863 protein-coding genes, 13 tRNA genes, 6 pseudogenes and 1 riboswitch (2 of these 883 running past the window's edge) are annotated in these 922,746 nt (G+C 49.5%); of the genes and pseudogenes, 495 read left to right on the top strand and 387 right to left on the bottom strand.

Annotation, left to right across the window (positions count from 1 at the left end; genetic code table 11):
• Positions 1-275, bottom strand: partial view of a GNAT family N-acetyltransferase gene (locus AC2D8L_RS08635; RefSeq protein WP_484685038.1) — the 5' portion only. 178 nt of this gene lie to the left of the window's left edge; 275 of the gene's 453 nt are visible here — the first part of the coding sequence; it begins with the start codon at positions 273-275; its stop codon lies beyond the left edge, outside the window.
• Between the two features lie 5 nt (positions 276-280).
• Entirely contained in the window at positions 281-1,741 is a 1,461-nt protein-coding gene (locus AC2D8L_RS08630; protein WP_484685037.1) for a sigma-54-dependent transcriptional regulator, read from the bottom strand.
• A 216-nt stretch (positions 1,742-1,957) separates the two neighbouring features.
• On the opposite strand from AC2D8L_RS08630, the gene AC2D8L_RS08625 reads away from it, so the two are divergent.
• Entirely contained in the window at positions 1,958-3,205 is a 1,248-nt protein-coding gene (locus AC2D8L_RS08625) for an EAL domain-containing protein (RefSeq protein WP_484685036.1), read from the top strand.
• Between the two features lie 22 nt (positions 3,206-3,227).
• On the top strand, positions 3,228-4,085 hold the full coding sequence (locus AC2D8L_RS08620) for a TIGR01459 family HAD-type hydrolase (RefSeq protein ID WP_484685035.1): 858 nt from the start codon (positions 3,228-3,230) through the stop codon (positions 4,083-4,085).
• 13 nt (positions 4,086-4,098) lie between these two features.
• On the opposite strand, the gene AC2D8L_RS08615 is transcribed toward AC2D8L_RS08620, so the two are convergent.
• Positions 4,099-4,737: a protein phosphatase CheZ gene (locus AC2D8L_RS08615; RefSeq protein ID WP_484685034.1), complete on the bottom strand. Its 639-nt coding sequence runs from the start codon at positions 4,735-4,737 to the stop codon at positions 4,099-4,101.
• Complete coding sequence (locus AC2D8L_RS08610) at positions 4,738-5,130, bottom strand: response regulator (RefSeq protein WP_484685033.1); 393 nt, start codon at positions 5,128-5,130, stop codon at positions 4,738-4,740.
• 212 nt (positions 5,131-5,342) lie between these two features.
• On the opposite strand from AC2D8L_RS08610, the gene AC2D8L_RS08605 reads away from it, so the two are divergent.
• The 8 genes from AC2D8L_RS08605 (at position 5,343) to smc (ending at position 17,368) form a co-directional block, all read left to right on the top strand.
• The gene (locus tag AC2D8L_RS08605; protein WP_484685032.1) at positions 5,343-6,314 is read left to right on the top strand and encodes a bifunctional riboflavin kinase/FAD synthetase; all 972 of its coding nucleotides are present in this window, start codon (positions 5,343-5,345) and stop codon (positions 6,312-6,314) included.
• Positions 6,315-6,652: 338 nt separating this feature from the next.
• The gene (gene ileS, locus AC2D8L_RS08600; protein WP_484685031.1) at positions 6,653-9,607 is read left to right on the top strand and encodes an isoleucine--tRNA ligase; all 2,955 of its coding nucleotides are present in this window, start codon (positions 6,653-6,655) and stop codon (positions 9,605-9,607) included.
• Between the two features lie 4 nt (positions 9,608-9,611).
• Positions 9,612-10,085 carry a signal peptidase II gene (lspA, locus tag AC2D8L_RS08595; protein ID WP_484685030.1) on the top strand — a complete coding sequence of 158 codons (474 nt, stop codon included), beginning with the start codon at positions 9,612-9,614 and terminating at the stop codon, positions 10,083-10,085.
• A gap of 89 nt (positions 10,086-10,174) precedes the next feature.
• Positions 10,175-10,816, top strand: coding sequence for a hypothetical protein (locus AC2D8L_RS08590; RefSeq protein WP_484685029.1), 642 nt, complete (start codon positions 10,175-10,177; stop codon positions 10,814-10,816).
• A 48-nt stretch (positions 10,817-10,864) separates the two neighbouring features.
• Entirely contained in the window at positions 10,865-12,502 is a 1,638-nt protein-coding gene (locus AC2D8L_RS08585; RefSeq protein ID WP_484685028.1) for a pseudouridine synthase, read from the top strand.
• 23 nt (positions 12,503-12,525) lie between these two features.
• On the top strand, positions 12,526-13,077 hold the full coding sequence (gene rsmD, locus AC2D8L_RS08580; RefSeq protein ID WP_484685027.1) for a 16S rRNA (guanine(966)-N(2))-methyltransferase RsmD: 552 nt from the start codon (positions 12,526-12,528) through the stop codon (positions 13,075-13,077).
• Positions 13,078-13,186: 109 nt separating this feature from the next.
• Positions 13,187-13,879 carry a thioredoxin domain-containing protein gene (locus tag AC2D8L_RS08575; protein WP_484685026.1) on the top strand — a complete coding sequence of 231 codons (693 nt, stop codon included), beginning with the start codon at positions 13,187-13,189 and terminating at the stop codon, positions 13,877-13,879.
• Positions 13,880-13,909: 30 nt separating this feature from the next.
• The gene (gene smc, locus AC2D8L_RS08570) at positions 13,910-17,368 is read left to right on the top strand and encodes a chromosome segregation protein SMC (RefSeq protein ID WP_484685025.1); all 3,459 of its coding nucleotides are present in this window, start codon (positions 13,910-13,912) and stop codon (positions 17,366-17,368) included.
• 1 nt (position 17,369) lies between these two features.
• Here smc and AC2D8L_RS08565 read toward each other — a convergent pair whose 3' ends face one another.
• Positions 17,370-18,242, bottom strand: coding sequence for a DMT family transporter (locus AC2D8L_RS08565; protein ID WP_484685024.1), 873 nt, complete (start codon positions 18,240-18,242; stop codon positions 17,370-17,372).
• A gap of 49 nt (positions 18,243-18,291) precedes the next feature.
• Between AC2D8L_RS08565 and AC2D8L_RS08560 the strand changes: the two genes are divergently transcribed.
• Positions 18,292-18,855 carry an Lrp/AsnC family transcriptional regulator gene (locus tag AC2D8L_RS08560; protein WP_484685023.1) on the top strand — a complete coding sequence of 188 codons (564 nt, stop codon included), beginning with the start codon at positions 18,292-18,294 and terminating at the stop codon, positions 18,853-18,855.
• A 467-nt stretch (positions 18,856-19,322) separates the two neighbouring features.
• Here the strand turns inward: AC2D8L_RS08560 and mutL are convergent, their stop codons facing one another.
• Entirely contained in the window at positions 19,323-21,182 is a 1,860-nt protein-coding gene (gene mutL, locus AC2D8L_RS08555; RefSeq protein ID WP_484685022.1) for a DNA mismatch repair endonuclease MutL, read from the bottom strand.
• Between the two features lie 100 nt (positions 21,183-21,282).
• Between mutL and AC2D8L_RS08550 the strand changes: the two genes are divergently transcribed.
• Complete coding sequence (locus tag AC2D8L_RS08550) at positions 21,283-21,762, top strand: nucleoside deaminase (protein ID WP_484685021.1); 480 nt, start codon at positions 21,283-21,285, stop codon at positions 21,760-21,762.
• Here AC2D8L_RS08550 and AC2D8L_RS08545 read toward each other — a convergent pair.
• Positions 21,725-22,597: a patatin-like phospholipase family protein gene (locus tag AC2D8L_RS08545; RefSeq protein ID WP_484685020.1), complete on the bottom strand. Its 873-nt coding sequence runs from the start codon at positions 22,595-22,597 to the stop codon at positions 21,725-21,727. The two genes, AC2D8L_RS08550 and AC2D8L_RS08545, sit on opposite strands and share 38 nt — an antisense overlap.
• A 152-nt stretch (positions 22,598-22,749) precedes the next feature.
• Here AC2D8L_RS08545 and AC2D8L_RS08540 point away from each other — a divergent pair, with 152 nt between their 5' ends.
• Positions 22,750-23,652 (top strand): aminoglycoside phosphotransferase family protein, encoded by a 903-nt coding sequence (locus AC2D8L_RS08540; protein WP_484685019.1) that lies wholly within the window; start codon positions 22,750-22,752, stop codon positions 23,650-23,652.
• On the opposite strand, the gene purD is transcribed toward AC2D8L_RS08540, so the two are convergent.
• Entirely contained in the window at positions 23,649-24,917 is a 1,269-nt protein-coding gene (purD, locus tag AC2D8L_RS08535; protein WP_484685018.1) for a phosphoribosylamine--glycine ligase, read from the bottom strand. The two genes, AC2D8L_RS08540 and purD, sit on opposite strands and share 4 nt — an antisense overlap.
• Positions 24,918-25,022: 105 nt before the next feature.
• Between purD and xseA the strand changes: the two genes are divergently transcribed.
• The 3 genes from xseA (at position 25,023) to AC2D8L_RS08520 (ending at position 27,938) form a co-directional block, all read left to right on the top strand.
• Entirely contained in the window at positions 25,023-26,516 is a 1,494-nt protein-coding gene (gene xseA, locus AC2D8L_RS08530) for an exodeoxyribonuclease VII large subunit (RefSeq protein ID WP_484685017.1), read from the top strand.
• Between the two features lie 67 nt (positions 26,517-26,583).
• Positions 26,584-26,796 (top strand): DUF2093 domain-containing protein, encoded by a 213-nt coding sequence (locus AC2D8L_RS08525; RefSeq protein WP_484685016.1) that lies wholly within the window; start codon positions 26,584-26,586, stop codon positions 26,794-26,796.
• Between the two features lie 14 nt (positions 26,797-26,810).
• The gene (locus tag AC2D8L_RS08520) at positions 26,811-27,938 is read left to right on the top strand and encodes a hypothetical protein (RefSeq protein WP_484685015.1); all 1,128 of its coding nucleotides are present in this window, start codon (positions 26,811-26,813) and stop codon (positions 27,936-27,938) included.
• 9 nt (positions 27,939-27,947) lie between these two features.
• Here AC2D8L_RS08520 and AC2D8L_RS08515 read toward each other — a convergent pair whose 3' ends face one another.
• From AC2D8L_RS08515 to AC2D8L_RS08505, 3 genes are read right to left on the bottom strand one after another with little or no spacing between them, the layout of a single operon-like run.
• Positions 27,948-28,664 carry a lysophospholipid acyltransferase family protein gene (locus AC2D8L_RS08515; RefSeq protein ID WP_484685014.1) on the bottom strand — a complete coding sequence of 239 codons (717 nt, stop codon included), beginning with the start codon at positions 28,662-28,664 and terminating at the stop codon, positions 27,948-27,950.
• A gap of 7 nt (positions 28,665-28,671) precedes the next feature.
• Complete coding sequence (locus tag AC2D8L_RS08510; protein WP_484685013.1) at positions 28,672-28,902, bottom strand: DUF4170 domain-containing protein; 231 nt, start codon at positions 28,900-28,902, stop codon at positions 28,672-28,674.
• 23 nt (positions 28,903-28,925) lie between these two features.
• Complete coding sequence (locus AC2D8L_RS08505) at positions 28,926-29,744, bottom strand: 3'(2'),5'-bisphosphate nucleotidase CysQ (protein ID WP_484685012.1); 819 nt, start codon at positions 29,742-29,744, stop codon at positions 28,926-28,928.
• A 251-nt stretch (positions 29,745-29,995) separates the two neighbouring features.
• Between AC2D8L_RS08505 and AC2D8L_RS08500 the strand changes: the two genes are divergently transcribed.
• Positions 29,996-30,505 carry a DUF6101 family protein gene (locus tag AC2D8L_RS08500; protein WP_484685011.1) on the top strand — a complete coding sequence of 170 codons (510 nt, stop codon included), beginning with the start codon at positions 29,996-29,998 and terminating at the stop codon, positions 30,503-30,505.
• Positions 30,506-30,562: 57 nt separating this feature from the next.
• On the opposite strand, the gene ubiA is transcribed toward AC2D8L_RS08500, so the two are convergent.
• Entirely contained in the window at positions 30,563-31,492 is a 930-nt protein-coding gene (gene ubiA, locus AC2D8L_RS08495; RefSeq protein ID WP_484685010.1) for a 4-hydroxybenzoate octaprenyltransferase, read from the bottom strand.
• Positions 31,493-31,588: 96 nt separating this feature from the next.
• Here ubiA and AC2D8L_RS08490 point away from each other — a divergent pair, with 96 nt between their 5' ends.
• Positions 31,589-32,341 carry a 16S rRNA (uracil(1498)-N(3))-methyltransferase gene (locus AC2D8L_RS08490; RefSeq protein ID WP_484685009.1) on the top strand — a complete coding sequence of 251 codons (753 nt, stop codon included), beginning with the start codon at positions 31,589-31,591 and terminating at the stop codon, positions 32,339-32,341.
• 92 nt (positions 32,342-32,433) lie between these two features.
• A complete protein-coding gene (locus AC2D8L_RS08485; RefSeq protein WP_484685008.1) occupies positions 32,434-33,801 on the top strand; it encodes a glutamate--cysteine ligase in 1,368 nt (455 codons plus the stop codon).
• On the opposite strand, the gene AC2D8L_RS08480 is transcribed toward AC2D8L_RS08485, so the two are convergent.
• A complete protein-coding gene (locus AC2D8L_RS08480) occupies positions 33,798-34,688 on the bottom strand; it encodes a LysR family transcriptional regulator (RefSeq protein WP_484685007.1) in 891 nt (296 codons plus the stop codon). The two genes, AC2D8L_RS08485 and AC2D8L_RS08480, sit on opposite strands and share 4 nt — an antisense overlap.
• Positions 34,689-34,747: 59 nt before the next feature.
• On the opposite strand from AC2D8L_RS08480, the gene AC2D8L_RS08475 reads away from it, so the two are divergent.
• The gene (locus AC2D8L_RS08475; protein ID WP_484685006.1) at positions 34,748-35,467 is read left to right on the top strand and encodes a DUF4386 domain-containing protein; all 720 of its coding nucleotides are present in this window, start codon (positions 34,748-34,750) and stop codon (positions 35,465-35,467) included.
• Positions 35,468-35,526: 59 nt separating this feature from the next.
• On the opposite strand, the gene AC2D8L_RS08470 is transcribed toward AC2D8L_RS08475, so the two are convergent.
• Positions 35,527-36,402 carry a LysR family transcriptional regulator gene (locus AC2D8L_RS08470; RefSeq protein WP_484685005.1) on the bottom strand — a complete coding sequence of 292 codons (876 nt, stop codon included), beginning with the start codon at positions 36,400-36,402 and terminating at the stop codon, positions 35,527-35,529.
• 145 nt (positions 36,403-36,547) lie between these two features.
• On the opposite strand from AC2D8L_RS08470, the gene AC2D8L_RS08465 reads away from it, so the two are divergent.
• Positions 36,548-36,817 (top strand): YjiS-like domain-containing protein, encoded by a 270-nt coding sequence (locus AC2D8L_RS08465; RefSeq protein ID WP_484685004.1) that lies wholly within the window; start codon positions 36,548-36,550, stop codon positions 36,815-36,817.
• Positions 36,818-36,917: 100 nt separating this feature from the next.
• Here AC2D8L_RS08465 and AC2D8L_RS08460 read toward each other — a convergent pair whose 3' ends face one another.
• Together AC2D8L_RS08460 and AC2D8L_RS08455 are read right to left on the bottom strand one after the other, a co-directional pair.
• Complete coding sequence (locus AC2D8L_RS08460) at positions 36,918-38,297, bottom strand: MATE family efflux transporter (protein ID WP_484685003.1); 1,380 nt, start codon at positions 38,295-38,297, stop codon at positions 36,918-36,920.
• 118 nt (positions 38,298-38,415) lie between these two features.
• A complete protein-coding gene (locus AC2D8L_RS08455; protein ID WP_484685002.1) occupies positions 38,416-38,916 on the bottom strand; it encodes an invasion associated locus B family protein in 501 nt (166 codons plus the stop codon).
• A 362-nt stretch (positions 38,917-39,278) separates the two neighbouring features.
• Here AC2D8L_RS08455 and coxB point away from each other — a divergent pair, with 362 nt between their 5' ends.
• The 11 genes from coxB to AC2D8L_RS08400 all read left to right on the top strand — a co-directional run bounded on the left by coxB (position 39,279) and on the right by AC2D8L_RS08400 (position 51,716).
• Positions 39,279-40,205 carry a cytochrome c oxidase subunit II gene (gene coxB / locus AC2D8L_RS08450; protein WP_484685001.1) on the top strand — a complete coding sequence of 309 codons (927 nt, stop codon included), beginning with the start codon at positions 39,279-39,281 and terminating at the stop codon, positions 40,203-40,205.
• A gap of 74 nt (positions 40,206-40,279) precedes the next feature.
• Positions 40,280-41,935: a cytochrome c oxidase subunit I gene (gene ctaD / locus AC2D8L_RS08445; RefSeq protein ID WP_484685000.1), complete on the top strand. Its 1,656-nt coding sequence runs from the start codon at positions 40,280-40,282 to the stop codon at positions 41,933-41,935.
• A 78-nt stretch (positions 41,936-42,013) separates the two neighbouring features.
• Positions 42,014-42,946, top strand: a complete 933-nt coding sequence (locus AC2D8L_RS08440; protein WP_484684999.1) for a heme o synthase — start codon at positions 42,014-42,016, stop codon at positions 42,944-42,946.
• Positions 42,946-43,101: a hypothetical protein gene (locus AC2D8L_RS08435; RefSeq protein WP_484684998.1), complete on the top strand. Its 156-nt coding sequence runs from the start codon at positions 42,946-42,948 to the stop codon at positions 43,099-43,101. Before AC2D8L_RS08440 ends, AC2D8L_RS08435 begins: the two co-directional genes overlap by 1 nt.
• A gap of 12 nt (positions 43,102-43,113) precedes the next feature.
• Positions 43,114-43,662, top strand: coding sequence for a cytochrome c oxidase assembly protein (locus AC2D8L_RS08430; RefSeq protein WP_484684997.1), 549 nt, complete (start codon positions 43,114-43,116; stop codon positions 43,660-43,662).
• 17 nt (positions 43,663-43,679) lie between these two features.
• The gene (locus AC2D8L_RS08425; protein WP_484684996.1) at positions 43,680-44,516 is read left to right on the top strand and encodes a cytochrome c oxidase subunit 3; all 837 of its coding nucleotides are present in this window, start codon (positions 43,680-43,682) and stop codon (positions 44,514-44,516) included.
• Between the two features lie 109 nt (positions 44,517-44,625).
• Entirely contained in the window at positions 44,626-45,408 is a 783-nt protein-coding gene (locus tag AC2D8L_RS08420; RefSeq protein ID WP_484684995.1) for an SURF1 family protein, read from the top strand.
• A 31-nt stretch (positions 45,409-45,439) separates the two neighbouring features.
• Positions 45,440-46,843 carry a threonine synthase gene (gene thrC / locus AC2D8L_RS08415; RefSeq protein WP_484684994.1) on the top strand — a complete coding sequence of 468 codons (1,404 nt, stop codon included), beginning with the start codon at positions 45,440-45,442 and terminating at the stop codon, positions 46,841-46,843.
• A 1-nt stretch (position 46,844) separates the two neighbouring features.
• Positions 46,845-48,107: a M16 family metallopeptidase gene (locus AC2D8L_RS08410; RefSeq protein WP_484684993.1), complete on the top strand. Its 1,263-nt coding sequence runs from the start codon at positions 46,845-46,847 to the stop codon at positions 48,105-48,107.
• Between the two features lie 22 nt (positions 48,108-48,129).
• Positions 48,130-48,732: a GNAT family N-acetyltransferase gene (locus AC2D8L_RS08405; RefSeq protein ID WP_484684992.1), complete on the top strand. Its 603-nt coding sequence runs from the start codon at positions 48,130-48,132 to the stop codon at positions 48,730-48,732.
• A gap of 74 nt (positions 48,733-48,806) precedes the next feature.
• The gene (locus AC2D8L_RS08400; protein WP_484684991.1) at positions 48,807-51,716 is read left to right on the top strand and encodes an EAL domain-containing protein; all 2,910 of its coding nucleotides are present in this window, start codon (positions 48,807-48,809) and stop codon (positions 51,714-51,716) included.
• Here the strand turns inward: AC2D8L_RS08400 and AC2D8L_RS08395 are convergent.
• Positions 51,713-52,294, bottom strand: a complete 582-nt coding sequence (locus AC2D8L_RS08395) for a YqgE/AlgH family protein (protein ID WP_484684990.1) — start codon at positions 52,292-52,294, stop codon at positions 51,713-51,715. The genes AC2D8L_RS08400 and AC2D8L_RS08395 overlap by 4 nt on opposite strands.
• A gap of 124 nt (positions 52,295-52,418) precedes the next feature.
• Between AC2D8L_RS08395 and AC2D8L_RS08390 the strand changes: the two genes are divergently transcribed.
• From AC2D8L_RS08390 to AC2D8L_RS08350, 9 genes are all read left to right on the top strand, one after another.
• The gene (locus AC2D8L_RS08390) at positions 52,419-53,279 is read left to right on the top strand and encodes a protein-disulfide reductase DsbD domain-containing protein (protein ID WP_484684989.1); all 861 of its coding nucleotides are present in this window, start codon (positions 52,419-52,421) and stop codon (positions 53,277-53,279) included.
• A gap of 52 nt (positions 53,280-53,331) precedes the next feature.
• On the top strand, positions 53,332-53,835 hold the full coding sequence (locus AC2D8L_RS08385; protein ID WP_484684988.1) for a redoxin family protein: 504 nt from the start codon (positions 53,332-53,334) through the stop codon (positions 53,833-53,835).
• 54 nt (positions 53,836-53,889) lie between these two features.
• Positions 53,890-54,474 carry a hypothetical protein gene (locus AC2D8L_RS08380; RefSeq protein ID WP_484684987.1) on the top strand — a complete coding sequence of 195 codons (585 nt, stop codon included), beginning with the start codon at positions 53,890-53,892 and terminating at the stop codon, positions 54,472-54,474.
• A gap of 54 nt (positions 54,475-54,528) precedes the next feature.
• A riboswitch (glycine riboswitch) is annotated at positions 54,529-54,614 on the top strand.
• Between the two features lie 161 nt (positions 54,615-54,775).
• A complete protein-coding gene (gcvT, locus tag AC2D8L_RS08375; protein ID WP_484684986.1) occupies positions 54,776-55,912 on the top strand; it encodes a glycine cleavage system aminomethyltransferase GcvT in 1,137 nt (378 codons plus the stop codon).
• Between the two features lie 30 nt (positions 55,913-55,942).
• Positions 55,943-56,314 (top strand): glycine cleavage system protein GcvH, encoded by a 372-nt coding sequence (gene gcvH / locus AC2D8L_RS08370; RefSeq protein ID WP_484684985.1) that lies wholly within the window; start codon positions 55,943-55,945, stop codon positions 56,312-56,314.
• A gap of 19 nt (positions 56,315-56,333) precedes the next feature.
• Entirely contained in the window at positions 56,334-57,674 is a 1,341-nt protein-coding gene (gene gcvPA / locus AC2D8L_RS08365) for an aminomethyl-transferring glycine dehydrogenase subunit GcvPA (RefSeq protein WP_484684984.1), read from the top strand.
• On the top strand, positions 57,674-59,227 hold the full coding sequence (gene gcvPB / locus AC2D8L_RS08360; RefSeq protein ID WP_484684983.1) for an aminomethyl-transferring glycine dehydrogenase subunit GcvPB: 1,554 nt from the start codon (positions 57,674-57,676) through the stop codon (positions 59,225-59,227). The genes gcvPA and gcvPB overlap by 1 nt, the downstream gene beginning before the upstream one ends.
• 165 nt (positions 59,228-59,392) lie before the next feature.
• Positions 59,393-60,493: an agmatine deiminase family protein gene (locus AC2D8L_RS08355; protein ID WP_484684982.1), complete on the top strand. Its 1,101-nt coding sequence runs from the start codon at positions 59,393-59,395 to the stop codon at positions 60,491-60,493.
• 7 nt (positions 60,494-60,500) lie between these two features.
• Complete coding sequence (locus AC2D8L_RS08350) at positions 60,501-60,956, top strand: GNAT family N-acetyltransferase (protein WP_484684981.1); 456 nt, start codon at positions 60,501-60,503, stop codon at positions 60,954-60,956.
• A gap of 44 nt (positions 60,957-61,000) precedes the next feature.
• On the opposite strand, the gene AC2D8L_RS08345 is transcribed toward AC2D8L_RS08350, so the two are convergent.
• The 7 genes from AC2D8L_RS08345 to AC2D8L_RS08315 all read right to left on the bottom strand — a co-directional run bounded on the left by AC2D8L_RS08345 (position 61,001) and on the right by AC2D8L_RS08315 (position 65,980).
• Positions 61,001-62,224 (bottom strand): hypothetical protein, encoded by a 1,224-nt coding sequence (locus AC2D8L_RS08345; protein ID WP_484684980.1) that lies wholly within the window; start codon positions 62,222-62,224, stop codon positions 61,001-61,003.
• A 487-nt stretch (positions 62,225-62,711) separates the two neighbouring features.
• Complete coding sequence (locus AC2D8L_RS08340; RefSeq protein ID WP_484684979.1) at positions 62,712-63,116, bottom strand: VOC family protein; 405 nt, start codon at positions 63,114-63,116, stop codon at positions 62,712-62,714.
• 107 nt (positions 63,117-63,223) lie between these two features.
• Complete coding sequence (locus AC2D8L_RS08335; protein WP_484684978.1) at positions 63,224-63,706, bottom strand: F0F1 ATP synthase subunit B family protein; 483 nt, start codon at positions 63,704-63,706, stop codon at positions 63,224-63,226.
• Positions 63,707-63,711: 5 nt separating this feature from the next.
• Positions 63,712-64,308, bottom strand: coding sequence for a F0F1 ATP synthase subunit B (locus tag AC2D8L_RS08330; RefSeq protein WP_484684977.1), 597 nt, complete (start codon positions 64,306-64,308; stop codon positions 63,712-63,714).
• A gap of 173 nt (positions 64,309-64,481) precedes the next feature.
• A complete protein-coding gene (locus tag AC2D8L_RS08325; RefSeq protein WP_484684976.1) occupies positions 64,482-64,709 on the bottom strand; it encodes a F0F1 ATP synthase subunit C in 228 nt (75 codons plus the stop codon).
• A gap of 83 nt (positions 64,710-64,792) precedes the next feature.
• On the bottom strand, positions 64,793-65,560 hold the full coding sequence (locus AC2D8L_RS08320) for a F0F1 ATP synthase subunit A (RefSeq protein ID WP_484684975.1): 768 nt from the start codon (positions 65,558-65,560) through the stop codon (positions 64,793-64,795).
• A 21-nt stretch (positions 65,561-65,581) separates the two neighbouring features.
• Entirely contained in the window at positions 65,582-65,980 is a 399-nt protein-coding gene (locus tag AC2D8L_RS08315) for an AtpZ/AtpI family protein (protein ID WP_484684974.1), read from the bottom strand.
• Between the two features lie 308 nt (positions 65,981-66,288).
• On the opposite strand from AC2D8L_RS08315, the gene AC2D8L_RS08310 reads away from it, so the two are divergent.
• The gene (locus AC2D8L_RS08310) at positions 66,289-66,882 is read left to right on the top strand and encodes a TetR/AcrR family transcriptional regulator (protein ID WP_484684973.1); all 594 of its coding nucleotides are present in this window, start codon (positions 66,289-66,291) and stop codon (positions 66,880-66,882) included.
• Positions 66,883-67,272: 390 nt separating this feature from the next.
• A complete protein-coding gene (locus AC2D8L_RS08305; protein WP_484684972.1) occupies positions 67,273-67,503 on the top strand; it encodes a hypothetical protein in 231 nt (76 codons plus the stop codon).
• 487 nt (positions 67,504-67,990) lie between these two features.
• Here AC2D8L_RS08305 and AC2D8L_RS08300 read toward each other — a convergent pair whose 3' ends face one another.
• Complete coding sequence (locus tag AC2D8L_RS08300; RefSeq protein ID WP_484684971.1) at positions 67,991-69,304, bottom strand: glutamine synthetase family protein; 1,314 nt, start codon at positions 69,302-69,304, stop codon at positions 67,991-67,993.
• Positions 69,297-70,148 (bottom strand): MurR/RpiR family transcriptional regulator, encoded by an 852-nt coding sequence (locus AC2D8L_RS08295; RefSeq protein ID WP_484684970.1) that lies wholly within the window; start codon positions 70,146-70,148, stop codon positions 69,297-69,299. The genes AC2D8L_RS08300 and AC2D8L_RS08295 overlap by 8 nt, the downstream gene beginning before the upstream one ends.
• Positions 70,149-70,269: 121 nt before the next feature.
• Here AC2D8L_RS08295 and AC2D8L_RS08290 point away from each other — a divergent pair, with 121 nt between their 5' ends.
• From AC2D8L_RS08290 to AC2D8L_RS08260, 7 genes and pseudogenes are all read left to right on the top strand, one after another.
• Positions 70,270-72,048: a branched-chain amino acid ABC transporter ATP-binding protein/permease gene (locus tag AC2D8L_RS08290; RefSeq protein ID WP_484684969.1), complete on the top strand. Its 1,779-nt coding sequence runs from the start codon at positions 70,270-70,272 to the stop codon at positions 72,046-72,048.
• Between the two features lie 29 nt (positions 72,049-72,077).
• Positions 72,078-73,235 carry an ABC transporter substrate-binding protein gene (locus AC2D8L_RS08285; RefSeq protein WP_484684968.1) on the top strand — a complete coding sequence of 386 codons (1,158 nt, stop codon included), beginning with the start codon at positions 72,078-72,080 and terminating at the stop codon, positions 73,233-73,235.
• 17 nt (positions 73,236-73,252) lie between these two features.
• Entirely contained in the window at positions 73,253-73,972 is a 720-nt protein-coding gene (locus AC2D8L_RS08280) for an ABC transporter ATP-binding protein (protein WP_484684967.1), read from the top strand.
• 1 nt (position 73,973) lies between these two features.
• Positions 73,974-74,867 carry a branched-chain amino acid ABC transporter permease gene (locus AC2D8L_RS08275; protein WP_484684966.1) on the top strand — a complete coding sequence of 298 codons (894 nt, stop codon included), beginning with the start codon at positions 73,974-73,976 and terminating at the stop codon, positions 74,865-74,867.
• Between the two features lie 9 nt (positions 74,868-74,876).
• A complete protein-coding gene (locus AC2D8L_RS08270; RefSeq protein WP_484684965.1) occupies positions 74,877-75,650 on the top strand; it encodes an N-formylglutamate amidohydrolase in 774 nt (257 codons plus the stop codon).
• Complete coding sequence (locus tag AC2D8L_RS08265; RefSeq protein ID WP_484684964.1) at positions 75,647-76,285, top strand: cysteine hydrolase family protein; 639 nt, start codon at positions 75,647-75,649, stop codon at positions 76,283-76,285. The genes AC2D8L_RS08270 and AC2D8L_RS08265 overlap by 4 nt, the downstream gene beginning before the upstream one ends.
• Positions 76,286-76,888: 603 nt before the next feature.
• Positions 76,889-77,500, top strand: a pseudogene (locus AC2D8L_RS08260) (tyrosine-type recombinase/integrase).
• Between the two features lie 396 nt (positions 77,501-77,896).
• Here the strand turns inward: AC2D8L_RS08260 and AC2D8L_RS08255 are convergent.
• The 7 genes from AC2D8L_RS08255 to AC2D8L_RS08225 form a co-directional block, all read right to left on the bottom strand.
• On the bottom strand, positions 77,897-79,555 hold the full coding sequence (locus tag AC2D8L_RS08255) for a Na/Pi cotransporter family protein (RefSeq protein WP_484684963.1): 1,659 nt from the start codon (positions 79,553-79,555) through the stop codon (positions 77,897-77,899).
• On the bottom strand, positions 79,552-80,319 hold the full coding sequence (locus tag AC2D8L_RS08250; protein WP_484684962.1) for an inositol monophosphatase family protein: 768 nt from the start codon (positions 80,317-80,319) through the stop codon (positions 79,552-79,554). The genes AC2D8L_RS08255 and AC2D8L_RS08250 overlap by 4 nt, the downstream gene beginning before the upstream one ends.
• Positions 80,316-81,074 (bottom strand): glycerophosphodiester phosphodiesterase, encoded by a 759-nt coding sequence (locus AC2D8L_RS08245; RefSeq protein WP_484684961.1) that lies wholly within the window; start codon positions 81,072-81,074, stop codon positions 80,316-80,318. The genes AC2D8L_RS08250 and AC2D8L_RS08245 overlap by 4 nt, the downstream gene beginning before the upstream one ends.
• A gap of 77 nt (positions 81,075-81,151) precedes the next feature.
• Positions 81,152-82,252 (bottom strand): ABC transporter substrate-binding protein, encoded by a 1,101-nt coding sequence (locus AC2D8L_RS08240; protein ID WP_484684960.1) that lies wholly within the window; start codon positions 82,250-82,252, stop codon positions 81,152-81,154.
• A gap of 28 nt (positions 82,253-82,280) precedes the next feature.
• Complete coding sequence (locus AC2D8L_RS08235; RefSeq protein WP_484684959.1) at positions 82,281-83,102, bottom strand: ABC transporter permease; 822 nt, start codon at positions 83,100-83,102, stop codon at positions 82,281-82,283.
• A 2-nt stretch (positions 83,103-83,104) separates the two neighbouring features.
• Positions 83,105-83,962 (bottom strand): ABC transporter permease, encoded by an 858-nt coding sequence (locus AC2D8L_RS08230; RefSeq protein ID WP_484684958.1) that lies wholly within the window; start codon positions 83,960-83,962, stop codon positions 83,105-83,107.
• Positions 83,955-84,977: an ABC transporter ATP-binding protein gene (locus tag AC2D8L_RS08225; RefSeq protein WP_484684957.1), complete on the bottom strand. Its 1,023-nt coding sequence runs from the start codon at positions 84,975-84,977 to the stop codon at positions 83,955-83,957. The genes AC2D8L_RS08230 and AC2D8L_RS08225 overlap by 8 nt, the downstream gene beginning before the upstream one ends.
• Positions 84,978-85,093: 116 nt before the next feature.
• Here AC2D8L_RS08225 and AC2D8L_RS08220 point away from each other — a divergent pair, with 116 nt between their 5' ends.
• Positions 85,094-86,218, top strand: a complete 1,125-nt coding sequence (locus AC2D8L_RS08220) for a MarR family transcriptional regulator (RefSeq protein ID WP_484684956.1) — start codon at positions 85,094-85,096, stop codon at positions 86,216-86,218.
• A gap of 253 nt (positions 86,219-86,471) precedes the next feature.
• Here the strand turns inward: AC2D8L_RS08220 and AC2D8L_RS08215 are convergent, their stop codons facing one another.
• A complete protein-coding gene (locus AC2D8L_RS08215; RefSeq protein WP_484684955.1) occupies positions 86,472-86,981 on the bottom strand; it encodes a DUF721 domain-containing protein in 510 nt (169 codons plus the stop codon).
• Positions 86,982-87,013: 32 nt separating this feature from the next.
• Between AC2D8L_RS08215 and AC2D8L_RS08210 the strand changes: the two genes are divergently transcribed.
• The gene (locus tag AC2D8L_RS08210; protein ID WP_484684954.1) at positions 87,014-88,141 is read left to right on the top strand and encodes an A/G-specific adenine glycosylase; all 1,128 of its coding nucleotides are present in this window, start codon (positions 87,014-87,016) and stop codon (positions 88,139-88,141) included.
• Positions 88,142-88,272: 131 nt separating this feature from the next.
• Here the strand turns inward: AC2D8L_RS08210 and AC2D8L_RS08205 are convergent, their stop codons facing one another.
• Positions 88,273-89,427, bottom strand: a complete 1,155-nt coding sequence (locus tag AC2D8L_RS08205; RefSeq protein WP_484684953.1) for a DNA methyltransferase — start codon at positions 89,425-89,427, stop codon at positions 88,273-88,275.
• Between the two features lie 122 nt (positions 89,428-89,549).
• On the bottom strand, positions 89,550-90,200 hold the full coding sequence (locus AC2D8L_RS08200) for a ribonuclease HII (protein ID WP_484684952.1): 651 nt from the start codon (positions 90,198-90,200) through the stop codon (positions 89,550-89,552).
• Positions 90,201-90,341: 141 nt separating this feature from the next.
• Between AC2D8L_RS08200 and AC2D8L_RS08195 the strand changes: the two genes are divergently transcribed.
• Positions 90,342-90,971 carry a TetR/AcrR family transcriptional regulator gene (locus tag AC2D8L_RS08195; protein ID WP_484684951.1) on the top strand — a complete coding sequence of 210 codons (630 nt, stop codon included), beginning with the start codon at positions 90,342-90,344 and terminating at the stop codon, positions 90,969-90,971.
• Entirely contained in the window at positions 90,968-92,065 is a 1,098-nt protein-coding gene (locus AC2D8L_RS08190) for an NAD(P)-dependent alcohol dehydrogenase (protein WP_484684950.1), read from the top strand. Before AC2D8L_RS08195 ends, AC2D8L_RS08190 begins: the two co-directional genes overlap by 4 nt.
• Positions 92,066-92,086: 21 nt before the next feature.
• On the opposite strand, the gene AC2D8L_RS08185 is transcribed toward AC2D8L_RS08190, so the two are convergent.
• On the bottom strand, positions 92,087-93,472 hold the full coding sequence (locus AC2D8L_RS08185) for a multicopper oxidase family protein (protein ID WP_484684949.1): 1,386 nt from the start codon (positions 93,470-93,472) through the stop codon (positions 92,087-92,089).
• 106 nt (positions 93,473-93,578) lie between these two features.
• Entirely contained in the window at positions 93,579-94,733 is a 1,155-nt protein-coding gene (locus AC2D8L_RS08180) for a PA0069 family radical SAM protein (protein WP_484684948.1), read from the bottom strand.
• 196 nt (positions 94,734-94,929) lie between these two features.
• Between AC2D8L_RS08180 and AC2D8L_RS08175 the strand changes: the two genes are divergently transcribed.
• The 3 genes from AC2D8L_RS08175 to AC2D8L_RS08165 all read left to right on the top strand — a co-directional run bounded on the left by AC2D8L_RS08175 (position 94,930) and on the right by AC2D8L_RS08165 (position 97,285).
• Entirely contained in the window at positions 94,930-95,244 is a 315-nt protein-coding gene (locus AC2D8L_RS08175; protein ID WP_484684947.1) for a protease inhibitor I42 family protein, read from the top strand.
• Between the two features lie 21 nt (positions 95,245-95,265).
• The gene (locus AC2D8L_RS08170; RefSeq protein WP_484684946.1) at positions 95,266-96,681 is read left to right on the top strand and encodes a C1 family peptidase; all 1,416 of its coding nucleotides are present in this window, start codon (positions 95,266-95,268) and stop codon (positions 96,679-96,681) included.
• Between the two features lie 67 nt (positions 96,682-96,748).
• The gene (locus tag AC2D8L_RS08165) at positions 96,749-97,285 is read left to right on the top strand and encodes a hypothetical protein (protein ID WP_484684945.1); all 537 of its coding nucleotides are present in this window, start codon (positions 96,749-96,751) and stop codon (positions 97,283-97,285) included.
• Positions 97,286-97,363: 78 nt separating this feature from the next.
• Here AC2D8L_RS08165 and moaB read toward each other — a convergent pair whose 3' ends face one another.
• Together moaB and AC2D8L_RS08155 are read right to left on the bottom strand one after the other, a co-directional pair.
• Positions 97,364-97,900 carry a molybdenum cofactor biosynthesis protein B gene (gene moaB / locus AC2D8L_RS08160; RefSeq protein ID WP_484684944.1) on the bottom strand — a complete coding sequence of 179 codons (537 nt, stop codon included), beginning with the start codon at positions 97,898-97,900 and terminating at the stop codon, positions 97,364-97,366.
• Positions 97,901-97,920: 20 nt separating this feature from the next.
• Positions 97,921-98,463, bottom strand: coding sequence for a hypothetical protein (locus AC2D8L_RS08155; RefSeq protein ID WP_484684943.1), 543 nt, complete (start codon positions 98,461-98,463; stop codon positions 97,921-97,923).
• A 114-nt stretch (positions 98,464-98,577) separates the two neighbouring features.
• Here AC2D8L_RS08155 and AC2D8L_RS08150 point away from each other — a divergent pair, with 114 nt between their 5' ends.
• Entirely contained in the window at positions 98,578-98,949 is a 372-nt protein-coding gene (locus AC2D8L_RS08150; RefSeq protein WP_484684942.1) for a VOC family protein, read from the top strand.
• 12 nt (positions 98,950-98,961) lie between these two features.
• Entirely contained in the window at positions 98,962-99,366 is a 405-nt protein-coding gene (locus AC2D8L_RS08145) for a hypothetical protein (RefSeq protein ID WP_484684941.1), read from the top strand.
• A gap of 6 nt (positions 99,367-99,372) precedes the next feature.
• Here AC2D8L_RS08145 and AC2D8L_RS08140 read toward each other — a convergent pair whose 3' ends face one another.
• A complete protein-coding gene (locus tag AC2D8L_RS08140) occupies positions 99,373-100,194 on the bottom strand; it encodes a uracil-DNA glycosylase (protein ID WP_484684940.1) in 822 nt (273 codons plus the stop codon).
• Between the two features lie 168 nt (positions 100,195-100,362).
• Between AC2D8L_RS08140 and AC2D8L_RS08135 the strand changes: the two genes are divergently transcribed.
• The 3 genes from AC2D8L_RS08135 to AC2D8L_RS08125 all read left to right on the top strand — a co-directional run bounded on the left by AC2D8L_RS08135 (position 100,363) and on the right by AC2D8L_RS08125 (position 103,544).
• Positions 100,363-102,084: a tetratricopeptide repeat protein gene (locus AC2D8L_RS08135; protein ID WP_484684939.1), complete on the top strand. Its 1,722-nt coding sequence runs from the start codon at positions 100,363-100,365 to the stop codon at positions 102,082-102,084.
• Positions 102,085-102,090: 6 nt separating this feature from the next.
• A complete protein-coding gene (locus AC2D8L_RS08130; RefSeq protein WP_484684938.1) occupies positions 102,091-102,957 on the top strand; it encodes a 4-(cytidine 5'-diphospho)-2-C-methyl-D-erythritol kinase in 867 nt (288 codons plus the stop codon).
• A 113-nt stretch (positions 102,958-103,070) separates the two neighbouring features.
• A complete protein-coding gene (locus AC2D8L_RS08125) occupies positions 103,071-103,544 on the top strand; it encodes a BLUF domain-containing protein (protein ID WP_484684937.1) in 474 nt (157 codons plus the stop codon).
• Positions 103,545-103,546: 2 nt separating this feature from the next.
• Here the strand turns inward: AC2D8L_RS08125 and AC2D8L_RS08120 are convergent, their stop codons facing one another.
• Positions 103,547-104,563, bottom strand: a complete 1,017-nt coding sequence (locus AC2D8L_RS08120) for a polyprenyl synthetase family protein (RefSeq protein ID WP_484684936.1) — start codon at positions 104,561-104,563, stop codon at positions 103,547-103,549.
• A 212-nt stretch (positions 104,564-104,775) separates the two neighbouring features.
• On the opposite strand from AC2D8L_RS08120, the gene AC2D8L_RS08115 reads away from it, so the two are divergent.
• From AC2D8L_RS08115 to AC2D8L_RS08075, 9 genes are all read left to right on the top strand, one after another.
• Positions 104,776-105,561 carry a tRNA1(Val) (adenine(37)-N6)-methyltransferase gene (locus tag AC2D8L_RS08115; RefSeq protein ID WP_484684935.1) on the top strand — a complete coding sequence of 262 codons (786 nt, stop codon included), beginning with the start codon at positions 104,776-104,778 and terminating at the stop codon, positions 105,559-105,561.
• Positions 105,562-105,679: 118 nt separating this feature from the next.
• The gene (locus AC2D8L_RS08110; protein WP_484684934.1) at positions 105,680-106,549 is read left to right on the top strand and encodes a S49 family peptidase; all 870 of its coding nucleotides are present in this window, start codon (positions 105,680-105,682) and stop codon (positions 106,547-106,549) included.
• A 21-nt stretch (positions 106,550-106,570) separates the two neighbouring features.
• Positions 106,571-106,828 (top strand): hypothetical protein, encoded by a 258-nt coding sequence (locus tag AC2D8L_RS08105; RefSeq protein WP_484684933.1) that lies wholly within the window; start codon positions 106,571-106,573, stop codon positions 106,826-106,828.
• A 117-nt stretch (positions 106,829-106,945) separates the two neighbouring features.
• A complete protein-coding gene (locus AC2D8L_RS08100) occupies positions 106,946-107,845 on the top strand; it encodes a glycine--tRNA ligase subunit alpha (RefSeq protein ID WP_484685165.1) in 900 nt (299 codons plus the stop codon).
• A 309-nt stretch (positions 107,846-108,154) separates the two neighbouring features.
• Positions 108,155-108,706, top strand: coding sequence for a LemA family protein (locus tag AC2D8L_RS08095; RefSeq protein ID WP_484685164.1), 552 nt, complete (start codon positions 108,155-108,157; stop codon positions 108,704-108,706).
• Positions 108,669-110,654, top strand: coding sequence for a DUF2207 domain-containing protein (locus AC2D8L_RS08090; protein WP_484684932.1), 1,986 nt, complete (start codon positions 108,669-108,671; stop codon positions 110,652-110,654). The genes AC2D8L_RS08095 and AC2D8L_RS08090 overlap by 38 nt, the downstream gene beginning before the upstream one ends.
• A gap of 90 nt (positions 110,655-110,744) precedes the next feature.
• Positions 110,745-112,835: a glycine--tRNA ligase subunit beta gene (glyS, locus tag AC2D8L_RS08085; protein WP_484684931.1), complete on the top strand. Its 2,091-nt coding sequence runs from the start codon at positions 110,745-110,747 to the stop codon at positions 112,833-112,835.
• A gap of 27 nt (positions 112,836-112,862) precedes the next feature.
• Positions 112,863-113,675, top strand: coding sequence for an agmatinase (speB, locus tag AC2D8L_RS08080; RefSeq protein WP_484684930.1), 813 nt, complete (start codon positions 112,863-112,865; stop codon positions 113,673-113,675).
• A 92-nt stretch (positions 113,676-113,767) separates the two neighbouring features.
• Positions 113,768-114,052 carry a hypothetical protein gene (locus AC2D8L_RS08075; protein ID WP_484684929.1) on the top strand — a complete coding sequence of 95 codons (285 nt, stop codon included), beginning with the start codon at positions 113,768-113,770 and terminating at the stop codon, positions 114,050-114,052.
• A 13-nt stretch (positions 114,053-114,065) separates the two neighbouring features.
• Here AC2D8L_RS08075 and AC2D8L_RS08070 read toward each other — a convergent pair whose 3' ends face one another.
• The 4 genes from AC2D8L_RS08070 to ispH form a co-directional block, all read right to left on the bottom strand.
• A complete protein-coding gene (locus AC2D8L_RS08070) occupies positions 114,066-115,493 on the bottom strand; it encodes a hypothetical protein (RefSeq protein ID WP_484684928.1) in 1,428 nt (475 codons plus the stop codon).
• A 108-nt stretch (positions 115,494-115,601) separates the two neighbouring features.
• Positions 115,602-116,045 (bottom strand): ribonuclease HI, encoded by a 444-nt coding sequence (gene rnhA, locus AC2D8L_RS08065; RefSeq protein ID WP_484684927.1) that lies wholly within the window; start codon positions 116,043-116,045, stop codon positions 115,602-115,604.
• Positions 116,029-116,556, bottom strand: a complete 528-nt coding sequence (locus AC2D8L_RS08060; RefSeq protein WP_484684926.1) for a GNAT family N-acetyltransferase — start codon at positions 116,554-116,556, stop codon at positions 116,029-116,031. The genes rnhA and AC2D8L_RS08060 overlap by 17 nt, the downstream gene beginning before the upstream one ends.
• Positions 116,556-117,509, bottom strand: a complete 954-nt coding sequence (gene ispH, locus AC2D8L_RS08055; protein ID WP_484684925.1) for a 4-hydroxy-3-methylbut-2-enyl diphosphate reductase — start codon at positions 117,507-117,509, stop codon at positions 116,556-116,558. Before ispH ends, AC2D8L_RS08060 begins: the two co-directional genes overlap by 1 nt.
• A gap of 107 nt (positions 117,510-117,616) precedes the next feature.
• Here ispH and AC2D8L_RS08050 point away from each other — a divergent pair, with 107 nt between their 5' ends.
• Together AC2D8L_RS08050 and AC2D8L_RS08045 are read left to right on the top strand one after the other, a co-directional pair.
• Positions 117,617-119,914 carry a putative PEP-binding protein gene (locus tag AC2D8L_RS08050; RefSeq protein WP_484684924.1) on the top strand — a complete coding sequence of 766 codons (2,298 nt, stop codon included), beginning with the start codon at positions 117,617-117,619 and terminating at the stop codon, positions 119,912-119,914.
• 813 nt (positions 119,915-120,727) lie between these two features.
• A pseudogene (locus AC2D8L_RS08045) lies at positions 120,728-121,114 on the top strand (cell wall hydrolase); the annotation flags it as partial.
• A gap of 10 nt (positions 121,115-121,124) precedes the next feature.
• On the opposite strand, the gene AC2D8L_RS08040 reads toward AC2D8L_RS08045, so the two are convergent.
• The 3 genes from AC2D8L_RS08040 to ygfZ form a co-directional block, all read right to left on the bottom strand.
• On the bottom strand, positions 121,125-121,664 hold the full coding sequence (locus tag AC2D8L_RS08040) for a hypothetical protein (protein WP_484684923.1): 540 nt from the start codon (positions 121,662-121,664) through the stop codon (positions 121,125-121,127).
• A gap of 115 nt (positions 121,665-121,779) precedes the next feature.
• On the bottom strand, positions 121,780-122,394 hold the full coding sequence (locus AC2D8L_RS08035) for an HD domain-containing protein (RefSeq protein ID WP_484684922.1): 615 nt from the start codon (positions 122,392-122,394) through the stop codon (positions 121,780-121,782).
• A gap of 26 nt (positions 122,395-122,420) precedes the next feature.
• A complete protein-coding gene (gene ygfZ, locus AC2D8L_RS08030) occupies positions 122,421-123,218 on the bottom strand; it encodes a CAF17-like 4Fe-4S cluster assembly/insertion protein YgfZ (protein WP_484684921.1) in 798 nt (265 codons plus the stop codon).
• Between the two features lie 89 nt (positions 123,219-123,307).
• On the opposite strand from ygfZ, the gene AC2D8L_RS08025 reads away from it, so the two are divergent.
• The gene (locus tag AC2D8L_RS08025; protein WP_484684920.1) at positions 123,308-124,639 is read left to right on the top strand and encodes a dihydroorotase; all 1,332 of its coding nucleotides are present in this window, start codon (positions 123,308-123,310) and stop codon (positions 124,637-124,639) included.
• 13 nt (positions 124,640-124,652) lie between these two features.
• Here the strand turns inward: AC2D8L_RS08025 and AC2D8L_RS08020 are convergent, their stop codons facing one another.
• The 6 genes from AC2D8L_RS08020 to AC2D8L_RS07995 all read right to left on the bottom strand — a co-directional run bounded on the left by AC2D8L_RS08020 (position 124,653) and on the right by AC2D8L_RS07995 (position 128,117).
• A complete protein-coding gene (locus AC2D8L_RS08020; protein WP_484684919.1) occupies positions 124,653-125,339 on the bottom strand; it encodes a hypothetical protein in 687 nt (228 codons plus the stop codon).
• A 59-nt stretch (positions 125,340-125,398) separates the two neighbouring features.
• On the bottom strand, positions 125,399-125,659 hold the full coding sequence (locus AC2D8L_RS08015) for a hypothetical protein (protein ID WP_484684918.1): 261 nt from the start codon (positions 125,657-125,659) through the stop codon (positions 125,399-125,401).
• Between the two features lie 92 nt (positions 125,660-125,751).
• Positions 125,752-126,084 carry a TIGR02301 family protein gene (locus tag AC2D8L_RS08010; protein ID WP_484684917.1) on the bottom strand — a complete coding sequence of 111 codons (333 nt, stop codon included), beginning with the start codon at positions 126,082-126,084 and terminating at the stop codon, positions 125,752-125,754.
• Between the two features lie 108 nt (positions 126,085-126,192).
• Positions 126,193-127,203, bottom strand: a complete 1,011-nt coding sequence (locus AC2D8L_RS08005; protein ID WP_484684916.1) for a DUF3179 domain-containing protein — start codon at positions 127,201-127,203, stop codon at positions 126,193-126,195.
• Positions 127,204-127,281: 78 nt separating this feature from the next.
• Positions 127,282-127,689: an NUDIX hydrolase gene (locus AC2D8L_RS08000; protein ID WP_484684915.1), complete on the bottom strand. Its 408-nt coding sequence runs from the start codon at positions 127,687-127,689 to the stop codon at positions 127,282-127,284.
• On the bottom strand, positions 127,686-128,117 hold the full coding sequence (locus AC2D8L_RS07995) for an Lrp/AsnC family transcriptional regulator (protein WP_484684914.1): 432 nt from the start codon (positions 128,115-128,117) through the stop codon (positions 127,686-127,688). Before AC2D8L_RS07995 ends, AC2D8L_RS08000 begins: the two co-directional genes overlap by 4 nt.
• Before the next feature lie 119 nt (positions 128,118-128,236).
• Between AC2D8L_RS07995 and AC2D8L_RS07990 the strand changes: the two genes are divergently transcribed.
• The 3 genes from AC2D8L_RS07990 (at position 128,237) to AC2D8L_RS07980 (ending at position 130,374) form a co-directional block, all read left to right on the top strand.
• Positions 128,237-129,145, top strand: a complete 909-nt coding sequence (locus tag AC2D8L_RS07990; protein ID WP_484684913.1) for a DMT family transporter — start codon at positions 128,237-128,239, stop codon at positions 129,143-129,145.
• 12 nt (positions 129,146-129,157) lie between these two features.
• Positions 129,158-129,550, top strand: a complete 393-nt coding sequence (locus AC2D8L_RS07985; protein WP_484684912.1) for a VOC family protein — start codon at positions 129,158-129,160, stop codon at positions 129,548-129,550.
• Between the two features lie 80 nt (positions 129,551-129,630).
• Complete coding sequence (locus AC2D8L_RS07980) at positions 129,631-130,374, top strand: SOS response-associated peptidase (RefSeq protein ID WP_484684911.1); 744 nt, start codon at positions 129,631-129,633, stop codon at positions 130,372-130,374.
• Positions 130,375-130,398: 24 nt separating this feature from the next.
• On the opposite strand, the gene AC2D8L_RS07975 is transcribed toward AC2D8L_RS07980, so the two are convergent.
• Complete coding sequence (locus AC2D8L_RS07975; RefSeq protein WP_484684910.1) at positions 130,399-131,817, bottom strand: FAD-binding oxidoreductase; 1,419 nt, start codon at positions 131,815-131,817, stop codon at positions 130,399-130,401.
• Between the two features lie 105 nt (positions 131,818-131,922).
• Between AC2D8L_RS07975 and AC2D8L_RS07970 the strand changes: the two genes are divergently transcribed.
• From AC2D8L_RS07970 to aroC, 3 genes are all read left to right on the top strand, one after another.
• On the top strand, positions 131,923-132,723 hold the full coding sequence (locus tag AC2D8L_RS07970) for an enoyl-ACP reductase FabI (protein ID WP_484684909.1): 801 nt from the start codon (positions 131,923-131,925) through the stop codon (positions 132,721-132,723).
• Between the two features lie 50 nt (positions 132,724-132,773).
• The gene (locus tag AC2D8L_RS07965) at positions 132,774-133,382 is read left to right on the top strand and encodes a histidine phosphatase family protein (protein WP_484684908.1); all 609 of its coding nucleotides are present in this window, start codon (positions 132,774-132,776) and stop codon (positions 133,380-133,382) included.
• Between the two features lie 108 nt (positions 133,383-133,490).
• Entirely contained in the window at positions 133,491-134,612 is a 1,122-nt protein-coding gene (aroC, locus tag AC2D8L_RS07960; RefSeq protein ID WP_484684907.1) for a chorismate synthase, read from the top strand.
• A 108-nt stretch (positions 134,613-134,720) separates the two neighbouring features.
• Here aroC and AC2D8L_RS07955 read toward each other — a convergent pair whose 3' ends face one another.
• From AC2D8L_RS07955 to AC2D8L_RS07935, 5 genes are all read right to left on the bottom strand, one after another.
• Complete coding sequence (locus AC2D8L_RS07955; RefSeq protein WP_484684906.1) at positions 134,721-135,461, bottom strand: TlyA family RNA methyltransferase; 741 nt, start codon at positions 135,459-135,461, stop codon at positions 134,721-134,723.
• On the bottom strand, positions 135,454-136,056 hold the full coding sequence (locus AC2D8L_RS07950) for an SCO family protein (RefSeq protein WP_484684905.1): 603 nt from the start codon (positions 136,054-136,056) through the stop codon (positions 135,454-135,456). Before AC2D8L_RS07950 ends, AC2D8L_RS07955 begins: the two co-directional genes overlap by 8 nt.
• Before the next feature lie 122 nt (positions 136,057-136,178).
• Positions 136,179-136,397 (bottom strand): DUF6500 family protein, encoded by a 219-nt coding sequence (locus AC2D8L_RS07945; protein ID WP_484684904.1) that lies wholly within the window; start codon positions 136,395-136,397, stop codon positions 136,179-136,181.
• A gap of 2 nt (positions 136,398-136,399) precedes the next feature.
• A complete protein-coding gene (locus tag AC2D8L_RS07940; RefSeq protein ID WP_484684903.1) occupies positions 136,400-136,648 on the bottom strand; it encodes an exodeoxyribonuclease VII small subunit in 249 nt (82 codons plus the stop codon).
• Between the two features lie 5 nt (positions 136,649-136,653).
• Positions 136,654-137,622, bottom strand: a complete 969-nt coding sequence (locus AC2D8L_RS07935) for a histone deacetylase family protein (protein WP_484684902.1) — start codon at positions 137,620-137,622, stop codon at positions 136,654-136,656.
• 339 nt (positions 137,623-137,961) lie between these two features.
• Here AC2D8L_RS07935 and AC2D8L_RS07930 point away from each other — a divergent pair, with 339 nt between their 5' ends.
• Entirely contained in the window at positions 137,962-138,915 is a 954-nt protein-coding gene (locus AC2D8L_RS07930; RefSeq protein WP_484684901.1) for an L-threonylcarbamoyladenylate synthase, read from the top strand.
• 10 nt (positions 138,916-138,925) lie between these two features.
• On the opposite strand, the gene AC2D8L_RS07925 is transcribed toward AC2D8L_RS07930, so the two are convergent.
• Both AC2D8L_RS07925 and AC2D8L_RS07920 read right to left on the bottom strand, forming a co-directional pair.
• Positions 138,926-139,870, bottom strand: a complete 945-nt coding sequence (locus AC2D8L_RS07925) for a DnaJ C-terminal domain-containing protein (protein WP_484684900.1) — start codon at positions 139,868-139,870, stop codon at positions 138,926-138,928.
• Positions 139,871-139,996: 126 nt separating this feature from the next.
• Positions 139,997-140,461 (bottom strand): Lrp/AsnC family transcriptional regulator, encoded by a 465-nt coding sequence (locus AC2D8L_RS07920; RefSeq protein WP_484684899.1) that lies wholly within the window; start codon positions 140,459-140,461, stop codon positions 139,997-139,999.
• Positions 140,462-140,559: 98 nt separating this feature from the next.
• Between AC2D8L_RS07920 and AC2D8L_RS07915 the strand changes: the two genes are divergently transcribed.
• From AC2D8L_RS07915 to AC2D8L_RS07900, 4 genes are read left to right on the top strand one after another with little or no spacing between them, the layout of a single operon-like run.
• Entirely contained in the window at positions 140,560-141,369 is an 810-nt protein-coding gene (locus tag AC2D8L_RS07915) for a class II glutamine amidotransferase (protein WP_484684898.1), read from the top strand.
• A complete protein-coding gene (locus AC2D8L_RS07910; RefSeq protein WP_484684897.1) occupies positions 141,353-142,819 on the top strand; it encodes an aminotransferase class V-fold PLP-dependent enzyme in 1,467 nt (488 codons plus the stop codon). Before AC2D8L_RS07915 ends, AC2D8L_RS07910 begins: the two co-directional genes overlap by 17 nt.
• A 52-nt stretch (positions 142,820-142,871) precedes the next feature.
• Positions 142,872-143,501, top strand: coding sequence for a pyridoxamine 5'-phosphate oxidase (gene pdxH / locus AC2D8L_RS07905; RefSeq protein ID WP_484684896.1), 630 nt, complete (start codon positions 142,872-142,874; stop codon positions 143,499-143,501).
• Between the two features lie 31 nt (positions 143,502-143,532).
• Positions 143,533-144,285, top strand: a complete 753-nt coding sequence (locus AC2D8L_RS07900) for a DUF1499 domain-containing protein (RefSeq protein WP_484684895.1) — start codon at positions 143,533-143,535, stop codon at positions 144,283-144,285.
• On the opposite strand, the gene AC2D8L_RS07895 is transcribed toward AC2D8L_RS07900, so the two are convergent.
• Together AC2D8L_RS07895 and AC2D8L_RS07890 are read right to left on the bottom strand one after the other, a co-directional pair.
• A complete protein-coding gene (locus tag AC2D8L_RS07895) occupies positions 144,269-144,808 on the bottom strand; it encodes a DUF2867 domain-containing protein (RefSeq protein WP_484684894.1) in 540 nt (179 codons plus the stop codon). The two genes, AC2D8L_RS07900 and AC2D8L_RS07895, sit on opposite strands and share 17 nt — an antisense overlap.
• A gap of 84 nt (positions 144,809-144,892) precedes the next feature.
• Positions 144,893-145,804, bottom strand: coding sequence for an MBL fold metallo-hydrolase (locus tag AC2D8L_RS07890; RefSeq protein ID WP_484684893.1), 912 nt, complete (start codon positions 145,802-145,804; stop codon positions 144,893-144,895).
• Between the two features lie 73 nt (positions 145,805-145,877).
• Here AC2D8L_RS07890 and AC2D8L_RS07885 point away from each other — a divergent pair, with 73 nt between their 5' ends.
• From AC2D8L_RS07885 to AC2D8L_RS07870, 4 genes are all read left to right on the top strand, one after another.
• A complete protein-coding gene (locus AC2D8L_RS07885) occupies positions 145,878-146,462 on the top strand; it encodes a biotin transporter BioY (protein WP_484684892.1) in 585 nt (194 codons plus the stop codon).
• 190 nt (positions 146,463-146,652) lie between these two features.
• A tRNA-Gln gene (locus tag AC2D8L_RS07880) sits at positions 146,653-146,727 on the top strand.
• Between the two features lie 493 nt (positions 146,728-147,220).
• Positions 147,221-147,430, top strand: a complete 210-nt coding sequence (locus AC2D8L_RS07875; protein WP_484684891.1) for a hypothetical protein — start codon at positions 147,221-147,223, stop codon at positions 147,428-147,430.
• A complete protein-coding gene (locus AC2D8L_RS07870) occupies positions 147,420-149,531 on the top strand; it encodes a putative bifunctional diguanylate cyclase/phosphodiesterase (RefSeq protein WP_484684890.1) in 2,112 nt (703 codons plus the stop codon). The genes AC2D8L_RS07875 and AC2D8L_RS07870 overlap by 11 nt, the downstream gene beginning before the upstream one ends.
• 20 nt (positions 149,532-149,551) lie before the next feature.
• On the opposite strand, the gene AC2D8L_RS07865 is transcribed toward AC2D8L_RS07870, so the two are convergent.
• The 8 genes from AC2D8L_RS07865 to AC2D8L_RS07830 form a co-directional block, all read right to left on the bottom strand.
• Positions 149,552-152,485 (bottom strand): hypothetical protein, encoded by a 2,934-nt coding sequence (locus tag AC2D8L_RS07865; protein WP_484684889.1) that lies wholly within the window; start codon positions 152,483-152,485, stop codon positions 149,552-149,554.
• Positions 152,476-154,722 (bottom strand): hypothetical protein, encoded by a 2,247-nt coding sequence (locus AC2D8L_RS07860; RefSeq protein WP_484684888.1) that lies wholly within the window; start codon positions 154,720-154,722, stop codon positions 152,476-152,478. Before AC2D8L_RS07860 ends, AC2D8L_RS07865 begins: the two co-directional genes overlap by 10 nt.
• A gap of 221 nt (positions 154,723-154,943) precedes the next feature.
• Complete coding sequence (mhpA, locus tag AC2D8L_RS07855) at positions 154,944-156,413, bottom strand: bifunctional 3-(3-hydroxy-phenyl)propionate/3-hydroxycinnamic acid hydroxylase MhpA (protein WP_484684887.1); 1,470 nt, start codon at positions 156,411-156,413, stop codon at positions 154,944-154,946.
• Between the two features lie 2 nt (positions 156,414-156,415).
• Positions 156,416-157,396: a VOC family protein gene (locus tag AC2D8L_RS07850; RefSeq protein WP_484684886.1), complete on the bottom strand. Its 981-nt coding sequence runs from the start codon at positions 157,394-157,396 to the stop codon at positions 156,416-156,418.
• A 110-nt stretch (positions 157,397-157,506) separates the two neighbouring features.
• Positions 157,507-158,328, bottom strand: a complete 822-nt coding sequence (locus AC2D8L_RS07845; protein ID WP_484684885.1) for a GntR family transcriptional regulator — start codon at positions 158,326-158,328, stop codon at positions 157,507-157,509.
• Between the two features lie 9 nt (positions 158,329-158,337).
• Positions 158,338-159,033, bottom strand: a complete 696-nt coding sequence (locus AC2D8L_RS07840; protein ID WP_484684884.1) for an ABC transporter permease — start codon at positions 159,031-159,033, stop codon at positions 158,338-158,340.
• Positions 159,034-159,161: 128 nt separating this feature from the next.
• Positions 159,162-160,118, bottom strand: coding sequence for an ABC transporter permease (locus AC2D8L_RS07835; RefSeq protein ID WP_484684883.1), 957 nt, complete (start codon positions 160,116-160,118; stop codon positions 159,162-159,164).
• 69 nt (positions 160,119-160,187) lie between these two features.
• On the bottom strand, positions 160,188-161,687 hold the full coding sequence (locus AC2D8L_RS07830) for an ABC transporter substrate-binding protein (RefSeq protein WP_484684882.1): 1,500 nt from the start codon (positions 161,685-161,687) through the stop codon (positions 160,188-160,190).
• Positions 161,688-161,942: 255 nt separating this feature from the next.
• Here AC2D8L_RS07830 and AC2D8L_RS07825 point away from each other — a divergent pair, with 255 nt between their 5' ends.
• The 5 genes from AC2D8L_RS07825 (at position 161,943) to AC2D8L_RS07805 (ending at position 168,348) form a co-directional block, all read left to right on the top strand.
• Complete coding sequence (locus AC2D8L_RS07825) at positions 161,943-162,902, top strand: ABC transporter ATP-binding protein (RefSeq protein WP_484684881.1); 960 nt, start codon at positions 161,943-161,945, stop codon at positions 162,900-162,902.
• Complete coding sequence (locus tag AC2D8L_RS07820) at positions 162,902-163,846, top strand: ABC transporter ATP-binding protein (RefSeq protein WP_484684880.1); 945 nt, start codon at positions 162,902-162,904, stop codon at positions 163,844-163,846. The genes AC2D8L_RS07825 and AC2D8L_RS07820 overlap by 1 nt, the downstream gene beginning before the upstream one ends.
• Positions 163,828-164,844 carry a serine hydrolase domain-containing protein gene (locus AC2D8L_RS07815; protein WP_484684879.1) on the top strand — a complete coding sequence of 339 codons (1,017 nt, stop codon included), beginning with the start codon at positions 163,828-163,830 and terminating at the stop codon, positions 164,842-164,844. Before AC2D8L_RS07820 ends, AC2D8L_RS07815 begins: the two co-directional genes overlap by 19 nt.
• Positions 164,845-164,854: 10 nt before the next feature.
• A complete protein-coding gene (locus AC2D8L_RS07810; RefSeq protein ID WP_484684878.1) occupies positions 164,855-165,970 on the top strand; it encodes an anhydro-N-acetylmuramic acid kinase in 1,116 nt (371 codons plus the stop codon).
• A gap of 332 nt (positions 165,971-166,302) precedes the next feature.
• Positions 166,303-168,348, top strand: a complete 2,046-nt coding sequence (locus AC2D8L_RS07805) for a HAMP domain-containing methyl-accepting chemotaxis protein (protein ID WP_484684877.1) — start codon at positions 166,303-166,305, stop codon at positions 168,346-168,348.
• Positions 168,349-168,415: 67 nt separating this feature from the next.
• Here AC2D8L_RS07805 and dld read toward each other — a convergent pair whose 3' ends face one another.
• The 7 genes from dld to AC2D8L_RS07770 all read right to left on the bottom strand — a co-directional run bounded on the left by dld (position 168,416) and on the right by AC2D8L_RS07770 (position 176,506).
• Positions 168,416-170,104: a D-lactate dehydrogenase gene (gene dld, locus AC2D8L_RS07800; RefSeq protein ID WP_484684876.1), complete on the bottom strand. Its 1,689-nt coding sequence runs from the start codon at positions 170,102-170,104 to the stop codon at positions 168,416-168,418.
• Positions 170,101-171,180: a serine hydrolase domain-containing protein gene (locus tag AC2D8L_RS07795; RefSeq protein WP_484684875.1), complete on the bottom strand. Its 1,080-nt coding sequence runs from the start codon at positions 171,178-171,180 to the stop codon at positions 170,101-170,103. The genes dld and AC2D8L_RS07795 overlap by 4 nt, the downstream gene beginning before the upstream one ends.
• 7 nt (positions 171,181-171,187) lie before the next feature.
• Positions 171,188-172,021 (bottom strand): carbohydrate ABC transporter permease, encoded by an 834-nt coding sequence (locus AC2D8L_RS07790; RefSeq protein WP_484684874.1) that lies wholly within the window; start codon positions 172,019-172,021, stop codon positions 171,188-171,190.
• A gap of 9 nt (positions 172,022-172,030) precedes the next feature.
• Positions 172,031-172,993: a carbohydrate ABC transporter permease gene (locus AC2D8L_RS07785; RefSeq protein WP_484684873.1), complete on the bottom strand. Its 963-nt coding sequence runs from the start codon at positions 172,991-172,993 to the stop codon at positions 172,031-172,033.
• The gene (locus AC2D8L_RS07780) at positions 172,994-174,085 is read right to left on the bottom strand and encodes an ABC transporter ATP-binding protein (RefSeq protein WP_484684872.1); all 1,092 of its coding nucleotides are present in this window, start codon (positions 174,083-174,085) and stop codon (positions 172,994-172,996) included.
• A 117-nt stretch (positions 174,086-174,202) separates the two neighbouring features.
• Positions 174,203-175,426 (bottom strand): extracellular solute-binding protein, encoded by a 1,224-nt coding sequence (locus AC2D8L_RS07775; protein WP_484684871.1) that lies wholly within the window; start codon positions 175,424-175,426, stop codon positions 174,203-174,205.
• Between the two features lie 228 nt (positions 175,427-175,654).
• Positions 175,655-176,506: a MurR/RpiR family transcriptional regulator gene (locus tag AC2D8L_RS07770; protein ID WP_484684870.1), complete on the bottom strand. Its 852-nt coding sequence runs from the start codon at positions 176,504-176,506 to the stop codon at positions 175,655-175,657.
• A gap of 108 nt (positions 176,507-176,614) precedes the next feature.
• Between AC2D8L_RS07770 and murQ the strand changes: the two genes are divergently transcribed.
• From murQ to AC2D8L_RS07685, 17 genes are all read left to right on the top strand, one after another.
• Positions 176,615-177,583 carry an N-acetylmuramic acid 6-phosphate etherase gene (gene murQ, locus AC2D8L_RS07765; RefSeq protein ID WP_484684869.1) on the top strand — a complete coding sequence of 323 codons (969 nt, stop codon included), beginning with the start codon at positions 176,615-176,617 and terminating at the stop codon, positions 177,581-177,583.
• Complete coding sequence (locus tag AC2D8L_RS07760) at positions 177,573-178,454, top strand: glucosamine kinase nucleotide-binding domain-containing protein (protein WP_484684868.1); 882 nt, start codon at positions 177,573-177,575, stop codon at positions 178,452-178,454. Before murQ ends, AC2D8L_RS07760 begins: the two co-directional genes overlap by 11 nt.
• A 139-nt stretch (positions 178,455-178,593) precedes the next feature.
• Positions 178,594-179,484 carry a siderophore ABC transporter substrate-binding protein gene (locus tag AC2D8L_RS07755; protein WP_484684867.1) on the top strand — a complete coding sequence of 297 codons (891 nt, stop codon included), beginning with the start codon at positions 178,594-178,596 and terminating at the stop codon, positions 179,482-179,484.
• A 1-nt stretch (position 179,485) separates the two neighbouring features.
• Complete coding sequence (locus AC2D8L_RS07750) at positions 179,486-180,445, top strand: ABC transporter permease (protein ID WP_484684866.1); 960 nt, start codon at positions 179,486-179,488, stop codon at positions 180,443-180,445.
• Entirely contained in the window at positions 180,420-181,379 is a 960-nt protein-coding gene (locus AC2D8L_RS07745) for an iron chelate uptake ABC transporter family permease subunit (RefSeq protein WP_484684865.1), read from the top strand. The genes AC2D8L_RS07750 and AC2D8L_RS07745 overlap by 26 nt, the downstream gene beginning before the upstream one ends.
• On the top strand, positions 181,376-182,128 hold the full coding sequence (locus tag AC2D8L_RS07740; RefSeq protein ID WP_484684864.1) for an iron ABC transporter ATP-binding protein: 753 nt from the start codon (positions 181,376-181,378) through the stop codon (positions 182,126-182,128). The genes AC2D8L_RS07745 and AC2D8L_RS07740 overlap by 4 nt, the downstream gene beginning before the upstream one ends.
• A 118-nt stretch (positions 182,129-182,246) precedes the next feature.
• Complete coding sequence (locus AC2D8L_RS07735) at positions 182,247-184,136, top strand: autotransporter assembly complex protein TamA (protein WP_484684863.1); 1,890 nt, start codon at positions 182,247-182,249, stop codon at positions 184,134-184,136.
• A gap of 29 nt (positions 184,137-184,165) precedes the next feature.
• Entirely contained in the window at positions 184,166-188,350 is a 4,185-nt protein-coding gene (locus tag AC2D8L_RS07730) for a translocation/assembly module TamB domain-containing protein (protein WP_484684862.1), read from the top strand.
• Positions 188,351-188,380: 30 nt separating this feature from the next.
• Positions 188,381-188,728, top strand: a complete 348-nt coding sequence (locus tag AC2D8L_RS07725) for a YigZ family protein (protein WP_484684861.1) — start codon at positions 188,381-188,383, stop codon at positions 188,726-188,728.
• 187 nt (positions 188,729-188,915) lie between these two features.
• Complete coding sequence (gmd, locus tag AC2D8L_RS07720; RefSeq protein WP_484684860.1) at positions 188,916-189,983, top strand: GDP-mannose 4,6-dehydratase; 1,068 nt, start codon at positions 188,916-188,918, stop codon at positions 189,981-189,983.
• 29 nt (positions 189,984-190,012) lie between these two features.
• Positions 190,013-190,918: a GDP-L-fucose synthase family protein gene (locus AC2D8L_RS07715; RefSeq protein ID WP_484684859.1), complete on the top strand. Its 906-nt coding sequence runs from the start codon at positions 190,013-190,015 to the stop codon at positions 190,916-190,918.
• A gap of 1 nt (position 190,919) precedes the next feature.
• Positions 190,920-191,957, top strand: coding sequence for an NAD-dependent epimerase/dehydratase family protein (locus AC2D8L_RS07710; protein ID WP_484684858.1), 1,038 nt, complete (start codon positions 190,920-190,922; stop codon positions 191,955-191,957).
• Complete coding sequence (locus AC2D8L_RS07705; RefSeq protein ID WP_484684857.1) at positions 191,954-193,180, top strand: WcaI family glycosyltransferase; 1,227 nt, start codon at positions 191,954-191,956, stop codon at positions 193,178-193,180. Before AC2D8L_RS07710 ends, AC2D8L_RS07705 begins: the two co-directional genes overlap by 4 nt.
• Positions 193,168-194,448 (top strand): hypothetical protein, encoded by a 1,281-nt coding sequence (locus AC2D8L_RS07700; RefSeq protein ID WP_484684856.1) that lies wholly within the window; start codon positions 193,168-193,170, stop codon positions 194,446-194,448. The genes AC2D8L_RS07705 and AC2D8L_RS07700 overlap by 13 nt, the downstream gene beginning before the upstream one ends.
• Positions 194,445-195,692: a hypothetical protein gene (locus tag AC2D8L_RS07695; RefSeq protein ID WP_484684855.1), complete on the top strand. Its 1,248-nt coding sequence runs from the start codon at positions 194,445-194,447 to the stop codon at positions 195,690-195,692. Before AC2D8L_RS07700 ends, AC2D8L_RS07695 begins: the two co-directional genes overlap by 4 nt.
• Before the next feature lies 1 nt (position 195,693).
• Positions 195,694-196,818, top strand: coding sequence for a glycosyltransferase (locus AC2D8L_RS07690; RefSeq protein ID WP_484684854.1), 1,125 nt, complete (start codon positions 195,694-195,696; stop codon positions 196,816-196,818).
• Entirely contained in the window at positions 196,757-197,356 is a 600-nt protein-coding gene (locus AC2D8L_RS07685; protein WP_484684853.1) for an LbetaH domain-containing protein, read from the top strand. The genes AC2D8L_RS07690 and AC2D8L_RS07685 overlap by 62 nt, the downstream gene beginning before the upstream one ends.
• An 8-nt stretch (positions 197,357-197,364) precedes the next feature.
• On the opposite strand, the gene AC2D8L_RS07680 is transcribed toward AC2D8L_RS07685, so the two are convergent.
• Positions 197,365-198,522, bottom strand: a complete 1,158-nt coding sequence (locus AC2D8L_RS07680; RefSeq protein WP_484684852.1) for an SGNH/GDSL hydrolase family protein — start codon at positions 198,520-198,522, stop codon at positions 197,365-197,367.
• Positions 198,522-198,782: a spike base protein, RCAP_Rcc01079 family gene (locus tag AC2D8L_RS07675; protein WP_484684851.1), complete on the bottom strand. Its 261-nt coding sequence runs from the start codon at positions 198,780-198,782 to the stop codon at positions 198,522-198,524. The genes AC2D8L_RS07680 and AC2D8L_RS07675 overlap by 1 nt, the downstream gene beginning before the upstream one ends.
• Before the next feature lie 209 nt (positions 198,783-198,991).
• Here AC2D8L_RS07675 and AC2D8L_RS07670 point away from each other — a divergent pair, with 209 nt between their 5' ends.
• From AC2D8L_RS07670 to AC2D8L_RS07660, 3 genes are all read left to right on the top strand, one after another.
• Positions 198,992-200,167, top strand: a complete 1,176-nt coding sequence (locus AC2D8L_RS07670) for a nucleotide sugar dehydrogenase (RefSeq protein WP_484684850.1) — start codon at positions 198,992-198,994, stop codon at positions 200,165-200,167.
• A gap of 127 nt (positions 200,168-200,294) precedes the next feature.
• Entirely contained in the window at positions 200,295-202,400 is a 2,106-nt protein-coding gene (locus tag AC2D8L_RS07665) for a polysaccharide biosynthesis tyrosine autokinase (RefSeq protein ID WP_484684849.1), read from the top strand.
• Between the two features lie 119 nt (positions 202,401-202,519).
• Complete coding sequence (locus tag AC2D8L_RS07660; protein WP_484684848.1) at positions 202,520-203,200, top strand: sugar transferase; 681 nt, start codon at positions 202,520-202,522, stop codon at positions 203,198-203,200.
• A gap of 20 nt (positions 203,201-203,220) precedes the next feature.
• On the opposite strand, the gene AC2D8L_RS07655 is transcribed toward AC2D8L_RS07660, so the two are convergent.
• On the bottom strand, positions 203,221-204,726 hold the full coding sequence (locus tag AC2D8L_RS07655; protein WP_484684847.1) for an ATP-binding protein: 1,506 nt from the start codon (positions 204,724-204,726) through the stop codon (positions 203,221-203,223).
• A complete protein-coding gene (locus tag AC2D8L_RS07650; protein ID WP_484684846.1) occupies positions 204,723-205,457 on the bottom strand; it encodes a response regulator transcription factor in 735 nt (244 codons plus the stop codon). Before AC2D8L_RS07650 ends, AC2D8L_RS07655 begins: the two co-directional genes overlap by 4 nt.
• Before the next feature lie 223 nt (positions 205,458-205,680).
• Between AC2D8L_RS07650 and AC2D8L_RS07645 the strand changes: the two genes are divergently transcribed.
• The 5 genes from AC2D8L_RS07645 to AC2D8L_RS07625 all read left to right on the top strand — a co-directional run bounded on the left by AC2D8L_RS07645 (position 205,681) and on the right by AC2D8L_RS07625 (position 210,450).
• A complete protein-coding gene (locus AC2D8L_RS07645) occupies positions 205,681-206,925 on the top strand; it encodes an ABC transporter substrate-binding protein (protein WP_484684845.1) in 1,245 nt (414 codons plus the stop codon).
• A gap of 68 nt (positions 206,926-206,993) precedes the next feature.
• Complete coding sequence (locus tag AC2D8L_RS07640) at positions 206,994-207,866, top strand: carbohydrate ABC transporter permease (RefSeq protein ID WP_484684844.1); 873 nt, start codon at positions 206,994-206,996, stop codon at positions 207,864-207,866.
• 7 nt (positions 207,867-207,873) lie between these two features.
• Positions 207,874-208,770, top strand: coding sequence for a carbohydrate ABC transporter permease (locus AC2D8L_RS07635; protein WP_484685163.1), 897 nt, complete (start codon positions 207,874-207,876; stop codon positions 208,768-208,770).
• A 4-nt stretch (positions 208,771-208,774) separates the two neighbouring features.
• A complete protein-coding gene (locus AC2D8L_RS07630; RefSeq protein WP_484684843.1) occupies positions 208,775-209,899 on the top strand; it encodes an ABC transporter ATP-binding protein in 1,125 nt (374 codons plus the stop codon).
• A 110-nt stretch (positions 209,900-210,009) separates the two neighbouring features.
• Positions 210,010-210,450, top strand: coding sequence for a YaiI/YqxD family protein (locus AC2D8L_RS07625; RefSeq protein WP_484684842.1), 441 nt, complete (start codon positions 210,010-210,012; stop codon positions 210,448-210,450).
• Here AC2D8L_RS07625 and AC2D8L_RS07620 read toward each other — a convergent pair.
• Together AC2D8L_RS07620 and AC2D8L_RS07615 are read right to left on the bottom strand one after the other, a co-directional pair.
• Positions 210,447-211,511, bottom strand: a complete 1,065-nt coding sequence (locus AC2D8L_RS07620; protein ID WP_484684841.1) for an ABC transporter ATP-binding protein — start codon at positions 211,509-211,511, stop codon at positions 210,447-210,449. The genes AC2D8L_RS07625 and AC2D8L_RS07620 overlap by 4 nt on opposite strands.
• 26 nt (positions 211,512-211,537) lie before the next feature.
• The gene (locus AC2D8L_RS07615) at positions 211,538-212,320 is read right to left on the bottom strand and encodes an IclR family transcriptional regulator (RefSeq protein WP_484684840.1); all 783 of its coding nucleotides are present in this window, start codon (positions 212,318-212,320) and stop codon (positions 211,538-211,540) included.
• Positions 212,321-212,459: 139 nt separating this feature from the next.
• Between AC2D8L_RS07615 and AC2D8L_RS07610 the strand changes: the two genes are divergently transcribed.
• From AC2D8L_RS07610 to AC2D8L_RS07560, 11 genes are all read left to right on the top strand, one after another.
• Positions 212,460-213,695: an ABC transporter substrate-binding protein gene (locus tag AC2D8L_RS07610; protein ID WP_484684839.1), complete on the top strand. Its 1,236-nt coding sequence runs from the start codon at positions 212,460-212,462 to the stop codon at positions 213,693-213,695.
• 69 nt (positions 213,696-213,764) lie between these two features.
• Positions 213,765-214,754, top strand: coding sequence for a carbohydrate ABC transporter permease (locus AC2D8L_RS07605; protein ID WP_484684838.1), 990 nt, complete (start codon positions 213,765-213,767; stop codon positions 214,752-214,754).
• Position 214,755: 1 nt separating this feature from the next.
• Positions 214,756-215,604 (top strand): carbohydrate ABC transporter permease, encoded by an 849-nt coding sequence (locus tag AC2D8L_RS07600; RefSeq protein ID WP_484684837.1) that lies wholly within the window; start codon positions 214,756-214,758, stop codon positions 215,602-215,604.
• Positions 215,605-215,612: 8 nt separating this feature from the next.
• Positions 215,613-216,986: an alpha-galactosidase gene (melA, locus tag AC2D8L_RS07595; RefSeq protein WP_484684836.1), complete on the top strand. Its 1,374-nt coding sequence runs from the start codon at positions 215,613-215,615 to the stop codon at positions 216,984-216,986.
• Positions 216,983-218,698, top strand: coding sequence for an IlvD/Edd family dehydratase (locus AC2D8L_RS07590; protein ID WP_484684835.1), 1,716 nt, complete (start codon positions 216,983-216,985; stop codon positions 218,696-218,698). Before melA ends, AC2D8L_RS07590 begins: the two co-directional genes overlap by 4 nt.
• On the top strand, positions 218,698-219,468 hold the full coding sequence (locus AC2D8L_RS07585) for an SDR family NAD(P)-dependent oxidoreductase (RefSeq protein ID WP_484684834.1): 771 nt from the start codon (positions 218,698-218,700) through the stop codon (positions 219,466-219,468). Before AC2D8L_RS07590 ends, AC2D8L_RS07585 begins: the two co-directional genes overlap by 1 nt.
• Positions 219,469-219,473: 5 nt before the next feature.
• Positions 219,474-220,391, top strand: coding sequence for a 2-dehydro-3-deoxygalactonokinase (locus AC2D8L_RS07580; RefSeq protein ID WP_484684833.1), 918 nt, complete (start codon positions 219,474-219,476; stop codon positions 220,389-220,391).
• Positions 220,388-221,005 (top strand): 2-dehydro-3-deoxy-6-phosphogalactonate aldolase, encoded by a 618-nt coding sequence (locus tag AC2D8L_RS07575; RefSeq protein ID WP_484684832.1) that lies wholly within the window; start codon positions 220,388-220,390, stop codon positions 221,003-221,005. The genes AC2D8L_RS07580 and AC2D8L_RS07575 overlap by 4 nt, the downstream gene beginning before the upstream one ends.
• The gene (locus AC2D8L_RS07570) at positions 220,995-221,846 is read left to right on the top strand and encodes an SMP-30/gluconolactonase/LRE family protein (RefSeq protein ID WP_484684831.1); all 852 of its coding nucleotides are present in this window, start codon (positions 220,995-220,997) and stop codon (positions 221,844-221,846) included. Before AC2D8L_RS07575 ends, AC2D8L_RS07570 begins: the two co-directional genes overlap by 11 nt.
• 2 nt (positions 221,847-221,848) lie before the next feature.
• Positions 221,849-223,762, top strand: coding sequence for a beta-galactosidase (locus tag AC2D8L_RS07565; RefSeq protein WP_484684830.1), 1,914 nt, complete (start codon positions 221,849-221,851; stop codon positions 223,760-223,762).
• Positions 223,763-223,830: 68 nt separating this feature from the next.
• Positions 223,831-224,859 (top strand): asparaginase, encoded by a 1,029-nt coding sequence (locus tag AC2D8L_RS07560; protein WP_484684829.1) that lies wholly within the window; start codon positions 223,831-223,833, stop codon positions 224,857-224,859.
• Between the two features lie 6 nt (positions 224,860-224,865).
• Here AC2D8L_RS07560 and AC2D8L_RS07555 read toward each other — a convergent pair whose 3' ends face one another.
• Entirely contained in the window at positions 224,866-226,206 is a 1,341-nt protein-coding gene (locus AC2D8L_RS07555) for a TIGR03808 family TAT-translocated repetitive protein (protein WP_484684828.1), read from the bottom strand.
• A 104-nt stretch (positions 226,207-226,310) separates the two neighbouring features.
• Positions 226,311-226,637 (bottom strand): YbjQ family protein, encoded by a 327-nt coding sequence (locus tag AC2D8L_RS07550; protein WP_484684827.1) that lies wholly within the window; start codon positions 226,635-226,637, stop codon positions 226,311-226,313.
• Positions 226,638-226,810: 173 nt separating this feature from the next.
• Between AC2D8L_RS07550 and AC2D8L_RS07545 the strand changes: the two genes are divergently transcribed.
• Positions 226,811-228,361: a helicase HerA-like domain-containing protein gene (locus tag AC2D8L_RS07545; RefSeq protein ID WP_484684826.1), complete on the top strand. Its 1,551-nt coding sequence runs from the start codon at positions 226,811-226,813 to the stop codon at positions 228,359-228,361.
• A gap of 6 nt (positions 228,362-228,367) precedes the next feature.
• The gene (locus tag AC2D8L_RS07540; RefSeq protein ID WP_484684825.1) at positions 228,368-228,934 is read left to right on the top strand and encodes a hypothetical protein; all 567 of its coding nucleotides are present in this window, start codon (positions 228,368-228,370) and stop codon (positions 228,932-228,934) included.
• 16 nt (positions 228,935-228,950) lie between these two features.
• Here AC2D8L_RS07540 and AC2D8L_RS07535 read toward each other — a convergent pair whose 3' ends face one another.
• Complete coding sequence (locus AC2D8L_RS07535) at positions 228,951-229,487, bottom strand: response regulator (RefSeq protein ID WP_484684824.1); 537 nt, start codon at positions 229,485-229,487, stop codon at positions 228,951-228,953.
• Between the two features lie 270 nt (positions 229,488-229,757).
• Between AC2D8L_RS07535 and rsgA the strand changes: the two genes are divergently transcribed.
• Positions 229,758-230,840 carry a ribosome small subunit-dependent GTPase A gene (rsgA, locus tag AC2D8L_RS07530; protein ID WP_484684823.1) on the top strand — a complete coding sequence of 361 codons (1,083 nt, stop codon included), beginning with the start codon at positions 229,758-229,760 and terminating at the stop codon, positions 230,838-230,840.
• 41 nt (positions 230,841-230,881) lie between these two features.
• Here rsgA and AC2D8L_RS07525 read toward each other — a convergent pair whose 3' ends face one another.
• From AC2D8L_RS07525 to AC2D8L_RS07500, 6 genes are all read right to left on the bottom strand, one after another.
• The gene (locus tag AC2D8L_RS07525; protein WP_484684822.1) at positions 230,882-231,676 is read right to left on the bottom strand and encodes an ABC transporter ATP-binding protein; all 795 of its coding nucleotides are present in this window, start codon (positions 231,674-231,676) and stop codon (positions 230,882-230,884) included.
• Positions 231,673-232,662, bottom strand: a complete 990-nt coding sequence (locus tag AC2D8L_RS07520; RefSeq protein ID WP_484684821.1) for a FecCD family ABC transporter permease — start codon at positions 232,660-232,662, stop codon at positions 231,673-231,675. The genes AC2D8L_RS07525 and AC2D8L_RS07520 overlap by 4 nt, the downstream gene beginning before the upstream one ends.
• Positions 232,662-233,669 (bottom strand): FecCD family ABC transporter permease, encoded by a 1,008-nt coding sequence (locus tag AC2D8L_RS07515; RefSeq protein ID WP_484684820.1) that lies wholly within the window; start codon positions 233,667-233,669, stop codon positions 232,662-232,664. The genes AC2D8L_RS07520 and AC2D8L_RS07515 overlap by 1 nt, the downstream gene beginning before the upstream one ends.
• Positions 233,666-234,586, bottom strand: coding sequence for an ABC transporter substrate-binding protein (locus AC2D8L_RS07510; protein ID WP_484684819.1), 921 nt, complete (start codon positions 234,584-234,586; stop codon positions 233,666-233,668). The genes AC2D8L_RS07515 and AC2D8L_RS07510 overlap by 4 nt, the downstream gene beginning before the upstream one ends.
• Before the next feature lie 192 nt (positions 234,587-234,778).
• On the bottom strand, positions 234,779-235,375 hold the full coding sequence (locus tag AC2D8L_RS07505; protein WP_484684818.1) for a superoxide dismutase: 597 nt from the start codon (positions 235,373-235,375) through the stop codon (positions 234,779-234,781).
• 133 nt (positions 235,376-235,508) lie between these two features.
• Positions 235,509-237,581: a S9 family peptidase gene (locus AC2D8L_RS07500; RefSeq protein WP_484684817.1), complete on the bottom strand. Its 2,073-nt coding sequence runs from the start codon at positions 237,579-237,581 to the stop codon at positions 235,509-235,511.
• A gap of 263 nt (positions 237,582-237,844) precedes the next feature.
• On the opposite strand from AC2D8L_RS07500, the gene AC2D8L_RS07495 reads away from it, so the two are divergent.
• The 11 genes from AC2D8L_RS07495 to AC2D8L_RS07445 all read left to right on the top strand — a co-directional run bounded on the left by AC2D8L_RS07495 (position 237,845) and on the right by AC2D8L_RS07445 (position 246,427).
• Complete coding sequence (locus tag AC2D8L_RS07495; RefSeq protein ID WP_484684816.1) at positions 237,845-238,393, top strand: GNAT family N-acetyltransferase; 549 nt, start codon at positions 237,845-237,847, stop codon at positions 238,391-238,393.
• A gap of 184 nt (positions 238,394-238,577) precedes the next feature.
• On the top strand, positions 238,578-240,980 hold the full coding sequence (locus tag AC2D8L_RS07490; protein ID WP_484684815.1) for a putative monovalent cation/H+ antiporter subunit A: 2,403 nt from the start codon (positions 238,578-238,580) through the stop codon (positions 240,978-240,980).
• Entirely contained in the window at positions 240,977-241,402 is a 426-nt protein-coding gene (locus AC2D8L_RS07485) for a Na+/H+ antiporter subunit B (RefSeq protein ID WP_484684814.1), read from the top strand. The genes AC2D8L_RS07490 and AC2D8L_RS07485 overlap by 4 nt, the downstream gene beginning before the upstream one ends.
• Complete coding sequence (locus tag AC2D8L_RS07480; protein ID WP_484684813.1) at positions 241,402-241,779, top strand: Na+/H+ antiporter subunit C; 378 nt, start codon at positions 241,402-241,404, stop codon at positions 241,777-241,779. The genes AC2D8L_RS07485 and AC2D8L_RS07480 overlap by 1 nt, the downstream gene beginning before the upstream one ends.
• A gap of 17 nt (positions 241,780-241,796) precedes the next feature.
• Positions 241,797-243,410: a proton-conducting transporter transmembrane domain-containing protein gene (locus AC2D8L_RS07475; RefSeq protein ID WP_484684812.1), complete on the top strand. Its 1,614-nt coding sequence runs from the start codon at positions 241,797-241,799 to the stop codon at positions 243,408-243,410.
• Positions 243,407-243,889: a Na+/H+ antiporter subunit E gene (locus tag AC2D8L_RS07470; RefSeq protein ID WP_484684811.1), complete on the top strand. Its 483-nt coding sequence runs from the start codon at positions 243,407-243,409 to the stop codon at positions 243,887-243,889. Before AC2D8L_RS07475 ends, AC2D8L_RS07470 begins: the two co-directional genes overlap by 4 nt.
• Positions 243,886-244,200, top strand: a complete 315-nt coding sequence (locus tag AC2D8L_RS07465) for a cation:proton antiporter (RefSeq protein WP_484684810.1) — start codon at positions 243,886-243,888, stop codon at positions 244,198-244,200. The genes AC2D8L_RS07470 and AC2D8L_RS07465 overlap by 4 nt, the downstream gene beginning before the upstream one ends.
• Positions 244,197-244,532, top strand: a complete 336-nt coding sequence (gene mnhG, locus AC2D8L_RS07460; RefSeq protein WP_484684809.1) for a monovalent cation/H(+) antiporter subunit G — start codon at positions 244,197-244,199, stop codon at positions 244,530-244,532. The genes AC2D8L_RS07465 and mnhG overlap by 4 nt, the downstream gene beginning before the upstream one ends.
• 194 nt (positions 244,533-244,726) lie before the next feature.
• Positions 244,727-245,101 (top strand): Ros/MucR family transcriptional regulator, encoded by a 375-nt coding sequence (locus AC2D8L_RS07455; RefSeq protein ID WP_484685162.1) that lies wholly within the window; start codon positions 244,727-244,729, stop codon positions 245,099-245,101.
• Positions 245,102-245,402: 301 nt separating this feature from the next.
• On the top strand, positions 245,403-245,714 hold the full coding sequence (locus AC2D8L_RS07450; RefSeq protein WP_484684808.1) for a helix-turn-helix domain-containing protein: 312 nt from the start codon (positions 245,403-245,405) through the stop codon (positions 245,712-245,714).
• 17 nt (positions 245,715-245,731) lie between these two features.
• The gene (locus tag AC2D8L_RS07445) at positions 245,732-246,427 is read left to right on the top strand and encodes a DUF6456 domain-containing protein (RefSeq protein WP_484684807.1); all 696 of its coding nucleotides are present in this window, start codon (positions 245,732-245,734) and stop codon (positions 246,425-246,427) included.
• Positions 246,428-246,459: 32 nt separating this feature from the next.
• Here AC2D8L_RS07445 and AC2D8L_RS07440 read toward each other — a convergent pair whose 3' ends face one another.
• Both AC2D8L_RS07440 and AC2D8L_RS07435 read right to left on the bottom strand, forming a co-directional pair.
• On the bottom strand, positions 246,460-246,864 hold the full coding sequence (locus tag AC2D8L_RS07440) for a SufE family protein (protein ID WP_484684806.1): 405 nt from the start codon (positions 246,862-246,864) through the stop codon (positions 246,460-246,462).
• A gap of 167 nt (positions 246,865-247,031) precedes the next feature.
• On the bottom strand, positions 247,032-247,325 hold the full coding sequence (locus AC2D8L_RS07435) for a hypothetical protein (RefSeq protein WP_484684805.1): 294 nt from the start codon (positions 247,323-247,325) through the stop codon (positions 247,032-247,034).
• A 233-nt stretch (positions 247,326-247,558) separates the two neighbouring features.
• Here AC2D8L_RS07435 and AC2D8L_RS07430 point away from each other — a divergent pair, with 233 nt between their 5' ends.
• The 3 genes from AC2D8L_RS07430 (at position 247,559) to AC2D8L_RS07420 (ending at position 250,531) form a co-directional block, all read left to right on the top strand.
• The gene (locus tag AC2D8L_RS07430; RefSeq protein WP_484684804.1) at positions 247,559-249,361 is read left to right on the top strand and encodes a sensor histidine kinase; all 1,803 of its coding nucleotides are present in this window, start codon (positions 247,559-247,561) and stop codon (positions 249,359-249,361) included.
• Between the two features lie 61 nt (positions 249,362-249,422).
• Entirely contained in the window at positions 249,423-250,193 is a 771-nt protein-coding gene (locus AC2D8L_RS07425; protein WP_484684803.1) for a peptidoglycan-binding domain-containing protein, read from the top strand.
• Between the two features lie 2 nt (positions 250,194-250,195).
• On the top strand, positions 250,196-250,531 hold the full coding sequence (locus AC2D8L_RS07420) for a DUF1491 family protein (protein WP_484684802.1): 336 nt from the start codon (positions 250,196-250,198) through the stop codon (positions 250,529-250,531).
• On the opposite strand, the gene AC2D8L_RS07415 is transcribed toward AC2D8L_RS07420, so the two are convergent.
• On the bottom strand, positions 250,528-251,697 hold the full coding sequence (locus AC2D8L_RS07415) for a DUF2336 domain-containing protein (protein ID WP_484684801.1): 1,170 nt from the start codon (positions 251,695-251,697) through the stop codon (positions 250,528-250,530). The genes AC2D8L_RS07420 and AC2D8L_RS07415 overlap by 4 nt on opposite strands.
• A 288-nt stretch (positions 251,698-251,985) precedes the next feature.
• On the opposite strand from AC2D8L_RS07415, the gene AC2D8L_RS07410 reads away from it, so the two are divergent.
• Positions 251,986-252,867, top strand: a complete 882-nt coding sequence (locus AC2D8L_RS07410; RefSeq protein WP_484684800.1) for a hypothetical protein — start codon at positions 251,986-251,988, stop codon at positions 252,865-252,867.
• 27 nt (positions 252,868-252,894) lie between these two features.
• Here AC2D8L_RS07410 and AC2D8L_RS07405 read toward each other — a convergent pair whose 3' ends face one another.
• From AC2D8L_RS07405 to AC2D8L_RS07395, 3 genes are read right to left on the bottom strand one after another with little or no spacing between them, the layout of a single operon-like run.
• Positions 252,895-253,437, bottom strand: coding sequence for a DUF1254 domain-containing protein (locus tag AC2D8L_RS07405; RefSeq protein WP_484684799.1), 543 nt, complete (start codon positions 253,435-253,437; stop codon positions 252,895-252,897).
• A complete protein-coding gene (locus tag AC2D8L_RS07400) occupies positions 253,434-254,006 on the bottom strand; it encodes a DUF1214 domain-containing protein (protein WP_484684798.1) in 573 nt (190 codons plus the stop codon). Before AC2D8L_RS07400 ends, AC2D8L_RS07405 begins: the two co-directional genes overlap by 4 nt.
• 4 nt (positions 254,007-254,010) lie before the next feature.
• A complete protein-coding gene (locus AC2D8L_RS07395) occupies positions 254,011-256,173 on the bottom strand; it encodes a transglycosylase domain-containing protein (protein ID WP_484684797.1) in 2,163 nt (720 codons plus the stop codon).
• A 116-nt stretch (positions 256,174-256,289) separates the two neighbouring features.
• On the opposite strand from AC2D8L_RS07395, the gene AC2D8L_RS07390 reads away from it, so the two are divergent.
• From AC2D8L_RS07390 to AC2D8L_RS07265, 26 genes are all read left to right on the top strand, one after another.
• Positions 256,290-256,769, top strand: a complete 480-nt coding sequence (locus AC2D8L_RS07390) for a YcgN family cysteine cluster protein (RefSeq protein ID WP_484684796.1) — start codon at positions 256,290-256,292, stop codon at positions 256,767-256,769.
• Between the two features lie 143 nt (positions 256,770-256,912).
• On the top strand, positions 256,913-257,344 hold the full coding sequence (locus AC2D8L_RS07385; RefSeq protein WP_484684795.1) for a hypothetical protein: 432 nt from the start codon (positions 256,913-256,915) through the stop codon (positions 257,342-257,344).
• Positions 257,331-258,596, top strand: coding sequence for a DNA-packaging protein (locus AC2D8L_RS07380; RefSeq protein WP_484684794.1), 1,266 nt, complete (start codon positions 257,331-257,333; stop codon positions 258,594-258,596). Before AC2D8L_RS07385 ends, AC2D8L_RS07380 begins: the two co-directional genes overlap by 14 nt.
• 16 nt (positions 258,597-258,612) lie before the next feature.
• Positions 258,613-259,818: a phage portal protein gene (locus AC2D8L_RS07375; RefSeq protein WP_484684793.1), complete on the top strand. Its 1,206-nt coding sequence runs from the start codon at positions 258,613-258,615 to the stop codon at positions 259,816-259,818.
• A complete protein-coding gene (locus AC2D8L_RS07370; protein ID WP_484684792.1) occupies positions 259,819-260,007 on the top strand; it encodes a hypothetical protein in 189 nt (62 codons plus the stop codon).
• 26 nt (positions 260,008-260,033) lie between these two features.
• Positions 260,034-260,180, top strand: a complete 147-nt coding sequence (locus tag AC2D8L_RS07365; protein ID WP_484684791.1) for a hypothetical protein — start codon at positions 260,034-260,036, stop codon at positions 260,178-260,180.
• Positions 260,177-260,656 carry an HK97 family phage prohead protease gene (locus AC2D8L_RS07360; RefSeq protein WP_484684790.1) on the top strand — a complete coding sequence of 160 codons (480 nt, stop codon included), beginning with the start codon at positions 260,177-260,179 and terminating at the stop codon, positions 260,654-260,656. Before AC2D8L_RS07365 ends, AC2D8L_RS07360 begins: the two co-directional genes overlap by 4 nt.
• A 9-nt stretch (positions 260,657-260,665) precedes the next feature.
• Positions 260,666-261,904, top strand: a complete 1,239-nt coding sequence (locus tag AC2D8L_RS07355; protein WP_484684789.1) for a phage major capsid protein — start codon at positions 260,666-260,668, stop codon at positions 261,902-261,904.
• Between the two features lie 81 nt (positions 261,905-261,985).
• Entirely contained in the window at positions 261,986-262,564 is a 579-nt protein-coding gene (locus tag AC2D8L_RS07350) for a head-tail connector protein (RefSeq protein WP_484684788.1), read from the top strand.
• On the top strand, positions 262,561-262,914 hold the full coding sequence (locus AC2D8L_RS07345; protein WP_484684787.1) for a phage head closure protein: 354 nt from the start codon (positions 262,561-262,563) through the stop codon (positions 262,912-262,914). Before AC2D8L_RS07350 ends, AC2D8L_RS07345 begins: the two co-directional genes overlap by 4 nt.
• The gene (locus AC2D8L_RS07340) at positions 262,907-263,320 is read left to right on the top strand and encodes a DUF3168 domain-containing protein (RefSeq protein ID WP_484684786.1); all 414 of its coding nucleotides are present in this window, start codon (positions 262,907-262,909) and stop codon (positions 263,318-263,320) included. Before AC2D8L_RS07345 ends, AC2D8L_RS07340 begins: the two co-directional genes overlap by 8 nt.
• 11 nt (positions 263,321-263,331) lie before the next feature.
• On the top strand, positions 263,332-263,748 hold the full coding sequence (locus tag AC2D8L_RS07335) for a phage major tail protein, TP901-1 family (RefSeq protein WP_484684785.1): 417 nt from the start codon (positions 263,332-263,334) through the stop codon (positions 263,746-263,748).
• Positions 263,748-264,071 carry a gene transfer agent family protein gene (locus tag AC2D8L_RS07330; RefSeq protein ID WP_484684784.1) on the top strand — a complete coding sequence of 108 codons (324 nt, stop codon included), beginning with the start codon at positions 263,748-263,750 and terminating at the stop codon, positions 264,069-264,071. Before AC2D8L_RS07335 ends, AC2D8L_RS07330 begins: the two co-directional genes overlap by 1 nt.
• Entirely contained in the window at positions 264,068-264,289 is a 222-nt protein-coding gene (locus AC2D8L_RS07325) for a rcc01693 family protein (RefSeq protein ID WP_484684783.1), read from the top strand. Before AC2D8L_RS07330 ends, AC2D8L_RS07325 begins: the two co-directional genes overlap by 4 nt.
• A 4-nt stretch (positions 264,290-264,293) precedes the next feature.
• On the top strand, positions 264,294-264,845 hold the full coding sequence (locus tag AC2D8L_RS07320) for a phage tail tape measure protein (RefSeq protein ID WP_484684782.1): 552 nt from the start codon (positions 264,294-264,296) through the stop codon (positions 264,843-264,845).
• The gene (locus tag AC2D8L_RS07315) at positions 264,845-265,468 is read left to right on the top strand and encodes a phage distal tail protein, Rcc01695 family (RefSeq protein ID WP_484684781.1); all 624 of its coding nucleotides are present in this window, start codon (positions 264,845-264,847) and stop codon (positions 265,466-265,468) included. Before AC2D8L_RS07320 ends, AC2D8L_RS07315 begins: the two co-directional genes overlap by 1 nt.
• Positions 265,465-266,355 (top strand): DUF2163 domain-containing protein, encoded by an 891-nt coding sequence (locus AC2D8L_RS07310; RefSeq protein WP_484684780.1) that lies wholly within the window; start codon positions 265,465-265,467, stop codon positions 266,353-266,355. The genes AC2D8L_RS07315 and AC2D8L_RS07310 overlap by 4 nt, the downstream gene beginning before the upstream one ends.
• Before the next feature lie 23 nt (positions 266,356-266,378).
• Positions 266,379-266,786, top strand: coding sequence for an NlpC/P60 family protein (locus AC2D8L_RS07305; RefSeq protein ID WP_484684779.1), 408 nt, complete (start codon positions 266,379-266,381; stop codon positions 266,784-266,786).
• 3 nt (positions 266,787-266,789) lie between these two features.
• Positions 266,790-270,638, top strand: coding sequence for a baseplate multidomain protein megatron (locus tag AC2D8L_RS07300; RefSeq protein WP_484684778.1), 3,849 nt, complete (start codon positions 266,790-266,792; stop codon positions 270,636-270,638).
• Positions 270,625-271,962, top strand: coding sequence for a DUF2793 domain-containing protein (locus tag AC2D8L_RS07295; protein WP_484684777.1), 1,338 nt, complete (start codon positions 270,625-270,627; stop codon positions 271,960-271,962). The genes AC2D8L_RS07300 and AC2D8L_RS07295 overlap by 14 nt, the downstream gene beginning before the upstream one ends.
• 3 nt (positions 271,963-271,965) lie before the next feature.
• Positions 271,966-272,733, top strand: coding sequence for a glycoside hydrolase family 108 protein (locus AC2D8L_RS07290; protein ID WP_484684776.1), 768 nt, complete (start codon positions 271,966-271,968; stop codon positions 272,731-272,733).
• A gap of 80 nt (positions 272,734-272,813) precedes the next feature.
• A complete protein-coding gene (locus tag AC2D8L_RS07285) occupies positions 272,814-273,107 on the top strand; it encodes a hypothetical protein (RefSeq protein WP_484684775.1) in 294 nt (97 codons plus the stop codon).
• A gap of 23 nt (positions 273,108-273,130) precedes the next feature.
• Positions 273,131-273,790 (top strand): response regulator transcription factor, encoded by a 660-nt coding sequence (locus AC2D8L_RS07280; RefSeq protein WP_484684774.1) that lies wholly within the window; start codon positions 273,131-273,133, stop codon positions 273,788-273,790.
• Positions 273,787-275,136 (top strand): sensor histidine kinase, encoded by a 1,350-nt coding sequence (locus AC2D8L_RS07275; protein ID WP_484684773.1) that lies wholly within the window; start codon positions 273,787-273,789, stop codon positions 275,134-275,136. The genes AC2D8L_RS07280 and AC2D8L_RS07275 overlap by 4 nt, the downstream gene beginning before the upstream one ends.
• A gap of 46 nt (positions 275,137-275,182) precedes the next feature.
• Entirely contained in the window at positions 275,183-275,644 is a 462-nt protein-coding gene (locus tag AC2D8L_RS07270; RefSeq protein ID WP_484684772.1) for a hypothetical protein, read from the top strand.
• 83 nt (positions 275,645-275,727) lie between these two features.
• A complete protein-coding gene (locus AC2D8L_RS07265; RefSeq protein ID WP_484684771.1) occupies positions 275,728-277,029 on the top strand; it encodes a hypothetical protein in 1,302 nt (433 codons plus the stop codon).
• A gap of 9 nt (positions 277,030-277,038) precedes the next feature.
• Here AC2D8L_RS07265 and AC2D8L_RS07260 read toward each other — a convergent pair whose 3' ends face one another.
• A complete protein-coding gene (locus tag AC2D8L_RS07260; RefSeq protein WP_484684770.1) occupies positions 277,039-278,907 on the bottom strand; it encodes an FAD-dependent oxidoreductase in 1,869 nt (622 codons plus the stop codon).
• Between the two features lie 4 nt (positions 278,908-278,911).
• Entirely contained in the window at positions 278,912-279,967 is a 1,056-nt protein-coding gene (locus AC2D8L_RS07255; RefSeq protein WP_484684769.1) for a hypothetical protein, read from the bottom strand.
• Between the two features lie 167 nt (positions 279,968-280,134).
• Here AC2D8L_RS07255 and ccmI point away from each other — a divergent pair, with 167 nt between their 5' ends.
• From ccmI to AC2D8L_RS07205, 10 genes are all read left to right on the top strand, one after another.
• Entirely contained in the window at positions 280,135-281,271 is a 1,137-nt protein-coding gene (ccmI, locus tag AC2D8L_RS07250; RefSeq protein WP_484684768.1) for a c-type cytochrome biogenesis protein CcmI, read from the top strand.
• Positions 281,272-281,715: a cytochrome c maturation protein CcmE gene (gene ccmE / locus AC2D8L_RS07245; RefSeq protein WP_484684767.1), complete on the top strand. Its 444-nt coding sequence runs from the start codon at positions 281,272-281,274 to the stop codon at positions 281,713-281,715.
• 14 nt (positions 281,716-281,729) lie between these two features.
• A complete protein-coding gene (locus AC2D8L_RS07240) occupies positions 281,730-283,712 on the top strand; it encodes a heme lyase CcmF/NrfE family subunit (protein WP_484684766.1) in 1,983 nt (660 codons plus the stop codon).
• Entirely contained in the window at positions 283,709-284,203 is a 495-nt protein-coding gene (locus AC2D8L_RS07235) for a cytochrome c-type biogenesis protein (protein WP_484684765.1), read from the top strand. Before AC2D8L_RS07240 ends, AC2D8L_RS07235 begins: the two co-directional genes overlap by 4 nt.
• Positions 284,169-285,392, top strand: a complete 1,224-nt coding sequence (locus AC2D8L_RS07230; protein WP_484684764.1) for a bifunctional alpha/beta hydrolase/OsmC family protein — start codon at positions 284,169-284,171, stop codon at positions 285,390-285,392. Before AC2D8L_RS07235 ends, AC2D8L_RS07230 begins: the two co-directional genes overlap by 35 nt.
• Positions 285,393-285,437: 45 nt before the next feature.
• Positions 285,438-286,190: a sulfite exporter TauE/SafE family protein gene (locus AC2D8L_RS07225; RefSeq protein ID WP_484684763.1), complete on the top strand. Its 753-nt coding sequence runs from the start codon at positions 285,438-285,440 to the stop codon at positions 286,188-286,190.
• 184 nt (positions 286,191-286,374) lie between these two features.
• A complete protein-coding gene (locus AC2D8L_RS07220) occupies positions 286,375-287,871 on the top strand; it encodes a Do family serine endopeptidase (protein ID WP_484684762.1) in 1,497 nt (498 codons plus the stop codon).
• A gap of 73 nt (positions 287,872-287,944) precedes the next feature.
• Positions 287,945-288,616 carry a winged helix-turn-helix domain-containing protein gene (locus AC2D8L_RS07215; RefSeq protein WP_484684761.1) on the top strand — a complete coding sequence of 224 codons (672 nt, stop codon included), beginning with the start codon at positions 287,945-287,947 and terminating at the stop codon, positions 288,614-288,616.
• Positions 288,609-290,003: a HAMP domain-containing sensor histidine kinase gene (locus tag AC2D8L_RS07210; RefSeq protein ID WP_484684760.1), complete on the top strand. Its 1,395-nt coding sequence runs from the start codon at positions 288,609-288,611 to the stop codon at positions 290,001-290,003. The genes AC2D8L_RS07215 and AC2D8L_RS07210 overlap by 8 nt, the downstream gene beginning before the upstream one ends.
• Positions 290,004-292,889: a bifunctional [glutamine synthetase] adenylyltransferase/[glutamine synthetase]-adenylyl-L-tyrosine phosphorylase gene (locus AC2D8L_RS07205; protein ID WP_484684759.1), complete on the top strand. Its 2,886-nt coding sequence runs from the start codon at positions 290,004-290,006 to the stop codon at positions 292,887-292,889. It begins immediately after the preceding gene.
• A 5-nt stretch (positions 292,890-292,894) separates the two neighbouring features.
• Here AC2D8L_RS07205 and AC2D8L_RS07200 read toward each other — a convergent pair whose 3' ends face one another.
• The gene (locus AC2D8L_RS07200) at positions 292,895-294,361 is read right to left on the bottom strand and encodes a sensor histidine kinase (protein WP_484684758.1); all 1,467 of its coding nucleotides are present in this window, start codon (positions 294,359-294,361) and stop codon (positions 292,895-292,897) included.
• A 163-nt stretch (positions 294,362-294,524) separates the two neighbouring features.
• The gene (gene pepN, locus AC2D8L_RS07195; protein WP_484684757.1) at positions 294,525-297,161 is read right to left on the bottom strand and encodes an aminopeptidase N; all 2,637 of its coding nucleotides are present in this window, start codon (positions 297,159-297,161) and stop codon (positions 294,525-294,527) included.
• A 291-nt stretch (positions 297,162-297,452) separates the two neighbouring features.
• Between pepN and AC2D8L_RS07190 the strand changes: the two genes are divergently transcribed.
• Both AC2D8L_RS07190 and AC2D8L_RS07185 read left to right on the top strand, forming a co-directional pair.
• On the top strand, positions 297,453-299,168 hold the full coding sequence (locus AC2D8L_RS07190; protein WP_484684756.1) for an ABC transporter ATP-binding protein: 1,716 nt from the start codon (positions 297,453-297,455) through the stop codon (positions 299,166-299,168).
• A gap of 76 nt (positions 299,169-299,244) precedes the next feature.
• Complete coding sequence (locus AC2D8L_RS07185; RefSeq protein ID WP_484684755.1) at positions 299,245-301,107, top strand: ABC transporter ATP-binding protein; 1,863 nt, start codon at positions 299,245-299,247, stop codon at positions 301,105-301,107.
• 23 nt (positions 301,108-301,130) lie between these two features.
• On the opposite strand, the gene panC is transcribed toward AC2D8L_RS07185, so the two are convergent.
• The 3 genes from panC to AC2D8L_RS07170 all read right to left on the bottom strand — a co-directional run bounded on the left by panC (position 301,131) and on the right by AC2D8L_RS07170 (position 303,207).
• A complete protein-coding gene (gene panC, locus AC2D8L_RS07180; RefSeq protein ID WP_484684754.1) occupies positions 301,131-301,982 on the bottom strand; it encodes a pantoate--beta-alanine ligase in 852 nt (283 codons plus the stop codon).
• Positions 301,979-302,797: a 3-methyl-2-oxobutanoate hydroxymethyltransferase gene (gene panB / locus AC2D8L_RS07175; RefSeq protein ID WP_484684753.1), complete on the bottom strand. Its 819-nt coding sequence runs from the start codon at positions 302,795-302,797 to the stop codon at positions 301,979-301,981. The genes panC and panB overlap by 4 nt, the downstream gene beginning before the upstream one ends.
• Positions 302,798-302,877: 80 nt before the next feature.
• Positions 302,878-303,207 carry an ArsR/SmtB family transcription factor gene (locus tag AC2D8L_RS07170; RefSeq protein WP_484684752.1) on the bottom strand — a complete coding sequence of 110 codons (330 nt, stop codon included), beginning with the start codon at positions 303,205-303,207 and terminating at the stop codon, positions 302,878-302,880.
• 89 nt (positions 303,208-303,296) lie between these two features.
• Between AC2D8L_RS07170 and AC2D8L_RS07165 the strand changes: the two genes are divergently transcribed.
• From AC2D8L_RS07165 to AC2D8L_RS07105, 13 genes are all read left to right on the top strand, one after another.
• Positions 303,297-303,725 (top strand): YeeE/YedE family protein, encoded by a 429-nt coding sequence (locus AC2D8L_RS07165; RefSeq protein ID WP_484684751.1) that lies wholly within the window; start codon positions 303,297-303,299, stop codon positions 303,723-303,725.
• 2 nt (positions 303,726-303,727) lie between these two features.
• A complete protein-coding gene (locus AC2D8L_RS07160) occupies positions 303,728-304,168 on the top strand; it encodes a DUF6691 family protein (protein WP_484684750.1) in 441 nt (146 codons plus the stop codon).
• Positions 304,169-304,184: 16 nt separating this feature from the next.
• Positions 304,185-305,081, top strand: coding sequence for an MBL fold metallo-hydrolase (locus AC2D8L_RS07155; protein ID WP_484684749.1), 897 nt, complete (start codon positions 304,185-304,187; stop codon positions 305,079-305,081).
• 104 nt (positions 305,082-305,185) lie between these two features.
• Positions 305,186-305,545 (top strand): protein tyrosine phosphatase family protein, encoded by a 360-nt coding sequence (locus AC2D8L_RS07150; protein WP_484684748.1) that lies wholly within the window; start codon positions 305,186-305,188, stop codon positions 305,543-305,545.
• The gene (locus AC2D8L_RS07145) at positions 305,546-307,336 is read left to right on the top strand and encodes a SulP family inorganic anion transporter (RefSeq protein WP_484684747.1); all 1,791 of its coding nucleotides are present in this window, start codon (positions 305,546-305,548) and stop codon (positions 307,334-307,336) included.
• A gap of 110 nt (positions 307,337-307,446) precedes the next feature.
• Entirely contained in the window at positions 307,447-308,418 is a 972-nt protein-coding gene (locus AC2D8L_RS07140) for a carbon-nitrogen hydrolase family protein (RefSeq protein WP_484684746.1), read from the top strand.
• Positions 308,419-308,426: 8 nt separating this feature from the next.
• The gene (locus AC2D8L_RS07135; RefSeq protein ID WP_484684745.1) at positions 308,427-309,113 is read left to right on the top strand and encodes a D-lyxose/D-mannose family sugar isomerase; all 687 of its coding nucleotides are present in this window, start codon (positions 308,427-308,429) and stop codon (positions 309,111-309,113) included.
• Between the two features lie 131 nt (positions 309,114-309,244).
• Positions 309,245-310,279 carry a TRAP transporter substrate-binding protein gene (locus tag AC2D8L_RS07130; protein WP_484684744.1) on the top strand — a complete coding sequence of 345 codons (1,035 nt, stop codon included), beginning with the start codon at positions 309,245-309,247 and terminating at the stop codon, positions 310,277-310,279.
• Positions 310,280-310,359: 80 nt separating this feature from the next.
• A complete protein-coding gene (locus AC2D8L_RS07125) occupies positions 310,360-310,944 on the top strand; it encodes a phosphoglycerate mutase family protein (RefSeq protein WP_484684743.1) in 585 nt (194 codons plus the stop codon).
• 175 nt (positions 310,945-311,119) lie between these two features.
• Positions 311,120-312,688, top strand: coding sequence for an ATP-binding cassette domain-containing protein (locus AC2D8L_RS07120; RefSeq protein WP_484684742.1), 1,569 nt, complete (start codon positions 311,120-311,122; stop codon positions 312,686-312,688).
• Between the two features lie 135 nt (positions 312,689-312,823).
• Positions 312,824-313,585, top strand: coding sequence for a DeoR/GlpR family DNA-binding transcription regulator (locus AC2D8L_RS07115; RefSeq protein ID WP_484684741.1), 762 nt, complete (start codon positions 312,824-312,826; stop codon positions 313,583-313,585).
• Positions 313,578-314,750, top strand: a complete 1,173-nt coding sequence (locus AC2D8L_RS07110) for an MFS transporter (RefSeq protein WP_484684740.1) — start codon at positions 313,578-313,580, stop codon at positions 314,748-314,750. Before AC2D8L_RS07115 ends, AC2D8L_RS07110 begins: the two co-directional genes overlap by 8 nt.
• A gap of 57 nt (positions 314,751-314,807) precedes the next feature.
• Positions 314,808-315,587 (top strand): formate/nitrite transporter family protein, encoded by a 780-nt coding sequence (locus AC2D8L_RS07105; RefSeq protein ID WP_484684739.1) that lies wholly within the window; start codon positions 314,808-314,810, stop codon positions 315,585-315,587.
• A gap of 64 nt (positions 315,588-315,651) precedes the next feature.
• Here the strand turns inward: AC2D8L_RS07105 and AC2D8L_RS07100 are convergent, their stop codons facing one another.
• On the bottom strand, positions 315,652-316,803 hold the full coding sequence (locus AC2D8L_RS07100; RefSeq protein WP_484684738.1) for a hypothetical protein: 1,152 nt from the start codon (positions 316,801-316,803) through the stop codon (positions 315,652-315,654).
• 78 nt (positions 316,804-316,881) lie between these two features.
• Here AC2D8L_RS07100 and AC2D8L_RS07095 point away from each other — a divergent pair, with 78 nt between their 5' ends.
• The gene (locus AC2D8L_RS07095) at positions 316,882-317,340 is read left to right on the top strand and encodes a MarR family winged helix-turn-helix transcriptional regulator (protein ID WP_484684737.1); all 459 of its coding nucleotides are present in this window, start codon (positions 316,882-316,884) and stop codon (positions 317,338-317,340) included.
• A 53-nt stretch (positions 317,341-317,393) separates the two neighbouring features.
• Here AC2D8L_RS07095 and AC2D8L_RS07090 read toward each other — a convergent pair whose 3' ends face one another.
• The 9 genes from AC2D8L_RS07090 to aptA are packed head-to-tail and all read right to left on the bottom strand — an operon-like array spanning position 317,394 to position 327,419.
• Complete coding sequence (locus AC2D8L_RS07090; RefSeq protein WP_484684736.1) at positions 317,394-318,374, bottom strand: ABC transporter substrate-binding protein; 981 nt, start codon at positions 318,372-318,374, stop codon at positions 317,394-317,396.
• A 20-nt stretch (positions 318,375-318,394) separates the two neighbouring features.
• The gene (locus AC2D8L_RS07085; protein WP_484685161.1) at positions 318,395-319,492 is read right to left on the bottom strand and encodes an ABC transporter permease; all 1,098 of its coding nucleotides are present in this window, start codon (positions 319,490-319,492) and stop codon (positions 318,395-318,397) included.
• On the bottom strand, positions 319,489-320,370 hold the full coding sequence (locus AC2D8L_RS07080) for an ABC transporter permease (protein WP_484684735.1): 882 nt from the start codon (positions 320,368-320,370) through the stop codon (positions 319,489-319,491). Before AC2D8L_RS07080 ends, AC2D8L_RS07085 begins: the two co-directional genes overlap by 4 nt.
• Positions 320,370-321,161, bottom strand: a complete 792-nt coding sequence (locus tag AC2D8L_RS07075; RefSeq protein WP_484684734.1) for an ABC transporter ATP-binding protein — start codon at positions 321,159-321,161, stop codon at positions 320,370-320,372. The genes AC2D8L_RS07080 and AC2D8L_RS07075 overlap by 1 nt, the downstream gene beginning before the upstream one ends.
• Positions 321,162-321,167: 6 nt before the next feature.
• Entirely contained in the window at positions 321,168-322,622 is a 1,455-nt protein-coding gene (gene hydA, locus AC2D8L_RS07070) for a dihydropyrimidinase (protein ID WP_484684733.1), read from the bottom strand.
• A 27-nt stretch (positions 322,623-322,649) separates the two neighbouring features.
• Positions 322,650-323,282, bottom strand: a complete 633-nt coding sequence (locus AC2D8L_RS07065; RefSeq protein WP_484684732.1) for a LysE family translocator — start codon at positions 323,280-323,282, stop codon at positions 322,650-322,652.
• Between the two features lie 36 nt (positions 323,283-323,318).
• The gene (locus AC2D8L_RS07060; RefSeq protein WP_484684731.1) at positions 323,319-324,569 is read right to left on the bottom strand and encodes a Zn-dependent hydrolase; all 1,251 of its coding nucleotides are present in this window, start codon (positions 324,567-324,569) and stop codon (positions 323,319-323,321) included.
• Between the two features lie 33 nt (positions 324,570-324,602).
• Positions 324,603-326,093, bottom strand: a complete 1,491-nt coding sequence (locus tag AC2D8L_RS07055) for a CoA-acylating methylmalonate-semialdehyde dehydrogenase (RefSeq protein ID WP_484684730.1) — start codon at positions 326,091-326,093, stop codon at positions 324,603-324,605.
• Positions 326,094-327,419 carry an omega-aminotransferase AptA gene (aptA, locus tag AC2D8L_RS07050; RefSeq protein ID WP_484684729.1) on the bottom strand — a complete coding sequence of 442 codons (1,326 nt, stop codon included), beginning with the start codon at positions 327,417-327,419 and terminating at the stop codon, positions 326,094-326,096.
• Positions 327,420-327,605: 186 nt separating this feature from the next.
• Between aptA and AC2D8L_RS07045 the strand changes: the two genes are divergently transcribed.
• Complete coding sequence (locus AC2D8L_RS07045) at positions 327,606-328,265, top strand: TetR family transcriptional regulator C-terminal domain-containing protein (protein WP_484684728.1); 660 nt, start codon at positions 327,606-327,608, stop codon at positions 328,263-328,265.
• On the top strand, positions 328,262-328,900 hold the full coding sequence (locus AC2D8L_RS07040) for a TetR family transcriptional regulator C-terminal domain-containing protein (RefSeq protein ID WP_484684727.1): 639 nt from the start codon (positions 328,262-328,264) through the stop codon (positions 328,898-328,900). Before AC2D8L_RS07045 ends, AC2D8L_RS07040 begins: the two co-directional genes overlap by 4 nt.
• Here AC2D8L_RS07040 and AC2D8L_RS07035 read toward each other — a convergent pair.
• Genes AC2D8L_RS07035 through AC2D8L_RS07025 form a run of 3 tightly spaced genes read right to left on the bottom strand, consistent with a single transcriptional unit; the run spans position 328,887 to position 332,523 of the window.
• Positions 328,887-329,807, bottom strand: a complete 921-nt coding sequence (locus tag AC2D8L_RS07035) for a DMT family transporter (protein WP_484684726.1) — start codon at positions 329,805-329,807, stop codon at positions 328,887-328,889. The two genes, AC2D8L_RS07040 and AC2D8L_RS07035, sit on opposite strands and share 14 nt — an antisense overlap.
• A gap of 31 nt (positions 329,808-329,838) precedes the next feature.
• Positions 329,839-331,149 carry an NAD-dependent dihydropyrimidine dehydrogenase subunit PreA gene (gene preA / locus AC2D8L_RS07030; RefSeq protein WP_484684725.1) on the bottom strand — a complete coding sequence of 437 codons (1,311 nt, stop codon included), beginning with the start codon at positions 331,147-331,149 and terminating at the stop codon, positions 329,839-329,841.
• Positions 331,150-331,167: 18 nt separating this feature from the next.
• Complete coding sequence (locus tag AC2D8L_RS07025) at positions 331,168-332,523, bottom strand: NAD(P)-dependent oxidoreductase (RefSeq protein ID WP_484684724.1); 1,356 nt, start codon at positions 332,521-332,523, stop codon at positions 331,168-331,170.
• Positions 332,524-332,943: 420 nt separating this feature from the next.
• On the opposite strand from AC2D8L_RS07025, the gene AC2D8L_RS07020 reads away from it, so the two are divergent.
• Positions 332,944-333,504 (top strand): redoxin family protein, encoded by a 561-nt coding sequence (locus tag AC2D8L_RS07020; RefSeq protein ID WP_484684723.1) that lies wholly within the window; start codon positions 332,944-332,946, stop codon positions 333,502-333,504.
• A 47-nt stretch (positions 333,505-333,551) separates the two neighbouring features.
• On the opposite strand, the gene AC2D8L_RS07015 is transcribed toward AC2D8L_RS07020, so the two are convergent.
• From AC2D8L_RS07015 to AC2D8L_RS07005, 3 genes are all read right to left on the bottom strand, one after another.
• The gene (locus tag AC2D8L_RS07015; RefSeq protein ID WP_484684722.1) at positions 333,552-334,220 is read right to left on the bottom strand and encodes a GntR family transcriptional regulator; all 669 of its coding nucleotides are present in this window, start codon (positions 334,218-334,220) and stop codon (positions 333,552-333,554) included.
• 274 nt (positions 334,221-334,494) lie between these two features.
• Positions 334,495-335,115, bottom strand: a complete 621-nt coding sequence (locus AC2D8L_RS07010; protein ID WP_484684721.1) for a class I SAM-dependent methyltransferase — start codon at positions 335,113-335,115, stop codon at positions 334,495-334,497.
• A 71-nt stretch (positions 335,116-335,186) separates the two neighbouring features.
• Positions 335,187-335,600, bottom strand: coding sequence for a DUF6326 family protein (locus AC2D8L_RS07005; RefSeq protein WP_484684720.1), 414 nt, complete (start codon positions 335,598-335,600; stop codon positions 335,187-335,189).
• A 131-nt stretch (positions 335,601-335,731) separates the two neighbouring features.
• Here AC2D8L_RS07005 and AC2D8L_RS07000 point away from each other — a divergent pair, with 131 nt between their 5' ends.
• The 8 genes from AC2D8L_RS07000 (at position 335,732) to AC2D8L_RS06965 (ending at position 345,264) form a co-directional block, all read left to right on the top strand.
• Positions 335,732-336,586: a LysR family transcriptional regulator gene (locus AC2D8L_RS07000; protein ID WP_484684719.1), complete on the top strand. Its 855-nt coding sequence runs from the start codon at positions 335,732-335,734 to the stop codon at positions 336,584-336,586.
• A 501-nt stretch (positions 336,587-337,087) separates the two neighbouring features.
• Positions 337,088-338,158 carry a TRAP transporter substrate-binding protein DctP gene (gene dctP, locus AC2D8L_RS06995; RefSeq protein ID WP_484684718.1) on the top strand — a complete coding sequence of 357 codons (1,071 nt, stop codon included), beginning with the start codon at positions 337,088-337,090 and terminating at the stop codon, positions 338,156-338,158.
• A 188-nt stretch (positions 338,159-338,346) separates the two neighbouring features.
• Entirely contained in the window at positions 338,347-339,306 is a 960-nt protein-coding gene (locus tag AC2D8L_RS06990) for a dihydrodipicolinate synthase family protein (RefSeq protein ID WP_484684717.1), read from the top strand.
• A gap of 44 nt (positions 339,307-339,350) precedes the next feature.
• Positions 339,351-340,781, top strand: coding sequence for an aldehyde dehydrogenase family protein (locus tag AC2D8L_RS06985; RefSeq protein ID WP_484684716.1), 1,431 nt, complete (start codon positions 339,351-339,353; stop codon positions 340,779-340,781).
• 62 nt (positions 340,782-340,843) lie between these two features.
• Entirely contained in the window at positions 340,844-342,088 is a 1,245-nt protein-coding gene (locus AC2D8L_RS06980; protein WP_484684715.1) for an NAD(P)/FAD-dependent oxidoreductase, read from the top strand.
• A 9-nt stretch (positions 342,089-342,097) separates the two neighbouring features.
• A complete protein-coding gene (locus tag AC2D8L_RS06975) occupies positions 342,098-343,099 on the top strand; it encodes a 4-hydroxyproline epimerase (protein ID WP_484684714.1) in 1,002 nt (333 codons plus the stop codon).
• A gap of 24 nt (positions 343,100-343,123) precedes the next feature.
• Entirely contained in the window at positions 343,124-344,233 is a 1,110-nt protein-coding gene (locus AC2D8L_RS06970; RefSeq protein WP_484684713.1) for a cis-3-hydroxy-L-proline dehydratase, read from the top strand.
• The gene (locus tag AC2D8L_RS06965) at positions 344,233-345,264 is read left to right on the top strand and encodes a trans-3-hydroxy-L-proline dehydratase (protein ID WP_484684712.1); all 1,032 of its coding nucleotides are present in this window, start codon (positions 344,233-344,235) and stop codon (positions 345,262-345,264) included. The genes AC2D8L_RS06970 and AC2D8L_RS06965 overlap by 1 nt, the downstream gene beginning before the upstream one ends.
• Positions 345,265-345,392: 128 nt before the next feature.
• On the opposite strand, the gene rirA is transcribed toward AC2D8L_RS06965, so the two are convergent.
• Entirely contained in the window at positions 345,393-345,863 is a 471-nt protein-coding gene (gene rirA / locus AC2D8L_RS06960) for an iron-responsive transcriptional regulator RirA (protein ID WP_484684711.1), read from the bottom strand.
• 117 nt (positions 345,864-345,980) lie between these two features.
• Between rirA and AC2D8L_RS06955 the strand changes: the two genes are divergently transcribed.
• Positions 345,981-346,652, top strand: a complete 672-nt coding sequence (locus AC2D8L_RS06955) for an NnrU family protein (RefSeq protein ID WP_484684710.1) — start codon at positions 345,981-345,983, stop codon at positions 346,650-346,652.
• A 143-nt stretch (positions 346,653-346,795) separates the two neighbouring features.
• On the opposite strand, the gene AC2D8L_RS06950 is transcribed toward AC2D8L_RS06955, so the two are convergent.
• On the bottom strand, positions 346,796-348,109 hold the full coding sequence (locus AC2D8L_RS06950) for a lipopolysaccharide biosynthesis protein (protein ID WP_484684709.1): 1,314 nt from the start codon (positions 348,107-348,109) through the stop codon (positions 346,796-346,798).
• A 437-nt stretch (positions 348,110-348,546) separates the two neighbouring features.
• Here AC2D8L_RS06950 and AC2D8L_RS06945 point away from each other — a divergent pair, with 437 nt between their 5' ends.
• Both AC2D8L_RS06945 and AC2D8L_RS06940 read left to right on the top strand, forming a co-directional pair.
• Entirely contained in the window at positions 348,547-348,846 is a 300-nt protein-coding gene (locus AC2D8L_RS06945; RefSeq protein ID WP_484684708.1) for a DUF2218 domain-containing protein, read from the top strand.
• Positions 348,847-348,920: 74 nt separating this feature from the next.
• Positions 348,921-349,730: an isocitrate lyase/PEP mutase family protein gene (locus tag AC2D8L_RS06940; protein WP_484684707.1), complete on the top strand. Its 810-nt coding sequence runs from the start codon at positions 348,921-348,923 to the stop codon at positions 349,728-349,730.
• A gap of 18 nt (positions 349,731-349,748) precedes the next feature.
• On the opposite strand, the gene AC2D8L_RS06935 is transcribed toward AC2D8L_RS06940, so the two are convergent.
• On the bottom strand, positions 349,749-350,033 hold the full coding sequence (locus tag AC2D8L_RS06935) for a YciI family protein (RefSeq protein WP_484684706.1): 285 nt from the start codon (positions 350,031-350,033) through the stop codon (positions 349,749-349,751).
• Between the two features lie 66 nt (positions 350,034-350,099).
• Positions 350,100-350,684 carry an ATP-dependent Clp protease proteolytic subunit gene (locus AC2D8L_RS06930; protein WP_484685160.1) on the bottom strand — a complete coding sequence of 195 codons (585 nt, stop codon included), beginning with the start codon at positions 350,682-350,684 and terminating at the stop codon, positions 350,100-350,102.
• A 319-nt stretch (positions 350,685-351,003) separates the two neighbouring features.
• Here AC2D8L_RS06930 and AC2D8L_RS06925 point away from each other — a divergent pair, with 319 nt between their 5' ends.
• Together AC2D8L_RS06925 and AC2D8L_RS06920 are read left to right on the top strand one after the other, a co-directional pair.
• Positions 351,004-352,170 (top strand): M20 aminoacylase family protein, encoded by a 1,167-nt coding sequence (locus tag AC2D8L_RS06925; protein WP_484684705.1) that lies wholly within the window; start codon positions 351,004-351,006, stop codon positions 352,168-352,170.
• 125 nt (positions 352,171-352,295) lie between these two features.
• Positions 352,296-353,462, top strand: coding sequence for a M20 aminoacylase family protein (locus tag AC2D8L_RS06920; RefSeq protein ID WP_484684704.1), 1,167 nt, complete (start codon positions 352,296-352,298; stop codon positions 353,460-353,462).
• A gap of 58 nt (positions 353,463-353,520) precedes the next feature.
• On the opposite strand, the gene cls is transcribed toward AC2D8L_RS06920, so the two are convergent.
• The 3 genes from cls to AC2D8L_RS06905 all read right to left on the bottom strand — a co-directional run bounded on the left by cls (position 353,521) and on the right by AC2D8L_RS06905 (position 356,798).
• Positions 353,521-354,957, bottom strand: coding sequence for a cardiolipin synthase (gene cls, locus AC2D8L_RS06915; RefSeq protein ID WP_484684703.1), 1,437 nt, complete (start codon positions 354,955-354,957; stop codon positions 353,521-353,523).
• A 123-nt stretch (positions 354,958-355,080) separates the two neighbouring features.
• Positions 355,081-356,088: an aldose epimerase family protein gene (locus AC2D8L_RS06910; protein ID WP_484684702.1), complete on the bottom strand. Its 1,008-nt coding sequence runs from the start codon at positions 356,086-356,088 to the stop codon at positions 355,081-355,083.
• On the bottom strand, positions 356,085-356,798 hold the full coding sequence (locus AC2D8L_RS06905; RefSeq protein WP_484684701.1) for a hypothetical protein: 714 nt from the start codon (positions 356,796-356,798) through the stop codon (positions 356,085-356,087). Before AC2D8L_RS06905 ends, AC2D8L_RS06910 begins: the two co-directional genes overlap by 4 nt.
• 184 nt (positions 356,799-356,982) lie before the next feature.
• Between AC2D8L_RS06905 and AC2D8L_RS06900 the strand changes: the two genes are divergently transcribed.
• From AC2D8L_RS06900 to AC2D8L_RS06875, 6 genes are all read left to right on the top strand, one after another.
• Positions 356,983-358,092, top strand: coding sequence for an S-(hydroxymethyl)glutathione dehydrogenase/class III alcohol dehydrogenase (locus AC2D8L_RS06900; RefSeq protein WP_484684700.1), 1,110 nt, complete (start codon positions 356,983-356,985; stop codon positions 358,090-358,092).
• Between the two features lie 10 nt (positions 358,093-358,102).
• Positions 358,103-358,936, top strand: coding sequence for an S-formylglutathione hydrolase (fghA, locus tag AC2D8L_RS06895; protein ID WP_484684699.1), 834 nt, complete (start codon positions 358,103-358,105; stop codon positions 358,934-358,936).
• A 1-nt stretch (position 358,937) separates the two neighbouring features.
• Positions 358,938-359,627 (top strand): gamma-glutamyl-gamma-aminobutyrate hydrolase family protein, encoded by a 690-nt coding sequence (locus AC2D8L_RS06890; RefSeq protein WP_484684698.1) that lies wholly within the window; start codon positions 358,938-358,940, stop codon positions 359,625-359,627.
• Between the two features lie 325 nt (positions 359,628-359,952).
• The gene (locus AC2D8L_RS06885; RefSeq protein WP_484684697.1) at positions 359,953-360,888 is read left to right on the top strand and encodes a hypothetical protein; all 936 of its coding nucleotides are present in this window, start codon (positions 359,953-359,955) and stop codon (positions 360,886-360,888) included.
• Between the two features lie 124 nt (positions 360,889-361,012).
• Positions 361,013-361,597, top strand: coding sequence for a hypothetical protein (locus tag AC2D8L_RS06880; protein ID WP_484684696.1), 585 nt, complete (start codon positions 361,013-361,015; stop codon positions 361,595-361,597).
• Positions 361,598-361,776: 179 nt separating this feature from the next.
• Positions 361,777-362,742, top strand: coding sequence for an MrcB family domain-containing protein (locus tag AC2D8L_RS06875; RefSeq protein WP_484684695.1), 966 nt, complete (start codon positions 361,777-361,779; stop codon positions 362,740-362,742).
• Between the two features lie 119 nt (positions 362,743-362,861).
• Here AC2D8L_RS06875 and AC2D8L_RS06870 read toward each other — a convergent pair whose 3' ends face one another.
• On the bottom strand, positions 362,862-363,572 hold the full coding sequence (locus tag AC2D8L_RS06870; protein WP_484684694.1) for a DUF1353 domain-containing protein: 711 nt from the start codon (positions 363,570-363,572) through the stop codon (positions 362,862-362,864).
• Between the two features lie 128 nt (positions 363,573-363,700).
• Here AC2D8L_RS06870 and AC2D8L_RS06865 point away from each other — a divergent pair, with 128 nt between their 5' ends.
• On the top strand, positions 363,701-365,353 hold the full coding sequence (locus tag AC2D8L_RS06865; protein ID WP_484684693.1) for a hypothetical protein: 1,653 nt from the start codon (positions 363,701-363,703) through the stop codon (positions 365,351-365,353).
• A gap of 295 nt (positions 365,354-365,648) precedes the next feature.
• On the opposite strand, the gene AC2D8L_RS06860 is transcribed toward AC2D8L_RS06865, so the two are convergent.
• The 3 genes from AC2D8L_RS06860 to AC2D8L_RS06850 form a co-directional block, all read right to left on the bottom strand.
• Positions 365,649-365,909: a pyocin activator PrtN family protein gene (locus tag AC2D8L_RS06860; RefSeq protein WP_484684692.1), complete on the bottom strand. Its 261-nt coding sequence runs from the start codon at positions 365,907-365,909 to the stop codon at positions 365,649-365,651.
• A gap of 24 nt (positions 365,910-365,933) precedes the next feature.
• Positions 365,934-366,512 (bottom strand): hypothetical protein, encoded by a 579-nt coding sequence (locus AC2D8L_RS06855; protein WP_484684691.1) that lies wholly within the window; start codon positions 366,510-366,512, stop codon positions 365,934-365,936.
• Positions 366,513-366,624: 112 nt separating this feature from the next.
• Positions 366,625-366,936, bottom strand: a complete 312-nt coding sequence (locus tag AC2D8L_RS06850) for a hypothetical protein (RefSeq protein ID WP_484684690.1) — start codon at positions 366,934-366,936, stop codon at positions 366,625-366,627.
• Positions 366,937-367,332: 396 nt separating this feature from the next.
• On the opposite strand from AC2D8L_RS06850, the pseudogene AC2D8L_RS06845 reads away from it, so the two are divergent.
• From AC2D8L_RS06845 to AC2D8L_RS06835, 3 genes and pseudogenes are all read left to right on the top strand, one after another.
• Positions 367,333-367,572 (top strand): annotated as a pseudogene (locus AC2D8L_RS06845) (IS3 family transposase); the annotation flags it as partial.
• A 312-nt stretch (positions 367,573-367,884) separates the two neighbouring features.
• Positions 367,885-369,234 (top strand): AAA family ATPase, encoded by a 1,350-nt coding sequence (locus AC2D8L_RS06840; protein WP_484684689.1) that lies wholly within the window; start codon positions 367,885-367,887, stop codon positions 369,232-369,234.
• A gap of 4 nt (positions 369,235-369,238) precedes the next feature.
• The gene (locus AC2D8L_RS06835; protein WP_484684688.1) at positions 369,239-370,105 is read left to right on the top strand and encodes a hypothetical protein; all 867 of its coding nucleotides are present in this window, start codon (positions 369,239-369,241) and stop codon (positions 370,103-370,105) included.
• An 845-nt stretch (positions 370,106-370,950) separates the two neighbouring features.
• On the opposite strand, the gene AC2D8L_RS06830 is transcribed toward AC2D8L_RS06835, so the two are convergent.
• Positions 370,951-371,592 carry an XRE family transcriptional regulator gene (locus AC2D8L_RS06830; RefSeq protein ID WP_484684687.1) on the bottom strand — a complete coding sequence of 214 codons (642 nt, stop codon included), beginning with the start codon at positions 371,590-371,592 and terminating at the stop codon, positions 370,951-370,953.
• A gap of 86 nt (positions 371,593-371,678) precedes the next feature.
• Here AC2D8L_RS06830 and AC2D8L_RS06825 point away from each other — a divergent pair, with 86 nt between their 5' ends.
• From AC2D8L_RS06825 to AC2D8L_RS06810, 4 genes are all read left to right on the top strand, one after another.
• On the top strand, positions 371,679-371,957 hold the full coding sequence (locus tag AC2D8L_RS06825) for a helix-turn-helix domain-containing protein (RefSeq protein ID WP_484684686.1): 279 nt from the start codon (positions 371,679-371,681) through the stop codon (positions 371,955-371,957).
• A gap of 316 nt (positions 371,958-372,273) precedes the next feature.
• Positions 372,274-372,723, top strand: coding sequence for a phage regulatory CII family protein (locus AC2D8L_RS06820; protein WP_484685159.1), 450 nt, complete (start codon positions 372,274-372,276; stop codon positions 372,721-372,723).
• A 5-nt stretch (positions 372,724-372,728) separates the two neighbouring features.
• Positions 372,729-373,247, top strand: a complete 519-nt coding sequence (locus AC2D8L_RS06815) for a GcrA family cell cycle regulator (RefSeq protein WP_484684685.1) — start codon at positions 372,729-372,731, stop codon at positions 373,245-373,247.
• A complete protein-coding gene (locus AC2D8L_RS06810; RefSeq protein WP_484684684.1) occupies positions 373,244-373,492 on the top strand; it encodes a hypothetical protein in 249 nt (82 codons plus the stop codon). Before AC2D8L_RS06815 ends, AC2D8L_RS06810 begins: the two co-directional genes overlap by 4 nt.
• A gap of 134 nt (positions 373,493-373,626) precedes the next feature.
• Here the strand turns inward: AC2D8L_RS06810 and AC2D8L_RS06805 are convergent, their stop codons facing one another.
• Positions 373,627-373,947, bottom strand: a complete 321-nt coding sequence (locus AC2D8L_RS06805; protein ID WP_484684683.1) for a signal recognition particle — start codon at positions 373,945-373,947, stop codon at positions 373,627-373,629.
• A 335-nt stretch (positions 373,948-374,282) separates the two neighbouring features.
• Here AC2D8L_RS06805 and AC2D8L_RS06800 point away from each other — a divergent pair, with 335 nt between their 5' ends.
• The 4 genes from AC2D8L_RS06800 to AC2D8L_RS06785 all read left to right on the top strand — a co-directional run bounded on the left by AC2D8L_RS06800 (position 374,283) and on the right by AC2D8L_RS06785 (position 378,559).
• Positions 374,283-375,428: a DUF7146 domain-containing protein gene (locus AC2D8L_RS06800; protein WP_484684682.1), complete on the top strand. Its 1,146-nt coding sequence runs from the start codon at positions 374,283-374,285 to the stop codon at positions 375,426-375,428.
• Positions 375,425-376,867 carry a primase-helicase family protein gene (locus AC2D8L_RS06795; protein ID WP_484684681.1) on the top strand — a complete coding sequence of 481 codons (1,443 nt, stop codon included), beginning with the start codon at positions 375,425-375,427 and terminating at the stop codon, positions 376,865-376,867. Before AC2D8L_RS06800 ends, AC2D8L_RS06795 begins: the two co-directional genes overlap by 4 nt.
• 393 nt (positions 376,868-377,260) lie before the next feature.
• A complete protein-coding gene (locus AC2D8L_RS06790; protein ID WP_484684680.1) occupies positions 377,261-377,830 on the top strand; it encodes a hypothetical protein in 570 nt (189 codons plus the stop codon).
• Between the two features lie 147 nt (positions 377,831-377,977).
• Positions 377,978-378,559 carry a hypothetical protein gene (locus AC2D8L_RS06785; protein ID WP_484684679.1) on the top strand — a complete coding sequence of 194 codons (582 nt, stop codon included), beginning with the start codon at positions 377,978-377,980 and terminating at the stop codon, positions 378,557-378,559.
• A gap of 434 nt (positions 378,560-378,993) precedes the next feature.
• On the opposite strand, the gene AC2D8L_RS06780 is transcribed toward AC2D8L_RS06785, so the two are convergent.
• The 6 genes from AC2D8L_RS06780 to AC2D8L_RS06755 form a co-directional block, all read right to left on the bottom strand.
• Positions 378,994-379,161 (bottom strand): hypothetical protein, encoded by a 168-nt coding sequence (locus tag AC2D8L_RS06780; RefSeq protein WP_484684678.1) that lies wholly within the window; start codon positions 379,159-379,161, stop codon positions 378,994-378,996.
• Positions 379,162-379,259: 98 nt separating this feature from the next.
• Positions 379,260-379,892 (bottom strand): LuxR C-terminal-related transcriptional regulator, encoded by a 633-nt coding sequence (locus tag AC2D8L_RS06775; protein WP_484684677.1) that lies wholly within the window; start codon positions 379,890-379,892, stop codon positions 379,260-379,262.
• 113 nt (positions 379,893-380,005) lie between these two features.
• A complete protein-coding gene (locus AC2D8L_RS06770) occupies positions 380,006-380,674 on the bottom strand; it encodes an acyl-homoserine-lactone synthase (RefSeq protein WP_484684676.1) in 669 nt (222 codons plus the stop codon).
• 66 nt (positions 380,675-380,740) lie between these two features.
• Positions 380,741-381,460 carry a LuxR family transcriptional regulator gene (locus AC2D8L_RS06765; protein ID WP_484684675.1) on the bottom strand — a complete coding sequence of 240 codons (720 nt, stop codon included), beginning with the start codon at positions 381,458-381,460 and terminating at the stop codon, positions 380,741-380,743.
• Positions 381,461-381,609: 149 nt separating this feature from the next.
• Positions 381,610-382,023 (bottom strand): hypothetical protein, encoded by a 414-nt coding sequence (locus tag AC2D8L_RS06760; RefSeq protein ID WP_484684674.1) that lies wholly within the window; start codon positions 382,021-382,023, stop codon positions 381,610-381,612.
• A gap of 224 nt (positions 382,024-382,247) precedes the next feature.
• Positions 382,248-383,333, bottom strand: a complete 1,086-nt coding sequence (locus tag AC2D8L_RS06755; protein WP_484684673.1) for a site-specific integrase — start codon at positions 383,331-383,333, stop codon at positions 382,248-382,250.
• A 101-nt stretch (positions 383,334-383,434) separates the two neighbouring features.
• Between AC2D8L_RS06755 and dusA the strand changes: the two genes are divergently transcribed.
• On the top strand, positions 383,435-384,466 hold the full coding sequence (gene dusA / locus AC2D8L_RS06750; protein ID WP_484684672.1) for a tRNA dihydrouridine(20/20a) synthase DusA: 1,032 nt from the start codon (positions 383,435-383,437) through the stop codon (positions 384,464-384,466).
• Here dusA and AC2D8L_RS06745 read toward each other — a convergent pair.
• Together AC2D8L_RS06745 and AC2D8L_RS06740 are read right to left on the bottom strand one after the other, a co-directional pair.
• Positions 384,463-385,149 carry a retropepsin-like aspartic protease family protein gene (locus AC2D8L_RS06745; protein ID WP_484684671.1) on the bottom strand — a complete coding sequence of 229 codons (687 nt, stop codon included), beginning with the start codon at positions 385,147-385,149 and terminating at the stop codon, positions 384,463-384,465. The genes dusA and AC2D8L_RS06745 overlap by 4 nt on opposite strands.
• Positions 385,150-385,177: 28 nt before the next feature.
• Positions 385,178-386,062, bottom strand: a complete 885-nt coding sequence (locus tag AC2D8L_RS06740) for an adenosylcobinamide-GDP ribazoletransferase (protein WP_484684670.1) — start codon at positions 386,060-386,062, stop codon at positions 385,178-385,180.
• Positions 386,063-386,125: 63 nt separating this feature from the next.
• Here AC2D8L_RS06740 and cobT point away from each other — a divergent pair, with 63 nt between their 5' ends.
• On the top strand, positions 386,126-387,157 hold the full coding sequence (cobT, locus tag AC2D8L_RS06735) for a nicotinate-nucleotide--dimethylbenzimidazole phosphoribosyltransferase (RefSeq protein ID WP_484684669.1): 1,032 nt from the start codon (positions 386,126-386,128) through the stop codon (positions 387,155-387,157).
• Between the two features lie 3 nt (positions 387,158-387,160).
• Here the strand turns inward: cobT and AC2D8L_RS06730 are convergent, their stop codons facing one another.
• Positions 387,161-388,681, bottom strand: a complete 1,521-nt coding sequence (locus tag AC2D8L_RS06730) for a sensor histidine kinase (protein WP_484684668.1) — start codon at positions 388,679-388,681, stop codon at positions 387,161-387,163.
• A gap of 100 nt (positions 388,682-388,781) precedes the next feature.
• On the opposite strand from AC2D8L_RS06730, the gene AC2D8L_RS06725 reads away from it, so the two are divergent.
• The gene (locus AC2D8L_RS06725; protein WP_484684667.1) at positions 388,782-389,288 is read left to right on the top strand and encodes a thermonuclease family protein; all 507 of its coding nucleotides are present in this window, start codon (positions 388,782-388,784) and stop codon (positions 389,286-389,288) included.
• Between the two features lie 117 nt (positions 389,289-389,405).
• Positions 389,406-389,876: an Lrp/AsnC family transcriptional regulator gene (locus AC2D8L_RS06720; RefSeq protein ID WP_484684666.1), complete on the top strand. Its 471-nt coding sequence runs from the start codon at positions 389,406-389,408 to the stop codon at positions 389,874-389,876.
• Positions 389,877-389,906: 30 nt separating this feature from the next.
• Here AC2D8L_RS06720 and moaA read toward each other — a convergent pair whose 3' ends face one another.
• Both moaA and AC2D8L_RS06710 read right to left on the bottom strand, forming a co-directional pair.
• On the bottom strand, positions 389,907-390,920 hold the full coding sequence (moaA, locus tag AC2D8L_RS06715; protein ID WP_484684665.1) for a GTP 3',8-cyclase MoaA: 1,014 nt from the start codon (positions 390,918-390,920) through the stop codon (positions 389,907-389,909).
• A gap of 133 nt (positions 390,921-391,053) precedes the next feature.
• Positions 391,054-391,650, bottom strand: a complete 597-nt coding sequence (locus AC2D8L_RS06710; RefSeq protein ID WP_484684664.1) for a L,D-transpeptidase — start codon at positions 391,648-391,650, stop codon at positions 391,054-391,056.
• Positions 391,651-392,216: 566 nt separating this feature from the next.
• Between AC2D8L_RS06710 and AC2D8L_RS06705 the strand changes: the two genes are divergently transcribed.
• Together AC2D8L_RS06705 and gor are read left to right on the top strand one after the other, a co-directional pair.
• Complete coding sequence (locus AC2D8L_RS06705) at positions 392,217-392,720, top strand: DUF2059 domain-containing protein (protein WP_484684663.1); 504 nt, start codon at positions 392,217-392,219, stop codon at positions 392,718-392,720.
• Between the two features lie 101 nt (positions 392,721-392,821).
• Complete coding sequence (gor, locus tag AC2D8L_RS06700) at positions 392,822-394,207, top strand: glutathione-disulfide reductase (protein ID WP_484684662.1); 1,386 nt, start codon at positions 392,822-392,824, stop codon at positions 394,205-394,207.
• Here the strand turns inward: gor and AC2D8L_RS06695 are convergent.
• Complete coding sequence (locus AC2D8L_RS06695; RefSeq protein WP_484684661.1) at positions 394,204-394,809, bottom strand: NAD(P)H-dependent oxidoreductase; 606 nt, start codon at positions 394,807-394,809, stop codon at positions 394,204-394,206. The genes gor and AC2D8L_RS06695 overlap by 4 nt on opposite strands.
• 290 nt (positions 394,810-395,099) lie before the next feature.
• On the opposite strand from AC2D8L_RS06695, the gene AC2D8L_RS06690 reads away from it, so the two are divergent.
• From AC2D8L_RS06690 to gltX (AC2D8L_RS06675), 4 genes are all read left to right on the top strand, one after another.
• The gene (locus AC2D8L_RS06690; protein WP_484685158.1) at positions 395,100-396,479 is read left to right on the top strand and encodes a class II 3-deoxy-7-phosphoheptulonate synthase; all 1,380 of its coding nucleotides are present in this window, start codon (positions 395,100-395,102) and stop codon (positions 396,477-396,479) included.
• Between the two features lie 161 nt (positions 396,480-396,640).
• Positions 396,641-397,714: a hypothetical protein gene (locus tag AC2D8L_RS06685; protein WP_484684660.1), complete on the top strand. Its 1,074-nt coding sequence runs from the start codon at positions 396,641-396,643 to the stop codon at positions 397,712-397,714.
• Between the two features lie 136 nt (positions 397,715-397,850).
• Positions 397,851-399,518, top strand: a complete 1,668-nt coding sequence (locus AC2D8L_RS06680; protein WP_484684659.1) for an NAD+ synthase — start codon at positions 397,851-397,853, stop codon at positions 399,516-399,518.
• 44 nt (positions 399,519-399,562) lie between these two features.
• Positions 399,563-400,894: a glutamate--tRNA ligase gene (gene gltX / locus AC2D8L_RS06675; RefSeq protein WP_484684658.1), complete on the top strand. Its 1,332-nt coding sequence runs from the start codon at positions 399,563-399,565 to the stop codon at positions 400,892-400,894.
• Here gltX (AC2D8L_RS06675) and AC2D8L_RS06670 read toward each other — a convergent pair.
• Complete coding sequence (locus tag AC2D8L_RS06670; RefSeq protein ID WP_484684657.1) at positions 400,839-401,924, bottom strand: DUF2865 domain-containing protein; 1,086 nt, start codon at positions 401,922-401,924, stop codon at positions 400,839-400,841. The genes gltX (AC2D8L_RS06675) and AC2D8L_RS06670 overlap by 56 nt on opposite strands.
• A gap of 139 nt (positions 401,925-402,063) precedes the next feature.
• On the opposite strand from AC2D8L_RS06670, the gene AC2D8L_RS06665 reads away from it, so the two are divergent.
• Both AC2D8L_RS06665 and AC2D8L_RS06660 read left to right on the top strand, forming a co-directional pair.
• Entirely contained in the window at positions 402,064-403,071 is a 1,008-nt protein-coding gene (locus AC2D8L_RS06665) for a fumarylacetoacetate hydrolase family protein (protein WP_484684656.1), read from the top strand.
• Between the two features lie 33 nt (positions 403,072-403,104).
• On the top strand, positions 403,105-404,325 hold the full coding sequence (locus tag AC2D8L_RS06660) for a flavin monoamine oxidase family protein (protein WP_484684655.1): 1,221 nt from the start codon (positions 403,105-403,107) through the stop codon (positions 404,323-404,325).
• 3 nt (positions 404,326-404,328) lie between these two features.
• Here AC2D8L_RS06660 and AC2D8L_RS06655 read toward each other — a convergent pair whose 3' ends face one another.
• Positions 404,329-405,108: a HalD/BesD family halogenase gene (locus AC2D8L_RS06655; RefSeq protein WP_484684654.1), complete on the bottom strand. Its 780-nt coding sequence runs from the start codon at positions 405,106-405,108 to the stop codon at positions 404,329-404,331.
• A gap of 122 nt (positions 405,109-405,230) precedes the next feature.
• Here AC2D8L_RS06655 and AC2D8L_RS06650 point away from each other — a divergent pair, with 122 nt between their 5' ends.
• From AC2D8L_RS06650 to AC2D8L_RS06610, 9 genes are all read left to right on the top strand, one after another.
• The gene (locus AC2D8L_RS06650; protein WP_484684653.1) at positions 405,231-406,151 is read left to right on the top strand and encodes a LysR family transcriptional regulator; all 921 of its coding nucleotides are present in this window, start codon (positions 405,231-405,233) and stop codon (positions 406,149-406,151) included.
• Positions 406,152-406,274: 123 nt separating this feature from the next.
• Positions 406,275-406,817 (top strand): VOC family protein, encoded by a 543-nt coding sequence (locus AC2D8L_RS06645; protein ID WP_484684652.1) that lies wholly within the window; start codon positions 406,275-406,277, stop codon positions 406,815-406,817.
• Between the two features lie 159 nt (positions 406,818-406,976).
• On the top strand, positions 406,977-407,339 hold the full coding sequence (locus tag AC2D8L_RS06640; protein ID WP_484684651.1) for a c-type cytochrome: 363 nt from the start codon (positions 406,977-406,979) through the stop codon (positions 407,337-407,339).
• Between the two features lie 247 nt (positions 407,340-407,586).
• A complete protein-coding gene (gene cysS, locus AC2D8L_RS06635) occupies positions 407,587-409,032 on the top strand; it encodes a cysteine--tRNA ligase (RefSeq protein WP_484684650.1) in 1,446 nt (481 codons plus the stop codon).
• A complete protein-coding gene (locus AC2D8L_RS06630; protein ID WP_484684649.1) occupies positions 409,029-409,499 on the top strand; it encodes a GFA family protein in 471 nt (156 codons plus the stop codon). The genes cysS and AC2D8L_RS06630 overlap by 4 nt, the downstream gene beginning before the upstream one ends.
• 2 nt (positions 409,500-409,501) lie before the next feature.
• Positions 409,502-411,094: a citramalate synthase gene (cimA, locus tag AC2D8L_RS06625; protein ID WP_484684648.1), complete on the top strand. Its 1,593-nt coding sequence runs from the start codon at positions 409,502-409,504 to the stop codon at positions 411,092-411,094.
• Between the two features lie 133 nt (positions 411,095-411,227).
• Entirely contained in the window at positions 411,228-413,420 is a 2,193-nt protein-coding gene (locus AC2D8L_RS06620) for a LysM peptidoglycan-binding domain-containing protein (RefSeq protein WP_484684647.1), read from the top strand.
• A 40-nt stretch (positions 413,421-413,460) separates the two neighbouring features.
• A complete protein-coding gene (locus AC2D8L_RS06615) occupies positions 413,461-413,784 on the top strand; it encodes an ArsR/SmtB family transcription factor (RefSeq protein WP_484684646.1) in 324 nt (107 codons plus the stop codon).
• A gap of 3 nt (positions 413,785-413,787) precedes the next feature.
• A complete protein-coding gene (locus tag AC2D8L_RS06610; RefSeq protein WP_484684645.1) occupies positions 413,788-415,707 on the top strand; it encodes an ABCB family ABC transporter ATP-binding protein/permease in 1,920 nt (639 codons plus the stop codon).
• 122 nt (positions 415,708-415,829) lie between these two features.
• Here the strand turns inward: AC2D8L_RS06610 and AC2D8L_RS06605 are convergent, their stop codons facing one another.
• The 8 genes from AC2D8L_RS06605 to AC2D8L_RS06570 form a co-directional block, all read right to left on the bottom strand.
• Positions 415,830-416,138, bottom strand: a complete 309-nt coding sequence (locus AC2D8L_RS06605; protein WP_484685157.1) for a GNAT family N-acetyltransferase — start codon at positions 416,136-416,138, stop codon at positions 415,830-415,832.
• Complete coding sequence (locus tag AC2D8L_RS06600; RefSeq protein ID WP_484684644.1) at positions 416,102-416,284, bottom strand: hypothetical protein; 183 nt, start codon at positions 416,282-416,284, stop codon at positions 416,102-416,104. Before AC2D8L_RS06600 ends, AC2D8L_RS06605 begins: the two co-directional genes overlap by 37 nt.
• A 182-nt stretch (positions 416,285-416,466) precedes the next feature.
• A complete protein-coding gene (locus tag AC2D8L_RS06595; protein ID WP_484684643.1) occupies positions 416,467-419,871 on the bottom strand; it encodes an efflux RND transporter permease subunit in 3,405 nt (1,134 codons plus the stop codon).
• Positions 419,868-421,061 (bottom strand): efflux RND transporter periplasmic adaptor subunit, encoded by a 1,194-nt coding sequence (locus tag AC2D8L_RS06590; protein WP_484684642.1) that lies wholly within the window; start codon positions 421,059-421,061, stop codon positions 419,868-419,870. Before AC2D8L_RS06590 ends, AC2D8L_RS06595 begins: the two co-directional genes overlap by 4 nt.
• Before the next feature lie 11 nt (positions 421,062-421,072).
• Positions 421,073-421,621, bottom strand: a complete 549-nt coding sequence (locus tag AC2D8L_RS06585) for a PadR family transcriptional regulator (protein WP_484684641.1) — start codon at positions 421,619-421,621, stop codon at positions 421,073-421,075.
• 146 nt (positions 421,622-421,767) lie between these two features.
• Complete coding sequence (gene cysQ, locus AC2D8L_RS06580) at positions 421,768-422,571, bottom strand: 3'(2'),5'-bisphosphate nucleotidase CysQ (protein ID WP_484684640.1); 804 nt, start codon at positions 422,569-422,571, stop codon at positions 421,768-421,770.
• 16 nt (positions 422,572-422,587) lie between these two features.
• The gene (nadC, locus tag AC2D8L_RS06575) at positions 422,588-423,463 is read right to left on the bottom strand and encodes a carboxylating nicotinate-nucleotide diphosphorylase (protein ID WP_484684639.1); all 876 of its coding nucleotides are present in this window, start codon (positions 423,461-423,463) and stop codon (positions 422,588-422,590) included.
• 62 nt (positions 423,464-423,525) lie between these two features.
• Positions 423,526-424,182 carry a glutathione S-transferase gene (locus tag AC2D8L_RS06570; protein ID WP_484684638.1) on the bottom strand — a complete coding sequence of 219 codons (657 nt, stop codon included), beginning with the start codon at positions 424,180-424,182 and terminating at the stop codon, positions 423,526-423,528.
• 177 nt (positions 424,183-424,359) lie between these two features.
• On the opposite strand from AC2D8L_RS06570, the gene AC2D8L_RS06565 reads away from it, so the two are divergent.
• Positions 424,360-425,310, top strand: a complete 951-nt coding sequence (locus AC2D8L_RS06565; RefSeq protein ID WP_484684637.1) for a crotonase/enoyl-CoA hydratase family protein — start codon at positions 424,360-424,362, stop codon at positions 425,308-425,310.
• Here the strand turns inward: AC2D8L_RS06565 and AC2D8L_RS06560 are convergent.
• Positions 425,307-427,622, bottom strand: a complete 2,316-nt coding sequence (locus AC2D8L_RS06560) for a putative bifunctional diguanylate cyclase/phosphodiesterase (protein WP_484684636.1) — start codon at positions 427,620-427,622, stop codon at positions 425,307-425,309. The genes AC2D8L_RS06565 and AC2D8L_RS06560 overlap by 4 nt on opposite strands.
• A 306-nt stretch (positions 427,623-427,928) precedes the next feature.
• Between AC2D8L_RS06560 and AC2D8L_RS06555 the strand changes: the two genes are divergently transcribed.
• A complete protein-coding gene (locus AC2D8L_RS06555) occupies positions 427,929-429,209 on the top strand; it encodes a Ppx/GppA phosphatase family protein (protein ID WP_484684635.1) in 1,281 nt (426 codons plus the stop codon).
• Positions 429,209-430,051 (top strand): RlmE family RNA methyltransferase, encoded by an 843-nt coding sequence (locus AC2D8L_RS06550; RefSeq protein WP_484684634.1) that lies wholly within the window; start codon positions 429,209-429,211, stop codon positions 430,049-430,051. The genes AC2D8L_RS06555 and AC2D8L_RS06550 overlap by 1 nt, the downstream gene beginning before the upstream one ends.
• A 14-nt stretch (positions 430,052-430,065) precedes the next feature.
• Here AC2D8L_RS06550 and AC2D8L_RS06545 read toward each other — a convergent pair whose 3' ends face one another.
• The gene (locus AC2D8L_RS06545; RefSeq protein ID WP_484684633.1) at positions 430,066-431,445 is read right to left on the bottom strand and encodes a DHA2 family efflux MFS transporter permease subunit; all 1,380 of its coding nucleotides are present in this window, start codon (positions 431,443-431,445) and stop codon (positions 430,066-430,068) included.
• 204 nt (positions 431,446-431,649) lie between these two features.
• Here AC2D8L_RS06545 and guaB point away from each other — a divergent pair, with 204 nt between their 5' ends.
• From guaB to AC2D8L_RS06525, 4 genes are all read left to right on the top strand, one after another.
• Positions 431,650-433,152, top strand: a complete 1,503-nt coding sequence (guaB, locus tag AC2D8L_RS06540; protein ID WP_484684632.1) for an IMP dehydrogenase — start codon at positions 431,650-431,652, stop codon at positions 433,150-433,152.
• Between the two features lie 5 nt (positions 433,153-433,157).
• Positions 433,158-433,583, top strand: a complete 426-nt coding sequence (locus AC2D8L_RS06535) for an MAPEG family protein (protein ID WP_484684631.1) — start codon at positions 433,158-433,160, stop codon at positions 433,581-433,583.
• Positions 433,584-433,590: 7 nt separating this feature from the next.
• A complete protein-coding gene (locus tag AC2D8L_RS06530) occupies positions 433,591-434,889 on the top strand; it encodes an RsmB/NOP family class I SAM-dependent RNA methyltransferase (protein ID WP_484684630.1) in 1,299 nt (432 codons plus the stop codon).
• A gap of 81 nt (positions 434,890-434,970) precedes the next feature.
• The gene (locus AC2D8L_RS06525) at positions 434,971-436,365 is read left to right on the top strand and encodes an HD-GYP domain-containing protein (RefSeq protein ID WP_484684629.1); all 1,395 of its coding nucleotides are present in this window, start codon (positions 434,971-434,973) and stop codon (positions 436,363-436,365) included.
• 53 nt (positions 436,366-436,418) lie between these two features.
• Here the strand turns inward: AC2D8L_RS06525 and AC2D8L_RS06520 are convergent, their stop codons facing one another.
• Positions 436,419-437,885 (bottom strand): DEAD/DEAH box helicase, encoded by a 1,467-nt coding sequence (locus AC2D8L_RS06520; protein ID WP_484684628.1) that lies wholly within the window; start codon positions 437,883-437,885, stop codon positions 436,419-436,421.
• 257 nt (positions 437,886-438,142) lie between these two features.
• Between AC2D8L_RS06520 and AC2D8L_RS06515 the strand changes: the two genes are divergently transcribed.
• From AC2D8L_RS06515 to guaA, 4 genes are all read left to right on the top strand, one after another.
• A complete protein-coding gene (locus AC2D8L_RS06515; RefSeq protein WP_484684627.1) occupies positions 438,143-438,694 on the top strand; it encodes a helix-turn-helix domain-containing protein in 552 nt (183 codons plus the stop codon).
• A gap of 19 nt (positions 438,695-438,713) precedes the next feature.
• The gene (locus tag AC2D8L_RS06510; RefSeq protein ID WP_484684626.1) at positions 438,714-439,232 is read left to right on the top strand and encodes a GNAT family N-acetyltransferase; all 519 of its coding nucleotides are present in this window, start codon (positions 438,714-438,716) and stop codon (positions 439,230-439,232) included.
• Positions 439,229-439,681: a DMT family transporter gene (locus tag AC2D8L_RS06505; protein WP_484684625.1), complete on the top strand. Its 453-nt coding sequence runs from the start codon at positions 439,229-439,231 to the stop codon at positions 439,679-439,681. The genes AC2D8L_RS06510 and AC2D8L_RS06505 overlap by 4 nt, the downstream gene beginning before the upstream one ends.
• Before the next feature lie 88 nt (positions 439,682-439,769).
• A complete protein-coding gene (guaA, locus tag AC2D8L_RS06500) occupies positions 439,770-441,329 on the top strand; it encodes a glutamine-hydrolyzing GMP synthase (RefSeq protein WP_484684624.1) in 1,560 nt (519 codons plus the stop codon).
• Positions 441,330-441,674: 345 nt separating this feature from the next.
• Here the strand turns inward: guaA and AC2D8L_RS06495 are convergent, their stop codons facing one another.
• Positions 441,675-442,433 (bottom strand): hypothetical protein, encoded by a 759-nt coding sequence (locus AC2D8L_RS06495; protein WP_484684623.1) that lies wholly within the window; start codon positions 442,431-442,433, stop codon positions 441,675-441,677.
• Between the two features lie 235 nt (positions 442,434-442,668).
• On the opposite strand from AC2D8L_RS06495, the gene AC2D8L_RS06490 reads away from it, so the two are divergent.
• Complete coding sequence (locus AC2D8L_RS06490) at positions 442,669-443,103, top strand: SRPBCC family protein (protein WP_484684622.1); 435 nt, start codon at positions 442,669-442,671, stop codon at positions 443,101-443,103.
• 36 nt (positions 443,104-443,139) lie between these two features.
• Entirely contained in the window at positions 443,140-443,709 is a 570-nt protein-coding gene (locus AC2D8L_RS06485) for an NnrU family protein (protein ID WP_484684621.1), read from the top strand.
• A 9-nt stretch (positions 443,710-443,718) separates the two neighbouring features.
• Here AC2D8L_RS06485 and AC2D8L_RS06480 read toward each other — a convergent pair whose 3' ends face one another.
• Entirely contained in the window at positions 443,719-444,066 is a 348-nt protein-coding gene (locus tag AC2D8L_RS06480; RefSeq protein WP_484684620.1) for a TraR/DksA family transcriptional regulator, read from the bottom strand.
• Between the two features lie 149 nt (positions 444,067-444,215).
• Between AC2D8L_RS06480 and AC2D8L_RS06475 the strand changes: the two genes are divergently transcribed.
• Together AC2D8L_RS06475 and der are read left to right on the top strand one after the other, a co-directional pair.
• Positions 444,216-444,902 carry a tetratricopeptide repeat protein gene (locus tag AC2D8L_RS06475; protein WP_484684619.1) on the top strand — a complete coding sequence of 229 codons (687 nt, stop codon included), beginning with the start codon at positions 444,216-444,218 and terminating at the stop codon, positions 444,900-444,902.
• Between the two features lie 27 nt (positions 444,903-444,929).
• On the top strand, positions 444,930-446,396 hold the full coding sequence (gene der / locus AC2D8L_RS06470) for a ribosome biogenesis GTPase Der (protein ID WP_484684618.1): 1,467 nt from the start codon (positions 444,930-444,932) through the stop codon (positions 446,394-446,396).
• 67 nt (positions 446,397-446,463) lie between these two features.
• On the opposite strand, the gene AC2D8L_RS06465 is transcribed toward der, so the two are convergent.
• Positions 446,464-448,122: an alpha/beta hydrolase gene (locus AC2D8L_RS06465; RefSeq protein ID WP_484684617.1), complete on the bottom strand. Its 1,659-nt coding sequence runs from the start codon at positions 448,120-448,122 to the stop codon at positions 446,464-446,466.
• 351 nt (positions 448,123-448,473) lie between these two features.
• Between AC2D8L_RS06465 and AC2D8L_RS06460 the strand changes: the two genes are divergently transcribed.
• On the top strand, positions 448,474-448,677 hold the full coding sequence (locus AC2D8L_RS06460; protein ID WP_484684616.1) for a hypothetical protein: 204 nt from the start codon (positions 448,474-448,476) through the stop codon (positions 448,675-448,677).
• A 176-nt stretch (positions 448,678-448,853) separates the two neighbouring features.
• Here the strand turns inward: AC2D8L_RS06460 and AC2D8L_RS06455 are convergent, their stop codons facing one another.
• Complete coding sequence (locus AC2D8L_RS06455; protein WP_484684615.1) at positions 448,854-449,453, bottom strand: LysE family translocator; 600 nt, start codon at positions 449,451-449,453, stop codon at positions 448,854-448,856.
• Between the two features lie 176 nt (positions 449,454-449,629).
• Here AC2D8L_RS06455 and AC2D8L_RS06450 point away from each other — a divergent pair, with 176 nt between their 5' ends.
• Both AC2D8L_RS06450 and AC2D8L_RS06445 read left to right on the top strand, forming a co-directional pair.
• Positions 449,630-450,247, top strand: coding sequence for a LysE family translocator (locus AC2D8L_RS06450; RefSeq protein WP_484684614.1), 618 nt, complete (start codon positions 449,630-449,632; stop codon positions 450,245-450,247).
• 2 nt (positions 450,248-450,249) lie between these two features.
• Positions 450,250-451,014 carry a 2-phosphosulfolactate phosphatase gene (locus AC2D8L_RS06445; protein WP_484684613.1) on the top strand — a complete coding sequence of 255 codons (765 nt, stop codon included), beginning with the start codon at positions 450,250-450,252 and terminating at the stop codon, positions 451,012-451,014.
• Between the two features lie 30 nt (positions 451,015-451,044).
• Here AC2D8L_RS06445 and AC2D8L_RS06440 read toward each other — a convergent pair whose 3' ends face one another.
• The 9 genes and pseudogenes from AC2D8L_RS06440 to rpsF all read right to left on the bottom strand — a co-directional run.
• Positions 451,045-451,779, bottom strand: coding sequence for an SDR family NAD(P)-dependent oxidoreductase (locus AC2D8L_RS06440; RefSeq protein WP_484684612.1), 735 nt, complete (start codon positions 451,777-451,779; stop codon positions 451,045-451,047).
• A gap of 5 nt (positions 451,780-451,784) precedes the next feature.
• The gene (gene purF / locus AC2D8L_RS06435; RefSeq protein WP_484684611.1) at positions 451,785-453,299 is read right to left on the bottom strand and encodes an amidophosphoribosyltransferase; all 1,515 of its coding nucleotides are present in this window, start codon (positions 453,297-453,299) and stop codon (positions 451,785-451,787) included.
• A 107-nt stretch (positions 453,300-453,406) separates the two neighbouring features.
• Positions 453,407-453,991: a CvpA family protein gene (locus AC2D8L_RS06430; RefSeq protein WP_484684610.1), complete on the bottom strand. Its 585-nt coding sequence runs from the start codon at positions 453,989-453,991 to the stop codon at positions 453,407-453,409.
• A 79-nt stretch (positions 453,992-454,070) separates the two neighbouring features.
• Positions 454,071-455,462, bottom strand: coding sequence for a DNA repair protein RadA (radA, locus tag AC2D8L_RS06425; protein ID WP_484684609.1), 1,392 nt, complete (start codon positions 455,460-455,462; stop codon positions 454,071-454,073).
• Between the two features lie 3 nt (positions 455,463-455,465).
• Positions 455,466-456,590 (bottom strand): alanine racemase, encoded by a 1,125-nt coding sequence (gene alr / locus AC2D8L_RS06420; protein ID WP_484684608.1) that lies wholly within the window; start codon positions 456,588-456,590, stop codon positions 455,466-455,468.
• On the bottom strand, positions 456,590-458,068 hold the full coding sequence (locus tag AC2D8L_RS06415; protein WP_484684607.1) for a replicative DNA helicase: 1,479 nt from the start codon (positions 458,066-458,068) through the stop codon (positions 456,590-456,592). The genes alr and AC2D8L_RS06415 overlap by 1 nt, the downstream gene beginning before the upstream one ends.
• 203 nt (positions 458,069-458,271) lie before the next feature.
• A complete protein-coding gene (gene rplI / locus AC2D8L_RS06410; protein WP_484684606.1) occupies positions 458,272-458,880 on the bottom strand; it encodes a 50S ribosomal protein L9 in 609 nt (202 codons plus the stop codon).
• 77 nt (positions 458,881-458,957) lie between these two features.
• Entirely contained in the window at positions 458,958-459,212 is a 255-nt protein-coding gene (gene rpsR / locus AC2D8L_RS06405) for a 30S ribosomal protein S18 (protein ID WP_484684605.1), read from the bottom strand.
• Between the two features lie 21 nt (positions 459,213-459,233).
• Positions 459,234-459,584 (bottom strand): annotated as a pseudogene (rpsF, locus tag AC2D8L_RS06400) (30S ribosomal protein S6); the annotation flags it as partial.
• 379 nt (positions 459,585-459,963) lie between these two features.
• On the opposite strand from rpsF, the gene AC2D8L_RS06395 reads away from it, so the two are divergent.
• The 8 genes from AC2D8L_RS06395 (at position 459,964) to gmk (ending at position 466,862) form a co-directional block, all read left to right on the top strand.
• Positions 459,964-460,413: a GNAT family N-acetyltransferase gene (locus tag AC2D8L_RS06395; protein WP_484684604.1), complete on the top strand. Its 450-nt coding sequence runs from the start codon at positions 459,964-459,966 to the stop codon at positions 460,411-460,413.
• Between the two features lie 47 nt (positions 460,414-460,460).
• Positions 460,461-461,405 (top strand): ACP S-malonyltransferase, encoded by a 945-nt coding sequence (fabD, locus tag AC2D8L_RS06390; protein ID WP_484684603.1) that lies wholly within the window; start codon positions 460,461-460,463, stop codon positions 461,403-461,405.
• Between the two features lie 36 nt (positions 461,406-461,441).
• Positions 461,442-462,179 carry a 3-oxoacyl-[acyl-carrier-protein] reductase gene (gene fabG, locus AC2D8L_RS06385; protein ID WP_484684602.1) on the top strand — a complete coding sequence of 246 codons (738 nt, stop codon included), beginning with the start codon at positions 461,442-461,444 and terminating at the stop codon, positions 462,177-462,179.
• 210 nt (positions 462,180-462,389) lie between these two features.
• Positions 462,390-462,626, top strand: coding sequence for an acyl carrier protein (locus AC2D8L_RS06380; protein ID WP_435669114.1), 237 nt, complete (start codon positions 462,390-462,392; stop codon positions 462,624-462,626).
• A gap of 24 nt (positions 462,627-462,650) precedes the next feature.
• On the top strand, positions 462,651-463,919 hold the full coding sequence (gene fabF, locus AC2D8L_RS06375; protein WP_484684601.1) for a beta-ketoacyl-ACP synthase II: 1,269 nt from the start codon (positions 462,651-462,653) through the stop codon (positions 463,917-463,919).
• Positions 463,920-464,015: 96 nt separating this feature from the next.
• On the top strand, positions 464,016-465,119 hold the full coding sequence (gene mltG / locus AC2D8L_RS06370; RefSeq protein ID WP_484684600.1) for an endolytic transglycosylase MltG: 1,104 nt from the start codon (positions 464,016-464,018) through the stop codon (positions 465,117-465,119).
• A 71-nt stretch (positions 465,120-465,190) separates the two neighbouring features.
• Positions 465,191-466,084: a YicC/YloC family endoribonuclease gene (locus AC2D8L_RS06365; protein WP_484684599.1), complete on the top strand. Its 894-nt coding sequence runs from the start codon at positions 465,191-465,193 to the stop codon at positions 466,082-466,084.
• 130 nt (positions 466,085-466,214) lie between these two features.
• Complete coding sequence (gene gmk / locus AC2D8L_RS06360; protein ID WP_484684598.1) at positions 466,215-466,862, top strand: guanylate kinase; 648 nt, start codon at positions 466,215-466,217, stop codon at positions 466,860-466,862.
• A 280-nt stretch (positions 466,863-467,142) separates the two neighbouring features.
• Here gmk and rsmA read toward each other — a convergent pair whose 3' ends face one another.
• The 6 genes from rsmA to AC2D8L_RS06330 all read right to left on the bottom strand — a co-directional run bounded on the left by rsmA (position 467,143) and on the right by AC2D8L_RS06330 (position 474,504).
• Positions 467,143-467,985, bottom strand: a complete 843-nt coding sequence (rsmA, locus tag AC2D8L_RS06355) for a 16S rRNA (adenine(1518)-N(6)/adenine(1519)-N(6))-dimethyltransferase RsmA (protein ID WP_484684597.1) — start codon at positions 467,983-467,985, stop codon at positions 467,143-467,145.
• Positions 467,982-469,001 (bottom strand): 4-hydroxythreonine-4-phosphate dehydrogenase PdxA, encoded by a 1,020-nt coding sequence (gene pdxA, locus AC2D8L_RS06350; protein WP_484684596.1) that lies wholly within the window; start codon positions 468,999-469,001, stop codon positions 467,982-467,984. Before pdxA ends, rsmA begins: the two co-directional genes overlap by 4 nt.
• Before the next feature lie 6 nt (positions 469,002-469,007).
• Entirely contained in the window at positions 469,008-469,910 is a 903-nt protein-coding gene (locus AC2D8L_RS06345) for a peptidylprolyl isomerase (protein WP_484684595.1), read from the bottom strand.
• Positions 469,911-470,030: 120 nt separating this feature from the next.
• Positions 470,031-472,331 (bottom strand): LPS-assembly protein LptD, encoded by a 2,301-nt coding sequence (locus AC2D8L_RS06340; RefSeq protein ID WP_484684594.1) that lies wholly within the window; start codon positions 472,329-472,331, stop codon positions 470,031-470,033.
• Positions 472,328-473,404: an LptF/LptG family permease gene (locus AC2D8L_RS06335; protein WP_484684593.1), complete on the bottom strand. Its 1,077-nt coding sequence runs from the start codon at positions 473,402-473,404 to the stop codon at positions 472,328-472,330. Before AC2D8L_RS06335 ends, AC2D8L_RS06340 begins: the two co-directional genes overlap by 4 nt.
• A complete protein-coding gene (locus tag AC2D8L_RS06330; protein WP_484684592.1) occupies positions 473,401-474,504 on the bottom strand; it encodes an LptF/LptG family permease in 1,104 nt (367 codons plus the stop codon). Before AC2D8L_RS06330 ends, AC2D8L_RS06335 begins: the two co-directional genes overlap by 4 nt.
• A gap of 192 nt (positions 474,505-474,696) precedes the next feature.
• Here AC2D8L_RS06330 and AC2D8L_RS06325 point away from each other — a divergent pair, with 192 nt between their 5' ends.
• The 4 genes from AC2D8L_RS06325 to AC2D8L_RS06310 all read left to right on the top strand — a co-directional run bounded on the left by AC2D8L_RS06325 (position 474,697) and on the right by AC2D8L_RS06310 (position 478,072).
• Complete coding sequence (locus AC2D8L_RS06325; RefSeq protein ID WP_484684591.1) at positions 474,697-476,190, top strand: leucyl aminopeptidase; 1,494 nt, start codon at positions 474,697-474,699, stop codon at positions 476,188-476,190.
• 18 nt (positions 476,191-476,208) lie between these two features.
• A complete protein-coding gene (locus AC2D8L_RS06320; RefSeq protein ID WP_484684590.1) occupies positions 476,209-476,655 on the top strand; it encodes a DNA polymerase III subunit chi in 447 nt (148 codons plus the stop codon).
• Positions 476,656-476,780: 125 nt separating this feature from the next.
• Positions 476,781-477,581: an endonuclease/exonuclease/phosphatase family protein gene (locus AC2D8L_RS06315; RefSeq protein ID WP_484684589.1), complete on the top strand. Its 801-nt coding sequence runs from the start codon at positions 476,781-476,783 to the stop codon at positions 477,579-477,581.
• Between the two features lie 104 nt (positions 477,582-477,685).
• Positions 477,686-478,072, top strand: coding sequence for a hypothetical protein (locus tag AC2D8L_RS06310; RefSeq protein ID WP_484684588.1), 387 nt, complete (start codon positions 477,686-477,688; stop codon positions 478,070-478,072).
• Between the two features lie 5 nt (positions 478,073-478,077).
• Here the strand turns inward: AC2D8L_RS06310 and AC2D8L_RS06305 are convergent, their stop codons facing one another.
• The 7 genes from AC2D8L_RS06305 to AC2D8L_RS06275 all read right to left on the bottom strand — a co-directional run bounded on the left by AC2D8L_RS06305 (position 478,078) and on the right by AC2D8L_RS06275 (position 484,923).
• Positions 478,078-478,920 carry a carbohydrate ABC transporter permease gene (locus AC2D8L_RS06305; protein WP_484684587.1) on the bottom strand — a complete coding sequence of 281 codons (843 nt, stop codon included), beginning with the start codon at positions 478,918-478,920 and terminating at the stop codon, positions 478,078-478,080.
• 447 nt (positions 478,921-479,367) lie between these two features.
• Complete coding sequence (locus tag AC2D8L_RS06300; protein WP_484684586.1) at positions 479,368-479,568, bottom strand: hypothetical protein; 201 nt, start codon at positions 479,566-479,568, stop codon at positions 479,368-479,370.
• 175 nt (positions 479,569-479,743) lie between these two features.
• Positions 479,744-480,544 carry an ABC transporter ATP-binding protein gene (locus AC2D8L_RS06295; RefSeq protein ID WP_484684585.1) on the bottom strand — a complete coding sequence of 267 codons (801 nt, stop codon included), beginning with the start codon at positions 480,542-480,544 and terminating at the stop codon, positions 479,744-479,746.
• On the bottom strand, positions 480,541-481,515 hold the full coding sequence (locus tag AC2D8L_RS06290; protein ID WP_484684584.1) for an ABC transporter ATP-binding protein: 975 nt from the start codon (positions 481,513-481,515) through the stop codon (positions 480,541-480,543). Before AC2D8L_RS06290 ends, AC2D8L_RS06295 begins: the two co-directional genes overlap by 4 nt.
• A 2-nt stretch (positions 481,516-481,517) precedes the next feature.
• On the bottom strand, positions 481,518-482,357 hold the full coding sequence (locus AC2D8L_RS06285; RefSeq protein ID WP_484684583.1) for an ABC transporter permease: 840 nt from the start codon (positions 482,355-482,357) through the stop codon (positions 481,518-481,520).
• Positions 482,358-482,365: 8 nt separating this feature from the next.
• A complete protein-coding gene (locus AC2D8L_RS06280; RefSeq protein WP_484684582.1) occupies positions 482,366-483,313 on the bottom strand; it encodes an ABC transporter permease in 948 nt (315 codons plus the stop codon).
• Between the two features lie 68 nt (positions 483,314-483,381).
• Positions 483,382-484,923, bottom strand: coding sequence for an ABC transporter substrate-binding protein (locus AC2D8L_RS06275; protein WP_484684581.1), 1,542 nt, complete (start codon positions 484,921-484,923; stop codon positions 483,382-483,384).
• Between the two features lie 355 nt (positions 484,924-485,278).
• On the opposite strand from AC2D8L_RS06275, the gene AC2D8L_RS06270 reads away from it, so the two are divergent.
• Positions 485,279-486,157: a MurR/RpiR family transcriptional regulator gene (locus tag AC2D8L_RS06270; protein ID WP_484684580.1), complete on the top strand. Its 879-nt coding sequence runs from the start codon at positions 485,279-485,281 to the stop codon at positions 486,155-486,157.
• 70 nt (positions 486,158-486,227) lie between these two features.
• Here the strand turns inward: AC2D8L_RS06270 and AC2D8L_RS06265 are convergent, their stop codons facing one another.
• The 8 genes from AC2D8L_RS06265 to AC2D8L_RS06230 all read right to left on the bottom strand — a co-directional run bounded on the left by AC2D8L_RS06265 (position 486,228) and on the right by AC2D8L_RS06230 (position 495,060).
• Entirely contained in the window at positions 486,228-487,076 is an 849-nt protein-coding gene (locus tag AC2D8L_RS06265; RefSeq protein WP_484684579.1) for an ABC transporter permease, read from the bottom strand.
• A 10-nt stretch (positions 487,077-487,086) separates the two neighbouring features.
• Entirely contained in the window at positions 487,087-488,373 is a 1,287-nt protein-coding gene (locus tag AC2D8L_RS06260) for an ABC transporter permease (protein WP_484684578.1), read from the bottom strand.
• 61 nt (positions 488,374-488,434) lie between these two features.
• Positions 488,435-489,529, bottom strand: a complete 1,095-nt coding sequence (locus tag AC2D8L_RS06255) for an extracellular solute-binding protein (protein ID WP_484684577.1) — start codon at positions 489,527-489,529, stop codon at positions 488,435-488,437.
• Positions 489,530-489,601: 72 nt separating this feature from the next.
• Positions 489,602-490,717 (bottom strand): ABC transporter ATP-binding protein, encoded by a 1,116-nt coding sequence (locus tag AC2D8L_RS06250; protein WP_484684576.1) that lies wholly within the window; start codon positions 490,715-490,717, stop codon positions 489,602-489,604.
• 37 nt (positions 490,718-490,754) lie between these two features.
• Positions 490,755-491,537, bottom strand: a complete 783-nt coding sequence (locus tag AC2D8L_RS06245; RefSeq protein WP_484684575.1) for a maleate cis-trans isomerase family protein — start codon at positions 491,535-491,537, stop codon at positions 490,755-490,757.
• Positions 491,527-492,714 carry a M24 family metallopeptidase gene (locus AC2D8L_RS06240; RefSeq protein WP_484684574.1) on the bottom strand — a complete coding sequence of 396 codons (1,188 nt, stop codon included), beginning with the start codon at positions 492,712-492,714 and terminating at the stop codon, positions 491,527-491,529. Before AC2D8L_RS06240 ends, AC2D8L_RS06245 begins: the two co-directional genes overlap by 11 nt.
• Positions 492,707-493,900: a diaminopropionate ammonia-lyase gene (locus AC2D8L_RS06235; protein ID WP_484684573.1), complete on the bottom strand. Its 1,194-nt coding sequence runs from the start codon at positions 493,898-493,900 to the stop codon at positions 492,707-492,709. Before AC2D8L_RS06235 ends, AC2D8L_RS06240 begins: the two co-directional genes overlap by 8 nt.
• Positions 493,894-495,060: an amidohydrolase gene (locus AC2D8L_RS06230; RefSeq protein WP_484684572.1), complete on the bottom strand. Its 1,167-nt coding sequence runs from the start codon at positions 495,058-495,060 to the stop codon at positions 493,894-493,896. Before AC2D8L_RS06230 ends, AC2D8L_RS06235 begins: the two co-directional genes overlap by 7 nt.
• 15 nt (positions 495,061-495,075) lie before the next feature.
• Between AC2D8L_RS06230 and AC2D8L_RS06225 the strand changes: the two genes are divergently transcribed.
• The gene (locus tag AC2D8L_RS06225; RefSeq protein ID WP_484684571.1) at positions 495,076-495,630 is read left to right on the top strand and encodes an Lrp/AsnC family transcriptional regulator; all 555 of its coding nucleotides are present in this window, start codon (positions 495,076-495,078) and stop codon (positions 495,628-495,630) included.
• A 195-nt stretch (positions 495,631-495,825) separates the two neighbouring features.
• Here AC2D8L_RS06225 and AC2D8L_RS06220 read toward each other — a convergent pair whose 3' ends face one another.
• Together AC2D8L_RS06220 and AC2D8L_RS06215 are read right to left on the bottom strand one after the other, a co-directional pair.
• Complete coding sequence (locus AC2D8L_RS06220) at positions 495,826-496,638, bottom strand: DUF4344 domain-containing metallopeptidase (RefSeq protein WP_484684570.1); 813 nt, start codon at positions 496,636-496,638, stop codon at positions 495,826-495,828.
• An 8-nt stretch (positions 496,639-496,646) separates the two neighbouring features.
• The gene (locus AC2D8L_RS06215) at positions 496,647-498,539 is read right to left on the bottom strand and encodes an ABC-F family ATP-binding cassette domain-containing protein (RefSeq protein ID WP_484684569.1); all 1,893 of its coding nucleotides are present in this window, start codon (positions 498,537-498,539) and stop codon (positions 496,647-496,649) included.
• A gap of 215 nt (positions 498,540-498,754) precedes the next feature.
• Here AC2D8L_RS06215 and AC2D8L_RS06210 point away from each other — a divergent pair, with 215 nt between their 5' ends.
• The 3 genes from AC2D8L_RS06210 (at position 498,755) to AC2D8L_RS06200 (ending at position 500,430) form a co-directional block, all read left to right on the top strand.
• Complete coding sequence (locus AC2D8L_RS06210; protein ID WP_484684568.1) at positions 498,755-499,216, top strand: hypothetical protein; 462 nt, start codon at positions 498,755-498,757, stop codon at positions 499,214-499,216.
• 105 nt (positions 499,217-499,321) lie between these two features.
• A complete protein-coding gene (gene ndk / locus AC2D8L_RS06205) occupies positions 499,322-499,744 on the top strand; it encodes a nucleoside-diphosphate kinase (RefSeq protein WP_484684567.1) in 423 nt (140 codons plus the stop codon).
• 149 nt (positions 499,745-499,893) lie between these two features.
• Positions 499,894-500,430 carry a COG3904 family protein gene (locus tag AC2D8L_RS06200; RefSeq protein ID WP_484684566.1) on the top strand — a complete coding sequence of 179 codons (537 nt, stop codon included), beginning with the start codon at positions 499,894-499,896 and terminating at the stop codon, positions 500,428-500,430.
• 176 nt (positions 500,431-500,606) lie between these two features.
• Here the strand turns inward: AC2D8L_RS06200 and AC2D8L_RS06195 are convergent, their stop codons facing one another.
• A complete protein-coding gene (locus AC2D8L_RS06195) occupies positions 500,607-501,500 on the bottom strand; it encodes a LysR family transcriptional regulator (RefSeq protein WP_484684565.1) in 894 nt (297 codons plus the stop codon).
• Between the two features lie 137 nt (positions 501,501-501,637).
• Here AC2D8L_RS06195 and AC2D8L_RS06190 point away from each other — a divergent pair, with 137 nt between their 5' ends.
• From AC2D8L_RS06190 to AC2D8L_RS06180, 3 genes are all read left to right on the top strand, one after another.
• Positions 501,638-501,820 (top strand): hypothetical protein, encoded by a 183-nt coding sequence (locus AC2D8L_RS06190; protein ID WP_484684564.1) that lies wholly within the window; start codon positions 501,638-501,640, stop codon positions 501,818-501,820.
• A gap of 11 nt (positions 501,821-501,831) precedes the next feature.
• Positions 501,832-502,257 (top strand): DUF4260 family protein, encoded by a 426-nt coding sequence (locus tag AC2D8L_RS06185; RefSeq protein WP_484684563.1) that lies wholly within the window; start codon positions 501,832-501,834, stop codon positions 502,255-502,257.
• Between the two features lie 235 nt (positions 502,258-502,492).
• A complete protein-coding gene (locus AC2D8L_RS06180) occupies positions 502,493-503,005 on the top strand; it encodes an SRPBCC family protein (RefSeq protein WP_484684562.1) in 513 nt (170 codons plus the stop codon).
• Positions 503,006-503,233: 228 nt separating this feature from the next.
• On the opposite strand, the gene AC2D8L_RS06175 is transcribed toward AC2D8L_RS06180, so the two are convergent.
• Complete coding sequence (locus AC2D8L_RS06175) at positions 503,234-503,614, bottom strand: VOC family protein (RefSeq protein WP_484684561.1); 381 nt, start codon at positions 503,612-503,614, stop codon at positions 503,234-503,236.
• Positions 503,615-503,685: 71 nt separating this feature from the next.
• Here AC2D8L_RS06175 and AC2D8L_RS06170 point away from each other — a divergent pair, with 71 nt between their 5' ends.
• Positions 503,686-505,779 (top strand): molybdopterin-containing oxidoreductase family protein, encoded by a 2,094-nt coding sequence (locus tag AC2D8L_RS06170; RefSeq protein WP_484684560.1) that lies wholly within the window; start codon positions 503,686-503,688, stop codon positions 505,777-505,779.
• 18 nt (positions 505,780-505,797) lie between these two features.
• Here the strand turns inward: AC2D8L_RS06170 and AC2D8L_RS06165 are convergent, their stop codons facing one another.
• Complete coding sequence (locus AC2D8L_RS06165) at positions 505,798-506,562, bottom strand: sulfite exporter TauE/SafE family protein (protein WP_484684559.1); 765 nt, start codon at positions 506,560-506,562, stop codon at positions 505,798-505,800.
• A 169-nt stretch (positions 506,563-506,731) separates the two neighbouring features.
• On the opposite strand from AC2D8L_RS06165, the gene AC2D8L_RS06160 reads away from it, so the two are divergent.
• Entirely contained in the window at positions 506,732-507,433 is a 702-nt protein-coding gene (locus AC2D8L_RS06160) for a glutathione S-transferase N-terminal domain-containing protein (protein WP_484684558.1), read from the top strand.
• Between the two features lie 19 nt (positions 507,434-507,452).
• On the opposite strand, the gene AC2D8L_RS06155 is transcribed toward AC2D8L_RS06160, so the two are convergent.
• Positions 507,453-507,878: a DUF2147 domain-containing protein gene (locus AC2D8L_RS06155; protein WP_484684557.1), complete on the bottom strand. Its 426-nt coding sequence runs from the start codon at positions 507,876-507,878 to the stop codon at positions 507,453-507,455.
• 357 nt (positions 507,879-508,235) lie between these two features.
• Here AC2D8L_RS06155 and AC2D8L_RS06150 point away from each other — a divergent pair.
• Positions 508,236-508,325, top strand: a tRNA-Ser gene (locus tag AC2D8L_RS06150).
• 304 nt (positions 508,326-508,629) lie between these two features.
• On the opposite strand, the gene AC2D8L_RS06145 is transcribed toward AC2D8L_RS06150, so the two are convergent.
• A complete protein-coding gene (locus AC2D8L_RS06145; protein WP_484684556.1) occupies positions 508,630-509,289 on the bottom strand; it encodes a GntR family transcriptional regulator in 660 nt (219 codons plus the stop codon).
• A 307-nt stretch (positions 509,290-509,596) separates the two neighbouring features.
• Here AC2D8L_RS06145 and AC2D8L_RS06140 point away from each other — a divergent pair, with 307 nt between their 5' ends.
• The 10 genes from AC2D8L_RS06140 (at position 509,597) to AC2D8L_RS06095 (ending at position 522,250) form a co-directional block, all read left to right on the top strand.
• On the top strand, positions 509,597-510,664 hold the full coding sequence (locus AC2D8L_RS06140) for a Gfo/Idh/MocA family protein (protein WP_484684555.1): 1,068 nt from the start codon (positions 509,597-509,599) through the stop codon (positions 510,662-510,664).
• A 111-nt stretch (positions 510,665-510,775) separates the two neighbouring features.
• Entirely contained in the window at positions 510,776-511,786 is a 1,011-nt protein-coding gene (dctP, locus tag AC2D8L_RS06135; RefSeq protein WP_484684554.1) for a TRAP transporter substrate-binding protein DctP, read from the top strand.
• Positions 511,787-511,816: 30 nt separating this feature from the next.
• Positions 511,817-512,323, top strand: a complete 507-nt coding sequence (locus AC2D8L_RS06130) for a TRAP transporter small permease (protein ID WP_484684553.1) — start codon at positions 511,817-511,819, stop codon at positions 512,321-512,323.
• Entirely contained in the window at positions 512,320-513,615 is a 1,296-nt protein-coding gene (locus AC2D8L_RS06125) for a TRAP transporter large permease (protein WP_484684552.1), read from the top strand. Before AC2D8L_RS06130 ends, AC2D8L_RS06125 begins: the two co-directional genes overlap by 4 nt.
• A gap of 4 nt (positions 513,616-513,619) precedes the next feature.
• On the top strand, positions 513,620-515,509 hold the full coding sequence (locus tag AC2D8L_RS06120) for a bifunctional sugar phosphate isomerase/epimerase/4-hydroxyphenylpyruvate dioxygenase family protein (protein WP_484684551.1): 1,890 nt from the start codon (positions 513,620-513,622) through the stop codon (positions 515,507-515,509).
• Positions 515,510-515,587: 78 nt separating this feature from the next.
• Entirely contained in the window at positions 515,588-516,397 is an 810-nt protein-coding gene (locus tag AC2D8L_RS06115) for a citryl-CoA lyase (RefSeq protein WP_484684550.1), read from the top strand.
• 121 nt (positions 516,398-516,518) lie between these two features.
• Positions 516,519-517,442 (top strand): sugar phosphate isomerase/epimerase family protein, encoded by a 924-nt coding sequence (locus AC2D8L_RS06110; protein WP_484684549.1) that lies wholly within the window; start codon positions 516,519-516,521, stop codon positions 517,440-517,442.
• A complete protein-coding gene (locus AC2D8L_RS06105) occupies positions 517,423-518,832 on the top strand; it encodes an aldehyde dehydrogenase family protein (protein ID WP_484684548.1) in 1,410 nt (469 codons plus the stop codon). Before AC2D8L_RS06110 ends, AC2D8L_RS06105 begins: the two co-directional genes overlap by 20 nt.
• A gap of 12 nt (positions 518,833-518,844) precedes the next feature.
• Positions 518,845-520,614 carry a thiamine pyrophosphate-binding protein gene (locus AC2D8L_RS06100; protein WP_484684547.1) on the top strand — a complete coding sequence of 590 codons (1,770 nt, stop codon included), beginning with the start codon at positions 518,845-518,847 and terminating at the stop codon, positions 520,612-520,614.
• Between the two features lie 652 nt (positions 520,615-521,266).
• Positions 521,267-522,250 (top strand): hypothetical protein, encoded by a 984-nt coding sequence (locus AC2D8L_RS06095; protein WP_484684546.1) that lies wholly within the window; start codon positions 521,267-521,269, stop codon positions 522,248-522,250.
• A 162-nt stretch (positions 522,251-522,412) separates the two neighbouring features.
• Here AC2D8L_RS06095 and AC2D8L_RS06090 read toward each other — a convergent pair whose 3' ends face one another.
• Positions 522,413-523,666, bottom strand: a complete 1,254-nt coding sequence (locus AC2D8L_RS06090; protein WP_484684545.1) for a spinster family MFS transporter — start codon at positions 523,664-523,666, stop codon at positions 522,413-522,415.
• 119 nt (positions 523,667-523,785) lie between these two features.
• The gene (locus AC2D8L_RS06085; protein ID WP_484684544.1) at positions 523,786-524,445 is read right to left on the bottom strand and encodes a DUF4386 family protein; all 660 of its coding nucleotides are present in this window, start codon (positions 524,443-524,445) and stop codon (positions 523,786-523,788) included.
• A gap of 156 nt (positions 524,446-524,601) precedes the next feature.
• Here AC2D8L_RS06085 and AC2D8L_RS06080 point away from each other — a divergent pair, with 156 nt between their 5' ends.
• Positions 524,602-525,633, top strand: coding sequence for an AraC family transcriptional regulator (locus tag AC2D8L_RS06080; RefSeq protein WP_484684543.1), 1,032 nt, complete (start codon positions 524,602-524,604; stop codon positions 525,631-525,633).
• Positions 525,634-525,689: 56 nt separating this feature from the next.
• On the opposite strand, the gene AC2D8L_RS06075 is transcribed toward AC2D8L_RS06080, so the two are convergent.
• The 10 genes from AC2D8L_RS06075 to AC2D8L_RS06030 form a co-directional block, all read right to left on the bottom strand.
• Entirely contained in the window at positions 525,690-526,382 is a 693-nt protein-coding gene (locus AC2D8L_RS06075; protein WP_484684542.1) for an RraA family protein, read from the bottom strand.
• Positions 526,382-527,074, bottom strand: coding sequence for an alpha/beta fold hydrolase (locus AC2D8L_RS06070; RefSeq protein WP_484684541.1), 693 nt, complete (start codon positions 527,072-527,074; stop codon positions 526,382-526,384). The genes AC2D8L_RS06075 and AC2D8L_RS06070 overlap by 1 nt, the downstream gene beginning before the upstream one ends.
• On the bottom strand, positions 527,071-528,195 hold the full coding sequence (locus tag AC2D8L_RS06065) for a cobalamin-independent methionine synthase II family protein (RefSeq protein WP_484684540.1): 1,125 nt from the start codon (positions 528,193-528,195) through the stop codon (positions 527,071-527,073). The genes AC2D8L_RS06070 and AC2D8L_RS06065 overlap by 4 nt, the downstream gene beginning before the upstream one ends.
• Before the next feature lie 42 nt (positions 528,196-528,237).
• Entirely contained in the window at positions 528,238-529,203 is a 966-nt protein-coding gene (locus AC2D8L_RS06060) for a cupin domain-containing protein (RefSeq protein WP_484684539.1), read from the bottom strand.
• Complete coding sequence (locus tag AC2D8L_RS06055) at positions 529,200-530,192, bottom strand: nuclear transport factor 2 family protein (RefSeq protein WP_484684538.1); 993 nt, start codon at positions 530,190-530,192, stop codon at positions 529,200-529,202. The genes AC2D8L_RS06060 and AC2D8L_RS06055 overlap by 4 nt, the downstream gene beginning before the upstream one ends.
• Positions 530,189-531,205: a LacI family DNA-binding transcriptional regulator gene (locus AC2D8L_RS06050; RefSeq protein WP_484684537.1), complete on the bottom strand. Its 1,017-nt coding sequence runs from the start codon at positions 531,203-531,205 to the stop codon at positions 530,189-530,191. Before AC2D8L_RS06050 ends, AC2D8L_RS06055 begins: the two co-directional genes overlap by 4 nt.
• On the bottom strand, positions 531,205-531,969 hold the full coding sequence (locus tag AC2D8L_RS06045; RefSeq protein ID WP_484684536.1) for an SDR family NAD(P)-dependent oxidoreductase: 765 nt from the start codon (positions 531,967-531,969) through the stop codon (positions 531,205-531,207). The genes AC2D8L_RS06050 and AC2D8L_RS06045 overlap by 1 nt, the downstream gene beginning before the upstream one ends.
• Positions 531,966-533,006: an ester cyclase gene (locus tag AC2D8L_RS06040; protein ID WP_484684535.1), complete on the bottom strand. Its 1,041-nt coding sequence runs from the start codon at positions 533,004-533,006 to the stop codon at positions 531,966-531,968. Before AC2D8L_RS06040 ends, AC2D8L_RS06045 begins: the two co-directional genes overlap by 4 nt.
• Positions 533,003-534,313, bottom strand: a complete 1,311-nt coding sequence (hisD, locus tag AC2D8L_RS06035) for a histidinol dehydrogenase (protein WP_484684534.1) — start codon at positions 534,311-534,313, stop codon at positions 533,003-533,005. Before hisD ends, AC2D8L_RS06040 begins: the two co-directional genes overlap by 4 nt.
• A gap of 205 nt (positions 534,314-534,518) precedes the next feature.
• On the bottom strand, positions 534,519-535,559 hold the full coding sequence (locus tag AC2D8L_RS06030; RefSeq protein WP_484684533.1) for an ABC transporter ATP-binding protein: 1,041 nt from the start codon (positions 535,557-535,559) through the stop codon (positions 534,519-534,521).
• A gap of 242 nt (positions 535,560-535,801) precedes the next feature.
• On the opposite strand from AC2D8L_RS06030, the gene AC2D8L_RS06025 reads away from it, so the two are divergent.
• The 4 genes from AC2D8L_RS06025 to AC2D8L_RS06010 all read left to right on the top strand — a co-directional run bounded on the left by AC2D8L_RS06025 (position 535,802) and on the right by AC2D8L_RS06010 (position 540,016).
• On the top strand, positions 535,802-537,043 hold the full coding sequence (locus AC2D8L_RS06025) for an ABC transporter substrate-binding protein (RefSeq protein ID WP_484684532.1): 1,242 nt from the start codon (positions 535,802-535,804) through the stop codon (positions 537,041-537,043).
• A gap of 64 nt (positions 537,044-537,107) precedes the next feature.
• On the top strand, positions 537,108-538,130 hold the full coding sequence (locus tag AC2D8L_RS06020; RefSeq protein WP_484684531.1) for a carbohydrate ABC transporter permease: 1,023 nt from the start codon (positions 537,108-537,110) through the stop codon (positions 538,128-538,130).
• 3 nt (positions 538,131-538,133) lie between these two features.
• The gene (locus AC2D8L_RS06015; RefSeq protein ID WP_484684530.1) at positions 538,134-539,015 is read left to right on the top strand and encodes a carbohydrate ABC transporter permease; all 882 of its coding nucleotides are present in this window, start codon (positions 538,134-538,136) and stop codon (positions 539,013-539,015) included.
• Between the two features lie 2 nt (positions 539,016-539,017).
• Entirely contained in the window at positions 539,018-540,016 is a 999-nt protein-coding gene (locus tag AC2D8L_RS06010; protein ID WP_484684529.1) for an ester cyclase, read from the top strand.
• Positions 540,017-540,222: 206 nt separating this feature from the next.
• On the opposite strand, the gene AC2D8L_RS06005 is transcribed toward AC2D8L_RS06010, so the two are convergent.
• A complete protein-coding gene (locus tag AC2D8L_RS06005; protein ID WP_484684528.1) occupies positions 540,223-541,248 on the bottom strand; it encodes a LacI family DNA-binding transcriptional regulator in 1,026 nt (341 codons plus the stop codon).
• Positions 541,249-541,442: 194 nt separating this feature from the next.
• Here AC2D8L_RS06005 and AC2D8L_RS06000 point away from each other — a divergent pair, with 194 nt between their 5' ends.
• The 7 genes from AC2D8L_RS06000 (at position 541,443) to iolB (ending at position 547,344) form a co-directional block, all read left to right on the top strand.
• Positions 541,443-542,108, top strand: coding sequence for an amino acid ABC transporter permease (locus AC2D8L_RS06000; protein ID WP_484684527.1), 666 nt, complete (start codon positions 541,443-541,445; stop codon positions 542,106-542,108).
• A gap of 9 nt (positions 542,109-542,117) precedes the next feature.
• Positions 542,118-542,768, top strand: coding sequence for an amino acid ABC transporter permease (locus tag AC2D8L_RS05995; protein ID WP_484684526.1), 651 nt, complete (start codon positions 542,118-542,120; stop codon positions 542,766-542,768).
• Positions 542,769-542,879: 111 nt separating this feature from the next.
• Positions 542,880-543,710 carry a transporter substrate-binding domain-containing protein gene (locus AC2D8L_RS05990; protein ID WP_484684525.1) on the top strand — a complete coding sequence of 277 codons (831 nt, stop codon included), beginning with the start codon at positions 542,880-542,882 and terminating at the stop codon, positions 543,708-543,710.
• Between the two features lie 33 nt (positions 543,711-543,743).
• Entirely contained in the window at positions 543,744-544,517 is a 774-nt protein-coding gene (locus AC2D8L_RS05985; RefSeq protein WP_484684524.1) for an amino acid ABC transporter ATP-binding protein, read from the top strand.
• A 167-nt stretch (positions 544,518-544,684) separates the two neighbouring features.
• Positions 544,685-545,575, top strand: a complete 891-nt coding sequence (locus tag AC2D8L_RS05980; RefSeq protein WP_484684523.1) for an NAD(P)-dependent oxidoreductase — start codon at positions 544,685-544,687, stop codon at positions 545,573-545,575.
• A gap of 15 nt (positions 545,576-545,590) precedes the next feature.
• Positions 545,591-546,454 carry a sugar phosphate isomerase/epimerase family protein gene (locus tag AC2D8L_RS05975; RefSeq protein ID WP_484684522.1) on the top strand — a complete coding sequence of 288 codons (864 nt, stop codon included), beginning with the start codon at positions 545,591-545,593 and terminating at the stop codon, positions 546,452-546,454.
• An 83-nt stretch (positions 546,455-546,537) separates the two neighbouring features.
• Positions 546,538-547,344 carry a 5-deoxy-glucuronate isomerase gene (gene iolB, locus AC2D8L_RS05970; RefSeq protein ID WP_484684521.1) on the top strand — a complete coding sequence of 269 codons (807 nt, stop codon included), beginning with the start codon at positions 546,538-546,540 and terminating at the stop codon, positions 547,342-547,344.
• Positions 547,345-547,497: 153 nt separating this feature from the next.
• Here the strand turns inward: iolB and AC2D8L_RS05965 are convergent, their stop codons facing one another.
• The 5 genes from AC2D8L_RS05965 to AC2D8L_RS05945 are packed head-to-tail and all read right to left on the bottom strand — an operon-like array spanning position 547,498 to position 552,603.
• A complete protein-coding gene (locus AC2D8L_RS05965; protein WP_484684520.1) occupies positions 547,498-548,457 on the bottom strand; it encodes a glucokinase in 960 nt (319 codons plus the stop codon).
• Complete coding sequence (locus AC2D8L_RS05960) at positions 548,454-549,566, bottom strand: ABC transporter ATP-binding protein (RefSeq protein WP_484684519.1); 1,113 nt, start codon at positions 549,564-549,566, stop codon at positions 548,454-548,456. The genes AC2D8L_RS05965 and AC2D8L_RS05960 overlap by 4 nt, the downstream gene beginning before the upstream one ends.
• Positions 549,567-549,601: 35 nt before the next feature.
• Positions 549,602-550,441: a carbohydrate ABC transporter permease gene (locus AC2D8L_RS05955; RefSeq protein ID WP_484684518.1), complete on the bottom strand. Its 840-nt coding sequence runs from the start codon at positions 550,439-550,441 to the stop codon at positions 549,602-549,604.
• Position 550,442: 1 nt separating this feature from the next.
• The gene (locus tag AC2D8L_RS05950; protein WP_484684517.1) at positions 550,443-551,330 is read right to left on the bottom strand and encodes a carbohydrate ABC transporter permease; all 888 of its coding nucleotides are present in this window, start codon (positions 551,328-551,330) and stop codon (positions 550,443-550,445) included.
• Between the two features lie 25 nt (positions 551,331-551,355).
• Positions 551,356-552,603: an extracellular solute-binding protein gene (locus AC2D8L_RS05945; RefSeq protein WP_484684516.1), complete on the bottom strand. Its 1,248-nt coding sequence runs from the start codon at positions 552,601-552,603 to the stop codon at positions 551,356-551,358.
• 133 nt (positions 552,604-552,736) lie between these two features.
• On the opposite strand from AC2D8L_RS05945, the gene AC2D8L_RS05940 reads away from it, so the two are divergent.
• The 6 genes from AC2D8L_RS05940 to AC2D8L_RS05915 all read left to right on the top strand — a co-directional run bounded on the left by AC2D8L_RS05940 (position 552,737) and on the right by AC2D8L_RS05915 (position 559,369).
• The gene (locus AC2D8L_RS05940; RefSeq protein WP_484684515.1) at positions 552,737-553,930 is read left to right on the top strand and encodes an ROK family transcriptional regulator; all 1,194 of its coding nucleotides are present in this window, start codon (positions 552,737-552,739) and stop codon (positions 553,928-553,930) included.
• Positions 553,931-554,128: 198 nt separating this feature from the next.
• Positions 554,129-554,896 (top strand): hypothetical protein, encoded by a 768-nt coding sequence (locus AC2D8L_RS05935; protein WP_484684514.1) that lies wholly within the window; start codon positions 554,129-554,131, stop codon positions 554,894-554,896.
• Between the two features lie 294 nt (positions 554,897-555,190).
• Positions 555,191-556,099, top strand: a complete 909-nt coding sequence (locus AC2D8L_RS05930) for a hypothetical protein (RefSeq protein WP_484684513.1) — start codon at positions 555,191-555,193, stop codon at positions 556,097-556,099.
• Between the two features lie 133 nt (positions 556,100-556,232).
• Positions 556,233-557,117 carry a YcaO-like family protein gene (locus AC2D8L_RS05925; protein WP_484684512.1) on the top strand — a complete coding sequence of 295 codons (885 nt, stop codon included), beginning with the start codon at positions 556,233-556,235 and terminating at the stop codon, positions 557,115-557,117.
• Between the two features lie 60 nt (positions 557,118-557,177).
• On the top strand, positions 557,178-558,596 hold the full coding sequence (locus tag AC2D8L_RS05920; protein WP_484684511.1) for a peroxidase family protein: 1,419 nt from the start codon (positions 557,178-557,180) through the stop codon (positions 558,594-558,596).
• A complete protein-coding gene (locus tag AC2D8L_RS05915) occupies positions 558,593-559,369 on the top strand; it encodes a hypothetical protein (RefSeq protein ID WP_484684510.1) in 777 nt (258 codons plus the stop codon). Before AC2D8L_RS05920 ends, AC2D8L_RS05915 begins: the two co-directional genes overlap by 4 nt.
• Here AC2D8L_RS05915 and AC2D8L_RS05910 read toward each other — a convergent pair.
• From AC2D8L_RS05910 to AC2D8L_RS05890, 5 genes are all read right to left on the bottom strand, one after another.
• A complete protein-coding gene (locus AC2D8L_RS05910; RefSeq protein ID WP_484684509.1) occupies positions 559,366-561,243 on the bottom strand; it encodes a BTAD domain-containing putative transcriptional regulator in 1,878 nt (625 codons plus the stop codon). The two genes, AC2D8L_RS05915 and AC2D8L_RS05910, sit on opposite strands and share 4 nt — an antisense overlap.
• 549 nt (positions 561,244-561,792) lie before the next feature.
• Complete coding sequence (locus AC2D8L_RS05905; protein WP_484684508.1) at positions 561,793-562,554, bottom strand: hypothetical protein; 762 nt, start codon at positions 562,552-562,554, stop codon at positions 561,793-561,795.
• A gap of 9 nt (positions 562,555-562,563) precedes the next feature.
• A complete protein-coding gene (locus AC2D8L_RS05900) occupies positions 562,564-563,439 on the bottom strand; it encodes a hypothetical protein (RefSeq protein ID WP_484684507.1) in 876 nt (291 codons plus the stop codon).
• An 86-nt stretch (positions 563,440-563,525) separates the two neighbouring features.
• Positions 563,526-567,449, bottom strand: coding sequence for a trypsin-like peptidase domain-containing protein (locus tag AC2D8L_RS05895; protein ID WP_484684506.1), 3,924 nt, complete (start codon positions 567,447-567,449; stop codon positions 563,526-563,528).
• Between the two features lie 423 nt (positions 567,450-567,872).
• Positions 567,873-568,883 carry a YeiH family protein gene (locus AC2D8L_RS05890; protein ID WP_484684505.1) on the bottom strand — a complete coding sequence of 337 codons (1,011 nt, stop codon included), beginning with the start codon at positions 568,881-568,883 and terminating at the stop codon, positions 567,873-567,875.
• Positions 568,884-569,172: 289 nt separating this feature from the next.
• On the opposite strand from AC2D8L_RS05890, the gene AC2D8L_RS05885 reads away from it, so the two are divergent.
• On the top strand, positions 569,173-569,934 hold the full coding sequence (locus tag AC2D8L_RS05885) for a hypothetical protein (protein WP_484684504.1): 762 nt from the start codon (positions 569,173-569,175) through the stop codon (positions 569,932-569,934).
• Between the two features lie 96 nt (positions 569,935-570,030).
• Here the strand turns inward: AC2D8L_RS05885 and AC2D8L_RS05880 are convergent, their stop codons facing one another.
• The 3 genes from AC2D8L_RS05880 to AC2D8L_RS05870 form a co-directional block, all read right to left on the bottom strand.
• Positions 570,031-571,440 (bottom strand): hypothetical protein, encoded by a 1,410-nt coding sequence (locus tag AC2D8L_RS05880; RefSeq protein ID WP_484684503.1) that lies wholly within the window; start codon positions 571,438-571,440, stop codon positions 570,031-570,033.
• 124 nt (positions 571,441-571,564) lie between these two features.
• A complete protein-coding gene (locus tag AC2D8L_RS05875; RefSeq protein WP_484684502.1) occupies positions 571,565-572,185 on the bottom strand; it encodes a TIGR02466 family protein in 621 nt (206 codons plus the stop codon).
• Positions 572,186-572,287: 102 nt separating this feature from the next.
• Complete coding sequence (locus tag AC2D8L_RS05870) at positions 572,288-573,619, bottom strand: Hsp70 family protein (RefSeq protein ID WP_484684501.1); 1,332 nt, start codon at positions 573,617-573,619, stop codon at positions 572,288-572,290.
• A 450-nt stretch (positions 573,620-574,069) separates the two neighbouring features.
• Here AC2D8L_RS05870 and AC2D8L_RS05865 point away from each other — a divergent pair, with 450 nt between their 5' ends.
• Positions 574,070-575,272: a hypothetical protein gene (locus AC2D8L_RS05865; RefSeq protein WP_484684500.1), complete on the top strand. Its 1,203-nt coding sequence runs from the start codon at positions 574,070-574,072 to the stop codon at positions 575,270-575,272.
• 258 nt (positions 575,273-575,530) lie between these two features.
• Positions 575,531-579,421: an OmpA family protein gene (locus AC2D8L_RS05860; RefSeq protein WP_484684499.1), complete on the top strand. Its 3,891-nt coding sequence runs from the start codon at positions 575,531-575,533 to the stop codon at positions 579,419-579,421.
• Positions 579,422-579,716: 295 nt separating this feature from the next.
• Here AC2D8L_RS05860 and AC2D8L_RS05855 read toward each other — a convergent pair whose 3' ends face one another.
• Positions 579,717-580,106, bottom strand: coding sequence for a hypothetical protein (locus AC2D8L_RS05855; protein WP_484684498.1), 390 nt, complete (start codon positions 580,104-580,106; stop codon positions 579,717-579,719).
• A gap of 28 nt (positions 580,107-580,134) precedes the next feature.
• Here AC2D8L_RS05855 and AC2D8L_RS05850 point away from each other — a divergent pair, with 28 nt between their 5' ends.
• The gene (locus AC2D8L_RS05850) at positions 580,135-580,362 is read left to right on the top strand and encodes a hypothetical protein (protein ID WP_484684497.1); all 228 of its coding nucleotides are present in this window, start codon (positions 580,135-580,137) and stop codon (positions 580,360-580,362) included.
• A 55-nt stretch (positions 580,363-580,417) separates the two neighbouring features.
• Here the strand turns inward: AC2D8L_RS05850 and AC2D8L_RS05845 are convergent, their stop codons facing one another.
• Positions 580,418-581,344 carry an alpha/beta fold hydrolase gene (locus AC2D8L_RS05845; RefSeq protein WP_484684496.1) on the bottom strand — a complete coding sequence of 309 codons (927 nt, stop codon included), beginning with the start codon at positions 581,342-581,344 and terminating at the stop codon, positions 580,418-580,420.
• A 56-nt stretch (positions 581,345-581,400) separates the two neighbouring features.
• Positions 581,401-583,449 carry a lytic transglycosylase domain-containing protein gene (locus AC2D8L_RS05840; protein WP_484684495.1) on the bottom strand — a complete coding sequence of 683 codons (2,049 nt, stop codon included), beginning with the start codon at positions 583,447-583,449 and terminating at the stop codon, positions 581,401-581,403.
• Positions 583,450-583,725: 276 nt separating this feature from the next.
• On the opposite strand from AC2D8L_RS05840, the gene dapA reads away from it, so the two are divergent.
• Entirely contained in the window at positions 583,726-584,601 is an 876-nt protein-coding gene (gene dapA / locus AC2D8L_RS05835; RefSeq protein WP_484685156.1) for a 4-hydroxy-tetrahydrodipicolinate synthase, read from the top strand.
• Positions 584,602-584,605: 4 nt separating this feature from the next.
• Positions 584,606-585,088, top strand: coding sequence for an SsrA-binding protein SmpB (gene smpB, locus AC2D8L_RS05830; protein WP_484684494.1), 483 nt, complete (start codon positions 584,606-584,608; stop codon positions 585,086-585,088).
• A 3-nt stretch (positions 585,089-585,091) separates the two neighbouring features.
• Here smpB and AC2D8L_RS05825 read toward each other — a convergent pair whose 3' ends face one another.
• Entirely contained in the window at positions 585,092-585,730 is a 639-nt protein-coding gene (locus tag AC2D8L_RS05825; protein WP_484684493.1) for a uracil-DNA glycosylase, read from the bottom strand.
• Positions 585,731-585,741: 11 nt separating this feature from the next.
• Positions 585,742-586,296, bottom strand: a complete 555-nt coding sequence (locus AC2D8L_RS05820; protein ID WP_484684492.1) for a LabA-like NYN domain-containing protein — start codon at positions 586,294-586,296, stop codon at positions 585,742-585,744.
• Positions 586,297-586,575: 279 nt separating this feature from the next.
• Here AC2D8L_RS05820 and rpoZ point away from each other — a divergent pair, with 279 nt between their 5' ends.
• The 9 genes from rpoZ (at position 586,576) to parC (ending at position 595,796) form a co-directional block, all read left to right on the top strand.
• A complete protein-coding gene (gene rpoZ, locus AC2D8L_RS05815; protein ID WP_484684491.1) occupies positions 586,576-586,947 on the top strand; it encodes a DNA-directed RNA polymerase subunit omega in 372 nt (123 codons plus the stop codon).
• A gap of 106 nt (positions 586,948-587,053) precedes the next feature.
• Positions 587,054-589,333, top strand: coding sequence for a RelA/SpoT family protein (locus AC2D8L_RS05810; RefSeq protein WP_484684490.1), 2,280 nt, complete (start codon positions 587,054-587,056; stop codon positions 589,331-589,333).
• A gap of 3 nt (positions 589,334-589,336) precedes the next feature.
• Positions 589,337-589,921, top strand: coding sequence for an orotate phosphoribosyltransferase (gene pyrE / locus AC2D8L_RS05805; RefSeq protein ID WP_484684489.1), 585 nt, complete (start codon positions 589,337-589,339; stop codon positions 589,919-589,921).
• 10 nt (positions 589,922-589,931) lie between these two features.
• On the top strand, positions 589,932-590,330 hold the full coding sequence (gene acpS / locus AC2D8L_RS05800) for a holo-ACP synthase (protein ID WP_484684488.1): 399 nt from the start codon (positions 589,932-589,934) through the stop codon (positions 590,328-590,330).
• A gap of 49 nt (positions 590,331-590,379) precedes the next feature.
• Positions 590,380-591,156 carry a signal peptidase I gene (gene lepB / locus AC2D8L_RS05795; protein WP_484684487.1) on the top strand — a complete coding sequence of 259 codons (777 nt, stop codon included), beginning with the start codon at positions 590,380-590,382 and terminating at the stop codon, positions 591,154-591,156.
• Positions 591,153-591,863 (top strand): ribonuclease III, encoded by a 711-nt coding sequence (gene rnc, locus AC2D8L_RS05790; RefSeq protein WP_484684486.1) that lies wholly within the window; start codon positions 591,153-591,155, stop codon positions 591,861-591,863. The genes lepB and rnc overlap by 4 nt, the downstream gene beginning before the upstream one ends.
• Positions 591,853-592,764: a GTPase Era gene (era, locus tag AC2D8L_RS05785; protein ID WP_484684485.1), complete on the top strand. Its 912-nt coding sequence runs from the start codon at positions 591,853-591,855 to the stop codon at positions 592,762-592,764. The genes rnc and era overlap by 11 nt, the downstream gene beginning before the upstream one ends.
• A gap of 7 nt (positions 592,765-592,771) precedes the next feature.
• Positions 592,772-593,494, top strand: a complete 723-nt coding sequence (recO, locus tag AC2D8L_RS05780; RefSeq protein ID WP_484684484.1) for a DNA repair protein RecO — start codon at positions 592,772-592,774, stop codon at positions 593,492-593,494.
• 55 nt (positions 593,495-593,549) lie between these two features.
• Positions 593,550-595,796 (top strand): DNA topoisomerase IV subunit A, encoded by a 2,247-nt coding sequence (parC, locus tag AC2D8L_RS05775; RefSeq protein ID WP_484684483.1) that lies wholly within the window; start codon positions 593,550-593,552, stop codon positions 595,794-595,796.
• Positions 595,797-595,806: 10 nt separating this feature from the next.
• Here the strand turns inward: parC and AC2D8L_RS05770 are convergent, their stop codons facing one another.
• The 4 genes from AC2D8L_RS05770 to AC2D8L_RS05755 form a co-directional block, all read right to left on the bottom strand.
• Positions 595,807-596,778 (bottom strand): endonuclease/exonuclease/phosphatase family protein, encoded by a 972-nt coding sequence (locus tag AC2D8L_RS05770; protein ID WP_484684482.1) that lies wholly within the window; start codon positions 596,776-596,778, stop codon positions 595,807-595,809.
• A gap of 43 nt (positions 596,779-596,821) precedes the next feature.
• Positions 596,822-597,580 (bottom strand): arginyltransferase, encoded by a 759-nt coding sequence (locus tag AC2D8L_RS05765; RefSeq protein WP_484684481.1) that lies wholly within the window; start codon positions 597,578-597,580, stop codon positions 596,822-596,824.
• A 54-nt stretch (positions 597,581-597,634) separates the two neighbouring features.
• Positions 597,635-599,455, bottom strand: a complete 1,821-nt coding sequence (locus AC2D8L_RS05760) for an SLC13 family permease (protein WP_484684480.1) — start codon at positions 599,453-599,455, stop codon at positions 597,635-597,637.
• A gap of 88 nt (positions 599,456-599,543) precedes the next feature.
• Positions 599,544-600,098, bottom strand: coding sequence for an RDD family protein (locus AC2D8L_RS05755; RefSeq protein ID WP_484684479.1), 555 nt, complete (start codon positions 600,096-600,098; stop codon positions 599,544-599,546).
• A gap of 160 nt (positions 600,099-600,258) precedes the next feature.
• Here AC2D8L_RS05755 and AC2D8L_RS05750 point away from each other — a divergent pair, with 160 nt between their 5' ends.
• Positions 600,259-600,750, top strand: coding sequence for a 2TM domain-containing protein (locus tag AC2D8L_RS05750; protein ID WP_484684478.1), 492 nt, complete (start codon positions 600,259-600,261; stop codon positions 600,748-600,750).
• 12 nt (positions 600,751-600,762) lie between these two features.
• Here the strand turns inward: AC2D8L_RS05750 and hemB are convergent, their stop codons facing one another.
• The gene (gene hemB / locus AC2D8L_RS05745) at positions 600,763-601,776 is read right to left on the bottom strand and encodes a porphobilinogen synthase (protein WP_484684477.1); all 1,014 of its coding nucleotides are present in this window, start codon (positions 601,774-601,776) and stop codon (positions 600,763-600,765) included.
• 167 nt (positions 601,777-601,943) lie between these two features.
• Here hemB and AC2D8L_RS05740 point away from each other — a divergent pair, with 167 nt between their 5' ends.
• The 9 genes from AC2D8L_RS05740 (at position 601,944) to AC2D8L_RS05700 (ending at position 608,946) form a co-directional block, all read left to right on the top strand.
• Positions 601,944-602,336, top strand: coding sequence for a DUF6163 family protein (locus tag AC2D8L_RS05740; protein ID WP_484684476.1), 393 nt, complete (start codon positions 601,944-601,946; stop codon positions 602,334-602,336).
• 163 nt (positions 602,337-602,499) lie between these two features.
• On the top strand, positions 602,500-603,009 hold the full coding sequence (ldtR, locus tag AC2D8L_RS05735) for a transcriptional regulator LdtR (RefSeq protein ID WP_484684475.1): 510 nt from the start codon (positions 602,500-602,502) through the stop codon (positions 603,007-603,009).
• A gap of 275 nt (positions 603,010-603,284) precedes the next feature.
• Entirely contained in the window at positions 603,285-604,487 is a 1,203-nt protein-coding gene (locus tag AC2D8L_RS05730) for a L,D-transpeptidase family protein (RefSeq protein ID WP_484684474.1), read from the top strand.
• Between the two features lie 17 nt (positions 604,488-604,504).
• Complete coding sequence (locus AC2D8L_RS05725) at positions 604,505-604,705, top strand: DUF6898 family protein (RefSeq protein ID WP_484684473.1); 201 nt, start codon at positions 604,505-604,507, stop codon at positions 604,703-604,705.
• Between the two features lie 96 nt (positions 604,706-604,801).
• Positions 604,802-606,088 (top strand): serine hydroxymethyltransferase, encoded by a 1,287-nt coding sequence (gene glyA, locus AC2D8L_RS05720; protein ID WP_484684472.1) that lies wholly within the window; start codon positions 604,802-604,804, stop codon positions 606,086-606,088.
• A 14-nt stretch (positions 606,089-606,102) separates the two neighbouring features.
• Complete coding sequence (gene nrdR, locus AC2D8L_RS05715; RefSeq protein WP_484684471.1) at positions 606,103-606,570, top strand: transcriptional regulator NrdR; 468 nt, start codon at positions 606,103-606,105, stop codon at positions 606,568-606,570.
• A 210-nt stretch (positions 606,571-606,780) separates the two neighbouring features.
• Entirely contained in the window at positions 606,781-607,233 is a 453-nt protein-coding gene (locus AC2D8L_RS05710) for a 6,7-dimethyl-8-ribityllumazine synthase (RefSeq protein WP_484684470.1), read from the top strand.
• Positions 607,234-607,236: 3 nt separating this feature from the next.
• A complete protein-coding gene (nusB, locus tag AC2D8L_RS05705) occupies positions 607,237-607,719 on the top strand; it encodes a transcription antitermination factor NusB (RefSeq protein ID WP_484684469.1) in 483 nt (160 codons plus the stop codon).
• 15 nt (positions 607,720-607,734) lie between these two features.
• A complete protein-coding gene (locus AC2D8L_RS05700; protein WP_484684468.1) occupies positions 607,735-608,946 on the top strand; it encodes an MFS transporter in 1,212 nt (403 codons plus the stop codon).
• A gap of 65 nt (positions 608,947-609,011) precedes the next feature.
• Here the strand turns inward: AC2D8L_RS05700 and AC2D8L_RS05695 are convergent, their stop codons facing one another.
• Positions 609,012-609,449, bottom strand: a complete 438-nt coding sequence (locus AC2D8L_RS05695) for an outer membrane protein assembly factor BamE (RefSeq protein WP_484684467.1) — start codon at positions 609,447-609,449, stop codon at positions 609,012-609,014.
• Positions 609,450-609,605: 156 nt separating this feature from the next.
• Between AC2D8L_RS05695 and AC2D8L_RS05690 the strand changes: the two genes are divergently transcribed.
• The 6 genes from AC2D8L_RS05690 (at position 609,606) to AC2D8L_RS05665 (ending at position 613,790) form a co-directional block, all read left to right on the top strand.
• Positions 609,606-610,157: a ubiquinol-cytochrome C chaperone family protein gene (locus tag AC2D8L_RS05690; protein WP_484684466.1), complete on the top strand. Its 552-nt coding sequence runs from the start codon at positions 609,606-609,608 to the stop codon at positions 610,155-610,157.
• 14 nt (positions 610,158-610,171) lie between these two features.
• Entirely contained in the window at positions 610,172-610,735 is a 564-nt protein-coding gene (locus AC2D8L_RS05685; RefSeq protein ID WP_484684465.1) for a YceD family protein, read from the top strand.
• 85 nt (positions 610,736-610,820) lie between these two features.
• Entirely contained in the window at positions 610,821-611,918 is a 1,098-nt protein-coding gene (plsX, locus tag AC2D8L_RS05680; RefSeq protein ID WP_484684464.1) for a phosphate acyltransferase PlsX, read from the top strand.
• Positions 611,915-612,889: a beta-ketoacyl-ACP synthase III gene (locus AC2D8L_RS05675; protein ID WP_484684463.1), complete on the top strand. Its 975-nt coding sequence runs from the start codon at positions 611,915-611,917 to the stop codon at positions 612,887-612,889. The genes plsX and AC2D8L_RS05675 overlap by 4 nt, the downstream gene beginning before the upstream one ends.
• 88 nt (positions 612,890-612,977) lie before the next feature.
• Positions 612,978-613,289 (top strand): integration host factor subunit alpha, encoded by a 312-nt coding sequence (locus tag AC2D8L_RS05670; RefSeq protein WP_484684462.1) that lies wholly within the window; start codon positions 612,978-612,980, stop codon positions 613,287-613,289.
• Positions 613,290-613,325: 36 nt separating this feature from the next.
• Complete coding sequence (locus AC2D8L_RS05665) at positions 613,326-613,790, top strand: MerR family transcriptional regulator (protein WP_484684461.1); 465 nt, start codon at positions 613,326-613,328, stop codon at positions 613,788-613,790.
• 596 nt (positions 613,791-614,386) lie between these two features.
• Here AC2D8L_RS05665 and AC2D8L_RS05660 read toward each other — a convergent pair.
• Positions 614,387-614,463, bottom strand: a tRNA-Pro gene (locus AC2D8L_RS05660).
• Positions 614,464-614,610: 147 nt separating this feature from the next.
• Here AC2D8L_RS05660 and AC2D8L_RS05655 point away from each other — a divergent pair.
• Positions 614,611-615,600: a phosphotransferase enzyme family protein gene (locus tag AC2D8L_RS05655; RefSeq protein WP_484684460.1), complete on the top strand. Its 990-nt coding sequence runs from the start codon at positions 614,611-614,613 to the stop codon at positions 615,598-615,600.
• Positions 615,601-615,627: 27 nt separating this feature from the next.
• Here AC2D8L_RS05655 and AC2D8L_RS05650 read toward each other — a convergent pair whose 3' ends face one another.
• The 4 genes from AC2D8L_RS05650 to AC2D8L_RS05635 all read right to left on the bottom strand — a co-directional run bounded on the left by AC2D8L_RS05650 (position 615,628) and on the right by AC2D8L_RS05635 (position 620,217).
• Complete coding sequence (locus AC2D8L_RS05650; RefSeq protein WP_484684459.1) at positions 615,628-616,887, bottom strand: O-antigen ligase family protein; 1,260 nt, start codon at positions 616,885-616,887, stop codon at positions 615,628-615,630.
• Positions 616,888-616,898: 11 nt separating this feature from the next.
• The gene (locus AC2D8L_RS05645) at positions 616,899-618,419 is read right to left on the bottom strand and encodes an undecaprenyl-phosphate glucose phosphotransferase (RefSeq protein WP_484684458.1); all 1,521 of its coding nucleotides are present in this window, start codon (positions 618,417-618,419) and stop codon (positions 616,899-616,901) included.
• 89 nt (positions 618,420-618,508) lie between these two features.
• The gene (locus AC2D8L_RS05640; protein WP_484684457.1) at positions 618,509-619,621 is read right to left on the bottom strand and encodes a glycosyltransferase; all 1,113 of its coding nucleotides are present in this window, start codon (positions 619,619-619,621) and stop codon (positions 618,509-618,511) included.
• A gap of 26 nt (positions 619,622-619,647) precedes the next feature.
• A complete protein-coding gene (locus AC2D8L_RS05635; protein WP_484684456.1) occupies positions 619,648-620,217 on the bottom strand; it encodes a polysaccharide biosynthesis/export family protein in 570 nt (189 codons plus the stop codon).
• Positions 620,218-620,409: 192 nt separating this feature from the next.
• Here AC2D8L_RS05635 and AC2D8L_RS05630 point away from each other — a divergent pair, with 192 nt between their 5' ends.
• Both AC2D8L_RS05630 and AC2D8L_RS05625 read left to right on the top strand, forming a co-directional pair.
• Positions 620,410-622,677: a Wzz/FepE/Etk N-terminal domain-containing protein gene (locus AC2D8L_RS05630; RefSeq protein WP_484684455.1), complete on the top strand. Its 2,268-nt coding sequence runs from the start codon at positions 620,410-620,412 to the stop codon at positions 622,675-622,677.
• 18 nt (positions 622,678-622,695) lie between these two features.
• A complete protein-coding gene (locus AC2D8L_RS05625; protein ID WP_484684454.1) occupies positions 622,696-623,754 on the top strand; it encodes a polysaccharide deacetylase family protein in 1,059 nt (352 codons plus the stop codon).
• On the opposite strand, the gene AC2D8L_RS05620 is transcribed toward AC2D8L_RS05625, so the two are convergent.
• On the bottom strand, positions 623,741-624,034 hold the full coding sequence (locus tag AC2D8L_RS05620) for a DUF2842 domain-containing protein (protein WP_484684453.1): 294 nt from the start codon (positions 624,032-624,034) through the stop codon (positions 623,741-623,743). The genes AC2D8L_RS05625 and AC2D8L_RS05620 overlap by 14 nt on opposite strands.
• Before the next feature lie 68 nt (positions 624,035-624,102).
• On the opposite strand from AC2D8L_RS05620, the gene AC2D8L_RS05615 reads away from it, so the two are divergent.
• From AC2D8L_RS05615 to AC2D8L_RS05585, 7 genes are all read left to right on the top strand, one after another.
• Complete coding sequence (locus AC2D8L_RS05615; RefSeq protein ID WP_484684452.1) at positions 624,103-625,155, top strand: COX15/CtaA family protein; 1,053 nt, start codon at positions 624,103-624,105, stop codon at positions 625,153-625,155.
• Positions 625,156-625,309: 154 nt separating this feature from the next.
• On the top strand, positions 625,310-625,774 hold the full coding sequence (rplM, locus tag AC2D8L_RS05610) for a 50S ribosomal protein L13 (RefSeq protein WP_484684451.1): 465 nt from the start codon (positions 625,310-625,312) through the stop codon (positions 625,772-625,774).
• Position 625,775: 1 nt separating this feature from the next.
• On the top strand, positions 625,776-626,264 hold the full coding sequence (gene rpsI, locus AC2D8L_RS05605) for a 30S ribosomal protein S9 (protein ID WP_484684450.1): 489 nt from the start codon (positions 625,776-625,778) through the stop codon (positions 626,262-626,264).
• Between the two features lie 143 nt (positions 626,265-626,407).
• Positions 626,408-627,289 carry a DMT family transporter gene (locus tag AC2D8L_RS05600; protein ID WP_484684449.1) on the top strand — a complete coding sequence of 294 codons (882 nt, stop codon included), beginning with the start codon at positions 626,408-626,410 and terminating at the stop codon, positions 627,287-627,289.
• A gap of 46 nt (positions 627,290-627,335) precedes the next feature.
• Complete coding sequence (locus AC2D8L_RS05595; protein WP_484684448.1) at positions 627,336-628,010, top strand: HAD-IA family hydrolase; 675 nt, start codon at positions 627,336-627,338, stop codon at positions 628,008-628,010.
• 96 nt (positions 628,011-628,106) lie between these two features.
• Positions 628,107-628,364 carry a metalloregulator ArsR/SmtB family transcription factor gene (locus AC2D8L_RS05590; RefSeq protein WP_484684447.1) on the top strand — a complete coding sequence of 86 codons (258 nt, stop codon included), beginning with the start codon at positions 628,107-628,109 and terminating at the stop codon, positions 628,362-628,364.
• Between the two features lie 5 nt (positions 628,365-628,369).
• A complete protein-coding gene (locus AC2D8L_RS05585; protein ID WP_484684446.1) occupies positions 628,370-629,017 on the top strand; it encodes an SdpI family protein in 648 nt (215 codons plus the stop codon).
• Between the two features lie 26 nt (positions 629,018-629,043).
• On the opposite strand, the gene AC2D8L_RS05580 is transcribed toward AC2D8L_RS05585, so the two are convergent.
• Positions 629,044-630,336 (bottom strand): glycosyltransferase, encoded by a 1,293-nt coding sequence (locus AC2D8L_RS05580; RefSeq protein WP_484684445.1) that lies wholly within the window; start codon positions 630,334-630,336, stop codon positions 629,044-629,046.
• Between the two features lie 144 nt (positions 630,337-630,480).
• On the opposite strand from AC2D8L_RS05580, the gene argC reads away from it, so the two are divergent.
• The gene (argC, locus tag AC2D8L_RS05575) at positions 630,481-631,533 is read left to right on the top strand and encodes an N-acetyl-gamma-glutamyl-phosphate reductase (protein ID WP_484684444.1); all 1,053 of its coding nucleotides are present in this window, start codon (positions 630,481-630,483) and stop codon (positions 631,531-631,533) included.
• A 217-nt stretch (positions 631,534-631,750) separates the two neighbouring features.
• Complete coding sequence (locus tag AC2D8L_RS05570; protein WP_484684443.1) at positions 631,751-632,440, top strand: glyoxalase superfamily protein; 690 nt, start codon at positions 631,751-631,753, stop codon at positions 632,438-632,440.
• A 14-nt stretch (positions 632,441-632,454) separates the two neighbouring features.
• Here AC2D8L_RS05570 and AC2D8L_RS05565 read toward each other — a convergent pair whose 3' ends face one another.
• Positions 632,455-632,976 (bottom strand): MarR family winged helix-turn-helix transcriptional regulator, encoded by a 522-nt coding sequence (locus tag AC2D8L_RS05565; protein WP_484684442.1) that lies wholly within the window; start codon positions 632,974-632,976, stop codon positions 632,455-632,457.
• Between the two features lie 356 nt (positions 632,977-633,332).
• On the opposite strand from AC2D8L_RS05565, the gene AC2D8L_RS05560 reads away from it, so the two are divergent.
• The 3 genes from AC2D8L_RS05560 to glpX all read left to right on the top strand — a co-directional run bounded on the left by AC2D8L_RS05560 (position 633,333) and on the right by glpX (position 637,259).
• Positions 633,333-634,547 (top strand): LL-diaminopimelate aminotransferase, encoded by a 1,215-nt coding sequence (locus tag AC2D8L_RS05560; protein WP_484684441.1) that lies wholly within the window; start codon positions 633,333-633,335, stop codon positions 634,545-634,547.
• Positions 634,548-634,858: 311 nt separating this feature from the next.
• The gene (locus tag AC2D8L_RS05555; RefSeq protein WP_484685155.1) at positions 634,859-636,208 is read left to right on the top strand and encodes a homoserine dehydrogenase; all 1,350 of its coding nucleotides are present in this window, start codon (positions 634,859-634,861) and stop codon (positions 636,206-636,208) included.
• Positions 636,209-636,269: 61 nt separating this feature from the next.
• A complete protein-coding gene (gene glpX / locus AC2D8L_RS05550; protein WP_484684440.1) occupies positions 636,270-637,259 on the top strand; it encodes a class II fructose-bisphosphatase in 990 nt (329 codons plus the stop codon).
• 65 nt (positions 637,260-637,324) lie between these two features.
• On the opposite strand, the gene AC2D8L_RS05545 is transcribed toward glpX, so the two are convergent.
• On the bottom strand, positions 637,325-637,885 hold the full coding sequence (locus AC2D8L_RS05545; RefSeq protein WP_484684439.1) for a hypothetical protein: 561 nt from the start codon (positions 637,883-637,885) through the stop codon (positions 637,325-637,327).
• A 133-nt stretch (positions 637,886-638,018) separates the two neighbouring features.
• On the opposite strand from AC2D8L_RS05545, the gene AC2D8L_RS05540 reads away from it, so the two are divergent.
• From AC2D8L_RS05540 to AC2D8L_RS05530, 3 genes are all read left to right on the top strand, one after another.
• Positions 638,019-638,912, top strand: a complete 894-nt coding sequence (locus tag AC2D8L_RS05540) for a LysR family transcriptional regulator (RefSeq protein ID WP_484684438.1) — start codon at positions 638,019-638,021, stop codon at positions 638,910-638,912.
• A gap of 78 nt (positions 638,913-638,990) precedes the next feature.
• Positions 638,991-640,781: a single-stranded-DNA-specific exonuclease RecJ gene (recJ, locus tag AC2D8L_RS05535; protein ID WP_484684437.1), complete on the top strand. Its 1,791-nt coding sequence runs from the start codon at positions 638,991-638,993 to the stop codon at positions 640,779-640,781.
• Between the two features lie 191 nt (positions 640,782-640,972).
• Positions 640,973-642,211: a class I SAM-dependent methyltransferase gene (locus AC2D8L_RS05530; RefSeq protein WP_484684436.1), complete on the top strand. Its 1,239-nt coding sequence runs from the start codon at positions 640,973-640,975 to the stop codon at positions 642,209-642,211.
• A 113-nt stretch (positions 642,212-642,324) separates the two neighbouring features.
• Here AC2D8L_RS05530 and AC2D8L_RS05525 read toward each other — a convergent pair whose 3' ends face one another.
• The 4 genes and pseudogenes from AC2D8L_RS05525 to AC2D8L_RS05510 form a co-directional block, all read right to left on the bottom strand.
• Positions 642,325-642,852, bottom strand: coding sequence for a 2TM domain-containing protein (locus tag AC2D8L_RS05525; RefSeq protein ID WP_484684435.1), 528 nt, complete (start codon positions 642,850-642,852; stop codon positions 642,325-642,327).
• A 107-nt stretch (positions 642,853-642,959) separates the two neighbouring features.
• Positions 642,960-643,718 carry an SDR family NAD(P)-dependent oxidoreductase gene (locus tag AC2D8L_RS05520; protein ID WP_484684434.1) on the bottom strand — a complete coding sequence of 253 codons (759 nt, stop codon included), beginning with the start codon at positions 643,716-643,718 and terminating at the stop codon, positions 642,960-642,962.
• Entirely contained in the window at positions 643,718-645,241 is a 1,524-nt protein-coding gene (locus AC2D8L_RS05515) for an ArnT family glycosyltransferase (RefSeq protein ID WP_484684433.1), read from the bottom strand. Before AC2D8L_RS05515 ends, AC2D8L_RS05520 begins: the two co-directional genes overlap by 1 nt.
• An 88-nt stretch (positions 645,242-645,329) precedes the next feature.
• Positions 645,330-645,800 (bottom strand): annotated as a pseudogene (locus tag AC2D8L_RS05510) (NuoB/complex I 20 kDa subunit family protein); the annotation flags it as partial.
• Positions 645,801-645,974: 174 nt separating this feature from the next.
• On the opposite strand from AC2D8L_RS05510, the gene AC2D8L_RS05505 reads away from it, so the two are divergent.
• The gene (locus tag AC2D8L_RS05505) at positions 645,975-646,853 is read left to right on the top strand and encodes an AraC family transcriptional regulator (protein ID WP_484684432.1); all 879 of its coding nucleotides are present in this window, start codon (positions 645,975-645,977) and stop codon (positions 646,851-646,853) included.
• A gap of 23 nt (positions 646,854-646,876) precedes the next feature.
• Here AC2D8L_RS05505 and AC2D8L_RS05500 read toward each other — a convergent pair whose 3' ends face one another.
• From AC2D8L_RS05500 to AC2D8L_RS05485, 4 genes are all read right to left on the bottom strand, one after another.
• Positions 646,877-648,355, bottom strand: coding sequence for an ArnT family glycosyltransferase (locus AC2D8L_RS05500; RefSeq protein WP_484684431.1), 1,479 nt, complete (start codon positions 648,353-648,355; stop codon positions 646,877-646,879).
• A gap of 149 nt (positions 648,356-648,504) precedes the next feature.
• Positions 648,505-648,580: transfer RNA gene (locus AC2D8L_RS05495), tRNA-Glu, on the bottom strand.
• Between the two features lie 118 nt (positions 648,581-648,698).
• Complete coding sequence (locus tag AC2D8L_RS05490; RefSeq protein WP_484684430.1) at positions 648,699-649,151, bottom strand: YcbK family protein; 453 nt, start codon at positions 649,149-649,151, stop codon at positions 648,699-648,701.
• Positions 649,152-649,259: 108 nt separating this feature from the next.
• Positions 649,260-649,676: a VOC family protein gene (locus tag AC2D8L_RS05485; protein WP_484684429.1), complete on the bottom strand. Its 417-nt coding sequence runs from the start codon at positions 649,674-649,676 to the stop codon at positions 649,260-649,262.
• A gap of 273 nt (positions 649,677-649,949) precedes the next feature.
• On the opposite strand from AC2D8L_RS05485, the gene AC2D8L_RS05480 reads away from it, so the two are divergent.
• Positions 649,950-650,567, top strand: a complete 618-nt coding sequence (locus AC2D8L_RS05480; protein ID WP_484684428.1) for a cold-shock protein — start codon at positions 649,950-649,952, stop codon at positions 650,565-650,567.
• Positions 650,568-650,665: 98 nt separating this feature from the next.
• Entirely contained in the window at positions 650,666-651,037 is a 372-nt protein-coding gene (locus tag AC2D8L_RS05475) for a DUF192 domain-containing protein (RefSeq protein ID WP_484684427.1), read from the top strand.
• An 83-nt stretch (positions 651,038-651,120) separates the two neighbouring features.
• On the opposite strand, the gene AC2D8L_RS05470 is transcribed toward AC2D8L_RS05475, so the two are convergent.
• From AC2D8L_RS05470 to AC2D8L_RS05450, 5 genes are all read right to left on the bottom strand, one after another.
• The gene (locus AC2D8L_RS05470; RefSeq protein WP_484684426.1) at positions 651,121-651,432 is read right to left on the bottom strand and encodes a LuxR C-terminal-related transcriptional regulator; all 312 of its coding nucleotides are present in this window, start codon (positions 651,430-651,432) and stop codon (positions 651,121-651,123) included.
• A 189-nt stretch (positions 651,433-651,621) separates the two neighbouring features.
• Positions 651,622-652,341 carry a helix-turn-helix transcriptional regulator gene (locus AC2D8L_RS05465; RefSeq protein ID WP_484684425.1) on the bottom strand — a complete coding sequence of 240 codons (720 nt, stop codon included), beginning with the start codon at positions 652,339-652,341 and terminating at the stop codon, positions 651,622-651,624.
• Between the two features lie 278 nt (positions 652,342-652,619).
• Entirely contained in the window at positions 652,620-652,817 is a 198-nt protein-coding gene (locus AC2D8L_RS05460) for a hypothetical protein (RefSeq protein WP_484684424.1), read from the bottom strand.
• 42 nt (positions 652,818-652,859) lie between these two features.
• Complete coding sequence (locus tag AC2D8L_RS05455) at positions 652,860-653,105, bottom strand: GlsB/YeaQ/YmgE family stress response membrane protein (RefSeq protein ID WP_484684423.1); 246 nt, start codon at positions 653,103-653,105, stop codon at positions 652,860-652,862.
• Positions 653,106-653,282: 177 nt separating this feature from the next.
• A complete protein-coding gene (locus tag AC2D8L_RS05450; protein WP_484684422.1) occupies positions 653,283-653,909 on the bottom strand; it encodes a MarC family protein in 627 nt (208 codons plus the stop codon).
• 685 nt (positions 653,910-654,594) lie between these two features.
• Here AC2D8L_RS05450 and AC2D8L_RS05445 point away from each other — a divergent pair.
• Positions 654,595-657,105 carry a methyl-accepting chemotaxis protein gene (locus AC2D8L_RS05445; RefSeq protein WP_484684421.1) on the top strand — a complete coding sequence of 837 codons (2,511 nt, stop codon included), beginning with the start codon at positions 654,595-654,597 and terminating at the stop codon, positions 657,103-657,105.
• A 116-nt stretch (positions 657,106-657,221) separates the two neighbouring features.
• Here the strand turns inward: AC2D8L_RS05445 and AC2D8L_RS05440 are convergent.
• The 3 genes from AC2D8L_RS05440 to AC2D8L_RS05430 form a co-directional block, all read right to left on the bottom strand.
• Positions 657,222-657,298 (bottom strand) — tRNA-Arg (locus AC2D8L_RS05440).
• 67 nt (positions 657,299-657,365) lie between these two features.
• Entirely contained in the window at positions 657,366-657,671 is a 306-nt protein-coding gene (locus AC2D8L_RS05435; RefSeq protein WP_484684420.1) for an ETC complex I subunit, read from the bottom strand.
• 32 nt (positions 657,672-657,703) lie between these two features.
• Positions 657,704-657,780 (bottom strand) — tRNA-Pro (locus tag AC2D8L_RS05430).
• Between the two features lie 193 nt (positions 657,781-657,973).
• Here AC2D8L_RS05430 and AC2D8L_RS05425 point away from each other — a divergent pair.
• Positions 657,974-658,675, top strand: a complete 702-nt coding sequence (locus tag AC2D8L_RS05425; protein WP_484684419.1) for a phosphatase PAP2 family protein — start codon at positions 657,974-657,976, stop codon at positions 658,673-658,675.
• Here the strand turns inward: AC2D8L_RS05425 and metC are convergent.
• Positions 658,672-659,862 carry a cystathionine beta-lyase gene (gene metC, locus AC2D8L_RS05420; RefSeq protein ID WP_484684418.1) on the bottom strand — a complete coding sequence of 397 codons (1,191 nt, stop codon included), beginning with the start codon at positions 659,860-659,862 and terminating at the stop codon, positions 658,672-658,674. The two genes, AC2D8L_RS05425 and metC, sit on opposite strands and share 4 nt — an antisense overlap.
• A 221-nt stretch (positions 659,863-660,083) precedes the next feature.
• Between metC and AC2D8L_RS05415 the strand changes: the two genes are divergently transcribed.
• From AC2D8L_RS05415 to AC2D8L_RS05395, 5 genes are all read left to right on the top strand, one after another.
• A complete protein-coding gene (locus AC2D8L_RS05415; protein ID WP_484684417.1) occupies positions 660,084-661,106 on the top strand; it encodes an amino acid ABC transporter substrate-binding protein in 1,023 nt (340 codons plus the stop codon).
• A 132-nt stretch (positions 661,107-661,238) separates the two neighbouring features.
• A complete protein-coding gene (locus tag AC2D8L_RS05410) occupies positions 661,239-662,435 on the top strand; it encodes an amino acid ABC transporter permease (protein WP_484684416.1) in 1,197 nt (398 codons plus the stop codon).
• A gap of 11 nt (positions 662,436-662,446) precedes the next feature.
• On the top strand, positions 662,447-663,586 hold the full coding sequence (locus tag AC2D8L_RS05405) for an amino acid ABC transporter permease (RefSeq protein ID WP_484684415.1): 1,140 nt from the start codon (positions 662,447-662,449) through the stop codon (positions 663,584-663,586).
• Between the two features lie 4 nt (positions 663,587-663,590).
• The gene (locus AC2D8L_RS05400) at positions 663,591-664,385 is read left to right on the top strand and encodes an amino acid ABC transporter ATP-binding protein (protein ID WP_484684414.1); all 795 of its coding nucleotides are present in this window, start codon (positions 663,591-663,593) and stop codon (positions 664,383-664,385) included.
• Positions 664,386-664,503: 118 nt separating this feature from the next.
• Entirely contained in the window at positions 664,504-665,520 is a 1,017-nt protein-coding gene (locus AC2D8L_RS05395) for a transporter substrate-binding domain-containing protein (protein WP_484684413.1), read from the top strand.
• Between the two features lie 8 nt (positions 665,521-665,528).
• Here AC2D8L_RS05395 and AC2D8L_RS05390 read toward each other — a convergent pair whose 3' ends face one another.
• From AC2D8L_RS05390 to AC2D8L_RS05375, 4 genes are read right to left on the bottom strand one after another with little or no spacing between them, the layout of a single operon-like run.
• Entirely contained in the window at positions 665,529-665,960 is a 432-nt protein-coding gene (locus tag AC2D8L_RS05390) for a pyridoxamine 5'-phosphate oxidase family protein (protein ID WP_484684412.1), read from the bottom strand.
• Positions 665,961-666,013: 53 nt separating this feature from the next.
• Complete coding sequence (locus AC2D8L_RS05385) at positions 666,014-666,397, bottom strand: GFA family protein (protein ID WP_484684411.1); 384 nt, start codon at positions 666,395-666,397, stop codon at positions 666,014-666,016.
• Complete coding sequence (locus AC2D8L_RS05380; RefSeq protein WP_484684410.1) at positions 666,398-667,144, bottom strand: alanyl-tRNA editing protein; 747 nt, start codon at positions 667,142-667,144, stop codon at positions 666,398-666,400.
• Complete coding sequence (locus AC2D8L_RS05375; protein WP_484684409.1) at positions 667,137-668,186, bottom strand: cysteine synthase A; 1,050 nt, start codon at positions 668,184-668,186, stop codon at positions 667,137-667,139. The genes AC2D8L_RS05380 and AC2D8L_RS05375 overlap by 8 nt, the downstream gene beginning before the upstream one ends.
• A 423-nt stretch (positions 668,187-668,609) precedes the next feature.
• Here AC2D8L_RS05375 and cysD point away from each other — a divergent pair, with 423 nt between their 5' ends.
• Both cysD and cysN read left to right on the top strand, forming a co-directional pair.
• A complete protein-coding gene (gene cysD, locus AC2D8L_RS05370) occupies positions 668,610-669,524 on the top strand; it encodes a sulfate adenylyltransferase subunit CysD (RefSeq protein ID WP_484684408.1) in 915 nt (304 codons plus the stop codon).
• Between the two features lie 2 nt (positions 669,525-669,526).
• Positions 669,527-671,443, top strand: coding sequence for a sulfate adenylyltransferase subunit CysN (cysN, locus tag AC2D8L_RS05365; RefSeq protein WP_484684407.1), 1,917 nt, complete (start codon positions 669,527-669,529; stop codon positions 671,441-671,443).
• 84 nt (positions 671,444-671,527) lie between these two features.
• Here cysN and AC2D8L_RS05360 read toward each other — a convergent pair whose 3' ends face one another.
• The 4 genes from AC2D8L_RS05360 to AC2D8L_RS05345 form a co-directional block, all read right to left on the bottom strand.
• A complete protein-coding gene (locus AC2D8L_RS05360) occupies positions 671,528-671,884 on the bottom strand; it encodes a thiamine-binding protein (RefSeq protein WP_484684406.1) in 357 nt (118 codons plus the stop codon).
• A gap of 268 nt (positions 671,885-672,152) precedes the next feature.
• Positions 672,153-672,228 (bottom strand) — tRNA-Asn (locus AC2D8L_RS05355).
• Between the two features lie 117 nt (positions 672,229-672,345).
• Positions 672,346-672,939 (bottom strand): molybdenum cofactor guanylyltransferase, encoded by a 594-nt coding sequence (gene mobA / locus AC2D8L_RS05350; RefSeq protein ID WP_484684405.1) that lies wholly within the window; start codon positions 672,937-672,939, stop codon positions 672,346-672,348.
• Between the two features lie 132 nt (positions 672,940-673,071).
• The gene (locus AC2D8L_RS05345) at positions 673,072-673,455 is read right to left on the bottom strand and encodes a DUF1330 domain-containing protein (protein WP_484684404.1); all 384 of its coding nucleotides are present in this window, start codon (positions 673,453-673,455) and stop codon (positions 673,072-673,074) included.
• A gap of 91 nt (positions 673,456-673,546) precedes the next feature.
• Here AC2D8L_RS05345 and AC2D8L_RS05340 point away from each other — a divergent pair, with 91 nt between their 5' ends.
• Entirely contained in the window at positions 673,547-674,395 is an 849-nt protein-coding gene (locus tag AC2D8L_RS05340) for a LysR family transcriptional regulator (protein ID WP_484684403.1), read from the top strand.
• A 262-nt stretch (positions 674,396-674,657) separates the two neighbouring features.
• Here the strand turns inward: AC2D8L_RS05340 and AC2D8L_RS05335 are convergent.
• Positions 674,658-674,731, bottom strand: a tRNA-Cys gene (locus AC2D8L_RS05335).
• Between the two features lie 179 nt (positions 674,732-674,910).
• Here AC2D8L_RS05335 and AC2D8L_RS05330 point away from each other — a divergent pair.
• The 6 genes from AC2D8L_RS05330 (at position 674,911) to AC2D8L_RS05305 (ending at position 683,783) form a co-directional block, all read left to right on the top strand.
• Positions 674,911-675,561, top strand: a complete 651-nt coding sequence (locus AC2D8L_RS05330; protein ID WP_484684402.1) for a protein-L-isoaspartate O-methyltransferase family protein — start codon at positions 674,911-674,913, stop codon at positions 675,559-675,561.
• Positions 675,562-675,735: 174 nt separating this feature from the next.
• The gene (locus tag AC2D8L_RS05325; RefSeq protein WP_484684401.1) at positions 675,736-677,088 is read left to right on the top strand and encodes a TolC family outer membrane protein; all 1,353 of its coding nucleotides are present in this window, start codon (positions 675,736-675,738) and stop codon (positions 677,086-677,088) included.
• Positions 677,089-677,215: 127 nt separating this feature from the next.
• Positions 677,216-678,151: a DUF2497 domain-containing protein gene (locus tag AC2D8L_RS05320; RefSeq protein WP_484684400.1), complete on the top strand. Its 936-nt coding sequence runs from the start codon at positions 677,216-677,218 to the stop codon at positions 678,149-678,151.
• A gap of 123 nt (positions 678,152-678,274) precedes the next feature.
• Entirely contained in the window at positions 678,275-680,932 is a 2,658-nt protein-coding gene (locus AC2D8L_RS05315) for a valine--tRNA ligase (RefSeq protein WP_484684399.1), read from the top strand.
• Positions 680,933-681,274: 342 nt separating this feature from the next.
• Complete coding sequence (ilvD, locus tag AC2D8L_RS05310; RefSeq protein WP_484684398.1) at positions 681,275-682,999, top strand: dihydroxy-acid dehydratase; 1,725 nt, start codon at positions 681,275-681,277, stop codon at positions 682,997-682,999.
• Positions 682,986-683,783, top strand: a complete 798-nt coding sequence (locus AC2D8L_RS05305) for a tetratricopeptide repeat protein (RefSeq protein WP_484684397.1) — start codon at positions 682,986-682,988, stop codon at positions 683,781-683,783. The genes ilvD and AC2D8L_RS05305 overlap by 14 nt, the downstream gene beginning before the upstream one ends.
• A 7-nt stretch (positions 683,784-683,790) precedes the next feature.
• Here the strand turns inward: AC2D8L_RS05305 and xth are convergent, their stop codons facing one another.
• On the bottom strand, positions 683,791-684,570 hold the full coding sequence (xth, locus tag AC2D8L_RS05300) for an exodeoxyribonuclease III (protein ID WP_484684396.1): 780 nt from the start codon (positions 684,568-684,570) through the stop codon (positions 683,791-683,793).
• A gap of 126 nt (positions 684,571-684,696) precedes the next feature.
• On the opposite strand from xth, the gene AC2D8L_RS05295 reads away from it, so the two are divergent.
• Positions 684,697-686,031: a uracil-xanthine permease family protein gene (locus AC2D8L_RS05295; protein WP_484684395.1), complete on the top strand. Its 1,335-nt coding sequence runs from the start codon at positions 684,697-684,699 to the stop codon at positions 686,029-686,031.
• A 54-nt stretch (positions 686,032-686,085) separates the two neighbouring features.
• Here AC2D8L_RS05295 and AC2D8L_RS05290 read toward each other — a convergent pair whose 3' ends face one another.
• Positions 686,086-686,436, bottom strand: coding sequence for a HesB/IscA family protein (locus AC2D8L_RS05290; RefSeq protein WP_484684394.1), 351 nt, complete (start codon positions 686,434-686,436; stop codon positions 686,086-686,088).
• Between the two features lie 101 nt (positions 686,437-686,537).
• On the opposite strand from AC2D8L_RS05290, the gene AC2D8L_RS05285 reads away from it, so the two are divergent.
• The 13 genes from AC2D8L_RS05285 (at position 686,538) to AC2D8L_RS05225 (ending at position 700,685) form a co-directional block, all read left to right on the top strand.
• Positions 686,538-687,719, top strand: a complete 1,182-nt coding sequence (locus AC2D8L_RS05285) for a deoxyguanosinetriphosphate triphosphohydrolase (protein WP_484684393.1) — start codon at positions 686,538-686,540, stop codon at positions 687,717-687,719.
• A 41-nt stretch (positions 687,720-687,760) separates the two neighbouring features.
• The gene (argS, locus tag AC2D8L_RS05280; protein WP_484684392.1) at positions 687,761-689,515 is read left to right on the top strand and encodes an arginine--tRNA ligase; all 1,755 of its coding nucleotides are present in this window, start codon (positions 687,761-687,763) and stop codon (positions 689,513-689,515) included.
• 87 nt (positions 689,516-689,602) lie between these two features.
• Positions 689,603-691,804, top strand: coding sequence for an SPOR domain-containing protein (locus AC2D8L_RS05275; protein WP_484684391.1), 2,202 nt, complete (start codon positions 689,603-689,605; stop codon positions 691,802-691,804).
• A gap of 109 nt (positions 691,805-691,913) precedes the next feature.
• Positions 691,914-692,705: a segregation and condensation protein A gene (locus tag AC2D8L_RS05270; RefSeq protein WP_484684390.1), complete on the top strand. Its 792-nt coding sequence runs from the start codon at positions 691,914-691,916 to the stop codon at positions 692,703-692,705.
• A 12-nt stretch (positions 692,706-692,717) separates the two neighbouring features.
• Positions 692,718-693,416 carry an SMC-Scp complex subunit ScpB gene (scpB, locus tag AC2D8L_RS05265; RefSeq protein WP_484684389.1) on the top strand — a complete coding sequence of 233 codons (699 nt, stop codon included), beginning with the start codon at positions 692,718-692,720 and terminating at the stop codon, positions 693,414-693,416.
• Positions 693,403-694,527, top strand: a complete 1,125-nt coding sequence (locus AC2D8L_RS05260) for an ABC transporter ATP-binding protein (RefSeq protein ID WP_484684388.1) — start codon at positions 693,403-693,405, stop codon at positions 694,525-694,527. The genes scpB and AC2D8L_RS05260 overlap by 14 nt, the downstream gene beginning before the upstream one ends.
• Before the next feature lie 61 nt (positions 694,528-694,588).
• The gene (locus AC2D8L_RS05255; protein WP_269394292.1) at positions 694,589-694,783 is read left to right on the top strand and encodes a twin-arginine translocase TatA/TatE family subunit; all 195 of its coding nucleotides are present in this window, start codon (positions 694,589-694,591) and stop codon (positions 694,781-694,783) included.
• 61 nt (positions 694,784-694,844) lie between these two features.
• Complete coding sequence (tatB, locus tag AC2D8L_RS05250) at positions 694,845-695,546, top strand: Sec-independent protein translocase protein TatB (protein ID WP_484684387.1); 702 nt, start codon at positions 694,845-694,847, stop codon at positions 695,544-695,546.
• Entirely contained in the window at positions 695,547-696,386 is an 840-nt protein-coding gene (gene tatC / locus AC2D8L_RS05245) for a twin-arginine translocase subunit TatC (RefSeq protein WP_484684386.1), read from the top strand.
• A gap of 65 nt (positions 696,387-696,451) precedes the next feature.
• Positions 696,452-697,732, top strand: coding sequence for a serine--tRNA ligase (gene serS / locus AC2D8L_RS05240; RefSeq protein WP_484684385.1), 1,281 nt, complete (start codon positions 696,452-696,454; stop codon positions 697,730-697,732).
• Positions 697,732-698,505 (top strand): 5'/3'-nucleotidase SurE, encoded by a 774-nt coding sequence (gene surE, locus AC2D8L_RS05235; RefSeq protein WP_484684384.1) that lies wholly within the window; start codon positions 697,732-697,734, stop codon positions 698,503-698,505. Before serS ends, surE begins: the two co-directional genes overlap by 1 nt.
• A 15-nt stretch (positions 698,506-698,520) precedes the next feature.
• A complete protein-coding gene (locus AC2D8L_RS05230; protein ID WP_484684383.1) occupies positions 698,521-699,171 on the top strand; it encodes a protein-L-isoaspartate(D-aspartate) O-methyltransferase in 651 nt (216 codons plus the stop codon).
• A 74-nt stretch (positions 699,172-699,245) separates the two neighbouring features.
• The gene (locus tag AC2D8L_RS05225) at positions 699,246-700,685 is read left to right on the top strand and encodes a peptidoglycan DD-metalloendopeptidase family protein (protein ID WP_484684382.1); all 1,440 of its coding nucleotides are present in this window, start codon (positions 699,246-699,248) and stop codon (positions 700,683-700,685) included.
• 36 nt (positions 700,686-700,721) lie between these two features.
• Here AC2D8L_RS05225 and AC2D8L_RS05220 read toward each other — a convergent pair whose 3' ends face one another.
• Complete coding sequence (locus tag AC2D8L_RS05220; protein WP_484684381.1) at positions 700,722-701,588, bottom strand: ATP-binding protein; 867 nt, start codon at positions 701,586-701,588, stop codon at positions 700,722-700,724.
• Between the two features lie 161 nt (positions 701,589-701,749).
• On the opposite strand from AC2D8L_RS05220, the gene yajC reads away from it, so the two are divergent.
• The 4 genes from yajC to AC2D8L_RS05200 are packed head-to-tail and all read left to right on the top strand — an operon-like array spanning position 701,750 to position 705,933.
• On the top strand, positions 701,750-702,097 hold the full coding sequence (gene yajC, locus AC2D8L_RS05215) for a preprotein translocase subunit YajC (protein ID WP_484684380.1): 348 nt from the start codon (positions 701,750-701,752) through the stop codon (positions 702,095-702,097).
• Positions 702,098-702,147: 50 nt separating this feature from the next.
• Complete coding sequence (gene secD, locus AC2D8L_RS05210; RefSeq protein ID WP_484684379.1) at positions 702,148-704,685, top strand: protein translocase subunit SecD; 2,538 nt, start codon at positions 702,148-702,150, stop codon at positions 704,683-704,685.
• Positions 704,686-704,688: 3 nt separating this feature from the next.
• Positions 704,689-705,078, top strand: a complete 390-nt coding sequence (locus AC2D8L_RS05205) for an Mth938-like domain-containing protein (protein WP_484684378.1) — start codon at positions 704,689-704,691, stop codon at positions 705,076-705,078.
• 3 nt (positions 705,079-705,081) lie between these two features.
• Positions 705,082-705,933: a phytoene/squalene synthase family protein gene (locus AC2D8L_RS05200; RefSeq protein ID WP_484684377.1), complete on the top strand. Its 852-nt coding sequence runs from the start codon at positions 705,082-705,084 to the stop codon at positions 705,931-705,933.
• A gap of 30 nt (positions 705,934-705,963) precedes the next feature.
• Here the strand turns inward: AC2D8L_RS05200 and trmFO are convergent, their stop codons facing one another.
• The 5 genes from trmFO to uvrA form a co-directional block, all read right to left on the bottom strand.
• Complete coding sequence (gene trmFO, locus AC2D8L_RS05195; protein ID WP_484684376.1) at positions 705,964-707,355, bottom strand: methylenetetrahydrofolate--tRNA-(uracil(54)-C(5))-methyltransferase (FADH(2)-oxidizing) TrmFO; 1,392 nt, start codon at positions 707,353-707,355, stop codon at positions 705,964-705,966.
• Positions 707,356-707,484: 129 nt separating this feature from the next.
• Entirely contained in the window at positions 707,485-707,634 is a 150-nt protein-coding gene (locus AC2D8L_RS05190; RefSeq protein ID WP_484684375.1) for a DUF1127 domain-containing protein, read from the bottom strand.
• A gap of 212 nt (positions 707,635-707,846) precedes the next feature.
• Positions 707,847-707,996: a DUF1127 domain-containing protein gene (locus tag AC2D8L_RS05185; protein ID WP_484684374.1), complete on the bottom strand. Its 150-nt coding sequence runs from the start codon at positions 707,994-707,996 to the stop codon at positions 707,847-707,849.
• A 210-nt stretch (positions 707,997-708,206) separates the two neighbouring features.
• Positions 708,207-708,356 (bottom strand): DUF1127 domain-containing protein, encoded by a 150-nt coding sequence (locus AC2D8L_RS05180; RefSeq protein ID WP_484684373.1) that lies wholly within the window; start codon positions 708,354-708,356, stop codon positions 708,207-708,209.
• Between the two features lie 364 nt (positions 708,357-708,720).
• A complete protein-coding gene (uvrA, locus tag AC2D8L_RS05175; protein WP_484684372.1) occupies positions 708,721-711,603 on the bottom strand; it encodes an excinuclease ABC subunit UvrA in 2,883 nt (960 codons plus the stop codon).
• 253 nt (positions 711,604-711,856) lie between these two features.
• Between uvrA and AC2D8L_RS05170 the strand changes: the two genes are divergently transcribed.
• The gene (locus tag AC2D8L_RS05170) at positions 711,857-712,348 is read left to right on the top strand and encodes a single-stranded DNA-binding protein (protein WP_484684371.1); all 492 of its coding nucleotides are present in this window, start codon (positions 711,857-711,859) and stop codon (positions 712,346-712,348) included.
• A 305-nt stretch (positions 712,349-712,653) separates the two neighbouring features.
• A pseudogene (locus AC2D8L_RS05165) lies at positions 712,654-713,091 on the top strand (DMT family transporter).
• Between the two features lie 121 nt (positions 713,092-713,212).
• Here the strand turns inward: AC2D8L_RS05165 and AC2D8L_RS05160 are convergent.
• Both AC2D8L_RS05160 and AC2D8L_RS05155 read right to left on the bottom strand, forming a co-directional pair.
• Positions 713,213-713,749 (bottom strand): hypothetical protein, encoded by a 537-nt coding sequence (locus AC2D8L_RS05160; RefSeq protein ID WP_484684370.1) that lies wholly within the window; start codon positions 713,747-713,749, stop codon positions 713,213-713,215.
• A gap of 5 nt (positions 713,750-713,754) precedes the next feature.
• Entirely contained in the window at positions 713,755-715,953 is a 2,199-nt protein-coding gene (locus AC2D8L_RS05155) for an efflux RND transporter permease subunit (RefSeq protein WP_484684369.1), read from the bottom strand.
• Positions 715,954-716,325: 372 nt separating this feature from the next.
• Here AC2D8L_RS05155 and gyrA point away from each other — a divergent pair, with 372 nt between their 5' ends.
• From gyrA to pgi, 8 genes are all read left to right on the top strand, one after another.
• Positions 716,326-719,016 carry a DNA gyrase subunit A gene (gyrA, locus tag AC2D8L_RS05150; protein WP_484685154.1) on the top strand — a complete coding sequence of 897 codons (2,691 nt, stop codon included), beginning with the start codon at positions 716,326-716,328 and terminating at the stop codon, positions 719,014-719,016.
• A 44-nt stretch (positions 719,017-719,060) separates the two neighbouring features.
• Positions 719,061-719,681 (top strand): LysE family translocator, encoded by a 621-nt coding sequence (locus tag AC2D8L_RS05145; protein WP_484684368.1) that lies wholly within the window; start codon positions 719,061-719,063, stop codon positions 719,679-719,681.
• A gap of 16 nt (positions 719,682-719,697) precedes the next feature.
• Positions 719,698-720,189, top strand: coding sequence for a pantetheine-phosphate adenylyltransferase (coaD, locus tag AC2D8L_RS05140; RefSeq protein WP_484684367.1), 492 nt, complete (start codon positions 719,698-719,700; stop codon positions 720,187-720,189).
• Positions 720,186-720,845 (top strand): peptidylprolyl isomerase, encoded by a 660-nt coding sequence (locus tag AC2D8L_RS05135; protein ID WP_484684366.1) that lies wholly within the window; start codon positions 720,186-720,188, stop codon positions 720,843-720,845. The genes coaD and AC2D8L_RS05135 overlap by 4 nt, the downstream gene beginning before the upstream one ends.
• Positions 720,846-720,938: 93 nt before the next feature.
• On the top strand, positions 720,939-721,409 hold the full coding sequence (locus AC2D8L_RS05130) for a peptidylprolyl isomerase (protein WP_484684365.1): 471 nt from the start codon (positions 720,939-720,941) through the stop codon (positions 721,407-721,409).
• A gap of 25 nt (positions 721,410-721,434) precedes the next feature.
• Positions 721,435-722,511 (top strand): tRNA preQ1(34) S-adenosylmethionine ribosyltransferase-isomerase QueA, encoded by a 1,077-nt coding sequence (gene queA / locus AC2D8L_RS05125; protein ID WP_484684364.1) that lies wholly within the window; start codon positions 721,435-721,437, stop codon positions 722,509-722,511.
• Positions 722,508-723,644 (top strand): tRNA guanosine(34) transglycosylase Tgt, encoded by a 1,137-nt coding sequence (tgt, locus tag AC2D8L_RS05120; RefSeq protein ID WP_484684363.1) that lies wholly within the window; start codon positions 722,508-722,510, stop codon positions 723,642-723,644. Before queA ends, tgt begins: the two co-directional genes overlap by 4 nt.
• Before the next feature lie 8 nt (positions 723,645-723,652).
• Entirely contained in the window at positions 723,653-725,290 is a 1,638-nt protein-coding gene (gene pgi / locus AC2D8L_RS05115) for a glucose-6-phosphate isomerase (RefSeq protein WP_484684362.1), read from the top strand.
• Here pgi and AC2D8L_RS05110 read toward each other — a convergent pair.
• A complete protein-coding gene (locus AC2D8L_RS05110) occupies positions 725,287-726,597 on the bottom strand; it encodes a di-heme oxidoredictase family protein (RefSeq protein WP_484684361.1) in 1,311 nt (436 codons plus the stop codon). The two genes, pgi and AC2D8L_RS05110, sit on opposite strands and share 4 nt — an antisense overlap.
• Before the next feature lie 111 nt (positions 726,598-726,708).
• Between AC2D8L_RS05110 and AC2D8L_RS05105 the strand changes: the two genes are divergently transcribed.
• The gene (locus AC2D8L_RS05105; protein ID WP_484684360.1) at positions 726,709-727,593 is read left to right on the top strand and encodes a DMT family transporter; all 885 of its coding nucleotides are present in this window, start codon (positions 726,709-726,711) and stop codon (positions 727,591-727,593) included.
• A 105-nt stretch (positions 727,594-727,698) separates the two neighbouring features.
• Entirely contained in the window at positions 727,699-728,655 is a 957-nt protein-coding gene (locus AC2D8L_RS05100; protein WP_484684359.1) for an ornithine cyclodeaminase family protein, read from the top strand.
• A 7-nt stretch (positions 728,656-728,662) separates the two neighbouring features.
• On the opposite strand, the gene AC2D8L_RS05095 is transcribed toward AC2D8L_RS05100, so the two are convergent.
• Both AC2D8L_RS05095 and AC2D8L_RS05090 read right to left on the bottom strand, forming a co-directional pair.
• Positions 728,663-729,271: a helix-turn-helix transcriptional regulator gene (locus tag AC2D8L_RS05095; protein WP_484684358.1), complete on the bottom strand. Its 609-nt coding sequence runs from the start codon at positions 729,269-729,271 to the stop codon at positions 728,663-728,665.
• The gene (locus AC2D8L_RS05090) at positions 729,268-730,383 is read right to left on the bottom strand and encodes an aminotransferase class I/II-fold pyridoxal phosphate-dependent enzyme (protein ID WP_484684357.1); all 1,116 of its coding nucleotides are present in this window, start codon (positions 730,381-730,383) and stop codon (positions 729,268-729,270) included. Before AC2D8L_RS05090 ends, AC2D8L_RS05095 begins: the two co-directional genes overlap by 4 nt.
• A 131-nt stretch (positions 730,384-730,514) precedes the next feature.
• Between AC2D8L_RS05090 and AC2D8L_RS05085 the strand changes: the two genes are divergently transcribed.
• The gene (locus AC2D8L_RS05085; RefSeq protein WP_484684356.1) at positions 730,515-731,474 is read left to right on the top strand and encodes a pyridoxal-phosphate dependent enzyme; all 960 of its coding nucleotides are present in this window, start codon (positions 730,515-730,517) and stop codon (positions 731,472-731,474) included.
• A gap of 10 nt (positions 731,475-731,484) precedes the next feature.
• Positions 731,485-732,126, top strand: coding sequence for a 5'-methylthioadenosine/S-adenosylhomocysteine nucleosidase (locus AC2D8L_RS05080; RefSeq protein WP_484684355.1), 642 nt, complete (start codon positions 731,485-731,487; stop codon positions 732,124-732,126).
• A gap of 74 nt (positions 732,127-732,200) precedes the next feature.
• On the opposite strand, the gene AC2D8L_RS05075 is transcribed toward AC2D8L_RS05080, so the two are convergent.
• Both AC2D8L_RS05075 and AC2D8L_RS05070 read right to left on the bottom strand, forming a co-directional pair.
• Positions 732,201-732,276: transfer RNA gene (locus AC2D8L_RS05075), tRNA-Lys, on the bottom strand.
• Between the two features lie 98 nt (positions 732,277-732,374).
• Positions 732,375-733,202 (bottom strand): hypothetical protein, encoded by an 828-nt coding sequence (locus AC2D8L_RS05070; protein WP_484684354.1) that lies wholly within the window; start codon positions 733,200-733,202, stop codon positions 732,375-732,377.
• A 168-nt stretch (positions 733,203-733,370) separates the two neighbouring features.
• Between AC2D8L_RS05070 and glmU the strand changes: the two genes are divergently transcribed.
• The 3 genes from glmU to AC2D8L_RS05055 all read left to right on the top strand — a co-directional run bounded on the left by glmU (position 733,371) and on the right by AC2D8L_RS05055 (position 737,390).
• On the top strand, positions 733,371-734,705 hold the full coding sequence (gene glmU, locus AC2D8L_RS05065; protein WP_484684353.1) for a bifunctional UDP-N-acetylglucosamine diphosphorylase/glucosamine-1-phosphate N-acetyltransferase GlmU: 1,335 nt from the start codon (positions 733,371-733,373) through the stop codon (positions 734,703-734,705).
• A gap of 15 nt (positions 734,706-734,720) precedes the next feature.
• Positions 734,721-736,547, top strand: a complete 1,827-nt coding sequence (gene glmS, locus AC2D8L_RS05060; protein ID WP_484684352.1) for a glutamine--fructose-6-phosphate transaminase (isomerizing) — start codon at positions 734,721-734,723, stop codon at positions 736,545-736,547.
• 99 nt (positions 736,548-736,646) lie between these two features.
• Positions 736,647-737,390 (top strand): DUF502 domain-containing protein, encoded by a 744-nt coding sequence (locus AC2D8L_RS05055; RefSeq protein ID WP_484684351.1) that lies wholly within the window; start codon positions 736,647-736,649, stop codon positions 737,388-737,390.
• On the opposite strand, the gene recG is transcribed toward AC2D8L_RS05055, so the two are convergent.
• Positions 737,391-739,499: an ATP-dependent DNA helicase RecG gene (recG, locus tag AC2D8L_RS05050; protein ID WP_484684350.1), complete on the bottom strand. Its 2,109-nt coding sequence runs from the start codon at positions 739,497-739,499 to the stop codon at positions 737,391-737,393. It abuts the gene before it with no gap.
• A 125-nt stretch (positions 739,500-739,624) separates the two neighbouring features.
• Between recG and AC2D8L_RS05045 the strand changes: the two genes are divergently transcribed.
• The 3 genes from AC2D8L_RS05045 (at position 739,625) to AC2D8L_RS05035 (ending at position 744,249) form a co-directional block, all read left to right on the top strand.
• A complete protein-coding gene (locus AC2D8L_RS05045) occupies positions 739,625-739,912 on the top strand; it encodes an FAD assembly factor SdhE (protein ID WP_484684349.1) in 288 nt (95 codons plus the stop codon).
• A gap of 95 nt (positions 739,913-740,007) precedes the next feature.
• Positions 740,008-743,439, top strand: coding sequence for a transcription-repair coupling factor (mfd, locus tag AC2D8L_RS05040; protein ID WP_484685153.1), 3,432 nt, complete (start codon positions 740,008-740,010; stop codon positions 743,437-743,439).
• Between the two features lie 162 nt (positions 743,440-743,601).
• The gene (locus AC2D8L_RS05035) at positions 743,602-744,249 is read left to right on the top strand and encodes an invasion associated locus B family protein (protein ID WP_484684348.1); all 648 of its coding nucleotides are present in this window, start codon (positions 743,602-743,604) and stop codon (positions 744,247-744,249) included.
• A gap of 51 nt (positions 744,250-744,300) precedes the next feature.
• Here the strand turns inward: AC2D8L_RS05035 and AC2D8L_RS05030 are convergent, their stop codons facing one another.
• Positions 744,301-745,446: an FAD-dependent monooxygenase gene (locus AC2D8L_RS05030; RefSeq protein ID WP_484684347.1), complete on the bottom strand. Its 1,146-nt coding sequence runs from the start codon at positions 745,444-745,446 to the stop codon at positions 744,301-744,303.
• 188 nt (positions 745,447-745,634) lie between these two features.
• Here AC2D8L_RS05030 and AC2D8L_RS05025 point away from each other — a divergent pair, with 188 nt between their 5' ends.
• The 10 genes from AC2D8L_RS05025 (at position 745,635) to folD (ending at position 754,662) form a co-directional block, all read left to right on the top strand.
• Positions 745,635-746,366, top strand: coding sequence for a TerC family protein (locus AC2D8L_RS05025; RefSeq protein WP_484684346.1), 732 nt, complete (start codon positions 745,635-745,637; stop codon positions 746,364-746,366).
• Positions 746,367-746,528: 162 nt separating this feature from the next.
• Positions 746,529-746,619: transfer RNA gene (locus tag AC2D8L_RS05020), tRNA-Ser, on the top strand.
• Positions 746,620-746,735: 116 nt separating this feature from the next.
• Complete coding sequence (locus AC2D8L_RS05015; protein ID WP_484684345.1) at positions 746,736-747,446, top strand: hypothetical protein; 711 nt, start codon at positions 746,736-746,738, stop codon at positions 747,444-747,446.
• A 26-nt stretch (positions 747,447-747,472) separates the two neighbouring features.
• Positions 747,473-749,149, top strand: a complete 1,677-nt coding sequence (locus AC2D8L_RS05010) for a vWA domain-containing protein (protein ID WP_484684344.1) — start codon at positions 747,473-747,475, stop codon at positions 749,147-749,149.
• A gap of 1 nt (position 749,150) precedes the next feature.
• Positions 749,151-749,540, top strand: a complete 390-nt coding sequence (locus AC2D8L_RS05005) for a hypothetical protein (protein WP_484684343.1) — start codon at positions 749,151-749,153, stop codon at positions 749,538-749,540.
• 157 nt (positions 749,541-749,697) lie between these two features.
• Positions 749,698-751,374: a formate--tetrahydrofolate ligase gene (locus AC2D8L_RS05000; RefSeq protein WP_484684342.1), complete on the top strand. Its 1,677-nt coding sequence runs from the start codon at positions 749,698-749,700 to the stop codon at positions 751,372-751,374.
• A 23-nt stretch (positions 751,375-751,397) separates the two neighbouring features.
• On the top strand, positions 751,398-752,084 hold the full coding sequence (locus AC2D8L_RS04995) for a 5-oxoprolinase subunit B family protein (protein WP_484684341.1): 687 nt from the start codon (positions 751,398-751,400) through the stop codon (positions 752,082-752,084).
• Positions 752,081-752,998, top strand: coding sequence for a 5-oxoprolinase subunit C family protein (locus AC2D8L_RS04990; protein ID WP_484684340.1), 918 nt, complete (start codon positions 752,081-752,083; stop codon positions 752,996-752,998). The genes AC2D8L_RS04995 and AC2D8L_RS04990 overlap by 4 nt, the downstream gene beginning before the upstream one ends.
• Positions 752,995-753,744 carry a 5-oxoprolinase subunit PxpA gene (locus AC2D8L_RS04985; protein ID WP_484684339.1) on the top strand — a complete coding sequence of 250 codons (750 nt, stop codon included), beginning with the start codon at positions 752,995-752,997 and terminating at the stop codon, positions 753,742-753,744. Before AC2D8L_RS04990 ends, AC2D8L_RS04985 begins: the two co-directional genes overlap by 4 nt.
• A 15-nt stretch (positions 753,745-753,759) precedes the next feature.
• Positions 753,760-754,662, top strand: coding sequence for a bifunctional methylenetetrahydrofolate dehydrogenase/methenyltetrahydrofolate cyclohydrolase FolD (folD, locus tag AC2D8L_RS04980; RefSeq protein WP_484684338.1), 903 nt, complete (start codon positions 753,760-753,762; stop codon positions 754,660-754,662).
• Between the two features lie 7 nt (positions 754,663-754,669).
• On the opposite strand, the gene AC2D8L_RS04975 is transcribed toward folD, so the two are convergent.
• The 6 genes from AC2D8L_RS04975 to bmt are packed head-to-tail and all read right to left on the bottom strand — an operon-like array spanning position 754,670 to position 760,261.
• Positions 754,670-756,706 (bottom strand): ASKHA domain-containing protein, encoded by a 2,037-nt coding sequence (locus AC2D8L_RS04975; RefSeq protein ID WP_484684337.1) that lies wholly within the window; start codon positions 756,704-756,706, stop codon positions 754,670-754,672.
• Positions 756,707-756,711: 5 nt separating this feature from the next.
• Complete coding sequence (locus tag AC2D8L_RS04970; RefSeq protein WP_484684336.1) at positions 756,712-757,617, bottom strand: dihydropteroate synthase; 906 nt, start codon at positions 757,615-757,617, stop codon at positions 756,712-756,714.
• A gap of 14 nt (positions 757,618-757,631) precedes the next feature.
• Entirely contained in the window at positions 757,632-757,928 is a 297-nt protein-coding gene (locus tag AC2D8L_RS04965; protein WP_484684335.1) for a virulence factor, read from the bottom strand.
• Entirely contained in the window at positions 757,929-758,540 is a 612-nt protein-coding gene (locus tag AC2D8L_RS04960; protein WP_484684334.1) for a DUF1638 domain-containing protein, read from the bottom strand.
• Between the two features lie 5 nt (positions 758,541-758,545).
• Entirely contained in the window at positions 758,546-759,232 is a 687-nt protein-coding gene (locus tag AC2D8L_RS04955; protein WP_484684333.1) for a corrinoid protein, read from the bottom strand.
• Positions 759,233-759,256: 24 nt separating this feature from the next.
• Positions 759,257-760,261, bottom strand: coding sequence for a betaine--homocysteine S-methyltransferase (gene bmt / locus AC2D8L_RS04950; RefSeq protein ID WP_484684332.1), 1,005 nt, complete (start codon positions 760,259-760,261; stop codon positions 759,257-759,259).
• 230 nt (positions 760,262-760,491) lie between these two features.
• Between bmt and AC2D8L_RS04945 the strand changes: the two genes are divergently transcribed.
• The 7 genes from AC2D8L_RS04945 to AC2D8L_RS04915 all read left to right on the top strand — a co-directional run bounded on the left by AC2D8L_RS04945 (position 760,492) and on the right by AC2D8L_RS04915 (position 767,729).
• A complete protein-coding gene (locus AC2D8L_RS04945; RefSeq protein WP_484684331.1) occupies positions 760,492-761,607 on the top strand; it encodes a septal ring lytic transglycosylase RlpA family protein in 1,116 nt (371 codons plus the stop codon).
• Between the two features lie 75 nt (positions 761,608-761,682).
• Positions 761,683-762,852, top strand: a complete 1,170-nt coding sequence (locus AC2D8L_RS04940) for a D-alanyl-D-alanine carboxypeptidase family protein (protein WP_484684330.1) — start codon at positions 761,683-761,685, stop codon at positions 762,850-762,852.
• A 40-nt stretch (positions 762,853-762,892) separates the two neighbouring features.
• The gene (gene tmk / locus AC2D8L_RS04935) at positions 762,893-763,546 is read left to right on the top strand and encodes a dTMP kinase (protein WP_484684329.1); all 654 of its coding nucleotides are present in this window, start codon (positions 762,893-762,895) and stop codon (positions 763,544-763,546) included.
• A complete protein-coding gene (locus tag AC2D8L_RS04930) occupies positions 763,546-764,592 on the top strand; it encodes an AAA family ATPase (protein ID WP_484684328.1) in 1,047 nt (348 codons plus the stop codon). The genes tmk and AC2D8L_RS04930 overlap by 1 nt, the downstream gene beginning before the upstream one ends.
• Positions 764,589-766,136, top strand: a complete 1,548-nt coding sequence (metG, locus tag AC2D8L_RS04925; protein WP_484684327.1) for a methionine--tRNA ligase — start codon at positions 764,589-764,591, stop codon at positions 766,134-766,136. The genes AC2D8L_RS04930 and metG overlap by 4 nt, the downstream gene beginning before the upstream one ends.
• Positions 766,137-766,140: 4 nt before the next feature.
• Positions 766,141-766,914, top strand: a complete 774-nt coding sequence (locus tag AC2D8L_RS04920) for a TatD family hydrolase (protein ID WP_484684326.1) — start codon at positions 766,141-766,143, stop codon at positions 766,912-766,914.
• A complete protein-coding gene (locus AC2D8L_RS04915) occupies positions 766,914-767,729 on the top strand; it encodes an MBL fold metallo-hydrolase (RefSeq protein WP_484684325.1) in 816 nt (271 codons plus the stop codon). Before AC2D8L_RS04920 ends, AC2D8L_RS04915 begins: the two co-directional genes overlap by 1 nt.
• On the opposite strand, the gene AC2D8L_RS04910 is transcribed toward AC2D8L_RS04915, so the two are convergent.
• On the bottom strand, positions 767,716-768,171 hold the full coding sequence (locus AC2D8L_RS04910; RefSeq protein WP_484684324.1) for a hypothetical protein: 456 nt from the start codon (positions 768,169-768,171) through the stop codon (positions 767,716-767,718). The two genes, AC2D8L_RS04915 and AC2D8L_RS04910, sit on opposite strands and share 14 nt — an antisense overlap.
• A gap of 163 nt (positions 768,172-768,334) precedes the next feature.
• On the opposite strand from AC2D8L_RS04910, the gene AC2D8L_RS04905 reads away from it, so the two are divergent.
• Positions 768,335-768,745 (top strand): helix-turn-helix domain-containing protein, encoded by a 411-nt coding sequence (locus AC2D8L_RS04905; RefSeq protein ID WP_484684323.1) that lies wholly within the window; start codon positions 768,335-768,337, stop codon positions 768,743-768,745.
• Positions 768,746-768,769: 24 nt separating this feature from the next.
• On the opposite strand, the gene AC2D8L_RS04900 is transcribed toward AC2D8L_RS04905, so the two are convergent.
• From AC2D8L_RS04900 to AC2D8L_RS04890, 3 genes are read right to left on the bottom strand one after another with little or no spacing between them, the layout of a single operon-like run.
• Positions 768,770-769,141 carry a phosphomannose isomerase type II C-terminal cupin domain gene (locus tag AC2D8L_RS04900; RefSeq protein WP_484684322.1) on the bottom strand — a complete coding sequence of 124 codons (372 nt, stop codon included), beginning with the start codon at positions 769,139-769,141 and terminating at the stop codon, positions 768,770-768,772.
• Positions 769,141-771,711, bottom strand: coding sequence for a sensor histidine kinase (locus tag AC2D8L_RS04895; protein WP_484684321.1), 2,571 nt, complete (start codon positions 771,709-771,711; stop codon positions 769,141-769,143). The genes AC2D8L_RS04900 and AC2D8L_RS04895 overlap by 1 nt, the downstream gene beginning before the upstream one ends.
• Position 771,712: 1 nt before the next feature.
• Complete coding sequence (locus AC2D8L_RS04890) at positions 771,713-772,465, bottom strand: winged helix-turn-helix domain-containing protein (RefSeq protein ID WP_484684320.1); 753 nt, start codon at positions 772,463-772,465, stop codon at positions 771,713-771,715.
• 256 nt (positions 772,466-772,721) lie between these two features.
• Here AC2D8L_RS04890 and AC2D8L_RS04885 point away from each other — a divergent pair, with 256 nt between their 5' ends.
• From AC2D8L_RS04885 to AC2D8L_RS04875, 3 genes are all read left to right on the top strand, one after another.
• Positions 772,722-773,741, top strand: a complete 1,020-nt coding sequence (locus tag AC2D8L_RS04885; RefSeq protein ID WP_484684319.1) for an ABC transporter substrate-binding protein — start codon at positions 772,722-772,724, stop codon at positions 773,739-773,741.
• A gap of 88 nt (positions 773,742-773,829) precedes the next feature.
• A complete protein-coding gene (locus tag AC2D8L_RS04880; RefSeq protein WP_484684318.1) occupies positions 773,830-775,998 on the top strand; it encodes an ABC transporter permease in 2,169 nt (722 codons plus the stop codon).
• 23 nt (positions 775,999-776,021) lie between these two features.
• Positions 776,022-777,086, top strand: a complete 1,065-nt coding sequence (locus AC2D8L_RS04875; protein ID WP_484684317.1) for an ABC transporter ATP-binding protein — start codon at positions 776,022-776,024, stop codon at positions 777,084-777,086.
• Between the two features lie 251 nt (positions 777,087-777,337).
• Here the strand turns inward: AC2D8L_RS04875 and AC2D8L_RS04870 are convergent, their stop codons facing one another.
• The 4 genes from AC2D8L_RS04870 to AC2D8L_RS04855 all read right to left on the bottom strand — a co-directional run bounded on the left by AC2D8L_RS04870 (position 777,338) and on the right by AC2D8L_RS04855 (position 782,192).
• Entirely contained in the window at positions 777,338-778,306 is a 969-nt protein-coding gene (locus tag AC2D8L_RS04870) for a hypothetical protein (protein ID WP_484684316.1), read from the bottom strand.
• 63 nt (positions 778,307-778,369) lie between these two features.
• On the bottom strand, positions 778,370-780,046 hold the full coding sequence (locus AC2D8L_RS04865; RefSeq protein ID WP_484684315.1) for an ABC transporter permease: 1,677 nt from the start codon (positions 780,044-780,046) through the stop codon (positions 778,370-778,372).
• Positions 780,043-781,131, bottom strand: a complete 1,089-nt coding sequence (locus AC2D8L_RS04860) for an ABC transporter ATP-binding protein (RefSeq protein WP_484684314.1) — start codon at positions 781,129-781,131, stop codon at positions 780,043-780,045. The genes AC2D8L_RS04865 and AC2D8L_RS04860 overlap by 4 nt, the downstream gene beginning before the upstream one ends.
• Before the next feature lie 71 nt (positions 781,132-781,202).
• The gene (locus AC2D8L_RS04855; protein ID WP_484684313.1) at positions 781,203-782,192 is read right to left on the bottom strand and encodes an extracellular solute-binding protein; all 990 of its coding nucleotides are present in this window, start codon (positions 782,190-782,192) and stop codon (positions 781,203-781,205) included.
• Positions 782,193-782,331: 139 nt separating this feature from the next.
• Here AC2D8L_RS04855 and AC2D8L_RS04850 point away from each other — a divergent pair, with 139 nt between their 5' ends.
• Positions 782,332-783,471, top strand: a complete 1,140-nt coding sequence (locus AC2D8L_RS04850) for an ROK family transcriptional regulator (RefSeq protein ID WP_484684312.1) — start codon at positions 782,332-782,334, stop codon at positions 783,469-783,471.
• Positions 783,472-783,556: 85 nt separating this feature from the next.
• Here AC2D8L_RS04850 and AC2D8L_RS04845 read toward each other — a convergent pair whose 3' ends face one another.
• Complete coding sequence (locus AC2D8L_RS04845) at positions 783,557-784,441, bottom strand: LysR family transcriptional regulator (RefSeq protein ID WP_484684311.1); 885 nt, start codon at positions 784,439-784,441, stop codon at positions 783,557-783,559.
• 105 nt (positions 784,442-784,546) lie between these two features.
• Between AC2D8L_RS04845 and AC2D8L_RS04840 the strand changes: the two genes are divergently transcribed.
• The 7 genes from AC2D8L_RS04840 (at position 784,547) to mazG (ending at position 792,320) form a co-directional block, all read left to right on the top strand.
• On the top strand, positions 784,547-785,998 hold the full coding sequence (locus tag AC2D8L_RS04840) for an aldehyde dehydrogenase family protein (protein ID WP_484684310.1): 1,452 nt from the start codon (positions 784,547-784,549) through the stop codon (positions 785,996-785,998).
• The gene (locus AC2D8L_RS04835; RefSeq protein WP_484684309.1) at positions 785,998-786,978 is read left to right on the top strand and encodes a membrane dipeptidase; all 981 of its coding nucleotides are present in this window, start codon (positions 785,998-786,000) and stop codon (positions 786,976-786,978) included. The genes AC2D8L_RS04840 and AC2D8L_RS04835 overlap by 1 nt, the downstream gene beginning before the upstream one ends.
• Before the next feature lie 86 nt (positions 786,979-787,064).
• The gene (locus AC2D8L_RS04830; protein WP_484684308.1) at positions 787,065-788,603 is read left to right on the top strand and encodes a BCCT family transporter; all 1,539 of its coding nucleotides are present in this window, start codon (positions 787,065-787,067) and stop codon (positions 788,601-788,603) included.
• An 87-nt stretch (positions 788,604-788,690) separates the two neighbouring features.
• Complete coding sequence (locus AC2D8L_RS04825; RefSeq protein WP_484684307.1) at positions 788,691-790,391, top strand: hypothetical protein; 1,701 nt, start codon at positions 788,691-788,693, stop codon at positions 790,389-790,391.
• On the top strand, positions 790,388-791,038 hold the full coding sequence (locus AC2D8L_RS04820; protein WP_484684306.1) for a DUF3726 domain-containing protein: 651 nt from the start codon (positions 790,388-790,390) through the stop codon (positions 791,036-791,038). Before AC2D8L_RS04825 ends, AC2D8L_RS04820 begins: the two co-directional genes overlap by 4 nt.
• Before the next feature lie 86 nt (positions 791,039-791,124).
• Complete coding sequence (locus tag AC2D8L_RS04815) at positions 791,125-791,523, top strand: DUF1801 domain-containing protein (RefSeq protein WP_484684305.1); 399 nt, start codon at positions 791,125-791,127, stop codon at positions 791,521-791,523.
• Positions 791,520-792,320 carry a nucleoside triphosphate pyrophosphohydrolase gene (mazG, locus tag AC2D8L_RS04810; protein WP_484684304.1) on the top strand — a complete coding sequence of 267 codons (801 nt, stop codon included), beginning with the start codon at positions 791,520-791,522 and terminating at the stop codon, positions 792,318-792,320. The genes AC2D8L_RS04815 and mazG overlap by 4 nt, the downstream gene beginning before the upstream one ends.
• Positions 792,321-792,327: 7 nt before the next feature.
• Here mazG and hflX read toward each other — a convergent pair whose 3' ends face one another.
• From hflX to dusB, 9 genes are all read right to left on the bottom strand, one after another.
• A complete protein-coding gene (hflX, locus tag AC2D8L_RS04805; protein ID WP_484684303.1) occupies positions 792,328-793,602 on the bottom strand; it encodes a GTPase HflX in 1,275 nt (424 codons plus the stop codon).
• Positions 793,603-793,706: 104 nt separating this feature from the next.
• On the bottom strand, positions 793,707-793,955 hold the full coding sequence (gene hfq / locus AC2D8L_RS04800; protein WP_435667512.1) for an RNA chaperone Hfq: 249 nt from the start codon (positions 793,953-793,955) through the stop codon (positions 793,707-793,709).
• 163 nt (positions 793,956-794,118) lie between these two features.
• Positions 794,119-795,537: a hypothetical protein gene (locus AC2D8L_RS04795; protein WP_484684302.1), complete on the bottom strand. Its 1,419-nt coding sequence runs from the start codon at positions 795,535-795,537 to the stop codon at positions 794,119-794,121.
• Positions 795,538-795,544: 7 nt separating this feature from the next.
• Positions 795,545-796,921, bottom strand: coding sequence for a Trk system potassium transporter TrkA (gene trkA, locus AC2D8L_RS04790; RefSeq protein ID WP_484684301.1), 1,377 nt, complete (start codon positions 796,919-796,921; stop codon positions 795,545-795,547).
• 21 nt (positions 796,922-796,942) lie between these two features.
• Positions 796,943-798,322, bottom strand: a complete 1,380-nt coding sequence (gene ntrX / locus AC2D8L_RS04785; protein ID WP_484684300.1) for a nitrogen assimilation response regulator NtrX — start codon at positions 798,320-798,322, stop codon at positions 796,943-796,945.
• Positions 798,323-800,599, bottom strand: coding sequence for a sensor histidine kinase NtrY-like (locus AC2D8L_RS04780; RefSeq protein ID WP_484684299.1), 2,277 nt, complete (start codon positions 800,597-800,599; stop codon positions 798,323-798,325).
• 134 nt (positions 800,600-800,733) lie between these two features.
• On the bottom strand, positions 800,734-802,182 hold the full coding sequence (ntrC, locus tag AC2D8L_RS04775; RefSeq protein WP_484684298.1) for a nitrogen regulation protein NR(I): 1,449 nt from the start codon (positions 802,180-802,182) through the stop codon (positions 800,734-800,736).
• Positions 802,175-803,293: a two-component system sensor histidine kinase NtrB gene (locus AC2D8L_RS04770; protein ID WP_484684297.1), complete on the bottom strand. Its 1,119-nt coding sequence runs from the start codon at positions 803,291-803,293 to the stop codon at positions 802,175-802,177. Before AC2D8L_RS04770 ends, ntrC begins: the two co-directional genes overlap by 8 nt.
• Positions 803,290-804,297, bottom strand: a complete 1,008-nt coding sequence (gene dusB, locus AC2D8L_RS04765) for a tRNA dihydrouridine synthase DusB (protein WP_484684296.1) — start codon at positions 804,295-804,297, stop codon at positions 803,290-803,292. Before dusB ends, AC2D8L_RS04770 begins: the two co-directional genes overlap by 4 nt.
• Positions 804,298-804,457: 160 nt before the next feature.
• Here dusB and AC2D8L_RS04760 point away from each other — a divergent pair, with 160 nt between their 5' ends.
• Positions 804,458-805,654 (top strand): bifunctional 2-C-methyl-D-erythritol 4-phosphate cytidylyltransferase/2-C-methyl-D-erythritol 2,4-cyclodiphosphate synthase, encoded by a 1,197-nt coding sequence (locus AC2D8L_RS04760; RefSeq protein WP_484684295.1) that lies wholly within the window; start codon positions 804,458-804,460, stop codon positions 805,652-805,654.
• Positions 805,655-805,672: 18 nt separating this feature from the next.
• On the top strand, positions 805,673-806,176 hold the full coding sequence (locus AC2D8L_RS04755; RefSeq protein WP_484684294.1) for a CinA family protein: 504 nt from the start codon (positions 805,673-805,675) through the stop codon (positions 806,174-806,176).
• Here AC2D8L_RS04755 and AC2D8L_RS04750 read toward each other — a convergent pair.
• The 10 genes from AC2D8L_RS04750 to eno form a co-directional block, all read right to left on the bottom strand.
• A complete protein-coding gene (locus AC2D8L_RS04750; protein WP_484684293.1) occupies positions 806,158-806,601 on the bottom strand; it encodes a type II toxin-antitoxin system RatA family toxin in 444 nt (147 codons plus the stop codon). The genes AC2D8L_RS04755 and AC2D8L_RS04750 overlap by 19 nt on opposite strands.
• 13 nt (positions 806,602-806,614) lie before the next feature.
• A complete protein-coding gene (gene lipA / locus AC2D8L_RS04745; protein ID WP_484684292.1) occupies positions 806,615-807,568 on the bottom strand; it encodes a lipoyl synthase in 954 nt (317 codons plus the stop codon).
• A gap of 59 nt (positions 807,569-807,627) precedes the next feature.
• Positions 807,628-809,067 (bottom strand): dihydrolipoyl dehydrogenase, encoded by a 1,440-nt coding sequence (lpdA, locus tag AC2D8L_RS04740; protein WP_484684291.1) that lies wholly within the window; start codon positions 809,065-809,067, stop codon positions 807,628-807,630.
• A 32-nt stretch (positions 809,068-809,099) separates the two neighbouring features.
• Positions 809,100-809,738 (bottom strand): SGNH/GDSL hydrolase family protein, encoded by a 639-nt coding sequence (locus AC2D8L_RS04735; protein ID WP_484684290.1) that lies wholly within the window; start codon positions 809,736-809,738, stop codon positions 809,100-809,102.
• Positions 809,735-810,247, bottom strand: a complete 513-nt coding sequence (locus AC2D8L_RS04730; RefSeq protein ID WP_484684289.1) for a hypothetical protein — start codon at positions 810,245-810,247, stop codon at positions 809,735-809,737. Before AC2D8L_RS04730 ends, AC2D8L_RS04735 begins: the two co-directional genes overlap by 4 nt.
• 30 nt (positions 810,248-810,277) lie before the next feature.
• Complete coding sequence (locus tag AC2D8L_RS04725) at positions 810,278-811,612, bottom strand: pyruvate dehydrogenase complex dihydrolipoamide acetyltransferase (protein WP_484684288.1); 1,335 nt, start codon at positions 811,610-811,612, stop codon at positions 810,278-810,280.
• A 27-nt stretch (positions 811,613-811,639) separates the two neighbouring features.
• Positions 811,640-813,040 (bottom strand): pyruvate dehydrogenase complex E1 component subunit beta, encoded by a 1,401-nt coding sequence (locus tag AC2D8L_RS04720; protein WP_484684287.1) that lies wholly within the window; start codon positions 813,038-813,040, stop codon positions 811,640-811,642.
• A gap of 23 nt (positions 813,041-813,063) precedes the next feature.
• A complete protein-coding gene (gene pdhA, locus AC2D8L_RS04715) occupies positions 813,064-814,074 on the bottom strand; it encodes a pyruvate dehydrogenase (acetyl-transferring) E1 component subunit alpha (protein ID WP_484684286.1) in 1,011 nt (336 codons plus the stop codon).
• Positions 814,075-814,283: 209 nt separating this feature from the next.
• Entirely contained in the window at positions 814,284-814,601 is a 318-nt protein-coding gene (locus tag AC2D8L_RS04710) for an FtsB family cell division protein (RefSeq protein ID WP_484684285.1), read from the bottom strand.
• Between the two features lie 133 nt (positions 814,602-814,734).
• The gene (gene eno / locus AC2D8L_RS04705; RefSeq protein WP_484684284.1) at positions 814,735-816,009 is read right to left on the bottom strand and encodes a phosphopyruvate hydratase; all 1,275 of its coding nucleotides are present in this window, start codon (positions 816,007-816,009) and stop codon (positions 814,735-814,737) included.
• 261 nt (positions 816,010-816,270) lie between these two features.
• Here eno and AC2D8L_RS04700 point away from each other — a divergent pair, with 261 nt between their 5' ends.
• Positions 816,271-816,930: a hypothetical protein gene (locus AC2D8L_RS04700; protein ID WP_484684283.1), complete on the top strand. Its 660-nt coding sequence runs from the start codon at positions 816,271-816,273 to the stop codon at positions 816,928-816,930.
• A 202-nt stretch (positions 816,931-817,132) separates the two neighbouring features.
• Here the strand turns inward: AC2D8L_RS04700 and AC2D8L_RS04695 are convergent, their stop codons facing one another.
• On the bottom strand, positions 817,133-817,507 hold the full coding sequence (locus AC2D8L_RS04695; RefSeq protein WP_484684282.1) for a rhodanese-like domain-containing protein: 375 nt from the start codon (positions 817,505-817,507) through the stop codon (positions 817,133-817,135).
• A gap of 198 nt (positions 817,508-817,705) precedes the next feature.
• On the opposite strand from AC2D8L_RS04695, the gene AC2D8L_RS04690 reads away from it, so the two are divergent.
• The gene (locus tag AC2D8L_RS04690; protein ID WP_484684281.1) at positions 817,706-818,935 is read left to right on the top strand and encodes an ATP-grasp domain-containing protein; all 1,230 of its coding nucleotides are present in this window, start codon (positions 817,706-817,708) and stop codon (positions 818,933-818,935) included.
• A 125-nt stretch (positions 818,936-819,060) separates the two neighbouring features.
• Here AC2D8L_RS04690 and AC2D8L_RS04685 read toward each other — a convergent pair whose 3' ends face one another.
• The 5 genes from AC2D8L_RS04685 to tpiA all read right to left on the bottom strand — a co-directional run bounded on the left by AC2D8L_RS04685 (position 819,061) and on the right by tpiA (position 823,768).
• Positions 819,061-820,395: an 8-oxoguanine deaminase gene (locus AC2D8L_RS04685; protein WP_484684280.1), complete on the bottom strand. Its 1,335-nt coding sequence runs from the start codon at positions 820,393-820,395 to the stop codon at positions 819,061-819,063.
• Between the two features lie 185 nt (positions 820,396-820,580).
• Positions 820,581-820,763 carry a DUF4169 family protein gene (locus tag AC2D8L_RS04680; protein ID WP_484684279.1) on the bottom strand — a complete coding sequence of 61 codons (183 nt, stop codon included), beginning with the start codon at positions 820,761-820,763 and terminating at the stop codon, positions 820,581-820,583.
• A gap of 17 nt (positions 820,764-820,780) precedes the next feature.
• Positions 820,781-822,409 carry a CTP synthase gene (gene pyrG, locus AC2D8L_RS04675; RefSeq protein ID WP_484684278.1) on the bottom strand — a complete coding sequence of 543 codons (1,629 nt, stop codon included), beginning with the start codon at positions 822,407-822,409 and terminating at the stop codon, positions 820,781-820,783.
• A 114-nt stretch (positions 822,410-822,523) separates the two neighbouring features.
• Positions 822,524-822,916 carry a preprotein translocase subunit SecG gene (gene secG / locus AC2D8L_RS04670; RefSeq protein ID WP_484684277.1) on the bottom strand — a complete coding sequence of 131 codons (393 nt, stop codon included), beginning with the start codon at positions 822,914-822,916 and terminating at the stop codon, positions 822,524-822,526.
• A gap of 99 nt (positions 822,917-823,015) precedes the next feature.
• The gene (tpiA, locus tag AC2D8L_RS04665; protein WP_484684276.1) at positions 823,016-823,768 is read right to left on the bottom strand and encodes a triose-phosphate isomerase; all 753 of its coding nucleotides are present in this window, start codon (positions 823,766-823,768) and stop codon (positions 823,016-823,018) included.
• A gap of 172 nt (positions 823,769-823,940) precedes the next feature.
• Between tpiA and AC2D8L_RS04660 the strand changes: the two genes are divergently transcribed.
• The 9 genes from AC2D8L_RS04660 (at position 823,941) to AC2D8L_RS04620 (ending at position 834,507) form a co-directional block, all read left to right on the top strand.
• Positions 823,941-825,827: a SurA N-terminal domain-containing protein gene (locus AC2D8L_RS04660; protein WP_484684275.1), complete on the top strand. Its 1,887-nt coding sequence runs from the start codon at positions 823,941-823,943 to the stop codon at positions 825,825-825,827.
• Between the two features lie 16 nt (positions 825,828-825,843).
• Entirely contained in the window at positions 825,844-827,352 is a 1,509-nt protein-coding gene (gene trpE / locus AC2D8L_RS04655) for an anthranilate synthase component I (RefSeq protein WP_484684274.1), read from the top strand.
• Complete coding sequence (locus AC2D8L_RS04650) at positions 827,349-827,963, top strand: anthranilate synthase component II (RefSeq protein WP_484684273.1); 615 nt, start codon at positions 827,349-827,351, stop codon at positions 827,961-827,963. The genes trpE and AC2D8L_RS04650 overlap by 4 nt, the downstream gene beginning before the upstream one ends.
• The gene (gene trpD, locus AC2D8L_RS04645) at positions 827,957-828,979 is read left to right on the top strand and encodes an anthranilate phosphoribosyltransferase (RefSeq protein WP_484685152.1); all 1,023 of its coding nucleotides are present in this window, start codon (positions 827,957-827,959) and stop codon (positions 828,977-828,979) included. The genes AC2D8L_RS04650 and trpD overlap by 7 nt, the downstream gene beginning before the upstream one ends.
• A complete protein-coding gene (gene trpC / locus AC2D8L_RS04640; RefSeq protein WP_484684272.1) occupies positions 828,976-829,785 on the top strand; it encodes an indole-3-glycerol phosphate synthase TrpC in 810 nt (269 codons plus the stop codon). The genes trpD and trpC overlap by 4 nt, the downstream gene beginning before the upstream one ends.
• Positions 829,786-830,268, top strand: coding sequence for a cyclic pyranopterin monophosphate synthase MoaC (moaC, locus tag AC2D8L_RS04635; protein ID WP_484684271.1), 483 nt, complete (start codon positions 829,786-829,788; stop codon positions 830,266-830,268).
• Positions 830,268-831,482: a molybdopterin molybdotransferase MoeA gene (locus tag AC2D8L_RS04630; RefSeq protein WP_484684270.1), complete on the top strand. Its 1,215-nt coding sequence runs from the start codon at positions 830,268-830,270 to the stop codon at positions 831,480-831,482. Before moaC ends, AC2D8L_RS04630 begins: the two co-directional genes overlap by 1 nt.
• A gap of 80 nt (positions 831,483-831,562) precedes the next feature.
• Positions 831,563-832,243 carry a membrane protein YczE gene (yczE, locus tag AC2D8L_RS04625; RefSeq protein WP_484684269.1) on the top strand — a complete coding sequence of 227 codons (681 nt, stop codon included), beginning with the start codon at positions 831,563-831,565 and terminating at the stop codon, positions 832,241-832,243.
• A gap of 194 nt (positions 832,244-832,437) precedes the next feature.
• Positions 832,438-834,507, top strand: a complete 2,070-nt coding sequence (locus AC2D8L_RS04620) for a hypothetical protein (protein ID WP_484684268.1) — start codon at positions 832,438-832,440, stop codon at positions 834,505-834,507.
• A gap of 24 nt (positions 834,508-834,531) precedes the next feature.
• Here AC2D8L_RS04620 and AC2D8L_RS04615 read toward each other — a convergent pair whose 3' ends face one another.
• A complete protein-coding gene (locus AC2D8L_RS04615; RefSeq protein WP_484684267.1) occupies positions 834,532-834,924 on the bottom strand; it encodes a RidA family protein in 393 nt (130 codons plus the stop codon).
• A gap of 352 nt (positions 834,925-835,276) precedes the next feature.
• Between AC2D8L_RS04615 and AC2D8L_RS04610 the strand changes: the two genes are divergently transcribed.
• The 6 genes from AC2D8L_RS04610 to lexA all read left to right on the top strand — a co-directional run bounded on the left by AC2D8L_RS04610 (position 835,277) and on the right by lexA (position 841,395).
• A complete protein-coding gene (locus tag AC2D8L_RS04610; protein ID WP_484684266.1) occupies positions 835,277-836,296 on the top strand; it encodes a D-alanine--D-alanine ligase family protein in 1,020 nt (339 codons plus the stop codon).
• Between the two features lie 128 nt (positions 836,297-836,424).
• On the top strand, positions 836,425-837,321 hold the full coding sequence (locus AC2D8L_RS04605) for a metal ABC transporter substrate-binding protein (protein ID WP_484684265.1): 897 nt from the start codon (positions 836,425-836,427) through the stop codon (positions 837,319-837,321).
• A 5-nt stretch (positions 837,322-837,326) separates the two neighbouring features.
• Positions 837,327-838,223 (top strand): manganese/iron ABC transporter ATP-binding protein, encoded by an 897-nt coding sequence (locus AC2D8L_RS04600; protein ID WP_484684264.1) that lies wholly within the window; start codon positions 837,327-837,329, stop codon positions 838,221-838,223.
• Positions 838,216-839,076, top strand: a complete 861-nt coding sequence (locus AC2D8L_RS04595) for a metal ABC transporter permease (protein WP_484685151.1) — start codon at positions 838,216-838,218, stop codon at positions 839,074-839,076. The genes AC2D8L_RS04600 and AC2D8L_RS04595 overlap by 8 nt, the downstream gene beginning before the upstream one ends.
• Positions 839,073-839,933, top strand: a complete 861-nt coding sequence (locus AC2D8L_RS04590) for a metal ABC transporter permease (RefSeq protein WP_484684263.1) — start codon at positions 839,073-839,075, stop codon at positions 839,931-839,933. The genes AC2D8L_RS04595 and AC2D8L_RS04590 overlap by 4 nt, the downstream gene beginning before the upstream one ends.
• 742 nt (positions 839,934-840,675) lie before the next feature.
• Entirely contained in the window at positions 840,676-841,395 is a 720-nt protein-coding gene (gene lexA, locus AC2D8L_RS04585; protein WP_484684262.1) for a transcriptional repressor LexA, read from the top strand.
• 104 nt (positions 841,396-841,499) lie between these two features.
• Here the strand turns inward: lexA and AC2D8L_RS04580 are convergent, their stop codons facing one another.
• Positions 841,500-843,620 (bottom strand): ComEC/Rec2 family competence protein, encoded by a 2,121-nt coding sequence (locus AC2D8L_RS04580; protein ID WP_484684261.1) that lies wholly within the window; start codon positions 843,618-843,620, stop codon positions 841,500-841,502.
• Positions 843,621-843,749: 129 nt separating this feature from the next.
• Here AC2D8L_RS04580 and gltX (AC2D8L_RS04575) point away from each other — a divergent pair, with 129 nt between their 5' ends.
• Both gltX (AC2D8L_RS04575) and gltA read left to right on the top strand, forming a co-directional pair.
• Positions 843,750-845,168 (top strand): glutamate--tRNA ligase, encoded by a 1,419-nt coding sequence (gltX, locus tag AC2D8L_RS04575; RefSeq protein WP_484684260.1) that lies wholly within the window; start codon positions 843,750-843,752, stop codon positions 845,166-845,168.
• A gap of 157 nt (positions 845,169-845,325) precedes the next feature.
• Positions 845,326-846,615 carry a citrate synthase gene (gene gltA / locus AC2D8L_RS04570; RefSeq protein ID WP_484684259.1) on the top strand — a complete coding sequence of 430 codons (1,290 nt, stop codon included), beginning with the start codon at positions 845,326-845,328 and terminating at the stop codon, positions 846,613-846,615.
• Here the strand turns inward: gltA and AC2D8L_RS04565 are convergent.
• From AC2D8L_RS04565 to dnaE, 14 genes are all read right to left on the bottom strand, one after another.
• Positions 846,612-847,715, bottom strand: a complete 1,104-nt coding sequence (locus AC2D8L_RS04565; RefSeq protein ID WP_484684258.1) for a lipid-A-disaccharide synthase — start codon at positions 847,713-847,715, stop codon at positions 846,612-846,614. The genes gltA and AC2D8L_RS04565 overlap by 4 nt on opposite strands.
• Positions 847,716-847,717: 2 nt before the next feature.
• Complete coding sequence (lpxI, locus tag AC2D8L_RS04560) at positions 847,718-848,515, bottom strand: UDP-2,3-diacylglucosamine diphosphatase LpxI domain-containing protein (RefSeq protein WP_484684257.1); 798 nt, start codon at positions 848,513-848,515, stop codon at positions 847,718-847,720.
• Positions 848,508-849,314 carry an acyl-ACP--UDP-N-acetylglucosamine O-acyltransferase gene (gene lpxA / locus AC2D8L_RS04555; protein WP_484684256.1) on the bottom strand — a complete coding sequence of 269 codons (807 nt, stop codon included), beginning with the start codon at positions 849,312-849,314 and terminating at the stop codon, positions 848,508-848,510. The genes lpxI and lpxA overlap by 8 nt, the downstream gene beginning before the upstream one ends.
• A gap of 3 nt (positions 849,315-849,317) precedes the next feature.
• Positions 849,318-849,776 (bottom strand): 3-hydroxyacyl-ACP dehydratase FabZ, encoded by a 459-nt coding sequence (gene fabZ, locus AC2D8L_RS04550; protein ID WP_484684255.1) that lies wholly within the window; start codon positions 849,774-849,776, stop codon positions 849,318-849,320.
• A gap of 12 nt (positions 849,777-849,788) precedes the next feature.
• On the bottom strand, positions 849,789-850,829 hold the full coding sequence (gene lpxD / locus AC2D8L_RS04545; protein ID WP_484684254.1) for a UDP-3-O-(3-hydroxymyristoyl)glucosamine N-acyltransferase: 1,041 nt from the start codon (positions 850,827-850,829) through the stop codon (positions 849,789-849,791).
• 90 nt (positions 850,830-850,919) lie between these two features.
• A complete protein-coding gene (gene bamA / locus AC2D8L_RS04540; RefSeq protein WP_484684253.1) occupies positions 850,920-853,241 on the bottom strand; it encodes an outer membrane protein assembly factor BamA in 2,322 nt (773 codons plus the stop codon).
• 192 nt (positions 853,242-853,433) lie between these two features.
• A complete protein-coding gene (rseP, locus tag AC2D8L_RS04535) occupies positions 853,434-854,543 on the bottom strand; it encodes an RIP metalloprotease RseP (RefSeq protein WP_484684252.1) in 1,110 nt (369 codons plus the stop codon).
• Between the two features lie 30 nt (positions 854,544-854,573).
• Positions 854,574-855,434: a phosphatidate cytidylyltransferase gene (locus tag AC2D8L_RS04530; RefSeq protein ID WP_484684251.1), complete on the bottom strand. Its 861-nt coding sequence runs from the start codon at positions 855,432-855,434 to the stop codon at positions 854,574-854,576.
• Positions 855,435-855,442: 8 nt separating this feature from the next.
• Positions 855,443-856,186 carry an undecaprenyl pyrophosphate synthase gene (gene uppS, locus AC2D8L_RS04525; protein WP_484684250.1) on the bottom strand — a complete coding sequence of 248 codons (744 nt, stop codon included), beginning with the start codon at positions 856,184-856,186 and terminating at the stop codon, positions 855,443-855,445.
• 21 nt (positions 856,187-856,207) lie between these two features.
• On the bottom strand, positions 856,208-856,765 hold the full coding sequence (gene frr / locus AC2D8L_RS04520; RefSeq protein ID WP_484684249.1) for a ribosome recycling factor: 558 nt from the start codon (positions 856,763-856,765) through the stop codon (positions 856,208-856,210).
• 12 nt (positions 856,766-856,777) lie between these two features.
• On the bottom strand, positions 856,778-857,503 hold the full coding sequence (gene pyrH / locus AC2D8L_RS04515; protein ID WP_484684248.1) for a UMP kinase: 726 nt from the start codon (positions 857,501-857,503) through the stop codon (positions 856,778-856,780).
• 53 nt (positions 857,504-857,556) lie between these two features.
• Positions 857,557-858,489 (bottom strand): translation elongation factor Ts, encoded by a 933-nt coding sequence (gene tsf, locus AC2D8L_RS04510; RefSeq protein WP_484684247.1) that lies wholly within the window; start codon positions 858,487-858,489, stop codon positions 857,557-857,559.
• A 68-nt stretch (positions 858,490-858,557) separates the two neighbouring features.
• A complete protein-coding gene (gene rpsB, locus AC2D8L_RS04505) occupies positions 858,558-859,616 on the bottom strand; it encodes a 30S ribosomal protein S2 (protein ID WP_484684246.1) in 1,059 nt (352 codons plus the stop codon).
• Between the two features lie 199 nt (positions 859,617-859,815).
• Positions 859,816-863,283 (bottom strand): DNA polymerase III subunit alpha, encoded by a 3,468-nt coding sequence (gene dnaE / locus AC2D8L_RS04500; protein WP_484684245.1) that lies wholly within the window; start codon positions 863,281-863,283, stop codon positions 859,816-859,818.
• A gap of 408 nt (positions 863,284-863,691) precedes the next feature.
• On the opposite strand from dnaE, the gene AC2D8L_RS04495 reads away from it, so the two are divergent.
• Positions 863,692-864,309 (top strand): DUF6434 domain-containing protein, encoded by a 618-nt coding sequence (locus AC2D8L_RS04495; RefSeq protein ID WP_484684244.1) that lies wholly within the window; start codon positions 863,692-863,694, stop codon positions 864,307-864,309.
• A 1-nt stretch (position 864,310) separates the two neighbouring features.
• Here the strand turns inward: AC2D8L_RS04495 and AC2D8L_RS04490 are convergent, their stop codons facing one another.
• Genes AC2D8L_RS04490 through proS form a run of 3 tightly spaced genes read right to left on the bottom strand, consistent with a single transcriptional unit; the run spans position 864,311 to position 867,713 of the window.
• A complete protein-coding gene (locus AC2D8L_RS04490; RefSeq protein ID WP_484684243.1) occupies positions 864,311-865,003 on the bottom strand; it encodes an ABC transporter ATP-binding protein in 693 nt (230 codons plus the stop codon).
• The gene (locus AC2D8L_RS04485; RefSeq protein WP_484684242.1) at positions 864,996-866,360 is read right to left on the bottom strand and encodes an ABC transporter permease; all 1,365 of its coding nucleotides are present in this window, start codon (positions 866,358-866,360) and stop codon (positions 864,996-864,998) included. Before AC2D8L_RS04485 ends, AC2D8L_RS04490 begins: the two co-directional genes overlap by 8 nt.
• 3 nt (positions 866,361-866,363) lie before the next feature.
• Complete coding sequence (gene proS / locus AC2D8L_RS04480) at positions 866,364-867,713, bottom strand: proline--tRNA ligase (RefSeq protein WP_484684241.1); 1,350 nt, start codon at positions 867,711-867,713, stop codon at positions 866,364-866,366.
• Between the two features lie 438 nt (positions 867,714-868,151).
• On the opposite strand from proS, the gene AC2D8L_RS04475 reads away from it, so the two are divergent.
• A complete protein-coding gene (locus AC2D8L_RS04475) occupies positions 868,152-868,613 on the top strand; it encodes a VOC family protein (RefSeq protein ID WP_484684240.1) in 462 nt (153 codons plus the stop codon).
• Positions 868,614-868,942: 329 nt separating this feature from the next.
• Here the strand turns inward: AC2D8L_RS04475 and AC2D8L_RS04470 are convergent, their stop codons facing one another.
• The 24 genes from AC2D8L_RS04470 to AC2D8L_RS04355 form a co-directional block, all read right to left on the bottom strand.
• Positions 868,943-869,998, bottom strand: a complete 1,056-nt coding sequence (locus AC2D8L_RS04470; protein WP_484684239.1) for an ABC transporter ATP-binding protein — start codon at positions 869,996-869,998, stop codon at positions 868,943-868,945.
• Positions 869,986-871,419: a mannitol dehydrogenase family protein gene (locus tag AC2D8L_RS04465; protein WP_484684238.1), complete on the bottom strand. Its 1,434-nt coding sequence runs from the start codon at positions 871,417-871,419 to the stop codon at positions 869,986-869,988. The genes AC2D8L_RS04470 and AC2D8L_RS04465 overlap by 13 nt, the downstream gene beginning before the upstream one ends.
• A complete protein-coding gene (locus AC2D8L_RS04460) occupies positions 871,416-872,312 on the bottom strand; it encodes a helix-turn-helix domain-containing protein (RefSeq protein WP_484684237.1) in 897 nt (298 codons plus the stop codon). Before AC2D8L_RS04460 ends, AC2D8L_RS04465 begins: the two co-directional genes overlap by 4 nt.
• Before the next feature lie 79 nt (positions 872,313-872,391).
• The gene (locus AC2D8L_RS04455; RefSeq protein WP_484684236.1) at positions 872,392-873,228 is read right to left on the bottom strand and encodes a carbohydrate ABC transporter permease; all 837 of its coding nucleotides are present in this window, start codon (positions 873,226-873,228) and stop codon (positions 872,392-872,394) included.
• A 10-nt stretch (positions 873,229-873,238) separates the two neighbouring features.
• Positions 873,239-874,180 (bottom strand): carbohydrate ABC transporter permease, encoded by a 942-nt coding sequence (locus AC2D8L_RS04450; RefSeq protein ID WP_484684235.1) that lies wholly within the window; start codon positions 874,178-874,180, stop codon positions 873,239-873,241.
• 144 nt (positions 874,181-874,324) lie between these two features.
• Positions 874,325-875,608 carry an ABC transporter substrate-binding protein gene (locus AC2D8L_RS04445; protein WP_484684234.1) on the bottom strand — a complete coding sequence of 428 codons (1,284 nt, stop codon included), beginning with the start codon at positions 875,606-875,608 and terminating at the stop codon, positions 874,325-874,327.
• 827 nt (positions 875,609-876,435) lie between these two features.
• On the bottom strand, positions 876,436-876,684 hold the full coding sequence (locus AC2D8L_RS04440; protein ID WP_484684233.1) for a DUF1467 family protein: 249 nt from the start codon (positions 876,682-876,684) through the stop codon (positions 876,436-876,438).
• 22 nt (positions 876,685-876,706) lie between these two features.
• Complete coding sequence (locus AC2D8L_RS04435; protein WP_484684232.1) at positions 876,707-878,374, bottom strand: ribonuclease J; 1,668 nt, start codon at positions 878,372-878,374, stop codon at positions 876,707-876,709.
• Entirely contained in the window at positions 878,374-879,162 is a 789-nt protein-coding gene (locus AC2D8L_RS04430) for a biotin--[acetyl-CoA-carboxylase] ligase (RefSeq protein ID WP_484684231.1), read from the bottom strand. The genes AC2D8L_RS04435 and AC2D8L_RS04430 overlap by 1 nt, the downstream gene beginning before the upstream one ends.
• Positions 879,163-880,611: an NADH-quinone oxidoreductase subunit NuoN gene (gene nuoN, locus AC2D8L_RS04425; protein ID WP_484684230.1), complete on the bottom strand. Its 1,449-nt coding sequence runs from the start codon at positions 880,609-880,611 to the stop codon at positions 879,163-879,165.
• Between the two features lie 9 nt (positions 880,612-880,620).
• Positions 880,621-882,138: an NADH-quinone oxidoreductase subunit M gene (locus AC2D8L_RS04420; protein WP_484684229.1), complete on the bottom strand. Its 1,518-nt coding sequence runs from the start codon at positions 882,136-882,138 to the stop codon at positions 880,621-880,623.
• Positions 882,135-884,183 (bottom strand): NADH-quinone oxidoreductase subunit L, encoded by a 2,049-nt coding sequence (nuoL, locus tag AC2D8L_RS04415; RefSeq protein ID WP_484684228.1) that lies wholly within the window; start codon positions 884,181-884,183, stop codon positions 882,135-882,137. Before nuoL ends, AC2D8L_RS04420 begins: the two co-directional genes overlap by 4 nt.
• Positions 884,184-884,187: 4 nt before the next feature.
• The gene (nuoK, locus tag AC2D8L_RS04410; protein ID WP_484684227.1) at positions 884,188-884,502 is read right to left on the bottom strand and encodes an NADH-quinone oxidoreductase subunit NuoK; all 315 of its coding nucleotides are present in this window, start codon (positions 884,500-884,502) and stop codon (positions 884,188-884,190) included.
• Between the two features lie 12 nt (positions 884,503-884,514).
• On the bottom strand, positions 884,515-885,123 hold the full coding sequence (locus tag AC2D8L_RS04405; RefSeq protein ID WP_484684226.1) for an NADH-quinone oxidoreductase subunit J: 609 nt from the start codon (positions 885,121-885,123) through the stop codon (positions 884,515-884,517).
• 9 nt (positions 885,124-885,132) lie between these two features.
• Positions 885,133-885,621, bottom strand: coding sequence for an NADH-quinone oxidoreductase subunit NuoI (nuoI, locus tag AC2D8L_RS04400; protein ID WP_435667444.1), 489 nt, complete (start codon positions 885,619-885,621; stop codon positions 885,133-885,135).
• Positions 885,622-885,633: 12 nt separating this feature from the next.
• Positions 885,634-886,668, bottom strand: a complete 1,035-nt coding sequence (gene nuoH / locus AC2D8L_RS04395) for an NADH-quinone oxidoreductase subunit NuoH (protein ID WP_484685150.1) — start codon at positions 886,666-886,668, stop codon at positions 885,634-885,636.
• Between the two features lie 70 nt (positions 886,669-886,738).
• Entirely contained in the window at positions 886,739-888,835 is a 2,097-nt protein-coding gene (gene nuoG / locus AC2D8L_RS04390) for an NADH-quinone oxidoreductase subunit NuoG (RefSeq protein WP_484684225.1), read from the bottom strand.
• 9 nt (positions 888,836-888,844) lie between these two features.
• Entirely contained in the window at positions 888,845-890,152 is a 1,308-nt protein-coding gene (gene nuoF / locus AC2D8L_RS04385) for an NADH-quinone oxidoreductase subunit NuoF (RefSeq protein WP_484684224.1), read from the bottom strand.
• A 3-nt stretch (positions 890,153-890,155) separates the two neighbouring features.
• Positions 890,156-890,350, bottom strand: a complete 195-nt coding sequence (locus AC2D8L_RS04380) for a hypothetical protein (RefSeq protein WP_484684223.1) — start codon at positions 890,348-890,350, stop codon at positions 890,156-890,158.
• Positions 890,350-891,348, bottom strand: a complete 999-nt coding sequence (nuoE, locus tag AC2D8L_RS04375; protein ID WP_484684222.1) for an NADH-quinone oxidoreductase subunit NuoE — start codon at positions 891,346-891,348, stop codon at positions 890,350-890,352. The genes AC2D8L_RS04380 and nuoE overlap by 1 nt, the downstream gene beginning before the upstream one ends.
• Positions 891,348-892,538, bottom strand: a complete 1,191-nt coding sequence (locus tag AC2D8L_RS04370; RefSeq protein ID WP_484684221.1) for an NADH-quinone oxidoreductase subunit D — start codon at positions 892,536-892,538, stop codon at positions 891,348-891,350. The genes nuoE and AC2D8L_RS04370 overlap by 1 nt, the downstream gene beginning before the upstream one ends.
• A gap of 8 nt (positions 892,539-892,546) precedes the next feature.
• Positions 892,547-893,149, bottom strand: coding sequence for an NADH-quinone oxidoreductase subunit C (locus AC2D8L_RS04365; protein ID WP_484684220.1), 603 nt, complete (start codon positions 893,147-893,149; stop codon positions 892,547-892,549).
• Positions 893,150-893,161: 12 nt separating this feature from the next.
• A complete protein-coding gene (locus tag AC2D8L_RS04360; RefSeq protein WP_484684219.1) occupies positions 893,162-893,740 on the bottom strand; it encodes a NuoB/complex I 20 kDa subunit family protein in 579 nt (192 codons plus the stop codon).
• Positions 893,731-894,096 carry an NADH-quinone oxidoreductase subunit A gene (locus AC2D8L_RS04355; RefSeq protein ID WP_435667436.1) on the bottom strand — a complete coding sequence of 122 codons (366 nt, stop codon included), beginning with the start codon at positions 894,094-894,096 and terminating at the stop codon, positions 893,731-893,733. The genes AC2D8L_RS04360 and AC2D8L_RS04355 overlap by 10 nt, the downstream gene beginning before the upstream one ends.
• 707 nt (positions 894,097-894,803) lie before the next feature.
• On the opposite strand from AC2D8L_RS04355, the gene AC2D8L_RS04350 reads away from it, so the two are divergent.
• Entirely contained in the window at positions 894,804-895,856 is a 1,053-nt protein-coding gene (locus AC2D8L_RS04350; protein WP_484684218.1) for a FecR domain-containing protein, read from the top strand.
• Positions 895,857-896,036: 180 nt separating this feature from the next.
• Here the strand turns inward: AC2D8L_RS04350 and AC2D8L_RS04345 are convergent, their stop codons facing one another.
• The 8 genes from AC2D8L_RS04345 to AC2D8L_RS04310 all read right to left on the bottom strand — a co-directional run bounded on the left by AC2D8L_RS04345 (position 896,037) and on the right by AC2D8L_RS04310 (position 904,174).
• Positions 896,037-896,564, bottom strand: a complete 528-nt coding sequence (locus tag AC2D8L_RS04345; RefSeq protein WP_484684217.1) for an outer membrane protein — start codon at positions 896,562-896,564, stop codon at positions 896,037-896,039.
• Positions 896,565-896,919: 355 nt separating this feature from the next.
• A tRNA-Asp gene (locus AC2D8L_RS04340) sits at positions 896,920-896,996 on the bottom strand.
• 232 nt (positions 896,997-897,228) lie between these two features.
• Positions 897,229-897,304: transfer RNA gene (locus AC2D8L_RS04335), tRNA-Val, on the bottom strand.
• A 104-nt stretch (positions 897,305-897,408) separates the two neighbouring features.
• Positions 897,409-897,684: an HU family DNA-binding protein gene (locus AC2D8L_RS04330; protein WP_484684216.1), complete on the bottom strand. Its 276-nt coding sequence runs from the start codon at positions 897,682-897,684 to the stop codon at positions 897,409-897,411.
• Positions 897,685-897,856: 172 nt separating this feature from the next.
• Entirely contained in the window at positions 897,857-900,289 is a 2,433-nt protein-coding gene (lon, locus tag AC2D8L_RS04325) for an endopeptidase La (protein WP_484684215.1), read from the bottom strand.
• Positions 900,290-900,480: 191 nt separating this feature from the next.
• On the bottom strand, positions 900,481-901,755 hold the full coding sequence (gene clpX / locus AC2D8L_RS04320) for an ATP-dependent Clp protease ATP-binding subunit ClpX (RefSeq protein WP_484684214.1): 1,275 nt from the start codon (positions 901,753-901,755) through the stop codon (positions 900,481-900,483).
• A 178-nt stretch (positions 901,756-901,933) separates the two neighbouring features.
• Entirely contained in the window at positions 901,934-902,566 is a 633-nt protein-coding gene (locus tag AC2D8L_RS04315; RefSeq protein ID WP_484684213.1) for an ATP-dependent Clp protease proteolytic subunit, read from the bottom strand.
• Positions 902,567-902,677: 111 nt separating this feature from the next.
• Positions 902,678-904,174, bottom strand: coding sequence for an NAD(P)H-hydrate dehydratase (locus AC2D8L_RS04310; protein ID WP_484684212.1), 1,497 nt, complete (start codon positions 904,172-904,174; stop codon positions 902,678-902,680).
• Positions 904,175-904,277: 103 nt separating this feature from the next.
• Between AC2D8L_RS04310 and AC2D8L_RS04305 the strand changes: the two genes are divergently transcribed.
• Positions 904,278-904,610: an MmcQ/YjbR family DNA-binding protein gene (locus tag AC2D8L_RS04305; RefSeq protein ID WP_484684211.1), complete on the top strand. Its 333-nt coding sequence runs from the start codon at positions 904,278-904,280 to the stop codon at positions 904,608-904,610.
• Between the two features lie 25 nt (positions 904,611-904,635).
• Here the strand turns inward: AC2D8L_RS04305 and AC2D8L_RS04300 are convergent, their stop codons facing one another.
• Positions 904,636-907,122, bottom strand: a complete 2,487-nt coding sequence (locus tag AC2D8L_RS04300; RefSeq protein WP_484684210.1) for a hypothetical protein — start codon at positions 907,120-907,122, stop codon at positions 904,636-904,638.
• A gap of 70 nt (positions 907,123-907,192) precedes the next feature.
• Complete coding sequence (locus AC2D8L_RS04295) at positions 907,193-908,275, bottom strand: helix-turn-helix domain-containing protein (protein WP_484684209.1); 1,083 nt, start codon at positions 908,273-908,275, stop codon at positions 907,193-907,195.
• 166 nt (positions 908,276-908,441) lie between these two features.
• On the opposite strand from AC2D8L_RS04295, the gene AC2D8L_RS04290 reads away from it, so the two are divergent.
• From AC2D8L_RS04290 to AC2D8L_RS04255, 8 genes are all read left to right on the top strand, one after another.
• Complete coding sequence (locus AC2D8L_RS04290) at positions 908,442-909,593, top strand: serine hydrolase domain-containing protein (protein WP_484684208.1); 1,152 nt, start codon at positions 908,442-908,444, stop codon at positions 909,591-909,593.
• 488 nt (positions 909,594-910,081) lie between these two features.
• Positions 910,082-910,810 (top strand): FadR/GntR family transcriptional regulator, encoded by a 729-nt coding sequence (locus tag AC2D8L_RS04285; RefSeq protein WP_484684207.1) that lies wholly within the window; start codon positions 910,082-910,084, stop codon positions 910,808-910,810.
• Positions 910,811-911,078: 268 nt separating this feature from the next.
• Positions 911,079-912,140, top strand: a complete 1,062-nt coding sequence (locus AC2D8L_RS04280; protein ID WP_484684206.1) for an ABC transporter substrate-binding protein — start codon at positions 911,079-911,081, stop codon at positions 912,138-912,140.
• A gap of 13 nt (positions 912,141-912,153) precedes the next feature.
• Positions 912,154-912,969, top strand: coding sequence for an ATP-binding cassette domain-containing protein (locus AC2D8L_RS04275; RefSeq protein ID WP_484684205.1), 816 nt, complete (start codon positions 912,154-912,156; stop codon positions 912,967-912,969).
• Positions 912,959-914,176, top strand: a complete 1,218-nt coding sequence (locus AC2D8L_RS04270) for a sugar ABC transporter permease (protein WP_484684204.1) — start codon at positions 912,959-912,961, stop codon at positions 914,174-914,176. Before AC2D8L_RS04275 ends, AC2D8L_RS04270 begins: the two co-directional genes overlap by 11 nt.
• A 17-nt stretch (positions 914,177-914,193) precedes the next feature.
• Positions 914,194-915,168: an aldo/keto reductase gene (locus AC2D8L_RS04265; protein ID WP_484684203.1), complete on the top strand. Its 975-nt coding sequence runs from the start codon at positions 914,194-914,196 to the stop codon at positions 915,166-915,168.
• A gap of 10 nt (positions 915,169-915,178) precedes the next feature.
• Positions 915,179-916,615, top strand: a complete 1,437-nt coding sequence (locus tag AC2D8L_RS04260; protein ID WP_484684202.1) for an aldehyde dehydrogenase family protein — start codon at positions 915,179-915,181, stop codon at positions 916,613-916,615.
• An 8-nt stretch (positions 916,616-916,623) separates the two neighbouring features.
• On the top strand, positions 916,624-917,790 hold the full coding sequence (locus AC2D8L_RS04255) for a mandelate racemase/muconate lactonizing enzyme family protein (protein ID WP_484684201.1): 1,167 nt from the start codon (positions 916,624-916,626) through the stop codon (positions 917,788-917,790).
• Between the two features lie 336 nt (positions 917,791-918,126).
• Here AC2D8L_RS04255 and tig read toward each other — a convergent pair whose 3' ends face one another.
• Both tig and AC2D8L_RS04245 read right to left on the bottom strand, forming a co-directional pair.
• Complete coding sequence (gene tig / locus AC2D8L_RS04250; protein ID WP_484684200.1) at positions 918,127-919,509, bottom strand: trigger factor; 1,383 nt, start codon at positions 919,507-919,509, stop codon at positions 918,127-918,129.
• Between the two features lie 61 nt (positions 919,510-919,570).
• A tRNA-Leu gene (locus AC2D8L_RS04245) sits at positions 919,571-919,655 on the bottom strand.
• A 341-nt stretch (positions 919,656-919,996) separates the two neighbouring features.
• On the opposite strand from AC2D8L_RS04245, the gene AC2D8L_RS04240 reads away from it, so the two are divergent.
• The 3 genes from AC2D8L_RS04240 to AC2D8L_RS04230 all read left to right on the top strand — a co-directional run.
• The gene (locus AC2D8L_RS04240) at positions 919,997-920,335 is read left to right on the top strand and encodes a P-II family nitrogen regulator (RefSeq protein WP_435668503.1); all 339 of its coding nucleotides are present in this window, start codon (positions 919,997-919,999) and stop codon (positions 920,333-920,335) included.
• A gap of 44 nt (positions 920,336-920,379) precedes the next feature.
• A complete protein-coding gene (gene glnA, locus AC2D8L_RS04235; RefSeq protein WP_484684199.1) occupies positions 920,380-921,789 on the top strand; it encodes a type I glutamate--ammonia ligase in 1,410 nt (469 codons plus the stop codon).
• 898 nt (positions 921,790-922,687) lie between these two features.
• Positions 922,688-922,746: the 5' portion of a pentapeptide repeat-containing protein gene (locus AC2D8L_RS04230; RefSeq protein ID WP_484684198.1), read on the top strand. 1,600 nt of this gene lie beyond the right edge of the window; only the first 59 of its 1,659 coding nucleotides appear in the window; it begins with the start codon at positions 922,688-922,690; its stop codon lies beyond the right edge, outside the window.

Genomic DNA, 922,746 nt, shown 5'->3' with positions numbered 1-922,746 from the left:
TGGCCCTGAAATCGCGGCTGAACATACAAATGGCCTAGATAAAGCCCGTCATCTTTGGGCATAACAGCATAGCAGCCAACCAGCTCATCGCCGTCGAGCACCAGCGTTGTGCATTCAGGCTGATATTCGTTGATGAAGCGTTGTCGTACACGCTCGGGGTCAAACCGACCCAAATGTTCCAAACTCGGACGCATCGCGTCAAGCCGAAGCGCAATCAGGCGCTCCAAGTCGGCCGAAGTGGCTGGGGCAAATGAATATACTATTTCAAAGGACATAAAAACTAAGCGGCGTTGCGTTCTTGTGCTTCAAGCTTTTCCCAAGACTGTTTTTTCCGGTAAATCGTCGATGGACTTATTTCGAGCGCAGCTGCGGCTTGCGAAATATTGCCGCCAAATGCGGCCAAAGCATCCTCGATGATTTTTTGCTCTTGCCGCCACAATGGCTGCATTTGCGCGACCGCACTCTGGGCGTGACGGTTTGGAATATGGGTGTTTGGCACGGGTGCTGGGGCTGTGACCGGACCAGCATTGGCTTCAACGTCCGCAAGGCGAGACATGCGCGATGTCACCAATTCGCCATCATGCATAACAACGATCCGGCGGATAAGGTTCTGTATTTGGCGCACATTGCCCGGCCATTCGCGGGCCATAAACTGGTCAGCGGTATCCCGATCAAATCCAAGAAAGTTTTTGCCCTCTTCTTTGGCGTAAATGCGCAAGAAGTTTTCTGCAATCGGCATAATGTCGGCCGGGCGCTGACGTAGCGGCGGCAAATGGATTGGCAAGACGTGCAGGCGATAAAACAGATCTTCGCGGAATTGCTTATCCGCGATCAATTGCATGGGGTTGCGGTTGGTGGCGCAAATGATGCGCACATCCAACTCACGCGGCATGGCTTCGCCAACCCGGTTGATCGATCCGGTTTGCAAAAAGCGCAATAGTTTTGCCTGCAAACTTAAATCCAGTTCGCCAATTTCGTCGAGGAAGAGTGTGCCATTGCTTGCAAGTTCAGCGGCACCTTCACGGTCTTCCATCGCACCGGTGAACGCGCCTTTTACAACGCCAAACAACTCCGTTTCCATCAGGTCGCGAGGGATCGCGCCGCAATTGATGGCGACAAATCTGCCTGCTGCACGAGGTGAACGCGCGTGAAGGGCTTCCGCGCAAACTTCCTTACCCGTGCCGCTTTCACCTGTAATGAATACAGGTGCGCTGGATGGGGCAATTCGGCCAATCTGTTCGTAAATGACTTGCATCTGAGCAGACGCACCAACAAAGCCTTCAAAGTCCAAAACTTCATCATTTGATTTTGGCTGGGCGAATTGACGTCGCTTGCCGTGGCGCACGGAAAGTTCTTCCAAACGCTCAAACAGCATGGTGGCAGAAACGGGCTTTGCAAAATAATCGTGCGCGCCGGAGCGCATGGCTGCAACAGCCATCGAAACCGAGCCGCCATCAGAAAGCGCGAGCACAAGCGAACTTGGTGCTTGGCTGGTCAGGCGCAAAAGAGCGGCCTCTGTATTTTGATCTAAATCGGAAATAGATGAGAAATCGCAGATAACAATGTCGAAACTGGCGGATTTCAAAGCGCTAAGAGCGGAGCGTCCATCGACCACATGCGCACAAGTCGCATCTTCTCCCCATTCCTTGGAAAGGTGTGCACCGCAGCTTTGAGCAACGCTATTGTCTCGGTCGACAACAAGCACTTGGGTAGGACATGACAAGCCATTTGCAACAGGCATTATGGCACTTCTCCCGATTCTGGGTCTTCAATTAGCATTCTTGCTTGTCCCAATATCCGCCAAATAGGGTAAACAAAGTGTGTGCAAGTGACCCATAATCGAAAATATTTCGCAATTCGGCTTATTCACATCTCATCATTGGGGCTCTTTGAACCTCACGTCGGAGATGCTAAGAGTGTAATCAACGGATTCTCGTTGATAAGGGAATGAACAGTCTTGCGTGCGATCGTTTTGTTTTTTGTGGCAGTTGCATGCCTAAGCATTGGCATTACAGCCTATTTTGCTTTGGGCTTTACGCTTATCGAGGCTTTTTTGGTCACGATCGTCGCGTTTCTGGCCAGTTTTGTGCTGGTTGAGGCGCTGTTTCGTCGCCGCACAGAGACCTATTTGGCCCAACAAACCGAAGAAATCGCGCGACAACTCTCAACAATTGCCAAAACGAATGAACTCGTGAGCGACCAAGTTGCTTTTCTTTCTAGCCTGAACATGAAAGACCGGTCTGACAATTTGGAAGCGGATGTTTCTGTTCTAGGCACCGTGGTGCGTCAACTGGCTGAAGCGGTTGCCGAAATGGAAGAATTACAAAATAGCACCGCGCAGGCTCAACCCCAAAATGTAGCCCCGATGGCGGCGGCTGGTCCCGACGAAGCGGAAAGCGGTGGGTTTGAAATTGTTCAAGGCACCCAACCTGTTGTTTCGATTGAAACAGTTCAGAAAGCGCTAGCGAACAATCAGATTGAGCAATATTTGCAGCCGATTGTGACCTTGCCCCAACGTCGCACCCTCGGCTACGAGTTGATGCCAAAGCTCTATACGGATGACGGTGTTCTGCACGATGCAGAAGATTTCCTACATCATGAAGATCAAACCGGCACAATTTCAGAGCTGGAGCAATTCCTCCTGCGCCAAGCCACCAATATCGTTCATCGGGCAAACATTACCGGCGAGCCGACAACATTATTTGTGCCAACGTCTAGCGCGCTGCTGGGCGACAAAGTGGCGTGCGAGAGCATAAGCTCAATTCTGCTATCAAATCGAGCGGTTGCGGCGAGCCTAATTTTGCAGATGCCAGAGGCATTGTATGAATCATTGAGCAGTTCACAACGGCAATCCCTTGCGGGACTGGTGAAGAACGGCGCCGGCATCTGCCTTGAAAATGTGCGTTCTCTGCGTTTGAGTTTCCAACAATTGTCTGATCGTGGCGTGCGGTACGTTAAAGCAGATGCGGCCAGATTTGTTGAAGATCCGCTCAATTACACTGATTTCCACCGGGCCGACTTGGCAGACTATATTGAACGGTTTGATATTGGGCTGATCATGGGCAATGTCACCAATGAGGACGAAGTTCTGGAATTGTTGGACGACAGAATTCCTTTGGCGCAAGGCAGTCATATTGCGGCTGCATCGCCGGTTCGTCCCGATCTAACAGGCGAAAAGAAATCCAATCGACGCGCCGCACGGTAATTCTGATAAAGGCTCTATTTACATGACAACGTCTATCGAACGGTGCGGCTTACGTGCTCTTGGCGATATGTTCAACGTCGCATTTTGCGATGTGTGGGGCGTTTTGCACAATGGTGAACGAGTGCACCAAAAGGCTGTTACCGCTTTGCAAAATTTCCGCCGCGCTGGTGCTGCAGTGATCATGGTGACGAATGCCCCAAGGCCGTCTGGTGAAATCAAAAGTGAGCTGCTGGCGATGGGCGTGCCCCAGGATGCTTTTGACGCATTGGTGAGTTCTGGCGAAGTAACCCGCGACCTCATCGCCGCTTATCAGGGCAAAACCATCTATCGACTTGGGCCGCAAAGTGATGATGGCCTTTTTGATGGCATAAACGTCAAATTTGGGCCGCTGGAGCAGGCCGACGCCATTGTGTGTTCGGATTTGGAATATGGCCGCACACCAGAAGATTATTCGGATGAAATTCTAGATTGGAAAAACCGCGGCTTGCCATTCATCTGCGCCAACCCGGATAAGTTCGTCGAAATTGGCGACCAGCTCATCTATTGCGGCGGCGCGTTAGCAGATATCTATGAGGAGGTGGGCGGCAATGTCATCATGGCCGGAAAACCGTTCCCACCAATTTATGAAAAAGCCAGCCAGCTGGCGCTTAAGACGCGCGGCATTGCACTGAAGGACCAAAAAATCGTTGCGATTGGCGATAGTGCGCGAACGGATGCAACAGGCGCTGCAAGAATTGGCGCGGGATTTTTCTTCATCTCGGGTTCAATTCATGCCCATGAATTGGGCGAGCTGAACGCACCAAATGAAGAAAAAATCAAAAAACTATTGGCCCCGACAGGCGCCAATAGTGTGGGCTATAGCCCATTTTTGGAGTGGTGAGGAAACTGAGCCGCTAAAACATGGCGTCGACGGCTTCTTGGTTGATGCCTTCGCCTTCGTTTGCTGGGCCCCGAACAAGCCGCGATTTATTGCGTTTTTCACTTTCACTGACTTTTGAAGCTACGGTCGTAATTTGATTGCTCTCAATCATATGACACAATAACTCAATGCGCTGTTCGATCACTTCCACGGTCTGAATGACCCTGGTGACGCGTTGGCCGGTTAAGTCTTGAAACGTACAGGCTTCAAAAATCGCCATCATGTGCTGTTCGACGGAAGTTGTGTATTCAGCCGGGTCAGTCTTGTCCGCCGCAACTACCTTTTCTGCGATATTCATGATGGTGTTTGTCGCCACTTCAGTCGCCGAAACAATCGCCGAAAGTTCTCGACCCATCTCTGGAATGCGGCGGGAGAAAATGTCGTCGGCACCAACTTTGGATAAGTCACCGCGCAGTTCCTCAATCGATTCAAGCATTTCCTTGAGCTCTCGATACATCGATTTATCAAGGCTGCGCACAAGAGGTTTCAGGGCAGAGGTGACTTTTTCTGCCATTGCGATGACTTCGCGCAGCGGAATTGGGTTTTCTTCGACCGTTTCCAACGACGCATTGTGATCCGGGATTGTGCCTGTTTCAGGTGCGACATGGTTCATTTACGCCACCTGCTGTTGAAAAACAGCCTCTATTTTGCCAAGCAATATCTCAGAGGTGAAAGGTTTGATGATGTAGTTGTTAACGCCAGCACGCTTCGCCGCGATCACATTTTCTGTTGCGCTTTCGGCGGTGATCATGATGAATTTGGTTTCGGCCGTTTCCGGATTGGAGCGCACGGAGCGCAACAATTCAAATCCCGTCATTGGCTCCATGTTCCAATCTGAAATAACAAGGTCATATATGTTGTTTTCAAATTGCTTCAACGCAGCCTGACCATCAGAGGCCTCATGCACGTCTTCAAAGCCAAGTTGTTTGAGTAGATTGCGCAAAATCCTGAGCATCGTTGCATAATCATCAACGATTAGAATGCGCATGTTTTTGTTTAACTCCATGGTTGGTCCCCATTACCTTTTTCCAACACGTACTCCCCAGATCATATCCGGTTGCCCTGAAATGGATGTAAACCAACCCCTGCGTGAAACTACATAGGTGGGGCGATGCGACTTCTGTAAATCTCGTGCTTGCAAAAATTCACACAAAAGGGCAGGTTGCAGCGCAACATTTGAAGTGTCTGCCTGTGAAGGCAAAAAGGATCAGCGCAACTATGGCGTTTTCAATTATTGAGGACCTTTCTCAGTTCCCTGCAGAATTGCGCGGTGCGGTAATTGCAATTGGTAATTTCGACGGCTGTCACTTGGGTCACCAAACGGTTTTTGCGGCCGCCCGGAATAAAGCTAAATCATTGGGCAAACCAGTACTGGTGCTGACTTTTGAACCCCACCCGCGTGATGTGTTCGCCCCAGAGCCATTTATGTTCCGCTTGACCGAGCGTGACCAGAAGGCACGACTTGTTGAAGCTCTTGGATTTGACGGCGTGATTGTGCTACCATTCAACAAAGACTTAGCGGGCAAAACTGCCGAAGAATTTGTGGCCGACTTCTTGGTTGATTCTATTGGCGTAAGTGCTGTTGCGGTGGGTGCCGATTTCCATTTCGGCAAGAAACGGGCCGGCACGCCAGACTTTTTGGCCAAGTCGGGTGCCGGACACGGCTTTGAAGTGAAAATTTGCCAAATGCTGGACGATCACGCTAAACCCATTTCTTCTTCGCGTGTGCGCGATGCTTTGCGGATTGGCGATGTTCCATTGGCCAACAGCTTGCTGGGCTATCATTTCTTCATCACCGGCGAAGTAAGCCATGGCGACAAACGGGGTCGCGAATTGGGATATCCAACCGCAAACATTTCCCTGTCGCCATTTGAAGGGCTGAAACTCGGGGTCTATTCGGTTCGGGTGTTGCATAATGGCAAACGGTATGACGGGGTTGCGGCCTATGGTCGTCGTCCTATGTTTGACAATGGCAAGGCGCTGTTTGAAACCCACATCTTTGACTTTAGCGGTGAGATTTACGGCGACAAACTTGAAGTTGCGATGACAAAATATTTGCGCGGCGAAAAGAACTTTGACGGCGTTGACCAACTGATCGCGGCGATGGATCAAGATAGTATTGATGCCAAGCAAAATCTAGCGACCGAAAAAGCATTGAGCCCCTTGGATAGTGAATTGGGTTTCTTTTGATTTTGCAGAGAGATAAGTAAGCGTTTATTGACTTATGGGCCCATTTTGCATTATTCGAAGTGACCGAAATAGAGTTTTTAGGCAAATGAACCCCACGTTCAATAAAAGCTTTGGCTATCAAGATGCGCAAATTAAACTGCGCTCTATAGCTAGTGGGGCATTCTATCCCATACCGCGAATTACCAGCCGGCCTTCGTAAGCTGGCGCAAATACGCGCAGCACGAAGTGTCGGATGACTTCAAATTTCGCCAACAGATTTGCTGGAGACAACTTTACTTAGGCGTTTCCCCCTCAAGATGGCGAGCAATTCGATTTCCAAAATACGGATCTGATCCAAAATGACCGATCAACAAGATGCTACCGATGCAGGACAGCCTGCAGAAAAAAAAGACTATTCTGACACGCTCAATTTGCCCAAAACTGACTTTCCAATGCGCGCTGGTTTGCCTAAACGCGAGCCAGGTTGGCTAAAGCGTTGGGAAGACATGAACCTTTATCATGACCTGCGCGAAGCCTCAAAAGATAAAGAGAAATTCACGCTGCATGACGGCCCACCATACGCAAATGGCAACATCCATATCGGCCACGCGCTAAACAAAATCCTCAAAGACATCATTGTGCGCTCGATGCAAATGCAAGGTTTCAACGCGGCCTATACGCCGGGTTGGGATTGCCATGGCTTGCCGATCGAGTGGAAGATCGAGGAAAAATATCGCGCCAAGGGCAAGAATAAAGACGAAGTGCCGGTCAACGAGTTCCGCAAAGAATGCAGAGAGTTCGCTGGCAATTGGGTGGACGTGCAACGCGAAGAATTTAAGCGCCTTGGCGTAAATGGTGATTGGGATGATCCATACATCACCATGAGCTACGACGCGGAAGCGCAAATCGCGCGCGAATTGATGAAGTTCTCGATGTCCGGTCAGCTTTATCGCGGCTCAAAGCCTGTCATGTGGTCTGTGGTAGAGCGCACCGCTTTGGCGGAAGCTGAGATCGAATATCATGATTACGAAAGTGACGCGATTTGGGTGAAGTTCCCCGTTAAGGCCGCTGGCGGCACCAATGATCAAGAAGGCTTGCTCGAACATTTGCTCGATGCGGCGGTCGTGATTTGGACAACGACCCCTTGGACCATCCCAACCAACCGCGCCATCTCTTATTCGAATTCTATTTCTTATGGCCTCTACGAAGTTACTGAAGCGCCTGAAGACAATTGGGTCAATGTGGGTGAAAAACTGGTGCTTGCGGACGCGCTGGCCGCAGACGTGTTTGCAAAAGGTCGGGTTGAAGCATTCAATCGCATTGCCAACGTGCCAGCAGATGTTTTGGCTTCTGTCGAATGCGAACATCCGCTTGCGGGCCATGCGGACGCTTATAATCATACAACGCCATTGCTTGATGGCGATCATGTGACCGATGAAGCCGGAACTGGTTTCGTGCATACAGCGCCGGGCCATGGTCGAGATGACTTTGAAATCTGGATGAACAATGCACGTCAGTTGGAAGCACGTGGCATTGATACGCGCATTCCATTTTGCGTTGATGATGGTGGTTATTACACCAAAGATGCACCCGGATTTGAGGGCGCGCGGATCATCGATGATAAGGGCAAAAAAGGCAAAGCCAACCAAGAGGTAATCACCGAGCTTGCCGCACGCGGTAACATGGTTGCCCGTGGCCGTGTGAAGCACCAATATCCCCATTCTTGGCGCTCTAAGAAACCGATCATTTTCCGCAATACGCCGCAATGGTTCGTCTATATGGATCGCGATATTGGCGGTGAAGGCGACACATTGCGTACGCGTGCACTCAATGGCGTCGACAAAACACGCTTTGTGCCTGAATTGGGCCAAAACCGTCTCCGCAAAATGGTCGAAGGCCGTCCTGATTGGGTGCTTTCGCGCCAACGCACTTGGGGCGTGCCGATCTGTGTTTTCGTCAAAGAAGACGGCACAGTTCTTAAGGACGAGAACGTCAACGAGCGCATTGCTGCAGCTTTTGAAGCAGAAGGTGCAGACGCATGGTTTGAAGACGGCTCAGCCGCTCGTTTCTTGGGCAGTGACCATGACGCCAATGAATGGCAAATGGTCACGGACATTTTGGACGTATGGTTTGACAGTGGTTCAACCCACGCCTTCGTTTTAGAAAAACGCGCTGACCATGCTTGGCCCGCTGACGTTTATCTTGAAGGTTCCGACCAACATCGAGGTTGGTTCCAATCTTCATTGTTAGAAGCATGTGGTACCCGGGGCGTACCGCCATTTAAAACCGTGATTACCAATGGCTTCACGATGGACAAAGATGGTCGCAAAATGTCCAAGTCTTTGGGCAATATCGTTGCGCCACAAGACATCATCAAACAATATGGCGCCGACATTTTGCGCCTTTGGTCAGCTTCGATTGACTTCACTGAAGACAGCCGCGTTGGTGACGAAGCAATCAAAACAACTGTGGATGCATACCGTAAAATGCGCAACACGCTCCGCTTCTTGCTGGGCAGCCTTGCTCACTTTGAAGAAGCAGACAAAGTTGATGCTGCGGACATGCCAGAGCTCGAGCAATATATGTTGCACCGGGTGGCGCAGTTGGACAAAGAAGTGCGTGACGCCTACACCAATTATGACTTTAAACGGGTGTTCTCAACTCTGTTTAATTTCATGACGGTGGACCTCTCGGCATTCTATTTCGATATCCGCAAGGACGCGCTTTATTGTGATCCAAAATCTAGCGTAACACGCAAATCTTCGCTCACGGTCTTGAACACGCTTTATGATTGCCTGACCGCATGGTTGGCCCCAATTATGGCCTTTACGATGGAAGAGGTTTGGTTGGAGCGTCATCCTGAGGATGGCTCGTCTGTGCATAAACGCCAGTTCCCTGATGTACCCGCAAGCTGGTTGAATGGCGATCTAGAAACCAAGTGGCAAAAGATCAGAAAAGTTCGCCGGGTTGTCACCGGCGCGTTGGAAATTGAGCGTCGCGAAAAACGCATTGGTTCATCGTTAGAATCTGCACCAGACATCTACATTTCTGATGCTGATTTGTACGTGGCGTTGCACGGCCAAGATGCGGCTGAAATCGCCATCACTAGCCAAGTGAATGTGCTGCAAAACGAAGGCCCAGCTGACGCGTTCCGCTTGGATGAAGTGCCCGGCGTTTCTGTGGTGCCCAAAAAGGCGACGGGCAACAAATGCGAACGGTCTTGGAAAGTGTTGCCAGAAGTTGGTACAGACAAAGACTATCCAGATGTAACTTTGCGTGATGCACAAGCATTGCGTGAATTGGCTGGAGCATAACAACATGAAGGCAAATTTCGCCCACAAGTCGATTTTTGCCTTCGTTCTGGCTGCGCTGATCGATCAGGTTCACAAATTTTACATGATCAAAGTGCTGGGCTGGCAGGGGGGTGAATATGTCACCGTCACGCCCTTCTTCGACTATGTTTTGGTCTGGAACCCCGGCATCTCATATGGCCTATTTGCAGCCATTCCTGCATGGGGATTAATCGCCATGATGCTGCTGGCATGTGCTGGGCTTACCTATTGGTGGGCGACATCACCCTCCAATTTGGTGCGTTGGGGGTTGGCGATTACCCTTGGCGGTGCCATTGGCAACATCATGGACCGGATTTTTTATGGCGCAGTGGCGGATTTCTTTTCGTTCCATGCGTTTGGCTATAACTGGTATATTTTTAACCTTGCTGATGTAGCAATTGCGCTTGGCCTTGCGGCTTTAGTGTGGGATATGTTTACGTCACGTGGCAGTGAAACCTAAAAAATGCCCCATTCTACCTTTAGCGGCAGTGGGGCAGTTACGAGCATCAAACAATGTTTGTCGATGAGTTAGAGTTAAGGACGCAACGCATGAGTGTTTCAAAAATCAATTGGTCGATGAAATCGGCAGGGCGTCCATTGCGGATCGTTGGCTTGTGCATCTCTGTTCTGGCTTTGGCTGCATGTACTACGGTTGAAGGTACAAACGCGTTTAAGGATGGCGAAACATTTGAGCGTGAAGTGCTGACCAGCACCGCGCAAGGCCTTGGCCTTATTCCTAAAGAAGCGAAAAAGGACGTGAAGTCCAAGCGTGCGCCATTAGTGTTGCCGAAGGACGCAAAGTTCCTGCCAATTCCAACCAGCAAAGTCGCTTCGGCTGAATTGCCAGAAGATAGTGATAAGGTTTTGCTGGACACAGAAAAACTCACCGCAAACGAAATTCGCCTATTGCGCGGCGCGCGCGTTGTGGATTTGAATTCTGCGACGCAATCTGGTCGCGCATTCACGCCAACAGAAATGGCTGAGATTGCACGCCGGTTCCGCGAACAGCGTGAAGCCTATGCTAAGGCACGAACAAGCGGCAAAAATCGTCCGCTCTATTTGCCGCCAGAACGCTACTTCACCAAAGTTGGCGGCGACGATTTGATTTGTTTGGCTGAAAATGGCGATTTGGTGCCTCTAGACAGCGCTTTGTGCCCCGCGGAGATACGTGCGGCATTGCAAGGCAACTAACAAACCGCTACACCGCGCCAACAGAGTTTCTCATTTCGGAGCCAAATGATGGCGACTGACAAAAAAAGCGCGCCTGAAAAATCGCGTGATGGCGAGCGGATCGCCAAGGTAATTGCCCGTTCTGGCTATTGTTCTCGTCGTATGGCGGAAACATGGGTCGAAGAGGGCCGCATTTCGGTCAATGGCAAGGTGATTAAAACGCCAGCTTACAATGTAACCGAAAAAGATCGCATTTCCATCGACAGCAATCCGTTGGCTAAAAAGGAACCCACTCGCATGTGGGCCTATTATAAGCCAGCCGGACTTGTGGTCAGTGAAAGCGACCCGGATGGTCGCCCAACAGTGTTTGAAGAGTTCGACAAAGCTGATTTGCCGCGTGTGTTGACCATCGGCCGATTGGATATCAACACAGAAGGCTTGTTGTTGCTGACCAATGAAGGTGGCCTCAAGCGCGTTCTGGAATTGCCAGCAACCGGATGGACCCGCCGCTACCGCGTGCGCGCCCATGGTCGTATCAGCCAAGAGAAACTGGATGAACTTAAAGACGGTATCACCGTTGATAAAGTTCACTATGGTCCAATCGAAGCCAAGCTGGAGCGCCAGCAGGGCGCTAACGCTTGGATTATCGTTTCGCTCAAAGAGGGCAAAAACCGCGAAGTCAAAAATGTGCTGGCGGCACTGGGGCTCGACGTTAATCGCCTTATCCGCATGTCATATGGTCCCTTCCAGCTCAATGAGATGAAGGAAGGCGAAATCCAGTCGATCAAGGCACGCGTGATCAAAGATCAGCTCAGCGCAAAAATCATTAAGGATGCTGGCGTCGATTTTGAAGGCGACACCGTTCAAGTGCAAAGCAAAGCGCCGACTAAGCGTGGTCAAAAACCAGTTCGCGGCAAACCCCATGGCCGTGTTGATCGCCCGGTGCGCCCAGTGCGCAAAAAGTTCGAACAAAAAGCACCCGTGGACGAGGGACCAAAGTCTCGCGTGTTGTTCGACGATGGGCGCGCTGAATTTATCGACACGCCTTTGACCAAAGAAGAACGCGAAGAGCTTAAGGCAAAACGCTTTGGCGGTAGTCGAGACGACGATCGTCGAGGTGGAAAATCTTTCGGTAAGCGAGACGACAAGTTCTCGCGGAATAAAGACGATGACCGCAGCAGCCGGAAACCGCGCCGTGAGCCTGAAGGCCGTGTCCATTCGGATACGAAACCAGCAAGCAAGAACAAATCATTTGAAGAACGCGGCGGACGACCACAATCGGCCAAAACGCGAGGCCCGCGTCGTGATGACCGAACTGCAAACGATCGCCGTGGCGCATTTGTAGCCCGAGAAGATGGATCTGCCCGAGAAGGCGCGTCAAACGCTCGCGGTGGCAGTTCTTCTGATCGTTCAGACACTCGCGGACGCAGCGGTAAGAGCAAAACATTCGTCTCTGCATCTCGTGATGATGGCCGAGGATATGGCAAATCCCGCACAGGTGGCAAACCAGGCGGAAGCAAATCAGGCGGCAATAGACCCACTAGTGGGCGCCCCACAGGCGGCAAACCGGCAGGTGGCAAACCTACAGGCAGCAGACCTGCGAGCGGCCGACCTACTGGCGGTAAACCAGCTGGTCGCCGCCCGGGAAATGCTAGCGCAAATTCGAACCCGAACCGTCGCGGTGCGCCGCCCAAAACACGCAAATAGCACACGAATATAAGGTTGAATGTATGCGCATTGTTGCAGGAAAATTTCGCGGCAAATCACTGCATAGTCCAGAAACGGACGAGATCCGCCCAACGTCGGATCGGGTGCGCGAAAACTTGTTCAATATTCTCGCAAACCATTTCGGCCCAACATTTCATAAAGTGCGTGTGCTTGATCTTTTTGCCGGCACTGGCGCGTTGGGTTTGGAAGCCCTTTCGCGCGGAGCCGAACACGCGACGTTTGTTGATACTGGCGTTGAGGCACGGGCATTGATGCGTGAAAATATTCAAGATTTTGGTGTTGCAGGCCAAGCCCGTATGCTGCGCCGTGACGCAACCGACCTTGGGCAAGTTCAACGCATTCCACCCTGCAATCTGGTCTTTTTGGATCCTCCTTACAATCAGGGCTTGGGCGAAAAAGCCCTCGCAGCTGCGCTCGCCGGTGGTTGGGTTGCAGACGACGCGATCATAGTTTGGGAAGAAGCAAAATCGGCGGAAATCACCATTCCTGATGGTTTAACTGAGCTTGATCAACGCAAATATGGCGACACTAAAATCTCTATTTTGCAGCGCTAAAATAAAATCAATCACATCAAAGTGAGGTGAGGGCGCGATTTTGCCCTCTTGCGGCCACGTTTCACATATGTAACATCACAAAACAAAGAAAAATATGGAGTTTGGTGACGTGAAATTCAACCGTAGAACAGCCCTAGTGACTGGTGCTAGCTTTGGTGCCCTTATGCTTGCGGGTTGCGACAACCCTGCGAACACAGAGGCCAACGCCCAAACTCAAGTCAATTCAGACAACACCGCATCAGGCGGCGAAGAAATTACCCGCACCGGCGATTTGATGAAGCCGCTCGGTTTTGAAGACAAATGGTTGGGCGACGAAAACGCCAAAGTCACAATCATTGAATATGCATCGCCTACTTGCCCACACTGCGCGACATTCCATACGCAAGTCTTCCCTGATTTCAAAAAAGCCTTCATCGATACGGGCAAGGTTCGCTTCTCAATGCGTCCGTTTTCACGCTCGATTTTGGACGCCGTTGTGTTCATGACAGCAGCTTGCGATGACCCTGCCGCCGACTATTACAAGCTAACCGGCGCATATTTTGAAACCATGCGTTCTTGGGCCACAAGTGAGAATTCCAAGGCTGCGATGGCTCAAGTGGCAATAAATAACGGATTTACACAGGAATCATTCGAAGCTTGCTTGACAAACCAAGAGCTTTTCAAAGGATTAGAGAAGACACGTAATCAAGCTTTGGAAGAATTTGGCTTGGACGCAACGCCGACATTTTATGTGAACGGCAAAAAGCTGGCTGGAGTAATATCGGTTGAAGATTTCGCCAAAGAGATCGACCCACTATTGTAGTTTAGCGCTCCTTCCGAATTTGGGGGCGCGATGAAGTTTTCGCGCCTTCGCCTCACAGGCTTCAAATCATTCCCAGATGCAACCGACCTTCATCTCGAACCGGGCCTAACCGGCGTGGTGGGGCCAAATGGATGTGGCAAATCCAATCTTGTAGAAGCTATGCGCTGGGTTATGGGTGAAAACTCATTCAAAAACATGCGCGCCTCGGGCATGGACGATGTGATTTTTGCGGGATCTGCAAATCGCCCGGCTAGAAACACTGCCGAAGTTACCCTTTTCCTCGACAATAAAGACCGCACCGCCCCGGCGGTTCTCAACAATTCCGACGAACTAGAAGTCACCCGCCGCATTGAGCGCGAGCACGGCTCAGTTTATCGGGTTAACGGCAAAGAAGTGCGTGCCCGTGATGTGCAATTGCTGTTCGCGGATGCGTCGACCGGCGCCCGGTCGCCGGCGATGGTGCGTCAGGGTCAAATTGGCGAACTGATTTCCGCCAAACCAAAACAACGCCGTGCGATTTTGGAAGAAGCTGCTGGCATATCTGGCCTACATTCTCGTCGTCATGAGGCGGAACTGCGATTAAGAGCTGCTGAAACCAATCTGGAGCGGGTCGACGACATCATCGCGGCCGTTGAAATCCAGCTGGAAAATCTAAAACGCCAAGCCCGACAAGCGACGCGTTATCGTGGCCTTTCCGGTGAAATTCGCAAAGCTGAAGCCACGCTTTTGCATCTGCGTTGGGTTTCGGTGAAGGTTAAAGAAAAAGAGACTGAGGCGAACCACGCGCGGCTTGGTTCGCTATTGGCTGACGCTACCCATCTGGACCTTGCGGCCAAGAAAAAGCTGGAGGCGTCTGACGCGCAATTACAGCCCCTGCGTCAAGCAGAGGCAGAGGCCGCCGCGACATTGCAACGGTTCAAAATTGCCCTCACGCAACTTGAAGAAGACGCCAAGCGTGCAAATCAACGCAAAAGTGAACTTGAAGGCCGTTTGGTACAAGTCAAAGTTGACGCACAACGCGACACAGATTTGATCGCTGAAAGCCAAGAACTGGTCACCAACCTTGACGAAGAAGAGGCCCAGCTCAACCGCGATGCGGCGAGTGCATCTGATGACAATGTCAAAGCGCAGCAGGATGCAGAGACTACAAAGAGCAAAGTGATTGCCGCTGAATTGGAGCTGCGTGAAAAATCAGACCGATTAAGCGAAATCCGCGCGCATAAATCCTCTACCCAACGCTCGCTTGAAGATGCAAAGACGCGGTTGGAAAAGCTGAACAAGCAACTCGTGGATGTTGCGGATGAGGCGGAACGGATCGTCAAAGCACTGTCGGAAGATAAGACGCTGCAAGCACGGCAAGATGCATTGGCCAACGCGCGCGCGGAGGCGGAACGCGCAGAAGCGGAAGCCGATAAAGCAGAGGTCGCAACCCGGCAAGCTGATATCGAGCTGACCGAAGCGCGACCTACCCTAAATGCCATTGAAGCAGAAATCACCAAGCTTGACGCCGAGGCCCAAGCCATCAGCAAAATGCTTGATCTACACGACCAATCTTTATGGCCTGCTATTGTCGACGCTTTAGAAGTAAAACAGGGCTATGAAACCGCATTAGGTGCGGCGATTGGCGATGATTTGGATGCGTCCTCTGATGAAGCGGCGCCGCTCTTCTGGTCAAAACCTGCCGACCACAGTGCAGATGCATCCCTTCCAAGCGGTGCTGAACCGCTAAGTCAATTTGTGACGGGGCCTGCTTTGTTGACCCGACGTTTGAACCAGATTGGCGTGATTGAAAAAGCGGATGGTGAGCGCCTGATGTTGGCGCTGAGCCCCGGGCAAACTCTGGTAACCCTTGAAGGCGATTTGTGGCGTTGGGACGGTTTTATTGCACGGGGCGATGCCCCAACGGCTGCAGCGCAACGATTGGCGCAACGCAACCGCTTGGCGGACATTGATGCGGAACGGCAGGTCCATGGGGTGAAGCTAGAAGCTGTGCGCGTAAATGTGCAGCAAAAATCAGAACGTTTGGCCGCCTGTCGCGAGCAAGAGCGCCAATATAGAGACATCTATAAAGAGGCCCAGCGGGCCATCAACGCGGCTCAGGCTGCAGTAGAAGCAGCCCAAAAGGGCTTAGTTGATCTCACCTCGCGCCGTTCTGCGTTAGAGGAAGCGACAATCCGGCTTAAGTCCAGCCGTGATGAAGTTGTGTTGGTGGTGCAAGACGCTGAAGCGTCATTGTCCAATATTGAAGACGATCAAGATTTGGCACGCGCCATCGAGGCGCAAAACGCAAACCTCACGAGATTGCGTGAGCAGGCAGACCAAGCTCGGTTGCGCTTAGCAGGGTTTGAAAATGCGGCCCGTATGCGCGAGCAGCGTTTGGGCCGCATCGCCAACGAGCGCGGGTCTTGGCATAAGCGCCTGAGCGACGCCCAAGCACATCTTGCTTCCTTGTCGTCGCGCCAGCAAGAAATTGAAACTCAGCTTGCAGAGTTACAAAGCGCGCCGGACCAGTTCGCCGACCAGCGTCGTGCGCTTGAAGACAAAATTGAAGACGCTGAATTGGCGCGTCAACGTGCAGCGGACCACGTGGCGAAGGCTGAAACCGAACATCGGGACCAAGACCGCGAGGCACGCGACGCGATTGCGGCCCTTTCAAAGGTGCGCGAAGAAATCGCCCGTATTGAAGAGCGCCTGAAATCGCTTGGTCAGCAGCGTTTGCAGGTCGAGCAGAATGTGGTTGAAACGCTCAATGTTAGTGCCAACCGCACGGCGGAAATTGCAGGTTTAAAACCCGAGCAGCAATTGCCAAATGAAAATGCGATTGAAGCCAAATTGGACCGACTGAAGCGCGAGCGCGAACGGCTGGGCGGCGTCAACTTGCGGGCCGAACAAGAAGCCACCGAAGTTCACGAAAAACTCGAAACCATGGTGACCGACCGAGAAGACCTGATTGCGGCCATTGCCAAATTGCGCACCGGTATTTCAAACCTCAATCGTGAGGGACGTGCGCGGCTTACTGAAGCATTTGAAAAGGTCAATGCGCACTTCAAGGAACTGTTCACCCAACTGTTCGGCGGCGGCACTGCGGAGCTGACCTTCATTGAAAGCGATGATCCGCTGGAAGCCGGTCTTGAAATCATAGCCAAGCCACCAGGCAAAAAACCGACGACTATGACGCTTCTCTCGGGTGGCGAGCAAGCGCTGACGGCCATGTCGCTGATCTTCGCGGTATTCCTCACCAACCCCGCACCGATTTGCGTGCTAGACGAAGTTGATGCGCCCCTGGACGATGCAAATGTCGAGCGTTTCTGCAACTTGTTGGATTCAATGAGGGCTAAAACCGAAACCCGCTTTGTGGTCATTACCCACAACCCAATCACCATGGCCCGCATGGACCGCCTATTCGGTGTCACCATGGCCCAACGCGGTATTTCGAATTTGGTTTCGGTTGATCTGACAACGGCTGAGACGTTCCTGGAAGCTGGCTAGCTTAGCTCTTTGGCCGGTTGGCTACGAACACCCCTGCAGCTGTTAGAACCACCCCGAACATCACCAAGTTGGTCGGCACTTCACCAATGATCAACCAGCCACCCAATGTGGCCAACGCAGGCACCAATGCGCCTACGGAAGCGGCTTGCGCCGCGCCGATCTGGTTGATGGCATAGCCATAAATCCACATGCCGACGAGACCTGCCAATAGGCCTTGGAAAACCACTTGGATCAGCAAAAATTCAAAAGGTGTTTGCCAAAAACCGTCGCCATGGAACACTAGCCAAATGCCAACAATCGCCAGTGCAGACCAGAAGCTGATGATGGCGGCTGCATGCAGGGGCGATAGGCCGCTTTTCCGGAAAGCAACGGAATAAATCCCCCAAAGAAATGCCGCGAACAGTAAGATGAGATCTCCGCCAATCGTGCTTTGCCCCATGGTCGCAACCGCGTCCCAGCCGATGAATATAATGCCACCAAAAATCAGGATAAATCCAAACATCATGGCAGCCGTTATGCGCGACCCTAAGAACAGCAATGCCAATAGGGCAACAAAGATCGGCATGGAGCCGGGGATCAAAACAGCGATATGAGAGACGGGCACGAAACTCGCGCCGAGCATGACAAAAAGCCCGAACGGCAATCCGCCACCTACAACCATCGCGCCAATCAGGATTGGATTAGTGTTGCGCGGGAAAATTCCTTCACGAAAAAGAACAGGGAGCAACACCATGGCTGGGAGTAAATAGCGGATGAGGGCCAAATCAAGTGCATCCACACTGGTGGTGACGCCAAACCGCGTGGCAACTTGCCAACCCGCGCCAATAAAAGCGGCACTCAGCGCCGCCAAAAAACCAAATAGTCTATTATTCATCTCAATGCTCCACTTAACATGGAAGCATTATTCCACTAATTGTGACGGCATGTCCTTGCGTTTTGAATTGCGGTACGGCAAGTTATTGGCAGAATATTGCGAGGAAGCTATGCCTTATATCGATCTTGATGCCATCGATCTGAACATCCTAAATGCGTTGCAGGATGATGGTCGGTTGAGCAATGCGGAACTGGCAGACCGGGTCGGACTGTCTCAATCTCCCTGCTTGCGCCGTGTCCGGCGGCTTGAGGCGGACGGGTTTATCAAATCCTATCGGGCGGTGATCGAACGCCAATCGGTTGGTCTTTCGTTGACGGTGTTCGCTGAGTTTACACTGAGCACCGCAACGCAAGAAGCGGCGGAAGAATTTGAAACCCAATTGTTACAGTTAGGCGAAGTGATCACTTGCCACATTTTATCCGGCGCCAGCGATTGCCTCGCAGAAATTGTGGTGCCAAATGTTGACGCCTATGAGCAATTGCTGCGCCAAAAGCTACGCCGTTTGCCCCATGTGCGCGACATCAGGTCAAACATTGCGCTTAAGCGGCTAAAGTCCGAAACGCCGATGCCGCTGACTCACCTTAAGCGTCCGCTGGATAAGCCTGATTGTTAGGTCGATTGCAGCACTGCACCCTTCAAATTCACTTTGAAGTTTATTGTCCGGCCCTCATGGTGAGCCCGTCGCACCATGGACATTTTGCCCTATGGTTTCATCCTTCGACAGGCTCAGGATGAAAGTTGGGGTTAGGGTAGGGTTGAATATCGTGTCCTCTGCTCTCCCCCCACCCTTAATCCCTCCCCACGAGGGGGGGGAGACTATTCTCGGGTTATCCGTTGGGCTGTGAGGGAGCAAAATGTTCGGCGTCCATCTAGTTATTGTGGGGCACCAACCGGCGGGGGTCCGGGGAAAGCCCGCAAGGGCTGACGGCGGCGAAGAAAAGCAGCGGGGGTGTCGGGCCAGCCTGCGCGGCGTGAGCGCCAAAAAAAAATGCTGAGCGCAGCGGCCAACGGCGGCGGGAAAAAAAGCGGCGGGGGTGCCAGGGTCGGGAGCGCAGCGACCAACGGCGGCGGGAAAAAGGGTTACCGCCGCCCAAACAGTTTCTCGATATCCACCTTGCTCAACTCCACATAAGTTGGTCGGCCATGAATACACTGGCCCGAATGAGGTGTCGCCTCCATTTCGCGCAGGAGCTTGTTCATTTCCTCGGCCCGCAGGCGACGGCCTGACCGAATGGACCCGTGGCAGGCCATGCGCGCGGCGATTTCTTCCAGCCGTTCCATGACGACGGAGATATTATCCCACTCGGCCAATTGGTCGGCCACATCATGAACCAATTTATGTACATCTGAATTGCCCAGCAGGGCGGGTGTCTCATAAATAGCGATGGCGGCAGGGCCGAACCGTTCTAGCCCAAGGCCCACATTTGAAAGCGCTTCCGCTGCATCTTCGAGGCGGGTGCAGTCCTCTTCGGGCAGGTCAATGACAACCGGGATCAGGTGTTTTTGCGCGGGGACGGGGCCGTCATTCAATTCAGCTTTGAACCGCTCATAAACCAGCCGCTCATGGGCGGCATGCTGGTCAACAACAATCAAGCTGTCTTCTGATTGAGCGACGATGTAATTCTCAAACAATTGAGCGCGGGCGACCCCAAGTGGGTGTTCACCTGTTTCCATATCTTGGCTGGCGGCGATGTCAGCTTGCTGTAAGTCTTCCATTCGAGCGCTGGGCACATTTAGCCCATCCATGCGCGGCATTTGCGGCGGCATAGCGGAGGGGCGATAGCCGTAATCTCCTTGATATTGCATGGTACGTTCAACTTGCGGGTCAATAGAAGGTTGGCCATTTTCGGACATGCCAAAAGGAGCGGGGCCTTGAGTAGGAGCTTGACCAGCAACGCCGGGTTGGAACGCCGCCAATGTCGCATCCGACACGGTTTTGGACGCTCGAAAACCTGCTTCATCCAACGCATTCATCAATCCGCGAATAACCGCTGCCCGCACATGCCCGGGATCGCGAAACCGCACTTCAGACTTTGCCGGGTGCACATTCACGTCTAAATCGGCAGAAGGCATGTCGATGAAAATTGCGACAACTGGAAATCGATCCCGATGCAAAAAGTCCGAATAAGCACCGCGGACGCCGCCGAGCAAAACTTTATCCCGCACCGGGCGGCCATTGACGAAGTAGAATTGAGAAAGCGAATTGGCTTTGGTGTAGGTCGGCAATGCCGCCATACCGCTGACATGAACCGGACCGCGTTGATAATCAATTGGCACTGCATTTTGCGCAAAATCATTGCCCATGATCTGGCCAAGGCGGTTTTTCGCGGCGCTGTCGCCAGATTGCGCTGGCCAATTGGTGGTTTGTCTGTCCGAACCCTGCAACACAAATTGCACGTGGGGCTCGGACATGGCCAATCGGCGCATCACGTCGGTGATGGCATTCGCTTCAGCCCGGTCAGACTTTAAGAATTTTAGACGGGCTGGCACATTCTTAAACAGCGATTTCACTTCAACCATCGTGCCGTGGGGCATTGGGTTGGGCGAAATGACGATTTTTGGTCCATCAAAACTTAGCCTCAAACCAAGTTCTGCTTCTTTGGAACGTGTGGAAATGTTCAATTCAGATACGGCGCTGATCGAGGCTAAGGCTTCGCCGCGAAACCCGAGTGTGCGGATGTCGTCTAGTTCATCATCCTGCAGTTTTGAGGTGGCGTGGCGCTCCACACTCAGGCGTAAGTCAGCTTCTTCCATGCCGTGGCCATTATCCTCAATACGGATGAGGGATTTGCCGCCCGCGCTGGTGGTCACGCTAATGCGGGTAGCGCCCGCATCAAGGGCGTTTTCCACCAATTCTTTGACGATGCTGGCCGGGCGCTCGATAACTTCGCCAGCTGCAATTTTGTTCACCAAATCGTCGGGCAATTGCCGAATGCGCATGTGCTGATTCTCCTATTGGGAACAGCCTAACGCTGATTTTGATGCTTTGCATCTGTCCCCATCTTATGGCAATGCTTTTGTGCACAAGCAAAATGGCCCCATGACCAAAAACGAAATCAAAACCAGCAACCAAACGCCCAAAAAAACGCCCATGCAAATCGCGCTGGAGCTCGCACAGGACGCGGCCAGCAACGGCGAAGTGCCCGTGGGCGCAGTGGTGGTGCATAATGGTGAGGTGATCGCCAAAGTCGCGAACCAAATGAAGGCGCTAGCTGACCCCACGGCACATGCGGAAATGTTGGCGATTAAGCAAGCGCTGAAAATTGTTGGCACTGGGCGGCTAGCCGAATGCGACCTCTATGTAACCCTTGAGCCATGCACCATGTGTGCTGGGGCAATCGCCCATGCGAAATTGCGCCGGGTCTATTATGGTGCGGATGACCCCAAAGGCGGGGCCGTGGATAATGGGGTACGGTTTTTCGCCCAAGATACATGTCACCATGCGCCCGAGGTCATATCGGGCCTAGGGGAGGTTCAAAGCGCTAAACTGCTGCGAGCGTTCTTTGCTGCCCGGCGATGAAGGCTTCGACTTTTGCTTCTAGTTGGTACTTGAAACGATCTTTTATCGCGTCACCTGCCGCTAAAATTTCACGAACCCGCCAAAACTCATAAGCACCAATCGCGCCGACATTTGGCTTAATGTAAATGTCTGGCGGGTAAGCACCGATCATCTGTGCGGTGATTGCATGCATCATGATTTGCGCCGCGCCCATGCCGATATCAATAGTGGATGGCGTTGCCTCAGGGTCATTTAACATTGGATCGCCGTTCACGTCGACGCCAATCAAAATGTCCATGCCTTGGCTTGCACAATCTAGCGGCAGCGGGTTGACCACGCCGCCATCAACCAGCAAGCGCCCCACATGCGTCACCGGTTTGAAGAGGCTCGGAATGGCAATGGAGCCAGCCAAAGCTTTGTCCAGCCGTCCTTTGTGGAACACTGCTGGATGCCAAGAACGGTAATCTGTTGCGACAACTTTTAGCGGAATTTTCAGCTCGCGAAACCGATGCGGAAATGGCTGTGGGGAAAATGAGGCAAGAACCCGCAATGCGTCAAACTGCATCGAGATGCCGTTTTGGAACATCTCTCGAATGTCATAGACTTGGGTTTTCCAAAGCCTAGAGCTTAAGGCCCGCATGGTGCCCAATACTTCAAATGCATGTTCGCGAATTTCGCTTCCCGTCATGCCGGAAGCCCAACCTGCGCCAATATACGCGCCAATAGATGTGCCTGCGATCAGACTTGGTTGTAAACCCAGTTCATCCATCGCCTCAATTACCGAGATGTGGGATAAACCGCGTGCTGCGCCACCACCTAGTGCGACGCCAATGCGAGGACCATACTCGGTCATCATAATCGTCACCCAATACTACTACTCAACTCAGTTCAGCATATCATCGCATGGTTAATAATTCTGCGCCACTGTTGCTCAGTTGAAACACTCAATGTGCTAAGTGTGCGACCATACTCTGCAAAAAACAATCCTACTTGAGTACACATTTCCATATGAATGAACACATCCCTGTGAAATTTGACGTGAACGTTGCGCGCGCAAAAGCGCTTGTGGCAGACCAATTCCCAAGCTGGTCTGACCTGCCAATTACCCACCTTGAAACAGGAGGCACAGATAACGCTTTGTTTCGGCTGGGAACGGACAAAGTTTTGCGGTTTCCTCTTTCTTCCCTGTGCGGGCAAGCGTTGGAAAAAGAGATCGACATTGTCCCAAAATTTGCACAGCTAAATTGTGCAGTGCCAAGCGTCGCGGGCGTCGGCAAACCAAGTGCAAGCTTTGATGCGACATGGGCTATTTACGATTGGATTGAAGGCAAAGATTGTAGTGCCAGCACCGCCAAGGAATTGACTGCCATCGCAGTTGATTTGGCCACCACCATCAAACAAATGCGACAGATTGCGCCGGAACAAAGATATTTGAGCGGCAAGCAAAATCATGATCGCGGCATACCGTTGGTAGAACTGGATCATGTTGTTCAGCATGCAGTAAATGTTGTTTCGGACGAATTTGAACGCGAACGTGTGTTGCAGCTGTGGCAGCACTCATTGGATGCGCCGAAATTCGAAGGCAATCCGGTTTGGCTGCACGGAGATTTACATGCAGGCAATCTGCTAGTTGAGGAAACGGGCAAGTTTTCTGGCGTGATCGATTTTGGCCTTGCCGGATGTGGCGACCCTTCAGTTGATCTGCTGCCTGCATGGTGGTTGTTCAATGCTGACGGGCGCGATCGCTTCCAATCTGCAATGCTAGTTGATGAGTCCGAGTGGGCACGAGGGCGTGGCTGGGCGTTATCAGTCGCCCTTAATGCTTATCAATATTATCGCGGGTCAGACAAAGTGCAGCTCACACAAATGTCTCGGCGGGCGATTGTCCGACTGATTGAAGAAGCGGCTTAACCCCGCTCAATCGCCCGCCATGCGATGTCTTTGCGGCAAAAACCTTCGGGCCAATCAATCTTATCAATTGCAGCATAGGCACGGTCGCGGGCTTCTTGAACGGTGGTGCCTTTAGCGGTGACGTTGAGAACACGGCCTCCAACGGCCAATAGTTTGTCGTCTTCGAGTTTGGTGCCAGCGTGGAACACTTTGACGTTTTCATCGTCGATTGTGTTCAGGCCTTTGATCTGTGTGCCTTTGTCGTATGCGCCGGGATAGCCATCGGCGGCCATCACGACCGTTAGGGCAACGCCATCGTCGAATTTTGGTTGTTCTTCGTTCAATGTGCCATCGGCACAAGCTGTGAGAAGTTCAACAATGTCGGACTGCAGCCGCAACATGAGCACCTGACATTCAGGGTCACCAAAGCGCACGTTATATTCTATCAGCTTTGGCCCTTGTGCAGTGATCATCAATCCAGCAAACAAAACGCCCGTGAAAGGCGTACCGCGGGCGGCGAGGCCCTTGATGCTCGGTTCGATAATTTCATTGCGGGTGCGCTCCAGCATCTCGTTCGTCATCACCGGCGCGGGGGAATAGGCACCCATGCCGCCTGTGTTCGGACCCTCATCGCCGTCAAAAGCACGCTTATGGTCTTGGGCCGACGGCAATAAAACAACGCTTTCGCCATCGCTTAATGCGAATACACTTGCCTCTTCACCAATCATGCATTCTTCGATGACAACAGATGCACCAGCATCACCGAAGGTGCCGTCAAAACAATCCCGAACGGCAGCTTCGGCCTGTTCCATTGTTTCTGCAACGGTGACACCTTTGCCTGCAGCCAAGCCATCAGCTTTGATGACAATCGGTGCGCCTTGGGCGTTGAGATATTCAAGGGCCGGCTCAAGCGCATCGAACTTTGCGTATTTCGCCGCCGGAACATTCATTTCATCGCACAATTGATGGGTGAAATATTTGGACCCTTCAAGCTGCGCCGCCGCCTGAGAAGGCCCAAACACTTTCAATCCACATTCACGCAAAATATCAGAAAGACCGTCAACCAATGGCTGTTCTGGGCCTACCACCACGAATTGGACATTCTCTTCTGCACAAAATTCTGCAATTGCGGCATGGTCTTCAATATCGAGTTGAACAATTTGTCCACATTCATTCATGCCCGCATTGCCGGGCGCAATGAATAGGGTGTCAGCGTGCTCAGATTTGGAAATCGCCCATGCCAATGCATGTTCGCGACCGCCAGAACCAATCAATAAAATGTTCATGAAAACTGTCCAGATTTCTCGTGAGTTGCCTGTTGCGCTGCCATATCATGTTGATGGGATCACGTCACCCTTGACGCGCCTAAATTTCCGTTGCACCTGTTGATCATGGATGAACTAAAGAGCAATGCCCACGAATTTACGGTCGCTGAAATTTCCCAATCGTTGAAGAAAACGGTTGAGGATAAATTTGGTCATGTTCGTGTGCGTGGTGAAATTGGCGGCTATCGTGGTCCGCATGCGTCGGGGCATGCCTATTTTGGGCTTAAGGACGATAAAGCCAAACTCGATGCTGTGATTTGGCGTGGCGTTTTTTCCAAATTGGCGATCAAACCCGAAGAGGGTATGGAAGTCATCGCCACCGGCAAGCTGACTACCTTCCCTGGTTCATCAAAATATCAAATCGTGATCTCGCATATTGAACCAGCGGGCGCGGGCGCCTTGATGGCATTGCTGGAACAGCGCCGCAAGCAATTGGCGGCTGAAGGCTTGTTTGATGCTGGGCGTAAAAAAGAGCTGCCCTATTTACCCCAAACCATTGGGGTGATCACCTCGCCAACGGGGGCGGTTATTCGTGATATTTTACACCGGCTGGATGATCGGTTCCCCACACATGTTGTAGTTTGGCCGGTTCGCGTGCAAGGCGATACCTGTGGACCTGAGGTGGCCAACGCAATTGATGGCTTTAACGCGATGACGGCTGATGGGCCGGTAAAGCGGCCTGATCTGTTGATCGTTGCACGCGGAGGCGGTTCGATTGAAGACCTTTGGGGTTTTAACGACGAAATCGTGGTGCGTGCCGCCGCCAATTCAAAAATACCTCTGATTTCTGCCGTTGGCCACGAAACTGACATAACCCTAATCGATTATACGTCGGACAAACGCGCACCGACACCAACTGGTGCAGCGGAAATGGCGGTGCCGGTTAAAGCTGAACTAGTCAATTACGTCGAAGATTTGGGATCGCGTACCCGAAACGCGCAATTGCGCACGCTCTCAAACTTTAAAGACAGGATGCGAGCGGTTGCCGCTGCCATGCCGAAAGCGCAAGAATTGACGGCGACAGCGCGACAACGCCAAGATATGGCGACATTGCGCTTGGGCAACGCGCTCACCCAATTTGTGCAGCAAAAACGCTCGAAACTGGGCGCGCTTGCGCCGCGTGTTTCTGCCAACGCACTTGAACAAAAACATAAAAATCTACATGAGCGATTGAATACGTTGAATGCGCGATTGGATCAGGGGCTGAAGCAACCCACAAGTCGAGCCCGATTGCGCTTAGAGCCGTTGGCGAAAGCGATGACACCAGCTTTCCAACGCCTACTAGATAAACGCGAGGCGGTTTTGCAATCCCAAGCGAAATTGCTGAATAGCTTAAGCTATAAAGGCGTTTTAAGCCGGGGCTACGCTTTGGTGTTGGATGGTGACGGCCAAGTCTCTCGGTCTGCCAAGGCCTTGGAACAAGGCGAGGGCGTGACCCTGCGCTTTAACGACGGTGACGTCGGTGCAACTATTTCTGATGCGCCACCCACGCCTAAACCCAAGAAACCGGCTAAGCCTAAATCATCAAAAAATGATGACGGGCAGGAAAGCTTGTTTTGAATAATGAAAGCTTATTTTGATTTTTGCGTTTGCCTCTCCTATATGAATAGGCAGATAAGAGGACACAATGAACATACTTGAACCCGGATTTGGTCAGCGCGAAGCAAAATTGCGCTATTTGGATGCAGATTTCTCCGTTATTCAGCCCGGTCATTTTGTGACTTGCGCGGTGACAGGCCGAAAAATACCGCTTGAAGATCTCACATATTGGAGTGTTGACAAGCAGGAACCCTATGCCGATGCAACGGCATCAATGAAAGCAATCTCAGGCGGCAAATAACGCCGAATTGGTAAGTGATGCGTATCCTTCTAATTTCCAACGGCTATGGCGAAGACGCCATGGCGGCAGTGCTGGCCAAAGAGCTTGTCAAAACCGCTGAGGTGGAGGCACTGCCAACCGTTGGGCTCGGGAAAGCCTATGATGGCATATGTGAAGTCGTTGGCCCGCGCGGAAAACTGGCAAGTGAAGGGCACCGAAAAATTGGCTCTTTGCTGAAAGATTTTCAGAATGGTCTCGCCGTCACCGCGCTAAAACATGTTAAATTTATGCGCGCTCAACGCGGACGTTGGGACAAAATTATCACCGTGGGCGATATGATCGGCCCATTGATGTCGTTTGCTGGCGGTCAAAAAGTTGATCTGCATATCGATGTCTATAATTCTGGCTTTGCCCGACATTATTCTGCCATTGAAAAACAGACTCTGAAACGTTCGGTGAAAAAGGTGCTGTGCCGAGATGATATTTTGGCGGGTGCATTGCGGGCAATCGATATGGATGCTGGCTTTGCTGGCAATCTGATGATGGATACAGTGCCAGGCCTGAAAATTGACGTGTCGGCCTTAGTTCAAGATAAAACGGCGATCACATTGCTGCCGGGCAGCCGCGAGGGCGCGGGCAAACTGTTTCAACTGCAAATGGATGCCATAAGTCGACTTTCGTCCAAATACCCGCTGACATTGTTTGTGCCAATGGCACCAGGTGTTGAAATCGCCCCGTTGCTCAAGCGCGCAAATTTGAAGCTGGTGGATGATGAGCCGCTTGGAGATGAACATCTTGCCATCGCCATAACTCCAGACGGCACCAAAGTTCACTTTTTCGATAAGGGCATCGGTACTTTGGCGGAAAACTCATTGTTTGTCGTCGGTCAACAGGGGACCGCGATTTTCCAAAGTGCCGGATTGGGCACCCCAGCGATTGCTATCGTATCTGACGATTCGCGGAAAGCTCGAGTACAACGCAATGAGAGATTGCTGGGCGAAAGTCGGATTAGTGTGGAACAAGATGTTGGCATGCTAACGCGCAAGCTGGAAATATTTCTGAGCGATCCGGCAGCAACAAAAGAACGTGGAAAAATCGGTATTGAACGCGTCGGCCCGCCCGGTGCTTTGGACGCCGCGGTGCGGATAATTCTCAACGCCTAAGAACTTGGATCAGTCTTTTTTATCCGCCAACTCAAATGCACGCGCAGTCGTGCGATCGAGCTTCATCGCGAGCTCTTTGGAAAAGGGCTCCAAATCCTTGGCGGTTCGGGGGACATAAATCGGCTCATCAATACAAGCTGTCATGCGCGAGAACGGGTGATTGATCTGCATCTTATCCCAAACTTTATCCAAAACCGTGCGGCGTGAGCTGGACACCGCATAGGGGATAATGGGACGCCCAGAAAATCTTGCCAGTAGCGCGATGCCGTCGCTGACCTGTCTACCGGGCACCGGCGGAATATCGGCGGTGATGCCAATAGACTGCCCACGTTTCATTTCACGCAGCATTTCGCGCATTGCGGCCATGCCGCCTGTGCCTTCATCCTGTTTAAAGCTTGCGCCAGACCCATCAATGCTGGAGCAGCCAAAGCTTTGTGCAGCAGCGGCGACGATTTGCCCGTCTGGGTGACGAGATGTCAGGATGGAGAGTTTTTCAGCAACTGGCACCAATTTCATGCCCAGCATGCCCTGGCCGTGCCAGCAGCAAAAAATGGCGGGCATTAGATCAACTGAAATATCATGTGCATTTGGCGGGTCGTAAACAAATTTCGACGTTGCGGATGTAAACCGCAAATAGCCACCAAGCACGTGCCAACCCAAAAAGCGCCGGAAAGCAGGGCTATTGAAGAAGCCCGTTTTTTCGGGGTGGTCGATTTGATTTGCCATAAACTGTTTACTTTGAACCTGGATCAAGCAGGCGGTGCAAATGCACAACGAAATAGCGCATGTGTGCGTTATCGACGGTCATTTGTGCTTTTTGTTTCCAAACGGCACATGCCGCTTCGTAATTTGGATATACACCGACAATATCGACCTCATCCAAATCGCGGAAGGTCATTTCGTTGATGTCTTCTAGTTCGCCACCAATCACAAGATGAAGCAGCTGTTTGTTTTCTTCGCTCATAAAGTCCCCACATTACTCAAAAGCTATTCGGTTACTGGGCATCCATATATATTGCGCAGCACCTCATGGATGTCGTCTTTTAAACTGTCCTTCGCCATCGCCGCAATAGCGCCGTGACGAATTTCTCGTTTGTTAAATGTCGGCGCGCCGCAACACACATCTTCAAGAACAATACCGCACTCCCCAAGGATGAGATTGGCAGATGCAATATCCCAATCTTGAGCGCCGCGCCTTGATATTGCAATGTCCAACGCGCCAGTTGCGACTTGAACAAGTTTTAGGGCAAGCGAGCGAATGGCTGGGCCGCGTGTATAGGAAATGCCGCGTGCATCCAACTCACGGTGAACGGCGTCGGGTGCGGGCATTATCGGCCCATCGGTGCCAATGCGAGGACATCTAAGCAAGGGTCTGCCATTGAGGTAGGCACCACCATCAAGGATCGCTTCATAAAGCTCATCGCGGATGGGTGCATAAACGACACCGGCAATGGTACGGCCGTCTTCTACAATAGCAATGCAAATGGTCCAGCTATCGTCGCCGTGCAAATAGCCGCGCGTTCCATCAATCGGATCGACGACAAATACGCGCTCGCGTTCCAGCCGATCAAGATCGTCTGCGGTCTCTTCACTTAGCCAGCCATATTCTGGGCGCTCAGCGAGAAGGGTGGCCTTCAAATAACGATCCACCGCATAGTCGGCCTCAGTGACAGGAGATGAATTTTCTTTGGTCCACGTTTTTACATCTTGACGAAAAAAGCCTGTCGCGATGATCCCGGCGCTCACGGCTGCACTGCGGATCAATTCCAAATCTTCTTCAATTTCCAAGACACTTGGTCGCGGCATTCAATGCTCCTAGATAGCAGAACTGGCTCAAACTGCCCGGCAGACTGATATGTGACCTTTATATAAGGTGCAACCATGCCTTTTCGGTTAACCGGCTCTTACACCCGGTCATAACCTGCTAACCCTCTTTGAAACAACGAAAATTTAACCGCTTTTTTTAAGTAGATGGGAAAACCTCGTCTGTAAGTTGGGCCTCAACAAAGAGAAGCGAAATAAAAAACAAGCTCTCGTGTTAACAGGAAGGCACCAACATGCTGCAAGGCACAACAATTAAAGGATCCAACGTGATCCTATTCGCGAAGAACGGTCAGCCAATGCCCGAGCTTCGCCCCGCAAACGACAACGCACCAAAAGAGGATGTGAAAACTGTAACAGTTCGCAAAACTCTTTCTAAAAGCGGCGTCCCAATCAAAATTAAAGTCCCTGTGACTGAGTATATTGGTGTTGCTGTGGCAACGACCATTTCAGAAGAGGGTGTTTTGACCAGTTCAATCGAGTTGGTCCACACTGACAGCGGCTTGAACTACAAAGTTTTCGAAGAAGAGGGTAACCGCGCAGTGGTTGCTGAATGGCAAAATTGGGGCAAAAAGCTTTCATTGCCATTGTTCATTCGCGCTGGAAACGGTGAGATGGTGCCATATACACAGCAAGTTGGCGGTGTATTGCTTGGCAACGAAACTAGCCGTCGCAAATTTGCGCCAGAGGCTAATCGTCGTCCACGTTTCCTCAATAAACGCAAGCTCGGCTTGGTCTCAGGCTAGGGTCTAGACCCTAATCACCTAAATGCACTTTGGGTTGCGATTTTGAAGTCTCCAAACTCAAAATCGGTATTCGATGAATAAACTAAGTGCTAGTGCCAGCCCGACCCAATGATTTGCTTTAAACCGGACGAGGCAGTTTATGCCCTCGTTCGGTTTTAGCGTTACGATCTGCCAAAGCAAAAGTGCAGGCACAACCCATATGGCGTAAAGGAATACCTTTCCGACCCCCGCGCCATCAACCGCAAACCACCACAAAATCAATGCGCCGACATAAAACGCGGCGGTGATTTCGCGTGCATAATTGCCGAATAAGCGTGCGGTAGATTTAACGCCGATCATGGCATCATCTTCGCGATCTTGCAGCGCATAGATTGTGTCGTAACCAATGGTCCACAAAATAGAACCCGCATAGAGCCAAAAAGCAGGGTAGTGCAGTGTGCCGAACATGGCCGCCCATCCCATCAACGCCCCCCAGTTGAACGCAAGACCCAAAAAGAGCTGCGGCCAATAGGTGATCCGCTTCATAAAGGGATAAATCACCACCAGAATGAGCGAGGAAACGCCCAGCAACTTCGTAAAATCGTTGAATTGGAGCAAAACAACCAAGCCAACTAGGCATTGAATGACCAAAAACATGAGGGCTTGTTTGACGCTGACTTGCCCTGCGGGGATCGGTCGCGACCTCGTACGTTCAACCTTGTCGTCAATATCGCGATCAACAATATCATTCAACGTGCAGCCCGCGCCACGCATGGCGGCTGCACCAACAAAAAACAGAAACAGATAGTAGAAAGAAAACCCGGTTTGTGGGCGGGCGACAGCGGCCAAACCGAGAGCAAAAGCACAAGGCCAAAACAATAACCAAATGCCAATTGGACGATCAACACGCGCAAGGCGCAAGTAAGGACGAGCTATGGCGGGGGCGTAAAGATCGACCCAATTTTTGGCGCTGGCGTCAGCTACACGTTCAGTTTTTGGTTCACTCATGGTCACAATTTCTGTATCAGCGTCTAACAACGCTAATAGGTGTTCATCAATTTTTAAGCAAGTAAAGACCCCAAATCGGAACCTAAGCCAGTCCCAATGCCACGCCATCACAAAAATCTAAGCCGACTATTTATCGAAACTGATCTCTCCCCCGATGGACAGATCAAGTTGGATAGGTCGCAAACCAACTATTTGCTCAATGTGATGCGCAAAAAGGAAGGGGATCACCTGATTCTCTTTAACGGGCGGGACGGCGCTTTCTTAGTGCAGATTGCAGATCCGCATCGCAAGGGCGCATTGCTGTCCATATTGGTACGGGTCGCGGAACAGACCCCAGTTTCAGACTTATGGTACATGTTTGCGCCCTTAAAAGCCGGGCGCCTTGACTATATGATGCAAAAGGCCACCGAAATGGGCGTTGGGCATTTGCAACCCGTTTTAACCCAACATACCCAGATGGTTGGTCGGTTAAAGCTCGATAAAATGCGTGCAAATATTGTCGAAGCCGCAGAACAGTGCGAAATTTTGAATGTGCCAGAGGTCCACGAAGCCATTGCGCTAGATCAATTGCTTGATCAATGGGATCGGCTACACTCAGATCGTAAATTGGTTTTTGCGGACGAAGCAGCGCCAGCGGGCAGCGCTTCTGATCGGCTTTTGCAACATAGGGATGCACCTATTGCTGTGCTTATTGGGCCCGAGGGTGGATTTTCGGACGCAGAGCGCCAACTTTTGTTGGCCAAACCATTTTGTGTCCCCATCAGTTTGGGCCCAAGAATCCTTCGCGCGGACACCGCTGCCGTGGTCGCGTTGACCTTAGTTCAGTCAAATATCGGTGATTTACGATAAAAGGATTGAAACAATTTTTTTCAGCGTTATTGTCGAGCGCAAATTTGATGCAAAATTCGGGTTAAAACCCGATACGAACAAACGGACCTTCTATGTCAGCCCCAGCCGCCAGCCCACAGATCGAAACAAAAAACGATTTGATTGAAGCCTTATCGAAGGGTGTTAGACCAAAAGACCAGTGGCGCATCGGCACCGAGCACGAGAAGTTTGTCTTTTGCAAAAAGGAAAAATCGCCAACCCCATATGAGGGCAAAGCTGGCATCAAGGCTATTCTGGAAGCGGTGCAGGAAAAAACCAAATGGACGCCCTTAATGGATAAGGGCAACATTATTGGCCTTAAAGATCCCAAAATGGGCGCTTCAATTTCATTGGAGCCGGGCGGGCAGTTGGAATTGTCTGGCGCACCGCTGGAAACGATCCACGAAACATGCGCTGAAACGGGCAACCACCTCAAATTGTTGCGCTCCATCACGGACGAGATGGGATTAGAGTTTTTGGGCCTTGGCGTCGCGCCAACATGGGGTTTGGATGAAATGCCCACCATGCCAAAGTCCCGCTATGGCATAATGAAACCCTATATGGAAAAGGTTGGCACGCTGGGCACATCAATGATGTTCCGCTCCTGTACGGTACAAGTGAACTTGGATTTCGCGTCTGAAGCCGACATGGTGCAAAAATTGCGCACAAGCGTCGCGCTCCAGCCAATTACAACGGCGATTTTCGCAAACTCACCATTTATAGATGGCAAGCCGTCGGGCTATTTGTCGTACCGCAGCCATATCTGGCAGAACACCGACAATGACCGCACCGGCATGCTGCCCTTCACATTTGAAGATGGCATGGGATTTGAGCGCTATGCGGATTACGCGCTGGACGTGCCGATGTATTTCATCATCCGAAACGGCGAATATATCAATTGCGCTGGCGAAAGCTTCCGGGCGTTTCTTGAGGGAAAACTGCCCCAATTGCCGGGTGAATTGCCGACAATGGCAGATTGGGAAGATCACCTTTCAACAATTTTCCCTGAAGTTCGCTTGAAAAGTTTCCTCGAAATGCGCGGTGCGGATAGCGGCCCATGGGAAGGTATTTGCGCCATGCCAGCGCTTTGGGTTGGCGTGCTTTATGATCAAACCGCACTCGACGCAGCTTGGGATTTGGTGAAAGGTTGGACCGCGGAACAGCGCGATCAGTTGCGTGTGGACGTCGCCAAATCTGCTTTCCAAGCCGAAATCGCGGGCCGGAAAGTCGGAGACATCGCGCGCGATATGTTGGAAATTTCTCGCGCTGGTTTGGCAGCTCGTGCACGCAAAAACTGGGAAGATTTCGACGAAAGTGTTTTCTTGCATCCTGTTGAGCGTGCGCTGAAAACTGAAAAAAGCCCGGCAGAAAATATGCTCGACGCCTATCACGGCATGTGGGGCGGCGACATCGAGAAGATCTTTACCGAGCGCTTGTTCTAAGTTTTCGCGAGTTCTTCAGCCAAAAAATCAAACACCCGCCTTATGCGGCGACTTGTTTTGAGTTCTCGGTGGGCCACCAGCCACATGGGAAATGTGATGGATTTGAAATCGGGCAGGGCGCGTTGAACCAGCGGTTCTTTGTCGCCAATCGCGGCGTCAAGAACGCCAATGCCGACCCCCTGTTTCACCAATTCCCACATCACCAAATAACTTTGTGTCATCACCGGAAAATTGTCTTGCGTGAGAGACATGCCATTGGCGTTTAAACCTTGCATGACGACATTTACTTTGTCTAAGCTGATGAAACTTGCCTTGTTAAGTTCATCAAGCGTTTGCGGATTTCCTACCTTTTCCAAATAGGCGGGTGTCGCATAGAGCTGGGTATGCATGTCCTTGATTTTCTTGGCATAAAGGTCCGGCTCTGCCGGGCGGAAGTGTCGAATTGCAATGTCCGCCTCGCGGCGTGCCAGATCACTTGCATTGTTTGAAACGACGATTTCAACTTCGATACCTGGCTCTTGAGCGCGCAATTTTGCAACGATTGGTGGCAGCATGACCGCTGCAATTGTTTCACTTGCCGCGATTGAAACATCACCTTCAATCGCTTGAGATTGGCCGTGCGCCGACAGGGAAAACTGCATCGCCGCAGCGCCCATTGCGCGCGCATGTTCCAACAGTTCCACGCCGCTCGGGGTCAAAACAATGCCACGTCCATCGCGCTCAAAAAGCGTCAATCCAAGCTCAGCTTCCAATGCCTCAACTTGGCGGCCAAGGGTTGGTTGCGCCAACCCAAGGGCCCGTGCGGCTGCGGAAAGAGAGCCTTCTTCCGCGGCGACCAAAAATGCCCGCGTGCGGTTCCAATCAAATGTCGTTGCGCACCAATCCATGCATATATGCATATCAGATCAAGAGCATTGGTCAATTTATAATATGTGAAATTAGGCGTATGAAGCCGTTTAAACATGCTTTGAAAGGCATCAACATGACACAAGCGATTGCACAAACGCGAAATCTCACCGCCGCCCGGTTTTACGGCGGGTTCTTCATTCTTACCTTTTTGGCCTATGGCATAGGCACCGCAATTATTGATGGTACGCTAACTGGTGCGAACCCGTTGGCTGAAGTTGCGGCCAGTGCGACCCTATATATGTCCAGTGTTGGGTTGCTGACGATCGTCCACACGATTGCGAACATGCTGCTCGCCACAATTATGTTTTGCATCATCGCGCCATATGCTCGCTTTCTTTCCGTGGGTTATTTGAGCGGCGCAGCAATCGCCACAACATCACTGTTGTTTGGCGGCGTGTTTTTAGGTCTGGTTGTGCCCCTGAGCGGCGTTGCAGATGTTGACCCAGAACAAGCGGCCTTGTGGGTTTTACTTTTGTCTAAAGCGAACTTTTACGCCTATCAGGTCGGCATGACCCTTTGGGGAATAGCGGGCATTGTGATGTGTATCGTGCTTTTCCGCACCCGCTTGGTGCCGCGCCTTTTCTCAATCTGGGGCATCATCGGATATGTGATCTTCATCATAGGAACCGTGTCAGAATTATATGGCAGCGGCATTGGCGTGATGTTGTCGGCACCCGGCGGACTGTTTGAAATCGGCATGAGCATTTGGTTGATCATCAAAGGGTTTGATTATCAACATGTCGGCGAACCCAAATAAGACGCACCCCAACGGAAGGCGGTCTTTCGCAAGGGCCCCTTCCGTTCCGGGCCACAGGTCTAGGCGGCAGAATTTTCCAACACGGTTTCTAGGCTGGACTTAATATGTTCAGCCAACGCGTTGTAAATGCCGCCGTAAGCGTTGCTGGCCCGCAACATGGCAATATCGGCCTTTGGCAGGTCAGGCATGCCGTCGCTTCTGCCCAATATCCGCATTTCCGGGGTGATGGAGCTCTCAGTAAGCAAGCCAACGGCGAGCCCCGCATGTACCGCGCTGGTAATCGCGGTCGCGTTTGATGATGTATAGGCAATGCGAAAGTCAATATTCGCGTCGTTCAACGCGTCGTCAGCGGCCATGCGCCAGCAGCAATCTTTATTGCCACAGGCGATGGGCACTGGCGTCATCTCCGCTGCTTTCGATCCTTTGCCCACGACCCAATGCATGGGTTCGGACCGCAATAGTTCGCCAAACTTCTGGTTGGTGCCTTGGGTGAAAATGATCATGTCATATTTACCAGACTTCACCCCATCCAAAAGGTCTTCGGAAGGTTGGCATTTCACATCCACTTGAATTTTGGGGTGGGAATGCTGGAACGACGATAAAAGAATGGGCAAAACCCGCACCGCATAATCGTCTGGAATACCGATATGAATCGTGCCCGATAGGTCTTCTTTCGAAAACAGGTCCACAATATCGGCGTTGATCTGCAGCATACGTCGCGCCCGGTGATAAAGCGTTTCACCCGCGTGGGTAACCGTTACGCGTCGCCCTTCGCGCACGAGCAGGGCAGTGCCAAGCCGTTCTTCAAGTCGTTTAATTTGCATTGAAACGGCAGACTGGGTTTTGAACACCCGCTTGGCGGCTTCGGTGAAGCTGCCACAGTCAGCAATCACCGCAAATGTTTGCAATTGGTCCAAATCTAGAGGGCTTGTCATTGTCGTCACCAAAACCTTCATCACAAATATTGATCGTAACTATAAGTTCTATTTGTTGGACGAATGATACATTTGTCAATATCTTCTTAGATGTATTCTTCCTTTGCCACTAATTTTGGCAATCACGCACAAATGGAGATTTGATATGGCGTATGTGTCTGCACATCGTCGTCAGGGCTTCAGCTTCGGCAATCCCCAGCTGATGTCACTCGCGACACACATTTCACTATTTTGGGTTCGTGTTATGCGGACCTACAATCAGCATAAGACGTATAAAGCTCTGATGAGCTTAGATGCTGATCAACTCAGTGACATTGGGCTAAGCCGAGAAAATGTACGTGAACTCGTGCAGGTTGGTCGAGACCAAGCCGTGTGGCGTCTAAACGGCGCTCGGAAAAAGGCAAGTGGTCTTTAGCCGCTACAATTCATCTAAAACTTCTAACCCCCAAAACTTAGCCGAGCCCACAGAATATCTGTCGGTTCGGCTTTTTTTGGCTAAACCTACGGCGCAAGCCCTAGGTGGCAGGAGCAGCTTCAGCTTTTAGAGCTTGTTCGGCGGTTAGGCGACGGATGAGCGCGAACGCTGCGATTACGGGCGCGATACCAAATAGCACAGCACCTGCCGCAATACCCCAATAAATGCCAGACAGACCTGCCCATTGCGCACCGAAATACACAAATGGCACAACACCAAGTGTCTGACGCGCCCAGTTGAACATTGTGGCATAGAGCGGTTTGCCAAGGTTGTTGAACGCAGCATTTGAAACAAACAACATGCCATTGAACAAGAACGAGCCTGCCATGATAGTGCAGAACAGCCGAATGACCACTTCCATATCACCACTTGCATTGTAAGTGCGCACAACAAAGTCTTGCGCGAAAAACAGCAGGGCCCAAGCAATCAACACATAAACGATATTAAAGATCACCCCGTCGGTCAGCGCCTGGTGAACTCGATCCATCTTAAAGGCACCAAAGTTTTGGCCAATGATTGGACCAACAGCCCCTGAAAGCGAAAAGATCACGCCGAAGGCCAACGGCACAAGACGATCAACCACTGACTGGCCAGCAATCGCAGCGTCACCATAATCAGCAATACCCTGCGCAATCAAAAATGCGCCGACTGGCGCGGCGAGGTTTGTCGCGACGGTTGGCAGTGCTATTTTTAGGATGTTGCGCAGATCTTTGCCAAAACGTTCCAAAGTGGGCAGCGCGACCATATTGTGGACGCCAATTACAAAATAAAGACCCAATGCTGCAAATGTTATCCGCATGATGGAGGAAACCATCGCGGCGCCAACAACATCCCAGCCAAGAACAAAAATGAAAATTGGGTCAAGCACAGCGGTAAGTACACCGCCGATTAGCGGCAAATACATCGAACGTTTTGCGTCGCCTTTAGAACGTAACAGGCCCATGGTCACCATACCAACGGCCAAAAACGGCATGGTTGGCAAAACGATATAGAGATATGTGCGGGCATAATCGAGCGCTTGGCCCTCGGCTTTCAAAAGCCCCATAAACCAATCGGTGAGCAGGAACCCAACAATTGTGACAATACCGCCGAAAATGAATGCTGAAATGAGTGACGTACCCGAATAGGATCGTGCGGCTTCTTCGTCTCCAGCGCCAATCGAGCGGGCAACCATGGCCGACGCCCCAATCATAAAGCCGACAGAAAGACCAATGACGAAGCCGAGCACATAGCTTGCCCGGCCAACGGCAGCGGTTTGTGCAGCATCGTTAAGTTGGCTGATGTAAAACAACGTGATCGCGTCCACAAAGAAAATGGCCATCAACCCAATCGCCGAAGTTGTGGTCATCACGACCACGTGGCGCATGGTTGAACCTTCAGTGAAAACGGCTTTCATGCCATTCGTTGCTGGCTTGGACATATATCAGCTTTCTTTTGAAGGCTGCACACTTGCGCCGCCAGAACAGAATTGGCGCCATAGATGGTCTTTTGTTTCCAAAAGATCAAGTCAACTGTTTGGGTAAAACGCCAAATGAGGGTTAGGGGAGCTTGTCGAACCCATCGCCAAGGCCGAGAAGTGATACGGGAATACCGATACCTTCTTCCGGTGTCTTGAACACAACAAACAATGCAGAGCTACCGGTGCGCAATTGTTCCAGAAGCGCGTCATCCAAAACAACTTCGGCCATGCACCCATTTGGCAAACAGCGAATGAACGGCGCGCGGCCCTTATCTTGACCATCAAGAACCAAACCAAGTTGGTTGGGCAACAAAATGCCCAGTGGTGCGAGAACCCGCAACAGGCGAGCCTGTCCATCTGCCGTTTTCAACACGATTACGCTGAGCGCTACGCCGGGCTGGTCATCAGCGGTCACATTTTGAATGAGGGCACATTGCTCAAAGCTTGCGCCTGGAGGCGTATCACAGGTTAGCTGCCAGTCTCCATGTTGGGCGCGAACAATGCCTTGAGCATTTGCACCAAATGTTGAGACGGCAAGAAGGCCTAAAAAGCTAGCAATTACAGCAATACGAGCGAACAAAGCGATTCCCCAAAAATGTTTCCAACTGGAAAGTGATATGTTTTTGTGCGTTGAGAACAAAATAGTCAATTTCAACATCACACTTCTTAACGCATATTTTTGGACTTTAGATTACGGCATGAGGATGGCCTTAATCGTGATTCTTACAAAAACAACAAAAAACTGTGCATTTTTGTGCAGTTGGGAGAATATGCCGCACTGTTTGTGGTGCAATTGGAATTGCGCAAACTGTTCTGATATGATTTAGGTCAGCAATGAGATTCTGCCTAATTTGGGGATGCGCGAATTGACAAGAGGAGACTACTCCACTTATGCGTATGTTCAGCTATTAGGCTTTAAACATGTCGCAAAGGGAGACTGACGTGAGCAGCATTTTCGCACGTCTGGCTAAAGTCACATCTGCAATCATCGCATGGGCATTGCCCGCAACCGCATTCGCTCAAGAAGCTGGTGATCCAATTACAGGTCAGCCAACTGATGGTGCAATCGGATTTCAACCATCTGTAACAACCATCATGGACAGCACAGCAGCTTTCCATAATGGCCTATTGATGCCAATCATCGTTGTCATAACACTTTTCGTTACTGCATTATTGATCTGGGTCATGTTTCGTTACAATGCGAAAGCAAATCCTAATCCATCTCGCACAACCCACAACACTTTCATTGAAATTGTTTGGACCGTTGTTCCGATTTTGGTGTTGATCGTGATTGCTATTCCCTCATTTGGTGTTTTGGCCGATCAAATGATCACGCCAGATGGTGAACGCAAATATTTGGGCAGCTCAATTTTCTCACGCGAAAATGGCGAGCAAGTTCCAGCCGCTGAAGTGACTATTACTGCAACCGGTTACCAATGGTACTGGGGTTACGAATATAACGACCTTGACGGCGCTTCATATGACTCGATCATGCTGAGCGAAGAAGAGATCGCAGCATCTAAGCCAGGCCAGCCAAGACTTTTGGCAGTGGACAACGAATTGGTGGTGCCAGTGGGCACAACAGTTCGTGTGCTTGTAACTGCTGCGGACGTTATTCACGCATTTGCGGTACCTGCTTTCGGCGTCAAAACCGACGCGGTACCAGGCCGGATCAACGAAACTTGGTTCAACGCACGTAAAGAAGGCATGTATTACGGTCAGTGTTCTGAGCTTTGCGGTAAAGATCACGCCTTTATGCCAATAGCGGTTCGCGTGGTGTCTAAAGACGAGTTTAAAGCTTGGTCTGAAAAGCTAAAAGCAGAAGATGACGTTGATGCAGCCAACCTGACTTTGGCAAGCTTGAACTAACGCATCAAATTTATGAATTGGGGCTCTTTGTCTTTTAGGCAAAGAGTTGAATGGGAAAGAGGCAAGGAAAGCAAATGGCGACTGCAACTGCTGACCATGACGCGCACGCAAATCCTACGGGATGGAAGCGCTATGTATATTCGACAAACCACAAAGACATCGGAACGATGTATCTTATCTTTGCGATTATTGCAGGGATTATCGGTGGTGCACTCTCAGGCTTTATGCGCTGGGAACTAGCTGAACCGGGCATTCAAGTTTTCCCGGGCCTTGCTTCAATGGTTTATGGCCATGAATGGCAAAGCGCGGCTGCACTAGACGCCGGCAAGCACATGTTCAACGTGTTCACCACAGCACACGGCCTGATCATGGTCTTCTTTGTTGTGATGCCTGCGCTTATCGGTGGTTACTCAAACTGGTTTGTGCCGCTTATGATTGGTGCGCCCGATATGGCGTTCCCGCGTATGAACAACATCTCATTCTGGTTGCTGCCTCCAGCATTTATCTTGCTGTTGATGTCAATGTTCTTTGAGGGCCCTCCGGGCGGCATGGGCACTGGCGGTGGTTGGACGGTTTATCCGCCATTGTCGACAACAGGTCAGCCGGGTCCGGCGATGGACTTCGCGATCCTATCGCTTCACATTGCGGGCGCGTCATCAATTCTTGGTGCCATCAACTTCATCACGACCATTTTCAACATGCGTGCACCGGGCATGACGTTGCATAAGATGCCTTTGTTCCCATGGGCAATTCTTGTAACGGCGTTCTTGTTGTTGCTTTCACTGCCTGTTTTGGCTGGTGCGATCACCATGCTGCTGACAGACCGAAACTTTGGTACGACATTCTTCTCACCTGAAGGTGGCGGCGATCCAATCCTGTTCCAGCACTTATTCTGGTTCTTTGGTCACCCCGAAGTGTATATTATGATTTTGCCGGGCTTTGGTATTGTCTCGCACATCATTTCAACATTCTCCAGAAAGCCAGTATTTGGCTATTTGGCGATGGTTTATGCGATGGTGGCAATTGGTTTTGTTGGCTTTATCGTGTGGGCACACCACATGTACACAACAGGCATTTCGCTTGATACACAGCGCTACTTTGTGTTCGCCACAATGGTTATTGCGGTGCCAACAGGCGTTAAAATCTTCTCTTGGATTGCAACAATGTGGGGCGGTTCACTTTCATTCCGTCCACCAATGCAATGGGCCATTGGCTTCATCTTCTTGTTCACCGTTGGTGGCGTGACTGGTGTTGTTTTGGCGAATGCGGGCGCTGACCGTTCATTGCACGACACATATTATGTGGTTGCTCACTTCCACTATGTGCTGTCACTTGGTGCGATCTTCTCGATCTTTGCTGGCTGGTACTATTGGTATCCAAAAATGTTCGGCCACATGTATTCAGAAACATTGGCGACAATCCACTTCTGGGTGATGTTCGTCGGCGTGAACTTGATCTTCTTCCCACAACACTTCCTTGGGTTGAACGGCATGCCACGTCGATACATTGACTATCCTGAAGCGTTCGCGCAGTGGAACATGGTGTCTTCAATTGGATATCTAATCACGTTGGTTGCTGTGATCATCTTCATCTACACCGTATTTGAAGCGATCGCGAAGAAGCGTCCTGCGGCGGATAATCCTTGGGGCGAAAGCGCTACCACTCTTGAGTGGACATTGCCTTCACCACCACCGTTCCACCAGTTCGAAACACTACCAAAAATCAAGTAGTGAAAAATTGTCCCACCGCGCATTTAGTGCGGTGGGACCAAGCCCTTCGGGGCAACACAAATTAGGTATGATGCGATAATGGCATTTGTCAGCAACCAAAATGAGGGCCCTCTATATTCTTCCGCAGATGTGGAAGATTATTTTGCGTTGCTCAAACCACGCGTTATGTCGTTGGTTATCTTCACAGCTATCGTTGGCTTGTTGGTTGCACCCGGTGCCGTTCATCCAATTATTGGCTTCACCGCAATTCTGTGTATTGCAATTGGTGCAGGCGCCTCTGGCGCGCTGAACATGTGGTATGATGCAGATATTGATGCGGTGATGAGCCGCACCCTCAATCGTCCCATTCCTTCGGGCCGAGTGGCACCAAAAGAAGCCTTAGTGTTTGGCTTGGTGCTTTCTGCATTTTCTGTTGTCACCCTTGGCTTGTTGGTCAATTGGGTTGCTGGCGGTTTGCTCGCCTTCACCATTTTCTTCTACGCGGTGATTTACACCATGTGGCTAAAGCGCTGGACCCCGCAGAACATCGTTATTGGTGGCGCGGCTGGTTCATTCCCACCAATGATTGGCTGGGCCGCAGTCACAGGTACAGTCACGCTTGAAAGCACAATCCTATTTCTGATCATCTTCTTGTGGACACCGCCGCACTTCTGGGCGCTGGCACTCTACAAAAAGGGTGATTATCACGAGGCTGGCATTCCGATGTTGCCCAACGTTGCTGGCGAACGCGCGACGCAAAACCAGATTTTGATCTATTCAATCTTGTTGGCAGCAATTGCAATTGCGCCGACATTGATCGGTTTTGCCAGCCTTGCATATGGCGCAGCCGCCGCATTGCTTAGCGCAGGTTTTGTTTTCTACGCGGTTAAGCTTTGGCGCGAGAACGAGTTGGTTGAATTGAAGAAGTCAGCCCGCAAATTATTTGCCTTCTCGCTTGTCTACTTGTTCGCAATCTTCCTTGTGTTGCTTGCAGATATCAGCGCCACCAAGATCCTTGGAGGATTGGTTTAATGTCTGAACTAACAGCAGAACAAATCGAAGAACTTAAGAAGCGTCGCCGTAAGCGTTCAATTGCGCTTGGCATCGTTTTGGGCGCACTTGCAATTCTGTTCTATGCAGTGACCATCGTGAAGATCGGTCCCGCGATCTTCCAGCGGCCGCTTTAGGAATAATTGTCCATGGCAAACGTGAACCTTACAGCTCCACTACCAAATCCAAATAATCGCAAACTCGCGATTATCTTGGCATTGGTTGTTGCTGGCATGGTGGGTTTGGCCTATGCGGCGGTGCCGATCTATCAAATTTTCTGTCAGGTGACAGGCTATGGCGGCACGACCCAGCGGGTTGAGGGTGATGCGGCAGTTGGCATTATCGACCGCGAAATGGGTGTGCGTTTTACCGCAAGTATTGATGCTGGTCTGCCGTTAAAGGTAGAACCCGCGAAAATGTCGATTGATAAAATTGGCGCCAAAGTAACCGTCATCTACACGGCGACAAATTTGAGCGATCAGCCCTTGGCGACAACCGCCGGGTTTAATGTGGCACCTGCTGTAGCGGGCACATATTTTAATAAGATCGAATGTTTTTGCTTCACCGAGCAAACGCTCGCACCAGGTGAAGTTAAGGAAATGCCGGTAATCTATTATTTAGACCCGGAGTTGGATTTAGACAAAGAGCTTGATACGATTAAAGAAGTCACGCTCTTTTACGCATTCTATGCTTCGTAAAGATTGGGAGAAGCTTAATGGCGGCACACGCTAAAAATCACGATTATCACTTGGTCGATCCAAGCCCATGGCCATTTATCGGTTCTGTTTCTGCTTTTGTGATGGCAACCGGCGGCATCATGTGGATGCGCATGGATATTCCATGGCTGTTCTTGATGGGCCTCGCAGGCGTGCTCTACACCATGTATGGCTGGTGGGCAGACGTGATCAAGGAAGCGCATGCTGGCGATCACACACCGGTTGTGCAATTGCACCACCGTTATGGCATGATTTTGTTCATTGCTTCAGAAGTAATGTTCTTCGTGGCTTGGTTCTGGGCCTATTTTGATGCGTTCTTCTATTATGACGAAATTCAGCAATTTGGGCGCGTGGCGGCAACCGGCGGTCACTGGCCACCAAATGGTGTTGAATTGTTCGACCCTTGGCACTTGCCGATCTTCAACACATTGTTGTTGCTGACATCAGGCATGACGGTGACTTGGGCACACCATGCTGTGTTGGAAGATGACCGTGAAAGCCTTAAATGGGGCTTGGTGTTGACCTGTATCTTGGGCGCGATCTTTACAGTTGTGCAGGGTATCGAATATGCACAAGCTGGTTTCAGCTTCTCTGGAAACATCTATGGCGCGGCATTCTTCATGGCGACAGGTTTCCATGGCTTCCATGTGTTGATTGGTACAATCTTCTTGGTTGTTTGCTTGTTCCGCGCACTGAGTGGACACTTTACGCCAAAACAACATCTCGGCTTCGAGTTTGCCGCATGGTATTGGCACTTTGTTGATGTGGTTTGGTTGTTCCTATTTGCAGCCGTTTATGTGTGGGGCTCATGGGGCGTCGCAGTCGGCCACGGCTAAACTGATAAAATCCATTTCAAGGCGCGGGAAATGTTCCCGCGCCTTTTTTGTTTGTTGGTCAAGCCATAACGCTTGATCCACTTTCCATTCAGATTCTTAGGCGCAAACAATGTCCGAACGCGAAGGCCGAAATTCCACACTTGGTTCCATTCTGTTCATGGCTGGAATGCTGGCAGCAGCGCTTTTGTTTGCGGTGCTTGGCTTTTGGCAAATGGAACGGCTCGGTTGGAAAGAGCAATTGATCGCAACGGCAAAAGCCCGCGCCACCGCTCCAGCCATTGATGTTCCCGCTAAAGGAACATGGGCGACGCTTGATCCGCAAAGCGTTGATTTTCAGCCCGTCACCCTAACCGGGCGATTTCTTGATCATAGCGAAGCCCGAGTATTCATCTCCCTGCCCAAAAAGAATAGGCGCGTGGGTGGTCCCGGCTATTGGATTGTCACGCCATTTGAACTGACCGCAGGCGGCATCGTCTATGTCAATCGCGGCTTCGTACCGCAAGAACTGGCCTTCAATGCGGGATATGAAGCTGCTCCATTGGGGGAAATGAATATATCCGGCGTCTTGAGACGGGCCGAACGTGTAGGGTCCGCAACGCTGGAACCTGATTTGGCGAAGAACGTGGATTGGGTGATCAACCCGGAACGCCTATCAACAATTCTGTTTAGTGATCTAGGCACGGTTGCGCCGTTCTATGTGCATTGGCAACCAACAGATGCGCCAACTCTGCCCCAACCTGCACAAACAGGTGAAGTCGAGTTCCCGAACAAGCATCTAGAATATGCGCTGACATGGTTCGCTTTGGCTTTGATGACCCCCATATTGTTGATCTTTTGGCTGCTCCGTCGCCGAAACCTTCAAAAACTTGCAACTGACGAGAGCGCGGACTAGTGTGCGCCCGAATAAAATCACGGATTGAATAATGCAGTATATCAGCACACGTGGCCTCGCGCCGCGCTTGGGATTTTGTGACGCAGTTCTAGCTGGCCTTGCACGTGACGGCGGTTTGTATTTGCCACAATCGTGGCCGCAAATGGGTAAAGAGCAAATTGCAGCAATGGCGGGCAAACCATTTGCGCAAGTTGCTTTTGAAGTGATCTCACCATTTGTCGATGGGGAAATTCCAGACGACAAATTGCGCACGATGCTGGACGAAGCCTATGGCACTTTCAATCATGATGCTGTTGCTCCATTGATCCAGACAGATGAAGGCCACTTCGTGCTCGAACTCTTCCATGGCCCAACATTGGCATTTAAAGATGTGGCCATGCAGTTTTTGGCCCGCGTTATGGACCATATCCTTGGCGAACGAGGTCAGCATGCGACAATCGTCGGTGCAACGTCTGGCGATACAGGTTCTGCAGCAATCGAAGCCTTTCGTGGGCGTGAGAATACAGACATCTTCATTCTACATCCAAAAGGCATGGTATCGCCGGTGCAACAGCGCCAGATGACAACGGTGCTCGATTCCAATGTCCACAATATCGCCCTTGAGGGCAATTTTGACGATTGCCAAACCATCGTTAAAGACATGTTCAACAACCATCATTTCCGTGATGGCGTCAGCCTTTCAGGTGTGAACTCAATTAACTGGGGCCGGATCGTCGCGCAAGTGGTGTATTATTTCACCGCGGCTGCTGCGCTCGGCTCGCCGCATCGCGAAGTCAGCTTCACAGTTCCCACAGGTAATTTTGGCGACGTGTTTGCGGGTTTCGTCGCCCAGAAGATGGGGTTGCCCATCAAGCAATTGGTGATCGCCACAAACGAAAACGACATTTTGCGCCGCACAATGGAAACCGGCCGATATGAAATGGATGGCGTATCTGCCACCACAAGCCCCTCGATGGATATTCAAATCTCGTCCAATTTTGAACGTTTGCTGTTTGAAGCCAACGACCGAAATGCAGAAGAAACCAAAACCCAAATGGACGGCCTAAAGCAATCCGGCAGTTTTGCTCTTTCTGAAAAAGCACTTGGCACAATCAAAGCCAAGTTTGGGGCAGGGACGTCAAATCAGGCTGAAACCGCCGCTGTTCAACAAACTGTGCTCGCCAACGCGGGCTATTTGATGGACCCCCATACTGCGGTGGCCTATAAAGTGGCTCAAGAATTTTCCACAGCAGACGCGCCGATGGTTACTCTATCAACCGCGCATCCTGCAAAGTTTCCGGCAGCAGTGAAATCTGCCACAAATATTGAAGCGGCACTGCCCGCATCACTTTCTGATCTTTATGAACGTGAAGAACGTTTTGAAGTTTTGGAAAATGCACAAGATACGGTTGAGGCTTTCATCAAAAGTCGCGCCCGTGCTAATAAGGAGCAATAATTTGCCAGTTCGTTCTACGACACTTGATAACGGCATGACTGTCATCACCCATTCAATGCCAAGCCTTGAAAGCGCGTCTGTTGGCGTGTGGGTGAAAGCCGGTTCCCGTTGCGAAAATGAAGATGAACATGGCATTTCTCACCTGCTCGAGCATATGGCTTTTAAGGGCACGGCAACTCGTTCTGCCCGCGATATTGCTGAAGAGATCGAAACCGTTGGCGGTGACGTAAACGCTGCAACAAGTGTTGAAAATACTGGATATTTTTCTCGCGTGTTGAAAGAAGATGTCGGCATGGCCGCAGACATTCTTTCGGACATTTTGCAAAACTCTTTGTTCAGCGAAGAAGAATTGCAGCGCGAAAAGCATGTGATCGTGCAAGAAATTGGCGCCAGCCATGATGCACCAGACGATTATGTATACGACCTGTTTCAAGGCGCGGCCTATCAAAACCAGCCCATCGGCCAAAATATTCTAGGCACAGTTGAATCTGTTGAGGGTTTCACGCCTGATGCGATCCGTACTTATATGGACCGCACCTATGTCGGTGACCAGATGGTTATGGCAGCTGCAGGCAACGTCAACCATGATGAGTTGGTTGATATCGCCACGAAGAAATTTGACGGATTGAAATCTACAGGCGCACCGGACCCAGTTGCTGCAAAATTTGATGGCGGGGATATCCGCTTGCAGCGCGATCACGAACAAGCCCACGTGCTTATCGGCGTCGAAGGCCGTGCCTACCATTCTGATGGTTTCTATGCGAGCCAGATTTTGGCCAGCATTCTTGGCGGCGGCATGAGCTCGCGTCTCTTCCAAGAAGTGCGCGAAAAACGCGGTCTTTGCTACTCGATCTATTCGTTCCACTGGGCATTTGCAGATAGTGGTATTTTTGGCGTTTCAGCTGCAACAGGTGACGAAGATTTGGGCGAACTTGTCCCTGTCATTTTGGACGAGTTGAAGCAGGCAACGCTAGATATTAGTGAAAAAGAAGTCGTGCGGGTGCGCAATCAAATCCGGGCCGGCCTTCTGATGTCGCTGGAGCGCCCATCTTCACGCGCAGGGCAGTTGGCCCGTCAGCAGCTTTTATGGGGCCGTCCAATTCCATTGGAAGAAACAATTGAACGCATCAACAATATCGACGCCACGCGCGTCATGGAAGTTGCCGGACAATTGTTTAATGGTACAAAACCGGTTGTTGCTGGCATTGGCCCTATGTCAAACCTGCCGGAATATGACAAGATTGAAGAACAACTAAAGTTCTAATCAGTCAGGTTGGGATCGGAAATTGCTACGCGCCCTTTTTAAAAAAGGTCAACCAATTGAACTTGCCGAAAAAGGCTTGCTCCTGCGTATTCCGTCATTGCGCGACTTTGAGCAGTGGCGCGCGCTAAGAGAAAATAGCCGCGCCTATCTGACCCCATTTGAGCCCACTTGGAGTGAAATCGAACTTGCTCCCTCGTCATTTCGGGAGCGGGTACGCCGTGCAGAGCGTGAAGCAATGGAAGGGAAAGCATACGCCTTTTTCATCCATGATGTTTCGGGTGAAGAACCAACATTGGTCGGCGGCATAAACCTTTCTGATATTCGTCGCCGCGTCGCACAAACAGTGAATATCGGCTATTGGATGGGTGAGACAAAGGCGAACAAGGGCACCATGACAAATGCCTTGGGGATCACCTTGCCCTTTATCTTTGATCAACTCGAATTGCATCGTGCGAGTGCAGCGTGCTTGGTGGACAATGTTCGATCAATTCGAGTGTTGGAGAAAAATGGGTTTGTTCAAGAGGGCAAGGCTGAAGGATTCCTCAAAATAAATGGGAAATGGCAAGACCATTTGTTGTTTGGCCTTACAAAAGAACGATTTGTTGCCAATACAGACGACAAATAAATGTAATAATCCATCATAACTGGTTGAAGCTGTGGCTAAATCTCGCTACGAAAAAGACCATTGGGAGTAACTTTATGCGTCTTGAGTGGCTGCAACGCGCTTTTCTTGTCTTGGTCGTGCAAATTTTCTTTGCCGTCGCAAGCCTAAATGCGTTCGCTTTAGAAACAATTGCAATCCCAGAAAATGTAGGTGCACTGGACCTTTCCGCTGCACTAGAACACCGTGAGGGCAGCAACGGTCGGGTGCAATTGTCGACGGCTCCAGACGCAGATGGCATCGTCCGCCGCATCGAAGTGTTGGCGACCGAAGACGGCACCAATCCCAATTGGGCGCTAATAGCTATTACCAATCAGAATGACGTACAGCTGGAGCGGTTGCTCGTTGCACCCCATTTTAGCTTACCCGGTTCTGGCGTGTTTTCGCCCGATCTTGGTGGCGACCGAATTAACGTCATCACCCCCAGTGAAGGGTTTCGGCCAACGCCAGTTGAAGACCGAGAAGCCGATGTCTTTTCTATCACTGTGGACCCTGGCGCAACGGTAACACTCATCCTTGAATTGAAGGGCGAGGTGATCCCCGAATTTTACATGTGGGAACCGGCTGCCTATCGCGACTATGTAAGCTCGTTCACCTTGTTCCGCGGCACCCTATTGGGTGTATCCAGCCTCTTAGCTGTGTTTTTGACCATCATGTTTGTTGTAAAAGGCCGGGGCATGTTCCCAGCTGTTGCCGCATTTGCTTGGTCCGTGCTGTTTTATTTGCTTGTCGATTTCGGATTGCTCACAAGCCTGTTTGAATTGGCGCCGAACCAACTGCGCACGTCAAGGGCCACCGCCGAAGCGGCGCTTGCAACGACGTTGTTTGGCTATTTGTTCATTTATCTAAATCTACACCGTTGGCATTTTCGCTTTTTGCATTTGGCATTGGCAATTGCTTTGGCGCTGACCGCATTGATGGCCCTTGCTTTCTTCCAACCGGTTCTGGCGATCGGCATTGCACGAGCCATTCTGGCGATCGTTGGGCTGTTTGGAATCGTGGTCGTCGGGTTCCTCGCCATTCGCGGCTATGACCGCGCGATTATGATTGTGCCAACTTGGATCATTACCGTCGCTTGGCTGATTTTTGCCTTCATGGTGGTTTCAGGCAGTATCGACAATGATGTCGCCCAGTCAGCGGTCGCTGGCGGCTTGGTATTGATCGTTATGCTGTTGGGCTTTACGGCGATCCAGCATGCCTTCACTGATGGACAAGTTGCCGTGGGGCAGGTGTCCGAGGTTGAGCGCCGCGCATTAGCCCTGATTGGCAGTGGTGATTTCGTTTTTGATTGGAATGTCGACAGAGATCGCGTTTCAGTTTCCGACGGGTTGATGACACGATTGGGCGAAGCAAATGGAAGTTTGCAAGGCGCGATCAAGAAGTGGCTCGATCGACTGCACCCCGAAGACAGGGATCGGTTTAGAACGGCCCTTGATACGCTTGTTGAGTTGAAACGCGGCAAGGTTTCAAGCGACTTCCGGATTATGACCCATGATGGCAGCTACCGGAACTTCCGGCTGCGGGTAAAACCGGTCATTGGCAATAATGGCGACGTCACAAGATGCGTCGGTACTTTGCAGGATGTCACCGGTGAACGCAGTGCCCGGGATCGGCTGATGCACGACGCAGTGCATGACAGTCTTTCAGGCCTGCCCAATAAAGAATTGCTTTTAGATCGCTTAGAACGCGCACTTGTTCGTTCACGCGAAGAAAAAGAGAACAAACCAGCGGTCTTCCTTGTTGATCTGGATGGGTTTGGCAATTTGGATGAACGTATTGGCCATGTGGCCGCGGACTCGGTGCTACTAGCCGTATCCCGTCGTCTTGCGCGGTTGATGCGCCCGTTGGATACGCTAGCGCGGATCAATGGCGACCAATTCGCTGTGGTACTGGTATCTGAACAAAGCGCGACAAAAATAGCAGGATTTGCCGAGCAGATGCGCAAGTCGATCCGCGAGCCAATCAAATTCGGCAATGACGAACTTTCAATTTCGGCGTCTATCGGCGTAACAATTTATGACAACAAGCCCAACAGTTCGGCGAACATATTGCGCAATGCAGAATTGGCAATGATGTATGCCAAGCGCATGGGCGGCGACCGTATCGAAGCCTATCGGGCCAACACCAGTGAATTAGGCGTTGCGGAAAACACACTAGACATCGATCTTGAACGCGCGATTGATCAGCGCGAATTGCAGATGTATTTCCAACCCATTTATGAATTGGCGACAGGCAAACTTGCTGGCGCCGAAGCCTTGATGCGCTGGCATCATCCAAATCGGGGCGCCATAAGCCCTGAAGAATTTATTCCCCTCGCTGAACGTAGCGGTCTGATCGAACGCTTGGGGCAGGTGGTGATTGAGCAAACAGCAATCCAGCTTCGCAATTGGATGAGCGCCACCAATTTGCCAGAAAAGTTCTTTGTGTCGATTAATCTCTCCGCCCAACAGCTCTCGAACGACAATTTGCTCAACGAGATGCGCACGATGATCTCAACCCATGGCGAGATGGTCGATAAAATGTTGCTCGAGGTGACGGAAAGCCAAGTGATGATGAGCCCTGAACATTCAGCCTATGTGCTGGATGCACTTAAGGGCATGGGGTTCAGATTGGCGCTTGATGATTTTGGCGTTGGTCATTCCTCGCTTTCCTATTTGCACCGGTTCCCATTTGATTTTGTCAAAATTCCATCCACCTTTGTGCAGATGGAAGAAAGCCATGGCATATCGCAAACCCAAATGCCCATCATGCGGGCAGTGGTCAATCTGGCAAAAGAGCTAGACCTAAAGGTAATTGCGGAAGGGGCAGAAAACGACGCGGAAGTGGAGCGACTTAGGTCACTTGAATGTCGTTATGTGCAAGGATTTGCGTTCTCCAAACCAGTTTCGGGCTCCGAGATGTCACATCTATTGAAGAAAAATTCGAGTTTGCCCAAGGCTAAAGTTTAGGCATGGCCAGCTGTGCTGGACAGAAAAGCGATGTCGATGCCTATATTCTTTAACGCCTGATGATATCGTTTATCCATGGGCGTGGAGAAGATTAGATCTGAAGACCCAGGTGTCGTTAGCCAGCCATTGTGGCCAATTTCATTTTCAAGTTGGCCTGGTTCCCATCCGCAATAGCCAAGCGCAAGCAAAGCGTGGGACGGACCATCTCCATCTGCCATGGATTTTAGAACATCCATAGTCGTTGATAGGCATAAATCGTCCGACACGTTCACGGAGTTTTCATCGCTCTCAAAGTCTGCTGTGTGCAAAACGAAGCCGCGACTGGTATCGACCGGCCCACCTACCACGATCGGTTGGTTATAGGCTGAGTTTTCGGTGACGCTGTCCTCATTGATCTTAATGTCGAACTGAGACATCAGATCTGCGAACTGGAGGTCTGGCATGAGTTTATTGACCACAAGCCCCATGGCCCCATCCTCCACACTATGTGAACAAATATAGACGACCGTCCGCGCAAAGCGGTCGTCATCTGTATCTGGCATAGCCACCAAAAACTGGCCACGAAGGGAAAAACTCACCGAACTACTCCTACAATGTTTAGTTTCGTCATATTCAGGCTACGCGCAAGAGGTAAAATTTCGATCACCAAAATCTGATCGCAACTTTCTTTGATTTTCGCCTTTTTCGGTCTATCAAAACCTGATGTACACAAAAAACCTATGCCAGTTCGCGCTTTTCGCCCTTATATTGTTCTTAGCCGTAGCTCAATCTGGCTATGCTTCTGAGACTGAGTGGACAGAAATCGCGCCGGGCGCAAAGATGCGTTTGATCTCCACCAACAAATTGGTCAACGACAATGAAGTGGCCGCTGCGATTGAGCTGCAGCTCGCGCCGGGTTGGAAAACCTATTGGCGCATTCCGGGCGAAACCGGCATTCCGATGGTGGCCAATTGGTCAAGCTCACAAAATGTCGGTGCAACAACTTTGCATTGGCCGATGCCGAAACGCTCGCTGGATTATGATGTCATGGATTATGTCTATGAAGGCAGTGTAACCATTCCGATGACTGTGCAGCTTTCAGACACAAACGATTTGGCTCAGTTGGCCGGGCAGATCAATTTGGGCGTCTGTTCAGATATTTGCGTGCCGGTTCTATGGAAAGGTTCGCTCGAGATCGATACTAATAAGCCAGCCGCTGGTCATGCGTTTCGCCTAATGTCAGCAAACGCAAATGTGCCGAAAACAGATGCGCGTCTTGACGCACCATTCGGCAAAGTTGGCTATGATCCAGCGAATGACAGGCTCGTTTTTCACCCCGCCAATGACTCGCTGTCCAATTCAAGCTTAATATTCGATTTACCAAAAAGCTCGCTTTTGTTCGATTTGCCTCATTCTCGTCCAGAATCGGGAACCATGTCTATTGCAGCATTAACGCGTTTTGATCTATCTAGCCTAGTAGGCCAACATGTTCGGCTGACTTACGACAGTCAGGATGGTCCATTTACCAAGCTTGTTGCAGTTCAAACTGCAAATTGGGTCGATGGTGAGCTGGTTTTTAATTGAGTCTGAAGTATAGTGACCGCACGAATACGCAGGTGACGGCAATGGGGAATGTATGACACTAGAAGTTGGCGCCAAGCTGCCATCCATCATGGTCAAATTGATGACGCCGGTCGGGCCTCAGGATATCAATTTCGCTGATTATGTGAGCGAGGGCACGAGCGTACTTTTTTGCTTGCCTGCCGCATTTTCGACCACTTGTCACAATAATCATTTGCCAGGCTTTATCGCAAATATCGATAAATTTGCATCATTGGGTGTTAACCGTGTAGCGTGTCTTTCGGTTAATGACCATTTTGTCATGTCGGCTTGGGCTGAGCAGACAGGGGCAATGGGCAAAATTGACATGATTGCCGATGGAAATGCCGAACTAGCAATTGCCATGAAATCCGAATTGGATGCTCGTGGCGGGGGAATGGGAACGCGATTTACGCGCTGCGCCTACATCGTAAAAGATGGTGTGGTATTGCGCACGTTCCTAGAGGAAAATGCAGGCGAGGCTGCGCAAACTGGCGCAGACAGCTTGTTGGCCGCAATGGAAGAATTGAACGCCAGTTAGTTGGTGGCGCAATTGGCCTTGATGGTTGAGCGAATTTAAAGAGTGAGTAGCAAAATGTTGGCCAATAAATCGGCAATAAAACTGGGCAAATCAATCGCAGTAATCGCAACCGCTGCATTGTCATTAAGTGCCTGTGTCGGTTCCTTTGCAGGTGGAAACAACGACAAACAATATTTGGACAGCTCTGCGTCTAAGACAGAAATAGCAAATTCCGCACCATCTGCGTTTCCAATTGTTGCCAGTGAATGTCCTGAAATTCGTGTCCGTCCGGGTGCCGAAGCCTTTGCGGTTTACACAAAAGGCCAATCCGGCAACGCCAAGGCGCTGCGCTATCAAGCGGTCATTGACAAGCAATCTCGAAATTGCCTTGTGTCAAATGGCTTGATTACTGTGAAAATGGGCGTCGTTGGACGTCTGTTGAGCGGTCCAAAAGGTGGAAATGATACGGTGAGTGTGCCGCTCCGGTTCGCTGTTGAGCGCGATAGCCTAGCTGTATTTTCACAAAAATACGATATCCCCATTACAATTACCCCGCCAAGCCAAGGCGAAGAGTTCGTCAAAGTCGTCGAAAACGTAGCGATTCCTTATGTTGGTGGCGAAGAAATCATCATTTGGGTTGGATTTGATCCCAAAGGATAAGACAGGGAAAAATTCAAAGTGATTGACCTACGCCAGATTCATAGCTAATTTGGCGCTGCATTTGCGGGAGAGACTGGTCTTCCAGCGCCGAAGGAGCAACCGCCCCGGAAACTCTCAGGCAAAAGGACCGCATGCACAAAAAACTCTGGAAAGCGGAGATGACAATAGTCATTTCCCACCGAAGGACGTAGCCGAGATCTAATCTTCTCGGGAAATCTCTCAGGTTTACCGACAGAGGGGGCGCCGATGCGACGATGGTTTGTCGCGCTGGTTCCTGATGTCGAGTTAAATGAGGGATAAAATGGCTGGGGCTTCAACAGAAAACCTATTCACAACTCCATTGAATGACACCCATATTGCATGGGGCGGTCGCATGGTGGGTTTTGCCGGTTACTCAATGCCGGTTCAATATAAAGGCCTAATCGCCGAGCATGAGCACACCCGCTCTGCCGCGAGCCTTTTTGACGTTTCGCATATGGGGCAGGTGGTTGTCACCGGACCAGACCACGAAACAACTGCACAGGCACTTGAAACGCTGATGCCGGGCGACCTTGTTGGTCTTAAGCCGGGCGAAATGCGCTACACGCTTTTGCTCAACGATAATGGTTGCATCGAAGACGATTTGATCGTCACCCGTCCGGGCGAAGAGAACACAGACGGTGTGTTGATGATCGTGTTCAATGCGGGCCGCAAAGATCATGACGTCGCGATTTTGCGCGACAAACTAGACCCAAGCCTAAAAATCGAAACATTCTGGGATAAAGCATTGGTTGCGCTTCAGGGGCCAAAGGCTGCCGACGTTCTTGCACGCTATTGCGACCTCCCATCAAAGCTTAGCTTTATGAACGCCGCTGCAACAACTATTGAGGGCATGGACGTCTATGTGTCACGCTCTGGCTACACCGGCGAAGATGGATTTGAACTGTCCGTTGATGCTGTAAACGCAGTCAAACTCGCTGAGTTGCTCGTGAGCAATGATGAAGTCGAACCTGCAGGACTTGGTGCGCGCGACAGCCTTCGTCTAGAAGCTGGGCTTTGCTTGTATGGCCACGATATGGATGACCAACGCGATCCGATCAGCGCTGGCTTGATCTTTGCCATTGGCAAGGGCCGCCGCGTTGAGGGCGGGTTCCCAGGCGCAGCTCCAATTCAAAAAATCATCAAAGATGGCGCAACTGAAAAACGTGCAGGCGTTCGCTTTGAAGGCCGCATGCCAGTGCGTGAGGGCGCTGACATTGTGGATGCAGACGGCAACAAAATTGGCGTTGTGACATCTGGCACATTCGGGCCAACAATCGGTGCGCCGGTTGCATTTGCCTATGTGCCTGCAGAACTTGCCAAACTGGGCACAGAACTAACAGCAATGGTTCGCGGTAAAGCGGTGAAGGGTACAGTTGAAAAACTGCCATTCACTCCAGCGAACTATGTGCGCCTGTAAAAAAAATCTAGCGGACCTAAGGGGGACCAAATGAGCAATACACGTTACACCGAAGATCACGAATATATCTCAGTTGAAGGCAATGTCGGCACAGTTGGTATTTCCAATTTTGCCCAAGACCAACTTGGTGATGTTGTGTTCGTTGATGTGCCAGAAGTTGGCGCAAAGTTCGCAAAAGGCGACGAAGTTGCGGTTGTTGAATCAGTAAAAGCTGCGTCAGAAATTTACGCACCTGCTTCAGGCACTGTTGTTGCGGTCAACGACAAGCTTGAGGATGAGCCAGGCCTTGTTAATTCAAGCCCAGCAGGCGACGGCTGGTTCTTCAAAATCGAACTTGATGACACGAGCGAACTTGACGGTTTGTTGGACGAAGAAGCCTACAAAGCGCACGCACAAGCGTAAAAGTTAAAAGGGTAATTTTATGCGTTATCTCCCGCATTCAAATAGGGACAGAAAAAAGATGATGGATGCCATTGGCATTCAATCCTCTGATGAACTGTTCGCAAAAGTGCCAAGCAAAGTGTTTAACAACGCTAAGCTTGATTTGCCGGATCACCAGCCAGAGTTTGCCGTTGAGGCAACCATTCGCGGCTTTGCCAATAAAAACCGGGCAGCAGGTGATGGGCCATTTTTCGTGGGAGCTGGCGCGTACCGCCACCACGTGCCATCAAGCGTTGATCACTTGATCCAACGTTCTGAGTTTTTGACCGCCTACACGCCGTACCAACCCGAAATCTCTCAGGGTACGTTGCAGATGTTGTTTGAGTTTCAAACACAGGTCGCAAACCTAACCGGCATGGAAGTCGCCAACGCCTCAATGTACGATGGGTCCACCGCTACAGTGGAAGCCGTATTGATGGCGCGTCGTTTAAAGCGCCGTCCGGGCATTGTTATTTCTGGCGGTCTTCACCCTCAATATCGCGACACCGTTGCGACTTATATGGGTGATGATGAAGGCTTTAACTGTCTTCCGGCGGATCCAACAGCTACCGAAGACATTATTGCGCAAATTGATGACACAACTGCAGCCGTTGTTGTGCAGTCGCCAGACTTTTACGGCAATTTGCGCGATCTGCGTCCGATCGCAGAAGCGGCTCACGAAAAGGGCGCTCTGTTGATTGCTGTTTTCACCGAGGTGATCTCACTTGGTGCAATCGAATCTCCGGGTGCACAGGGTGCGGACATTGTGGTTGGTGAAGGCCAATCAATCGGCAACCCACTTACCTTTGGTGGACCTTATGTTGGTTTGATGGCAACACGTCCCAAACTTGTTCGGCAAATGCCGGGTCGGGTTTGCGGTGAAACCGTAGACGCTGAAGGCAATCGCGGATTTGTGCTCACGCTTTCAACCCGCGAGCAGCATATTCGCCGCGACAAAGCGACCTCGAACATTTGTACAAACTCCGGTCTTTGTGCGCTGGCATTTTCAATTCACATGACATTGCTTGGCCAACGCGGCCTTGGCGAAATGGCGGCCCTTAGCCACCAACAAGCCTATAAAACCGCCGATGCGCTTACCGCAGTCGACGGTGTTGAACTGATCAACGCGCACTATTTCAACGAATTCACATTGCGCTTGCCAACTGCTGCAGCACCAATTGTTGAAGCGCTTGCTGAAAAAGGTGTGCTGGGTGGTGTGCCAGTTTCTCGGCTTGAGCCAGGTAAACCTGAGCTGGAAAACTTGCTGGTGGTTGCCGCAACCGAACTTACGAGTGATGCAGACATTGCGGCCTTTGCCGCAGCATTGAAGGAGGTCATCTGATGTTGAATAATCAAGGCCGTCCAACAGGTGTTGACAACGTAAACTCAAATGTAAGCCAAACAAACGGCGCTGCATTGCTACCGTCTGAGCCATTGATCTTTGAAGTCGGTGATCACAACAAAACTGGTGTTGATCTGCCAGCGACTGACAAAGACTATACACCACGTCTGGGTAATTTTGCCCGTCAAACACCGGTGAACCTGCCAGGTTTGGCCGAACCACAATCCATGCGCCACTATGTGCGTTTGAGCCGCTTGAACTATTCAATCGACGCTGGGTTCTACCCACTTGGGTCATGCACAATGAAGCACAATCCGCGATTGAACGAAAAAATGGCGCGCTTGCCGGGCATCGCTGACATTCATCCACTTCAACCTCAATCAACCGTGCAAGGCGCGATTGAGTTGATGGAAGAATTGGGTCGTTGGTTGATGGAGTTGACTGGCACCGGCGCAGTTGCCATGGCACCAAAGGCTGGCGCACACGGCGAAATGTGCGGCATGATGGCGATTAAAGCTGCCCATAAGGCAAATGGCCAAAGTCATCGTAACCTTGTGCTTGTGCCTGAAAGCGCACACGGCACAAATCCAGCGACGGCGGCGTTCCTTGGCTATAAAGTGAAGGAAATCCCAGCTCGTGAAGACGGGACGGTTGATGTTCAAGCGGTTAAAGACGCATTGGACGAGAACGTCGCCGGCATTATGCTGACCAATCCAAACACATGTGGATTGTTCGAGCCTGACGTAATTGAAATCGCTGATGCCGTTCATGAAGCAGGCGCGTATTTCTATTGCGATGGCGCGAACTTTAACGCCATCATGGGCGTTGTGCGCCCGGGGGACTTGGGCATCGATGCGATGCACATCAACCTGCACAAAACCTTCTCCACGCCGCACGGCGGCGGTGGACCAGGTGCTGGCCCAGTTGTTTTGTCTGATGCGTTGGCGCCATATGCGCCACTGCCATATGTCAAGCGCGATGGCGATAGTGCATCATTGGTTGAAAACCAAGATGGTAGCGACGATCACCTTGGCCGCATGTCAGCGTTCCATGGGCAAATGGGCATGTATGTACGTGCGCTTACGTTCAAGCTTTCACATGGTGCCGATGGCATCGAGCAAGCTGCACGTGATGCGGTATTGAATGCAAACTATCTCAAAGCCCAGCTTTCAGATGTGTTTAACGCACCGTATGATGGTCAACCTTGCATGCACGAAGTGCTGTTTGACGATGCGAGCTTAAAAGGTACCGGCGTTTCGACCCTTGATTTGGCTAAGGCCATGATCGACGAGGGTTATCACCCGATGACTATGTATTTCCCATTGGTGGTACATGGCGCGATGTTGATCGAGCCAACTGAAAGCGAAAGCCTGCACACATTGGATCAGTTCATTGGCACCATGCGCGAGCTGATGGCAGACGCGAAGGCGGGCAATATTGATCGTTTTGTCAATGCCCCGATGAAAGCGCCAATGCGTCGTTTGGATGAAACACAGGCTGCCCGGTCGCCACATTTGCGGTGGGACGAGCCAGAGGCTGAAGCTGCTGAATAGCACTTCACCAACAGAACAAAGAGCGGCAAAACAATAATAAATAGCCGCTTTCTTAGGCGGTGGGTTCTGCAGAGCCCGCCGCCATTATTTTGTTTGTCCCAATTTTCAGTTGCGTTGATTTTCTTCTATGTCAGAATATCAACAATGAGAAAAATGAAACCCTCTATGCTATCACGCCGACATTTTTTGAAAACCGCTTCGTCCTTAGGTGCAGGTTTTTTATTGCCGCCATCGGTTTACGCGAGCGCTAAAGGTGACGCGATGCCCTATACCCAGCCTGAAGAAGCCGAAGCCCACCAAGCGACATTCATGCAATGGCCAGTGAGCAGAGTCGTACATTCGGACCGGTACTTTTTGTCCGACCTTCAACAATCAATCGCAGATATCGCCAACACCATCAGCGAGTTTGAGCCCGTCATCATGTTGATGGATGCGCAGTTCGAGGCAAATGCCAGAACGATGCTCAGTGACAAAATCGAAATCTGGGATATCCCAACAGACGATTTGTGGGCGCGCGACAGTGGCCCAGCTTTTGTTAAAAACGGGAAGGGCGAATTGGCAATCCGTCAATTCAACTTCAATGGTTGGGGCAACAAACAGGTGCATGAACATGACGGGCAGGTGGCCCGTCGCGTTGCCGAACGTTTGGGGCTGCCCCTGCTCGACAATGGTCTTGTAGGCGAGCCAGGCGGGGCAGAATTCGATGGCCACGGCACGCTGATTGCCCATGAAAGCAGCTGGATAAACCCCAACCGCAATAACGGCGACAAAGAAGCTGTGTCCCAGCTTCTTATGGAGGCGTATGGCGCCAAAAAGATCATCTGGGCACCCGGTGTTGCAGGGGCAGATATCACAGATTACCACATCGACTCCTTAGCGCGATTTGTCGGCGAGGGGCGTGTTCTCGTTCAATTGCCAGATGATATCTACCCAGACGATCCATGGTCAAAAAGCGCATACGAGACATATGACATCTTGTCAGCAGCTACTGATGCAAATGGCAACAAATTTGAGTTGGTCGAGTTGGCAGAAGCCATTGCACCGCGAGTAAGCTCTGATGATTTCGTCGCTGCCTATGCGAACTACTACATTTGCAACGGGGCGGTTATTGGCGCTCAATTTGGTGACAAAGAACGAGATGCTATGGCGTTGGCGACCCTGCAAAACTTGTATCCAGATCGCGAAGTGATCACGCTCAACGTTGATCCAGTTGGCGAAGTTGGCGGTGGCATTCACTGCGCCACCCAGCAATGGCCCAAGGTATAGAACTGCTATGAAAATCCGTCCCGCACTGCTTGCTGAACTCCCTGCTTTGAGCGAACTCTGCCTTCGCTCGAAAGCCTATTGGAAATATGATGCGGCATTTATAGAAGCGTGCCGCGAAGAACTAACCCTGACCAAAAAGCAACTTGAAGAAGATATAATCATGGTTGCTGATGATGATGGCGAACAAGCGGGTGTATTACGCTTGGTACTGGATGGCACCACGTCTGAGATCGAGATGCTATTTGTCGATCCTAAATGGATAGGCAAAGGCATTGGCCGTGAACTTTTTGTGTGGGCGTTGGACACCGCAAAGGCAAAAGGCGCGACCATTATGAATGTTGTGGCTGATCCAGGTGCCGCGCCATTTTACGAGAAAATGGGTTTTGAGCAGTTTAGTACTTATCCCTCCGGCTCGATTGCCGGGCGCGAACTACCGCACATGCGATTGCAGTTGCAGAGATAGCAGCATTGATGGTTGCATCTATGTACACAAAACCCGCTTAAGGCCTACCCTTTGCACGTAGGCCCGAGCCTTGTGGCCCGACATGTCAAAATGTGTATCTCTTCAGCGTTTGTGCGGCCGTAGCCACCCAAAGCCGTAATTTGGCCCGCCTGTGACCGCTGCTGGCTGTTCAACCGGTTCTGGTTTGCGTTCACAAGGCTGAGCATATCATTGATGCACGCGGCCGAAGTTTCTCGCGGTTCCTCTCGCATCCGATCGAAGCTTTTGTTGCCGCATAAATATGTAAGCCTGATATCTTTAATGCGCGTGTTGTCGGCTCTATTCAAACTGTTGTGCTTGGACATGCCGACGGTGATTTTGATCGTTTCCTTGCCATCACCCTGATTGAGCTGACGCGCTTCAACCCAATAGGGCCTTGCTGACTGAATGGTGTCGCGTGATTTACACAGCGCGACTTTCTCGCTTGTTGCATCGCGATCGTAAGAGGCCCAGTTTCTTAAGTTCGCGCAGCTGTGCAGGATATGAACGGCGTCTGGTGAGCCAAACTTGTTGGCGGCTCTCACGCCTGTATATGTCGCCAGTAGATTTCGGTTTCTCTCGTCCGCGAGCATGAGTTGGAAGCAATAGATGTGGTCCATAATCTTTGCAAAGCCTTTTGGCTTGAATACAGCACATGACTGCACGAGTGCACCGTCCAGATAGATTTCTTGTTCGCCTAGATAGCTGGGCCCTTTGTTTTGCATGCCATCAACTACTTTTCTGCACGCGGAAGACCCAAGATTAAGCGCGACCACGGCTGGGTTGGGAACGGACGTCGCGACGGCTTTTTGAATTTTTACACCGCAGCCAGCAGTAAAAATCTTCAAATAGGTCGAGGGGTTTGCCCAGTCAAATGCATCCTTCTGAGGCGGGTTGAACGCCCTGAAGCCTGAAGAAACAGTGAATTTTCTTCCGCCCGTGTTGTCAGTCGATATGCAGGAACGTGCACCCTTGCCATCACCAGATGTGCGAAATTGCCAGTTGTTTTTATCAAGGCAGCTCCAAAGCGGTGTATCCGAGATTTGCGGTTTCCGACCCAGTAATCCTGTGCCCACCGCGGGGTGATGTCCTGAAACTTGCAAAACGGGTCGTTCTGCCACGGGATCATTTGCGGGCATGGATTGCATGACCGCTTTGGCAATTTCTTTCGCAGTCTCTTCTTTAGCGGCGTTGAGCATAGTCCGGTCTGCAAACCCAAAACATGCGCTGCGACATGCCGACGCGGTCATTTGGCACTCCCATTTTTTGGCGTCAATTACCTCTGCAGAATCCCTACCATGGCGCAGCGCATTCCAACTGGCCGCGCACGCTCTTACCTCAGGGTCAGCGTGACAACTGTCAGAACACGCTCTTTGCACCTTGAGCCTTGCTGCCGCTTTTTTTTGTCGTTTTTTTTCTATTTCGGCCTTGGCGACACTCCACTGCGCATCGTTACAAGTTGGGCAAGTATTCGCCCGGAACTCCGCCTCGCTTATTCCAAAGCACGCGGATAGCAGGACGGTGAGTAAGGCAAATGCCGCCAAATTCTTGATGATTGAAAAAACAGACATTTGTGCACCCCAACGCAAACTAAATCACAGAGTTATTATCTATGGTTGTGGGCGGCCTGGCCACTAATTCGTTGTAACGCACTGTTCATTTTGATGGAAAAATTCGGTCGTCTCGTTGGTATGTGCTGGTGATTGCGTAGCAACAATCGTAAGCGACATCGCTTATTTATGTGCGCACTTCAAATCCGAGTTGCCAAGACACACCAAACTTGTCCTGCACCCAGCAATATCTGGTGGCGAAATCATATTTATTGAGCGGCATAAATTCCATGCCATCAACCGAGAGTGCGCCGTGTAGCCGATCTACTTCCTCGGCACTTTCAGCCTCAACAAACATCGATATGGAGGGGGTGAAATCAAAATCATGCACCGCTGGGCTGTCGATGCAAAACACCTTCAATCCGTTCAAGTTGATGGTTGCGTGCTGCACGGTACCTGTCTCACCCGCATCGCCTTCTTCATAATGGGTCAACCGTTCGATTGAACTATTGGGAAACAGATCGACGTAAAAATTGATCGCTTCTTCGGCTTTGCCGATAAACATCAAAAATGGTGAGACGGACTGGGCCATATTCGATCCTGAGGTTGTTGATCAGATTTGTAGGTTAGCTCAATTATCACAGAAACGAAAACGGGCCCATTAGGGCCCGTAAATTTTTTCAAGAATTTTGACATCTTTTAGTTCAAGCTGGCAGAAACATCCTTGATGGCTTGAGCAACGAGGTCGTTGCCTTTTTCAGCCATTTTGTCTGTTAGGACCATGCGAGCTGCTTCAACCGCAATATCGGCTGAGCGAGCGCGAACGTCTGCGATTGCTTGAGATTCCGCTTGAGCAATCTTTTCTTCAACTGCTTTTGTGCGGCGAACGATCAATTCCTCCAAAGAGCCTTTAGCTTCTTCGGTCAATCGAGTTGCTTCAGCTTTTGCAGCTTCGATAATCTCTTGCGCTTCTTCTTCAGCAGCTTGGCGCTTACGCTCATATTCTGCCAAAAGAGATTGTGCTTCTTCGCGTAGACGTTTTGCTTCGTCTAGATCATCAGCGATTTTTTTCGACTTGTCGTCGAGCATGCCCATAACCTGTTTAGGTACGCCCAAATAGATGACGATACCCAAAAATACAAGAAGACCAAAAAACGCCCACCAGGTTGCATCGAGTTCCATTTGCCTTAACCTTTCACAACCTTAGCGACCGCGTCTTTGGTGGCCTTTTGTGCCGTGCGGCCCAAAATGTTTGTCACCAATGCATGTGCAGTGTCGCTAGCGATTTCATCAACATGGCCAAGCGCCTCAGTCTTTGTGGACTGGATGCGGCCTTCTGCTGTAGCCATCTTTTTCGCCAAGTCAGTTTCGACTTTATTGCGTTTCGCGTCGAGGTCCTTGCGGATGCTCTCGCGTGTTTCTTCCGCAATATTGTGCGCTTTTTTCTTAGCTTCAGCCAAATCAGCTTCGTAAGCTTCAATAGCTTGGTCAGTCTTTTGGCGCAGACGTTCGGCTTCCGCCAAGTCGCCTTCAATTCGGTCACGCCGAACTTCCAAAATCTCACCGATCCGTGGCAACGCAATTTTGCTCATCAACAGGTAAAGCGCAGCAAAGCTTAGCGCCAACCAGAGGAGCTGAGATCCAAACGTCGCCGGATCAAACGGAGGAAATACGCCAGTGCCGTGGTCGCCACCATGTGCTTCTGTTGAAGCATGGGTGTCAGTTGCGTGGCCATCAGCTTTGCTAGCGTCTGTATCGTGCGATGTTGTTGTGGAGCCTGCCATCTGGATACCTAAAATTCATATGCCTTATTCTCATTTCGAACTGAAACGATTTAGGGCCTTGGTGCTTTAGTTCCAATCGCAGCATTTGCGAGAAACAAAGCGTGTGTAATAGGCAGGCAGCCCAAAGATGCATTTACTGCAAATGTGGGCTGCCTGAAATTGTACCGTTAGAATTAAACGGCGAACAATAACAATAGGGCAACCAAGAATGAGAAAATTCCCAAAGCTTCTGTTACCGCAAAACCAAAGATCAAGTTACCGAACTGGCTTTGTGCTGCTGATGGGTTGCGCAATGCACCTGACAAGAAGTTGCCAAAGATGTTGCCCACGCCCATTGCTGCTCCAGCCATGCCCACACAGGCGATACCGGCACCGATAAACTTCGCTGCTTCTGCTTCCATTGTAAAATCCTTTCAAAGCTCAAAATGCGATGTTCTAATTTGTCATCGAACCGGCATGGTCGATAACGCGTTCTTTAACTCAACTAGTGCGATGGATGTATCGCATCGTTGAGATACATGGAGGTCAAAACCGCAAACACATAGGCTTGCAAAGCCGAGACCAAAAACTCAAGCGCTGTCAGCGCAACTGTCATTGAGAAGGGTAGGATGGCGCCAAGCCAACCCACAAATCCAAATGATGACAATGTAACGATAAAGCCGGCAAACACTTTCAATGTGATGTGGCCAGCAAGCATGTTCGCAAACAAACGAACAGAAAGACTGATCGGACGAGACAGGAATGAAACGATTTCAATCGGAATAACGATTGGCAATACGTAACCCGGTACTCCTGCAGGAACGAAAAGTTTTAGAAATCCAAGACCGTTTTTCATAAACCCATAAACAAGCACAACGGTGATCACCAACATTGCCAGCGCAAATGTAACGATGATGTGGCTTGTTACGGTGAAGAAGAACGGCACCATGCCGAATAGGTTCGCAACAAGAATAAACATGAACAAAGAGAACACGAATGGGAAGAACTTCATCCCTTCGGTACCCGCTGCTGTGCGCACCATATTGGCAACAAATTCGTAGAGCATTTCAGAAAGCAGTTGCAATCGGCCTGGAACCAAACCACGACCCCGGGTTGAAAGGATCAAAAATGCAGAAATCGTCAACACAGTAACGACCATAAACAAGGCCGAGTTTGTGAAGGCAATTTGTAGACCGCCAGAAGCTTCCTCACCGGTACCACCAATGGAGAAAATATCGTTGATCTGAAACTGATGAATTGGATCGTTTGCCACGCTCCAGCCCCTTATTGCTCGCTAACCTTCGTCGTCTTCGACTTCCGGCCCTAAATCCATATCCGGTGTAATTGTAACCGCCGAGTTCATGTCTGCTGCGCTACGCACGACAGTTAAAACACCGGCGGCAAATCCCACCAACACCATTACCAACATGATCCAAGGCGCTGTGCCAAAAATCCCATCAGCAAAATACCCAATGCCCGTTCCCACGAAGATTGCTGCGATAAACTCGGTGCCCAATCGCACCGCTCGCGCATGCCCAGTAAGGTGAGCCTCCGACGCTTTCTTTTGTTGAATTAGTCCCGCATCTTTTCTCGCCGACTTGATTTTCTCGGCCAAAACACGTGTTTCATCAACTTGAGACGCAATCGGATCAGATGATTTGCCCGTTTTTGTTGTATTTTTAGAACTTGGCATTGACCAAAACTCCCAAAAATTTCGCCAAAAACGAAAGGCAAATGCACCCCTCAAAGTTGGGCGCAACATAGTGTGGCACTCTTATAGTGTCAAGCGCGTCGTGGGATTCGATGATAGCGAAATAAAGCTTTTATTTTCAACAGCTTATGAAGGTCAATGTTGAATTATTACCTCATCGCTCAATCCGTGATTTTGCCAAATTCACGCCAATTGTAGATTCGCATGATTGTCGAACGGGTGGGGGTTCACAAATCGTGCAGTTTTGTACATATATGTAGGAAACTGAAACTGTACCCCTTTGGTGAGATATGGCCCGACCAGCAGCTTTTGATCGCGAGCAAGCAATTGACGACATCATGCATTTGATGTGGCGCGACGGATATGAGCGTTCGTCGGTTAAGGCCCTGTGCGAAAAATTGGAAATCACCCGCTCCAGTTTTTACAATGCATTTGGCACCCGCGAAAAACTGTTTGAAGAAGTGCTGGCTCACTATTCAAAACAATCCCCCGACTATGCCTTTAAGCTCGCGACCCCGCCAATCGATGTCCGCTTACTTTTTACGCTGGTGTTTAAGGAATTGTGCGCCGAACGCGCCGCCGATCCAGAAGGGCGGGGTTGCCTAATGACAAATTCAGTTGCAGAACTTTCCAATGCCAACGAAAAAATGTCGCCGATACTGTCCATGATCATGGCCGAGCAGGTCGAGCGAATTGAAACCATATTAGAGTGGGGCATTGCCTCAAAAGAACTGTCTCGTAATCTTCACAAACATGGCACAGCGCTGGCGCTTAAAACCCTGCTCGTCGGTATCAATGTCACCTCCAAAACCACACGCGACGAAGCGGAGCTTTGGCTGATGGCCAAAACTACACTGGCTGCGCTCGATATGTATGAAGAGTAACCGAGTTACAGGTTGGTCCTATGCGATGGAACAAGCTGGTTGCCATTCTGCCCGCACCACGCCATACCCGCCTCATGGTGAGCCTGTCGAACCAAGGGCGGCAGGAATAGCATTTGCCAACCCACTACCCAATAAATGCAAATCACTTTATGATTGAAGCCAAGGTCAGCAATACCTGACCCCGAGGCGTAGTAACCCCTCTGAAGGCGGCTGATATCAGCCGAAATGATGTCTCTCCAATCTTAGGGTCGGGGAGGCAATGGCGCATGTTCAGGGCCTTAGGGCCTAAAGGTCATTGCGGTCGTCCTTCGGCGGCTTACTAACTCCCCGGCTACCAGAGCTTTTTACGCTTTGGTGGCCGTTTCTTTATAATTTTAGAGGAGTTGCCAAATGGAACCGACATTTTTCAATCAAATACTAAACATAACCTCAGCCGAAGACTTTGCATTGGTGCTTGCCATCATTGTTACTTTCGCCATCGCACTGATCCCAGCCATCATCACCCTGACCGCTGCACGTAACCGCTCGACCAAATTTATGAAGCCAACAGGCACGGAAACAGATCTGCTGTATACAGTCTATCGAGATAGAGACGGGGAAGTGAAAGTGTGGCGGCATTGAAACGCGGACACTTCAGGGGCGATTTTCAAAGTATTCAAGTGCTGATCTAACGGACAAACGCTCTTTCATTTGCGTTTGTGCGCGTCCTCGCAACTCACTGCCTCGTCACCCTCGGGCTCGACCCGAGGGTCTATTGAAGGTCGGCTATGCGGACAAAGTAACCAAACTATCTATTCATCTAAACGATCGCTTTGGCCGGGAAGCCGACATTCGCAGGGTTAAAGTTGGGCTCCCAAAAGCAGACCTTCCGTTTATCCCGTTTTCAATGAATTGCCAATATCCGTCGTGCGGACACATATCCTGCGACAAAACCCGTGATGGTTGCAAACATGAGGAGTGCAATGTCCGAGACAATTGAAAGAGGACATCTTGCATCAAGAACAAGTATCGAATTCAAGATTGCTGTTGTTATCCAGATAAATCCGACTTAAGCCAATCTTACTATGCTGCCATCATCAAGGCTCAAATGAGCCATTTTGAATTTCAATCAGTAGACTTGACGATATTGGTTGCATTTATCGATGTCTGTCATCTCGGCCACATGTTCTATTTCGGCCCGTTTGTGTGCCGTATAAACATCACAAAACTGCGGCCCAAACCAAGACCGTACGGTTTGATTTTCTTCAAGGCGTTTGATTGCCTCACTTAGCGATTGGGGCAACCGAATGATTCCCCGGTCGCTCAGGCTACGCTCGTCGAGCAGCGACAAGTCTTCTTGCGTCACTTCCGGTATCGGTAATTTATCTTCAATACCCTGCGCACCAGCGTGCACCAATGCTGCCAAAACCAAATAGGGAGATGCGGCGGCGTCAGTGGCACGAAACTCGAAATTATATTGTTTGGCGCGTTTGGTGTCGTCGGTCGCTGTTACTGGGCAGATGCGGATAGCAGCTTCGCGGTCGTGATAACCAAGATTGTTGTAGGCTGCACTCCAACGATGAGGAGTTAGCCGTAAATAAGAAATATCGCTAGGGGCCGTAATTGCTAAAATACTGTCCAGATATTTTAGGATACCAGCGATAAATGAACCCGTGTTGCCACCCATGCCGAAAGGGTGCTTGGCATCAAAAGTCGCTGGTTCGTCATTTTTATCTAAGAAGCTAATGTGAACATGAACACCATTTCCAACGCCGGATGGATCAGAAATTGGGACAAAGCTTGCATTATGTCCTTGTGATGCGGCAACGCGCTTCGTCAGCTCACGAAGCAACACCGCCCAATCTGCTGACTTGGTGCCAATAGCTGGTGCATTTGTTATCTCGAATTGTCGCGCACCATATTCCTTCAGAAAGGTATCTGGCGTGATGCCAGCGGTTTCCAGTGCTGCGACAAGCATTTCGCCAAATGTGCGATATTTGGCGAATGCCGCATAACCAAATGCTTCACCAGGTTGCACATCGATGTCGGTCAACTGAAATTCATGTTCAAATGCCGCATTCACTTTCAGCCCGCTCAAACGTTCCAGCCGGTCCAATGCATTTTTAAGGATGCTGCGTGGGCAAAGTGGCCAATTTGCACCGTCTAACTCGCAAATGTTGCCTAAAACCAAACGGTCGGCAGGCGATTTCTCGTCTAGTCGTACATTGATCTCGGTTGTTTCGTCTGGGATGATGACCAGATCACCAAGTGAACCAAAGGGAGATGGAGCAATTGTGTCAAAACACGTGATTAGACTGTTAGTCGGCACCCACCCTATCCCGCTTTTCATGCGTTTTTTATGCTCAGACAATGGAAAGGCCTTGCCCCGTACTTGACCTGCCAGGTCACATGTCGCGGCAAACACCAAGGGGCTATTAATCATCATGACGTCCTTCAAAATTAATTCGAGCTGAGTCCCAAGCCTCAATGCGTTTGCGAGTTTGCTCCCAATTCGTGTCGGTAACTCGCGCAACAATTGCTTCAACTAACGTGAGGGCGGCAGCGTAACTATCCCAAATTGTGCCGCTATCAATTGGCACGGGCAGCACTTCCGCCGCGTATTTTGAAATAGGTGACATCCATTTGTCTGTAATTAGGACGATCTTCGCACCATGTTTATCTTCTGCAAGCTGAGTAAGGTCCTGCAGCGATTTTTGGTATCGGCGGAAATCGATCGTCACCAAGATGTCCCTTGGGCGCATACGCAACAGATATTCTGGCCAAACTTCAGGGTCTGAGGGTAGATGGAATACGTTTGCTCTATGTTGTCTTAAATGGCGCGATAAGTACTGCACAATTGGGTCACTCATCCGCCCACCAATCAGATAAAGGCCTCGTTTATCATCTGACAGCATGGCACAAACCCGCTCAAATTGGCTGGATGAAACCATATCGCCGGTTTGGCGCAAAAGTTTCTCGGCGCGCTGAAAAAAGCCAACGAGATAATCACCTTCAACTTCACGGCGTGTTTGGTGCAGGTCGACGGGAGACTTTTGTCCTTCTTTCAGCTCTGCGATGAGTTGCTGTTGGAAGTCTTGAAATCCGGCATATCCAAGTTTGGAAACAAATCTTGAAATCGTCGGTGCTGAAACATTAGTTTTTTCGGCGAGGACTTGAATCGGAGCCAAGCCGGCAAAGGGATAATCCGCCAAAATGGCGGCGTGTAGTTTGCGCTCATTGGCAGTGAATTCGCCAGACTTTTCCGCAATTTGAACGCGTACCGTCATAATTTCCTCCGTCATCTTGTATTACTTCAAATGAAAATAAGTCGTCAACAAGTATTTTTTTGTTGACTTTGAAAAATATTTATCAAATCCTAATTGCAATAAATCTTGTGGGGGAGAGTAGATGATCACAGCACCAACGCGCCATATCCTTTTTGCAATTGGAGCGATCATTTTATTGATTTGCGCAATAGCGATCTTGGCGCTTGCTGGTGGCAGTGCGATTGAACGTACGATCATCGTGTTTTTGGTGTCATTGATCGCCGTCGCAGGAATGGGCGTGTATAGCGGCAATAGTGGCATACTGAGCTTCGGTCATGTCGGCTTTATGGGCATCGGCGCTTATTGCGCGGCTCTTTTGACTTTACCAGTTCCGCTAAAATTGGCGACCTTGCCGAATTTGCCTGGCTGGTTGGCCAGTACACAACTGGATTTTGTGTCTGCAACGATTGTGGCGCTCATTTTTGTTGGCGTTGTTGCAGCCGTAATAGGACTAGCAATTGGCAGGTTGGAGGGTTCTGCGGCGACCATCGCGACCCTTGGATTGTTGATCATAATTCATGGTGTAACGATTGGGTGGCGTGATGTAACGCGCGGTGCTCAAACTTTTTTCGGTGTGCCAAGGGAAACGAGCATTTTGGTTGCTGCTGTGGCGTGTGTTTTGGCGCTAATCGCGGCCAGGCTCTATCGGGATTCAATTTCTGGTTTGCGCCTGAGGGCGGGCCGCGATAATGCGATTGCCGCCAATGCAATTGGCATCAATATTCAAAAAGAACGTTTCGTGTCGTTTATATTAAGCGCCATGCTGATGGCACTCGCGGGATCATTATTGGCCCACTTCTTGGGTGCATTTAGTCCAAAGAAATTCTATTTCACAGATACATTTTTTCTGCTGTCGATGTTGATCGTTGGTGGAATGACAACGGTTACCGGCGCGGTGACGGGCGCAGTTTTGATTACGTTCATAACAGAGCTTTTACGTAGATTTGAAGGTGGGTTCTCGCTTGTCGGAATTGAAGTCCCAGCAGTGTTTGGTACGACGCAGATCGGCATCGGCTTAATCATTCTCTTCGCCATGTTCAAAAAAGCGGATGGTTTGGCCGGCTTGAAGGAATGGGAAGAACGCATATTCAAGCGAAAGATCGATGTGCCTGAAGCCGCTAACTCCATGATAGAAACGGATGTTCAACCTGAGCTCGTTGCTGAAAATCTTGTCATGCAATTTGGCGGTTTAGTTGCCGTGAACGATGTTTCCTTGGCCCTGAAATCAGGTGAGATATTTGGGTTAATTGGTCCAAATGGCTCGGGCAAAACCACTGCCATGAACGTCCTGTCTTGCGTGCTGAAGCCTACGTTGGGTCGGGTCGTCCTAAACGGCCAAGATCTTGTCGGACGCAAATCTAGCGAAATGGCAAATCTAGGTATTGCACGAACTTTTCAAAATATCCGTTTGTTCCAAGACTTGACCGTTTATCAAAATGTATATGTCGCCGCTTTGTCGACAAATGGCGGGCACGATGCAGATGGTCGAGCCTATCGTGCTCTTGAGCGGTTGGGCATCTTGAACCTGACCAATGATGATTCCGGTACATTATCATATGGCGATCAGCGTCGTGTTGAAATCGCGCGCGCTTTGGCATGTAAGCCATCCCTTTTGTTTTTGGATGAACCGGCGGCGGGCATGAACCGAGAAGAAACAGACGATCTAATGGAGACATTGCGCAATCTCTGCGCAGATTTAGGCATCGGTATTTTGCTGGTCGACCATGACTTGAAATTAATCAACCAACTTTGCGATCGCGTCGCGGTCTTAAACGAAGGCAGAAAGATTGCTGAGGGGACACCTGAAGAAGTCCGAAAAAACCCGGCTGTCATTGATGCCTATTTGGGGCGCTCTGCATAGGTGCACCCCTTTTTAAAAGGAGAGAAGAGATGAACAAAATAATTGCGGTGAGTGCTGCGTTGGCAGTAGCTCTAACCGGCAGTGGTTTTGCACAAACGCTAAAGATTGGTGTTGCAACTGCACAAACCGGCGGCTTGGCGCCATATGATGGCCCGGTGATTGAAGGGTTAATGTTGGGTGTCGACGAGATAAACGCTGCCGGCGGTATTGGCGGCACACTAAAAATTGAGCTCATCCAAAAAGATGTACGTTCTGATGCGGCGCAAACTGCCATTGCCGCACAGGAATTGGTCGACGAGGGCGTAAAAGTTCTAATTTTGCCTTGTGATGCTGATCCGGCGCTTGCTGCCATTTCTGTCGTGACTGACGCACAGGTTCCAGCAATTTCAACCTGCGCGTCTTCACCCACCTTGCCATTAATTGGCGGCGATTACATGTTTGCAAACTTTCCGGGCGACAACGTTCAAGCAACCGTTTCAGCGCAATGGGCATATGATCAGGGCTTAAAAACGGCCTATGTCGTTTATTCACCTGACTCGCAATATACTTCGATGCCACTTTACTTTGCTGACGTAATGGAAGCACTGGGCGGTGAAGTTGTTGGCCAAGATACATACACGATTGGTCAACAAGATTTCTCTGCGATATCAACGCGCATTGCCAACATGGACCCACAGCCAGATGTAGTGATGACTTCTGCTTATGAACCAGATTTCCCATCATTCATCAAAGCTTTACGCGCTGCTGGTGTGACAAGCCAAGTTATCGGATCAGACGGTATCGATAGTCCAACAACATTTGCTATTGGTAGTGCCGCTGATCAGTTGGTGTTCACGACGGCCGGTCACCCAATTGCAAATAGCCCAATGGCAGAATTCAATACCAAATACGAAGCAGCATTTGGGCAGGAATCACAAACAGTGTTCAATGCAATTGGCTACGACCTTGTTAAAGTGATTGAAGCAGCAAGTTTGGCAGCAGGTCCAGATGCGGATGCACAAGCCTTACGCGACGCAATTGCAAACCTCAAAGATGTGCAAGGGGCCACCAGCTTGATCACCTACATGGGCACAAATGGGATGCCCGTGCGTGAGGTGACTTTGATCGGCGTAATCGGCGGTGAACGCAAGCTTATTGGTCAACCTTCACCAAATCCAGCCATTATCCCAGCACCTCGGATGCAGTAAGGCGAGGAGAAACCGAAATGAGTCAACCGCTTTTACAGGTCCGTTCGCTTGATGTGCGCTATGGTGCAGTGCAAGCGGTTGACGGGATAAACTTTGATGTTGAGCAGGGCGAAGTTGTGGCCCTGCTTGGCGCCAATGGCGCAGGCAAATCATCGACACTAAATTCGTTGGTGGGCTTGGTGCCAACCCATGGTGGGTCGGTTCAATTTGACGGAAAGAATATCACAAATATTCGTCCTGAAATGTTGTCGGGACTAGGTATGACACTTTCTCCGGAGGGCCGGCGCGTTTTTGGCACTTTAAGTGTTACAGAAAACTTGCAAATGGGGGCCTTTGGACTTTCAGATCCTGATGAGATTTCGACAGCTTGGGATCGTGTTTATTCGCTTTTCCCAATTTTAGCCGAGCGCAAAACCCAGTATGCAGGCACTTTATCAGGTGGCCAGCAGCAAATGTTGGCAGTTGGCCGTGCGCTGATGAGCAACCCAAAGATGCTACTACTGGACGAACCCTCGCTCGGCTTAGCGCCAAAAATAATTGAACAGATTTTTGAACTTATCAAAACGCTCAATGATCAAGGTGTAACGATTTTGGTCGTGGAACAAAATGTATCCATGGCACTGGAAGTTGCGAACCGCGCATATGTTTTGGTCAATGGAAAAGTTGCCGCGTCGGGACCTGCTAAGGAACTGGCCAGCAGCTCAGATTTACAAAATGCCTATTTAGGGGGCGCGTAAGATGGATTTATTTTTGCAACAAACCGTCAATGCATTTGCACTGGGTGGTACTTACGCATTGCTGGCATTGGGATTAGCAGTTGTGTTTTCGATCATGGGGCTGATTAATTTTGCCCATGGCGAACTCATGACCATCGCTGGATATACATTGATGTATTGTGGATTGGCGGGCATTTCTTTCGTGTTTGCAGTGCCGCTGGCATTGTTGGCATCCATGCTGGCGGCTGTGCTGATGGAACGTGTTGCATTTCGCCCAGTACGCAACAGTTCCGGGGCCACGATGTTGGTGACCAGCTTTGCTGTTGCGATGATTTTGCAAGTCTTGTTTCAAAACCTCATTTCTGTGCGATCGCAGCCAGTTAATATTCCCGAGACAATTTCGGGCAGTATTCAGTTTGGCGGTATGGTTATTGGCACTAACAAGCTTTTAGCGATAGCATCAACTATTGTGATGTTGGTACTTTTGGACCGCTTTTTATCCAAACAAAAGTATGGCATCGCGATGCGTGCCGCTGCGGAGGATTTTGCTGTCGCCCGCTTAATGGGCATTCGTGCGAATACGGTAATTGCTGGCGCATTTGCGATTTCCGGCTTGCTGGCCGGTGTCGCCGCCATTTTATGGGTTAGCCAACGTGCCTCTGTGGATCCATTAATGGGGTTTACGCCGGTACTTAAGGCGTTTATCGCTGCTATTTTGGGTGGCTTGGGTAGCCTGCGTGGCGCTGTTGCCGGCGGATTTTTGCTTGGATTTATTGAGATCTATCTGGCTGCATTTTTGCCCGCAGAATTGCAAGAGTTTCGGGACCCAATCGGATTGGGTATTGTGGTGTTTGTCTTGCTGATACGCCCAAACGGCCTACTGCCTGCCGCGACCCTAAATGCGGAAAAAGTTTAGGAGTGCGCTATGCAGCAATACCAAAGCTCGCGACGTCTTCTTGCTGATGCCGATCCAAGCCCTATTGAGAAATTCAATGTTAATGGCAATGCTAAGGTATTGTTGGTCTGTGAACACGCCGGCCAACAAATTCCACAAAGCCTTGATGGTCTTGGCTTAGCCAAAGTTGATTTGGACAAGCATATCGGTTGGGATATTGGCGCTGCTGGCGTAACAAAAATACTTGCAAGCAAGCTGGATGCAACCGCAATTTTGCAGCGATACTCTCGCTTGGTGATTGATTGCAATCGCCCCACGGAAGCACCCGACTCTATGCCAGCAGTCGCAGACAATATTGTGGTTCCTGGAAATCAAAACTTGTCGCGGCATGAAGAAGAGCTGCGCGCCCAAGAAATCTTTTGGCCGTTCCACGAAGCTGTTGAACAGGCCATTGCCTCTGGACGATATGATCTCGTTCTATCAATTCACAGTTTTAACCCAATATTGGGAGACGTGCCGAGGCCCTGGCAGTTGGCCTTTTTGTTCCGAGGCGATACTGAAACACCTCGGAAACTGGCAGAAATTTTCAGTTTGAGACAACCAAATATCTTGCTTGGTATGAATGAGCCATATCAAATCGATGACGAGAGTGACTGGTTTGTGCCCAAACATGGAGAGCTCAATAATATTTCACATTCTTTGATCGAAATTCGCAATGATCAAATCATCGATGAAGAAGGACAATTGTTCTGGGCTGATCAATTAGCCCTTTCTGTTGCAACGTATTTGGAAGACCTGAAATGAACACATTATCTCGAGATATCCCACTCCAACCTGAGCAGTCGGGACTATTGTTTGTGGATGTACAAAACTTTGCGGCCAAACGTGAGGGCGGTGAATTTAAGGACCTGAACGACGTCGAGTTCCAACAGAAGTATGGTTGGTTTTTCCAACAAATGGATGCACATGTGGTGTCAAACATGCAAAAGCTCCAGGCTGCTTTTCGTCGAAAGAAAATGGAGGTCCTATACACAACGATTGAAAGTTTGACGCTTGATGGTCGAGACCGTTCGCTGGATTACAAGATCACTGGGTTTAATGTGCCCAAAGGCTCATGGGACGGGAAGGTGATCGATGAACTAGCGCCAATTGACAACGAAATTTTACTTCCAAAGTCATCTTCATCTGTTTTCATTTCCACTCATATTGATTATGTGCTGCGCAACCTTGGCGTAAAACAACTGGTCATATCTGGCATTATTACCGATCAGTGCGTTGAAAGTGCTATTCGTGATGCTTGTGATCTTGGATACCTAGTTACGCAGGTCACCGATGCATGTGCGACCTACACGCCTGAACGACATGAGAACTCCGTGAATACGATCAGCGGGTACTGCCGACAAGTAACAACCAAAGAATTGTTGAATGAGCTGGCATAGTTTGTGGTCTTTGGAGGGTGAATTTCAAGTTTGAACGAGATTGCTGAAGTACGCTCGAACTGGGAGCTCTTCAACTCAAATTAGCCATACCAAGATCGACTGCACAGCTCGAAACCTGGATTTTGGTTTCGAAAGTGCAAAATCGAATTCCGAAAGCACATAATTCTAACTACCGTAGCGTCGACCAATACCGCAGTCGACCCGACGCACTCATATTTGATCATACTTTCCAACGCACCTTAGGTGTAACATATGAATGCAAGAGACGTTCTCGAACGCCACTTCTAGCCCATAATGCTCATCAAAGAGGTTCGATGTTTTGAACACTTTGTCCGAATTACTGACCTTCCAACATAATTGTTCCGCGCTGAGCCCTGACGTCAGATTGGGGAAAACCCCAGAGAGAATTTTATGATGTATCGAACGGCAGCTATGGGCCGGAATTGAGGCTTTGCGAATGATAATTAAGGTCTTTAATGGGCTCGAAGCCGAATTTGCCATTCTGTGTCGTTGAGTGCTTCAATCACGTGCTGAATGTCTGAGTACTGAGGTTGGAGGGTATGGTCGAAAGGACGAGTTATGTCTGCTTCAATAAACCTTCCAATGATTGTTCCATCAAAGCGAGCCTGGAACTATGGTCGAATAATTGGCCAGAAACGACCATTGCAGCCAAAGCACGTTTGGGCCATTCGCGTTCGGCTAGAGATTGCGAATGCTATACGTGACTTGGCGCTGTTCAATACTGCGATCGATAGCAAGCTGCGAGGGTGCGATCTGGTATGTTTGAAGGTCTCGGACGTTTTCGGTGCAGGCGTAATCAAAGAACGCGTTTCTGTTTTGCAAAGCAAAACGAAGTCGCCGGTTCGGTTTGAGTTGACCGAAGGAACACGAAAATCTCTCTTTGATTGGATAAGTGACCCATTGATGGCGGGGCACCAGTATCTTTGGCCAGGCCGCTTTCATGATCGACCACATATCTCAACCCGCCAATACGCCCGGATGTTAAAGATTTGGGTGAAGTCAATCGGTTTGGAGCCAAGTGCTTACGGCACGCATACTATGCGGCGAACCAAAGTGGCTCAAATCTACAAATAGACGGGCAGCCTCCGAGCCGTTCAACTGCTACTTGGTCACACTAAGATGGATAGTACTGTACGCTATCTAGGCGTTGATCTTGAAGACGCATTGGCGATTTCTGAAAGCGTCGAAATCTAAACAATGATTTGGGGTCGGCCGCTGCTGTGGTCGGCCCCAAGCGGACATTATCCGAAAAATTTGAGCAGCACATTAGTCTCCCTAAAGCGGACATCAGGCGCTGACATAACCTTTCAATCAACGAAAGGCGGCAATGCGGACAAGGCGACCAAACTCAGATTTCGGCCATCTGCGGCAAAGGGCGGAAAGTGGACATCGGTGGCTGTGCATCATCGTAAATATTCGACTGCCGCTAGGAGCGCAACCTAGACATTACAGATGTGGCCTTTGTCAACAGCTGCAGCCAAATTCAGATTCTACTCATCTTTCATATTTCTAGAAATTTTACTCCAACTATGCGCTCACAAAATATATATGAGGTAGAAGCAATGTATATTTGCGCGAACGTCGTTTAGTTCAACGCTCTCCCATGGCGCGCAATCGGGTTTCATTTAGTTCGCCTCTTGCTTCCAACATAGCAAATGCGTAGGAGGCGATTTTATTGTTGGTTGCTTTGAGTTCTTCGGCCAGCTCGACATGCAAATCGCTTGTTAAAAATGACCCTAAATTTCCCTGGGCGAGACGCTTGAAATGACGTCTCCTGCTTCGTTGCTCAAACAGTGAAATTTCCTTTTTGCGCTCAACAATCTGACGTGCGAGGCTTCTTGAGCTGGAGGCAACCATATCAAATGAGATCAAACTGTTGTTCAGCACATTTTGTTGAATTTCCAACAGTTCCGCAATGCCCTCTTTGGAAAGTTCTAGGCCGTTCGCATTAAGTTGAGATGTGATCGAGCGCATGGATGCCGAAAGGGATTGGCCGGCCCTATTAAGCCGCAGGGCATACTCAAATAAATGCCTGTTTTGTCGAAGCTGATTTTTGGCGCTGACCTGTTGTGCGTTGCTCGCATAATAGCTGCGCAGTTGGTTCATGCGGTTTGATAACGCGCCTGCATTTTGTTCGAGGCGCTCCATTACCTTGGCGTCAAAACTTTCAATCAAATGCCCGCTGTCTGCGATAATCCGGCTTACAACCTCAAGCATGGACGCAACATCTCTTCGCAAAACCAGCCGCAAATCAGCCGATGTTGCTCGCTCAGAGAGCGCAGCTCCTGTAAATTCCATATCGCTGGAAGTCGCGTCTTGATTGTGTTGTGGTTTAAGCCGCAAATAGGCGGCGCATATAGAGGCGCTGAATGGCACAAGCACCAGGTTTGCCGCATTGAATAATAGGTGAACCCCAACTAAATGGTTCGCCCTGCCCCAGAAATCAAACAAAATGTCAGAAATCGGAACAGCCAAAAACAGGATAAAGAATATCCCTGCGCTTGTTCCCCGCAACGCCAAATTGATGATCGGCAAATCTCTATCTTGCTGCTTGGCTCCACGTGTTAGCCAAACCGGAATGAGCGCACTGCCAATGTTGCAACCAAATACAAATGATGCAGCGCTTGCCGCGGAGAAATCCCCTTGGATAAACAGAATTCCAGCAAGGAGAATTGATGCCACACTAGAGTGTAAGAGCAATGTTATGGCTGCTCCGGCAAACAAAACCAGCACCTGATCGTTGTCAAGAAACGCCGATATCTCGGAAAGATACGTAAATCCTTTTATCGGTGTGACAGCCTCAGAGATCAGGTTCAACGAGAGCAAAAGCAACGCTACGCCAAGGATTGCGCGTCCAAGGTTTTGACTGGCTGGATTTGATGTTTTCAGATGCAGTGCGCCACCCAATAAAAGCAGAACCGGCAACAATAAAGTAAGGTCGAACGACAAGATCTTGATGACAATGGCTGACCCAAAATCAGCTCCGAGTGCGAGAGCTAAACCTAAAAAAAGCGGCATTGCCCCGGCTGATACAAGGCCAGCGGTCATAAGCACCACGCCCGTTGCACCTTGAAAAAGGATTGCCAACAAAACACCAGACATACAGCTTTGAATTGGTCCACGCTGCTCCAGCGCTGAGTGCATCTTTTGGCCGAAGGATCGCTCAATGCCTATACGCACCTGTTTGACCGCAAACAAAAGCAGCATACTCGCGGCTAGGATGTTCAGTACAAAACCAAACAAGATCATGAATGCAACGCAGCGAAGGGTTTTACCTTTTCGGCAGGCGACGAAATCTCTATCCGCTGATTGCCCGGCGTTCCCTCAATCGTTCCCCGGACATCAAGGCCAGCAGCCTCAGCAAGAGCCCAACCAGCCGCAATATCCCAATAGTTGGTGTAGTCTTCTACATAGCCGTTTACTTTGCCCATAATGGCAAAGAGCTGACCAACTGTTCCGCATCGATATGACACGGTTTGAAAGCCTTGAAATCGCACACGGTTGAGCAAAGATTGCTCTTCTGCCATCGACAACTTGGTGTTCCAGCCGACGGCGACTGTGTTAACACGCGGCTCTATTCGATCGAACACTTGGCCAGAGAGATCATGAACGCCGTAATTTTTGCCGCCAATCAAACCGAGTTTCATGGCAGGTAGGATAATCGCACCTAATATTGGCGTACCGTTACTAACAATACCGATTGAAACGCCCCAAAGGGGGTTGCCATTGATAAAGTTGGATGTGCCATCTATTGGGTCAATGATCCAGCAAGGACGGGCAAGCTTAGAAAACTCATAGTCTTCTATGCCTTCTTCGCCCAACACCATGTCGTCTGGCAGCGCATCATGGATCCGCATTTCTATGTATTTTTGCACGGCTTTATCGGCATCGGAGACCCACTCCCCAGGTGTCTTTGCTTCAACCAGCAGCTCTTGCCGATTTTCAAACCGTGATTCAGCCAACTCCGCGGCGTCTAAGGCGACGTCGCGCAACAATTGCAATCGCGTCGTCATTCGCCAACTCCGGAAGGCGCAATCAAGTCAGAGCGATCAGTCATCACGCCATGCGCGCCAAGCGCAAACATTTGTTCAATCACTTGGGTGTCATTGACTGTCGCAACAGATACATGTGCACCCAAAGCAAGGAGTTCTTCAATTCCCTGTTTTCTTGCAAAGTCGAAGTTCAGGTGAAATCCTCCAACTCCTAGCATATCGACGTATTTTTGGGGTGTGGATGGCACCACCACGCTTGCCAGTACACGGGACACCCAAGGCGCTTCCTTGGCCAGTGCGAGCAAACATGACGCCGAGAAAGAGGACACCATAAGGTCCTTCCTATCTTGCGGCCAAAGTCGATTGATGCAGTCAGCGACAATAATGCCGTGTTCAATGTCCTGCCCTGCAATTGGCTTGATTTCGAGGATAAGGCCGATGTTGCGTCGAACGCAGAGGGCAATTGTTTCTTCAAGGCTTGGAATTCGTTCTGTTTTTTGCTGCTGGTGATGAGTTGCGGCGTTTAGCGCTGTAATTTCTTCGAACTCAAAATCGCAAACGAAACCGCTGCCATTTGTTGTTCTATCAACAGTATCGTCATGCATCATTACCGGTACCAAATCGCGGGTAAGTTGCACGTCAACTTCAATCCATTGGAAACCTACATCAGCAGCTCGGTCGTAGGCGACACATGTGTTTTCTGGCGCATCAATTGAAGCACCTCGATGGGCAATTAGAGTATTGCTGGAAAAATGGAATGAATTTGGGAGAGTCATAAATTGTCTTTCGCTGTAAATGGTTGGGAGAGGCCTTCCCCTCCCAACCAATTTCGACAACCAAGGGAGTGTGTTGTTTAGTTTTGAACGACGTTTTCGATAAATGGCCCAATCACATCACCAATTGGCAATGGACCAACCCAATCACGCGTATTTGCCCGCTGGTCATTAGGAACCAGAGCAAAGCTGTCGTCCGCAGCTTTGTTTGTTGGTGCAGTACCAAACGTTTTGTTGAAAGCTGTTTGGTTTTCAGCTGACGTCAGCCAAGACACAAACAAAATGGCGGCAGCTTTATTTGGCGCATTGTTCGGGATAGCGACAACGTTGCCACCGCCATTCATTCCCCAATTGGGGATGTAGAAATGAACATGGCCACCAACTTCATTTTTTCGGATTAGCGACGCAAGATGATCTTCCCATGCAGGCACGATCAAAAACTCACCTGAATTTAGACGCGTAAGGCTGTCCGCGTTTGATCCGGTAATAACGAACTTATCTTTACGGGAATTGAACCAATCCCAAGTTGGGGACAGGTCAGGGGTTTCTGCGAGTTCTGAATCTGGCTCGACGCCCAGAATGTTTCTCGAAATGTTGTTTATGAACGACGGGCCTGAACCGCCTTTTTCATAGTTAAACCCCAGTTGGTAGGGGTTTTCATCAATCCAAGTTTCCAGCTCGGCCAACGTTTGAGGAAGATCAACTCCTTTGACCCGATTGCTATCAAACGCGATGCCAGTTTGGTTACCCCAATATGCAACACCATAGCCATTCCAATCACCGCCATTGATTTGATCAGTGAGGGCATTCTTTTCCGGCATTAAGGGCAAGATTGGCCCTAGGAACGCAGATGAAATCTCAAACTTCTTGTCGGCATCACCGCCCATTGCGATAACATCAATATCACCAGTTTCCCGCTGGGCTTCAGCAAGGACTTTATTGACGGCATCTTCACCTGAGGCAACGTCGGGAACATTTACCTTGATCCCGTACTTTTCTTCAAAAATTTTCACATGCTCACGAAACTCTGGTTGGAAATACCAAACATACCAGTTCAGTTCACCTTCCTGTTGAGCCTGGGACACAATTTCGTCCCAGCTCATTGTCGTGACGTCACTCGCCATTGCGGTCCCGACCAAGGTCGCGCCAGCAATTGCGGTTGCAAGTAATTTACGCAGCATAATATTCCTCCACTGTGCGTTTTTGAAATCAGCCTTTGCCAGAGATATTGGCAGGGTTGGCTGACTGTAGAAGCCGTTCCAAAATGAGCATTAAGATGACATTTGGGACGACCAAGATGAGGGCAACAACTGCCGCGTTTGGGCGGATGAAATTGTAACCCAGATAGGAATAGAGAATTGTTGGAATTGTCGTGAAGTCCGGTGACCCCACCACAAATGCTAGGGCAAATTCTTCGATCGACAGAATAAAAACGATCAAGAATGCGGCAAGCACGCCTGGTTTCAAAACAGGCCAGTAGGCAACCTTAAAGATCGCGAACGGAGACGCTCCTAAGTCACGTGCGGCATTTATGACATCTTGTTTCACTAGACTGAATGACACCGTTAAGATCCGAACGGCATAGGGCATCAACAGAACAATATGGCCAAGCAAGATTGCAGGGTAGCGCGCGAAAATGCCAAGTGAGAGCAACAACGATGCAAAGAATATGGCGAGCACAAACCCAGGCATTACGAGTGGAACCAAAATCAGGACTTGCGCAATCGATTTTCCTGGAAAGTCCAGTCGACCGAACGCGAATGCCGTTGGCATGGCCAAGATGACGGTTACCAAACCGGCAATAGGCGCGAGGCTATATGAGTTGAGCATCGCCGTGAAAAGCGAACTGGTTTCCCACATGTCGCGCCAACGTTCAAAAGACAGTTTGGGTGGCAAAATGTCGGGATAACTCCACGCTTGGCCTGGATCGACAAGCGACCACAGCAAAGCCATTCCAAATGGAATGATGAGCCACAGCGCCATGATTGTAACCAGCAGGATGACGAGAATTGAGCTGAGAGAAATTCGCATGATCAAACCTTCTGTGCTGCGCGGCTTAGCAGTTGAACAATTGCTGCAAGGAGAATTGAACCGAATAAGGCGAGCGCCATAAGCATCACCGCCACAACAGCAGCCGCATTCCAGTTTCCTTCGACATTTTGAAGGAAAGCCATATACGTCGCCAAGGAGTTCACCGAAGTTGGGCCTGCAACTGCTTGAAAGCTGAAATCGCCGGCGGCGCCAATGAAGATTAATATTAGCGATGCCTGCATGGCTTTTGCCGTTAGTGGCAACACCACTTTTCTAAACCTAGCAACTGTTCCTGCACCCAAATCTTGGGCAGCCTGTAGCACCGGATCAGATATCGCTTGCACGGCTCCAGAGAGAAGTAAAAACGCGAAAGGCATTTGCTTCCAGACTTGCAGTGCAATGATGGCAAGGCCGTTCTTGTCGTTTTGCATCCGCATTGGCCGTTCCCAAATACCGATCCAAACGAAAAACTCATTCACAAACCCATGAAAGGAAATGATATTGACCAACAAAAATGCTGCAACTAGGCCAGGCACTAGCAATGGTGCTTTCAAAAGTGCCGATAATATTGCTGATCCTGCGAAAGGTTTGCGAAGCCAAAGCGCAATTGGATAAGCAACAATAACTGCAAGCACGGACGAAGTTGTCGCAATGTAGGAGGACCACCAGAACGAGCGCCAAAACCTTCGGCTTTCCATCATACCGGTCCAGTGCTCAAGTGAAAAACCGCCACTGGCGCCTGAAAAATCATATGCGCCAAACGATTGCGCGACGGCCCGATACAGCACGGTCCCAACAAAGATTAGAACCAACCCAAGGCCGGGCAACAGGAGCAAAACAATCTTGATTGCTTTAGCCATTGTCTCCCTCCGGCACGAGGATTACATTTTCAACTGCGACGCCGAATTCGATTTCATCGCCCAATGCTAGCTTTGTTGCGCCGGGCAGCTGCATGCGAACAGTTTGGTCGCCAGCAGATACAAATGCATCGACGAAAGCGCCCTGAAATGCAATTTCCGTTACAATTCCCTTGAGAGGGCCACCCAATAGGCTCATCTCAGGCCGCCACACAATCGTTGCTGCATCACTGTCAGCGCCGACCACTGGAACCTCACCAAACGGCGTTGCTAGTTTTTGGCTCACCAATTTTCCAGTGTGGATATTTGCGGCGCCAATAAAGTCAGCCACAAATCTCGTTCTCGGTCGAAAATAGATATCCTCTGGCTTACCAAACTGCTCAACTTTGCCTTCATTCAAAAGGTAAATTCGATCAGACAGTGCAAGTGCTTCGGTTTGGTCGTGTGTCACATAAATGGCTGTAAAACCAAATTCGCGCTGTAGACTTTTGATTTCTTTTCGAACCTGATCGCGCAACTTTGCATCCAAGTTCGACAATGGCTCGTCAAACAAAACAAGGTCAGGTGCAACGGCCAGTGCCCTCGCAAGCGCGACGCGTTGTTGTTGCCCGCCAGATAATGCATTGGGCAATTTGTTGGCGTGATGCTCCAATCCGAGTTTATGAAGTAAATTTTCTACTCGGTCATTAGTAACGCTAGTAGCGACTCGTTTTTGCCTTGGGCCAAATGCAACATTGTCTGCAACACTTAGGTGCGGAAACAAGGCGTACGACTGAAAGCACATCGCAGAGTTTCGTTTTTCTGGCGGCACGTCGGTAACATCTTGGCCGTCAACGCTGATTTGGCCGCTAGATGGCGTGAGGAAGCCGGCGATAGCATTTAGAAGCGTGGTCTTCCCGCATCCTGATGGTCCGAGCAATGTTATGAACTCACCATTAGCGGCTGAAATACTAACGTCCTTGAGCGCCTCAAAGCTCCCGAATTTCATCCCCACCCTATCAACTTTTAACTCAGCCATTTTCATCCCTACTAAGTTTCACTTGCTAACTTAATTAAATACACATTAGAAACTTAATGCAACATATTTGTTACAACGACCCCAAAAATTTAAATTTAGGCAACAACAATACGATTATGACTGACCAAAAAATTAGCCTTGGCGAATTGGAACTCAGTTCTGCTGAACGACGAATATTCATGTTCATTCGGAACAATGTAGGTTCATCTAGAGCGGAGATATCTCGCGAGTTGGGGCTGGCAAAAGCGACCGTTACGCGTGCGATGACCAAGCTCCAAAAATATGGATTGGTTGAAGAAAAACGCGAAAAATCGAAGAGCGCGCAAATGGGGCAACCCAACATCAGGATCAGTTTGCGCGAAGCTGAAGTCCTGACAGTTGGCGTAACGCTTTCTTCACGAGGCTGTTGTGCCGCATTGGCCAATTTGCAATGCGAGCCTATTTGGATCGGGGATTTAGAACCAATAGCTCAAAGCAAAGATGAGGTTGCGGACCAGGTGGTGCGTGTCGTCAACTCAGCGATGCAACAATCCGGCGGGAATGCACGTGACATCGGCGTGTTCGTACCTGCACTTTTTGACAATACGAGAAGAATTTTCGAAATCACGCCAAGTCAGGAGCATGTTCCTTATGACGAAGTTCTAGCACATTTGCGGAACGAGTTTTCTGATTGCACTATCACGCCGTCCGGGCGAGCCGATATTCTTTATCATGCTCTGGAACCGGGCAACTATGGAGAAGTTATATTCCACCTATCTTGTGCCGACGGAGTTGGCGGACAGATTTTTGATCGCGACCGACCGTTTCTTGGTGGATTTAACATGGCAGGTAACATCGGTGGACTAGTGCCAGAGCCCGGCCCTCGTCCGAGCATTCCTGATTTAGCAAGAGCTCTGGGGCGCGCAGTCGATGACATGGCGATTGATGACATCGAGCAAATATATCAAAATGACACTAAAGAAATAATTTCTTGGCTTGAAGATAGAGCGCTGACCATTTCTGAACCGCTCAGCGCGTTGGTGCAGCTGGTAAATCCAAACAAGCTCATATTTGGCGGAAACTTCCCCGCCTCAGTTTTAACGCATCTTGGTGATTTAGTGGACCTTGCACGCTTTGACGTTCCAGGGCGCTTAAGGCTGCCAAAGCCAAAAATCGAAATCTCGGACATCCTTGGTGACAAACGTCGCGCACTCGCTGCGGCAAGTGTACCACTTGCCAAATTCGCCTTTGCGGAAATTTAATTTGCACCTTGAATGAGAGGTATCTGGGTTGATGGCTTCGTCCACACAACTGATATCGAGTAAAATGGGATGCATCGCAAACCTAAATGCTTAGTTTGTGGGATGATACGTTTCATAACCATTCGGAGTGAACGGCAGGTTTGGACCTTTTCTTCAAATATTGGTCTGCGATGTGAATGTCGTGATAGGGCTCGGAGCTGACATCTACGCAAAAAGAATTTCCGCCTCAACTCGACGCTAAACTGAACCGCTATCAATCTCGTCCCTTCAACCCACGACCTAACTTCGTCAACGCATCGCGCAACCCTTCATCCTCAATGCCTTCAACCTGGCTGGCAATGTCTTGTTCTTCACCTTCGCTGAGCTTGCGCAAACGGGGTTTTGCATCTTCTTCTAAGTTGGGCACAAAGGGGCGGCGGGACGGTTTGATCTTATCGACCAGATAAAAACCAAAATACCGATTGATCGAGGCTTTAATCGTTTCAGTTTCGTGGGTGAAGGCGAGGGCGTAGACGGGGTCTACGCGCACCGTCAGCACTGCGCCCGTATGGGGAGTGTTCGCCATTTCGCGCGGCCAGTTCAATTTGTCTGGCACCACGCCCTTATCAAAAGGCGAGCCTACAATGGTTGCCCACCGCATCAGCAATTCGGAATTGGCAAAGCCGCGCTTTTGCACCATCGGCTCCATAGAGCGTTCAACCAACTCGCCGATAGTGGCGGTACGGCGAAGGCGCTTGGGTGTTTTAGGCTTTTTTTCGCTCATTCTCGTTCTCAAATTTGCTGGCGGGGCAACTTGTGCAACCCGGCCAAATCACCCATAAACCCATCATGCCAGAAATCAAACCGTCAAGCAGCACCAAAGTGAACCAATCGCCCATTGATGGCGCTGCGCTTTTGGCTTGGTATGACAAAAATGCCCGTAAACTGCCTTGGCGGGTAAGCCCGGCAGACAGGGCAAAGGGGGTTGCGCCCAATCCGTATTTTGTTTGGCTTTCTGAAATTATGTTGCAGCAAACAACCGTGCCAACGGTGGGTAAATACTTTGCCGACTTCACCACCCGCTGGCCGACGGTTTTTGATTTGGCTGCTGCCGAGCGTGATGATGTTCTAAAAGCTTGGGCTGGCTTGGGGTACTATGCACGGGCGCGAAACCTACATGCTTGCGCAAATCAGGTCGTTGCCGAATATGGCGGAGCGTTCCCCAGTAGTTCAGAAGAATTGCAAAAATTACCCGGCATCGGCCCTTACACGAGCGCGGCCATCGCCGCGATTTGTTTTGACGAGCAAGTCGCTGTAATCGACGGCAATGTGGATCGGGTCGCGGCGCGGTTCACCGCATTGGCTGAACCGGTGCGGGACGCAAAACCGTTCATCCGTTCCTTCATTCAACAATCTGTGCCTAAACGGGCAGGGGACTTTGCCCAGAGCCTAATGGATTTAGGCGCAACCATCTGCGCGCCAAAGCGGGCAAATTGTTTGATCTGCCCAATCGCTAAAGGATGCACCGGCACCCTAACGGCAGAGCCGACGAACTTCCCGATCATGCCACCAAAAAAGCAAAAGCCAATTCGTGTCGGCCATGCCTTTGTGGTGGAAAATGACGCAGGGGAGGTTTGGCTTCGTCAGCGCCCCGAAAAAGGATTGTTGGCCGCGATGACCGAAGTACCCGGCAGTGACTGGTTTAAAGTAACCCAAATCGCCGACAAACCGACGGTTGAGTTTCCCCACAAAGGTGATTGGAAAAACTGCGGCACCATCGACCACGTCTTCACCCATTTCGCCCTCAATGTTTCGGTTTGGAAATTGAAGGCGGAAACGCCACCAACCGCGGATGGCTGGTGGGCAAAAAAACAGGATTTGGATGGTGAAGCATTGCCAACCATTTTCAAAAAAGTTCTGGCGGCGGCACTAGAGCGGACATAACGCACTTGTCGCATAAAACGTTCCGGCACGAACGCGAAACCTACCTGGCACAAATTGAGACTGTTTCGCACAAAAAAAACCGCTGATCAAAAGACCAGCGGTAAGTTACCTGAAAAGTTCTGGAGGTCGTATCAGGCCGAAAGTTTATTCATCGTCGCACGAATTTCAGTGCGTAATTCATCAATTAAAACAAGGTCATCGCCCTGTTCTAGGTGCCAATATGTCCAGCCATTGCAGGACGCTGCGCCTTGCAAAAGGGCACCAACTTTGTGGATGGAACCTTCATGTCCGTCACAAACAAGCGATCCATCAGCCCGCACCGTGGCTTTGTATTTTCTTTTTGAATCCAACAATTTAGCGCCAGGCAAAATCATGCCTTGCTCGATCAAAGAGCCAAAGGCCACTCGCTTTTCAGCGCGTTTTCCTTTAACCGTTTCCAGCACAATCTGTTCGAGTGGCTTAATGGACGCGATGCGCTTAAGTGCTGCATTTATATAGTCATTTTCACGTTCACAGCCAATAAAATGGCGGCCAAGCTTCTTGGCAACCGCGCCAGTGGTCCCCGTGCCAAAAAACGGGTCTAGCACTACGTCGCCGGGCTTGGTCGTCGCCATAAGCACCCGATATAAAAGACTTTCTGGCTTTTGTGTCGGATGCACTTTGTCGTCGTTTTCGTCTTTGAGACGTTCGCCACCAGTGCAGATCGGGAACAGCCAATCGGAACGCATTTGCGTATCGTCATTTGCCTGTTTCAGCGCGTCATAATTAAATGTCGGCTTGCTGCTTTGGTCGCGTGTTGCCCAAATAAGTGTTTCATGCGCATTGGTAAATCGCGTTCCCCGAAAGTTCGGCATCGGGTTCGATTTGCGCCAAATAATGTCGTTCATCATCCAGAACCCAAGGTCCTGCAAGATTGATCCAACGCGGAAAATATTATGGTAGGAACCAATCACCCACATTGCGCCATTTGGCTTAAGAATCCGCTTAGCAGCGCTCATCCAATCGCGGGTGAACTGATCATAATGCGCAAAGTCAGAAAACTTGTCCCAATCATTATGGACGCCGTCCACGTTAGACTGGTCAGGCCGGGTGAGGCCTTTTTCCAACTGAAGGAAATAGGGGGGATCTGCAAAGACAAGGTCAACCGAATTGGCCGGAAGTGAGTTCATATGCTCGATGCAATCGCCCACCAAAATGGTGTCCAATGGCAGATACTCTGAACCCTTTTCGCCTGTCTGGCGAAGCGACGTCTTACTTGACGTCGACGAATGCTTGTTACGCAACATTCTATTTACCCTAACGCATTACTACCCCGCCATTTGTAATTTCTTAGGGTTAAGGGGGCGCTAAAACTTATGGTAAACTAAAGGTAAAGGGTGACATTCGGCGGTTAAGCCGCTGTTTTGAATCAGCTTTCAGCCGCCAATATTTCTGCAATTGGTTTGAAGTCAGCACGATGATGGGGTGTAGCTCCATGTGTCTTTAATGCCTGCATGTGCTGTGCGGTGCCATATCCCTTGTGTTTTGCAAACCCATATTGAGGATGTGACTGATCTAACAACTCGCACATCCGGTCACGGGTGACCTTTGCAATGATTGACGCCGCGGCGATCGAAACTGATCGGCTATCGCCCTTTATCAACGCCTGGCCACGACATGGCATTTGAGGTGGAATATCTCGACCATCAATGAGCGCTATGTCTGGTGAAAGGGAAAGTGCCCTAACAGCCTGCGCCATGGCATAAAGCGTTGCACCACGAATGTTGCGCTCAAATATTGTGGCCGGAGCTGCGGATGCGATACCCACATGGGAGCATGCCATGATTTGGGCATACAAGGCGTCGCGCTTCTTTGCGGTCAGCTTCTTACTGTCATTCAGCCCATCTGGAATATTGGCCGGATCAAGAATGACTGCGGCAGTCACCACTGGCCCCGCCAGCGGGCCACGTCCAGCTTCATCAACCCCACAGACAACTAGACCTTTCTTGCGAAACTGTTCTTCAATTAAGAAATCAGGTGCGTTTGGAAAAAGCGCTGCTTGGGAATCGGATTTGCTCATTTTTACAAAATGCCACCACGCGGACAGGCAGCCAAGCAAAATGATTATGTGTTTGACAAGCGGTGCGTACAAAATGAACTAACTACAAAAATGAATTGACTTTAAAAAAATATTGCCTACATAAGCCATATGATAAAGATTATGGAAAAAAAGCGCGCGCGAACACGCGCAGCGATATTGGGTTCAGCTAAGGAACTGTTCATATCGAATGGGTTCGAAGAAACCTCAATGGAAGAAATCGCGGCCTTGGCTGAAATCGCTACGGGCACGCTTTATAATTACTTTGGCTCCAAGTCCGTATTACTGTTTGCCATGTATGATGACTTAGCCCAAGAGCTGCAGCAGCACGCGCCGGTGCGCAAACCCGGTGAGATAAATGCTGAAACGGCACTGTTAGATATCTGCACAGTACTTCGGCATTATTCGAAGTCTGCCTCGCTGTTCCCAAAACCGATTATGCGCAAAGTAATGGCGCATTTGTTTGATCTTGATGCGGCACAGATGGCTGAACTGGTAACGATTGAGCTTCAGTTTATGGAGCTAATCCTCCCCATATTGCAGGATATGGAAGAGGCGGGTTTGCTTGCTGTTGGCGTCGATGTGGAAGGCGCGGCTATGCTGTTATATGGCGCCGCGGCCGCCAACCAACAGGCCTATATCACCATTGAACAAATGAACGAAAAACAGATGCTTGATGTCATTGAGATGCAAGTGCGAACCATGTTTTTCGGCCTGTTGCCACGAGAACAAATCAAGAGGGCTGCCAAATGAATGCCGCAAAACGAGGCGAACAATATTGGTCCGAACAGGTCATGCCTGCAGTCGGCATTACCGAAAAGCCTGAAATTGGGCGCGTTGCGGATTATCTGCAAATGTTGGAAGTCGCCACGCCGCGGCCGACACGTGGTCAGGTCGCAGTTCAAATCATGGCATCTGCCATGCATATTGATGAAATCTATATGGCACAAGGGACTGCATTGGGACGCTTTTATGGGCCAAAGGTTGTGTCGCAAGAACAGCCATTTTTGATGGGTTCCTCGGTTTCCGGCATTGTTGTGGCGCTTGGGGGCGATGTGTCTGAGTTTGAGGTGGGTGATGAAATCATCGTCATCCCATCAGAACACCCGCAAGGAGGTAGCTGGTCGCATTATAAATGCTTTGAAGCAAAATGGATTATGAAGAAACCCGAGGCGCTGAGTTTTAATGAAGCAGCAGCGGTCACTATGGCTGCATGTGTGGCTTGGGGTGCTATTGGATTTGCTGGGGTTAAGCCGGGGCAACGTTGCGCCGTCGTTGGCGCTTCGGGCGCAATTGGTGCGATGGTTCTGCAATTTCTCAAGTCAATTGGATGTCATGTGACCGCGGTTTGCAGCGGTGCGAGCGAGGAGTTTGTTCGGTCCTATGGGGCAGACGATGTTGTTGACTACAAAAAATCTGATTTTGGTGAAGTCGCGCAAGCAAGCGGTGAGTATTACCATGCGGTTTTTGATTGTGTTGGCGGACGTGAGATCGAAACCAGTGCGTTCAAGTCGTTATTGCCAACTGGTACATTTGAGACGGTTGTTGGCCCCGTTCAGTATATCGGAGAAACAAAACTATCTTGGTGGGACTTCTCCAAAGTGATGGGCCATATTGTGTGGCGCATGATATGGACGCGGCTAAGGCCGGGTGCCAAATATACATTTGGTGAGAAATATCCGCGTCTTGTTATCCATGATGCGATGAAGCAGCTTTTGGAACACAATATTCGGATGCCGGTATTGAACACTATTCCCTTTGAAGTGGATGCAATTGTCGACGCGGTTCGCGAGCTTACGACACACCGTGGCAAAGGCAGAACAGTGATCGATTTCACAATTGCTTAGCTCAATCGACAAGGAAATCGATCAGGTCTCAACCCTCAGATAACCTGCCAGCCCGGTTTTTTGATGCTCAATTACATGACAATGGAACGCCCAGTCGCCGGGATTGTCCGCGACGAGGGCAACGTCCATTGTTTCGCCAGAAAGCAGCAGAGCTGTGTCGGTGAAATGGGGTGGCAGCGCGCGTTTATCTGAACGGATCAACTTAAAGGCGAGGCCATGAAGGTGGATGGGATGATCGTTTGGTGTGTTGTTCCGAAGCCGCAAAATATAGCTTTTTCCCTGTTTCATCACTGCAAGCGGTGCCAATGGATCTGGCGTATCGCCGAGCCACGGGGTGCGGTTGATCGACCAAAATGTATAACCAAGCGATCCACAAATGCTTTCAACAGGCTCGTCACCATCTGGCGACCAGCCGAACAGAAAGTCCAGAACTTCAGCATTGGCGAGGTTCGGTTCCAACACTGGATTACGCGGTAATGGTTTGAGCTCTGTTAGCTGACGATTGGATGATGTGCCAACAGACCTAAATGTGGCCATCAAACGTGGGCGTGCAAGGGTGTTCAAAATCAACTCAGCGCTTTCGCCCTCTTGGTCTGGCATACGAAGGGCAATATCGGCCCGTTGGCCAGGGCTAAGCAGAATGTCGGTGGCAGGCAGGGGATTTGGCACGGGGTGAGAATCTAAAGCAATTACTTGGGCTTGGGTGCCTGTCAGTTGATAGGTGCCAACGCGGGTGACATCCGTAACCGCAAGGCGCAGGCGAACAAGGCTCCCGGCCGGAAGGTCATAAGTTGGCTGCATTTGCCAATTGACGGTGGAAACCGTACCAAGTGTGCCGCCCCGCGCAGCGCTTCGCGGTTTAAAAAGGGCTGCAAATTGCCCATCACTGCCCAGTCGGAAGTCGCGAATATTGAGTGGAAGGTCTTGATCAAAGCCCGGGTCTTCATGTTCATCGACGATCAACATGCCGGTCATGCCGCGTGCCATTTGGTCTAACGTATTGCAGTGCGGGTGATACCAAAATGTGCCTGCGTCTGGAGACTGGATTTGGTAGCGAAATGTTTCGCCCAGCTCTATTGGTTTTTGCGTGAGGTAAGGCACGCCGTCCATTGCGTTCTCATGCCGAAGCCCATGCCAATGCACGATACTTGCCTCATGCAAATTGTTGGTGACATCAACACTCTTGGTTTCACCCTGTTTCAAACGAATGATCGGGGCAGTGCCACCAGAACCGAACCCCATCATCCGTTCGGTAATGTGCCCGGGCATTATTTCGTGGCTAAGATAGTTCAGCGGCAATTGCATATCCGCCGCCAGTGCGCTTTTAGCCCAACCATAACTTGCCGCAGAAGCGGCAAGCGTAGTGGCAGAACCCAGCAAAAATTCGCGACGAGACATGCCCAACATAAGAAAACCCAAACCAAATTGAAAACACTAAAGAAGGTTGAGTTAAACTAGATCAAATCCCCCGATTAGGTGAAAGGCCAAATTGTCACAAGTTCAATCCAGTCTATCAAAAAAGGCTGAGTTGATCGTCTTGTTGTTCTGGCTGCGTGAACAGGTCCGTCCGCAAATGCGGTAGGCGCTTTTTAAGCCCGTTGCGATTGAGGGCAAGTTCAAACCGCCGTTGCATTTGATAGGCGTAAGGGCCGGTGCCCTTCATCCGAGATCCATAATTGGGATCATTATCTTTCCCACCCCGCACGCTGCGCACCAGATTAAGCACATGGCGCAATTTGTCCGGATAATAACGCAGCAACCATTCGCGGAAGATATTGCGCACTTCACCGGGTAACCGAAGCATGATCATGCCGGCTGAAACCGCCCCTTGCGCCGCCGCCGCATCAATTATTTTCTCCAATTCGCTGTCATTAATGGCAGGGATCATCGGTGCTGCCATAACCTGAGTCGGAATGCCCGACTGGCTCAACAACTCCACTGCCTCAAGCCGCTTAGACGGGGTTGAAGCGCGCGGCTCCAACTGGCGGGATAGTTTCCGGTCTAGCGTGGTCACCGATATGGCGACATGCACCAAATTCAGCTTGGCCAATTCCGTGAGCAGGTCCAAATCGCGCACGATAAGTGCTGACTTGGTGACGATGGTCACCGGATGTTTGAACTCCAATAGCACCGCCAAAATATCGCGCATCAATTTACGCTCTCGCTCAATCGGCTGATAGGGGTCGGTATTGGTGCCAATCGCTATTGCTTTAGGCACATATTTCTTTCGGCTTAATTCTTCGCGCAATCGATCCGCCGCGTTGGTCTTGGCATAAAGCTCTCGCTCAAAATCAATCCCTGCAGAATGTCCCAAATAGGCATGGGTTTGACGTGCAAAACAATAAGAACAGCCATGTTCACAACCCCGATATGGATTGATCGAGCGATCGAAATTAAGGTCCGGGGACTCGTTCTTCGTGATGATGGTTTTTGCCCGTTCATCACGCACATTGGTGCTAAAAGCAGGTAAGCTTTCAAGCGACTGCCAACCATCGTCAAAACTCTCGCGCTCAAACGGCTCAAAGCGACCAGAAATGTTGCTTTGTGCGCCCCGGCCACGGTTGCGATCTGGCGAAACCATACGACTGGCCAAAATATCGCGATCAGCACTTTTGGCAATGCGTGCAAAGCTATCCGGCGGGGGCGGTAAACTAGCATGAATGGGCATAAATCACCTCGCGACAAAAGTTAACAAATCGTTCTAGTCAAATAGAACAAAATGAGAACAAATTGTCAATCAGCAATTGCACGAACCTGAGCTATCGCTTGCTGAAAACTCAAGGTCCAGTATAGTTAAATAATATTGGGGGGATTTGAATTTGGATACTTATCAAAGTTTGTACTAGGATAATTAGAGCAACTAAATGTTGATTATTTCAGAAGACGACAGTGGTTTTGTTTTTGAAGTTTCAAGGTTGCGCCCATTTTTTATTGAGTTGAAGGAGAACCCGACAACGGGATTTCTCTGGTCTATTATTATTGACGACAATATTGAACTGCTTAGCTCTGAAATTGGGCATCTTTCTGAAGATAAGGTTGGTGGCGGGGGCGTTCGGCGGTTCAAGCTTCAATCCCGCAAGCTTGGTTCTTCAGTGATTAAGGCGCGATTAGGTCGAAAGTGGGAAAGCGACGCCGAGCCAATCGGCGAGTTTTTTACAACGATCAATACTACAGAATAATTTTTAAGGGAGATATTACATATGGAATTAGACATTGATCTATTGCGAGAAATCCAACAGCAAAATGCAGAAAGCGGCGTTATTTGGTCGGCCGGTGACACGTCCATGTTGCGCATGTCGCACGAAGAGCGAAAAATGCGGCTGGGGGTATTGGAGGATCCCGAGGATATTCCATTGGGCGAGCGTGAGAATGTCGCGGCCGCCAATGTCAGCGCGCACTTAGACCTTGTGGCAGCAACGCCGCCAAAAAACTTTGATTGGCGCAGCACGAAAACGGGCAACTTCATCACAAAGGTAAAAGATCAAAAAACATGTGGCGCATGCGTGGCTTTTGCGACCAATGCCGCAGTTGATTCTGCGATGCGCATTGCTGCCAAACTGCCCATTGGCAGCCCGCACGAAGGGACGTTGATTTCCCTTTCAGAAGGGCAATTGCAATTTAGTGGCGGCGGGAGCTGCGCGGGTTGGAATGTTTCAAGCGCGTTGGCATATTCTACTTCAACCGGCGTAATTCCGGATACGCTTTACCCCTACACTGCCAAAGATCAGGTGCCCAAATTGCCCAAAAAGTGGAAGGGCAAGGTGACAAAGCTTGCGACCTATAGAAATGTTGGGTCGGCTGCTGATATGAAAGAGTGGCTGCGCAAATCATGTCCCATGATTACAACCTTCGTCGTGTACAACGACTTTTTTGCATATTCCAACGGGGTCTATCACTGGAATGGTAAAGCGAAATATGCTGGCCATCACGCTGTTTGTGTTGTCGGATTTGATGACAATGAGAAAGCTTGGATTTGCAAAAACAGTTGGGGAACCAAATGGGGTGACGGTGGTTATTTCAAAATAGGTTATGGGCAATGCGGTATTGATGCATCCATGTGGGGCGTCAACGCTTTTAGCAAAGTTTACCCGTTCAATAAGGGCGGCACAACGTACAGTTTGATGATTGATGAGCATGCCAACGAGACTTGGTCACCACATGATCCAAATTCAAATGCGGGCTGGTTAAAAGGGGACAAACTGATTGTGACATGCGCAATCAATCTGAACCCAGCAGGGGTTAACCCGGCGCCAAAATCCAACGAATATGTCGGGCTATGTCTCAATGCAGTGAGCAATGATGATAAACCTTCGATCACCGCCGCACTCCATGGCATCAAGGCTGTGAAAAGTGGCAATGGCAAGCTTGTCGGCACAGGAATAACAGCCGGAGCTGCGTCAAGCGATGCAATTTTTCACAATGCGAAACCAATGGCGCTGCCGGCTTCAATTCCATTGGTGCCCGCAACACGGGGCAAGCTCAAGAAGCTCAATTATAGCTGGACGATGGATTACAACGCCAACAACACGGTGGTTGGAACCGAGCGACAAATCGCGATTGCCTTTGGCTTTGGGTACAAAGTCGACGGCGTCGTCAATAAAACAGCAGGTAAATAGTCGAAAACTCATCGACACACTTGAAAAATTTTAGCGCAAATCAGAATTGCCGATTTAAGGAATTATTATGCCACATAATTATAATCTAACCCTTCCAAAGGGACTTATTGCATTCAAAGATGGCATCTATCAGGGCAGCCACACCGAAGCCGTTTGGTCCCCGGTAAATCCAAAAGATATTGGAGGATGGAAAGATGGGGACACATTGACCATCACGTGCTCTCTCAATCTAAATCCAGATATTCCCAACCCGCCACCACACACAAATTATGTTGGATTGTGCGCGGCTGCATGCAATGCAACCAATACAAATGAAGTCAATTCTCTGATTAGAACCGCGCGCAGCCTTGGATTTCCCAACCCGGGCAAGCTAATTGGAAACGGAATTTCGACGTCCAATAGTGCATCTAGTTCGGCAATATTTTACAAATGCACATCAACCATCGGTACATTCCAACTTCAGCCCCCAAACCGGGGCAGTTTGAAGGATTATGTCTATCAATATCAAATGACCTATAACGGCAACAACACAGTGGCCGGGGGCACTGAAGTCGAAATCATATTTGGCTATGGTGACCCGATGGACAGCGAAGTAATTTCGTAAACGCTTTGCCTGCCAAAATTATGATTTGCGCCGGGATCGATCTTGATCCCGGCGTTAATATTCATGCCAGCACTATTCTCACCGCCCAGAATATTTGGGCAACACTTCCAAGAAATTGCATGGCTTGTGGCGGGAATCGAGTTGGAAGTTGATCACCCCTTGCCAGCCATCGCGACAGGCGCCGCGGGAGCCGGGGAGGCAGAAAATTAGGGTTGATCCGGCCATGCCGCCAGTTGCGCGGCTTTGAATGGTCGAGGTGCCGATTTGGGCGGCGGAATATTGATGAAACAGAACCGAAAACCCGTCCATAACTTTATCAAATAGCGGGGTAATTGCTTCAGGTGTAACGTCGCGTTGCGAAAAGCCAGTGCCGCCTGTTGTGATCACCACATCAATTTCTTCCATGTTGACCCAATTTTGAACGCGCTCGCGGATCAAGTCTGCATCGTCCGTCACGATGTCGCGTTCCAGAACATTGTGGCCGCTATCTTGGATCATTTCTTTCAACAACGCACCAGAATCGTCTGTTTCCAGCGTTCTTGTGTCTGAAACAGCCAAAATAGCGAAATTGAGTTTCACCATGTCTTGGGTTTCATCGATATTTGATTTGAACATTATGGTCTCTATTGTTGCGGTCAGCTTGTAGTTTTGGTGCCGGGCGAGGCGAGTAGAACATTGATTTTGTTGCCAGCAGTTTGGACATCAATGGCCAGCGGTTGCAACCTATATAATGGATGGGCGCGTCCTGCGGTTTGATTTGGAACAACAAAGTCAATTTTTTGCAGGTCATCAAGTGATTTGCTGAGTGCGCGGGCAGTAATTGGCGAAAGCGCACGCTTTAATTCGCTGAAACTTGTTCCTTCTTGGCCCAGAAGAGACAAGCAAGGGACGGTCCATTTGTTCAACAGCACCTTCTGCCAATTTGGCTGCATTTGCGTTAGGAACGCATTGCAATGTTCTGCAATCTTCTCGCCATAGACCGAAAGAAAATATTCAGGACGCAATGGGTGGCCATACCCTTTATTGCGCACCATGATCCCAAGGTCTTCCAAATGGGCGAGCGTTCTGCGCATCGCATCTTTGCTAGCACCTGTTTCGTGGCAAAGGCTGGAAAAACGGCCATGGGTTTGCAGCGCAGCAGATATTTGCGCGCTCCACCGCAATTTCCAAAATTCCAAAACACGCTCTTTTTGATGCATGGGCCACAACTATCAGATTCGGTCTAGACAACTTAGTATACTTTTAGTACCAATATTGCGAGTGAAAAGTTGAAAGTATGAAATGAGGAAGAAATGTTGGACTTTGACGATGAAATTAATTGCTCCACAGGGGTGAGCGACATTGCCGCTTCGGTGGAGTGGTATGAAAAGCAACTTGGATGCGTCGCGTTTTTCAAAGACGAGCAGCATGGTTGGGCGAGCCTATCCACGCCGATTGCCGGATTTACCCTTGGATTGTCAGAAGTAGAAAAACCAAACCCGCAAGGCGGTTGGGTGCCAACTTTTGGGGTCAAGAATATTGAAAGTGAGCGGAACCGATTGGAAAAAGCAGGTGTGCGTTTTGACGGGCCGACAATTGTAATCCCCTTTACGGCAAAGTTCGCGACATTTTTTGATCCCGATGGCAATCCGCTTATGCTTTCGCAAAAAACACGCAACACTTAGGAGGGAATAGCGATGCTTAGAATTTTGGCAGCAGCGGCCGCTGCATTCGTTATCTCTGTGGTTGCAAACACCGCCTATTATGCGATCACCGCAGAAGGACATCGGCTTGCCTTCACCAGTGAACAGCCAATATTCCTCTTGTTGTTGCTGGCCCATGCCTTACTGGTGGCCTTAATCTTCACCGCGTTGATGTGGGTGGGATCATCAAGACAGATTGAGGTCATGCATGGGGCGCAAATTGGCGCATTCATTGGCGTTGCAATGTTTTTGCCGATGGGCCTGATCGTGCGGGCAAGTTGGGATGTGCCAATCACAATCTATTTCGCGATCGACACCATTGTTGCTCTGCTCGTGAACGCCATTATGGGCGCGATAATTGTGCAAATTGCAAAAGCAGATTTTGCAAAATCGCAATAGTTGGGCCTAGCCCAATTCAGCCAGCTTGGATTTAAGGCTCAAAACGTCGCGCCAAACCAAGGCTTTTTGAGCCGGCTGCTTCAACAAATATGTTGGGTGCAACGTGGCCATTGCGATGCATGAATGTGCGCCAATGGTCACATCGCGCCATTTGCCCCTGAGCCGCAAAATGCCCATATCGGTTTCAAACAGCGTTTTGGAGGCTGCGCCACCTAACGTAATGATGATTTTCGGTGCGACCAGCTCAATTTGGCGTACCAAAAACGGCTGGCAAACGGCCGTTTCCGCAGGCGTTGGGTTGCGGCTGCCGGGTGGCCGCCACGGCAATGTGTTGGCAATGAAAACCTGATCTCTGTCGAGCCCGATAGAGGCCAGAATTCGGTCAAGCAATTCACCAGAACTGCCCACAAAGGGCGTGCCTTGCATATCCTCTTCGCGCCCTGGCGCTTCACCCACCAACATGATTTGCGCGTCCGGGTTGCCATCGGCAAACACCAAATTAGTGGCGCGATGTTTGAGCGGGCATCCGTCAAATTTCTCCATGACGGCGCGCAATGCGTCTAGACTGTCAGCCGAACTTGCAAGTTTTTGGGCTTCTTCAACATTGTGTGTTTCAGGCTGCAAATGACTTTGCGCTGCTGGCGGAGCGGGTGCGTTTGTACTTGCTGGTGTTTGAGATTTTTGGACTTGTGACGGTGCTTTTATCGGTTTCGCGGCGGCAGCAAACTGATCAATTGGCTCGTCCCCAAGAGCAATATCAACGCCCATGGCGCTATACCACTCTAGCGCAGCACGCATTTGTAAAATTTCATCACCATTTGACTGCATACTAGGGTCTTACCATGGCTGTTGCGCCCGTGTCAGCGGCAATCAATAAAAAGTTGCACGGTTGTGAACAAACATTTGGCGCTAAATGGTTGCACATGTGCCATAAAATGGCCAATCTCAAGCCCGATAGGTAACTTGCCGATTCAATCGCGACAGAAAGCATTATACGTGAGCATCAAAACCACATTGATTTCCGCAATCCTAGGCGCAGCGCTAGCCATGGGCACGGTGGCCCAAAGCGCTATTGCGCAAGACACCGCAAACGCGGATCAATTCCATTTATATTATCCGTCTCCGTCAGGCAGTTTTTTGGCCGGACGTGGTGCTTTTCTTGATCGTCAAACAGACAAAGCCGCGAGCTATTTTGTCGATGCGCTCAGTGCAGATTGGGACAATGCTGTCCTGCTCGATCGCGCATTCATGGCGCTTTTGGCATCAGGCCAGATTGAAGAATCAGAATCGATTGCCCGTCGCCTGATTGAACTTGAACCAAATAACGAAATTGCCCGGCTTGTATTGGGCGTTGTTGCACTCAAGGAAAGACGTTATCGCTCGGTGGACAATTACCTTGGCGACATGTCGGTCAACACACTCTTTGGCATCACGTCAAATGTGGTGCTTGGATGGTCGCAAATTGGCGACGGCAACTCCGCACAGGGAATTGATACGGTTGAAGGGATCACACAGCAGGGATTTCAGGGCTTCCTTGTGTTCCAACGGGCGCTGATGGCCGATGTTGGTGGCGAACGAGATATGGCTGAAAAGCTTTACGCCCAGGCCCATGAAGTTGATCCGTTCGTCTATTCAATCGTTGACGCATATGCGCGCTTTTTGGCGAACAATGGAAATTTTGACGAGGCGCTCGCTGTCATTGGACGTTTCAATGCACGTGGTCTTTCGCACGAAAATATCATGCAGCTGACGGACTTGATTAAGGCGGGCAAGCGCCCGGGCAAAATGGCAGAAAACGTACAACAGGGAGCAGCAGAATTATTGCGCGGCCTGTCTTCTGCATTGTCGCGCGAGTCAGCATCTGATGTGTCGCTCATTCTGATGCGCATGGCGACATATATGCATCCCAAATCAGATTTTGTCGCTTTCTCAATGGCAGATATTTTGGAGCAGTCTGAGCGTTATTTGGAAGCCAATGAAATTTATTCAAGCATTCCAAGAACATCCAATTTGTTTTCCACGGCGCTGGTACGAAAAGCGGAAAATCTACGCGAATTGGACGATGTAAACGGGGCCGTTAAAACCCTTGCGAACATCGTCAATCAAGATAAATCAAACATCACCGCTATCCTAGCGCTGGGAGATACATTGCGGTCAGATGAGCGTTATGAGGAGGCGAAGGATGCCTATTCTCAAGCGCTTGACATCACTAAAGGCGAACGCCCGACAGATTGGCATCTTTATTACGTGCGCGGCATTTCTTACGAGCGTCTAGGCGAATGGGACAGTGCTGAACGTGACTTCAAAAGTGCGCTCAAAATTTACCCGGACCAACCTCAGGTTCTGAATTATCTGGGATATAGCTGGGTTGATCAGGGTATCAATCTAAACGAAGCATTGGGGATGATTGAGGAAGCGGTTAGCTTGCGCCCGAATGACGGTTACATAGTTGATAGCTTGGGCTGGGCCTATTACCGGCTGGGTCGTTTTGAAGATGCGGTTGAAACGCTTGAGCGGGCAACGCGCTTGACCCCAAGCGACCCGACCATAAATGACCACCTTGGCGACGCCTATTGGCGCGCTGGCCGCAAACGCGAAGCCGGATTCCAATGGTCGAAATCACTCGATATGGACCCAGATGAAGATTTGATCGAAACACTCAATCAAAAAATTGTATCTGGATTGCAAGAAGACACTACGGTTGCAGATGCGGGCTAGATCCATATGAGCGTTTGGAGCGAACCCGCGCCAGCAAAAATCAACCTGTCACTGCATGTGGTTGGTCAACGCGAAAATGGTTATCACGAGTTGGAAGGCCTCACGGTTTTTACCCAGCTTTGTGATGAACTAAGTATTCGTGAGGCGAAGGTCGATCGTTTGCACACCATTGGCCCGTTCGCTAAGGCACTGGCCGATGAACGCGCGAACATTGTGCTAAAGGCGTTGGATCGGTTTCGCGCAGCTTGGCCCAACCGGATACCCGACGGGGTGGACATTACGCTCAATAAGATGCTGCCTGTTGCAGCCGGAATTGGCGGCGGTTCCGCAGATGCGGCAGCAGCATTGCGCGTTGCCGCCAAGATGGCAGGCTCTGGCATCGCAACAGACCAATTGGCAGAATTGGCGCTAGAACTTGGTGCTGATGTGCCAATGTGTTTGTTTTCCCGTTCTTGTTTGGTGCGCGGCGTCGGCGAAGAAATTCAAACCTTGAAGCCATTTCCAAAATTGCAGCTCGTTTTGGCAAACCCCAGAATTGGGGTGCCAACGGCCAAAATATTCCGGGCCCTAATGTCAAAAAACAATGCGCCGATGCCAGAACTGCCGACCGAATTGTCAAACAGTGCCGCTTTAGGGCTGTGGCTACAGGACACACGAAACGATCTTGAAATCCCAGCCATTGGTGTTGAACCCAAAATTGGTCAACTCACTCGTGAGCTGGCCAAATTGCCCGGCTGCATCATTTCCCGCATGTCAGGATCGGGCGCGACCGTGTTTGGTGTGTTTGGAGCTGAAGCGCAAGCACTGATGGCGGCGCAACAATTGCGCGAGCAATTCCCGCAATATTGGGTTGCCCAAACACCAATCATTTAGCACTAATTTTTATTCACTTAACAAACCAGCTAAATTTCGATTCAATTCATTGAATAAATCTCAAATTTGCATCTTTAACCTTGCCTGGTGAAATTTAGCACAGGAGAGACGCGATGCTGACAACAGAAAACATGTTGGAACCATTTCAGATCATTTATGCCAGCCTAGCGGTTGAGGTGATGGATCAGGAAAGCATGCGCGACCTTTTGCAAATTGCCCGCAAAAATAACTCCAGTGTAAATGTTGGCGGCATGTTGGTTTATCACGATGAATGTTTTTTGCAGGTGCTTGAGGGGCCTCGTATTGCGGTTGAAGCAATCTTTAAACGAATTTCAACCGACCTTCGCCACACTAATGTGAAATTGTTACTGCGTTGCGCCATTGAGGAAATTGAGTTTTCAGAATGGTCAATGGCATACATTGATGCGGATGGCGCAAATAGCCGAATTGAAGGCTATGTCGACTATCTAGAGCGGCTCGACGAAGAAGCACAGGGTGATAGCCAAGCGCGAAAAGTACTTCGTCGCTTCAAAAAAGGTGATTGGCGTCATTTGGTACAAGACGAACAGCCAAGCAAAAGCGCCTAGGCCTAGCTGGCGCGCTCTACACAATAATCGGCAATTTGCATGAGTAGGGTTGCGCCGTTGAGGTTGGCAAAGGGCTGAAGCGCTGATTTGGCCAAGGCTGCATGTTCATGTGCACGTTCAATGGTTGCTTTTAACGCGCCACAAGCAACAAGAATTTGTGCTACCCGTGATACGATCGCTTCGTCTGCTTCGACTTTACCCAAATGATCGCGAATAAATTGAGCGTCTTGCTCAGGGGCATGCTTTAAAGCATGCAAAATTGGCAAGGTCATCTTGCCTTCACGCAAATCGTCGCCGATATTCTTGCCGATTGTGCCCGAAAGGCCGCCATAATCTAGTGCATCATCAACAAGTTGAAACGCAATGCCCAGTTCCGCGCCATAGGATTTTAGCGCTTCGCGTTGCGTGTCATTTGCTCCGCCGGCCATGGCACCAACTTCTGTTGCAGCTTCAAAAAGCGCCGCGGTTTTGGCCTTGATGACCTCAAAATACTCGTCGACATTTGTGTTTAGGTCGTTGGCTTTTGAAAGCTGGAATACTTCGCCTTCAGCAATAATCGCAGCAGAGCGAGAAAGCACGTGCAATGCACCCAAATCACCAGCTTCAACCATCATCATAAAAGCTTGGCCAAGCAGGAAATCACCCACAAGAACGCTCGCGGCATTGCCCCAAATTTTGCGTGGCGCGAAGCGGCCGCGGCGTTTGTCGCTCTCATCAACCACATCATCATGCAACAGCGTGGCCGTATGCATAAATTCAACCGCGGCAGCATAACTAATATGCTGGCTGTTCTTCGGCTCGAACATCATCGCAGCCGCAACAGTAAGCATAGGGCGCAAACGTTTGCCGCCAGCAGAAATCAAGTAATTGGCAATTTCAGGAACCATTTCGACATGGGAGGTAATGCGCGAAAGAAGCAGTTCGTTTACGGCTTCCATTTCGTCCGAAGTATGCGCAATCAATTGCTCAACAACAGGCTGGGTAGATGATTGTTCTGCGGTTGCTTCAATAGTTGTCATTAATTCTTGTCCCGGCGCTCGATCCCCTAGCGCGAAATGGTCATAAACTGTTTCGACAGCCAATTGGGTGGCCCACAATTGCAATTGACAATCGTCATGGACCTTGTTGGTCTTGGTCACCCGCGTTAAGGCTATGCTATATACACGTGAACAACGTCAACTTGAACAGGCCATTTGCCAACCTAAACCAGGTCAATCAAAAAGTCATCGACATGTCCGTAGACCAGCCAGATGTGAAAGTAAAACAACAATGTGTCACAAGGGACGCATTTTTGGGTGGCGAATTGCAGATTTTGCAACCCAAAAAGGGTTTTCGTGCCGGTGTTGATAGTGTTTTACTTGGCGCTTCGCTCGATGAGGACTGCCGCAATCTGCTGGAACTGGGCGCCGGTGTCGGCGTTGCTTCCTTCACGGCGCTTGTTCATAACAAAAATTTGAATGCCCATTTGGCCGAAATTTCTAGTGAGGCAATCGACCTGTGTAAATTGAATGCTCAAAATAATGGGCTTGCGGCACGGGTTAACGTATCGCGGGTCGATATTATGGGGTCTGGCCCCGATCGGGAAGCCGCGGGGCTAAAGCCAGATCATTTTGATTGCGTTATCGCTAACCCGCCATATTTTGACGACAAATCCGTTTCATTGCCCCACGATCAATATGGCGCGCAGGCCCATGCGCACGATAAAGATTGCTTGGAGCGCTGGGTTAAAACAGCGGTGAGCGCATCTTCAGCGTCAGCACAAATCATTTTCATTCACCGTGCGGAAGCCATCAACGAATTGTTGCGCGCCTATGATCGACGGCTAGGCGATATTGCGATATTGCCGATCATTTCTCGCCCAGGGCAGCCAGCCAGCCGTGTGCTGTTGCGTGGCCGCAAAGGTTCTCGTGCACCGACAACGCTGATGAGTCCGTTACACCTACACGGCGAAACCGGACGAGAATTTTCGCCCATTGTGGAAAGAATCTTGCAAGGAAAAGACTGTTTGCACTGGTAGACTGGCAAATTGTGACTACATATCCGCCAAGACAGCTACGAATGAGATGTTTACAAAACAGACGCTGGCAATTTCTCACGCATTGCAAGCATGACGCGATCTAAAGGAACAAAAACCTATGACCGACAATATTCACAATTCAGCAGCGCCGGCACCTTGGCATGCAAGACTGCTCGGTCGCGATAGCACAGTCATTCCGGTGGTTCACCTTTCCGGCGTGATTGAGGCATCCAACCGACAGGGACGGATTAACATTCAGATGGCTGGCCCACTGCTCAAAAAAGCATTTGGCATTAAGCGCGCACCGGCTGTTGCTATCATCATCAACTCACCTGGCGGCTCGCCAGTTCAATCTCGCCTTGTGGCAAAATATATTCGCGATTTGGCCAACGAAAAGAAAAAAGAAGTACTGGTTTTTGTCGAAGACGTGGCCGCTTCTGGCGGCTATTTTATCGCCACCGCCGGTGACGAGATCATCGCTGACCCATCTTCAATCGTCGGCTCAATCGGCGTAATTTCTGGTGGTTTCGGATTTGAAGGTGCAATTGAAAAGCTAGGCATTAAGCGTCGCATGTACACGGCTGGCAAAAACAAATCGACGCTTGATCCGTTCTTGCCGGAAAAGAAAACCGATGTGGACCGCATTAAAAAATTGCAGCTGGATATCCATGAGATATTTATTGATTATGTGAAATCGCGCCGAGGTGACAAACTCAAAACAGAAGACAAGGATCTGTTCACCGGTGAGTTTTGGACGGCCAAATCTGGTATTGAGCTGGGCTTGGTTGATCGGCTAGGCGACATGCATGAAGTGCTGCGCGAAAAGTTCGGCAAAAAAGTAAAGTTGGAAAAAATAGTACCTAAAAAGGGTCTGTTTGGTGTACCCCGCCTACCATTTGCTCAAATTGGTGTTTCAGAAAGTGGACTGACCGATGACTTGATCGCCAGTGTTGAAGCGAAATCACTTTGGAGCCGTTTCGGGCTATAACAACGCGAGGAGGGCGCACCTATGTGGCTAAGAATTATTGTTTTTGCCGTGATCATTGCATTGATCTTTTATGGCGTGCGCTCCATTCGTCGCAACATCAACGACTATTTTTCGGACGCGGACAAAGAAAAGCTAAAACGTGATCGGCAAGATCGTGATCGTTCGGATATCGTGAATTTGAAACGGGATCCGAAGGACGGCATTTTTCGGCCTGGTGACGGCAAGCGCGATGATAAGTCGAGCGAGAATAAAAAAGACAATGATCCGCACCGTAGATAGATAAGGGTGCTTGATAATTCTTTTGCATCGCATTAGGTTCGCGCCTTGATTAATCACGCCAATAAGATGCCCGACAAAAGGCTGCAAAGCATGAGCGACACCAAAATCCCCGCGCATATGGACCCGAAAAACTCGTTTCAGGGCCTTATTTTAACCCTGCAAAATTTTTGGGCGGATCAAGGCTGCGTGATTTTGCAGCCATATGACATGGAAATGGGCGCGGGCACGTTTCACCCAGCAACCACATTGCGCGCGCTTGGGCCGAAGCCTTGGCGCGCTGCCTATGTGCAGCCATCGCGTCGACCAACCGATGGTCGATATGGTGAAAACCCAAACCGGCTGCAGCATTTCTATCAATATCAAGTGATCCTAAAACCTTCGCCTGAGAATTTGCAGGAGCTTTATCTGCAGTCGCTTTACGCAATTGGCATCGACCCAAAAGTGCATGATCTGCGCTTTGTGGAAGATGACTGGGAAAGCCCAACGCTGGGCGCTTGGGGCCTTGGTTGGGAATGCTGGTGCGACGGCATGGAAGTGAGCCAATTCACTTACTTTCAGCAAGTTGCCGGGTTTGAATGCGCGCCAGTATCTGGCGAGCTGACCTACGGACTTGAGCGGATCGCATGCTATCTACAAGACGTTGATAGCATCATGGAATTGAACTTTAATGGCCGCGAAGGAGATGAAAAAATCTCCTATTCGGATGTGTTCTTGCAAGCTGAGCAGGAGTTCTCGCGTTATAATTTTGATCATGCGAACACTGAAATGCTGTTCCGCCACTTCAAAGACGCCGAAGACGAATGCAAAGCATTGTTAGAAGCGGGAAAAGACGGCAATCAGCATAAATTGGCAATGCCAGCTTACGAGCAGTGCATTAAGGCATCACACGCGTTCAATTTGCTTGATGCGCGTGGTGTGATTTCGGTGACGGAGCGCCAAAGCTACATTCTGCGGGTACGCGAATTGGCAAAGGCATGCGGTGGCGCTTGGTTGCAAACTGAATCTGGCGGCGCATAACGCTTTGAAATTTGCAGATACATCACCTATATCAATCATACACTGAAAAGGAGATGTGTCATGAAGCGATCAGGTGATCGACGGGTGGTGACGCCACCCAATCAGGCGGCAAAAGCTTTGAGTGAACGGCAGTTCAAACTCAAAATCGTCAAAAACAAGCGAGATTATTCTCGCAAAATAAAACACAAAAAGGGGCATTTGGATCAAAACCAAAGTGCCCCTTTTTTATTGGTGGCTTGATTGTTCACATTCCTCAAACCTTTGTATAAACTCGCCATAACAAAATAGGGGCGAGGATCCATGGAAATCATCTGGGTAATTTTACTGATCATTGTAGGTGCGGCTGGCTATGCCATCATGGTGTACAATAATCTCGTCAAGAACCGGCAATTGGTTGAAGAGGGATGGTCGGGCATTGATGTGCAATTGAAGCGCCGTGCGAACCTCATTCCAAATATGCTTGAGACCGTTAAGGGCTATATGAGCCACGAGAGTGAAACCTTGCAAGCGGTGACCGAAGCGCGCGCCGCGGTGCACGGTGCGGGTAATGCATCTCCACAGGAGCGGGGCAAGCTTGAGGGTATTTTATCTGGTGCGCTTGGCAAACTTATCGCGGTGGCGGAAGATTATCCTGATTTGAAAGCCGACAGTTCGTTTTTGGAATTTCAAGGCGCATTGCAAGCGACTGAAGATGAGGTTCAACTTGCCCGCCGTTACTATAACGGCACCGTACGCAACATGAATGTGATGGTGGAAAGTTTTCCTTCAAACATCATCGCCAACATGTTCCAGTTTTTCAAAGCAGAATATTTCGAACTTGAAAATGAAGCAGACCGCGCTGTTCCTGATGTCTCATTCTAAGCTATTTCTCGTTCAGCATGTGCGTGCGCTAGCCCTTGTTCTAGCGTTCCTGTTTGCCATCGCGCCCGCCTTTGGTGCCGAGGTCATTCAGTCATTTTCTTCACTTGTCGAAGTGCAGGAGGACCGTTCCGTCATCGTGACGGAAACCATTCGCGTGCGGGCAGAAGGCGATGAAATCCGACGCGGCATTTGGCGATATGTGCCTACCGGCAGTAGGGCAGACAATGGATATGCCGTTGATCACGGACTTGAAGTTCTTGAGGTTTTGCGCAACGGCGAGCCGGACGATTGGCACACCGAAAACGAATCCTACGGACAGCGCATATATATCGGCAATGCCGACGTGTATTTGGATAGCGGGATCTACACCTACACGCTGAAATATCGCTCATGGCGGCAGGTCCGAGAATTTGAAACTCATGACGAGCTTTACTGGAATGCGACGGGTAATTTCTGGCAATTTCCAATCCAAGAAGCCGTTGCACAAATTCGGCTACCTGAACAAACCCGCATTTTGGACGCTATTGCTTATACCGGAAAATTTGGCAGTGAGTTGCAAGACGCGACCATTACCTTTGATGGCGAACGTAAAGCGATTTACCGCGCCAATAATGCATTTCGGCCCGGCGAAGGGCTGAGTATTGTCTTGCAGTTTGAAAAAGGGGCAATGCTGCCGCCGACTGATTGGGACAAGTCGTTAGAATATGTTTCAGACCGACGCGCCTTGATCTTGCCTGCACTAAGCTTTCTACTTGTGCTCGGATATTTTTATTCGTCGTGGCGCGCAGTTGGCCGTGACCCGAAAAAGGGAACGATTGTACCGCTATTCTATCCACCCGATGGATTTTCACCCGCATTGGTGCACTTTGTGCATAATTTTGGCTGGAAACGCTCCGGTTGGATAGCGTTTACGGCGGCCTTGTTGTCGCTGGCGACAAAGGGCTTGGTGGTTTTGGGGCAATCTGGCAAAGACACCAAGATCACGGTGACCAACAAGGAGCCAGATGATCTGCCTAGTGGCGAACTCAAGCTTTACACTTGGCTACAAGCGAAACGATCCGTTGTCATCGACAAAGCGGTCGGCAGTAGCTTGCACGAGCTTCATGCCGACTTCATTGACACAATCGAAGACGAAAATCGGCGCTCCTATTTCAACCACAACGTGTCGTTTGTAATGATCGGATTGGCACTATCTTTGGGATGCGTGAGCGCGATGCTCTATTTCGAAGTCTTGCATTTCGTCTGGTTCGTCATCGCCATAATTGTGGGCGTAGTTGTTGCGGTGATAAGCGGAGCTGTTTCCCATAACAGTACGTCGTCTGCCGTTTCGAGGTCCATCGGACTGTTCATCTTTTTCGCATTCGCTGGCAATGCAGCAACAACGTTTCTTGCCTTTGGCGATTGGTTCCAATTTGGCGAAATGTTTAAAGGCAACATACTCGAAAACGCGGCAGAATTTGTGAGAAATGAACCCGGTGCGATCGCGGCAATTTCAATCGTAATCATCAATGTTGGGTTTGGTCTTACCATGCGCTCGGCAACGGTGCAGGGCCGCAAATTGATGGATCAGATCGAGGGCTTTAAGATGTATATGGAAACTGCTGAGAAAGAGCGGTTGAATATTCACGATGCGCCAGATTTGACGATTAAGCGGTTCGAAGAGATCCTGCCGTACGCCGTTGCGCTCGGGGTCGAAAAGCCTTGGTCCGAACATTTCCAAAATGAATTATCGCGCAGTGCGACAAGCCCAGATGAGCAAAATTACAACCCCTCTTGGCATTCAGGACGTGGGTGGCGGGCGGATCGCATTTCATCCAATGTTGCTTCAACTGCAACGGGCATGAGTGCGGCAATGATTGCGGCGCAACCGGCTTCTTCATCCTCGTCTGGGTCGTCAGGTGGATTTTCTGGCGGCGGCGGTGGCGGAGGCGGCGGTGGCGGCTGGTAAGAAACGCTCAGGGCGCGAAAACCATAGACATTTTGCCATTTGCCCGCTATCAAACCTGCACATAAAATTCACCAAATAAAGTAAGCAAAAATGCCTGAACTCCTGCTCGAATTGTTTTCGGAAGAAATCCCTGCGCGTCAACAACGTCGCGCCGCGGAGAACTTGAAAAAACTGGTAACTGATGCGCTGGTGGAGCGTGGCTTGCTTTACGAAGGTGCGGTGTCCTATGCGACGCCCCGTCGTCTAACGCTTAATGTTGCGGGGTTGCCCGCAGCCTCTGCGCCAACGAAGACGGAGCGCAAAGGACCGCGCACCGACGCGCCAGAAAAAGCCATTGAAGGGTTTTTGCGGGCAGCGGGATTGAGTTCTGTTGATGAAGCGCAAGTACAGAATGACACCAAAAAGGGTGATTTCTATGTTGCTGTGACCGAAAAGCCGGGCGAGCAAGCAACCGACGTGATTGCTGAAATTGTACCCAAAATGATCGAAAAGTTCCCGTGGCCAAAATCCATGCGCTGGGGCAGCACAAAGCTGAACTGGATCCGCCCTCTGCGCGCGATCACCGCAACATTTGCGGTCGACGGTGAAGATACCCAAACGGTGAATTTTGAAGTGGATGGCGTGAAGTCGGGCAATGTCACTTACGGACATCGCTTCCTTGCACCAGAACCAATTTCGGTTCGTCGATTTGAGGATTATGCCGCCGCGCTAGAAAAGGCGAATGTGGTGCTTGATTTGGATCGCCGCATGGACATCATACGTGCAGACGCCGACAATTTGGCATTTGCCCAAGGGTTGGAGGTCATATCAGACAAAGGCCTTCTGGAAGAAGCCGCAGGGCTTGTTGAATGGCCGGTGGTGATGTTGGGTAAATTTAATCAAGAGTTTTTGGACTTGCCCGAAGAAGTGGTGACAACCGCCATTCGTTCGCACCAGAAATGTTTCTGCCTGCGCAATAGTGAAACCGGCAAACTGGCGGATGCCTTCCTGCTGATTTCAAATCTTGCGGCAACAGATGGGGGCAAAACAATTGTCGCCGGTAATGAGCGGGTCATTCATGCGCGTCTATCTGATGCGAAGTTCTTTTATGATACGGATTTGAATACGCCGTTGGAAGAACGACTGCCAAAGCTTGATGCGATGATTTTTCATGAAAAGCTGGGCACTCAGTCTAAGCGCGTTGAGCGGATAGTTGATCTGGCAGCGAAAATCGCGCCGATGGTTGGAGCGCATGCCGACGAAGCCGCGAGAGCCGCAAAATTGGCCAAATCCGATCTTGTGACCGACATGGTGTTTGAGTTTCCTGAATTGCAGGGGCTTATGGGGAAATATTATGCGTTGGCGCAGGGCGAAAAACCTGAAGTCGCTGCTGCAATATTGAACCATTACAAGCCAGCTGGCCCAAGCGATGAAGTGCCGACGGAACCGGTCTCGATTGCTGTGGCGCTGGCGGACAAACTTGATATTTTGTCCGGTTTTTGGGCGATTGACGAAAAGCCAACCGGCTCGAAAGACCCATTTGCATTGCGCCGTGCGGCGCTCGGTGTAATCCGGATTTCTCTGGATAATCAACTCGATCTGGATTTGGCCAGCCTCGTTGGTGACCACATGGCCCAGATTTTGGGCGCAGCGGATCAAGAAAAAGTTGCTGACCTGATGGCGTTTTTCGAGGATCGTCTTATTGTTCAAATGCGCGACAATGGTGTGGCACACGATGTGGTCGACGCTGTGCTGGGCAATGGTGGGCTAGCAAAAGGCTTTACACTGCCAAGCGTCGTTTCGCGCGCGACCGAGCTTGCCACATTACTGAAAAGTGAGGCAGGCGAAAGCCTTTTGGCCGGTTACCGTCGGGCGGTCAACATTTTGCGTGCAGAAGAAAAGAAGGACAGCAAAAGCTTTGCTGATCCTGTCGACAATTCTGCATTTGCGCTTGATCAAGAAGCTCAGCTATTCTCCGCGATAAAAGTGGTCAATGAAAGTGTTGCGGCCAACATCTCGAATGAGCAATTTGCCGCTGCAATGAATGATCTCGCCTCGTTGCGAGAACCAGTAGACGCCTTCTTTGAAGATGTTTTGGTCAATGATGAAGACAACGCGGTTCGGGTAAATCGCTTAAATCTATTGGCACGCTTGCGCGATACGATGCATTTGATTGCCGATTTTTCAAAACTGGCCGGATAGAGAACACCGGCCGCAAAGGGGGAATAGATGACGCAGCAAAATGTTGCTCTGCTCGGTGTGCCGGTTGATCACAATTCTTCTTACCTGCAAGGAGCCGCAACCGCTCCTCAACGGATACGCGAAGCCATTCACTGCGATAGCTCCAACATGTGGACGGAGCAGGGCGTTGATTTAGGTGATGAAGCTCTTTGGACAGATATTGGGGATCTCGTTTTTCCCAATAATGACCGCCAACAAACGTCTGACATCATTCGTTCGTCGACAGACGAGCTCATAAAGCGTGGCCAGCGCGTCTTGTCGCTGGGCGGTGACCATTCGGTGTCTTTCCCGCTGATTGATGCCCACGCTAGAAATTATGATGGCCTGAACGTCCTGCATGTCGACGCGCATGCTGATCTCTATGATAATATGGGCGATAACCCACTTTCCCATGCATCGCCGTTTGCACGGTTGATGGAAGCCGGGCGCGTTGCGCGTTTGATGCAAATTGGCATTCGCACTTTGAACGCGCACCAAAGAGAACAAGCCGAGAGGTTTGGTGTTGAAATCATCGAAATGAAGGATTGGCATGATAGGCAAGAAATTGCCTTTAATGGACCGGTCTATATGTCGATTGATCTTGATGGCTTGGACCCAGCATTTGCGCCCGGTGTTTCTCATCATGAGCCAGGTGGATTTTCTTCCCGGCAGGTGATCAATATCATTCATCAATTTAAGGGTGACCTTATTGGTGCCGATATTGTGGAGTTAAACTCACATCGTGACCTTAACAATATGACAGCGATGGTTGCAGCGCGTTTGGCGAAGGAAACGCTGGCGCGTTTGATATCAAATGGCTGATTGAAAACAATTCATTCATCATATTTAGGTAGACGAATGTGAATTGAATGCTTAGGTTTCTTTCCGCGGCGCAAAAATGAGTAGAGTTGAATATGCATTGGCAGTCTAAACTACTGGTCGCCCTGACATTTTCCATCATGTCGACGGGCGCGTTCGCTGCAAACTTCGAAGTTAAGTCCGCCTCTGCGACGGAAAAAGGCTGGTCTGGGCAAACAGATTGCGAAGGACAAGCAGGGGATAGTTGTGCTTCAGCTTACTTTTGTTCAAACGAAATCTGGATTGGACAAACTGCATTTAGCCGCATTCAAGACCGTCGTTATGCTGGCGAACAGTTGGTTATCGTTAGAGATGGCGAACCGATTTGCGCGGTGAACTAGCCGGCTAACGCGACTAGTTTAGCCGCGCTGCCGTCCATTTGCCGTGAAATGGAACGAGGTTACAGACCTCAAAATCATCATCGCACTGAATAACCTCGCCGCTAAAGTCGCCGGAAAGCTCCTCGCCGCTTAAATCACTTGTGGCCGTGATGTCGAAAATGGTTTCCCAGACATTCGTTTCGCTATCGATACCTTTTCCGTCAAACCTAACTTTTAGGCCGTTTTCAGTAATGGCACCATCATAGGTATAGATGCCTGCGCCATCATCATATTGCGCATATATCGATCCATCTTCTGCAACAGAAAACTTCATTTCCGGAGGCATTAGGAATGGTTCTTTCGCCATCCATGCCGGTGCATTAGCAAATGCGGTCGGCACCCAATCGCCGACATACTTTTGCATGTCCGGCATTTCGTTGAGTTTTTCGCACAACCATTCCTCAGCAAGTTTTGCGCTTTGCATCGCATCGATTGTGGCTTCAAAGGTTTGGAATTCAGGTGAGCGGCGTAGCTTTGCGACTTCCTTGGCCTGTTCTTCCAAATCAAGCCGGGCATTAAAGTCACGCAACATCACAGTGACAGGCAGTCTTAAACGACGGTCACCCGAGGCGCGATCTGCCGCGCTGCCCAATGTATCGCCCACAATGGAGAATACACGTTCGAACCAGCCTAAGACGGCTGTGTCGTCGGCCGTTGCATCAAGTTCTGAAACAACAATCCGTTCGCTCTCGGTCATTGAATTGTCGATAAAGCACTGCAGGTACTGTCGATTAACGGCGCGGTTGCCATTGTTCGGATCGGTACCACCGCCAAACAGGAAGTTCTCGATGTAATATTTTACGGCCCCATCCGGCAGGGCTTTGGATTTATCCCAACGCAACTGCGGCGTTTCCAAAAAACTGTAATAGGCGACATCAACGCCCAAAAGACATTCTTCATGCTGCAGCGTGGCATAGCTTTCCTGCACTATCTTTATGGACGTTATCAACGCACCAACAAGTGTGCCATTTGATGTTGCCCCAATTGCTTCAAGAAACTTTTCGCTGCCCTTGCCGATGGCTTCGTCGAGTGCTTGGTTGCCCAACTCACTAAACTCGCCTTGCAAAATCGCCTTGCTGGCACTGGCAACTTTTAAAAGGTCTAGATAACTATTCGAACTCTCTACCAAGCCCGCATCAATGCGGAAGAATATGTCTTCCGCCAAATCACCTGACGCTGCGGCCTTGCGCAAATATTTGTCCACCAACATGCCAGCGAATAGCTCCTGAGTTTTCGAACTCATGGTGCCGGATATATAATTTGTAAATTGGTCGCCAAGTTCGATGCCGCGTTCACCTGGGATTTTGGTTTCAGGTAAAACGCAGGCAGGGGCGGCCATCGCGACGCTCGTGGAGGAAATCAGCAGGGCCGCAACCACGGACTTGAAAGCTCTGGACCGCATAAACATCCTTCCCTCCTAGCAAAATAGCTGCCAACTTGAATTGGCAATTCACCAAGATGTTAGATGAGGTGGGTAGTATGGTCAATTTTGGCAAAATGGATTTTGAGATTAGGCGTTCTTGAAAGGGTCCATACCCTTGTTTGCCAACTGGTCGGCCCTTTCATTGCCTTCATGGCCTGCATGGCCTTTAACCCAATGAAACTTGACGTCATGGCGCTCAAGCGCTGTATCGAGCAGACGCCAAAGGTCTTCATTTTTTACCGGTTTTTTCGCCGCTGTCTTCCAGCCATTGCGTTTCCAATTGTGCATCCAGCCGGTCACGCCGCCTTTGACATATTGGCTGTCTGTATAAAGGTCTATCGTGCAGGAACGCTTGAGCGCATTCAGAGATTCAATAGCAGCCATCAACTCCATGCGGTTGTTGGTGGTCAGCGCTTCACCGCCGCAAAGTTCTTTTTCTTTGCCGTTGAAAATCAAATAAGCGCCCCAACCGCCTGGTCCCGGATTTCCTGAACATGCACCGTCTGTATAGATTTTAACGCTCTCTGGCATGCCATTGCTCTTTTGTCAGTTTATGCAAAGAGACTTCTTTACCTGAGTCGTCCACATCTGTGTGGGTGAATTGCATACCAATCTTGCGCAAAATATGGATAGACGTTGTATTGGTGGAATTGGCAAAGCCGATAAAATGGCTCTGGTCGGTTTTCTCAAACATCCAATCGCGCAAAGCCGCCGCGGCTTCTGACGCATAGCCATTGCCCCATTCGGACGCCAAGATGGCATATCCAATTTCCGGTTCACCTTCATGCATGCCGAAACCAGCACGGCCTAAAAACTTGCCGTCAGATTTTCGTGTTACGCGGAATTTACACCATCCATGTTCTTCAAAATCTCTCGCCCAGCCGGCCATGCGACGTTCAGCGTCGGCCTTGTCTTCGATCCGGCCAGAAAGATGTTCAATTACTTTTGGGTCGCCATGAAGTGCCACCACATCATCTATTTGAGTGGGCAGCCAAGTGCTGAACGACAATCGCTCAGACGTCAAAATAACATTAGAACTCATTAGGTGGTTCGAAGCTCACGGGGAACGTTGAAAGCAATGTTTTCTGTTGCGGTGACTTTGGCTGAAACCGAAATGTCAAAGCGCTCGCCGAACGCTTCAATAATTTCGTCGACCAAGGATTCTGGTGCAGATGCACCGGCGGTGATGCCGAGGGACGAAATATCCATGAAATCATCCCAATTGATCTCACGCGCGCGCTGAACGAGGAATGACTTTGGGCAACCCGCGCGTTCAGCCACTTCAACAAGGCGCATGGAGTTGGATGAATTGGGTGCACCAACAACGATCACTGCGTCCACAAGCGGTGCAACCACCTTAACCGCTTCTTGGCGATTGGTCGTCGCGTAGCAAATATCTTCCTTATGTGGCGCACTAATTTCGGGGAAACGAGCCCGAAGCGCTTCAACAATGGCCGCGGTATCGTCTACCGAGAGGGTCGTTTGGGTGACGAAGGCCAACTTCTGATCACTTTTGGGCTCAAAATGGGCGACGTCGGCCACGGTTTCAATCAAGCTGATCGCACCATCGGGAAGTTGCCCCATTGTGCCGACAACCTCTGGGTGCCCAGCATGGCCAATAAGTATGATTTCATATTCAGATTCAAAATGGCGCTGCGCTTCCACATGGACCTTAGAAACAAGCGGGCAGGTCGCGTCCAAAAAGAACATGTTGCGATGTTTGGCTTCCTTGGGGACGCTTTTCGAGACGCCATGGGCAGAAAAGATAACTGGCGCGTCGGTGTCTGGAATTTCATCCAATTCCTCGACGAAAATTGCGCCCTTTCTTTTCAATCCATCGACAACATATTTGTTGTGAACAATTTCATGCCGCACATAAACCGGTGCGCCATATTTTTGCAGCGCCAACTCGACGATTTGAATTGCACGGTCAACGCCAGCGCAAAAACCGCGCGGCGCACAAAGTAAGATTTCCAAAGGACTTTTTTTTGCCATAGATGTGAGATGCTTTGTTTTAGGACCGGTGTCATGTTTGTTGCACTTTACGGCGACACTAAGCCATACTAAACCGAATCTTGAATGCAATCTAGGTCAAGTTAGCTGTGCAGATAAATGTATCACAACAAATGTTCGCGATCGCCCCGGCGAACGAACGTCCGCATTTGTCGCGTGAGCAAGAACGGCTGATTGCGGGCAAAGCGGCGTGGATTTTTGCGATGGCAAAGTCTGGCCATCCTGTTTGCCCCACAATTTGCATCACCCGAAAAGCATGGGAGGCGGTGAAAGACGCCAAGCCCGGTTCCAGCTTGCACACGAGTTGGGTCGCAGCACTGTTTAAGCTTGTTCCCAAAGGAATGGAGCCACCATCGCTCGTGGTGCGTACAGCTGCTCGAGCGCATATGGCTGGGCTTGCCCGCGTGCGCGGCAAGATTGATCCGCCCAAGAAGGAAAGCGACGCGGCGAATACCGCAAAGCCACTCGGGCGGGCGATTGAGAGGGCCTTTGATTCTTATTTGCATGGCACACCAGTTTGGACGATGGATACGGGACGCGATTTGTCGCTCGAGCAGATTGTGTTGGTGCAGGCCGCCGTAGACGAGAAACCAATTTCAATTTTGACGCGGGACCTTTCAACTGGCGAACTTGGCCCATTTTCGACAACAGACAAATCTCAGCCGGATCAATTCAAAAACCCGGTTGCTGCCAAGCAATTGTGCCGGCGGTTGGACGGTTTAGCTGGTGCACACATGGTTTGTTTGGTTGCTGAGCAAAATGATGATCTTGTGTTTTTGTCCGCTCGCCCAGCACAGGCAAGCATCTCGGCGAATTTGGAAGCAGCGATCGATAGGGTATCGAACGGGGATTGGACACCGCGCAAAGCGGTTTCGGCCATCGACCCTGCGCAATTGCCCCAAATTTTGCACCCGCGGCTTTCCGGTGAAAAACGCGTGGTGCCGTTGGCCAGTGGGTTGGGCGTTTCGCCCGGGGCTGCGAGTGGTTCAATTGTATTTTCTTCTGAAGACGCCTCCAGATATCGTGCGCGCGGCAAGGACTGTATTTTGGTGAGCATTGAAACCGGACCTTCAGATATTGAAGGCATGCAAGCCGCCGCTGGCATTCTGACCGCCCGGGGCGGGATCACCAGCCACGCTGCGGTGATTGCCCGGGTAACCGGCAAGCCGTGTGTCGCGAGCGTTCGGTCCTTGTCTATCGATATTGACCAACAAAAAGTGCGCATTGGCGAACGCGAGATTTTGGCCGGTGCCGAAATCACCATCGATGGTAGCACAGGCGAAGTCTATGCTGGTGCGTTACCGTTGACACAGCCTCATATTGGCGGAAACCTGCGCACACTGCTTGATTGGGCCGATGGTAGCCGCACCATTGAAGTGCGCACCAACGTGGAAACCGAAGAATCCGCAAAAATTGCGATGTCGTTCGGCGCAGAAGGCATCGGGCTCGCCCGTTCAGAGCATATGTTTTTCTCGACGGAGCGCATGGTTGCGCTGCGCAGGATGATCTTTTCGCAGAATGATCAAGACCGAATGCAGGCCTTGGATGGGTTGGTCGAATATCAAGCTGACGATTATGCCCGCCTATTTTCCACCATGGATGGGTTGCCCATCACCGTTAGATTGTTTGACCCGCCTCTACACGAGTTTCTGCCGCGTACGGACGAAGAGTTGGAAGATACGGCTTCCTCGCTTGGGATCGATGCGGAACGCTTACGCAACCGGTTGGAGCGAATGGCAGAAGTTAATCCAATGCTCGGTCATCGTGGTTGCCGTTTGGCAATTTCCCATCCGGAAATTTTGGACATGCAAATTCGGGCGCTGGTCGCTGGTGCGCGCGCCGCGATTGAGTTGAATGATACCAACGTAAATTTGGAAATTATGGTGCCATTTGTCTCTTCCGCGCGGGAAGTACATTGGGTGCGCAATAAAATTTTGCAACTGATGGAGCGGATTTCAGCCAATCAGACGGACAGCTTCAAGTTCTCTATCGGTACGATGATTGAGCTACCACGTGCAGCGCTCAGGGCCCATGAAATTGCCAAGCATGTGGACTTCTTCTCCTTTGGCACCAACGATTTGACCCAAACAACGTTCGGCATATCGCGCGATGACGCACCTGCCTTTCTGGCTGCCTATCAACGGCGTGGCCTCTATGATGCCGATCCCTTTGTAACTATTGATAAAAAGGGTGTGGGCGAACTCATCGAAACCGCAATTCGACGTGGTAAAGAAGCCAACCCTGACTTGAAAATCGGCATATGCGGCGAACATGCGGGTGATCCAGAAAGCCTGAAATATTTTGCCAGCCTAGACGTTGACTATGTCAGTTGCTCGCCATTTAGATTGCCCATCGCTCGATTGGCATTGGCTCAGTCTGAACGCTAAAATAGCCCCATCACAATTTGGCCCTGAAACGACCGAGCTTATGCCTGGATGTCGGCTAAATGTGCTCATACGCTTTGTTTACACACCATAAACCAAGATTTGAGATACTAGCGGGGTCGGCATGTGTTTAGTCGATTGAGTAGCATTGAGTTGAGTATGAGTATCTATGTAGCCGCAAGGCTTCAGCGCGCCCGGCGAAAACGGACCATTGCGCGCAATAGCATGTCTGCATTGGTGAGTTTTTCCGTGACCTTTATGGTTGCGCTGGCAGTTTGGCCTGCCGAAAAACGCAGCGAGCCAAAGATTGACCCAGTCCTCATTTCTGCTGAACTAGACACGGAACTTGTTGCGCCTTCTGGCGTGCAAGCCATGTTCGCACATAGTGTATTTGATGCGGCCAACCAGCCCCAAACATTCACTGATTTTGAATATCCCAGTGCGATCGAAATTGCTCAAAGCTTCAATCTGCAACGGTTTTCGATGCAGGAAACGCGTTCCAAAGCGCAAGTTATGAAAATGGCGAACGATTTCGCGGTGGCGGCCATTTCGCCAAACACAAAATCGAACACCGATGGTCCTGCACCAAACAAGGCGATGAGTTTTGCCAATCAGCCGATGCCCAAATTGGCCGCGTTGGACGCGATCGAAAACATTGGTGATGTCGAAAAATCGATTATTGCGCGTGACCCATCATTGCCATTCCCAGCGGATGTGCCGATCAAGCTTGCCTACGCGCGGGACAACGCGCCCAAAACAACAGATTTATCGCGTCCATTGACCCAAGCTTCAATGATTGCCAGCCAAAAACAACATTGGTGTTTGGCAACTGCTATCTATTTTGAAGCGCGTGGCGAAAGCTATCGCGGGCAGGTGGCTGTGGCCCAAGTGGTGCGCAATCGCGTTAAACACAGCGCCTATCCAAATTCAATTTGTTCGGTGGTGTTTCAAAATCAAAGCTGGCGAAATCGCTGCCAGTTCTCATTTGCTTGCGACGGTATTCCGGAACGGGTCAATGAAAAGACGGCTTGGAAGCAAGCCGAAGAAATCGCCACTAAAGTTATTGATGGCGATATCTATTTAGCCGAAGTGGCGAACGCAACGCATTATCACGCGAACTATGTTCGTCCGAAATGGGCACCAAAGCTGAAGAAACTTACTAAAATTGGCGTCCATATCTTTTATCGCTTTAAAAACGGGTAGAGCGGATTAGCTATTTGCAACCCAAATAGCTGCCCAGTGCCCGACAACCTTTGGCCGCACTATCCATCGCGAACCCATCCAAGTCTTTGAAGAACAGTTTCAGATCTCTGGTCTGCTTTTTTGTCAAATGGACGATACCGCCATCTGCAAATAATATCGGGTGCGTGCGCTCAACAGTCATGCCCGGATAGAGCACATGCTTGGATTGCATTGAGTCTGTCGAGTACGTGCCGGTCGTCGTTGTCGCGATATCAACATTGATAACGCGGCCGCCGCTTATCTTTTTTACTCTCGTCGACGAAATAGGATTGAGATCAACGGTCTCGTCTACTGTTACGCGGAACATGCGACCATCAATCTTTACTAGATTATCCAAGTCTAGCGAACCATCAGGGGTTGCATCGCTTCCCTTAGCAACATCCAAGATGTTCGACGCTAGAGCAGGTGTGGAAAATTTCACGCCGCTTTCCGCGAAAAAAACGCCAGAAATTGCAGCCAGCGCAATTGCGAGCGGAAGAAGGTTAGCCTTGTTGCGAACAGTTCCAAACATATCAAAATCCTTAAGCCTCAGTATGCTTTAAGGATTTATCAACCAATCGCCCCTCAGGTCAAAGCAATGCTTAACATAAGGTTAATTCCAGTTTCATATTGAAACAATTGAATGTTTACTCGTTAATCGGCCCTAAAATTTGGGTGAACACAGATACGAAGTTTTCATGGGCGACGTGGATGGGCCATGGGCGAATTAACTGTTCAAAATCAGGTAGATCGAAGCTCGCCATGGTCGGTTCGCCAAATATCTTGCGCGCTTCATCAGGCCCAAATCCGGCCAAACTGACCGCCTCGAAATAGGCCGCTTCCTTATCTGCTTTTTTTACGAGTTTGGTGATAGCAGTTGGGGCCTTTGCGTTGAGTGAAAAGCGCACATGGATTGCGGACAATAGGCGGTCTTCGAGTTCCTTATATTGCCCACCCATCGCTGCTTTTAAGGGAGATATAATGTCCCCCATTACATATTCCGGTGCGTCATGTAGCAATGCGTATAGCCGTCCGCTGCCGTCGAGATCCGGCTTTGCAGCAATGGCCAAATGCATGACGAGCACGGAATGCTGAGCAACGGAAAAGGCATAGTCGCCATTGGTCTGTCCGTTCCAACGGGCCACCCGAGCGAGCCCGTGGGCAATGTCGCTAAGTTCCACATCAAGTGGCGAGGGGTCTAAAAGATCAAGTCGACGGCCCGACAACATGCGTTGCCAAGCTCGTTGTGGAGAACGTGCCATAGAAATTTCCAGCAAATGTTTGCGTATTAAGAATCGCTAAAACCGTAACTTGCCCACTTAGGGATCGCAAGTTGAACCGCTTCGCCATTGTTCGTGCAGTTCTCAGCGTCAGCAACCTTGTCCAATCGGACAAGAGCTATGCCTTTATCGTGTGACAGTGATGTAACATTGCCGACAGATTTCTCGTCGCTCAATATGGGTTCTGCTGAGTTCAACGATGAACCAACGACCTGAACAGGTCGTTTTCGTGCAGTACCGCGATGCTGCATACGGGAAACAACCTCTTGGCCGATATAGCAACCCTTTTTGAAGTCGACGCCTGCCAATTGGTCCATACCAATATCATGAGGAAACACACTGTTTGGCGCGAAATCAGGGCCCATTTCCATGATGGATTGGTCAATCCTGGCCTTGTGATAATTGGCTGGTTCCGCGTCCCAATCTATTTCTACTTCCGAATAAGTGCGGTAACCCATTTTTGGTCTAGCGTCTTGAACACCGCCCTCAATTGGTTCTGCACACCAACCCACCTTGAGGTCTTCTCGCGGCGCAATCGTCAAGTCCGCCCGCATTTTGTAGAGCCGCATTCGCTTGGAAAAACTTTCCAATTCGCTGGTCGGAATATCAAGCCGAAATCCCTCATCAAAACTTGAAATCAGACCCTCAACCAAGATCTTCCCCTGTGGCGCTAGCAGCGCAAACCAACGGGCTTGATCTTCAAGCGGCGTCGAAAGGTTACAGGTGAGTGTATCATGCAGCAATTTTTGTGCATCTGGGCCAGATATCTCGACCACACATCGGTCTAGTTTGACAATTTTCCCCATCAATCGCTCCTTCTGTCTTGCTCTTAAGTCGAGCATCGCGCTACACCCGATGAAACCAATCCATATCAGCTTCTTTAGGACGCAGCAGCATGAATGCCAAATTTGACACTATTTTTCTTAATGGAACTATTGCCAATCACAATGGTGTCACCAAAGGCGATGTTGGCATCATAGATGGCAAAATTGCGGAAATCGGTGATCTTGCGGGTCGGGACGCGACCGAGACAGTTGATTGTGCGGGTTTGCACATCTTACCCGGTGTCATTGATACGCAGGTGCATTTTCGCGAGCCCGGCAACGAGCATAAAGAAGACCTTCTGTCCGGCTCCCTTGCAGCCGTTATGGGCGGTGTGACCGGCGTATTTGAAATGCCCAACACCAACCCGCTAACTGTCGATAAGGCAACGTTTGAAGACAAAATTTCACGCGCAACGCACCGTATGCATTGTGATTTTGCATTCTATATTGGCGGCACCCACGACAATGTGGATCAATTGCCAATGCTCGAGAAATTGCCCGGTTGCGCAGGTGTAAAAGTGTTTATGGGATCGTCCACCGGCTCATTGCTCGTTGAAGACGATGATGGGGTGGAAAAAATCCTCCGCGCGATTTCTCGGCGTGCGGCGTTCCACTCGGAAGATGAACCAAGATTAGAATCACGTAAACATTTGCGCGCGGATGGTGATCCGAAAAGCCATCCGGTTTGGCGCGATGTCGAAGCAGCGGTGAAGTGCACCAAACGTCTTTTGGCTTTGTCCAAAAAGACCGGCAAACGTATCCACGTACTTCATATCTCCACAGCAGACGAAATGGCGCTATTGGCTGAACATAAGGACCTTGCGAGTGTCGAAGTAACACCGCACCACCTGACGCTGGACGAAACGGCATACGATAAACTTGGCACCTATGTGCAAATGAACCCACCTGTGCGCGACGCGACCCACCGGGCCGGCATTTGGCAAGGTGTAGATGCGGGCATTGCGGACATTTTGGGCTCTGACCATGCGCCACACACCAAAGAAGAAAAAGACCAACCTTACCCAAATTCGCCTTCTGGCATGACAGGAGTGCAAACATTGGTGCCGGTCATGTTGGACCATGTGAACAAGGGCAAAATGACCCTTGAGCGGTTTGTCGATATGACCAGCCACGGCCCAAATCGTCTGTTTCAAATCGCTGGGAAAGGGCGCATTGCTGTTGGGTATGATGCGGATTTGACCATTGTGGATATGAAGCGAAAGGTGACCATTTCAAATGATTGGATCGCTTCAAAGCCTGGTTGGACGCCCTATGATGGCGAGGAAGTTCAGGGCTGGCCGGTAGGCACAATCATTCGCGGCAACAAAGTGATGTGGGAAGCAGAGCTGGTTACGCCAAATCAGGGTGAACCAATGTTGTTCGCAGAATCACTAGCAAACTGATCCGGGTTAGGCGCTAGTCACCAGCGACGAAATAGCGCCATTCACCATTTGCATCGATGCCAACGCGATAAAAATACCAGCCGCCAAACAATTGCATTTCCTCAAGATCAAGGTGGCTGACGATTTTGTAGACATCCACCAGTTCGGACGGGCTTAGATTTTGCAAATCATGTGTCGCGTAGGCAGGCCAGACAAATATCTCTGGCTCCCCATCTTGTGCGGGTACGATCGAATAAGGCGCTTCAAGCAGCTCAATCATGATGGCCAACAACTCGCGGCCCTCGCCATCATTTGACGAGGATCGCAAATATTCGATTGGCTCTGCTGTATCGCCAAAGGTGAGAACAGGCGGGTTCGTTTGCCGCATGATCAGGGCGCGAAACTTTTCGACATCACCCGATTTTGCAATATCCATCAGTGTGTTACGCGTTTGCGCAACAGTTTCGGGCAGTTGCGAGAGGTCGCGCAGAATTTCCCGATTTTGAAACGGTTGCCGCGTATCTTTTCCTGGCCCGTCCGGCAAAATGATGCGCTCATTCGGATCGAACGCATCGCCGTCTAGCTGTTGAGCATTTTGGACATTGTCCGGGGATGTGGAATAAGAATAGACGCTTTGGGGCGCTAGAACGGCAAGCGCCAAAAAAGACGAAACGAAAAGGGGCGAAAAAATGCCGTGCTTTGTTTTAGATCTTAAACTCAACGCAGATACTCCCCGACGGTTCTGGTTGATAGTGACACAAATTGGGTCAGAAGTAAGAACTATTGCAAGGTTTTATCGACTGTATATTCGCCTTGAATAACTTTGTCTGGAATGCGCTTCATCAATTCTGAGATTGCCGTTTCCCCGTAATGCTCAACCAATGTGGCAAGTCCGGCAAAAAGCGCAGCATGAGCCAGTGCCTCAGTTTCGACCTCTTCGTCTTCGGCATTGCGCCATGCTTCGGCCAAATATTCTAGTGCACGTTTACGTGCTGCGTCCTCGCGCTCAAAAAGCGCCTGACTTTTCTCAAACTGAAACATAGATGCAATACTCCTGACAAGGGAGATGTAGCATGCGAATTTGGCAAGGTAACCAAACAAATGATCAAAAGGTTAACGCGCAGGGGAAAACTTTATTCAGCGAATCTAGAGTGGATGTTTTTGGCGATTTGCGCACCTTCATCCACAAACCGTTCCATGGCTAAACGAGCATTCTGGGTGCATTTTATGTGAAGGCGGCTAAAATCAAAGTAACCGTCGTTGAATGCACCTGTGAGCCGAGCGCGTCGGTCTTCGTCAACTTCCTCAAGCTCCATCAATTCGCTCATCTCCGCCCGCCAATCATTGCCTGATTGAATGCAAAGATCGTCCAAATGATAAAGAGCGCCCATGATTGATGCAAAGCGCTCTAGGTCTTCTTGGTAAGGCGGGTCAATAGCCAGCACGTTTGGTGTTGAAAACAACATAATCGAACTGGCTAAAACCAATATTTTGAGACGTGAGAAAAACAAATCCAAATCCAAACTGTTCTATTCTCACTTTTGCCAGAGGAATGTGGCAATCTCAAGCAATCATTATTGCACAATCTCCAAGTTCGGCAAAAAGGCGCGCGCGGCAAATGCGAATGTTATTTCATGCACAACGGGATCACCGTTTGCATCTACCACTTCTATATTGCCGACGTCGCGCCCCTCGGAAATGCGAGATGAATCCAGTGCTGAGGCTTGGCCTGCGCTCCAGCGGAACTCGATGCCATTCATGGAAAAGTTCTCTTCCTTACTCAGCTTAGGCAGTGCAACGGCGAAGGGCTCGTCGCCCTGGATAAGCACAACCCGCACCATGCCATTTATGTCTTCTGGCAATTCGCCACGGAACAAAAATGGTTGAAACGAGCTATCATAGCCAGCATAGGGATTGCGGCCCAATTGCGAACTGCGACGGTTATCGGGAATGAGAATTTCGCCTTCAGGATAAGTCTCTTTAAACAGATCAAGGCTCATCAAGCGTGATGGGTAGGACTTGAGTTTGTCGCCAGCATGAACACCGGCTAACCCAGCACCATCAAATTGCTGCCACCATGTTTGCGAGGTGCGGTCATACATAATCAGGTCAGAATTTCGTAGCTTGCCTGAAGTGCCAAACTCGACGGTTTCCCCGTCAATACGGCGGTCAAACACAATGGATGTATTGCATAAGGGGCAGAATGTTACCGCAACCGGCGTGTCGCCGAAATTGTCATTTACGATTTCGTGCCACATCATAATGCGCAGCGGGTAGGCCCGTGCAATGCCATTCAGTTCAAAGCCAATCACGGGTTCATTGCCCGGAATGACGGTGTCATCAGATGCAAGACCAAACTTTGGATCGTCGATTGAAGGAATATTGTCTCGGCCAATAACGTCTGTAACATCCCAATAGGGGATGGTGGCGAGCGTAAAGTCCGTCTTCCACCCTTCTAGTTCCCAGCGTCTCGGTGTCTCCTGAGCTTCCCAAAGTGGAATTGTGTCCGCCAATACTGGAGCAGTGGAAAAACCGCCCGCGCTAATTGCGATCACGGCGAGTATTTTTGCAAATTTTAAAACCATGCCATCCTCCTATTGTTGCTCAACGATAACGGCTGGTGTGAATAAGACAATTCAAACCTCGTAACGCTTATGTGAGGATCAACAGGCGCTGCTTTGCTTAAGCACTGTTCTTGCCGTTTGAATTGAAGCATCCAAATTTGGGGTTGTCGGCCAATTGGCGACATCGCCAATGGCGACTACGCGGGCATCTGCAGCATCGTCTAAAGCTTTTGCGCTTCCAATATCTGCATAGGCGGCGAAAACATGAAGGTCGTGTCGTGGCGTTTCAAAACTGATGGAGTGGACGAACTTGGGCACCGGGACCACTAGCCCGGTTTCCTCAAGCAGTTCGCGTTTTACGGCGGCGATAAATGTTTCGCCCAACTCAACCCGACCGCCCGGAAGGCTCCAAAGCCCTTTAAAGGGTTGTTTGCCACGCTGGATCAGCAAAATGCGTTCGCCGTCAAACAATGCTGCACTCACCGTATGAACAGGTTTGCCGCTCATAGGGGCGGTAATCTGCGTTTGACGGGCGAAGCTTTTACAATCGAAGTGTTCGTGCGTGCATGTTCTGAGATCCGGTCAAGGATCAAATCGAGCTGTTCAATCGACTTCAAATAGAGTTTGCAAACAAAACAATCATCGCCCGTTACTTTGTCGCACTCGACAATTTCTGCGGTGTCCATAATCAGTTGCTGCACCATTTTGAGCTTGCCTGGCATTGGGTTGATGCGCACAACCGCCCGCAACGGATAGCCAATTTGAGTGTGGTCGACCCGCAACGTATATCCACCAATGACGCCACGTTCTTCTAGGCGCTTTAGCCGTTCCGACGTGCTTGGTGAAGAAAGGCCCACAGTTTGTGCAAGCAGTTTCAGAGGTGTCTTTGCGTCTTTATGCAAGATTTTGACGATTTGACGGTCAACATTATCCATTTAGGTCAAACTCTATTACTGTCTAATTTTAGAACGTTGAATTCGACTTTATACCTTTTATTTCCCATTTTCAAGTTGCCCGTATGCGCCTAAATTGAACGCAACAAAGGAACTGGAAAATGAAAAACTCATCAATCGGCATAATTGAAATGGTCGCCGCCATGCTCATATCCGGCACCATCGGCTATTTCGTCGTTGTTTCTGAACTGCCAATTTTTAATGTGGTGTTTTATCGTTGCTTGCTCGGTGCAGTGACGCTTTTTGCCTTGTGCTGGACACTAGGGTTCGTCAAACGTGAATACTTCACCAAGCGCGTCGTGGTGTTGGGCCTAATTAGCGGTGTCACTGTGGTGATAAACTGGGTGTTGTTGTTTTCGGCATTCTCAAAGGCGTCGATCACCATCGCCACGGTGACCTATCACACCCAACCCTTTATGCTGGTGGCATTGGGCGCAATTTTCCTTTCTGAAAAATTGACCGCTCAAAAGGTCGTCTGGCTTTGCGTCGCATTTGTTGGAATGATCTTTGTGGTGCAAGCGCGCGCCGCTGGCGGTGAAGGTGGAACTGATTATTTGCTTGGGATTTTGATGTCTCTTGGGGCTGCATTTCTTTACGCAATCACGGTCATCATTGTGAAGCGGTTGAAGGGTACACCACCCCAATTGGTGGCCATGATCCACGTTAGTGTTGGCACGCTGATGCTAGCGCCGCTAACAAATTGGGCGGTGCAACCAGAAACGCAGGTGCAATGGATCAGTGTGTTGGCGCTTGGTATTCTATGCACCACCATCATGTATGCGATCATGTATGACGCGTTTCAAAAGCTGACAACATCGCTCACGGGTGCACTGTCATTTGTCTACCCAGTGGCGGCAATTATTGTGGATTATGTGGCATTTGACCGGCAACTCACCATGGGTCAGTGGTTTGGTTCAGCTGCAATTCTGTTCGCGGCATGCGCCATGACCTTGGGTTGGCAATTGCCATTTATCGGGAACCAAGCTGGTGCAAATAAAAGTCGAATCTAGTAGTCTCACAAGATGAAACAATTTGTCGGCGCCATTTCGCTTGTCGTCCCTGATTATGATCAGGCGATTGAATTTTACGTCAGCAAACTTGGGTTTGATCTGAGTGAGGATACAACCCTTACCGCCACCAAACGGTGGGTTGTTGTCACGCCTAAAGGCGGAAACGGCTCAAGCTTGTTGTTGGCGAAGGCCGACGGTGAAGATCAGAAGTCGGCAATTGGAAATCAAGCAGGTGGTCGCGTCTTTTTGTTCCTAAATACCGACAATTTTGACCGGGACTACGCCAACTATCAGGCTGCTGGTGTGCAATTTTTGGAAAAGCCGCGAAAAGAGCCTTATGGCACGGTTGTTGTGTTCCAAGACCCGTTTGGCAACAAATGGGATTTGATTGAATCATCTAAATGAAACATCGGGATGACCCAATCAATGCTTGATCTGAACGTTTGTTTCGCTCAGCCTATGCAAAACTGATTTGGCGAAATGCGATGTGTGGACGATTAGACCTCAACAATACAAGAGAAGAAGTTGCCAAGGTTTTTAAGACCAAGGCCGGGTTACCGTTTCCGCCGCGCTACAATATTGCGCCAACTCAGCCTGTTCTAACGGTAGTTGACCAGCCAGCAGGTAGAGACGCGGCTTTGATGCGTTGGGGGTTGGTACCGCATTGGGTCAAGGATCCGCGCGAGTTCTCAATTCTCATTAATGCGCGAATTGAAACGATATTGGAAAAGCCGTCATTTAAATCATCAATAAAGAACCAACGCTGTGTGGTGCCCGCCAGTGGCTATTACGAATGGTTGCGCCGGGGCGACGACAAACAACCTTTCCACATTTCCCGCCAAGATGGCGAGATGCTTTCGCTCGCCGGCATTTACTCGGTTTGGGAAGGCCCAAATGGCGAAGAAGTCGACACGATGGCAATCCTGACCCAAGAGGCAACGGGAAAGCTTGCCGAAATTCACCATCGCACGCCTGTACATTTGGACGAAGAACAAACCGAACTCTGGCTAGATACGAAAAGTGTGACCGCCAAAGAAGCATTGACGCTCGTACAACCTTTAGAGCGCACAGATATGAAAACCTATCCAGTGTCTAAGCAAGTCAACAATGCACGCAACGAAGGCAAAGAACTGTTGAAAGAAGTCCCATTGGAGGACGTGTCAAATGAGACCTCTGCTAAGAAGGCGGTGAAATCTGCGCCGCCAAAAGGCCAGCTCGACCTTTTCTAACAACCACAAACTGGGGTCTAGACCCTAGTTTCGTTTTGCCAGCACTTTACCGGGGTTCAATATCCCCTTAGGATCAAGCGCCTGCTTAATCGCATACATCATGTTGAGCGCGACGGGGTCTTTTTTTTCTTGCAGCAAGTGGGCCTTCATTTGGCCGATACCATGTTCTGCTGAGATCGAGCCATTTAGTTCATCAACGATCGCATAAATCGCGTCATGAACCGCGTTGGCATGGGTTCTAATTTCGCCCTTTGGCATGTCAATCGGGGCCAAAAAGTCATAATGAATATTGCCATCGCCCATGTGACCAAATGCAAATGTGCGAATGCCGGGAACAGCCTTTTCCGCAGCTTTGTCGCAACGTTCAATCAGCTCAGGAATATCGCGGACGGCAACGGATATATCGTGCTTGATGCCGTCAGCTTCTCTTGTTTGGCATTCAGCAAAATTTTCGCGCATCAGCCACATCATTTTGCGATCCGCCAGAGAATTGCAAAGCGATGCGTCTGAGATCAGACCTTCCTCAAATAAGGCTTCCAATGTGTCGGTGAGGGCACCTGCTTCTTCCCCATCAAATAGTGAAAATTCAATCAGAATATGCCAAGGGCTGCTGTCAGATCTCGGGTCACGTTCCGCCAAACCGTGTTTGAGCTGCAAATCAATGCCCAACGTCGGCAAGATTTCAAAAGACGTGACTTTGTTGCCACTCTTATGGCGCACCATTTCAAGCACTTTCACCCCGGCTTCTGGGCCTTCAATGTTTAACAGCGCGGTTTCAAACGTCGTTGGGCGCGGGAACATTTTAAGTGAGGCCGCCGTGATGACGCCAAGGGTGCCTTCGGCACCAACCAAAAGGTCTTTCAGGTCATATCCAGTATTGTCTTTGCGCAGTTTTGATAGCCCGTTGTAAAGACTACCATCTGCTAAGACCGCTTCCACACCCATGCAAAGGTCGCGCGAATTGCCATAGGCTAAAACCGCTGTGCCGCCCGCATTTGTGGAAAGAATGCCGCCAATTTGGCACGATCCTTCTGACCCCAACGATAGGGGAAAGAGGCGGTTTACATTTTCAGCAATTTGCTGTGCTTCTAAAACGGTGGTGCCCGCCTCAACAATCATGACATTCGTTGCTGGGTCGACGTCACGTACTGTTTTCAGTTTTCGTAAGGAAATGATGATCTCTGCGCCGTCCATAGCAACCTGGCCGCCGACCAGCCCCGTATTGCCGCCTTGCGGCACGACGGATACCTTGTTGGTATTTGCCCACCGAATGACCTTTTGTACATCCCCAACGCTCGTTGGTGTTACGATGAGCGCAGGAGATATGTTGTACAGACGCCTCGGCTCTTCGACAAAATTCACCATCTTGTTTGGTTCAGAAATGACGTTGGCTGAACCGATAAGTTCAGATAGTGCGTCAAGCATTGTGGCAGGTGTCGTCATTTGATAAGGGCCGCATCTTTTGTGGGAACAATCGCACGAGAACTTGCCCGTTTGATCAGCCTGTGTCAAAACCCAAATTGAGGTTTTTACATTCGGAGTGCATATATGACTGATGGCAATTTGATGCAGGGCAAGCGCGGCGTGATTATGGGCGTGGCAAACAAACGTTCGATCGCCTGGGGAATTGCAAAAGCATTAGCCAGCCAAGGCGCTGAAATCGCCTTCACCTACCAGGGCGAAGCGTTAAAGCGTCGGGTCGAACCGTTGGCCGAAGAAGTTGGCTCAGACATGGTCGTCGAGTGCGACGTGACTGATGCGGACGCCATGGACAAAGCATTTGGTGAAATTGAGGCCAAGTGGGGTAAAATCGATTTTCTTGTTCATGCCATTGCATTTGCTGACAAAACGGCGCTTGAAGGTCGTTACATCGACACAACTGTTGATCAGTTCACCCACTCAATGAATATCTCAGCCTATTCACTGGTCGCTGTTGCCAAACGTGCACGGCCGTTGATGAGCGAAGGCGGTTCAATTCTTACACTGACCTATTACGGTGCGGAAAAAGTTATTCCAAACTACAACTTGATGGGCGTGGCGAAAGCCGCATTGGAAGCATCAGTTCGTTACCTTGCTGCTGATCTTGGCCCTGAAGGCATTCGGGTGAACGGCATTTCAGCCGGCGCGATCAAAACACTTGCCGCTTCAGGCATCGGTGATTTCAGAAAAATGTTGTCTTATGGGGAAGTCAATTCACCTCTTCGTCGTAATGTTTCGATAGACGAAGTGGGTGGCGCTGGCATGTACCTGCTTTCTGATCTGTCTTCAGGCGTAACAGGTGAAATCCATTACGTTGATTCAGGTTACAACGTTATGGGTATGTCGGTTCTTCAAAAAGAAGAAGAGTAGTTTCGGGGCAGCCAATTCGGCTTTAACCCCTTTAAATGAATTGGTATCCTATGTCCGGTGACAGCTGGCCGCTTATCTATTTTATCCGCCATGGCCAAACTGATTGGAATGCCGCGCAGCGCTTTCAAGGGCAGCGCGACATCCCTTTAAATGACTTTGGTCGCGAACAGGCCAAGGGCAATGGTCGTACGCTCAGCGCCTTGCTGGCTCAGCACGACACCGACCCATCTTCTCTAGATTGGTATTGTTCACCACTTGGCCGCACGCGCGAGACCATGCACTTGGTGCGTGCCCAATTTGATACCCAACTTCCCACCGTTACTTACGATGATCGATTGAAAGAAATTTCTTTCGGCATTTTGGAAGGCGTATTGCTTTCTGAAATGGCAGAGCAATACCCTGATGAATTTGCTGCCAGAAACAAATCAAAATGGGATCATTTGCCACCGAAGGGCGAAAACTATCAAATGCTCGTGGAGCGTCTCTTTGATTTTGGATCACAATTGCGTCGCCCATCCGTCATCGTGGCCCATGGCGGCGTCGTCCGTGCGCTCAGAGGGTGCCTAACTGGCGAAAAGGGCCCTGAGCTCGACGGTTGGCCTGCCCCCCAAGACAAAGTGATGTGCTTTGAAGGCGGCAAGTTCTCTCAATTTGGCTGAAACTGACGATGTCGATGCTGAACCGAATGATCTTGCACGCGCTTGACCAAAATCGCAGCGAACCCTAGAACCGTTGCACCACAAGAATTTTCAACGTCTGGGCGCTAAATGTCACATAATTCCTTTGGACACCTTTTTCGATTTACAACTTGGGGCGAAAGCCACGGGCCAGCATTGGGCGTGGTCATTGATGGTTGCCCGTCTGGCCTAAAAATCGATGCGGAGACAATCCAGTTGGATCTTGATCGTCGTAAGCCCGGCCAATCCAAATACACCACCCAGCGACGCGAAGCGGATCAGGTGAAAATTCTGTCCGGTGTGTTTGAGGATGATCGTTCCGACGGCCAAAGAACCACAGGTACACCGATTTCGTTGATGATTGAAAACACCGATCAACGCTCAAAAGACTATGGCGAAATTCGTGACAAATATCGCCCAGGTCATGCTGATTTCACCTACCATCAAAAATATGGCATTCGCGATTATCGCGGCGGCGGTCGCTCTTCGGCCCGCGAAACTGCGGCACGTGTTGCTGCGGGGGCAGTGGCAAAACTGGTGGTTCCAGAAGTCAAAATTCGCGCTTCGCTCGTACAAGTTGGTCCTCACAAAATTGACTATTCACGCTTTGATTGGAATGAAGTCGACAATAACCCATTCTTCTGTGCGGACCCTGTTGCAGCAAAAGAATGGGCAACATATTTGGATGGCATTCGCAAAGAGGGTTCATCAGTTGGTGCGGTTATTGAAGTCGTCGCAGAAAATGTTCCTGTTGGTTTAGGCGCACCAGTTTACGGCAAACTGGATCAAGACTTAGCCTCTGCCATGATGTCCATTAACGCGGTGAAGGCCGTTGAGATTGGCGCTGGGTTTGAAGCTGCAGAATTGACCGGTGTGGCCAATGCAGATGAAATGCGGGCAGGGGAAGACAAACCCTATTTCCTTTCAAATCATGCTGGCGGCATCTTGGGCGGTATTTCAAATGGCGATCCGGTGGTTGTTCGATTTGCGGTGAAACCGACATCTTCAATTCTTGTTCCGCGTCAAACGGTGAACGAGAAAAATGAAGATGCAGACATCATCACCAAGGGCCGTCATGACCCTTGTGTGGGTATCAGAGCGGTTCCGGTTGGGGAGGCTATGATGGCGTTGGTTCTGGCTGATCACTTCTTGCGCCATCGCGGTCAAACGGGCAGAGAAGGTGGCATTGGTCACCGGAATTCCAACAGCTAAATCGTGATTTTTCGTCAAATATTCTGCATGCGCAAAGTCGGATAAGTGATTTATTTGAATCACTAAATCGATTTAGCTCATGTTGAATCTGAAGTTGAGGTGTGGCGGCTAGGCCTTTGAAAAGACTCGTAGATATTCTTCATTGCCATCGGAACCCGTAATCGGTGATTTTTGTATCAGGAGATCGTTCCAGCCCGCTTGGGACATAAAGGTTTTGAAGCGGTCTAGTGCCGCTTCGGTTGCGGTTTGGTCCCGAACGACGCCACCTTTGCCAACATGTTCTCGTCCGACTTCAAATTGCGGCTTGAACAGCAAAATAGCATCAGCATTTGGCGCGCATAAATCAAGCGCTGGGGACAGAACTTTCTCGAGGGACACAAAACTGATGTCACAAACTAGCAGATCGATTTGCTCGCCGATGAGGGCGCGATCTAAATCAACAGCGTTGGTTTTGTCGAGTTGAACAACTCGACTGTCAACACTAATTTCAGGCGCCAATTGAGAGTGTCCAACATCCACCGCGTAGATTTTCGCGGCACCATGTTCCAACAAGACTTGGCTAAACCCGCCGGTGGAGGCACCTAAGTCTAAACAGGTCTTACCTGCCGGATCGATATTGGAGGCTTCAAACGCTGATTTGAGTTTCAGTGCCGCGCGAGAGACATAATTCTGTGCGGGGTCGTCAACCGCGATTTGCATTTGTGCAGTGACGCGGAAACCGGGTTTGGTCACGACCTTACCGTCGACTTTTACGGTACCGCGCACAATTGCGTCCCGTGCGCGGGCGCGAGAGCGGGAAAGCCCCCGCGCTTCAAGTGCAACATCTAAGCGATGCGGTTCACTAGCCATTATTTTCCATCAGGCGTTTTAATTTGGCCATCGCAATGTCTTTGGCTTCGCCATATCCTATGGTGCCAAATAGATCACCAGATTTGTCGAGCAAGAAAAGCGTGGCGGTGTGATTGACCAGATAGTCCGATGCGCCTTCGCTTTCGACCCGTTCGCCGACAATGCCAAATGTCTTTTTGACGTGATCAACTTGCTCAACAGTGCCCGTTAAGCCGACCAAGTCGTCGCCAAATGAGGAAAGGTAGCTTGCGAGCTGTTCGGGTGTGTCACGTTCAGGATCAACAGAAATGAACACAATGCGAACGTCTTCACCGGTAAGGCCTAGTTCATTGCGCCATCCTGTGCTTTCAAAAAGCGTTGTGGGGCAAACGTCTGGGCAGAAGGTATAGCCAAAGAACAACATTGTCGGTTTGCCAGCAAAGTCAGCCTGGGTAAATTCGCCGCCGCTTGTTTGCTGCAAGGTGAAGTCGCCACCAAACTGCACGATCTGTGACTGTTTGGGTTGGGTTTGCTGATAAACGGTGAACAATGTTGCTGCTATTCCAACAGCAACAACAAGACCCCAAAGGATCATACGAACGCGGGATAGTGACATCTTATTCCTACTAAACTTGAATTTCGCCAACTTGGTTGGAAATCAACTTAGTTGAGAAAATGCGCATTGGCGATGCGGCGAAAAGGCCAAATTTCTTCAATTATTCGTCAGCCAAAACCCAACTATGCCCCAGACAAAATCATAGATTTGATTTTGTGCGCCTTTTCAAAATGATCAAGCTTGTGGGTTGATATCCACCAGGTTGCAGCTTCCATCAGCATTTCTGGGTTATCGTTTCTGTTTTTGAAAAACGCATAAAATGAAAGGCCAACATTGTCGCCCTTTTGTGCCATTTTTGCGTCGCAAACCTCAATGACTTTTTGACGTAAATTCTCGCGCATCTCTAACTGTCCAGTGGCGCGGTGCCGGTCGGATTGCCATCGCGGTCCAACGTGATCTTTTCGATCCGTGCCTCAGCCTTGCGCAATAGATTTTCGCAATGGGCTTTCAACAGTCCGCCACGCTCATAAATGTCGATGGATTCTTGCAATGGCGCTTGGCCACCTTCGAGTTTGCCCACGATCTGTTCAAGTTCGGTCAATGCGTCTTCAAAGCTCAGCGCTTCAATAACGGCTTTTTGATCTTCGCTCACTCAAACTACTCCTCATGTTTGAAACTGATATGATCGATTGCGGGGCCATTTACGCCGTGTGCCAGCATAGATAAATGCGCAGCGACACCTTGACCCAAGCCATCAAGATTATATCCGCCTTCTAAAAGTGATATGATTCGATTGTCGCAACGCTTGCCGGCAATGTCCATCAATTTGCCAGTGATCCACGCAAAATCGTCAGGCTCCCAATTTAGGCCTGCCAATGGGTCGCGCCTATCGGCATCAAACCCAGCCGAGATCAAAATTATATCGGGATTAAAATTGTCGACCGCAGGCAGAATGACATCATTATAGGCAAGCCGCATCTCGTCGCCAGCAGTGTTTGCTGACAACGGAGCGTTGAAGATATTACCGGCACCTGTTTCATTGAGCGCTCCGGTGCCCGGAAATAGTGGCATTTGATGGCTAGACGCATAAAGAACGTTCGGGTCGGTATAAAAAATGTCCTGCGTGCCATTACCGTGATGAACATCAAAATCCACAATGGCGACGCGCTCAAAGCCTTTTTGCTGTGCAATACGCGCGACAATTGCGATTGTGTTGAACAGGCAAAAGCCCATTGGCGTCAGGCGCTCAGCATGGTGACCCGGCGGGCGAATGGCGCAGAATGCATTGTCAAAGTTCCCCGTAGCGACATCATCCAAGGCGCTTAAACCTGCACCGATGCCGGTCATCACGGCGCCGAGGGAGTCTTTTGATATATAAGTATCGCCATCAATGGGCGACATGCCTTCCACCGGACGAAGAGACTTGATCTTGTCGACATATTCTTTCGGGTGCACTTCAAGTGCAAAATCTAGACCTGCGCACGCGGCTTCTTTGGTCTCAATATCGGTGAATTGAGGCAGCGCAAAAACCTTGTTCAGCCGTCGCAAACGATCCGCGCGTTCAGGATGACCTGCTGGTGTGGCATGGTCCAATCCCTGAGGCTGAGTTATTAAAATTGTCGACATTTAGGCCCTGTGGATGGATTGGAGATAGATTTCGCCGGAGCAATCCTTGTTCAAGATCAGGCAAAATCGGCGAAAGCGATGCCATAGCATCGGTGAGAAGGTTTTGACCAGAGATTGGGCAAGAAGTGCCCGGCCCAACGGGTGAGGCAATTTGCTGCAAACGAGCATCAAAATCCCTTTGACCGTATACAAGATACGCTCTGCAGGGCTTTTAAGTCTATTTTTTGCCAATTGTCTCACGAAATCTGTCTTCAATTCACCCACAGGGCCATCCCTAAAATTTCCGCCATAAGCACTATGTTCCTTGACGCGGCGAACTTCAATTGCCAAACAGCGCAAATGAAGCAACGTCATCTATACCCATTTCCGGTTTCAGTAAATGAAGCTGTTAAACAATTGAATAACGGGCAAGTCGCCGCCATGCCAACCGAAACGGTTTATGGATTGGCTGCGCTCGCGGCGAGTGATGACGCTGTGCTTAAAATTTTTGAGACCAAAGGTCGGCCTCGGTTTAATCCATTGATCGTGCATTGCGCTGATTTGGCGATGGCGCAACAAATCGCCCAGTTTAATATTTTGGCCAAAAAGGTGGCCGATGCCTTTTGGCCGGGGCCGCTGACTTTGGTTCTGCCAAAGCACCCAGATGCAAAAATATCGGATCTCGTGACTGCAGGCCTTGAAACCGTCGCGGTGCGCCTGCCACGCCATCCCGTCGCCAAAAAACTTCTGGGTGAACTCGGGCAACCTGTGGCGGCACCTTCGGCCAACCCGTCTGGCAAACTATCGCCCACAGAGGCAAAACATGTCATCAGTGCATTTGAGAGTGAGGTGCCGGTGGTTGATGGTGGGCCTTGCGAAACGGGACTTGAATCAACCATTCTCGCCATATCGGATGAAACAATCACATTGCTGCGCCCCGGCAGCATCACCGCTGAGACGGTCAGCGAGAAGATTGGTGTTGAGGTTGCAACTGCTGATGAAAGCAAAATCGTCGCCCCGGGCATGCTGAAATCCCATTATGCACCAAACGCAGCGGTTCGCTTGAATGCAGCAGAGCCGCAATCGGGGGAAGCTTTTCTGGCGTTCGGCAAAACTGACAAGTCGGGGCCAGCAGTTCTCAATCTTTCAGAAGATGAAGATCTGAACGAGGCTGCTAAGAACCTATTTTCGCATCTCCGCGCGCTGGACGAAACAGGCATGCCAACCATCGCGGTTGCGCCAATTCCTATGGTTGGGATTGGGGTGGCGATAAACGATCGACTGCAACGGGCAGCTGCTGACCGAAGCAGCTAGGGTTTAGACCTTAGCTACGTGGGTTGTAAGGTTTTTGATCTCGCCAAAAACGCATCAAGCTTTCCAAATCCGGATCGCTTTCTTCAGGTAGTTGAATGCGCAAGTTCACATAAAGGTCGCCTTCGCCAAACAAGCCTTTGCCTTTCAGGCGCATCGCTTTGGTTGTGTCGACGCCTGCGGGAATGTTGAGTTCAACAGCCCCGGAAAGGGTTGGCACGCGCACCTTGCCTCCAAGAATTGCTTCGTAAAGTGCAAGAGGTACATCGACGCGCAAATTGTCGCCATCTTTGCGGAAATGCTTGTGGGGCTGAATGCGCACATTCACCAATACATCGCCTTTATTGCCGCCAAGAGCAGGGGCTTCGCCTTGTCCCTTCAAGCGAACCTGTTGACCATTTTCCAATGGCCAGGGCAGGTTAACTGAAAGGGTTTTGCCGTTCGGCAGGCGCACCGGCACAGGTTGGCGGGCGCTAATTTGCTCAAGTGTAACTTTCAGGCCGACTTTGAAGTCTTGGCCTTTGGCTGCGCGTGCGCCGCCGCCAAAACCGCCAGCGCCACCCATGCCCCCCATTCCCATGGGTCCAGCACCACCGCGGCCGCCCATGCCACCCATAAACTCTTTTAGGATGTCTTCTGGGTTTATGCCTGCACCGCCACCAAAACCACCGCCACCACGTTGGCCGCGCTGCGCGCCGCCACCAAAGCCAGAAAAGTCAAAGCCTGCCATCTTGGGGTTGCCATCCGCGTCAATCTCACCCCGGTCATATTGGGCACGCTTTTGCCCATCAGACAAAAAATCGTATGCGTTAGACGCTTCAGCAAACTTCGCCTGTGCTTTTGGGTCATCTTTATTTTGGTCAGGATGGTAAGTTTTGGCGAGTTTTCGATAAGCCGATTTTATATCTTTTTCGCTCGCAGATTTTGGCACACCCAATACGCTGTAAGGATCACGCATTTTCAATCATCTCCGATCAACGCGCAATCAGAACATTTGTGGGCACTGGCGCGGATATATTCAATTGTTGCGCCATATATGGCGATCCAAGGTCAAATTGTCTAGTGCACAGGGGTGATAACAAGTTTAGAGCGGCAACGGACGTTGTTCCTCGATAGCCTCCATCGCAAAATAAGAGGTCACCGAGTCCAGCTCGACCTTTGCGATCAGGCGCCGATAGACTTCATCATAACTGTCCATATCGTTGGTCACGACTTTCAAGAAATAGTCGTAATCCCCGCCAATCCGGTAAAAATCAACCACTTCTGGCAATGTTGAAACATGGCTGCGGAATTTCTCCAACCATTCGGCAGAATGGTGACGTGTTTTGACCATAACAAAGACCACCAAGCCAAGACCCAGTAGTCGCCGGTTAAGCATCATCGACTGGTTTAGAATGAGACCAGCCTCGCGCAATGCGTTTATCCGCCGCCAGCATGCATTTTGCGACAGGTTGATTCTATCGGCCAACTCGCGCTGGGATATTGAAGCATCCCGTTGCAAAATCCGTAAGATGTTGATGTCGTATTGATCTAGTTTTACGCTACTCATTCGATCATATGACAACAAAATCACACATAATTGCAAGTAAAATGGTAATTTTGTTGCATAATTAGGTGATAAGTTGGTTCTCAACGGAAAGAGGGCATATGTGTCGCTGGATCGCCTATTTGGGTCAACCAACTTACATTCATGATTTTTTGTATGACGGCGAGCGTTCGCTCTGCGCCCAAGCACAGCATTCCCATAAGGCAAAGCTGGGCGTGCATGGTGATGGTGGCGGCTTGGGCTGGTACGGCGATCATGAATGTCCTGGGCTTTATAGGAATGCGGGTCCGGCATGGGCTGATCCAAATCTGCGCGAACTAACGGCGCAGGTGCAAGCGAAGCTGTTTTTTGCGCACGTTCGCGCATCTACTGGCGCTCCAAATACGTTTGTGAACTGTCACCCGTTCCGGATGGACCACTGGATGTTCATGCACAATGGGCAAATTGGCGAATTTTCCAAACTTAAGCGAGAGATAGAAAAACTTCTGGACGACAAAACATATGCGACGTTGGAAGGCACCACGGATAGCGAGTTGATGTTCGCATTGTTGGTGACCAACGGCTTGTTCGAGCGTCCTGCCGCCGCCATTCGCAAAACCATCGCGACCATCGATGAATTGTCAAAGAAGCTGAACGTGGCTGAGGCATTTCGCGCAACTTTTGCCATTTCAAATGGTGATGAGATTTGGGCAGTAAGGTGGTCAAACGACAAATATGCACCCTCGCTTTATCAGCGTAATTTGGACGGCGACATTCTTTTGGCTTCCGAGCCGCTGGATGGGGAAGTTCAAAATTGGCAAGAAATCAGCCCAAATTCATTGATCAACCTAAAGCGTGGCGAGGGGATTGCCACGCAGATTGACATTCAAATGTTGTTTGACGAGGGAGTGCAACATGTTCGAGCAGTTTAAAGCAGACTTGGCGGACGAGAATATTCTCGATGAATTGCGAGGCGGTTTAATCGGCGACGGCATTTCCATTCCCGGTCCGTATGGGGCAAAAAAACTCATCTATGCGGACTATGTTGCTTCTGCCAGGGCATTGCGCCAAATCGAAGATTTTATTGCAGATAATGTTTTGCCCTATTACGCGAACTCCCACACACGCTCGTCCTATTGTGGTGCCTACATGACGCAAATGCGCGAGTTGGCCCGGGCAGAAATCGCCAAGTCGATCAATGCGAACGACGACTATTCTGTTGTTTTCACCGGCGCGGGTGCAACTGCAGCGGTCAACCGTCTGGTGAAGCTGTTGGGTGTTGAAGATGCCGTGCGCGCGGGCATCGAACCGGTAGTCTTTATCGGGCCTTATGAACACCACTCCAACATATTGCCATGGCGCGAAACTGGCGCTCAGGTTGTGATCATTCCTGAAGCTGAAGATGGCGGCCCTGATCTAGAAGTGTTGAAAGCTGAATTGGAAAAACACAGCGATTGCTCGCTAAAAATCGGATCATTTTCTGCTGCTTCGAATGTTACTGGTATCGTAACTGACGTTGCAGCCGTTACACGGATATTGAAGCAAAATCAGGCACTTGCTGTTTGGGATTATGCTGGCGGGGCACCATATTTGCCGGTCAGCGTGAAGCCAGATGACGTAGAGCTCGACGCTATATTTTTGTCAGCCCACAAATTTCCAGGTGGTCCTGCGGCGTCAGGCATTCTTGTGGTGAAGGACCAATTGAGTGCAACCAATCGGCCAAGCTGGCCCGGTGGCGGCACGGTGACTTATGTGTCGCCCTGGAACCACGATTATGTTTCTTCTCTATCGTCGCGCGAAGAGGCTGGTACCCCCAATGTGATCGGGGATATCCGTGCAGCGCTTTGCTTTATTGTCAAAGACGCAATTGGCGCGGACCTTTTGGCCAAACGCCAAAAAGAGTTGAAGGACCGCGCTTTCGACGGGTGGCAAAATCACGACCGGATCAACATTCTTGGTCATCAATCGGCTGAACGTTTACCAATCTTCTCTTTTCAAATCAGGGACAATAATGGCGGACTAATTCATCATCAGCTGTTTACGCGGATGCTTTCGGATATGTACGGCATTCAAGCGCGCGGCGGCTGTGCATGCGCGGGCCCATATGGACATGATTTGTTGGCGATTGATGCGGATCAATCAGCTCAAATGCGTGATGAGATAAAGCAAGGTAATGCGCTAGCGCGCCCAGGATGGGTGCGGCTGAATTTTAGCTATTTGCTCAATGATGAAAAAGCAAATTTGATCATTGAATCTGTTGCTGAATTGGCCAATAGTGCAGGCAAATATGTCGATGATTATGTCTTTGTGAAAGCAACCGGAAGTTATCTGCACCAAAGTGAAGTGGCCCTTTCCGACGAACTGAAAGCCGCTGTTTGCTAGCTAGAGATAACGGTTGACCGCATCACAGGGGCTAACTTAGGTGAGCACTTTCATGTCTGATGTTTCCAGTCTAAATAGGCAGCTTTTTGACCATGAGTTTGATGGAGAGATCGATCCCTATCTCTTGTTCGATAATTGGCTTGATTTGGCTTCTGAGGAAGAGCCGATGGCAAACGCCATGTCGCTGGCAACGGTTGATGAAAGCGGTTTGCCGGACACGCGTGTTGTGTTGCTAAAAGAACGTGCGGCAAATGGTTTTACGTTTTACACCAACAAACAGAGCAAGAAGGGCGACGAGCTCGCCGCGACGCCAAAGGCAGCACTTGGATTTTTCTGGAAGTCTTTGAACTGGCAAGTCCGCATCCGGGGCGATGTAGTGCCCGTGACGGACGAAGTTGCAGATGCCTACTACAACTCACGTCCTTATGGTTCGCGCATTGGCGCTCACGCCTCAGATCAATCTCGACCCTTGCAAACAAAGCAAGAGTTGATGGATCGCGTCGCCAAATATGAGGCTGAATTTGGCGAAGATGTTCCACGGCCTAGTCATTGGAGCGGGTTTACGGTTGAACCCGTCGAAATAGAGTTTTGGTGTGACGGCGAATTCAGGTTGCATGATCGTGTGCGATTTTCCCGTGAAAATCTAAACCAGGCTTGGACAAGACAACGCCTTTTCCCTTAGTCTCTCATTTGCAAGAGCACGTCAGGGAAATATGCGTTTTTTCATTCAAACTTCGAGCTGGGCCATTTGGGCCGCTCGTATAAAGCGACCAGTATTGCCGCTCGTGATACTATCGACGGGTTTGCACTATATTGGCGTTATATCTAGTGCCGTATTTGTTACGGTGATTGCGCTGGCAATCGCGCTCAGCCTTAGTGCGCTAATACTTGGGATCGTGGCCTATATCCGCATTTGGTACAATGGGGACGCCGGATGGCGTACAGCAAGTGGTGGTGTGCTGATTGGCATCCCAGCGCTGATTTTCGTTGGCGTTCTAGTGTTTTATGGCGCGAAGTATCCGCAAACAGCAGATGTCGCGACGCAAGCGAATGTGCCGCGCTGGGATCAAAGTACGGCTTCAGCCAGTGTGCCGGACGATATTGATGTCGGTCTTTTCCCGAATGCGGCTACGCGCCAACTCCAATTGGTGGGAGCCGCCGCTAACGAAGTGATCCAGCAAGCCATCGCAGAGCTAGGATGGGTAAAGCTTGGTGCGGGGCAGGGCAGCAGCGCAGAAACCTATCGATATTTTGAAGCAAAAACCCTTCTGGGCTTCATTGATGAAGTGACGTTGCGGGTGCGCAAAACCGAGCGCTCTGTCATTATAGACGTGCGCTCCGCCTCAAGGTTCGGCCAGTATGATTTTGGTCGAAACGCGATGCGTATTCAAAGGTTTTTGCTTCGCTTGGACGAACTCACAGCAGAACGTGTGCTTAGTGAAGCCGAACCTATTGAGGCGCAGTAACAAGCGGCTTGCTGGCGCCGTCATCCAAAGTCGATTTAACAATCAGTTTGTGGAAGGGCAAAATCGTAGCGAGATAGGCGTGGCCAAAAAGATTATGCCGTTGGCAAACAGTTGTCATGATCACCTTTGGCCGGTCACCATTTTCTCGATAAAGCGAAACGCGGAAGTCTTGGTGCCAGTCATCTTCGCCCAAGATAATTTCATTTTCATGGATGGCGAAAATTCTAAAGAACGCGACGCGGTCGCCAACTTGCTTTTCCAATACAGGTTTATCGACGGCTTCAGCGGCCAAATCATCCGTGGTCTTCATCATCAGCGGGCGCATTAATATGTTGCGTAGCTTTAGTAACGCTTGCGCCCATCCCAATTCAATGGTGCCAAATTGCGTCGCCAGCTCTCGCATGTCGCAATCAAGCAAGTCTGTTTTTCCGCTGATATCTACCGCAAAACTATCGACATAATCCTGTTTGCGTATGTAGCTGTGCAGGACACTGTCAATTGGTAATGAAGATTTGTTGGCCATGAGCTTTCCCTATCTCAATTTACAAGGAAAGCTTACCTCAGTTGGCGCCATGTGTGGTGAGCCGATTGTCGCATGGGCGTTTGGTCACAAGGAATATCTTTTGCCCAATAGGTAATTCTTGGCGTGAATGTCGCCCTTTACTTTGAGGAAATGCAGATGCGCGTTAAGCGTGAGCAGGGCAGCTGGCTTTAAACTGACGCTAATATCAGGATAAACCGCGGACAATAGTTGCATGGTCCATTTAGGGCCCGTGCCCAGTGCCTCCAGAATTTGTTCATTTCGGTGCTGCCGGTGCTTGAGCAGTTGCATGGCATACGCTCGGCCTTCATCGATTCGCCCGCCATGGGCGGGCAGGTAGCAGTTTTGGGGCAAGGCGATTACTTTTTTCATCGATGTGAAATAATCTTCTAGGCTGCCGTCTGGGTCTGATATCAAAGTTGATGACCACCCCATAATGTGATCCCCCGTAAACAGGTGATCTGTGCCTTCAACAGAAACAGCGATATGGTTTGCGCAATGCCCAGGCGTTGTGTGAATAACCAACCCCATTTCCCCAAGGTCAATTTTGCTACGGTCGAGCACGACATGTTGCGGTTTCAACCCGTAATGCCCTGATTTCTTAAGCGGGTCTTGTTCAAAAGGCCGTAATTTACGAGATGGGCGGTGGGGCCCTTCAAATATCAGTGGGGCCCGCAGTTTTTCGGCCAGTTTAGGCGCAATCGTTGAATGGTCTTTGTGCGTATGAGTGAGCAAAACGCCTTTGCATTTTTTCCCGTTCACCGCGTGCAGCAATGCTTGCAAATGTTGCTCATCATCAGGGCCCGGATCAATAATGACAACATCGTCAAAACCCACAATGTAGCTGTTGGTGCCCCTAAAGGTGTACGGTCCCGCGTTTGGCGCAACAATGCGCTTAATGCCGGGTGCCAATATTTGCGGTTGGCCAACTTTTGGATCAAAAGTCGTATTGTAATTCGGCGTGGATTGGGTTTGCATGTTTTGCCAAGCTTGCTCTTGAACGTTTGAGCGATTAAAAGGGCGATAACCAATTCAATAAAAGGAAATGAGAATGGCTGCAACTACCGCTTCACGCAAACAATCATTAGCCGAACAGCTTTTACCCGCACAAGGCGCTGCTCGCCTTGTAGGTTACGCCTTAATGGCATTGGCAGGTACTATCCTGCTTGCTGCTGCTGCTAAAGTGGCTGTACCCTTCTTCCCAGTTCCTATGACGTTGACCACTGTGGCGGTACTCGTAATTGCAGGCACATATGGTTTTCGCTTAGGTATGGCAACAATCGCTCTTTATATGCTTGAAGGCGCGATGGGCATTCCCGTATTCGCATCTGGTGCTGGTCTTGCTTATATGGCTGGTCCAACCGGTGGCTTCTTGGCAGGCTTCGTTGTGCAAACAGCAATCGTTGGCTATGCAGTGGACCGTGGCGTTGGCAAAAACATCATCGCTTTGTTTGCTGTGATGCTTGTGAGTGAAGTGATCATGTTCGCAATGGGCTATAGCTGGTTGGCAAATCTTATTGGCGCTGAAAAATCTTGGATGTTCGGCGTTCAGCCATTCATTTTGGGTGATTTGCTTAAAACAGCTATTGCTGCATCGCTTGTTTTTGCTGGCCTAACTACTTTGACAAAAAAGTAGTTGGCTGCAACGAGATAGCGTAAGAATTTGAGGGGCTCGCATGTAGATGCGGGCCCTGTTTTTTTCAAAGTTTCCAAAATTCTTGATCTTTTAAAAAAAGTACAAAAAACCACAGCTAGAACGCTTGCACGTTGAGACTAAAACGCGTATAGACCGCACCGTTCGGTCGTAAAATTTTACTGAACATTGATGGGGCGTCGCCAAGTGGTAAGGCAGCGGTTTTTGGTATCGCCATTCGCAGGTTCGAATCCTGCCGCCCCAGCCATCTTTTCAGATTTTACGTCGTTCAAATCTTTCGTAAACGCGTCATCATTTCTTGGCTTTTAAAATGCGATACCCAAGAACTCAAAATCCTTATCAATGTGATATCTGACTTGAACGTTGCTCTGCGCGAGAGAAACTCGTCGAGCGCCAGCCATAGTATTTTCTCGATCAAGTATTTGAATCTGGTTCATTGATCAAAAGCGACGAGATACTTCAAAAAGAAATAGTTCGCGGCCAAGGGGCGATCTGCATCCATCTTCAGCCAATGACAGAGATGGGAACACTCGTTTTTGGTCACATTTACCAAATCAGAATACGGGTGGGATTGACTTACATATTTAACTTCAATCTCATTTTAGTAGCTCGGCCATACGCGCGGTGCTCAGCTAGGGCGAGGGATTGTCGTACGAGATTGTGAACGTAAAATTAGAGGTTAGTAAACCATGATGACTTAGAATTTATATTTTTGGGATACTAGAGGGGGAGGTCTGGTGTTGACGATGAGAACAATTGCAGGTCTCAAGATCGCATTGATTGGCGCTTGGGCATCAACTGCACGGTCCAACGGTGCGGTTGGTTTAGCCCAGTTCAAACGTCCTGACTATTTTCCATGTCTAACGAGCGCTCGTAATGTTCCGCAAATATCCACCCCCAAAAAAGTGAATTTCTTTGAACCGCTTAAGGCCGAAGCGAATGTCAATTAAAGCCAAATTTTTGGGGCCAATTCTTTTCCTAGCTGCCGTTAGTACGATTGCGTCCGGTTGGTTGGCTTACTCAGCATTCAGAAATTATGAAATTGGAAGCCAATCTTCCGCAAATGCTGTGGAATCTCTTCAACTTGCGCGTCATGCAAACACATCTTTTCAAAAGCTTCGTGGTCTCGTTTTTCAGGTCGTTGATATGGTCGAGATCGACGACAAGCAAGAGATTGCTGCAGAATTCGAACAGATCAAGTTCGAGCTGGATATCATAATTGAACAGATTGAAGTTCGGGCAGACGACCGGGCTCTGCGCGCGGGCCTTGATACACTTCGGAAAGAAATTCTTGTCGTATTCGGACAAGCTGGCATTGTCCTAAGATCAGAACCCAACAAACACATTCCGACCAAATTTTCAATCGAGCGGCAGCTAAAACTAGTTTCGACCACGCTGGATCAAGTGCTGGCGATGGCTGAAGTCCAGCCGTCACGTATTGCAGCGAAAGTCCGACAATCTTTTCTTGAAAGTTTGATCCAGTATTTCGCAATTTTACTTTCCGTAATTGCGATGGCGGCCTTTGTCGCGCTTAGACAGGCAAACGCGATAGTTAAGTCCATCGAGGGCCTAAAGGGGGCAATGCACAATCTTATCGAAGGCGAATATGATACGCGCATTCCAAGCAAAGACCGCCGAGATGAAATTGGCATGATGGCAAGAATTCTTCAAAAGTTTGCCGGAAGCCTAAGGCGCCTGAGTATCGCCCAAACGCACATTAAACATTTGGCGTGGCATGACCCGCTGACCAACCTGCCAAACCGGCGGTACTTATCCGAACGTTTAGAGGAAATGTTGAAAGAATTCCGCACAAGCCGGGTGCCTTTCACAATTATTCAAATTGATTTGGACAGGTTTAAGTCAGTGAACGATTCACTTGGACACGCGACCGGGGATGAAGTTCTGGTCGTCGTCTCGGACATTTTGAACAACGTGTTTGGAAAGGACGATTTCGTCGCTCGGACGGGAGGCGACGAATTTGTTGCAGTTCTTGCGTTCGATCAGAGCCCGGCAGAAGTCGAGCAAACTGCACATGCCATTGTGAATGCACTAGAGACGCCGATTGAATTGCCTAACGCGACCATTCGAATTGGCGGCAGCGTGGGCATTGTGCGTGTGCCCGATGACGGCGTTAGCGCCAATGAATTGCTCGTTAACGTTGATCTGGCGCTTTACAACGCGAAAAACTCTGGGCGTAGCCGGGTGGTTCACTTTGAGCGAGAGTTCTTAGAGCGACATCGATCACAGGAAGAATTGTCGCGCGACATGAAAATCGCAATTGAGCAAACTCAATTTGCGCCATACTTCCAGCCTCAAGTTTCCCTAAAAACAGGCCAGGTGGTTGGGTTTGAAGTGCTAGCGCGTTGGCACCACCCCAAACGTGGCTTGCTAGCGCCTACCGCGTTCCTTGATCACGCAAATCTTAGCGGGCAGGTCGCCGGCATTGGCCAACAAATGGTGGAACAATCTCTTCGAGCGTTCCGTCGTTGGCAGAATGACAGCTTTTACAAATTTAAGATTTCATTCAACGCATCAGTTAGCGAGCTGCGGGACGAACATTATGCAAGGCGGTTTGAGAAAAACCTAAGGTCATTCGATATTTCGCCATCTACTGTGTCAATTGAGGTTTTAGAGTCGCTAATGATTGAAGTGGAAGGTGCAGCCGTATTTGAGAATTTGAGGGCACTGCGAGAACTCGGCGTGAGTATCGAAATCGACGATTTCGGAACTGGAAGTGCCTCTATTTCGTCGCTCAAACACCTATCTATTGATCGTATCAAAATTGACCGTGCATTTGTGTGTGACCACTCCTCTTCAGAAGAAGAGAAAACACTATTGCGCACAATGATCAATCTTGCGCACGATCTTCAAATTGATTGCTTGGTTGAAGGCATCGAGACGCCCGAGGAGCTCGAATTCTTAGAAGGGACAACCTGTGACCATGCCCAAGGGTATTTCTTCGCCAAGCCAATGGAGGCAAGCCAGGTGCTCAACTGGCTAAACGCAGGAAACCATTTGCAAGCGCCGTTGAAGCAGATGAAATCGGGATAGGTCCGACGAGCGCTGGGCAGTTAACGAACTGAAATGCTGAGCCGATAGGGTTGAACGGAGCGGACACTGCCATTTACGCCATTGATGCGCAATATATGCGGGCCACCCGCACCGATCTCAACAAGCAACCTGCTCGGGTCTTCAGAAATTAGATTTCGCAACCAGCTGCCGTTAGGCGCCCTATAGATGCCCATTGAAATGGGCGTATCCGAAGGGTTGGAGAGAATTCTAACTTCGACTTGCTGACCGTTGGCGGCATTGAACGTATATTCATCCCGTTCGCCACGCGGCAGGATCGTGCCAAGGATTTGACCACTTCCGGATATTTCAGTTGCTTGTGCAACCTTTCCGTTTGGTTCATGTATGTCTGGGCTTTGGGTAAATTGCAGGTTCAAATTGTACGGGTCAACTGAGCGCATGCCGCCGTTTGCAGCGTTAAGCCGCAGCACATATTTGCCCGGCTTTGGCAGATCGACGGTTAACATGCCGGGTTCTTCAGAACTCAAATTTGGCAGCCAACTGCCGTTCGGCGCTGGATATGCGCCCATATTCAACTGAACGCCCTCGGGCGCATTGCCAATTCGTATTTTCCACTCGCCGTGATGAGGTGCGTCGAAGATAAATTCATCGCGCTCACCTCGCGGCAAAATCGTGCCAAGGATTTGACCACTTCCTGGTATTTCAGTTGCTTGTGCAACCTTTCCGTTTGGTTCATGCATGTCGGGGCTTTGGGTAAATTGCAGGTTCAAATTGTAGGGCCCAACAGAGCGCATGCCGCCGTTTGCAGCGTTAAGCCGCAGCACATATTTGCCCGGCTTTGGCAGATCGACGGTTAACATGCCGGGTTCTTCAGAACTCAAATTTGGCAGCCAACTGCCGTTCGGCGCTGGATATGCGCCCATATTCAACTGAACGCCCTCGGGCGCATTGCCAATTCGTATTTTCCACTCGCCGTGATGAGGTGCGTCGAAGATAAATTCATCGCGCTCACCTCGCGGCAAAATCGTGCCAAGGATTTGACCACTTCCTGGTATTTCAGTTGCTTGTGCAACCTTTCCGTTTGGTTCATGCATGTCGGGGCTTTGGGTAAATTGCAGGTTCAAATTGTAGGGCCCAACAGAGCGCATGCCGCCGTTTGCAGCGTTAAGCCGCAGCACATATTTGCCCGGCTTTGGCAGATCGACGGTTAACATGCCGGGTTCTTCAGAACTCAAATTGGGCAGCCAGCTCCCATTCGGCGCTGGATATGCGCCCATATGGAGGTCAACATCGCTTGGCGATTTGCTTATTCGTATTTTCCATTCGCCGTGATGAGGTGCGTGAAAGATAAATTCATCGCGCTCACCTCGCGGCAAGATCGTGCCAAGGATTTGACCACTTCCTGGTATTTCAGTTGCTTGTGCAACCTTTCCGTTTGGTTCATGCATGTCGGGGCTTTGGGTAAATTGCAGGTCCAATTCGTAGGGCTCAACCGAGCGCATGCCGCCGTTTGCTGCATTTATCCGCAGCACATATTTGCCCGGTTTTGGCAGATCAACCGTTAGCGTGCCGGGTTCTTCAGAACTCAAATTGGGCAGCCAGCTCCCATTCGGCGCTGGGTAAGCGCCCATATGGAGGTCAACATCGTTTGGCGATTTGCTTATTCGTATTTTCCATTCACCGTGATGAGGTGCGTCAAAGATAAATTCATCGCGTTCGCCCTGTGGTAGGAGTGTGCCAAGTAGAGTGCCAGTCCCGGAGATTGGCGTTGCATCTGCAACTGATCCGTTCGGCTCGTGGGCGTCTGGGCTTGGGTTGAAGCGGATGCTAATGCGGTAATTTTCATCCGATTTCATACCGCCGTTTGCCGCATTTATCCGCAAAATGTAATCCGCTGGTTTTGGCAGATCGACAGTTACTGTGCCCGGTACTTCTGATGAAAGGTTGGGCAACCAGCCGCTGTTTGGTGCTGGATATACACCCATATGCAAGTCGACACCGCTGGGGGCATTTACGACCGAAATGACCCATTCCCCATGACTGTGTGCCGAAAATATGAATTCATCCCTGTCGCCAGCGGACCCAATCTGCCCGGTAAGGTCTGTGTTGCCTTCAATGCGGATCGGGCCATTAGCTTCTTGATCTTCGCTATGCGTTACACCCACCGGAGTTGATGATTGTGCACTGGTGCCTGCATTTGGGTCGGTGGTTCGTGCCGGGTCCTCGCCGCCTGAGTTGCCCGAACCGCTCGCGTTGCGGCAATCCTCAATACCTTCGTCAGCAAGTCTACGTTCAACATATTGGCGCAAGGAGCAGTGATTTAGCGATGGCAGATCTGTGCGGCGGGTCCAAAGGAATTCATCATATTGTAACCCAACGGCGTCATCTGGTTTTGCATTCCGTGTGACTGTGCCGGTCGGTGTGGTGCCATAAAATTGGCCCCATTGGGAATATTGCAGCTGGTAGCCAGGCTGACCATTTTCCGGCGGTTCTGCCACGCCGATCCACTCCCGCACTAATCCAAGTGTGGTTGCCATTACTTCTTCTGGGCTACCCCCGGGAGGCGTGCCTGAACCGTCCGCATTGTCGTCATCCAATTCAAACAATGGTGTGTTGAGGTCACCCATTGTCGCTTCGTCGTCGCCCTTACTTGAGGCATCTGGGTTGGACGTAATGGAGAAGCTTACGGGGCCGATTTCAAACTCTGCGCCCGACAACAATTCAACCTTAAAGCCAAGGCCACTCGGGCCGGTAACTTTGGCCTGCGCCAACGTGCTGGTGATTTCTTGATTGAGCTGGATAATAGCGCCGCGATTTAGTTGTGTCTCATCAAGCACAAGTATTGAAATTTTTTGGCCATTTTCTTCAAATATGATGGCGTCTTCTGCAAAGGCATTTACGCCGGACATCGCAGCAATAATGGCCAATATGCCAGCAATCATCGAAAACGGTTTTTGAAGAAGAGCTAACGGCATACTTTCTCCCGAATGGCAGTTAGCCCCTTATTTTCCCCATCATCCTTTTCAAACGTGCTGCCTTTTTGGGCCGTTTCGGCTTGTTCGGGCGTGACCCGCTTCACGTTGACTTGTAGCGTTTGCCAAATGTCTGGCGTCGCGTAGTTTAAGATGCCGCGCGGCAGTTCCGACTTGCATGCGCTTTCCAATAGCTGGTCATAAACCGCGGCGACGCGATCGCCGGTAGTTTCCCCATCGGCGAGCTTTCCTAAACTGGTTTTCTTGCCGTCAGATTTGTAGCTGCCACCTGCCCAATGAGGAATGAAACCACCGCCGGCAATGGTTATCAAAACGAGATTTTCTTCGCTGTCTTTAACGCGACAATCACTTGTCGAACCAGCATCCATTGCTTGCACAACCAGTTTCTCTTCGAGTTGCTGCAGTGCTTTTTGCACGGCGCCATATTTGGCGTGGGCCTTGCAAGGGACCTTCAGAAGCGCGGTCTTAGTTAAACTGATAAGGCTGTCAGCACTTGCAGCGTCGCATCGGTCAACGGCAGCTGCCGCTTTGCCTAAGCTAGCCATAACGGCCGCGAGCGAAGTTGTGGCCTTTTCCGCGTCTAAAATGTCGGGCAGCCAAGTCGCCATATCAATCGAAAATGAGCATTGTTTGAGCACGTCGACGTCTGTTGTACCAAATGAGGCCATGGCGATTTCGTCTAACTCTTGGCGAATGGATGCCACCTGTTTTGGCTCGCATAAGGCACCTTCGTTGATCTGCGCAGCAACTTTGCGGCTAAAGCCCGACCAAACGCTTTGCGGTGATTGAATGGCACTATTTGCAATGGCAAGGTGGATTTTGCTCGCGTCTGTTGAACAGGATGCCTGGGTTGCAAATTGAACCAACTCATCCCTGCGTTGTGCGAGTTGGGCATTCGAAAATGCTGGCGTTGTACCATCTGTCTGGTTGCAAAACCGAGCACTAGCGCGGCTTTCGCTTTCCAGCTTGGCGATGTCATCAAAATAGGACCCCAAACTCTCCTTGCGTGTCTTCTTCCGTTCTTCAAACGCCTTAAAGTCTTCTCGAAAAATCTTATATTGAGCCGCGAGAGCTTCATATTCAGCGATTTCGTTGCGCCAGTTCTCAAAGGGTGTTGTCGTGTTGGGATTTAGCAACATCTGTGCGCGCCAAACCGGATTGCTTAAGCCGTCAAAATTGTTTTCGATCATGAGACAGGACGTGCGATGTGCATAAAAGTCCATCTTGTCGCGAGCGTCTTTGAGGTCTTTTTCAAGTTGAGCACGTTGCAAAGTCCACAACGCTTCAGATTGGTTGAACGCGCATTGATCTTTGAGTTCTTCTGCGTTTCTTCGCCATGCTTCGGGGTGGGCGAGGGCGCGTAATCGCTCCGCTGTTTTATCCGAGTTTAGTGCAGCTTCCGCCAAAAGTTCGGTGGTGGTGTTCTTGAATTGACCCGCAGCCCGTTCGCGTGCATATTTCAGCGGGTCCTCAGCGATTGTGTTCGCCTCGACGGCCCAATCCAGCAGGCTAACTTCGCCTTTATCTCCGTCGTGACCAGAAATGTCGTGTTTAAAGAAATCTGGAATGGCGGCGCGGCCATTTTCTACGATCTTTTCGGCAATTTCTGTGAGCGCGTAGAGGTCGCCGAAAGTGTCGATGGCACTCGTTGCAGCCAATGCCGCGTTTCGATCAGCATCGGGAATATCAGCGGCGTAAATCAATGTATTTGTCATACATGAAAGCGAATTCATGATGACCTTTTGCGGACCGCTGCCAATAATCTTGTTGCCGACAGCTGAGGCAAGGTTGGCGCTGAAATTGCCCTCTGAATATCCTGAAAGCTGGCGCCCACAAGCTGATATTGCCGCCAACGTCTCAGCGGGTTTGGATGTATCCATCTTGAAGGAGGTCGAGCAATCGCCCAATACTTTTGTTAATGCGGGATTGATGCAGGCCTTGAATGGAGCTTCTACCGCACGCCACAAATTGTCCCCGAAGGTAGAACATAATCCGCCCGAAAAGCTTTGTTGCGGCAAGTCTCCTGCATAATCTCCTGCGAACTCTGCCACGCCATCCATTGCGAGTTCCATATCGCCAAGCACATTGTTGATACGGACATTTTCCCATCCGGGTGCCGCGATGATATTTCCATCTGAGATCAGCACGCCGGGCAAGTTTTGTGCATAGATCTGATTGGTCAGCACGGTTGGCAGAAACAGAAAAGCCCACAAAATCATTTGTAGGAGACTGTTGCCCACGAGCTTTAATACACTAGCTTGTTGCCTCTTCATTGAGCGTTTTCCTCAATTCGCCCTAACGTTAATTGCAAGACTAGCGCAGTTTTTTGCCCAATGCACGTTTTGGCAAAACAGAGAAGAATGGCGGCTTGCTTTGTTGCTGAAGAAATGGGTTTTTCACCGAACCCAATTTGTATCTATGTCGTGTGCTGTCGCTGCTTCTAGATGGGGTTTGGGAGAACTTGGCTCAACAGACTTTCAAGCTCAGGTTTTGTGTCGGCGCTGCCAAGCGTATAGCGGTCAGGCCGCAATAATGTGGTGCGAGATCCGTGTTGTTGCAGGTGTTCAGCCGCATTAGAATTTTCCGTCGTCACAAGGCCAACACCACCGGGCAATTTCAGCCCTTTGGCCAGGTCCGCTTCGGCGACCACCACGAATGCATGTGGAAATTTATCGTCCATCCGTTGGCCGTTCGACATGCGCGGTTGGCCGAAGAGTTGGCCGGCGTTTTTGCCATGACCAAGCCCGGGGCCAATTGGCGGTGCGATGCTTTTCATTTTCGCAGAGCCATCCGCAGACGGCAGGGCAGCACGTAGGGCCTCCTCGGTCCCGGCCGTGTTGATCAACCCGCCTAGCCGCACCGCTGTTTTGATATATTCGGTAGCGTTTGGCTTGCGCTCGCTTTCGTATGTATCGAGCAGTTTTTCGCCTGTATCGCCATCCACATTGTTTTTGCAGGCAAGCGCGAGTTTCCAGTAAAGATTCATCACATCTCGAATGCCTGCGCACATGCCTTGCCCCATAAAGGGCGGCGTCTGGTGACAAGCGTCGCCCGCCAAAAAAAGTCGACCCTTTCGCCAGTCATCTGCTACGAGCGAATGGAATGTGTAGACAGCTGTGCGCTCAATCTCTGCTTCGTCAGGTTTGATCCAATCAGACAGCAATGCCCACACATGTTCTGGCATACAAATCTCATGACTTGCTTCGTCCGGCAGCACTGTAATTTCCCAACGCCTGCGCAGTCCCGGGGTGCGAACGTATGTTGCAGGGCGCTCTGGCACGCAATATTGGATCGAATGCTCCCCAAGTTCAGGCATGTCTTTATTCAAGATCACGTCCACGACGAGCCAACGCTCATGAAAACCAAAGTCCTCCATGCCGCTTTTCATAAAGCTACGCACAATAGAGCGAGCTCCATCGCATCCAACAACGTATTTTGCTGTTATTTGTTCAACCGTATCACGAGACGTGCCTTTATATTTCAACTCGACATTGTCGCCCTTGTCTTCAACCTCGTGAACATCGCAACCCAAACGCACGGTGACTTCTTCGCGTTTTGACATGTGACGACGCAAAATCTCTTCAAGGTCTGGTTGATGGAAACGGTAGTTTGCGTTCCAAGCCTGAGGACCTTCGCCCTGCGGACGCGGCCAGTCCAACAGTAAGTTGTTGTCTTGATCCAAAAACTGCATGCCAGGATGTCTATGGGTTTTCAGAGCAAATTCATCAGCTATGCCAATCGACTGGAAAGCTCGCATTATTTCCGCGTCAAAATGCACGGCACGTGGCAGAGGATAGGGCGCTTTCTCGCGATCAAGCACGAGCGTTTTAACGCCACACGCGGCCAAAAGATGGGCGAGTGTTGCGCCTGTTGGCCCATAGCCGACGATAGCAACGTCGTAATGTGTCATTGCTATCTCTCTTGTTTCTTGAGCTCGCCAAACAACCATGGGCATTCGGCCACAGGTGGCGCGCGCCTGCCGCGCGACGCAGCATCCAAACGCATGTCGCGCAGCTCTTTGCGTCCGCCTTCTTCGGTCAGGTAAAGACGCTCGTGACCCCAAAAACTGGGACCGTCATGGGTTTGGTGCGGCTCCCAAGTTTCGGGCTCGATCAAACGACCGCCCCAGCCATTTTCGACGAAAAATCCAGAAGGTGAGTTGGCGTAATATGACGTCATATAGTCGTTCGTGTGGCGACCGAGCGTGTAGGCGACGCGGCCCTCATCTTGCTGCGCTAGATCGAACCCTTGACCCACATCATCAAGATTTTGGAACTCCACCATAAAATGATGGAAGCCATGCCGTCCGGAACCGACCATGGCGAAGGAATGATGACGTTCGTTGAGGTGGAAAAAGTAAAGCCCATAGGGCTTAAGCCCGTAATCAGAAACCTTGAAATCTAACAAATCGCGATAAAACGGCAGCATCACATCGATATCTTTGACGTGTAGGACTGCGTGCCCCATACCCAATGGCCCCGTTTTGAACCCATCAATTGGGCGGCCCGGCACAAATGGATCAGACGCAATCATCGGCGCATGAAACAGTTCCACGCGGTTGCCGCCTGGATCTGTAAACCAGATCATGTCCCCAACAAACCGGCGATCCGCGAGTCCGCCACTGTTTAAATTTACCGCCACACCTGCAGCGTCAAGGCGTGCGGCATACATTTGTAGATCGTCTTTGCTAGCAACTTCAAAGCCAAGGAATGCTAATGTGTCGCCTGGCTCATCTGAGACCAAAAGGCGCTGCACCTTATCATCCATCCGGAATGCAACAGATTTGCCGCCGCGATCAATTTTCTGCATGCCGAGCAGCTTCTCAGCAAACATTCCCCAGTCTTCGAGTTTGTCTGAGCGTACACCGAGATAGCCCAATGCAATAATTGCCACGATTGTCTCCGCCGGTACATTTCTGGTTACCAAAGACTATTGGGTCAAATAACTTTCATCTCAAGGAGTTTTTGCCGATTTTGCGTTGGACCAATGCTAACCGCGACTGATTATGGATCAATCGAGAGTTCTGCAATGAAGTCATATCGATCACCCCGATAGGCAGAAGTAGTTACTTCAATTGGGCGGCCATTTGCCAAAAATGAGCGGCGTTCGATGTGAAGTACGGGGTCTCCCGGAGAAATGTTGAGCAGGGCCGCTTCCTCTTCATTTGCAACAGCTGCGTTAAGGCGTTGCAGTGCCCGCACAGGCTTGTTCCCGCTTGCTTCCAACGCGTCATAAAGGGATTCGCCAAGTGTATCTGGGCCCGCAGCAAATAGCGGCACGGTCGCATTTTCAATTGCCAGTGGTTCATCCGCGGACAGACGGACCCGCGAAAGGCGTAACACTTGCTCGTTTGGCGATATACCTAGCTTTAGAACTTCGGCAGAGTCCGGCAATCCTACAGACTTGCTCAGCAACTTGGAGCTGGATTTCGCGCCTCGGCGTTGCATGTCTTCGGTAAAACCAAGCAAAATCGACAGCGGTTGATCAATTTGCGGCGAAACGAAAGTCCCAACCCCTCGCTGTTTGGAGATCAAGCCGTCCCCGAGCAGCTCTTCAATTGCTTTGCGCACCGTGATGCGTGAAAGGCCTGTGGCTTTGACCATGTCGCGTTCTGAAGGAAGGGCCTCACCGCCCCTCAAAGATCCGCTTTCAATCAACTCTCTAATGGCGAATGCAAGTTGGCGATAAAGTGGATCAGCGGTTCGGTTGGTGCGATTTAGGCGGGCAATGATTTCGTCGATCAAATCTTCGCCAACAGCAGCATTTGGCTGGGTTGAACTTGAATTCTTTTTTTCCGCAGGAGCGGAGCTCAATTTGTCTTTCATAAAGTGCTCCTAGGTTTCCGTGCGCAGGCGCGGGTCCAGCGTATCGCGCAAGGCGTCGCCTAGCAGGTTGAACCCGAAAGACAAAAACAAAATTGCAAATCCGGCGAATATTGCGGGCCAAGGCGATAAAAGTAAGAAGTTTCGACCCTCTGACAACATTAGCCCTAGCGAGGGTGTTGGTGGTTGTGCGCCTAGTCCCAAGAATGAAAGAGATGCTTCAACAAGAATTGCCGCTGAAAGCAAAAGGCTAGCTTGCACCAATATGACGGAAGCGAGGTTGGGCAGCAGATGCGAAAAGATAATGCGCATGTCTGTTGCACCGATGGCGCGCGCACCCATCACATATTCGCTTTCTACAATCACTAAAGATGGACCACGCAGCAGACGGGCAAAAATGGGGGTGTAAACAATGGCAATCGCAATTGCAGCGCCCCAAGTGCTTGGGCCTATAACCGCAATCACGCCGATGGCTAAAAGCAGGATGGGGAAGGCAAACAATATGTCCATGAGCCGCATGATGATGCGATCAAACCAACCACGATAAAACGCCGCCAGCATACCAAGCAGCCCGCCGATACCTAACGAAATGCCAACTGCTGAAAGGCAAGTGACTAGCGAGGTCCTATACCCATATATGATGCGTGACAACACATCCCGACCCAATTGGTCAGTGCCCAAGAAGTTCAATGCGCTAGGCGCCTTCATGCGCTGGACCATGACTTGGTGGTACGGGTCCTGAAAACCCAAAAACGGTGCGCAGATTGCTAAGAATAGCTGTATTGCCACAAATATGATCGCGAAGCTGAGGAGTTTGTTTTGAGATAGGAAATTTCTCATTGTGAAACCCTCGGATCAATGAAGGCGTAAAGAATGTCGACGAGAAAATTCACCAGTACAAATGACGTGGTCATAACCAATATCGAGGCCTGAACCAGTGGGTAGTTTCGCTCAGCAATCGCGCCCAAAACCAGACGTCCCAAGCCCGGAATTGCAAATACCTGTTCAACCACAATCGCGCCGCCCAACAGATAGCCGGTCGCGACCCCAACGCTGGTTATAAAGGGAATAAGCGCATTGCGCAGCGCGTGCTTATAGACCAAGCCGCGGCGCGGCACACCTTTTGCGCGGGCGGTGCGAATATAGTCTTGCCCAAGCGCATCAAGCATGGCTGAACGCACAAGCCGTGACAGGTTCGCAAGCATTGGCAAACTAAGCGCGAGCACGGGCAAGGCCATCCGCTGCAGATTGCCCAATGGGTCTTCACTAAATGGCACATAGCCAAGGGTTGAAACGCCGGGCAAAAGTTTGGAGACCAAAAAGATGGAAACAATACCTAGCCAAAATGACGGTATGGTGAGGCCGGCAATGGCGGCAACTCGAACAGCAACTTCGGAGTTCTTGCCACGCGCTTCTGCCATGAAACAGCCAATGGGGATGGAAAGCCCTGCGCCAACGAGAACGGAAAGGAATGTAAGTTCCAGTGTTGGCCAGATGTTGGCGCTGATCTCTGAAATCACCGGACGACCAGTCCAGATTGAGGTGCCAAAATCGCCTTGAACAGCTCCTGCAATCCAGTTGAAATACTGAACATGAATGGGTTGGTCTAAGCCTAGGCGCGCCCCAAGCTCGGCAATACGTCCTGGTGTAATTTCTGTATTGGCACCAAGCATAATGGCGATGGCGTCACCCGGAATGAGTCTAATCATCAAAAATACGATGATCGAAACACCAATTAGGACGACAGCTAGGTCGATCATCCGGTTTGTGATCGGGCCGAGGGTAGGGCGCATAAGGAGGACCGTTTCAATTTAAATTAGTGATGCGGCGCCCGACAATATGGGCGCCGCATGGGTTTTGGTTTACTCGTCCATGCTGACATTGACCAAGCTGGTCAGTCTGCCGGTTGGGTAAATTTCAAAGCCTTTAACTTTGGCATTCACTGCAGTGAACAGGTTGCCATATGCAAGATGTGCAATCGGTCCTTGGCACGCCAATGTGCGCTGTGCCGCGTCATAGGCAGCTTTACGCTTTGCAATATCGGTCTCAGTTCGGCCAGTGTCGAGCAATGCATCTAATTCTGAATTCGCATATTTGAACACATTTGTCGGTCCACCAGTGCGGAATGTGCGATAGAAATATTGGTCCGGATCCGGATTGCCACCATTGGCTGAAACAAACATATCAAAGTTGGAATTGCGCCAATCTTGAACAAATTCACCGATTTCTTTGTTCACAAGCTCAACTTCAATACCACCAGCTGCCAATTGCTGTTGGATGACTTGAGAAATGTCACGCGCGTCTTGACGCGGCAACACGAGGATGGAGAGTTTCAAAGGTGTTTCAATACCAGCCTCTGCCAACAGCGCTTTTGCGCCATCTACATTGGTTGTGTAGCAAGCAAACTCATTGGTATCCAATGCCCAGCCTGTTAATGCAGGAGACAATGGTCCGCCAGGTACGCCTGCACCGAACAACGCGCCCGCAATGATTTCATCGCGGTTTAAGAGCATATTGACCGCCTCACGAACTTTGGCGTTGCCCAATGGCTCACGCGTAACGTTCATGCCGAGCAATGTGTAAGACACATTAAGCGTGTCATGTAGATCAACACCCGGCTGCGCCTGCAGTTGCAATGCCGTTGCTGGGTCAATACCCGGCAAAATGCCGTAATCGCCACTTGTAAGACCAACTTGGCGGGTCGTCGCTTCTGGCACAAATTTGAACGTAACGCCGTCCAATTTTGGCAAACCAGCTTCGCGATAGCCATCAAATTTGGTCAAGCTGATCTCGTTGTTCGGTAGCCATTCAACAAACTTAAACGGCCCGGTGCCCACAGGTGTTTGCTGCAATGATTCGACATCGCTTTCATGTTCGGCCGGGACAATCGCAATGGTTGCGAGCGAAGATAGGATCGGCGCAAACGGCTCGTCCAGCGAGAGCTTCACGGTTAGTGGATCGATGATTTCGATACCAGTAATCGGCATAACGCTTGCCGCTTTTGGCGACGCGGTCGCTTCAGCTTGTACACGCCGGATTGACGCTGCAACATCTTGTGCGTCCATCGCAGAACCATCATGGAAAGTTACGCCGGGATGGAGCTTGAAAGTATAGCTCAAATTGTCCGCCGAAATGTCCCAAGATGCAGCAAGGTCGGGCACAACATTCAAACCAGCGTCAATGTCAGTAAGGCCTTCATAGATGTTGCCTTGCACGATAACGACGGAGTTAAAGGCGGTGATAAGGTGCGGATCAAGCCCCGCGGGCGAAGAATCAATCGCAACATTAAGTGTCGCGGCCGTAGCGCTTCCGACCAAAAGGGCCGAAGCGGATAATGCAAGTCCAAATTTTTTGACAGACATGATGCCTCCTGTGGTTTTTTGCTTCCGATGCAGGACATCGGTTTAGTCCCAGGCGTCCGCTTTTTGGGCAAATGAGGTCAAAACACTCTTAAGCGATATATCCAATATAGGACCACTCTGGACATTTTCGACGGTATGGTATTATTTTGATTGTGACAAGAGGGTTGCGATTCATGAAGTTTGGTTTGCCGCTTTCGTGCAGTAACTTGGAATAATATGTAGCATGTCTGCGTCCGCAGGCGTGCGAATTGGGAGATGAGTTTGGCTCAAGCACCGCTTCTAACCATTGACGATCTTTGCATCGACATTGGCTCCCGACCCGTAATTGAAGGCGTGTCCCTTTCCGTTAATCCGGGCGAAATGCTTGGTTTGGTTGGCGAATCTGGTTGCGGCAAATCCGTTACGGCTTTGGCGATCGCGCGGCTGCTGGATGAACCACCAATGTATATTCGAAAAGGTGCCATTCGATTTGCGGGTGAGGACATTTTGTCCAAGTCCGAAACGGAACTAGAAGCATTACGCGGCAACCGAATTGCCATGATTTTTCAAGAACCTATGACCTCGCTCAACCCGGTTTTTACCATTGGCGACCAAATCGCCGAGGTAATTTTGCTGCATCGCGGGACCGATAAAGAGGCGGCAGCAAAACGCACAATCGAGCTATTGGAGCGCGTCGGCATTCCTGCGCCAGAGCAGGCGGCGATGAAATTTCCGCACCAAATGTCAGGCGGACAAAGGCAACGTGCGATGATCGCCATTGCATTGGCATGTGATCCGGAATTGTTGATTGCGGATGAACCCACGACTGCCCTTGATGTCACGGTACAAGCGCAAATCTTAGAACTGATCGAAGATCTGCGTCGTGAATTGGGCATGGCGGTTCTGCTGATCACCCATGATCTGGGCGTCGTTTCGCAATATTGTGCGCGGGTTGCTGTTATGTATGGCGGTCGGGTGGTTGAAGAAGCGCCTGCCGATCAACTTTTTGCTCAACCGCGGCATCGATACACAGAAGCATTGTTGAAAACCATTCCCGCGGCGAACCCGCCCGGCACCGACTTGCCTGCAATACCCGGCACCGTGCCACCGCCCGGTGCGCGGCCAACGGGTTGTGCGTTTCACCCGAGATGCACGGCAGCAATCGACGTTTGCAAAACAGCGATGCCCGAACTCACCCACGAAACCCATAAATTGCGCTGCTGGAACCCCGTTTAATGGCCTTGCTTGAAGTCAAAAACCTATCAAAAACATTTTCAGGCCCAAAGGGCGCGACCGTGCAAGCTGTGTCCGACGTGTCGTTCAACGTGGCAGACGGTGAAGTGCTGGGTGTTGTCGGCGAATCTGGGTGCGGGAAATCCACCTTAGGGCGTTCTATTCTGCGACTGATCGAGCCAAGTGCAGGTGAAGTTGTTGTTGAAGGGCGAGATATTGTTGGGATTAGCCGTAAAGAACTCAAAGACATCCGCCGTGACTTGCAAATCATATTTCAAGACCCGTTCGGCTCCCTCAACCCGCGCCATAAAGTAGGTAAACTGATCGGCGAGCCGCTCGATGTTCATAAAATCGGTACGCGTGCAGAACGATTAGAGAAGGTCAAAGAACTATTGGATATTGTCGGCTTGCCGCAAAACTCCATTGATCGATTTCCGCATGAATTCTCCGGTGGACAACGGCAGCGGATCGCTATTGCTCGCGCTCTGGCGCTCGACCCAAAACTGATTGTTGCGGACGAAGCCGTTTCAGCGCTGGATGTGTCCATTCAAAGCCAAATCATCAACTTGATCGCAAGCTTGCAAAAACGCCTCGGCCTATCGATCATTTTCATCAGCCATGATCTCTCGGTGATTCGGCATGTGAGTGATCGGATTGCGATCATGTATTTAGGGCGCATTGTTGAATTGGGTGAAACTGAAGAAGTGATGGCGAACCCTCAACATCCCTACACAAAGTCGCTTTTGTCCGCCATTCCGCGAGTAGGCGAGAAGCGCAGCCGAACCAACTTGGGTGGCGAAGTGCCTGACCCTTCCAATCCGCCTACGGGATGTGCTTTTCACACCCGTTGTCCCAATGTGATGGATATATGCTCGTCAATTCGACCTGAACTGGGCGTCGGAGATGTTGGTCAAAAAGGGCAGGTGGCATGTCACCTCTTTGCGTAATGACGAGCGTTGCAGGGATCGTTGAAAACGCGTTTAGGCCGGTTTCGGATGCGATCCAATCGGGGCGAATTCCTGGGGCCGTTTTGGGTGTGGTGGGTGCAGATGGCAATCGAGCTATCCACTTTGAAGGTCGGGCGCAAACTGTGCCAATTGAACGTTCAATGAAGGCCGACACCTGGTTTGACTTGGCTTCCCTAACCAAGGTGATTTTTACAACGCCAAAAATTATCTCGCTGGCGATTGATGGTCATGTGGATTTGGACGCACCATTGACCAGCCTATTGCCCGACCTCCGGCAGTATGACGCAAATGCGTGGGAACGAAAGGTGACATTTCGCCAATGTTTGGGTCATCAAACGCCATTTCCGGCGGTCGAGCCTATTTACACCTATGGTCGCGACCCTGATTTGCTGCGCAGCTTCATATTGCAACGGGAGTGGCGGCATGGATCGCCGGTTTACTCAGACATCAATTTCATCTTGCTTGGATTTGCCTTGGAGCGCCTTTATGGATGCGCTATTCGTGAAATAGAACCACCATCCGGGTTTGCTTTCAAAGCTGATCCAGCGAAAAGCGCGGCAACTGAGGACTGTACTTGGCGACACAAAGTAATGTGCGGCGAGGTCCATGACGATAATTGTTACGCATTAGAAGGCGCAGGTCATGCTGGCCTGTTCGGCACAGCCGATGCGGTGCTCGATTTCGCGGCAGGGCTTCTGAACAACGTTGATAGTCCGGCTGTGAAATTGATGCGGTCTCCATTGTCTGAAACATGCGCACATGGTTTTGAACGCGCGCATATCGGTTGGTCTGGTGGGGACAAATGTTCACCAAATGTAATTGGTCATACAGGTTTTACCGGCACCGGCTTATGGGTTGATTTTGATGCTGGGCTGAGTTGGACATTACTGACCAATCGCATTCACCCAACTCGGCATTTTAACTCTGACATTGCGCAATTGCGCCGCTCGGTCGGCGATCTCATAACTGGCTCATAAGGAATACAATATGTCTTCAATTTGGTCCGTAGGCCTGATGACTGGCACAGTGCTGGACGGCAATATCGATGTGGCCTTAATCCGCACGGATGGCGAAGATGTTGCCGAGTTTGGCCCTTATACGTTGGCGCCTTATGCAGATGAGATCAACATGTTGCTTGCCCAAGCACTCGCCGAGGCGCGCGACTGGAACTTTGAAGGTGCGGAGCCGGAAATTTTCGCCAAAGTAGAGGCGATGCTGACCGACGCTCAATCTGAAGCCGTTCGAGAGCAAGTCGAAAATGCAGGCATGCAAATGTCAGAGATTGGGGCTGTTGGATTTCATGGCCAAACCGTGCTCCACAGGGCACCGCAACCAGACCGTTTAGGGCAAACCAGGCAGCTCGGCGATGGCGCGCGAATGCATGGAGCGCTTGGGCTACCAATCGTCTATGATTTCCGCACAGCTGACATGAAAGCGGGTGGGCAGGGCGCTCCACTTTCTGCGATTTATCACTCAGCATTGCTGCGCGGCATCAATGCAAGTGGAGATGTCGCCGTTTTAAATTTGGGCGGGGTTGCCAATATCTCTTGGACGGACGGCGCTGACCAGCTGATTGCTTTTGATACTGGCCCAGCAAATGCACCCACAAACGATTTTATGAAAGCTCGGGGTCTTGGGGAGATGGATTTGGACGGGGCATTGGCTCTTTCCGGACATGTTGATGAGCAAAGGCTCAACCAGTTGCTTCAGCATCCCTATTTAAACGCAGCCTATCCGAAGTCGCTTGACCGTTTTGATTTTGGTACTGAAATGGCAGATGGACTAAGTGATGCGGATGGTGCCGCAACCCTAGCTGCATTTACAGCCGGTGCTGTGGATAAAGCGCTTAACCTTTTACCGTCGCGCCCAACGCGATTGGTGGTTTGCGGTGGCGGGCGCAAAAACCCGGCTATGATGAAAGCGCTTAGGGACCGAACCGGCTGCATGGTTGAGTTCGCAGAAGACCACGGATGGCGTGGTGATGCAGTGGAAGCTGAATGTTTCGCGCTGCTGGCCGTTCGAACTTTGCGCGGGCTGCCGATCAGTTTTCCTACGACAACCGGCGCGCCAAGACCATTGCTTGGCGGCCGTTTGGTGAAATAGCCGCGTTATGTGCTAAGTTGCGACGCAATTGCCGCTTGTACTGATGATATTTCACTTCAACCGTCAGTACGCCCTTGGAAACAAACACCTTTCACTCACTAGGTATTTCCACCCACATTATCCGTTACTGGGGCTTAACCTAAAACCCTCAAACATATTGCAGGGTAATCGGCCAGGCTTATGACCGAAATCCATATGTTTATGTTGGTGGCCGATCACATCAATCTGATGGGTTTAGTCCACAAAAGTATATTGAAGCGTTGATGGCCGTTTTGCGCACCAAAACGCACATCCAAAATTTTTGATTTTTCCATTTTAGAAAGCTGTCGATCATGAAAAATACGGAACAAAAGACAGGTGGCGGTTTCAACAACCCACTCAAAAACATGCGTGTGGGGGTTAAAATTGGATTGGGGTCGGCAACGATTTTAGTCTTTTTGGTGATCGTCGCAGCGTTCGGATATTTTGGACTTTCAGGTGCGAACGAGAATTTTAAGCAATATCGCAGCTATGCCCTGCAAACGAACCAGTTAGGCCGCATTCAGGCAAATCTTTTGACCGCACGACTGAATGCAAAAGACTTCATTTTGAAAAACTCCGAAGAAGCGGCGAAAAAAGTGCAGGATCGGCTGATCGCTACAGAAAACTTAATTACTGAGGGGACAAGCCTGTTCACCCGCGAAGAAGCACTTGCTGCAATGGCGGAGGAATACAATCAAGTTGTGACCTATCAGAACGCCTTTGTTGAGGTAACCGAACTGGTGCGACAGCGCAATGCACTGGTCGATCAAATGAACCTTGTTGGCCCACAAGCCGAAAAAGACTTGTCTGCAATTATGAAAAGCGCGTTTTCTGACTCAGATGCCACCGCCAGTTATTTGGCGGGCGTGGACCTGCGCAGCTTGCTGTTAGCGCGCCTTTATGCAAATCGGTTCTTGGTCGACAACACTGCAGCGAGTGCGGAGCGTGCGAAGTTGGAGCTGGCTGAGTTCAAACGTTTGGCGCAATCCATGTTGGCTGAGCTGCAAAACCCGACAAGGCGCAAACTTGCAAATGCTGTACTCGAGGCTGCACAAATATATGAAACAACTTTTGATAAGACGGTTGCGATCATAAACGAGCGGAACGACATCATCCAAAATACGTTGGACAAAATTGGACCCGCTGTCGCCGCCGAAATGGAGCACCTTAAGCTTGAAAACAAGTCATTGCAGGACGAACTTGGTCCACGGGCAACGCAGGAAATTAATACGACGGTTGTGACAACAGCAATTGTTTCCGTCCTTGCTTTGATATTGGGCGCGTTGTTGGCCTTTGTAACAGGCCGCGCGATTTCAGGGCCAATCGTAAAAATGACAGAGACCATGAAGGTTGTTGCAGATGGGGACATGTCGGTAGAAATTCCTGCACGCGACCGGAGCGACGAAATCGGCAACATGGCACGCGCTGTTGAAGTGTTTAAGCAAAATGGCATTGAACGCGCGCGATTGGAAAAAGAAAGTGCGGCCGAAGCGATGTCCAGAAATGCACGCCAGACAACCATCGAAGAGCTGATCGCTCAGTTTAGAGGTTCGGTTACAGCGACATTGGATGTTGTTGCCAACAATACTTCTGAAATGAGTGCAACGGCTAACTCCTTGACAACAATCGCTAATAGCACTTCAACTCAAACGAACGACGCCGCCGGTGCATCGCAGATGGCATCGGAAAATGTTCAGGCTGTTGCAGCTGCGGCGGAAGAACTTGCGGCCTCTATCGAAGAAATCTCTCGTCAAGTATCCAAAACAAACGTGCTGGTAAGCGAAGCAAACACCGCGGCCAATGCGTCCAATGAGAAGGTCGAAAATCTCGCATCCGCGGCGCAAAAGATCGGCGATGTGATCTCGCTCATTCAGGATATTGCTGAGCAAACCAACCTCCTGGCGCTGAACACTTCCATTGAAGCAGCGCGTGCGGGAGAGGCGGGCAAAGGATTTGCGGTTGTTGCCACAGAGGTTAAGTCTTTGGCCAATCAAACCGCGACCGCTACGGTCGAGATATCAAACCAAATTGCCGATATACAAGAATCCACCGGGGATGCGGTATCTGCAATTCAAGAAATTGTGCGCACCATGGCTGAAGTAAATTCATTCACAGCCTCCATTGCCACTGCTGCAGAAGAGCAGGGCGCGGCCACCGCCGAAATTGCCCAGGCTGTTTCTCAAGCGGCTGATGGCACAAAACAAGTTGTTGGCTCCCTAGATGTCGTATCGGCCTCTGTGAGTGAAACCAACGCGGGCGCAGAACAAGTTCTCACGGCGTCAGAAGATGTTTCAAAACAGTCTCATGTGCTAAAAGGAACCGTTGATAAATTCCTTGACGAAGTCGCCGCAGCCTAAGTTCCACATCCATTGGAAAAGGGTGCCTCAACCGGGCGCCCTTTTTTTTGCTCATATGCCGACAATTTCAGTCTGAAGAAGCATAGTTCTTGCGTTTCGACATTTTGCCTATGCCGGGATTAAGTGTGTTGGTTGGGTCAATTTTTTTGTAAAACTCGGCAAGATCAGGCTTCGCAACATATTGGTGGCCGACATTGTGTTCGGCGGGGTATTCAGCGCCCCGTTCATCTAAGAGTGCAAGCATTGCTTCTTTGATCGCAGCCGGGTCTTCGCCTTTTTTGACAATATAGTCTTGGTGCAGCACATGGCACATGAAATGACCGTAATAGAGACGGTGATGAAGTTTGTCAGCGATTTCTGCCGGAAGCTTTTCAAACCAATCTGACATGTTTCGGGGTAGCGCGATGTCCAATGCCAACACGTCTTCGACCTCTTCCCGATGAACTGCAGCATATCGAATGGCTGCGCCCGCAGCTGCGAACCGATTTAAGCTGGCTAGCTGAGCTTCTCGTTCCCCGCATTCGAAAAAGGCCGCGTCTTTGCCAGAGAGAATTTCGGGTAAACGTTGTGCAGCTTCGTCTATTCCAGCGTCAGCCATTTTGAGGATAAGGTGATGTTCAAATTGATCACGGAACTTTGCCAATCTCCTTGGCATCACATTACCCCATAACCCACTGAGCGTTTGCATAAACTTGTCCGTGAAGCCGCGTGCAATAGGCAACTTGTTGAGCCGAGAGTCGATCGCGCCTTTTAAGGCAAAAAATGTGGGCAATTTGTCGGTGCCCAGCTTGTCGATCATCACCACCGTGTCCTTGCCGTACTTTTGAGCGACGTCAAAACAATCCCGATGCATATATTCGGCGCTGACTGGGAGGTATTTGAATTCGGAAAGGATTGACTGGCGAAGATTTGAAAGGTCTGCCGGGTCGTTCGTGCCGACATAGAACGTTTTTTGACGCTTGTAGTTCTGAAATGTGTCCAACCTCACGGCAAACACGGCGAGTTTGCCGCCGCAACCCGAACTTTCGTGCAGGCATCGTTTGTCGGCGTTGAAACGCGAGGGAGTTGGCGCGGAAATGTCGCGAACGATTTCAGGATATTTGGTGTCAGAAGCGTTTTTATTGCTTGGCAGGACGGTGTTGGAAAAGTTGCCCGTTTCGGCATTTGATAGTACTTCTTCGGGGCTGCAACCCAAGTCGATGCCAAGTTGATTGACCAATTCCAAAGTGCCGTTCTCATTCACTTGTGCGTATAGGCTCATCTCGGTATAAGCCGGTCCACGTTCGACCAATGCGCCGCCGGAATTGTTGCACACCCCGCCAATAATTGATGCGCCGATGCAAGATGAACCGATAACTGAATGCGGTTGCCGGTCCAATGGTTTTAGCAATTTCTCTAGCTCAAACAACGAAGCGCCGGGCAGGGCTAGAATTTGCTCGCCATTGTTCAATGTGTGAATTGTCCGGATTCTTTGCGTGTTGATTAGCACCACATCGCGCTCATACTGCCCATCGGGCGTTGACCCGCCAGTTAGTCCAGTGTTGGCAGCTTGAAAAATGACCGCCTTTCCATTTTCGACACACAGTTTCAACGCATTCCACATTTCCACAAGGGAACCGGGGCGCACGACAGCAATTGCTTGGCCTTTTCCAGATCTAAAGCCGGTCACAAAGCGACGGGTCGAAGCTTTGCTGGTTAAAACATGACGTTTTCCAACGACATTTCTAAGCTGTTTGATCAATTCTTGATTATTCACTTTTTAGCCCACGCAAGAAAAGGTTGGTCATGTTCATTGTTGTGAGTGCCAAGTGTACAAAGTTCGTGTCTGGCGACAAGGCCATGTAGCTGTGATCTGAACTGCTTCATCTTGGGAATATTTTCACGATGAGAAAAGAATGTTCGGTTGCTCAATGCGATCACAATGAGTTTTGACTTGGGTTCAATCCAAAGCGATGTGCCCGTGAACCCAGTGTGTCCAATTGAGCCAATGGGAAATTCGGGGCCGCAACTACAATCATCATCCTTTGAGGTTTTGAGTTCCCAGCCTAACGTTCGTGCCGCGAGCGGGTGCGCATTGCCATTTTCGAATGAACGTGGGTCTTGTTCGTTGAGCAACGAAACTGCAAACTTGTGCAAGTCGTGTGCTGTAGAAAAAAGTCCTGCATTTCCTACCCTACCACCAAGCACGCGAGCAGTGCTGTCATGCACAACACCGGCCGACGAATGCTGATTTGTTGTCGGTACAAAAAGGGGAGCGTCCATACCTTTTTTTGACGGCGCAAATTGCGTATCTGTTAGGTTCATTGGGGCAGCAACACACTGTTTGAAAGCGCGATCAAGGGGCATCTTCAAAACGTGCTCGATGACATAGCCCAGCAATATGTAGCCAATACAGGAATATACCATTTGGATGCCTGGCCTTTGGATTGGCGTCGCATTCATCAGGAGTTGTCGGGCGGCAACTGGGTCATTTGTCATTTTGGCCAAAGGCATATCTGCGGGAAGGCCTGATGTATGAAATGCGAGCTGACGAAGCGTGATGGATTCTTTGTCGTCTCCAACAAATTCAGGAAAATAGCGGGACAATCTATCATCCAAGGATACAGCGCCATTTTTTGTCATGTGGCGAAGAAGAGTTGCGGTTGCCATGGGTTTAGTGATGGATGCGATGTCGAAAATAGAGTCAAATTTTAGCGCGTTGCCATCATTCGCCGGGTTGCCCCACACCCCGTGCGCTATCGGGTATCTGCCTTTGGCCACCAAGATCTCAATCGCCGGGAAAGTCTTCTCGGCGATAGCCTTTTGCACGAGCTTATCGAGGTCATCCAGCATCCGACCGCTATTTGATCGCGCCGGCAGTCATGCCAGCAATGAAGCGTTTTGACTGGACGATGAAAATCACCATGATTGGCAACGCCGCAAGCGTTAGACCCGCATATAGAACCCCGTAATTGACGGAATATTCGCCAAAGAATGAAGTAAGCCCTTGCGCAATTGTGCGCCATTCTGGTGATTGAATGAAAATCAACGGGAAGAAGAAATCATTCCAAATAGGGACCGCATTATAGATGCCAGCAATAACCATTGCGGGGGTGATAAGGGGCACCATAATTTCAACCATAATGCGGAATTCGCTAGCGCCATCCATGCGCGCACTGTCTTCAAGTTCAGAAGGGAGAGAACGCAGGAAACCTGTCATAATGAACACGGTCGCAGGCAATGACATGGCGGTGTAAATGCAGATAAGGCCAATGAGATTATCCACCAATCCTAACGCTTTGAGTTGGATGAAAAGGGGGATGATCGCAAGGCGTAAGGGCAGCATTAAGCCGCTTAAAAAGAAAAGCGAAACCATAATGTTGCCACGAAACTTATAGCGAGATATCGCGTATGCCGCCATCGTTCCAATCACCAACAAAAACAACACGGAAACACCAGTTACAATTGTCGAGTTCAAGAAATAGCGCGGTACATCAGTTTCGTTCCAAATGACCGCGAAATTGTCGAGGTTAAAACTGCTTGGCAATGAGAACGGTGCGGAGAATATCTCGTTGTTGGTCTTAAATGCTGATAGCGCCATCATGATGATGGGGTAAAGCATGATGAGCGCGTTGAAGCCCAAAAATATGTGCATCAACCATGTGCCGAAATCGCCTGACTTTTTCTGTATCATGATCCGCCCCTAACTCAATTCAACTTCGCGACTGGTCAAGTACCGGGTCGCAATGGTTGAGAAGGTGAAAATGAAAATGAAGATCAGAACCGCGAGTGCAGAACCGGTACCAAAATCTGAGTTACCTGCGCTAACCGAGCCAAAGGCCGTCCGATAAAACAATAGGCCCAACATGTCGGTGGAATAGGCAGGAGAGCCTTCTAGCCCACCCATAATATAGGGGATTTCAAACCAGTTGAACGAACCGATAAACGTCAAAACGACAATGATGGTGACCGCAGGCGCCATAAGGGGCCAAATGATGTCGCGCGCAATGTTCCATTCGTTTGCGCCGTCCAAACGAGCAGCCTCGATTAGGTCTTTCGGAATGCGATGAATGGCAGCCAAGAACACTAGGGTTGGGAAGCCCACCCAATGCCACGCATTTACGATGAGCATGGAGCCCAATGCAGTTTCTGGCAGTCCAAGCCAAGGCAATGCCCAGCTATCGAGCTGCACCATGCGCAAGAACGTGTTCACAAGGCCAAATATCGGGTTCAGGAACAATTTCCATTGAAAGCCGATAATCACAGTGGAGAGTATTACGGGGAGGAAAAAGGCGACTTGATAAAACCGGTATCCCTTAGGTTCACGTGCGAGCAGCAGCGCCAAAACTAAGGCCAATCCGTTTTGCACAATCATCAATGTGACAAACACTTTGATGTTGTTGAAAAATGCGTTGAACAAGAACTTGTTGTTTTGCGGGTTGAAAAGAACCTCTGAAAAATTGGCAAGACCGACGAATTCGCCACGGACAAGTCCGTCCCAGTCATAGACAGAATACCAGATCGCTGACGCCATGGGCAAAAAGACAAATGTCGCTAATATGGCTACGGCGGGGAACAGCAAGAACGCGATCCATAATTGCCGCAGTCTTTTGCGCCGTTTGATGGCGTTCTGGAAATCGATGTCAGTAACATTGGCCATATTCATTTACCCGCCAATCTTAATGCGCTGCTCGTCAGGGCCAAATAGATGGCTTTCGGAAACTTTAAAACTGACTTGGATGTTTTCGCCGGACTTAACTTCTAAATCGCCAAGGTGATGCACGACGATGTCTTCGCCAGCTTCAGTCTTGAGGTAAATGTAAGTCTGCGCCCCAAGGCGTTCGACAGTACTAGCGGCACCAGAAAACGTGCCATCCCCAGATGCCGTCGGTGATAGATCTTCAGGGCGCACGCCTAAGTTTACGTTGTCGTTTGCTTTTAGCGAGCCTGAAGCAGCTTTGAATTTAAACTCCACGCCGTTCGCTAGCCGGACATGGTGTTGATCGCCATCAATCTTTTTCACGTTTCCCGGGAAAAAATTCATTGCAGGCGAGCCAATGAACCCTGCCACAAATTTGTTCGCTGGTTTCTTGAAAAGTTCAAGGGGTGGGCCAACTTGTTCGATGTTGCCAGCGCGCAAGACGACAATTTTGTCTGCCATTGTCATGGCTTCCACTTGATCGTGGGTGACGTAAATCATCGTTGTTTTAAGTTGTTGGTGCAAATTTGTTAGCTCAATCCGCATCTGAACGCGAAGCTTCGCATCTAGATTGGAGAGCGGTTCGTCGAAAAGGAAAACCCGAGGATCGCGAACAATGGCCCGTCCAATGGCGACCCGTTGACGTTGCCCGCCGGACAGCGCTTTGGGTTTGCGGTCCAGCAATTCAGTTAGCTGCAAGATTTCCGCTGCGGCTCTTACCTTTTCTTCGATGAATGCTTTGCTTTTTTTGGCGACGCGCAAGGCGTAAGACATGTTTTCATAAACAGTCATATGTGGGTAGAGCGCGTAAGATTGAAACACCATTGCCAAACCACGCTTGGCTGGCGGTAAATGGTCGATCCGTTCGCCGTCAATATAGATTTCGCCTGAAGTCTGTTCTTCCAATCCAGACAAAAGGCGCAGAAGGGTGGATTTTCCGCAGCCTGATGGGCCCACAAAAACAACGAATTCGTTGCCCTCGATTACGAGATCAGCACCATGAATTACTTTTACATCACCAAATTGTTTGGCTACGCCGCGCAGTTCAATTTGAGCCATTTTGTTGTCCTGAATACGGGGAATTGCATTTGTATGATGAAGGTATTTTATTCGGTTGTAGGCCCTTTGGGGCAGGGAGTTGAGCCCCAAAGGGTGCCAGATTAAGCCGGGATTTGCTTATTCGGCGCTCTTGATGCCATCACTAATGTCTTTAGCAACTTCGGCTGCAGACTTTTTGCCAGTGAATAGTTCCTGCAATCCGTTCTGCAACAATGTAGAGCCAGTAGGTTTGTTGAAGCGGAAAGCCACAAGCATGATGTATGGCGTAGCTTCAGCATGGAAGGCTGACACTTTTGCAAGCAATGGATCAGAAATGTTTGCGCCGTCGACAGCTGGTACGTTTGCCAATTTATCGGACAACATTTGCGCGAACGGCTGAGTGGCTGTGAACTGGATGAACTTAAGTGCAGCATCTTTACTTTCAGATGAAGCATTCACGCCATAGCCACCGTCAAGCCAAGTCGCAACCATACGCGAACCGCCTGCAGTTGCAGAAGGACCCGCCATGATGTCGAAGTTTACGCCGCTATCTTTAAATCCAGGAATTTCCCAAGAACCACCAACAAACATTGCAGCTTGGCCAGCAGTGAAGAGTTGTTTCATGGTCGCATAATCAACACCCTCAAAACCAACTGGCATGTAAGCTTTAAGCTCTGCTAGCTTTTCCAAAGCCCCAACATAACGGGCATCTTCAAAATTTGCCGCGCCAGATGTTGCTTCACCAAAGAATTCCTTGCCATAAAAGTTTGGCATGAATGCACCTGACATAACTTCAGCAGTCCATGCATCTGCAATACCGTTTGCGAGCGGCGTTACGCCGTTTTGCTTGAACGTTTCTGCAGCTGCTTTGAACTCGTCCCAAGTGGAGGGAAGTTCAACACCATGTTTTTCAAAGAGATCTTTGTTGTAATAAACAAGTACTGTTTGGGACGCGAATGGGACAGCATATACATGTCCGTCTGCACGCAATGTTGTACCAAGCAACTCATTAGCGCTTAGTGCAGACAGATCGATTTGACCGTCCAGCGGCTCCAGGTAACCCGGTGCAGCGATTGCCTCCAATGATCCATATGAACGCGTGTGCATAATGTCTGGGCCAGCGCCGCCCGCCAATGCAGTCGTTAGGATTGTGTTGTAGGCTGTTGCCTCGTGGGCCGTGAAAGTGACTTTGATATCTGGGTTTTGTTCCTCAAAAGCTGCGATGATCTGGTTGTAGGCCTTCACATCTTCTTGGCGCCATGACCAGAAATCTAATTGTGTTTGAGCCAGTGCGGTGCCTGCATAGGCCAACGTGGCTGCGCCGAGCACGGCTGATGTAGCAAGTCTTTTAAGATTGTTCATTTTGTTCCCTCCCTAGAAAAACATTTTTGGCGTTTGGCCAATGAATAGGTTCGAAGAGCAACATTTTTAGCGCCAACATCAGCGGCGAATGCACATGATCAAAGTCATGTTCAAATAGCTAATCGCTGGATGAGGGCCTATTCCTCTGCTAAGGAATATAAAATTCTCAAAATCTCATGTCAATAATAAAAAATCACTAAATCAGCACTTGTGAATAATTTAGTCATTCTATCGAAGCTGGTTTACAACATCTTGGCTATCTTGAATTTTCCCTGCCATGTCTGCTTCTTTTTGAGCGAACAGAATAAACAGCAAGTCGGTAATTGCCAGTTGGGCGGTTCTGGTTGCAATTGAAGATGACCGTACAAGGTTTTCACTGGCCACGCATTTGAGCGCCAATTCATTTTTGGCAATGCTCTTGGAGGTGTTCGGGCCGGTTAGGTTCAAAATAGGGATGCCGTGTTGTCGGGCATAGTCTGCCGCCACCAGCAATTCTTTGGTGTTTCCGGAATATGAAATTAGGATCAACAAATCATCGCCATCAAAGCGCGCAAGATTTGCCAAATGGACATGGGCGTCGCCGCCCGAAATTACAGCTTTACCTAACTTCGTGAGTTTGGAAGCGAAATCGCTGCTGACAAGCGCCGAACCACCAACGCCCAATATTATGATGCGATTTGCAGAAATCAGTTTCTCGACCGCGATGCCAAAATCGCCCGGTGAGTTTAGTTTTAGGGTTTCAGAAAGTGCCGCTACTTTGCTGTTATACATCTTCTGGGCAACTGCGTTCAGCGGATCGTCGCTGAAAATATCACCATGAATTTGCTCCGCACCCTGTGTTCGAGCAATCTCTGCGCTCAACGCAATTTTGAGGGCTGGGAAGCCGGGCAGGCCGATTTTTTTGCAGAACTTAATGATACTCGATTGGCTAACGCCACACCTTTTGGCCAACGTTTGAGACGTCATGGTCGTCACCAGCGTAGGGTCCTCTAAAATCCCCTGGGCAATTCTGCGTTCATTCTGTGACAAATCCTCAAGATTTGCGCTCAGCTTTGCGATAAGGTTTTGAGCACTTTGCATTTAGTCGGCATTTCCTTTAGTTGGCGTCTCGCACCAATATCATAAAAAAAGTCGGATAAAGAATTTTAAATTCTTGACGACGCCTAATTGGGAATACATAATTCCAACATGACGGCTGACCATAACAAAATCGCTGAAGATAATCTATTACGTTTGTCTTCCACCCTAATGGGCTTAACTTCTGAAGGCACAAATGCGCGCTCAGAAAGGCTGGACGAGATGTCCGCGCTCGAAATTGCGCAATTGATGAATGCCGAGGATAAGGCAGTTGCTTTGGCAGTTGAGCAGGTGCTTGAACCCATTGGCATGGCCATAGAAGCGGCGAAATCTTCGCTGAATGCCGGCGGCCGAATTATTTATGTAGGTGCTGGAACCAGCGGCCGGTTAGGCGTATTAGACGCATCAGAAATTCCACCGACATTCTCCGCACCTCCGGAACTTTTTCACGCCATCATTGCGGGCGGTACTGACGCCATTTTTCAGGCCCAAGAGGGAATTGAAGATGATGTGGAACGCGGTGCCTCTGATATCGAAGGCGCAAACGTAAGCGAGAATGATCTGGTTATTGGTCTTGCTGCTTCTGGGCGCACACCCTACGTCATCGCAGCTTTAAACTATGCAACCAAAATGGGCGCCACGACTGTTGGCATATCCTGCAACGCAGACAGCCCGCTTGAAGACGCCTCTCAAATTTCGATTACACCGCTGGTCGGCCCTGAAATTTTGGCGGGATCAACAAGGTTAAAGTCCGGCACGGCGCAAAAGATGGTGCTCAATATGATTTCCACCGGGGCGATGGTTCGCTCTGGGAAATGCTTTGGTAATCGCATGGTGGACCTTAATGTCACCAACGAGAAGCTGCGGGCGCGTGCTGTAAATCTTGTTCGTGAATTGACTTCCGCGTCAAAAACGAAATCTCTGGACGCGCTTAGAGCTGCCGATTGGGATGTAAAAGTCGCAATATTGATTTGCGAAACCGGAGCTGATGCCCAACAATCCAAAGCGATGTTGGATAGTGTTGGCGGTCATTTGCGTGCCGCGCTGAACAAGACGAGTGAAATTGGCAATGGCGAATGAAGAAATATGCTTGTTGCTCATTGATGGCGGCGGCAGTGGGTCACGCGCACGGCTTTGCACCTTAGACGGCGAGATACTCGGCGTTGCAAAAGGCAGCTCAGCGAACATTTGCACCAACCTCAATCAGACTATTGAAAATCTGGTCGAACTTAAACGCGCAACCTATGCCGCAGCAGGGCGCGACTTTAATTTGAGCACGCAGGATTTTGCGTTGATCGGATTAGCCGGCGCTGGGGCAAGCAAACCATCTGACCTCGAAAAGCTGCGAGCTTCAATGGGGCAAAAGCAAACACATGTCGCAACGGATATTGAACTAACGGTCGCATCAGCCTTGGGTGAACATGACGGCGTTGTCGCCATGTTGGGGACCGGTTCGTTTCTTGTGCGGCAACAGGCTGGTAAATTACAACGCGTTGGTGGTTGGGGTTTTGAATTAGGTGATGAATGTGGCGGCGCATGGTTGGGGCGCGAGCTGCTTAAAGACACGATAAAGGCATATGATGGCCTGTTCGATCACTCTCCTTTAACGCGAAACACGCTTGCCAACTTTGGCGGCTCGCCCCATCAAATGATTGAATTTGCACGCAAATCAGTTGCATCAGATTTTGCAAAGCTGGCACCACAGATTGTGGCGGCATATGACGAGCAGGATGTTGTGGCGCGGCAAATCATTGCCCGAGCGACAACCATATTGAGCGACATGATTGGCCCTGCGCGAGAGATTGTAGAGAAACGGTTTTGTTTGGTTGGCGGGCTTGGACCAATCTACCAAAAATGGATGCCGAGGGAATATCAGGACATTTGTTGTTCCCCACAAGGCAGTGCGCTCGATGGTGCATACGTGCTGGCGAAAAAACGCTTCGTAGGTTGAGCTCTAAGGCAAATTTGAGCGTGTATCTTTTTATATGATTATAATAATCATATTAATACTAGACACCCATCACCTATTGCGATAAGTCCTCGGCGTGTCGCAACAATTCACATTGTAAAAATTCCTCGCGGAGATCGAAATGCTACGCTCACTTCTCTGTGCTGCGGCACTTTTTGCCACGCCTGCTTTGGCGCAAACAGTCACAATCAAAACATATGCCGGCGACGTCCAAGTTTCCAAAAGCCCTTCAATTGTTGCTGCTTATGACGTGGCTGCAATTGATACATTAGACGCGCTTGGTGTAACCGTCACCGGTGTCGTTCGCCCACATTTTGTGCCCTATCTAGACGATGTCATCGCTAACGGAACGTCTGTCGGTTCATTCTTTGAGCCCGATTTTGAAGCGCTTGCCGCTCTTAATGCTGACCTTGTCGTCAGCGGTGGCCGCGCATCAAAACACATAGAAGCATTCTCGAAAATAGTGCCGGCAATCGACATGACCATTTGGGAAGATACGGTTGGACAAGGTCTGGAACGGCTTGAAGCATATGGTGAGATTTTTGGCAAAGAAGCGGAAGCTGCCGCGCTCGCCAACGAATTTAACGCCAAAATTGCGGACGTAAAAGCTGTTCTCACAGGCAAGGGTAAAGCCCTGATTTTGATGACCAACGGTCCCAAGATTTCAGCCTATGGTGCACAAGGCCGATTTGGATGGCTTCACAAAAATCTCGATCTTGAAGAAGCGGTAGCGAGTGTTGAGCAATCAACGCATGGCGAAGCGGCAAGCTTTGAATTTGTGAAAGACACAAACCCTGACATTTTGATTGTGATCGATCGACTTGCAGCGATTGGCAAAGATGGTGATAGCGCGAAAAAGACCCTTGATAATCCACTTGTTCAAGAAACCAACGCTTGGAAAAGCGGCCAGGTCATCTATTTGAGTTCTGCGCCTCTATACATTGCTGGCGGCGGTATCCAGTCTATGAATATCACACTGGACGAAATCAAAGCGACAATGTCAGGCAACTAAGATGACACGCTGGGCGGCAAACATATTGGCGCTTTTTGCGCTCATCGTGATTGCAGCAATATCTATGTTGGTTGGCGTTATCGAATTGGATTTCGCCAACCTATTCCATGCTGAAGAACTGCAACTTCTCATGGTTAGCCGACTGCCACGTACGCTCGCCGCGCTTATCACGGGAAGCGCATTGGCGGTTTGTGGCACAATTATCCAATCGCTCGTGCGTAACAAATTCGTCGAACCGATGACCGCAGGCACCGGGCAGGGTGCTATGTTGGGCATTCTAGTTGCGGTCCTTGTGTTCCCTTCTTCATCTCTATTTGTTCAAATCCTAATTGCATCAACTTGCGCTCTGCTCTCCAGCATCGGCCTGATGGTCATCGCGGCCAAATTGCCTCCTACCAAGCCCTTATATGTGGCGCTGGTTGGTTTGATCTACGGTGGCATCATCGGCGCTGGTGTTGCATTTTTCGCCTACCAGGCAGACCTGCTCCAATATTTGGAAATTTGGACGACCGGCGAATTCTCAGGCATCTTGCAGGGTCGCTACGAAACCCTTTGGCTTGCAGCAATTGCGGCTGCCTTGGCATATTTCGTCGCCGATCAATTTGCGATTGTCAGCATGGGGCGTTCAACCGCCATCAGTCTTGGCCTAAACTATAATCAAGTCGTTATTTTGGGGTTGGTGATCATATCAATAGTCACCGCCCTCACTGTTGTTACCGTCGGTGCAATCCCCTTTGTTGGGCTTGTCATTCCAAATATCGTTTCACGCCTTTTTGGCGACAATGTTCGAGCCACATTGCCCATCACTGCTTTTGCAGGCGGCGCGATGGTACTGGTATGCGACATTATCGGACGACTTGTTCGTTACCCGTTTGAAATACCCGTGGGTACGATCATGGGCGTTGTGGGCGCTCTCATTTTCCTTTGGGTTTTGTATGCGCGAGATCGCCATGCCGGTTAAGCGTCTTATCTTTCTTTTCGCGCTCTTGCTCATCTGTTGTGTTCTTTATATGAGCATTGGTGCACGTGGAAATTGGAGTTTTGTACTACCGTTTCGCGGTGCAAAGCTTGTAGTACTCGTCATGGTCGCAATCGCGGTTTCCACCTCAACATTATTGTTTCAGACCATTGCTCAAAACCGCATTCTCACCCCGTCGATTATGGGGTTTGATAGTCTTTACATATTGATCATCACCATGATGGTGTTTTTTCTTGGCGGGCAAAACTTCATCGCAATCGGCCCGCACCTGCTTTTCCTGATCAACACGACTGTTCTACTTGTTGCCTCAACTCTTCTGTTTGGCACACTGCTGTTCGAGTGCGGAAAAGATCTGACTCGGATGATCCTGACCGGTGTGATCTTAGGCGTCCTGTTCCGCGCGTTGAGTAGCTTTGCTGTCCGTCTTATCGATCCTAATGAGTACGCTCATATTCAGGTGAATTCCTACGCCCGGTTCAATCAGTTTGATTTAGATCTGCTCTATATGGGCGCAGCCGCCATTCTGGTCTGCTTGATATTTGTGTGGACCATCCGAAAACGATTGGATGTCGTTGCGTTGGGGCATGACGTAGCCGTCAGCTTGGGTGAAAATGTCCGCCAGATTCAACTTATCGCGCTGGCCGTTATTGCAATTCTTGTTTCGGTGTCGACTGCGCTTGTTGGCCCTGTCGCATTTCTGGGGTTGCTCGTTGTTTCAATTGCGCACCTTGTCACGCCAAGTCCATTCCACAGCACCTTGCTCATATCGTCAGGTTTGATCTCGGCAATTGTTCTTGTTGGTGGGCAAACAATAATCGAGCGCATCTTCGGGCTGAGCGCCCCACTTTCCATCATTATTGATTTTGTCGGCGGCATCATATTTTTGGCGCTGCTTCTAAACAGGTTGAAAAAATGATCAGCATCAAAGATGTAACACACAGGCTGGGCAATCAAAACATTCTCAACGATTTGAGCTTGCAGATCCCAAAGGGCAAAATCACAGCACTGGTTGGCGCAAATGGTGCGGGTAAGTCGACATTGCTGTCGCTGATCGCACGGCTGATGCCCATGCAACAGGGCGAAATTTGGGTCGATGATTTAAATGTTGGTCACTGCCCGAATGACGAATTGGCCAAAAAACTGTCGATCTTGCCCCAATCCATTCAACTTGAACCTAGATTGACGGTGCGCGAGTTGATCAGTTTCGGGCGCTATCCACATTCAAAAGGCAGGATGGGCAAAGAGGACTGGCAAAAGGTCGATGAGGCAATAATGGTTCTAAACCTCACAGACCTTGCAGATAGACACTTGGAAACCCTGTCCGGTGGCCAACGCCAGCGTGCATATATCGGCATGTCGTTCGCTCAAGACACATCATATATGCTTTTGGATGAACCATTGAACAATATGGATATTGCCGCGTCGCGCTCGCTCATGGGTGTTTTGCGCGACCTATGTGAGCGCCACGACCGTACAATTGTGATTGTGTTGCATGACATCAATTACGCCAGCAGCTACGCGGACAATGTGGTTGCAATGGCGAACGGAAAAATTGATCAAGCCGGCACGCCAATGGATGTGGTTACACCTGACTTTTTGTCTCGCATTTATGGCACTACAGCAAACGTGCATATTCTTGATGGGCGCCCATTTGTGCAGGTCTAAATTGGAGAATTGCCATTTAACATAATTGTCGGTTCCGTTTTTGAACAAGTAATATCTTTGTGCTACAAAGAGCCCGTCCTGGACTGGATATGGTCTAAATGTATGGAGTTGCACCAAGTTGTCCAAAATCGCGCGCCTTTCAACTGCTTGGATGTTCGGGCTGGTCTTAGGCCTGTCCAGCACATCGTTTGCTTCAGGCTTTGAGCTTTTTGGGTTTAAATTTGGCGGTTCAGATGCAGCCCAAACCGCGCCAATTGATGTAAATGGCAACTACGTAGCCTATTCGGCGACACTGAAAACAGATAACGCGGGCCTGAGCGAAACCATTGCCAACGCCTCGCTGCTGATCGCAGATCAAGCAACGCCACCCGAAGACACAATTGCATTGATTACGCGCGCGCGCGTTGACCAAAAACGCATTTTGGCTGCTCTATATGCACAAGCTCATTACGGTGCGTTGCTGGATATTCGCATTGCTGGCCAATCAATTGATGATGTGCCGCTGGATAAAGATTTTTCTGGCCAACTGGTTGAAGTGACAATCAATGTTGATGCTGGTGCTACGTTTGTATTTTCCCAACCCAACGCGACATTAAACGGCTCGCCGCTGAGTGTTTCCAAATATAGTATTGTGCAGGGGCAGCCTGCAAAATCTGATCTAATTCTGTCCGCACAACAGACAATTTTGGATGAATGGCGCAATCAGGGTTATCCATTTGCGGCGCTGGAAAATAGAACAATTCAGGCGGACCATTCTACAAATCAGCTCGATGTCACCTTGCAGTTCGCTACCGGATCAATCGCTTATATTGGCGAAATCACAGTCGACGGCGCTGCTGATGTCAAAGAACAAACGATTTTGCAGGTCGCCGACCTCAAGTCCGGCACAATCTATGACCCAGATGCTTTGAAGCGCTCGACCCGTCAGTTGCAGGCACTGGGTGTGTTCAACAGTGTTGTCATAAAGCCAAGTGAGAACGCGCGAGATGGTGACCAGCTTGATTTGGTGATAGAGGTCAGCGAACGTAAACCGCGCACCATTGGCGTTGGCGTCACCGCAGGCAACCTTGAAGGGCTTGGCATTGAGGCATTTTGGGTGCACCGCAACCTTTTTGGCGGAGCGGAAAAGCTTCATGCTGAAGCATCGGTTGGCCGGATCGGCCAAGGCGGTATCAACGATTTAGATGCGGATACCGCACTCGTATTTTTCAAACCAAATGCATTTGGCCCAAAAACCAGTTTTGAGGGTAAGATTTCGTTGGGCGTTGAAAATTCCAATGCTTTCAAAAAATATGGCGGCAAAGTTGAAGCTAGCCTTTCAAATCAGCTGCGCGAAGAGCTAACGCTAAAGGGCGGATTAGCTGCAGAATACGCGGTTGTCACCGACGAGAACGCGACGATCAATTCGTCAATCGTCTCCGCGCCGTTTGAACTGATCTGGGACAATCGCGATAACGCCTTGGACCCAACAGAAGGCATACATGCGACCTTGTTGGCTGAACCGACATACGCGTTTAACTCACAAGCAAGTTTTGTCAAAGCGTCGGCGAGCGCCAGCACATATTATAGTTTTGACGAGGAAAAGAAGTTCGTTTTGGCTGGCCGTGTCGCTGCAGGCAGCATCTTTGGAACGTCAATAAATAACGTGCCGGTTGATCGCCGCTTTTACGCTGGCGGGGCAGGTTCCATTCGCGGATACGCATATCGCGCGGCAGGTCCGACAACGATAAATGGTAACCCAGCAGGCGGCATGTCGTTTGTCGAGGCTTCAGTTGAAGCGCGGTATAAAGTGAACGATCAAATCGGCATAGTCGGGTTTGTTGATACTGGCGCTGCCTTTACTTCTAACGTGCCGGGGCAAGGCGGAACGCTATACACAGGCGTTGGCGCTGGCGTTCGATATCTGACGCCGTTGGGGCCAATTCGTGCCGATATTGCATTCCCGTTGAATAATGTTTCCGGCCAACCCAATTATGCCCTATATTTCGGGATAGGTCAGGCATTCTAGGTCCTGATTCTTGAACGAAGGTAAGCTCTATGCCGCGTAAGGCAAATTGGCTGCTGCGGGCAGCACTCCTTGCTTCTTCTTTGCTAGCGCTGCTTTTGTTGTGCGTGACCCTTTTGGCAATGACAGGCCCCGGCCGATCTGTAACCGCAAATTTGGTTAGCCAAATCGCAAGTTCACCAAGCCAATCAATTCAAGTTTCCGGCCTTAACCAAGTTCTAGGCAACCGATTGGTCCTGCAAAAACTAACGCTTTCAGATAAAAACGGTGTTTGGGCAGAAATCAACGATATTGACATTGGTTATAGTTTTGGGGCGCTTATCGGCCGCAATGTTGACCTCTCGAAAGCGCGAATTGCTTCAATTGAAATATTCCGCCTGCCCAGTGCCGGTTCAAATTCTCCACCGTCTGCGCAAGAAACTGGTCCGTTTCAACTTTTGCCTGCGCCGCTGCAAAGTCTTTCACTTGCGGAACTCAATATCGGCGAAATTAAGTTTGCCAAACAAGTTTTTGGCGCACCGAAACGCCTTCAAGTTGCGGGGAGCCTGACGGCGAATAATGCACCATTGCAAACGGGGGGCAGCCTCAACGTTATCGACCTGGATGCCAACTCCCAGATGGCTTCTGCGATTTGGAATGTAGATCCGAGCAGTGACAATTTGGCGGCGCAGATTTCGTTTTCCGAAGATGCAGATGGATTGCTGGCACGTCTGTTGGATGTGCCTGGATTTCCGGCATTGCAAGTGGAATTGGCGACCAGCGGGCCGCTTTCAGCGCTTGCGGGTGAGTTGAGCGTTGCGCTGAACAATCAACAAACGGTTCGAGGAAAATTGCTGCTGGCATCGGGCGAGGCACAGCAAAAACTGACGGTTGACTTGAACGGACAATTAGCACCGCTCCTGCCAGACCAGTTGGTCCCGTTTGTTGCCGGAGGTTCAAAACTTGCGTTCAGCGCGACGCGGGACGCCGACGGATCTGTTCAGCTGCAACAAGCGACATTCAACTCTGCGTTGACGACAGCTCAACTGCAAGGCGCTTACAATGCAGTCAGTGATGAACTGAAATTCAAACTTGAGGGTGCGTTCAGCGAAGAGGGCACTGAAGTCGCCTTTGGGCGAGAAGGCAGCGACGAGCAATTTCGCCTCGGTAACATTGGCGTACGCGCCAATATGGATGGTTCACTACAGAGCGCCAATCTAGACGTTGAAGCCGTGCTGGGCAGTTTCGCCCAAGGTGCAATCGAGTTAGGCAATTCATCGTTCGCCCTAGAAGGAAACGATCTTGATCTCCTCGGGCGTGTTGGCGGCCTGTCTGTCAAATCAAATGTTGAAAATCTAAAGACCGGCATTGCGCAGATTGATGAACTGCTGTTGGGCCAATTGTCCATGCGGTCCGACTTGAATATCGCAGACCAACAGCTCGCTCTCAACACGGCGTCCATTAGTGGAAGCAATTTTTCCATTCAAAGCGCAGGCGACTATAATTTAAGCAATGCCAATGCAAATCTTACATTAGATGCCGCGATCAACCCGGGCGCTGGCGGCATTTACAGACAACTCTTCGCGGCAAACGGTGGAAAGCTTTCCGCTCAATTGCTTAGCGATGGCGTGAAGCACGAAGTGCGTTCACTAACGAGTGAAAGTGACAACCTAAATGCCTCGTTTAGCGGCAGCTTGGATCAGAACGGTATCAACCTAACCGGAGATGCTTCCCTTGCTGATCTAAGCACGTTTGATGCGACACTTGTTGGCGCAATCAATTTGCAAATTGTCGCCTCCGGCCACATGGACAATCCCAAAACGCAAGTCGATTTGCGAGGCCAGAACATCAGCGTTGCTGGGGAGCCAATTGAGGACGTAACCGGCGAGATATCGGGTCTGTTGCAAGAGGGCATAAATGTCGCTTTGTCCGGCATTTTTCGAAACGAGAAAGTCAGCGCTTCTGCCACTTATGCCGCCAATGACAATGGGTCGCACAATTTGAGTGATTTGTCAGTTGTCGCACCAGCGACGAAAGTCGAGGGACAATTGGCAATCCAGGTTTCGGGTATGGCCAATGGCCAATTACAGTTCTCGCAAACTGATCTGAGCCAGATTTCCCCGCTGCTGCTCCAAGATGGGCTTGCAGGCTCTGTGAAAGGGGCAATGCAGCTTTCAGGTGAAGGAGGGCAACAGTCCGCCCAACTGCAACTCACTGCCCCTTCGCTCGACGTGCAAGGCACAGAAATAGCAGCGTTGAATGTCAATCTGTCGGCAACTGACCTGCTGGGCGATGGACTGCTCGACGGCAGGGTGAGCGTTGGTAAGATTAATGCGGCCGGTGAAAATGTTAGCGACATCCAAGCACAAATATTTGGCCCGCTGTCCAACCTCGCGATTGGATTAGGTGCCAATTATGGCGGAGCGCCCGTTGTCGTAAATGCAACATTGCAGAATGCGGGCGGAGACACTTCTCTGAACATTGATGACCTCAAGCTGAGTTACAAGTCTTTGCCCATAAACTTGCGTCGCCCCGGCAAAATCGAAATCGCAAATGGCAACATGCAGGTCAGCTTTCCTGCAATTGGCTTCGGCTCCGGCACGGCCTCGGTTTCAGGAAGTATCGCTGAATCGCTTGATTTAGACATTTCAGCCGAGGGCATATCGGTGGCTGAGCTCGACAATATCGCTAAGTCAGGACAGGCCGCACAGGGCACCTTGGCTGCGAACGTGACTTTATCGGGTGCGGCGTCAGCCCCGACTGCCAACTATCAATATTCGCTCCGAGGTGCATCCGCTTCCGCTGCGCGCGCAAACAAGCTTGCACCTTTGAATATTGAAGGGTCGGGGACATTTCAAAATGGTCGCCTTTCTGTTGCAACTACGCTTTCAGGTGGGGCAACTGCGCAGGTCCGTGGAGACGTAAACTTAAACGCTCAATCCATCAATCTTGGCGTGTCGGGTAACTTGCCATTTGCCTATATCGCCCAACCTTTGTCACGCGCTGGACTTCTGTTATCGGGGGCCGCATCCATCCAAGCGCAAGTCTCAGGTTCGTTTGGCGCACCGCGTTTCAACGGGGTTGTCCAAACCCAAGGCGCACGGTTGCAAGAAGTGGCTTCAAAATTATCGTTGAGTAGCATTTCCGGCACGATTGAATTGAACAATGATCGCGCAATTGTGAAAGAACTGTCGGGCGACGTTGTGTCCGGTGGGCGGGTCACCATTCGCGGCAACACTTCATTGGTTGCTGCTGATGGATTGAACAGCGACTTTGATATCAATCTGAACAGTGTAAAATATGATGATGGCCTTGTTGCAACAACAATGAATGCGGCGTTGAAATTGTCAGGCCCCATCGCGCGCGGAGGCGTCGTCAGTGGTTCTGTTACTATTGACCAAGCCAATATCAGCATACCTGAAAATTTGCCAAATGCGGTTTCGCCGGTTGATGTGACCCACAAGGCTGCCTCCAGCCTGGTGAACAGGCAAGCTCAGGAATTGGCGCCAGCCAGCAGTGATGGCGGCTCAGGATCTTCAATTCGATTGAACATCGATGTAAATGCACCTCGACGGATCTATGTTCGTGGACGTGGGTTGGATGCAGAACTCGGCGGTCGCATCAAGATTGGTGGTACAACGTCAAACCCTAATGTGACCGGGCAAATCGGCCTGCAACGGGGTAAATTGGAGCTGCTCACCAAACGATTCGATTTTGACACCGGGCAGGTTGCGTTCGCTGGCCCTCTTGATCCCACGTTGAACTTTAGAGCAAACACGCGAGATGGCAGTTCCATCTATTCCATACTGGTGCAGGGTTACGCGTCGGAGCCGGAGTTTTTATTCAGCTCGTCACCGTCACTTCCACAGGACGAAATCATCGCCAACATATTCTTTGGTAAAAGCTTGAGCAGCCTTTCGGCCCTGCAAATTGCACAATTGGCGAATGCGATTGCCACCTTGAACGGTTCGAACTCAGGTCCCGGCCTGCTGGATCGATTGCGCGACCTGGCTGGCGTTGACAATATCGATGTTAAATCGAACGAAACTGGTGGTACGGTGGTTGGCATTGGCGGATATCTCAATGATCGAACCTATGTGAACGTGGAAAAAGGTTCAGGGGCCGAAGACGACAAAATCACCATTGATCTAGAGATTACGGATAGTCTGAAGGCCCGAGGCGAGACTTCTGGCGACGGCAATACAAAAGCTGGCATTTTCTTTGAACAAGATTATTGATCTGCATGTTTTGGAACGAGAAAGCTCGCCATGAGGATCATTGAAAACATCATTTCAGATCGCGGTTCGAAATACGCAGTCTCCGGTGCTGAATGTCATTCCGCAGCGGACGCAAAAATCCTTCTCAAGGCTTTGAAGAAAAATAAGAAATTTGCCAAAGCGACCCACAATAGTTGGGGTGTTTTATGCACCGATGGCGGCATAAAGAATGATGATGGCGAAAGCGGTGCGGGCATGATTATTTTGCGCATGTTGGAACGTGAAAAGGTCAACAATCATCTGGTGGTTGTAACACGCTGGTATGGCGGGAAACATTTGGGCGGCGACCGGTTCCGTCATGTACAAGAAGCTGTGCGTATCTATTTGGCTGAAATGTAGTTATTGCTTGCGCGCCACAATGAGCATTGACTCCTAAAGTATAAATAAAATTTAGACTTCAAATTTTAGGCACTTGCAAAACAATCCTAAATGTCATTAGTATTTATGTATACGTACTAATATATACGTATCAGAATATGTATTATATTGAATAAATATTTTAGTTGTACTTAAATCAGGTGATGTTTTGTGTAAAACAGCTTTGGTCACCGGTGTAACCGGGCAAGACGGGTCCATTTTGGCCCAATTTCTTCTTGAAAAGGGATATCATGTTCATGGCGTGGTTCGACGGAGCTCATCGCCCAACACGACAAGGATCGACCATCTATTAAGGTGCCCGAGACAAAGTCGCTCATTCACTCTGCATCACGGGGATATGTCGGATGCGTTGAGCATAATCCAGATCGTTCAAGGCATCCAGCCAGACGAAATTTACAACTTTGCAGCGCAAAGCGATGTTGGGGTGAGTTTTGAAGTTCCCGAAAATACGGCCAACATCGTTGGACTTGGCACGATGCGGGTGTTGGAGGCCATTCGCATTTTGGGTCTCAAACACAAAACGCGGTTCTTTCAGGCGTCGTCATCTGAAATGTACGGTGACGTAAACGAAGCGCCCCAAAACGAACTGACGCCATTTCGCCCTCGTTCGCCCTATGCGATTGCAAAACTTCAAGCCTATTGGACGGTCGTGAATTATCGCGAAGCACATGGCTTACATGCATCCAATGGCATTGCCTTCAACCATGAAAGTCCGGTGCGCGGCGAAGAGTTCGTCACCCGCAAAATCACACGTGCGGTCGCTGGAATTTTGATGGGAAAACGGGACAAGTTGGACCTTGGAAACCTTGATGCGCGCCGTGACTGGGGGCATGCCGACGAATATGTTCAAGCAATGTGGTTGATGCTCCAACAAGATGAGCCTTCGGACTATGTGTTGGCGACTGGCATTACGACGTCCGTTCGTCAATTCACCGAACAAGCCTTCAGGGAGGTCGGCATTCAGCTGGCTTGGCGCGGCGAAGGCATGGAAGAGTGCGGGTACAATCGGCAAACCGGAGAATGTTTGGTGGAAATTGATCCTGCCCTATTTCGTCCAACGGAAGTAGATTTGCTGATCGGCGACGCAACAAAAGCCAATCAGAAACTGGGCTGGAAGCCGAAAAAGTCAGTCGGCCAGTTGATCCGCGAAATGGTGCGGAGCGATCTTGATGCTTTGGCCGGCACCGCTCCAAATTACCACATTGCTGCCGAATGATTTTCGACCTGCGTGGAAAGAGAGTTTGGGTGGCTGGCCACAATGGCATGGTCGGTAGTGCACTCGCGCGACGGCTGATCGATGAGCATTGTGAAATATTGACTATCGATAGAACATGCCTCGATTTGCGCGACCAAAACGCCGTGAACGCTTATGCCGCCGATACGCAGCCAAACGCCATAATAATCGTGGCAGCAAAGGTGGGAGGTATAGCAGCCAACGAGCGTTTTCCGGCCGAATTTCTCTATGATAATCTTGTGATTGGAACCAACATTGTGCAGGCAGCACATCTGGCTGACGTAAACCGATTGCTGTTTTTGGGCTCCAGTTGCGTCTATCCCAAACAAGCTGCCCAACCAATGTGCGAAACGGCGCTTCTCAGCGGCCATTTGGAGCCCACCAATCAAGCTTATGCGATTGCCAAAATTGCCGTGCTCAAACTGGTCGAAGCCTATCACAAGCAATATGGGCGCGACTACTTCACCGCAATGCCCTGCAACCTATATGGGCCGCACGATAATTATGATCTGCAAACAGCACATGTGCTGCCAGCTTTGATCAAAAAGGCGCATCTTGCAAAGCTGAACAACGAAAATTCTCTTCAGATCTGGGGCACTGGAAGGCCAAAACGCGAGTTTCTTTACGTCGATGATTGTGCTGATGCACTGGTGTTTTTGCTGAAGAATTTTCAACAAGGCGGTCACATAAATATCGGGACTGGCAAAGATATCAGCATTATGGATCTGGCTAGATTAGTTAGCGGTATCGTCGGATTTGGTGGCGAAATCACCACTGATCCGAGCATGCCCGACGGCACACCACGAAAGCGATTGAGTATTGATCGACTCACCCAACTAGGCTGGGTTGCGAAAACAAAACTCAGAGATGGTATTTTAAAAACCTATGCCTCATTCCTTGAAGAGGGAGTGTGTTGAAATGACGGACACCAAGCCGGTTGCATTGGTCACAGGTTCCTCGGGTTTTATTGGGTTTCACTGTTGTAAACGTCTGTTGGATGATGGTTTTCGTGTGGTAGGCATTGACGCCCATACCGCGCACTACGATGTGGGATTGAAACAAAGTCGATGTGCATTATTGCGCAAAAACAATCATTTCTTGTTCATCCAGCAATCAATCGAGGCGCCCGAGGCGCTAGCCGAACTGTTTGCAAAATATCGACCAGACATCGTTGTGCATCTGGCGGCTCAAGCTGGTGTTCGTCATTCGATTGAAAATCCGAGACTGCATTTGCAAAGCAATATTTGTGGCACTTTTGAGCTGCTTGAAGCCGCGAGGGAACATCCGCCTAAACATTTATTGTTGGCATCTTCATCATCGGTTTATGGGGATAATCAAGACGCCCCATGTGCTGAGGGTAGCGATACTGATCGTCAGATATCCTTTTATGCGGCGACCAAAAAGTCGGTTGAAGTAATGGCCCAGTCCTATGCGCGTCTATATGAAATACCGACCACAATTTGCCGTTTTTTTACGGTCTACGGACCATGGGGACGGCCAGATATGGCGGTTGCAAAATTCACTGACGCGATGCTGAACAACCGCCCAATTGATCTCTACAACTTTGGGGACGCAATACGGGATTTTACGTTCATAGATGATCTGGCCACCGCAATTCGGGAACTGATTGACTTGCCGCCATCCGCAGCGTTTTCCCGCGTGGTGAATATAGGTAGCTCAAATCCTGTCTCGCTGGACCAGCTTATTTGCGCAATTGAACGAGCGACGGAAACAACGGCGTTGCGTAACTTGTTGCCAAACCAAAAAGGTGACGTTTCTTCGACTTGGGCGGACACAGCCCAACTCAAGTCGCTCATCGATTATGTGCCTGATACGTCCCTTGATGCAGGCATTCGGCAATATGTTGATTGGTACAAAAGCTACTATTGTGATCGATTTGTCGCTGGACAAGAGCAATCCAAATTCTTGGATCAGCAGATTGGGTATTTACGATGAGGGTGCTCATTGTCGGTATCAATTATGCACCAGAGGAGGTGGGGATAGCTGTCTATACCAGTCAAATGGCTGAATATTTGGCTGCAATCGGGCACGAGGTGCGCGTGGTCTGTGCACAGCCCTACTACCCGAATTGGCAAACTGCTGACGGGCATCCGAAATGGCGCTGGACATCACAAGCGGAAAATGGCGTCATGGTACATCGCGTACCGATATATGTTCCTAAAAACCCAACTGCTCTAAGACGAATTCTACATCATCTGAGCTTTCTTCTGGCCAGCTTGGTCCCTGTTTTGGTCCAGTCTATGTCCTTTCGCCCAACATGCATCTTTTGTGTCGCCCCGTCGTTGCTGTCAGCAATAACCACGCGGTTTACAGCATGGTTCGTGAAGGCAAAGTCGTGGCTGCATATTCAGGATTTTGAGATAGAGGCAGCTACAGCAACTAGCATGATTTCAAGCCAATCGGCCTTGGCAAGATTTGCTGGCTGGTTTGAGAAATCAATATTGCAGCGATTTCATCGGGTCAGCGCAATTTCACCCCAAATGGTCAAAAAGCTGCATGCCAAAGGTGTTTTGCCTTCCAAATCGACGGAATTCAGAAACTGGACCGACACGTCGGAAGTATACCCATTGGATACGCCGTCAAAATTCCGAGATTTTTGGAATATCGACACTCCCAACGTTGCCCTCTATTCAGGTAGCCTCGGCCGCAAGCACGGCATCGAAATCCTAATTGAAGCCGCCCGAACGCTAAAGCATCGCGAAGACCTGACGTTTGTAATCTGTGGTGAGGGACCGTCGCGCCATGACTTAGAGTTGCGCGCTGATGGCTTGAACAACATTCAATTTTGCGACTTGCAGCCAGCCGCGGATCTGAACCAACTGCTAAATTTGGCGTCCATTCATTTGCTGCCGCAGGCCGCCGGTACAGCGGACTTAGTGCTTCCTTCGAAGTTGACCAACATGTTAGCTTCTGGTCGGCCCATAATTGCAACTGTGGATCCGGGAACCGGCATTGCAAATGAACTCAAGGACTGTGGGTTGATCTCAAAGCCGGGGGACGCGTTGGCGCTTGCTCATGCAATTGAAAAGCTCCTTGATCAACCAGAAATTTGCGATGAGATTGGCAGAAACGCAAGAATACGTGCGTCTGAGAGTTGGTGCAAGCCAAACATACTGAAGCGGTTTGAAACTGAGTTGGAACACCTATGTTCCAATTGAACCAAATCCAACTCACGACTAAATGGTTCAATTTAGCTCTATTAGCTTTCGGACTTTTGCTCGGGCAGGGCGCTATTTTTGTGGCGAACTCTTGGTTAGTTGCGCAAGACCGACTGGTGGAATTAGCAACGTTTGGAACCCACTTTTCATTCGCAATTTTGGCACTCCTGCTCGTTGATGGCGGCTGTACGGTTGTTGTGGCCCGCAAGATTGCGTTGGCACAGAGCGACAAATCAAAACGGCAAGAATTTGCCGAAATGTTTTACTCGTCTACAATCATTCGAATTACGTATTGCATTTTGTTGTTCAGCGCGATGCTGGTGTATTTTGTCGCAAGCGACTGGGTCTTTTCCAAGGCATTTGTGGTTTGCGTTGCGCCAGCGTTTTTGATTTGGACCTTCAACCTCACGGGCCTGTTGGACGGCTTGCGGCTGAGCGGCGCTAGTGGATTTGCCGCAGCGTCGCCCTACGTTACAACCGCACTCGCATTCCCTTTCGCGCTTGAATTGCCTGAAACGTCTCAAGGCATTTTGTTGGGCGCGGCATTCTCGATAGGGTGCTTCATCGCGGTGGTTGCGCAGCACATTGTTGCCCGACGCGTCGGCATGAAGTACAAGCGACGAACAATCTCACGGCCAGCTTTAAAGAAGATGTTTTCTGACTCTTTTGCAGCGCTGATGACACTGTTGCCGGGACAAGTTTATTTCCGCCTACAGCTTATCATTTGCTTTGCGGTTTTAGGGAGCGGGCCTGCTGGAGTGCTCATCTACGTAAAGCAAATCGTCACAGGTTTTCTATTGTTATCTGGCTTGATAAAGCGCGTGGAGTTTCCCGGTTTGGTTCGAACAACGATTTCGAATGATCGAACAAGCCCGCTAGATATGATTGCAGCACAAAGGCTGAGCCTAATGGCCGCTTTCGGTTTTGCTGCCATCGCGGCATTGGCAGGATTTTACGTAGCGCAAGCAGAGCTGTCACGTATCGGAGAACTCGTATCAAAATTCGCAATTTTGATATTGTCAGGTGCGCTTTCGCTTCTGTTGGTTCAAATTTTGTCAGCCTTCGGCATGTTCAAACTTGCAGCCATTCTAACCCTTTGCGCAACTCTAATGGGTTTGGCCGTCACAATCATATTTGTTGGGCATTGGGGGCTGCACGCCATTATAGTTGCCGATCTCACTGCCAATATGCTGGTGATCGTCGCTGCTTGCATCCTTATCTCAAGAGCCGCCTCCCTGTCTGGCGCCGAGCGAGGGCAGGCAGCATGACGTTGTTTCATCTGTTCATCCTGACCGCGTTGCTTAGTGTCATTTTCATCCCTAAGGCGACTTTATATGGGCGTGTATTGTTGCTTTTCGCTGCTGGCAACAACTGGATATTTGCTCAATCATTAGCCACGGACCAAATCGAGTTGCTTGGTTCGATTGTGCTTTACATCAACGACCAACCAATTTGGAACGGTCCCGAGGTGATAACCGGCGCAATGCTGTTGGCGTTGGGCCTATACGCTTCGTTCTCAAATAGAAGCACGGTTTCGCCGAATTCCAATTTGGATATCGAATTGCCGCCTTGGATTGCGCGGTCAGTTCTGGCGCTTTGCCTCATCGCGACGGCGCTTTTCACCTCTAAACTCGGGTGGGAGTCGCTGTTCGGATACGCCAATTATGGTTCCATCAAAGATTACAACGCCCTGTTTGATGACGACAAAGTCAGCAAGTTGATCGCGACTTCCTATCGTGTTGCGACAATTCTCCTCATCGTGCTGGCGACAAACAGCCTGTTGTCAGCAAACAAAGCGTTCTTTTGGTTCGCTCTGCCAGCTATTCTGTTTGCCGGCGCAATTGGCCTTGTTGAGGCCAGTCGAATTGTCGGCGTCTATTTCGGCGTGGCGTCAATTGCGTTGCTGGTGGCACGGAAACCAATTGCCGCTTCAATGCTCGCCGTTTGCGCAATCGTCCCAATTTCCTATGTGTTAGAAGCACGCGCCCATCCGGAACTGGGCTTGGGATTTATCGTCCGACAACTGATCAGCTCATTCGAAGGTGGTCTTCAGCTACAAAAAATCGCGGCGAATGTGTCGGCGGGTTTGGTGGTCACCTCAGCTTCCGTTCAGTCTGCCGTGCCAGATAATTACGACACGATCTTCAAACTGCTTTCATTTATGCCCACCATTGATGCGGTCGATGGTTTCCAATCTGTCAAACATGTAAACGAACAACGGGTTCTCCAGCACGTGCCGTTCAACGCCTTTGGGGAAGCTTGGGGTTTTGGGCCGTATTATTTTGCGCTGTTCTGGGGTGTCGTGTTCGTGGCGTCGCAATCTGTTTTCAAGTCCATGCAATATGGCCCAACAGCCTATCTTGTAGTGATGGCAATATTTTTGTTGGCTCTGTTCTTTGCTTCACAATATCCTATCCGCAATTGCCTGCGGTATTTCTATCTCGCAATTGCATTTGGTTATTTCTTCGAATGGCACGCCCGTCGCTCATCACCAGCTTTGTCGGTGGCCTAATATGCGGGTTGCACACATCACACCATCATTATCGCGCAGTGCTGGTGGGCTGTATTTCTCGGTATCTGGGCTGGCCAACGCACTGCAAAGAAGCGGGGTTGAAACGCTGGTTGTCGGTGGAAAAGATCGGCACTTTGATACTGACAAACATGTTTGGGGAAATGTCACGCTCCACACCCATGAGCGTTGGGCTGGGGCATGGAGCTTCGATGTTTCGACTATTGTAAATTTGATGAAATACAAACCAGATTTGGTCCACATTCATGGAATCTGGGGCGCAACGAGCGCCATCGGACGGCTTACACAGATGCTGGGGATCCCGATCGTTGTTTCTCCCCGCGGCATGTTGGACAAATTTATCGTGGCGCGGCGCCCGAATTTAAAGCGGCTTCATGCTTTTCTTTTCGAAAGGCCCCTGATGAAACACGCATATTTGCACGCACTTTGCGAAGCAGAGCAACAGGCAATTTCGACGTTTCTGAGTGGTGCAGAAGACCGATGTTTTGTGGTCCCTAACGGCGTAGACGCGGTTGAGGAAACAGCCGGTGTCCTAAAGGCTGAAAGTGCGATTTATCTGGGGCGACTACATGAGAAAAAGCAGGTTCTTGAACTGATCAATAACTGGCCACAAGCGGCTGACATCAACATCCCGCTGACTATTGGTGGTTGGGGAGACGCCCAATATGAAGGTGCGGTAAAACACTTGGCCGCAGCCCACGACAACGTTGAATTTATCGGCCCCCTCTATGGAGCGGAGAAGGCTAACGCATTGGCGTCCTCTCGATATTTTGTTTTGCCCTCGCAAAGTGAAGGCCTCCCGATGGCCGTGCTGCAATCACTGCAATATGGCTGCGTCCCACTGATCACCGACCATTGCAACTTGCCTGAGCTTCTTAAGCACAAGGTTGCGACACGTTTGGAGTTTGATTTTTCAAACCTATCATTCATTTTGAAGGCGCAATCGAGCAGCGCATGTGATGAAAAGGCCGCGCAAATTCAATCGAGTAAAGAGTTTTCCAAAAACTATGCTTGGCCAGGCATCGTTGAAAAAATGATCGATCAATATGAGCGAATATTGGCCAAGCCGACGGCAAGTGCTGCAAGAGGGCAGGCGATTGAAAGCTGAACAGAACATCTTCACCGGCAAGCCCAGTTTTCCGATTTCGCATCGAATGGAGCGACTGATTTTCTGTGTCGTGTGGGCTCTAATTGCGCGATGGACACCGCCCAACCTGCACAGATGGCGTGCTTTTTTGTTGAACCGGTTTGGTGCCAAAGTTCATCCAACCGCACGCATCTACTCTTCAGCCAGTATCTGGTTGCCTCGAAATCTTGAAGTGGGCGCTAATTCAATTATCGGCCCAAACGTAAACTGTTACACCATGGCAAAAATTGAAATTGGCAAATATGTAGTCGTGTCTCAAGGCGCGCAACTATGCACTGGAAGTCATGACATCACGGACCCGAATTTTAGTTTGCAAATGTCACCGATCAAAATTGACGACCGCGCTTGGGTTGCAGCACAGAGTTTCGTCGGCCCCGGCGTTTCAATCGGAGCCGAAGTCATTTTGGGCGCGCGCAGTGTAGCATTTTCAACTTTGACCGCGGGCGGGGTCTATGTTGGCAACCCCGCCAAATGGATCAAAAAACGAGAATTGCGTTAGGTTCAACCCTATTGAACCCATTGTCGTATTTCGCCGTTCAACCACTCGGCGAGTGTACGATGACCCGCAGTGTTTGGGTGCACGCTGTCATCCTTGGCATAGTTCAGACCTTGTGGGTCGAAAAACCTAAATCCCGGTCGTGCATCAATTGCCGCGATGATGGCAGATTTTGTTGTCGCATAATCAACTGAAACCGATGCCGGCGCTGCACCATCCCATGGGCCAGTCACCGCAATAAGCGTGTTCGGGTTGGCGGTTCGCATCAACTCGAAACATGTTTGTGCCTCGGTTTGGGCATCTCCTAGGCCAATATCGTTCAACCCCATCGCGACTATAATCACATCCCATGGTCCATGATTGTTTATGTCGCCCAAACGTTCGCTTAGCTTGTATCGTGATCCACCTTGAGTGTTCAAATATCCGGAACCACCAACGCCCGATGCCCAGCAATCTGCAATGCCCAGCAGATCCCCGAGAACGGGCACAAATCCATCCCCAAAATGGGATGCCCCTTGGGCACCCACGATGCTGTCTCCGACAACAATCATTCGCTTTGCGGCAGCTTCGGGTTTTGTGCCAAACGATCCGGCGCTGTTTGTTAGAATGCGCCGAACACCTTGGCCATTTTGTAATTCAATTGAGACATGGCGTGTCGCAACGCTGCCGAAATCCAGCATGATATAGTTGGAGCCAGTGCCCGAAGAGTTGGCGGGTAATGTGCCAACCAAATCGACATAGTGCCCGTCTATGATGAAACGGTAGGGCTCGTTAGACCCAAGAACATAAAATGCAATGGCATTTGAAGTCACATTTACCGACAACTTTGAGCTGGATTTTCCGCGTTGCGAGCTGTTCAAACTCGCCTGCTCGGGCCGCTGAAATGACCCCGCTGCAATGGTAGGAGAACCACCCTCAATACGTACATGTTGATGGACGAGCGTCGTGTTGTCGAACTGGATAAATACCGGAAAGCTACCCAACATGTCACCATTACTGGTCGTGATTGTTGGCGCGTTGCTCGCAATGGCCCGTACATGTGGCCCGTCACCTGTTGGGTATGTTGCAAAATGAGTATGCAGCGCAGTGCGATGTTGTTCCCATTTCTGGCTTATCGCTAGATAGGGGGGCGGGCTAGCCGATTGTGGGTTCAGTCCCAAACCGATCATTAGGATAGGCCCAAAATTGAGCTGGCGGTGGTCGCTGTTTTCACTTTACGGACACGAACCGGCAAGAGTGCGCCACTTGGCACATTCTCAAAACTCACCTCGTCGCCATTTGCCATTTGAACGCTAAGGTCGCCGCCAATCCCGACATAAAGGGCACGGCTTACCTCTGCGATATCGTCAGCATCGTTGGGCGTGACGGCGAATGCACGCGAAGCCGGGTCATTTGTGCTGGTACTAAGGCTTTCAAAACGGTCAAGCATATCTGGTCCAATGTTGTTGTGTAATGCACAAATTATGGGTCATGGCGGATGAAGGGGGATAAGTTTTCTGTTCTAGAACATGCTTTGCTATCACTTTTGCCCATGCCAAAATTGCGGATTTGTCATGGGCGTGTATTGTTCTCCCAGTAGGAAAACACTTAGACAAATGCAAGTTCATAACAACGCAAAGCTGAAACGGTAATTTCACAATGAGTAAAAAAATAACAGTTGTTGGAATGGGTTACGTTGGGCTGGCAAATGCAATTCTATTGGCACAGCATAACGAAGTTGTTGCGCTTGATATTTCTGAACAACGTATTGAACAAATCAACGCAAAAATTAGCCCGATCAATGACCGTGAAGTCGAGGATTACTTGCAGAACAAGCGGCTAAATCTGCACGCAACGCAAGATCGGGAAACGGCATTTGATTGTACGGAATTTGTGATTATTTCCACGCCTACGAATTACGACCCGGTTTCGAATACATTTGATACACGATCTGTTGAGCAAGTTATCGGCGACGTGATCAAAGCCAATCCAAGTGCTATTATGGTGATAAAATCAACGGTGCCTGTGGGCTTTACTGAAAAAGTATCTCTAAAACTCAACTCAAAGAATATCATTTTCTCGCCCGAATTTTTGCGCGAGGGTAAAGCTCTTTTTGATAATTTACATCCCTCTAGGATTGTTGTGGGCGAAACGTCTGAACGCGCTAGAACATTTGCACAGCTGCTTGCCGATGGGGCCATCAAATCTCCCATTCCGATGGTGTTTTCGACGTCCCGTGAGGCGGAAGCGATCAAACTATTCGCCAACACGTATCTCGCCATGCGCATCGCTTACATGAACGAGCTAGATAGCTACGCCATGGCCCGCGGCCTTGATAGCAAAGTCATTATCGAAGGCATTGGCCATGACCCAAGGATTGGTATGCACTATAACAATCCGTCGTTTGGTTATGGCGGATATTGCCTGCCAAAAGACACGCGCCAGCTCATGGCTAACTATGCGGATGTCCCGCAAAACATGATCAAAGCCATCGTCGAAGCAAATGTAACGCGCAAAGATTTTATTGCCGAACAGATTTTGGCGAAAAACCCGTCTGTCGTTGGTATTTATCGACTGACCATGAAGGCGGGGGCGGATAATTTCAGGGATAGTTCAGTGCAAGGCATCATGAAGCGGCTCAAGGCAAAAGGCATTGAGATCATTGTTTATGAACCGAACCTTGATGATACGCATTTTTACAATTCACGCGTGGAAAATGACTTCGCAAAGTTCAAAACAGATGTAGATTTGATTGTCGGCAACCGCATCGACGAGACCCTTGATGATGTGCGACATAAGGTTTTCACCAGAGACATATTTGGGTCAGATCAGTAAGGCCTGAACGCCACATTGCCCTCGCCGGCAATGCTGAAATATAATTGGGCCTATCCAAAGTTTGGATAGGTGATTATACTCATTTGCATACTTTATTGTGTTTTTTTATTCAATTGCCGGTGACTTAGTGAACCAACCAACAGCCGAACTCCGCGCGGTAATAGCTTTGCTGAAACGCAAGGCAAAACCAATTCTTGTTATCTACATTTCGGCCATGTCACTCGTGTTCTTGGTCGTCAATTTCATTCCGCCGATTTATTCGGCAAAAGCGAAGCTGCTGGTTGATATTGATGGACAACGATTGATTGATCCAGAGGCCGAACCTTTGGCATTTGGCTTGGTTAGCGGCATAATTGATAGCGAAGTGGAGTTGTTGAAATCCACGCCGATTTATGAGGAAGTTGCTCGTACTTTGCCAGATGAGCAACGCGCGGAGTTTGAAGAAAATCGAGCCACATTCTCTGGGTCGGCGTCGGATGAGGGCAATTCTGACAATTCAGTTGTTCGGCGACTAATGGATGCCGTGTTGGTCAAGCGTCGCGGCCGAACATTCATCATCGAATTAACGGCCAAGTCAACTGACCCAAAAACGGCAACCGAAATCGTCAACCGTATGGCGCAATTGCATATTGAACGGCGCATGCAGCAACGCGTTCAAGCCGTATTGCAGGCCCAGACACTACTTGAAGAGCAAGTTGATCAGGCCAAAGATATTTTGGTGTATTCAGAGCATAAGTTGAGTGACTTTGTCATTGAAAATCTCGCCGAGATCTCAGCGCAAACGGGTGATTCAAAACTAGCAGAATTCAATTCATTTTTGTCTGATTTGAAGGGTCGAGAACAATGGGCTGGTTCTCGGGTTAAACGGATTGACGGGTTCGATATTTCATCTGACTGGGGTGAGTTTGCTAGCGAGATGGGCATTGTTGATTTGGAGGCGTTAGCGCGTCAGCGAGAAGAACTGTCGGCCCGCGCGGCCTTAGGTGCAGATCAAGAAGGACTCGTAAAAATACAGTCTGACCTCGACATGCTCAAAGCAGGTTTTTCACGCTTGCTTGAAGTAGAACGCGCCACAACCAATCGTTATCTGAGGGAGCTGGCCGACCAAAAGGATGCGGCGGTCGCTCAGGTCCGCAACCAGCTTAGCCAAGTCAGTTTGCCGTCTTCGATCATCTCAAGATTTTATCAGGCGAAAACAGAAACCGATGCCGCAAGAAAGCACTATGAGGCTTTGGTTAAACGCGCGTCGAGCATGGATCGGCATATAGCGGCGCAAGTGCCCAACTTGCGTATTGCCGCACTCGCGACACGTCCCACAATTGCCGATTTTCCGAGTTCTACTTCAATCATGTCGGCCGCAGCCATCATTCTGCTCGGCCTGATCATCTTGATTGCCTATTATCATGATCGATTTTTCGGCGGCGTGAACACTGAAGATCAGCTGAGCGGATTAATGGGCACACAAATAAGCGCAGCGATCCCAAAAATATCTTTGCCTCAAATTAGTACGGGACAAAACCACAACGCTGCCTCGCTCATTCATGCGATGAAGGAGGCAGAGTTTGCAGAAGCTATCCGCCGTCTTAGGTTGGGTTTGGAAACCAATTTGTCGTGGCAAAAACAACATCAGCAACCCGACGATTATGTCGGCAAGATTGTGTTGGTAACGTCCAGTGTTGAGGGCGAAGGGAAGTCGCTAATATCCGCCGCGCTTGCGAAAACTATTGCGAGTCTGGGGGCAAACACATTGCTCATAGATGGAGATCTCCGCAAACCATCGCTGCATAATTTGATGGGTTTAAAAAGCAATCAAGGACTGACGAATTTTCTAATATCCCCAACTGATGTCAGTTCCTTGACAACGGCTTTTCACAATCGTGTTGATCCCAACTTAGATGTGTTGGTTGGCCAAGGTGCGGCGTGCCCGAACACGGATAATCTTTTGTCGGGACCAGGGTTGGAAAAGCTACTTGTTAGCGTTTCAATGCGCTATGACTTTGTGATTATCGACACACCGCCATTATTGCCGGTTGTAGATACGAATTATTTTCTCAAATATGCGGATGCAGCGATTTATGCGGTGAAATCCGGAAAAGCAGATCAATCCGAGGTTCAAAAAGCGCATCAGATTTTGGATCAGTACAAACATTTGTCGGTTTTGCCTGTACTCAATGGCGCAGATCGGCCGTCAAAATCATACTCGGCAAACTACAAAACACAATATGCAGGCTGATGTCGTGAAATTGACAATTTGCCGATGGTGAAATCCGCGAAGATGAATTTGCCAATAAGTAGAATTGCGGGTAGTGTTAATGAATAATTAACTTTTATTTTTTGCAATTTGGCTTTTTTATGAGCGTTGATTTTCTCAGTGAACATCTTGTCCGCTACAAGCAGGTTTCGGCCGTCTCAAAGGGTGGTTTTGGCGGAAACGTCCGGCAATTTTCAAAGCGTTGTATGGATGTCATTGGTGCGTCGAGCGGGCTGTTATTGCTGCCAATCTTCGCTCTCACAGCGATCGCAATTAAGCTAGATTCTGCAGGACCTGTTTTGTTTCAACAACGCAGAATTGGCCGAAATGGCAAGCTAATTACGATTTTCAAGTTTCGCACAATGTATCACGAACAGCAGGATCGATTGGGCCAAAAGCAAGCTAGGCGTAATGATCCCCGCGTCACGACGGTCGGCCGTTTCCTTCGTCGCACAAACATCGATGAGCTGCCTCAACTTTGGAATGTGTTCATCGGCGAAATGTCATTGGTTGGGCCTCGATGCCATGTTCCAAACATGCGCGTTGTCGACAAGCCATTTGAAGAAATTGCGCCCGAATATCACAAAAGGCACGATGTTTTGCCCGGGATAACCGGGCTGGCGCAGGTCAGGGGCTTGCGCGGGCCAACGCTCAATTATGCAATTGCGCGCCGGCGAATTGAGTCCGATTTAGAATATATTCAAAATCAAAACTTGGTCTTAGACATAAAAATTTTATGCCAGACGATTTGGCAGGAATGTTGCCGCTGTAGTGGGACTTAACTGGCATGAACGCTCAAAATTTACATCCACCGGGGCAGCGACAAAGTCACTTGAAGCCCATTTGGAGTTTGGACGAAACCTATTTCGCCACCATGGTTTTTCACGACAGAATTTGTGATTGTTAGCCCTAGACCAGTGCCTTTTACCAGTTTTGCATTGTCGCCGCGCATAAATGGCTCCACCAGTTTTTCTGGACTGCTGAAGGACGCGTGAGAGCCGCGGTCGGTCACCGTAATCTCGAACCGCTCGGCCGTTGCCGACAACGAAACCTTGGCTTCCTCGCCATATTTCAACGCATTTTCGATCAGGTTTGTAATGGCACGACGAATTGCATTTGGCCGACATTTGCACAAAATCCGCTGATGGTCTCGCACAAGAATGCGGGTGCTTTCGCTGGTTTGACTAAAGAGGTTGCCTAACCTTTCCAAATTAACAGCCTCCGGCACTTCCAGACTTACCGGTTGCCCAAGGTCCTGATAATCATCAACAATCGCCTCAACCAATGAACGCATTGAGATTTTGCGCGGTTCTTCTTGGTCCATTTCGTGGCGGGTATAACTTAGCACACCGTCGATCATGTCAGTCATCTGGTCAATATCGCGGTCGAGCTTTGTTTTGAGTTCCTCGTCCTCAATAAGAGCTGTTCGCAATTTCAGCCGTGTTGCCGGTGTGCCCAAGTCATGTGAAATGCCGGACAGAAGAAGCGCTCGCTGCTCAAGTCGTTGACGCTCTCGCGCAAAAAACGCATTCACTGCCGCCGTTAGGTGCTTAATCTCGCTTGTGCCATGTTCTGGAATTTCATCGATGATACCGCTATTGGCCGCGGTGCGTATATCATTCGCCAAGCGCTCAAGCATCTGTGAAAATCCATTGGCGACACTGAAGAATATACCAAGAGCAACAGCAGCCAGCAACAATGCCAGCAACCGTAAATCTGCTGGGTGCGACTCACACTCCCAAATCGAGGGCGCTTGAACTTTCAACCAATCAGTTGGACCCACCTCTACAAACACCGTCGCGTCCGAACATAGACGGGCAATACTTCTTGAAAGTTCGCCAAACTGAAACGCCAGGCCGTTGTTTGTGGCTTGAATGCTTGAAACCGAATATTTGAATTGCGGAGAAAAAACTCGAACAGCCATGCTATCTCCACTAGACGTTATGGAGGCAGATTGCCGACGAAAAGTCAGGCTGGTTTCATAAATTGAAGAATTGGGCACATCAAATATTAGTTTTGTCACGCCTTGGTCGACGCGATTTTGCGGACGAACCAGTGCAACCCTAAAAATATCAGAGCGGATATCAAGACTTGGCTGGCTGTTGATCTCAGAGATTAAGCCGAAAAGTGAAACACCAGCGTTGAAGGCTTTATCTAAATGCGACTGCCACGAGCTGTTTGATCGCTCCCACATTACAGCGGCAAATAGGCCATTGCAGAATGCGAAGAGCAACATGACGACCGAAATTGTTGTGGCGGAAGTTGCCCAACGAAACTTGGATGGATTTGAGCGATTTGTGTTGCTCATTCGACGGTCACGTTCGCACAAAGTTGGTAACCCATGCCACGCATTGTTCGGATCAATTTGGGCGATTTGGCATTTACTTCAATTTTTTGCCTTAAGCGTCCCACCAGCACGTCAATTGCTCGACTTTGTTGGGCATTTAATGGCTTTTCTTCAGTGTCCTTGTCTTCCAAAACACTTGCAATCTCCTCCCTCGCGAGCGGAATTTGCGAGTTCGCCAACAGTACTTTGAGCAGTGCAGTTTCTCGTTTTGAAAGCATAACTTCTACATTATCGATCCCAATCAGCACTTCTCGGTCGCCGCGAAATACCCAGCGATCAAAACTGTATGTTTGCGTGTCTCGCCGATGGGATAGAGATGAGGCGCGGCGTGTTCGGCGAACGACGGCACGCACGCGCGCCAGCAACAAGCTCGGGTTAAATGGCTTGGCGATATAGTCGTCACCCCCCATTTGATAACCAGTTAATCGGTGATGGTCTGCAGACAAAGCCGAAAGAAAGATTATGGGAACGTCATTGTCTTTTCTAAGTTGTTTACAAACGTCAAACCCAGATTCTTCGCCAAGCATTACGTCTAGAAAAATCAAATCAACGCGGCGCTGGGCAACAATATTCATAGCCGCTTGTGTGGTGTGCGCAGATTCGACTGCATAACCTTCGCGGGTCAAATATTGTTTGAGCATGGCGCAAACGTCGGGATCGTCGTCGATGACCAAAATGCGTCTAATGGCCATGTGCACTCCTACTTGAATTCATTTTGTGGATATTGAGTAACAAACTGTAACAAGCCAAGGCCCAATGTAACAGAGCGTAACATTTCTCCCGAAAAACAAGGCCGAAGTACGTATTCGCACGCGATTTCATATTGAACTACCGTCCGCCAAGATTTCTTTTACTTCTAACTTCGCAGACAAGAGTCGGCGGGGTACAATCAAATTTTCTCGGGAGGGGAATGTAATGAAAAAATCAGTTCTTTTAACCAGTGTTTTGGCGCTTAGCCTTACAGCATCGGCTGCAAAAGCTGACCCACAAGCAGAAGTGCTGCATTGGTGGACATCTGGCGGCGAAGCTGCAGCAGTTAAAGTGTTGAAGGACGAGTTCGCTTCAAACGGCGGTACTTGGACCGATATGCCAGTTGCTGGCGGCGGCGGTGATGCTGCGATGACTGCATTGCGCGCTCGTGTATTGTCAGGCAACGCACCATCAGCTGTTCAGCTAAAAGGCCCTTCAATTCAAGAATGGTATGAAGAAGGCGCAATCGGCAATATCGACGAAGTTGCCAAAGCGGAAAACTGGGATGCATTGTTGCCTGCAGCAATTGCGGATCACATGAAATGTGACGGTGCTTATTGTGCGGCTCCAGTTAATGTACACCGGATCGACTGGATTTGGGGCAACTCAAAGGTTCTAGCTGACGCAGGAATCGATGCGCCAACGACTTGGGCTGAATTCAATGCGGCTGCCGAAAAACTACAAGGCATGGGCATCATTCCATTGGCACACGGTGGTCAAGCTTGGCAGGATGCAACCGTATTTGAAGCAGTAGCTGTTGGTCTTGGTGGTCCAGAATTCTACCGTAAGGCATTCATCGAACTCGACATGGAAACATTGAAGTCCGATCAAATGAAAGCTGTTTTCGATCAAATGCGCACAATGCGCGGTTACGTTGATGACAACTTCTCTGGACGCGATTGGAACCTTGCAACCGCAATGGTGATCAATGGTGAGGCGGCCTTCCAAATCATGGGTGACTGGGCCAAAGGCGAATTTATCAATGCCGGCAAAGTGCCAGGTAAAGACTTCACATGTACATCACCATCCGCTGGTGCGTACCTTTACAACGTCGACAGCTTTGCATTCTTCAACGTTGAGGGCGAAGATAACCTTGCCGGCCAGCAATTGCTTGCCAAATTGGTTATGGGCGGCAATTTCCAAAAAGTGTTTAACTTGAACAAAGGTTCAGTTCCTGCACGTCTTGATGTTCCTATGGATGAATTTGAATTCTGTGGTCGTCAGTCAAATGCAGACTTGAACACAGCAATTGACCAAGGTTTCTTGTTGCCAAGTTATGCCCATGGCATGGCATTGCGCGGTGCGCAAGCAGGTGCGATCACAGACGTGATTACAGCTCACTTCAACTCAGACATGAGTTCAGAAGACGCTGTTGCTGCATTGGCTCAAGCAGTGGCAAACTCACTATAATCGTTCACTGAAACTTTTCACCCACACGGAAAATTCTATTCGTGTGGGTGAGTTATTGGAGCAATCAAATGACCGATTGGCTTGAAAAACACGCGCCCAAGATGGTGTTGGCGCCAAGCTTCATTGCTATACTTGTTTTTGTGTATGGGTTTATCGGATGGACAGCTTATGTGTCCTTCACCCGATCAAAACTTTTGCCAAAATATGACCTTAAGGGCACCATTCAATATGAACGACTTGCTGACTCACCACGTTTTGAAGTCGCTCTCACTAATCTAGCAATATTCGGCATTCTATTTATTCTATTTGCGACTTTGATCGGGTTGGCATTGGCCATCCTTTTGGATCAAAAAATTCGCACCGAAGGCCCGCTAAGAACGATCTATCTCTATCCGATGGCGCTTAGCTTTATTGTTACTGGTACGGCTTGGAAATGGATACTCAATCCCGGCTTGGGCATTGAATCTGTGATGCATGATTTGGGCTGGACCGACTTTGCTTTTAATTGGTTAGTCGATCCAAATTTAGCGATTTACACCGTCGTAATTGCTGGCGTTTGGCAATCATCTGGATTTGTGATGGCTCTGTTTTTAGCAGGTCTGCGCTCAGTCGATAATGAGGTGATCCGGGCGGCCATGGTCGACGGGGTTTCAACACCGCGCATCTATATGAGCATCATCATTCCATCGATGGCACCGATCTTCTTATCCGCGTTCATCGTGTTGTCGCACCTTGCGATCAAGAGCTTCGATCTTGTTATCGCTTTGACGGGCGGCGGCCCTGGCTACGCTACGGACATGCCCGCGACATTTATGTACGCAATGGCGTTCTCTCGCGGCGATATCGGCCAAGCTGCTTCTTCTGCAACCGTCATGATGGTTATCGTAACTGCGATCATCGTCCCTTATCTTTACTCCGAACTGAGGCCGCGTCATGACTGATATTTCCATGAATAATGCTCAGCTAGAGAAAAACGCCGCGCGCTCGCGCTTGGCAAAACGAATTGCTCTGCGGTTTGGCCTTTACGCCCTTCTGTTGGTGTTCGCACTATACTATTTGATGCCGCTTTTCGTCATGTTGACCACATCGCTTAAAAGCCTTGATGAAATTCGCTCAGGCTCGTTGCTTTCTTTGCCGCGAGAAGTTGATTTTTCCTCATGGGCAACAGCTTGGTCTAGCGCGTGTACTGGTATTCAATGTGAAGGACTACGTCCGTTCTTCTGGAACTCCGTTCTGCTGTCAGTTCCGGCCGTGTTTCTTTCGACATTGCTTGGCGCAGTGAATGGATATGTGCTCGCACAATGGCGCTTTAAAGGCTCAAACATCCTGTTTGCAGTCATGCTATTTGGGTGCTTCATTCCATTCCAAGTGGTCATATTGCCGATGGCAATCATGCTTGGAAAATTTAAACTTGCGGGTTCTATTGGCGGATTGGTTTTGGTGCACGTCGTGTACGGAATTGGATTTACCACACTGTTCTTCCGCAACTTCTACGTAACTGTTCCTCAAGAACTGGTGAAAGCTGCCAAAGTCGACGGTGCTGGTTTTTTCCGGATTTTCTTTTCGATCTTTTTGCCCATCTCGCCACCAATTATTGTGGTGACGGTGATCTGGCAATTCACTCAAATCTGGAATGACTTCTTGTTTGGCGTTTCGTTTAGCCAGGCGGGTACTCAGCCAATTACTGTTGCATTGAACAACATCGTAAACTCCACAACTGGCGTCAAAGAATACAATGTCGATATGGCTGCCGCGATTATCGCCGCACTGCCAACGCTCATCGTATATGTCGTTGCTGGTAAGTATTTTATCCGCGGTTTAACCGCCGGTTCTGTGAAGGGATAATCAAATGACAGATACCACACAACCGATTTTGTCTATCGAAAATCTCGATAAGAACTACGGCAATGTAAAAATTCTAAAAGACATTGGTGTTTCGATTGAACCCGGCGAATTTCTGGTTTTGGTTGGCCCATCTGGTTGCGGCAAATCCACTTTGCTCAACTGTATTGCAGGATTGGAAGCATCAACAGGCGGTACCATCAATATCGGTGGACGTTCTATGAACGGCGTTGCGCCAAAGGACCGCGATATCGCGATGGTTTTCCAGTCCTATGCGCTTTATCCGACTATGACTGTAGGCAAAAACATCACTTTCGGCATGAAGGTGAGGGGCACGCCAGAGGCAGAGCAACAAGCTAAGCTCGATGAAGTTGCAAAACTGCTTCAAATCGATCATTTGCTCGACAGAAAGCCCTCTCAACTTTCCGGCGGACAACGCCAACGGGTAGCGATGGGTCGCGCATTGGTTCGGGATCCGCTCTTGTTCTTGTTTGATGAGCCATTGTCGAACCTTGATGCAAAACTTCGAGTTGAAATGCGTACCGAGATCAAACGCTTGCACCAAACACTAGGCGCGTCGATTGTATATGTTACGCACGATCAAATCGAAGCGATGACATTGGCAACTAAGATTGTTGTGATGAAGGACGGTGTAATTCAGCAAGCTGGCACGCCGAACGAAATCTACAATAGCCCTGCCAACATGTTTGTTGCCGATTTCATGGGTTCTCCTTCCATGAACCTAATTCCGGCAAAAGCTGTGTCGTCAGAAAAGGGTGCGCAAATTGCCATTGAGCGGACTAGCGGTGAGGACTTGGTGCTCAACTTTGACCGCGATATATCCGGACTTAATGGTAGCGGGTCTAAAGACATTATCTTGGGACTTCGACCAGAAAACATCACTGATCCAGCAAGCATTCTTGCCCAAGCGGGCCAACTTGCAGATTGCCAGATTGATGTTGTGGAGCCCGCTGGGTCCGACACGTTTGTGGTGACAAATCTTGGTGGCAAACAGGTGACGGCGAGGCTTCGAGCAGATGCTGAAGTAACCGCTGGTGAAAAATCATCGCTAGCGTTTGACCTTTCAAAAGCTTCAGTTTTTGAACCAGGCAGCGGCGCACGCATTGCTTAAATAACTCCCAAACTCTCCCAAGAGTTTTAAACCAGGCGGAAGCAAGATTTCGCCTGGTTTTGTTCATTTGTGGCCTAGTCAAAAAGAGCTGTCCTAGCTAAAAGACCTCCATGGTAGAGATCTATGTTGATGGGGATGCATGCCCTGTAAAATCTGAAATATTGCGAGTGGCTGAACGCCACAATGTTAAAACCGTCATTGTCTCAAATGGCGGTCTCAGGCCATCTCGTGACCCCATGGTACAGCACATTATCGTGTCCCATGGTGCAGATGTCGCAGATGATTGGATTGCCGAAAATATCAAAGAAAACGACATCGCTGTGACATCGGATATTCCATTGGCCCAAAGGTGTTTGGATAAGAAGGCCCGCGTGCTTGGCCCCACCGGCAAGCCATTTACGGACGCAAATATTGGAATGGCGATTGCCATGCGGGGCCTTAAGCAAGACCTGCGCGAAAGTGGTGAAATCAAAGGGTATAATCCCGGTTTCACCAAAGCAGATCGATCCAACTTTTTACAAGCGCTGGATCGATTGCTCAGTCAATCCTAGCGAATTCGTTTTTCAGTTTCAGCGTCAAACAACATCATATGCTCTGTTTCAAATGTCACCGAAACCTTATCGCCAATTGCTGGTACAGCTTCATCCGCGTTTGATTCTACTATGATGCGCTCGCCGGTGGTTGCATCCAAATAAATGTAAGTGACGCCGCCCAAATGTTCGATCAAATTCACAGTTAGTTCGTCACCATTGGTGTCGACGATCAAATGTTGAGGGCGAACGCCCACTGAAACAGCGGAACCAGCGGTTGGTAACTTCGCTTCGGTGCTAACTTCTCGGTTGGCGAACGCAGCAATTTTCGCCGTGTTGTTCACGGCCGTAGCGTTTAAAAAATTCATGCCGGGCGAACCAATGAAACCGGCGACGAACTTATTGTCCGGATCCTTATAGAGTTGCATGGGGGAACCGACTTGCTCGACGATACCGGCGCGCAACACAACGATTTTGTCGGCGAGCGTCATCGCCTCGACCTGATCGTGGGTCACATAAATCATGGTCGCGCCAATTTCTTTGTGTAACCGCGCAAGTTCAACCCGCATTTCAACGCGCAACTCGGCATCAAGGTTTGAGAGGGGTTCGTCAAACAGAAACACTTCAGGCCCACGCACAATGGCACGGCCAATAGCGACCCGTTGGCGTTGACCGCCAGAAAGGGCTTTCGGCTTACGGTCTAGATAGTCGTCAAGTTTGAGAATTTGAGACGCATCCCCTACCTTTTGCTTGATGACGTCTTTCTCAACGCCATTCATTTTGAGACCAAAGCCCATATTTTGCTCGACGGTCATGTGGGGATAAAGCGCGTAGGTTTGAAACACCATTGCTATGCCACGTTCGGCAGGATCGGCATTTGTTACATCACGGTCACCAATTTGAATGGTGCCGCCCGTTGTTTCTTCCAATCCAGCAATCATCCGCAACAACGTGGATTTTCCGCAGCCCGATGGACCAACGAACACGCAGAATTCGCCATCTTCAACATCTAGATCGACGCCATGAATAACCTGTACGCTCTCATACTTCTTTATTGCATTCGATATCTTTACACCGGACATTTCATTCCCCCCTCGGGCGTGACTAATTAGTGGTTTGGGAACTGCCAATTTTCAGATGCAGTTGCGATTTCTTTCGCCGTTTTTTTCATCTGCGGCGCATATTCTTGAAGTTTCTCAAGTGTTGTTCGATTTGTTGTGCTGGTGACGGACATACCGCCAAGAACTCTGCCTGACGGGGCAAGAATTGGAACAGCAATGCAAATAATGCTTGGTTCATGCTCTTCGCGGTCAAACGAAATACCGGACTTCTTTATTTCGGCCAGTTCGGTCTTTAATTGATCTGTGTTGGTAAGGGTTTTGTCTGTGAAGGCGTAGAAGGCCTGCTGTGCGAGCGCTTTTTCTTGTTCGTTTTTATCTAGGAAGGCAAGCATCGCTTTCCCTACACCCGTGCAATAGCCGGGACCGACTTTGCCTGCTTGGCTAAACATTTCGATTGGGCGGGTCGAGTCGCGTTTGTCCACATAAAGGGCTTGTCCATTGTCAAGCTGAGCTAAATGGATCGTTTGACCTAGTTCTGTTGACAGCCTGTCGATCGACGGTTTTGCAATGGGTGCCAAAGATGATTGTTGCCAAGCAGAATGCGCCAGCCGAACAAGCCGGACACCGGGCGCATACGTTTGATGGTCCGGGTTATAGTCGAGCATGCCTTGGCTCGTGAGCGTCTGCATAAGCCTATAGAGCGTGGCTTTAGGGTGCCGGCTGTTGGCGAGTAAATCATTAAATCGCACAGGTCGACCAAATGACGCCACGTCGTCCAATATTTCCAATGCTTTGCCGACGGTGCCGTCTTTATTTGTCTGACTAGTCATCTCGGTCTTCGTCCACTCCATTGTCGCTTTTTGGCAGTTTTATCTAACGACCCTGTTGACAACCATAGGATTAACGAACAATAATTTCAATAGTTAAAACCAAGTTTCATATGTTGGAACCAATCGGGAGGAAAAACTCATGAAACGACTACTAGGACGCGGTGCAACCGCATTGCTTGCGGCGACAATGATGTCGGCAACAGCTTTTGCTGGGGATCTTGTCATCAACTTCGATGATTTGAACCCAGGTCCAAAAAAGGGCTTTGATGATGCGGTAGCGCAGTTTCAGGCTGAAAACCCTGACATCAATGTCATTGTAAACAATAACGACCGCGAAGCGCACAAAACGGCAATTCGTAACTTCCTTACAGCTGACGCGCCAGACGTGACGTCATGGTACCCAGGCAACCGCATGGCTCCATTCGTGGATGCTGGCTTGTTCACACCTGTAACCGACCTTTGGGAAGAGCAGGGCTTCAACGAAGATTTGGCTGCTATTAAGCCAACTATGTCTCGCGATGGCGAAACATGGGGCGTTCCTTATTCATATTATCAGTGGGGCATTTACTACCGTAAAGACCTATTTGATCTTCTGAAAATTGAAGAGCCAACAACATGGAGCGAATTGCTTGCAGCTTGTTCTGTGATGAAGGAGAACAACGTTACGCCATTTACCATCGGTACTAAGTTCCTTTGGACTGCCGCTGGCGTGTTTGACTACATCAACCTTCGGACCAACGGTTATGACGTTCACAACGCTCTTACAGCTGGTAAGATCAAATATACAGATCCAAAAATTGTAAAAACCTTCGAGAACTGGAAACAATTGATCGAAGAATGTGGATTTGTTGACAACCACGCTTCAATGAGCTGGCAGGACGCGATTGCGCCATTTGCGAACGGCGATGCGGGTATGTACGTCATGGGTAACTTCTCAGTGGACGGTTACAAGAATGCTGGTTTGACAAATGATCAAATCGACTTCTTCCAGTTCCCTGAAATTACACCAGGTCTGCCACGTGCTGAAGAAGCGCCAGCAGATGCGTTCTTCATTCCAACTAACGCCAAGAACAAAGAAGATGCGCGCAAGTTCCTAGCGTTCGTTGCACGTCCTGACGTTCAGTCTAAGTGGAATGCGACCATCGGTCAGTTGCCAATCAACTCAAAAGCAACAGTTGGTGACGACAAGTTCTTGCAAGAAGGTTTCGCAACCGTGTCTACCGCTGCGGGTCTTGCTCAGTTCTATGACCGTGATGCACCTGCTGCCATGGCAAAAGCCGGTATGGAAGGCTTCCAAGAGTTCATGCTTGACCCATCAAAAATGATGGCGATCCTTGAGCGTTTGGATGAAGTTCAAGCCGACGTCTACAAATAAAACATGCGATGGCGGGTGCTGATGCGCCCGCCATTATCTTACAGGATGGCTTTTTTGGGGAGATGACACATGGCTGTCACTGATAATGCAAAAATTGTTTCACAAGCATCCTGGCTCGCTCGCAACAAACTCAACATCGCGCCTTGGCTGTTTCTTGTACCAGCACTCATTTATTTCGCGATTTACGTCGTAATCCCAATCTTTGAATCGATCTGGCTTTCTCTTTACGAATGGAATGGCCTTTACCTTGCTGACGGCACATCGACGGCTGTTTGGGTCGGGTTCGACAACTACATAAAACTCTGGTCTGATCCAAAATTCTGGACCTCCCTGAAGAACAACGTGTTGTGGCTCTTATTGTTCATGTTGGCAGTGCCAGCTGGCCTGTTCATTGCGCTGTTTCTCAATCAAGAAACGCCGGGCATGCGGCTCTATAAGTCGCTCTTCTTTTTCCCATTCGTTATTTCACAAGTGGTAGTTGGTCTCATTTTTGGCTGGTTTTACAACCCAGATTTTGGCGTTGTTGGTTCCATCTGGAAGGCGCTTTATTGCGAAGAGACGGTCAACTTGCTCGGCAATGTGACTTTTAGGTGTTCGCAAACGCCACCTGACATTCTTTCAAGCGCCGAATTTGCCACCTATGGCATCATCGCTGCAGGCCTTTGGCCGCAAATCGCTTATTGCATGATCCTTTATCTTACCGGCTTAAACAACGTTGCCTCCGACCAAATTGAAGCTGGTCGTCTAGATGGCGCGAAGGGCTGGAAGATGCTTTGGTATATCGTGCTGCCTCAACTTCGCCCAGCGACATTTATCGCCGTGGTCGTGACTGTTATTGGCGCACTTCGCTCATTCGATATGATTGCCATCATGACACAAGGCGGACCGTTCGGCTCCACCAATGTTTTGGCCTATTACATGTACGAAACAGCGATTTCTGAATATGGCGAACGCTATGGGTATGGCTCCGCCATCGCAACAGTGCTGTTTGTTATCATGCTTTTCTACATCAGCTATTTCTTGTGGCGCATGTATCAAGACGAAAAGGGAGGGCGCTAATATGTTTCCTCGTGCAATTAAGAGCTCCGGTCGAGCTACTCAAATTAGCTATCAAGTCATTGTGCCCATCGCGCTGTTCATTTGGCTGTTGCCACTTATCGCAATCTTTTTAACTTCAATTCGCCCAGCCGCTGATATTAACTCGGGCAATGTGTTTGGCGTTCCATCGCGTATCGCGCTGGTTGAAAACTATATCGCCGTGTTCACGCAATCCGCCGCAGCGCAATATCTGTTGAACTCGTTTATGATCACCATTCCGACGGTGATCATCTCGGTGGCGCTTTCCTGCCTTGCAGGATACGCCCTCGCCATTTATCGCTTCCGCGTTGCGCTGCCGCTATTCTTCTTGTTCGTGGCGGGCAACTTTGTACCCTATCAAATCTTGATGGTGCCAGTTCGCGATATGTCTGTGCAGTCCGGTCTGTATGATACGATCCAAGGGCAAGTCCTGTTCCATGGCGCGTTTCAAACCGGCTTTTGCACACTCTTTATGCGCAATTTCATTCGGGCATTGCCTTACGATCTAATCGAAAGTGCCCGCATTGAAGGGGTGAAAGAATGGCAGATCTTCTGGCATGTTGTATTGCCACTCGTAAGGCCCGCAATCGCGGCCCTGTCTGTCCTTATTTTTACATTTGTTTGGAACGATTTCTTCTGGGCAAACGTATTGACCCAAGGCGAAAGCGTAAAACCAATTACCGCTGGTGTGCGGGCGCTAAACGGTCAATTTGTCAATAATTGGCATTTGGTTTCGGCCGCATCGCTGATGGCCGCATTGCCGCCGGTGGCAATGTTCTTCTTGATGCAAAAACACTTCATCGCAGGACTGACTTTAGGTGCAGTTAAATAGGTAAGACTATGACCAAAAAAATCGCCTTTATTGGCGCTGGCTCAACGATTTTCATGAAGAACATCATTGGTGACGCGTTGCATTACGCGTCGCTGCAAGATGCGCATATCGCGTTGATGGATATCGATAAAACGCGATTGGAAGAATCTGAGCTAGTTGCGCGCAAGATGATCTCTTCAATGGACGTTGAAGCAACGGTTTCAACCCATTTGAACCAACGCGAAGCATTGCAGGGCGCTGACTTTGTTGTCGTTGCTTTCCAAATTGGTGGCTACGATCCGTGTACGATCACAGATTTTGAAATTCCAAAGAAACATGGTTTGCGCCAAACAATCGCCGACACACTTGGCATTGGTGGCATCATGCGTGGCCTGCGCACCGTGCCTCATCTTTGGGCGATATGCGATGACATGCGCGTAGTCTGCCCGGACGCGTTGATGCTCAACTATGTGAACCCGATGGCGATCAATATGTGGGCACTTGGGGCGAAATACCCAGACATCAAGCAAGTTGGCCTATGCCATTCAGTTCAAGGTACGGCCCAGGAACTAGCTGCTGATCTTAATGTAGATGTTGCCAATCTTCGCTATAAATGTGCTGGCATCAACCACATGGCGTATTACTTGAATTTTGAAGAACGCCAGCCTGATGGAACGTACAAGGACCTCTATCCTGCATTACGCAGCGGATATGCAAACGGTACGCTGAAACCAAAAACCAACCCGCATATGCCACGTTGCCCAAACCTTGTGCGCTATGAAATGCTCAATCGGGTGGGTTATTTTGTGACGGAAAGTTCAGAGCACTTTGCCGAATATACGCCATATTTCATTAAGAACGGGCGTGAAGATCTGATTGAACGCTTTGGTATTCCACTAGACGAATATCCAAAACGATGCATTGAGCAAGTTGAAGGCTGGAAAGAGCAAGCGGCGGCCTTCAAAGAGGCCGACAAAATCGAAGTTTGTAAATCGAGCGAATATGCGGCCACCATCATGAATGCTATCGCGACCGGCGAACCTGCGGTGATCTATGGCAATGTCATCAACAATGGTTACATCCCACAACTGCCAGACGGGTGTGCGGTTGAGGTGCCTTGCCTTGTTGATGCAAATGGTATCCAACCTACAGTCGTGAACGACATTCCACCCCAATTGATCGCGTTGATGCGCACCAACATCAATGTGCAAGAGCTAACCGTTGCGGCGTTGCTCAACGAGAATGTTGAACATGTCTATCATGCGGCAATGCTCGATCCGCACACGGCAGCAGAATTGGATCTGGATACAATTTGGGCCATGACCGGCGAATTGCTAGAAGCCCATAAAGATTGGTTGCCAGAATGGTTGTCCAATAATGTTTCAAAGAAAGACTTTGCGTGACCGATAAGAAAAACCGTCGCTCTCAAGGATGGTACGGCAAAAAAGATAAAGACGGATTTATCCATCGCTCTTGGATGAAAAACCAAGGTTTTCCGGATCACGTTTTTGATGGACGACCGATTATTGGCATCTGCAATACATGGTCAGAACTTACACCTTGCAATTCGGGATTGCGGGTGTTGGCTGAGGCGGTGAAACGCGGCGTATGGGAGGCCGGTGGCTTCCCTGTCGAGTTTCCCGTCATGAGCCTTGGCGAAACTCAAATGAAGCCGACGGCCATGCTGTTTCGTAATTTACTAGCGATGGATGTTGAAGAAAGCATCCGGGCTTACGGCATCGACGGTGTAGTGCTTTTAGGCGGTTGCGACAAGACAACACCCGGCCAATTGATGGGTGCGGCGTCCGTCGATTTGCCAACTATTGTTGTTTCATCAGGCCCTATGCTGAACGGCAAATTCAAAGGGGATGATATCGGCTCCGGCACCGACGTTTGGAAATTTTCCGAAGCGGTGCGGGCAGGGGATATGACCCTGAAGGACTTCATGAACGCGGAAAGCGGCATGAGCCGATCTGCCGGCGTTTGCATGACAATGGGCACAGCCTCAACCATGTCTTCCATTGTCGAAGCTATGGGTATGAGCTTGCCGACAAATGCGGCTTTGCCTGCTGTCGACGCACGCCGCACGGCATTGGCCCATCTAACGGGCAAACGCATCGTTGAGATGGTGGATGAAGACCTGTTGATGTCCAAAGTGGTCACCAAAGCAAGCTTTGAAAATGCTATTTTGGCCAACGCTGCTGTTGGCGGTTCGACGAATGCTGTTGTGCACTTGCTTGCCCTTGCAGGTCGGCTTGAAATTGACCTGAACCTACAAGATTTTGAACTTGGTAGCGAAGTACCCTTGCTGGTGAATTGTATGCCGTCGGGCAAATATCTGATGGAAGATTTTTGCTACGCAGGCGGTATGCCGGTTGTCCTTAATGAGTTGGGCGAAAACCTTCGATCTGCCAACACTGTTCTGAACAAAGATATCTCCACCTTCGCCGAAGGCGCGGAGTGCTTCAATAGGGATGTCATTTACGCTTGGGATCAACCGCTCAAGCCGGCTGCAGGCCTACGTGTTCTGCGCGGGAATTTGGCACCCAATGGCGCCATTGTTAAGCCGTCAGCGGCAAGCGATGAGTTGCTTGAGCATGAAGCTGAGGCCTTTGTGTTTGAAAGCATCGAAGACCTAAAGGCGAACATTGATCGACCAGACTTGCCCGTAACCGAAGACACCATTTTGGTGCTTAAGGGCTGTGGGCCCAAAGGTTATCCCGGTATGCCGGAGGTCGGCAATATGCCGATACCGCGTGTATTGGTTGAAAAGGGCATTAAGGACATGGTGCGGATTTCAGATGCGCGGATGTCCGGCACAGCTTTTGGCACTGTTATTTTGCACGTTAGCCCTGAAGCGCAAGCAGGCGGCAATTTGGCGTTGGTGAAAACCGGCGATCGGATAAAGGTCAGCGCGTCAAAAGGTGAGCTGGAACTGCTTGTTGATGAGGCCGAATTGACAGAGCGTCGAAGCAATTGGCAACCTGATCCAGCTCATTACGAACGCGGATATGCCAAGCTATATATTGATCATGTCCTGCAAGCCGACAAAGGCGCAGACCTTGACTTTTTGGTTGGTAAGGATACACGGCCAGTTACACGGGAGAGCCACTAATGAGTGAAAATGTAACGTTTCATGACCTTAAGGGTCAAAGTGTGTTCATCACAGGAGGCGGTTCAGGTATCGGCGCTTCGCTTACCGAAGGCTTTTTGCAGCAAGGCGCAAACGTGGCTTTCGTTCAACGTTCCGACGCGTCAGATTTCGCTGAAGAAATGGGCGAGAAATACGGCAATAAGCCTCTATTTCTTGAATGCGACATTACCGATATCCCAAAACTCAGATTTGCCATCAAACAGGCAGTGAAAGCCAACGGGCCCATTACGGTCATGGTCAACAATGCAGCAAACGACAAGCGTCATGAAATGGACGGCTACACTGTTGAAGAATGGGACATGGCGATGGATGTAAATCTGCGCCCCCATTATTTTACAACCCAAGCCGTTGCTGCGGGCATGAAAGAAGCTGGTGGCGGTTCGATCATCAATTTTTCTTCGATTTCTTACATGATGGGTGGCGCAGGATACGCCTCTTACATTGCAGCGAAGGCCGGTATTACTGGCTTAACACGCGCATTAGCACGTGAGTTAGGACCCGATAAGATCCGGGTAAATGCATTGATGCCAGGTTGGGTGCTGACCCAAAAACAACTTGATATGTGGGCAACGCCGGAAGGGCTAGCCGCACATTTAGACCGCCAATGTTTGAAAGAACATCTGGCACCAGATGACATTGTTGACGCTACATTGTTTTTGGCGTCAAAAACCAGCCGCATGATGACGGGCCAAGCGATGGTCGTCGATGGCGGTACTGTCGTAACAGGGTAATCAAAATGAACAATAAAATCGAATGGATTGCTCTTGATTGGGGCACAACTCATTTTCGGGCATGGGCAATGGGCCCTGCGGGCCAAATCTTGGATCACGTTAAAAGTGGCCAAGGCATGGGCAACCTCGAGCGAGATCAGTTTGAAGCAGTGTTCCTTGCCCAAGTCGAACCATGGCTTGTTGGCAGAACAAATCCTGTAACGGCATTTGCTTGCGGCATGGTCGGTGCGAAACAGGGGTGGATTGAAGCCGAATATCTCAGCACGCCCTGCACGCCGCCGCGTAACGAACAATTGGTTGAAGCGCCAATAAACGACCCACGTGTTCGAGTGTTGATTGTGCCAGGTCTTTCTCAAGACAAGCCCGCAGATGTTATGCGTGGTGAAGAAACCCAAATCGCCGGTTTCTTGGCAAGCATGCCGACTTTTAAAGGCGTTGTTTGTTTGCCCGGTACCCATTCGAAATGGGCCGTTGTTGAAGATGGCGAAGTGAAACAATTCACAACATTTATGACGGGAGAATTATTCGGCTTGTTGTCTAAGCAGTCGGTTCTACGCCACTCGGTTGGTGGCAAAGGTTGGGACGACGCAGCGTTCATCGCCGGGGCAAAGCTTTCAATAAGTTCGCCAGAATTGTCCGGTCAAGAATTGTTTGCTATCCGCCCACAATCCATGTTGCACGGCCTGCCGGCAAACGAGGCGCGGGCTCGGCTCTCTGGTTTGTTGATCGGTATGGAATTGCAAGCAACTCAATATCTCTGGGCGAATATGGACGTCTGCATTATCGGGGATCCAAAATTGGCAACGCACTACAATATGGCGCTAGAACTTTATGATTGTCAGGCCACCATTGCCGATGGTGATATGATGACAATGGGCGGTTTGCACGCTGTTGCCGTAGCAGCATTGGCGCAAGCATCATGAACCACCGCAAAATTATCGCCATTCTGCGCGGCATTCAGCCAAGCGAAGCAGTTGAAATTACCCAACAGATTATTGAAGCTGGCATCACCCTGATTGAGGTGCCGCTGAATTCTCCGGAACCATTCAAAAGCATCGCAGCAATGCGCAGCGCATTTGATGGGCAAGCGGAAATCGGCGCTGGTACCGTACTAACAGTAGATAATGTTGCACATCTTAAAGCCAACGATGGTCAATTCGTTGTTTCTCCAGACTGCAATACTGATGTCATCAAGGCAAGCAAAGCGGCAGGTATGAATTCATACCCTGGGGTGTTTTCGGCCAGTGAGTGCTTCGCCGCTATCCATGCAGGCGCCGATGGATTGAAGTTCTTCCCAGCCAGCGTGCTTGGTACATCAGGGCTTAAAGCGCTGCGGGCGGTATTGCCGGCGGATATGGATTGTTATGCAGTTGGTGGCGCTGGCCCTGACAACTTTGCCGCGTGGAAAACCGCCGGGGCAAATGGATTTGGCATTGGCACCGCCATTTACAAACCAGGTGATGACGCCACGACCGTTCGCGAAAAAGCCGACAAAATTGTAAATGCCTATGATGCGGTGTTTGAGAATGAACATTGAAACTTTTGATGACACCAACTGCAGTTTGGGCGAGGGGCCAATTTGGCATCCTCTAAGGGGCGAGTTTTTCTGGTTCGATATCGATAAGAAACTGATGCTGCGACGTGTCGGGTCAAAAACGACACAAACCGAGTTCAATCGATATGTTTCCGCCGCTGGGTGGCTAGATCGCGATCATTTTCTGGTCGCTGATGAATTTGGCTTGTTTAAACTCAATGTTGAAACGGGTGAAGAAACCCGGATCGCCGACATCGAAAAAGACAATCCGGTTACACGGTCAAATGATGGCCGGGCGGATCCGTTTGGTGGGTTTTGGATCGGCACGATGGGCAAGAACGCTGAGCCAGAGGCTGGTGCCATTTATCGTTATTATTGCGGCAAAGTGAGGCAACTATTTGGAAATATTACAATTTCCAACTCGATTTGCTTCTCGCCCGACAAGAAACTTGCCTATTTCACCGACACAGTGACCAAAAAGATCATGCAGGTTAAACTGGATGAGAATGATGGCTGGCCGGTGGGAGCGCCGGAAATATTTGTCGATTTGAGCGACGAGCAACTCAATCCTGACGGGTCAGTTGTGGACGCTGAAGGCAATCTTTGGAACGCCCAATGGGGCGCGGGACGAGTTGCACAATATGCCAAGAATGGTTCATTTGTCAGCGAAATCAAATTGCCCGCAAGCCAAATCACGTGCCCCGCTTTTGGCGGTGAAAACCTGACGCAGATGTATATTACATCTGCCAAAGTCGGCCTCAGCGAGACCGAATATCACGCAGGCGAGACATTCATCGTTGATCTTGGTATCAAGGGCCAAAAAGAACACCAGGTAATTTTGTAACCATGATCAAACGCGCGCTGGGCACTTGCTACTATCCTGAACATTGGCCCCGCACACAGTGGGCAGACGACGCTCATCGCATGGCCGAACTTGGCCTTGAATGGGTGCGAATTGGTGAATTTGCGTGGAGCCGCATTGAGCCAGAATATGGCAAGTTTGATTGGGCATGGCTTGATGAAGCCATTGAAATATTGGGACAAGCTGGTTTGAAGGTTGTTTTGGGCACGCCCACAGCAACGCCCCCACGTTGGATGATCGACCGGCATCCAGACATGTTGGCCGTCGACGAGCAGGGTAACCCTCGAAAGTTCGGTTCTCGCCGTCACTACTGTTTTTCCCATATTGGGTTTCAAGAAGAAAGCGCCCGGATTGTTGAACTTCTGGCACAACGATATGGCCACAACCAACACGTTGTCGCTTGGCAGACTGACAATGAATATGGATGCCATGATACGGTCATTTCTTATTCCCCATCCGCCAAACACGCCTTCCAGAAATGGTGTGCAGCAAGCTATCAAACCGTTGAAGAATTGAACGAGGCTTGGGGCAATGTGTTTTGGTCGATGGAATATTCCTCGTTCGCGCAAATTGATTTGCCGAACTTGACGGTGACAGAGGCGAACCCGGCTCACTGCATGGCGTTTCGCCGCTTTTCTTCCGATCAAGTTGTGGCATTCAATCGGCAGCAAGTTGACGCCATTCGCAAATATACAGACGCTCCTATCGCCCACAATTACATGGGCCGTGTAACCGAATTTGATCATTTCAAAGTCGGAGATGACTTGGAAATTGCCAGTTGGGATAGCTATCCACTTGGCTTTCTTGAAGACCGGATTTCAGCTTCGGACCAGTTCAAACACGAGCATGCAAAACAAGGCCATCCGGACTTTCAAGCCTTCCATCACGATCTATATCGAGCTGTCGGCAAGGGGCGCTGGTGGGTGATGGAACAACAACCCGGTCCGGTAAACTGGGCACCGTACAATCCGGCGCCGTTGCCCGGAATGGTTCGGCTATGGACGTGGGAGGCGTTTGCCCACGGCGCAGAGTCGGTGATGTATTTTCGTTGGCGGCAGGCACCTTTCGCGCAAGAGCAAATGCACTCCGGTCTTCTGCGACCTGACAGTGAGGTCGCACCCGCCTATGGCGAGGCAGCCCAAGTAGTGGCTGAACTTAAAGACATGTCCGAAGATGACCATGTTCAAGCGCGGGTCGCGCTGGTATTTGATTATCAAAGCAATTGGGCGACGGATGTTCAGCCCCAAGGTGAGGGCTGTCACTATTTCGATTTGGTCTTTGACCATTATTGCGCGCTGAGAAAACTCGGGCTTTCCGTGGATATTGTGCCGCCAACGTGCGCTGATTTGTCGGACTATCAATTGGTGTTGTTGCCCGGTTTGACGACCCTTGAAACAGAATTCAAAAACGCGCTGGAACGGTTTGAGGGGATCGCAATTGCCGGACCAAGAACAGGTTCGAAAACGCAAGAATTTTCAATTCCAACGCCATTGCCGCCAAACTTACCGCGGATTGATTGCACAGTTGAATTTGTCGAAAGCCTGCGAGGCTCCATAAGTGTTCCCTTAGAAAATGGTGGCGCGTTGAGCAAGTGGCGCGAAGAATTGTCGGGGGATTCGGAAATCGTTGAGCGCACGGCACAAGGTGCTGCGGTTGCGATGAGACAGCAAAACCTGATCTATTTTGGGGCATGGTTGGATCAAGATGCTCTGGTGCGCGTGCTTGGAAATGCCTGTACAGAAGCGCAAATTGAAACTGAAATGATGCCAGGAAGTGTACGTCGACGCGATACGCAGGCGCATTCATTCTACTTCAATTACGGACCCAAGGCCGAAAAAGTTGGTGGTCAAATTATCGAACCTGCAGGTGTCTATTGGAATTCAAAAAGCTCGACCTAATGTCTATTTCAACAAGCGGGAATCTCTGCTAGTGCCTTGGATGTGAAATTTTAGATCGAGGGTTCGAGATGACCGAGCAAAGCGCAAATCCAGTTTTGGCCGAATATGTTCGCGGCAACATGGTCGAAAACCTCCACCGTGGGGCGTTTTGTGTGGTTGACCAAAGTGACACTGTGGTGAGCAGTGCTGGCGATGTGAATGCGTTGATCTATCCACGTTCTGCAATTAAGTCCTTGCAGGCTATTGCACTTTTTCAAAGTGGCGCGGTCGAAAAGTTCAAACTGAATGATCAAGACTTGGCGCTTGCTTGTTCTTCGCACCTTGGTGAGGAATTTCATGTTGAAGGCGTGTTGCTGTTCTTGCAAAAAATCGGCGCGACAGCCGCGGATTTAGAATGCGGTGTGCATCCCCCGATGAATAAAGCTGCGCGAAACGCGTTACGTGCCGCTGGCGTAAAGCCTTCGGCGCTACATAATAATTGTTCTGGCAAACATGCAGGCATGTTGGCGGTGGCAAAAGCGCTAGGAGTGAACCCAGCAGGTTACATTGAGCGCGATCATCCCGTTCAAGTACTGGTGCGTGAATGTGTTGAACGCGTGCTGAATGTTGACCTATCACCCGACCATTGCGGACGCGATGGCTGCTCAATCCCAACTTGGGGCGCGCCGCTGATCAATTTTGCCCAAGCGTTTGCCAAAATGTCGTCTGGCTCAAACGAGTTACCGTCCATTTATGCCACAGCGAGTGATCGGTTGTTCAAGGCAGCTGCTGCAAATGCGGAATTGGTAGCTGGTACTGATGGTTTCGATACAGATGCGATGAACGCCTTCGCCGGAGATTTGATGTTGAAAATTGGCGCAGCTGGTGTTTTTTGCGGCGCATTGCGCGGCAGAAATTGGGGTTTCGCGGTTAAATGCGATGACGGCAACATGGATGCCGCCCATGCTATTGTCGCTGGGCTATTGAGCGCTATTGGTGGGCACACGGAAGCCGTTCAGAATGTGTTGGCGAAGAAAACCGCGCAGCCTGAAAAGAACTGGCGTGGTTTTGAAGTCGGCCAATTACAGTCTGCCAATTCAATCGCAAGCTTTTTCTAAACTCAGTTAGTTGATCTGGTTGTCTTGGACGCTGAGCAGTGGGTATCGCTTGGCGTTGCTTTGTAAGTCCATTTCTACATAATCGTCCCAACGTGCGCCGACAATGCCGCCGCGACGAGCGTTGTTAATCAAATTGTCTTTGACCTGTGCAGCACCAACACCTTCAGCAACGGATACATAAATTCCCAAATCGACTTCCTGGATTAGATTATCGGTTATGCTGATATTGCGCATATAGGGCCCCCAACCAGCTGCAATGCCAACGCCGGGAACATTTTCAATTACGTTGCCGTCAACTGCTATGTCGGCTTCCACGCCAATGCCAACGGGCACTGAATCTGGATTTGTCGGACTAGATGGCCAAATGTTTCGAATGATGTTGCCAGAGCAAACTGCCAAATGGCCACCATCGTTCCAATTGGTGATCGATATGCCTTGTGCTGCGCCATCAATGATGTTTTGCGCCACAATGGAGCCGGCAAAATCAAACTCTGAGAAAATGGCAACCTCTGAAAGATTGCGACAATTATTGCCGATAATCTGACAATTGACAGTGCCATTGGCCCGAACGGCTGAAAATGCGCATTCGGTAATGACATTGTTGCTGATGATGACGTCTGCGGCGCGGAAGATATTTATCCCATTGCCGTTTTGTCCGTTGCCGCCATTGCGCCAATCAATGTTGGTGATGTGGTTATTTGTAACAATCGTGCCATCATGGCTTTTGTCGCTACGCCAAACCAAAATACCGTTATTGCCACACCCGTCGATCTGATTGTTGGTGATGGTTAGATCACTTGCATCCATCGACATAATCGCCGCGTTCGCGATGGCTTTGAGTTGGTTTTTTTCAATCGTACCGCCAGAGCCATATAGGTTTATTCCATGCATTGCAGCGCCTTCGAACGTGCAATTCTCAATTTGCAAGCCGCTGCAATTGGTAAAGTCCAACAGTCCGAAATTGTCGCCGTTGCTAGCTGTGCGCGGACCCGAAAAAACGATGTGCTTTATACCAATGTTAGTCGCATTATTCCCACTCAATAGCGCCGTATCGCCAAACGAACGCAAGATTGTGCGACCGTTCGCGCCCAAAAGGCCAGTATTTGAAGGCACTTGAACGTCGCTGACGACATATTCACCCGCTGGCAAATAGACCGTTTGCCCATCTAAACTTGCTCGAGCTAAAATGTCGGCCAGCAAGGTGGATTGATCAGTGTTTGAGTTCGGCACAAGTCCGAGTGAACCAGCGTCAACCACGCCAACCTGCGCGAGCGCTGGGCTATTTGTGACAAGCGTCGCCGCTGAGGCAGCACCAACAAGGTGAAAAAACTTGCGCCGGGTAAACATGATCGATCTTTCCCATTTCATTGGAATGGAAATTGATCATTAATCAGTTCACGTTGCAATCAAAGCTTATGATTGGCGTTAACGGGTTAGCGGCTGAAATGGCACTAGGTTTTATGCAATCGCACCGCAGTTCCAGAGCATGTGACCATCAACATAGCACCACGTGCGCCAACAGTTTCATAGTCCAAATCAATGCCTATTACGGCGTCAGCACCCATCATGCGCGCGCGATCTGTCATTTCTTCAAGGGCGGCTTTGCGAGATTTCGCCAGCGTTTCTTCATATGCACCTGAACGACCACCAATATAGTCGGTCACAGTCGCCATGATGTCGCGAACGAAATTGGCACCTAAAATGGTTTCACCCATCACAAGTCCCAAATATTCCGTAATTTCGAATCCCTCAAGTGAGTCGGTCGTTGTCGTTAGCATGGTGCCCCCAAAATCAATGTAGCTTTCAAATAGGGCGGATTAGCCAACATTCCAAGGGCGCACGGCCTAAGAATTATCAAAAACAGTTTTGACAGCCAAAATTTGAGCAAAATCTATTGAGATTGATCATGGGAGCGTCTTATATAGCCGCACAAGAAATACAAAGGGCCACAATGGAACGATTTGTTGACGGTACAGTTTATCTGGGCACCAGCACCGATGGTGAATATCTCAATCTCAAACTGGCAAACCGACATGGGCTGATTACCGGTGCGACGGGTACGGGTAAAACGGTGAGTCTTCAAATCATGGCCGAGGGATTTTCCCGGGCAGGGGTGCCGGTTTTTTGCGCCGATGTTAAAGGTGACCTGTCGGGCATCGCGGTTGCTGGTGAAAGCAAAGACTTTTTGGAAAAACGTGCGACAGATATCGGCTTCAGCGATTATGTCTATGAAAGCTTTCCAACAATATTTTGGGATTTATTCGGCAAGCAAGGACATCCGATCCGCGCCACCATTTCTGATATGGGCCCGCTTTTGCTTTCGCGTTTGCTCGACCTGTCGGATGTACAAGAAGGCGTGCTCAACATTGCATTTGCGTTGGCCGATGATGAAGGCCTGCTGCTGCTTGATCTTCAAGACCTGCGGGCGCTGCTGGTGGAAATCGACGAACGTTCGGACGAGATTTCGAAAACCTATGGGCGTGTCTCGCGCTCTTCAATTGGCGCAATTCAACGCTCGCTATTGGTGTTGGAACAGCAGGGCGTTGAAAATTTCTTCGGCGAGCGTGCCCTAAACATCCAAGACATCATGCGGGTAGATCAAGATGGACGCGGCTTTGTTTCCGTGTTGGCGGCAGACGAGTTGATGCAGTCTCCACGGCTATATGCAACATTTCTGCTTTGGCTATTGTCCGAATTGTTCGAAGAATTGCCCGAAGTTGGTAATCCTGAAAAACCGCATCTCGTGTTTTTCTTCGATGAAGCCCACTTGCTGTTTGACGATGCACCAAAAGCGTTGCTGAACAAGGTTGAACAGGTCGTAAAACTTGTCCGCTCAAAAGGTGTTGGCGTCTATTTTGTGACCCAAAACCCGCTTGATATTCCGGACCCAGTTTTGGCTCAATTGGGCAACCGTGTGCAACATGCGCTTAGGGCATATACGCCGCGCGAGCAAAAGGCTGTTCGCACCGCAGCGGAGACATTTCGCCCAAATCCAGACTTTGATACAGAAGAAGTGATTACCCAGCTTGGTGTTGGCGAAGCATTAGTGTCGACTTTGGAAAAGAAGGGCGTGCCCTCAATGGTTGGCCGCACCATGATGCGGCCGCCGTCTTCTCGGTTGGGTCCCATCACGGTGAAGGAACGCAAAGCAATTTTGCACGATAGCCCGATGGCCGACCTCTATGATGAAACGATAGATCGAGTGTCAGCCGCTGAAGTTTTAGAAGAACGGGCGGCAGAGCGTCTGCGCGAGGAAGAATTGCAGCGGCAACGCGAAGAGCAAGAGCGCGAGGACTATGGCCGGATGCGCCGACCACGCTCAGGCTACGAAGATAGCTATCGCGATGATCGGCCGACAAAACGTTCCCGTTCAAAAAAACGCCGCTCTCGTCGGCAAACATCAACAGAAGCAGCAATCAACAGTTTTGCCCGCACAGTTGCCCGTCAGTTGGGCAATCAATTGGTACGTGGTATTCTTGGTAGCCTCAAACGCGGTCGGTAACTCCAATTGTTCAAATTTAGATCAAAAACCAAACTGGCCAAATTGCAAGACCTTGATGATCCTGCAGGTTTTCTAGCGCCTGCAGGCCGCGCGACACAGCAAATTCATGTTGAAGAAGCGCATTCTTGCGGTGAGTTTTTGTCGGGTAAGGGCACAACAATTTTGTGCACGCCGCCAGCAGGCGAGGTTGGTGCCGCATTGGTAACCGGCGCGCTTTCGACCGGCGGGACCGTGAAAATTTATGGTGATGCACCTGAAGGCCGTGAAAATATGCCCGAAGGGGCAGAACTGATCGATGCTGGCAGCAAAGCCGAACAAAATGTTCTGACCCAAATTGGCCATTTCTGGGTTATGCCGCCCGTAATGTCTGACCTTGATCACTACCTCACGACGTGGACTGCATCGGGATTTAGGCCACTGGTTTGCATTTCCCCCAGAGATGAGTTTTTGCTTTTGCGCGGTTTTGTTCAAGATGTAGTTTCAGTTGGAAGCCCATTGGCTGCAGAGCGGTTGATTTTTGCGCGCACGGAAGCTGAAGGTTGGGAAAAATTGTCCGAATTGTTGGCGCGTTAATTGCCCAACGGCGAAATTAGTTCAGTTCGGGCGAAGGCACAAATTCGCGGCTGCCGAATAATGGAATGACATTGTCTGCCCATTGAACATCATTGTCGACTGACTGAATTTGGTAAGTTGGCGCCTGCGTTTGCGGCGTAGATTGCTTGGGCACACGCTTATATTTTGACGGCAGCATAAGTCGTGCTTCTGCTCTTTCGCGAACATAGGCCGGCGACATCGGTTTTACGATGATTTCGTCAATGCCTGCAGCGCCGATTTCTTTTTGGATCTTGCGGTCTATGCCTTGGGTTAGCGCCATAACCTGCATGTTTTCAGTATGCATTTGCGGGTTGCACTTAAGCGCGGCAATTAGCGTCGGACAACTCAAACCGGAAAGCTGATAGTCACAAATTAGAAGGTGAATCGGGGCGATGCGCAAATATGATTTCAGTGCCGCTTGGCTCTCGAATACACGTACACGGACATCCTCACAGTCGCGCAGCATCATCGACAGAATTGAACTCAGTGCACGATTTTGTGCAATGATACCAATAACTTTTAAGCTTCGCACACGACACCTCATTCGTTAATAAAGAGTTAACATTGAAGATGTGCGATGAAAAGGGTGGAATTGGCTTTCCCCAACTTCCATCAGTTTTGAGGTATTTTTTATTTCCTTTGATACATCTGTTTCAGCGAATCTTTTGGATGGCGTTTGAAGCAAATGACCAAGTCGCCAAAGTTGCGCTACGCAGTCAGTGCAAAAGTGTGATACCTATGCGCCGCATAACGGGCCGCGCCCCAGCACGAACTAAAGTTGATCGATGAAAGCCAAAACACAATGACGGGGAATTTCGAGAAATTCCTTTTGCCCACAACTGAGGATGCACTAACGGGTCGACAATTGTCCCAACTTGAAATGTTGGGTTGGCAACCATTCTTTGCGCAACAGGTCAGTGTCGATGATTTAGAAATTACGCCACCCGCACGCGTCGTTGAGGTGCATCGCAGCGGCATGCATGTCATTGGAGCAGATTTCGCTGGCATGGTGCCGCCGCTGAATGATGCAACTGTCGGCGACTGGCTTTTGGTCGACCAAAACCAACCGCAGTCCAGCAAAGTCATCGAACGCAAAAGCCTTATTAAACGGCGTGCAGCAGGCGTCGAATTTTATGTGCAACTGATCGCGGCCAACATCGACACCGCTTTCATCGTCTCATCTTGCAATCAGGATTTTAACATCGCACGCCTCGAGCGGTACATCGCATTGGCGTTCGAAGCACAGATTACGCCGGTCATTGTGTTGACTAAAGCGGACTTGGTGACCAACGCGAGCGAGTATGTTGAAAAGGCTCAAGCCATTTCAAGATCTGTGCCGGTTGTCACCTTGAATGCACGTACCGATGAGCCGCTTAAGATGCTGGCCGAATGGTGCAAGGCAGGTAAAACGGTTGCTTTCTTAGGGTCGTCCGGTGTTGGCAAGTCGACTTTGACCAACGCTTTAGCCGGGTCTCAATCTATCCAAACACAAGCAACCCGCGAAGGTGATGCCAAAGGCCGTCACACAACAACGACGCGACAATTGCATTTTGTGCCCGGCGGATGCGTTGTGCTGGATACACCCGGCATGCGCGAGCTGCAGCTAACCGACGTTGCCGACGGCATAAATGAGCTGTTCGCCGATATTCTTGAGTTGACGACACAATGCCGTTTCAACGACTGCAAACATGAGACCGAGCCCGGATGTGCGGTGCGAGAAGCTTTGGACACGAATGAAATTGATGCGGACCGGCTAGCAAGATGGCGCAAGCTAACGGCCGAAGAAGCGTTCAATTCCGCAAGCCTGTCTGAGCGCCGAACTAAAGACAAAAATTTCGGTAAAATGGTCCGCAAGATGGCAAAACAAAAGCCGAAACGTCGCTAGAATTTGCCAAGTTTTAGCTTTTGACCCGACAAGCTGGTGCGCTAAGCGACCGCGGCAGTCCGAATTGAATTCTGTGCCGCCGTGATAGCGGGCAGGCCGGTTTCAGGATCTGGATAGACCATTGCTTCAAAATCATAGACCTTGCGGATGAGATCTGTGGTGATTACCCGGGTGGGCGATCCCTTCGCTTCAATATGGCCGTCTCGCATGACAATTATGTCCTCTGCATATCGTGCCGCCTGCGCAATATCATGCAGGACAACGATGATCGTTTTGCCTGATTGTTCGAGTTCTTTCAGTAAATCCAAAACCTCATATTGATATCTGATATCAAGGGCACTGGTCGGTTCATCAAGCAGAATGTAGGGCGTGTTTTGAGCGATACACATGGCCAGAAATGCACGTTGGCGTTGGCCGCCGGATAATTCATTAACAGGCTTGTTCTTCAGCTCGCCTAGTTCATTTTGTTCAATCGCTGAATTGATGAATTTTACATCATCAGCGGATTTCCACCCCATCAAGTTTTGATGTGGCGCACGACCATATTCAACCAACTGTTCGACTGTAACACCTTCGGGTACCAGTGGGTTTTGCGGCAGGATTGAGATAAGTTTGGCGAATTCTCTTCGCGATAGTTGGGCCACATCTTGGCCAGCGATGAGAATGTTGCCAGATTTGATCGTGAGCTGCCGACCTATTGATCTCAACAGTGTAGATTTACCGCAGCCGTTCGGGCCAATTAATGCAGTTAAGGAACCAGCATTAATGCGCGTGTTTATACCTTTGAGTTTAAAGGAACTATAGCCAGCTTCCACATTGTTGATTTCAATGCTCATGGTCTTACCCCTCGACTTTGATTGGCTAATAAGAGAATGAAAAACGGCGCACCAAACAAAGCGGTTAGGATGCCTGCCGAGATTTCGATTGGTGGTGATATATTGCGGCCAGCGCCATCTGCGATGACAACCAAAAGGGCACCCACAAGCATGGAAACGGGCAGTGCCGCACCGTGCCGATTGCCGACCAAATTGCGGGCAATATGGGGCGCCATCAACCCGACAAATCCAAGCACTCCAACAACACTTACGCTGATCGCTGCAAGCAGGCAGGCCACCAGCAGCGATGCCAATCGTTCTACCCGCAAGTTCACACCAAGACCCGAAGCTAGGGTCGGGCCTAACATCATCAAGTTGAGCCGATGAAACAAAAGACATCCTAAGATACATAAGGGCAAAAGCAGTGGCCAGACAGAATTGAAATGGTTCCAGCTGCGGCCCCAAAGTGAGCCAGTGAGCCAAACCAGCGGTGCTGATATTGAGTAGGTGTCAGCTGAAACAAGAATGAAATCGACGCCCGTATCAAAAATAAAACCAATTGCAATGCCAATAAGCACAAGGCGATTGACTGAAATGGCACGATATTCGGCAAGGAAATAGATGATAGCGGCAGCGACCAAGCCGCCGACAATCGCAATCATTGGGTGCCACGACAAGGCGACTGCAGGCAAGAGCATGGAAGATATCAAAACAGCGAGTGCGGCGCCGGAATTGATGCCAACGATTTTTGGACTGGCAAGCGCATTGTGTAGCAATGTTTGAATTATCGCCCCTGCCAATGCCAAAGATGCGCCGGTTATGAGCGCCAACAATGTTCGGGGCAGACGGGACTTATTGACGATATAGTCCTGTTGCGGTCCATCCAAATCCAAAATCGTATTGAAAATCACGCCGATGGGAACTTGTACCGCGCCGACAGAAACACTCCACAATGCCGCGAAGCAGGTCAATAATATTAGGGCGCTGAGGATCAAATAGTTTCGCATTACGAAAGGTCTTTTGTTGAAAGCGTTTGCCAGAGAAACCAAGGCGCGCCAATAAGCGCAACAACAACTCCGATTGGAATTTCGATTGGTGCAACCAAAATTTTTGACAGGCCGTCTGCTGTCACCAACAAAGCAGCCCCGAGTAATGCTGTCATTGGCACCAGTAATTTGTGGTCGTTGCCGAAAACCAATTTGGACATATGCGGCACAACCAAACCGGCAAAGGCAATTGGCCCAGCAACAGAAACGCTGACGCCGGTCAGGAGGGCGGAAAGCGTTGCGCCCAAAAGAAGGGTAATGCGCGGGTCTGCCCCAAGTCCGCTGGCGGAGCCTTCACCCAAAGCCAGCAGATTAAACCGATGCGCTAGCAGGAATGCGGCCAATAAGCCGGGTAAGGTAAAGCTGACGAGTAAGAAGACAGAAGGCCATCGCGTATCTGCAATATCGCCAACGGTCCAGCGCACAACGGAGCGGGCCAGCTCGTCTTCCAACGTGAAGGAAAACCGGACAAGTGCATAGGCTAGCGCACCCACTGCGATGCCGCCAAGTACCAATTTTGTTGGTTCTACGCGTCCTGACAACCCACCGGAAATTGCAAATGTTGTTACACCGGCTAAAGCTGCACCCAATATGGCCATCATTTCAATGGGAAAAGGAAAAATCATCGGCCAGATGAGAGCTAATGTTATGCCCAGCGCTGCACCTTGATTGATACCCAAAATAGCAGGAGAAGCGAGGCTGTTGCGTGTGATTGCCTGAAGGCAAAGTCCTGCGAGACCCAAATTAACGCCTAACAGCAGCGATACCAAAGTTCGCGGCCAACGAATGTCATAAAGAATGCCGACAGCGTCCCCGGTTGGTGTCCAAAGTTCAAAAAATCCGAAGTCTGTTCGCCCGCCAGTTGATAAAGAGAAAAATATGCCGGCGGCAAGAAGGACTGCACAAAAGATAAGGGCCGCAATACGGGGTGGCTTTACACACCCCGTTTGCATGGCGTCAGAAATCACTCGATACCTCGAAAGATTTCGATCAGATCTTGCGCTGTCAGCTCAGCAGCCAACATGCCGCGTAGGCGTGACCAATTGTGAGCGGTCACAAAAAATACTTTGTCAGATTTGACCGCACTAAGATTTTTGTAAAGCGTTTCACCTATTTGATTGTCGATGAAAGAGGGGTCTGAATACTCACCAATCAGCAGGATATCCGGGTTCACTTCTGAAAGTTGTTCGAGCGTTGTTGGTACATATGTCGCTTCATAAACCCCGCCTTCTTTCGGCTTCATACTGCTATCAAAACCCAATGAAGCAAGAAGAGATCCGTTGTATGAAATCGGTGAATGAAGCCATAGGCCCTTTGCGTTCGCAACCCCGAATTGTGCTGTTACGCCCATTGCCTTTGGCGCAATTTCTGCCGCAAATTCCTTCATGCGGGCCTTATGCTGATCAACGCGAGTTGTCATTTCAGCGCTTTTGCCAATCGCATCGCCAATCACAACCATTTGTGCGACTGAATCGTGATAGTTGCCCGCCAAACTGTCCAAAACGATGGTTGGTGCAATTTCAGATAGTTGCTCATAGACTGTCGCATGGCGCTTCTTGTCTGCGATAATCAAGTCTGGGTTGAGGGATGCGATGACTTCAAAACTTGGGGTCTTGCGGGTGCCAACCGAAACCCAGTCGTCACCGATGACTTTGGTGTAAGCATCAATGACACGATCCCGTTTTTTGTCGTCAGCAATGCCAACCGGTGCAACACCAACAGAAGCCAGAGCATCGATGAAGCTGAATTCGAGCACGATGATACGTTTTGGTGCATCCAGTACGTCCGTTATCCCCAACTCGTGTCGAATGTTCCGAGCTGAAATTGACGTAACTGTCAGCGCGACAAGCGCAAGTGCTGCGAGTGACTTAATAATTAGCTTCACAAGAATTCTCCGTTCAGATTTGACCAGTTTGGTCGGTCCTGAGCGCAGCAAATGCTATATATGAGTATTATTGTCAAGTTTAAAATATATCTGTTTTTTCGATCAGTAGGCCTAGTTTTTCGAAAATTTTACAAAAAAAGCCCGCTCAACCAAAGGCAGAGCGGGCCGAATTTCTTATGGTGTTAGAGAGAATTAGCTGGCAGCGTCGAAAAGCTCAGCTACATATTCCCAGTTCACCATCGAATCAAAGAATGCTTCCAAATATTTCGGACGGGCATTGCGGTAATCGATGTAGTAGGAGTGCTCCCACACGTCACAACCAAGCAATGGTGTTTGACCGTGGATCAATGGGTTTTCGCCATTCGGTGTTTTGGTGACTTCGAGTTTGCCATTGTTTAGGACAAGCCAAGCCCAGCCAGAACCAAACTGTGTTGCGCCAGCATTTAGAAATGCTTCGCGGAATTCAGCAACTGAACCCAAATCGGCATTGATTTTAGCCTCCAATTCACCAGGAATCGCGCCGCCGCCATTAGCTTTCATCCAGTTCCAGAAGTGAACGTGGTTGTAATGCTGCGCTGCATTGTTGAAAAGGCCAGCATTTTTGCCGTGGCTTTCGCGCACTACGTCTTCAAGCGACTTGCCTTCAAGGCCTGAACCTTCAAGAAGCTTATTGCCATTTGTTACATAGGCTTGGTGATGCTTGTCGTGGTGAAACTCAAGCGTTTCAGCTGACATGTAAGGGGTCAACGCATCATATGCGTATGGTAGATCAGGAAGTTCAAAAGACATAGTTGCCTCCAAATTATTTGCTTAAAGCGAACGCGCCGCAGTTCAATCACCTTTATAAAGCCGATTGACCGCGACAACAATACTTGAGAAAGGAATTCCTTTTTAAATTCGAACTATTTTGTAGTTTTCCGGGCTATTTTGTCGTTTCCAACGCGAAAACATAGGCCATTGCCACCTCTTTGATGCGCTCAAACCGGCCGGACATGCCGCCATGACCCGCGCCCATATGGGTTTTTAGGATCAACGGATTATTGTCTGTCTTTGTGGCGCGAAGCTTGGCGACCCATTTTGCTGGTTCCCAATATGTAACGCGCGGATCAGTCAAACCAGCCATCACAAACATAGACGGATAGGCTTTTGCTTCCACATTGTCATAGGGAGAATAAGACGCGATGCGATCGTAATCTTCTTTTGATTCAATGGGGTTACCCCATTCAGGCCATTCTGGTGGGGTGAGGGGAAGCGTGTCGTCGAGCATTGTGTTGAGGACATCCACAAACGGAACTTGCGCGATGGCACCACCAAATAATTCAGGCGCTTTGTTTACCACTGCACCCATCAGCAAACCGCCAGCTGAGCCGCCCATAGCAGCAATTTTGCCTTTTGAAGTGTAGCCCTTTTCAATCAACATGTTGGCCGACGCAATAAAATCATCAAACGTGTTGGTCTTATGCTCACGTTTGCCGTTGGTGTACCAAGCGTAGCCTTTTTCCATGCCACCACGAACGTGTGCGATGGCGTAAACCATGCCACGGTCTACAAGCGAGAGATTGCTTTCTGAGAACCCGGCAGGCATCGACATGCCGTATGAACCATATCCGTAAAGCAACAAAGGTGCGGAACCATCCAGTTCCAAACCTGCTCGATGAAGGATGGTTACCGGCACCTGCTCGCCATCATGCGAAGTCGCGAACAAGCGTCGAGTGACATATTTGGCAGGGTCGTGACCAGACGGGATTTCTTGCGTTTTAAGCAAGGTGCGCTCTTTTGACTTTAGATCATAATCAAACACTTGCGCAGGCGTTGTGGGTGACGAGTAATAGTAGCGGATTTGTGTGCTATCGAACTCATAGCCGCCTGCAACGGAAAGCGTGTAGGCCTCTTCGTCAAAGCTAATGGCTTCTTCATTGCCGCTGGATAGCTCGCGAACGATAATGCGTGGTAGCCCCTCAAACTGTTCCTTCCGCACCAAATAGCCGTCTTTTAGAAAATAGCCTTGCAGCAAAATACCGGGGCGATGGGGGATAAGGTCTTGCCAGTTTTCAACACCTGGCGACTTGATGGATGTCGTGACCATCTTAAAGTCAATCGCATCATCCGCATTGGTCGTGATGTAGAGTGTGTCGCCATGATCTTCCACGCCGTATTCGCGACCTTCTTGCCGCTCAGCGATCAGAATAGGATCGCTTTCGGCATTGTGCGCGTCGATATAATGCACTTCGCTTGTTTCGTGATCATTGGCGTCGATTAGAATGAGATTGCCAGAACTGGTTTTGTGCAAACCTATGAAAAAGCCCGGGTTTTTCTCTTCATACACTAAACGGTCATTGGCCGCGTCATCGCCGAGCTTGTGTTGGAACACTTTGTGCGGGCGGTGGTTCTCGTCTTGCACGACATAGAAGAAGCTCTGACTGTCCGCAGCCCAAACAGCTCCACCTGATGTATTGATAATCTGATCGGCACGTTCTTTGGCCGTGTCTAGATCACGCACAAATATGGTGAAATATTCTGAACCTTTTCGGTCGCATGACCAAGCCAGATATTTGTGATTAGGTGAATGCGCAGCACCACCCGAACGGAAATAGCCGTCGCCGGCCTCAACATTATTGTCGATTAGGATTTGCTCATTCTTGCCGTCGCGGTCGGTGCGGCAAATTTGATTATATTGCTGCCCCTCGAGCGTACGGCTGAAATAGGCAAAGTCACCATGCTTAAACGGCACCGTAGAATCGTCTTCTTTAATTCGACCACGGATTTCGTTGTAAATCTTGTCCTTCAGGGCGTCATGCTCACCCATAAAGACGTTGAAATGATCATTCTCCGCCTCAAGATAGGCTCGAATATCCTGCCGCAATACGGACGGGTCATGCATAACTTGTTGCCAATTGTCATCACGAAGCCAATGATAAGGATCGTTGCGCACAATGCCGTGGTTTTCGACGGAATGAGGTCGTTTTTCTGCGATAGGTGGGGTGGATTTACCCATTGAACATTCTCCGCGCTATTGCGCCTTAAATTCTGAATTTGCGCTGATGTCGCCAATTCTTACGATTTTTCAGTTCGATCAATCTCGACCAATACCATTACATATGGTCTGGTTTAGCAAATTGAAGGAATCGAATTGCTTTTGTTCACACTAATCAACTTGTAAGCAAACGCAATAAACCAGAACTGACCAATTTGGCATCCATGTATCACCCGCCGGACCACAAGAAAATTAGAACAGCAAGGTCGTCTGACGAGGAGGCAATGGCCCATGTTTGCCTGAAAACAGCAGACTCTGGCCAAGATGCCTCTGGGCTTTATTCTAGGCCAGATCTGCCCGCATTGATTTGGTCGACGCCATATCTATCTCACTCGCCAGAAAGTTGTTTTGTCGTCGAAATAGATGACAAGGTCGTCGGCTATATCGTAACGACACACAACACGCGCGCGTTTGAAACGTGGCAACGTTCTGTTTGGTGGCCAGAAGTATCCGATCGATTGGCAGAGTTTGAAGCATCAACCGTAAAAGATCACGAATTTTTAGAAGCCCTCAAGAATGCTCAAAACCCGGCGCCAGCTTACGCCGACGATTTTCCTGCACATCTTCATATCAATCTTTTGCCAGAAGCGCAGGGCGGCGGGTTTGGGCGCAAACTCATTGAAACTGCGTCAAGGCGGATGGCCGAGCTTGGGACGCGCAAGCTTCATTTGGGCGTCTCGCTAAACAATCCCAATGCCGTAGGGTTTTACAAAACCCTTGGGTTTGCAGAAATCATTCGTTCTGGTGCTTTGGTGTTGGGCAAAACACTTTAATTGGATTTGAACGACGAATTGTCAACTTCGTGCGGTTATTCACGAGAAATCAAGCGGACACCCTTGTCGTATCAAGGACTGAGGGGTCAAATGGCAAAGATTGTGGGATGATTCGCGGACTTATGCATTTGCGCTACGCGCCCCCGCACCAGATATTGTGGCCAGAGGCATTCAAGGGGCAATAATGACACCAACTCCATCGCCGGACTTCTCTATGCTGCTTGTGGCAATTGCGCCATTTTTAGCCGCATTTGTTGCACCAGCTGTGAAGCGTTTCGCGCCAAACCATGTGGGTTGGATTCTTGGCATCGTCCCAGCGAGCATCTTTTTGTTTCTTGCAAGCTTCATCGACTTGGTCGCCCATGGCGAGCGCATCCAATTTGCCCTGCCTTGGATTCCCATTCTTGGCATTGAGTTGAGCTTCTTCTTGGACGGACTGAGCCTGGTGTTCGGTCTTTTGATTTCGGGCATCGGCACGTTCATCGTTATTTACTCTGGCGGCTACCTAAATGGACACAAGCATCATGGGCGTTTCTTTGCGTTCATCTTGATGTTTATGGGCTCGATGTTAGGGCTGGTTTTATCCGACAACATTATCACCCTGTTCGTGTTCTGGGAGCTAACCTCGATCACGTCATTCTTGCTGATTGGATTTGATCATTCTCGCCAAGCATCACGCCGTGCTGCCATTCAAGCGCTGGTGGTTACCGGGGGCGGTGGGCTGGCTTTATTGGCCGGGTTGGTCCTGCTTGTTTTCACAACCGGGCAAATCAATATCAGCGAAATGTTGGGCAGCGCTCAATTTTTGAGCGAACAGCCGACCTATTTGCTCATATTTATCCTCGTTCTGCTCGGCGCCGCGACAAAATCTGCGCAAGTACCATTCCACTTCTGGTTGCCGAACGCGATGGAGGCCCCAACGCCAGTATCTGCCTATTTGCATTCAGCAACGATGGTTAAGGCCGGTATTTATTTGTTGGCACGCATGAGCCCTGTCTTGGGTTGGAACCCAACTTGGGGCATCACATTGACTGTGCTTGGCGGCGTGACTTTGCTGGTTGGCGCAATCATGGCCTTGCGGCAAACAGACATGAAGCAAATGTTAGCCTACACGACCCTTGGTTCATTGGGCATGTTGGTGATGCTCATCGGCGCTGGTGGCGAAGAAGGTATCCTTGCTGCGATGCTGTTCTTGGTTGCGCACTCATTTTACAAGGGTGGATTGTTCATGGTGGTCGGATCGATCGACCATGAAACGGGCACTCGAGACATTACGGAAGTTTCCGGCATTTGGCGGGCACTGCCGGTAACATTCATTGGCGCAGCCTTAGCTGCAATCTCCATGGCCGGTTTGCCCATATCGCTCGGCTTTTTCGCCAAAGAGGAAATGTACTTATTTGCCAAAGTACCCGAATGGCAGAATTATGTGATCATCGGGGTTGCTCTATTGGGTAATGCGCTGATGATGGCGGCTGGCGCCGCGATTGCGATCAAGCCGTTTCTTGGTCCGCGTTTATCAACACCAAAGAAACCGCATGAGGCGCCGTTATCTATGCTTGTCGGCCCGGCAATCCTAGCGGTTCTGGGTATTGGTGCCGGTATTTACATAACTCAGTTCGGCGATTTCTTTATCGCACCTGCCGCTGGCGCGGTGCTCAATGAAGATTTGCATAGTCATCTCAAGCTTCATTACGACCCAATCCCGCTAGCTCTATCAATTGCTACATGGCTGCTAGGTGCACTAGTGTTCTGGAAACTCAATGAAGTGCGCAGTTTCTTGCGTCGCGTTGCTCAAGTTTGGACATGGGGACCGGACCAAGGGTTCGACCAGTTCATGTTCGGCCTTATTCGCTTTTCAGATGCGATTACGCGCTTCATCCATCATGGTCGACTAGAGCAATATTTGATCCTTATCTTTGTTGCCCTTGCGGCGGCTTTGTTTGCGCCGATGTTGTTGACAGGCAGCCTGCCTGATATGCCGCAACATTTGCCAAACCTACGCTTCTACGAATGGGGCATATTTGCTATTGCCGCTCTTGGCTTGCTTGCGGTGGTGTTTGGTCGAACACGTTTGGTAGCCATTGTTTCTTTGGGCATTCAGGGTTTTGCAGTTGCCCTGATCTTCCTGCTGCTTGGCGCTCCAGATTTGGGCTTCACCCAATTCATGGTGGAAACCCTGTCCGTGGTCATTTTGGCATTGGTCATGACCAAACTTCACCTGGATCAACGCGACACGCGGATATTTGAAGAGGCCGTTCGTGATGGCGGATTGGCCTTGATTTGCGGCATCGGCCTAACCACATTGTTGCTCGCGGTGATGAATACCGAATTGGACCTGACGCTAACGAACTTCTTTATTGAAACCAGCGTACCCATTGCCCATGGCCGTAACATCGTAAATGTGATTTTGGTCGACTATCGTGCGATTGATACGCTGGGTGAAATTGGCGTCGTGATGACCGCGGCAATCGCAATATTGGCACTCATCCGCATTCGCGTAGGCGGCCCACGTCGTGGCATTGGTGTTCCCAAAGCGAAAACCAAAGCGGCGACCCGCAGGCGTTCAAGCGCGAGGAGTGCATCATGAACACAGTCATTTTCCGCACTGTTGCTCCATATCTTGCAGCACTGATGATCATGTTTTCAATCTTCGTTCTCCTTAGAGGGCATAATGAGCCGGGCGGCGGATTTATTGGCGGCCTAATTGCAGCGTCTGCAATTGCGATTTATGGCATATCTGCAGGGGTTGAAGAGGTGCGCAAAGCATTGGTTTTCCACCCCGTTACATTCGCTGGGTTTGGCGTGTTTATGGCCACTTTAAGCGGATTTATGTCGCTTTTCGTCGATGCGCCGTTCCTTAAGGGACTTTGGTTGTTCATCCAGTTGGGCGATGGCTCGGAGCTCGCGCTCTCGACACCGATGATGTTTGATATCGGCGTATATTTTGTTGTGGTTGGCGCAATTTCAACCATCGCGTTGGCGCTGGAAGAAGATGAGGAGGGTAACTAATGGAAGTCGCACTCGCTGTCCTTATTGGACTATTCTTTACCGTCGCGATTTATTTGCTGCTTTCTCGATCTTTGATCCGCATGCTTTTGGGTGTTGCGATTTTGGGCAACGCGGTAAACTTGCTGATTTTTACAGTGGGTCGAGTGACACGTGAAGTGCCACCGATTGTGCCAGAAGGGCTGTATAAACCACTGGAAAGCATCGCAAACCCATTGCCCCAAGCGCTTATTCTTACAGCGATTGTGATTGGCTTTTCATTGTTTGCATTTCTGCTGGTGCTGACATATCGCGCCTACCAAGAACTTAATGCTGACAACACTGACACCATGCGTGTCGCGGAACCTGAAGACAGCCCGCGACCACCTTTGAGCTATTAGAAAGAGGTCTCACCAATATGGCGAGTTCCACAAATACACCTTCTGATCTGCCCGCCGCAATGCTGGAAACGGCCACCCTTGTTTCTGACTGGGTGATTGTTTGGCCAATTGCACTGCCATTAATTGGCGCGGCGATCCTTCTGATGTTCCGACAGCGCACTGAATGGCAGGCGCCGTTCTCCTTTGTCATTCTCATCGCTGTCTTGTTGAGCAATTTCGCGCTGCTTCAAAAGGTTTACACAGGCGGCACATTGTCCATGACAATGGGCAATTGGTTGCCCCCATATGGCATTAGTTTTGCCGCGGACAGCCTGGGCGCATTGTTTGCATTGGTGTCAACAATTGTGATGATCGTTGTGTTGTTCTTCGTTCAAAGCGAAATCGAACACCGCGAAAATAGCTACGGCTATCACCCGCTCATGCTGCTTTTGCTAGCCGGGGTATCCGGCGGGTTCCTGACTGGTGATCTGTTCAACTTATATGTCTGGTTCGAGGTAATGCTAATCGCGTCCTTCGGCCTTATGGTGATTGGCGGGCGCAAAATTCAGTTGGATGGGGCGATTAAATATGGCTTCATAAACTTTCTCGCGACTACATTTTTCTTGATCGCAATTGCATACTTGTATGGCTTGGTCGGCACGCTGAACATGGCTGACATTATGCAAAAAGTACCCACTGTCGATAATGGTGCTATTGCATCTGTTGCGGCGTTGTTCTTCCTTGCATTCGCCATGAAAGCAGCCGCATTTCCGGTCAATAGCTGGCTGCCCGCATCCTATCACGCGCCCGACCCAGCAGTTTCTGCACTGTTTGCGGGGCTTTTGACTAAAGTCGGCGTGTACGCGCTTTTGCGGGTGCACATGATGCTCATTCCAGAGTCTCAAGCTCAGTTGCAAATTGTGATCATGGTCGTGGCCGCTACGACGCTTGTTTTGGCTCCATTGGGGGCGCTGGCGCAAACAAATATCCGCCGTGCACTCGGGTTTTTCGTTATCGGGGGTATCGGGGCTATGTTTGCGGGCCTTGCCTTCGGTACTCGATCTGGGGTGTTTGGCACCAGCCTTTATGCGGTGCATTCAATGCTCACAATGACCGCTCTTTACCTTGCGGTCGGGCTGATTGAGCGTATTGGGGGCACTTCCGATATTCGCCATCTTGGTGGGCTATACAAAGCGAGTTCACCTCTATCGATCATCTTCTTGATCTTAGTTTTCGCAGCTGCTGGTTTACCGCCATTTCTTGGCTTTTGGCCAAAGCTCATCCTGGTGCAATCGGGCCTAGCGCTAACACTTGGCGAGGGCGCACTCGCAGTTCATCACTGGTGGGTTGTGGGCGCAATTCTTGTCAATTCGATCCTTACCTCAATTGCAGGCACGCGGATTTGGGCACATGTATTTTGGCGCAATGGGCGCGAAGGCAAACAGTCTGAAGTGCCAAACGACAAGTTGAAACCTCTTGATCAACGTGGCGTTGTATGGGGTTTGTTGCCAACGGGCGCTCTGGTCGCAGGTATTGTGCTGCTGGGGCTTTGGCCATCATTATATATCGAAGCAGGTGCGCGGTCCGCATATGACATAACAAATGCCGCAAGCTCATATATCCAACCCGTTTTGGGAGGAGTTGCGAAATGACGTTTCTCGCATTAGCGGTCTTATTGGGCATCACCTGGGCGGCCATTACCGGCGCGTTTAGTTTGGGCAATTTGTTGCTTGGCGGGGCCATCGGCATTCTATCGCTTTGGGTCATTCGAATGCAGATCGACCGACCTGCTTTCTTGGGCAAGATCCCCAAAATTATCAGCCTCGCGCTTTTGTTTCTGTATGAATTGGTTTTGAGCTCGGTCAAAGTGCTGTTGTTGGTGCTGTCGCCCAACATGAAGAAGTCACTAGAACCCGCCATTATCGCTTTTCCGTTGACTGTTAAATCAGATTTGGAAATCACACTGTTGGCCAATTTAATAACACTTACACCGGGAACACTGAGCATTGATGTTTCTGAGGATCGATCGGTGTTGTATGTTCATGCCATTTCAGCGCCAGATAAGAAGGCGATGATCAAGGATATTGCAACAGGCTTCGAAGCTAAAATTTTGGAGGTGTTTCAAGCATGAACGGCCAAGAGTTCTTAAACTACTCCGTCACCATAGCGCTTGGGCTTCTCACCATAGCTCTGTTGCTCGTCATAGTGCGGATTGTCAGGGGCCCAACCTTGCCTGATCGCATCCTTGCGTTGGATATGCTGGTTTCGGTGGGGATCGGGTACATTGCGGTTATTGCGATCAAGACCGGCTATATGCTCTATCTTGATATTGCTATTTCATTGGGTCTTGTCGGGTTTTTAGCCACGGTGGCGTTCGCCCGCTTCGTACTACAACGTTGGCAAATCAAGGAAAATCAAACCGATGCGGAGGCAACCAAATGATGTCGGATATTCTTGCATATATCGCAGGTGGACTTTTGGTCATTGGTGCTGTGTTTAGCCTTGTCGCCGCCATAGGTATTTTGCGCCTTCCGGATCTTTATACACGTATGCATGCGGCGTCAAAAGCCGGAACACTGGGTTCCGGTCTGGCGTTTCTTGCGATTGCGGTTTTTGCGGTGGATGGTTCTGTCGCGCTGCGTGCACTGGCTGGATTCTTGTTCTTCCTGCTCACCGCGCCAGTTTCTGCGCACCTATTGGCGAAGGCCGCTTATGCGGCTGGCTACAGACCGTCTGAAATAACACGTACAAACGACATGGAAAACGGCAAGTAGTTGTTAATTTAATGTGTAGCATTGAATAATTTATCTATTCGGTAGTTTGAGCTTGATTGATTTATGCTTTGCGCATACTAGAACGGATAATAAATTCAAATAGAGTTTGTTGTTTATCTTTTTCGAACGAATGGTAATGGACCGTGGAACAAATTCCCGAAAGTAAAGTTGACGTCAGTAACGATGTTATTGACATGTGTACTGAAATTGTTTGTGCGTATGTCAGTAATAATGCCGTCGGTCAAAGCGATTTGCCCAAGCTTATTATGGATGTTCATGAGACTCTTCGTAGTTTGACATCCAAGGATGCGGCGCCGGCTCAGGAAGTTCGCAAACCTGCTGTATCTGTCAAAAAGTCTATTACGCCTGACTACATTATTTGCTTGGAAGACGGTAAGAAATTCAAATCGCTAAAACGGCACCTGCGCACGCACTATGATTTGTCACCAGCCGAATATCGCGAAAAGTGGGGTCTGCCTGTAGATTACCCAATGGTTGCGCCAAATTATGCAGCGGCACGTTCGCGCCTTGCTAGAGAGATGGGCTTGGGCCGCAAAGCTGGCAAGTAAGAAATACAGTTCTCTAGGAACATTTTCAGGATGGGTCGCTTTGCGACCCATTTTCTATTCTACTCTGAGTTGTGTCGCGTCGAAATTTCCTTAAGGAAATTAGAGTTTTATTCAAATTTGAATAAAATCCCACATACCTATTTATCCCCGCCTCATTGCAAACACGTTATAGGAATATATACCTATTACGAAAGTGTTTATTATGATGCATGTTTTAAGTTCAAATTCTAAATCAAATTCTGAATACACCGTTTCATCATTGTCGGATGGGCCTCATCAAATAAACTGCAAAGACATCGATATGATTATCGACATGGTTGCGGCTGTGAACGGCGTTTCCGCGCAGGACATTCGGCGTTCATCTCGCTGCCAGGCTCACATTGCGTTTTGCAGGCAAATTGCAATGTATTTGGCCCATGTCGCGCTCGGCTATTCGCTGACCAGAACCGGCACATTGTTTCGTCGGGACAGAACCACGGTTTCCCACGCATGTGCGCGGATTGAAGATCTGCGCGACAACAAAGAGTTCGATGCGGTATTGACGTCATTTGAGCAAATTTTGAGGTTTACGTCTTCGCGTAGGCCATCCAAAAAGCGGAGCGCCGCACAATGAAGGATGTTCGAAGGCAAATGAAATTTGTGCGTATGCTCTTCGGACATTCGATGCAAATTTGTGATGAGGAACTGGTTACACTCATAAGCGGCAAGTCCCGCTGTTCGTTGTCGCTAGATGACTGTCATTCACTCGTGACCCAGGGCGTCTTGTCGAAAAAAGCAGATGAGTTTGAACCAACTAAGGATGCCCGGGCGTGGCTAAAACGGCACCAGCTGATGGTCAATGGCGAGCGGGCGGCAGACGTTATGGTGAGTCTTACACAACCTGTTCAAAGTGAAAACGACACGATCTTACGACTGGCCAAGGGAAGTAGAGGAGAAACAGCATTCTTGTCTCAGCGGCACATTTTGGCTGCAAACCGCATCTCTGTTTTGATTGAGAAAAGTCAGTTGAGACCCAGCATCACTCAAAACCTGTCAGCGCTTTCGCAATATCGGCAAAAATCGTCGGGCGCGGGCGCCGATGTTTCAGACATGGCAATCGACAGCCGCACGCACCTTGCAATCTTGACCAGACAATTGCCAAAAGATTGCGCCGGCGTGGTTATTGATATTTGTGGTTTCGATAAAGGTTTGCAACAAATCGAGTTCGAACGTTCGTGGCCGAGAAGGAGCGCCAAACTGATCCTGCGCATCGGGTTAGAGCAAGTAGCCGAAATACTAAAGCTGCAAACCTCCGCAACGGGTAACCACGTTAACAATTGGTGTTGAAAACTAAGCAAAGTTGCTCGTGCGTATTCGAACTAGGCCCGTGAGCGTGCTTCAGCATAGACGCGATCAATCATCGCGCGCAGGCCGTTGGCGCGCTGCGACGTTAGATGCTCGTTAAGTCCAATTTCTTGAAATATATCTTGAGCTGGTGTGTCAATTATTTCCTGCGGCGTTTTGTTTGAAAATAAAGCAACGACAATTGCAACGAGACCTTTAACGATCATGGCGTCGCTTTCGCCGCGAAAATTGAGTTTTTGATTTTCTGCTTCATCGACAACCAGCCAAACTTGGGAAACGCAGCCCTCAACTTTGTGGGCAGCAGACTTTTCTGGTTCGGGAAGGGGGGTAAGTTCATTGCCCAGATCGATGACAAATTTGTACCGGTCTTCCCAGTCGTCCAGAAATTCCAAGCTTTCTTTGATTTCGTCGAAATCCATTATGCGCCCCACAAAGACTCAATCCAAAACGATTGCCTCTTATTAGTATAAGTTTTGCGGTTCCGCTATGAAGAAAAAAAGAGCCGCAACACCGGGGAAGTGTTGTCGGCTCGAGTAGAAACCGCATTTGGAGTAGCATCGGGGAAGTGATGCGGTCTCTTGTTGGTTCAGGTCGCCCAATTCGGGCGCAGAGGTGGCTTTGGAGCGCCGCCCTCAAAATTGTTGTTCAATACTGGTTCGATTTTAGGGGCTGACGTTATCGCGCTCACCGCGGCAACTGTTTTAATGGTGTTGCAAGTTGTGTCTTGGCAGTCGAGTTGGAGTGCATGTTCAATTGCAATGTTCTTGCCGGCCTGCAAACTAGAATTCGCAGCAGCTACGGCGGCATTTGGATCCAACGTAAAAGGTTTGATCACCAAGAAGCCCAAAGCCAGCCAAAATGTACAACGTAATAAAAACATCAAACTCGACCAATAATTTCATTGGCCTCAAATTACACGTGAGATGTAAATCCTGCGTGCGACAAAAAGCTAAAATTTTATCTAACTGCCACTTTTTCGTGAAAAGTATTTGTTTACCACACGGGGAAAAACCAACGTCAATTTGACTGCATATAGAGTCTATTTAATGTCGTCTTAGTTTCTTGCGTGAGAGTTTAGGCCATCAGTTAATTTGCATCGAGTGGCAATTTGTAATGCGTAACCTCTTGGCTGCACTGTTTGATTGGCTTAGCCCTTCCAAATGCAGTAAACTTGGCGACAATATCAACCGGGTAACAACCCGGGCAGTTGAATTTAACATGCGCACAAGCGTGTTGATTGCAATTGCTGGCTTGCCGTTGACCCTTTATCTTTTTGCCTCGGGCCAACCAGCTCTCGCGACAGTTGTAGCCGCAACGACGGTTTTGTATTCCATTTCAATGGTCGTCGCCCGTAGGGTTGGATTGGAAGCTTCTGTATTTGTGCAAGCAGCGGTGCTTTGCCTAATCGGTCCATTCACTGCATATTTGGACCCATACGCGGTCTATGCCAGCGTAACAATTGTAATGGCTGCCACCATCTACGCCTACCTTTTGGGGCATCCGCGCACGGCAGGTGCTTGCGTGCTTTTCGCTGTTGCAGCACTTACGGCTGTATTTGCCATTATCTATGGCGGTCATCGCTTGCAGATTGCGGAGGGACCAATATCTTCTCAAGCGTTGGCCTTGATCGTTGTTGCGTCTGCATATGTTTTGCTAACGGTGTCATTCATCGAGCTAAAACGCGCATTCTCCGCACATGATCAGGGTAGGGTACGTGCGTTCCGGCACTTGGTTGAAAGTGTGCGCGATGCCGTCGCTAGATACTCGCCGGACGGGCAATTGATTTATCTTTCACACACGTCGGAAAAGCTTTTCGGCTGTCGCAGGTATGAACTTGCTGGCAATGGGCTGTTAGAGCGTGTTCATGTGCTGGACCGGCCCAAATATATGAGTGCGGTGGCCAATGTTGGCTATAGACACGACGCACAATCAGTTGATGTTCGCATTCGCTGTGACCGCGAAGATGATTCTGAATTCGTATGGGTTGAAGTTGCGCTATCTGCAGTTCATGAACGGACAAATGATGAAGGTCGGGCTGAGGTCATCGCGATTATGCGGGACATCACCTCTCGAAAGGCGCAAGAATCGGACCTAGAGGATGCCAAGAAACAGGCAGAAACCGCAAATGATGCCAAATCACGATTCTTGGCTACAATCGGGCACGAACTTAGAACACCGCTGAACGCCGTCGTCGGCTTTTCGGACATGATGATCAACAATATCGGTGGCGAATTGTCTAAGGACCACTTGGAATATGCTGAATTGATCAAGCAGTCAGGTGACCACTTGCTCGACACCGTTTCAATGTTGCTCGATATGTCAAAGCTTGAGGCCGGAAAGTTCGAAATTCAGGCCGAACAGTTTGCGCCAGAATCGTTGGTTAATCCGTGTTTTTCAATTGTAAAAAATGCAGCTGACAAAAAGAACATCAAACTTGAAGCCACGTTGGGTAAATATTTGCCTGATATTGTGGCTGACGAACGTGCTTGTCGCCAAGTGTTGATCAACCTGTTGTCAAACGCAATCAAGTTTAGCCCGCAAGACGCAACTATTCGTTTGGACATGCGTGTAATTGGAAAAACCGTCTCGATGCGGGTAATCGATGAGGGCATTGGTATTGCGCAGGCAGATATTGACCGATTGGGTGAACCGTTCTTCCAAGCGCAGAATGGCCTTACCCGGCAATATGAAGGCACAGGGCTTGGACTGTCGATTGTACGCGGTTTAACCGAACTGCATGATGGCGACGTAAATATTCGGTCGAAACTGGGTAAGGGGACTGAAATTACAATCGCCTTGCCGATTGATGGGCCAGCGACCGATCCGCAAACGGTCGTCTTGGAAGAAATTAGTGACCGCCAGTTTGTGGCAGAAGATCGTAAGCAAAATCAAATTTTGCACACAAAAGCGGGCTAAATTGGGGACCAGTAAAGACATGGCAAACTACGCCAACATTGATCAAGGGCCGGAGCTAAGAATGCAGGGTCTAAAAATTTCAACATTCGCACCCGTTTGGAAATTGATTTCCAAGTCACCAGCAAACACGGTTTTTGCGTGTGCAATGTGCATTTCGCTTGGTTGGGCAGCGTCAAACGCGCTGTTTCTTCAGAGCGACGGGCACCCTGCGCCGCTATTTGTGAGCGAGCCGACGGTGCAGGCTATTCGACCTGTGGAAGTGAGCACCACGCCGCCGAGCCGCCCAACCCTCGTTTCAACGCCGACGCCAGTGCAACGTACAGCAGCGCCAACAGGATTTGGACCAGTTACCGGCAATCCCGACGCATTTCTGGTGCAATCTAAGCTGTTTGAGCTTGGCTATTTCAAAGAAAAAGTCGACGGCTATTATGGGCCGAAAACCGCGACGGCCATTCGCGAGTTTGAAGTTAATAATGGACTAGAAGCATCGGGAGCGATCACGGACGAGCTGATTGCTATTCTTTCGACCGGCGCGATTACGAGCGCGCAATCCATGCCCGCGCCTGTTTCAGGCGGTGACCCGCTACTGCAAATCGCACAGCAGGCAAATCCCAATGCAACCGACAGCCAACGCCCAAGTGCTGATCTTATCATCAGAGTTCAAAAGGGACTGCAAGCCTTGGGATACGAGGTTGGAACTGTCGACGGTATTTTGGGCGAATCGACCTCAACGGCAATTCGCAAGTTTGAATCGTTCAACAATTATGACCAAACAGGCGAAGTGACGCCTGAATTAATTGCGTTGCTTAAAGCGGCCAACCCGGACTTTTAGACATGTCCAAATTGCGTGCAGACATATGGGTGTCTGCGTTTGTGAGACGTCACAACAATATTGGCAATTTTTGCGTCATTTCACGGCGTGGGGATGTGGACGCGGGGCAGATTTGGGTGGAAGTTGATCACCTAAACGGCACCTCTTCACTCTATGCCCCAGCACCAACAAACCCAGATGTTTCAGATCGGGAGTTTATGCTGCGCGTAGAGGCGGGCACATCAATGGATGTGCGCGAACGAATCGAAAAAGAAATAGACTTTGACCCCGATTTTTGGGTGATCTCTGTAGAAACGCGAAGCGCGGACCTAGGCCTTACCATTGCAAATATCGGCTAGGACGCTTTATTGATCCGCAATTTTTGCACAGCTTCCATCGCCCGTTCGACAGAATTTGATGCTTTGTCTGCTGCCTGATCAAGATCTGGGGTGCGTTTGCTATATGGAGCAACTGGCTTATGGGAAATAGGCGCAGAGTTCGCTTCTCTTGCCAACGCGCTAATCTCAACATCACCACGCCACACGGACATAGCAAACACCATCGCCTCAGGCTCTATCTGTTTAAAGAGGCGGGTATATTGCGCCAAGGCCGCTGAATTGTTCTGGTCGTGTGCTGTGGCGTGGATGAGCACTTTCAATCCGTCATACTCATTGCAGCCAAAGGCCCGCAAAACAACAAACAGTGCCGCGCCGCTCGCATCATGGGCAATTTCTCCACAACGAACTTCGTCCAAGCCTGTAATCTGCGCCAACAGTCGAGTGACCTCTGGACGACGATTCTTGGACAGCAATTTCATCATTGCTTGGGTGAATTCTGCTGTCGCAACTGAAATATGCTCGTAGGTACGGTGCATATTGGTGCGTGGGATTTTGCGCCCCTGGAAGGATTTTAGAACATCAAGTCGTTGCGCTTCAGAAAGGTCGAAGAATGCCGTGAGCAAATAAGCTTTGTCGAAATCTTCCCGCGTTGCCAACGAATGAGCGACTTGCTGGTCCATGCCTGCTGCTTTGCTGATTGCCCTCAAATAAGGGCCAGAGAAATGGATAGAGCGATTTTCAGCTAAGGAGCGGTAGACCTTGCGGCTGTTCACCGGAAAAATCTGACTAACCAATTTCTTGGACAAACCAGGTCGTTTTGCAATCAGGGCTACTTTTTCCACATTGCCTTCTTCAACAACGCTGGAGAGTAACTCATCAGAAATAGATTCGTTGGTTTCCAAGAATGTACCAAGCTCATCGCCGATATTCTCGACAACGAGTTGCTCCAAAATGGGAGAAAGGTGAGATGACTGTGCAAGCTTGGATGCAGCTCGTTCGCGTGCAGACGGTGCCGCGGTCGGGAACAGGCGCTGTGCAAGTGCTTCAAATTGCATACGTTCTGTAGGTAATGGCTTTGGTCGTCGCGAGTAAGCGTCACAAGCTGCAATAAGCAATGTGTTAGCTCTATCTACGCCGCCGGTCTCAATTAGCAACTGAAACGTCTCATATGGTTGAAAGCCGATCATAAGTGCCCAAATTCGCCAAACTGGTTCAAAACAAATCAATTAACTTACTAATTCCACCAATTCGTTAGCAGACTGTTAACCTTGACGATTTCTTAATGGGTTTGTCCCCGCTTTTTCAATCGGGGATTAGAGTGTGTGAATATTTGTAAACAAGAAAGTCAACTAAACCCAGTTTCGTGAGGTCTCCCATGGGGAAGATCCTAACATTTTTGAAGAAGAGCAAACCGTGCAAGGACAGGGATTCTGTCGATAAGAACGGCGACGTCATAATATTTCCCGGAGTACGGTATGAAAGACAAATTCACGATGAGCGTTTGCGACCAAAACGACGCAAAGGCCGGAAAAAGCATCGTTAATTTGCTAAAAATTGTTGGTTTGATTGGATTGGTTGCGGCCGTCGCTGCATGCGCGCGCCCTGTGGGTGATTTCGGTCGCGCCCAGTCGGATGTGCTGCACGACGAAGTTTTGCCGCGCGCAGGCGCGCTGATTGCGCACCAAAATAAAGAACCGGTATCTCTCTTCAATTTGACGAATGAAGAAAATGAGATGCGCGATAGAGTTTGGCGCTTTTTAATAGCCAACCACGCGCGTGACTGGATGTTTGATTCGGCGATTGAAATGCAACGCACTCGGTTGGGCAAACCAGTTGACCTTAATTTTCGCACCGACAGATATTATCGTCACCTAAGGCTGGACGAGTATGCATCGTCTCGGGGTCGCTATATGCGCTTGGCAGAAGATGCGAACGATGACATAGGAACAATTCCAGGAGCCTTCGCCAGCATTTGTAAAGTTATGGAAATTGAACGTCGTCGTCAGGTCGCACTCACGGGGCTCTATGCGAAGAACAGTGAAGTCAAGAAACAAGTACTGGCACGTGAATATGAAAACAAGAACATCATCAACTGGTTCGCGCGCGCAGTAGACTATCGATACAAATCATATGATGTCGCCTTAAATAGGCTGCTTGTAGAAACACCTCACGAAGAAGCACATACAGCAAATGAATATCTAAATCGTCTTGCGGTGTTGGTCGGTCGTGCCAAAAATGGTGAGTTCTGTGATCCGTTTTCTGACGAAAGTTATAATCACGATAAGAAATTCCCATTGTTGGAATCCCGGTATGCCACTCAAATGGAAAAGCCGACTGACGACGAATATCTAAAATAAGCTGCGTGAACGTAGGGTCGCGGCTTACTAAAGGCTTTTGCAGCTGAGGTTCTTTAAGCTTTCTCGATAGGTATTTGCCAATGCGCGATGTCCGGGTAGCACCCTGATAATAGCGATGTACTCGTCAGCTGGCAGCTTGACGATGAGTAGTGTTTGGTCCAGTTCAAATTCAGCGTCGGCCAATTGTCGCGACTGGGATGGATTGAATATGGCAATATTGAAGTCGCGATCGTTGCTGGTCCGACTGGTGGTCGAATAGGGCACGCTGCCATCTTTAGCGATCAGCGCTGCAGTCCAAAAAGCCGAAGGCAGCTTACCCGAAATGGACACGGGCCCATTTGCTAAATCGATTTGGCATGTCGCATAAACAAAGGCAGGGTCAAGGCTAAGGTGCGCCCACGAACTGTATTTTGTCGGATTGATGGCAACCATTTGGTTTTTTGTGCCCAATTGGTCAATTGTCGTCCAAGCATTGTGCGTGGATTGGCTGGGTAAGATCAAAATGACCGCTAAGTGGATGATACCGCCTAAAACCAAGCCAGCGAATATGTAGGCGAGGAACTTGCTCATAGGCAGCTCACTTTGCGAATTTTGGGCAGGCTAGCAATTTCATGGCCGACGATTAGAAATGCATTGGTGTCATAAAAGGTCATCATGAATGTGAATTCTTGATCGGCGCGAATGGTCAACCAATTGCCCGACTGAACCATTTTTGACGCGGTGATGTCGAATGTGCCATCTGAATTGTAAGCGATTTCCGAGCTCACCAAATAGGACGGATCAGCGGTGGCGCTGATTGTCTGGGCTTGCTGGATACGTAGCGTCCAAACAGAAGCATTTGGCGTTGAGCCTGAAATATTGTAGTTGCAATCGGCCCTGAGTGGATTGTCTTCTTCATCCGTCTTTGCAGAGAAAACAACACCTTCCGCCCGGCCCATCTGTAGATTGCCAGACCTTGCGAGGCTGGCCTTTAGGTAAGGATCAACGTCAGCTGTGCCCGAGTTTGGCCATCCATACCAAACACCATATTTGTGCGCCGAAAGCTGCCGCCCATCTTCTAGCATAAAATGTGCAGAGCTAAAGCCCACGCCCAGCGCCACGGCCAAAGTCAAACTGGAATAGATGAACTTTGCGAACAAGAGGCTAGCCTAACGGAATTGATTTGTCGGTTGCGGGCGCTGCTTTGGCAGAATTTGTGGTGCCGAGCCGAATAGCGAGATCTTCAAGTACCCGCTCCAAACGACGTAACTTTTCCCCTGCCGCTTCAGTCAGGGAAGGTGGGCGCACGAGTTGCAAAGTATCCTCATCCTCGACCAATGTTGCCGTTTCACTCGCAGAAAGGCGCTGGAAATCCGCGCCGGGCAATTCTGCAATGTTGGTGTTGGAATGGGCATATGACATGAACTTCTGCCAAGTCTGGGCAGGCAGGCGGCCACCGGTTAGATTGTTGGTTTTTGTGTAGTCATCATTGCCGTACCAAACCGCAGCAACATAATTGCCAGTATATCCAACAAACCAAGCGTCCCGGTAGGATTGCGTTGTGCCTGTCTTACCTGCAGCAGGCGTGCCTGCAACCTGAGCGCGACGGCCGGTGCCCGAAGTAACGACCGCGCGCAGCATTTCGTTGATGCCTTCAACCGTGGATTGTTTGAGAATCTGCTCCGGCAGGTAAGCTGTCTTGGCGTCAAAAATGACGTCGCCCTTTAAATTGGAAATCCGGCTGATGCCAAACGCTTTGGCTTTCTTCCCGTTATTTGCAAAAACGGCGTAGGATGAAGCCATATCCAAAACGCTGACGGACACAACACCAAGTGCAAGCGAACGGGTGACGGGGAAAGAGTTTTGAAGTCCCATTTTATGGGCGAGGTCGGCAATCGGTTGCCGTCCGGTGGATTGAGACAGCCGCACCGGCACCGTATTGATGGATCGCGCCAAAGCGCTCTTAAGCGTTACGCGTCCGGCATATGATCGACCGTAGTTTTTGGGGCACCAATCGCCAATGCAAATTGGACCGTCGGTGATCACGGTATTTGGTTTGAATTTGCCGGTTTCTAAAGCTGTAGCATAAACGAATGGTTTGAATGATGACCCGGGCTGTCTGGTTGGGCTTGTGGCCCGATTGAACTGGCTCTTGCCATAGTCTGAACCGCCAACCAATGCGCGTACTGCGCCATCAGGTTCCAGTACGACCATGGCGCCTTGTTTGACGCGATATGCATCACCTTCTTCACGAAGGATAGATGTCACTGAATTCTCCGCATGCTTTTGCAGAACAGGGTCTACTGTCGTGCGCACCACAAATGCCGAGCCAACTGGGTATTCCTTTATGATTTCTTTGACGTCAATGAATGCCCAGTCGAGAAAATAGTTCGGCGATTCAACATCATCGAAACGCTCAATTGGGGTCGCCGGTGCAAATCGAGCGGCAGTGACTTGTCCTTCGGTCATGAAGCCAGCTTGCACCATGTTGGTCAGTACATCATTTGCGCGGCCTCTTGCGGCAGCTAAATCGACATGGGGGGCGTATTTGGTTGGGGCTTTGAACAATCCCGCCAACATCGATGCTTCCGCGAGCGTTACGTTTTGCACTTTCTTGCCAAAATAATAGTCCGCCGCCGCTGCAACACCAAAGTTGCCACCGCCCATATAGGCACGATCAAAATACAGTTTTAAAATTTCGTCTTTGCTGTAATTGGCTTCAAGCCAAAGCGACAAATATGCCTCGTGCAATTTACGGCTGATGGTCTTTTCCGAAGAAAGGAACAAGTTTTTAGCGAGTTGTTGGGTGATCGAGCTACCGCCCTCAACAAATGAGTTGGCGCGCACATTGGTCACCATCGCGCGTGCTATGCCCAATATGTCGATCCCGAAATGCTCATAAAAGCGCCGGTCTTCCGTCGCGAGCGTCGCGTTGATCAAATATTCTGGAAGGGTGGCCAACTCCGTGCTGTCGTCCGACCGAATGCCACGACGTCCAATTTCGTTGCCATATCGATCAAGAAACGTGATCGCATAATCGTCCACCTCATTGAACTCGCCAGTGGCAGTCAATTGAAACGAGGGTATGGCGAGGGCGGTCATTAAGACCAACCCCAGTGCAAAGAATGTCAGCCCGTCGGATACCACTTCGACAAAGAAGCGGCGAAATCCTGATACGTGGAAGCGCGACATGAAATCGCCAAAACGCTGATAACCAACCCCCAGCGTTTGGAACATTTCATACAAAGAGGAATCCAGCCAAGAATCTAGCCGGATAAACTTAGACGTCTTGCGGCCTTTCTTCTTTTGATAAAACGGATCCGACACTGGTTTTTCGTCCAAACTTCAAATTGTAAGTACTGGCATAAATGCTTGAGCCTTAACGCCAAGTGCATTAAGTGAGCAATATGTCAGCATTTAGCAATTGATGGCGCAATTTTTTAATGGAAACAAGGCGATTGACGATGAATTTTTGGGAAACGAAATCGCTTGAAGAGATGAATGACACTGAGTGGGAGTCATTGTGCGACGGTTGCGCAAGGTGTTGCTTGGTGAAATTGGAAGATGAAGACACCGGCCAAATTGTGACTTCGGACGTGCATTGCTTTTTGATGAATGAAGAAACATGCGGTTGTTCTGACTATAAAAATCGTCAGGTTCGTGTGCCGGATTGCGTTAAACTCACCCCCAAAAATGTGGGTGAAATCAAATGGATGCCAGTAACATGTGCTTACCGGCGCTTGCAGGAAGGCAAGGGACTTGCATGGTGGCATCCTCTTATTTCTGGCGACAAGCAAACTGTTGTCGATGCTGGAATTTCGGTCAAAGGCAGATCGATTTCTGAGAAGGAAGTGCCCGAAGATGAATGGGAAGATCATGTGGTGGGATGGCCTGAGTTTGACCCAAGCGAAGGCCCGGAATAAGAAAAAGTTCCAGAAATAGGAAAATAATCCTTGACTGCGTGACGGTTGTTTGCTAAGTTCTGGATATGGTCGAAGAAGTGCGGCCAAATAGGCAACCAGCGGAAAGCGCGGTTGCCTTTTGTGTTTCTAATTTAGGCAAGATGTTGAACAAACCCAAACCAAATTGGTCTGAGGTCGCACGCGCATATGCTGCCGGCGAGGGCACGATCACTGAGTTATGCGACGAGTTTTCAATCACGCGTTCCTCTCTTTACCGACATGCCAACAAACATAATTGGCCAAAACGTCGGGTAGACCGCGAAACCAAACGCGCCGATTTCGTCGAGCGAATGTACAACGTGTTGAACAGGCAATTGGACCAAATCGATAAAAGAATTTCGCCGGATGGGCCAGTCGACGTGGTCGCATTGGGCAATATAGCAAAAATATTTGAGAAATTGATGGAATTGGGCGACGACGACAAAGCGTCGAGCGCTCAAAAATCTGATAGTAAAACATTGAAGTCACTCCGCGAATTGTTGGCGCAAAATTTGAACAGCGTACAAAAATTTAAAGGCATGAATGAACAGAGTTGATCAGCTGCTTTCTCAACTCAGCGAACCTGAATTGCTGCAGTTGAAATTTGATTGGTCAATTTGGGCACGTCAGTCGCAGATCGCCCCAGACGGCGACTGGACGACCTGGCTTTTATTGGGTGGCCGCGGCGCAGGGAAAACCAGAGCAGGGGCCGAATGGGTTCGGCAAAATGCTACAGGCAGCCAGCCCAAAAGCCCTATTGCATTGATCGGTGAAACAATCAGCGATGCGCGCTCTATTATGGTTGAGGGCCATTCCGGGCTTTTAGCAATTCATCCAACGGATGAACGACCAACCTTTCACCGGTCGCGAAATTTGCTGGAATGGCCGAACGGGGCGACCGCACGGCTATATTCAGCGAGTGATCCGGAAAGCTTGCGTGGTCCACAATTCTCGCTCGCCTGGAGCGATGAATTATGCAAATGGCCTGCGCCAGAAGAGGCGTGGAACATGCTACAATTTTGCCTTCGTATTGGTCAAAAACCACAGCAAATGGTCACCACAACACCGAAGCCAATAAAGCTATTGAGGCAACTGATTAAAGCCAAAACGTCAAAAGTCACAAAGGTGAAAACGGATGAAAACAAACAAAACCTCTCGCCAACTTTTTTGACCAGCATTGTGAGCCAGTACAATGGCACTTCGCTTGGTCGGCAGGAGCTGGACGGCGAAATTCTGGAGAGCGCTGACGATGCGCTTTGGACGCGGGCGCAGATAGACCGTTTTCGCACAAAGCGCGCACCTGAGATTGAGCGAATTGTCGTTGCTGTTGATCCGCCTATTTCTAGTCATGAGAAATCGGACAATTGCGGCATTGTGATTGCCGGCCTTGCGCAGGAAGAAGTCTATGTGCTTGCGGACGGCACTATCGGGCGGGCTTCGCCGCTTAAATGGGCAACGCGGGTTGTTGAACTTTTTGAACAGTTTCAGGCGGATTGCGTCGTCGCTGAAGTCAACCAAGGCGGCGACCTCGTTGTAAACGCTCTACACCAGGTCAATGCGGCGCTGCCGGTGAAAACGGTGCATGCAAAACGAGGGAAGTGGCTGCGGGCAGAGCCTGTGGCGCTGCTTTACGAGCGTGGCCTTGTCCATCATGTTGGCATGTTCGCCGAGTTGGAAGACGAAATGTGCAATTTTTCGGCTGATGGGCGGTCAAATGGGCATTCGCCAGACCGGCTGGATGCGCTGGTTTGGGCAGTTTCGGAATTGGTTTTGGTCAATTCAAACCGCCCTCGCATCCGCAACATCTAATTTTTGAAGGTTTCTTATGGGAAATATTTTTGACCGATTGCTATCGCGTCGGGCGCCTCAGCCTGCCGAAACGAAATCGGCGCATGCCTATATATCCATGGTCGACACCCAATCTGCGAGCTGGTCAGGACGTTCTTACGCTTCTTTTGCCCAACACGGATTGATGAAAAACCCGGTTGCGCATCGTGCGGTGACCCTGATCGCCCAGAGCGCTGCACGGGTTCCATTGTTAGTGGATGATGAGGGCGAGCGATTGTCTGCACATCCCGTGCTCGACTTGTTAAGCGCCCCAAATCCGGATTGTTCTGGTCCAGAATTGCTGGAAACTGTGTTTGCGCATCTACAGTTGAGCGGCAATGCATATTTGGAAATATTGCAGTTCGATAATGCCCAATTTCAGCTTTATCCGCTTCGTCCGGACCGCGTTTTTCCGGTAGTTGGTAGTGATGGTTGGATCAAAGCCTATGACTATAAGGTTGGGGGGAAAAAGCGCCGGATTTCACCGAGCAAAAATAACCCAGTGCCGGTCATTCATCTGCGCAATTTCCACCCGACAAATGACCATTCCGGGCTAGCGCCGATTAGCGCTGCGATGGACGCGATTGATACCCACAACAAAGCGTGCGAGTGGCATAAATCTCTGTTGGACAATGCAGCACGGCCTTCGGGCGCATTGATCTATAGCGCTGAGGCAGGGAACCTTACCGCTGATCAGTTTGTACGACTAAAGTCCGAACTAAATGACAGTTTTCAAGGCGCCTCCAACGCCGGACGCCCCATGGTTTTGGAAGGCGGGTTAGACTGGAAAGCATTGTCCATGTCCCCTCGGGATATGGATTTTATCGAAACAAAGAACAGCGCCGCCCGCGATATTGCGATGGCGTTTGGCGTTCCGCCAATGTTGCTTTGTCTCGCTGGCGATAACACATACTCGAATTATCGCGAGGCAAACCGCGCATTTTGGCGGCAAACCATCATCCCACAGATGGTGAAAACCTGCGCTTCGCTGACCCGGTGTCTGCGAAATGCAATTCCTGGCGGTTGGCGGTTGGTCCCCAATTTTGAGGTGATCGAAGCCATTGCTGACGAGCGCCTTGCAAACTGGGCTCAAATCGACGCCATCAACTCAATTACTCCGGACGAAAAGCGTGAGCTAATCGGCCTACCAAAACTTACTTCAAGCAATATTAGCTCCGTTCAAGTGGAGCAAAGGGAGGACTAAATGAATGAAATTGCTCAAACATTTGCACAGCGAGGCGACTTAGCTCACCTCGCGCTTTTTTTATGGGCCGCAAGTTCAAGCGCTTTGTTGGTTTGGACGCTGAAAGAGTTGGCCGTTGCCAATCGTCGGTTCGACCATTTCGTCAACGAAATCACCGCGATCAACAAATTGTTCAAACGCAAGGGCTGAAGCCAGCTTGAGAAAGGAAGTCCAACATGTCAGAAGAAACCAAGGGTGAGTTTCAACAATTTGCTTGGAACATTGTGTCCAGCATTGCCAAATCTCCAGCGGTCAAATCCCCAAATGCGAAACCAACATCGCGTCGTCCGGTGCGAAAATCCGCTGCTGCAAAATCGAAATGAACATAAAAATCAGCCAAGACGGCGTCTTCTCTGGTTATGCGAGCATATTCGGCAAAATTGATCAGGGCGGGGATGTTGTCGTGCGCGGGGCGTTCGAAAAATCGATCAATAAGCGCGGCGTCGACAATATTCGGATGCTGTTTCAACATGACCCTAAGGAGCCGGTTGGCGTTTGGCATTCAATCCGCGAAACAGATGTGGGTCTAAAGGTCACTGGACAACTCAGCGCAAATGTTGCCCGTGGCAAGGAGCTTACGTCCCTCATCCGTGACGGGGGAATTGACGGTCTTTCCATCGGGTTTCGTACCATTCGCGCATCAGATAAATCCAGGGCTGTTTCTAGACGGCTATTCGAAATCGATCTTTGGGAAATCTCTATTGTTACTTTCCCTATGCTGGACGTGGCGCGCATCAGTGCGCCCAAATTGGCGCAAAATATCAAACAGGCGACAAAGCTACTAACCTCAACTCAATAAGGAATATCAATGACTACCACTCCGTCTCAAGACCTTGAGGTGAAGGCACACGCACGTGCTGACGCCAACGAAGACGTCACCCATTTGTTTGGTGAATTCATGCACGCGTTTGACGAGTTTAAATCAACCAACAATGCTCGTTTGACGGCAATTGAAGCCAAAAATGAGGACGTGTTGTTCGATCAAAAACTTGATCGTTTGAATGCTGCAATGGACAGTCAAAAAGCGACGATGGACAATTTGTTGGGTCAAAAAATGCGCCCAGGCTTGGCAGCAGATACTGGTCCATTGGTTGTCGATACCGAATATAAGGATGCGTTTTCAGCCTATGTACGAAAGGGCGAAGAAAAGTCTTTGTCGGTTGGCGTGAATGCTGAAGGTGGCTATTTAGTGCCAGCGGAAACGGACCAAGATATTGGCCGACGTTTAGCCTCTATTTCCCCGATCCGTTCAATTGCTAGCGTGCGCCAAGTTTCGTCTTCAGTTTACAAAAAACCTATCGCAATTGCCGGACCGTCCGTTGGCTGGGTTGGCGAAACCGACGCGCGACCAGAAACATCAGCGTCGACTTTAGCGGAAATTGAGTATCCAACAACTGAGCTTTACGCGATGCCAGCGGCCACTTCGAGCTTCCTTGATGATGCCGCCGTTGACGTAGAACAGTGGATTGCCGAAGAAGTTGAAGTCGCATTTGCCGAACAAGAAACAGCGGCCTTTATTTCTGGTGACGGTGTTAAAAAGCCAACAGGCTTTCTAAATGCGCCTCAGGTGGATGATACCAGCTGGTCGTGGGGCAATATTGGTTATGTGCCGACAGGAGAGGCTGGCGACCTGCCATCTGCCAACGCAAGCGATGTGTTGATTGACCTCGTTTACAACCTGAAGGCTGGATACAGGCAAAATGCAAGCTGGGTGATGAACCGACGAACCCAAGCCCAATTGCGCAAACTTAAAGATTCTGACGGCAATTACCTGTGGCAGCCAAGCCATCAACCGGGCATGCGCCCCAGCTTTATGGGTTTCCAACTGGTTGAGGCTGAAGACATGCCTGATGCTGGGGCCGATGCCACACCGATTGCCTTTGGTGATTTCCGCCGTGGCTACCTGATCGTTGATCGATTGGGCGTAAACGTCATTCGGGATCCATATTCTGCAAAACCTTACGTCCTTTTCTACACGACTAAACGTGTTGGCGGCGGCGTGTTGGACTTCGACGCGATCAAATTGCTCAAATACTCAGCCAGCTAGGCCTCCTGTAGCGAACTGAGTTTGCCGATCCGCCAAGTTCCCTCCCGCTTGGTGGATCGGTCCCCCTTTTATGGAGTTTCCATGACATCATTTTTGCTAACAGGGCCAGCAACTGAGCCGGTTTCGCTTGATGACGCCAAGATTTTCTTGCGCGTGTCGGACGATGTTGACGATCAATTGATCTCAACCCTGATCAGTGCCGCGCGCGTGCATGTTGAAACACTCACCCGACGTGCACTGATCTCTCAGGTTTGGCGCAAGACGTTAGACTGCTGGCCAGACGACGATCATGTTGAGCTGCCGCTTGGACCGTTTCAAAACCTTGTTGCCGTGCGCGTGTTCGACCCAAGCGGTGATCCTGTTGCGTTGCCGCTCGCGCAGTTTATCGGCGCCGAAAACTCAGCTCCAGCAAAGCTTTTACTGCCGAAAACCATTTCGGGCCAGCCCGTATTGCGGCAAGATTCAGCGATTGAAATTGACTATCAAGTCGGTTTCGGATCGACCAGCGATGATGTGCCCGCCGACCTAAAGCAGTCGCTGCTAACGCTTATCGGCCATTGGTATCAAAATCGCGAAGCGGTCCTTATGGCCGGAAGTGGCGCGATCGTGCCGCTTGGATTTGACCAGCTGATCTCAGCCTACAAGGTCATGAATATATGAGCGGTAGAATTCCAGCATTGGGATCGCTCAATCAACGGGTTGAGCTTATCTCGCGCCAAACGGAAATTGATGCAAGTGGTGGGCAAGTTACCAGTTTCACCAGCCTTGGGACTGTTTGGGCCAACATTGAAACCCAAGCGTCAGGCGTTGGTGAGCAGGGTGATGCGGCAACTTCATTTGTTAGCAAAACAGTCACCATTCGGTTTCGCTCAGACATCGGCAGTGGTGACCGCATGATGATCGGCGGTGCGCAATATGACATCAACCACGCTGTCGATATCAACGGGCGACGTGCATATTTGCGTTGTTATTGCACTCAGCCAACCAGCATAGGTTCGCGCCATGAATAAAGCGATGAAAGACCTGCAAACGGCCCTGGTTTCAGCGTTGCTTGCCGATGGAGCGCTGTCCGGATTGCTTGGCAGCAATAGGATCTTCGATGCGCCGGGCAAACAGATAAACCCGCCCTATGTCACGATTGCACGGCACAATGCGCGGTGGCGTCCAGCGCAGGACACATCGCTTTCAACCCACGTGATTGATTGGCATATCTGGCTTGCAGAACCTCATCGCGCGCGCGGACTGGAAATTGCGGACCGCCTATGTGACGTGCTGCTTTCAGCGGACAAAGACGGCAGCAGCTATACACTTGTTCAAGCGAGCCATATCGCCACGCAAACGACAATTGAAAAACGCAATGGCTGGACCAAGATCGTGGTGCAAACACAGTTTAATTTAGATATTTCAAACATATAGGGACACCAATTATGAGCGCACAGAGCGGACGCGATATGCTGCTAAAGCTTGATGAGAGCGGTGCAGGAGGCTTTGCCACAGTTGCAGGCATCCGAACCCGTCAAATGTCATTTAACGCCCAATCAATCGACACCACAGATTCATATTCAGCCGGCCAATGGCGTGAGCTGTTGACTGGCGGCGGTATTCGAACTGCCTCAATATCGGGTGGCGGTGTCTTTAAAGACGCAACGTCGGATGCGCGTATTCGAGAACTGTTTTTCTCCGGTGAACTGCGAAATTGGCAGCTGATATTGCCTGACTTCGGCACGATTGAAGGGCTATTTCAAATCACGTCATTAGAGTTTTCAGCTGACCATACGAGCGAAATGTCGTTCGAAATCGCATTGGAAAGCGCCGGGCAAATTAGCTTTACGGCGGCGGCATAATGGCCAATCAAATGCGCGGCGAAGTTGATGCTGTAATTGACGGCAAAACCTACACATTATGTCTAACGCTTGGAGCGTTGGCGGAGCTTGAAGCCGCGCTGCAATCCAGTGATTTAAACGGGCTCGCTGAACGGTTTGAAGGCGGTCGCGTTTCCGCCAGAGACCTGATCGCCATAGTCGGTGCGGGACTGCGTGGTGGAGGCAACGCCGTTACAGATATTGAACTTGCCAATATGAATTTTGAGGGCGGCGCGCGGGGCGCTGCCTTAATTGCGGTGAAACTACTTGCGGCTGCATTTGGCGAGCAAAACTCGACAAAATGACGGGGTTTCCCTGGGGCGACGCAGCCCGAATTGGTTTTGGGTATTTACATTTATCGCCAACTGAATTTTGGAAACTGACGCCCCGTGAGTTGCTGATGATTGCAAAGGCGAGCGGCAATGCCATTCCGCCAAACCTAGATCGAAATGCCTTTGAAGAGCTTGCGCGCAAGTGTCCCGACATCAAAGGCCCTGACAACAAGTGTCCGGATGAGGAGTGAATTGATGGATGAAGAAGAAGCTGATGAACATTTGAGCGCCGAGTTTAAAGAAACAAAGGCCGAACTTAAGCGCTTAAAAGAACTTGCCGATGGTGTCGGCGTGGCAATGGCGAACGGGCTTGGCAATGCCATTAAAGAGGGGAATTCACTGAGATCAATTCTTAGCGGCATCGCCAAAAGCTTTGCAGACATCGCGCTGAAAGCTGCATTGAAACCGGTCGGTGGCATGTTCTCTGATCTCGTTCAGGGAATTCTGACCAGCTCAAACCCAACCTTGCCAAAAGTTCAAGCGTTCGCCAAAGGCGGGGTAATTAACAGCCCGACATTTTTCCCTAATTCGGGCGGCATTGGACTTGCCGGTGAAGCAGGTGCAGAGGCAATTTTACCCCTAAGCCGAAACAGTTCAGGTCAACTTGGTGTCGCCGCTAACTCCGCAGCGCCGGTCCACATCTCGATGACTGTAAATGCAACAGATGCACAGAGTTTTCATCACGCTGAAGCCGAGATCGGCGCATCGTTGCTTGGTGCGGTGCGTAGAGGGCAGAGGGCAAGCTAATGGGCTTCCACCATATTCGATTTCCGGTTGATATTTCGCTGAGTGCACGTGGTGGCCCACAATGGGCAACCGATATTGTCGAACTTTCGTCTGGGGCCGAACATCGCAACACACGCTGGGCACATTCGCGCCGGCATTATGATGCTGGTTTTGGGGTGAAATCAAAAGCGGACTTGCGCAAAATATTGACATTCTTCGAAGAGAGGCGTGGCAGTTTCCATGGGTTTTTGTTTAAAGATCCAATTGATCACAGCTCTTCTGAAGACGGTCCGACGGTGACAGACCAAGAGATTGGTATTGGAGACGGGATCAAGACCCAATTTCAACTGAAAAAGAAATACGGCGCGGCATTTGATCCGTATTTTCGCACCATCAACAAGCCGGTTGCCGCTACGGTTGTGATTGGCGTTGATGGCGTAGAACTGACGGGTGGACAGTTTAGCGTGGATGAAACAACTGGTGTTGTGACCCTAAATACTGCACCTTCGAACGATGCAATTGTTTCCGCTGGATTTGAATTTGATGTGCCAGTTCGCTTCGCGTCTGATCGATTGGACGTGGAAATCACAAGTTTCAATGCAGCAATTGCGCCGACGATCAAACTGATCGAGGTGCGGGCATGAGGACATTTGATCCCGCATTTGAGGCACATATCAGTTCCGGGCAAGCGAGCATCTGCAATTGCTGGATTATTGCAAAGACCAACGACCAAAAACTTGGTTTTACCGATCATGACCAAACGTTGGAGTTTGACGGTATTGCGTTTCATCCAACAGCTGGATTTTCGCCCACTGCAACGGTGCAAAAAAGCGAAAGTTCGATTGATACATCAGATGTGATGGGCTGGTTGGACGACAATAGAATTATCGCCTCGCACATCCGCGATGGCCAATTTGCCGGGGCGGTTGTTGATACGTGGAAAGTGAACTGGCGAGAACCCTCAGTCAGACATCATTTTCGGCGGGACGTGATTGGTGAAATCACGGAAAAAGATGGCGTTTTCAAAGCAGAGTTAAGATCACAGCACATTGCGTTCAATCAGGTGCGCGGCAGATTATATCAACGTGAATGCAACGCAGATTTCGGCGACCGTGCATGTGGTATTGATGTGGATGGGGCGAGTTATTCGGCCCAATGCGTAATCTCAGCAGTGGCGGTCAACAATACGCTAACTGTTACCGGACTTGAAGCACGTGACGCTGGTTGGGCCGACGGTGGTACGCTGACGTGGACCAGTGGAGAGCGCAAGAACCGATCATTTCGGATCATAAAACACACAAATACATTGGGCGAAGTGAAATTGCATATTGAGCATTTTGACAATGAGCTGGTTGCCATAGGTGATCAGGTTAAAGTGATAATTGGATGCGACAAATCATTTAGCACCTGCAAGGCAAAGTTCTCCAACCAGTTAAACTTTCAAGGGTTTCCGCATATCCCAGGGGAGGCCTTTGTTTTGAAATATCCAACGCGTGAAAATCCGCTTGATGGGAAAGTGTTGGTGCGTTGAAGGCGCTGCAAAAACAGATCGTCTTGAGCGCGCGAAGTTGGATCGGCACTCCCTATCGACATCAAGCCGCAACCAAACATGCGGGATGTGATTGCCTTGGTTTGATCTTGGGTGTCTGGCGTGATCTTTTCGGTGAAATTCAAATTGAATTGCCGCCATATTCTTCAAATTGGCGAGATCAAAGCCACGCCAATGAGTTGGCCGACATGGCGACAAGATACTTAATCGCTAGAAGCGGTTCTCTATTGGTTCCCGGCAATGTTGTTTTGTTCAATGTGCGAGCAGATGCAGCCGCAAAGCATTGCGGGATAATCGTCGATGAAAATCACTTTATCCACGCGCAAGAGCGTGTTGGCGTCGTTGAAGTGCCGCTAAGCAGTTGGTGGCGTCGGCGCATTGCAGCCCAATTTAGTTTTCCAGAAAGAGCCTAATTTATGGCAACATTACTACTTGCAGCGGGCGGCCAGTTTATTGGCGGCGCGCTGGGTGGCCCATTGGGCGCAACTATTGGCCGAGCGGTCGGCGCGCTCGCGGGCAATGTGGTCGACAACCAATTATTTGGCCAGCATTCTCAACCGGTTTCAAGCGACATCCGTCTTCTCAATTCGCGCGAAGGCTATCCGATTTCTCGGCTTTACGGTTGGTCTCGCGTCTCCGGCAATATCATTTGGGCGACGGAACTTGAACGGATGACCAAGTCTGGCGGTGGGATTAAGTCTGTTGGCGGTTCAGATGATGAAGTCATCGCCGCGAATTTCGCTATTGGCCTGTGCGAAGGGGTTGTTCCCCATATCGGACGGATTTGGGCCGACGGCGAATTGATGGATCTCCGGCAAGTGAACCATCGATTTTATACCGGCGCGAATGATCAGCTGCCAGACAGCCTGATCGAGGGGAAACAAGGGGCGGGAAATGCACCGGCTTATCGAAATCTTGCCTATTTGGTTTTTGAACAACTTGATCTCACGCCCTACGGTAACCGTATTCCGCAAATCTCGGTTGAACTTTGCAGACCTGTTGGTGATTTGGAGGAGCGTACGAAAGCCATTTGTGTGATCCCCGGGGCAACAGAATTTGGCTACGATCCGGTACCTCGCGTTCGCCTGTTGGGCAACGGCGAAGTTTTGTCTGAAAATAGTCACCAGACATTGGGTAAGTCTGACTGGGAAATATCAATCAATGAACTGACTTCCCTTTGCCCCAATCTAAAACATGTTGCGCTGGTGTTGAGTTGGTTTGGTGATGATTTGCGATGTGGCGAATGCACGGTGACGCCGCGCGTTATGGGGCATGATCGGAATATCAAAGATGTTGAATGGGGTGTCGCGGGATTAAGCAGGCAACAAGCTGAAATCTGCAGTCAGGTCGATGGCGGGCCTGCTTATGGCGGCACCCCGAGCGATCTAAGCGTTATCGCGGCGATCAATGACCTCAAGGCACGCGGTGTAAAGGTGACGATTTATCCGCTCATGATGATGGATATCGAGGCCGGAAATCAACTTGAAGACCCCTATGGCGGCAATCTTGGCCAGGCAAATTATCCTTGGCGTGGACGCATTACGTGCAACCCGGCCATTGGCCAGAGTGAAAGCGTTGACCGGTCATCTATTGCGGGAGCACAAGTGGCGAGTTTCGTTGGCACGGCGGCTGCGAGTGATTTCTCCGTTAGCGGGAATATGCCTGCCTATTCTGGGCCTGTCGAATGGACATATCGGCGGTTTATTCTTCATTGCGCAAATGTTGCACGGGCAGCAGGCGGCGTGGATGCATTCATCGTTGGGTCCGAGATGGCTGCCCTTTCCATTGTTCGTGAAAGTGCGACGAGTTTTCCTTTTGTATCTGCACTTAAAGGTATAGCCCATGATGCACGGGCGATTTTGGGTGCACAGACGAAAATAACATATGCAGCAGATTGGTCAGAATATCACGGCTATCAACCCACAGACGCGCCCGGCGATAAATTGTTTCATTTGGACGAGTTGTGGGCTGACAGCAACATCGATGCCGTTGGTATCGACAATTATATGCCGCTTTCCGACTGGCGCGATATTGGTAAAAATATCGACTTCGCTCAGCAGAATATTGTGCATGATCTTGATTATCTAAAGTCAAACATCGCCGGTGGTGAGGGTTTTGATTGGTATTATGCAAGCGAGGCCGACAGGAATGCCCAGGTGCGTTCGCCAATATTTGACGGCGAACACAATGAAGATTGGGTCTGGAAATATAAAGATTTAGAAGGCTGGTGGTCTAACCCTCATCATCACCGAATAAGTGGTGTTCGACAGGGCACGGCCACAGATTGGGTGCCATTTTCAAAACCAATTTGGTTCACAGAATTGGGGTGCGGCGCGGTCAATAATGGTGCGAACCAGCCCAACGCGTTTACAGACCCAAAAAGTGCCGAAGACAAATCCCCATATCATTCGATCGGGCATACTGAACCGACGATGCAGCGCCAGTTTTTGCGGGCGCACTATGATTATTGGCAGTCAGATCAGCAAAAATTCTTACCTGTCAATAATCCAAGTTCGCCGCTATATGGCGGCAAAATGTTGGACGCGGAACGGACTTATTTATGGGCTTGGGACGCGCGTCCATTTCCAGCATTTCCGCTGCGTGAAGATGTTTGGTCTGACGGCCCGTCATTTTATACTGGGCATTGGACGACCGGTAGGTTTGGCTGCGCAACAGCGAGCGAACTGGCCGCATCAATTGCGCAGGATATTGGCGTTGATCTCACAGTCGAAGATAGCGCACCGAGTTTTGTTGAAGGATGTTTGGTTAGTTCGCCATCCGCGGCCCGGCAGGATGTCGAGCTTCTAATAAAGTCCGATCGGCTTTTGTTGCGCGATCGACCCGAGGGTCTTTCACTCACGCGGCAGCGTGACAATGTGGTTCATCAACTTAGCGACGATGATTATGTGCTTGAGCGGGATGGCAGATTAGAAAGATCACACTTAGACCGTGCCGAACGCATCCGCCGCGTAAATGTTAGCTATGCTGACCGGCTGGCTGACTACAACTCGACATCGACCTTTCGAAATAGTCCAGAACAGGATGGTACGGTTGCAAACGTCAATTTACCATTCACGCTTGACCAAGGCGCAGCTGGGCGCATCGCGGACTACCAGTTGGAAACCGCAGGCGAAGACATGAAAACCATAAATCTCTCGGTATCCATGTCTCGGCTGTCATTGGAAGTCGGCGATGTCATTTCAATTCCCAATGACCCAGCGAAATATGTAATTGAGAAGATTGTTGATGGCACTGCCCGTCAGGTGACCGCACGCTCAATCGGCCAGCAAATGCGGTCCGGCACCACGAGTTCACCAGGTCGACCAGCGCCAGCTATTGTTGACGCTGTCGCGTTGGTACCCATTACATATGTGGCACAGATTCCTAATTCTACTTCTTCCAATGAGTTCAAGTCTCGCTTGTTGATTGGCTCATATTCAAAGCCGTGGCCGGGCAGCATAAGTCTGGTCGATGGGCTCCAGCAAGAAGTCGCACGGCTCAATAAGCCCGCCACCCTAGGTATATTGAAATCTGAGTTGCCGGTCGCTCAGAAATTGCCGGTTTGGGATACGCAAACGGTGTTGGAGATTGAGCTATTTGGAGGCCATGTTTCATCCCTTGATCGCAACCAAGTACTCGCAGGTCAAAACCGCATTCTGGTCCGAAATGGATTGGATGAATGGGAGGTGGTTGGCTTTGCCAAAGCATCCCTGATTGCGCCAAATCGATTTAGAATTTCTGATTTATTGCGTGGGTTGGGAAACACGGAAATTGTATCCCAAACAGCGGCGCCGACTGGTTCGCAAGTCATGCTGATGGATGGCGCGTTTGAGATGTCCACCCAGTTCGAAACGACGGATTTGGTCGCAATTGCGGGCCCGGCGGACGCCGGTACGGCGATCAGCTATATCCCTTCTGTTCGTCCCAATCTTCCATTGGCACCTGTTCAGCTGAAGGCAGGCCGAAATGAAGATGACAGTGTTTCGATTTTATGGAAACGACGCGGCCGGACGAATGGGAATAGTTGGGTGGGGAGCGACATTCCAATTGATCCACAAACATCCGGTTTTCAAGTCGAAATAATCGGCGAGGCGGGGGTGCTGTGCACAGTCGAAACCGCCACGCCCGCGTTTTTGTATGCCGCTGTTGACCAAACCGCTGACTTTGGCAGCCTGCCTTCAACATTCCAGTTCAGAATAAGCGAAATCAGCCTCGCCCTTGGGCCAGGCCACAGCACGTTAGGTGTCTTCAATGACAAATACTGATCGTCATAAATTACCACTGATTGAAACCAATCAGGCGCAAAAACACATCACCCATAATGAAGCAATTCGCGCGCTTGATGCGCTCATGCATCTATGTTTTGAGGATATTCAAGTCAATGACCCGCCCGCCACGCCAACGCCCGGTCAGTCCTGGGTGATTGGTCCAGTGCCAACTGGGATCTGGTCAGGCAAAGAAGGAAAAATTGCCACCTACGATGTAAATGGCTGGCAATATCTTGATGCCGTGGAAGGTTCATTGGCTTGGGTTAAGTCAAGTGGCGAAATTTTTCTTAACTCAGCCGGCAATTGGCAGCGTCTCGACCAGCAGCCAACGCAATTGCAAAATGTGCAATTTGTTGGGGTCGGGACTTCCGCCGACGCGAGCAACAGATTTGCTGTCAAATCCAACAACATCTTACTGTCGCACGATGAAGCGGGGTCCGGTGACGTCCGTGTAAACATAAATAAGGCAGGGGCTTCCAACACCTCCAGCATGACATTTCAAAACAATTGGTCTGGCCGGGCGGAAATGGGCATTGCTGGCGACGATGATTTCGCGATCAAGGTCAGTGCTGACGGTTCGTTTTGGACTAAGCCGCTGCGAATTTCATCGCAAACCAGCGAGGTTGAATTTTTACATGGGCTGACGCCGCTGAGCAAAGGAACGACACATAAAATCAATGCGCTGGGTGACAGCGGACGTTTTGCGTCAGAGAAAACAAAAACGATATCAACGTTCAATACCCCAACATATTTGCAGATGGAAAATGGGGCAGCGATTTCAAGCCATGCAAAGTTCCATTTTGACAGCGTTGATTATGGCGGTGCAGGAACAACGAATGACGCGGTGGCCAAGCAATTGGTGGACCAAATCCGGGAAGCGTCTGCGGCACGTTACTTTGCGGAATTCTGGATCGCGAAAATCGCAGCGGGAGCGGGTACGCAATATGAGAATACCCAAGGCGCTGCTTCGAAATATCAACTTTGTTCATATAATCTCATCGGCGGCTCGCGACAGACATTAAGCGTTTATGTGTATGCACTTACCGGCACTATTCGATTGTCGGCTTCAAACCATCAATTGTGGGTAGATGGTGTTCGGATCTCCGAATTTGTTGAAATAACAACCGCAGATGGTTGGCAACATGTTTGTGCGTGTTCGGACGTCTCGGTGCGTTATGCATCACATCAAATTTTTGAACTTCTCCCCGCATATGGCTCAAATGGCGATGAACTGCTTATTGGCCTGCCAGCAATCATTCCTGACGTTGTGCGGGTGGGGGTCGATGAAGGACTGATCCCTGCCATGATGTTGGTGGACTAGGCGATGTCCGATCAATTCAACAATGAGCATTTTCAATCCGCTCTTACCCATATTTTGCGCTTTGAGGGTGGTTATGTGGATCACCCAAAAGACCCAGGCGGCGCGACCAAGTTTGGGATTACGCGCAAAACACTTGCCCGATTTCGAGATATTTCGCCATGGTGGAAACTCCCCAAGTCGGCGGTTAAGCAAATGGGTCGGGTTGAGGCGGCGCGAATTTACCACCGACACTATTGGCAACGAATACAAGCGGACGCATTGCCCGAAGCACTAGCTTTTACCATGTTCGACTATGCCGTGAATAGTGGGCCACATAGGGCCGTTACAGAGTTGCAAAAACTCCTGAACGTAACGGCTGACGGCATCGTTGGCCCAAAGACAAAACAAGCGGTTGCGCAATATTGCGAACGTTTAGGCCAAAAAACCTTGCTCGCCAAATACATTGAAAACAGACACAGCTTTTTGAGAAAGCTCGGAACCTATTCTGTTTTTGGAGCGGGTTGGCGTAATCGGATCAATCAAGTCAAACAACAATCTTCAAAACTTCTGAAAAACTCGTTCTCCAAACCAAAAGGATCACCTAAATTGAACATTTTGACAGGCTACAAAACATATTTGGTTGCCATTTTCATGCTGATTTCAGGTGTGCTGGAATTGTTGGGCATCAATGTGCCAGCAATTGAAGCACAAAATGCGTTGCAGTTGGTAATGGAAGCATTGGCGGTGTTATTTCTGCGCAAAGGAATGAAGTCTGAAATTGCAAATGCGTAGACCATTCATCTATCATTCAGGAAGAGTTTGGTAATTCTTCTGGCATGATGATTAAAACTAGACGCAAATGGTTAGTCGCAATGGCCTTCGTGATTGGCGCAGTATTTTCTGTGCCAAGCGCGGCATTCGCTCAGCAGAGAAACTGCTTACCTCACGGCGAGATCAATAAATTGGTTAAGTCCAAACAAATCTTGTCGTTCAACAAAATTACGCGGATAATGGGATTGAAAAAGGGTGCCAAGACATTTGGGCAGCGCCTTTGTGAGGTAAACGGCCAGTTCGTATATTTCTTTAAGGTTGTAGATGCGAAGGGCAATGCCTTGGGCGTCGCCGTGAGCGCTAATGATGGCCAGCAATTGGGTGGAAACACTTAACCACAATCCTTGCAGGAGGGGCTATGCGGATTTTAGTCGTTGAAGATGACGTGGATCTAAACCGTCAAATTTCATCAGCACTGGTGGACTCTGGTTATGTAGTCGACCACGCATTTGATGGAGAAGAGGGCCATTTTTTGGGTGACACTGAGCCATATGATGCTGTGATTTTGGACATTGGATTGCCAGTGAAAGATGGCATATCTGTCGTGGAAGAGTGGCGACGGAATGGGAAAACCATGCCGGTGTTGATGCTTACGGCGCGGGACCGTTGGTCAGATAAAGTGCAAGGAATTGACGCCGGCGCCGACGACTATGTTGCCAAACCTTTCCATATGGAAGAAGTTTTGGCCCGCATCCGTGCTCTCGTGCGACGATCAGCTGGCATTGCATCAAACGAAATTGAAATTGGCGCAGTGCGGCTAGACACGGCTGGCAGCAAAGTGACCGTAGATGGTATGGCTCTAAAGCTAACATCACACGAGCTTCGGCTATTGTCCTATTTGATGCACCACAAGGAAAAGGTAATTTCCCGCACAGAATTGACGGAACATCTTTACGATCAGGACTTTGACCGCGACTCCAACACAATTGAAGTGTTTGTGGGGCGTCTGAGAAAGAAACTACCACAGGACTTCATCCAGACAGTCCGTGGTCTGGGCTATAAAGTGGCAGGTTCTTGATTTTCAGCAAACTTTCAATTGTTTGGCGCGTATTTCTGTTGACGGCTTTGGGGCTCTCTGTCGGCCTCGTCGTTACAGGTCTGCTGCTCTCTCAGCTTTATTCGCAATCCCTTACGCGAAATATCGACGCCATAACTGATCGACAGGCCGACGCACTGATCGCGCGCCTGCTGGCTGAAAATGAAGCCAGCCTGCAAACACTGCCGTCAATTGATTCTCGATATACCCAGGCCAATTCTGGTTGGTATTGGCAAATACTTGATGGGCAGGGCCAAGTCGTGAACGTCTCAACGTCCGCGTTTGGCGTTCTAATTCCGGCCCTTAGCCTTCCATTTGATGACAACAATATGCGACGCGCTAATGCATTTGACGACGATGGCAATTGGTTGAGGATTTTCGAGCGGCAGATTTCAATTTCAGAAGATGTAAGTTTCATAGTTTCCGTCACCGCAGATTGGGACGAGATCGCCGCAGAAGTCAGTGCTTTTCAGCAACAAGCTCTTCTTGTTTTAGTGGCCGTGGGGCTTTTATTGGCAACAATGTGCGCCGTTGTTGCCCGATTGAGCCTAGGGCCATTATTTAAATTGAGCTCAGCGGTTGAGGACATCAGAAACGGGCGCAGTGATCGACTTCTAGAAGCGTTTCCAAAAGAAGTTGAACCAGTCAAAACCGAGATCAACGCATTGCTGGACGTGAACGACAAAATTCTGGAGCGGGCGAAAAACCAAGTTGGCGACTTGGCCCATGGTCTAAAGACCCCGATCGCTGTCATGCGCAATGAACTAGGCAAGTCTGGCTCGGAGTTCGTTCAACAACAGTTGGACAAAATGCAAGATACTGTGAGCCGATATTTAGATAGAGCGCAACTGGCTGCGCGCACGGCGGTTCGTGGCCAAAATACGGATGTTGTCGCCGCATCAGAAAAAATAATTTCGGTCATGAAAAAACTCAAACCGGCAAACCAAATTGAGTTGGTCTTGGACGAGAAGGACATTGATCATTTTCGTGGTGATCCAGACGATTTTGATGAATTGCTGGGCAATCTGGTGGATAACGCCACCAAATGGGCGCATTCGAACGTGCGCGTTGGGTTAAAAAACCCGTCCTCAGGCTGGGTCGAGGTCTGTGTGGAAGACGACGGAAATGGACTTCCGGACGACAAGTTAGACACGATTTTAGAGCGTGGAAAACGGCTTGATCAACAAGTTCCTGGGACTGGATTAGGACTAGGAATTGTAAGTGAGCTCGTTTCAGTCTATGGAGGCGATATTGCGCTTTGTCGATCGCCAATGGGTGGGCTTCAAGTCACATTGAAATTGCCAGCGGTTGAGAAGAAAAAATCATAATTTTGCCGTAATAGCGGTGATTGTTGCGTTCGGGAGAACAGTAAATATGTCTAGTATCTTTAAAGCAGTTTCGTTGATGGCCTTGATTGCCCTTGTTTCTGCGTGTGCTAGATTGGAGCAGTCTTCTATCCGCACGACCTCGCAGGATTTCTCGACAGCGGCCAATGCGCAGCAACAAATAGTAACCCAACCAACACAAGACTTTGCACAGAATGAAATTCTTTCATTTTTGCCCAAAGCTGCAGTCAGTAAATTGACAGCAAAAGAGAAAAACGAGGCGGCAAGCGCACAGTTTTTCGCTCTGCAGTATGGTCGTGTCGGCGCATTCCGAGAATGGTCGGCAGATAGTTCTGCCCGGGGCGAAGTAAGTGTAGGGCCCTATGTAAAAGTTAACTCGCGCGATTGTCGCGAGTTTACACACACGGTTATTCTAGGTGGGGAACGCTTATCCAACACGGGAACTTCATGTCGGGAAGCCGATGGTCAATGGAGTGTTGTTACTGGATAAGTATGCTGAATTTTAAAAATCGTTTGTTTACTTATACTTGATAGTCTTGCCGGGTTAAGAAATTGAATGAGCCGAACAACGATATGCATCGCTCTCCTATTGAACAATTGGCAGAACTAAGCAGCAACCGCAAAGCGGCGGCTAGGCAGTCTGCAGGTGAGGTCGAACCAGAGATCGATAATGAAGAGATTGCTGTGGTCCAAAAAGACCAGGCGATTGAGCGCATTCTGGGTGCATTGGATGTAGTTGTAACGACTCAGGCGCCCATAATTCACGGCGGCGCGCTCGGCAAAATCGCGCTTGAAAAGATTTGGGATTGGGCACAGCGAGACCTAGACCCAACATCAATGGAAAACTTGAATGAAGCGCTGGGCAGCGGCGCAAGTCCTTCAGATCAAGTGATTGAAGAGCATCTGAGCAAGTTTATTTCGCTTGTAGAACCGCTCTATGCCAAAAGCTCTCAAGATGAAGAACAAAAAAGGCGGCTGACCATTCAAATGGGTGGCGTCGAGTTCTACGATTCATTGCCGACAATATTGTTGGCGTTCAATTATGTCGGTTACATAAAGAGTGGTGCATCGTTCGGCCAAGAGCTAAGTTCAATCGATGAACCTGACGCTCTAAAATACGCGCTTGAGCAAATTGACTTTCCGTCGGCCGATATTAAAAAACTGTGGTGCTTGTCGTTTGTTGCCGGTGTTGCACGGCCAGACACATTGGCAGCAACAATTGCCAAACTGTGTTTTTCGAACACTGAAGAAGCTTTCAAAAAAACGGGCTACGGCGAGTTCCTAGATGCTTTGGTCCTTGAGGCGCAAAAGCAAATCGAGATTATTGAACAGCAAGCAGGGTTGTTTAAAGATGTCGACCTGATGTGCAAGGCAATTGACCGCTTCCATCACATATCTCGCGGGCTGCATTTCCATCTTGATCTGCCAAAATCGGCAAAGTGGAACGTTATGCTTGAAGGGTTCATTAAACGCGGGGCTGTTGCACTGAATGGTCGGTTCAGCGATGTTGTCGTGGATATCAGCAATGTTCTTCGACCAATAAAAGGCGAAACTTCCGCTGCAATGAACCCGGCTGATGTTTTGCAGGCATACAATGGATTATATATTCTGTCCGCGACACGTTCCGCGCGTGAATCTTTGGCCGTAAATGCGATGGTTGATAAGAATTGGAAAGAAGTTGGCCATACGTTGGAAAACTTGGCTGACCGGGTGTTTGAGCACTATAAGCGGGTCGCTGCAAACGACCGGATAACCAGCGCGCGGCTTGACGTTCTGATAAAGTTTTGCGCAATCCGGTTCGGCAGTGAATATGCATTGACCTTGGCCAAAAACAAATCAAACATCGAAAAACGTGCCGAAGTTAAAAGTCACTAGACAAGAACTTTAGAATTCACCCAGACTCGCACTGTGAAGTCCGCTCCTGGTCTGCACGAATACATTTTGCCCAACATCAACTGCTGAGCCTTCCAGCACCGCACAAAGCTTCCCAGATTGGCGGGCTACAATGCCGATGAGCGCTGGCCTTTTGTCCACGCCGTCGCCATCATAGATCATCTGTCCAACCTGTAGCACAATGTTGTCTCTGGCAACTATCATTGCACGGTTAGGAGACGCAAAACGTGCGCCCAACCTTGCCGCAAGGTCGTCAGTGTTGCCAGTGCCACCCGTTTTCTTTTGCTTGTCTGCCTCGTTTTGTTCTTCCTCGATATTCATCGTCTGGCGAATGGATCTGTTCGGCGAGATGTTTTGAAACTGAAACTCGCTCAATGAGTCAGTATTTACGTTTTCAACGAATTCGGGAACATTAGCTTCCGTTCTAATTGTATCTAATGGATTGCGTCGTAGATCGCCGGCAAAAGTCTCGGGTAGCGACTCATATTGATTGGTTCCAGAATACTGCTCTGAGGCAAGTTGACCCAAACCGAGTTGGCGAGCGACGGCGTTTTGCGCTTCAGCAAGGCATTCATGTTGAGTTATGTTGCCTTTAGCTGATCCTACGATTTCCACATCCTGCACCTGGCCGCATGGTTGAATTTGCTTCCGCTTATGGTCATAGGTCGACATGCCGCCAGCACGGACCCACAAAAAATAGTTAGGGCGCGGCGCATCTGACAGGATTAGTGAAGTAAATCTTCTGGTTTTTTGTTTCCCGTTTGCAACTTCCTGCACGTCGACTTCCAACCCTTGTCGGTTGCTCGAAATAGACTTCGGAACTTGCCCATGCTGCATAAGAACGCCGACCGCTTTGGCAAAATCAATGTGGCGCGAAGAGGGGTTTATTCGTTTGTCCAACAATTGATCAATTTCAACGCCATTCTCTTTCAGTAACATCGCGAGGCGGTATGCAGAATTCCCGCCAGTGATGAGCGCAACGCCATTGGTGGGCTTAATTGCAAAGTCCGCGGCCAAACGGAAAGTTTCGGCGGCACTGGATATGCCAATTAAATCGTTTGTGGCGTTGTCGTCATCTCCATAGTTAGCACCTACTGCTATGATCAGTTTTTCGAAGTTGAACTTGACGTATTCCCGACGATTTATGCCGGATGAGTCTTTCTCACTACTCGAAACCAGAATTGTGTTGCGACGAACGTCGATAACTTCCGCACTTACTTCTATCCTGACATTATCCAATTCAGATATTGCAACGCGGAACCGTGCGATAAGGTCCTTCGGCGCTTCTTCATCCTCAGCTCGACCGTAATAGTCGCACATGCCGCCAAGGCGATTGGATTTCTCCAAGAGCAGCACGTTGCGGCCTGTTTTTCCCGCGATGGCAGCTGCTTGAAGGCCTGAGATGCCGCCACCTATGATGACGATATCTTGATCCTGACCCCAAACGATCGAATATGCGTGATTTTCGATATCTGATTGTGGCGGTATGGCATATTGGAACGTATTCTTTGCGCGAGTTCCCCTGAAAATTCTATTGAAAACTCCGGAGGAGCTGTCGGATGGAGTTTGAAGCTCTAATCCGTCAGTGATTTGAAGTTCGTCAGCTCGTTGACTGAATTCTTCTCCAGACTTTGAGAATAGTCGAATTCGTGATGCCGTTCGCTGATTGAGTGCAGTCCTATTTCCGTCGCGCCCATCTAAAACGCTTACCCCATTGGCGAGCAATGCGCTGAAAACTGTATCACCGGCAAAACCGTGAAAAAGCCGCTTGTTCAGACGAAATTGAAGAATTTGGTTGCGGTCGATCATCTCGCCTTTGAACGGGCTTCGGTCGTCATCAGGAAATCGAAATTCTTGCATCTTCTTAATTCCCACCCAATTCAGCCACTTGCAAAATATCCGCACATTGTCGGTTTTTGCTGGAGCGCGTGCCCCAATAGGGGTTCGCTGCGATGTCCCGGTCGTTTGTCAAAAGCGCTGCGATACTGGGCATCAAAAAAGCACCTGGATTCTTGCCCCCCACAAAAACCGACTGATGTACGTTCAAGTTTGCGAATAAGGGGCCGCCATCGATGGTCGCGAGATCTGCATAAGTCCCTTGTGACAACAACGGACAAGCCTGGAAACCGTCGACAATCCCAATAGCACGGCCTGCCAAATTGGTGAATGTCCCGCTGCTTTTAACCAATACCTTGCCTATACCATGTGGCCTAGCCTCAAATTCTCCATCGACATTTATCCAGTGAGCCGCGCGCGCGCTGGTTGATCCAACAACAATTTTTGTGCCCAAATATGGCTGCAGTGCGTTGTTGTTTTTGGAGTTGGTTTGTGACTGGACCAAGTCAGCATCTAAAAATACAGCATGTTGAACATTGTATCGCACCTTGGCCGACCGGAGCGCGAGAGGCCCCCCGCGCTGTCTTTTTGCTTCTTCGAAGTGAGTTCGATCAAAAACACTGAGGCCACTACCAACATATTTGCCATGGACAAACTCGAGCGTTTTTTTCCGGTTCGGTGAAATCACGTCACGAAAATGCAAATATTCGTGGTTGTTTGGGTCGACCCTGCGTTCGCATTGTCTATCGATCGCGATCATTGCTCCTTCTACGTAGTGCAATAGATCTTGTTTGCCTTGGTCTCCGACATTGAGCGACAGGTCAACACGCTCGAAACAATCACGTCCAATTCTACCCGAAAATTGGCTGTGCCAGCATTCTGCGCCTTCCTCAATCATGTTCAGCGTTTCGGGTTCACAAAATGCACCCACGGAATATGTTTGAAGATGATGCAACGAATAGTCGTTGACTTGATCGCGTATCAAAAGCACCTTGGCGTCGTGTTTTCGGACGAGTTCAGCTGCCAAGAATGCGGCGTCTACATCGCTCCCATAGATGGCGAAGTCGATTTCTTCAACAATCATAGTAATTCACGCAATTCCCACCCATTTTCGCAATTTAGTTGCACCATTTCTGAACCCATGCGTCAATCAGTCCTGATAGATTTGTCGAAGATTTTCATTATCTGCTGCAAAATTGCGAACAACTCAATATAAGTATCTAAACGTTCAGATAGGGAACTGTTGGAAATATGTTGTTTTGGATCGGTATTGGTGCGGTTCTCGCCGTTACTATTTTGCTGCTGGCAAGCGCTTTGCGTAAGCGTGATCAGGGAAAAGCGGATGATGAGCAATCGACCATTCGCTCATTTTATGCGCAGCAATTGGCCGAGCTGGAACATGATCTGGCATCATCAAAAATTGAACAGCGAGAATTCGAGGCTGCAAAGCTTGAACTTGACCGCGAGTTTTTGCGCCAAACTGAAGCAAGTAAGTCAGTGGCCAGCCAATTTGGTCCAACGAACATACTTGTCGGGGTGGCCATAGCAGCGATTCTAGCAATCTCCGTCGGCACTTACACCAGTATTGGAAATCCGGGATTCTCAAATGCGCCGCTTGGACCTCGAATTGCCGAAGGGGCAGACATAGATCTAAGAGACGCTATCCAGAAAATCGAACAACGGCTTTTCGAAGTTCCGGATGACTTGCAGGGCTGGAAGGTCATCGCGCCCATTTACATGCGCCAGCAAGCATATGACAATGCCGCTTTAGCATTTCGAAATATCGCGCGTCTTGAAGGGGAAAGCGCCGATAACCTTACTGATTTGGCTGAGGCGGTTATGCTTTCTCAGCAAGGCGATGCCGCCGGCGAGCCAATCGAATTGTTGCAAAAAGCAATGTCTCTTGACCCCGATCATCTGCGTTCACAATTCTATTTGGCAGGAGAGGCGACCAGAGCTGGCGACAATGAAATCGCAATAGAACTATGGGAAAAGATCTTAAGTGGAGCTGCTGGTAATGAACCTTGGTTGCCAACAGCACGTGCTGGCCTTCAAGTTGCGCAGGAAGGACTAGGTATTTCACCCGAAACTCAACCTGGCCCGTCTGACGAAGATGTGAAAGCCGCCGCTGAAATGTCAGATGCAGACCGCGCCGAAATGATCAACAATATGGTGTCCGGTTTGGAAGAGCGACTGTTTGAACAAGGCGGATCTGCAGAAGAGTGGCAGCGATTGTTGCGCGCCAGAATTGTGCAGGGCGATTTAGCGGCAGCGAAAACCGCCCTTGAGACTGCGCGGAGCAGTTTGGCTGCGGATACAACAATGCTAAATCAGTTCGAAAGCCTCGCTGAAGCCGAGATATCACAAATTGAAGATGTGGATGGATAAATGACACGCAAACAAAAACGACTAGCAATAATTGCAGGGCTTGGATCCGTTGTGCTGGCGGCCGTTGTTTTCATTGCCATCGCAATGTCCAGTACGGCCGCATTTTTTGTTGTGCCGAGCGAGGTTGAAGAGCGTCAAATTGCAATGGGGCAGGCGTTTCGCCTCGGTGGTATTGTGAAATCGGACACCTGGAAGCAAACCGACACGATACATGATTTTGAAGTAACCGACTGTAAAGCGGATGTTTCAGCTCATTTTGAAGGGATTATGCCGGATTTGTTCCGAGAGGGTCAGGAAGTTATCCTAGAAGGCGCGTTGGATGCTGACGGCAAGTTTGTTGCTACTAACGTATTGGCAAAACATGATGAAAACTATGTGCCAAAGGACATGGCGGATAAGTTTGAAGAAAAGGGTCTGTGTTCAGGCCACACAGACGAAGCCTAGAATAGGACAGATGGATGTACACAATTGAGCTTGGGCATTTTGCGCTTATTTTGGCATTTGCAATTGCAATCGGCCAAGTTGGTGTCGGAGCGTTCATCTGGAAGAACAGCACCGCCAACGGCTCTGCGTTCATCCGCAACGCGTCGATTGTTCAATTTGTGTTAGTCGCAGCTTCATTTGCAGCGCTAATGGCGGCATTTGCATCTTCGGATTTTTCATTAAAACTCGCCTACGAACATTCTCATTCAGAGCAGCCAATGCTCTATAAACTCACGAGCACTTGGGGCAATCATGAGGGCTCCATGCTTCTTTGGATCCTCATTCTGACGCTATTTGGAGCAGCGGTTGCGGCTTTTGGCACTGGTCTGCCGCGAAAGCTTTATGTTTTGGTGCTCGCCAACCAAGGGTTGCTGAGTGCGGCTTTTGTAGGGTTCACAATCTTCACATCCAATCCCTTTGCCCGTTTGGCCGAGGCGCCAATTGAGGGAAGGGACCTTAACCCCATCTTGCAAGATATCGGGTTGGCCATCCATCCACCTCTTCTTTACATCGGCTATGTCGGCTTTTCAGTTTGCTTTTCATTTGCCATGGCCGCGCTTATCTCCGGCAAAATTGATTCTGCGTGGGCGCGTTGGGTTCGACCATGGACAATGGCAAGTTGGATATTCTTAACACTGGGAATCGCGATGGGGTCATACTGGGCTTACTACGAACTTGGCTGGGGCGGCTGGTGGTTCTGGGATCCAGTTGAAAACGCATCCTTCATGCCATGGCTCGCTGGCACAGCTCTTTTGCACTCTGCCCTCGTGATGGAGAAGCGCAACGCATTGAAAATTTGGACCGTCCTGCTGGCCATATTAACGTTCTCACTTTCTCTTCTGGGCACATTTATGGTCCGTTCCGGCATTTTGACTTCGGTGCATTCGTTTGCTTCTGACCCATCACGTGGTCTTGTCATTTTGGGCATACTTGCTTTCTTCATTTGCGGCGCGTTTATCCTATTTGCTATTCGAGGCCCGAGCCTTAGGTCCGGTGGCCTTTTTGCCCCAGTCAGCCGCGAGGCAGCATTGGTGGTCAATAACCTTTTCTTGGCAACGGCAACTGCCGCGGTGCTTGTTGGTACGCTGTACCCGCTCGTCCTTGACGCATTCACCGGGATTAAAATCTCAGTGGGCGCGCCATTCTTTAATCTGACATTTGGGGCGTTGATGGTTCCTTTGCTGGTGGTAATGCCCTTTGGTCCATTCCTATCGTGGAAACGCGCCGATTTGTTCACCATCACCAAACGTCTATTCGGGGCCGTTATTGTGGCATTGATCGCGACAGTCATTTTTTCAGCCTATGTTTGGCAAGGCGCAAACCTGTTGCCGCTCGGATTCCTGTTGGCATTTTGGGTGATGGTTGGCGCTTTGGCCGATTTGGCGGAGCGCTCAAAATTGTTCAGGACCACGTTTTCAACAAGCCTGAAGCGACTTGCGGGCCTGCCGAAATCTGTTTGGTCAACAGCTGGAGCCCATTTCGGCCTTGGCGTAAGTGTTTTGGGTGTCGTTATGGTCAGCGGTTTTGAAACCGAACTGATAACAACAATGCGTGCAGGGGACCAAACCCAACTTTCTGGTTATGTCATTCAATTTGACGGAGAGCAGCGCCTGAAGGGACCAAACTTTAGTTCAGAGCGGGCTTCGTTCAGTGTATCCAAACCAGGCAGTACCGCGCGAACCGTTTCATCGGAAAAACGATATTACACCGCCCGCAGAATGCCGACTACAGAAGCGGGTATTGAAACATTCGGTTTCTCGCAAGTTTACATTTCTCTGGGCGATAAAACTGAAGATGGACAAAGGGTAGTGCGCGTCTGGTACAAGCCGATGATCACGCTTATTTGGATTGGCGCTCTTATTATGGCTCTTGCCGGTGCATATTCATTGTCTGATAGACGTATGCGCGTCGCTGCGCCAAAAGGCGCTAAAAATCAAATGGTTGGTGAAGCTTCATGAATCGACTTCTGATCATCTTCACCTTGTTTCTAGGCCTGTTAACGCCAGCATTTGCCGTTGACCCTAGCGAAATCTTGTCCGACCCTGTTCTTGAACAACGGGCGCGTTCAATTTCTGCAGGGTTGCGATGTTTGGTCTGCCAAAATCAATCAATTGATGACAGCGATGCGGAACTAGCCAAGGATTTGCGCATTGTAGTGCGCGAACGTTTGGTTGCTGGCGACAGCGACACTCAGGTGGTCGAATTCGTTGTCTCTCGGTATGGCGAGTTCGTCTTGCTTAAGCCCACATTCGCTGGTCATAACCTCGTCCTCTGGCTCACGGCTCCTATCCTATTTGTGATTGGCGCGTTAGCGTCTTTATCTGTTCTAAGAAAAAGGAAAGCTAAGCCCGCGCCCTTGTCTCCTCAAGAGGAGAAGAAGTTGGCGCGGTTGTTGGACGATGGAGACAGTGAAAATGAAGAAGAGCAGGGAACCAAAGGCAAAATTTAGCGGCTCGTTAGGTGAACAGCTAGCCGCTTCGATTGATTGGCCAACTGGTGAAACGCGTGGATTTGCCATTTTCGCGCACTGCTTCTCATGTTCAAAAGACTTTGTCGCCAGCCGACGTGTAGCAAATGCCCTTACAGAACACGGTTTCGCCGTTCTTCGATTTGACTTTACAGGATTGGGTCGCTCGGGCGGCGACTTCTCCGACACCAACTTTTCAACCAACGCGCAAGACCTCATCGCCGCAGCCAAATGGCTTGATGAGCATTATGATGCACCAACGCTGCTTGTTGGACATTCGCTTGGTGGCGCCGCAGTTCTCGCAGCCGCCGCACAAATTCCTTCCGCAAAAGCTGTCGCGACCATCGGCGCACCGGCCGATGTCGAACACATCCTTGAGATGTTCCAGTGCTCGGTCGAGGATATTGAAAAAAATGGCGAGGGCGAAGTCGATCTCGGCGGCAGACCCTTCACGATCAAAAAGCAATTTGTTGATGATGTGCGCAATCAATCCCTTGGCGCTCAAATTGCCAAATTTAAGGGCGCAAAACTGATTTTGCACAGCCCGGTCGATCAAACCGTGGGCATCGAAAACGCCGAAGGTATCTTCAAGGCGGCGAAACATCCCAAAAGTTTTGTTTCGCTGGACAATGCAGATCATTTGCTCACAAAAATTGAGGATGCATCCTACGCTGCCGAAGTAATTGGTGCATGGGCAGAGCGGTTTATCCCGTCGAAAACACCTACGCTTGATGATGAGGGTCATACAATCGCAGCGGAAAGCGGTGAGGGTAAGTACCATCTGAATATCAACGCATCGGGTCATCACATTAGTGTTGATGAACCACTATCTGTTGGTGGTACAGACCGGGGTGCGACGCCGTATGACTTGCTTTGTGCTGCACTTGGCAGTTGCACAACCATCACCCTGCGCATGTACGCGGACAGGAAAAAATGGCCCGTTGACCATATTGAGACGTGGGTCGACCACGCAAAGAAACATGCTAAAGACTGCGAAGAATGTGGCGAGGGACGCGAAGGGCGTGTCGATATATTCCATCGTCGTATTTTGATTGAGGGTGATCTCGATGATGAACAAAGAGCACGCTTGCTTGAAATCGCAGACAAATGCCCCGTTCACAAGACATTGGAAAAAAGCTCAGTAGTTACTACAAAAGCTGTCGAGCAATAAGCCTCGAGATTTGCGCGAATCTGGGCGGCCATGTAGAAGGCGCCCATGTCAGAGTTCTTCAATTATCTCATACCATCCGGCCTTGATGGTTGGGTCGCTCTCATTTTGGTTATATCAAGCTTTTTTACCTCCGCAGTAACGGCGGCGCTTAGTTTGGGCGGCGGAACGATTCTAATCGCCATTCTGACCTTCTTTTTACCTGCTGCCATCGCTGTCCCCGTTCACGGGGTCGCACAGTTGGGCTCTAATGCTGGCCGTGCAATTTTGCGGCGCAAAGACATTCAATGGCAATATGCCGTTTGGTTTGCCCTTGGTGGTATCCCCGGAGCAATTCTGGGTGGCCAAGTAGCCGTTTGGATGCCAGACCGACTTTTCACCCTCCTCATTGCTGGTTTCTTGCTCTATTCAGTTTGGGGTCCAAAACCTGCCTCCAAAAACCGGCAACCTTGGGCGCTGTTTGGTTTTGGCGGGTTTGCTGCGTTCATCTCCATGATAATTGGTGTTAGTGGCCCTATCGTTTCTGGGCTCTTAAAGTTCATCGATGAACGCAAGCCACTTGTCGCCACACACGCACTTTTGATGACCTTCCAAAACATCGCGAAAATCCTTGTGTTCATTTTCCTCGGATTTGCATTTTACGACTATGCATTTTTGCTGATTGCCATGGTCGCATTTGGATTTGCAGGCACTGCAGTCGGCGGTCTTTTGTTGGACCGATTGCCGGAAAAACTGTTCAGGCAGGCGTTCAAATTTGCAATGACTGCAATTGCTCTCATCCTGATTTATCGATCCATCTAAATTCTCGTTGTGACAATTTAAGGCGATCGCACCGCTGAAAATGTGCATACAAACGTCCAAATGGGACCACAGTTTAGCCTCGAACATTACGAAAATGTAATGTAGCTGACATGATGCAGAAAGGGTCGATAATCCATATTGATTTCAATTCGATTGGGAATTGCATCTGTCAGGAGATAACTTTATGCAACTCAAGAAATTGCCTGGAAACAAACGCCTAGCTGCCATCGCTGCAGCGGCGCTGCTTTCTACATCGGCGCTTGTCGGTGTTGCGACAACCTCAATGCCCGCAAATGCTCAAATCGCTGTGCAAAATGCCGCGCCGTTCAGCTTTGCCGACCTGGTCGAGGCTGTGCGCCCAGCAGTTGTTTCAATTCGTGTGAAAACAGAGGTTATTGAAACCCGTGGCCCACGTTTCGATCGAAATTTTGAAATGCCAGACCTGCCCGATGGTCATCCGTTTGAGGAATTCTTCAAGCGATTTGAGGATCAGTTCGGCGAGCGCAATGGTCGCAACAACAATCGCAAACAGCGTCCGCGCTTTGGACAGTCTGTTGGTTCAGGCTTCATCATTTCTGCGGATGGCTTTGTTGTAACAAACAATCACGTTGTTGAAGATGCTGCAGAAGTTGTTGTTGTGCTGGACGACGGTTCAGAGATGGACGCCAAGATCATCGGTACTGATCCGCGCACAGATTTGGCGGTGCTTAAAATCGAAGCAGCCACTGACATGGAATATGTGGAGTTTTCAGAAACTGAAGCCCGCGTCGGCGATTGGGTTGTCGCAATCGGCAATCCGTTTGGCTTAGGTGGCACGGTTACGGCAGGTATCGTCTCTGCACGGGGCCGCGATATCAACGCCAACGCCTATGACGATTTCATTCAAATTGATGCGGCCGTTAACCGTGGTAACTCGGGTGGTCCTGCCTTTGACACAACAGGTAAAGTTGTTGGTGTTAACACGGCCATCTTTTCCCCAAGCGGTGGCAATGTCGGGATCGCGTTTGCAATTCCCGCCAATGTGGTGAAGCAAGTTGTGTTCGACTTGATGGATGACGGCAACGTCACTCGAGGCTATTTGGGTGTTTCAATTCAAAACGTATCTCAAGACATCGCCGATAGTGTTGGTTTGGGCAAAGCAACTGGTGCTTTGGTAACTGAGCCACGCCCAGATTCTCCAGCTCAAAAAGCAGGCATTCAGTCTGGCGACATCATTTTGCGTGTTCAAGGTGAGAAAATTGATGATGCGCGTGACTTGGCGCGGATTATCGCTCAATTTAGCCCAGAAACAGAAGTTGAGTTGACCATTTGGCGTGATGCGAAACGCATCAAGGTCGATGTAAAACTTGCAACGCTGACTGAAGAACAAGCACTGACCCCTCCACCTGAAGAAGTACCAGTCGATCCAATGGAGCCAAAAGAAACCGCTACTGGCTTGGTGCTGGTGCCAAATGAGGAAGGCGATGGATTGGTGATCGTTGATATTGCTGAGGAAAGTGCAGCGGCTGAAAAAGGCTTTGCGCCGGGCGATATCATTCTTCAAGCCAATTCAAATCCGGTGAATTCAATCGCTGATTTTGAGGCTGCCATTGATGAAGTGGTCAGCGCAGAACGCAGTACAATGTTGGTAAAAGTCGTTCGCGACGGCAACACACGCTTCGTCGGTCTGCCGATAGAATAGCAAAATGCTGTTGGTCGCCTAAAATGGGCGGCCAACATTTGTGTCTGAACCAAGGAAGAGGTAATTTGCCAACATGAAGATTCTTTTGATTGAAGATGATCGCGAAGCGGCAAATTACCTTATTCAGGCTTTGGATGAGGCCGGGCACATCACCCACCATGCAGCAGACGGCGAAACCGGATATGCCATGGCTAGCTCCATGGACTACGATATATTGATTGTTGATCGTATGTTGCCAAGGCGCGACGGGCTTTCAATTATTGAATCGCTGCGAGCCGAAAACGACGAGACTCCGGCATTGATCCTTTCGGCGCTGGGCGAAGTTGATGACCGCGTGACCGGTTTACGCGCAGGTGGCGATGATTATCTCACAAAGCCATATGCATTTTCCGAACTATTGGCCCGCATAGAAGTTCTTGCACGCCGCACCGCGCCTGCAGAGGCTTCAACAGCCTATCAAGTGGGCGATTTAACGCTGGATCGCTTGTCGCGCAACGTTGAGCGGGAAGGCGAAAAAATCACCCTACAACCGCGCGAGTTTCGCCTGCTCGAATATCTAATGAAACATGCCGGGCAGGTGGTTACACGCACCATGCTACTCGAGAATGTTTGGGACTATCATTTTGATCCTCAAACCAACGTAATCGACGTCCATATGTCCCGACTGCGCACAAAGATCGACAAAGGTCGTCAGACCCAGGTGCTTCACACCATACGTGGTGCAGGATATATGGTTCGTGCATAGTTTTTGGCAGGTTTGGCGAACAACAACATTTCGGCTGACAGCGTTGCTGGTCGCCATGTTTGTTGTGTTTGCAATTGCAATTTTGGGCTATATCGCATTCCAAACCTCAATCATGATTCAGCGGCAGCAGCTGCAGACCATTGATCGAGAGATTGATCAACTTAACAAGCAATATCAACGGCTTGGTACGCGCGGGTTAATCGTTGCGCTACAACGTGCTGCTGGTCGACCGGGCCCCGGCATCTATTATGTTTCCGACGCATCCGGGCTGGGCGTCGCTGGCAACGTGCCGAGCGTGCCAATTGAAGTTCTGGAAAACCCGGGCACACATACCTTCAACTATGACCGGGGTGACAACTTTAACGCCGATGATCCACGGGCGAATGGTGTTGCCCTGGTCAAGAGCTTTCAATTGCCAAGTGGGTTTCGCCTTGTTGTTGGCCGAGACATTGTGGAACGTCGCGGGTTTAGTGCCGCAATTTTCCAGGCGTTCATGTGGGGCGTTATATGGATCATTGTCCTGTCAATCATTGTCGGGGTTATTTCAACCAGATCAGTGCTTAAACGCGTCGACACAGTATCCGACACGGCCCGCAAAATCATGTCCGGTTCAATGTCCGAGCGCATACCGGTCACAAAACGCAATGACGAATTTGACGGGCTCGCCACCAACCTCAACGCGATGCTGGAACGCATAGAACAGCTGATGCAGGGGCTGAAAGAAGTTACAGACAATGTCGCACATGATTTGAAAACGCCGCTAACACGGCTGCGCAATCGAGTTGAAGCAGCGCTCAAAGACGGTACTTCTGAAGAACAACAACGCGCGGCGCTGGAAAATACTATTGAAGAATGCGATCAGCTCATCCGCACGTTTAACGCACTGTTGCTCATCGCCCGGGTCGAAGCAGGCACGCCATCAAGTGCATATTCAGAACTAGATTTAGCTGAGGTAATCGCAGATATTACTGAACTCTATGAGCCAGTCGCTGAGGATGCCGGCATTACGCTTTCAACTGACGTAGATAAGTTGCCCGCCTTCTCAGGTAGCCGCGAACTGATTGGGCAAGCTCTGGTCAATCTGGTGGAAAATGCCATCAAATATGCCAAAGGGGCAAAAAACGATCCTGCGATAATGGTGAGTGCTCGCATATCGGGGGCGAATATTGTGATCGAAGTGGCCGACAATGGGTCCGGTATTCCTGAATTGGATCGGGAAAAAGTGCTGGAACGTTTCGTTCGTTTGGAGAAAAGTCGATCTGAACCGGGCTCTGGACTGGGTCTCAGCCTTGTCGCCGCCGTCGCGCGGTTGCATAAAGGAACGATAGAGATTCTTGATAACGAGCCGGGCGCCCTGATCCGGCTCACATTGCCAACGGAGCGCTAAATGACATCAATCGCCGCCCACCTCCAAACTTTCGAAAAGAACTTTGGAGACGGGTTGGCCTTTGATGAGCTTCTCAGCCAGTCAGATGAAGCGCTCGCAAACCTTTCGTCCTGCAAACGAGCCCTAACGACCATTTTCAATGCCGCACCCTATCTGTTGGATTGTGCACGCTTCAATTTGCAGTGGTTTGATAATGCGATAGCGCTATCGGCGGAAGAAGCCATTTCTCAAATTCTGAATGAAACCGACAAAGTCGGAGCGCCGGGGGTCGATGAGGTCGATCTTCGCAAGTCACTCCGCCAACTTAAGCGCCGCATCGCGCTCATCACGGCAGTTGCAGAAGTGGGCGGCGCCATCAATGCCGAAGTCACAACCAGAACCTTGGCTCTATTTGCCGATAAATGCCTTGATGCTGCGTTAGATCACCTCTCAACAGTTAAGTTCGCTGAGCTAGGCGTTGATCTTGATGTTGCAACGAGGCCTGCGCGCCAATCAGGACTTTGTATTCTAGCATTGGGCAAACATGGCGGCTTGGAGTTAAACTACTCTTCCGACATAGATATTGTAGCTTTCTACGATCTTTCTCGCTGTCCTTTTGCTGACAATCCTCGCGTCGGCCGTATCTATGAAAAGCTCGTGCGCGATCTAACCAGCATCTTGCAAGACCGTGACGAGCACGGTTATGTCTTTCGAACAGACTTGCGCTTGCGCCCGGATCCCGGTTCAACGCCAGTTGCGATTTCAGTAGACGCGGCCATGGGCTACTATGAATCACGAGGTCAAAACTGGGAGCGGGCCGCGTGGATAAAGGCTCGACCATGTGCTGGAGACGTTCAAGCGGGCGAGGCGTTCTTAAAAGAGCTATCGCCATTTATCTGGCGTAAGCACCTCGATTTCGCAACGATTGGCGATATCAAAACCATCAAGCGCCAGATTAACACAGCCAAAAATATCGCAGGACGGACCGTGCTTGGCCACAATGTGAAACTGGGCAGCGGTGGCATTAGGGAAATTGAGTTTTTCGCTCAAGTGCAACAACTTATTGCGGGCGGCCGTGACCCCTTGTTGCGCACTCGCTCTACAAGCGACACGCTAAATGCGCTGGCGGCTTCCAATTGGATCGATGCTGAAATAGCAACTGACTTGATTGACCGCTATTGGTTCTTACGCGCAGTGGAAAATCGCGTCCAAATGCTCAACGATGAGCAAACCCACAATTTACCGGACAATGACGAACGACTGGCGCCAATCGTCGCGCTCTTGCCGTTTGACGCTGTTGAAAGCTTTAAGCTCGCCTACCGCGCTTGCCTTGATGCGGTTGTTGCGCATTATGGTGAGCTCTTTAGTGATGATGAAGATGACGGGGACCTGGGAAATCTCGTTTTCACTGGCAGTGACGATGACCCTCAAACATGGACTGCGCTGTCCGATATCGGGTTTAAAGATCCGTCCAAAACAATCGAAACGATCAGGCGTTGGCACAATGGTAGCTATCCGGCCACACGTGCCGATCGTGCGCGACAAAACCTGACCACATTGGTGCCGAGCTTGTTGCGCTCCATTTCAAATGCACGCAATGCAGATGAGTCTCTGCGCCAGTTCGATTTCTTCCTGTCAAAACTTCCAACCGGCATTCAACTTTTCGCGCTTCTGCAAAACAATCCACGGCTCCAGCACCTGCTGATCGACTTTATGGCAGCGGCGCCGCGCATGACCGATGCGATTTTGCAGCGGGTTCATATCGTGGATGGGTTAATCGACCCGGCCTTTTATGATGATGTGCCAAGTCCAGAAACAATCAATCAGAAGGCGCAGGAGTTTCTAGGTGAAGCACGATCGTATGAAGACTTAATTGATCGAGCTCGTATCTTTGGACAGGAACAAATATTCCTAATTAGCGCCGGATTGGTGGCCGGCACATTGGCCGTAGATTTGGCAGCTCGACAGTTTAGCGCTCTTGCAGAAGTGCTTTTGAAGTGGGTCTTTGACGCGGTGCGGCGAGAGTTTGAGGTTAAGCACGGCAAAGTTGAGGGTGCTGAAGTCGCCCTACTTTCGTTTGGCAAACTTGCCAGCAAGGAAATGAATGCCCAGTCAGACCTCGATTTTATCTTGATCTATGACGCGCCAGAGGGCGTTGAGCAGTCGAATGGACAAAAGCAGCTGGCAACGTCACAATATTACATTCGCCTAACCCAACGCCTCGTTGCGGCCATCTCAGCGCCGACTGCCCAAGGCGTGCTGTATGAAACCGATATGCGCTTGCGCCCTTCGGGCAACGCAGGCCCATTGGCGACCAGCCTGAAGGGCTTCAAAAACTATCAGTTAAATGATGCGTGGACATGGGAACATATGGCTTTGTCGCGCGCGCGCACTGTTCTTGCAGGCGGGAAACTGGACACGAAAATCTCAGAAGTAATTCAGGAGGTTTTGACGGCACCAAGGGATGCCCAGAAGACGACTGCAGATGTACTGGAAATGCGGCAACGGCTGTTGAAAGACAGACCAGCAAAATCGGCATGGGATATCAAGCTGGCCGATGGTGGATTGATTGACCTTGAGTTTATTGCCCAATTTGCCCAGTTGAATTTGGGGCAAAAATTGAACGTGCCCCAAGCCCCGCCGCTTGAGGTTTTTGCCGAGCTGGCAAAACAGAACAAGTTGGAAGATTTTGAACAGATCGCGATGACTTACCACCTTTATATGGTTGTCATTCAGTTAAGCGCAGCGTGTCTTGTGGAACCGCTCCCCGCTGATAATTGGAGCGACGGGTTTGTTGAGTTGTTAACCCGCACTTGCAACTTCCCCAACCTTGACCTTTTAGGGCAGGAACTTGAGCAACGGCAGCAGGCAATGCGGTCCTTATTTGCCGATTTTGTCAAACTTTAGAATCGCTAAGCTGCTTTTTCTAATGTTTCACTTTTGGTGTTTTGCTGTGTACTGTCTTTAACAAATGTCGGCAACGTAATGGCAACAGTGGTGCCAATGCCCGGATTGCTATCGATGACGAGGGAACCGCCGCTCAGTTCAGCAATGGCACGGGAAGTTGCGATACCGAGCCCAAGACCTTTGTGCTCTTTGGAAAATGCGGACTCGCCCAAAACGAACGGCTGGGAAAGCAACTCTAGCCGCTCCTGCGGAATGCCAATCCCGCTATCTGTAATTTCTAGCACGACACCATCACTGCCGCACCAGCAGTTGAATATGACATTGCCGCCATCTTGCGTGAAACGGATCGCATTATCCATTAGATTGTCGACCATGCGGCGCAAAAGCGCTGGGTCCGCATCAACATGTCCATCGCACAAATTCAAGGCCTCAAGTTTAAGGCCCGCACGATGTGCACGGGCCGTGTGGCGTCGAACTGAATCTTGGACAAACTTGTACATATCGACATCAGATTTAGTTTGAACGGTTTCTCCACCCTCTAACTGTGCCAAGTCCAGAATTGATGCAAAACTGTCCAGCAACGTTTCGCCAGAGCGTTTAATATCGGACATATAGTTCGTGTATCGCTGGTCACCCAGCGGGCCAAACGGCTCATGCTGCACAAGGTCAGCGAAGCCGATAATGTGATTGAGCGGTGTGCGCATGTCGTGGCTAAGATGCGCGAGGAAACTTGTTTTCGAGCGGCTTGCCGCTTCTGCTGCAATCTTTTCCGCGTGATATTGTTTTGCCAATTCACGATATTGGCTTTCAAGATTTTTCTTGGCCTTTGAAATTTGGTGGTGTTCTGTTTGATCGGTGACAATTGTGACAAAGTTCTGGGTGGGGTCTGCAATGTCCTCGATCTGGATTACTTTTTCATTGTCGCAGGTGGCGACCACTAGGCGGTGGTGCTCGTCATCAAGTTTGGCGTCAAAAATGACTGGACGACGCGCAGCACTCATAATGTCGCCGTATGACGCGCCGCCGGTGCACATGCTTTCTTCAAGTCCCATAAATTCTCGATAAGCCGCGTTGCACCAAATCAGCTTTCCATCTTTGCTCCAATGGGCCAAGCCATAGGGCATATGTTCAAGGGTTTGAAGAAGTTCCGGCGTCGGTCGCGCGGCTTGAGGGCGCGCACTTTGTGTCAAGTTCACTAAACGGAACAGGGCGAATGCGAGGGCTATTGCGCAAATTAGCATAGGTGCCCGAACTGCTAACGGCCAATCTTGGGTCGAGAAAATAGCAATAGTTAGGGCGGCAAGTACGACGAGCAGTTTGGTGTTCTCAAAGAGCGCGTTTGTGTCTGTCTTAAAGAGTGTTTGCCAAGGGCTAACTGACAGGGTTTGCGGCGAGCTGGCTGGGATTTCTTCCAAAACATCTAGTTTTGATCGGAATCCTTTAGCGGTGCCGTCGGATTGCTCCGTCGTCAACATATGCCCTCCAGTATAATATAATGTGCCCTTGCGAAACAATTCTACCTTCGCTTTTTAAGAGCTTGAATCAAAAAGGGGCTCGCTGTCGAGCCCCCAAATTGCAACTTTTTTTGGCTGCAAATTTCATTGAGTCTTTTGAATCACTTATGCGGAATTTTTTTTATCCGTTTAACGTCCGTTCAAGGATGTCCCGGCAATCTGACGACAATTTGTCATTTTTCGCCAGCGTTTCCAACGCAGATTGCGCTGCTTTTCTTCTCGTTGATTCGTATTTTTTGAACGAACGGAACATCGTCAAAAGACGAGCCGCCAATTGCGGGGTGCGGGTGTCGATGTCCGCAATCAAATCCGTGATGAATTGAAAACTCGCCCCATCCTTGCGCCCGAATTGTACTTGGTTGGCCGCGAAGCCGCCAATCAATGATCGGACCCGATTTGGGTTCTCAATGTTGAATTGCGGATCGTCCATCAGGGACTTGACCCGGTCCAATGCACCATCATCTGGAATAATCGCATTTAGGCTCAGCCATTTGTCGAACACCAAAACATTGTGGCAATGGTTTTCCCTAAAGTGGCTCAAAGTTTCTGCCGCTGCCGGGTGGCCAGCGCTTGCCAATGCTCCCAACGCGGCGCTTCGATCGCTCATATTCGTCGCTGCATGATATTGCGCGACGGCGACATGACCGCCTTTTTCAGAATTAGCAGCCAGCAGCAGCCCAAGACATTGGTTTTTCAAAGCGCGTTTGCCAGCTGATCTAGCGTCAGGCGAGTAATCCGCTTCGTCGATCAGTGACTTATATGTAGATGCCAGTTCGGTCTCTATCATCGTAGCGATGGTGGCTAGTGACGTCTTGCGAACATCATAAATGCGTGCTGGGTCAATGTCGGACCCAACATGCTCTGCCAACACACTCTGCGACGGTAGCGCCAGTGCTAAGGCTTTGAAAGCATTGTCTACATTCTCGTCGATCAATATTGCGCGGAATGCGTCAGCGAGCTTGCCCAATTCCAATTGTGATGGGTCTTCGCCCCCAAGTTTTGCCGCTGGCACCAATATGTCGAGTGCAACATTTTGCAAGCTGTCCCAACGGTTGAATGGGTCTTTGTCCAAACGTGCCAAGTTCAGCTTGTCATCCATCGTAAGATCGGATTTTACACTGACTGGAGATGAAAACTCGCGGAACAGTGACAGGGTTGGTTTGCTCGATACGCCTTCAAATACAACACTGTGATTTTCCTGATCCATGATGATCAAGTCATCTTCAACTGTTGCACCGGTTACACTATCCCAAGTGAGGTCCGCGCCGTTGTCTGAAACAAGTCCAAAGCGGATGGGAATGAATTTGGGTTCTTTTTTCTCATCTCCCGGCGTCGGCTTGTTGATCTGCTCCAAATCTAGGCTTAGACGCTTGCTTTGTGCATCATATGAATGGCAGACATTGATTTCTGGCCGTCCCGCCACGGTGTACCAGTTCTGCAAATGGGATAAGTCTTTCCCGCTCGCATCTTCAAAGCACTTTACGAAATCTTCGATGACAGCGGCATCGCCGTCATGGCGTTCCAAATAAATATCCATACCCTTACGGAATGTATCTTTGCCCAGATACGTCAAAATCATCCGCACAACTTCAGCGCCTTTCGAGTAGACGGTTGCTGTATAGAAGTTGTTGATTTCTTTAAATTGGTTTGGTCGGGGAGGGTGTGACAGGGGTCCAGAATCTTCAGCAAACTGATAGGCGCGAAGATCTCGTGCATCCTCAATTCGTTTGACGGCGCGTGATCGCTCATCGCTTGTAAATTCCTGATCGCGGAATACTGTCAGGCCTTCCTTGAGACAAAGTTGGAACCAGTCCCGGCACGTTATGCGATTACCTGTCCAGTTGTGGAAATATTCGTGCGCAATGATGGCCTCGATATTCTCGTAATCTTGGTCGGTTGCAGTTTGTGGGTCGGACAAGATGTATTTGTCATTAAAAATATTGAGGCCCTTATTCTCCATTGCGCCGAGATTGAAATCTGAAACGGCAACAATGTTGAACACATCAAGATCATATTCACAGCCGAAGCGATCTTCGTCCCATTTCATCGACCGAATTAGGCTGTCCATCGCCCAAGCACACTGGTCTTCTTTGCCGTGCTCGACATAAATCGCCAAATCCACATGTTTGCCAGATTGGGTTGTGAACGTGTCAGAGATATGGGCCAAATCGCCTGCAACCATGGCAAACAAATATGATGGTTTGGGGTGTGGGTCGTGCCAAATGGCATAGTGCCGATCACCCGCCAGGTCGCCTTTTTCAATGGGGTTGCCATTGGAAAGCAAAACCGGCGCGTCTGATTTGTCGGCTTCCATACGAACTGTGAAAACAGACATAACATCGGGTCGATCGTAGAAGTAGGTGATGCGGCGGAAGCCTTCAGCCTCACACTGGGTGCACCAAACACCACTGGACCGATACAGCCCCTCAAGCGACTTATTCGCTTCGGGTTGCAGTCGAACCACGGTCTCCAAAATGAACTCTTCAGGTGGGTTTGAAACCTCAAGCGATTTGTCAGAAACAATATATTCGCTCTCATGCAATTCACGTCCATTCACTGAGATGGATCGCAATTCCATGCGCTCGCCATCCAGTTTCAGGGTTGTTACCAGCGGAACGCCTTCACGAAGTGAAAACTTTAATGTCGCCTTCACGTCCATTTCATCCGGTGCAAAGACAACGTCTAATTCTGTTGTCTTTAGGACATAATCGCTTTGTTTATAATCACTTAGGTAGGTGGTGGCGTGGTCGTCACTCATTTTTGGTCTCATCCCAGATTAGAAATAGGTTGCGCGAATCACTTCACTTTTTTTTAGTGAGGCTACTGTGGCTGGTCTGCTACAGCAATATCCGTCCACACCATGTATTCTAAAAAGCTGGCCGATTCAGGTTAGCTTGCCAACTATTCTAGTGTATCAAACATGTTAAATTCTATTTTTGCTTGGTTCGAGAAGCACTATTCGCCGACTCATATTGAACCTAATCCGCATCCGCCGATGGACTTGGTGAAGTTCTATTTGTACTTTTTGGGGCAATTCAGAACCCCAATCATGTTTAAAATTGTCATCGTGGCGATTGGCGCAGCCATAGACAGTATGATCCCGGTTTTCTTGGGCACTATTGTCGATCTCGTTTCCGGCACAGAGCCGGGAACGCTGTTTAAGGATCAAGGTACGCTGCTTTTGGCGATGGGCATCACGCTGGCGCTGCGACCGTCCATCTTTATTCTTGATGTGCTTGTGCAATATCATACCATCGTGCCGTCCCTTGTGGGGCGGGTGCGTTGGCAGTCGCACTGGCATGTGGTTCGCCAAAGTTGGACATTCTTCCAAAAAGACTTTGCCGGGAGGATTGCCTCCAAAGTCTTTGAAACGGGCCCTGCGCTTGAAAGCAGCGCCATGGAGGTTATCGACGCGGTTTGGTACATGGTAGTGTTCTTCATCGTTGCGACTAGCGTTTTGGCCAATCAGGATATTGTGTTCCTGTTTCCGCTGCTGGGGTGGGCCATCGCCTATTTGCTGCTAATGTATTTCGCGCTACCTGCGATCGCAAAACAGTCGAAAATCAATTCGAATTCTCGTTCGATCGTGACTGGCAGAATGGTCGATTGTTATACCAACATCCAAACACTGAAGACATTTGCAACTGGCAATATTGAAGACAAATATGTCGCCGCATCTGTCGATGAAAACATCACGCAGTTTCGTATGCTGATGCGCATTTTTACGCGCATGTGGGCTTCATTGTTCATCATCAATACCATCCTGATGCTGACAACTGGCTTTCTTGCCTTGCAATGGTGGAATAGGGGTTTGATCACAACTGGTCAGTTCGCCATGATTGTCCCGTTTGTATGGCAGTTGCTCAACATTAGTGGGTGGATTTTGGAAGTCGCCTCCGGCATCTTTCGGAATATGGGTACTGTGCGTGACGGCATGGAAACCATTTCCAAACCGCTGACAATGACTGACGATGAGAACGCGCCTGACCTAAAGGTGCAAGATGCTGCCATTGCGTTTGACAACGTCAAATTCAACTATGATGGGGGCGAAGCTAAGCGGGTTATCGATCAACTTAGCTTGAACATCAAGCCGGGCGAAAAAGTTGGGCTAATCGGGCGGTCCGGTGCAGGTAAGTCCACGATTGTTAATTTGCTGCTTCGTCTGTTTGATGCGGAAAAGGGCGTTATCACCATCGATGGGCAAAACATTTCGCGTGTTGGACAAGACAGCTTGCGCCAGGCGATTGGATTTGTGTCCCAAGATACGTCGCTTTTGCACCGTTCTGTTGGCGAAAACATCAAATATGGTCGGCCGGATGCAACTGACGAACTGATGGTCGAAGCCGCAAAACGCGCCAAAATTCACGATGTAATTGTCGGGCTGCAAGACGAAGAAGGCAACAAGGGCTACGACGCCAAAGTTGGGGAGCGCGGGGTGAAGCTTTCGGGTGGTCAACGTCAGCGAATTGCCATTGCCCGCGTTTTGCTCAAAGACGCGCCCATTCTTGTGTTGGATGAGGCAACCTCAGCGCTGGATAGTGAAGTCGAAGCGGCGATCCAAGAGCAACTGGAAGAATTAATGGCTGACAAAACGGTTATCGCTATTGCCCATAGATTATCCACCATCGCCGCAATGGACCGCCTTCTGGTCATGGATGACGGTAAAGTGGTTGAGGACGGGACGCATGAAGAACTGTTGGAGCTAAATGGGCATTATGCGCAACTTTGGAAACGACAGTCTGGCGGATTTGAGGCTGCAGAATAGAATGCTGAACAAGGTTGCGCTAAGCAGTTACTTGTCATAAAAAAAGATAAAACTTATTAAATAAGAGATCGTCACAATGTCAAAGATTTTCGATTGGTTTGAAGCAAGGATAGATCCATATCCGTCAACAGAGCCGACACGCCCGCCAAAAACGCTCTATGCTTTTTGTCGGCATTACACGAAGGGTATGGAGGTGTGGCTGATCGCCTTGGCCCTTGTTTCCGCCCTGATCGCCATTACCGAAGTTCTTTTGTTTGGCTTTCTAGGCTACGTCGTCGATTGGCTTTCCAACTCGGACCCCAAAACCTTCATTCAAGAAGAATGGCGTTCGCTCTTGGTGATGGGCTTCATCATCATCATAGCGAAACCGCTGATTTCGACATTTGGCTCGTTGGTGATGCATCAGGCCTTGCTTGGTAACTTCCCAATGCGTATTCGCTGGGATGTGCACGGCTATTTGATCCGTCAATCTATGTCCTATTTTCAGGACGAATTTGCCGGTCGTATCGCCACTAAGCTGATGCAAACGGCGCTCGCCGTGCGTGAAACGGTTATGAAAATTCTCGACATTTTGGTTTATGTTGTGACCTATTTCGTCGGTATTTTGGTTGTTACCTTGGCCGCAGATTGGCGGTTGATGCTGCCATTCGTTGTCTGGCTCGTGGGCTATATCAGTCTTATGCGCTTCTTTGTGCCGCGCATGCGCAAAATTTCTGCGGAGCAGGCTGATGCTCGCTCGTTGATGACCGGGCGCATTGTGGACAGCTACACCAACATCGCCACGGTGAAACTTTTCTCGCATTCAAACCGAGAAGAAGCTTATGCCAAAGAAAGCATGGATGGCTTCCTTAAAACCGTTCATCGCCAAATGCGATTGGGTGCGACGTTAGACATCATCATTGTTTGTATGAACTCGGCTTTGCTGTTTGGTGTTGCTTGGATTGGTATTTCGCTGTGGCTTGAAGGGTTGGTTCAACCTGGTCCAGTGGCTGTCGCATTGGGCATTATCTTGCGCATTTGGGGCATGTCCTATTGGGTCATGTGGGAAATGTCAGCTTTGTTCGAAAATATCGGCACCGTACAAGATGGCATCAACTCCATTTCACTGCCGCGTCTGGTTGGAGATAAAGCCGATGCGAAGCCAATTCCGACGGTGAAAGGCGATATTGATTTTAAGGATGTCACTTTCAACTATGGCAGTGAAAAAGGCATTATAGAAAACCTCAATCTGAACATTCCAGCAGGTCAAAAAGTTGGTCTTGTCGGGCGCTCGGGTGCGGGTAAGTCGACCTTGGTCAACATCCTGCTGCGCTTTTACGATGTTGAAAAGGGCGCGATTGTTATCGATGACAGTGACATTGCTGCGGTCACACAAGATAGCTTGCGTGAAAACCTAGCTATGGTGACGCAAGACACGTCACTGCTTCACCGTTCTGTGCGCGAGAACCTGCTTTATGGACGACCAGATGCAACAGAGGAAATGATGATCGCAGCCGCTAAGCAGGCTGAAGCGCATGATTTTATTCTTGAGCTAACTGACCCCAAAGGGCGCACAGGATATGACGCCCATGTGGGTGAGCGTGGTGTGAAACTTTCCGGTGGCCAACGTCAACGGATCGCGATTGCCCGGGTTTTGCTAAAAGACGCGCCAATTTTGATTTTGGACGAAGCAACCTCGGCTTTGGACAGTGAGGTCGAAGCAGCAATTCAGGAACAGCTACAGCATTTGATGCAGAACAAAACAGTGATTGCGATTGCCCACCGTCTTTCAACCATCGCTGAGATGGACCGGCTGATCGTCATGGATGGCGGCAAAATCATCGAAGATGGTTCTCACGATGAACTGCTGAAAAAAGATGGCGTCTACGCGCAGCTCTGGAAGCGTCAGTCGGGTGGTTTCATCAACCCGGTTGTCGAAGAGAACGAGTTGATTGCCTAGTATTTTAGTTTGGTGGCGCGTATTTACGCGCCGCCAATTTCGAGATTGTCGATCAGCCGTACATCGTCAAGGAACGCTGCAACAAATAGTCGAGCAGGGCGATCAAAATCGTTCATCAGTGACAAATTTTCGTTCGAGCGCATTTCCAAATAATCGATTTTTGAAAATCCAGCATCCAAAATGGTTTGTCTGGCATTGCTGAGCGCTTCACTCGCGTCTTTGCCACTTTCAATGTGGGTGGCAGCTTTTGTAAGTGTATCAAACAGTATGGGCGCAGTCTCTCGACCAACATTTGAAAGCCGCGCATTGCGTGACGACATGGCCAATCCATCACGCTCACGAAGGATCGGACAGCCAGTTATCTCTACGGGAATGTTCAGGTCATCGACAACCCGCCGAATAATGGCCAATTGCTGATAATCCTTAAGGCCGAAATAGGCTGTGTCGGGCATGGCTTGCAGCAATAATTTGCTGACGATCGTCGCGACGCCATCAAAATGCCCTGGGCGGGTCGCGCCGCAAAGCACCTCACTAATTCCAGTCACTGAAACCTTGGTTGAAAACCCGTCCGCATACATTTGATCAATTGTCGGCGCGAACACAATTGCAACATCAAGAGGCGCCAATATCGCGATATCGGCGTCTTCTGTGCGTGGGTATTTTTCCAGATCTTTTGGATCATTGAACTGAGTTGGGTTGACGAAAATTGAAACGATGACTGCATGCCCATCAGACTTTGCAGCTTTGACGAGGCTCAGATGCCCTTCGTGCAATGCCCCCATAGTTGGCACAAAACCGATGGTTGATCCTTGGTCTCGCAGCTCACGAACTTTTTGCCGTAACTCATCAACGGTACGAACAACCACCGGGTTCATTTTTTATCCGCGTAAATATGGTTGTCATCGGGAAAGCGTCGCGCGCGAACGTCTTCCGCATATGTTTCAATCGCTGCATCTGCAGCTTCGCCTAGTTTCGCGAAACGTTTCACGAACTTCGGTTTGAAATCTTGGAACATGCCCAACATATCATCGACCACCAGCACCTGTCCGTCACATTGGTTGGATGCGCCAATACCAATGGTTGGAACGTGCAAGAGGTTCGTCGCTTCGATTGCCAATTCTTCTGTTACCATTTCTAACACTACTGCAAACGCACCCGCATCTTGCACCGCTTTCGCGTCGTCTAATACGCGCTGGCGATCATCGCCGCGGCCCTGAACTGCATATCCACCGATGCCTTTAATTGATTGAGGGGTGAGGCCAACATGCGCCATCACCGGAATGCCGCGTTCTACCAAAAACTGGACGGTAGGTGCCATATGCGCACCGCCCTCGAGTTTGATTGCTGAACAATCCGTTTCGGCCATGATGTAGGATGCAGTTTCAAAAGCCTGTTCAGGGCTGGCTTCGTAACTACCAAATGGCATATCGACGACAACCAGGGCGTGGTCTGCACCCCGGCGAACGGCTTGACCGTGCATTACCATCATTTCAACGGATACGCCCTGCGTGGACGGCAAGCCATGTAAAACCATGCCCACACTATCGCCAACCAAAATGAGATCGCAATGCGCATTGGCCATTCGTGCGATGGGTGTCGTATATGCAGCGAGGCAAACGATGGGTTCTTGGCCCTTCATTTCCATGATTTTTTTCGCGCTGATGGGTTTCTTGTTGGTTGAAGCACTCATATTGGTGACCTTGTTTAACCTGACACAAAGGCTCAACCCCACGAGAGCCATGGGATTGATAATGCGCTTTGGCGACTAAATCAATCGCTTGTGTCTTTGTCTGTGGGCGCGCAATAGATGCTGTGTAAGGTGCCCAGCACCTCTTCAACTTCGCCAGATGCTAGCGAATAGAAAATTGTGTTGCCCTGCCGTCGCGTAGATACCAGTTTGAGCGCGCGCAATTTCGCAAGGTGTTGAGAAAGGGCTGGTTGGCTCAGACCTGCTGCGTCAGCAAGTTCTGCAACTGGTTTTTCGCACCCAACAAGATTGCACAATATTGTTAGGCGTTTGGCATTGGCCATTGCGCCCAGCAATTCAGCCGCGGCGTCAGCATTTTTTTCTAACTCGTCGATATCCATCTCAAATTCCATATTGACTATATTAGAATATAAGCATATACGAATGCAACATGTAAATTTCGCCTTTTATGGCACAGTTTGTATTGAGGTAGATAGGGTTTATGACAGAGTTCACGCCTTTTGAGGCGATTGTCGGCGGCAGCCTAATCGGGTTGGCGTCTGTTTTGCTGATGGCTTTCCATGGCCGAATTGCAGGAATGACGGGCATCTTGGCTGGCATGTTACCGCCTGTGCAAGCAGATTGGCCTTGGCGGGCGTCGTTTCTGGTTGGTGCCATTCTTGGTCCAATTGTGGTTTCGGCATTCACTGGAACACCCGTTCCGTTCGAAAACCCCGTCTCGATTGGTGCAGTAATTGTTGGCGGCATAATCGTTGGAATGGGTGTCAATTACGGATCTGGCTGTACATCTGGCCATGGCGTGTGCGGCATGGCCCGTCTTTCGTTGCGTTCGATTACAGCGACGGCCATTTTCATGGCAGCAACATTCGCCACAGTGTTTGTCATTCGCCACGTCATTGGGGGCATTTGATCATGCGCATAATTTCAACATTCATCATTGGATTGATTTTTGGCATCGGCATCACCGTTGGTGGCATGGCAAACCCTGCAAAAGTGCTGAACTTCTTCGACATAGCAGGCGCTTGGGACCCAAGTTTGTTGTTGGTGATGGTGTCGGCCCTTGTGGTGACAGCCATTGGCTATTTCTTCGTCTTAAAACGCCCAAAACCAGTTCTTGAAGACGTGTTTTCTCTACCTGCTGCTAAGCAAATTGACGCGCCGCTTGTTTTGGGCTCTGCTACCTTCGGAGTTGGCTGGGGCATTACGGGCTTTTGTCCCGGCGGATCAATTCCCGCGCTTGGATTGGCAAATGCGGATACGTTCATTTTTGTCGGCGCCATGATTGCGGGGATAACGGTCGCAAAATATTTACGCGGGCGAACAACCTTCGCCAGTATGAAATCAGCAAGTTAAAGTCGGAAGGTGAATTATGATTGAGCAACTGCCATTCGCTCCACAGATGGATGTGAAGCCACAAGTAGAAGCATTTTTCGACGAGCCGACGAACACGATATCATATGTGGTTCGTGATCCGTCGAGCAACAAATGTGCAGTTGTGGATTCAGTGATGGATATTGATTACGCCGCGGGCCGCATTTCATATGGCGGCGCTGATCAAATCATCAAGTTCATTGAGGACAATGAACTTGAACTAGAATGGCTGATCGAAACCCACGTTCATGCCGATCATTTGTCTGGAGCCCCTTATATCCAGAGCAAACTGGGCGGCAAGCTGGGCATTGGTGAAAACATCACCATTGTGCAGGACGTCTTTGGCAAGGTCTTTAATGAAGGCACAGAGTTCCAACGCGACGGTTCGCAATTCGATCAGCTATTCACCGACGGCGACACGTATCAAATCGGCAATCTTTCGGCTCATGTCATGCACACTCCTGGCCATACGCCGGCATGTATGACCCACACAATTGGCAATGCATCATTTGTAGGCGACACATTGTTTATGCCGGACGGGGGATCAGCCAGAGCGGATTTTCCTGGCGGTGATGCGCGCACGCTTTACAGATCTGTAAAACGGGTGCTGCAACTCCCAGACGAAACGCGCCTTTTCATGTGTCATGATTATGGGCCAAACGGTCGCGACATCCAGTGGGAGACAAGCGTTAAAGCCGAGCGGGATCATAATATCCATGTCAGAGACGGCGTAAGCGAAGACGAGTTTGTTAAAATGCGTGAAGAGCGCGATGCAAGCCTTGCTATGCCAAAACTGATCATTCCATCTTTGCAGGTGAATATGCGTGGTGGCAATATGCCCCCAGCAGACGAGCAAGGGGATGTGTTCTTCAAGGTGCCGGTGAACAAGCTCTAGCTATGCAAGCCGAACCTTTATCCATGCAAACCGTCATAAGTGTTTTCAAATCTGTGTTGTTGCCCTTTGTTCAGCAACGTGGGTCATTGGAGTCCAAATCAAAAATGAACATCAATAAAGTTTCAGAACACTTCTATACGTCCGGCCAAGTCGGGTTTTCTGATCTTCCCAAACTGGCAGAGCAGGGGATTAAATCCATCATCTGCGCGCGCCCTGACGACGAAGAAGGCAATCAGCCTTTGTTTGCGGATATTGCGAAAGAGGCCGAGAAATTTGGGATCTATGCATTGCACGTCCCAATTCTACCCGGCCAAGCTTGCAAGACTGATGTCGACAAATTCGCAGAAGGCTATTTCAACATGCCAAAACCAATTCTGGGCTATTGCCGATCCGGCGCGCGTGCCCACTCATTGTGGGAGCTCAATCAAGAAGCAACCGCCATGCACGTGCCGATGGGCAAATAAATGTCTCAACGAGATCAATTCGTCGCTCAGATCACCAAGCGATTGAAGAAGCTACCGATTTTCGATTGGGGCAAAACCTATAACGGGGAGACGCTGACCAGCGATCTCGTCGCGGCGGTCATTGTGACGATTATGTTGATCCCACAGTCGCTAGCCTATGCATTGCTGGCCGGATTGCCGCCACAGATGGGCCTATATGCTTCAATTTTGCCGTTGGTTGCCTACGCCTTGTTTGGCTCAAGCCGAGCATTGGCAGTGGGGCCAGTGGCAGTGATCTCGCTAATGACGGCAGCGGCAGTCGGCAAGTTGGCGCTTCAGGGTACGGAAGAATACATTTTTGCCGCGATGGCGCTCGCCCTAATTTCTGGCCTCATGCTTTTGGTGATGGGGCTATTGCGGCTGGGTTTCATGGCCAACTTTCTGTCGCACCCGGTCATTTCAGGCTTCATCACCGCGTCGGGCATCATCATTGCCACCAGCCAGCTCAAACACATTTTGGGGATTGACGCGCACGGCCACAATTTGGCGGAGCTACTTACTTCGATTGTGTCGCTCCTCAATCAGATTAATCCATTTACGCTAGTGATTGGTGTCGCCGCCACCGCATTTTTGTTTTGGGTGCGCAAGGGACTGAAGCCATTGCTGCTTTCCTTCGGGCTAAAAGAACGGATGGCCGACATTTTGGCCAAAACTGGACCTGTATTCGCTGTGGCGATCACGACATTGGTCGCATTTATGTTCGGTCTCGAAGGGCAGGGGGTCGCACTTGTCGGCGAAGTGCCGCAAGGACTGCCCAGTATTCAAGTGCCCAAGTTGGATCTTGAACTGGTCATTTCATTGGCCGGCTCAGCTGCGCTAATTTCGATAATTGGCTTTGTTGAATCAGTTTCTGTTGCTCAAACGCTCGCGGCTAAACGTCGCCAACGTATTGAACCAAATCAAGAATTAATCGGCCTAGGCGCTTCAAACGTCGCATCGGCATTTGGTGGTGGCTATCCAGTAACGGGTGGTTTCGCCCGATCTGTGGTCAACTTTGATGCTGGGGCCCGAACCCCTGCAGCCGGTGCCTACACGGCAGTTGGCATTGCGCTTGCGACAATTCTGCTAACGCCTCTATTGTTTTTCTTACCCAAAGCAACGCTGGCAGCAACCATCATCGTTGCGGTTATGACGCTCGTCGACTTTTCGATACTCAAGCGGACTTGGAATTATTCAAAAGCAGATTTTGCCGCTGTTGCGTCAACAATGGCTGTAACTTTGATATGGGGCGTCGAACTGGGAGTGAGTACTGGAGTTGTGGTTTCCATTGCGGTTCATCTTTACAAAACGTCACGCCCGCATGCCGCGATTGTTGGACTGGTTGAAGGCACGGAACATTTCCGCAATATCGATCGCCATGACGTGCAAACCACGCCAAGCGTTTTGTCCCTTCGCGTTGATGAAAGTCTATATTTTGCCAATGCGCGTTTTCTCGAAGATAGCGTCTATGATTTGGTGGCAGAACAGCCTGAGCTTGAGCACGTTATTTTGATGTGCCCAGCGGTCAATGACATTGATACGTCGGCACTTGAAAGCCTAGAGGCCATCAATGAGCGCCTCGATGCTCTTGGGGTGAAACTGCATTTCTCTGAAATCAAAGGCCCGGTTATGGATAAGCTTGCGAAGACCGATTTTTTGACCCACCTGACCGGACAAATTTTTCTTTCGCAATATCAGGCGATTTGCAGTCTAGCACCCCAAACCTGCAATCAGACAAAATTGGCCCATGCGACAAACGGCAACAAAATGTAACTGAATTAGACAAAAAAACCTGTCTGACGTTTGACAAGTTGCGCGAATTGACAAATTAATCCAAATGCATCGCTCAATGGCGGTGCATTTTCAGTTTGTAGGACGCAAAAATGGTTCAGGACAGAGATGAGTTGTCGGTCGCGTTAGCTCAAATTGCGCCGGTTTGGCTGGATCGCACGAAAACGATCGCAAAGGTCGCCGATTTTGTCGCCGACGCCGCATCAAAAGGCGTTGATCTTGTCACATTTGGTGAGGCGCTTGTGCCTGGTTATCCATTTTGGGTCGAACTCACCGATGGTGCGCGGTTCAATTCATCAGCTCAAAAGCGCATGTATGCCCACTATTTAGAGCAAGGCGTGGTCATCGAGCGCGGCGACTTGGATGACGTCTGTAAGGTCTGCGCTCAGAATTCGATGGCAGCCTATATCGGCGTGATGGAACGTGCGCCTGACCGGGGTGGCCATAGTCTTTATTGTTCATTGGTGTATATCGATAAAAATGGAAAAATCGGCTCCGTTCACCGTAAACTTCAGCCGACTTACGAAGAACGTTTGGTTTGGGCACAGGGCGACGGGAACGGCCTGCGCACCCATGATTTGCGTGCGTTCAAGGTTGGCGGCCTAAACTGCTATGAAAACTGGCTCCCCTTGGCCCGTGCTGCGCTTTATGCACAAGGCGAAGATTTGCGGGTTGCGGTGTGGCCAGGTGGACTTCACAACACTAAAGACATCACGCGCTTCATCGCACTTGAAAGCAGATCCTATGTTGTTTCAGTTTCCGGGCTAATGCGGCCATCAGATATTCCCAATGACTTGCCATTTTTCGAGGAGCTGACCAACGGCGCACCTGAACATTTTGCCAATGGCGGATCTGGGGTTGCCGGACCGGACGGCAATTGGATTTTGGAGCCGCAAGTGGGCAATGAGGGCCTGTTCGTGGTTGAAATTGATCATGCCCGTGTCCGTGAGGAGCGGCAGAACTTAGACATTGTTGGCCATTATTCGCGGCCGGACGTCACACAATTACATGTAAATCGGCAGCGTCAATCGACTGCCATTTTCGATGATAGCGATAAGAACTAGGAACAAATATGAAACGCTCTACTGTTAATGAAATCATCCGCCAGGGTGACGAATTCATCCGCTCATTCGGCTATATCATGCCGCCATTCGCCTATTGGACTCCCGGCCAAATGAAGGATCGCGCTGACGACATGAAGCGTCTTGCCAACGCTGGAATGGGTTGGGATATTACCGATTATGGCCAAGGAAAGTTTGACGAACTTGGCTTGTTCCTGTTCACCACCCGTAATGGAGATGCGGCTGATCTCACCAAGGGCACTGGCATGCTTTATGCAGAAAAAATTATGATCTCGCGCAAAGATCAGCTTTCCCCCATGCACCGGCATAATGTTAAGGCCGAAGACATCATCAACAGGGGCGGCGGCACACTGACCTTGGAATTGTTCGCGCCTGCGCCTGATGGCTCCATTGATGAAAAATCTGACGTGACAGTTCCAGTAGATGGTGTTTTACGCACGCTGCCAGCTGGCGGAATTTTGCGTCTTGATCCGGGTGAAAGCGTCACGCTGATGCCCGGCGTTTGGCATGCGTTTTGGGGAGAGGGCGCCGATGTTTTAATCGGTGAAGTCTCCACCGTGAACGATGATAAAACAGATAATGTTTTCCGCGAAAAAATCGGTCGTTTCTCAACGATTGAGGAAGATGTAGACCCTCTTTACTTGCTTGTGAGCGACTACGAAAAGTTTTTCGCATAGTCCTGCCGACTTCAACTTTAGAACAAGATTTGATTTTATAGTTGCGCGTGCCATCCATTTTGATCATGGTGCGCGCAATTCTATATCCCTCAAATTGTCTTAACTGAAGTTGAGACCGGACAGGATCAAACATGAAAATCTCCACTAAAACTCTAATTCTTGCATCTGGCATTTCTATTCTGTCGGCGGCATCCTCAATTGCAGCCGAGTATAATTTCAAGCTGCATCACTTCCTTGGGCCTAAAACCCCATCTCAAACCGAAACGATTGAGCCTTGGGCGAGAGCCGTTGAAGCAGCTTCAAATGGCCGGGTCAGCATTGAAATTTTTCCATCGATGTCACTTGGTGGCAGGCCACCAGAATTGGTTGGGCAGGCACGCGACGGTGTTGTTGATATCGTTTGGACGGTAAACGGTTATACGCCGGGTGTGTTCCCGAGCACCGAGGTTTTTGAACTTCCATTTGTGCATACCAACAATCCTGGCGCGACGAATTTGGCGATGGCAGAGCTTTTTGAAAGTGAACTTGCGGCTGAATATAAAGGCCTTGAGGTGATGTTCTTGCATGTGCATGGCGGCAATGGCTTACACACGGTTGAAACGCCTGTTCGTACGCCCGAAGACGTGAAAGGCTTGAAGATCCGCACGCCATCCCGCACCGGCGCTTGGACAATTGAAGCCCTTGGCGCTTCCGCAGCGGCGATGCCGGTTCCGGCTTTGCCACAGGCATTGGCGACCAAAACCGTGGACGCCGCATTTGTGCCATGGGAGATAATTCCGGCGCTTAAACTTGAACAGCAAACTCAGTATCAGATTGAAGGCGCAGATAAGGTCCGCTTCGGCACGCTTGTGTTCCAAATGTCGATGAATAAGTCGCGATGGAACGAATTGCCTGAAGACGTCAAGTTGGCATTTCGCGATGCATCTGGTGAAGCTTGGTTGAAAGAGTTGGGTGAAGTTTGGGCCAATACGGACGAGCAGGGAATTGCCCAAGCGGTTGCTGCTGGCAACACACATATAATGTTGAACCCAGAAGAAACTGCCAAATTCGAGCAGGCGTTGAAACCCGTGATCGAACGATGGGTCGACGAAGCATCTGGCGCCGGAATTGATGCGGCAGGTCTGCTAGAAAAAGCCCAAACAGCGATTGCTAAACACGCAGAGTAATGAGTTGATTGCTTTTCAATTATGATGGAGTGTCGGTTTTTCGACACTCCTTTTTTTGGCGTCTCACTTTGGTAGCAGATATGAGAATCGTTTTGATGCGCCATGGGCGTCCCGATTTTGACCTTGATGAAATGCGGTGGAACTGGCTAACCGCCATTCAGTTTGGCCAAGTTGTGAGGGCTTATGAAGTTGGAGATTTGGCAAGCGATTCAATGCCACCAAATGCAGCATTGAACATTGCGGACGCCACTCGCACCCAGTTTTGTTCTGACCTTGATCGCGCGAAATCAAGCCAACAGCGATTGGCGCACAATCAGGGCGCAATCATAGACCCAATTTTCAACGAAGCCGGTATGCCATTTACAGATGGCCAATTTCTAAGATTGCCACTTGTTGTTTGGGGCATTTTGTTCCGCCTAATTTGGTTGTTTGGATTTAACCAAAACGCTGTGCCTTTCAAAGATACCAAAGTCCGCGCGGCTACGGCCACTGACATGCTGGTCGATGCGGCCCAGCATCACCAAAAGGTGCTGCTCGTAGGCCATGGCATATTCAATCGCCTAATTGGTAGCGAGCTAACGAAACGAAAATGGACCCATGTCGCAACCAGTGGCGATGGGTATTGGTCCCACTCAATCTATGAGACAGGACATCTTCTTGACTGACGTCGTAGTTCGGTTTCCTTGAGCTAGACAGCAAGAATAATTGGCAATTGGAAAGGCATGCGAATGCCTTTATGCTCGTTTGCCCAACCATCTCCAATTGTGAGGCTGCATGTTCGCCTATTGCCACCGAAATGGCCTGTTTCAAGAGATTCTCCGGTCACCAAGAAACTTCTTCATGTTGTTTTTAGCGATTGGATTGCAGCTGACCCAGCAGGGGTTGGCGATTTTTCAGCCATTCTTGTTTGGTGATTTCGTGCAAAAAATTGTCGATGAACCAGATGCAATTTCGGCACTTATGCAAATGGTGGCGCTCTATGCAGGGCTGCAGTTCTTAATCCAACTCTTCAGCGCCGTGGCCGACCATTTGGCTGATCGGGTCATGACGAAGTTCACGTTACTTTTGAAGAAGACAAGCTTCGGGCACCTTTTGGGACATTCGGTTGCACGAAAAGACAATGGCACTGGAACCTTAATCGAGCTTTGGTCTCGCGGCATGACGGCTGTTGAAAGTTCTATTGAACATCTCGTCTACTCGGTTGCACTGCCCGTCTACTCGCTGTTGCTGGCCTTTGGTGCTGTGTTTGCAGCGCTAGACCCAGCGCTTTGTTACGTCATGCTGGGCGGTGCTGCGGGGTATTTTGTCTGGTTGTACTTCGTTCAGAACTTCATTCGTCCGGCGATCCGGCGGGCAAATAAGATCGATGAAGAAGTTTCCGAGCAAGCCTTTGATCAGTTGCGTAACAGAGAACTGTTTCAGATTTTTCGCAAAAACTATTCCTTGGATGAACGCTTTTATGCCGCTGCGGACGGCCAGCGTGAATTGCAACTGAAGGTGCAATTACTCAACCAAGTATGGGGACTTGGAAACTCAGCGATATACTCTGTTACGTTGGGCGCATTGTTGGTTGTTTCGGTCTACTTGCTACAACAGGGCAAACTCAATGCCGGTGATATGGCCACGGTATTGGCTTTGGCCGGGACCATGTTTATGCCCATCAGACGGATTAATCGGGGCTTGCTTCGATTGCGCACAAATGCGGTAGCCGCTGAGAATTTGGCCGAAAAACTGGTTGAGGGCCAAGGCGACCACGCAATTGCGACCCAAAAAACAACGTTGGGTGATCTAAGCCAAATTGAGGTCAAAGATCTTACAATTAAGCATGGAGATGTGGCGGTTCTCGAACGTTTTAACCTGTCTTTGAAGGCCGGCGAAAAACTGTTGCTGCGCGGCGCTAGCGGATCAGGTAAAACCAGTTTTGCAAATGTCCTTTCGGGTCTAAGGGAGCCGGATGATGGCGACGTCGTTTTTCAATCCATTGCGGGCGAAAGTATTAGTCTACACAACGTTCATCCTGCGATCACCTATGCAAGCCAAGACGAAAACATTCTCAACCTGTCGATTGCCGACAATATCATGCTCGGCAAAAATGATGATGCCAAATTGGATTGGTCTGTCGGCATCGCAGGCCTATCTGAGCAGATGCTGAAACGGATCAAATCTGGTGAAAATATCGGCGAGCGAGGCGGGAATATCTCGGGTGGCGAGCGAAAGCGGATCATGATGGCAAGGGCGCTCTACCACATGAACAACGTGACGATATTCGACGAGTCGCTAAGCAATTTGGATAGCGCGACCAGAGATTTGGTTCTCGACCACTTGTTGAATGAAACCGACCTCACTCTGATCTGTATCTCTCATGACGACGCACTTTTGGAGCGATTTGACCGTGTGGTTGAGATGTGAGTTAGCAACGCGCCAACACGGGGAGTTTCTCCACTGCGTTTCGCAATGAGGCCAATTGTTGCAATTTAATGCGAATTCATGCATAAAATTGCATAAAATTGCATAAAGTTGCATTGAGTCGCAGGAAACCCCAATATGACAGTTGAGCTAAACAATCCCGATACCCGCCAGGCCATATTGGCTGGGCGCGTCAAAAACGGTTCCCAACTGGTCGCCCACGAATTGGCACAAGAGTTTGACATTTCTCTTGATACGATCAGAAGAGACATATTGGCGCTCGAAGACACCGGGCTCGTTCGACGTGTGCGGGGAGGTGCCGTGCCCATAGCAAAGCCGATGGCGCCACTCAAGGCCCGCAGTGCACACAAAAATCCAGGCATCGTGCCAATTGCTCAGCAGGCCCTTTCTCACATTCAAGATGGTATGGCGGTGATGCTAGATGGCGGAACTACGGTTTTGGCACTTGCTCAGCTTATGGGTGAAAAACCAAACTGCTTAATCGTGACACCTGCACCGTTGGTGGCTGATGCTACGAGTTCACTTGGTTTAGAAACCATTTTAGTTGGTGGAAAAATCAGTCCCTATGGCGGGATTAGCGTCGGGGCAATGGCCGAAGATGCGCTGGGCAATATTGCGGCAGATATTTGCCTTTTAGGGGCGTGTGCTTTGCACGCCGATTTTGGACTGAGTTCGGACCAGCTTGAAGAAAGCAGCCTGAAAGCCGCGATGGCAAACGCTTCCGATTTCACGGCGGTGCTGACCACGAAAGACAAATTGGACAAGCGTAGCCGCCACAAAACATTGGCCGCCACCTACATTGATTTGTTGGTTACAGACGCAGAGCAGGACAGTGCTTCTGACTTTGCAAAAATTGGAGTTGAAGTTGCGTATGTCTAATGGCCAAAAATCTTGGAATGCAGTGTCCGCCATGTTTGCGTTAAACGGCGCATTGTTCGGCATTTGGGCATCGCGAATTCCGGCGATTGTGCAGCGATTTGAGTTATCGCACGCTTCTATCGGTCTATTGTTGTTGCTCATGGCGGCAGGGGCAATTGTTGCATTTCCAATTTCTGGCCATTTGGCTGACAAACGAGGTGCATTTCGCATCACAAAGGTCGCTGCATTTTTCTATATCGGTGCGCTCATCTTGCTGGGCGTCAGCCCCAGCATCTATCTATTGGCGGCGGCGCTATTCTTTTTCGGTGTGACCCATGGGGCAATGGATGTCGCAATGAACGCTTGGGCAACTGAGGTCGAAAAGGCAAACGGCAAACCGCAAATGAGCAGCTTTCATGCAATGTTCAGCATGGGTGCCGGCTTAGGTGCAGCCACGGGATTTGTCGCAGTAAATGCAGGGCTTTCACCAGCAATCCACTTTGCTATTGCGGCAGTAACGATCGGCATCATCGCTTTTTTGTTCGCCAATATCTCCTGGACATCCACCCAACACCAAACGACAAACAAGCCGCCCTTGTTTGCAATTCCGCGCGGGCCTTTATTAGCAATCGGTGTAATCGCTTTTTGTTCTGCAATTGGCGAGGGCGGTATGGCGGATTGGGGTGCAATTTACCTCAAGTCAGTAACAAGCGCTTCTGAAGCGAACGCCGCTCTCGGCTACACGGTATTTTCAATCGGTATGGTGATCGTGCGGTTCTTGGGTGGGCAAATAATTGCACGGTTCGGGAGCGAACTGTCGGCAAGATTGGGCGGTATATTTTCGTTGGTTGGCAGTGGTGCTGCGGTTGCAAGTGGCACATACATCGTGGGGCTGGTTGGCTTCGGCCTGATGGGCATGGGCTATGCGCTCATTATTCCAATCGCATTCTCCAAGGCCGCTGAATTTTCACCCAAATCACCCGGCGTCGCGATCGCTGCTGTTTCCACATTCGGCTATGGCGGCTTGCTGCTTGGCCCACCGCTCATAGGCTTTGTTGCTGGGGCAACGTCAATTCGCACAGCCTTCGTGTTGGTGGCAGCACTCGCGTTTGCGATTGTTGTCTTATCAAGGGTACTTCGCGTGTCGCCAAATCCGTCAAAGTCAATACAGACAAAAACATCGTAGATAGTTGCAACAGTTACTGTTATCGTTCTGCTGCGAGGCGCTCTCGGAGCGAATAGTTTGAACAAAGACATTACTGAGAAGTTTGCTGAAGACGCAGTAGAAAAACTCAAATATGTGAAACGAAACCCCCTTGGGTTCTTCATTCTCACCGTCATGGCAGGCGCTTATGTTGGCGTCGGTATTGCACTCATACTCACTGTAGGTAACGATGTTGATCTCGGCGCGCGCAAACTGGTTATGGGCGCGTTGTTTGGCATAACTCTTACCTTAATCGTATTTGCCGGGGCAGAGTTATTCTCTGGCCGCATCATGTTTATGACATTTGGTTTCTTCTATAAAAAAATGTCGGCTTTCACAGTGGTGAAGGATTGGTTCATCTGCTGGTGGGGCAACCTGTTTGGCGCGATGGCGCTGTCCGTACTTGTTGTTGCAGGAAACAGCGGCGGCTGGATGGGTGAAGAGGCGTTGTTGGTGCACGAGATCGCCGACGCCAAAATGAATAGCTCAATCATCGAATTGCTCGCGCGCGCAACATTGTGCAATTGGCTGATCTGTCTTGCCATTTGGATGACGGCCCGCGCCAAAGATGATACGGCGAAATGCATTCTAATCTTCTGGTGTTTATTTGCTTTCGTTGCTGCTGGGTTCGAACACTCAATCGCCAACATGACCGTATTCACGATCTCACTTCTTACGACGCATCCAGACAGTGTCTCGATTGGGGGCGGTGTTTATAATTTGGTTTGGGTTTCAGTAGGCAATGTGATTGGCGGTGCTGGATTTATCGGCATGGCGTATTTTCTCACAGCCGTACCGCTGTTTGGCGATCAGGAATAAAAAACGCGGCCCAAGGACCGCGCTTCCCTTTTTGGATATGGAGGGATTGAGTACGGGCTAACCCTTAATCTTCATCCTCAAATGAAACTGAATATTCTGGGGCGCTGCATTCGGTACAGGTGACGTTTTTGACATCTTGGTGTCGAATTGCCGCATTTAGCCAATCAACAGCGCGAACATTTTGGGATTGGTAAGTGTAAAGCCGGTCCAAGATGTAAGGTTTGCCATTGTTCTGCAATGAGTGGTTTAAGATGCCATCATAATACCCGCCAACGATGTTCTCTGCCGCACCGCCAATGGTGTAACTGCGGAAATTGGCGACCTTTGAATTGATGTATGCCTGTGCATTTTTGATATTTTCAAATACGTTCGGCTGATCAACACCAATGGCGCGCAAGAAGAATTCCTGCGTATAGTCGTTGGCAATGTTGAGTTGGTGGAATGTAACATCTGGATTTAGTTCCGCCGCCCGCACGTAAAGATCTTCGAATGTAAGGCCCTCGGCATTGAGGTCTTCAAATCCCTTTACTTGGTTCAACACGCTTTGCGTTCCCCAATTCTCGAAAGCCTGATTGAGCCGACCATCTACACGATATCCGCCTGCGCCATCGCCAATATGGGCAACCTTCGCGTCTGGAAATTTATCCGCAACAATATGTGTATATAGCGGAGAGCTGATGGCCCCGGCACTCCAAGCCAAGACGGTGATATCTTTCGCATCAGGGAATTGGGCTTCCGTCCACTCAATTGCTGACATTGAATTGGAAAAGCCGAGGTGATTGATCGTGAACTGCTTCTCATCAGTTGAATAATCAATAACGTTGTCCCCCAAATAAACATCGCCGTTACACGTCGACAACAACACCATGCTGTGATCTTTCAACGGATTCTCGGGGTTGCTAAAGTCAAATATCCCGCCATCTTCGCTTGGGTCCTGATTCAGACCGTTCGTTGCGTCAAAGTTGGAATATTCATTTTCAGCATCGCAGCTGTCACCGCTCCAGCAGGCGCCACCACCAGAAAAAATGACTGCGAGTTTCTCTGGGTCCGCAGATCGTGTCCAAAAAGAATAAGGATCGCCATTTGCACAGCGTGGCGCGTCCGCTTGCACAATATTTTGCCAATTTGCGCCAAGAGCGGATGTAGCCCCCATCCCAACTGCCAGCGCTACGCCAACGGTACCGCACTTTATTGCTTGATTAATCCCGATTGTCATATCAGTCTCCTATCTAATCTTAGTGACAATAATAGCCTAGGCCATAATAGCCTAGGCATTGAAATAGTGTGGAAATTGATGAGTTCAAGACCTGTAAAGTCGCCACCCGGATTTAAACTGCGTCAATTCAGTCAAATGCTGCGTGGGCGACTAAGCTCGAAATTGGCAGAAATTGGATTGACCCCTGTTTGGTTTGCCGCCTTAGGGGCGTTAGAAACTGGCAAGGTGGCAACAGGAGCTGAGCTGGCGCGTTTTTTTACGACTGATCCGACGGCAGTTACCCGCACCATTGATCGTATGGTCAAGGCTGGGTTGGTGACCAGAGAACGAAATGTCAAAGATCGTCGCGTCTTCAATGTTCTAGTGACGAAGAAGGGGCAGGAATTGTTGCCGAAGGGCCGGCAGATCGCGGCTGAAAATGAGCAACTGTTTTTCGCCGCTTTGACGAACGAGCAAAAAGCGGAATTTGTTGAAACGCTGGATATCTTGCTCGAACACGCAGCCAAAATATCGCCGAGTATCGATTGGGAAAACTAAAAAAAAGCGCGATCGTTTGATCGCGCTTTCAACTTATTTGATATGGGGCTACTCTACATCATTTTGTCGGTGATAGCCGATGTCCAAGCTCCTTCAGGTGTCTTTGTAATGATCTTTTGATCAAGCAAAGCCTTCACCGTGCGCTCGTATGTTGCTAAATCAAGCGATGCATCACTTGCATCAACAAGTTTAGAAACTTCGCCAACCATATAAAGCTGGTGGTCGTATTCTGCGCCGCCAGTTTCGTCTGCATCAACTACGATTTGCGCTGCTTCTTCTGGATTGTCCAAAGCATATTGCCAACCCTTCATTGAAGCTTGAACGAAACGCACATATGCATCAACACGGGCTGGATCAGACAATGTGTCTTCCATCACATACAGACCATCTTCGAGCAAATCGTTGCCCAACTCGGTGTAGTTAAAAATATTCAGGTTGTCCGGACCATACCCAGCGTCAAGAGCTTGCCCGTATTCGTTGTATGTCATCACAGAGATACAATCAGCTTGTCCTTGAATCATTGGTTGAATGTCAAAGCTTTGCTGAAGGACAGAAACACCGCCTTCAGAGCCGTCTGTAGCTAGGCCTAGCTTGTTCATCCAAGCAAAGAATGGATACTCGTTGCCGAAGAACCATACGCCAAGCGTATGTCCTGGAAAATCATCCGTGGACGCGATGTTCGTTTCTTTTGGACAAATCATCATCAGGCCAGAACGTTTGAACGGTTGTGCAATGTTAACCAATGCTACGCCTTTTTCACGCGCGGACACAGCGCCTGCCATCCAATCAACGATCACGTCGGCACCACCACCAGCAATTACTTGTTCTGGTGCAACGTTGGGCCCCCCGGGGTTAATGGTGACATCAAGATCTGCATCGGCGTACATACCCTTGGCATTAGCCACGAGATATCCGGCAAACTGTGCCTGTGTCGTCCACTTTAGCTGCAGCGTCAGCTGATCTGCGGCAAATGTCGCAGATGAGGCTGCCATTGCGAGTGCCCCCGCCATTAGTCCAATAATTTTCTTATTCATTTTCCTACTCCCTTTTCATTTTAAATTGTTCGACCGCGGACAGACGGGTGCCAAAAGGTTACTGCTCTCTCTATGAGTGCAATTAGCCCGTAGAACACCGAGCCTGCCACGGCCGCCACGGCAATTTCTGCCCAAACAAGATCGATCGCGAGCTTGCCGACCTCGGTTGAAATTCTAAATCCCATGCCAACAATTGGGGTGCCAAAGAACTCTGCAACGATTGCGCCGATCAGAGCCAATGTTGAGTTTATCTTCAGGGCATTGAAGATAAATGGTGCAGCAAACGGCAGACGTAATTTGAATAATGTCGTCAAATAGGGCGACGCATATGTGCGCATCAAATCGCGTTCAATTGCGCTTGTTGCATTCAAACCCGCGACCGTGTTGACCAGCATTGGAAAGAACGTCATCGCCACAACAACTGCAGCCTTAGATTGCCAATCGAAGCCAAACCACATCACCATAATCGGCGCAATGCCGATAATCGGAAGGGCCGAAACGAAGTTGCCAATCGGTAAGAGGCCGCGGTTCAAAAACGGCGATCGATCAACCAAAACAGCAACTAGAAAACCAGAGCCGCAGCCGATAATATATCCAGCCAAAACAGATTTGAGGAATGTCTGCTGAAAGTCCGCCCAGAGGATTGAACCTGAAACAAGAATGCGTGCCCAAATAGCTGATGGTGGTGGCAAGATGACTTGCGGTATGTTCGCACCGCGGGCTAGCACTTCCCAGGCGAAAAGCAATATGAGACCAAAAAGCGCTGGAATGACGAGCCCGAATTTGCGCGCTGAAAGTTTACCCTCCTTGATTGCAAGGGCAAGGCGCTCCACGAATAACCACGTGAATAGCCAAGTGCAGGAGAGTGCGAACCAGACAAATGTTGGTGCACTTTCAAAATCGTTAAGGGTGGATAATAAGATAATTGCTGTGGCCAGCCCGATTGCGCCGTCGATCCAAAGGTTGATGCCGGTGAATTTTCGCGCAAATGAGATGGTTGAAACACCGAACACCATCAAGTACGGGATGGACATTTGATCTGACGTTAGAACAGAAATTAGTCCCAAAAGTCCGGAGAAAGCGGCGAGGGTCGCTAATATGCGCTGCAGACTTGTCATACCCGCGCCCCCATCATCGAGTTGGTGACCTTCTCCGCTAACCCAACCAAATGGACCAGCGTTGCGGCGAGTGCGGCCGCCAAGAACAATGCCGCCCATATCTGCACCGTTTGACCGTTATAGGAACCGGTTAGAAGTCTAACCCCTAGTCCGCCACCCGCAGCATTTGAGAGTTCTGCAACAACGGCACCAATGAGCGAGATTGCTATGCCAACTCGCATTGATGCAAATAGAAATGGCACGGACGCTGGCCATCGTAAATAAATGAAGGTTTGCGTTGCAGTTGCATTGTAAGTGCGCACTAGATCAAGCTGGATCGCATCGGGCGAGCGGAGTCCTTTCACCATTCCAACCACAACTGGGAAGAAGCTGAGATATGTCGATATCAATGCCTTGGGAAAAAGGCCGGATATGCCTACCGCGCCCAAACCAACCACCACCATTGGTGCTATGGCAAGAATTGGCACTGTTTGACTGGCAATGATCCAAGGCATGAGAGATCGGTCAGCTGCATCATTGTGAACGATTGCAATCGCCAATCCGATCCCGAGTAAAGTGCCGAAAGCGAAACCTAAGAGCGTGGCCGAAAGCGTGACACCTGAGTGGTAGGCGAGTGACCGTTTGCTGCTTGGGGCCGTAGCAAAAACCTTTTGCCAAATCTCAGCAAATATCTGATGGGGGGCAGGCAGGAGCGGTTTCTTTTGCGACCAAGTTTGGCTGACGAATTCTGTAAACGATACTTCGACCTTCGCCCGATCATTCAGTCGTGTTTGCCACGGAGCATTCATGTTTATCGCAGCGGCATACCAAATGGCCACAATCGCAGCAACCACGATAACGACCGGTAAGACATTGCCTTGAAGCGCTTTGGAAAACATTAGGTTTGTTCTCCATAACTGTCGCCTGCACGAAGCCCTTCACGGACCCTGTGCGCCACTTCCAAAAACTCGGCGCTTTCTCGAATATCTAGCGGCCGTTCAGCAGGCAACGGGCTGTCAATGACATCGAAAATTCGACCGGGACGAGGGCTCATCACCACAATTTTGGTGGAAAGGAACACTGCTTCAGGAATCGAATGGGTTACGAAGACAACGGTTTTTTTCGTCTTTGCCCAAAGTTCCAACAATTGCTCGTTCAAATAGTCACGAACGATCTCGTCAAGCGCGCCAAATGGTTCGTCCATCAATAACATGTCAGGGTCAAAACTAAGCGCACGGGCAATCGAGGCGCGTTGCTGCATACCGCCAGACAATTGCCACGGGAACTTCTTTTCAAACCCATCAAGATTAACAAGTTCGAGATTCTTCTTGACCTGCGCTTCTCGCTCAGCCTTCGGCATGCCCATCACTTCAAGCGGAAGTGAAATATTGGCGCCAATTGTGCGCCATGGATATAGCGCTGCAGCCTGAAACACATATCCGTATGCGCGGCTCATCCGAGCTTGTTCTGGCGTCATGCCATTCACTTCAATGGAACCACCAGTTGGTTTCTCCAAATCGGCAATCACGCGCATTAGCGTGGTCTTGCCGCAGCCCGAAGGGCCGATGAATGAAACAAATTCACCGCGATCAATCGTCAAATCGATGCCTTTTAGCGCATGGACTGGCCCATCGTTGGTCTCAAATGTGAGGTCAAGACCGCTGGTTTGAATGACTGTGTTGTCGCCCATTTGGTGCTAAACCCCACTTGCCGGAATGCCGGTCCGTTCCACTTTGCGTGGCGCGGTGACTTGTTTCCATTGGCTTAGCGCTTTGTTGGTCGCGCTGTAAGGCTCCCGCCCAACGAACTTGCCGTGTCCTTCTTCAGTGTTCACTGCACCGTCGTCGACAACAACTTTACCTCGGCTCAACGTGTAGCGCGGCAGGCCTTTCACGTGCTTGCCTTCAAACACATTATAGTCGATGGCGGATTGCTGGGATTCAGCACCGATGGTTTTTTCTTTGTTGGGGTCCCACACCACCAAATCCGCGTCAGCACCTTCAAGCACCGCACCTTTTTTCGGATACATGTTGAGGATCTTCGCGATATTGGTCGAGGTGACAGCCACAAACTCGTTCATGGTCAATCGGCCGGTATTAACGCCATGTGTCCACAACATCGGCATGCGATCTTCCAATCCACCGGTGCCGTTTGGTATCAGCGTGAAATTGTCGATGCCGTTGCGCTTTTGCTCTGTTGTGAACGCGCAATGGTCTGTTGCGACCACTTGCAAGCTGCCCGATTGAAGTCCAGCCCAAAGACTGTCTTGGTGTTTTTTGTTGCGGAATGGCGGGGACATAACGCGACGTGCAGCATGATCCCAATCTGCGTTCGCATATTCACCATCGTCAAGTGTGAGATGCTGGATCAAAGGCTCGCCAAAAGCACGGATGCCATTTTGCCGAGCGCGGCGAATAGCCTCGTGAGCCTGCTCGCTAGACGTGTGGACGATGTAGACCGGAACGCCGGCCATATCAGCAATCATGATCGCGCGGTTGGTGGCTTCACCTTCAACTTCAGGCGGACGCGAATAGGCATGTGCTTCTGGCCCATTATTTCCCTCGGCTAACAGTTGCGCTTGGAGTTGAGCTACAACGTCACCATTTTCCGCATGGACGAGGGGCAGGGCACCAATTTCGGCGCAGCGTTTGAACGATGAATACATCTCATCATCATCCACCATCAATGCGCCCTTATAGGCCATGAAATGTTTGAATGTGTTGATTCCGCGTTTGGTGACTTCGGGCATCTCGTCAAAGACTTTTTCGCCCCACCAGGTGATCGCCATATGGAAGGAATAATCACAATTGGCGCGAGAAGATTTATTGTCCCAACGGGTTATAGCTTCCAGCAATGACTGGTTTGGATCTGGTAGGCAGAAATCCACCACCATGGTGGTGCCACCAGCAACCGCGGCGCGGGTGCCGCTTTCAAAATCATCGCTCGAATAAGTGCCCATGAATGGCATTTCGAGGTGGGTGTGTGGGTCAATGCCGCCGGGCATGACATAGCAACCAGAAGCGTCCAACACCTCATCGCCGGAAAGGTTCGGGCCAATGTCGGTGATCACGCCGCCTTCAATTTTGACGTCCGCTTCATAAGTCAAATCTGCGGTTACAATCGTGCCGCCTTTAATTACTTTAGATGCCATTTGTTCCCCCTCCCAAAAGAAATGTGACTAGTTTTGCAAAGTTGCTAATTTTGCCCCAAATCCAATAAAAATAGTGCCGGTGATCGCTTTGATCCAGCGTTGCGTTGTGCCGCTTTTCGCAAATTGCGTTAGTCGAGCGACCAACATAACCATTGCGCAAAACCATAGAAAATTCATGGTAGAATGAATGAACACCAACAATAGTACGTTTACCGCTGTAACCTCGCCAATCGGTAAAAACTGGGGCACCGCCGCCAAATAAAACATTGATGTTTTTGGGTTCAAAATGTTGGTTAGAAAGCCTTCGCCATATGCGGAAATTATCGTTCTCGTCTTGCCCGACTTCGAACTGACCGCCGCGACCGCGGTGCCCTTCCAAGCTTGATAAAGCGCTTTCACCCCGATCCATGTCAAATAGCCAGCGCCCAGCATCTTCACGATGAAGAACAGTTCGGCGCTTTTGACCAGCAACACCGCCACGCCGAAAATCACGAACGCGCCCTGAACGTAGAATGAGGTCGTAAATCCAAGCACCGCAGCAAACCCAGCAGCACGACCAGACGTAGGCACGATTTTCGCGATCAACAACCCGTTAGGGCCGGGCGAAATGACCAATAGTGAAGCCATAAGTGCGAAACTGAGTAGGGTAAAAAGCGTCATACTGATTCCATTTTCTCTTGTGCTGTTTGGTGCACGCTACTCCACAATCTCCGCCGTCTCCACCACTGCATGGAACAGCACATCAGTTCCAGCCGCTGCCCATTCTTGGCTTATGTCTTCGTCTTCATTGTGGCTTAGGCCATCAACGCAGGGGCACATTACCATCGCGGTTGGGGCCATGCGGTTGATCCAACATGCATCATGACCAGCTCCTGAAATGAGGTTTCGGTGTGAATAGCCCAGGCGTTCTGCCGCGTTGCGCACTGCGGTCACGCATTTCTCGTCAAACTCAACCGGGTCAAAGCCACCGACTTTTTCGATTTCGATTCCAAGGCCCATCTCTTCGCAAATCTTCATCGCGCCAATGGCAACTTGTTGTTCCATGTCTTCAATGGTCGCAAGGATTGGTGAGCGTAGATCAACCGTAAAGACCACTTTTCCGGGGATCACATTGCGCGAGTTTGGATAGACATCAATGTGTCCAGCTGCGCCAACAGCGTCAGGCTTGTGGCTCCAAGCGACATTGTCGACTAAATCTAGAATGCGCGCCATGCCAAGGCCTGCGTTCTTACGCATGGGCATCGGCGTAGAGCCTGTGTGGCTTTCTTTGCCAGTGATTGTAAATTGGGTCCAAGAAAGGCCTTGGCCGTGGGTCACAACACCAATTTCTTTGCCTTCGGCTTCCAAAATTGGACCCTGCTCAATGTGCAGTTCAAAGAAAGCGTGCATTTTACGTGTGCCAACTTCTTCTTCGCCCTTCCAGCCCACGCGTTCCAATTCAGCGCCGAATTTCTTTCCTTCAGCATCTTCACGGTCATACGCCCAGTCTTGGGTGTGCATGCCGGCGAACACACCAGAAGCGAGCATTGCAGGGGCGAAGCGGGTGCCTTCCTCGTTGGTCCAGTTGGTCACAACGATTGGGTGTTTGGTCTTGATGTTGAGGTCATTGAGGGTGCGAATGATTTCAAGGCCAGAAAGAACGCCCAAAACGCCATCATATTTGCCGCCAGTTGGCTGCGTATCCAAATGCGAACCAACATAAACGGGCAGGGCGTCTGGGTCGGTGCCTTCATGGCGCATGAACATGTTGCCCATCTGGTCAACACCCATGCTCATGCCAGCTTCCTCACACCAACGGCGGAACAGGTGGCGGCCTTCGCTATCCTCGTCGGTTACAGTTTGACGGTTATTACCGCCGCGCAAACCGGGTCCGATTTTTGCCATTTCCATCAAGCTATCCCAAAGCCGATCGCTATTGATACGTTGATTGGTTCCTGGTGCTGCCATTTGCTCGTCCCTCAAATATTCAATCTGTATTTCTTACGATGGGAAGGTGAATACTGCGCCTTCTTTAATGCCGCCGGGCCATCTTGTTGTGACCGTTTTCAGCCTTGTGTAAAAATGCACACCCTCAGGGCCATACATGCCATGCGCGCCAAACGATGAGCGCTTCCAGCCGCCAAAGCTATGGTAGGCGACCGGCACCGGAATTGGCACATTCACGCCGACCATGCCAACTTCAATCTTATCAGCAAATTCGCGCGCTGCATCGCCATCTCGCGTGAAGATTGCAGTGCCGTTGCCATATTGATGTGCGTTGATCATATCAACGGCTTCTTGGTAGTCGCCTGCGCGAACAACCGACAAAACGGGGCCGAAAATCTCTTCTTCATAGATCGACATGTCGGTGGTCACCCGATCAAACAATGTGCCACCGACATAATAGCCACCTTCATAACCCTGCGGCGAATATCCACGGCCATCAACAACAAGGTCAGCGCCTGAGGCGACGCCTTGATCGATATAGTCAGAAACTTTGTCTTGGTGCATTTTCGTGATCAGTGGGCCCATTTCCGCATCTTTATCTGATGCGGGGCCAACTTTAAGCGCTTCAACGCGTGGCTTCAGCTTAGAAACCAAGGCATCAGCAGTCTTTTCGCCAATCGGAACAGCTACAGAAATCGCCATGCACCGTTCGCCAGCCGAACCATAACCAGCACCCATCAAGGCATCTGCGGCTTTGTCCATGTCCGCATCAGGCATGATGATCATGTGGTTTTTCGCGCCGCCAAGTGCTTGCACGCGTTTGCCTGCTGCAGTGCCGCGCTGATAGACGTATTCTGCGATTGGGGTAGACCCAACAAAGCTTATCGCTTTGACGTCTTGATGATCCAAAAGCGTATCCACGGCAAGTTTATCGCCGTGTACAACGTTCAACACGCCATCGGGGAACCCAGCTTCTTGGAACAAGTCCCAAATAAGCATGGGGGCCGATGGGTCACGCTCGGAGGGTTTGAGCACGAATGTATTGCCGCAAGCGATGGCCACAGGGAACATCCACATAGGCACCATTGCAGGAAAGTTAAACGGGGTGATACCAGCCACAACGCCCAATGGCTTGCGGTCAGCATATGTATCGACCGATGGGCCAACATTGCGACTGTAATCGCCTTTTAGAAGGGTAGGGATGCCACAAGCAAACTCCACGACTTCAATGCCTCGGGTTACTTCGCCCAAAGCATCATCATGAGTTTTGCCATGTTCTTTGGAAATCTCACGGGCAATCTCGTCAGCGTGTTTGTTCAATAACTCGTTGTATTTGAACATAAAACGCGCACGTTTTAATGGCGGTGTATCTCCCCAAGCCGGTGCCGCCGCTTTTGCAGCCGCAACTGCCGCATTGACTTCTTCCACTGTGGAAAGAGGCAATTCAGCACTTTGCTCGCCAGTCGCTGGGTTAAACACCGGCACACGGTTGGGAGAAACAGAAGTGACCTTTTGGCCATTGATTGCGTTTTGGATGGTCGACATTTAGTCAGCCTCGTTCAATACGGTTCGAATAATATCTACCAGCTCATCAATTTGCGATTTCTCGATAATCAATGGCGGGGAGAGGGCGATTGTGTCGCCAGTAGTACGTACAAGTAATCCGCGCTCATAGGCATCAATGAAACATGAGAAGGCGCGCTTGGTCGGCTGCCCCGCCATTGGCTCCAGCTCAATTGCGCCAATAAGCCCAATATTGCGTATATCAATGACGTGTCTGGCGTCCTTCAAAGAGTGCAGCGCATCTTCCCAGTAACTTGCTATTTCAGCGCCACGGGTCAGCAAACCCTCTTCTTCGTACGTTTCAAGCGTCGCCAAACCAGCTGCGCTGGCCATAGGGTTGCCTGAATATGTGTAGCCGTGGAAAAACTCGATCATGTGCTCTGGTCCTTCCATGAATGCGTCATGGATTTCATCGGTCACATAAACTGCACCCATAGGGATCACACCATTGGTCAGCCCTTTGGCGGTTGTGATCATATCAGGCATTACGTCGAAATGTTGAGCGGCAAAAGGCGAACCCAATCGGCCAAAGCCCGTGATCACTTCGTCAAAAATCAGCAAGATGCCGTGTTTCGTGCAAATATTGCGCAAGCGCTGCAGATAGCTTTTCGGTGGAATGAGAACACCGGTTGAACCAGCAACGGGCTCCACGATCACCGCGGCAATGGTGGATGCGTCGTGCAATGCAACAATGCGCTCTAATTCGTCCGCCAAATCTCCACCATGCTCAGGAATGCCGCGCGAAAACCTATTCTGGTCCGGCAGGTGGGTGTGCGGCATATGGTCGACGCCTGTAAGTAAAGTGCCAAACATTTTGCGGTTTGGCATAATGCCGCCAACCGAAATGCCGCCAAAATTCACACCATGATAGCCGCGTTCACGGCCAATCAGACGGGTCCGCGCGCCTTCGCCTTTTACCCGTTGGTAGGCGAGGGCGATTTTGAGAGCAGTTTCAACCGACTCTGAACCTGAATTGGTGAAAAACACATGGTCCATGCCTTTAGGGGCAATATCGGTAAGGCGCGACGCGAGCTGGAAAGCCTTGGGATGACCCATTTGAAACGCTGGCGCGTAGTCCAATTCCGCGGCCTGCTTTTGAATGGCCTCCGTAATTTTTGGACGGCAATGACCCGCGTTGCAACACCATAGCCCAGCCGTGCCATCAAGCACTTGGCGGCCATCGCTGGTGGTGTAGTGCATATCTTTTGCACCTACGAACATGCGTGGTTGTTTTTTGAATTGACGGTTGGACGTAAACGGCATCCAAAACGCGTTCAGATCGTTAGGTACAGTGGTAGCGTCGTTCATCTCCGCACCTCCCCTCCTCGTTCGCTGCGGTATAGTCTTTTCGTGATTAGCGAATTTAATGCTTCCCAAAAATTGACTATTTGATAAAATCATTAACTAATCTGACCAGTTGGTCAAGTTTATTTTGTGTGCGTTCAAAAGATTCTGAAAATCCAATTGAAGCTCCATATGTGGCGGTGAAAGAAATTGAACAAATTACTTCGGGAAAAGGCGGGTGACTTTAGGAAGCCGACCACAAGAAACCAGAAGAAATCTGGCATTTTACAGGCCGCGGAGAAAACATTTGCGGAATATGGGTTTAAGGGCGCAACAACGCAGATGATTGCGGATTTAGCCGGAATACCGAAGGCCAATCTGCACTACTACTTTCCTACAAAGGAAGCGCTTTACAGCCAAGTGGTGCAGAATATTTTCGATATCTGGCTGGATGCAGCCGATTCATTTGAACAAAATATGGAACCAGCCGAAGCATTAGGCAGCTATATTGATAAAAAGATGGAGATTTCCAGGCTTCACCCCAATGGGTCTAAGGTCTGGGCGAATGAGGTCATGCATGGCGCGCCGATCATTCAGGACTACTTGGAAACAACGTTAAAAGAGTGGACGCTTTCCAGAGAAGTCGTTATTCAGAGCTGGATAAATGAGGGGTTAATCGATAAAGTTGATCCTAAACATCTACTATATATGATATGGGCAACAACCCAGCACTATGCTGACTTTGTCCATCAAGTTGAAACGCTCAATGGGGGCATGCCATTGGATGATGATGCTTGGAATAGCGCAACAAGAGATGTCAAGAAGATCATTCTTGGCGGTGTTGGGCTTACAATCGGGGGCGATAAATGACTGCCAGCAGTTCTGAGAAACCGCAGCGTAAAACACGCATTCAGCGGGCGAATGAGCAAAAGATACTCGAGGCGGCGCTCGAAGTGTTTTCCCAGCACGGGTTTCGAGGGTCTACAATCGATCAGATCTCTGAAGAAGCAGGCATGTCAAAACCGAACTTGCTTTATTATTTCAAATCCAAACAGGATATCCACGAAACGCTTTTGTCGCGTTTGCTGGATGCTTGGCTCGACCCGATGCGAGAGTTGGATGAAAACGGCGACCCGCTTGAAGAAATTCTCAATTATGTCCGATTGAAAATTGAGATGACGCGCGATTATCCACGCGAGAGCCGCCTATTCGCCAATGAAATTATTCAAGGTGCGCTTCGCATAAGGCCTATTCTTGAGGGGCAAATCAACGATCTGATTGAAGAGAAGTCCAAGATCATTAGCAAGTGGATGGATGACGGTCGGATCAACAAGGTTGATCCAAAGCATTTGATATTCTCGATTTGGGCGACAACTCAACACTATGCTGACTTTGAAGTGCAAGTGCGCGTTGTCTTAGGTGGCGGCATCGATGATCCTGACCACTTTGAACAAACAAAGGCCTATCTAGAGCAATTGTTCACGTCTTTGCTTAAGGTCCGCTAGTTTTTTCCTCTTTTGCGAAGGCAAGAACAAGCAGCGCTAATACCGTCACCAACGCACCAATGGCAACACTGGGGTCAACCCATCCGCGCCCACTAAGCCCTTCGATCAAAATGACAAAACTAGGCGTCAAATACCCATAAGACATCACTTTTGATGCAGGCAGCCTCAGGGTCGCATATTGCAGCAAGAAGAAGGTGAGGGCGGTGGTGAAAATCGTCAAGTAAAGCCCCGCCCAATAAACGATTGGCGGAAGGCTTAGCCAGTCTGTCGAGGCAATTCCCCACGCCGAATAAATCGTCAACACACACCCGCAAGCCAGCAATGTCCAAAACGAAAACTGCAGCACTGGCTCGCCACGATTGAGTTTGCGCACCAGTGGGGCATAAGCACCATGGCAGACAACCCCAACGAAGAAAATCGCTTCGCCTTTGCCAATCTTGAAGGCCAAAAGCGCGTCCAAATCACCTTGGAAGATCACCCAGACTGCCCCTGCTGCCGCGATTAGCAAGCTAATCATCATGCGTGGTGAAACAATTTGTGCCAATAGCACCACTCCAAATCCAGCCGACATTAACGGCATTAATGTGAACACAGCGCCGGTTGAAATAGGAGATGCAATCTTGAGCGCCTCAAACATGGTGACAAAGTAGACCCCCATCAACGAGCCCAAAATTAAGAACCGATGCGGGGAAGCTGGCAGCAGTTTGCGTTTTTTGGTGAGTGGCACACGCACGATAAATGCGATTGACCCCATGATTATTGAGGCAAGCATGAAGCGGGATGCACTAAGTGCCCCAGCATCGATATGCGGGGCGGCAAGTCCACCCAGCGAAAATGATACCGAGATTAACATCGCAAATAAAATCATAGCAAAATGGCCGCGAAGTTTTTCGCGACCATTAATCACCAACTCATGTGGGGAGCTAGTGGTCTGGTTTTTATTCTGCAGGTTCTGTGACCGCGCTGGGGTTGTTGGCGTGGGTTGTCCAGTTGGCATAATTTGGATCAATCTGTTCGTTGGTGCGCGGGTCGACACCTGAAATTTGCTCCATCGTGATGCAACTATCAACCGGACAGACATTTACGCACAGGTTACACCCAACGCATTCCTCATCAATCACTTCAAATTTGCGTGCACCATCGACCAAGTTTGTAATCGCTTGGTGGGAGGTATCTTCACAAGCAATATGGCAACGCCCGCAAGATATGCACAAATCCTGATCGATCTTGGCTTTGGTGACATAATTGAGATTGAGGTGTTTCCAGTCGGTCACGTTTGGCGTGGCCATCCCCATAAAGTCGTCAATGCTTTCATACCCTTTCTCGTCCATCCATTCGGACAGGCCAGAAATCATTTCTTGAACGATCTTAAAGCCGTAAGTCATGGCCGCAGTGCAAACTTGCACATTGCCGCAACCAAGCGAGATAAATTCTGCAGCGTCTTTCCATGTCGAAATGCCGCCGATACCCGAAATAGGCAAGCCAGCAGTTTCCGCGTCCCGTGCGATTTCCGCGACCATATTCATCGCGATGGGCTTCACCGCTGGTCCGCAATAACCGCCGTGTGATCCTTTGCCGTCAATTGTCGGAACGGGCGCGAAATTATCAAGATCTACCTCAACAATCGAGTTGATCGTGTTGATCAAACTCACCGCGTCCGCACCGCCGGCCTTTGCTGCGCGGGCAGGGTAGCGCACGTCTGTGATGTTAGGCGTAAGTTTCACGATAACGGGCTTGGAATAGTATTTTTTGCACCACTCCGTGACCATCTGGATATATTCAGGTACCTGGCCAACCGCGGCACCCATGCCGCGCTCGCTCATGCCGTGTGGGCAGCCAAAGTTAAGTTCGATGCCGTCAACGCCGGTTGCTTCCACACGGGGTAGGATTGCTTTCCACGCTTCTTCCTCACATGGCACCATGATGGAAGCAATGATCACCCGGTCCGGCCAACGCTTCTTCACGTCGGTCATTTCTTGAAGGTTTATTTCCAACGAACGGTCGGTGATCAACTCAATATTATTGAGCCCCATTAAACGACGGTCAGGGCCGAAAATGGCGCCATAACGAGGGCCGTTTACGTTGACAACAGGTGGACCTTCTTCGCCCAACGTCTTCCAAACAACACCACCCCATCCTGCTTCGAATGCGCGTTCGACATTATATGCCTTGTCCGTTGGTGGTGCAGATGCCAACCAAAAAGGGTTTGGCGATTTGATGCCTAGAAAGGTAGTCGTTAGATCAGCCATATCAGTTCTCCTAATCGGTTAGCGTGATAAAAATGCGTGAATGTCTTGTGCAGCAACTTTGCCGTCTTCAACAGAAGCAACGGTGAGGTCTTCGCCACCCGCGATACAGTCGCCACCTGCCCAAACCTTGGAGAGGGTGGTCTTGCCATTCTTGCTGACCTTGATGCGTCTAGCCTCAAGGTCGATGCCAGCATCACTTAAAGTGCTTGAATCAAACTTTTGACCGATGGCCTTAAACACTTGATCTGCCTCGATCTTAATTGTTTCACCGGTACCTTCTAGCTTGCCGTTAGGTTGGCTTGTATATTCCAATTCGATGCCGGTGATCTGATTTTGATCGTTAGAGATGAGAGCGCTGGGCTGCAGCCAATGGCGAATTACAACCCCGTGTGTTTGAGCAAGTTCTTGTTCGTAAAGGCTGGCATTCATTGCGTCTTGGCCACGTCGATAGGCAATGGTGACATTCTCTGCGCCAAGCAACTTGGTTTGGATCGCTATATCAATGGCGGTCATGCCGCCGCCAATCACCACGACGTCGCGACCAACTTCTAATGTTGAGAGGTCGTCGGTCTGACGCAGTTTTTCGATATAGTCGACAGCATCAAGGCATCCGTCATTGTCTTCGCCAGCAAGACCTAGACCGTTCGTGTTGCCCAACCCAAGCCCTAGGAACACCGCGTCAAATTCATCTCGAAGTGCAGAGACATTGATGTCTGCGCCGAGTGCCTTGCCATGCTCGATTGTGATGCCGCCAATTCCCAACACAAATTCAACTTCGAGCTGCGCAAAATTGTGGGTGGTTTTATAAGCAGCAATACCATGTTCGTTCAGCCCGCCTGATTTTTCACGGGCTTCAAAAATGACAACGTCATGCCCATGCATTGCAAGACGGTGCGCGCAGGACAGGCCTGCGGGCCCGCCACCAACAACAGCAACACGTTTGCCGGTTGATGCCGCTCGCTTGAACGGATGCTCATCGGTTTCTGCCATCAAATGGTCTGTCGCGTAACGCTGGAGCTGGCCGATTTTGACAGGCTTACCTTCGGCTTCTTCGCGCACACAAACTTCTTCGCACAGTGTCTCTGTTGGGCAGACACGAGCGCACATGCCACCAAGAATGTTTTGGTTCAGAATGGTTTTTGCTGAGCCAATCGGGTTGTCTACAGAGATTTGTCGAATGAATAGGGGAATGTCGATGCTAGTCGGGCACGCTGTCATACAGGGCGCGTCATAACAGAAATAGCAGCGCTCTGCTTCCACAACCGCCTCATGGTGGTTCAGCGGCGCATGCAAATCTTCAAAATTTGAATCATAGTCGATTTGGTCCAATCGACCAGAACGAATATCTCGCGTAACGAAATCTGTTTCGCTCATCTATAGTCCTCCCCAAAATCATGGTCGCAACTGAATGGGTGCACAAGTGCACTTGGTCTCCTCAAACCAAACGCGGCCCAAACATAACGCCAACACTTTCCTTCACTATAAAATATTCTGTATTTTTACCAAAAGGTCAAATCTTTTCTGACCATTTAGTCAAGTTTTTGAATTGTTGGGTTTTGCCAATTGGTGACATGCAGTGAGACATATGCGCTCATTGTTGCAATTTTTGGCGGCTTTTGACTTGCCCAATTTGAGTGAATGTCCTATTCAGTCAGCCAAAGAATTCGCTCCAATTTTCGGATGCTTCTGCGTCACAACAAGACAAGACTTGCAAGGGGAAATTCCTCTTACAGTACTGAGTCAAGTTTGTGCAAGAAGTGTTGGAAAAATAACAATTTCTCAAAGGACAAGATCATGGCTACTGTTGGAATGAAAGTGCCAAACGTTGTTTTCAAAACACGTGTGCGCGACGAATCTATTGAAGGCCCAAACCCGTTTCGCTGGGAAGATAAGACAACAGCTGACTATTTTGCTGGCAAGCGCGTTGTGCTATTTTCCCTGCCAGGTGCATTCACACCAACTTGCTCAACATACCAATTGCCGAATTTTGAAAAAATGTTTGGCGATTTTCAAGAAGCTGGCATCGATGCGATTTATTGTTTGTCAGTAAACGATGCGTTTGTGATGAACAAATGGGGTGAGTCGCAGGGCGTTAAAAACGTTGGATTGATTCCTGATGGCTCAGGCGAGTTCACACGCAAAATGGGCATGCTTGTCAAAAAAGACAATGTTGGTTTTGGCTATCGCTCTTGGCGTTACGCAACTGTTGTTGAAGATGGCGAAATTGTTGGTTGGTTCGAAGAAGCTGGTTTTCAGGATGATATTGAAAGCGATCCATATGAGTTCTCAGCGCCAGAATATGTGCTGACTTGGATACAAGACAACAAGCCATTTGCCAAAGACGAGGTTGCTTAAACCTGTCGACGTCAAAGGTTACAAGAAGGCGGGTTTCTACCCGCCTTTTATTTTGCTTCCTGTTCTTTTAGATAATTTATCAAGCTTTCGCTGGCGCCCAAAATATGTTCTTGGGTCAGCTTCGCGGCTAAATCGCCGTCACGATCTACGCATGCTTGCAAAATGCCCATATGCTCACGACGCGCTCGGCTCATGCCGTCGGTTAACACCAACTGGGCCCGCAAATAGCTTTCAATGCGATCTAACGTGGTCTTCACAATATGTAAGTGATAGGGCCGGTCAGCCCGCTCGTATAAGCCATAATGAAAGTTACGGTTGAGTTCACCGTACTTCGCAGAGTCGACTTCGTTCGAAAACGCATCGCAATGTTTCCTAGCCGAAGCAAGTGTTTCGTCGTCCATATTAGCGACAGATTGTTTGATAACTTCACCTTCAAGCAAAGCGCGAAATTCGAAAATCTCTTTCACTTCATCGGCAGAAAGTGAGGTTACGGTTGTACCTCTAAATCGCTCCGTTTTGACCAAGCCTTGCTGTTCCAGCTTTGTTAGGGCCTCGCGAACGGGAATGCGTGACGTATTGAACATTTCTGCCAAAGCGTCTTGGCGCAAATGTTCGCCTGATTTTAGTTCGCCAGTGAATATGGCTTCGCGCAACGCTTCAAAAATAAGGTCTGCAGCTGATGCGGCGGTACGCACGTTCACGGTGCTCAATTTCATTGGCTCACTCGATTCTCAGCAATTGTTTGCCGGGCAACATATCTGAGGCACCCGAGTTTCGCCAACCCTGGAATTTTCATATGTCCAAACATTGAACTTCCCTACACAATATACAAAATCAATGCAAAATAAAGAATATTGCAGATTGTATCCAACATTGCGCACTAAAGCAAATGCCAGGAGCGATGGCTCTATTGGGTCAAATCACATTGGGTGGAATTGTTGCACACTAAACTTCAATCCCACACAATATGCTTGGAATTGCCCCGTCGCGCTACTTTGGTCGCCTTGCCAAAATGTATGGAACGGCTTTGTTCTTGCCGAAAGTCCTTTGTTCAAGAACTTCAAACCCCGCTGACAGAACCATTCTCTCAAGCAGTTTCTTCGTTAGGAAATGCAAAACAGGTGGTGCAACGCCGAAAACGTTCAGAACAGGGATGACCAAACGCGGTAGGAACCCCATTTCCCCTGGGCAAACGGTTTTTGAAATGAAAAGGCCGCCCGGTTTGATCTGATTGAAAATGTTCGTGACCGTTTCTTGCGGGTCCGGCACCAAATGCAAAACGTGGAAGGCGCAAACCATGTCGAACGGCGCGTTTTCAAACTCACTGTCCGAATCTGCTACCACAAATTGGGTGTTTTCGGGCGCGTCCTTGGCTTTCGCAATGTCGATCATTTCGGCTGAAATGTCACTTGCCGTCCAACTGGCGACATGTTTGCCTATGCGCACCGCTGTACTGCCCGTGCCGCAACCAATTTCCAAGACCTTGTCGGTTGGCTTTAGTTGACTTGTCATAGCTTGCAGCGTCTGATCGTACGATTGCTGGTCTTTAACGGGTTGGGCGGCATATCCTTTTGCCTGTTTATCCCAAAATTGTGCCACTTTGCTACTCATGCGCTGTTCTTTCATATTGTCTGCTGCGTACTGATCTGGTGCGAATTATGTGATTTGCAAACGCAAAGTATTCAATTGTGTTGAAATTGAGCACTAACGTTGGACTTTGCTGGCAATTGCCACGCAGTCCAGACGATGGAGATTAGAGTGATGTACTCTACGACTGCAAAGGCGCGATCGTCCAGATCGCCGGGTAATCCAAGCGCAAGGATTGCGCCGGTCAGTGTTGCAGCAAGAATAGTAATCCATTTGCAAATGCGATCCGGGAGAAAAAGCGAGCCCAAAATCATTGCCAGTGGGATTTCGACTATAAAAAATCCGATCAACATCAATTCTTCTGTAATCTCAGTCCCGTTGATTTTTCCAGTCAAAGCTTCGTTCAAGAACTTGACGGTTCCAATCTCGTGAATGTCGCGGAATATGATGTTGAGCATAAGGAATATCCACAAAGCGGATAAGGCTTGGCGTGCTTTTTCATTCGTCATTGTAGATCCTTCAATCCAATTGGTATCCGCTACCATAAATATGCGCCAACAAATTAGGAATTGCCTAGTTTCGTGGCTTTGGTATACGTAAATGCATGAACTGGCAGGAAGTCGATTTCGATTGGAATCAAGTGCGCGCTTTTTTGGCTACGGCCGAAGAAGGTAGCTTCAGTGGCGCGGCGCGCATCCTTTCTACAACCCAACCGACCATCACCCGGCAAATAGCTGGGCTGGAAAGTTCCTTAAACTTATTGCTGTTTGAGCGCAGTACCCGCGGTCTGACCATGACCGTGGCTGGAGAACAATTGTTCGAACATGTGCGCGATATGGGGAGTGCGGCAAGTCGCGTTTCCATGGTGGCGCAGACGTTCAACAATGAAGTGTCAGGCGAGGTTTCCATTACCGCGGTAGATACTTTATGTGTGAAGTTTGTAACCAAAGCCGTCAAACGATTGAGAAAGTCCGCTCCTGGTTTGACGTTGCGGATATTTTCGTCCGACCAGATTCAAGATCTCAAACATCGCGAAGCGGATATCGCAATTCGCCATGTGCGACCAACTCAGGCAAGTTTGGTCGCCAAACTAGTGGGAAACTGGACGGCTAGTTTTTATGCCCATCAGTCATATTTGGACGAAATTGGCCTTCGCTCCGGTTCGAAAGATCATGAGAATGTTGAAATTATCGGGCCAAGTGATCCTGTTCAGTTTATCGAATTGTGCAAAAGTCGCGGACTGAGCTTAAGGTTGGATCAATTCACATTGCCTTGCACAAGTGCCCTTGTTGCGCATGAGATGCTGCTGGCTGGGCTGGGCGTAGGCGTTACCGCTGATGCAATTGCCAAATCAGAGCCCGAACTTGTTCGGATTTGGTCGCATGTTCCACCTATTGATTTTCCAGTTTGGTTGGTGACGCATCAAGAATTGCACACATCGAAAAAAATTCGAGTTGTGTTTGATACGCTAGCGCAAGTTCTCAAAGAAGCTTAGGCTTCATCTGCAGAAAGAACTTAAAATCAAATAGATAGTGCTTAATCACCTCAGGCTCTTCCCTATTGCGAGAGATGGCGGCATGCCGTCCGTTCTCAATTATTGGCTCGGTGCGGATGTGTGGGAATTATCACTCTGGCGTTAGCAACAGATCGCGCGGCTGAAACAGGTCTTTCAGATCCAGCGCAGAAATTTCCAACTTACGCCCATCCATGTTCACGCCAGAAAACGCCGTCACTGGCTTTGATGGCGAAAATGCCTCAGATTGGGGTGGTGAGGTGGTGAATCATGCCAATAATTCGGCATGCAAAAAGAATATTGTAGATTGTATCCAAAATTATGATATAGATATTTTCAAAAGCTGAGCTGTGTTCCGTCATCAATTTGAGTCGGCTTTGCACGTTAGGTTGAACGTCGAATTGCGACGATACTAATCTTTGAGTGTCAGCACACATCGGATGAGGCACAGTTTGATAACCGAGGGTTATTAGGAGGAATGAAATGAAGTACAACAATTTGTATCGGGCAGTAATGGCTGCTTCTGCGTTGGCATTATCATCATTCAGTGCTTTTTCTGCTGAAATCACCTGGCGCATGCCTGCGGCAATTTCCGAAGGTTCGTTTTTCTACCAAAATTTCATGGAACGTTTTGCAGCCAATGTTGAGGTGACAACAAGTGGTGTCTTGGAGATTCAACCCTATGGTGCCGGCGTTATTGTTCCTGCGTTCAAAGTGTTTGAAGCTGTTCAAGACGGGACCGTAGAGGCGGGTCATTCCACACCATCTTATTTGGTGGAGCAGGACCCGACAAACGCTGTGTTTGCTAGTTTCCCAGGCGGAATGTCTGGCGAGGCAACATTGCATTGGGTTTATAATGGCGGCGGCGAAGAAATGTTGCAAGAATTCCGGCGCGACAAAATGGGTCTTCACTCACTTGTTGTTGGTGTCGGAACATCAGAGATTATGGCGCATTCGAATAAGCCAATCCGCACGTCTGCTGATCTTAAAGGTCTGAAATATCGTACGTCTGGTGCGTGGGCCGCTGTTGTTAAAGAAATCTATGGCGGTGTGCCAACAGTTGTCCCCGGCGGTGAGATTTATACGCTGTTACAGCTCAACGGTGTCGACGCGATTGAATGGTCAACGCCGGGTGCAAACATAAACGAAGGTTTCCACGAGGTTGCGCCCTACATCATTATGCCGGGCGTGCATCAGCCATCTTTCCTATGGGAAGTGGTTGTAAAAGCTGAGACTTGGGACGCTCTGCCTGATCATCTTCAATCTCAGATCGAAGCCGCAGCGAAACTAACAACATATGAGAGTTTTGCCCATTTCGGCCACACTGATATTGCGGCAATGGCGGAATATAAGAAGACTGACGTCGAATTCATTCAACTCGATAAGGATGTTGTCGAAGAGCTTCGTAAAGCGGGCCGTGACTGGGCCGCTGCACGTGCTGCAGAGCAAGCAGACGCTGGCGATACAACCATGCAGATAGTTTTGGATTCTTATATGTCATATCAGAAAAGCTGGGCCGAAAATTCGGGTTATCTTGTGCGTGACGCCAATTGATTAGGCAATAATGGCCACAGCAAAACTTCATGGTCGTGAAGTGAAATTGTGGATGTTTGCATTGCACTGAACGTGCAGACATTTAACGCGAACTGGCGAAGACCCAATTGGTTGGTCTTTCGCCGAAACTAATAGATGTGCTGCCGATTAGTTGGCAGACAATATAGGAAAAGTTGAAGGACTTAGCGATGAACGCGAACATTTTTTCTGGCTGCATTCCGGCCCTAATGACACCATGCAACCCAGACCGCAGCGTCGATTTTGATGGGTTGGTTCGTAAAGGCAAGGAACTCATTGATGCAGGCATGTCTGCCGTCGTTTATTGTGGCTCAATGGGTGACTGGCCACTTCTTAGCGATGCTGATCGCCAAGAAGGCGTTGCGCGTTTGGTGGCAGCTGGTGTGCCAACAATCGTTGGAACTGGTGCTGTAAATTCGAAAATCGCAGCCGAGCATGCGGCCCACGCTCAAAAAGTCGGCGCACAAGGCCTGATGGTTATTCCACGCGTTTTGTCTCGCGGCACATCACACAGCGCACAACGCGCGCACTTCGCTGGCATTTTGGAGGCCGCCCCTGACCTTGCTGCGGTTATCTACAACAGCCCATATTATGGATTTGCGACACGTGCAGACCTATTCTTTGACTTGCGCAAAGACTTTCCAAACCTGATCGGCTTTAAAGAATTCGGTGGCGCCGACGACCTTCGTTATGCCTCAGAATTCATCACCAGCACCGATGAAGACGTGAACCTTATGATTGGTGTGGACACCAATGTGTTCCACGGTTTCGTCAATTGTGGTGCAGGTGGCGCGATCACGGGCATCGGCAACGCAATTCCAAAAGAAGTTTTGCATCTTGTTGATCTTTGCCAAAAAGCCGCTAATGGCAACGCGAAGGCCCGCGCAAAGGCGCTAGAACTTGAGGCAGCGCTAGCTGTTTTGTCGTCCTTCGATGAAGGCGCAGATCTTGTGCTTTACTACAAACATCTGATGGTTTTGAACGGCGATGCAGAATATACATTGCATTTCAACGAAACGGATAAGCTATCCGCCAGCCAACAAAATTATGTCGAAAATCAATATAAATTGTTCAAGAGCTGGTATCAGGACTGGAGCCAACAACCCGAGGTTTTGGCGCTTGCCGCTTAACTTGAACAATCTGAATCAAATTGCCCGGAATTTGGAGCAACTAAATGGAATATAAGAGCTTTATTGGTGGTGCGTGGGAAGAAACGTCTGCCAGCACACCAAACGTCAACCCTTCAGACACGTCGGACATATTGGGTCACGCAGCGATTTCTGAAGCGGCTGATATGGATCGTGCGATTGATGCGGCATATACCGCGTCCATGCAGTGGGCAAAATCCACACCTCAACAGCGCTTCGACGTGCTTGACTTTATCGGCACAGAAATTCTTGCCCGCAAGGCAGAACTCGGTGAACTACTTTCTCGCGAAGAAGGCAAAACTTTGCCCGAAGGCATTGGCGAAGCAGGACGTGCTGGCCAAATCTTTAAATTCTTCGCTGGTGAAACATTGCGTCAAACGGGCGACCTTTTGGCCTCTATTCGCCCGGGTGTTGATATCGATGTAACGCGTTCACCTGTTGGTGTTGTGGGTCTGATTACCCCGTGGAACTTCCCAATTGCCATTCCAGCTTGGAAAATTGCACCGGCCTTGGCGTACGGCAATGCGGTTGTTCTAAAGCCCGCGGAATTGGTGCCAGGTTGTGCTCATGCATTGGCTGAGATTATTTCGCGTTCTGGTTTGCCTGAAGGCGTGTTCAACCTCGTGTTTGGACGCGGCTCCAAAGTGGGGCCAAAACTTATCGGCTCTTCTAAAGTCAACGCAATCAGCTTCACCGGGTCTGTGCAAACAGGTCGTGGCATTGCGGCAGAATGCGGCCAACTGTTGAAAAAAGTACAATTGGAAATGGGCGGCAAAAACCCAATGGTTGTGCTGGACGATGCAAACCTTGATATCGCCGTTGATGCGAGCGTCAATGGCGCTTATTTCTCAACTGGTCAACGCTGTACCGCATCTTCACGATTGATCGTAACGGAAGGCATACATGACCAGTTCGTGAGTGCAGTGGAAGAACGTTTGTCTAATCTTAATGTTGGCCACGCGCTTCGTGCTGACACGCATATTGGCCCTGTTGTTGATGCGACCCAACTTCAGCAAGATCTAGACTATGTCGACATTGCAGCTAAAGAAGGTGGCAAGGTTATTGGCGGTCAACGCCTAAACCGTGACACTGAAGGCTTCTATATGGCACCAGCATTGGTCACCGAAACAACAAACGGTATGCGCATCAACCAAGAAGAAGTGTTTGGCCCTGTGGCAAGCGTTATCAAAGTCAAAGACTATGATGAAGCATTGGCTGTCGCGAACGACACTGAGTTCGGTCTTTCTTCTGGCATTTGCACCACCTCGCTTAAGCATTCAAGCCACTTCAAGGCAAATGCACAAGCAGGCATGGTTATGGTCAATCTGCCAACTGCTGGCGTTGATTATCATGTGCCATTCGGTGGAACAAAAGGCTCAAGCTTTGGATCGCGCGAGCAAGGCAGCTACGCGGCAGAGTTCTACACAAGTGTGAAAACGTCCTACACACAGCCATAATTCAAAACAGCGCCCGGCGGCCTTGCCGCCGGGCATTTCTTCTTTGATAAGCCGGGGGCATTATGTCCAACGCAGAATTGCAACATGATGTGGTTATTATCGGCGCAGGCATTATCGGCCTGTCGATTGCGCATTATTTGCAACAGGAAGGCCGCCGCGTAACGCTTGTTGACCGCAAAGGAATTGCGCAGGAAGCAAGTATGGGCAATGCAGGTGCATTCGCGCTTGCTGATATATTCCCATTGGCATCGCCCGGTATTTTGATGAAAGCGCCGAAATGGCTGCTTGATCCGCTTGGGCCGCTTTCCATTCGACCTAACTATGCCCTGAACATTGTTCCATATCTGTTGAAGTTCTTCCGTGCGAGTTGGCCGGACCAATATCGACGCTCAATTGTCGCGCAAAGTGCACTACTTGATTTGGCCGCGCAAGAAGTCGACCGGATGTGCGAAATCCCACAAATTGGCAGTCAAATCCATACAGACGGAGCGCTCCATCTTTATGAAAGCGAGGCCGAATTCAACCATACTTTGCCGAGCTGGAAGGGCCGTGAAGAATTTGGCATTGAGTTTGAACATGTCGACGGCACGCGTCTGGCGGACTTACAGCCCGGCCTGTCGAGCCAAATAGAACGCGCAACATTTATTCCCAAATGGCAAACCGTCAATGATCCGTTTGAGTTCGCGCAAACCATCTGGAACATCGTGACCCAAAATGGCGGCGTATTGATCAAAAGCGAAGTCCGCACGATTTCAAAGTCCGGCGAAGTTGTTCTGCAAGATGGCCAAACATTGCAGGCAAACAATGTGGTTGTTGCGTGTGGGGCATGGTCTCACCAGCTCGCAAAACACGTAGGCGACAATATTCCGCTGGAAAGCGAACGTGGGTACAACACGACATTGCCAGTCGATGCATTTGATCTAAAGCGGCAATTGATTTTTGGCGGTCATGGCTTTGTTATGACGCCACTTTCAACAGGCATCCGCGTTGGCGGTGCGGTTGAGTTTGCTGGGTTGGAGGCGGAGCCAAATTATAAAAGATCGCGTGACATGCTTGATAAAGCAAAGCGTTTGTTGCCTGACCTTAAAACAGATAATGGCAGCCAATGGATGGGCTTCCGCCCTTCATTGCCCGATACGTTGCCAGCTATTGGCAAATCACCGAATTCAGACAAGATCTCCTATGCATTCGGGCATGGCCACCTCGGCTTGACCCAGTGTTTTGCAACTGGAAAACTGATCGCAGATATCTTGGCCAACCGGACGCCGACAATCGACATTGAACCTTTTAACCCGTCTCGTTTTTAGGAAGAACTTATGGCGAAGCACAGCTTTTTTTGTATCGATGGACATACTTGTGGTAACCCGGTTCGACTTGTTGCAGGTGGAGGTCCGGACCTTAAGGGCGCAAACATGCTGGAAAAGCGTGCGCACTTTTTGGCTGAATTTGACTGGGTGCGTACAGCACTGATGTTTGAGCCTCGCGGCCATGACGTAATGTCAGGATCGATCCTTTATCCGCCAACTCGCGATGATTGCGATATCGCTATTCTTTTCATCGAAACATCTGGTTGTCTGCCCATGTGCGGCCACGGCACCATTGGAACGGTTACGATGGCGCTAGAAGAGGGTTTGGTGACGCCAAAGGAACCGGGCGTGCTCTATCTCGATGCTCCCGCTGGCCGGATAAAAGCTGAGTACACCATGATTGACGGGTATGTTGAAGAAGTGCGCATTACAAATGTGCCAAGTTATCTACATGCGACAAGGCTCGCTGCAGAGGTTCCAGGACTGGGAGAGATAAGTGTAGATGTCGCTTATGGCGGCAACTTCTACGCAATTGTTGAACCACAAGATAATTTCCAAGACATCGAAGAAATGTCTTCGCTTGATCTAATTCGCTGGTCACCATTGTTGCGCACTGCGCTGAACGACAAATATGAGTTCATCCACCCCGAACATCCTGAGATTAATGGTCTCAGCCATATTCTTTGGACCGGCGCACCGCGCGATCCTAAAGCAACGGCACGCAATGCTGTGTTTTATGGTGACAAAGCCATCGACCGCTCGCCATGTGGCACAGGTACCTCATCTCGCATGGCCCATTGGGCCGCCATGGGTGACCTGAATGTTGGAGACGACTTTATTCACGAGAGCATTATTGGTTCATTGTTCAAAGGCCGCGTTGAAGCAGCAACCAAAGTTGGTGACCACGATGCGATTATTCCATCGGTTGGCGGGTGGGCGCGCAAAACGGGCTACAACACGATCTTTGTTGATGACCGTGACCCGTTCAAACATGGCTTCATTTTGCCCTAGGCAGGTCTTTCGGGAGGAAAGAACATGAAAATCACAGCATTGCGGGTTTACCAAATTGACCTGCCTTTACGCGAAGGCAGATATAATTGGTCAAATGGCAACTTCGTAGAAATCTTTGATTCAACCGTTCTTGCTCTGGAAACCGATGCAGGCATCACAGGATATGCAGAATGCTGCCCACTTGGATCTGCCTATCTTCCGAGCTATGCGCTTGGCGTTCGCACGGGTCTTCAAGAGTTGGCCCAACATGTCATTGGCCTTGATCCACGCGACCTTAATGTGGTCAACAAAGCCATGGACGAGGGCCTGCGCGGCCACCCTTATGCAAAAGCGCCAATCGACATCGCCTGTTGGGACATTTTGGGCAAAGCAACCGCCTTGCCTGTCTACACGCTCCTTGGAGGCAAACAGCAGGATAAAGTGGCCCTTTACCGCGCCATCTCCCAAGAAGACCCAGACGTGATGGCGAAAAAAATAGACGGCTATCGCCAAGAGGGATACGCAAAATTCCAACTTAAGGTTGGTGGCGATGCCAATGATGATATTGCCCGCATTCATGCCACTCGGGAAGTGTTGGACCGGGGCGAAGTGCTTGTCGCCGACGCCAATACAGGCTGGAACCGGCATGAGGCATCGCGCGTAACCGCTGCTGTTTCTCATCTCGACGTTTACATTGAACAGCCCTGCATGACGTATGAAGAATGTTTGTCGATCCGCCGCCGCACGGCGCGACCGTTCATTCTAGATGAGAACATCACCGATGAGGCCATGTTGCGCAAAGGGTTGGCCGACGACGCGATGGACGCCATCAATCTTAAAATTTCCAAGGTTGGCGGCCTTACCAAAGCACGGTTGATGCGCGATATGTGCGTAAATGCAGGTTTGGCCATGACCATTGAGGATACTTGGGGCGGCGATATCGTCACCGCAACAATCGCTCATCTTGCAGCGTCAACACCTGAGGCATTTTCGTTTTCTGCAACAGATTTCAACTCATACGGAACCGTTGATTTCGCTGCCGGGGCGCCAAAACGTGTTAATGGTTTCATGTCAGCGCCCGATGCACCGGGTTTAGGCATTGAACCGGACTTTGATGTGTTGGGTGAACCAGAATTCGAATTGAGGGCAATGTAATGCGATCTTCAAAGACAATCCATGTTGTGTCCTGCCACGCCGAAGGCGAAGTGGGTGATGTCATTGTCGGCGGCGTTGCACCACCACCGGGCAAAACGCTTTGGGAACAACGCAAATTTATCGAGCAAGATGAAACTTTGCGAAATTTTGTGCTGAACGAGCCTCGCGGTGGGGTGTTCCGGCACGTCAATTTGCTTGTGCCGCCAAAGAATCCGAAGGCTCAAATGGGTTTCATCATCATGGAGCCGGCTGACACACCTCCCATGTCGGGCTCAAATTCCATTTGCGTTTCTACTGTGCTGCTCGACAGCGGCATTATTCCGATGACGGAGCCTGAGACCCATTTGACGCTGGAAGCCCCCGGTGGGCTAATCAACGTCGTGGCGCAGTGCAAAGATGGCAAGGCCCAAAGCATAACGGTCACCAACGTCAAAAGCTTTGTTGATCAATTGCAAGTGCCGCTGCAAGTCGATGGATTGGGTGAACTAATTGTCGACACCGCCTATGGCGGCGATAGTTTCGTGATGGTTGATGCACGAGCACTTGGCGTTGAGATAAAGCCCGAGAATGCGCGCAAGATCGCTGAATTAGGCATGCGCATCACAGCGGCAGCAAATGAGCAATTGGGTTTTACCCATCCAGAAAATGCCGATTGGGATCACATTTCCTTCTGCCAATTTATGGGCAATATCACGCGGGATGGAACCAATTTAACCGGAGCAAACGCCGTTGCAATCCGCCCGGGTAAAATTGATCGTTCTCCAACCGGAACAGGCTGTTCTGCACGTATGGCGCTGATGTTTGCTAAGGGCGAAATGGAGCGAAATGATAAATATGTCGCAACGTCAATCACCGGGTCACAGTTCAACTGTGATATTGCAGAAGTCACAACTTGTGGTGAAAGAGACGCGATCCTGCCACGCATAAATGGCCGTGCTTGGATCACCGGCACCCATCAACATATGCTTGATCCGGAGGACCCTTGGCCAGAAGGTTATCGCCTCAGCGACACATGGCCGATGCAGGACTAAGCTCGACCAACCTCTCTCGTCATACTCGGGCTTCGCCCGAGTAACCATAAAGCTTTTGACGTGATGGGGTGGTATTATTGGCTCATGTGGAGAGTCGCTAACACGTTATGACAAGTCGCAAAGTGGCCCTACGCCTCTACCTTCTTAGGCGCTTCGCGAATGGCGTTTTCAAACTGCAATAGAACATTGATATTGCGACGATTGTCCGTAAGATCTTCAATAGTATATTCGTCCAGCACCGACAAGAATGCATCCAACGCCCGGTGCAATGCGTGGTTTAGGCCGCAAGTGCCGGTCAACGGACATGAAATGTCACCGCCGCCTTCAAAACATTCCGCAAGCGCAAAATTGTCTTCAGTTGCACGAACAACGTCGCCCAATTTCATTTCAGCGGCCGACCGTTGAAGTTTAATACCGCCGTGGCGGCCGCGTACAGTTTGAACAAAGCCAGAGTGATTCAGAATTTGCAGGATTTTGAACAAAAACGTCTCGGAAATATCATAGAAAGAAGCAATTTCCCCAATGCGACTTAAGCCGTCATTGCTCGCGCAATACATCAAAATGCGGATGGCGTAATTGGACTGTTTGGTGAGGCGCATAGATGAATCCCTACTGTAATGCTCATCTTTATAGCACCTAATATCAAAAGGTGAAATGCCGCATTGACGACGGCCCATCAGCCGCTGCAAATGGGTGAATTATGAGATAGGTGGACTATGATCAATTTTATTGCCGCGCTGATTGCTTTTCTTGGCACACATACTTTGCCGCGGGCAACTGGGTTTCGAGATTGGGGCATGGAGAAGTTTGGCCGCAGAATCTATATGGCCGGCTATTCGCTTGCATCCATTGGGCTGTTGGTTTGGTTGATAGTCGCTGCGCAAAGTGCGCCTTACATTGGGCTTTGGCCTACGACACAACTAACGGTTTTAGTGGCGATGGCGCTTATGTTGGCGTCATGCGTGTTGATTGCAACTGCTGTAGCCCGAGCCAACTCACTTTCAATCTCGTTTGTTGGTGGTGAAACCGATTTGGAACGTCCCGGAATTCTGGCATTGGTGCGTCATCCAATCATATTGGCGTTTTTGCTTTGGTCGATGGCACATGTGCTGGTGAATGGAGATGTAATCGGCTTAATCCTGTTTGGTGGCATGCTGGTATTTAGCTTTATCGGCATGAAGGCAGTTGGGAAGCGTGCACGCAATAAACTGGGTGCTGAGGATTTTGCTAAGTTTTCCTCTCTCTCAGCGGGACCGCTGTCTGGACGAATAAAATGTGCAGCAAGCTTGAAGTTTTTCCTGGAAATTCTTGCTGGTACTTTGGCGTTCATAATATTGCTATTTGCCCATGAACACGTGATCGGCGTTAGTCCGCTTGCCTATTTCTAACCAAGCAGATAACGCCGTACTTCGCCACGCAATGGCATTGCAAATTTTGGTAATTCTTCCGACTTAAGAATGAACTGCGCTGCGAACCAATGTGCTGCCACGTGCCTAAAAATTAGGCCAATCAATTGATGCTCGAAGTAGATCTACGTTCGTCCCAGAAACCGTCCGATCAATGGGAATATTGAGACATCAATATTGGTTAGTTTTTTGGTGGTTCGCCAGACCATAAATGAGCCAGCAAAATATGAAAGAACTGCACCAATTGCAGCGCCAGTTATGCCAAGAGATGGCACCAACACAATATTTGCGATCAGCAGCATACTTAAGCCGATGGCGACAGACGGCAATACAGCATAGGGCTTGTTTTTTGACGACAGGATAAGCGGGCCGGGGCCGAATATGGTGCGCACCACCAAGCTAATGCACAAGATCACAAGCGCCCAATAGCCGCCGGAAAAGTCTTTGCCAAACAACGTCAACACGAGTGGGCTTGCGACTGCGACCCCGATGGTTAGAACTATAGCCAAGCCGCTCGCAACCAAATTTGCGTCCGCGATAGTTTTGCCTAGTTTGTCTTTGTTGCCAGCGGTAACGCCCTCCAAAATATTGGGCATTGTAACCGCATAGACGGCACTTATCCCGAATGAAGCGAGCACGAATATTCGTGTACAAACGCCAAACACGGCGATCTGATCTTTCGGCAAAAAAGCCGTGAGCATCAAAAGATCTGCATCAAAGAAAAAATCAGTAGATAGGGTGACGATGACCCAAGGTAGGGCGAAGTAGAACCACCGTCGCAATTGTGGTGAAACTTGTGTCGCGGATTGCGGTAGGCTTTTCAATGTTTTGATGGTCATCAAAAGTTGAATGGCAATTACCAAGCAATAAAAGCCGGCCAATATCCACAAAAGCATCAACACGCGATCATCCGGGGCTGCAATGAAGTAGGTTGTGGTTAGGGCGCCAATAATAATCAATGGGCGAAAAATAGTGTCAGCTAAGAGCCCAACGAATGGGCGTTTTAGCCCCACCAATATTCCAGAATTGACAAAATAGATCGCGGTCCCAATAGACATCAGGCTTATGGGTAACCAAAACACAGACATTGTCTGTCCGATATCACCCAAGTTTGGCACCAACATGCCACCAATTATGGTGATCAGAATGCCGGGAAAAACAGTGACACCGTATGTCAGTTTGGCAAATTGAACGAGGCTAGCACCGTCATTCTTGGCCGCATATTCAGCTGCGAAATAGGACCCAACAGTCTGCAGTCCCAGTGGTAACACGATTGCCATCAGGTTGATCGTTGCGATAGCAATCAGATACTCACCAAGCGCACCAGTGCCCCAAAATCGAGCGATGGCTGCCTGGGCTAAAAAAATCGTTGCCGCGCCAGCAATGCGTACGGCGAAAAGGATAGCCGATTTTGAAGCGAGTTGTTGGCGTAAGCCCATTGAATAATTGCCTCTATACTTGCGGCGCACTCGTGTACCTGCGCGTGTCACGCAGGCAAAACACCATAACGCCATTCGGATTAATTCTTGGTAATTCCAATGGAATGCATCGAGCCCAAAAGTTCCCGCCGCGACCAATCATCGTTTTGATCATGTACTTCAAGCGATGCAATCGGATGCCTGTAATTTAGAATCGTTCTAAACTATTGATTTTCATGTTGATTTTGATTTTTGAGTCAGTTAGATGTTTTAAGGTGATTTTAATAGTCCACTTATTAGGTTGCCTTTTGGGAAGTGTAAACCGAATGGGTGGGCAGACAATTTTGAGATTATGTTGTCGACGTTGCGACCATCGGTCGGCAACATATAGTCTGGAGCGCAAGGGATAATATTCCTTGCGCTCTTGGCACTGTTTGGGGGCATGAAAAGGAAATAAAATGAGAAAATCAACTTCAACTTTCAAAACAGAAAAAGGCAAGCGGTTTCTTGGTCAACTATGCAACCATTTTGCGCACAAAACAGATGCAAAACACGAAGGTGACAGTGGATACGCGCAATTTGTGTTTGGCATTGCCAATATGAGTTCAGACGTGGACGGACTTCATATTACCGTCGAAGCCGCCGATGATGAATCCTTGGCACGCACAAAGGGTGTGATTGAAAGCCATCTTGTGCGTTTTGCCTTTCGTGAAGAGCTAGAAAGCCTAGATTGGCAAGATTTTACGATCAACGCCTGATCTTAGATTGCACGAAGTTCTCTATGTGGTAGTATTGGGTCAATGATACTGACCTAAATTCCATGGAGAATGAAATGACGCAGCAATCAATTTTTAGAAAACTGCACCAGCCGGGAAATCCATTCATACTGGCAAACGCATGGGATATTGGTTCCGCACGGATGTTGGAGGCGATGGGTGCAAAAGCGGTCGCAACTTCATCCGCCGCGCTGGCATTTGTAAATGGTGTTGGTGATCTTGGTGAGATTTCACGCAGCGATGCCCTGAGCCATGCCGATACCCTCAACAAAGCGGTTGAGTTGCCCCTTAATGGTGATTTTGAAAATGGTTTTGGCCCAACGCTTGATGACGTTGTGCAAACCATTCAGGAAGCTGGCAGAATTGGCATAGCTGGGTGCGGCATCGAAGATATGGCCTTGCCCACTACTGAACCATATGGATTTGAGCAGGCCGTTGAGCGAATTGAGGCGGCGGTAGCGGCGGCGAGGGCACTGCCTTATGATTTCGTATTAACAGCACGTGCGGATGGCGTGATGCACGCCAAATATGACTTGGATGAAGCAATTCGGCGTCTGCAAGCCTTCCAAAAAGCGGGTGCAGACGTACTGTTTGCCCCAATGCCTGGCACAATGGATGATGTTGCACGTATTTGCCGAGAAGTGGACGGGCCAGTCAACGCCATCTGCGCCGGACCGTTTACCCTAAACACAGTCGAAGATTACGCCAATGCAGGCGCTGCGCGGATCAGCCTAGGTTCTAGCCTCGCGCGAATTACCCATCGCGCAATTCATGATGCGGCAAGTGCGATGTTCAACGGCGGTGACTTCTCACCACTGGGTAATTCGATTTCCGGCGCAGAAATTGAAATGCTGACCAAACGCTAATATTGGTGAGCGCGGCAGTTATGCCGTTGCCGCGCTCAATTCACGTCGTGCAAAAAATTCAGTAATGGTCATCTTCGCAACGCCTGACGTAACAAACGGGTCAGTGGCGCAGAACGCTTCAAGTTTCGCTCTGTCGTCACCTTGAGCAACGATGAGACCGCCAGTCCGCGGAACCTTTCGACCCCAGGTCAAAAAATATCCTTTGCTTGCGCCATCATTGAGATATGCCATGTGCCCATCCATGTGTGGCTCAACTTGTTCCAACGGCACGACATATTCTAAATCGACAATGAAATTGTTCATTTGTAAGTCTCCAAACAAAAAACGCGCCACTAGGGCGCGTTCTAATTCTAAATGTGCAATTGAATATTACTTCAACTCTGATGCACTTGAAATGACTTTGCCCAGAAGGCCATAGGCCAGAGCTTCGTCAGTGTTCAGCCAGAAATCGCGCTTGGTATCTTTTTCGATTTCTTCAGGCGTTTTACCAGTTGCCAATGCAAACAGCTCTTCAAAGCGACGACGCATTTGCTTGATCTGATCGGCTTGAATTTGGATGTCGGAAACTTGTCCGCCAACGCCACCAGCAGGTTGGTGCATCAAGAAACGCGTGTTGGGCAAGCAAAGACGGTTTTCCTTCTTGGCACCAATAAAGATCAACGCACCAGCACTTGCGACCCAGCCTGAGCCAATGGTGCGCACGGTTGGTTTGATGAATTTGATAATGTCATGCACCATGTCGCCACTTTCAACGTGGCCGCCTGGTGAAGAAATAAAGACATTAATCGGGTCATCGCCATCTTCGGCCAAGGCCAACAAGCGAGCTGTCGCTTCACGTGCAAGCTTGTCGTTAATTTCGCCAGTGATCAAAACATTCCGGCTTTTGAAAAGCAGTTTTTCGACCGAGGCAGTGTCTTGCTCGTCTTTCGGTTTATCTTTTTCGTCAGCCATAATTCTTCATCCTGTAATCAGCTTCGGGTCGTTCGCTAACAACTCTGTCCTGCGAACCCATGTTCTGCTTCGTGTCATGCCCAGTTTATGGTGCTCAAACTAAGGCAAAATGTATTTTTAATCGAACAGTTTATGATTCGCCTAAACTTATCGTAAATCGCATGCCTACCATCTAAGTGCTGCTACCACGCGCTTCAAGGCAACAATGCGTGATCACGCCAACTTGACGCCATTTAAGTAATTGCATTGCCCAAAAAGTCGTGATCGAATGCAATAAGAATTGGTTGCACCAATCAAAGTGCCAGACATCTAGGGGATACAAATGCCGATTATCAATCGTATTGCTGAATTTCACGATGAACTCACGGCCATCCGCCAAGATATTCATGCTCATCCAGAATTGGGATTTAACGAGCATCGCACTGCAGCCCTAGTTGCCGAGAAACTCAAAGAGTTTGGCGTCGATGAAGTTGTAACCGGCATTGGCCGCACCGGCGTTGTCGCGGTGATAAAAGGCAAGACGAACAATTCGGGCAAAACGATAGGCCTTCGCGCCGACATGGATGCATTACCGATTGAGGAAGCACAACCGCACGAGTATAAATCGAAAAACCCCGGGGTCATGCACGCTTGCGGTCATGATGGACACACGACAATCCTGTTGGGTGCTGCCAGATATTTGGCCGAGACGCGAAATTTTGACGGTACGGCCATCATGATTTTTCAGCCCGCTGAAGAGGGTGGCGGAGGCGGCAACGAAATGGTCAAGGACGGGATGATGGACCGTTTCAAGATTGACGAAGTTTATGGTCTGCACAATTCTCCTGGCGAACCCGTCGGTAATTTTTCCATTCGCAGTGGTTCAATCATGGCCGCAGCCGACACTTTTTACATCGAAATTGAAGGCAAGGGCGCCCACGCAGCTCAACCCCATGATGGTGTCGACACGGTTTTGGTTGGTTCGGCCCTCGTGCAAGCGGTTCAATCCATCGCTTCGCGCAATGTAGATCCGATTAAGTCGGTCGTTGTTTCAATAACAACTTTCCACGCTGGTGAAACGGACAATGTTATCCCCCAAACGGCAAAACTATCTGGCACCGTGCGCAGCTTAGATGAAGACATTCGCACTTTTGCTGAAAAAAGGATGAGCCAAATTTGCCAAAGTGTTGGCGATCTTTATGGCGCAAAAATTGACCTAAAATATAGCCGCGAATATCCGGTGACTGTGAATGAGCCTGAACGCACCAAGTTTGCAGCAAATGTCGCCCGCCAAATTGTTGGCGACGATCGTGTGGATGATAATTGCTTACCTATTATGGCGACTGAAGATTTTTCATTTATGCTCAATGTGCGCCCGGGCTCTTACATATTTTTGGGCCAAGGAGATACAGCGCAAGTGCATCACCCCGATTATGATTTCAATGATGAAATCATTCCAATCGCCTGCTCCTATATGGTCAAGCTTGTCGAGGAAGGCTTGCCGGCCTAACCACCAAAATTTTGTGCAGTTAAAGCAATTGCATTCCTAAAAAAGTCGTGATCGAATGGCCTCAAAATTGGTTGCACCAATAGTTGGTTGCTTCAATTAGGGTGCGCAACATTTAGGGGACGAAGATGCCGATTATCAATCGTATTGCAGAATTTCATGATGAACTGACAGAAATTCGCCAAGACATTCATGCTCATCCAGAGCTTGGCTTCAACGAACACCGCACAGCGGCGTTGGTGGCCGAGAAACTCAAGGAATTCGGCGTCGACGAGGTGGTAACTGGCATTGGCCGAACCGGCGTTGTTGCGGTGATAAAAGGCAAGACGAACAATTCGGGTAAGACAATTGGCTTGCGTGCCGACATGGATGCATTGCCGATCCAAGAGGCGCAGCCACACGCACACAAATCAAAATATCCTGGCGTTATGCATGCCTGCGGCCATGATGGGCACACGACAATCCTACTGGGTGCTGCAAAATACTTGGCTGAAACGCGCAACTTTGACGGCACGGCCATAATGATATTTCAACCAGCTGAAGAAGGCGGTGGCGGCGGTAATGAGATGGTTCAGGATGGCATGATGGACCGTTTCAACATTGATGAAGTTTATGGTCTTCACAATTCGCCAGGCCGGCCAACTGGACATTTCGGCATTCGCGAGGGCTCGTTAATGGCCGCCGCGGATACATTCTACATCGATATCGTGGGCAAAGGTTCTCACGCTGCGCGCCCACATTCAGGTATTGATCCAATCATAATTGGTACCGATTTAATTCAGGCGTTTCAAAAGATCGCTTCGCGTAATACGGATCCACTCGAATCTGTTGTTGTCTCTGTCACCACTTTCCATGGTGGAGATACGGACAACGTCATTCCCCACACGGCCAAACTATCCGGCACGGTGCGAACTTTGGACGAAGAAATCCGCGATATTGCCGAGGAGCGGATCAAACAAATCTGCAAGTCAATCGGCGAAATGCACGGCGCAGATGTGTCCGTTCAATATAACCGCGAATATCCAGTCACAGTGAACAACCCAGAGAAGACAAAATTTGCCACCCAAGTGGCCAAGGAAATCGTCGGCGAAGACCGCGTCGAGGAAAGCACCGCTCCAGTGATGGGTGCAGAGGATTTCTCTTTCATGCTCAATGCACGTCCGGGCGCTTACATTTTTTTGGGGCAGGGCGACACGGCCGGTGTGCACCATCCCGACTATGATTTTAATGATGAAATCATACCGACCGGTTGCTCCTATATGGTCAAGCTTGTCGAAAAAGGCATGCCTGCTTAACACAATATTTTCAAGTATTTACGTCCTGCCAATTCGGCAGGGCGTAAAACAGCTAGAACTAGAGGACGGGCCCAAGCGTGCCAACAATATTGTTCCATATCCGCAAATATAAGGGCCAACCCACAACATCTTCCAGCGAAACGGAGACTGACTGGCTGATATATTGTTTTTGTCGCTCAATGACTTGGTCAGTTAAATCCGCATCATAGAACAGGATGTCGTTTTCATAGTTCAAATCGAAACTGCGCAGATCAATGTTCGAGGAACCCAGCATCGTCACCACACCGTCAACGGTAATGGTCTTCGCGTGCAGCAGCCCACCTTGATGCTCAACAATTTTGACCATTGACGACAAAAGCTGTCGATAAAAACTGCGCGAGGCGGCGGCTACAATCTTGGAGTCGTTTTTACGCGGCAACACAAGAGTTATATCGACGCCACGCAAGGCTGCAGAGCAAAGCGCATGCAGCACTGCATTATCGGGCACAAAATATGGCGTGGTGATGATCAACTCTGTTTGCGCCTGTTGGATCAAAACGCCAAACTGGTCAGAGCCGTTGTAGCGCCTTTCTGTTGGACCGTCACCGCGCACTTGGGCCAAAATCCCCTGCTTGCGTGACCTGCCTTTAAGGGGGAAGTCGTCCAGCGTGCTATCTGAATTATGAGTCATCCAATCGCTGGCAAACAGCAAGTGCATTTGATTGACAACTGGCCCTTCAAAACGAGTCATGATGTCGATCCAAGGCCCATATTTTCTTTTAACACTGAATTCAGGGTCCGCACAGTTTCGGCTGCCGCAATATGCGATTTTGCCGTCAATTATTGAGATCTTACGGTGATTGCGCAGGTCATATCTGTTGAGAACGCGAGTGGCGATGAGACTCTTGAATGGCATTGCGATTGTCGTTTGCACCTTCGATGCCTTCAATCGCTTCCAAAGTTCAGATTTCAAAAACAGCTTCGATCCTATTGCGTCCACCATAACCCGACAGGTGACGCCTCGTTCGGCCGCATCAATAACGGCCTCAGCCATCTGCGTGCCGGAAACATCTGGCAGCCAAATGTAATAGAGCAGGTGGACATGGCTCTTTGCATTTCTGATATCTTGCAGTAGCCGTTGTGTCGTTTCGTCCGCGTCTTTCATCAACTCCGCTTTGTTGCCTAAAGTCGGCTTAAATCCGTTTATTGAAGCAGCATAACGAAATGCAGGTTGATTGCGTTGCGCAATGAGGCCATCAAGATGCGAAAGCTTGCCGATTATGCTGTCTGGGAGAGCACGGAACTGCTCGAAGTGCGCTTTGTGCTTCTTGGCGAGATCGCGCGAGATATAAATTTCACCAAGGATCAAATAAACCGCTAAACCGACAAGCGGCAAAGACACGATCACAATGAACCAAGCAAGCCGTGCGGCCCCAGATATATCTTCTCGTGCCAATATCCGAACGGAAACCACCAGTACAACAAACAGATGAATTATCGACAGGATTTGAATCATTTTGACCAGTAGAGTTTATTACAGGCATTCATCAGCCTAGCGTGTTTACGGCATGAAGAGAATAGGTCCATGTCCTGAGCGCAATATGGTTTCGCTAACAAATGGCGCATCGGGGTTGGCGACCTAGCCCAACGTTGTTTCTACGCTCGTATGGTAGCTGTAGGGCGTGTCGGGCGTGCAAATAATGCTTGGGAAACTAGGCGTGTTCACGGCGTTGGAGTGCTTTTGCGGCTCTAAACAGATGCCAGAAAATGGACCAAACTTTCTGCCATGCTCGCCGTTTGAAACTACGCTTTGGTTATTGCCACTATAGGTCTGTAAACACGGCTGGTCGGACCAAATCTTCAACTTTACGCCATTAGGAGCAACTATTTGCGCAATTGGATCATCTAGATTGCGATCTGCCGGCAGCACATACGCCATGTCGACGCCTAAGCGATCAGGGTCAGCTTCAGCCAATGTTTTCGCATCGCGAAAATCAAACCGAGTGCCTGCGATGGTATTAATCGCCCCTGTTGGCAATAGATCATCGCCCAGCGGGGTATATCGGTCTGCAAAAACTTGAAGTTCGTGTTCCCAATTGGAACTTCCGCCCACTAAATTATAGTAATTATGTTGAGCAAAATTGATCGGCGTTGGGCGATCAGGCCTAGCTGTGATGTCATAACTCAACTTGGCGCCATCTAGGCAAATGCGCATTTCAAATTCAACGTTGCCCGGAAACCCTTCTTCCAAATGGGGTGAGAAATAGGTGAGGCGAATGCCGTTCTCGTCAATCTTTTCCAAATCCCAATTGCACTTCGAAAGACCCTTTGTTCCGCCATGCAGCGTCATGCCGGGGCCATTTTCGCTGAGCCGATAGACTTCGCCATCAAGTTCAAACTGCGCACCGCTAATTCGGTTGGCGACGCGGCCGACCGTGGTGCCCAAATAATCTGGATTGTCTAGATACTCGTTTGGATCATCATACCCTAAAACCACATCTATCGGACCATCTGGTCCAGAAATGATCCAGCTTTGGGTGATACCGCCAAGCGACAAAATAGCGACTTCAGCATGCTCGTTTGTTAGTATCGCGCGTTTGAACGGTTCGCTGTCAATTTCGCCAATTGTTTCAATCGCTACGCTCATTTCTCACCTATCAATTCAACAAAGCCGGAGCGGCTCCAAAGCCACAAAGGGGTATGTACATCTATCGGATCCAAGGCAGACCCTATCAACAAATCATTCCAAGCTGTAGCCGTGATTTGCGCAATGTCAGCATGTTCAGCTTGCGCTTGCGATATCAAACCTAGTCTCAAACTTGCATTGATCACGTGCCTGTCTGGCGCAACAGACAGCGCTGCACGATTTCGCAAAGGAAATGATGTGTATTGCAAAAGCACATAGAGCCAATAGTTGCAGATTTTTGGGCCCGCGAGATAAGGAAAGTCACCCCTATGCGTTTGGACAAACTTTCGAATTTCTTCTATATCGTACGCTTCGCCTCTTAACAGAAAGCGCATATCGCCATTGCAGTGTTTTACAATTCCGGCAGCAACCCGCTGCCAATTTTGAACGTGCCGGTTCGGCTGCAACGCAATCTTGTACCTTGAAAGTGCATGGCGCAATTCTTCCGCGGAAGCCTCGGCCGTCCGGCGCGGATCAAATACCCACTTCAATTCCTGGTCATTGAACGTTTTGGTGCAGGCATCCCAGAGTTGATATGCGTTTCGTTGGTAATTGAGGCACATGCCCAGCGTAAAATAATGCAACAGCTCTGCGCTGTCGGGTGACAGATCTGGATGCACATCCTCGGGCATGTGTTCGCCACCCAATGCACCGGCCTTGTGCATTTGCATCAAGCACGACACCTGTTTGAATATGAAACGTGATTTTTCGTGCTTCAACTTCAAATCTTTCTATCCAAACAGCGCAATCTTTACTGTTTATCTGACGTGCACATTGCTAGCATGATCTTAGATATCAGATTCTTACGTGAGCATGATCACGAAGCAAACATGAATTCTTGTTGGGAGGAAGAGGATGAAAACCAAAGCAGCAGTTGCATTTGAAGCGGGAAAGCCGCTCGAAATTTGTGATGTGGACCTTGAAGGCCCAAAAGAGGGCGAAGTGCTGGTTGAAATCCGTGCAACCGGCATTTGCCATACGGACGAGTTCACACTGTCCGGCGCTGATCCTGAGGGCATCTTCCCCGCCATTTTGGGCCACGAAGGGGCGGGTGTTGTCGTTGATGTAGGGCCGGGCGTAACGACCCTAAAAAAAGGCGATCACGTTATCCCGCTTTACACCCCAGAATGCCGTGAATGCGATTATTGCACATCGGGCAAAACAAATCTGTGCCAGAAAATTCGCACCACACAAGGCCAAGGCCTTATGCCGGATGGCACATCGCGTTTCTCTATCAAGGGCGAAAAAGCCTTCCACTATATGGGCACGTCGACTTTCGCCAACCATACCGTTGTGCCCGAAATTGCCCTTGCGAAAGTCCGCGAAGACGCGCCGTTCGAAAGCATCTGCTATATCGGCTGTGGCGTAACGACTGGCATTGGGGCGGTAATCAACACCGCGAAAGTGCAACCCGGCGACAATGTCGTGGTGTTTGGTCTCGGCGGTATCGGCCTCAACGTTATTCAAGGAGCGCGCCTTGCAGGTGCCAACATGATTGTTGGTGTGGACCTAAATCCAGATCGTAAATCATGGGGCGAACGTTTCGGTATGACTCACTTCGTCAATCCAAACGAAGTTGAAGGCGACTTGGTGCCATACATTGTAGACCTCACCAAAGGCGGTGCGGATTATTCCTTTGAGTGCATCGGCAATGTGAATGTCATGCGCCAAGCGCTGGAGTGCTGCCATAAGGGCTGGGGCACTTCTATCATCATAGGCGTTGCTGGGGCTGGACGAGAAATTTCAACCCGTCCATTCCAATTAGTGACAGGCCGCAATTGGCGCGGTACCGCGTTTGGTGGCGCAAAAGGACGTACTGATGTGCCAAAAATCGTTGATTGGTATATGGATGGCAAAATCGAAATTGACCCAATGATCACCCACACTATGGGGCTTGATAAAATCAATGACGGGTTCGATTTGATGCGCCAAGGCAAAAGCATCCGCGGCGTCGTGAAATACTAAGAGGCATATGATGCAAACTATTTCTGAAACCCGCGCCCACGATGGCGTGCAAGGGGTCTATTCCCATGCCTCTTCGGCCTGCAACTGCGAAATGACCTTTGCGGTTTTCCTGCCACCACAGGCAAAAACAAAAACATGTCCAGTGCTTTGGTACTTGTCAGGCCTAACCTGTACCCATGAAAATGTGATGGATAAGGGCGAATATCGACAAACGGCGGCTGAGAAGGGGATCATTATTGTGTGCCCTGATACGTCGCCCCGTGGCGACGATGTGCCTGATGAACCTGACAATTGGCAGTTCGGCAAAAGTGCAGGCTTTTACCTAAATGCGACTGAAGAACCGTTCAAAAAACATTTCAATATGTACACCTATTTGGTCGATGAACTCCCCAAATTGATCGGTGAAAAGTTTAACGCTGATATGTCGCGCCAATCAATTATGGGGCATTCCATGGGCGGCCATGGCGCTCTAACAATCGCGCTGAAAAATCCAAATCAATTCAAAAGTTGCTCGGCGTTTGCACCGATTTGCCGCCCGTCTGAAGCAAGCTGGTCAAAACCTGCATTTGAGAAATATCTCGGGAACGACAAAACATCTTGGCGGCAATATGATGCTTGCGACTTAGTCGCTGACGGAGCGCATTTCTCACCGATTTTGGTTGATCAAGGCGACGTTGATGAGTGGAAAGATGAGGGCTGTCGGCCAAACGCTCTGGTCGAGGCAGTGGACGGAACCGACATTGACCTCACCATGCGGATACAACAGGGGTACGACCATTATTATCCGTTTGTTTCATCCTTCATGTACAAGCACATCGCTTGGCATGCTGAGCATTTGAAGTAACATGAGAAAACCACGCATCGCCGTCCTGTTGGACGAAAATACCAGTGCTGGCGGCGATCAGTATTCCATGGGCAAAGGCTATTTTCGCTCAGTTGTTGCGGCTGGTGGATTGCCATTCGGGTTGCCATACGAATTTGAAATCTTAGATGAGATCATTGCCATGTCGGATGGATTGCTTTGCCCTGGCGGTCGGTTCGCCTATCCCGATGACTTCTATATAGGTGACCTAAAGTCCAATTCGCCGACCGCCGATCGTTTGGCGATTGAGACTGCATTGATCAAAGGTTTTCTTTCCGACGACAAACCGGTATTGGGCATCTGCGCTGGTATGCAGCTTTTGGCCTGCTTGCACGGCGCGAAAATGACCCCGGACCTGCGGGCAACAATTGATGGCGCTGACCCACACGATGAGGTTGGACGCAGCCACAATGTGATGATTTTGGCAAACACATTGTTGCATAAAATCGTTGGCGTAGATGAGATGGAAGTGAACACGTTTCATCGAGAAGCACTTGTCGAACTGTCAGATCAAATAGTCATGGGCGCAACATCTCCCGATGGGATTGTTGAGGCGATTGAATTACCCGCCTATAAGTTTGCGCTCGGCCTTCAGTGGCATCCGGAAAAATTCGCGGATACGGACCAACCAGGCAACAAGATATTTTCGGCGTTCGTCAATGCGTGTCGGTAATCACAAATTTGCGCTGGGCTGGCAATTCACCAAATTTGCTATATAACGCCGCCAAATGGTCTCTTAGATATTGATGAGCTGAACGTGAACACAGAAACACGCGCATTTTCCGTTGCACCGATGATGGATTGGGTAAGTGGGCAGAATAAGTAATAAAAAACAATTATTTAGCACTAACGAAGACTCTTGTTGTTCTAATTGTTGTTCTGTGTCGGGGCTTTAAACAAAAATCTATTAGAGCTTGTTTGACGTAAAATGTAATTACGACTTAAGAGTAGAAGCAGCAGCCGTGCAATTTATAGAACTATTTTAATAGGTTTTTTTGATGTTTTATCGTGCTTCCAGAGCGTTCGCAGTTTTTCTTTACTGTTCTTTTTGTTGTTGTAGCGTTGTCTTTTCCCAAACCGAAGAGGCTTATGATACAGAAATAGACAGCGCGATCAGGGGGCTAACCGCAGTTTGGCAAACTGAAGTTGCTGAGGCGGTTGAACTTGCATGGTCACATGAGGTACGTGAATGCGTGGTGGCTGCGCAGATTGTCTTTACGGAAGATCGTGCTCTAACCGCACGATATGACGATGGCAAAATAGTGTTCTCTCGTCGATTTATTGAGTTTGTAGGTCAAGCAACGACTTTTACGTTCTTCACGATGTTTGGGGCTATTCCAGAAGGCCGATTGCCAAGAGTACTGGAACAACATGACAATGTGCTCCAAAAACGCGGTGCGGAGTACAGCGCATATCTACGGGGCGATGCGCAAAAACCTCCATTGTTTTTGGACGATAGCCATCTCAGGCCGTTTCAGATGGCCTTAGGCCAATCATTTAAGAAATTTCCACCTGATCAAATAAGGCATGCTGCCGACATGCTAAATGGTGCTGTGATAATATTTGTCTTGTTTCACGAGGCAGGTCATCATGTTTACAGAAATTGCGCAGATAAGATCGCAATAAATGACGATCTTTCAGAGGAAGAGTGGGCAGATGACTTTTCATGGAAAACCTTCCAAAAGTCCAATTATCCGCCGATGTTAACAATTGATGCTCTGCGCGTCATTCATGCCTATAATGCGTCGGACAGTGTTTCTGTTCGCGGAAGTTTGAAATGCAGGCTCAGCACCGCGGTTAACAGGCTCGAATATCCGGATCCAGACATTTTTATGTTGCGAAAATCTCATCGAAAAAATGCCCAATTGCTATCGGATAATCTCGCGGGGCTTATTCAGCTCTTTCAAGACAGGTATACTGCCGTCGATTGCTGATATTGTATTGATATTGGGTTACACGGATCGCTCGTTTTAACTTTGATGGTCTGGAGAAAATTCAGATATGAGAAATGTACTATCTGGAAACTTATGGTTGCTAGTTCTTGGCTTGGTTGTTGGTGTGTTTTCACTCACAATGTTTCAACAGGAAACTCTATTTGTTGCCAAGCCGCGCATCGAAAATAAGGTAGTAGACATTGTATTCTGCCGCGGCTGTTTCAGTGGTCCCCAAAAATTGAAAGTGACAACGGTGGTTGTTGTGCCAGAGAAAGTTGAGGTTGGAGTGGCTTTCCTTTTGGAAGCGAGATTTGAAATAACGGGAACTTCAAATGAGGAAACGAAATCACAAATCTTCAGAAATCTAGGCGCAGATCTACATCTTGCAGGCGCAAATATTACGCCGATAGGTTCGCACCCCATTGATGTCGACGCCGAAATACAATGGTCAGTGGAGCTAGAAAATTCTGGGGAACATAAAGGTTTTGTTGCGCTCGGTGAAATTCAATCTGGAAAGAAATCTGAGTTCGAATTTTTATCGGAAGAGCGAAAAATTGCAATCATCGCGACTGTCGGCGAGACCAGTTTCGCAGGGTTTCTTTGGGCCGGGGGGATGTTTGTTGGGTTTCTGGCTTGGCTCTTTGGTTTGATTAGGTTTTACTGGGATTTTCAAGATCGAAGTAAAAAGGCCAGAAGTATCTCAAAGTAAGGAGTTTTCGAAGATGAATGCACCAGATTGGATCGTTTGTTGTATGCATTGATACCTGTGTCCAATTAAATTAATCGGCCGAAAAAAAATGATACTGAGCGCAGTATATTGATAGCTGCCGCCAGTATGGTTGCTAGGGATATTAGCTGCCAAAACTATTGCAAAAGGTAGATTTTTCAATGCTAGCGGACCAACTTGCACGGCTTGCTCGGGAGTACAAGCACCAGCGAACTAGATCTTTCAGTGGTTCCGAATTTGGCGAATGGGTGCGACGGGATCTTGCTGAAACTGCAAAAAGCTTTCTGGAAGAATACTCAATTGCTCTAAAGGTCAAATCCAGTGTTGGGCAAGGTGTCTGGGCAAAAGTTCCATGGTTGGCATTTTTCGATCCGCTCGTGACGGAAAGTGCTACTCAAGGTTATTATGTTGTTTTTCTAATTAACCCCAAACGGCAGACACTTACCCTTTCAATGAACCAAGGAACGACGGCGATATACGCTGAATATGGTTCCTTGCGGGGTCGTGATGTCTTGAAGCGAAGAGCTCGAGATATGGCTGATCGTGTTTCTGAATTTGCAAAGGAGTTTAGTGCGGAGCCCATTAATTTGGGGTCTGCAAGTGGCCTTCCTGGTGGTTATGAGGCGGGGCACTCGTTCGGCAGGACCTACGCAGTTGGCCAAATTTCCGAGGAAATCATCAACAACGACCTGCACAAAATGCTTAGGGCTTACGATGCGTTAGTCCACCGTGGTGGCACCACACCAAGCGAGGTAATGCAAGAGGTTGCGGGTGGCCGTGATATTGATGAAACTCGACGCTATTTACTGGCGCGAAGAATTGAACGTTCTCCGAGGGTGCGAAAAGAAGTGTTGAATGTAAAACCAGCGATTTGTGAGAGCTGTGGTCTGGATCCAGCGCGAGATTATGGTTTTGAGGGACAAATAAATGAAACCCCACTCGACGTTCATCATTCGGCTCCGTTGCAAAGTCTTGCTGAAGGTGAAACTCGTCGTTATCGAGTCCCGGATGATTTTATGGTACTTTGCCCGACATGCCATCGCATGATCCACAAAATTGACTCGCCGTCTGATTTATCACAACTGCGAGCCAAGCTGCGGTTCAAGATTTCACCGTTAGATTCCTGATAGCCTGTTGACACTGCGAGCGTGGCAATGGTTGACGTTTGTAGTTTGAATTTTCTTACCTTTCCTTCGTCATACGTAATTGAAGATTTCATATGTCGCCACGAAACCTCGGTCGCGCTTTACCTGCATTTGGGCTCACTTTGGTCGTCCCAAATTGCTCGCGCAATTCTCGACTTGACAGCCTTGTTGATCACGTAAAGCTCATCTTCTTTCTTTGGGTAGTGAACTACATTGCCATCATAGTCCGTGAACCCAACCTCGGTGAGTGTTTTAATAGCCTCGCTCATGATTTCTGCTGCTTCCTCAAAACTGATATCATTGTCAGGTGAGAGGTCGCAAAGATGTGATACAAAAATCCAGTCATGTATTATGAATGCCGCGCCATAATACCATGCTGACAATTCCAGCTTGCCCTGCAGAAACTGTGGAACGCTACCGCCGTCGGTGTTCATGATGCCGGGCTTTATAAGCCTGCCCGCAGAAGTTCGGTATGAAAAATCTTCAGGTTGGTACACGAACAAAGGTGCTTTGGAGACAGGGTCGTAACCGTTCCAAGTAATTTTCGGTAGGCCGATAAACTCTCCTAGGTTCAATTCATCATACAGTCGGTTGCCAGCGCCAAATGTTAGAATTGACTCGTTACCATCATCCGACTCGGCAATTTCACGTGCAATTTCTTGCTCAATCTCGGATGCCAGTTCATCATCAAACATATCGTAAGCAAGTCTAATATAGTCGATGCCAGTTACGCTCTGCGCAAACACTGCACTCGGATTGTAGAGTGTATTTACAAGTATCAACGAAGAAAGGAGGAGTCTCAGTAGTTTCATTTCGGTACCTCAATAAACCAAAAGCACAATGTAAAGTAATTTTTTCATTTACATAATAGGGTGAACCGATAAGTTGGTAAACACTTTTTAAAACTACTTATGGTGCCAATATGAATAGGATTACCTCAGTGCTGATTTATGCATCGTTTGTAGTCTTTGCCGCTTTCCATACTTCAATCGTTTATGGACAATCTAATCTTTATGCTCCTAATGACGTGGAAGACATTCTGTCATCAACTTTTTGGGCAACACCATCTGACTGCATTGACTATTCGTTGCCGGGTAATTCTAGTCTTGAAGTATTTGAAAATATTGTTCCTTCATACGTCCTAAACCCGTCACCCAGCTCGATATTCTTCGACACACCTGAGTATCTCAGCAAAAATAACTTTGTCGAGAGTTTGGGTAGCCCAATGTTTGGAGGTGGCGGTATTAGCGGCAGTTTGATGGGATCAGGCGCCAATATAAATGCAGAGGTTTCAGGGTTTCCAAATGGCATGTCGGTGGACACGTTTGGATCTAATGGAAACTCTGTAGTTTCAGACTTCACGACACTCAAAAACTATAATGATTTAATTGGAGTTGGCATGGAAACCAGCTCAAGTATCGAACCTAAGGTAGACTATGATGCCATCCTGAATGCTCTTGGTGGCATTGAACATCTGAATGGTGGCAATATTGAAACGACAAAATGCGCTCATGTATCGAACCTTCAACCAGAAACTTGGACGCCGAATTTGTTGCCTCTCGACAACTGTGAAACTTGTATAACAACTGATCCGGGGACAGTCGTTGTTGGCATCAAGCAAGGCGCATATTCTGGAATTCCAGACGATGCTTCGTCGAGTATTGTTGCATATGCGGACGCTGCTGAAGGCCTTGCATGCAAGACCGCATTTTTTGATAGTGCTGAAGCTTGGACAGGGTACGCAGGCGCAAATAACGCACGAAAAAAAATGCTAGCCTATCTTAGACATTGCTTGGATGTCATTGACACGAGTACGCTGAACAAAAATGGGTATGAGCAGTTCTTTACGTCGACAGGTCTAAGGCCTGAATTCGACCGAGTGGTCGATAGTGCAGTGCGACCAATCTTCGAACAAGTAGTGCATTTCAATGTGGATGCGACCAGTCCTTGTCATGGGTTGTTAAATATAGTTGAACGAAAATTCATTCTCCACACAGCAAGGCACTGCATGATGGAGAATGAAGAACGAACAACTGCAAAATTCCCGACGGAACTTAATGTCACTACAATGACGGGCAAAGACCTAACTCTTGTCGAATGTCCATCAACAACTGAAAAAGTTCTACCAGTGCTAACTTCGCTAAATGACTATATTGAATTCGATATTTGTGAGGCAACCGATAAAGCGTCAAAAACTCCAGTAATCTCTCGTATGGTTGCAATTCCCATTGATCCGGTACCGCCGAAATGGCAGCAATTGCTTGTGGTTTTCAAAACAGTGTATCTTTCGGAGTTCTCACCGATCCTTGACCTGAACGAAAAAGCGATGCTTGGCAATGCTGGAGTGTTTGTACTCGACGACACGCCGACTTGCCGTGTTTTCGAAAAATCGGACGGCATTCTGTTTCACAATTGTCAAACTGACAAGGGTACAAGCGGGGCGCCCATTTTTACGATTCAAACCGGTGAGCACGGCCAGGTTTTTCTCAAGTTTGCGGCGGTGCATACAGGGTATACAGGGAAAATGAAAGACTACGACTATGCCAACGTTGAGTTCGTGCGAAACCGCGGCGTGCTTGTTGTATCGAGATGATTCTATACCAATACTCCGTTATGAAATGGTCTTGAAACCAAACTGTCAGTCATTGAGGAGTGCAAGGTGAACAAGCCTCCTACCGCAACGATCGGATCGGTGGTTGGACGGCGGCATATCTACTTGCAGGGCTATACTTTTTAACACTAGAAACGGTGCCATCAACGCGAATGGATAATTCTACCATTTAACGTTCTGAGTTTGCTAATTGGAAGGCCAATCCGCGTGACTGATTATCCCGACCATAAAGTCCTTGTATCTGCGGCGTTGTCCACACTTCTACCATGGTTCGACTTCACCCATACATTTGTTTGTATTCGCGTTGAGCAGCGGTGCGGCGGTTGTCGATATATTGAGCAAGGTCTTGTAAGTGAATGCCTTTGGCGCTTTTTTGGCTGTCTTCGATGCGGACGAGCTGCAAGGGGATTTGCCCGTCGCTGATTTTGCGGATGAATTTTGCAGGCGTTAGGTGCGGGAAGAAATCTTCGCAGACCTGTCGAACAGGGATGATTGGTGTGCCGTTATATCTGGCCATCAGAAGAAATGCGGTGTTCACGTTACTTTCCTTCTTTGCTGTTGCTTAGGCATGATCTGCCACCGGATGGGCCTGATGATATAGGTCCAGATATGTGTGGTACGCGTCTAGAGCTTGGATGATCAGTTCCTCACGCGGCACAATGGGGATGGTGTGGGGTAATGGGTCATGATCGATCAGGATGCCGGTTGGGTTGGCGACAACGTCGCGCAATTCTGTGGCTCGGGCGGTCATATCCGCTCGATGGAGTTTGCGGCCTGTGGTTAGGTCGATTGGCGCGAGCCCGACGGACAAGCAGAGTTGGTTGAGCATGGTGGTTTCGTGAGCCTCCACGCGACCGCCTGTCATTTGATCGACAAAGGCTTTGTATGGCCCTGTTACGTCACCTGTCCCGCATTCTGGTACGTCGTGCAGTAGTCCATAGATTTTCAGGTATGGTTCGACGATGGCTTCTGCCACGATCAACGAATGGTGCAATACGCTATATTCTCGTGTGAGGTTGCCCGCCCAACGGTTGATGAAGCTTAGTTGACGAAACGTTGGTTCCGGTAGAAACTGGCCGAAGATTGGCTGCGCCAAGCATAATTGGCCCACAACCATGTTGGCGATGAATTGGTTTGTCATGCCAAACTCCATAGAAAAATAGAATATTGCGTGCAGGTGAAGGTGTAGACGAGGGCGATGGCGGCCATTGCTGCTGCGCCTGCTGCCAGTTCGTCCAGCGGGAGGCCAAACATTAGTTTAAACCCGTTTGGCGTGCGCCACCAAAAATGTGGGCGAAGCGGTTGCCTGCAGCAAACAGGATGGCGGCGAAGTGTTTTTCAATCTGCTTTTTGGACAAAAGCGACTGACTGAGAATAAGTACCACGCCCTTTTCTGTTGGGCTTGTGTACCCTTCCAGAATGCGCCGACCATATTCAATCACATCACAATCAGCGATTGCCGCACCATCACATTGTTCAACGGCGGCTGGCGCTTCATCGTCCATATCCATGCCAGCATATGGCTTTTCAAAAGGGTCGAAGCTCAAAATCAGGTTGTTGTTCATTTTGCATCTCCGTGTTGGATGATGCGTATATAATGATTTTCATAATATAGATGTCAAGTAAAAATATATCGATTACCGTTATAAAGCTCGAAGAAGGCGCCCTTCTTAATGATTGAGCGTTATGGGCCTGCCGAGGCTGTTTCTTAGCTGGCGGTTTCGGCCCATTGCAGCGCTACCCAATTCTCCATTCCGCATTTACTTGTTGATGTGTTGTCACGAAGTAGGGCTCTGGCATTAATTTTCCAAATGACAGCATTGCGGAATTTTTTGTCCATGGGGCGATTTGTAGCCAACTTCTCAAGTAGGCGGAAACCGGACCTTCGCTGCGGGTGCGAATTTGAATGGCAGCACCAGCGAAAGCAGACATTGGCGAATAAACTGACCTGCTGTGAGAACCGTTTGGCGCGCTTGGCAGGTGTATCGGACACAGATTGGCTACAAGCGTCGCCCAGCAAGGTACGGCGGCAAACCCGCAGTGGTTCCGGCAACACTCTGGCTCGGAAGTTTGAAGTTGAAAGGCCAGAAATCATTTAGGTGACCAACATAACCTACACCAAAACTCACGAGGGCTGGTCATATTTGGCTGTTGTAATCGAACACTTCTCAAGGCGTGTTTTGGGCTGGTCGATGCAATCGATGCAACTAAGGGGAGGGAACCGCCAAAATGTATTATTCGCGGGTCATGATGCTGGTGAGCAAACTGGGTAATGCTTGCTTCCATCATTGAAACTTGTAAGTTGAACAAAAATTGAAACGCATGCTTATCTGACGTGTGCGCCCACAGCCAATGCAAATGGCCACAACCAGAAAGATATGGAACAGCTATCGCTGTGGAATTTTAGTAATTGAAACAATGCTTACAACTATGCAGCCACTTCTAAACATGTTCTGTTCCTGGAAAAGCAACGAACAATACCAACGAAAAATCGTAAGGAATTAGAGATCTAAATGCCCCAGACACCTTTTAAGAATCGCATACAGAGTGTTGAAGTTAATGGGCTTTTCAAGAGATTCGATCACAAAGTTTCTTTTAGTGATGGCGAAGGCTTGTCAATAGTCACTGCACCAAACGGATATGGGAAAACTGCAGTTTTAAGGGCAGTTGACGCCTTCTTTAGTAGGAAATTCAGTTTCTTTTGGAAAACACAGTTTAATGAAATCATTATTCGGTTTTCGGGTGGTCAATCTGTTTCGATCTACAAAGAATTTGGGACACTTTTTGAAGACGAAGACATGCAAAGTAGCGTCGTCTTTGTGAAGGGCCAAGGATTTGAGAACTCGAAAGATCCTTATTCACTAAGGCCCAAAATACCCAGATCTAGTTACAGATATTTAGAAAACAGTCTACCGGTAGATAGAATAGGTTCAGACAAATGGGTGGACTATGCGACCGACGAAGTTCTCAATACGACAGAGCTTGTCACTAGATATGTCGAACAGCTTCCTGACGAATTTGCCAACGGCATAGAAATGCCAACGTGGTTACAAGAAATCACCAGTCAATTTCATGTCAGTCTGGTTGAGACGCAACGCCTCTTATCTATCGAAGATAGCGATGATAGACATCCGTCACACCGCCGCCGCAAACTGCAACCGACTTCTGTCGTTGACAAAGACGCGTCAGACTTGGCCGACCGAATAAACCGGGTTCTCCAACAGTATGCAAATGAATCTCAAAAGCTCGACCAAACTTTTCCAAAGCGAATAATCGAAGGTCATGATGTTGACGCTATAAGCGAGAGTGAGATTCGCGACCGACTTCAATCGTTGTCAGCAACCAGACGGTCCTTAGTTGACGTCGGCATAATCGATGAAGCGGTATCTGAGCCTATACAACCCAGCGAAATTTTTGAGGAAGATAGCGTCCGAAGAATTTTAACGATCTACGCTGACGATACAGAGCGTAAGTTGTCAGTTTTTGCCGATATTTATGATCGAATTCGACTTTTCAAAGAAATCTTAGATGAGTATTTTTCTTTCAAGGAAGTCAGGATAAGTGGCGAAAACGGAATTACTATTGTCGACAAAGACACAGGTGAGCCAATACCCCTGTCGGACCTTTCCTCAGGAGAACAACACGAACTCGTTCTTGTGTACGAACTGCTATTTAAAATACCTGAAGGTTCCTTGATCCTTATTGATGAGCCTGAACTATCGCTCCATGTAGCATGGCAGAAGAGGTTTATCTCCGACCTCAACAAAATTCAAAAACTTCGGAATTTGACAGCGGTCATTGCAACGCACTCGCCCCAAATCATCAATGATAACTGGGACCTAGTACAAGAATTGACGAAATAGGTCCATGAGTAGTATCAAGAGTGAAATTTCAGGGTACACTGTTAGAAATGAAGTGCGACTACTTCGTGCCACCTCTGGGTGCAGTTTCTTACTTGTCGAAGGTTCGACCGACTCTCAGCTCCTATCTCGTTTTATTAGAAGTGATGATTGTTCAGTCATAGTTTGCCAAGGCAGAGAAAACCTTTTGAGCGCAATCACAATACTGGAGCGTGAGGGTTTTGAGGGGGTTGTCGGATTTGCAGACCGCGACTTTGCCGATATCGTTGGGTACCCTGAGTACGAAGGCAGCGTCGTATTTACGGATGAGAATGATCTAGAAACGCAAATGTTGTCTTCGGAAGCACTAACAAATTTACTCGATGAATTTGGAAGTGCCTCGAAAATTTCTGCTTGTTTAGACGAAGAAAAAACTAATGCCGCCTTGCTACTTGCCTCTTGGGCAGCTGCAGTCGGTGCACTTCGGGTGTCTTCAAAGCTCAATGAATGGGCCCTTGCTTTCTCCGATATGACATACAAATACACTTCGAATACATCACCTGAAATTTGCCCGACCAAGACAGCAACTCATGTCATTGGCCGATCCCAAAATGACGCTAATGTAACGCTTGACGCCGCAACAACTAAAGTCACCGAAATCTTAGCGACTTACACGGCCTGGGAAGTGGCTCACGGGCACGATTGTATAGCTGTTTTGGGCCGTGCGCTCAGAAGCACAATTGGGAACACCAACGAATTCAACAGTCAAAACGGTCATCGAACCTTGGAAAGAACTCTTCGCCTCGCGTACGGAATCGACATGTTCCGCGAAACCAACGCATACAAGCAATTGAAGTCTTGGGAAAATGCTACTGGACACGTCATTCTCGATTGAACACCTAAAACATGGAAGCGAAGGCAAACTAACGGGGATACACGCCCATTGCGTGACTATGAGTTAAGAAATTGATGTAGTGATTGCGTTGCCGCCATCTGACCAACCCAAATACTGCCCACTGGCCTCGAGGTCCGCTTTCGGAAAGCTGCACTGCAGCGTTGAAGTGGGCGACAGATGGCAGCTTTGGGCCGGGAGTGTCGATCGCCATCAAAAATCGAGTGTCGTAACTGGACTCAAAGCGGTTGCTTGCATCGGCCTGAAACAATAGTATTCAAATCGGCCGCGAGCGAGAAATGCCACGAAATTGCATAGTCGCAGTTACGGACATTTATGCTCTTTCCAGTATCGATCCCATCGCAATGCCCAACCGCGACGCACGATTTCGCAGTTTATATCCCCACTCTTGGGAGATACGCACCACGCTGCCGTTCTGTTGCCCTTGGCTCGGCCAACTGAGCGACATTGCATAGTCGGACCAACAATTAGAATGTGCCCGTGCTGGCTCATTCCTTTTGGTGCCCCCACTAGTTCGACTAATGCATCCCTTGAAGCTTTTGCGGTGGCTTGTGGGCAAGGGTGGTTCTTGGCGCAGGTCCCATCCATCTCTCGCGCTGCAACACCTGCAAGGCGTACACGCGGGCCTTCCTTGCACCAGATGGGGCCGTCTCCATCCCAAACATGAGTAGGGGTGCACTCGAAGAAATGACCAGCTTGTATGATTGGAACAAAGGCGAAAGCTAGTGAGTTAAGTGTGACAAAAAATGCCGAAATGGCAAAGATAAAGTATGGCTTGTAAAGTTTCAAAAGTGTCTCAGTTCATTTGTTATGGATATAATTGGTAGTTAGTCCTCTCGCATCAATGCATAAGCGACGCGGCCGATAATCCGGATTGTGTCTCCCATGTCGCCGTTGACCTCAATCGGCTGCTGGTGGCGGGGGTCGTCTGATTCAGGCAAAAGCCAAACTTGCCCGCTTTCGTCGCGATGTAGCGTCTTTACTGTGCATTCGTGAAGACCATCAGCGCGCAAGCGTTCCACGACGTAGCGTTTACCCGGCTCGATTTCTTCCTGCGTTTCGATAGCATTCGTTAAGACCAGAACAGTGCCCTCAGGATAGCGACGATTCATTGATGGGCCGCGCACCTCAGCGGCGGTCAGTGAGTATTTTGCATATCGCTCATCAGCCGGAACTGCCACCGTGTACTGGTCGTCTTCTGGCAATTCGTTGGTTTCCGCCCAGGCACCCGCTTGGACGAATGCTTTGACCGTCACTGTTCTGGTTGGTAGTCGCTCGATAAGGAAGTCAACAGGGTCGCAATTGAAGATCTTCGCAAGTTCTTCCATGCGATCAACGTCGAGTTTGGTTTTGCCGTTTTCGAGATGGTTGTAGTTTGGCAAAGCGATGCCAAGTTGCTCGGCAGCTTGTTGTTGGGTTAATCCCGCGTTTTTGCGCATCTGTTTCAGAAATGTCTGCATTCCACTCATATAACGAATTCCGAAATATTGTAATATAATGGGGATCGTAATTTTTTCTTGACAAAAATATATCGATTTGCGTTATATATCGTATTATGAAACTCCGTGAGTGGCGACTAACGCAAAAACTCAGTCTGCATCGAATGGCCAGCCGACTTGGTCTCGCTAATCAAGTGACTTACCGTCGCTATGAAATTGGGGAGCATCGAGCGGATGCCCCGATAATTGAGAGAATTGTCGTAGTCACGGACGGTGTTGTTACCGCGCAAGATATGCACGAAACACGGTTGGTCTGGCTTCGGGCAAATAAGTTCAACGAAGGTGCTGAGATCGCTGGCGACGAGGTGCGCGCATGCACGCCTCACGTTTTATGACCTCCGAGAACTCGTTCCTTGTGTGTTGCCACTTGGACATCGCGGCGAGTTTTTTGCAAAGCCGGTTTTTTGATTTGGACCGTTGTGAGCGCAACGTAGCCAATGGCGGTGGAGCCGGGTTGGGTGGGTTGCCCCTTATCTCCCGTTCCTCCAAACCTGTTCGGTTCTGCCGCCAATCTCATTTCTTGTTCAGCTGCTGCAAGCGCTGCAAGGGCCAAATTCAATTGAGGTGTGGTGATTTGTTTCATGTGTCGAGCGTTACACGCTCGGGCAATACTGTCACACGGCAAGGGCAGGAGAATTGCGCGTGAGCCGGATGGTGAACAAGCCCATTCTTGAGCAATTATGCGCCGCCACGCGCCATCTGGTGCGCAGCAGTGGCGGGCAAGAGGCTGCGGCCAGCATTACCCGTGTGCGGCACCAAGCGCTGAGCGATTATGGCAACAAGGGCAAAGACCAGTTTATCCCCGTGGATGTGGCTAGTGATCTCATGTTGGACAGTGGTGACATTGCCCTGTTGCAGGCTATGGCGCGGATTGTTGGCTGCGAGGTGGTGCAATTGCCGCATATGCCGCAAGGGTTTGCTGAATTGCAGATGGCCATGGGCAGAACCAGCAAAGAGGTGGGTGAAGTATTCACTCGAATTGGTGAAAGCCTTGCGGATGGTACGTTTGACAAAGGCGAGCGCCGCGCCACCACTTTCGAGATCAATGAGGCGATTGGTGCACTTGTGGTGCTGCGTCAGGTTGTGGGTGAAGGTGAATGAGCCTGATGCAAAAGCCACCGTTGGTTTGGAAACACATGCAATTAGAAACGAAACTGGCAGCAATAAGGCTGGGATTGCGTGAGGGGTTGAGCGGGCAGCAGATTGGCCAGCGGTACTTTGCATCTCGTGCTGCCATTACCGCGTGTGCCAACCGCAATGGCATTAGCCTGAAGAAAAGTCAGTTGGCAGCCCATGTTGATTTGGCGCAGGCAAAGGCGACGACAATCAAAAGACTGTCTGGCGCACAGGATGTGGGTTGGCAGCATAAGTTACGGTTCCGATTGGACACAGACAAGCAAAAAGCTGCGGCTGAACGCATGGAAATGCAGGGGCTCGTTTCAGCATTTCAGGCGCCTAAATGCGATCCCAAATCGAGGATCCGGTTGGTCGACTTGAATGAAACACAATGCCGTTGGCCATATGAGGATGAGCAGGGCACATTTTTTTGTGCAGTGGACTGTATAGATGGGTCTAGCTACTGCGCCGAACATCACAATAGAGCATATTCGGGGGTGGCAGGATGAGGACTGAGCCCTATTTGCGCATGGTCAGATCTAATTGTCGGCAGGTGCTTGGCAAAGTGGTGTTGGAGCCAAGTGGCGACCACCGGATCAAGTTACATTTAGATGGGGCGCCATTCGAAATGGACATGACGCCAAACGAGGCTCGCCGCGCCATCAAATTGCTGGAACGTGGCATTGCAGAGATCACTTTTGAAGATGGGCGACCAACTGAACGCCTTTATCGGGCGGTACGGGGGATCGAGTGATGCGAACACATTCAGTCAGGTCGCTTCCAGAAAATGGCGATTACGATGCCAATGCTGACCAAAAAGCCAAGCAAAACAGCTATTTCGTCTGGGGCCATAGTGAGGTCAACCACCCGCTACGGTTGAGGTGCAATTCACTGTGTAAATCCATAGCTTTTCGCCACGCGGGCAATTTGGGTGCAATGGGCGATTTTGGAAGAGGCGGTGAGATCTTTGAGTTGGTACTCCGATCCTGTTGTCATCAGTTGCAACTGCGAAGCGAAAGACATGTCACTTGCGGGCACTTTTTCTTCGATGAAAGATGCTATTGCCTCGTGGTTGTAACTCAGCTCGCAAATGGTTTCAGAAGCAAGAATATTGCCCAGATTTTGACTGAGTTGCATCATTTCAAAGTCATCTGCAAAAGCTTGCGAGATTGGAAGTGCAAGTGCGAAAGCAACAATAATGGGCTTCATATTCAATATCCTCAAAAAACATTAGTAAAAAAACAAAGTGTCGATTGGGAGAGGGCGGAAGTCAATACGAGGCAGCAGGCAACGTCTGTTTTTTGGGGCGATTTTGTAAGCCGAACTGGGTTTTTGACGGCAAGTGTTGGGTCGTGCGTACTCACAACATATCGCACGACCCAATTACCGGCTCACCAATTGGGAGCGCAGCTACTCGGTCCGCCGCATTTTGGGCTTAAGGGTAATTCCAAAGGCAATAACCAAAGTATGGCGCGATTGTGCCACGCGTTTGTTGATGGGTGGTTAAAGCAGAGGGTCAATTTTGATGCTGTTGAGGTGCCTATATGAACCTGACGCACCTCAAACACGAAGCGCAAAATACAAGCTGCATTGATTGGGCAGCGCGTCAAGGTTGGCCAATCAGCCAGCGGGGCAACGATCGATCTGGCCCATGCCCTAAGTGCGGGGGCAAAGACCGGTTTAGTATAAGTCTAACCAAGAATGTGTGGCTGTGTCGTGGTTGCCGCCCTGAAGGTGGGGATGTGATTGCCCTTGTGATGCATATGGAAGGTTTGGATTTTAAATATGCACTTGAGCGCATCACGGGCCGCAAGGCGGCTGAGCCGGTTGATCCCACCCGTGCGGCCGAGCTGCAAAAACAGGCCGAAGAACGCCGCCGCAAGCAGGAACAATTTGCCGAACGCGAGCGACAAAAAGCAGTGAGGGCAGCAAAGTCGATTATTAGAACTGCATGCCCACCAAGGCCTGATGGTGCCGTGGAAACCTATCTACGCAAACGCGGATTGGGCAAGCTGGCCGATGGCATTGGTGCGGGGCGGTTTAAAATTCGCCTAGGTGAAATTGAGAAGTTTGAACGGCGATGCCAGGTTAGGAACGGTCAGAAGGCCAAGTGGGAAGTGATCGACACTTGTCCGGCTATGGTGGGTGCGGTGATGTTGCCTGATGGTTCGTTGGGCGCGGTGCATATGACCTATCTTGATATCAATGCGCCAAAGGGCAAACGGCAAATTGATGACCCAAATACTGGTGAGCCCATGCCCATGAAGGTCGTGCGTGGATCTGCAAGGGCGGGTGCCATTTTGCTTTACACTCCCAAAAAACCAACGCGGTTGGTGATGGGGGAAGGCATTGAAACAACGCTGACTGCGTTGCAAGAAGCCTATGCGCGCAACACGGCCTATTGGTCGGGTGTTAGCCTTTCCAACATGGCTGGGCCAACTGGCACAGATGCTGAAGGAACACGCCGCCATGACATTCCTGATTTAGAAGCTGAAGCATTTGTGCCGCCCGTGTGGTGCAAAGAATTCGTGATTTTGCGTGATGCGGACAGCGACAGCGCGAAAACCGAGAGACAGTTGGTGCGGTGTGGACGCCGGGCCATGGCGCTTAGGCCGGGGCTGGTGGCAAGCATTGCCGATGCGGCTGCAGGCAAAGACTTTAACGACATGTTGGTGGAGGGCAATGAATGAGCAATCAAATTCAGGACGCGATTGATGGCGCGCGACCGATTAGCCCGCTTGAGCCGCCTAATATTGCCGAAAACCACTTCGACGAAGAACAGGTCGAGGTGGGGGATTTTTCCATTGAGGACATGAATGAAGAATGGGCTTTGGTGTTGCTTGGCTCCAAAGCGGTGATGGTGCATGAGCAGCCTAGCGCCCACGAGATTGAAGATCGGTTGCAAATCCGCACAGTCGAAGCGTTCAACCGCTGGTATGACAATCGGTTTGTTTTTTATGCGGGGGCGGACGGGAAGCGAAAGCCAATGACATGGGCGAAGGCGTGGATCCACGCCGAGCATCGTCGGCAATATCGCGGCATGGAGTTTTTGCCAAACCCCGATGGGCTTGGTGGTTCGCCCGGATACCTCAATTTGTGGCAAGGATTTTCCTGCGAGGCTGTGCCAAAAAAGAATGGCTATGCGATTTTTGAGGATCATCTGTTGAACAATGTTTGTGCAGCCGACAAAGCCTTGCGGGATTGGGTGTTTGGCTGGTTTGCTCACATGGTGCAGCGGCCAAGGGAACGCACGGGCACGGCGTTAGTGTTTCGTGGGCGAATGGGCGCAGGTAAGTCCACCGTGGGTGAAGTGATGGGTGAACTGATCGCTAGCCATTTCTACCAGGTTGATGATCCGCGTTATATCACCGGAAATTTCAACGCTCACATGGCAAAGTGTTTGCTGTTGATGGCTGAAGAGGCTGTTTGGGCGGGGGATAAGAATGCCGAGGGACGCTTGAAAGGCATGATCACCTCAAAGCATCAGATGATCGAAGCCAAGGGCGTTGATCCGATCAGGATGAAAAACTTAGTCCGGTTGGTGATGACTTCAAACGAAGATTGGGTGGTGCCAGCCGGTAAAGATGAACGGCGTTTTTGTGTGTTGGACGTTGGTGATGCAGCGATGCAAAATCACGCCTATTTTGCTGAAATGCATGCTGAACTGGACAATGGGGGGCGTGAGGCGTTGCTTTATGATCTGCAGCACTTTGATCTCAGCACTATTGATTTCTGGACGATTCCAAAAACAACAGCTTTACTCGAACAAAAGATACAATCGCTGGATAGTGCGGAGGCGTGGTGGTTCACCCATCTATCAAACAGCGAGACTTTGTCTGGCTCGGGAGAATGGGAACAGGTCGTGAAATGCAGCGCTATTTATGACGACTACATCAAACTATCAGACCTTGTGGGCATTAAACGTCGATCATATGAAAGCACGGTGGGCAAGGCGCTTCAAAGACTTGTGCCCAATCTCAAACGACGGCGCGTTGTGCCGCCAAATGGCGACCAATATACCCAACGGGCATGGTGTTATCAGTTTCCCTCTTTAGAGGAATGCCGGGCTTCGTTTGCTGAAGCGGTGAATCAAGAGGTGATTTGGCCACAGAGTGGGGCAAGTAATTGATCAACGAGCCGCATAAACCATGGCGAAGGCAAACAGGTCGCGATGGGGTGAAGCTGGATTGTAGGACGTTTTGTGTGGCAGCAATTGCCCATTCAAAAGCGTTCGAAGGTTAAAAAATTCGTCCAGACCTGTTTTTAGGCACGGAAATGTCCAACCAGTCCTATTAAAAGTCGTTCAATAGGACACGAAAAACACAATGAATTCAAAGTGGAGTCCTATGTGTCCTATGTGTCCTATGTTTTTTGGTGCCCCGTGCGCGTGAGAGCTGATGTTTTCTCTTACAATTTCAAATTTAGGTAGGACCAATAGGACACATAGGACAAACCCATGGTGAGCGGGCGTTTCCAGCGTCCAACGTATTGAGTGGCAATAGGACACATAGGACAGCGGCAAATGAGCAAGAAAATTATCGATATTGAAAAACTGGTGCATTGGGCATTGGCTGATCAACAGGTAGGTCGAGCTGCTGCCGGGAATGATCTTGGCATTTTGGACTTTGCATCTGGACAGGGCGCAATTGGGCAAGTGCAAGAGTATGGTCAAATGATCCAAGATGGGGTTGTTGAACGTTTAATCGCCAGCAACTGCCATATGGATGCATTTAGCACATATGATGCGATGTTAGCGCTGCCAAGACAGGCGTCGGCTTTGGTGTTGGGCTGTGGTGCTTTGGGCAACCGGCCTGATTGGTGTCCGGAGGGAGCGGGCAAGCGGGTGGCGCGGATTGGTCGAGCTGGGCGTCCGGCGACAATCAAACTGTTAGATGGGTCCAAGCAGGTTATCTATGACTGGGATGGCCTACCGCCATACCATGTGCAGCGGGCAAGGGCGCAATATGTGGTTTGGTGGGAAGGGTTGGATGCATTGGCGGCATATCTGCAAAATAATTTGGAGGATCATATCCCGCACTCACCAAGGGTTTCGCGCGAGCCGTGGTTGTTTGACGTCAAAAAAGTTGGTTGAGGGCTATTGACGATTCATAAAGTTTGATTGATTCATTGCATAACTTAAAAGGTCTTAAAAGAGGCGCTCACGACTTAAGAGTCGGGGAGCGCCTTTTTCGTGGGTCGTTACGAAATCTGTAAATTTGCTGCTTCTGGAGATCCTCCAATGTTCTTGGAATTGACTGCTAAGGACATCTCAGACCTAAAGCGTTTCGAGAACATGCTGGCGGTGCTTGGCTCGCATAAAGTAGATTTGGTTGAAGTCCGCGCCCTTCGGCATACGGGTGACAAGGCGCTGACAGCCGTTGTTCAATTGCTCGCTGGTCGTTTGGGTATGGCCCAAAAAAACATAAGACGCATTCTTGGTAAGCCATACTATCCCTCATTTGCGGACAAACGATACATCATCAGGGCTAGTGGCAGTGATGTGCCGCTGCGCATGTTTGATGCAAGGGAGACGCGCAAAGGCGTATCAGCCGCACCTTTCGGGGAGCGCAAGGTATTTGCTGGCAGCTTCATCAAGGGCGGACGGTTCCCCGCTCGTAAAGACTTGAGCATGGGTGGTAACGTGTTCGAGCGTACAGGCTCGGCGCGGTTGGGTATCGCCAAGGTGAAGTCCGGCGTTGTCTTGCCAGTCGAGATGATGAAGCACGAGACGACCGAAGTGTTCGACGGTGTGGTCGACAAAGTGTTGCCCGCACGAACTATTCACGAGATCAACCGCATATCAGGCGGCATGTTCTCTTGAACCGATTAGGGACCGTATAAATGCCCCTTTGCCACACGGGGGTCTTGCCGCCCGTAGTTTAGCCAGTCTGACGCATTTTTAGGAGCCTTAAAAGCCAGCTTAAAAGGAGGCTTAAAAGCTGGTGATTTAGTGCGCGATCATGGATCAAACGACGATGAGTAAATCCGCGTTTGCGTGGCACATCGGCGTTAGTGCTGCGCGTGTAATCCAATACATCAATGAGCGTACAATTGATGCGAGTGCCTTGGTCGGTGAAGGCCGAACTGCAAAAATAAACGTGCCGGTCGCTGAGCGGTTGGCTGCTGAAAGGCGTGACCCAACCCAAACGATTGCGAACGGGACATCAGATGTTGAGGACAGGCATGACTATTTGGTCAAATCTATTGACCGGATAAGCGGTGCAAAAAAAGTGGAAAAATGTAGGCTTTTTTCGATCAATTATCATTATCCACAAAGGAGCTGCAATCTGCGATCGCCCGTTCTTCCTGAATCCGGCAGGCGATCAACGTTGCATCCAACATAAGTTGCCTGACCACAAGATCGTCATTTCCTAGTTCGTTGCCGATTTGATCAATATAGTTCGCAATTGCATCTTCCAGCATCTTTTCGCTCCTGCTTTATCTTACGATTGCTAGAATAGTGTGCAATTCGGGAGCGGGGATAACTTTGGAACATCAAATCAGCAGAGAGCTGGGCATATTTAGCTCGATGATTGGACGTCACTGGATCGGTGCCTAAGGTACTTTATTGCTAGGTCCACCGAATTTCGTGCCCCAAGCTTGTGCATAATGCGAGCACGGTGCACCTCTACGGTGCGTGGACTGATGCCTAGTTCTCGGGCAATGTGTTTGTTAGAAAGGCCCTCACAGATTTTCAATCCAACTTCATGCTCGCGATTAGTTATGTTTCTTGGACGATCAATGATTTGGGAATAGACCTCACCCCTGCTGTCGACAGTTATGGGGCTTACGACGCTTGGAGCAATCTCGCGACGCAGAATCTGCTTTCTGATGTTGTTTGGATTGTCGGAAAAAACAACGCATTCTCGCCGATTTGACTTGCGGAGAATGCGAATGCCAGGCTGTGCGAACACAAAAAATGCTTCCAAGAAACTAACGGCGCTCAATCCAATTCCCAATAACTCGACAACCTGATAATCTGAGTCATAGTTAGGCACCATTACGGCGTAGGCGTGCTCATATCGATTATACTCGGCAACGAACTGTGCGAATGAGTAGTGTTGGGTGATACTAAACGCGCTATCGGCCAATGCGTCGCTCAACTCCTGAAGAGCAACAATGTCGGATGAAATTACGTTAACACTAATTTTCATTATGTCCCCCCCCAAGGACCAGTTTGGAGGAGACGTGTAATCTCCTCCACTCTCAAGTCTATCCGTGCACTGCCATGCGATAGGTGTGGTTCGATTGACCTGAGAGAATTGAGCTAGTTCAACAATACGGTGTGTTCTGGGTCTGTGATGTCTGACGGGATGACAGGTTGACAGGGGCGCTGGACAAGTAAGCTGCCATTTATGCCAAACTTACTTCTTGCTGTGTTAAGCGCACCCTTGCTAACTTCAATCCAACCCGCCACTGTGGGCTTGCCTTCGATCATCCTTGGCATCCCGAGCGGAGAGGCATTCCAGCCAAGTGACGTGAGTATTTCAAGCATGTAAATTGTGGAAACAAAACTTAGATATGTGTATCCCTGCAGGATCGCAAACTCCATCATACCGCAATAAATTTGTGCTGATATTTCGCCCCGCTTCGTGCTGCCACTTGACTGTGGCCAGACATAGAACCGCGTCCAATCAGCGCCATTCTGTGGCGTGTCCGGAAACGGTCGCTCCAAGAGATTTGGGAAGACGTCAACCGTAAGGTTTGCGCCAGTAAGGCTGTTTAGGCGAGATCCTCCGACGACATTTCCATTTTCGAGTACAAGCAGATGGGTAGCATTTTGATCATCAAATTGATCGATGTCGCGTTTGTCTGGTCTTTGTATTTCTCGCCAGTTTTGCCGCTCGGCAAAAACTTTATGTCGAAGGCTAAAATTTTGTTCGAGTTCAAGCTTGTAGCGCTGCTTAACTGAATCTGTGATTATGTGAACAACCATGTTTTCCTCCTTTCCGTGATATCGAAAAGGAGATCAAAAAAATCGTGACGCAGATACTCGTAAAACTTACAGGGTCACTTGCTTGGATTTTATTGCTTCGACGACGGTTTGAATTCGGTTGCCAGAGCCCAGCTTTTCACTTGCGCTTGCAAAGTGAAACTCAACTGTTCTTGGTGAAATCGACAGGATTTCTCCGATTTGATCTGAAGTCTTTCCAAGAATTGTCCACTGTATGACCTCTTTTTGGCGACATGTAAGCAATGCGGATGAAGTGTTTTGCGGATTTTCTTTTAGGAACCTCAGCCGACCGTGAGCAAAGAATGAAAGCATATGGAGCAGTGTTCGTTCGCTCTCCGCAATATTGCTTCGGTCACCAGACAGCGAAATGCAACCTTGGGTTCCGTTCTCCATATGAATTGGAATACAGAATCCGTTTAGCAAGCTGAATTCTTTCGCCTCATTCATTACGCGCATTTCATGTTTATTTATTGAGCTTTCCAGAGCTACTTCACTCCACAAAAACGGATTGTTCGTCGTGAAGCAATGCTTTGCAACTGGATCTTTGTGGACGTAGTCCTTAGAAACATAGCGGTCAAACCACTCAACTGGCCAACTCTCAAGCAGCACAAAAGGTGCTAAATTCAATCCGCTGTGTGGTAGTCCTGAAATGATGAAGTTTTCAAAACCAAAAGCGTTGTAGGTAGTCTTTAGCTCATCAAGGATTTCTTCGGTTACCGATGCGTGTTTGATGCGCTCGATTACTTCTAATATTTGATCAAAATTCATTTTCGAAAGTCCCATTAGTAAAGAACGGGTGCACAAAAAAAATAAAAAACCTATCGCAACGTTATTAGAACGTTGATCTTCAACCTTGTCAAAGAAAACACGTAGTCGGCGTGTTCGTTCTGTCGCTATAATCAGCCATTTGAGTGTGCTTAATGCACCGTTTTTTCAACTGTAAGAACGCTGAGATCATCGTCGAGTCGAATGCCGCGTGCTATTGCACCGTCGATGATTTCGCAAATCTTGACTGCTGTTTCGAGATCTTCATTTGAAAACCCCTTGATCTTCCGTCGCCAAATGGACCCACCTGTTAAGCCTCTGACTTTGCTGCAAGATTCTTGAAGTTTTTGATCAATCTTATGTGAAATCTCATTGTGAACACCAAGCAATTCAATTTGGCGTTCGCAAGAATACGTGAGCAGGAGTGTTTCAACCTTCTTTGCTATAATTTGCGGGTCAATCCCGAGAATTGCACCAGCCTGCGCCGTACTATATCCATACGCTAGAAGGCGCAATAGTTCACATTCGCTCAAACTCAACTTGGCGATTTCGTTTGAGTTGGCCACCGGTGCAAGTCCCTTGTTTTGTTGTCCGAGTTGATCGCCACAGATTCGCTGCGTAATGGAAGAAGTGTGGTTACCGCGTTTTGCAATGCACATTCGTCAACTGCAATCCGGAAAAGTACTTATGCCGAATTGGGCCTTGGCCGGAGCGTGTAAAATGAATGAGAGCTCTAGCTCTGTTCTCCTGCCTTTTGACCCCCGTTGCAACGCGAAAAGCCCATACGGCACTAGCTGGTTGGTTTGGACAGGCGTTCCAACCAGATCCAATTTGCGTATTTGTCGCCAGCTTGTTTGATGTGCGTGTATCTTTGCAAAGACGACCAAGACCGGTGTCCCGACACGGTGGCGACATGCGGAATTGTCATGCCGAGTTCAAAAAGCCGGGAGATGCCTTCGTGGCGCAAATCGTGAAAGCGAAGATCCTCGATGCCCAAGAGATGGCAAGCGCGCGTGAATGCTGCGCTAATTGATTTGCGATCATAAGGAAACACCTGACTTTCCAAGCGTGGCATTGCCTTTGCAATATTTAGTGCTGGTTCGGGCAAGTCGCACCAAACGTCATTGCCGATTTTGTCACCAGGATGCTTCATGTCTGAAATAAGTACCCGGCTTTGCTCTGAATCTAGGGCTTCCCAGGTTATTTGGGTAATTTCTTCTTGGCGGCGAGTGGAAAACAACGCAAAAGCGACGATGCGGTGCATTGGCATGCTTTTGGGCCTGAATGTGTGTTTTTTCTCGAATAGTTCCAGCAACTTGTTGAGTTCGTCTAGTGTCGGTCGGCGGTCACGGCCTCGGCTTTTGCCGGTTATGCCTAGTCGATTGCACACGACAAACGCATCTGTCATAGCCCGTTGATTGAGCTCCATGCCCCACGCAGGGCGGGCAAGTGCGAATATTGCACTAAGGTGGGAGAGGTAGTTTCCGACAGTGGAAGGCATTCGAGAGATTGCAAGTTCCTTAGCAAATGCTACTACGTCGTGGCTTTGGATGTCGCTGCACTTCATGTCCGCAATATCGTGTTCCAAAATTGTGTTCAGAACCTGGGCTTTTGTTCTGCCAATCTGTTTAACGCTTTCGCGTTGGTACCTTTGAATTGCATCCGACAGTTTTCGCCCACGGTTACGAAGTGCTGCAAAATTGTCTCCTGCAGCATCAATTTCATCCATACGATTCTTGAGCCAAGCATTTGCCGCACTCTTCTTATCGAAAGTTCGTGCTTCGCGGTGCTGCCATTTCCCGTTTCTTTTTATTGCGATCTGTGCGAGATAGGCGATTGAACCGTCTTTGCGTTTGCGCTCTTTTATGTGTGGCATATCGGAACAACATTCCAAGTTTGAGAACAACAAATGTTGTTCTAACAGCACAAAACGAGCAAAAACAAGCAAAAAAGAGAACAACAGAGACAAGATTTTAGATGCAAGATAAAGTGAAAAGTGTCAGAAAAACAATGACTTGCGACGTGAGGCGGTTTAGCGTTGCTCCCATGATGGATTGGACTGACCGACACTGCCGGTTTTTCCACCGCCATTTGTCGCGTCATGCGTTGCTGTTCACTGAAATGGTGACGAGCGCCGCGCTCATTCGCGGTGGGGCGGATTGGTTGCTCAACTACAATGATGATGTCGAACATCCAATCGCTGCGCAACTTGGTGGATCAGACCCGCAAGAATTGGCCTCTGCCACGGCATTATGCGCAAAGTTTGATTATGACGAGATCAACCTAAATGTGGGTTGCCCGTCTGATCGTGTTCAGTCAGGTCGTTTTGGCGCATGTTTGATGGCAGAACCGGAATTGGTGGCTGATTGCGTACGTGCCATGCGCGACGCAACCGACAGGCCAATCACAGTCAAATGCCGCATAGGTATTGATGATCAAGATAGCGAAACGGACCTCAAACATTTTGTTGACCACATGCTCGATGCAAAGGTCGACGCGCTTTATGTGCACGCACGTAAAGCCTGGCTGAAAGGCCTGTCGCCAAAAGAGAACCGCGAGGTTCCGCCTCTGGATTACGACCGTGTATATCGCTTGAAGAAACATGTCGGTGATTTGCCGCTTGTTATCAATGGTGGCATTGAATCGATTGAGCAGTGCAATTCACATATAGAACACGTTGACGGGGTGATGCTAGGGCGCGCGGCATATCACAATCCAGGTCTTCTACGCGCAGTAGACGCTCAGTTTTATGGTGATGATCAGGCGCCAATTTCACTTGAATCATTATGTGAAGTCATGATGAATTATGCTGAAATTCAAATGACTAAGGGCTCAAAGCTCAATCAGATCGTGCGCCATATGCTCGGCCTTGGATACGGCAAGCCCGGTGCCCGTCGATATAGGCAACTGCTGACGGTCGAGGCGGTTACGCCTGGTGCTTCGCCAGAACTCATTGCAGAAGCATTTGAAATTTTGCATCAGGGTGAAGTTTTGGCTCAAGCGAGTTAATCACGCAGTTCCAAGGCATCTTGGGAAACCGTATATGATGCCAGCGTTTCCAAAAAACTCATGCCAAGCAGGCTGGTTTCCAACACGCCTTGTTCTGCAACCAGTGCATTAATATTGCTGCGTTCAATGCTGCCAATTTTGATATTGTCGAGCCGTGCGAATGCTGCCTTGGCTTCGCCATTGGCGGTGCTGACAGGAACTGTATAGCGCAGTTTTTCAATATCTATTCCGGCACGGCGTGCATCATCGACGGTCAACACCACCGCCGTGGCACCGGTATCAAAGATGAATTTGACTTCGCCGCCGTTCACATCCCCAGCAACGAGAAATGATCCACCCATTGAACGTCGAAACCGAACGGCATCCCCATTTTCACTGACATAGGCGGTGCCCGGATTTAACTCGGAAAGGAACCTCGAGCCATATTGTTCGAGTTCTGTGCGAAAGCTGTAGCCAAAGATCACGAGCGCAAATATGCCGACCCACAAAATTGCACCAGAAAGCATCTCGTTCAGCCGAATACGACGGCCAAAGCTGCCCCCTGCCACCAAGACGAGCACCGCAATCAGCACAACCAATTGGCCGAACTGGTTTTGCTCCAAGCCAATCAATGTGCCGACATCCGCAGATATGAGGAAGGCAAGGGCAACTGAAACGATCAGGGCCATACCGATAAAAAGCATATCGTCTCCTTGGGCGCACAATGCGCGGTTAAAGCCCCATACCAAATATAAAGGAAGACAATATGGCAATTTCAAGTAGCAACTGCGCAGCACCGATTGTGTCGCCTGTCTGCCCACCGATCAAACGCAACAATAATTGTCGCCACAATACCAGTGCAAGAGCCGAAACAGCTAGCGCAATAATCCATCGTCCCAAGCCGACAAATGGCACCATAAGCAAAAATGAAACAGCAACGGAAAGTGCGATGCCAAGATAACAAGCGCTTGCGGGCAAAATGCCAGCGTTCGCAGATATGCCGTCGGCGCGCGCCGGGGGCAGCTGTTGGGCAATCCAGGTTGCTCCGGATCGGGCCAACACGGTGCTCGCGAGCCAAATGACAGCTCCCGCGACCGGTGCAACAGCAACCAATGTCCCAAGGCAAACCATGCGCAAGGCAAATGGTATGACAATGCCTAAAGTTCCATAGGTGCCGTGGCGGCTATCATGCATGATCTCGAGTTTGCGCTCGATGGTTTGCCCACCGAACAACCCATCCATACTGTCGGCAAATGCGTCCTCGGCCATAGCCCCGGTTACAATCGCTGAGAGTGCGACCGCGACTGCCGCGGCAAAAAGTGGTGAGGCACCAAAGACGGTCAGCATCAACAATATGAAGGCAGGGCCCACGCCAATAATCAGACTTGGAACCGCCAACGGCCGAACCATTGCAGCAAAATCAAATTCGCCATGATTTTGATTGCCGGTTGGCAAACGCGAATAAAACCGCAGACCCATAATTATCGCATTGATTATGCTGGTACGCTCGGGTGGCACATTGCCGCCACCGCCATTGTTATTTGTAGCGGGTCGGGAAGGCGTTTTTGCCGGCTGCGTTGAATTTGCAGGCTTCTTGGAATTTTCAAGCTTGGTCAATTGCAATTCCTTGTCAGTGGGGTATGAAGAACGCCCCGATTACATCATCCACGAGTCGATAGCATGACCACCAACGCACAAAAAAGTCCTTTTGCTGATTTTGAGGAACTATTGTCCTTATTGCCACACGGCAGCGAGCAAGCCGTTGAAGGGGTTCGCGCACGAGACGCGCAATTGACAAAGCCTGCAGGTTCGCTTGGCGAGTTGGAAAAAATGGTCGAGCATTTGGCACGTTGGCAGGAAAAAAGCGAACCGACATTGAACAATCCAATGGTCGCAATTTTTGCTGGAAATCATGGGGTTACAAAGCAGGGCGTTTCCGCTTTTCCACCAGAAGTTACAACGCAAATGGTTGCCAATTTCACCAATGGCGGCGCTGCAATCTCGCAGATTTGCGCGTTGAACGAACTTAACTTGCGGGTGTTTGAATTGGCGCTTGAATTGCCCACAGAGGACTTCACCCAAGCTGCCGCGATGGACGACAAAACATGCGCCGCGACCCTTGCGTATGGGATGGAGGCGATCGCTGGAAAACCTGATCTTCTTTGCATCGGCGAAATGGGCATTGGCAACACTACTTCCGCCGCCGCTATTTATGCCGCTCTGTTCGGTGGAACTGGCGCGGATTGGGTAGGGCGCGGCACTGGCGTAGATGACGACGGTCTGGAGCGCAAAGCATCTGCTGTTGATCAAGGCCTAGCGTTGCACGGCGAACACATAAAAACACCATTTGATGCATTGGCCCGTTTGGGCGGACGCGAGATTGCCGCTATGGCTGGGGCGATCATTGCTGCCCGCCACAATAAAATCCCGGTGATCGTTGACGGCTTTGTTGCCTCAGCAGCGGCTGCGACTGTTTACGCAGCGAACCCGATGGCGCTGGATCATTGTTTATTTGCGCACCAATCGGCAGAAGCTGCACACAGCGACGTGCTGCAAAAAATGGGTAAGAAACCCTTGTTCGATCTAGGCATGCGATTGGGTGAGGGATCTGGCGCTGCGCTGGCAGCTTCTATCGTGAAAACGGCGCTTCATGTTCACCAAAACATGGCGACATTTGAAGAAGCAGCAGTTGCTGGCCAAATGAACCAGTAAGACTTAGCCCTTGGCTGTTTTATAAATCTTGAGTTTTGGTTTTTCAACAACGGGAGCCATTGCATTCAACACACGTGATTTAGGGAAACTGGCAATAGCTTCGGTCCCAAAGCGGAGTTTTGAGAACAAGTCGAAACGACCCTGATGTAGTTCCATAATCTTTTGAACGATTGGAAGACCCAGACCTGCGCCTTGTTCGGCAGTCTTTGCAGCAAGTGAGCCTTGACCGAATGAGGACAACACCGTTGCAATTTCATTTTCGGGAATACCCGGTCCATTGTCGCGAACGGACATGATTTGTGTGCCGCCTTCACCTTCGCCAATTGTGAATATGATCCGGCCACTTTGCGGTGTAAATTTGATCGCGTTGGAAAGTAGGTTCAGGCAAACCTGACGAACAGCTCGTTCATCACCCCAGAGTTTGGGCATGTTTTCGTCAAATTCAGCGACAAGTTCAATGCTTTTCGCGCGAGACCGGATTTCCAACATGCGGCGGCAGTCTTCGCCGATATCGACTAGCGAAATGGCCTCTTCACTCAGATCATATTTGCCCGCTTCGATCCGTGAAAGATCGAGCAATTCATTAATTAGGTTCAATAAGTGTTCGCCAGACGCATGTATGTCACCGGAATAATCTTTGTATTGTGGGTTTTCCATGGGGCCGAGCAGTTCGGACTTCATCACTTCCGAAAATCCAATAATTGCATTCAATGGCGTACGCAATTCGTGGCTCATGGTCGCCAAGAACCGAGATTTTGCGATATTCGCTTGCTCAGCTTCACGACGTGCTTCGTCAGACATCAATTTGGCTTCTTCAAGCTCATAAATAAGTGAGTCTTTTTCTGCCCGATGTTCAATCGTTTTTAGTGCGGAGCGGTGCAGTGTTCTCGATAGGAAATTAAAGAACACGCCGCCGCCGATGGCCAACAACGCAAGCGCATAGCTCAACATACCACCCGCGAGAACAAGGGTCATGCCTACGGTCAAAACGGCGGGTGCTGAATTGGCTAAGGTCGCTGATGGGATTGCGCGGCTCGAAATTGCATTGGCGGCAATTCCCACCATCAACATAGCCCACTGTATCACCAGGATATCTTGGCTTGGCTCGGCCAATGCAAACAATGCAAGGCTTGCCCAAGCCAGTCCATAAATGGTCTCAACGACGATGAATGTCGTGGTGTGACGTCGAGCTTCAAACTCAACCTTCGGCGCGTTCAGGAACTGGCGGCAAGTCAAAACAACGCCGAAATGTGCGATGATTACCGAACTCGCCCAAATGCCCACCGCTAATGGCGGCACCCAAATAAGTGCAAGCATCGACAAAGCAAGCACAACAACTGGCATTGCGATTTTGCCGGAGTTTCGCGTGTTGGCATATTCGCTTAGCAGTTCGAAATCGTAAGAAGCTTTGGTGCCAGAGCTGGAAGTCAGTCGTTGACGCGCGTCACTGATCGTACGCTGGCGCGAACGCGGCATACTTGTATGTGTGGAAACTTCCAGATCTTGCTGTGAAGTTGTGGACATGAAACGCAATACTCACAAAAGTCCAGCGCTGAGCGCAATTTACTGTTATCAAATCACACTAACCAATGTTGGTTAACCACCAGTTACGGATCCGGTTTTCTTGGGCAAATTTCTCAAAATCTTCAACGCTGGTTTCAAACTGATAATCGCGGTCACCATGGGCGCAGCGCTTGTTTGGATGGTGGTTGCATTGGATCAGCAGGGAACAGTCGAAATCCAAGGCGTTGCGCGGGTTTCGGACGGTGACAGCTTGGTCATCAAAGGGCGTCGAATTCGGATTGAGGGCATTGATGCACCCGAGCTGGATCAAATCTGCCACCAAGATGAAACACCATGGCGATGTGGGGCGGACGCGAAGTCCGCATTGGTTCGACTGGTGAAAAACCAGAACTTGGTATGCACATCAAAGGGCGAAGATAAATATCGCAGAATGCTTGCAGTATGCCTGGTGGCTGACAAGGATATCGGCAAATGGATGGTGACGAACGGCTGGGCCGTCAGTTTTGGCGACTATGAATTCGATGAAGCGCTTGCTCGGCGCAATAGGGCTGGACTATGGCGTGGAGAATTCGAAAAGCCACAAGTTTGGAGAAACCGGGCAAGCTAAGTCAAATACAATCGCAAGAAATGAATTTGCGCGAAACATCGAAAATGTTGCGAATGTTTCTGTTCCGCGTTAGAGATATGCTGGTATTTGGTATAATTTCCCAATTTGGTGTGAAACATGTTAGACAAGATCGACCGCAAAATTCTTACCCTTTTACAAAAAGATTCAACGACCCCTGTCGCTGAAATCGGCAAAAAGGTGGGTTTGTCTACAACGCCGTGCTGGCGGCGCATTCAAAAAATGGAAGAAGATGGTGTTATCAAACGCCGTGTGGCCATATTGGACCCAGAAAAAGTCAATGCAGGGGTGACCGTTTTCGTTTCGGTGCGCACCAATCAACATCATGATGATTGGCTGAAGAAGTTTGCTTCGGTTGTGGAAGCGCATGATGAAGTGGTCGAGTTCTATCGGATGAGTGGCGATGTGGACTATGTTTTACGCGTTGTGGTGCCTGACATTGCGCATTACGATAGGTTCTACCAAAAACTGATCGCTGAAATGTCTATGAGCGATGTTAGTTCGTCGTTCGCCATGGAGCGTATAAAATACACTACAGCGTTGCCGTTGGAATTCGTTTCCGAAAAGTAAGGTTCGCGGGCCTTAAGCCCGCAAAAATGATTACCCGCCGGTCACCGACATATGCCGAGAAACATTGACCTGCGGTTTTTGCCGGTCAATTTCAAAGTCGTGTCCCTTCGGCTTTATGTCCATGGCATGGTCGAGCAGCTTGTCGATGGCGTCGATCCCTTCTTCGCGCAAGGGGTCGCGCAGGCTGACTTTGTGATCTTGGCCAAGACATAAATACAGATCGCCCGTCGCCGTCATGCGTACGCGATTGCAACTTTCACAAAAATTGTGGGTGAGGGGCGTTATCAATCCCAAGAGACCACCCGTTTCAGCGACACGCATATATCGCGCGGGACCACCCGTCTTTAATGGATCATCTGTCAGTGTAAACTTCTTGGATAGGTTTTGGCGCACTTGTGAAAGGGGCAAGTACTGGTCTGCCCGCTCAATGTCCACGGCACCCATGGGCATGGTTTCAATCAACGTTAGATCCATGCCTTTTTGGTGCGCCCACTCCATCATCGGTTCGATCTCATGATCATTCTCGCCTTTAAGTGCCACCATGTTGATCTTAACACGCAAGCCAGCTTCCAGAGCAGCGTCAATGCCATCCAAGACTTGGCTCAATCGTCCCCAGCGCGTGATCGCTGCAAATTTGGCAGCGTCACGGGTATCAAGAGACACATTGATCCGCTTGACGCCATAGCGAACCAACTCGGGCGCATAGCGACGTAATTGACTGCCATTTGTTGTGAGGGTTAACTCTTCCAGCCCATCGCCTAGAAATGCACCCAGCCGCTCAATCAAAGTCATGATATCGCGTCGCACGAGCGGTTCACCGCCCGTTAGTCGAAGCTTTTTTACGCCACGATCCACAAAGGCACGCGCCAGCTTTTCAATTTCTTCTAGGCTAAGAACCTGACTTTTGGGCAGAAAACTCATATTTTCCGCCATGCAATATGTGCACCGGAAATCGCATCTGTCGGTTACCGAGATACGTAAATATTCGACATGCCGACCAAAATTATCGATCAATGGCTTTGCTGGGGCGTGTGTATTTGTCATGAATTTAGCTTATGCAGCACGGACATTATTTGCAATCGCCCCATACAAAAAGACCGCCCAACTTTTGTCGGGCGGCCATCAAATTCAAGTGAGGATCAAGTGAACGCTCGGCGTTCACTCCTGACCTACAATTCTAGTGGCGGACGATCACGCGCGAACCAACTTTGGCGCGATTGTAAAGATCTACAATGTCACTGTTGGTCAAGCGGATACAACCTGAAGATACGGCTTGGCCAATTGTCCAGGGCTCAGCCGTGCCGTGTAGGCGGTAAATCGTGCTGCCGATGTAAAGTGCACGTGCGCCAAGTGGATTTTTTGGTCCGCCTGGCATGTAAGCCGGAAGCCCAGGAACACGTTTGCGCATTGCCGGTGGAGGTGTCCAACCTGGCCATTCCGCTTTGCGTGTAAGACGGTGTGTGCCAGACCAACGGAAACCGTCACGCCCAACGCCAACGCCATACTTCATCGCGCGACCATTGCCCAATACGAAATAGAGACGTCGTTCGGATGTCTCTACAATAATAGTGCCAGGCTTGAGTTTTGTTTCGTAAGCGACTTCTGTGCGTTTGATTTTTGAGCCACGGCGACCAGAAGACGCCTTAGGTGCGTCACTATCAACCCACTCATTTGTTGTGCCATCAAAATAGAAGTCAGCATATGCAGTATTGGGTGCAACAGCGGCGACTATCGCCACAAGCATTGCCGCAAATACGATCTTTAGTTTTTTCATTTCCCCGAAATCCTCAATTATCCCAAATACGGACAGAATAGCCGCCATCCCATATTCCATGATCAACCAGATATTCCAGATTTGCAATATTATGGTTAACACAACGTGTTCAACAACAGTTGATATCAGCTTTTATGTCAGATTCGATGACTTTATTTGCCTAAAACTACTGAATTGATCGCAAATTTTGCACAAAAGGCAGGTTTTGCACAATTTTCACAGAAGCAAGCATGGGCTGCGAGCTAAGTAGATTGGCCGCCAAAGCAGCCATGCGCGTCAGTTCTGGGGCAGGTTCTGCGACATACCATTGTGTTGATCAGCTCGGTAAAAGGGGAGCAGGTGGTCTTCATTGCGTCAGCGTTTCGAATTCAAATGTTACGGCGAGGAACATTATAGTCCAGACGCATCTTTTGGCCGCATTTCAGATGCAAAAACACTTTGAAAAGCCTTGCTGGACATTCCGAGGGGTTGCGCCACATGCACTATTCATTGATATGTGTGAAAAAACCTACTTGGCGAACCCAGATGGCGTGATAACACTGGATGGCAAGGCATAAGGGAAACAAATGACAATGATTAAAAGAATAACTTGTGTAATCTCTGCAGCAATGACTGCAATGGTTCTAACTTTTGCAGCGCAAGCGCAGGAGATTTCACCGGAACATTTGGCACTCGCAAAGAAATACGTGGAGTTGACGGATACCGGTGCGATTTTCCAGCGAACAGTTGTGCTCACGGCCCAAGAATCTGTTGATCACCTAGTTCAACAAAATCCTGAAATTGGGGAAGATATTTTGGCTGGTGCACGCGACGTGGCGAAAGAATATCTTGAGGGCAATAACTTGGTGCATGACAACTTTGCCCGAATTTATGCCGTTCATTACACGATGGAAGAATTGACCGAAATAATTGCTTTTTACGAAACAGAAGTCGGCAAAAAGGTCTTGGCAAGCAATATTGAGATCAACAAAAATCTTCAAACTGCTGCCCGTGTTGCAGAGCAGAACCTATCAACAGATTTCGCCGTTCGGCTGCGCGCTCACCTAAAAGAAAAAGGTTTTGACCTCTAGTTTTTCTAATGTCATCCCGAATTCGTGAAGCCCCGTATCTTGTATGCGGGGCTTTTTTGTGATCAACGAAATTCAATAATCAGTTTAACCGGAGAGTTTTTATGTCTCGACACTATGATTTGGTTGTGATTGGCGCAGGTTCGGGTGGCGTTCGCGCGGCAAGAATGGCTTCAACCTATGGCGCAAAAGTTGCGATCATCGAGGAGTACAGACTTGGCGGAACATGTGTCATTCGAGGTTGTGTGCCCAAGAAACTTTTCGTTTTGGCAAGCCGATACCCTGAACAGTTCGAAGTTGCGCAAAGTTTTGGTTGGACATTTGGTGAGCCTGAATTCAATTGGTCCACGCTTTTGGCCAACAAAGACAAAGAAATTGATCGGCTTGAAGGTATTTATGGCAATATCCTTGGCGGTGCCAATGTTGAGATCATCAGAGATCGCGGCGTTGTAACTGGCGCCAATAGCGTCAAACTCGCAAAAGCACATGAAGAACTGACGGCTGACCGCATTCTGGTGGCGACGGGTGGTCGGCCCTTTGTGCCAAACATTCCCGGCTCCGAATTGGGTATAACGTCCAATGAAGCGTTTCATATCAAAGAGCTTCCGAAAAAGATCTTGGTGAATGGCGGCGGATATATCGCTGTTGAGTTCGCCGGGATTTTTGCAGGACTGGGTGTTGAAACAACATTACTTTATCGCGGGGACCAAATCCTTCGTGGATTTGATGAAGATGTGCGCGAAATTGTTGCCGAGCAAATGAAGGTACGTGGCGTCGACATCATGTTGAATGCCTCCATCGAGCGAATGGATCGCTGTGCTGACGGCAACATTGATGTGAGTTTTGATAACGGCGATGTGGTTGAATATGGGGAGGTCATGTTTGCAACCGGACGTGTTCCTAACATCGAGGGTCTTGGCTTAAACACCGCGGACGTGAAGTTAAACAAGTCCGGCGCAATCGATGTAGACGCTTTTTCTCAAACCAGCTGCCCATCAATCTACGCCGTTGGTGACGTCACAAATCGTGCTGCACTGACACCGGTGGCGATCCGTGAGGGTGCCGCATTTGTGGAAACGGTTTACAATGATACCCCGACAGCGGTTGATCACTCGATCATTCCAACTGCGGTATTTTCCGAACCTGAAATTGGCACAGTGGGTATGGCAGAGCACCAGGCGGCCAAGGCACACGCCAAGGTCAATGTTTATCTTTCAACATTCCGTCCAATGCAGAATACATTGACGACCCGGCCGGAGAAAATGCTATTTAAGCTCATCACGGATGGCGAAACTGATAAAGTTCTTGGCGTGCACATTGTGGGCCCATCTGCGGGCGAAATGATCCAAATGGTGGGCATTGCTGTTTCAATGGGTGCAACAAAAGCGGACTTTGACCGCACAATTGCCGTTCACCCAACAGCAGCGGAAGAGTTGGTGACACTCAAGGCACCCACTTATCAACTTGTTGACGGTAAGCGCACCAGTTAGCCTAAAACACGACCTATTGCTGACTTTATGCGAGCCTCAAATTTTTGAATTTGGGGCTCGTTTAATTTCTCAGCACTATATTGGGAAAGGAAAGTTAGCTTTGCTTTTGGTGCACAAACGCCAATCAACGCGACCTTTAGTACCCGCTTGACCGGACGGCGCAACAAAATCCAGTCGACCCACCAAGGTGAGCCCAGCGTCGTTATCGCAATTACATGCTTTAATTTTGTAAGCCTTGGCTGGATTGCCGACAGATCAGTTGCGTGATCAAAGGCTATACCCGGCGCCCAAGTGCGATCGAACCAACCCTTCAAAATCGCTGGAAATCCAAACCACCAAGTTGGGAATACGAGCACGAGAACTTCGGCATCTGCTAGTTCGCGCGTTTCGTCCGTTAGTTCAGAACGATCAAACAGCTTTTCATAATAACTTTCGCGTTCGGCATGGGTGAGGCGGGCATCAAATTCCTCATGATATAGTGACCGCTCAATTGGGCTGCCGCTACGACTTTCAATTTGCTCGAGGACATATTGATACAGTCGATTGTTCAGTGAGTGCTTCAATGGATGGGCATTAACAACCAGAATGTTGTTTATTGTCATGGTGCTTATCGAAATAATGGGTCAAAAATTTGGTTGTTTGCCGGGTTACTCAGCAAGTTGTTACTTACGCGATCTAACACACAACAGCGATTGGATGAATGCGTTTCTCAACTCAATGACCTGATTTTATCTTTGTCAGACAATAACATGTCCAAAGTCGCGCAAAATGCACTTGGTCCCCGACATTAGTATAATTCGTGCCGATTTTTCCATTCATTGCTGGTTTGCATCTCAAAAGTTTGCTAAATCCTTTTGGTTCATCAATCTAATAAAAATCTGAAAGCGAGTAGATTATGAGTAACTGGACACCTGATAGTTGGAGATCGAAAGACATCCGCCAGGTTCCGGCTTATCCAGATAAGGCGGAACTGGCAGCTGTTGAAGAGCGCCTTTCATCATTTCCGCCTCTCGTATTTGCAGGCGAAACGCGCGGGCTCAAAGAGCAACTAGCCGATGTAGCGCACGGCAAAGCATTTTTGTTGCAAGGCGGCGATTGTGCTGAAAGCTTTGCAGAACACCATGCAGACCACATTCGTGATTTCTTCCGTGTGTTCTTGCAAATGGCTGTCGTTATGACTTCTGGCGGCTCAAAGCCGGTGGTTAAAGTTGGCCGCGTCGCTGGCCAATTTGCAAAACCACGTTCGGCTGACAACGAAACCATTGATGGTGTAACATTGCCAAGCTATCGCGGCGATATCATCAACGGCATTGACTTTGACGAAGCGTCGCGTGTGCCAGATCCTGAGCGCATGACCAAAGCCTATCGTCAATCTGCGGCCTCATTGAACCTTATTCGAGCGTTTGCCTCGGGTGGTTATGCGAATTTGGAACGTACCCATGAATGGACAATGGAGTTCATTAAAGACACGGAATCTTCCAATCAGTATGAAAATGTAGCCCGCAAGATCGACGATGCAATCGACTTTATGCGTGCGCTTGGCATCAATGGCGATAACACACCGCAACTCCGCGAAACAAAATTCTACACTAGCCATGAAGCATTGCTTTTAGGTTATGAAGAAGCATTCACCCGTCGCGATTCAATCACAAATGATTGGTATGCGACTTCCGGGCATATGCTTTGGATCGGCGACCGTACGCGTGAAGTGGACGAAGCGCATGTGGAGTTTTTCTCCGGCATTAAAAACCCAATTGGTTTGAAGTGTGGCCCGTCACTCACAAATGACGATTTCAAACGTTTGCTAGATAAACTAAATCCGGAAAACGAAGCTGGTCGTTTGACATTGATTACCCGCTTTGGGGCGGAAAAAATCAATGACGAACTCCCACGTTTGGTTGAGTTGGTGAAAAGCGAAGGCCGTACGGTGGTATGGTCCTGTGATCCAATGCATGGCAATACGGTGAAAGCATCAACTGGCTATAAAACACGGCCGTTTGATTTCATTTTGTCAGAAGTGAAAAGCTTCTTCGAAGTGCACCGTCAGCTTGGCACTTATGCTGGTGGTGTTCATGTCGAAATGACAGGTAAGGACGTCACAGAATGTGTTGGTGGTGCATCTGCAGTTACAGAAGCAGATCTAGAAAGCCGTTATCACACCCATTGTGATCCACGCCTAAATGCATCTCAAGCGCTAGAATTGGCGTTTTTGGTCGCTGAAGAGATGAGGGACCAGCGTCCGGTACGTCCGCGCAACTTGGCTGCAATCTAAGGTCCATATATCCAACATCAAATGCCAAGCACCGCCTTTTGAAAAAGAGGCGGTGTTTTTTGTTGTATTATCAGTTTGTTAACGGACTTTTAGCGGCGTCTTAACCTTAATCAACCATAAATAATCCCAAGATTTTGTTAGTTGCGCATTCGGAGGGTTCCATGCGGCGTTTTGGTTTTGGGGTTGTTGTTTCAGTTGTTGCTTTGGCAAGTGCAAGTTCGGCTCTTGCTGCCGACTTGGATTATCCAACAGAAATGCGCGGCAGCTACAATGATTGGGATGCGCCAGCTGATCCGTTGATCGAGTTTCGCACTGGTTTGCGCTATATGTATTCGATGGGTGGGACTAATGTGAATACGGCGGGCTACACATCAGCAAAATACACGGTTGCCCCAGCAAACTCTACGACTTCAGATACAAGCCACTACGTTGAGGGATTCTTGCGTTTGGACGATTTAGCAACTGATACATTCCTCAATGCTTATGGCGGATATTCAGTGCATATCGACACGGCATACTCAAACCAATTGAATGCGAACGGTCAAACAACGCTAGGTAAGGCTGCCTATGCTGTCGTAGATTTCGGATATCTGCCGGTTCAACTTGGTAATGACGACGCAGGTGTGAAGCTCGGTGGAATTGTCGGCTATCAATATATCAATGATGCACCAACGATTGGTGGTTCAGACTACAATCCAATAACCGGTCCAAGCTCCATTGGTTGGTCAACCGGCGCTCCTACCTACACGGTGCCGGTAGCTCATGCAGACCACAATTTGAACATCAATGCCCTACGGTTAGGCGTGGCAGGCAAAGCGACGGTCGGAGCATTCGATATAATTGCCGATGTAGCCGCTATCCCATACGCCTCTGTATCCGGTGTTCTTGGAGCGCACTCTTTTGCACCCGTAGATCACGGAACGTTTACAACATTTAAAGCAACAGAATCAAAGTTCGAGGGTTCTGCATGGGGAGCGTCAACTGATGTCATGCTGGGGTATAATGTTACTGAAAACGTGGCAATCCGATTTGGTGGGCGTGCAACGTATTTACAGGGTAAAGGCAATTTGACTTACGGCTTAGCCGACGTCTCTGATCCATTCGACTCAGACGCAGACACAACACTGGACGGCGCTCCGACATCAGGCGGCACATATTACCTTACGCCCGAACGAATTGACGCGCTGTCTCTCTGGCGCTACGGCCTGTTGGCGGAAATTTCCGTCAAGTTCTAAGCACCGAACTGATTAGCAATTTCCGAGGCGCACAGCATCTGTTGTGCGCTTTTTTGTGTCCCACGTCAGCACCTTGCGTATCAGGCACTAAATCGCTACATCTAGCGCTGATTTTGACCGGTTCTGGATAGTTTTCGTGACTGACAATTTGCGCATCGCACTTGCCCAACTCAACCCTACGGTTGGCGACCTTTCTTCCAATTTGTCTAAGGGAGAGAAGGCCATTGATGATGCCATTGCTGCAAAAGCAGATATCATCCTTTTTCCTGAGCTTTATATCACCGGCTATTTCCCAGAAGATTTGCTGTTTAAGCCCAAATTTGTTGCAGATGCAATGGAAGCTGCCTGCACGTTGGCGGATAAAACCAAAGGCGAGCACATTGCGGCGTTAATCCCGTGTGTTTGGCGGGAAAGCGACAAGCTTTTTAATGCGGTTTTGCTGGCACAAGGCGGGAAGATCGTCGATTGGCGCGCCAAGCACGATCTGCCCAATGATGACGTATTTTACGAAAAGCGTTATTTTGAAGCCGGTGGCCTGCCGGGTCCGTTCAACATTCATGATGTTCGAATTGGTGTGCCGATTTGCGAAGACATTTGGTGGCCAGAAGTGTGCGAGTGCCTCACTGAAACCGGCGCAGAAATGCTGCTTTGCCCCAACGGTTCACCCTATTGGCGCAACAAGCAAGATGTGCGCATCAACGAAGTAGTACAGCGGGTTGTTGAAACCCAATTGCCACTTCTCTATCTCAATCAGGTTGGCGGACAAGACGAGTTGGTTTTCGACGGCGCATCATTTGGCCTTAATGCCGATAGAAGTCTTGCATTTCAATGCAAAAGCTTTGAAGAGCAATTGCTGATTTCGGATTGGGCACGTCAAGACGATCAGTGGGTCTGCGAAGACGCTGCAATTTCTGATCTCGTTTCTGAGGACGAAGCGCCATGGCGTGCTTGTGTTCTGGGATTGAGGGATTACATCCACAAAAACCACTTTAAGTCGGTTGTGTTGGGTCTCTCTGGTGGTATCGACAGCGCAATCGTCGCTGCAATGGCCGTTGATGCGCTTGGGCCGGAAAACGTCCACTGCATTATGTTGCCCTATCGATATACATCTCAAGATAGTTTGAAGGACGCCAAAGACTGCGCTGAGCGACTAGGCGTGCGTTATGACGTTGTTGCCATCGGAGACGCGGTAGAAGCCGCGACCGAAGCGCTAGCGCCTCTATTTGAGGGTATGCAACCCGGTTTAGCAGAAGAAAATCTTCAATCGCGCATGCGCGGCACCTACTTGATGGGCGTTTCCAACAAGCTGGGCTCGATGCTAATTACCACAGGCAACAAGTCTGAAATGGCCGTTGGCTACGCGACCATCTATGGCGATATGAATGGGGGCTACAACCCAATCAAGGACCTTTACAAAATGCAGGTCTATCATTTGGCGGATTGGCGAAACAAAAATATGCCGACTGATTGCCTAGGACCTAAAGGCGAGGTGATTCCAAATTCGATCATCACTAAAGCACCAAGTGCCGAGCTGCGCGAAGATCAAAAAGATCAAGACAGTCTGCCGCCATATCCTATGTTAGATGCTATTCTATCTCGATTTGTCGAAGGCGAAGAATCTGTTGAAGAGATCATCGCCGAAGGATTAGACGCAGAAATTGTCGCCAAAATACAAAAATTGCTCTATATCGCCGAATACAAACGGCGCCAATCGGCTCCCGGGCCGAAACTGACAGCCAAAGCGTTTGGCTTTGGCCGCAAATATCCAATCACCAATGGATATCGTGACCGAGGGGTCCGATAACCAGAGGAACTAGTTCCGGAACGAATTCCAAGGAAGTAAATTCAATGACCACAGTCGTGCGCTTTGCGCCTTCGCCAACTGGCAATATTCACCTCGGGAACGCCCGACCTGCCTTGATGAACTGGATGTTTGCGCTCAAAACCGGGGGGCAATTCATCCTGCGTTTCGATGACACAGATTTGGAACGTTCCAAAAAGGAATATGCTGACGCCATTGAAGTTGATCTGGCTTGGTTGGGCATTAAACCTCACCGCTTGGAAAGACAGTCCGAACGCAAAGACGCCCACGATGCAGCTCGCGACAAGCTAATTGCAGATGGACGGCTTTACCCCTGTTACGAAACCGCTGACGAACTTGATCGCCGCCGCAAACGCGCACGCGCGATGGGCAAACCACCGATCTATGATCGTGCGGCGCTTAATCTGTCGGATGAAGACAAAGCAAAGTTTGAAGCCGAAGGACGCAAACCCCATTGGCGGTTTAAGCTTGAAGGCAAAGAAGTTGTGTTTTCCGACGTCGTGCGCGGCGAGCAAAAGGTCAATACTGACACAATGTCTGACCCAGTGTTGATCCGCGGAGATGGCAGCTATCTTTATACACTTCCTTCTGTGGTAGATGACATTGATATGGGCGTCACCCACGTTATTCGTGGCGAAGATCACGTCACCAATACCGGTGCGCAAATTGAATTGTTCGAAGCGCTTGGCGCGACGGCACCAGGTTTTGGCCACCACAATCTTTTGACCGACGCAACAGGTGAGGGCTTTTCAAAACGCAAAGGTTCGCTATCGATCACGACTTTGCGCGGAGAGGGATATGAGGCAATGGCGGTTGCGCTTATCGCAATTCTAACCGGCACAAGTCAGCCCGTTGCGCCACATGCCTCGCTTGAAGAATTGGCGCAAGGCTTTGATGTTTCAATGGTATCACGCAGTTCCGCACGTTTTGATCCGTCCGAATTGGATGCGTTCAACGCCCGCATGGTTCATGCTTTGCCATTTGAAGCGGTGAAGGATCGTCTCGCCGACTTAGGCATAGAAGATGGTGAAGCGCTTTGGAATACCGTGCATGAAAACCTCGCCAAGTTTGACGAAATCAAACAGTGGCAGGACCTTGTTCAAGGACCAGTCGAATCCATCGTTGCAGACGAAGACCGCGAATTCATCAATGCCGCTAAAGAGTCTTTGCCCGCAGAACCGTGGGATGAAAATACTTGGGGGCTTTGGACCAATCAGCTCAAAGCTGAAACCGGTCGCAAGGGAAAGGGGCTATTCATGCCGCTTCGCTTGGCGTTGAGTGGCCAATCTCACGGTCCCGAACTTAAGACCCTGCTGCCACTGTTGGGGCGTAAGGCGTGTCTGGACCGACTAGCCTAACTGACTTTTCACCAATAGTGACCAAACGCAATTTTGAATCGCTATTGGACTGTACAATCGCAACAACGTTCTCGCCCCCACGATTTGGGCGGGGACGCGGCAGCGGGATAAAACTGACTTCTGCCACTTCCACTTCAAGCACTTGTCTCGGGTCCCGACGCGGCAATGGGAAACTTATGTCGCCGAATGTGATCACAGCGTTCGACGAATTTTCACCCGTACCAGCTTTGATCAAACCATAAGCTGATGCTTTTTTGACGCTACAAGTGGCGTCGAATTCGCGCCGATAGCGGAATGCATTTGGTAATTCTGAGTAGGGGGTGCCGTTTAAGTTGACCATATCCTCAGGAGAGCCACCAACATTGCTATAGTAATATAGGTCGACTTGGCCTTCGCCTGTTGCCAGGGCTTCGCAGGCACCTGCATCGCTGTAAATGTGATCCTGAACTGTCGAAAAGCTCACTGGCCAATAATATCCGTCACATGTTCGCACACAGACGGTGCGATAAGTTTCGCGTGTGAAATCGTAGAAATCGTCGTCGGAAATTGTATCGTCACCACCACCAAACAAACGTTCGAAAAGAGTTTTCCGTTCTGGCTTTGCATCGCGCCGGGTAATTGAAGCGCCGGAGCGGGATGAGCAGCTAAAGCGAGCATATTGTTGTAACGCGGATTCGCGAGCAGCAGCGACCTGACCGCCTTTTTTAACTCGAGCAACCGCGGTAGAATAAGCGGTGCGTTCACGCTTGATTTTTCGGGCTATGGAACGACATGTGCTGTTTAGTCGGCCGCCAGATTTTAACACTTTTTGGCAGCCGGAACGCACAAATTGGCTTTCCCACTGCTTGACCTCTTTCAATGCTGTTTTTGCTATTGAGTCGTTCTTTTTGCCGTTCTTGAAATCCGAATTGCGTTCATAAGAACGAATTTTACGTTTGAGCGAACTACAACTGTCAGCCTGCGCAAAACTAGGCGCAGCGGTGGCGAGGCCGATAAAAAGGGCAAATATCACCGTTAGAATGCGTTGCACGTTATAACTCACTTAGCCCACAATAGCTCTGGATTAGCGCATCAATTTGCCGAATTAAAGGCAAAGATTTAATATGCTTGGCACAAGCTTGCCAAATCCGTATTAAATTTCATTCAACAAACCTGCCACGGGAAAAATTATGAAGCTTGCAACTTTGCGAAACGGCGCGATTGATGGCCAACTGGCCGTTGTTTCCACGGACCTCTCTCGATTTACTCAAGCCAGTGCCATCGCATCGACGTTGCAAGATGCGTTGGACCGCTGGGACAATGTGGTGGATCAGCTAAATGCTTTAAGCGACAAGCTGAACAATGGCGATATTGCCGGCAAGCCGTTTGATGCTTCAATGACCATGGCCCCGCTACCACGCGCTTATCAGTGGATTGACGCGAGCGCCTATATGAGCCATCTGGAACGCGTGCGAACAGCCGCAGGTTCAAAAGACAAAGAGCTGCAATCGGCACGCCCGATTATGTATCAGGGCGGATCAGACACGTTGTTGGGCGCGCATGACGACATCGTTGTGCCAGATGATGGATTGGCGGTTGATTTTGAAGCCGAGCTTTCTGTTATTCTCGGCCCTGTGCCCATGGGCGCAACACCCGAGCAAGCTGAACAATCCATAAGACTTGTCACAATTTGCAACGACGTTTCGCTTCGTCGTTTGGTGGCCGACGATCTTCAGGGCGGATTTGGGTTTTTTCACGCCAAGCCATCCTCCAGCTTCGGCCCAATTGTTGCGACACCAGACGAATTTGGTGACGCATGGGACGGAAAAAAATTGCAGGGCAAGCTTCAGTCGCGTGTAAACGGTGTCCTGTTTGGCCAGCCAAGCACCCATGTCGATATGTTGTTCGATTTCACTCAGCTGATAGCGGAGGCCGCGCGAACACGTGCACTGAGCGCGGGGACAATTCTGGGTTCCGGTACTGTAGCGAACACCCATGATGAAATCCTGCCGATTGGAAGCGACGGCATCGGCTTTTCGTGCATCGTTGAAGCAAGAACGGCTGAAAAAGAGAAGAATGAAAAAGCAACAACGCCGTTTTTGAAGAACGGTGATAGGGTCGCCATCCGTTTCGTCGCTGATGACGGATCTGCGCCACTGGGCGAAATCAACCAGACGTTGCAACTTTCGGGCGGCTAGAAATAGGGTACTGCTGAATAGGGAGAATTGGACATGAAGCGACGTGATTTGTTTGCCCCAATGGGCGCAGCGTTTCTTGCAAGCTTTTTGCCAATTCCTGCCAGTGCGCAAAACCAGCGCAATGCCAAGGGCTATATCCGCACCAATTGGAGCAAAGACCCATATTCGTATGGCTCATATTCTTATATTGCTCGAAATGCCAAACAACGGGATCGCCGAACGCTAGAAACGCCAATTGATGGGCGCATATTCTTTGCCGGTGAAGCCGTGCACCCAGGCTATAACAGCACTGTACACTCAGCGTATGAATCTGGCGTTCGAACCGCAGAGTTCGTAAGCGACGGTTCGGTGCAAAAAGTCGCAATCATCGGCGCAGGCATGAGTGGCTTAGCAGCCGCTCAAACGCTTTCGACCGCCGGGCACGAAGTTGACGTGTTCGAGGCCCGAAACCGCATCGGTGGTCGCGTTTGGACGGATCAAAGCCTAGGTTCTCCGCTTGATCTAGGCGCAAGCTGGATCCACGGCACAACGGATAATCCTTTGACAGATTTGGCAGACGCCTTGTCACTCAAACGTGTCGAAACCGATGGCAGCACCATCGTCCGGATCAAGGGTGGTCGCGAAATCCCAGAAGATGAGGGCCCAGATTGGCTTGATGAAGTGACCGAAACACAGCATGAAGCCGGGGCCAGCTCTGATCAAATAAACACATGGGAATATTGGGGACAGGATGATTACAGTGGTGACGAGGTCATTTTTCCATCAGGATACGCGCCAATTTTGGACGGCGTCGCAGGCGACTACAAAGTCAATCTTGGCTCAGCGATAGCAGAGGTCAGTTTGTTGTCCGATGGCGTGTCCCTCAAGACCAAGGATAACCAAACGCATCAGTTTTATGCAGTAATTGTCACCGTGCCGCTGGGTGTTCTCAAAAGCGGTGATCTTCGATTTTCTCCAGCCTTGCCAGATGATAAACTCAAAGCCATTTCAAATCTTGGAATGGGCACTTTAGACAAGTTTTACCTCAAATTCGAAGACGTCTTTTGGGACAAAGACGTCACTTGGATTTCAACGCCGGACAACGATTTGCCGCGCGGTCAGTTCAATCAATGGTTCAATCTGGCAAAATTTGTGGATGCGCCAATCATCATGGCCTTCAACGGCGCAGAACCAGCTCTTGAATTGTCTGAAGTTAGTGACGACGAGATGCTGAGGCGCGCGCTTTCGACACTGAACGGTGCTTACCCAATCTGATGGTCAGCCAACGCGACCGTAAAACGTCTTTTGTGCTTCTTTGGATAGGGAGATGCCGGGTTCAGTGTTGTAAGCAAGAACCGCCAACATCCGCACTTGATCACCTTCATTCGGTGCAACGCGGTGAATTGAGTTGCGCCCACGGAAAAACACCAATGTGCCAGCATCTGCCTTGACTTGCTCTACTTCGGTGCGACCATCCAAAATGTCAGCGACAGCGTCAAAATTCATGTCACCTGCATCTGCATCGCGTACCGCACTGACATACTCAAATTGGCCACCTTTTTCTGGCGGCTGCACCATCAGTGTTATTGCAAATGACGAATTGTCGAAATGCCAGCCAAGTTCTTGGCCTTTCTCAGCAAAGTGCAAATTGATAGAAGAAAGCGGATCGGCATATTCGTAAAGCGCTTCTTCCCCGAGCACCTCACACAAAAAATCACGAAAAACGGGCGCGTTGTAAAGCGCACGCAAGGCGGAGTTTTGGGGGATGAGATCGTCAGTGATGCAGCCTTTTGACGAAACAACATGCCTATTGCGGGGGTGATCATCCCCAAAGTTTGAGTCTGTGGCGCTCAAATAGACATTATGTTCTTTTGTGCTGGCAAACACCTTATCTCGATTTTCCTGCCCTTCTGCATGCATTGCATCGACTGCCGGTTTGGTAACAAATTGCGGCATCACCAAAATGCCTTGCTCATCAAACTTCTTCCGGCACTCTTCCCGAAATGCAGAATTTTCAATCGGGTAGGTGGTCAAATCTACGATCTCATTTAGTGCCATGATGTTTCCTTGCCTGTCACACATTCGTTCTTTGATTGAGGGGAGCATATCTCGAAGTTGAAACAATAAAAAATTGTATTATGATTGCTTTTAAGTAAGTAAATCTTTCTTATGGGAAATTGATGGCAGAAATAACCTTGAGGCAATGTAGATATTTTCGTGCTGTTGCGAAAACTGGTGGAATGGCAGCTGCGGCCCAAGATATTGGTATTTCCCAACCTGCGATCGCACAGGCTATCTCCAAGCTTGAAGATGTTACGGGGCTCGTTCTCTTTCAACGGCTACACGCCAGAGGAATGGAACTTACGTTGCAGGGAGCTCAGTTCCTTCAATATGCGGAGAACTTGTTGGCCTATGCTGACCAAATAGATGAAGCAATTGTGGAAATTGCTGAGCATAGAGCAGGCACAATCAAATTGGGGTGTTTTCACTCTCTTGCCCCGTTTTGTTTGGCGCAGATTGTGCGCGGATATCGCGAGTTGGCACCCGGCGTTGTTTTAGACGTAAGGGAAATGCTTCAGGCCGAGCTAGCAGACGCAGTGCAAAAGAAAGAAATTGATCTCGCCATTATGTATGACTTGGGATTAGAACCAGCTTTGTTTGGTTGGCGCAGCCTTTCCTTGGCGCAACCCTATTTGATTGTACCCGTCGGGCATGCCCTAGATGGGCGCAAAAGCGTATCGCTTAAGGAGTTAGAAACAGAAGATTTTGTCCTTTTTGATGCACCTCAGAGCCGGGAATACTACTTTTCGCTCTTCGCAAAATACGGTATTCGACCGCGGATTACTTCTCGTTCAGCATCCATCGAGTCCGTGCGTTGCAGTGTGGCGAACGGCCTTGGTGTTTCGATCTTATCAATGCGGCCTGCGTCAAATCAAACCTATGATGGCCAATCTGTTGTTCCGATCCAGCTACAAGAGGATATGCCGCCAACACCTATTGTGGTCGCTTTCAGGCGTGACCAGTCACCAAATGGCCTAACAGGTCCGCTGATCGACTATTGTGCAGCCACGTTCGAACGAATTTCAAAACCCACTCAATAGGTGCACTCGCTGCGAAAACCGTGACGAATACAAATCCTAGAAGTCGAAAAGCGTTGCAATTAGTTGCATGTGTAACTAACTTGTGATTATAGTTGCAGATGAAACTAATTTTGAGAGGCGACCATGAAAATTGAAAAAATCCATCACGTGGCCTATCGCTGCAAAGACGCAAAAGAAACTGTTGAGTGGTACACGAAGATGCTCAACATGGATTTTGTTTTGGCGATCGCCGAAGACCATGTGCCATCAACCCATGAGCCAGATCCATACATGCACCTCTTTCTAGATGCCGGAAACGGCAATGTATTGGCCTTCTTTGAGCTGCCGACCAAACCGGAAATGGGGCGAGACGAAAACACCCCGATCTGGGTGCAGCATATTGCCTTCAAGGTGAAAGATCGCGATGAACTCATTGAGTTTAAGGAGCACTTGGAGGCGAACGGCGTCGAGGTTTTAGGGGTGACTGATCACTCTATCTTCCATTCCATCTATTTCTTCGACCCCAACGGCCACCGAGTCGAATTGGCATGTCCTGATCCCAAGGAGGATGAACTGCTTAAGCGCTTGGATAGCGTGAAGTGGGACATGTTGGAAGAATGGTCCAGAACCAAAAAGGCACCCAAACACGCTGACTGGTTGCACGCCAAAGAACTGGAGGACGTGTGAGCAAACTTCGTTGAAACTAAATTGTTCCTCCGCCACTTCACGTTTATGTGAGCACTTGTGAAGCGGTGTCGGACACGAATTTGATGGCTTGTTGCCTTGTTTCTTGCATAATCGTCCAATAGATTTAGTTGGATCAGCAATAGGGATAGGGACAGCAACATGAAATTTAAGATTGTTTTAGCAGCAGTAGCAGGACTTTCACTGGCATTCGGTGGTAGCGCTATTGTGGCAGATGAAGACCCAATTGCACAGCGTCAGGCCGCGATGAAGGCAATGGGTGCCGCCCTTAAAGCTGGCGATGCAGCAGCAGTTGCACCATTGGCAGCGAAATTGAAAATGTTGTTTCCTGAAGGCTCAATGAGTGACACTTCTGAAGCAAGCCCAAAAATTTGGGAAGAATGGGACATGTTCGTCGGCATTCTTGACAAATTGGAAGCTGACGCAACAGCAGGTGCTGCTATTCCAGTGCTTGGCGGAAGCTGTAAATCTTGCCATGATCAATATCGTGTCAAAAAAGGCTAAGCAGCCTCGTAAATTATTCAAAGATAAGAAGCGTCGCATTTGCGGCGCTTTTTGTTTGTAATGGCTTGATTTATTTCAAACGCCAATGCACAGTGCAGCCATCATGAAGAACCAAAACGCAATCTGTATTATCGGCTGCATTATTATTCGCTAATTCACATTGGCGGCGTGGTTCTCTGTTTGACAAATTCTCGTAAAAACCTGACCTCGCTGCCTTACGGGCAAACACCATTTATGGTTGAGGCAAATGACACAAATTCAACTCTACAACACCCTGACGCGTTCTAAAGAAACCTTCGTTCCAATCGACGAAAAAAACGTGCGCATGTATGTGTGTGGCCCAACCGTTTATGACTATGCGCATATCGGCAACGCACGCCCCGTAATCGTATTTGACGTGCTTTATCGGCTGCTGCGCCATATCTATGGCACTGAGCATGTGGTTTATGTGCGCAATATCACTGACGTTGATGACAAGATTAACGCTCGCGCGGCCATCGACCATCCAGAAATGGAAATTAACGCAGCAATTCGGGAAGTCACCGAGCGCACAGGTCGTCAATATCGCAACGATATGCTGGCGTTGGGCAACATGGACCCAACCATCGAACCCCGGGCAACCGACAATATTGTAGAAATGATCACGATGATTTCAACACTCATCGAAAAAGGCCACGCCTACGATGCTGACGGCGAAGTTTTATTCGACGTCACATCCATGCCAGACTACGGCAAGCTTTCAAACCGAAATTTAGACGATATGCAAGCCGGCGCGCGCGTCGAAGTTGAGGCGCACAAAAAGCATCCCGGAGACTTTGTACTTTGGAAACATTCAGATGCGACACAGCCAGGCTGGGATAGCCCGTGGGGTCGGGGACGACCGGGTTGGCACATCGAGTGTTCAGCCATGTCTGAGCGATATATTGGCAAACATTTTGACATTCATGGCGGTGGTATCGACTTGGTGTTCCCACACCATGAAAATGAACTTGCCCAATCTCGTTGTACGCATGGCAATGAGCATATGGCTAATGTGTGGATACACAACGGGTTTCTGCAGATTGAAGGCGAGAAAATGTCCAAAAGCTTGGGCAATTTCTACACCATTGCTGATTTGCTGGAGACAGAAACGTTTGGTGGACGCAATTGGCCCGGCGACGTGTTGCGTCTTGCAATGTTGATGACCAACCATCGCGAGCCAATCGATTTTACGCAAAAACGCCTTGAGGATGCAGAGAAAAGCCTCAATCGCTGGAAGTCGGTAATGCTGAAGTTAGGCCTGTCCTTCACAGCAGAAAACCGGGAAGAATATGAAGCTCTGGGTCCCTGTTCTAAATTGCTGGCGCATCTAGCCAACGATATGAACATGTCCGGTGTTTTGGCGGAGCTTCATCGTCACTCTGGTGGCGACAAAGAACACAATGCCCGCAGATTGTTTGGGTCGCTTATGCTGCTGGGCATGGTGACATTTGACAGTATGCAGGCTTTTGAGAAAGGGCAGTCAGATGGTCCAGAACACGAAAATGCCGCGCAAATAGAAGCAAAAATTGCGGAACGCCTTGGGCACCTGAACGACAAAAACTGGGCCGACGCCGACGCCATCCGCAATGAACTTGTTGAAATGGGCATTAAACTCAATGATGGCAAAGATGATGCAGGTAACCGCATTACAACTTGGGAGCTCGCAACATGAGTGAAACAATTCATACCGGCGGCTGCCAATGTGGCGCCGTGCGCTTTGAGGCAAAAGGTGACGAGTTTTGGCCTTCAATTTGCCATTGCCGCATGTGTCAAAAGGCGTCGGGCAGCTATTTTGGCGCGTTTGCCACATTCCCGGACGACAAAGTGACATGGACCCGGGGCGAACTCAGCCATTTCGTCAGCTCAAACATCGCGAAGCGTGGATTTTGCAAAGAATGCGGCACGCCGCTTACTTATGAATGGCACGGCGATGGCATGTCGCTGTCGGTCGGAGCATTTGATGATCCGAACAAGGTTGCCCCGAACAAACAGCTGGCTCGTGAATCGCGGATCGAAAGTTTTGACACGTTGCATGAGCTCGGTACGCGCGAAGAGACTTTCGGAGTCGAGCAATCAGATGTTGAAGTGATCAATTTCCAACACCCGGACCACGACACAACCACTTGGCCAAAAGAGTAATCATGACCAAAGAACGCTTATATCTGTTTGACACGACGTTGCGAGACGGTGCGCAAACCGCTGGGATCGAGTTTTCGGTTGAAGACAAGATTACTATCGCCAATCTGTTGGACGATATGGGCGTGGACTATATTGAGGGCGGTTACCCCGGCGCCAATGTGGTCGATACCGAGTTCTTTTCTAAAAAACGTACCAAACATGCAAAGTTCACCGCGTTTGGCATGACAAAACGGACGGGCAGGTCTGTCGACAATGATCCCGGCTTGCAAGGATTGCTGCAATCCGAAGCCGAGGCAATTTGCTTTGTTGCAAAGGCATGGGATCGCCAGATTGAATTGGCGATGGGCATCAGCCTTGATGAAAACCTGCAATCTGTGGAAGCTTCTGTTCGAGCTGCCGTGTCGAGTGAGCGCGAAACAATCGTTGATTGCGAGCACTTCTTTGATGGCTACAAAGCAAACCCAGAATACGCGTTGGATTGCGCCAAGACCGCTTTCGACGCCGGTGCGCGCTGGGTGGTTCTGTGTGACACCAATGGCGGCACGATGCCCAGCGAAGTCCAAGAGATCGTCGCCAAAGTGACCAGTATGGTGCCGGGCTCGCACTTGGGCATCCATGCCCACAATGACACCGAACAGGCCGTCGCCAACACCTTGGCGGCAGTTCGTGCGGGTGTGAGACATGTTCAGGGCACGCTGAACGGCATTGGCGAACGTTGCGGCAATGCGAATTTGATCTCGCTTATGCCGACCTTGGCGCTCAAGGAACCATTTTTGTCGACAATTGAAACTGGCGTTTCACCAGACCAATTGCGAAATCTGACGGTACTATCTCGCAATTTCGACGAACTGCTCAACCGTGCTCCCGCACGCCAGTCACCCTATGTTGGTGCGTCTGCATTCGCGACCAAAGCAGGCATCCACGCGTCAGCCTTGCAAAAAGATCCTTCCTGTTACGAGCATATCGAACCCGAAATTGTAGGCAATCAGCGCAATGTGATGGTGTCTCAGCAGGCTGGCAAATCCAATCTGATTACTGTGCTTGCGCGCATCGGTATCAAAATCGAAAAAAACGACCCACGGCTCGATGGCCTGCTGCGGGCTGTTAAAGAGCGCGAAGCGCGGGGCTATTCTTACGATGGCGCAGATGCGTCATTCGCGCTGTTGGCGCACAAAACACTTGGCGATTTGCCGCAATATTTCAAAGTTGAGAGCTTTCGAACAACAGTTGAGCGTCGCTACAATGCACGCGGCGAGTTGACCACAATGTCTGAGGCTGTGGTGAAGATCGAAGTGGACGGCGAGACCTTGATGTCGGTTGCTGAAGGTAACGGCCCGGTAAACGCACTCGATATCGCGATGCGCAAAGACTTGGGCAAATATTCGGACCGAATTGACGACCTTGAACTGGTGGATTTTAAGGTGCGTATCCTAAACGGTGGCACGGGCGCGGTAACCCGTGTGCTTGTAGAATCGCGAGACGCGAGCGGCGAACGATGGTTTACCGTCGGTGTTTCTGCAAACATCATTGATGCTTCGTTCGAGGCGCTGTATGAGTCTGTTACGTACAAATTACTGAAGACCGAGCAGGGATGAGGGCAGTCCTGCACTTTAACGGTCTAACCAGCTAAATAATTGGGAGGCAACCCTGGCTGAGAGTGCATCAAATTCGAACCTGTTTGTCGCGTTAGGCTTTGCAGCAGCGACCGCAGCAGTTGTGACCGGCGTCGTGGCAGCGCCGGCAATTTCCACATGTGCCGGCAATAGCGAACAACCATTTTTACAATGTGTCGCTGGCCAAGTGTTCAATCGTGGGGGCGATGAAGCACAGGTTGCCGACGCGACTGAAACTGCGACCAGTGACGAAGCCGCTCAGACTTCCGAAGTCGAGACCGCTGCACCAGAATCAGCGCCGGCTGCCGAAACGTCAGGTGCCGAACAGCCGACAGAAGATGCTGTTGTAGCTGCGATAATCCCTGATTTTACAATCGCCCGAGCTGCTGCTGACGGGCTCGTGGTTATTGTTGGAACCGCCGATGTCGACGACACCGTTGTGGTGAAATCCAATGGTCAGATCTTGGGTAAAACCAAACCTGAGAGCACTGGCGAGTGGGTGTTCGTGCCCGAGAATGCATTGCCAACGGGCGGCGTTGAAATCACTGTCGAGGCGCTTGATGCAAAAGGCGATGTAAAAGTTGCAAAGAAATCTGAAATTGTTTTGATCCATGAGGGGCGCGACAAAGAGCCAATTGTCATCGCTTCTGTACCGGGCCAAGCCAGCGCCATTATTCAAGGTTTGAACGAGCAACCCACACAGGTGGCCGAAGTTGAATCAGCACCTGAAGTTGCTCCATCAAATGAAGAGCAAACTGAATCAAGTACCGAAAATGATTCACAAATTGGCAACGATGCTGCTCCAACTTCGACAACAGAATCTGAGGAAATAGTTACTGAAGTTGCTGAGGTTGAAGAGGTAACTGATGTTGCAGAAGAGGCTAGCGAAGTTGTTGAAGCTGCGCCTGAAGCGTTGACCGATACAGTTGATGCATCGGTAAACGACGCGGTCGAGGAAGTAACCGAGACCGCAGAGGCAGTGATTGAAGATACTGCCACCGTCGTCGAAACTGAAGCCGTAACTGAAGAAGCGACTGCACCTGTTGCCGAACCTATTGTTGAAGCAGAAAAGGTGATTGAAGTCGCAGAGGCGACACAGGAGAGTGTTGTTGAAGCGGTAGAAGAGGTGGCTGAAACCGTTACTGAAGCGCCAGCCGAGCAGGTGAGCGACGAAGTTTCTGAAGTCGCGCAGGATGAAGTCGAAGAGGCCGTTGAAGTCGTTGAAGCCGTAGAAGAAGCGATCCCGGCGGTTGACGAACAACCGGCTGTTGAAACAGCAGAAACTCCAGCGGTTGTTGAGCAACCAGCTGAAACAACAGAAGTGGCGGTGGCCGCACCTGAACAGACCGCTATTGAACCCATTGAGAACTTTGTTCAACCAACGATCGATGCAATTGAGATCGATGGTGCGTTGAACTTTATCGCGGGCGCTGGCCCCAACGGCGCGACCATGCGCGTTTATGTCGATAACCAATATGTTGCCGATGCAGTTGTTGCCGACGGACGTTGGTTGGTTGAGACAGAAAGTGTTCTGACGAAAGAAAGCCAACGCATTCGCGCTGATATGCTTGAGGCAGATGCGTCGACTGTTACCGCACGCACAGAAGTTAATTTCGTTATTGAAAACTTCGCACTGGATGTTGCTCAGGCGGAAGCTGCTGAAGCGACAGAAACGACAGAAACGCCTGCGGCAGAAGCTCCGGTCGCGGAAGTTCTCGAAACTCCAATCGTCGAAGAAGCTGCTGAGCCTGTAGTCGCAGAAACGGAACAAGAACCGAACACAGCAACGGAAGAAGTTGCTGCTGCGGAAGTGGTTGAAGAAGTGGCAGAAACTGTTGCTGAGGCTGTTGTTGAACCTGTGACCGACGAGACAATGGTCGAGACGACAACTGAAGCAACTGAAGCTGTCATCGCTGAAGTAGAGACTTCAACCGCAGAGCAACCGGCACCTGTTACAGAAAATGAAGTACCAGCAGAGCCTGTTGTTGCAGAAGAAGTAGTTGAAGTTGCTGAAGCACCAGCAAATGCAGAAACATCAGCAAATACTGAAGCGGTAGTGACTGCTGAACCCGCGGCAAATGATGAAGTTGATACCATTACTGCGGTGTCAGTAGGTGAGGGCGACGAACAGCGTTTTGTTTCCGGTCAGGCTATCATTCGCAAGGGCGACAATCTTTGGACCATCGCGCGCCGCGTTTATGGCAGTGGCTTGAAATACACAACGATTTACGAGGCGAACAGCAATGAAATTTCGCGTCCTGAGTTGATTTTCCCAGGTCAAGTGTTCGATCTGCCCAAAGAAGAATAGACTTGTAATTGGGTGAAATCTTCTTTATCGTAATTTTACGATGAACAAAATTTCACCCGAAGACCAACAGCTTGCCAAAGCCATGCGCGCTCTTTCACATCCGGCGCGATTGGCAATTTTGCGTTATCTTTCTGACATTCGTACCCCGTGTTGCGGAGACGTGATGTCGTGTGTCGAGTTGGCCCAGTCAACCGTGTCCCAACATCTAAAAGTCTTGCTGGAAGCAGGCCTAATAGAACGTCGCGGGCAAGGCACAAAAAACTGTTACAGCATCAGCGCCGAACGAGTGGGCGCGGTGCAAACCCAATTTGACAAAATGGTGACCCCGCTCACCCAATCGTCAATCCCTCAAAAATCGGAGTAATGCATGGCTATAGCACCAAAAGGTGGCCCTGCTGAAAAAAGCAAAACGGTGAGCGCTGACGAAGGCTCTACCCTAACAACGCTGAAGAACCTTTGGCCATATATGTGGCCGTCCGATCGGCCCGATCTCAAATTTAGAGTCATTCTGGCGGCCGTTGCGCTGCTGGCCGCAATGGGTGCCTCTACGCTCGCGCCGATATTCTATAGCCAAGTGATTGACGCACTTGGTTTACCGCTCGGCGCAGATCAAGCAAAAATGTTGGGCATCTCACTGCCGATCATTTTTGCGATTGCATATGGCCTCGGTCACATTGTCGAAAGCGGATTCATGCAATTGCGTGATGTTTTGTTCGCCTCTGTTGGCCAGCATGCCGTTCGCCAACTAGCACATAGAACGTTCATTCACTTGCATCATTTGTCGTTGCGTTACCATTTGCAACGCCGCACTGGTGGCCTTTCACGGGTCATCGAGCGGGGCACGAAAGGTATTGAAACCATCGTGCGGTTTACAATGCTCAATACCGCGCCAACAGTGGTGCAATTTGTTATTATTTCGACCATTTTCGTATGGCGTTTTGGCTTGCCTTATCTTGGGGTTTTGGTGCTGACGGTGGTGGGCTACATCTATTTCACCGTGAAAGCGTCAAACTGGCGGATTGGCATCCGCCGCGAGATGAACGAAAGCGACACCGACGCAAATTCAAAAGCCATCGACAGTTTGTTGAACTTTGAAACGGTCAAATATTTCGGCAACGAAGAAATGGAAGCCCGTCGTTTTGATAAATCAATGGCGACATATGAAGGCGCGGCAATCCGCATGTGGACCTCGCTCGGGTTCCTAAACTTCGGTCAAGCCGTCATTTTCTGGGTCGGTATGATTGTCATCTCAATCATGTCCGTAAATAGCGTCCTCTCGGGTGCGATCACCGTCGGTGATTTCGTACTGATCAACATGTACATGATGCAGATTTATCGCCCGCTCAATTTCATCGGTTTCGTCTATCGCGAAATCCGCCAAGGGCTGACCGACATCGAAAACATGTTCGAATTGCTCGATAAAGACGCCGAAATTCTGGATAAGCCAGACGCCAAGCCGTTGGACATCAAGGGCCCGAACGTCAAATTCAACGATGTTCAGTTCCACTACGATCCTGACCGGGAAATTCTAAAAGGTGTCAGCTTTGAAGTGCCTGCAGGTAAAACCATCGCCGTTGTTGGCCCGTCTGGTGCAGGTAAGTCGACCATTTCGCGGCTTATCTATCGGTTTTATGATGCGATTGAGGGCAGTGTTGAAATTGACGGACAAGACGTACGTGACGTGACCCAAAAGTCATTGCGTGCATCTGTCGGTATGGTCCCACAGGACACCGTGCTATTTAACGACACAATTGCCTACAACATTCGTTACGGCCGTCCGGACGCAACCGACGAAGAAGTGATGGAAGCCGCGCGACTTGCGCAAATTGCAGACTTCATTGAACGGTTGCCACAGGGCTTTGATACGCCCGTGGGCGAGCGTGGCTTGAAGTTGTCTGGTGGTGAAAAGCAAAGGGTCGCCATCGCGCGGACAATTCTAAAAAGCCCGGCAATCCTGATCTTGGATGAAGCAACGTCGGCACTCGATACGCAGACCGAACGCGAAATTCAATCTGCTTTGGATCATGTTTCGCAAAACCGCACGACAGTGGTTATTGCCCACCGTCTCTCAACGGTTATCAATGCGGACGAAATCATCGTGCTTAAGGCAGGTGAAATTGCGGAGCGCGGCAACCACGAACAATTGCTCGAGCAGGACGGCCTGTATGCTCAAATGTGGAACCGCCAACGTGAAGTACATGAAGCAGGCGAAAAACTTCGTCTAGCACATGAAACAGACACAGAAGGGTTCCTAGCGAAAAACCCTGAACAGGTACCCACGAAATAGTGTGGCATTGAACAATTTCCGGCGCGGTTTCTACTGCGTCGGATTCTCCGGCTTCAGTGGTTGAAGACATTTATTTTATCAATTTGAACAAGCGTCAGCCTGCCTTTTTTAAGACCGGTCGACTAACTTAATCGCTTTTCCATCTCAATCGTGCGCTCCTTGCCGTGAAAAACATCATTTAGTTCGATATACCCCTGTCCTGTATAGAAGGGGACCGCGGTCAGGGATGCTGGAACACGCAGTTTGGTGGCGTTCCGCTCTTTGGCTAAATTCTCGACAGCATCCATCGGGTCTCGGCCAATACCTTGTCCTTGCCTGCTTGGTGACACAAAAACCGTTCGAACCAGATCATTCTTTAAACTTGCTGTGCCAACGACAAAATTGCCATCAACTGCTACAAAAACCTCGCGACTTTCGAGTAGGGATTGAATTGTATCAGCCGAAAGTTCTTCGTAACGCGCTCAACAACGGCAGGCGGGTAATCGTCCGCATTGCTGCTACGAATTGTGTGTTGCATCAATTCACTAATTTGTTCAGAATCTGCGCGCATGGCTGCTCGGATGGCGTGTGTACTCATTAGAATTCTCTATGTGTAAGTTAACGCCGCTATAGGCAGGATTCATCATTCGATCATTTAGCGTGGTCGACCGACGTGCCCCAATAAGGCAGGCGCCAACGACATGGCCCGAATGACAAAAAAAGGGGCGCGGCATATGAATATGCCGCGCCCAAAATTGAATGTCCAGTTAGCGAGAATGTTTACTCAGCTGCTGCGGGAGTTGCCCGAGAGACGATGGTTACACCATCGCGTTCTTCTGTGGTCAACTCGCCGGTGATATATTCTTTCGAACTATCCGCATCACTTGGAATTTCAGCTGACACCGGCTGGTCTTCAACCTGTTGCGCTGCAATTCCAGGAACGGTTTCCTCTTCACCTTGCTCAACCGCTGGCGCATCTGCTTTTGCCTCAGCCTTCGCCATCCGGCGCGCTTTGATGGCGCGGAACGGATATGTGAGAAGCTGCCACAACCAGATCAGCTGTGCTTTCCAGACAGTTGGAGCCGCCAACATTACCGGCACCATGATCAGCGTCAGAAGTGTCGAGAATGAAAGGCCTGCAATAACTGCGGTGGCCAACTGGATCCACCAAGCGCCGGAAGGATCACCAACCACGATCTCGCGAGCGAAGAAGTCCAGATTGATGCCCAACGCCATTGGGATAAGACCAAAGATCGTCGTGATCGTTGTCAACAATACAGGCCGTAAGCGTTGCGATGCAGTCATCAAAGACGCCGTGATTGCATCGATCCCTTCGCTTCTGAACCGGTTGTACGTGTCGATCAACACAATCGAGTTGTTCACCACAATCCCGGCAAGCGATACAACACCCACACCAGTCATAATTGCAGAGAACGGTTGCCCGGTCACCAACATGCCCAACAATACGCCCGCAACCGACATAACAACGGTCGATAGCGTAATCGCCACTTGATAAAAGCTGTTGAATTGCGTCAGCAAGATAAGGAACATCAAGACCATTGCAAGAATACCTGCTTGCGCCATGAATGCATTGGTCTCGTTGGCTTGTTCATCCGCTCCTGCAAATTCAAACTCAATGCCCTGTGGCCAAGTTTGAGCGTCAATCCAAGTTTTTAACTCTTCAACTTTTTCCGCGGCCATAACAGTTTCGCCATCAACAAGTTCCGGAGAAACGTTTGCCCGAACACTCATTGAATACTGACCATTTCGACGTGAAATCTGGGCAACCTTTGGCACAGCTTCACGGGTGATAAAGTTAGAGACCGGAACGAGACCTGCATTGGTAATAATCCGCAGTGAATCAAGGGCTTCAAAACTACGCTGATCCTTCGACAAACGAACTTTGATATCAAGTTCATCAATCGCGTCATCTGGACGATATGTGCCGATCGCGACGCCAGTTGTAACCAACTGTACATATGGGCTCAGATCCCGAACGCCGATCCCGTAAAGGGCCGCCTTTTCACGGTTTACATTAATTTTCCAATCAATACCGGGAAGAGGGCGTCCATCTTCAACCTCGATCATATGACCCAAGTCATTCTCAACATAGTTGCGAACTGTGGCAACGGCTGGCGCTAGATCATCATACGACTGTGCGATCACGCGCATGCTGACATCTTTACCAGTCGGCGGGCCTTCTTCTTGCTCTAGAAGTTCAACACCAACACCAGAGATATCTTTGATGTTTTCACGAATGTCCGCAAAAATCTGCGTTGCATATCGGCGGTCTGAAAACGGCTCAAACTCAAGTTGAAGGTTGCCCAAAGTATCGGGTGGAGGTGATGAAACCGCACCGTCACTGCCAAAGTTCAACACAACATCTTTAATGCCGCTAACCTTCAGAACTTCATTTTCAACTTCAATCAGCAAGTCACGAATTTCGACCGGCGAATAGTTACCGCGACCCGTGACCGCAACCGTTGCATATTCCGGCTCAATCGACGGGAACGCTTCCATGCCCGTGCTGTTTGCGCCGTAATACATAAAGATACCGACGATCGACCCGATGCCAACAATCAAAACCATGATTGGGCGCCGGATGATTGAATTTAGGAACTTCATATATAGGCCAGTAAGGCCTGGAATGGCTTTCGGATCGAAATTGTCACTACCAGTAAGCGCTTGTGCTGCAGCTTGTTCTTTTGCGCTCACGCGTTTACGAGCTAGCAATCCACCAATCACCGGCAGGAACACCATCGCTGTGATCAATGACGCGATAAGCGTGATGATCACCATGATAGGCAAATAGCTCATGAACTTGCCGACAATACCCGGCCACATAAGCATGGGCAAGAATGCCGCAAGAGTTGTGCCAGTTGACGATACGACTGGCCAGAACATCAGCTTCGCTGCCCGAATGAAGGCTTCGCGTCTTTCCATGCCTTCCGATATTTTTCGGTCAGCATATTCAACAATAACAATGGCCCCGTCCACCAGCATCCCAACGGTCAACACCAAACCAAACATGATCATCATGTTCACGGTCATGCCGATCATCTGCAGGAACAAGAACGCCATCATAAATGAGGTTGGGATCGCCAAACCAATCATTAGGGCAGGGCGTATGCCGAGCATAGCAATGGAAACAATCATTACCAACGCAACTGCGGTTAAAACAGCAGATTGAAGCGAGCCCAGCATATCCTGAGCGGGCTTTGCTTGGTCAATCATAACGCTGGTTTTGATGGCTGCATTTCGGTCAGGCGCTGTCTCTTCCACAAGAGCACGAACGCTGTCGGACAATTCGATAACGTTTGAACCCAATTGCTTGAATACACCAAGAATAACAGCAGGTTCGCCATTAACTCGTGTAAAGGCATTTGCATCCTTAAAGGTACGCTGGATTGTTGCAACGTCACCAAACGTCACGATGGTGTTGCCGTCCGTTTTCAGCGGAAGATTGAAAACGTCTGCGCCAGTTTCGATAAGGCCAGGCACTTCAATAGCAAATTTACCTTGTCCAGTGTCCAAGGTTCCAGCAGGTACAACCAGGTTGTTTTTCGCTAGGGCATCGAACAATTGGGTAGTGGTCAAATTGTAAGATTCTAGTTTGATGATATCCACAACTACGTCGAGTACTTCTTCACGGTTACCAGACATGTTCACTGAACTAACAGACTGGATGCCTTCAAGCTGTTCTTTTAGCTTACGCGCAGTCTGAGAGAGGGCACGTTCTGGAACACCACCGTAAACAGCCACTGTGACGGTCGCGAAATCTGAGATCGCAACTTCATTCACGGTCGGCTCGTCGGCATCCGCTGGTAATTGCGACTTTACGCGATCTACCTTTTCACGCACATCAGACAGGGCCTGATCTTTGTCAAAATTGATGTCAAATTCCAAAAACACGGATGCGTGCCCGGTAACAGACGTCGCACTGATCGTTTTTAGCCCATCAAGGGTGCGCAATTCATTCTCAATCGGTCGCGCCAAAAGGCGTTCAGCATCGGCGGGAGACACACCTGTTTGCGAAATCGAAACATAAAGATATGGAATGTCGATCGCGGGTTGCCCTTCTTTGGGCAAGTTTATGTAGGCGGATATACCTGCAGCAAGCAACCCGATCATTATTACGACGACCGTTTTGGGACGTCTCAGTAAGCTCTCTAGTGCACCAATCATGATGTTTTCTCGTCGCTAATATTGTCAGCAACGACCTTTTGTCCAGCAATTACATATTCCTGCCCAAGCGTGATAATATCCACATTGTCGGGCAGACCGGTCACCCAAATACCTTCTGTTGTGTCACGTACAATTTGAACAGAGTGGAATGACACTTTTTCGTCACTCACAGCCCGCACACCGATTGTACCTTCATTGTCCAACGTAAGTACTGATTGAGGCACAAAATGCGCCTTCACAGTGCCAAGAGATGCAACTGCTTCAGCAGTAAGCCCGGCACGAATAGAATAGTCTTCATTTGCAATTTCAACTTCAACTGGGAAAGCACGTGTCGCAGCGTTTGCGCTTGGTGAAACGTAGCTCAATTTACCCACAACTTCCTGACCCGTAATGGTTTTTACGGTTACAGGAAGGCCAAGAACAGCTGCATTGACGCGAGATTCTGGGATATCGCCTGCAAACAGAACTGGGTTGAGTTGAATGAGGGTCACACATGCGGCACCGGCGCTCAGCATATCACCGGGCTCGGCAACTGGGTCTTGAACGATCCCAGATACTTGCGAGCGAATAACGGTGCGCTCAAGTTCTGCTTTAGCGCTATCAATCGCTGCACGCGCTGCTTGCAAGCTCGCTTCAAATTGGCTTGCGGTGTTTGTCGCCGCCAAGCCCTTTTCGCGGAGCGACTTGTTGGTCGCAAAATCAAGTTCCGCTTTCGTCAACGATGCCTGAGCTTGCGCAAGTTGTGCTGCCCGAGTGCCTTGATCGATCTCGCAGAGTAGATCGCCAGCTTTGACGTGATCACCCTTATTAACGTGACGTGTTTTCAAAATACCAGTTGTCTCGGCACGAATGGAGACTTGGGCACTTGCCTTGGTGTTGCCGCGCAATGTGACGGTAAGTGGCAAGTCTTGTGCAACAAAAGTCTTCGTCCGAACGGATTGAAGAACCTCAGCAGGCTCAACAACAGCGGCCTCAACAACCTCTGCTTCTGGGTCCTCGGGTTGGATAAGCCCAAATTCTTCCATGAGTGATTTGATCCGGTTCTCTTCAGGTAGATCAATGGCGTCCAATACGGCCTGTTCGCCGTTGCCCGCACCTTGGCCGCCTTGAATAAGACTACCCGAGGCCATCCAGGCCCCAATTCCTACGATCAAAAGAAACGCCACGCCATACGACATCAAAAAGCGCATTATATTATTCCCTATTCGGCAGCCTTGGCGGCAACATCAATTGGTTGTGCCATGGCGATAATTTCATCTTTATGTTCAACTAAGTAGGCTTTGGCTTGTCGTACGCAGGTTAAGCCATACTCCAACACCCATCGATCTGCCTTTGCATCCAGATCGGCCCCCATCTCTTCGATTGACGCGATTTCTTCGTCGATCTTTGAGATACGTTCAAAAATTCGTTTTTCAACCAGGTCACGCGGTAATTCTTCTGCAAATCGCAAAAATAGGAAGAATTCGGACCTAAATACATCAGCGTTTAGGTCCTCAAACAGCGAATTGAGAAAGCTTTCGCGACCTATTGGCGTAATTGCATAAACACGCTTAGCAGGCTTGCCTTCCTGCTGTTGGACATGGCTAGTGACCAGCCCTTCTTCTTCAAGTTTTGAGAGCGCGGGATAAATAGACCCGAAGCTGGCTTCAAGAAAAAAGGAGAAATCGCCTTCAGTGGAACGCTTCCGGATGTCATATCCGGTCGTTTCACCTTGCGTTAATATGGCTAAACAGACAGTTCTTACATTCATGCATCATGCTCGTTTGATATATATCGGATATATATAGGGGGCAGAATGTTAAGAACAAGAGTCTTTGGTACAAAATGTTGCACTCGTCGACATAAAATCACCCATTGAGTTAATGGGTAGTGAGCAGACTAACTTTGGAAGATTAATTATCCGACAAGTTTGGTCATGATTTGAACTGCTTTTTTTGCAACGTCGCCATTTGCAGCGGCGACAAAAAACGGGTTGTAGAACTTGTCTTCTGTTTTCCCGTAATCGAGTGTGATGCCGTCCAACTTTACGACGGTCCCACCCGCGCGTTCCAGAATTGCTTGCCCTGCAGCGATATCCCACTCGCATGTTGGGGTAAATCGAGGGTAGAGCAACGCGTCACCGCGCGCCACAAGGCACAATTTCAGCGAAGATCCAACGCTGATATCTTCTTCAATTTCAAACTGTTCGCAAAGCGAGCCCAATGCCTTGTGGCCGTGTGAGCGGCTGGCAACGATTTTTCGTGGCCCATCTGCCTTGGTGGATAGCTTTTCAAACTTTTGATTGTCTTCAGCATCAAGTGAAACCGAGAAAGCGCCGTTTTCGTCGGCAATGAACTCCAACCCGAGCGCCGGAGCAGTGACCACACCTGCAATTGGTTTGCCATTCTCAACAAGCGCGATGTTTACAGTGAACTCGCCATTTCGCTTGATGAATTCCTTTGTGCCGTCAAGGGGATCAACAACAAAAAATCGATCACCAAGTTCTGGAATTCTGCCTGCCGCCACACTCTCTTCACCCAAAATAGGCAAGTCGGTGGAAGCCAAATGCTTGAGAATGATGTCCTCAGCGTTCTGATCGGCCACCGTAACCGGTGATCCATCATTCTTGTTCTCGATTTCAACGCCATCAACATAGTGACGCATAATCTCTGCGCCCGCCAACCGAGCGGCTGACAACATTTGATGCGTTAGTTCATTCATCACGATGGTCGTCCGATCAGCTGTTTTCGACTTCTATGTCGAGGCCAATATCCAATGGAATTGCAGCCATCGTAATCTTACTTGTTGAAATGAATTCGACGCCAGATTCGGCAATTTTGCGCACTGATTTTAAATCAACGCCGCCCGACGCTTCCAACCGTGCCCGGCCTTTGTTTAGGCGTACAGCTTCCCTGAGCACTTTTGGTGGCATATTGTCCAAAAGCACAGCGGTTGCGCCAGCGTCTAGGGCCTCTGCGAACTGTTCAAGGTCATCAACTTCGACCTCTATCGACATCAGATGACCGGCAAATGCGCGCGCGGCGTGAACCGCAGCAGTAACGCTACCCGCCACAGCAATGTGATTATCCTTGATCAAAATCGCATCATCCAACCCAAATCGATGATTGGAACCGCCGCCGCATTTTACAGCGTATTTCTCAAATGCCCGCAATCCAGGCGTTGTTTTGCGGGTGCAACAAACTTTGGCGCCTGTGCCTTTGACTTCATCCATAAACACGCGGGTGTAGCTGGCAATGCCGCTCATGTGGCACATATAATTTAGCGCAACTCGCTCGCCGGACATGATATGGCGGGCGCTGCCAGAAATACGGGCAATATTGTCGCCAGGTGACACTACATCTCCGTCTTGTACCATTGCCTCAAACTCTAAATCTGGATCAATTTGCCTAAAGGCGTCGCGTGCTAAATCAATGCCAGCAATAACGCCCGATTCGCGGGCATTCATTACAGCTACAGCAACGGCCTCTTTGGACAAAGTGGCTTGCGTGGTGACATCGCCTGCCATGCCAAGATCTTCAAGCAGTGCTGCGCGAACTGCTTGCTCAACGAGCGGCGCAGAAAGTTCTGCCGGGTGAGCTGGAGAGTTGATCAATTGAGAACCTCAAAATTATGTTGGTTCTGATTTAGAAGGAATTCCAATTTCCTGCAACCCATTCAACCGGCGTGAGTTGGGAAAAGCGTGATTTCGTTGCCCGGAGCCCATAAGGGGAATTTGGGCATAATTGCGGAAAACCGCTCAGAATCCAAAAAATCGTTCAACCAACGGATGGTGTTCTTAAAGTCCTGTGCTGCGAACCATTCTTTATCAACAAAGGCGAACTGACGAACAAATGGCAGAATGCAAATGTCGGCAATCGAAATGCGGCTTCCAAACAGGAACGTGTCCGCCAATTTTTGATCAATAATGATCAAGAATTGTACAGCGTCATCTCGCGCAGCCCGCGCCAATTCCGGCTCAGAATGGAACCTATATTTATAGCGATCCAGTAGCGGCTTGAACTCGCGGTCGATTACTGCAATCAGATCGAGCATGTCCTGTTTTGTTTGATGCTCGAGTGAAAGTAATTGCTCTGGGTCATGACCGGATAGTGCCCATAAAGCGATATCAAGACTTTCATCAACAACAGTGCCATCTGGCAATTGTAACACTGGAACTGTAGCTTTAGGCGAAATTTCGACCATGTGCATTGGCTTGTCGCGCAGGATGATCTCGCGCAGTTCACACGTCACTTGCGATGACATTATTGCGAGCCGGGCGCGCATCGCATATGGACAGCGCCTAAAACTATATAGGATTGGAAGGTCTGTCATTCTTGTTGTTTATCAATCTTTTAGCGGAATTTCCAGATTCAATTTAAAAGAGTTGTAGGCGCTGAATCAGAAGCTTCAGCGCGGTCAAATTTTGTTTCTTTTTCAGCAATCTAATTTGCATTTAGATGCTGGATGTCGTTTAGTTTAACGATATTTTAGTAATTTTGAAGTGCGCAAATGACCAAAAACCTAGCAATACGAAATCAATCATCAGCCCAAGAAGAATTTGCTTACAAAGTTCTTCCCAATTCCGACCTGCCATTTAACCGGCGAGAGAGCAAGGATCGGTTCTGGCCGAACCTTGGTCAAATCGTGAGTAATTTCGACATCTCAAACGCCACGGTCTGGTCGTATATGCGATTTGATGGACGGCCAGCATTCAATCCTGGATTGTTGGACGACTTCCATCGAATGCACAGAAACATCTCCTCTTTTAAGCAGGAGATGCAGGAACATTTTAAGTTTCTTGTTCTTGGGTCCAGAGACCCGGATTTCTTCTGCCTTGGAGGTGATTTAGATCACTTCTCTGGTTGCATCGCACGAAAGGACCGACAGGGCCTTTTTGAATACGGGCTTTCAAGTGTTCAAATCCTTTATCAAACTTGGAAAACGACCCGCCAAGGTATCATCACCATCGGCCTTGTTCAGGGCGATGCACTTGGTGGCGGCTTTGAGTCGATATTGTCGTTTGATCTAATCTGCGCTGAAAAGGGGGCCAAATTTGGTTTCCCGGAGCATTTGTTTGGCCTCTTCCCGGGAATGGGCGGCATAACGCTATTGGGACGAAAACTTGGGTTCGCAAAAGCGGAGCAATTGGTGAGAACTGGCAAAACAATGGATGCGGAGGAACTTTATGACCTTGGTGTCGTTCACATACTTTCAGAACCGGGGGAGGGACATAAAGACATCAAGAAGTTCATCGCCAGAACAGTTAATCGACAGGCCGCAGCTTGTGCTTACCACCTCGCAGCAAAACGAGCCAATCCACTCTCTTTCAATGAGCTAGAGGATATTGTGACACTCTGGGTAGACGCGGCAATGCAGATCACGCAAAAGGAATTGAAAATCATGCAGCGGTTGGTGAACGCGCAGTCCAACAAATCGATTCCAGCCAAGTCAGCCAGTTAGCCGGCTTCGCTTACATCCTGCGCTTCTGCGGTAAGGAGTTTTGCCGCGGCTTCTGAGTCCATCGGACGGCCGGTGAAGTAGCCCTGGATATGAGTTACGCCAACTGACCTAAGGAAATCCAGTTGTTCTTGGGTTTCAACACATTCGGCGACAACAGTTATGCCGAGCGCCTTGCCGATTTCAGCAACGGCAGTGGCGACAGCCGCTGAGCTTGGATTCGTTTCTAAATCGCGAATAAAGCTGCCATCAATCTTGATCTTGTTGAAGGAAAATCTCTGCAATTGGCTCAGTGAAGAATAGCCCGTACCAAAATCATCCAAGGAGATTTTGATGCCTAGGTCTTTTAACTGGTTTAGTTGCTTGAGGCTTTTCTCCATATCCTCAATGAACGCTGTTTCCGTAATCTCAAGTTCTACCAATTCTGGTGGGAACTTATAGCGCTTCAACTGAGAATTCAGATATTGTGCAAAGCGTGAATCTTGGAATTGAACTGCAGAGAAGTTTATTGAGATCTGCGTACGCACGGGCCATTGCGAGGCTGTTTTAATGGCTTCTTTGGTGACCCATCTTCCGATTTCAATTATTTGGCCCGTTTCTTCAGCAGCCGGAATAAATTTGGCTGGAATAATTTTGCCGTTGGTTGGGTGTGTCCATCTGATCAAGCTTTCAAAGCTGGCAATCGATTTATCGTGTGCATTGACGATAGGCTGGAAGGCCAACTTGAAATGTCTCTTTTCAAGCGCTTGTTTGATGTCCAATTCCAGTGCACGCATCTGCTGCATGCGATGATCCATTTGCGGCTCGAAATAGGCAAGTTTGTTGCGGCCAGCCTTCTTTGCGGCATAAAGGGCCATGTCTGCACGCTTAAGCAAAAGATCGGCATCTTTGCCATCCTTAGGCGCAATTACTATGCCCACAGACGCACCAATTTGAATGAAATGCGAATTGACGTTGAAAGGTTGATGCAGCGCATCAACGATTTGTTGTGCGAGATCGCGCGGCGTGCGAGCATGTGGGGCCAACGATTGGATGACCAAAAACTCATCCCCCGCCATGCGGGCAACTTCGCCTTCGTCAAGACAGACGTCGCAAATTCGATCAGCAACTTGTTTCAGAAGCATATCACCAATTGGGTGACCCAGTGTATCATTCACACTTTTAAAGTGGTCCAAATCGATATAGTGGACAGCCAGCTCAGACGCTTCGTCCATATCCTTGAGCTTGTCGACAAACAATTCATGCATTGAAACGCGGTTTTTCAGTCCGGTGAGTTGATCGACCCAAGCCAAGTTGCGAATTCGTGCTTCCGCTTTTTCGCGTTCTGTTACATCCGCGAAAACGATCACGATATTGTCGTTTTCCATCCGTCTGGTCGATGCCGCAACATAACGACCATTGCTCAATTTTGCGGTTTCCCGATATCCATCTGTGCCACTTTCAGATGAAGTGGATTGATCTACAATTTTCGAGTGATCATCTAGATGGAATGCTGACAATATTTCTTCCATTGAGGTGCCGATTTTAAACAGGCTCGGCTCGATATCGATGATGTCGGCGACCTTCGTGTTCCAAACGATCAATTGGTGATTTTGGTCGAACATGCACAAACCATGCGACATGTTGGTCAGCGCTGCATCAAATCGATTGGCTTGCTCTTCGAATGACTTGGCGAGAACCTCAACACGTTGCTTGTTCTCCAATGCGTCAATCACGGTCTTACGCATTGCAATGGTGATGTCGCTGATGCCTAATGTGAACAAAATCAAACCAGCCCAACCAAAGTTGTTCACCATCTGCGAATGTTGGGTTTGTACGATCAGCCCGATCCACAATGGGATGGTCGTTAGGTATAGCTGCGATAGCGCAAGGAAGGGACGTCCCGCATTTCGGGCCGCAATACTGGTGCCATATCCTGCGCATGTAATGGCTAAGATGATGTGGATTTCAGTACTCGCCACGCGAAGAAGGGCGAAAAACGTCAGCAATCCCAGGCACAATGAGAATAGGTTCGCGCCGGTCATAAACGCAAATTCCCATTTTTTGGCTTCATCTTCACCTATTTTGCGCCCACGACGCAAATAGATGAGGCCGATCATCAATCGGTAGACAGCAATGATCGCTAATGACGTACCAAATACGCCAACAAGCCAATCTTCGGTATAAACATAAATGAAAATCGCAATTGAAACACCGATAATTACACCGGTCACAAATGACGTGAACGGGTGAAAAAGCCCATCCACAAGGTGCGCGCGGATGTCGGCAGAAAGCTGACGCTCCGATCGAATAGTGTCTAAAAGTCTACCAAACATCTTAAAACCTACTTTATATTCTGATCTGAATATACCGGACAATTATATACTTGTAGTTAAAACCTTTAATTATGATTTAGATATGCAACTTTGTGGCATTTGATGTTTCATGTTTATAATCAATTAGTTCTTCGGCTTTGCGGAATCTAGTCGGTATGGCTGTTCTCTATCGCATTTATGACGTTGATGTCTCATCACCAATTGCGCATTGCTCAACTTTGAATTAACATCTGTCCCAACATGTAAACAAAAGCCCACTCGGCGCGCCGTATTTATCGGCAAGCGACGGAGGGCATGGAGCATATAGTGGTCGACGATGTTCGGCCCGTTGTTGACGAGCAACGTCAGGGACCTAAGTCGCCACAAAACCGTCAGCACACTGATGCTGATGGGGCAAAGGCGCCAAAACATCCCTCGAACGCGAAGTCAGCCGAGAAAAAACGGGCACGTAAAAGCAACAATAGGCCCCATGGTGGCCGCAAGCCAAACAGTGGGAATCGCTTCACTGGCAACAGAAATGGCCTATATGGCGCTCTGGACCTAGGCACAAACAATTGTCGACTTCTTCTGGCACGGCCGACAGCGTCCGGCTTTAAAGTTGTAGATGGATTTTCAAGAATTGTTCGTTTGGGTGAAGGGCTTTCCCAGTCTGGACGACTGTCTGAAGATGCTATGGACCGCACGATCGATGCGCTCCGCGCTTGCAAGACAAAAATTGAGAATCAACACGTAACCAATGTTCGCCTAATCGCCACTGAAGCTTGTCGCTCAGCTGAAAATGCTGAAGGCTTTCTTTCTCGCATTGAAACTGAAGTTGGCATTTCGCTTGAAGTCGTTGACCGGCAAACTGAAGCGCAACTTGCGGTTACTGGCTGTGCAGATCTTGTCGAACCCGGCGTTGCGGGTGCGATTATTTTTGATATCGGTGGTGGTTCGTCTGAACTGGCTTGGCTCGATTTTCGTGGCGGGCGCCCCAAAAGTCCGGGCAAAATGGCAGCATCCATCCGGTCTTGGCAATCTTTGCCCGTTGGTGTCGTTTCAATTGCTGAAAAGTTTGACGGTATAAATGTCACGCCTGAGAGTTTTGAGGAAATGGTTGCCTATGTTGCGACCCATCTTAAAAAATTCAAAGGGCGAGACAAACTTAAGCGGACGCTGGAAGAACATCCAATGCACTTGGTCGGCACGTCCGGCACCGTCACAACACTGGCAGGGCTGCATTTGGGCCTTGAGCGCTATGATCGCTCAAAAGTAGATGGATTGTGGATGCGCTCCGAACAGATTGCCGATACGATGCGTGTTTTGATCAATATGGATTATGAAAAGCGCAGATCGAATGCCTGTATAGGTCGCGAACGCGCTGATCTGGTTTTACCCGGCTGCGCAATTTTTGAAGCCATCCGCCGCGAATGGCCATGCGATCGTGTGCGCGTTGCTGATAGAGGTTTGCGTGAAGGTATTTTGATTTCGCTCATGTCGCAAGACAGGGTATGGTCGCGTCCACCGAGCAGTGGGCAGCGCCGCCGTAAAAAAGCAAAAGTGAATGTCGATCCGAAGCGCGAAAGTACAAACAAAGGGACTCTCTAATGAAAGAGAAAGTCAAAGTTAAAGGCACCAAGCGATTAGGCACAAAAGCTGGTGGTGTCAAAAAAGCAAAATTAAACGCTAGGGCGCTGAAGCGGAACACGCAGCAACGCAAAGAGGCGCGTGAGGCGGAAGAGGCCAAGCCAAGCAAAACCAAAAAGCGCAATACCGATGCGCGTGGATTGAACGCCCGCGTGAAAACGGCTAAGGGCCGGACAACATCGTCCACCAATTGGCTCAAGCGACAGCTCAACGATCCTTATGTGCGCAAAGCAAGGCATGAAGGGCGCCGTTCGCGTGCCGCCTACAAGCTCATTGAACTAGATGAAAAACATAACCTGCTGCGCCCCGGCATGCGTGTCGTTGATCTTGGGTGCGCGCCAGGCGGCTGGTGTGAAGTTTGCACAGAAGTGCTGGGCATAGATCAAGAAGACCCCAAAGTTGTCGGTATCGACTATCTAGAGATGGGTGAATTGCCCGGCGTTATCTTTTTGCAAAAAGACTTCAACGATGACGACGCGCCTGATGCATTAATCAGCGCGTTAAGGGGCAACAAAGTCGATCTGGTCCTGTCTGACATGGCGGCACCGACGACAGGGCACCGTCCTACAGATCACATTCGCATCATGGCATTGGTGGAAATTGCTGCAGACTTCGCAATTAAAATTCTCAATCCTGATGGCGTGTTCGTCGCTAAGGTTTTCCAAGGTGGCACCGAGCATGAATTGCTCCGCGAACTCAAAAAGCACTTCAAGACGACCTTGCACGCCAAACCCCCAGCGTCCCGACAAGATTCGGCTGAAACTTACCTGATTGCCAAAGGGTTTAAGGGCAAAGACGAATAAGCTATCCGAGCGTCTTACTTATTATGCCCTGAAACCTCGTCACCAACTTGTTTTGACAAACCTACCAGCGGGACTAAAGACAGGAAGGTGAGGGACGCCAATATCAGGAATGCTGTTTGGATTTCGGCAACGCCCACTTCCACGCCACGGAAGAACGCAAGGCCCTCGAGCAACAGCGCGGCGAATGCAACACCGAACGCAAACGCTAACTGTATCGACACAGAGCTGATCACGGTCGCAGAGCCAGCCAGTTCATTTGGCGTTTGAGTGAATGTCAGCGTGTTCAAAGATGTAAAATACATCGAGCGGAAAAATCCCATAAACAGCAAGATTGACATGATGATCCAAATAGGGGTCTGTGCGGTGAAAAAGCCGTGGGTGACTGATAGGACGCCAGAAACGCCAACACCAGCCATCAACAATGTACGAAAGCCAAATGTCCCGAGTGCGGGCTTGAGGAAGAACTTCATCAAAATTGCGCCACCCGCGCCGATGAAAGTAATCATGCCTGATTCAAACGGCGAGTAGCCAAATCCGATTTGAAGCATGAGCGGGAAGAGAAACGGTGTGCCGCCAATCGAAATGCGAAAAACAAAACCTGCAATTGTTGCCGTTCGAAAGATAGGCTCGTCAAACACTTTGAGATCCAAAACAGGATTGTCGACGCGCCGTGCGTGAACAATATAGAGCAAACCGCATATTAGTCCGGCAACAGCTACCGACGCGCCAAAAATTGGCGGCAACGCGGGCAGGCTGACGACTGATAGGCCAAAAATTAGCCCCGAGAAACAACTCCCGGTCAATAAGAACCCAATCCAATCCAATTTGCGTGACTCGCGATGTCCGGTTCCGCCCAGGTATTTGCTGGCTAAAATAATGCCGATAACTCCAATAGGGATATTGATGTAAAAAATCCAATGCCATGAGAAATAGGTGGTCAAGAATCCTCCAACCGGCGGCCCTGCGAGTGGGCCGAACAGGGCAGGCATTGTCAGCCATGCCCAGGCGTTAATTAGATCTTTTTTGGGTGTATTCCGAATGAGGATAAGCCGCGCCAGTGGCGTCATCATTGAGCCGCCGATACCCTGTAGGAACCGAGCCAGCACAAATGTAAACAGCGAGTCGGCAAACGCACAGGCGATCGAACCGAGCATGAAGACAACAATAGCTCCACGAAACACATTTCGAGCGCCGTATCGGTCTGCCATCCAGCCGCTTATGGGGATGAATACGGCCAATGCAACAAGATATGCCGCCAATGCCAATTTGAGTGAAATTGGCTCAGATCCAATGTCCGCCGCAATAGCAGGCAGTGACGTGGCGATCACGGTAGAATCCATCATTTCCATAAACAATGCCACCGCCAAAATTAGCGGTGTGATGCGATTTGACATAAATACCTAAAGACTCAGTGGTTGGACCAACATAGTCGCACGACAATCCTTTGGACGCAAATGTCATAAAAATTTGTTTTATCCACCACTATGCAAATGATTAATGTCATGGTAATCACCCTCGCCAACCAGTGAATGGTGGCGCAACACCCACCAGTCTCGACGCATTCCTATCATTCGTGTTTTAGACGGAGGGTCACGCCCATGGCAAAAATCATTTCTACAGCAACCGGTGATACCGCACTTACGTTCGACGACGTATTGTTGCAGCCAGCTGAATCAAGCGTCATGCCAGCTGATGTTGACCTGAAAGCAAGGGTCACAAAAGACATCGAGCTGAACTTGCCCATTCTTTCATCGGCAATGGACACAGTCACCGAATCCAAAATGGCGATTGCACTGGCGCAGGCCGGCGGCCTTGGTGTTATTCACCGCAATTTGACCCCAGAAGAGCAAGCCGAGCAGGTAAAGCAAGTAAAGCACTTTGAAAGCGGCATGGTCGTTAACCCGATCACAATCGGACCAGAAGCGACATTGTCCGATGCATTTGGCGTGATGGAAAGCCGAAATATTTCGGGCATCCCAGTTGTTGAAGGTGGCGGCACTGGCGGCCGGAATTCGGGCAAATTGGTCGGCATTTTGACCAACCGCGATGTTCGATTTGCTAAAAACCCTAATCAGCCCGTATCCGAATTGATGACGAAAGAGAATTTGATCACCGTTCGCGACGCGGCGACCCAAGATGAAGCCAAGCATTTGCTCCACGCAAATCGCATTGAGAAACTCTTGGTGGTGGATGACGCCTACAATTGTGTTGGCCTGATCACCGTTAAAGACATCGAAAAAGCCCAACTGCACCCTAATGCGATTAAAGACAGCAAAGGACGTTTGCGCTGTGCGGCTGCTTCGACCGTTGGCGACAAGGGCTATGACCGCTGCTTGCAGCTTATCGACGCTGAAGTCGATCTGTTGGTCATCGACACGGCCCACGGCCACAATGTCGAAGTGGCGAAAATTGTGACGCGCCTCAAAAAAGAAAATTCAAGTGTCCGTATCGTCGCCGGAAACGTGGCAACGGCCGCGGCAACACGTGCGTTGATCGACGCAGGCGCTGATGCAGTTAAAGTGGGCATTGGACCAGGCTCGATTTGCACGACGCGAATTATCGCAGGTGTAGGCGTTCCCCAACTAGCAGCCGTTATGGGATGTGCGGAAGAAGCCGCGAAATCTGACATTCCAATCATCGCTGATGGCGGAATCAAATTCTCAGGCGATTTGGCTAAAGCATTGGCCGGTGGCGCAAATTGCGCGATGGTCGGCTCACTTCTGGCCGGAACAGACGAAAGTCCTGGCGAAGTATACCTATATCAAGGGCGATCATATAAGTCCTATCGTGGCATGGGCTCAGTGGGCGCAATGGCGCGAGGTTCTGCTGATCGGTACTTCCAACAGGATGTTAGCGATTCGATGAAATTGGTGCCAGAGGGCATCGAAGGCCAAGTGCCGTATAAAGGCGCCGCGGGCGCGATATTGCACCAATTGGCAGGCGGCTTACGTGCATCAATGGGCTATACGGGCGCGGCCAACCTGAAAGATTTTGCGGCCAATGCTGAGTTCGTGAAAATCTCCGGCGCAGCGCTAAGCGAAAGCCACGTGCATGATGTTTCCATCACCCGCGAAAGCCCTAACTATCGCGGTGGACGTTAATTCAAATGGTTTTCGCGGAAAAACTGTTGCTGTTGGCGGTGTTCGCCCAAGTGTTTTTGACCTTCTTGGTTCTCATCATACTGGGGCATCGCCGACTGCCATTGGTTTTCTCGCGGGAGATCGAAATTGGCGACATTGCAGTTGAAAGCAAAGCATGGCCATTGTCGGCGAAATTAGCGTCGAACAATCTTGCCAACCAATTCCAATTGCCCGTCATGTTTTACGCCTTGTCGGCCATTAGCTTGGCCACCAACCAAACAAACCTATGGTCGGCGATTCTTGGAGTGCTTTTTGTTATTTCTCGATATATACATACCGCAATCCACATCACGACGAACCGGGTATATCGCCGTTTCATCGTGTATGTGATTGGCATGGCTATCCTCGCGACAATGTGGGCTGGCTTTGCCATTCAAACTCTAATTTTGTGAGGCGCAAATGCGTTTACCTGGTCGGCTGAATGCCGCTATTGAAGTTTTAGCGGATATCGAAAAACGCAAACGCCCGGTCGGCGATGCGCTAAAAGACTGGGGCCTTGCTCACCGTTTTGCCGGTTCTGGTGACAGAGCCGCCATTGGCAACATTGTTTATGATGCATTGCGCAAAAAGCTCTCGCACGCCCATGTCGCACGTTCTGAAAGCGCTCGCAGCCTAGCCTTTGCTACTTTGGTCCGCGATTGGGGCGAAGTGCCTCAAGAATTGAACGCAAGTTTTGAGGGCGATAAGTTCGCACCTGAAGCTTTATCGGCAAAAGAAATTGATACCCTTTTGCGCGATGATCCATTGGTGGATGCGCCTGAGCATGTGCAAGCCAACATTCCGGAATGGACGCAAAACTCCTTTGAAAGCAACTTTGCAGAAGATTGGATTGCAGAAGGGCAGGCGCTGGCACAACGCCCTCCGCTCGACATTAGGGTCAATCACTTGAAGTCGACGCAAGAGAAGGTCCTTAAAGCGCTCAAGCACACCAATGCCGCCGCGACCGACATCGCAACCAATGGCATTCGAATTGCGGCCGGCACGCGAGATTCGCGCACGCCAAATGTACAAGTTGAAGAAGCCTTCAAAAAAGGCCGGTACGAAATTCAAGACGAGGGCAGTCAGATTGTCTCTGAGCTGATTTTTGCACGTCCGGGTGAAAAGGTGCTTGATCTATGCGCTGGCGCTGGGGGTAAAACCCTTGCTATGGGCGCGATGATGGAAAGCAAAGGCCAATTGTTTGCCTATGACAGTGACAAGTCTCGGTTGGCGCCGATTTGGGATCGTATTAAACGTTCAGGTTTGCACAATATTCAGGTGCGTCAGCCCCACCATGACAATCCACTCACTGATTTGATTGGCAATATGGACCGGGTTGTTCTGGATGCACCTTGCACCGGATCTGGCACATGGCGTCGTCGCCCAGATGCAAAGTGGCGACTAACGAAGCAGCTTTTGGAGCAACGCCTGCAAGAGCAAGAAGAAGTGCTCTCTCAGTCAGTGCCTTTTGTGAAAGTTGGCGGGTTCCTCGTTTACATCACCTGTTCGATCTTCCCAGAGGAGAACGAGGGGCAAATCTATGCGTTTATGGAAGAGAACCCGAACTTTGAATTGCTGTCAGCTGGCGAAGTCTGGCAAGACCTTTATGGTTTTGATAAACCAATGCCATGGTCCAGCGACCTGAAGTCGGTCACATTGACCCCAGCATCAACAAATACAGACGGTTTTTTCTTTTCCGTGCTTCAACGTACGGCTTAGAGATAAGACCCGAGAATGTTTAGGCATTTTTAATCGGCAGCGGCGAATATGTGGGCATACTGACAACATATTGGTGCCCATATGTCCGCTGCGTCCCAGCCGATCCAAAATAATCAAGTTCGACTAGCAGAATTAATTGCGGCGCTCAGCGAAGCGCTCGATTTGACAGATGGCCAGCCCAAGGGCCATTCAGCGCGCGCGTGCTGGGTGGGGATGTCCATCGGCAAATTCCTAAATTTGCGCCACGAGGAACTATCTGATCTCTACTATGCGATTTTGCTCAAAGACCTTGGTTGCTCAAGCAACGCATCACGTCTTTGCGCGCACTATGTGGCAGAAGATATTTCTTTCAAACGCGAGCTGCGCAAAATTGACGGTAGTTTGCCCCAAGTTTTAGGGTTTGCCGTCAAACATGTGGGCATTCAATCTAACTTCGCCGACAAATTCAAAACAATCGTCAATGTGCTGCGCACAGGGCGAAAAATCCCACAAGAATTGGTCGAAACAAGATGCCAGCGTGGCGCTGATATCGCGCGTCAAATGCGGTTTTCCGAACCCGTTGCACTGGCTATTCGAAGCCTTGATGAACATTGGGATGGGAGTGGGTTGCCTGCAGGTTTGTCAGGGAAAGAAATTCCCTTATTTTCTCAAATTGCCCTTTTGAGTCAGGTGGTTGATGTTTTCTTCGCTGCAGAAGGAAAGGTGGGTGCAATCAAAACAATAAAGTCCAGACGCGGCAAATGGTTCGACCCTAATCTGGTGAAGGCGTTTTTGACCATCTCAAAAGACGATGATTTTTGGCAAACACTGGCTGATCCAAACACACCCGGCCATGTATATCAGCAAGAACCAACCCAAAATCAGCGCATTGCGGACGAAGACTATCTTGATGATGTCGCGCAAGGCTTCGCAAAGGTAGTTGATAGTAAAAGCCCATACACCGCCGGCCACTCAGATCGCGTGATGGTTTTCACCGACCTTATTGCTGAGGAAATGGGATTATCAGCTGACCACAGGCGTACCTTACGACGAGCTGCGCTATTGCATGATATTGGCAAACTTGGTGTCAGCAACGCGATTTTAGACAAACCAGATCGGCTAAATGATGCGGAATTTGCAGCGGTGAAAAGACATCCAGTCTACTCGCGTCAAATTCTATCAAAGGTCAAAGCATTCAGTGGCTTTGTTCACGTCGCTGGCGGTCACCATGAGCGGTTGGACGGCAAAGGCTATCCTGATGGCCTTAAGGGTGATGAAATCGACCTAGAGACCCGCATTGTCACAGTTGCGGATATTTTTGATGCCTTGACGGCAGATCGTCCCTATCGCTTGGCGATGCCAGTTGAAAAGGCATTGGCTATTTTGGACGACATGGTGGGCAGCGCGATTGATGGAAAATGCTTTGAGGCGCTCAAACGCGCCGTCGCCAAATTTGACGAACTGCCAAAATCCTCAGACGAGTTGATGGCCGGATAAAAAAAGGGCCGAACTAATGTTCGACCCTTTTAAAAATCTAGTCTGCGCTGCGCTTAAGCAACTTTTGGTCCGCGTGACCGGTTTCCACCGCCTGCGCCACCATTGCCACCGCTGCCACCGCGACGTTTGCCATTAGGTGGACCGCTGCGCTTTTGACCATCACGTTTTGGCTTGCTGCCAAATGGCTTATCGCCGCGCTTGCCGTCAGCCCGTGCACCGCCTTCACGACGCCCCTCAGAAGTAGCGCCACCGCGTGAACGGTTGCCACCACCACCTTTACGATGATTGCCTTCGCCACCACGTGGACGGCGGTTGCCACCACCGCCGCCACCGCGACGGAATGAACGTTTTTGGCCAGATGAACGAGGCAAGTCCAATTCAACCGGCTCTCCATTCGTATCGAACGCTGAGATTGGGGTGCCAATAGTGCGTTGAATGTCGCCCAACAGACCCAATTCTTCGGTAGATACAAGCGAAATCGCAATGCCTGATGCGCCAGCACGTGCAGTCCGGCCAATGCGGTGTACATATGCTTCTGGCACTTCTGGAAGGTCATAATTTACAACCAAGCCAACACCGGGAACGTCGATGCCGCGCGCCGCAATATCAGTCGCAACCAAAACGCGTGTTTTGCCTTTGCGGAAATCTTGCAAGGCACGTTCGCGCTGATTGTGAGACTTATTACCGTGAATGGCAGCAGCTCGAATGTTGGATACACCCAAGCGTTTTGTTACTTTATCAGCACCATGCTTTGTGCGGGTAAAGACGATGATTTGCTCGCCTTCATATTCCAACAAAAGATCGCTGATGGACTCCATCTTGGCTTTTTGGCCGATCGCGATAACTTTTTGCTCAATCCGGTCCGCTGTTTTAGTTTCAGGAATTACTGAAATTTCAAGCGGGTTGGTCAAGTGGTTGTTTGTCAGCTTGCGAATCTCTTTTGGCATCGTCGCTGAGAACAACATTGTCTGACGTTCGTCAGGCAACAATTCCAAAATAGACCGGATCGCTGGCAAAAAGCCAATATCAAGCATTTGGTCAGCTTCGTCGAGCACAACTGTTTCGACTTCACTCAGGTCGATGAATTTTTGATCGATCATATCGATCAAGCGACCCGGTGTACCCACCAAAATATCAACGCCATGCTGAAGCGCATGTTTTTGCTTGTGGTAAGAAACGCCACCAACAATAATTGTTGAACGCAAAGGCACACGTGTTGTGAAGCGCTTTACTGTGTCGTGAATTTGAGCAGCCAATTCGCGGGTTGGCGAAATGATCAAAGCGCGTATTTTACGCTTTTTAGTTGCTGGAATATCTTCCGCAAGCCGAGCAATTGTCGGCAATGTAAAGGCCGCAGTTTTACCCGTACCCGTTTGCGCTAAGCCAACAATATCGCGGCCTTCAAGGGCGGCGGGAATGGCTTTAGACTGAATAGGAGTTGGCTCAGAATAATCTAAATTAGCCAAGCATGTTAGGATCGGCTGGCTAAGACCGAACGATTCAAATGTCAAAGGAGGCATCTTTCCAATTTTGACGCCTACTACATTGCATTTGATCGTCATTGACCAGTTTTGCAAAACAACTAATTCGTTGCTAGTCGGCGCTGTAGCCAACAAATGGCTACTTTTAAGTTGGCGCTTTATTGTCGAATGTCGCCGGTCAAGTCAAGAAGTAAAAACGCATGGCTGCATTGCGTAGCATTATCCTTGATGTCTTGACGCGCGCACAAAGTTCGGTATTCTCATATATGGGAATAATTCTCTAAGTGAGGTATAGGGTGGCAGATCTACCAGGACGCTTGGCAGCTCGCCTTAAAATGTTGCGAAATGAGCAGGGGTTGTCGCTGGATCAGTTGGCAACGCAAAGCGGCGTCAGCCGTGCAACATTGTCTCGGCTCGAAAAGTCTGAAGTCAGCCCAACCGCCCAGGTGCTGGGCAAATTGTGCGCTGTCTACAAACTGCCCATGTCCAGACTGTTGGCGATGGTGGAGGAGGAGTTTGAACCGTTTCTTGCGCCCGCAGATCAACAAGTTTGGCGAGATGAGGTGAATGGATTTACCCGTACAAGTGTTTCACCACCAGCGACGGGCTTAAGCGCGGAACTCTTGCGATGTGAACTGGAGCCCGGCAAGCGAATTTCATACGACAAACCGGCACTCAGTGGTCTTGAACATCACCTTTATCTGCTGGATGGGGAGCTTGAACTCGAAGTGAATGGCACAACCTATCAACTGAAATCAGGGGACTGCTTGCGATATCAGCTTTTCGAAGCCTCTCGGTTTTCAACTCCAGCGCATTCGGGTGCGTCCTACATGCTTGTTTTGGTTTGATGATGCGGGAGTTCAAAAAATGATAAAGCAAATCAGCGCCACGCAGCTCGACGAACATCTCGATCAATTGGCTGACATGTTGTGCCAAACCGTCGCCCGAGACGGGGCAGTTGGGTTCGTCGCGCCCCTTAGTGAAGACGAGGCGGCTGCATTTTGGCAAAACACGATAAGACCACAATTGGAAAATGGCGATCGGCTGATGTTCATCGCGGTTGAAGGCGCGCAATTGGCCGGCACCGGTCAACTGATTGTTGGTATGCCAAACAATCAGCCACATCGCGCAGAAATCTCCAAACTGATGGTTCACCCCAATTTCCGCCGCAAAGGATATGCAAAACAAATCATGCAGGCGCTTGAGCGGGCAGCAATTGAGCGAGAACGCAGTCTGATTACCCTGGATACACGAACAGGCGATGGCGCAGAGCCGCTTTACGCATCGCTTGGTTACAAAACAGCTGGCATCATCCCCCAATTTGCCAAGAACGCCGTGGGGGATGATTTTCACGCCACCACCTATATGTACAAGTTACTCAAATGAGCGTTGCGAACTTTTGGTTGATATTTGCTTCATTCATCGGCGGAGCCCTCATCGCAGCGCAAGGGCCAATTTATGCGCGCATGTCTGTTGCGTTCGACAGCTCAATTGCCGCCGCTCTTGTTGCATTTATTATTGCAACCGTAGCGATAGGCATCATAGCGATTGCTTCAAAATCCAGTCTGCCAAATTGGTCTCAACTTAATTCGACACCCAAATGGGTGTGGTTTGGTGCGCTGGTTGGGGTCTACCAAGTGTTGGTTTCCATTTCCGCTGTCCCCAAGCTGGGTGTCGGCCCATTCATTTTGATCGTTGTGTTCGGCCAGATCATCGCCAGCCAGTTCTATGATCAATTTGCGTGGTTTGACTTGGAACAGCGCAACATGAGCATCAAGACTGTGGCAGGCGTCGCGCTTATGTCAGCCGGTTTGATGCTGGTTATGTGGCGATAGGACAAAAAATCTGGGCAACCATTAGATTCTGCGTTCGATCAGACCAATTGCGGTTGCACAATTGACTGTTTGGCGGTAAAGCGTCGCCATGACAGCAAAAGATCACCAAACCATCCTAATTGTAGACTTCGGTTCGCAAGTCACCCAGCTTATTGCCCGGCGCTTGCGCGAACTAAATGTCTATTGCGAAATTCATCCATTTTCGAGCGCGGCCACTGCGCTTAAAGACATGAACCCACGCGGAATCATCCTTTCCGGTGGACCAGCAAGTGTTTTGGATGAACACGCCCCGCATATCGATCAATCATTGCTCGATGCCGGACTGCCAATCTTGGGCATTTGCTACGGTCAACAAGCGCTTTGTGTGGCGCTAGATGGCAAGGTGGAAGCGGGGCTGGATGCTGAATATGGCCGTGCGACCCTAAACATCGAAAAACCATGCTCTTTGTTTGGTGACGAATGGGCCGTTGGCGGTGAACAGCAGGTTTGGATGAGCCACGGTGACCGTGTCACAAAAATTCCGACCGGGTTTGAAGTTGTCGCAACCTCAACTGGCGCGCCACTAGCCGTCATTGCCAATGAAGAACGCCAAATCTGGGCGGTTCAATTCCACCCAGAAGTGCACCACACGCCAAAAGGCGCCGAGCTTTATCGCAACTTTGTCATGAATGTTTGCGGTTGCACCGGCGACTGGACCATGGGCGCGTATCGAGAACAAGCTATCCAGCAAATCCGCGATCAAGTCGGCGATGAAAAAGTCATTTGCGGCCTATCTGGCGGCGTTGATTCTTCTGTTGCAGCGGTGCTTATTCACGAAGCCATTGGCGACCAACTGACCTGCATCTTTGTGGATCATGGATTGCTGCGCATGAATGAGGCGGAGGAGGTGGTGAACCTATTCCGTGATCACTACAATATTCCGCTTGTGCATGTTGATGCTGCGGACGAGTTTTTGGGAGAGCTAGACGGCAAGTCTGATCCCGAAGAGAAGCGCAAGATCATTGGCCGGCTGTTTATTGAAACCTTTGATAAAGAAGCGAAAAAAGTCGGAGGTGCTAAGTTCTTGGCCCAAGGTACATTGTACCCTGACGTGATCGAAAGCGTGTCCTTCACCGGCGGGCCGAGCGTAACCATCAAGTCGCACCACAATGTTGGTGGCCTGCCTGAAAAGATGGACCTAAAACTTGTCGAACCGCTTCGAGAATTGTTTAAAGACGAAGTGCGTGCCCTGGGTCGTGAACTTGGTTTGCCCGATAGTTTCGTCGGTCGCCATCCATTCCCTGGACCCGGCCTAGCAATCCGCTGCCCAGGTGGCGTGAATAAAGAAAAAGCAGACATTTTGCGCAAAGCAGACGCCATTTATCTCGACGAAATCCGTAAGTCCGGCCAGTACGACAAAATCTGGCAAGCGTTTGCTGTTTTGTTACCAGTTCAAACTGTTGGCGTGATGGGCGATGGCCGCACATATGAATCTGTGTGCGCTTTGCGTGCAGTGACGTCCGTTGATGGCATGACCGCTGATTTCTATCACTACGACATGGAATTCCTTGGCCGTACTGCCACGCGTATCATCAATGAGGTCAAAGGCATCAATCGGGTTGTTTATGACGTGACGTCAAAACCACCTGGGACCATTGAATGGGAGTGAGCAACGACCTTTAGGGCAAATTGGTCCAGTGGACCAATTTGAGTTGCGAACGCCCTGAGCCAGCGCAGCGCGGCGAAGGGCACGAAGGTTGAAGCGTGCTAAACTGCCCACCGCCAGCGCCGCGAGACGATCACGCAAGCAATACAACGAACAATTCAACCCATGGATTGGCAGTATTGGACGTTACGCGAAACCGTCCCAGCCGCTGAAGCTGGAACAGAATCACCATTTGTGTCGACCATTTGAGTGTCCGCTTTGCGGACAAAGTAAACGCTCGGACCCACATTCTCAATGTCTGCTTTTAGAAATAGGAGGAAGCCACTAGCAGTTGACCGATGACCTCGGTTATAGCGGTGGGGACCTTTGCCAAAGAGCTTCATATATCTCGACTTTCGCGGGCGCGATGCTCGGCTGAAGTGGAACTAGGTAAGTGGGTTTCTTTCCAGCATCTTTTATAGATCCACCAACTATCCAACAATCTGATCTATCCAAAATTACCAGCCGGTCATGGATCTCTTTGATTTTTCTTAGCTCTGGCGTCACACCAAATTGAGCACTGAAAGCTTTTGCGTGGCCCGCCACCTCACTTGAAAACCTCGAACACAGCAGACGAATCTTGCAACTACTTCCAAGTTCTCCCAGATATGTATCGAATGCGCCTCCGTCGAAGTAAGGGTCAACGATAAACACTTCGTTTTTTGCACCTAGAATAATTGCTTTGAGGTCACGCAAAAAGTCATATTGGTGCTGAGCCTCGTAGACCTGACCGATCTCCTCATGTCCATCCAACTCAAGCTCTAACTTGATTTCCTCGGCCGCCGCCAGCAATTGTTGGCGCATTTGCTCTCGTGTGAATTTCCAGTACTGTACACTAGTGTTTCTAGTAACTTGGAACGAAGTTTTATACCCCAACCCCATTCTCGCGAGGAGTGCGCCAACACGGGCGATCCATTGTTGGGGAGGTGACGCGGCATCTGCAATGTATTTGTCGCCAAAAATTGGAGCATTCTCAAATTCGTAGAGAAGTTTCATCAAGAGAATTTGACGTTCGGCAGGACCATCACCCACCAGTTTCTTTCTCAATCGTGCCAACTCATCATTCATTGTCTGTCGGGTTTGTTGCGCTTTGGGTTCAAAGCGGTCATTCCCGGCGAACAGGTGATTGTTGCACAAGTCAGAAACACCAACTCAGCCTAATCGTATTTTGCCGTTTTGCGCGCCGACGGAGGCAAAATTGTGTGACGTTTCTTTGGTAAATTGAAATTTAGACATCCAATATATATCAAAATTTGCAATCAATTTGCCCATAGCACTATCTTTGGGCGACAGGGGGAACAAGATGACTCAAATCTTCACCGTGCAAGAAACCATCAACGCACCCATCAGCGCGATTTGGGCGCATCTGACTGAGCCTGAAAAACTGGCTAAATGGATGCCTGCAATTGAAAATGTGCGTACAGCGAACGGCGAGCCGACAGCGCCAGAAAACCCGTTGCTTTATCGAGCTGGGGGCAAAGAAATGTTTTCCCCTGTGGTTGACTACGCTCCGCTCATGCTGATTGCCTATCGATCTACCCGCGGCAATTTCAGCGCCACCTATGTCTATGAGATCAATGCAGTGGACGAGGGGACTAGCATTTCGCTTGTTGCAAGTTGTGAGGCCAAAGGCATGATGATTTTGTTGAAGCCATTGTTGAAGATGGTGATCAAAAAAGCGGACAGCGTGCAACTTAAAATGCTTAAGGCGGTTGTGGAGGGTGCCAAGCCTGCCTAAATAGAAGACATGATTTAGGATTGGGAGGCAGACATCATGATCTGGCTAATATTAGGCATCATCATTTTTCTTGGCATTCACTCTGTGCGTATGGTTGCACCGGGTTGGCGCGACCAGCAATTGGAAACGCGCGGCGAAAATGGCTGGAAGGGCATTTATTCTCTTGTTTCCGCCGTTGGCCTTGGATTGATCATTTGGGGCTTCATGCAAGCCCGTCCGGACGCAGCGTTTTTCTACGAACCACCAGCCTTTATGCGTCACATTGCATATGCGTTGATCTGGATCGCCTTCATTGCATTGGCAGCTTCCAGCTTTCCAGCTGGCAAGATCAAGGCGATGCTCAAACATCCGATGATTACCGGCGTGAAAATTTGGGCTTTTGCTCATCTGTTGGTGAACGGCGACCTAGCTTCAATCATTTTGTTCGGCTCTTTCCTTGCTTGGACCGTTTGGAACCGCATTGCCGTCAAAAGACGTGGAGACCCAACACCAAGCGCAGGCCCAGTCATCAATGATGTAAAGTCTGTTGTCGCAGGTACGGTGTTTTATTTGATTTTCGCATTTTGGGCCCATGAATGGCTCATCGGCATTTCACCATTTATCTAAGCTTTTACACTAACGCTCGTTGGCGTTGGCACATTTCAGGCAAAACAAAGCGGCTGGATCGACGTTCAGCCGTTTTTCACTAATCTCATCACCACAATCTTCGCAAAATCCAAACTCGTCATTGGCAATTCGGGTTAGGGCTTGCTCTATGCGCATCAATTCAGCCCCTCGCTGACGTTCCTGTGCTTGTGCCATGGCCTGCGCCTGCATCGCGTCCATGCGCGATAAACGGCCAACCGATTGTTGATCCAACGCCACCGTATTGCGCGCATCCGCACTCAGCGCGTTTAAGCCGTCAAGCTCCACTTTGCGGTTTCGCAAAAGCAATTTGAATTTGTCGATTTGCTCGCTATTCATATCAGGATTGTGCGCCCCAATTACCTCTATTGCAAATTGATGTTCGTTCGCGCAGGAATGTGCGTAATTCTTCTAAACATAAATTGCATTTCTAGTTCGTCCGCACTAAGGTGCACGACCTGAAATCACTCTAAATATGAGCGCAGTAAATGTCAGATACCGATAATGTATTCCGCGAAGTTGATGAAGAGCTACGCAACGAACGTATGAACAAGCTTTGGCGCCAGTTCGGCCCATATGTGATCGGCGTTGCAGCTGTTATTATTTTGCTTGTTGCAGGTAACGAGGCATGGCGCTGGTGGCAAACATCAACGGCGAACCGCGGTGCGGATCAATTCACCGCCGCAATTCAAAGCGTTGAGGGCGGTGACATTGCTGCAGGCCAAACGGCTTTGACACAAGTTATCGAAACGGGTTCAGGGCAATATCCGGTCCTTGCAAAATTCCGCATGGCGGCACTTTTGGCTGAAGACGGCAAAACCGATGAAGCAATTGCTGCCTATGATGCTTTGACCACAACTTCATCTGATACGCGTCTGCGCGAATTGGCTTCGGTTTTTGCAGCCTATTTTCTTGTTGATACTGGTGACGCAGCTGCGGTGACCCAGCGCGTTGGCGAAATGCAAGTCGATAGCCACCCATTGCGCAACGCGGCGCGCGAGGCGATCGGCCTTGCTCATTATAAGGCTGGCAATTTTGTTGAAGCACGTTTGCTGTTTGACACGATTGCAGCTGATCCATTGACCCCACGTGATCTTGGGTTGCGTGTTTCCCTTTATCTTGGCCAACTAACGGCACAAGGTATCGGTTCAACAACCGAGGCAGCGTCGGAATAATCTGACGCGCTGATTGGAGCCCAATAAATGTCTGTTTCTGTTGCGATTGTTGGGCGTCCCAATGTCGGTAAATCCACGTTGTTTAATCGTCTGGTGGGCAAAAAACTCGCGCTGGTCGACGATACACCCGGCGTGACCCGCGATCGACGTGAAGGCGAGGGCCGCATTGGCGACCTAACATTTACGCTAATTGATACAGCTGGTTATGAAGACGCTGACGACGAGACGCTTGAAGGGCGTATGCGCCAGCAAACCGAGGCCGCTATTCAGACCGCTGACGTGATCTTGCTGATGATAGATGCGCGCGCTGGCGTGACACCGATGGACGAGCATTTCGCCAAATTGCTGCGCAAAGCCAATAAAAAGGTGACGCTGCTTGCCAATAAGGTTGAAGGCCGTGCTGCCGAAGCTGGTCTTTATGAGGCGTTTAAGCTTGGCTTTGGCGAGCCCGTCGCTTTGTCTGCAGAACATGGCCTAGGCCTTGCAGATCTATACAATATTGTGGCGACTGCCATTGAAGATGCCGCAGAAACGCTTGAAGCCGGCAAAGATGAGTTTGAGCAGGCCGTCGCCCAGCTCGACGAATCCATGATGCCAGAAGTCAATGTTGATTTGGAAGATGACGGCAAAGGCGTGGAAGACGGGCAGGGGACGTATGACCCCAACCGGTTCCTCAACGTGGCGATCATCGGTCGTCCAAATGCCGGTAAATCGACGCTCATCAACAAAATGGTTGGCGCTGAGCGTGTTCTAACAGGCCCCGAAGCCGGCATTACGCGCGATGCGATTATGGTGCCGTGGGAATGGCAAGGCCGCACAATCAATCTTGTGGATACAGCAGGCATTCGCAAGCGTGCAAAGGTGCAGGAAAAGTTGGAAAAACTTTCCGTTGCCGATGCACTGCGGTCAATCCAATTTGCTGAAATTGTTGTGCTGATGCTAGATGCAACGATCCCGTTTGAAAAACAAGATTTGCAACTTGCGGATTTGGTCGAACGTGAGGGACGTGCGCTTGTGATCGCGCTCAACAAATGGGACCTTGTTAAAAACAAACAGGAACACCTCAACCACCTCAAAGAATCCTGCGAACGGCTTTTGCCCCAACTTAAGGGCGTGCCGCTTATCACGCTATCGGGTTTGCGCGGCAAGAATATCGATCGGTTGATGGAGTCAGTTCTGAAGGTGGAAAAGACTTGGAATTCAAGGATTTCTACTGCCCGCTTAAACAAGTGGTTGACCACAATGACCGAGAGCCATCCACCCCCAGCGGTCTCTGGGCGTCGGTTGCGCTTCCGCTATATGACACAGGCCAAAACCCGGCCGCCGAGTTTCATCATCTTTTCATCAAGACCAGACGCTGTACCAAAATCCTATGAGCGTTATTTGAGCAATGGCTTGCGCGAGGCATTTAACCTTGCAGGCGTGCCAATCCGCATGTGGCTTCGTGGTGGCGATAATCCATACCACGACAAGGAAAAAGCCAAACGCTGGTAGGTTGATGAGGACGCCGATTCCGCCAACGGCTTGACCGCATATTTTCTTGCTTAGTAAAGTTTCGTATTCAGCGCTCAAACAACTGCTTTAATCGTTCAATTTTTTCTGTATCCCAGCCAGTCGGGTCGGTAACTTCAAGCCAACTGTCGATATAGCTTGAGGCTGCATAAACGTGGCTATATCCTGGAAGAACCCGACCTGACATCGGAATGTCGAATGCTGTTTGCAAGAATGTGACTATCGGAAACCACTGAAACTCGCCTGAAATATCCGGCGCGCGTTCACCTACAAGCCATTTCGGCTTTTCAAATAATAGATCAGTTGAGAAAAATACCATGGGATCGCTAGCATGTTGGAGATATACAAATCTGACACTGCCCCATTCCGCCCCTTCTATGTGCAAAGAATTTTGGCGACCGGTAAAGCGAACCAGTGAGCCATCTCGAAATCGTGGCAGCCAATAAGGGGATTCTTCATTCCTATTTTGAGTTAAGATTGGCCAAATCGTGCTGGCAAAAGGCGGCCCAGCAAAAAGTCCGCCTTGAATAGGGTCATCGAGCAACGCGAACGGATCTGCCGATGTTTCAGCACCAAGAGCGCCAAGACTCATGCCGTACAGATAGATTTTGGGCCGGCTGCCTTTGGGCAAAGTCACCCAATGACCATAAATTGCGTCAAATAGACTTTTTGCCGCGCGACGTGAACGTGTTGGATCAACGATGATTGTAAGCCAGCTTGGCAAATATGAGTATTGCATGGTTACAATTGCTGTATCGCCATTGTGTAGATATTCGAGAGGGTCAACGGCCTTGGGGTCGTGCCAACCGCTACCTGTGGGCGTTGCAATGACCAAAATGGAGCGCTCAAACCCACCTGTGCGCTTTAACTCGGCGAGGGCTAACTCCGCACGATCCATGTCAGTCTTGGCCGAACGCAAGCCCACATATATTCGCAATGGGTCAAGTGCTGGTCGGTTCGAAAAATCTTCCAACTCTGCCCTGCTGGGCCCATTCGCAATGAAATCTTTCCCCTTCTTTCCAACCGTCTCCCATTTGATCAACGACGCAGCGCTGCCAGAAGAAAGTGGATTGTTTGGTTGGTTTATGCCCTGTGCCGTCAGGCGATCAGCTTGAAGATACAAGTTGTCCATAAACGTCAAAACGTTTTTCACTAAAAGTCCGTCAACAAGAGATGTAAGGAACAATAGGACCACTACAATCCCAAGAACATTTGATATTCGCCTTGGAATAAATCGGCCAAGTTTATTTGAAACCCAACCAAATAGTTCGGTGATCCAATGCAAAATCGCCAACAGGGTAATCGCCAACGCAAGAGCAATAAATGCCACAAGCACTGGTCGCGCGCTATTGACCGGCGTCATTTCCATCAAAACCCTAATGGAGTTCTGCCAACCAGTTGAGAGCCACAAAAAGTAAATCGAGATGCACAAACAGGAAATGGCAACGATCCACTTTGCGACCTGCATGAATATGCCGGTTAACTCACCCAGCTCAAGATAACGCCAAACCCAGAACATGAATTTTCCAAGTCCGTAGCCGCAAACAAAGGCAACGCCTCCCAACAGACCCTGCATGAGATGGTCCCTGGGCAAGAGTGAAGGGGTCAATGAAGCGGCAAAGAACAGCGTTCCGAACACCAATCCAACATATGAAAATGATGAAATGTATCTTGATATCTTTTCTTGAAGTGCAATCCAGCCAGACATTTGCTCCACCATTCAACAAGTTTGTCATAGAAGCTTCGCAGCAATTCCAATGCTGATCAATCCCAACCTAATTCCAACTTCGGTATTTGAAATTCCCCATCACAAAAATTCATGACCGCAAGATTGACGGTCAAAACACGTGAGCATAAATTTGTCCTCCATCATTTTCGAATTTATCAAGCAACCAACAAGAGGGCATCACGACACTCGCAGCTCTGGCGACATTTTGTATCGCGTTGGCCATTATGGTGGCTATTCCCGACCCCGGTGCCATGGCACTGATGGGCCCCGCATTTGGGGCGGGCTAAAGCGGCCATTCCATCTCACAAATGAGTTGCACAGAACTGGTGTATGAAATCGGCGAGATACTCGCAGATCAAGGAAGATGCTGACGCAGATAGTATTATCGGCACGGTTGGCGCTTTGATCTCAGATGACAAGAACGACCAAATTACCCATAGCGTTGAAGGAATTGTCGGAGACATCGCCAGCGCTTCGGCCGGTAGTGAATTGGAAAAGTTGAAAACCTCATTCAACCAGAGGGGATGTCACTAGTCGGAAGCGGCAACAATTTAGGCCAACAAACTAATCCTAGTCTTTCACAGGTTTTCGCATTTGCCGGCAAGCCGTGAGGGGCTTTTGATTTTCGTGTGCGCCGGTGAGTGAAACAATCTTTGCATTTGGTATTTGCCGACACCATTACGCATTTGATTATTTTACGATCTTAATGGTTAAACGCGCTGCGCAAACATAGCAGCCAAACCGCTACCAAGCAGACCAAAAGCTGATCCAAACTTAAGCGTTTTTTGCCCCTTTTCACTTTCAAAAAGCAATTTCGTGCGCGCGGCCAAAGCCGCAATAATCGCGAACATCACAAATACCATCGTTAGGAACAGTGGACCGAGGAACGCCAATTGCGGCCAAAACGCCTGTGTTGGTTCAATAAATTGCGGGAAGAACGCCACGAAGAAGCCAATGGCTTTTGGGTTGAGCATGGTTGTCGCCCAGCCTTGCACATAAGGACCGGCCGTTGACTTTGCGTCAGAGAAGTCAACTTTGTGGTCAGCCCGCAATTGCTTTATGCCGAGATAAATCAAATAGGCGATCCCCGCCCATTTCACGACGTTAAATAACAGCACAGAACTTTGCATCAGTGCCCCTAGGCCAAGTAGGCTCGCGCTGATCAATATCGCATCTGCGGTGATCACCCCTAAACTATATTTCATGCCAGCGGTGGCGCCTTGGCGTAAACTCACAACCAACAAAACGATGATTGAAGGCCCCGGCGAGAGGGTAATGACGATCGTAGCAACAATGAATCCCAGTAGCATATTCTGCACTCCAACATTGACCTGCATGCTCGCACAATCAAAACGGGAACAAAAATCAGTATTTGAAATACCCCATCACAAAAATTCATGACGACGAGATTGACGATCAAAACATGTGAGCATAGATTTGCATTTCATCATTCTCGAATTTCTCAAGCAACCATCAAGAGGGCTTCATGACAATCGCAGCTTTGGCGACATATTGCATTGCGTTGGCAATCGCTGTCGGCATTCCGGGTCCCGGCGTAATGGCTCTAATCGGTACGGCACTTGGCGGTGGTCTTAAACGGGCTGTCCCGATGATTGCGGGCATTGCATTTGGTGATGTAACCTGGTTGGCGCTTGCGGTGCTGGGTTTAGCCGCAATCAGTGAAATTTATGCGGAAGCGTTTACAGTCATTCGTTATATGGGTGTTGCCTATCTTTTTTATTTAGCGTGGAAATTTTGGACAAACACCAGCGAACTTAAAGCTGAACAGGTCGACGACAAGCGCTCAGCCTTTTCGTCCATGCTGAACGGTTACCTCATCACCATGGGCAACCCAAAAGCCATGCTGTTCTATCTCGCGTTGCTGCCAGTACTTATTGATCTCAATACAATTGGCATTGTCGAGTTCGTAACAATCATTCCAGCGACTTATGTCGTTCTGTTCGTGGTTTTGATGCCTTATGCGTTGCTAGCGTCTGGCGCACGGGAATGGCTTAAGTCGTCTAGTGTCTATAAAGTCATGAACCGCACGGCTGCAGCCTTGATCGGCACCGCTGCGATTGTAATCGGCCTGCGGGCACATTAATCGTGCCCCAAATTCATGTTGAGTGGGGTGAGCGCGCCCTTGATCACAAAGCCGAAATTGCCATCATCGTTGATTGCTTGAGCTTTTCATCAGCACTCAGCGTTGCCTGTGCACGTGGCGCAAAGGTGTTTCCGTTTGGATTACGGGATGGCGCAAAACGCTTTGCTGAATTGATGGATTTAAGGATCGTCGGGAAACGTAAGGCGCAAGGCCTCTCCCTTTCGCCGCCTTCGCTTGATCAGCTTACTCCCCATGACAATATCGTACTGCCATCACCCAACGGATCCAACTTGACCTTGTTCGCCAAACAGCGCCACGTGTTTGGCGGCACTCTACGCAATGCTGAGGCCGTTGCACGTGCTGCGCAGTCCCAAGGCAAGGACGTGATCATTGTTGCGGCCGGTGAGCGTTGGCAATCGGATGGGTCGCTCCGTCCCGCATTTGAGGATTGGGTGGCCGCAGGCGCGATAGCATCCTATTTTCAAGCCGCTGAACTCTCTGCCGAAGCAAAGCTTGCTGCCGCCTCATTCAGCGCAATTGCAGAGGATATTGAGGGCGCGTTGTCCGCATGTATGTCTGGCCAAGAATTGATTGGCCATGATTATGCTGCCGATGTGGAATGGGCCGCGAAACTAAACGCGACTAACGCGGTGCCAGCATTGAAACGCTTGGACAAAACTTACGGCGAATTTGGCTTGAGCCCAACGGACGTACCAGCACCGTCAGTGCTTAAGCAAAAAATGTGCTATTATCAGGCAATTGCTTGAGCGCAAAATCCAAGCCAAGTCGCGACAAGTCTACAGCGGACGATACGCACCTGTTTGCACATCAAATACCTGACCGTTTTGCATGTTGCTCGGTGCAATCATATCAACGAGCGTCGGGGCAATCTCGCGCGGATGTGGCAGCGTATCTGGATTTTCACCTGGCACTGCTTTTGCGCGCATGCCGGTGCGTACAGCGCCGGGGTAAAACACATTGGCCTTCACTGAAGACTGTTCCATTTCGCCCGCATAGGACTTTGTCATGGCGTTCAGCGCAGCTTTAGTCGCAGCATAAAGTCCCCAAAACGGATTTGCACTTTCAGCAGCAGACGAAGACACAAATACAGCGCGACCAGCATCAGACTGGCGCAGCAACGGATCAAGCGAACGCAATAGCCGAAAATTGGCGGTGACATTCACATTGAAAACATTGTCGACTTCTTTTGGCGAGAGATGCGGAACAGGGCTGATGATGCCCAGCAGACCAGCATTGGCGATCAATCCGTCAAGTTTGCCCCAACGTTCAAAGATCGAACCACCCATTCTGTCGATGGCGTCGCCTTCAGCAATGTCCAATGGCACTAGCGTGCAAGAACCGCCAGCCGATTGAATATCGTCGTCCAGATCTTCTAATCCACCGCCAGTGCGGGCAACTGCAATAACATGGGCGCCGCGCTTGGCAGCCTCAATGGCGGTGAAATAGCCGATGCCGCGAGACGCGCCGGTGATCAGAACAACGCGGTCCTGAAGGTCTTGTGTGTCAGACATAGTAACTAGCCTGCCTCTCGGAGCATGGAATGTGGTTTGGGTTGCACTTCGCCTTCCGCTTCGCGGTCAACGAGCCGGGTAGGGTACTCGCCGGTGAAATAGTGATCCGTAAATTGCGGGTTCTGTGGGTCCCGCGGTGCGCCACCAACAGCATCATAGAGCCCATCAACAGAAAGGAAATGCAACGAGTCCGCGCCAATGAATGCACACATTTCAGCATGGTCTGTATATTGGTTGGCCAACAGCTTTTCAGGGTTTGGCGTATCAATGCCGTAATAATCTGGATGGGTAATTTTGGGGCTAGCCACAACCAAATGGACTTCACTTGCGCCAGCATCTCGCACCAACTGCACAATTTTCGTGGACGTTGTGCCGCGTACAACAGAATCATCAACCAAGATCACGCGCTTGCCATCAAGCTGCCCACGATTTGCTGAGTGCTTTAGCTTTACGCCGAAGGCGCGAATTTGCTGGCTTGGCTCAATAAAGGTACGTCCCACATAGTGATTGCGGATAATGCCCAATTCAAACGGAATGCCACTTTCTTGCGCATAGCCAATCGCCGCTGGTGTGCCGCCATCGGGCACAGGCACGACCACATCGCCAGACAATTGTGCTTCACGGGCCAAGTTGCGGCCCATATTTTTGCGCACATTGTAAACAGAGCGACCTGCAACAATTGAGTCGGGGCGGGCGAAATATACATATTCAAATAGGCAGACACGTTCAGGTTTTGGCGCGAACGGCTTGGATGAAGTGATTTTGACAGAACCGTCCGCTTGTTTCTCACAAACGATCACTTCGCCATTTTCAATGTCGCGAACAAATTTCGCGCCAATAATGTCCAAAGCACATGATTCTGACGCTAAAATCGGCGCGCCATCAAGTTCACCAAGCACCAGCGGGCGGATGCCAAATGGATCGCGAGCGCCCATCAGCTTGGTCCGTGTCATGGCGATCAGTGCGTAGCCGCCTTCCATCTGGGAAATAGCTTCGACGAAACGAGCCGCTGAACCTTTTTCTTTAGACTGTGCAATGAGGTGAAGCACCACTTCGCTGTCGGAAGTTGATTGGCAAATCGCGCCGTTGGCGATGATTTCTTTGCGCAACTTCAATGCATTGGTAAAATTGCCGTTGTGGGCCACCGCAATGCCGCCAACGCTTAGCTCAGCAAATAGGGGTTGAACATTGCGTAAGGCCACCTCGCCAGTTGTGGAATAACGGTTGTGGCCAATTGCGACGTCGCCGGGCAGTTTCTCAAGCATTTGCGGGTCGGTGTAATGGTCACCAACCAAGCCCATACGGCGTTCAGAATGGAAGCGGGTGCCATCATATGTCACGATGCCCGCTGCTTCTTGTCCACGATGTTGTAGGGCGTGAAGACCAAGCGCGGTTAGCGCCGCCGCGTCCTCGTGTTGGAGGATGCCGAATACACCGCACTCCTCATGTAACGTGTCGCTTTCAAGGTCAAAAACGTCGTCTGAACTGGCATTGCCAGCCGGGTGAGAGGAGTGCGCCACCGGTGTCCACCTATGTCATTTCATTGTCGTACAATGGTTGTTGGCTCAATTACGCCTCTGAGCGATGGGAGTCAACAACATGACAGGCTTTTGCAAACCTTTGACCATTAGGTCGAAGTTTCAGTCGGAAGCTCTTCTTCCAATGCGTCGGTGCCTTCGCCAATTGGCTCTGCAGGTGCTGTTGATGGGCCCCGCAGGGTCTCGCTGACCATGCCTTCAAGGTCTTCAGGAAGAACCGCAATCAAATCATCGCCCAATTGGGAAAGCATAGGAAGAGTCTTGCTGTCTTTGCCCCACTCCTCGACAACTGAGAAGAACAGCCATTGACCAAAAATTACGAATACGATTGCGATCAATACGCCGCGCAATCCGCCAAAAATGAACCCAAGTGAACGATCCAATGGACCAATTTTGCTGTCGACAACCAGATCGGCGATCCACATGGTCATCAGGTGAAGCACGATTAGCGCGACAATGAAGCTGACGACAACAGTCGCGATGTCCGCCACAAGCGGTTCTGCAACATATTGACGGGCTAAATCAGGATAATTGGCATACATCCACCAAGCGAAAATGGCGGAACCGCCCCAAGTCGCCAGCGACAGAACTTCGCGGGTTAGACCCCGCATGGTCGCCAACAAGGCTGAAATAAGGACGATCAAGCCAACGGCGATATCAAACGCGGTAATCATTTTAAGATTGTTCCCTCACGGATGCTCTGCATAGAATAATGCAAATCATTTAAACGCTATTGGCGCTGTTGCCAAGCGCTCACTCATTATCTTGGTTTATAGGCCGCTTGGCGCGGGCCGCAATTTGGGCCACCATATCGGCCAATTGCTTGTATCTTCGGGTCTCAATGGCTTCTTGCTTGTCTTTGCCTTCGGCCGTTACCGCAAGGCCAAACCCAAGCTTATTAGCCTCTTTCAGCCTTGTTTGGCTGTGGGAAACCGGGCGAACACCACCCGAAAGACTTACCTCACCAAAATACACGGCATCCGCCGGAAGGGGCGCATTTGTTAGAGATGATACAAGCGCCGCCGCAACGGCCAAATCGGCAGCCGGTTCAGAAATTTTCAGCCCACCAGCCACATTGAGATAAATATCGTTGGCCCCAATGCGCACGCCGCAATGGGTTTCAAGCACCGCTAACACCATGGATAGGCGGCTCGAATCCCACCCGACAACTGCTCGCCTTGGGGTGCCCAACGGTGAAGGGGACACAAGGGCTTGAATTTCAACAAGCACTGGGCGCGTGCCCTCCATCCCAGCAAACACGGCTGAGCCAGATGCTTCCTTGTCCCGTTGATCCAAAAACAGGGCGGACGGGTTGGCAACTTCGCGCAATCCTTCCGACGCCATTTCAAAAACGCCGATTTCGTCTGTGGCGCCGTATCGGTTTTTCACACCGCGCAAAATGCGGAAATTGTGGCTCGCGTCTCCTTCAAAATAAAGAACCGCATCCACCATATGTTCAACAACCCGAGGGCCGGCAATTTGCCCGTCTTTGGTGACATGGCCAACCAAAACAACTGCCGCACCTGATTTTTTGGCAAAACGGGTCATCGCTTGGGCGCTGGTGCGCACCTGGGTCACGGTGCCAGGTGAGCTGTCCACTCGCTCAGTCCATAGGGTTTGCACGGAATCAATGATCACAAGATCAGGCTTTCCCGCAGCCTCCAATGTGGCCAAAATTGTTTCCACATGGGTTTCGCTGGCCAGTTTTACTGGGGAATTGGCAACACCCAATCGTGCAGCGCGAAGGCGCACTTGGGCGATGGCTTCCTCACCAGAAATATAAACAACATTTAAGCCCTGATTGGCCAATGCCGCGGCTGCTTGCAACAGAATGGTTGATTTGCCGATGCCCGGCTCACCGCCGACCAAAATGGCAGAACCAACAACAAACCCACCACCGGTTACCCGGTCAAGCTCGGCGATATTGGTGCAAACGCGCTTGGCATCTTCGCTGGAGCCCGATAGGGGTACCAATTCAGTCGGCCGGCCCGAAGCGACCGCAGACTTTGGCCCGCTGCCGACACCCGAGTTGGTCTGTTCTTCAACAATTGTGTTCCACTCGCTGCAGCTTTCGCATCGACCAGACCATTTGCTGGTGACATTGCCACACGACTGGCAAACATATTGCGCACGTTGTTTTGCCATTAATTATTCCGTTTCGCCGCCCAAATAACCGCGGTGGTAGCGCCCCTGCAGCGACGTAAGAATTTCGTAGCCGATGGTGCCTGCAGCGTCTGCGAGATCATCTATGGACACATTGGCCCCCAAAACTTCAACCATTTCGCCGGGCACAGGGCCGTTTAAGCCAAAGCCGGTGACGTCAAGCGCAACCAAATCCATGGAAACTTTGCCCAAAACCGGAACCAACTGTCCTTTGATGGCCAATCGAGCACCCTGATGTCCGTTTGAACTGCTCAAAGAACGCAAAAATCCATCGGCATAGCCAACTGAGATGATGGCGATCCTGCTGTCCCGCTGCAAGGTATATTCTGCGCCATAGCCCACAGTTTCGCCGGTTTTCCCGTCACGAACCTGCAAAATAGGCACATCTAAATGGACGACCGGCGTAAGCGGGTTTTGACGACCTGTTATCGCCCGACCACCGTAAAGGGCAATGCCGGGCCGAGCCAATTGGAAATGGTTGGCTTTATTTGCCATCAATCCCGCCGAGTTGGCGAGTGAAGCTGGGGTATCCGGAAAATGCGCCATGATCGACTGAAACAAGGCGAGTTGTGTGCGGTTCTTCTCGTGATTTGGCTGATCCGCACAGCTCAGGTGGCTCATGATCACTTGCGGCTGATAACCAGATCGCTGCATTTGCTGGCGCACCCAATTGACATCGCTCATGCGAAAACCAAGACGGTTCATGCCTGTGTCAAAGTTCAATGCTGCCGGATAGGCTTCACCGCGCTCAACGCAAAAATTCAACCATTCATCCAACATTGCCATCGAATGCAAAATCGGCATCATCCGCTGGCTTGCATAAAGATCTGATGTACCGGGCCACAACCCACCGAGAACGAAAATATGCACGTTTGGCAATGCCTTACGCAATCGCAACCCTTCCTCCGGGTTGGCGACAAAGAAAAACTGTGCACCGGCTTTTGAAAGAGCATTGGCGACAGGCTCTAGGCCCAAGCCATAAGCATTTGCTTTCACTACAGCCCCGGTAAGGGTTCCTGGTGAAATCTTATCTAGCGCCGACCAGTTTCGACCGATCGCATCAAGATCGATCCGTAACTGTCCTGAGCTGATCATTGCGTGGTCTGTCATTAATCAAGTTGTTCCGGTAAGTAATCGTCACGTGCAAGATTACCGAAACGTGTAATATTTGCGTTAAAGTGTAGCTGAACAGTCCCGGTAGGTCCGTGACGCTGCTTAGAAATAATCACTTCCGCACGCCCTGCAACTTGTTCCATCTCTGCCTGCCAAGTGAAAAACTCAGGTGTGTTTTCCTTCGGCATCTTATTTTTCAAATAGTATTCTTCACGATAGATAAACAGCACCACGTCGGCATCTTGCTCGATTGAGCCCGATTCACGCAAGTCAGATAGTTGAGGACGTTTATCGTCTCGGCTTTCAACTTGTCGAGAAAGCTGGGAGAGGGCGATCACAGGCACTTCCAGCTCTTTAGCGATAGCTTTGAGCGTTGTGGTAATTTCAGTCAGTTCCTGCACCCGGTTGCCTGCATTCTTGTTCGAACCGGAAAGGAGCTGCAAATAATCGACGATCAAAAGGTCCAGCCCCTTCTGCCGTTTCAGGCGGCGTGCCCGTGCCGCCAATTGCGAGATCGCCAAACCACCGGTGTCATCGATATAGAGCGGCGCTTTAGCCATTTCCTGCGATGCTTCAACCAGTTTGGAAAATTGACTTTCGTGGATGCTACCGCGCCGAATATCAGACGAGGAAATCGCTGATTGCTCGGCCAAAATACGCGTCGCGAGCTGTTCGGCGGACATCTCGAGCGAGAAAAAACCAACCCGGCCGCCATTTTTGGCTTTGATCGTGCCATCGGGCAGCGTTTCGGGTTCAAATGCTTTGGCCACGTTAAAGGCAATGTTGGTCACAAGCGATGTTTTACCCATCGCAGGACGCGCCGCGAGAATGACAAGGTCAGAACGCTGCAATCCGCCCATCACCCGGTCCATATCGGTTAGGCCAGTTGAAAGTCCGGATAGCGAACCATCACGACGATAGGCTTCACCAGCCATATCAACCGCTTCACGAAGAGCTGAGTTAAAGTCGACAAATCCGCCTTCATACCGACCTTTTTCCGCCAATTCGAATAGGGCTTTTTCAGCTTCTTCGATCTGCTTGCTTGGCGGTGTTTCAACGTCGGACGTATAGGCTTCACTTGAAAGGTTGTCGCCCACTTCAATCAGTTTTCGTCGAATGGCCAGGTCATAAATTGTTTGACCATAATCCGACGCATTCAAAACGGTTGTGGCTTCCGATGCAAGTCGCGCCAAATATTGCGACATGGTGAAATCGGGCGTTAGTTCGTCCGGCAAAAATGTTTTCACCGTGATCGGCGTGGCTCGTTTTCCTGAACGGATGATTTTTGAACAAACTGTGTAGATGTCAGCGTGAACTTGTTCGTAAAAATGTTCGACCAACAAAAAGTCCGACACACGATCAAAGGCTTCATTATTGACCAAAATAGCGCCCAGCAGAGCCTGTTCGGCCTCCACATTATGTGGCGCAAGCCGATATTCTTCCTCAGTCGGATGTAACTGCTGAACCGCGTCCATTCTGGCCTCCAATCGGCTTCTACTCTTTACCATCAGCCGTGCACACTCAAGCAAAAGTGGCATTTACTTAAAACTCTACTCGATTCGAGCAAGCGGTGCTGTGATTAGTGGGGAAAAATTTTTAGGCTTGTCGCGATTGCGCGAATTTAGAACACAAAAAAGGCCGGGCGAACCCGACCTTTTCATCAAATTTGAAAATGAGCTTATTCAGCAGATTTTTCTTCTTCGTCTGACTGCTCTGCAGTTTCAGCTGATGCTTCTTCGTTACCAGCTTCGTCTTCAGTTGCTTCTTCAACAACTTCTTCTTCGACTTCGTCGTAAGAAACCACTGACAAATCTTCACCAGATGCTTGGCGCTCAGCTTCGTCAGCTGAACGAGCAACGTTCACAGTGATCGAAGAGTCAACTTCAGCATGCAATGTCAAAACAACATTGTGAAGGCCAACATTTTTGATCGGCAGACGTAGGTCAACCTGTGCTTTGGTCACTTGAATGTTTTCAGCAATCAACGCGTCAGAAATATCACGTGATGATACTGATCCGTATAGTACACCAGTTTCGCCAGCCTGACGAATGATGGTCACTTTACGGCCATTCACTGCTTCAGCAACAGCCATCGCACTATCGCGACGCTCAGCATTGCGCTGCTCAATTTGCTCACGCTCAGCTTCAAAACGCTTGCGGTTCGCATTGTTTGCGCGAAGGGCTTTACCTTGTGGCAACAAGAAGTTGCGGGCAAAGCCGTCTTTAACGTTTACTTCATCGCCGATTGTGCCAAGACGGCCAACGCGCTCAAGAAGGATTAGTTTCATTTTATTTCTCCAGTGCTGTCCCGCTTCAATGAAGCGGTTAGGGGCACATTTCGCCCCAACGCCCTATCGGGGGCGGATTAAGCTACGACGTATGGAATTAGACCAAGGAAGCGCGCGCGTTTGATAGCACGGGCCAATTCACGTTGTTTCTTTGCAGAAACAGCCGTGATACGGCTTGGAACAATTTTACCACGCTCTGAAACATAACGTCCCAACAAGCGAACATCTTTATAATCAATCTTTGGAGCGTTTGCGCCAGAGAAAGGACAAGTTTTGCGACGACGTTGGAACGGACGACGCGCTTGAGAAGTAGTTAGATCACGAATTGCCATCTTTAAATCTCCTTAGAAGCGACGTGGACCGCGACGATCGCTACGATCATCACGTTTTTGCATCATTGCAGAAGGATTTTCGTCATGCTCGTCAACACGAACAGTCATGAAACGCAAAATATCTTCATTGATGCGCATTTGGCGCTCCATCTCAGCAACTGCAGCAGCAGGCGCGTCGATATTCATCAATGTATAGTGTGCTTTGCGGTTCTTGCGGATACGGAATGTAAGGGACTTAAGACCCCAATATTCTGTTTTGCCGATTGTACCACCGTTTGAGGTGATCATTTCACTCAATGTCTTTGTCAGCTCTTCAACTTGTGAAGTCGAAACATCCTGACGAGCCATGTAAATATGCTCATAAAGGGGCATATTGAACGCCTTTTGTTAAGTTACAATTCTGTCCATTCGCCGGCGCAAAGCCAATTTGAAAACCTGAAAAAAGGCGTCCAAAATAAATTCACAAAGAGCGGGAACACGGGAGGCCGATACCGTTCCTGATATCATTCGGTTAAGCCATAGCAAACCGATCCTCCGTTCAGCCCCCGGCCAAACGAACTGGCGCTACCTACATGGCGTCCAACAATATTGCAAGTCCAAACTGGGTTTTTGGCGCGGATTTCCTCTATTCACAGCGAAAAGTGAATAAACCACACAAAACCTTGCAACCGGGGTTTGTGGTGGAATAAAATGACGTTCCAGATCGTGCAACTCAATATGTTGCGCGATTGCTTTTTTAAGAGGGCAGTGAATGTCAGATATTAGTGTGCGGGTTTTACTCGATTTAGATCGCGAAAAATGGGGCGAGCTATATGCCGCCTATGCGCGTTTTTATAATTCGACACAAACTGAAGAGATGCGCGAGCGTGTTTGGAATTGGCTGCACACTGACGACCAGAACCTTTTTGGTCTGGTGGCAATAGATGCAAAAGAAAACATTGTCGGCATCGCCCATTGCCGCACATTTTTGCGCCCACTCGCGGCCAGTACCGGCCTGTTTCTAGATGACCTGTTCGTTGATCCAGATAGCCGCGGCAGTGGCGCCGCTGAGGCACTAATCGCCCACATTCGCCAGCTAGCAGCAGATAAAGAATATGAGATTGTGCGCTGGATTACCGCGGACAATAATTACCGCGCACGGGGGCTATATGACCATGTCGCGCGCAAAACTGACTGGCTAACATACGATATTCAGTTATAACAAAACCAATAATTGTATTTAGTTTCCCTGATTGTAAGGCCACAAGAATGACAAAAAGAGCACTCACTTTTCCCGGACAAGGCAGCCAAGCTGTTGGCATGGGCCAAGAGCTTGCAGAGAATTTTGCAGAGGCAAGGGCTGTTTTTGACGAAGTTGATGAAGCGCTTCAAACAAAACTGTCCCAAACCATGTTTGAGGGCCCCGAAGACACGCTTCGCTTAACCGAAAATGCTCAGCCTGCGCTGATGGCTGTCTCAATGGCCGTCGTTCGGGTGTTGGAAACAAAGGGCGTAAAAGTCGCTGATATTGCAGACTACGTCGCGGGCCATTCGCTCGGCGAATATTCTGCCCTTTGTGCTGCTGGTTCGCTTTCAATTTCCGATACTGCCCGTCTATTGCAGACCCGCGGTCGCGCCATGCAGCAAGCCGTGCCTGTTGGTGAAGGTGCCATGGCAGCAATCTTGGGTCTTGAGTTGGCGGACGTTGAAGAAGTTGCCGAAGCGGCCAAACAAGGCGGTGTCGTCGACGTCGCAAACGACAATGCACCCGGCCAAGTCGTGGTGTCTGGTGAAGCATCAGCTGTTGAACGCGCGATTGAGCTAGCAAAGGCAAAGGGCGCGAAACGCGCGATGTTGTTGCCCGTTAGTGCGCCATTCCATTGTTCGATGATGGGCCCGGCGGCCGAAGTAATGGAAAGCGCATTGGCCAACGCTGAGATCTTGGAACCAGTGGTGCCGCTTGTATCTAACGTGTTGGCCGCACCAATTTCCGACCCCCAAGAAATAAAACGGCGCTTGGTCGAGCAAGTCTGCGGCAAAGTGCGTTGGACTGAATCTGTCACTTGGCTTTCTGGCGAAGGCGGCGTGACGGAGCTGGCCGAGTTGGGCACAGGCAAAGTACTGTCTGGCCTTGCGCGTCGCATCAATCGTGATGTAAAGGCAGTGCCTTTGAATTCAGCGAGCGACATTGAAGCTTTCGCAGCATCTTTATAAGTTAGAATTATCCATCTAGTGGGAAATGGGACGACTATGTTTGATCTATCCGGAAAACGTGCATTGGTTACCGGCGCAAGTGGCGGCATTGGCCGGGCAATTGCGCAGAACTTGGCACAATGCGGTGCAGAAGTTGCACTTTCAGGCACGCGGGTTGAAAAACTTGAAGAGGTAGCGGCTTCGATTTCAGGTAAAACGCATATTGTTCCCTGTAACCTTTCAGATCTTGAGGCAGTGGATCAGCTTATCCCATCTGCAATCGAGGCGATGGGCGGCTTAGACATTCTCGTGAACAATGCTGGCATCACCCGCGACAACATCTTCATGCGCATGAAAGATAGCGAATGGGACGATGTGATTGCTGTGAACTTAACGGCTGCATTCCGCTTGTCACGTGCTGCGGTTAAAACCATGATGAGACAGCGTGCGGGACGCATCATTGGCATAACTTCAATTGTTGGCGTTACGGGCAACCCAGGGCAGGGTAACTACGCAGCGTCAAAAGCTGGTTTGATTGGCATGTCTAAATCGATCGCTCAGGAAGTTGCTAGCCGTGGCATCACAGTGAACACAATTGCGCCCGGATTTATAGCCTCGGCAATGACTGATGAGTTGAACGAAAAGCAGCGCGAAAGCATTTTGTCGACCATTCCTGGTGGCAGATTAGGAACAGCCGACGAAGTTGCAGCAAGCGCCGTATTTCTTGCCAGTGACGAGGCAGCATATGTTACAGGACAGACCATTCATGTGAATGGCGGCATGGCGATGATCTAGATTGGCGGGCCATAGTTGGTTTTCTCATGTGCACAACATGCGTAACCGATGTGGTCAAACGCGATAAAGTATGATAGTGCCCCCTCCAACGCAGGCCCAAAACGCATTTGTTGGCTATTAAGTGGGTTGATCCACCTTGGGGAACTTGTAATCATGACGATGAATTAATACATCGTCGGGTGAAATTAAATTGGCGAAGAGGAACTAAATATGAGCGACATTTCAGATCGCGTTCGCAAGATTGTTGTTGAGCATCTAAATGTAGAAGGCGAAAAAGTTGTAGAAAAAGCTAGCTTCATTGATGATCTTGGCGCGGACTCGCTCGATCAGGTTGAGTTGGTTATGGCGTTTGAAGAAGAATTCAGCGTTGAAATCCCTGATGATGCAGCCGAAAACATTCAGACATTCGGCGACGCAGTTTCTTTCCTTGAGAAAGCTGTTAAATAAGTAACCTTTGGTTATAGTGCTGTTATGACTTTACGACGGGTTGTTGTTACAGGTTTGGGCGTTGTTAGCCCATTGGGCACGGGTGCCGATGCCGTTTGGAGCAATGTTCTTGCTTCAAAGAGCGGCGCAGCTCGTGCCACTGGATTTGAAGTTGACGATTTGGCTTGCCAAATTGCGTGTCAAATCCCATTTGGTGACGGCTCGAACGGAACCTTCAATCCTGATGATTGGATGGAACCAAAAGAGCAACGTAAGGTCGACCCGTTCATTGTTTACGGGATGGCAGCTGCAGGTCAGGCACTTCAAGACAGTGGTTTTGAGCCTAAGACCGAAGAGCAAAAAGAACGGGCCGGTGTATTAATCGGCTCGGGCATTGGCGGTATTGGTGGCATCTACGATGCCGCGATTACCCTTAAAGAACGTGGCCCTAGACGACTGAGCCCATTTTTTATTCCCGGACGTTTGATCAATCTCGCGTCAGGATATGTTTCTATCAAACATGGACTTAAGGGTCCTAACCACTCAGTGGTTACAGCCTGCTCAACTGGCGCACACGCCATTGGCGACGCTGCCCGTTTGATCGCATTTGACGATGCTGACGTCATGGTTGCAGGTGGTACAGAATCACCTGTGAACAGACTTTCCTTGGCAGGCTTTGCGGCATGCCGCGCCCTTTCCACCGGCTTTAACGACAGTCCAGAAAAAGCGTCTCGTCCCTACGACAAAGATCGCGACGGTTTCGTGATGGGTGAAGGCGCTGGTATTGTTGTTTTGGAAGAATATGAGCACGCCAAAGCACGCGGCGCAAAAATTTACGGCGAAGTAATCGGCTATGGCCTATCAGGCGACGCGCATCATATTACAGCCCCAGCGGCCGACGGGAACGGTGGTTATCGCTCCATGGCCGCCGCGCTGAAACGTGCGGGCATCGCAGCTTCTGATATTGATTATATCAACGCTCATGGCACATCGACTCCACTTGGCGACGAAATTGAACTCGGCGCGGTAACCCGCTTGTTGGGTGATGCGGCGTCGAATGCAGTCATGTCCTCGACTAAGTCGGCAATCGGCCATTTGTTGGGCGCAGCGGGTGCGGTTGAAGCGATTTTCTCGCTGTTGGCCATGCGCGACAATATTGCGCCACCTACCATCAATTTGGACAATCCTTCAGTTGAAACTGAGATCAATTTGGCGCCAAATGTGCCCGTTGAGAAGGAAATCAACGTCGCGCTTTCAAACTCTTTCGGGTTTGGCGGCACAAACGCATCGCTGATTTTCCGTACAGCGGATTAATTCGCCAAGTTTTTTGTAAAATCAACATTTTCCCCTTGTTTTGCCGCATTCGTGGCACCAAAATGCGCGCAAATTTAACAGTGAGTTTTAGGGTGCATGGCTGATTCAAATCGCGTAAAAAAAAGAAAAAAACAAAACGGTTTTATTCAAACGCTTAATGCGTTCCTGACACTGATTGTTATTGGCTTAGTAGCCGCCATTGGGTTGGTCTATTACGGCGTGACACAGTTTCACAAAACTGGCCAAATCTCTGCTGCAACAGTGTTTGTGGTTCCCGAAGGCGCTGGCCTGAACATCGTCGCCAAGAAGTTGGAAGACGAAAAAATCATCGACAACATGTATGTGTTTCGATTTGGTGCGGTGGCCACAGAAGGTGCTGCTGGCCTAAAGCGCGGCGAATATTTGCTGCCTGCAAATGCCAGCATGAAACAGATTTTGGATACGCTCGTTGAAGGGCGGCCAGTGCAATATAATGTTACAGTGCCCGAAGGCTTTACATCGTGGCAGATTGTTGAACGGATGCGTGGCGTCGAAAATCTCACCGGTGAAATTGCTGAGCTACCCGCAGAAGGCTCTTTGCTTCCAAATACTTACTCATTTGAACGGGGCAGTAGTCGTGCAGACGTCATTGCTCAGATGAAAGAAGCACACGACAAAGCTGTCGCAGAGATTTGGGCAACGCGCGTAGAAGGCCTTCCGATCACCACGGTTGAAGAATTCGTCATACTGGCATCCATCGTCGAAAAAGAGACCGGCCTTGCAAGCGAACGTCCAGAAGTTGCTGCTGTTTTCGTCAATCGTCTGAACAAGGGTATGCGTCTGCAGTCTGATCCAACCATCATCTACGGCATCACAAAGGGTGAGGGGGTGCTTGGACGAGGCCTTAGACGCTCTGAGATTGACGCCAAAACAGACTATAACACCTATCAAATTGATGGGCTGCCAGCAGGACCAATTTCAAATCCAGGAATAGAGTCGCTAAAAGCCGTCGCAAATCCTGCCGAAAGCGACGCACTATTTTTTGTAGCTGATGGCACGGGTGGTCATGCTTTCGCCCCAACTTACAAGCAACATCAGAAAAATGTTGCTGCGTGGCGCAAAATTGAAAAAGAACGTCAACAAGCTGCGGATGCCGAGGCGCAAGCCGCCAAAGATGCTTTGGAAGCAGAGCAAAGCGATAAGAATGAAACCAACAATTAGGGCTAGACCCTAGACCGCAAGCGAATTGGGGCGTGGCGGGTTCCAATTTGACGAGGCAAGGAATGCGACAAATGATGAAACCTTTGGCCAGCATGACCGGCTTTGCGCGCGGTTCTGGAAATGCCCAGGCTTGCAGCTATACGATTGAGCTGAAGACTGTAAACGCGCGCGGGCTTGATATCAGGTTGAGGGTGCCAACAGGATTGGATGATCTAGAACATTTGGCGCGCAAGCGATTGAGCCAACGCCTAAATCGTGGCGCGGTAAATTTGGCCCTCAATGTCACCAACAATAGCGCGCAGACCGAAGTCAGCGTGAATGAGCAGGCACTTGGTACGGCACTGGATGCTATCGACACGCTTTCCGGCCGTATTGAAGCTGACCGCCCGCGTTTAGACGGCATTCTGGCGCTTAAGGGTGTGCTTGAGGTCAAAGAAGCAGAATTATCGGACGATGCGCGGGCCGAACTCAAGAACAACATTCTTGAAGATTTGGATATTGTCATCGACGATTTGCTAGAAGGACGCCGCCTTGAAGGTGCGCAATTGCTTGAAGTGATCGCAGATCGTTTAACCGAGATCGAAGCCCTTACTGCTGCCGCAGAATCAAATCCGTCCCGCACCCGCGAAGCGATTTTGGGGCGGTTGAAGGATCAGGTCGCGGCACTCTCAGATTCTGAAATCGGCCTGTCCGAAGATCGTCTTCACCAAGAGGCGCTGGTTTTGGCAACGAAAGCTGATATTCGCGAAGAGTTGGATCGCCTCACGGCACATGTTGCAGCCGCCAGAAACCTGATCAAACAGGGTGGGCCGGTTGGTCGAAAGCTTGATTTTCTTGCCCAAGAGTTCAATCGAGAAGCAAACACACTCTGCTCGAAAAGCAACAATGTCGAGCTCACCGCGATTGGGCTGGACCTCAAAGCGTCGATCGATCAGCTGCGTGAGCAGATTCAAAATATTGAATAACTCGTCCAATATGGGTGCAGTTCTTCGCCGCCAAATTGCAAAAAGACTTGAAATTTTGACCGCTATCAGCATGTTCGTCTTCAACGTCTAATTTGACGACAAGCAGTTTTGATAAAGGTTGATGTCCACTATGTTTCAACGTCGAGGTATTATGCTCATTCTTTCTTCGCCGTCTGGCGCCGGAAAGACGTCAATTTCACGTACGATATTGCGCCAGGACGACAATATTCAACTTTCAGTTTCTGTGACCACGCGGCCAAAGCGCGCAAACGAAGTTGATGGGGTGGATTATCATTTTCGGACTGTTGATGAATTCAAACAGTTGCGCGATGCGGGCAAGTTACTTGAATGGGCCGAAGTGCATGGCAATTTCTACGCCACGCCATCGGCTGAAATTGAACAGCAATTGGCGTCAGGCAAAGACGTCCTCTTTGATATCGACTATCAGGGCGCGTTGGAGCTCTATAAAAAATGTGCCGAGGATATTGTTGGCATCTTTGTACTTCCCCCTTCGATTGCTGAACTTAAACACCGTCTTGAACGCCGCGCTGACGACAGCGAAGAAGTCATTGAAAAAAGGCTGAAAACGGCACGAAAAGAACTCAAGGAATGGGAAAAGTACGACTTTGTCATCGTAAACAAAGATTTGGACAAAAGTTGCACATTGGTCAGCGAAATTATCAGTGCGGCACGCATGCAGCGAGAACGCCAAAAGGACTTACCCTTGTTTGTCAAAGATTTGCAGGAGCAACTTGAATCTGTTCTTGCGGCCAAATAGGGGCTTAAAAGCTCAAGGTCAATCTTTGAAAAAATGATGACTTTTGCGTATATACAGTTCGTCATACGTCTGCTAAGTTGTTGTTGCTACACATTAAGCGAGTAGTGACGGGAGGAGACAATTTTCTGCTTCGCCTTGATCTTCTCATAAGGGGCTTGATGTTAACGCTCACAATACTTGGTTCAGGCATAAATTTTGCTATGCCCACCCGCTCGTGGTTCGAGCGGGTGTTTTGCGTTTTAGGGGTAGGTTTTTTGCCCAATTCGATGCGCAGAAGTTGTCACTTCATCCGTTGATAAAGCTCTGCCATCGCCACAAATTGTTCCACGCTTAACTCTTCTGCGCGTTCGGTTCCCTTAATGCCCGCTGCTTCATAAAAAAGTTCAAGATCAACATTTAGTCCCTTCAGGCTCTGGCGCAACATCTTGCGACGCTGCCCAAATGCGGACCGAGTCACGGCTTCCAAATTTTGAATTTTCAGATCTGTATCGAGCGATTTAGGCACTAGATGTGCAACAGATGACGTCACCTTCGGCGGCGGCGTAAATGCCGCGGCTCCAACATTTAGTGCGACATGTGCGTCCGTCATCCAACTACATAGAATCGACAGACGTCCATAAGCCTTTGTGCGCGGTTTTGCGCAAATGCGATCTGCAACTTCCTTCTGGAACATCAGTGTAAGACTTTCAAACACCGGATCTTTGCTTTGAAGGCTCAACCAGCCGGTCAGCAGCGGCGTCGCGATGTTATAGGGCAGATTGGCCACAAGTTTTGTTGGCCCTTGCGCTAAAGCGGCATAGTCGATCTCCATCGCATCGCCAGAGATCACCTCAAGGCGACCCGGATATGCTTCAGAAATTTCTGCTAGAGCAGGCAAGGCCCGTTCATCTCGCTCAATCGCTATAACTTTCCTCGCCCCTTCGGAAAGCAGCGCTCGCGTTAGCCCGCCGGGCCCGGGGCCAACTTCTATCACGGTTGATTCTTCCAACGGCGAAGCAATGCGCGCAATACGTGCGGTCAAATTTAGGTCGAGCAAGAAGTTTTGACCAAGCTCTTTCTTTGCGCTCAATCCATGCTTGTTGATTACGTCGCGCAGAGGAGGAAGGCTATCAATCTGGCTCATACATTACCTTGTTTGGTCATATTGTCGGCAAGCATGATCGCTTCATACATGCTGGTGGGCGACGCTTGGCCGCTGCCTGCTAGGCTTAGCGCAGTGCCGTGGTCTGGGGATGTCCGCACAATCGGCAGGCCAAGTGTAATATTGACCCCCGCATCAAATCCAATTGCCTTTACCGGAATTAGGGCTTGGTCATGATACATTGCGATCATAACATCGTAGCTTCCCCAAATATGGGGTGCAAAGGCCGTGTCCGCGGGTAGGGGCCCATCTACCTTTATGTTGTATCGTTCTGCAAGTTCAGCAATCGCCGGCTCAATGATTTGGATTTCTTCATCACCCATTGCGCCATCTTCGCCGGCATGTGGGTTAAGGCCGGTGATACCAATGCGTGGCACCTCAATGTTAAATTTTTCGCGCAAGTCGTGGAAAGCAACGCGTGTTGTTTCAACGATTCGTCCGGTGGTGAGCCGCGAAAACACTTCCTTAAGGGCAATATGGATTGTCACCGGAATGGCACGCTTGTCTCTATGGGCGAGCATCATCACAGGACGCGGGGAAACCCCATTTTCGCTGCACAATGACGCCAAAAACTCTGTATGCCCGGGATATTCAAAACCTGCATCATACAGATTTGCTTTGTGGATCGGCGCAGTAACGACAGCACGCGCATCGCCTAGCTTGGCCGCGTCAACCGCATGTTCAATAGATTTCGTCACCATCGGCGCGGATGACTTGTCTAAAAAACCTGGATTATCTGGTGCAGTATGGCCGACATCGAGCACGCCAAGTTCATCTGCCGCAATGTTGTGTACTTCTTCAATCGATGAAATTGGGGTGATGTTGACGTCGAGCCCCAATCGTTCTGATCGGGCGCGCAGAAATGCCGCGTCCCCGAACAATACGCAATTCGGCAATGCTCTATTTTCTCGATCAGCAAATAGCTGCAAGATCAGGTCTGGGCCTATGCCGGCCGGCTCACCAATGGTTAGGGCTATTGGGGCCTGATGGTTAGCCATTTGAAATTAACGCCGCTCTACAGTGGCCTGCTCCAACAGCTTCTTCAAATATTCATCAGACTCAGTTTTCAATTTCTCAGAGCCAACTTCGTTGCGCAATTTTCCCTTCACGAATGTAAGGTCATTGGCTTGGTTTTTCTCGCAAACCGCAAGCATCTGAACGCCATTCGCCACTGTTCTTGGCTTCGACAATCCACCAACTTTTAGCTTTGAAAGTTCAAGCGCAATCGGTTTTGCCAATTGTGTTGAATGGCGGCGTCCTAATTTGCGAACCGCCGCGTCTCGGTAGGAGAGGGCGAGTTCTACTGCGCTCTCGCAGCCATTAAAGTTGCGACGATATTGGTTGGCCTGGGCTGTCCGAGACTTCACTGACTTGCCGCCAGAACTCAAAAACAGAACTTCGGTCAACATATAGTCATATGTGACAGTTTCGCCCAATTCCTCGCGTGCAGCAAGATCCAAGTCTACATCTGAAATTTTGACCTTTTGGCGCAACACTTGAGAAACCACAGCTTGCCAGGCAAGGTTCGCCCGCAAACGATCTTTTACTGTTTTTGTTTGCACACCAGCGGCGTTCAAAATGGTGTTAAGGCGTCCAACACTCAGTTTTGCGTTCACAGCAATGCGGCGATAGGAAGCTTCAACGGCCTTCTCATCAGCTTTGAAACCTAACCGGCGTGCTTCGGCAACCTGCAATGCCTCATTGATCAACTCAGTTTGTGCGATGGCGCGACGGTCAGAATTCGATTTTCCCCGTCGCTCCAATCGCATAAACAAGGCGCGTTGGTTGATGTCGTGGTCGGTTATGGTTTGACCGTTTACGATCACTTTTACTTTGGCGGCATATGCAGTTCCAGCGATGCTGGTAAAGCTAAGAAGTGCAATTAGGATCAAGCCAACAATACGCATTATTCAATTCCTGATTAGATTTTGGGGCCGCTTGTCAATTGATAACATGTGCCAATTGGTGTCATGTATCACGCAAGGGCATGTGTGGGCAAAGAATGCGGCCATTTTTGGGATCAAGCCTTACAAATTGTGATCGTACCCGACATCCGCCAACATTTTGAGTTTCAGCTTAAATCCGACAAGGTCGCCTTTAAACCCATCAACTCCTTTGGATTTGTAATAGACACTGCCAGCGGTATATTGATCATCATATCCAAGGCTGACACCGTAATTGTCCAATTTGTTCGTGGACAAATTGTAGCGAGCGTCCGCGCCAACAGTCCAATAGTCGCTTACATACACAGATATGTTGCCACCAACTTCTTGACGACTGGTTGTAACCCCCGGTGCCATGTCCGCTGACTGGTAAGCGTAATCCGTTCCAACGCTAAACAGTTCGTGCACATATTTTGCCGCGACCGCGGCGCGATCAATCGAAGCGTCTGTTGGGTCGATTAGCATTTTCGTGCCAACTTCAAGCCCGGCCCAAGGTGTGCCTTTTGCAGCAATCACAATGTGCGAGGCGCCATCATTTACCCCAGAATTAATCCCGGTCTGGTTCGGGTTAGCCACAGCTGCGCCGTTTGTTCCACCAATTTGATAGGATTGACCGATAGTCACGTCGAACCAACGACCGTCGTCCAAATCAGCGTGATAGGATAGGCCAAGGCTTGCGCGTGTGCCGCTTTCCTGCCGGTCGATTCCTGAGAAACGGTTGAAGCTGAACAAGTTGCTGTCGTCAAATACAAAACTTTGAGCATCTTCGTTTGTTATACCGGTAGAGGTTGGGCCGCCACGGGAAACTACCTGCAACCGAGGTGTGAAATAATGCGTTACGCCGTCTCCATCTGCCACGAGCGGCCAGCTCACATCAAGCGCCGCTATTGGTGTTGCTGAATGGCTTAAGCTCGCGCTTGGTGCGCTGGCATGCGTGCTTGCATCACTATATTGAGCAACATCGCCGCGTAAACCGAGATAGGGCGCGACCAATATGCCGCCGGGCAGGGCCCACTCGTTGCGCCATGCTGCTTGCATCATCAAGTGTATTTTGGATCCGCTGAAACCATCAACATATTCGACGCCGTTGACGGAAGAACTGCTATCATCAGTTCTCACAATATTGATGAGCTTGCCGTCCAATAAAACTTGTCCATTGCCGTCAGGTAAATCACTGACATGGTGGCCGATAATTTGCGGCAGAATTTGGCCTTGCTTGGCTTCGATTGCCGCGCCACTATTTCCCAATCCTTGGCGGTACTCGACACGGGCGTCAACAAAACTATCGGGTGTGAGTTTCGTGGTGTAAATGCTCTGAACGGCAAAATCACCCTCGCGGTTGCCTTTGTCGTAATCAGGGAGGAACGCGCGGTCCGTGAAGGCAGTATATTGACCACCTGTCACCCAGCCATCAGCTATCGTTGTGTTGGCTTTGAGCTGAAAGCCGCCTCGGAAATTCGTTTCGCCAAGCTCACCTGCATATGCAGATGGATCGAGTTGGTAAATGCCCCAGGCATCGGCTGCATAGGTTACTTTGCCAAAGGTTTTGCGCCAGTTTGCTTCCCCCAACACACCTTGACGGGTATAGAATTCAGGTGAAATTGTCAGCCCAAGGTTTGCGTCATGCCAGACGAACCCAGGGTATTTAATGGCGACGCCTTTTTCGGTGCTATAGGATAAACCTGTCCGCAGAACTTCTTCGATATTTGTCAGTGTGGGGTCCGGAAACGCCAGCCACGGCAAATATGCAATAGGGATACCAACGATTTCTAGTGTGCCTTTAGTGAAATAGATGGTCTTTTGGTCGGTGTCGCGCACAATTCTTGCTGCTTTTATGCGCCAACCAACTTGACGGCCCTTTTTGTCAACGCAATTTCCACAAGGGGTTAGGTTTGCGTCGTCCAAAATGATCTTGGTCTTGGTTTGAAATTCTGCGTCTACCGCACTCAATCGCAATCCCTCTGGTGTTTCAAAAACGAGGGACTTCAAAAACCCTTGTTTGAAACCACCGAACAGCTCAGCACGGTCGGCGATATATTCTTGGCCATCTGGATCACGAACGGCGACAGACCCAATCAGAATGACCTTGCCTGTGCGTTGGTTGTATTCGGCACGCTCCGCCGCCACCAAGTATCCTTCAGTGGACATGCGAACATTGCCGGTAGCAGTTACAATCGATGTGTTGTTGTCCACATTCAAAAAGTCCGCTGAAACCAATATGGAACCAGTAGACGAAAGTTGCTGCGTTGCGAAAAAATCAGGTGGGAGAATCTCATCGGCAACCACTATTTGAGTAGGCACGATTGCAAAGCCCAACACAAAAATCGTGTTGCGCAACGCCCTTCGCAAACTACTCCAACCCGCGTGGTTACGCGCTATACTCATCCGTCTTCCTTCCACAATAGCACGCTTGTTCCAATAACAATTGCGACTATTGCAGGTCCCCATGCGGCCAATGTTGCATCCATCGCACCAGATCCGCCGGAGCGGTCTAGTAGCTTCGTGACAACATAAAGCACAAACCCCAGCACAATACCATATAGAACCTGCGATCCGGAAGTGCCGTGTCGACGATAACCGGAGGTAAATGCAAACGCGATTAACAAAGAACCAACAAGCAAAAATGGTAGTACTTCCATACGTTTAAGCCGCATTTGTGCCGACGAAACATTTTCACCTACGCTCGAAACACCGTTAAGGAACGCCCGCAACGTGTAAATATCCATTTGATGCACGGAACCAAGTTGCAAATTTATCTCTTCTTTTGATGCATTGGATGCGATGAACAAGGTCGAAAACGGCTCGCTTTTACTATCACTTGAACGGATATGGCCGTCTTCCAGCTGCCATCCACTAGAATCATATTGTGCAGACTCCGCGAAAATCTGAGCTGCGGGTGTTTCAGGGCTTCCTTTTTGAAAAACAAACACGTCGCGCATTTGCAATCCATCATCGGAAAGGGCGTTGGCCCGAATGAAATATTTACCGCTTTCATTATCTTGGATTATCCAACGGTCTTTTCCGGCCTGATCAAACTTGGCGGCGTCAACGACACCAGTGTGACGTTCCAACATTTCATTGCCAGCTAAAACCAAAGGCTCAATCAAGTAGCTAACCAAAAGACCCAACGCAGCACAGGTTGCAATGGGCACCATGGTAATGTCCCAAATTGAGATGCCGCTGGCTTTTGTCACGATGATCTCGCGATTATTTTGCAAATCCATCAGCGCCAGAACAGCGCCAACCAAAAATGCAATGGGCAGCAAGTCTAGCGCCCACTTTGCGGCCGACAGCGCTGAAGCCGCAAGGGTTGTCCAAGGTTTGTCGAACAGCCCGGCATTGGAACGGTTGCCCGTTTCCACAATCTCAATCAAACCAACCAAGCAAAAAAACAAAAATGTCACCAGCAAAATGGAGCGCAGAATATTGATGGTGAAGTGTTGGCCCAACTTACTCATTGAATTGCCTCCTTCAATTGCGAAGGAATTGGCGTAAATGCTTTGCGTCGCCACGCGATTACCAGCGCGACTAATAATGGAATTATCGGGATCAAATAAAGCACAGCCACATAGCTGAGGTCAGTGCTGACAAATTGTTTTGCGCTTGTGCCAAGTACCTTCACAAAAACGCCCATGCCCAAAATCAACACATCAGCATTAAGTCGCGACTTAGAACGCATCATCGTGGGCTGCATCGTAAGATAGAACGCAAATATGGCGAGGCTGATTAAGTAAATGGATGAGGATAATCGGCTATGCAGAAGCGTTATATTTCGCGTCGGGCTAACCCCTGCCATGATCAAGCCGACCAATTCAACGCTTGTTGGTTCCACTGCAGCAAACAGGTTTGATTGCGCCAAATTGCGGACCGAAACTTGATATGTCGCAAACTCCAGCGTCGATAGCTGCTTTGTTTCATAGGTGTAATACTGGATTGCGCCGTCGGTCAGGCGGATGAAGAGCGTGTCATCAATTTTTGAAAGTTGAGAACGGGCAGCAAAGGTCGTTTGGCTGCGCACTGGGTCGCGCTCATCATGCAAGAAAAATCCCAAGCCCGTTCCATCGTCATCGCGACCTTCGATCATTAAGGTTAGGCCCGCGCCGACCTCCGTAAAGCGTCCGGGTCGCGAGGAATTTGCGATCAAATCGGCATTGATTTCGTCTGAACGTTTTGCCGCCAATTGATTGGACATCGGAACCAACTGGTGGGTCAGGCTCATTTCCATCGCTACTCCAGCAACAAGAATCATCATGATCGATCTGTATAGCGGTTTAAGACCAATACCTGAGTGGATTGGGAACAGTTCCTTACTCACTTGCATCGCCCGCAGACTACGCGAAATACCCAGTGCCACGCAGATGAAGAGAATAATGCTGACGACTTCGGGCACCACCAGAATGGACTGGCTGAACATGGTCAAAACGCCTTGGCCTTTAGCCGTGACCAAGTCAATTGTACGCAACAATTGTACCATCCAACCTAAAAAGGCCATCAGCAGCACAAGTCCAAATGCTGATGTCAAATATCGATTAAATAAATAGCGCGAAATCAAATCCATATGTCATGTTTGCCATAGCCAATTGTGGCCGTACAGAGTGAAATTTTGTGTCTGTTAAGTTGAAAAGCAAATTTGAGCATTGAACTTTCTATTTCATCAGCGCAGGATGCGAAAAAACGGCGCACCAAAAATGCGCCCCGCCTCGGCTGTTGCCAATTCACAATGCAAAAATCACATAGATGGAACGATTTGATGGATCAGATACTGAATTTAAAAATTGACGGCTTTTCAAAAGTAAAATCCAAACGGATTTGCCTGCTGGTTGGCGACAAGCTTTCACTAGGCACTGAGGCATCTAGCATTTGGGGCAAAACAGGACTTGATCTTTCAGCACTCTCAAAAGCCTCAACATTTGAAGCGAAAAGTGCGAGCTTTTTCAATGTGTTTGCGCCAAATGGTGTGGATGCCGATCAGGTTTTGCTGGCCGGTGTTGGTGAATTAGGCGCAGATAGTGAGGCAAAAGATTTTGCCAGCGCAGGCGGCACGATTGTTAATCAGTTGCGTGGCCTCAAAGCCAGTGATGCAACCGTTGTCTTTGATATTGAAGCAAGTGCCGAACAAATTGCCCACTTCGCAGCTGGGTTACGTCTTGGCCATTACCGCTTTGATAAATACAAAACAAACCCAGGCAAAAAAGATGATTTGCCGCCTAAAGAACTCAAGCTGACCCTTGCTGTTGCCGACAAAAAAGCCGTAATGGCCGCTGACAAAATCCAAAATGCTGTGTCACAAGGCACCATCACGGCGCGCAACTTGGTCAACGAACCTGCAAACATACTTGGCACCGTTGAATTTGCGCAAGCTGCCAAAGATCTTGAAGCCGATGGGCTTGAAGTTGAAGTGCTAGACGAAAAGCAAATGACCAAACTCGGCATGGGCGCATTGCTGGCGGTTGGTTATGGCTCACGGCGTCCGTCGCACATGGCGATTATGAAATGGAACGGCGGCAAAAAGGGCGACGCGCCGATCGCTTTTGTCGGGAAGGGCGTTGTGTTTGATAGTGGCGGTCTTTCCATTAAGCCAGCTGGCGGTATGGAAGATATGAAGGGCGACATGGGCGGCGCGGCCGCGGTTACCGGCATCATGAAAACGCTTGGCATGCGCAAAGCCAAAGTCAACGCTGTTGGCGTTATTGGCTTGGTGGAGAACATGGCCGACGGCAATGCCATGCGCCCAAGTGATATTATCACATCCATGTCCGGTCAGACCATTGAAGTGTTAAATACTGATGCTGAAGGTCGTCTGGTTTTGGCCGATGCGCTATGGTACACCAAAGAGACATTCAAGCCGAAGTTTATGGTCAATTTGGCGACACTAACCGGCGCGAACATGGTCGCGCTTGGCGATCAGTATGCAGGTCTGTTCTCGAACGACGATGATCTATCAAAAGGCTTAACGGAAGCTGGACTAACCGCTGGCGAGCGCGTTTGGCGCATGCCGATGGGCCCTGAATATGACAAGCTTATCAATTCAAAATTCGCAGATATGAAAAATATCGGCGGACGTTGGGCCGGCGCAATCACCGCCGCGCAATTCTTGAAACGCTTTGTGGGTGACGTGCCATGGGCACACATCGATCTATCAACAGCGATGGGCGTTCCGGCCACGCCAATTTGCAAAAGCTGGAGTACTGGCTTTGGTGTGGCGCTGCTGGATCAGCTCGTTCGTGATAATTACGAGAAATAAAGGGGTCGGGGAACCAATTTGACCGAGATCCTATTCTATCATTTGGAGCAGCGCCCGCTTGAAGCGGTGCTGCCCCTTTTGCTCGAAAAAACGCTGGAACGCGGCTGGCGAGCTGTGATCGAAATCGGCGAGGAGGACGCTTTGGCAGGCGTCGATCAAGCCCTCTGGACTTATCGCGAAGACAGCTTCTTGCCCCACAGTTTGGGTGACGATGAACAAGCCTCAGACCTTCCGATTGCGCTGGTTCTAGACCAATCAAATCCCAACAACGCCCAATTGCGCTTCTTCGCCAAAGGGGCGGTGCCAGTTGACGTCGGAAACTATGAACGCCTCGTCTTCATGTTTGACGGCCACGACCCAGACGTTGTCAACCGCGCCCGACAGGCGTGGAAAGCCCTAAAAGACGAGCACCAACTGACCTATTGGCAACAAGAAGCAAACGGCAAGTGGGTGAAGAAGGCGTAGCAATTTTTCCTATGTTTCGGCTGATTTGACGTTGAGAGAACCCGAACATCACAAATTGATCGGCCCTTGCAGAAACGCATCAGTATCGCAAATATGCTGCACGTACATTGGCTGGGGATTGATCAATGAATATCATGTGCCTGAATGGTTGGGGCGGAAAGCTGGGCGAGGCGTTGGTGGCTTATGTCTGTAATGCCAATCCTGACGTTCTTTGCCTGCAAGAAGTTGTCCACACGCCCGCAACTGATAAGGAATGGTTGACCTATCGCGACGGTGATCACATCCTGCCGCAACGTGCTAATTTCTTTCGTGATGTCGCCCATGCTTTGCCAGATCATATCGCGATTTTTTGCCCTGCGGCTGAGGGGGAGCTTTGGCACGGGAACAAATCCATCCCCTCACAATTTGGCCTTGCGACATTTGTCCATAAGTCGCTGCCCATAATCGGGCAGGTGCAAGGTTTCGTGCATAAATCATATTCGACCAACGGATATGGAGAGCATCCACGGCCGCGCAATGCACATGGGGTGCGGGTTTATGACGCCAAGAACAATCGCACCATCAGTCTTACCCACATGCATGGCTTGCGGGATTTGAATGGGAAGATGGACACCCCCGAACGTGCCGCGCAAGCAAGGCGCTTGCTCGAGCTTTCACAACAATTGCGTGAGCCAGAAGACCTGGTTGTGGTCTGCGGTGATTTTAACGTGGAACCAAACAGCGAAACGCTTCAAATATTGGCGCGGGCAGGGCTGACGGAACTGGTGACAGGACGCGGCTTCACCAGCACGCGAAACACGCATTACAAAAAGCCCGGCAGGTTTGCGGATTATATGTTGGTCTCTGATGAGCGTGCGGTGCGGGCGTTTGACGCCGTGCGTCAGCCAGAAGTGTCAGACCATTGCCCATTGGTCCTCACGCTCTGATCCAACCAGAGCAGACTTGGCGTCAGACACTTTGCCACATGGTAGAGTTTTGTCGAGAGTGTTTTGATTTCAAATAAATCGAGCGCTGTACAGATGGGCAAACAATGACATTTCGCACCTTAAACATAGCTGCATCCTTATTATGCACGACACTTGCCATTTTGTTAGTCGCTCTGCCAGAGGTGATCTATTTCATATTTAGTTTAGCAGGTGACCCGGTGGGTGATTTTCTCGCCAAGCGCGCTGGAATGCTGTTCTTAGGACTGGCTACTTTGCTTTTTCTCAGCCGAAATGCACAAGCGTCGAGCGCGCGTTCAGCTATATCGTTAGGGCTGGCTGTCACCATGGGTGGATTGGCAGTTGTCGGCGCATATGAATTCTTCCGGGGCTATGCAGGTCCCGGCATTTGGTTAGCTATGCTCACAGAAATAGGGTTTGCGATCGGATATTTTGTGGTGTTTAGATCCGACCATCAGGCTAGCAATGCATAGCGATTTCAGCCCTTTACCGCTCCAGCGGTTAGGCCTGCAACGATGTGCCGTTCAAGTAAGGCATAGATAACCATCACCGGCAAAATGCCGACCAGACAGGCTGCCATCACCCAGTTTGGAGCCACTGTTGATCCGCTGGAATAAATATACAACCCCACGGGAAGCGTATGAAGGTGTTGCGCTGTGTTAAAAGTTATTGCGAATAAGAATTGTTGCGCGTAAGCGCCAATGAAGGTGGCGATGGTGACGACAACAATTCCGGGTTTGGCAATCGGGATAATCACCCGCCACAGAATGTACATTCTGGATGCGCCATCGACCCATGCGGCTTCTTCAAGTTCGCGCGGAATTTTCATCAGATATGCGCGCAGCAGCCAAATCCCAGTCGGAATGAGGAACGCGGCCCCGGGGCCAATTACCGCCCAATAAGTGTTCAGCAGGTCCAAATGCATCATTATCTTGAACAACGGCACGATCAATACCGCGCCACCCAACATATTGATCATCAGGAAGCCTGCGAGCAAAGCATTATCGCCCTTAAATCTGAAACGTGCGAAGGCCCATGCCGCCGGTATTACTGCAGTTAAAGTGATGATGGTGACGCATGTCCCGATAAAGAGGCTGTTCCAAATGTAGAGCCCAAGCCTTGGCATGCGTTCCCACATTGTGAAATAGGCGTCAAAGCTCATACCGTCGGTAAGTGCTTGGTAGGGAATGGAAAATATCTCACGCCGCGGCCGCATTGAAACCAAAAATGCCTCAATGAATGGCGCAAGAATGAAGGTCAAAAAAACCGCTATACCGAGATATATGCCAACTTTTTCATACCATCGATACTTGTCGATCATCTGCGCGTTTCCGCCCTTGCACCAATTTTTGCGTTAAACCAATCCCGGCATTGGGGGCAAACGCCTATTCAAGTTCACCAACGGTCCCGCTACGTCTGCAGGAACCAAAAAATCAATCGATTTACAGCCTTCGGGAGCGGCGATTGGTTTATCGCCAAAGAGTTAGTTCGATTGGCCTTAACAGCCTAATACTTGGAAATTAACGAGGAGTGCACCAAGAACAACATGAAAATATCTGCGAGGAAAGTGACAGGATTCACTTCCCGCGTAAACTGAAAAGTCAAAGCGGACTGGTATAAATAGCCGAACAATGCGAAGCAGCATTTTGTTCATCTTCGTCGGGTTTATGTCGAACTCAACACCACTCATTCCTTAAAATGAAGCGCTGTGTTTGGTTGCCGCCCGCTGTGCGTGCGGGTTCGCATCCTCTTGACCCCTAAAACTGGCCTAAGCTGCGTCAAACCTTGCTTGGTTGTCACTCATCCACTTCGCTTGAGCTTGTTTCATTTCTTCTTCGGATTTGCCTGCCTTGTTGTTCATTACATCAGCATGCGCATCAGAGTAGTGGGGCATCAGCGCCTTCATCCAGTCTTGGAATGTCTCGCCTTGAGCCTCATGGTCGCATAAATCGCATTTAAGAGTTTTCACGAATTTCTCCCCGGGTTTTGCATCGCCTGAACCTGAAAGTATCAACTGATCAAGCCAGTTACAACTTTGAAGCGAAATTGGCGGCAACTACAGCACGCTTACCTTCGTTACGGAGTTGCACAAGCAATGCTGGGTATTTGCAAATCTCCAAAAATTTTGATCACCATGCAACGCGTTATTTGGAGGAAATGCGAGGGATTGATGCAAGCAGTTTGCGCGTATATTCGTGCTGGGGCGCTTCAAAAATTTGGCGTTTGTCGCCCATTTCGACGATTTTGCCTGCGAGCATCACCGCCACGCGATCACTGATATGGCGCACAACGCCAAGGTCATGGCTGATGAACAACATCGAAATTCCACTGTCTCGCTGCAGTTTTTTGATCAAGTTCAATACTTGGGCTTGGATCGACACATCAAGCGCAGATACTGCCTCATCAGCGATCACCAGCTTTGGTTTTAAGATCATGACGCGGCCAATGCCGATGCGCTGACGCTGACCACCGGAAAACTCATGGGGGTGCCGTTTCATCACTTTTGGGTCCATCCCAACGGTTTCAAGCGTATCGGCAATGAGTTTGCGGGCGTCGGCCCAGGTTTCGCATATTTTGTGAATAAAGAGCGGCTCTCCCAATGTTTGCTCAATGGTCAAACGCGGGTTGAGTGATGCAAAAGGGTCCTGAAAGATCATTTGAATTTCACGCCGCAACGGTCGGAATTTTGCCCGAGATAGGGGGAGAAAGTCTTGCCCCTCAAACAAAGCTTGCCCGGATGTCGACTTTTCCAAATGCGTAAGGGTCCGCCCAACGGTGGACTTGCCACAGCCAGATTCTCCGACAAGGCTTAAAACTTCACCGGGCGCAATATCAAACGACACCCCATCAACCGCTTTAATTACTTTCTTCTCACCCAGAAGACCCGCGCCTTTCGTATGAAAATGGGTTTTCAGGTCAACGAGGCGCAACAATGGGTCGGTCATGATGACTTTCCTCCTGCAAAATGGCACTGCACGCTGTGACCCTGCTTGTACTGGGTTGTTTCAGGCGCGGTGGAAGCACAAAGGTCGGTTGCGATCGCGCAACGTGGATGAAAAGCACATCCCGTCAAGGTTTCGTCCAAAGTTGGCACCCGCCCCGGAATGGCTTCAAGCCACTCAACGTCATGATCGACGACGGGAATCGAATTTAGAAGCCCGCGTGTATAGGGATGAGCCAATTCTGCAAACAGGTTAGCTGTCGGCGCAGCTTCAGCGATTTTACCGCGATACATTACGGCAACCTTGTCGCAGGTTTCAGCAATAACCCCAAGGTCATGGCTGATTAGGACAATGGCGGTTCCCATGCGTTTTTGCAGATCGGCCATTAACTCGAGAACTTCTTTTTGGACCGTTACGTCAAGCGCTGTCGTCGGCTCATCAGCGATCAAAAGCTTTGGGTCACACGATAGTGCCATCGCAATCATCACGCGTTGACGTTGGCCGCCGGACATTTGGTGGGGGAAACTATCAATTCTTTCAGACGGATTTGGAATGCGAACAAGTGTCAGCAATTCAACAGCACGGTCACGGGCTGCTGCGTTTGAAAGCGATTGATGTTGTTGTAGATTTTCAACAATCTGATCACCAATGCGGTAAACTGGGTTTAGGCTTGTCATAGGCTCTTGGAAGATCATCGCCATCCGGTTCCCCATGATGGCACGACGTTCGTTTGCGGACAGGGTAAGCAGGTTCATACCGTCAAAATGAATTTCACCGCCCGTAATCCGAACAGTGGTGCCGCCCAGCAATCCCATGATCGCGAGGGACGTTAGGCTTTTGCCGCATCCGCTTTCTCCAACAATGCCTAGGGTTTCATTCTCCTCAACATTAAAGGATACATCCTGCACGACAGGTAGCAGCTTGCCACCGGTACTGACAGCAATCTCAAGGTTTTTAACTTCCAGCAATGCCATGACTAAACCCCCGCAATATCGTCTTTGAAGCGGGGATCGATGCTATCGCGCAACGCGTCGCCTACTAAGTTCATTGAAAACACTGACAAAACAATCAGCATGCCGGGATAAATCAGAAGCCACGGCGCGCGGGTCACATAAATTCGCTCTTCAGACAACATGTTGCCCCAGCTGGGGACTTCCGGTGGCAAACCAAGGCCCAGAAAGTCGAGCGCTGCGGCCTGCAATTGAGCGAATGCAAAAATGAAACTCGCCTGTACCAACAACGGTGAAATCAGGTTGGGCAGAATATGGCGGAAAAGAAGGGACCGATGGCTAGCCCCTGAGCAAATGGCTGCATCAACAAACACCTCGCCTTTTAGTTTCAGCGTCATGCCATATAGAATGCGGGCGGTCGTTGTCGCATATACTATGCCAATCACCAGAATGGTGTTGAATACGCTGCGTTCCAGCAAGGTGATGAGCACAAGTGCCATCAACAAAGCGGGAAAAGCCATCAACACATCGATGCCGCGCATCAAAAAATGGCCGAGCCGGGTGAAATAGGCTGACATCATACCAATCAGTCCACCACAAACCAAGGCAACCACGACGCTTCCCACCCCGATTAACACGGTCATCCGAGCGCCGTAAATTGCGCGTGAAAAGGTGTCTCTCCCAAAATGGTCGGTACCAAAAAAGTTCAGAAAACTTGGTTCAGCCAGACGACCGACTGGATCAATTTCTAACGGGTCAAAGGGCGCAATTAGCGGCGCCGCAATTGCCGCGACAATGATGAGGCAAAGCCAGATGAACCCCAAGGTGGCGAGCTTACGGCCGGTGAATGCATTGCGAAAAAACATGATTGCGTTCATTTTAAAGAAACCCTTGGGTCTAAGCGCGCATAGGCGAGGTCAACCAACAAGTTGATGACCATGTAAAGGACGACAATCACAAGAATAACACCTTGGATGACCGGATAGTCACGACGCAAAATCGATTGCACAACTAGGCGTCCAATACCCGGAAGCGAGAAAACCGTTTCGGTGACAACCGCTTCTGAAATTAATGCGGCGAACGTAAAGCCGAAGGCCGCGGCCACAGCAATTAATGCATTGCGGAACACATGTTTGATCGCAACCTTTGTGGGGTGAAGTCCCTTGGCTCGAGCAGTGCGAACATGGTCCTCGCGAGAAACATCAAGCATCGACGCGCGCACAAGGCGTACAATAAGAGCAGCATTTGGCGCAGCAAGCGTCAGGCTGGGGAGGAGCAAATAGCGTAGATTCGTAATGCCACCATGGTCGCTAAGGGACGGAAATCCAGAACTTGGAAACCAACCGAGCGTGACCGAGAAAATCATAATCAGATATAGGCCAAGCCAAAACGTTGGCATGGATGCGGCCAACATGGCGCCGCTGGATGCGATTTGGTCAATCCATGTGCCGTGTTTCGTGGCCGACAGTACGCCGATCGGTATGCCGATCAAGATGATCCAAACCATTGTCATCGATGCAAGCAAGATCGACGTTTCAGCGCCACTGGCGATAACCGACAAAACAGGTTCGCCAAAGAAAATTGAAGTGCCTAAATCGCCTTGCAGGACGTTGCCAAGCCAATAAAAATATTGAACCCACAATGGCTGATCAAAGCCCATTTCGGCTGAAAGCTGTGCCACTTCTTGAGGCGTCGCAGTATCACCAAGCAAGATCGCTGCGGGATCGCCGGGGATCAAGTGAACAAAAAGGAACACCAGTACTGAGGCCGCCAGAAGCGTCGGGATAAGCGCCAAGAGGCGCTTAGCGGTATAAGCAAGCATATTGCCCTCGATATTGAGAAACTGCGAAGTAACCCCCGCTGCGTGAAAGCAGCGGGGGAGAGGAAACGTTATTTTGAAACGTTCCAGAAGCTTGGCCAGATCAAAGTCTGTTCGCCAAGACCTTCAAGTTTTGGCGAGGCGATGTTGTATGTGTACACATCACCCGTCTTCATGGTTGGAACTTGCTCGTAAATTAGAGCTTGGATTTCAGCCCAGATAGCCTGACGTTCAGCAGGGTCTGAAGATGCTGTGAAGCGATCTTTAAGCGCTTGCTTTTCAGGAGTTGCCCACCAACCAGGATAGTTGTCGTTCATTACCGAGATCAAAATTGGATCGGGAACAAAACCGTGGTGCGTGAAGAAAAGGTCCCACTGATCAGGCTGCGCACGTTTTTCAATCAATGTCGCCCAGTCATAGACTTGCAAGTCTACATTGAAGCCAGCTTGCGCCAACTGCTTGGTGTAGATGATCGCACTGTCATAGTGGAAAGCATAGTTCGTAGAGACCATGAACTTGATGGGCTCGCCATCATATCCAGCTTCTGCAGCCATTGAACGGGCAGCTTCAGCGTCGCCTTTAGAGAAATTCTCCGCACCAGAATCTGAGAACCATACATTGCCTTCAGGGGCGAATGATCCGTTTGCGCGCCAAAGACCTTCAGGACCAATTGCGACTTGCAGTGCTGGTGTTTTGTTGATGGCAGTTTGAATTGCACGACGCAGCGCAAAGTTTTCTTTCAATGGACCATCGCTAGAGTTCATGAAAACCAGACCAAAGATCGGTCCACCATTCAGCATAGTCTTTACGCCAGCATCTGCATCAAGATCGGCAAAGAGATCGCCTGGGATGCTTTCTGCATAATCATAGTCACCAGCACGAACGCCAGCAACGCGTGTACCTACGTCTGGTACAGGAATGAAGCGCAATGTGTCGAAATCAGCAACACGAGCACCGCCATAGCCGTCAGCTTCGCCGGCGGGCGACGCATAGTCGTCAAAGCGCGTAAGTTCGATATACCGGTTTGCTTCCCATGCGTTGAAAGCATAAGGGCCAGTGCCAATATAGTTTTCAGATGAGATTGGCTCTTTTGTAGCACCACTCACAACGCTAGCCGGGTAAATCGCCGGACCACCATTGATGAAGGCCATTAGATTTTTCCAAGGGCCAAACGGCTCCTTTAGCTTCAGCGTAATTTCAAAATCGCCAGTTGCCGCAACACTGTCCACGTGATCAAAAATCAACGAACCGCGAGAACCGTACTCGCCCCAACGCTGCAATGATGCAAGAACATCAGCTGAGGTCATGTCTTGGCCATTGTGGAACTTCACGCCTTCGCGCAATGAAATGACGATGGTTTTGCCATCAGCAGATACGGTTTCGCCGGACGCCAACAAAGGTACCGGAGAATTTGATCCATCAAAGGTATAAAGACCTTCGAAAATGTGGTGTGCGATTGTGGTTGCCAAGTCCGATGTGATCACTTGTTGATCTAAGCTGGGTGGCTCACCCACAGTGGCGTACCGCAACATGCCGTCGGCATTTGCGCTGTTTGTCAGGGCAAATAATGCCCCTACGGCAAGCGCCGATTTCATCCATTTCTTCAAGGTCATTTTTTCTCCTCCGGTATTATTTTGTTGTTGCCAACATATTTAGGCATTGTAAGTAACTTACAAAAATTGGACAAATATTCGCATTTGCCCCATACTCCCGCTAAATAATGTAAGTTACTTACAAATCCAAGTCAACAAGAACAACGGCATAATGGCGTGCAGACACCGAAAACTGGGCATCTGGCTGCGTATATCGCAGCATCAATTACTTCTTGCGTAGTCGGAGGTTGTCATGCAGAACATTTTCGCAATCTAAGCACGAACGATTATTGGTTTTGTCAGAGCGCACTAACGATTGACACCAACATCAAATGGAAATAGTCGCCAAATTGCCGGCAGCAAAAATAGGTTCACGATGACCAAGATTATCGACATCATTTCAAGAATGCGCGAATTGCAGGGGACGCTTCCAAAACGCGAACAGTTGGTTGCCGACTTCGTTCTTGCCAATCTCGAGCAGATTTCATTTCTATCGCAACATGAAATTGCCGAAGCGACCGGGGTCTCAGTGGCAACAGTCAACAGGCTTTGTACCTCAACGGGCTGCGATGGTTTCCGTGACTTTAAAATTCGGTTGGCGCAAAGCGTAGCAGTTGGCCTGCAATATCTAGGCGCGCCAAACGGCGACCAGTCAAAGTCAGGCCAATTGATCACGCAGGTTTTCAGCACTTTGGTTGATACGCTCACGCTGGCCAGCAGCCAACTCGACGGTCAAATTGTCGAACAGGCAACCGATGAACTGGCAGCGGCCCGGCGTATTGCTTTTTTGGGCGTTGGTGGTGGCTCTGCTAATGTCGCGCGGGAAGGGGCCAACCGTTTTTTCAGGCTTGGCATCCCAGCCGAAGCACATTCAGATGGATACCTTCAACGCATGGTGTCGTCGACTTTTAGCGAGGGCGACGTGCTGGTTGCCATCTCGTCGAGCGGACAACCAGCAGAATTGTTAGATAGTGTCGCGATTGCACGTCAATATGGCGCGCGAACCATTAGCCTAACCAAAAGCGGGTCAGATCTCGCGGCGATTACCGACATTTCAGTGCAAATCGACATCCCCGAAGACCAAGATATTTACACGCCAACCGCATCACGACTTGTTTATATCGCTATCGTTGACGTGTTGGCCGCCGGCGCTGCGCGCAAGCGGCCCGAGTTGGTCAAAGAGAACTTGCGACGCATTCGGACCTCACTTACTCCATTGTATAAGGATACGAGCCCAAAACCTGTTGGCGACTAAATGTCCAAACGATGATGAGTTCTCCCAACTAAGCATCAGCGTTGGCACGACTAGGAATGCGTTCGCAGTCCTATGTCGAAATTCCCCTAAGGCGTTCTGAGCGTCGACGTAAAAGCTCAACAGCTGTCAGCAGTCCAATCGACAGAATGACCAGAATTGTCGCAACAGCCAGAATGGTGGGGCTTATTTGCTCACGTAAACCAACAAACATTTGCCATGGTAGCGTTTTTTGAGCCGCTGAACCGACAAACAAGACCACAACCACTTCATCAAACGATGTCACAAACGCAAACAATGCACCCGAAATTACGCCGGGCAAAATAAGGGGCATTTGCACCTTAAAGAATGTGCGGATTGGGCCCGCGCCCAAGCTTGCTGATGCACGGGTCAGGGACTGATCAAATCCAACCAATGTCGCCGTCACCGTGATGATGACAAACGGAACCCCCAAGGTTGCGTGGGCCAGCACCACACCAAGATACGTACCTTGCAACCCCAAACGGGAGTAAAAGAAGTACATACCTGCCGAAGAGATAATAAGCGGCACGATCATCGGGGAAATCAAAATCGCCGTGATTGTGCCCCTGAATGGCATGTGGCTTTGACTAAGCCCGATGGCCGCTAGCGTGCCAAGAACGACAGAAACCAACGTGGCTGCGGGGGCAATCTTTATCGAATTGCTTAAAGCATGTTGCCAGTCAGGGTTAGTGAAGAAATCCATATAATGCTTTAGCGAATATCCCTTGGGATCTAGCGCCAGCATTTCTGGGGTGAACGTAAAAAAGTCTTGCGCATTAAAGCTGAGTGGAATGACCACCAGGATCGGTGCGATCAAAAAGAAGAAGACCAAACCGCAAATCACGCGAAACGAATAGAACCATAACCGTTGAATGGGAGAAGCATAAATGGGGAGTTGCATAGAAATTCTCCTATCCTAAACTTACATTTCGAATGCCAACCAATTTGTCATAGGCAGCATAGAGGATGAGCACGGCAAGCAGCAGAATGGCACCAAGTGCGGCCGCCAAGCCCCAGTTCAAAGAACTAGAGATGTGGAACGCAATCCGGTTAGAAATGAACGTTCCGGTTGTGCCGCCGACCAGTTCTGGGGTGATGTAATAGCCGATTGACATAATGAATACCAAAATTCCGCCAGCGCCAATTCCAGGCGCAGACTGCGGGAAATAGACCCGCCAAAAAGCAGTCCAATCATTTGCGCCAAGCGACTTTGCTGCACGCACATATGTAGGTGAAATGGTTTTCATCACGGAATAGAGCGGCAAAATCATAAAGGGCAACAATATGTGGGTCATAGCGATGATTGTGCCGGTCTGATTGTTCATCAAGATCAATCGTTCGCCGTCACCTATCAGGCCTACCCAAACCAAAATGTCGTTGATGACACCTTGTTGTTGTAGCAAAATCTTCCACGCCGACGTGCGCACCAACAAAGACGTCCAAAACGGAAGAAGCACAAAAATCATCAATATATTGGCATGTTTTGGGGCCAAGTTGGCCAGCAAGAAAGCCACGGGATAGCCCAGCAAAAGGCACATCAGCATGATCGCGCCACTCATTACAAATGTACGTGTAAATAGTATGCCGTAAATGCGCTCATCTTCATCAAGTTGCTGGATGCCTTCTGCACCGCGTTTTAGGTCAACCGCGTTGAGAAAATAGCCGTCGGTAAATCGAGATGAGAATGCAGCAATTGTCTGCCAAGTTTCGAACTGGCCCCATTTTTTGTCGGCATCAATCAGCTTGGCCTTGAACGGCCCATCAGTCTCGATATCCCATTTCTTGACTTGCCTTCCAGTTTTGCGGAAAAGCGAAGACATGCCAGTACGCTCGTAGTTCAGCCGAGAACCAAGTTGTGTGTGTGTTTTGCTCGTAACAGCGATTTTTAGATCTGCAGCCAATGCATCAAATACTTCGGGTCTGGGAATCTCGTTTGATTTGGGATCCCACTTCCCGAGTGCCTGCACAGTCCTTGGGAGTGTTTCGGCAACAATATCATTTTCTACCGAGCGAAATAGCATGTCGCCAATTGGCAGCGCAAATGACATCAGCACGAAAATCAACAACGGTAAAACCAAGCCAAATGCTCTAAATTTTTGCCGCCGAAGAGCCTTCGAAAGACGCTGCTTTAACTGCAGGCGGTCTTCATGCTCCTTACTAGCGATGTAATCTATGTCTGTTTGAGCGATGTTAGCCATGATGCCTCGCGGGTTTATACATTAGAAATGGAGGGTACACAGTGGCACCCTCCACAAGGTTTTATTGAGATAGCCAAGTTTGGAATTTCTTGTCCAAATCATCGCGGTAATCAGCCCACCAAACATAGTTGTAAACGAAGGTGTTTTTCGCATTTTCGGGGTTCGTTGGCATATGAGGTGCCATATCGATGCCCAATGTTGCGTGCTTGCCGACTTTGCTTGCTGACGACGCGCGGGTGGGGCCGTAAGAAATATAGGCCGCTTGGTCCGCTAAACGTTGCGTGTCAGATGAATAAGCCGCCAATTTCAAGGCTTGCTCTTTTTGAGAATCTGAAAGGAATTGAGGGATAATCCATCCATCCAGATCGAACACCTGAGCGTCCCAAAGCATTGAAATCGGCTGTTCTTGCTCTACGATTGCTGAGAACAAACGACCGTTGAAAGTTGAGCCCATGATCACTTCACCATCGGCAAGCAATTGCGGGGTATCTCCAAACGATGTGTACCAAATAACTTGGTCTTTGATGGTGTCGAGTTTGGCAAACGCACGCGCTTGGCCTTCATCTGTTTCCAAAACATCATAAACGTCTGCTTTGTCTACACCGTCGCACAAAAGAGCCCATTCAAGGTTGTTGATCGGGCGTTTTTCAAGCGAACGACGTCCTGGATAGGCCGCAAGGTCAAACAACGCACAGATATCCGTGGGCGGTGTGTCACCGACAAGGTCATTGCGATAGCCAACTGTAGTTGAGTAAACAATAAGCGGAATGAAGCAATCGGAAACGATAAAGTCACCGAAATCTTCACTTGCTGGCGTGCCGTCAGGTGCTGCTGGCAGAAGAGCATCATGGTCGATTTCCATCGCCAACCCTTCATCACACAAACGAATGGCATCTGAAGCTGTTACGTCAACCAGGTCCCATGATGTATGACCAGCTTCCTTCATGGCCCGCAATTTGGCAACAGATTCCGCTGCACTATCACTATAGATAATGTTCGTGCCAGGGTTAGCTTCCATATATGGCATGTGATAGGCATTTGCCTGCGACTTTGCGTATGCACCGCCCCACGACACAACGGTCAAATCTTGGGCCAGCGCACTGCCGCTAAGTGCTGCCATTGAAGCAACAAAAGTTGCAAGAATTTTATTTTTCATATTCTCCTCCGTTTTCCCGATAATCAAATTCCTGCCTCGTGTCGGGCCACGAGTAGGATAGTTTTTTGTTGGTTAGGCTGGCGCGTCCAAGGCGTGGCAATCTTGCGCCAACCAACCAATTTCAATTTGCTGTCCAGGGTTCAGGCGCACTTGATCCGGCGCATTTCTCGTCTTGACGATGAACTGCTCGTTGTCAGCGACCTTCAGTCGGGTGCGGAAAACGTCGCCCATATAAATAAATTCTAGGACTTCAGCCTTGATCGTGTGGGCGTCTTCGGGCAAACGAGCGCGGTTGAATTCCACTCGCTCAGGCCGGATTGAAACCTTGGCTTTGTCGCCCTTCGAAAGATCCGCGACGGGCTTTGTATCAATCACTTCGCCATTGCCCAATCGAACAGTTGCGCACTTGGCGTCTATCTCTTCAACCACTCCATCCAGCGTGTTATTTTCGCCGATGAATTGCGCGACAAAGCTGTTTTGAGGTGACTCATATAGTTGGTCTGGTGGCGCAAGTTGCTGGATACGACCATCTTGGAAAACCGCGACACGATCTGACATCGTTAGCGCCTCGGTTTGATCGTGAGTCACGTAAACGGTCGTAATTCCGAGCTCATGCGCCAACCGCGTAATTTCAAATTGCATTTGCTCGCGCAGTTGTTTGTCCAATGCGCCAAGGGGCTCATCCATCAACACCAACTCTGGCTCAAACACTAAGGCACGCGCCAAAGCGATACGCTGTTGCTGGCCACCGGAAAGTTGTGCCGGCCGGCGCGAGCCAAAAGCGCCCATTTGCACCATATCCAGTGCGCGTTTCACTTTCGCCTCGCGCTCGGCGGGGACCAGTTTTCGCACTTCCAAAGGAAATGCCAGATTTTCAGCCACCGTCATATGTGGAAACAGCGCATAATTTTGGAAAACCATGCCAATGCCACGCTTATGCGGGGGGATGTTATTGATCGGTTTGCCATCCAGCATAATCGACCCATGCGTAGCCGTTTCAAATCCGGCCAACATCATCAAACATGTTGTTTTTCCGGACCCTGAAGGGCCAAGCATCGTTAAGAATTCGCCCTTGGGCACATCCAAATTCAGGTCTTTGACGACAAGGTTCTCACCGTCATAGCTCTTTTGGACGCCTTCAAATCGAACGAAGCATTTCTCAATATTTTGCTCAGTTACTTGGCTCACGATACTCCTCCCAGTCCTGCAATTGCAGGGCTTGTTATTATGTTTGCGTGCGGCTTTCGCCCTCAGTCGCATTAATCTGCGGCATTGATTTTTGCAGAATGTGGTTCGCCATTTGATCCAGGCCGGCCAACCGCGCCATGTTCCACGCCAGTGCAGCATTGCTGGACAAAACAGGTTTGCCGACAAGGGTTGCGGCTTCACTCAATATGTCTGCGCTGCGCAATGCTGTGCATGAGACGACAACTAAGTCGCACTCAACGCCTGCTGCTATCTTCTCAACAGCCTGCACAATTGAATTTGGTGATATGCGCGAAACAATTTGATCGTTTGATTGTTCAAATGATCCGTAATTTGCGATTTCAATTTTGGACTTTTCGAACGCTTGGCGCATCCGTAGTGACACCTGATCAATATAGGGGCTCAAAAAGCAAATCTTCTTCGCCCCCAGAGCGGCACATGCGGCCAGCAAGCTGTCAATCGGGTCGGTGACTTTGGTGCCTGGTACGACGTTTTCAATTGTGCTCGCCACTAAATCAGAGCCTAAAACGGTCGATGCAGAGGTGCAGGCATATCCAACAACATCAAATGAAACCGCTGAGGGCAGTAGTGAAACGACATCAGGTAATTCACTAATCATGCCAAGCAATGACTGTGTATTGATATGCGGCACCATCGGTATTCTGGTATGATAGAGGCCGATCTGGTCGCCGCTTAAATATCGATTGATTTCATATTCAACCGTCTCATCTGATTGCAGCACAACCAGACCAAAATTCGCTTTGGTGCCGATACCCTCATCTATTGTGTAATCAATTGACATATTGCCCCCCAATCACAACCAGCTCGTCGGGTGCCGGAATATTCAAAAACTGGGGCTCACCGTCGCGGATCACAATATTCTCTTCGTGAACCATCACTTTGCCCGCGCCATACCCAATTGAAGGCTCAAGCGTAATCACCATATTTTCTTGTAAAACGGTGTGATCAAATGGCGCGAGTGATGGCCACTCGGTGAGTTGACTACCCAACCCGTGGCCAAAGCGACCAACACTGCCGCCGCCAAATCCTGCATCTTCAATGACATTTTGCATTGCCGCAAATACTGCACTACAGGCAACGCCCGGCCGCGCGGCTTCAAGTCCAGCCTTCGTTGCGGCCAACAAAGTTTGGTAGACATTCTTGGCGTTTTCAGACGGAGCGCCAACGGCGAAATTGCGGTCAAAGTCACAAAAATACCCGTCAAAAACAGCACCTGTATCGAGCATGAAGATATCTTTGTCTTGCAAGGCGCGATTGGAAGGGGGCGAAATGACGTCCGCATAACCATCTTCATCTGCGCCGCCCACCAGATAGGGCACGTCGTCAGCACCCTGTCGCAAAAGTTCCATTTTGAAGGCCCGGAAAGCCTCAATCACGGGCTGACCAACGGAAAAGAGTGTGGGCGCATTTGCAAAACTGCGAGAAGCGATTTGGCCAATATGGGCAATCTTTTCAATCTCAGCTTCGCTTTTGATCATCCGCAGCTCTCGGACCATCGGTGTCGCATCAACAAAGTTCAGTCCTGGCAGTTCATCTACCAGACGCTCATAATCCGCTAGCGGCATGAAGAGCCGTGTTTCATGGCCTTTCAAAATGCCAATTGTTTTTCCCGCCGTGGCCAATGGTGCGAGCAAAGATTGCAGCAAGCTGACACCGTCATCATCAGGGTTTGGCGCGTCCCACGTTCGAATATCGTCAAGCCATGTTTCACCCATCAACGCCGCACCAATTTCTGGTATGATCGCAATGGGTTTGCCCGTCGCAGGCACAAAGACAAACCACGGCCTTGTTGGGCTTTGCCAAAACAAGGTCCTAAAGCCTGAAAAATAGCGCACCTCTGGTTCGCTCATCACCAGCAAGCCGTCGAGCCCATCGCTCGCCATAAACCGCTGCGCGCGCTCAAGGCGAGAAGCGTATTCGCGCTGGTCAAATCCGCGTTTTGGGCCGAGATTAGGCATGCTCAAGTTCTCCAATCAGTCGATTGTAAGAGACAGGGTCTGTAATGCCCTCTGAGCCAATAAACAGAATGCGTGAGTTGGTATCGATGCCCAGTTTTGCGCGCAATTCGGCATCTTGGCTGATTGCAATAAAGGCACTGACCCCGGCAACGGCGCTCTCGCCAGCTAGGATTTTTGGATCTCCCTTTTGCGGGGACTTGAGCAGTTCCAAAGTAGGCGCAACGAGGGCTTCGGGAATGGTGACAAAGTCTCGCGCGGTCTGTTCAAGAATTTGCCAGGCAAGGGGTGAAGGTTCACCGCAGGACAATCCCGCCATCACTGTTTCATCTTCGATTTTGAACTTGGTGCGCTTACCGTTCTTTGCGCTGGCAAACAAACAGGCAGCCAAATTTGGTTCTACGATGACGGCGCGCGGGCAGTTTTGTCCCCAATATTGATCAAGATATGCAATTACGGATGCAGCCAGTCCACCGACGCCGCCTTGCAGAAATACATGCGTGGGCGCTGCGTCCAACCGGGCGCAAATCTCGCTGGTCATAACACCGTATCCTGCCATGACGTCCTTGGGCGCTTGGGTGTAACCATCCCAAGACGTGTCTGACACAATAAACCAGCCGTTCTCTTCTGCTTCTGCACGCGCCAAGCACACAGAATCGTCATAGTCGCCAGTAATCCGGATGATTTGGGCGCCAAATTCTGCGATGGCATCCTCGCGGCTTTTGCTCACTTCTGCATGAATGTAAATCTTGCATTTGGCGCCAAACTGTTGGCAGCCCCAGGCTAGCGATCGACCGTGATTGCCGTCTGTTGCACTGACAATCGTTATCGCGCTCACTTCCTGAACTAACTTGCCTTGCCGGATTTCAGCAGCGCTAACCTCACGGCCGAGTTTCGTTGTAAGTTCTCTTTTGAGCACTTGCAGCGCTGCGTACGCACCACCCAACGCCTTGAAACTATCCAGTCCGAAACGCTCGGCTTCGTCTTTGTAATAGATCTGCGCCACATCACATGACTTTGCTAAGCCATTTAGGGCGTGCATCGGTGTCGGCGCATAACCCGACCATGCCGTAATTTCGTTAATTGCGGTTTGGAACGCTTTGGAAGTCAAAACATCCTGCGTCGCTGTGCCCAATTGGGGCTGAAATGACACGTGGGAAATTTCTTTTGGGGCAAATTGATTTAGCATTGCGTCGTATTTTCCTGAGCAAGACGGTCCATTACCAAGCCAATCCAAAAATTGGCACCTGTTAGCAACGCGTCATCATTGAAATCGTATTTAGCGGAGTGCAGCGGCATCGCTGATGCCCCTTCTTCACCATTGCCAAGAAGCAAAAAGCAGCTTGGAATTTTCTGCCCAAATTGAGCAAAGTCCTCTGAAAAACTCATGGGTGAACGGTCCGCGTTCACTTGATCTGAAACTCGCTTGGCGACACGAACAGCATGATCTGTTGGCGTGATCGCATTTATTGTTTCAACGAATTCAGTTTCAAAGGACAAATTGGCTTTGACATTGTGCGCCACGGCGACACCTTCACAGATTTGGTGCATTAGCAGTTTTACCTGATCGCGTTGGGCGCTGTTGCGCGTTCGCACATCGCCCTTGAGTTGTGTGCGGCCGGGCAGGACGTTTCTTGCGCCATCTGTCAAAAACTCGGTCACGGACAAGACCACGCCAGCATCCGGGGCCAATTTGCGCGCCACGATCGTTTGCAACGCATCAACCACATGCGCGCCAACAACAATCGTATCCGTACCTTTGTGCGGCATTGCAGAATGTCCGCCTTGCCCAACAATATCGATTGTAAAAATGCTCTCGCTTGCACAAATCTCACCCGTTCGCGTTGAGATTTCGCCCAAGGGCGCGCCCGGTAAATTGTGCAGCGCATAAATTTCTGTAATGCCATACGGGTCCAGAGTGCCCTCATTGAGCATCGCTTTTGCGCCCAAGCCATTTTCTTCGTTTGGTTGAAAAACAAAGACGACCGTGCCGTCAAATTGCTCGTTTTGTGAAAGCTGTTTGGCCGCGCCCAGCAACATCGCCATATGTCCATCATGCCCACAGGCGTGCATCACACCAGCGTTCTTGGATGCATAGGGCAGGTTGGTCTCTTCGGATATGGGCAGGGCGTCCATATCTGCACGCAGTCCAATGGCTGTTTTTGACGCGCCTTTGCGCAAAACGCCGACAACGCCGACACCTTCATGGACTTCAATTTCCAGCAACTTAAGTTGCTCAACAACTTTGGCCTTGGTCCATTTTTCTTTGAACCCAAGCTCTGGGTAGCTGTGAAGGTCACGACGCAACTGGGTCATGAATTCAACTAGATTTTTTTCATCGTTCGTCATTTGCGCCTCCCTTCCTTGAACAATCATGGAACAGAATTCGCTCTGGATTTCGTAGTTGTTTCATGGGACAGTTCCGAACTTCGTATAGATTTTGACGAGAAGGTACGGATTTCGGACGTGGATGAATTTGATCGTAGAATACTGGTAGCTGTGCAAAACGACGCACGTTCTACCGCAGAAGTCATCAGCGAAAGCGTTGGGTTATCGGCTCCAGCTGTGCAAAAACGGCTAAAGAAGTTGCGTGAAACTGGCATAATTGAAAAAGAAATTGCCGTCCTAGATGGCGATAAGTTGGATCGCAAACTAACGGTGATTGTCGACGTCACCCTTGAACGTGAGAACTTCGTCGCCCTTGAAGCATTCAAGCAAAAGATGCGCCAATGCACCAAAGTGCAGCAATGTTATTATACAACAGGGGATACCGACTTCACGTTGATCCTGCAGCTTCACGATATGCAAGAATATGAAGAGTTCACGAAGGAAAACTTTTTCGAGCAGGGCAACGTGCTGAAATTCAAAACATCTGTGGTGATGGATCGTGTGAAAGTTTCGCTTGATGTTCTTGACTGAACTTGACCGAAATATTGAACGATCTTGCTCGCAATTCAGAACCAAAAATTGATAATCTGAGAAAGTTCGTCTCGACTCTAGTCTAGAATCGCGCGTCGTCGGCTCCCCGATCAACTGACAAGATTGTTGGGGTCTACTTGCGGTCGCGTTGCCCGCACATCCGCCTTTGACCCCCGCAAGTCTGCAATGCTGCCATTACCCCTCAGGATTTTTCAATATATCCTCAACCACCAGGTCTAAGAACATTGCTGTGAGCTCGTAGCACATCACAACTTCTTCGTTTTCTGGATCATAGTATGCATTGGGCGTATCGCAGTTTTTGCCAATAAAGCGAGCAGCTTTTGGCAATACATATGTTTCGTTGATTTCAGCGGCAACGAACTCAAGCAACTCGGCCTGTTTGAATATCTCGGCAGCATATTCAAATTCTTCGTTTGAAGGCTCATATTCAACGGTGATCGGCTGTCCGCCTTCGCCTTGGCCGACAAACGCCTCACTCAACCGGAGCCAGTTTTGGGTCAATTGTTGATAGTCAAACGAACAGCTTTCTTGCCGCTCATCCTCAATGCCGACCTGCGTTGCGACTTCGGCAAAAAGGTCAGGGTCAGCGCCAACCATCAGGCATATAATTTGAAAGGCGCGTTGGATATCCAAACTATGGGAATCATAAAACTCAGCGTCTGAGATCACATCGTCAGTGGCGGAGTTGTTCGACAAGAACCAGCTATGGGCACTGTCCAGCAGCACTGTGTCTTTATATTCGTTTTCAGCGTGGAGCAGCATCAAGGTTGCAATATTGTCGGCAGCGTCTTCTTCACGGCCCAAAATGGGCAGTTCGAATTGAGAAACAAATAGGTGGCCTACCTCATGATAAAGCACATAGGCAGCGGCATTTTGGGCAAACTGTATGGCTTCTGTCGTTTGTTCGTCAGTTAGATCCTGCGCGACAGCTGGTGCAGCAAAAATGATGCTCCAAACCAGTCCAATTGCCAATCCTAGCTGTTTCATAACTCCCCCTATCGCGAAGCTTGTTCCTTCTCCGCTTTTTCCAGTGCGTCAACCTTATCGAGCCAATCGGCTTCTGCCAAATCGATTTTTTCCCGCGCTTCAGCCCGTTCTTTACCCAATTGCACGGCTTTTGCCGGATCATTGCTAAATAGTTCAGGATCGCTAAGCTCTTCGTCCAGCCTTTTGACTTCTTTATTCAGCTTGCTCACTAATGCGTCTAGCTCTTTGATTTCTTTGCGCAAAGGAGCAAGTTCTGCTCTTAAGGCCGCCGCTTGTTTGCGGTCTTTTTTCCGGTCGGCTGGCGTTTGGTTTTTCGTTTTGTCGTTTTTCTTGTCGCCTTTGCCGCCAATAATAGAGCGCTGATAGGTATCAAGATCATAATCGCAGACAGAAATGGTGCCATTTTCAGCAATCCAAAGCTGATCAACCGTCGCTTCAATCAAGTGCCTATCGTGGCTGATGATCAACACTGCGCCTTCATACTCGTTTAGCGCCTGCACAAGGGCGTCACGGCTATCGATGTCCAAATGGTTGGTTGGCTCATCCAAAATCAGCATGTTAGGGCCGGTAAAGGTAATCAAACCCATCAACAGCCTTGCCCGTTCGCCACCAGATAGGTTTTCGGCTAGCGTATCCATGCGCGACGTATTCAAGCCCATTTGAGCAATGCGAGAACGGCGTTTTGCTTCGCTGTCATACGGCATCAGCGATTCGACATGTTCGATTGGGGTTTGCTTGGGTTTGAGCATATCCATTTGGTGTTGGCCAAAATGGGCAATTTCAAGCTTACGCGCCTTGTTCAGGTACCCATTTTGTAGCTGCAATTCACCGGCGAGCAGTTTGGCAAAAGTAGATTTACCATTACCGTTGACCCCAACCAGCGCAATCCGGTCTTCAGGGTCAATCCGTCCGTTGATGTTGCTCAAAATACGTGTTTCGCCATAACCAGTTGCCGCATCCCGCAAATCAATGATCGGCGCAGACACAGCCCGTTTTGGCTGTGGGAATGTAAACGGAGAAACATGTTCATCGAACATGGCTGAAACAGGCTTGATCTTTTCCATCCGTTTCAAGCGAGATTGGGCCTGCTTGGCCTTTGAGGCTTTCGCGCGGAAACGGTCCACAAACGACTGCATATGTGCCAATTGCTCAAGCTGCTTTTCGCGTTGCTTATTGTTCAATTCCATTTGCAAACGCCGATTGGCTTCAAATTGATCATATTTGCCGCGATAGAAGGAGAGGTCGCCGCCTTCCAAATGCACGATCGAGTCGACGGCCTTGTTCAGAAGGTCACGGTCGTGGCTGATCATGAAAACAGTATAGGGATAGTTGGCCAAATAACGCTCCAACCACAAAGTGCCCTCAAGATCCAAATAGTTGGTCGGCTCGTCCAAGAGCAGTAGGTCAGGCTTAGAAAACAAAACCCCCGCCAAAGACACGCGCATCCGCCAACCGCCAGAAAGGTTGGCGCAGGGCTCCGCCTGACGTTCAGCGGAAAAGCCGAGGCCTTTCAAAACAGCGCTGGCCCGCGCCTCTGCTGAATGGGATTCGATTTCAGCCAGCCGCGTGTAAACTTCGCCAATGCGATTTGGGTCGGTTACGGTTTCTGCTTCTTCGAGCAGCGCCAAGCGTTCTTTGTCGGCGCTCAACACAATGTCCATCACGCTGTCGCTGGTCGCGGGCGCTTCCTGCGCTACCGCGCCAATCCTGGCGCGCTGGTGAATTTCAAAACCGCCGCCGTCTGGCGCAAGCTCGTTTTGCAAAATTTTGAACAGGGTGGTTTTACCCGACCCGTTAGGCCCAACGAAACCCGCCTTGACGCCACCCGGTAGCGAGAGGCTTGCATTTTCGAACAGTGTGCGACCTTCGATGAGATAAGTCAGATTGGATATTTGCAGCATAGGTCGGTCACATATTTCTGTTTTTTGAAACAAGTCGGAACGAGCCGGCACTTGTTTCAGTTTGCGGCGTTTTGATAAATCTCAAATGGATTTGAGGCTTGTGTACTTGAATTAGGGGCGTAATGGCCATTGTTTTTCTACAACGTTTGAAGAAAACCATGTAATTTATGGATTAATGGGCTGTTTGGCACGATAAAGAAGAGGCGAATTCCAATATGAACATCAAAACGATCGTTGCCAGCCTGGCAGTTGTGTTGCTGGCTTTGGCAATTACGATTTGGGTCAATCCCGGCACTAAACCGGAACGAAGTGACACCAACCCGGAACTAAGCGAAACGAATAGCGAGTTGTTCGATCCGAACGCTGCGCCAAAAGAAGCCATTCAACGTGCATGGCGAACCGGGGATAGTTCTGTACAATTGCAATATACCTACACCGGGCCAAACCCATGCTGGCAAAAGGGCAACACCCAATCGCTTTCAATTGAGGGTGATACAGCGCAGCTGAAATTGATACCAGAAATCCGCGACGGGTTTTGTGCTGAAGTCATGACACCGGTATCATTTGATCAAGTGATTGAAATACCGACAGAAGTTGAAATTTTGGTCGTGGAAGTTCATCACCAAGAAGGTGGTTTGATTGAGCACAATGAGCTTTGGATCGAGCCAAGCGAATAGGGCCGAACTTGGGCTAATCGAATAAGCATCACACTAAGGCTTGTTTCTTTAGCAAAGTCGGCGTAAAACCGCGCCCAAATTCTCCCTGACCTTTAAGGAACTAAAATGGCTCTGGAACGTACTTTTTCGATCATCAAACCTGATGCAACTAAACGCAATCTAACTGGCAAAATCATTGCTAAGTTTGAAGAAGCTGGCCTTCGCGTTGTAGCATCAAAGCGCATCCACATGACCCAAGCACAAGCTGAAGGTTTCTACGCAGTTCATAAAGAGCGTCCATTCTTTGGCGAGCTTGTTGAATTCATGATTTCTGAGCCAGTAGTTGTTCAAGTTCTTGAAGGCGAAAACGCAGTTTTGAAAAACCGCGAAGTTATGGGCGCAACAAACCCAGCAGACGCTGACGCGGGCACAATCCGTAAAGAGTTCGCGCTTTCAATTGGCGAAAACTCAGTTCACGGTTCTGATGCACCTGAAACAGCTGCTGAAGAAATTAAATACTTCTTCTCAGACGACGAGATTGTTGGCTAATTTAAGCTAACCATATCTAAAGTAGAAGAGGCCGTATTCCTTAATTGGAGTGCGGCCTTTTTTCATGCGACGCCCAGAGACCGCAACGCTTGTTTGATCTTATTTTCGCGTGATAGGCTGACCTCTCCATCATAGTGCGGGGAACGGAAATGAAAACTTATCTGTTGGCGATTTTCGCATTTTTGACTGCAGCCAGCGCCATGTTGGTGAGCTTGGCCCAGGCTCAGGACTACACCCCAATGAGCTTCACCCATGATGGAAACAAAATTATCGCGCGTGGCGTGATTGATGGCGACACGTTGGATGCGTTCGACGATATTGTGGATGAGTATCCAGACGCAAAAACGCTAGTTCTTCAACAAGTTGACGGATCAGCCGACGACGAGGCGAATGTCGAATTTGCCCGAATTGTCCGGGAACTGGGGTTCACAACCATTGTGCCGTCCAACGGTTTGGTGGCGTCTGGCGGCACCGATCTGTTTTTGGCTGGCGCCAAACGTATTCTAGAAAGTGGGGCCTGCGTCGGTGTTCATTCGTGGGCCGCCGAAGAATTTACGGCCACCGATTTGCCGCGTTCTGATAATGAACATGATCGCTATCTTGATTACTACGATGATATTGGCATTGACGAGCGCTTTTATTGGTTCACGCTTGAAGCTGCGTCTGCAGACAAATGCACTGGATGACCAATAGCGAGGTGGCAAAGTTTGGAGTTGCCACGAAACTGCCGGATCACTCGGTTCAGCGGTGGCTTGTAACAGTCGATAGGTCTTTGTTTACATTGATTATTTGTCCATCCGGTTGCTTCGAACCCAAGGGGACTGCTAAATGGCTCTAGTGATCAACAGCGGTCAATTCTGAGTTACGAAATGACATCCGCATAGGGGTGTTTCAGCTGTTCCGCCAGATAGTCCATGAGTAATCGAACTCGCTTGTTGTAGCGGACATCTGAGTGACAGGCGACCCACAAGTCGAGGCTGGGTAGCGGCACCTCTGGCAACACTTGCTCTACGCCATTCCACAGCGCAGCCAAACCCTGATGTGTCACCCCGACACCTAAACCCGCCCGGATAGCTGAAATGTGTGCGAGAATGCTATCCGTCCGGAGGCAGAAATCGTTAGCGCTAAGTTCAACACCCAACATTTTGGCCACCTCGATCAACGAGGTTTCTCTGTCGAATCCAATGAACGCATGATTGCGCAAATCGTCTATGGAAGTTGGTGAGCCATTTCGGTTCAAATAATCGGTGTGCGCATAAAGGCCCAAGGGCAGTTGCGTAACTTTGCGTGCCACCAAGTCCACTTGGGTCGGCCGGAACAAACGGATAGCCATGTCCGCATCACGCTGTAGCAGATTGGACGGTTGGTTGGTAATAACAAGTTCTACGGTGATGCTGGGATTGTCTTGCATAAATCTTGTCAGCAAAATTGGTAGTATCATCACTCCAAAAATCTCGTTGGCGGAAATTCGAACGGTGCCAGAGACGTCTTCGTCCAAACCTGAAGCCAGCCGTTCGAATGTCGTCGCAGATTCACCCATTTGTCGAGCGATGGCGACAAGATCTTCACCCCTTTGAGTAAGCGTCATCCCTTCGCGTCCTCGTCGAAAAAGGGGCACTTTTAGTTCAGCCTCTAGCAAATCAATGTGTCGCCCAACTGCGGGTTGTGTCAGACCCAACTTGCGTGCTGCAGCCGACAGGCTTCCGGTCTCCGCAACGGTCTGAAAACTTCGAACGAGATCCCAAGAATAGCGCATCAGATTACCTATATAATTTATTTAATACCAACTATCAAAATTTGGGCAGTTTAAAAAGAATATTATATGGACGATTTTTTCCTCATCGCAATCAGGGGTGCCAAACATGTGCCGACCTGCAACATAGGGCCAAAAAAATGATCTTCGCAATTACAGCCACAACATTCGCCGTAGCCGTCATAGTTTGCCTATTGGCACCGCGGGTTGCCGCTAATTTCTGGGACACACTGACTGGCACAATCGCAGCAGCCGGCGCGATCTGGTCGGCAAAGCACCCAAGCACATATCAGCGGGCTGAAAATGCGCGTCGTCAAAAATGAGGAGAGTAGAAATGCAAAACCAAGAAACATTGAAAGACTCAAAGCTAGCCCATGGATACGCCATTGGCGGTGTGCGCTGGGCACTGAGAGTTGAGGGCCTCGCCGTGTTCGCCACCGCCCTGATCGCCTACGGACAGTTGGGCGGGAACTGGTGGTGGTTTCTGGGCTTGCTTTTGTGGCCTGATCTGGCGTTTTTTGCCTATCTCAAAAGTCATAAAATTGGTGCCGTCGTTTACGATGCGGTTCATTCATATATTGGTCCCCTGATTTTGGGAGTAGGCGCTCAGCTCACCGGGATGCCTCAATTATTGTTGTTCGCAATCATTTGGGCAGCACATATCGGTATGGACCGATTTGTCGGCTATGGTCTCAAATATCCAATCAATCCCGACGTAACACACCTTGGCGTGAAGGGAAAAAGTCAAAATCGAGATTGAGTCTTCAGCCACCAAAATGTCAGCAAACTTCGTCGAGCGCCCTCATTTGAGGGCGCTTTTTTTGCCCAACCTATCAGCGAGTTCTGAATGCAACAGACCTTTGATATAAGTTATTTTATATCAACTATGAAAAGATGGGCAATTTATATTAAAAATTGCGTGCGTTATTCCTTAGTCATCGTAACCAGAAACTCTCCAACAAACCAAGGAGAGCCATTAACAAAGGAACAACATTATGAACATCGCAATTACAGCTACTGCAGCCTTTATCGCACTCATTGGAGCCGGATATGTTGCCGGTCAATTCACCAGCCAGTCAATCTACACAGAGATCCAAATTGACGCGCCCGCAAGCGCGGTGTGGGACGAGTTGGCCGATACTGACCGCTATGCCGAGTGGAACCCATTTGTGCGCAAACTCGACGGAGAATGGGTAGTAGGAAACCACCTCAGCGCAACCATCCAGCCAGAAGGTGGTACCGGAATGGATTTTACCCCTGAAGTTCTTGTGTCAGACGAAAACAGTGAACTGCGCTGGGTTGGGCGGCTCGGGTTTTCTGGAATTATGGATGGTGAGCACCATTTTATTCTGGAAGAAACAGCTGACGGCAAAACCCTGTTGCGTCACGGTGAGACCTTCACAGGAATGTTAACCAACGTATTGTTCGGTATTCTTGTTGAAGATACAACGCGCGGTTTCAACGAGATGAACGCCGCCCTCAAGGCTCGGGTCGAAGCCAACTCCTGAGCATCAAAACAAAATCGAGTAGATCCCCTCAGGGAAACCTGAGGGGATCTAACGTTGCTGAGTTTCCCGAGGTGGCGAACCGTGACATTTTCATGCAACAGCTGTCGCGTCGATCTGCCAACCGCAGTCTTTTTTCAATGAAGAGCCAAAATTGTATCGGAAGAGCCGCATATGAAACAAACAAGCGGGTATCTTTGTGGCGTTTCGCGGTGGGGGCAGTCGCTTGCATCAGTTGGCTGAGGTATATATTTCGATTTTCTGGCCAAACATAATCCTGTGTCCATCAATCGTGCGGATGCCGAACTCGCGCATGCCGTGTCTCTCGTCGGTGATGGGTTTGATTATCTCCACACCCTTTTCCTCGAATTCGCTATAGAGGCCATCGACCGCTTCAACCCCAATATAGGCGATATAGGAATGGTCGCCGGTCTCACGCGCTGCCGGAGTATCAGGACAATCACCAGCCAAGAAACTGACATTGTCGCGCTCGTAAAACCGCCAGCCGGGATCACCAACCTCATGAATGCTAAACCCCAAAACAGTTTCAAAATAATGGCTCGTGGCCTCAAGGTTTTGAACAGCTATGACATACCGCGGCGTCTTAAGCATATTGATGTTCCCTCCCATGGTGGTGTTTGCTACAGATAGTGCACCCGAACTAAGAATATAAGATCGATGAGATGAACAAACCAATCCCGCGCGAGATCGCTCGCTCTGTATGCCCCCATGATTGTCCGTCCACATGTGCGCTGGACGTCGAGATAATTGACGACAATACAATTGGTCGGGTGCGCGGCGCAAAAGATGATCCCTATACAGCTGGGGTGATTTGCGAGAAGGTCGCTCGATATGCTGAACGCGTGCACCATCCCGATCGGCTGCTTTATCCGCTAAAACGCATTGGCGGCAAGGGCGAGGGCAATTGGCAACAAGTCAATTGGGACGATGCGCTGGACGACATCGCTGCGCGTTTTTTGGACATTGAAGCCCAACATGGCGCAGAAGCTATTTGGCCCTATAACTATGCGGGCACAATGGGCCACGTAATGCGTGATGGCATCGAGCGCTTGCGCAATTCCAAAGGATATTCACGCCAATATGGCACCATATGTTCGATGATTTCCTGGGCAGGCTTTGTCACCGGTACTGGCAAATTGATGGGCGTGAACCCAGAGGAAATGGCCAAGTCTGACGTTGTGGTGATTTGGGGCACCAACCCCGTGCACACCCAGGTGAATGTGATGACCCACGCCATGCGCGCGCGAAAAGAACGCGGTGCTAAAATTGTCGTGGTCGACATCTACAATACAGCCACCATGAAACAAGCCGATATTGGCCTGATTTTGCGCCCCGGCACCGACGGCGCATTGGCGTGCGCGGTGATGCATATATTGCTACGCGACGGGTTAGCTGACCGCGAATATATCAGCAAATTCACGGACTTCTCGGCAGAATTTGAATCTCATCTAAAGGATAAGACACCTGAATGGGCGGCTGAAGTAACCGGGCTAGATGTTGCGCAGATTGAAGAATTTGCAACATTGGTTGGGCAGAACAAAAAGAGCTATTTCCGGCTTGGTTATGGTTTTACGCGCCAGCGAAATGGCGCGGTTGCCATGCATGCAGCGCTTTCCATTCCGGCGATGACAGGCGCTTGGATGGAAGAGGGCGGTGGTGCCTTTCATTCCAACTCGGGCACTTGGGATTTGGACAAGACCGACCTTGAAGGACAAGACCTGCAAGAGACGCCGACCCGCCTGTTGGACATGTGTGAAATCGGCCCCATTCTGACCGGCGACACCAAGGCGCTCAAGTCTGACCTGCCCATAAAAGCGCTGCTGGTGCAAAACACCAACCCGGTGGTTGTTGCGCCTGATCAGGACAAGGTGCGCAAAGGATTTATGCGCGATGACCTGTTTACGGTAGTGCATGAGCAGTTCATGACCGACACCGCCAAGCTTGCAGACTATGTGTTGCCCGCCACCATGTTCCTTGAGCATAATGATTATTATACACGAGGTGGTCATACCCGGATTTTGAACGGCCCCAAAGTGATTGATGCGCCCGGCGAAGCAAAGTCGAACCATTGGCTATTCGCTCAGTTGGCCAAGCGATTGAATAGCTCGTCTGCAATATTTGAAATGTCAGATCGTGAACTGATTGAGCACACGTTTAAAGCTTCAAAAATTGAAGGTGCAACCGCGTTTGAAACAACGGGTTTTGTTGACAAGGAACGAGCTGCCGATGCAGCGCACTATCGCGACGGTTTTGCTTGGCCAGATGGCAAATATCGCTTCGCGCCAATTTGGGAAGAAACGCGCAAAACCAAGGGCGTTGAGTTTGTATGTGACCCATCCATCATGCCCAAATTTGCTGACCATTGGGATGTGAACGAAGCATGTGACAAGCGCCATCCGTTCAGATTGGCGACCAGCCCGGCGCGGGCGTTTCTCAATTCGTCCTTTAACGAAACACCGGGTTCGCAAAAACGCGAAGGGGCACCAAAGGCCCATGTTCATCCAACGGATGCAGCAGCGCATGGCATCGCAGATGGCGATATGATTCAGATTGGCAACAGGCGTGGCCAAGTGACTCTTTTTGCAAAGCTTTTTGATGGCATTCAAACTGGCGTGTTGATTGTTGAGGGCCTTCATCCTAATGCAGCGCATGAAGACCAAATAGGCATCAACACGCTGATCGGGTCTGATCCGGTACCGCCATTTGGCGGTGCAGCGTTCCATGATTGTGCGGTGTGGATGCGAAAAGCCGAGTGAGCTTCAGCCCGGTTTGTCCTAAAAATATTGCACGTAAAAGAAATAGACTGTCAGCCCAACACCATAGATGATCACAAAATTCCTAATCAGCGACGCTGGCAGCAAATAGGCATATTTGGCGGCAATAAAACCGCCGATTGTCGCGCCGACGAGCGCAACAGTGCCGGACTGCCATTCAATTGAACCGTTCATCGCAAATCGAATAACTGCGGTGATAGAAACCAAAAATGAAATGAGCAGTTTCAGCCCGTTCATCGCGTTTAGGTCTTTAAAACCGGCCAATACCAAATAGGCCAGCAAGATTATGCCTAGGCCTGCATTGAAGAACCCGCCATAAAAGCAAATGAGGGCGAGAAGGGCGGCGGTGACGATTGAACCGGTTCTAGCCGCGCTCTGGGAGTTGGAAGACCGACTGGCCAGCCAAGCGTTTATTTGTCCGCCGAACGCAAAGGCGAGCACCGCAAAGCCCATCAACCACGGGATAAGGCCAGAAAATTGCTCGTCTGACACGCGCAATACCGCTTCAGCACCTAAATACCCAGCGATCAGGGAAATGATCGAATATTGAAGCAATTTGTTTTTGTGGCGCAGAATATCTTCTTTGAAGCCGACCGCGCCGCTGCCATACCCGGGCAGGCAGGCGAACGTGTTGGTCGCATTGGCCATAATCGGCGGTACGCCCACAAAAAGTAGTGCTGGGAATATGACAAAAGAGCCGCCACCTGCAAGCGAGTTAAGGGCGCCAGCAAATAGTCCTGCGCCAAACAATATGATGATATCCAATTTCAGCGCCCCTTCGAATTGCACCCATTGTTTAGCGAAAACCGAACATGCGCAATAGGATAATGGTGTGCATCAACGCCATACACAAAACCGTGGTTGCGCTTTACTTGATGCCACTTCGCAACTACACGATTTATGTCACCCCGATTGTTTCTTCAGGAATGTCATAATGCACCAGCAAAACGCCCCGATTGAACTACACTTTTGGCCAACACCGAACGGGTTCAAAGTAGCGATTATGTTGGAGGAACTTGGCGTTCCTTACAATGTTAATCTGGTCAATATTCGAAAAGGGGATCAGTTTAAGCCTGACTTCTTGGAAATAGCGCCAAACAATCGAATTCCGGCCATTGTCGACCCCGAAGGCCCAGACGGCAAGCCAATTTCAATCTTTGAATCGGGCGCCATTTTGCAATATTTGGGCGAGAAATTTGCCCAGTTTTTTCCCGATGATCGACGGGCGCGTGTTGCCGTAAATGAATGGTTGATGTGGCAAATGGGCGGTTTTGGCACGATGTTGGGGCAAAATCATCACTTTGCCAATTATGCGCCGGAGAAAATTCCCTATGCGATTGAGCGTTTCGTGAATGAAACAAGCCGGCTATATGGCGTGTTGAACCGCCGTTTGGAAGGGCGAGACTATGTTGCTGGCGATTATTCAATTGCGGATATGGCGATGATTGGCTGGTCGCTTTTCCACAGGGGGCAAGGCATCAATATCGCTGACTTCCCCAACGTTGTGACTTGGCAGAAACGTTTGCTAGAACGCCCCGCCGTGCAACGAGGCCTTGCGTTGGGCAGAGTAGAACGCGAAAAAATGGAACGCGCTAGCGACAAAGAAGCGCTGAAGATATTGTTTGGCCCAAAATAACGTTCAGGCCTTTATCGGTTTAGGAACCGATTTTGACCCAATCTTCATGCAAGCAGAAGATCCTCAACACACAACCGCGGACACGAAGCTTATTGTTAGCGCGCAATTGAAGCGTGCCTTCATACATTTTGCCGTCTAGTGGGTTGTAAAGTTCTCCTGGGTGAACGCCTCTTTTTGCTGCTTTGCCAACGCGTAGGATTGGCATGCCCATGATCGGGCGTCCGTTTAGTTTTGGGTCTGGGTTGTTAATGTCGCGCAGACCCGGTTTTGCTGGCTTTGAAACAATTCCACAAAATTCAGACCCACAGCGTTTGATGGTAATTTCGGCTTTGTCTTTGGTCAGCCAAATACCAGTCGGGTCCGCAGAATATGCAGCGGACGCAGAAAAAGTAAGCAAAATCAGCGATATCGCCAATAACAAGTTTTGTGGCATTTTACCAAACACGGTTCGTTCCTCATCCGTATTAGTGCCTAATATCGCCAAACGTTACATCGCACGATGTCGTCTGACAATCACCTTGGTCACCCATTTCAACATCTATCGATATGAATACGCACAGTTTAAATTGCAATGATTAAAAAAATTAGATTCAAATTAATTTAAGCTTTTGCCTTTGGCGGATCAAACACTTTTTCAGATTGATTGACGACTTTCCGCTTTGCCAGAATGCCGCTGATTTCGCGAATATGCGAGATGGTTTCATGTCGCAGTTTCTCATTAAATCGCGCAATTCTGCAAAAAATCAATATTGCACAAAATAGTGCTTGCATACTGTGGCTTATGTTGGGTATTCACGTCCTCGGAGAGGTGGCCGAGTGGTCGAAGGCGCTCCCCTGCTAAGGGAGTAGGCGGGTAACTGTCTCGAGGGTTCGAATCCCTTCCTCTCCGCCATTCCCTTCGAAATTCCATTTATTACAGTGACTTATCAGCTGGCTTTTGTACGCTGGCGCTTTGTGGCTGGGGCCAATTTATACCTGAATCTAGCAGTTTTGAACAAAACCAAACAAATTAGGCATAATTATCCGCGCAGTCTGCACTATCATGTCCTGTAGCTTTGAGAATCAAGCGGCGGCGCCCACAAGTGCTGGGATTGCCTACGTTCAGGAACAGTTAGTTTGTTCACTTCAATTCCTAAGGGCTTAAAGATAGTTTTCCCTAATCCGTGTCGGTGTTCCAATTGGTTGTTTTGAACTCGTTACAAGGCAGCCAAAGAATGCTCAAGACCTTTGAGAATGTGGACCTTTAGCGTTTCTTGGGCTTTTGCGGATTCGCGGCTGAGTGCTGCTTCGAACATTGTCTTGTGTTCGGCTGCGGCGTCAGCCCCTCGGTTGGTTAAAACCAACATTTGGTAACGCAAATATTTATCGTAAAGAACAGCATGAAGATCTAGAAGGTTTTGAGAGTCGCAGGCTCGTATCATCGCGAGATGAAATTCCCAGTCATATTGTTTCCAGAGTTCTTTTTCTGTGTCGTCGCCAGTAAGAAGTTTTGTCTCCATCAAGTTTAACTTGTGGTGGGCTGCAACAAGATTTCCTTCCCAGTCAGCATCGCCATTTTCAATCGATAACTTCAGTGCATGGCATTCTAAAAGTACCCGTAGGTTGGCGATTTCGACTAGGTCTTCTTTGGAAACGGGCGTGACGAAAAATCCACGTTGTTCCAGTGCTTCGATGAACCCTTCGCTGGCCAAACGGTTGAGCGTTTCGCGCAAGGTCGACAGGCTTGCGCTGTATCTTTCCTTAAGCGCGTCCAATTTGAGCTTAGACCCTGGGGCAAGCTCACCGAAAATAATGTCATGCTTTATCCGGTTGTAGGTACTTGAGCCGACGGTATCGGAGTTGCGCTGTTTTGCCATGTTTCACCAGATATTTTTTCGATAATCATTCGATTAGCACACACCGTGATAATCATCAAACTGGATAATAATCTGATGAAATAGAAAATATCTGATGATATTGCAATGGGCAAAGATTCGGCTTAGTGTGTTCGGATGCGGTCAGAAGTCTTCATGGATGATGGCCAGATAACGAGTGCTTTTAGAGTCTGAGGATAGATATGCTCCGCCCACCACAGATTGCCAATAACCATGATCTGCACTTCAAGCTGTGCAATATGACGAGTTGCGGACCTAACGCTGTTCCCATGCTTGTGGGGGGGGATGCATGTCTGGGTCTGTAAAACTGGTGATTGCTGGCCTCGGCCTTGTCGGTAAGAGACATGCAGCGGCAATCAAACAAGTGGCGGGTGTGAATTTGGTGGCCGTTGTCGACCCCAGCGACGAGGGGAAGGCTGACGCCGCCGAGATTGGCGTGCCTTGCTATCATGACCTTCAGACTATGTTTGCAGAAATGACGCCCGACGGCGTTGTTCTTGCGACCCCCACGCCGTTACATGTCGAGCAGGGCATAGAATGTGTAGCACATGGCTGTGCGACGCTGGTGGAAAAGCCGATAGCTGTCACCGCGGCGGAAGCAAGCCGTTTGGTTTCCGCCGCAAAGCGCGCCAATGTGCCTCTTTTGGTTGGGCATCACAGACGACATAACCCCATTGTGCAAGAGGCGCAAAAGCTCATCAATGATGGTAAAATTGGGCAGGTTAGGGCTCTTCATTCAACATGTTGGTTCTACAAGCCAGACCACTATTTCGATGTTGCACCTTGGCGGAAAAAGAAGGGTGCGGGCCCAATTTCAGTTAATTTGGTGCACGACGTTGATTTGATCCGTTCATTCTGCGGTGAAGTTGTGAGCGTGCAGGCACAGGCGACCCCATCAATGCGTGGTTTTGAAAATGAAGACCTAGCCGCAGCATTGCTTACATTTGAAAGTGGAGCAATTGGTACGATTGCAGTCTCGGATACGATTGCATCGCCCTGGAGCTGGGAGCTGACATCAAACGAATATCCAATTTATCCGCCAACTGCTGAAAGCTGTTACCAAATTGGCGGTACATTGGGATCGTTGTCGGTGCCTGACTTGCGACTGTGGACGCATACAGGGGAGCCAGATTGGTGGAACCCTATTTCTGCAACCACAATGCTGCGTAAAAACTCGGACCCACTCCTAAATCAAATAGAGCACTTCAAGGCCGTAATCTGTGACGGCGAGCCACCTTTGGTTTCCGGTGAGGAGGGGTTGAAAACCCTTGAGGTCATTGAGGCAATTCAGCGTGCGGCAGAAACAAAACAGACAGTTTTTGTGAATGCATCTGGCACTAATGAAAGAATTGCATAAAATGATAGCTCTAAAATATCAGATATTTTGCAAAACATATTGCATTTTTGGATAAATATGTTTAACTCTACAATCACAAATGTGATGATTATGCTTACGGGAGGAACTCGCATGATTAAGAAAGTAACACGTCGTACTGTGTTATCCACACTAACGGCGGCTTGTGTCGCGGTTGGTTTTGCTGGTGGCGCAATTGCAGCGGACAAAATCAAACTTCGCTTGGCTACATCTGGTTCAGAAACTGACCAGCGTTCTGTCGCGATGGCGGAAGTTTTTGGCCCAGCTGTTTCAGAATTTGCTGAATATTTGCCAGGCTACAATGGCACGCTATTCGCTCAAGGAACTGAACTAGAGGCCATCAGTCGTGGCAACCTAGAAATGTCGATTGCGTCGGCGCAAGAAATGGCCCAGTTTTTCCCTGAGTTTTCGATCTTTGCAACCGGTTATGTGCATCAGAATGCCGAGCATCAAATCAAGGTGTTCAACGATCCATTGATGGATCCATTTAAGCAAAAGGTGGAAGACGAACTTGGCGTTAAGCTCTTGGCTGTCATGTATTTGGGCCGTCGCCATGTGAACTTGCGGCAGACAAAAGACGAGCTAACGGTCATGACGCCAGCTGATCTAGCGGGTGTAAACCTTCGTATGCCGGGCACAGATGCATGGCAGTTCCTGGGTTCGGCTCTAGGCGCATCACCAACTCCGATGGCGTTCTCAGAAGTGTATACTGGCCTGTCTACTGGTGCGATCGATGGGCAAGACAATCCATTGCCAACGGTTGTGGATAAAAAATTCTACGAAGTTACAAAGCAAATCGTGCTGACATCTCATTTGGTTGATCTAAACTATATTGCGATTTCAAAAGCCGTTTTTGATGGGCTGACACTAGAGCAACAGCAACGTGTTGAAGGCGCAGCTAAAGCAGCAGCGCAAGCTGGTCGCGAAAAGCAGCTTGAGCTTGAAGGAAACCTAACAGCGTTTTTGGAAGAGCAAGGATTGCAGGTATACTCTCCAGATCTAAAGGCTTTCAGGGATCATGTGCAGGCTCAGTATGCGAGCAGCGAACTTGCAAAAAGCTGGCCTGAAGGTGTGTTGGACAAGATCAACGCTCTAGGTAACTAAGCAACTGACGAAAATCGCGGGGGAATCATCGTGAAGACACTAGTGAAATGGTTTTCCCGCGGCGCAGAATTCATCGCCGCCACAATGTTGGCGGCGATGTTCTTCACCTTCATATTACAGATATTCTCACGTTACGTCTTACAGACCCCATTTGGCTGGACGCTTGAGCTAAATTTGACGCTCTGGCTTTGGATCGTGTTCTTTGGGGCGGCGTTTATCGTCAAAGAGCAAGACCACGTCACATTTGACATTTTCTATTTAGCGGCACCTGCGCCTGCACGAAAGATCATGGCGCTGATATCAGCGGCCGCAATCGTTGGCATTTTTGCTTGGGCGTTTCTGCCCACATTGGATTACATCGATTGGATGAATATCCGCAAAAGCGCGACGCTCAAAATCCCCATGAGAACCGTCTTGTCTATCTACGGGATATTCATGGCCGTAATAATCGTTCGATATGGATGGCGGTTTGTTCAAACTTGGCGAAATGGGCCGCCCGACGACCACTATTTGGTTGATATGGAGGAGGACAAATGAGTTTTGAATTAGCCTCCTGTCTTATTACATTATTCTTCCTTGCAGGTATCGGAACGCCAATTGGTTATTCGATTATCTTGGCTTCTACTGTCTATCTCGGCTTGGCGGGGTTAGACGTTGCTTTGGCCGGAGAAAAAATATCACAAGGCCTTTATAAGAGCTTCGTTTTGCTCGCGGTGCCTCTGTTCATTGTTGCCGCCAATATCATGAATGCGGGTACAATTTCGGAACGGCTGCTGACCTTCTGCGTCGCCGCTGTTGGTCGATTTAGAGGTGGGTTGGGCCATGTGAATGTTGTCGCCTCCCTTATCTTCTCCGGCATGTCAGGTTCAGCTGTCGCTGATGCGGCAGGGATTGGCAAAATCATCATTGAAATGATGACCAAAGAGGGACGATATTCGCGCGGCTATGCTGCTGCGATCACCGCGGCTTCTGCTACCATTGGTCCAATCATTCCGCCTTCAATTCCCATGGTGCTTTATGCGCTGGTTTCAAATCAGTCCATAGGGGCACTCTTCTTAGCAGGCATTGTGCCAGGCCTGATCATGGGCGGCGTATTGATGGTGATGAATGCCTTTTTGGCTGGCCGTCGAGGATTTGCGCTCGAAGAGCCGGTGCCGCTTAAGGAGCTACCAAAAGTTACAGCAAATGCATTTCCTGCACTGTTGATGCCAGTGATCCTTTTGTATGGCATTTACGGTGGCATTACGACGCCAACCGAAGCTGCAGCAATTGCTGCTTTATATGCTTTGGTTTTGGCAGGGGTCTTTTACCGCGCATTGTCAGTCAAATCGCTCTACCGCATTTTTGTCGAGAGTGCGCGTTCATCTGCTGCCGTTGGCTTGGTGATCGGTGGGGCACTGATCCTGAATTTCATTGTGATCTCTGAAAATATTCCGGGCATGATGTCTGATGCACTCACCGGTTTGGACGTGCATCCGTTGGTGTTTCTTATTGGTGTCAACATTCTGGTGCTGCTGCTTGGTTGCGTGTTGGACGCCACGACCATCATTCTTGTGATTGTGCCGTTGTTCATTCCAACCTGCAGGGCGCTTGGGATCGACTTGGTGCATTTCGGCGTTCTGGTGGTGGTGAACTCTATGATCGGGCTGATTACGCCGCCCTACGGGATATTGTTATTTGTCATAAACGCAGTGACCGGCATACCACTCAAGGAGATGATCCGAGAAATATGGACCTTCTTGGCGGTGCTTATTGCGGCTCTATTGGTCATGATCTTGGTGCCTGATATCGTTCTTTGGTTGCCTCGCGTGTTTGGCTATCAGGGATAGTATCATGTCACTTTGCATGGCAACTACCTCTGTTCCTGGCACCTTACCGAAGAAGCTGGAGGTACTTGCGGACGCCGGATTTGATAGTGTTGAGTTGCATGAGCCCGATTTTATTGGCTTTGCGGGGAGCGCCCAAGATGTCAAATCTCTGGCGGACTCGTTCGGGTTGCAATTGGCAGTGCTGCAACCATTTCACGGATTGGAAGGGTTACGTGGCGCTCAGCGTGTCCAGGCATTCGATCGTTTGAAACATAAACTTGATCTGGCGAATTCACTGGAAGTTGGCCAACTCTTGGTTGCTAGTTCTACACATGCAGAGTGCACCGACGAATTGAAATCGATTCAAACGGATTTCGCGGATGCTGCGGATTTGGCAAGCGAGCGTGGCATTCGGATCGCATTGCTGGCGCGGCCTTGGGCAAAAACGCTGAACTCGGATCAAGACGCTTGGGATGTCGTTAACGCAGTTGGTCGTTCGAACTTTGGACTGGCGCTAAATAGCTTCTTTTCCCTAGCAGACGGCACCAAACCTGCAAAGTTGCGGGACATGTCGGGTGAAAAGCTCTTTCATGTTCAACTTTCCGATGCGCCAGCCTCAAAAATTGATATTCGGTTTCTAAAAAATCAGCTTGGGTTATTGCCAGGTCAGGGCAGTTTAAACCTTAAAGGGTTTGTGCGCGTGTTGGCGCGCAATGGATATAAAGGGAACTGGTCACTTGCGCGTTTGGGCGCAAAAAATATGGGCGGCAGCGCGTCGCAGATAGCGGCTGATGGATATCGTTCACTTGTGAACCTTTTGGATGACGTCGCCCGCATCGAGCCAGCATTTCAACCAAACTTGCCTGATTTGCCGCCGCGTGTGTATGCCAGCGGTTTCGAGTTTATCGAATTTGCAGCGCAAGAAACTGACGGCGGATTGCTGGTGAATACTCTTGAAAGCATGAGCTTTAGACGAGAACGTCAGCATATCTCAAAGTCCGTTGAACTCTGGCGCCAAGGTGCAATCAACATTGTCGTCAATAAAGACAAAAACGGCTTCGCGCATCAAACCTATTTGCAGCATGGCCCTTCAGTTTGCGATATGGGCCTTCGCGTTGAAGATGCAAACCAAACGGTTGAGCGGGCATCGGGTTTGGGCACGAAGCAGTTTTCACAACCTGTTGGTAGTGGTGAATTGGATATCCCTGCGATCAAAGGCGTGGGCGGAAATGTAGTTCACTTCATCGACGAGAAATCTGATCTGCATAGGGTTTGGGACATTGAGTTTGATCTTGTTCCTCAAAATAGTCCGGTGCAGCCAGCCGGTTTGCGTCGTATCGACCATGTTGCTCAAACGATGAAATATCAGGAGATGCAGAGCTGGCTTCTTTATTACACTTCTACATTTGAGATGGAGAAATCGACTATCGTCGATGTCGCTGATCCATCCGGATCAGTTCTTAGTCAAGTGCTATCCAGCCCCGAAGGTGAAGTTCGCTTGAATTTAAATGGAGCGCAATCCAATCGCACATTTGCGGGGTCATTTCTTGCGGAGAGATATGGTGCAGGTGTCCAGCATATCGCATTTTCAACCGACGACATTTTTGAAACATCGCAAGTTTTGCAGCATTCAAATTTTGACCGGCTAATTATTTCACCAAACTATTATGCTGACTTGCAAGCGCATTTTGGGCTGCAGGACGAAATGGTTGAAAGGCTTCGTGATGGAAACATTCTATACGAGCGCGAAGGTCAGGCAGAGTATTTCCAGATTTACAGTAAGCCGCTTTTTAATGGGTTCTTCTTCGAAATTGTCGAGCGGCGAAACGGGTTCGTTGGGTACGGGGCGCGAAATGCCGCTGTGCGGCTTGCGTCCCAATCCAACTGTCAAATGGAAACCGAAGAGCTGGGGTGAGGCAATTCTCACGCGAAGTCCAATCTATCCATCTGAAGGGCTTTGCAACCAGCAACATTAATTTGAAGGCGAGTGCCAATGAGCGACAAATCAGACGCTGATGCGATCCAAAACTGGTGGCGAACGTCCATAATTGACATGGAACCGGGCAAAATCGAGTTTCGAGGAAACCCAATTCAAGACCTCATTGGCAATGTGACCTTTCCACAAATGATTTGGCTGATGGTCAATGGTGATATGCCCTCCAAAGCGCAGGCTGCATTGCTCGAATGTGCACTGGTTGCCGGTGTTGATCATGGTCCTCAAGCGCCCTCAATTGCTGCTGCGCGTATGGCAGCTACATGCGGGGTTGGGCTGAATAATGCGATGGCAACGGCGGTAAACATGTTGGGTGATGTCCATGGTGGAGCAGGGGAGCAATGCGCGGAACTCTACTATGATATTGCAACGCGTATGAGCGATGGGGCAACGCTGGAGAATGCAGTAAAAACTGGCCTTGATCATTGGCGTGCGACCTACGGCAAAATCGTGAGTGGTTTTGGACATCGATTTCACAAGCCAACCGACCCACGTGCACCAAGGCTAATGGCATTGGTGCGTGAAGCGGCAGAACGTGGTGTTGTTGATGGGAAATTCGCAGATATTGGCGAGGCAGTTCAAGCGGAATTGGGTGTGCAGCGTGGCGGGCGCCAGATCGCCATGAATATCGACGGCGCAACTGCGGTCATCTTTTGCGAGTTGGGTTTTGCGGCTCCCTTGTCGCGTGGATTATTTTGCTTGTCTCGGTCAGTGGGCATTCTCGCCCATGCGTGGGAGCAGATGAACCAAGGTGGGCGGAACAAAGGACCAATGCCGCCATCCTATTTGCCGCGTTACGAGGCGGAGTAAGCGTCCGATGGGGCGTTTTCTCGCTGAAAACAAAATAGGCCATCAGAGTTGATGTTTTAAATAATATCTGATATTTTATTGAAAATAAGATATTATGTAGAAACACGGTTCTGGGTAATTCATGGCTACGGCAAAGCACCAACACGAAGATGCCCCATTATATTCGCTTGCGCACCTCACCCTTATTGGGTGTTCTGTGCCTGAGCTTATCTATGTCGCTGCCCGTGCGGGTTATGATGCTGTCAGCCCGCGTTTCATCAAAATGAACGTACCCGGAGAGTTTGATCCCGATCCATTGGATGCAGGGCAAAAACAAGCCGCCAAAGCCGCACTGGCTTCAACCAACATTAAAGTATTGGACATTGAACTGGCGCGGATCACGGAAGACGTCGATCCTCGAGCATTTGAGCCTGCGCTGGAGTTTGGTGCCGAGCTTGGCGCCAAACACATGATTATGAGCGCCTGGACTGAAGGGCGGGACGATCGCAACTTCCTAGTCGATTGCTATGCTGAGACGTGCCAGATCGCTGAACAGTTCGATATCACCATTGATCTCGAATTTCCCAGTTTCTCACGGCTGCGAACGCTGGATGAAACATTAGATATTGTGCGCACCGCAGATCAGCCAAACGGGGGCATTCTGGTTGACACGCTTTATCTGCACCTTAGTCGGGTCGATATTGGCGAGTTGTTGCATGTGCCGAGCGAATTGCTCCACTTTTTACATGTTTCCGACTGTCTTCCCGGCATCGCAGACACGCGCGCTGGGATGATCCAGCTGGCGCGGGATGCACGCTTATATCCGGGTGAAGGATGGATTGATTATCAAGGCATTATTGAGAGAATGCCGCCCGTTTATCACTCATTAGAATTACCAAATCAAAGCCGCGTGTCTGAACTTGGATACGAAGAGCATGCTCGACGCTGCCTTGCACACGCGAAAACAACATTTGGGAACGCCCGCTCGAAACGGCGCGAGCTTGCCCCTGTAACAAATCAAACAAAGAAAATATCTGAGGAACATCATGGCGCGAGAGCTCACTGAAGATGACAAAATACTAGTTGCCGAAATGTTGAATCGTGCGCGCGTGGCGATGGCGGAAATCGAGAACTATTCGCAGGAAAAACTTGACCGGCTAGCACAAGCGATCGGCTGGTACGCGGGAAATGAAAAAACCTTCACCCGCCTTGCGCAAAAGGGCGTGGATGAAAGTGGAATTGGAGACCGTGAAGGTCGCCCTGCCAAACGGTTTAAAATTCATATGGTTCTGCGCGATGTTTTACGTACCCCTTCAACCGGTATTGTTGAAGTGGACGAAGCTAAAGGGTTGGTGAAATACGCCAAACCCGCCGGTGTTATTGCTTCGCTTATTCCCATGACAAACCCTGCGATGACCCCGCCAGTAACTGGGGTGTCCGCAGCAAATGCCCGCAACGCGGTGATCTTTTCACCCCATCCGCGCACAGCAGAAACAACTTACGAGATGGTAGAGGTTATGCGCGCCGCGTGTCGTGCAGTCGATGCGCCTGAAGACCTATTCCAAGCGGTTCGTCATCCTTCAATTCCGATCACACAGCATCTTATGGAAGTCTGTGATCTCACTTTGGCAACGGGCGGAAAACCAATGGTCAAAGCCGCCTATAGTTCTGGCCGACCAGCCTATGGGGTTGGGGCCGGGAACTCCTCAATCGTGATTGATGAAACCGCAGATATCGAAATCGCGGCGAGAAACACTCGAATTTCAAAAACTTCGGACTTTGGCTCAGGTTGTTCAGCAGACGGCAACATCATTATTCAGCGATCTGTCTATGACAAGATGGTGGCAGCACTTGTCGCCGAAGGTGGTTATCTTTGCGATGAGAAGGAGAAGGCGCTGCTTGAAAAAGCAATGTGGGACGAGAAGGGTAACCGCACATTCCCAACCATCGCCTGTCGCCCGCAACAAACGGCTGAAGTTGCTGGGTTTTCGATCCCAGAGGATCGCAAGTTCTTAATGGTGGAGAACCAAGGCCAAATTGGTGCTGATTTCAAATTCTCTAAAGAAAAACTCACCACTTTGATGGCGCTTTATCACTTTGAAACATTCAAGGATGCGCTTCATACTGTGAGCAGAATTTATGCTGTTGGAGGCAAAGGTCATTCATGCGGCATTTACAGCCATAATGACGCAAATATTGATGCACTGGCCCGATTAGCGCCGGTGAGCCGCATGATGGTGCGCCAACCCCAATCAAAAGCCAATGCTGGCGCGTGGACCAACGGAATGCCCATGACCTCGAGTTTGGGCTGCGGCATTTGGGGCGGCAACATCACCAATGAAAATGTCACCATGAAACACATGATGAATTACACCTGGGTAAGCCGGCCAATTGCTGAAGATCGTCCAAGTGAACAAGAATTGTTTGGTGATTTTTTCCAAACCGAAACCGTTTAAGGGGTGAGCACAATGAGCACCGAGAAAACAGTAGCTGAGCACGTTGTCGATTTTTTGGAACGGCGTGAAGTAAAACACGTATTCGGCCTTTGTGGACACACAAATATCGCTGTGCTGGCCGCATTGAATGAAAGTCCGATAGACTTCGTGACTGTGCGCCATGAGCAAATCGCGTCGCATGCGGCTGATGCTTATGCACGGGTGACCGGTACAACTTCGGTTGTTCTTTCTCATCTTAGCCCGGGCCTCACGAATTGTGCCACAGGTGTCGCCAATGCGGCGATGGATTGCATTCCTATGGTGGTTATCGCTGGCGATATCCCAACCCATTATTACGGCAAACATCCGCACCAAGAAGTGAACCTGCACGCCGACGCGCAGCAATATGAAATTTACAGGCCATTCGTAAAACGCGCCTGGCGGGTTGATCGTGCAGACTTGATGGCCGAGATTTTGGAGAAGGCTTTTCACCTAGCTGAAAGCGGTCAGCCGGGTCCGGTGCTCGTAAATGTGCCGATGGATATTTTTTCTGAGAAGATTTCGAGTGCTTCGTTCGATCGTATTATTGGCAATACCCGGAAACTGGTGAAACCATCGATTGATGACGAGACAGCACGAACAATCGTGAATTCTCTTGCAGAGGCCGAAAACCCAGTTATTTATGCTGGTGGCGGTATCTTACTCGCGAACGCTTCGGATGAACTTACCTCGTTCGTCAATCACATGGGGATACCTGTTGCTCACTCATTAATGGGCAAAGGGGCGGTGAGGGATGATCACCCATTGGTTCTTGGGATGACAGGCTTTTGGGGAACAGAGCTCGTCAATCAGTCATGTTTGAATGCGGATTGGTTATTTGCGATTGGTACGCGCTTTAAAGAAGCTGATTGCTCGTCTTGGTATCCCGGATACACGTTCAACATTCCGGGCACAAAAGTCATCCACATTGATATCGAGCCGTCAGAAATTGGCCGGAACTATCCAACCGAAATTGGTGTTGTTTCAGACGCGAACTCTGCGCTCAATGTGCTCAATCGTGTGGCGAGAGAAATGTATCCTGACGGGTTCAAGCGTCCGAAACTTGAAACCAAGATCAATGCCTTCCGCAAAGGGTTTAAACAGGGCAATCAGGAAATGGCGACGAGCGCCGCAATCCCTATGATGCCAGAGCGCATTTTGGCCGATACGCGCACAGCATTGCCAGAAGATGCGATTATCACAACAGACGTTGGTTGGAACAAAAATGGAGTAGGCCAGCAATTTGATATTCTAACACCAGGTTCGATCCTAACTCCTGGCGGATTTGCAACAATGGGATTTGGCCCGCCGGGCGCAATTGGCGCAAAACTCGCCGCGCCGGACCGGACGGTTCTATCCCTCGTTGGTGATGGAGGTTTTGGTCAAAACCCGTCGATGCTCGCTACCGCCGTGGAACTAGATTTAGGCATTATTTGGCTAGTGATGAACAACAATGCTTTTGGGACCATCGCAGGGCTTCAAAAAGCCCATTACGGCATCACCTATGGCACAACATTTCCTGGCACTGCGGCTCAACCAGAATATGGCCCCGACTATGCCCAGATTGCTAAAGCCTATGGTGCTGTTGGCGTGCATATTGAAACGGCTGAAGAGTTGCTTCCTGCATTGCTCAAGGCCATCGAAAGCAACAAACCAACTGTAATCGATGTACCGATGGTCAATAATCCGACGCCAACAACGGGGCATTGGAATATTTTGGATATCTATTCGCCAGACAAAGATGTTTCGCACGTTTCCACTTGATACCGGGCGTTCACAATGCTCCCTTGTTTGAAGACGGCTTGGCTTTCTCACGCGTTCAATTGTATTTGCTGCAAACTTGATCAATGCCAATACCTCACTGGAACAAAGTCGCAGCAAACGCAAAAAAACAACATGAATTAGACGATAATTTCATGCTTATGTATCGAGTTTTGGCGCGAATTACACAGTTCGTTCAGTCTCGCATTGACTAATACGTTGTGTGCTGGCCGACTGGGCTCCGCATTAAGTGGGAAGTGATGACAACCGAAGTTGCTCGTTCTGATTTTTCCAACTGGCTGCACTGAGCCGGCTCCGCAAGCTACTGCAAGACGCGCGAAGGTCAACTTACGTCATTCTTCAAGATTAGGGCGTGTGAGCCGGTTTCGTTCTAATCAGTGACGTCTCACCGAGAAGCGGCCAGTCATGTGCCGTTTTCCCTCTCTTGTTTAATTTTTGATAAGCGTTACAGTCACCGTATGGGACCAAAGAGCCTTCAATCTATACGATCATCTGCAAAGAACGCGACCATGCGTCTGCTTGCGGTGCGCTCAAAGCGTCCGGGTAGAATTCCTTTCTCCAGAATGCGTGCGGGTCCGGGTCACAAGTAACTCGACCCACCCCATAAAATTAATGCATTCAAAAAGGAAATATCATGTCATCACATGACCGTTCACTCTATCTGCAATATGCAGAGGCCCTGCAACACCCAGGCGATTTTTCTGAAGCAGTTGCGTCGTTTTTTACTGCAGACGCCAACATAAACGTTGTCCATCCGTTCAATCAAACACAGGGTGCAGCCGCATATTTCTCGAGATTTCTGCACCCGTTGCAACAGGCTTTTGATGGTCTTTATAGACGCGACGATATCTTCATGGCTGGCCAATTTGAAGGTCAAGATTGGATCAGTTCGACCGGTTATTATGTAGGACGCTTTGCCAGAGATTGGATTGGCCTAAAGGCCACAAATACGTTGAGCTATCTACGTTACGGCGAATTTCACCGTATTGAAGACGGCAAAGCCGTCGAAAGCTACATTTATCTGGACATTCCCGAACTAATGATCGCTTGCAATCAATGGCCTCTGACCATAGGACCTGGTCTGTCACGCGGATACACCGGGTTGATCCAAGGACCTGCGAGCCGGGACGGTGTCATCACAAGCACCCCTGATCCTGCCGAGGGTCAGCGCAGTTATCAAATTGTGACAGATATGCTTGCTAGACTGGCAACCAAGGATGAAGCTTGGCGACCTTACTGGCACAAAAACATGATGTGGTATGGGCCCGGCGCATTTGGAAGCTTTGTTGGCGTCGAGGAATTTGCATCGTTCCAAGTACCTTTCGAGTCCCAGTTTGACGAATGGTCTGGTGGCTCCAAGGACAATGGGCTGACAAAGCATTTCACAAGATATGGTGATGGAAATTACACCTGCTCTGGTGGATGGCCATCTCTAACCGGTATAAACGTGAAACCATTTCTGGGGCAAGGCCCCACACAAAAGCGAGTCTTTATGCGCGTTTGTGACTGGTGGCGGCGAGAAAACGAGCTTCTCGTGGAAAACTGGGTTTTTGTTGATGTCCCGCATGTTTTGCTGCAGTTGGGGTATGACCCGTTACCACATTGGTCGGGTGTGTAAGGTGAGTTCCGCTAGTTTGCTTAGCTGACTTTTGAGACCATGCATTTCGTGTTAAGCATTAGAGTGTCCGCAGCATCTGCGGACACTCGACCGACAATGGGTTAAGGCCAATTTGTCCACGAAACCAAATTTAGACCCTATCGTCTTTATGCGGTGCGTCGCTTAGGCGCGCGCGGCAATGTCGACGTCGGGTATTGTCTTCATTGCCACCCAATAGTGATACGCACTCCACACGCCAATAAGCTGGACGGTCATTATTGCCCATCCCAGAGACCGAACACCTTCGCTGGCAAATACTGTATCACTTAATATGCCAATGAGCGTTGGGCCGATGCCGACACCCACTATCGAAAATGAGAACATAAATATTGCCGTCGCCATGGGGCGCATCTCCGGTGCCATTCGTCCATGCAAAAAGGCGAATGTGGGTCCCCAAAAAACGCTCGCTAAACCGATAGGGACAAGCAGGCACAATAGGGCCGGTATTGTTGGCGTTAGCAGTGCAAATGCGGCCGAAAACGGTTTGCCAATCAAAATGGCAGCGACAACCATTCCCAATCTAAATTTTGGATGAGATGCCCCGAAATGATCGGCCAACCAACCGCTTCCCCATGTGATTAGACTACCAAGGATGCCGGCACTTAATGCAAAGAAAATGCCGGTTTGAATCAGTGAGAGATTGTGCGCCCGTATGATGAATGTTGCGTTCCACGCCAGGCCTGCATGGGTCAATATTGATGCGAGTGATACGCCAATCAGCGCATGTCTTAGACCGCGATCTTGCCAAATAACGCCGAGTGTTTTGAGAAACAACCTGTCTGTTTCGTCAGGTGCATTTGGCGCGCGTGGTGGCTCTTCTACCGTGAAAAAGAACAAAAAGGCCAGCAGCAGACCGGGCACCGCGGCCAGCACAAAGGCCCATCTCCAGCCAAGTAACTGACCAGCAAATCCGCCGATGAGAAACGCAAGCAAAACGCCAAGGTTGGCACCAACCACATAACTTGCCATCGCAGAAGTGCGTCGATCAGGCGGGAACAAATCCGAGATAATGGAATGCGCTGGCACGACAGCGCCGGATTCGCCGATGCCAACACCTATCCGCGCTAGCATCAGTTGCCAGAAATTTTGCGCACCTGCGACGAAGAACGTCAATGTGCTCCAAATTGCTGTGGTGATGCTGATGATATTTTTACGATTTGATCGCGCGGAAAGCTTTGCAATCGGGAAGCCAAATAGAGTGTACACAACGATCAATACACCGCCGGACAAGAGACCCAGCTGTGTATTGGTTAGAGAAAACTCTTCAGAAATGTCATCAAGGAGGATCGAAATGATTGTTCGATCCATTTGGTTTACCGCCAGTATCGCAATAAGCAGTAAAAGTATGTAGCGCGGATTTTTTGTGCCCGGAATCATTTTCAACCTCAAACGCGCTTGTTAGCGACATTTTATGGCAATGTTGTTGTTCCATTTCAACAAAAAAGCGCCCCTCACATATGCGAGAGGCGCTGGGCACATTGGTGAAATCGCGCGAGCTATGCCTTTTTCGTCAAAACAACGACACCGACCCAAATAAACCACGCGATATAGCCTAGGCCAAACAAAGATCCTGCAATATCGTTGAGGGCAGGCACGATCGTGAGCAATCCAGATGTGCCAATCACAAGGGAAAACCAGCCTAGTGTTTTGGGTAAAATGCCGGTGCGCAAAATTGCACATGCGATAATTAGGGCCCAAATGGATCCTGCAATCTCATTGCCGCCACCAAGACCATTTTCAACACCGCTGAAAACTTGCCACATCTGGACAGCACTTTCAGGATTTACTGCATATTGAGCGATGACGACTTCATTACCAACATTGGCCACCATGCCAGCACCAACAACCAACGTTGCCCAAAGTGCCCCAAAGGTCTGAACGCTTGATGCGAGCGCGGGTGCATGTGGTTTAAAGATATCGGCAAGAACAATTGCAAGCAGCGCCACCATGAAGCCGTTGGCCACATAAATGATCATGTTCCACCACGTTATCAGTGCGGTTTCGTTGACAATAAACTCAACTGTTTTGGCGGGGTCTGCATCGGAACTGCCAAAGCTAGTACCGGCCAAAACTGTCACAAGAACAATAAACCCGTAAATATAAGAACCTGCCGCACCAAAGGCCGCAAATGCACCCCATTTTTGTAGTGAAAACATTTTGATCATCCCGTTTTTTTGCAGCGAAGCTGAGTTCGCTTGTTTTGATGATCAGTGTTTACTGAACATATTGGCATTTGGGCATGACCGCCTGTTTCAACCTGTTGGCATCTGGCGTCATTTTGTGTATTTTTCGAAGCAGCTTTTGGAGGGCATATGTCACAAGCAACTGTCTCAGCAGGAATATTTCGCTCGCTTGCAGATTTTGCCGAAGAGCAAGGGATCGACCGGGCTCAATTGCTTGCCGCCGCCAATGTGCAAGATTCTGTCCTGAGTGATCAGGATGCCCGTATCCCCTATACCTCTTATGTTGCGCTAACGCGTACGGCCATCGACCGAAGTGGCGATCCTTTGTTAGTGTTGCGACACGCTCTAGACACACGCATCAAAAAGATCAGTGTCGTTGGTTTGATTGTTGGGTCTGCCGCTTCATTTCCCGACGCCATGACTCAGCTCAACCGTTATGCGAAGCTCATGGTTGAGATAGACATTATGGAGGGACAGCAACGTTTCAGCGTTACGACGGATGATGGAGAGTTCTGGATTACGGACAATCGTCCCGACCCAAACAGTTTTCCAGAATTGACGGAGGCGTCGTTTGGGCGCCTAATCGGCGAGTTCCGCCATAGTTTCCCCGACAGTCCGTTCGCATTGAAAATTGACGTAACGCACGCCAAACCCATCCATGCGGAACCGATGGAAGCGCTTCTAAAGTGTCCGGTCACATACAACTGCACGCGAAATGCTTTGCAAATCGACCCTATTTGGCTGCAACGCCCATTTGAAAACACATCCAGATATGCCTTTGGGATCTTTACAGAAAAAGCCGATGCTCTTCTCATCGAACTTGAAAAACAGGACAGTATTCGTGCCCGAATTGAGACAATCTTGCTTCCACGACTTCACAAGGGCGATTTTTCCATCGACGTCATGGCTTCAGATTTGGGAATGAGCCGCGCAACATTGTATCGCCGATTGAAGGAAGAGGGCACAACGTTTGCAGAAGTTGTAGACGAATTGCGTTGCCGAATGGCGTCTGACTACTTGTCTGCCCGCAAAGTGTCCGTCAATGAAGCGGCTTATTTGGTCGGTTTCTCCGAAGCGTCATCCTTTGTCCGGGCATTTAAACGTTGGACTGGTCAATCACCGACAATGTATCGAAACGATTTGCTCGCCGCCTCCAGTTGATCAAAACTGAAAGAGAAACACTCATGTCCTCTGGTCATCTCGGACACCCGCTGAGGCTAAGTGCGCGCTTTTTCGAACGCTGACCAAGCGGCTTCGAACGCTTCAAAGTCAAACCCATCAGCACGGGCTGGGCCCAAAACCAGCTGTTCTGTTTCTTGCATTTTTCCAAGCGCGGTGCCAAGTTGCGGTATAATTTCAGGTGGCACGACAACCGCACCGTGCCGATCGGCATGAACAAAGTCACCCTGGCAGATATGCAACCCAAAGATGTTTGCCGGCGTTCCCAATTCGGTAACATGAACAAAGCCGTGACTTGGCCCAACCGATCCGGCCAAAACAGGAAATTCTGGTGCCATGTCACCCAGATCACGCATCACGCCATTGGTGAGCGCGCCAGACATACCAAACCCTTTGTGGACGGTGGTGTTCACTTCACCCCAATATGCGCCGATACAGTCTGGAAAATCTTGGTCTTCGATCACCGCAATTGAGGGCTTTGGACCCTCAGCCATCGCCTTGTAATAGGCCATTCGTCGCGCGCGGATTTTGGCAGCATCTTCCGTAGGTGGCGCGAGCGCTTTAATCTTTGCGGTTACAGCGTAGCCAGCCATAACTTCACCCGGCGCAGAACACAGCATCGTGCCGCGCGTAAAACCATTGAAACCGCGCTTGCCCTGCGCGACCTCAATCGCATTGCAAACACTTGGTGTGTCGACTGAGCGCAACAATTGCAAAAGTTTCTCGTCCATCATTCCTCCAGCCAGCGGGCCATGGCTGCATTTGTTGCAGCGGGTTGTTCAAGCGTCGGCAAGTGTGCTGCGTTCTCGATGATTTCCAGAACTGAACCAGCGACAAGCTCATGCATCAATTCATGACGCTCAACCGGGCAAAGTCGGTCTTCGCGGCCGCACAATATTAGTGTTGGTACGTCAACCTGACGAAGCGTCTCCTGACGGTCTGGGCGATCACGAAGCGCCAAGGATTGGCGCAAAAATACCTCAGAACCAAGATCCATCGCCATGTCCATACAAAGATCCAGGACCGCCTTCTTGCGTGGCCCATCGATCAAGTAGTTTGGCTTCATCTCGTCGCGCATTACCTCACGAAGTTTACCTTGTCGGACCATTTCCATTTGCGGCGTGCGCTTTGCGGCGACTTCAGGCAGTTCGGCACGTGGATTTGTATCCATTAATGCCAATTTTTTCACCCGCTCAGGCGCTTGCGCCATTATTTCCATGGCAACAATTCCGCCCATGGATAATCCAGCCAAAGCGAATTGTTCGGGCGCATTTTTCAAAACTTCTGCGGCCAAAGCAGCAGTTGTTTCGTGGTTACTCAGGGGTGCAATGTGGATGGCGCGATCAAGACCGAGCGCCGCGATTTGTGGCGCAAACAATCGCGCATCGCACATCATACCTGGCAATAAGACAAGCGGTGTCACTTAACCAACGCAGCCCCTTCAGCTAAGGCTTTCAGCTTCGCGTATGCGATGTCGGGATCAACAGCGCCGAAACCTGCAAAGGTGCCAAAGCCGCAATCGGACCCGGCAATAACGCGATCATGGCCCACAATATCAACAAACCGCTCAACCCGTTGCGCGACCAATTCGGGGTGTTCCACAAAATTGGTGGTCGTGTCGACAACACCGGGAACAAGGATTTTGTTTTCTGGAATATCTGCTTTGCGATCGCGAAACACTGACCATTCATGGCCATGCCGCGGATTAGATGTTTCGAACAACACATAATCGGCTTTTGCCGACATTAGTGTATCGAACATTTTGGCCATCGGAATATCGCAAACGTGCGGACCTTCATAATTGCCCCAACATATGTGAATACGCACCTTTTCGGCCGGAATATCGCTGAGAGCATAGTTCAATGCATCCACATGGCTTTGCGCAACTTTTACGAACTCGTCGTCAGACAAATCAGTGAACAACATATGGCGGCTAAGCGCCAAATCTGGGCAATCAAGTTGTAGATCAAGGCCCGCACCGACAATGGTTTCATATTCTGTCTTCATGGCCTCGGCCAATGCCGACAAATAGTCTTCGCGAGATTTATAGAACGAGTTTTGCAAGAACAACGAAATAACACCGGGTGAGGCGGCGTTCATGAAGCCGCTGTGCGCGCCATGCTCATCGATCGCCGCCTTAAGGTTGGCTATGTCCTTTTCCAACTCGCCTTGGCCTTTGGACTTAACTTCGCCAACGCACATTGGGCGCGCATATTGTGGTGTGCCGCCATCATCTGCCAAACGTTCCAGAAATTTTGGAAACAGTTTTAGGTCCGCTGGCGCATTGCGCGGGCTATCGCCGCCAAATCCTGTGTAACGATCCTTCACGTACGTTGCGTAGCTGATTTTTGATGTTTCACCGTCCGAAACGATATCAATACCTGCATCAACCTGCTTACGCACCGTTTCAGAAACAGCGGCCGTCATAGCCGTATCAAAAGCTGCCAGATCATAATCCTCTTCCCGCTCGCGTGCGAAGATGAAATCCACCACTTCTTGCGTGCGGGGTAGGGAACCGACATGGGTTGTTTTCACTTTTGACATCACAACAATCTTTCTGTTTGCATTCCGTTTCTGTGCAGCGGATTAAGCGTTCCAAGTCGGCCCTTCAGGGTCATCGGTGCCAACAACATGATAAAGCGCTGCTTCACCTGTCATTGAAGGCACAACAGAGTGGGCGGTATTTTCTGGCATGCTCATCGTATCGCCAGGTGCTAACGTTGCCGAACCATCGGCCCAATCCACCCGCCAATGCCCTTTGACTGGCATCAGAACTGAGGGATGTTTGTGCTCGTGTTTTTCAGCACTCGCCGACGCATTTGTGATGAAGTCAACTTCAAATCCGGGCCGATCCCGCAACTTGCCGTTCTCGCCAATCACTTTGGCTGGATTGTTGTCCGCAAGCGCCACCAAGTCCCAGTAGCGGGCGATATATGCTGGGATCACATCTGCGGTTGCAGGTTCTGGAAACTGCTTTAGTTCTTCATCTGTCAGCAACGGCATTGGCTTCTCGCCGTCGGGCAAGTTCTCACCTTTTTTGGTGTCATAGAGCTTTCCCTTGCTCGAGAGAACAAGTCCATGATCTTTTGCGTCCTCGATAACTTGCGGCGCCCAAACGACACCACCGCCAGCATCATCACCTCCAAGGATTGCCATGATCATGCCGTAGTCGGTCCCGATATTCTCAAACCCGCGGAAAATGCCAGTGGGAATGTTAAAAATGTCGCCTTCTTCCAGCGTCACTTCACCAGCGTCGCCCCAGCGTCCCCAAAAGAACCGCCAGCGACCCTTAAGGACAAAAAACACCTCGGCTGTTCGGTGAACATGCAGGGAATTTCTGCATTTGGGGGGCTGACCGGCTGCGCCAATGTTGAACCCATGTGGCAAAGAGATATGCACATGTTGATCCGGGCTTTCTGACACACCACCACCGATAATCGTGAAATTCTCTTTCTGGTCCGACCCTGGGGTATGCGCATCAATAAAAGCGGTTTTGCATGGCTTCAAATCGCCATAGCGAACAATGCGGGATTCCATTTCTTGCGGGGTCATTCAAAATCTCCAGTATGCATGAGGATCTGTTTCCAGATCGCAACTTCGTCAATTAGTGTAAATTCGCGACGGATCGTGCCGTCATCGTGGCCGAATGGCCCAAAATCAGCATGGCTCATGCCCATAATGTGCACGGGCGCACCGGTTGGCACACCGAATGTGCCAAATCCGTCATGCTTGCCGGTCAATGACCATCGGATGGCGGCGCGGGGTGGCATAAGAGGGTCTTCACGTCCAATTTGGTGGTGGATCTCAAACTTTGCCGAAGGAAATGAAGAACGCAGGCCCAACCAAAAATGTTCAGCCGCGTCCCAGCCATAATCGAATAGGATGCGCGGGTAACCAAGACTGCATGCCCGATCGTACCGGGCGCGGATTGTTTCTAGCCGCTTGTCCATAATATCAGTCAAGATTGTGGCAAATCGCTCGCCCCAAACATTATCGTTGCCGCGTGAATGATAACCGCCGTCGACGTCTTGATCTGGCGTGAATGGGCGCATGCAATTGTCTGGTCCGCCTTCGCGGCGGATCAGTTCCGCGGCGTAATCTTTCGGCTCCCATCCCAATTGTTCAGCAAGCCCAGCGACATCGCGGATGAGCCATTCGTCAAAAATTGTGTCTTCTTTTGCTGCGCAGTCTGCAATGGCACGAATTTCAAATCGATTTCCGGTGGCTTCACCGAATGCACCGTCACCCAAATGCGTGCCCGTGGTCAGGATGCGATGTGAGGAGAGGTAGCCCGTGTCTTCATCACCAGACCAGATCACATCTTCGCCCAGAAGTTGACGGTCAGGAAATTCAGCAAGCGTCGCCAATGTCCCGTCAATTACAGCGCGGTTGCCGATGACGAGACCAGAGGGGAAACGCATCGGGATTTTTTCTGCATAATAATGGTCCAGGGTGCGAAGTTTTCGCTCTTCCCAGATCTCGTGGGTAATGCCCAAAATATAGTCTGGAAAATCTTTCCAACGATTTGAAAAGCCCTTCATGATGTCCATCCTTCTGGTACGCGAGCCGAACCACGCGCAATGAGCGGGCCGTCGATTTCAATCTTTTGTGTGGGGCGTTCAGGGTCTTCGATTTTGGCAAGAATTGTTTCTACTGTTGCCTCGACCATTCGATTGACCGGTTGGCGCACGGTTGTCAGGCTATAGGCTGGCCAAGATGCTAGTGGAACATCATCGTAACCCACAACTGAAATGTCTTCTGGCACGCGAAGACCAAGCTCGTGGCGCAAGGTGTCGACAACAGCAAAAGCCATGTGATCATTGCCGACGAAAATCGCATCTGGCGGTTCGGCGCTTGCCATCAAACTTCGTGTCGCTTCAGCCGCTGTTTCCTGATCAAACATACCGTCAATCAAGGCGATTGGCTCTTGGCCGTGGGCCGTCAATTTTTCGACAAAACCACGTTGGCGGTCGCGCCCAGTTGAAGAACCTTCCCATCCGGCAATGTGTGCAATGCGTTTGTGTCCACCAGCCAACAGGAACTCTGCGACTTTGCCGCCGCCTTCAATATTGGCCGATGTCACCGATGAATGTCCGGATCCGTCCTGACCACGGTTGAACATAACAACAGGAATACCCGCGACGGCGCAGCGCTGGGTCAAATCCGAAGACATAGCAACTGAAGCGGTGATGATCCCGTCGACTTGATAATCGATGAGTTCCTGCACTACTTTGCCAATTGTGCCTTGTCCGTTCGTCGCCATGAAAACGAGGATATGATAACCCTTTGCCTGCAACGCGTTGGAAAGGCGTTCAAGGGCAATTGGGTAGAATTGGTTTTCCAAATATGCCACGACCAGGCCAATGATCCGGCTTTTTCCCGTAATCATAGCGCGTGCAAGTGAATTTGGGCGATAGCCTAGTTCTTCAGCCGCCTTGTGCACGCGGGCGATGGTTGCTTTTGATGCTGACGCACCTGAAAACACTCGACTTACCGCCGATTGGCTTACACCTGCTTTTTGAGCAACATCTAGTGAGGTGACTTTTTCGTTCATCAATCTGCCGTCCATCCGCCATCAATCATAAGTGCAGATCCAGTTACCAGTGCAGAGGCATCTGAGGCAAGAAACTGGACACCGCCCATTATGTCTTCGACTTCGCCAATCCGACCAAGTTTGATTTTGTCTTCGATCCATTTTCGACGTTCCGGATTGTCAAATGTGCTTTGGGTCAGCGCTGTGCGAACAAAAGTTGGGCAAATGGTGTTAACGCGAATTTTGTGCGGCCCCCATTCGATGGCCATCGCCTTAGTAAACCCTTCGACCGCGTGCTTTGTGGCTGAATAAACCGCGCGGTCAATTCCGCCCACATGGGCCATTTGGCTTGAGATGTTTATTAGGCTGCCCGGTTTACCCGCCGCAATGAGCCCTTTGGCCACGGCCTGGGTCAAAAAATAAGCACCCTTTACATTGACCCCAGCAACATCATCAAAATCGCCCTCAGGTGTATCGATGGAAGGGCCGTGTCGTGCCATGCCAGCGGCATTGACCAACACATCAAAAGGTTTTTGATTCTGAAGCGTTGTTTGTGTGGTGGCGACGTCTGCAACATCAAGAACCAGCACTTCAACGTCCATGCCCGCACTCGACATTTCAGCGGCCAATTCTTCCAATTTTCTCTGGTGACGCGCTGCGAGCGAAACTTTTGCGCCTTGTTCACCAAGGGCGACCGCACAGGCCGCGCCTATGCCAGAAGATGCGCCAACCACCAACGCGCGGCGTCCATCTAGGCCAAAAGAGGGGGTGCGGGGCAATGTCATTGTGTTAATCCGTCTGAAATTTCGATTGCGCCTATATTTCGCACTTTGTTGAACTCTTTCAAGCGCGCAAAAACGTCCACGCCCACTTGAGCGTATAGATCTAGGAGATCAACAAGCACCCAGTTTTCTCGAATTAAGCCGTTTTCAAGACGCCAAAAATCTAAACTGCGCAACAAAACTTCACGTCCCGCAGGTGCAATGCCCATCCACCCATCATCGGATAGCGTTAGACGCATATTTGGCCAGCCAGTTTCACAAACATATTCGCCCTCTGCGAACCAGTGGGACATCAGGTCGCCCATGGCGTCGAGTTTACGATCAGGCATGGCGTGCAGAAATGGGATCTGATGCCAATTGCGGAAGCCAGATATACCGCGTCCAGTTCCAATGCCTGCTGGGCCATACCAATTGAAGCGCGGATGCCAAAAACGGTCGAGTTCCATTACCTTTGGATCAGGATTTGCCGGATACTTGCAAAGCGAGGTGAGCATATTAATGACATGGTCCATCGTTGCCTGCCCATCGCCAGCAACGTTCAAACCATCGCCAGACATAGGCGCCGGTGTGCACAAAAATGCACCAAGTTGCGGGGCCATAGGCCAAGCGCGCGCCTGCATCATCAATTCGGGAATGTCCCAAATTGCCTGTACCTCGGTAACCCGACCATCTTGCACACAGTAAAACTCGTGATAGCGCATATGCGCCAAATGCCCGGTTGGTGGAATATCTAAAAACGGGGATGTGAAGGTCCCCATATAATTCCCCATCGTGCCGATCCAGTCCTGCCCTTCAGGGGTCGTCCCGGACATCAGGATCATGTCTCGGCGTTCAAGGTCTGGCATGGTAGCCAACAAAGGCTTTAGGCAAGTTTCCCAATATGCGTCCGGCCCAACTAATTCGCCAAAGGGATGGCAGATTTGGATCTTCGCGTCTGGGGCGAGCAGGGCAGACATCGCTTTGCGAACCGGCGCTTCACTCGCTTGCGCCATAGCCTTGCGATAAGGCTCGATCAACGATTTTAGTGCGGAAGAATTCATTCGGCAGCTGCCCCATAAGCAACATTTTTCCCGCCATAGCGACGAACGCGTAGATTGCACTGTTCGGCATGTCCAACAAAACCTTCAAGCATGCAAAGCCGAGAGCCATAGGCGCCGATTGTTTCGGCGGCTTCGTCTGTTGTGATTTTTTGATAACTATGTGTTTTCAAAAACTTACCGACCCACAACCCGCCAGTGTAGCGGCCAGCCTTTTTGGTCGGCAAAGTATGGTTGGTGCCAATCACTTTGTCCCCATTTGCAACATTTGTGCGGGGCCCAAGAAACAGTGCGCCGTATGAATGCATGTTCTCAAGGAACCAATCATCACGATCTGTCATGATCTGCACATGTTCTGATGCAATGTCGTTGGCGACTTCCAGCATTTCATCATAATCGTCGCAAACGATGATCTCGCCGTAACTTTCCCAACTGGCGCGCGCAGTCTCTGCCGTGGGGAGGATGGTCAAAATTCTGTCGATTTCCACCAATGTCTGCTCAGCCAACTTTTTAGAAGTTGTCACAAGGACTGCAGGCGAATTATAGCCATGTTCCGCTTGCCCCAATAAATCGGTCGCGCACATTTCAGCGTCAACAGTTTCGTCAGCGATGATCATCGTCTCGGTTGGCCCGGCGAAAAGATCAATGCCAACACGACCAAACAATTGCCGTTTTGCTTCGGCGACGAATGCGTTGCCGGGGCCGACAAGCATATCAACTGGTTTGATGGACTGAGTGCCAATGGCCATTGCGCCCACAGCCTGCATGCCGCCCATCACATAAATCTCGTGTGCTCCGCCCATATGCATTGCGGCCACAATTGCTGGATGCGGTGCGCCATTTACCGGCGGCGCGGATGCAACAATGCGAGGAACCCCAGCAACATTGGCCGTTAAGACTGACATGTGCGCCGAGGCAACCATCGGGAACTTGCCCCCAGGGACATAGCAGCCGACTGACTGAACGGGTATATTGCGATGCCCTAAAACAACACCGGGCATGGTTTCAACTTCGATGTCAGTCATTGATGCGCGTTGAGCTTCGGCGAATTTGCGAATTTGGGTTTGGGCAAACTTGATATCGTCCATGTCGCGGGTGGAGACTTGCTGCATCGCAGCTTCAATCTCAGAAGCAGACAGACGAAAACTTTCTGGCTCGTAACTGTCGAATTTTGCGCTCAATTCACGCACTGCTGCATCGCCGCGCGTCTCGATATCTTTCAGCGTCGTCTCGACTATATTGCGAACCTTCGCATCGTCTTCAGCGCGTTCAGATTCGGGTTTGCCATGCTTTAGAATTGCAATCGTCATTGTTTAGTCCTTTTTCGTTCGGCACATAGCAGCCGTTATTCTGCGTAATCCTTAGGCTTACGACTTAAATTCATGAGATCGCCGTCGCCGGCGAATGCTTCCGCCAGCAAGTTCGTCTGCACACCTTTTGAGCGGCTTCACAGTAGTGGTGCCAACTGAAGCAGCTCCGATTGCATCGAAATCATGCTTCGCATTGGCCCTCGGCTTACAATCTTTCGCCACTCTCAGCGTCGAACAAATGGCAAATGTCGGCAGAAACGGAACCAACGATTGGGTCCCCAATTTCTGCGCGAAATGTCTTAGGTGCCTTGATCGATACAAGCGCGCCGCCAGCGCGGAATGTCACCATGGTTGCGTCGCCAAGTAACTCAAGCGAATAGATCGTTGCTTCGATTTCACCTTTGTCGGCCAGGCCAGCATCCTCTGCTCTAAAACCAAGCGTTACGGGACCATCGGGGCCCTTAAGGCCAGCGATTCTGACATTTTTGCTGGTGAAAACGCCGCCGTTCAGCTCACCCTGCATCAGGTTCATGGCTGGATTGCCGATGAAACTTGCAACGAAGGTGTTAGCGGGGCGATCGTAAATTTCGGTCGGCGTTGCGACCTGTTGAATGACGCCTTTAAACATGACCACGACCCGATCTGCTAGAGTCATTGCTTCGATTTGATCGTGGGTCACATAAACTGTTGTCACCTTCAGTTCGTGAGACAGATTTTTGATTTGTGCACGGGTCGAAACACGCAGTTTAGCGTCCAGGTTGGATAAGGGTTCGTCCATCAAAAACACATTCGGCCGACGCACAATTGCGCGGGCCAATGCGACCCGTTGGCGCTGACCACCGGAAAGCTCCGCAGGGCGTCGATGTAAAAATTCGGTCAATTCCACCATTTCGGCAGCGCGACGAACGCGCTCATCATGATCTGCCGGATCAATTTTGCGAACCTTAAGCGGAAAACGGATATTTTCGTAAACATTCATGTTGGGGTAAAGCGCGTAACTTTGGAACACCATCGCCACGTCTCGGTCTTTTGGATCAAGATCATTTACTCGCTTACCATCAACAACAATATCGCCGCCTGACGCATCCTCCAACCCTGCGATCATGCGCATGGTTGTTGTTTTGCCACAGCCAGATGGCCCCAGAAGAACTAGGAATTCTTGGTCAGAAATTGTCAAGTCAAAGTCATGAACCCCAACGAAGGTCCCCCAGCGCTTGGAGAGATTGCGTAGCTGAATTTCGGCCATACGACTTTCCTTTTTTGCATACGATTGCAATTAACTTAATCTCAATTTTCTGACTACGCAAGCCCCTGTTTTCTCAAAATCTGCACGATTCAAGTTAAAATACATCTTGCAAAAAGTTCGGGGTTACGTGTAATGTTGCATTCGTATGCACAAATTGACAATTACGCCGACTGACGGAGTAGTGAGATAAAATTGCGGACCATTAAAACTGGTCAAGATACAAAACGTGGAGGAGAGAAGACATGTATATGTGGAAGAAAGTAGCGCTTACGACAGCGTTCACCTTGCTGGGTAGCACGGCAGCAATGGCCAGCTGTGGCCTTGATGGAGGGCGTGTTAGTATTGTTGGGAACGAATTCCCTGCTATTCACACTGTAGCAAATGGCGCGGCGGAATGTTCTGTCGATGGCGTTGAAGTTAAGTCAAATTTGACCGCCGACCACCAGAAAATCAATCTAGCGGGTATGCAGGGAAATCCTGCTGAATATACAACCGCGATTATTGCTAATTCATCGGTTGTTGCATTGATCAACGAGGATGTTGTGCGCCCACTTGACGACTTGGTGGCAGAGTTCGGTGCGGATATTCCTAAGCATCGCCTCATTACTATTGATGGCAAAATCTACGCTGTTGCATTTATGGCGAACGCACAAACATTGGCTTACCGCAAAGATGTCCTCGCGGACGTTGGTGTCGATGTACCCAAGACTTATGAAGAACTATTGGCAGCTGCTGAAAAAATCCGTGCAGCCGGCATTAGTCAATATCCAGTTGGCGGCGCCTATGCGTCTGGCTGGAACCTCGCGGAAGAATTCGTGAACATGTATATTGGCCACGGCGGTGAGTTCTTTAAGCCAGGAACAGCCGAAGTTACCATCAACAACGCGCAAGGTATTGCAGCGTTAGAAATGATGAAAGCGCTAACTGAATATATGAACCCTGACTTCCTGACACACGATTCGAATGCGACCAATGCAGAAATGGAAGCTGGAAACGTGATGTTGATGAACATGTGGGGCTCACGCATGGGCAACTTGATGGACAGCGAAGGTGCTGAACCTCAAGTTTACGAAAACATCACAGTAGGTGCTCCACTGACAGTTGGTGGCGGCAGCATTCCTGCATCAACACTATGGTGGGACGGCTGGACCGTCGCAAAGAATGTCTCAGACGCTGACGCCAAGGCAACATTTGTCGCCATGTCAAAAGGCACCAGCCCAGCCATTCTTAACGACGAAACAATGTCGCAAGCCGTTTGGATGATTGAAGGCTACCAACCAGCACCAGTTAATGATGGGGTATTTGCCGCCATCAATATGGGTGCCAAGCCTTATCCAATGTTGCCTTTCATGGGCTTGCTTCACACGGCCACCGGCGACAACCTAGCTGAGTTCTTGCAGGGCAAGGAAAGTGCTGAGCAAGCGCTTGCTGATGTCGAAGCTGCCTATACAGCTGCGGCACAGGAAAAAGGTTTCCTCAACTAATCTAACTTTAGGGGCGGCGCACTAGCTGCCCCTTTTTTTCCTTTTCCATTGCGGAGCAGCACATATGAAACACAAGACATTTATTTGGTTCGTCCTGCCATCAAGCCTTGCGATGCTGCTATTCATATTTTTGCCCCTTATTTCGATTGTGGTGCAGTCGCTTCATGTTGATCATGAGCAAGTTATTGTCAGCGTCGAAAATTGTGGGCCGTTCGGTTGCACAGAATCGACAATGATCGATCAAGAGGCGACCCAGGCGCTGCGCCAAGGTCAACCATTTGGCCAGTTCGCCGGCGCAAAAACCTATTTTGACCGCGGGCATTTGGCTGTCGACGAGGTTGGCGAAGCCTGGGGTGCGGCTGAGGGGTGGCGGGACTTTGGTGCGCGGATGTTGAATTTGCCGTTTTACAAAGCCATGGCATTCACTCTCACCTATACATTTGTTGTAACGCCGCTCGTTATCATCTTTGGTTTTATGATTGCCGTAGCGGTCAATAGCGCCGTGCGCATGGTGCGCGGGCCACTCATTTTCATGTCATTGCTGCCAATGATGATCACGCCACTGGTTGGCGGATTGATCTTATTTTGGATGGTGGACGCGCGAGGCATTGTTGGGGCAACGCTGCAGGGTATCTCTGGCGATCCAAATCTTTCCATTAAGGCATCAACCCCGCTGATGTGGGTTATGCTGATGGTTTATGGGGTCTGGCATTCGGCGCCGTTCGCATTCGTTGTTTATTATGCGGGACTTCAAACCGTTAACAAAGAAACGCTCGAATCTGCAATGATTGACGGCGCAACACGATGGCAGCGCATCCTTTATGTCGTGCTGCCGCATTTGCTGCCGCTGACGACTTTTATCGCGCTGATGCAGTTGATGGACAACTTTCGTGTATTTGAGCCGATCATTAGCTTTGCAGCGTCTGCTCACGCAACTTCACTCAGTTGGGCAATTTACAACGACTTGGGCGGTGAGACACGTCAGTTATCGTCATCGGCAACCACATCTGTACTAACGGTTATCGGCATCATAATTCTACTGACGCCAGTGCTAATCCGCACTTGGCGCGACTTTGGGCGGAGATAAGCCATGTCAAGCAAGGCGTTAAATAAACCTCTACCGTTGACGATTTTCACTTTCGTTGTTCTCGCAGCATGGGTGATTATAGCTGCCATGCCGTTCCTCTGGACATTATGGGGTTCCTTCAAGGTAGAAGGGGACTTCTTTTCCAAGGCTGACTGGGCGGCGGCAATCACCGGCGCTTTGACGCAAGTTGAAACGGGCGGCCAATTCACCGGACAGGGTTACCATGGTGCATGGATTCAGGAAGAGTTTTGGCGTGCAGCTGTAAATTCAACAATCGTTTGTGTGTTTGTTGTGTCCATATCGCTCACATTGGGTACGTTGGGCGGCTACGCTTTATCCCGGTCCCCGCATCGTTATGCATTTTGGTTTTTGATTATTGCGCTTATTTTTCGCGCGCTTCCGCCAATCACGTTGGTGTCTGGCTATCTGCCGGTATTTTTCCAATTCAACCTTTGGGGGCATTTGCCAACAACGATCATCGTGCTGGTGGCCATCAACCAACCTTTCACGCTCTGGATGTTGCATTCATTCTTCAAAAACATTCCACAAGATCTGGACGAAAGCGCGATGGTGGATGGGTGTAACCGTTTCCAAGCCTTCCGACATGTGATCATTCCGGTCATGTGGCCAGGCGTTATTACGACCGGCTTGTTTTCCTTTCTGCTTGCATATAATGACTTTCAAGTCACGGCGATGCTATTATCATCTGACAATCAAACCATGATCCCGAAGATCAATAGCTTCCTTGGTACGACCCAAACGAAGGGCAACGTGATGTTTGCCGTATCAGCGGTGATTTCGGTCACGGCGCCGTTGTTCGTCATGATCATGGTTTTCCAACGTCAGATCGTTTCCGGTCTAACTGCAGGCGCTGTTAAGGGATAGAAATGTCGAAGACTGACTATCAGGCTGAAAAGGCGTTGGTGCGCGCGCACTATCATGCTTTGGCCAAGGCGACACCAGATTCTGTTGCCTCGGTTCTAGCGGAACGCACCAGTAGCAATTGGCACTGGCGGGGCATGCATCCGTTTCATGAACAATATGGGGCAGAAAATGTCGCACAGAGCTTTTGGAAGCCTTTCATAAGTTCAATGCATCGGGTGCAGCGCCGTGAAGACATTTTCATGGCTGGTCGGAACCAAATTGATGATTTTCAATCGGTCTGGGTGATCTCGATGGGGCATCTTATGGGGCTGTTTGACCAGCCCTTTCTCGGCATTCCCGCCAGCCGAAAAATTACCATGTTGCGCTATGCCGAGTTCAATCGCGTTGAGAACGGGGAAATTGTCGAAACCGCACTATTTTGCGACCTCATTCATCTTATGCATCAAGCTGGATTGCAGCCCCTACCACCACAAACTGGGCAACATTTGATCCAGCCGGGCCCAGCCACCCATGATGGATTACATTTCGATGATGCAAACCCAGCAATGGGCGAAAAGACCTTAGAGCTGATTAACAATATGATCAGCGACATCAATTCAGCGGGCAAGTTCACGCCACAGGAAGAGCTTGCGCGATGTTGGAGCGACGACATGATTTGGTGGGGCCCCGATGGAATCGGCGCCACATACACGATTGATCGATATATCGAGCAACATCAACGCCCGTTCCGCACTCAACTAGCAGACCGCAAATTTAACGGTCATATCTGTAAACTGGCTGAAGGAAATTTTGGCGGTTTCTTTGGTTGGCCCAACCTAACGCTGACGCCAACAGGGGGCTATATGGGATTGCCCGGCACAGGCAAGCCCGCCGATATGCGTGTCGTCGATATGTATCGACGGGACGGTGACAAGCTAGCGGAAAACTGGATTTTCATCGACATCTTGCATTTCTTGAACATGCAAGGGCTGGATGTGTTGGGTCGGTTGTCCGAAAGCTAATCGAGGGATAGTGTGAAAAAGCCAAAGGCGAATGGCTAACACTTTCCTTCGCTAAGGGCTATATGGTCAAGCCGTGTACGCACACCCTGATAGAAGCTGCAAATCACACTTTCACTTTTGATCGTACAATATAGCGGTTTGCTAGCGACCTCCAATCTTGCTTTCACATCCACCAACAGTTGCCGACCGTGACCACGGAGCGTGGCTCATCCATAGGTGGAGCCGTGGAGATTTTCGGGGGTGATGATTTCGACTTGCAAGAACTTTGGTTGAGTGGGCATTTGGTTGAGGTGCGCAACCAATGTCGTCGTTGTTTTTAGGGCAGCAATCTGCATGTTTTGGTGAATGACAATATCAATAGATCCATCAAGCAGATAGGAGCGGGTTTTCGGTGTTAAATTGTGGCAGACAAGTTGGATATCGCCACGCCTGTCCGTTTCCTTCAATGCGCGCACAATACCTTCATTTCCGCCGCCAACATTGTAGACGCCGACAAGGTCTGGTGTGCTTTTGATTACTTTCTCAATCTCTTTATAGTTTCCTTCGATGTCATCATTGCCCGAATATATGCTTATGACGTCCAGCTCCGGAAAATCTCGACGCAGCACTGCACGAAAGCCCATCTCTCGGTCTTCATGGCTGTGGTATAATTGTCCGCCAGCGATAATTGCAATTTTGCCGGGTACCGGCGTCATGCGTCCCATTAGAAATGCGGCGGTACGGCCAGCGGCGCGATTGTCGATGCCGACAAACCCGACAACAGGGGCATTCTCCAATCCAGATAGCAAAGTTAGAACCGGGATATTGTACGAAACAAGTTCATTTACGGCATCGCGGACCCTTGGGTCATCGAGTGCTTGAAACGCTACAGCATCGATGCCCTGACCGATACAGGCCCGCAATTTGCGCGCTAAGCTACCTGGTTCCATCTTCTTTGTGAAAACGCATTCAATGGTGGCATTGCCTTGCGCGCCGACTTCTTGAAAACAGGATGCTAAATACTCAGTTGATGGGCCTGCGCCTTCAGGCAGCAACACCTTTATTCGCCAAGGATGCTTTCGAACAACATCATTATTACCCATTTCAATAGATTTTTTGGCTTGCAACACCCGTTGCCTGGTTGCGTCGCCAACATTCTCTCGTTCGTTTAAAACCCTGTCGACCGTAGCCGTGCTAACGCCTGCGATACGGGCAATTTCACCAATCTTGGCAGTGCGCTTTATCTTAATCAAAGAAGTAAAATCCCATCAATTTATACATCAACATGATTTGATTATATGCATCAAATCACATCAATTACAACCAACTGATGGTTTTTTCTTGCGGTATTGATGGTTCTTTATCAATGTGTGGACGTTAGGATGCGAAGCGTCCAATCGCAGAGGTTAGATGAAGCTATTATGCAGAGCTCCCGGGGGAACAAGAATTGAACAAGTTGGACTTCAGTGTCGTGATCGAGCGGTGGGCAGATTTGCTGCATGGGGTGTTGTTTACCCTAGCACTTTCGTCCGCTGGGATCATTCTAGCACTAATCATCGGTGTTAGTGGTGTCGCCATGGTTCGATCTGGTCGAAGATTGCTTCAGATCCCAGTTGTCATTTTTGTGGAGGTCATCCGCAATACACCATTTTTGGTGCAGATATTCTTCCTGTTTTTTGCCCTGCCGCTCATCGGCATGCGGCTCAACCCGACCGTGACAGCAATTATTGCGCTGGCCATAAATGGTGGCGCATATTCGATTGAAATTATCCGGGGTGGCGTGGAATCCATTCCAAGGGGTCAACTTGAGGCCGGCGCGGCGCTGGGGCTATCGCGAGCGCAGGTCTTTAAGGATATTGTTCTGATCCCAGCCCTTCGAGCAATTTACCCGGCGCTGACTTCGCAATTTATACTTCTGACGCTAACATCTTCTGTTTGCTCGTCAATTTCGGCGAACGAGTTGACGCACTTCGCCCAGCGGATTGAATCTGAAACGTTCAGAAGTTTCGAAGTCTATTTCACCATAACCGGTCTCTACCTGTTGATTTCGTGGGTCATCATGCTCGCGCTATCAACCCTGGGTAGTCGCTATTTCAGTTACCCCAACCAGTGAGTTTGAAAGATGGATAAGTTTGGATCTTCTGAATTTTTGTTTCTGCTCCAAGGGTTGAAATGGACAGTGCTGCTGACAATGATCAGCTTTGTTGGTGGCGGTGTTATCGGACTTGCGATTGCGCTGGCACGGGTGAGCCCAATAGCGATTGTTCGGCGGTTAGCAGCAGCTTACATCGCGCTCTTTCAGGGCACGCCACTATTGATGCAATTGTTCGTTATCTATTATGGCCTCGCGTTAATGTCCTTCAATATCGACGCCTGGGTTGCCGTATCTATCGCCTATACCGCCCATGCAAGCGCATTTTTGGGCGATATCTGGCGCGGTACAATTCAATCTTTGCCAAAGGGGCAAATTGAAGCCTCAAACGCGCTGGCGCTGGGCTATGTGTCGCGCATGCGAGATATTGTTCTGCCCCAGGCACTAAAGATTTCGCTGCCGGCAACAATCGGCTTTGCGGTGCAACTGACCAAGGGCACTTCGCTTGCGGCGATTGTTGGCTTCGTGGAGCTTGCGCGCGCTGGGCAGATCGTTTCGAACCTAATATTTCAACCATTACTGGTCTTTGGAATTGTTGGGATTATCTACTTTTTCCTTTGTTGGCCCATGTCGATTTGGGGGTCGCACATGGAACGCAAACTGGCGCTGGGACTTAGATAGGCAAAACCTGGAACGTTTGGACTGAAGTGTTTCCAATTGGAATTCTGTTTGAACAATTCAAACAGCAATAAGGCAGCTTTTGCTGCAACTGATAAATGAGGAGGAGAAAACATGAACATCTCAAAATTCACACGTAGAACAATAATGTGTGCTGTTGCGAGTGCTGCAATGTTGGGTGTGGTTGGTGTGGGAAGTGCCGCTGCAGATACATTGAGCAATATCAAAGAGCGTGGAAAGGTTGTTATTGGAATTCAAGGCGACAACCCGCCCTTCGGTTTCCTTGACACAAGCGGCAAAAATGACGGCTATGACGCTGACCTTTCAGCATTGTTTGCGGAATATTTGGGCGTTGACCTTGAATTGGTAATTGTCACCAACCAAAACCGCATTGCTGGCTTGCAGGCGGGCAAAGTGGATGCTCTTTTCGCTACTTTGGGCATTAGTGCTGAACGCGCAAAGTCTTTGCAATATAGTATCCCATACGCAGAAGACAGCATGCCGCTAATCGCTGCAAAGGGCACCAATGTTATGGCAATCGCCGATATGGACAGCCTAACAATTGGTGTGCCGAAGGGAAGTGCACAAGAAAACTTGATCCCGACATTGGCACCAAACGCGACAATGTTGAGCTTTGATGATGACTCATCCAACATTCAGGCTCTTCTGTCAGGTCAAGTTGATGCCATTGCGGCAAACCAGTTTGCAATCGGGCGCATTGAGGAAAATGCACCAGGCAAATATGCGGAAAAACTGATCCTTGCGACCAACTATAAAGGCGTCGGTACGGTGCTTGAAGATAAAGCAATTAATGAGACCGTGAATGCATTCCTTGAGGGAATTAAGGCTGACGGTACAATGGATGAGCTTTATCAAAAGTGGTTCAAAATCGGCATGCCTAAATTCGAGGCACCGGTTGAAGGTGTGTCGTTTACCGTCGAATAATACCAAAACTCCCAAGTAATGAAGGTCGCCGATATGCCATCTGATAAACAATTGTCCGTTTCGGAGAATGAAGTTCTTATTGAACTTAGCAACATAAACAAATGGTACGGCGACTTTCACGCTCTTAAGGATGTGAATTTGACCGTGAGAAAGGGTGAGCGGATCGTTCTTTGCGGACCGTCCGGGTCCGGCAAGTCAACCCTGATCCGTTGCATAAACCACTTAGAAGAAATTCAAAAAGGCACAATTAAAGTTTCGGGCCGTGAAATTGATAAAGCGGCGAAATCCATCGAAGCCGTTCGTCGAGAAGTTGGAATGGTGTTTCAGAGCTTTAATTTGTTTCCGCACCTCACAGTCATTGAAAACTGCACTTTGGCATTGCGTCGAGTAAAAGGCGTGGCCGTGCCAGCAGCAGAAGAAATTGCCCGGAAATATCTCGATCGTGTTCATATACTTGAGCAAGCGGAAAAGCACCCCGCACATTTATCAGGTGGACAGCAACAGCGGGTCGCCATTGCGCGTGCGCTTTGTATGGAACCCAAGGTTATGTTGTTTGATGAACCAACATCCGCGCTAGACCCAGAAATGGTGAAAGAAGTGCTGGATACGATGATCGGGCTAGCTGAAGACGGCATGACGATGATCTGCGTAACCCATGAAATGGGATTTGCTCGGCAAGTCGGACACCGCGTTTTGTTTATGGCTGACGGCGAAGTTCTCGAAGAAGCAACCCCCGAAGATTTCTTTAAAGCACCAAAACATGAACGCGCAAAATCGTTCTTGGGCGAGATATTAGCGCACCACTGATTGTGAACTAAACCACGATCACGCATTCGAGTTTTTAATTGGGCATTGGGGTGTCTACCGGACCCGCCCGGCGCAACCATGCGCTGAAACCCTTCAATCGAGTGCTGGGCCAACGGCGCGGCACTTCATAAACAAAAGTCGGTAACCATGGTCGACAGGAGAGAAACATGAAACGAGCAGGCGTCGTAGGTTTAGGCGATATGGGCAGCGGTTTGGCCAAAAATCTCATCAAAAGTGGCTTTGAAGTCAGCGGATTTGATCTGAGCGACGCTCGTATGTCTGCTTTAGCGGACATGGGGGGCGAATGCGTCAAATCAGTAACTGAGGTGGCGCAAAATTCGGATGCTGTCTTTGTTATGGTCATGAATGGTGATCAGGCGAAAGCGGTTATTCTTGGTGATGACGGTCTCATCAGCCGCATGCCCAAAGGCGGCGCAGTATTGTTGACTGCAACCATCAAACCCTCGGAAGTCCGAGACATTGCTCTGGCCATGGAGGGATCAGGTATCCATCTGATCGACACGCCAGTGTCCGGAGGTTTTCCCGGCGCGCAAGGCGGAACGCTTACAATGATGGCGGCTGCGGCCTCTGCGGTTCTTGACGAGTACAAACCGGTCATGGAAGCGGTGTCAAAAACTATCCATCGTGTGGGTGAGCGGGCAGGTGACGGCCAAGTTATGAAATCATGCTTACAAACCCTAATCGGATCAATATTTGGTGCGACCTTTGAAGCCGCATCTCTGGCGGCGAAAGCAGGGGTGTCGGGCCAAACTCTTTTCGACGTGTTTTCGACATCGGGCGCCAGCTGCGGCGTCGCCAATGGCGCGTTAGAAAACATTATTGATCGCAAGTTTGAAGGTACGGGTTCAGGCATCGGCACCATGCACAAAGATCTCACAATTTCGCTTGATATGGCCGAAGAGTTGGGTGTGTCCATGTTTATGGCTTCAACAGCAATGCAAATATTCCAACAGGGCAAAGCGAAGTATCCCCATGGAGACAACTGGATTTGCACCCGCGTTATGGAAGAAATTGTCGGCGCTGAACTGCACCGCTAGGAAGGAACAAAGAAGATGAAACTTGGTGTGATTTGTGACGGCATCAGCCGCGAATTAGCCCATGCTGTAAACGTTATGGACGAGTTTGACCTCGAATATGCGGAACTGCAATTTGTTGGGAATACTGAAGTTGGCGACCATACCGCCCAAGAGATAAAAGATATCGACACATTGCTGCGGGATAGAGGTAAACCTGTATCATGCTTGTCGCGTCATGTTTTTGCTGGAATGACAACAGACAACGTTCCTGGTGACGATTTGCACACCCGACATATGGACGCCCTTAAACGCGTAATGGATATGGCAGATATTGTCGGCTCTCCATTGGTGCGCATTATGACCAATAAGAAAGAGCAAATTCTTTGGGGTCGTGGCGGTGCGGAAAAATGGAATGTTGCGAATGGCGCGTGGGACAAAACACTACCGTTGATTGCCCCAGCCGTCGAATTGGCCAAGGAACGCGGACTAACGCTGGTTGTTGAAACGGGCAATGGAACGATGGTCAATTCCAACTATACGGCCCGCAAATTGATTGATGATCTTGATGCCAAAGACACACTGAAAGTCTTGTGGGATTCAGCGAATAATTGTTGGTGCCACGAGTTGGCCTATCCTGATGGTTATAACGAAATTCGTGATGGCTATTTGGGTCATGTCCACATCAAAGACGTGTTGGTGGACACCCCACGCGCAACTCTTACGGTCAAAAGAATGGGCGAAGGTCAGCTGGCGCCGTTGTTCCAACCCATAGCAAATGCCTTACGCGCGGATGATTACGATGGTGTGATTTCATTGGAAAGCGTCTATCACCCCGGTGACGGAGACTTCGAGGCCGGATTTCGTGAGTGCATCGGTCGATTTAAAGAACTGTTTGGCTAAAATTGTATAATGTCTCCCACACTGGTACTGCTTGAATTCGGGGATTTTGGCGGTACCGGTTCGGGAAAAAAATGAGGAAAACTGTGACCAATCTTTTGCGCAATCCAATTGGTACTGAAGGCAAAGTTCACGAGATAACCCCCGCGACGGCAGGTTGGGATTATGTCGGATTTAGTCTTTATCGACTTGCTGCCGGGCAAAGTGCAGCCGAGGTCACGGGCGAAAATGAAGTCATTCTCGTGTTGGTGGAAGGTAAAGCAGATATCACCGCAGACGATAAGGCGTTCGGCGAGCTTGGCGACCGCATGGACGTATTTGAACGCACGCCGCCTCACTGTGTTTATGTACCCAACGCGTCGAGCTGGGGTGCTCTCGCGACGACAGATTGCACATTGGCTGTTTGTTCTGCGCCTGGAAAATCCGGGCATGACGTTCAAATCATCGGACCGCCCGGGATTGAACTTGAAGAACGCGGTAAAGGGACCAACACGCGTTATATCAACAATATTGCGATGGAAGGCCGCGATGTTGCAGACAGCCTGCTGGTCACTGAGGTGTTTACCCCATCCGGACATTGGTCATCTTACCCGCCCCATAGACACGACGAAGATGATTATCCAAACATGACCTATTTGGAAGAAACTTACTATCATCGTCTCAATCCGGCGCAAGGTTACGGCCATCAAAGGGTTTGGACCGAAGATGGTTCATTGGACGAAACAATGTCTGTTTCCAATCATGATGTTGTTTTGGTTCCTCGCGGACACCATCCGTGCGGTGCACCTTACGGTTATGAAATGTACTATCTGAACGTAATGGCCGGGCCACTTCGAAAATGGCGATTCAAAAACCACCCGGACCACAATTGGATTTTCGAAAAAGACAAATAAGTAGCAAAGACCGCCGCCAAAAAGCAGCGTCGGCGTGTGTGGTGATCGCAGGTGAGGGACTTGGTGTCGGCGTCTCCCTGAGAAACCAAGCGTCCTGCCAACTTTGTGACTGCGAATTGCAGCGAGCGTCTAAATCGGCGCGAAGTGTGTTTGTCAATAATCAGCAATATATGCAGCACATCCGACGACGCCAATACTGTCTTCCGTGACGATGTTGATCGAAAACTCGCGCATTAGGGCCGTCTGGCGACCTTTGGCTTCAAATACAGCTCTGAATTTTTCTTCTTTTAGCCAAGGGGAAAGCGCGCGTGTCACGCCACCATACAAATAGATGCCACCAAGGGGTAGGTTAGCCAATGCCAAATCACCGACCGTTCGAGCGAAAATATCAACCACCAATTCGACAGTTTTCTGGCAGGCTATGTCTGTCGAGGCCAGCGCTTCCTTGGTTATTTGCGCAGAGTCATAATTTTTGGCCTGCAAATTCAATTGGTGGCAAACATGCAGATAGATATCCTGAATTCCCTTGCCCGACAATACGCGTTCTACCGACGCTCGGGTGTATTTAGAAGCCAAAAAGTTCCGCAATGCCCATTCCTGTTCAGTTTCAATGGGCAGCGTAATGTGGCCACATTCGGCCGGCCATGCATAGCATTTGCCGTCGGGCAAAAGAACAGACGTTGCAGCATTGAAACCGGTGCCTGCACCAACGATCATTTTTCGCGCCCCTGATTGGTTTTGTGGACCAGAAATATGTTCGGCAACATCACTTGATAAGCGATGCAGCGAAAATCCGAGTGCTTCAAAATCGTTTATCGCTTCGGCCGTGTTTGATCCCAATTCAGCTTTTACTTGCTTGAGATCAATCACCCAGTCGCAATTGGTCATTGGTATGACGCTACCCTGTATGGGGGCTGCGATTGAGAGACAAATGTGAGAAGGGTGACTTCGTTGGACAGATGACAGGTAGGCCTTTGCTGCATGTACAAATGAAGTGTGGTCCTTATTCAACACCTTCACACATTTTGCCGGTTGGCCACCTGGCTCCAAAACAAGGCCAAATCTGGTGTTCGTCCCGCCAACATCAGCAAGCAGTGCATTTAACGCACTCATATACGTTGCTCAGTATCAGGATCGAAGTAGGAGATCTTTGTGAGATCGAAATAAATGGGCAGACGCTCGCCTGAGCGGACATCGATGTCGCCATGCAACCGTGCAGTTATTTCTGCCCCAGCCAGCAAAATTTGCGCAAACGTATCGGAGCCCGCAGGTTCAACAACATCAAGCAAACAGTTTGCCACTTGTTCTGGACCCTTCGTTTCCGGTGCTCGATCCGTTAGGGCCTCAGGGCGCAAGCCGATCATCACCTGCTTATTGTCATATTGGCTGAGGCCCGACGGGGGCGTGTAGTCAGTCAACACTATTGGATCTTCATCTTCCCGAGAGATCGTTATCTGTGCAGTTTCTTTGGTGCACTGAATTTGGGCGTGGCATAGATTCATGGAGGGAGCGCCCATGAACCCAGCCACAAACATATTTGCAGGTTGATTATAGATTTGCTTTGGCGTTCCCGCTTGCTGGATGACGCCGTCTTTCATGACCAAGATCTTGGTGGCCAATGTCATTGCTTCGATTTGATCGTGGGTAACGTAAATCATCGTTGCCCCCAATCGTTCGTGCAACCGCTTGATTTCGGTCCGCATTGTTACGCGCAGTTTGGCGTCCAAATTGGATAGCGGCTCATCAAACAGGAATAGTTTAGGGTCTCGTACCAGCGCTCGACCCATCGCCACACGTTGGCGCTGCCCGCCAGAAAGTTGGGCAGGAAAACGATTGAGCAATGGCTTGATTTTGAGCAATTCAGCCACTTGACCAATTTTTTGGTCCTGTTCCGCTTGTGGTACTTTTCTGACCTCTAGGCCAAAGCCAATATTGTGGGCCACATCCATATTGGGGAACAAAGCATAGGACTGAAACACCATTGCAATATCCCGTTTGGAAGGGTCCGCATGGGTGATATCTTTGCCATCAATATGTATTTGACCCGATGTTGGTTCGGTCAAGCCGCCAATACAACTGAGCAAGGTGGATTTTCCGCAACCAGAAGGGCCAACAAGCACAAGAAAATCACCGGGCTCAATCGCGAAATTGATGTCCTGCAGAATTTTGAGGTCGCCATAATCCTTGCAAATGGATTGTACAGATAAGATGGGATGAGACACTATTTTCTCCTCATGCGGGGAAAGATCATTTCGGGTCAGCCTTTAACACTGCCGGCAACAAGACCAGAGACGATAAAACGTTGGAAAAACACCGCAAGAAAGGCGGGTGGTAATGTGGCAAGTACGCCCACGGCTGCGATGACGCCATAGTCTGTGACGCGCCCCGCGGCAAAATCTGCAATGGCGATGGGCAAAGTCTTAGACGATAAATCGCTGGTAAAAATGAGGGCGTAGAAAAACTCGTCCCACGCAACCAAAAATGAAAGCATAGCTGTCGCAACGATTGCCGGGGCAACCAATGGCAGAACAACTCGCCGCAATGTGAATTGGGTCGATGCCCCTTCAATAAACGCGGCTTGTTCGATTTCAACAGGCAACACATCAAAGTTCGACTTCATCAACCACACTGCGAAGGGCAAGAGCAAAGCGCAATAAACCGCCAACAGGGTGATGATATTGTTCAACAAACCGAAACTGCCAAACACTTGGTACAAGGGCAAAACATAGGTAATGGGCGGCATCATAATTGTTGCTAGGAATAGAAACAAAAGCGACATAGGTGCCTGGCGCCGGGAAAAGGCATAAGCGGCAGGAATTGCCAAAGCAAGAGCAACCAATGTCGCGCCACCTGCTGTTAAAATCGAGTTGCGCAACGCCATTAGAAAACGTTGGCCACTGCCATTTTCCCAATCAAACAATACCACGTAGCGCGAGAAATCGATTTCGGACGGCATCCAGTTTAGTGGCACTGTCGTTAGGTCCTGCGGGCTGGAGATGCTCATGATCAACAGCCAGATAAGCGGCGCAAGTGTAAAGAATGCCAGCGCAATCGACGCGCCATAAAGAAAGCAGCTATGCAAGAATTTCTTATTCATCTTAGCGACCCTCCGATTGAGCACGAACGCCTTTATAGTAAATCGCAATCAAAACCGCGCTGACCGCCGCAACCAGCACCGCATAGGAAGAGCCACTGCCGGTGCGCAGATAGTTGAAATATTCCTGATAAACAAAGAAACTTGCTGTTTTTGTGCTGTCCACGGGTCCGCCTCTTGTCATCACATAGATGATGTCAAACACGCGGAACGCTTCAATGGTACGCAAGATTAAGACGACCGAAAGTGGTCCCAAAATCCAGGGCAATGTGATCGATCTAAATCTTTTCCAAGCGCCTGCGCCTTCAATAGAGGCCGCTTTGTGGAGATCTGATGGGATGGTTTGCAATGCAGCCAGAGCGACATAGGCGATAAGCGGGAAGTTTTTCCAAACGTCCGCAAGAACGACCATGTTCAGCGCGAGGGCAGGGTCGCCCAACCAGCTTCGATATTCACCAATAAACCCGAGCTGAAACAACATCGAGTTTAGCGCGCCATAGTCGGGATGATAGATCAAACGCCACGCCAACGCATTGACGATGGTCGGCACTGCCCATGGTAAGATGATCAATGCGCGCATAATGTTTCGGCCGCGAAAGCTTTGGTTGAGCAACATGGCCGCGCCGACGCCGATTATTGCCTCCGCACCAACCGAAACGAGCGTGAAATAAAGCGTACGCCCAAGGGCTGCGCGGAAATAGGGATCTGTTAAGGCGTAAACGTAGTTTTCAAAGCCAATCCAGTTTGGTCCAACGGTTGAATAACTAATCTCCGCGTCAGTAAAACTTGCGAAAAATGTCTGAACAAACGGTATTGCAGTAATAAGGAGGAGGACAATGACGGTAGGCGCCAATAGAAGCCATTTTTCATGCTTTTTTCCGATGCCGGACATAATTGTTCCTCCCCCTTATATTTATTTATCTTACAGCTTTTACACGTGCTGCGGCTTCATCCAATGCGGATTTTGCGTCGGTTTGGCCCAAAAGTGCACCATGGATCTGAGACTGTAGAATGCCAGAGATCTCAGTGTAAGACTTCACCAATGGACGTGGTGACATAACAGCGATTGCATCAGTTGCAGCCGAAACGAGGTCTTCTTGACCATCAACAACAGCGGCTTCTGTGTAAGACGCTTTCCAAACGGGAAGGCTAAGCGTCGCATATTTTTCCTGAACCGATTTGTTGGTTAGGTGTGAAATATATGACCAAGCTTCGTTGGCATGAGGGCTATTCACTGGAATACCAAGACCCATGGAACCATTCACGGCTGATGCAGTTGATACGCCGTCAACACCAAGACCTGGCACAACACCAACTTTACCCGCTACAGAGCTTTCGTTTGGATCGTTCACCAGAGAGTTCATGTAGGTCCAGTTCAACGCGAATGCTGCATCGCCATTTGAAAACACACGACGAACATCTTCTTCAAAATATTCGGTTGATGCTGGGTTGGTCAGACCGCTTTTGAGCGATCCTGCCATATATTCAACGGCTTTAAGCGAACCACCTTCGTTAAAGGCAGGTGATTTAGGATCGTCATTGTTAAAGAACGCGCCACCAAATGCTGACGAGATCGTGGTGTAATCACAAATCATCGCTTCTGACTGTGACCAGCTCCAAACCAACGGATGCTCGACCAAGCCTTTATCTTTGATGATCTGGGCTTGAACTAACAATTCATCCCAAGTGGTGGGTGGATTTTCGATGCCAGCTTTGTCTAAGATCTCTGTGTTATAGAACATGTACTTGGTATCAAGGATCCAAGGCATGCCGAATTTCGCGCCCTTATATTCAACTGTTGTCCAAGCACCATCAAAGATTTGATCGTCCATGTCTGCCGGAAAGCGTTCAGACAAATCTGACAAGAAGCCACGTACTGCGAATTCTGCTGGCCAAATTACATCGAACAACACGACGTCATAGCCATTGTCACCGGCACCAACAGAAGCGACGATTTTGTCGTGCAATGCTTCGTAGGGCACAAACTCCATATTGACGGTAACGCCAGGGTTCGCTGCTTCGAACTCGGCAGTCATGTCTTTGATGTTTTGCTCGCTATAAGCGGCTTGGCTCATAAAGAGCGCATTGAGCTCAGTATCGGCAAAGGCGCCCGATGCGCTCATTGCCAAAACAGAAGCAGCTGCCAAAAGTACGGTTTTTTTCATGATTATTTCCTCTCCTCACTAATTTCCATTGGCAAAATAACGCCGAAATATATTTTGTCAAATGATTTTACAAAATAGACGAGCATTTCAATTTCGGCTACGAGGAGCCTGTGATATTTTATGGACATGGCAGTTGAGAAAAACAAAACTACGAACATCAGGTACAAACCCAAGCCGGACAAAGTCTCACAATCTACGCGTAGTCATTGAGGTTATCCGCACCCAAGCGCCGATTTCGAAAACCGAAATTGCGACGGTAACGTCATTGTCTCGGCAAACGATTCAATACATTGTCGCTGAGCTGGAAGCTGCTGAATTAGTTGAACTAATTGACGGTGAGATCTCTGGTCGTGGACATCCGGGAAAGAAAATTGTACTGGCCCCAAAAGGGGCCTACAATGTAGGCATCCATGTAGACCGATTGTCATTGCGGGCTGTTGTTTGTGACCTTACAGGCGATGTGATTTGGCAACGGTTTCAACGCCTGGAAAACTGGGATGTTTCCGATGCGAATCGGCTCATCAAATCTGTATTTGATGAATTTGTTGCCCTGAGACCATCAGAAGCAAAAAAACTTGTTGGTGTCGGTATCGCTGCCCCGGGCCCGTTTAACGAAACAAACATTCGCTCAGACGATTTAGCTAACTTCCAGCAGGTGGGCACCAAAGAAAACGTCAAAAAACTATCTGCCGAAATAGGTCTGCCATTCATCGTTGAGAACGATGCGACTGCAGGGGCGATCGGCGAACATTTACATGGCAAAGGGTCGCCGTTTGATACATTTGTGTTTCTGCAGTTCGGCATAGGGCTTGGCGCTGGACTAATCTTGAATGGAAACAAGTTCACGGGCAGTTCAGAGATCGCCGGTGAAGTCGGACATATCGTCATCGAACCTGATGGCTTGAGGTGTTCTTGTGGTAAAAACGGATGCCTTGAACGCTATTTGTCGATAGACGCATTGTGTCGTGATTTGGACCTGCAGGTTGATGATGAGCTGCTCAACGACAAGATTGGTGACCTGATCGCACGGCGTGACGAGGCTTTGTTAGAGTGGATTGACAAAGCAACGCCACGTCTGAAGCAATTGGTTAACACGCTTGATATGATTATTGATCCCGAAGTCATAATTGTTGGCGGCACCGTCCCAAAGCCATTTCTTGACCTACTGATTGAAAGAAGCAAACCGTTCCTTGACCCGTTGAACCGTCAGCGTGGGGGCGAACAGTTGCTTGTTGGCACATCCGGAGATTTTGTCGTTGCCGCCGGTGCAGCAGCGGCGTCCGCCGAGTCTCATTTTGCACCAGCACTGACAAATCTAATATTGTAGACGTGGTGGGCATTTTACATCTTTGACTAAATTGGCTGGCAATCCAGCAACAAACGAGTTGGTTACGTGGGTCAGCGCCAAATGAATAATGCTAAACCCAACCCGGTCGCTGACGAGTTCCCGGTATTCACTAAAAATCACGCTAGGATCACTGCCGCCTGTCTAAGTTCGCTCCGTTAAACGAAGGAGGAACTAAAAATGAAACTCATTTTGCCGATTATGGCAGCACTGACCATGACTATTGGAACAAACGTTTTTGCCCAAGAAGCAGAAACAACGAGCGAAACCTCGCTCGTCGACATTATAAGTTGCGACCCATGCAAGGAAATTTGCCCGGAAACACCATATGTCGATTTGGGCAAGTGTGCGGCCCAGAAAAAAGACTTGTTAGATTTCAAGGTGAAACTCGACGACGCAAAGAAAAAACTTGCCTTGGAAGCAATGGCAGAGTGTTTCAAGAAGTACTCTCAAGAAGTTTGCCTTGGTATCGTTTGGAAAAAAGTCAAACCGTGGACGCTCGACGACCCTTGGGGTCCATACACCACTACACCAGCGCTTGCGGGTCGATCGCAATTTTTAGGTGTCAGAAATCACTTCATAGACGAATTACCTGAATGGTTGGCTGAGATCTGTGCCATATATCCAAAACTCTGTTGGGATATTCATGGCCTGCCAGGCACGCGTGGCTTCGACACGACGGAACTGGACGCGAAGGCCGCGTCTCAAGGCATTGCCTCTCACCAGAAGTCGGTCGGAATTTTTAAATCGATCGAAAAACAACTAGAGCGCATCGCAATCGCCTCTGAGCGGAAGCCACCGATGGTGTTCACCTTGAAGTCCAACTACGCCAAACCAGAATACTGGGAAGGTTTCTTTAAGCCGATTTGCACTGCCGCTGGATTCAACGAAATACTGACCCGCCAAGAAAACGCACACGGATACATCGCTGTCCTTTGTTACGACTAGCAATACTCTGCTGGGGTCGGCTGCGGCCCCAGCATTCCTATACCCCACGGTAGTCATAAACCCTCACACTTCAGCAAGGCATTTCCGAAGTCTGTTATTGTCCGCTTTGCAATCGCACATTTTCCTTTGTTTGCTTGCAGAACATGTAGCACTTCAAGATCGGCGCGGGCATTTCTTTATTCGAATAGAACTGAGGCTTACTGCGTCGCGGTAGCTTCCCAACGCCCAAATCACATCGAGATCACAGTCAAAAGCTAAATATTGGCCAACTGCTAAGTTTTAGAGGAAGTGTTTTTGACCAATTGGATGGTAGACCCAGAAAAAGCTGCAATGCTGAACCTTCGAGTTGGCATCAAACCAGCACATGTGAAGGCCGTTCTTCCGGCCGGAACACGTGTGTTAAAGATCAAGGAACATGCGGATAATCCAATTTGGTGGCTAACTCGAGCAACCATTGCTGGGGGGGAGGCGACAGGATACCTGCACGCCAAGTTTTTGACAAAACGGTCCGAACTTGAGCATGACATTCCCGCCACAATAAGCGAGGTTCCGCCTTGCGGATTATCTCCAAAAGGCGATCTCAGAACTCACGATTGGGGTCGCGCACATCCGCTAGACGAACACGCCATGCCAGAAAGGGACGCAGTCGATCCGGCGCACATCATTGCCATAATCCGATACCTCGATCCGGCGCACTTCCGTCACTCACGTTATCTACCAAAGGGTTCTTCGACTTATTGCAACATTTACGCCCATGATTTCTGTGCCCGCATGGGTGCTTTCCTGCCGCGCGTTTGGTGGAAAGAAACGGCCCTGGCGATGATTGAAAAAGGGGCGATCCCTCCCATTCTGTACGCAAATACCGTTAGAGAGCTCAACGCAAACGCCCTACATGACTGGCTTGAAACTTTCGGCGGCGGCTTTGGGTGGCGGCGCGTATTTTCGCCTAACGAGCTGCAAAACGCCGCCAATTCGGGTGCCGCAGCACTCATTGTTGCGAAGCGGAAAGATGAAAACCGTTCTGGCCATATTGCCATTGTTGTGCCCGAACATGGCCAACTTTTTGCAGCACGCAACGGTAATGACGTTTTACGCCCGGTCATGAGTCAAGCTGGAACTCGAAATTATACTGCAAAAGTCCCAAACACTCGTTGGTGGCTGCAAAGTCGATTTAAGTCATTTGGGTTTTGGATCCATGCGTAGCCCAGCTTCAACAGATGGCCAAATTAGCCAGAGCACACAGCTCAGCGGCCTTCCAGTTTGCTTAGGAGTTCATTCTGAGCTCAAACTAGATCAGAATGTCGTGTCGTCATTTTATGAAGAGTGGAGCTCCAGCATGAATTGGCCAAATGAACTCGTGAAACGGCTTCGCAATAGTTGGGAACAACATGACGATCGACCGCAAAAGTTTGCGCCAGAATTCAGTGTCTATCAAGCAATAACAAAAGACGGTCAAGCTGCAAGCGGGGCAGCGGAAACTCAAATGGGAGCCGTAGCGCGACTATTGGGCGAAACCGCCGAGATAGAATTTTTGCGTGGTGCATCAATGAGATTTGATGTCGCCACAGATGGAATCGCCGCTGACCCAAATATGTCCAAGGCGCAACTTCGGGCGCTTCTGGAAGCACTCGAGCGTAAACGCCTGGTGCAATGGTGGCAGGGGGACTTTGTCGCACGCGAAATTGATGCTTCTTGGCTTCGCGCAAACCAACTGGACAATTGGATGTCCCGCATCCGCGAAGGCGGCATCCGAAAACGGAACAACCGTCTTTGGATTCTCCCCTCCGCCGTCGGTGAATTCGCCTTCATTTCGCTAGGCATTGAACAATCTGGAACAGGTCCAATTCTTGGCTTTGGCGTGTCATTTGATGCGGTGGAAGCCGCAAAAAAAGCAATGCGAGAAATGCTGTTGATGGAAATGCGTCTCGTCGATCTGCAGGCCGCAGCGGAAGGCGCTCCGGTTCTGCCGGGATTTGTAGAACGAACAACATATGAAAATGATCGGATCGGCACCAAGGCATTGCATCTGTTGTCCAAAGGTAGCGTGAAGGAAACACCAAATTCATTATCGAGTGCAGACTTCACGAAGGTCGAAGAATTTCTGGGCGGTGTTCAATATGACACCCACCCAATTCTGCCAGTAGTGCACTGCCAACCAAAAGGGGGAAGGAACATGAACAAAGATGATTTGCCGTTTTACGGCAGTGGAGCTGGGGGCTGAATGTAACTCTGGAATTACTTAAGGTGTTGAAAACAAACATATAAGGGGGAGAAATCGGATATGACAACTCAATGTGGAGCAGAGCAGGGGATAAATCGCCTACCTGCGATTAAAGCATTTGAAGCAAATAGGAACTGGCGAAAAACGTGCATGCGCAAGGTTGCCAAAATTCCATCTGGTTATACTTATCTGGCGCAGTTGGTTGGCCATGATATGGGCCACAGCGCTCCGCTGGAGCAGGTCGTCTATGCAAACAAAGAAGAAGTTTGCGATGAACCGAGTAGTTTTTTTATACATGTGCCCTTACCGCCCGGACCCATAAAGAGCCTGGATATTCCTAAGGATGTAATGGCTGGTGGATCTTCTGATCCTAGACCCGTCCGTTACAATCTTATTGAAAATCCGTTGACGCTTGAAACCGTTTTCGGACCGGGACCGGATCTCCTGAACCATGTTTATGACCAAACGACCAAGAAGTTTCATTTAGGCAAGGTGTCCAGAACCACAAGGTTCCTCGAGTTCGACGACATCCAGATACGCTGTCTTTATGACAAGCGCAATCGCGACACGCTCATGCTGCATGAACTGACCGTCGCGTGGATGCATTTCCACAACAACATAATGGATGATTTAGACACCAAAGGCGTTGGTTTGGACGATGCCTACAAGGTGTCTCGACAGCACTGTGTAAAGGTTTGGCACAACATAATTCGTAATGACTTGTTACCGCGTTTCGTCCTGAATGACATATTAGAAATGGAGCACGAACAATTACCGAAGGTGCCAGAAGTTACTTTGTTGTTTGCTGTTTTTCGCGCATTTCACTGTCTGCCTTTGGACGACTATAGATTACGCCCGGAGCACAAAGATAACCGCACATTGCATCAATTAATGCCGACCGGTTTTGATGAAAGTACTGCTGAACTTGATTGGCAAATCGACTGGAATTTCTTTTTAGGCGAAACGAAAAACCATGAAGAAGGCATTTCTGCGCCAGTTTCCGGAATTTCTCCAAGTTTAGCAGGAGCGTTTGAGTTTCTCGGTCAAATGATCACTCAACACGATCTCAATTCGGCAAAAGATGTCAAAGCCCCAAGGCTGATAGATGAGAGTATATGTGAGATCCTGCAAAACTGGTTGACGATTAGTACCAGCATTGATCCGCCGAAAGACGCGGACGCATTGCATCAGGAATTTATAAATACATACGGTCATATGCGAGGGGTCGTGCTTGGAGATTTAAACAGTGCCCCTCTTTATGAACCGTTGAAAGTGGAAGCGCTTTTGCATGGGCACGAAGGAAGTTTTGGACCGCTCGGCAGCGTCCTGCTGCGAGGCGCCGTTGAACAAACAATACGGAGAGTTGAATTCCCTGAGCTGAAGATGGCTAAACCATTGGATTTAAGCAAATTGAACCTCGCGAATCCAGAATCAATGTTGGAACTCATAAACTTAAGCCAATTGGAGCAAACGAAATGACAAACGCAAACTATATAATATTCGGCATTGAAGTCGGTGAAGAACTGAACACCATAAAATTTGACGAAAATGGCAAAGGTACGATCTTCGCACTGACCGACATCCATGTACCAGCTGGAACAATGATGGCGGAAACGAGTGCCAATCCAATACTACAGAAAATTGTTAGAGACGGTCCAATTAACGTTGAGACCATTGGCCGTATGATGGTGGCGCTTTCTGAAGACACGACACGATCGAGCGTTCTCGAAAAAGACTGCGAAATTATTGCCAAACACGCGTTGACAGTGGAAGAAAAGCCGAAGCCACAAGATCTAGACAATAAAGAAATAGCTGCAATTCTACAGGGCACTACACTCGACATCATGTTTGAAGAAAGAGCTAAACATTCTGGCTCGAACGACACGAATAAAAGACTTCTCGCAATTCCGGTAGATGGCACGTTGAAAGAAGGTGAGAAACGTGCAGAGAAGTTGACGAGCAAAAATCTTCCGCCTCTAAGCTATGACTTTGACAAATACCTAATGTTTGTCCATCTGCGGTCAGAGGTTAGCAAACTTCTTGACGATTTTGACGGCTCGCATTTACAAGGCTGGTCTCCAGACATTTTGCAAGCTTTGCAGACACACGCCCAGCAATGGATTCATAAAAAAACTTACGTATATAAGGGCGACAAATCCGACCCTAACAACGAGTTCAACAAAATATTGGACAACCCAAAGCGCGCTTATCACCGAGCAGTTGGCATTTACGGCACCAATATGTGCCGCTAGCGATTTTCAAGAACAGCGACGGCCTGCAAAATATCACGCAGGTCGTTGCGCACGCTTTCCTCCCGGAGGGGGAAGATGGAAACAAACCAGTCGATCAATGACTGTGTTCCAAACTCTGTCTTTCCCTGCCACGTCGGTTGAATTTCCAGCTTGTATCTCGCGAACCGAGAAATGGCGCCATTGACGTCGCCCAGTTGCCAAAGTGCGGCAGTATGCCAGCCCCCTACGGTTGTCATCAGCCCGTCACCATCTGCGCAGAAACGCTCAGCTAGCTGGTAATCCCCGCATAAATAGCCAGTTGCAGCCAAGTAAATCTTGTGAAACGGCTCCATTCCTTCTTTTTGGTCCCTAACGCGCATTCCCAGATCGGCAGCACGTTCAAGTCGATTGTTGAATGCAAACCCAAGTGCAGCCGATGCAAGTGTTAAAGGGTTGTTTTGATTTAAATCGAGCGCCTGTTCAAAATGAAATTCGGACAACTCAAACTCATGTTTGTGGGAATAACACCAAGCTAAAACCCTATGGGCACGCGTATCAAGCGGATCAATCGTCACTGCCTCGATGGCGTGGTGAAGTGCCATTTGCTTAACGTCTTCGGTCTGATTTGTGCCTGGTAACAAGACGTGCCGGACGTTCAACGCGCCTGCGAGTTCTGCATGAGCAGGGCCGAATTTTGGTGCGTCCTTTGTTACCTGCCGCAACATGCGTAGCGCTTCGGATTCTGTGTCAGGGGACCAAGCATCCAACAAGGCTTGAGAGCGTAACCAATAGTCATAATTGTCGGCAACCGGGCTGACCGCGGAGCGGTCTGCGACCTCGACTGACAACGCTCGAGCGATGTTCATGAGAACTGGGTGTACCTTGTTGTCCCAACCTTCAGTAGGTGACTTGATCACGTCGGACCAAACCAATTCCCCCGTAGCTGGCCGGGTGACCTCAACGTGCAAGGTCTTTACGCCTGCTATAGGTAGCAGTTGAAGGCCCAAAACCAAATAGGCGGTCTCAGACATTTGCTTATCCAACACCTGCCATTCACGAAATCGACTTAGGCGACGCCGAAAGTCAGACGCCAGCACATTCAGGAAGCTTTTGTCTTGCACGCTGTCACTTGGGAACGACGTTGGGTCAATTGAGACCGTCAGCTTGGGGCGAATGTCCTGCTGCCACGTTGGTTGAGTTTGCCGTTCCGGATCCATTTTGATGGCAGCCACGAGCGACTGTGTCTCAGAATCTGGTTCTTGATCGTAGGTTTTATCTAAATAGTGATAAAGTGTATTATATATCTCGACAGCACGCGTTGGCGCATGCATCTGCCAAAAATGCTGCATCAAAAAGCGCACCGCACGTTCGTTTGCGGGTTCTATTTCTACCGCAAACTCGGCTCTTTCCACCGCCTGATCTGTATTGCCCTCGCTCGAAAATGAAGCGTCTAAAGTCTCGCGTAACTCAGATTGAAACCGATTTTTCTGGATATTCAGCCAACTGTCCAGTGAACTACTGATGCCAAGCAACATATCCATTTGGGCAAGGCAAAGACGTACCATTTTGCAGTTTTCAACTGTCCAAAATTCTGGTCGAACCTTGTGAGCCAGATCGCTTAGTAGATCCATATTTCCAGACAAAGTCAGCATTACCTGCCCAGACCCCGTCTGAATGGCAATCTTACGCGCATCCATAAATGTCAACCGGATTTGTCTTACGGTTTGGCGAAACGATGCGCCAGCCTGCTTCTGCGGCACATGCCGCCACAACAGATCAACTATCCGTTCAGTACGATGTGGCTGGTCTGCAGTACATGCTAAGTAAAACAATAGTGCTTTGGCTTTCTTCAGCCTTTGTGCAGTTATCAAATCAATTAAATCGGCAGAACACATTATAAATCTTGCCTTACACCCAAATTTGCCCCTTGCATCTCACTAGCATTTTTATTTCAAATGCCAAAGACTGTTGAAGTCATCTTCCTGCATTGCAACGATTACAGTGCAGTAAGCAAAAATCACATTTTGATCATACCAAAACTTGGGAACGGCAGTGACGATGGGTGGTGTACGGTTCAACAGAACCAGACAAAGGGGACCTGAGCCAATTCTGCTTCGCATGTGATTTCACATTTGACAGATATGTAGTGGAGTGGATGACAGCAAATACGGTCAATTGTCGATTGAAGTTCGTTGTGGCTTTTTAAGTTATGCATGCATGCCTGCTTGCCCAGTTGCAGGCGAAACATTGTTTTAGGTATCGTCGAAATTACGCGAGCGCCAGTTACAGGATCGCATGGTGATGTCGTTTGGGGCAGGGGCAATAATTCGGTTGCTTACCGGTTGGGTCGCCTATCTGACAGTAGCTCGAGATTGCCAACTATTGATGGGGCACCAGAGGTCCTCCATCAGACTAAATTGGCAAACCCAAGTGCGGGGAAACGGTCATTGCAGCGCCGTTGGTCGTCTACCTTGAATTTTGTCCGCTGCATTGATTATGTCATGACCGTAGCTCGATTCAATGGGCGAGCAACTTTTGTTACCCAACCAGGCGAACCCGGTCATGCGATAAAGGTACAAGCCTGTTTGACAGAGGAAACTTCGGTCATGGCGCGAGAACATCAAGGTCCCTAAGTCTGCTCCGCAATATGTAACAAATTCGGGCAGAGACAGGAAAAGCGAAACCGCATCTTCGTCGCGAACGGAACGCGCAAAGGCAAAGTAGCCCTTGTTCACATCCAAGTAATCTTGAATTTCACCGGCAATTGACGTGCACGTCACAGGCGCGTCACAAATTCCATCAACAGTACATCCAGCGACATTCTGATAATAAGCGGAGATGTGAAAGATTGCTTGACGGTAGGCTTCATCAATAAATATTTCTTTTGAGATCTTATCTATCAACTCGTCTGTGTAAATCTCTGTCGTTGCAAAGTCATCTCTCAATTCTTCAGTTTCAATCCACTTTTTTATCAAGGTGGTTCGCGCATCTACGAAAATCTTAGTCTCTCTCCTTTTCAGCATTTCCTCAGCAGATGAAATTCTGAGGTCAACACGGTATTCGAAGTACTGAAACGTGCCGACAATTAGAACCAAAACTGCAATTATACTTGTTATGCCGTCTTTATGTTTTGCGAAAAAATCTAGAAATCTGACAAAGCCATTCGAAGTTTTTGGATCCTGAAATTCTCCACTATTTTTGGTCATTCAATTCTCCTAGTTTTCGCAGCAATCTGCCGAACAAAAGTTCGATCCCGCGCATGCGCAACTACCGCTGGTGCATTGCTGTATCCATGGCGTCGGAATATTCAATCCGCGGTCGATAATTTCACTGGTTCCAGCCAACAATTCCTGTCGATGTTGAGGTTCAAGAGTGAATGTCCGGAACCCAGCATCCCTGGCCTGATCAATAAATCGGGATGCCAAACCGTCTGAATTGACGGTCAGCTTGCCTTCGATGGTGTCTAAAGCAACTTGCAGTTCTTCTCGAACTCCATCATCCATCGACATATAAGTCTCGGTGTTTGCCACAAATGCAAAACTGCGAAAGTTTGCTGGTGTGCTCAGCGTCGCATTACCGACTTGGCTCGCGTTCATATCGAATTCAGAAACGACACCAAAATGATTGGAGAATTCAGAGCTGTTTTCAAAGGTTCTGTCTTCAAAAATTGGAAAAAGTGGCCTCCCTGTAGCAATTCCAATTAAGTTGAGTGCCGAATTTGTATCTTCTTCGGCTCGAATGTTTTCTGAGGCTGCATGATACTCATCTGCAGATGAGAACCGGTAGCCCTGCACAAGCTGCCAATATTTTGGTTCTTTTTGGGCAAAAGTCGGGAGCGAAATCAGTGCTGCTTCTGCGTCCCCGTTTTCAACAGCGGAGATTGTTTGGGCTGAGTAATTGTAGATTTCAGTTGCGAACTCAATGCATGCCTCCCCAGTTTCATCATTGGTCGCAATAACCGCTTCGCGCACAAAATCGAAATCTGGTGAGTGGCTAATTGACGTTGGAACCAGAACTCGTATTTTCTCGTCACATGCGAATATGTTTGGCATCGCGGCAAGCATAAATAGGATGAAAAACAATAGTCTCATAATAATCTCCCTCAAACGTTTGAGTGTTTTTGGCTGGAGGTGGCCGACAGTTTGGTATCGGCCACCTGCTTTAAGCCGTTCAGTGTTCAGAAACGCATGTTAAGCAAACCGGCCATTGAACGCGTCCAAGACCCCGTTGCAAAACCTAGTTTTTCAAGCTGACATATTGCCAAGGCCTTGCGTGTGTGTGCGCCAAAAACCCCATCGACCGAGATGCCCAGTTGATCTTGTAACATCCGAACTCGGTCACCTTGTGAGCCATGTCTTAGGCATTCCAGCAAGTCGAATTCACTATTGGGGGAAGCAATGCTGGCCAGTTCATGGCCCGTTAAAAGGAGATTGTCATAGCGCGTCCCGTAGTTTTCACCGTGAAAACCGGCTTTTCGCTGAAATGCCGCCCATTCTCTACGTGCTGTTTTGTAGGAGCCATTTGGTCGTTGATATCCACGAAGCGTGAGACAGCCTAGAGATGAAAAACTGTTTGATAAGAAAGCCGGGTGAATGTTGTCGGCCGGTTTCGTTTCATCCCAAAGGTCTTGGGTCCCATAAACCAAATCGTTGCTCGTCCTTAGGACGGTTGCTTTGCCCTTGCTATTTGGTTGTGGTCCATGTCCAAGCCGCAATACAAATTCAACTGGCCCTGAACTCCCATGGTGCGTTCCAACGCAATTCTCATAGACCCCAGTTGGCAGCAAGTTGCACATGCGTGCCGCACCGCCAAAGTTTTTGTAATTGTAGTAGCGCAGCATGCCCGTACGACGTGGCACTGTTGATCCCGTGTATAGGGAGATACTATCTGACGCTGTGTCAAACACGCCAATCATGCAGCGAAAACGTTCGTGGTCGGGGCTCACAGCCTGCAAACGTACTGATGACGCATCTTCGATCTGGGAGTCCCCATTTTTGATCAAACACCCCCGCAATGATAAAATGATCTTGGCGTGATTGCCGGTGTCAGGCGCGAAATGTCCGGCCGCAATTGCGGTGCGGATTAGGTCAGAGTTCAATTCAAATGTGTTGTCTGAGGTTTCGGCAGGCAAATGCCATTGATCAGGAGCGTTTTTGCTGGCGGCCACCCAGCGTGCATCTTCTGCATGCAATTGCGGCATCGCGGCTTCAAATACTGGCTTGGATGGCGCCGCAATTTCGCCCTCTGTGTCACTAAACTCTCCATAACTTTCAGATTCGTCGAGTTCAGTTGTGTCTTCGCCAATTTCACCTTCCACGTCACCGCTTGCCATGGCATCAAGTCCGCGTTGAAACAGCGCTGCTTCATCATCGCGCCTGCGCAACAGACCGTTCAATCCCTGGTCAGCCCAAATCCGTTTCATGGCACGGAAATGGTCGGGTATCTCATTGAAATGTCGGCCTTCCATTGCGGCCAAGATGGCTCTCATTTCCTCAAAGCGAGGGTCAGGTCGTCGGAACGGTGCACCCCTGTTGAATACCAAACTGACCAATGCGCTTACGCAATGCGCGTGCAAATCTTGGAGGTTTGGCAAACTATTGAAAGTAAGCTCTACATATTTGGGCAAGGTGCGGTCGTTATAAACAGCCAGCGCAATATCCCACGGGGTGGTGATGTCGTCGACCGTTGCCGTTGCGACCTTGGCTGCCTGTCCTGACTTCCCAAGGGTAACCTTCAGTCGTTCGAAATTGGACTGCGATAGATGGTCCTTCCAATCGGCTGTAAACTCCTGCACAGAATGATGAGCGAGATCATATCCACATCCAATGGTTACGCCCGATTTCCCGCCCGGCCAAGTCGGTGCCTGCTTAATAATGCTCTCGTAATATGCTTTCCCGCCGGTCTCATGATCAACAATCAACTTGAAACCATCATCAGAGAGTGCGGCTCTCGCTGTCCTGGAGGTCCAGGTACTAGCAACGCTCTCTGAAATGCCATCAGACCGCGTCGCACTCTCCTGCGTTGTCGTGTGTCTTTTCTGCTCTAGGCTGATCTCCATAGAGCCGCGCAAGCCTTGCTGAATACGTTGAATGGCAATTTTTGCGTCATGATCACCGCTGTCCGCTCTTGAACGAACATTGTCGAAGATCGAGCTAATTCGAACACCGCGGTTGGCAATAAACTTGCCGGGACGCTCAGGATCTGGAATGGCTTGGTGATGCAGTGCGGCAACCTGCCAGAGCTCATTAAACGCTGGCGAACCAGATGAGCCGGGATCGGTGTCGGTGACATAATAGAGGAAGTCATTTTTGGGCCCGATAACTCTGTTTTCACGCAAAGCCACCTTCTTATAGTCACCGTTTGGGTGTTGGATAATACTAACAAATTCGTGCTTCAAAGCTTTGCCCGACTTTGGCAGCATCGGAATATTGCCAAAAACACTAATATCAATGTTGCCATCCACCGATATTTGCTCGACGCTGACTAAGCTGTAGTCAAGTTCTGGCAGGGTTAAGTAGACGTCGCCGGTCAGACGGAAAAATACTGGTTCGCGCGGCAAACCATTTTGGTCTAATTCATACCGGAACGCGACAAAACTATCGCCGGCAACTTGTCTGTTCCACAACACATGGTTGTTGGTTAACAACAATTGCGGTCCAACCAAGAAACCTGTTCCAGAACCGTGCTTTCCATGTACATGGTCGCGGATGAAGATTTTGCCGACGGATCCGCCAGCATCAACACCGCGAGATAACATCAAGAATTCGTCGAGATTGTTGCCGCCAATAATACGCTCATTAAAGGCTTCACTGCCAAGAACATGATAGTCTTGGCGATTGATAATTCGCTCTGCCGGTTCAGGCTCCCCGAGCGCTTGAAGTAACTCATCTAATTCTGCCAATGTGCGATTATATGCGGAATTGTGCTGTAGTTCCTCGCGATATCGGTTGTGGAACTGTTTTTCAGCATTGTCATATTCTGCATGAAGATCAGACAAAAAAGTGTTCAGGGAAACCTGTTGTCGCGGTAGATGAGACTCCCGAAAGCTGTGTTTAAATAAACTGGCCATAGCTGTGGCCGTTGCTTCGTTGGCGCCGGGCGGGAAAGTGGTTTCAGCTGTTCTATCATTCATCCAGTGCGGTGTGGTCGACTCATTCTTTGGTTTTCTGAGGGTCGCCATGATTTCGTCAGCGGCACGTTCAAAACCAGCATTTTTGGGATGAATTTCATCGTGCCAACTTTGCGGACCCAAATCTACTTTTTCAAGCAGATTTACATGGTGTACGGAACCGCCATATGTTGCAGCCAGTGATGCCAATTCCCGGTTGAATTCACCTAGAATAATTTTGATGATATTTCGACCCGTTTCAAACGGAATGTTCTTTTGCTGTAACGGCGATCCGAGCCACTTTCCATCCTCGCGTGGATGCACAAAGTCATATCCGTGTGTATAGATCTGCAAATCTGGTTTAATTTTCAATGCGCCGTCGAATATCTGCGCATATTTTCTTTTCACGCGGTCAAGAATGTCTCCCAGCAGATCGACGTCCAATAATTGTCGCGGTGTTGCGCCTTCATAGTAGTCGCGAAGAAGCTGAACAAACGCACCATTGCCCAACACATCATTGCCCCCAGCCGACAGCATGAAGATATCAGGGTTTTCGTTCTTAATTGCTGATTTGTATTCGGCGATATTCGCCATTTCATCTAATGTGTCGCCGGCACCACTCAACGAATAAACGGCATACTCGCGCGACACATTATCGATAACATCATCCAAGATTACGGGGTATTGATGCCAACTATCCCCTTCTTCGACAATTTTCATGCCGTTGAACCCTGTTGCGATCTTGAATCGGTAGCGGGCATTTCGCAGCGCCCGCGCCATTGAATTGGCAGCATTGATCAAAAATGCTTCTTGAACCTTTTCACCGTGGAGCTCATCAGCCAATTTGTGGGCGTTAAGGCGAATTGTCGATGAGAAAGGATTTCTCCTCTCAGCTTCGGGAATCTCCTCGATTGACTCTCTTAAAAGGTCTTCTGCTTCTTTGAATTTCTCGACGGCGAGCAATTCGTCAAATTGCGCTCTCAATTCATTCATCACAATTCCTCCAAATAAGTATAAATACTTAGCCGACGAATTTTGATGTTTGCCGACCCATTGAATGACTGATTGGCATATAGTGCGTGATCTCAACGTGATTTGAATGTGAGATTGCTGTCGTCAATTTCGAGATTTGTTATGAAATGCCGGACCAATTTTTGATGATTTAGTGGAAAATTGTCTGCGAAGATCAATTTAGGGATTTGTGTCTAGGAGAAAGAAACCGCCACACCTGTCTCAGGTCTATTCGCCGTACGACAAGCGAATTCTGTGAGGAGGCCATTCCCAGCGTTCTGTCGGCATATGACGGATTGGAAAAGTCCAATCAGCGGAGCGTCGTAGATTGTCGTTAATTCACGACCTAATTAGCAGTACCACTCGATAGTCTGATCGGATCGGAATTTTTTGAAGGGTTTGAACTCAGGCCAGTGTGCGAATGCCAGCATAGATAAATGCGGCGATGAAGGCGGTTTGCAAACAAATCAAGATGATGGATTGATAAGGGATTTCGGCAAGGCGGCGAAGTTCAGTTTTTACGCCTACTGCCGCAATCGCGACGATCATCGCCCAACGCGAAGTTGCGACAAAAAATGTTTGAACTATTTCTGGTAACAGGCCGAAAGAGTTTATGACCACCAAGACGACAAATCCAACAACGAAACTGGGAATGAGCGGTGGTCTTTTGCCAGACTTTTGCTCACGCAGATTTAGCTGGCCCATTGCGACGCCCAGCACAAGCACGACTGGCGCCAACAATGAGACACGCATCAGTTTAACTGTTGTTGCACTATCGCCCGTCGTTTCTGAGATAGAGAATCCCGCACCGACAACCTGCGCGACATCATGGATGGTGCCACCAAGGAAAATGCCAGCCTCATGGTCGGACATACCTAGAAAGTCGATGATTATGGGGTATGCAATCATTGCGAGGGTACTCAGCAGCGTCACGCCAAAAACAGTAAAACTTAGATTTCGATCGGTGAACTCGTTGCGGGGTAAAATGGCTGAAATGGCAAGTGCCGCGGAAGCGCCACAGATTGAAACGGCACCGCCGGTTAGAATGGCAAGCTGCCAACCTCGCCCCAAAATGCGGGCAAAGGCGAACGAAACAAGCATTGTTGCGACCAGAGCTGCGACAATCAACACCAAAACTTCAAATCCGAGTTCGGCGAAGATTTCAAAACTGATGCGGGCACCAAGAAGGGCAACCGCCAGCTGAAGAACAGTCCTGGCGGAAAATGAAATACCCGCGTTCGCCTTAGATTTCTCGTCCACAATGGGGTGAGCCGCAAGGCCGAGCAAAAGGGCCATCAGCATCGCAGGCGCACCATAATGTTCTGACAAGAATTGAGCCGCCAAGGCGATTAGCCCACACAAAAGAAGGCCGGGGCCGATTTCTGCTAAGTTGGGCGCTCTTAATTTATCCAACATTTATTGGCATCCGACTCGTTGGTAAGTTTAGGTGAGCAAGTTTGCATCTTGCCTATGTTTGTTCAACCAAGTTGGTGGGAATTCATTTTGCGGGCAGCGGTAGGCAGCGAAATCGCTTTGGGTGCAGCCAACGTCCGATGGCTCGCAGCAATCACTGATGCGTTTGTGCATAATGGACCGCCCGGGTGAAGTCGATTAATTAACAATTCGGTTTTGTTTCTCTAGTACAATTGGATTGCACGAAAGTTGTCGCGATATTTATGTTTTGACAAATACTAGGTCGATTGAAATGAAACCTGCAACAGATAAGCCTGCAAACGCACCAGAACCGAATTTCTTCCCTGGACCGAACCTATGCAGTCATGTGGGGAACAATGTTTCACTTGTGCTTCGCGCTGCTCTTCGTGAAAAATGTGGGTTAAATGGTGGCCAGCTATCGGAAGAAGATGTTGATCATGTCTTCCAGCTTGTCATGGATTCTGAAGATTTGTTTCCGATTTACCAAGAGGGATATCAGACCTGTGCTTCTTTAAGAAGCGACGCTCAATTTCCCTCGATTGACGCAAACAAGGTTTTGACATTTGTCGTTGGCGCGTTTTGCAGTGATGTTATCAAAGACTTAGCGAACACCCACAAATTTCAAAACAAAGAATGGAAGCGTGCCCTGATCCAAGGGTTTGCAGAGTTTTTGAACAACAAGGTGAACACTGATCTGCGCGAACAATTATTCAGTAGTTACAAGCGACTTGTAATGAAAAGTGGCAGATCGCTTTCACCGGTAATGATTTCCAGTTCCGAAGAAATCAGAGAAATCTTCGCTAAGACAATCTTCCGCGTGAAACGGTCATTGCCGGCGGACCGGCGTGTGGTTTCACTTGTTTGTCGTTCAGTAAACGACGCGATTTCTCAAAAGATGGGCACAAGTCTGCGCGAAAGCGGCTGGATTGACGAAAATACGATGAGCGAGTTCATCACACTCTTATTTGCGCCCTCCGACAAAAATCAATTCAGACAGCTCATACTGCAATCTATTGATGATGTCGCTGCCTAGACTCTTTGCCTGGATTGGTGACCTGTTTAAGGTGGTTTTGCGAACGGCCTAAAACCATCTCAGAATGTGCAGAGTAATTATAAATCTAACACTTAACTACACGTTGTGCGGGCCGCAGACCAAAGCACGTTCCACGCCAGGTGCTAAGTCGGCCAAGCCGCCAATTAAGTTTTCTGAACCCGTGAGCACATCAACAATTTGCCCGGAATAAATGATCGCGGTTTCACGCATCATCCCAAGCATTGGCCAACCCCATAGGGCGGAAACCGTGACTTTGTCCTGGACGAAATGCGGCTCGTCCAGAAATGTGCAGGAAAGCACAGGTTCCACCGGCGAGCGATTTGTGGGGCTTCCACCAACTAAATCAATCACAACCGAGCCGTTGGGAATGTTGTCCTTCAGATGATCATTTGTGATCAAATAATTCCTGCCACGCAAATGGGCAGGTTGATCTGCCCCATTAATGATGAGGTCAACATCATTAAGCCAATATTCAATACGCCCAGACTTAGTATGGGTTTGGCCCAAAACATCAATTTCTTCGACACCTTGATCAGACATTTCGCGCATAGCGCCTTGTGCGACATTGCCATATCCAAGAACGAGTGCTTTGGCTTTCTTTATGTCGAGGCCGGGCTTGTTTTGGCTGAGCAATTTAAGGCCATATCGCGCACCAGCTTGACCCGTTTGGTGAAGACATTGGATGCGACGAAGCCCAAAGGGCAATGGCGGGTGGGCTGCGCGCCACTCTTCAATTACCCTAGCGCCATGTTTTTCTTCAAATTCCGCTAGGTCAAATACGTGCGAGCCGGTAGATTCGAGGTGCGCAACCAAGTCGGGATTGTCCAATGTTGATGTATCGATAAAATAGAGGGCACTTTCGCCGCGAACGTCTGCATCATCGACATTAATGTCGGGTTGCAACACACGAAGCGACCTCGGGTCTCGGTTGCCGGCACGTCTGATCGCCGCAAGGGTGCGATCTGACCATCCGACAATGCGTATGTCTAATCCGCCAATTGTGTTGCTGTTCAAAAACGGTTGAAGCGCAGCGACCATCGCCATGCGGGAGCGGATAGATTGATCGCTCTCCACTTTAGGCGATTCAACAATTTCTTCCATCGCGATGACATTAATCTTGTGAGCCTCTAGCAATTTCGCACGATCAGGGAACGATCCGAAATGGGCCATGCAGAGCAGGGTGCACCCAGTGCGCATTTCTTCAATGCTCCTAAGGGATGGTCCTTTGAACTTGATGATCAAGTCTTTGTTTTTATAGATCCCCGCGGACGACTGGATTGTTGCACCAGCATCCACATATTCCTGGTCGGCAAAATCAACGCCAAGACCGGCGCCTGTCTCCACAAATACCTGTGCACCGGCAGCAATTAGCGCCTTTATGTCCTGTGGCACAACCGAAACACGTCGTTCCAATCCACCCGGATTTTCCGGTGATTCAATCTCCCGAACGACAGCAATCGATTTGAAACCATTTGTTTGGGACATTGTGTACTCCGGCGAGATTGATAAAGTTCAAAACCTTCAAAGACTGACCCTAACAATTCTAAACATTGTTACAAGTGCTTCATTGAGAATGCGGAATGACGTCGGATTGCGCTAAGCCGTTTGTTCAGCCCCAGCTATAATTGAAGCTTACACTAATTCGCTCTTGCTCAGCCATGTTCATGGGCACCTCATGGCGCAACCAACTTTCCCAAAGTAAAATGTCGCCTACAACCGGTGCAACATAAATGAAGCTGCGCATTTCGTTTCGCGCGTCACTCTTGCGGGTTGGGGCGGCCATCATCATGGCAGAGCGTGGGTCTTCGAATTTGATGGCGCTCGCACCTGCGGGCATAGAAACATAAGTGGTGCCGCTGATCACGCTGTGCGGATGAATATGTGAAGTATGAATGCCGCCTTCAGGCAAAATATTGATCCATAAACTGTCGAGTTTCAGCGGTTTATCATCAAGATTGAACTCAAGGTCCTGTGCAAATGCTTTCACATGCGTGTCGAGCGATTCAACAAGGTCTTGGAAAACTGGGAACCGCCAAGGCAGATCGTCCAGCGATGCATAGCTTGTATAGCCGGGAAAATCATTTTCCTCACACCATTTCTGTCCCGCTTCGTCATCGTCGGCAATCGACAAACAAGTAGCCTCTAGCTCAGACGCATCAAGTGTCTTGCCGTGTTCAGAAAGTGCTGCACGATAGAGGCGAGTAACAAATAGAGATTCGATTTTTGACATGGCTTTTTTTACCGTGATTAGATGTGCAGGGCGAGGGGTGCGCTAGATTGTTTTGTTTTGCCCATAATTGCTCGTTGAAGATATTGGACAATATTCAATTCTTCAACGCGTGAATTGCGATGCGTTCTCTGTATTTGCCAACCAGGGCGAAACGTCATCTTCCAGGCCAATAAGGGCAAGGCCAATGGCCACTGACTGGAATTGATTGCCACCCGCAAGCTTTTGAGTTCCAAAACGATCGGCAAATATCCTTTTTACCGCGGGGATGAATGAACTGCCCCCTGTTAGGAAAACATCGTCAATTTCCGTTGGGTCCAGCCCAGTGCTTTCCAGCAACCCATCTACTTTGTTGGCAATTTGCTCAATATCTGGCGCAATCCAGCGGTTGAAATCTTCTACAGCAATTGTTTCATCGATTTGGATGTCGCCCAATTTGATTTGAAGATTGGCGAAGTTGCTCGATGAAAGATTTGTTTTGGCGCTGGACACCGCGCTATAAATATCAAAACCCCGATCATCCACAATGGTTTCAATCAAAGCTTCGATATGCTCGGGCTGTACAGCTGCTTTTTCTAGGGTCCGCAATGCGCGTATTGTTTCGGGCGACTTAAGTAGGGCGAGTTGATGCCATTTTGCAAACTGTGTGTAGTAATGCTTTGGCATTTCCAACAATTTGTTGAACGAACGATATTGCCCATATTTCCCAAGTTTGGGCGAAATGACAGCGTCGATGATCCGAAAGTCAAATCGGTCGCCTGCAATGCCGATGCCTGCATATCCTATTGGGTGAGCTAGGGTACGTCCGTTAATCTTTTCAAACTTGATGATTGAAAAATCACTGGTGCCGCCGCCAAAGTCACCGACGAGAACCGTCGCGTCCTTTTTTAGTTGTTGGGCATAACTATATGCCGCCCCAACTGGCTCATAAACATGGTTGGGCGTTGGAAATCCAGCTTGCGCATATCCTGCCTCGTAACGTTTCATCGCTAATTCATCGTCAGGCGCGCTGCCGACAAAAGCGACGGGGCGACCGGAAATGAAATTTGTACCAAGATTATTGAGTGCGCTGCCCGCGTCTTTTGCCGCGCACTGCAAAAATGATGAAAGCAAGTCTTCAAACCTGTATGACGTGCCAAAAATTCGGGTCTCTTCGAATAACTTACTAGCGGCGTGGCTTTTAATGGATTGAATAAAGCGCACATCGTTTGCGCTCGTTAGATAAGCTTCAATGGCCTCGGTCCCACCATCTACCTCAACGTCGTGCCGTCCACCACTATCGTGTTTCTGAAAACACAGTATGGAGCGATACACGTCAGATACATTCGCATTTGCGCCGAATTGTACTGTTTTGACGTTGGCATTAGCGTCAGCCACAGCAATGACGGTATTAGAGGTACCAAAGTCGATACCAATTGATGCGCTGGTTTGGGCCATGACGATTTCCTGTATTCAGGTTTGCCGGTGGGTGAGCAGGGGTTAAGAGGGATTGTGGTTTTATCCGATCACGTTGGCCGGTCAACACCTCAAATTCGCTTTTTGGTGGCTAAATGCATCACACTTGAGTTTAATGCCATGTTAATAAACGTTTTTTGACTTGCAACTTGCGCTGCAATAATTGCCGGGTAGTACGTGATTTCATCGGCTCAGTGAATATTATGTGTTCAAAATGCAACAGCGCATCCCCAAGCGTATTGCGTACATGTTTCTTTACTTGAATGTTTAGGGGGGATCAGTAGTTTGGCTAATGCGAATCCATGCATGGAATCGTTTGTCGGTCGCAATCGCGGCGTCAAACACACCATCTAAAATAAGTGTGGCCGCGTTACGACAAACTCACCGGTAAAATCCGGTCAATCTACTAACTGATTTTTGGAGGTCAGTACTATGAAAATTAAGAGCCTTCTACTTGGTTCCGCAGCAGCTTTGGCACTTGGCACAAGCGCACAAGCAGCTGATCCTATCGCAGTAGCACTTGATACTTGCGATCTTTTGAACATCACTGGTTTGACTATTTCTTCTGAAACAAACTGCCTAAAGTTCACAGGTAACGTTTCTTACGAGTGGAAATGGGACATCGACGCCTCTACTACAACTGGCGATCTTGACTGGGCATTGAAAGCTGTTGCAACTGCAGACAGCGACTTCGGTCCAGCTATGGCTGTTATCGAGCTTCGCGAAAAAGAAGACAATGTAATGGCTATTGGCGTTCCAGTACCTGGTCCACACCCTGCACCAACATTGAATGCTGGTCCAAATGACGTTGTATTGCACGAAGGCTATGTTGGCATCGGCGATTCTTCTTCAGTCGTTCTTTATGCTGGTAAAAAAGGTTCATTGGCTAAACAGGACGATGACGAAACATTCACAGCGTTGTTCTCTCTAGATTCTCTAAACCTATCATTGGATACTTCAGGTTCTGATGAAGGTCTAGCACTAGGTGGCGGCGTTGCAACTGGTGGTTATGTTGTTCAAATGTCTGCAAGCCTAGGCGACGGCGTTAACGCTGTTGTTGCACTTGAAGATCTTGGCACAGCAAACAACGCTTCTTTGGTTGGCGCTATCGGCGTTAAGCAAGACTGGGGCACAGCGCACGCTACATTCATTCTTGACGACATCATTCAAGCTGCAAACGTATGGTCAATCCATGCCGGCGCAACTTTCAATGTTGACAACGTAAGCATCCGTGGTGCTTTCGAAACTGCTAGCGACAACTCATGGTCTGGCTTGCTTACTGGTAAAGCAACATTTGACATGTTCACATTGGCAGCTGGCGTTGAGTTTGACCAAGCTAACCAGTGGGAAGCTGCAATTTCTGGCGTAGCTGTAGTTGACGACACAACAACATTGACTGTTGCTGCTCGTTTCGACGACAACAACCAGTGGGATGTTGCTTTGAAAGGCGCGTTTAAAGTATCTGATACTTTGACTGCATCTGCTAAAGTTAACTTCGACGAAGCTAGCTTGACAGCTTTCGAGGGTGACCTTGATTGGGCTCCTGGTGGCGGCGCTAAAGTTAATGTTGGCTTCAATGCTGACAGCGCAGGCAACACATCAGTATCTACAAAATTCTCTAAGTCATTCGAATAGTCCTTTAGGGCAATTTGACTTAAGTTTTGGAAAGGCCCGGCTTATGCCGGGCCTTTTTTTGTTGGGATGCGAAAACGAAATTGTTGACAGTCCAATTGATTGATAAAAAGTGCTGGTACGAAAAGTAATTGTGCTTAAGATTTTGTCCGAACACAATGTATCGACAAGTTAGGCGGGCGGCGGGCTTGGTTGATATGGAACGCAATGGCGTTGTTGCAATTGCATGAAACGAAATCGCCCAGCGGAGTAGCTTGCCAAATGGGATCGATTAAACGCGTAAAATGGTTCACTCTACTATTTGCAGGTGTACTGACCATCGGGGTGGGAAGTGCTGTCGCCGTTTGGCAGACGCAAACCGATGTTGAAAGCCAACTTGAGACCGCGCTGAGCGAAAAGCTGCATAAATTTGGGCATAGCTGGACAAGTGTCGATGTTGTTGGGCGAGATGCAACCATTTCAGGCCTTAGCACCAATGCCGATGAAATTGATGAAGTTGCCGCGCTCGCAAGGGCCCATACAGGCGTCCGATCCGTCAAATTGGACATCCAAACTGCCCCTGAAATGAAGCCGTTCATGCTTTCATTGTCTAAAGACAGCAAGTCACGATCGATGACGGGCGGCATGCCAAACGAACAAGTGACCGAGCAGGTCACCGATTGGTTTGGAGAAGGCGAAGTTGCACTAACGTTGGCCTCAGGCAGTCCGCGGCCAGGTGATTGGCGCGACGCGAGCCAGTTTGCGATTAGACTTCTGCAACATTTCGACGAAGGCCGAGTGGATGTCGAAGACTTGACCGTTTCCATGGCAGGCCGCGCGAAAGATCACATCGCGTATCATACGCTAGATGTCGTGTTTGGTGCCGGCTTCCCAGATAATTTGGTGCGGGGGAGCGGAGAAATTATTCCGCCGCTGGCGTCACCCTATATTCTTTCAGGTCGTAAGAGTGATCAGGGGGATCTCGTTGTCCAGGGGAACGTGCATTCGCAACCTGCTCGGCTTGAGCTGAGCAGCGCGGGTGTCAATGTTGCCGATCTCAATATCAGTTCAGGCGCACCAAAAGATTTTGAAAAGTCTTTGAATTTGCTTGTAAATTCTTTGGGTGATTTGCTCGATGGCGAATTCACGTTGAGTGACAACACAATTCAACTGAAGGGCGAGGTGCCCGACTTTGAAGTGTATGACAGTGTCATAGCGTTGGGTGATCAACTGAATTCATTCAAGGTCACGGTCAATCTTGCGAAACCTATCATTCAACCATTTTCATTGAAATTGGAGCTGCGCGACAATCAAATGGTTGTTGTTGGATATGTGCCAAGCGAAGAAGGGTTAACCAAACTGCAAGAAGCGTCGCAAACCGTTGATGTTTCAAAGGTTCGGGTTGCGCGTGGCGCGCCGGAACAATTCGAAGATGCCACCGCATTGTTAGTCGACGCCTTAGGACATCTTCACGATGGAGCGTCCGCAGAGATTGAGGACCAAAAGATTGTTGTTCAGGGGAAAGCAATAACCCCTCAGGATTTCTTGGCCATACAAGAGAAGTTTGGAAATCAAATTCCAGATGGATATGACCTAGCTGTAGCCAGCATCGAGTTGCCTACGGTCTCGCCATATAATTGGTCATTGACCAAGGAGACTGCGGATCGCGTGCGATTGGCTGGGTTTTCACCATCAAAACAGATCAATGCGGAAATCCTTCAACAGTTAAACGGCGTGACGGTTTCGGATGAAACCTTGCCAGCCGTTGGTGAGCCAGCGGGATTTGAAACAATTGTGCTCGCCAGCGCGGCTGCGTCAAAGCATATGGTTGAAGGACAGATAAAATTGACGGATGGGCAATGGTCATTAAAATCTACCGTTGACAATAATGTTATGAAGTCCAATGTCTTAAATGAATTCTCTAACAAACAGATTCAAGTTAAGACTTGGCAGGCGCAATTTACGGAATTAGCGCCGCCCGTTGCAGACCCATATCGCTTCTCGGCGGCTTGGAGCAATGATGGCGAGTTTGCCTTCGAGGGATTTGTGCCAAATGAGGAGCTGCAATTGCTTCTTGTGGGCATGGGGACATCAAATGTGAGCCTGGCGAGTGGGGAACCGGAAAATTTTGAGGAAATTGCCAATCTGGGCATTTCCGCGATACAGAAACTCGAATCCGGTGAGTTCGGCTTCAACGGAGAAAACTGGAGTATTTCAGGCACTGCTACAGATCAGCCGACAATTGATAAAATTCGCTCTGACCTTGGCGATTTTGCAAATGCGGCCTCTGGTTGGAATATTGAGCTAAATGCTCGGATTGTGCCTGTTGTGCCCTATATTTGGTCCGCGGAGAAAACCGTGGATGCCGATATCATTGTCGGCGGATACGCGCCCGATCAGTCAATTATTGATAGTTGGATGTCCATGCCCGACGTTTCGGGGCAACCAAAAGTAGGCGTTGGCGCACCTGACGATTTCGATGCCCGTGCCAATGCTGCGTTGTTGAGCTTGCAAGAGCTCGAGACTGGCCGAGCCAGCCTTTCGGGGGAAACTTGGGCGCTGATCGGGCGAGCAGGATCTGACCAAGCGCTTGAAAATATGATGGAAATCCTTGCACCGTTCAATTCGTCGTTCCGATTGGATATTCATGTTGTCGAACCAATTGACCAGCTAACATTTTCTTTTAAAAAACTGTCAGACGGTCAGCCTGCGACGAGTGGATATTTGGATGATCCACTGAATTGGAAGTTATTGGCAAATAAAAGGCTTTCATTCGTTGGTGCAGAACTTGAAGAACGTCTGGCATTCGTCGCCAGGGTCGAGCGCGGCTTGGCGGCAGTCCAAATGTTGAACTCAGGCACCTTTTCATTCGATGGCACCAATTGGAATATCACCGGCGAAGTTGCTGATAAAGCAATAGAATCTGCCGTGAATCTTACACTGGGTGCGGATGCTAAGCCAAAATGGACACTCGAACTCTCAAATGCAGAGGAAATTGCGCGGTTAGCTGCGGAAGCGAAGGATGAGGCTGAGGAAAAAGCTCGAATGGAAGCCGAAGCTGAGGCGAAGGCCGAGGCTGAAGAAAAGGCTCGAATGGAAGCCGAAGCCAAGGCGAAGGCCGAGGCTGAAGAAAAAGCACGAACGGAAGCCGAGGCTAAGGCGAAAGCCGAAGCGGAGGAAAAGGCTCGATTGGAGGCTGAGGCCAAGGCGAAAGCTGAAGCTGAAGCTGAGGAAAAGGCTCGATTGGAGGCTGAGGCCAAGGCGAAAGCTGAAGCTGAAGCTGAAGCTGAGGAAAAGGCTCGAATGGAGGCTGAAGCCAAGGCGAAGGCCGAGGCTGAAGAAAAGGCTCGAATGGAAGCCGAAGCTAAGGCGAAGGCCGAGGCTGAGGAAAAAGCTCGATTGGAAGCAGAGGCCAAGGCAAAAGCTGAAGCTGAAGAAAAGGCAAAACTCGCGCAGATTGAACGTGCCTTCACTTGGAACGCGAAAAAGACCCAGTCTGGCTATGAATTGCAAGGCAATGTGCCCGATGCTGCCGCCCGTTATAGTTTACAACTCGCCGTTGGTGCATCCGAAGCGCCGAGTTTGAAAACGGCAGCCGGCGCGCCAGACCGTTTCCTTTCAAGTGCACTTGCTGGTGTTTTGGCGTTGGAGCATTTGGATGAAGGCGCAGTGTTTTATCGTGAAGGACGTTGGGAATTAGAAGGCGCGACGAGAGATTTCGCCACACGCGATAAATCGCTTGCCAGCCTATCTACCTCGCCAGCAGATTGGATTGTGAATATCAAAACGCCGCCTGCGGCTCTAATATGTGGTGAGGTGATCGCTGATTTGGTCAAGCAAAGCCCCATTTCATTTCAGAGTGGCAGCGCTAAATTGGACAATCCATCAACCAGCATATTGGCAGAAATTGCACAAAACCTTCGGGTTTGCCCAAAGGCGTTCATTGAAGTTGAAGGGCACACCGATTCAGACGGGCCAGCGGATGCAAATTTGACGCTTTCCGTTATGCGTGCAGAGCGCGTTGTGGATGAATTGATTGACCTTGGTGCCGATCCAAGTCGGATATTTGCCATTGGTTATGGTGAAAGCCTACCAATTGCGTCCAACGACACAAGATCTGGCAAAAAAGAGAACCGGCGCATAGTATTTGCAGTGCGCGAGGCTGTAGAGTAGGGTTTGCCCACAAGGGGAGGTACATATGTTTTTTGAAACAATCGGATTTCTAATTTCGCAATATTGGCTGTATCTAGCTATTGCATTGGTCATTGGAATTCTTACCGGCTGGATGAGTTACGCGTCCGAAGAAAAACAATAATTGCAGCTGATTGAACGAGGGAACTGGCATGAACGCACCACATCTTATTGAAATCGCGCTGCTAATGCTCGCGGCATTTCTAATTGGTTGTTTAATCGGGTATTTTTTACGCAGATTGGTCGGTGGCGAAACCACTGCATCTTCGCCATCAAATCAGGCGAGTGCGCCGGCAAGCACTGCGCCAGCGCAGCCAACGGCAGCTACTGAGGGCGCTACGAAATCAACTGCCTCGGCGACACCAGCAGCGAAGAAAACCGCGGCGCCGAAATCGACAGCAACAAAGAAACCCGCAGCCAAAAAAGTAACGGCAGCTAAAACCACAGCGTCGAAACCCGCGGCAGCTAAGGCAACAACGTCAAAGGCGGCCTCTAAGCCTGCTGCCACACGCAAAACAGCTGCAAAAAGTACGGCGACAACAAAGTCTTCTGCCGCAGCCAAATCGGGCACCGCCGCAAAGCCTGCGGCCAGCAAGAAACCTACAGCGGCCAAAGCTACTGCAACTAAGAAACCAGCGGCTGCAAAACCAGCGGCAACAAAGGCCACATCTTCACCAGACGGAAAGCCGGCAACTTTGTCTGCACCTAAAGGCGGCAAAAAGGATGACCTGAAAACAATCAAAGGGGTTGGCCCCAAGATTGAAGGTATCTTGAATGATATGGGTATTTATCACTTCGACCAAGTCGCTTCGTGGGGGCGCAAAGAAGTGAAGTGGGTCGATGAGGAACTTTCGTTTAAAGGTCGCATTGATCGTGAAAAATGGATTTCACAGGCCAAAGCCTTGGTGAAGAACGCCAAGTAGAAAATTTAGGCCATAGTTGAGAATTTAGGCCGGAACCTCATTGGGGTTTCGGCCTTTATTTTCCAAGCATGCGCTTGTTCGTGTGCAACACAAACTCGGCGATGGCACCCATTTCGTCTGGTTGCTCAAACAATGCTGGGGAGCCTTCGCCTTCTATATCAAGAGAAATGGCATCGGGTCTGCGCGTCAGCATATGTTGGTAAACATCTGCACGTAACAGGTCAGTATTACGTGTGCGCATCAGCAGCATTGGAGTTTGGGCGAGACTGTCAAAAAGTTCCCAATTTGCATTTAGAACATCATCATTATCAAATGCGTCTAAGCGTTCCATTAGACGCCAGTCAAAGCGAGCCTCCAGCCGCTTTTTCTTTTTGTTCCAGCTATGTGTGCGCCCAGCAATACTATCCAGTTTGCCGCTACCTAGGGCCGGGTAATCCACGCCGATAATGCGCCGGAGGGCCGAAATGGCTTCGTCTTCGTTTCTAATTTTGGCGAGGAATTTCAAATTGTTGCGCAGTCGAACCAAACCTTGCGCGCTGATGAGCGCACCTGCATCACAAAGCATCGATCCGCCAATGACCCCTGGCGCACGGACACCAAGCGCCATAATCACGTTGCCGCCATGGGCTTGGCCAAACCAAATGGCGCGATGAATATTCAAAATCTTACAGAGTTCTGCCATATCAACGGCATCATCAATTGTTGAATAATCTTCGGTCTTGGGGACATTTTGAGACCGCCCTCGGCCAATAAGGTCCACCCGAACAATCGGCCATTTGGCCCGTGCAAATTCAGAGAATTTGTCAGCAAATGCAAAAAAGTCCGACATGTTGCGGTGGTAACCAGCAAGGCAAATGATTGGTAGCTTTGACTTGTCGTCAAAATCACCAGTGGTGCGCACCGCAAGTTGCCGTGCACCATACCGCACACTGACCATTCGTACTTCGTCGCGCTCTTGGCGGACGCTTTGTTCAAGATCCATAGTGATCGCTATAACAAGTCGGTGGAATTTTGAACAGCGTCAACACCGATTTCAGCCTAATATATAGTGCGCAGGAATTTGGCCATTTGTAGTTTATTGTCGCCCAGGCGCAATTTATATACTTGATAATTCGCCAGTACCTTTTGCACATACCCACGCGTTTCCGTGAACGGGATCAGCTCAATCCAAACCACAGGGTCAATCGACGTTTTTCGAGGATCGCCATAGGCTTTCAGCCATTTGTTTACGTTACCAGCACCCGCGTTGTAAGCGGCCGCGGCCAAGACCAACGAACCGTCATAGCGTTTCAATTGAGCTTTCAAATAGGTCGAACCGAGCAGCGCGTTGTAAGACGGATCACTGGTTAGCTTGGATTTTGAATAAGAGATACCAAGTTTTCCGGCAGTTTCCTTTGCAGTGCCCGGCATTAATTGCATCAAACCTCGAGCACCCGCATGGCTAATTGCAGTGCGGTTAAACTTACTTTCTTGGCGCGCAATCGCATAAACAGCCGCATTGTCGACATCAGCAAGCCGGTGGCGTGGCAACCCATCTTTAGGGAACGCAAATAGATCGAGACCAACGCCTCGGCTATTCGCCACATCTGACATCAAAATTGCTAAATCATGCGCCTCAATGTCTTGAGCCAGGCGGGCCGCAAGCAGCATTTCACCGGGCTGTTTTACCTGGTAAATCAGTCGACGGGTCAGCGGACGGGCAAAGCTGTAAGTCTTGTTAGCGCCGAACAGTTTAATCGCGCGTACGATTTCTCGTTGATTGAACACGGGCTCGTTCTGTTGCCAACTTGGCAATCCGCGTAGACTTAATGTGTCTTTACCCAATCGCACCATTGCCAATTGGCCATAATAATATTGGTTGAACATTGCAGCTTGCTGGAAATGCGCAGTTGCTTGGGATTGATCGCCCAACTTTGAATAAGCGCGGCCGAGCCAGTAGTGGGCCTTCGACACACTTGTCGCAATGGTCGACATGCTGGCCATCTTGTTGAAGTGTTTTACCGCTGTTTGTGCGTCGCCTAAGAAGGAAAGGGCAATCCAGCCAGCATGAAAGTTGCTGTCCACCAATCGACCTTCAGGGCCACTGGTGTAGCCAGCTGCAGCCTGATAGGCCATAGACGGTTTGTTGTAGGCAAGCAGCTTACGGGTGAGGGTACGGCGCTCATACCACCACAAATGAGCTTGCGGCAGGGTGCCTGTGGCTTTGTTCAGTTCTTTAACCGCTGCACTTATCGCACCGTTGTCGCTCAACCGCTGCGCGTTGGCAAAATGGAAAAGCGGGTGGTTTCGATAGCTTGGATCAACACGATCAAGCAGCGACGCAGCGTTCTTCTGTTTTCGCGAAACAGCGATGCGGGCGACGACCAGACTGCGTTGAGCTGAGGAAAGCTGACCCATAATGCGTTCAGCGCCGCGGGCGCGATCATGCATCAAAAGGCGCTGTGTGCGTGCCCAATGGTCATCTCTTGTTAGCTGGCGGCCATATCTTGCAAACAGGTTGGCCTCGACATCAGCAGTCAAAAAATTGTTGATCCAAACCGACTTGATAATGCGGCCTGCGCGTTCCACCTGGCCGTCTTGCACATAGGCATCAGCGAGCGCGATTTGCCCTTTCAACGTGTAGGGCATCGCGCCGCTAAGCAAGGAGATGGTGTTTTGCGGACCCTGAGAAGATTTTGTCAGCGATTGTTCAATGCGTGTTTTAAATGTCTTGGTGCTGGCAAAATGTGGGGCATCGGCCTGAAAACGCAAAACAGTGTTGTGGTCAATTTCGCCCTTGCCAAAATAAATGCTGGCCCATTGGATGGTGCGGCGCTCTACATCGTCAGAAATCGCACGTGCGGCGGCGTAAGCGTCGGCATAGTTGCCGTTCTTGAGTGCGGTCAGCGCATTTTGAAACCGCTGGCTGCCCTTCATTGATGCAGAGGTCGTTGATGTCGAGCCGATCGAACTCGTTACCGTATTATCAATCTTCTGCTGAGCGTAAGCATGGGAACTCATTGTCAGCATTGCGCTAAGGCCAATAAGGGCCAAGGTTTTTGCAAAATAAGTGCTCGTACGAGAAGATAGTGGGCGGTTTAAGGGCATCATTTAGATCCATTAGATGTACGCAAAACAAAATTCATCAATTGCGCGACCCCCATCGCACAATCCGTGAAATCATAATTCATTAAGGTGAATGATCGGTTTAGAAGCATGTAAAATCGCACCAAATTTGGATTTGTCGACTTGCGGCCATATTCAACTGCGATTATGTTCAACAACTCCGGCACGTTCAGGTTCAAATTGTGGAAAATAATTGACCTTTTGGTGACAACATGTTGTCAACAGTGCCTATTGATTTGAGTGAGAAGGGAAATGACGATGTTTCGTGGTTCTATTACAGCGTTGATCACGCCATTTCGCGATGGTGCGGTCGATGAATCTGCATTTTCCCGTTTCGTTGACTGGCAAATTAGTGAAGGAACTAAAGGTCTCGTACCTGTAGGTACAACCGGTGAGTCCCCAACTGTTAGCCATCAAGAACACGAACGGGTAATTAAGATCTGTGTGGAAACCGCAAACAAACGTGTGCCGGTTATGGCCGGCGCAGGATCAAATTCCACCCAAGAAGCGATTGGCTTTGCCAAATTTGCGCAAAAAGTAGGCGCAGACGCGATTTTGACTGTGTCGCCTTACTACAACAAGCCAAACCAAGATGGCCTGTTTGCTCATTTCGCTGCAATCGCAAACTCAACGGATTTGCCGGTTTTTCTGTACAATATTCCTGGTCGTTCAATTGTTGATATCTCAGTCGAAACAATGGTGCGCTTGCGCAAGGAATGCCCAAACATCGTGGGTGTAAAAGACGCCACTGCCGATATGTCCCGTATGAGCTTACAGCGACATTATTTGGATGATGATTTTACGCACCTTTCCGGCGAAGATATTTCTGCGCTCGGCTATAATGCCCATGGCGGGCAGGGGTGCATTTCGGTTACGTCAAATGTTGCACCTAAATTGTGCAGTGAGATGCAAGAAGCAAGCCTTGCTGGTGATTATACGACGGCGTTGGCAGTTCAGGACAAACTGACGCCACTACACACAGCGTTGTTTAAAGATCCGAACCCTGTGCCGGTGAAATATGTCGCTTCGCGCCTAGGTCTTTGCCAACCAGATGTACGTCTTCCTTTGGCGCCAATATCTGACAGCACAAAAGCTGAAGTAGATGCCGCGCTTGAGCATGCAGGTCTAGTGTAGCCAAATGGCGCCCAAAAAGAAAAAAGACAAAGCAGTTTCGGGTCTGGTGGCGGAAAACCGCCGGGCCCGTTACGACTATGAAATACTTGATACATTAGAAGCCGGTTTGGTGCTGGAAGGCACTGAAGTGAAATCATTGCGCGTGGGCAAGGCGCAGATCACCGAAAGTTATGCAACACCTGAAAATGGTGAGATTTGGCTGATCAACGCCCATATTCCTGAATATCTGCAAGCTAATCGTTTCAACCACAATGAACGCCGTAAGCGCAAGCTGCTGGTTTCAAAGCGCGAAATGAACCGATTGATGGGTGCTGTTGAAAAACACGGCAACACCATTGTGCCCCTAAAACTTTATTTCAATGAGCGCGGCCGGGCAAAGCTATTGATTGGCTTGGCAAAAGGTAAGAAAAGTCACGATAAGCGCCAAACAGAGCGTGATCGCGATTGGGCGCGGCAAAAATCTCGATTGATGAAAGACCACGGGTAGAAATTACCCGTCGATAACATCTCTTGCCCGCGCAAAAATATCTTCAAACATCTCTTCGGTTAAGCGCCCTGTGTTCGTGTTGTATCGCGAACAGTGATAGCTATCGATCAGCAATGACCCGATGGGCAAATTATGTTCATTGCCATGGCCGAATGGATGATCTTTCTTCTTCACGCCAAATACCGTCAAAAACGAATTGTGGGCGATGCCGCCAAGCGCAACAACAACTTGCACTGAAGTGTTCTGTTCAATTGTTGTTTGAAGGAACGGCCTGCAATTGTTGATCTCTGCGCCGACAGGTTTGTTTTCCGGGGGAACGCATCGCACTGCATTGACGATGATCGCGTCTGTTAGCGCTAAACCATCGTCAGATGATTGGCCATATTCGCCTTCAGCGAAGCCATATCTAACAAGCGTTTGATACAGCAAATCGCCCGCCCAATCGCCGGTGAATGGTCGGCCGGTTCTGTTTGCACCGCGTAAACCCGGTGCAAGGCCGACAATCATCAAACGAGGTGAGGGCGCGCTCCAGTTCGGGACAGGCGCATTATGCCAGTCCGGAAATTTTTCGCGCGCACCTTCACGGAACTCAACAAGCCTAGGGCATAGTTGACAATCTATAGGCGGGTTTGTTTCAACCAATTGCCTAAAACCTAACTTTCAGTCGAGTTAGAGCTTTCACCTGGAGCCCGACCAACAGATTTGGCTAGATCCGCAATATCCATGAAATAATCTGCCTGACGACGTAGATCGTCAGAAATCATTGGAGAAGCGGTGGCCTTCGTTGAAACTACGGTCACTTTTTTGCCGCGTTTTTGTAACGCTGCAACAAGTGCAGTGAAGTCACCATCGCCAGAGAACAATACAAGATGATCAAAATGATCAGACAGTTCTAAGGCATCGATGGTAATTTCGATGTCCATATTGCCTTTAATCTTGCGACGGCCCTGAAAATCCACAAATTCCTTTGCAGGCTTAGTGACAACTGTGTAGCCGTTATAATCCAACCAATCGATAAGGGGGCGAATGGAGGAATATTCCTGGTCTTCCACAAGCGCGGTATAATAATACGCACGCAAAAGATATGCTTGGCTTTGGAATTCAGCCAGCATACGACGATAATCTAATTCTGCGCCCAGTGCTTTGGCGGTGGCATAAAGGTTGGCACCGTCCATGAACAGGACAATCTTTTCACTCGGATCAAACATTCAGCAAATTTGCCTTACTCTGCATCAACAAGCAATTATGACTTGTTATTTTTGATATTTTATTACGACATGACTTAGTATTATGCCGCTAACGCTGCAAATAATGGCATTTTTGCCACAAAAATCACATAACTTTGGTTCAACCGATTTAATAGATCAAAAAGCACGAATATGTCGATGGTTAATTATTCGAACAATGAAGAACAATTTAGGACCTTGTAAAAACTCTACTGCTGTTGTAAGCACGGCGGTCTACACTTATGTTTTGGAGAAGTCACTTTGGCACGCGTCACAGTTGAAGATTGTATCGAAAAAATCCCAAACCGTTTTGAGCTCGTATTGCTAGCGTCTCATCGCGCGCGTTTGATTTCATCCGGTTCGCAAATTACCGTTAGCCGCGACAATGACAAAAACCCAGTTGTTTCTCTTCGTGAGATTGGCGACGGCACAATTTCTGCTGGCGACCTCAAAGAAGACTTGATTCATTCACTACAAAAATATGTGGAAGTTGACGAGCCTGAGGCCGAAACTGCGCCACTCATTGAAAGTAGTGCTGACAGCGACGATGGTATGACATTTGATACAATGAGCGAAGAAGAGCTTCTTCGTGGTATTGAAGGCTTGGCACCACCTGAACGACGCGACGATTAGTCTTGCGTGGCAGGGCCACAAACCGTTAGATTTTAAGGCGTCGGTTTCGACGCCTTTTTTATGAACTCAGTTCAACCAATGTTTTTTCGGAGCAACGCTAAAAGCCATGATGCGTCAATATGAGCTTGTTGAGCTCGTACAAGCTTACAATCCTCAAGCTGATGAAGCCTTGCTAAACAGGGCTTACGTCTATGGCATGCGTAAGCACGGCTCGCAAACCCGGGCATCTGGAGATCCATATTTTGCACACCCTCTTGAGGTGGCTGCGATTCTCACCGAATTGCATTTGGACGATGCGACCATCGCAGTAGCGCTACTGCACGATACTATTGAAGACACCGACGCAACCCGCGCAGAAATTGACCAGCTATTTGGTCATGAAATCGGCGCGATCGTTGAAGGGCTGACGAAAATTGATCGGCTCAATCTGACGTCACGGGAAGAAGCTCAAGCCGAGAACCTACGAAAATTACTTTTGGCGATCTCTGAAGACGTCCGCGTTCTATTGGTAAAATTGGCCGACCGTTTGCACAATATGCGAACACTTGACTTCGTGCCAGAGCACAAGCGCAAGCGTATCGCCCAAGAAACAATGGAAATTTATGCGCCCTTGGCTGGTCGAATGGGGATGCAGGACCTGCGTTCGGAGCTCGAGGACCTGTCGTTTAAGACTCTTCATCCGGAACATTACGCTGCAATTTCGCAACGTTTGGCGGACTATGAGGTGGAGAACCGTCAGGTCGTCGACGAGATTCGCATGGAGCTTGCTGCCCGATTTGTTGAAGAGGGAATCCTTGCTGACGTTTCAACGCGGCTGAAAGCACCATTTTCGATTTTTAAGAAAATGGAACGCAAATCTATTGGGCTAGAACAGCTCTCGGACATCATTGGCTTTAGAGTTGTGCTTGATGATGTAGCTAAATGTTATCAGACGCTTGGCGTGGTTCACACAACGTGGTCTGTGGTGCCTGGGCGCTTTAAAGATTACATTTCGACCCCCAAGCAAAATGACTACCGTTCAATTCACACCACTATTGTTGGTCCACGTCGTCAGCGGGTCGAATTGCAGCTGCGCACGAGAGAAATGCACCGGATTGCAGAACTCGGCATTGCCGCCCATGCTCTTTATAAAGAGGGTATCTCGGGAGATATGGGCCGCTTAGAGCAGGAAAGCCGTGCTTATGGCTGGCTGCGCACAACCATCGCGCATCTTACCGAAGGCGAAAATCCGCAAGAATTTTTGGAACACACCAAGCTGGAATTGTTCCAGGACCAAGTATTTTGCTTCACGCCAAATGGTCGCCTGATCGCGCTGCCACGTGGGGCAACGTCTATCGATTTTGCTTATGCAGTTCACACAGATATTGGCGACACATGCGTTGGGTGCAAGGTCAATGGGACCGTTATGCCGCTCAATACCCAGTTGCGAAACGGCGACGAAGTTGAAATTATCCGCGATCCAGAACACGCGCCGCCGCCCAATTGGGAAAATATTGCGATAACCGGGAAAGCCCGCGCCGCTATTCGTCGTTCTTTGCGCAATGCGTCGCAAGAACGCGCCCATTCGCTGGGTCAGCAGATTTTCGAAGCGATCTTGGAACGCGAGACCATTGTTCTGAATGTGAGCGAAAACAAGCGGTTGCTTGCGGCGCTCAACCTGCCGTCACAACGGCATCTATATATCGCATTGGGCGAAGCCTCAATTTCTGGCGATGACCTCATTCGACAAATGGATGTCATTAGAGGGGCAGAAAAAGGCAAAAAGCGCAAACCATTGGACCTGCGCATTGGGGCCTCCGCGGATGGCTGGTTCTCACTGGCTCAAGGGCCGGGCTTTAAATTCCGGGTACCGGGCGGTCAAAATATGCCCGAAAGTGTGTCGCTGACATTTTCTAGCCTGGACTTTTCAACACCCGTTCGCAAGGCTGCTGAAGGCATCGTCCCCGGCGACCGCCTTGTCGGGATATTGCCTGCCGATGGTACACTGACGATTTACCCCATCGGCTCAGAAGCGTTGCCTGCCTACCACGATCAAGAAGTGTTATGGATTGATGTGTTGTGGGACATTGCAGAGGATGACACCTCATCGCACAGCGCTGTGTTGGCCGTTCAATCGGTCAACAAGCCGGGGATTTTAGCGCAAGTTACCTCAACGATCGCGGCTACTGGGGCCAATATCTCAAACCTGGTTTCTCGGTCCGCAACTGTCGATTTCAACGAGATGCTGTTCCAATTGGAATTAACAGACATCACCCAGCTAAACGATGTTGTCGCGACGCTCACGCGCATTGTTGGTGTGTCAAAAGTTATTCGTGCAAGTGCTGCGGAAGCAGAGATTATCGAAACAATGAGCTCTCAATATCAACGGTTAGAAACAGGAGAATAAGGGATGAACCAAGAAGAAGTTTTGGACGTCTTTCGGTCATGCGGCGCTATTTTGGAAGGTCATTTTATTCTTTCATCAGGACTTCGTTCTCCCACATTTTTGCAAAAACAACGTGTGTTCATGCATGCCGACAAAGCAGAGGTTCTTTGCAAGGCTTTAGCTGAAAAGATTGTTACACAGGGATTTGGTGATGTGTCTCAAATCGTTTCTCCGGCCATCGGTGGCATTATCCCTGGTTATGAAACTTCGAGGCACCTTAAGAAGCCTGCTATTTTTACCGAACGTGTAAACGGTAAATTTGAGCTTCGCCGGGGATTTGAAGTTCAACCGGGCGAAAAAGTAATAGTTGTCGAAGACATTGTTTCAACGGGCCTTTCAATTCGAGAATGCGTGCAGTGTCTGACCGACCTTGGCGCCGAAGTTGTGGCCGCCGCTTGTTTGGTCGACCGATCAGACGGTGAAGCAGATATTGGGGTGCCGTTGGTTGCCTTGACCGGCTTCAAAGTGCCAGCATACGCTCCAGATAACCTTCCACCGGAGTTGGCAGCACTACCGGCCGTAAAGCCGGGCAGTCGCGGCCTAAAATAAGGCAAATCGTATGATCATCGGCATGGGCAATGACATTAGTGAAATTGCACGGGTTGAGAAAACCCTAGCGCGCCACGGTGAACGTTTCACATTGCGTTGCTTTACCGAAATAGAGCGCAAGAAATCTGATCGCCGAAAGCAACGGGCGGCCAGCTATGCCAAACGTTTTGCCGCGAAAGAAGCCTGCGCCAAGGCGCTGGGCACTGGCATGTCGCACGGCGTGTTCTGGCGCGATATCGGAGTGGTCAATTTACCCTCGGGCAAACCAACACTGAAATTGACCAATGGCGCCCTAAAAGCACTACGAAGACTTGTGCCAGAGGGTCACAATCCCCACATCCATATCTCAATAACCGACGATAACGGCATGGCGCAGGCATTTGTTATCATCGAGGCTCTTGAAGTTTAACAAAAATCCGTTGATAAGACGCCATCAACCACGAGACAAGCAGGACTAAATGGCTGAGAAAACGAACAACAAGCTTGATGCTAAGGGCAAGCCAAAAGCACAAAATGAGATTTGGGAAACCATCATCATTCTTGTTCAGGCGCTCGCGATTGCTTTGGTTTTCCGCAGTTTCCTGTTTCAACCATTTTCTATTCCAACCGCGTCATTGCAGTCTAACGTGATGATCGGCGATTACATTTTGGCATCCAAATACACCTATGGGTATTCCAAATACTCGTTCCCGTTTGAAATTATTCCGTTCAATGGCCGCATATTTGGTCGTGCACCTGAGCGCGGCGAAATCGCCGTGTTCCGTCCTGTGCCGCAAACCGTTGATTACGTTAAGCGCGTGATTGGCCTGCCGGGCGACAAAATTCAGATGGTAAAAGGCGTGCTGCACATTAACGGCACTGCCGTGCAAAAAGAACGTGTTGGCACAATTATCGATGTGGATAGCCGAGGTGATGCCCTCGAGATGATCCAATATCGCGAAACGCTGCCAAATGGCACAAGTTATCTTGTCCAAGAGTTTTCCGATACGCGCCCATTTGACGAAACAAGTGTATATACGGTGCCAGACGGGCATTATTTCATGATGGGCGATAATCGAGACCGCTCGCTTGATAGTCGGTCACTGCAAACGGTTGGCTATGTGCCGTTGGAAAACTTCATCGGCAAAGCCGAAGTGCGGTTCTTCTCGATCAAAGACAACATCAACCCTTGGCAAGTCTGGCGTTGGCCGGGCAATGTTCGCCTAGAACGTATGTTCCAATCCGTTTACCAATGAACAGCCGAAACCGAACAATAGACGAGCTGGAAAAACGAACTGGGCATCAGTTCAAAGACAGATCGCTGCTCACGCGGTCTGTTACCCATTCCAGCGCTGTTGCACCCACACGACGCACCGAAAACTCCTACCAACGGCTGGAGTTTTTGGGTGATCGCGTGTTGGGCCTTGTTGTTGCAGATCGATTGTTGCGCGACAATGTGAGCGCGAATGAGGGCGGCTTATCTCGTGCGCTCAACTCTGTGGTTCGCAAGGAAAGTTGTGCCGACGTCGCACGCAAGCTAGATGTTGGGCCTGCCCTCATCATGGGGCAAAGCGAGGCAAAAAGCGGCGGCGCGCAAAAAGAAGCGATCCTTGGTGACGTTTGCGAGGCAATTATTGGCGCGCTATATGTTGATGGTGGATTAGAAGTTGCTCGAAAATTTATCGAGACGCATTTTGCCTCCTACATTAAGAGCGGAACTGACGGTCGCGGAGACGCGAAAACGAGCTTGCAGGAATGGGCGCAGTCAAAAAGCCTAAGCCTTCCGGCATACGTAGAGGTTTCGCGCGAGGGGCCGGACCACGCCCCCGAATTTACAATTGAAGTACGAATTGAAAAACATGTTTCCGCAACCGCGACAGGCAAGTCGAAAAAGTTCGCAGAACATGAAGCGGCAACAAATTTTCTAGTCCGCGAAGGCATTTGGAGCGAAAATGACGGATAACCAACCCCTTGATACAAGATGCGGATTTGTCGCATTGGTCGGGGCGCCCAACGCAGGCAAATCAACATTGCTAAACGCGTTGGTCGGCACGAAAGTGTCAATTGTAACGCACAAAGCACAAACTACACGGGCGCAAGTGCGCGGTGTTGTTACGCTTGAGAAAAACCAAATCATCTTTGTTGATACGCCGGGCATCTTCTTGCCCAAACGTCGCCTAGATCGGGCAATGGTTCAATCTGCATGGAATGGCGTTGGTGATGCAGACATGGTTGCCCTGATCATCGACGCAAAGCGTGGTATCGTTGATGAAGTTGAGCGCCTGCTTGATGGATTGAAAGATTACAATCAGCGTAAAGTACTTGTGCTCAACAAAATCGATCAGATCGACCACGAAAAATTGCTAGAACTGTCGCAGATTTTGAATGAAAAAGTCGATTTCGATCAAACCTTTATGGTTTCAGCCCTAAAAGGGCACGGCGTCAAAGACTTCGTCAATTATTGTGGCGAGCAAATGCCAGTCGACCATTGGCATTTCCCAGAAGATCATTTGACCGATCTAACGATGGCGCTAACCGCAGCAGAAGTGACGCGGGAAAAGCTATTTTTGCGTATCCACGAAGAGATACCTTATGGCGCAACGGTTGAAACCGAGAGTTTTAAGACGCAAAAAGACGGTTCAGTTCGCATCCAACAGATAATTTACGTGGCTAGAGATGGGCACAAAAAGATTATTTTGGGTAAGAATGGCCAAGCGATTAAGGCCATTGGGGCCGAAGCACGCAAAGAACTCATGGAAATGTTTGATCTCAAAATCCATTTGTTCCTATTTATTAAAGTGCGTGAAAAGTGGGGCGATGACCCGTCACGCTATCGCGAAATGGGACTTGAATTCCCTAAATAGGTTTTAAATGGAGTGGCGTGACGAAGGTCTAATACTTAGCACTAGAAAACATGGCGAAAACGCTGTGATTGTCGAGGCTATGACCATTGAACATGGCCGGCATTTGGGCTTGGTGCGGGGCGGCCGATCTCGCCGTTTTGCAGCCCTTTTACAGGCGGGAAACAGCGTCGAACTGTCATGGCGCGCACGTTTAGAAAATCATCTGGGTTCATATACGGTTGAAGCACTCTCATTGCGGGCCGCTGCCTTGATGCAAACACGTGAACGCCTCTCGCTTAGCCAACTCATTTGTGAACATTTGCGTGCGTTGCCCGAGCGAGATCCGCATCCGCGATTGTTGGCGGAAGCGACTGCAATGCACGACAATGAGGCGAGCGGATACGTCTTGGGTGCTGCGCTTGCAAAATTTGAAATGCGGCTGCTTGATGAGTTGGGTTTTGGCATCGACATCAAAAGTTGCGCCCTGACTGGAGAAGAAGTCGGACTGGCCTATATCTCGCCAAAAACCGGACGCGCGGTGACGCATGTTGCAGCACAACCCTATTTGCCCAAGCTCATGAAATTGCCATCTCTGTTCGGCGGAGTTTTAGAATTGAGTGAAAAAGCTGAGCTTGAAGCGGCTTTTGCGCTGACCGAGCACTTTTTAAACATGCATATTTGGTCCCCGCGCCAATTATCCCCACCTTCTATGCGTGAACGACTGATCAAAACCCTGTGCGACGAGCTATAATCGGTTGAGTGATTCGATTCACCAGATCCGTATCTAAATAGTAACGAGGCAATCTATGGGCGATCAGCGGCCCCCAGACGACAGTGGTGATCTACCAGTTCTAAAACTCAAATCAGCGCTTGAAGAGCGCTATTTAAACTATGCGCTGTCGACCATTACCCAACGTGCTCTGCCAGACGTTCGGGATGGGCTTAAACCTGTTCACAGGCGAATATTGCACGCCATGCGGTTGCTTAAGTTGGAGCCGGGGCAGGGATACAAAAAGTCTTCTCGTGTTGTTGGCGACGTAATTGGTAAATTCCACCCGCACGGTGACCAATCCGTTTATGACGCGCTCGTGCGTTTGGCGCAGGATTTTGCGGTTCGTTACCCGCTTGCCGATGGCCAAGGAAATTTTGGCAATATCGATGGCGATAGCGCGGCGGCGATGCGGTACACCGAAGCACGACTAACCGACGTCGCGGCACGCCTGCTCGAAGGCATCACCGAAGACGCGGTTGATTTCCGGGACACCTACGATGGCGAAGATAACGAGCCGGTCGTTTTGCCTGCCAACTTCCCCAATCTTTTGGCCAATGGGTCAAACGGCATTGCTGTGGGCATGGCGACGTCTATCCCGCCACACAATGTTGCTGAATTGTGCGATGCGGCGCTTCATCTGATTAAAACACCAAATGCCCGCACGGAGACTTTGGTCAATTACGTTAAAGGCCCGGATTTCCCGACTGGCGGTATATTGGTGGATGGCGAACAATCGATTATCAACGCCTATGAAACAGGTCGTGGGGCGTTTAGATGCCGTGCGCGATGGGAAACCGAAGATACAGGTCGTGGCGGCTATCAAATCGTCATCACTGAAATTCCCTACCAGGTTCCAAAAGCGCGGTTGGTCGAGAAGATTGCTGACCTGTTGATTGCGAAACGCTTGCCACTATTGCGCGACGTCCGGGATGAATCGGACGAAAATGTTCGTTTGGTGTTGGAGCCAAAATCGCGGGTTGTTGACCCCATCTTGTTGATGGAGTCCATGTTCAAGCTTACGGACCTTGAGAGCCGGATTTCGCTGAACCTAAACGTATTGACCAAAGGCGCGGTACCCAAAGTGCTTGGCCTTGGCGACACACTGCGCGAATGGCTTGAGCACCGCAAAGAAGTGCTGGTTAGGCGCTCAAATCACAGATTGCGTCACATTGAACATCGCCTGAATGTTCTTGGCGGCTATTTGATTGCCTATCTCAACTTGGATGAAGTCATCCGCATTATCCGTGAAGAGGACAATGCCAAGACGTCGCTAATGGGAGCATTCAACCTAAATGATGTGCAAGCTGAAGCCATTCTCAACATGCGTTTGCGGGCTTTGCGCAAACTCGAAGAAGTTGAAATTCGTACCGAATTTGATGAGCTGACTCTCGAAAAGGCGAAAATCGAGGAGCTTTTGGGCTCCGATATTCAACAATGGCAAGTGATTGCGACACAGATCAGGGAGCTTCGTAAAGCCTACGGCCAAGATACTGAAATCGGTCGTCGTCGCACAACTTTCGAAGACGCTCCAGAGGCTAATTTGGAAGATATCCAAACGGCTATGATCGAACGCGAGCCGGTGACGATCATCCTATCGGAAAAAGGTTGGATTAGAGCACTTAAAGGCCACACAACCGATATTGACGGGCTAACATTCAAGACCGACGATAGAATTAAGACATGGTCGCACGCTCAAACCACCGACAAATTATTGCTGGTGGCAACCAACGGCAAGGTGTTCACGCTATTGGCCGACAAATTGCCAGGAGGGCGAGGGCATGGTGAACCGGTTCGCATTTTGGTGGATCTGGAAGAAAGCGCCGACATTCTTGATCTTTGCGTCCATGTGCCCGGGACAAAACGCATGATAGCATCTGATATCGGCAACGGGTTTGTTGTTGAAGAAGAAGCAATGATCGCCAATACCCGCAAAGGCAAACAGGTGCTCAATGTCTCGGGCGAACAAGAAGCCAAGATTTTTGTAAAAGCGGAAGGTGATACGGTCGCTGTGATCGGTCAAAACCGCAAGCTCTTGGTGTTCCCAAGGGATCAATTGCCAGAAATGGGACGCGGAAAAGGCGTTCGTTTGCAGCGCTATAAAGATGGTGGCGTTTCCGATGTTAAGCTCTTTAACGCTGAAGAGGGACTTACATGGACGGATAGTTCTGGTCGCACCTACACCAAAAAGGGCGACGAACTCCTCGAATGGCGCGGCGAACGGGCCCAAGCGGGCCGACAACCGCCAACTGGCTTCCCGCGCAACAATAAGTTCAAGGGCTAGAGTCTGGATCCTAATTTGCAGCGTCAGCGCTGACTTGAAAGTCGATGACCAACGGATAATGATCAGAGCCGCCATTTGCGCCCCGGTGCCAATTGGCGGTTTTGACGTGTTTAGAGGTCAAAATATGATCCAACTGTAGCCATGGCGGCATGGGGATCGGGTAGGTTGGCGGGGCTGGCCAAGTCGGCAGCAGCCAAACAGCGCGATCAAGTTTGCTCTGGGCGACGAGGTTCTTAAACTCATACGAAAATGGAGTTGAGTTAAAATCCCCGCCAAATAGCGTGGGGCCGCTCTGTGCGATAATCACATCTTTTACGATTTGCATCTGTTCGCGCTGTCGGTCAGCGGGAATTGGCCAGTCAAAATGGGTAGTTATCACGTTAAACGGAATCTCATCCAAAACTTGAACTGCGATTGTTGACGTGCGTTGCTGCGCGCTGAGCCTGTCGATGCAATTGTGCCCCTCTAATTCTTTTAGCGGCAGTTTGGAGTAGATCCCGAGGAAAGATCGCTTCCCGCCTTGGCAATGCACGCTATGTGGATATTGTGCTGTTAAGCGGCTTTCCAACTCGCCGCGATGCCAACGCCAATATTCCTGCAAAAGCAAAATGTCCGGGTCCTCAGCCTTGATGCTGGCAAATAGTCCGTCGATGTCATTATTCTTCGCGTAAATATTAAACGTCATTAGGCGTTTAGAATTTTCGGCCTCATTCACCTGAGGCACCTGTCGCATCGCGCCGACAATTTCAGGGACAATCACAAGGCTTGATGCAATAAAGCCTGTCGCACTTAAACTCAGCATCAGACCACGAAATGGTTGGCGGTGGGCAAAAATCGCTGAAACCATAAACAAGATCAATGTGAGCGGAAAAATGATCGGTTGGAAATGGTTGAAGACATCCAACGGCCAAAACGCAAAAGCGAGAAAGCCAGCTATCGCTGCCAACGAAACAAAAAACGCACCGCTTGAAAACAAGAACAAAAAGACGGGCTTTAATCCCTTGATGATCACGGGCGAAACAGTCTCACTTTAGCCCAGTTGGGGCATGGTCTAATAATTGCCAGCGATCCCCGTTTCCGAGAACTTCCAACGGTTGAAATGAACTTTTATAAGCCATTTTAGGCGAATTTTTGACCCAATATCCCAAATATAGGAATGGCAATCCTAATCGACGCGAACGTTCGATTTGATCCAACACCATAAACCGACCAAGGCTGCGACGATGCGCATCTGGATCAAAGAAACTATAGACCATGGAAATGCCATCTGGCAGCATGTCCGTTAAGGCCACGCCGATTAACGGTCCGTCGTCTTCGTCCAAATCAGTGCGCTCACGGTATTCGACGACCATCGATTGAACGGGCGTGTCTTCCAACATGAATTCATAGTCGATGTGAGACATTTCAGACATGCCACCATTCTGATGGCGTGTTTTCAAATATCGTTTGAACAATGCATATTGTTCTTGCGTCGCGATCGGTTCCACAGACGTGCCTACGATGTCGGTGTTTTTGCGCCAAATTCGGCGCTGATTGGCGTTGCGGTCAAACTCATCGACCAACACGCGTGCGGATTGGCAAGCATTGCAGCCTTCACATGCCGGGCGATAAGCAATGTTTTGACTGCGCCTAAAGCCATGCAGGCTCAACATGTCATGCAAGTCACCAGCCCGTTTGCCCGAAAGATGCGTGAACAGCTTTCTTTCGAATTTTGCAGGCAAATAGGGGCAGGGCGTTTCCGCCGTCAAATAAAACTGCAGATCTGACGGGCTATGCTCAGTCATCGGGTGTCTGCTTGCTGGTTTCCCAGCCGTCCTCATTGCTTCCTCTAGGCGAGTTTAGACCCCATAGTACCATGGCGCAACTATGCTAAATGTTATCCAAACCAAAAGGATAAGCGGCACACCAGCGATGAAATAGTGCTTAAAGCGATAATGTCCCGGCCCCATCACCAATAAGTTGGTTTGGTAGCCAATCGGGGACGCAAAAGACGCGTTTGCGCCAAGAATTACTGCGACAACAAAGGGCAGTGGGTCAACGCCTAAACTCTGTGCCGTCGAAATCGCAATTGGGGTGAACAAAACTGCTGTCGCGTTGTTGCTCAACACGTTCGTTAAAATCGCGACGATGATGAAGATTATTGCCATCACCAGCGACGGCGTGACATTGCCCAAACTGCCAACGGCCCAATCCGCAAGCAATTGGGCCCCTCCGGTGGCCTCAAGCGCGCCGGACATCGCAATTGCGGAGCCGACAAGCAATATGATCCGGCGGTCAATCGCACGTGTCGCTTGGCGCACGTTCAAACAGCCTGTCGCCAACATGCCGAACGCACCTGCGATTGCCGCAAATACAATCGGCACAAATCCTGTCGCGATGGCGACGACCGTGCCCAGAAATACCATTTGTGCTCTAAACGCAAAGCGGTGCGGACGTAGTTCAGAAGCGCTCCACTCAATCACGACAATGTCTTGCAAGCCGCGCATTTTGTTGATGCGATCAGCAGGACCGGCGATCAGCAAGACGTCACCAGCTTCCAGACGGATGTCAGACAACGATTCTCGAGGCATCCGACTGCGCCTTTCAACACCCAAAATCAAACATCCATGCTGGGCAAGAAAACCACGTTGATCGATACCATTATTGATAAGGCGAGAGCCCGGCTGCACCAGCGCTTCGCACATCACGACGCCATGATCGGAGGTTCCTTCGTCTGAGCCGGGTTTAAGCGGGGTATCAAATGCCCGCCATTCCTTAAGCGCATCTGTCAGCTTTTCCCGCGTGGCGGCGAGAATGAGCACATCACCTGTCCGCAGGGTGATGTCGTCAAACGGCGGCAAATAGCGCTCATAACCGCGAATGACGGTCCGCACGGTCATGGTAGTGATTTTTGGGAACATGCCTGCGACAGTTTTCTCCCCAATTAGCGGGTGCCCGTCATAGAGGCGAATTTCTGAAATGAACTGCAGATTGCGCTGTTGAACCTCTTGCCCGTCTGCATTTACGGCACTTGGCAACAGTTTGGGCATAATAAACAAAACATATAGGCCCCCCACGAATGCCATTACTGCGCCAGGCACGGTGAAAGCAAAGAAATCGAGCCCCTGGACCCCTGCGCCAACGGCAATGCCGGCCGCCAAAAGGTTAGTCGAAGAGCCGATAAGGGTCGTCATGCCGCCAAGAATGGAGATGAAACTGAGCGGCATCATGATTTTGGGTGTTGGCAATTTCCGCCGCGCGGCAACAGCCGTCAGTAGAGGAATAAACATCACAACAACCGGTGTGTTGTTGATGAATGCGCTGGCGATGCAGGCGATGATAAGTACAATCGGGATCACCCGCTGCGGATGACGAGGCCAAATCCGTTCGAACGTCTTCGTTAAGCCGCCAAGCGCATCGGTTTGAAACAAAGCTTGGCCAATAACCAGTAAGGCAAGGATAGTCAGCAACGAGGGATTGGAAAATCCAGACAGCAACTCTTCTGTTTGCAATCCAGAATCGGGGGCCAACAAGCCGATGGCCATCAGCAGAACAATTGCGCCAAGAGCAACCAATTCTAAAGAAACAAGTTCTGTTGCAAATAGGACGATTGCGATAGCAATCACCGCAAAACTTGCCCACATGGCTAAAGAATCAGCGCTTAAAATTTGTGCAACCATGCTCGACACATTGCCGCCTAGCTCGCCGAGCTCCAAGCGCAATTTAGCCGAAAACCACCAAAATCAACAATTTTGATGTCATTTACCGCTAATCGTCCCAGCGCACATTGCTAGATGCGGTGCCCGTTTCATCATATTGGCGAGCTTCATCCTGCCAGAAACGTTCCATTGGGGAGCGACGAACCATCAATGTGCCAACCACAAGGTCATGCAACATCTGACGGCGTTTGGTGAATAAAGGGATGAAGAAAACCAGAGGCGACAGGGATTGCGCAATCCAGCCAGCGATGGGGTGCAACACAGCTAATCCGCCGTCCAACGTGCGCGAACGGGTAGGTGTAAGCACGATGTCCATAACTTGCATGCCGACCGTTGCTCTAGCTGGGGAACCAAGTGTGATCACATAATAGGCAAACAGAATACCCGGCACCAAAATGATGTAGCCGAGCCATGCTATGCCGAAGGTTAGGACACCCAAAATGCCCAAAACAACCGATGAAACGGCAATCGCCGTGACCAAAATGACACTGTCGATCATGAACGCCAAAACCCTGCGCTTCAATACGCCCTCGAAAAGTTCGGGGGAGGTGTCAGGTGTGGGCAGGTCGTCTCTCATATTCAGTCCGAATGTATCTGTTGGCATTGCTCGTCTCCATCTATAACGAATAGATGGTTCAAAATTCATCGCGAACAAGTACTAACATGTCAATTGTCGGCGCAAAGTCATATTGCTGACAGGTTTGCGACGTGTTCAAGCTGCTATATCTTCACTACCACTAGCGCTCCAATAGCTGAGAAACAGAATGACAATTCAAGATCGAAGAACGGCACTCGGGTGGACCCAAGAACAACTTGCAGAACATGCTGGTGTTAGCATCCGCACGGTCCAGCGGGTGGAAAATGGGTCAAAGGCTACGCTTGAAACACTTAAATGTCTCGCCGCCACATTCAATGTTTCGGTCGCCGAGTTGACAAAGGAGCAAGACATGCAACCAAACCCACTCTCCGGTGAAGATCCCAAAGCCCAAGATCCATTGGAACAGCAGGCGTTGGATTATGTCGCGAGCCTGAAAATTTTCCACATGAATTGGATTACTGCGGCTGTGGTTATTCCATGCCTGATTTTGCTCAATTTCTATATCTCACCCGATGTCTGGTGGGTCTTTGCAGTCGTTGCTGGTTGGTCCCTTGCGATTGCGTTGCATGCATTGTTTGTGTTCGACACGTTCAATATGCTTGGTGCCGAATGGGAACAAAAGCAATTCAAAAAGCGTCTCGAACAGCTCAAACGCTAACCGAAGCAGGCTTTAGCCACTGAGCAATTCTGCCATATCCTTGGCGAAGTAGGTCAATATGCCCGAACATCCTGCGCGTTTGAAGGCGATCAAGCTTTCCACCATCGCTGCCTGTCGATCAATTGCACCGGCTTGGGCTGCAAATTCAATCTGCGCATATTCACCAGAAACCTGGTACGCAAAAACTGGAACCTCAAAACGGGTTTTGATTTCCCGCACGATATCTAGGTACGGCATGCCCGGTTTCACCATGATCCAATCTGCGGCTTCCAAAATATCTTGTTCAACTTCCCGCATCGCCTCTTCGCGATTAAAAGGTTCCAGCTGATAAGTCTTCTTGTCACCTTTGAGGCGAGAGCCTGAGCCAACAGCCTCGCGAAACGGACCATAGAATGCCGAAGCATATTTGGCGGCATAGGACAGGAGCATAGTATTTTGGTGCCCTTCGCTGTCCAACGCTTCACGAATTGCGCCAATGCGTCCATCCATCATATCGGACGGCGCAATAATATCAGCGCCCGCGCGCACTTGATTGAGCGACTGTTTTATCAGCACTTCGACGCTTTCATCGTTTAGAATGCGCTCGCCATCAAGTAGGCCGTCATGACCGTGAGTGGTGTACGGGTCCAACGCCACGTCAGCAATTAATCCAATCTCAGGGACCGCAGACTTGATTGCCGATAAGGCACGGCACATTAGATTGTCCGGATTGTAGCTTTCTGCGCCATTTTCAGTTCGTGCGCCAGCTGGTGTATTAGGAAACAGAGCAAGGGCAGGGACGCCAAGCGCAGATGCTTCCTTGGCGGCTTGAACTGCCAAGTCGATTGTAAGGCGGTCAACACCCGGCATAGATTTGACGGCCTGACGTTCATTATCGCCATCTATAACAAAGAGTGGCCAGATCAAATCGCTGGGTTGCACGCTTGTTTCGCGCACCATATCGCGGCTCCAACCAAATTGACGGGAGCGGCGCAGGCGGCGTCCGGCTAGAAAATCCATATTTACCCGCTCAAAATTCTCTGTCATATGCCACGTTTTCCCGATTTGGATACTTAATTGGAATCTTAAATTGCTTGACGCATTTGGAACTTAACTTGAAACAATGGTCCAGCAAAATTTACGCATTATTGCTGCGGCACCTTGCCACGAGCGGGTTGGTTTGGGTATGCAGCTATAAAAAGGAAACTAAAGTAATGGCATTTTCAGCCCGACGGATTCGCATAGTTGCACGCATTGTTGGCGGCGTCAGTCTTGCGGTCGGTCTCATAAATGCCTTCAGCGCTATGGGCGTTTCTGCAAATTCCCCAAGCCCTGTGGAGCAATTTGGTCAAGCAGCATTTGCTGTCCTGTCTGTGGTCGCATTGCTAAGGCTTTTCGCCGCAGTAGGGCTCTGGGCATACGCCACATGGGGTGCCTTTTTGCTGTTGTTTTCTTCCATGATCGAGATGTTCGTTATGACGTCGGGCCTCGTGAATATTATGCTTTCGCCTGTTGGGTTTGGGCTAAGTATCCTACTGTTTGCGTCCTCCATCGGACTTCTCATTTGGCGTTCTATCAACAAGATACAGCACGTAAACCACTTGTGAAGGTTAGGAAATCCTGAACGGGATTAAGAATTGAGAAAGCTAAAAATGCCAATTTTTTCAGTAAGATATTCTTAAGCCTGTATCTTAAACTGATCTTATCGCCCATTCGCTAATTTGCCCTCATAGACACGAAAAATCGTGCGACCAAAACAGTGAGGCAATTATGACAATCAATACTATGAAAGTGCAGGCACATTTGCCTGATGATGGGCCAAAATTAAAGCCCAGTTACCTAGAAGCAGTATCTCGCGTTGAGCGCCTTCATCGTCGTTTGCTCGATCTTGTTAAAGATGAGTTCGACCGTATGGGTTGGGATGACATTAATCCTGTCCAGGCAATTATGATGTTTAACATTGGCGATAGTGAACTAACAGCAGGTGAACTGCGTTCGCGCGGCTACTATCTGGGATCAAATGTTTCCTACAATCTGAAAAAGCTGGTTGATACAGGATATATCTTTCAAGAGCGTTCAAAGGCTGACCGTCGATCGGTTCGCATTCGCCTGACGCCGAAGGGCGAAGAAGTGGCTGAAGTGATTGACGAACTTTATGACCGTCACCTGAAGTCAATTTCCCAAGTCGGTGGATTATCTGAAACAGAATTTGAAGGCCTGAACACGGCGCTTGCGCGTCTTGAGCGCTTCTGGGTCGATCAAATCCTATATAAACTTTAAGAACGCGACACGAAATCTGTTTGGTTAAGCACGCGGCTGCGCCAGTTTCTTTTGTGGAGACATGGCGCGGCCCATCGCCGCCATTCAACTTCGTCGTTTTGTTGTAATTGTTTTTTCAGATTATCAGTTTGGCAATTCAATAAAACTGCAAACGACATATTGACGCCTTAAACACTCAATAGTTCAAACGATGTTAATCATCGGTTGAGGCTTTGTGATTGTAGTGGTAAACACGCCGCTATCGAATTGTAAGCCGTAGTTGGGGCATGTTGGGCATGGAAATTTTGAAACAAAACGCTGTAAAATTGTTTGCAGGTGCAATTTTTGCACTATCAATTGGTGTGTCACCTATGAGTGCACAAGACAGTGTTAGTTCTGCACAAGAGGCTATCGATACAATCGAGCCCGTCCTTTCCTACGACACCGCATATAATCTGCAACTCGCAATCCAAAAATATGAAGCAATCGCCGCAACCGGCGGTTGGCAAGAAGTCTCCCGCGGCTCCTATGGATTGAAGCTTGGTAAAAGCCAAGGCCATGTCCGTGGCATCCGCCGGCGTTTAATGGCGTCTGGCGATTTGGACCCAAGTTTGCGCCTATCTGACGAGTTTGACGAGGCTGTTGATGCAGCTGTGCGTCTGTTTCAGGCCCGTCACGGTTTGCGTCTAACAGGTGTTATCGATCAGGAAACGCTCATTACGATGAATGTTCCGGTGGAAGAAAAAATCAAACAGCTTCGATTGAATCAAGCACGTGTGCAGGACTTGGTACCTGCGCTGGAAGATCAATATATTGTTGTGAACATCCCAGCAGCATCCATTGAAGCCGTGTCAAATGGAACCGTCGAACGTCGGCACACAGCGATTGTGGGCCGAATTGACCGCCCAACACCAATTTTGAAGTCCAAAGTTCACCAAATCAACTTCAATCCCTATTGGCATGTTCCAAAGAGCATTATTCGTCGCGACATCATTAAATATATGAATGATGACCCGCAATATTTGGCCAATTTCCAGATCAAAATTTATGACGGCAATGGTGAAGAGCTTGAGCCGAGCCTTATCGATTGGAAAACGGAAGAAGCGGTTCAATATTCATTCCGTCAGGAACCCGGTGCCGAAAACTCCATGGGCCATGTGAAAATCAACTTTCACAACAAACATTCGGTATATCTGCATGACACGCCGCAAAAATCGCTTTTTGGCCAAAATCGTCGTTTCCATTCATCCGGTTGCGTTCGCGTAGAAGGCGTTGATCAACTCGTTTCTTGGTTGCTGCAAAGCAACGAGGAGTGGGACCAAAACGCGGTGGATGCCACATTTGCTTCCGGCGAGCGTCTAGACGTCTCCATCAAGAAGCCAGTGCCGATTATCACAACTTACATAACAGCTTGGGCAAATCGTGAAGGTGTAGTCTCATTCCGTGAAGACATCTATCAGTATGATGCGCAGGGCCGGGTTGCATTGGCAGACGATTAAGAGCTACAGATTCGATCATGAAAGAGCGTGACGTCACTCCAATTGGGACAGTTTATTTCGAGTTTGTTCAAATGGGTGGACAAGTGCGCGTCGCTGCCATTCACGAAAAAACGGGCACTGAAGTGATGGCAATTGCGCCAATTCAAGCAACACAACAGCATATGCGGCAGTTGGCGCTGGGCAAACTTAAGCGAAAGCTCGCTCAAGCGAATTCCTAACGCGAACCAATTGAACTTTAGGTGACTTGGTTTCCCCAATTCTCTATGATAAGCCGTCCTCACCGAAATAGGTCGTTATAATCGCGAGGATTTTCCATGACCAAAATTTTTCCAAATTTCTTTTCCGATTCGCTGGCAGATGTCGATCCAGATGTTGCGCGGGCAATTGATGCTGAACTTAAGCGTCAGCAAACTGAAATCGAACTAATTGCTTCTGAGAATATCGTCTCAAAAGCAGTTATTCAGGCGCAGGGCACGGTCCTGACCAACAAATATGCTGAAGGTTATCCCGGCAAACGCTATTATGGCGGCTGTCAGCATGTTGATGTGGTTGAAAACTTGGCCATTGAGCGTGCAAAACAACTGTTTGATTGCGAATACGCCAACGTACAGCCGAATTCTGGCTCCCAAGCCAACCAAGGCGTGTTCCAAGCGCTGATCCAGCCTGGAGACACCATTCTGGGCATGAGCCTTGATGCAGGCGGCCACTTGACCCACGGTGCGCGCCCAAACCAATCTGGTAAATGGTTTAACGCTGTCCATTACGGCGTGCGCAAGCAAGACGGTCTTTGCGACATGGACCAAGTGCGTGACTTGGCTAGGGAACATAAACCTAAGCTCATCATTGCCGGCTTTTCCGCTTATTCGCGGTTCCTAGATTTTGCTGCATTCCGTGAAATTGCAGACGAAGTAGGCGCCTATTTCATGGTGGATATGGCCCACGTTGCTGGCCTTGTGGCTGGCGGTAAATACCCAAGCCCGTTCCCACATGCACATGTTGCAACCACAACAACGCACAAAACGTTGCGTGGACCACGTGGCGGCATGATTTTGACGAACGATGAAGCCCTTGCCAAGAAGTTCAACTCAGCGATCTTCCCGGGCATCCAGGGTGGTCCGTTGATGCATGTTATCGCTGCAAAAGCAGTAGCTTTTGGCGAAGCTTTAACAGATGACTTTAAAGAGTATATCACCAAAGTTGTCGACAATGCGCAGAGCATGTCAGACGCGCTGGTTAAAGGCGGGCTGGATATTGCATCAGGCGGAACAGACAACCACTTGATGCTTGTTGATCTGCGTCCAAAGGGCGTTACCGGCAAGGCAACTGAGGCTGCGCTGGAACGTGCGCACATCACCTGCAACAAAAACGCTATTCCGTTTGATCCGGAAAAACCTTTTGTGACGTCAGGTATTCGCGTGGGCACGCCTGCTGCGACCTCACGTGGTTTCTGCACGGAAAGCTTTAAAACGGTTGGCGAGTTAATCGTTGAGGTTGTCGATGGGCTTTCCAAAAATGGCGAAGAGGGCAATGCAAGCGTTGAAGCTGGTGTACGTGAGCAAGTAAAACTGCTGACAGATTCGCACCCGATTTACGCAGATTAAGCCCCGGAGGCACCATGCGCTGCCCATATTGCGGAAATCATGACACGCAAGTTAAGGATTCTCGGCCTACCGAGGATTCCAACGCGATCCGTCGCCGTCGAGTTTGTTCGGCGTGCGGTGGGCGGTTCACCACGTTTGAACGGGTGCAATTGCGTGAATTGATTGTTAGCAAGAAATCTGGCCGCAAGGTGCCTTTTGATCGCGAAAAGCTCACACGATCAATCAAAACGGCGCTACGCAAACGCGAAGTCGACGCAGAAGCTGCAGACCGGATGATTTCTGGTGTAGTGCGTCGGCTTGAAAGTATTGGCGAAACTGAAATTACGTCCGAGCAAATTGGTCAACTCGTTATGGAAGGCCTCAAGGAGCTCGACGACGTCGCTTTTGTTCGGTTTGCCTCGGTCTACAAAAACTTCTCCAAGGCGGACGATTTCAAATCATTCCTGTCACAGCTTGATACAGGCAGCAGCGACGACGAGTGATCGCGTAACTATTCTATCTATTTGCCGGGTTCGAGAAGTTACCATCAAAACCAAGCTGATTGCTGTGCCCATTTCAGTTCGAAATGTGTTCTCTGCTGCGTCGCAATCAAGGTGTGGCGAGATAAACATTGAAATTGATCATCTAGCACGATATGCAGCCTGCTTGATTGCTATGCACAAAGCCCGCCAAGTCGCGGTTTAAGGACAACAATGTCAGATAAGCCGCATATTTTGCTTGTTGAGGCGCGTGACCACCCACATGTTTCAGATGAACTGGTCGCTGGGGCGACACAAGTCTTGGATGATGCAAGTGCGGAAGTCACCCGGGTGGGTGTGCCAAGCGTGCTTGAAATTCCAAGTGCGATCTCGATGGCGCTTATTGGTGCCGAAGTTGCCGACGCGGACATTTATGATGCCTATGTGCTGCTCGGCGCCATTGTACGTGATCCGACAGGCCAATACGATATCGTTGCCAGTGAAACTTCGCGGGCAATTATGAGCATGGTAACGTCTGAGGGGTTAGCCTTGGGCAATGGTATATTTGTCGCGGATAGTCTGGATCATGCGTCGACCTTTGCTAATCGGGTCGACATGAATAAAGGCGCTGAAGCCGCAAATGCGGCTCTTGCCATGATCGAAGTGAAAAAGAAGTTTGGATTGTAAGAGATGAGCGAAGACAAACAACAACGTTCGCCCGGACAGGCCAACCAGCGCGGTGCTGCGCGATTGGCAGCAGTGCAAGCGCTTTATCAAATGGATATTGGCCGAACCTCACTTGAGGCGACTTTGACGCAGTTTGATATGTTTTATTTGGGCAAGGAAGTTGAGGGGGAAGAATATCTTCCCGCAGATAAAGACTATTTCGGCCAAATTCTAAAGGGCGTCAAAGAACAACAGCTCAAGATTGATCCAATTATCGACAATTCACTGGTTGAAGGTTGGCCCGTCACTAGAATCGATAGTACACTTAGAGCGATCCTGCGTTCTGCAGCGTTTGAATTGCTTTTCAAAAAAGACGTTCCTGTACGTGTTGTCATCACCGAATATGTTGACGTTGCGCGTGCATTCTTCGAAAAAGACCAACCGGCCATGGTGAATGGTGTTTTGCACAATATTGCGCAGATCTTTCGACCAGACGAACTGAAATAGACGGAGCCTAAAAAGATGATCGAGCCCGAATTTGATAAACAAAAACATGCGGGCCGAAACATCGGGCTATTGGCTCTTACCCAGGCGGTTGGCGGCTCCAGTCAAGCGGTCATCATGGCAGTTGGCGCGCTTACCGCAGCAAATTTGGCGACGGACAAAAGTCTAGCCACACTCCCCACCACGGCCATGATTATTGGTCTGGCGCTTATGGCGGGACCGGCGACCAAGATTATTTATCGATTAGGGCGCAGAAACGGGTTCATGCTGGGTGCAGCCGTCAGCGCCATCGCGGGCGTTGCAGCCGCGTCTGCCGTGGCGTTTTCGTCCTTCATTCTGTTTGCACTGGCGCTCTCAATTGTCGGTATGGGCGCAGCTTTTACTCAACAATATCGCTTTGCAATTGCGGATAGTGTACCCGATGAGATGAAAGCGCGCGCTATCTCCTTGGTATTACTGGGCGGCGTTGCTGCCGGCTTTTTTGGGCCAAGACTTTCCTACATCGCTAAAGATTGGCTCGGTGGCGTCGAATTTGCAGGCTCGTTCTTGATTATTACGGTTTTATCCGTCGGCGCATTTGTTCTTTTGTCGCAGACAAAACTGGCACCAATCGTGAAACCGAAAGAAGGGGACGCAAAGGGCCGTTCCGCGATGGAATTGATAAAGGTGCCAGAGATCGCAATTCCTGTCGTTACCGGCATGGTTTCCTACGCACTGATGACATTTGTGATGGTTGCCGCGCCTTTGGCGATGGTTCACGTATGCGGACATTCTGCAGAAGAAGCGACCACGACAATTCAGTGGCATATTATCGCAATGTTCGCGCCAAGTTTGGTCACCGGCAACATAATTAATCGCATTGGCACCCACGCAACTGTTGGCATTGGCCTGATTTTGATTCTCATTTGCGCATTGATCAACTTGAACGGAATCACTGTTCTGCATTTTGACGCGGCTTTGATCATGCTTGGGGTAGGGTGGAACTTTGGCTTCATTGGCTCAACAACAATGTTGTCCCAAGCCTATCGTCCAGAAGAAGCATCCACCGCGCAGGGCCTGAATGAACCTCTTGTGTTTGGATCAATGGCCGTGGCCTCGATTAGCTCAGGCGTTTTACTAAATACACTGGGCTGGCAGTCAATTAACGTGATGGTATTGCCGGTGATCACAGCGGCTTTGGCACTGTTGGCTTGGGGCGATTATCGCCAACGCAAACTTCGCGCTCAATAAACAAAAAAAGGACGGGAAGATCTAAAACTGATCATCCCGCCCACATTTCAAATATGCGTTTAAAACTAGAAGCTTAGCGAGCCAAGCAGCTGTTGCAAGAACGAACGATCTTGGCCAAATCCAGGTGTTGTGCGTGATACGGTATCGACCACTTTTCCATCTTCCAGCTTATATACGGCTTTGTCGATGACGCGGTCTTTCTTATCGAAATAAACCGCCACAACAGTGCGGTCTTTGATATTCTTCATTCCGAAAGCGGTTTGTTCAACTTTGGTTTCCACATAATAATATGCTTCTTCCTCGCCAAATGTGTTCTTTGACTGAGGAGAGCCCATAACGAATTCAACCAATTGCTTGGAAACGCCAGGGCGAACCTGTGCTAAACTATCCTCTGGAATATCATAACCCTGGGTGCGTTGTTGGGTTAGACAGCCGGATAGCAATAGTGCTGCCGCCAAAACACTGACAACTGAAAAGAAGCGGATTGCAGTACGCATAACCATCATTTAATTGGCTTTCTCACAAAAACTCTATTAACAAGACAAATCGGCGCAACTAAAGACGCGCATTCCAAATCTGTTTAGCTGCCTAAGTCGTAACATGGCAAGTCACAGATAGAACTTAAAAATTCGACCTGCAGCGGAACCTACGACGAACCAATGATTTTCAATCCCTTTAGAAAAGACCCATATGCTGAAGCAGCGCTAGCTGCGTACAATATCATTGTGGCACAATCTCGGCACCCAGATTTCTATTTATCCTATGACATAGCTGACAGTGTGACCGGTCGATTCGATATGATCTGTTTACATATGTCGCTTGTTTTCCATCGGTTGCATAAAGGCGATGAGGAACAGCGCAAGTTTGCCCAATCTCTTTTTGACCTATTCTTCAAAGACATGGATCGCTCCTTGCGCGAAATGGGCGTTGGTGACATCACCGTGCCCAAGAAGGTCAAGAAAATGGGCGAGGTATTTTATGGCCTGTTGGGCGCTGTAAAGGGCGCGCTCGACGATAAGGACATAGACGGGTTGACCACTGCTTTAGACAGAAACCTATATAACGAAGAAAACCCAAAAAGTGCCGAAGAATTGGCAAAATACACAATCGGACAGGTTGGGTATTTGGCAGAGCAAACGGAATTTTTGCAAGGGTCGCTTAAGTTTTTGGCACCGAAGCAATCATTGGCCAGTTATCTGGCAAAGCAATAGATGACGAGCAATAAATGATGACCGACAAAAAAGACCAGCATCTTGAAGGCCTAACACTTCTTTTGGATATCGTGGCAAGGCTTGATGAAATATCTGTCGAAGGCCGAGCATACTCGTTTGATGCGGACGAAGAGACCCTCAATTGGCTTGCGCAAAATTCGCCAGCTTCTCAGGTTTCAAAGTTCGCTGGCCAAATTGAATTGCGACCTATTCGGGGTGGCTATGAGGCGAAAGGCAAACTAGTCGCATCATTGCAACAACCATGTGTGATAACCCTTGAACCGGTTGATGAGAATATCGACATTGAGATGAAACGCATCTTTTTGCGCGGCGAAGAGCCCGAACTGGATGTAACATCTAATGGCGAAGTCTTTATTGATCTGGAAGCAAGTGCGGATAATGAATGGTTTAACGAGGACACAATCGACTTAAGCGAATTCGTGTTTGAGCAGTTTTTGTTGGCGATCAATCCCTATCCCAAAAAGGACGGTGCGGCGCTGCCTGAGCTGGAAACTGACGAAGAACCATCAGAAAAATCGCCGTTTGCTGCCCTCGCGGCACTCAAGAAGTTAGATTAATCGGTCGACAAAGGTGCGAAAAAGCTTGTACGCGGCTTCTACATAGTTAAGCTGTCGAGCAGTTTTGCTAAAAACCAAAGCGAATATGGCAAAAAACATAACAATTTCAGTCGACGCCATGGGCGGCGACAATGGTCCCGAGATCGTCCTTTTAGGGGCGAAAATGTCTCTTCTTGAGCGACCAAACACCCGCTACATCTTTCACGGGCGTGAAGATGAATTGGCACCTTTGCTTCAAAAATACAGTGATTTGCAGGCGGTTTCCGAGATTCGGCATTGCGACAATGTCGTTTCGATGGACGAAAAACCCTCTCAGGCCTTGCGCAAAGGGCGCGGTAAGTCGTCAATGTGGAACGCATTGCAATCTGTTGCTGATGGTGAGGCTGATGCAGCGATTTCAGGCGGCAATACGGGTGCATTGATGGCGATGGCAACATTTTGCTTGCGCCCGATGGAAGGTATTTCACGCCCCGCGCTTGCTGCAGTTTGGCCCACATTGCGTACTGAGATTGTTGTTCTGGATGTTGGCGCAACAGTTGGTGGCGACGCAAAACAACTTATCGATTTTTCAATTCTGGGCGCAGCAATGGCGCGCGCCTTGTTCGATATGAAAGAGCCAACAGTTGGCTTGCTCAATGTCGGAACGGAAGAAGTCAAAGGCCTTGATGCAGTAAAAGAAGCTGCAAAGGAACTTGGGTCCCACACAGGTTGTGGCTATCAATATCACGGCTTTGTTGAAGGCGATGATATTGGCAAAGGCACTGTAGATGTGGTTGTGACTGAAGGGTTTACCGGAAATATTGCGCTAAAAACCGCCGAGGGCACCGCCAGACAAGTCGGTACTTATTTGCGCAATGCGTTGACCCAGAGTTGGATTTCCAAAATTGGCGCCTTAATCGCCTCTGGCGGATTGAGGACATTGCGCGACAAAATGGACCCCAGAAATGTCAATGGGGCTGTGTTTTTGGGCGTAAATGGCATTGTGATTAAAAGCCATGGCGGCACGGACGAGGTTGGCTTTAAGAGCGCCATCGGCGTTGCCTATGAAATGGCGAACAACCGGTTGATTGACAAAATCGGTGATGGTTTGAAACAATTTGAAGCGCCTGCTCCAGATGCCCAAATTGAGGGTAATGCTGGTATCGACAAGGGCGACAGCGATAATGAGGTAGCGTCAGCGTGAGTGGTGTAAAAACAGTTGTTCGTGGGGTAGGGCATCATTTGCCCAAGAACGTCGTCACAAACGCGGAATTGGCCAAAACGGTGGACACATCCGATGAATGGATCGTTCAACGCACTGGCATCAAACAACGATACATTGCTGGGGATGATGAGCAAACATCTGATCTGGCATTGCAAGCAGCGAAAAATGCTTTGGCGGCAGCCAATATGGATGCCAGCGAAATTGATTTGATCATTTTGGCGACGACGACGCCGGACCGTACATTTCCCGCGACCGCTGCGCTCGTGCAAGAAAGACTGGGCATCACCCAGGGTTCTGCGTTTGACATTCAGGCCGTTTGCTCTGGATTCGTTTATGCAGTTGCGACGGCTGATAGCTACCTAAAGAATGGTCTGGGTACCAAAGCCCTGGTGATCGGCGCTGAGACCTTCTCACGCCTTCTAGACTGGGAAGATCGCACAACGTGCGTGCTGTTCGGTGATGGAGCCGGTGCAATGGTTGTCGAAGCAGTGCCAAACGATAGCGAAAATAATCGCGGCGTATTGTCAAACTGCCTTCGCTCGAACGGTGAACATTGGCAAAAACTCTATGTCGATGGCGGCCCATCTCTAACAAAATCCGTCGGTTTTGTGCGTATGGAAGGCCGAGAAGTCTTTCGTCATGCGGTTGGCATGATTTCTGACGTTGTAGAGGGCGCGTTTGAAAAAGCAGACGTAGAGCCAAGCGAATTGGATTGGTTTGTGCCGCATCAGGCAAACAAGCGGATTATTGACGGTGCTGGCAAGAAACTGAAAATTCCAGCTGACAAAGTTATCGTTACGGTTGACCAACACGCGAACACGTCAGCGGCCTCAGTGCCTATGGCGTTAAGCATCGGCGTGCAAGATGGACGCATTAAACAGGGCGATTTGGTAATGCTGGAAGCGATGGGTGGTGGATTTACGTGGGGTGCATCACTCGTAAGATGGTAGGGCGTACTGGGCGTTTCTTCTAAGTCATTGACCAGATGAAATGTCGCATCTATGCTCGTAACATGTTGAAATACATTGCGGAGCGGATATGGCTGGAAAAACTTTAACACGCGCTGACCTTAGTGAGGCGGTGTATCAGCAAGTTGGTCTATCGCGGGCAGAGTCTTCGGACTTGGTCGAGCGCGTACTGGATTTGATGAGCGATTCACTGGTGGCAGGTAAAAGCGTTAAGCTCTCGTCATTCGGATCATTTTTGGTGAGATCCAAGAATGAGCGAATTGGCCGAAATCCCAAAACCGGCGAAGAGGTGCCGATTTTGCCAAGACGTGTTTTGGTGTTCAAACCAAGCAATGTTTTGAAATCCAAAATCAACGACAAAATGTTGAACGCAAAAAAGTAACAATAGCTGCGTTAAGAGTAGCAAAGGGTGGAACCGTTGGAAAAGTCGCCTGACGCTTTTCGTACTATTTCGGAAGCGGCACAAGAACTTGACCTGCCTCAACACGTGTTGAGGTTTTGGGAAACGCGATTTTCGCAGATCAAACCGCTAAAGCGTGGCGGCGGTCGGCGATATTATCGGCCCGACGATGTGCAATTGCTGCGCGGCATTCGTTTTCTTCTCTATGATGAAGGCTTTACGATTAAAGGCGTTCAAAAAATCCTTAAAGAAAACGGCGCGCGCCATGTGATCACGATTGGTGAGACAGGCGCGATAGAAGCTGTAACGCCGGTGGGAACAGGTGACGAAATCGTCGCTGCCCCCCAAATTTCAGCCCCCGAAGTCACAACTTCAGGCGCGACAATTGACACCTATTCACGCGCACGGCTCAACGAAGCGCTGCATGAACTTTTGGAATGCAAACGTATATTGGATAAAGCGACCGAAGAGCCGCTGAACTAGTCATACAACCTCGTTCAAAGGGTAGTCAGTGGCAAAGCTGACACTGTGCTTTCTCGCAAGTTCATGCAATATCTGGTGTAATGCCATTTGCTCACCATGACTAAGCGCCGGAGTGAGCAATCGAACTTGTTTGCCGGTCCGAAGGCAGACCGACAGATTGAACTTTATGGGTTCCAAGTTTAACGCAGTCCACGAACTTGCAACCTCAAGGCGACCGACCTCAGACCAATCAAATTGATGATTGTGCAGATACCCTCTAGCCAAGATGCCTGTTCGATCAATCATTAGCGGCGCGTTGTTGGTCAGAACCTTTGATCTCGCAAATGCGGCGACAGGAAATGCAACCATGAAGGCAACGGAGCCGATAATATAGTGGCTAAATCGTTGTTGATCCAAAAGTCCACACAGCAAAATGAGGCTGCAGAACAACAATATTGGCCATAAATAATGACGCGTCTTCAGCAGGTAGTTGCGCCACGGGGCAATGAATTGAAGTTTCTCAATGTCGAATAATACTTGATCATGGGAATTCATAATGTGCCAAAAATAAAAGCACATTACCCATAATTTTAGTTTGCAAGCAATTGATATTGTGATGGTCGGAGTGGCCAGATTTGAACTGACGACCCTCTGTCCCCCAGACAGATGCGCTACCAGGCTGCGCTACACCCCGAACTCAGGCTTTGTTATCTAAATTCGCTTCCATGCGCAAGCGGGGCCAACAGCGTTTTTCCTAAAACAAGAAAATTTGTCCAAATTTGTGACTTAACAGCTCACCAAAATTGGGTTAGCCATTCAACTCGCAGATTTTGGAGTGAATATGAGTTTGATTGAATACACCGGAATTTCAAGCACAAAGCTGCGCCATGCGTTGGCCCTCTGGCCAAATCTTTCGCCTGCCCAGTTCAAACTCATCAATCACACCGAAAACGCCACCTTCTTGATCACCAATGCCGCTGGGGAACGCAAAGTTTTGCGCGTCCATCGTCCGGGATACAATAGCAAAATTGCAATTCAGTCCGAACTCACATGGGCCAAGGCACTGCGGGACGACACACAGATCAAAACGCCAGTTGCGCTTTTTGGCTCGAACAATCAGTTGGTTCAGTCCGCCGAAGTGGGAACGGACGACCAAAAGCACTATTTAGTGCTGTTTGAATTTGAAGAGGGCACCGAACCAAGCGCAGAAGATGACCTTGAGGCGTCATTTGTTGAATTGGGCATTCTCGCTGCCAAATCCCATAATCATGTCCAGCAATGGAGCCAACCTGCTGGCTTTGAGCGCTTGAAATGGACAGCCCAGTCAATACTGGATGAAGACGGGCTATGGGGCGACTGGCGCATGGCACCGGGCATGAATGATGATCACTTTGCCGTTTTCTCAGAACTAGACGCAGTGCTACGCGAGCGCCTGAATGCTTTTGGTGACAAAAGCGACCGATATGGGTTGATCCACGCAGATATGCGCTTGGCGAACCTTTTGATTGATGGCAACCAGATCAAGCTGATCGACTTCGACGATTGTGGGTTTTGCTGGTATCTCTATGATTTTTCCGCAGCCATTTCATTTATTGAAGATAGCCCGGAGATTCCGAAATTAAAGCAAGCCTGGCTGAAGGGCTATCGTACACAACGTCAACTTTCAGCGACGGACGAAGCGGAAATTGACACCTTCATCATGCTGCGGCGCATGGCACTCACCGCTTGGATTGGTTCCCATTCGGAAACGCCATATGCCAAGAGCTTGGCCCATGATTTTGTGCCAAGAGGCGCAGTATTGGCACAAAAGTTTCTTCAAAAGTTTGGCTAGGGTCTGAACCCAATTAGCAGATTCTAGCTAGGGAAGCTGGCGTGATTGTTGGTTTTTGCTAAATACATCATAGCCTGCCGAAATGCCCCAAATCATACCCATGATCAAAAAGAAATGCCGCCAATGGTCGATATCGATGATGGCCGCTTCCAAAATCAACGGCACAAATGTTGCGAACGCTGGGATCATCAGCAATCGGTTGGGCGAGGGGATGGCAAGCGAGGCCACAGCGCGCCAAAGCGTCATCAGGATCAGCCAGACAATAGCCCCGCCGCCTAACCAGCCATAATCAAGGAAAATTTTGAGGTAGGTATTGTGCGGTTGCTCGGTCACCAGCAGGTTGCCAAACTGCCATGGCCCAATGCCCAGTGGATTGTTCAGCGCTAGGGCATATCCCCAAGCTTGCCGACCAAAACGGCCAGTTTCGCCACCATCATAGCTTTGGATGAGCGATGCGCGCTGTGTAAACAGTTCAGCCACACTCGGGATCATCAACAACCCCAAAATGGAAAGCGCCAGTAAAACCACGCCAAACATCGCTAATCCGATCATGCGAAGTTTTTCACGCGATGTCGCCTCCAGCACGAAATTCAGCGTAAAGACAATTGCCATCGTCAGCAGTAGATGCCCCCAAGCGCCCCGCGAAAATGACACGAACACGCCAACAATTATGATGCCAAGCAAGGTGGCATTGCCGATCATCCGAAGTGGATTGCTGAGCAAAATGCGTTGAACCAAATAGGCCGCGGGCAGGATCAAAAATGGCCCAAAAACATTGGGGTCCTTAAACAACGCCTTGGCCCGACCATATCGCAAAAACAGGTCTTTGCCCGGCATTAATCCCAAATAGGCCAAGGTGCCAACCAGCGCGGCAAAAACTGCTGCCACAATGTACGCTTTCACGATCAAACTGGTCCGTTCAAACGGCTTTGCTGCGATAAAGTTGGCGACAAAATATCCCGTCAGCAACAAGAACACAGTAACGATGGTGAAGATTAAGCCCTTTTCCAGCGTTGAATATTGCATTTGCAAAATGGCGACGAATGCAGGTGGAATGAACAATAATGTCGCAAACAGATAGTTGTTGGTGCGCCGACTTATCGGCATACCAGCAATCAACGCCAGTCCGAAAACGGCTGCGAACAAAACCTCATAGGGGGAGGGTTCAAAAAAGACAAATGCGCCGCCAACAATCCAAACGGGAACCAGCATAAGCATTAAGCGATGGGCAATTGCCGCACCGCTTACTTTAATGCCTTGATGATCAAAACCAGATTGAATTGCCATAAAAACCCGAACTAGTAGGCGCCTTCATTTTTGCTAATCAGTGAAATTGGCGTCATCAGCAAGATGTACAAATCAAGGAAAATCGACCAATTTTCAATGTAGTAGAGGTCGTGATTGACTCGATGCATGATCTTATCAACCGTGTCTGTTTCCCCGCGCCAGCCGTTGATCTGTGCCCAGCCGGTGATCCCAGGCTTAACCCTGTGGCGGGCGAAATAGCCGTCAACTGCATCGTGGTATAGCCGGTCTTCGGCTTTTGCCTGCAAAGCGTGTGGGCGTGGCCCGCAAATTGATAGCTCACCGCGCAGAACGTTTAAGAACTGAGGCAGCTCGTCAATGGATGTCTTGCGAATGAACTTGCCGACATTGGTGACACGAGGGTCATCTTTGGTCACCAATTTGGTTGCCTGTGCGTCAGACATTTCTGTGCGCATTGAGCGGAACTTGTATATTTCAATCAACTCGTTGTTAAAGCCATGGCGCTTTTGTTTAAAGAAGATTGGGCCCTTGCTATCCAACTTGATCGCGATAGCGGTCAACAACATGATGGGTGAAAAAACCACCAAAGCAACGGCTGCCACAACCATATCGAACAACCATTTGGCAACAATGTTCCAGTCTGAAATGGGCTTGTCCGCCATATCAAACACGGGCACATCGCCAAGGAATGAATAGGCACGAGACTTAAATTTCAGCTTGCTCATATGCGCGCTAAGGCGAATATCTACTGGTAGAACCCAAAGCTGCTTCAGCATTTGCAGCACCCGCGTTTCGGCCGAAACGGGTAGGGACACGATGACCAAATCAATGCGTGTCAAACGCGCAAATTCGAGCAGATCAGAAACTTTGCCCAACTTCGGGCAATCAGCAACAAGTTCAGGCGAACGTTTGTCGGCACGATCATCAAACAGGCCGAACAGTTCAATATCGTTATGCGCAGAGTTCTTGATCCCGTTGATCAACTCCTCTGCTTCCGGGCCACCACCCACCAGCACGGTGCGTCTCTTTAGCCGACCAGCTTTGGTCCAACTCAGAATGAGATTTCGCACTGCCATACGGTAGAAAACTAAAGTCGCAGCGCCTGTTGTGAGCCAGATTAAGATCCATGCTCTGGAAATAAAGTCACTGATTTTCAGCAAGAATACTGCCGCCACCAGCAAGACAATTGCAGATGCCCAAACTGCAAGTGCGCGACCGATTTGGGTCAGTGTTGTGCGGTATTTTTGAATAGAGTGATTTTTGACAAGGTTCTGTCCGAATAGTGCTATACCCGACGCAGCAATGCTGAGGGTGATATAGTGAAAAATATCACCATCGATCACATAGGCGAAATAAATGATCATCCCAATTGTTGTCAGCAGCAAAAATTCGATGGATTGAACAACGCCGACAATGATTTTGCTCGACATGGCGCGATCAACTGGTTGTGCGGCAATTTCCTTTGCCCGCTTGGATAGTGAACTCTCTGCGACGGCCTGCTGGCGCTCACTTAACATCTCTGCGACAACCTCTTTTGGGTCAATTCGGTACATCCGTGGTTCCTGATCGAATTTGAGTTATTCAAGAAGCACAATATATCAAAGGCGTGAAATTGCGGTGAAGCATCACGGTTAATCAATTGCTATTGAGTTAAATAGATATCCGCAATTTCACTGGCCATTTTGTCAATTGAGAAATTTGATCGGACATTTGCAAACAACGCATTGCGATGGTTCTGCATCTCTGCGTCAGGGCTCAGCGCGCCAACCATCTTGTTTCTTAGCGCCTCGACATCCGCTGGCGCGATAAGTTGGTGTTTTTCGGCACCAAAAATCTCGCCAATGCCACCCACGTCAGTTGCAATGACATATTTGCCTGCGGCTACAGCTTCCATAACGATATAGGGGAGGGACTCTTTTAGGGATGGCACAGTGACGGTGTCCGCCTCAGCAAAACCGTTCTTTGCCGGTTGCGCTCCAGCAAACTTCACACTGTCGGTCAACGCCAACTCACTTGCGAGTTGTTCAAATTGGTGGCGATGTGGTCCGTCTCCGATCAGCAGCAGTGTCGCTTGCCCACCCAGTTTGTTTTTTACGCCCTTCAGCGCTCTTAATAAATACTCGATCCCTTTCAGGTCGCGCATTTCACCGACAAAGGCGAAATCATACTTGCCTGACGAGGGCACGGGGCTAAACTCCCCATCCGCCAAACCGTTGTGAACAACGCTTCCAATCTCGCCAACATCGCCAATTTGCGCCGTGTAGGTCTTTTGGGCATATGCGCTTTCAAAGATAATGTGGTCACTTAGCGGAATAAGTCGTTTTTCCAAAAAATGAAAAACGCGGCCCGCGGGCGAAGTTCGAGAAAAATGTAAAGCCCCGCCATGTGGTGTATAAACCTTTTTGACGCCGGGCTTGTTCCATCCTGCAAGTCGGGCATGAAAGCCGCCTTTAGCACCATGCCCATGCACAATATCAAATTGACTTTGCTTAATAAGTTTACGAATTTTGATGGGGGCCAGCAGGTCTTGAGGACCGAAAAGCCTAGGAATGGCGATCGGGTGAATACCAAGTTTTAGGTGTGGTGAGATTCTTTCAAGCTTCTGTTCAGTCTCGCTATCAAATGAAAGCGCATCGACCACCATGCCGACGTGATGGCCTTGTTCAGCCAATTGGGCGGTGAGATCGCAAACATGCCGAAACAGTCCGCCAACTGGCGCTCGCAAAACTTGCAATACGCGCAATGACTTATCCATGGTTTCAGATTCCGATTGTGAAGGCGTTATAACCAACGCTCGTGAACAACAATAGTGTCACCCGGTTGAATAGCGGTTTCCATATCCGCCCGCATCTGGGTGGTGCCGGTTTTGGTCCGTCGATAGATCGTCACAGAATTTTTAGCCGCCGTGTCGCTAAATCCACCAGCCGTGCTGATCGCGGCGCGCACGCTCATACCAAATACAAATGGGAACTGCCCAGAGTTTGAAACTTCACCCTGAATGTAGAAGGGGCGATATTGAGCAACTTCTACTGCCACATTCGGGTCACGTAAATATCCCGCAGCAAGTCGACCGGTTATCAGCGTTGCTGTTTGGCTTACCGATTTTCCACGTGCATAAACGCGGCCCACAAGTGGCATGGAGATATAGCCCGCATCGTCGATACCATATTGGCTGGAAAGTTGAGTGTCATTGTAAACTGTTACCCGTAACACGTCGCCCGTATCCAACAGGTACGAAGCACCGTCATTTGAAAAAACGGTCGGGTCGTCGAATGTCGGAACGCGCGGAGTGGCTGCGCATCCCGAAAGAAACAAGACAACCAACAAAAACGCGGAACGCAACAATGGCATAACATTGACCTTTAAGAATCGAGTACTTCACTCCTTATGGGCACTTATGGTTAATTTTCAGGAAAAATGTGAGCGCGACGATCCCAAGTGATTGTTTCTCAAAACAAGCGTTCGTGCGTAAAATTAACTGAATTCTTACCATAGAGGGGCAAAAAGGACGCAGTGTATTTTTCACCGCGAAGGAATCGTTGCATGACCCAGAACGGGGCTAAGAGCTACGAAGACGTACAACTCAACATCCATCAACTGTTTGGTGCGATTTGGCGTGCATTGCCGCGGATTGTAATTATCACAGTGATTCTTTGCGGATTGACCTTTGTCGCTACATCGCTAATGACCAGGGAATATTCTGCTAGCGCTAGTGTGCTCTTGGAGCCAAGAAGCGACAGCTTCGCGCAAAGTTCGGCTACACGGGCCGGTCCAACAAGTCAGTCTGCGGTTGATAACGCAGCGATTGCGAGCCAAATCCAGCTTCTGAAATCGCGTGAGACATTGATCCGCGTTGTGGATGAACTCGATTTGAGGTCAAATCCTGCATTCATGGGCGGCGGAGCCGGGCCGTTGGATCTGGTATTTGCACTATTCTCTTCGGGGTCAAGTGACGCTAGTGTTTCAAGCTCTTCGCTAGACAGCAATATTATCAGCCAGATTTCCAAGAAATTGGTCGCAGCACAGGCGCGGGACAGTCGGGTAATTACAATTAAGTTTTCCTCAACTGACCCAAAGATAGCCGCAGACGTCGCCAACGCACTGGCCAAAGCATTGGTCAGCCGTCGTTCAGCGCTAGCGATTTCAGATACATCAGAAGCTACAAAGTGGTTGGACCAAGAAATTGCGAGCCTTAGCCGCGATGTTGTTGATGCTGAGAACAAAGTTGCAAATTTCCGTGTGGAGAACGACCTTTTCCGCTCAACACGCGACACAACCCTAATTGGTCAGCAATTGTCAGACCTATCTCGGCAAATCAGCACGGTTTCTGAGCGCAAAAACTCAGCGATTGCCCGGGCGCGTCTCATTCGCAACCTGTTGCAGACGGGGCAAAGCTTAGAATCGGTGCCTGATGTTCGTCAGTCGCCTGTGATTCAGCGCATGTCTGAGCAAAAGGCAAACTTCCAAGCCTCACGCGCGCAGTCCGCTGCGACATTGCTCAGCAGCCACCCCACATTGCGTGCGCTAGATGCGCAGATTGTTGATATTGATCGGCAAATTCAAATTGAAGGGCGCCGGATTGCCGAGTCGCTCGTCACTCAAGCCCAAATTGAGGGTGAGTTGGAAAGATCGCTTCGCGATGATTTGACACGATTAAAGCTTTCTGCCTCAGGCGCAGAACGCAGCGGCGTCACGCTTGCTGAACTCGAGCGCGAAGCAAGTGCAAAACGTAATTTGCTGAATACATTCCTCGCACGCCAGAGCGAAGCTACAGCCCGCACTAACACTGGTGCAATTTTCCCGGACGTTCGCATCATTTCTTCGGCTTCAACCCCCGGCAGAGCATCTTGGCCGAATGTGCCGCTGCTGTTGATATTGGTAGGCTCCATTTCAGTTGTATTGCAACTGGGCATGGTGATCATTTCAGAACTGGCCTCAGGTCGCGTGATTACGGTGCGACACGAACTGCAGGACGAACCCCAGCAAATGGCGGCGACCCCAGCTGAACCTTTTGTGGCGCAATCGCAACCGGTGCATCATGAAATTGAACCGCCCGTTGAGGCCGAGCAAGAGTTTGATCAACACGATGTTAGCGACCGTTCGGAAAATCATATAGATGATCATGATGACGTTCATGAAATGGTGAAAGATGAAGTTGCCGATGTCCAGCAACTGGCAACATCCGCAGAAACAGAAGCAGCAGCGAAACCTACAGCGCCTGTCAGAGCAAATGTAAGTAGCAATGCCGAGGTTTCAGCAATTGCAAATGGCTCAATGTCCGCCTTAGCAGCACAATTGATAGCCAATCGTGAAAGCACGATTCTTGTCACCAATGCTTCGCCAACGCGCACAGATAGTGTCGTGGCAGACGAACTGCTGGAATATCTTGCGCACAATGGTCGCAGCGTAATTGTTGTCAATGCCGGTGGCCCAGATCAACTGCACATGACGGGCCTAACCGACATGTGTGTTGGTGATGCTGACTTTGGCTCAATCATCCGCAAAGGCGCGACTGAAGAACAATATTATGTGCCATGGGGCACCAAGGACCGGCTTCATTTCTCAGGCGAACGGTTTACGTTGATGATGGATGCGCTTAGCGAGATTTACGATCATGTTATCGTCGAATGCGGTCGCTTAGGGCTAAGCGCGCCACTTGCACCATTTATAGATTCAAATCCTTCGCTTCTGTTAGTGACTCAAACCTCAAATCAGATGGAGCTTGAAGCATTGATGGGCGACGTTCGTGCACTGGGCATTCAAAACATCACGTGCATTGAACAATCCAAAGTTCAGTCTGATGTTGCTTAGCCTGAGGGCGGGAACAGTATGAGCAATTTGAAATATCGCTTGATCCATTTGGCAATGGAAGTTTTTGCCTTGCCGGGCGTTGCCGCCGCAATCCGCCGATTTTCAGCATCCAAGGGCGTCATATTCACCCTTCATCGCGTATTACCAACGCCGCCTGCTGAGTTTTCGCCAAATTCCATTCTGCAAATCACCCCTGATTTTCTTGAACGCGCAATTTTGCGGTGCCGTGATCTTGGTGTGGATATTGTCGATCTAGACGAAGCGTTGCGACGTATAAATTCGACTGAGAAAGAAAATCAGTTCGTCGTTTTCACCTTTGATGATGGCTACCGCGATAATCTAGAATATGCGCTGCCGATTTTGCGCCAGCACAATTGCCCGTTCACATTGTTCATTGCCCCCAATCTCACAAGTGCCAAAGCCGAAATCTGGTGGCAGGCGCTCGAAGACATAATCAGCGCCAACAATGAGATTGTGTTTGATGTGGGCGAGGGCGACCAGACCCTGCCGACCAATGACACCGCGCAAAAGAATGCGGCATTTGACCACCTATATTGGTTTATGCGCAACGAGACCGAGGAAGAGCGAATGGCTTTGCTGCAGCAGCTTGCGAAACGCTATCAGCTTAACCTAGCCGAGCATTGCCGCTCGCTCATTATGAATTGGGACGAGCTACAAACGTTTGCGGATGATCCATTGTGCACCATCGGAGCGCATACGATGAACCATCCAGAACTCAAGAAACTTCCTGAACATCAAATGCGTGACGAAATCACAATGTCGATTGAGAAGCTCGGGGAAAAGTTTGGTAAAATGCCAACGCATTTCTCATACCCGTTGGGTGGGCCCGCATCCGCAGGCAGGCGTGAGTTTGATGCAGTGAAGTCGATGGACAATTTAACCTGCGCTGTCACGACCCGCCCTGGCGGGCTTTATGCGGAAAATGCGAAATACCCGAACGCCTTGCCGCGGATATCGCTCAACGGGAAATATCAAAAACGCAGATTTTTAGATGTCTTCCTGACAGGCGCCATTTTCACCGCCCATAGCGGCATGAAAAAAGTCAATCTTGATTAGGTGGCAACTCATGGGGCCGTGCTGACATCCATTTAATGGTCCATGCTGCCGGGAAAAACCAAGCGGAACCCACTACGGCGAAATAAATTAGCAATATCGCCGTATGCGCGTCTACAAGCCAGTACTCATAAATGATCGAGGCGATGGTCGCGTAGGCGATGATTACAACCAAAATAATCGGGATGCCCAGTAGTTTGCGCTGTCGTAAAGTCAATGTAATCCCCATCTGTCCACTTTGGGTGGCATAAACTGCGTCATTATGATGCTTTGGCAATCGCATGACGATCCTTGCGGTTTCGGTTCTAACGATTTAACACGAAGTCTATCTCAAGCAAGGGCATAATGCGCATGTCGTCAATTGACCACACTTCAACCGCCACAAATCCTTATGCAAAATTGCGCCCGGTGCGCATTTGGCTCTATGTGATGGCGCTACTTGTGTTGATTATGGTGGTCATTGGTGGCGCGACGCGCTTAACAGATTCTGGATTGTCGATTACCCAATGGAAGCCGATCTCAGGCACTATCCCACCTCTAAACCTTCAGGATTGGACTGCCGAGTTCGAGGCCTACAAGCAAATCCCTGAATATCAGCAAATCAACAAAGGCATGTCGCTTGAAGAGTTCAAGGGCATTTTTTGGTGGGAGTGGGGACACCGGTTCCTCGGTCGCTTTATCGGGGTGGCATTTCTATTGCCATTTTTGGTGTTTCTCTTTCAAAAACGCTTGAACTGGAAATTAGCACCAGCTCTCGCCACGTTGTTTTTCTTGGGCGGCTTTCAAGGGTTTTTGGGCTGGTGGATGGTCTCCTCTGGCCTAACCGAGCGCGTTGACGTCTCCCAATATCGCCTTGCTGCGCATTTGGGTGCTGCTTGCATTTTGCTTCTGGCCTTGATTTGGGTTGCGCGTCGATTAAGAGAGCCTACCGTCATTTGGGTGCAAAAAGGGTGGCCGCTGCTCGTTTCTCTGCTTGGCTTGCTTGTGTATGTGCAAATCATCGCGGGTGCCTTCGTCGCGGGGTTGGATGCTGGCTTTTCCCACAACACGTGGCCGCTTATGGACGGGAAATTCATCCCGGATGGGATGGATATGCTCACGCCATCGTGGCTCAATCTGTTTGAAAACATCATCACCGTTCAATTCTCGCACCGTATGTTGGCCTATTTCATATTTGCTGTCGTTGTCGGTTTAACTTGGCATGCATGGGCGAAAACCCAGTTTGATGGCGTGCACGGTTGGATGATTTCGATCGCTGCGCTGACCATTTTACAGGTGGTTTTGGGTATATTGACCCTAATTTATGTGGTTCCAATCCACTTAGCACTTGCCCATCAAGCGACTGCATTTATCTTGCTTGCAACAATTGTGGCCTATCTCGCTGATATGTCACATCAAAATTAACGGTATTCAGATACCGCAATCATAAGCCATTGAAAAACAACGATTAAAACTTTGTGCTTGACGAGGGGCGTAATCTTGTCTAAATCGCACGACGAACGGGGTGAACTTTGGCAAATGCTCAAGGTTTGCATCCTACCAATTCAAGGATTTTGAAATGAAGACGTACTCGGCAAAACCGAGCGAGATCGAGAAAAAGTGGATCTTGATCGACGCTGAAGAGGTGGTTGTTGGCCGCCTTGCAGCTGTTATCGCAACACGTTTGCGTGGCAAGCACAAAGCAACATTCACACCGCATATGGATTGTGGCGATAATGTTATCGTTATCAATGCTGACAAAGTGAAATATACCGGCAAGAAGATGGACGACAAAATCTTCTACTGGCACACAAATCACCCTGGCGGTATTAAAGAGCGTTCAATGCGCGATCTTTTGGAAGGTCGTTTCCCTGAGCGTGTGTTGGAAAAAGCTATCGAGCGTATGATGCCTGGTGGTCCATTGACACGTGCGCAGTTGAAAAACTTGCGCGTTTATGGCGGTGCAGAGCATCCACACGAAGCCCAAAATCCAGAAGTTCTGGACGTGGCATCTATCAACCCTAAAAACAAGCGGGTGAAGTAACATGGCTGAACAAGAGACCATCAACTCGCTCGAAGAATTGGGCGAAGCTACTGTTGTAGCAACTGAAAATGACGCGCCAGTTTACGAGCAAAAGCTTGACGCACAAGGTCGTGCATATGCAACTGGTAAGCGTAAAGACGCTGTTGCACGCGTTTGGATTAAGCCAGGTTCAGGCAAAATCACAATCAACGGCCGCGACATGCCTGTTTATTTTGCACGCCCTGTGTTGCAAATGGTTGTCCAGCAGCCAGTTATTGCTGCAGAACGTAAAGATCAGTACGACGTTGTCGCCACTGTTTCTGGCGGCGGTCTATCAGGCCAAGCTGGTGCGGTTCGTCACGGGATTTCTAAAGCGCTTACTCATTTCGAGCCTGCGCTTCGTCCTGTGTTGAAAAAAGGCGGCTTCCTAACACGCGACAGTCGTGTTGTTGAACGTAAGAAATTCGGTCGGGCAAAAGCACGTCGTTCTTTCCAGTTCTCAAAGCGCTAATTTTCAAAACACTTTTCAAGTTTATGAAGGGTCGGCATTTGCCGACCCTTTTTCGTTTCATATGTTAAATATCGACAACCTGTTCTTGCGAGACCTGCTTTGAACAGATAGCCTAAAACTCTTCAAACGTTTAGGTTTTCAGCTTGACCCGATCCCAACCCTTAAAGGCCGCCTATTGGATGGCCGGTGCCATGGCATCATTCTCGCTCATGGCTATTGCGGGCAGGGAACTTGGCGGACGGCTCGATACATTTGAAATCATGATGTATCGCTCATTTTTGGGCATCGTCATTGTGCTGACAGTGGCAAAGTTCGCAGGCACATTGGGTGACATCGGATTTTCCAAGTTTCGCCTTCACTTGATACGAAATTCTTGTCATTTCGTCGGGCAAAATCTGTGGTTTTATGCCGTTACGATTGTGCCTCTATCTCAACTATTTGCCTTTGAATTTTCCTCCCCGCTCTGGGTCGTGCTTTTGGCACCAATTTTCTTAGGTGAGCGCCTTACGCCGGCTAAGATATTCGCCGCCGTTCTTGGGTTCACCGGAATATTGATTGTGGCCCGCCCAGACAACATCATTGTTGACCCAGCGATCATTGCTGCCGCGACATGCGCAATCTTTTTTGCGGGCACGACAATGGCGACCAAAAAACTTACAGGCACCCAATCGACGACAGCCATCTTGTTTTGGCTGGTGGTCATGCATTCGGTTCTGGGCATTGCAACCGCCGGAATTGATGGGCAAATTGCCATTCCGCAGGGCACTGAAATACTGCTTGTTGCCCTTATTGGTGTATGCGGCTTACTAGCCCACTTTTGCATAACAAACGCGCTGAGCTTAGCACCTGCTACGGTTGTAACGCCGTTAGAGTTTGTCCGGCTGCCTCTTATCGCCTTCATTGGATTTGTGCTCTACCAAGAAGCGTTTGAATGGCCCGTAATACTCGGCGCTATTCTTGTGTTGGTGGCAAACTTCGTCAATATTGCCGGTGAAAATGCCAAGAACAAAAAACAGCTAGTTTAGCCTAGTGATGTAGGCAAATTTCTAAGTGCAAGCAATTAGGGTCAAAATGCGCCAACAACCGACGATTATTTTTGATCTTGATGGCACTCTCGCGGACACGCTCAGCGACCTTGTTGGCGCCCTAAATCGAACACTCAAAACTCACCATTTGATGCCAGTTAGTGCCGAGCAAGTCGGCTATATGACGGGCAGAGGTGGGCTTAAGGCAATGATCATGTTTGCCGTCGAACAGGCAGATATGACCCCAGATCAAGTGCTGATCGATGAATTGTTTGTCGCTTGCCTCAATGATTATCAGCAAAATATTTGTGTTGAGACTGTTTTGTATCCTGGTGCACGCACCAGCCTCACCCAACTGGCTGACAACGGATGGCTGCTTGGCGTATGTACGAACAAACCAGTTGAACTTGCCAAGAAATTGCTACTTGAGCTGAAAATTGACCAGCTGTTTTGCGCTGTTACTGGAGCTGATAGTTTTGAATTCAAAAAACCAGACCCCAGACATTTGATCCGTACAGTAGAATTGGCCGGCGGCGATTGTTCACGCGCAATTATGGTGGGCGACACGCAAAACGACATACTCACCGCACAACGTGCAAAGATCCCAGTCATTGCTGTCGATTTCGGATATGCTGAGCACCCCTTAAAGACTTACAGTCCGGATGGTGTGATTTCCAATTTTGAACATCTATTTGAAGTAGCTGACACACTGATCCGATAAGTGACCCTAAGCACAGCCCTTAATGCCATAGAAAATGATGCTTGACTCTATTTCGATAATTATCTAATTAGATGTATATCGAAATAGGTGATTTGAATGAATTTAGTTTTTGAAGCTCTGTCACATCCGGTTCGGCGCAAAGTCGTGAAGGTCCTTAAGAAGGGCCCTAAGTCGGCGGGCGATTTAGCAGATCTTTTTGATCTGACGAAGCCGACCATGTCGACACATTTTGCAAAGCTGAAGAAAGCGGACCTTGTGAGTACGACAAGGCAGGGCAACACCATTCTTTATCACCTCAACGCGTCCATTTTAGAAGCAGCATTGTCTGACTTACTGGACCTAACAGGGGAATGAAAATCATGAACATTAAAACTCAAACCTTCAATATCATATTGTTCTTGTTGACTATATTGATTGCTGCAGTCGGTCTTTGGCTGGTCCCTTGGGGCAGTGAGATTGCAGTACATTGGTCGCTTTCTGGCGAACCTGACAACTTCATGCCAACCTATCTGGCATTTGCGATTCCACCGCTTTTATGTGTCTTTTTGTTTGGGCTGCAATTGTTTTTGGCCAAGAAACTGGGCGCAGACGAAATCGATGCGGCTGGCAAGTCATATCGCGTTGGAATGATTATTGGCTTTGTCGCAGCCGTGTTCGTTCAAGCCATCATATTGGCCGTGGCCTTAAATTACAGTATTGATCCGGTGCGTGCTGCCGTGATTTTCATTGGGTTGATCCTCGTTCTTGTCGGCAATAATTTGCCCAAGTCCCGCCGCAACCGGATCGCGGGACTAAGAATTAGATCAACAATTGACTCTGAAGAGAACTGGGTTCGCACCCACCATTTTGCCGGCAAAATCTATATGGTCACGGGTGTCATCGCCATAAGTGTTGGTGTGCTTGGCGTGCCAACGCCTCTCAACCTAGTCATCGCGATACTCTGCGCAATTATTCCAGAATTGGCCGCAATCATATACAGCCGGTCGATCCGTCACGACGCAGCATAGTCAGCAATGTCGGCTGAATTCTAGTTCTATTGAGCGACGTTGCCGCGACCCATTGCGGCAGATTGGTAGTTGGCGATGACGTCACCAATAATGTCGCAAGCCCGCTCACGACCGTCTTCGGCGGCAAGCTTTGCGGCCATGTTCTCTGCACTGCTTTTATACGACTTGTTTGTCGACAATTGACGCAAAGCGTATGCCAAATCATCTGAAGTCAGTTTGCGCAAGGCAACTGGCTTTGGTCCACAACCCAACGTGTGCACCCGCCGGCCCCAGAATGGTTGATCCATCGTTTGGGGCACAACAAATGTCGGCTTTCCTGCATGTAGGCCCGCCGAGGTTGTGCCCGCACCACCATGGTGCACAACACCGCCAACATGCTTGAATAGCTTATCATGCGGCGCACGGCGGATGGCATAAATGCTGTCTGGCAAATCATCAGGGTTGATGCCACCCCAACCACGCCCAACAACCACACGACCACCCCATTTGGCGACAGCGTCCTTCAAGATCTGTGTATTGCGTTCAGCACCAAATGGCATTGAACCGAAACCGACATAAATCGGTTCTGATCCATTGGCCAAAAATTCTTTGAAACTGTCGCTTGGTTCCCAATCTGATTGGTCTTGGAGTTGCCAATAGCCGGTTACATGGGCAGTTTTGGGCCAGTCCTCCGGCCGTTGGCTGACTTGAGGCGAATAGGCATAAAGGGCGGGTAAATCGTGCCCATTATTATCCTTGAAAAATCCACCCTTTTTGCGCGGCTCCATGCCCATCAGCGATTTGCGCAATTTATTGCGGGGCCAATCATAAAACATCTGCTGCCAATTCATCGGCGCATGAGAAATATAATTGAAGGCCGGTCCCAAATCTGGGCCATCATAAGCAACAATGGGAAACTCACTCGTCGCTGTAAGCGGCTGAAGTGCTGACATCATTACCGGAATGTCCAACGCTTCGCCAATATCAATGCAGAACGTCGTGTTCATATTTGCCATCAGCAAATCGGCGCCCTGAGCCATTTCCCAAGAGCGACGGGCTGCAATTTCGACGATTTTTTGGCCTTGGCGCATCAGTTTTGGCGCACTCGTAAGCAGTGTTTTTGTCACCACTTCGTCCAAATTGGATTGTTTTACGAAGGCTTGAATATTTCGACCAAGCGAGAAAAATTCGAGGCCTGAGGCCTCAATCATCTCTTTAAAGTCATTGGGCGCACCCAATACAACCGAATATCCCCGATCCCGAAGAGCAATTGCCAGCGCCACATATGGCTGGACATCACCTTGCGTGCCGATCGTGGCGATCGCAATGCGTTTTGCCATCAAAACCTCACTTCCCATAACTCAACAGCGCTATTTGAAACGCTGCGCCCAAACATCGAACTATTTACAACACCATGTACCGCGGCTAGAACAGCGCAATTGGACACTTTTGTTTCGCATAATCAATCAAAGAGGGCAAGTATCATGAGCCAGAAGCTCAACGCCGCACTGCTAGGTGCCTCCGGATATACCGGGGCCGATTTGATGCGATTGGGTGTCCTTCACCCCCACGTTCAGTTCACAGCCCTTACTGCAAATACCCATGCGGGGAAAGCAGTAGAGGATGTGTTTCCGCACCTAGGTGGGGTGGAGCTGCCGCAATTACAACGTGCAGACGAACTAAATTGGGCAGATTATGACGTGATCTTTTGTGGGCTACCACATGCGACCAGCCAGAAAATCGTGAGTGAAATCATCGGCCAAACTGATCGTCCAAAGATTGTGGATATGTCTGCGGACTTCCGGCTAACAGATCCTGCACAATACAAAACTTGGTATGGCAATGATCATATCGATCCAAAACTGCAAGATGATGCCGCCTATGGGCTGACCGAACACAATCGAGGTGCGATTCGGCAGAAACGGATCATCGCGTGTCCGGGTTGTTACCCAACAGCAGTATTGTTGGCACTTCTGCCGTTGGCAAAAGCTGAGTTGATCAACGTTGATGCGATCATCGTGGACGCCAAATCTGGCGTCACAGGCGCGGGCAGGGGCCTGAAGCAGAATACACTTGCCGCTGAAGCTGGCGAAAGCCTTTCACCCTATGCCGTGGGTGCACATCGTCACACGGCGGAGCTGGAACAAGAAATCGGTGCTGTCGCGGGTAAAACCATCAAGGTCAATTTCACACCACACCTCATTCCAATGAGTCGGGGTGAGCTGATCACGGCGCACTTGGAGCTAGCGAGCGGTAAAACAGCCGCTGATCTGCGCAATGCGCTTGAAGCTGCCTATGCCGACGAGCCATTTGTGCGGGTTCTAGCCGAGGGCAAAATGCCTTCAACAGGCATGGTTCGCGGGTCAAACTCTTGTGTCATAAATGTGTTTGAAGACCGCATCGCTGGCCGCGCAATCGTCATTGCGGCGCTTGATAATCTAGTCAAAGGCAGTGCAGGGCAGGCAATGCAAAACTTCAATGTTGCGTTCGGTTTTGAAGAAACAACAGGTCTAAGCCAACAACCAATGTTTCCGTAAGTTCAAATACTTATCGGTCATATCCGACTCATTCTGGCAACAACTTGAATCAATCTATGAACAGCGCTAACCTTCTTTTAGGTTCAGCGCTGCCCGCCGCGTGCACCCATTTTGGGCTTGGTGAAAGCGCCGTTTATATTCTGCAATTCGTCAATCATTGCGACGATATGTTGGCAATGCACGCACTGACAAATTCATCGTCGCCAATGGGACGAATATGTATACTGAAAAACAAACTAAGGGCTACGCAAAAGCCCTGCGCAACGCGCTCTCATCGCGAAATTCAGATTTCTCTCATTCAGATTGTTTGGAAATTGTCGCTGAAACGATCGGCGAGAAAAGCTGGAACCATCTGAGTGCGAAATTGGAACAACCTGTTGTTACACCAACTTTAAAGCAGGATCTTCCTGATGGCTGGTCGCTTGGAGGAAAGTACACCAATGAGTATTCGGTTGTGGTTGAAAAAGTAAGCGGAACTGATCCGGTTATAAAAATCCAAGGTGAACCAACAAGTTCTCAAGCGTTCGCCACTGCGATGCAGAGAATTTCTGCAGATCCATATTTGGGTAGCAACGTTCGCCTGACCGCGGAGGTCAAGACGCAGGAAGTCGATTACGCAAGTCTTTGGATTCGTGTCGACGGACATGGCCGAGATTTGTTGTCTTTCGACAACATGATCGATGTTTGGCCGTTTCGTGCATTGAGAGGTTCAAACGACTGGCAGACTTTGGAAATTGTGCTGGATGTGCCTGACAAAGCGCACGCGGTAAATTTCGGTTGCATGCTAATTGGAAAGGGATGTGCCCAAGTGAGAAACTTCGATTTCAAACAGGTAAGCGCAGATGTTCCGCTTTCGAGTGACAGAGGAAAACAACAAGATTTTCCAACCAATCTAGGCCTCAACTAGGATATAGACCCTAATTAGCCAAACAAGTTCAACTGTGGAAGCTCGGCGTCATTGGCGGCGGGCTTCTCTGCTTTTTTCTTGGGCTTCGGTTTCGTCGCAGGTTTTTCAACAATCTCTGCTGGCGCCGCTGCGACTTCCTGCGGCTCGGGTGAAATAACAGCGAGCAACTCTGCACTCAATGTTTCAATCAATTGCGCATAAGCAGTTTGACCCTGCAAGCGCAATTGTTCGCCCTTCTTGCTCAGCATAAAATGCTTTGCCCGCGCATCGCGTTTGCAAGGCTTGACCCGTACCAGTTTGCGCTTTTCCAACTTATCCATCATTGCACTGGCCGATGCTTTGTTGACGCCCATTGCCGTCACCAAATCATGCAAATGTTGACCATGAAAATCGTCAGCAGCGCTCAGATCTTCTTGTTCTTTTATGGCGCTAAGATATTCAAACTCGCTATAGCTAAGCCCCAATTCGGCGCCATGTTTCGTCCAATGGCGATGGGATAAGCGGTGAATTGCTTCCAAGCGATCTGCATTATTCATATGTAACTCAAAGTTGGTACGGTTTCCGTACTAGTGGCGAATTGCGGTGCTTCGTCAATCACTTGCACATAGTTTCTGTTCGAAAACCCTAACTTATCAACGGCAAACGATTTGGATGCCCATTCAGTGCTTTGCCACCGGCTCAAATTCTAGTCAGCAAACATTGTTTTTGCGAGTTGCCCAGAATTCCAAGTGATTGACCAAGTGACCAATGGGTTACACAAGCCCGATTTTTCAATGTTTGGTTCCAGATTATCCTTTTAAAAACCATAATTCTTCACAATAGATGTTATAGCCCAACGGTTAAGTGCCTTATGGGTACAGATAAACACCAACTAGAGGTCGAAAGAGAGAAAATGACCGAAGAATTTCACCGCATCCGCAGACTACCCCCTTACGTGTTTGAACATATCAATCCGATCAAGGCGGCGGCGCGAGCGGCGGGAACGGACATTATCGATCTTGGCATGGGCAACCCAGACCTGCCGACCCCGAAGCACATTGTTGAAAAACTGCAAGAAACGGTCGCCGATCCACGCACGCACCGTTACTCGTCGTCTCAAGGCATTCCTGGCCTGCGCAAGGCCCAAGCGTCCTATTATGGGCGTCGGTTTGGCGTGAAACTGGATCCAGACACACAGGTTGTCGCAACGCTCGGGTCAAAAGAGGGCTTTGCCAATATGGCGTCCGCGATCACGGCGCCGGGTGATGTGGTGCTGGTGCCAAACCCAACCTATCCAATTCACTCATTTGGCTTCATCATGTCCGGTGGCGTTGTGCGCTCCATGCCAGCGGAGCCGAACGAACATTTCTTTGAAGCATTGGATCGTTCGGTGCGGCATTCAATTCCAAAGCCGATCGCTTTGATTTTGAATTATCCGTCTAACCCAACAGCATATGTTGCGGATTTGGATTTCTATAAGCGCGTGGTGGACTATTGCCGCAAGCATGAGATCTTTATTCTGTCGGACCTCGCTTATTCCGAAATCTATTTTGACGACACGCCACCGCCTTCAATTCTTGAAGTGCTCGGCGCTATGGATATCGCCGTTGAATTCACATCCATGTCCAAAACATTCTCGATGCCGGGCTGGCGTATGGGCTTTGCAGTAGGCAACGAACGTCTGATCAAAGCGCTCAAACGCGTAAAATCCTACTTGGACTATGGCGCATTTACGCCGATTCAAGTTGCAGCCGCTGCTGCCCTCAACGGACCAGACGATTGTGTATCGGAAGTGCGTGACATCTATCAACATCGACGCGATGTATTGGTCGAAAGCTTTGGACGGGCAGGGTGGGACGTAACGCCGCCGCCAGCGACTATGTTCGCTTGGACACCAATTCCAGATCAATTTGCCCATATGGGTTCGCTTGAATTTGCCAAAATGTTGATCAAGGAAGCGGACGTTGCCGTTGCGCCCGGGCTTGGCTTTGGGGAATATGGCGATAATTACGTGCGCATCGCCCTCGTTGAAAACGAACAACGCATTCGCCAAGCCGCCCGCAACATCAAAAAGTTCATGTCAGAACATGGCGGTCGCGGCGACAATGTCGTGAAAATGAGCAAGTAAGCTCACATTTTTATCACAAATTTCCTAGGGCTCATCCATAGGTGGGCGCCTTTTTTGTTTCAATCCTACACAATTTAGCGCGCGACTGTTGACGAATAGGACTTTTCCTATTCTATAGGTTTCTCAACAACAAGAGCGTGAAGTTCATGACCGAATTAAACCAGTTTCGTGACCGCGTAGAACGGTTTATGGAGCGACATGACTGGACCGCGACCCGCTTTGGCCGGGATTTAGCATCCGACCCACAATTTGTATTTAACCTTCGTGAAGGGCGCGAGCCACGCGCTGAAACAAGAAACAAGATTATTGATATGATCAAATCCATTGAAAAACAATCGACGAATTCTGGTGCGCCAATCCGTATTGGCGTTGCAGGTGTTGGAACTGTTGGTGCTGCTCTTGTTTCAATTTTGCAAAATCAACAAGATGATGTGCAAAAGCGTTTTGGCCGCGAAATCGAAGTAACCGCCGTTTGCGCTCGATCCCGTTCACGCGACCGTGGCGTCGATATGAGCAAAGTCGAGTGGTTTGATGATCCGGTCGCGTTGGCAAAATCCGATTCCATCGATCTATATGTCGAACTGATGGGCGGCGAAGACGGCCCGGCGCTGGCCAGTATTCGTGCCGCACTTGAAGCAGGCATTCCGGTTGTGACGGCAAATAAGGCGCTGATCGCAAAGCACGGCGTTGAAATTGCTCGGCTGGCGGAAAAACACAACACGTCTTTCAATTTTGAAGCAGCAGTTGCTGGCGGCATTCCAGTCATCAAAACCTTGCGTGAAGGTTTGGGACTTGCTCGCGTGCAGCGCGTTTATGGCATCATGAATGGCACCTGCAATTACATCCTCACGCGCATGTCGAACGAAGAAATTTCGTTTGCGGCTTGCCTGAAGGATGCGCAAGAACTGGGTTATGCGGAAGCAGATCCTACATTCGACGTTGAAGGCTTTGACACTGCTCACAAACTGGCAATTCTCACAAGCCTTTGTTTTGGCGTTGAAATTGCTGCTGATGAAATGTTTGTTGAAGGCATTACCCGGATTGATCAAGCCGATATCAAGGTAGCGGATGACCTCGGTTTTAACATCAAGCTGCTGGGTGTGGCACAACGCACTTCGGACGGCATTGAGCAGCGTGTTCACCCAACATTGATTCCAAAGACATCAACAATTGCCGGCATTGATGGCGTGCTAAACGCTGTCGCGCTCGAAACCAATCATGTGCAGGAACTGCTGATGGCAGGTCCCGGTGCAGGTGGCGAAGCAACAGCGGCATCTGTGTTGGCTGACATTTTTGACAGTGCACGCGGCACGCATGTGCCGCCGCTTGGCATGCCGGTCGATGAATTGGCTCCCTATCACAAAGCGCGTATGCGTGCCCATGAAGGCGGGTACTTTATACGACTAAATGCTAGGGACATTCCTGGCGCACTTGCTGCTATAGCGTCGCGCATGGGTGAAAGTGATATTTCGCTGGAAAGCGTCATCCAACGGCCGGATCTCGTTGTTAGCAATCCTGAGGCAGGGGATGTGGCGACAAGAACTGTGGTGTTGATCACGCAAGAGACCATGGAGCAATCTGTGCGTCAAACCCTTGACCAAGTGGCACAAGACGGATTTATCGTCGGCAAACCACAGGTTATTCGAATTGAACGGTTCTAGGCCAGCTCGGCCTAAAGCCACCAAATATTGGTTTTGAGCGAACAATTACGAGGCGTCGAAAATGGCAACCACTGCAAAATCTGCAAAGGGCGAAACAGCAATTGTTGATCGCAATTTAACACTTGAGATTGTACGGGTCACAGAAAATGCAGCCATTGCGGCGGCTGAATGGCGCGGCAAAGGCGATGAAAAATCCGCTGACCGCGCGGCCGTTGAAGCTATGCGCGACGAACTTCGCAAAGTGACCATCGATGGTCGCGTTGTCATTGGTGAAGGCGAGCGCGACGAAGCGCCAATGTTATTCATTGGTGAAGAAGTTGGCATCGGCGAAGGCGCAAAAGTCGATATCGCCGTTGACCCACTTGAGGGCACTACGTTGTGCGCCAAAAACCAACATGATTCATTGGCCGTGCTGGCCATGGCCGAACGGGGCGGGCTTTTGCACGCGCCGGACGTTTACATGGACAAAATTGCGGTTGGTCCGGGCTATGAGCCTGGCATTGTGCAAATTGACCGCTCAATTACTGAAAACGTAAATGCGTTGGCCAAAGCACGTGGCGTAAGTGCCGCGGAAATCACGGTCTGCGTGCTGGATCGCCCAAGACATGGCAAAATCATCGATGAATTGCGCGAAATGGGTGCGTCAATCAAACTGATCAACGACGGCGACATTGCTGGCGTCATTCACACCACCGACCGCGAAGAAACTGGTATCGACCTTTATGTCGGCACCGGCGGCGCACCAGAAGGCGTGCTCGCAGCCGCAGCCTTGCGTTGCGTTGGTGGCCAGATGCAGGGTCGCTTGGTGCTTGATACTGCTGAAAAGCGCGAACGCGCAGCACGTTTGGGTATTGAAGACCCTGACCGCATCTACAACGTAACCGATCTCGCTTCAGGCGATGTACTATTCGCCGCAACCGGCGTCACTGATGGGTCTATGTTGGATGGCGTGAAAATTCGGCCAAACCATTTCGAAACATCAACAATCGTGATGCGTTCTTGGTCAAAAACGGTGCGTTGGATCAACGCTCGCCATTTGCGCGATAACTAGGCCAGTTTTGAAATTAGAATTTTAGAAAAGGCAGCCAAGTTGGCTGCCTTTTCTTTGTGCGCTTCTTACGATTTTGGGTTAAACCGAATACGAAAGATTTCCGTGCCCTTCGGCGCGTTGCTCATAAGCTGATCAATATCAGCACTCCAAGGGCGCAGCGATAGCGAAAAGCCCGCAAACTTTTGCTCCGGGCTGTCTGCACGAAGTTGCAACTCAAATATTGGCGCGCTGGGCAACACGGCTTCATTGGAGATAATGACCGCATAGTCGCTTTCCGTGTTTAGCGCGATCACTTCGTCCATAGAGTCAAACAGATGCCCGTCGGTGAACGCTTGCAACGCAGCGTCGCGGTTGGGCTTAAGTTTGATAAATCGTGGATCATCGAGAAAATTCTGACGGGCCTGCACTGTTGGCCAAGTTGCAAAAGCGCCGGTGGTTGGCTGAATGCCTTCCAAATTTGTGGCCACAACACTGAATGATGCAGCTTGTCCAGAATCGTGTTCCATCATCGCCGGGCGAACCTCTGGGAAGTATTCTCCATACATCCAAGCCTGCTTGTCTTCCACAACGTGACCAACGGCCCACTCTAGGTGACGGTCTGCGTTCAATACCATTTCTGTAGTCATTTTATCTCTCCATTTTTGTGATGGAGCCGTTATAGGTGGTTCAAAAATGGTTGGAAATTGCGAAATTTGCAGGTATACGGTGCAAAAATGGACCATCAAATTCAAGGCACCAACATTTTTTAGGAGCGCGAAAATGTCAGAACTGGATTGGGACGATATACGCGTTTTTCTAGCGCTCTTTCGCGGGCGGTCCGTTCGCCAAGCAGCTTCAGAGCTGGAAATGAGCCATTCTACGGTGTCGCGCCATCTTACCGAGCTGGAAACGAGCTTGGGCGCTGTGCTCTTTACGCGCTCGCGAGATGGCTTATTGGCAACCAGCATGGCAACGCAGATTTTGGATAAAGCGGAAAGGGTCGAAAAAGAAGTTATCGGCCTTAAGCGCACAGCACTGAGCTTAGATTCTGCGATGTCGGGAAAAGTGCGCATCACGTGCCCACCATTGCTTTCCCAAATCATGATCATGCCGTTGCTTGTAGAATTCGCCAGTATTTATCTAGGTATTCAGATTTCGGTGACCTCTAGCAATTCAATTGACGACCTTATGCGGGGCGAAGTTGATGTGGCTCTTCGCTCGCAATATGAACCCAATGAAAACCTAGTCGGCAGGCGATTGCCTGATTTCACAGACTTTGCCTATGCCTCACCAAAATATATCGAAGCACATTGGTTTGATGGTGATCGCACAAATGCAACGTGGCTTGGGTGGGGCGGTCCGGACCAAGAAACAGGCTGGGTAAAGAGCACGCCGTTTCCTGACGCCAAAGTTTGGCATGATATTCCGGATATTATGGACAAAGCCCAAGCTGCCGCGGCTGGTTTGGGTATGGCGGTATTGCCTTGTTATTATGCAGACAAATTGCCGGGATTGGCCAGAATTCCGAATACAGGCCCAATCTCAACCCGACCCCTTTGGGTGTTAACGCACCCTGATTTGCGCAGCTCAACTAGGATTAAAGCGCTCACAAGATTTTTGGTCACTTCAATTGCCAAGCAAGAAGCTCAGATAACAGGCATACCTTCCGGCTAACCCATTTCATGGGCCGCGGACATGGTGTTGAGAAATTTTTTCTCGACGAAAAGCCTATATATCGTTAGCACTTGACCTATGTTGCAGCGAAATAAGAATTTTCTTGGGGTCGAAAAGTCTGTCTCTGGTCGCCAGTGGCTGGATCGGTTGGACGAAAAGTCTGTTCGTCTTGCGACCGCAATGTCCCAACAATTCGAAGTTAGTGAAATCGTGGCCCGCATTTTAGCCGGGCGTGGTGTCGTACTGGAAGAGACTGAACAGTTTCTTACCCCAACATTGCGCGATTTGATGCCAGATCCCAACCTTTTGACAGGCATGGAGCCGCTTGTCGATCGATTGGTTCAAGCTGTTCAAAACAATGAGCAAATCGCTCTGTTTGGCGATTATGATGTTGATGGGGCCACATCAGTGGCATTGGCAACACGCTATTTTAGCGGCGTTGGCCTCGATCCCCTAATTTACATTCCGGATCGGATTTTCGAAGGCTATGGACCCAACAATGGGGCGATTGATCAGCTTATTGATGACGGTGCGAACCTCATCATCACGCTGGACTGTGGCACCACAAGCCATGGGCCGATTGATCATGCCAAAGAGCGGGGCGCCGACATATTGGTCATCGATCACCATATGGTTGATGGCGAGTTGCCAAATGCGGATGCATTGGTGAATCCAAATCGACCAGACGATGTTTCTGGGTTGGGCCATCTATGCGCCGCAGGCGTTACATTTATGGTGTTGGTGGCCCTAAACCGCAAACTGCGCGAAGCTGGTGTCTCCCCACTGCCTGATTTGATGGGTATGACGGATTTGGTGGCGCTCGGCACAGTATGTGATGTCGTGCCGCTTAAGGGCCTCAACAGGGCCTTCGTGCAGCGTGGCATCGACGCCATGCGCAAAGGTTCAAACATTGGCATTGGCGCGCTGGCGATGGCGGCACGCGTCTCTGGGCCGCTCAATCCCTATCACCTTGGCTATGTCATCGGCCCGCGCATCAATGCAGGTGGGCGCATTGGCGACGCCAGCATAGGCGCTAAACTGCTATCCACCAGCGACGAACATGACGCCATGCATATGGCAGCGCAGCTTGATCAGTTGAATGCCGAGCGGCAAAAAATTGAAAAACAGGCCGTCGATGAAGCGGTGGCTGTTGCAGATGCAGAAATCGGCGACGGTGAGGGGCCGCCGGTTCTCGTGATGGCCTCCCCAGACTGGCATCAGGGCGTCGTTGGTCTTGTCGCCGCTCGCCTAAAAGAACGTTTCAATCGGCCAGCATTTGCCATTTCCCAACGGCCAGACGGCAGCGGCACCGGGTCGGGCCGCTCCATTCCTGGTGTTGATCTAGGCGCCGCTGTACTTGAAGCAGTGGCAGAAGGCATCATCACCAAAGGCGGTGGCCATGCCATGGCGGCAGGTATCTCCATAGGATCAGGCGAAATTGGCACATTTCGATCATTCCTAAGCGAGAAATTGATCAATTCAGTTGACGAGGCGCAACAGGATAGCGGCATCAAGATCGATGCGGCATTAACCGCACGCGGCGCGACCATCGATTTTATGCATGCCATTGAAAAAGCGGGACCATTTGGCGCAGGGAACGCAGGTCCAGTCTTCGCACTACCCGCACACCGAGTCACTTTTTCCGACATTGTTGGCGTCGGCGGCCATGTGAAAGTCAGCCTTATTTCCCAAGATCGTGCACGTCTCAATGGGATTGCTTTTCGCGCTGCAGATACGGCACTCGGTCAGTTTTTGCTGGAAGCAAGAAATTCTGATCCGATCCATGTGGTTGGCACGTTATCTATAAACCATTGGCAAGGCCGCGAAGAGGTTCAGCTTAGAATTATTGATGCTGCACCAGCTGGTTAGTCATTCTCAAAGCAGGAACCAAAATTAACGCTAAATCTATGGCCTACAAAATGGGGTTGCGTCAAAAAAATGCCTCGTTAAACTTATATTTGTAAATTTGGGAGGCCTGTGCGCACGACATTTGAAACGAATCTTGTATTTTGTTGCGAGAAATCAGTGATTTAATGTCGTTTACTTGCCAGGTTTATAAAATGAGTGACTTTGTTTTAGACCGTGCGAAAAATACCCCAACTTTGTCTGCCAGACTGATGTCGGCAATTGTTGGGTTTATCGGCAAACGTTCTGTTGGCCGGATCAAAATTGGGCATTTAAAGATCATATTACCCTCGGGCAAAAGCATGTCTTTGGGGGATAAATCCTTTGAAGGCCCGCAAGCTACGCTGAAGCTGAATAACTTCAACGTCATATGGGAAGCGGCTCAGCGCGGCACGGTTGGGTTTGCCGCTGCTTATATGAACGAGGATATCGAGTGCGATGACTTAGTAAAACTATTCTCGTTTTTCTTGCTCAATCGCGACCAATTGGTTGGCTCAAAACCCAACTTCTTCAAGCGTGCTGCCCACGACATGGCCTATCACATGTCACGGCAAAACACGAAAGAGGGCTCAAAGAAGAATATTTCCGAACACTATGATCTTGGGAATGACTTTTATTCCCTCTGGCTAGATCCAACTATGATCTATTCGTCGGCATATTATATTGATGAAAATCAAACACTTACCGAGGCGCAATGGGCCAAAAATCACCTTGTGGCCGATATGGCTGGTGTGAAGAAGGGTCATTCTATCCTCGAAATTGGTTGCGGCTGGGGCGCGTTTGCAGAAACCGCCACTAAAGATTATGGGGCAACGCTTAAGGGGATTACTCTTTCCACCGAACAGCTCAAATATGCCAAAGAGCGTATGAAAATCAAAGGCTTGTCGGAACGCGCTGAATTGGTGATCGAGGATTATCGCGACACGGTCGGCGAATTTGACCATATTTGCTCAATCGAAATGATCGAAGCTGTTGGTGAAGAACATTGGCCTGCCTATTTCAAAACGGTGCATGATCGATTGAAACCGAACGGAACCGCAGCAATTCAAGCCATTACGATCAATGAAGCTGACTTCGAACATTACCGAAAACATGTCGATTTTATTCAACGCTATATTTTCCCCGGCGGTATGTTGCTAACGGAAAAAGCCATGAAAGATCAAGGTGATGCGGTTGGTTTGAAATTGGAACGTCAGGAGCTGTTTGGCCTATCTTACGCCAAGACCCTGCGTATATGGCGCGAGCAGTTCCTTGCAGCTTGGCCTGAAATCGAGGAGCTCGGGTTTGATGATGTTTTCAAGCGTCGATGGATTTATTATCTGTGTTATTGCGAAGCTGGATTTGCTGAAAAAATGATTGATGTCGGTGTTTATCAATATTCGAGGATTGACTAGGGTATAGTCCTGTTCGGACGCGAGGATAAGTTGCTGGAACTTGACCCGCTTTGTTGCGGTTGGTTCCGGTTTAGTCCGCATTTAGTGCCGACACCGTCCCAAACCCAAAATACTTAAAGATTTCGCTTCTTTTGCAGATCGCTTTGGTGCCTTTGCATTCTTTTTTGAAATTGCTGCTGTTCCCATTTTGGGCCCAATAGGTTCAAAAATCCGATCACAGCGAGGAAGTGCATGGCGATGGCAAATGCCCATGGCCCGATTGCCCACACCACCCACCAAATGCCTGGTGTAAGCCATGCGTTAAACGCAATAAGACAGGGCACAACGATGATGAAGACAATTACATGTCGATAGAACTCTTTGAGGTTCTTTACATAATTTATAGTTTCGGCCTCGAAATAGGATTTTAGTTCCGCGTCGTTTTCAACTTCGCTTGTGTCGGCTAATTGAGGTTGCACTGCTTGCTCCTTTATCAAGTCTGCCACATTCGTTTCGAAAACCGATGCAAGGCATTTTAACGATTCAAGATTTGCGGTGCGGCCACTTTCAATGCGTTGAACAGTTCGTGTGCTCAGGCCCGAAACTTCGGCCAATTGTTCTTGTGTCCAACCTTTGGCCAATCGCCTTTGGGTAATGCTCATGATCAATTCTCGTTTTGTGATATCGATTGATTATTGAATGACTGGCGATATGGACACGTCATTTGCCCGACAGATGCACGACACAGGTCCGACAGTAGGTATGACGGTTAGATTTTCGCCCGGTTCGCAATAAATCGCATCAGGCGATTATATATGGGATAGGGCAAGCATGCCATCAAGCGCATTGGCCAAATCAATCGGCGCGGGAAGGCGATCGCGAAACGCTTGGGATGGCGCAATCCATCCCAAATTCGCTCGACTGCTTTTTCCACCGGCATAAGAAACGGCATTGGAAACTGATTTCTTTGGGTCAGAGGCGTGTCGACAAATCCAGGTAAGATCAGCTGCACATTAATATCGAAGGCGGCGTTATCGATTTTTAGGCTTTGCGCTAAATGGTGCAGAGCAGCTTTTGCGACCCCATAGCTCATCGTTCCCGGTAGGGCACGAAATCCAACGGGTGAGCCCATCACTGCAATATGCCCAGATTTGCGGGCGCGCATTTGATTGAGAATTGGTTCGAGTGTCGCGGTACAACCCAGCAGACCAACCTTAAGCGCGTCGTCAACCTTATTGTGCATTCCGTCCTGATTGCCCGCACTTACCGCGCAAAACACATATAGGTCGATCGGATTTTCGCGTTCCGCCAATGTTTGTGCCGCCAATTGGCAGGCATTGTGGTCGCTGACATCCAATGGCAATGTTGAGATCGAAGGGTGCCGGGCGGCAACTTGATCCAATTTTTCAGCGCGCCGAGCTGAAATCACAACGTCAAACCCCGCGTCGGCCAAACGCACCGCCAAGGCCTCGCCTAAACCTGAACTGGCGCCGATTACCCAAGCGGATTTGCGTTGGTCAGCATCCATCAGTCCGCCTTAACCAAGTTGGTTGGGCGCGGTGTGTAGTTGGTGCCGAGATATAGTTCATATTTCAGCAAGGGATAGCCCAGACGCTCAACCATCATCTCGCCGATCTTTTCTAACTTCTCAAACCGTTGCTGTGTTTCTCCCATACTCCCAAACTCGTCTTGCAGAACAAGCGCTGTGCCACCATCAAATGCTTCTCGGTCTTCCCAAATGTCAAACTGGGTCGGGCGACCCTCAATAGCCGTTACATTGGTCCGGCGCATGGCGAATGAAAGCTGGGAAGCTGATTGGAACCGTGTTGCGGCCACAAATGTGGGTTGATGTTCTTGTTCTGCTTTTTGAACAAATTGCGCGATCTCATCCCAGCCATAAACCGTTGCCGCCTCAATGTCGCGCTGTCCCAACAAGTTAGCGATGGGGGCAACGGTGTAATTGACACTGACAAGCGTGATGAGCACGAGGCCGAACCAAATATGCGCAAGGGCAAGCCAACGCTTCATGGCAAGCACCGGCAGCATAACCAACATCAAGATGTAAGAAAGATCGCTCCAATACCAAAGGGTAAAGGAGAAGAAGGCGATGAACATAAACGTGCCGGTCGACATGACGGTCACCATCCGTGCCAACCAAATCCCCACACCATAAAAATCGCTACTTGTTTTTTGGCGAAACAATCTGATGAAAGGTGGCACCAAGAACGGACCAAACAGCACAATGGTGACCAACACGAAATTGAAAAAACTGTCTGAATTAAAGGCCGAAAGCCAATCTGAGCCATGTCTGTCGTTCAGGTGGAAGCCGAAGGATGCAAAGGACCGATTATAGTTCCAATAAAGCGTTGGCACTTGCATGATGACAGTGAGGAGGCCAGCCAGATAGATATGTGGGCGCGCTAACATTTGCCGCAATTTGGGGTGGCCAATGACCAAAAGCGCAATGGCGAGCCCCATGAAAACGGCGCTATATTTTGTGAGCCCCGCGAGCCCCAGCATGAAGGCGCCAGCATAGAGCTGATGCAAACTGCCAGATTTTGAAGCGGCTTCGTCGCCTAAATAGCAAGTAAAGAAATACATCGCCCCAAGTGAGACGAAAATGAGCAGGTGGTCGTGATACACCAAGGTCGACCAAACAAACAGCGTCGGCGAGGTGGCGACCATCAATGCGATGAACAGGAAGCCTTTTCGATGATTGTATGGCACCACGCGTTCAGCATACAGCCACAAGAACCAGAGCGAGCCAATTGCGGTGAGCACCGAAGCGATGCGTAACCCGAACAAGGACGTGCCAAACACCAAGTCCGTGAGGCCGAGCAACCAGCCTGCAAGCCCGGGATGATCAAAATATGAAAGCGCAGGGTTCTGCCCCCAAAGCCAATAATAGGCCTCATCGCCTAAGGGGTGCATGGTGAAACTGGTGATCAGTTTAACCGCTAAAAGATACAGCAGCACCGAAACCATGAACTTGTTTGAAAAAGGAATTTGCACATTGAGTGCTGGTTCCTTAGTTCTTTCTGTCGCGGTCATACGCGTCCCTTAATCGTCGCCAATATCTAGTCAAATGCTATACTAGCTGACTGCTATAATTGGTTTAGGCGATAAGGGCCAGAACTGTTTAGCGTTCGATTGTACCGGTACGTCTTATCTTTTTTTGCAACAGCAATACCGAATACATGAGTGCTTCAGCAGTTGGCGGGCAACCCGGTACATAGATGTCGACTGGCACCAAACGGTCAACACCGCGCACGACGGAATATGAATAATGGTAATAGCCGCCGCCGTTTGCGCAAGATCCCATGGAAATGACATAACGCGGCTCAGGCATCTGATCATAAATTTTGCGCAAAGCGGGAGCCATTTTATTGGTCACTGTACCAGCGACAATCATCAGGTCCGCTTGCCGTGGCGTGCCGGGAAATGCCATGCCCAACCGCTCAAAATCGTAACGAGGGGTCAAGAACTGCATCATTTCCACAGCACAACACGCAAGACCAAAACTTAGCAAGTGCAATGAGCCAGTACGGGCCCAATTGATCAATTTGGAGGAGGAGGTTACCAAATATCCCTTGTCTGCAAGCTGGTCAGAAAATAGGTTCCAATCTTCGTTGGCTTGAGTTTGGGATTGAGCTTGATTTGAAAGCGCCGGCGCATCAGAAATGTTCATGTCGTGGTTCCACAGTTTGCGTGTAACCACAATTTCGGTTTTAGCGAAAATAATATAGAATGAATGCGACATGGTCGGGCGTGGTTAGAAATCTAAATGTCTAAAACCGATAAATTAAAAGCCAAAGCCGAACTGCTTTGGCCCAAAGGCGAAATAGCCGCTTGTTTGCCAACTGGCGTGGTGCGCGACACGCGCGGTGCAAACCTTTGTTTTAGTGATCGTTTTAACAATTTTTCGACGTCACCCTATTGCGCGATCTCTTGGATCATAGAAGGGGATTGTCGTGTCGCTATGGATGCGGGAACAGATCCTAACCTTTGGCCACCGTTGCCACAAGTTGTGGTGAGTGGACCGACAGATCAGCCAACAATTTCGTGGAACGAAGGCGATGTTTATGCCGTTACGCTGGCGTTTTTGCCGGACGCATGGTTTGCGCTCACCGGAATTGATGTGTCGCTAATTGCAAATAACTATATTGATGCGGCCGATATTTTGCCCCCGGAACTATTGCCGATAATGGATGCGTTTACCGCGCAAGGCGATGCTCAGGTTGAATTTGAAAAATTGCAAACGATCCTAAATCCGATATGGAGCCGCAGGCGTCCTAGCCATGCGGTCATCCCCAATGGGTTGCTAGATTGGATGCATCAGGGTCTTATGCAGGTGGCAACAAGTGGGGTTGGACGCAGTACGCGGCAAATTCAACGCAGAATCAAACATTGGACGGGATTAACGCAGCGCGAGCTTCAGGCCCATGCACGTGGTGAGCAGCTATATAAAAGTTTCATCAACGCGCGCGAAAAGGATGGCTTTAGCTTCTCCCAAATCGCCGCTGAAAACGGCTATTCGGATCAATCACATTTGGGCAGAGACGTGAAACGGATCACTGGTATGTCGCCAAAACAGCTAAATGAAGTGATCGATCAAGAAGAGCGGTTCTGGTATTTTCGCTTGCTCTACGAGTTTTATGGCTAATCACCGGACTGCCCCGCCTGCAGTTAGCGAATAAAATCTTCGCCAAGATAGAAATCAACTTTATTGATCAAAATGTCATTTCGTTTGAACTCGACGCTGGTCAGATATGTGAATGAGTTGAACCGCTCCGCCGTCTCATCCAAATCACCAAATCGGTCATGCAACACAATCGCATCTTCATGTGCCGCTAGGCTTTTTCGATCAATGAAAGTGAAGTGAGTCGGGCGAGGTGAAAGATCGTACACGTCCGTGCTGCCAAGCTCATGCGCGAGTTGTCCAGCGGTTGAGTAATGGGTCGTAGCGACCGCAATGTCAGGATAAGCCTGTTGTAAACGCGTTGTCTCTTCGCCAAACTCTTTCCACCCATAAACCCGTGCAACTTCAACGCTCTCCCCGCCCATCAAAATTTCAAGCGGAGCGTACGCGTAGTTTACTGTCGCATAGACAATAAAAATGCTGCCCAAAAAGAAATGAATAGCTAGCAGCCAAACATTGCGTACCAGCATGGGCAAAAAGGGCAGCATTAGCGCATAGGCAATAGAACTCCAGTACCAATGTACCGTGCCCCGCGTAGCCAATGCTGTGAAGGTGATCAGTGAAAGTGCAATCGTAAGCCTTGCCACCCAAATTGCCATTTGGCCGAACTCATCCAGATTTTTTGCACGGACAAATATGGTAATAAGCGGGATGATCAATATTGGCCCAAAATATATGATCGTTGAAAGCGTAAATCGGGTGAACGTATTTGCGTTAAAGGTAGAAAAGAGCGGCTGGTCATATCGGTCCACCAAATGCAGTTCAAACGAAGCAAATTGGTTTTGAATGTTCCACAGCAGAACTGGCGCGAGCATGGCCACGCACAATAGGCCTGCAAGGTAAATATGAGGGCGCTGGAGCAGGGCGCGTAGTTTGGGGTGTCCCAAGACCAATAGTGCAACGCCAACGCCCATAAAGGCCGCATTATATTTTGCTAGCGCTGCCAACCCTAACAGAGTTGCTGCCAAATAGAGTGGGGCAACGGGTGTGTTTTTGTCTTTTGAGAAGGCGCTGAAATAGTCACTAAAGGCATATGCAGCTGTTAGCCCTAGGAAAATCAGCAAATGGTCGTTGTAAACTATCGATGTCCACGCAAACAGCGTCGGGGACGCCAAGAACGCGGCAACTGTGATCAGGAATGATTGTGTTGCTCGATTTGGATAAAGGCGCTGGGCGAAAAGCCAATAGACATAAAGGATGCCGGCAAAGCTGATAAAGGTGGGAATGCGCATGCCAAACACATTATTGCCGAACAATTGACTTGTTAGGCCAATAATCCAAGCATTTAGCGGTGGATGGTCAAAATAGGACAAGGCAAATTGTTGGCCCCAGACCCAATAATAGGCTTCGTCGGCCGCAACGATGGTGATGGCGCTGAAAACGAACTTGGCAAACAAGAACAATGCGACAATCGTCAACAACGGTATATAGCGCCGCTCTAGCGCAAAAAAGTTAGGCCAACGCACGGGCACTCATCCTTAAACTTCGCACCCAATTGCTTCGGGTCGATATGGCCTAGCAGATTTTTGTCGTTGTACGCTAGAATTTGATGAATTTCGCGCACAAAAAAACCGGCCATAAAGGCCGGCTTTTGTTTCGCCCAACTAAGAAAAGTTGGTGCGCCCTACGGGACTCGAACCCGTGTTTCCGCCGTGAAAGGGCAGCGTCCTAGACCACTAGACGAAGGGCGCTAGCGAACTGTGAGGACCGTATATTTGCCTCTGACGAAAGACGCAAGAGGCAATTTCACTTTTTTGTATTTTTTTCCAAAAAATGCTGATTTTTCAATCAAATTTGTGAAATTTGGCATTAGCAGCCCTTAAACAAAACAGGCTGGCGATATCCACGCGGACGTCCTCTAATGTCCACATGAACGAATTTTCGACCTGGATAACAACCAAGGCCACCCACTTCGCCAGTCTTCTTCAAATATGCGATCAGTTTGGATTTTGAAACACCGGGAACAAAGATATCCGCTGCCATACATTTTTGGTGATATGAGCCCCATGCGCCGCCAACCTTCCAATTGTGGAACGGATTGCGATAGCCGGAAGTGACGACTGGCTCCTTGCCGAATTTCATCCTGACTTTCCACAAAACAAAGCGCAGCTTGGGCAACAAGCAGAACGTCTGCACTTTGGAATGTTCAACATAAACGCCATATTTCTTCTTGTAGCTCTTGCCACCGCTTGAAAGCCCGCCAAGCGAGGCACAACCAGTAAGAATTGAAAAGCTTATGAGAAGGGCGATGCAAAGGCGCATGTAATGCTCGAATGTTCTAGGAAAACGAGCTGTTAATATAGACCGGCGATGCCTAATCGCCGGTCAATAAGGATAGTTAAGATTTTATCTTTTTGCTTAAATCCCCAATTACCATTCGCCAATATTTGGCATGGATGTCCATGGCTCTTTCGGCGCTAAATCGCCTTCCTGCAGGATCTCAATGGATATATTGTCTGGAGAACGAACAAATGCCATATGGCCGTCGCGCGGGGGGCGGTTAATGGTGTAGCCCATATCCATTAAATGTTGGCAAGTGGCATAAATATCTTGGACGCGGTAGGCGAGGTGACCAAAGTTTCGGCCGCCATCATAACCTTTTTCATCCCAATTGTGGGTCAATTCAATTTCGTTTTTCTCTTCACCGGGAGGCGCAAGGAAAATCAGCGTGAACCGGCCTTTTTCATTGTCAAAACGCCTTGTTTCCTTCAAACCAAGCCCTTCGCAATAAAAGCGCAAGCTTTCGTCGACGTCAGAAATTCGGACCATTGTGTGCAAGTATTTCATACTGATTCCTCGTTAATTGGTTCGACCATTTAATAACACAGTTGGGAGTCCAGCAATCGAGATGTTTGAATGTGTAAAACATTGTCTCGATATGTGTTTGATGTAATGGCGTTTTTGTCCATTTAGTACGTCAATTCCCTCATGCGCTTTTTCTAGTGGTTAACAATTTCTAATTATTTGCTTAACAAATAGCTCTGAATCGGACAAACTTGGATATTAGTAAAGTGTAACCTGCTTGTGGTGGGGCAGGCGAGACAAAGGGACATCGCGATTATGGGGGCCAAAATCACAGCCGATATGGACAGCGAAGCTGAATTTGACAACAAATCTTCTTCTGCGGCCGATCTAAGCGAAGGTGTAAACGACCCTTCTGTGGACGTGATCGAAATTGCTGGTTCAATTAAATGGTTCGATGTTGGCAAAGGGTTCGGCTTTATCGTACCCGACAATGGCATGCCCGATGTATTGGTTCATGTAACATGTCTGCGCAGAGATGGCTTCAAAACGGCATATGAAGGTTCCCGCATCGTTGTAGAGGCCTTGGATCGACCTGGTGGCCTGCAAGCGTTCAAAATTCTATCAATGGATGATTCTACTGCAAAACACCCTGCGCAAATGGCTGCGCCAAACACCCATGTGGTGGTTGAGCCAACTTCAAAACTGGAGCGTTTGCAAGTTAAGTGGTTTAACCGACTTCGCGGATTTGGATTTCTGTCCGCCGGCGAGGGACATCCAGATATTTTCATCCATATGGAAACACTTCGTCGTTTCGGCTTAGCGGAATTACGCCCGGGCCAATTTGTTCTCGCCAGATATGGCGATGGCCCTAAGGGCTTAATGGTTGCAGAAATTCGCCCTGAAGGATGGGGTGACGCACCGTCATCGCACTAAGTCGGATGATACAATCTTTCACCAAACAGTTGGCGCACGTTTTGTGCGCCTTTTTTCTGGCCATCGGCCTATCTGCATGCGTAGCAGGTGAAAATCAGTTGACCGTTGTTACCAAAAACGGCGAGCACAAATTTTCTATAGAGCTTGTAGACACAGATGAAACCCGCGCAAAGGGGCTAATGTTCAGAACCAGCTTGGCGCCGGATGTAGGCATGCTGTTTGATTTTGTCGAACCGCGCCCCGTCGCATTTTGGATGCGTAACACACTCATTCCATTGGATATGATTTTCATCTCGGCGTCTGGAGAAGTGGTCAACATTCACGCAAATGCAATCCCGCATGATCGAACTTCAATTCCCTCCGATGGTCCTGTTCGCTTTGTTTTCGAGATCGCCGGGGGACGGGCAGAGGAAATCGGGTTGAGCGCCGGTGACCGGATCATTCATCCAAGGGTTGAAACTTCAAACTAAAACGTGACACGCATTCAACTCGAAGAATTTAGACTAGGCAGGGGTGAGCAATTCATCCTATCTTGATTTTTCAGCCCAGAAATTTAGCCCGTTTTCGCGAGCCTTTTTGGTGTGAATTGATCATTGTCCACGACAATTAACGTCTCAAGTATCGAGAATAATCTAGCAGCAACCACCATGTTGCTGATCTCCATTTTGTGAATAAATCTAGCCTTATGCACATCAACCGTTCGTGGGCTTATGCCAAGTTCCTTGCCGATTTTGACGGCAGTGAGCCCTTGTATGACCTTTTCAAAAACTTCGAACTCGCGATTGGTGATTTGTTCTAGATTTCGCGCGAAAGCAAGAAGCTCGCGGGTTTCAGGTAGCGTGTTCGCACGAATTTTGCTGTTCATTGTATAATAATTTCGGATGCAGCTCGCGACTGTCGAAAAGTTCGGCGACTGCTCTGTGGCCGCAGTTATGGTCTCACTCCCAGATTCATTCATTTCATTACCTGTTGGTCAAGAAAAGTCGTTCCCCGATCGGCAATGTGCTTCTTTCCATATGAAAATGCACTTCCCCTATTTGGGGGTATGCCGGCCCTAGATGGCCCCAAGGCGAATTGCTGTCACGACTGCGTGGAGTTTGTTGACGCCTTGCAGTTTTCTTTGGCAGTTTTGGAGGTAGCTCTTCACTGAGTGGTCGGAGATGCCGAGTATTTGCGCCGTCTCCCAAACGGATTTTCCCTCTGCAGCCCATTGTAAAACCTCAACTTCTCGGTTCGACAATTGGACTTCTTCAACGGTGGGTTGGCACAATTGTAGGATCTTGGCGTGAAACTGATGCGCAAACAGGACCAAGTGCGGCAAGATCTTGAGCCGGTGCTGCTCCCATTTGCCGTTCGGCATGTTTACATTTGCGGACATCGCACAGCATTCGCCGTCCGGGCCATGGATTGGAACTGTCATCCCCTGATTGCCCAATCCGTGTTCTAACGATTCGGAAAAGAAACGAACAACATTGGGCGCGGTGAACCGCTCTACATCCCAATCAAACGGAGTTTGCTTTTGGGTGGCTTCACTTATGACCGGGTCTAACTCATAGTAGCGGCGATGTAGATAAAGGTGTTGCCATTCTTCGCTATAAGTTGTGATGGCGTCAAAAGTCAGCCGGTCACCCAACCCGCCGCGATGAATTATCCCGTAGGTTAGGTGATCAATATGCCAATCTCGAGCCTTCTGCCTGAACAATGGAATTGCATCCCGGCGGCTCGTTAGCTGAAAATTGCCCTCAATAAACTCGGCAGCTGAATGAACGTCCATCCAAATCATACATCCGAATACTGGAATTAGTGAAAATCAAGCATTACGATAGGGAAATTTGCTGAATGGTCGAGTCTCATTTGCATGATTTATGTAGTTAATGTGCGTTTTTTACGTTTTTGTTACAGTTTCGCGAACAAAGTTCGTGAGTTTGATGCGCCAAGGGCGCGTGAAATTGGCCGCTGGACGGATTTTCATTGCAAACGGGCATTGGCAATATTGCAAATTTTTGGGCCGCAATCACCCCAATTGACACAAGTTGTGGTTTTGATGGGTGTCTATCCGGCAACCATCGGGGCGAAATATGAACCCAGATAATAGGGCCAAACGATCAAGCCTAAGAGGCCTTTGAAGAAACTTAGTTTCAAATATCCGATCGTAAACAACCAGCCCACGAACCAGAGCATGCCAGCACCGCTATGTTGCGTCACGTTGATTTTGCGTTCCATAAATGTCTCCAATGTTTGAAATGTCATGATGACCTCAATCAACGCAAGGGCGCTGATCGAGGTCAAATTTTACATTTTTTTGACGAACTTTATGGCCAACAATAGAACGATGGCACCAATAGTGGCGTGTATGATTGAGGCAACAAGGCCGCTGCCGATCGTGACGCCCAAAATCGGCAACAAGAATCCGGCCACAAACGCACCAACAATGCCGACAACAATATTGCCGACTAAACCAAATCCAAAACCCTTAACAACAAGTCCCGCGAGCCAGCCAGCAACACCGCCAACAACCAAGAAAATCAAAATATCCATATGCGCCTCCAAATTATGATGCATTGAATATTGGGCGTCTTTGGCTAGAAATCAACCTTTTGGTGTGAATACGAGATCGTCACGCTGGCTGGCTGACGATCACATCCGAATGTTGGTCTGCAACAATACATGGTTCCGCCCACTTGTGGCATTGATCGCCAACGGACGTAGCGAAGCTTAGCCAAGGGCCGGAAAAATACCCTTAAGACCTGCACTTAGCATACCAACAGCGATCGCCATCAAGATCATACCCATAATACGAGAAACTACGGCCATACCGCTTTCGCCAAGGCGAGCAGCAACTGGTCCAGCAAACGAAAACAACATTCCTGTCAAAACGCAAATGACCAATATTGCGGCAGAGAGTTCGAGTTTAGCGACAATACCGGCATGGTGTTGAGCGGCGACCAACACTGTGGCCATCGTGCCTGGGCCGGCAATCAGCGGAATCGCCAATGGCACCACCGCAATTGATTCTTTTTCAGCCTTTGCAGGCTGTTCCGCTTCACTTGTTTTATGGCTATCATTGTTGAACAACATATTCAGCCCAATCAACAGAACAATCAAACCGCCAGCTGTTCGGATTTCGTCTACGGTAATTCCAAAAACAACCAAAAATTCACCGCCAGCCCACACAACGATTAGTAATGTTATTGCAGCAGCGATGGCGCAGGTGCGTGCGATCGCACGACTTTGTGCCGATGTTCGGTCGGCAGTCATGCCAGCAAATATGCCAGCGCCACCAATTGGATTCATCATTGAAAATAATGCAGCAAGAAAAGCGATGATTTCAGTCGTTGTCATTATGTAATTTCCGTTGCTAGAACTCGTTTCAATTTAAGGCTAGAAAGGCAAATCCAACAAACTGTTTCTCGGGAAATGAATTCAATCCAGAAACTACACCTGCACTTGAAGCTTAGTTGGTTGAGTTACGGACAGTAGTCATCACAAGCTTGTTGATCAGTTCCAAAACATAGGATTCGCTCTGTTTATGTCGGATATTTTTGAGGAATCGAAACATGATTCCCAAGTAATTTACCGGATTGGATTCGTTGTTTGTCCAAAGTCCTGCTCGAATGCTGGCCGCTGATCAGAACGCATAGCGGGTGTGTGGGAAATCGCATTACTTGGCGGGTGAGCTAGGTAAGTAGTTGTAAAATATATCAAATACATAAATTGTGTATTTCAATATTCGACGTCTTCTTGTACGTCAGGGTCTTCGCAAACTGGCGAAGTTATTGTCGTCAACCACTCGTTTACTAACCTGCCCTAATGTAATTGGCATACTTTATTTGGTCGCTGGCGAGTTTTAGCGACGTGCTACATGGTTCAATTGTTGGGATATGGGCAATATTTACTTCGAACGATCATATCGTTAGTAAATTGATTGAAAACAAACTTTTTGAATTTGCCAAAAAATTTGTTTTTTTAGGTTGCTGTTTCTTCGTCAAATGAATTTGTGGTTCTATTGATGGGGAATGATAAGAATATGTTTTCACGCATTAAAATCGTTCACAAGGTCCCAGGGCTGGTGATTGCTGCAACACTAATCGTCGGATTGGCGCTAGGTATTGTCGGGGTTGTAATTGGGTCAAATGTTGTCACACAGGCTGAGACCAAGAAGTTAGAAACTGCAGCCATTCATGTTGAGCGCGAACTTGAACGTTATTTACATGAAATCGAGGGCGACCTCGCTCTGCAGGCCAGTCATCCCTATACCATCGACGCAATAAAAGCATTTTCAACGGCATTCGATGAAGTCAGTGGCGATAAAGCCAAAACCCTTCAAAGCGCATACATCGATAAGAATCCAAATCCGTCAGGCAAAAAACATTTGCTTGATGCTGCGCCTGAAGACAATAGCTACAATCAAACCCACGCTGAATTTCACCCTGCATATCGTGGTCTACTTGAAGAGCGTGGCTATCATGACATTTTCATGTTCAACACCAACGGAGACCTCGTTTATAGCGTTTATAAAGAGCTGGACTTTGCCACCAATTTCAATTCTGGCGGCAAGTGGGCTGACACCGATCTTGGCAGTGCATTTCGTGCAGGCATGAAGCTTAATAATGGCGAGCAGGAATTCTTCGACTTCAAGCCTTTCCCACCAAGCCATGATGCCCCAGCGGCGTTCTTCTCGGCGCCCATATTTGACGGCAAAAAGCGGATTGGCGTATTGGCGCTTCAAATGCCAATCGATAACATCAATTACATAATGGGATCAAAAACGGGATTAGGCGCAACCGGCGAGACCATTCTTGTCGGTGCAGATCATAAATTGCGCAATGATTCCAGTTTCAGCGAAGAAAACGACATTTTGAAAACGTCGTATGATTCTAACATACTGGAACGAGCTTTTAAATCAGCCCATGTGGCAGGTGAAGAAACAGGTTATCGTGACATGACATCGCTTACCTACGCGGCTCAAGTTAAGTTTGACGGTGCAGATTGGGCAATCGTCGCGCTGCAGGACAAAAAAGAAGCGCTAAGTGCAATTGATTTTATGTCCATGATGATGTTGGGCATTGGCCTTGCGATTAGTACGGTGATTGCGCTGCTTGGTTTCCTATTTTCAAAAACGATCACCACGCCCATGGCAAAAATTTCCGAAGACATGTCGCGCATTTCTAGCAATGAGCTCGACTTGGTTGTTGAAAACCAAGACCGTTTGGACGAAGTGGGCGAGATGGCCCGCGCGGTTGAAGTGTTCCGCGAAAATGCCATCAAAGTCGAAAACATGACCAAGGAAGAAAAACTCGCTGCTGAGCGCCAAGCCAATCAACGTTCTGAAATTGTCGAAAGATTACGTAGTCAGATTGCTGAAACCGTTGAAGCTGCCATTAAGGGCGATTTTTCCAAGCGTTTGCAATGTCAGCGAGACGGTGATGAGTTTTCCGAAGTTGCTAAACAAATCAACGATCTGGTTGGTGTCGTCAATCGAGGTTTGACGGAGAATGGAAAAGTTCTTTCAGCCCTTGCACAACAGGACCTAAGTTATCGCGTTGAGGGCGGCTATCAGGGCGCTTTCCAACAACTTAAAGATGACACGAATGGTGTGGCTGACAAATTGAGCGAGATTGTTGGGAAACTGAATAAAACATCAGGAACATTAAAGTCTGCAACAGAAGAAATCCTGGAAGGCGCCAACGATTTAAGTGAACGTACGACCAAACAAGCAGCGGCGGTCGAAGAGACCTCGGCGACAATGGAACAGCTGTCAAACACCGTGATCGAAAGCGCAGACCAGGCCGACAGCGCCAGCAAGCAATCTGCGGAACTGGCCAAGACTGCCAAGGAAGCTGGCGACATCGTCGGCGATGCGACCGATGCAATGGGTCGAATTTCCACGTCTTCTGAGAAAATTTCCAATGTGATCGGCATGATCGATGACATTGCATTCCAGACAAATCTATTGGCGTTGAACGCGTCTGTGGAAGCCGCGCGTGCGGGTGAAGCAGGTAAGGGCTTTGCGGTTGTTGCTGTTGAAGTTCGACGCCTAGCGCAGTCAGCAGCAGAAGCTTCAAGCGAAGTTAAGCAACTGATTGAACAAAGCGCTTGCGAGGTTGAATCTGGGAACAAGTCCGTCGCCCTTACCGCTGAAAAGCTGGAAAGCATGATCAACGGCATCTTAGAAAACAGCACCATGATCAACGGATTGGCCTCTTCTAGCCGTGAACAAGCCTCTTCAATTGAAGAAGTCAATGCGGCGGTACGCCAAATGGATGAGATGACCCAGCATAATGCGGCGCTTGTTGAAGAAACCAATGCTGCAATCGAGCAAACGAACAATCAAGTTGTCGAACTCGATGGCATCATTGAAGTGTTTAAATTGGAGTTGACTCCAGAAGAGCTAATCCAGCAGCAACGGGAAAAGATGAAGCCCGTCGTCAAACACAATAGACGCGCAACCGACAAGATTGGTGGTAAGCCTATTCAGGATGCGCCTGAAGTCGAGGCGCCGTTAATGGATGAACACGCTGCCGTGGCTACGGGGTGATTGAATAGGATGGGGCAGTATCAGGAAATGGTGGATGCTTGAATGCAGACCGTGTGAATTCATGCTTGACGTTTGGGGTTGCCGCTACAGCAATTCATTGGGATTTTAGAATGCTTTGGTGATCCCGGCAGGACTCGAACCTGCAACCTGCTGATTAGAAGTCAGCTGCTCTATCCAGTTGAGCTACGGGACCAAACTAAACTAAACCACCGCCGTATATTCGGCAGCCAATTGGTATTGTGGTGAGATATACGCGGATATTAGTGTGTCCAGGGCGCTTTGCGATCCGATTTAAAGTTATCGGAGTAGGCGACCTTTTTCGGCGTTGAATCGTGTGGTTGTTGAACCACATATTCAAGTCCTTTGCGCTGGGCGTAGCTTTCGGCCTCTTCTTGGGTGTCAAATCTGAGTTTGATTTGCGCATTCATATCGGAAGAAGAGGTGTAGCCCATCAAGGGGTCAATTGAACGGGCGGCCTGAGGCTCAAATACCAACATCCAGTTTTTGGATTTTCCGCGACCAGATTGCATCGCGTTTTTTGCTGGGCGAAAGATTCTAGCTGTCATGAACCTATCCAATCATTGTTCCGTTGTGGTGATGGTCGGAGTAGCAAGATTCGAACTTGCGACCCCTGGTACCCAAAACCAGTGCTCTACCAGGCTGAGCTATACTCCGACATATCACAACGGATGTGATCACCGGGATGCGATGTACACATTCTTGTCGCATACTGCAAGTCATGATAGTTGTTCATTTCAAGAATATTGCATTTTTTTGTCTGGAACTCTAGTTGGCCGAACCCAAAAACACACATAATTCACCCCCAAAGGCCCGCATACTGGTAGGTTTCAGGTTCAAGCGAATAATATTGCCCGCTCTGGCGGCAGTTGCACTTTTTTTCGCCCTTTTACCATTTGATCGCATGATCACCCAGAACCTAACCCAATGGCCGGATGCAGAACGAGCATTTTTCAGCTCGTTAGCCCGCGTCGGAGAATCGGATTGGATGCTTATTCCAACTTTGTTGGTTTGGGTGCTGTCCAAATTGATGGGGTTTGTAAATCTAGGCTACACTATGAATTGGGTCATCCGCGCTATTGGCGGCATGTCCGGGTTTATTTTCGTCAGCGTTGCGGTGCCCGGAATTGTTGCCGCTCTCTTAAAAGTCGCGATTGGACGAGCGCGACCAATGCTGATGGAGGAAGTTGGTATATTTCATTTCACACCATTCGCGGGAGATTGGCGGTTTGCTGGGTTTCCATCAGGTCATGCGACGACAGCTTTTGCCTTGGCGTGGGCAATTTACTTTTTGTTCGGAAAGCGAACGTTGATCGTGTTCCTGGGGGCTTTCTTAATCGCGCTATCAAGGATAGTGGATGAGGTGCACTATTTCACCGATGTCGTTTTCGGCTCAATGTTGGGAACATTTGGCGCATTTTGGGTGCGCGACTATTTCTCGAAAAAACGTTGGGTCCTTGGTGGACGGAGTCCGGAACATAAGAAAGGGACGCAAAATCGCTTGTTGCGCCCCATTCAAAGATTTTGGCGTCAGCTGTTTGTAAAAGCCTAAACTCCGCCAGACACTATATATCGATTGATTGCCGCTTCTAAGTCGGCCTTTAGGTCGGCCATGTCTTCCAAACCAATATGAACCCGGAACAGGTTGCCTTCCGCCGCCCAATTTGTCGCGGAGCGTTGCTGTTTTATGAAAACGGGCAGGATGAGGCTTTCAAAGCCGCCCCATGAATATCCCATTCCAAACAGATCCATATCGTTCAGCATTGCCGAAATGGCTTCTTTTGGCGCTGCTTTCAGCGTGAAGCTGAACAATGAGCCCGAACCGGTGAAATCACGACTAAAGATTGCGTGGTCGGGATGTTGGGCCAAAGCGGGGTGGAATACCTTTTCGACCACAGGTAGCGTCTCAAGCCACTTTGCGAGTTCAAGAGCGCGTTGTTGATGTTCCTTCATGCGCAACGCAAGTGTGCGCAAACCACGGGCGACGAGAAAGCTGTCTTCGGGGGAAACACATACACCCAACGCTTTATAGGTTTCACGCACTGGGCCGGTCCATTTTTGATTTGTGGAAATTGTGCCAAAAAGCACATCTGAATGACCCACAAACATCTTAGTGCCGGCATGCACCACAATATCGGCGCCCAGTTCCAACGGTTTGTAATAGAGCGGCGTTGCCCAGCTATTGTCGGTGATGATGGCAATGTCGCGGTCACCACGTGCCGCCGCAATTGCTGGTAGGTCTTGCACCTCAAATGTCAAAGAGCCCGGGCTCTCAGTCAAAATTGCAGTAGTGTTTTCGCGAATCAGTGCGTTGATTCCACTACCGATTCGCGGATCGTAGTACTCGACCTCCACTTGATTCGCTTTCAAAACCGTGTCGCAGAATTGTCGGGTCGGCTCGTAAGCGCTATCGCTTATCAAAATATGATCGTGCGCATGGGCCACTGCTGTTAGTGCTGTACTGATTGCGCTAAGGCCGGAAGGGGCCAGCATGGTTGCGTCCGCGCCTTCCAACGCGGTGATCACATCACTCACCCCATCGTTTGTTGGGTTGCCATGGCGACCATAATTATACTTACGACCTCCCGCCATGAGTTGCTCAAAACTGTCGAACAACACGGTAGAACCACGCACCACCGGTGTGTTGACGAACCCATCTTGCAGATCAGGGGAGCGTCCTAAATGTGTTAGGATCGTTTCTGGACCCAACTTCGATTGGTTATGTTTGGCGTTACTCATTAATTTTTCCGTCATCAAAGTTATTATTATGGCTACCCAGTAATAGGGTGTGTTTTAACCTCGCAAAAGATTTATGTAACTTAAGGCCTTGACCGCAAGCGAAAAACCCTTTTCCATTGGATCTACCATAATGGACAAAAGTGCCATTTTGGTAGTGACGCCTGAACTTTGGAGGGGAAAGCGTCACAAAATAAAAAAAGGGTTAGGAAAAAGGCAACGTTATGAAGAAACAACTCGTAACACTCGCTCTCGGAGCAGCGTTGGGGCTTTCAGCTTCAGCTGCATTCGCAGACACACTAGAAGACGTAACTGCTAAAGGTTACCTGCAGTGTGGTGTATCACCAAGTACTCCAGGTTTTGCTGCACCAGACGGCAACAATGAATGGGCTGGCTTGGATGTCGACTTCTGTCGCGCCATGGCCGCTGCCATCTTTGATGATGCGCAAGCTGTTCGCTTTACACCATTGACATCTAAAGAGCGTTTCACAGCGCTTTCTTCAGGTGAAATTGATGTTCTTTCACGTACAACAACATGGACAATGAGCCGTGATACCAACCTTGGTATCGATTTCGCGGGCACCATGTTCTATGACGGTCAAGGCTTCATGGTTCGTAAGGACCTAGGTGTTGCTTCAGCAACTGAGCTTTCAGGCGCTGCGATCTGTATTGAAGCAGGTACAACAACTGAACTGAACGCTGCTGACTACTTCTCTTCAAACGGCATGGATTTCAATGCTGTTGTGTTTGAAGATCAAGACGAAGTTGTGAAAGCTTATGACGATGGTCGTTGTGACGTGTTCACAACAGATTCATCTGCACTTGCAGCTGAGCGTTTGTCACTTGCAAATCCTGATGAGAACATGATTCTTCCAGAAATCATTTCTAAAGAGCCTTTGGGCCCATCAGTACGTCAAGGTGACGACCTTTGGTTCAACGTAACACGTTGGGTTTACTTCTCGCTTCTAGAAGCTGAAGAACTTGGTGTTAGCCAAGCAAACGTTGATGATATGCTAGGTTCAGAGAACCCAGGCGTTCGTCGTTTGCTAGGTGTTGAGGGTGACTTTGGTACAGCAATCGGTCTTTCAACAGACTGGGCTTACAAAGTAATCAAGCACGTAGGTAACTACAACGACATCTACGAGCGTCACGTTGGTGAAAATACACCGGTGGGCATTGTACGTGCAGGATCAGTTAATGATCTTTGGACACGCGGTGGCCTAATGTACTCACCACCAGTTCGCTAAGCGAATTCGTGATTAGCGGCTCGACGTCCATTGACGCCGGGCCGTTTTTATAAGGGGGAGGGCAAGTTGCCCGCCATCTCTGATTGGTGAAATTCAGAGAGAGACTACTCAACAAAAACAAATAGGGTAGCTATGGCTAAAAGTCAGGAACAGCTGCAGCAAAAGCGCAGCGCTACATCACTGATATACGACCCAAAGTTCCGATCATACGCATTTCAAATTTTGCTTCTGATTGGTCTAGTCGTTTTCGGATGGTGGATATTTAATAACACAGTAACAAACCTTCAAGCTCAAAACAAAACAACTGGCTTTGACTTTTTGGGGATTACGTCAGGCTTTAATATTGGGTTTTCATTAATTCCATATGACAGGTCGTCGACATATTTCGACGTATTTGTTGTTGGTATTTTGAACACCTTATTGGTGTCAATTATCGGTGTTATTCTCGCAACAATTCTCGGGTTTATTATCGGTGTCGCACGGCTTTCCAGCAATTGGATCATCGCGCGTTTGGCAACAGTTTACATTGAAGTGTTTCGCAACATTCCATTGTTGCTACAATTGTTCTTCTGGTACTTTGCAGTGCTTAAGACAATGCCTTCGGTTAAGAACAGCTTGGAAATGATCACGGGTTCGGTCTATTTGAACAACCGTGGTTTGTATGTACCCGATCCAAATCCAAATGATGCGTTCCTTTGGGTTCAGCTCGCCATTTTGGCGACCATCATTGGGGGCTATTTTCTCAATCGATGGGCACGGATTCGTCAGGAAAAAACTGGTCAACGCTTTCCGTTTGTGCCGGTATTTATTGCTGCGCTTATCGTTGTGCCAACCATTATATGGTTCATTGTCGGTGCGCAGATCAATTTGGATTATCCAGTTCTAGAGCGGTTCAACTTCGCAGGTGGCATTCAAATTCCGCCTGAGTTCGTGGCGCTACTGTTTGGCTTGGTGATCTACACTGCTGCATTTATTGCAGAAACAGTTCGTTCTGGCATTTTGGCGGTTAACACTGGGCAAACTGAAGCTGCCCAATCGCTGGGGTTGAAAAATTCAGATCGCTTAAACTTGGTGATTATTCCGCAAGCAATGCGGGTGATCGTTCCGCCATTAACAAGCCAATATCTGAACTTGACCAAGAACTCGTCACTAGCTGTGGCAATTGGTTATCCAGACATCGTGAACGTGTTTATGGGCACAGCGCTTAACCAATCAGGTAAGGCTGTGGAAGTGATCTTTATGACAATGGCCGTTTATCTAACGCTTTCATTGCTCACTTCTGTGTTTATGAACTGGTACAATGCGCGCATTGCGCTAAGTGAGCGATAGGGAGAACGAATATGACTGATAATAGTTTTACCTACGTTCGTGACAAGATGTTAACAGAGCAGCCGGCGCCGATATCGAATAAAGGTGTCGCGGGTTGGTTGCGTGAGAACTTGTTCTCGGACATTCCAAATTCAATCATGACGATTATTGGCGTTGTATTTTTGGCATGGTTTATCCCGCCAATTTTCAATTTCCTTGTGACCCATGCTGTCTTCCCATGGTCGGTTGAAAACACAATCGAAGCTTGCCGGACAGAAGAAGCAGGTGCTTGCTGGATTTACGTTGCCGACCGGTTCAATTTCTTCATCTATGGGTTCTACCCTTCCGAAGAATATTGGCGCGTAAACATTTGTTTCTTGCTTGGTATTGTCACTTTGGTACCACTTCTATGGCCAGATTTGCCGTATAAGGGGCTTTCCGCGATTGCATTCTTTATTTTGCTGCCAATCGCGACATTCATCCTGCTAAATGGCGGCATGTTTGGCCTTGAACCAGTTCCGACCGGTAAATGGGGTGGTTTGACCATTACATTGATCATCGCAACTGTTGGTATCGTTGCTTCGTTGCCAATTGGCATCGTTTTGGCGCTAGGGCGACGTTCGCATATGCCATTTGTGAAGTATGTATGTATTGCCTTCATTGAACTTTGGCGTGCTGTACCACTTATTACAGTACTGTTCATGGCTTCAGTAATGTTGCCATTGTTCCTGCCTGAAGGAACCACAATCGACAAGCTACTTCGTGCGCTTGTTGGTGTTTCGCTATTTTCCGCTGCTTACATGGCGGAAGTCGTTCGGGGCGGGTTGCAGGCATTGCCAAAAGGACAATATGAAGCTGCAGATGCATTGGGTTTGAATTATTTCAAATCTATGTACCTCATTATCCTGCCTCAAGCATTGAAGATCGTTATTCCGGGCATCGTGAATAACTTTATTTCCTTGTTCAAAGACACGGTTTTGGTGTCGATTGTGGGTCTATTTGATCTCTTAGGCACGGTACAAGCAACAACAGCACAAGTTGAATGGAAATCACCTCACCAGGCGACAACCGGCTACTTATTTGCAGCCGCAATGTTCTGGGTATTCTGTTTCGGTATGTCGCGTTATTCCATGTACATGGAACGCCGGCTAGATACCGGGCATAAGGAGTAAAAATATGTCAGATGTAACAGCAAGCGACATGAAAGTTGACCGCTCAAAAATGACGGTGTCCGACACGGACGTGGCGGTAGAAATCAACGGCATGAATAAGTGGTATGGCGACTTTCACGTCCTCAAAGACATCAATTTGAAGGTCATGAAAGGTGAGCGGATTGTTATTGCGGGGCCATCTGGTTCCGGCAAATCAACGCTCATTCGTTGTATAAATCGCCTGGAAGAACATCAGCAAGGAGAAATCATTGTTGATGGGATCGAGTTGACCAGCGATTTGAAGCGGATTGACGAAGTTCGTCGTGAAGTGGGTATGGTATTCCAACACTTTAACCTGTTCCCGCATCTCACCATTATGGAAAACTGTACACTTGCTCCAATGTGGGTACGCGGCATTCCAAAGGCTGAGGCCGAAGCAACTGCGATGGAATATCTTGAAAAAGTGAAAATTCCTGAGCAGGCGGATAAGTTCCCCGGTCAATTGTCCGGTGGTCAGCAACAGCGTGTGGCGATTGCCCGTTCACTATGCATGAACCCAAACATCATGTTGTTCGATGAACCAACTTCAGCACTTGATCCCGAAATGATCAAAGAAGTGCTGGAAGTTATGGTGAACTTGGCGGAAACGGGCATGACCATGCTGTGTGTTACCCACGAAATGGGTTTTGCACGTCAGGTTGCCAACCGCGTTATCTTTATGGATCAAGGTCAAATTATTGAGCAGAATGATCCGGATAACTTCTTCGACAATCCACAACATGAACGTACAAAATTGTTCTTGAGCCAAATTCTCCATTAGTTGAGAAAAATTGAATTCCCCTCATAAAAATGAGGGGCTTTCAATTGCTTAGGAATTATATTTGATTTACAAACAATTTGAGCGGCCCTTTCGGCCGCTCAAATCTTAAGAGGGATAAGTGAACCGTCTCCGTGTATTCATAGCATTAGTTCTCGCAACTGTGGTGCAAAGCAGCGCGGCATATTCTGACACGCTGGATGACGTGCTAGAACGTGGTGCCGTTCGATGTGGTGCCACGGAGGGTCACAAAGGCTTTTCAGAAAAGTCTGAAGACGGTTTGTGGAGCGGGTTCGATGTCGATCTTTGTCGCGCTGTTTCTGCCGCGGTTTTCGGTGTCGCCAATCGCGTGGAGTTCGTCGAGTTTAAAGGCTCTAGCCGCATCGCTCCGCTGCAAAGCGGTGAAGTAGACTTGCTTGCCCGCAACACCTACTGGACCATGTCGCGGGACACCCAGTTTGGCGTTCAGAATATTGGCATTTCTTATTTTGACGGCCAAGCGCTTATGGTTCCAGAGGCAATGGGCGTTGTTTCTGCCATTCAGCTTACTGATGTGACTGCATGTGCTGTCATCGGTTCATTGGAACAATCAAATCTCGAACGTTACTTTTTTGAGCACCAAATTTCTTACAAAGAAGCATATTACGAAGAGTTTGCAGACCTGCGCGTCGCCTATGAAGCTGGACTTTGTAACGTTGTGACGGCTCCGGCGAGCATATTGCAGGCAATGTTGATTGAAGATTTGGACGAATCTGAACACCGGATATTGCCTGAACGCCTTTCAAACGAGCCATGGGGACCAGTTGTTCGCGCGGATGATGATCGTTGGCAGGATGTTGTTCGCTGGACTTTGTTTGCATTGATCAATGCTGAGGAATTGGGCGTCAATTCTCGCAATGTTGACACGATGGTCGAAAGCAAAAATCCGAAGGTGCGCCGCCTGCTTGGCCTAGACGGTGAGTTTGGTTCGCCATTGGGCATACCTAATACGTGGGCACAAGATATTGTTCGCGGCATCGGCAATTATGGTGAAATGTATAGCCGGAATTTAGGCAAAGAATCCGGTCTGGATATTGCCCGCGGTCAGAATGAGCTGTGGATTCGCGGCGGATTGATGTACGCGCCGCCGATCAGGTAGCCAGTAAGTTAATCGATGATTGCTGCCTGAAATTCCTCGGCGGAAAACTGATATGCTTTGCCAAACCCACCATTTAAATCAGCCCGCAATATCTCAAACATAACCACATGAAAATCTGCGAACCCCGCATAGACTTTTGAACTTGGCCGTTGTGCGATAAAACTTTGGCGCAATTCAGCATCTTCCTTTGTGCCTTGTTCGATAAAGTGAGCTTCGCAAACCGGACTCACGCGCGCCTGCGTGAGCGCATCGCCTTTCGCCCCAACGTCACCCAGCAAGATCGAGCATTTGCTTTGGGCGCGCAATCCGCCAGTATGATGAGCCAAATCTGAGATCAACGTCATCGGTGTGTTCTGGTTTGCCAATGCGAGACCGATCCGACTTGCATATGGCTGCCCATTTTCTTGTGTAGAAGCGAGGACGCCAAAGTCCAATGACATCAGCCGTTTAACCAGCTCGATTGCCTCGTCGTTAATTGGATTTATGGGCGTTTTTATTGCTCGTCTCCACTGGTTTTCTCATCAACCAAACTCATAGAAATGCCGTCGACCTTTTCAATATTGAGCGAACCGACGTCCAACCCGTCGAGGCAGTGGACGTTCACGCCGAAATGGTCTGGCATCGAGCGTTTTCGATGAAATGTGTAGATGCCGCATTTTGAGCAAAAATTGTGCTGTGCGACTTTGGTGTTCCAAGTGTAACAGCTAAGGTTTTCCTCACCGGAAACAAGCTCAAACTTACTCTCATGAACCGCCGTCATCACAGCATTCTTTTTCCTGCACAAGGAGCAGTTGCAAGATGTGACGCGTTCAAGCGATGTCGAAACTTCAAACTGAACGGCACCGCAATGGCATGCGCCTTGATATCGTTTTTCCATCTAACTATCGAAGTGAATCGCGACGCGCCGGTTGATTTTGCCCTTTTTCTCAACCTTACCAAACCGCATTCGGCCAATTTCACGCGTATTGGCCACATGAGTGCCGCCACAGGGCTGCCAATCAATCGATTCCCCGCCATCGCTTATCCGGATCATGCGGATTTTACCTTGGCCGACAGGCGGCTTCACAGCCATGGTTTTGACAAGTTCGGGGTTCGCTTCAAGCTCAGCCTCTGTGATCCACTCCTCAGTGACATCAAGCTCACGATCAATGAGCGCATTAAGTTCGGCGGCTAGCGCCTCTTTATCTTCAGGAGGCTCGGGCATTTGAAAATCCAGCCGACCTTTTTCAGCACCAATCGAACCGCCGGTAACGGGAAGCGGGATGACGACGGAGAGCAAATGCAATGCTGTGTGCATGCGCATTAGCTTATAGCGATTTTCCCAGTCGATATGGCAAGTGATTTCATCGCCAACATTAAGCGTGGCCGGTCCCTCAGCCGGGACATGCACAATCAAGTTTTTGTCGCCATCCGGATGAATGGTCGTCGCAATTTTGATTTTGTCGCCGGACGCAGTCTCCAAAAATCCAATATCACCTGGCTGGCCGCCAGACGTGGCGTAGAAGTTGGTGCGATCCAACAAAATGCCGCCGAGCTCGTTTATATCAACGACCTTGGCGGCAACTGTATTTAGGTAGCTATCGCTACGAAAAAGAAATTCTGTGCTCTGTGAGCTATTATCCATCATCACTTGCCAATACAGATTGAATATCGATATCCAAACTGTTGTCCAAAAATGCAGGTACTGGCAAGCCCTTAGAGTTCAAGAAATCTTTGTTGAAGAGTTTTGTTTGGTAGCGATTGCCATAGTCACAAAGCACTGTGACAATGGTTTTGCCCGGGCCCATTTCTTTGGCCAGCTTCACTGCACCTGCAATGTTGATTGCACTTGATCCGCCAAGGCACAGGCCTTCTTTCTCGAGCAAGTCGTAAATATAGGGCAGGGCTTTGGCATCCGGAATTTGATAGGCGTGATCTGGTGTTAGCCCATCCAAGTTCGCCGTAATGCGGCCTTGGCCAATGCCTTCGGTGATTGAAGAGCCAGTCGAAGCGAATTCGCCTGTTTTATAGTAGCTATAAAGAGCTGCACCTTCAGGGTCTGCAATGCCGATTTGAATGTCTTTGTTACGTTCTTTAAGGGCATGGGCAACGCCCGCGAGCGTGCCGCCCGAACCAACCGCGCAAATAAAGCCATCGACTTTGCCACCGGTCTGTTCAAAAATTTCTGGACCTGTTGTTTCAATATGTGCCTGACGATTGGCCACATTATCAAACTGCTGTGCCCAAACGGCACCTTCGGGAAGTTCATTATTTAAGTGTTCCGCCAAACGGCCAGACAACCGAACATAATTGTTTGGGTTTTTATATGGCTTGGCAGGGACTTCAATAAGCGTCGCACCAGCAAGCTTAATGCTGTCCTTCTTCTCTTTACTTTGTGTATCTGGAATAACGATAACAGATTTATAGCCCAACGCATTGGCAACCATTGAAAGACCAATGCCGGTATTGCCTGCTGTGCCTTCAACAATTGTCGCGCCTGGGCGCAACAGGCCGCGTTTTTCCGCATCACGGATAATATAAAGTGCTGCACGGTCTTTAACGGATTGGCCCGGGTTCAAGAACTCGGCCTTGCCCCAGATTTCGCAACCAGTCGCCTCGGAAACAGCGTTGAGCCTGATTAGCGGCGTGTTGCCAATGGCGTCCAAAACGTTTGTGTGCTTCGTCATGATTCATTCCTTTTAACGTTGCACAAATATTAGGTCTCAACAAACGGTTTCTCAAGCCACAAACAGGTGAAAAACAAAGGCTTTTCCCAATTGGCAAAATTGGCAGCAAACTGATCTAGCAATTGTTAAATAGCAGCGAATGGAATTCTCCTAATTGAATTGATTGGGGCCGACAAATACTTGCGTGCCTTGACATTGCCTGTGTTACCGAATTGGCGAGAAGTGAAAAACTTTGCTTCAATTTGGGCATTCATGACAATTAGATTTCGCCATTCTCCCTTCGGGCAAATATGGATGTTTACAGAAGATCAGATTGACAAAATCTCAGACTTTATGGCGGTAAACTACTGATTTATCAGATTGTTTTGGGGCGACGCGCGGCCTATTTTAGGCGTCGAGTTCATAAGCCCATTCGGAGCCATCATGTCGGCCACACAAAAAACACTCTCCCACCTTCAAGCGCTTGAAGCAGAGAGCATCGAGATTTTTCGCGAAGTTGCATCCAGCTTTGAGCGGCCTGTAATGATGTATTCGATTGGCAAAGATTCGAGTGTTTTGTTGCACCTAGCGCGCAAAGCCTTTTTCCCCTCCAAAATCCCGTTTCCTTTACTGCATGTCGATACGACTTGGAAGTTTAAGGAAATGATCGCTTTTCGTGATCGCATGGCCGAGGAGCATGGGTTTGATCTCATCACCCATACAAACCAAGAGGGCAAAGCGGACAATATCAACCCGTTCGACCACGGCTCGTCACGCTATACCGACATCATGAAAACGGTAGCGCTTCGGCAAGCACTCAACGCCGGGCAATATGATTCCGCAATTGGTGGTGCGCGGCGGGACGAAGAAAAATCACGGGCCAAAGAGCGCATATTTTCACATCGCAATGCGAGCCATGCGTGGGACCCAAAAAACCAACGTCCTGAACTTTGGCGGGTTTTCAACACACGGCTGGCTCCCGGTGAAAGCATGCGGGTCTTTCCATTGTCCAATTGGACCGAGTTGGACATTTGGACCTATATCTATTCAGAAGGCATTGAAATCCCGCCGCTCTACATGGCCAAGAAACGCCCGGTTGTTGAACGGTCTGGCACCTTGATCATGGTCGATGATGACCGGATGCCGCTAAATGAGGGCGAAGTGCCGCGCGAAGAAATGGTGCGGTTCCGCACACTTGGCTGCTATCCGTTGACCGGCGCAATTAGATCTGATGCGGCGACTTTGCCTGAAATTATTATGGAAATGAATGCCTCGACAACTTCTGAGCGAGAAGGGCGTTTGATCGATAGCGATCAAGCCGGTTCGATGGAAAAGAAAAAACAAGAAGGATATTTTTGATCATGCCTGTTTCCGAAAATGTCCTTAAGAACAACGCATTAGATGTTGATAGTTGGCTTGGCCAACAAACCAATAAGAGCCTTTTGCGGTTTTTGACCTGCGGTTCTGTTGATGATGGCAAATCAACGCTGATCGGCCGTCTGCTTTACGATAGTCAGTTGATCCTTGATGATCAGTTGGCCGCTTTGCAAAAAGAAAGCCATAACCGCACCACCGGCGATGAAGGTATCGATTTTTCACTATTGGTTGACGGTCTGACGGCTGAGCGGGAGCAGGGCATCACCATTGACGTTGCCTATCGCTTCTTCACGACAAACAAGCGCAAGTTTATCGTGGCCGATACTCCGGGCCACGAACAATATACCCGCAACATGGCAACGGGCGCATCGAACGCCGATGTCGCCATTGTGTTGATCGATGCGCGTAAAGGCCTGTTGACCCAAACCCGTCGCCACAGTTTTATCCTGTCGCTTATTGGCGTGAAGCACGTTGTGGCGGTGGTCAACAAAATCGACCTAGTCGATTATGACAAAGAAGTCTTTGACCGGATTGAAACTGAATATCGCGAATTTGCAGGTCAGTTGGGCTTTAAATCTCTCGTAACGATTCCTGTGTCAGCGCTTAAAGGCGACAACATCGTCAATAAGAGCGAAGCGATGGATTGGTATCGCGGCCCGCAGTTGGTGCCTTACCTGGAAGAAATTGATGTCACAGAAGACAAAACGGAAAGGCCGTTCCGCTTTCCCGTGCAATGGGTAAATCGGGCAAGTCTTGATTTTCGTGGCTTTTCGGGCACCGTTGCAGGGGGCAGCGTTAAACCGGGTGACGACATATTGATTGCCGCTTCGCGCAAGCCAGCAAAGGTCAGCCGGATCGTCACGATGGACGGCGATCTAGACGTGGCCGTCGCAGGGCAGGCGGTAACGCTTGTGCTGGACAGGGAAGTTGATATCTCCCGAGGTGACACACTTTCTACACCTGGCGCGATTCCCGAATTTTCAAATCAGTTTCAGGCGCAACTTGTTTGGATGAACGAAGAGCGGGCGATTGCTGGGCGTTCTTATTTGGTCAAAATCGGCACGCAATTGGTGCCCGCGACCATTACAGCCATAAAATTCAAAACCGACGTCAACAGCCTTGAAGAGAGTGCCACGCAACACCTTGACCTGAATGAAGTGGGTACGGTGACATTTTCGACCGACAAGCCAATTTCATTTGATCCATATGGTGAAAATGGCACTACGGGTGGGTTTATCCTGATTGATCGTTTGTCCAACGCCACGCTGGCCGCGGGAACGGTTGAGTTTGGGTTGAACCGCGCGCAAAACCTCACTTATCAAGATTTCGATGTAAACCGCAAAACACGATCAGAAATGAAGGGCCAGTCGCCCAAAATCGTGTGGTTTACTGGCCTGTCTGGTTCAGGAAAATCGACGGTAGCAAACTTGCTCGAAAAACGCATCGCAGCGGAAGGCAAGCACACCTATATTCTGGATGGCGACAATGTCCGTCACGGCCTCAACAAAGATCTAGGCTTTTCGGATGAGGATCGAGTTGAAAATATTCGCCGTATTGCAGAGGTCGCAAAGCTAATGGCTGATGCAGGACTAATCGTGTTGGTATCATTCATTTCACCGTTCAAGAACGAGCGCAAACTAGCGCGAGAAGTGGCCGGTGACATCGAATTCATCGAGGCTTACGTAAACACACCGATTGAGGTCTGTGCCGAGCGTGACCCCAAAGGTCTCTATGCGCGGGCGAAAAAAGGCGAAATCAAAAACTTCACAGGCATAGATTCGCCGTTTGAAGCACCAGAACATGCCGACATCACGCTCAACACGGCAGAAAAAGAGCCAGTAGCGCTCGCGAACGAGCTTTATGACTTGATGTTTGAAGGGCATCAATATCGGGCTTTGTAGATCTAACGTATTTGACGAAATCACAATATAAAACTGATTGATTTGAGGCGGCCGTTGGGCCGCCTTTTTTCATTTTTACAGCGACTATTCAGAAGCAATGTCTCTGGGAACAAACATAGCGTTGGCTGGAGTTGCGCCGCGGTGATAGGTGCAGAATGTGTCGTGCGCGTCAGGCGTTGTCGTGTGGATTTTGATGTTGGTGATGACTTCAACAGCACCATGATCAAGGCAAGCCTGTTGGGCATTTTTCACGATGTCCAACAGCTGGTCCAAGTCGCCCTTCATCGTCGTCTCCATCGCACCGACTTGAAAGGTGACACCTGATTCTTTCACAACGTCGATGGCCCGGTCGACCACTTCAAAATTGTTGCCTTCTCGAACGCGTGGGATGACTTGGAACGCCAAATATACTTCAGTGTCGTCGGATGAAATTTGTGTCATTCAATTGTCCTTGCAAATTTCCAATGGCTCACGCGCCAAACGGTCCGCGTCGGTCACGTTGTAGTTCAATTTCACGGAACTAATATTCGGAAGCTTCTTGGAATGACAGGCCAAACTTTTCCCAGTTTAAATTAGATCGGGGCGTCCAAGAGGCAGGTTGTGGGACATGCGTGCTAAGCACAAAACCATTCAAAATCAACACATTATCAGCTGAAAAGCTGACGCAATCGCGTGCACTCAATGATGATTGGGGTGTTTGAAATGTGTGTGGCTCCCCAGGCAAGACTCGAACTTGCGACAAAGCGATTAACAGTCGCTTGCTCTACCAACTGAGCTACTGGGGATCATCACAACAACCTGATGATCAGGTGAGACGGGGTTTACCTGATGTGAGATGACTTGCCAAGACCCTTTTTTAATTTTTGCGAACTTTTTTGTCCGATATCAGCGAATTCGAATTTTCACGCATCCAATGCGAGTAAGTCGCTCATATTGTTAGCATTCTTAAACGGGTCAGTTTCGTAAAACAGCGCAAAATCCAGATGGGCTACATTCAAACTGTCCAAATAATTTCGGATCGAGTTATTTGCGCTTTGTGGGCGCGAATTTGCAATGTTTTTCGCAGCTTCTAGACGCCATAGACTACATGTTGGGTATTCTTGATCGCCATAGCGCGCCACAACTACGTCATAGCTTGCAAGCAAGGATGTGGTGCGCGCGCAAAAGTCTTTTGGAAAGTATGGTGTATCCACTGGAGCGACCAGAAGCGCATTCTCATCCATTTGTGATGCCAATTCAACAGCCCACAAATAACCCGCATAAATCCCGCCAAGTGGTCCGATTTGAGGATCGAACGGATCACCGAGTACCGGGAAATCGTTTGATGCAGGATTTATGGATGTTCTTGATGAAAGAGCGACTGCATCAACCTGTGCACTTAGTTTGCTTTTCAATTTTTGAACTAATGTTGACTTACCTAGTCGCACAGATGATTTGTCGACGCCGCCTAACCGCTGTCCTGCGCCGCCAGCCAATATGGTTGCAAAAATTTTCATGTTGTTTCCACCCGCTTGGCATAAATCAATGTCAGACAAATGCGGCCAAATCAAATTTGAAATGCCGAAAAACCGCCTCGAAAATCATTCGGGGCGGTTTGGTTCGTTAATAAAGCTGTTATGCAGCTACGATTATTGGACAGGTGGAACGAAACCAGGTGCAATGACGAGGTTTCCTAGTGACGTTGTGTTTAGGCGAAGTTTTTTTACTTCGGTATAGGCGTCTGAATTGTACCAATCCTGCAACGCCGCTTCTTCATTCGGGAACTCAATCACAACGGTCCAATTGCCATTCCATTCACCCTCCAAGGTTTCAACCGTGGGCGTGGCGACCAGCACTTTAGCGCCAGTGTTTAAAACAATTGGCGCTACTGCCGCGCCATATCCGCTGAAATATTTCTCTTGGTCTTCGATTTGGATCTGAGCGATCATATAAACAGGATCTGCAAGAGCTGATGTGATCGAGCCGGCTACGAGTGCCGTTGTTAAAATAACCGAGTTGAATATTCTTTTCATGTGTTTTGCACCTTTTTTGGTTGTATTGAACTCACGGGAAAAGTAAATATGCCATGCAAAATTGCAAAACAACGCGAAGTATTGCCCGTCTATGAGCAAAAATGCACATCGTGATTTGCCTTGGGCACACGTACCGATTTTATTGGCACTGTTAAGGCACAAATCCCTTTCAGGCGCGGCTCGTTCTCTTGGTATCGACCGCACGACAGTCGCTCGTCGTTTGGAACGGCTGGAGGCCGATCTGGGTGCACTTATTTTTGAACGACTAGCAGGTGAGCTCTTGCCGACGGACCATGGACGCAAGATTTTGGCGTTTGCGGAACGTGCCGAGCAGGAATTGAGTAATTTGCGTCCAGAGGATGCAGCGAACCGCCGCAAATTTGGTCGGGTTCGTATTGCGACCTCAGAACATGTTTTGACCGCATTCGCCTCTCAGTTTAACGCGTTGATTTCCGAGCTTCCTGAAGTGTTTTTAGAGATTAGCACCTCGAACCAACTTGCTGACCTGTCAAAATATGAGGCCGATATTGTGTTGCGAATTGGCCGTGACCCAACCCAAGTCTTACATACAAAAAGCCTGGGCGCGGTTCGGTTTGCACTCTATCGCCGCAAGGCGGACACTGGGCCAATTGAAACATTCTGGACCCATGCGGGCGAAACCAAGCTCCCCAAAATTGTTCTAGAAGAATACCCTGAGGCCAAAATAATTGCTGCGATTGACGGCGTAATCCCAACCCGGGAACTGATCTTAACTTGCGGTGGAGCAGGAATTTTGCCGCGTTTCTTAGGTGATCGAGATGAACGCCTGATTGCTTGCTCTAAGGATACTTCAGCGGAAAAATACCAATTGATCATCGGATGTTTGCATGAACAACGTAACTTGCAAAGAATTCGGCTTGTGATGCAGGCACTACACGCCAGACTGACACCATTGTTGTAAATTGCAGTCCGGTCTGAAATTCCCCGATTCGATGCTCACGAGTAAACAATTGGATTGAAACAGTCAGGATGACGTGCCGCTCAAGATACGAAAACGTCTGCAATCATCAAAAACGACATGGTCAAGAGTTTATGTTGAGATTGCAAACTATGGAGCTTTGGCCTCCGCCGGGTGTGATTGCAGTCAGGTAATTGGGCGCGCCGTTCAAAAAGTAAGCACGTGGCACAATTAGCACTGAATTTATTGAGCATTTTTGAAAATCTGGAGGCCACGCCCGGAATCGAACCGGGGTACACGGATTTGCAATCCGCTGCGTCACCACTCCGCCACGTGGCCTCAATGAGTTGCGTTGCTATACCAAACCCAAACTGGTTTCAAGCAAATGTTGAGTACAAATTTTGTAAAGAGACGATCTGAAGTCGAAAAACCCACAAATTTGGAAATTCCCTCGCTTGCATATCCCCAAATAGAAAGATATTGAACTTGATAAGGTGCAACCCCTAAAGGAACGTGAAATGGATTTTCAGCGCGCGCGTACAGCAATGGTGGACTGCCAAGTTCGGCCGAACTCAGTTACAGATTTTGAAATTATTCAAATCATGGGTGAAGTGCCACGCGAAAATTTTGTGCCTACTGATTTGCGCGAACTGGCTTATCTGGATGAACATCTTTCGCTTAGCGCTGATCGCAAGATGCTTTCGCCGATGCGGGTTGCACAATTGATCCAGCTTGCTGACATTCAAAAGTCTGATGTTGTTTTAGATGTTGCCTGTGGCAGTGGGTATTCTGCAGCCATTATGGCGGGGCTTGCAAGTTCAGTTGTGGCGATTGATGACGATGAAACATTGGTAGCAACCGCGACGGAAATTCTTGCGGATTTAGACATCGGCAACGTAGCTGTCATGCAGAGTAAATTGGATGCCGGTTTTTCTAAAGAGGGCCCCTTTGACGTAATTTTTGTTGAAGGGTCTGTAGATTTTGTTTCAGACAGCCTTAAAAAGCAGTTAGCCGATGGCGGGCGCATTGTTTGCGTTGAACCAGTTGATGGTGTTGACACCGCAATCCTTTATACAAAGTCGGATGGCGGCCTATCCCGGCGTGAAGTTTTCAACGCTTCAGTGCCACATCTTTTGGCTTTTACGAAGCGGTCAGAATTCAGTTTATAAGTTTATTTACCAAGCAGACTTGAAACGCTCCAACCGCACACCAAATGGATGTAGGTTGGTGTTGCTTTCGCGACACAATCGGGTACATATGCGCAGGTTAATGAAAAGTTAATTTTCTTTTTTGCGTGATTTTATGCATATTGTGAGCGCTTGGAATTGGTCGGGGTTAGAGTAGTGTTTTTAAAAAAGAGTTTGATCGCAGCAGCGACGTTGTCGCTTGCAATGACCAGCATTGCGAGTGCTGAGAGTTTAACGAATGCTTTGGCAAAGGCCTACACAAGCAACCCGTCTATGGCTGCTGCTTTGATTAGTGTGAAGTTGGCTTCAGAAGATATCGTTTTGCGCAAATCTGGCATGCGACCTCAGATCAACCTTTCAGCCACAACCCAGTATAGCTGGTCAAATTCTGGCGGTGTGCATACCGGTGCAGGAACTGGTAGTGTGAATCTGCAATATAACCAACGCCTGTTTGATGGCCTTAAGACAAATGCCCAGATTGACCAAGCGCGTGCCTTGGCAGACGCAGCAACGCACGGTTTGCGCAATACAGAACAAAATGTACTTCTTTCCGCTGCAACAGCCTATATGGACGTTGTACGCGATACAAACTTGGCTAGCCTGCGCGCGGACAACGTTAAGTTCTTGCGCGCCCAAGTTTCATCTGCCCGGAACCGCCTTGAAGTGGGTGAGGGCACAAAAATCGATGTTGCTCAGGCACAAGCGCGTTTGGCGCAAGCGGTTGCCAGCTACAAGTCGTCAATTAATTCTCTTCGCACGTCTCAAGCTTCATATGTGCGTTGGATGGGAACGAAGCCAAGCGGACTAAATTCAAACTTCAAATTTGGCAGCGTGCTGCCGCGCTCGCTGGATAAGGCTTTGCGTTCAGCGCGTGCAAATCACCCAGCGATCAAAACGGCCCAGGCTCAAGTTGAAGCGGCTAGCTACAATACGGACGCAGCTTTGCGCGCGTTTGGCCCGACAATCGATCTAATTGGCTCGATTTGTGCGATCGATTGTGGCGGCGGGTTTGCTGCTCGTGGATCATCAGGGTCAATTCGATTGACGTTGGCAATTCCGATTTATCAGGGTGGTGCATTAGGTGCGTCGGCACGTAAAGCAAACTTGAGTCACATTCGTGCTGAAGTTGATGCTCGGTCTACTGTAAACCAGGTAGAAGAATCAGTTGTTTCTGCGTGGGGTGGGCTTCAAACTTCTATCGCTCTGATTGAATCAGCAAATGCATCTGTCCGTTCTGGTCAAATCGCACTTGATGGTGTGATTGAAGAAAGAAATGTCGGACAGCGCACAACGCTTGATGTGCTAAATGCGCGTGCGGAGCTTACGAGTGCAAAAGAGGCGCTTTATACAGCGCAGCGCAATAAAGTTGTTGCGGCCTTTTCTCTAGTTTCTGCAACCGGTCGTCTTGATGCGGCGTCACTTCACCTGCCGGTGTCGATCCAATCTGCGGATGGGTATCGTGCAAACGTGGAAGACATTTGGGGCGAACTGCGCGATCAAGCCAACTAACTGGTGGAAAACGCGGAATTGTCGCTCGACTGGACTAACGCGAACAATTTGATCACAATAAGCTGAACTAGTGCGAATCGCATCGTGTTTGTGATGTAGAGTTGCTTCGCACAAATGTGAGGCAAAGATGAATCAACCAGCGTCTAAAGACCCATCAATGGATGAAATTCTGTCTTCAATTAGGCAGATTATCGCTGATGACGAGCCAGCTGTGGCCGAAGAGCCAACAGCGGCAAAAGCGGCACCAGCTTCGCCATCACCGGTGGCGGAGCCAACGCCCCAGGCAGCGCCGGTACAAATGGCTGAACCTGCGCCAGTCCAAGCACCGATGGTTGAAGAAGAGCCGCTGTCCCTAAGCGCAGACCAGATGGTCAGTGCGGAACCAGCTCCAATCGCGCAGGATGCGCCAAGTGCAGCACCCGCGCCAGCCGAAGAACCTCTTGCTTTAAGCCCAGAGATGATGATTGAGACCGCGCCTGCTGCCGCGACGCCAGATATACCTGATGATGCCGCATTGACGCGCGGCGCGCCGGACCCGCAGGAATTTGCAAATGAGTTTGGCGACAACGTGTCCGAAGATGTCGGGTTGGTTGTGCCGGATGATATAGCATTTATTAGTGATAGCGACGAAGATGATGCCGCGGCAATGCTCAATGACGTGGACGTCGAATCTGTTGATTTGGACGTGGCTGATTTAGACGATCTAGATGCGATGTCTGGAGACATTGATCTGGCTGTCTTGGACCCTGATCCCGTTGCCGAAGTGGAAGTTGAAGAACCTGTGCAAGCAGAATTCGAACAACCCCAGAGCCCATTGCCAGATAAATCGCTCACTACAGAAATGTCCGATGAGCTTTTGGAACCGGCAACCCAAGCGGCCGCCAAGAGTGCTTTTGGACAATTGGATGCGTTGACGCAAATGGGTGGTGGCCAAACGGTTGAAGACCTGATCCGCGAAATGCTTCGCCCGATGCTTAAAGGCTGGTTAGATGAAAACTTGCCCGGCGTTGTCGAGAAATTGGTTCAACGCGAAATTGAACGCGTCTCACGCGGCAACAAATAGCCAATTTGGGCGAATTTTGATCGTGCGCTGTTGACAGCGCGCGTCCGCTTGGCTTTACACCTAGATTGAATGTTTTTCAGCTGCGGGCAGTCCTTGTTGCCGCGGCGGACAAAGGCTATGCACATGATCGATAAAAGCTACGACCCTAAAGAGGTCGAAAACCGGATTTACGAAGGCTGGGTGAGTGAAAACTTGTTCGCGGCAGGCGCGGGCGCCAAAGAAGGCGCTGAGAGCTATACGATTGCGATGCCGCCGCCAAATGTCACCGGAGATTTGCATGTCGGTCATGCGTTAACTTTCACCATTCAGGATTTGCTTGCGCGATTTGAGCGTATGCGCGGCAAGAATGTTCTATGGCAACCCGGCACCGACCATGCCGGTATTGCGACACAAATGATTGTTGAGCGGCAGTTGATGGAAAGTCAATCGCCTGGTCGCCGTGAGCTTGGCCGTGAGAAATTCTTGGAAAAAGTCTGGGAATGGAAAGAAAAAAGCGGCAACACAATTGTTTCGCAGCAAAAGCGTTTGGGTTCATCGGCAGATTGGTCCCGTCAGCGTTTTACTATGGATGACGGCATGTCTGAAGCTGTTCTCAAAGTGTTCGTGCAGTTGCATAAAGAAGGATTGATTTACAAAGACAAACGTCTCGTAAATTGGCACCCAGTTCTGCAGACAGCGATTTCTGATCTTGAAGTTGAGAACATTGAGATCAACGGCCATATGTGGCACTTGCGCTATCCAATCGAGGGTAGCGAAGAGACAATCACCGTTGCAACCACACGACCTGAGACGATGCTGGGCGATACTGCGGTTGCTGTTCATCCTGAAGATGAGCGCTACACCCACCTTGTTGGCAAGATGGTTGTTTTGCCGCTAACCGGGCGCAAAATTCCGATTGTTACGGACGAACACGCTGATCCTGAGCAGGGATCCGGTGCGGTGAAGATTACGCCAGCGCACGACTTCAATGATTTTGAAGTTGGCAAACGGAACAATCTAGAACAAATCAATATCTTCACGTCGGATGCCAAAATCAACGACGAGGCGCCAGAAGCCTATCGCGGCATGGATCGATTTGATGCCCGTAAGCAAATCATCAAAGACCTAGATGCACTTGGCGTGCTTGTTGAAGTCGAAGATAAAATGATTTCGGTACCACATGACGAGAAATCCAAACTCGTCGTTATCGAGCCTTATCTGACCGACCAATGGTATGTGGATGCCGTAACTCTCGCGAAACCTGCTCTTGCAGCCGTTAAAGAAGGTCGCACCAAATTCGTTCCCAAGAGTTGGGAAAATACCTATTACGCTTGGATGGAGAACCTTCAACCGTGGTGTATTTCACGCCAATTGTGGTGGGGTCACCAAATTCCAGCATGGTACGGACCGGATGGCAAAGTGTTCGTTGAGCACAGCGCAGAGGCTGCGCAAGCGACCGCTGATGCGCATTATGGCGCACCAACAGCGCTCAAACGAGATGCAGACGTGCTTGATACGTGGTTCTCGTCTGCGCTTTGGCCATTTTCAACGTTGGGTTGGCCTGAAAAAACAAAAGAGCTCGAAACCTATTATCAGACCAACACATTGGTCACCGGGTTCGACATCATCTTCTTCTGGGTCGCCAGAATGATGATGTTTGGCCTTCACTTCATGGACGAAGAGCCGTTTGAAAATGTTTACGTTCACGCCCTTGTTCGGGATGAGAACGGCCAGAAAATGTCGAAAACCAAGGGCAATGTAATTGATCCATTGGTATTGTTTGACGAGTACGGCACTGATGCAACACGTTTTACTTTGGCCGCAATGGCTGCGCAGGGGCGGGACTTGCGGTTGTCGCTTTCGCGTGTTGAAGGCTATCGGAATTTTGTAACAAAAATTTGGAATGCTGCGCGTTTCCTTGAAATGAATGAATGCGCCCGCGTTGAAGGCTTTGACCCGAAATCGGTAAATTCAGCACTCAACAAGTGGATCTTGAGTCGAACCGCAAAGGCTGTGGCTGAGGTTGAAAAATCTATTGAAACGTTCCGTTTCAATGAGTCTGCAAATGCTGCATATGACTTTGTTTGGGGCACATTCTGCGATTGGTTCGTGGAGTTAGCCAAACCTGTGTTCAACGGCGAAGATGAAGCGTTAAAAGCTGAAACGCGGGCAACCGCTGCGTTTGCCCTTGATCAGATTTTGGCTCTTTTGCATCCATTTATGCCGTTTGTGACAGAAGAGCTTTGGGCGCAAACTGCACATCAGGGTCCAAAACGCGAAAAACAATTGATTATTTCTGAGTGGCCACAATTAGCTGCGCTTGTTGACGAAGAAGCTGAGCAGGAATTGGGCTGGTTGATCGACCTAATCTCCGGTATCCGTTCCGTTCGCGTGGAAATGAACGTTCCTGCGAGCATCAAAGCACCGCTTGTTGTGGTTGGCGCGAACGACAAAACCAAGTCGCACCTTGATAGCCAAGCGGCGATGGTCAAACGTTTGGCTCGGATTGAAGAGATTTCATTTGCCGATGCTGTTCCGGATGAAGCAGCGCAGTTGGTGCTGAACGAAGCGACATATTGTTTGCCGCTTTCCGGCATCATCGATATTTCAGCGGAAAAAGAACGGTTAGGCAAAGATTTGGCCAAGTTGGACAAGGAAATTGACGGCGTTGATAGAAAGCTCAGCAACGAGCAGTTCATTTCCAAAGCACCAGCGAGTGTCGTGAACGACCAAAAACAACGTCGCGATGATGCAATTGCCAAGAAAGAACGAGTTGAGGCAGCTTTAGCAAGACTGGGATAGTGCAAACACCGACATTGCGATGAAAGTTTAGGCGGGGGTGCCGGGGAAGCGAACGCCGTTCGCGACGGCGGCGCGGAAGATGTCATAAAATTGCAACAGTACGCAATAATTCACTCAAACGTGATTGGCGGCCCCATTTTGACGATGTGGCCGCCATTTTTTTAACCCAATACATATGCATAAGCATGATAACAGCGGCATTGGCGGATGGCGCGCTGCACTCAAGCCTTCAAGGAGCGCGGAGAACCGTACGTCTTGCCCCAATTGTGCCTTGCATCAAGCGGTCGGCAAAGTAAAACAGATCAACGGTTTGACGCCAATGATGCTTGGAAGGAATAAACAGTGGACGAGAACAAAATCGACAAGAAAAATCTACCTAGTCGACATGTAACCGAAGGGCCTTCACGGGCACCGCACCGGTCATATTACTATGCGATGGGCCTAACAGGTGGTCAAATTCACCAGCCATTCGTTGGTGTTGCAACCTGCTGGAACGAAGCTGCGCCTTGTAATATCGCGTTGGCTCACCAAGCTCAGTTCGTGAAAAAAGGCGTTGCCGCTGCAAATGGTACGCCTCGTGAGTTCACCACAATCACCGTGACAGACGGCATCGCCATGGGTCACCAAGGCATGAAGTCGTCTTTGGTTTCGCGTGACGTGATCACCGACTCGGTGGAACTGACCATGCGTGGCCACAGCTATGATGCGCTTGTTGGCTTGGCTGGCTGTGATAAGTCGCTGCCGGGTATGATGATGGCGATGGTTCGCCTGAACGTACCATCTGTGTTCCTTTATGGCGGTTCAATTCTTCCGGGAAATTTCAAAGGTAACCCCGTAACTGTTCAAGATGTTTTTGAAGCGGTTGGGAAGCACTCTGTTGGTGATTTTTCTGATGAGGATCTGGAAGAGCTAGAGCGTGTGGCTTGTCCATCATCAGGTGCATGTGGTGCGCAATTTACTGCGAACACTATGGCGACCGTTTCTGAAGCTATCGGTTTGGCATTGCCATATTCTGCTGGTGCACCAGCGCCTTACGAAATTCGTGACCAATTCTGCTACACCGCCGGTGAGCAGGTAATGGAGCTGATCAAGAAAAACATCCGCCCCCGTGACATCGTTACGCGCAAAGCGCTAGAGAATGCGGCGACCGTGGTTGCTGCCTCTGGCGGTTCAACAAATGCTGCATTGCACTTGCCAGCGATTGCGAACGAAGCGGGCATTGAATTTGATCTGTTTGATGTTGCTGAGATTTTCAAGAAAACGCCTTATATCGCGGACTTGAAACCGGGTGGCCGCTATGTAGCCAAAGACATGTTTGAAGCGGGTGGCATTCCGCAGCTAATGAAAACATTGCTTGATAATGGCTTTATGCACGGCGATTGCATGACGGTTACTGGCCGTACAATTGCCGAAAACCTTGAAAAAGTTAAATGGAACGACAAGCAAGATGTTGTTTGGCCTGCGGATAAACCGATTACGAAAACCGGTGGCGTTGTTGGTTTGCGCGGCAATCTAGCCCCAGAAGGCGCGATTGTTAAAGTTGCAGGCATGAGCGAATTGGAATTTACCGGCCCAGCGCGTTGCTTTGACAGCGAAGAAGAGTGCTTCAAAGCTGTTTCTAACCGCGACTACAAAGAAGGCGAAGTGCTTGTTATCCGTTACGAAGGACCAAAAGGTGGTCCAGGTATGCGTGAAATGTTGGCAACAACCGCGGCGCTTTACGGCCAAGGCATGGGCGACAAGTTAGCTTTGATCACAGACGGTCGTTTTTCTGGCGCGACCCGCGGTTTTTGTATCGGCCATGTTGGCCCAGAAGCTGCCGTTGGCGGCCCGATCGCACTTTTGAATGATGGCGACATGATCACCATCAACGCCAATACCGGCGAAATCTCGGTCGACTTGACCGATGATGAACTGAAAGCCCGCAAAGACAAGTGGCAAGCACGTGAGACCAATTTTGGCTCAGGTGTCATTTGGAAATATGCCCAAGGGGTTGGATCTGCGCGTTATGGCGCACTGACACATCCCGGCGCAAGGGGCGAGAAGGAGTGTTATGCGGACATCTAGCATCCGTATTGCTGTTTGTTTTGTTGCCGTGGTGTTGGCATTGCCGTGGGGCTTGTCCCTTATGGGTGGTGCCAACGCACAGGACAATACCAACATTTTCTCCTTTTTTGGGGACAGCGATGCAGAAGTGTCCAACGAAAACCTGTTGGCAGCCTTGGAGGAGGCTGCCGAAGCAGGACAACCAATCGCGCTTTGGCGATTGGGCACAATGTACGAGAATGGGGAAGGGGTGCAGCAGGATCGCGCCCGTGCCTTCCTTTATTTCCGTGAGCTAGCCGATGGCCACGCCGATACGCCGCCAAAGTCAGTCGGCGCGGATATTGTCGCGCAAAGTTTTCTGAAAGTGGGCGAGTATTACCGCGAAGGCGTGCCGGATGCTGGGGTGGAAGCTGACGACACACTTTCGCGTAAGCTCTGGCTGCATGCAGCGTCCTATTTTGGTGATGCAGATGCGCAGTACAAAGTCGGCCAGCTCTATCTAGACGAAAATGAATTTGGCTATTCGCCATTACAAAGCGCGCGTTGGTTATCGCTGGCCTCTAGAAAAGGCCATCCCGCTGCGCAAGCAACTTTGGGCGATATGATGTTCAATGGCGAAGGAATTTCTGCTGACCCTGTTGAAGGGCTAATGTGGCTCACACTTGCTGACCGCCGCGCGGGTGGCACAGAAGACGAACCCTGGATCGCAGAACTGCACGAACGCGCAATTTCAGTGGCTACACCTGAAGAACGCCAGCAGGCAATCGCAGCAGCTGATAGCCTTGGCTCTCGATTTGGTGGCTAACGTTAGCCTAGAAGTCGAAATGCCCAACTACCGGAACATGATCTGACGGTTTTTCGCGCCCGCGCATTTCTTTGTGCACTTCGACGCTGAGTAATTTATCTGTGGCTTGAGGCGAACACATCAAATGGTCAATTCGAATGCCGTTATTCTTGCGCCAAGCGCCTGCCTGAAAATCCCAAAACGTATAGGCCTGCTCTGAATTGGTTGCTCTAAGCGCATCCGTCATCCCCAGGGCCGCCAACGCCCGAAAACGCTCCAGACTTTCGGGGCGATAAAGCGCATCTCCCCACCATCCATCATGATCATGCGTGTCAAGCGGTTCGGGAATTATGTTGTAATCACCAGTAACTATCAGTGGTTCTTCAAGTGTTAGGCGATCTTTGGTCCATTCAATCAGACGATCCATCCAAGCCAATTTGTAAGGGAATTTGTCCGTATCGACCGGATTGCCATTTGGCAGGTAAATACCGGCAACACGAACTGGTCCGTCTGGCCGTGAAATCACGCATTCGATGAAGCGGGCTTGCTCGTCACTATCGTCGCCAGGCAGGCCGCGATTGACCTCTTCAAATGGATGTAACGAGAAGAGTGCAACGCCGTTGAAACTCTTTTGACCATGTGTTTCAACATTGTAGCCAAGGTCTTCAAAAACTTCGCGCGGAAAATTCTCGTCGATGCTTTTGATTTCTTGCAAACAGACAAGATCTGGCTTGTTTTCCTTCAGCCAATACTCAACTTCGTTAAGTCGTGCTTTGATTCCGTTGATGTTCCATGTCGCTATTTGCATGATTTTGTTCGCATTTCCCAAGTTTATCCACACCAACTACTCTAAAACTATTCATACGTCCAAATACGTGCTGAGCTGTCACTGCGATTCAGGGAGATCGTATCTTTAAATTGGGGGAGTAACAATATGAGTGATGCGTCTGAGGATGATCTAAAGAAGAAATTAATGGACCCGGATTATTCACCGCCAATGTCAGTGGCCATTCCACTTGGCCTACAACATGTTTTGGCGATGTTCGTTTCCAATTTCACGCCAGCGATTATCGTTGGTTTGGCAGCGGGATTTGCCTTCGGTTCCACTGATTTGGTCTTTTTGATCCAAATGTCGATGTTATTTGCTGGCATCGCGACACTTTTTCAAACTGTAGGTATGGGACCAATCGGTGCTAAGTTGCCGGTCATGCAAGGCACAAGCTTTGCCTTTATTCCAATTATGATTCCGATTGTGAAAACAGCGGGAATGGCCGCACTGTTCGGCGGTATCATTGTTGGCGGGATATTCCACTTCCTTTTGGGCACTGTAATCGGGCGCATCAGAATTTGGTTGCCACCTTTGGTGACTGGTCTGGTAGTGCTTTCTATTGGTCTGGCACTTATTCCTACTGGCATAAAATATGCCGCCGGTGGTGTGCCCGCCTTTGACAATGGAGCGCCCGAGTTTGGTGGCCTAAATCACTGGTTCTTGGCCTTAACGGTAATCGTTGTGTCGCTTGGTCTTAAGTTTTTTGCCAAAGGCGTTATGTCTTCCGCTGCGATTTTGATTGGTCTCGTTGTCGGCACGCTTGTAGCTTGGCCAATGGGCATGTTGAATATGTCTGGCGTTGCGCGGGCTGAATGGTTTGCCATACCAACACCACTTTCCTACGGCATCGAGTTCAATATGGCCGCCATTATCGGCATGTGTTTGATGGCTCTGGTGTCTGCAATTGAAACCGTTGGCGATATTTCAGGTATCACCAAAGGTGGCGCAAACCGTGAGGCAACCGACAAAGAGCTAGCAGGCGGTACATTTGCTGATGGTTTGGGAACCGCGATTGCTGGCCTATTTGGTGGCTTGCCAAACACATCATTTTCGCAAAATGTGGGTCTGATTTCGTTGACTGGCGTAATGAGCCGGATGGTGGTCACAATTGGCGCCGTGTTCCTCATCTTTTGTGGATTGGTTCCAAAGATTGGCGCAATCATCGCTTCCATGCCCATCGCGGTTCTTGGCGGCGGCGTGATCGTCATGTTCGGAATGGTCGCATCAGCCGGTGTGAACATGCTTGGTGATGTAAAGTGGGATCGCCGTAACATGGTGATTTTGGCTGTATCACTCGGCATTGGTCTTGGACTTCAGGCTGTGCCGCAAGCATTGCAGCATTTGCCAAGCACGCTTCAAGTGTTGCTTTCTTCAGGTCTGCTTCCTGTAGCGTTCTTGTCGATCGTTCTAAATGCAGTTTTGCCAGCAGAGCTGGACTAAAACAAAAAGGAGCCCGGCACTGCCGGGCTCTTTTCACTAGTCTTCGTGACAGTTCTAAACTGAAAAGCTTGTTCCACAACCGCATGACGCAACAGCGTTTGGATTGTTGATCTGAAAGCTTTGGCCGATCAGGTCGTTGACGAAATCAATTTCCGAGCCCTGCATAAATTCAAGGCTCAATGAATCAATCAGCACAGTTGCCTTTTCATGACCAAGCACAAGATCATCTTCCGTCGCTGTTTCCTGAACCAGATTATATTCGTACTGGAAACCGGAACAGCCGCCACCCGAAACAGCGACGCGAAGTACTGTTCCTGCGGGTTGTTTCGCCAAAATCGCCTCGATCCGAGTTAAAGCACTGTCGGTAACGGTGACTTTTTCAGGTGCTAGCGCAAGATCTGACATGTAAATTTCCTATTTCTGACGCCAAATGGCGTTTTCAAAAGCCTTGCTTAATAGATAGGCTTCATAAAGCACTTTGAAAAGAGGGTACAAGGAAAGTTGAAATGCACCTGAGCAATGGGCTTGCGCCATATGCGTCCCATCCGGAACAATCCAAGGGCCGTCTTCACGCCACGAGCGAAAGTCCAACGCGGTCTGAGTTTCAGCGCGACCGTGACCGGATTATCCATTCTAACGCCTTTCGTCGCCTAAAACACAAAACGCAAGTGTTCCTTCACCACGAAGGAAATCACTTTCGTACCCGACTGACCCATACGCTCGAAGTATCTCAAATCGCTCGATCAATTGCCCGGGCGCTCAATTTGAACGAGGATTTGGCGGAATGTCTCGCGCTCGCGCATGATTTGGGGCACACGCCGTTCGGCCATGCAGGCGAACGTGTGCTGCATGAGAAAATGAGCGCTTACGGCGGCTTTGATCACAATGTGCAGGCCCTTCGGGTCGTGACTTCGCTTGAAAACCGATATGCGGAACATGATGGGCTAAATTTGACGTGGGAAACGCTCGAGGGGATCATCAAGCACAATGGTCCGTTGATTGGACAAGGCGTCGGTCAAAAGGAGCTACCATTTGGTCTTGATCAAAAACTTGCTGTTGCTGATTTGCGCTTTGACAGTTTCGCTTCTCTCGAAGCTCAAGCTGCTGCGATTGCAGACGACATAGCTTACAACGCGCATGACATAGACGATGCGCTACGTGCAGGCTTGCTTAGTTTGGACCAACTTCGCGATGTTGCACTTGTTGGTGAAATCGTTCGTGAGGTGCAAGATAAATATCCCAACGTTAGTGCAGATAGGCAGTCACATGAGACAATTAGGCGTTTGATCACGCGGACAATCGAAGATGTGATCAATCATTCCACCGCGCAGATTTCAACGCTCGCGCCACAAAGCGCCGAAAATGTTCGACAAGCGATCAAAACGCAAATTTGTTTCTCTGATACTATGGCAGCGCAGGAGAAAGAGCTGAAAAAGTATCTGTTCTCAAACGTTTACCGCTCCGCGTCCGTGATGAGCCCTGTGCTAAAGGGCGAAGAGATTGTTGGGGCACTGTTTGATGAGTATCTCGCAAACCCCACCATGCCGCCTGAGTGGGAAGATCTAGCAAATTCTAACCCGCTCGGCGGCCGCCCGCGCACCGTGAGCGACTTTGTTTCCGGCATGACAGACCCATACGCCACCACCTCATTTAACCGATTGTTTGACGCGGACGTGGATTTCCGGTAACCGCTTGGATATTCAAGTCATTATTGAAATGGACAAATAAAATGGACGCATTTGCCGTCTTCCGCGATCGTGTGGAAGAAAAGTTGATCAACCTCTATCCTGAACTAAGCGAGCATAAAGCGGCGCTTTCTCGATTTGTGGTTGAACCTCCGCGCGATGCAAGCCATGGCGATCTGTCGTGCAATGCCGCAATGGTGTTGTCCAAGACGCTCAAATCAAACCCTCGGCAGATTGCGGAAAAGTTAGTCGTTGAATTTGAGAGTGACGCGCAAGTGACAAACATTGATGTTGCTGGGCCGGGCTTTATCAACTTCACGCTCAGCGCTGACGCATGGCAGTCAGTAATTGCGGACGCAAACGCAAAGGGCGCCGACTTTGGCCGACCCGTGCAAAAGTCGGCCGCAAAAGTGAATGTTGAATATGTTTCGGCCAACCCAACAGGTCCGCTGCATGTTGGTCATACACGTGGGGCTGTATTCGGCGACGCGCTTGCCAACTTGATGGACTTTTGCCGTTACGACATTATGCGCGAATATTACATCAATGATGCAGGCGGTCAGATCACGGTTTTGGCCAATTCTGCCTATTTGCGTTATTTGGAAGCGCTCGGCGAAGATATTGGTGAAATACCAGCCGGTCTTTATCCAGGCAAGTATTTGCTGCCAATTGGCCAGTTCTTGGCTGAAAAGTTTGGCGACAAACTGAAATCAATGGACGAAGAAGCTCGGGTTGATAAGATCAAACCGATTGTTCTCGAGAAAATGATGGACCTTGTTCGCGCCGATCTTGCAAAGCTCGGGATCAAGCATGATGAATTCTTTTCTGAGAAAACGCTGCACGGTGACGATGGTGATATTAAAAACACCCTCGCATGGCTGCGTGACGAAGGCTTAGTCTATCAAGGCACGCTAGAAGCACCAAAAGGCAAAACGCCTGAAGAATGGGAAGATCGCGAGCAAACGTTGTTCAAGGCGACAGATTTTGGCGACGATACAGACCGAGCTTTGATCAAGTCGGATGGCTCATACACGTATTTTGCAGCGGACATTGCATACCACCGCAATAAATATCTGCGTGGCTATAATTCGCAAATCGTCGTTTTGGGCGCAGACCACGCTGGTTATGTCAAAAGACTGGGTGCGGCGGGCAAGGCTGTTTCAGGCGGTGAGGCAGAAGTTGACGTAAAGATCTGCCAACTGGTGAACCTGCTGCGTGACGGTCAGCCTGCAAAAATGTCCAAACGGAGCGGCAACTTCATCACGATGGCTCAGCTTGTTGACGAAGTGGGCGCGGACGTTGTGCGCTTTATCATGTTGTTCCGTCGGAACGAGGCACCGCTCGATTTTGATTTCGACCTTGTGACACAGCAAACCCGTGAAAACCCAGTATTCTATGTGCAATATGCCCACGCGCGGGCATGTTCTGTCTTTAGAAATGCTAAGCGCGATGTCCCGGATTTGGATATGTCGTTGGAAAATTTGCAGAATGCAGATTTATCATTGTTGTCGCATCCGGCTGAAATCGACCTGCTCAAAGTAGCAGGACAATTTCCACGGATCATCAATTCCGCGGCCGTCGCCCACGAACCCCATCGCGTTGCGTTTTACGTTCACGAGTTGGCAGGCGCGTTCAACGCCTTTTGGACTAAAGGCAAAGAAGAGCCGCAGTTACGGTTTATTAATCATGAAGATAGGACAATAACCCTAGCGCGACTCGCAATGGTCAATGCTGTTCGTCAAATATTGCGAAATGGTTTGGGCATTCTTGGTGTGTCGGCGCCAGAAGAACTATCATAATTCAGGCACAATGCTGCTTTATCAGCATAATTATAGTGTTACGAATACAAAAGTGAGGGTCATGACTAACGTCTGTGACCGAACAATATGACGAATTCGAACGATCCCAAGAATTCTGGATTAGAACAATCCGATGACTTGATTGCGGAATTGGCGCGCATTGTAGCCGACGATGCGAAGCGAAGCACCGTTTCTGATGCCGTTGATGAACGAGCGCAAGCAACAGCTGCTGCTCGGTCCACACTCACGCCTGTCCGGTCTTTTGAGCCCACGCCTGAATTTGAGCCGCAACCTGAAGCACCAAAGACCGAACCAGCGTTTCGACCAACATTGGTTGAAACAAGTGAGCCAGCACCAGCAGAAGTACCGGCCGAGCGCGCGCAAACTGAACCAACGCCAACAGCTCCATTTTCTACAATAGGCGAGGGCGTAACGCCGCTTTCCGGGCATGAGGCATTCACCCCTGATCAGGAAACGGCAGCGCCAAGCACGACGCCACCAAGCGCGACACCTGAAAATGTAGAAGTGCCGTTTGAGTTCGATTTTTCGTCGAATATTGAAAAGGGTTTTGCTGAGCAAACGCCGATTGCAACTGAAGTCAGCGAAGCGCCTACGTTTGAAGCAAGCGAAGCTGCAGCTGAAACTGAGGCCACACCAATTGACGTCATGGATGATCTTGATGCCATTGCGTCGCTGATTGAAGACGTTGAGCGTCAAGCCGCGCCTGAGCCGAGCCCAGCATTCGGTGAAATTCCTGTCGCACAAGCTGGCGTAAGCGCGCCGCAGCATTCAGAAAACGCTCAATTTGCAGAGCAAGGGTTTGAGCAACCACAAAGTTTTGGTGATAGCGCATCTCATGGCGAAGACGAATTCGCGGTGCCACCATCCATGGTTGCCGATGTGCGAGATCCTTCTGTTGCTGTGAGCGATCCACTTTCAGAAATTGAAGAATTGATCGCCGATACGCGAACACCGGCAGAGCCTACCCGAGCGGATAAAACGCCCGCAGATGCAGCAGAGGCGGCAATTCTTGCTGCACTGGCCGCTGCAGGAACAAAGCCAGCGGTACCAACGTCTCCTGTCGCTCCAACTCAACCGGACGTCACACCAGAGCCTGCGCCTCTTGCCCAAAATCAGATGCATGCTGAGGAGCCGATGACGGCTGAGCCGAATTTTGGAGCTGCATCGGTAAGTTCCGATCAAGTGCGGGCTGAGCGCATTGAAACAGAAACTGATAAACGTGGCGGCATGCTACCTGTTTTTGCAGCCATTGCGGCAGTTTTGATTTTGGCAATAGTCGGTGGAGCTGGATATTGGATGTTTTATGGCCAGAATGCGGGTACCGATGTCCCAACAGTTGCAGCCCAAAATACATCAGTTAAAATCGAACCAGAAACGCCTCAAAGTACTGAAGAAAATTCCAGCGTATTCAACGCACTTGAAGGCAATGGTGAAAATACGAGCAACGAGCAAATCGTTTCACGCGATGAAACGGATGGTGCTTCAAGCACAAATATCGCACGTGTCGTAACGCCAACAAGCAACAGCAATGGGTTAACAAACCGAAAAGTGAAAACCGTTACGGTTTTGGCTGACGGCACGATCGTCAGTGGCAACGAAGCTTCCGCAGGAGCTGAGCAATTGCCCCAAGGTGTGCGGCCAAATGTGCCAGCGCTTTCAAATGGTGATGCGACTGCTGAGGCTGGCGATGAAATTGCATCTGTGTTGAACTCCATCGCTTCTGGGGATGCTGTGGCTGAAACGCCTGTGACGCCAGATGCAACTGCATTGGTTGAAGCTGTTACCGAAACAGCGGTGACAGAAGCTGCTGCCCTGGCAACAAGTGATGACCCATCAGCACCGCAGCCACCTGCACGTCCTGCCGGGTTGGGCACCAACCAACCATTGGCAAGCGCCACTGCAGCAACCCCGGTTGCAACGACATCACAGCCGATTTCGCTATTGCCGCAAACGGCATCAACGCCCGCACCTGCGACAACAACAGCAAGCGCGCCGACTTCCTCTACAACGAGCGGTGTTTCCGCACCGTTCTATGTGCAACTCGCTTCGCAACGTTCTGTTGAGACTGCTCAGGCAACGGCAGCAACGCTACAACGCCAATTCCCAAGCCTGTTGAGCAACGCCACAATTGACATCAACCGAGTCGATCTTGGCGATAAAGGTATCTATTTCCGAGTGCGTGTGCCTTCAAATAGCCTTGCAGACGCAAATAGCCTTTGCTCAAACTTGAAAGTCGGCGGCGGAGATTGTTTCGTCAGAAACAACTAATCAGTGCGATAAACAGTGAATTGGCGGCGTTTGTCGCCAATCTTGCTTGACCCCAAGCCCATGACCACGCCACACTTTCTTCGCGATTGTGACTTAAGATGTTGGTGAAATGGCACAAAAAGACATTCAGTCTGACTTTATGCAAGACCCAGTTCGCCCATCAAGGGGTGAAGGGGTTATGTATGTGGATGTGCAGGGCTATGAAGGTCCGCTGGATCTTTTGTTGGACCTTGCCCGCAAGCAGAAAGTTGACCTTGCCAACATTTCCGTTTTGGCTCTCGCAGAGCAATATCTGAGTTTTATCGACACAATTCGCGAACGCCGGATTGAAGTCGCCGCTGACTATTTGGTGATGGCGGCTTGGCTGACCTATCTGAAAAGCCGGTTGATGGTGCCCCAAGATGCGGACACAGATGAGCCGACCGGCGAAGAAATGGCGGCTTTATTGCAATTCCGCCTAAAACGGCTCGAAGCAATGCGCGACGCGGCGGCCAAATTGATTAATCGCCCGCAACTTGATCGCGAGATATTTGCGCGCGGTGATCCAGAACATGTCGTGACCGACAGGAAGAATGTTTGGGAAGCGACTTATTTTGATCTGCTTCGGGCCTATGCAGTTCAGCGAGAACGTCAAATCCCTGCTGAATATACCCCTGTCACTCGAACGGTGTGGTCGCTTCAGGACGCTGAAGATATGTTGCGTCGTTTGATCGGTGAGGGTGCAGACTGGGTGCCACTGCATGCGTGTTTGTCGAAATATTTGGACCTGCCGGAAGAGCGGACAACAGCTCTCGCTTCAAGTTTCACCGCATCGCTTGAAATGGTGCGCCAAGGCCAGCTAGAGTTGCGCCAATCTGAATTATTTGGCCCGCTTATGTTGCGGCGGCGCAAAGAGCAATAGGTAGGAACTTTGGTGGACGACAGCTCGATCGACATGCAAACAGATGATGCTGAAGACGGTGAAACTGTTGCGCGCAATCTACGTGTGCTCGAAGCTTTGTTGTTCGCCGCCAAAGAACCCCTAGTTTTAGACGAAGCGAAACCGTTTTTGTCTGACGGGGCTGATGTTGAGCAGTTGGCGGAACAACTTCAGCAAAAATATCAGCATGCAGGGGTCAATCTAGTTCGTCGCGGAAACGCTTTTGCCTTTCGCACGGCAGAGGATTTGGGTTTTTTGCTTCGGCGCGAAGAAACCGAACGAAAACCGCTTTCGCGTGCGGCGCTCGAAATCATGGCAATCATTGCCTATCATCAACCTGTAACGCGGTCTGAAATTGAAGAAGTACGCGGCGTCGCAACTTCAAAAGGTACATTGGATGTTTTGATGGAAGCAGGGTGGGTGCGCATGCGTGGCAGAAGGCGAACGCCTGGTCGGCCCGTGACATATGGCACGACACCTGAGTTTTTGGACCAATTTGGTCTTGAGGCCATTACTGATTTGCCAGGGATCAATGAATTGAAGGGCACGGGCCTACTTTCTACCAACTTACCACCAAATTTCAGCATTCCTTCGCCTAATGACGGAGATTTGTTTGACAATGAAGACCCGCTTGATGCAGATGACGATGGCGATGATCTGCTGACTGAATTGAGCGACGATGACCTTGGATAACAATACTGGTGCGAGAAACGCGCCGGTTGATCAAGATTGGGGACCGCGGGGTACCGCTGGGATCAGCTTTGCGGCTGGGCTGGAATTCAATCAGGTCCATTGTGAAATGGGTGGCCGAGAGGTGCTGAAAGGCACCGATTTTTCCACTGCACCCGGTGAAATTCTATGCCTGCTTGGTGCATCTGGCTCCGGCAAATCGACAATATTGCGGGCAACTGCTGGATTGCAGGATATCTCTGCCGGCACCATCAAAATCAACAAGACCGTAGTCGCGTCATCTACCATTTCTGTTCGGCCTGAAAAACGCGGCATTGGCTTGATGTTTCAGGACTTTGCGCTGTTCCCCCATATGTCAGTTTCTCAAAATGTCGAATATGGCTTGAAATCTTTAGGCAAAAGCGAAGCGCGTATTCAAGCATTGCATGCACTTCGCCGTGTTGGCCTCGCGGACCGAGCAGATGATTACCCGTCGCAGCTCTCCGGTGGGCAGCAGCAGCGGTTGGCGTTAGCACGCTCCATTGCGCCTAAGCCGGGGTTGCTCTTATTGGATGAACCATTCTCGTCGCTGGACGCACGATTGCGTGAAAGCGTGCGGGCTGAAACCTTGGCAGTGCTGCGTGAAACCCGCGCCACTTGTGTGATTGTGACCCATGACCCCGAAGAAGCGATGTTGTTTGGCGATAAGATTGCGCTTTTGCGTGATGGCGAAATTGCCCAGATTGGAACATCGGATCAAATTTACAATGAACCAATGGATCTAAGTGTAGCACGTTTCTTTTCGCCCATTTCTGAAATGCACGCCACCGTATCAAATGGCCGCGCTTCAACACCATTGGGCGATTTAGCCGTGGAAGGGCGTGCAGACGGCACGAAAATCATCGTTGCCATGCGGCCGGTTGCTTCGGCAAACCTTGTCGACAAGGGCGAGGGCGCCATGGGCCGTGTGGTAAATAAGCACACGGCTATCGGAATTGACACGGTTGAGGTTGCGGTCGCTGGAATTGACCAGCCAGTGCGGGTGAGGCGTCCAGCAAGTGATGATGTACGTCAAGGACAAGACGTAAATATCGCAATAAACCCTGATCGTGTCCTTGTGTTTGATGCAAATTGACCATATTTGAATAGTTAGAAGTTTTTCGCGCACAAAATGCGCGAACGAGAGGAGTAAAATCATGAATCCAGGTCCTTGGGGTATTTTGATCATCGCGGTGGCTGCATTGCTATTGTTTGGTCGTGGCAAAATCGCAGGCATGATGGGTGAAGTTGCATCTGGCATTAAAGCGTTCCGCAAAGGGATGTCGGACGACGAGAAGCAAGTCGCCGAAATTGATGTCAAAAAAGAAGAAGCTGAAAAAGACAAAAGCTAATCAGTTTTTGGTATTTTGCCCATCCGGCTTGGCTGGGCCTTCTTCAAGCTAAAGGTGTCCTATGCTGAATATCGGCTGGAGCGAAATGTTGATCGTCGCGGCGATCGCGCTGATCGTCGTTGGTCCAAAGGACCTGCCAGTAATGCTGCGCCAATTGGGACGCGTATTTGGCACTATTCGCAGAATGGGCAACGAGTTCAAATCCGAGATCAACAAAGTTGCCGCCCTTGATGAAGTCAAGGAAATGAAGAATTCGATCACGGCGCCGCTCAAAGAAACGCACGAAGAGCTGACCAGCCAGTTCAACGCAATCGGCAAAGATGGTGTGAAACCTAGCGGCGCTATTACGCCTAAAGTAGAGGGCCAAGAGAGCGTCGCAGACGAAATTCGCGAGGCAGCCGGTTTACCGCCCGTTGCTCCATCTGGAGGCAAAGCCGCCAGGGCTAAAAAGACAACAGCTAGAAAACCCGCAGCCAAGAAGGCTACGGCTCCGAAAAAGACTGCCGCAGCGAAGAAAACGACGGCTAAGACCACAGCTTCGAAGAAACCGGCGGCGAAGGCGACTGCTGCGAAAAAACCTGTAACCCGAAAACCAAAGGCCACGGCCAAAGCTGCCACGGCACCTAAGCCGAGAGCAGCGGCTGCAAAGGCAAAACCAGCATCTGCCAAGCCTGCATCTGCTAAGCCTGCCGCTTCAAAAACAACAACAAGAACCCGCCGCGCACCGGCCAAGAAACCCGTTGCGCCTAAAGGGAATGCGTAAATGAACGAAATGCTCGAAGGGCCAAAAGACGAAGTTAGCCAAAGCGAAGCGCCATTGCTCGAACATTTGATCGAGTTGCGCACGCGCTTAATCTATTCGTTCGTTGCAATTGCCGTGCTATTTGTCATTTGCTTTTTTCTCGCAGGCCAAATCTACAGCGTCTTGCTGGGCCCGTTCGTTCAGGCTGTCGGCGGTTCTGTTGAAGACGTCAGTTTGATTTACACAGCGCCCCAAGAAGCTTTCTTCACCGAACTCAAAGTTGCCTTGTTTGGCGCAGTTTTCCTCGCATTTCCAGTGCTTGCCAGCCAAATATACATGTTTGTGGCACCAGGTTTGTATAAACGTGAGCGCGCTGCATTCGTTCCATATCTGATCGCGACCCCGATATTGTTCATATTGGGTGCATCACTGGTTTATTTCGGCGTGATGCCACTTGCCATGCGCTTCTTCTTGTCATTTGAGCAGAGTGCGCCCGGCGAAGCTTCAATTCAAATGCTGACGCGGGTTTCTGAATATCTTTCTTTGACCATGACGTTGCTGCTGGCATTTGGTCTTTGCTTTCAACTGCCTGTGATTTTGACGTTGCTGGCGCGTGCTGAACTGATCACCGCAGAAAACCTACGCGCATGGCGCAAATATGCGATTGTGGCCATTCTAGCGGTGGCGGCATTCCTAACACCACCAGAACCGATGACCCAAATTGGACTGGCCGTACCTGTTTTCCTACTTTATGAGCTATCGATATTTGCTGTGCAACTTGTTGAGCGATCGCGGGCCAAGCGCCAGAAAGCGTCGGGAGAAGCGACGGAAGACGCATCCTCAGGCGAAGACGCCTCATAACAAACCAATTTCAGCAAATTCAAATTGAGATCTTTTAAGAGATCGGCAAAGCGCCGGAGCACCACATGTTTGACGTAAAATGGATAAGAGCCAACCCCGAAGCATTCGATAAGAGCATGCAACGACGCGGCGGCGAACCACAATCTGCAAACGTTATCGCCCTAGATGACGCCCGTAAGGCAACCGTTCAGCAACTGAATGAGTGGCAAGAGACACGTAATGCCTCGTCAAAACAGATCGGGCAGGCCAAGGCTCAAGGTGACGAAGAGAAGGCGCAAACCTTGCTCAAAGAAGTCGCTGATCTAAAAGGAAAAGTGCAAGCGGGTGAAGAAACTGAGCGACAACAGACCGCTGAGTTGAACGAACTGTTGGCCAGTTTGCCAAACGTTTTGCACGACGACGTACCCGACGGTGCTGATGAAAATGACAATGTTGAACTCAGCAAATTTTCGGAACCACGTCAGTTCAACTTCGAGGCCAAAGAACATTACGAGCTTGGCGAAGACCTTAATCAGATGGACTTTGAGGTTGCAGCGAAAATTGCTGGCTCACGCTTTGTGGTGCTTAAAAGCGATGTGGCGCGCCTTGAACGCGCGCTTGGCCAATATATGTTGGACCTGCACACCAACGAACATGGGTTCACAGAAGTTGTTGCACCTTTGCTTGTACGTTCAGAAGCCCTGTTCGGCACCGGGCAATTGCCAAAATTTGCTGAAGACGCGTTCCAAACAACCGATGATCGGTGGCTCATCCCAACATCTGAAGTGTCTTTGACAAATCTGGTCCGTGAAACGATGCTCAGCCAAGAAGAGCTACCATTGCGCTTTACGTCTTTGACGCCATGTTTCCGCTCCGAAGCAGGTTCTGCTGGGCGTGATACACGCGGCATGCTGCGCCAGCACCAATTCTACAAAGTTGAAATGGTTGCCGTAGCAACCCCTGACAAATCAACTGAGGAGCATGAGCGCATGCTGGGTTGTGCGGAAGCTGTGATGAAAGGCTTAGACATTCCATATCGTGTAATGCGGCTTTGCTCTGGCGATATGGGCGCGACGATGAAGCGTACATTTGATATTGAAGCATGGTTGCCCGGCCAGGATGCATACCGTGAGATTTCATCAGTTTCTGTAGCTGGCGACTATCAAGCACGACGCATGGAAGCACGTTACCGAGACGAAAATGGCAAACCGCAATATGTTCATACGCTGAACGGATCTGGTGTGGCCACCGGTCGTGCCTTGATTGCGGTCATGGAAAATTATCAACAAGAAGATGGATCGATCGCCATCCCCAAAGTTTTGCAACCCTATATGGGCGGCAAGACAGAAATAGCGTCGAGCAAATAATGTCTGATCAATTGCGTATCCTCGTTACCAATGATGATGGAGTGGATGCGCCGGGCATCAAATTGCTTGAAAAGATCGCGCGGAAGATCTCTGATGACGTCTGGGTTGTCGCACCTGCTGGCAACCAAAGCGGTGTAGGGCACAAATTTACGTTGGGTACAGAGCTTTCGCTCGACCAGCGTGACCGACAAGTTTTTGCCATAGAGGGAACGCCGGCCGACTGTGTCGTTATTGGTATGACGCATGTGCTGAAAGACAAACCGGCCGATATTGTATTGTCTGGAGTTAATCGCGGACAAAATATCGCCGATATTATTCACTGTTCCGGTACAGCTGCGGGTGCACGCGAAGGTGTGCTGCAGGGCGCTTTGGGCATTGCGTTGAGCCAAAGCATGGATTTCGCCAACGAGCAGGTGATCGATTGGGAATGCGCTGAACGTCACGGAGAGGCAGCGATTCGCTCGATAATCGAAAATGGAGCGGGCAAAGATGTTTATTACAATGTCAATTTCCCGCGTTGTGCGGCAGACGATGTTTCGGGCATAGAGCTCGTGCCGCACCAAAGGTTTTCTGAAGCAGCATTTGAACATTATCCAAGCGATAATGACGGCAAATTCTTTGTCACCATTCTAAAAACACCGACCCCGTTAGACGCAGAAGCAGACTGTGTGCGCCTTTTAGAGCATAATGCGATAACGGTAACGCCTGTGAAATTGCAGCAAACTGATTTCGACGTCATCAACGATCTACAAGGCAAATTGTCGCTCAATTGATTTAAGGGCACGCATATGGCTGATGAAGACCAGAACCTTGACTGGGCCCGCGCATCGCTGGTCCTGCAGGCGCGTCAATCAGGTATAATGAACACGCACATTCTCAAAGCGCTTGAAACTGTGCCCAGAGAAATGTTCGTGTCAGCTGACTATATCGAACATGCCTACCGCGATGTATCTTTGCCAATTGCTCAAAACCAATCCATGATTTCGCCCATCAAATTGGCAAAAATGTTTAATGCGCTCGAATTGGACGAGCGGCCCGTCAAAATCTTGGAAATTGGCACGGGCAGCGGTTATTCAGCCGCGTTGTTGGCGCAGATGTGCAAACGGGTTTTTACGGTTGAGCGACACCGCAACCTTTTGCGAACGGCTGCTCGATGTTGGCAAAAGTTGAAAATTTCAAATATTGTCGAACATCACGGCGACGGACTAGACGGGTGGGCGCATCAATCGCCGTTCCCAAGGATCATGCTAACCGGCTCTGTCATCTCCGTTCCAACGTCAATTGTCGATCAACTGGGCGAGGGGGGCGTACTTGTCGCTCCGATAGGTGAGCCAAAATCCATTCAACAATTAACCAAGTTTACCAAAGTCGACGGGCAACTTGATCCAATTGCACTAGGCGAAATGCGCGTTCAGCCGCTACTTTCTGGAAAAGTTTGAAAGCCTTAAACTCCCCTTTACCTTAACGCATCTATACTCAGATCCATTGAGTTGTATTGAGTATGAGTAGCTTCATGAGTATCCGCGAGAAGTCCAATATTGCAGTTCTAGGTGCACTTTCATGTGCAATCCTTGTAACTGGCTGCACGAGCGCCAGATTTGCTGGCCCCCCGCTGGTCACGAGCTCAGTAAATACCGCCAACAATGCAAACCTATCCCAGGAAATGCCAGACGCTGTGGCTGCAACGCAGTTGCCCGCATCGGGGCGCTATTTGAGCGCATCCAATTCAAGAGCGCCGTATATTCCTTCTGCATCCGTTGGACCAAACAACGTTTATTCACCAATTCAATCAAGAGACCCGAGAGTGCCAGGCGTAACACCGGTTCAGGCAGCCTCAAATATTGGGCAATCCGTTGCAGCGCAGCCAGTCATTATGCGTCAGCAACTGCCTACTTTGACACAGCAACCAGTAACGAGTACCCAGTCAATGTCTTCCATGCCATCTCTTGCTGAGGTTGACCTAACCAAAGCACCAAAAATCGATACTGCCACCACAACAGCCAGCGTCGCGACCTCACCTCGCGTCGTGCCGGACAATGCGTTCATGCACAAAATTCAGTCAGGCGAATCTCTGTATGCGATCGCGCGCCAATATGATGTGACAACAGATGCGATCGTTGCTGCGAATGGCCTTGCATCTCCTGACCGCATATTTGTTGGCCAAGATGTCATTATTCCAGGCCGTCCTGGTATGACCGCCCCAAAAACAGTCACACCGAGTCTCGCGACTGCGAAAATCGCAGCGCCTGTTGAGCCAGTGAAGGTCGCGGAAGCAAAATTGCCGCCAGCAAGTGTCGCATCGACTGTCGAGCCGGTTCAACTCGTTGATACGTCACCATCTTTGCGTGTTCCAACACGTAATGTTGCTTCTCGTGCTGTTGTCGAATCGCAAAAGGTTGCAAAAGCAGAGACACCGACGCAAACCGCTCCAAGGCCTATTGCGCGCCCTGCAAATCTACAGGTTGCGGCAAAGCCAAAAGCAGCAGTTACGCAGGTAAAGCCTAAAGCGGCTGAGCCAGAAAATGATGTTGCACCCAAAGCAGAGCCAACAACAACGGCATCTGTTGCAAAAACGCCAAAATCTGCAACAGGCTCTTTCCGTTGGCCTGTTAAGGGCAGGGTGATCACCGACTTCCGTGGCTCTAAGAACACTGGCGTGAACATTGAAGTACCGGAAGGTGCTGCAATTCGCGCAGCAGAGAATGGCCAAGTGATCTACGTTGGCAACGCGGTTGAAGGGTTCGGAAACCTGATTTTGATTAAGCACAGCAACGGCTATGTTTCAGCTTACGCGCACCTAAAAGACATCAATGTTGCAAAAGGCGCATATGTAGATCGTGGTGATTCTATCGGAACCGCTGGCATGACCGGTGCAGTTAGCCGTCCACAACTGCACTTTGAACTCCGCCAAGGCGCGACACCGGTCGATCCGATGCCGCTATTGGCAAGTTAAGCCAAACCGAGTTGATATGAATTCTGGGGTCAGCCGCTAAAAAAGCGACTGGCCCTTTTTTCCGGCCAATTGACGCACAAATTGAATAGCGACACGGCCTGAACGGGCGCCTCGCGTCGCAGCCCATTCAATGGCGCCGGCCCGTAATTCGTCGCTCTCCACCTCAATGCCATAATGCACGCAATAGTCTCTGATCATGGCCAAATATGTGTCCTGGTCGCAATTGTGGAACCCGAGCCAAAGACCGAATCTGTCGGAAAGCGAAACTTTCTCGTCGATTGCTTCGTTTGAGTGGATTGCCGCACGGGTTTCATTTTCCACCATATCGCGCGGCATGAGGTGCCTGCGGTTTGACGTTGCATAGAACAACACATTCGAGGGGCGCCCTTCTAGTCCGCCATCAAGCACCGATTTGAGTGCTTTATAGTCCATCTCGTCTTTGTCGAACGACAAATCATCGCAATAGACTAAGAATTTTGCCGGTAGATCGCTGAGCTTGCGCATGAGTGAAGGGAGCGTTTGGATGTCTTCGCGGTGGATTTCAACCAATACAAGTCGCGCAAAATTGTTTTCTGAATTGGCACGTGCGGTGATGTCGGCATGTATTGCCTTGACGATTGAGCTCTTGCCCATGCCCTTGGCGCCCCAGAGCAATGCATTGTTGGCACCAAATCCGCGCGCGAACTGTTCTGTGTTGGCCAGCAATGTTGCCTTTTGAGACTCAATGCCGAGCAAAAGCGATAGATCGACAAAATTGACTTTCTCCACGGCAAGCAAAACCTGGCTTTGCCCATCCCATTGGTAGGCGTTCGCTTCGGTTAATTCCGCTTTTTGGCCGAAATCTCGGCCTGCAAGAACCGCTAAGGACTGTGCAATATCTCTTAAGAGGTGTTTCTTCGTCATTTTATGTCCATTCTTTGGGCAATTTATCGCCTAAGGCTTTGCATTTGCGAAATAGCGCCTATATATTCCCGCACGATCTAAGACCAACAATGCGACGGTCCAGACTGTTCCATTTAAATGGAAATGGGAACGGTTTAAAAGTCGATCTAAGGAGTATCCGTATGTTTGTCACCCCAGCTTTTGCACAAGCTGCTGCACCAGGTGCCGCTGATTATCTAACAAGCTTGATGCCTATCTTGCTGATTATCCCGATTTTCTACTTCTTGATTATTCGGCCACAGCAAAAGCGCGTTAAAGAACAAAAGAATATGCTTGAGGCTATTCGTCGTGGCGACACAATTGTCACCAGTGGCGGTCTAGTCGGTAAAGTTGTTCGCGTCAAAGAAGATAGCGGCGAATTGGAAGTTGAACTGGGCGAAAATGTCCGGGTTAAAGTTGTCCGTTCTATGGTTGCTGATGTTCGCACGAAAGCGGAACCAGTGAACGACAATAAATCTGCCAAAAAATAACCGCTGTTAGCCCGAATAACAGCTAACAGACAAGAAGATCTGACCCGCTCATGTTGCAATTCTCTCCCGTTCGCACCGCATTGATCCTTTTGGTTTCGCTTGCGGGTATCTTGTTCACCCTACCGAACTTCGTGTCTCAACAGACAATCGAAGCGCTTCCAGATTGGATGCCGAAACAACAAATTGTTTTGGGACTTGATCTGCAGGGCGGTTCGCACTTGCTTTTGCAGGTAAATAAGGAAGAACTGGTAACAGAGCGGGTTAAAGAATTGCGCCGCGAAGCGCGTTCGCTTTTAGCCAATGACAATGCCATCGGTCACATCATCAAAACTGACGGCACAACACTAACGATTGAGTTGACGGACCAAAGCCAGTTCGAGGCGGCAAAAACGGCGCTTCAGGCCTTGGATATTCCGCTATCAACAGTGATTGGCGGTATTGGCGGCGTCAGCGAGATTTCTATCGGCGAAACCGCCGATGGCAAATTGACCATGCAATTGACGCCTGAGGGCATCGACGAACGTCTTTCATCAGTGGTTGCACAGTCAATCGAAGTTGTTCGCCGCCGGATTGATGAACTTGGCACAACAGAGCCGACAATTCAGCGACAAGGTACTGACCGAATTTTGGTTCAAGTGCCGGGATTTGATGATTCTCAACGCCTAAAAGAATTGATTTCACGAACCGCGCGTTTGACGTTCCACATGGTTCACCCAACCATTACCGCACCTCAGGCGCGGGTGCAGGGGCTACCTGCGGGCACAATGATCTTGCCAAGCCAAGATGGCGGCGACGAATTGCTGATGGAAGATGTGTCGATTGGTGGCGAATCTTTGGTTGATTCTCAACCCGGATTCGATCCTCAATCCAGCCTTCCTATTGTTACGTTCCGGTTTGATACACGCGGGGCAGTGGTCTTTGCTGAACTCACCGGAGCGAATATCGGCCAACGATTCGCTGTTGTACTCGACGATCAAGTCATTACAGCGCCAACAATTCAAACGGCAATCCCGGGTGGTTCTGGCCAAATTACCGGTAACTTTACCGCCGAGAGCGCCAATGATTTGGCCGTATTGCTAAGAGCTGGCGCATTGCCAGCAACTTTGGACATTATCGAAGAACGTTCAGTTGGCCCAAGTCTTGGTGCTGACAGTGTTCAAGCTGGACAAATTGCTGGGCTTGTCGGTGGCATCCTTGTGATCGCCTTTATGCTTGCTGCATATGGCGTGTTCGGCATTTTTGCCAACATCTCATTGATCATAAACATATTCCTCGTCATGGGCGTTCTCTCCATGCTTGGCGCGACGCTTACGTTGCCGGGCATTGCGGGTATCGTTTTGACCATTGGTATGGCGGTTGATGCTAACGTTCTGATTTTCGAGCGTATTCGCGAGGAAAAACGAGCAGGGCGCTCGGTTGTTCAAGCGATTGAAGCTGGCTTTAAACGGGCCTTTGCAACAATCGTGGATGCGAACGTAACCACATTTATTGCGGCGGCGATTCTGTTCTTCTTGGGTTCTGGCCCAATTCGCGGATTTGCTGTCACATTGGCCGTGGGTATTGTCACAACCATGTTCACCGCCTACTTGCTCTCACAGTTCATGATAGCGCGTTGGTTTGCGTGGAAGCGTCCAAAAGAACTCAAAATTCACCTGCTGCACTTGTTGCCAGATGGCACAAATTTCAAATTCCTAGATCGTAAGAAGATCGCGTTTGTCTTCTCCGGCGTTCTGTTGGCGGGCTCTATCGGCCTGTTCTTTACCCAAGGCCTAAATCTCGGGATTGATTTTAAGGGCGGGTCGTCAATTGAAGTGCAAGCCATTGAAGGCGAAGCCCAAATTGGCGACATTCGTGAGCGTGTTGGTGCGCTTGGACTTGGCGACGTCCAGGTTCAAGAATTTGGTAGCGTCAAAGACGTCTTGATCCGCATTGAAACACAAGATGGCGGTGACACTGCACAGCAAGAGGCTGTTGGCAAAGTCGTTGATGAAATTAAGTCTGACTACGAGGTACGTCGAACAGAAGTGGTGGGCCCAACTGTTTCAGGCGAGTTGGCACAAACCGGCACAATCGCGGTGATTGCCGCGATTATTGCCGTGTTGGGCTATATTTGGATACGATTCGAGTGGCAATTCGCCGTGGGTGCGGTAGCAGCGCTTGTGCATGATGTTATTCTGACAATCGGCATGTTCGCCATTACCGGTTTTGAATTCAACCTAGCGTCGATTGCTGCAATTCTGACAATTGTTGGGTACTCGCTCAACGATACTGTGGTGGTTTATGACCGCGTGCGCGAGAATTTGCGAAAATATCGCAAAATGCTGATTTCTGATCTGCTGAATATGTCAATCAACCACACATTATCCCGGACGATTTTGACATCGATCACAACCCTATTGGCACTTGCTGCACTCGTTATCTTTGGTGGCGAAGTCATCCGAAGCTTCACGTTTGCAATGGCTTGGGGCGTGTTGGTTGGTACGTACTCGTCAATATTTGTTGCAGCGCCGCTGTTGATCAACTTTAAGCTCACGTCGCGTGCGGTTGAAGAAAAGAAAGAGACGCGTGCCGACGGCGCATCCGTATAGATCGTGACTGAAATCGCAGACGGATACTATCAATATCAGGTGCCCATCGATGCTTATGGCAACGGTGGGTTCCGTTTTGCGGATATGTCACATGTTGGATCTATGTTTTGTTTGCCTTCCGGCATGCAGAAATGGGAAATCAATGGCATTTCTGAAATAGAGAAAGCCGACTTTTCGCTCGTCTTTGAAAAGAAAGATGAAGTTGACGTATTTTTGCTGGGCACCGGCAACGAAATTGCCTTTGTCGGCGAAAGTGTGCGGCAGCAGTTTCGTGACCACAACATCATTATCGAACCTATGAGCACTGGTGCGGCGGTACGAACATATAATGTGTTGATGGCGGAAAAACGCGCTGTTTCAGCCGGGCTCATCGCTGTCGACCGGGCGAAGTAAGCCATGTCAGACCAAACGCAGCAGCAACATGTCGCTAGCGAGCTGAACAAGCTGGCACGTGAAGATTATCTGACGACACTGTTTTTGCCTGAAAAGATCCGGCATGATGCGCAGGCATTGTTGGCATTCAGTGCCGAGTTGAACATGGTGCGTCAGCGCGTTTCAGAACCAACACCCGGTGAAATTCGCCTTCAATGGTGGCATGATGCGTTGGACGGTAAGGGACATGGCGCTGTGCGTTCTAATCCCATTGCAGATGGTTTGCTCAACGCGATTGAAACGCACAATTTGCCAATCGTGCCGTTAATACGCATGGTCGCTGCGCACCGGTTTGATTTGTACGATGACCCCATGACGGACACCAACCAGTTTGAGGGATATGCCGGGGAAACACGGGCCACGGTCTATCAGTTTATCGGCATGATGTTGGCTCAAGATGAAGCAGATCCAACGCTTTTCGCCGATGCAGCGGGCCATCTGGGCGTCGCCAAAACCTATATCGAACGACTATTTTCCTTCGGTCGTGATGCAGCCAAAGGGCAAATATATCTGCCCATTAGCGTGTTTTCTTCATTTGGATTATCAGATAAGCAAATTTTAGCAGGTCAAAGCAGCGATGAGCTGGCCCAAGCAATGGGCGCACATCTAGAAGCCGCAACAAATCACCTGCAGCAGGCGAAGGCCGCTATAGCACTCCTGCCCAAAGTAGTCCGCCCCGCATTTGTTTCAAATTCCATTTTGAATTTGCAGATAAAGCATCTGAAGCAACGTTTAGACCAGCCGTTCGCGCAAGCAAACGGCATTTCAGATTGGCGCAAACTTGTCGCTATGATGCTCTATTCGTTTCGGAACTAGACTGTTGGGGTGGCCAGGCTGGTCTAAAACTTACGCCCAGTCCTGAATATCTTTCAGCGCACGGGTGCTCATTAAAAGCTTCTTGGCCTTTGCTTTGTCCGGCCCACGCCAACGCCCCACATGGCCTTCAGGTTTTGTCGGTTTTTCGACAGGTGGAAACAGACCGAAGTTCACATTCATGGGCTGGAATGATTTGATGCCATTCGTTTCATCTGCCAAGTGCCCACCCGTAATGTGATGAACCAATGCGCCCATAGCCGTGGTGCTCGGAGGGGGTGAAAGCTCTAGCCCCAATGCCTCAGCCGCCGCAAGGCGTCCGACCACAAGGCCAAGACCTGCACTTTCAACATATCCTTCGACTCCAGTCACTTGCCCAGCAAACCGCAATCGTGGATCAGCTTTTAGACGGAGTTGGCCGTCCAACAATTCTGGTGAGTTCAAGAATGTATTGCGGTGCAAGCCGCCCAGACGAGCGAACTGCGCCTCTTCCAATCCTGGGATCATGCGCAGGATTTCAGCTTGGTTGCCATATTTGAGTTTGGTTTGGAAACCGACCATGTTCCAAAGCGTGCCCAGCGCGTTGTCTTGGCGCAGCTGCACGATTGCGTGGGGTTTAACTTCTGGATCACGCGGGTTGGTTAGACCAACCGGTTTCATCGGGCCAAAGCGCAACGTTTCGCGGCCGCGCTCTGCCATCACTTCGATTGGTAGGCACCCATCGAAATAGGGAACATTTTCCCATTCTTTAAACTCAGTCTTATCACCACCCAAAAGCGCGTCAATAAAGTCGTTATATTGCTGCTCATTCATTGGGCAGTTCAAATAATCCGCGCCGGTGCCGCCGGGACCAACTTTGTCGTATCGAGACTGTGCCCAAACAATATCCATATTGATGCTGTCTTTATGAATGATCGGGGCGATGGCATCAAAGAATGATAGAGAATCTGCATTGGTGATTGACTGAATGCCTTCAGCCAAAGCTGGCGAGGTGAGTGGACCCGTCGCAAGGATCACATTTTTCCAGTCTTCAGGCGGAAGGCCCGCGACTTCGGATCTTTCAATTTCAACATTTGGGTGGGCTTCTAGTGCTTGTGTGACTGCTTCTGAGAAAATATCGCGGTCAACTGCGAGCGCTCCACCCGCTGGCAATTTGCACTTATCGGCAGACTGCATGATCAACGAATTGCAAAGGCGCATTTCTTGGTGCAACACACCGACAGCGTTATATTCGTGATCGTCGGATCGAAAGCTATTTGAACAGACTAGTTCTGCCAAACCGTCTGTTTGGTGTGCGTCTGTTTCGCGTTCTGGGCGCATTTCGTGCAGCACGACATTTGCGCCCATATTGGCAGCTTGCCATGCGGCTTCAGAACCGGCTAACCCGCCGCCGACGATATGAATAGTTTTTGTGTGATCTGTCATGTGTTCGCACATACATTTGTTGCCCATCATGCGCAACAAAAATCAAAGCAAAATGCAAAACACCCGCGCTTCAAAATGAAGAGCGGGCGTTTTATAACTGGGAGGTCATAGTTTTAAGTGATGGATCACTTAGATGCGAGAAGCTTGCTCGCGTGCCAAAGGCTGAATGTCACCACGGTTGATGCCAAGATCGTTTAGTTCACGATCATCAAGTGCACTCAACTCACGAACTGTTTGACGGTAAGAAGCCCAGCGACGAATTGTTTTTCCTAGATCCATTGTTCATCTCCTGACGAGTAGGTTGTCCATTTGTTGAAGAGAACCTAGCCCTTAGGCGCGAATTTGAGTAGATAGAATTTGTGCAAATCGTCCATGCAATTTTTGCATAGCTATTTGTTAACTATAGGTTTTTCAATAAGAAAACACCCGCAACTTCGATAAGGAAGTGCGGGTGTTTACATAATGGTACTAACTTTTGTTAGCGAATTCTTTTAGACGCGTGAAGCTTGGGCGCGTGCAACTGCAACAATGTCGCCGCGGTTGATGCCAAGATCGTCAAGACCGCGTTCGTCCAATGTGTTCAAGGCGCGAACAGTTTTGCGGTACGAATTCCAGCGACGTAGTGTGTTTCCTAGATCCATTGTTCATCTCCTGATGATTGGGTTGTTCGTTTGTTGAAATAAATCTAATGCGATTGCTGGCAAATGAGTAGATAGAGTTTTCGCGCATCACCCATGCGTGAACTGCATGGTAAATGACTGGTTAATTGACCTAGAAAACAAAACACCCGCAACTTCATATGAAGTGCGGGTGTTAACATACCGGTGCTGACCTAAATCAGCGAAATCTGTTTAGACGCGCGAAGCTTGAGACCGTGCAACTTCAACAATGTCGCCGCGGTTGATGCCAAGATCGTTAAGACCGCGCTCATCAAGTGCGTTCAACGCACGAACAGTTTTACGGTAAGAAGCCCAGCGGCGTAGTGTGTTTCCCAAAGCCATGATCAATCTCCTGTTGAATGCGTTGGTTGATGTTTGATGAGCCTCATATAGGGCGAGGGAAGAAAGTTGAGTAGTCTCTAAATTCGCTTGGCACCTATGCGAAAAACGCAGGGCTCTGATTTTCGCACGTCTAGGTGCTCTGATCGCCTATATCTGGGAGCATTTCAGCCAAAATTCGTGGGCATTAGTGCCAAATGAAACATGGGCATCATGAATATCTGGATCAAGTTCGCGAAGTTTTTGGAGAATGTTGAGATGCGCGAACTATCAATTGATTGGTCGAAGGGTGAGCGTTTCGGTAACAGTTATTCCAATATGCGCGACCACAAAGGCCGCGCATATTGTCAAATTTTGATATCGTGATTTACTCGGCTGCTGCTTGCTGACCTGGTCGCCGTTCCAGGAGATCCTTTAGGAACTTGCCGGTATGCGAGCGATCAACCTTGATGATTTCTTCCGGCGGACCTTCAGCTACAATTTCACCGCCGCCGTCACCACCTTCTGGACCAAGGTCGATGATCCAGTCCGCCGTTTTGATCACTTCTAGATTGTGCTCAATCACAATAACGGTGTTGCCCTGATCAACCAGCTCATGGAGAACCTCAAGAAGTTTCGCCACGTCATGGAAGTGAAGACCGGTGGTCGGCTCGTCAAGAACGTAAAGCGTTCGGCCGGTCGCGCGTTTGGAAAGCTCTTTAGAGAGCTTCACCCGTTGGGCTTCACCGCCGGACAATGTTGTTGCTGGTTGGCCTACTTTGACATAGCCAAGGCCTACGCGTTGCAAGGTCAACATTTTGTCGCGAATTGAAGGCACGGCGGAAAAGAACACAACCGCTTCGTCAACAGTCATATCAAGTACGTCAGAAATTGACTTTTCCTTGAACATGACTTCGAGTGTTTCGCGGTTATAGCGTTTGCCCTTGCAAGTATCGCAGGTGACATAGACGTCTGGCAAAAAGTGCATCTCGATTTTGTTGACGCCGTCACCTTGGCAGGCCTCGCAGCGTCCGCCCTTTACGTTGAACGAAAAGCGGCCGGGCATATAACCCCGTGCTTTTGATTCTGGCAGACCCGCAAACCATTCGCGAATTGGCGTGAACGCGCCTGTATATGTCGCTGGGTTTGAACGTGGTGTCCGCCCAATGGGGCTTTGATCGATATCGATCACCTTGTCCAAAAACTCCAATCCCGTCAGCTGGTCGTGCGGCGCAGGGGTAACGCGCGCGCCATTGAGCTTGCGGGCAATAGCTGTGTACATCGTATCCAGCAACAATGTGGACTTGCCGCCGCCGGAAACGCCAGTGACCGCAACAAAGGTACCCAAAGGTATATCGACCGAAACATTCTTTAGATTGTTGCCAGTCGCGCCCGTAATGCTAATCCGGCGCGTGTCGGACAAAGGTCGACGTTCAGTGGGCATGTTGACACCCAACTCGCCGGACAAATATTTCCCGGTGAGGCTCTTTTTGCTTTTGATGATTTCTTTTGGCTTGCCTTGCGCAACAATTTGACCGCCATTAATGCCAGCACCCGGGCCAATATCAACGACATAGTCAGCCGTCATAATGGCGTCTTCATCGTGTTCGACAACAATAACGGTATTGCCCAAATCGCGAAGCCGACGCAGGGTTTCCAGCAATCTCGCATTATCGCGTTGATGAAGACCAATTGATGGCTCATCAAGAACGTAAAGCACGCCAGTCAGTCCCGAGCCAATTTGAGAAGCCAAACGGATACGTTGGCTTTCGCCGCCCGATAGCGTGCCTGAATTTCGGGATAGTGAGAGGTAATCAAGACCAACATCGACCAAGAAATTCAAACGATCACGAATTTCCTTCATGATGCGTTCGCCAATTTCCAACTGGGTTGGGTTTAAACGTGCACCTAAATCTTCAAACCATTCATAAGCATCGCGAATAGACTTTTCAGACACATGACCGATATGCAATCCGTCAATTTTGACAGCCAATGCTTCTGGCTTGAGGCGATTGCCCTCACACACTTCGCATGGGGCTTTTGACATGTATTTTTCGATCTCCTCGCGCATGCCAGCAGATTCGGTTTCGCGATAGCGTCGTTCGAGATTGCCAATAACGCCTTCAAATGCCTTTTCAGTTTTGTAAGAGCGAAGCCCGTCTTCATATACGAACATGATCTTCTTACCCTTGGTGCCGTGTAGCACAGCATCCCGAACCTCTTCAGACAGTTCAGACCATGGCGTATCCAAAGAGCCGCCATAGGCCTTAGTCACAGCATCCAATGTTTGGATATAGTAGGGCGCAGAGGTTTTGGACCACGGATAAATCGCGCCGCCTTTAAGGCTTTTCGACGTGTCGGGCACCACCAGGTCGTCGGACATTTTTGATTCTGTGCCTAGCCCAGCGCAGGTTGGACAAGCGCCGAACGGATTGTTGAACGAGAATAGCCGCGGCTCAATTTCTTCAATGGTGAAGCCAGAAACAGGGCAGGCGAACTTTTCTGAAAAAATCAGCCGTTCGTTTTCGCCTTCATTGGCTACCAACTCCGCAATTGCTAGGCCTTCGGCCAGCTGCAATGCCGTTTCAAAACTCTCGGCCAATCGAGACTGCAAGTCTGGTCCAACAACCAAACGATCAACCACAACTTCAATATCGTGTTTGAACTTTTTGTCTAACGTCGGGGCATCTGCAATTTCATAAAATTCGCCATCAATTTTAACACGCTGAAACCCGCGTTTCATCAGGCCCGCAAGTTCTTTTTTGTATTCGCCCTTGCGGCCACGAACGATGGGGGCAAGCAAATAGAGGCGCGTGCCTTCTTCTAACGCCAACACCTTATCAACCATCTGGCTGACAGTCTGGCTTTCAATCGGCAAACCTGTCGCAGGCGAATAGGGAATACCAACCCGCGCAAACAATAGGCGCAAATAGTCATAAATTTCGGTAACCGTACCCACTGTCGAGCGCGGATTGCGAGAAGTTGTTTTTTGCTCAATCGAAATGGCAGGTGAAAGACCGTCAATTTGCTCAACGTCTGGCTTTTGCATCATCTCGAGGAACTGACGCGCATAGGCTGAAAGGCTTTCAACATATCGACGTTGGCCTTCGGCATAAATCGTATCGAAGGCAAGAGACGACTTACCAGAGCCAGAAAGGCCCGTCATCACAATCAATTCGTCGCGCGGCAACGTAATATCAACTGACTTCAAATTATGTTCTTTAGCCCCGCGAATTACGATATCGCGATTAAGGGACGAAGATTTCGACATATTGGTAATTTCGCCTCGATAGATTTTACAAAATCAATTGTGAGAGCAACTTTTGCAATGTTGACTCACGCTCCGTTTCATAAGAACATAAATAGAACATGAATGCTTGCGTCAAGTGGCTTGTGGATGACCACCAATCAATTCTTCAAGATTGATCGATCATGTGTACATAAGAGACGACGTACAAAGCAATGCGGTTGGCCAATTTGATTTAAAATTGTTGACCGTAGCCGGCAGTGAAGGGAACGATGCGATGGCAGGAAGCGTAAACAAGGTTATTTTGGTTGGCAATCTAGGTGCTGACCCTGAAGTGCGCAATACACAAGACGGGCGTCCGATCGTTAACTTGCGCATCGCCACCTCAGAAAGTTGGCGCGACAAGAATAGCGGTGAGCGTCGCGAAAAGACTGAGTGGCACCGTGTGGTGATCTTCTCAGAAGGTCTTTGCCGCGTTGCTGAACAGTATCTTAAGAAGGGTTCCACCGTTTATATTGAAGGTCAATTGCAAACACGCAAATGGCAAGATCAGGATGGAAACGACCGTTATTCAACTGAGATCGTGCTGCAAGGCTTCAATTCAACGCTGACAATGCTTGGTGGCCGAAGTGACAATAATGACGGCGCCGGCAATTATGGCGGCGGCGGTGGATCACGCTCAAATGATATGGGTGGTAGTGGCAACCGACCTCAGGCAAGTGCGCCAGCATTTGACGGCGGCGGCATGGATGACGACATACCGTTCTAGGCCCCAACATGGGGCGTTCGGGACCTGAGTGTTGAACGGACCAGACCAAAATTTGCGAAGATTTCGTGGTTGCCCCTCAAAAGGCAAAAATGGCCACGAAATCTTTTTGCATTTCTCGCCCGGTCAAATGGTCTAACTGGCCTTTGGTCTTTTTTGAAAACTGCCAACAAAACGGCGAAATAAGTTCGCCGAACGGCTCAAGGCCGCATATCAAACAAAAAGCCAAAGCAACGGCACGCTTGTAGACAAGTGCTCCATGTTCATTTCTACTCGACGCATGAGCGTTGAAATGAAAGTGAAACATAATGTTTGAATTGATAATTTTGATAATTGTTGGTCTAATCGGCGGTATAGCTGTTGGCATTCAGTCCCCCATCGCCGGTGCGATGGGACATAGAATTGGCGGCGCGGCTGCCAGCACGATTGTTCACGCTGGAGGGCTCGTGGTGTCCTTGGCACTTCTTTTTACGCGCGGTGGCGAGCAAATTAGCGAATGGCGCAGCCTACCTTGGTATATGCTCGGTAGCGGTGTTCTCGGATTGGTGCTCTACCTCTCTTTGAGCCAAACCATTCCCCAATAGGGTGCCACTTCAGCGATAACGCTAATCATCGTCGGTCAACTCTTGGCAGGCATGGCCGTCGATCATTTCGGACTTTTCGGGCTTTCAGTTCGCAGCGCTGATATGAGCAGAGTTGTGGCGGCTGTTCTGCTGCTCGCTGGTGCATATTTGATGATCAGATAATCGAACGTGTTTTCAAATATCGTTAAACAGCTATGCCAAATTGAAAATTTCTCGCTTTTGGAACAATGAACAAAAAAAGCCGCCCTTTTGAGGCGGCTTTTCGTAGAAGTTTTAAGAAGGCTTAGTTCTTCTTGAATGGAATATTTGCAACGGATTTGCCGCCGCTTGCCTTATGCACGATATCAAAACGCACATTTATATTGCCGTTATTCAGTTTCAGCGAGACAGCAATGTCGAATGCATCATTTGTTTCAGACTTAACGTTCTTAAGGGCGAACGACAGGTTCTTGCCGGAACGTCGGCCAATTGCGACGCCCTGGAAACTTGTGTTGGATGACATCACAGCCTGAAAATGTCTTTTGGCTTCCACATAGGCGACGGTTCCGCGCATGGAAAGCGTTGAGCCAGCTAGTGAACAGCGCCCGTCCAAGCCGATTTTTCCGGAACCCGAATCTGAGAACGACATTTTGCACAAAACCGTTTCATCTTCACCGGTTGAGGCAAGCTTTGCTTGTCCGCGTCCGCGCCAATCCCCAACATAGGACTGCAATAATTCAACATCTGCCTTCGCTGCGTGTGCTGGTGCTGTGGCACCAATCATCGACATGGCTGCGATCAATCCCACGCCGACCATCGCGGCAAATTTTGATATCTTCATGAATGTTATCCTTTGAAATTTTTCATAAATCGCCCCCCGGCGACTAGCAGTGCAGGCAAAACGATCAAATCGCCTAGCAATGCCAAAACCAACGTGAGCACACAAAGCGCCCCAAATAGGGCAACTTGTGGCAACACTGAGAATATTATTACGGTTGTTCCCGCACAAAGGATCAATGTTGTGGCTATCAATGCCGGTCCAACCCGTTCCAATGTTCGTTTTACCGCCGTATTGTGATCCAGTCCCTGACTTCTTGCCCGCACATAGTGATTCATAAAGTGAATTGTATCATCAACAGCGATGCCAAAAGCAATGGTTAGGGAAATCACGGTCGTCAATTGTAACCCTGCACCTGATACCCAAAGGTAAAGTTCAGTGCCTAAAATTGGCGCGAAGTTGGGAATTATGCAGATCAAGGCGATCCGCCAAGACCGGAACGCGATCCCGATAATGAAAATGGAAAAGATCACTGCAAGGGACAATCCGTCTTGCAGGCGCTTGATCATATTAACACTCTCATATGCCGAGAGCACACGGAAACCTGTGACCTGCGCGTCGGTTATCCCGGCAGCGGTAAGTTCTGCAGATGTCCTCTCCACCAACTCTCGCACAGCTTTCGATGACAGATTTGTTGGCACAAATGAGGTCGCCATCGCAATGTCACCTTCATCGGTGATGAAGCGCCGCTTCATAAATGGTCCCACCGCATCAAAGATCTGCTGCCGCGTAAATCCACTTTCGTTGTAGTGGGTGAAGCTGGCCGCTGAAATGACTTTGCCAGTGCCAAAAACATTTTGCATCACGTCATGCACGGTTTCCATGCGCGTAAAGTCACTGTCTGTTACATTGGGATCCGCATCATAGAGCGGAAATGTGACATAGAGTGGTGCAACGCCACCAACACCTGCATCAATGGTTGCAGATGTTGCCATCGCTTCAGACCCTTTTGGCAAGAACTGCTGAAAGGAAAAGTTCGGCTGCAATTGAGTATGGGGATAAAGCATGCCCAAAAATCCGAGAATGGATACAACCGCAATCACTTTGCCGAATTTCTGTGTCAGTGTGTTTAGGGGTGGAATGACAGCAGTCAAAGCAACGCTTGGAGCCTGTTTCGGGCGATATCCAAGTTTAATCGCTGTGCGCAGTGCCAATGGCAAAAACGTCACCAGCGCCAAAAATGCGAGCGGGATGGCAAGGGCACCCGTCATGGCGAATTCAAACACCCCTTGGCTCGGTGTAATCGACAGGGATAGAAACGCGATGACAGTTGTAATCGACGTTAGCGCGCAGGCAGGGCTAACGCGCAAAATGGTTTCTTTAATTGCTTCCTCATGGTCCATACCTTCGCGCGAAAGTCGGAGCCAGTGGAAGCAAAAGAACATACTTTCCGCAAACGCAATCACCAGCACCAAGGCGGTGAGAATATTGGTAAGGAAGGTAAAGGAGCCAAACAGCATTGTTACCGTGCCCACAACCCATACAACCGAAACAAATGGGGTGAGGGTGGCCAGCACCGCCCCCCAGAATGTTCTAAACGCCAAGAAGGCCGTTAAAAATCCAAGTATGATGCCTGAAAGAGTGAACTTGATTTGGTCGGATCGGCTGGCATTGAGCAATTCAGCTTTCCACAAAGGCGGCCCGGTCAGCTCTATCGTAAATCGCTCGTCTTCATAAAAAGACATCAGTTCGCGCAATTCGGAGATCATTGTCGCTTCGCCGCGTTTCTTCAACAGATCAGAGTCTGGGAACATGAGCATGACGAGCCCGTTCATATCTTCCATGATGAGATTGCGCATCATCGGATCATTTTGGCGAAGGTCCGCTAACGCGGCAGCGACTTCTTCGTTAGACCCCATATTTTCCGGTACGGCGGGACGGGTTAAGCCATCCGTTTGTGTCGGTTTTCGAAGCGAGAATGGCGAAAGGGTGCCGCGAGCAAAGCTGTTCAGCTCCAACTCTAGAGCGAATTCGCGAAGGACTTCTATCACTGCTGGGTCGGTCAGTTGATTGGACGACACCAGCAGATAGGCGTCATTCTCGAATGTGCCAAATTTGTTGCCAACTTCGACATATGTATCGTAGTGGACGCCAGAGTTGCGGTAGAGGCGCAATAGATCGCCATCGATTGAAACTTTTGGCACTTGCAACAAGCAAAGTGCAGTGAACGCGAGCAGCACGACGGTAACAATTTTCGGATACCGCATTGTGAACGTCCCTAGACGCTCAAGACCAAACCCAATCGACAATTTAATTCCTCACCCAAACAGATGCCACCAACTTGGAAGCCATTTTTAGTCGTAACTAGGCTCAAAAAAAGCACCAAGTCCAGTAATTCACTCAACAATTTGCCTCGAATTGCCAAATTTCTGCCCAAAATCGCAATTCGTTACCGGATAAGTCGCGAGTCTGTTAAGAAAAGGCGGTTCTGATTGGCCACAGCGCGTGGAATCAATTAAAAACAAACAACATGAATTAACAAAAGCTAAGAACAAATCACCGTGAGCGATACTCCAGACGATAAGACTGCGTCAGATCAACCAGCTTCTGACATTTCCCTAATCTCGATTACGGATGAAATGCGGCGTTCCTATCTTGATTACGCGATGAGCGTAATTGTTAGTCGTGCGCTGCCTGATGTCCGTGATGGCTTAAAACCTGTTCACCGTCGGATTTTATATTCGATGCATGAAAATGGCTACGAGTGGAACAAACAATATCGTAAGTCAGCCCGCGTTGTTGGTGATGTTATTGGTAAGTATCACCCGCATGGCGATACCGCGATTTATCATGCGATGGTTCGAATGGCGCAGGAATTTTCCATGCGACTGCCCTTGATTGATGGTCAAGGGAACTTCGGCTCCATCGACGGCGATATGCCAGCCGCTATGCGTTATACCGAAGTGCGCATGGAACGCGTTGCGACCATGTTGCTGGAAGATATTGACCGCGATACCGTTGATTTTAAAGACAATTACGATAATACGGAAAGCGAACCATCCATCCTGCCGGCGCGGTTCCCGAACCTTCTTGTAAACGGTTCCGGCGGTATCGCTGTGGGGATGGCCACGAACATTCCAAGCCACAATCTGGTGGAAGTGATCGATGGCGCCATTGCGATCATGGACAATCCACAAATCACGACCGAAGAGTTGATGGACATCGTCAAAGGGCCAGATTTCCCGACCGCGGGTTTGATCTTGGGGCAGGCTGGTATTCGCTCAGCTTATGAAACCGGGCGTGGTTCGGTGATGATGCGCGGTGTTGCCACCGTTGAAGAAATCCGCAAAGACCGCGAAGCCCTAATCATCAGCGAAATTCCCTATCAGGTGAACAAAGCGACAATGATTGAGAAAATCGCTGAACTTGTTCGTGATAAGCGAATTGAAGGCATTTCTGACCTTCGTGACGAATCCGATCGTGATGGCATGCGCGTTGTTGTTGAACTGAAACGAGATGCCGTTGCTGATGTTGTCCTGAACCAGCTTTATCGCTTTTCGCCATTGCAGACTTCATTTGGTTGTAACTTTGTCGCGCTGAATGGTGGCAAGCCGGAGCAATTGAACCTGCGTCAGATTTTGAAAGCGTTTGTAGATTTCCGCGAAGATGTGGTTAGCCGTCGCACCAAATTCTTGCTGAACAAAGCACGTGACCGCGCCCATATCTTGGTTGGCCTGGTGATTGCTGTCGCCAACGTTGATGAAGTGATCAGTATTATCCGTACGTCGCCTGATCCAGCCACGGCCCGAGCACGGTTGCTCGAACGCGCATGGCCTGCTCATGATGTGGATTCGCTGATTAAGCTAATTGACGATCCGCGCCATGTGGTGACAGATGATGGGACGTATTTCCTCTCTGAAGAGCAAGTTCGTGCAATTCTTGAACTTCGTTTGCAACGTTTGACGGCACTTGGTCGCGATGAGATAGGTGATGAACTCAACAAATTGGGCGAAGAGATTAAAGACTATCTCGAAATCCTGCGCTCGCGTTCCCGCATTATCGACATTATTCGCACTGAAATGATTGAAGTGCGCGATCGTTTCGGAACGCCGCGTCGCACGCAAATTGTCGATGCGGTTGGCGATATGGACGACGAGGATATGATCGCTCGCGAAGATATGGTGGTCACCGTATCTCATGGCGGTTACATCAAACGCGTACCGCTTTCTACCTACCGCGCGCAGCGTCGTGGCGGCAAAGGCCGTTCAGGCATGGCAACGAAGGACGAAGATTTCGTCGCGCGTTTGTTTGTGGCCAACACACATACGCCTGTACTGTTCTTCTCGTCCCGCGGCATCGTTTACAAACTTAAAGTATGGCGCCTACCAATTGGCAATGCCAATTCACGCGGCAAAGCATTGGTCAACATTCTTCCATTGCAAGAAGGCGAGCGCATTACATCGATTATGCCGCTGCCTGAGGATGAGACAAGCTGGCAAGATCTCGACATTATGTTCGCAACGACCAGAGGTACGGTGCGTCGGAACTCGTTGGCAGACTTCGTTCAGGTCAACCGGAATGGCAAGATTGCCATGAAGCTGGACGAGGGTGATGGCATTGTTGGTGTTGAAACCTGTTCACCTGAAGACAATGTGTTGCTAACGACCAAGCTTGGCCAAGCCATGCGTTTCGGCGTTGATGAAGTACGTGTGTTCGCCGGCCGAAACTCGGTTGGTGTTCGTGGCATTAGGTTGGCCGAAGGCGACGAAGTTATGTCGATGGCGATCCTGGGTCACTTCGAAGCGACCTCTGAAGAGCGCACGGCCTATCTCAAATTACGACGCCTAATCGAGGGTGAATCAAGCGAAACTGAAGATGATGACGCAATGGATGCGGCAGAAATAGATCAGGAACGTTACGCACAAATGAGTGCTGCTGAGCAATTTATCTTGGCGATTTCGGAAAACGGCTATGGCAAACGCTCTTCAGCCTATGAATATCGCAAGACAGGTCGCGGCGGCAAAGGCATTTCAGCCATGTCCATGAGCGACAGAAATGGTCAATTGGCAGCTTCATTCCCGGTTGAGAACGATGATCAGATCATGCTGGTAACGAACGCGGGCAAACTGATCAGAGTACCAGTGGATGGCATTCGAATTGCTGGTCGCGCGACACAGGGCGTTACGGTGCTGAACACCGCTAAAGGCGAGCATGTTGTTTCGGTCGAGCGTATATCAGAACCAGAGCCAGATGACGAAGAAGACGATATCGACGTCGATGGTGAAGGCACTGCACCAAAAAGTGATGGTGAAACTGGTGGCGATGCGTAAGGCAATGCCAAATTAGTTGGCTCGAAAGTGAGAAAGTACTGACAATGTTGGAGCCATCAGCTCTTCTAGCCTTTGTTACCGCATGTTTCTTTCTGGCTATCGTGCCCGGACCATCTGTGACTTTGATCGTTGCAAACTCTTTGGCGAGGGGCCCGGCGGCTGGGCTTTGGACTGTATTGGGCGCACAGATGGCTGTGTTCATCATGGTGGTAATTGTCGCCATCGGTCTAGAAGCAGTGATCGGCTTTATGAGCTGGGCGTTCATTTGGGTTAAGCTTGCTGGTGCTCTTTACCTGTTTTGGATCGGTTACAAGATGATTACCAATCGCGCAGGTTTATCATTCGGTGAAAAGTCGCAGATCAAGTCGAACCGGCAGTCGATCGCCCAAGGCTTTTTCGTCACCATGTCTAACCCGAAAGCATTACTGTTTTTGGGAGCATTCTTACCGCAATTCATCGACCCTAACACCAGCGCCGCGCCTCAAGTTTTGATGCTTGGTCTTATTACCATGGCCGTATTTACATTCTTTGATACGATCTACGCACTGGCTGCGGGCAACACCCGACGTTTTTTGACCCAGACACGGCTTTCGATTGTCAACAAACTGTCTGGCACCTTGTTGATCGTTGGCGGTGCATGGCTAGCGCTGCAGCAAAAATCCTAAGCTAAGGAGAAAAATCATGTCCAATCGTGTTGGCTTTTATCCGGGCTCTTTTGATCCAATTACAAATGGCCACTTGGATGTTATTGAACGTGCATGTCGTTTGGTCGACAAACTAATTGTCGGCGTCGGCATTCACCACGCTAAAGCACCGCTGACCACACCCGAACAGCGATTTGAGTTGTTGCAGCAAACAACAGCTACCATCGCTGCGCGAACCGACACTGAGCTTGAGCTGGTGACGTTCGACAATTTGATGGTGCAGGCCGCGCGCGATGTTGGCGCGAACATCATTATTCGTGGGCTTCGTGATACAACAGACTACAATTATGAAATGCAAATGGTGGGCATGAATGCTCAGATGGCACCAGATCAGCAAACGGTGTTCGTGCCATCCAGTCCGCATGTGCGGCATATTTCTGCCACTTTGGTGCGCCAAATCGCCCAAATGGATGGTGACATTTCAGCATTTGTACCCCCTGCAGTTCTCAAATTATTGGCGGAAAAATGAGCGAAGCTCCTAAATCGAATAACCTTTTTGTTTCTTTATTGATTGTCGCTCTACTCGGCGTCGTTGGCTATATGTTGTTCGTCAACTTTCAACCAGCAAACAAAGTCACTTCGGAAGAAGTCCAAGCCATAAAGCAGGGCACAGTTCCGCCCGCTGCATGCGTAACCCCGACTGCGCCCGCAGGGATTGAGACAGTTCAGATGGAATTGGCGCTCAAGACCGGCAATGTTTTGCTTGAGCTACGCCCAGATCTTGCGCCAAATCATGTTGAGCGTCTCACAACGCTGGCTGCAGACGGATTTTACGACAATATCGTATTCCACCGTGTGATTGAGGGCTTCATGGCCCAAACGGGTGATCCGACCGGCACCGGCATGGGCGGCTCCGAACTGCCTGATCTTGTGGCAGAATTTACGGACACACCTTATCAATGTGGCACAATCGGCATGGCCAGAAGCCAAAATCCAGATTCTGCGAACTCACAATTCTTCATCACGTTTGAAGATGCGAGATTTCTTGATGGCCAATATACTGTGCTTGGCTTTGTTAAAGAAGGCATGGAACACATCCACACGATCAAAAAGGGTGTAGGGCAAAGTGGTCAGGTTCAAGATCCAGATAAGATTGTTTCCCTAAAGGTCTTGGCGGCTCAATAAATTCAAATCGAAATTACCGTGTCGCTAAGCCATATAGGGGCTAGCGCTGGGCTGTGATGCCGTATAAGTAGGCGGCAACAAAGGAGAATTACTATGGTTGAAATTAAAGACCGCGAAAACACATTGTTGCTTGAAACTTCAAAAGGCAGCGTTGTGATTGAAATGTACCCAGATGTTGCACCAAAACATGTGGAGCGCATTAAAGAACTTGCGCGTGAAAATTTCTATGACGGTATTGTATTTCACCGTGTGATTGACGGTTTTATGGCTCAAGTTGGTTGCCCACTAGGCACCGGCACAGGTGGTTCAGACAAGCCAGACCTCGCTCAAGAATTCAGTGATACACCTCACGTGCGCGGCGTTTGCTCCATGGCACGCACAATGGACCCAGATTCAGCAAATTCACAATTCTTCATCTGCTTTGGCGATGCTGGTTTCCTTGACAACCAATACACGGTTTGGGGCAAAGTGATTGACGGTATGGAAGCTGTGGATGCGCTTAAACGGGGTGAGCCTGTTGTTGAGCCAGATAGCATTCTTTCTATGCGCGTCGCAGCAGACTAAGTTGCAACACTAAGGCTTTTCTAACATGCGCGTTGATCAGTTCGATTTTGAACTGCCGGCTGAGCGCGTGGCATTGCATCCAGCTGTGCCGCGCGATAGCGCGCGCATGCTCGTCGTAGACCCGCAGAATATGACAAGCGGCAATCCGCCAGCTGATCATATTGTCACCGATTTGCTAACTTTTCTGCGTTCTGGCGACATATTGATCGCAAACAACACACGTGTTTTGCCCGCTGAATTGGTGGGCAAACGCATCCGCGGCGATGCTGTTGCAAAAGTCACGGTCAATTTGCACAAACGGGATGAGCCAGACCTTTGGCGCGCATTTGCCCGTCCTGCGAAAAAGCTCAAATTGGGCGAAGACCTGATATTTGAAACTGCTGAAATGGAACCGCTTGTTGCCACTTGTGAAGGCAAAGGCGAAAGCGGCGAAGTGTTGCTGCGTTTTGATCGGACCGGCGCTGAATTGGACGAAGCGATTAAAGCCCGTGGCGCCATGCCATTGCCGCCCTATATCAGCGCGAAACGCGATCACGACAGCCAAGACGACACCGACTATCAAACAATTTATGCCGAGCATGACGGGGCAGTTGCTGCCCCGACTGCAGGTCTTCATTTCACAGATGAATTGATGGCCAAAATCAAAGATTTGGGCGTTGACGTTGATTTTGTCACCCTTCACGTTGGCGCGGGTACATTTTTGCCCGTCAAAGTAGAAGACACAAATGACCATCAAATGCATGCTGAATGGGGCGAACTCAGCGAAGAAACGGTCGAAAAAATCAAAAAATGCCGCGCAAATGGCGGGCGGTTGGTTGCGGTTGGTACGACGAGCATGCGGGTTTTGGAAACAGCATCCGCGTCCGGCGAATTGCAGTCTTTTTGCGGCGAAACGGATATTTTTATCACGCCCGGCTACAAGTTTAACGCTGTTGATATGTTGATGACGAATTTCCATTTGCCAAAATCCACTCTATTTATGCTCGTTAGCGCATTTTCTGGTTTTGAAAATATGCGCCGCGCTTACGCCCATGCAATCCAAAACGAATATCGGTTTTATTCGTTTGGCGACGCTTCACTTCTGTTTCGGGAACAAAGATGAACAAAAACGAATTCGGCTTTGAACTCAAAAACACCGACAATGGCGCAAGATTGGGCAAGATCTCCACACCGCGCGGCGACATTCGCACGCCCGCGTTTATGCCAGTTGGGACCGCTGCAACAGTAAAAGGCATGTATCCTGAACAGGTTGAGGCACTGGGCGCGGATATCATTTTGGGCAACACCTACCACCTTATGCTGCGCCCAGGTGCAGAACGTATGGCCAAATTGGGTGGACTGCACAATTTCGCGCAATGGCAAAAACCGATCCTGACCGATAGTGGCGGGTTTCAGGTTATGTCTTTGGCAAAACTGCGTAAGCTTGACGAGAATGGCGTATCATTCAGATCCCATATTGATGGGTCGAAGCATTTGCTGACGCCGGAACGTTCTATTGAAATTCAAACCCTTTTGGGTTCGGATATTCAAATGCAACTGGACGAGTGCGTAGCGCTGCCTGCTGAAGCCGAAGAAATCAAACGCGCCATGGAAATGTCCGTCCGGTGGGCCGAGCGTTCCAAAACCGCTTTTGGTACACAACCGGGCCATGCGTTGTTCGGCATTGTGCAAGGCGGTGACATCGAATCTCTGCGTCTTCAATCAGCAAAACAACTGACAGAAATCGGTTTTCATGGCTACGCCGTTGGCGGGCTAGCGGTGGGCGAACCTCAAGAAACGATGTTTGAGGTGCTTGATTACACGACTCCTGCACTACCGGCAGACAAACCTCGATATTTGATGGGCGTGGGCAAACCAGATGATCTGCTTGGCGCGGTAAAGCGCGGCATCGACATGTTCGACTGTGTGCATCCAACGCGTGCCGGGCGGCACGGACATGCTTATACACGTTACGGCGTTATCAATTTAAAGAACGCACGACACAAAGAAGATTCGCGTCCGCTTGATGAGGAATCTCCGAATGAAAACTGTCGTCGTTTTCAGCGTGCCTATTTGAATCATTTGCTAAAAGCGAACGAAATGTTGGGTGCCATGCTTTTAAGCCAGATAAATCTGGCTTATTACCAATCCCTGATGCAGCGCGCGCGCGCCGCCATTGCCGAAAATAGATATGACGATTACGTTGCTGAAACCCGCGCCGGTTGGGAAAAAGGCGACATCGAACCATTAGGATAGTTCAAAATATGTCAAAGAACGTTGCAGAAAATCTCGCGGACTTAGTACCTGATTTTAACCGGGTTAAAGACCAACATATGCGAGACTTGTTCCGCAACGACCCGCAACGTTTCGACAAATTTTCACTTTCCGCCGCCGGCTTGTTTCTAGACTATTCAAAAAATAGAATGGACGAGGGCGTTCTGGGGGCATTGTTTGACTTGGCCCGTAAGTCCGATGTGGAAGCCCTACGTGATCGCATGTGGACCGGGGAGCACATCAACAGCACTGAAGATCGAGCCGTTATGCATATGGCCCTGCGTCATCAAGGTGTCGATGATCTCGTGGTCGACGGTGAGGACATTTCAAATCCAATTCGTAACGTCCTTTCTGCAATGCGCATTTTTTGCACGAAGGTCCGATCGGGCGAAATTGCTGGCTCAACGGGCAAAAAGATCACTGACATTGTAAACATTGGTATCGGCGGATCGGACTTAGGCCCTGCAATGGTGGCTCGAGCGCTTTCTCCATATGTTTCTGAAATAACACCACATTTCGTATCTAACGTGGATGGTGCAAATTTGGCCGATGCGGTGGCGACGCTGGATCCTGAAACAACATTATTCATTGTCGCTTCAAAAACATTTACCACAGACGAAACAATGACCAACGCAAATTCGGCCCGAAAATGGCTCGCGGATGCCATTGGTGACGATGCTGTTGGTGACCATTTTGCTGCTGTTTCAACGAATCTTGAAGGCTGCGCGGCGTTTGGCATTAAAAGCGACCGAATTTTTGGCTTTTGGGACTGGGTTGGTGGCCGCTACTCAGTTTGGAGCGCGATTGGATTACCCATTATGTTGGCAATTGGGGCGGACAATTTTGACCAGTTTTTGGCCGGTGCGGCTGAGATGGACCAGCATTTCCTAAACGCACCGATTGAAGAGAATATGCCATTTATCACCGCGTTGCTTGGCGTGTGGTATCGCAATATGTTTGGATTTTCGACCCACGCCGTATTGCCATATGACCAGCGCATGGGCCGATTTGCGGCTTATCTACAGCAGCAAGATATGGAAAGTAATGGCAAGTCAGTGCAGCGTGACGGCACCGCGGTATCTTATAGTACTGGTCCAATCGTTTGGGGCGAGCCGGGCACCAACGGGCAACACGCATTTTACCAGCTAATCCATCAAGGAACGGATGTTATTCCCGTCGACTTTTTGATGGCGGCCAACGCGCATGAAACATTGCCACTGCATCATGAGAAATTGGCGGCCAACTGTTTCGCCCAATCTGAAGCCTTGATGTTGGGCAAAACCAAAGAGCAAGTGGTCGAGGAGTTGCAAAATTCAGGCAAAAACCAGAAAGAGATCGAAGAGCTTGCGCCGCACAAAGTTTTTTCCGGAAATCGGCCGTCCAACACAATTTTGTACGACAAGTTGGACCCCAAAACCCTTGGCAGTTTGATCGCCCTTTATGAGCATAAAGTTTTTGTGCAAGGTGCAATTTGGAATGTAAACTCATTTGACCAATGGGGCGTGGAACTTGGTAAGCAACTGGCAGTTGCTTTGCTGCCAAAAGTGACAGGTAAGCAAAGTGCCAACGCTCATGACAGCTCAACAAATGGCTTGGTTCAGCGTTTTTTGGCCAGCCGAAAGGGCTAAAGCGAATTCAAGAAGTCGAGCAATTGTTTTCGTTCGTTAGCGGATAACGAGCGAAACAGTTCTCGACTATTTGTGGCTTCGCCACCATGCCACATAATAGCTTCAAGCAAATTGCGGGCGCGACCATCGTGAAGGTAATTCTGGTTGCCGTTGACTTCTTTGGTGTATCCAAGCCCCCAAAGTGGCGGGGTGCGCCACTCTCGTCCTAATTCATGGTCGCCAAATCGTCGGTCCGCGAGCCCATCGCCCATATCGTGTAGCAACAGGTCAGTAAACGCCTTGGTTGAGGATTGGCTGATGGCCAAATCCGGAATGTGACAGCTGTTGCATTTTAGTTTGCTAAACAAACTTTCTCCCGCAATTACACTTGCATCGCTGACGTTTCGACGCTCTGGGACATGCAGGCTCGCGCTATAAAATGCCAACATGCGCGTTTCATTTATATCAAGTTCAGTCTGTTTGTTCTCTGGTTGCTTCAAACTTGCTTGCAAGCATCTTGGTTGCTTAGGCGTGCAATCGCCAGCATAAGCAGGGAACATCGGGGTCGACAGACCCATATCGGTACTGGCGGCTTTCGCTGTTTGGTCAAATATTGTCGCCGCGTTAGCTTTCCAGCCAAAGCGTCCAACGCGGCCGTCACCTAGGCGACGAACACGCCCAGATATGCCATCTCCATCCAAATCTTCGGGGTCCGCATTTCTTTCAAGTTCTTCAACAGGTACAGCCTCCAAATAACCAAGACCGATCAATTGTTGGGGCAGGCGGCCTGATAGTCTGCTGTTTGTGCCTAACGCATCATATTGCGGGTTTGAGAGCTCAAAGTTTGGGGTTCTAAGAATAACACTAGCTCCATCATCCAACATCTCTGTCATTTCATCAAAATGGACGATCACGTTCCCCTCATGCGGAGACCCGGTTCCGTTTTGCTGGATTTGTTGCCCGTAAATTGGATCTGGTTGCACCCCTTGGTTTGCCGAAGGCTGCCCCACTCCAATCACGTAGGATGAAGAATATTGGTCGACTTCCGGAATTCGACCGCGCCCATCACGCACATGGCAGGCGGCGCACGCGTTGGCGCTGAACAGCGGGCCTAGCCCGCTTTGTGTCCCATCAGCATGTTCTCTTGTTTGCCATTCATGATGAAACAGGCCTTGGCCATAATTGAATTTTGCGAGGTCGGCCGAGTTCAACTCTTTATTGGCCAGCGAGAATGCTGTCGGACCAAAGGGCACCAATTGCTCGCCAACAATGTGCGTGGTGAAAACCAGCGAAAAGCCGACAAATAGGATGCTCAGTCGAATGCTCATTTCTCCACAATAGCAGAAATTTGCCCTGCCGTAGCCCAATCTTATCCTTGTGTTGGGTTGTGCCACTGCTACAGTGACATCTCACACCTACTCTTATACTTAGAGAAACATATGTCGAAAGATAACTTAGCCATCGTTCTGCGTGTGGCCTCAGGTCTGCTTTTTGCGGGGATGATTGTCTGCGTTAAACTTGCCACTTCAAATGCGCCGACGGGACAAATTGTTTTCTACAGGAGTGCATTTGCGCTGTTTCCTCTGGTGGCGTTTCTTGTTGTAACCAAAGAATTTCCGTCTGGGCTTTACACCAAGAAGCCGGTGGCGCATTTGCTGCGATGTCTAACCGGCTGTGTCGCCATGTTTTGTAGTTTCGCAACCTTGAGCTATCTACCGGTAGCTGAGGCGACAATCCTGTCTTACCTGTCCCCGGTTTTGGTTGCAATTTTGGCAGGCGTTTTCCTAAAAGAAGATGTGACAATGGTGCGATGGATTGGCATTGGCTGCGGCATCGTTGGCACGCTTGTGCTCATAGTGCCCCAGCTTAGTGGGGAAATCACTGACGGATATGCAACCGGCGTGATGCTGGGCATTGTCACCTCAATTTTGACCGCCTTTGCGATCATTCAAATCCGCAATCTCACCAAAACAGAGAATGCAGGCGCAATTGCATTTTACTTTGCCCTTGTTTGCGCTGTCGCTGGCCTGGCAACCGCGCCATTTGGCTGGGTGCAAACTTCTCCCGAAGAAATTGCAATATTGATCAGCGCCGGCGTTTTTGGCGGTTTTGCCCACATTGCGATTACCTTGAGTTTTAAATATGCAGAAGCGTCCAAGCTTGCGCCATTCGATTATCTTTCCTTGGTCTGGGCAGTTGGTGCGGGATTGTTGGTATTTAATGAGCTGCCGGGCAAAAGCTTTTACTTCGCGCTTCCCTTCATTTTGGGTGGGGCAATGTTGGTCGCATTTAGAGAGAGTTTTCGGCGGGATATGCCACGGTGATGTAGGTCTTGTGATTTTATCAACTATTGCCGCTTTTGCAGCGTAAGAACTTGACCTTATTAGACGTGATGTACAAAATAGACAAAAGGTCTATAGGCGGAATGCATGCACATCTTGAATAAAGAACAAATTGCCAGCCATTGCGATTTTTCGGCGCTAGCAAAAGCGATTGAACAGTCCTACATGGCAGTATCAAAGGGCGAAGCGACGATACCACCAGTTGGGTATCTACCAATCAAGAATCAGGATGCCGACTGCCACATCAAGTTTGGCCATTTGCATGCCGATAAGATTTTTTTGGTAAAAATCGCCACAGGGTTCTACGACAATCCCAGCAAAGGATTGCCATCCAGCAATGGTATGATGGTGGCATTTTCGGCAGAATCGGGCGAACCGGTTGCCATTTTGCAAGACGAGGGTTATCTGACTGATCAACGAACCGCCATTGGTGCTGCAATTGCGACCAAGGCGCTTGCAAACGCGGATGCGCACAAACTATTGGTGCTTGGGGCGGGCATTCAGGCAGAACAGCAAATTATCGCCCATCATGAACATCTTCATGGACGCAACCTTGAAGTTGTGCTTTGGGCGCGTAATGCTAAGAAAGCCGCGGCTCTTTGTAGAAAGCTTCAATCCCACGACATTTCTGTCACACCAACACAAAATCTGGAACAGGCGTGCTGCGATGCTGAGATCATTTTGACCACAACACCAAGCCGGGCGGCGCTTATTCAAAGTGGCTGGGTGCGCGAAGGCACTCACATCACGGCGTCGGGCGCTGACGCTCCCGGTAAATTTGAATTGGACCCTCGACTTGTTGCACGCGCCGATTTACGCGTTGCTGATCAAGTCAGCCAGTGTTTGGATCATGGTGAGTTTTCAAGTGCATACGTGAAAGGCCTAATCGGCGAGGAAGACTGCGTAGAACTCGGAAATATCTTGGCCAATCCAAGTTTAGGTCGTCAATCGTCGCAGCAAATCTCAATTGCTGATCTGACAGGATTAGCGAGCCAAGATATTGCAGCGGCGCGAACCGTTTTGGAAGCGTCGGGAACGATATAATGCGCGTCTACTCTGCCTTTAGATAGCTGTAAATTGTTGCTCGCCCCAACCCGATGACCCTCGCGACATAATTGACCGAGTGCTTGGCAGAAAATGCATTTTTCGCGTTCAATGCCAATACCAATTCCCGTTTTTGTTCGCGAGACAAACGATCAATCGTGACTGACTTGTTGGCCGTCCAGGTGCTGATAAATTCGTTGATTTGCTCGTGCCAATCATTGTTGAACAAGTTGGCCGGTTTGGGCTCATTGCCAATGACACCCACAAAGTTGGTGAGCATTTGGCGGGCTTGGTCAAACTGAGATAGGTCCAAATTGATGCAGACCAGCGAAGCAGGCCTTCCGTTGGCATTTTGCATAACGATGCTGATCGATTTTATTCGTCGTCCGTCCCAGTTGAGCTTTTCGTATGGGCCGATGACCCGTACATTGGGATCAAAGTCAATTTCACTAAGATTTGACGGGTCGCCAATTTCACGCTGAGAAAAATTGTTAGCGATATAGACAACGGTTTCGCTGCTAAGGTCGTGAACAATTACTTCCGCATGCGGGGCAAGCAGCGCAGCGATTGCATCTGCGACGCCTTTGGCATTTTGCAGGTCTATATCAGTCTTCATTTGTTCCAGCCGCGCGTGAACTCGCCCAATTGCGCAAGGCCAGCTTCCAGATGAGACATCGGCGCACCAACGCCAATCCGGATATATCCATCCATTCCGTAACAGTCTCCCGGTAACAGCATAATTGAACGTTCTGAGCGCATATTGTGGACCAATTTGGTGGAATTGATGTCCATATTGTAGCGCACAAACGCCATGCCACCTGCTTGAGGCAAAAGGCATGAGTAATTTTCGCTATTTTCTTTCACCCAGCTGTCCAGCATGGCCACGTTTTTGTTCAAAATGTCTCTGCTGCGTTTTAATATCTCTTCGCGCTTCTTGGGTTGAACCACAATGTTTGCGGCAAACTCACTGACAGAACTTGTGGTGATGGAGGTATAGTCTTTGCAATGCCATGCGCGCGCGATGACGTCGGCGGGGCCGCTCAGCCAGCCAATCCGCAAGCCGGGCAGGGCCATTGCTTTGGAGAGACCGTTTGTCGAAATGCCCTTTTCGTAAAGGTCCGCAATGCTGGGGCCCTCAACACCGGTCAGCTCCGAGCCTTTATAGACCTCGTCTGCATGGACATAAATGTCATGTTCGCGCGCGATTTTCACAATCTCGTTCAACGTTTCCTCTGGCAACACACTGCCGGTCGGGTTGTTGGGGGAGCAATAGGTGATCATTTTGGTGTTGGAGGTGACGGCGTTGCGCAGCTCATCAATGTCTGGCTGCCACCCCAGTTCTTCGCGCAACGGCACTTCGACAACTTTAACGTCCAGTGCTTTGGCCCATCCCCATATTTGAAGGTAATTGGGTACAACCACAACCAATTCGTCACCCGGGTTGAGCATACCCATAACCAGCAGGAAGTTCGCCTCGGCAGAGCCGTTCGTTACGATAATATTGTCTTCGTTTTTGTCTTTGTACAGATTGGCAATTGACTGGCGCAGTTCAACGCCGCCATTTGTCCAGCCATAGCCAAGGCCAACATCTAGCAATTCTTCAAGCTCTTGTTGCGAGAGCAGTTCGCGCAGCGAATAGGGATGTACACCGCTGTCGGACAGGTTAAAGTCCACTGTGTTTTCATAAAGCGATTGAATGCGCTCGATGGAAAATTCGACGATGTCCATAATTCACTCCTTTGTTTTTCAATCTATATCGAATTGTTTCTCAGAGTAAAAGTCTAAAATAGACAAAATGTATTTTGTATGATTTGGTGGCCCGATATAAAGATACAACGACATGCCCAAGAGGAACAAAAATGATCAACGAGTGCTATATTTCTGCGGCAAATTCAGTTCGGGCACGGAAACGTATTTCAACGCACATTTATGAAACACCATGTTTGCCATCTCAGGCCATGGGTGCAGAATTGGGTTGTGAGTTACATTTCAAAGCAGAAAACTTTCAGCATACAGGCTCGTTTAAATTGCGGGGCGCGCTGAGCAAATTGTCGACCATCGATGTCAGTCAACGGGTGGTGACCGCCAGTTCAGGCAATCACGGCATCGCCTCATCATACGCGGCTTCGATTTTGGGCCACAATCTTTCGGTCTATTTGCCCGTAAATGTCTCCAAACAAAAACTTGAACGTATAAAGTCCTTTGGCGTTGATGTTGTTGTTCAGGGTGATGATGCTGGGCACTCGGAAGTGATCGCGCGGGCGGCGGCTGAAGCTGATCTGGCATTGACCTACATCTCTCCCTATAATGATCCGGATGTTTTTGCAGGCCAAGGTACAATTGGGCTCGAAATGCTTGAGCAAGTGCCCCAAGTGGACAATGTTTTCATTTCACTGGGCGGCGGCGGCTTGGTTAGCGGCATCGGATCTGTATTAAAAACTTTTGGCACCGGGGTGAATGTGATTGGTGTTTCTGCGAAGAACTCGGCGGCGCTAGACGCAGCCATAAAACGTGGTGAAGTGTACGATGTGGAACACAAAGACACGCTTGCGGATGGTGTTGCTGGGGCCATGGACGTTGGCAGTCTTACTTTGCCAATCGCCACTGATGTCATCGACGAACTCATTGTATGCGATGAGGATGAGATTGCATCATGCCTGAAACTATTGGCCCGTAAAGAACACCAAATTGTTGAAGGCGCTGCTGCTTTGGCGCTTGCCGGTCTTGTGCAGAAGGCTGACAAATACAAAGATCAAACCAACATCGTGTTGCTTTGTGGCGCCAATTACGATGACTCTAAGATTTTGCCACTGATCTAGCAGGAACTCCATGACCGCAAATCTGTCGCCGACCAATTCATTTGAACTAAAAATCTTAGAAAATGGAAAAGTCCTCTTGTTCTTGATGGCGACAGAGGCGGAATATCTGCAAGAACTAAAAAAACTGATCAAGCCAGCCATCATCGGCGTCGGACCGGTCGAAGCGGCGCTGAACGCCACGAAGATACTAACTGAAGTCGAGCGCAAGCCTGACTTCGTGATTTTGTTGGGATCGTCAGGATCAGCCACGTTGCACCAAGGCGCAGTCTACCAAGCAAGTTCAGCTTCCTATCGCGATATGGATGCTACTGCCTTGGGTTTTGCAAAGGGGCAAACTCCATTTCTGGATCAACCAATCGAACTAAAACTAGATCCGCAGGTTCCTGCCATTCCGTCAGCATCTCTTTCTACCGGGGCAGACATCATCCTCACGGATCAATTTGATGCGATTGGTGCGGATATGGTGGATATGGAATCCTATGCAGTGAAGCGGGTTTGTCAGGTGTTTGACGTGCCGTTGATTGCTCTGCGCGGCATCAGCGATGGTCCTGAAGAAATGAAACAATATGATGATTGGACGAAGCTGTTGCCAATTGTAGATGCAAACCTAGCGACAGCTGCAAAAGAAGTTATTTCACATTTGGAGCATTAGCGCGAACACGCGGCACACCGACTGCGTTGGGCAAAAATTCGTCTCTAAATGTTTTGAAATGCGTGGGAGGCAAATGGTGTGCCCGGACAGATTCGAACTGTCGACCGTCCGATTAAAAGTCGGATGCTCTACCAGCTGAGCTACGGGCACACATTGTTCATTTGCGAACAGCGCGGACAATAGTTTTATTGGCTGCTAAGTCAATAAGAAAAATCCAACTTTCGCAATTTTTCTTTTCGGGGCGATTATCAGTTAAGTTCAACGCCACCAAAACCGCTCGTTTCGCAGCTTAATCCCGCCTTAGAAATTTGTAAACAAAGAGAAATTGCCTCCGACATGTTTGAAATAGGACCGGCAATAATCCGTGTTTTTTCAGAATCAGTGGTTAGCGACAATGTTCTAGGCGATAATCCAATCAGCAGGGTGCCGACTTTTGTTTTATAATGCTCCCAAAACAGGGAAGCACTCTCCGGCGCGATTTCTGAGCCGATGAGTAATCCGAATTCGGTGGAACTCAGCATCACATCCGGCATTTTTTCAACCGGTTCGGGCACTATTTCGTCAACCAAATCGGGGATCACTTGCTGAAAGGTTGTCGCTGCCTCTTCTGCCAATGGACGGCCGTCAAACAAGTCTGAACGAGAAACTTTTACGTTCTCATCCATCTGAATGATTTCTTCGCCATTTGCCTCGTTAATTGAGGCGGTGATGAGCGAACGATCAATATTGGCGTCAGCCGGCAGTGCTTCGAGCAACATTGGAATGCTGGATTCTAATGCACGAACACGGCGGGAAAATTTCGTGCCACTTTCTTCGCCCAATGTCATGCGCGTTCCCGTAATCTGGGATTCACGTTTCATGGTTGCAAATTCAAGCCGGATCGTGGTGAGCTCAGCTTGCAGCTGGTTAATGGTGCCAGAATTCTGACGTGTCTCGCGCAAACCGCTCAAAAAACCAGATGGCAAGAAACTGACAACACTGGACAGGACGAGCATTGCTGTGAACGAACACACTGCAATAATGCCCCAAATCTTTACGTCGTCTTGTTCAAATCGATTGATTTCAACTACGGCCAATGTCGTCTCCCACAATCCGTTTCACGATGCTGCGAATCGTCGTTTAGTAAAAATGATTATTGCACAACTTGAAAAAATGGTTCATCCCGAGCCTAGGTGTTTTCATTTTGCCAACACATTCTTGCAATAACAGGCTGACAAATACTTAAATTGGAACGGATTCCGTCAATGACTGCAATTTTGACAATCGTGCTTGCCGCAGGAGAGGGCAAGCGAATGAAGTCCTCAACACCCAAAGTTCTTCATAAAATTGGCGGGTTACCGATGATCGGGCACACTGTCAAAACGTGCAAAACGGCAGGTGCAGACCAGATAGCAGTTGTGATTGGCCCTAAACACCATCAAATCCAAGATTTGCTGATTTCTATAGACCCCAGCATTGGCGTGGTCACACAATCTGAACAGTTGGGTACAGGACATGCGGCCAAACAGGCGCAGTCTTATTGGGCGCAATTTGATGGCTATGTGTTTGTATTGTTCGCTGACAATCCAATGATTCAACCTGAAACCATCGAAAATGCCAAACAAGTTTTGGATCAGGGTGCAGACCTTGTTGTTGTTGGATATGAACCAGCGTCACCTAAAGGCTATGGCCGCCTCATCATGCAAGGTGATGAGTTGCTTGAAATTGTTGAAGATAAAGACTGCACCGCTGAACAAAAGAAAATCGGTTTTTGCAATTCTGGCATTATGGGGTTCAAGGCAGAATGCTTGCGTGGTGTAATCGACAAAATCGAAAATCAGAATGCGCAGAACGAGTTCTACTTGACTGACGCCGTTGGTATCGCAAGGGCGCAGGGGTGGTCAGTCAAAACATCTACCAGTCCTGAACATGAAGTCTTGGGCGTGAACGACCGCGTGCAGTTGGCGCAGGCCGAACAGAGTTTTCAAAGCCGCATGCGCAAGAACGCAATGTTAAACGGTGTAACGCTGGCCGCGCCGGAAACGGTGTTCTTCGCCCACGATACAATTATTGAAGGTGACGTGATAGTTGAGCCAAACGTGGTCTTCGGACCCGGTGTGCATGTGAAATCGAACGCAACGATCCACGCTTTCAGCCATTTGGAAGGCGCAACGGTTGGTGAGGGCGCTCAAATTGGCCCCTATGCACGCTTGAGACCTGGCACAAACATGGCAGCCAAAAGCAAAGCTGGAAATTTCGTCGAAGTTAAAAAATCTGATATTGGCGAAGGCGCCAAAATCAATCATCTTTCCTATATTGGGGATGCACAAGTGGGTGCAGGCACCAATATCGGGGCAGGCACCATCACCTGCAATTATGATGGAAAAAACAAATATAAAACAACCATCGGAGCAAATAGCTTCATCGGATCAAACAGTGCACTTGTTGCACCGGTTACGATTGCTGATGGCGCATATATTGCTTCGGGAAGTGTTGTTACTCACAATGTAGAAAAAGATGCCCTGGCCATTGGCCGCTCAAGACAGACAAACAAGGCTGGCTATGCGAACGAAATTCGTCGCCGCTGGACTAAAGAATAGAGCTAAGGGAACAATATGTGCGGAATTGTAGGGATAGTTAGCAATAAACCAGTTGCTGACCGAATTGTGGATGCGCTCAAACGACTTGAATATCGCGGATACGATAGTGCAGGCGTCGCGACATTTGCTGGCGACAAAATTGAACGCAGACGCGCACCAGGCAAACTCACCAATCTAAAAGCTGAGCTCGAAAAAGCGCCGCTATCAGGTAATATCGGCATTGGCCACACGCGTTGGGCGACCCATGGGGCGCCGACAACTGCCAATGCCCACCCACACTTGAGCGACAAAGTCGCTGTTGTTCACAATGGCATAATTGAGAACTTCAAAGAACTTCGTGATGAATTGGCCGTCGATGGCTATGCACCAACTTCGGATACGGACACCGAAATTGTTGTGTTGCTCGTCACAAGAGAAATGGACAAAGGCCTCGCGCCATTCGACGCTGCTGCCAACACAATAAAGCGGCTGGATGGAGCATTTGCCCTCGCGATGATGTTTAATGGCGAAGAAAACTTGATCATCGGCGCACGCCAGGGCGCTCCGCTTGCGGTCGGGCATGGCGACGGTGAGATGATTTTGGGCTCGGATGCGATTGCTCTCGCACCATTCACAAATAAGGTCACCTATTTGGAAGAAGGCGATTGGGTCGCGGTTACCAAATCAGATGTCCAGATCTTCGATAAAACTGGAACCTCTGTTCAACGGGCGATTTCCATCGCCAATACGGGCGCAGAGTTGGTGAGCAAAGGCAATCACCGCCATTTCATGTCCAAAGAAATTTACGAACAGCCGGACACAATTTCTCACACCCTTTCAAACTATGTGAACTTTGCTGAAGGTCGCGTTCAACTGCCGCAAGACTTGCCGTTCGATTTTGCAAAGCTCTCGCGCATTACGATTTCCAGTTGTGGTGGATCTTATTATGCAGCGCTTATCGCCAAATATTGGTTCGAAAAGTATGCGCGTTTGCTAGTCGAAGTGGATATAGCCTCGGAATTCCGATACCGCGAGCCGCCGATGGAAAAAGGTGGACTTGCTCTATTCGTTTCTCAGTCGGGCGAAACGGCGGACACGTTAGCGGCATTGCGCTACTGCGCAACCCAAGATCAGCATATCGGTTCAATCGTCAATGTTGCAGAGAGCACTATTGCACGAGAATCTGACGTTGTATTCCCGACCCTTTGCGGCCCAGAAATATGCGTCGCGTCGACCAAAGCAACAACTTCGCAACAAGCGGTTTTGGCAACACTTGCCATCGCGGCAGGCCGTCAGCGCGGCGTCTTGAGTGCAGAAGACGAACAGGAACTCGTTGAAGCCCTTGCCAAACTGCCCGGTGCCATGTCGCGTGCGATAGCGTCAGAACCCAAGATTGCAAGTTTGGACAAGGCGCTCTCCAAAGCTAAAGATGTATTCTATTTGGGACGCGGTTCGCTTTATCCTGTTGCCCTTGAAGGCGCATTAAAGTTCAAGGAAATTACCTATATTCATGCTGAGGGTTATGCCGCGGGCGAGCTAAAACACGGCCCGATTGCGCTGATAGATGAGAAGGTTCCAGTCGTTGTTGTTGCTCCATCAGGTCCACTGCTGGAAAAAACCCTTTCAAACATGCACGAAGTGGCAGCACGCGGCGGCAACATTATTCTCATCACCGATGAAGAGGGTGCAAAGCATGCAGGCACAGACATCAACGAAGTTATTCTGATGCCTCAAGTTCATGAATTGGTACAGCCGATTGTGGCGACAGTGCCGGTTCAATTGCTAGCCTATCACACCGCGGTGTTCATGGGTACAGATGTTGATCAGCCGCGTAATTTGGCGAAATCGGTAACGGTTGAATAACTCAATCGCGACATTTTGATAAAATAAGAGCAATGTCTGATCGCAAAATGAGCAATCAGGCATTGCACATCCAATAGCCATATCTATATAGATCAGACTATGAGCGAAAAACCCGATCAAAATCAAAATGACGAGCAACACACCAACCACGTTACCGCTGGGCGACGCCTGACGAACTATTTTCTGACAGGGTTGGTCATCGCCGCACCGGTAGGGCTAACGCTCTACATTACGTGGTCAATCATTCGATTTGTCGATGATTTTGTAAAACCGCTTATTCCGCCTCAATACAATCCTGACAATTATCTGCCAATTGATATCCCAGGTTTCGGGCTGGTCATTGCGGCAGTTTCCTTGATTATGTTGGGTTTTTTGACCGCCAACTTGGTCGGCCGTACGCTGGTACAATTTGGCGAGAGCATTTTGCACCGGATGCCGTTTGTATCTGTGCTTTATCGCGGTCTCAAACAAATCTTCGAGACTGTGGTCAGCCAGAGCCACTCAAACTTTAAGCAAGTTGGGTTGATTGAATATCCGCGGCAGGGTCTGTGGGCGCTTGTGTTTATTTCGACAGAAGCTAAGGGCGAGGTCGCTGCACGTGTTGCAGGTGACGACATCACCAGCGTATTCCTGCCAACGACGCCTAATCCAACTTCAGGGTTCTTGCTGTTTTTGCCGCGTAGCGAAGTCCATATTTTGGATATGACGGTGGAAGACGGTGCGAAATTGGTGATTTCAGCAGGATTGGTGTCGCCTGACTACCAGAAGAAAACGGCAGAACTTGCAGACGAAGCAAAAGCGAAATCCAAAAAAGAAACCAAGGCCAAACCGGGTAAGAAATAACTATCCGGCATGGATAAGCGGTATCGCCAAGTCCTTGCGGAATAAATATAGAAGCGTTCGTGCGGTATCTCCATCTTTGCCTTGCAGACCAGGGTTACGCTCAAGAAGCTCAATTGCGTCTTCGTGAGCCAACTCCAACAAATCCTTATGAAAATCTGGAATTGCGATTCGAAATCCCGGCATGCCCGACTGGCGTGTGCCCAACAAATCGCCTTGTCCACGCAATTCTAAATCGCGTTCGGCAATTTCAAACCCGTCCTCTGTTGATCTGATGGTTTTTAGCCGCGCTTGCGCCATTTCCGACAGCTTATCGCCATGCAGCAGCAAACAAGCTGAACGCTTGTCGCCCCGGCCTACACGTCCGCGTAATTGGTGTAACTGAGATAGTCCAAACCGTTCGGCGTGCTCGATGATCATGATGGTGGCGTTCGGTACGTCAACGCCAACTTCAATGACCGTTGTCGCGACAAGAATAGAGAGCTCGTTTCGTTGAAATCTCTCCATTACCTCTTGCTTTTCCTGCGCTTTCATCCGGCCATGAACCATGCCAACCCGGTCCCCAAAAACGTTTTGCAGGGATTTATGGCGGTCTTCAGCAGAGATCACATCCAAGTTCTCAGATTCTTCAACCAATGGGCAGACCCAAAATGCCTGTGCGCCTTCGCCGACTTTTGCTCTTAGGCGCGAAATTACGCGGTCATATTCTGCAGCGGGTAAAATCGCCGTGTCGATAGGCTGCCGTCCCGCGGGTTTTTCTTTTAGCAGGCTCACATCCATATCGCCAAAGTGGGTGAGCACCAGAGTGCGCGGAATGGGCGTTGCGGTCATCACCAGTAATTCTGTTTTGCGCCCCTTGTCAGACAGTGCCAGCCTTTGGTGGACACCAAATCGATGCTGCTCATCGACAACGGTCAGACCCAAAGAGGCGAACACAACGCTAGACTGGAACAGCGCATGGGTGCCCACAACAATATCAATTTCGCCAGCTTCAATTTGCGCCTGAATCTCGCGCCGTTCCCCTGCGGGCATTTTGCCGGTCAAAAGCGCCACGCGTAGACCTGCTTTTTCGGCCAACGGCGCTAGGGTTGCGAAATGCTGCGTGGATAAAATCTCAGTCGGTGCCATCAATGCGCTTTGATGCCCAGCTTCCGCCATAGCCGCCATTGCCATCAATGCGACAACGGTTTTTCCTGATCCCACATCGCCTTGTACCAAACGCGCCATTTTTCGTGGAGACATCAGGTCCTCATAAATGTCGTTCACAGCTGTCATTTGCCCATCGGTCAAATCAAAGGGCAGGGCGTCGTTGATCAGTTTAGTTTTTGTGCCGTTTAACCGCCGCACCAATCCGCTTTCGCGGGTCATCGTCGCCCGCACAAGTTGCAAGGTGAGCTGACTGGCGAAATATTCATCATAGGCAAGGCGAGCACGGGCGGCGCCTTCAATAGATGCATCCTGCGGCTTTGCAGGGTTGTGCATCATGTGCATCGAACTTTTGAAGTCAGGCCAGCCGTTAATGTCCAAACGCGTCTGGGGTATCCATTCTGCGATTTTCGGCAGCTTTTCCAATGCGCCTTGCGTGGCGAGCTGCAATTTTTTTGACGTTAAGCCATGTGTGAGCGGATAGACGGGTTCAACCAACGGCAGGTCGTCAAATTTGTCTTCTTCAACTATATAGTCAGGATGGCTTAGCTGAGGCTTGCCCTGATAAAATGTAACTAGGCCCGAGACATATCGTTTTTCCCCAACCGGTAAGGTTTTCTCTAGCCAAGATGCACGCCCGGCAAAATAGGAAATGGTTATGTCGCCGCTCTCATCATGCGCTTCAATACGATAGGGAATGCGATTATTGTGACGTGGCGGCGGGAAGTGCTTGTCCACATGCAGCAGAAAAGTCGAAATGGTGCCAGGTTGCGCAAATTGCACGCCGGGTTGCTGGCGCCTATCGATGAACCCGGAAGGCATATGCATCAAAATGTCGAGTAAAATGGCGTCCTGATTCTCCGGCGCGCCAAAGAAGCCTGCCATCAAACTACTTAACTGCGGTCCAATACCCTTGATTGTGCTGACAGATGCAAACAGCGGATTTAATATGTCTGGACGGGCCAATGAAACTTCCCAAATCGATAATTTTACGCAATTTATCCCTAAATTGATTGTCATGAAAGGCTGACAAGCCAAGATAATACGCGTAATGAAGGCGCCTAACTCTTAATGGCACACGGCGGCAAACTGTGACTAGTACAAAACGTGAAAATCTACCGGATCGTCTGAAAAAAATCAGCTATCGCGCCCATCATCGCGGCACCCAAGAAATGGACATCATTCTGGGTGGATATGTTGACGATGTGGTGGCGAGCTTGAATGACGGCGAACTCGATGATCTTGAGGCATTGATGAGCGAAACCGACGCGGATTTGTACAATTGGATTATTGGTAAAACCCCGCTCGACGACGCTCCATTTCCAATTTTGCTGCGAGCAATCACTAAACATCAGCAAGAACGAGTGAATAACCAATAATGTCGACGCCGAACGATGAAACGCTGGTTCACAATAAAAAGCTGGATGTAAACGCACTATCGCCAAACAAATTTGTGACGGGTGTGCCCGATGGCATGCAGCCCGTTGAACTTGCAGAACAAGTTCAGTTTCAGAATGAAGCCGACCCAAAGCGTCGTGTTTCCTTGTGTTTCGTTGCACGTGATGGCCGACGGATGCAAAAGATGGCAGAGCTGCTTAAGCGGCTTATGCCTGCGCATGATGTGCTGACCTTTCCGGCATGGGATTGCTTGCCATATGACCGTGTTTCCCCAAATGCTAGCGTTCTAGCCGAGCGGATGACAACATTGGCGGCTCTACGTGACACGAGCAATACCGGCGCAATCGTCATCACCACCGTCAATGCAATTATTCAAAAAACGGTTTCAACTCAATTTGTTGATCAGTTTTCCTTCAGTGTTACATCAGGACAAAATGTTGAGACCGATCGGATCATTAATTGGGCGAGCATAAACGGCTATATGCGCGTGCCAACCGTGCGGGAACCGGGCGAATATGCGGTTCGTGGTGGGTTAATCGACTTGTTTCCAGCCGGATTTGACAACCCATTGCGGTTTGATTTTTTCGGCTCCAGCTTAGAGAGCATCCGCACGTTCGATCCTGAAACACAGCGCACCATCGCCCAGCAGAAAACCGCAACGATGGTTCCAATGGGCGAGATCGTGCTGCAAGACGATACGATTTCTCAGTTTCGGCGCGGTTATACCGCCAGCTTTGGCGGCAACACGGCCAACGATCCGCTCTATGCCGCCATCAGCGCAGGACAGCGCTTCGCTGGTATGGAACATTGGCTGCCGCTTTTCTACAATAATGAAATGGGCGGATTGCCAGATTTTTTGGATGGCGCACCGCTTGTTTTAGATGAGCAGGTTAATCAAGCCATAGCCGAACGATTGACCCAAATTCAAGACTATTACGAAGCGCGAAAAGAGGCGTTTGAAGAAGGCGAAGCCGGGGCCGTTTATAAGCCGTTGCCCGCAGATCAATTATACTTTGTCGGCGATGAGCTTGCGCTCTCTCAGAGCGCCGATATTGTTCAAATTACACCATTTTCAACGCTCGACAATGGCCTATTGTCAAACGAAAACCGCGATGGACAACTAGCGCCGAACTTTAGAAAAGAACGGCAGGCAGAGAATATCAATCTGTTCGAAGCCGTTATTGAAACGGCGAAGGACCGCGCCAAAAACAAAAAACGCGTAGCGATTGCTTGTTGGACCGAAGGCACGCGCGATCGAATGGCCCAGGTACTCAAAGACCATGACATAACCGCCAGCCGCATGCTTGAACATTGGGGGCAGGTGAAGTCGCTCAATTTTGGCGAAGTGGGCCTTATTGTACTTGGTTTGGAAAGTGGATTTGAAACCAACGATTTACTGGTCATTTCCGAGCAAGATATTTTAGGTGAACGGATTATCCGCTCAACACGTCGTCGCAAGGGCGCGGACGCCCTAACAGAAGCCGCTGGATTGGCTTCAGGCGATCTTGTGGTGCATGTGGATCACGGCATTGGTCGATTTGTGGGCCTTAAAGCGATTGACGTGATGGGCGCTCCCCACGATTGCGTTGAAATCGCTTACGCCAAAAATGATCGACTCTATTTGCCCGTCGAGAACATCGAGCTTTTATCTCGATATGGTTCGGATGCCGGGGACGGTATATTAGACAAACTCGGCGGCGTCGCTTGGCAGGCCAAAAAGTCCAAACTCAAGCAACGCATTCGCGAAATGGCCGAGCAACTCATCAAAATTGCCGCGGCCAGAACAATGTCCAAAGGCGAAGTCGTTGAGCCCCAAATGGGCCTGTATGAGGAATTTTGCGCACGCTTCCCTTACGAAGAAACTGAAGATCAACTTACCGCCATCGACGCAATCTTTGATGATTTGGCCGCGGGCAAGGTTATGGACCGCTTGGTTTGCGGCGATGTTGGGTTCGGTAAAACCGAAGTCGCACTTCGCGCCGCGTTTGCAGTCGCTCTGTCAGGCAAACAAGTCGCCGTCGTTGTGCCAACAACATTGCTCGCACGACAGCATTTCAAAACGTTCTCGGAACGCTTTGCTGATCTGCCTGTAAATGTGCGCCAAGCATCTCGACTGGTTACAACTAAAGAGCTCAAGCAAACCAAAGAAGGTCTGACCAGCGGCAATGTCGATATTGTCATTGGCACCCATGCCCTGCTAGCAAAAACCGTAAAATTCAAGGACTTGGGATTGCTGGTTGTTGATGAAGAGCAACATTTTGGGGTAGGGCACAAAGAACGGCTTAAAGAGCTAAAGTCCAACGTGCACGTGCTCACACTTTCGGCAACACCTATTCCAAGAACACTACAAATGGCACTGACCGGTGTGCGCGATCTTTCGCTTTTAGCAACAGCTCCCGTTGACCGTCTGTCCGTGCGCAGCTTTGTGTTGCCTTTCGATCCTCTCGTGGTGCGCGAAGCACTTCTGCGCGAGAAATATCGCGGTGGGCAATCCTTCTATGTTGTCCCGCGCATCAAAGATCAGGGCGGAATTGTACAATTCTTGCAAGAGCAAGTGCCCGAGGTTTCGTTCGTCGTCGCCAATGGGCAAATGGCCCCCGGCGAGTTGGATGACATCATGAACGCGTTCTATGACGGCAAGTTTGACGTTTTGATCGCCACAACCATTGTTGAATCTGGCTTGGATATTCCAACCGCGAACACACTTGTCGTCCATCGTGCTGACAATTTTGGTCTGTCCCAATTGCACCAAATTCGCGGGCGGATTGGCCGATCAAAAATCCGCGCATATGCATTGTTTACAACGCCTACTCATCAAAAGCTGACCGATATGGCCACCCGTCGTCTGACGGTTTTGCAATCTTTGGACAGTCTGGGGGCAGGGTTCCAATTGGCCAGCCATGATTTGGATTTGCGTGGCGCCGGCAATATATTAGGCGAAGAGCAATCCGGTCATATTCGTGAAGTCGGGTACGAACTTTATCAAGCCATGTTGGAAGAAGCTGTAGCAACCTTGAAGTCCGGTGGTGATCTTGACGAGGATGACGGCCAATGGTCACCGCAAATATCGCTTGGCATGCCTGTGATGATTCCAGAAACCTATGTGCCTGACCTGCAGGTGCGTATGCAGCTTTATCGCCGTCTGGGTGATTTGACCGAATCCGAAGAAATCAATGCATTTGGTGCCGAACTCATTGATCGATTTGGTCCATTGCCAGAAGAAGTGCAGCATTTGCTGAAAATCGTGCTGGTGAAATCGCTCTGTCGAACGGCAAATGTCGAAAAAGTTGATGCCGGTCCGAAAGGCGCTGTAATTACGCTGAGAAATGGAATGTTCCCCAATCCGCACGCATTAGTTCACATGGTTGCAGATCCGGGAGAACGCGCTAAGGTGCGGCCGGACCAAAAGCTAGTATTTTCGCGCAATTGGCCCGATGCGAATAAGAAGCTGATGGGGGCAGCTCGGATTTTATCTCAACTGGCGAAACTCGCCCAATCGGGCGGATGATGGTTTTTGACGTTTGTGTAAATGCATCAACCATTTGAGATAAAATTTCTTGGATTGACGAAGCCGTCATGTTATTGCCCGAATTGAGGGGTCAAAAGGGACAAATTTTCAACGCAACTGATTTGGTGTTTGCCGAGTTTTGCGATGTAATCAGGAAAAACAATGCTTAAAAACAAAAACATATTTGCGACTATCGCGTTGACTGGCGCAATGATTTTTTCTGCGGGCGCCGGTTTCGCCCAAGAAGCTGCCGCAACGCCAGAACGCAATCCTGAAGATAATTGGCTAAAAGTTTGTGACACGCTTTCGTCAGGCGACAAGGCATGTATCGTTCGTCAGGTCGTTTATGCTGGAACCACAAAGCTTGGCGCATTCACATTGCGGGATGATCCATCGGCTGAGAATCGGTTTTTTGCTCAGGCTGAAATGCCATTGGCAGTTCTTTTGCCGTTCGGTCTAACGTGGCAAATTGATAATACCAAGCCAATCAGAATGCCGTTTGTCACATGTGACCCGACTAAGTGTACTGGCCAACTTGTTGTAAACGAAGCATTTGTTGGTGCATTGAAACGCGGCGCGAAATTGACATTGCTTGCGAAAAACCGTGCGAACAAAGATCTCAAAATCTCAATTGACCTGAACGGCTTCACCGCGGTTTACGATGGCGATAAGGCCATGACGCCTGAGCAGTTCCAAAGCCAGGTTTCAGGACAAAGCGCGCTTGAGCAACAGTTGCAAGACGCAGCCGAAAAAATCCGTAAGGAAAAACAGGGCAGCGAAGCAGCTCCTGCAGAAGGCAGTGGCAACTAAGATTTTGCGAAATCACGAAATTCAAAAAGGGTCGCAGATGCGGCCCTTTTTTTATCTGCCCATACCGACTTCAAATGCAAATTTACGCAATGGCTTAATGCTCTTAAGCACCCACAAACCGCCCATGCGAAGGCATTGAGCCGGCAAAAAGTCAGACAATAGTGACCGAAATAACCCGTCAACGAAGCCGCCGGTGCGCTGCAGATCGCTGCTGCGTTGCTTCGCATAGGCATTTGAGGCATCTACCGCGTGCTGCTCGCTAAAGCCTGTGTTGAGACCGGAGATCGCCTCAAGAAAATCTTCGACATCTCGCAAGCCAAGGTTCAAACCCTGAGCGCCAATTGGCGGAAATGCATGAGCAGCCTCGCCAATAAGCATTGCGCCGTCTTTGCCTACAATTGGCACAGACAAATTGCTTAAAGGAAATACAAACGCTTTGGATACTGGCTTTGCGTGGCCAAATAGGCGGAAAGACTTTTCTTCCAATTTGGCGGCAAGTTCCTTTGGCGGCAGTCTAGCGGCGTGCTCCAACACATCATGACGATCAAGCCACACAAGGTTGGTTTTGTTGCCGCCCGCAGGCACCAAGGTGAATGGGCCATTCGGATAATGAAATTCAACCGATGTTTCATGCTCGACCCGGTCAAATTCGATATCGGCAACCAGCGCAGATTGGCTGAACGGCGTGTGTTTCGAATGAAAACTCAGCTGTTCGCGGACTTTCGACTTTTTCCCGTCTGCACCAACCAAAAGCGTTGTCTGATAAGTCTTACCATCCGCTGCGGTCAGTGAATATCCGTCATCAGTTCGTTCAACCACCTTTACGGTTTCATGAATGGTATCCAAGTCGGCCACCACTGAAGAAAAGGCATCAAGCAATTGCGAATTAGCATAATTGTAGCCAAATGCGTCCAATCCAATCTCATCACTCTTAAACAAGGCTTCAGGCGCGCGGATCAACCGGTTTGTCGCGTCGATAATTCTGATGTTGCTCAGTCGCGTCCCAACTTCATGGCCCACAGGCAACAAGCCAGCTTGAACCATAAATTCAACGGTTGGCATCATCAACGCCGATGTACGGTGGTCTTTTGCCATTTTTGGCGCGAAATGAACGACTTTGAAACCTTGCTTGGCAGCTAGTCTCGCGGCAGCAACACCAGTTAGTCCGCCACCAATGATCGCGATATCATATTGCATCTATGTGAAACTTTCTTTTTGGTTCCCAAGAAATTTGCACCTTTGGCAACTATGCCCGAAACGACAAAAAAATCCAATTGATGTAATGTCGCGGCAATGAAAATTCGCCGAGCTTAGATCACACTTCACATCATTCTGTTTTGAACTATGCTGAACGTCAAAGTTCAGCATATGTAGGGATTCGTGGCATGGAATGGATTTCAGACCCAGCAATTTGGGCCAGCTTGGCAACGCTCACGGCGATGGAGATTATCCTTGGCATCGACAATATCGTGTTTATCTCGGTGTTGGTGTCGCGGCTTCCAGAAAAGCAGGCCGATCAGGCCCGCAAACTGGGCCTTGCTCTCGCGCTCGTCGCCCGCATTGTTATGCTTATGGCCCTCGTGTGGATTATTGGTCTAACACAACCGCTATTTACCGCGTTCGGACACGACTTTGCCTGGCGGGACGTCATATTGATCGCGGGTGGCTTGTTCCTTTTGTACAAAGCAACCCATGAAATTCATCAAGAAGTTGAAGATCCGGACGCTAAAGACCAGATGTCAAAAGCTGGGGCCACATTTATGGCCATTATCGGCCAAATTATCATCATCGATATTGTGTTTTCTGTTGATTCAATCGTCACCGCAATTGGTATGGCCCAACATGTCCCGGTAATGATTGCAGCGGTGACTATTGCGATGGTCGTCATGTATATCGGCTCGATTCCAATTTCGAAGTTCATAGCTGAACATCCAACGACCAAAATGCTCGCTTTGGCGTTCTTGATGCTTATTGGTATGTCGTTGGTGGCAGATGGAATTGGCTTCCATATTCCAAAAGGTTACATCTATTTCGCCATGGCTTTCGCCACTGGGGTCGAATCAATCAACGTGTTGATTTCGGTCCGGCGCAAAAAGGCAAAACTGGCAGAGAAATAGCCAAAAATGGTTTGACGAAGTAGGGCGGTGCACCCGGCTAAATTGGCGGCCAAGCAGTGCAATTGGCTGCCAATTGAATGCTGATTGCAAGCAATTGAAATTTTTGTGACAATTCCTCTTGCAACTTGGCGCGCACTGGGTTAGATCACGCTCCATCATTGCGGGTGGGTGGCAGAGCTGGTTGAATGCACCGGTCTTGAAAACCGGCGAGCGTGCAAGCGTTCCGGGGGTTCGAATCCCTCCCCACCCGCCATGATAAAAATTCCCCAAAATTGACTCGCTTGTTCAACAATTTGGCCCCTATAGGGTTGAATTTTAAGCAAAACCACCCAATATGTGGCGAGCATTGAAAAAAGGGAAAAGCGAATAGTGCGCAACATATCATTGGCGGCTTTACTGATTTCGCTTCTTTTCATTCCTGCATTCTATTGGTGGTTTCAAGCCGATATCATTTGGATTGCAGGATATGCTGTGTTTTCAATTGCAGCGGCGTTCGCAGTTCCCTTCAGCTATCACTTGCTTGGGTTTGAAAAACGCGATCAACAACGTGTGCTTAAGGCACGCGAACAGGCAAATTACGAACGTATTTTGAGCGATATCCGCACGATTTCGATCAATCTAGAGGAAATCGGGGAAGCGGAAGCCTCTAAGCAAACACAGCGTTTGCTGGGCATGGTTGATGATTATCATGAGGTGATCACCAAGCGGTTTGCTGATTCACCGATGTCTGTCAGCTCCCACGCAGAAATCGCGCAGCGGGTCCAAAATATCGTTGTGCAGAATCTATCTGACTTGGTCGTGATCGGCAAAAGTGTCGCCGGAATAAATAAAGAAGACCTTTTGACGTCAAAAGCGGAAAAAGGCACCAGCGACAAAGCGCTTGAACGCCGCCTTGAGCTTGCTGAAACCCAGCGGGCGAAGATGGACGAGATCATTGACGCAAATGGCACACTGCTGACCGCCTTGGCAGAAACGCTGGTTGAAGTCGCCAACATCAAGAAACTTGCGGATGGCGAGCATGATGATGCGGTATTGCGCCTGCGCGAGTTGGCAGATAGAGCGAAAAAATTTCATATTTAGGCGCGACGCGCCAAGGAGTTGTTTAGATGAACAATATAGCAAAGTTTTTCTTGGGAACGGCCTTGGTCGCTGGCACGCTAACGCTTGCAGGTTGCGGCGGTGCGCCAATTGAAAGCACAGAAGCGGCGCATGAAAACATCTCAAAGCTTGTCGCAGAACAAATCAAGCCTACCCGGCAGGAAAATCGCGTCCGAGCAAACATAGAGCTGACAGCCACCAACTTGCTGTCGCTATTGCCCAACATCGCGGAATATCCAATTACCGTTGAAGCGTCTGACAACGCGCGGGTAGAAGCCGTAGAGATTTTCACCAGCTCAGAAAAGTCAGGCAATGGGACCGACGGGCTTTATAACGATCTGGCTGCGCGGTTTAACGAACAGCGCATAAAAATTGGTAACGGCAAGACGGCGGCAATTGCCGTACGTAAGATGCCTTCGGGCCTCGGCGCGCAATTTATTCTGGCGGGTCAAAATGTGCCAGACGCGTTTTCGCCGTCCAACAAGCTTTGGGGCAAAATGCTTGGTTCTCAAGGCATTCTGGTTGATGAAATTAACCCGGTGACGGCGCCCAATACCGCCGGTATTGTTGTGCGTAAAAGCAAAACTGCCCTCATCACCACGGATGGTGCGCTTGATTTGCAGAAGCTTTTGACCGAAGTAACAAGCGGCGACTTTTCAATGGGTTACACTAATCCATATCAATCCAGTACTGGTCTAAATTTCTTGATGATGGTTTTGCATTCATTCGCGCAAGGCGATGAAGCGGAGTTTTTGTCACCTGACGTAGCAAGTGCGTTCGAAGCGTTCCAACTCGGCGTGCCATTTGTAGCGCAAAACACATTGCAAATGCGCGACGCAGCAGTTGGCAGTGGCGTTTTGGACGCTTTGGTGATGGAACATCAGACTTGGGTGAATGTGACCGGCATGGCGGATTATGAGTTTGTGCCATTCGGCGTGCGTCACGACAGTCCGCTTTATGCGCTGCCACAGGCGGACGAAGCCGAACGCGAAGTGCTAAAATTGTTCAATGAATTTATTGAAGCGAACAAAAGTGAAATCTCAAAATTCGGATTTGGCAATAACAGCACTTATCAATCGAGCTACGACATTGCTGATGGCTCGCTGATCCAACAAGCGCAAAAGCTTTGGAAGGACAAGAAGTCTGGCGGCAAACCAATTGCGGCGGTGTTTGTTGCTGACGTATCCGGTTCCATGGACGGTACACGCATCAAAGAGTTGAAAAACGCGCTTGTCGACTCATCTGATTTGATCGCCGCCGGAAATGCCATTGGTCTGGTGAGCTATAATGATGCAGTGAATGTTGACCTGCCCGTCAGGCAGTTCAATCTACAGCAGAAATCACTCTTTATTGGCGCGGTGGAAAACCTAAGCGCCGGTGGCTCTACAGCTACAAACAATGCGGTGATTGTGGCGGCGAATGAACTTTTGACCTTCGCAAATGCCAACCCAGACCACAAATTGGTGATTTTCGTGCTGAGCGACGGGGAAACCAACGAAGGTTTGGATTTTGCCTCGGTCAGAGAAACTTTGCGATTTGCGCGCATTCCAATTCACGCAATCGCTTATGAACTGTCTTCTGACCACCTCAAGGAAATGGCCGGCTTGGTTGAAGCCGCCTATATCGAATCGAGCGTCGGATCAGCGTCATATCGCATCGGTAACCTTTTGAACTCGGAGATGTAATTTGGCTTGGCTGCAATCATTTGTCGCATTCATTCTTCTGCAGGCCGTTGCGTGGGGCGGGACCCATTTCTATTTCACCACCAACCCTAAGCAGGCGTTGGTGGTGGTTGATACCTCATATGCAATGAAGCCCCATTTCACTGAAGCGGAAAAATGGATTGATGCCTATGTCAGCGCCACACGTTACACGGACATCGAAGTTGGAACGGATAAGGTTTCACTGGGTAATATCAGCGACTTAAGATCAAAAGATGTGCTGTTTCGCACGGCTTTTGGCCGCATATCACAAGACAATGTTGCCGCGCTTTATGGCAACGCGAATTATGGCAATAAGTTCCTCTTGACTAGTGAGCCACTGCAACTCGATGGCTGGCAGGTCGTTTCCTGGTAGCCATTTCCAATTCAATGAATTTGCGCGTTCTCTTGATCAAGATTCGTGTGGGCTGTTTTTCCCCAGACAGAGCTGGACAAGTCCAGCAGCTTTGCGTTTAATCTTTTTAAAAAAAAAGATAAAACAATAAAAAGAACGCTCTGGGGACAGGAATTACATGACATATAAGTCAGACATTGAGATCGCGCGCGCCGCGAGCAAACAACCTATTGCTGAAATTGGTGCGAAACTCGGGATTGGCAATGAACATTTGCTACCGTTTGGTCACGATAAAGCGAAGGTTTCTGCCGAATTCATCAAGTCGGTAGAAGGCAAAAATGATGGCAAGCTGATCTTGGTGACAGCGATCAACCCGACGCCTGCGGGCGAGGGTAAAACCACCACGACGGTAGGTTTGGGCGACGGTCTTAACAAGATCGGAAAGAACGCCACAATCTGTATTCGCGAACCGTCTTTGGGTCCATGCTTTGGCATGAAAGGTGGCGCTGCTGGAGGCGGGTACGCACAGGTTGTGCCAATGGAGGACATCAATCTCCACTTCACCGGCGATTTCCACGCGATCACGTCGGCTCATAATCTATTGTCGGCAATGCTCGATAATCATGTTTATTGGGGCAACGAAGAACAGGTTGACATTCGCCGGATCACGTGGCGTCGCGTAATTGATATGAATGACAGGGCTCTACGCTCAATTGTTGCTTCGCTAGGCGGTGTGGCAAATGGATATCCACGCGAAGCAGGGTTCGACATCACGGTTGCCTCAGAAATTATGGCGATCCTTTGCCTAGCGAACGATCTTGAAGATCTGCAAAACCGCCTTGGTGGCATCATTGTCGCTTATCGCCGCGATAAAACGCCAGTATATTGTCGAGACATCAAAGCTGATGGCGCAATGACGGTGCTGTTGCAACAAGCGATGCAGCCAAACCTCGTGCAGACATTGGAAAATAACCCAGCCTTTATTCATGGCGGACCATTTGCCAACATTGCCCACGGTTGTAACTCCGTGATCGCAACCAAAACAGCGCTTAAACTTGCCGATTATGTGGTGACTGAAGCCGGATTTGGCGCGGACCTAGGTGCTGAGAAGTTCTTCGATATTAAGTGCCGCAAGGCAGGCCTTGAGCCATCTGCTGTGGTTATTGTTGCAACCATCAGGGCCCTGAAAATGAACGGTGGCGTGGCCAAAGATGCATTGGGCAATGAAGATGTGGAAGCTTTGACGCGAGGTTGTGCAAATCTTGGTCGCCACATTGAAAATATCCAGAAGTTTGGCGTCCCTGCCGTTGTGGCGATCAACCATTTCGTTACCGACACGGATGCGGAAGTGCAGGCCGTACGGGATTACGCCCGCTCTGTTGGCGCAGAAGCGATCCTATGTCAGCATTGGGAAAAAGGTTCTGAAGGCACCGTAGCGCTCGCGGAACGGGTTGTTGAAATTATTGATGGCGGCGAAGCAAACTTCACCCCACTTTATGAAGACAGTTTGCCCCTGTTGGGCAAAATCGAAAAAATCGCTATGGAAATCTATCGCGCTGACAAAATTGTCATCGACAAGAAAGTCGAGAACCAATTGCGAGAGTGGGAAGAGGCGGGATATGGCGACTTGCCAGTGTGCATGGCCAAAACTCAATATTCTTTCTCAACAGATCCAAATTTACGGGGTGCGCCAACCGGGCACGCGATTCCGGTGCGAGAAGTGCGACTTTCTGCTGGCGCAGGGTTTGTGGTTGCTGTATGCGGTGACATAATGACCATGCCCGGCTTACCGCGCAAGCCATCTGCTGAAGCAATCCATCTCGATCAAAATGGCGAGATACAGGGTCTGTTTTAGTCAACATCAGACGAGGTAATAAGGTGAGACGCCAGTTTCAATCGGACGAAATCAACGCTCGCCTTATTCCGCTTGGCGACCGCGCGATTTTGGTGCGGTTTGGTACCCACCTAACGCTAAATGCGAACCAGCGCGCTCAGTCTTTCGCCAGACTCTGCAACGAAAAACTGCAATCGTTGATTGAGGGGTGCAGCTCTAATTTGGTGTCTGTCATCATTCAGTATGACCCAAACTTCGTTGAGTTTGAGATGCTCAAAGGCCAAATAATGCTTCTCATCTCCGGTTTTGATGGGCAGGCAATTGAGCAAGATACCAAAACCCACAAAGTCGCCATTAAGTATGGTGGCGAAGAGGGGCCGTGTTTGGCTGATGTTTGTGACTTGCTTTCAATGTCGATTGGACAATTCACGAGCACCCACGCTGCGCAACCGCTGCACGCGTTGGCGTTGGGCTTTTCACCGGGTTTTCTTTACTTAGGCCTACACGATGACGATTTGCGTGTGCCAAGAAGGGCAAAAGTGCAGGAAAATGTGCCTGCAGGCTCGGTTCTTTTTGCCGCGGGACAGACAGCCATAACATCGCGGCCGATCCGCACCGGATGGCATGTGATCGGGCAAACGAAATTGCGCAATTTCGCGCCGGACACAGATCAACCAATTCTGATAAGACCGGGTGACATCGTTCAGTTTGATGTGGTGGAGAATTTATGACCGGATCAATCACCATCTCGCGCATTTCCCCCAACTCAACAATTCAAGATGCGGGGCGTTCTCTGGGAATTCAATATGGATTGTCCGCCGGCGGCCCGATGGATCGCGCGGCCTTTTTGCGTACTCATAATGCGCTTGATGGCCAAGGGAGCCAATCAGTCATCGAGTTTTCTATGTTGGGCATTGAATTTACCTATACTGGACCACCAATGGAATGCGCGGTTGATGGCGGCGAGTTTCAAGTTCAGCACAATGGCGATCAGAAAAATTCGCCGGGGAACCTTTTCCTAACGGATGGTGACCAAATCAATATCACTACAGGCCGGGCGGGCAATTATGGCTATATCCGGTTTGCACAGGCTCTCGACGTCCCTTTGGTATTGGGCAGCAAATCAACAAATCTCGCGGCAAAAATTGGCGGAATTGAATCACGGGCTTTAAAGAGCGGTGACATCATCCGCTTTGAGGATGAAATTGTACCCCGCGCCAGTGGTCGCGTTCAGACTGTTCAAAACACACAATTGCCTGGAAATGTGATCCGTGTTTTGCCAGGGCTACACGCAGAATTGTTGGGCCCAGAGGCGTGGCAAGCTCTGTTTGCTGCACCGTTTAAGATTTCAAACTCAATCGACCGGATGGGCTTTCGCTTGTCTGATCCATCATCAAGGTTTGACGTTTCAACGCATAAAAACATTGTCTCGGACGCCGTTGTACCCGGCGATATTCAGATCTTAGGCGATGGCACGCCCGTCATTTTAATGCGTGATCACCAACCGATTGGCGGATATCCACGTATTGCCACGGTCATTGACGCAGACCTCGACTATGTTGCTCAGTTACGGCCGAATACCGAAATCTCTTTTGTTTCAACGCTTTTGCAAAAAGCACACAAGGCGATGAAGACTAAATCATGAATAGCTGGATTGACCTCAACGCAGACTTAGGAGAGGGAACCGGCAACGACGCGGCGATGATGAACTACGTGACCAGCGCTAATATCGCGTGCGGCGGCCATGCCGGCGATGAGGGAACAATTCGCAGCTCAATCGAGCTTGCGCTTGAAAACAACGTTGCGATTGGTGCCCATCCCGGATTTGAAGACAAAGAGAATTTCGGGCGCGTACCGCTAAATCTCTCTGAGGACCAATGGCGAGATCAGATCGGGCGGCAATTGGAGCGATTTGAAAATATCGCACAATCAGTTGGTGCAACAATTCAATATGTGAAGTTGCATGGCGCAATGGCCAATATGACTGCAGCAGATCGAAACCTTGCCGATATTGCATACAGCGAGGTTAAATCGCTTCGCGATGATATGGTTCTTTTGACCATCGCCAATTCTCATCAAACTGCCGCCGCCAAATCACTCGGAATGAGCAATGTTGAAGAAGCATTTGCGGATCGCGCTTACACCGATGAAGGATTGCTTGCTTCTCGCAATTTAGACGGCGCTGTACTTTCTGACGAAGCGCAGGTCATTCATCACATTAGCCAGCTATTGCAGACCAAAACAGTGCGCACGATCACCGGCAATACGATCAATTTGAGTGCAAAATCAATCTGTTTGCACGGTGATAATGAACATGCGGTCGCGTTGGCTCAAACTATATCGACGACGGTTAAGTCTTTGAAATTCGAAATAAAATCATTTGTGCATTAGAACTAGGATGAGAAAATGACAGCAAAGATCATTGATGGACGTGCTTTTGCGGAAGGGCTTCGTGAGCGCATTGCGGAACATGTGGAGCGCTTGAAATCTGAGCATGGTATCACGCCGGGCCTTGCCGTTATTATCGTTGGACACGATCCGGCGAGCCAAGTCTACGTGAATTCAAAAGCCAGACAAACCGCAGAAGTTGGCATGAACTCATTCAAATATGAGTTGGCTGATGATGTTTCAGAACAAGAAGTTTTGGATCTGATTGATGAGCTGAATAATCGCGATGACGTCAACGGCATTCTGTGCCAATTGCCAGTGCCTAAACATATCGACGAAAACAAAATCATCGAAGCGCTTAGCCCGGCAAAAGACGTTGACTGCTTTAGTCCGGCAAATGTCGGTAAGGTCGCCATCGGCTTGCCCGGCCCGGTGCCTTGCACGCCGCTTGGCAGCTTGATGCTTCTGCGCGACGAGTTGGGTGACTTGTCCGGCAAAAACGCCGTTGTTGTTGGCCGTTCAAATTTGGTTGGCAAACCAATGGCGGCGCTTCTGCTTCGTGACAGCGCAACGGTGACGGTGGCCCATTCGCGGACCAAAGATTTGGACAAAATTTGCGCAGCTGCTGATATTATCGTTGCCGCTGTTGGCCGTCCGCAAATGATCAAGAAAGACTGGATTAAGCCTGGCGCGACCGTCATTGATGTAGGTATCAACCGCATCGATGCACCAGAGCGCGGCGAGGGCAAAACGCGCCTTGTTGGGGATGTTGATTACGCTGGTGCATGCGAAGTTGCTGGCGCTATTACCCCAGTTCCTGGTGGCGTGGGTCCTATGACCATTGCATGCCTGTTGGCGAACACGGTCACAACAACATGCCTTGCCAATGGCCTAATGCCACCAAGTGATTTAACAGCGTAGTAAGAGATCAACGAGAACGGTTACGCCCACGGCGACGTGGGCGTCCGCCTTCTGAACCACTATCTTGGGGCGAAAACGCCACCATATCAAAATGGGCGCGTGTCAGCGCAAAATCATCAACGCTATTGGGCAAACCCATGGCGGCGACAAATAGATCTTGGAAGTCCGCTTCTAGGGCTGTTTCGATTTTGGTGACTTCTTGCACTGTCTGTTCGATGCGTGCACGAGCATTGACGTCGAGCAACGCAATCAACGCGCCTTGCCCGGCAGCATTGCCAACGGCGGTCACTTTATCGACTTCGCAATCGGGCACCAGACCAAGCAACATGGCGTAAGCTGGATCAATGTAAGAACCAAACGCGCCTGCCAGCCGGATTTCGCCAACTTTTGGGATGCCAGATTTTTGCATCAGTAGTTTCACACCCGCATAAAGCGCAGCCTTGGCCAATTGAATGGCCCGAACATCATTTTGTGTCACTTCAATATGCGGCGTACCTTCGCGCACAATGAAGGACCAAGTTCTACCATTCGGTTTTAGAACGGCTTCTTCGGCCTGGTTTTGCGGAGAACGAATAATACCGTCTTGGGTCAATATCCCTGCAAGTAACATCTCTCCAATTATCTCGATAATGCCGGAACCACAGATGCCGGTAACGCCTGTTGTTTTTGAATTTTCCTCAAATTCAGGGCCGTCGGACCATTCTTCTGTTCCAATGATTTTATAGCGACATTTCAGCGTTTTACGATCAACACGAATACGCTCAATAGCACCCGGTGCCGCCCGTTGCCCGCACGAGGTTTCCGCACCTTCAAATGCCGGACCAGTTGGGGAGGACGCGGCTAAAAGCTGATTGCCATCCCAAAGGGCGATTTCTGCATTGGTGCCCACATCAACAACCAAGGTCGGATGCGGTTCCGTTTCCGGGTGCTGCGCAAGCATCACGGCTGCTGCATCAGCACCCACATGCCCAGCAATCAATGGCAGCAAATAAATCGAGGCGTCGTCGTTCAGGTTCAAGCCGATGTCTAATGCTGTGCAATGCACGGCCTCGGATTGAACCAAGGCAAACGGCGCTTGACCAATTTCGGTCGGGTCCCAGCCCAAAAACAGATGATGCATCACCGGATTGGCGACGAAAACGGCATCCAGCAATTGGTCGCGTTCGCGGTTAGCAATATCTAGCAATTGGTCAATTAAACCATTCACCGCGTCAACAACAGCCTCGGTTAGGTTTTGCTGCCCGTTATCGTTCATCATGACATAGGAGACGCGGGACATTAAGTCTTCGCCAAACCGAATTTGCGGGTTAGCGACCCCGGCGGAGGCCAAAATCTCACCCGTCATTAAGTCTGTGAGGTGTGCCGCGATGGTGGTGGACCCGATATCGACGGCAAGCCCAGTTATGTCTTCAGAATAGCCGGGGAAAATCGCTACAATTTCGGCGGCACTTGTTGGGTTGTGAATGGCGACGGTGACTTGCCAATCGGCCTTGCGCAATAGTTTTTGCAAGCCAGTTTTTAGGCGATGAGCGACTGTGATTTTTCCCAAGCCAAATTGATCTGAAACAGCCTTGCACAACCGATCAGCATCACCCAACGGATTGTGCATGTCTGGTTGCTCAACCTCGACAAAATAAAGCCGAACAGCCGGTTTGCGCACCATGCCAATGGTGTCCGCGTCTTTGCGAATTGTTTGACCGGCGGCTTTAAATGCATCAGGAATTTCCAGTACAACGTCGCCCTGCAAAGTTGCAGAGCAGGAAAGGCGATGGCCAATATCTAGGCCACGCTTTTCTTCGTACCGCTGTTCCTTGAAGCCTTTTTCTGAAAGCGCGCTTTCTCGACTATCAATATTGAACTTTGCAAAATTACCTTCTGCAACAGACACTTGGCATTTGCCGCAAATGCCTCGGCCGCCGCAAACGCTTTCAACATAAACGCCCAACTCACGCGCTGCGTCCAGCAACGGCGTCCCAATCGGAAACCGGCCCTTATGCCCAGAGGGCTGGAATACAACCAACGCGTCTTCTTGTTCGGCGCTCATATGAGTTATCCGCGTCTTCTGCGGCCAGAACGGCGTCCGCGCCCACCTGGCTCTTCGCCTTCAACCACAGGGCGGTTGGCGCGAAGCCATTCTGCACAATCTGGGTCTAATCCGTTCAGAACGTTCGCCGCCCGAACCGCATCCATTTGCTCTTTGTGCAATGGGCTCATGATGGCTGATGTCATGCCGTGGCCTGCGGCCATAGCGATGAAGTGGCCGGTCATCAATTGGCGGTTTGGAATGCCGAAACCGACATTTGATGCGCCACAAGTTGTGTTGACTTGCAATTCTTCACGCAAACGACGCAATAGGGCAAACACCTGCCGGCCTGCATCATTCATTGCGCCAATTGGCATTACCAATGGGTCAACCACCACGTCTTCTTTTGGGATGCCATGATCTTGAGCGCGTTCAACGATTTTCTTAGCCACCGCATAGCGTACGTCAGGATCAGTGGAAATGCCGGTCTCGTCGTTTGAAATCGCAACAACAGCCGCACCATATTTTTTGACCAATGGCAATACGCGTTCCAGCGATTCGTCTTCACCAGTCACCGAGTTGACCAAAGGCTTGCCCTGATAAACAGCCAAACCCGCTTCAAGCGCATCGATGATCGAACTATCGATAGAAATCGGCGTATCGGTCAAACTTTGCACCAATTGAATACACTCGGCCAAAATTTTAGGCTCATCCGCCAAAGGCACACCGGCATTAATGTCCAAAACATGCGCGCCCGCCGCAACTTGCGCCAAAGCATCGGCCTGCACAGTTGTATAGTCGTGCTCTTTCATTTCGGCAGCCAGTTTTTTGCGGCCAGTTGGGTTGATCCGCTCGCCAATCACGCAAAACGGTTGGTCAAACCCAATAGAAATTTCTTTGGTCGGAGAAGACAGGACGGTACGTACGGTCATTATTCTATGCCTTTTTAAACTTTGTTGCCGCCATTGCGGGCGATCTCTGCCAAGATTTTTGTCGGAAATTGTTCTTCAAGCTCAACGGCGATCCGCTCCACCGCGTCTGCCGGAGCCTCATCGCCAATTTCAACTGTTTCGCGACGCCACTCGGCCAAATAACTGTCGGTGTCATCCGCGCCACTTTCCATGGCGGCTTTATCAACGGCCACCAAAAAGCGGTCGGCGAGGGGGCGTTTTAGTCCCTTTCGGCCGCGGCCATGGGTCAGCTGCGTCGGTATATCGCGCCAATAAATAATCGTGATGGACATTTACGCCGCCCCTTTTAGAAATGGTTCCAACAAGCCAAATGCCGTTGATTTTTGTTCAAAGCGAAGGCCTAAACGTTTCGCTGCGTCCTCAGCTTTTTGCGTCAATTTTGCGTCGTCGGATTGAGCGAGATAGATCAGGCGCGTGTAATTGCCGAAATATGCGTCCAATAGCTCTGGGTGCCGATCCAACCCCAATGGTTTAAACACCAAAGTGTCAAACTGGCGCACCAAATAATCGGTTAGATAGAATGTGCCAGGTTCTGCATCCTGCAACTGATCAAACTGGTCTAGCCCCAAAAAGAACGCATAGCAGTGCGCGCCATCAAGCCGCGTTGCGTCATGTTTTTCAAGTACGCTGTCCAACTTGCCCGCTGTGCCGCAATCCCCATAGCCCACAAGCAATTGGTCGCAATCATTTGCCAGTTCGGCCAATGCAGCGTCGACAGCCGCCGGAATTTCCGATGGTCGATTATGCAAATTTGCTGGCAGAAATTTGGTTTCAAACGGCACGTCGCCCAATTGTTTCTGGATCGTCAATATCTCACGCGCTAACGCTCCACAGGCCACAAGGCCTGTTTTACCGACAGCGGTTGGATTGCTCTCTTGCGACATGAGTTTTACGCAGCCTGTTGTGAAATAAGGCGTTTTGCCGTTTCCACAGCAATCGCCGCGTCTTTACAATACGCATCAGCGCCGATGGCTTCGCCAAACTCTTCGTTCAGTGGCGCGCCGCCAACGATGACGATCAATTCGTCGCGAATGCCTTTTTCCTTTAGCGTCTCTATTACCACTTTCATGTAGGTCATGGTGGTGGTCAGCAAAGCAGACATGCCCAAAATGTCAGGTTTATGTTCTTCTATCGCCGCCAAGAATTGGTCAACATCCGTGTTGATACCAAGGTCGATGACTTCAAAGCCAGCGCCTTCCATCATCATACCCACAAGGTTTTTGCCGATATCGTGAATGTCACCCTTCACCGTGCCGACAACCATTTTGCCCATTTTGGGTGCGCCGGTTTCGGTGAGGAGCGGACGCAAGATGAACATGCCGCCCTTCATGGCGTTCGCCGCCAGAAGCACTTCAGGCACAAACAGAATGCCGTCACGGAAATCATCACCTACAACTTTCATGCCCGCCACTAGGACCTTGGTCAAAATGTCATAGGGCGTCCAACCCCGTTCAAGGAAAATGTTCACACCTTCCTCGATTTCGGGTTTTAATCCGTCATAAAGATCGTCCTGCATTTGCTCAGAAAGTTCTTCATCACTCAAATCCGAAAGGATGATTTCTTCTTCATCTGCCATATCACTGATCCCTATCTAGATATCTTAAGAGCGCCGACGTCGGCGGTTAGAACGGTCCGCGGTTTTTTCAGATTTTGGTGACACGAGGGGCCCCAATGTTTCAATAATTTCTTCTGCAGTTGGCGCATCACCACCATTGTGAGTGCGAACCGCATCAGCCATTGCTTTCACGTGTGCCGGGCTGTTGCCGCAGCAACCGCCGATAATGGAAATGCCTAAATTCATAGCTAGTTTTGCGTAGTCGCCCATTAGTTCCGGCGAGCCAGAATAAACCACTTTGTCGCCAGCAATCTTTGGAATGCCCGCATTTGCTTTTGCCACCACTGGAATGCCGCCAGAATGGGCTACAAGGTCAATCGCCGCCACCAACAAGTCGGATGCACCCACACCACAGTTCGAACCGAACGCCAGTGGCTTTTTATCTCTAGCTTGCATCGCTTCGCCAAAGTCTGCGGGTGCAAAGCCCATCATTGTTTTGCCAGCGGTGTCAAAACTTGCGGTGACGACATAATCCATGCCCACTTCACCAGCAGCTTCGATTGCCGCGTCAATTTCTTCAGGTGAGGACATGGTTTCGATCCATGCAACGTCTGCCCCGCCTTGTTTTAAGCCCGTCATCTGCTCGATGAACGCTTCAACAGCGCCTTCATATGTTAACTCGCCAAGTGGGACCAAAAGATCACCTGTTGGGCCAACAGATCCGGCAACAATAATTTCGCGACCAGATTTAGCAACGAGGTCGCCAGCGATGGTCGCTGCGGCTTCATTCACTTCTACAACTCTGTCATCCAGTTGGTGCAGGTGGAGACGACGTGCAGTACCGCCGAAACTATTGGTCACCAAAATGTCTGATCCAGCGTCGATAAATGACTGGTGTAGCGCTTGGATTCGGTCGATATGGTCAAAGTTCCATGCTTCCGGTGCCTGGCCAGAATCAAGTCCCATCGGGATCAAATTGGTACCCGTAGCGCCGTCAGCGAGCAGAATGCCGCGTTCATCAAGCAATTTCTGGAGTTTATTCACGTTCATTGACCATTTCTTATGTTCAGAATTTGAATTGTCATAACATAAATGGGATATAAAGAAAGCTTTATATCATCACTTTAGAGGAAAAATTGTGACACACCATCGCCTTATTTCTAGTTAAGAAAGCGGTGGTTAAGATTGCAGCAACCATGTAAGTGATCATAATTAGCCAAAACACCCTAATCGATTGTATAAAATTGTCGATATTGGATAAATGTATTGTGTGCGCACCTATGACTTTGAAGAAACTTGGATACAGCGCTCGCCTAGCGATCGTATTGGCACTCGCCGTTCCCGCACTAGCTGCGTGCAGCGATGCGAACCCATTGGTGAACACGAAAACTAAATTTTCTTCATCCGAATATGGTGTTTCTGCTTCTCCGCGTTTGACGTCTAGTTCTCGTGTCAAAAAAGGTGGCGGGCGCAGTCAAATTGGTAAGCCCTATAAAGTTGCCGGCAAATGGTATCATCCAAAGGATGAGCCCGGGTACAACAAAACAGGCATTGCATCTTGGTATGGGCCAAACTTTCACGGCCGGCTAACGGCCAACGGTGAAATTTTTGATCAAAATGCATTAAGCGCCGCACATCCAACGCTTCCTTTGCCTTCTTATGTTCGTGTAACGAACTTGAGCAATGGCAGTTCCGTGATGGTGCGTGTGAACGACAGGGGCCCATTTGCCCATGGTCGCCTGATAGATCTTTCTAGCCGAACAGCAGATATTTTGCAGATAAAGCAAAAAGGGACTGCCAAAGTTCGGGTTCAATATGTTGGCAGGGCGCCGCTAAATGGCGACGATACACGTTTCCTAGTGGCCAGCATCAACAAAAAAACCGACATGGAACGCGGCGCAACCCGATTAGCGTTTAATAGTAATACAATGCGCCTAGCCAGCATGTCGCTTGATCAGCTGCAGCGGCCAGCACAGGCACCGCAACCTCCCAAACGCACGCAATTGTTGCAGACACCTGGTTTCTCAGATGAAACCTTCGATTTACTTGCGTCTTCTTACGCCAGCAAAACTGAGGGCGATCCGAGTTTCGTCAATGGTGCACATCAAGCGGTCACCCAAATGGCGAGTGGCAATATTGCGCTACACCAATGGCAAAATGACGTTGAACGCCCGCTGACACGCGTTGATCGCTCAATCGGCATTTTCCAAACCAATGAAGCCGCGCACCATGTTGGACAATCATTTGCACTGCTCGGCATTGTCGATTTGCGCCCAACAACGGTAAATGGCAAACCGGTAACGCAGGTCTATTTGGAACAATTGCGCCACGGGGTCACCCATCAGGATGTAAATGATCTTGCGCAACGCCTTGGCCTAAACGATTTCGTGTTGTAATAAATCTCTTACGCCAAATGTTTGTTCGGTTTGGGCCTGGTCGCATAATCAGTGAATCAGGCGGTGAGGGGATTTATGACGGCCATACGCCGCCACATTGTTTGTTTGTTGAGTGTTGCCAGTGCGATTTGGCTCTGCCTAACGGCCATTGCATTCGCTCAATTGGAATTTGAGACTAAAGCCAAATTCGCCGTCCTGATGGACTACGAATCTGGCACCGTACTTTTTCAAAAAAATGCCGACGAACTGATGGAACCCGCTTCCATGGCGAAGTTGATGACGGTTGCGGTGGCTTTTCAGCGCCTGCAGCGTGGTCAATTGGCAATGGACGATGAAATGTTCATCTCCGAAAAGGCTTGGCGCGAAGGCGGTGCATCTTCGGGCGGTTCAACAATGTTCGCCGAACTCAATTCCAAAGTAAGCGTTGAGGATCTTTTACGTTCCATCATCATTCAGTCTGGCAATGACGCGAGCATCGCCATCGCTGAGGGCATTGGTGGTACCGAGAATTCGTTTGTTCGTGTGATGAATGAGATGGCACAAGACTTGGGATTAAAGAACTCGGAATTTGCTAACTCAACTGGCCTGCCAGATCCGAACATGCGCGTCACCGCTCGCGATCTTGGCAATTTGGCGCGGCACATCATCAAATCATACCCTGAATATTACTCCATTTTTGCCGAGCCAAACTTTGAGTGGAACAAGATTAAGCAGGGCAATCGGAACACTTTGCTTGATGACGGGATCGGCGTTGATGGCCTGAAAACCGGCCACACCGAAGCTGCAGGATATGGAATCGTCGCAAGTACCACCGAGAATGGTCGACGCTTGATTGCCGTGCTACATGGCATGAAGTCCAAAAAAGAACGCAGCGAAGAAGCACGTAAACTTGTCACCTGGGGATCGCGGAACTTCGAGCGTTTCGAGGCGTTTGACGATGGCGAGATTGTCGGTGAAGTATCGGTTTATGGCGGCGAAAGTGGCAGGGTGGGCGTTGTTGGCGACGGGCGCGTAGATATCTATATTCCAAAAGGATCTAGACGTTGTTTGAGTGCAAAAATTGTTTATCGGGGACCATTGATGCCGCCGGTTGAACAGGGCCAGGAAATCGCTACATTGCAGGTATGGTGCGGCGACAATTTGATCCAGTCTTCTCCGCTCTATGCGGTAGAAACGGTTGAGCAGGGTGGAATTGTTCGACGCGCAACTGACGCACTAAAAGAATTGGCCTTGGGTTGGCTTTAAGGCCGAGCCGTACACCTGAACACTTGTTGATTGCACTCGAATGAAGTCAAAATTTATCACATTTGAGGGCGGTGAGGGGGTTGGAAAATCAACCCAAATCAAACGCCTTGTTTCCAAGCTCACAAAATCGGGCGTTGAAGCCGTTCGCACACGCGAACCGGGTGGAACACCGCGCGCAGAAGCAATTCGTTCGTTTCTGTTGCAAGGAAAGTCAGAACAGTGGGGACCAAGCGCTGAGGCAATCTTGTTTGCAGCTGCTCGACTGGACCACGTAAATTCAATGATAAAGCCAAATCTTGAAGACGATAAGTGGGTCTTATCGGATCGCTTTTGTGATTCAACGCGGGCCTATCAGGGCCTCACTGGCGGCGTCCCAGATGAGTTGATCGACGCGTTGGAAACCTTGGCGCTGAATGGCGCAACGCCTGACCTAACGATCCTCATTGACATGGACCCGGAACTTGCTTTTGAGCGTGTTCGCAAGCGGGCGTCTGAGGATGGCTTAAACCTACCACCTGATCGCTACGAGAAAGAGAATTTGGATTGGCACCGCCGTCTGAGGCGCAACTTTCTTGACATCTCACGGGCTAATCCGGAACGGTTTGTGGTGGTTGACGGCAACCAATCCACAAACGATATGGAAAGCGCCATTTGGGATTGTGTGAAAGAGCGCTTTACAGAATTGGCCGCGTAATGGCAGTTCAAGACGTACCTTCGCATGCTGATGGTCTGCCTGGAGTTCTTCCTCCAGAGCAACAAGGCCAAGTTGTTGGCCACCTCGCTGCTAAGAAGCAAGTTGTGGATGCCTACAGCTCAGGCAAATTGCACCACGCTTGGCTGATCGCTGGGCAAAAAGGTATCGGCAAAGCAACATTCGCCTTCGATATTGCCCGCGAACTATTCGTTCTTAGTGGTGATGAGGAAGCACACCGGGTCGCTGAAATGGTTGGCAACGGAGCCCACCCTAATTTGAAGATCATCCGGCGGGCGTTCAATCATAAAACCGGCAAGTTTGCAGCTGGTGTTTCCGTGGATATTGTCCGCAACGCCGTGAAATTCTTCCAAACAAGCGCAGCGACTTCTGGGCTTCGCATTTGCGTGGTGGATAGTATTGACGATCTAAACGCAAATGCCGCGAATGCGCTTCTTAAAACACTTGAAGAACCACCTGCAAATACGTTGTTTTTGTTGATAGCAAACCAATTGGGCCGAACCTTACCAACCATTCGTTCGCGATGTCGTTTACTTCGACTGGGGGTGCTGAGTGACGACGAGGTACGCCAAGTTGTGGGGGAAATTGCAGGTGAAGCCGGTGTTGACCTAGACAATATTATGGAACTCGCGCGAGGCCGTCCGCGAAAAGCACTTGAGGCGGTGTTTGCAGCATCTGACCCGACTTTGCAGACGCTGGGGCACTGGTTGCAACAACCAAATACGGGTGGCGACGCAGAAGCTATGCAACTTGCCGGTTCGATTGCTCAATCAAAAGACGACGCAATATGGCCTATGTCGATTGAAATGCTTGAGAATGCCATTGCCTGGCGCACCAAACATTTGCTGGCCACCAATAAGCATAGCCCGGCGCTTGCCAATGCTCTAAAGCTATGGGAAAAGACCTCTGAAATGCTGAACGAGCAGGCAATTTTCAATCTCGACAAAAAACAAACAATCATCATGATATTGGATGCCATTCGTGAGTTAGATCGCGCTGCACCAATTAACTTTGAACCGAGCGCATGACCGACAAAACCTACTACATCACCACAGCGATCCACTATCCAAACGGCGTCCCGCATATTGGGCACGCTTACGAAATGGCCGGAACTGACGCCATGGCGCGGTTTAAACGGCTGGATGGCTATGATGTGCGGTTTTTGACTGGCACCGACGAGCACGGCATCAAGATGGCTCAAACCGCTGAAGCGCAAGGGATTACCCCCAAGCAGCTCGCGGATAAAAACTCTGCCCAATTTCGTCGCCTGTCTGAAGCGTTAGATCTGTCAAATGATGTGTTCATCCGCACGACAGAAAAACGCCACTATGAGGCAAGCCAAGCCATTTGGAACAAGATGGTTGAAAGTGGCGACATTTATGATGGCAAATATGCCGGCTGGTACTCCGTTCGGGATGAAGCCTACTATGATGAAAGTGAACTGGAAGACGGTGACGGCGGTGAAAAACTGTCACCACAGGGCACGCCAGTTGAATGGGTAGAGGAAGAGAGCTTCTTCTTCCGTCTTTCCGCCTTCGGCGACCGTCTTTTAAAGCTTTACGAAGACAACCCCGATTTCATCGGTCCAAAATCTCGCAAAAACGAGATCACTTCATTTGTGAAGTCCGGCCTAAATGACCTGTCCATTTCGCGCACTACGTTTGATTGGGGTATTCCGGTGCCCAATGCCGACGGCCACGTCATGTATGTTTGGGTCGATGCGCTGACCAACTATCTTACAGGGGCTGGATATCCTGATATAGATAGCGAGGACTTTAAAAAGTATTGGCCGGCAGATGTCCATGTTATCGGCAAAGACATTATCCGATTTCATGCCATCTATTGGCCTGCATTCTTGATGTCAGCTGGTATAGAATTGCCAAAACGTGTTTTTGCACATGGCTTTTTAACCAATGACGGCAAAAAGATGTCTAAATCGCTTGGGAATGTCGTTGATCCATTTGAGATCATTGACGAATTTGGCGTTGACCCTGTGCGGTTCTTCTTCCTACGCGAAGTTAATTTTGGCAATGACGGCGATTATAGCCGTGAGAAATTCATCAATCGCTGTAACGCGGACTTGGCGAATGATTTTGGCAACTTGGCGCAACGTTCACTTTCGATGATCGCGAAAAACTGCGAGGGCAAGGTGCCAGCGCCAGGCGAATTGACCGACGAAGATAATGCAATCCTTGGCTCATGTATCGCCGCAATCGATGTTGCTCGCAAAGCAATCGACAGAAACCACGTGCACGATGCTGTTTCTGCCGTTTGGGATGTCGTGGGTGAAGCAAACCGCTATTTCGCCAATGCCGAACCTTGGGCGCTGAAAAAGACGGACCCTGAACGGATGAACACGGTGCTATATGTTACGGCAGAGGCTATTCGCCGATTGGCTATTCAAGCGCAAGCCGTTGTTCCGGCATCCGCTGCGAAATTCCTTGATATGCTAGCCGTCGAAAGTGATCAGCGTATGTTTGCGCACGTCAATGAAGACCATAAATTGCAGCCTGGCGTCGAGCTGCCAACACCTACGCCAATTTTCAAACGATTTGATAAAGAGGCGTCATAAATTTATGCTCGTTGACAGCCATTGCCACTTAGATTTTGACTCATTGCAAGAAGACTTTGACGCCGTTATGCAGCGCGCCAACGCAGCTGGTGTTGAACGGATGGTGACGATTTGCACGCGGGTGAAAAAGTTCGATACCATCACCAAAATTGCCGATGAGAACAAGAATGTCTATTGTTCTGTGGGCACCCATCCGCATAATGCAGATGAAGAGCTCGACATCTCTGTTGAGCAATTGGTCGAGCTTTCTGCCCACCCAAAATGCGTGGCCATCGGTGAGGCGGGTCTAGACTATCATTACGACAATGCGCCTCGTGATGCCCAGGAAACCGGGTTTAGACGGCATATTGCGGCCGCCCGTCAAACAAAGTTACCATTGGTCATTCACACACGTTCAGCGGATGAAGATACAATCAAGATTTTGCGGGAAGAAACTGCAAAGGGCGCATTTCCCTTTGTTCTACATTGCTTTTCAGCCGGTTTAGAACTCGCCAAGGTTGGTATTGAGCTAGGTGGTTATCTCTCATTTTCTGGTATTGCGACGTTTAAGTCAGCTCAGTCAATCCGTGACGCTGCGCATCTCGCGCCGCTTGATCGAATTTTGGTCGAAACCGACGCGCCATATCTTGCACCAGTACCCCATCGTGGCAAATCAAATGAGCCATCTTTCGTCCGGCACACCGCAGAATATTTAGCTGCCGATCTGGGCCTAGATTTTGAACAATTTGCCAAAACAACAACTCAAAACTTTGATCGCTTGTTTTCAAAGGCGGTTTGATGACGGACCAGAAACAAAACATTGAAGTTACGGTGCTCGGGTGTGGCTCGTCTGGTGGGGTGCCACGTGTTGGTGGCAATTGGGGCGATTGTGACCCAAATAACCCTAAAAACCGCCGTCGGCGTTGCTCATTATTGATAACGGCAAAGCGTTCGCCGACCGAACAAACAACAGTAGTCATTGATACGGGCTGCGATATCCGCGAACAGTTGCTTGAAGCAGGCGTGACCAGTGTGGACGCCGTGTTGTACACCCATGACCATGCAGACCATACCCACGGCATTGATGATCTGCGGGTGTTGGCGTTAAACAGCAAAAAACGCGTCGAGATCTACGCGAATAAGCCGACATTGGGCCGTTTAAACACAGCATTTGGTTATTGTTTTCAAGCACCTGCCGGTAGTGCGTATCCACCAATTCTCAACGCCAATGAAATCGCTGAAGGTCAAACCGTTACAGTCGAGGGCGAGGGCGGTCCACTCGACATTCATGTGTTTAATCAAACACATGGCAATATAAATTCCCTTGGTTTCCGTATTGGTAAACTGGCCTACTCTTGCGATGTGTCCGATTTTCCACTAGGTGCACAAAGGTACCTGAAAGATCTCGATGTCTGGATCGTTGACGCCCTGCGCAGAACGCCGCATCCTAGCCATCTTTCATATGATGAAACATTGGTATGGATAAAAAAAATGCAACCAAAACAGGCATTTCTGACAAATATGCACATTGATTTGGACTATGAAACTGTGCGCACCGAAACACCAGATCACGTTATGCCAGCGTTTGACGGCCTAACGATTAAACTGAGTTAGACGCCAAAATCTTTTCGATTGACCCAACGGGCAAATCATCCCAAACGATCGATACAATCCGCCATTGGCCAGCAAAACGAGCGAACTGCAGCGTTTTTGCGCCTTCGCCCAGTTGTTCCGTTCCGTTTTCAGACCAAGATTTTTTGTAAAGCGACCAACGCTGAGCAATGTTTCCCGATACTTGCGTCGAGCTGAAGGATTCATACTCGTAAAATTCTGAGAGATTGCCGGAGTTCAGCAGCTCAAGGCGTGGAGCGGAAAAAGTATCGATGTCATAAACTTCAATTTGATCACCGACACATTTGCGGATCTGAACATCATCCGACATCACGTTGTCCAACTCATCCAGACAAACTATTTTGCCTGAACGATTGTCGAACAGTCCATAAAAAACATTCACCAACTCATCAATGAGTTGCTGATCCTCGTTACTTTTGCCCATGAAAATGCCCAACCCGAAACCAAATTCGCTTTGCGTGTTCAACCATATCACCCAAACTAGGAAGTGAGAACGATATAAATTTGTTCCATAATATATATTATGCGAAAATACGATTTAACTATGTGCGCGCTACCTTGAAGTGCGACTTTTGTTTGAAAACAATATGTTGGCACATTCTAAACTGGGTTTACGGCTAAAGTCAGTCTCAGCGTATTTGTTTGACCTGAATGAAAACCCGATTGGTTTGCTGTGCATCAGTCTGGATACATCCAAGTTTGATGCGGTACGCAAAATGATTGACGGATTAGTAGCGATTGAAAGAGACGCCACGTCCAGCAATCTTCCGGGTCAGGATTGGCGCGAACAGATAAATCTTACGTTGAATAGGTACCTTCAAAGCAAGGGCAAATCTCTGTCCGCTTTAAACCGAAACGACAAAATCGAACTCGTGCGGCAAACATCCGGCAATGGCTTGTTCGAAGCCCGAAACGCAATTTCCTATGTTGCAGATCAGCTCAAGGTCACGCGCCCAACTATTTGTAATTATCTAAAGGCTGGTGCGCGAAACGGTTAGGTGGAAAGTCACCTGCTAGCAACGCTAGGTCTCGGATCGTGCATAATCGTCCTCGACGCGAACAATATCATCTTCGTCCAACCGTTCACCAAATTGCAATTCGACGAAGACCAGCGGCACATCCTCGTTGTTGGCGATCCGATGTTTAGTTTCGCGGGGAACATAAATATGGCTGCCGCGCTCAACCTTAATTTGGTCGGCACCAATTGTGACAACCCCTGCCCCAGCAACCACAATCCAATGCTCAGAACGGTGGTTGTGATATTGCAGGGAAAGTCTCTCGCCTGGACTGACAGCGATTTTCTTTAGCGTGAAAAGTTGGTCCGTTGCTAGCACCGCCCAGTTTCCCCAGGGTCTCGTATCCGTTTGGCCAGCAGTGTAATTATTCTCTAGCATCAAGAATTCCTTTGTTTCATCTCGTTGTCTGTTAGGCGCTCAATCTCAAGGCGCAGTTTTTCATCAGTTAAAGGCTTAGAAATTCTGCCAACGTCTTGGGGGATCAGGTTGGAGCTCTGTTCAGGGAGCCTGCCCGACATAATGATCGCCAATATGTTGGGGAACCGGTCGCGGCATTCTGAAACGAGTTCAAAACCCTTGTGGCCATCTTCAAGGTTTAAGTCGGTCAATACTAGGTCCAACCGGTCGGCATTGCTTACAAACCGAAATGCTTCATTTGCTGAAGCGAAAACTTGCGCCTCATAACCGTGCTTCGTCAGCATGTTTTTGGCGAGCTGCGCAATATTGTGCTCATCTTCAATAATCAAAGCGGGTTGTTGAACACGTGTTGCCGTCTGTTGGTCTATGCTTGGCGCTTCGCACAATGGCAGGGTTAGCTTTACACGTGTGCCAACGCCAAGATCACTTTGCACATCAACATCGCCACCGGATTGTTTGATGAACCCATAAACCATCGCTAAGCCCAACCCGGTGCCACTGCTTTCGGAGCGGGTGGAGAAAAAGGGTTCGAACACCCGCGACAAAGTCTGCTCACCCATTCCCTGTCCATTATCTTCAATCATTATCTCGACCATGTTGGATGTTGGTTGACTAAGTGAGATCTTGATTTCCCCGGTGGTAGAAATCGCATGATTGCTGTTGAGGCACACATTAAACAATGCGCTTTCAAGCTGGCCCGGATCAACATTAACCCATGCTTCGGTTTCCAATGGCGCGGTTGTCAGGCTCACGCCCTCCTTCAAACCAATCGCCACCAATTCAACAATGCCATCAACCAGTTGATTGATTTCTACGGGTTCGGGGGAAAGCGTTTGCTTTTTTGCGAACGCCAACAGGCGTTGAACCAGAGCCGTCCCGTGATCGACGGAGCCTGCAATGCGCTCGATGACCGTTCGCACTTTTTCGTCCTGAGTATTTCGAAGCGCAACTTCGGCGTTGGCTGAAATGCTGGATAAGATGTTCCCAAAGTCATGGGCGACTTCGCCGGATACCTTCCCTAAGCCTTCGATGTGTTTTATCTTTTGGATGCGCTCTTCCAGCTTTCTTCTTTCGGTCACATCAGCAAAAAGCCAAACGCGGCCACCTTCTGGGAGCCCGTCAGAACGGACTTCGATGATCGTGTCATTGTGCGTGAGTTCTGCGACGGACAAGTCAGAAAGTGAGCTGTTTTGTACGTTCGCTGTTGGTTCAATGAATCCACTTGAATGAATTACATCTATCAATTGCTCACCGGTTAAATGTGAACCAACGGGTCGATCAAGAATTTGTCGTAAGCTGGGGTTAGCGGTTGTAATCCTCCCATCGGCACCTGTAATTGCGACACCGTCACCAATGTTGGAAAAGACATTCTCAATGAGTGCGTTGGTGCGCTGAAGTTGACGGCTCCGCCGCTCATGCTTTTGGGCATTCTCTCGAAATATTCTAAATGATCGAAAGAGTTTGCCTATTTCGTCGTTTGAGTTAACCGACTGGCTGATTTCAACCGCGTGATTACCGCCAGCAAGTTTCATAAGGGCGTTTGATATGGAACCAATATTGCGCGCAACGTAGCGGGATACAAATGCTGCAGAAATGATGGCAATGATTACACTTCCAACTACCGCCGCCAAAATGACATAGCGCGCCAGCGTTATTGTCGCCGAAGCAGCGATGCGCTCGCTGGACAAAAATTGTTCAGCGGTCGAAGCAAATTCGTCAGTCAATTCGCTGATTTTTGAGGCGTTCGTTTTAATGCGAAACAGTGCATTTTGGGCGGTTAAGTTTTTCGACAGTTGCTGCCTTCTATGTTCGAACAACCCGCTATCTGGATCCACCAACTTCATTAAATTTGACAGTCGGCGAGATTGTTCGGGCAGAAGAACTTGCATATCTGGTGAACGCAATTGAGCTTGAAAAGCGCGCCGGTATTCCCCCACCGACATCAAATTCTCAGCGCGCGCGGCGTTAAGCAGAGTATTTGAAAGCGCAGCTAAAGTCAGCCAACCTCTGCGCTCACCTTGCGTGCGCACCAAGTCACTTGAAAGTTTTGCAAACTCGCTCTCAAATTGGCGTATTTCACGTATGAATTGATTTGTCGTTTCAAGATCGCTCTTTAGCAACAATGCAACGATAACAAGGTCTTCAGAAGCCGCCTTCATCGAAACCAACGACGGCAGAAAAGATTCTGTTATTTCAATATATTGGTTCAAGTTCGGTGTTCGAACTTCACTCCAGTCGTTAATCGTCGTCGCAAGGGACAATGATAGTTCCGCCCCTTCCCGCTCGATGAGATATTCAGACGGAAAACTGAGCAAGAATGGCGCGGTAGTTGCGACTTTAGATGATTGGCGCGAAAGGCGAATGGCCCGTGCGACTTCCGAGACAGTTTGACTGTGCAATGTATCCAACCGCAGATTGATTTGCCCCAGTGAATACCAGGCGATGCTACCAACAACTAAGGTGGCGAAGGTGAGCGCGGCAAGTGCTGCCCACAATCTGTCTCGAATGGAAAAGTTGGAGAAGCGACCCATTTCAATTGTCGCTCATCTCGTCAGTTACGAAAATATATCCAAGGCCGCGTCTCGTTTGTAGGTGCTGGGGCTTTGAGGGCACTTTTTCGATCTTACGGCGTAAACGCAGAATGATGACGTCGACGGTGCGATCAACATATTGGGAAAGATCGCTTCCCATCTCTTCCAATAGAGCGGTTCGGGTGATGATTTCGTTTGGGTGTTTGAGAAAATACTCTAACAGACGGTATTCAGCGTTGGTGAGCGGAATTTCGCCGCCACTCGCATTCCTTAACTTTCTATCGAGCGTCTCCAGAATCAAATCACCGAAACCAAGAACATTTTCGCTGGAACTAGGTTTTGCCGGTTGAACCTCTTTGCGCCCATTGCGGCGCAGCACTGCTCGAATGCGTGCGACCAATTCTCTTGGGTTAAAGGGCTTGGTGATGTAGTCGTCTGCACCTGTCTCCAAACCTACTATTTTATCGGTTTCATCACCCACACCTGTCAGCATGATAATTGATGATCCGAATTGCTCCTTTATGGCCATCGCGAGCACTAAACCAGACTCTGCGTCTAGACGAAGGTCAACAAGGGCTAAGTCGAAATCCTGATTTTCATTGTCAAAAAAGGCAACGCCACCCGGAAAAGCAGTACTGTCAAATCCATTGGCTTGAAGAAGGTCATGTAGTGCGGTGCGCACAGCTTCGTCGTCATCAATAATTGCGATACGAGCGCGTGATATATCGGTTCTAATAGACAATACCTCACTCACAGATCAGGTTCCAATTTCTAAACGGCTGTGCTGACCATTTATACTCTTAGATAGTAGTAAATGTCGCCAATGAATTCATTACATTTATTGCAGTGCTCTGTAATATTTGAAATATTGTTCATGAACACAGTGCCTAAATGAAGTTCTGTTAATAGTTGTGTGCTGGGCATAACTTAGTGCAAGCCCGTACTGTTGGGTCGATCAATACGAAGCGAAATTTAGTTCGTTTGGTCAACGGTCTCAATGGGAGGAAAATATGGAAATTCGGAAGTTACTGACGACATCTGCGCTAGTTACATCGCTGATGGGAGGCGCTTCGGTCGCCGCAGAGCTAAGTGTTGTATGTAGTTCAGAGCAAGAGCATTGTGACATTGTTGCATCAGCATTTGAATCTGCAACCGGAATTGATGTGGCCATGGTGCGTAAAAGTACCGGTGAAACGCTCGCGCAGGTTCGTGCAGAAGCTGGCAATCCAAAAATTGATGTATGGTACGCAGGCACGGGCGATCCACACCTAATCGCTGCCTCAGAAGGGCTAACTCAGCCATCAGGGGTAGACACATCAGAGCTCCTTGGTTGGGCTAAGAACATGTCTGATATTTCTGAGGGCAGAACTGTCGGCATTTACGCCGGCGCATTAGGCATCGGGTTTAATCCAAACCTATTGTCTCAAAAGGGCATTGCCCCTCCCGCTTGCTGGCGAGATTTGGCAGATCCACGTTTTGCTGGCGAGATTCAAGTCGCTAATCCAAATAGTTCGGGCACTGCCTACACAGAGCTAGCCACCTTTGTTCAACTCTTTGGTGAAGACGAAGCATTCAGACTGCTTGCTGAAATTGGCAAAAACGTGAACTCTTATACCAAGTCAGGTTCCGCGCCGAGTAAAGCTTCGGCACGTGGCGAAACTGGTGTTGCGATATCATTCATTCATGGCATGGTTCAGCTTGCCGTCAACGGCTTTCCAATTGTGCCAATTGCACCGTGTGAGGGAACTGGATACGAAGTTGGCGCAGTTAGTATCATCGACGGCGCGAAAAATTTCGAAGAGGCGAAAAAGTGGGTTGAATTTGTATTGACCCCCGAAGCACAAGCATTAGCAGCTGAAGTTGGGTCATATCAAGTACCATCTAATTCCAATTCAGTTATGCCGCCCGAAGCGCCAAAGTTAGAATCGATCAAGTTGATCGACTATGATTTTGCGACTTATGGCTCATCTGAAACACGCGCTCGCTTGCTGGCCCGTTGGGACGAAGAAGTGAAGCCGACCGCCAACTAGAAACCGGTCCAACCCCAATCAGGACGCGATGTCTCCCTCTAGGTCGCGTCCTGATGCTTAAGGCAACTAACCATCTTAAGGAATAATGATGAAACGCACGATCGGCCTATGGCTGGCAGTGGGGCTTTTGGCGTTCTGCTTTTTGCCTTGGTATGCAACAGATGATGGATTTTGGTCTTTTCAGTGGTTTTTTGAAACTACTGATCCTAACAATCTTTCCGCGTTGCTTTCAGCGACTCAAACAGGAAAAGTTTGGCTAGCGCCCGCTGGGTTGCTGTTTGTAGCAATCGCAGCATTGTTGTTTGCTCCCCTAAAACCCGTCTTTAAGGCAAAACTTCTTACCATTTCAGCAGCCTTTGGCTTGTTCTACACCAGCTTGCAGGCATTGATCATTGTGCGCCAAGGCGTGCGGTTTTTCGCGATCTCTGACGCAGATCAAATTGCCCAAATTGGTATGGGCGCAGGTGCTTCTGTCGTCTTACTTTCATTGCTTTTTATCTTTACCTCCAGCCTATCATTCACCGGACGTGGGCGCGGCGACGTATTTGTATTGAGCCTTATCGGCCTCATCATTGCGCTGGTTGTGGTCTTTGTATTCTATCCAGTAGCCCACATTCTCATCAGAGCATTTGAGGTAGAGGGCGGTACCTATTCTCTCGTCGGGTTTGTTCCCAATTATCTATCATCAGATATCTGGGACCTATCATGCCTTGTCGGCGGTAGTTGCGGGCCAGCAATAAACTCAATCATCCTAGGAATTTGTACTGGTGTGGGAACTACCCTATTGGGGTTAGCCTTTGCGCTCGTTTTCACACGCACACTATTTCCGGCAAAAGGGTTGTTGCGCGCTCTGACCATCATCCCGATCATCACGCCACCTTTCGTTATTGGCCTGGCTTTGATCCTACTGTTTGGCCGCGCCGGTTCGGTGACAGAATTCTTCGCCGAATTGTTCGGCATATCCCCCGGACGCTGGATATATGGATTTTGGGGCGTCTATCTCGCTCAAATGCTTTCCTTCACACCCATTGCATTTTTGGTGATGATTGGTGTTGTGGAAGGCGTGAGCCCGTCCATGGAAGAGGCATCTCAAACGCTGAACGCAAATCGCTGGCAGACATTTAGGAATGTCTCACTGCCCTTAATGCGGCCGGGCTTAGCAAACGCTTTCCTACTTGGTTTCATCGAGAGTATCGCGGATTTCGGCAACCCACTCATATTAGGTGGAAATTTCGGGGTATTATCAACTGAGATCTACTTTGCAATCGTTGGCGCAGTCGCTGACCCGGCAAAAGCCGCAATCCTTGCTTTGGTTCTGCTCACCCTAACATTGTCGGCGTTTTTCGCACAACGTGCATGGCTGGGCAAAAAATCATATGCCACGGTTACGGGCAAAGCGGATTCTGGCCAACATGCGGCGCTTAACCCTGTGTTGCGAGCGGTTTGCTATGGATTTGCCCTGCCCTGGGCAGCGTTTACAGCAGTTGTCTACGGGATGATCTTTTACGGCAGTTTCGTAAAACTCTGGGGCATCAATAACAGCTTCACTTTGGAACATTACATTCGGGCATTCTCAGTCAACATCACGAATGGCTTCCGCCTGACCGGTGCGGCTTGGGACAGCTTTTTGACCACGCTGACCATTTCCACTATAGCCGCGCCGCTCACCGCCATTGTTGGACTGTCTACGGCCTATTTGCTTGTACGGCAAAAATTTGCCGGCAAAGATTTGTTTGAGTTCAGCACAATGTTGAGTTTTGCCATCCCTGGAACGGTGATTGGGGTGAGCTACATTATGGCGTTCAACTTCCCACCGATCGAAATCACGGGAACAAGTGCCATCCTGATCATCGTCTTCGTATTCCGTAACATGCCTGTTGGGGTACGTGGGGGTATCGCTGCAATGTCTCAGCTCGATAAGAGCCTTGATGAAGCATCAATTACCTTGGGCGCGAATAGTTTCACCACGGTACGGCGTGTGATTGCGCCACTGCTTGGGCCTGCGATTTTGGCAGCACTGACCTACAGCTTTGTGCGGGCAATAACGTCGGTCAGCGCGGTAATATTCCTCGTTAGCGCTAAGCACAATATGGCAACCAGCTTCATTGTTGGTCGAGTTGAGAACGGTGAATTTGGCTTGGCAATTGCCTATTCTGTCGTACTGATCATCACCATGCTCGCTGCAATCTTAACCCTACAACTTGTTATCGGTCGTCGAAAATTGCGCCGAACCGATCGTATAGCCGCGGCAAATTAATTGACGGCCTTTGGAGAACTCAAATGAAAAATATTAATGCAGGATCGGTTAGTTTTCAGGGTGTTGTCAAAAAATATGGCGATGTAACCGCCCTAAAAGAACTTAGCCTTGAAATTCAAACCGGCAAGCTGGTGACGTTGCTCGGCCCAAGTGGCTGCGGTAAAACCACAACATTGCGCCTAATTGCTGGTTTAGAAAGTGCAACTAGCGGGAAGATTTTGATCGGTGGGCAAGACGTCACACACCTTTCGGCGACATACCGAAATGTGTCCATGGTGTTCCAGTCCTATGCGCTTTTTCCGCATATGACGGTGTCTCAAAATGTCCAATATGGTCTCAATGTAAGTGGGGTAAATAAGGAAGACGCGCGTTCAAAAGCTGAAACAGGATTGGAAATGGTTGGACTTGGTGGCTTTGGCGACCGGTTGCCGAGTGAGCTTTCGGGGGGACAACAACAACGGGTGGCCGTTGCACGTGCTATTGTGCTGGAACCAGAGGTCTTGTTGCTGGATGAACCCCTTTCCAACCTAGATGCAAAATTGCGTCGACATGTACGTGAAGAAATCCGCCAGATCCAGTTGGACCTTGGCCTTACAGCGGTCTATGTGACCCATGACCAAGAAGAGGCAATGGCGGTTTCGGATGATATCATCGTGATGAAAAACGCAGAAATTGCGCAGGCGGGAACCCCGCGGCAACTCTATGAAACACCCAATTCCTCTTTCATCGCCGACTTCATTGGTGACGCCAATCTGGTTGATTGCACCGTGCTTGGGCAAGGCGGGCAACACGCAGAAATCGATTTAGCCGGACGCATGCTAAAGGCGAAAAACCCTCTAAATTGTTCAAATGAAGCAAAACTGGTCTTAAGGCCAAACGACATCTCACTATCGCATACAAAAGGTGAAACTTCATTTGCTGGTGAGGTGAGCTATGCTGCATATTTAGGTAGTCAAATCCAATATACAGTCAAAAGTGAGTTAGGTGATTTGTTCGTCGTCTCGCGCCCAACGGCAGAACCCATTTCAAAAGGGGACGATGTATTTGTTACGTTCAATAGCCAAACTGCAACTTTGGTCGAAACGTAATGTTGCGAAAAGCTCCAGGGCCACGGGATCGATGCCCCGTGGCCAATTTGTTTGTGATTGTACTTGCCATTTCCAAACCGGCAAAGTCGGGGCCATGCGGAAATGATCGATGCTGATGCCCTGCCCTAGTTCACGGAAATCACCAATCCAAAAAAGAAACCGAGCAAATGCCCGGTTGAGTTGGAGGAGGAAAAAATTCGTTTCGATCAGTGCAATAAGAAATGCCTCAATTAGCCTTGCTTCAAACCACATTAACGCGCTGACATACCATCCAAGATGAGTACAGTTCGGTCGTCGAAAAATTCAAACTTGGTTGAGCCCTTTACGCATTTGTGTAAATCCATGTTGTGAAAATCGTCCTGCTCGGCCTTCAAATAGGAAGCTTCCCAGGCATTGACCGATGCTTCGGCTGGTAGGCTTGGGTACCCGTCAGTAAATAGCTCTACACGTTGAATTTCATCATGATCAAAGTGGTGATCTATGACTTCATGCAGCGAAGGTATGTCGCCATTCATCGCGCTAAAACCTAGAGGATGCGGGTATAAATTCGCGTAATTTGGCTGGCTTTGAATTCCACCATTTAGAAAACCCTCTACAATTTCGGAACCCACAAGCGGAGCGAAATGTTTGGTAACATGGTCAATGACCGCGCCAACTTCGTCAGGAGATAAAAATCCTTCTGCAACTGCGTACCTAAGACCGCCAAAAATACAACGTCGAGCGAGCAGCTCAACGGCATCCATGTCTTTGTTTCGCTGCGCCAAAAGTTTGAATATCTCGATACGCGCCAAAGTTGAAATTTCATCAATTCGTTTTTCGGATCGGAAAATTTTTGTGCCATTTACACGCATTGCGCTGTCACCAATCGAAATGAAGCGGTAGCCCTGCTCTAGAAAAAGCAGAATGGACAAAGTTGTCGACGCGCCAGGCAATCCGCTCGCCAATTTCGCTTCGTTTAGCGCGCGGCTGGCCGCGTTTAAGATAAAGTCAACCGGCTTGCTCCGGTTCGCGTGATCGCTAAAGAATGTAAAACAGAAGTTGGAAACTTCTTGTGCTGCAAATCGACCTGGCGACAATTTTGTTGTCGTGCTTTGACCAAAAGTCGGGTCAGTAGCGCCATCCAACACGCCAACCATTTGGCCGGGAACGTACAACATTAGATCATCGCCGGCAGACGAGTTGTCGCGGTACTTGGACTGCGAAAAACACTCAACTCTCATGAGGTCCATCCTTGGATTTGAAGCAGGTGGAGACGGATTTTGACTTGGCATTCCATCCAAAAATCAGACAAAACTTGATTCATTATTGTCGGCAAATTTGAACACCGCGAACACGCACAATCCTGTGCTAAAGAGCAAAATACTGGATAAGGCCGCAGCCAAACCAAACTCTCCATCAAGCACAGAAATGTAAATTTTGACCGGCATGGTCACCGTGCCTGAATTGTAAAGGATCAGAGTTGAGGAAAGCTCGTTGATCGCTGTGATGAAACTCATCAAAGAACCAACGATTAGACCTGGGATCAATAGTGGTACGGTTACCTTTGCAAATGCCGACAATGGATTGGCGCCCAGATTAATCGCCGCCTCTTCCAATGATGGTTTGATTTGCCGCAAACTGGTCGTGGTTGAGCGCACACCATAGGGTAACCTTCTGATGAAATAGATCATGATGATGATCGTGGCCGTCCCGGTTAAGTCAAACAGGTTTGTTCGAAATGTCGTTACAAAACCAATCGCCATCACCACGCCAGGCACCAAGTACGGCACCATCATCAATGTGTCGATTGAACCGGAAATGGCGGAGTTTCTACGCACGATTAGGTATGAGATTAAGCTGGAAAACACAGCGATAATGGCAACCGAAATGGCCGCGAACAAGAAGCTGTTTCTAATCGCTTCCGGTGTATCCGCAAGAACCCGCTGATAACTTTCTAGCCCATAGCCGCCAACAAATACGGGGCCATTGGTTTTCAAAAACGAGGTATAAAGAACCACTAGTGTTGGGAGCATGGCGACGAACACCACAAGATAACAAAATGCATGTGCCAATATGTTTTTGGCGCCGGTCAATTGTTGAACGACAGGCATATTGGTCAGTGAGCTGGCATATCGACGCTTGGATAGTATGCGGCGTTGCAAGATCAGCGCAAGGATGGAGATTGCCATCATAATCAATGAAACTGTCACCGCCATCGTTGGCGTGCCGCCCAATTCTGACGTGTAGGCAGAATAAGCGATTGTTGACAGGGTTCTAAACCCGCGACCAAGAATTGCAGGGGTACCAAAATCTGCAATCGACAGTACAAAGCTGATGATTGCGCCGGTGCTTACCGCTGGGAACACCAATGGCAATGTGACTTTGAAGAACCGCTCATATGCGTCGCAACCAAGATTTTCTGCCGCATCTTCAAGTGATTTATTCACGGATTTCAGTGAGGTGCTGGTCATCAGAAAAACGAAAGGGAAGAACTTCAGCGTGTAGACCAAAACGATCCCGTGAACGCCATAGATGGTTGGAATATTGATCCCAAACATGGCAAAGAAGTTGGTGATAAACCCATTTGCGCCAAACATCATAATCCATGCATAAGCGCCAATAAATGGCGGGGCGACCAAAACCAAAATGGCCAGCGTGGAAATGAGTGATTTGCCGTAAATGTTAAATCGTGCGGTAAAAAGCGCCAGCGGAACACCAAGTAAACACGCTCCAATTGTGCCCAGGCTTCCAACGATTAACGTGTTTCTCAAGCCCGCCAAATAATAGTTTTTGGTGAAGACGGTTACATAGTTTTCCAACGAGAACTGACCTGTCTCTGGGTCAAAAAAACTGACCCAAAACACACTCGCAATCGGTATGATCAGCAAGACCACGAGTACAGTCACAGTGAGAATTGTCATCAGTGTCCAAAAATCAAAGACACCTCTTCGCAGGTTTCCGAGCAGTTGGCCCTTGATCATGACAACCTCCGGCCAAGTTCAGAAGCGGCATAAACTTCAAGTTCGACTTTGGGCGCGCTTAAGTTCAAGGACGCGCCTGTCTCTAAGTTCAAAATGTCATGATTTGGTCGCGCAATTGCTTTTAGCGTTTCGCCCGTATTGGCAGTGACGCTAATTTCCATCTCTTTACCAACGAAGCTGACTTCATTCAGCGTCGCAGCAATGACAATATTTTCGTCGTTGGTCGTCAGGTCGCCAAGCGAAACCGTGAAATCTTCAGGACGAATTGCAACGACTATTTCGGCTTCTTGGTTGTTATCGATTTCAATTTGAAGTGGGGTTTCGCTGGCATCGACTTTTATGTCGTTGCCTCTTGCACTCGCTTTAAGGAAATTGTTCCCGCCAACGAAGTTCGCGACGAACTTATTGGCTGGTTTCTTATAAATTTCATATGGCGATGCCGCCTGTTGAATGATGCCATTATACATCACACAAACAATGTCCGACATAGCCAACGCTTCTTCTTGGTCATGGGTGACATAAAGTGTTGTCATGCCCATGCTTTTTTGAATTCGTCTTAGCTCTGCCCGCAAATCTACACGCAATTTTGCATCTAGATTAGATAAAGGCTCGTCCATCAATAGAACCGTTGGGTTGATGGCAATGGCACGGGCTAACCCAACGCGCTGTTGTTGACCACCAGACAATTCATGCGGCATCCGGTCTGCAAACTGGGCCAACTGAACAACGGCCAAGGCTTCAGACGTCCGTGTAGCGAGCTCGGATTTTGCCACCCGGCGCTGCTTCAACCCGAATGCTACATTGTCCGCAGCGCTTAAGTGCGGGAACACTGCATAGTCTTGAAAGACCATGCCGACATCACGCTTATGGGCAGGCAAATGTTCAATCGGTTTGTCGTCGATCTTAATCGTGCCCGAATTTTGAAAGTGAAAGCCAGCAACGGTGCGCAGCAACGTTGTTTTTCCGCAACCACTTGGACCAAGCAAGGTGTAAAAAGTGCCCGAACCAATTGAAATGTTGATGTCGGAAAGCGCAACAACATCGCCATAGAGTTTACGTACATTGGAAATTTCAACGGAAGCCAAAGTGCTAATCCCATATTTTTAATGCAATTTTTGGCGAGGCGAACGAAATGTTGCGCCTCGCCATTCGGGAGTTATTGAACGTCCAGAACTGTGTCGGACCAAGTCTTAACCAGTTCCTTGCGGTTTTCGGCCGCCCACTGGAAGTCGTAGTTCACTTTAGCAATGTCAGCTAACGGGCGAAGCAACTCATTCGACTCTACGTCACCGCGTACTGGGCGACGTCCCAAGTCAGCGACAACTTTTTGCGCATCTTGAGAAAGCATGAAATCGATAAAGCTCATCGCACCCTCTTTGTTCGGTGCGCCGGCAACAATAGCCATCGCGTCAGGGGCAACTGCTGTGCCTTCTGTTGGGTAAAGAATGGTCACTGGTCCGCCGCCCAAACGATAGCGCAACGCAGCATCCTCAAGTGTAATCCCGATGGGAAGCTCACCATCATTTACAAATCTTGGTACGGCACCTGAACTGTCGGAAAGGACAAAGTTTCCAAGCATAGCCTTATATGTTTCCTGGGCGACATTCTCGTCATCATAGGCTTGCAAAACTGTTGCATATTGGATGAACGCAGAACCGGACTTGTCTGCACGGGCAGACGAAATCAAATTGTCATATTCCGGTTTTGCTAGATCCGCCCAACTTGTCGGCACGGGCAAATCGCCAAGTTTTCCTTCATTGACAATGAAAGCCATCACAACGGCGGTAAATGGCGACCATAGCTCGCTTTTTGCCAAACCAGGCACAACTGCATCGGCATGTGCCGATTTGTAGGCTTCAAAAAGACTCGGATTGAAATCGACGACCGTGCCGTCAACACTCCAGATGACATCTGCAATTGGCTTGCTAGATTCTGCTGTCAATCGGTTGAGTAGTTCCCCGGAGCCCGCTTTGATTATGTCAACTTCGGTGCCGGTGGTTTTTTCATAGAATGGCACCAATGCATCAACAAAGTTCTGTGGGGCCGCTGTGTAAACAGTGATTGAGCCGTCTGCATAGGCAGCACCGCCAAAGGCAAGGCTGGCGGCAACAACTGCAACTGCTGTATTCGCGTTAAATTTTTTCATCAAATTGATCCTCCCAATTTATGTCAGCGAAAGTTCATCGCTTATATTAGTTTGCATAATGCAAATTAATAATCAATATTTATTTTCATTTTGCAATCTAATGATATGGTGTAGAGAGAGAAAAAGCGCAGGAGTTCCAATGTCTACCAGCTTGTTTCGAAAGTTGAACGCACAGCGAATTATTGCGCAGCTTCACCAATTCGGCCCGAAACGACGCCAAGAACTTGCATCGGCTCTCGACATTGGAGCGCCGACCGTCACAAGAATCATCAATCAAATGTTGGACGAAGAGTTGCTTCAGGAAAAACCTGATCCCTCTCGAAGCGGCAAGCGTGGATTCCCGACAAAAATACTGCATCTAAACGGAAAACGACTGATTACCGCTGGTGTGTATTTTGACCCTGACAATATTTATACCTGCCTAGCCGATTTTCACGGTCAAATTATTTCACGAAGTTCTTCGTCCATTGAAGACCGCGAGTTTCATGAAATTTTGGAACAAGCGAGTTTGCAGGTGCAAAGTCAGGTCGACAAGATGCAACTGGACCCGGGCAATATTATCGGGTGCGGTATTAGCTATCCCGGCCAACATACACGGCGACCCGGTCGGGTTATTCAAACACAGCAGTTTCAAGACACGTCGCAAATCGACGTATTAGCAGAATTGCCTAATTTTTTCGATTATCCAGTTTTTCAGCTGAACGACGCGAAAGTGGCCGGTATTGCTGAGCTTTATTACGGCGCGTGCAAACATATAGACAATTTTAGTTATATCTGGCTTTCCTACGGCATCGGCGGCGCCGCAATTATCAATCGAGAACTTTACATGGGGCAAAATGGAACAGCTGCGGAATTTGGCGGCCTCTTCCCCAAAACCGAACGTCGCCCATCGGGCCAAGACCTGATAAATTTCCTCAATTCCAAAGGCATAAATATTCAGCGGTTGGATCAAATTGACAATGAGGTCCTATCAAGCCCTGCCCTGCAGGAGTGGACGGAAACCGCGATCAAACAAATTGAACATCTGTGCAGAGTGGTTACGACGACCTTCTCACCCAGCGCAATTGTTCTGGGTGGATCGCTGCCTGAACAAATATTGCATGAAATTGTTGACCGTCTAGAGGGCGTCCGCTTCAACCTTGAACAAGGGATAAATGGTCAGCCAAAACTGATTTCTGCTGAAGCCGATAAAACGCCACAACTTGGCGCGGCAGCTCTGCCAATTTACGAATTTCTTCACCCTAAAAGTTACGCCGGTCGCGTTTTCCGGGGCATGTAAAAGCTACGCGCTGAAACGATTATTCCTTCGGCAGATTATCCAGCAGCCATTTGCAGCACCGAATTCGCCAACATCACCGCAGAATTTAGGGCGCTACTTCAGCTGCACTCATATAAATCTGCCGCTCAAAGGCCCGGGCTGCGGGTGACATTGCGCGGTCTGGTTTGTGGATGACTTGAATGCGGCGCAAAAGGTTTGCATCTTCAAGCGGCGTGAACGTGAGTTCATTTGAGTTGAACATTTTGACCGTTGTTTCAGGCAAAATGGTAATGCCAATTTTGTGTCTGACCATGGCAAGTAGCGACGTGATGTTGCGCACGCTTAGACGTGAATGTGCGTGAAGTTCTTGGCAAGCTTCATTAGCAATTGATGCGGATAGACTATTTGAAATTAGATTTTCACCCACCAACTGTTTCCAAGTGACTGGATTGTTCCGCTGCAAAACAGGGTTGGATATGTGCCCAACAACACCAAAGTGATCGGCCAACAGTTCGTTGGCGATGAACGCATTGCGGTGCCCGTCGTTTGAGGCGATGCCAAAATCAATTCGATCTTTTGACAGTTCGCGAAGAACCGAGGCACTATCCATATCTCGAATATCAATTTGAACGTCAGGCTGTTCGCGCAAGAACTCTGCAATAGCAAGTGGCAATAATGTACTGGCGACGGACGGCACCGTGGCAATGCGCACGATACCGCTGCGTGCCTTTGCAAAGTTCACAATGTCGAGCACGGTATTGTCGAATTGTTGCAGCTCGCGTTCGGCCTGATCGAGCACAAAATGTCCAAGCGCCGTTAGTTTGCTTTTGCGATCTGTTTCAAAAAGCGGTTCACCAAGGTGCTCTTCCAATTGCTTAAGAGTCATAGACAAAGCGGATGGCGTGCGGCCTAGCACTTCCGACGCTTCACCTAGACTCCCTGTTTGGGCAACACATGCGAAACATCGCAACATTTCAATTTTGATAGCCATTTCAAGTTTTCTGAATTTAACTTAAGAAATTTGATTTTGACTGAAAATGCTTCCGGAGTCCATACTGTTATCGAACTTGTAACTTGTGACAAAGAAGCGAACACCATGACCGATCAAAAACTCAATCTAATTGCTGGCGAGTGGATCGGTGGTGAAAGCACCACTGAAAATTGGAACCCATCTGATCTTTCAGACCTGATCGGAAACTTTGCGCAAGCTTCAACGGCGCAATTGGACGCGACGCTGGATTTGGCTCAAAAAGCACAAATTGAGTGGAATGCTTACGGTCTTGAGCGCAAGCAAAATGTGTTGATGGCCATCGGCCAAGAATTGATGCAGCGCTCAAAGGAGTTGGGCACACTTCTCTCGCGCGAAGAAGGTAAACCACTCGCGGAAGGTGTTGGCGAAATTTACCGCTCTGGTCAGTTCTTTACTTACTATGCAGCAGAACTTTTGCGTCAATTTGGCGAAACAGCCGATTCTGTTCGTGCCGGTGTTGAAGTTGATGTTCGGCGTGAGCCCGTAGGTGTGGTGGCAGTCGTTTCCCCCTGGAACTTCCCAACTGCCACTGCATCTTGGAAAATTGCCCCTGCCCTTGCTTATGGCAACGCAGTTGTTTGGAAACCTGCAAACGCCACTCCGGCCTCCGCTGTTGCATTGGCCGAGATAATCGAGAAGCAAGATATTCCAAAAGGTCTGTTTTCGCTCGTAATGGGCGCAGGGCGCACAATTGGCCAGCAAATTGTTGAAAGTCCAAAAATCGACGCCATCACCTTTACTGGTTCAGTGCCAGTTGGTCGTGGTATTGCAAGCGCTGCTATTCAAAACTTCACCCGCGTGCAGCTCGAAATGGGCTCGAAGAACGCACTAGCCGTGATGGAAGACGCAGATCTTGATAATGCAGTTGCCCTGGCCCTTGGCGGCGCTTTCGGTGGTTCCGGTCAAAAATGTACAGCCTCTTCTCGGCTCGTCATCCACAAAGACATTCACGACGCATTCGTTGAACGTTTGGTAGCCGGCGCTCAAGCTATGAAAGTTGGCCATGCCTTACATGAAGGCACACAAATTGGGCCAGTGGTTTCAGAACAACAGCTGAAAGAAAATTTGGTCTATGTCGAATTGGGCAAATCAGAAGGTGCTGAATTGGCATGCGGCGGTGCTCAACTAGAGATGCCACATAAAGGCTACTACATGTCACCGGGTGTTTTTGTCGGCTCCAGCAATCAAATGCGCATCAACAAAGAAGAAATGTTCGCCCCCCTCACCTCTGTGATCAAAGTCGACAATTATGATGAGGCACTTGCTGTCGTCAACGACACAAACTTCGGCCTAACATCAGGCATTGTGACGAGAGATATTGCCCGCGCTACACACTTCCGTCGCAATGCGAAAACCGGTTGTGTGATGGTGAACTTGCCAACTGCGGGTACAGATTATCACGTGCCATTTGGTGGTCGTGGCGACAGCTCATACGGCCCACGCGAACAAGGCACCTACGCTAAAGACTTCTATACGATCGTCAAAACCTCCTACATTTCTGCAGGGGAGCCAAAATAGTGCGTATCGACAATCTGCAATACGCTAATTGGTCGGAGAAAATCTTTCGGCAAATGCGCGAGGGCGGATTGAACGCCGTGCATGTTACAATTGCATATCACGAAAATTTTCGTGAAACGGTTCTGAATTTTGAAAAATGGAACCGCTGGTTTGAGTTGCATCCAGATCTCATTATGCCTGGATATAGCGCAGCAGATATCGACGAAGCCATAAAAACAGATCGAACCGCGATCTTCTTTGGTTTTCAAAATCCAAGTCCAATTGAAGACGATATCGGGCTGGTTGAAATCGTACATCGGCTTGGCGCCCGCTTTATGCAATTGACCTACAACAATCAATCTTTGTTGGCGACAGGTTGCTACGAAACTGAAGATACGGGCCTCACCCGCATGGGCAAGCAAGTCGTCAAGGAAATGAACCGTGTTGGTTTGGTGGTGGATATGAGCCACTCCGCAGACCGCTCAACAATCGAGGCTGCAGACTTTTCTGAGCGCCCAATAGCGATCACCCATGCGAACCCTTATGAATGGTCCCCTGCACTGCGCAACAAAAAGGATGATGTTATCCAAGCCGTCGTCAGCAATGGCGGCATGTTGGGTTTCTCGCTTTATCCGCACCATCTCAAAGATAAATCTGCCTGCACGCTTGAAAGCTTTTGCACGATGATTGCGCAAACGGCGGAAAAGTTTGGCGCACAGCATTTGGGGATCGGTTCTGACCTTTGTCAGGACCAGCCGGACAGCATCGTGACGTGGATGCGCGTCGGGAGATGGACCAAGGAAATTGACTATGGCGAAGGCTCCGCAAGTGCGCCGGGCTTTCCGCCCATGCCAACGTGGTTTCAAGACAATAGAGATTTTTCAAACATTGAAGCGGGCCTCAATCAGGTTGGTTTCAATGCAGAAGAGACAGCGGGCATCATGGGGAAGAACTGGTACCGCTTTTATGAAGAAAATTTTGCCGCCAAGACCGGCGATTGAGGGCTCGAATTTAAACTTTTTAAATTGAGCAAAATGGGGCTGCGACGTGGGGAGAGATATCCGTCGCTGCAAATTGGGAGGAATATATGTCTAATCTATCAGATCAAATGGAAAAGGGGCTTGGTAATACCAATCGACCGCTCCTTTACATTACCGGCGGATTTATCGCCGTCTTTTGTCTAATCGCACTCGTTAGTCTTGATACCCTATCCGCTATGGTGGATTGGGGATTCAACATTGCTGCAACCTATTTTGGTTTGTTCTGGCAAGTCTTGTTACTCGCAACATTTCTAATTGGCCTCGTCCTTTGCGTGCTTCCGGGCGGCAAAGCCATCATGGGCAATTTGACTAAACCTGAATTTACCACGTTCCAGTGGGGTTCCATGATCATGTGTACCCTCTTGGCCGGGGGTGGCGTGTTCTGGGCCGCAGGTGAGCCAATGGCCCACTTCTTGTCCTCTCCGCCAGTATTTGGCGCTGAAGCCGGATCAGAAGCAGCCGTTGCGCCAGCACTTGCGCAAAGCTTCTTGCATTGGGGTTTCCTCGCATGGGCGATCTTGGGCTCATTGAGCACCGTGATGCTAATGCACTACCATTATGATAAAGGTTTGCCGCTTGCACCAAGAACACTCCTTTATCCAGTGTTTGGTGACCGCGCGATCAACGGCCCAATCGGCCTTATCGCTGATGCTTCTGCTATTATTGCGGTGGTAGCGGGTACAGTTGGGCCCATCGGTTTCTTGGGACTTCAAGTCAGCTACGGGCTAAATGACCTGTTTGGCATTCCGGATGGATTTGCCACCCAAACATTGGTGATCATCGGCCTTGTGATCCTTTATACGGTGTCTGCAATTTCAGGTCTGTCGAAAGGCATCCAGATTTTGAGTAAGATCAACGTCGTGCTTGCAGCTGTTCTATTGCTGTTCATGTTGATCGCTGGACCAACATTGTTCATTTTCCAGAACTTCTTCACTGGCTTTTGGACATACATCACCAACTTCTTCGGCATGGCGCTTTATCGCGGTGATGCTGGCCTGTTCGGTTCACCCGGATGGTTGGGCTGGTGGACAGTGTTCTTTTGGGGCTGGTTCATGGGTTATGGTCCACTAATGGCGATGTTCATTGCTCGCGTTTCCCGCGGCCGGTCAATTCGCTCGATCATTATCATGCTGTCAATTATCGCACCAATCGTCACGAACTTCTGGTTCACAATTGTTGGCGGTTCAGGCATTGCGTTTGAATTGCAGCAAGTAGGTTCAGTTTCAACAGCATTTGAAGGCTTCAACCTTCCAGCGGCCTTGCTTGCCATTACACAGCAATTGCCAATGGGTTTCTTCGTCTCGCTGCTGTTCTTGATCCTTACGACCATTTTCGTTGCGACTACCGGGGACTCGATGACCTACATGATCTCTGTGTCCATGTCAGACGATGGTCAAGCCGCAATGCCAGTGCGTATTTTCTGGGGCATCGCAATGGGCGTGATGGCGATCATCTTGATCTCCGTAGGTTCAGGTGGCGTGTCAAAACTACAGAGCTTTATTGTGGTAACGGCCGTGCCCGTGTCGCTGCTGCTCATCCCATCCCTCTGGGATGCGCTGCGCATAACACTTGCCAAAGGCAAATAAACGCGTCCCAATCAGTCTGGAGGGGCTTCCCCTCCAGACATAACATGAAGGAAACTCAAAATGGTGATGCAGGGAGGCACTTCAAAAATGAACGAATTGATACAAGAACAGACAGTGCCCATGCGCGATCCGAACCAGGTCATGAAGCTTGAACGCCTTGGTTCGTTCCATCAATCTCGTCTGTCATTCATGCGTATTCTGACCCGCAGAATGGCTCGCGAAAAATGGACATTTGATCGTCCCGTTTTTCAAATTGATCAAAATGGTGTCGGGCATGCTGTTTATTCAGCCCACACGCCTGAACACACCTATTCACTGATTGCATTTGCCCACGATTTGCCAGCTGAAAAGCGCTCAGACCGGGTGATTGCCGAAGCTTGGGACGCGACATTCACCCTGTTCGATGGCGTGCCAACCCAACAAGATATCGAACGTCTAGCAAAAAATATTCCACTTCAAGAAGCAGGCCGCGTAACCGGTTCAGAACTATCCGTTTCTCGCGCCAACCGGTCCGTCCGTTTGTGGGATTATGTCGTGTCATGCCTTGCAAAGGGCGAACAACCTGACATTCAACAATTGGCGAATGTCGGCTATTTGATGCGGACAACCGCAGTATATGGTTCAGGAAAATTAGGCGCCGCTGATCGCGAAATGATCGCTGACCGGCAAGAGTTCACCACACCGTTTCAAGTTGAAATGTTATCGGTGTTTTTGACCCGTGCATTCGTGCGCGACCTTGTCCAACACTGCGCCGCAATCAAGGGCGGCGATAATGCTGCAACCTTTGATCCGGACATTGCGCGCAAGATCGGCATTGGCAATTCAACCGGGCTAGGCATGGCGCCGTTTTTGCTCAATCATCCTGTATTGTTCAACAATTGGATTTCTGCACGAGAAGAAGCAATTTCTCGCGTCAGATCGGTTGTGAAAGCATCAAACACGGAAATCGAGTTATTTGCTAATCTGCTAGACAGATGCATGGCCTCTGTTGAAGCGTGGCACACAAGCCATGATGTGCAAGCGGCAAAGATCGTCGTGTTGCGTGACGATTTGGTCAAAGCCAAAAATAAGATTTCTGAATTAGATTTGGTCCAGCCACATCCGTGGAATTCCCTTTGCATCTGGGCTCAAGACAACCTGTCCACCGAAGCGCAAGAATGTTTGGCTTCATTGATGATTGAGCCATATGGGCACCTCGTTGATGAATTGGCCGACGAAATGTCTGCGGACAACACGCCAACATTCCGCATTGCTGGTGCCATGACAGTGGGCACCCTGCGCGACGTGTTAAAAGACGCTTATGGCTGGGCACTTGATACAGACTGGGACGATCCGGCGAGCAAAGCGAGAGCTTGGTACATCTCGGCTGAGAAATTAGAGCCGCGACTCGGCGAAAGATATGAAGAACCGATCGCCAATTTCGAACAACCATTGGCACCGGGACGCGACGCCGCTCAGCTATATGATGCCTTGGCGCATTGGCCACAAGATACAAATGTAGCTGAGTTTTTACTGCGCCATCCGGAACACCGGCACATCATTCGGCGCGTACAAATTGTCAATCGAGCTCCGTATGCAGAGATCCGCGACAATACCATTTCCAGCGATGTTTTACCGATTGATATGTTGCGCTGCAAACTTTCCTTTTTTGGCGCAGTTCAATTTGACCCTCGTTCAGACCGATGGGTGCGTATTTGCATGTATGGCAATGCACCATACCCCGAGGAACTTGCAAATTCGGACCCGGATTATTGGGTTTATCCAGAACTGCGGGGAGAAGCATCATGACTTTCTCTCTCAATGAAATTGAAGCGCTTGGAAAGCGAGCCGCGCGCGGCGCTGGTCTATCCTGGGGCCTATGCGAAGAAGCGGCCAAAGGTGTCCGATGGCTTTCTTCATTTGGGTTCCCCGGCCCAGAATTGTTCGTTGATCTCTTCGAGCAAAATGATCAGCTGCCGCATATCGATTTCACCCCGATCACTCTGGACGGTGAATGGCGTGCGCCAGCCAACAGGCTTAGCCCGCTCATCGCGGGCGCCGCAATGAGCGACAGCGCGATCAAGATGGAACGCGGCGAAACAATTGCGATGCACAATGTCACTTTCCCACTACTTCTCGTGCCATTTGCCGCTGGTGCGGCATTGCGGCTGAAAGCGCCTGTTTCTGTTAAATGGAAGAGTGTGTGCCTCACGACGGACGGCCAAAAACTAGGCGTTAGTGGCAGCCAAGACGAGTTGCTAACCGATATGGCGCCCAGATTGGAATGCGCGATGGCCACAGACATCGCCCAACCCATAAAGCCAGTAAGTCGAGCACAAGTAAAATCAGATACTTGGGATCGTCTGGGTGCGTTCGCCAACAGAACATTCGCCCCCGCAACCGAAGAATCTCGCCTGCTTGGCGCTGGCGGGGCTGATCTTACGGACAACGACTAATTTCTCCTCATTTGTCGTTGTTCGTCAGATTGCCAAATCATGAGCGCGTGTTTATCTTGGCTCCAACCCAAGTCGCCGAGCTCTTTATGGACATCATAGATAAACGAATACTCGACTATCCGCCGGAGGCGAGAACTGCGCTTTCGCGGGTTCGCGCAATTGTACATGAAGTGGCCTCTAAATTGCCCAAGTGTGGTAAAGTCGTCGAGGCACTTAAGTGGAACGAGATTAGTTTTCTGACGGAAAAACCAAAGTCTGGAACCACAATTAGAATTGATCAAAACAATTCTGGGTCCCTCTCCCTTTATGTGCACTGCACGACCAGTTTGGTGGATCAAGTCCGGGAGCAATATAGCGACATTTTCGAACTTGTTGGCACTCGAGAAATTGTGTTGCCGGTTGACCTAGAAGACGTTGATGCCGAGCTGCGCCATGTTGTTGCGCTTGCCTTGACCTATCATCAAAACAAAAAAGCAAATTCATGAGACCAAGCCGAGACATTGCAACACTAATCGAAATCATGGAACGGCTGCGTGACCCGGAAAATGGCTGTCCTTGGGATTTGAAGCAAGACTTCAATTCGATCAAAGCGCACACGATTGAGGAAGCATATGAAGTTGCAGATGCGATTGAACGGGAAGATTTTGCGGATTTGAAATCGGAACTTGGCGACCTGCTGTTCCAGCCCATCTATTATGCGCAAATGGCCAAAGAGATTGATAAGTTCGATTTCGGTGACGTGATTTATGGCATATGCGAGAAACTCATTCGGCGGCACCCCCATGTTTTTGCAAAACAAAATTTAGATGGCGCAGATGCGGTCAACGCAAACTGGGAAGCAATTAAGGCCGAAGAGCGCAAGGAAAAGTCGCAAGACGAAATCCCTTCTGTGCTTGATGATGTGCCGCGTGCGCTCCCTGCGCTGACACGTTCGAACAAATTAGCAAAACGAGCGGCACGGGTTGGTTTTGATTGGCCAAACGCAAGCGAAGCACTCAAAAAGGTGCGTGAAGAGCTAGATGAAGTCGCTGCAGAAATTGAAGAGAACAACGCCGAACGGATTGAAGAAGAAATCGGGGATCTGCTGTTTGCTATTTCATCCGCGGCACGAAAATCCAATATTGACCCAGAAGTTGCGCTATCAAAGGCCAACCAGAAATTCATTCGTCGTTTCAACTATGTAGAACAACGCTGCCGTGAAGATGGAATTGCCGTTGAAAATGCGGGATTAGAGCAGTTGGAAGCCTATTGGTCAGAGATCAGGAAAGCGGACAAGGTTTAAGGCAAACCTATTGCTGTCCCTCGACCACGAACTGATCAAATTTGGCGAGAAATGGCGACATTTTGTTTTTCAGAATGCGCACTTCATATCGCGTACCGCTATTTTCTTCGTCTGCGACGGCATTGAGGACTTCACCATTTTCGTAAAGCCAATGGGCAATGCCCGCATGTTTATGCGGTAGCATAACCACTTGAAAACGTCCGGACTTGCTCAACTCTTCTTCAATAGCCGCCAGCAAGTTGTCCATGCCTTCGCCCGTATGGGCAGAAACTTCCACAACCGTTATGTTTGGGTTTCTATGACGTCGACGCAGTTCAAGCTCATCTGCGGTTATGGCGTCAATCTTGTTCCAAACCTCAATAAACGGCACCGTTTCAGGTGTGACATCAAGATCGGCCAACACGTCGTTTACGTCTTGCGCCTGCGCCACATAGTCATCATTTGCCACGTCGCGAACGTGCAACACAACATGCGCATCTGTGACCTCTTCCAACGTACCGCGGAACGCTGCAACAAGGTCAGTCGGCAGATCAGCAATAAAACCAACGGTGTCGGAAAACACGACTTCGCGTTTATGCGGCAAGATCGCGCGGCGAACGGTAGTATCAAGCGTGGCGAACAGTTGATCTTCGGCGTTGATTTCAGAATTGGTCAACACATTAAACAATGTCGATTTACCCGCATTTGTATATCCAGCAAGCGCAATGATGGGAAACGGGATCGATTGGCGAGACTTTCTCTGCTCAAAACGCGTTCTTTGTACTTTTTCGAGCCGTTTATTCAACAAGTTCACGCGCTCTTGCAATAAACGCCGATCAGATTCGATTTGTGTTTCGCCAGGCCCACCAACAAATCCCATGCCACCGCGTTGACGTTCTAGGTGTGTCCAAGACCGGACCAAACGGCCTCGTTGATAATTTAGGTGCGCGAGCTCAACTTGCAACACACCCTCTCGGGTCGCGGCGCGGTCGCCAAAAATTTCAAGTATGAGTGCTGTGCGATCAAGCACTTTTGCACCCAGTCGGGTTTCCAAGTTGCGTTGCTGAATGGGCGTAAGCTGCGCGTCAATCAAGACCAACGTGATGTCGTCATCTTCAACTTGTGCACTGATTTGCTCAACATGACCGCCGCCAATAAATGTCGCTGGTTTAACTTCACGCACGTTGACGACGTGCTCACCAATAACTTCAAGATTGATCGCGCTTGCAAGGCTTTTGAACTCTTCAAGCCGCGCTTCAATTGTGCGGCGTCTGGCCGCTCTTGTGACGTCCGGGCATACCAATAGGGTGCGCGTGGCGGCGACACGACGATCGTGATAGGCGGCGTCGCCCTTTTTAAAGTCAACGCCTACTTGATTTTCAATTTTGGATTTGTCGGACAGTCCAGTTAACCTTTGTCGCTAGTTTCTGGGTCAAACAACTGGATTGGTGCACCCGGCATAATTGTGGAAATGGCGTGTTTATAGACCAGTTGAGACTGAGATTCACGACGCAACAAAAGACAAAAATTGTCAAACCATGTGATTACGCCTTGCAGCTTCACACCATTAACAAGAAAAATTGTCACTGGAATTTTGTTTTTACGTACGTTGTTCAGAAACGAGTCTTGAAGGTTTTGGTTTTTCTCGTTGGGCATTGGATGGCCTCTTTTTTGGGCAAATTCGGTAACAAAATCACCTTCAATGCCATGAATAGGTTCTTATTTTTATTTCAACAATTCGTGTTGATTAGAACTTTAACAATTTACCGCGTCCTAATCGGTACGCACTCAAAAGCGAGCTGTCAATTGATTTGGGTCATCATTGCTGGCGAAAGTCTGCAATTGCCGCAAAAATGATCAAAATCTCTATACGACCGGCTAGTGCAAGCGTTGATGCCCACAACCGCACGAGCGCACCGCCCTCTGCCTGAATATAGGAGGAATCAACGAGGTTCGCCACAGAGTTGATGCTGCCAATGCCCGTCGATAATGCACTTTCGAATGACATTCCGAGCACTGTGAAGCCTAAAATCCCCACACTTAAGGTCAAGATGAAGAGGAAAAAATAGCTCCAAATCGCCTTGATTGCACGAGAACCATATAGGCCATCTGAAAATCGGTTGGCCATGACAGCATTGGGAAATACCAATTGACGCGCTTCAGCAAGGGAGTTCGACATCATGACGCCCAAGCGGTAAAGCTTTATGCCGCCGCTCGTAGAAAATGTAGACGCACCACCGATCGCAAGCATAAAGCTAAGGAGCAGCGGCAAACTGAGCCCTGTTGTGTTGTTGTGCGTAATGCCTGTCGTCGTCATCACAGAGGCTACGTCGAATATGTGCCGTAGAAAATCGAAGTTGCGTTCATCCGCGGAAACACGTGCAATCGATAAGACAAGTCCAACGACAACAATAATCGCAATAACCGCAAAACTCTCACGATGCTCTCGAAATAATAATTCAAACCGTCGCGTTACAATCATCCGATGCCAGATTATGCTGGTTCCGCCAATCAGCATAAAGATAACCAATGTTATCTCAGCATTGAAGTTATTGAAGATTGAACCGCCGGACGCAGTTGGGACAAACCCGTTCGTCGACAACGCAGCGGTGGAAGCCAGCACGGCATCCAGAGGACGGACGCCTTGGATCAGGAGCAGCAACAAGCAAGCAACGGTCAGGCTTGCATATGGCACTGCAATTTCACCCAAAGTGCGCAGCAACCTTGGGCCACCTGCCCCTGTGCCGTGCAGCACAAATCTCAAGTCCCTGTTGGGCAAGCCACCAACCCGATAAGGGCTAAGCACATAAACGATGAGCGCCAATGTGAGAAAACCACCAAACCATGCTGTGATGGCGCGGTAAGCCTTCATCGGCGTGCTGATTACTTCGGCACTTACGGATGTTGTTCCAAGCGCCGTCGCGGCTGAAACCGCCTCAAACCACGCGCTGTGTAGCGGCATATTTTCCAACAGCATAAATGGAAGTGTCGCAGCACATGACAATGTCAGCCAGCAACAGCAGGACATAACAAAAATGCGTCCGCGTGAAAGCTGCCGATCTTGGCCATTAAACGAAAGCAGTATGATGGCCGCAAAAAACAGGTAGGCGATGATCAACAATCCAAAGCCCTCAATCATCGCATCGTTTTGCCCAATGACAGCCACAAAAAAAGGCGCTGTCAGGCAAAAGGCAAACCCAGCGAGAATTAGACTGCATATGGAAAGGATCGTTGCCATATGTTTTCTAGAAAAAGTCGATGCTGACGCGGAACATTTGCTCCACTTGTCGAACGGCATCCGCAAGCGCAAATACGATGACCAAGTCGCCAGCTTCAATGCGGGTTTGGCCAGTTGGCACCATAACATTGCCACCGCGTATAATCGCGCCAATTCTTACGCCGTCGCCAAAATCAAAGTCCTTCAGCGGCTTGCCCACCAATGGCGAAGTTTCCAATGCCTCGGCTTCGATAAGCTCTGCATCACCATTATAAAGGGTGTAGACACCTCGAATACGACCCCGCCGTACGTGACGCAATATTTTTGAAACGGTCACCGTGCGCGGGTTCAAAAAGGCGTCGACCCCAAGCCGACGGGCAAATCGTGGATATTGGGGCTGATTGACCAATGCGATTGTCGTTGCATTGCCTAATTCGCTAGCCAGAACAGACGACAAGATATTCGTCTCATCTTCATTGGTCAGCCCCAGATACATTTGCGCGTTCTGAATGCCAACTTCATTCATGATGTCTTCGTGTAACCCATCACCAAAAACAACAATCGATTGCTTGAGGTTTTCGGCGGCCCGTTGTGCGGTTTCACGGTTATTCTCGATCAACCGCACGGATATGCCTTCACCTAGCATTTCAAGCTTCTTGGCGACATATTGGCCAATATTGCCAGCACCACCAATAATCACTTTATCGGGGAACGGTGCGTCTTTGCCAAACATGGCGAGCACTCTATTCACCTGAGAACGACCAACAGCGACGATGGCCTCATCGCCCGGCACCAAATAATCGGTCGATTTAAGTGCCATCATTTGGCCATCGCGACGCACGCCCATCACTGTCGCTTCCAGATTTGGGAACAATTCGGTCAATTGCTGCAACGGTGTATCTATAATCGCGCATTCTTCGGTCACCGCAACAGTGATCACCAGCACCTGATCGTCATCAAATGAGACGAGATCCAAAGCACCCGGATAAGCCATACGCTGCAAAATCAAGTCGCCGACTTCCACTTCAGGGGAAATGATGACGTCAATCGGCAGGTGATCTCTAGCGAACAGGTCACTCCACTCGGACTTCAAGTAGCTTTGGGCGCGGATACGGGCGATGCGAGTTGGAATGTTGAATATGGAATGACCTACCTGACAGGCGGTCATATTGACTTCATCAACTTGGGTCACAGCGATCAGCATATCAGCCTCTCGGGCCCCGGCTTGTGCAAGCACGTCAGGATGAGACCCATGACCATGCACGCCACGGGCATCCAACGTGTCGCGTACCCGTTGAACAAGCTCTGGATTGCTATCAATCACAGTGACTTCGTTAGATTCCATTGCTAGTCGCTCAGCAATTCCATATCCAACCTGTCCGGCACCACTAATTATAACGCGCATATATGCTCCCTGATCAGGCCCTTACAGGCCCAATGATTTGAGTTTGCGATGCAAAGCACTTCGTTCCATACCAACAAATTCAGCAGTACGCGAGATATTGCCGCCAAATCGTTCAATCTGGGCAACTAGATATTGGCGTTCGAAGACTTCCCGAGCTTCGCGCAAAGGCAACGTCATCAAATGTGGGCTTTCTGCACCCTCATCAACTGACGGTAGTACCTCGCCAATATCGGCTGGAAGCATTTCTGCTGTAATCCGGCCATCATCGGGAAAGTTCTCGCTATGCAGAATGACCAGCCGTTCCAGCGAATTTCGAAGTTGCCGCGCGTTGCCTGGCCAATCCTGCGCTTGCAACACAGCCATCGCGTCATCAGCAATCTCAAAGGATTTCAGATTGTGCACATGCTGCAAGTTGCTGGCCAATTGCTCAACCAATGGTGGAATGTCTTCCCGACGCTCGCGTAATGATGGCAGCGCCAATGGAATAACCGCCAACCGGTGGAATAGGTCGCCACGGAAATCGCCGTCTTCAACGAGCCGGGTTATGTTTGTCGCACAAGATGAAACGATCCTGACATCAACGCCAACGCGGGTTTCCCCGCCAATCCGGTCAAACTTGTTTTCAACGACTGCACGCAATAGTTGGCTTTGCAAAGCAGGCGACAAAACCTCCACCTCCGCAAGATAAAGCGTGCCGCCATGGGCGCGTTCAAACGCCCCGGCCCGAATGGATTTTGAACCGTTTTGGTTGGCTTCACTGCCGAACAAGACCTCCGGTAGATCATCATCGCTGTGCATGGCCAAATTGACTTCGACAAATGGCCCCGCTGATCGATGCGAAAGATCATGCAAATGACGTGCACAAAGGCCCTTCCCGGTCCCGGATGGTCCGGTAAAGAACACACGGGAGTTCGTCATCGCGCACTTGCTGAGTGCCGACTTTACGCTCGCAAGCGCAGCAGAAGCACCAACCAATGTGTTGTTTTCGGCGCCTGAACGTACCTTTAGTTCCTGCACCTCTTCTTTCAGGCGACGGGTTTCAAATGCCCGTTGCGCAATAAGCAGCAAACGATCAATTTTGAACGGTTTTTCAATATAATCATAAGCACCCCGTCGAATAGCAGAAACAGCCGTTTCCACATTGCCGTGCCCAGAGATCATAACAACTGGCATGCCCTTGTGCCGTTCTTGAATGGCATCCAAAAGCTGTAAACCGTCAAGCCGCGACCCCTGCATCCATATATCCAAAAACACCAAACCCGGACGTCGTGCCTCAATTGCCTTAAGCGCTGAATCTGCATCGTGCGCCAAGCGGGTTTCGTATCCCTCGTCTTCCAATATGCCAGAAATCAGATCGCGAATATCTTCTTCGTCATCTACAATTAGTACGTCTTGCGCCATTTATTCTTCCATCACCGAAATGGGTTCGTTTAGACCCACTTCCTTGTTTTTATTATCGTCTTTTTGTTCTGCCGCTTTGCGATAGGGCAATGTGAATCTGAAACATGCCCCAATATTTCCGTTCTCGTCGGGCGCAGCGTCCTGTAGCTCAACTTGACCGTCATGTTGTTCGATCACCTTGGACACAATTGCTAAACCCAACCCGGTACCTTTGCCTCGTGTGGTCATGTAAGGCTCTAACAAACGCGTTCTGTTTTCCTCTGGCCAGCCCTTGCCATTGTCCGAAACCATGGTCACTACATCGCCCTTGTCGATGTCCACAGACACTGTAATCCTCGGAACTACATCCTTATTATCTCTCGTACTTTCAAGGGATTCTGAAGCATTTTTAATGAGATTGATGAGAACTTGAGAAATCAACCGCTCGTCAAATTCGAACACCAGGTTCTCGTCTGTTAGTTTTGTTACGATGTCAATTTCAGGATGCCGAACACCCTCTGTAAAGACCGCTTGTTTGACGGTTTCTCTCAGATCAGCTGGGGCTACACTTGCAGTTGGCATTCGGGCGAATGTAGAAAACTCGTCCACCATGCGACCAATATCACCAACTTGGCGCATAATCGTTTCAGTACATTTGTCAAAAACTTCAAAGTCGCCTTCAAGCTGCTTTCTGTAGCGTCGACGTAGTCGTTCCGCAGACAGCTGAATGGGCGTAAGTGGATTTTTGATTTCATGGGCAATGCGTCGAGCCACATCGGCCCAGACGCTCGTTCTTTGGGCGGCAATCAGGTCGGAAATGTCGTCCAACGTAATCACATATCCCTTGGAATTGTCACTCGTACCCTCTCGAGTAATCCGTGCTTGATAGATCCGTTCTTCGCCAAAATTAGATTGAATTTCAATCTGTTCTTGGTTTTGATCCCGTGTCGATCCTAAGGCTGTGCTAACGAAATCGGAAAGTGCAGGCACCACATCACCGATCTTTTTGCCAATTATTGATTGGTCATCAACACCAAACATGGCGTTGGCGCTCCCATTGATGATGGTCACGCAACCATCCGGATCCAGCCCAACGATACCGGCGCTCACGCCCTCCAGCACCGCTTCTGTAAACTGACGGCGCTGATCGATCGTGTCATTGGCTGAAAGCAATGCACCATGTTGCGCCCGCAACTGCGACGTCATCGTGTTAAATCGGTTGGAAAGGTCCTGAAGATCGCCCTTAACGCCCTTTACGGGCACCCGCACATCCAATTCGCCTTCAGACACTTTGGTCGAAGCCACCATAATATTCCGAATTGGCGCCACCAAGCCGTTTGCCAAGGCAATGCCTAGCCAAACTGCGGCCAACAGCACAACAAAAGCCAAACCGACATACATAAAGGCAAATGTGACCTGAAACACCAGCCGGTTAGACTCATATTCTCGGTATTCAGAAACATTTTGCTCCGCAAGGCGCATATATTCAAGCACTTGCGGGTCGACGCCACGGGCCACAAATAAGTAGAGATTGTCGTATCCATTTAATCGAACAACTGCGCCAACAACATTATTGCGTACACCTGGCGCAATCAGCACGACCTCGTTCGGGACGGCTTCAGAAAAATCGAAATCAAATGGCAATTCTGGCGGTAAGCCAGGCGCATTTATTTTGGCGCGCATAAGCGTATTGCGCTGCTCGTCTACAATATAGGCAAATGGCAATGATCTACTCTGCGCTAGAGACGTGAAAACGTCAGAAAAGTTTGCCTTGTTGCCATCAAAAATACTTTTGATTTTCTGAACTTCCGTTGCAACTGCCAATATGTCGTCGCGCAACACGTTGGCGTGTTCGATCAAATAGGACTGCGCAACGGACTTCGAGCTCTCGACCATTGAGCGGGAGCGCTCCGAGAACCAGTGGTCGAGCCCTTGATTGAGCGCAAGCGTGGCGATCACTGCCACGATAAAGGCGGGAACTGCAGCCGCAACAGCAAACATCGACACGAGACGAATGTGCAACCCGGCCCCGGATTGCTTGGACATGCGTGCTTGGAAAAGCAGGTAGGCTTCCGTCAGCAACAGCGCGATAACAAGGACGATCAACACACCATTTACAAGCCAAATGATTGGCCATGCCGATGGATCTGGCTGGATTGGCGCGACGCCGGTTAGCATCATGAACGAAACTGTGGCCGAAACGAGTGCAGCGAACACCAGAATAAGCCCAAAGAAACGCAGGAAGCGGTTTCTACGGAGGAATAATTGTCGAATTCGCGGTGCTTCGGTATTGCTCAAGCCAAGAATCCCAAAAGGTCGTCTAAGTGGACTGTGCCACAAATGTAACAGTTCGTCCGATAGACTTATCGAATTATGGGCAGTGAGCAAGAAAAATGTTGCTAAAATGTGACAGTGCCATTTTCGGGCGAAATTTAGCGTCCAATGCCCTTCGACACCCGAATTTGGTGCATATTGAGTTTTTTGCGCAAGGTATTCCGGTTAAGCCCCAACAACTGAGCGGCTTTTACTTGATTGCCATTGCACGCAGACATCGTAATTTCCAGCAACGGCACTTCGATCTCGTCAAGAATGCGATGATAAAGGTCATCGTCTGGCAAATCTGGCTCAGCCTCTGCAAAAATGCGCATCAAATGACGTTCTACGCTTTCGTGCAGGTTTTGCCCCTCACCCATTGGCGCGACATTATTGCCCTGCGCAGTTTCGGCGCTGCCGATTTCCGCTGCCACCATTTCAGGTGAGATTGATTCTTCTGGGTATAACGCTACAAATCGATGTACCAGATTTTCCAATTCACGCACGTTGCCCGGCCAACTATGCTGCGCCATAACAGCCAGGGCTTCAGGTGAAATTGACTTTCGAATTCTGGTGTCTTCACTGTATTTTTCAATAAAGTGCCGTACTAAATCCGAAATGTCCTCAGGCCTTTCCCGCAAAGCCGGCATCCGCAACTGCACGACATTTAGGCGATAGTACAAATCTTCTCGGAATAGACCCTGACGAATGAGCTGGTTGAGATCTCTGTGCGTCGCCGCAATAATACGAACATCAGTTTGCAAAGTCTCACGCCCGCCAACACGCGTAAACTCGCCTTCCTGCAACACCCGCAACAAACGTGTCTGAGCAGCCATTGGCATGTCGCCAATTTCATCCAAGAACAATGTGCCACGCGCTGACAGTTCAAAATGCCCCTGCGCTCGTGCGTTCGCGCCTGTAAACGCGCCTTTTTCATGTCCAAATAGTTCGGATTCGATCAAATCCTGCGGAATTGCCGCCATGTTAATCGCGTTGAAGGGACCGTTTTTGCGCTTCCCGAACTCATGTAACGCCCGTGCTACGACCTCTTTGCCTGTACCGCTCTCACCTGAAATCATCACGGTAAGATCGGTTTGTATCAGCCGAGCCATGGTGCGATAGATGTCCTGCATGGGGGCAGATCGGCCTACGAGTGGCATGTCCTCGACATCAACTTCGACAGACTTTTTCTTTTTGTTTTCCCGGTCTTGCAGGGCTTTAGCGACCGTGTTGGTGACTTCGCCCAGGTCAAACGGTTTGGGCAAATACTCAAACGCGCCAGCTTCGTTGGCTTTGACCGCTGTCATGAATGTATTTTGTGCGCTCATCACAATGAAAGGCAAGTCAGGTCTTTGCTTTTGAATTTTTGGCAAAACATCAAATGCGCTGCCGTCCGGCATCATAACGTCGGTAATCAGCAAATCACCCTCGCCGCGCGAAACATGGTTCCACATGGTCGTTATGTTGCTCATGGGCAGCACTTCGTACCCTGCCCGGGTGAGCGCTTGGCTAAGAACTAGACGAATTGACGCGTCATCATCGGCAACCAAAATTGTTTGCTTAGCCATTAGCATTCTCCTGACGCGCCTCAATGTCCGACTTTTTGGCAATCGGTAGAAGGGTCTTAAAAATTGTGCGGTCGCCTACATAATCGACGTCAACAATGCCACCATGTCCGCGGATCAATTTTGCGACCATTGAAAGGCCCAAACCGCCCCCGGTTTGCTTAGACGTCACAAAGGGCTCAAAAATATGCGGCCGCATCTCTTCGTCAATTCCCGCACCATTGTCCTCAACGCGAATTTCTAGTGGCAACGAAAGTCGTTCTCTGGTGCCTGAAATACCAACGCGAATACCGGGGCGGTAGGCCGTAGAAATCTTAATCCGTCCTCCGGCCACATCGTGAACCGCTTCGGCGGCATTTTTGATCAAATTGAGATAGATCTGCACCAGTTGATCCCAATTGCCCAAAACAGGTGGCAGGCTTGGATCGAATTGCTTTTCAACGTCCGCGCCTTTAGCAAAACCATTCTCAGCAAGCAGCAATACGTGATTGAGCACTTCGTGAATATTGATCGAAGTAAGTTCGGGCGGGCGCTCATCGCTAAACACTTCCATCCGGTCAACTAGTTTTACAATCCGCTCAACCTCTTGCTGAACCAGCTTCGCAAGTGGACGGTCTTCGTCTGCAGCACTTTGCTCGAGCAATTGAGCCGCGCCCTTGATACCAGACAGCGGGTTCTTAATTTCATGGGCCAACATTGAAGCAAGACCAGACACTTGGCGTGCAGCACCTTGAGAAGTAAGTTGCTTGTCGATCTTATCGGCCATGGTGCGCTCGAACAAAGTTACAACGACCAAGTCCGGGTCCGACCCCATCGGCGCTATGTGAACATCAACAAGCCGTTCATGGGGCAAATTAACATTGCCAATTGCTATTTTGTGTTCACTGGATGCGGCCTGATGTTCATGCACGAAATCAAGCAGACCCAAAAGCGGTGAGGACGGCGCCACGTGATCGTCAATGCGCTGGCGCTTGAGCAAACTCTCAGAGGTCTGAAAGAAGTTCTGTGCAGCATAATTGGCGATAACGAAGTTGTGGTCGCCATCACAAATGAAAACCGGCTGCGTCATGGCCTGAAATGCTGAAAAAGCAAGTTCATATGAAGTTGCGCTCATGCAGCGTGCTCCACCAATTGGTCGAAGAGATTTTCAACAAGGGTGGGAATTTTGCTCGTGTCTCCCTCGGTCAGCAGCGCATTGCGCACATGACGCGGAACCACAAACTGAGTAGCCAGCACATCCATATACCAACCCAAATGTTTGCGCGCGCAGCGTACACCAAGTGCCGTGCCATATTCGTCCATCATCATCGAATAATGTTCAAGAATTAGATTTTTGCGCTCAACCAAAGACGGCGTTTTTGGCACAGGATTATCGTTCAACGCCGCGCCAACTTGCCCCAAAATCCATGGTTGGCCTTGCGCACCACGGCCGATCATAACGGCAGCAGCGTTGGAATGTTCCAAAGCCCGTTTTGCGGTTGGAATATCCACGATGTCGCCATTTACAACCACTGGCACGTCTACGGCTTCAACGACATCATTCACAGGACGCCATTTCGCATTGCCTTTGTAAAATTGCTGGCGGGTACGTCCGTGGATTGTGATCATCTGGATGCCAGCAGCGGCGGCATCTTTTGCAATGTCTGGTGCATTTAAAGTGTCGTCATTCCACCCCAGCCGCATTTTCAAGGTAACGGGCAACGATGTCGCACCCAACACGGCCTCGATCAACTCTTGGGCTTTATCAGGCACGCGCATCAGCGCCGATCCCGCATAGCCATTTGTCACGCGCTTGGACGGACAACCCATATTGATGTCAATAATGTCGGCGCCAATCTGTTCGGCGATCTTTGCGCCTTCGGCCAGCCACTGCCCCTCACAACCTGCCAGTTGCACCACATGGGGTAATTGTTCAGGCTTGCCCAACCGCCGCTCCATATCTTTATGCCCATTGATCAGCGAAGCGCTCGCGATCATTTCAGACACAACCATCCCTGCTCCATATCGCGCTGAAATCGTGCGAAATGACTTATCGGTTATCCCAGAAAGCGGTGCCAAAAACGCATTTGACGGGAAAATATGTTTACCGATCTGGATCGGGTTGAGTTGGGTTTGCATAAATTTTGTACATTTGATCGAGTTGATACAATAATAGACACATCTGTCGGTTTAAGCAAATCAACAAATAGGGAATTGTGATTGACGCTTTAGCGTGCTTGCGCTGCAATCATGATGAGGATAAACCAAATTGCAGGATGTTGTGCAACCCAGGTCGACAATGACAAAAAGCCGAATAGAAACAGCGGTAATTATCGTGGCTGCCGGGTCAGGAACACGGCTGGGAAATGCACAAGATGACACCCCAAAGCAATATCAAAAACTGCATGATTGTACTGTGTTGGAAACAACGATTATGGCCTTTGCAAGCCATGCTGCAGTGGATCTAGTTGTGCCGGTTATTGGGGTTGGACATGAAGAAATTTACGCAGAATTGGAGCTGAAGCACCCGAAATTGCAGAGGCCGGTGCTCGGCGGAGCTTCCCGTCAATCCTCTGTTTTTGCAGGGCTAAAGTCACTTGCAATTTCTTTGCCGGATCTTGTCTTGATTCACGATGCAGCCCGGCCGATGGTCGACCATTCGCTGATTGATCGAGTGATTACAAATTGTGACGCAGGTGGCGCTATACCTGCATTGCCGATCACCGATACGTTGAAACATGCGCCGGGTGGCAAATCGATCAGCAAAACTTTGGACCGTGCCGATCACTTCGTGGCGCAGACACCGCAGGGGTTTCAATATTCACTAATTGTGGATGCGCACGAAAGAGCCATATTGCAGCCCGAAATTGAATTTACCGATGACGCTTCGATAGCCGAGTGGGCAGGAATTCACGTCGGCATTGTCCCGGGCGATCCAAAAAACAAAAAAATTACATTCGCTGAAGATTTGGCAGAGGCGCGATCCCTTATGAACGATAACAAGAAGCTCGAAACGCGGGTCGGCTCTGGCTATGACGTGCATGCATTTGAGCCGGGCAACGAAGTCATTCTGGGCGGCATTCGCATTCCCTTTGATAAAAAGCTTAAGGGCCATTCAGACGCTGATGTAGCGCTGCACACCATAACAGATGCCATTTATGGTGCGATCGCTGAAGGGGATATCGGACAGCATTTTCCACCTTCAGATGATCAGTGGAAAGGCAAAGATTCTGCAGTGTTTTTGCTTCATGCGGTAGAACTCGTCAGAACCAGAGGCGGTCGACTGATCAATATCGATCTGACGATTATTTGCGAACAGCCGAAAATTGGGCCACACTGCATTCCAATGCGGCAAAATATTGCAAATATCTGTGGGATCGACCTTTCGCGAGTTTCTGTGAAGGCAACGACGTCTGAGAAGCTTGGATTTACCGGGCGCGAAGAGGGCATCGCTGCGCAGGCTGCAATTGCTGTTGAAATTCCAGTCGAGGACTGATCCAGTCGGGGACGAAAAATGCTCGAAGATGATGTTTTGCATCTTGCTCAGATAACCATTGAACAATTGATCTCCAAACGGGCGACAATTACCACAGCGGAAAGTTGCACAGGTGGATTGATCGCGGGTGCCCTCACCGCAATTGCCGGTTCGTCAAACGCTGTTCACGGCGGCTTTGTCACTTATTCAAATGAAGCAAAGTCGGCGATGTTGGGTATCCCAATGGAGCTGATCGATGAAAATGGTGCGGTGTCCAAACAAGTTGCATGCGCCATGGCAAAAGGCGCGCAGCGCGAAACGCGGACATCCTTGTCCATTGCCGTTACGGGCATTGCCGGCCCGTCGGGTGGCAGTGATCTGAAGCCGGTGGGAACGGTTCATTTTGCGTGTTATGACGGCGAAAAAAGCAGTCATATCGTACGAAACTTTGGTGATATCGGTCGTGAGGAAGTACGCGAAGAAACGGTGCGGGTCGCCCTCACCCTCGTTTTAGCATGCTTGGATCAGCGCGAGCTGCCGTAACGCTTTTTTGCTTCAACCATAAAGGCATCAACAATTTCGCTTTGTTTGCTTGCAAATAGTGGTTCTGCAACCGCCGCGATCAACCTGTTGCGCATTTCGAATTCAACTTCGAAATCAACATGGGTACCATTGGCCGTTTCAGTGAATCGCCATTCGCTTTCCAAAAATGCAAATGGATCATCCTCGGACGTTGCAGTTACAGTCAGCGCGTCGCGATTGGCATTCACTTTGCTCTCATAAGACTGAGAAATTGGCCCAAGCGAAATATGCATCCGCGCGAGGCATTGTCCTTCTTGCGGCAGGTCGACAATATTCATGTCGTCGCAATTGGGTACAAACAACGGATAGCTCGCCAGATCACTGGCGAGGTCAAACATTTGTTCCGGCGTGTGCGGTACATCACGCTCAAAGGCAATCTTGGTCATCGTGGAGTTTTGCCTAGCTCAATTTGGCTTCGCGTGCTTTGCGCAATTTCTCGAAATCATCACCCGCATGGTGAGATGACCGCGTAAGCGGGCTCGACGATACCATCAAGAAGCCTTTTGTGTAAGCAATGCGCTCGAATGCTTTAAACTCATCAGGGGTCACAAAACGATCCACCTTGTGGTGTTTACGGGTTGGCTGCAAATATTGACCAATGGTGAGAAAATCAACGTCGGCGACACGTAAATCGTCCATCAATTGCAGCACTTCGTTCCGCTCTTCGCCCAAACCAACCATAATACCAGACTTTGTGAACATGGTCGGGTCTAGTTCTTTGACCTTTTGCAACAACCGAATTGAGTGGAAATAACGCGCACCGGGGCGAACCGTCAGATAATTGGACGGCACTGTCTCTAGATTGTGATTGAACACATCAGGTTTGGCCGCAACGACTTTTTCCAACGCGCCATCTTTGCGCAAAAAGTCCGGTGTCAAAATCTCAATGGTTGTTCCCGGTGATGTTTCACGAACTGATTGTATTACTTCAACAAAGTGCTGTGCGCCACCATCAGATAAATCGTCCCGATCCACTGACGTGATCACGACGTGCTTAAGCCCAAGCGTTTTCACCGTATTGGCAACGTTTTGCGGCTCATTTGGATCCAGCGCGGTTGGCATACCAGTCCGTACGTTACAAAACGCGCAGGCACGGGTGCAAATTTCACCCATGATCATCATGGTGGCGTGTTTCTTGTCCCAACATTCACCAATATTTGGGCAACCCGCCTCTTCGCAAACCGTGACGATGTTATTGTCTTTAACGATCTTGCGCGTTTCAGAGTACCCTTTAGAACCCGGTGCTTTCACCCGGATCCAAGATGGTTTGCGCAACACTTCCGTATCTGGCCGATTGGCCTTTTCCGGATGGCGCGGACGCGCTTTATTTGTATTATCAAGCAAAGTCACCATGGCGGATGCTCCTTTGTCAGATCGAAGGTTGCCCCTCTTACTGGGGGCCACCGTTTGACTTATATATTGAGTGCCTGGTCGTAAGCGTCAAGGACGCTTTCCTTCATCATTTCGGATAATGTTGGATGCGGGAAGATTGTGTGCATCAATTCTTCCTCAGTCGTTTCCAAATTCATCGCCACGACGAAACCTTGAATAAGTTCGGTCACTTCAGCGCCAACCATGTGTGCACCAAGCAATTCGCCGGTCTTTTTGTCAAAGATAGTTTTCACCAAGCCTTCCGGTTCACCCAGCGCAATTGCCTTACCGTTGCCCATAAATGGGAAACGACCCACGCGAATGTCGCGACCAGCTTCCTTGGCTGCTTTTTCAGTCAGGCCAACGCTTGCCACTTGTGGTTCGCAATATGTGCAACCCGGAATTTGGCTTTTGTTCATTGGGTGAACATCTTTGCCAGAGATTTTTTCGATGCAAAGCACGCCTTCATGCTCAGCTTTGTGCGCTAACATTGGCGCCCCAGCTACATCACCGATCGCATAAATGCCATCAACATTGGTTTTGCAATAACCGTCAATTTGAACAAAGCCGCGCTCAGTTTTCACGCCGACTTTTTCAAGGCCGATATTTTCAACATTGGCTTGAACGCCAACGGCCGAAATCAATTTGTCCGCTTCAAGGACTTGTTTTTGGCCGTCTTTGAGTTCCACATGCGCTTTGATGCCCGCATCTGAATTCTCAACTTTTGCAACTTTTGCTTCCGTTAGAATTTTGATGCCGCGTTTTTCAAGCCGTTTACGTGCATGTGCAGAAATCTCATCGTCTTCCACAGGCATGATTTTATTCATCAATTCGACAACCGTCACATCTGCACCCATCGATGCGTAGAATGATGCGAATTCGATGCCAATTGCGCCAGAGCCCATCACAACAAGTGATTTTGGCATATCTTGGGGCACAAGTGCTTCAAAATAGGTCCAGATGTTTTTGCCGTCAGGCTCAATGCCCGGCAAAATGCGTGGGCGTGCGCCTGTCGCAACAATAATGTGTTTGGCTTTGTACGTTCCGTGCGGCAACACACCTTTTGGTGCAGGCACAGAAGGTTCCATTGCCGTTTTAGATGAAGGGCCAACTTTTAGCTCGCCCGGCTTGGTGATTTCGGCTTCACCCCAAATGACGTCGATTTTGTTCTTCTTCATCAAAAAGCCAACGCCATTATTCATCTGTTTGGCGATCTGACGAGAACGTTTTACGACATCAGAAATTTCAAATGTAAACTCACCAGCCTTCAAACCAAAGTCCTTAGCGTGGCCCATATGGCTGTAAATCTCTGCGCTGCGCAAAAGCGCTTTGGTTGGAATACAGCCCCAGTTGGAACAGATACCCGCCAAATGTTCGCGTTCAACGACAGCGACCTTCATACCCAATTGCGCACCACGAATTGCAGCAACGTAACCACCTGGTCCACCACCGATAATGATGACATCATATTGATTTGCCATAGTCTTTTCCTTGTCGTTGACGCCCGTTCAGCTTAGAGCGACAGAATTTCTTGTACTTTGGGCGCTAATGCTTTGCCAAGCGCTCTTGTATTTTCAGCGTCCAAATGAACGCCATCAACTGGGTCAAGCGCCAAAACAGGCGCCGCATTGAAAAATGAAACGGCTTCTTGGATACACACGCGCTCATATTGTTTTGCATATTGTGCACACAATGCGATCGCGCCAGCCATCACATCATTGAACAAATGGTCTTGGCCTTCTTCAACCAATGGCGGTGACACCACCAATATCTCTGGCACCGAGTGGCCTGGCTTATAAGCAAACGTTTTCACAATATTGATCAGCCGACTTATGCCCATTGCCGAACCAGCCGCATTGCCACAAATGTGGCTCCGCATATCGTTCGTGCCCAGCATTATGATCACCAGATCGAGTGGTTCATGCGTTGCAAGCAATGACGGCAAAGCTTTCGCACCGTTTCGCTCTGTTGCATTCGAATAATCATCGAACACTGTTGTGCGGCCACCCAAGCCCTCCGCAAAAACACGTACCTGCCCTTTTAGCTGCTCAGCCAAAACATTTGGCCAGCGATCCTCAAATGCATGCCTGCCACCAGTCGCAGCATTGGTTCCAAAAGTCAGACTGTCGCCAAAGGCAAGTACGTTTTTCATCGAATTTTCTTTGCCAGTTTTTTCAACGAAACCCCAAATCGTCCCAATTTGAAAGGTACTGGCTGGCCCGCTCTTAGCTTAAATGGATTACCAAGTGTGGTTTCCTTTACTGTCTTGGTCGACATAATGAAATGTGTGCACACAGCGTCATACTTGCTCTTTGTAAACGTCAGGCAGATATCGTTCCAATCGCCGTGTATAAACCATTCGCCACTTTCAACTTTTGCACTTTTGCTCGACCATGCCAGAGCAGTTCCATTCTTCTTGAAGTAAAAAACTGCAACTCCGGAGACTGGGACGAGTTTTTGAAGTTTTCGAGGAAAGTTGGGTACTTTAAATAACGTGGTATATCCAGCAACCCTTTTGAATGCACCGGCTTTTGACGCGTCCATATGAGCACTCATCATATCGCTAGTGACTTTTGTCACCGGAATTTCAATCGCTAACCCTGATGGCACGATGGAAAATATCATGAAGAGCGCGACGCAATAAGCAAAAATTTTTGTCACAAAATATTCCCTACAACTAATTTCAAGTTTTTAAGCCAGCATCATCACTGGTGTTTCAATCAATTCCTTAAATACGCCAAGCGCTTGTGCGCCGAGCACACCGTCAACCACGCGGTGATCACACGACAGAGTGACAGTCATGAAATTGCCAACGGTGATTTCGCCATCTTCAACAACGACGCGTTCTTCACCGGCACCCACGGCCAAAATCGTGCCGTGAGGAGGATTGATAACCGCTTGGAAGTTGGTGATGCCGAACATGCCCAGGTTCGAAACAGAAGATGAGCCACCTTGATATTCATGTGGTGCAAGCTTTTTAGACTTTGCCCGTTTGGCCAGATCTTTGACTTCTGCTGAAATTTCACGAAGGGACTTCAACTCTGCCTTCTTAACAACTGGCGTGAACAAGCCACCGGGCACAGAAACGGCAACAGCAACATCAGAATGGTGATGTTTAAGTGTATGCTCGCCAGCCCATGATGCATTGGCATCTGGAATTTGTTGCAATGCTAACGCCCAAGCTTTCATGATGAAGTCATTCACAGACAGTTTGAAAGCTGGTTTGCCATTCTCGTCTTTTGGCGCAGTCGCGTTGATCCGCGCACGCGCTTCAAGCAAATCGTCTAAACGACAATCTAGACTTAGATAGAAATGCGGAACGGTTTGCTTAGCTTCTGTCAAACGGGCAGCGATCACTTTTCGCATGCCGTCATTTGGAACCAAATCATAAGAACCTTCTTCGTAAAGGCCGATGACTTGTGCGTCCGTCATGCCAGATGCGAGCGCTTTCGATGCTGGTGCAGCACTTGCTTTTGGTGCCTGTGGCACGCCATCACGAATGGCGGCTTCAATGTCGCGTTTCACAACGCGGCCTTTTGGTCCAGTACCAGCCAACAAACTAACATCAATATTCGCATCGCTTGCTAGGCGTCGAGCGAGAGGTGATGCAAATGTGCGTTGGCCATCAGCTTTTGCTGCAGCAGCCGGAGCGGATGGGGCACTTGTTGGTGCTGGTGTTGGCGCAGGAGCTGCGGCTTCTTCAACCTTTGCAGGAGCCTCAGCTTGCGGTGCAGCGGCAGCTTGTGCAGGGGCTGCAACATCGCCAATATCTCCGGCACTTTCTCCGTCTTCCAGAAGAACAGCAATGACAGTATTAACCGCAACGTTTTGGGCGCCTTCTTCAACCAAGATTTTGCCGACGATGCCTTCATCAATGGATTCTACTTCCATCGTTGCTTTGTCGGTTTCAATCTCTGCGATCACGTCGCCTGAAGAAACGTTATCGCCTTCTTTGACGTTCCATTTTGCGAGATTGCCCTCTTCCATCGTCGGTGACAGGGCTGGCATTGTAATTTTGATCGTCATTTTAGACTCTCTTCCTTTTCCCTGAACCTAAGACTGTCGGTATGTGACTGCGTTCACCGCATCGATCACTTCTTCGACATTTGGCAATGCAAGTTTTTCCAAATTGGCGGCATATGGCATTGGCACATCTTTACCGGTAATGCGGGTAACTGGCGCATCCAGATAATCAAATGCCTCTTCCATAATGCGAGCTGAAATTTCAGAACCGATGGAACCTTGCGGCCAACCTTCTTCAACGGTTACGCAGCGGCCAGTCTTTTTGACCGATGCAATGACGGTTGGCATGTCTAGCGGACGTAGGGTCCGTAAATCGATCAGTTCAACATCCACACCTGCTGCAACTAGCTTTTCAGTTGCTTCAGTTGCATATCGCATACCCATAGAGTGAGACACCAATGTAACATCAGCACCTTGGCGAACGACCTTGGCTTTGCCCAGCGGCACAGTCCAATCGTCAAGCTTTGGAACATCGAACGATGTGCCGTATAGCAATTCGTTTTCAAGGAACACAACTGGGTTCGGGCTGCGGATTGCAGATTTAAGCAAACCTTTTGCGTCTGCCGCAGTATATGGCGAAACCACGATCAGACCCGGCACATGCGCATACCAAGCTGAAAAGTCTTGGCTGTGTTGTGCGCCAACCCGTGATGCGGGGCCGTTAGGGCCGCGGAAAACGATAGGTGACGTCACCTGCCCGCCAGACATATAGTGTGTCTTTGCGGCGGAGTTGATGATTTGGTCGATGGCTTGCATGGCGAAGTTGAATGTCATGAACTCAATGACAGGTCGCAGCCCGGCAAAGGCAGCGCCCACACCCAAACCAGCAAACCCGTGCTCGGTGATCGGTGTATCAATAACGCGCTTTTCACCAAATTCTTGCAACAGGCCCTGGGTGACCTTGTAAGCGCCTTGATATTCGGCGACTTCTTCGCCCATCACAAACACGTCGCCATCGGCACGCATTTCTTCAGCCATTGCATCGCGCAAGGCTTCGCGAACAGTTGTTGAAACCATTTCAGTGCCCTCAGGCACTTCTGAATCAGCTTGCGCTTCAAATACCGGTGCGGCTGGAACGGCTGCTGCTGGAGCCGCTGCAGGTGCAGCTTGATCCGCTGGAGCAGGCGCAGCTTCTTCCGTTGGCGCGGCAACAGGTGCAGCGGACACCTTAATGTCGCTTGCGCTTTCACCTTCTTCAATCAAAACGGCAATTGGTGTGTTGACGGCAACGTTCTGCGCGCCCTCTTCGATAAGGATTTTGCCAATGGCACCCTCATCGACCGCTTCAACTTCCATTGTCGCTTTGTCGGTTTCGATTTCGGCGATCACATCGCCTGCAGTTACATTATCGCCCTCTTTTACCAACCATTTGGCGAGGTTGCCCTCTTCCATTGTTGGTGACAGAGCAGGCATCAAAATCTCAATTGGCATATATTCTCTCCTGATCCGTCCGGTTAGGCGGTAATTTGTGTGTAAAGCTCGCCGATTTCAGGCTCAGCATCGTTGGTGGCGAAATCTGCAGCTTCTGAAACCGTCGCGCGGATTTCTTTATCCATCGTCTTAAGGTCGTCCTCAGTCGCCCATTTGTTATCCAAAATCCGCGCTTTTACCTGCTCAATCGGATCACGCTCGGTGCGCATGGACTGTACTTCATCTTTTGAACGATATTTCGCTGGGTCAGACATCGAATGACCACGGTAGCGATAGGTCTGCATTTCAAGGATGTATGGGCCATTGCCCTCACGCGCATGTTTGATCGCTCGTTCAGATGCCTCGCGCACCATGCGAACGTCCATGCCGTCAACTTGCTCACCTGGAATACCGAATGACAGCCCGCGCTGCGACAGATCAGTTGTCGATGCTGCGCGCTCTAGGCTAGTGCCCATGGCGTATTTATTGTTTTCAATGATGTAGATAACCGGCAAATTCCAAAGCTTTGCCATGTTAAAGCTCTCATATACTTGGCCTTGGTTGGACGCGCCGTCACCAAAGTAAGTCAGGCTTACATTATCTTCGCCGCGATATTTGGCTGCAAATGCCAACCCAGTTCCAAGGCTAACCTGCGCCCCAACAATACCGTTCCCGCCGTAGAAGCGCTCTTCGTTAGAGAACATGTGCATGGAGCCGCCCTTACCTTTGGACAGTCCGCCAGCACGGCCAGTAAGCTCAGCCATAACCGCTTTCGGGTCGAGACCGACAATCAGCATGTGGCCGTGGTCACGGTAACCTGTGATTGACGCATCACCCTTTTTGGATGCCATATGAACACCTGTCACCACCGCTTCTTGGCCGATATAAAGGTGACAAAAGCCACCAATCAAACCCATGCCATACATTTGACCCGCTTTTTCTTCAAAGCGACGGATCAAAAGCATTTCGCGATAAGCGTATAGGTCTTCGTCCTTGGTAAACTCTGGCGCGTTCGATTTGCTCGACGCAGCCTTTGTTTCTGTTTTTTTAGGCATTAACTTCTCCAACTTATCTGCCGTGGATCGAATTTTGTTAAAAATCTCGCATCACAGCGCGGCCGCATAATTTCAACGGCATGATACCGCTATTTTGATTAAACTTGAAAACTCGAATTTTCTGAGGAAAGCCGTTTAAAGCGTTGAAATTGCACAAATGTTCAACTTAACTTAATTCCAGTTACTTGCATGAATTAACTGAATTCACGTTACTTGACATCAACAGGAACGATAATCTCATTTGGATGACCCCAACCAAGCAACTCACGTGCTCTTTGGGTCAAAAGGTCCGGGTCCAATCGATCAACAGTCAACAACGAATTTCGATTCTGTGCAATCTTGATGTTTTCGCTGAGTTGTTCCTTCTCCAAGCGAAGTTCGATCAACTGTTCGGAGAACTTTGCTTGCGAGGTAATCCCAAAATTGCCTTCAATGAGGTGAAAGCCGAGATATCCTTGAAACGCAATCAGCACGGCAGCAATTGCCAATTTGTTGCGCAAGGACGGGCGTTTTAGACGTGTGGGCATATAAAAGATGTCCAAATACTCGGGAAACTACGAGCTATACTATGCACCAAAGGCCTTAATGCACTATTGCCAGACACAAAAAAGCGCCGCTTGATATCCCAAGCGGCGCCCTAAATCTTGTCTGCAATGCGAACTATTTTTTCAAAATGTCACAGCCAGCGTATTTTGCAGCAAAACCAAGCTGCTCTTCGATGCGGATTAATTGATTGTATTTTGCCAACCGATCAGAACGCGCCAGTGATCCCGTTTTGATTTGGCCGCAGCTCATGGCGACAGCAAGATCAGCAATTGTAGAATCTTCAGTTTCACCAGAACGGTGCGACATAACAGAGGTGTAGTTGGCTTTATGGGCCATTTCTACGGCTTCGGCCGTTTCTGTCAGTGTGCCGATCTGGTTGACCTTAACAAGGATAGAGTTCGCAACCCCCATCTTAATGCCAGACTTCAAACGCTCAGAATTGGTCACGAACAAATCATCGCCCACAAGCTGGCATTTGTCGCCGATCGCTTGGGTCAATGCTTTCCAGCCGTCCCAGTCATCTTCATCCATGCCGTCTTCAACTGAAATAATCGGATAAGAACCAACTAGGTTTTCAAGATAGCGAACCATTTCGTCGCTACCTAAAGAAACGCCCTCGCCTTTTAGATTGTACTTCCCGTCATTGTAATACTCGCTCGCGGCGCAATCCATTGCGAGATAAACATCTTCACCTGGCTTGTAGCCAGCTTTTTCAATCGACTGCATGATGAAATCGAGCGCCGCCGTTGTTGAAGATAGGTTTGGTGCAAAACCACCCTCGTCGCCAACATTGGTGTTGTGACCTTCAGCAGAAAGTCCCTTTTTCAAGGTATGGAAAATTTCAGAACCAATACGCACGGCATCAGAAATGCTTTCAGCACCAACAGGCATCACCATAAATTCTTGGATGTCGATTGGGTTATCAGCATGCTCGCCGCCATTGATGATGTTCATCATTGGTACGGGCAGAATGTGCGCGTTTGATCCGCCGATATAGCGGTAAAGTGGCAATGCAGAAGACTCTGCTGCGGCTTTGGAAACAGCCAATGAAACACCAAGAATGGCATTTGCGCCCAAATTTGCTTTGTTCGGCGTGCCATCCAAATCAATCATCACCTGATCAATTGAACGTTGGTCAAGGGCATCCATGCCTTGAATTTCGTTGAAGATTGATGTGTTTACCGCATCAACGGCTTTAGTGACGCCCTTGCCCATATATTGGTCGCCGCCATCGCGAAGCTCAACGGCTTCGTGCGCGCCTGTTGAAGCGCCAGAAGGAACAGCTGCACGGCCAAAAGAGCCATCGTCCAAAACAACATCAACTTCAACGGTTGGGTTGCCGCGGCTATCAAAAATTTGACGGCCAGTTACATCAATAATGGCGGACATTGCATCATCTCCTAATGAAAATTGGTGAGTTGGCCGCTGTCATAGCGTCAATTCATGACATTGCAAAGTCTAATCAGAACAAACTTGGCCAATCACAATCCTGATCTCTGTATATTAAGCTTGCACGTAGTTTCGAATACTGAAAAATTTGGAACAGTTCTAATTTCGTTTTATTGTTCTGCAATCTTCAAGCGTACGTGCAAAACTTGGGTGTATCACATTCTTAAAAAGTTTTTTTTCCAACGACATTTTGATGATGATTTGTGTTCTGATGACTTCTTCTTGCCACGTTGGCTCAAAGGGAGATTTGGCAACCCACTAGCACTCAGCAAAAACATCGAAATCTGGTATGAAAATCGCGACACTTCTGTGTCACGTTATCGGTTGAATGCAGTTGCACTAATTTCGGCAGGCAAGAGCTATAAAAGTGACGAAAAGATATTATTGTCGACGTCCGATCCTGACGGTGATGTACAAACATTTTTCGTCTCAAAAATTCGACAACTTAAGAATGTACGCACTGGCAAATTGATCGACAATTTCCGTCGATATTTGAATGCACTAGATTTAAGAGAGCCGGCCGACCCATCAGAACTCATGGGCAATCCAATTTCAAGAAACCTCTTGATTGAACATAAAGGGGCTCAAGGCAACACAGAACACGATTGTCTCAAGGTTACAAACATTTACAAACTATCGCATGGCCCAACTCAGGAAGACTGGTTTTTAGTTGGAGATTATTTAGACGGGGCAGCGAACGTCACGGTCGATATGCGCGACATCATAACGGCACGAGACAACGAAACCAACGCCATTATTGGTCAATTGGAACAATATGTGCGTGCACTAGACAAGGAACTTGAACGCGACATCAAGGCACAGGCCATGGGACTAACCGGAGTTTACCCAATCCCCCACTAGGCGGTGGGCAAACAGTTCAATATTTTCAGTTCAGCAGTTCTCTTAAGCTGACGAAGAGTGATTGAGGACATGGCATGCTCACAGTTTCTTTGTGACCATGCAAATCTTCCCAAATATGATCTGACCTTCCGATCGCTAGATGCGAAACATAAGCCCGGACAAGTCTGCCACCAGATTGTCTATTTGCCGAATTTAAGAAATTTTAGGACTCAATTGGTCCGCCAGCTTCTTTCCAGTCACCAAAACCACCGACGTTTGTCACCGCATTATATCCCATATCCTTTAGCGTTTTACCCGCCAATGCTGCCTGCCCGCCGAGGGCGCAGATGAGATAAATGTTCGTATTCTTGGTCAACGCCTCATTGTGGAACGGCATCGCCTCGTCTGCGGCAAATTCAATAAAACCACGCGGAATGCGCAGCGCGCCTTCGACCGTGCCGGTCTGTGCGATATCACCAGAATCGCGAACATCGATAAATACACTGTTTGGCGTGCCGTGTTTTTTGATGCCTTCTTCAGAAGACAACCGCTCAACAACCGCATTCGCCTCTTCTAAGTAAGTTTGTGCTGTTTTCATTGTAACATTCCTTTTGGAGGGTCTTTACCCGCCTTTCGGCGGACGCGTGACTTAGTATGCCAACTATATCGACACAATGGCTGGGATTTGGAAATAACTTTTTCGACAGTCGGCAATATTGGCGAGAAGTTCAACGGCAGCTTGCCATCGACCTCATTCATCGTTAAATTACGATAAAGTAGAATGAAAGTGCCAATCATGTATCAACAACCACTCACAGAAGATTTTTCAACCGCGAAATGGTTGAATAAGAACTGCCCCTGTACGTCGCTGGAACGAGGATTGTTGCCTGATTTGGAGGCGTCGGGAATGCTGTTTTCAGACACGCCTATGTTTATCGCCTCTGCAGACTATCAAAATATGCTGTGCCAGGTTGAGACGCTAGAGGCAGTTATTGCCAACCCAGATTTTGTTGAGTTTGTTCAACGCTCATCTCCTGCAATTTCTTCGGTGGCCTCGCAAACTAATGGTGTCATGATGGGATACGATTTTCACATCGATGAGCGTGGTCCCCGGCTAATTGAAATCAACACGAATGCAGGTGGAGCTTTGCTCGTCGATGCACTTTATCGAGCGCAAGACGTGTGTTGTTGGAATGGCGAACCGGTCAAAAACCCTGAACTGGCCAACGACATTGTAGAAATGTTTCAAAATGAGTGGCGTGCCGCTGGACGAGTTGCCCCCCTCAAAACAATTGCTATCGTGGACGAGCAAATAAAAGACCAGTTTCTTTATCCCGAGTTCTTGATGTTCGCTGAGATCCTGAAGGCTGCGGGCCTGATACCAATCCTAGCCAATCCAGAAGACCTATCATTCAAAGACAATAGGCTGTGGCATGGCGAGACGCCCATTGATTTGGTCTACAATCGGTCAGTTGATTTTTATTTTGAAAAAGACGGCCACGCTGCGTTGCTTCAGGCTTTCATGCAAGATGGCGCGGTGATTACGCCAAATCCAACGCACCATGCCCTGTTTGCGGCAAAGCAAAACCTTACAGTTTTGTCAGATACACAGGCATTAAAGAATCTTGGCGCAACGCCTCAACAGATCGCTGCGCTTGAACTACTACCGAAAACTATTTCAGTGACGCCAGAAAATGCTGCTGAACTATGGGCGAAGCGCAAGAAGTTGTTTTTCAAACCTGTAAGCGGGCATGGTGGGAAAGCGGTTTACCGTGGTGACAAAATTACCAAAAAGGTCTGGGTACAGATTCTACAATATGAGTATGTCGCTCAAGAACTAGCCCAACCAGAAATTCGCAATGCGAAAACAGAATCCGCCGATTTGGATCGAAATGCCTTAAAGTCTGACGTGCGGCTTTTCACATATAATGGCAAAATATTGCTCGGCGCAGCGCGGCTATATCAGGGACAAACGACGAATTTTAGAACAACAGGTGGTGGGTTTGCGCCGCTATATGTCATTTAGGAAGACACAGCTAAAATGCCAAATCAGACTTCACCGTTCTAACCGCAGCTTTAGCTAAGCATTAGCATTTTGCCAGCGTTGAAACGCTAAGATCCATTGACCGCCGCACACCTCCCCCAATTTGATCAATGCAGCAATTTACGCGCCAATTGATTCTGCCGTTCGATTACGCGTGGCAGGTCGAGAGTTGTGATCTGACCATCTCGAACAATCTGGCGTCCTTCAACAAACGAATGTTTGACCCGCGTCGGGCCAGCCAGCAGCAACGCGGCTGGGTCCCAACTTCCAGCGCTTTCAATGCCGGATACATCCCAAACCGCGATGTCAGCTCGTTTTCCAACTTCTAACCGGCCGCATTCGGTGCGATTTAAGACATCAGCGCCACCGCGTGTGGAAATTTCCAACGCCTCCCGCGCTGACATGGCATCGGCTCCGTTTGCAACTCTTTGCAACAGCATTGATTGGCGTGCCTCCAAAATCAAATTGCTGCCATCGTTGCTTGCAGAGCCGTCGACGCCAAGGCCAACATTTACCCCTTTGTCCCGCATTTTGCGGATGGGTGCGATGCCGCTGCCAAGGCGGCAATTGGAACAGGGGCAATGCGCCAACCCGGTCCCACTGCGTGCGAATAATTCGATTTCTTGGTTATCAAGTTTGACACAGTGTGCGTGCCAAACGTCTGAGCCGATCCAGCCTAGATCTTCGATATATTGACCGGGACGACACCCAAATTTCTCTAAGGAATAAGCGATGTCTTCATCATTTTCCGCAAGATGCGTATGAAGCATAACGCCCTTATCGCGGGCGAGAAGCGCAGATTCGTGCATCAGATCGCGGGTTACTGAAAACGGGGAACAAGGCGCGATGCCGACCCGAACCATTGAACTTTTTGAGCTGTCGTGGAAGGCGTCAACAACCCGGATCGAGTCGTTCAAAATTGCCTGTTCCTGTTCAACAAGCTCGTCAGGCGGCAAGCCGCCGTCACGTTCGCCAATGCTCATTGAGCCGCGCGTGGGATGAAAACGTAGCCCCACGTCTTGTGCGGCGGCAATTGTATCGTCGAGCCGAGACCCATTGGGGTAAAGATAAAGATGGTCGGCGCTAAGGGTGCAGCCAGATAAAGCCAATTCGGCCAATCCAATTTGGGCTGAAACATACATTTCCTCCGGCCCAAAGCGCGACCAAATCGGGTACAAACTCTTCAGCCAACCAAACAGAAGGGCATTTTGCCCTTCGGGAACTGCTTTCGTCAGAGATTGAAAAAGATGATGATGGGTATTCACTAAACCCGGCGTCACAACGCAACCTCGCACGTCATGGACTTCGCCTGCACCAACAAGATCGGTACCAATTTCTGTGATTACGCCATCCTGAAACCGTATGTCAGATTCACTAAATTCCTGACGCTGGTCATCCATCGTCAGAATTACTGCTGCGTTTTTGATGAGAGTTTCGGCCATTCGTGCATCCTCAATGACCTGTTTCAGAGGAAGTTACACGTGCCGATGGAAAACAGGTTCAAGAACCGACATTCGGGAAAATACAAATTTCACCAGACAGTGTCAATATTGCAGGCCCTGACGCTAATCCGGATTAGCTCGCAAAAAAGCCGCCCAATCCACACGTGATTTGGGCGGCCAATTGATTACTCGTCTTTATCCAGCTTTTGTTGATCCAGCCGCTTTTCTTCCAAATTTGCGGCGGCCTCCTGCAGCTTCTTCTCAGCTTTAGTGAGGCCAAATTTGGCCCGGTTGGTGTCGGCTTTTGCTTCTTTTTCAGAACGCGCTTTGTTTTTGCGTGCCTGACGAAGATTTACAATTTCAGCCAATGTCCACTCCCTAAGCCCTAAACCAATCGACTTTGTTCAACCGCAGCAGCGATGAACGAAGAGAACAATGGATGAGGCTCAAATGGACGAGACTTCAACTCAGGGTGATACTGCACGCCGATGAACCAAGGATGGTCTGTGCGTTCAACAATCTCTGGCAATGTGCCATCAGGTGAAAGGCCTGAGAACAGTAATCCATTCGCCTCAAGTACCTTGCGATACTCCATATTGACTTCCCAACGGTGGCGATGACGCTCTGAAATTTCAGTCGATCCATAAATGTCCGCCACGCGGCTGCCACGCACAAGTTGAGCTGGATATGCCCCTACCCGCATGGTGCCACCTAGGTCTGTGTCGTCCGAACGTTCTTGCTTCTGGTTGTCTTTGGTCCACTCGGTCATCAAGCCAACAACTGGCTCTTTGGATGGGCCAAATTCAGTTGACCCGGCATTTTTGATGCCTGCGGTATTTCGAGCAGCTTCAATACATGCCATTTGCATGCCGAAACAAATGCCGAAATATGGCACGTCACGTAGCCGCGCAAATTGTGCAGCCGCAATCTTGCCTTCAGACCCACGTTCGCCGAAGCCACCCGGCACAAGAATGCCGTGAATGCCTTCAAGGTGCGGCGCAGGGTCATCACTTTCAAATACTTCACTGTCAATCCACTGCAGGTTGACCTTCACTTTGTTGGCGATACCACCATGCACAAGCGCTTCCGAAAGCGACTTGTAAGCATCCAACAGACCAGTATATTTGCCGACAACAGCGATATTTACTTCGCCATCCGGATTGTGAATACGGTCCGAGACTTCAAGCCATTTGCTTAAATCTGGCTTCTGTTCGGTTTCCAAACCAAAAGCCTTAAGCACTTCAACATCTAGGCCTTCATCGTGGTAGGCGATCGGCACGTCATAAATGCTCTTAACGTCTAGGCCTTGGATAACCGCGCTTTCTCGCACATTACAGAACTGAGAAAGCTTGCGGCGCTCACCCTCTGGAATTTCACGATCACAACGAACCAGCAAAATATCAGGCTGAATACCAATCGAGCGAAGTTCTTTAACCGAGTGCTGCGTTGGTTTTGTTTTCAACTCTCCGGCGCTTGGGATGTATGGCATCAATGTCAGATGCACATAAATCGCATCGCCACGCGGCAATTCGTTGCCAAGCTGACGGATCGCTTCAAAGAATGGTAGCGCTTCAATATCGCCGACAGTGCCGCCGATTTCACACAACACAAAATCATAATCGTCATTATCTGACAGAACGAAGTTCTTGATTTCATCCGTTACGTGCGGAATGACTTGCACCGTTGCGCCAAGATAGTCGCCACGTCGCTCTTTCGCGATAATGTTCGAATAGATCCGGCCTGTGGTGATATTGTCCTGCTGATTTGCAGAACGCCCCGTAAACCGTTCGTAATGTCCAAGATCCAGGTCAGTTTCTGCGCCGTCATCGGTCACGAAAACTTCCCCATGCTGATAGGGTGACATTGTTCCGGGATCAACATTTAGATACGGATCTAGCTTACGCAAGCGGACTTTATATCCACGCGCCTGAAGTGCTGCCCCTAGTGCAGCTGAAGCTAGCCCCTTACCCAATGAAGAAACCACGCCACCAGTAATAAAAATATACCGAGCCATGGGCCTTTACCTTAATGCTGAATTTGATTGATTCGAAGTCAAAACTTCGCGTTAAACCCAAAAAAAGACGGGGGCCAATAACCCCCGCCTAATTTAGTCTCTAATTTCATACCCTTACTGGGATGGCGCTGTTGGCGTCGTCTCAGCTGGAGCCTCTGCTTCAGGTACCGGAAGATCAAGTCCGGAGGAATCTTCGCCGGAAAGATCATTCAAAGCATCAAGAACGGTAACATTACCGTCTGTTTGCTCTGTGGCACGCTCAAGGATTGAGGACGATTCATTGTTCAATTGACTTAGGACCGTAAGGCCAATTGAAGTTGCAAAGAACAACGCGGCCAATATGGCGGTTGTTTTGGTCAACAGGTTTGCTGAACCACGTGCGGACATAAGCCCGCCGCCGCCGCCGCCGCCGATGCCAAGCGCGCCGCCTTCGGAGCGCTGCAACAAGATCACTGTAATAAGCGCAACAACGATAAACAGGTGCGCAACAATAAGAACTGTTTCCATGTTGGAAATCTTCTCTTGAGTTAAATTCTGAATTTTGGGTTTCTACACACTAATATGGCGCTTGGCCAGAGCCAATCAACAATTTGTGCGCCGCTTTGGTTAAGCTGCTTCAATAATACCCAAAAAGTCGTCAGCTTTAAGGCTTGCACCGCCCACTAACGCCCCATTTACGTTCTCAACACCCAATAGTTCTTTCGCATTTGCCGGTTTCACCGACCCGCCATAAAGAATCTTGATTGTCTCCCCTGCCTCACCAAATCGTTCCACGAGCGCAGCGCGAATAGCATTGTGCATTTCATCAACGTCCGCAACAGAAGCCGTTTTGCCGGTTCCAATCGCCCAAATTGGTTCGTAAGCCACAATAATTGATTGTTTCGCGCTAAAGTCCGGGCAGGAATTGATGATCTGGTTTACGACCACTTCAATGGCCTTGCCGCTTTCCCTAATTTCCAGTGATTCTCCACAGCACACGATTGGTACAATGCCGCCTTCAAGCGCTGCAGCAGCCTTGGCGCGGATATCCGCGTCGCTCTCATCGTAAGCACCGCGACGTTCTGAATGTCCAACAATCACATACTTGCCGCCCGCTTCGCTGATCATGGAAACGCTTATATCACCGGTATAGGCACCGCTGGCCTCGGCATGACAATTCTGCGCGCCGGTTTGCGCAGCACATTCGCTTAGCGCAACACTTACACGGTGCAGCAACGTTGCCGGCGGACAAATTGCAACGTCGGCATTCATTTCTTGGGACGCGAGGCGATCTTTAATCACTTCAACTTCTAAGAATGATCCGGTGTCACCATTCATTTTCCAGTTTCCAGCGATTAATGGTGTGATATTTTTCATCATTTATGTCCCTCTAAACCTCACTCTTCGCGTTCCATGCGAAATAAAATTAGTCTTAGCGCAAAACACCCAATTCTCACCCTTGCGATTTTCTTCGCACCCTGTCTATTATGCGCCGCTCCAAGCCGGGGTAATTCCGAGCTGGAAATTGGCAATAATAATAAACGGATGCGAAATGCTAGATACCATTAAACGCTATTCAAACACTTGGGTCGCAAAAATTCTTATGGGCTTGTTGATCCTGAGCTTTGGCCTCTTCGGTATCGCAAATGTGTTCACAAATCTAGGGACCACAAATGTCGCGCGCGTAGGCAATCAGTCTATATCGTCTGTTGACTTCGAACGTGCCTATCGTGGACAACTCAATGCATTTGCTCAGCAAACGGGTCAAGTTCCCACGCCAGAACAGGCTGTAGCCTTTGGTATTCCTGGCTCTGTTGTTAGTGAATTGGCAGGAACGGCGACAGTCGACAACCTCGTTGAGAACTTTGGCGTTGGCGCGTCTGACGACATGGTGGCAAAGCTTGTTGCACAAGATCCAAACTTTTCCAGTACACTTGGACTTTTTGATCGCCAGCGTTTCAATCAGATATTGGCTCAAAGTGGGTACACTGAAAGCGAATATGTAAAAGCGCAGGCTGGCAGCGTAAAACGCTCTCAAATTGTTGATGGCCTGTTCGGCGGCATTTCTGCGCCAAAGACCATCCTTGAAATTTCCAATCGTTATGAAAATGATAGTCGCACATTGGACTATTTCACTTTGGGTGATACTGCCCTTGGCGAAGTCCCTGCGCCGACCGAAGAGGAACTGGCCGCTTATTTGGCTGATAACCAGCACCTCTATCGAACGCAAGAAATTCGAAACATTGATCTTTTGGTGCTGACACCGGCTACTTTGGCGAAAACAATTTCAGTAACAGACGCAGATATCGATGCAGAATATGCCAAAACTGGCGCTTCATTTATCTCACCTGAAACGCGCGACGTAAAAGTCATCACATTGAATGATAGTGGGCAGGCCTCTGTTTTGGCCGGTCTTAACGTTTCTGGCAGTGCATTCGACAATTTGCTGAACTCTTTAGGGCTCAGTGACAATGTTCAAGAGTTGGGCCAAGTGGCTCAAGCCGACATTGAAGATGCAGATGTTGCAGCGGCCGCCTTTGCGAGCGCTGCGGGCATATCAGTCGTTCCTGACGAAACAGCAACAAAGATGGTGGTTGTTTCAAATATCGTTGCAGGCGGACAACAGCCACTGAGCGAAGTGCGCGATCAAGTGGCACAACTCGCTGCAGAACGCCAAGCAAAATCACTCATCATCGACAAAATTGATGAAATCGAAGAACTTCGCGCCACGTTAGCGCCAATTCAATCAATCGCTGCCCAATTTGATCTGACGGTGGAGACTGTTGACGTCACTTCTTCTGGCGGTGGCCTTATCGGTCTTGAAAGTCTACCAGCAGACGCCCCTGGCCGCCTTTTGCCGGCAATTGCAGCAGCGGAACAAGGCAAGCTTCTACCAGCCGTCACGCTGGGTGCTGATTCAATGGCTTGGTTTGATTTGAATTCAACAACTGAAGCACGCGATCAGACAGTTGATGAAGTACGTCTGATCCTGCTGGCATCTTGGATTCAAGATAAGAATGACATAGCGCTTGAGGAAAAAGCGAGCGAGCTTGTAGCATCGCTCAACGACGGTGGCGATATTTTTGAAGTCGCTTCAACTGTGGGACAAATCCCATTGCCTTCACTCAATGTCACACGCCAAGGCGACGGCGGCGCGATTACCGCGCAAGTCGCATCGGCTGCGTTCCAAGGTGGAGAAGACTATGTCGGTTCAGCAAGAACCAATGACGGGAACTATGTGATCTTTAAAGTCTCGTCTTTGAATGACGCTGATCCCGCTGACGTTAATCAAGAATTGCTCAGCCGTTTGGGCGTTGGTCTTGCTGATAATGTTTATCAGCAATTCATCGCGGCCAAGCGTGACGATTTTGGTTTCAGTGTAAACCAGACCGCTATCAACCAACTGCTTGCGCTTAGCGCAGGCACACACTCTCGATAAGTTTTAAGGAAATGAAATGCATGACGCACACTTTGCCGCCTTTGCAGAACTCTATGATCAAGGCAGTTCGCAAGTGGTGTGGCGTCGCGTGGTGGCAGACCTTGAAACACCCGTTGGTGCATATTTAAAGCTTTCTGCTGGGCGTAAAAACACGTTCCTACTCGAATCTGTTCATGGTGGAGCGACCCGAGGTCGTTACTCCATGATCGGGCTTGAACCGGATCTGCTGTTCAAAGTTGATCGTGGCCAAGCCTCAATCAATCATAACCCGCAGCTGGAACCAGACGCCTTTACGCCCCTTGCGGGAAAGCCCTTGGATGAACTGCGCATTCTGCTCGACCAGTCTGCACTTGAAATCCCAATGGACTTGCCGCCAATGTCGGCCGGCATTTTTGGCTTTCTTGGCTATGACATGGTTCGCGAAATCGAAACATTGCCGGATCAGAATGAGGACACGATTGGAGCACCCGACGCACTCTTGATGCGCCCGTCTTTACTCGCTGTATTTGATACGGTGAAGGACGAGTTATATTTCGCAACACCCGTGCGTCCCAAAGAAGGCCTTTCAGCTCAGTCTGCCCATGACGCAGCTCAGGAGCGATTGGAGGCGGCAATTGCACGATTGTCTAATCGTGCACCATTGGCCAAAGAACGGGTCGAACTCTCAGAACTTAAATTTGAAAGCAACACGTCCAAACAAGAATTTGAAGACATGGTTGGGGCTGCGAAAGACTACATTCGCGCCGGTGACATATTTCAAGTCGTGTTGAGCCAGCGCTTCACCGCAGATTTCAAACTACCGCCAGTCGCGTTTTATCGGGCGCTACGCCGCACCAACCCAAGTCCATATATGTATTTCTTGGATTTTGACGATTTGGCGATTGCTGGATCAAGCCCAGAGATTTTGGTGCGTGTGCAGGATCAAAAGGTTTCGGTTCGTCCAATTGCGGGCACCCGCAAACGTGGCGCTACGCCAGAACGTGATCGCGAGATGGCCGAAGAACTTTTGGCAGATCCAAAGGAACTTGCCGAACATTTGATGCTGCTCGATCTTGGGCGAAACGATGTTGGCCGCGTGGCGGAAATTGGATCAGTTGAAGTAACCGACCAATTCTTCCTCGAGTATTACTCTCACGTGATGCACATTGTCTCGAACGTTGAGGGCAAATTACGCGGCGATCTCGACAATATCGATGCACTGGGCGCTGGCTTTCCTGCAGGCACTGTTTCGGGTGCACCAAAAGTCCGCGCCATGGAAATTATCGACGAGTTGGAAAAGCACCGGCGCGGCATTTATGCGGGCTGCGTAGGCTATTTTAGCGCTGACGGCTGGATGGATACGTGTATCGTATTGCGCACAGCGGTCATCAAAGACGGCAAAATCCACGTGCAAGCGGGCGCAGGCATTGTTGCTGACAGCAAGTCAGAACTTGAGCAGCTAGAATGCGAAAACAAAGCACGGGCATTGACCAGTGCAGCCCAAGAAGCTTTACGCTATGCAGATGAGCCGGAGATGGGCCAATGACCAAACTGCTGGTGATCGATAATTACGACAGTTTTACATATAACCTGGTTCACCTAATCGGTGGTTTGGATGACGTGCAAATAGAGGTCGTGCGCAACGACAAAATTACCTTGGATGAAATTGAGAAGATGGCGCCGGATGGCATAATCATTTCACCTGGTCCCAAAACCCCAAAGGAAGCAGGCATTTGTGTGCCGCTGGTTGAACGGTTTAAAAGCGAAATTCCGATGTTTGGGGTTTGCCTTGGCCACCAATCAATTGGCGACGCATTTGGGGCTGAAGTCGTGCGCGCATCACGCATGATGCATGGCAAAACATCAACCATTCGACATGAAGGCAAAAGTGTATTTAAAGGGTTGAATAGTGATGGGATAACAGCCACGCGTTATCATTCTTTGACTATCGAACCAAAAAGTTTGCCAAGCGAACTAGAAGTCACGGCAACATCGGATGACGGTATGATTATGGGCATTGCCCATAAGAGATGGCCATTGCACGGCGTGCAATTTCACCCGGAAAGCATCCGTTCCGAAAGTGGGACGCAATTGGTTCAAAACTTCATCGATATCGCAAATTCATTCAACAGTGCCAAAAGTGGGAGCGCATCATGAACATCAAAGAAACGCTCAACACCCTCGCCGCTGGGACTGACCTTAGTTTTGAGCAAATGCGTGACGTTATGAATATCATCATGACCGGCGCTGCCACGCCTTCGCAAATTGGCGCATTCTTGATGGCGCTGCGGGTCAAAGGCGAAACCGTGGAAGAAATCGCCGGTGCTGTATCGATTCTACGTGACAAGATGACGGGTGTTGATGCGCCGCAGGATGCAATCGATATTGTGGGTACTGGCGGCGACGGCGTTGGGACATACAACATTTCAACCACCGCTTCGATCATCGTAGCGTCTGCTGGCTGCCCAGTAGCCAAACACGGCAACAAAGCCCTCTCTTCAAAGTCTGGTAGCTCCGAGGCGCTATTGGCCCTTGGCGTCGAACTCGACTTGCCGGCAGCCGGCATTTCAGCCTGTATTGAACGTGCAGGCATTGGTTTCATGTTTGCACCAAACCATCATGCCGCCATGCGGTTTGTTGGTCCGTCCCGTCAAGAAATGGGCGTACGCACAATCTTCAACCTGTTGGGTCCGCAATCCAATCCTGCTGGCGTCAAAAATTACCTGCTTGGCGTTTATGACAAGCAGTGGGTTCGTCCCGTTGCCGAATCTCTTTTGAAAAACGGCGCCAAGTCAGCTTGGGTGGTATTCGGCAATGACGGATTAGACGAGTTGACCACAACCACTTCAAGCCATGTTGCACAAATCAAAGACGGCAAGATTTCTGAGTTTGAAATTTCTCCAGAAGATGCCGGTCTACCAACTGCAAAGACTGAGGACATTCTGGGCGGCACGCCGGAACAAAACGCTGCTGCCATGCGCGAATTATTTGACGGTGTGCCTTCAGCCTATCGCGACATTTCGTTATTAAACGCCGCGGCAGCCTTCTTGATCTTAAACAAGGTGGACGACCTAAAGGCTGGTGTAAAACTCGCTGCAGAACAAGTTGATAGCGGTGCTGCAAAAGCAAAATTGGACGAATTGGTTCGGGTTTCGAACGAGGTTGCAAAATGACAACGGATATTTTGAAAAAGATCGAAACCTACAAGCGCGAAGAAATCGCAACAGCTAAGGGCAATCTTCCATTTGGCGACTTAGAAACTTTGGCCAAAAACGCCGATGCGCCTCGCGGGTTTCTCAATGCACTTAAGGCAAAGCGTGCCGCAAAAAAATATGCGTTGATTGCCGAGGTCAAAAAAGCAAGCCCGTCAAAAGGATTGATCCGCGAAGATTTTAACCCGGAAGCCCACGCCAGTGACTATGAAGTTGGCGGCGCGGCCTGCCTTTCTGTCCTAACGGATAGCCCGTCATTTCAAGGCGCTCCCAGTTTTCTAAAGGAAGCGCGTGCGGCGACTTCCCTGCCCGTTTTGCGCAAAGACTTTATGTACGACACCTATCAAGTGGCAGAGGCACGCGCTTGGGGCGCAGATTGCATTCTCATCATCATGGCGGCTGTGGACGACAAACTGGCTGAAGACCTAAACGCTGCTGCCAAATATTGGAACATTGACGCGTTGATCGAAGTCCATGACGCAGTAGAACTTGATCGTGCGCTTAAGCTGGATGCAGAACTGATCGGCATCAACAACCGCAACTTGCGCACATTTGAAACAAGCCTTGATACGACAATCGAGTTGGCACGAAATGTTCCAGATGATCGCCTGCTTGTCAGCGAAAGCGGCATCTTCACTTTTGATGACGTCAAAATGCTTGAAGACAAATCCAATGTCGGCACCTTCCTTGTTGGGGAAAGCCTGATGCGGCAAAACGATGTTGCCGCCGCAACTCGTTTGCTTTTGACCGGAAATGAGGCAGCGTAGATGGGCGACAAACTCACTCACCTTAATGATGAAGGCGAAGTACATATGGTTGATGTCGGTGGCAAAGCACCTTCTCAACGCCAAGCCGTCGCAACATCAAAAATTACGATGAGTGATGACGCCTTTCAAGCCATTCTAAATGGCAACCTTAAAAAAGGCGATGCATTAGGTGTCGCCCGGGTTGCAGGCATTATGGCGGCGAAAAACACCTCCAACATGATCCCGCTTTGCCATCCGCTTGCATTGACCAAAATTGAAATTTCGATTGAACCAAGCGAAACATCTTCAAGTTTTGACATTTCAGCACTTGTTCGGGTTGAAGGCAAAACAGGGGTCGAAATGGAAGCCCTCACCGCTGCATCGGTTACGGCACTTACTATTTACGACATGGCCAAAGCGCTCGACAAATCCATGGTCATTGGCCCCACCCAGTTAGAACAAAAGTCTGGCGGTAAGTCAGGCGACTATGATCGAGAACAATAATGTCCCTTTTGCCTGTCGCAGATGCACTTAAGATCATCACAGATGCTGTAACGCCGCTGGAACTTGAAACCGTGCCGCTTGCCGAGGCGAACAACAGGTTGCTGGCAAAAGACATAACGGCAAGTTTTGATCAGCCGCCATTCGACGGTAGCGCCATGGACGGTTACGCGCTCAACTCTGATGACGGTGCCAATGGCACAGTCTTGGACGTTGTTGGAATTTCTGCAGCTGGTGAAGCGTTTGAAGGGCAAATCGCACCTGGCCAATGCACGCGCATCTACACTGGCGCGCCGATGCCCAAAGGTGCTGACTGCGTTGTTATGCAGGAAAAAGTAACCCGTGATGGCGATCAGATCACTTTGCAGGCGGATATTGCGCCACAACAGAATGTGCGTGCAAAAGGCAATGACTTTGCAACTGGCGACGTTCTTATCCGTTCGGGAACCGAGCTATCGCCTTTTCACCTCGCTTTGGCTGCAGCCGCAAATCATGCAGAATTGCCAGTGCGCCAAGCGCCAACACTCACATTGGTTGCAACCGGTGATGAATTGGTGCCGCCGGGTAGCGCATTGGCTAAAGACCAGATCATTGCGTCGAACAGTTCTGGCTTGATGCCACTGTTCAAAACGTTTGGCGCAAATGTCAGCGAAGGCGGGATCATCAAGGATGATAAAGCCACGCTTAAAGCTGAACTGAAACGCCTTTTGGACGACGAACCAGACATTTTGGTCACGACCGGCGGCGCGAGTGTCGGCGACCGAGATTATGTCAAAGAAGTACTTGAAGAACTCGGCGTTGAACTTAGCTTCTGGCGCATTGCGGTTCGCCCCGGCAAACCACTCATGTTCGGCACCAAAGGTAAAACCACAATCTTCGGCCTACCGGGCAATCCAGTGTCCGCACTCGTCACCGGTACTGTTTTTGTGGTGCCAGCGATCAAAGCAAAACTCGGTCAGGCGACAGAACACAACATCATCAAATTGCCGCTGCACGGTGATATGAACAGCAATGGACCACGCCAGCACTACCGGCGGGCGAAACTGATTGTTTCGGACAGTGGCACTTTGAGCGTTGATCCAAACATGCAGGCGGACAGCGCCCACCTCACTTCATTGTCGCAAAGTGATTGCTTTGTGGTGCAACCTCCGCTTTGCGACGGAAAATCGGCTGGTGCAATGGTTGAAATATTGATGTTGTCATGGGCAATTAGATAGTTGAACATCGCTCACTCCAAGTCCCTATCTCAATAGTTGAATAGAACTCTGCGTCAGCAAGAACGGATAAAGATCGAGCGATGAAACAATTTCTCCAGATATTCTCGATCAAGGCCGTTCCGACACTAAGTTGGAGCGCAACGAACTCACGAACCCTCACACCGTCTCCCATCGCCATTGTCTATCTAACCATTGGTCTTGTCTGCGTCGGATTTGGTGAAGCATTGCTTGTCGTCGCTGGAATTGGCGTTAGCCCATGGACTGTTTTCGCGCAAGGTATCACCAATATCACGGGGTGGAGTTTAGGTTTTGCAACATTTGCAGCAAGCATTATTGCATTGATATGTTGGGTGCCGCTTCGGCAATTGCCGGGCATTGGAACCGTCCTAAATGCCATCATAATTGCGCTTGTTATCGACCTCTTAATTCCAATTTTGCCCAGTTTTGACAACTTGTTTGTAAAGGTGCTGCAAGTCGTTCTCGGCGTCGCAATCATGGGGTTTGGCACTGGTCTTTACCTGATCGCAAATCTTGGCCCAGGCCCCCGCGACGGCTTGATGACAGGGTTGCAACGTTTATCTGGTCTGCCGACCGCTTGGGTGCGCAGCGGGCTTGAACTGAGCGTTGTCCTTATTGGCTGGATGCTTGGTGGCACGGTCGGCATCGGCACAATCATGTTCGCGTTTGGCATTGGCCCCGCACTTGCCGCCAGCATGTCTGGATTAAAAGTTCTATTCAGCCCTGCTCCGACTTCCAATTAGTTCAATTTGCCCCGCCACAGACCAATCGCCAGTTCGCTCGAATTTGGTTCTCTATTGAATTGCTGTTAGCCTTAAGGCCTTGAATAGCTGGGGTTGGTCAATTGAAGAAATTCTCAACAAGACTCATTGGAGTCCTCGCTCTCTATATCAGCATTTCTATTGGCGCCTTCGCTGCGGATTGTGTTTTGCCGCAAATGGACCCCGCAAACATGCCGACCAGCGGCGAAGAATTTAGAAAGACAAGGCTTGCTTTGGCGCAATATATTCTTTGCATCTCAAAAGAAGATGCGGGTGCCGCCGCACGTATCAACTTTCCCGGACAAAAGGAAATGTTGGCGACCTACATTTCGCGCCTGGAAATGGAAATTGATCTATGGAAAAACCGATCTTTAGTTCCAACCGCTGAACAATATGTCGAAGCGTTAAAGGCTGAAGACGTTGCTGAATTATATACAAATCACGCAATAAGCCTCAATATTGCGCAAGCACTCTTCATCGAACAAGACATGAAGTTGCCATCTCCATATCTTGAGAAAATGCGTTCGGAAGGCAAAGACCCCGTTGCGGAAGCCACTCGGATGTCTAAGACCATCTTTCCGTCACCAAAGCCTTGGTTTGCGTTGAAGTATGTCGAGATATCCAGTGACAAACAAGAAATCCAACTTCAACGTGCCATCAAAAAATTGAGTGCCGAGAGAAAGCGGTTTGAGGAAGCAAAAGCCTATTTAAAGACCTTCCAGGGCCAAGTTGACGAAATATTGGACGCGCGTCGGACTTTCATCAAAGAGAGCGGCGCTGACGTGAATTCACAAAGCCAAAAGATTATGACGGCGCTGAACTCGAACCTGCCCCCCAATGATGACGACATTGAAGCGCTAGAGTACGCGAAGAAAAAGCAGGCAGAGCATATTCAGGGATTTCGCGATGCTAACAAGGAATTGGAAAAGAGCCTGAATATTCTTCGACAAAGCAGGGATGAGGCAGAAAAAGCTCTTAGTGCTGCAACATTAGAGTTCGTCGAGGTACGGTCTCGATTTGGCAGCGCCATTAAATCGATCACCACAAAAGATGCCAAACTCGTGCCAGTATCGGCAGAAGAGCAACGCGCGTTGCGCAACTTGGTACGTGTTTTGGATGGCGAAATTTCGGGCCGTCGGGAAGCTGCTTTTGATCTCAACAAAAATCGACTTGCAGCGCGCGAACAGCACGAAAAAGCTGTCGACGAAGCTTCGAACCAAGCTGATTGGTATGCACTTGCCGGCATTTATTCGACCATCATTCAAGCCCAGTTTGAAGTTCAATCATCCGCCTTGAACCTAGCACTAGCCACAAAAGGCGGACCAACTGGCGTCCTCGCCGAGGCGACAAGCCAATTGGCTGGCAACCTCATTTCCGGCCCAACATATTACGATGCTAGCGGACTTGGGCGCGATATTCCCGTTATCCCCAGAGAGGAAGGAACGGAAGAAAGCGAACGATCTATATGGGACGAAAAAGGCAAAGAAGCGGTCAAAAACCAGATTTATAAAGAGGCTTTGGCCACTCCTTTTCGCACATTCCACAGCTATGCAAAACTAAACGAAGCGCAACTAAATCGAGAAGTTGCAAACTTTGGGGCCGACGCCTTTCGAAGCTTGCAACGACCAACCGACCCGGTATTGCGCGGCAGCATTGCCCTACCGGAAAGCATTTCATCCCGCATTGCTGCGGCTGAAGCAAAAGCGATAGAGGCCGCAGAAGAATTTGGCAAAGCCGCCGGCAAAAAAGGAATTGGTGCGCTTATTTCCAGTATCGGACGCGATGTTGGTGTCAGTGTGCTCAAAGAACTGTCAAAAGAGGCTCTTAAAAAAGCAGCGGCAGAACTAATCGAAGGTGGTCCCTTGCGTGATTATATGGAAGCACAGTTCATCGCGCATAATGCTTATGCCGACTATTTGAATAATCGCAGAATTTATTGGGCCAACGAAGATGCTATTGATGTCGCCCGCACACGTCGAGAGGCATTTCTTGACCGGCTAAAACTTGGCAATCTCATTGTGGAGAAAAGCGAAGCATTCTATCCCCTCACCAATTATCAATTTGTGGTGGAAATTGACCCACTTTCTGCCATCAATCCAAAACAGTTTAAGGCTCAGCTTTCACTTGGTGATGTTGTGCTCTTACGCGATTCAAAAAGCACCGAACTGGCATGGGTCGTACCCGAAGGGGCTGAGTTTGGGTTAGATATTGACGAGTTTTTGACCCTGCAAATTGAAATAGAATGACAATGCGTCTGGAATTGTGCAGGCCTACTTAGTTCTTGCAACGGCCCTAATCTCCACAATTACGCCTTCGCGAGAAAAGCCGCTCACTTCTATTGCAGTCCATGCAGGATATGGCTGGCGAACATACTGGGCTCGTATGTTTGTGAAAAGTTCCATATGTTCCCGCAGACCAACATGATAACTGGTCATTTCCACTAGATCACCGAAATCCAAATCAGCTGCAAGTAAAACGCTTCCAATTTTGCCGAATGCAATATGAAACTGTTCTTCGGCATCACTTGAAATCTCGCCGCTGACGCCTGCCCCTGATGCTCCCGTCAAAAACAGGTGATCGCCGGATAAGATTGCCGGCGACATTTTTAGCTCTTCAAGTCGAGGGTGATTTTCTAATCCCTTGGGAAATATCGCTTTGTGCATAGCAGGTCCTTCAAATTTACCCCCCCCAAACATAAATCAATTCTTGCAAACTCCAATAACCCCAACGATGCGTTTGAAAATGGATTGGCACAAGATCTACAACCACTAACAAAACACCGCCTTGCTTAAAGCCCAATTGAGGCTTACTACATGCGTATCGATCTCTGGCTTATTCTCAGGCTTCGTTGCGCGGCATTTGTGGCCGCGTTCTTTCTAAGTATTTCTACACAACTCGCATACCGCAATTGGACACGTTTTTTTCGTGCTCCAATCCCTTTGCGGTTTATTGGTGAAAGAGCTGGGCCAGCAACCTGTTTCTTTGAAATATGCATAGCAAATCAAAGGACAGGCAATGATCAAGAAGCACATAGAAGTTGTAACCATCGATACGACTGGCATGAAAGAAACGGCATTTGGTACAGTTGAAACCAGCCGCGGTATTTATGAAATTCTAAAAGCTCACTACACACACGTCACCTTCAACGTCGTCAGCACAATCCAAGAACTGGAGCAGATTGCCCTTCTCAAACCCGATTTGGCGGTGCTGTGCGTCAAATACATTTACGACGAAATATTGGGGAAAGAGGTTTGGCTATCTGACTTTTTTGCTGACCGTGAAATCGCATTCACCGGTTCAAACAGATCAACGCTGAGACACGATTCGGATAAAAGTTGGGCGAAACGCGCGGTCTTTGATTCAGGCTTGCGCACGGCTAGATTCTTTGTTGCCACACCAGATCGCTTTGAGCGACAAGATCAGCTGCCGCTTCCCTTTCCGCTATTTGTAAAACCGATGGATGCCGCAAATGGAAATGGCATTGATGAGAACTCCATAGTGCATGATTTTTCTAGCTACCGCAGTAAAGTTGAAGAGATTTATGCGGTGTATGGAGTGCCAGCGCTTGTTGAAACATATCTATCTGGCCGCGAATTTACCGTTGCTGTGCTGGATGATCCCTCAAACGGCCAACGACTAATTTCGCCAGTTGAAATCATCGTGCCCGTCAATATCAAGGGTGATCGCGTACTAGGATGTTTAGAGAAATCTAAAAACAATGAACAACTCGGTTTGATCGTCGAACCGGAATTATCTTTGATTAATCGGTTTGTCGATGAGATATTTACGGCGTTGAAAGTGCAGGATTTTGGTCGGATTGACATCAAAATGGACGGTGACAATGTTCCCTACTTCATGGAAGCAAATCTAGTTCCTGGCATGACGCCGGTATCGAGCTACTTTCCGCGAGCGTGTTTTTACAATCAAGGCATGCAATATAACGAGGTTGTTCTCAAAATCATCTCACTTGCCCTCATTCGCGCTGAAGCACCGGTCGAAATACCACCAACCGATTTGGTTCCTATTGCTGCCTAGGGACAGTACATTGCTTCCATCCATAGTTTTGAATTTCCATCTGCAAATCATTCGCAATAGTTGTTGCAAACGATTTGCAGTTGCACTACCGTCATCTCAACACACAATTTGAGTTGATAGGGAAATTGATGTCTGTAACAAAATCTTTCGTCGCAATTGGTGCCCTTTTGGCGGGGTTAGCGGTCAGCACTGCAACGCCGGCGCTTGCGAAGTTCAAAGCGGTCACCACATTCACAATCATTGCGGATATGGCACGAAATGTCGCCGGCGATGCCGCCACAGTTGAATCAGTTACCAAACCCGGCGCAGAAATTCACAATTATCAACCCACACCGCGCGACATCATTCGTGCCCAAGATGCTGATTTGGTGCTGTGGAACGGATTGGGCCTCGAACTTTGGTTTGAGAAATTTTTCAACAATTTGGGTGATGTACCAAGCGCGACGGTCACCGAAGGCATTGAGCCGATGGGCATTGCTAAAGGCCCCTATTCAGGCAAACCAAATCCCCATGCTTGGATGTCTGCAAGCGACGCGCAAATTTATGTCGACAATATCGCCAAAGCGTTCGTCGAGCATGATCCGGAGAACGCTGAAACCTACCTCGCAAACGCTGAAACCTATAAAACGAAAATCGCCGCAACTGTTGAACCAGCCCGCGCTGCAATTCAACAAATTCCGGTGGAACAACGCTGGTTGGTATCCAGTGAAGGTGCATTCAGCTACCTCGCAAGAGATTTCGGTCTTAAAGAGCTTTATCTTTGGCCCATTAACGCCGATCAACAAGGCACACCGCAGCAGGTACGTAATGTGATCGATCAGATCCGCAAGAACAATATCACCGCCATTTTCAGCGAAAGCACGATTTCATCTGCGCCAGCAGAGCAAGTTGCCCGAGAAACAGATGCGCATTATGCTGGTGTTCTATATGTGGACTCGTTGACAGACGAAAACGGCCCGGTGCCCACATTCCTCGATTTGTTGCGGATCACATCTCACACAATCGCTGACGGGCTAACAAAGTGAATGATATGAGCAACGCGGTGGTCGCGGATAAAAGCCAATTGGGCATAAATGTTTCCAACGTGACTGTGACTTACCGGAATGGGCACACGGCCCTGCGCGATGCCACATTTCAGCTGCCGCAAGGAACAATTGCGGCACTTGTCGGCATCAATGGCAGCGGCAAGTCGACATTGTTTAAGTCCATCATGGGCTTCGCACCCATCGCAAATGGCGATGTGCGAATTTTAGGGCGGTCAGTTCGTGACGTCCTAAAGGACAATCTGGTGGCCTATGTTCCTCAAACAGAAGATGTCGACTGGAACTTCCCCGTTTTGGTGGAAGATGTGGTGATGATGGGGCGCTATGGCCATATGGGGTTCTTGCGACGCCCAAAGAAACATGACCATGAAATGGTCAATGAAGCACTTGCCCGGGTGAATATGGAAGAGTTTCGGCATCGCCAAATTGGCGAGCTCTCCGGCGGGCAAAAGAAACGCGTTTTCCTTGCCCGAGCACTAGCGCAAGAAGGCGAAGTCATTCTGTTGGACGAACCATTCACTGGCGTTGACGTAAAGACCGAAGACACAATTATTGCGCTGTTACGATCCTTGCGCGACGAAGGCAAAGTTATCCTCGTCTCTACCCACAATTTGGGCTCTGTGCCTGAATTTTGCGACCGCACAATCCTGGTCAAAGGTACGGTGCTTGCCTTTGGCGAAACGGCCGACGTCTTCACCCAAGATAATTTGGAAAAGGCCTTTGGCGGCGTGTTGCGCCACTTCGTATTTGGCGGCACCGATTTACATGATGACGAAGATGCCAGACAGATTGCCGTGATCACTGACGATGAACGTCCGCTGGTCATGTATGGCGAGCAAGACAAAATGAAACACCGTCGTACAAAGAGCAATGATGATGATTGATCTGCTGCTCGAACCCCTCACCTATGGATATATGCGAAACGCGATTTGGGTCAGCGCTTTAGTTGGCGCGGTGTGCGCATTTTTGTCGGCCTACCTGATGCTGAAAGGCTGGTCGCTGATTGGCGATGCACTTTCGCACTCAATTGTGCCCGGTGTTGCCGGGGCCTATATGCTTGGTTTGCCTTTTGCCGTGGGTGCTTTCTTTTCAGGCGCGTTGGCGTCTGCTGCTATGTTGTTTTTAAATCAACGCACAAAACTGCGCGAAGACGCCATTATCGGCCTCATCTTCACGTCGTTCTTTGGACTTGGCCTGTTCATGGTATCGCTTTCACCCACATCGGTGAACATTCAAACCATTGTGTTGGGCAACATCCTTGCGGTCACTCCATCTGACACAATCCAATTGGTCATCATCTCTGTGGTATCGCTCTCAATCCTTCTTCTAAAATGGAAGGACTTGATGGTGACATTCTTTGATGAGGAACATGCCCGTTCGATCGGCATCAACCCGACATTGCTAAAAATCTTATTTTTCACCCTATTAAGCGCATGTACCGTCGCCGCATTGCAAACCGTTGGGGCATTCTTGGTCATCGCCATGGTGGTAACCCCTGGTGCAACCGCATATCTACTAACGGATCGTTTCCCGCGCCTAATCGCCGTGAGCGTCTTCATCGGCACCATGAGCGCTCTGGTTGGCGCTTACATCAGTTACTTTTTGGATGGTGCCACGGGCGGCATCATCGTTGTGCTGCAAACCATGATGTTTCTAACAGCATTCATCTTTGCGCCCAAGCACGGCATGTTGGCACAACGCGCAAGACGCGCCTCAATTGAGGAGCCATCAATATGATCGACCTGTTCCTCAGTGACCCGCTCGCGCCATTCCAATTTGAATTTATGCGCAACGCCTTCATCATTTCGATCTTGGTGTCGATCCCAGCCGCGCTTTTATCGTGCTTTTTGGTCCTAAAGGGTTGGTCGTTGATGGGCGATGCGATCTCACACGCAGTGCTGCCCGGTATTGTGCTGGCTTACATTTTGAGTATCCCCCTTGCCATCGGGGCGTTCGTGGCGGGTATGACCTGCGCGATTTCAACCGGATACATCACCGAAAATTCGCGCGTTAAAGAAGATACGGTCATGGGGGTCGTATTTTCCGGCATGTTCGGCCTTGGCATCGTGCTCTACACGAAAATTGAAACCGACGTTCACCTAGACCATATTCTGTTCGGCGATATGTTGGGCATCAGCCTCTATGACCTGTTCGAAACCGGCATCATTTCAGCCCTTATTGCTGTGCTGATTGCATTTCGTTGGCGCGACTTGCTGCTTTACATCTTTGACCCGCAACATGCTAGCGCCATCGGTCTGCCCGTTAAATGGCTGCATTATGGTCTATTGGCGGTCATTTCGCTAAGTGTCGTGGCAGCGCTGAAAGCGGTTGGCATTATTCTCGCGATTGCGCTCTTGGTTGCACCCGGCGCAATTGCATACCTTATCACCCGCCGAATTGGTCAAATGTTGGTCTGGGCATTACTCTTATGCGTCGGCTCTTCATTCTTGGGTGTCTATATTGCCTTTTTCATCGATAGCGCCCCTGCCCCAACCATTGTTCTGGTGATGACGGTTCTTTTTGTGATTGCGTTTTTCCTGTCGCCGAACGCCAAGAAACTATCAGGCGCGCAAACTGAACCCGCACCACAATAAATAAAGGGGCGGTGCCCAATTGCCCGCCCCTTCATACGAAGTTTATTAGAAGTGTTTGTTCTCATTTCCAAGCCCTATATCTTTTCTTATGTGCGGGCTCAAATCGCCAGCTCCTAAATAATAGGCTCGCGCAATCTTGCGTTTTTGACGAGCCTCCAAATAGTTCAAAAAGACACGTAGGTACCGACCTAATCGTTCGAAATATTGCTCAGATATTGCATGTTGTTTTTTCATGTGTATTCGCTCGGCAAAAAGCACAAAGCTTCGCCGCTCCTAATTTTGAATATAATTGTGCTGAAATCGCCGCGCGCAGATGCAGCGCGGAAAATGACAGCGACTGATTGTTGATAGTCCACGCCACGCGTAGACTATGGGAGTTTGAAAAGATGAACCTTAGACGGCCGCAGCTTGGACGCTGGGCGAAGGATCGGTTGCGCTAGTGTTAAACTGGCAAACAAGTTGCCAGAAGTGTTTGTGAATTGAACATAAAAACCTCCTTGGCGTTGTGGCTGGCGGGACCAGCCTGATTAAAGACAATTGTGCAATACACTCACGTTGCCGTGATTTGCAACCCATTTGCGCGACTTTGTGGCACACACATCTGAAATGTTGCAATTCGAACACACAGTTAGAGAGCCTCATCATTTCGCCAAATTTTGACCCACTTGCAGAACATATAAAGAACAGTTATAGTTGTTCAACATTTGTTCCGATTCTAAATCAGGCTGTAAAGGACTTCAAAATGTTGACCCGCAAGCAACATGAACTGCTGATGTTTATTCATGAGCGCATGAAGGAAAGTGGCGTACCTCCCTCATTTGATGAAATGAAGGATGCATTGGATTTGAAATCTAAGTCCGGTATTCACCGTCTAATTACAGCTCTGGAAGAGCGCGGATTTATTCGTCGTCTGCCCAATCGGGCGCGTGCAATGGAAGTGGTTCGCTTGCCAGACAGTATGAACCCTTCCCTTGGTGGCAAGAAGTCCAAGTTTGAGCCAAGTGTCATTCAAGGTGACCTGGGCAGAGCGCGTGAACCAGTTTCAGCGGCTCCAATTGCTCAGGACGAGAATACTGACGCTCCGGTTACGATCCCTGTTATGGGTCGGATTGCGGCGGGTGTTCCAATTGCTGCAATTCAGGAACAAAGCCACACCATTTCTGTGCCCCCAGAAATGCTTGCCGGCGGTGAACATTACGCGCTGGAAGTTAGTGGCGATTCGATGATCGATGCGGGCATTTTTGACGGCGATACGGTGCTGATCAAGAAACAAGTCACTGCCAGCAACGGCGAAATTGTTGTCGCCTTGGTCGATGACGAAGAAGCGACACTGAAACGTTTGCGCAAAAAGGGGCAGTCTGTTGCCCTTGAAGCAGCAAACCCAGCATATGAAACAAGAATTTTCGGCCCTGACCAAGTAGCGGTTCAGGGACGATTGGTTGGTTTATTTCGCAAGTACTGACCCCGTTGTGACCTCGTGGTCCCAACATCCCCGATTGCGAACACTTGGCCCGACAACTACGCTTTATGCATTGGTTGCTCGGGTCTTTTTTGATTGATGTTGGCTCACGGACGCCAAGGACGGTTGTGATCGTGCAGCGCCCATTTTACCTCAATTTCGCCTACGCTATTTCTGAACAATATCGCAACGCCAAAGTCATCAAGTTCTCTTTGTGTGATGACCAACGCATTGGGACAGCTGACAGAGCGCCGTTGCCTTACGATCAAAATGTCGGCAACAGAGCAATCTTCTCTTAAGCCAACGCTGTCTTTTACCGCTGAGATCACCACACCTTCAACCTGAGCACTGCAGCCATGGCGATCGCAGCCACCAATGGCGTCATCATCTAGCAAGTTTGCGCCAAACCGCTCTGCCCACGCCCTTGTTGTAAAACTATTCGACTTGCGGCCCAGTTGCGCAAATGTTGTACCATGATTGATGATGATCGCCTGCGTGCTGTCTGAAATCACCGCAAATGGATGCTTAGCTGGACCGAAGGCAAACAAGCATAGCGCGAAGGCAATTGGCGCCAAAAATTTTATCCTGCCGTGAAAAAAGCTCAACCAGCCCAACATCAACAAACAAGCCGGCAAAACCCAACGCGCCAACATAGGTGTCTGTGTGAACTCTGCGCTTATCGTCGAAATATATTTCGCGATGTGTACAATCGTGTCGATCCCCGCTCCCATTAACATCAGGAACGGTCCTTCAAGGCCAACAGGCATCAGCAATACTGAAATCAGGCCACATGGTAAGACGAAGAACCCAACAATGGGAACAGCAATTAGGTTTCCGATTAAACCCAATGGTGCGAATTGTTGAAAATGTACGGCGGCGACAGGCGCAGTTGCAATCCCTGCAATTAGACTCGTCAGCGCAATGCCGCCAAACAACTTCGCCCAATACGGGAAGATAATTGCCGACCGGCCAATGCCCGCATAAACAGCGACTAAGCCTACCACAGCAGCAAAAGACAGTTGAAATCCTGGTTTAAAAATCTCGTGCGGAAACAATACGATAATGCAAATGGCAGCAAGCGCGACGTTGCGCATGGTGATCGCGCGCCGACCCGCAATGATGGCCACAAATGCCAACACCAACATCAACGTCGCGCGTTGGGTTGCCAAATTTGACCCTGAAATCAAAAGATAGGCAACTGCTACCCCTATGGCGAACATCGCCGCCATTGGCTTGATCAACCTGTCGCGACGGCTCACCTGCAAAATCAAAAATAGAACCAATATAAAAACACTGCCGACCACCAAAGTCAGATGCAATCCAGAAATTGCCAGCACATGGGCCAAACCGGCATTGGCAATTTGCTCGCGCAATTCACTGGCAATGCCGGATTGATCTCCAATAATCAGCGCCCGGGCAATGCCTGCTTGCTGCTTGGACAAATACTGATCCAGCCGTTCGCCAATCGACCACCGGACACCATCAACTTGCGCGGCAATTGATTTGCCCCCCGGTGAAGTCACTTTTGCTGGCCCAAGGGAACTGGCGAACCCGCCGATCCCAGCAAAAAAGCTATGAAACTGCGCATCATAACTATCCGGATAAACCGGTTTTGGCACAGGTATTATCCGCGCCCGCAGCATGATCCGATCACCGAGTTGAAAGACTCTTTCAGGATCAAAATGATCTGCTTTTACATTCAGGCGCAGTCGGCGAACATTTTCTAGTCGCGCGTCACCACCAAGCTGCTCGATCACTAGCCGTTCGCGCCCACCTTGAATGGACGTGCGCTGAACAATCTGACCGGTTAGCTCATTCACGGCCATTGGATAGCTGATCATCTTTGTGCCGAACCACTGAGCGCTTAAAGCAATCAATCCATAGCCACTCCAAATTGCCAAGATTAGGGCAAGCGCCCTTCCCGTCTTTTGCCTCAACCGTTGCCAAACAAACCCGATAGCCAACACACTTAAAACAAGCAGAACCGCAAGCGGGTTAGGCTCAAACCGGACATTCTTATAGAGAGAAATGCCGACAATCAGCGCAAACGGCACAAGTACGATAAATTGGCGATGATAGATCGCCCGAGAAACAGCGCTCTTAAATGAAACAACCGGAGAAGTTTGGATTTCCGGGTTTGATTTTTGGCGCAGGCGAACAGGTTCGTCACCCTTGGGCGACAATTGAGTATGGCTTTTAAGTATCGTTTCGCTTTCAAAAGTGGCCATTAGCTCGCCTCTATCTTGCGCAATATTCCGCTTATGTTACACATGCGGCAAAAATTCGCCAGCATTGCCGAACCAAACCGGCAACAGTTGTAGGCTTCAGTCTTCATTTTATAATTGAGAACATTCAGCATGACAGAAAAAGTGATCACACGGTTCGCGCCGTCACCAACCGGATTTTTGCACATTGGCAACGCCCGCACCGCCCTATTTAACTGGGCGCTGGCCAAATCCCTTGGCGGTGAAATGTTGCTCCGTATCGAGGATACCGACAAAGAACGTTCAACCGACGAAGCAATTGCGGCCATTATCACGGGCATGGACTGGCTTGGCCTAGATTATGCTGGTGAGCCTATCTATCAGTCGAAAAACATTGGTCGCCACACGGAAGTTGCCAACCAATTATTGGCCGAAGGCAAAGCTTATAAATGCTATGCGACGGCTGAAGAGCTGACGCAAATGCGTGAGCAGGCGAAAGCTGACGGCCGCCCAATGGTCTATGATCGCCGTTGGCGCGATCGACCTGAGAGCGACGCCCCGGCCGATGCGCCATTCGTTGTGCGCATCAAAGCCCCGACTGAAGGCGAAATCATCGTTCATGATAAAGTTCAAGGCGATGTGCGTTTCAAAGCCGAAAATCTGGATGATTTCGTAATTCTGCGGTCAGACGGCACCCCGACTTATCTGCTAGCTGTTGTCGTTGACGATCACGATATGGGTGTCACGCACATTCTGCGCGGCGACGACCATTTGGTAAATTCTGCTCGTCAAATCACCATCTTCAACGCAATGGACTGGCGCATCCCCGTTATGGCACACACGCCACTCATTCACGGACCAGACGGTGCAAAACTATCAAAGCGTCACGGTGCACTGGGTGTCGAAGACTATCGACGCATGGGTTATCTACCTGAAACAATCCGCAATTATTTTGCGCGGCTCGGTTGGGCCCACGGCGACGAGGAAATTTTCACATCCGAGCAATTCATCGAATGGTTCTCCTATGATGGGTTGAACAAGGGCGCCAGCCGCATCGATTTCACCAAAATGGAAAACGTCAACGCACACTATATTAAGGCAATCGACGAGGAGCGACTGTATGATCTAATGGTTTCACTAGCCAAAGAAATCAAAGACGAGACCGCACTTGCTGGCCTAATCGAGCATGCAGAAACCGTCAAAGCAGCCCTTCCCGCGCTTAAAACCCGCGCCAAAACAATTCTTGAACTAAATAAAGCCGCTGAGTTCATTTTCGCCGCCCGGCCGCTTACCTTTGAAGATAAGGCTTTGGCAGCGACCCAAGGCGATTCATTGGAAATTTTGCGCAAGGTTGAACCCATTCTTCGCGGCCTAAATGATTGGTCTCATGACGGCATTGATTCTGCACTTCGCGCCTTTGCGGAGCAAAATGAGATTAAATTTGGTAAGGTGGCTCAACCACTTAGAGCCGCTGTAACGGCCAAAAATGCGTCGCCTGGTTGTTTCGACGTTCTGTTGCTCCTTGGCCAAGAAGAAAGTTTGTCCCGCCTCAGCGAAACCACTGCGGTATAAACACGCAATTTGGTATCGGATTGGCGTTCATCGCTTGCGATTTGGCGCCAAATCCGTTACCTCATGCGCAACCTGATTTGCAGGTCGACGACGCTTACGTTTGTGGGGACGCTTCGCTGAGTCTATTTTTTTGAAATCTTGAAGGAGGCCTATTTATATGACCGATCGGATTGCAAAATTAGAAATTGATGGCAAAAGTTATGAATTCCCCATACTTTCTGGATCAGTAGGTCCAGACGTTATCGATATCCGTTCTTTGTACGCCCAAACCGGGCATTTCACTTTCGATCCTGGATACACATCCACCGGATCAACAGAATCAGCAATTACATATATTGACGGTGGCAAAGGTACTCTATTGTACCGCGGCTACCCAATCGAGCAACTTGCCGACAAATCAAGCTTTTTGGAAGTTTCATATTTGCTCCTAAAGGGTGAATTGCCAACCGCTGAACAGTTTGCTGAGTTTTCCAACACCGTCACAAGACACACTATGTTGCATCAGCAAATGGTCAAGTTCTTTGAAGGTTTCCGGCGCGACGCGCACCCAATGGCCATCGTTTGTGGCGCCGTTGGTGCAATGTCTGCATTCTACCACGATTCAACTGATATTACGGATCCGGCGCAGCGCGTTATTGCTTCGCATAGGCTAATCGCGAAGATCCCAACGATTGTGGCTTGGGCCTACAAATATTCAGTTGGCCAACCATTTGTGTCGCCGCGCAACGACCTGGATTACGCATCCAACTTCTTGCGCATGTGTTTTGCTGTTCCAGCAGAAGAGTATGAAGTTTCGCCGACCATCGCTAAAGCGATGGACCGAATTTTCACGCTTCACGCTGATCACGAGCAAAACGCCTCGACCTCGACTGTGCGCCTTGCAGGCTCATCACATGCAAATCCATTTGCGTGTATTGCTGCCGGTGTAGCGTCACTTTGGGGCCCTGCACATGGCGGCGCTAACGAAGCTTGCTTGAGCATGCTACGTGAAATCGGCACCGTTGATCGCATTCCTGAATTTGTGGCACGCGCAAAAGACAAATCAGACCCATTCCGTTTGATGGGCTTTGGCCACCGCGTTTACAAAAACTTCGATCCACGCGCTACGGTCATGCAGCAAACCGCGAAAGAAGTTCTTGCTGAGCTGGGTGTTGAAAACAACCCAACATTGCAGGTTGCACAAGAGCTTGAGCGAATTGCATTGGAAGACGAGTACTTCATCGAGAAGAAACTCTATCCAAATGTTGATTTCTATTCAGGCATTATTTTGGACGCGATTGGCTTCCCAACTTCAATGTTCACTGCAATTTTCGCCCTAGCGAGAACTGTTGGCTGGACATCACAATGGGCAGAAATGATCGAAGATCCAAAACAAAAAATCGGCCGTCCTCGTCAGCTATATACTGGCGAAACAGCGCGCGATTATGTGGATATTGCACAGCGCTAATTCAAAAGTTCGATTATTCGATCTTCGGGATTTTGACGGGGAGCCTCTGGCTCCCCTTCTTTCATTTTGGAGCGCATTTCTTCAAGCCCGGCAAGCTGATCTGCCATTGCCGCATCACCACTCATCAAGTTCTGTACTTCGCGCAGGATGCCTTCAGATAAATTTTGCGTGCCGACTATTTCTGGAATGAGTTTTCGGCCCAAGATAATGTTGTTGAGGTTGATCAATGGACGACCATTCTCCTCATAGGCGCGAATTTGTTTCGGCTCAGCCAGATATGTTGTGACGTGTGGCACATCCGCAAACCCAATTTCCAAAGTTGCTGTACCCGACACAGCGATTGCGGTTTTCGCACCTTTTACGAAAGTCTTGAACGTTTCGCGCCCCTCGCCAATTTGTACCTTGTCGTCCTGCAAAATATCAGAAACGTTCCGGGACATGTTCGGGACCGTTGCGAGACAAAGCGGAACAGTTTCATGTGTATCGTGCAGCCAATGCAAGCTGACTTTCATCTGACCAAGGTTGCGTTTGATTTCACCAATTCGACTACCCGGCAAAAGCAAAAATTGACTTTGGGTGACATCATTATCCTCGCGGATTAAACGCTCACCAATGTGGCCAACATAATGGCAAGCAGGCCCGCCGAGCCGTTTAAAGACCGCCGGTTCAAAAGGCAAAACACCCAGAATTTCATCGTAAAGCGGCACAATTTCTTTTGCCCGCTCAGGCTTCCAGGCCCAAACTGATGGTGCAACATAAAGAACAATTTTTATATTAGGCCGCGCCTTGCGCACGCGCGCAGCGACACGGTTCGAAAATTCCTGGCTGTCAATTAGAACAACAATATCAGGACGTTGCGCGATAATCGCGTCCGCTGTCTGTTTTAGTCGCCAGAGTAATTTGGGCAAACGCATATAGACATCGCGCCATCCCATAACCGCCAAATCACTCATGGGAAACAGGGAACTTAACCCCTCGCCTTCAAGCGCAGGTCCACCAACACCTAGAAGTTGGACATCCGTCTTTTTACGCAGTCTAGCAACTAAATCAGCGCCCAGTTGGTCGCCAGAACTTTCACCTGCAACAACAAAAAGGCGCACCTTTATCCCCACCCAAACGCACTAACGTCCAGTTCTTGCGCCAGTTCTACAAATTTTTGACGATCCGCGATCAGGCATTTCTGTCCTTCAACGATGATCGACCCGACACCAGCAATTGCGCAGTTTTCTAGCGTTTTTGGCCCAATTGTCGGCATGTCACCAAGTCCACTTTGTTGTGGTTTTGCAACCTTCACGAGGATCATTTCACCAGAGGGGATGTTCAGTTTCTCCGCGATCACTTTGACCCGCTCAAGCAGCATATCCGTGCCCAGCACATCTTCTGCTGCGATGGGTCGAAGCCCATGAAAGACTACAGATTGGCCCAGGTCTGTTCGCGCAACAGTTCGGGCCAGTTGCACCATGTTTCCGACTACGTTCGTTTCAAGGTCTACATTTGGACCAGCAAACTGACCGGGGCCAGCGAGAAGCTCGGGAACCAGCTCATGAATGCCTTTTATGGCGACACGAGCGTCTTTTGCGATGGTGCGGTACGCCGTTTCTAGACCCATGTCAGAAATATCCAGCTTACCCGCATAATGTTCGACCAGATATTTGCCCACATTGGCCCTAAGTTCTGGCGACAAATCCACACCGCCGACAGCACATAGCACATCAACATTCTCAGCGCGAAGCCGATCAATAAGAGAAGACGGGTCGCCAACATTCACATTGTCATTCGCTTCAGCTGCCTTGCCAATCATGGACCAGACAACAAATTCATGGCCATATTGCTGGCGGACAGCCTGTTCTGCCGCCATTGCCAGTTCACCATGTCCCACAAACAGTGCGAGTTTACTCATTCGAACCAACGCCGTTTTTCGGCATGCATAGCGAGCGTTCCGACGGCTTGCGAACGAAGTTCACAACAACATCAACAAGTTCGTGGCCATTGAATATGTCAGCAGCGTCTTCTACCCGCTCACGAAGCGTACCCTCATTGGAAAAAATCATCCGATAAGCAGCCCGCAGCGTATGAATTTCCTCACGGTCGAAGTTCCGTCGCTTCAAGCCAACAAGGTTCAGTCCGCCCAAATAAGCACGGTTGCCCAAAACGGAGCCAAATGGAATGACATCGTTCTCGACCATGCTCATCGCACCGATGATCGAATGCGCGCCAATGCGAACAAATTGATGAACGCCGCTTAGGCCGCCAACAATAGCGTGCTCATCGACCGTAACATGGCCAGCAAGCGCCACATGATTGACGATGACCACATGGTCACCAATTTGACAATCGTGCGCTACGTGAGCCCCTGCCATTAGCAATACGTCATTGCCAATAATAGTCTCCATGCCACCACCACTGGTGCCCGGATTTATGGTCACGTTCTCACGAATGGTGCAGTTATTGCCAATTGTGAGCCGACTTAGTTCCCCGGCATATTTTTTGTCTTGGGGGCAATGTCCGACGGATGCAAACGGAAATATTTCGCAATTTGACCCAATCTGAGTATTGCCAGCCACAGCCACGTGCGAGTGAAGTACCGTTCCATCGCCAACTGAAATTTCGCCTTCCAAAATGCTGAATGCGCCAATGCTGACATTGTCGCCAAGCGAAACTTTCTCACCAATTATCGCTGTGGGGTGTATTAGCGTCATGCTCTACTCGTCTCTCACAATCATAGCGCCAACTTCTGCTTCAGCAACAACAACGCCATTCACGATAGCCTTGGCTGCATACTTACCGACATTGCGTCGTCGCTGTATTTTCTTGATGTGATATTCCAACACGTCGCCGGGTTCTGTTGTTTTTCTGAACTTTGCTTTATCGATGGTCAGCAAAAACACCGCATATTTGTCGCCGCTCTTTTGCTCTTCAGCAATCACAATAGCGCCAGCAGTCTGTGCCATACCTTCCAAAATCAATACACCAGGAAAAATCGGCTGACCGGGAAAGTGTCCCTGAAAAATCGGCTCATTAAACGTGATATTCTTGATGCCAATTGCAGAATCATCACCATCAATTTCGATGATCTTATCAATCATTAGAAATGGATAGCGGTGCGGTAAGCACTCCAGCAACCGACCAATATTTAGTGCACTCAATTCACGTTCAGTCATAAACACCCCAATTTACTTCTTAGATCGAACCAGCCGCCGAATGGCCGCGACCTCTTTGCGCCACATATTTATTTCGGTCGCCGGCGAGCCGCCAACCATACTACCCGCTGGCACATCTTTTGTGACCAGTGAACAGGCATACACAATTGCGCCGTCACCAACTTTTACCTTGTTGGATATGCCTGCGCGGCCTGCCAACAACACACCGTCCCCTAAAACCGCAGAACCGGCCAAACCAACGTGCCCTGAAAGCTGACAACGCCGACCAATTTTTGAATTATGGGCGATTTGAACAAGGTTATCAATTTTTGTTTGTTCGCCAATCATCGTATCGTCCAATGTGCCGCGATCAATGCTGGTATTCGTGCCGATTTCAACGTCATCTTGCACGATGACACGTCCCAATTGCGGTATCTTTTGCGGTCCTGCGGCATCCGGCAAGAAACCAAATCCGTCTGCACCCAAGCGTGCGCCAGAATGGAACAAACAATTATCGCCAATATGGGAAAAGTAGATGGAAACGCTGTCGGCTAAGATCGAGCCCTTTCCTACAGTTACCCCACGCCCCAATACGGAATTGGGGCCAATCACCACGTCGTCACCAATTTCAACATTATCACCAACCATAACATTTGGTGCAATATCACAGCGATTTCCGACCTCAATTTTACCAGCTTTTACCGCGTCCGCCCAAGACATTAGTCCCGAATATTGGGAACGCAATGAAGCGCCATAAAGTGCAGAAATCATCAATGTGAAAGTCTTATATGGGTCCGGTGAAACAATGAATGCCGTTCCACTTGGGCAACTATCCGCCATATCTTGAGGCAATATTACAGTGCCTGATTTTGTCGATTGCAGGGCCTCAGCATATTGTTTGTTGGCGACAAACCCGAGCTCACCTGTGTCCAAATATGGAACCGTAGACGCGCCCTTGATCTCTGTTGAAAGGTCTGCCCCGCTAACATCAAGTCCTTGACCGCAATCAGCCAGCTCGAGCAGCTCGCCAAGCGTTGGATATTTGTCTAACGGAAAAAAGCGATTATCGACCATGCTGCATCCTAAATAAAAGGGATCGCAGATTGTGTCTGCGATCCCTAATAGTCGTCAAGTAACTTCGTCTAAGAACCAGATCTTTGGAATTTAGAACAAGGTCGAAATTGTTAGCGCAAATACTTGCGTTTCGTCAGCAAGGTCTTTGTCTAGAACGTGTGCGAAATCACCGCGAAGTGGACCTAGTGGCGAGTCCCAAAGGATACTTGCACCAATCGACGTCCGGGTTTGAACACCGTTACCAGCAGTGATTAGCGCAGGGTCGATTGCATTGGCACCAAGATATGCAGCGTCCGCCCAAACAGCACCTTTCAAGCCATAGCTTTCTGGTATCACTGGAATTGGGAACTCAACTTCCGCAGACAGTGTCGCATATTCTGTGACACCGAGTGAGTTTGTACCATTTTTCGGGCCAAACCCGCGTGACTTGAAGCCGCGAATTAGGTTCTGACCAGGGATAAATGTCTCAGTTGGGTTGGCCGTCGTTCCACCAAGCGCATTGATCATGCCCAATTGCCCTTTAACACTGGCAACTACACCATGGTCAGGCAACACTGGAATGTAGTAGCGACCTTTAAGTTCTGTTTTGAGCAAGTTGTGATCAACACCAACATATTGCTGAACCAGACTAATTGCGAAGCCTTCGCTAGGCGCCAACTGACTATCAACATCTGTGTAAGTCAACGAATAGCCCAAGAATGCTTTTTGCAATGATGTCGGGATGTAGCTCGGCTTATCAATTGGCTTAGCTGGTGTCCCTGTACCATCTGAGAATGTTGTATTGTCATAACCGGCAAATACACCCAAATGCAATTTATCAACAATTGGCGCACCAACACGAATTTGGAAACCAGTCGAGTCAGTTCCGTAATTGTAATATTTGTCTTCGTCGATAGTCCGACGGTAAACGTCGATGCCAGCAGAAACGTCGAGACCCATGAATTTTGGCTCAGTGAATGAGAAATCATAAGTCCGGCTGCCGAATGTACCACCAAGTGCCAGTTTAAGGTTTTGGCCTTTGCCCAAGAAGTTACGTTCCTCAAGAGACAATTCAATACCAAAGCCTGATTGTGGTGAGTAGTTTGCACCACCACCCCAGCTACCGGTCGACTTTTCTTCAACAACCACGTTGATCACAACCTGATCGGCTGCAGACCCCTGCTCCGCATTAACCTGCACCTGGGAGAAGAAACCAAGTGCTTGCAATGACTCGCGGCCAGCGGACAAGAATGTACGGTTGAACGGGTCACCTTCAGCAAATTCAAATTCGCGACGGATCACAAAATCCCGTGTGCGGGTATTGCCGTAAATGTTGATACGCTCAACATAAAGGCGAGCACCCTCATCAACCAAATAAGTGATGTTGAAGCGCTTATTCTCAAGATCACGATCGATACGTGGTCGAACTTCAGCAAATGAATGCCCTTGGAACGCAGCGTCGCGCGCCATATTGGCAGCTGTGCGCTGTAGGCTTGTTACAGAATAACGACGACCTTCATGCGTGCGGATAGATGACCGCAATGCATCTGCATCAATACCATCAATGCTTGTTTCAATGCCAATCGTGCCAAACTCATACCGTTCGCCTTCATCAATTGTGAAGTTGATGAAAAATGCATTTCGCTCTGTATCACGTTCTGCGACAGCTGAAAGAACCTGCGCATCAGGGAAACCGCGGTCAGCATAATACAAACGCACCAATTCACTATCAACGTTCAGCTTGTCTTCGTCATAGGTGTCGTCACGGAACAACCAGCTCAACAAGTGGGTCTCATGTGTGCGAATAGCAGCCTTAAGCTGTGCATCACCAATAGACTTGTTGCCGGTAAATGTAATTTTCGCGATGCCTGACCGATCACCTTCATCAACAACAAAGACAATTTTCAGGCGAGAGTTTGCAGAAGGCTCGACACGGGTTGTCACAACAACAGAGTTGAAACCTGCTTGATCGTAAGCGAGTTCGATATTGCGTGCATCTTGTGCGACAGCAGCTTCTGTATAGACACCTCTTGTGCCAACATCGACCAAATCAGAAAGTTTCGAATCGGAGAATTTTTGATTGCCCTCAAACAGGACAGACGAGACTATTGGGTTTTCTTTTACAGTTACACGCAACGTGCTGCCCGAAGCACTAACATTCACCGTAGAAAACAACCCACTTTGATAAAGTGCGTCAATCGACTCATCAATTTTGGAAGCTGTCGCATTCTGTCCCTTACGGACAGCAAGGAAGGAAACGATTGTACTATCGTCAACCCGCTGGTTGCCGTTCACTACAATTGTACGAATTGTTGCCGCATAAGCAGCATTAACACCAAGCAAACCGCTAATTTGAGCTGGTATAAGAGGGCTCCCCAAAACCAACAGCAAACCCAATATCAGACTTGGCAAAATTCTTGTTCGTGCAATCATTATTCTCTGACGCCTTTCAGCACTTCCCACGCGAAAACAGACACAACTCTGTTTTTGCGACACTAACTCCATGATCCGTTTTACTGTTTCTTAAGCCAAACGCAAGGCCAAATAGAACTTTCAGTTACCAAAAGATTTGCATTGCACCCCTTGTGCAACACTTTTTAAGTAACTAAGGAGCGGATCAAACTCCTAAAAAATATCGTTGATCAATGTAAACACCATCAATGACATGACGATGAACAGACCAAATCTAAATCCTATCTCCTGTATCCGTTGGCTCAGCGGCTTCCCACGCACAACCTCGTACAAATAGTAAAATAGGTGTCCGCCATCCAACATAGGAATCGGGAACAAGTTGAATATACCAATATTCAGCGATAAAAGCGCCATCAAATTTATCAGCGTGAAAATGCCCAATGTCGCAGCTTCACCAGAAATCTGAGCAATCTTGACAGGACCACCAAGTTGATCGACATCCCCTCGCCCAACAATCAGTTCTCCCAGAAACGCAAATGATCGATCAACGATCAAGACCATTTCTTCCGCTGTTATGAAAATTGCCTCAATGGGATTTGGCCGCACAAAAACAACGTCTTCTTGTTCCGCTTTTCGGGAAACACCCAAAAACCCAATTTTCGAAACATTGCCAAACCGATCTTCGCGTTCACGAACCCCGGTATGCACGTCCAAATCCACGATTTGTCCTTGTCGATCCACCTGAACCACAACATCGCGATCCGGGCTGGTTGCAATGAGCCGTTGGAAATCTGCAAAGCTACGCACCATATATCCGTCAACGCGCACAATCTTGTCTTGTGGCATCATGCCCGAAATGGCAGCGGGCGTGTCGGGTTGAACTTCATCAACGGTAGCTTCCAGCGTGTAACGGCCCAGCCCCATCAACAACCCATAAAGAACGACGAATGTAAAAAGTACGTTTGCAATCGGCCCCGCAATAACAACAGCAATGCGTTGCCAGACATTTTTGAAGTAAAAAAGCGAAGCCTTGGTCTGGGGGTCTAACGCGTCTAGTTGCTCATGGTCTGGGGTACTTGCAGCGTTCATGTCGCCGACAAATTTGACATATCCACCTAGTGGAATTGCGCAGATTTTCCAACGTGTTCCGTTTTTGTCGTTTCGCCCCCACAGCTCTGGGCCGAAACCGATCGAAAAGGCTTCAACCGCGATGCCATTCCAACGAGCCACAAGAAAATGGCCCATTTCGTGCACAAACACGATGATGGTCAGCACGGCAAGAAACGGAACAATTGTATATAGAGGTGCTAAAAAGCTTTCCAAGAACTCGTCCTTTTGTCAGCAAAGCGTATGCTACCAGAGCAGAACGCCCTCAGCGACATGATCTGAAGTGAAGTGGGCAACGCCAATAAAATAGAGCAATACTGCACCAACGGTAAAACTATCAATTCGGTCCAAAATTCCGCCATGGCCTGGAATGATGTCGCCACTATCCTTGATCAGAAAATGACGCTTAAGCGCGCTTTCCGCAAGGTCACCGATCTGCGCTGATGCGCTGATGGCGGCCGAAATCAAAATGCCAATCCATAGTGGAGACCCAGTTCCAAAGCCCCAAACAATCGCGCCGCCCAATGTCCCAAAAGCGAGCCCGCCTATGGCGCCGCTCCACGTCTTTGAGGGTGAAATAACAGGCGCGAGCTTTTTCCCGCCAAACTGACGTCCAGAAAAAAAGGCCCCTGTATCCGTGAGCCAAATCACCGCGGTCAAAAACACCGTTGCGAGAATTCCCAAATTCGTATCGCCGCGAAGCGCCAGCACGCAAAGTCCGGAAAATCCCAAAAACCCAGCCGCTATACCATTCGTTGGCCATTCGCCGAACTTGTCGCTCAAAACCATTGCCAAAATGCCGGTGAAAATGAACAACCCAAGGCTAACCCAAAAGCCTACAATTGGGTATGCGATTGAGCAAAGCGCCAACATGCCCATAATGAAATAGGAAAACCGGGCAACTTTGCCACCACCCGTCATCAATGACCATTCATGATAAGCGACGGCCAACACACCACCGATGAGCAGCGCAACGGCCAACTGCCCGACAACAATCGCGACAACAAAAACGGGGATCAAAAATAAGGCGGAAATTAAACGTGGTCTAAGGTCACCCCAAGAAGGCCGGTTCGGTTCGGCTAATGATTTTTGAGGCTCTTGTGACACGCCCATCCCTATTCGATATCGCCGAAACGCCGCTTCCGAGTGGCGTATGTTTGAAGCAGCTCAACAAAAGATCGCCTGTCAAAATCGGGCCAATATTCCTGCGAGAAAACAAACTCAGAATAGGCGGACTGCCATAGCATGAAATTTGACAAACGTTGCTCGCCGCTGGTCCGAAATATAAGATCTGGATCAGGTAGTCCACCGGTGTAAAGCGCGTTCGACATCACTTCTTCGTCAATGTCCTCGGCTTTCAGCTCGCCACTTTGAACACGCTTGGCAATTTCAACGGTCGCGTCCAAGATTTCGGTGCGCGCACCATAGTTAAACGCAACGTTCAACTGAAGACCGCTACAGTTTTTGGTTCGGTCCTCGGCTTCTTTTATCATTTTGAGGACTGAACCATTCAACCCGTTCCGGCTGCCCAAAATTCGAATACGAACATTGTTTTTGGCGAAGGTGCCAATATCTGAGGCGACAAATTTCTTCATCAGCCCCAAGATCGTGTTGATTTCGTCCTGCGGGCGGCGCCAGTTTTCTGATGAGAAGCTGAATACCGTTAGATATTCAATCTCATACTCAACAGCACAGGTTACGAGCCGTCTTAAGGCCTCTACCCCGGCCCGATGCCCATCAGACCTTTGCTGACCGCGAGCCTGCGCCCATCGGCCATTGCCGTCCATTATGACACCAATATGCGCCGGCAATTGATCCGGGGCGATGTCTATAACGGTTTTGGCAACAGCACTATCCATAATGGTCGTCAATCCAGTGGGCTATACCCGCATGATGTCGGCTTCTTTAGCCGCCAAAAGTTTATCAATTTCAGCAACAGCGCTGTCGGTGATTTTTTGCACATTTTCAGATTCTGAGTGCAAATCATCCTTGCCGATATCGCCATCCTTTTCGAGTTTCTTCAATGCATCCATGCCATCTCTGCGGATGTGACGCACTGCGACTTTTGCCTGCTCTGCATATTGATTTGCGACCTTGGTCAATTCTTTGCGGCGCTCTTCATTCAATTCAGGTAAGGCAACGCGAATAAGCGTTCCTTCTGCGGCAGGATTAAGGCCAAGATTACTTTCTCGAATACCTTTTTCGACAGCTTGGGTCATCGACTTGTCCCAAACCTGAACCGTTAGCATGCGCGCATCGGCTGCAGAAACCGTAGCCACTTGGCTAATCGGCATTTTTGAGCCATATGCGTCAACCATCACAGGTTCCAAAAGACTGGGATTTGCCCGCCCAGTGCGCAATCCACCAAACTCATCTTGCATTGAGGTAATGGATTTCTTCATCCGATCGTCAAGATCAGCAATTGAAAAGTCTGTCATCGTTTTCTTCCTCTATTCTACGCTACCAGCAACCAAGGTTGAAAGTGCGGTCCCCTCGATCACGGCGCGCACGCCGCCATCAACGTCTAGTTGGTATACATATATCGGCAGTTTATTGTCACGTGCTAGAGCAAATGCTGCCATATCCATAACTTTGAGATCTTTTGAAATCACTTCGTCATAGCTAACTTTGTCGTACCTTGTCGCCTCTGGGTTCGTCTTTGGGTCGGCCGAATAAACGCCATCGACCTGCGTTCCTTTAAACAAGGCATCGCATTGAAGCTCCACAGCCTTAAGCGCTGCCGCAGTGTCCGTTGTGAAAAATGGATTGCCCGAGCCGCCAGCGCAGATGGTTACTTTGCCCTCTTCCAAGGCACGCCGCGCGTCCCGAACGGTAAAAGTATCAGCAACTGCAGGCATTGAAATGTTGGAATAAACTTTGGCCATGCCGCCACAACGTTTAATTGCGTCCCCAAGGGCCAGTGAATTGATCACCGTCGCTAACATACCCATATGGTCGCCAACAACTCTATCCGCGCCGCCGGCCGCTACCGACATCCCACGAAAAATATTGCCGCCACCGACAACAATTGCAACTTCTAAACCTGATGAGGAAAGTTCCCAGAGTTGGCGAGCAACCTGGTCAAGAAATTCGGGTTCGATCCCGAATGAATTGTCTCCGGCAAGTGCTTCGCCGGAGACTTTTATCAATATACGCTTATGCGAACGAGTGGCCATTAGCCGCCCCAACCTTTGTTACAATGAGAAAGAGAATCTCTTTGCCCGAAAGGTTAGGCTGTACCAGCCACCGCCGCAACCTCAGCTGCGAAATCTTGTTCTTCTTTTTCAATGCCTTCCCCAATTGCGAAGCGAACAAATTCTGTCACTTCAACTGGAGCACCAGCATCTTTTTCAGCCGCTTTCAAAACGTCAGCAATTTTGCTTTCACCGTCGATTACGTATGTTTGAGATAGCAAGCAAACTTCTTCGTAGAATTTGCGAACACGACCTTCAACCATTTTCTCAACGATGTTGGCCGGCTTGCCAGATTCGGCAGCCTGTTCAGCAAAAACAGAACGTTCTTTTTCAACAACAGCAGGATCAATGCCATCCTGTGAAACAGCCAGTGGAGCTGGATCAGCAGCAGCAACATGCATCGCCAACTGACGACCAAGCGCAGCCAAGCCATCTGTTTTGCCTGAAGTCTTCAAGCCAACAAGAATGCCAATGCTGCCCATGCCGTCAACAACTGGGTTGTGAATGTAAGAACCAACAACACCATTATCTACAGTAACACGAGCACTGCGACGCAAGTTCATGTTCTCGCCTATTGTTGTAACTTTCTTCGTTACTTCTTCAGCAATTGAATGGTCAGCGCCTGGGAAAGTTGCAGCGTTAAGCGTGTCAGCATCAGCACCATCAACCAAAGCAGACTTTGAAATTTGACCAACCATTGCTTGGAACTCTTCGTTCCGTGCAACAAAGTCAGTTTCAGAGTTCACTTCAACCACGGCGCCAACATTACCTTCAGTCGCCACAGCAACCAAACCCTCTGCAGCAACACGACTTGCTTTCTTAGCAGCTTTCGCCAAGCCTTTGGTGCGCAGCCAGTCTACCGCCGCTTCCAAATCGCCATTGGTTTCGCCAAGAGCTTTTTTGCAGTCCATCATGCCTACGCCAGTCATTTCGCGTAGTTCTTTAACAAGTGCAGCTGTGATAGCCATTTTATCACTCCTTCTTGCCGGACTAAGCCGGCAAATCAATTCATCTAATCTAGGCTGTTACGCGATTATTATGACGCTGATTTTGCAAGCTCTGCAGCTTGTGCCAACCAACCATCACGCTCGATACGGCCTTTAAAGCTCAAACGCTCATCGACATTTGTAATGTCTTCAGCGGTGAAGGCAGCAACTTGTGCATATGTGTAAATGCCAAGATCATTCAATTTACCTTCAAGAACGGGACCAACACCTGAGATTTTTTTCAAATCATCAGCGTCGCCAGTTGGCTTTTCAAACAAAGCGCCTTCGGTTGCAGTAGGTGCAGCAACTTCTTCAGCGGCCGGAGCAGCAACAGCTTCTTCAACCGCAGCAGGTGCAACTTCAGCAGCCAACACTGGCTCTTCTTGAATGTCTACAGCTTCACCAAGATCTTCACCAAACTGAGAAGACGAGCGAGAAATGCCATCCAAAGCAGCGCGTGAAATCAATGAGCAATACAATTCGATTGCACGTGCAGCGTCATCGTTACCTGGAATTGGAAGATCAACAGCTTCAGGATCGCAGTTTGTATCTGAAATCGCGATAACTGGAATGCCGAGACGACGTGCTTCATGCAAAGCAATTGCTTCTTTGTTTGTGTCAATCACGAACAAAAGATTTGGCACGTTGCCCATGTCTTTAATGCCGCCAAGATCACGCTCAAGACGTTCTTGCTCACGTGAACGTTGCAAACGTTCTTTTTTGGTTAGACCAGCAATGTCTTTTTGCTCTTCCAACTGACGCAAACGCGCAATTGATTTAGAAATTGTCTGCCAGTTGGTGAGCATGCCACCCAACCAACGTGAATTTACATAGTACTGAGCGCATTGTTGTGCAGCTTGTGCAACAACTGGAGCAGCTTGACGCTTTGTGCCCACGAACAACACACGGCCACCTTCAGCCACTGTATCAGAAACCAACTGCAACGCGCGGTGCAAGTTAGGAACAGTTTGTGCCAAATCGATAATGTGAATATCGTTGCGAACACCGAAGATGAACTTTTCCATCTTTGGGTTCCAGCGGTGTTTTTGGTGTCCGAAATGTACGCCTGCTTCTAGCAGTTGACGCATAGAAAATTCTGGAAGTGCCATTGGCCTTCTCTCCTTTAAACCGGTTATGTCCTCCGCAAGGCATTGCAATGCTTTAAAAGCATCACCGGTAGGCGTCCAAATGGATAACCCAACCCTGCGTGTGAATTTACAGCGCGGACTTAACCTAGAAAGGGGCAAATGGCAACAGGCAATTGCTACCTGTTGTCCCTAAAATTACACATTCGCGAAAAACAACCGGTTAGCCAGCTTTATGAACACTGACTTTAGCGTCCTCAACACCCGGAATAACTTTAAGCGAACGCGCGAGTTCGTGCGACAGTCTATAGTTTCCAGGCAGCTCAATCTCATATTCTTTCGCCCGGTCTTCCCCAATCACCACAACACTCACCTGCCCTTCGCCTCCGCGGGTAAGTTGGTTTTGCAGTGAAGTTAGACCGTCTGTATTTTCAAGATAAAGCGTCAGTTTATTGGCCATGCGGGCAACGGCTTTTTCAATCGAATGCAAGTTGATCAGAATTAGGCGCACACCGTCAGGTTGGGAATCAGCCTCCACTTCAAGCACCACCGACTGACCCTGTATCAGCGCTTGATCAAATCGATCCAATTGCTCTGAAAATACCAAACATTCAAATGTTCCGGATGGGTCGGACAGTGTCAAAATTGACATGGAGGACCCTTTGCGGGTCTTCCTGTCGTTCCGTGCAGCAATCGTTCCGGCCAACCGACCGGCGCGCGCGCCACCCCTTGCCGCCTTCTCAAACGACGTCCAACCCTGCACATATCCTTCTTCATACAAAGATTTGTGGTCATCTAGCGGGTGGGCAGAAAGGTAAAACCCAATTGCTGAAAACTCTTTTGCCAGCCGTTCGGACAATGGCCAGGACTTGATGCCTTTTGCCGGCACAATCGGCTCAGGTCGATCCGCCGCAAACATATCAACAACGCCTTCACGCCGATTGTTGGTTGCCCGCTGCGAAGAACTGATCATCACATCGACAACCGACATCACTTCCTCACGCCGAATACCCATTTGGTCAAACGCACCAGCACATGTCAGCGTTTCAAGCGCACGACGATTGACAATTTTGGGGTCTACGCGCGAAGAAAAGTCCGCCAAATCCGTAAACGGCTGGCTACCACGAATGGCGACAATATGCTCCGCCACATTGCGCCCAACGCCCTTAACCGCGCACAGACTATAGTGAATGGCTTCACCATGAACAGAGAAATGAACTTCCGAACTATTCACACATGGCGGCTTAACCTCAATATTAAGTCTGTTCGCTTCACGTTTGAAATCATTTAATTTTTCGGTATTACCCATATCCAATGTCATAGACGCCGCAAGGAACGCCTTTGGATGATGGGCCTTCAAATAGCCGGTCTGATACGAAACCAGTGCATAGGCAGCCGCGTGGGATTTGTTAAATCCATAATTGGCAAACTTTGCCACAAGTTCGAAAATATTGGCCGCTTGGGCTTTCTCAACGCCCTGCTTGACCGCACCGTCAACAAACAAAGCTTTTTGCTTGTCCATTTCCGACTTAATTTTCTTACCCATCGCACGGCGCAACACGTCCGCTTCACCAAGCGAATAGCCGGAAAGTACCTGGGCCAATTGCATCACTTGTTCCTGATAAACAATAATGCCGAAGGTCTCTTCAAGGATGGGTTTAAGCTTTTCATGCATATAGTCGGGCTTTTCCCGACCATGCTTACGCGCGCAAAAACTTGGAATATTGTCCATCGGGCCGGGACGATATAGCGCCACAAGCGCGATAACATCCTCAAACCTATCCGGCTTCATATCCAACAGGGTTCGACGCATCCCCGGGCTCTCTACCTGGAAAACCCCAACCGTTTCACCCTTTGAATAGAGCGAATAAGTGAGCTCATCATCGAGCGGAATGCCCTCAATATTAAAATCGCCGCCGTTCTTGTTGACGATGTTGACGGCATATTCGATGACTGTAAGTGTCTTGAGGCCCAAAAAGTCAAACTTGACCAATCCAGCGTCTTCCACCACCTTCATATTGTATTGAGAAACCGGCATGTCCGAGCGCGGGTCTCGATATAGCGGCACCAATTGCTGCAAAGGCCGGTCGCCGATCACAATACCGGCGGCATGGGTGGAAGCATGTCGATATAGACCCTCTAGCTTGCGACCAATGGTCAGCAGCTCCGCAACATTCTCATCTTCGTCCCGCATTTCCTGCAATCGTGGTTCACCATCAATCGCTTCACTCAGGGTTACCGGATTCGCTGGATTGGACGGCACCAATTTGGAAATGCGATCTACTTGCGGATAAGGCATTTGCAATACACGGCCAACATCGCGCAACACAGCCCGGGCTTGCAGCGACCCAAATGTGATAATTTGCGCAACTTGTTCAGCACCATACTTATTCTGCACATAGCGAATGACTTCTTCGCGTCGATCTTGACAAAAATCGATGTCAAAATCAGGCATTGATACCCGTTCTGGGTTCAAGAACCGCTCGAATAGCAATGCATAGCGCAACGGATCAAGATTGGTAATGGTAAGAGCATAAGCCACCAGTGAACCCGCACCAGAACCCCTGCCCGGACCCACGGGGATATTTTGATTTTTCGCCCATTTAATGAAGTCGGCAACGATCAAAAAGTAACCGGGAAACTTCATATTGATGATGACGTTGAGTTCAAACTCAAGCCGATCGCGATAGTCGTTTTCGCTTAGCCCATCAGCCGGGCCAATTTCTTTTAAGAATACATCCAGCCCTTCATGGGCTTGCCGAGAAAGTTCTGCCCCCTCCGCCGCCACCGCATCTTCTGCAGACATGCCCGCAGGTGCGGCGAAGTTTGGCAGGATTGGCGCGCGTTTTCGCGGACGGAAATGACAACGCTGCGCAATCTCGATGGTGGAATTCAGTGCTTCGGGCAGGTCTGAAAAGACATCGCACATTTCTTTGCGGGATTTGAAATAATGCTCAGCCGAAAGTTTGCGCCGTTCTGTTTGCGCGACCACGCTTCCTTCAGCAACCGCCATCAGGGCGTCATGCGATTCAAAATCGTCAGGTTTGGCAAAAAACGGCTCGTTCGTCCCAACCAACGGAATGCCATTGGCATAGGCATAATCGATAAGTTGCGGTTCAACCAACTTTTGTCGGTCAATTTCGTGACGCTGCAATTCAATATATAGTCGATCGCCAAATCGCTCCTTGAGCGAATTCAGGCGACTGATGGCGACAGCGTCATATCCTTGGGCAAACGCCGGATCAATGCCCCCTTCAAACCCACCGGTTAGACAGATCAAATCTCCGGTTAGTTCGCCATCCATCCAATCAAGGTGGAGCTGGGCCAAGCCGTCTTCACTTTGCAAATAGGCTTGAGAAACCAGCTCACTCAAATGCAAAAAGCCGGTTTCGGACTGGGCGATGAGCACAATTGATTCTTTGACGAACTTCTTGCGCTCTTTACCCGGTATATCTTCAGGTGGCTCAAACTGAACAGGAATTTCACAACCGACAATGGGCTGCATGCCCTTGGCGCTTGCCATCTCTGAAAATTGTAGTGCACCAAACAAGTTCCCTGTGTCGGCAATACCAAGGGCAGGCTGATTGTCAGCGACGGCGAGATCGATAAGTTTGGGCAGCTTTATCGCGCCCTCAAGCAACGAATAAGCTGAGTGCGCATGTAGATGTATGAAGCCGGGACCGTTTGTCATAATGCCCTATCTTTGTCAGAGCGAGGCCGCCGCGCCAAGCCGATATCTGAACTCATACACAAGTGTCAGGTTTAAACTCTAAATTTAAAACAGGATGTTAGCCGCAATGCACTCAAACATTAAGACAGAGACGAAAGAATATCCAACCAAACCAATACCGCGCCACTAAATGCTGTAATAGAACAAAGGGCCATCATGTCTTTAATAAGGTGTGTCATATCAATCTCCATGTTTCCTATTTGTTCTTATATATTCCCTTTTTGTTCTTGTCCACACTCTTTCCACAAATTGTCCACATGACCAATATTTATGGTAAACAGGGCCCATAGTCGTCTGACCCTCGAACCACCAACCGTCCCAACCCTTTTGTTCCCGAAAAAAAAACAGCATTTAACTGCAGGTAATGTAATGACTGAAAACACCGACCTTCGACCCGAGATCGCAACAATAACGAGCGCCGCCGAATTGAAACGCTGGTATTGGCTAAAGGACGAACTAACCGCTCAAGCCCGCAACCTTGGTCTGAAAACAACGGGAGCAAAATTTGATGTCTTAGACCGGATTGGGCATTTTCTTGATACAGGTGACAAGAATTGGCCGGGTGACGCCAAGCCCAAGGCAACGTCAAAGTTCGACTGGAACAACGCACAGCTGACACCTGAAACAATCATCACTGACAATTATAAAAGCAGTCAGAATGTGCGTCGATTTTTTAGCCAACAGCTCGGTATCGAATATAAGTTCACAATCGCCGCAATGGCATGGATGAAGGAAAATGTGGGCAAGAGCCTTGACGACGCGATAGTTGAAATTCAACGGCAGCTCGATGAGGCGAAAACTGAAGGGTTTAAGACAAAAATCCAACCGCATAACCAGTTCAATCAATATACGCGTGATTTTCTGGACGCCAATCCAGATCTCGGCATGGCCGATGTGCGCAGAATCTGGGCGCTAAAACGCGCCCTGCCGACTGACGATGGTCGTCACACCTACGAAGATAGCGATCTGGCGCTTGAGAAAAAGTAGCCTATAGCTCGGCGGGCACCAACTGCCCGTCTTTAAGCGTCAAAATACGGTCAGCTCGCTTCGCAATATCGTAATTGTGGGTCGCGATCAGCCCTGCCGCGTCATGGTTGCGGATAGAGTTGGCCAGCAAGTCAAACACCGTTGAGCTGGTTTCTGGGTCCAGATTGCCGGTTGGTTCATCCGCCAAGATCAGCCCCGGCTTGTTCGCCAATGCACGTGCGATCGCAACGCGCTGTTGCTCGCCACCAGAAAGCTGCGCCGGGCGATGCGTGCCCCGTTCGCCCAGCCCCATCATGCCCAACAACTCGTCACCACGCGCCCGAGCCACATCATTTGAAATGCCAGATATGAGCTGCGGCATCATCACATTTTCAGTTGCATTAAATTCAGGCAATAAGTGGTGGAACTGGTATATATAGCCAACATGTTGCCGACGAACGAGCGTGCGATCGCGATCGTCGAGCCCATCAGTCGCCACACCACAAATACCAACCTGGCCGCTATCCGCGCGTTCCAGAAGGCCCGAAATATGCAGCAATGTCGATTTGCCAGCTCCGGACGGAGCCACCAGAGCGACAATCTCACCGCTAACGATCTCCAAAGAAGCGCCTTGCAAAATATGGAGCTGGCCTTCGCCTTGCTTATAGTGCCGATGGACATCAACAAGGCTTAATTTGACGTTCTGATCAACCATTTCGAAGTGCCTCAACCGGGTCATATTGGGCTGCACGCCATGCAGGATAAAGTGACGCTGCAAAGCTCAGGATTAATGCTAGTCCTACCACGAAGGCGACTTCAACGGGATCCGTCTTGGATGGCAGTTCAGACAAAAAGAACACTTCAGGCGGAAACAAAGCCACGCCAATCGTATCGGATATCCATTTTCGCAGTGCTTCCGCGTTCGAAGCAATCACCAGACCAATCACAAGCCCAATCAATGTGCCCGCAACACCAATTGCCGTTCCGGTCATGCAGAATATCCGCATGATCGAAGCACGTGTGGCACCTATTGTGCGCAACACTGCAATATCCGCGTTCTTTTCCTTCACTAGCATCACAAGCGAAGAAATAATGTTGAACACAGCAACCAGCACGATCATGGAGAGGATGACAAACATCACCACACGTTCCACCTGCAAGGCTGAAAAGAATGTTTCGTTGCGCCGTTGCCAATCGGTGAATATCATCGGTCGCCCGGCCGCCAACTGCAATTTATCCCGCATGGCCGTCGTCGCGTCTGGATCATCCAAAAAGATTTCTAGGGCACTTGCCCGATAAATCCGTTCATAAGCCGCGTCGATTTGCTCGTCGGTCGCATCAAGCGGTAATGGCCCCTCGCCTTCCTTCAATTCATCGCGGAACAGTTGGAAATAGCTTTGGCCGTGCTGCAACGGCATGAAAACAAAGAAACTATCAAACTCAACCATGCCGAGCTCAAATATGACATTGACCGGATAAGACCGAATTTGAGGTGTGGTCCCAAACGGCGTAACAACGCCATCAGGCGTGATGATCGTCACCGGATCACCAATGGTAACACCCAGTTTTTGCGCCAAACGAATGCCAATTGCCAAACCACGGCTCTGATCCCACCCGTCAAAGCCGCCCAAAATCGCCGACTTTTTCAAGTCTGGCAGCTTCTCAATATCGCGCGTGTTCATCCCGCGCACAGAAACGCCGGTGGATTGCCCAACGCCGGAAGCTAGTGCTTGGCCTTCGGCAAACACCACGACCGATTGCACACCATCCACCTCTTCCAAGCGCAAAAGCACATCTTCATAATCTTCGAATTGCTCTGCAATCGGGAAAACGGTGAAATGACCATTTAGCCCAAGTATTTTGTCCAGCAGTTCTGCACGAAATCCGTTCATCACAGATGTCACAACAATCAGTGTCGCGACACCTATGGCAATGCCGGTCAGCGTCAGCGCAGCAATAACAGAGATAAATGTCTCTTCGCGCCGTGCGCGCAAATAGCGCCAAGACACCATGAATTCAAACGCAGAAAAAGGGCGGTTCTTCTCAATCACTGCAGGGCCGCGGTTTGCCATAAATTAAATTGTGTCCAAACGTAGTGGTTCGATAACCGAACGAATGTGCTCTACTGCGGCTTCCACCGAAACGTTGCTGCGCTCACCCGTTTTACGATCTTTAATTTCAACTTCGCCATTTTTAAGGCCGCGTGGCCCAACAATCATCTGGAAGGGCAAACCGATAAGGTCTGCTGTTGCAAACTTGCCGCCTGCGCCCATATCACGATCATCATAAAGCACATCAATGCCAGCATTTTTCAAACCAGCATAAAGGGTCTGACAGGTTTCTACGCACGCGTCATCGCTCGCCTTAAGATTAATCAGGCCAAGTTCAAACGGCGCAACTGACACGGGCCAGATAATGCCATCATCATCATGGCTGGCTTCGATGATGGCTGGCAACACCCGGGTCAAGCCAATACCATATGAACCCATATGAACGGCGACTTCCTTGCCTTCATCATTGAGCACTTTTGCGCCCATTGGCTCAGAATATTTTTCACCAAAATAGAACACTTGACCAACTTCGATGCCCCGTGCTGCGATCCGACGATCTTCAGGCACATCGGCTTCGAACTTATCCATCTCGATCATGTCTTCAGTCGCTGCGTACATAGACGTCCAGTCAGCAACAATTTCTGAAAGGTCGCCATCATAGTCCACATCAATCGCTGGAATTGGCTTATCCAACAGCGCACTGTCGCAGAACACGCCACTTTCACCCGTATCTGCCAGCACGATAAATTCGTGGCTCAAGTCACCACCAATCGGGCCGGTTTCAGCGCGCATGGGAATAGCCGTCAGGCCCATCCGACGGTATGTGCGCAAATAGGCGACAAACATACGGTTATAGGATTTGACGGCCGCTTCTTTGTCCAAATCGAAGGAATAGGCATCCTTCATCAAGAACTCACGGCTACGCATGGTGCCAAAGCGTGGGCGAATTTCGTCACGGAACTTCCACTGAATATGATAAAGGTTAAGCGGTAAATCCTTGTAGGACTTCACATTTGACCTAAAGATCGATGTGATCATCTCTTCGTTCGTTGGTCCATAAAGCAAATCCCGGCCATGGCGATCTTCGATCCGCAGCATTTCTTTGCCATAATCATCATACCGGCCGCTTTCACGCCAAAGGTCAGCAGGCTGAAGCGTTGGCATCAACATTTCATTGGCACCCGCACGATCCTGCTCTTGCTCGATGATGGCTTGAACTTTGCGCAACACCTTGTAGCCCAGTGGCAACCAAGCATATAACCCACTCGCTTCTTGCTTGATCATCCCAGCACGCAGCATCAGCCGGTGCGAAACGATTTCAGCTTCCTTTGGGGTCTCTTTCAGGACAGGCAAAAAATAACGGGAAAGGCGCATGGCGGTAGCAGCTCTTTTCGACTCGAGAATTCAAATTGATGGTTCGGCTGCGAGAAAACGCCAAATGCCCGAAATTATCAAGCCAAAACTGTGGAACGTCACACGCCCGTCGCTCAATCTACGGCAAATAAGCAACAAAATTGAATGTCGCGTCTCTCTATTCCGACCTTGCGGAAAGAAACTGTTCGTCGCGAACGGCAGCTTAGAGCCCAAAGTGGAAGTGACAAACAACGCGCCTAATTGAATCGCTTGCATCCGCACAATCATGTCTTTTGAATTTGGTGGTAAATACAGAAGAACGAATTTGCCGAATGGCAGGCGACGCATTCCGTTCGGTGGCACGGTCGCTTGTGCGGAGAGGTGTTCGGCCATTTTTCGACTTCAGCATGTATGGCTACGTGATACCATGACCATAGTTAAACTGTCAGGAGACACGCGATGTTACCCTTCTCTTTTCCAGCAACCAATACCTCGTCACCTTTCGCGTCGATGAAATCCAGCCACCCATGTATTCGAGTTCCAGACCTCGACAAGGCTATAGATTGGTACATGCGCGCATTTGACTTTCGGCTTGTCAAGCGGTGGCCAGGGCCAGACGGGTTGCATCTGGCATATTTGGCGGCGCCCGGTGACAACGGATCACTCTTTGAGATAATTGGTGGAGAAACGTCTGATGAAGGTGTCCCCATTCCCGAAGATTTTTGGCGGTCACTCGATTCAGTTCGTTATCACCATTTCGCCTTTTCCGTGACAAGTCACAAACAAGTTCTAGAAGAGCTGCACGCGCGTGATATTACAATTGTCCAGCAGCCCTTTGAGGTGCCTGAATTGGGTTACTGGGTCGCCTTCACTGCCGATCCTTGGGGGAATCTAATCGAGTTAGTTGAATTACCAAGCTGACAGTGGTTGCGTATTTCGTGAGCCAGCCAACACGTTCGAAACGAAAATGCGTCCTGCAGGAAAAAGAAGGACGTGCTAAGGCCACCATGCCGACCACCGCTTGGAGCCCAACTACGACATTCACATCATAGAACCGTACTTAAAAATCGATCCAAATGACATCAACACCTAATGATATTATAGCCTTGGGCTTTCAAAACTGGACATTCCGTTTTTTACAAACTCCAAGAACCCTGCGCGGACGTAGCCATCGCCCTGTGGTCTTGTCATCAAGGCGAAAACGGGTTCATGAATGGTATTTGAGGACATTAGATTAAGCTTGGAACAGTCTACTCCAACCTATTGCCGGAACCACTTTCAAATAAATGTATGCGGTCTTCACTTGCTGTAAAACACATAGTTGCGCCGCGTGACAATGTTGGCGCTTGTTCCATTTTTGCGACAAATTCTAATTTGTCTTCTGAAACCATGTGAAGCAAAACATGGTCTCCTAGCTGTTCAACAACATCTACTGTGCCAGCGATAATCTCTTCTCCCACTTCGCACAATGTTAGGTGCTCCGGGCGAATTCCGACTGTAACAGCATCTGCATCTTGATTGCGCGATGTGACGGGTTGAGAACCGCCAATGGAAAGTACGTTTTCATTTTTTTGGGTTTTGAAAAAATTCATTGATGGGCTGCCAATAAAGCTGGCGACAGACAAATTGTTTGGACTATCGTAAAGCTCCATCGGACGTCCAACCTGTTCGACCCGTCCATCACGAAGAACAACAATCCTGTCCGCAAGCGTCATGGCCTCAACCTGATCGTGGGTGACATAAATCATCGTAGACCCAAGACGTTCATGAAGGCGTGCAATCTCCAGCCTTGTTTGACCGCGCAACGCCGCATCCAAGTTTGAAAGGGGCTCATCAAAAAGGAAAACTTCAGGTTCGCGGACGATGGCACGTCCAATTGCAACGCGTTGACGCTGTCCACCGGATAAAGCGCGCGGTGTGCGATCCAAATAATCCACAATATCCAAAATCTTGGCGGCTTCGTGTACGCGTCGTTCGATTTCCTCTGGCGGAGTTTTGATCTGCTTAAGACCAAATGCCATATTGTTGTAAACCGTCATGTGTGGATATAGCGCATAAGTCTGAAAGACCATCGCGACACCACGTTTGGATGGCGGCACCTCGTTCACCAGACGGTCGCCAATCGAGATATCACCGCCGGAAAGGTCTTCAAGGCCTGCAATCATGCGCAACAAGGTGGATTTTCCACACCCTGATGGCCCAACAAATACAACAAATTCGCCGTCTTCGATGTCTAGATCAACACCGTGCATTACTTGGGTGTTACCATATTTCTTGATTACATTTCTAATCGTCAAGCCGGCCATTTCAATTCCATTTCTTGAATTGCGGAAATAAGTTCAGACACAAAATCTGGATAAACTTCTGGTACATTCGCCCACAATTTCGTTGTTCGAGCGAAGTTTTCTTCGGCGCCTTCTGCCAATAGCGGGCTAAGCTGATCCCAATAAGGTTCTTGATAGTGGATCGGCAAGGCGCCATGGGAATAGCGACGCGCATAAATGTACCAACTCGCAATGCAACGAATTGCATTGCGCGGCACAATTTTTTGTCGAAAACAGGACGCAACAGTGGGCAAGATATAGATGGGCATTTTCGAATAGCCATCCATGCAAATCCGCTCGAGCTGATCAGCAATTGCAGCATTGGAAAATCGTGTGGCTATTTCTGCCAAATATGCGCGCTCATCAAACGGGAGTTCAATATCCAATCCCGGCAAAACCTCATCCGTTTCAAAGGCGTCAAAAATTTCTCTCAACGCAGGGTCTTTGAAGGCTTGATCAAACGTGGAGTGGCCTTCTAACACCCCAAAATAACAAAGTGCTGTGTGCCCACCATTTAAGATGCGAATTTTTGCTTCTTCATATGGATCAACATCAGCAACAACTTCGACACCGGACTTTTCAAGCTCTGGCATTGGCGCTTTAAAACTGTCTTCCAATACCCATTGCGCAAAACTCTCTGCTTGAATTGCGTTATCCTGTTTCTCCGAAAACAAGCTCGCAATCTCATCTTTAAGTGCTGGAGTCGAGCGCGGTGTAATACGATCCACCATGGAACATGGAAACGCAACATTCTCTGCAACCCACGCTTTCAGCTCCGTTTCTCCAAGCCTTTCTAAGTAACACAAGAAGTTGGATTTCAGCATGTTGCCATTGGTGCGAATGTTGTCGCAGCATAAAATGTTGAGCGGTTGCCCGTGATCCAAAACACGACGCTGCAATGCCCGATACATATAGGAATAAACAGAGACAGATGCGTTTTCGGCCAATTCTGATGCAATCACTGGATGGTCAAAATTTAGCGTCCAATCGTCCTTTAAATAATATCCGCTCTCCGTCACCGTTAGCGTGACCAAATGCACAGAAGGCAAACTCATCAAACCTTCGGCAGTTTCCTTTTCCTCTGACCAATCAGCAAATGTGCAGTGGGAACGCACCAAACGAAATGCCCGTTGCCCGTCTGCTGCTGTGGTTTTTAGAACGTATCCATCATCTTGGGCGTGTGCCGCCTTGAATGCTGATGTTTCAGATGGGCGAAGGTTAACCGCTGCGATGCCCCAGCGTAAATCGCCCGTCGCTTGCATATAATCATCGATATAGACCGCTTGGTGTGCACGGTGAAACGCGCCATATCCGATATGCACAACCCCGATTTCGCAGAGTTCTTGATCATAAGTTGTTGCAGTTAGTTCGACGTCGTTAGGCTCTTCTTGGACAAGGTTCATGCTTGCACCTCATCTTTGGGGCCTAACTCGCGTAGTGCTGTTTCGCGAAATTCTTTAGGAGTCATTTCCTTCATTTTCAGGAAATGGCGGTTAAAGTTCGCAAGGTTTTGAAAACCGACCTCAAAGCAAATTGTCGAGATTTGTTTATCAGTCGAGTAGAGCATAAAGCAGGCGCGGCTGATGCGAACACGATTTACAAATTCGACGAATTTGTTGCCCGTAACACTTTGAAAGTTTCGAGAGAATGCTGGCGCACTCATATTTGCCATCTTTGCGGCGATCTCGATAGAAATCTCGTCAGCAAAATTCTTCGTGATATGGTCAACCACTTCCGCAATACGCGCTTGTTTGGAATTCCCTTCGGGCTGTATGATGCCGGCGACTGACAGTGGTCTTTTTTCAGCGTGCTCGTTCACACGCACCAAAAAACGCAAAAAGGCAACGATACGTTCCGCACCGCGGGTGTTGCGAATGCGTTCAAAATGGCCGCGTGCAAATGTGGGGTTAAACCCTTTGAACTCGATGCCAGATTTCGCTAGCTCAAACATTGACTCCATTTCCCTGAATTCAGGAAAGGCCAACGACAAGTGGTCGATACTTTCTTGGCTAAACTGGATAAGCATATCACGAACGGCGACTGGTTGAGGGTTGTCCAACTCGTCAGTAATCCAGTTGTGCGGCAAATGTGGTCCAGTCAAAAACAACGCGCCGGGCGAAAACTCACCGATATAGTCTCCTACAAATGCTTTGCCGCGTGTTTCGGTGACAATATGAAGTTCATATTCGGCATGGCTGTGCCAACGACACAAATCTGTGGGCCAACCATGTTCCAAATAGCGAATTGTTTCAGTCGCGCGATCTACATATTCAACTTCTGGCTGAATTATGGACATAACGATACCCATCCAGCTAAAGCTCGACACGTGACAGACTGCAATTCAAAGCCCCAAGTTGGGCGTCTATGCGTTGCGCTCATTTCACTGCACCAAACGTCAGGCCTTGAACGAGCTGTTTTTGACAGAACCAACCCAATACAACAATAGGTCCAACCGCTGCCGTGGAAACAGCGGAGAGGCGACCAAAGAAGAGGCCTTCTGGTGCGCGATTGCCTTCTATGAGCGTAGAAAGGGTTGCGGCTTCAGTCGTTGTGAGACGTACAGTCCAATACGCTTCGTTCCAACAAAAGATGAAGCAAAGTAGAGCTGTTGACGCGACGCCACCCCACGCCAACGGGATCAAAATGTCTTTGATTTCGCCCCAAGTACTTACACCATCCATTTTCCCGGCCTCAATGATTTCCTTTGGAATTTCTTTGAAGTAGGTGAAAAGCATCCACACAACGATCGGCAGATTGATCAAGCAAAGGACCATGATCACCAAGAAATGTGTGTCGTAAATTGCAAGGAAGTTCTTGGTCAAAAATGTCATCGGGTAAAGCACTGCAGCAGCAGGCAACATCTTCGTAGACAACATCCAAACAAGAATATCTTTGGTGTGGCGGCTGGGGTTAAACGCCATTGCATAAGCAGCAGGTACACCGACAAACAACGCAAAGCTTGTTGCAAAAACCGACGTTATGACCGAGTTGATCGCAAAGCGCCAATAGTCATAATTCTCTGTCATATTGAGATAGTTTTCGAGCGTTGGCTTGAACACCAACAGGTTTTCTGGCTTCACCGCATCTGCATCTGTTTTGAAACTGGTAAAAACCATCCAAAAAATGGGAAAGAAAAAGACGAGTGCAATTAGCCATGCAAGTAAGGGCCAGAAGATTTCGCCAAATTTTGATTTTTGCGCAACGATTGCCATATTCTGTCCCTCAATCCATCAAGCTTTTGCCAACCATCCGCAACAGGAATATTGCGATGATGTTGGCGAGAATGACAGCAAAAATGCCTGCAGCGCTCGCCGCACCAATATTGTTGGATGTGAATTCGCCAATTAGATATGGCAGGTTCTTATTGCCGTTTCCTCGGCTAACAATCTCGATCTCCGCATAAAGCGAGAGATGAAAAATTGACTGGATCATGACAACGATCGCTATCGGACGTGCCAGGTGTGGCAATGTCAGGTTTCTAAACTGAGACCAAGCATTAGCGCCATCAAGAATGGCCGCCTCTTTTTGCTGCTGATCTTCAGACTGAAGCGAAGTCATAAATATCAAAACAGCAAATGGTGTCCATTGCCAAGCCACCATGATAATAACTGCATAGGCAGAGGTTTGCGTCGCACGAAATGAAATTGGTTCTATTTCTGGCCAGAGCGAGAAAAACCAGCCGATCACAGGGAATTCCCGCAATCCCGTTACCACTTCGTTTATACTGCCTATTGCCAGGCCGTTAAGCCCCAAAACTGGATCCAAAATCATGTTGATCCACAGGACCGCATTAACCGCTGGCATGACGAAAAACGGAGAAATGAGCAAAACGCGGACAATCCCTTGCCCCGGGAACGATCGGTTGACCAAAACTGCAATGGCCAACCCCAAAACCACTGTTAAGACGATCACACTGCTCACAATGAAGACACTGTTTTGAACAGCAAACCAAAAGTCCTTGGCAGAAAACAATACGTATTCATAATTTCCGAAGCCGCGCCAATTGCTCAGGCTTGGCGTTGTCCATTCAGGACGGCGAAGATTATTCAATACGTAACGAATAAACGAGAAGTACAAGGTCATCCCGAGGGGGATCAACATCCAAATCAACAACAACACAACGGCTGGTGTTTGAAGTAAGCGAGGTAGCGTTCGTTTGGACATTGGAGTTAAACCTTGCTCTGCGAAAGACTTCTAACGGCAACACGATTATCAAGTTCGTATTAGAGCATCAAAATGCTTGCCAAAATGAGTAGTTTGGAGGGCCCGGCATGCGCTCGGGTCCTCCAAATTCAGTTCGATTATCGATTAATAGTAGCCAGCTTCACGCATGATTGCGTCCGCAGCCGCTTGTGATGCTTTAAGCGCATCCTCGACAGACTTAGCACCTGATAGAGCCGCTGCCATTTCTTGAGCAACTGCACTTCCTACTTCAGGGAACTCAGGGATAGCTGCGAATTGAACACCTACATAAGGCTTCAAGTCAGTTGCCGCTGGTGCTGCAGATTCAATCGCTGCCATTTCCGCTGTAGCAAATTTAGCAACTGCTTGGAACTCAGGGTAAGCGTATGTTGAAGCACGTGTGCCTGTTGGTACAGAACCCCAACCAAAGTCTGGGTGATCTGCTACGGCTTTAATGTAGTCTTTAGATGTTGCCCACTCAATGAACTTTTGAGCTTCTTCTGAGTTTGGTGAACCAGCAGGAACAGCCATTGCCCATGCCCACAACCAGTTTGCACCAACTGGGTTACCAGCATTTGGAGACTGTGCGTATGCAACACCGTCGACTTCTAAGAATGACGCTGCGATTGTCGCGTCAATCCACATGCCACATTTACCTTCATTGTAAAGCGCAAGGATTTCGTTGAATGAGTTTCCTTCAGAACCTGGAGGGCCGTAGTTGCCAAGAAGATCAACGTAGAAGTTGATGGCTTCTTTCCATTGTACTGAGTCAATTGTTGGACGGAAGTCCTTATCAAACCACGCACCACCAAACGAGTTCACAACCGTTGTGATGAACGCCATGTTGTCGCCCCAACCTGGCTTGCCGCGCAAACATGCGCCATAAACACCGTTATCTGGGTCATGGATCGCTGCGGCAGCGGCTTTTACGTTGGCCCATGAATCATTGTCGCCAATGCTGACGCCGGCTGCGTCTGTGAGGTCTTTGCGGTACATCACCATCGATGACTCACCGTAAAATGGCGCAGCATAAAGAGTACCATCATGCGACAATCCATTGCGCATTGCTGGTAGCATGTCGTCAATGTCGTAATCAGCGCCAAAGTTTAGCGGTTCAATCCAACCAGCGGCACCCCAAATTGGTGCTTCTTGCATGCCAATATTGATGATGTCGTATTGACCGCCACCTGTGGCTGTGTCCGAAGTTACTTGCTCACGAAGTACACCTTCTTCTAGTGAAACCCACTTGAGTTCAACGCCAGTGTCCTTTGTGTATGCCTCAGCAACTTTCTGCATATTAATCATGTGACCATTGTTCACAATGGCAATTGTAAGCTCTGCTGCAGAAGCAGAAAAAGCGGTAGAAGCAGCAAGTGCCAGCCCTAACGCAGTTTTATTCAGTATCGTCATATCGTCCTCCCAAATCGAGCGCATTATGCACTTGGGGACAATCATCAAATTAAAATCAGCGCCCCGTCTAATATTTTTACATATGATTACTGTACTTTTTTGATAAGAATGTAGCAATTTTAAAAAAATAATGGTGATTTTGTACAATACACTTCAAACGCCATGAATCCACATAGTGTAATCGCTAATTGGAAATGAACGAAAATTGGGGCAGCTGCAATCACCTCGTCAAATTTGAGCGGTTCCGTGAGGTTCAGTCTATTTAGACGTTAATCCCAGAAAAATTGAAGTGTGGATTGAGCATGGATCATTATGAAAGTCTGATTTTGTACGACCGACTATCCATTCATTCAACTACTGGTCCCCCCACTTTGCCGGAACGGTGAATTCAGCGAAGTTCTCAAAAATCCGCAGAGCCGACGTTTGGCGTGAGCGCATGATGCGCCCACACGAATATGAGCCCCGAGGAACGAAAATTGGTGCTTACCCAGCTGTAAAGTTGGTGCTTACCCAGCAGTGAAAGTTGGGATCAGTTTAGTGAGTTGTTCAACAATTGCCGCAAAATGGGTCGTTAAGCGTGCCAATAAACCAAACATGCTAATTATTGCATGATGATGACAAAAAGTTGATGACTCCCAACAAAACCCTTGTTAGGGTCCAAACCCAATAAGAGGGTTGTCGAAAATTCAACGGCGTTCCCCATCTCGCTGACAAGGTCTAGGGAGGAACATTGGCTGCAGTTAAAAGCATAAGACCAATGAATTGTCGCGACACTAATTAGCAGAGCTTCGGCTCTGCTTTATTTTGAGATCAACAGCTTACAAGCGTTAGCTCCAGTAATCTATCAACCACTGGCTGGCTAGACCCAGACGCAATAGATAGAGCAAAACACCTGCCACCAGCGTTGTCAAAATCATCTTCAGCCCAATGTTTGGCTTGGTTGGGGCACCTGGCTCGTGCCCAGTCTCGACTTGCTGACCATCTTCGTGCGCCGCGCGCACCCCAATGGGTAGCATGATGAATAAGCACAGCCACCACAGCACAAAATACAGAGCGATCGAACTCAATAAATCCATAGTGATACCCCTATCAAATTCATCATACCCGGTGCACAAACACTTTCACATGCGGTTTTTTGCCCCAAAGCTGGTTGATGTCTGAGCGCACACCGCGTCGCAATGATTCAGCCAATGCCTTGTTGTCAGACCGCCGTTTTGCCGGCATAGACTTGATTACACCTGCAATGGCCTGCTCCACCACTTCGCCAAAATCACCGTCTTCATCAACAAATGCAGGCAGTCCAACAAGTTCATATTGCGGCGTACCCGCAATTTGCCCCTTGTTGGTGATACAAAGCGAAACATTCACCGAGCCGCTGAAAGACAAACGTCGTCTGTCGCGCACACCACTTTCGTCGTGCTGGCACAGAATTTCACCATCCAGATAAACCCGGCCATGTGGCACCTCGTCCTTTTGCACGTTGGCAACCGGATAAAGCTGCGCCATATCACCATTGCGCACGCTTAGGCAGTTTTTAATGCCGAGCTCTTTGCCGAACTTGAGGTGAGCATCCAAATGGAGGGCTTCACCGTGGGCAGGCACCAACGTCGTCGGCTTCACCCAACTATAAAGCGCCCTTAATTCGTCCCGACGCGGGTGGCCAGACACATGCACAAGTGCGTCTTTATCTGTGATGACTTCAATACCCTGGTTGATCAGCATATTTTGGACATCACCAACTTCGCGCTCGTTGCCCGGAATCGCTTTTGACGAGAAGATTACCCGGTCGTCGCGATTGAGCGTGATCACAGGATGGTCGTCTCGTGCAATTCGCGCAATCGCGGCCCGGCTCTCACCTTGCGATCCCGTACAAATCAGAACAACATTTTCGCGCGGCAAATAGCCGAATGCATCTTGGTCCAAAAATGGCTCCAGATCATCCATCAATCCAAGATCACGGGCGATTTCGCTGGTCTTATGAACGGAGCGACCCGCAGCAACCACATGCCGACCTGCTTTTTGTGCAGCCCGAGCAATTGAAATCATCCGCCCAACATTTGAAGCGAAAATGGTGACAGCGACCCGCGCCGGTGCCTCAGCGATCAACCGATCAAGCGTTTGTGCAACTTCGCCCTCACCCGGGCTGGAACCATCACGAATTGCATTGGTACTGTCCCCGATCACAGCAAGCGGACGTTTGTCCTCGCCTAACTCTCTAAAGCGCCGCTCATCCGTCGGCGCATTGCCTACCGGCGATGGATCAATCTTCCAATCTCCCGTGTGCAGCACCCGACCAGCGTCGGTTTCAATGTAAAGCGAGCAACTCTCGGGGATGGAATGGGAAACATTGATCAATTCCAGCGAGAAAGCTCCGGCGCTAAACTTTTGACCCGGCTTTACTGTTTTGATGACGGGGACGTTCTCAGTGAAATTGTTCGAGCGCGCCTTGGCTTCTGTCATCGCTTTGGCAAATGGCGTGGCAAAAACAGGACACTCCAAGTAAGGCCATAGGTCCAGCAAGGCGCCATAATGATCTTCATGGGCATGGGTAAGCACCAAGCCTTCAATATGCTCAGCCTCATCTTCTAAAAATCGGATGTCTGGCATGACCAGATCAATCCCCGGCAAGTCAGGTCTGGCAAATGTTAGGCCGCAATCGACAATAAGCCATTTTCGCTCACTTGGTGCGCCATAGCCATAAAGGCCAAAATTCATACCGATTTCGCCAACCCCACCAAGGGGTACGAAAACCAACTGATCACTCATCAAATATTGCTTTCAAAATTTACATCGAGCGGAAAAATTTCCCCCGCTGTGATTGTGCGCTGACGCCCTTGATGGTCAACAATCAAATTGCCGGTCTCATCGACCCCATCAAGACGCGCTACAAAACTTTCAGTGCTTGTATTCACCCGCATATCTTGCCCCATTCTATAGGCGTTGGACAACCAATCCTGCCGAATAGATGAAAAGCCATTGCCCATTGCCCATTCTTCAAGCCTTTGCGCAATCGCATCGCTAAGGAACGGGAAAAAATGCTCAACAGATGTGGGAATACCCAATTCGTTCAAATTACTCGCCGGATGATTGGTTTTGTCCGGGTGCGAAACCACATTGACCCCTAGCCCAATCACCACAAAACGAGCCTGGCCCAACGCGCCGCCTTCAAGCAGAAGGCCAGCACACTTCTTGCCGTCGATCATCAAATCGTTCGGCCATTTAACTTCAACTTGCTCTGGCGCCAATTCAGTGCCGGAATTTACCGCAAGAACGGCGTCGCGCAGTGCAAGGGCCAACACAAAGGAAAGCTGCGCAATCTTGTCAGATGGCGCAGGATCTATGAGCAGTAATGAAGAATAAAGATTGCCCTTTGGCGAATTCCAGAACCGTCCACGACGACCTTTGCCGTCGACCTGTTCATCCGCCACAAGCCATTGATTGCCCGCAGCACCGGCGAGCGCATCCTTCATCAGGGTAGAACTTGTTGAACCTATTGTTTCAACATGTTTTAGCCGAAATCCGTTTTGCGCTGCCTTTTCACCTAAACTGACCACTTAAAACAAGCTACCAGCAGCCATCCCAGCTACGTCGGTCAAGAAACTACCAACACTCAGATAATATGTCACAATCAGTGCGCATGTTAGGGCGATGACGACATTCAATTCATTTGGTGTGTTGATGAATTGATGATTTGGCTCATCAAAATACATCGTACGGACAACACGCAAATAATAGAATGCACTAATCGCGCTGGTCAAAACACCGATTACAGCAAGAATAAACAATTCCGCTTCAATTGCTGCCAAGAACACTGACCATTTGGCAAAGAAGCCAGCAAGCGGCGGCAAACCGATTAGCGAGAACATCATGATCGCCATGCCGGTGGCCACAAATGGTCTAGTTTGCGCAATACCCGCAAGGTCAGAAATGTCTTCCACATATCCTTGGTCGGTACGCAATGCCAGAATACAAGCGAACAGTCCGATCGTCATGGTCAGGTAGATCGCCATATAGATAGCAACGCCCTCAACCCCGGTTTGGGAACCCGCTGACAGACCAACCAAAGCAAAACCAACATGACCAATTGAAGAATATGCAATCAATCGTTTCAGCTTTTTCTGGCCGATAGCCGCAAACGCTGCCAACACCATCGACGCAATCGACAGGAAGATCACAATTTGCTGCCAGTCTTTTGCAATCGGCTCAAACGTGTCAAAAACGATACGGATGAACAGTGCCATCGCAGCCACTTTTGGCGCAGATGCAAAGAAGGCTGTAACCGGCGTTGGTACACCCTCATAAACATCTGGCGTCCACATGTGGAACGGCACAGCTGAAATCTTAAACGCCAAACCGGCCAACACAAAGACCAAGCCAACAATCAAACCAAGCGATGGATCGCCAAGCGCAATGACTTTCGCAATTTCGTCAATCTGTGTTTGGCCTGTAAATCCATAAACCAACGACGCACCGTAAAGCAGCATCCCGGAAGACAAAGCGCCCAACACGAAATATTTCAAACCAGCTTCCGTCGCGCGACCTGAATCTCGTTTGAACGCTGAAATCACATAAAGCGACAAGGATTGCAGTTCCAAGCCGATATAAAGCGACATCAAATCGTTCGCCGAAATCATCATCAACATGCCCAAAGAGGCAAGCACAACGAGTACCGGATATTCGAACTTGTTTAGATTGTGGTCGGACGCTGTGGAAACAGACAATACGAGCGCGAATGCAGAGCCGGTCAGCACCAACACCTTCATATAACGCGCAAATCCATCTTGAATGAAGCCGCCGTTAAACAGCACGCCTTCTGCTGGATGAACAGCAACCAGCACAGCGGTCACCGCGAGTAGACCAATTGTTGCGCCAACAATCATAGTGTTGCCACTATCCTTGCTGGAAAACACACCAATCATCAGCAAAACAATCGCGCCAAGGGCCAACAATAGCTCTGGATATGCGGGAGCGAGAGCAACAAAACTTGTTAGATCAGATTCCATTTGTTCCTCCTAGTGCGCGACTTCAACGAGCGCACCGACCTGCGTAAGGCCTGCTTGATAGTGTTGGACCAGAGCTTCAACTGAAGCTGCTGTCGCATCCAAAATTGGTGCCGGATAGAAACCAAAGAAGATAGTGAGAACGATCAATGGCACAATGACAGCCATCTCACGTGGGTTCATATCCAAAATTGCTTTTAGCGAGTCTTTTTCTAGTGCCCCGAAGATCACGCGACGATAGAGCCATAGGGCATAGCATGCCGATAGGATCACCCCGGCTGTAGCACCGAACGCCACCCAAGTGTTCACTTGGAAAATGCCAATCAGAATGAGGAATTCGCCCACAAACCCACTGGTGCCTGGCAATCCAACATTCGCCATCGTGAAGATCATGAAGGCAAACGCATATTTCGGCATTCGTTCAACAAGACCGCCATAAGCAGAAATTTCACGTGTATGCATTCGGTCGTAAATCACGCCTACGCTTAGGAAGAGCGCACCAGAAACGATACCATGCGAGATCATTTGGAAGATCGCACCCTGGATACCCAATTGATTGGCTGCAAAAATCCCCATCGTCACATAACCCATGTGGGCAACAGACGAATAAGCAATCAGCTTCTTAATGTCGTCCTGCACAAGGGCAATCAGTGACGTCGCTATAATCGCCACGACGGACAAGAAGAACACAAAGTTCGCAAAATAGGCTGATGCGTCCGGGAACATAGGCAATGAGAACCGCAAGAACCCGTAACCACCCATTTTGAGCAAAATGGCCGCAAGAATAACGGAACCCGCAGTTGGCGCTTCCACGTGCGCTTCTGGCAACCATCGGTGGAATGGCCACATTGGCATTTTCACCGCGAAGGATGCGAAGAATGCGATCCATAACCAGAACTGACTTTCAGGTGAGAACTTGAATTTCAGCAATTGCGCAATGTCAAGTGTACCAGCCTGCCAATACATTGCCATGATCGCCAACAGCATCAATACTGAGCCGACAAATGTATAGAAGAAGAACTTGTAACTCGCTTGAACACGTTTCTTGCCGCCCCAAATCCCGATAATCAGGAACATGGGAATCAAACCGCCTTCAAAGAATACATAGAACATCGCCAGATCGAGCGTTGCGAATACGCCAATCATCAAAAATTCGAGCAGCAAGAATGCTGAAAGATATTCTTTTACGCGGCTGTCAATGCTTTCCCAACTGGCGAGCACACACATTGGCATAAGCAATGCGGTCAGTACGATAAACAGAATCGAGATCCCATCAACGCCCATGCGGTAGCCGATAACATCGCCAAGCCACTGGTGGTTCTGAACGAACTGGAACCCAGGATCCGTTGCATCGAACAGTGCCCACATAACCAGCGACAAAATGAATGTCACAGTGGTCGTAACAAGCGCGATGTAACGCATATTGTTCTTCGCCAAAGCATCATTGCCCGGCACAATCAGCACAAAGAATACGCCAACCAAAGGGAGGAACGTAAGGATCGTGAGGATGTTGTTATTTATGATGTTCATCCTAGGAGGCCCCCTGCAGCAATCGCCCAGGTTATTAGCGCAGCAACACCGATCAGCATTGCCAACGCGTAGTGATAAAGGTAGCCGGACTGAAGACGAACAACTTGCGCTGTAACATCTTTAACCCGTCGAGCAATTCCGCCCACAATCATGTCATCGATAAACCAATCGTCGAACCCGCGCCAAAGCGACCGGCCAACCCATTTGGCAGGACGAATGAACAAGAAATCGTAGAGTTCATCAAAATACCATTTGTTGAGCAAGAAGGCATAAAGACCAGAATGTTCTTTCGCCAAATTCTTGGGCAATTCAGGTTTCACCATGTAGAAGTACCAGGCCACAACAAAACCAATGATCATTGAGATTGTCGCCGATAGTTTCACCCAAGTTGGTACGTGGTGTGCTTCTTCAATAACATGCCCGTCAACAACAAGCGCGCCTTTAAAGAAGTGCTCAACATGTTCAACATGGCCAAAGAAACTATCGTACCAAATCCAACCGGAGAAGAGCGCACCCGCAGCCAACACAAACAGCGGTACCAACATAACCATTGGGCTTTCATGCGCATGGCTAAACGTTTCTTCATCCGAACGGGTCTTGCCATGGAATGTTAGGTGGACGAGACGCCAGGAATAGAAGCTGGTGAACAACGCAGCGATAACAAGTGACCAGAATGCAAACGTACCTGCTTGTGTCCCTGCCCCGTAAGCTGCTTCGATAATGCTGTCTTTGGAATAGAACCCAGCAAAACCAATGTTTGGCAGCGCATCCGCAAACAAGTGGAATGGAATACCAACGCCAGTAAGCGCGAGCGTGCCGATCATCATCATCCAATAGGTCACCGGCACTTTATCTTTAATGCCGCCCATCTTGCGCATATCTTGTTCGTGATGCATCGCATGGATCACAGAACCCGCGCCTAAGAACAATAGGGCTTTAAAGAATGCGTGGGTGAACAAGTGGAACACACCAGCTGAATAAGCGCCGACGCCAAGCGCGACGAACATGTAGCCAAGCTGCGAACAAGTTGAATATGCAATCACGCGTTTAATGTCGTTTTGGACCAGTCCAACACTCGCCGCGAAGAAGGCTGTAATCGCACCGACATAGATCACAACAGTTGTTGCAGTCTCTGATGCTTCAAACATTGGCGACAGACGCGCCACCATGAACACACCTGCCGTAACCATGGTCGCAGCGTGAATAAGCGCGGACACAGGCGTCGGGCCTTCCATCGCATCTGGCAACCAAGTGTGAAGCAAGAACTGTGCTGACTTACCCATGGCACCAAGGAACAACAGCAGACAAATAACTGTCATCGCATCCCATTGCGCCCCAAGGAACGAAATGTTTTTGCCTTCGAGGTCAGCGATATGTGCAAATGCCGTATCAAAGTCGAGCGAACCAAGCATCATAAAGGCTGCAAAAATACCAAGCGCGAAGCCAAAGTCACCAACCCTGTTGACGATAAACGCCTTCATCGCCGCAGCATTGGCACTTGGTTTTTTGTACCAGAAGCCAATCAACAAGTAAGATGCAAGGCCCACGCCTTCCCAACCGAAAAATAGTTGTAAGAAATTGTTTGCCGTCACCAACATCAACATGGCGAAGGTGAAAAGCGACAAATAGGCGAAGAAACGCGAACGATGCGGATCGTCGCTCATATAGCCAATTGAATAGATGTGCACCAAGCTGGAAACCGTGGTCACAACAACCAACATCACGGCGGTTAGCGTGTCGGCACGGATCATCCATCGTAGATCAAGACCTGCCGTTGAAATCCAGCGGAACAGTTCAACTTTAACTGATTGAGCAGCCACAAATGCGTGGTCACCACCATGTGCTGCCTCGGCCCCATGCCCAGCATCACCGCCGCCCATGGTCCACTGCAAAAACACAATCCATGAGAACAGCGCTGACAGAACCAAAAGGCTCGACGTGATGATCTCAGAAGATTTATGCCCGATTGATCGGCCAAAAAGACCAGCAATCAACGCCCCGAGCAGCGGGAAGAAGACAATAAATTGGAGTAGCGTTTCGTTCATGCCCCTAGCCCTTCATCACGTTCACATCGTCAACAGCGATGGAACCTTTGTTACGATAAAAGACCACAAGGATAGCCAAACCAATCGCTGCCTCAGCTGCCGCAACCGTAAGGATCAGCAACGCAAATACTTGCCCCGCCATATCCTGTAGATGCGCACTGAATGCGACGAAATTGATATTGACGGCCAAAAGGATCAACTCAATAGACATCAAAATAATAATGACGTTCTTGCGATTTAGGAAAATACCAAACACGCCAAGCGTGAACAATATTGCTGCGACGGTCAAAAAGTGACCAAGTGGAATTACTGCTATCATATCAAGCCCCGATTAAATCCCTTTGCCACTTTCAACAGAAACAACTTCCACAGCGTCTTCACGCTTGCGGCCAACTTGCATTGCAATGTCCTGACGTTTGACATTTGGCTTGTGACGCAGGGTCAAAACAATTGCCCCGATCATCGCGACCAACAAAATAAGTCCTGCTGCTTCAAACAGATAAACGTAACGCGTGTAAAGCACTGTGCCCAAAGCTTCAGTGTTCGACATGCCCTCGATAAACGGCACCGCGCTTGACCCAGCAACTTCTGGCGCGATCAAGAATGATGCGGCAACCATCAGCAATTCAATCAGCAGCACCCCGCCAATCATCGCACCAATCGGCGCATATTGGAGAATGCCAACCCGCAATTGCGCGAAATCAACGTCCAACATCATCACAACAAACAAGAACAACACCATCACCGCGCCCACATAGACAACGATCAGCAGCAGTGCCAAAAACTCAGCACCAGCCAACATGAAAATGCCTGCGCCATTGACGAATGCCAAAATCAGGAACAACACCGAATGTACCGGGTTGCGTGACGAAATCACCATCACCGCGGAAAAGATCGCGATGGCGGAAAACAGATAGAAAAAAGCAATCTCTAATGTCATCATTCTTCCCTATCGATAAGCCGCGTCAGCGTCGAGGTTCGCGGCAATTTCGCGTTCCCAGCGATCGCCATTGGCCAACAACTTGTCTTTATCAAAGTAAAGCTCTTCACGTGTTTCAGTCGCGAACTCAAAGTTCGGCCCTTCAACAATCGCATCAACCGGGCATGCCTCTTGGCAAAACCCACAATAAATGCACTTCACCATGTCAATGTCGTACCGCACCGTGCGGCGCGTGCCATCATTTTGGCGGGGTCCTGCTTCAATCGTGATTGCTTGTGCTGGGCAAATGGCTTCGCACAATTTGCAGGCAATGCAACGTTCTTCGCCATTTGGATAGCGACGCAAAGCATGCTCACCGCGAAAACGTGGGCTCACATAGCCTTTTTCAAACGGATAGTTGATTGTCGGCTTGGGTTTAAAGAAATACCGCATCGCCAAAAAGAACGTCGAAACGAACTCTTTGAGCAAAAGCGAATTGAGAAACTGGATAGCTCGCATTTTCGTTTCCCCTTATGCCACGCCGCCATGCCAACCCCAGCCCGTAAGCTGAAGGACAAATGCAACTGCAAAAATCATCACGATTGAAATCGGAAGGAAGACTTTCCACCCAAGGCGCATCAACTGGTCATGGCGATAGCGCGGCACAATCGCCTTGACCATCGCAAACATGAAGAACACCGCACCCGTTTTCAAAATGAACCACACCATGCCGGGGATCCAGTTGAATGGTGCAACATCAAGTGGTGGCAACCAACCGCCCATAAACAAGATGACGGTCATTGAACACATCAACACGATAGCCACATATTCACCCAACATGAACATCATGTATGGGGTTGAGCCATATTCCACCATGAAACCAGCAACGAGCTCAGACTCAGCTTCCGGCAAATCGAACGGTGGACGGTTTGTTTCAGCTAATGCTGAGATAAAGAAAATCACAAACATTGGGAACAATGGCAACCAGAACCAGTTCAACATTGAGAACCACGGCACGCCAAGCGTGTGGGCCAAGCCCATATCCCGTTGCGCGATCACAATGTCAGTCAGGTTCAACGAACCAACACAGAGCAACACGGTGATGATCACAAAGCCGATCGAAACTTCGTAAGAAACCATCTGTGCTGCAGAGCGCAAAGCGCCCAAGAACGGGTATTTCGAGTTCGATGCCCAACCGCCAATAATCACGCCGTAAACGCCGAGTGATGACACAGCAAGCACGTATAGAACGCCAACATTCAAGTCAGCCAATGCCCAGCCCTCATCAAGTGGAATAACCACCCAAGCCGCCAATGCCACCAAAACGGTGATCAGCGGCGCCATAAGGAACAAGACCTTGTCCGACCCAGCTGGAATAACAGGCTCTTTGAACACGAATTTCAAGAGATCGGCAAAGCTTTGCAGCAAACCGAACGCACCCACCACGTTGGGTCCGCGCCGAATTTGAACAGCTGCCCAGATTTTCCGGTCAGCCAACAAGAAGTAAGCCACGAAGATCAGGAGAGCGACCAAAAGCAACAAACCCTTCCAAACGAAACCAACCATTGAGCCCCAGCCCAAAATTGGTACGCCGAGCAAATAATCTAACGCTAGGAGTATCCAGTCCCACATAATCCTACTCCGCCGCCTCGTTCATGCCACCAGTTGCCAATTGCGAACATTCCGCCATTACAGCAGAGGCCCGTGCAATTGGGTTGGTGAGGTAGAAATCATTGATTGAAGATGAAAGGTCCGCGGATTTTATTTTCGCAGGCACTTTCGCCAATTTTTCAACCACTTTTGCATCTTCTTGCGCTGGTTGATCCAACATCGCGAAGTGTGGATATTGCGCATATAGCGCAGCGCGCAACTGGCCAAGATTGTCGTAAGGCAATGCATCTCCAAGATGCGCGGACAAAGCCCGCAAGATCGCCCAATCTTCTTTTGCGTCACCCGGACCAAACACGGCTCGGCTGGCTTGTTGCACCATCCCCGCTGTATTGACATAGGTCGCGCTTTTCTCGGTGTACGTTACGCCCGGCAGAATAACATCTGCAGCATGTGCACCAACATCACCGTGAGAACCGATATAGACAACAAACGCACCTTCATATGCGGCAGCGTCAACATTGTCGGCCCCAAGCAAGAACACAACGTCCAATTCGCCTTTGGCCGCAGCCTTGTCCATGCCCGCACGGTCAAGACCGCCGCGTTCTGGGACAAATCCAACGTCCAAACCGCCAACACGACCGGCAGCGGTGTGAAGAACAGCAAAACCGTTCCAATCAACACCAAGTGCGCCGCTATCTTTTGCGATGGTGGTGGAAAGCGCCAACACGTCTTTTGCCGCTGGGCCCGATAGAGCGCCCTCGCCCACGATAATCAACGGACGTTTTGCTTTTGCTAGTGTTTTGGCAAATTTCACATCGCCAGCAGCAACCGCCGCTAGGCTTTGTGTGCCAACACCCAGATATTCATAGTCGAACTTTAGGTCAGCTTCTTCGCCAATAACTGCAATCGGCATACCGGTTGCGCGCCAAGCTTTGCGAATACGTGCATTGATGATCGCCGCTTCTTTGCGTGGGTTCGACCCTACAATCAAAATCGCATCTGCATCTTCAATGCCAGAAATACCCGAATTGAAAATATAACTGGCGCGGCCTTTTGATGGATCAAGCACAGAACCTGCTGGACGACAATCTAGGCTTTTAGCACCCAATTGGCTCATGATGCCTTTAAGGGCAAACATTTCCTCAACGCCAGCAAGGTCACCAGCAATCGCGCCGACTTTGTCAGCCGAAGTCTTCTTAACAGCCCGCGCAATTGCAGCGAACGCGTCGTTCCAGCCAGCGGCCTGAAGTCGTTTGCCTTTTTTAACGTACGGCTTGTCCAAACGTTGTGATTTCAATCCATCCCAGATGAAACGTGTTTTGTCTGAAATCCACTCTTCGTTCACCGCTTCGTTGATCCGCGGCATAATCCGCATCACTTCGCGACCACGACTGTCAACTCGGATGTTTGAACCAACCGCATCCATCACGTCGATGCTTTCGGTTTTGTTCAATTCCCAAGGGCGGGCTGCAAATTCGTATGGACGAGATGTCAGTGCGCCAACGGGGCAAAGGTCAATCACATTGCCTTGCAACTCAGATGTCATTGCGCCTTCAAGATAGGTGGTAATTTCCGCATCTTCGCCGCGCCCGATAAGACCCAGCTCAGAAACACCGGCAACTTCAGTTGTAAAACGAACACAGCGCGTACAGTGGATACAGCGGGTCATGATGGTTTTCACCAACGGCCCGATATATTTATCTTCAACAGCGCGCTTATTTTCTTGATAACGAGAACTATCTACACCATAGGCCATGGCCTGATCTTGCAGATCGCATTCACCAGCTTGGTCGCAAATTGGGCAATCAAGTGGGTGATTGATCAGAAGGAATTCCATCACCCCTTCGCGTGCTTTTTTGACCATTGGCGTGTTGGTGAACACTTCAGGTGCTTCACCATTTGGCCCAGGGCGCAAATCGCGAACGCTCATCGCGCAAGAAGCAGCGGGCTTTGGTGGGCCGCCCTTCACTTCAACAAGGCACATACGACAGTTGCCCGCCACTGAAAGCCGTTCATGATAACAAAAACGCGGAATTTCTGCGCCCGCTTCCTCACACGCTTGCATTAGCGTGTAGTGGTCGGGTACTTCGATTTCCTGTCCGTCTACTTTAATGTTGGCCATGCTTGCCGCCTACTCCGCTGCAATGGATGGAACAGCCCCATCCGCTTTGGCATTGTGTGTATATTGATCAATCCGCTCTTCAATCACAGGGCGGAAATTCTTGATAAGTCCTTGGATCGGCCAAGCCGCAGCATCGCCAAGCGCACAAATCGTGTGACCTTCAACTTGCTTGGTCACTTCGAACAGCATGTCGATTTCACGCTTTTGCGCTTCGCCACGCACCATGCGTTCCATCACACGGTTCATCCAACCAGTGCCCTCACGACATGGGGTGCATTGTCCGCAACTCTCATGTTTGTAGAATGCGGAAAGCCGAGCAATCGCTGCAATAATGTCAGTTGATTTGTCCATCACGATCACAGCCGCCGTCCCCAAAGAAGAACCAACTTCTTTAAGTCCGTCAAAATCCATAATCGCATCGCGCATCTTGTCACCCGGCACACAAGGTACAGAAGAGCCACCCGGAATAACCGCCAGCAAATTGTCCCAACCACCGCGAATGCCACCGCAATGTTTGTCGATCAACTCGCCAAACGGAACGCCCATTTCTTCTTCAAACGTCGCTGGCGTATTCACGTGGCCAGACACACAAAACAGTTTGGAACCCGTATTGTTTTCCCGACCAAGCCCAGCAAACCAAGAACCACCGCGGCGCAAGATCTCTGGCACGACAGCAATCGACTCTACATTGTTCACTGTGGTTGGTGAGCCATAAAGCCCCATACCAGCAGGAAATGGTGGCTTTAGACGTGGCTGACCTTTTTTGCCTTCAAGACTTTCCAGCAATGCGGTTTCTTCACCACAAATATAAGCACCAGCACCATGGTGAACGATGATATCAAAGTCCCAACCATGCACATTGTTCTTGCCGATTAGATTGGCGTCGTAAGCCTGATCGACCGCAGCTTGCAACGCTTCGCGCTCACGTACGAACTCACCACGCACATAAATATAAGCGTGATGCGCGTCCATTGCGCGTCCTGCCAACAAGCACCCTTCAACAAGGTGATGTGGATCGTGACGCATAATCTCGCGGTCTTTACACGTACCCGGCTCAGACTCATCAGCATTCACCACCAAATAGTGAGGACGTCCGTCGCTCACTTTTGGCATAAATGACCATTTAAGACCTGTCGGGAAACCAGCACCACCGCGGCCACGAAGACCAGAAGATTTAACTTCCTCAGTAATCCAGTCACGACCCTTGTCAATGAAACCTTTGGTTTGTGACCAAGAGCCGCGCTTTTTTGCGCCCTCTAGGCCCCAATCGCCTTGGTTATATAGGTTTGTAAAAATACGGTCTTGATCTGACAACATATTTTAGCGCCCCCGCTTATAGGCAACAATCAGCAAGAAGCCGACAACAGCGCTTACCACGAAGCCCAAGAAGCCGGTCGTCAGCATCACTGCAAACATCCCGACAATTCGGATGGCCAAATAAGTCACAATCATAAACACGATTGCCATCGCGATATTCTTGCCAGACATTTCAACGCCCATAATCTTTTGTGCCATTATCGTGGATCCTTACCAAAGACTTTGCGATATTCTTCAGCACCACCCTTAGCCAATGCTTTGGCTTGTGCTTTCCAATCGTCGCGTTCAATTCGGCCCTTAAAGCTCAGTCGATCATCTACTTCAGCGATTTGCTTCTTGGTGAACTTTGCAACTTGAGCAAATTGCGTGATGCCCAAAGCATTCAACTTGCCCTCAAGCACCGGACCAACACCTGAAATCAGCTTCAAATCGTCTTTTTCACCCGCTGGAGCTTCAAACAATGGCGCTGCATCTGAAGCAGCTGCCTTTGATTTAGCTGGAGCCACTTTTTTAGCCGCAGGCTTTTTGGCTGTCGTTTTCGGTGTTGCAGCTTTTTTAGCAGGCGCCTTCTTAGTCGCCGCTTTTGCCGCCGGCACTTCCGTCAATGTCACCGCACCGCCTTCAGGTGCAGAATATCGACGGTCGATTTGTGGGCCGGTCTTAACGTCTTTACCCGCTTCGAACTCGTCAATAATCTCTTCAAGCCGTTCAGGGGTAAGGTCTTCATATGTATCTTTGAAAACCATCATCATTGGCGCGTTTACACATGCGCCAAGACACTCAACTTCTTCCCAAGACAGCGTGCCGCTCGCGTTGGTCTCAAATGGCTTTGCATTGATCTTGTTTTTACAAACTTTGATCAAATCCTCAGAACCACGCAACATACAGGGCGTGGTGCCACACACTTGAATGTGTGCTTTTGTGCCCACTGGCTTTAGCTGAAACTGCGTATAAAAGGTCGCGACTTCCAAAACCCGAATGTAAGGCATCTCCAACATATCAGCGACATGCTCGATACATCGTTTGGTTACCCAACCATCTTGATCTTGTGCGCGCATTAACAACGGAATAACCGCTGATTGCTGGCGACCTTTAGGATATTTAGCGATCGTTTGCTTCGCCCACTTTTTATTTTCCGCACTGAAGGCGAAATCTTGTGGTTGAACTTGATCTTCTGCGAGACGACGTACTGACATTATCTGTCCACCTCACCAAATACGATATCAAGGGTCCCGATGATCGCTGAAACGTCAGCAAGCATGTGCCCTTTACTTAAGAAATCCATTGCGGACATGTGAGAAAAACCCGGAGCGCGAATTTTGCAACGGTAAGGTTTGTTCGAACCATCTGAAACAAGATAGACACCAAACTCGCCCTTTGGCGCTTCAACCGCCGCATATACTTCACCTTCAGGCACTTTGTAGCCTTCAGTGTGCAGTTTAAAGTGGTGAATAAGTGCTTCCATCGACTGCTTCATTTCAGCGCGCTTAGGCGGCACAATCTTACCGTCGGTCGACGATACTGGTCCCTGCCCTTCAGGCTCGCGTAGCTTAACGATACACTGGCGCATAATGCGTACGGACTGACGCATTTCTTCCATACGAACCAAATAGCGATCATAACAGTCGCCGTTTTTGCCGATTGGAATATCAAAGTCCATTTCCTCGTAGCACTCATAAGGTTGCGACTTGCGCAAATCCCATTTCGCACCAGAACCGCGAACCAAAACGCCCGAGAAACCCCATTCCCACGCGTCATCCAGAGCAATGTTGCAAATATCAACATTTCTCTGTTTGAAAATACGGTTGTTGGTCAGCAAACCTTCAATGTCGTTACAAACTTCTAGGAATGGATCACACCATGCCTCAATGTCGTCAATCAATTCAGGTGGCAGATCCTGATGAACACCGCCAGGGCGGAAATATGCAGCGTGCATACGCGCACCACATGCACGTTCATAAAAGATCATCAGTTTTTCGCGCTCTTCAAAACCCCAAAGAGGTGGCGTAAGCGCACCAACGTCCATCGCTTGCGTGGTCACGTTAAGCAAGTGGCTCAAAATCCGGCCAATTTCAGAATAAAGGACACGAATTAGCTGTCCACGGCGCGGTACATCAATGCCCAATAGCTTCTCAACAGCAAGCGCAAAGGCATGCTCTTGGTTCATCGGCGACACATAGTCGAGACGGTCGAAATACGGGACAGCCTGCAAATAGGTCTTTTGCTCGATCAGCTTTTCCGTACCACGGTGCAACAGCCCAACGTGTGGGTCACACCGTTCAACAACTTCACCATCCAGCTCAAGCACCAAACGCAGCACGCCGTGCGCTGCCGGGTGTTGCGGACCGAAGTTGATGTTAAAATTTCTTACCTGAGCTTCTGCCATGATAAACCTCAGCTCTTCGCTTTTTCATCACCGGGCAGCACATAATCTGTGCCTTCCCATGGTGATAGATAATCAAAGGAACGGAATTCTTGCGCCAATTTCACTGGCTCATAAACAACCCGCTTTTGCTCTTCGCTATAGCGAACTTCAACGAAACCAGAAACCGGGAAATCCTTACGCAGCGGATAGCCTTCAAAGCCATAGTCCGTCAGCAAACGACGCAAGTCTGGGTGCCCAACAAACAAGATGCCGTACATGTCATAGGCTTCGCGCTCAAACCAGTCAGCGCCCGGGAAAACATCACAAATCGAATTGACCGGCGATTTTTCGTCTGTCGTTAAACGAATTCGAATGCGAAGATTTCTCGATGGGCTCAGCAAATGATAAACGACGTCAAAGCGCTCCACGCGCTCCGGATAATCAACCCCACATGCATCTATGAAACAGATGAATTGGCATTGGCTATCTTCTTTGAGGAACCGCGTCACATCAACAATCGAATCGCGAGCGACATTAAGGGTCAGCTCACCAAAGCTCATTTCAGTTGAAAGAACTGAACCTGCAAGCTTTGCTTCGATATATTCGCCGAGTTCTACAAGCGTTGTGTCCATAAGTGTTACGCCCTATCGCTCAATTGTGCCGGTACGGCGCAGCTTCTTTTGCAAAAGCAAAACGCCGTAAAGAAGTGCTTCTGCCGTTGGTGGGCAACCCGGAACATAAATGTCCACTGGCACGACCCGGTCACAACCGCGCACAACTGAATAAGAATAATGGTAATAGCCGCCGCCATTGGCACACGATCCCATGGAGATCACATAGCGTGGTTCTGGCATTTGATCGTAAACTTTGCGAAGCGCTGGCGCCATCTTGTTGGTCAACGTACCCGCAACAATCATCACATCCGACTGACGTGGGGACGCACGCGGTGCAAAACCAAAGCGCTCGGCATCATAGCGCGGCATCGACATTTGCATCATTTCAACGGCACAACAGGCCAAGCCAAATGTCATCCACATCAATGAGCCAGTACGTGCCCAATTGATCAATTCGTCAGTTGACGTCACCAAGAAGCCTTTGTCGGCCAATTGGTCATTAATATCCAAGAAGAATGGATCATCCGCGCCAACAGGCTTGCCCGTTTTCGGATCAATTATGCCCTTAGGCTGCGACGCGACCAAGGTTGAACTATTTTCTAATCCCATTCTAAGGCACCCTTCTTCCATTCATACACAAACCCAATGGTCAGCACCCCAAGAAACGCCATCATTGCCCAGAAGCCAAACCAACCCACGCTCTTAAACGCGACGGCCCAGGGAAACAGAAACGCAACTTCTAAATCGAAGATGATGAACAGGATCGCAACCAGATAGAACCGCACGTCAAATTTCATGCGTGCATCATCAAAAGCTTCAAAGCCACATTCGTAGGCAGAAACTTTCTCAGGATCAGGGTTTTTCACTGCGATGATGAATGGCGCTACCAATAGCGCGAGGCCGATAACGGCGGAAAGCCCGATAAAAATAATTACAGGCAGATAGTTGAGGAGCAATTCGTTCATAATTGCCTTGCCTTTAGTGTTGCCGGCTTATGCCAGCTTGGGAGTTATGTTTTTGAGCCAAAGACACATTTCAGCCCAAATCATCGTTGCTACGGCTTAGCGTAGCACTTTGCACGATTCAAGTGGAATTATTGTCCCACACCATCTTTATAGCCCGAATCTTCCTCCCAGCTGAAAAATCAACAAATTCAGATAAATATGATAATTATAGTCATGTTTTTAATTACATCAATCCGTAAACTTAGTCGCAATTCGATTCGCCCACTGAACCCAGGCATAATCGGTAGCAAAAACCCATCGCACCCCTCGGCAATAAACTCAGGTGTAACTTCAAATGACCAACAATCCTGATAAGCGCTAAAGGACTACACCCTACAATTGTGCGGATGTTGAATTGTCGGGAGACGGCGGGCATGGCTTAACAAGGGCAGAAGCATTCTTGCGATAGCGAGAACCCCATAAATGGATCGTCTGTTGATGTAAGAAAATTCATATACGTTTGAATTGGTCTACATGAAACGTAATTCAACGTTGCAAAATGGAACCCTAATCGCGGACCGCACCATTAGTTCGATAAAACTTTAAACATTGTGCGACATCTTTCGTAACCAACCCAATATTTTAACCAACCATTTTAGCACTCATTTATCCTGAAATTGCCAAATTGAACGCTCATTGCGGGATGTATTATCCAACGGAGCAAGAACATGTATAGCCGAATTCTTACAACACTCGTTGCCTTCATATTGCTCAGCACGAGTAGTTATGCTGCCGATTGGGTCGCAACCAAACTGCGTGGCGCAGTATTCGTTCAGACCGATGGTAAGCTGGTGCGCATCGAAAGGGGCTTCGTTGTCTCGGATAGCAGCCGAATTACCACAACAAAAGGTGCACGAGTCCGGTTTAGCCGGGGTAAAGAAACAATCGACGTTGGTGGCGACACGCGTTTTAGGATCAATGACCGTGGCAATTCGCTGCGCACCGTTGTGACCCAAGATTTCGGTGAACTCACCGTAAACGTCGAAAAACGCAATGTTAAACACTTCGAAGTTCGCACCACTCTATTAGCAGCGATCGTAAAAGGTACAAGGTTCACGGTGAAATCACGTGACGGCATTTCATCTGTCGAAGTGAGACGCGGCCGCGTAGAAACAAATGACATTAACGCTGGAATGAGAATTGACGTTCTTCCAGGTCAAAAAGTTGCTTTCGACGTGGAAAAGAACCCAATATTGGTTGTCACCGGTCGCGGACAAAAGGAAATGATCAAGTCTTCGACGACTGGAGAAACGCTCAATCTCGGCCAGATCATGTCTAAAATAAAACGTGCGTGGCCAGAAGCCAAATTGGATAAAAAACTAGTCAAAAAACTAGCCAAGCAACAAGATGCTGAAGACGACATCTCAAGTGTTCTGGCAGATTTATTGACTGAAAATATTGGCGACACGACTAACGCCAACAGCAAAGCCAACGGCAACGCCAACAGCAAAGCCAACGGCAACGCCAACAGCAAAGCCAACGGCAACGCCAACAGCAAAGCCAACGGCAACGCCAACAGCAAAGCCAACAGCAACAGCAATGCCAACGGCAACAGCAATGCCAACGGCAACAGCAATGCCAACGGCAACAGCAATGCCAACGGCAACAGTAATGCCAACGGCAACAGCAATGCCAACGCCAACAGTAATGCCAACGCGAGCAGCAAAGCCAACGCCAACAGTAATGCCAACGCCAACAGCAAAGCAAATGGCATGGGCTAGAAGGCCGTCGCATAAACTATTGTTCTTTGCTCGACCGGTTGATCAGCACTCTACTTTGGGCCGAAGGCGCCTGACTTAACACCTCAAAAACGAAAGCCCTCTTTTTGCAAACTCGGAACCCGCCCACAAAAAAGCCGCCCCTAAAACTAGGAGCGGCCCGCATTCATTCGTACGTAGATATTAGTTAAAGTACCAACGCACTTTACCGTCAACTTCGTGACCAACATGGCCGCCATTGTTGAACAGGTAGTTATATTCAGCACCAATGGTCACGTCTTGTGCAACGGCGAATTCCAAGCCGGCACCAACAAGACCAATACCATTGCCGTTATCTGAACCGATACCGCCAACTGCATAAGCAAGCATATCGTCGCTCAGCAAATAACCAGCACGGGCAGTCGCTTCAAAAAGACCACCTGAAATGTTACCGCCAGTTACGCGGGCACTCGCTTCAAGTTCACCACCGAAAACAAAGGCGTCATCTTGGATATTGATACCCACAACACCGCCAATACCCCAATAGTTGGTACCTGTGCTGATGTAAGATGAGTTTAGACCGACATAATAGCGGTTCCAGTCAAAGCCAGCTGCAGAATATACTGGAGCTGCTTCGGTTACGTAGTTCGTCACAGGATCTGCCGCTAGGGCACCTGCCGTCATCGTAGCGCTGGTTAAAGCGGCGATGGAAAGTGTTTTAAGAATGTTCATTTGGGCCTCCATGGCACAACTAATCGTAACAACATTACCGATGTAGGAAACATACCATTTTATTCAACTCCGGTATGCCAATTTCCGCTCGCTTTTTTGCAAAAGGGCTCGGTGGGTTAATGGTGTACTAACAAGTCGACCATTTAGCGGTATTTACATGGCAATTTCAGGGCAATGGTGCTCACGGTGCCAAAACAGGCGCTAAATGCACCCTCACCCAGATCACCGCGGCACAAAAAGGCCATCAGCCGAGAGCCATCAAAGCGACGAATTTTGGGCGGACAATGGGTGAAATGAATAGTCGTCACGTCAAGCATCTGTGCTTGAAATTTTCGCAATTTTCAAAGGGAGAAAATGGCGGGAGTGACGGGACTCGAACCCGCGACCTCTGGCGTGACAGGCCAGCGCTCTAACCAACTGAGCTACACCCCCAGCGTTTCGCAATCACGTGATCGCTGAAGATGGGCGATGTTTAAGGGCGATCCGTGGGCAAGTCAAGCACATAAATTGCACTTTATGACGCTTTTTTTGCAATCCCTAGAAACAAGGGACTTTGGATCACAAACACGCATCAGTTTTCCCTCCCCGACGCGAAAACACGTTGGGATAACAATAAAGTATCAAGGACACTTAATGTTCTGATTCAATTTTTGATCGGGGAGAATGGTGGGCGATGAGAGACTCGAACTCCCGACATCTTCGGTGTAAACGAAGCGCTCTACCAACTGAGCTAATCGCCCTCTTAATGAGGTGTGCATCGTTTAATTCTTTCAAACGGCCACGTCAACAAAAAAGGCCCAGATTTTCACCTGGACCTTCAAAAAAATGTAATATTTTTTGCTTCTTAGCTGTTTACAGCTTCTTTAAGCTGTTTGCCTGGCTTAAACTTAGGCACGTTTGTTGCAGCAATATCAATTTCTGCACCAGTAGCTGGGTTACGGCCCTTAGTAGCTTTACGGTGAGACACAGAGAATGTGCCAAAGCCAACCAAGCGAACGTCGTCGCCATTTTTCAATGTTGATTCAACAGCTTCAAAAACTGCATCAACAGCTAGAGCGGCATCAGCTTTGGTGATACCTGCTTTTTCTGCAGCAACTGCAATCAATTCATTTTTATTCATTCGTCTATCCTCATATCTGTGCCCGAGCTAATTACTCGAGTATGCGGCGATTACATTTCGTCGATTCTATCACGAAAGCAAGGTAATCCGGCGCTTTGCGCGACTTTTAGGCAAAAAAAAAGGCTGAAAACATCGTCTTCAGCCTCTTTCCGGTCATAACTTAGCTCAAACGTCAATGAGCCGTTAGTCCGGACGTTGTTGCATTCTGCTGCCTGAGACTTTCTGCGTATGCTTCAAAGTCCCACTCAATTGATTCCGGCTCATTTACCAAGGCGTGTTTGATCACGTCCTTCATTTCGGACACCGGAACAATTTCCAAGCCTTCTTTAACAATGTCCGGCACGTCCACCAGGTCACGGGCGTTTTCTTCCGGGATGATCACCTTCTTGATACCGCCACGCAACGCCGCGAGCAACTTCTCCTTAAGGCCACCAATCGGCAGAACCCGTCCACGCAATGTGATTTCACCAGTCATCGCGACATCATTGCGAACCGGAATACCCGTCATCACAGAAACAATCGCAGTCGCCATGCCAACACCCGCCGATGGACCGTCTTTAGGCGTTGCGCCTTCGGGCACGTGAACGTGAATATCAAGAGAATCAAACAATGGTGGTTCAATACCAAAGTCCACTGCCCGCGAACGCACATAGGTCGCGGCCGCAGAAATCGATTCTTTCATCACATCCTTGAGGTTACCCGTAACAGTGCGTTTGCCCTTACCATGGGTTGTAACGCCCTCAATATGAAGTAATTCACCACCAACCGGGGTCCAGGCGAGGCCATTGACCATGCCAACCTGAGGTTCATTCTCAATTTCGCCATGACGGTGACGCGGTGGACCCAAATATTCTTCCACTTTTGCCAGATCAAGCTTCACTGATTTTAACTTTTTGTCCAAAGTCAGTTCTTTAACGACTTTGCGCAAAAGGTTGGCCATTTCACGCTTCAAGTTCCGTACACCCGCCTCCCGCGTATACCGCTGGATAACAAATGTCAGTGCATCATCAGCCAATTCAAATTCCGCTTCTTTCAAACCATGTTCTTTCATGGTTTCAGGAATCAGGTGACGCCGCGCAATCTCAAGCTTCTCTTCTTCTGTGTAGCCAGACAGGCGAATGATTTCCATCCGATCCATCAGCGGGCCTGGAATGTTGAGCGTATTCGCTGTTGTCACGAACATCACATCCGAAAGATCGTAGTCGACTTCCAAATAATGGTCGGCAAACGTGTTGTTTTGTTCTGGGTCAAGCACCTCTAGCAATGCTGAAGACGGATCGCCCCGGAAATCCTGCCCCATCTTGTCGATCTCGTCCAACAAGAACAATGGATTGGATTTACCTGCCTTTTTCATCGACTGAACGACTTTACCCGGCATGGAGCCAATATACGTCCGGCGGTGACCGCGAATCTCTGCTTCATCGCGTACGCCACCAAGTGACATCCGTGCAAATTCACGCCCAGTTGCTTTCGCAATAGACTTACCAAGCGATGTTTTACCAACACCCGGAGGGCCAACGAGGCACAAAATCGGCCCCTTCAATTTGCCAGTCCGTGCTTGAACTGCAAGATATTCAACAATCCGCTCTTTGACCTTTTCCAAGCCATAATGCTCTTCATCAAGAACATTTTGAGCAAATTCGAGGTCTTTTTTGATCTTCGACTTCTTGCCCCATGGCAAACCAAGCATCCAATCAAGATAATTGCGTACAACCGTCGCTTCAGCGGACATCGGGCTCATCTGCTTAAGCTTTTTCAGCTCGGCAGTCGCCTTTTCTTTCGCTTCTTTGGACAATTTGGTCTTGTTGATGCGCTCTTCAAGCTCTGTCAGCTCGTCCGTGCCGTCCTCGGAGTCACCCAATTCCTTCTGGATCGCCTTCATCTGTTCATTCAGGTAATATTCGCGCTGCGTTTTTTCCATTTGGCGTTTAACACGCGTGCGGATTCGACGCTCTACCTGCAAGACACCAATTTCGCCTTCCATCAACTCCAACACGCGCTGCAAACGCCCGGTCACAGAGTTGATCGCAAGAATTTCCTGCTTCTCTTGGTTTTTCACCGCCAAGTGAGATGCAATTGTATCTGCAAGTTTTGAATGCTCATCAATCTGAGAAACCGCGCCCACAACTTCAGGCGAAATTTTCTTGTTCAGTTTGACGTAATTTTCGAATTCGTTGACCGCCGAACGTGCAAGCGCTTCGGCTTCCACTTCATCATATTCTTCAGCTTCAAACGGAACGGCTTCGGCTTCAAAATACTCGTCGGCGCGCACAAAGTTTGAAATTTTGGCGCGCGAAATGCCTTCAATCAGGACTTTGACGGTACCATCGGGCAATTTGAGCAATTGAAGAACAGACGCAACTGTACCGACATCAAACACATCATCGGTAGAGGGGTCATCTTCTTGTGCATTCTTTTGAGTGACAACAAGAATGTTCTTGTCCTCACGCATTACTTCTTCCAGTGCCTTGACTGATTTCTCACGGCCAACAAATAAAGGCACAATCATACCTGGGAACGCAACGATATCGCGCAACGGCAAGACTGGATAGACGCGACCTGCGTCTGACGTGGCTGAAGCTTCAGTTTTATCCTTATCGGACATAGACGATCCTTTTCATCAACCGGCTATGAAGTCCCAAAAAGCGGCAACGTCATAACCGTCATACGGCGCACAACTACGTGCCCCACGGCCATCTCAACCCGACTGGGGCGGATGAAGACTCAATTGAAACTATTAGATAGGAATTTTAATTGGCCCGACAAGTACGCATCGGGCCAATTAACCAACTTTATTTACGCGCCTGCGTCGACTTCTTCTTTGCGGTCCGCATAAATGTAAAGCGGACGGGCAGTTTTATCGAGCACGACGTCTTCGCTGATCACAACTTCCTCAACGCCTTCAAGTGAAGGGAGGTCATACATTGTGTCCAGCAGAATGCCTTCCATGATCGAACGTAGACCACGGGCACCTGTTTTGCGTTCAACGGCTTGACGAGCAATGGCGTTAAGCGCGTCATCTTGGAACGATAGCTCAACTTCTTCCATTGCAAACAAACGCTGATATTGACGCACGAGTGCGTTCTTCGGCTTTGTTAGAATTTGAACAAGAGCTGACTCATCCAAGTTTTCCAACGTTGCGATAACCGGTAGACGACCAATAAATTCAGGGATCAAACCAAACTTTGTAAGATCTTCTGGTTCAACTTCAGCAAAGATTTCGCCCAACTGACGATCCGTTGGGTCTTTAACTTCGGCGCCAAACCCAATTGAAGTACCCTCACCGCGCGCACTGATGATTTTCTCAAGGCCTGAGAAAGCGCCACCGACGATGAACAAGATGTTGGTTGTATCAACTTGCAAGAATTCTTGTTGTGGATGCTTACGGCCACCCTGAGGCGGCACACTGGCTACAGTGCCTTCCATGATCTTCAACAAAGCTTGCTGAACACCTTCACCGGAAACATCGCGCGTAATAGATGGGTTGTCAGATTTACGAGAAATCTTATCAACCTCATCGATATAAACGATGCCGCGCTGAGCTTTCTCAACATTGTAGTCGGAAGACTGCAACAATTTAAGAATGATGTTCTCGACATCTTCGCCAACATAACCAGCTTCAGTCAATGTCGTCGCATCGGCCATTGTAAATGGTACGTCGATGATCCGCGCCAGCGTTTGGGCAAGATATGTCTTACCGCAACCCGTCGGGCCAATCAGCAAAATGTTGGACTTGGCCAATTCGATATCTTGGCTTTTTTCAGAATGATTGAGGCGCTTATAATGGTTGTGCACAGCCACGGACAAAACGCGTTTCGCCCGGAACTGACCAATTACATAATCATCCAACACCTCGCAAATTTCTGCAGGTGCCATTACGCCATCTGAGGACTTTACCGTGGAGGATTTGTTTTCCTCTCGGATGATGTCCATGCATAATTCAACACATTCATCGCAAATAAAAACAGTCGGGCCGGCAATAAGCTTACGCACTTCATGTTGCGATTTCCCGCAAAATGAGCAGTAAAGCGTGTTTTTTGAACTGTCGCCGCTACCTGTGTCTTTTGTCATTCAAAACACTCCTGAATGTGCATCTTTCGTTCAGTCTATATGCAAATCTTAGCATCTGCACATAAACAATCCGTAAGCTATTAGTGATCGCTTAGTCCCGATCATGCCTCACAATTCCGCACAAAAGCTTAATTGCCAAGCCTTGATGCGGAAAGTTCAATTTATTGATTAACGAAATCTATGATTTCTCTGGCTCTTCTGCGCCACGCGTTTCATAAACTTTATCAATCAAGCCAAATTCTACAGCGTCATCCGCGGTCATGAAGTTGTCGCGATCAAGGGCGTCCTCAATCGTGTCGTAATCTTGACCAGTATGTTTGACGTAAATGTCATTCAAACGTCGTTTCAAGTTCGCTGTATGCTCCGCGTGAATGAGAATGTCAGACGCAGTACCGCGATAGCCGCCAGATGGCTGGTGTACCATAACAGAAGCGTTCGGCAGTGCGCCGCGCATGCCTTTGGTGCCAGCTGAAAGCAACAATGAACCCATTGAAGCGGCCTGCCCCACGCAAAGTGTCGCAATCTCAGGGCGAATAAACTGCATTGTATCGTAGATCGACATGCCAGATGTCACCACGCCACCGGGCGAGTTTATGTACATCGCGATTTCCTTTTTCGGATTTTCCGATTCAAGGAACAAAAGCTGTGCAACGATCAGAGAGGCCATGTGGTCGTCGACACCGCCAGTCACAAAGATGATGCGCTCACGCAGCAAACGCGAGAAAATGTCGAACGAGCGCTCGCCACGGTTGGATTGCTCAACAACCATCGGCACAAGCGTGCTCATATAAGTATCAATCGGATCTTTCATTGTATCATCCTTAGTGAATCGAATCGGCTTTATTCCCGATCAGATATGATGCGTCTTAACGTGCGGTAAAACCGGTAGATAGGTCTTGTCCTCTATCCGTTCAAGATAGAGTTAATTTTTCTTGATGGTCGCGAATGCCCTAGGCAGCAATTGGGGCAAATCAGAGGCGGTCATCCCCATGCCACCAGACGCGAAGCCACCAAACTCAAGTCCAGCCAGCCCATGGACATAAACTGCCGCACAGGCTGCGTCAAATCCTTCCATGCCTTGCGATAACAGCCCGCCAACAATTCCGGCCAACACATCGCCAGAACCGGCAGTCCCCATCCAAGGCGGTGCATTGCTATTCAACACCACACGACCATCAGGGCGAGCTATAACAGTATCCGCCCCTTTTAAAACTATTGTTGCCCCTGACCGCTTTGCCGCTCGTCGTGATGCTTCAACTTTATCGCTCTGTGCATCAAGGTCAGGAAATAAACGAGAAAACTCGCCCAAATGTGGTGTCATGACTATATTTTTGTCTTTGCTCTCCTTAATAGCGCCAAACAGTCGGTTTGGATCACTTTGAAAAGATGTAAGCGCATCAGCATCCAATACCAAGGCTCTGCCAGCAGCAAGAGCGGTCAAAACATTGTGACATGTGTTTTCTGCAACACCATTCCCCGGGCCAATAATTAGGGCATTATATCGCTCATCTTCCAATAATGCGCCCAATGATCCTTGCTTCAGCATGATGTCGGTTACATGGCCCGCATGTTCTAACAACGCTGCTTTGTCCCCACAAAGAGACACCAGCCCTGCCCCAGACCGCAGCGCACCAAGAGCAGACAATCGTGCCGCACCCGTTGATAACGGCCCACCGGAAACAACCAAACAGTGACCCCGATCATATTTATGACCGTCAAATTTTAGTTCAGGCAAACGCCACAGATTGGGCCCATTCTCAAAGTGCGTTGGTGCAACGTTCTCCAGAACCATTTCCGGAATACCAATTTGACTTAGAACCAAGTCGCCGCAATGCGCCTTGCCGGGAAACAACAAATGCCCCGGCTTTTTCCGAAAAAAGGTGACCGTCGCATCTGCCTTGATGGCACACCCAAGTATTTTGCCAGTGCGCCCATCCACGCCTGTGGGCATATCAACACAGATCTTTGGCGCTTCAACATTGTTTGCCTGTCGAACAATATTGGCGATTTCCCCCATAATAGGTCGATCAAGCCCCGCACCAAACAGTGCATCAACAATCAATGAGGCATCATTAAGCATGTCCAGTGCAAACAATTCAGGTTCGCCCCATTGGGCCAAAAACACTTGCGCCGCCGCCGTATGTCGATCCTTCGCCCCCCAATGCGCCAGCCGAACCGGCCAACCCCGGCGTCGAAGCTCAACCGCAATAACAAATCCATCGCCACCATTATTGCCCGGCCCGCAAAGCACCGTGACAGGCGATTTTGGATAGCGTAGCTGGAAATACTGGGCCACTGCCCGCCCAGCATTTTGCATCAACTCAACTTCGGGTACACCGCTATCGATGGCCAGACGATCCGCCTGCGCCATCTGATCGGGGCATAGCAAAGCGCTTGTAAATCCATTAGTCTCAGCCATTGAAGTCAATTCCCCATGTTGAACCACTCTTCAACATATAATCGCATTTTCGCACAAAATGTGCATGATATAGCGCAATGATGGAACGAAGGGAGCAAATCATATGAGCGATGATCCAACACTTCCCATGCGCGAACAAGCCTGCCTTTACCCAGATGTGGACGAAGGCACCGCCTGCACACAAAGCTCGTTCAAGGTGAAAGGCAAATCATTCTTCTTTGCTGGCCCGCAAGGCGGTCGTCACAAAGCAATGTTCAAGCTCGAACAGTCACGTGCCGAGGCGCAAGAGTTGGCCAAGGCCGAACCCGACAAATACCAAATCGGCTCAAACATTTGGGTAACAACACGTTTCTCCGCAGACGATCCCATGCCGACGAAAATTTGGAAAAAGTGGTTGGACGAGAGTTATGCGCTGAGCGCGCCAAAGCGGAAGTAACACTTAGCGATTAAAAGTTAGCGCCCTAAAAGTCGCCGAGCATATCCGGCACAGGGATACTGCAACTGTTAGATGCTTTTGGTTTAGATTTTCCGCTGAAGTAATCAAATACACCCATGATGACCTTGCCGCCCGGAACATCCTCTTTGATAAAGTTCTTCATCGGCTCAACAAAAACTTTATCTATATAATTTTTGACCGTTAGCTTCTTCTGCATGGCTTCGGACATCGCCGCCAATTTTTCTAAATCCTCAGGGTCATCACTACCTATACTTTTATTGAGTTGACCAAGAACATCCGCACTATCATTGGTGATATCACTCGCATAAGTCACGCTGGCCGCCGCGGCTCTGCCAATGGGAGTTTTTAGGATTGCCCCTGCTGGGCCCGGCACTGCAGATACAAAACCTTGAATACCGGCGCGAATTTTCTCTCCATCGCCTTCGCGGGCGCCATCAAGAATACCAGCTGCATTATCACCATATCCCGTCAATTTTTCTAATGTGTCACTTTTTATGCCGAATTTATCGGCAATTTCATTCGCGCTTTTTGCCAATGCATTGATTTCTCGCGCTTTTTTCTCCCACTCTGGTTGTGGGGCATTGCCAGATGAGCTCACGTTGGTTTCTGCAGCGTTTAGAGCACGATCAATAAGCTTCTCCGCAAGACTTTTGCCAAATTCTGTGTCTGCGAGCGCTCTAGGGTTGGTCGCAAGTTCTTCTAGCAAATCTTTGACCACAGGGTCGTTGATTAAGGCGTTATTTTGTTTGACCAGTGCAGCTCGACGCTCCGCCTCATTTAGCCGCCACAACTTGAATTGCTCATCATCATTTGCTGGGTTAGCCAGCGCTATATTTTCTTCAAAGCTATTCAAATAAGCTTCAAGCCCAGTGCTATCGTTTCCATCAAATCCTGGAGTTGGGCCACAGCTTGCGTCGGGATCAAACAATGGGGACAGCGTGTCAGCAATCGCAGATTGCATTGCTCGTTTGTCTTTGTCTTCTGTGGGGCTACCGTACGAACGCGGCTTACCGCCACGAGAATCTGCGCGCCAATTATCCCCAACAACCTCGTGAGCAAATTTGCTATTCGCAGGCATTGGCGTACCAATCAACGGCTCACAGCGACCAATGAGACCACCTGAACCACCTGCATTGTAAAAGTCCAAATCAGGAGTTTCCCCAGCAAGACAAGTTGATTGGGCATTGGACTCTGCGATTGTGCAATCAACCGCGTAAAGCCCGAAGCACCTTTGCTCGCATTGAAAATTAATTGCGGTACAGGACGCTGTCGGCACACTTGCAACAGTTGCGTCCACGGTCACATCAATTAGGTTACGGCTATCAGCCGGCGTGCTAATATCCGCCAGCGTTTCATTTCTGATTTGTGTTAGTGCCGGTTCGTTCAGCAAGTCCTGCAATTCAGCCAACTGCGCGTCCGTCAGATTTAAATATTCGTCTCTTCGCCGTACGAGGTCTTTATACACGGGTTCCTGTTCGAAAAGATCAATCTCCAGTTTTTCAAATGTCTTTCGTGCAGCATCGAGCAAATCTTTCATTTCCGCTGATGAATTGCTATCCAACCCATTTTTGATTTGGTTGTAATTGTCTAGAGCCTGTTGACGATTCATGATGCTCGGATTGGACTTGTTTGCTTGCAAAAAGCGCGTTGCGCTATTTTGTGCCGCGCCTGCCAACCCCGCTGCAGAACGCAATTTGATCTGCGGTGATGGCCTAAACGGGTTATTTGATTGTTTTTCTCGCTCCGAGATGTTTTCAAGCGCCAATTCAGCCCAATCTTGCTCACTCTTGCCACCAACAAGATTACCACGCTCATCACCTGCCCTTTTCGAAAGTTCGAGTTGTACGCCGATCAACTGATCTTCGGACAATGGCGAAGGCCAACCGATATCTCCAATTTGCTCATTGATCGCTTCTTCTGCGTCAAGGATGGCGACTTGAGATTCAAGTTGGGCAATACGCACCGTAATCTTTTCAATTTCATCTGCATTTGGGAGTTTTTCGAGCTCGGCAAATTTCGCGCTGTGAGCTTGAAAGTCGGCTTTGTGCTTGGCATATTCTGTCGCAGACTTCTGCAGTTCAAACTGTTTGACCTTTGCTATTCTGTTAGCCCGTCCTCGAATGTCGTAAACACGTTCGCTAAGCGCCGCCTCAATCGCGACGAGCTGACCAGTTGATCCCGATCCAGAAAGTCGGACACTTTGCATTAGCCAACTCAGAGGAATTTCGGTGTCCGCGTCTAGCTCGCTAGCTCTGGCAAAAAAGTAGTTGGCTAGTGCAAAGTCATTTCTTTCAAGCGCGACATAACCCAAGTCAAGCCACCCCCCATCATCAGAAAGATCCGAAAACCAATTTCTCTGTTTCAAAGTTGTCGCGGATTTGTATTCGTCTAGAAAAATTTTTGAAAGTGTAGGTTCCTGCCCAACTGCATTGGCGCCCACTAAGGTGCCTAACGCAATCATCAACAATGTAAATAAGCGAATACACTTCATTGCAAGCTCCACCCATTCAGCCTTTCCAATGCTAACTTGCTTGAAGTCGGCGAGCAAGGGCGCGGTGCTTTCACACCGAATTAGCAGCACCGCCAACATCACCGGTAGCCCGGTACTGCGTTGGCGTCATCCCAACGATACGACTAAACTCAGCATTAAAATTCGACTTCGTCATAAAGCCCGATTCAAACATGATGTCATTGATGGGCGTTTTTGTTGTTTCTAGAAGGTTCTGCGAATATTCGATGCGAAGTCGATTAACGTAGCGGGAGAAGTTCTCCCCGCTACATCGATTTACAGCTTGAGACAAAGCCCCAGAGCTTTCGCCAAGTCTGCGCGCCGTTCTCGCGATCGTCAGGTCACAATCGCGGAACAACTGACGGTCCTCCATCAAATTCTCCAACGAAGCGATGATCTTCATATCCTGCTCTGAAGGGTTTTTGAGCTCTTCGCGCTGCTTTGACTCTTCGACCGGCAATTGCGCTCCCTCGCCAAAAATTGGTAACCGCGCCATGCGCACCGTGACGCCTAAAAGGATTGCGGCCAATCCAACCGTCATGACAATCACAGCCGCCTGGATGAGAATTCCCGACTTTCCCCCAGCAAACAATTGATTGGAAATGAATATTGCAAGGTCAGAACAAAGGACAAACCCAATCAGGCCAATGCCCGCCCCCAAGCCAAATGTCACAAGTCGATATCCATAACTGGTGACTTGAACAAATTGATCTTGCCCAAGTCGAAACAAGACCACCATCTGCACAAAATAAAACGCCATACTTGCAAAAACAAACACATCGACCGGGAACGGCAAGTTAATCGGCATCAACGAAATCACGGCGACCAGCGGTAATGGCCAGCCATGCCATGCCATAAGCTTTGCCATCGGCGTTGGCTTGTCTTCGGTTAGCGACCTAAATCCGAGGTAGAGCAGCGGCGTCAACATCATCGCCAATATGGGTTGAATTGGGACAAGCAATTCAATGCCATACCCGTATCGAAGCCCGATCATTCCACCCATCGCCGCGAGACCAATAAAAAAACTGAACAACAACGCGCGCGCAGGGCTCGGTATCCGCGCGGCAAACCCAACACCTACCGCCATCAATATTGCCATCAGCGCTATCGCGAATGCGATTGGTATGTTGATCAAAACAACTGCTCCAACTTCACCTATAAGGTCCTTCTCAAACCCGTTCAGGTCCTGAATTAGGATTTAGGACGTCCTGAATCTGACTTCAGGTCTTCATGCCTTGATATTGGGATTACACACATGAAGTGCAAACACGCAACACCTAAAAATCTCAATACGAAAGCGAATGCCCATGAGAAATCTAACGCTAACAGCGATTCTTGTAACCGCAGCAATCACCGGCGCCACTGCCGCAATGGTGTTCTCTGCCCCCAACAATGCCAACGCTTCTGAAACAGCCATGCGCGATATCACAGACCGGTGGGTTTCCGAAAACAACCTGAACGGATTATCCGCCTCTTGCGCTGTTGGGCAAAATATCTACTCAGCCGCGTCAGGCCTTGCAGATGCCTCAACGCAAGCGAAGCTGACGACTGACCACAGTTTTCAAATCGGCAGCATCGCCAAAACTTTTACCGCAGCGGCAATTTTGAAACTTCAGGCCGACGGTCAAATCAAACAAAGCGATTCCTTGGCGAATTGGTTTCCCGAATATCCAAATGCACAAAGCATAACTATGCACCAGCTTCTTGGTATGACCGCAGGTACATTTGACTATTTTCGTGCCTCTCCTGAAAATCCCGTCATCCCAATGATTATGCAAGATGTGCGACGTATCTGGTCACCCGATGAGGTGATCGCCATCGCCGCAGCCCAACCCGCACATGCTGCACCGGGACAGGCATATTGGTACTCAAACACCAACTATGTGCTGCTGGGTAAGATCGTCGAAAATGTCAGCGGCATCTCTCTCGGGGATTATTTAGAGCAGCATTTTTATGGTCCTGCCGGTCTAACCCGAACGGTCTTGTCCGGTGCCGCCGACCCTGCGCAGCCGATTGCAGCTGGCTATCTCCGAAATTCCGCATTTCTATTCGGAAAAGACGCTGCCTACTCAACCGGACCTGGCGATATCGCGGGCCTCGCTTCATTGGGTTGGGCCGCTGGCGGTATGACAGCAACAAGTGCCGATTTAGCGCGCTGGGGACACGCCCTCTTTACCGACAAAGTGCTTGAAGCCGAAATCATGGACGATATGATTAGCTCGACTGACTTGGCCAAATCAGCTGGCAAAGCCTATGGGCTTGGAATTGAACATTTTGATACCCCAGACGGGTTAGCTTATGGTCACACCGGCTCAATCTCGGGATATGCCTCGATTTTGGTGTTTTTCCCACAAACACAAAAAGTCGTGGCCCTTGCAACCAATGATGAGGCTGGAGAGCCCTTGCTGCTAACACTCGCAACGGACATCGCACGCGATGCATGCACCCAATAACGGGTGTGACAACAATAACGTGTGACGACGGCATGAGGTCCTCACATTCATTGCGGCCAATTCCTACCTGACAACCAATACTGGCGCGAAATGCTGGGCAACTGTGCTCCCCGCATTTCGCATCAACTTAACTTCGGCCTGCCACTTCATGACCTTGTTTCAAGGACAGAATTCAACAAAATGACATCGACCAACCCGACCAAATTCGCATTGATTAAGAGCGCATAATTTTTCAAAAAACTATTTTAGCGCAATTTGCTTGAACGGAAGCTTTGCGGACAAAGCGACCAAGCATGATGAATGCTGGAAGTACCAAACTTTAACAATTTGGGTAACCGCTGCGCATTTCATGTGTGAACGCTCAAACGACAAGACAACCTATATCCATAACGGACTAGATTTTTAAGGCAGCGCGCACAGAACATACGTTCGTTGACGGCATCTAAAAAGCGTTGACTCGTTAAACATCATATGTTTAGAATAATCGCATGAGTGAAATGATGTATTACGATCTGAAACAAATCGCGGGCCTTACACCTAGCTTGTCTGCGCAAGTCGCACGTGAATTGGGACGACGTATTGTTTCATCGGCTTATGCCCCTAACGATCTTGTTGAGGATGAAGGGGCGCTTGCGGAGCGCTATCAGGTCAGTCGATCTGTTATTCGCGATGCAGTTAAAATTCTTGTTGGCAAAGGCTTGTTAGAAGTTCGTCGTGGCATTGGAACAAGAGTGCGGGAACGTTCGCAATGGGGTCTGTTGGACGACGATGTGATGGCGTGGGCACAATCAGCGCCTCCAAATAGCGATCTTTTTCGTCAGCTGATGGATGTTCGGTTGATCATTGAGCCGAAGGCAGCAAATTGGGCCGCACAAGTCGCTAGCGACGCAGAAATCAAAACCATTGAAGCTGCAATCTTGCGCATGGAAACCGAAAAAGGTTCAGCTGAAGAGTTTGTGACCGCAGATGCGCTTTTTCATCGGGCGATTTTGCATGCAGCGCATAACGAATTCCTTGTTGCAATGGAGGGTGTGATATTCGCCGCCCTCTTAAGCAGCATTCGATTGACAAACCAAGACCCGCGAGAAAATGAAGCGTCGCTGCCATTTCACCGCGCGGTCTATGAAGCAATTGCGGCACGTGACGGCGACAAAGCCGAAAGATTAATGGAAAATCTGCTGGCAGATGCAAAACGACGCTTGGGAGGGCGGGTTTGAAAATGAACGGACCAAGTCCGAACTAGACTAACTAATCGTCATAAATCAAGACCAATTCCAGTGCGCATTTGTCTTCAATTTGCGCCATAGGATACGTGCGTCCAGAATTTGGGAAACACGGTTTACCGCTTTTCAATTGGTGGTCGAAAAAGCGGTGGTGCCGCGGAGCCGTTTCAGCTTCCCCGCAGCACCAACAACAACTCAGCGTGAGTTATTAACCACCAAGTTCGACGAATAACTTCGTCAAAACTATATCGAGGAGGATATAATGATTTCAAAAATAAGAAAAGGCTTGCTGGTCGCAAGCGTCGCTTCAACGACACTTTTGAGTGTTGGTGCAGTGAATGCGGCTGACATGGTTGCATTGCTGCTGCCGGAAAACGTCAACCCACGTTGGGAAACCCAAGACGCTGCGGCCTTTATCCGCACAATGGAGCAGATTGCGCCAGACGTTAAGGTCGAGGTTTTTAACGCCAACAATGACACCTCAACCCAGCAGCGCCAGGCGGAACAGGCCCTGACACAGGGAGCAAAGGTACTTGTTGTCATTCCAATTGATGGCGAAAGCTCTGCAATTATTGCGGACACTGCGGCGGAAGAAGGCGTACCAACGATTGCTTATGATCGCATGATCAACTCGCCTAATACTACATTCTGGGTGCAGGCAGATTTGGAAGGTATGGGCTTTGATCAAGCAACCCACGTGATCAACAACACGAAAAAAGGCGACACGCTGGTCTTGCTCAAAGGCTCACCTACTGACCCGAACGCGGCAGTTATTCATAATGGTCAATTACGTGCACTAACACCTTTATTTGAAAGTGGTGAGCGGGTAATGGGCTATGAAAACTGGACCCAAGGTTGGGACCCAGCCATTGCACGACGTTCAATGGATCAGGCGCTGACTCAACTTGATAACAATGTGCAAGGTGTTGTCTCTTCAAATGACGGAAATGCTGGTGCAGCAATCGCGTCCATGGAAGAACAAGGCATGGCCGGAACTGTTCCCGTATCTGGTCTTGATTGTACCGTTCAAGCACAACAACTTATGCTGCTTGGCAAGCAAACCCAGTGTGGTTGGCGTCCGCTTGAAGACATGGCAGCGGCAGCTGCTTCAGTGGCGGTTCGTTTGGTCAATGGCGAAGACTTCTCAGACCTTGCGCCAAACACTGTCACCAACGGGGTTGGTGCAGAAGTAGCGTATGTGCCTGTAGGTTCATATTCGGCAGTTGGCGTGGATGGCGTTGCCTATGTGATTGCCAACGACAAATCGATATCAAAAGATATGGTTTGCCAAGGCGAAGCCGCTGCAACCACCTTCTGCCAGTAATCGGACGAGATTGATGAAATCCGAAAATCAGTTGGAGGGGCCTGCTGCCCCTTCAGCGCACTTGAAAGTGCGCGGTATCAATAAGAGATTTGGCGGCGTGCATGCCCTTCGCGGGGTGGACTTTGAAGTTGCACGTGGTGAAGTCATGGCGCTTGTAGGCGACAATGGGGCCGGAAAATCAACGCTCATGAAAGTGTTGGCTGGGGCGCATGTGGCCGATGAAGGTGAATTCTACATTGATGACAAGCCCGTCAAATTGGTCAATCCCAATGATGCCTCAGAACTTGGCATCCAAATCGTATATCAGGACCTTGCCTTGTGCGAAAATTTGGATGTTGCGGCGAACCTTTCACTGGGCGCTGAGCCGGTTTTAAAAGGGTGGGCATTTCTACCCAAATTTTTGCGCCCACTTGATGATTTAGAGATGGAAGTGCGTGCAAAACTTGCAATCGATAAGCTTAAAGTTCGCACCCTCCAATCGGTAAGGGCAAAAGTTGGCGGACTGTCCGGCGGTCAACGCCAAGCCATCGCAATTGCACGCGCAGTGGGATCGGATAGTTCAGTCGTTATGCTCGACGAACCCACCGCAGCTCTTGGTGTTGCGCAAACGCGTCAAGTTCTAGAAGTCGTGAAAAGACTTCGGGAAACCAACCACGCCGTTGTCTATATCTCGCACAATATGCGGGACATATTTGAGGTGGCAGATCGTATTACGGTTTTGCGTCACGGCAACAATGTTGCGACCTACAGAACAAAAGACACCAACACTGATGAAATCGTAGTTGCCATGACCCGCGGTTTAGACACTGGAGCCAACAATGCAGCCTAGTAACATGACGCTTTTGGACCGGTTCCGTATGATACGAGAGACGCAGTTTGGCTCTTTTGTGCCCGTTTTAGCGGCTTTGGCAGCTATCTGGATCTATTTTGGCTTGGCACTGCCATTGCTTGATGTGCTGCTTGGAAATGCAGAAGAGTTCCGTGCTATTTTTCTAAGCCCAAGAAATATCTACAATCTCTTTATGCAATCCGCGGTGATTGCAACTCTAGCAGTCGGCATCACGATAGTATTGCTTCTGGGCGAAATTGATCTTTCTGCAGCCGCGACCGCTGGCGTCTGTGCCGCTCTTCTTGGCGTCCTCGTTCTCATAGGTGTGCCAGGTTGGTTGGCATGTTTAATCGTCTTATTTGTTGGGGTTGTTATGGGTGCAGCCCAAGGATTGTTGGTGGCTTATGTAGGCATTCCATCCTTTGTGGTCACTCTAGCCGGATTGCTTGGCTATCAAGGGGTGATGCAAAAGATTCTACCAACTGGAAACCTGAATGTCGGTGACCCTTTTGTTCGCTCTATTGCGCGTATCCTGATCCCTGATGTTTGGGGCTTAGTGTTAGCTGCGCTAGTTGTAATCATATTTGCCGCAGCTAGTTTGCGCAAACAAGCACGGCGCAAGGCACTTAAGCTGGAACTCGATTCTCCTTACGTTCTATTCGGCCAAATTCTAATATTTGGCACCATCGTATTCTCAATTGTTCTCATATTGAATTCGTATCGTTCGTTGCCGCTATTGATCGTCATTTTAGTTGGCACAACCGCATTGTTGGGTTGGGTTACAACATCAACCACATATGGACGCTCGCTATTTGCGGTGGGTGGAAATGCTGAAAGTGCACGACGGGTGGGCATGAATGTAAAACGAATTCGTGTTTCTGCCTTTGCCATTGTGGGATTGATGGCCGCGCTTGGCGGTATTTTAGGTGCCTCACGATTTGGCTCGGTTTCCTACACGGCTTTTGCCGGAGGTTCCTTGCTCCTTGAAGCAATTGGCGCAGCGGTAATTGGTGGCACCTCCTTATTTGGCGGTCGAGGATCAGTTTGGAACGCAATCTTAGGCGCATTGGTTATTGGCTCTTTAGGCAATGGGCTGGACCTCACAGGCGCAAGTGCTGCGGACAAGTTGATGGTCTCAGGCGCAATTTTGATCCTTGCTGTCGCAATAGACGCGGTTTCGCGTTCTGGCGGCACTCAAGCACGATAGTATGAAACGGAAAGAACATGAAAACATTCACATTACCTCAGATTAAGACCCCGATCTCCGTTATTGGCATGGGCACCATGATTTTTCATCCGGACACACGTGAGCGTGACTTCGCTCTTTTAGATGCCTTTGTTGAAAATGGCGGAACATATATCGACACCGCAGAAGTTTATGGTGCTGTGGAAGAACACGGTTTCTCGGAAATGGTGATCGGAGACTGGTTGGCGGCGCGTCCTGGGATGCGTGACCGGATTGTTCTTGCAAGCAAGGGCCTTATCACTGGCTATTGCGCGCCGCTACATCCCGGTGGTGCCAAAATAGATCCAGAATCTGTTCATGTTGCCATCAAAGGCTCTCTCCAGCGTTTGAAAACAGAATGTCTTGATATTTGGATGTTCCACCGGGATGACCTTTCGCAGCCAGTTGGCCCGCTTGTCGATGCACTTGACGCAGAAATTAGAACTGGCCGCATCAAAGCCTACGGGGCGTCGAATTGGTCCACGGAACGCATTCAAGAAGCCAACGATTATGCAAATGCAAACGGCAAAACGCCGATGATTGGTTCTAGTCCGAATTTCTCCCTTGCCCGCGCCAATGAACCTTTTTGGCCAGATACCGTGGTGACCTCGGAAGAGGATCGACAATGGTTCATCGCGAACAACTTTTTGTTGGTTGCTTGGTCTGCACTTGGTCGTGGCTTTTTTGCGAAAGCCGATCCCGACGACAAAAGTGATGAAGATTTGGTGCGGGTTTTTTATTCCGACGACAATTTTGAACGCAAGCGGCGTGCGGAGGCATTTGGCAAGGCAAGGAACATAAACATGTTTGAGATCGCCTTAGCCTATGTGACCAGCCAGGATTTCCCTGTTGTTGCGCTGAACGGCGCAGAAACGCCCGAACAAGTTGCGTCATCAGCACGCGCCGGAGCATTGCAACTATCTTCACAAGAGCGGAATTGGCTCGATCTGTCATCAGATGAAACCCCGATTTGAGGAAGTACAAATGAGTTATTCGAAAAAGATGTATCTCAACGGGCAGTTGATTGATGGTCAGGGCAGCGCAGAAATCACAAATCCAGCCAACGGGAAACTTGTCGGCACCGTAGCAACAGCTGGCATGAATGACGTTGAAAATGCGCTTCAAGCGGCCAAAGCAGCTTTCCCAAGCTGGTCAAAAACATCAATCGCTGAACGCCAGGACTGGATGCGTAAACTACGTGATGAAGTGATCGCAAATGAGGAACATTTGCGGGACTGCATTCATCATGAAATGGGTAAGAACTGGGGTGGCACCCAAGAGGATTTTGATAGTCTTAAGAATTCTCTCCATTTCTACTCGGAGGAAATTGCTCGGGTTCACGATGTTCACCTTGCTGATAGAGCAGGCACACATTCACATCGGTTAGCATATGAGCCATTAGGTGTAGCCGTCGCATTTATTGCGTGGAATTTTCCGCTGTTAAACTTGGCGTTCAAGATTGGTCCAGCTTTGGCTGCAGGGTGTCCAATCATCATTCGGCCATCTGTCGCCACACCTATTTCAGCATATGCGGTGGGCGAACTATGTCACAAGATTGGATTGCCAGCAGGTGTTGTAAACATTCTCTGTACCAACGGATATGATGCAGCAGATGCACTTTCAGCGTCCACCATTCCGTCACTTATTACGTTGATCGGTTCAACCCAGACCGGCAAACACATTATGAAAACCGGTGCGACATCTATCAAGAACTACTCCATGGAGTTGGGTGGAAACGCACCCGTACTTGTTTATGCGGATGCTGATTTGGATTTGGCTGCCGATATTGTCTGCGCCGTTAAGTTTGGAAATGCAGGCCAAATTTGCGTGACCCCAAACCGTGTATTTGTAGAAGCGTCAGTGGCCAAAGAGTTTGAAGCCAAAGTAATTGAACGCGCCAAAAATGTAACTGTCGGCTGGGATAAAGACGCCCCAATCGACATGGGCCCAATGATAGATGGCCGCGCATGGAGCCGCGTCAAAAAACTCATTGATGATGCTGTTGTCGGTGGCGCAAGTTTGCACTGTGGTGGCGACCGTCCCAATGAACTTCCAGAAGGGCATTTTATGGCCCCGACTGTTTTGAGTGACATCACGCCCGATATGGACATCTACAAGAATGAAATCTTCGGCCCGATCGTTAGTCTGCTTACGTTCACAGACTCTGATGATGTTTTGGTGCGCGCAAATGACGGAGATGATGGTGGGTTGACTGCCTATGTCTTTACAAAAGATCTCGCGAAGGCTGAAAAGTGTGCCGCTGAGCTGCGTTATGGAGAGGTGCAGATCAACGGGGTCAAATACGACATCGATCTACCTCATGGCGGGTTCGGCCAATCTGGTATCGGGCATGATTGTTCCCATTTGGCATTGCACGATTATTTAGCCATCAAGCGCATCACGCGCGCTTTGGACGTGTAGAGGGTATCATGAAGATCACCAAGATCATTAGTCACATACTTGAATATGATCTGCCTGGCGAACTGGGCTATTCACAGCAATATTATGCCAAGCGCACAGCGCATCTTGTCGAAGTTCAAACAGACGAAGGTATTACCGGTTGGGGCGAATGCTTTGGTGCCGGAAACATTGCTGTCGCCAATAAAACAATTGTTGAAAAAGTTATCCAACCAATGGTACTTGGCTTGGACCCGCTCGACCGAGACGTCATCTGGCACAAGGTGTATAATTTGCTTCGTGACCATGGACAAAAGGGTATGCCGTTGCAGTCTTTGTCCGGGGTGGACATCGCGCTTTGGGACATCGTGGGAAAAGTCGCAAACCTGCCCATCCATAAGCTGATTGGCGGTGCTTATCGCACAAAGATTTCAGCCTATGGCTACGGCATGATGCTTAAACGTGAAGATAAGGATGCCCACCTCGCACGTTTTGCTGAAGAAGCAGCGATGATTAAGGAAATGGGCTTCGTTGCTGCTAAGATGAAGGTTGGATTGGGGCCCAAGGACGACGTTGAACTTTGCGAAACTGTTCGGCGAAGCATTGGCGATGACTTTGACTTTATGGTGGATGCAAACCATTGTTATTCGACGCAGGATGCGTTCTATGTCGGACGTGCGTTGGAAGAGCTTGACGCATATTGGTTTGAAGAACCAATCGCTCCTGAAGATCACGCCGGGTACGCCGCTCTGAGGACTGGGCTAAAAGTCAATATCGCAGGTGGCGAAGCAGAATTTAATCGGTGGGGATGGCGCAATTTACTGGAAAGCGGCGGACTGAGCATCGCACAGCCTGAAGCTTGCGCTCTTGGTGGCATCAGCGAGTATTTGCGCGTGATGGCACTTTGTCACGCTCACTTCACCCCCGTGGTAAATCACGTTTGGGGATCCGCAATTGCTGTTGCAACCAACCTACATTTGTTGGCTGCGATGCCGCCCTTGCCCGGCGGTCTGTTTCCGCGAGAACCATGGCTAGAATTTGATACAACAGACAATCGTTTTCGAGACGAACTATTGTTGAAGCCTCTGAACATTCAAGACCAAGTCAAACATAATGATGGTTTTGTTGGTGTGCCCGAGGGTCCTGGATTAGGGGTTGAACCAGATCTAGAATTTTTGCGAAGATTTGCGATCAACTAGTGCATTCGGCAGCTACGCGTTTGCATTTCGGCCAATCGCAGGCCATCTCAGACCACTTCTCGAGATCGACACTTTTCAATCGATGTATCATTTCATTGATCGTTCACTCTAGATTTGGACCTTCCCTTCCTTGGACTGCAAAGGTCTTGAATGGGCTCAAGCCAGAAGTTCGCGACAACCAAATGTGTTGCCGTTTGGCTCAGATTTAACTGTCGCAAGCGCAAACTTACCGCGAGCGCGCTGTCCGACCTACTAGAAATCTCCAATTCGAATTCCGGTCAAACAAAAAGGCCGCCCAAACGGACGGCCTTCTTAAAACATACATGACGATGTTGGTTAGTCGTGATTATGAGGCTCAAGGTCCTCTTCTTCACTCTCTTCAACCAGTTTCACCAATTCTTCTTTGGTGACAGTTTTGTCTTCAACGTCAGCCAACTCAACGACAAAGTTTACAACCTTGTCTTCAAAGATTGGAGCGCGAAGGCCTGCCAACGCTTGTTGGTTGTTGCGGAAGTAGTCGTACACTTCTTGCTCTTGGCCAGGGTACTTCTGAACTTCTGCGATCAACGCTTGCTGATGCTCATCTTCGCTGACTTCGATTTCGTTTGTGTTGCCAACTTCAGCAATCACCAAACCAAGACGAACCCGACGTTCTGCAATCGCGGTATATTCTTCGCGTGCTTTGTCTTCGGTTGTGCCCTCGTCTTCAAAGCTGCGACCATGGTGCTCGATATCGTGCATCACGCGGTCCCAAATGCCTTTAAACTCTTGCTCAACAAGTTGCTCAGGAACATCAAATTTGTGCATTTCATCAAGCGAATCAAGCACAAGACGTTTTACCCGACGTGCAGTCATTGCTTTATACTGACCACCGATTTGATCTTTGATCATCTCACGAAGCTGATCAACGCTTTCAAGACCAAGTGTTTTGGCGAACTCGTCGTTCACTTCAACGTCGCTCGGTGTTTCAAGGCCCAAAACTTCAACATCAAATGTTGCGTCTTTGCCAGCTAGGTTTTCTGCGCGATATTCGTCAGGAAACTTAACGTCCAAAACCTTCTCATCACCAACTTTAAGACCAACAAGTTGCTCTTCAAAACCTGGGATAAATTGGTTTGAACCGATCACCAATGGTGAGCCCTCCGATGCGCCGCCTTCAAATGGCTCGCCGTCGACTTTGCCCAAAAACTTGATGTTGGCGCGGTCGCCCTGTGCAGCCGCCTCGCCTTCAGCTTTTGCAGCATATGGGCGGTTCTGCTCAACGATGGCATCAAACTGCTCTTGAACGTCGCTTTCAGCGACTTCAACAACAGGACGCTCAACTTTGATCTTTTTGAAATCGCCCAATTTAACTTCTGGAAGGATCTCATATGACATTGTGAATTCAAGGTCTGCTTCGCCCTCAAATACTTTTGTCAAAACAGCTTCGTCTTCTGGCAAGTCGATTTTCGGCTGCATTGCAGCTTTTTCTTTGCGCTCTTCTAATGTTGACTGAACGCCAACATTGATCGCATCTTGCATTACGTCGCCCATTACTGAACGGCCGTAAGTCTTTTTCATGTGCGAGAATGGCACTTTGCCCGGACGGAAACCTTTAAGAGTCACCTGGTCTTTAAGCTCATTGAGTTTGTCGTCTAGCTTCTGGCTAAGCTCAGATGCCGGAATGCTCATTTCCAATGTACGCTTAAGCCCTTCATTGAGGGTTTCATTGACCTGCATGCGGAAATTCCCGTTTTAACTATTTATAATTCGATCGATCGAAATGTCTGCTGAGGAAAAATGGTGCGGGTGGAGGGACTTGAACCCCCACGCCGTGAAGCACTAGAACCTAAATCTAGCGTGTCTACCAATTTCACCACACCCGCCAATAATCCACAGCGACTAAGTCGGTGCGGGATGTAACCCATACACCGCGAACAGCCAAGCCCTTTTTTGAACTTTTTTTAAAAAATCGCCCAATGCACGTAATTAATTCACATAACACGGCATTTTGCCGGTTTTGCAGTCTGAAAAACCGTAACTGCCTAAATTTTAATCACCCTGCCCAACAAATGCACATCAAACAAAACCCACCCAACACTTTGTTGCTTACGCACCTAGTTTAACATCTTGTTCATAAAAGGTTTTTCCAAATTCAGTAAAACTGGCACGCAACCTGCATTGTATTCGGGCAAACGCGAGATCAGTTCTTTCGGAGTGAATATAAGTGAAGAAAATCGAAGCCATCGTGAAGCCGTTTAAGCTTGATGAAGTGAAAGAAGCACTTCAGGAAGCTGGTTTTCAGGGCATAACTGTTACCGAAGTAAAAGGCTTTGGCCGCCAAAAGGGTCACACAGAGCTTTATCGCGGTGCAGAATATGTTGTCGACTTCTTACCTAAAGTAAAAATCGAAATCGTGGTGTCTGATCATGCGGTCGACAAAGCAGTAGAAGCCATTCGCGACGCTGCTCAAACCGGACGCATCGGCGATGGGAAGATCTTTGTTTCCACCATCGACCAAGCCATAAGAATCCGCACTGGTGAAACGGGCGACGAAGCCGTCTAGCGCCAACCTATCAACAAGAATACCTCTATAATCGGGAATATCCAATGACCACAGTAAGTGACATCATCAAAAGAATTAAAGACGAAGACGTAAAATTCGTTGACCTTCGTTTCACTGATCCGCGCGGTAAATTGCACCATATGACCATGGATTCGTCTGTGGTTGACGAAGACATGTTTGAAGATGGCGTTATGTTTGACGGCTCTTCAATTGCTGGTTGGAAAGCCATCAATGAAAGCGACATGGTGATGATGCCCGACCTTGATACAGTTCACATGGACCCATTCTTCGGTCAGTCTACAATGATCATCAACTGCGACACGTTGGAGCCAGGTACTTTTGAAGCCTATAACCGTGACCCACGCATGACTGCGCGCAAAGCCGAAGCATATGTAAAGTCATCCGGCATTGGTGACACGGTTGTTGTTGGTCCAGAGCCTGAATTTTTCATGTTCGACGATGTTCGCTTCAGCACAGGTCCATACGAATCAGGTTTCTCACTTGATCACACCGAGCTGCCAATCAACACGAACTCCATGTACGAAGCCGGCAATATGGGTCACCATGTTCCTGAAAAAGGCGGCTATGTGCCAGTTCCACCAGTGGACAGCGCACAAGACATCCGTTCTGAAATGCTTTCAGTGCTTAAAGAAATGGGCGTAACTGTTGAGAAGCATCACCACGAAGTGGCTTCTGCGCAACACGAACTCGGCATAAAATACGCAACGCTGACACGCAGCGCCGACCAAGTTCAGACTTACAAATATGGCGTTCAGCAAACTGCCCACGCTTACGGCAAGTCAGCAACCTTTATGCCAAAGCCTGTATTTGGCGACAATGGTTCCGGCATGCACTGTCACCTTTCAATATGGAAAGACGGCAAGCCAAACTTTGCTGGCGATGGTTATGCAGGATTGTCTGAGCAAGCATTGCACTTCATTGGCGGCATCATCAAGCACGCCAAAGCAACCAACGCGTTCACGAACCCAAGCACAAACTCATATAAGCGCTTGGTTCCAGGTTATGAAGCACCAGTTCTTCTTGCCTACTCAGCGCGTAACCGCTCAGCTTCTTGCCGTATTCCATTCGGCTCTTCACCAGCTTCAAAGCGTGTTGAAGTGCGTTACCCAGATCCATTGGCTAACCCATATTTGGCATTCTCTGCCCTGCTTATGGCTGGCCTTGACGGCATCAAAAACAAAATCAATCCAGGCGAGCCTATGGATAAAGATTTGTATGAATTGCCAGCAGAAGAACTAAAAGAAATCCCAACTGTAGCCGCCTCACTGCGTGAAGCAATTGAGGCACTAGATGCAGACCGCGAATTCCTTAAAGCCGGTGGCGTATTTGATGATGATCAAATCGACGCATACATTGCCATTAAGATGGAAGAAGTTGAGCGTTTCGAAATGGCGCCTCACCCTGTCGAATTTGACATGTATTACTCCGCTTAAAGGATCCCTTCTATCCCCTAGGTAGCAATACCTAAAACTTGGGGCGCCTTCGGGCGCCCCCTTTTTTTGCTCATTTCAAAACGACTTAGGTCGCTGACCACACGCCTTTGCTGACCAGCAGAAAAAAGTTCGCGACATTTCAACTTCAGACGAAGCAAACGCCGCCAACTTTGAAGTATTGCGACTGTGAACACAGCCATACGTCACTGCGCCAAATCTTATCCCCACCCCAAAAACTTATGGCACAATCATGCCGCTTTCATTTGAAACCGCTGCAGGTTCCTGACGAGGAATAGGCGGTGAGGTTTATATCGCTCAAAATGGCATTGTGCCTCAAAATGAAAGGGATGGTTGGATCAGAAGACGTTTCTGGTTCGCGTCATTTGTCATTGTCCAGCCTGACGCCGAAGGCAGTTGTAAGTCACCAATGGTTGATTGCCATTCTCAATTTGAGTTGAAACCAAAACGAAAATTTTCGTTTTCAATCATGGTTCAAGGTGCAAATAAAGGGGATAGAAGGGTTTAGCTCCCCGGGCCGATGGCAATGAAAACGCAAAGACCATTCGTGCGAGGCGTTTAACGTCTCATTTTCAAACCCTACCAAGAAGAGACCTTAAACGCCTCGCACAACTGTTGCTCTACAAACCTCCAGCGGAAAAATCCGAGCGGAGCCTAAACTGCTATGCGTCAATGAATGACGCACCCAACCTCAACCAAATCATCGCTTAGCACGTCCGCCCTTTACTTCACTTGCTCATAATTAGTGAAACGCACCAACCGGCGGGGGTGCCGGGGTCGGGAGCGCAGCGACCAACGGCAACAAATGATTAAAGCAGCCAAAGAATGGTTGACGAAATTCCCAGCCGCAATTCATACTCAATCATCGTCGGGGGCAGATATGGAAGACACGCCAGAGCCAGAGAACCAAGAGCCAATTGCGCCGCGCTCAGACACACT

This window comes from Maritalea sp. YIW29 (genome assembly GCF_057219265.1).
The sequence above is the reverse complement of the archived record's forward strand: the minus strand, read 5'-3'. Positions and strand labels throughout refer to the sequence as shown.

What these genes read in the sequence shown, in the direction of transcription:
- AC2D8L_RS08630 (WP_484685037.1), bottom strand. Translation starts at nt 1,741, where the DNA reads ATGCCTGTTGCAAATGGCTTGTCATGTCCTACCCAAGTGCTTGTTGTC.
- AC2D8L_RS08620 (WP_484685035.1), top strand. Translation starts at nt 3,228, where the DNA reads ATGACAACGTCTATCGAACGGTGCGGCTTACGTGCTCTTGGCGATATG.
- AC2D8L_RS08615 (WP_484685034.1), bottom strand. Translation starts at nt 4,737, where the DNA reads ATGAACCATGTCGCACCTGAAACAGGCACAATCCCGGATCACAATGCG.
- AC2D8L_RS08610 (WP_484685033.1), bottom strand. Translation starts at nt 5,130, where the DNA reads ATGGAGTTAAACAAAAACATGCGCATTCTAATCGTTGATGATTATGCA.
- AC2D8L_RS08605 (WP_484685032.1), top strand. Translation starts at nt 5,343, where the DNA reads ATGGCGTTTTCAATTATTGAGGACCTTTCTCAGTTCCCTGCAGAATTG.
- ileS (WP_484685031.1), top strand. Translation starts at nt 6,653, where the DNA reads ATGACCGATCAACAAGATGCTACCGATGCAGGACAGCCTGCAGAAAAA.
- lspA (WP_484685030.1), top strand. Translation starts at nt 9,612, where the DNA reads ATGAAGGCAAATTTCGCCCACAAGTCGATTTTTGCCTTCGTTCTGGCT.
- AC2D8L_RS08590 (WP_484685029.1), top strand. Translation starts at nt 10,175, where the DNA reads ATGAGTGTTTCAAAAATCAATTGGTCGATGAAATCGGCAGGGCGTCCA.
- AC2D8L_RS08585 (WP_484685028.1), top strand. Translation starts at nt 10,865, where the DNA reads ATGGCGACTGACAAAAAAAGCGCGCCTGAAAAATCGCGTGATGGCGAG.
- rsmD (WP_484685027.1), top strand. Translation starts at nt 12,526, where the DNA reads ATGCGCATTGTTGCAGGAAAATTTCGCGGCAAATCACTGCATAGTCCA.
- smc (WP_484685025.1), top strand. Translation starts at nt 13,910, where the DNA reads ATGAAGTTTTCGCGCCTTCGCCTCACAGGCTTCAAATCATTCCCAGAT.
- AC2D8L_RS08565 (WP_484685024.1), bottom strand. Translation starts at nt 18,242, where the DNA reads ATGAATAATAGACTATTTGGTTTTTTGGCGGCGCTGAGTGCCGCTTTT.
- AC2D8L_RS08560 (WP_484685023.1), top strand. Translation starts at nt 18,292, where the DNA reads ATGTCCTTGCGTTTTGAATTGCGGTACGGCAAGTTATTGGCAGAATAT.
- mutL (WP_484685022.1), bottom strand. Translation starts at nt 21,182, where the DNA reads ATGCGCATTCGGCAATTGCCCGACGATTTGGTGAACAAAATTGCAGCT.
- AC2D8L_RS08550 (WP_484685021.1), top strand. Translation starts at nt 21,283, where the DNA reads ATGACCAAAAACGAAATCAAAACCAGCAACCAAACGCCCAAAAAAACG.
- AC2D8L_RS08545 (WP_484685020.1), bottom strand. Translation starts at nt 22,597, where the DNA reads ATGATGACCGAGTATGGTCCTCGCATTGGCGTCGCACTAGGTGGTGGC.
- AC2D8L_RS08540 (WP_484685019.1), top strand. Translation starts at nt 22,750, where the DNA reads ATGAATGAACACATCCCTGTGAAATTTGACGTGAACGTTGCGCGCGCA.
- purD (WP_484685018.1), bottom strand. Translation starts at nt 24,917, where the DNA reads ATGAACATTTTATTGATTGGTTCTGGCGGTCGCGAACATGCATTGGCA.
- xseA (WP_484685017.1), top strand. Translation starts at nt 25,023, where the DNA reads ATGGATGAACTAAAGAGCAATGCCCACGAATTTACGGTCGCTGAAATT.
- AC2D8L_RS08525 (WP_484685016.1), top strand. Translation starts at nt 26,584, where the DNA reads ATGAACATACTTGAACCCGGATTTGGTCAGCGCGAAGCAAAATTGCGC.
- AC2D8L_RS08515 (WP_484685014.1), bottom strand. Translation starts at nt 28,664, where the DNA reads ATGGCAAATCAAATCGACCACCCCGAAAAAACGGGCTTCTTCAATAGC.
- AC2D8L_RS08510 (WP_484685013.1), bottom strand. Translation starts at nt 28,902, where the DNA reads ATGAGCGAAGAAAACAAACAGCTGCTTCATCTTGTGATTGGTGGCGAA.
- AC2D8L_RS08505 (WP_484685012.1), bottom strand. Translation starts at nt 29,744, where the DNA reads ATGCCGCGACCAAGTGTCTTGGAAATTGAAGAAGATTTGGAATTGATC.
- AC2D8L_RS08500 (WP_484685011.1), top strand. Translation starts at nt 29,996, where the DNA reads ATGCTGCAAGGCACAACAATTAAAGGATCCAACGTGATCCTATTCGCG.
- ubiA (WP_484685010.1), bottom strand. Translation starts at nt 31,492, where the DNA reads ATGAGTGAACCAAAAACTGAACGTGTAGCTGACGCCAGCGCCAAAAAT.
- AC2D8L_RS08490 (WP_484685009.1), top strand. Translation starts at nt 31,589, where the DNA reads ATGCCACGCCATCACAAAAATCTAAGCCGACTATTTATCGAAACTGAT.
- AC2D8L_RS08485 (WP_484685008.1), top strand. Translation starts at nt 32,434, where the DNA reads ATGTCAGCCCCAGCCGCCAGCCCACAGATCGAAACAAAAAACGATTTG.
- AC2D8L_RS08480 (WP_484685007.1), bottom strand. Translation starts at nt 34,688, where the DNA reads ATGGATTGGTGCGCAACGACATTTGATTGGAACCGCACGCGGGCATTT.
- AC2D8L_RS08475 (WP_484685006.1), top strand. Translation starts at nt 34,748, where the DNA reads ATGAAGCCGTTTAAACATGCTTTGAAAGGCATCAACATGACACAAGCG.
- AC2D8L_RS08470 (WP_484685005.1), bottom strand. Translation starts at nt 36,402, where the DNA reads ATGACAAGCCCTCTAGATTTGGACCAATTGCAAACATTTGCGGTGATT.
- AC2D8L_RS08465 (WP_484685004.1), top strand. Translation starts at nt 36,548, where the DNA reads ATGGCGTATGTGTCTGCACATCGTCGTCAGGGCTTCAGCTTCGGCAAT.
- AC2D8L_RS08460 (WP_484685003.1), bottom strand. Translation starts at nt 38,297, where the DNA reads ATGTCCAAGCCAGCAACGAATGGCATGAAAGCCGTTTTCACTGAAGGT.
- ctaD (WP_484685000.1), top strand. Translation starts at nt 40,280, where the DNA reads ATGGCGACTGCAACTGCTGACCATGACGCGCACGCAAATCCTACGGGA.
- AC2D8L_RS08440 (WP_484684999.1), top strand. Translation starts at nt 42,014, where the DNA reads ATGGCATTTGTCAGCAACCAAAATGAGGGCCCTCTATATTCTTCCGCA.
- AC2D8L_RS08435 (WP_484684998.1), top strand. Translation starts at nt 42,946, where the DNA reads ATGTCTGAACTAACAGCAGAACAAATCGAAGAACTTAAGAAGCGTCGC.
- AC2D8L_RS08430 (WP_484684997.1), top strand. Translation starts at nt 43,114, where the DNA reads ATGGCAAACGTGAACCTTACAGCTCCACTACCAAATCCAAATAATCGC.
- AC2D8L_RS08425 (WP_484684996.1), top strand. Translation starts at nt 43,680, where the DNA reads ATGGCGGCACACGCTAAAAATCACGATTATCACTTGGTCGATCCAAGC.
- AC2D8L_RS08420 (WP_484684995.1), top strand. Translation starts at nt 44,626, where the DNA reads ATGTCCGAACGCGAAGGCCGAAATTCCACACTTGGTTCCATTCTGTTC.
- thrC (WP_484684994.1), top strand. Translation starts at nt 45,440, where the DNA reads ATGCAGTATATCAGCACACGTGGCCTCGCGCCGCGCTTGGGATTTTGT.
- AC2D8L_RS08400 (WP_484684991.1), top strand. Translation starts at nt 48,807, where the DNA reads ATGCGTCTTGAGTGGCTGCAACGCGCTTTTCTTGTCTTGGTCGTGCAA.
- AC2D8L_RS08390 (WP_484684989.1), top strand. Translation starts at nt 52,419, where the DNA reads ATGTACACAAAAAACCTATGCCAGTTCGCGCTTTTCGCCCTTATATTG.
- AC2D8L_RS08385 (WP_484684988.1), top strand. Translation starts at nt 53,332, where the DNA reads ATGACACTAGAAGTTGGCGCCAAGCTGCCATCCATCATGGTCAAATTG.
- AC2D8L_RS08380 (WP_484684987.1), top strand. Translation starts at nt 53,890, where the DNA reads ATGTTGGCCAATAAATCGGCAATAAAACTGGGCAAATCAATCGCAGTA.
- gcvT (WP_484684986.1), top strand. Translation starts at nt 54,776, where the DNA reads ATGGCTGGGGCTTCAACAGAAAACCTATTCACAACTCCATTGAATGAC.
- gcvH (WP_484684985.1), top strand. Translation starts at nt 55,943, where the DNA reads ATGAGCAATACACGTTACACCGAAGATCACGAATATATCTCAGTTGAA.
- gcvPA (WP_484684984.1), top strand. Translation starts at nt 56,334, where the DNA reads ATGCGTTATCTCCCGCATTCAAATAGGGACAGAAAAAAGATGATGGAT.
- gcvPB (WP_484684983.1), top strand. Translation starts at nt 57,674, where the DNA reads ATGTTGAATAATCAAGGCCGTCCAACAGGTGTTGACAACGTAAACTCA.
- AC2D8L_RS08355 (WP_484684982.1), top strand. Translation starts at nt 59,393, where the DNA reads ATGCTATCACGCCGACATTTTTTGAAAACCGCTTCGTCCTTAGGTGCA.
- AC2D8L_RS08350 (WP_484684981.1), top strand. Translation starts at nt 60,501, where the DNA reads ATGAAAATCCGTCCCGCACTGCTTGCTGAACTCCCTGCTTTGAGCGAA.
- AC2D8L_RS08345 (WP_484684980.1), bottom strand. Translation starts at nt 62,224, where the DNA reads ATGACCGCGTCGGCATGTCGCAGCGCATGTTTTGGGTTTGCAGACCGG.
- AC2D8L_RS08340 (WP_484684979.1), bottom strand. Translation starts at nt 63,116, where the DNA reads ATGGCCCAGTCCGTCTCACCATTTTTGATGTTTATCGGCAAAGCCGAA.
- AC2D8L_RS08335 (WP_484684978.1), bottom strand. Translation starts at nt 63,706, where the DNA reads ATGGAACTCGATGCAACCTGGTGGGCGTTTTTTGGTCTTCTTGTATTT.
- AC2D8L_RS08330 (WP_484684977.1), bottom strand. Translation starts at nt 64,308, where the DNA reads ATGGCAGGCTCCACAACAACATCGCACGATACAGACGCTAGCAAAGCT.
- AC2D8L_RS08325 (WP_484684976.1), bottom strand. Translation starts at nt 64,709, where the DNA reads ATGGAAGCAGAAGCAGCGAAGTTTATCGGTGCCGGTATCGCCTGTGTG.
- AC2D8L_RS08315 (WP_484684974.1), bottom strand. Translation starts at nt 65,980, where the DNA reads ATGCCAAGTTCTAAAAATACAACAAAAACGGGCAAATCATCTGATCCG.
- AC2D8L_RS08310 (WP_484684973.1), top strand. Translation starts at nt 66,289, where the DNA reads ATGGCCCGACCAGCAGCTTTTGATCGCGAGCAAGCAATTGACGACATC.
- AC2D8L_RS08305 (WP_484684972.1), top strand. Translation starts at nt 67,273, where the DNA reads ATGGAACCGACATTTTTCAATCAAATACTAAACATAACCTCAGCCGAA.
- AC2D8L_RS08300 (WP_484684971.1), bottom strand. Translation starts at nt 69,304, where the DNA reads ATGATTAATAGCCCCTTGGTGTTTGCCGCGACATGTGACCTGGCAGGT.
- AC2D8L_RS08295 (WP_484684970.1), bottom strand. Translation starts at nt 70,148, where the DNA reads ATGACGGTACGCGTTCAAATTGCGGAAAAGTCTGGCGAATTCACTGCC.
- AC2D8L_RS08290 (WP_484684969.1), top strand. Translation starts at nt 70,270, where the DNA reads ATGATCACAGCACCAACGCGCCATATCCTTTTTGCAATTGGAGCGATC.
- AC2D8L_RS08285 (WP_484684968.1), top strand. Translation starts at nt 72,078, where the DNA reads ATGAACAAAATAATTGCGGTGAGTGCTGCGTTGGCAGTAGCTCTAACC.
- AC2D8L_RS08280 (WP_484684967.1), top strand. Translation starts at nt 73,253, where the DNA reads ATGAGTCAACCGCTTTTACAGGTCCGTTCGCTTGATGTGCGCTATGGT.
- AC2D8L_RS08275 (WP_484684966.1), top strand. Translation starts at nt 73,974, where the DNA reads ATGGATTTATTTTTGCAACAAACCGTCAATGCATTTGCACTGGGTGGT.
- AC2D8L_RS08270 (WP_484684965.1), top strand. Translation starts at nt 74,877, where the DNA reads ATGCAGCAATACCAAAGCTCGCGACGTCTTCTTGCTGATGCCGATCCA.
- AC2D8L_RS08265 (WP_484684964.1), top strand. Translation starts at nt 75,647, where the DNA reads ATGAACACATTATCTCGAGATATCCCACTCCAACCTGAGCAGTCGGGA.
- AC2D8L_RS08255 (WP_484684963.1), bottom strand. Translation starts at nt 79,555, where the DNA reads ATGATCTTGTTTGGTTTTGTACTGAACATCCTAGCCGCGAGTATGCTG.
- AC2D8L_RS08250 (WP_484684962.1), bottom strand. Translation starts at nt 80,319, where the DNA reads ATGACGACGCGATTGCAATTGTTGCGCGACGTCGCCTTAGACGCCGCG.
- AC2D8L_RS08245 (WP_484684961.1), bottom strand. Translation starts at nt 81,074, where the DNA reads ATGACTCTCCCAAATTCATTCCATTTTTCCAGCAATACTCTAATTGCC.
- AC2D8L_RS08240 (WP_484684960.1), bottom strand. Translation starts at nt 82,252, where the DNA reads ATGCTGCGTAAATTACTTGCAACCGCAATTGCTGGCGCGACCTTGGTC.
- AC2D8L_RS08235 (WP_484684959.1), bottom strand. Translation starts at nt 83,102, where the DNA reads ATGCGAATTTCTCTCAGCTCAATTCTCGTCATCCTGCTGGTTACAATC.
- AC2D8L_RS08230 (WP_484684958.1), bottom strand. Translation starts at nt 83,962, where the DNA reads ATGGCTAAAGCAATCAAGATTGTTTTGCTCCTGTTGCCCGGCCTTGGG.
- AC2D8L_RS08225 (WP_484684957.1), bottom strand. Translation starts at nt 84,977, where the DNA reads ATGGCTGAGTTAAAAGTTGATAGGGTGGGGATGAAATTCGGGAGCTTT.
- AC2D8L_RS08220 (WP_484684956.1), top strand. Translation starts at nt 85,094, where the DNA reads ATGACTGACCAAAAAATTAGCCTTGGCGAATTGGAACTCAGTTCTGCT.
- AC2D8L_RS08215 (WP_484684955.1), bottom strand. Translation starts at nt 86,981, where the DNA reads ATGAGCGAAAAAAAGCCTAAAACACCCAAGCGCCTTCGCCGTACCGCC.
- AC2D8L_RS08205 (WP_484684953.1), bottom strand. Translation starts at nt 89,427, where the DNA reads ATGTTGCGTAACAAGCATTCGTCGACGTCAAGTAAGACGTCGCTTCGC.
- AC2D8L_RS08200 (WP_484684952.1), bottom strand. Translation starts at nt 90,200, where the DNA reads ATGAGCAAATCCGATTCCCAAGCAGCGCTTTTTCCAAACGCACCTGAT.
- AC2D8L_RS08195 (WP_484684951.1), top strand. Translation starts at nt 90,342, where the DNA reads ATGGAAAAAAAGCGCGCGCGAACACGCGCAGCGATATTGGGTTCAGCT.
- AC2D8L_RS08190 (WP_484684950.1), top strand. Translation starts at nt 90,968, where the DNA reads ATGAATGCCGCAAAACGAGGCGAACAATATTGGTCCGAACAGGTCATG.
- AC2D8L_RS08185 (WP_484684949.1), bottom strand. Translation starts at nt 93,472, where the DNA reads ATGTTGGGCATGTCTCGTCGCGAATTTTTGCTGGGTTCTGCCACTACG.
- AC2D8L_RS08180 (WP_484684948.1), bottom strand. Translation starts at nt 94,733, where the DNA reads ATGCCCATTCATGCTAGTTTACCGCCCCCGCCGGATAGCTTTGCACGC.
- AC2D8L_RS08175 (WP_484684947.1), top strand. Translation starts at nt 94,930, where the DNA reads ATGTTGATTATTTCAGAAGACGACAGTGGTTTTGTTTTTGAAGTTTCA.
- AC2D8L_RS08170 (WP_484684946.1), top strand. Translation starts at nt 95,266, where the DNA reads ATGGAATTAGACATTGATCTATTGCGAGAAATCCAACAGCAAAATGCA.
- AC2D8L_RS08165 (WP_484684945.1), top strand. Translation starts at nt 96,749, where the DNA reads ATGCCACATAATTATAATCTAACCCTTCCAAAGGGACTTATTGCATTC.
- moaB (WP_484684944.1), bottom strand. Translation starts at nt 97,900, where the DNA reads ATGTTCAAATCAAATATCGATGAAACCCAAGACATGGTGAAACTCAAT.
- AC2D8L_RS08150 (WP_484684942.1), top strand. Translation starts at nt 98,578, where the DNA reads ATGTTGGACTTTGACGATGAAATTAATTGCTCCACAGGGGTGAGCGAC.
- AC2D8L_RS08145 (WP_484684941.1), top strand. Translation starts at nt 98,962, where the DNA reads ATGCTTAGAATTTTGGCAGCAGCGGCCGCTGCATTCGTTATCTCTGTG.
- AC2D8L_RS08140 (WP_484684940.1), bottom strand. Translation starts at nt 100,194, where the DNA reads ATGCAGTCAAATGGTGATGAAATTTTACAAATGCGTGCTGCGCTAGAG.
- AC2D8L_RS08130 (WP_484684938.1), top strand. Translation starts at nt 102,091, where the DNA reads ATGAGCGTTTGGAGCGAACCCGCGCCAGCAAAAATCAACCTGTCACTG.
- AC2D8L_RS08125 (WP_484684937.1), top strand. Translation starts at nt 103,071, where the DNA reads ATGCTGACAACAGAAAACATGTTGGAACCATTTCAGATCATTTATGCC.
- AC2D8L_RS08120 (WP_484684936.1), bottom strand. Translation starts at nt 104,563, where the DNA reads ATGACAACTATTGAAGCAACCGCAGAACAATCATCTACCCAGCCTGTT.
- AC2D8L_RS08115 (WP_484684935.1), top strand. Translation starts at nt 104,776, where the DNA reads ATGTCCGTAGACCAGCCAGATGTGAAAGTAAAACAACAATGTGTCACA.
- AC2D8L_RS08110 (WP_484684934.1), top strand. Translation starts at nt 105,680, where the DNA reads ATGACCGACAATATTCACAATTCAGCAGCGCCGGCACCTTGGCATGCA.
- AC2D8L_RS08105 (WP_484684933.1), top strand. Translation starts at nt 106,571, where the DNA reads ATGTGGCTAAGAATTATTGTTTTTGCCGTGATCATTGCATTGATCTTT.
- AC2D8L_RS08100 (WP_484685165.1), top strand. Translation starts at nt 106,946, where the DNA reads ATGGACCCGAAAAACTCGTTTCAGGGCCTTATTTTAACCCTGCAAAAT.
- AC2D8L_RS08090 (WP_484684932.1), top strand. Translation starts at nt 108,669, where the DNA reads ATGAAGCAGACCGCGCTGTTCCTGATGTCTCATTCTAAGCTATTTCTC.
- glyS (WP_484684931.1), top strand. Translation starts at nt 110,745, where the DNA reads ATGCCTGAACTCCTGCTCGAATTGTTTTCGGAAGAAATCCCTGCGCGT.
- speB (WP_484684930.1), top strand. Translation starts at nt 112,863, where the DNA reads ATGACGCAGCAAAATGTTGCTCTGCTCGGTGTGCCGGTTGATCACAAT.
- AC2D8L_RS08075 (WP_484684929.1), top strand. Translation starts at nt 113,768, where the DNA reads ATGCATTGGCAGTCTAAACTACTGGTCGCCCTGACATTTTCCATCATG.
- AC2D8L_RS08070 (WP_484684928.1), bottom strand. Translation starts at nt 115,493, where the DNA reads ATGCGGTCCAGAGCTTTCAAGTCCGTGGTTGCGGCCCTGCTGATTTCC.
- rnhA (WP_484684927.1), bottom strand. Translation starts at nt 116,045, where the DNA reads ATGCCAGAGAGCGTTAAAATCTATACAGACGGTGCATGTTCAGGAAAT.
- AC2D8L_RS08060 (WP_484684926.1), bottom strand. Translation starts at nt 116,556, where the DNA reads ATGAGTTCTAATGTTATTTTGACGTCTGAGCGATTGTCGTTCAGCACT.
- ispH (WP_484684925.1), bottom strand. Translation starts at nt 117,509, where the DNA reads ATGGCAAAAAAAAGTCCTTTGGAAATCTTACTTTGTGCGCCGCGCGGT.
- AC2D8L_RS08040 (WP_484684923.1), bottom strand. Translation starts at nt 121,664, where the DNA reads ATGTTTGGAACTGTTCGCAACAAGGCTAACCTTCTTCCGCTCGCAATT.
- AC2D8L_RS08035 (WP_484684922.1), bottom strand. Translation starts at nt 122,394, where the DNA reads ATGGCACGTTCTCCACAACGAGCTTGGCAACGCATGTTGTCGGGCCGT.
- ygfZ (WP_484684921.1), bottom strand. Translation starts at nt 123,218, where the DNA reads ATGGGGAAAATTGTCAAACTAGACCGATGTGTGGTCGAGATATCTGGC.
- AC2D8L_RS08025 (WP_484684920.1), top strand. Translation starts at nt 123,308, where the DNA reads ATGAATGCCAAATTTGACACTATTTTTCTTAATGGAACTATTGCCAAT.
- AC2D8L_RS08015 (WP_484684918.1), bottom strand. Translation starts at nt 125,659, where the DNA reads ATGTTTCAGTTTGAGAAAAGTCAGGCGCTTTTTGAGCGCGAGGACGCA.
- AC2D8L_RS08010 (WP_484684917.1), bottom strand. Translation starts at nt 126,084, where the DNA reads ATGTTGTTTTCAACACCAAACGTGCTGGCTATTGACCCGCCTTACCAA.
- AC2D8L_RS08005 (WP_484684916.1), bottom strand. Translation starts at nt 127,203, where the DNA reads ATGGTTTTAAAATTTGCAAAAATACTCGCCGTGATCGCAATTAGCGCG.
- AC2D8L_RS08000 (WP_484684915.1), bottom strand. Translation starts at nt 127,689, where the DNA reads ATGAGCGGCAAACCTGTTCATACGGTGAGTGCAGCATTGTTTGACGGC.
- AC2D8L_RS07995 (WP_484684914.1), bottom strand. Translation starts at nt 128,117, where the DNA reads ATGGATAATGTTGACCGTCAAATCGTCAAAATCTTGCATAAAGACGCA.
- AC2D8L_RS07990 (WP_484684913.1), top strand. Translation starts at nt 128,237, where the DNA reads ATGAAAAACTCATCAATCGGCATAATTGAAATGGTCGCCGCCATGCTC.
- AC2D8L_RS07985 (WP_484684912.1), top strand. Translation starts at nt 129,158, where the DNA reads ATGAAACAATTTGTCGGCGCCATTTCGCTTGTCGTCCCTGATTATGAT.
- AC2D8L_RS07980 (WP_484684911.1), top strand. Translation starts at nt 129,631, where the DNA reads ATGTGTGGACGATTAGACCTCAACAATACAAGAGAAGAAGTTGCCAAG.
- AC2D8L_RS07975 (WP_484684910.1), bottom strand. Translation starts at nt 131,817, where the DNA reads ATGACGACACCTGCCACAATGCTTGACGCACTATCTGAACTTATCGGT.
- AC2D8L_RS07970 (WP_484684909.1), top strand. Translation starts at nt 131,923, where the DNA reads ATGACTGATGGCAATTTGATGCAGGGCAAGCGCGGCGTGATTATGGGC.
- AC2D8L_RS07965 (WP_484684908.1), top strand. Translation starts at nt 132,774, where the DNA reads ATGTCCGGTGACAGCTGGCCGCTTATCTATTTTATCCGCCATGGCCAA.
- aroC (WP_484684907.1), top strand. Translation starts at nt 133,491, where the DNA reads ATGTCACATAATTCCTTTGGACACCTTTTTCGATTTACAACTTGGGGC.
- AC2D8L_RS07955 (WP_484684906.1), bottom strand. Translation starts at nt 135,461, where the DNA reads ATGGCTAGTGAACCGCATCGCTTAGATGTTGCACTTGAAGCGCGGGGG.
- AC2D8L_RS07950 (WP_484684905.1), bottom strand. Translation starts at nt 136,056, where the DNA reads ATGTCACTATCCCGCGTTCGTATGATCCTTTGGGGTCTTGTTGTTGCT.
- AC2D8L_RS07945 (WP_484684904.1), bottom strand. Translation starts at nt 136,397, where the DNA reads ATGCGCGAGAATTTACGTCAAAAAGTCATTGAGGTTTGCGACGCAAAA.
- AC2D8L_RS07935 (WP_484684902.1), bottom strand. Translation starts at nt 137,622, where the DNA reads ATGTCGACAATTTTAATAACTCAGCCTCAGGGATTGGACCATGCCACA.
- AC2D8L_RS07930 (WP_484684901.1), top strand. Translation starts at nt 137,962, where the DNA reads ATGAAGCAACGTCATCTATACCCATTTCCGGTTTCAGTAAATGAAGCT.
- AC2D8L_RS07925 (WP_484684900.1), bottom strand. Translation starts at nt 139,870, where the DNA reads ATGCGTGATCCTTACAGCGTATTGGGTGTGCCAAAATCTGCGAGCGAA.
- AC2D8L_RS07920 (WP_484684899.1), bottom strand. Translation starts at nt 140,461, where the DNA reads ATGAGTAGCGTAAAACTAGATCAATACGACATCAACATCTTACGGATT.
- AC2D8L_RS07915 (WP_484684898.1), top strand. Translation starts at nt 140,560, where the DNA reads ATGTGTCGCTGGATCGCCTATTTGGGTCAACCAACTTACATTCATGAT.
- AC2D8L_RS07910 (WP_484684897.1), top strand. Translation starts at nt 141,353, where the DNA reads ATGTTCGAGCAGTTTAAAGCAGACTTGGCGGACGAGAATATTCTCGAT.
- pdxH (WP_484684896.1), top strand. Translation starts at nt 142,872, where the DNA reads ATGTCTGATGTTTCCAGTCTAAATAGGCAGCTTTTTGACCATGAGTTT.
- AC2D8L_RS07900 (WP_484684895.1), top strand. Translation starts at nt 143,533, where the DNA reads ATGCGTTTTTTCATTCAAACTTCGAGCTGGGCCATTTGGGCCGCTCGT.
- AC2D8L_RS07895 (WP_484684894.1), bottom strand. Translation starts at nt 144,808, where the DNA reads ATGGCCAACAAATCTTCATTACCAATTGACAGTGTCCTGCACAGCTAC.
- AC2D8L_RS07890 (WP_484684893.1), bottom strand. Translation starts at nt 145,804, where the DNA reads ATGCAAACCCAATCCACGCCGAATTACAATACGACTTTTGATCCAAAA.
- AC2D8L_RS07885 (WP_484684892.1), top strand. Translation starts at nt 145,878, where the DNA reads ATGGCTGCAACTACCGCTTCACGCAAACAATCATTAGCCGAACAGCTT.
- AC2D8L_RS07870 (WP_484684890.1), top strand. Translation starts at nt 147,420, where the DNA reads ATGTCAATTAAAGCCAAATTTTTGGGGCCAATTCTTTTCCTAGCTGCC.
- AC2D8L_RS07865 (WP_484684889.1), bottom strand. Translation starts at nt 152,485, where the DNA reads ATGCCGTTAGCTCTTCTTCAAAAACCGTTTTCGATGATTGCTGGCATA.
- AC2D8L_RS07860 (WP_484684888.1), bottom strand. Translation starts at nt 154,722, where the DNA reads ATGATTTTGTGGGCTTTTCTGTTTCTGCCAACCGTGCTGACCAATCAG.
- mhpA (WP_484684887.1), bottom strand. Translation starts at nt 156,413, where the DNA reads ATGACACATTACGACGTTGCTATCGTCGGCTATGGGCCAACAGGCGCA.
- AC2D8L_RS07845 (WP_484684885.1), bottom strand. Translation starts at nt 158,328, where the DNA reads ATGAAAGACAAATTGAGCTCCGCTCCTGCGGAAAAAAAGAATTCAAGT.
- AC2D8L_RS07840 (WP_484684884.1), bottom strand. Translation starts at nt 159,033, where the DNA reads ATGAAGGCGCCTAGCGCATTGAACTTCTTGGGCACTGACCAATTGGGT.
- AC2D8L_RS07835 (WP_484684883.1), bottom strand. Translation starts at nt 160,118, where the DNA reads ATGCGCCCTACCCTCGGCCCGATCACAAACCGGATGATCGACCTAGCT.
- AC2D8L_RS07830 (WP_484684882.1), bottom strand. Translation starts at nt 161,687, where the DNA reads ATGTCTGTCAAAAAATTTGGACTTGCATTATCCGCTTCGGCCCTTTTG.
- AC2D8L_RS07825 (WP_484684881.1), top strand. Translation starts at nt 161,943, where the DNA reads ATGAGTTTGGCTCAAGCACCGCTTCTAACCATTGACGATCTTTGCATC.
- AC2D8L_RS07820 (WP_484684880.1), top strand. Translation starts at nt 162,902, where the DNA reads ATGGCCTTGCTTGAAGTCAAAAACCTATCAAAAACATTTTCAGGCCCA.
- AC2D8L_RS07815 (WP_484684879.1), top strand. Translation starts at nt 163,828, where the DNA reads ATGTCACCTCTTTGCGTAATGACGAGCGTTGCAGGGATCGTTGAAAAC.
- AC2D8L_RS07810 (WP_484684878.1), top strand. Translation starts at nt 164,855, where the DNA reads ATGTCTTCAATTTGGTCCGTAGGCCTGATGACTGGCACAGTGCTGGAC.
- AC2D8L_RS07805 (WP_484684877.1), top strand. Translation starts at nt 166,303, where the DNA reads ATGAAAAATACGGAACAAAAGACAGGTGGCGGTTTCAACAACCCACTC.
- AC2D8L_RS07795 (WP_484684875.1), bottom strand. Translation starts at nt 171,180, where the DNA reads ATGCTGGATGACCTCGATAAGCTCGTGCAAAAGGCTATCGCCGAGAAG.
- AC2D8L_RS07790 (WP_484684874.1), bottom strand. Translation starts at nt 172,021, where the DNA reads ATGATACAGAAAAAGTCAGGCGATTTCGGCACATGGTTGATGCACATA.
- AC2D8L_RS07785 (WP_484684873.1), bottom strand. Translation starts at nt 172,993, where the DNA reads ATGAATATGGCCAATGTTACTGACATCGATTTCCAGAACGCCATCAAA.
- AC2D8L_RS07780 (WP_484684872.1), bottom strand. Translation starts at nt 174,085, where the DNA reads ATGGCTCAAATTGAACTGCGCGGCGTAGCCAAACAATTTGGTGATGTA.
- AC2D8L_RS07775 (WP_484684871.1), bottom strand. Translation starts at nt 175,426, where the DNA reads ATGAACAATCTTAAAAGACTTGCTACATCAGCCGTGCTCGGCGCAGCC.
- AC2D8L_RS07770 (WP_484684870.1), bottom strand. Translation starts at nt 176,506, where the DNA reads ATGCAAAGTGCTCAAAACCTTATCGCAAAGCTGAGCGCAAATCTTGAG.
- murQ (WP_484684869.1), top strand. Translation starts at nt 176,615, where the DNA reads ATGACGGCTGACCATAACAAAATCGCTGAAGATAATCTATTACGTTTG.
- AC2D8L_RS07760 (WP_484684868.1), top strand. Translation starts at nt 177,573, where the DNA reads ATGGCGAATGAAGAAATATGCTTGTTGCTCATTGATGGCGGCGGCAGT.
- AC2D8L_RS07755 (WP_484684867.1), top strand. Translation starts at nt 178,594, where the DNA reads ATGCTACGCTCACTTCTCTGTGCTGCGGCACTTTTTGCCACGCCTGCT.
- AC2D8L_RS07750 (WP_484684866.1), top strand. Translation starts at nt 179,486, where the DNA reads ATGACACGCTGGGCGGCAAACATATTGGCGCTTTTTGCGCTCATCGTG.
- AC2D8L_RS07745 (WP_484684865.1), top strand. Translation starts at nt 180,420, where the DNA reads ATGCGCGAGATCGCCATGCCGGTTAAGCGTCTTATCTTTCTTTTCGCG.
- AC2D8L_RS07740 (WP_484684864.1), top strand. Translation starts at nt 181,376, where the DNA reads ATGATCAGCATCAAAGATGTAACACACAGGCTGGGCAATCAAAACATT.
- AC2D8L_RS07730 (WP_484684862.1), top strand. Translation starts at nt 184,166, where the DNA reads ATGCCGCGTAAGGCAAATTGGCTGCTGCGGGCAGCACTCCTTGCTTCT.
- AC2D8L_RS07725 (WP_484684861.1), top strand. Translation starts at nt 188,381, where the DNA reads ATGAGGATCATTGAAAACATCATTTCAGATCGCGGTTCGAAATACGCA.
- AC2D8L_RS07710 (WP_484684858.1), top strand. Translation starts at nt 190,920, where the DNA reads ATGACGGACACCAAGCCGGTTGCATTGGTCACAGGTTCCTCGGGTTTT.
- AC2D8L_RS07705 (WP_484684857.1), top strand. Translation starts at nt 191,954, where the DNA reads ATGAGGGTGCTCATTGTCGGTATCAATTATGCACCAGAGGAGGTGGGG.
- AC2D8L_RS07700 (WP_484684856.1), top strand. Translation starts at nt 193,168, where the DNA reads ATGTTCCAATTGAACCAAATCCAACTCACGACTAAATGGTTCAATTTA.
- AC2D8L_RS07695 (WP_484684855.1), top strand. Translation starts at nt 194,445, where the DNA reads ATGACGTTGTTTCATCTGTTCATCCTGACCGCGTTGCTTAGTGTCATT.
- AC2D8L_RS07690 (WP_484684854.1), top strand. Translation starts at nt 195,694, where the DNA reads ATGCGGGTTGCACACATCACACCATCATTATCGCGCAGTGCTGGTGGG.
- AC2D8L_RS07685 (WP_484684853.1), top strand. Translation starts at nt 196,757, where the DNA reads ATGAGCGAATATTGGCCAAGCCGACGGCAAGTGCTGCAAGAGGGCAGG.
- AC2D8L_RS07680 (WP_484684852.1), bottom strand. Translation starts at nt 198,522, where the DNA reads ATGATCGGTTTGGGACTGAACCCACAATCGGCTAGCCCGCCCCCCTAT.
- AC2D8L_RS07675 (WP_484684851.1), bottom strand. Translation starts at nt 198,782, where the DNA reads ATGCTTGACCGTTTTGAAAGCCTTAGTACCAGCACAAATGACCCGGCT.
- AC2D8L_RS07670 (WP_484684850.1), top strand. Translation starts at nt 198,992, where the DNA reads ATGAGTAAAAAAATAACAGTTGTTGGAATGGGTTACGTTGGGCTGGCA.
- AC2D8L_RS07660 (WP_484684848.1), top strand. Translation starts at nt 202,520, where the DNA reads ATGAGCGTTGATTTTCTCAGTGAACATCTTGTCCGCTACAAGCAGGTT.
- AC2D8L_RS07655 (WP_484684847.1), bottom strand. Translation starts at nt 204,726, where the DNA reads ATGAGCAACACAAATCGCTCAAATCCATCCAAGTTTCGTTGGGCAACT.
- AC2D8L_RS07650 (WP_484684846.1), bottom strand. Translation starts at nt 205,457, where the DNA reads ATGGCCATTAGACGCATTTTGGTCATCGACGACGATCCCGACGTTTGC.
- AC2D8L_RS07645 (WP_484684845.1), top strand. Translation starts at nt 205,681, where the DNA reads ATGAAAAAATCAGTTCTTTTAACCAGTGTTTTGGCGCTTAGCCTTACA.
- AC2D8L_RS07640 (WP_484684844.1), top strand. Translation starts at nt 206,994, where the DNA reads ATGACCGATTGGCTTGAAAAACACGCGCCCAAGATGGTGTTGGCGCCA.
- AC2D8L_RS07635 (WP_484685163.1), top strand. Translation starts at nt 207,874, where the DNA reads ATGAATAATGCTCAGCTAGAGAAAAACGCCGCGCGCTCGCGCTTGGCA.
- AC2D8L_RS07630 (WP_484684843.1), top strand. Translation starts at nt 208,775, where the DNA reads ATGACAGATACCACACAACCGATTTTGTCTATCGAAAATCTCGATAAG.
- AC2D8L_RS07625 (WP_484684842.1), top strand. Translation starts at nt 210,010, where the DNA reads ATGGTAGAGATCTATGTTGATGGGGATGCATGCCCTGTAAAATCTGAA.
- AC2D8L_RS07620 (WP_484684841.1), bottom strand. Translation starts at nt 211,511, where the DNA reads ATGTCCGGTGTAAAGATATCGAATGCAATAAAGAAGTATGAGAGCGTA.
- AC2D8L_RS07615 (WP_484684840.1), bottom strand. Translation starts at nt 212,320, where the DNA reads ATGACTAGTCAGACAAATAAAGACGGCACCGTCGGCAAAGCATTGGAA.
- AC2D8L_RS07610 (WP_484684839.1), top strand. Translation starts at nt 212,460, where the DNA reads ATGAAACGACTACTAGGACGCGGTGCAACCGCATTGCTTGCGGCGACA.
- AC2D8L_RS07605 (WP_484684838.1), top strand. Translation starts at nt 213,765, where the DNA reads ATGGCTGTCACTGATAATGCAAAAATTGTTTCACAAGCATCCTGGCTC.
- AC2D8L_RS07600 (WP_484684837.1), top strand. Translation starts at nt 214,756, where the DNA reads ATGTTTCCTCGTGCAATTAAGAGCTCCGGTCGAGCTACTCAAATTAGC.
- melA (WP_484684836.1), top strand. Translation starts at nt 215,613, where the DNA reads ATGACCAAAAAAATCGCCTTTATTGGCGCTGGCTCAACGATTTTCATG.
- AC2D8L_RS07585 (WP_484684834.1), top strand. Translation starts at nt 218,698, where the DNA reads ATGAGTGAAAATGTAACGTTTCATGACCTTAAGGGTCAAAGTGTGTTC.
- AC2D8L_RS07580 (WP_484684833.1), top strand. Translation starts at nt 219,474, where the DNA reads ATGAACAATAAAATCGAATGGATTGCTCTTGATTGGGGCACAACTCAT.
- AC2D8L_RS07575 (WP_484684832.1), top strand. Translation starts at nt 220,388, where the DNA reads ATGAACCACCGCAAAATTATCGCCATTCTGCGCGGCATTCAGCCAAGC.
- AC2D8L_RS07570 (WP_484684831.1), top strand. Translation starts at nt 220,995, where the DNA reads ATGAACATTGAAACTTTTGATGACACCAACTGCAGTTTGGGCGAGGGG.
- AC2D8L_RS07565 (WP_484684830.1), top strand. Translation starts at nt 221,849, where the DNA reads ATGATCAAACGCGCGCTGGGCACTTGCTACTATCCTGAACATTGGCCC.
- AC2D8L_RS07560 (WP_484684829.1), top strand. Translation starts at nt 223,831, where the DNA reads ATGACCGAGCAAAGCGCAAATCCAGTTTTGGCCGAATATGTTCGCGGC.
- AC2D8L_RS07555 (WP_484684828.1), bottom strand. Translation starts at nt 226,206, where the DNA reads ATGTTTACCCGGCGCAAGTTTTTTCACCTTGTTGGTGCTGCCTCAGCG.
- AC2D8L_RS07550 (WP_484684827.1), bottom strand. Translation starts at nt 226,637, where the DNA reads ATGCTAACGACAACGACCGACTCACTTGAGGGATTCGAAATTACGGAA.
- AC2D8L_RS07545 (WP_484684826.1), top strand. Translation starts at nt 226,811, where the DNA reads ATGGAACGATTTGTTGACGGTACAGTTTATCTGGGCACCAGCACCGAT.
- rsgA (WP_484684823.1), top strand. Translation starts at nt 229,758, where the DNA reads ATGACGGGGAATTTCGAGAAATTCCTTTTGCCCACAACTGAGGATGCA.
- AC2D8L_RS07525 (WP_484684822.1), bottom strand. Translation starts at nt 231,676, where the DNA reads ATGAGCATTGAAATCAACAATGTGGAAGCTGGCTATAGTTCCTTTAAA.
- AC2D8L_RS07520 (WP_484684821.1), bottom strand. Translation starts at nt 232,662, where the DNA reads ATGCGAAACTATTTGATCCTCAGCGCCCTAATATTATTGACCTGCTTC.
- AC2D8L_RS07505 (WP_484684818.1), bottom strand. Translation starts at nt 235,375, where the DNA reads ATGTCTTTTGAACTTCCTGATCTACCATACGCATATGATGCGTTGACC.
- AC2D8L_RS07500 (WP_484684817.1), bottom strand. Translation starts at nt 237,581, where the DNA reads ATGGGTAAATCCACCCCACCTATCGCAGAAAAACGACCTCATTCCGTC.
- AC2D8L_RS07495 (WP_484684816.1), top strand. Translation starts at nt 237,845, where the DNA reads ATGGCCCATGTTTGCCTGAAAACAGCAGACTCTGGCCAAGATGCCTCT.
- AC2D8L_RS07490 (WP_484684815.1), top strand. Translation starts at nt 238,578, where the DNA reads ATGACACCAACTCCATCGCCGGACTTCTCTATGCTGCTTGTGGCAATT.
- AC2D8L_RS07485 (WP_484684814.1), top strand. Translation starts at nt 240,977, where the DNA reads ATGAACACAGTCATTTTCCGCACTGTTGCTCCATATCTTGCAGCACTG.
- AC2D8L_RS07480 (WP_484684813.1), top strand. Translation starts at nt 241,402, where the DNA reads ATGGAAGTCGCACTCGCTGTCCTTATTGGACTATTCTTTACCGTCGCG.
- AC2D8L_RS07475 (WP_484684812.1), top strand. Translation starts at nt 241,797, where the DNA reads ATGGCGAGTTCCACAAATACACCTTCTGATCTGCCCGCCGCAATGCTG.
- AC2D8L_RS07470 (WP_484684811.1), top strand. Translation starts at nt 243,407, where the DNA reads ATGACGTTTCTCGCATTAGCGGTCTTATTGGGCATCACCTGGGCGGCC.
- AC2D8L_RS07465 (WP_484684810.1), top strand. Translation starts at nt 243,886, where the DNA reads ATGAACGGCCAAGAGTTCTTAAACTACTCCGTCACCATAGCGCTTGGG.
- mnhG (WP_484684809.1), top strand. Translation starts at nt 244,197, where the DNA reads ATGATGTCGGATATTCTTGCATATATCGCAGGTGGACTTTTGGTCATT.
- AC2D8L_RS07455 (WP_484685162.1), top strand. Translation starts at nt 244,727, where the DNA reads ATGTGTACTGAAATTGTTTGTGCGTATGTCAGTAATAATGCCGTCGGT.
- AC2D8L_RS07450 (WP_484684808.1), top strand. Translation starts at nt 245,403, where the DNA reads ATGATTATCGACATGGTTGCGGCTGTGAACGGCGTTTCCGCGCAGGAC.
- AC2D8L_RS07445 (WP_484684807.1), top strand. Translation starts at nt 245,732, where the DNA reads ATGAAATTTGTGCGTATGCTCTTCGGACATTCGATGCAAATTTGTGAT.
- AC2D8L_RS07440 (WP_484684806.1), bottom strand. Translation starts at nt 246,864, where the DNA reads ATGGATTTCGACGAAATCAAAGAAAGCTTGGAATTTCTGGACGACTGG.
- AC2D8L_RS07435 (WP_484684805.1), bottom strand. Translation starts at nt 247,325, where the DNA reads ATGTTTTTATTACGTTGTACATTTTGGCTGGCTTTGGGCTTCTTGGTG.
- AC2D8L_RS07430 (WP_484684804.1), top strand. Translation starts at nt 247,559, where the DNA reads ATGCGTAACCTCTTGGCTGCACTGTTTGATTGGCTTAGCCCTTCCAAA.
- AC2D8L_RS07425 (WP_484684803.1), top strand. Translation starts at nt 249,423, where the DNA reads ATGCAGGGTCTAAAAATTTCAACATTCGCACCCGTTTGGAAATTGATT.
- AC2D8L_RS07420 (WP_484684802.1), top strand. Translation starts at nt 250,196, where the DNA reads ATGTCCAAATTGCGTGCAGACATATGGGTGTCTGCGTTTGTGAGACGT.
- AC2D8L_RS07415 (WP_484684801.1), bottom strand. Translation starts at nt 251,697, where the DNA reads ATGATCGGCTTTCAACCATATGAGACGTTTCAGTTGCTAATTGAGACC.
- AC2D8L_RS07410 (WP_484684800.1), top strand. Translation starts at nt 251,986, where the DNA reads ATGAAAGACAAATTCACGATGAGCGTTTGCGACCAAAACGACGCAAAG.
- AC2D8L_RS07405 (WP_484684799.1), bottom strand. Translation starts at nt 253,437, where the DNA reads ATGAGCAAGTTCCTCGCCTACATATTCGCTGGCTTGGTTTTAGGCGGT.
- AC2D8L_RS07390 (WP_484684796.1), top strand. Translation starts at nt 256,290, where the DNA reads ATGGAAACAAGGCGATTGACGATGAATTTTTGGGAAACGAAATCGCTT.
- AC2D8L_RS07380 (WP_484684794.1), top strand. Translation starts at nt 257,331, where the DNA reads ATGAACAGAGTTGATCAGCTGCTTTCTCAACTCAGCGAACCTGAATTG.
- AC2D8L_RS07375 (WP_484684793.1), top strand. Translation starts at nt 258,613, where the DNA reads ATGGGAAATATTTTTGACCGATTGCTATCGCGTCGGGCGCCTCAGCCT.
- AC2D8L_RS07370 (WP_484684792.1), top strand. Translation starts at nt 259,819, where the DNA reads ATGAATGAAATTGCTCAAACATTTGCACAGCGAGGCGACTTAGCTCAC.
- AC2D8L_RS07365 (WP_484684791.1), top strand. Translation starts at nt 260,034, where the DNA reads ATGTCAGAAGAAACCAAGGGTGAGTTTCAACAATTTGCTTGGAACATT.
- AC2D8L_RS07360 (WP_484684790.1), top strand. Translation starts at nt 260,177, where the DNA reads ATGAACATAAAAATCAGCCAAGACGGCGTCTTCTCTGGTTATGCGAGC.
- AC2D8L_RS07355 (WP_484684789.1), top strand. Translation starts at nt 260,666, where the DNA reads ATGACTACCACTCCGTCTCAAGACCTTGAGGTGAAGGCACACGCACGT.
- AC2D8L_RS07350 (WP_484684788.1), top strand. Translation starts at nt 261,986, where the DNA reads ATGACATCATTTTTGCTAACAGGGCCAGCAACTGAGCCGGTTTCGCTT.
- AC2D8L_RS07345 (WP_484684787.1), top strand. Translation starts at nt 262,561, where the DNA reads ATGAGCGGTAGAATTCCAGCATTGGGATCGCTCAATCAACGGGTTGAG.
- AC2D8L_RS07340 (WP_484684786.1), top strand. Translation starts at nt 262,907, where the DNA reads ATGAATAAAGCGATGAAAGACCTGCAAACGGCCCTGGTTTCAGCGTTG.
- AC2D8L_RS07335 (WP_484684785.1), top strand. Translation starts at nt 263,332, where the DNA reads ATGAGCGCACAGAGCGGACGCGATATGCTGCTAAAGCTTGATGAGAGC.
- AC2D8L_RS07330 (WP_484684784.1), top strand. Translation starts at nt 263,748, where the DNA reads ATGGCCAATCAAATGCGCGGCGAAGTTGATGCTGTAATTGACGGCAAA.
- AC2D8L_RS07325 (WP_484684783.1), top strand. Translation starts at nt 264,068, where the DNA reads ATGACGGGGTTTCCCTGGGGCGACGCAGCCCGAATTGGTTTTGGGTAT.
- AC2D8L_RS07320 (WP_484684782.1), top strand. Translation starts at nt 264,294, where the DNA reads ATGGATGAAGAAGAAGCTGATGAACATTTGAGCGCCGAGTTTAAAGAA.
- AC2D8L_RS07315 (WP_484684781.1), top strand. Translation starts at nt 264,845, where the DNA reads ATGGGCTTCCACCATATTCGATTTCCGGTTGATATTTCGCTGAGTGCA.
- AC2D8L_RS07310 (WP_484684780.1), top strand. Translation starts at nt 265,465, where the DNA reads ATGAGGACATTTGATCCCGCATTTGAGGCACATATCAGTTCCGGGCAA.
- AC2D8L_RS07300 (WP_484684778.1), top strand. Translation starts at nt 266,790, where the DNA reads ATGGCAACATTACTACTTGCAGCGGGCGGCCAGTTTATTGGCGGCGCG.
- AC2D8L_RS07295 (WP_484684777.1), top strand. Translation starts at nt 270,625, where the DNA reads ATGACAAATACTGATCGTCATAAATTACCACTGATTGAAACCAATCAG.
- AC2D8L_RS07290 (WP_484684776.1), top strand. Translation starts at nt 271,966, where the DNA reads ATGTCCGATCAATTCAACAATGAGCATTTTCAATCCGCTCTTACCCAT.
- AC2D8L_RS07285 (WP_484684775.1), top strand. Translation starts at nt 272,814, where the DNA reads ATGGCCTTCGTGATTGGCGCAGTATTTTCTGTGCCAAGCGCGGCATTC.
- AC2D8L_RS07280 (WP_484684774.1), top strand. Translation starts at nt 273,131, where the DNA reads ATGCGGATTTTAGTCGTTGAAGATGACGTGGATCTAAACCGTCAAATT.
- AC2D8L_RS07270 (WP_484684772.1), top strand. Translation starts at nt 275,183, where the DNA reads ATGTCTAGTATCTTTAAAGCAGTTTCGTTGATGGCCTTGATTGCCCTT.
- AC2D8L_RS07265 (WP_484684771.1), top strand. Translation starts at nt 275,728, where the DNA reads ATGCATCGCTCTCCTATTGAACAATTGGCAGAACTAAGCAGCAACCGC.
- AC2D8L_RS07260 (WP_484684770.1), bottom strand. Translation starts at nt 278,907, where the DNA reads ATGCAAGAATTTCGATTTCCTGATGACGACCGAAGCCCGTTCAAAGGC.
- AC2D8L_RS07255 (WP_484684769.1), bottom strand. Translation starts at nt 279,967, where the DNA reads ATGATTGTTGAAGAAATCGACTTCGCCATCTATGGGAGCGATGTAGAC.
- ccmI (WP_484684768.1), top strand. Translation starts at nt 280,135, where the DNA reads ATGTTGTTTTGGATCGGTATTGGTGCGGTTCTCGCCGTTACTATTTTG.
- ccmE (WP_484684767.1), top strand. Translation starts at nt 281,272, where the DNA reads ATGACACGCAAACAAAAACGACTAGCAATAATTGCAGGGCTTGGATCC.
- AC2D8L_RS07240 (WP_484684766.1), top strand. Translation starts at nt 281,730, where the DNA reads ATGTACACAATTGAGCTTGGGCATTTTGCGCTTATTTTGGCATTTGCA.
- AC2D8L_RS07235 (WP_484684765.1), top strand. Translation starts at nt 283,709, where the DNA reads ATGAATCGACTTCTGATCATCTTCACCTTGTTTCTAGGCCTGTTAACG.
- AC2D8L_RS07230 (WP_484684764.1), top strand. Translation starts at nt 284,169, where the DNA reads ATGAAGAAGAGCAGGGAACCAAAGGCAAAATTTAGCGGCTCGTTAGGT.
- AC2D8L_RS07225 (WP_484684763.1), top strand. Translation starts at nt 285,438, where the DNA reads ATGTCAGAGTTCTTCAATTATCTCATACCATCCGGCCTTGATGGTTGG.
- AC2D8L_RS07220 (WP_484684762.1), top strand. Translation starts at nt 286,375, where the DNA reads ATGCAACTCAAGAAATTGCCTGGAAACAAACGCCTAGCTGCCATCGCT.
- AC2D8L_RS07215 (WP_484684761.1), top strand. Translation starts at nt 287,945, where the DNA reads ATGAAGATTCTTTTGATTGAAGATGATCGCGAAGCGGCAAATTACCTT.
- AC2D8L_RS07205 (WP_484684759.1), top strand. Translation starts at nt 290,004, where the DNA reads ATGACATCAATCGCCGCCCACCTCCAAACTTTCGAAAAGAACTTTGGA.
- pepN (WP_484684757.1), bottom strand. Translation starts at nt 297,161, where the DNA reads ATGAGTGACGACCACGCCACCACCTACCTAAGTGATTATAAACAAAGC.
- AC2D8L_RS07190 (WP_484684756.1), top strand. Translation starts at nt 297,453, where the DNA reads ATGTTTAAAATTGTCATCGTGGCGATTGGCGCAGCCATAGACAGTATG.
- AC2D8L_RS07185 (WP_484684755.1), top strand. Translation starts at nt 299,245, where the DNA reads ATGTCAAAGATTTTCGATTGGTTTGAAGCAAGGATAGATCCATATCCG.
- panC (WP_484684754.1), bottom strand. Translation starts at nt 301,982, where the DNA reads ATGAACCCGGTGGTTGTTCGTACCGTTGATGAGTTACGGCAAAAAGTT.
- panB (WP_484684753.1), bottom strand. Translation starts at nt 302,797, where the DNA reads ATGAGTGCTTCAACCAACAAGAAACCCATCAGCGCGAAAAAAATCATG.
- AC2D8L_RS07170 (WP_484684752.1), bottom strand. Translation starts at nt 303,207, where the DNA reads ATGGAATTTGAGATGGATATCGACGAGTTAGAAAAAAATGCTGACGCC.
- AC2D8L_RS07165 (WP_484684751.1), top strand. Translation starts at nt 303,297, where the DNA reads ATGACAGAGTTCACGCCTTTTGAGGCGATTGTCGGCGGCAGCCTAATC.
- AC2D8L_RS07160 (WP_484684750.1), top strand. Translation starts at nt 303,728, where the DNA reads ATGCGCATAATTTCAACATTCATCATTGGATTGATTTTTGGCATCGGC.
- AC2D8L_RS07155 (WP_484684749.1), top strand. Translation starts at nt 304,185, where the DNA reads ATGATTGAGCAACTGCCATTCGCTCCACAGATGGATGTGAAGCCACAA.
- AC2D8L_RS07150 (WP_484684748.1), top strand. Translation starts at nt 305,186, where the DNA reads ATGAACATCAATAAAGTTTCAGAACACTTCTATACGTCCGGCCAAGTC.
- AC2D8L_RS07145 (WP_484684747.1), top strand. Translation starts at nt 305,546, where the DNA reads ATGTCTCAACGAGATCAATTCGTCGCTCAGATCACCAAGCGATTGAAG.
- AC2D8L_RS07140 (WP_484684746.1), top strand. Translation starts at nt 307,447, where the DNA reads ATGGTTCAGGACAGAGATGAGTTGTCGGTCGCGTTAGCTCAAATTGCG.
- AC2D8L_RS07135 (WP_484684745.1), top strand. Translation starts at nt 308,427, where the DNA reads ATGAAACGCTCTACTGTTAATGAAATCATCCGCCAGGGTGACGAATTC.
- AC2D8L_RS07130 (WP_484684744.1), top strand. Translation starts at nt 309,245, where the DNA reads ATGAAAATCTCCACTAAAACTCTAATTCTTGCATCTGGCATTTCTATT.
- AC2D8L_RS07125 (WP_484684743.1), top strand. Translation starts at nt 310,360, where the DNA reads ATGAGAATCGTTTTGATGCGCCATGGGCGTCCCGATTTTGACCTTGAT.
- AC2D8L_RS07120 (WP_484684742.1), top strand. Translation starts at nt 311,120, where the DNA reads ATGTTGTTTTTAGCGATTGGATTGCAGCTGACCCAGCAGGGGTTGGCG.
- AC2D8L_RS07115 (WP_484684741.1), top strand. Translation starts at nt 312,824, where the DNA reads ATGACAGTTGAGCTAAACAATCCCGATACCCGCCAGGCCATATTGGCT.
- AC2D8L_RS07110 (WP_484684740.1), top strand. Translation starts at nt 313,578, where the DNA reads ATGTCTAATGGCCAAAAATCTTGGAATGCAGTGTCCGCCATGTTTGCG.
- AC2D8L_RS07100 (WP_484684738.1), bottom strand. Translation starts at nt 316,803, where the DNA reads ATGACAATCGGGATTAATCAAGCAATAAAGTGCGGTACCGTTGGCGTA.
- AC2D8L_RS07095 (WP_484684737.1), top strand. Translation starts at nt 316,882, where the DNA reads ATGAGTTCAAGACCTGTAAAGTCGCCACCCGGATTTAAACTGCGTCAA.
- AC2D8L_RS07090 (WP_484684736.1), bottom strand. Translation starts at nt 318,374, where the DNA reads ATGAATAAGAAAATTATTGGACTAATGGCGGGGGCACTCGCAATGGCA.
- AC2D8L_RS07085 (WP_484685161.1), bottom strand. Translation starts at nt 319,492, where the DNA reads ATGACAAGTCTGCAGCGCATATTAGCGACCCTCGCCGCTTTCTCCGGA.
- AC2D8L_RS07080 (WP_484684735.1), bottom strand. Translation starts at nt 320,370, where the DNA reads ATGTTTTCCAAAGCGCTTCAAGGCAATGTCTTACCGGTCGTTATCGTG.
- AC2D8L_RS07075 (WP_484684734.1), bottom strand. Translation starts at nt 321,161, where the DNA reads ATGGGCGACAACACAGTCATTCAAACCAGCGGTCTTGACCTCACATTT.
- hydA (WP_484684733.1), bottom strand. Translation starts at nt 322,622, where the DNA reads ATGGCATCTAAAGTAATTAAAGGCGGCACGATTGTAACCGCAGATTTG.
- AC2D8L_RS07065 (WP_484684732.1), bottom strand. Translation starts at nt 323,282, where the DNA reads ATGACGCTTTTTACCCTACTCAGTTTCGCACTTATGGCTTCACTATTG.
- AC2D8L_RS07060 (WP_484684731.1), bottom strand. Translation starts at nt 324,569, where the DNA reads ATGGCAGCACCAGGAACCAATCAACGTATCAATAGCGATCGGCTTTGG.
- AC2D8L_RS07055 (WP_484684730.1), bottom strand. Translation starts at nt 326,093, where the DNA reads ATGTCGACCATCCAAAACGCAATCAATGGCCAAAAGGTCACTTCTGTT.
- aptA (WP_484684729.1), bottom strand. Translation starts at nt 327,419, where the DNA reads ATGAACGACGCTACCACTGTACCTAACGATCTGAACGCGTTTTGGATG.
- AC2D8L_RS07040 (WP_484684727.1), top strand. Translation starts at nt 328,262, where the DNA reads ATGACTGCCAGCAGTTCTGAGAAACCGCAGCGTAAAACACGCATTCAG.
- preA (WP_484684725.1), bottom strand. Translation starts at nt 331,149, where the DNA reads ATGGCTGATCTAACGACTACCTTTCTAGGCATCAAATCGCCAAACCCT.
- AC2D8L_RS07025 (WP_484684724.1), bottom strand. Translation starts at nt 332,523, where the DNA reads ATGAGCGAAACAGATTTCGTTACGCGAGATATTCGTTCTGGTCGATTG.
- AC2D8L_RS07020 (WP_484684723.1), top strand. Translation starts at nt 332,944, where the DNA reads ATGGCTACTGTTGGAATGAAAGTGCCAAACGTTGTTTTCAAAACACGT.
- AC2D8L_RS07015 (WP_484684722.1), bottom strand. Translation starts at nt 334,220, where the DNA reads ATGAAATTGAGCACCGTGAACGTGCGTACCGCCGCATCAGCTGCAGAC.
- AC2D8L_RS07010 (WP_484684721.1), bottom strand. Translation starts at nt 335,115, where the DNA reads ATGAGTAGCAAAGTGGCACAATTTTGGGATAAACAGGCAAAAGGATAT.
- AC2D8L_RS07005 (WP_484684720.1), bottom strand. Translation starts at nt 335,600, where the DNA reads ATGACGAATGAAAAAGCACGCCAAGCCTTATCCGCTTTGTGGATATTC.
- dctP (WP_484684718.1), top strand. Translation starts at nt 337,088, where the DNA reads ATGAAGTACAACAATTTGTATCGGGCAGTAATGGCTGCTTCTGCGTTG.
- AC2D8L_RS06990 (WP_484684717.1), top strand. Translation starts at nt 338,347, where the DNA reads ATGAACGCGAACATTTTTTCTGGCTGCATTCCGGCCCTAATGACACCA.
- AC2D8L_RS06985 (WP_484684716.1), top strand. Translation starts at nt 339,351, where the DNA reads ATGGAATATAAGAGCTTTATTGGTGGTGCGTGGGAAGAAACGTCTGCC.
- AC2D8L_RS06980 (WP_484684715.1), top strand. Translation starts at nt 340,844, where the DNA reads ATGTCCAACGCAGAATTGCAACATGATGTGGTTATTATCGGCGCAGGC.
- AC2D8L_RS06975 (WP_484684714.1), top strand. Translation starts at nt 342,098, where the DNA reads ATGGCGAAGCACAGCTTTTTTTGTATCGATGGACATACTTGTGGTAAC.
- AC2D8L_RS06970 (WP_484684713.1), top strand. Translation starts at nt 343,124, where the DNA reads ATGAAAATCACAGCATTGCGGGTTTACCAAATTGACCTGCCTTTACGC.
- AC2D8L_RS06965 (WP_484684712.1), top strand. Translation starts at nt 344,233, where the DNA reads ATGCGATCTTCAAAGACAATCCATGTTGTGTCCTGCCACGCCGAAGGC.
- rirA (WP_484684711.1), bottom strand. Translation starts at nt 345,863, where the DNA reads ATGCGCCTCACCAAACAGTCCAATTACGCCATCCGCATTTTGATGTAT.
- AC2D8L_RS06955 (WP_484684710.1), top strand. Translation starts at nt 345,981, where the DNA reads ATGATCAATTTTATTGCCGCGCTGATTGCTTTTCTTGGCACACATACT.
- AC2D8L_RS06950 (WP_484684709.1), bottom strand. Translation starts at nt 348,109, where the DNA reads ATGGGCTTACGCCAACAACTCGCTTCAAAATCGGCTATCCTTTTCGCC.
- AC2D8L_RS06945 (WP_484684708.1), top strand. Translation starts at nt 348,547, where the DNA reads ATGAGAAAATCAACTTCAACTTTCAAAACAGAAAAAGGCAAGCGGTTT.
- AC2D8L_RS06940 (WP_484684707.1), top strand. Translation starts at nt 348,921, where the DNA reads ATGACGCAGCAATCAATTTTTAGAAAACTGCACCAGCCGGGAAATCCA.
- AC2D8L_RS06935 (WP_484684706.1), bottom strand. Translation starts at nt 350,033, where the DNA reads ATGAACAATTTCATTGTCGATTTAGAATATGTCGTGCCGTTGGAACAA.
- AC2D8L_RS06925 (WP_484684705.1), top strand. Translation starts at nt 351,004, where the DNA reads ATGCCGATTATCAATCGTATTGCTGAATTTCACGATGAACTCACGGCC.
- AC2D8L_RS06920 (WP_484684704.1), top strand. Translation starts at nt 352,296, where the DNA reads ATGCCGATTATCAATCGTATTGCAGAATTTCATGATGAACTGACAGAA.
- cls (WP_484684703.1), bottom strand. Translation starts at nt 354,957, where the DNA reads ATGATTCAAATCCTGTCGATAATTCATCTGTTTGTTGTACTGGTGGTT.
- AC2D8L_RS06910 (WP_484684702.1), bottom strand. Translation starts at nt 356,088, where the DNA reads ATGAGCGTAGCGATTGAAACAATTGGCGAAATTGACAGCGAACCGTTC.
- AC2D8L_RS06905 (WP_484684701.1), bottom strand. Translation starts at nt 356,798, where the DNA reads ATGCAAATGCACAAGGCCGGTGCATTGGGTGGCGAACACATGCCCGAG.
- AC2D8L_RS06900 (WP_484684700.1), top strand. Translation starts at nt 356,983, where the DNA reads ATGAAAACCAAAGCAGCAGTTGCATTTGAAGCGGGAAAGCCGCTCGAA.
- fghA (WP_484684699.1), top strand. Translation starts at nt 358,103, where the DNA reads ATGCAAACTATTTCTGAAACCCGCGCCCACGATGGCGTGCAAGGGGTC.
- AC2D8L_RS06890 (WP_484684698.1), top strand. Translation starts at nt 358,938, where the DNA reads ATGAGAAAACCACGCATCGCCGTCCTGTTGGACGAAAATACCAGTGCT.
- AC2D8L_RS06885 (WP_484684697.1), top strand. Translation starts at nt 359,953, where the DNA reads ATGTTTTATCGTGCTTCCAGAGCGTTCGCAGTTTTTCTTTACTGTTCT.
- AC2D8L_RS06875 (WP_484684695.1), top strand. Translation starts at nt 361,777, where the DNA reads ATGCTAGCGGACCAACTTGCACGGCTTGCTCGGGAGTACAAGCACCAG.
- AC2D8L_RS06870 (WP_484684694.1), bottom strand. Translation starts at nt 363,572, where the DNA reads ATGAAACTACTGAGACTCCTCCTTTCTTCGTTGATACTTGTAAATACA.
- AC2D8L_RS06855 (WP_484684691.1), bottom strand. Translation starts at nt 366,512, where the DNA reads ATGACAAACCAATTCATCGCCAACATGGTTGTGGGCCAATTATGCTTG.
- AC2D8L_RS06850 (WP_484684690.1), bottom strand. Translation starts at nt 366,936, where the DNA reads ATGAACAACAACCTGATTTTGAGCTTCGACCCTTTTGAAAAGCCATAT.
- AC2D8L_RS06840 (WP_484684689.1), top strand. Translation starts at nt 367,885, where the DNA reads ATGCCCCAGACACCTTTTAAGAATCGCATACAGAGTGTTGAAGTTAAT.
- AC2D8L_RS06835 (WP_484684688.1), top strand. Translation starts at nt 369,239, where the DNA reads ATGAGTAGTATCAAGAGTGAAATTTCAGGGTACACTGTTAGAAATGAA.
- AC2D8L_RS06830 (WP_484684687.1), bottom strand. Translation starts at nt 371,592, where the DNA reads ATGAGTGGAATGCAGACATTTCTGAAACAGATGCGCAAAAACGCGGGA.
- AC2D8L_RS06825 (WP_484684686.1), top strand. Translation starts at nt 371,679, where the DNA reads ATGAAACTCCGTGAGTGGCGACTAACGCAAAAACTCAGTCTGCATCGA.
- AC2D8L_RS06820 (WP_484685159.1), top strand. Translation starts at nt 372,274, where the DNA reads ATGGTGAACAAGCCCATTCTTGAGCAATTATGCGCCGCCACGCGCCAT.
- AC2D8L_RS06815 (WP_484684685.1), top strand. Translation starts at nt 372,729, where the DNA reads ATGCAAAAGCCACCGTTGGTTTGGAAACACATGCAATTAGAAACGAAA.
- AC2D8L_RS06810 (WP_484684684.1), top strand. Translation starts at nt 373,244, where the DNA reads ATGAGGACTGAGCCCTATTTGCGCATGGTCAGATCTAATTGTCGGCAG.
- AC2D8L_RS06805 (WP_484684683.1), bottom strand. Translation starts at nt 373,947, where the DNA reads ATGAAGCCCATTATTGTTGCTTTCGCACTTGCACTTCCAATCTCGCAA.
- AC2D8L_RS06800 (WP_484684682.1), top strand. Translation starts at nt 374,283, where the DNA reads ATGAACCTGACGCACCTCAAACACGAAGCGCAAAATACAAGCTGCATT.
- AC2D8L_RS06795 (WP_484684681.1), top strand. Translation starts at nt 375,425, where the DNA reads ATGAGCAATCAAATTCAGGACGCGATTGATGGCGCGCGACCGATTAGC.
- AC2D8L_RS06790 (WP_484684680.1), top strand. Translation starts at nt 377,261, where the DNA reads ATGAGCAAGAAAATTATCGATATTGAAAAACTGGTGCATTGGGCATTG.
- AC2D8L_RS06785 (WP_484684679.1), top strand. Translation starts at nt 377,978, where the DNA reads ATGTTCTTGGAATTGACTGCTAAGGACATCTCAGACCTAAAGCGTTTC.
- AC2D8L_RS06780 (WP_484684678.1), bottom strand. Translation starts at nt 379,161, where the DNA reads ATGCTGGAAGATGCAATTGCGAACTATATTGATCAAATCGGCAACGAA.
- AC2D8L_RS06775 (WP_484684677.1), bottom strand. Translation starts at nt 379,892, where the DNA reads ATGAAAATTAGTGTTAACGTAATTTCATCCGACATTGTTGCTCTTCAG.
- AC2D8L_RS06770 (WP_484684676.1), bottom strand. Translation starts at nt 380,674, where the DNA reads ATGGTTGTTCACATAATCACAGATTCAGTTAAGCAGCGCTACAAGCTT.
- AC2D8L_RS06765 (WP_484684675.1), bottom strand. Translation starts at nt 381,460, where the DNA reads ATGAATTTTGATCAAATATTAGAAGTAATCGAGCGCATCAAACACGCA.
- AC2D8L_RS06755 (WP_484684673.1), bottom strand. Translation starts at nt 383,333, where the DNA reads ATGCCACACATAAAAGAGCGCAAACGCAAAGACGGTTCAATCGCCTAT.
- dusA (WP_484684672.1), top strand. Translation starts at nt 383,435, where the DNA reads ATGCAAGATAAAGTGAAAAGTGTCAGAAAAACAATGACTTGCGACGTG.
- AC2D8L_RS06745 (WP_484684671.1), bottom strand. Translation starts at nt 385,149, where the DNA reads ATGCTTTTTATCGGTATGGCCCTGATCGTTTCAGTTGCCCTTGCCTTC.
- cobT (WP_484684669.1), top strand. Translation starts at nt 386,126, where the DNA reads ATGACCACCAACGCACAAAAAAGTCCTTTTGCTGATTTTGAGGAACTA.
- AC2D8L_RS06730 (WP_484684668.1), bottom strand. Translation starts at nt 388,681, where the DNA reads ATGTCCACAACTTCACAGCAAGATCTGGAAGTTTCCACACATACAAGT.
- AC2D8L_RS06720 (WP_484684666.1), top strand. Translation starts at nt 389,406, where the DNA reads ATGTTAGACAAGATCGACCGCAAAATTCTTACCCTTTTACAAAAAGAT.
- moaA (WP_484684665.1), bottom strand. Translation starts at nt 390,920, where the DNA reads ATGACAAATACACACGCCCCAGCAAAGCCATTGATCGATAATTTTGGT.
- AC2D8L_RS06710 (WP_484684664.1), bottom strand. Translation starts at nt 391,650, where the DNA reads ATGAAAAAACTAAAGATCGTATTTGCGGCAATGCTTGTGGCGATAGTC.
- AC2D8L_RS06705 (WP_484684663.1), top strand. Translation starts at nt 392,217, where the DNA reads ATGACAATGATTAAAAGAATAACTTGTGTAATCTCTGCAGCAATGACT.
- gor (WP_484684662.1), top strand. Translation starts at nt 392,822, where the DNA reads ATGTCTCGACACTATGATTTGGTTGTGATTGGCGCAGGTTCGGGTGGC.
- AC2D8L_RS06695 (WP_484684661.1), bottom strand. Translation starts at nt 394,809, where the DNA reads ATGACAATAAACAACATTCTGGTTGTTAATGCCCATCCATTGAAGCAC.
- AC2D8L_RS06685 (WP_484684660.1), top strand. Translation starts at nt 396,641, where the DNA reads ATGCGGCGTTTTGGTTTTGGGGTTGTTGTTTCAGTTGTTGCTTTGGCA.
- gltX (WP_484684658.1), top strand. Translation starts at nt 399,563, where the DNA reads ATGACCACAGTCGTGCGCTTTGCGCCTTCGCCAACTGGCAATATTCAC.
- AC2D8L_RS06665 (WP_484684656.1), top strand. Translation starts at nt 402,064, where the DNA reads ATGAAGCTTGCAACTTTGCGAAACGGCGCGATTGATGGCCAACTGGCC.
- AC2D8L_RS06660 (WP_484684655.1), top strand. Translation starts at nt 403,105, where the DNA reads ATGAAGCGACGTGATTTGTTTGCCCCAATGGGCGCAGCGTTTCTTGCA.
- AC2D8L_RS06655 (WP_484684654.1), bottom strand. Translation starts at nt 405,108, where the DNA reads ATGGCACTAAATGAGATCGTAGATTTGACCACCTACCCGATTGAAAAT.
- AC2D8L_RS06650 (WP_484684653.1), top strand. Translation starts at nt 405,231, where the DNA reads ATGGCAGAAATAACCTTGAGGCAATGTAGATATTTTCGTGCTGTTGCG.
- AC2D8L_RS06645 (WP_484684652.1), top strand. Translation starts at nt 406,275, where the DNA reads ATGAAAATTGAAAAAATCCATCACGTGGCCTATCGCTGCAAAGACGCA.
- AC2D8L_RS06640 (WP_484684651.1), top strand. Translation starts at nt 406,977, where the DNA reads ATGAAATTTAAGATTGTTTTAGCAGCAGTAGCAGGACTTTCACTGGCA.
- cysS (WP_484684650.1), top strand. Translation starts at nt 407,587, where the DNA reads ATGACACAAATTCAACTCTACAACACCCTGACGCGTTCTAAAGAAACC.
- AC2D8L_RS06630 (WP_484684649.1), top strand. Translation starts at nt 409,029, where the DNA reads ATGAGTGAAACAATTCATACCGGCGGCTGCCAATGTGGCGCCGTGCGC.
- cimA (WP_484684648.1), top strand. Translation starts at nt 409,502, where the DNA reads ATGACCAAAGAACGCTTATATCTGTTTGACACGACGTTGCGAGACGGT.
- AC2D8L_RS06615 (WP_484684646.1), top strand. Translation starts at nt 413,461, where the DNA reads ATGAACAAAATTTCACCCGAAGACCAACAGCTTGCCAAAGCCATGCGC.
- AC2D8L_RS06610 (WP_484684645.1), top strand. Translation starts at nt 413,788, where the DNA reads ATGGCTATAGCACCAAAAGGTGGCCCTGCTGAAAAAAGCAAAACGGTG.
- AC2D8L_RS06600 (WP_484684644.1), bottom strand. Translation starts at nt 416,284, where the DNA reads ATGAGTACACACGCCATCCGAGCAGCCATGCGCGCAGATTCTGAACAA.
- AC2D8L_RS06595 (WP_484684643.1), bottom strand. Translation starts at nt 419,871, where the DNA reads ATGATTGGTGCACTAGAGAGCTTACTGAGACGTCCCAAAACGGTCGTC.
- AC2D8L_RS06590 (WP_484684642.1), bottom strand. Translation starts at nt 421,061, where the DNA reads ATGCGCTTTTTGATGTCGTATGGCGTGGCGTTTCTTTTGATCGTAGGA.
- AC2D8L_RS06585 (WP_484684641.1), bottom strand. Translation starts at nt 421,621, where the DNA reads ATGAATGTAAGAACTGTCTGTTTAGCCATATTAACGCAAGGTGAAACG.
- cysQ (WP_484684640.1), bottom strand. Translation starts at nt 422,571, where the DNA reads ATGAATGAACTAACGCATCAAATGTTGTCAGCCGCTCGGTTGGCGGGC.
- AC2D8L_RS06570 (WP_484684638.1), bottom strand. Translation starts at nt 424,182, where the DNA reads ATGACAGACCTTCCAATCCTATATAGTTTTAGGCGCTGTCCATATGCG.
- AC2D8L_RS06565 (WP_484684637.1), top strand. Translation starts at nt 424,360, where the DNA reads ATGACCAAAAACCTAGCAATACGAAATCAATCATCAGCCCAAGAAGAA.
- AC2D8L_RS06560 (WP_484684636.1), bottom strand. Translation starts at nt 427,622, where the DNA reads ATGTTTGGTAGACTTTTAGACACTATTCGATCGGAGCGTCAGCTTTCT.
- AC2D8L_RS06550 (WP_484684634.1), top strand. Translation starts at nt 429,209, where the DNA reads ATGAAAGAGAAAGTCAAAGTTAAAGGCACCAAGCGATTAGGCACAAAA.
- AC2D8L_RS06545 (WP_484684633.1), bottom strand. Translation starts at nt 431,445, where the DNA reads ATGTCAAATCGCATCACACCGCTAATTTTGGCGGTGGCATTGTTTATG.
- guaB (WP_484684632.1), top strand. Translation starts at nt 431,650, where the DNA reads ATGGCAAAAATCATTTCTACAGCAACCGGTGATACCGCACTTACGTTC.
- AC2D8L_RS06535 (WP_484684631.1), top strand. Translation starts at nt 433,158, where the DNA reads ATGGTTTTCGCGGAAAAACTGTTGCTGTTGGCGGTGTTCGCCCAAGTG.
- AC2D8L_RS06530 (WP_484684630.1), top strand. Translation starts at nt 433,591, where the DNA reads ATGCGTTTACCTGGTCGGCTGAATGCCGCTATTGAAGTTTTAGCGGAT.
- AC2D8L_RS06525 (WP_484684629.1), top strand. Translation starts at nt 434,971, where the DNA reads ATGTCCGCTGCGTCCCAGCCGATCCAAAATAATCAAGTTCGACTAGCA.
- AC2D8L_RS06520 (WP_484684628.1), bottom strand. Translation starts at nt 437,885, where the DNA reads ATGCCTCCTTTGACATTTGAATCGTTCGGTCTTAGCCAGCCGATCCTA.
- AC2D8L_RS06510 (WP_484684626.1), top strand. Translation starts at nt 438,714, where the DNA reads ATGATAAAGCAAATCAGCGCCACGCAGCTCGACGAACATCTCGATCAA.
- AC2D8L_RS06505 (WP_484684625.1), top strand. Translation starts at nt 439,229, where the DNA reads ATGAGCGTTGCGAACTTTTGGTTGATATTTGCTTCATTCATCGGCGGA.
- guaA (WP_484684624.1), top strand. Translation starts at nt 439,770, where the DNA reads ATGACAGCAAAAGATCACCAAACCATCCTAATTGTAGACTTCGGTTCG.
- AC2D8L_RS06495 (WP_484684623.1), bottom strand. Translation starts at nt 442,433, where the DNA reads ATGAATGATGAGTTGGCACGATTGAGAAAGAAACTGGTGGGTGATGGT.
- AC2D8L_RS06490 (WP_484684622.1), top strand. Translation starts at nt 442,669, where the DNA reads ATGACTCAAATCTTCACCGTGCAAGAAACCATCAACGCACCCATCAGC.
- AC2D8L_RS06485 (WP_484684621.1), top strand. Translation starts at nt 443,140, where the DNA reads ATGATCTGGCTAATATTAGGCATCATCATTTTTCTTGGCATTCACTCT.
- AC2D8L_RS06480 (WP_484684620.1), bottom strand. Translation starts at nt 444,066, where the DNA reads ATGAATAGCGAGCAAATCGACAAATTCAAATTGCTTTTGCGAAACCGC.
- AC2D8L_RS06475 (WP_484684619.1), top strand. Translation starts at nt 444,216, where the DNA reads ATGTCAGATACCGATAATGTATTCCGCGAAGTTGATGAAGAGCTACGC.
- der (WP_484684618.1), top strand. Translation starts at nt 444,930, where the DNA reads ATGTCTGTTTCTGTTGCGATTGTTGGGCGTCCCAATGTCGGTAAATCC.
- AC2D8L_RS06465 (WP_484684617.1), bottom strand. Translation starts at nt 448,122, where the DNA reads ATGTCTGGCTGGATTGCACTTCAAGAAAAGATATCAAGATACATTTCA.
- AC2D8L_RS06460 (WP_484684616.1), top strand. Translation starts at nt 448,474, where the DNA reads ATGAAATCGGCGAGATACTCGCAGATCAAGGAAGATGCTGACGCAGAT.
- AC2D8L_RS06455 (WP_484684615.1), bottom strand. Translation starts at nt 449,453, where the DNA reads ATGCTACTGGGATTCATTGTTGCTACGATCGTCATTACCCTCTCGCCG.
- AC2D8L_RS06450 (WP_484684614.1), top strand. Translation starts at nt 449,630, where the DNA reads ATGACAATCGCAGCTTTGGCGACATATTGCATTGCGTTGGCAATCGCT.
- AC2D8L_RS06440 (WP_484684612.1), bottom strand. Translation starts at nt 451,779, where the DNA reads ATGTCTGACACACAAGACCTTCAGGACCGCGTTGTTCTGATCACCGGC.
- AC2D8L_RS06430 (WP_484684610.1), bottom strand. Translation starts at nt 453,991, where the DNA reads ATGATTACCGCGTTTGATATCGCCGTTGGCTTGATCGTCCTTATTTCA.
- radA (WP_484684609.1), bottom strand. Translation starts at nt 455,462, where the DNA reads ATGGCAAAACAACGTGCGCAATATGTTTGCCAGTCGTGTGGCAATGTC.
- alr (WP_484684608.1), bottom strand. Translation starts at nt 456,590, where the DNA reads ATGACAGACCACGCAATGATCAGCTCAGGACAGTTACGGATCGATCTT.
- AC2D8L_RS06415 (WP_484684607.1), bottom strand. Translation starts at nt 458,068, where the DNA reads ATGGACGCGGTTCAGCAGTTACATCCGACTGAGGAAGAATATCGGCTT.
- rplI (WP_484684606.1), bottom strand. Translation starts at nt 458,880, where the DNA reads ATGAAACTAATCCTTCTTGAGCGCGTTGGCCGTCTTGGCACAATCGGC.
- rpsR (WP_484684605.1), bottom strand. Translation starts at nt 459,212, where the DNA reads ATGGCAATTCGTGATCTAACTACTTCTCAAGCGCGTCGTCCGTTCCAA.
- AC2D8L_RS06395 (WP_484684604.1), top strand. Translation starts at nt 459,964, where the DNA reads ATGTCAGATATTAGTGTGCGGGTTTTACTCGATTTAGATCGCGAAAAA.
- fabD (WP_484684603.1), top strand. Translation starts at nt 460,461, where the DNA reads ATGACAAAAAGAGCACTCACTTTTCCCGGACAAGGCAGCCAAGCTGTT.
- fabG (WP_484684602.1), top strand. Translation starts at nt 461,442, where the DNA reads ATGTTTGATCTATCCGGAAAACGTGCATTGGTTACCGGCGCAAGTGGC.
- AC2D8L_RS06380 (WP_435669114.1), top strand. Translation starts at nt 462,390, where the DNA reads ATGAGCGACATTTCAGATCGCGTTCGCAAGATTGTTGTTGAGCATCTA.
- fabF (WP_484684601.1), top strand. Translation starts at nt 462,651, where the DNA reads ATGACTTTACGACGGGTTGTTGTTACAGGTTTGGGCGTTGTTAGCCCA.
- mltG (WP_484684600.1), top strand. Translation starts at nt 464,016, where the DNA reads ATGGCTGATTCAAATCGCGTAAAAAAAAGAAAAAAACAAAACGGTTTT.
- AC2D8L_RS06365 (WP_484684599.1), top strand. Translation starts at nt 465,191, where the DNA reads ATGATGAAACCTTTGGCCAGCATGACCGGCTTTGCGCGCGGTTCTGGA.
- gmk (WP_484684598.1), top strand. Translation starts at nt 466,215, where the DNA reads ATGTTTCAACGTCGAGGTATTATGCTCATTCTTTCTTCGCCGTCTGGC.
- rsmA (WP_484684597.1), bottom strand. Translation starts at nt 467,985, where the DNA reads ATGAGCCAGATTGATAGCCTTCCTCCTCTGCGCGACGTAATCAACAAG.
- pdxA (WP_484684596.1), bottom strand. Translation starts at nt 469,001, where the DNA reads ATGGCTAACCATCAGGCCCCAATAGCCCTAACCATTGGTGAGCCGGCC.
- AC2D8L_RS06345 (WP_484684595.1), bottom strand. Translation starts at nt 469,910, where the DNA reads ATGCGTATTGTTGGCTTGATCCTAATTGCACTTCTTAGCTTTACCAGC.
- AC2D8L_RS06340 (WP_484684594.1), bottom strand. Translation starts at nt 472,331, where the DNA reads ATGAGTATAGCGCGTAACCACGCGGGTTGGAGTAGTTTGCGAAGGGCG.
- AC2D8L_RS06335 (WP_484684593.1), bottom strand. Translation starts at nt 473,404, where the DNA reads ATGAGTAAGTTGGGCCAACACTTCACCATCAATATTCTGCGCTCCATT.
- AC2D8L_RS06330 (WP_484684592.1), bottom strand. Translation starts at nt 474,504, where the DNA reads ATGGATTTGATTTCGCGCTATTTATTTAATCGATATTTGACATCAGCA.
- AC2D8L_RS06325 (WP_484684591.1), top strand. Translation starts at nt 474,697, where the DNA reads ATGGATCAGATACTGAATTTAAAAATTGACGGCTTTTCAAAAGTAAAA.
- AC2D8L_RS06315 (WP_484684589.1), top strand. Translation starts at nt 476,781, where the DNA reads ATGAATATCATGTGCCTGAATGGTTGGGGCGGAAAGCTGGGCGAGGCG.
- AC2D8L_RS06310 (WP_484684588.1), top strand. Translation starts at nt 477,686, where the DNA reads ATGACATTTCGCACCTTAAACATAGCTGCATCCTTATTATGCACGACA.
- AC2D8L_RS06305 (WP_484684587.1), bottom strand. Translation starts at nt 478,920, where the DNA reads ATGATCGACAAGTATCGATGGTATGAAAAAGTTGGCATATATCTCGGT.
- AC2D8L_RS06295 (WP_484684585.1), bottom strand. Translation starts at nt 480,544, where the DNA reads ATGACCGACCCATTGTTGCGCCTCGTTGACCTGAAAACCCATTTTCAT.
- AC2D8L_RS06290 (WP_484684584.1), bottom strand. Translation starts at nt 481,515, where the DNA reads ATGGCATTGCTGGAAGTTAAAAACCTTGAGATTGCTGTCAGTACCGGT.
- AC2D8L_RS06285 (WP_484684583.1), bottom strand. Translation starts at nt 482,357, where the DNA reads ATGTTTTTTCGCAATGCATTCACCGGCCGTAAGCTCGCCACCTTGGGG.
- AC2D8L_RS06280 (WP_484684582.1), bottom strand. Translation starts at nt 483,313, where the DNA reads ATGCTTGCTTATACCGCTAAGCGCCTCTTGGCGCTTATCCCGACGCTT.
- AC2D8L_RS06275 (WP_484684581.1), bottom strand. Translation starts at nt 484,923, where the DNA reads ATGACCTTGAAGAAATGGATGAAATCGGCGCTTGCCGTAGGGGCATTA.
- AC2D8L_RS06270 (WP_484684580.1), top strand. Translation starts at nt 485,279, where the DNA reads ATGACCAAGATTATCGACATCATTTCAAGAATGCGCGAATTGCAGGGG.
- AC2D8L_RS06265 (WP_484684579.1), bottom strand. Translation starts at nt 487,076, where the DNA reads ATGCAACTCCCCATTTATGCTTCTCCCATTCAACGGTTATGGTTCTAT.
- AC2D8L_RS06260 (WP_484684578.1), bottom strand. Translation starts at nt 488,373, where the DNA reads ATGGCTAACATCGCTCAAACAGACATAGATTACATCGCTAGTAAGGAG.
- AC2D8L_RS06255 (WP_484684577.1), bottom strand. Translation starts at nt 489,529, where the DNA reads ATGAAAAATAAAATTCTTGCAACTTTTGTTGCTTCAATGGCAGCACTT.
- AC2D8L_RS06245 (WP_484684575.1), bottom strand. Translation starts at nt 491,537, where the DNA reads ATGTCAATTGATTACACAATAGATGAGGGTATCGGCACCAAAGCGAAT.
- AC2D8L_RS06240 (WP_484684574.1), bottom strand. Translation starts at nt 492,714, where the DNA reads ATGCCTAATCTCGGCCCAAAACGCGGATTTGACCAGCGCGAATACGCT.
- AC2D8L_RS06235 (WP_484684573.1), bottom strand. Translation starts at nt 493,900, where the DNA reads ATGCTAAATCAATTTGCCCCAAAAGAAATTTCCCACGTGTCATTTCAG.
- AC2D8L_RS06230 (WP_484684572.1), bottom strand. Translation starts at nt 495,060, where the DNA reads ATGACGAACGATGAAAAAAATCTAGTTGAATTCATGACCCAGTTGCGT.
- AC2D8L_RS06220 (WP_484684570.1), bottom strand. Translation starts at nt 496,638, where the DNA reads ATGAAACAGCTAGGATTGGCAATTGGACTGGTTTGGAGCATCATTTTT.
- AC2D8L_RS06215 (WP_484684569.1), bottom strand. Translation starts at nt 498,539, where the DNA reads ATGCTGCAAATATCCAATCTGACTTATCTCATCGAAGGTCGCACACTG.
- AC2D8L_RS06210 (WP_484684568.1), top strand. Translation starts at nt 498,755, where the DNA reads ATGAACATCAAAACGATCGTTGCCAGCCTGGCAGTTGTGTTGCTGGCT.
- ndk (WP_484684567.1), top strand. Translation starts at nt 499,322, where the DNA reads ATGGCTCTGGAACGTACTTTTTCGATCATCAAACCTGATGCAACTAAA.
- AC2D8L_RS06200 (WP_484684566.1), top strand. Translation starts at nt 499,894, where the DNA reads ATGAAAACTTATCTGTTGGCGATTTTCGCATTTTTGACTGCAGCCAGC.
- AC2D8L_RS06195 (WP_484684565.1), bottom strand. Translation starts at nt 501,500, where the DNA reads ATGCGCTATTCTTGGGATCTCGTTCGAAGTTTTCAGACCGTTGCGGAG.
- AC2D8L_RS06190 (WP_484684564.1), top strand. Translation starts at nt 501,638, where the DNA reads ATGATCTTCGCAATTACAGCCACAACATTCGCCGTAGCCGTCATAGTT.
- AC2D8L_RS06185 (WP_484684563.1), top strand. Translation starts at nt 501,832, where the DNA reads ATGCAAAACCAAGAAACATTGAAAGACTCAAAGCTAGCCCATGGATAC.
- AC2D8L_RS06180 (WP_484684562.1), top strand. Translation starts at nt 502,493, where the DNA reads ATGAACATCGCAATTACAGCTACTGCAGCCTTTATCGCACTCATTGGA.
- AC2D8L_RS06175 (WP_484684561.1), bottom strand. Translation starts at nt 503,614, where the DNA reads ATGCTTAAGACGCCGCGGTATGTCATAGCTGTTCAAAACCTTGAGGCC.
- AC2D8L_RS06170 (WP_484684560.1), top strand. Translation starts at nt 503,686, where the DNA reads ATGAACAAACCAATCCCGCGCGAGATCGCTCGCTCTGTATGCCCCCAT.
- AC2D8L_RS06160 (WP_484684558.1), top strand. Translation starts at nt 506,732, where the DNA reads ATGCACCAGCAAAACGCCCCGATTGAACTACACTTTTGGCCAACACCG.
- AC2D8L_RS06145 (WP_484684556.1), bottom strand. Translation starts at nt 509,289, where the DNA reads ATGGCAAAACAGCGCAACTCCGATACCGTCGGCTCAAGTACCTACAAC.
- AC2D8L_RS06140 (WP_484684555.1), top strand. Translation starts at nt 509,597, where the DNA reads ATGTCTGGGTCTGTAAAACTGGTGATTGCTGGCCTCGGCCTTGTCGGT.
- dctP (WP_484684554.1), top strand. Translation starts at nt 510,776, where the DNA reads ATGATTAAGAAAGTAACACGTCGTACTGTGTTATCCACACTAACGGCG.
- AC2D8L_RS06125 (WP_484684552.1), top strand. Translation starts at nt 512,320, where the DNA reads ATGAGTTTTGAATTAGCCTCCTGTCTTATTACATTATTCTTCCTTGCA.
- AC2D8L_RS06120 (WP_484684551.1), top strand. Translation starts at nt 513,620, where the DNA reads ATGTCACTTTGCATGGCAACTACCTCTGTTCCTGGCACCTTACCGAAG.
- AC2D8L_RS06115 (WP_484684550.1), top strand. Translation starts at nt 515,588, where the DNA reads ATGAGCGACAAATCAGACGCTGATGCGATCCAAAACTGGTGGCGAACG.
- AC2D8L_RS06110 (WP_484684549.1), top strand. Translation starts at nt 516,519, where the DNA reads ATGGCTACGGCAAAGCACCAACACGAAGATGCCCCATTATATTCGCTT.
- AC2D8L_RS06105 (WP_484684548.1), top strand. Translation starts at nt 517,423, where the DNA reads ATGGCGCGAGAGCTCACTGAAGATGACAAAATACTAGTTGCCGAAATG.
- AC2D8L_RS06100 (WP_484684547.1), top strand. Translation starts at nt 518,845, where the DNA reads ATGAGCACCGAGAAAACAGTAGCTGAGCACGTTGTCGATTTTTTGGAA.
- AC2D8L_RS06095 (WP_484684546.1), top strand. Translation starts at nt 521,267, where the DNA reads ATGTCATCACATGACCGTTCACTCTATCTGCAATATGCAGAGGCCCTG.
- AC2D8L_RS06090 (WP_484684545.1), bottom strand. Translation starts at nt 523,666, where the DNA reads ATGATTCCGGGCACAAAAAATCCGCGCTACATACTTTTACTGCTTATT.
- AC2D8L_RS06085 (WP_484684544.1), bottom strand. Translation starts at nt 524,445, where the DNA reads ATGTTTTCACTACAAAAATGGGGTGCATTTGCGGCCTTTGGTGCGGCA.
- AC2D8L_RS06080 (WP_484684543.1), top strand. Translation starts at nt 524,602, where the DNA reads ATGTCACAAGCAACTGTCTCAGCAGGAATATTTCGCTCGCTTGCAGAT.
- AC2D8L_RS06075 (WP_484684542.1), bottom strand. Translation starts at nt 526,382, where the DNA reads ATGGACGAGAAACTTTTGCAATTGTTGCGCTCAGTCGACACACCAAGT.
- AC2D8L_RS06065 (WP_484684540.1), bottom strand. Translation starts at nt 528,195, where the DNA reads ATGTCAAAAGTGAAAACAACCCATGTCGGTTCCCTACCCCGCACGCAA.
- AC2D8L_RS06060 (WP_484684539.1), bottom strand. Translation starts at nt 529,203, where the DNA reads ATGACCCCGCAAGAAATGGAATCCCGCATTGTTCGCTATGGCGATTTG.
- AC2D8L_RS06055 (WP_484684538.1), bottom strand. Translation starts at nt 530,192, where the DNA reads ATGAAGGGCTTTTCAAATCGTTGGAAAGATTTTCCAGACTATATTTTG.
- AC2D8L_RS06050 (WP_484684537.1), bottom strand. Translation starts at nt 531,205, where the DNA reads ATGAACGAAAAAGTCACCTCACTAGATGTTGCTCAAAAAGCAGGTGTA.
- AC2D8L_RS06045 (WP_484684536.1), bottom strand. Translation starts at nt 531,969, where the DNA reads ATGACATTGCCCCGCACCCCCTCTTTTGGCCTAGATGGACGCCGCGCG.
- AC2D8L_RS06040 (WP_484684535.1), bottom strand. Translation starts at nt 533,006, where the DNA reads ATGAATTCTTCCGCACTAAAATCGTTGATCGAGCCTTATCGCAAGGCT.
- hisD (WP_484684534.1), bottom strand. Translation starts at nt 534,313, where the DNA reads ATGACGATTGCAATTCTAAAGCATGGCAAACCCGAATCTGAACGCGCT.
- AC2D8L_RS06030 (WP_484684533.1), bottom strand. Translation starts at nt 535,559, where the DNA reads ATGGCCGAAATTCAGCTACGCAATCTCTCCAAGCGCTGGGGGACCTTC.
- AC2D8L_RS06025 (WP_484684532.1), top strand. Translation starts at nt 535,802, where the DNA reads ATGTATATGTGGAAGAAAGTAGCGCTTACGACAGCGTTCACCTTGCTG.
- AC2D8L_RS06020 (WP_484684531.1), top strand. Translation starts at nt 537,108, where the DNA reads ATGAAACACAAGACATTTATTTGGTTCGTCCTGCCATCAAGCCTTGCG.
- AC2D8L_RS06015 (WP_484684530.1), top strand. Translation starts at nt 538,134, where the DNA reads ATGTCAAGCAAGGCGTTAAATAAACCTCTACCGTTGACGATTTTCACT.
- AC2D8L_RS06010 (WP_484684529.1), top strand. Translation starts at nt 539,018, where the DNA reads ATGTCGAAGACTGACTATCAGGCTGAAAAGGCGTTGGTGCGCGCGCAC.
- AC2D8L_RS05995 (WP_484684526.1), top strand. Translation starts at nt 542,118, where the DNA reads ATGGATAAGTTTGGATCTTCTGAATTTTTGTTTCTGCTCCAAGGGTTG.
- AC2D8L_RS05990 (WP_484684525.1), top strand. Translation starts at nt 542,880, where the DNA reads ATGAACATCTCAAAATTCACACGTAGAACAATAATGTGTGCTGTTGCG.
- AC2D8L_RS05985 (WP_484684524.1), top strand. Translation starts at nt 543,744, where the DNA reads ATGCCATCTGATAAACAATTGTCCGTTTCGGAGAATGAAGTTCTTATT.
- AC2D8L_RS05980 (WP_484684523.1), top strand. Translation starts at nt 544,685, where the DNA reads ATGAAACGAGCAGGCGTCGTAGGTTTAGGCGATATGGGCAGCGGTTTG.
- AC2D8L_RS05975 (WP_484684522.1), top strand. Translation starts at nt 545,591, where the DNA reads ATGAAACTTGGTGTGATTTGTGACGGCATCAGCCGCGAATTAGCCCAT.
- AC2D8L_RS05965 (WP_484684520.1), bottom strand. Translation starts at nt 548,457, where the DNA reads ATGAGTGCGTTAAATGCACTGCTTGCTGATGTTGGCGGGACGAACACC.
- AC2D8L_RS05955 (WP_484684518.1), bottom strand. Translation starts at nt 550,441, where the DNA reads ATGAATAAGAAATTCTTGCATAGCTGCTTTCTTTATGGCGCGTCGATT.
- AC2D8L_RS05950 (WP_484684517.1), bottom strand. Translation starts at nt 551,330, where the DNA reads ATGTCCGGCATCGGAAAAAAGCATGAAAAATGGCTTCTATTGGCGCCT.
- AC2D8L_RS05945 (WP_484684516.1), bottom strand. Translation starts at nt 552,603, where the DNA reads ATGAAAAAAACCGTACTTTTGGCAGCTGCTTCTGTTTTGGCAATGAGC.
- AC2D8L_RS05935 (WP_484684514.1), top strand. Translation starts at nt 554,129, where the DNA reads ATGAAACTCATTTTGCCGATTATGGCAGCACTGACCATGACTATTGGA.
- AC2D8L_RS05925 (WP_484684512.1), top strand. Translation starts at nt 556,233, where the DNA reads ATGAATTGGCCAAATGAACTCGTGAAACGGCTTCGCAATAGTTGGGAA.
- AC2D8L_RS05920 (WP_484684511.1), top strand. Translation starts at nt 557,178, where the DNA reads ATGACAACTCAATGTGGAGCAGAGCAGGGGATAAATCGCCTACCTGCG.
- AC2D8L_RS05915 (WP_484684510.1), top strand. Translation starts at nt 558,593, where the DNA reads ATGACAAACGCAAACTATATAATATTCGGCATTGAAGTCGGTGAAGAA.
- AC2D8L_RS05910 (WP_484684509.1), bottom strand. Translation starts at nt 561,243, where the DNA reads ATGTGTTCTGCCGATTTAATTGATTTGATAACTGCACAAAGGCTGAAG.
- AC2D8L_RS05905 (WP_484684508.1), bottom strand. Translation starts at nt 562,554, where the DNA reads ATGACCAAAAATAGTGGAGAATTTCAGGATCCAAAAACTTCGAATGGC.
- AC2D8L_RS05900 (WP_484684507.1), bottom strand. Translation starts at nt 563,439, where the DNA reads ATGAGACTATTGTTTTTCATCCTATTTATGCTTGCCGCGATGCCAAAC.
- AC2D8L_RS05895 (WP_484684506.1), bottom strand. Translation starts at nt 567,449, where the DNA reads ATGAATGAATTGAGAGCGCAATTTGACGAATTGCTCGCCGTCGAGAAA.
- AC2D8L_RS05890 (WP_484684505.1), bottom strand. Translation starts at nt 568,883, where the DNA reads ATGTTGGATAAATTAAGAGCGCCCAACTTAGCAGAAATCGGCCCCGGC.
- AC2D8L_RS05885 (WP_484684504.1), top strand. Translation starts at nt 569,173, where the DNA reads ATGAAACCTGCAACAGATAAGCCTGCAAACGCACCAGAACCGAATTTC.
- AC2D8L_RS05880 (WP_484684503.1), bottom strand. Translation starts at nt 571,440, where the DNA reads ATGTCCCAAACAAATGGTTTCAAATCGATTGCTGTCGTTCGGGAGATT.
- AC2D8L_RS05875 (WP_484684502.1), bottom strand. Translation starts at nt 572,185, where the DNA reads ATGTCAAAAATCGAATCTCTATTTGTTACTCGCCTCTATCGTGCAGCA.
- AC2D8L_RS05870 (WP_484684501.1), bottom strand. Translation starts at nt 573,619, where the DNA reads ATGGCCCAAACCAGCGCATCAATTGGTATCGACTTTGGTACCTCTAAT.
- AC2D8L_RS05865 (WP_484684500.1), top strand. Translation starts at nt 574,070, where the DNA reads ATGAAAATTAAGAGCCTTCTACTTGGTTCCGCAGCAGCTTTGGCACTT.
- AC2D8L_RS05860 (WP_484684499.1), top strand. Translation starts at nt 575,531, where the DNA reads ATGGGATCGATTAAACGCGTAAAATGGTTCACTCTACTATTTGCAGGT.
- AC2D8L_RS05845 (WP_484684496.1), bottom strand. Translation starts at nt 581,344, where the DNA reads ATGGATCTTGAACAAAGCGTCCGCCAAGAGCGCGACGAAGTACGAATG.
- AC2D8L_RS05840 (WP_484684495.1), bottom strand. Translation starts at nt 583,449, where the DNA reads ATGCCCTTAAACCGCCCACTATCTTCTCGTACGAGCACTTATTTTGCA.
- dapA (WP_484685156.1), top strand. Translation starts at nt 583,726, where the DNA reads ATGTTTCGTGGTTCTATTACAGCGTTGATCACGCCATTTCGCGATGGT.
- smpB (WP_484684494.1), top strand. Translation starts at nt 584,606, where the DNA reads ATGGCGCCCAAAAAGAAAAAAGACAAAGCAGTTTCGGGTCTGGTGGCG.
- AC2D8L_RS05820 (WP_484684492.1), bottom strand. Translation starts at nt 586,296, where the DNA reads ATGTTTGATCCGAGTGAAAAGATTGTCCTGTTCATGGACGGTGCCAAC.
- AC2D8L_RS05810 (WP_484684490.1), top strand. Translation starts at nt 587,054, where the DNA reads ATGATGCGTCAATATGAGCTTGTTGAGCTCGTACAAGCTTACAATCCT.
- pyrE (WP_484684489.1), top strand. Translation starts at nt 589,337, where the DNA reads ATGAACCAAGAAGAAGTTTTGGACGTCTTTCGGTCATGCGGCGCTATT.
- acpS (WP_484684488.1), top strand. Translation starts at nt 589,932, where the DNA reads ATGATCATCGGCATGGGCAATGACATTAGTGAAATTGCACGGGTTGAG.
- lepB (WP_484684487.1), top strand. Translation starts at nt 590,380, where the DNA reads ATGGCTGAGAAAACGAACAACAAGCTTGATGCTAAGGGCAAGCCAAAA.
- rnc (WP_484684486.1), top strand. Translation starts at nt 591,153, where the DNA reads ATGAACAGCCGAAACCGAACAATAGACGAGCTGGAAAAACGAACTGGG.
- era (WP_484684485.1), top strand. Translation starts at nt 591,853, where the DNA reads ATGACGGATAACCAACCCCTTGATACAAGATGCGGATTTGTCGCATTG.
- recO (WP_484684484.1), top strand. Translation starts at nt 592,772, where the DNA reads ATGGAGTGGCGTGACGAAGGTCTAATACTTAGCACTAGAAAACATGGC.
- parC (WP_484684483.1), top strand. Translation starts at nt 593,550, where the DNA reads ATGGGCGATCAGCGGCCCCCAGACGACAGTGGTGATCTACCAGTTCTA.
- AC2D8L_RS05765 (WP_484684481.1), bottom strand. Translation starts at nt 597,580, where the DNA reads ATGACTGAGCATAGCCCGTCAGATCTGCAGTTTTATTTGACGGCGGAA.
- AC2D8L_RS05760 (WP_484684480.1), bottom strand. Translation starts at nt 599,455, where the DNA reads ATGGTTGCACAAATTTTAAGCGCTGATTCTTTAGCCATGTGGGCAAGT.
- AC2D8L_RS05755 (WP_484684479.1), bottom strand. Translation starts at nt 600,098, where the DNA reads ATGCCAACAGATACATTCGGACTGAATATGAGAGACGACCTGCCCACA.
- AC2D8L_RS05750 (WP_484684478.1), top strand. Translation starts at nt 600,259, where the DNA reads ATGACAATTCAAGATCGAAGAACGGCACTCGGGTGGACCCAAGAACAA.
- hemB (WP_484684477.1), bottom strand. Translation starts at nt 601,776, where the DNA reads ATGACAGAGAATTTTGAGCGGGTAAATATGGATTTTCTAGCCGGACGC.
- AC2D8L_RS05740 (WP_484684476.1), top strand. Translation starts at nt 601,944, where the DNA reads ATGGCATTTTCAGCCCGACGGATTCGCATAGTTGCACGCATTGTTGGC.
- ldtR (WP_484684475.1), top strand. Translation starts at nt 602,500, where the DNA reads ATGACAATCAATACTATGAAAGTGCAGGCACATTTGCCTGATGATGGG.
- AC2D8L_RS05730 (WP_484684474.1), top strand. Translation starts at nt 603,285, where the DNA reads ATGGAAATTTTGAAACAAAACGCTGTAAAATTGTTTGCAGGTGCAATT.
- AC2D8L_RS05725 (WP_484684473.1), top strand. Translation starts at nt 604,505, where the DNA reads ATGAAAGAGCGTGACGTCACTCCAATTGGGACAGTTTATTTCGAGTTT.
- glyA (WP_484684472.1), top strand. Translation starts at nt 604,802, where the DNA reads ATGACCAAAATTTTTCCAAATTTCTTTTCCGATTCGCTGGCAGATGTC.
- nrdR (WP_484684471.1), top strand. Translation starts at nt 606,103, where the DNA reads ATGCGCTGCCCATATTGCGGAAATCATGACACGCAAGTTAAGGATTCT.
- AC2D8L_RS05710 (WP_484684470.1), top strand. Translation starts at nt 606,781, where the DNA reads ATGTCAGATAAGCCGCATATTTTGCTTGTTGAGGCGCGTGACCACCCA.
- nusB (WP_484684469.1), top strand. Translation starts at nt 607,237, where the DNA reads ATGAGCGAAGACAAACAACAACGTTCGCCCGGACAGGCCAACCAGCGC.
- AC2D8L_RS05700 (WP_484684468.1), top strand. Translation starts at nt 607,735, where the DNA reads ATGATCGAGCCCGAATTTGATAAACAAAAACATGCGGGCCGAAACATC.
- AC2D8L_RS05695 (WP_484684467.1), bottom strand. Translation starts at nt 609,449, where the DNA reads ATGGTTATGCGTACTGCAATCCGCTTCTTTTCAGTTGTCAGTGTTTTG.
- AC2D8L_RS05690 (WP_484684466.1), top strand. Translation starts at nt 609,606, where the DNA reads ATGATTTTCAATCCCTTTAGAAAAGACCCATATGCTGAAGCAGCGCTA.
- AC2D8L_RS05685 (WP_484684465.1), top strand. Translation starts at nt 610,172, where the DNA reads ATGATGACCGACAAAAAAGACCAGCATCTTGAAGGCCTAACACTTCTT.
- plsX (WP_484684464.1), top strand. Translation starts at nt 610,821, where the DNA reads ATGGCAAAAAACATAACAATTTCAGTCGACGCCATGGGCGGCGACAAT.
- AC2D8L_RS05670 (WP_484684462.1), top strand. Translation starts at nt 612,978, where the DNA reads ATGGCTGGAAAAACTTTAACACGCGCTGACCTTAGTGAGGCGGTGTAT.
- AC2D8L_RS05655 (WP_484684460.1), top strand. Translation starts at nt 614,611, where the DNA reads ATGAGTTTGATTGAATACACCGGAATTTCAAGCACAAAGCTGCGCCAT.
- AC2D8L_RS05650 (WP_484684459.1), bottom strand. Translation starts at nt 616,887, where the DNA reads ATGGCAATTCAATCTGGTTTTGATCATCAAGGCATTAAAGTAAGCGGT.
- AC2D8L_RS05645 (WP_484684458.1), bottom strand. Translation starts at nt 618,419, where the DNA reads ATGTACCGAATTGACCCAAAAGAGGTTGTCGCAGAGATGTTAAGTGAG.
- AC2D8L_RS05640 (WP_484684457.1), bottom strand. Translation starts at nt 619,621, where the DNA reads ATGGATAAGTCATTGCGCGTATTGCAAGTTTTGCGAGCGCCAGTTGGC.
- AC2D8L_RS05635 (WP_484684456.1), bottom strand. Translation starts at nt 620,217, where the DNA reads ATGCCATTGTTGCGTTCCGCGTTTTTGTTGGTTGTCTTGTTTCTTTCG.
- AC2D8L_RS05630 (WP_484684455.1), top strand. Translation starts at nt 620,410, where the DNA reads ATGACCCAGAACGGGGCTAAGAGCTACGAAGACGTACAACTCAACATC.
- AC2D8L_RS05625 (WP_484684454.1), top strand. Translation starts at nt 622,696, where the DNA reads ATGAGCAATTTGAAATATCGCTTGATCCATTTGGCAATGGAAGTTTTT.
- AC2D8L_RS05620 (WP_484684453.1), bottom strand. Translation starts at nt 624,034, where the DNA reads ATGCGATTGCCAAAGCATCATAATGACGCAGTTTATGCCACCCAAAGT.
- AC2D8L_RS05615 (WP_484684452.1), top strand. Translation starts at nt 624,103, where the DNA reads ATGTCGTCAATTGACCACACTTCAACCGCCACAAATCCTTATGCAAAA.
- rplM (WP_484684451.1), top strand. Translation starts at nt 625,310, where the DNA reads ATGAAGACGTACTCGGCAAAACCGAGCGAGATCGAGAAAAAGTGGATC.
- rpsI (WP_484684450.1), top strand. Translation starts at nt 625,776, where the DNA reads ATGGCTGAACAAGAGACCATCAACTCGCTCGAAGAATTGGGCGAAGCT.
- AC2D8L_RS05595 (WP_484684448.1), top strand. Translation starts at nt 627,336, where the DNA reads ATGCGCCAACAACCGACGATTATTTTTGATCTTGATGGCACTCTCGCG.
- AC2D8L_RS05590 (WP_484684447.1), top strand. Translation starts at nt 628,107, where the DNA reads ATGAATTTAGTTTTTGAAGCTCTGTCACATCCGGTTCGGCGCAAAGTC.
- AC2D8L_RS05585 (WP_484684446.1), top strand. Translation starts at nt 628,370, where the DNA reads ATGAACATTAAAACTCAAACCTTCAATATCATATTGTTCTTGTTGACT.
- AC2D8L_RS05580 (WP_484684445.1), bottom strand. Translation starts at nt 630,336, where the DNA reads ATGGCAAAACGCATTGCGATCGCCACGATCGGCACGCAAGGTGATGTC.
- argC (WP_484684444.1), top strand. Translation starts at nt 630,481, where the DNA reads ATGAGCCAGAAGCTCAACGCCGCACTGCTAGGTGCCTCCGGATATACC.
- AC2D8L_RS05570 (WP_484684443.1), top strand. Translation starts at nt 631,751, where the DNA reads ATGTATACTGAAAAACAAACTAAGGGCTACGCAAAAGCCCTGCGCAAC.
- AC2D8L_RS05565 (WP_484684442.1), bottom strand. Translation starts at nt 632,976, where the DNA reads ATGAATAATGCAGATCGCTTGGAAGCAATTCACCGCTTATCCCATCGC.
- AC2D8L_RS05560 (WP_484684441.1), top strand. Translation starts at nt 633,333, where the DNA reads ATGACCGAAGAATTTCACCGCATCCGCAGACTACCCCCTTACGTGTTT.
- AC2D8L_RS05555 (WP_484685155.1), top strand. Translation starts at nt 634,859, where the DNA reads ATGATCAAATCCATTGAAAAACAATCGACGAATTCTGGTGCGCCAATC.
- glpX (WP_484684440.1), top strand. Translation starts at nt 636,270, where the DNA reads ATGGCAACCACTGCAAAATCTGCAAAGGGCGAAACAGCAATTGTTGAT.
- AC2D8L_RS05545 (WP_484684439.1), bottom strand. Translation starts at nt 637,885, where the DNA reads ATGACTACAGAAATGGTATTGAACGCAGACCGTCACCTAGAGTGGGCC.
- AC2D8L_RS05540 (WP_484684438.1), top strand. Translation starts at nt 638,019, where the DNA reads ATGTCAGAACTGGATTGGGACGATATACGCGTTTTTCTAGCGCTCTTT.
- recJ (WP_484684437.1), top strand. Translation starts at nt 638,991, where the DNA reads ATGTTGCAGCGAAATAAGAATTTTCTTGGGGTCGAAAAGTCTGTCTCT.
- AC2D8L_RS05530 (WP_484684436.1), top strand. Translation starts at nt 640,973, where the DNA reads ATGAGTGACTTTGTTTTAGACCGTGCGAAAAATACCCCAACTTTGTCT.
- AC2D8L_RS05525 (WP_484684435.1), bottom strand. Translation starts at nt 642,852, where the DNA reads ATGAGCATTACCCAAAGGCGATTGGCCAAAGGTTGGACACAAGAACAA.
- AC2D8L_RS05520 (WP_484684434.1), bottom strand. Translation starts at nt 643,718, where the DNA reads ATGGATGCTGACCAACGCAAATCCGCTTGGGTAATCGGCGCCAGTTCA.
- AC2D8L_RS05515 (WP_484684433.1), bottom strand. Translation starts at nt 645,241, where the DNA reads ATGACCGCGACAGAAAGAACTAAGGAACCAGCACTCAATGTGCAAATT.
- AC2D8L_RS05505 (WP_484684432.1), top strand. Translation starts at nt 645,975, where the DNA reads ATGTCTAAAACCGATAAATTAAAAGCCAAAGCCGAACTGCTTTGGCCC.
- AC2D8L_RS05490 (WP_484684430.1), bottom strand. Translation starts at nt 649,151, where the DNA reads ATGCGCCTTTGCATCGCCCTTCTCATAAGCTTTTCAATTCTTACTGGT.
- AC2D8L_RS05485 (WP_484684429.1), bottom strand. Translation starts at nt 649,676, where the DNA reads ATGAAATACTTGCACACAATGGTCCGAATTTCTGACGTCGACGAAAGC.
- AC2D8L_RS05480 (WP_484684428.1), top strand. Translation starts at nt 649,950, where the DNA reads ATGGGGGCCAAAATCACAGCCGATATGGACAGCGAAGCTGAATTTGAC.
- AC2D8L_RS05470 (WP_484684426.1), bottom strand. Translation starts at nt 651,432, where the DNA reads ATGAACAGCAAAATTCGTGCGAACACGCTACCTGAAACCCGCGAGCTT.
- AC2D8L_RS05465 (WP_484684425.1), bottom strand. Translation starts at nt 652,341, where the DNA reads ATGGACGTTCATTCAGCTGCCGAGTTTATTGAGGGCAATTTTCAGCTA.
- AC2D8L_RS05460 (WP_484684424.1), bottom strand. Translation starts at nt 652,817, where the DNA reads ATGACATTTCAAACATTGGAGACATTTATGGAACGCAAAATCAACGTG.
- AC2D8L_RS05455 (WP_484684423.1), bottom strand. Translation starts at nt 653,105, where the DNA reads ATGGATATTTTGATTTTCTTGGTTGTTGGCGGTGTTGCTGGCTGGCTC.
- AC2D8L_RS05450 (WP_484684422.1), bottom strand. Translation starts at nt 653,909, where the DNA reads ATGACAACGACTGAAATCATCGCTTTTCTTGCTGCATTATTTTCAATG.
- AC2D8L_RS05445 (WP_484684421.1), top strand. Translation starts at nt 654,595, where the DNA reads ATGTTTTCACGCATTAAAATCGTTCACAAGGTCCCAGGGCTGGTGATT.
- AC2D8L_RS05435 (WP_484684420.1), bottom strand. Translation starts at nt 657,671, where the DNA reads ATGACAGCTAGAATCTTTCGCCCAGCAAAAAACGCGATGCAATCTGGT.
- metC (WP_484684418.1), bottom strand. Translation starts at nt 659,862, where the DNA reads ATGAGTAACGCCAAACATAACCAATCGAAGTTGGGTCCAGAAACGATC.
- AC2D8L_RS05415 (WP_484684417.1), top strand. Translation starts at nt 660,084, where the DNA reads ATGAAGAAACAACTCGTAACACTCGCTCTCGGAGCAGCGTTGGGGCTT.
- AC2D8L_RS05410 (WP_484684416.1), top strand. Translation starts at nt 661,239, where the DNA reads ATGGCTAAAAGTCAGGAACAGCTGCAGCAAAAGCGCAGCGCTACATCA.
- AC2D8L_RS05405 (WP_484684415.1), top strand. Translation starts at nt 662,447, where the DNA reads ATGACTGATAATAGTTTTACCTACGTTCGTGACAAGATGTTAACAGAG.
- AC2D8L_RS05400 (WP_484684414.1), top strand. Translation starts at nt 663,591, where the DNA reads ATGTCAGATGTAACAGCAAGCGACATGAAAGTTGACCGCTCAAAAATG.
- AC2D8L_RS05390 (WP_484684412.1), bottom strand. Translation starts at nt 665,960, where the DNA reads ATGTCATTGGACTTTGGCGTCCTCGCTTCTACACAAGAAAATGGGCAG.
- AC2D8L_RS05385 (WP_484684411.1), bottom strand. Translation starts at nt 666,397, where the DNA reads ATGGAAAAACGATATCAAGGCGCATGCCATTGCGGTGCCGTTCAGTTT.
- AC2D8L_RS05380 (WP_484684410.1), bottom strand. Translation starts at nt 667,144, where the DNA reads ATGGATAATAGCTCACAGAGCACAGAATTTCTTTTTCGTAGCGATAGC.
- AC2D8L_RS05375 (WP_484684409.1), bottom strand. Translation starts at nt 668,186, where the DNA reads ATGACGAAGCACACAAACGTTTTGGACGCCATTGGCAACACGCCGCTA.
- cysD (WP_484684408.1), top strand. Translation starts at nt 668,610, where the DNA reads ATGTCGGCCACACAAAAAACACTCTCCCACCTTCAAGCGCTTGAAGCA.
- cysN (WP_484684407.1), top strand. Translation starts at nt 669,527, where the DNA reads ATGCCTGTTTCCGAAAATGTCCTTAAGAACAACGCATTAGATGTTGAT.
- AC2D8L_RS05360 (WP_484684406.1), bottom strand. Translation starts at nt 671,884, where the DNA reads ATGACACAAATTTCATCCGACGACACTGAAGTATATTTGGCGTTCCAA.
- mobA (WP_484684405.1), bottom strand. Translation starts at nt 672,939, where the DNA reads ATGAAAATTTTTGCAACCATATTGGCTGGCGGCGCAGGACAGCGGTTA.
- AC2D8L_RS05345 (WP_484684404.1), bottom strand. Translation starts at nt 673,455, where the DNA reads ATGAAAAGAATATTCAACTCGGTTATTTTAACAACGGCACTCGTAGCC.
- AC2D8L_RS05340 (WP_484684403.1), top strand. Translation starts at nt 673,547, where the DNA reads ATGAGCAAAAATGCACATCGTGATTTGCCTTGGGCACACGTACCGATT.
- AC2D8L_RS05330 (WP_484684402.1), top strand. Translation starts at nt 674,911, where the DNA reads ATGGATTTTCAGCGCGCGCGTACAGCAATGGTGGACTGCCAAGTTCGG.
- AC2D8L_RS05320 (WP_484684400.1), top strand. Translation starts at nt 677,216, where the DNA reads ATGAATCAACCAGCGTCTAAAGACCCATCAATGGATGAAATTCTGTCT.
- AC2D8L_RS05315 (WP_484684399.1), top strand. Translation starts at nt 678,275, where the DNA reads ATGATCGATAAAAGCTACGACCCTAAAGAGGTCGAAAACCGGATTTAC.
- AC2D8L_RS05305 (WP_484684397.1), top strand. Translation starts at nt 682,986, where the DNA reads ATGCGGACATCTAGCATCCGTATTGCTGTTTGTTTTGTTGCCGTGGTG.
- xth (WP_484684396.1), bottom strand. Translation starts at nt 684,570, where the DNA reads ATGCAAATAGCGACATGGAACATCAACGGAATCAAAGCACGACTTAAC.
- AC2D8L_RS05295 (WP_484684395.1), top strand. Translation starts at nt 684,697, where the DNA reads ATGAGTGATGCGTCTGAGGATGATCTAAAGAAGAAATTAATGGACCCG.
- AC2D8L_RS05290 (WP_484684394.1), bottom strand. Translation starts at nt 686,436, where the DNA reads ATGTCAGATCTTGCGCTAGCACCTGAAAAAGTCACCGTTACCGACAGT.
- AC2D8L_RS05285 (WP_484684393.1), top strand. Translation starts at nt 686,538, where the DNA reads ATGCACCTGAGCAATGGGCTTGCGCCATATGCGTCCCATCCGGAACAA.
- argS (WP_484684392.1), top strand. Translation starts at nt 687,761, where the DNA reads ATGGACGCATTTGCCGTCTTCCGCGATCGTGTGGAAGAAAAGTTGATC.
- AC2D8L_RS05275 (WP_484684391.1), top strand. Translation starts at nt 689,603, where the DNA reads ATGACGAATTCGAACGATCCCAAGAATTCTGGATTAGAACAATCCGAT.
- AC2D8L_RS05270 (WP_484684390.1), top strand. Translation starts at nt 691,914, where the DNA reads ATGGCACAAAAAGACATTCAGTCTGACTTTATGCAAGACCCAGTTCGC.
- AC2D8L_RS05260 (WP_484684388.1), top strand. Translation starts at nt 693,403, where the DNA reads ATGACCTTGGATAACAATACTGGTGCGAGAAACGCGCCGGTTGATCAA.
- AC2D8L_RS05255 (WP_269394292.1), top strand. Translation starts at nt 694,589, where the DNA reads ATGAATCCAGGTCCTTGGGGTATTTTGATCATCGCGGTGGCTGCATTG.
- tatB (WP_484684387.1), top strand. Translation starts at nt 694,845, where the DNA reads ATGCTGAATATCGGCTGGAGCGAAATGTTGATCGTCGCGGCGATCGCG.
- tatC (WP_484684386.1), top strand. Translation starts at nt 695,547, where the DNA reads ATGAACGAAATGCTCGAAGGGCCAAAAGACGAAGTTAGCCAAAGCGAA.
- serS (WP_484684385.1), top strand. Translation starts at nt 696,452, where the DNA reads ATGTTTGACGTAAAATGGATAAGAGCCAACCCCGAAGCATTCGATAAG.
- surE (WP_484684384.1), top strand. Translation starts at nt 697,732, where the DNA reads ATGTCTGATCAATTGCGTATCCTCGTTACCAATGATGATGGAGTGGAT.
- AC2D8L_RS05230 (WP_484684383.1), top strand. Translation starts at nt 698,521, where the DNA reads ATGGCTGATGAAGACCAGAACCTTGACTGGGCCCGCGCATCGCTGGTC.
- AC2D8L_RS05225 (WP_484684382.1), top strand. Translation starts at nt 699,246, where the DNA reads ATGAGTATCCGCGAGAAGTCCAATATTGCAGTTCTAGGTGCACTTTCA.
- AC2D8L_RS05220 (WP_484684381.1), bottom strand. Translation starts at nt 701,588, where the DNA reads ATGACGAAGAAACACCTCTTAAGAGATATTGCACAGTCCTTAGCGGTT.
- yajC (WP_484684380.1), top strand. Translation starts at nt 701,750, where the DNA reads ATGTTTGTCACCCCAGCTTTTGCACAAGCTGCTGCACCAGGTGCCGCT.
- secD (WP_484684379.1), top strand. Translation starts at nt 702,148, where the DNA reads ATGTTGCAATTCTCTCCCGTTCGCACCGCATTGATCCTTTTGGTTTCG.
- AC2D8L_RS05200 (WP_484684377.1), top strand. Translation starts at nt 705,082, where the DNA reads ATGTCAGACCAAACGCAGCAGCAACATGTCGCTAGCGAGCTGAACAAG.
- trmFO (WP_484684376.1), bottom strand. Translation starts at nt 707,355, where the DNA reads ATGACAGATCACACAAAAACTATTCATATCGTCGGCGGCGGGTTAGCC.
- AC2D8L_RS05190 (WP_484684375.1), bottom strand. Translation starts at nt 707,634, where the DNA reads ATGGATCTAGGAAAAACAATTCGTCGCTGGGCTTCTTACCGTCAAACA.
- AC2D8L_RS05185 (WP_484684374.1), bottom strand. Translation starts at nt 707,996, where the DNA reads ATGGATCTAGGAAACACACTACGTCGCTGGAATTCGTACCGCAAAACT.
- AC2D8L_RS05180 (WP_484684373.1), bottom strand. Translation starts at nt 708,356, where the DNA reads ATGGCTTTGGGAAACACACTACGCCGCTGGGCTTCTTACCGTAAAACT.
- uvrA (WP_484684372.1), bottom strand. Translation starts at nt 711,603, where the DNA reads ATGTCGAAATCTTCGTCCCTTAATCGCGATATCGTAATTCGCGGGGCT.
- AC2D8L_RS05170 (WP_484684371.1), top strand. Translation starts at nt 711,857, where the DNA reads ATGGCAGGAAGCGTAAACAAGGTTATTTTGGTTGGCAATCTAGGTGCT.
- AC2D8L_RS05160 (WP_484684370.1), bottom strand. Translation starts at nt 713,749, where the DNA reads ATGAAGATATCAAAATTTGCCGCGATGGTCGGCGTGGGATTGATCGCA.
- AC2D8L_RS05155 (WP_484684369.1), bottom strand. Translation starts at nt 715,953, where the DNA reads ATGCGGTATCCGAAAATTGTTACCGTCGTGCTGCTCGCGTTCACTGCA.
- gyrA (WP_484685154.1), top strand. Translation starts at nt 716,326, where the DNA reads ATGCGGCGTTCCTATCTTGATTACGCGATGAGCGTAATTGTTAGTCGT.
- AC2D8L_RS05145 (WP_484684368.1), top strand. Translation starts at nt 719,061, where the DNA reads ATGTTGGAGCCATCAGCTCTTCTAGCCTTTGTTACCGCATGTTTCTTT.
- coaD (WP_484684367.1), top strand. Translation starts at nt 719,698, where the DNA reads ATGTCCAATCGTGTTGGCTTTTATCCGGGCTCTTTTGATCCAATTACA.
- AC2D8L_RS05135 (WP_484684366.1), top strand. Translation starts at nt 720,186, where the DNA reads ATGAGCGAAGCTCCTAAATCGAATAACCTTTTTGTTTCTTTATTGATT.
- AC2D8L_RS05130 (WP_484684365.1), top strand. Translation starts at nt 720,939, where the DNA reads ATGGTTGAAATTAAAGACCGCGAAAACACATTGTTGCTTGAAACTTCA.
- queA (WP_484684364.1), top strand. Translation starts at nt 721,435, where the DNA reads ATGCGCGTTGATCAGTTCGATTTTGAACTGCCGGCTGAGCGCGTGGCA.
- tgt (WP_484684363.1), top strand. Translation starts at nt 722,508, where the DNA reads ATGAACAAAAACGAATTCGGCTTTGAACTCAAAAACACCGACAATGGC.
- pgi (WP_484684362.1), top strand. Translation starts at nt 723,653, where the DNA reads ATGTCAAAGAACGTTGCAGAAAATCTCGCGGACTTAGTACCTGATTTT.
- AC2D8L_RS05110 (WP_484684361.1), bottom strand. Translation starts at nt 726,597, where the DNA reads ATGAGCATTCGACTGAGCATCCTATTTGTCGGCTTTTCGCTGGTTTTC.
- AC2D8L_RS05105 (WP_484684360.1), top strand. Translation starts at nt 726,709, where the DNA reads ATGTCGAAAGATAACTTAGCCATCGTTCTGCGTGTGGCCTCAGGTCTG.
- AC2D8L_RS05100 (WP_484684359.1), top strand. Translation starts at nt 727,699, where the DNA reads ATGCACATCTTGAATAAAGAACAAATTGCCAGCCATTGCGATTTTTCG.
- AC2D8L_RS05095 (WP_484684358.1), bottom strand. Translation starts at nt 729,271, where the DNA reads ATGAAGACTGATATAGACCTGCAAAATGCCAAAGGCGTCGCAGATGCA.
- AC2D8L_RS05090 (WP_484684357.1), bottom strand. Translation starts at nt 730,383, where the DNA reads ATGGACATCGTCGAATTTTCCATCGAGCGCATTCAATCGCTTTATGAA.
- AC2D8L_RS05085 (WP_484684356.1), top strand. Translation starts at nt 730,515, where the DNA reads ATGATCAACGAGTGCTATATTTCTGCGGCAAATTCAGTTCGGGCACGG.
- AC2D8L_RS05080 (WP_484684355.1), top strand. Translation starts at nt 731,485, where the DNA reads ATGACCGCAAATCTGTCGCCGACCAATTCATTTGAACTAAAAATCTTA.
- glmU (WP_484684353.1), top strand. Translation starts at nt 733,371, where the DNA reads ATGACTGCAATTTTGACAATCGTGCTTGCCGCAGGAGAGGGCAAGCGA.
- glmS (WP_484684352.1), top strand. Translation starts at nt 734,721, where the DNA reads ATGTGCGGAATTGTAGGGATAGTTAGCAATAAACCAGTTGCTGACCGA.
- AC2D8L_RS05055 (WP_484684351.1), top strand. Translation starts at nt 736,647, where the DNA reads ATGAGCGAAAAACCCGATCAAAATCAAAATGACGAGCAACACACCAAC.
- mfd (WP_484685153.1), top strand. Translation starts at nt 740,008, where the DNA reads ATGCAGCCCGTTGAACTTGCAGAACAAGTTCAGTTTCAGAATGAAGCC.
- AC2D8L_RS05035 (WP_484684348.1), top strand. Translation starts at nt 743,602, where the DNA reads ATGCTTAAAAACAAAAACATATTTGCGACTATCGCGTTGACTGGCGCA.
- AC2D8L_RS05030 (WP_484684347.1), bottom strand. Translation starts at nt 745,446, where the DNA reads ATGCAATATGATATCGCGATCATTGGTGGCGGACTAACTGGTGTTGCT.
- AC2D8L_RS05025 (WP_484684346.1), top strand. Translation starts at nt 745,635, where the DNA reads ATGGAATGGATTTCAGACCCAGCAATTTGGGCCAGCTTGGCAACGCTC.
- AC2D8L_RS05010 (WP_484684344.1), top strand. Translation starts at nt 747,473, where the DNA reads ATGAACAATATAGCAAAGTTTTTCTTGGGAACGGCCTTGGTCGCTGGC.
- AC2D8L_RS05000 (WP_484684342.1), top strand. Translation starts at nt 749,698, where the DNA reads ATGACATATAAGTCAGACATTGAGATCGCGCGCGCCGCGAGCAAACAA.
- AC2D8L_RS04990 (WP_484684340.1), top strand. Translation starts at nt 752,081, where the DNA reads ATGACCGGATCAATCACCATCTCGCGCATTTCCCCCAACTCAACAATT.
- AC2D8L_RS04985 (WP_484684339.1), top strand. Translation starts at nt 752,995, where the DNA reads ATGAATAGCTGGATTGACCTCAACGCAGACTTAGGAGAGGGAACCGGC.
- folD (WP_484684338.1), top strand. Translation starts at nt 753,760, where the DNA reads ATGACAGCAAAGATCATTGATGGACGTGCTTTTGCGGAAGGGCTTCGT.
- AC2D8L_RS04975 (WP_484684337.1), bottom strand. Translation starts at nt 756,706, where the DNA reads ATGAGCGCCGAACAAGAAGACGCGTTGGTTGTATTCCAGCCCTCTGGG.
- AC2D8L_RS04970 (WP_484684336.1), bottom strand. Translation starts at nt 757,617, where the DNA reads ATGACCGTACGTACCGTCCTGTCTTCTCCGACCAAAGAAATTTCTATT.
- AC2D8L_RS04965 (WP_484684335.1), bottom strand. Translation starts at nt 757,928, where the DNA reads ATGTCCATCACGATTATTTATTGGCGCGATATACCGACGCAGCTGACC.
- AC2D8L_RS04960 (WP_484684334.1), bottom strand. Translation starts at nt 758,540, where the DNA reads ATGTCGCAAGAGAGCAATCCAACCGCTGTCGGTAAAACAGGCCTTGTG.
- AC2D8L_RS04955 (WP_484684333.1), bottom strand. Translation starts at nt 759,232, where the DNA reads ATGGCAGATGAAGAAGAAATCATCCTTTCGGATTTGAGTGATGAAGAA.
- bmt (WP_484684332.1), bottom strand. Translation starts at nt 760,261, where the DNA reads ATGAACGTGAATAAACTCCAGAAATTGCTTGATGAACGCGGCATTCTG.
- AC2D8L_RS04945 (WP_484684331.1), top strand. Translation starts at nt 760,492, where the DNA reads ATGACTTTGAAGAAACTTGGATACAGCGCTCGCCTAGCGATCGTATTG.
- AC2D8L_RS04940 (WP_484684330.1), top strand. Translation starts at nt 761,683, where the DNA reads ATGACGGCCATACGCCGCCACATTGTTTGTTTGTTGAGTGTTGCCAGT.
- tmk (WP_484684329.1), top strand. Translation starts at nt 762,893, where the DNA reads ATGAAGTCAAAATTTATCACATTTGAGGGCGGTGAGGGGGTTGGAAAA.
- AC2D8L_RS04930 (WP_484684328.1), top strand. Translation starts at nt 763,546, where the DNA reads ATGGCAGTTCAAGACGTACCTTCGCATGCTGATGGTCTGCCTGGAGTT.
- metG (WP_484684327.1), top strand. Translation starts at nt 764,589, where the DNA reads ATGACCGACAAAACCTACTACATCACCACAGCGATCCACTATCCAAAC.
- AC2D8L_RS04920 (WP_484684326.1), top strand. Translation starts at nt 766,141, where the DNA reads ATGCTCGTTGACAGCCATTGCCACTTAGATTTTGACTCATTGCAAGAA.
- AC2D8L_RS04915 (WP_484684325.1), top strand. Translation starts at nt 766,914, where the DNA reads ATGACGGACCAGAAACAAAACATTGAAGTTACGGTGCTCGGGTGTGGC.
- AC2D8L_RS04910 (WP_484684324.1), bottom strand. Translation starts at nt 768,171, where the DNA reads ATGGGCAAAAGTAACGAGGATCAGCAACTCATTGATGAGTTGGTGAAT.
- AC2D8L_RS04905 (WP_484684323.1), top strand. Translation starts at nt 768,335, where the DNA reads ATGTTGGCACATTCTAAACTGGGTTTACGGCTAAAGTCAGTCTCAGCG.
- AC2D8L_RS04900 (WP_484684322.1), bottom strand. Translation starts at nt 769,141, where the DNA reads ATGCTAGAGAATAATTACACTGCTGGCCAAACGGATACGAGACCCTGG.
- AC2D8L_RS04895 (WP_484684321.1), bottom strand. Translation starts at nt 771,711, where the DNA reads ATGGGTCGCTTCTCCAACTTTTCCATTCGAGACAGATTGTGGGCAGCA.
- AC2D8L_RS04885 (WP_484684319.1), top strand. Translation starts at nt 772,722, where the DNA reads ATGGAAATTCGGAAGTTACTGACGACATCTGCGCTAGTTACATCGCTG.
- AC2D8L_RS04880 (WP_484684318.1), top strand. Translation starts at nt 773,830, where the DNA reads ATGAAACGCACGATCGGCCTATGGCTGGCAGTGGGGCTTTTGGCGTTC.
- AC2D8L_RS04875 (WP_484684317.1), top strand. Translation starts at nt 776,022, where the DNA reads ATGAAAAATATTAATGCAGGATCGGTTAGTTTTCAGGGTGTTGTCAAA.
- AC2D8L_RS04870 (WP_484684316.1), bottom strand. Translation starts at nt 778,306, where the DNA reads ATGAGAGTTGAGTGTTTTTCGCAGTCCAAGTACCGCGACAACTCGTCT.
- AC2D8L_RS04865 (WP_484684315.1), bottom strand. Translation starts at nt 780,046, where the DNA reads ATGATCAAGGGCCAACTGCTCGGAAACCTGCGAAGAGGTGTCTTTGAT.
- AC2D8L_RS04855 (WP_484684313.1), bottom strand. Translation starts at nt 782,192, where the DNA reads ATGAAAAAATTTAACGCGAATACAGCAGTTGCAGTTGTTGCCGCCAGC.
- AC2D8L_RS04850 (WP_484684312.1), top strand. Translation starts at nt 782,332, where the DNA reads ATGTCTACCAGCTTGTTTCGAAAGTTGAACGCACAGCGAATTATTGCG.
- AC2D8L_RS04845 (WP_484684311.1), bottom strand. Translation starts at nt 784,441, where the DNA reads ATGGCTATCAAAATTGAAATGTTGCGATGTTTCGCATGTGTTGCCCAA.
- AC2D8L_RS04840 (WP_484684310.1), top strand. Translation starts at nt 784,547, where the DNA reads ATGACCGATCAAAAACTCAATCTAATTGCTGGCGAGTGGATCGGTGGT.
- AC2D8L_RS04830 (WP_484684308.1), top strand. Translation starts at nt 787,065, where the DNA reads ATGTCTAATCTATCAGATCAAATGGAAAAGGGGCTTGGTAATACCAAT.
- AC2D8L_RS04825 (WP_484684307.1), top strand. Translation starts at nt 788,691, where the DNA reads ATGAACGAATTGATACAAGAACAGACAGTGCCCATGCGCGATCCGAAC.
- AC2D8L_RS04820 (WP_484684306.1), top strand. Translation starts at nt 790,388, where the DNA reads ATGACTTTCTCTCTCAATGAAATTGAAGCGCTTGGAAAGCGAGCCGCG.
- AC2D8L_RS04815 (WP_484684305.1), top strand. Translation starts at nt 791,125, where the DNA reads ATGGACATCATAGATAAACGAATACTCGACTATCCGCCGGAGGCGAGA.
- mazG (WP_484684304.1), top strand. Translation starts at nt 791,520, where the DNA reads ATGAGACCAAGCCGAGACATTGCAACACTAATCGAAATCATGGAACGG.
- hfq (WP_435667512.1), bottom strand. Translation starts at nt 793,955, where the DNA reads ATGCCCAACGAGAAAAACCAAAACCTTCAAGACTCGTTTCTGAACAAC.
- AC2D8L_RS04795 (WP_484684302.1), bottom strand. Translation starts at nt 795,537, where the DNA reads ATGGCAACGATCCTTTCCATATGCAGTCTAATTCTCGCTGGGTTTGCC.
- trkA (WP_484684301.1), bottom strand. Translation starts at nt 796,921, where the DNA reads ATGCGCGTTATAATTAGTGGTGCCGGACAGGTTGGATATGGAATTGCT.
- ntrX (WP_484684300.1), bottom strand. Translation starts at nt 798,322, where the DNA reads ATGGCGCAAGACGTACTAATTGTAGATGACGAAGAAGATATTCGCGAT.
- ntrC (WP_484684298.1), bottom strand. Translation starts at nt 802,182, where the DNA reads ATGGCTAAGCAAACAATTTTGGTTGCCGATGATGACGCGTCAATTCGT.
- AC2D8L_RS04770 (WP_484684297.1), bottom strand. Translation starts at nt 803,293, where the DNA reads ATGAGCGCAACTTCATATGAACTTGCTTTTTCAGCATTTCAGGCCATG.
- dusB (WP_484684296.1), bottom strand. Translation starts at nt 804,297, where the DNA reads ATGCAAACCCAACTCAACCCGATCCAGATCGGTAAACATATTTTCCCG.
- AC2D8L_RS04760 (WP_484684295.1), top strand. Translation starts at nt 804,458, where the DNA reads ATGACAAAAAGCCGAATAGAAACAGCGGTAATTATCGTGGCTGCCGGG.
- AC2D8L_RS04755 (WP_484684294.1), top strand. Translation starts at nt 805,673, where the DNA reads ATGCTCGAAGATGATGTTTTGCATCTTGCTCAGATAACCATTGAACAA.
- AC2D8L_RS04750 (WP_484684293.1), bottom strand. Translation starts at nt 806,601, where the DNA reads ATGACCAAGATTGCCTTTGAGCGTGATGTACCGCACACGCCGGAACAA.
- lipA (WP_484684292.1), bottom strand. Translation starts at nt 807,568, where the DNA reads ATGGTGACTTTGCTTGATAATACAAATAAAGCGCGTCCGCGCCATCCG.
- lpdA (WP_484684291.1), bottom strand. Translation starts at nt 809,067, where the DNA reads ATGGCAAATCAATATGATGTCATCATTATCGGTGGTGGACCAGGTGGT.
- AC2D8L_RS04735 (WP_484684290.1), bottom strand. Translation starts at nt 809,738, where the DNA reads ATGAAAAACGTACTTGCCTTTGGCGACAGTCTGACTTTTGGAACCAAT.
- AC2D8L_RS04725 (WP_484684288.1), bottom strand. Translation starts at nt 811,612, where the DNA reads ATGACGATCAAAATTACAATGCCAGCCCTGTCACCGACGATGGAAGAG.
- AC2D8L_RS04720 (WP_484684287.1), bottom strand. Translation starts at nt 813,040, where the DNA reads ATGCCAATTGAGATTTTGATGCCTGCTCTGTCACCAACAATGGAAGAG.
- pdhA (WP_484684286.1), bottom strand. Translation starts at nt 814,074, where the DNA reads ATGCCTAAAAAAACAGAAACAAAGGCTGCGTCGAGCAAATCGAACGCG.
- AC2D8L_RS04710 (WP_484684285.1), bottom strand. Translation starts at nt 814,601, where the DNA reads ATGCCCACACGTCTAAAACGCCCGTCCTTGCGCAACAAATTGGCAATT.
- eno (WP_484684284.1), bottom strand. Translation starts at nt 816,009, where the DNA reads ATGTCCGCCATTATTGATGTAACTGGCCGTCAAATTTTTGATAGCCGC.
- AC2D8L_RS04695 (WP_484684282.1), bottom strand. Translation starts at nt 817,507, where the DNA reads ATGAAAACAGCACAAACTTACTTAGAAGAGGCGAATGCGGTTGTTGAG.
- AC2D8L_RS04690 (WP_484684281.1), top strand. Translation starts at nt 817,706, where the DNA reads ATGTATCAACAACCACTCACAGAAGATTTTTCAACCGCGAAATGGTTG.
- AC2D8L_RS04685 (WP_484684280.1), bottom strand. Translation starts at nt 820,395, where the DNA reads ATGGCCGAAACTCTCATCAAAAACGCAGCAGTAATTCTGACGATGGAT.
- pyrG (WP_484684278.1), bottom strand. Translation starts at nt 822,409, where the DNA reads ATGGCTCGGTATATTTTTATTACTGGTGGCGTGGTTTCTTCATTGGGT.
- secG (WP_484684277.1), bottom strand. Translation starts at nt 822,916, where the DNA reads ATGGAAACAGTTCTTATTGTTGCGCACCTGTTTATCGTTGTTGCGCTT.
- tpiA (WP_484684276.1), bottom strand. Translation starts at nt 823,768, where the DNA reads ATGATGAAAAATATCACACCATTAATCGCTGGAAACTGGAAAATGAAT.
- AC2D8L_RS04660 (WP_484684275.1), top strand. Translation starts at nt 823,941, where the DNA reads ATGCTAGATACCATTAAACGCTATTCAAACACTTGGGTCGCAAAAATT.
- trpE (WP_484684274.1), top strand. Translation starts at nt 825,844, where the DNA reads ATGCATGACGCACACTTTGCCGCCTTTGCAGAACTCTATGATCAAGGC.
- AC2D8L_RS04650 (WP_484684273.1), top strand. Translation starts at nt 827,349, where the DNA reads ATGACCAAACTGCTGGTGATCGATAATTACGACAGTTTTACATATAAC.
- trpC (WP_484684272.1), top strand. Translation starts at nt 828,976, where the DNA reads ATGACAACGGATATTTTGAAAAAGATCGAAACCTACAAGCGCGAAGAA.
- moaC (WP_484684271.1), top strand. Translation starts at nt 829,786, where the DNA reads ATGGGCGACAAACTCACTCACCTTAATGATGAAGGCGAAGTACATATG.
- AC2D8L_RS04630 (WP_484684270.1), top strand. Translation starts at nt 830,268, where the DNA reads ATGTCCCTTTTGCCTGTCGCAGATGCACTTAAGATCATCACAGATGCT.
- yczE (WP_484684269.1), top strand. Translation starts at nt 831,563, where the DNA reads ATGAAACAATTTCTCCAGATATTCTCGATCAAGGCCGTTCCGACACTA.
- AC2D8L_RS04620 (WP_484684268.1), top strand. Translation starts at nt 832,438, where the DNA reads ATGGACCCCGCAAACATGCCGACCAGCGGCGAAGAATTTAGAAAGACA.
- AC2D8L_RS04615 (WP_484684267.1), bottom strand. Translation starts at nt 834,924, where the DNA reads ATGCACAAAGCGATATTTCCCAAGGGATTAGAAAATCACCCTCGACTT.
- AC2D8L_RS04610 (WP_484684266.1), top strand. Translation starts at nt 835,277, where the DNA reads ATGATCAAGAAGCACATAGAAGTTGTAACCATCGATACGACTGGCATG.
- AC2D8L_RS04605 (WP_484684265.1), top strand. Translation starts at nt 836,425, where the DNA reads ATGTCTGTAACAAAATCTTTCGTCGCAATTGGTGCCCTTTTGGCGGGG.
- AC2D8L_RS04600 (WP_484684264.1), top strand. Translation starts at nt 837,327, where the DNA reads ATGAGCAACGCGGTGGTCGCGGATAAAAGCCAATTGGGCATAAATGTT.
- AC2D8L_RS04595 (WP_484685151.1), top strand. Translation starts at nt 838,216, where the DNA reads ATGATTGATCTGCTGCTCGAACCCCTCACCTATGGATATATGCGAAAC.
- AC2D8L_RS04590 (WP_484684263.1), top strand. Translation starts at nt 839,073, where the DNA reads ATGATCGACCTGTTCCTCAGTGACCCGCTCGCGCCATTCCAATTTGAA.
- lexA (WP_484684262.1), top strand. Translation starts at nt 840,676, where the DNA reads ATGTTGACCCGCAAGCAACATGAACTGCTGATGTTTATTCATGAGCGC.
- AC2D8L_RS04580 (WP_484684261.1), bottom strand. Translation starts at nt 843,620, where the DNA reads ATGGCCACTTTTGAAAGCGAAACGATACTTAAAAGCCATACTCAATTG.
- gltX (WP_484684260.1), top strand. Translation starts at nt 843,750, where the DNA reads ATGACAGAAAAAGTGATCACACGGTTCGCGCCGTCACCAACCGGATTT.
- gltA (WP_484684259.1), top strand. Translation starts at nt 845,326, where the DNA reads ATGACCGATCGGATTGCAAAATTAGAAATTGATGGCAAAAGTTATGAA.
- lpxI (WP_484684257.1), bottom strand. Translation starts at nt 848,515, where the DNA reads ATGAGTAAACTCGCACTGTTTGTGGGACATGGTGAACTGGCAATGGCG.
- lpxA (WP_484684256.1), bottom strand. Translation starts at nt 849,314, where the DNA reads ATGACGCTAATACACCCCACAGCGATAATTGGTGAGAAAGTTTCGCTT.
- fabZ (WP_484684255.1), bottom strand. Translation starts at nt 849,776, where the DNA reads ATGACTGAACGTGAATTGAGTGCACTAAATATTGGTCGGTTGCTGGAG.
- lpxD (WP_484684254.1), bottom strand. Translation starts at nt 850,829, where the DNA reads ATGGTCGATAATCGCTTTTTTCCGTTAGACAAATATCCAACGCTTGGC.
- bamA (WP_484684253.1), bottom strand. Translation starts at nt 853,241, where the DNA reads ATGATTGCACGAACAAGAATTTTGCCAAGTCTGATATTGGGTTTGCTG.
- uppS (WP_484684250.1), bottom strand. Translation starts at nt 856,186, where the DNA reads ATGGATAGTGCTGTTGCCAAAACCGTTATAGACATCGCCCCGGATCAA.
- frr (WP_484684249.1), bottom strand. Translation starts at nt 856,765, where the DNA reads ATGACAGACTTTTCAATTGCTGATCTTGACGATCGGATGAAGAAATCC.
- pyrH (WP_484684248.1), bottom strand. Translation starts at nt 857,503, where the DNA reads ATGGCCACTCGTTCGCATAAGCGTATATTGATAAAAGTCTCCGGCGAA.
- tsf (WP_484684247.1), bottom strand. Translation starts at nt 858,489, where the DNA reads ATGGCTATCACAGCTGCACTTGTTAAAGAACTACGCGAAATGACTGGC.
- rpsB (WP_484684246.1), bottom strand. Translation starts at nt 859,616, where the DNA reads ATGGCACTTCCAGAATTTTCTATGCGTCAACTGCTAGAAGCAGGCGTA.
- dnaE (WP_484684245.1), bottom strand. Translation starts at nt 863,283, where the DNA reads ATGACAAACGGTCCCGGCTTCATACATCTACATGCGCACTCAGCTTAT.
- AC2D8L_RS04495 (WP_484684244.1), top strand. Translation starts at nt 863,692, where the DNA reads ATGACTGAAAACACCGACCTTCGACCCGAGATCGCAACAATAACGAGC.
- AC2D8L_RS04490 (WP_484684243.1), bottom strand. Translation starts at nt 865,003, where the DNA reads ATGGTTGATCAGAACGTCAAATTAAGCCTTGTTGATGTCCATCGGCAC.
- AC2D8L_RS04485 (WP_484684242.1), bottom strand. Translation starts at nt 866,360, where the DNA reads ATGGCAAACCGCGGCCCTGCAGTGATTGAGAAGAACCGCCCTTTTTCT.
- proS (WP_484684241.1), bottom strand. Translation starts at nt 867,713, where the DNA reads ATGCGCCTTTCCCGTTATTTTTTGCCTGTCCTGAAAGAGACCCCAAAG.
- AC2D8L_RS04475 (WP_484684240.1), top strand. Translation starts at nt 868,152, where the DNA reads ATGTTACCCTTCTCTTTTCCAGCAACCAATACCTCGTCACCTTTCGCG.
- AC2D8L_RS04470 (WP_484684239.1), bottom strand. Translation starts at nt 869,998, where the DNA reads ATGGCCGGCTTGACGATTAGAAATGTAATCAAGAAATATGGTAACACC.
- AC2D8L_RS04465 (WP_484684238.1), bottom strand. Translation starts at nt 871,419, where the DNA reads ATGAACCTTGTCCAAGAAGAGCCTAACGACGTCGAACTAACTGCAACA.
- AC2D8L_RS04460 (WP_484684237.1), bottom strand. Translation starts at nt 872,312, where the DNA reads ATGTCCATAATTCAGCCAGAAGTTGAATATGTAGATCGCGCGACTGAA.
- AC2D8L_RS04455 (WP_484684236.1), bottom strand. Translation starts at nt 873,228, where the DNA reads ATGGCAATCGTTGCGCAAAAATCAAAATTTGGCGAAATCTTCTGGCCC.
- AC2D8L_RS04450 (WP_484684235.1), bottom strand. Translation starts at nt 874,180, where the DNA reads ATGTCCAAACGAACGCTACCTCGCTTACTTCAAACACCAGCCGTTGTG.
- AC2D8L_RS04445 (WP_484684234.1), bottom strand. Translation starts at nt 875,608, where the DNA reads ATGACGATACTGAATAAAACTGCGTTAGGGCTGGCACTTGCTGCTTCT.
- AC2D8L_RS04440 (WP_484684233.1), bottom strand. Translation starts at nt 876,684, where the DNA reads ATGGATTTATTGAGTTCGATCGCTCTGTATTTTGTGCTGTGGTGGCTG.
- AC2D8L_RS04435 (WP_484684232.1), bottom strand. Translation starts at nt 878,374, where the DNA reads ATGAGTGATCAGTTGGTTTTCGTACCCCTTGGTGGGGTTGGCGAAATC.
- nuoN (WP_484684230.1), bottom strand. Translation starts at nt 880,611, where the DNA reads ATGGAATCTGATCTAACAAGTTTTGTTGCTCTCGCTCCCGCATATCCA.
- AC2D8L_RS04420 (WP_484684229.1), bottom strand. Translation starts at nt 882,138, where the DNA reads ATGAACATCATAAATAACAACATCCTCACGATCCTTACGTTCCTCCCT.
- nuoL (WP_484684228.1), bottom strand. Translation starts at nt 884,183, where the DNA reads ATGAACGAAACGCTACTCCAATTTATTGTCTTCTTCCCGCTGCTCGGG.
- nuoK (WP_484684227.1), bottom strand. Translation starts at nt 884,502, where the DNA reads ATGATAGCAGTAATTCCACTTGGTCACTTTTTGACCGTCGCAGCAATA.
- AC2D8L_RS04405 (WP_484684226.1), bottom strand. Translation starts at nt 885,123, where the DNA reads ATGACATTAGAGATTGCTTTTTTCTATCTGTTTTCCGCCATCGCGATC.
- nuoI (WP_435667444.1), bottom strand. Translation starts at nt 885,621, where the DNA reads ATGCGAGCTATCCAGTTTCTCAATTCGCTTTTGCTCAAAGAGTTCGTT.
- nuoH (WP_484685150.1), bottom strand. Translation starts at nt 886,668, where the DNA reads ATGGTTGGTTTCGTTTGGAAGGGTTTGTTGCTTTTGGTCGCTCTCCTG.
- nuoG (WP_484684225.1), bottom strand. Translation starts at nt 888,835, where the DNA reads ATGGCCAACATTAAAGTAGACGGACAGGAAATCGAAGTACCCGACCAC.
- nuoF (WP_484684224.1), bottom strand. Translation starts at nt 890,152, where the DNA reads ATGTTGTCAGATCAAGACCGTATTTTTACAAACCTATATAACCAAGGC.
- AC2D8L_RS04380 (WP_484684223.1), bottom strand. Translation starts at nt 890,350, where the DNA reads ATGGCACAAAAGATTATGGGCGTTGAAATGTCTGGCAAGAATATCGCG.
- nuoE (WP_484684222.1), bottom strand. Translation starts at nt 891,348, where the DNA reads ATGTCAGTACGTCGTCTCGCAGAAGATCAAGTTCAACCACAAGATTTC.
- AC2D8L_RS04370 (WP_484684221.1), bottom strand. Translation starts at nt 892,538, where the DNA reads ATGGCAGAAGCTCAGGTAAGAAATTTTAACATCAACTTCGGTCCGCAA.
- AC2D8L_RS04365 (WP_484684220.1), bottom strand. Translation starts at nt 893,149, where the DNA reads ATGGACACAACGCTTGTAGAACTCGGCGAATATATCGAAGCAAAGCTT.
- AC2D8L_RS04360 (WP_484684219.1), bottom strand. Translation starts at nt 893,740, where the DNA reads ATGGGATTAGAAAATAGTTCAACCTTGGTCGCGTCGCAGCCTAAGGGC.
- AC2D8L_RS04355 (WP_435667436.1), bottom strand. Translation starts at nt 894,096, where the DNA reads ATGAACGAATTGCTCCTCAACTATCTGCCTGTAATTATTTTTATCGGG.
- AC2D8L_RS04350 (WP_484684218.1), top strand. Translation starts at nt 894,804, where the DNA reads ATGTATAGCCGAATTCTTACAACACTCGTTGCCTTCATATTGCTCAGC.
- AC2D8L_RS04345 (WP_484684217.1), bottom strand. Translation starts at nt 896,564, where the DNA reads ATGAACATTCTTAAAACACTTTCCATCGCCGCTTTAACCAGCGCTACG.
- AC2D8L_RS04330 (WP_484684216.1), bottom strand. Translation starts at nt 897,684, where the DNA reads ATGAATAAAAATGAATTGATTGCAGTTGCTGCAGAAAAAGCAGGTATC.
- lon (WP_484684215.1), bottom strand. Translation starts at nt 900,289, where the DNA reads ATGTCCGATAAGGATAAAACTGAAGCTTCAGCCACGTCAGACGCAGGT.
- clpX (WP_484684214.1), bottom strand. Translation starts at nt 901,755, where the DNA reads ATGACAAAAGACACAGGTAGCGGCGACAGTTCAAAAAACACGCTTTAC.
- AC2D8L_RS04315 (WP_484684213.1), bottom strand. Translation starts at nt 902,566, where the DNA reads ATGAAAGATCCGATTGATACTTATATGAGCACGCTTGTGCCGATGGTT.
- AC2D8L_RS04310 (WP_484684212.1), bottom strand. Translation starts at nt 904,174, where the DNA reads ATGGCTGAGACTAATGGATTTACAAGCGCTTTGCTATGCCCCGATCAG.
- AC2D8L_RS04305 (WP_484684211.1), top strand. Translation starts at nt 904,278, where the DNA reads ATGAGCGATGATCCAACACTTCCCATGCGCGAACAAGCCTGCCTTTAC.
- AC2D8L_RS04300 (WP_484684210.1), bottom strand. Translation starts at nt 907,122, where the DNA reads ATGAAGTGTATTCGCTTATTTACATTGTTGATGATTGCGTTAGGCACC.
- AC2D8L_RS04290 (WP_484684208.1), top strand. Translation starts at nt 908,442, where the DNA reads ATGCCCATGAGAAATCTAACGCTAACAGCGATTCTTGTAACCGCAGCA.
- AC2D8L_RS04285 (WP_484684207.1), top strand. Translation starts at nt 910,082, where the DNA reads ATGAGTGAAATGATGTATTACGATCTGAAACAAATCGCGGGCCTTACA.
- AC2D8L_RS04280 (WP_484684206.1), top strand. Translation starts at nt 911,079, where the DNA reads ATGATTTCAAAAATAAGAAAAGGCTTGCTGGTCGCAAGCGTCGCTTCA.
- AC2D8L_RS04275 (WP_484684205.1), top strand. Translation starts at nt 912,154, where the DNA reads ATGAAATCCGAAAATCAGTTGGAGGGGCCTGCTGCCCCTTCAGCGCAC.
- AC2D8L_RS04270 (WP_484684204.1), top strand. Translation starts at nt 912,959, where the DNA reads ATGCAGCCTAGTAACATGACGCTTTTGGACCGGTTCCGTATGATACGA.
- AC2D8L_RS04265 (WP_484684203.1), top strand. Translation starts at nt 914,194, where the DNA reads ATGAAAACATTCACATTACCTCAGATTAAGACCCCGATCTCCGTTATT.
- AC2D8L_RS04260 (WP_484684202.1), top strand. Translation starts at nt 915,179, where the DNA reads ATGAGTTATTCGAAAAAGATGTATCTCAACGGGCAGTTGATTGATGGT.
- AC2D8L_RS04255 (WP_484684201.1), top strand. Translation starts at nt 916,624, where the DNA reads ATGAAGATCACCAAGATCATTAGTCACATACTTGAATATGATCTGCCT.
- tig (WP_484684200.1), bottom strand. Translation starts at nt 919,509, where the DNA reads ATGCAGGTCAATGAAACCCTCAATGAAGGGCTTAAGCGTACATTGGAA.
- glnA (WP_484684199.1), top strand. Translation starts at nt 920,380, where the DNA reads ATGACCACAGTAAGTGACATCATCAAAAGAATTAAAGACGAAGACGTA.